935 protein-coding genes, 18 tRNA genes, 5 pseudogenes and 1 riboswitch (2 of these 959 only partly in view) are annotated in these 887,225 nt (G+C 66.2%); of the genes and pseudogenes, 513 read left to right on the top strand and 445 right to left on the bottom strand.

Translation table 11 applies throughout. The annotated features are described in order from the left end of the window. Positions 1-146: the final stretch of a MinD/ParA family ATP-binding protein gene (locus LT970_RS11090; RefSeq protein WP_232686537.1), read on the top strand. Its footprint begins 526 nt before the window's first position; the window shows 146 of its 672 coding nt (coding positions 527-672); its start codon lies beyond the left edge, outside the window; it ends in the stop codon at positions 144-146. Between the two features lie 30 nt (positions 147-176). Here the strand turns inward: LT970_RS11090 and LT970_RS11085 are convergent, their stop codons facing one another. Further along, positions 177-1,034 (bottom strand): transcription initiation factor IIB, encoded by an 858-nt coding sequence (locus tag LT970_RS11085; RefSeq protein ID WP_232686536.1) that lies wholly within the window; start codon positions 1,032-1,034, stop codon positions 177-179. A 173-nt stretch (positions 1,035-1,207) separates the two neighbouring features. Between LT970_RS11085 and LT970_RS11080 the strand changes: the two genes are divergently transcribed. After that, positions 1,208-1,720, top strand: coding sequence for a DUF7858 family protein (locus LT970_RS11080; RefSeq protein WP_232686535.1), 513 nt, complete (start codon positions 1,208-1,210; stop codon positions 1,718-1,720). Between the two features lie 28 nt (positions 1,721-1,748). On the opposite strand, the gene LT970_RS11075 is transcribed toward LT970_RS11080, so the two are convergent. The 3 genes from LT970_RS11075 to LT970_RS11065 all read right to left on the bottom strand — a co-directional run bounded on the left by LT970_RS11075 (position 1,749) and on the right by LT970_RS11065 (position 3,370). Further along, on the bottom strand, positions 1,749-2,561 hold the full coding sequence (locus LT970_RS11075) for a ParA family protein (protein ID WP_232686534.1): 813 nt from the start codon (positions 2,559-2,561) through the stop codon (positions 1,749-1,751). 130 nt (positions 2,562-2,691) lie between these two features. Beyond that, positions 2,692-3,123 (bottom strand): HIT family protein, encoded by a 432-nt coding sequence (locus LT970_RS11070; protein WP_232686533.1) that lies wholly within the window; start codon positions 3,121-3,123, stop codon positions 2,692-2,694. Positions 3,124-3,169: 46 nt separating this feature from the next. Then, positions 3,170-3,370, bottom strand: a complete 201-nt coding sequence (locus LT970_RS11065) for a DUF7860 family protein (protein WP_232686532.1) — start codon at positions 3,368-3,370, stop codon at positions 3,170-3,172. A gap of 119 nt (positions 3,371-3,489) precedes the next feature. On the opposite strand from LT970_RS11065, the gene LT970_RS11060 reads away from it, so the two are divergent. Both LT970_RS11060 and ileS read left to right on the top strand, forming a co-directional pair. Continuing rightward, a complete protein-coding gene (locus LT970_RS11060) occupies positions 3,490-3,714 on the top strand; it encodes a DUF8151 family protein (RefSeq protein ID WP_232686531.1) in 225 nt (74 codons plus the stop codon). Positions 3,715-3,786: 72 nt separating this feature from the next. After that, positions 3,787-6,981 (top strand): isoleucine--tRNA ligase, encoded by a 3,195-nt coding sequence (ileS, locus tag LT970_RS11055; protein ID WP_232686530.1) that lies wholly within the window; start codon positions 3,787-3,789, stop codon positions 6,979-6,981. 32 nt (positions 6,982-7,013) lie between these two features. Here the strand turns inward: ileS and LT970_RS11050 are convergent, their stop codons facing one another. Continuing rightward, positions 7,014-7,856 (bottom strand): ribose-phosphate diphosphokinase, encoded by an 843-nt coding sequence (locus LT970_RS11050; RefSeq protein WP_232686529.1) that lies wholly within the window; start codon positions 7,854-7,856, stop codon positions 7,014-7,016. A 128-nt stretch (positions 7,857-7,984) separates the two neighbouring features. Next, on the bottom strand, positions 7,985-8,857 hold the full coding sequence (locus tag LT970_RS11045) for an HVO_0234 family beta-propeller protein (protein ID WP_232686528.1): 873 nt from the start codon (positions 8,855-8,857) through the stop codon (positions 7,985-7,987). Between the two features lie 105 nt (positions 8,858-8,962). Here LT970_RS11045 and LT970_RS11040 point away from each other — a divergent pair, with 105 nt between their 5' ends. Together LT970_RS11040 and glmM are read left to right on the top strand one after the other, a co-directional pair. Continuing rightward, on the top strand, positions 8,963-9,331 hold the full coding sequence (locus LT970_RS11040; RefSeq protein ID WP_232686527.1) for a hypothetical protein: 369 nt from the start codon (positions 8,963-8,965) through the stop codon (positions 9,329-9,331). Between the two features lie 101 nt (positions 9,332-9,432). Next, the gene (glmM, locus tag LT970_RS11035; protein ID WP_232686526.1) at positions 9,433-10,803 is read left to right on the top strand and encodes a phosphoglucosamine mutase; all 1,371 of its coding nucleotides are present in this window, start codon (positions 9,433-9,435) and stop codon (positions 10,801-10,803) included. Positions 10,804-10,843: 40 nt separating this feature from the next. Here the strand turns inward: glmM and LT970_RS11030 are convergent, their stop codons facing one another. The 7 genes from LT970_RS11030 to LT970_RS11005 form a co-directional block, all read right to left on the bottom strand. After that, entirely contained in the window at positions 10,844-11,968 is a 1,125-nt protein-coding gene (locus tag LT970_RS11030; RefSeq protein WP_232686525.1) for a DUF7118 family protein, read from the bottom strand. A 329-nt stretch (positions 11,969-12,297) separates the two neighbouring features. Next, positions 12,298-12,690, bottom strand: coding sequence for a phosphoribosyl-AMP cyclohydrolase (gene hisI, locus LT970_RS11025; RefSeq protein WP_232686524.1), 393 nt, complete (start codon positions 12,688-12,690; stop codon positions 12,298-12,300). Positions 12,691-12,779: 89 nt separating this feature from the next. Continuing rightward, positions 12,780-13,130, bottom strand: coding sequence for a hypothetical protein (locus tag LT970_RS11020; protein ID WP_232686523.1), 351 nt, complete (start codon positions 13,128-13,130; stop codon positions 12,780-12,782). Between the two features lies 1 nt (position 13,131). Next, complete coding sequence (locus LT970_RS11015; RefSeq protein ID WP_232686522.1) at positions 13,132-14,157, bottom strand: A24 family peptidase; 1,026 nt, start codon at positions 14,155-14,157, stop codon at positions 13,132-13,134. 136 nt (positions 14,158-14,293) lie between these two features. Further along, positions 14,294-14,551 carry a DUF7576 family protein gene (locus LT970_RS14710; protein ID WP_432419600.1) on the bottom strand — a complete coding sequence of 86 codons (258 nt, stop codon included), beginning with the start codon at positions 14,549-14,551 and terminating at the stop codon, positions 14,294-14,296. Positions 14,552-14,601: 50 nt separating this feature from the next. Beyond that, positions 14,602-14,925: a HalOD1 output domain-containing protein gene (locus LT970_RS11010; protein ID WP_232686521.1), complete on the bottom strand. Its 324-nt coding sequence runs from the start codon at positions 14,923-14,925 to the stop codon at positions 14,602-14,604. Between the two features lie 126 nt (positions 14,926-15,051). After that, the gene (locus LT970_RS11005) at positions 15,052-17,148 is read right to left on the bottom strand and encodes a GAF domain-containing protein (RefSeq protein WP_232686520.1); all 2,097 of its coding nucleotides are present in this window, start codon (positions 17,146-17,148) and stop codon (positions 15,052-15,054) included. A gap of 358 nt (positions 17,149-17,506) precedes the next feature. On the opposite strand from LT970_RS11005, the gene LT970_RS11000 reads away from it, so the two are divergent. The 13 genes from LT970_RS11000 to LT970_RS10940 all read left to right on the top strand — a co-directional run bounded on the left by LT970_RS11000 (position 17,507) and on the right by LT970_RS10940 (position 23,807). Beyond that, on the top strand, positions 17,507-18,088 hold the full coding sequence (locus tag LT970_RS11000) for a hypothetical protein (protein WP_232686519.1): 582 nt from the start codon (positions 17,507-17,509) through the stop codon (positions 18,086-18,088). After that, the gene (locus LT970_RS10995) at positions 18,089-19,141 is read left to right on the top strand and encodes a tyrosine-type recombinase/integrase (protein ID WP_232686518.1); all 1,053 of its coding nucleotides are present in this window, start codon (positions 18,089-18,091) and stop codon (positions 19,139-19,141) included. A 205-nt stretch (positions 19,142-19,346) separates the two neighbouring features. After that, positions 19,347-19,490, top strand: a complete 144-nt coding sequence (locus LT970_RS10990; protein ID WP_232686517.1) for a hypothetical protein — start codon at positions 19,347-19,349, stop codon at positions 19,488-19,490. A gap of 73 nt (positions 19,491-19,563) precedes the next feature. After that, a complete protein-coding gene (locus LT970_RS10985; protein WP_232686516.1) occupies positions 19,564-19,911 on the top strand; it encodes an ArsR family transcriptional regulator in 348 nt (115 codons plus the stop codon). Between the two features lie 111 nt (positions 19,912-20,022). After that, positions 20,023-20,358 (top strand): hypothetical protein, encoded by a 336-nt coding sequence (locus LT970_RS10980; protein ID WP_232686515.1) that lies wholly within the window; start codon positions 20,023-20,025, stop codon positions 20,356-20,358. Beyond that, positions 20,355-20,729: a hypothetical protein gene (locus LT970_RS10975; protein WP_232686514.1), complete on the top strand. Its 375-nt coding sequence runs from the start codon at positions 20,355-20,357 to the stop codon at positions 20,727-20,729. The genes LT970_RS10980 and LT970_RS10975 overlap by 4 nt, the downstream gene beginning before the upstream one ends. A 269-nt stretch (positions 20,730-20,998) precedes the next feature. Then, entirely contained in the window at positions 20,999-21,232 is a 234-nt protein-coding gene (locus tag LT970_RS10970; protein WP_232686513.1) for a hypothetical protein, read from the top strand. Between the two features lie 403 nt (positions 21,233-21,635). Then, on the top strand, positions 21,636-21,848 hold the full coding sequence (locus LT970_RS10965; protein WP_232686512.1) for a hypothetical protein: 213 nt from the start codon (positions 21,636-21,638) through the stop codon (positions 21,846-21,848). Continuing rightward, complete coding sequence (locus tag LT970_RS10960) at positions 21,841-22,098, top strand: hypothetical protein (protein WP_232686511.1); 258 nt, start codon at positions 21,841-21,843, stop codon at positions 22,096-22,098. Before LT970_RS10965 ends, LT970_RS10960 begins: the two co-directional genes overlap by 8 nt. Continuing rightward, on the top strand, positions 22,095-22,271 hold the full coding sequence (locus LT970_RS10955) for a hypothetical protein (RefSeq protein ID WP_232686510.1): 177 nt from the start codon (positions 22,095-22,097) through the stop codon (positions 22,269-22,271). Before LT970_RS10960 ends, LT970_RS10955 begins: the two co-directional genes overlap by 4 nt. Before the next feature lie 44 nt (positions 22,272-22,315). Continuing rightward, the gene (locus LT970_RS10950) at positions 22,316-22,507 is read left to right on the top strand and encodes a hypothetical protein (RefSeq protein WP_232686509.1); all 192 of its coding nucleotides are present in this window, start codon (positions 22,316-22,318) and stop codon (positions 22,505-22,507) included. Positions 22,508-22,896: 389 nt separating this feature from the next. Beyond that, positions 22,897-23,190 (top strand): hypothetical protein, encoded by a 294-nt coding sequence (locus LT970_RS10945; protein ID WP_232686508.1) that lies wholly within the window; start codon positions 22,897-22,899, stop codon positions 23,188-23,190. After that, a complete protein-coding gene (locus LT970_RS10940; protein WP_232686507.1) occupies positions 23,190-23,807 on the top strand; it encodes a site-specific integrase in 618 nt (205 codons plus the stop codon). The genes LT970_RS10945 and LT970_RS10940 overlap by 1 nt, the downstream gene beginning before the upstream one ends. Before the next feature lie 6 nt (positions 23,808-23,813). On the opposite strand, the gene LT970_RS10935 is transcribed toward LT970_RS10940, so the two are convergent. The 7 genes from LT970_RS10935 to LT970_RS10905 all read right to left on the bottom strand — a co-directional run bounded on the left by LT970_RS10935 (position 23,814) and on the right by LT970_RS10905 (position 28,295). Then, positions 23,814-24,767, bottom strand: a complete 954-nt coding sequence (locus tag LT970_RS10935) for a hypothetical protein (protein WP_232686506.1) — start codon at positions 24,765-24,767, stop codon at positions 23,814-23,816. Position 24,768: 1 nt separating this feature from the next. Continuing rightward, on the bottom strand, positions 24,769-25,470 hold the full coding sequence (locus LT970_RS10930) for a hypothetical protein (protein WP_232686505.1): 702 nt from the start codon (positions 25,468-25,470) through the stop codon (positions 24,769-24,771). 346 nt (positions 25,471-25,816) lie between these two features. Further along, positions 25,817-26,119 (bottom strand): hypothetical protein, encoded by a 303-nt coding sequence (locus LT970_RS10925; protein WP_232686504.1) that lies wholly within the window; start codon positions 26,117-26,119, stop codon positions 25,817-25,819. A 316-nt stretch (positions 26,120-26,435) separates the two neighbouring features. Continuing rightward, complete coding sequence (locus LT970_RS10920) at positions 26,436-26,723, bottom strand: hypothetical protein (RefSeq protein WP_232686503.1); 288 nt, start codon at positions 26,721-26,723, stop codon at positions 26,436-26,438. Beyond that, positions 26,720-27,067 carry a hypothetical protein gene (locus tag LT970_RS10915; protein ID WP_232686502.1) on the bottom strand — a complete coding sequence of 116 codons (348 nt, stop codon included), beginning with the start codon at positions 27,065-27,067 and terminating at the stop codon, positions 26,720-26,722. The genes LT970_RS10920 and LT970_RS10915 overlap by 4 nt, the downstream gene beginning before the upstream one ends. A gap of 296 nt (positions 27,068-27,363) precedes the next feature. Next, a complete protein-coding gene (locus LT970_RS10910; RefSeq protein WP_232686501.1) occupies positions 27,364-27,858 on the bottom strand; it encodes a hypothetical protein in 495 nt (164 codons plus the stop codon). Beyond that, on the bottom strand, positions 27,855-28,295 hold the full coding sequence (locus LT970_RS10905; RefSeq protein ID WP_232686500.1) for a hypothetical protein: 441 nt from the start codon (positions 28,293-28,295) through the stop codon (positions 27,855-27,857). The genes LT970_RS10910 and LT970_RS10905 overlap by 4 nt, the downstream gene beginning before the upstream one ends. Before the next feature lie 47 nt (positions 28,296-28,342). Between LT970_RS10905 and LT970_RS10900 the strand changes: the two genes are divergently transcribed. Further along, positions 28,343-28,669, top strand: a complete 327-nt coding sequence (locus LT970_RS10900; RefSeq protein ID WP_232686499.1) for a hypothetical protein — start codon at positions 28,343-28,345, stop codon at positions 28,667-28,669. 14 nt (positions 28,670-28,683) lie between these two features. Here the strand turns inward: LT970_RS10900 and LT970_RS10895 are convergent, their stop codons facing one another. Further along, entirely contained in the window at positions 28,684-29,457 is a 774-nt protein-coding gene (locus tag LT970_RS10895) for a restriction endonuclease subunit S (RefSeq protein ID WP_232686498.1), read from the bottom strand. After that, positions 29,454-31,286, bottom strand: coding sequence for a type I restriction-modification system subunit M (locus LT970_RS10890; protein WP_232686497.1), 1,833 nt, complete (start codon positions 31,284-31,286; stop codon positions 29,454-29,456). The genes LT970_RS10895 and LT970_RS10890 overlap by 4 nt, the downstream gene beginning before the upstream one ends. A 1,568-nt stretch (positions 31,287-32,854) precedes the next feature. Between LT970_RS10890 and LT970_RS10885 the strand changes: the two genes are divergently transcribed. From LT970_RS10885 to LT970_RS10840, 10 genes are all read left to right on the top strand, one after another. Next, on the top strand, positions 32,855-35,182 hold the full coding sequence (locus LT970_RS10885) for a hypothetical protein (protein ID WP_232686496.1): 2,328 nt from the start codon (positions 32,855-32,857) through the stop codon (positions 35,180-35,182). A gap of 766 nt (positions 35,183-35,948) precedes the next feature. Beyond that, entirely contained in the window at positions 35,949-36,296 is a 348-nt protein-coding gene (locus LT970_RS10880) for a hypothetical protein (RefSeq protein ID WP_232686495.1), read from the top strand. Between the two features lie 24 nt (positions 36,297-36,320). Continuing rightward, entirely contained in the window at positions 36,321-37,991 is a 1,671-nt protein-coding gene (locus LT970_RS10875) for a hypothetical protein (RefSeq protein ID WP_232686494.1), read from the top strand. Between the two features lie 170 nt (positions 37,992-38,161). Beyond that, a complete protein-coding gene (locus LT970_RS10870; protein WP_232686493.1) occupies positions 38,162-39,685 on the top strand; it encodes an Env/VP5 family phage fusion protein in 1,524 nt (507 codons plus the stop codon). Positions 39,686-39,720: 35 nt separating this feature from the next. Next, complete coding sequence (locus LT970_RS10865; RefSeq protein ID WP_232686492.1) at positions 39,721-39,924, top strand: hypothetical protein; 204 nt, start codon at positions 39,721-39,723, stop codon at positions 39,922-39,924. 148 nt (positions 39,925-40,072) lie between these two features. Continuing rightward, positions 40,073-41,407: a carboxypeptidase-like regulatory domain-containing protein gene (locus LT970_RS10860; protein WP_232686491.1), complete on the top strand. Its 1,335-nt coding sequence runs from the start codon at positions 40,073-40,075 to the stop codon at positions 41,405-41,407. A gap of 54 nt (positions 41,408-41,461) precedes the next feature. Further along, on the top strand, positions 41,462-42,052 hold the full coding sequence (locus LT970_RS10855; protein ID WP_232686490.1) for a DUF8063 family protein: 591 nt from the start codon (positions 41,462-41,464) through the stop codon (positions 42,050-42,052). Between the two features lie 2 nt (positions 42,053-42,054). Beyond that, a complete protein-coding gene (locus LT970_RS10850; RefSeq protein ID WP_232686489.1) occupies positions 42,055-42,945 on the top strand; it encodes a hypothetical protein in 891 nt (296 codons plus the stop codon). After that, a complete protein-coding gene (locus LT970_RS10845) occupies positions 42,942-43,097 on the top strand; it encodes a hypothetical protein (RefSeq protein ID WP_232686488.1) in 156 nt (51 codons plus the stop codon). Before LT970_RS10850 ends, LT970_RS10845 begins: the two co-directional genes overlap by 4 nt. Further along, the gene (locus LT970_RS10840; RefSeq protein ID WP_232686487.1) at positions 43,090-44,235 is read left to right on the top strand and encodes a helix-turn-helix domain-containing protein; all 1,146 of its coding nucleotides are present in this window, start codon (positions 43,090-43,092) and stop codon (positions 44,233-44,235) included. Before LT970_RS10845 ends, LT970_RS10840 begins: the two co-directional genes overlap by 8 nt. A gap of 711 nt (positions 44,236-44,946) precedes the next feature. Here the strand turns inward: LT970_RS10840 and fer (LT970_RS10835) are convergent. Then, complete coding sequence (fer, locus tag LT970_RS10835; RefSeq protein WP_232686486.1) at positions 44,947-45,336, bottom strand: ferredoxin Fer; 390 nt, start codon at positions 45,334-45,336, stop codon at positions 44,947-44,949. 146 nt (positions 45,337-45,482) lie between these two features. On the opposite strand from fer (LT970_RS10835), the gene hisA reads away from it, so the two are divergent. Together hisA and hisB are read left to right on the top strand one after the other, a co-directional pair. After that, a complete protein-coding gene (gene hisA, locus LT970_RS10830) occupies positions 45,483-46,208 on the top strand; it encodes a 1-(5-phosphoribosyl)-5-[(5-phosphoribosylamino)methylideneamino]imidazole-4-carboxamide isomerase (RefSeq protein WP_232686485.1) in 726 nt (241 codons plus the stop codon). A 172-nt stretch (positions 46,209-46,380) separates the two neighbouring features. Beyond that, positions 46,381-47,022: an imidazoleglycerol-phosphate dehydratase HisB gene (hisB, locus tag LT970_RS10825; RefSeq protein ID WP_232686484.1), complete on the top strand. Its 642-nt coding sequence runs from the start codon at positions 46,381-46,383 to the stop codon at positions 47,020-47,022. A gap of 29 nt (positions 47,023-47,051) precedes the next feature. Here hisB and LT970_RS10820 read toward each other — a convergent pair whose 3' ends face one another. Next, positions 47,052-47,663 (bottom strand): DUF8528 domain-containing protein, encoded by a 612-nt coding sequence (locus LT970_RS10820; RefSeq protein WP_232686483.1) that lies wholly within the window; start codon positions 47,661-47,663, stop codon positions 47,052-47,054. Positions 47,664-47,759: 96 nt separating this feature from the next. Further along, positions 47,760-50,570 carry a S8 family serine peptidase gene (locus tag LT970_RS10815; RefSeq protein WP_232686482.1) on the bottom strand — a complete coding sequence of 937 codons (2,811 nt, stop codon included), beginning with the start codon at positions 50,568-50,570 and terminating at the stop codon, positions 47,760-47,762. A 167-nt stretch (positions 50,571-50,737) separates the two neighbouring features. Here LT970_RS10815 and trpY point away from each other — a divergent pair, with 167 nt between their 5' ends. Then, positions 50,738-51,241 carry a TrpY family transcription regulator gene (gene trpY / locus LT970_RS10810; protein WP_232686481.1) on the top strand — a complete coding sequence of 168 codons (504 nt, stop codon included), beginning with the start codon at positions 50,738-50,740 and terminating at the stop codon, positions 51,239-51,241. 37 nt (positions 51,242-51,278) lie between these two features. Here trpY and LT970_RS10805 read toward each other — a convergent pair whose 3' ends face one another. Further along, the gene (locus LT970_RS10805; protein ID WP_232686480.1) at positions 51,279-51,566 is read right to left on the bottom strand and encodes a DUF7521 family protein; all 288 of its coding nucleotides are present in this window, start codon (positions 51,564-51,566) and stop codon (positions 51,279-51,281) included. A gap of 521 nt (positions 51,567-52,087) precedes the next feature. On the opposite strand from LT970_RS10805, the gene LT970_RS10800 reads away from it, so the two are divergent. After that, on the top strand, positions 52,088-52,708 hold the full coding sequence (locus tag LT970_RS10800; protein WP_232686479.1) for an IMPACT family protein: 621 nt from the start codon (positions 52,088-52,090) through the stop codon (positions 52,706-52,708). 87 nt (positions 52,709-52,795) lie between these two features. Next, a complete protein-coding gene (locus tag LT970_RS10795) occupies positions 52,796-54,928 on the top strand; it encodes a S9 family peptidase (protein ID WP_232686478.1) in 2,133 nt (710 codons plus the stop codon). Positions 54,929-55,249: 321 nt separating this feature from the next. On the opposite strand, the gene LT970_RS10790 is transcribed toward LT970_RS10795, so the two are convergent. Both LT970_RS10790 and upp read right to left on the bottom strand, forming a co-directional pair. Further along, positions 55,250-55,477 (bottom strand): DUF7569 family protein, encoded by a 228-nt coding sequence (locus tag LT970_RS10790; protein WP_232686477.1) that lies wholly within the window; start codon positions 55,475-55,477, stop codon positions 55,250-55,252. Between the two features lie 68 nt (positions 55,478-55,545). Then, complete coding sequence (gene upp / locus LT970_RS10785) at positions 55,546-56,223, bottom strand: uracil phosphoribosyltransferase (protein WP_232686476.1); 678 nt, start codon at positions 56,221-56,223, stop codon at positions 55,546-55,548. A 135-nt stretch (positions 56,224-56,358) separates the two neighbouring features. On the opposite strand from upp, the gene LT970_RS10780 reads away from it, so the two are divergent. The 3 genes from LT970_RS10780 (at position 56,359) to LT970_RS10770 (ending at position 58,763) form a co-directional block, all read left to right on the top strand. Further along, the gene (locus LT970_RS10780) at positions 56,359-57,039 is read left to right on the top strand and encodes a DUF5828 family protein (RefSeq protein WP_232686475.1); all 681 of its coding nucleotides are present in this window, start codon (positions 56,359-56,361) and stop codon (positions 57,037-57,039) included. A 169-nt stretch (positions 57,040-57,208) separates the two neighbouring features. Continuing rightward, a complete protein-coding gene (locus tag LT970_RS10775) occupies positions 57,209-58,384 on the top strand; it encodes an inorganic phosphate transporter (protein ID WP_232686474.1) in 1,176 nt (391 codons plus the stop codon). An 85-nt stretch (positions 58,385-58,469) separates the two neighbouring features. Then, entirely contained in the window at positions 58,470-58,763 is a 294-nt protein-coding gene (locus LT970_RS10770) for a hypothetical protein (protein ID WP_232686473.1), read from the top strand. A gap of 21 nt (positions 58,764-58,784) precedes the next feature. Here LT970_RS10770 and LT970_RS10765 read toward each other — a convergent pair whose 3' ends face one another. Next, positions 58,785-60,170 carry a hemolysin family protein gene (locus tag LT970_RS10765; protein WP_432419599.1) on the bottom strand — a complete coding sequence of 462 codons (1,386 nt, stop codon included), beginning with the start codon at positions 60,168-60,170 and terminating at the stop codon, positions 58,785-58,787. Positions 60,171-60,278: 108 nt separating this feature from the next. Here LT970_RS10765 and LT970_RS10760 point away from each other — a divergent pair, with 108 nt between their 5' ends. The 3 genes from LT970_RS10760 (at position 60,279) to LT970_RS10750 (ending at position 61,760) form a co-directional block, all read left to right on the top strand. Beyond that, on the top strand, positions 60,279-60,572 hold the full coding sequence (locus LT970_RS10760; protein WP_232686472.1) for a glutaredoxin family protein: 294 nt from the start codon (positions 60,279-60,281) through the stop codon (positions 60,570-60,572). Beyond that, a complete protein-coding gene (locus LT970_RS10755) occupies positions 60,569-61,081 on the top strand; it encodes a redoxin domain-containing protein (protein WP_349292263.1) in 513 nt (170 codons plus the stop codon). Before LT970_RS10760 ends, LT970_RS10755 begins: the two co-directional genes overlap by 4 nt. Before the next feature lie 82 nt (positions 61,082-61,163). Next, positions 61,164-61,760, top strand: coding sequence for an L-threonylcarbamoyladenylate synthase (locus LT970_RS10750; protein ID WP_232686470.1), 597 nt, complete (start codon positions 61,164-61,166; stop codon positions 61,758-61,760). A gap of 36 nt (positions 61,761-61,796) precedes the next feature. Here LT970_RS10750 and LT970_RS10745 read toward each other — a convergent pair whose 3' ends face one another. Further along, on the bottom strand, positions 61,797-62,444 hold the full coding sequence (locus LT970_RS10745) for a CRISPR-associated protein Cas4 (RefSeq protein WP_232686469.1): 648 nt from the start codon (positions 62,442-62,444) through the stop codon (positions 61,797-61,799). A 75-nt stretch (positions 62,445-62,519) separates the two neighbouring features. Beyond that, complete coding sequence (locus LT970_RS10740) at positions 62,520-63,119, bottom strand: conditioned medium-induced protein 4 (protein ID WP_232686468.1); 600 nt, start codon at positions 63,117-63,119, stop codon at positions 62,520-62,522. 97 nt (positions 63,120-63,216) lie between these two features. On the opposite strand from LT970_RS10740, the gene LT970_RS10735 reads away from it, so the two are divergent. Genes LT970_RS10735 through LT970_RS10725 form a run of 3 tightly spaced genes read left to right on the top strand, consistent with a single transcriptional unit; the run spans position 63,217 to position 65,235 of the window. Further along, the gene (locus LT970_RS10735) at positions 63,217-63,798 is read left to right on the top strand and encodes a biotin transporter BioY (protein WP_232686467.1); all 582 of its coding nucleotides are present in this window, start codon (positions 63,217-63,219) and stop codon (positions 63,796-63,798) included. Further along, positions 63,798-64,496 carry an energy-coupling factor ABC transporter ATP-binding protein gene (locus LT970_RS10730; RefSeq protein ID WP_232686466.1) on the top strand — a complete coding sequence of 233 codons (699 nt, stop codon included), beginning with the start codon at positions 63,798-63,800 and terminating at the stop codon, positions 64,494-64,496. The genes LT970_RS10735 and LT970_RS10730 overlap by 1 nt, the downstream gene beginning before the upstream one ends. Before the next feature lie 31 nt (positions 64,497-64,527). Further along, a complete protein-coding gene (locus tag LT970_RS10725; RefSeq protein WP_232686465.1) occupies positions 64,528-65,235 on the top strand; it encodes an energy-coupling factor transporter transmembrane component T family protein in 708 nt (235 codons plus the stop codon). A 32-nt stretch (positions 65,236-65,267) separates the two neighbouring features. Here LT970_RS10725 and LT970_RS10720 read toward each other — a convergent pair whose 3' ends face one another. Further along, complete coding sequence (locus LT970_RS10720) at positions 65,268-65,615, bottom strand: four-helix bundle copper-binding protein (RefSeq protein ID WP_232686464.1); 348 nt, start codon at positions 65,613-65,615, stop codon at positions 65,268-65,270. A 158-nt stretch (positions 65,616-65,773) separates the two neighbouring features. On the opposite strand from LT970_RS10720, the gene hisS reads away from it, so the two are divergent. Together hisS and truA are read left to right on the top strand one after the other, a co-directional pair. Further along, the gene (hisS, locus tag LT970_RS10715; protein WP_232686463.1) at positions 65,774-67,072 is read left to right on the top strand and encodes a histidine--tRNA ligase; all 1,299 of its coding nucleotides are present in this window, start codon (positions 65,774-65,776) and stop codon (positions 67,070-67,072) included. 3 nt (positions 67,073-67,075) lie between these two features. Continuing rightward, positions 67,076-67,870 carry a tRNA pseudouridine(38-40) synthase TruA gene (gene truA, locus LT970_RS10710; protein WP_232686462.1) on the top strand — a complete coding sequence of 265 codons (795 nt, stop codon included), beginning with the start codon at positions 67,076-67,078 and terminating at the stop codon, positions 67,868-67,870. Between the two features lie 3 nt (positions 67,871-67,873). Here truA and LT970_RS10705 read toward each other — a convergent pair whose 3' ends face one another. After that, a complete protein-coding gene (locus LT970_RS10705; protein ID WP_349292212.1) occupies positions 67,874-69,232 on the bottom strand; it encodes a M28 family peptidase in 1,359 nt (452 codons plus the stop codon). A 125-nt stretch (positions 69,233-69,357) separates the two neighbouring features. Here LT970_RS10705 and pepF point away from each other — a divergent pair, with 125 nt between their 5' ends. The 4 genes from pepF (at position 69,358) to LT970_RS10685 (ending at position 73,557) form a co-directional block, all read left to right on the top strand. Next, positions 69,358-71,148 carry an oligoendopeptidase F gene (gene pepF / locus LT970_RS10700; protein WP_232686461.1) on the top strand — a complete coding sequence of 597 codons (1,791 nt, stop codon included), beginning with the start codon at positions 69,358-69,360 and terminating at the stop codon, positions 71,146-71,148. A 109-nt stretch (positions 71,149-71,257) separates the two neighbouring features. Next, entirely contained in the window at positions 71,258-72,487 is a 1,230-nt protein-coding gene (gene pan2 / locus LT970_RS10695) for a proteasome-activating nucleotidase Pan2 (protein WP_232686460.1), read from the top strand. A 108-nt stretch (positions 72,488-72,595) separates the two neighbouring features. Further along, the gene (locus LT970_RS10690) at positions 72,596-73,075 is read left to right on the top strand and encodes a pyruvoyl-dependent arginine decarboxylase (RefSeq protein WP_232686459.1); all 480 of its coding nucleotides are present in this window, start codon (positions 72,596-72,598) and stop codon (positions 73,073-73,075) included. Positions 73,076-73,191: 116 nt separating this feature from the next. Then, positions 73,192-73,557, top strand: a complete 366-nt coding sequence (locus tag LT970_RS10685) for a DUF5811 family protein (protein WP_232686458.1) — start codon at positions 73,192-73,194, stop codon at positions 73,555-73,557. A gap of 17 nt (positions 73,558-73,574) precedes the next feature. On the opposite strand, the gene LT970_RS10680 is transcribed toward LT970_RS10685, so the two are convergent. The 3 genes from LT970_RS10680 to infB all read right to left on the bottom strand — a co-directional run bounded on the left by LT970_RS10680 (position 73,575) and on the right by infB (position 76,069). After that, positions 73,575-73,793, bottom strand: a complete 219-nt coding sequence (locus LT970_RS10680; RefSeq protein ID WP_232686457.1) for a DUF8015 family protein — start codon at positions 73,791-73,793, stop codon at positions 73,575-73,577. An 89-nt stretch (positions 73,794-73,882) separates the two neighbouring features. Then, on the bottom strand, positions 73,883-74,158 hold the full coding sequence (locus LT970_RS10675; protein ID WP_232686456.1) for a DUF8015 family protein: 276 nt from the start codon (positions 74,156-74,158) through the stop codon (positions 73,883-73,885). A gap of 108 nt (positions 74,159-74,266) precedes the next feature. Next, complete coding sequence (gene infB / locus LT970_RS10670; protein WP_232686455.1) at positions 74,267-76,069, bottom strand: translation initiation factor IF-2; 1,803 nt, start codon at positions 76,067-76,069, stop codon at positions 74,267-74,269. 585 nt (positions 76,070-76,654) lie between these two features. Here infB and LT970_RS10665 point away from each other — a divergent pair. Together LT970_RS10665 and LT970_RS10660 are read left to right on the top strand one after the other, a co-directional pair. Then, positions 76,655-76,897: a PRC-barrel domain-containing protein gene (locus LT970_RS10665; RefSeq protein ID WP_232686454.1), complete on the top strand. Its 243-nt coding sequence runs from the start codon at positions 76,655-76,657 to the stop codon at positions 76,895-76,897. Then, the gene (locus tag LT970_RS10660; protein WP_232686453.1) at positions 76,897-77,355 is read left to right on the top strand and encodes an NOB1 family endonuclease; all 459 of its coding nucleotides are present in this window, start codon (positions 76,897-76,899) and stop codon (positions 77,353-77,355) included. Before LT970_RS10665 ends, LT970_RS10660 begins: the two co-directional genes overlap by 1 nt. On the opposite strand, the gene LT970_RS10655 is transcribed toward LT970_RS10660, so the two are convergent. The 3 genes from LT970_RS10655 to LT970_RS10645 all read right to left on the bottom strand — a co-directional run bounded on the left by LT970_RS10655 (position 77,352) and on the right by LT970_RS10645 (position 80,104). Then, entirely contained in the window at positions 77,352-77,486 is a 135-nt protein-coding gene (locus tag LT970_RS10655; RefSeq protein WP_232686452.1) for a ribbon-helix-helix protein, CopG family, read from the bottom strand. The two genes, LT970_RS10660 and LT970_RS10655, sit on opposite strands and share 4 nt — an antisense overlap. Positions 77,487-77,618: 132 nt before the next feature. Then, the gene (locus LT970_RS10650; RefSeq protein WP_232686451.1) at positions 77,619-78,701 is read right to left on the bottom strand and encodes a CPBP family intramembrane glutamic endopeptidase; all 1,083 of its coding nucleotides are present in this window, start codon (positions 78,699-78,701) and stop codon (positions 77,619-77,621) included. A gap of 125 nt (positions 78,702-78,826) precedes the next feature. Further along, positions 78,827-80,104 (bottom strand): glucose-6-phosphate isomerase, encoded by a 1,278-nt coding sequence (locus LT970_RS10645; protein WP_232686450.1) that lies wholly within the window; start codon positions 80,102-80,104, stop codon positions 78,827-78,829. Between the two features lie 124 nt (positions 80,105-80,228). On the opposite strand from LT970_RS10645, the gene LT970_RS10640 reads away from it, so the two are divergent. Next, entirely contained in the window at positions 80,229-80,768 is a 540-nt protein-coding gene (locus tag LT970_RS10640) for a DUF8056 family protein (protein WP_232686449.1), read from the top strand. Between the two features lie 605 nt (positions 80,769-81,373). Further along, positions 81,374-81,841, top strand: a complete 468-nt coding sequence (locus LT970_RS10635; RefSeq protein ID WP_232686448.1) for a DUF5812 family protein — start codon at positions 81,374-81,376, stop codon at positions 81,839-81,841. A gap of 33 nt (positions 81,842-81,874) precedes the next feature. On the opposite strand, the gene fer (LT970_RS10630) is transcribed toward LT970_RS10635, so the two are convergent. The 3 genes from fer (LT970_RS10630) to LT970_RS10620 form a co-directional block, all read right to left on the bottom strand. Continuing rightward, positions 81,875-82,639 carry a ferredoxin Fer gene (fer, locus tag LT970_RS10630; RefSeq protein ID WP_232686447.1) on the bottom strand — a complete coding sequence of 255 codons (765 nt, stop codon included), beginning with the start codon at positions 82,637-82,639 and terminating at the stop codon, positions 81,875-81,877. Between the two features lie 86 nt (positions 82,640-82,725). Continuing rightward, positions 82,726-83,040, bottom strand: coding sequence for a DUF7968 family protein (locus LT970_RS10625; RefSeq protein WP_232686446.1), 315 nt, complete (start codon positions 83,038-83,040; stop codon positions 82,726-82,728). A gap of 79 nt (positions 83,041-83,119) precedes the next feature. Beyond that, complete coding sequence (locus LT970_RS10620) at positions 83,120-83,737, bottom strand: DUF2238 domain-containing protein (protein WP_232686445.1); 618 nt, start codon at positions 83,735-83,737, stop codon at positions 83,120-83,122. A 166-nt stretch (positions 83,738-83,903) separates the two neighbouring features. Here LT970_RS10620 and LT970_RS10615 point away from each other — a divergent pair, with 166 nt between their 5' ends. From LT970_RS10615 to LT970_RS10600, 4 genes are all read left to right on the top strand, one after another. Continuing rightward, positions 83,904-84,506 carry a metal-dependent hydrolase gene (locus LT970_RS10615; protein WP_232686444.1) on the top strand — a complete coding sequence of 201 codons (603 nt, stop codon included), beginning with the start codon at positions 83,904-83,906 and terminating at the stop codon, positions 84,504-84,506. A gap of 84 nt (positions 84,507-84,590) precedes the next feature. Beyond that, complete coding sequence (secF, locus tag LT970_RS10610; protein WP_232686443.1) at positions 84,591-85,448, top strand: protein translocase subunit SecF; 858 nt, start codon at positions 84,591-84,593, stop codon at positions 85,446-85,448. Then, a complete protein-coding gene (locus LT970_RS10605; RefSeq protein WP_232686442.1) occupies positions 85,445-86,977 on the top strand; it encodes a preprotein translocase subunit SecD in 1,533 nt (510 codons plus the stop codon). Before secF ends, LT970_RS10605 begins: the two co-directional genes overlap by 4 nt. A gap of 337 nt (positions 86,978-87,314) precedes the next feature. Then, the gene (locus LT970_RS10600; RefSeq protein WP_232686441.1) at positions 87,315-87,704 is read left to right on the top strand and encodes a methylated-DNA--[protein]-cysteine S-methyltransferase; all 390 of its coding nucleotides are present in this window, start codon (positions 87,315-87,317) and stop codon (positions 87,702-87,704) included. Between the two features lie 6 nt (positions 87,705-87,710). Here the strand turns inward: LT970_RS10600 and nucS are convergent, their stop codons facing one another. From nucS to LT970_RS10580, 4 genes are all read right to left on the bottom strand, one after another. Then, positions 87,711-88,463 (bottom strand): endonuclease NucS, encoded by a 753-nt coding sequence (gene nucS / locus LT970_RS10595; RefSeq protein WP_232686440.1) that lies wholly within the window; start codon positions 88,461-88,463, stop codon positions 87,711-87,713. Between the two features lie 185 nt (positions 88,464-88,648). Then, complete coding sequence (locus LT970_RS10590; protein WP_232686439.1) at positions 88,649-89,047, bottom strand: Ig-like domain-containing protein; 399 nt, start codon at positions 89,045-89,047, stop codon at positions 88,649-88,651. Between the two features lie 48 nt (positions 89,048-89,095). Further along, positions 89,096-89,731: a ribonuclease HII gene (rnhB, locus tag LT970_RS10585; RefSeq protein WP_232688700.1), complete on the bottom strand. Its 636-nt coding sequence runs from the start codon at positions 89,729-89,731 to the stop codon at positions 89,096-89,098. Further along, positions 89,728-91,032: a tRNA pseudouridine(54/55) synthase Pus10 gene (locus LT970_RS10580; protein WP_232686438.1), complete on the bottom strand. Its 1,305-nt coding sequence runs from the start codon at positions 91,030-91,032 to the stop codon at positions 89,728-89,730. Before LT970_RS10580 ends, rnhB begins: the two co-directional genes overlap by 4 nt. A gap of 311 nt (positions 91,033-91,343) precedes the next feature. On the opposite strand from LT970_RS10580, the gene trmY reads away from it, so the two are divergent. Both trmY and LT970_RS10570 read left to right on the top strand, forming a co-directional pair. Next, complete coding sequence (gene trmY, locus LT970_RS10575) at positions 91,344-91,934, top strand: tRNA (pseudouridine(54)-N(1))-methyltransferase TrmY (protein ID WP_232686437.1); 591 nt, start codon at positions 91,344-91,346, stop codon at positions 91,932-91,934. After that, positions 91,934-92,374: a TIGR00725 family protein gene (locus LT970_RS10570; RefSeq protein WP_232686436.1), complete on the top strand. Its 441-nt coding sequence runs from the start codon at positions 91,934-91,936 to the stop codon at positions 92,372-92,374. Before trmY ends, LT970_RS10570 begins: the two co-directional genes overlap by 1 nt. Positions 92,375-92,478: 104 nt before the next feature. Here LT970_RS10570 and katG read toward each other — a convergent pair whose 3' ends face one another. Beyond that, the gene (gene katG, locus LT970_RS10565; protein ID WP_232686435.1) at positions 92,479-94,614 is read right to left on the bottom strand and encodes a catalase/peroxidase HPI; all 2,136 of its coding nucleotides are present in this window, start codon (positions 94,612-94,614) and stop codon (positions 92,479-92,481) included. 328 nt (positions 94,615-94,942) lie between these two features. Here katG and LT970_RS10560 point away from each other — a divergent pair. The 14 genes from LT970_RS10560 to LT970_RS10500 all read left to right on the top strand — a co-directional run bounded on the left by LT970_RS10560 (position 94,943) and on the right by LT970_RS10500 (position 109,904). Continuing rightward, positions 94,943-95,015, top strand: a tRNA-Pro gene (locus tag LT970_RS10560). Between the two features lie 528 nt (positions 95,016-95,543). Further along, complete coding sequence (locus tag LT970_RS10555) at positions 95,544-96,680, top strand: outer membrane protein assembly factor BamB family protein (RefSeq protein ID WP_232686434.1); 1,137 nt, start codon at positions 95,544-95,546, stop codon at positions 96,678-96,680. Then, positions 96,677-96,805 (top strand): hypothetical protein, encoded by a 129-nt coding sequence (locus LT970_RS14635; protein WP_269785469.1) that lies wholly within the window; start codon positions 96,677-96,679, stop codon positions 96,803-96,805. Before LT970_RS10555 ends, LT970_RS14635 begins: the two co-directional genes overlap by 4 nt. 72 nt (positions 96,806-96,877) lie before the next feature. Next, positions 96,878-97,636 (top strand): profilin-fold protein, encoded by a 759-nt coding sequence (locus LT970_RS10550; protein ID WP_232686433.1) that lies wholly within the window; start codon positions 96,878-96,880, stop codon positions 97,634-97,636. 118 nt (positions 97,637-97,754) lie between these two features. Further along, positions 97,755-98,276 carry a P-loop nucleotide/nucleoside kinase family protein gene (locus LT970_RS10545; protein ID WP_232686432.1) on the top strand — a complete coding sequence of 174 codons (522 nt, stop codon included), beginning with the start codon at positions 97,755-97,757 and terminating at the stop codon, positions 98,274-98,276. 62 nt (positions 98,277-98,338) lie between these two features. Beyond that, entirely contained in the window at positions 98,339-98,887 is a 549-nt protein-coding gene (locus LT970_RS10540) for an NUDIX hydrolase (RefSeq protein ID WP_232686431.1), read from the top strand. A gap of 59 nt (positions 98,888-98,946) precedes the next feature. After that, positions 98,947-99,120: a hypothetical protein gene (locus tag LT970_RS10535; protein WP_232686430.1), complete on the top strand. Its 174-nt coding sequence runs from the start codon at positions 98,947-98,949 to the stop codon at positions 99,118-99,120. Between the two features lie 98 nt (positions 99,121-99,218). Further along, positions 99,219-100,721: a tRNA guanosine(15) transglycosylase TgtA gene (gene tgtA, locus LT970_RS10530; RefSeq protein ID WP_232686429.1), complete on the top strand. Its 1,503-nt coding sequence runs from the start codon at positions 99,219-99,221 to the stop codon at positions 100,719-100,721. A 317-nt stretch (positions 100,722-101,038) separates the two neighbouring features. Next, on the top strand, positions 101,039-102,796 hold the full coding sequence (arcS, locus tag LT970_RS10525; protein ID WP_232686428.1) for an archaeosine synthase subunit alpha: 1,758 nt from the start codon (positions 101,039-101,041) through the stop codon (positions 102,794-102,796). A gap of 27 nt (positions 102,797-102,823) precedes the next feature. Beyond that, the gene (locus tag LT970_RS10520) at positions 102,824-103,249 is read left to right on the top strand and encodes a CBS domain-containing protein (protein ID WP_232686427.1); all 426 of its coding nucleotides are present in this window, start codon (positions 102,824-102,826) and stop codon (positions 103,247-103,249) included. Between the two features lie 120 nt (positions 103,250-103,369). Further along, positions 103,370-103,651, top strand: coding sequence for a DUF8103 family protein (locus tag LT970_RS10515; RefSeq protein WP_232686426.1), 282 nt, complete (start codon positions 103,370-103,372; stop codon positions 103,649-103,651). 128 nt (positions 103,652-103,779) lie between these two features. Continuing rightward, entirely contained in the window at positions 103,780-104,067 is a 288-nt protein-coding gene (locus LT970_RS10510) for an ArsR family transcriptional regulator (protein ID WP_232686425.1), read from the top strand. Positions 104,068-104,289: 222 nt separating this feature from the next. Then, positions 104,290-108,663: a surface glycoprotein gene (locus LT970_RS10505; protein WP_232686424.1), complete on the top strand. Its 4,374-nt coding sequence runs from the start codon at positions 104,290-104,292 to the stop codon at positions 108,661-108,663. Positions 108,664-108,749: 86 nt separating this feature from the next. After that, positions 108,750-109,904: a PGF-pre-PGF domain-containing protein gene (locus LT970_RS10500; protein ID WP_232686423.1), complete on the top strand. Its 1,155-nt coding sequence runs from the start codon at positions 108,750-108,752 to the stop codon at positions 109,902-109,904. Positions 109,905-110,039: 135 nt separating this feature from the next. On the opposite strand, the gene LT970_RS10495 is transcribed toward LT970_RS10500, so the two are convergent. Beyond that, on the bottom strand, positions 110,040-110,303 hold the full coding sequence (locus LT970_RS10495) for a hypothetical protein (RefSeq protein ID WP_232686422.1): 264 nt from the start codon (positions 110,301-110,303) through the stop codon (positions 110,040-110,042). 283 nt (positions 110,304-110,586) lie between these two features. Between LT970_RS10495 and purS the strand changes: the two genes are divergently transcribed. Together purS and purQ are read left to right on the top strand one after the other, a co-directional pair. Further along, a complete protein-coding gene (gene purS / locus LT970_RS10490) occupies positions 110,587-110,841 on the top strand; it encodes a phosphoribosylformylglycinamidine synthase subunit PurS (protein WP_232686421.1) in 255 nt (84 codons plus the stop codon). Next, entirely contained in the window at positions 110,838-111,518 is a 681-nt protein-coding gene (gene purQ, locus LT970_RS10485) for a phosphoribosylformylglycinamidine synthase I (protein ID WP_232686420.1), read from the top strand. The genes purS and purQ overlap by 4 nt, the downstream gene beginning before the upstream one ends. A gap of 363 nt (positions 111,519-111,881) precedes the next feature. Here purQ and LT970_RS10480 read toward each other — a convergent pair whose 3' ends face one another. Then, positions 111,882-112,982: an archaeosine biosynthesis radical SAM protein RaSEA gene (locus LT970_RS10480; protein ID WP_232686419.1), complete on the bottom strand. Its 1,101-nt coding sequence runs from the start codon at positions 112,980-112,982 to the stop codon at positions 111,882-111,884. Positions 112,983-113,108: 126 nt separating this feature from the next. Here LT970_RS10480 and LT970_RS10475 point away from each other — a divergent pair, with 126 nt between their 5' ends. Next, positions 113,109-114,197: a molybdopterin-dependent oxidoreductase gene (locus LT970_RS10475; RefSeq protein WP_232686418.1), complete on the top strand. Its 1,089-nt coding sequence runs from the start codon at positions 113,109-113,111 to the stop codon at positions 114,195-114,197. A 31-nt stretch (positions 114,198-114,228) separates the two neighbouring features. Here the strand turns inward: LT970_RS10475 and LT970_RS10470 are convergent, their stop codons facing one another. Then, the gene (locus LT970_RS10470; RefSeq protein WP_232686417.1) at positions 114,229-114,615 is read right to left on the bottom strand and encodes a hypothetical protein; all 387 of its coding nucleotides are present in this window, start codon (positions 114,613-114,615) and stop codon (positions 114,229-114,231) included. 244 nt (positions 114,616-114,859) lie between these two features. Here LT970_RS10470 and LT970_RS10465 point away from each other — a divergent pair, with 244 nt between their 5' ends. Next, positions 114,860-115,615: a mechanosensitive ion channel family protein gene (locus LT970_RS10465; RefSeq protein WP_232686416.1), complete on the top strand. Its 756-nt coding sequence runs from the start codon at positions 114,860-114,862 to the stop codon at positions 115,613-115,615. Between the two features lie 32 nt (positions 115,616-115,647). Here LT970_RS10465 and LT970_RS10460 read toward each other — a convergent pair whose 3' ends face one another. Further along, a complete protein-coding gene (locus tag LT970_RS10460; protein ID WP_232686415.1) occupies positions 115,648-116,715 on the bottom strand; it encodes a phosphoribosylaminoimidazolesuccinocarboxamide synthase in 1,068 nt (355 codons plus the stop codon). Between the two features lie 153 nt (positions 116,716-116,868). Here LT970_RS10460 and cofH point away from each other — a divergent pair, with 153 nt between their 5' ends. The 3 genes from cofH to LT970_RS10445 are packed head-to-tail and all read left to right on the top strand — an operon-like array spanning position 116,869 to position 119,165. Then, entirely contained in the window at positions 116,869-118,281 is a 1,413-nt protein-coding gene (cofH, locus tag LT970_RS10455; RefSeq protein ID WP_232686414.1) for a 7,8-didemethyl-8-hydroxy-5-deazariboflavin synthase subunit CofH, read from the top strand. Positions 118,282-118,337: 56 nt separating this feature from the next. After that, a complete protein-coding gene (locus LT970_RS10450) occupies positions 118,338-118,889 on the top strand; it encodes a metal-dependent hydrolase (RefSeq protein ID WP_232686413.1) in 552 nt (183 codons plus the stop codon). Positions 118,890-118,934: 45 nt separating this feature from the next. After that, the gene (locus LT970_RS10445; protein WP_232686412.1) at positions 118,935-119,165 is read left to right on the top strand and encodes a DUF6199 family natural product biosynthesis protein; all 231 of its coding nucleotides are present in this window, start codon (positions 118,935-118,937) and stop codon (positions 119,163-119,165) included. Here the strand turns inward: LT970_RS10445 and cofG are convergent. From cofG to LT970_RS10415, 6 genes are all read right to left on the bottom strand, one after another. Continuing rightward, on the bottom strand, positions 119,162-120,268 hold the full coding sequence (gene cofG / locus LT970_RS10440; protein WP_232686411.1) for a 7,8-didemethyl-8-hydroxy-5-deazariboflavin synthase subunit CofG: 1,107 nt from the start codon (positions 120,266-120,268) through the stop codon (positions 119,162-119,164). The two genes, LT970_RS10445 and cofG, sit on opposite strands and share 4 nt — an antisense overlap. Next, complete coding sequence (locus LT970_RS10435; protein ID WP_232686410.1) at positions 120,265-120,687, bottom strand: hypothetical protein; 423 nt, start codon at positions 120,685-120,687, stop codon at positions 120,265-120,267. The genes cofG and LT970_RS10435 overlap by 4 nt, the downstream gene beginning before the upstream one ends. Before the next feature lie 442 nt (positions 120,688-121,129). Next, positions 121,130-121,771 (bottom strand): 2-phospho-L-lactate guanylyltransferase, encoded by a 642-nt coding sequence (cofC, locus tag LT970_RS10430; protein ID WP_232686409.1) that lies wholly within the window; start codon positions 121,769-121,771, stop codon positions 121,130-121,132. A gap of 4 nt (positions 121,772-121,775) precedes the next feature. After that, the gene (locus tag LT970_RS10425; protein WP_232686408.1) at positions 121,776-122,552 is read right to left on the bottom strand and encodes a hypothetical protein; all 777 of its coding nucleotides are present in this window, start codon (positions 122,550-122,552) and stop codon (positions 121,776-121,778) included. Next, positions 122,530-123,711 carry a tubulin/FtsZ family protein gene (locus LT970_RS10420; RefSeq protein ID WP_232686407.1) on the bottom strand — a complete coding sequence of 394 codons (1,182 nt, stop codon included), beginning with the start codon at positions 123,709-123,711 and terminating at the stop codon, positions 122,530-122,532. Before LT970_RS10420 ends, LT970_RS10425 begins: the two co-directional genes overlap by 23 nt. A gap of 239 nt (positions 123,712-123,950) precedes the next feature. Then, positions 123,951-124,838 (bottom strand): complex I NDUFA9 subunit family protein, encoded by an 888-nt coding sequence (locus tag LT970_RS10415; RefSeq protein WP_232686406.1) that lies wholly within the window; start codon positions 124,836-124,838, stop codon positions 123,951-123,953. Between the two features lie 216 nt (positions 124,839-125,054). Here LT970_RS10415 and LT970_RS10410 point away from each other — a divergent pair, with 216 nt between their 5' ends. The 3 genes from LT970_RS10410 (at position 125,055) to LT970_RS10400 (ending at position 126,734) form a co-directional block, all read left to right on the top strand. After that, complete coding sequence (locus LT970_RS10410) at positions 125,055-125,558, top strand: hypothetical protein (protein ID WP_232686405.1); 504 nt, start codon at positions 125,055-125,057, stop codon at positions 125,556-125,558. Between the two features lie 110 nt (positions 125,559-125,668). Next, complete coding sequence (tmk, locus tag LT970_RS10405) at positions 125,669-126,274, top strand: dTMP kinase (RefSeq protein ID WP_232686404.1); 606 nt, start codon at positions 125,669-125,671, stop codon at positions 126,272-126,274. Further along, the gene (locus LT970_RS10400) at positions 126,267-126,734 is read left to right on the top strand and encodes a hypothetical protein (RefSeq protein ID WP_232686403.1); all 468 of its coding nucleotides are present in this window, start codon (positions 126,267-126,269) and stop codon (positions 126,732-126,734) included. The genes tmk and LT970_RS10400 overlap by 8 nt, the downstream gene beginning before the upstream one ends. Here the strand turns inward: LT970_RS10400 and LT970_RS10395 are convergent. Next, entirely contained in the window at positions 126,708-127,037 is a 330-nt protein-coding gene (locus tag LT970_RS10395; RefSeq protein WP_232686402.1) for a DUF7991 family protein, read from the bottom strand. The two genes, LT970_RS10400 and LT970_RS10395, sit on opposite strands and share 27 nt — an antisense overlap. A 65-nt stretch (positions 127,038-127,102) precedes the next feature. On the opposite strand from LT970_RS10395, the gene LT970_RS10390 reads away from it, so the two are divergent. Then, positions 127,103-128,167, top strand: a complete 1,065-nt coding sequence (locus LT970_RS10390; protein ID WP_232686401.1) for a thiamine pyrophosphate-dependent dehydrogenase E1 component subunit alpha — start codon at positions 127,103-127,105, stop codon at positions 128,165-128,167. Between the two features lie 18 nt (positions 128,168-128,185). Here LT970_RS10390 and LT970_RS10385 read toward each other — a convergent pair whose 3' ends face one another. Beyond that, positions 128,186-128,422: an Lrp/AsnC family transcriptional regulator gene (locus LT970_RS10385; protein ID WP_232686400.1), complete on the bottom strand. Its 237-nt coding sequence runs from the start codon at positions 128,420-128,422 to the stop codon at positions 128,186-128,188. An 89-nt stretch (positions 128,423-128,511) separates the two neighbouring features. Between LT970_RS10385 and LT970_RS10380 the strand changes: the two genes are divergently transcribed. Beyond that, positions 128,512-129,189, top strand: coding sequence for a potassium channel family protein (locus tag LT970_RS10380; protein WP_232686399.1), 678 nt, complete (start codon positions 128,512-128,514; stop codon positions 129,187-129,189). Next, entirely contained in the window at positions 129,189-129,419 is a 231-nt protein-coding gene (locus LT970_RS10375; RefSeq protein ID WP_232686398.1) for an Lrp/AsnC family transcriptional regulator, read from the top strand. The genes LT970_RS10380 and LT970_RS10375 overlap by 1 nt, the downstream gene beginning before the upstream one ends. Before the next feature lie 586 nt (positions 129,420-130,005). Here LT970_RS10375 and LT970_RS10370 read toward each other — a convergent pair. Continuing rightward, entirely contained in the window at positions 130,006-131,175 is a 1,170-nt protein-coding gene (locus tag LT970_RS10370; protein ID WP_349292211.1) for a KaiC domain-containing protein, read from the bottom strand. A 157-nt stretch (positions 131,176-131,332) separates the two neighbouring features. Between LT970_RS10370 and LT970_RS10365 the strand changes: the two genes are divergently transcribed. Both LT970_RS10365 and mptA read left to right on the top strand, forming a co-directional pair. After that, positions 131,333-132,160, top strand: coding sequence for an NAD(+)/NADH kinase (locus LT970_RS10365; RefSeq protein ID WP_232686396.1), 828 nt, complete (start codon positions 131,333-131,335; stop codon positions 132,158-132,160). 89 nt (positions 132,161-132,249) lie between these two features. Next, the gene (mptA, locus tag LT970_RS10360) at positions 132,250-133,182 is read left to right on the top strand and encodes a GTP cyclohydrolase MptA (RefSeq protein WP_232686395.1); all 933 of its coding nucleotides are present in this window, start codon (positions 132,250-132,252) and stop codon (positions 133,180-133,182) included. 87 nt (positions 133,183-133,269) lie between these two features. Here the strand turns inward: mptA and LT970_RS10355 are convergent, their stop codons facing one another. Together LT970_RS10355 and LT970_RS10350 are read right to left on the bottom strand one after the other, a co-directional pair. Further along, a complete protein-coding gene (locus LT970_RS10355; RefSeq protein WP_232686394.1) occupies positions 133,270-134,070 on the bottom strand; it encodes a TrmB family transcriptional regulator in 801 nt (266 codons plus the stop codon). Between the two features lie 162 nt (positions 134,071-134,232). Further along, the gene (locus LT970_RS10350) at positions 134,233-135,873 is read right to left on the bottom strand and encodes a DUF255 domain-containing protein (RefSeq protein WP_232686393.1); all 1,641 of its coding nucleotides are present in this window, start codon (positions 135,871-135,873) and stop codon (positions 134,233-134,235) included. 212 nt (positions 135,874-136,085) lie between these two features. Between LT970_RS10350 and LT970_RS10345 the strand changes: the two genes are divergently transcribed. Both LT970_RS10345 and LT970_RS10340 read left to right on the top strand, forming a co-directional pair. Further along, on the top strand, positions 136,086-136,706 hold the full coding sequence (locus tag LT970_RS10345; RefSeq protein ID WP_232686392.1) for an FxsA family protein: 621 nt from the start codon (positions 136,086-136,088) through the stop codon (positions 136,704-136,706). Between the two features lie 56 nt (positions 136,707-136,762). Further along, positions 136,763-136,836 (top strand) — tRNA-Ile (locus LT970_RS10340). Between the two features lie 39 nt (positions 136,837-136,875). Here LT970_RS10340 and LT970_RS10335 read toward each other — a convergent pair. After that, positions 136,876-137,277, bottom strand: a complete 402-nt coding sequence (locus LT970_RS10335; RefSeq protein ID WP_232686391.1) for a CBS domain-containing protein — start codon at positions 137,275-137,277, stop codon at positions 136,876-136,878. A gap of 117 nt (positions 137,278-137,394) precedes the next feature. Here LT970_RS10335 and LT970_RS10330 point away from each other — a divergent pair, with 117 nt between their 5' ends. Both LT970_RS10330 and LT970_RS10325 read left to right on the top strand, forming a co-directional pair. Beyond that, a complete protein-coding gene (locus tag LT970_RS10330) occupies positions 137,395-137,601 on the top strand; it encodes a DUF7996 family protein (RefSeq protein WP_232686390.1) in 207 nt (68 codons plus the stop codon). A 30-nt stretch (positions 137,602-137,631) separates the two neighbouring features. Next, the gene (locus tag LT970_RS10325) at positions 137,632-137,904 is read left to right on the top strand and encodes a DUF8006 family protein (RefSeq protein ID WP_232686389.1); all 273 of its coding nucleotides are present in this window, start codon (positions 137,632-137,634) and stop codon (positions 137,902-137,904) included. 36 nt (positions 137,905-137,940) lie between these two features. Here the strand turns inward: LT970_RS10325 and ahbB (LT970_RS10320) are convergent, their stop codons facing one another. Further along, positions 137,941-138,972, bottom strand: coding sequence for a siroheme decarboxylase subunit beta (gene ahbB / locus LT970_RS10320; RefSeq protein ID WP_232686388.1), 1,032 nt, complete (start codon positions 138,970-138,972; stop codon positions 137,941-137,943). A 118-nt stretch (positions 138,973-139,090) separates the two neighbouring features. Between ahbB (LT970_RS10320) and LT970_RS10315 the strand changes: the two genes are divergently transcribed. The 9 genes from LT970_RS10315 to arsN2 all read left to right on the top strand — a co-directional run bounded on the left by LT970_RS10315 (position 139,091) and on the right by arsN2 (position 143,827). Further along, a complete protein-coding gene (locus LT970_RS10315) occupies positions 139,091-140,149 on the top strand; it encodes an anthranilate phosphoribosyltransferase (protein WP_232686387.1) in 1,059 nt (352 codons plus the stop codon). 89 nt (positions 140,150-140,238) lie between these two features. Beyond that, a complete protein-coding gene (locus LT970_RS10310) occupies positions 140,239-140,781 on the top strand; it encodes a peptidylprolyl isomerase (protein WP_232686386.1) in 543 nt (180 codons plus the stop codon). 62 nt (positions 140,782-140,843) lie between these two features. Next, positions 140,844-141,185, top strand: coding sequence for a ferredoxin (locus tag LT970_RS10305; protein ID WP_232686385.1), 342 nt, complete (start codon positions 140,844-140,846; stop codon positions 141,183-141,185). A 1-nt stretch (position 141,186) separates the two neighbouring features. Continuing rightward, positions 141,187-141,357, top strand: a complete 171-nt coding sequence (locus LT970_RS10300) for a hypothetical protein (RefSeq protein WP_232686384.1) — start codon at positions 141,187-141,189, stop codon at positions 141,355-141,357. Positions 141,358-141,397: 40 nt separating this feature from the next. Continuing rightward, positions 141,398-141,480 (top strand) — tRNA-Leu (locus LT970_RS10295). Positions 141,481-141,836: 356 nt separating this feature from the next. Continuing rightward, positions 141,837-142,211, top strand: coding sequence for an ArsR/SmtB family transcription factor (locus LT970_RS10290; RefSeq protein ID WP_232686383.1), 375 nt, complete (start codon positions 141,837-141,839; stop codon positions 142,209-142,211). After that, positions 142,204-143,031, top strand: a complete 828-nt coding sequence (gene arsM / locus LT970_RS10285) for an arsenite methyltransferase (protein ID WP_232686382.1) — start codon at positions 142,204-142,206, stop codon at positions 143,029-143,031. Before LT970_RS10290 ends, arsM begins: the two co-directional genes overlap by 8 nt. Before the next feature lie 50 nt (positions 143,032-143,081). After that, positions 143,082-143,381: a hypothetical protein gene (locus LT970_RS10280; RefSeq protein WP_232686381.1), complete on the top strand. Its 300-nt coding sequence runs from the start codon at positions 143,082-143,084 to the stop codon at positions 143,379-143,381. Beyond that, positions 143,378-143,827 carry an arsenic resistance N-acetyltransferase ArsN2 gene (gene arsN2 / locus LT970_RS10275; protein WP_232686380.1) on the top strand — a complete coding sequence of 150 codons (450 nt, stop codon included), beginning with the start codon at positions 143,378-143,380 and terminating at the stop codon, positions 143,825-143,827. The genes LT970_RS10280 and arsN2 overlap by 4 nt, the downstream gene beginning before the upstream one ends. A gap of 2 nt (positions 143,828-143,829) precedes the next feature. On the opposite strand, the gene crcB is transcribed toward arsN2, so the two are convergent. Both crcB and LT970_RS10265 read right to left on the bottom strand, forming a co-directional pair. Continuing rightward, complete coding sequence (gene crcB / locus LT970_RS10270) at positions 143,830-144,186, bottom strand: fluoride efflux transporter CrcB (RefSeq protein ID WP_232686379.1); 357 nt, start codon at positions 144,184-144,186, stop codon at positions 143,830-143,832. After that, positions 144,186-144,623: a fluoride efflux transporter FluC gene (locus LT970_RS10265; protein WP_232686378.1), complete on the bottom strand. Its 438-nt coding sequence runs from the start codon at positions 144,621-144,623 to the stop codon at positions 144,186-144,188. The genes crcB and LT970_RS10265 overlap by 1 nt, the downstream gene beginning before the upstream one ends. A gap of 2 nt (positions 144,624-144,625) precedes the next feature. Further along, positions 144,626-144,694: riboswitch (Fluoride riboswitch) on the bottom strand. Positions 144,695-144,798: 104 nt separating this feature from the next. On the opposite strand from LT970_RS10265, the gene LT970_RS10260 reads away from it, so the two are divergent. Continuing rightward, positions 144,799-145,275 carry a DUF5813 family protein gene (locus tag LT970_RS10260; RefSeq protein WP_232686377.1) on the top strand — a complete coding sequence of 159 codons (477 nt, stop codon included), beginning with the start codon at positions 144,799-144,801 and terminating at the stop codon, positions 145,273-145,275. Here the strand turns inward: LT970_RS10260 and LT970_RS10255 are convergent. The 3 genes from LT970_RS10255 to LT970_RS10245 form a co-directional block, all read right to left on the bottom strand. Continuing rightward, on the bottom strand, positions 145,272-145,631 hold the full coding sequence (locus LT970_RS10255; protein ID WP_232686376.1) for a hypothetical protein: 360 nt from the start codon (positions 145,629-145,631) through the stop codon (positions 145,272-145,274). The two genes, LT970_RS10260 and LT970_RS10255, sit on opposite strands and share 4 nt — an antisense overlap. 671 nt (positions 145,632-146,302) lie before the next feature. Further along, positions 146,303-146,728: a universal stress protein gene (locus LT970_RS10250; RefSeq protein ID WP_232686375.1), complete on the bottom strand. Its 426-nt coding sequence runs from the start codon at positions 146,726-146,728 to the stop codon at positions 146,303-146,305. Between the two features lie 68 nt (positions 146,729-146,796). Then, positions 146,797-148,632 carry an ATP-binding protein gene (locus tag LT970_RS10245; RefSeq protein ID WP_232686374.1) on the bottom strand — a complete coding sequence of 612 codons (1,836 nt, stop codon included), beginning with the start codon at positions 148,630-148,632 and terminating at the stop codon, positions 146,797-146,799. 81 nt (positions 148,633-148,713) lie between these two features. On the opposite strand from LT970_RS10245, the gene LT970_RS10240 reads away from it, so the two are divergent. The 3 genes from LT970_RS10240 (at position 148,714) to LT970_RS10230 (ending at position 150,430) form a co-directional block, all read left to right on the top strand. Beyond that, positions 148,714-149,523: an inositol monophosphatase family protein gene (locus LT970_RS10240; RefSeq protein WP_232686373.1), complete on the top strand. Its 810-nt coding sequence runs from the start codon at positions 148,714-148,716 to the stop codon at positions 149,521-149,523. A gap of 79 nt (positions 149,524-149,602) precedes the next feature. Beyond that, positions 149,603-149,962 carry a DUF7113 family protein gene (locus tag LT970_RS10235; protein WP_232686372.1) on the top strand — a complete coding sequence of 120 codons (360 nt, stop codon included), beginning with the start codon at positions 149,603-149,605 and terminating at the stop codon, positions 149,960-149,962. Positions 149,963-150,094: 132 nt separating this feature from the next. Next, positions 150,095-150,430, top strand: a complete 336-nt coding sequence (locus LT970_RS10230) for a DUF4234 domain-containing protein (RefSeq protein WP_232686371.1) — start codon at positions 150,095-150,097, stop codon at positions 150,428-150,430. A gap of 90 nt (positions 150,431-150,520) precedes the next feature. Here the strand turns inward: LT970_RS10230 and LT970_RS10225 are convergent, their stop codons facing one another. From LT970_RS10225 to LT970_RS10215, 3 genes are all read right to left on the bottom strand, one after another. Further along, the gene (locus tag LT970_RS10225; protein WP_232686370.1) at positions 150,521-152,140 is read right to left on the bottom strand and encodes a hypothetical protein; all 1,620 of its coding nucleotides are present in this window, start codon (positions 152,138-152,140) and stop codon (positions 150,521-150,523) included. 1 nt (position 152,141) lies between these two features. Continuing rightward, complete coding sequence (locus LT970_RS10220; RefSeq protein WP_232686369.1) at positions 152,142-152,894, bottom strand: ABC transporter ATP-binding protein; 753 nt, start codon at positions 152,892-152,894, stop codon at positions 152,142-152,144. Between the two features lie 180 nt (positions 152,895-153,074). Beyond that, on the bottom strand, positions 153,075-154,361 hold the full coding sequence (locus LT970_RS10215) for a DNA double-strand break repair nuclease NurA (RefSeq protein WP_232686368.1): 1,287 nt from the start codon (positions 154,359-154,361) through the stop codon (positions 153,075-153,077). 86 nt (positions 154,362-154,447) lie between these two features. Here LT970_RS10215 and LT970_RS10210 point away from each other — a divergent pair, with 86 nt between their 5' ends. After that, the gene (locus LT970_RS10210) at positions 154,448-154,891 is read left to right on the top strand and encodes a hypothetical protein (RefSeq protein ID WP_232686367.1); all 444 of its coding nucleotides are present in this window, start codon (positions 154,448-154,450) and stop codon (positions 154,889-154,891) included. Positions 154,892-154,978: 87 nt separating this feature from the next. On the opposite strand, the gene LT970_RS10205 is transcribed toward LT970_RS10210, so the two are convergent. From LT970_RS10205 to LT970_RS10190, 4 genes are read right to left on the bottom strand one after another with little or no spacing between them, the layout of a single operon-like run. After that, a complete protein-coding gene (locus tag LT970_RS10205; protein ID WP_232686366.1) occupies positions 154,979-155,908 on the bottom strand; it encodes a WD40/YVTN/BNR-like repeat-containing protein in 930 nt (309 codons plus the stop codon). 48 nt (positions 155,909-155,956) lie between these two features. Beyond that, the gene (locus LT970_RS10200; RefSeq protein ID WP_232686365.1) at positions 155,957-156,847 is read right to left on the bottom strand and encodes an ATP-dependent ribose-1-phosphate kinase; all 891 of its coding nucleotides are present in this window, start codon (positions 156,845-156,847) and stop codon (positions 155,957-155,959) included. Positions 156,848-156,871: 24 nt separating this feature from the next. Next, positions 156,872-157,750: a DUF63 family protein gene (locus LT970_RS10195; RefSeq protein WP_232686364.1), complete on the bottom strand. Its 879-nt coding sequence runs from the start codon at positions 157,748-157,750 to the stop codon at positions 156,872-156,874. Positions 157,751-157,807: 57 nt separating this feature from the next. Beyond that, positions 157,808-158,752, bottom strand: coding sequence for a ribose 1,5-bisphosphate isomerase (locus tag LT970_RS10190; RefSeq protein ID WP_232686363.1), 945 nt, complete (start codon positions 158,750-158,752; stop codon positions 157,808-157,810). A gap of 80 nt (positions 158,753-158,832) precedes the next feature. Between LT970_RS10190 and LT970_RS10185 the strand changes: the two genes are divergently transcribed. The 5 genes from LT970_RS10185 (at position 158,833) to LT970_RS10165 (ending at position 162,762) form a co-directional block, all read left to right on the top strand. Beyond that, entirely contained in the window at positions 158,833-159,720 is an 888-nt protein-coding gene (locus tag LT970_RS10185; protein WP_232686362.1) for a hypothetical protein, read from the top strand. 87 nt (positions 159,721-159,807) lie between these two features. Beyond that, on the top strand, positions 159,808-160,446 hold the full coding sequence (gene deoC, locus LT970_RS10180; protein ID WP_232686361.1) for a deoxyribose-phosphate aldolase: 639 nt from the start codon (positions 159,808-159,810) through the stop codon (positions 160,444-160,446). Positions 160,447-160,568: 122 nt separating this feature from the next. After that, positions 160,569-161,681, top strand: a complete 1,113-nt coding sequence (locus tag LT970_RS10175; RefSeq protein WP_232686360.1) for an AI-2E family transporter — start codon at positions 160,569-160,571, stop codon at positions 161,679-161,681. Between the two features lie 68 nt (positions 161,682-161,749). Beyond that, positions 161,750-162,025 carry a ubiquitin-like small modifier protein 1 gene (locus tag LT970_RS10170; protein WP_232686359.1) on the top strand — a complete coding sequence of 92 codons (276 nt, stop codon included), beginning with the start codon at positions 161,750-161,752 and terminating at the stop codon, positions 162,023-162,025. Further along, positions 162,025-162,762, top strand: coding sequence for a glycerophosphodiester phosphodiesterase (locus tag LT970_RS10165; protein ID WP_232686358.1), 738 nt, complete (start codon positions 162,025-162,027; stop codon positions 162,760-162,762). The genes LT970_RS10170 and LT970_RS10165 overlap by 1 nt, the downstream gene beginning before the upstream one ends. Before the next feature lie 132 nt (positions 162,763-162,894). Here LT970_RS10165 and LT970_RS10160 read toward each other — a convergent pair whose 3' ends face one another. From LT970_RS10160 to LT970_RS10150, 3 genes are all read right to left on the bottom strand, one after another. Next, positions 162,895-163,104 (bottom strand): DUF7576 family protein, encoded by a 210-nt coding sequence (locus LT970_RS10160; RefSeq protein ID WP_232686357.1) that lies wholly within the window; start codon positions 163,102-163,104, stop codon positions 162,895-162,897. A 157-nt stretch (positions 163,105-163,261) separates the two neighbouring features. After that, positions 163,262-163,570 (bottom strand): DdfA family disk-determining factor, encoded by a 309-nt coding sequence (gene ddfA / locus LT970_RS10155; RefSeq protein ID WP_232686356.1) that lies wholly within the window; start codon positions 163,568-163,570, stop codon positions 163,262-163,264. Between the two features lie 95 nt (positions 163,571-163,665). Beyond that, positions 163,666-167,874: a PAS domain S-box protein gene (locus tag LT970_RS10150; RefSeq protein ID WP_232686355.1), complete on the bottom strand. Its 4,209-nt coding sequence runs from the start codon at positions 167,872-167,874 to the stop codon at positions 163,666-163,668. 292 nt (positions 167,875-168,166) lie between these two features. Here LT970_RS10150 and LT970_RS10145 point away from each other — a divergent pair, with 292 nt between their 5' ends. Together LT970_RS10145 and LT970_RS10140 are read left to right on the top strand one after the other, a co-directional pair. Further along, positions 168,167-169,861 carry a thiamine pyrophosphate-binding protein gene (locus tag LT970_RS10145; RefSeq protein ID WP_232686354.1) on the top strand — a complete coding sequence of 565 codons (1,695 nt, stop codon included), beginning with the start codon at positions 168,167-168,169 and terminating at the stop codon, positions 169,859-169,861. Positions 169,862-170,143: 282 nt separating this feature from the next. After that, complete coding sequence (locus LT970_RS10140; protein ID WP_232686353.1) at positions 170,144-171,088, top strand: NAD-dependent epimerase/dehydratase family protein; 945 nt, start codon at positions 170,144-170,146, stop codon at positions 171,086-171,088. 29 nt (positions 171,089-171,117) lie between these two features. On the opposite strand, the gene LT970_RS10135 is transcribed toward LT970_RS10140, so the two are convergent. Both LT970_RS10135 and LT970_RS10130 read right to left on the bottom strand, forming a co-directional pair. After that, positions 171,118-171,711 carry an HD domain-containing protein gene (locus tag LT970_RS10135; protein WP_232686352.1) on the bottom strand — a complete coding sequence of 198 codons (594 nt, stop codon included), beginning with the start codon at positions 171,709-171,711 and terminating at the stop codon, positions 171,118-171,120. Beyond that, the gene (locus LT970_RS10130) at positions 171,701-172,432 is read right to left on the bottom strand and encodes an EthD domain-containing protein (protein WP_232686351.1); all 732 of its coding nucleotides are present in this window, start codon (positions 172,430-172,432) and stop codon (positions 171,701-171,703) included. The genes LT970_RS10135 and LT970_RS10130 overlap by 11 nt, the downstream gene beginning before the upstream one ends. A 119-nt stretch (positions 172,433-172,551) precedes the next feature. On the opposite strand from LT970_RS10130, the gene paaK reads away from it, so the two are divergent. Further along, positions 172,552-173,841 carry a phenylacetate--CoA ligase PaaK gene (gene paaK / locus LT970_RS10125; protein ID WP_232686350.1) on the top strand — a complete coding sequence of 430 codons (1,290 nt, stop codon included), beginning with the start codon at positions 172,552-172,554 and terminating at the stop codon, positions 173,839-173,841. A 299-nt stretch (positions 173,842-174,140) separates the two neighbouring features. Here paaK and LT970_RS10120 read toward each other — a convergent pair whose 3' ends face one another. Continuing rightward, positions 174,141-174,461 (bottom strand): antibiotic biosynthesis monooxygenase family protein, encoded by a 321-nt coding sequence (locus LT970_RS10120; protein ID WP_269785468.1) that lies wholly within the window; start codon positions 174,459-174,461, stop codon positions 174,141-174,143. A 205-nt stretch (positions 174,462-174,666) separates the two neighbouring features. On the opposite strand from LT970_RS10120, the gene LT970_RS10115 reads away from it, so the two are divergent. Further along, on the top strand, positions 174,667-175,851 hold the full coding sequence (locus LT970_RS10115) for a trans-sulfuration enzyme family protein (protein ID WP_232686348.1): 1,185 nt from the start codon (positions 174,667-174,669) through the stop codon (positions 175,849-175,851). Positions 175,852-176,063: 212 nt separating this feature from the next. On the opposite strand, the gene paaI is transcribed toward LT970_RS10115, so the two are convergent. Next, positions 176,064-176,486, bottom strand: coding sequence for a hydroxyphenylacetyl-CoA thioesterase PaaI (paaI, locus tag LT970_RS10110; protein ID WP_232686347.1), 423 nt, complete (start codon positions 176,484-176,486; stop codon positions 176,064-176,066). Positions 176,487-176,622: 136 nt separating this feature from the next. On the opposite strand from paaI, the gene LT970_RS10105 reads away from it, so the two are divergent. Together LT970_RS10105 and LT970_RS10100 are read left to right on the top strand one after the other, a co-directional pair. Next, a complete protein-coding gene (locus LT970_RS10105; protein ID WP_349292262.1) occupies positions 176,623-177,873 on the top strand; it encodes a M24 family metallopeptidase in 1,251 nt (416 codons plus the stop codon). Between the two features lie 15 nt (positions 177,874-177,888). Further along, positions 177,889-178,890: an LLM class flavin-dependent oxidoreductase gene (locus tag LT970_RS10100; RefSeq protein ID WP_232686345.1), complete on the top strand. Its 1,002-nt coding sequence runs from the start codon at positions 177,889-177,891 to the stop codon at positions 178,888-178,890. 22 nt (positions 178,891-178,912) lie between these two features. On the opposite strand, the gene LT970_RS10095 is transcribed toward LT970_RS10100, so the two are convergent. The 5 genes from LT970_RS10095 to LT970_RS10075 all read right to left on the bottom strand — a co-directional run bounded on the left by LT970_RS10095 (position 178,913) and on the right by LT970_RS10075 (position 182,865). After that, on the bottom strand, positions 178,913-179,296 hold the full coding sequence (locus tag LT970_RS10095) for a PaaI family thioesterase (protein ID WP_232686344.1): 384 nt from the start codon (positions 179,294-179,296) through the stop codon (positions 178,913-178,915). 153 nt (positions 179,297-179,449) lie between these two features. Continuing rightward, positions 179,450-179,719, bottom strand: coding sequence for a DUF7571 family protein (locus tag LT970_RS10090; protein ID WP_232686343.1), 270 nt, complete (start codon positions 179,717-179,719; stop codon positions 179,450-179,452). An 88-nt stretch (positions 179,720-179,807) separates the two neighbouring features. Next, positions 179,808-180,740: a GNAT family N-acetyltransferase gene (locus LT970_RS10085; RefSeq protein WP_432419598.1), complete on the bottom strand. Its 933-nt coding sequence runs from the start codon at positions 180,738-180,740 to the stop codon at positions 179,808-179,810. Continuing rightward, the gene (gene gatD, locus LT970_RS10080; RefSeq protein WP_232686342.1) at positions 180,731-182,038 is read right to left on the bottom strand and encodes a Glu-tRNA(Gln) amidotransferase subunit GatD; all 1,308 of its coding nucleotides are present in this window, start codon (positions 182,036-182,038) and stop codon (positions 180,731-180,733) included. The genes LT970_RS10085 and gatD overlap by 10 nt, the downstream gene beginning before the upstream one ends. A gap of 176 nt (positions 182,039-182,214) precedes the next feature. Continuing rightward, positions 182,215-182,865 (bottom strand): ArsR/SmtB family transcription factor, encoded by a 651-nt coding sequence (locus tag LT970_RS10075; RefSeq protein WP_232686341.1) that lies wholly within the window; start codon positions 182,863-182,865, stop codon positions 182,215-182,217. Between the two features lie 118 nt (positions 182,866-182,983). Here LT970_RS10075 and LT970_RS10070 point away from each other — a divergent pair, with 118 nt between their 5' ends. Continuing rightward, positions 182,984-183,322, top strand: coding sequence for a DUF5802 family protein (locus LT970_RS10070; RefSeq protein ID WP_232686340.1), 339 nt, complete (start codon positions 182,984-182,986; stop codon positions 183,320-183,322). Between the two features lie 98 nt (positions 183,323-183,420). Then, positions 183,421-183,690: a hypothetical protein gene (locus tag LT970_RS10065; RefSeq protein WP_232686339.1), complete on the top strand. Its 270-nt coding sequence runs from the start codon at positions 183,421-183,423 to the stop codon at positions 183,688-183,690. Between the two features lie 70 nt (positions 183,691-183,760). Here LT970_RS10065 and LT970_RS10060 read toward each other — a convergent pair whose 3' ends face one another. Continuing rightward, complete coding sequence (locus tag LT970_RS10060; protein ID WP_232686338.1) at positions 183,761-185,422, bottom strand: potassium channel family protein; 1,662 nt, start codon at positions 185,420-185,422, stop codon at positions 183,761-183,763. 126 nt (positions 185,423-185,548) lie between these two features. On the opposite strand from LT970_RS10060, the gene LT970_RS10055 reads away from it, so the two are divergent. The 4 genes from LT970_RS10055 (at position 185,549) to thrS (ending at position 190,849) form a co-directional block, all read left to right on the top strand. Next, on the top strand, positions 185,549-186,460 hold the full coding sequence (locus tag LT970_RS10055) for a Vms1/Ankzf1 family peptidyl-tRNA hydrolase (protein ID WP_232686337.1): 912 nt from the start codon (positions 185,549-185,551) through the stop codon (positions 186,458-186,460). A gap of 323 nt (positions 186,461-186,783) precedes the next feature. After that, positions 186,784-187,803: an N-acetyltransferase DgcN family protein gene (locus LT970_RS10050; RefSeq protein WP_232686336.1), complete on the top strand. Its 1,020-nt coding sequence runs from the start codon at positions 186,784-186,786 to the stop codon at positions 187,801-187,803. After that, positions 187,800-188,834, top strand: coding sequence for a dipeptide epimerase (locus LT970_RS10045; protein WP_232686335.1), 1,035 nt, complete (start codon positions 187,800-187,802; stop codon positions 188,832-188,834). The genes LT970_RS10050 and LT970_RS10045 overlap by 4 nt, the downstream gene beginning before the upstream one ends. 92 nt (positions 188,835-188,926) lie before the next feature. Continuing rightward, on the top strand, positions 188,927-190,849 hold the full coding sequence (gene thrS, locus LT970_RS10040) for a threonine--tRNA ligase (RefSeq protein WP_232686334.1): 1,923 nt from the start codon (positions 188,927-188,929) through the stop codon (positions 190,847-190,849). A 33-nt stretch (positions 190,850-190,882) separates the two neighbouring features. Here thrS and LT970_RS10035 read toward each other — a convergent pair whose 3' ends face one another. The 7 genes from LT970_RS10035 to LT970_RS10005 form a co-directional block, all read right to left on the bottom strand. After that, positions 190,883-192,082 carry a hypothetical protein gene (locus LT970_RS10035; protein WP_232686333.1) on the bottom strand — a complete coding sequence of 400 codons (1,200 nt, stop codon included), beginning with the start codon at positions 192,080-192,082 and terminating at the stop codon, positions 190,883-190,885. Between the two features lie 109 nt (positions 192,083-192,191). Then, a complete protein-coding gene (locus LT970_RS10030) occupies positions 192,192-193,421 on the bottom strand; it encodes a chloride channel protein (protein WP_232686332.1) in 1,230 nt (409 codons plus the stop codon). 61 nt (positions 193,422-193,482) lie between these two features. Then, positions 193,483-193,914, bottom strand: coding sequence for a universal stress protein (locus LT970_RS10025; RefSeq protein ID WP_232686331.1), 432 nt, complete (start codon positions 193,912-193,914; stop codon positions 193,483-193,485). A 37-nt stretch (positions 193,915-193,951) separates the two neighbouring features. Continuing rightward, positions 193,952-194,995 (bottom strand): DUF7972 family membrane protein, encoded by a 1,044-nt coding sequence (locus tag LT970_RS10020; RefSeq protein ID WP_232686330.1) that lies wholly within the window; start codon positions 194,993-194,995, stop codon positions 193,952-193,954. A 175-nt stretch (positions 194,996-195,170) separates the two neighbouring features. Beyond that, positions 195,171-196,019 carry a manganese catalase family protein gene (locus LT970_RS10015; protein WP_349292261.1) on the bottom strand — a complete coding sequence of 283 codons (849 nt, stop codon included), beginning with the start codon at positions 196,017-196,019 and terminating at the stop codon, positions 195,171-195,173. Positions 196,020-196,133: 114 nt separating this feature from the next. Then, positions 196,134-196,535, bottom strand: a complete 402-nt coding sequence (locus tag LT970_RS10010) for a DUF8048 family protein (protein ID WP_232686328.1) — start codon at positions 196,533-196,535, stop codon at positions 196,134-196,136. Positions 196,536-196,538: 3 nt separating this feature from the next. Then, the gene (locus LT970_RS10005; protein WP_232686327.1) at positions 196,539-197,330 is read right to left on the bottom strand and encodes a PspA/IM30 family protein; all 792 of its coding nucleotides are present in this window, start codon (positions 197,328-197,330) and stop codon (positions 196,539-196,541) included. A 134-nt stretch (positions 197,331-197,464) separates the two neighbouring features. Here LT970_RS10005 and LT970_RS10000 point away from each other — a divergent pair, with 134 nt between their 5' ends. Next, positions 197,465-198,067, top strand: a complete 603-nt coding sequence (locus LT970_RS10000; RefSeq protein ID WP_232686326.1) for an alpha/beta hydrolase — start codon at positions 197,465-197,467, stop codon at positions 198,065-198,067. Positions 198,068-198,083: 16 nt separating this feature from the next. Here the strand turns inward: LT970_RS10000 and LT970_RS09995 are convergent, their stop codons facing one another. Next, positions 198,084-198,416, bottom strand: coding sequence for a hypothetical protein (locus LT970_RS09995; RefSeq protein ID WP_232686325.1), 333 nt, complete (start codon positions 198,414-198,416; stop codon positions 198,084-198,086). A 129-nt stretch (positions 198,417-198,545) separates the two neighbouring features. Here LT970_RS09995 and pyrG point away from each other — a divergent pair, with 129 nt between their 5' ends. The 5 genes from pyrG to LT970_RS09970 are packed head-to-tail and all read left to right on the top strand — an operon-like array spanning position 198,546 to position 203,088. Then, positions 198,546-200,204, top strand: coding sequence for a CTP synthase (gene pyrG, locus LT970_RS09990; RefSeq protein ID WP_232686324.1), 1,659 nt, complete (start codon positions 198,546-198,548; stop codon positions 200,202-200,204). Beyond that, positions 200,204-201,121 carry a glutamine-hydrolyzing GMP synthase gene (gene guaA / locus LT970_RS09985; protein ID WP_232686323.1) on the top strand — a complete coding sequence of 306 codons (918 nt, stop codon included), beginning with the start codon at positions 200,204-200,206 and terminating at the stop codon, positions 201,119-201,121. The genes pyrG and guaA overlap by 1 nt, the downstream gene beginning before the upstream one ends. Before the next feature lie 25 nt (positions 201,122-201,146). Further along, a complete protein-coding gene (locus tag LT970_RS09980; protein ID WP_232686322.1) occupies positions 201,147-201,461 on the top strand; it encodes a DUF7126 family protein in 315 nt (104 codons plus the stop codon). A 43-nt stretch (positions 201,462-201,504) separates the two neighbouring features. Then, a complete protein-coding gene (locus tag LT970_RS09975; RefSeq protein ID WP_232686321.1) occupies positions 201,505-202,713 on the top strand; it encodes a hypothetical protein in 1,209 nt (402 codons plus the stop codon). A 60-nt stretch (positions 202,714-202,773) separates the two neighbouring features. After that, positions 202,774-203,088 (top strand): cupin domain-containing protein, encoded by a 315-nt coding sequence (locus LT970_RS09970; RefSeq protein ID WP_232686320.1) that lies wholly within the window; start codon positions 202,774-202,776, stop codon positions 203,086-203,088. 1 nt (position 203,089) lies between these two features. Here the strand turns inward: LT970_RS09970 and LT970_RS09965 are convergent, their stop codons facing one another. Genes LT970_RS09965 through LT970_RS09955 form a run of 3 tightly spaced genes read right to left on the bottom strand, consistent with a single transcriptional unit; the run spans position 203,090 to position 204,773 of the window. After that, entirely contained in the window at positions 203,090-203,365 is a 276-nt protein-coding gene (locus tag LT970_RS09965; RefSeq protein WP_232686319.1) for a hypothetical protein, read from the bottom strand. A 27-nt stretch (positions 203,366-203,392) separates the two neighbouring features. Further along, positions 203,393-204,115 (bottom strand): 5-formyltetrahydrofolate cyclo-ligase, encoded by a 723-nt coding sequence (locus LT970_RS09960; protein WP_232686318.1) that lies wholly within the window; start codon positions 204,113-204,115, stop codon positions 203,393-203,395. 4 nt (positions 204,116-204,119) lie between these two features. Beyond that, entirely contained in the window at positions 204,120-204,773 is a 654-nt protein-coding gene (locus LT970_RS09955; protein ID WP_232686317.1) for a MogA/MoaB family molybdenum cofactor biosynthesis protein, read from the bottom strand. A 365-nt stretch (positions 204,774-205,138) separates the two neighbouring features. Here LT970_RS09955 and LT970_RS09950 point away from each other — a divergent pair, with 365 nt between their 5' ends. Both LT970_RS09950 and LT970_RS09945 read left to right on the top strand, forming a co-directional pair. After that, positions 205,139-206,179: a zinc-binding dehydrogenase gene (locus LT970_RS09950; protein WP_232686316.1), complete on the top strand. Its 1,041-nt coding sequence runs from the start codon at positions 205,139-205,141 to the stop codon at positions 206,177-206,179. Then, positions 206,179-206,484 carry a DUF7977 family protein gene (locus LT970_RS09945; RefSeq protein WP_232686315.1) on the top strand — a complete coding sequence of 102 codons (306 nt, stop codon included), beginning with the start codon at positions 206,179-206,181 and terminating at the stop codon, positions 206,482-206,484. Before LT970_RS09950 ends, LT970_RS09945 begins: the two co-directional genes overlap by 1 nt. A 41-nt stretch (positions 206,485-206,525) precedes the next feature. On the opposite strand, the gene LT970_RS09940 is transcribed toward LT970_RS09945, so the two are convergent. The 3 genes from LT970_RS09940 to LT970_RS09930 form a co-directional block, all read right to left on the bottom strand. Further along, on the bottom strand, positions 206,526-206,942 hold the full coding sequence (locus LT970_RS09940; RefSeq protein WP_232686314.1) for a desampylase: 417 nt from the start codon (positions 206,940-206,942) through the stop codon (positions 206,526-206,528). 54 nt (positions 206,943-206,996) lie between these two features. Further along, positions 206,997-207,620 carry an isopentenyl-diphosphate Delta-isomerase gene (gene idi, locus LT970_RS09935; protein WP_232686313.1) on the bottom strand — a complete coding sequence of 208 codons (624 nt, stop codon included), beginning with the start codon at positions 207,618-207,620 and terminating at the stop codon, positions 206,997-206,999. Between the two features lie 82 nt (positions 207,621-207,702). Next, positions 207,703-208,602 (bottom strand): diacylglycerol/lipid kinase family protein, encoded by a 900-nt coding sequence (locus tag LT970_RS09930; RefSeq protein ID WP_232686312.1) that lies wholly within the window; start codon positions 208,600-208,602, stop codon positions 207,703-207,705. A 53-nt stretch (positions 208,603-208,655) separates the two neighbouring features. Here LT970_RS09930 and LT970_RS09925 point away from each other — a divergent pair, with 53 nt between their 5' ends. After that, positions 208,656-209,315 (top strand): PHP-associated domain-containing protein, encoded by a 660-nt coding sequence (locus LT970_RS09925; protein WP_232686311.1) that lies wholly within the window; start codon positions 208,656-208,658, stop codon positions 209,313-209,315. 193 nt (positions 209,316-209,508) lie between these two features. On the opposite strand, the gene LT970_RS09920 is transcribed toward LT970_RS09925, so the two are convergent. Further along, positions 209,509-209,922 carry an Lrp/AsnC family transcriptional regulator gene (locus LT970_RS09920; RefSeq protein ID WP_232686310.1) on the bottom strand — a complete coding sequence of 138 codons (414 nt, stop codon included), beginning with the start codon at positions 209,920-209,922 and terminating at the stop codon, positions 209,509-209,511. Positions 209,923-210,019: 97 nt separating this feature from the next. Between LT970_RS09920 and carA the strand changes: the two genes are divergently transcribed. The 3 genes from carA to LT970_RS09905 all read left to right on the top strand — a co-directional run bounded on the left by carA (position 210,020) and on the right by LT970_RS09905 (position 212,103). Then, a complete protein-coding gene (gene carA / locus LT970_RS09915; protein WP_232686309.1) occupies positions 210,020-211,102 on the top strand; it encodes a glutamine-hydrolyzing carbamoyl-phosphate synthase small subunit in 1,083 nt (360 codons plus the stop codon). 164 nt (positions 211,103-211,266) lie between these two features. Further along, positions 211,267-211,539 carry a hypothetical protein gene (locus LT970_RS09910; protein WP_232686308.1) on the top strand — a complete coding sequence of 91 codons (273 nt, stop codon included), beginning with the start codon at positions 211,267-211,269 and terminating at the stop codon, positions 211,537-211,539. A 189-nt stretch (positions 211,540-211,728) separates the two neighbouring features. After that, a complete protein-coding gene (locus LT970_RS09905; RefSeq protein WP_232686307.1) occupies positions 211,729-212,103 on the top strand; it encodes a hypothetical protein in 375 nt (124 codons plus the stop codon). Between the two features lies 1 nt (position 212,104). On the opposite strand, the gene carB is transcribed toward LT970_RS09905, so the two are convergent. Continuing rightward, positions 212,105-215,245, bottom strand: a complete 3,141-nt coding sequence (carB, locus tag LT970_RS09900) for a carbamoyl-phosphate synthase large subunit (RefSeq protein WP_232686306.1) — start codon at positions 215,243-215,245, stop codon at positions 212,105-212,107. Positions 215,246-215,382: 137 nt separating this feature from the next. On the opposite strand from carB, the gene LT970_RS09895 reads away from it, so the two are divergent. From LT970_RS09895 to LT970_RS09885, 3 genes are all read left to right on the top strand, one after another. Further along, a complete protein-coding gene (locus LT970_RS09895) occupies positions 215,383-215,910 on the top strand; it encodes a phosphotransferase-like protein (protein ID WP_232686305.1) in 528 nt (175 codons plus the stop codon). A gap of 107 nt (positions 215,911-216,017) precedes the next feature. Continuing rightward, positions 216,018-216,458, top strand: coding sequence for a hypothetical protein (locus LT970_RS09890; RefSeq protein WP_232686304.1), 441 nt, complete (start codon positions 216,018-216,020; stop codon positions 216,456-216,458). Positions 216,459-216,568: 110 nt separating this feature from the next. After that, positions 216,569-217,003 (top strand): DUF4112 domain-containing protein, encoded by a 435-nt coding sequence (locus tag LT970_RS09885; protein WP_232686303.1) that lies wholly within the window; start codon positions 216,569-216,571, stop codon positions 217,001-217,003. A gap of 45 nt (positions 217,004-217,048) precedes the next feature. On the opposite strand, the gene LT970_RS09880 is transcribed toward LT970_RS09885, so the two are convergent. Continuing rightward, entirely contained in the window at positions 217,049-217,606 is a 558-nt protein-coding gene (locus tag LT970_RS09880) for a DUF5815 family protein (protein WP_232686302.1), read from the bottom strand. An 83-nt stretch (positions 217,607-217,689) separates the two neighbouring features. Here LT970_RS09880 and LT970_RS09875 point away from each other — a divergent pair, with 83 nt between their 5' ends. Continuing rightward, positions 217,690-217,953 (top strand): hypothetical protein, encoded by a 264-nt coding sequence (locus LT970_RS09875; RefSeq protein ID WP_232686301.1) that lies wholly within the window; start codon positions 217,690-217,692, stop codon positions 217,951-217,953. Between the two features lie 36 nt (positions 217,954-217,989). On the opposite strand, the gene LT970_RS09870 is transcribed toward LT970_RS09875, so the two are convergent. From LT970_RS09870 to LT970_RS09860, 3 genes are all read right to left on the bottom strand, one after another. Then, positions 217,990-218,409 carry a DUF7124 domain-containing protein gene (locus LT970_RS09870; RefSeq protein WP_232686300.1) on the bottom strand — a complete coding sequence of 140 codons (420 nt, stop codon included), beginning with the start codon at positions 218,407-218,409 and terminating at the stop codon, positions 217,990-217,992. A 625-nt stretch (positions 218,410-219,034) separates the two neighbouring features. Next, on the bottom strand, positions 219,035-219,247 hold the full coding sequence (locus LT970_RS09865; protein WP_232686299.1) for a DUF7979 domain-containing protein: 213 nt from the start codon (positions 219,245-219,247) through the stop codon (positions 219,035-219,037). A gap of 112 nt (positions 219,248-219,359) precedes the next feature. Further along, a complete protein-coding gene (locus LT970_RS09860) occupies positions 219,360-220,610 on the bottom strand; it encodes an NAD(P)/FAD-dependent oxidoreductase (RefSeq protein ID WP_232686298.1) in 1,251 nt (416 codons plus the stop codon). Between the two features lie 564 nt (positions 220,611-221,174). On the opposite strand from LT970_RS09860, the gene LT970_RS09855 reads away from it, so the two are divergent. The 3 genes from LT970_RS09855 (at position 221,175) to LT970_RS09845 (ending at position 222,907) form a co-directional block, all read left to right on the top strand. Beyond that, positions 221,175-221,741 carry an Hsp20/alpha crystallin family protein gene (locus LT970_RS09855; RefSeq protein WP_232686297.1) on the top strand — a complete coding sequence of 189 codons (567 nt, stop codon included), beginning with the start codon at positions 221,175-221,177 and terminating at the stop codon, positions 221,739-221,741. 279 nt (positions 221,742-222,020) lie between these two features. Beyond that, the gene (locus LT970_RS09850) at positions 222,021-222,209 is read left to right on the top strand and encodes a hypothetical protein (protein ID WP_232686296.1); all 189 of its coding nucleotides are present in this window, start codon (positions 222,021-222,023) and stop codon (positions 222,207-222,209) included. A 122-nt stretch (positions 222,210-222,331) separates the two neighbouring features. Then, entirely contained in the window at positions 222,332-222,907 is a 576-nt protein-coding gene (locus LT970_RS09845; protein ID WP_232686295.1) for a DUF6149 family protein, read from the top strand. Between the two features lie 132 nt (positions 222,908-223,039). On the opposite strand, the gene LT970_RS09840 is transcribed toward LT970_RS09845, so the two are convergent. The 8 genes from LT970_RS09840 to LT970_RS09805 all read right to left on the bottom strand — a co-directional run bounded on the left by LT970_RS09840 (position 223,040) and on the right by LT970_RS09805 (position 233,391). Next, positions 223,040-225,130: a dipeptide ABC transporter ATP-binding protein gene (locus tag LT970_RS09840; RefSeq protein WP_232686294.1), complete on the bottom strand. Its 2,091-nt coding sequence runs from the start codon at positions 225,128-225,130 to the stop codon at positions 223,040-223,042. After that, positions 225,127-226,047 (bottom strand): ABC transporter permease, encoded by a 921-nt coding sequence (locus LT970_RS09835; RefSeq protein WP_232686293.1) that lies wholly within the window; start codon positions 226,045-226,047, stop codon positions 225,127-225,129. The genes LT970_RS09840 and LT970_RS09835 overlap by 4 nt, the downstream gene beginning before the upstream one ends. Then, positions 226,044-227,039, bottom strand: a complete 996-nt coding sequence (locus LT970_RS09830) for an ABC transporter permease (protein ID WP_232686292.1) — start codon at positions 227,037-227,039, stop codon at positions 226,044-226,046. Before LT970_RS09830 ends, LT970_RS09835 begins: the two co-directional genes overlap by 4 nt. Further along, positions 227,036-227,893, bottom strand: a complete 858-nt coding sequence (locus tag LT970_RS09825; RefSeq protein WP_232686291.1) for an HpcH/HpaI aldolase/citrate lyase family protein — start codon at positions 227,891-227,893, stop codon at positions 227,036-227,038. Before LT970_RS09825 ends, LT970_RS09830 begins: the two co-directional genes overlap by 4 nt. Continuing rightward, positions 227,886-229,100: a CaiB/BaiF CoA transferase family protein gene (locus tag LT970_RS09820; protein WP_232686290.1), complete on the bottom strand. Its 1,215-nt coding sequence runs from the start codon at positions 229,098-229,100 to the stop codon at positions 227,886-227,888. Before LT970_RS09820 ends, LT970_RS09825 begins: the two co-directional genes overlap by 8 nt. A 23-nt stretch (positions 229,101-229,123) precedes the next feature. Beyond that, positions 229,124-231,040 carry an ABC transporter substrate-binding protein gene (locus LT970_RS09815; protein WP_349292210.1) on the bottom strand — a complete coding sequence of 639 codons (1,917 nt, stop codon included), beginning with the start codon at positions 231,038-231,040 and terminating at the stop codon, positions 229,124-229,126. A gap of 148 nt (positions 231,041-231,188) precedes the next feature. Further along, positions 231,189-231,839, bottom strand: a complete 651-nt coding sequence (locus LT970_RS09810) for a helix-turn-helix domain-containing protein (RefSeq protein WP_349292260.1) — start codon at positions 231,837-231,839, stop codon at positions 231,189-231,191. A gap of 112 nt (positions 231,840-231,951) precedes the next feature. Continuing rightward, entirely contained in the window at positions 231,952-233,391 is a 1,440-nt protein-coding gene (locus tag LT970_RS09805) for an NAD(P)/FAD-dependent oxidoreductase (RefSeq protein WP_232686287.1), read from the bottom strand. A gap of 115 nt (positions 233,392-233,506) precedes the next feature. On the opposite strand from LT970_RS09805, the gene LT970_RS09800 reads away from it, so the two are divergent. The 4 genes from LT970_RS09800 (at position 233,507) to LT970_RS09785 (ending at position 237,741) form a co-directional block, all read left to right on the top strand. Beyond that, complete coding sequence (locus tag LT970_RS09800) at positions 233,507-235,231, top strand: histidine kinase N-terminal 7TM domain-containing protein (RefSeq protein ID WP_232686286.1); 1,725 nt, start codon at positions 233,507-233,509, stop codon at positions 235,229-235,231. 111 nt (positions 235,232-235,342) lie between these two features. Then, positions 235,343-236,230, top strand: a complete 888-nt coding sequence (locus tag LT970_RS09795; protein WP_232686285.1) for a homoserine kinase — start codon at positions 235,343-235,345, stop codon at positions 236,228-236,230. 79 nt (positions 236,231-236,309) lie between these two features. Next, positions 236,310-236,780: an RDD family protein gene (locus LT970_RS09790; RefSeq protein ID WP_232686284.1), complete on the top strand. Its 471-nt coding sequence runs from the start codon at positions 236,310-236,312 to the stop codon at positions 236,778-236,780. Positions 236,781-237,024: 244 nt separating this feature from the next. Continuing rightward, positions 237,025-237,741, top strand: coding sequence for a hypothetical protein (locus tag LT970_RS09785; RefSeq protein WP_349292259.1), 717 nt, complete (start codon positions 237,025-237,027; stop codon positions 237,739-237,741). 30 nt (positions 237,742-237,771) lie between these two features. Here the strand turns inward: LT970_RS09785 and pdxS are convergent, their stop codons facing one another. After that, complete coding sequence (gene pdxS / locus LT970_RS09780) at positions 237,772-238,677, bottom strand: pyridoxal 5'-phosphate synthase lyase subunit PdxS (RefSeq protein ID WP_232686282.1); 906 nt, start codon at positions 238,675-238,677, stop codon at positions 237,772-237,774. 349 nt (positions 238,678-239,026) lie between these two features. On the opposite strand from pdxS, the gene LT970_RS09775 reads away from it, so the two are divergent. Then, on the top strand, positions 239,027-239,737 hold the full coding sequence (locus tag LT970_RS09775; RefSeq protein WP_232686281.1) for a DUF1405 domain-containing protein: 711 nt from the start codon (positions 239,027-239,029) through the stop codon (positions 239,735-239,737). A 33-nt stretch (positions 239,738-239,770) separates the two neighbouring features. After that, positions 239,771-240,862, top strand: coding sequence for an enolase-like domain-containing protein (locus LT970_RS09770; protein WP_232686280.1), 1,092 nt, complete (start codon positions 239,771-239,773; stop codon positions 240,860-240,862). A gap of 16 nt (positions 240,863-240,878) precedes the next feature. Here LT970_RS09770 and LT970_RS09765 read toward each other — a convergent pair whose 3' ends face one another. Then, positions 240,879-241,772, bottom strand: coding sequence for an HFX_2341 family transcriptional regulator (locus LT970_RS09765; protein ID WP_232686279.1), 894 nt, complete (start codon positions 241,770-241,772; stop codon positions 240,879-240,881). 167 nt (positions 241,773-241,939) lie between these two features. On the opposite strand from LT970_RS09765, the gene LT970_RS09760 reads away from it, so the two are divergent. Then, positions 241,940-242,218, top strand: coding sequence for an amphi-Trp domain-containing protein (locus LT970_RS09760; RefSeq protein ID WP_232686278.1), 279 nt, complete (start codon positions 241,940-241,942; stop codon positions 242,216-242,218). Between the two features lie 40 nt (positions 242,219-242,258). Here the strand turns inward: LT970_RS09760 and LT970_RS09755 are convergent, their stop codons facing one another. After that, positions 242,259-242,672 (bottom strand): EamA family transporter, encoded by a 414-nt coding sequence (locus LT970_RS09755; protein WP_232686277.1) that lies wholly within the window; start codon positions 242,670-242,672, stop codon positions 242,259-242,261. Positions 242,673-242,786: 114 nt separating this feature from the next. Between LT970_RS09755 and LT970_RS09750 the strand changes: the two genes are divergently transcribed. Further along, on the top strand, positions 242,787-243,065 hold the full coding sequence (locus LT970_RS09750) for a PadR family transcriptional regulator (RefSeq protein WP_232686276.1): 279 nt from the start codon (positions 242,787-242,789) through the stop codon (positions 243,063-243,065). Positions 243,066-243,096: 31 nt separating this feature from the next. On the opposite strand, the gene LT970_RS09745 is transcribed toward LT970_RS09750, so the two are convergent. From LT970_RS09745 to LT970_RS09735, 3 genes are all read right to left on the bottom strand, one after another. After that, positions 243,097-244,581 (bottom strand): sodium:solute symporter family protein, encoded by a 1,485-nt coding sequence (locus LT970_RS09745; protein WP_232686275.1) that lies wholly within the window; start codon positions 244,579-244,581, stop codon positions 243,097-243,099. After that, positions 244,578-244,817 carry a DUF3311 domain-containing protein gene (locus LT970_RS09740; RefSeq protein ID WP_232686274.1) on the bottom strand — a complete coding sequence of 80 codons (240 nt, stop codon included), beginning with the start codon at positions 244,815-244,817 and terminating at the stop codon, positions 244,578-244,580. Before LT970_RS09740 ends, LT970_RS09745 begins: the two co-directional genes overlap by 4 nt. 204 nt (positions 244,818-245,021) lie before the next feature. Beyond that, positions 245,022-245,321: a hypothetical protein gene (locus LT970_RS09735; RefSeq protein WP_232686273.1), complete on the bottom strand. Its 300-nt coding sequence runs from the start codon at positions 245,319-245,321 to the stop codon at positions 245,022-245,024. A 146-nt stretch (positions 245,322-245,467) separates the two neighbouring features. On the opposite strand from LT970_RS09735, the gene dnaG reads away from it, so the two are divergent. Then, entirely contained in the window at positions 245,468-246,733 is a 1,266-nt protein-coding gene (dnaG, locus tag LT970_RS09730) for a DNA primase DnaG (protein WP_232686272.1), read from the top strand. Between the two features lie 25 nt (positions 246,734-246,758). On the opposite strand, the gene LT970_RS09725 is transcribed toward dnaG, so the two are convergent. After that, a complete protein-coding gene (locus tag LT970_RS09725; RefSeq protein ID WP_232686271.1) occupies positions 246,759-248,081 on the bottom strand; it encodes a DUF92 domain-containing protein in 1,323 nt (440 codons plus the stop codon). A gap of 135 nt (positions 248,082-248,216) precedes the next feature. Here LT970_RS09725 and LT970_RS09720 point away from each other — a divergent pair, with 135 nt between their 5' ends. Beyond that, on the top strand, positions 248,217-248,825 hold the full coding sequence (locus tag LT970_RS09720; protein WP_232686270.1) for an undecaprenyl diphosphate synthase family protein: 609 nt from the start codon (positions 248,217-248,219) through the stop codon (positions 248,823-248,825). A gap of 45 nt (positions 248,826-248,870) precedes the next feature. Here the strand turns inward: LT970_RS09720 and LT970_RS09715 are convergent, their stop codons facing one another. The 3 genes from LT970_RS09715 to radB form a co-directional block, all read right to left on the bottom strand. Further along, on the bottom strand, positions 248,871-249,719 hold the full coding sequence (locus LT970_RS09715; protein WP_232686269.1) for a M14 family metallopeptidase: 849 nt from the start codon (positions 249,717-249,719) through the stop codon (positions 248,871-248,873). Between the two features lie 84 nt (positions 249,720-249,803). Continuing rightward, positions 249,804-250,712 (bottom strand): polyprenyl diphosphate synthase, encoded by a 909-nt coding sequence (uppS, locus tag LT970_RS09710; RefSeq protein WP_232686268.1) that lies wholly within the window; start codon positions 250,710-250,712, stop codon positions 249,804-249,806. 50 nt (positions 250,713-250,762) lie between these two features. After that, positions 250,763-251,461, bottom strand: coding sequence for a DNA repair and recombination protein RadB (radB, locus tag LT970_RS09705; RefSeq protein WP_232686267.1), 699 nt, complete (start codon positions 251,459-251,461; stop codon positions 250,763-250,765). A 96-nt stretch (positions 251,462-251,557) separates the two neighbouring features. Here radB and LT970_RS09700 point away from each other — a divergent pair, with 96 nt between their 5' ends. Together LT970_RS09700 and LT970_RS09695 are read left to right on the top strand one after the other, a co-directional pair. Next, positions 251,558-252,322: a hypothetical protein gene (locus tag LT970_RS09700; protein ID WP_232686266.1), complete on the top strand. Its 765-nt coding sequence runs from the start codon at positions 251,558-251,560 to the stop codon at positions 252,320-252,322. Positions 252,323-252,515: 193 nt separating this feature from the next. Beyond that, entirely contained in the window at positions 252,516-254,741 is a 2,226-nt protein-coding gene (locus tag LT970_RS09695; RefSeq protein ID WP_232686265.1) for a CDC48 family AAA ATPase, read from the top strand. 316 nt (positions 254,742-255,057) lie between these two features. Here the strand turns inward: LT970_RS09695 and LT970_RS09690 are convergent, their stop codons facing one another. Continuing rightward, positions 255,058-255,435: a 30S ribosomal protein S8e gene (locus tag LT970_RS09690; RefSeq protein WP_232686264.1), complete on the bottom strand. Its 378-nt coding sequence runs from the start codon at positions 255,433-255,435 to the stop codon at positions 255,058-255,060. Between the two features lie 406 nt (positions 255,436-255,841). On the opposite strand from LT970_RS09690, the gene LT970_RS09685 reads away from it, so the two are divergent. From LT970_RS09685 to pyrF, 3 genes are read left to right on the top strand one after another with little or no spacing between them, the layout of a single operon-like run. Next, entirely contained in the window at positions 255,842-256,285 is a 444-nt protein-coding gene (locus tag LT970_RS09685) for a DUF2240 family protein (RefSeq protein ID WP_232686263.1), read from the top strand. Beyond that, positions 256,285-256,677 carry a DUF7993 family protein gene (locus LT970_RS09680; protein ID WP_232686262.1) on the top strand — a complete coding sequence of 131 codons (393 nt, stop codon included), beginning with the start codon at positions 256,285-256,287 and terminating at the stop codon, positions 256,675-256,677. Before LT970_RS09685 ends, LT970_RS09680 begins: the two co-directional genes overlap by 1 nt. A gap of 60 nt (positions 256,678-256,737) precedes the next feature. Beyond that, on the top strand, positions 256,738-257,541 hold the full coding sequence (pyrF, locus tag LT970_RS09675; protein WP_232686261.1) for an orotidine-5'-phosphate decarboxylase: 804 nt from the start codon (positions 256,738-256,740) through the stop codon (positions 257,539-257,541). A gap of 40 nt (positions 257,542-257,581) precedes the next feature. Here pyrF and LT970_RS09670 read toward each other — a convergent pair whose 3' ends face one another. After that, positions 257,582-257,734 carry a hypothetical protein gene (locus LT970_RS09670; protein ID WP_232686260.1) on the bottom strand — a complete coding sequence of 51 codons (153 nt, stop codon included), beginning with the start codon at positions 257,732-257,734 and terminating at the stop codon, positions 257,582-257,584. A gap of 73 nt (positions 257,735-257,807) precedes the next feature. Here LT970_RS09670 and LT970_RS09665 point away from each other — a divergent pair, with 73 nt between their 5' ends. From LT970_RS09665 to LT970_RS09655, 3 genes are all read left to right on the top strand, one after another. Continuing rightward, positions 257,808-258,335, top strand: a complete 528-nt coding sequence (locus tag LT970_RS09665) for a J domain-containing protein (RefSeq protein ID WP_232686259.1) — start codon at positions 257,808-257,810, stop codon at positions 258,333-258,335. A gap of 51 nt (positions 258,336-258,386) precedes the next feature. Further along, entirely contained in the window at positions 258,387-259,016 is a 630-nt protein-coding gene (locus LT970_RS09660; protein ID WP_232686258.1) for an HAD family hydrolase, read from the top strand. Positions 259,017-259,142: 126 nt separating this feature from the next. Further along, the gene (locus tag LT970_RS09655; protein WP_232686257.1) at positions 259,143-260,741 is read left to right on the top strand and encodes a GTPBP1 family GTP-binding protein; all 1,599 of its coding nucleotides are present in this window, start codon (positions 259,143-259,145) and stop codon (positions 260,739-260,741) included. An 8-nt stretch (positions 260,742-260,749) separates the two neighbouring features. Here the strand turns inward: LT970_RS09655 and LT970_RS09650 are convergent, their stop codons facing one another. After that, positions 260,750-261,232, bottom strand: coding sequence for a double winged helix-containing putative transcriptional regulator (locus LT970_RS09650; RefSeq protein WP_232686256.1), 483 nt, complete (start codon positions 261,230-261,232; stop codon positions 260,750-260,752). A 157-nt stretch (positions 261,233-261,389) separates the two neighbouring features. Here LT970_RS09650 and LT970_RS09645 point away from each other — a divergent pair, with 157 nt between their 5' ends. Then, entirely contained in the window at positions 261,390-262,340 is a 951-nt protein-coding gene (locus tag LT970_RS09645) for a phytoene/squalene synthase family protein (protein ID WP_232686255.1), read from the top strand. A 1-nt stretch (position 262,341) separates the two neighbouring features. Here LT970_RS09645 and cruF read toward each other — a convergent pair whose 3' ends face one another. From cruF to LT970_RS09615, 6 genes are all read right to left on the bottom strand, one after another. Then, the gene (gene cruF, locus LT970_RS09640) at positions 262,342-263,169 is read right to left on the bottom strand and encodes a bisanhydrobacterioruberin hydratase (RefSeq protein ID WP_232686254.1); all 828 of its coding nucleotides are present in this window, start codon (positions 263,167-263,169) and stop codon (positions 262,342-262,344) included. Further along, positions 263,162-263,989 carry a prenyltransferase gene (locus LT970_RS09635; protein ID WP_232686253.1) on the bottom strand — a complete coding sequence of 276 codons (828 nt, stop codon included), beginning with the start codon at positions 263,987-263,989 and terminating at the stop codon, positions 263,162-263,164. The genes cruF and LT970_RS09635 overlap by 8 nt, the downstream gene beginning before the upstream one ends. Before the next feature lie 3 nt (positions 263,990-263,992). Beyond that, positions 263,993-265,558, bottom strand: a complete 1,566-nt coding sequence (locus LT970_RS09630; protein WP_232686252.1) for a phytoene desaturase family protein — start codon at positions 265,556-265,558, stop codon at positions 263,993-263,995. 68 nt (positions 265,559-265,626) lie between these two features. Continuing rightward, entirely contained in the window at positions 265,627-266,562 is a 936-nt protein-coding gene (gene mch / locus LT970_RS09625; RefSeq protein WP_232686251.1) for a methenyltetrahydromethanopterin cyclohydrolase, read from the bottom strand. A 184-nt stretch (positions 266,563-266,746) separates the two neighbouring features. Continuing rightward, on the bottom strand, positions 266,747-267,061 hold the full coding sequence (locus tag LT970_RS09620; RefSeq protein WP_232686250.1) for a thiamine-binding protein: 315 nt from the start codon (positions 267,059-267,061) through the stop codon (positions 266,747-266,749). A 79-nt stretch (positions 267,062-267,140) separates the two neighbouring features. Continuing rightward, complete coding sequence (locus LT970_RS09615) at positions 267,141-268,424, bottom strand: MFS transporter (protein ID WP_232686249.1); 1,284 nt, start codon at positions 268,422-268,424, stop codon at positions 267,141-267,143. A gap of 277 nt (positions 268,425-268,701) precedes the next feature. Here LT970_RS09615 and LT970_RS09610 point away from each other — a divergent pair, with 277 nt between their 5' ends. From LT970_RS09610 to LT970_RS09600, 3 genes are all read left to right on the top strand, one after another. Then, entirely contained in the window at positions 268,702-268,842 is a 141-nt protein-coding gene (locus LT970_RS09610) for a hypothetical protein (protein WP_232686248.1), read from the top strand. A gap of 152 nt (positions 268,843-268,994) precedes the next feature. Further along, on the top strand, positions 268,995-269,261 hold the full coding sequence (locus LT970_RS09605; RefSeq protein WP_232686247.1) for a DUF378 domain-containing protein: 267 nt from the start codon (positions 268,995-268,997) through the stop codon (positions 269,259-269,261). 72 nt (positions 269,262-269,333) lie between these two features. Continuing rightward, positions 269,334-270,230 carry a universal stress protein gene (locus LT970_RS09600; RefSeq protein ID WP_232686246.1) on the top strand — a complete coding sequence of 299 codons (897 nt, stop codon included), beginning with the start codon at positions 269,334-269,336 and terminating at the stop codon, positions 270,228-270,230. Between the two features lie 79 nt (positions 270,231-270,309). Here the strand turns inward: LT970_RS09600 and LT970_RS09595 are convergent. After that, positions 270,310-270,380: transfer RNA gene (locus LT970_RS09595), tRNA-Gly, on the bottom strand. Between the two features lie 287 nt (positions 270,381-270,667). Between LT970_RS09595 and LT970_RS09590 the strand changes: the two genes are divergently transcribed. The 27 genes from LT970_RS09590 to LT970_RS09460 all read left to right on the top strand — a co-directional run bounded on the left by LT970_RS09590 (position 270,668) and on the right by LT970_RS09460 (position 287,692). Beyond that, complete coding sequence (locus tag LT970_RS09590) at positions 270,668-271,537, top strand: putative RNA uridine N3 methyltransferase (protein WP_232686245.1); 870 nt, start codon at positions 270,668-270,670, stop codon at positions 271,535-271,537. Positions 271,538-271,541: 4 nt separating this feature from the next. Continuing rightward, positions 271,542-272,549, top strand: coding sequence for a 50S ribosomal protein L3 (locus LT970_RS09585; protein WP_232686244.1), 1,008 nt, complete (start codon positions 271,542-271,544; stop codon positions 272,547-272,549). A 3-nt stretch (positions 272,550-272,552) separates the two neighbouring features. Continuing rightward, complete coding sequence (rpl4p, locus tag LT970_RS09580) at positions 272,553-273,305, top strand: 50S ribosomal protein L4 (protein ID WP_232686243.1); 753 nt, start codon at positions 272,553-272,555, stop codon at positions 273,303-273,305. Then, the gene (locus LT970_RS09575) at positions 273,302-273,556 is read left to right on the top strand and encodes a 50S ribosomal protein L23 (RefSeq protein ID WP_232686242.1); all 255 of its coding nucleotides are present in this window, start codon (positions 273,302-273,304) and stop codon (positions 273,554-273,556) included. The genes rpl4p and LT970_RS09575 overlap by 4 nt, the downstream gene beginning before the upstream one ends. A gap of 2 nt (positions 273,557-273,558) precedes the next feature. Then, complete coding sequence (locus tag LT970_RS09570; protein WP_232686241.1) at positions 273,559-274,278, top strand: 50S ribosomal protein L2; 720 nt, start codon at positions 273,559-273,561, stop codon at positions 274,276-274,278. A gap of 3 nt (positions 274,279-274,281) precedes the next feature. Next, on the top strand, positions 274,282-274,704 hold the full coding sequence (locus tag LT970_RS09565) for a 30S ribosomal protein S19 (RefSeq protein ID WP_232686240.1): 423 nt from the start codon (positions 274,282-274,284) through the stop codon (positions 274,702-274,704). A 2-nt stretch (positions 274,705-274,706) separates the two neighbouring features. Beyond that, a complete protein-coding gene (locus LT970_RS09560) occupies positions 274,707-275,183 on the top strand; it encodes a 50S ribosomal protein L22 (protein WP_232686239.1) in 477 nt (158 codons plus the stop codon). Next, a complete protein-coding gene (locus LT970_RS09555) occupies positions 275,183-276,220 on the top strand; it encodes a 30S ribosomal protein S3 (protein WP_232686238.1) in 1,038 nt (345 codons plus the stop codon). Before LT970_RS09560 ends, LT970_RS09555 begins: the two co-directional genes overlap by 1 nt. Next, positions 276,220-276,477 (top strand): 50S ribosomal protein L29, encoded by a 258-nt coding sequence (gene rpmC / locus LT970_RS09550; protein WP_232686237.1) that lies wholly within the window; start codon positions 276,220-276,222, stop codon positions 276,475-276,477. Before LT970_RS09555 ends, rpmC begins: the two co-directional genes overlap by 1 nt. Positions 276,478-276,479: 2 nt before the next feature. After that, positions 276,480-276,845 (top strand): ribonuclease P protein component 1, encoded by a 366-nt coding sequence (locus tag LT970_RS09545; RefSeq protein ID WP_232686236.1) that lies wholly within the window; start codon positions 276,480-276,482, stop codon positions 276,843-276,845. Next, complete coding sequence (locus LT970_RS09540) at positions 276,836-277,165, top strand: 30S ribosomal protein S17 (RefSeq protein WP_232686235.1); 330 nt, start codon at positions 276,836-276,838, stop codon at positions 277,163-277,165. The genes LT970_RS09545 and LT970_RS09540 overlap by 10 nt, the downstream gene beginning before the upstream one ends. Beyond that, positions 277,165-277,563 (top strand): 50S ribosomal protein L14, encoded by a 399-nt coding sequence (locus LT970_RS09535; protein ID WP_232686234.1) that lies wholly within the window; start codon positions 277,165-277,167, stop codon positions 277,561-277,563. Before LT970_RS09540 ends, LT970_RS09535 begins: the two co-directional genes overlap by 1 nt. 3 nt (positions 277,564-277,566) lie before the next feature. Continuing rightward, on the top strand, positions 277,567-277,923 hold the full coding sequence (gene rplX, locus LT970_RS09530) for a 50S ribosomal protein L24 (protein WP_232686233.1): 357 nt from the start codon (positions 277,567-277,569) through the stop codon (positions 277,921-277,923). Next, entirely contained in the window at positions 277,920-278,666 is a 747-nt protein-coding gene (locus tag LT970_RS09525) for a 30S ribosomal protein S4e (protein ID WP_232686232.1), read from the top strand. Before rplX ends, LT970_RS09525 begins: the two co-directional genes overlap by 4 nt. Then, positions 278,663-279,193 (top strand): 50S ribosomal protein L5, encoded by a 531-nt coding sequence (locus tag LT970_RS09520; protein WP_232686231.1) that lies wholly within the window; start codon positions 278,663-278,665, stop codon positions 279,191-279,193. Before LT970_RS09525 ends, LT970_RS09520 begins: the two co-directional genes overlap by 4 nt. Further along, complete coding sequence (locus LT970_RS09515) at positions 279,190-279,345, top strand: 30S ribosomal protein S14 (protein ID WP_232686230.1); 156 nt, start codon at positions 279,190-279,192, stop codon at positions 279,343-279,345. The genes LT970_RS09520 and LT970_RS09515 overlap by 4 nt, the downstream gene beginning before the upstream one ends. A 2-nt stretch (positions 279,346-279,347) precedes the next feature. Continuing rightward, positions 279,348-279,740 (top strand): 30S ribosomal protein S8, encoded by a 393-nt coding sequence (locus LT970_RS09510; protein ID WP_232686229.1) that lies wholly within the window; start codon positions 279,348-279,350, stop codon positions 279,738-279,740. Positions 279,741-279,742: 2 nt separating this feature from the next. Continuing rightward, positions 279,743-280,279 (top strand): 50S ribosomal protein L6, encoded by a 537-nt coding sequence (locus LT970_RS09505; RefSeq protein WP_232686228.1) that lies wholly within the window; start codon positions 279,743-279,745, stop codon positions 280,277-280,279. 3 nt (positions 280,280-280,282) lie between these two features. Further along, positions 280,283-281,038 carry a 50S ribosomal protein L32e gene (locus tag LT970_RS09500; protein ID WP_232686227.1) on the top strand — a complete coding sequence of 252 codons (756 nt, stop codon included), beginning with the start codon at positions 280,283-280,285 and terminating at the stop codon, positions 281,036-281,038. Further along, positions 281,031-281,480: a 50S ribosomal protein L19e gene (locus LT970_RS09495; RefSeq protein ID WP_232686226.1), complete on the top strand. Its 450-nt coding sequence runs from the start codon at positions 281,031-281,033 to the stop codon at positions 281,478-281,480. The genes LT970_RS09500 and LT970_RS09495 overlap by 8 nt, the downstream gene beginning before the upstream one ends. Further along, complete coding sequence (locus tag LT970_RS09490) at positions 281,480-282,031, top strand: 50S ribosomal protein L18 (protein WP_232686225.1); 552 nt, start codon at positions 281,480-281,482, stop codon at positions 282,029-282,031. The genes LT970_RS09495 and LT970_RS09490 overlap by 1 nt, the downstream gene beginning before the upstream one ends. A gap of 3 nt (positions 282,032-282,034) precedes the next feature. Beyond that, positions 282,035-282,673, top strand: coding sequence for a 30S ribosomal protein S5 (locus LT970_RS09485; protein WP_232686224.1), 639 nt, complete (start codon positions 282,035-282,037; stop codon positions 282,671-282,673). After that, on the top strand, positions 282,673-283,137 hold the full coding sequence (rpmD, locus tag LT970_RS09480) for a 50S ribosomal protein L30 (protein ID WP_232686223.1): 465 nt from the start codon (positions 282,673-282,675) through the stop codon (positions 283,135-283,137). The genes LT970_RS09485 and rpmD overlap by 1 nt, the downstream gene beginning before the upstream one ends. Positions 283,138-283,139: 2 nt before the next feature. Next, complete coding sequence (locus LT970_RS09475; RefSeq protein ID WP_232686222.1) at positions 283,140-283,622, top strand: uL15m family ribosomal protein; 483 nt, start codon at positions 283,140-283,142, stop codon at positions 283,620-283,622. 3 nt (positions 283,623-283,625) lie between these two features. Then, positions 283,626-285,110, top strand: coding sequence for a preprotein translocase subunit SecY (secY, locus tag LT970_RS09470; RefSeq protein WP_232686221.1), 1,485 nt, complete (start codon positions 283,626-283,628; stop codon positions 285,108-285,110). A 222-nt stretch (positions 285,111-285,332) separates the two neighbouring features. Beyond that, positions 285,333-286,334 carry an ion channel gene (locus LT970_RS09465; protein ID WP_432419614.1) on the top strand — a complete coding sequence of 334 codons (1,002 nt, stop codon included), beginning with the start codon at positions 285,333-285,335 and terminating at the stop codon, positions 286,332-286,334. Positions 286,335-286,423: 89 nt separating this feature from the next. Then, positions 286,424-287,692 (top strand): ABC transporter substrate-binding protein, encoded by a 1,269-nt coding sequence (locus LT970_RS09460; protein WP_232686219.1) that lies wholly within the window; start codon positions 286,424-286,426, stop codon positions 287,690-287,692. Here LT970_RS09460 and LT970_RS09455 read toward each other — a convergent pair. Beyond that, entirely contained in the window at positions 287,676-289,580 is a 1,905-nt protein-coding gene (locus tag LT970_RS09455; protein ID WP_232686218.1) for a hybrid sensor histidine kinase/response regulator, read from the bottom strand. The two genes, LT970_RS09460 and LT970_RS09455, sit on opposite strands and share 17 nt — an antisense overlap. 126 nt (positions 289,581-289,706) lie before the next feature. Between LT970_RS09455 and trkA the strand changes: the two genes are divergently transcribed. The 3 genes from trkA (at position 289,707) to LT970_RS09440 (ending at position 293,636) form a co-directional block, all read left to right on the top strand. Next, a complete protein-coding gene (trkA, locus tag LT970_RS09450) occupies positions 289,707-291,044 on the top strand; it encodes a Trk system potassium transporter TrkA (protein WP_232686217.1) in 1,338 nt (445 codons plus the stop codon). After that, a complete protein-coding gene (locus LT970_RS09445; RefSeq protein ID WP_232686216.1) occupies positions 291,041-292,609 on the top strand; it encodes a TrkH family potassium uptake protein in 1,569 nt (522 codons plus the stop codon). Before trkA ends, LT970_RS09445 begins: the two co-directional genes overlap by 4 nt. A gap of 157 nt (positions 292,610-292,766) precedes the next feature. After that, positions 292,767-293,636, top strand: coding sequence for a universal stress protein (locus LT970_RS09440; RefSeq protein ID WP_232686215.1), 870 nt, complete (start codon positions 292,767-292,769; stop codon positions 293,634-293,636). A gap of 57 nt (positions 293,637-293,693) precedes the next feature. Here LT970_RS09440 and LT970_RS09435 read toward each other — a convergent pair whose 3' ends face one another. Together LT970_RS09435 and LT970_RS09430 are read right to left on the bottom strand one after the other, a co-directional pair. Further along, positions 293,694-295,373 (bottom strand): potassium transporter TrkG, encoded by a 1,680-nt coding sequence (locus LT970_RS09435; protein ID WP_232686214.1) that lies wholly within the window; start codon positions 295,371-295,373, stop codon positions 293,694-293,696. Between the two features lies 1 nt (position 295,374). Then, entirely contained in the window at positions 295,375-296,055 is a 681-nt protein-coding gene (locus LT970_RS09430; protein WP_232686213.1) for a potassium channel family protein, read from the bottom strand. Between the two features lie 216 nt (positions 296,056-296,271). On the opposite strand from LT970_RS09430, the gene LT970_RS09425 reads away from it, so the two are divergent. After that, positions 296,272-298,623, top strand: coding sequence for an amino acid permease (locus LT970_RS09425; protein WP_232686212.1), 2,352 nt, complete (start codon positions 296,272-296,274; stop codon positions 298,621-298,623). A 180-nt stretch (positions 298,624-298,803) separates the two neighbouring features. Here LT970_RS09425 and LT970_RS09420 read toward each other — a convergent pair whose 3' ends face one another. The 4 genes from LT970_RS09420 to LT970_RS09405 all read right to left on the bottom strand — a co-directional run bounded on the left by LT970_RS09420 (position 298,804) and on the right by LT970_RS09405 (position 302,911). Next, entirely contained in the window at positions 298,804-298,941 is a 138-nt protein-coding gene (locus LT970_RS09420; RefSeq protein WP_232686211.1) for a hypothetical protein, read from the bottom strand. Between the two features lie 75 nt (positions 298,942-299,016). Beyond that, a complete protein-coding gene (locus LT970_RS09415) occupies positions 299,017-301,434 on the bottom strand; it encodes an amino acid permease (RefSeq protein WP_432419597.1) in 2,418 nt (805 codons plus the stop codon). 387 nt (positions 301,435-301,821) lie between these two features. Further along, a complete protein-coding gene (locus tag LT970_RS09410) occupies positions 301,822-302,217 on the bottom strand; it encodes a DUF7975 family protein (RefSeq protein ID WP_232686209.1) in 396 nt (131 codons plus the stop codon). A gap of 70 nt (positions 302,218-302,287) precedes the next feature. Further along, positions 302,288-302,911 (bottom strand): class I SAM-dependent methyltransferase, encoded by a 624-nt coding sequence (locus LT970_RS09405; RefSeq protein WP_232686208.1) that lies wholly within the window; start codon positions 302,909-302,911, stop codon positions 302,288-302,290. A gap of 81 nt (positions 302,912-302,992) precedes the next feature. Here LT970_RS09405 and LT970_RS09400 point away from each other — a divergent pair, with 81 nt between their 5' ends. The 7 genes from LT970_RS09400 to LT970_RS09370 all read left to right on the top strand — a co-directional run bounded on the left by LT970_RS09400 (position 302,993) and on the right by LT970_RS09370 (position 308,388). Then, positions 302,993-303,631: an adenylate kinase gene (locus LT970_RS09400; RefSeq protein WP_232686207.1), complete on the top strand. Its 639-nt coding sequence runs from the start codon at positions 302,993-302,995 to the stop codon at positions 303,629-303,631. A gap of 203 nt (positions 303,632-303,834) precedes the next feature. Beyond that, positions 303,835-304,977 carry a S8 family peptidase gene (locus LT970_RS09395; RefSeq protein ID WP_232686206.1) on the top strand — a complete coding sequence of 381 codons (1,143 nt, stop codon included), beginning with the start codon at positions 303,835-303,837 and terminating at the stop codon, positions 304,975-304,977. Between the two features lie 175 nt (positions 304,978-305,152). After that, positions 305,153-305,485, top strand: coding sequence for a BsuPI-related putative proteinase inhibitor (locus LT970_RS09390; protein WP_232686205.1), 333 nt, complete (start codon positions 305,153-305,155; stop codon positions 305,483-305,485). A gap of 76 nt (positions 305,486-305,561) precedes the next feature. Continuing rightward, on the top strand, positions 305,562-306,434 hold the full coding sequence (locus LT970_RS09385) for a DUF106 domain-containing protein (protein ID WP_232686204.1): 873 nt from the start codon (positions 305,562-305,564) through the stop codon (positions 306,432-306,434). 324 nt (positions 306,435-306,758) lie between these two features. Next, positions 306,759-307,337, top strand: a complete 579-nt coding sequence (cmk, locus tag LT970_RS09380; RefSeq protein WP_232686203.1) for a (d)CMP kinase — start codon at positions 306,759-306,761, stop codon at positions 307,335-307,337. Position 307,338: 1 nt separating this feature from the next. Next, the gene (locus LT970_RS09375; RefSeq protein WP_232686202.1) at positions 307,339-308,232 is read left to right on the top strand and encodes an RNA-guided pseudouridylation complex pseudouridine synthase subunit Cbf5; all 894 of its coding nucleotides are present in this window, start codon (positions 307,339-307,341) and stop codon (positions 308,230-308,232) included. A gap of 86 nt (positions 308,233-308,318) precedes the next feature. Then, positions 308,319-308,388: transfer RNA gene (locus tag LT970_RS09370), tRNA-Pro, on the top strand. Between the two features lie 32 nt (positions 308,389-308,420). Here the strand turns inward: LT970_RS09370 and LT970_RS09365 are convergent. Further along, the gene (locus LT970_RS09365) at positions 308,421-308,627 is read right to left on the bottom strand and encodes a hypothetical protein (RefSeq protein ID WP_232686201.1); all 207 of its coding nucleotides are present in this window, start codon (positions 308,625-308,627) and stop codon (positions 308,421-308,423) included. Between the two features lie 21 nt (positions 308,628-308,648). Then, positions 308,649-309,098 carry an ArsR family transcriptional regulator gene (locus LT970_RS09360; protein ID WP_232686200.1) on the bottom strand — a complete coding sequence of 150 codons (450 nt, stop codon included), beginning with the start codon at positions 309,096-309,098 and terminating at the stop codon, positions 308,649-308,651. A 206-nt stretch (positions 309,099-309,304) separates the two neighbouring features. Here LT970_RS09360 and LT970_RS09355 point away from each other — a divergent pair, with 206 nt between their 5' ends. The 9 genes from LT970_RS09355 (at position 309,305) to LT970_RS09315 (ending at position 315,771) form a co-directional block, all read left to right on the top strand. Continuing rightward, positions 309,305-309,712 carry a hypothetical protein gene (locus tag LT970_RS09355; protein WP_232686199.1) on the top strand — a complete coding sequence of 136 codons (408 nt, stop codon included), beginning with the start codon at positions 309,305-309,307 and terminating at the stop codon, positions 309,710-309,712. Between the two features lie 68 nt (positions 309,713-309,780). Continuing rightward, complete coding sequence (locus LT970_RS09350; protein WP_232686198.1) at positions 309,781-310,470, top strand: RAD55 family ATPase; 690 nt, start codon at positions 309,781-309,783, stop codon at positions 310,468-310,470. After that, positions 310,470-310,910: a DUF8057 family protein gene (locus LT970_RS09345; protein WP_232686197.1), complete on the top strand. Its 441-nt coding sequence runs from the start codon at positions 310,470-310,472 to the stop codon at positions 310,908-310,910. The genes LT970_RS09350 and LT970_RS09345 overlap by 1 nt, the downstream gene beginning before the upstream one ends. A 2-nt stretch (positions 310,911-310,912) precedes the next feature. Continuing rightward, positions 310,913-311,824 carry a beta propeller repeat protein gene (locus tag LT970_RS09340; RefSeq protein ID WP_232686196.1) on the top strand — a complete coding sequence of 304 codons (912 nt, stop codon included), beginning with the start codon at positions 310,913-310,915 and terminating at the stop codon, positions 311,822-311,824. Positions 311,825-311,904: 80 nt separating this feature from the next. Continuing rightward, positions 311,905-312,867, top strand: a complete 963-nt coding sequence (locus LT970_RS09335) for a beta-ribofuranosylaminobenzene 5'-phosphate synthase family protein (RefSeq protein WP_232686195.1) — start codon at positions 311,905-311,907, stop codon at positions 312,865-312,867. A gap of 306 nt (positions 312,868-313,173) precedes the next feature. Continuing rightward, positions 313,174-314,010: an RAD55 family ATPase gene (locus LT970_RS09330; RefSeq protein ID WP_232686194.1), complete on the top strand. Its 837-nt coding sequence runs from the start codon at positions 313,174-313,176 to the stop codon at positions 314,008-314,010. A 67-nt stretch (positions 314,011-314,077) separates the two neighbouring features. Next, positions 314,078-314,980: a hypothetical protein gene (locus LT970_RS09325; RefSeq protein ID WP_232686193.1), complete on the top strand. Its 903-nt coding sequence runs from the start codon at positions 314,078-314,080 to the stop codon at positions 314,978-314,980. Next, complete coding sequence (locus LT970_RS09320; RefSeq protein WP_232686192.1) at positions 314,973-315,443, top strand: DUF8135 domain-containing protein; 471 nt, start codon at positions 314,973-314,975, stop codon at positions 315,441-315,443. Before LT970_RS09325 ends, LT970_RS09320 begins: the two co-directional genes overlap by 8 nt. 7 nt (positions 315,444-315,450) lie before the next feature. Continuing rightward, positions 315,451-315,771 (top strand): transcription factor S, encoded by a 321-nt coding sequence (locus LT970_RS09315; protein WP_232686191.1) that lies wholly within the window; start codon positions 315,451-315,453, stop codon positions 315,769-315,771. A gap of 585 nt (positions 315,772-316,356) precedes the next feature. Here the strand turns inward: LT970_RS09315 and LT970_RS09310 are convergent. From LT970_RS09310 to LT970_RS09300, 3 genes are all read right to left on the bottom strand, one after another. Beyond that, the gene (locus tag LT970_RS09310; RefSeq protein WP_232686190.1) at positions 316,357-317,217 is read right to left on the bottom strand and encodes a ZIP family metal transporter; all 861 of its coding nucleotides are present in this window, start codon (positions 317,215-317,217) and stop codon (positions 316,357-316,359) included. Between the two features lie 68 nt (positions 317,218-317,285). Then, positions 317,286-317,960: an SDR family oxidoreductase gene (locus LT970_RS09305; RefSeq protein ID WP_232686189.1), complete on the bottom strand. Its 675-nt coding sequence runs from the start codon at positions 317,958-317,960 to the stop codon at positions 317,286-317,288. A gap of 64 nt (positions 317,961-318,024) precedes the next feature. Continuing rightward, a complete protein-coding gene (locus LT970_RS09300; RefSeq protein ID WP_232686188.1) occupies positions 318,025-318,846 on the bottom strand; it encodes a rhodanese-like domain-containing protein in 822 nt (273 codons plus the stop codon). Positions 318,847-318,994: 148 nt separating this feature from the next. Between LT970_RS09300 and LT970_RS09295 the strand changes: the two genes are divergently transcribed. The 4 genes from LT970_RS09295 (at position 318,995) to sugE (ending at position 322,096) form a co-directional block, all read left to right on the top strand. Continuing rightward, positions 318,995-319,654 carry an HAD family hydrolase gene (locus LT970_RS09295; protein WP_232686187.1) on the top strand — a complete coding sequence of 220 codons (660 nt, stop codon included), beginning with the start codon at positions 318,995-318,997 and terminating at the stop codon, positions 319,652-319,654. A gap of 152 nt (positions 319,655-319,806) precedes the next feature. Further along, positions 319,807-320,997, top strand: coding sequence for a redox-regulated ATPase YchF (locus LT970_RS09290; protein WP_232686186.1), 1,191 nt, complete (start codon positions 319,807-319,809; stop codon positions 320,995-320,997). A 63-nt stretch (positions 320,998-321,060) separates the two neighbouring features. Further along, on the top strand, positions 321,061-321,723 hold the full coding sequence (locus LT970_RS09285; protein WP_232686185.1) for a glycosyltransferase family 2 protein: 663 nt from the start codon (positions 321,061-321,063) through the stop codon (positions 321,721-321,723). Positions 321,724-321,763: 40 nt separating this feature from the next. Further along, positions 321,764-322,096, top strand: a complete 333-nt coding sequence (sugE, locus tag LT970_RS09280; protein WP_232686184.1) for a quaternary ammonium compound efflux SMR transporter SugE — start codon at positions 321,764-321,766, stop codon at positions 322,094-322,096. Between the two features lie 41 nt (positions 322,097-322,137). Here sugE and LT970_RS09275 read toward each other — a convergent pair whose 3' ends face one another. Together LT970_RS09275 and LT970_RS09270 are read right to left on the bottom strand one after the other, a co-directional pair. Further along, positions 322,138-322,389 carry a DUF8593 domain-containing protein gene (locus tag LT970_RS09275; protein ID WP_232686183.1) on the bottom strand — a complete coding sequence of 84 codons (252 nt, stop codon included), beginning with the start codon at positions 322,387-322,389 and terminating at the stop codon, positions 322,138-322,140. A gap of 1 nt (position 322,390) precedes the next feature. After that, on the bottom strand, positions 322,391-323,101 hold the full coding sequence (locus LT970_RS09270) for a hypothetical protein (RefSeq protein WP_232686182.1): 711 nt from the start codon (positions 323,099-323,101) through the stop codon (positions 322,391-322,393). Between the two features lie 112 nt (positions 323,102-323,213). Here LT970_RS09270 and LT970_RS09265 point away from each other — a divergent pair, with 112 nt between their 5' ends. From LT970_RS09265 to LT970_RS09250, 4 genes are all read left to right on the top strand, one after another. Further along, positions 323,214-324,095: a bactofilin family protein gene (locus LT970_RS09265; RefSeq protein ID WP_232686181.1), complete on the top strand. Its 882-nt coding sequence runs from the start codon at positions 323,214-323,216 to the stop codon at positions 324,093-324,095. 109 nt (positions 324,096-324,204) lie between these two features. After that, positions 324,205-324,831 (top strand): class I SAM-dependent methyltransferase, encoded by a 627-nt coding sequence (locus tag LT970_RS09260; protein ID WP_232686180.1) that lies wholly within the window; start codon positions 324,205-324,207, stop codon positions 324,829-324,831. A gap of 180 nt (positions 324,832-325,011) precedes the next feature. Continuing rightward, on the top strand, positions 325,012-325,296 hold the full coding sequence (gene eif1A / locus LT970_RS09255; RefSeq protein ID WP_269785467.1) for a translation initiation factor eIF-1A: 285 nt from the start codon (positions 325,012-325,014) through the stop codon (positions 325,294-325,296). 5 nt (positions 325,297-325,301) lie between these two features. Next, the gene (locus LT970_RS09250) at positions 325,302-325,925 is read left to right on the top strand and encodes a class I SAM-dependent methyltransferase (protein ID WP_232686178.1); all 624 of its coding nucleotides are present in this window, start codon (positions 325,302-325,304) and stop codon (positions 325,923-325,925) included. Positions 325,926-326,054: 129 nt separating this feature from the next. Here LT970_RS09250 and LT970_RS09245 read toward each other — a convergent pair whose 3' ends face one another. Continuing rightward, positions 326,055-326,798: a YqcI/YcgG family protein gene (locus LT970_RS09245; protein ID WP_232686177.1), complete on the bottom strand. Its 744-nt coding sequence runs from the start codon at positions 326,796-326,798 to the stop codon at positions 326,055-326,057. 83 nt (positions 326,799-326,881) lie between these two features. Continuing rightward, positions 326,882-327,511 (bottom strand): DUF1989 domain-containing protein, encoded by a 630-nt coding sequence (locus LT970_RS09240; protein ID WP_232686176.1) that lies wholly within the window; start codon positions 327,509-327,511, stop codon positions 326,882-326,884. An 83-nt stretch (positions 327,512-327,594) separates the two neighbouring features. Here LT970_RS09240 and LT970_RS09235 point away from each other — a divergent pair, with 83 nt between their 5' ends. Further along, positions 327,595-328,596, top strand: coding sequence for an AI-2E family transporter (locus LT970_RS09235; RefSeq protein WP_232686175.1), 1,002 nt, complete (start codon positions 327,595-327,597; stop codon positions 328,594-328,596). 51 nt (positions 328,597-328,647) lie between these two features. On the opposite strand, the gene LT970_RS09230 is transcribed toward LT970_RS09235, so the two are convergent. Further along, positions 328,648-329,361, bottom strand: a complete 714-nt coding sequence (locus tag LT970_RS09230; protein WP_232686174.1) for a YqjF family protein — start codon at positions 329,359-329,361, stop codon at positions 328,648-328,650. Positions 329,362-329,373: 12 nt separating this feature from the next. Continuing rightward, complete coding sequence (locus LT970_RS09225; RefSeq protein WP_232686173.1) at positions 329,374-329,730, bottom strand: DUF5789 family protein; 357 nt, start codon at positions 329,728-329,730, stop codon at positions 329,374-329,376. A gap of 94 nt (positions 329,731-329,824) precedes the next feature. Here LT970_RS09225 and LT970_RS09220 point away from each other — a divergent pair, with 94 nt between their 5' ends. Together LT970_RS09220 and LT970_RS09215 are read left to right on the top strand one after the other, a co-directional pair. Then, entirely contained in the window at positions 329,825-330,358 is a 534-nt protein-coding gene (locus LT970_RS09220; protein WP_232686172.1) for a hypothetical protein, read from the top strand. A gap of 117 nt (positions 330,359-330,475) precedes the next feature. Then, positions 330,476-331,663 carry an NAD(P)/FAD-dependent oxidoreductase gene (locus LT970_RS09215; RefSeq protein WP_232686171.1) on the top strand — a complete coding sequence of 396 codons (1,188 nt, stop codon included), beginning with the start codon at positions 330,476-330,478 and terminating at the stop codon, positions 331,661-331,663. 32 nt (positions 331,664-331,695) lie between these two features. Here LT970_RS09215 and LT970_RS09210 read toward each other — a convergent pair whose 3' ends face one another. The 4 genes from LT970_RS09210 to LT970_RS09195 all read right to left on the bottom strand — a co-directional run bounded on the left by LT970_RS09210 (position 331,696) and on the right by LT970_RS09195 (position 334,904). Continuing rightward, a complete protein-coding gene (locus LT970_RS09210) occupies positions 331,696-332,202 on the bottom strand; it encodes a hypothetical protein (RefSeq protein WP_232686170.1) in 507 nt (168 codons plus the stop codon). A 188-nt stretch (positions 332,203-332,390) separates the two neighbouring features. Then, the gene (locus LT970_RS09205) at positions 332,391-333,227 is read right to left on the bottom strand and encodes an endonuclease/exonuclease/phosphatase family protein (RefSeq protein WP_232686169.1); all 837 of its coding nucleotides are present in this window, start codon (positions 333,225-333,227) and stop codon (positions 332,391-332,393) included. A gap of 9 nt (positions 333,228-333,236) precedes the next feature. Continuing rightward, the gene (locus LT970_RS09200) at positions 333,237-333,521 is read right to left on the bottom strand and encodes a hypothetical protein (protein WP_232686168.1); all 285 of its coding nucleotides are present in this window, start codon (positions 333,519-333,521) and stop codon (positions 333,237-333,239) included. A 30-nt stretch (positions 333,522-333,551) separates the two neighbouring features. Then, positions 333,552-334,904: a glycosyltransferase family 2 protein gene (locus LT970_RS09195; protein ID WP_232686167.1), complete on the bottom strand. Its 1,353-nt coding sequence runs from the start codon at positions 334,902-334,904 to the stop codon at positions 333,552-333,554. A 229-nt stretch (positions 334,905-335,133) separates the two neighbouring features. Here LT970_RS09195 and LT970_RS09190 point away from each other — a divergent pair, with 229 nt between their 5' ends. The 4 genes from LT970_RS09190 to LT970_RS09175 all read left to right on the top strand — a co-directional run bounded on the left by LT970_RS09190 (position 335,134) and on the right by LT970_RS09175 (position 340,172). Then, a complete protein-coding gene (locus LT970_RS09190; RefSeq protein WP_232686166.1) occupies positions 335,134-336,048 on the top strand; it encodes a DMT family transporter in 915 nt (304 codons plus the stop codon). Positions 336,049-336,174: 126 nt separating this feature from the next. After that, positions 336,175-337,506, top strand: a complete 1,332-nt coding sequence (locus LT970_RS09185; RefSeq protein ID WP_232686165.1) for a hemolysin family protein — start codon at positions 336,175-336,177, stop codon at positions 337,504-337,506. A gap of 99 nt (positions 337,507-337,605) precedes the next feature. After that, on the top strand, positions 337,606-338,646 hold the full coding sequence (locus tag LT970_RS09180; RefSeq protein ID WP_232686164.1) for a DUF7972 family membrane protein: 1,041 nt from the start codon (positions 337,606-337,608) through the stop codon (positions 338,644-338,646). Positions 338,647-338,969: 323 nt separating this feature from the next. Further along, on the top strand, positions 338,970-340,172 hold the full coding sequence (locus LT970_RS09175; protein WP_232686163.1) for a right-handed parallel beta-helix repeat-containing protein: 1,203 nt from the start codon (positions 338,970-338,972) through the stop codon (positions 340,170-340,172). A 342-nt stretch (positions 340,173-340,514) separates the two neighbouring features. Here the strand turns inward: LT970_RS09175 and LT970_RS09170 are convergent, their stop codons facing one another. The 16 genes from LT970_RS09170 to LT970_RS09095 all read right to left on the bottom strand — a co-directional run bounded on the left by LT970_RS09170 (position 340,515) and on the right by LT970_RS09095 (position 355,381). Beyond that, positions 340,515-341,942, bottom strand: a complete 1,428-nt coding sequence (locus tag LT970_RS09170; protein ID WP_232686162.1) for an FAD-dependent oxidoreductase — start codon at positions 341,940-341,942, stop codon at positions 340,515-340,517. 150 nt (positions 341,943-342,092) lie between these two features. Continuing rightward, positions 342,093-342,854, bottom strand: a complete 762-nt coding sequence (locus LT970_RS09165) for a Nif3-like dinuclear metal center hexameric protein (RefSeq protein ID WP_232686161.1) — start codon at positions 342,852-342,854, stop codon at positions 342,093-342,095. 451 nt (positions 342,855-343,305) lie between these two features. Continuing rightward, the gene (locus LT970_RS09160; protein WP_232686160.1) at positions 343,306-344,151 is read right to left on the bottom strand and encodes an arginase family protein; all 846 of its coding nucleotides are present in this window, start codon (positions 344,149-344,151) and stop codon (positions 343,306-343,308) included. 3 nt (positions 344,152-344,154) lie between these two features. Continuing rightward, a complete protein-coding gene (locus LT970_RS09155; protein ID WP_232686159.1) occupies positions 344,155-344,535 on the bottom strand; it encodes a translation initiation factor IF-5A in 381 nt (126 codons plus the stop codon). A 96-nt stretch (positions 344,536-344,631) separates the two neighbouring features. Then, positions 344,632-346,293 carry an ABC1 kinase family protein gene (locus LT970_RS09150; RefSeq protein WP_232686158.1) on the bottom strand — a complete coding sequence of 554 codons (1,662 nt, stop codon included), beginning with the start codon at positions 346,291-346,293 and terminating at the stop codon, positions 344,632-344,634. A gap of 3 nt (positions 346,294-346,296) precedes the next feature. Further along, entirely contained in the window at positions 346,297-346,647 is a 351-nt protein-coding gene (locus LT970_RS09145; RefSeq protein ID WP_232686157.1) for an Hsp20/alpha crystallin family protein, read from the bottom strand. Positions 346,648-347,260: 613 nt separating this feature from the next. Continuing rightward, entirely contained in the window at positions 347,261-347,959 is a 699-nt protein-coding gene (locus LT970_RS09140) for an HAD family hydrolase (RefSeq protein WP_232686156.1), read from the bottom strand. Positions 347,960-348,062: 103 nt separating this feature from the next. Next, complete coding sequence (locus LT970_RS09135; protein ID WP_232686155.1) at positions 348,063-349,163, bottom strand: S1C family serine protease; 1,101 nt, start codon at positions 349,161-349,163, stop codon at positions 348,063-348,065. A gap of 103 nt (positions 349,164-349,266) precedes the next feature. Further along, positions 349,267-349,428 carry a hypothetical protein gene (locus LT970_RS09130; protein WP_232686154.1) on the bottom strand — a complete coding sequence of 54 codons (162 nt, stop codon included), beginning with the start codon at positions 349,426-349,428 and terminating at the stop codon, positions 349,267-349,269. Positions 349,429-349,491: 63 nt separating this feature from the next. After that, complete coding sequence (gene lwrS / locus LT970_RS09125; protein WP_232686153.1) at positions 349,492-349,860, bottom strand: LWR-salt protein; 369 nt, start codon at positions 349,858-349,860, stop codon at positions 349,492-349,494. 47 nt (positions 349,861-349,907) lie between these two features. Then, on the bottom strand, positions 349,908-350,183 hold the full coding sequence (locus LT970_RS09120; protein WP_232686152.1) for a 4a-hydroxytetrahydrobiopterin dehydratase: 276 nt from the start codon (positions 350,181-350,183) through the stop codon (positions 349,908-349,910). A 245-nt stretch (positions 350,184-350,428) separates the two neighbouring features. Next, on the bottom strand, positions 350,429-351,736 hold the full coding sequence (gene hemA / locus LT970_RS09115) for a glutamyl-tRNA reductase (protein WP_232686151.1): 1,308 nt from the start codon (positions 351,734-351,736) through the stop codon (positions 350,429-350,431). After that, a complete protein-coding gene (locus LT970_RS09110) occupies positions 351,733-352,431 on the bottom strand; it encodes a precorrin-2 dehydrogenase/sirohydrochlorin ferrochelatase family protein (RefSeq protein WP_232686150.1) in 699 nt (232 codons plus the stop codon). Before LT970_RS09110 ends, hemA begins: the two co-directional genes overlap by 4 nt. Positions 352,432-352,446: 15 nt before the next feature. Next, complete coding sequence (gene ahbB / locus LT970_RS09105) at positions 352,447-353,502, bottom strand: siroheme decarboxylase subunit beta (protein ID WP_232686149.1); 1,056 nt, start codon at positions 353,500-353,502, stop codon at positions 352,447-352,449. Positions 353,503-353,572: 70 nt separating this feature from the next. Further along, a complete protein-coding gene (locus LT970_RS09100) occupies positions 353,573-353,989 on the bottom strand; it encodes a DUF5778 family protein (protein ID WP_232686148.1) in 417 nt (138 codons plus the stop codon). 249 nt (positions 353,990-354,238) lie between these two features. After that, entirely contained in the window at positions 354,239-355,381 is a 1,143-nt protein-coding gene (locus tag LT970_RS09095; protein ID WP_232686147.1) for a CBS domain-containing protein, read from the bottom strand. A gap of 111 nt (positions 355,382-355,492) precedes the next feature. Here LT970_RS09095 and LT970_RS09090 point away from each other — a divergent pair, with 111 nt between their 5' ends. Both LT970_RS09090 and LT970_RS09085 read left to right on the top strand, forming a co-directional pair. Next, positions 355,493-355,798: a lycopene cyclase domain-containing protein gene (locus LT970_RS09090; protein WP_232686146.1), complete on the top strand. Its 306-nt coding sequence runs from the start codon at positions 355,493-355,495 to the stop codon at positions 355,796-355,798. Between the two features lie 199 nt (positions 355,799-355,997). Next, on the top strand, positions 355,998-356,666 hold the full coding sequence (locus tag LT970_RS09085; RefSeq protein WP_232686145.1) for an alpha/beta hydrolase: 669 nt from the start codon (positions 355,998-356,000) through the stop codon (positions 356,664-356,666). 360 nt (positions 356,667-357,026) lie between these two features. Here the strand turns inward: LT970_RS09085 and LT970_RS09080 are convergent. After that, a tRNA-Val gene (locus LT970_RS09080) sits at positions 357,027-357,101 on the bottom strand. Positions 357,102-357,259: 158 nt separating this feature from the next. On the opposite strand from LT970_RS09080, the gene trpD reads away from it, so the two are divergent. The 4 genes from trpD to trpG are packed head-to-tail and all read left to right on the top strand — an operon-like array spanning position 357,260 to position 361,270. Next, entirely contained in the window at positions 357,260-358,267 is a 1,008-nt protein-coding gene (gene trpD / locus LT970_RS09075) for an anthranilate phosphoribosyltransferase (RefSeq protein ID WP_232686144.1), read from the top strand. After that, positions 358,264-358,908 (top strand): phosphoribosylanthranilate isomerase, encoded by a 645-nt coding sequence (locus LT970_RS09070; protein WP_232686143.1) that lies wholly within the window; start codon positions 358,264-358,266, stop codon positions 358,906-358,908. Before trpD ends, LT970_RS09070 begins: the two co-directional genes overlap by 4 nt. Continuing rightward, the gene (trpE, locus tag LT970_RS09065; protein ID WP_232686142.1) at positions 358,908-360,686 is read left to right on the top strand and encodes an anthranilate synthase component I; all 1,779 of its coding nucleotides are present in this window, start codon (positions 358,908-358,910) and stop codon (positions 360,684-360,686) included. Before LT970_RS09070 ends, trpE begins: the two co-directional genes overlap by 1 nt. Continuing rightward, positions 360,683-361,270: an anthranilate synthase component II gene (gene trpG / locus LT970_RS09060; protein ID WP_232686141.1), complete on the top strand. Its 588-nt coding sequence runs from the start codon at positions 360,683-360,685 to the stop codon at positions 361,268-361,270. Before trpE ends, trpG begins: the two co-directional genes overlap by 4 nt. 24 nt (positions 361,271-361,294) lie before the next feature. Here trpG and LT970_RS09055 read toward each other — a convergent pair whose 3' ends face one another. After that, positions 361,295-361,489: a DUF8029 family protein gene (locus LT970_RS09055; protein ID WP_232686140.1), complete on the bottom strand. Its 195-nt coding sequence runs from the start codon at positions 361,487-361,489 to the stop codon at positions 361,295-361,297. A gap of 362 nt (positions 361,490-361,851) precedes the next feature. Between LT970_RS09055 and LT970_RS09050 the strand changes: the two genes are divergently transcribed. Both LT970_RS09050 and LT970_RS09045 read left to right on the top strand, forming a co-directional pair. Further along, positions 361,852-365,046, top strand: coding sequence for an adenosylcobalamin-dependent ribonucleoside-diphosphate reductase (locus tag LT970_RS09050; RefSeq protein WP_232686139.1), 3,195 nt, complete (start codon positions 361,852-361,854; stop codon positions 365,044-365,046). A gap of 124 nt (positions 365,047-365,170) precedes the next feature. Continuing rightward, on the top strand, positions 365,171-365,344 hold the full coding sequence (locus LT970_RS09045; RefSeq protein ID WP_232688710.1) for an HVO_2523 family zinc finger protein: 174 nt from the start codon (positions 365,171-365,173) through the stop codon (positions 365,342-365,344). Between the two features lie 24 nt (positions 365,345-365,368). Here the strand turns inward: LT970_RS09045 and LT970_RS09040 are convergent, their stop codons facing one another. Next, complete coding sequence (locus tag LT970_RS09040) at positions 365,369-366,010, bottom strand: TVP38/TMEM64 family protein (protein ID WP_232686138.1); 642 nt, start codon at positions 366,008-366,010, stop codon at positions 365,369-365,371. Between the two features lie 119 nt (positions 366,011-366,129). Between LT970_RS09040 and LT970_RS09035 the strand changes: the two genes are divergently transcribed. Further along, positions 366,130-366,543 carry a DUF5830 family protein gene (locus LT970_RS09035; RefSeq protein ID WP_432419596.1) on the top strand — a complete coding sequence of 138 codons (414 nt, stop codon included), beginning with the start codon at positions 366,130-366,132 and terminating at the stop codon, positions 366,541-366,543. 18 nt (positions 366,544-366,561) lie between these two features. On the opposite strand, the gene LT970_RS09030 is transcribed toward LT970_RS09035, so the two are convergent. Then, positions 366,562-367,674 carry a DUF7115 domain-containing protein gene (locus tag LT970_RS09030; protein ID WP_232686137.1) on the bottom strand — a complete coding sequence of 371 codons (1,113 nt, stop codon included), beginning with the start codon at positions 367,672-367,674 and terminating at the stop codon, positions 366,562-366,564. A 93-nt stretch (positions 367,675-367,767) separates the two neighbouring features. Here LT970_RS09030 and LT970_RS09025 point away from each other — a divergent pair. From LT970_RS09025 to LT970_RS09005, 5 genes are all read left to right on the top strand, one after another. Further along, positions 367,768-367,925: transfer RNA gene (locus LT970_RS09025), tRNA-Met, on the top strand. Positions 367,926-368,126: 201 nt separating this feature from the next. Beyond that, a complete protein-coding gene (locus tag LT970_RS09020; RefSeq protein ID WP_232686136.1) occupies positions 368,127-368,351 on the top strand; it encodes a hypothetical protein in 225 nt (74 codons plus the stop codon). A gap of 81 nt (positions 368,352-368,432) precedes the next feature. After that, complete coding sequence (locus LT970_RS09015) at positions 368,433-368,771, top strand: hypothetical protein (RefSeq protein WP_232686135.1); 339 nt, start codon at positions 368,433-368,435, stop codon at positions 368,769-368,771. Positions 368,772-369,478: 707 nt separating this feature from the next. Next, on the top strand, positions 369,479-369,724 hold the full coding sequence (locus LT970_RS09010) for a DUF8028 family protein (protein WP_232686134.1): 246 nt from the start codon (positions 369,479-369,481) through the stop codon (positions 369,722-369,724). 109 nt (positions 369,725-369,833) lie between these two features. Next, complete coding sequence (locus tag LT970_RS09005) at positions 369,834-370,802, top strand: aldo/keto reductase (RefSeq protein WP_232686133.1); 969 nt, start codon at positions 369,834-369,836, stop codon at positions 370,800-370,802. Positions 370,803-370,955: 153 nt separating this feature from the next. On the opposite strand, the gene LT970_RS09000 is transcribed toward LT970_RS09005, so the two are convergent. After that, the gene (locus LT970_RS09000) at positions 370,956-371,879 is read right to left on the bottom strand and encodes a DMT family transporter (protein ID WP_232686132.1); all 924 of its coding nucleotides are present in this window, start codon (positions 371,877-371,879) and stop codon (positions 370,956-370,958) included. 87 nt (positions 371,880-371,966) lie between these two features. Continuing rightward, the gene (locus LT970_RS08995; protein WP_232686131.1) at positions 371,967-372,461 is read right to left on the bottom strand and encodes a CBS domain-containing protein; all 495 of its coding nucleotides are present in this window, start codon (positions 372,459-372,461) and stop codon (positions 371,967-371,969) included. A gap of 527 nt (positions 372,462-372,988) precedes the next feature. On the opposite strand from LT970_RS08995, the gene LT970_RS08990 reads away from it, so the two are divergent. Beyond that, positions 372,989-373,609 carry a ribonuclease H gene (locus LT970_RS08990; RefSeq protein WP_232686130.1) on the top strand — a complete coding sequence of 207 codons (621 nt, stop codon included), beginning with the start codon at positions 372,989-372,991 and terminating at the stop codon, positions 373,607-373,609. 186 nt (positions 373,610-373,795) lie between these two features. Here LT970_RS08990 and LT970_RS08985 read toward each other — a convergent pair whose 3' ends face one another. Further along, positions 373,796-376,039 (bottom strand): NADP-dependent malic enzyme, encoded by a 2,244-nt coding sequence (locus LT970_RS08985; protein WP_232686129.1) that lies wholly within the window; start codon positions 376,037-376,039, stop codon positions 373,796-373,798. A 176-nt stretch (positions 376,040-376,215) separates the two neighbouring features. Between LT970_RS08985 and LT970_RS08980 the strand changes: the two genes are divergently transcribed. From LT970_RS08980 to LT970_RS08960, 5 genes are all read left to right on the top strand, one after another. Then, positions 376,216-377,073: a COX15/CtaA family protein gene (locus LT970_RS08980; RefSeq protein WP_232686128.1), complete on the top strand. Its 858-nt coding sequence runs from the start codon at positions 376,216-376,218 to the stop codon at positions 377,071-377,073. Positions 377,074-377,205: 132 nt separating this feature from the next. Then, positions 377,206-378,009 carry a basic amino acid ABC transporter substrate-binding protein gene (locus LT970_RS08975; RefSeq protein ID WP_232686127.1) on the top strand — a complete coding sequence of 268 codons (804 nt, stop codon included), beginning with the start codon at positions 377,206-377,208 and terminating at the stop codon, positions 378,007-378,009. A gap of 5 nt (positions 378,010-378,014) precedes the next feature. After that, on the top strand, positions 378,015-378,701 hold the full coding sequence (locus LT970_RS08970) for an amino acid ABC transporter permease (RefSeq protein ID WP_232686126.1): 687 nt from the start codon (positions 378,015-378,017) through the stop codon (positions 378,699-378,701). A 2-nt stretch (positions 378,702-378,703) separates the two neighbouring features. Next, a complete protein-coding gene (locus LT970_RS08965) occupies positions 378,704-379,450 on the top strand; it encodes an amino acid ABC transporter ATP-binding protein (protein WP_232686125.1) in 747 nt (248 codons plus the stop codon). Then, complete coding sequence (locus tag LT970_RS08960) at positions 379,447-380,391, top strand: amino acid ABC transporter permease (RefSeq protein WP_232686124.1); 945 nt, start codon at positions 379,447-379,449, stop codon at positions 380,389-380,391. Before LT970_RS08965 ends, LT970_RS08960 begins: the two co-directional genes overlap by 4 nt. Here LT970_RS08960 and LT970_RS08955 read toward each other — a convergent pair. Next, on the bottom strand, positions 380,388-381,875 hold the full coding sequence (locus LT970_RS08955) for a replication factor C large subunit (protein ID WP_232686123.1): 1,488 nt from the start codon (positions 381,873-381,875) through the stop codon (positions 380,388-380,390). The genes LT970_RS08960 and LT970_RS08955 overlap by 4 nt on opposite strands. A 292-nt stretch (positions 381,876-382,167) precedes the next feature. Between LT970_RS08955 and LT970_RS08950 the strand changes: the two genes are divergently transcribed. Beyond that, positions 382,168-383,259, top strand: a complete 1,092-nt coding sequence (locus LT970_RS08950) for a YihY/virulence factor BrkB family protein (protein ID WP_232686122.1) — start codon at positions 382,168-382,170, stop codon at positions 383,257-383,259. 66 nt (positions 383,260-383,325) lie between these two features. Continuing rightward, entirely contained in the window at positions 383,326-383,892 is a 567-nt protein-coding gene (locus LT970_RS08945; protein ID WP_232686121.1) for a DUF7978 family protein, read from the top strand. 49 nt (positions 383,893-383,941) lie between these two features. Here LT970_RS08945 and LT970_RS08940 read toward each other — a convergent pair whose 3' ends face one another. Beyond that, positions 383,942-384,457: a GNAT family N-acetyltransferase gene (locus LT970_RS08940; protein ID WP_232686120.1), complete on the bottom strand. Its 516-nt coding sequence runs from the start codon at positions 384,455-384,457 to the stop codon at positions 383,942-383,944. A 24-nt stretch (positions 384,458-384,481) separates the two neighbouring features. Further along, positions 384,482-385,108 carry a metal-dependent hydrolase gene (locus LT970_RS08935; protein WP_232686119.1) on the bottom strand — a complete coding sequence of 209 codons (627 nt, stop codon included), beginning with the start codon at positions 385,106-385,108 and terminating at the stop codon, positions 384,482-384,484. A 191-nt stretch (positions 385,109-385,299) separates the two neighbouring features. Here LT970_RS08935 and LT970_RS08930 point away from each other — a divergent pair, with 191 nt between their 5' ends. Next, complete coding sequence (locus tag LT970_RS08930; RefSeq protein WP_232686118.1) at positions 385,300-386,007, top strand: helix-turn-helix domain-containing protein; 708 nt, start codon at positions 385,300-385,302, stop codon at positions 386,005-386,007. A gap of 81 nt (positions 386,008-386,088) precedes the next feature. On the opposite strand, the gene hmgB is transcribed toward LT970_RS08930, so the two are convergent. The 6 genes from hmgB to LT970_RS08900 form a co-directional block, all read right to left on the bottom strand. Further along, positions 386,089-387,426, bottom strand: a complete 1,338-nt coding sequence (hmgB, locus tag LT970_RS08925; RefSeq protein WP_232686117.1) for a hydroxymethylglutaryl-CoA synthase — start codon at positions 387,424-387,426, stop codon at positions 386,089-386,091. A gap of 69 nt (positions 387,427-387,495) precedes the next feature. Continuing rightward, on the bottom strand, positions 387,496-389,277 hold the full coding sequence (locus LT970_RS08920) for a hypothetical protein (RefSeq protein WP_232686116.1): 1,782 nt from the start codon (positions 389,275-389,277) through the stop codon (positions 387,496-387,498). A 79-nt stretch (positions 389,278-389,356) separates the two neighbouring features. Beyond that, positions 389,357-389,935 carry a DUF2150 family protein gene (locus tag LT970_RS08915; RefSeq protein ID WP_232686115.1) on the bottom strand — a complete coding sequence of 193 codons (579 nt, stop codon included), beginning with the start codon at positions 389,933-389,935 and terminating at the stop codon, positions 389,357-389,359. A 117-nt stretch (positions 389,936-390,052) separates the two neighbouring features. Then, positions 390,053-390,961, bottom strand: a complete 909-nt coding sequence (locus LT970_RS08910; protein WP_232686114.1) for a TatD family hydrolase — start codon at positions 390,959-390,961, stop codon at positions 390,053-390,055. A gap of 52 nt (positions 390,962-391,013) precedes the next feature. Continuing rightward, positions 391,014-391,472 carry an NYN domain-containing protein gene (locus LT970_RS08905; RefSeq protein ID WP_232686113.1) on the bottom strand — a complete coding sequence of 153 codons (459 nt, stop codon included), beginning with the start codon at positions 391,470-391,472 and terminating at the stop codon, positions 391,014-391,016. A gap of 82 nt (positions 391,473-391,554) precedes the next feature. Continuing rightward, positions 391,555-392,790, bottom strand: a complete 1,236-nt coding sequence (locus LT970_RS08900; protein ID WP_232686112.1) for an MFS transporter — start codon at positions 392,788-392,790, stop codon at positions 391,555-391,557. A gap of 289 nt (positions 392,791-393,079) precedes the next feature. Between LT970_RS08900 and LT970_RS08895 the strand changes: the two genes are divergently transcribed. The 7 genes from LT970_RS08895 (at position 393,080) to LT970_RS08865 (ending at position 402,215) form a co-directional block, all read left to right on the top strand. Next, positions 393,080-394,570, top strand: a complete 1,491-nt coding sequence (locus LT970_RS08895; RefSeq protein ID WP_269785466.1) for a short-chain fatty acid transporter — start codon at positions 393,080-393,082, stop codon at positions 394,568-394,570. A 73-nt stretch (positions 394,571-394,643) separates the two neighbouring features. Continuing rightward, positions 394,644-396,350, top strand: coding sequence for a cation:proton antiporter (locus tag LT970_RS08890; RefSeq protein WP_232686111.1), 1,707 nt, complete (start codon positions 394,644-394,646; stop codon positions 396,348-396,350). 66 nt (positions 396,351-396,416) lie between these two features. Further along, positions 396,417-397,565, top strand: coding sequence for a glycine cleavage system aminomethyltransferase GcvT (gcvT, locus tag LT970_RS08885; protein ID WP_232686110.1), 1,149 nt, complete (start codon positions 396,417-396,419; stop codon positions 397,563-397,565). Beyond that, positions 397,562-397,936 (top strand): glycine cleavage system protein GcvH, encoded by a 375-nt coding sequence (gcvH, locus tag LT970_RS08880; protein ID WP_232686109.1) that lies wholly within the window; start codon positions 397,562-397,564, stop codon positions 397,934-397,936. The genes gcvT and gcvH overlap by 4 nt, the downstream gene beginning before the upstream one ends. Positions 397,937-398,974: 1,038 nt before the next feature. Next, positions 398,975-400,297: an aminomethyl-transferring glycine dehydrogenase subunit GcvPA gene (gene gcvPA, locus LT970_RS08875; RefSeq protein WP_232686108.1), complete on the top strand. Its 1,323-nt coding sequence runs from the start codon at positions 398,975-398,977 to the stop codon at positions 400,295-400,297. Next, positions 400,297-401,727, top strand: a complete 1,431-nt coding sequence (gene gcvPB / locus LT970_RS08870) for an aminomethyl-transferring glycine dehydrogenase subunit GcvPB (protein ID WP_232686107.1) — start codon at positions 400,297-400,299, stop codon at positions 401,725-401,727. The genes gcvPA and gcvPB overlap by 1 nt, the downstream gene beginning before the upstream one ends. 62 nt (positions 401,728-401,789) lie before the next feature. Then, a complete protein-coding gene (locus LT970_RS08865) occupies positions 401,790-402,215 on the top strand; it encodes a CopG family ribbon-helix-helix protein (RefSeq protein ID WP_232686106.1) in 426 nt (141 codons plus the stop codon). 681 nt (positions 402,216-402,896) lie between these two features. Here the strand turns inward: LT970_RS08865 and LT970_RS08860 are convergent. Beyond that, positions 402,897-403,064 (bottom strand): DUF7838 family putative zinc beta-ribbon protein, encoded by a 168-nt coding sequence (locus tag LT970_RS08860; protein WP_232686105.1) that lies wholly within the window; start codon positions 403,062-403,064, stop codon positions 402,897-402,899. Positions 403,065-403,283: 219 nt separating this feature from the next. Between LT970_RS08860 and LT970_RS08855 the strand changes: the two genes are divergently transcribed. Continuing rightward, positions 403,284-404,009: a DUF547 domain-containing protein gene (locus LT970_RS08855; RefSeq protein WP_232686104.1), complete on the top strand. Its 726-nt coding sequence runs from the start codon at positions 403,284-403,286 to the stop codon at positions 404,007-404,009. Here LT970_RS08855 and LT970_RS08850 read toward each other — a convergent pair. Further along, entirely contained in the window at positions 404,003-404,326 is a 324-nt protein-coding gene (locus LT970_RS08850) for a tRNA-binding protein (protein ID WP_232686103.1), read from the bottom strand. The two genes, LT970_RS08855 and LT970_RS08850, sit on opposite strands and share 7 nt — an antisense overlap. Positions 404,327-404,446: 120 nt before the next feature. Here LT970_RS08850 and LT970_RS08845 point away from each other — a divergent pair, with 120 nt between their 5' ends. The 4 genes from LT970_RS08845 to LT970_RS08830 all read left to right on the top strand — a co-directional run bounded on the left by LT970_RS08845 (position 404,447) and on the right by LT970_RS08830 (position 405,643). Continuing rightward, positions 404,447-404,686, top strand: a complete 240-nt coding sequence (locus tag LT970_RS08845) for a glutaredoxin family protein (protein ID WP_232686102.1) — start codon at positions 404,447-404,449, stop codon at positions 404,684-404,686. Next, the gene (locus LT970_RS08840; protein WP_232686101.1) at positions 404,683-405,219 is read left to right on the top strand and encodes a cob(I)yrinic acid a,c-diamide adenosyltransferase; all 537 of its coding nucleotides are present in this window, start codon (positions 404,683-404,685) and stop codon (positions 405,217-405,219) included. The genes LT970_RS08845 and LT970_RS08840 overlap by 4 nt, the downstream gene beginning before the upstream one ends. Before the next feature lie 65 nt (positions 405,220-405,284). Beyond that, positions 405,285-405,527, top strand: coding sequence for a DUF7553 family protein (locus LT970_RS08835; RefSeq protein WP_232686100.1), 243 nt, complete (start codon positions 405,285-405,287; stop codon positions 405,525-405,527). 41 nt (positions 405,528-405,568) lie between these two features. Continuing rightward, a tRNA-Val gene (locus tag LT970_RS08830) sits at positions 405,569-405,643 on the top strand. Positions 405,644-405,832: 189 nt separating this feature from the next. On the opposite strand, the gene LT970_RS08825 is transcribed toward LT970_RS08830, so the two are convergent. The 7 genes and pseudogenes from LT970_RS08825 to sucC form a co-directional block, all read right to left on the bottom strand. Further along, positions 405,833-407,122 carry an erythromycin esterase family protein gene (locus LT970_RS08825; protein ID WP_232686099.1) on the bottom strand — a complete coding sequence of 430 codons (1,290 nt, stop codon included), beginning with the start codon at positions 407,120-407,122 and terminating at the stop codon, positions 405,833-405,835. A gap of 116 nt (positions 407,123-407,238) precedes the next feature. Continuing rightward, a pseudogene (locus LT970_RS08820) lies at positions 407,239-408,219 on the bottom strand (DUF7972 family membrane protein); the annotation flags it as partial. A gap of 143 nt (positions 408,220-408,362) precedes the next feature. Further along, entirely contained in the window at positions 408,363-408,509 is a 147-nt protein-coding gene (locus LT970_RS08815; RefSeq protein WP_232686097.1) for a hypothetical protein, read from the bottom strand. 116 nt (positions 408,510-408,625) lie between these two features. Continuing rightward, on the bottom strand, positions 408,626-409,651 hold the full coding sequence (locus LT970_RS08810) for a DNA-methyltransferase (protein WP_232686096.1): 1,026 nt from the start codon (positions 409,649-409,651) through the stop codon (positions 408,626-408,628). Positions 409,652-409,777: 126 nt separating this feature from the next. Further along, complete coding sequence (locus LT970_RS08805) at positions 409,778-409,975, bottom strand: DUF7835 family putative zinc beta-ribbon protein (RefSeq protein WP_232686095.1); 198 nt, start codon at positions 409,973-409,975, stop codon at positions 409,778-409,780. A 406-nt stretch (positions 409,976-410,381) separates the two neighbouring features. After that, entirely contained in the window at positions 410,382-411,251 is an 870-nt protein-coding gene (gene sucD / locus LT970_RS08800; RefSeq protein WP_232686094.1) for a succinate--CoA ligase subunit alpha, read from the bottom strand. Continuing rightward, positions 411,248-412,396: an ADP-forming succinate--CoA ligase subunit beta gene (gene sucC, locus LT970_RS08795; RefSeq protein WP_232686093.1), complete on the bottom strand. Its 1,149-nt coding sequence runs from the start codon at positions 412,394-412,396 to the stop codon at positions 411,248-411,250. The genes sucD and sucC overlap by 4 nt, the downstream gene beginning before the upstream one ends. Positions 412,397-412,570: 174 nt before the next feature. On the opposite strand from sucC, the gene LT970_RS08790 reads away from it, so the two are divergent. The 11 genes from LT970_RS08790 to LT970_RS08740 all read left to right on the top strand — a co-directional run bounded on the left by LT970_RS08790 (position 412,571) and on the right by LT970_RS08740 (position 426,315). Further along, on the top strand, positions 412,571-413,275 hold the full coding sequence (locus LT970_RS08790; protein ID WP_232686092.1) for an SDR family oxidoreductase: 705 nt from the start codon (positions 412,571-412,573) through the stop codon (positions 413,273-413,275). A gap of 124 nt (positions 413,276-413,399) precedes the next feature. Beyond that, on the top strand, positions 413,400-414,746 hold the full coding sequence (locus tag LT970_RS08785) for a sodium-dependent transporter (protein ID WP_232686091.1): 1,347 nt from the start codon (positions 413,400-413,402) through the stop codon (positions 414,744-414,746). A gap of 139 nt (positions 414,747-414,885) precedes the next feature. Then, complete coding sequence (locus LT970_RS08780; protein ID WP_232686090.1) at positions 414,886-416,319, top strand: sodium-dependent transporter; 1,434 nt, start codon at positions 414,886-414,888, stop codon at positions 416,317-416,319. A gap of 129 nt (positions 416,320-416,448) precedes the next feature. Continuing rightward, positions 416,449-417,993, top strand: coding sequence for an acyl-CoA carboxylase subunit beta (locus LT970_RS08775; RefSeq protein WP_349292258.1), 1,545 nt, complete (start codon positions 416,449-416,451; stop codon positions 417,991-417,993). Next, entirely contained in the window at positions 417,993-418,301 is a 309-nt protein-coding gene (locus LT970_RS08770; protein WP_232686088.1) for a DUF8022 family protein, read from the top strand. The genes LT970_RS08775 and LT970_RS08770 overlap by 1 nt, the downstream gene beginning before the upstream one ends. A 330-nt stretch (positions 418,302-418,631) precedes the next feature. Then, positions 418,632-419,624 (top strand): CDP-glycerol glycerophosphotransferase family protein, encoded by a 993-nt coding sequence (locus LT970_RS08765; RefSeq protein ID WP_232686087.1) that lies wholly within the window; start codon positions 418,632-418,634, stop codon positions 419,622-419,624. Further along, complete coding sequence (locus LT970_RS08760; protein ID WP_232686086.1) at positions 419,612-420,310, top strand: NTP transferase domain-containing protein; 699 nt, start codon at positions 419,612-419,614, stop codon at positions 420,308-420,310. Before LT970_RS08765 ends, LT970_RS08760 begins: the two co-directional genes overlap by 13 nt. A gap of 75 nt (positions 420,311-420,385) precedes the next feature. Continuing rightward, positions 420,386-421,078, top strand: coding sequence for a glycerophosphodiester phosphodiesterase (locus LT970_RS08755; protein ID WP_232686085.1), 693 nt, complete (start codon positions 420,386-420,388; stop codon positions 421,076-421,078). Between the two features lie 499 nt (positions 421,079-421,577). Then, a complete protein-coding gene (locus LT970_RS08750) occupies positions 421,578-423,404 on the top strand; it encodes an acetyl-CoA carboxylase biotin carboxylase subunit (protein ID WP_232686084.1) in 1,827 nt (608 codons plus the stop codon). Between the two features lie 155 nt (positions 423,405-423,559). Further along, positions 423,560-424,231 (top strand): DUF7504 family protein, encoded by a 672-nt coding sequence (locus LT970_RS08745; protein ID WP_232686083.1) that lies wholly within the window; start codon positions 423,560-423,562, stop codon positions 424,229-424,231. After that, the gene (locus LT970_RS08740; protein WP_232686082.1) at positions 424,228-426,315 is read left to right on the top strand and encodes a hypothetical protein; all 2,088 of its coding nucleotides are present in this window, start codon (positions 424,228-424,230) and stop codon (positions 426,313-426,315) included. The genes LT970_RS08745 and LT970_RS08740 overlap by 4 nt, the downstream gene beginning before the upstream one ends. Here the strand turns inward: LT970_RS08740 and LT970_RS14630 are convergent. Then, positions 426,300-426,434 carry a DUF7503 family protein gene (locus tag LT970_RS14630; protein WP_269785465.1) on the bottom strand — a complete coding sequence of 45 codons (135 nt, stop codon included), beginning with the start codon at positions 426,432-426,434 and terminating at the stop codon, positions 426,300-426,302. The two genes, LT970_RS08740 and LT970_RS14630, sit on opposite strands and share 16 nt — an antisense overlap. A 200-nt stretch (positions 426,435-426,634) precedes the next feature. On the opposite strand from LT970_RS14630, the gene LT970_RS08735 reads away from it, so the two are divergent. After that, positions 426,635-427,576 (top strand): biotin--[acetyl-CoA-carboxylase] ligase, encoded by a 942-nt coding sequence (locus LT970_RS08735; RefSeq protein WP_232686081.1) that lies wholly within the window; start codon positions 426,635-426,637, stop codon positions 427,574-427,576. 61 nt (positions 427,577-427,637) lie between these two features. On the opposite strand, the gene LT970_RS08730 is transcribed toward LT970_RS08735, so the two are convergent. The 5 genes from LT970_RS08730 to LT970_RS08705 all read right to left on the bottom strand — a co-directional run bounded on the left by LT970_RS08730 (position 427,638) and on the right by LT970_RS08705 (position 434,072). Next, positions 427,638-428,078 carry a universal stress protein gene (locus tag LT970_RS08730; protein ID WP_232686080.1) on the bottom strand — a complete coding sequence of 147 codons (441 nt, stop codon included), beginning with the start codon at positions 428,076-428,078 and terminating at the stop codon, positions 427,638-427,640. A 56-nt stretch (positions 428,079-428,134) separates the two neighbouring features. Further along, positions 428,135-429,151 carry an amidohydrolase family protein gene (locus LT970_RS08725; protein WP_232686079.1) on the bottom strand — a complete coding sequence of 339 codons (1,017 nt, stop codon included), beginning with the start codon at positions 429,149-429,151 and terminating at the stop codon, positions 428,135-428,137. A gap of 74 nt (positions 429,152-429,225) precedes the next feature. Continuing rightward, complete coding sequence (gene hisD / locus LT970_RS08720; protein WP_232686078.1) at positions 429,226-430,500, bottom strand: histidinol dehydrogenase; 1,275 nt, start codon at positions 430,498-430,500, stop codon at positions 429,226-429,228. Between the two features lie 89 nt (positions 430,501-430,589). Next, the gene (locus tag LT970_RS08710) at positions 430,590-432,212 is read right to left on the bottom strand and encodes a SufS family cysteine desulfurase (RefSeq protein WP_349292209.1); all 1,623 of its coding nucleotides are present in this window, start codon (positions 432,210-432,212) and stop codon (positions 430,590-430,592) included. A gap of 138 nt (positions 432,213-432,350) precedes the next feature. After that, entirely contained in the window at positions 432,351-434,072 is a 1,722-nt protein-coding gene (locus LT970_RS08705) for a sensor histidine kinase (protein ID WP_232686077.1), read from the bottom strand. A 302-nt stretch (positions 434,073-434,374) separates the two neighbouring features. Here LT970_RS08705 and LT970_RS08700 point away from each other — a divergent pair, with 302 nt between their 5' ends. Both LT970_RS08700 and LT970_RS08695 read left to right on the top strand, forming a co-directional pair. Beyond that, a complete protein-coding gene (locus tag LT970_RS08700) occupies positions 434,375-435,691 on the top strand; it encodes a PQQ-dependent sugar dehydrogenase (RefSeq protein ID WP_269785464.1) in 1,317 nt (438 codons plus the stop codon). Positions 435,692-435,804: 113 nt separating this feature from the next. After that, complete coding sequence (locus tag LT970_RS08695; protein WP_232686075.1) at positions 435,805-436,632, top strand: hypothetical protein; 828 nt, start codon at positions 435,805-435,807, stop codon at positions 436,630-436,632. A gap of 378 nt (positions 436,633-437,010) precedes the next feature. Here the strand turns inward: LT970_RS08695 and LT970_RS08690 are convergent, their stop codons facing one another. Beyond that, positions 437,011-437,238 carry a hypothetical protein gene (locus LT970_RS08690; protein WP_232686074.1) on the bottom strand — a complete coding sequence of 76 codons (228 nt, stop codon included), beginning with the start codon at positions 437,236-437,238 and terminating at the stop codon, positions 437,011-437,013. Between the two features lie 128 nt (positions 437,239-437,366). Here LT970_RS08690 and LT970_RS08685 point away from each other — a divergent pair, with 128 nt between their 5' ends. Further along, entirely contained in the window at positions 437,367-438,314 is a 948-nt protein-coding gene (locus LT970_RS08685; protein ID WP_232686073.1) for an NAD(P)-dependent oxidoreductase, read from the top strand. A gap of 10 nt (positions 438,315-438,324) precedes the next feature. On the opposite strand, the gene asd is transcribed toward LT970_RS08685, so the two are convergent. The 8 genes from asd to LT970_RS08645 form a co-directional block, all read right to left on the bottom strand. Continuing rightward, a complete protein-coding gene (gene asd / locus LT970_RS08680; protein ID WP_232686072.1) occupies positions 438,325-439,356 on the bottom strand; it encodes an aspartate-semialdehyde dehydrogenase in 1,032 nt (343 codons plus the stop codon). A 133-nt stretch (positions 439,357-439,489) separates the two neighbouring features. Next, complete coding sequence (locus LT970_RS08675; RefSeq protein WP_232686071.1) at positions 439,490-439,669, bottom strand: 30S ribosomal protein S17e; 180 nt, start codon at positions 439,667-439,669, stop codon at positions 439,490-439,492. 192 nt (positions 439,670-439,861) lie between these two features. Then, positions 439,862-440,839, bottom strand: a complete 978-nt coding sequence (locus LT970_RS08670) for a deoxyhypusine synthase (RefSeq protein ID WP_232686070.1) — start codon at positions 440,837-440,839, stop codon at positions 439,862-439,864. A gap of 321 nt (positions 440,840-441,160) precedes the next feature. Further along, entirely contained in the window at positions 441,161-441,823 is a 663-nt protein-coding gene (locus LT970_RS08665) for a DUF447 domain-containing protein (RefSeq protein WP_232686069.1), read from the bottom strand. Then, positions 441,816-442,703 carry a triphosphoribosyl-dephospho-CoA synthase gene (locus tag LT970_RS08660; RefSeq protein WP_232686068.1) on the bottom strand — a complete coding sequence of 296 codons (888 nt, stop codon included), beginning with the start codon at positions 442,701-442,703 and terminating at the stop codon, positions 441,816-441,818. Before LT970_RS08660 ends, LT970_RS08665 begins: the two co-directional genes overlap by 8 nt. Positions 442,704-442,728: 25 nt before the next feature. After that, a complete protein-coding gene (locus LT970_RS08655; RefSeq protein WP_232686067.1) occupies positions 442,729-443,460 on the bottom strand; it encodes a tRNA-dihydrouridine synthase in 732 nt (243 codons plus the stop codon). Further along, the gene (gene cofD, locus LT970_RS08650; RefSeq protein WP_232686066.1) at positions 443,460-444,518 is read right to left on the bottom strand and encodes a 2-phospho-L-lactate transferase; all 1,059 of its coding nucleotides are present in this window, start codon (positions 444,516-444,518) and stop codon (positions 443,460-443,462) included. The genes LT970_RS08655 and cofD overlap by 1 nt, the downstream gene beginning before the upstream one ends. Before the next feature lie 590 nt (positions 444,519-445,108). Continuing rightward, complete coding sequence (locus LT970_RS08645; RefSeq protein WP_232686065.1) at positions 445,109-445,894, bottom strand: DUF7537 family lipoprotein; 786 nt, start codon at positions 445,892-445,894, stop codon at positions 445,109-445,111. Between the two features lie 173 nt (positions 445,895-446,067). Here LT970_RS08645 and LT970_RS08640 point away from each other — a divergent pair, with 173 nt between their 5' ends. Further along, positions 446,068-447,291 (top strand): HD domain-containing protein, encoded by a 1,224-nt coding sequence (locus LT970_RS08640; protein ID WP_232686064.1) that lies wholly within the window; start codon positions 446,068-446,070, stop codon positions 447,289-447,291. 94 nt (positions 447,292-447,385) lie between these two features. After that, positions 447,386-447,748: a HesB/IscA family protein gene (locus LT970_RS08635; protein ID WP_232686063.1), complete on the top strand. Its 363-nt coding sequence runs from the start codon at positions 447,386-447,388 to the stop codon at positions 447,746-447,748. Positions 447,749-447,781: 33 nt separating this feature from the next. Here the strand turns inward: LT970_RS08635 and LT970_RS08630 are convergent, their stop codons facing one another. The 5 genes from LT970_RS08630 to LT970_RS08610 form a co-directional block, all read right to left on the bottom strand. Further along, positions 447,782-447,982, bottom strand: coding sequence for a dodecin (locus LT970_RS08630; protein ID WP_232686062.1), 201 nt, complete (start codon positions 447,980-447,982; stop codon positions 447,782-447,784). Between the two features lie 97 nt (positions 447,983-448,079). Continuing rightward, positions 448,080-449,258: a M24 family metallopeptidase gene (locus LT970_RS08625; protein WP_232686061.1), complete on the bottom strand. Its 1,179-nt coding sequence runs from the start codon at positions 449,256-449,258 to the stop codon at positions 448,080-448,082. Between the two features lie 106 nt (positions 449,259-449,364). After that, on the bottom strand, positions 449,365-450,042 hold the full coding sequence (locus tag LT970_RS08620) for a DUF2238 domain-containing protein (RefSeq protein WP_232686060.1): 678 nt from the start codon (positions 450,040-450,042) through the stop codon (positions 449,365-449,367). Next, a complete protein-coding gene (locus LT970_RS08615; protein WP_232686059.1) occupies positions 450,039-450,686 on the bottom strand; it encodes a hypothetical protein in 648 nt (215 codons plus the stop codon). The genes LT970_RS08620 and LT970_RS08615 overlap by 4 nt, the downstream gene beginning before the upstream one ends. A 118-nt stretch (positions 450,687-450,804) precedes the next feature. Next, complete coding sequence (locus LT970_RS08610) at positions 450,805-452,124, bottom strand: iron-containing alcohol dehydrogenase family protein (RefSeq protein ID WP_232686058.1); 1,320 nt, start codon at positions 452,122-452,124, stop codon at positions 450,805-450,807. A gap of 126 nt (positions 452,125-452,250) precedes the next feature. Between LT970_RS08610 and LT970_RS08605 the strand changes: the two genes are divergently transcribed. Further along, on the top strand, positions 452,251-453,165 hold the full coding sequence (locus LT970_RS08605; RefSeq protein ID WP_232686057.1) for a winged helix-turn-helix domain-containing protein: 915 nt from the start codon (positions 452,251-452,253) through the stop codon (positions 453,163-453,165). A 21-nt stretch (positions 453,166-453,186) separates the two neighbouring features. On the opposite strand, the gene LT970_RS08600 is transcribed toward LT970_RS08605, so the two are convergent. The 3 genes from LT970_RS08600 to LT970_RS08590 all read right to left on the bottom strand — a co-directional run bounded on the left by LT970_RS08600 (position 453,187) and on the right by LT970_RS08590 (position 455,458). Continuing rightward, complete coding sequence (locus tag LT970_RS08600; RefSeq protein WP_232686056.1) at positions 453,187-454,110, bottom strand: metal-dependent hydrolase; 924 nt, start codon at positions 454,108-454,110, stop codon at positions 453,187-453,189. A gap of 191 nt (positions 454,111-454,301) precedes the next feature. Next, positions 454,302-454,634, bottom strand: coding sequence for a DUF5789 family protein (locus LT970_RS08595; protein ID WP_232686055.1), 333 nt, complete (start codon positions 454,632-454,634; stop codon positions 454,302-454,304). Between the two features lie 278 nt (positions 454,635-454,912). After that, entirely contained in the window at positions 454,913-455,458 is a 546-nt protein-coding gene (locus LT970_RS08590) for a mechanosensitive ion channel domain-containing protein (RefSeq protein ID WP_232688695.1), read from the bottom strand. Between the two features lie 203 nt (positions 455,459-455,661). Between LT970_RS08590 and LT970_RS08585 the strand changes: the two genes are divergently transcribed. Further along, entirely contained in the window at positions 455,662-456,903 is a 1,242-nt protein-coding gene (locus LT970_RS08585; protein WP_349292208.1) for a pyridoxal-phosphate-dependent aminotransferase family protein, read from the top strand. Between the two features lie 32 nt (positions 456,904-456,935). On the opposite strand, the gene LT970_RS08580 is transcribed toward LT970_RS08585, so the two are convergent. Together LT970_RS08580 and LT970_RS08575 are read right to left on the bottom strand one after the other, a co-directional pair. Beyond that, the gene (locus LT970_RS08580; protein WP_232686054.1) at positions 456,936-457,244 is read right to left on the bottom strand and encodes a DUF7116 family protein; all 309 of its coding nucleotides are present in this window, start codon (positions 457,242-457,244) and stop codon (positions 456,936-456,938) included. A 104-nt stretch (positions 457,245-457,348) separates the two neighbouring features. Continuing rightward, positions 457,349-457,585, bottom strand: a complete 237-nt coding sequence (locus tag LT970_RS08575) for a DUF5816 domain-containing protein (protein ID WP_232686053.1) — start codon at positions 457,583-457,585, stop codon at positions 457,349-457,351. A 258-nt stretch (positions 457,586-457,843) separates the two neighbouring features. Here LT970_RS08575 and LT970_RS08570 point away from each other — a divergent pair, with 258 nt between their 5' ends. Both LT970_RS08570 and LT970_RS08565 read left to right on the top strand, forming a co-directional pair. Further along, positions 457,844-459,187 carry a bifunctional metallophosphatase/5'-nucleotidase gene (locus LT970_RS08570; RefSeq protein WP_232686052.1) on the top strand — a complete coding sequence of 448 codons (1,344 nt, stop codon included), beginning with the start codon at positions 457,844-457,846 and terminating at the stop codon, positions 459,185-459,187. Between the two features lie 120 nt (positions 459,188-459,307). Next, positions 459,308-459,709 carry a universal stress protein gene (locus LT970_RS08565; RefSeq protein WP_232686051.1) on the top strand — a complete coding sequence of 134 codons (402 nt, stop codon included), beginning with the start codon at positions 459,308-459,310 and terminating at the stop codon, positions 459,707-459,709. A 16-nt stretch (positions 459,710-459,725) separates the two neighbouring features. Here LT970_RS08565 and LT970_RS08560 read toward each other — a convergent pair whose 3' ends face one another. Beyond that, a complete protein-coding gene (locus tag LT970_RS08560; RefSeq protein ID WP_232686050.1) occupies positions 459,726-460,616 on the bottom strand; it encodes a mechanosensitive ion channel family protein in 891 nt (296 codons plus the stop codon). A gap of 101 nt (positions 460,617-460,717) precedes the next feature. Between LT970_RS08560 and LT970_RS08555 the strand changes: the two genes are divergently transcribed. The 3 genes from LT970_RS08555 to trmB all read left to right on the top strand — a co-directional run bounded on the left by LT970_RS08555 (position 460,718) and on the right by trmB (position 463,728). Continuing rightward, positions 460,718-461,485 carry a proteasome assembly chaperone family protein gene (locus tag LT970_RS08555; protein ID WP_232686049.1) on the top strand — a complete coding sequence of 256 codons (768 nt, stop codon included), beginning with the start codon at positions 460,718-460,720 and terminating at the stop codon, positions 461,483-461,485. Positions 461,486-461,604: 119 nt separating this feature from the next. After that, entirely contained in the window at positions 461,605-462,609 is a 1,005-nt protein-coding gene (locus LT970_RS08550) for a hypothetical protein (RefSeq protein WP_232686048.1), read from the top strand. A 63-nt stretch (positions 462,610-462,672) separates the two neighbouring features. Then, a complete protein-coding gene (gene trmB, locus LT970_RS08545) occupies positions 462,673-463,728 on the top strand; it encodes an HTH-type sugar sensing transcriptional regulator TrmB (protein WP_232686047.1) in 1,056 nt (351 codons plus the stop codon). Between the two features lie 4 nt (positions 463,729-463,732). Here the strand turns inward: trmB and LT970_RS08540 are convergent, their stop codons facing one another. From LT970_RS08540 to LT970_RS08525, 4 genes are all read right to left on the bottom strand, one after another. Beyond that, positions 463,733-464,584 (bottom strand): eIF2B alpha/beta/delta subunit family protein, encoded by an 852-nt coding sequence (locus tag LT970_RS08540; RefSeq protein WP_232686046.1) that lies wholly within the window; start codon positions 464,582-464,584, stop codon positions 463,733-463,735. 114 nt (positions 464,585-464,698) lie between these two features. Beyond that, positions 464,699-465,571, bottom strand: coding sequence for a hypothetical protein (locus LT970_RS08535; protein ID WP_232686045.1), 873 nt, complete (start codon positions 465,569-465,571; stop codon positions 464,699-464,701). A 94-nt stretch (positions 465,572-465,665) separates the two neighbouring features. Beyond that, positions 465,666-466,616, bottom strand: a complete 951-nt coding sequence (locus LT970_RS08530) for a zinc-dependent metalloprotease (RefSeq protein ID WP_232686044.1) — start codon at positions 466,614-466,616, stop codon at positions 465,666-465,668. An 87-nt stretch (positions 466,617-466,703) separates the two neighbouring features. Beyond that, the gene (locus LT970_RS08525; RefSeq protein WP_232686043.1) at positions 466,704-466,994 is read right to left on the bottom strand and encodes a hypothetical protein; all 291 of its coding nucleotides are present in this window, start codon (positions 466,992-466,994) and stop codon (positions 466,704-466,706) included. Between the two features lie 153 nt (positions 466,995-467,147). On the opposite strand from LT970_RS08525, the gene LT970_RS08520 reads away from it, so the two are divergent. The 7 genes from LT970_RS08520 (at position 467,148) to LT970_RS08490 (ending at position 471,798) form a co-directional block, all read left to right on the top strand. Next, the gene (locus LT970_RS08520) at positions 467,148-468,221 is read left to right on the top strand and encodes a M20/M25/M40 family metallo-hydrolase (protein ID WP_232686042.1); all 1,074 of its coding nucleotides are present in this window, start codon (positions 467,148-467,150) and stop codon (positions 468,219-468,221) included. A gap of 119 nt (positions 468,222-468,340) precedes the next feature. Next, positions 468,341-468,523: an LSM domain-containing protein gene (locus LT970_RS08515; protein ID WP_232686041.1), complete on the top strand. Its 183-nt coding sequence runs from the start codon at positions 468,341-468,343 to the stop codon at positions 468,521-468,523. Further along, positions 468,520-468,696, top strand: coding sequence for a 50S ribosomal protein L37e (locus tag LT970_RS08510; protein ID WP_232686040.1), 177 nt, complete (start codon positions 468,520-468,522; stop codon positions 468,694-468,696). Before LT970_RS08515 ends, LT970_RS08510 begins: the two co-directional genes overlap by 4 nt. A 324-nt stretch (positions 468,697-469,020) precedes the next feature. Continuing rightward, positions 469,021-470,493, top strand: coding sequence for an amidophosphoribosyltransferase (gene purF / locus LT970_RS08505; protein WP_232686039.1), 1,473 nt, complete (start codon positions 469,021-469,023; stop codon positions 470,491-470,493). Positions 470,494-470,637: 144 nt separating this feature from the next. After that, positions 470,638-470,901 (top strand): hypothetical protein, encoded by a 264-nt coding sequence (locus LT970_RS08500; protein WP_232686038.1) that lies wholly within the window; start codon positions 470,638-470,640, stop codon positions 470,899-470,901. Then, positions 470,898-471,248, top strand: a complete 351-nt coding sequence (locus tag LT970_RS08495) for a hypothetical protein (RefSeq protein WP_232686037.1) — start codon at positions 470,898-470,900, stop codon at positions 471,246-471,248. Before LT970_RS08500 ends, LT970_RS08495 begins: the two co-directional genes overlap by 4 nt. Then, entirely contained in the window at positions 471,241-471,798 is a 558-nt protein-coding gene (locus tag LT970_RS08490; protein WP_232686036.1) for a DUF7504 family protein, read from the top strand. Before LT970_RS08495 ends, LT970_RS08490 begins: the two co-directional genes overlap by 8 nt. 17 nt (positions 471,799-471,815) lie before the next feature. Here LT970_RS08490 and LT970_RS08485 read toward each other — a convergent pair whose 3' ends face one another. Next, a complete protein-coding gene (locus LT970_RS08485; RefSeq protein WP_232686035.1) occupies positions 471,816-472,379 on the bottom strand; it encodes a DUF420 domain-containing protein in 564 nt (187 codons plus the stop codon). 115 nt (positions 472,380-472,494) lie between these two features. Here LT970_RS08485 and LT970_RS08480 point away from each other — a divergent pair. Next, a tRNA-Leu gene (locus LT970_RS08480) sits at positions 472,495-472,579 on the top strand. A 183-nt stretch (positions 472,580-472,762) separates the two neighbouring features. Here the strand turns inward: LT970_RS08480 and LT970_RS08475 are convergent. Beyond that, positions 472,763-474,034 carry a hypothetical protein gene (locus LT970_RS08475; protein ID WP_232686034.1) on the bottom strand — a complete coding sequence of 424 codons (1,272 nt, stop codon included), beginning with the start codon at positions 474,032-474,034 and terminating at the stop codon, positions 472,763-472,765. Between the two features lie 85 nt (positions 474,035-474,119). Between LT970_RS08475 and LT970_RS08470 the strand changes: the two genes are divergently transcribed. The 4 genes from LT970_RS08470 to LT970_RS08455 all read left to right on the top strand — a co-directional run bounded on the left by LT970_RS08470 (position 474,120) and on the right by LT970_RS08455 (position 478,306). After that, positions 474,120-474,617 carry a helix-turn-helix domain-containing protein gene (locus LT970_RS08470; protein WP_232686033.1) on the top strand — a complete coding sequence of 166 codons (498 nt, stop codon included), beginning with the start codon at positions 474,120-474,122 and terminating at the stop codon, positions 474,615-474,617. A gap of 223 nt (positions 474,618-474,840) precedes the next feature. Beyond that, complete coding sequence (locus LT970_RS08465; protein ID WP_232686032.1) at positions 474,841-476,046, top strand: alanyl-tRNA editing protein; 1,206 nt, start codon at positions 474,841-474,843, stop codon at positions 476,044-476,046. A 79-nt stretch (positions 476,047-476,125) separates the two neighbouring features. After that, positions 476,126-477,262, top strand: a complete 1,137-nt coding sequence (locus LT970_RS08460) for an acyl-CoA dehydrogenase family protein (RefSeq protein ID WP_232686031.1) — start codon at positions 476,126-476,128, stop codon at positions 477,260-477,262. A 492-nt stretch (positions 477,263-477,754) separates the two neighbouring features. After that, the gene (locus LT970_RS08455) at positions 477,755-478,306 is read left to right on the top strand and encodes an HAD family hydrolase (protein ID WP_232686030.1); all 552 of its coding nucleotides are present in this window, start codon (positions 477,755-477,757) and stop codon (positions 478,304-478,306) included. Between the two features lie 18 nt (positions 478,307-478,324). Here LT970_RS08455 and LT970_RS08450 read toward each other — a convergent pair whose 3' ends face one another. Next, a complete protein-coding gene (locus LT970_RS08450) occupies positions 478,325-478,558 on the bottom strand; it encodes a DUF5822 domain-containing protein (RefSeq protein ID WP_232686029.1) in 234 nt (77 codons plus the stop codon). 116 nt (positions 478,559-478,674) lie between these two features. On the opposite strand from LT970_RS08450, the gene panB reads away from it, so the two are divergent. Further along, positions 478,675-479,487, top strand: a complete 813-nt coding sequence (gene panB / locus LT970_RS08445; protein WP_232686028.1) for a 3-methyl-2-oxobutanoate hydroxymethyltransferase — start codon at positions 478,675-478,677, stop codon at positions 479,485-479,487. Here the strand turns inward: panB and LT970_RS08440 are convergent. Both LT970_RS08440 and LT970_RS08435 read right to left on the bottom strand, forming a co-directional pair. Beyond that, a complete protein-coding gene (locus LT970_RS08440; RefSeq protein WP_232686027.1) occupies positions 479,484-479,678 on the bottom strand; it encodes a hypothetical protein in 195 nt (64 codons plus the stop codon). The two genes, panB and LT970_RS08440, sit on opposite strands and share 4 nt — an antisense overlap. A gap of 58 nt (positions 479,679-479,736) precedes the next feature. Further along, positions 479,737-480,558 carry an alpha/beta fold hydrolase gene (locus LT970_RS08435; protein ID WP_232686026.1) on the bottom strand — a complete coding sequence of 274 codons (822 nt, stop codon included), beginning with the start codon at positions 480,556-480,558 and terminating at the stop codon, positions 479,737-479,739. A gap of 140 nt (positions 480,559-480,698) precedes the next feature. Here LT970_RS08435 and LT970_RS08430 point away from each other — a divergent pair, with 140 nt between their 5' ends. Genes LT970_RS08430 through LT970_RS08415 form a run of 4 tightly spaced genes read left to right on the top strand, consistent with a single transcriptional unit; the run spans position 480,699 to position 483,891 of the window. Next, positions 480,699-480,953: a DUF7127 family protein gene (locus tag LT970_RS08430; RefSeq protein WP_232686025.1), complete on the top strand. Its 255-nt coding sequence runs from the start codon at positions 480,699-480,701 to the stop codon at positions 480,951-480,953. Then, a complete protein-coding gene (locus LT970_RS08425) occupies positions 480,950-483,235 on the top strand; it encodes a CDC48 family AAA ATPase (RefSeq protein WP_232686024.1) in 2,286 nt (761 codons plus the stop codon). Before LT970_RS08430 ends, LT970_RS08425 begins: the two co-directional genes overlap by 4 nt. An 18-nt stretch (positions 483,236-483,253) precedes the next feature. After that, entirely contained in the window at positions 483,254-483,424 is a 171-nt protein-coding gene (locus tag LT970_RS08420) for a hypothetical protein (RefSeq protein WP_232686023.1), read from the top strand. Between the two features lie 32 nt (positions 483,425-483,456). Next, positions 483,457-483,891, top strand: a complete 435-nt coding sequence (locus LT970_RS08415; RefSeq protein WP_232686022.1) for a hypothetical protein — start codon at positions 483,457-483,459, stop codon at positions 483,889-483,891. Here the strand turns inward: LT970_RS08415 and LT970_RS08410 are convergent. Beyond that, positions 483,866-484,276, bottom strand: coding sequence for a DUF488 domain-containing protein (locus LT970_RS08410; RefSeq protein WP_269785480.1), 411 nt, complete (start codon positions 484,274-484,276; stop codon positions 483,866-483,868). The two genes, LT970_RS08415 and LT970_RS08410, sit on opposite strands and share 26 nt — an antisense overlap. Then, positions 484,221-484,334 (bottom strand): annotated as a pseudogene (locus LT970_RS14745) (DUF488 family protein); the annotation flags it as partial. The gene LT970_RS08410 and the pseudogene LT970_RS14745, both read right to left, overlap by 56 nt. A gap of 200 nt (positions 484,335-484,534) precedes the next feature. On the opposite strand from LT970_RS14745, the gene LT970_RS08405 reads away from it, so the two are divergent. Beyond that, positions 484,535-485,482: a zinc-binding dehydrogenase gene (locus tag LT970_RS08405; protein ID WP_232686021.1), complete on the top strand. Its 948-nt coding sequence runs from the start codon at positions 484,535-484,537 to the stop codon at positions 485,480-485,482. Between the two features lie 131 nt (positions 485,483-485,613). Here LT970_RS08405 and LT970_RS08400 read toward each other — a convergent pair whose 3' ends face one another. The 3 genes from LT970_RS08400 to LT970_RS08390 all read right to left on the bottom strand — a co-directional run bounded on the left by LT970_RS08400 (position 485,614) and on the right by LT970_RS08390 (position 488,244). Beyond that, entirely contained in the window at positions 485,614-486,423 is an 810-nt protein-coding gene (locus LT970_RS08400; protein ID WP_232686020.1) for a hypothetical protein, read from the bottom strand. Next, the gene (gene priS, locus LT970_RS08395) at positions 486,420-487,595 is read right to left on the bottom strand and encodes a DNA primase small subunit PriS (protein WP_232686019.1); all 1,176 of its coding nucleotides are present in this window, start codon (positions 487,593-487,595) and stop codon (positions 486,420-486,422) included. The genes LT970_RS08400 and priS overlap by 4 nt, the downstream gene beginning before the upstream one ends. Before the next feature lie 166 nt (positions 487,596-487,761). Beyond that, positions 487,762-488,244 (bottom strand): GNAT family N-acetyltransferase, encoded by a 483-nt coding sequence (locus LT970_RS08390; RefSeq protein WP_232686018.1) that lies wholly within the window; start codon positions 488,242-488,244, stop codon positions 487,762-487,764. A gap of 87 nt (positions 488,245-488,331) precedes the next feature. Between LT970_RS08390 and LT970_RS08385 the strand changes: the two genes are divergently transcribed. From LT970_RS08385 to LT970_RS08370, 4 genes are all read left to right on the top strand, one after another. Further along, entirely contained in the window at positions 488,332-489,105 is a 774-nt protein-coding gene (locus LT970_RS08385; protein ID WP_232686017.1) for a DUF502 domain-containing protein, read from the top strand. Further along, positions 489,102-489,512, top strand: coding sequence for an archease (locus tag LT970_RS08380; protein ID WP_232686016.1), 411 nt, complete (start codon positions 489,102-489,104; stop codon positions 489,510-489,512). The genes LT970_RS08385 and LT970_RS08380 overlap by 4 nt, the downstream gene beginning before the upstream one ends. A gap of 134 nt (positions 489,513-489,646) precedes the next feature. Further along, positions 489,647-490,699 (top strand): DoxX family protein, encoded by a 1,053-nt coding sequence (locus tag LT970_RS08375; RefSeq protein WP_232686015.1) that lies wholly within the window; start codon positions 489,647-489,649, stop codon positions 490,697-490,699. Positions 490,700-490,754: 55 nt separating this feature from the next. Continuing rightward, positions 490,755-492,263 carry an RtcB family protein gene (locus tag LT970_RS08370; protein WP_232686014.1) on the top strand — a complete coding sequence of 503 codons (1,509 nt, stop codon included), beginning with the start codon at positions 490,755-490,757 and terminating at the stop codon, positions 492,261-492,263. 36 nt (positions 492,264-492,299) lie between these two features. Here the strand turns inward: LT970_RS08370 and LT970_RS08365 are convergent, their stop codons facing one another. From LT970_RS08365 to LT970_RS08345, 5 genes are all read right to left on the bottom strand, one after another. After that, entirely contained in the window at positions 492,300-493,682 is a 1,383-nt protein-coding gene (locus LT970_RS08365; protein WP_232686013.1) for a bifunctional metallophosphatase/5'-nucleotidase, read from the bottom strand. Between the two features lie 52 nt (positions 493,683-493,734). Next, the gene (locus LT970_RS08360; RefSeq protein WP_232686012.1) at positions 493,735-494,220 is read right to left on the bottom strand and encodes a hypothetical protein; all 486 of its coding nucleotides are present in this window, start codon (positions 494,218-494,220) and stop codon (positions 493,735-493,737) included. Between the two features lie 143 nt (positions 494,221-494,363). Beyond that, a complete protein-coding gene (locus LT970_RS08355) occupies positions 494,364-494,771 on the bottom strand; it encodes a DUF7969 family protein (RefSeq protein ID WP_232686011.1) in 408 nt (135 codons plus the stop codon). 55 nt (positions 494,772-494,826) lie between these two features. Next, positions 494,827-495,168: a hypothetical protein gene (locus LT970_RS08350; RefSeq protein ID WP_232686010.1), complete on the bottom strand. Its 342-nt coding sequence runs from the start codon at positions 495,166-495,168 to the stop codon at positions 494,827-494,829. A gap of 197 nt (positions 495,169-495,365) precedes the next feature. Then, a complete protein-coding gene (locus LT970_RS08345; RefSeq protein ID WP_232686009.1) occupies positions 495,366-495,914 on the bottom strand; it encodes a hypothetical protein in 549 nt (182 codons plus the stop codon). Between the two features lie 457 nt (positions 495,915-496,371). Between LT970_RS08345 and LT970_RS08340 the strand changes: the two genes are divergently transcribed. Both LT970_RS08340 and LT970_RS08335 read left to right on the top strand, forming a co-directional pair. Continuing rightward, positions 496,372-499,020, top strand: coding sequence for an ATP-dependent helicase (locus tag LT970_RS08340; RefSeq protein ID WP_232686008.1), 2,649 nt, complete (start codon positions 496,372-496,374; stop codon positions 499,018-499,020). 51 nt (positions 499,021-499,071) lie between these two features. Then, the gene (locus LT970_RS08335; RefSeq protein WP_232686007.1) at positions 499,072-499,491 is read left to right on the top strand and encodes a DUF6789 family protein; all 420 of its coding nucleotides are present in this window, start codon (positions 499,072-499,074) and stop codon (positions 499,489-499,491) included. A 28-nt stretch (positions 499,492-499,519) separates the two neighbouring features. Here the strand turns inward: LT970_RS08335 and LT970_RS08330 are convergent, their stop codons facing one another. Then, entirely contained in the window at positions 499,520-502,252 is a 2,733-nt protein-coding gene (locus tag LT970_RS08330) for an ATP-dependent helicase (RefSeq protein ID WP_232686006.1), read from the bottom strand. 485 nt (positions 502,253-502,737) lie between these two features. On the opposite strand from LT970_RS08330, the gene LT970_RS08325 reads away from it, so the two are divergent. Continuing rightward, positions 502,738-503,514 carry an MBL fold metallo-hydrolase gene (locus LT970_RS08325; RefSeq protein ID WP_232686005.1) on the top strand — a complete coding sequence of 259 codons (777 nt, stop codon included), beginning with the start codon at positions 502,738-502,740 and terminating at the stop codon, positions 503,512-503,514. Between the two features lie 10 nt (positions 503,515-503,524). On the opposite strand, the gene LT970_RS08320 is transcribed toward LT970_RS08325, so the two are convergent. Both LT970_RS08320 and LT970_RS08315 read right to left on the bottom strand, forming a co-directional pair. Then, positions 503,525-504,592 carry an mRNA surveillance protein pelota gene (locus tag LT970_RS08320; protein WP_232686004.1) on the bottom strand — a complete coding sequence of 356 codons (1,068 nt, stop codon included), beginning with the start codon at positions 504,590-504,592 and terminating at the stop codon, positions 503,525-503,527. Positions 504,593-504,631: 39 nt separating this feature from the next. Continuing rightward, positions 504,632-505,501, bottom strand: a complete 870-nt coding sequence (locus LT970_RS08315) for a hypothetical protein (RefSeq protein ID WP_232686003.1) — start codon at positions 505,499-505,501, stop codon at positions 504,632-504,634. A 92-nt stretch (positions 505,502-505,593) separates the two neighbouring features. Between LT970_RS08315 and LT970_RS08310 the strand changes: the two genes are divergently transcribed. Further along, positions 505,594-505,986 carry a CopG family ribbon-helix-helix protein gene (locus tag LT970_RS08310; RefSeq protein WP_232686002.1) on the top strand — a complete coding sequence of 131 codons (393 nt, stop codon included), beginning with the start codon at positions 505,594-505,596 and terminating at the stop codon, positions 505,984-505,986. A 20-nt stretch (positions 505,987-506,006) separates the two neighbouring features. On the opposite strand, the gene LT970_RS08305 is transcribed toward LT970_RS08310, so the two are convergent. Then, the gene (locus LT970_RS08305) at positions 506,007-506,273 is read right to left on the bottom strand and encodes a DUF378 domain-containing protein (protein WP_232686001.1); all 267 of its coding nucleotides are present in this window, start codon (positions 506,271-506,273) and stop codon (positions 506,007-506,009) included. Between the two features lie 135 nt (positions 506,274-506,408). Further along, positions 506,409-508,622 (bottom strand): ribosome rescue protein RqcH, encoded by a 2,214-nt coding sequence (rqcH, locus tag LT970_RS08300; RefSeq protein WP_232686000.1) that lies wholly within the window; start codon positions 508,620-508,622, stop codon positions 506,409-506,411. A 203-nt stretch (positions 508,623-508,825) separates the two neighbouring features. On the opposite strand from rqcH, the gene LT970_RS08295 reads away from it, so the two are divergent. Next, on the top strand, positions 508,826-509,995 hold the full coding sequence (locus tag LT970_RS08295) for a putative manganese transporter (RefSeq protein ID WP_232685999.1): 1,170 nt from the start codon (positions 508,826-508,828) through the stop codon (positions 509,993-509,995). A 12-nt stretch (positions 509,996-510,007) separates the two neighbouring features. Here LT970_RS08295 and LT970_RS08290 read toward each other — a convergent pair whose 3' ends face one another. Next, positions 510,008-510,847, bottom strand: coding sequence for a ZIP family metal transporter (locus tag LT970_RS08290; protein WP_349292207.1), 840 nt, complete (start codon positions 510,845-510,847; stop codon positions 510,008-510,010). 92 nt (positions 510,848-510,939) lie between these two features. Between LT970_RS08290 and surE (LT970_RS08285) the strand changes: the two genes are divergently transcribed. Beyond that, positions 510,940-511,713, top strand: coding sequence for a 5'/3'-nucleotidase SurE (surE, locus tag LT970_RS08285; RefSeq protein ID WP_232685998.1), 774 nt, complete (start codon positions 510,940-510,942; stop codon positions 511,711-511,713). Between the two features lie 418 nt (positions 511,714-512,131). Here the strand turns inward: surE (LT970_RS08285) and LT970_RS08280 are convergent, their stop codons facing one another. From LT970_RS08280 to LT970_RS08255, 6 genes are all read right to left on the bottom strand, one after another. Then, the gene (locus LT970_RS08280) at positions 512,132-513,778 is read right to left on the bottom strand and encodes a tRNA uridine(34) 5-carboxymethylaminomethyl modification radical SAM/GNAT enzyme Elp3 (protein ID WP_232685997.1); all 1,647 of its coding nucleotides are present in this window, start codon (positions 513,776-513,778) and stop codon (positions 512,132-512,134) included. Positions 513,779-513,845: 67 nt separating this feature from the next. Then, complete coding sequence (locus LT970_RS08275) at positions 513,846-516,032, bottom strand: OB-fold nucleic acid binding domain-containing protein (RefSeq protein WP_232685996.1); 2,187 nt, start codon at positions 516,030-516,032, stop codon at positions 513,846-513,848. 125 nt (positions 516,033-516,157) lie between these two features. Beyond that, positions 516,158-516,421 carry a hypothetical protein gene (locus tag LT970_RS08270; protein WP_232685995.1) on the bottom strand — a complete coding sequence of 88 codons (264 nt, stop codon included), beginning with the start codon at positions 516,419-516,421 and terminating at the stop codon, positions 516,158-516,160. 24 nt (positions 516,422-516,445) lie between these two features. Next, the gene (locus LT970_RS08265) at positions 516,446-517,063 is read right to left on the bottom strand and encodes a YIP1 family protein (protein WP_232685994.1); all 618 of its coding nucleotides are present in this window, start codon (positions 517,061-517,063) and stop codon (positions 516,446-516,448) included. Between the two features lie 36 nt (positions 517,064-517,099). Then, entirely contained in the window at positions 517,100-517,687 is a 588-nt protein-coding gene (locus LT970_RS08260; RefSeq protein WP_232685993.1) for a thymidine kinase, read from the bottom strand. Between the two features lie 183 nt (positions 517,688-517,870). Then, on the bottom strand, positions 517,871-518,446 hold the full coding sequence (locus LT970_RS08255; RefSeq protein WP_232685992.1) for an NADPH-dependent FMN reductase: 576 nt from the start codon (positions 518,444-518,446) through the stop codon (positions 517,871-517,873). A gap of 82 nt (positions 518,447-518,528) precedes the next feature. Between LT970_RS08255 and LT970_RS08250 the strand changes: the two genes are divergently transcribed. Next, a complete protein-coding gene (locus tag LT970_RS08250; protein ID WP_232685991.1) occupies positions 518,529-518,954 on the top strand; it encodes a universal stress protein in 426 nt (141 codons plus the stop codon). Between the two features lie 23 nt (positions 518,955-518,977). Here the strand turns inward: LT970_RS08250 and LT970_RS08245 are convergent, their stop codons facing one another. After that, entirely contained in the window at positions 518,978-519,922 is a 945-nt protein-coding gene (locus tag LT970_RS08245) for an HhH-GPD family protein (protein ID WP_232685990.1), read from the bottom strand. Positions 519,923-520,029: 107 nt separating this feature from the next. Between LT970_RS08245 and LT970_RS08240 the strand changes: the two genes are divergently transcribed. The 12 genes from LT970_RS08240 (at position 520,030) to LT970_RS08185 (ending at position 527,669) form a co-directional block, all read left to right on the top strand. Beyond that, positions 520,030-520,740 carry a DUF6612 family protein gene (locus LT970_RS08240; protein WP_232685989.1) on the top strand — a complete coding sequence of 237 codons (711 nt, stop codon included), beginning with the start codon at positions 520,030-520,032 and terminating at the stop codon, positions 520,738-520,740. A gap of 60 nt (positions 520,741-520,800) precedes the next feature. After that, on the top strand, positions 520,801-521,118 hold the full coding sequence (locus tag LT970_RS08235; RefSeq protein ID WP_232685988.1) for a ribbon-helix-helix protein: 318 nt from the start codon (positions 520,801-520,803) through the stop codon (positions 521,116-521,118). 150 nt (positions 521,119-521,268) lie between these two features. After that, entirely contained in the window at positions 521,269-522,507 is a 1,239-nt protein-coding gene (locus LT970_RS08230; protein ID WP_232685987.1) for a hypothetical protein, read from the top strand. 1 nt (position 522,508) lies between these two features. Beyond that, the gene (locus LT970_RS08225) at positions 522,509-523,138 is read left to right on the top strand and encodes a hypothetical protein (RefSeq protein ID WP_232685986.1); all 630 of its coding nucleotides are present in this window, start codon (positions 522,509-522,511) and stop codon (positions 523,136-523,138) included. Between the two features lie 11 nt (positions 523,139-523,149). Then, positions 523,150-523,683, top strand: a complete 534-nt coding sequence (locus LT970_RS08220) for a hypothetical protein (protein ID WP_232685985.1) — start codon at positions 523,150-523,152, stop codon at positions 523,681-523,683. 181 nt (positions 523,684-523,864) lie between these two features. After that, positions 523,865-524,782, top strand: a complete 918-nt coding sequence (locus LT970_RS08215; RefSeq protein WP_232685984.1) for a hypothetical protein — start codon at positions 523,865-523,867, stop codon at positions 524,780-524,782. Positions 524,783-524,784: 2 nt separating this feature from the next. Further along, positions 524,785-525,135: a DUF7957 family protein gene (locus LT970_RS08210; RefSeq protein ID WP_232685983.1), complete on the top strand. Its 351-nt coding sequence runs from the start codon at positions 524,785-524,787 to the stop codon at positions 525,133-525,135. A 22-nt stretch (positions 525,136-525,157) separates the two neighbouring features. Beyond that, on the top strand, positions 525,158-525,496 hold the full coding sequence (locus LT970_RS08205) for a DUF7957 family protein (RefSeq protein WP_232685982.1): 339 nt from the start codon (positions 525,158-525,160) through the stop codon (positions 525,494-525,496). Between the two features lie 45 nt (positions 525,497-525,541). Beyond that, positions 525,542-525,994 (top strand): hypothetical protein, encoded by a 453-nt coding sequence (locus tag LT970_RS08200; protein WP_232685981.1) that lies wholly within the window; start codon positions 525,542-525,544, stop codon positions 525,992-525,994. Between the two features lie 121 nt (positions 525,995-526,115). Next, positions 526,116-526,709: a hypothetical protein gene (locus tag LT970_RS08195; RefSeq protein ID WP_232685980.1), complete on the top strand. Its 594-nt coding sequence runs from the start codon at positions 526,116-526,118 to the stop codon at positions 526,707-526,709. 64 nt (positions 526,710-526,773) lie between these two features. Then, positions 526,774-527,130, top strand: a complete 357-nt coding sequence (locus LT970_RS08190; protein ID WP_232685979.1) for a DUF7957 family protein — start codon at positions 526,774-526,776, stop codon at positions 527,128-527,130. Positions 527,131-527,252: 122 nt separating this feature from the next. Next, positions 527,253-527,669, top strand: a complete 417-nt coding sequence (locus tag LT970_RS08185; protein WP_232685978.1) for a plastocyanin/azurin family copper-binding protein — start codon at positions 527,253-527,255, stop codon at positions 527,667-527,669. 17 nt (positions 527,670-527,686) lie between these two features. Here the strand turns inward: LT970_RS08185 and LT970_RS08180 are convergent, their stop codons facing one another. Further along, positions 527,687-529,030, bottom strand: a complete 1,344-nt coding sequence (locus tag LT970_RS08180; protein ID WP_232685977.1) for a class-III pyridoxal-phosphate-dependent aminotransferase — start codon at positions 529,028-529,030, stop codon at positions 527,687-527,689. A 92-nt stretch (positions 529,031-529,122) separates the two neighbouring features. Then, positions 529,123-530,421 (bottom strand): MgtC/SapB family protein, encoded by a 1,299-nt coding sequence (locus tag LT970_RS08175; RefSeq protein WP_232685976.1) that lies wholly within the window; start codon positions 530,419-530,421, stop codon positions 529,123-529,125. Positions 530,422-530,540: 119 nt separating this feature from the next. Between LT970_RS08175 and LT970_RS08170 the strand changes: the two genes are divergently transcribed. Beyond that, positions 530,541-531,824: an AI-2E family transporter gene (locus LT970_RS08170; RefSeq protein WP_232685975.1), complete on the top strand. Its 1,284-nt coding sequence runs from the start codon at positions 530,541-530,543 to the stop codon at positions 531,822-531,824. A 7-nt stretch (positions 531,825-531,831) separates the two neighbouring features. On the opposite strand, the gene LT970_RS08165 is transcribed toward LT970_RS08170, so the two are convergent. From LT970_RS08165 to LT970_RS08155, 3 genes are all read right to left on the bottom strand, one after another. Further along, positions 531,832-532,086, bottom strand: coding sequence for a hypothetical protein (locus LT970_RS08165; RefSeq protein ID WP_232685974.1), 255 nt, complete (start codon positions 532,084-532,086; stop codon positions 531,832-531,834). Between the two features lie 4 nt (positions 532,087-532,090). Continuing rightward, on the bottom strand, positions 532,091-532,369 hold the full coding sequence (locus LT970_RS08160; protein WP_232685973.1) for a PadR family transcriptional regulator: 279 nt from the start codon (positions 532,367-532,369) through the stop codon (positions 532,091-532,093). Positions 532,370-532,813: 444 nt separating this feature from the next. Next, the gene (locus LT970_RS08155; RefSeq protein WP_232685972.1) at positions 532,814-532,960 is read right to left on the bottom strand and encodes a DUF8555 family protein; all 147 of its coding nucleotides are present in this window, start codon (positions 532,958-532,960) and stop codon (positions 532,814-532,816) included. Positions 532,961-533,082: 122 nt separating this feature from the next. Here LT970_RS08155 and LT970_RS08150 point away from each other — a divergent pair, with 122 nt between their 5' ends. Next, positions 533,083-534,216: a citrate synthase gene (locus LT970_RS08150; RefSeq protein ID WP_232685971.1), complete on the top strand. Its 1,134-nt coding sequence runs from the start codon at positions 533,083-533,085 to the stop codon at positions 534,214-534,216. Between the two features lie 8 nt (positions 534,217-534,224). Here LT970_RS08150 and LT970_RS08145 read toward each other — a convergent pair whose 3' ends face one another. From LT970_RS08145 to LT970_RS08135, 3 genes are all read right to left on the bottom strand, one after another. Continuing rightward, on the bottom strand, positions 534,225-535,043 hold the full coding sequence (locus LT970_RS08145) for an alpha/beta fold hydrolase (RefSeq protein ID WP_232685970.1): 819 nt from the start codon (positions 535,041-535,043) through the stop codon (positions 534,225-534,227). 85 nt (positions 535,044-535,128) lie between these two features. Then, positions 535,129-536,040, bottom strand: a complete 912-nt coding sequence (locus tag LT970_RS08140; RefSeq protein ID WP_232685969.1) for a DUF1028 domain-containing protein — start codon at positions 536,038-536,040, stop codon at positions 535,129-535,131. A gap of 31 nt (positions 536,041-536,071) precedes the next feature. Then, a complete protein-coding gene (locus LT970_RS08135) occupies positions 536,072-536,515 on the bottom strand; it encodes a DUF7528 family protein (protein ID WP_232685968.1) in 444 nt (147 codons plus the stop codon). A gap of 221 nt (positions 536,516-536,736) precedes the next feature. Here LT970_RS08135 and LT970_RS08130 point away from each other — a divergent pair, with 221 nt between their 5' ends. Beyond that, complete coding sequence (locus LT970_RS08130; RefSeq protein WP_232685967.1) at positions 536,737-537,804, top strand: DUF7972 family membrane protein; 1,068 nt, start codon at positions 536,737-536,739, stop codon at positions 537,802-537,804. Positions 537,805-537,890: 86 nt separating this feature from the next. Here the strand turns inward: LT970_RS08130 and LT970_RS08125 are convergent, their stop codons facing one another. Together LT970_RS08125 and LT970_RS08120 are read right to left on the bottom strand one after the other, a co-directional pair. Continuing rightward, positions 537,891-539,225 carry an alpha/beta hydrolase family protein gene (locus tag LT970_RS08125; protein WP_232685966.1) on the bottom strand — a complete coding sequence of 445 codons (1,335 nt, stop codon included), beginning with the start codon at positions 539,223-539,225 and terminating at the stop codon, positions 537,891-537,893. An 87-nt stretch (positions 539,226-539,312) separates the two neighbouring features. Then, entirely contained in the window at positions 539,313-540,758 is a 1,446-nt protein-coding gene (locus LT970_RS08120; RefSeq protein ID WP_232685965.1) for an aldehyde dehydrogenase family protein, read from the bottom strand. Positions 540,759-540,893: 135 nt separating this feature from the next. On the opposite strand from LT970_RS08120, the gene LT970_RS08115 reads away from it, so the two are divergent. Further along, positions 540,894-541,598, top strand: a complete 705-nt coding sequence (locus LT970_RS08115; RefSeq protein ID WP_232685964.1) for a DUF7117 family protein — start codon at positions 540,894-540,896, stop codon at positions 541,596-541,598. An 83-nt stretch (positions 541,599-541,681) separates the two neighbouring features. Further along, the gene (locus LT970_RS08110) at positions 541,682-542,533 is read left to right on the top strand and encodes a hypothetical protein (RefSeq protein ID WP_232685963.1); all 852 of its coding nucleotides are present in this window, start codon (positions 541,682-541,684) and stop codon (positions 542,531-542,533) included. Positions 542,534-542,649: 116 nt separating this feature from the next. Here the strand turns inward: LT970_RS08110 and LT970_RS08105 are convergent, their stop codons facing one another. Together LT970_RS08105 and glyA are read right to left on the bottom strand one after the other, a co-directional pair. Next, positions 542,650-543,543, bottom strand: a complete 894-nt coding sequence (locus tag LT970_RS08105; RefSeq protein ID WP_232685962.1) for a tetrahydrofolate dehydrogenase/cyclohydrolase catalytic domain-containing protein — start codon at positions 543,541-543,543, stop codon at positions 542,650-542,652. 100 nt (positions 543,544-543,643) lie between these two features. Then, positions 543,644-544,891: a serine hydroxymethyltransferase gene (glyA, locus tag LT970_RS08100; RefSeq protein WP_232685961.1), complete on the bottom strand. Its 1,248-nt coding sequence runs from the start codon at positions 544,889-544,891 to the stop codon at positions 543,644-543,646. A gap of 74 nt (positions 544,892-544,965) precedes the next feature. On the opposite strand from glyA, the gene LT970_RS08095 reads away from it, so the two are divergent. The 3 genes from LT970_RS08095 to LT970_RS08085 all read left to right on the top strand — a co-directional run bounded on the left by LT970_RS08095 (position 544,966) and on the right by LT970_RS08085 (position 549,805). Then, on the top strand, positions 544,966-547,068 hold the full coding sequence (locus tag LT970_RS08095) for a CHAT domain-containing protein (protein WP_232685960.1): 2,103 nt from the start codon (positions 544,966-544,968) through the stop codon (positions 547,066-547,068). A gap of 76 nt (positions 547,069-547,144) precedes the next feature. After that, positions 547,145-547,963, top strand: coding sequence for a transcriptional regulator TbsP (tbsP, locus tag LT970_RS08090; protein WP_232685959.1), 819 nt, complete (start codon positions 547,145-547,147; stop codon positions 547,961-547,963). A 108-nt stretch (positions 547,964-548,071) separates the two neighbouring features. Continuing rightward, a complete protein-coding gene (locus LT970_RS08085) occupies positions 548,072-549,805 on the top strand; it encodes a YcaO-like family protein (protein ID WP_232685958.1) in 1,734 nt (577 codons plus the stop codon). A gap of 391 nt (positions 549,806-550,196) precedes the next feature. Here LT970_RS08085 and LT970_RS08080 read toward each other — a convergent pair whose 3' ends face one another. The 4 genes from LT970_RS08080 to LT970_RS08065 all read right to left on the bottom strand — a co-directional run bounded on the left by LT970_RS08080 (position 550,197) and on the right by LT970_RS08065 (position 552,944). Next, positions 550,197-551,333, bottom strand: coding sequence for a DUF63 family protein (locus tag LT970_RS08080; protein ID WP_232685957.1), 1,137 nt, complete (start codon positions 551,331-551,333; stop codon positions 550,197-550,199). Between the two features lie 87 nt (positions 551,334-551,420). Beyond that, positions 551,421-551,870, bottom strand: coding sequence for an Lrp/AsnC family transcriptional regulator (locus LT970_RS08075; RefSeq protein WP_232685956.1), 450 nt, complete (start codon positions 551,868-551,870; stop codon positions 551,421-551,423). A gap of 62 nt (positions 551,871-551,932) precedes the next feature. Next, positions 551,933-552,733 carry an inositol monophosphatase family protein gene (locus LT970_RS08070; RefSeq protein WP_232685955.1) on the bottom strand — a complete coding sequence of 267 codons (801 nt, stop codon included), beginning with the start codon at positions 552,731-552,733 and terminating at the stop codon, positions 551,933-551,935. Between the two features lie 126 nt (positions 552,734-552,859). Next, positions 552,860-552,944, bottom strand: a tRNA-Leu gene (locus tag LT970_RS08065). Positions 552,945-553,454: 510 nt separating this feature from the next. Here LT970_RS08065 and LT970_RS08060 point away from each other — a divergent pair. Next, on the top strand, positions 553,455-553,940 hold the full coding sequence (locus tag LT970_RS08060; protein WP_232685954.1) for a DUF309 domain-containing protein: 486 nt from the start codon (positions 553,455-553,457) through the stop codon (positions 553,938-553,940). A gap of 79 nt (positions 553,941-554,019) precedes the next feature. Beyond that, positions 554,020-554,859 (top strand): M14 family metallopeptidase, encoded by an 840-nt coding sequence (locus tag LT970_RS08055; RefSeq protein WP_232685953.1) that lies wholly within the window; start codon positions 554,020-554,022, stop codon positions 554,857-554,859. Here the strand turns inward: LT970_RS08055 and LT970_RS08050 are convergent. The 3 genes from LT970_RS08050 to LT970_RS08040 form a co-directional block, all read right to left on the bottom strand. Further along, entirely contained in the window at positions 554,802-555,248 is a 447-nt protein-coding gene (locus LT970_RS08050; RefSeq protein ID WP_232685952.1) for a UPF0179 family protein, read from the bottom strand. The two genes, LT970_RS08055 and LT970_RS08050, sit on opposite strands and share 58 nt — an antisense overlap. An 81-nt stretch (positions 555,249-555,329) precedes the next feature. Further along, complete coding sequence (locus tag LT970_RS08045) at positions 555,330-555,722, bottom strand: DUF5820 family protein (protein WP_232685951.1); 393 nt, start codon at positions 555,720-555,722, stop codon at positions 555,330-555,332. A 233-nt stretch (positions 555,723-555,955) separates the two neighbouring features. Then, a complete protein-coding gene (locus LT970_RS08040) occupies positions 555,956-556,315 on the bottom strand; it encodes a winged helix-turn-helix transcriptional regulator (RefSeq protein ID WP_232685950.1) in 360 nt (119 codons plus the stop codon). Positions 556,316-556,453: 138 nt separating this feature from the next. Between LT970_RS08040 and LT970_RS08035 the strand changes: the two genes are divergently transcribed. The 3 genes from LT970_RS08035 (at position 556,454) to msrB (ending at position 558,607) form a co-directional block, all read left to right on the top strand. After that, positions 556,454-557,446: a ring-cleaving dioxygenase gene (locus tag LT970_RS08035; RefSeq protein WP_232685949.1), complete on the top strand. Its 993-nt coding sequence runs from the start codon at positions 556,454-556,456 to the stop codon at positions 557,444-557,446. Continuing rightward, the gene (locus LT970_RS08030; protein WP_232685948.1) at positions 557,443-558,093 is read left to right on the top strand and encodes an alpha/beta hydrolase; all 651 of its coding nucleotides are present in this window, start codon (positions 557,443-557,445) and stop codon (positions 558,091-558,093) included. The genes LT970_RS08035 and LT970_RS08030 overlap by 4 nt, the downstream gene beginning before the upstream one ends. A gap of 97 nt (positions 558,094-558,190) precedes the next feature. After that, the gene (gene msrB, locus LT970_RS08025) at positions 558,191-558,607 is read left to right on the top strand and encodes a peptide-methionine (R)-S-oxide reductase MsrB (protein WP_232685947.1); all 417 of its coding nucleotides are present in this window, start codon (positions 558,191-558,193) and stop codon (positions 558,605-558,607) included. Positions 558,608-558,650: 43 nt separating this feature from the next. Here the strand turns inward: msrB and LT970_RS08020 are convergent, their stop codons facing one another. Together LT970_RS08020 and LT970_RS08015 are read right to left on the bottom strand one after the other, a co-directional pair. After that, a complete protein-coding gene (locus tag LT970_RS08020; protein ID WP_232685946.1) occupies positions 558,651-558,797 on the bottom strand; it encodes a DUF8106 domain-containing protein in 147 nt (48 codons plus the stop codon). 68 nt (positions 558,798-558,865) lie between these two features. After that, positions 558,866-559,252 (bottom strand): DUF7522 family protein, encoded by a 387-nt coding sequence (locus LT970_RS08015; protein ID WP_232685945.1) that lies wholly within the window; start codon positions 559,250-559,252, stop codon positions 558,866-558,868. 137 nt (positions 559,253-559,389) lie between these two features. On the opposite strand from LT970_RS08015, the gene LT970_RS08010 reads away from it, so the two are divergent. From LT970_RS08010 to LT970_RS08000, 3 genes are all read left to right on the top strand, one after another. Then, positions 559,390-561,189, top strand: coding sequence for a DEAD/DEAH box helicase (locus LT970_RS08010; RefSeq protein ID WP_232685944.1), 1,800 nt, complete (start codon positions 559,390-559,392; stop codon positions 561,187-561,189). Beyond that, positions 561,182-561,517, top strand: a complete 336-nt coding sequence (locus LT970_RS08005) for a DUF8152 family protein (protein ID WP_232685943.1) — start codon at positions 561,182-561,184, stop codon at positions 561,515-561,517. Before LT970_RS08010 ends, LT970_RS08005 begins: the two co-directional genes overlap by 8 nt. Before the next feature lie 64 nt (positions 561,518-561,581). Next, on the top strand, positions 561,582-563,318 hold the full coding sequence (locus tag LT970_RS08000; protein WP_232685942.1) for a methyl-accepting chemotaxis protein: 1,737 nt from the start codon (positions 561,582-561,584) through the stop codon (positions 563,316-563,318). 45 nt (positions 563,319-563,363) lie between these two features. On the opposite strand, the gene LT970_RS07995 is transcribed toward LT970_RS08000, so the two are convergent. Continuing rightward, positions 563,364-564,797 carry a dihydroorotase gene (locus tag LT970_RS07995; protein WP_232685940.1) on the bottom strand — a complete coding sequence of 478 codons (1,434 nt, stop codon included), beginning with the start codon at positions 564,795-564,797 and terminating at the stop codon, positions 563,364-563,366. Between the two features lie 141 nt (positions 564,798-564,938). Here LT970_RS07995 and LT970_RS07990 point away from each other — a divergent pair, with 141 nt between their 5' ends. Continuing rightward, positions 564,939-565,478 (top strand): metal-dependent hydrolase, encoded by a 540-nt coding sequence (locus tag LT970_RS07990; protein ID WP_232685939.1) that lies wholly within the window; start codon positions 564,939-564,941, stop codon positions 565,476-565,478. A 63-nt stretch (positions 565,479-565,541) separates the two neighbouring features. Here the strand turns inward: LT970_RS07990 and LT970_RS07985 are convergent, their stop codons facing one another. Further along, entirely contained in the window at positions 565,542-565,955 is a 414-nt protein-coding gene (locus LT970_RS07985) for a hypothetical protein (RefSeq protein ID WP_232685938.1), read from the bottom strand. A gap of 125 nt (positions 565,956-566,080) precedes the next feature. After that, a complete protein-coding gene (locus LT970_RS07980) occupies positions 566,081-567,685 on the bottom strand; it encodes a uracil-xanthine permease family protein (RefSeq protein WP_432419595.1) in 1,605 nt (534 codons plus the stop codon). Between the two features lie 202 nt (positions 567,686-567,887). On the opposite strand from LT970_RS07980, the gene LT970_RS07975 reads away from it, so the two are divergent. From LT970_RS07975 to LT970_RS07965, 3 genes are all read left to right on the top strand, one after another. Next, positions 567,888-569,822: a CocE/NonD family hydrolase gene (locus LT970_RS07975; protein ID WP_232685937.1), complete on the top strand. Its 1,935-nt coding sequence runs from the start codon at positions 567,888-567,890 to the stop codon at positions 569,820-569,822. Positions 569,823-569,988: 166 nt separating this feature from the next. Further along, a complete protein-coding gene (locus LT970_RS07970) occupies positions 569,989-570,900 on the top strand; it encodes an FAD binding domain-containing protein (RefSeq protein ID WP_232685936.1) in 912 nt (303 codons plus the stop codon). A gap of 22 nt (positions 570,901-570,922) precedes the next feature. Further along, positions 570,923-571,426, top strand: a complete 504-nt coding sequence (locus LT970_RS07965) for an SRPBCC family protein (protein WP_232685935.1) — start codon at positions 570,923-570,925, stop codon at positions 571,424-571,426. Positions 571,427-572,088: 662 nt separating this feature from the next. Here the strand turns inward: LT970_RS07965 and LT970_RS07960 are convergent. The 5 genes from LT970_RS07960 to LT970_RS07940 form a co-directional block, all read right to left on the bottom strand. Next, positions 572,089-574,605 (bottom strand): xanthine dehydrogenase family protein molybdopterin-binding subunit, encoded by a 2,517-nt coding sequence (locus LT970_RS07960; protein WP_232685934.1) that lies wholly within the window; start codon positions 574,603-574,605, stop codon positions 572,089-572,091. After that, the gene (locus LT970_RS07955) at positions 574,606-575,160 is read right to left on the bottom strand and encodes a (2Fe-2S)-binding protein (RefSeq protein ID WP_232685933.1); all 555 of its coding nucleotides are present in this window, start codon (positions 575,158-575,160) and stop codon (positions 574,606-574,608) included. An 88-nt stretch (positions 575,161-575,248) separates the two neighbouring features. Further along, entirely contained in the window at positions 575,249-576,391 is a 1,143-nt protein-coding gene (locus tag LT970_RS07950) for an XdhC family protein (RefSeq protein WP_232685932.1), read from the bottom strand. A 156-nt stretch (positions 576,392-576,547) separates the two neighbouring features. Next, the gene (locus LT970_RS07945) at positions 576,548-577,312 is read right to left on the bottom strand and encodes a cyclase family protein (protein WP_232685931.1); all 765 of its coding nucleotides are present in this window, start codon (positions 577,310-577,312) and stop codon (positions 576,548-576,550) included. 337 nt (positions 577,313-577,649) lie between these two features. After that, positions 577,650-578,852, bottom strand: a complete 1,203-nt coding sequence (locus tag LT970_RS07940; RefSeq protein ID WP_232685930.1) for a CaiB/BaiF CoA transferase family protein — start codon at positions 578,850-578,852, stop codon at positions 577,650-577,652. A gap of 420 nt (positions 578,853-579,272) precedes the next feature. Between LT970_RS07940 and LT970_RS07935 the strand changes: the two genes are divergently transcribed. From LT970_RS07935 to LT970_RS07920, 4 genes are all read left to right on the top strand, one after another. Further along, positions 579,273-580,037 carry an IclR family transcriptional regulator gene (locus LT970_RS07935; RefSeq protein ID WP_232685929.1) on the top strand — a complete coding sequence of 255 codons (765 nt, stop codon included), beginning with the start codon at positions 579,273-579,275 and terminating at the stop codon, positions 580,035-580,037. Between the two features lie 387 nt (positions 580,038-580,424). After that, on the top strand, positions 580,425-581,654 hold the full coding sequence (locus LT970_RS07930) for a molybdopterin molybdotransferase MoeA (RefSeq protein ID WP_232685928.1): 1,230 nt from the start codon (positions 580,425-580,427) through the stop codon (positions 581,652-581,654). Continuing rightward, positions 581,651-582,316: a nucleotidyltransferase family protein gene (locus LT970_RS07925; protein WP_232685927.1), complete on the top strand. Its 666-nt coding sequence runs from the start codon at positions 581,651-581,653 to the stop codon at positions 582,314-582,316. The genes LT970_RS07930 and LT970_RS07925 overlap by 4 nt, the downstream gene beginning before the upstream one ends. Before the next feature lie 73 nt (positions 582,317-582,389). Then, positions 582,390-582,788, top strand: a complete 399-nt coding sequence (locus LT970_RS07920; protein ID WP_232685926.1) for an acyl-CoA thioesterase — start codon at positions 582,390-582,392, stop codon at positions 582,786-582,788. A 36-nt stretch (positions 582,789-582,824) separates the two neighbouring features. Here LT970_RS07920 and LT970_RS07915 read toward each other — a convergent pair whose 3' ends face one another. Together LT970_RS07915 and LT970_RS07910 are read right to left on the bottom strand one after the other, a co-directional pair. Next, a complete protein-coding gene (locus LT970_RS07915; RefSeq protein ID WP_232685925.1) occupies positions 582,825-584,864 on the bottom strand; it encodes a bifunctional metallophosphatase/5'-nucleotidase in 2,040 nt (679 codons plus the stop codon). A 122-nt stretch (positions 584,865-584,986) separates the two neighbouring features. Continuing rightward, a complete protein-coding gene (locus LT970_RS07910) occupies positions 584,987-585,841 on the bottom strand; it encodes a DMT family transporter (RefSeq protein ID WP_232688691.1) in 855 nt (284 codons plus the stop codon). A gap of 174 nt (positions 585,842-586,015) precedes the next feature. On the opposite strand from LT970_RS07910, the gene LT970_RS07905 reads away from it, so the two are divergent. Together LT970_RS07905 and LT970_RS07900 are read left to right on the top strand one after the other, a co-directional pair. Then, the gene (locus LT970_RS07905; protein ID WP_232685924.1) at positions 586,016-586,861 is read left to right on the top strand and encodes an ABC transporter permease; all 846 of its coding nucleotides are present in this window, start codon (positions 586,016-586,018) and stop codon (positions 586,859-586,861) included. After that, entirely contained in the window at positions 586,861-587,727 is an 867-nt protein-coding gene (locus LT970_RS07900) for an ABC transporter ATP-binding protein (RefSeq protein WP_232685922.1), read from the top strand. Before LT970_RS07905 ends, LT970_RS07900 begins: the two co-directional genes overlap by 1 nt. Positions 587,728-587,769: 42 nt before the next feature. Here LT970_RS07900 and LT970_RS07895 read toward each other — a convergent pair whose 3' ends face one another. Both LT970_RS07895 and LT970_RS07890 read right to left on the bottom strand, forming a co-directional pair. After that, positions 587,770-588,327, bottom strand: a complete 558-nt coding sequence (locus tag LT970_RS07895) for an FAD-dependent oxidoreductase (protein ID WP_232685920.1) — start codon at positions 588,325-588,327, stop codon at positions 587,770-587,772. Positions 588,328-588,364: 37 nt separating this feature from the next. Beyond that, entirely contained in the window at positions 588,365-588,889 is a 525-nt protein-coding gene (locus LT970_RS07890; RefSeq protein ID WP_232685918.1) for an SRPBCC family protein, read from the bottom strand. Positions 588,890-588,984: 95 nt separating this feature from the next. Between LT970_RS07890 and LT970_RS07885 the strand changes: the two genes are divergently transcribed. Beyond that, positions 588,985-590,142: a pyridoxal phosphate-dependent aminotransferase gene (locus LT970_RS07885; RefSeq protein ID WP_232685917.1), complete on the top strand. Its 1,158-nt coding sequence runs from the start codon at positions 588,985-588,987 to the stop codon at positions 590,140-590,142. 1 nt (position 590,143) lies between these two features. On the opposite strand, the gene lrpA1 is transcribed toward LT970_RS07885, so the two are convergent. The 3 genes from lrpA1 to LT970_RS07870 all read right to left on the bottom strand — a co-directional run bounded on the left by lrpA1 (position 590,144) and on the right by LT970_RS07870 (position 593,595). Further along, on the bottom strand, positions 590,144-590,572 hold the full coding sequence (gene lrpA1 / locus LT970_RS07880) for an HTH-type transcriptional regulator LrpA1 (RefSeq protein ID WP_232685916.1): 429 nt from the start codon (positions 590,570-590,572) through the stop codon (positions 590,144-590,146). Between the two features lie 195 nt (positions 590,573-590,767). Continuing rightward, complete coding sequence (locus LT970_RS07875) at positions 590,768-591,706, bottom strand: thiamine pyrophosphate-dependent enzyme (protein WP_232685915.1); 939 nt, start codon at positions 591,704-591,706, stop codon at positions 590,768-590,770. Positions 591,707-591,708: 2 nt separating this feature from the next. Further along, positions 591,709-593,595 carry a 2-oxoacid:acceptor oxidoreductase subunit alpha gene (locus tag LT970_RS07870; protein WP_232685914.1) on the bottom strand — a complete coding sequence of 629 codons (1,887 nt, stop codon included), beginning with the start codon at positions 593,593-593,595 and terminating at the stop codon, positions 591,709-591,711. A 228-nt stretch (positions 593,596-593,823) separates the two neighbouring features. On the opposite strand from LT970_RS07870, the gene LT970_RS07865 reads away from it, so the two are divergent. The 3 genes from LT970_RS07865 to LT970_RS07855 are packed head-to-tail and all read left to right on the top strand — an operon-like array spanning position 593,824 to position 595,614. After that, positions 593,824-594,504, top strand: a complete 681-nt coding sequence (locus tag LT970_RS07865) for a hypothetical protein (RefSeq protein WP_232685913.1) — start codon at positions 593,824-593,826, stop codon at positions 594,502-594,504. Further along, positions 594,501-595,229: a helix-turn-helix domain-containing protein gene (locus tag LT970_RS07860; RefSeq protein WP_232685912.1), complete on the top strand. Its 729-nt coding sequence runs from the start codon at positions 594,501-594,503 to the stop codon at positions 595,227-595,229. The genes LT970_RS07865 and LT970_RS07860 overlap by 4 nt, the downstream gene beginning before the upstream one ends. Continuing rightward, a complete protein-coding gene (locus tag LT970_RS07855) occupies positions 595,219-595,614 on the top strand; it encodes a PIN domain-containing protein (RefSeq protein WP_232685911.1) in 396 nt (131 codons plus the stop codon). Before LT970_RS07860 ends, LT970_RS07855 begins: the two co-directional genes overlap by 11 nt. 18 nt (positions 595,615-595,632) lie before the next feature. Here the strand turns inward: LT970_RS07855 and LT970_RS07850 are convergent, their stop codons facing one another. Together LT970_RS07850 and LT970_RS07845 are read right to left on the bottom strand one after the other, a co-directional pair. After that, positions 595,633-595,869, bottom strand: a complete 237-nt coding sequence (locus tag LT970_RS07850; RefSeq protein WP_232685910.1) for a DUF7976 family protein — start codon at positions 595,867-595,869, stop codon at positions 595,633-595,635. Beyond that, positions 595,862-596,896 (bottom strand): Mrp/NBP35 family ATP-binding protein, encoded by a 1,035-nt coding sequence (locus LT970_RS07845; RefSeq protein ID WP_232685909.1) that lies wholly within the window; start codon positions 596,894-596,896, stop codon positions 595,862-595,864. The genes LT970_RS07850 and LT970_RS07845 overlap by 8 nt, the downstream gene beginning before the upstream one ends. Positions 596,897-597,065: 169 nt before the next feature. Here LT970_RS07845 and moaA point away from each other — a divergent pair, with 169 nt between their 5' ends. The 14 genes from moaA to rpsB all read left to right on the top strand — a co-directional run bounded on the left by moaA (position 597,066) and on the right by rpsB (position 604,274). Then, on the top strand, positions 597,066-598,055 hold the full coding sequence (moaA, locus tag LT970_RS07840) for a GTP 3',8-cyclase MoaA (protein WP_232685908.1): 990 nt from the start codon (positions 597,066-597,068) through the stop codon (positions 598,053-598,055). A gap of 166 nt (positions 598,056-598,221) precedes the next feature. Beyond that, positions 598,222-598,304: transfer RNA gene (locus LT970_RS07835), tRNA-Ser, on the top strand. A gap of 23 nt (positions 598,305-598,327) precedes the next feature. Further along, positions 598,328-598,843 (top strand): 30S ribosomal protein S13, encoded by a 516-nt coding sequence (locus tag LT970_RS07830; protein ID WP_232685906.1) that lies wholly within the window; start codon positions 598,328-598,330, stop codon positions 598,841-598,843. After that, positions 598,843-599,358 (top strand): 30S ribosomal protein S4, encoded by a 516-nt coding sequence (locus LT970_RS07825; protein WP_232685905.1) that lies wholly within the window; start codon positions 598,843-598,845, stop codon positions 599,356-599,358. Before LT970_RS07830 ends, LT970_RS07825 begins: the two co-directional genes overlap by 1 nt. Before the next feature lies 1 nt (position 599,359). Beyond that, complete coding sequence (locus tag LT970_RS07820) at positions 599,360-599,743, top strand: 30S ribosomal protein S11 (protein WP_232685904.1); 384 nt, start codon at positions 599,360-599,362, stop codon at positions 599,741-599,743. 3 nt (positions 599,744-599,746) lie between these two features. After that, positions 599,747-600,490, top strand: coding sequence for a DNA-directed RNA polymerase subunit D (locus LT970_RS07815; RefSeq protein ID WP_232685903.1), 744 nt, complete (start codon positions 599,747-599,749; stop codon positions 600,488-600,490). 127 nt (positions 600,491-600,617) lie between these two features. Then, positions 600,618-600,702 (top strand) — tRNA-Leu (locus LT970_RS07810). A 32-nt stretch (positions 600,703-600,734) separates the two neighbouring features. Continuing rightward, positions 600,735-601,088, top strand: coding sequence for a 50S ribosomal protein L18e (locus tag LT970_RS07805; protein ID WP_232685902.1), 354 nt, complete (start codon positions 600,735-600,737; stop codon positions 601,086-601,088). Continuing rightward, positions 601,085-601,522 carry a 50S ribosomal protein L13 gene (locus LT970_RS07800; RefSeq protein WP_232685901.1) on the top strand — a complete coding sequence of 146 codons (438 nt, stop codon included), beginning with the start codon at positions 601,085-601,087 and terminating at the stop codon, positions 601,520-601,522. Before LT970_RS07805 ends, LT970_RS07800 begins: the two co-directional genes overlap by 4 nt. Further along, positions 601,516-601,914, top strand: a complete 399-nt coding sequence (locus LT970_RS07795; protein WP_232685900.1) for a 30S ribosomal protein S9 — start codon at positions 601,516-601,518, stop codon at positions 601,912-601,914. The genes LT970_RS07800 and LT970_RS07795 overlap by 7 nt, the downstream gene beginning before the upstream one ends. Positions 601,915-601,926: 12 nt before the next feature. After that, the gene (locus LT970_RS07790; protein WP_232685899.1) at positions 601,927-602,127 is read left to right on the top strand and encodes a DNA-directed RNA polymerase subunit N; all 201 of its coding nucleotides are present in this window, start codon (positions 601,927-601,929) and stop codon (positions 602,125-602,127) included. Then, entirely contained in the window at positions 602,127-602,306 is a 180-nt protein-coding gene (locus tag LT970_RS07785; RefSeq protein WP_232685898.1) for a DNA-directed RNA polymerase subunit K, read from the top strand. The genes LT970_RS07790 and LT970_RS07785 overlap by 1 nt, the downstream gene beginning before the upstream one ends. A 1-nt stretch (position 602,307) precedes the next feature. Next, the gene (gene eno / locus LT970_RS07780; protein WP_232685897.1) at positions 602,308-603,504 is read left to right on the top strand and encodes a phosphopyruvate hydratase; all 1,197 of its coding nucleotides are present in this window, start codon (positions 602,308-602,310) and stop codon (positions 603,502-603,504) included. Continuing rightward, entirely contained in the window at positions 603,501-604,274 is a 774-nt protein-coding gene (rpsB, locus tag LT970_RS07775) for a 30S ribosomal protein S2 (protein WP_232685896.1), read from the top strand. Before eno ends, rpsB begins: the two co-directional genes overlap by 4 nt. Before the next feature lie 208 nt (positions 604,275-604,482). On the opposite strand, the gene LT970_RS07770 is transcribed toward rpsB, so the two are convergent. Next, complete coding sequence (locus LT970_RS07770) at positions 604,483-605,298, bottom strand: VOC family protein (protein ID WP_232685895.1); 816 nt, start codon at positions 605,296-605,298, stop codon at positions 604,483-604,485. Positions 605,299-605,399: 101 nt separating this feature from the next. Between LT970_RS07770 and mvk the strand changes: the two genes are divergently transcribed. Next, positions 605,400-606,386 (top strand): mevalonate kinase, encoded by a 987-nt coding sequence (gene mvk, locus LT970_RS07765; protein ID WP_232685894.1) that lies wholly within the window; start codon positions 605,400-605,402, stop codon positions 606,384-606,386. After that, positions 606,383-607,147, top strand: a complete 765-nt coding sequence (locus tag LT970_RS07760) for an isopentenyl phosphate kinase (protein ID WP_232685893.1) — start codon at positions 606,383-606,385, stop codon at positions 607,145-607,147. Before mvk ends, LT970_RS07760 begins: the two co-directional genes overlap by 4 nt. A 33-nt stretch (positions 607,148-607,180) precedes the next feature. Here the strand turns inward: LT970_RS07760 and LT970_RS07755 are convergent, their stop codons facing one another. Continuing rightward, entirely contained in the window at positions 607,181-607,378 is a 198-nt protein-coding gene (locus LT970_RS07755) for an HVO_2922 family protein (RefSeq protein ID WP_232685891.1), read from the bottom strand. A gap of 239 nt (positions 607,379-607,617) precedes the next feature. On the opposite strand from LT970_RS07755, the gene LT970_RS07750 reads away from it, so the two are divergent. The 3 genes from LT970_RS07750 to LT970_RS07740 all read left to right on the top strand — a co-directional run bounded on the left by LT970_RS07750 (position 607,618) and on the right by LT970_RS07740 (position 612,258). Next, positions 607,618-608,967, top strand: coding sequence for a ribonuclease J (locus LT970_RS07750; RefSeq protein ID WP_232685889.1), 1,350 nt, complete (start codon positions 607,618-607,620; stop codon positions 608,965-608,967). Continuing rightward, positions 608,964-610,010, top strand: coding sequence for a geranylfarnesyl diphosphate synthase (idsA3, locus tag LT970_RS07745; protein WP_232685888.1), 1,047 nt, complete (start codon positions 608,964-608,966; stop codon positions 610,008-610,010). The genes LT970_RS07750 and idsA3 overlap by 4 nt, the downstream gene beginning before the upstream one ends. A gap of 490 nt (positions 610,011-610,500) precedes the next feature. Further along, positions 610,501-612,258 carry a glutamate--tRNA ligase gene (locus LT970_RS07740; RefSeq protein WP_232685887.1) on the top strand — a complete coding sequence of 586 codons (1,758 nt, stop codon included), beginning with the start codon at positions 610,501-610,503 and terminating at the stop codon, positions 612,256-612,258. 27 nt (positions 612,259-612,285) lie between these two features. On the opposite strand, the gene LT970_RS07735 is transcribed toward LT970_RS07740, so the two are convergent. Both LT970_RS07735 and tmcA read right to left on the bottom strand, forming a co-directional pair. Further along, positions 612,286-612,759, bottom strand: a complete 474-nt coding sequence (locus LT970_RS07735) for a DUF456 domain-containing protein (RefSeq protein ID WP_232685885.1) — start codon at positions 612,757-612,759, stop codon at positions 612,286-612,288. Positions 612,760-612,785: 26 nt separating this feature from the next. Beyond that, positions 612,786-615,143, bottom strand: a complete 2,358-nt coding sequence (tmcA, locus tag LT970_RS07730; RefSeq protein ID WP_232685884.1) for a tRNA(Met) cytidine acetyltransferase TmcA — start codon at positions 615,141-615,143, stop codon at positions 612,786-612,788. A 754-nt stretch (positions 615,144-615,897) separates the two neighbouring features. Here tmcA and rpl7ae point away from each other — a divergent pair. The 6 genes from rpl7ae (at position 615,898) to LT970_RS07700 (ending at position 618,198) form a co-directional block, all read left to right on the top strand. Further along, positions 615,898-616,260: a 50S ribosomal protein L7Ae gene (gene rpl7ae, locus LT970_RS07725; RefSeq protein ID WP_232685883.1), complete on the top strand. Its 363-nt coding sequence runs from the start codon at positions 615,898-615,900 to the stop codon at positions 616,258-616,260. A 6-nt stretch (positions 616,261-616,266) separates the two neighbouring features. After that, on the top strand, positions 616,267-616,491 hold the full coding sequence (locus tag LT970_RS07720; RefSeq protein ID WP_232685882.1) for a 30S ribosomal protein S28e: 225 nt from the start codon (positions 616,267-616,269) through the stop codon (positions 616,489-616,491). Continuing rightward, on the top strand, positions 616,491-616,685 hold the full coding sequence (locus LT970_RS07715) for a 50S ribosomal protein L24e (protein ID WP_232685881.1): 195 nt from the start codon (positions 616,491-616,493) through the stop codon (positions 616,683-616,685). Before LT970_RS07720 ends, LT970_RS07715 begins: the two co-directional genes overlap by 1 nt. Positions 616,686-616,687: 2 nt before the next feature. Continuing rightward, on the top strand, positions 616,688-617,170 hold the full coding sequence (gene ndk, locus LT970_RS07710) for a nucleoside-diphosphate kinase (protein ID WP_232685880.1): 483 nt from the start codon (positions 616,688-616,690) through the stop codon (positions 617,168-617,170). Between the two features lie 97 nt (positions 617,171-617,267). Continuing rightward, positions 617,268-617,690, top strand: coding sequence for a TOBE domain-containing protein (locus tag LT970_RS07705; RefSeq protein WP_232685879.1), 423 nt, complete (start codon positions 617,268-617,270; stop codon positions 617,688-617,690). Positions 617,691-617,832: 142 nt separating this feature from the next. Beyond that, a complete protein-coding gene (locus tag LT970_RS07700; RefSeq protein WP_232685878.1) occupies positions 617,833-618,198 on the top strand; it encodes a hypothetical protein in 366 nt (121 codons plus the stop codon). Position 618,199: 1 nt separating this feature from the next. Here the strand turns inward: LT970_RS07700 and LT970_RS07695 are convergent, their stop codons facing one another. From LT970_RS07695 to LT970_RS07660, 8 genes are all read right to left on the bottom strand, one after another. Further along, positions 618,200-619,267, bottom strand: coding sequence for a methionine synthase (locus tag LT970_RS07695; protein WP_232685877.1), 1,068 nt, complete (start codon positions 619,265-619,267; stop codon positions 618,200-618,202). Beyond that, positions 619,264-620,250 carry a 5-methyltetrahydropteroyltriglutamate--homocysteine methyltransferase gene (locus LT970_RS07690; protein ID WP_232685876.1) on the bottom strand — a complete coding sequence of 329 codons (987 nt, stop codon included), beginning with the start codon at positions 620,248-620,250 and terminating at the stop codon, positions 619,264-619,266. The genes LT970_RS07695 and LT970_RS07690 overlap by 4 nt, the downstream gene beginning before the upstream one ends. Before the next feature lie 60 nt (positions 620,251-620,310). Beyond that, on the bottom strand, positions 620,311-620,886 hold the full coding sequence (locus LT970_RS07685) for a HemK2/MTQ2 family protein methyltransferase (protein ID WP_232685875.1): 576 nt from the start codon (positions 620,884-620,886) through the stop codon (positions 620,311-620,313). Further along, the gene (locus LT970_RS07680) at positions 620,879-622,252 is read right to left on the bottom strand and encodes a mechanosensitive ion channel family protein (protein ID WP_232685874.1); all 1,374 of its coding nucleotides are present in this window, start codon (positions 622,250-622,252) and stop codon (positions 620,879-620,881) included. The genes LT970_RS07685 and LT970_RS07680 overlap by 8 nt, the downstream gene beginning before the upstream one ends. Continuing rightward, on the bottom strand, positions 622,249-623,133 hold the full coding sequence (locus LT970_RS07675) for a 16S ribosomal RNA methyltransferase A (RefSeq protein ID WP_232685873.1): 885 nt from the start codon (positions 623,131-623,133) through the stop codon (positions 622,249-622,251). The genes LT970_RS07680 and LT970_RS07675 overlap by 4 nt, the downstream gene beginning before the upstream one ends. Positions 623,134-623,605: 472 nt before the next feature. Continuing rightward, positions 623,606-624,166, bottom strand: a complete 561-nt coding sequence (locus LT970_RS07670) for a DUF655 domain-containing protein (RefSeq protein ID WP_232685872.1) — start codon at positions 624,164-624,166, stop codon at positions 623,606-623,608. A gap of 147 nt (positions 624,167-624,313) precedes the next feature. Next, on the bottom strand, positions 624,314-624,673 hold the full coding sequence (locus tag LT970_RS07665) for an RNA polymerase Rpb4 family protein (protein ID WP_232685871.1): 360 nt from the start codon (positions 624,671-624,673) through the stop codon (positions 624,314-624,316). Continuing rightward, positions 624,673-624,966: a 50S ribosomal protein L21e gene (locus LT970_RS07660; protein WP_232685870.1), complete on the bottom strand. Its 294-nt coding sequence runs from the start codon at positions 624,964-624,966 to the stop codon at positions 624,673-624,675. Before LT970_RS07660 ends, LT970_RS07665 begins: the two co-directional genes overlap by 1 nt. Positions 624,967-625,095: 129 nt before the next feature. On the opposite strand from LT970_RS07660, the gene LT970_RS07655 reads away from it, so the two are divergent. Both LT970_RS07655 and LT970_RS07650 read left to right on the top strand, forming a co-directional pair. Next, the gene (locus tag LT970_RS07655) at positions 625,096-626,256 is read left to right on the top strand and encodes a cystathionine gamma-synthase (RefSeq protein ID WP_232685869.1); all 1,161 of its coding nucleotides are present in this window, start codon (positions 625,096-625,098) and stop codon (positions 626,254-626,256) included. An 84-nt stretch (positions 626,257-626,340) separates the two neighbouring features. Next, the gene (locus LT970_RS07650; RefSeq protein ID WP_232685868.1) at positions 626,341-626,973 is read left to right on the top strand and encodes a hypothetical protein; all 633 of its coding nucleotides are present in this window, start codon (positions 626,341-626,343) and stop codon (positions 626,971-626,973) included. Between the two features lie 202 nt (positions 626,974-627,175). Here LT970_RS07650 and LT970_RS07645 read toward each other — a convergent pair whose 3' ends face one another. After that, positions 627,176-627,442: an elongation factor 1-beta gene (locus LT970_RS07645; RefSeq protein ID WP_232685867.1), complete on the bottom strand. Its 267-nt coding sequence runs from the start codon at positions 627,440-627,442 to the stop codon at positions 627,176-627,178. Between the two features lie 2 nt (positions 627,443-627,444). Then, entirely contained in the window at positions 627,445-627,618 is a 174-nt protein-coding gene (locus tag LT970_RS07640; protein WP_232685866.1) for an HVO_2753 family zinc finger protein, read from the bottom strand. Between the two features lie 165 nt (positions 627,619-627,783). On the opposite strand from LT970_RS07640, the gene LT970_RS07635 reads away from it, so the two are divergent. The 6 genes and pseudogenes from LT970_RS07635 (at position 627,784) to LT970_RS07610 (ending at position 632,554) form a co-directional block, all read left to right on the top strand. Further along, complete coding sequence (locus LT970_RS07635; RefSeq protein ID WP_232685865.1) at positions 627,784-627,993, top strand: hypothetical protein; 210 nt, start codon at positions 627,784-627,786, stop codon at positions 627,991-627,993. 75 nt (positions 627,994-628,068) lie between these two features. Beyond that, positions 628,069-628,902: an NOP5/NOP56 family protein gene (locus LT970_RS07630; RefSeq protein WP_232685863.1), complete on the top strand. Its 834-nt coding sequence runs from the start codon at positions 628,069-628,071 to the stop codon at positions 628,900-628,902. Further along, positions 628,899-629,546 (top strand): fibrillarin-like rRNA/tRNA 2'-O-methyltransferase, encoded by a 648-nt coding sequence (locus LT970_RS07625; protein WP_232685862.1) that lies wholly within the window; start codon positions 628,899-628,901, stop codon positions 629,544-629,546. The genes LT970_RS07630 and LT970_RS07625 overlap by 4 nt, the downstream gene beginning before the upstream one ends. Positions 629,547-630,015: 469 nt before the next feature. Then, on the top strand, positions 630,016-631,089 hold the full coding sequence (locus LT970_RS07620) for a glutamate--cysteine ligase (protein ID WP_232685861.1): 1,074 nt from the start codon (positions 630,016-630,018) through the stop codon (positions 631,087-631,089). 182 nt (positions 631,090-631,271) lie between these two features. Next, positions 631,272-631,835 (top strand): annotated as a pseudogene (locus LT970_RS14675) (ArsR family transcriptional regulator); the annotation flags it as partial. A 242-nt stretch (positions 631,836-632,077) separates the two neighbouring features. Continuing rightward, positions 632,078-632,554 (top strand): phosphopantetheine adenylyltransferase, encoded by a 477-nt coding sequence (locus tag LT970_RS07610; RefSeq protein WP_232685860.1) that lies wholly within the window; start codon positions 632,078-632,080, stop codon positions 632,552-632,554. Positions 632,555-632,614: 60 nt separating this feature from the next. On the opposite strand, the gene LT970_RS07605 is transcribed toward LT970_RS07610, so the two are convergent. After that, a complete protein-coding gene (locus tag LT970_RS07605; RefSeq protein ID WP_232685859.1) occupies positions 632,615-632,923 on the bottom strand; it encodes a transcription initiation factor IIB family protein in 309 nt (102 codons plus the stop codon). Positions 632,924-633,038: 115 nt separating this feature from the next. On the opposite strand from LT970_RS07605, the gene LT970_RS07600 reads away from it, so the two are divergent. Further along, positions 633,039-633,122 (top strand) — tRNA-Leu (locus LT970_RS07600). A 565-nt stretch (positions 633,123-633,687) separates the two neighbouring features. Then, entirely contained in the window at positions 633,688-633,969 is a 282-nt protein-coding gene (gene ddfA / locus LT970_RS07595; RefSeq protein WP_232685858.1) for a DdfA family disk-determining factor, read from the top strand. Positions 633,970-634,011: 42 nt separating this feature from the next. On the opposite strand, the gene LT970_RS07590 is transcribed toward ddfA (LT970_RS07595), so the two are convergent. Further along, the gene (locus tag LT970_RS07590) at positions 634,012-634,236 is read right to left on the bottom strand and encodes a hypothetical protein (RefSeq protein WP_232685857.1); all 225 of its coding nucleotides are present in this window, start codon (positions 634,234-634,236) and stop codon (positions 634,012-634,014) included. Between the two features lie 331 nt (positions 634,237-634,567). On the opposite strand from LT970_RS07590, the gene dacZ reads away from it, so the two are divergent. Genes dacZ through LT970_RS07575 form a run of 3 tightly spaced genes read left to right on the top strand, consistent with a single transcriptional unit; the run spans position 634,568 to position 636,736 of the window. Continuing rightward, on the top strand, positions 634,568-635,380 hold the full coding sequence (gene dacZ, locus LT970_RS07585; RefSeq protein ID WP_232685856.1) for a diadenylate cyclase DacZ: 813 nt from the start codon (positions 634,568-634,570) through the stop codon (positions 635,378-635,380). A 1-nt stretch (position 635,381) separates the two neighbouring features. Next, positions 635,382-636,158, top strand: coding sequence for a mechanosensitive ion channel family protein (locus LT970_RS07580; protein WP_232685855.1), 777 nt, complete (start codon positions 635,382-635,384; stop codon positions 636,156-636,158). Next, positions 636,155-636,736, top strand: a complete 582-nt coding sequence (locus tag LT970_RS07575; protein ID WP_232685854.1) for a hypothetical protein — start codon at positions 636,155-636,157, stop codon at positions 636,734-636,736. Before LT970_RS07580 ends, LT970_RS07575 begins: the two co-directional genes overlap by 4 nt. A gap of 41 nt (positions 636,737-636,777) precedes the next feature. On the opposite strand, the gene LT970_RS07570 is transcribed toward LT970_RS07575, so the two are convergent. After that, a complete protein-coding gene (locus LT970_RS07570; protein WP_232685853.1) occupies positions 636,778-637,299 on the bottom strand; it encodes an acyltransferase in 522 nt (173 codons plus the stop codon). A 73-nt stretch (positions 637,300-637,372) separates the two neighbouring features. Here LT970_RS07570 and LT970_RS07565 point away from each other — a divergent pair, with 73 nt between their 5' ends. After that, entirely contained in the window at positions 637,373-637,582 is a 210-nt protein-coding gene (locus tag LT970_RS07565) for a helix-turn-helix domain-containing protein (RefSeq protein ID WP_232685852.1), read from the top strand. Between the two features lie 146 nt (positions 637,583-637,728). After that, positions 637,729-638,694 carry a Gfo/Idh/MocA family protein gene (locus LT970_RS07560; protein ID WP_232685850.1) on the top strand — a complete coding sequence of 322 codons (966 nt, stop codon included), beginning with the start codon at positions 637,729-637,731 and terminating at the stop codon, positions 638,692-638,694. Between the two features lie 37 nt (positions 638,695-638,731). On the opposite strand, the gene LT970_RS07555 is transcribed toward LT970_RS07560, so the two are convergent. The 8 genes from LT970_RS07555 to LT970_RS07520 all read right to left on the bottom strand — a co-directional run bounded on the left by LT970_RS07555 (position 638,732) and on the right by LT970_RS07520 (position 646,362). Further along, positions 638,732-641,134 carry an ATP-dependent DNA helicase gene (locus LT970_RS07555; RefSeq protein WP_232685849.1) on the bottom strand — a complete coding sequence of 801 codons (2,403 nt, stop codon included), beginning with the start codon at positions 641,132-641,134 and terminating at the stop codon, positions 638,732-638,734. Between the two features lie 294 nt (positions 641,135-641,428). After that, complete coding sequence (locus tag LT970_RS07550; RefSeq protein ID WP_232685848.1) at positions 641,429-642,427, bottom strand: DUF5784 family protein; 999 nt, start codon at positions 642,425-642,427, stop codon at positions 641,429-641,431. Positions 642,428-642,514: 87 nt separating this feature from the next. Next, positions 642,515-642,757, bottom strand: coding sequence for a hypothetical protein (locus LT970_RS07545; RefSeq protein WP_232685847.1), 243 nt, complete (start codon positions 642,755-642,757; stop codon positions 642,515-642,517). Positions 642,758-642,814: 57 nt separating this feature from the next. Next, on the bottom strand, positions 642,815-643,477 hold the full coding sequence (locus LT970_RS07540) for an alpha/beta hydrolase (RefSeq protein ID WP_232685846.1): 663 nt from the start codon (positions 643,475-643,477) through the stop codon (positions 642,815-642,817). After that, positions 643,474-644,421, bottom strand: coding sequence for a VOC family protein (locus LT970_RS07535; protein ID WP_232685844.1), 948 nt, complete (start codon positions 644,419-644,421; stop codon positions 643,474-643,476). Before LT970_RS07535 ends, LT970_RS07540 begins: the two co-directional genes overlap by 4 nt. 177 nt (positions 644,422-644,598) lie before the next feature. After that, positions 644,599-644,672, bottom strand: a tRNA-Thr gene (locus LT970_RS07530). 11 nt (positions 644,673-644,683) lie between these two features. Next, a complete protein-coding gene (locus LT970_RS07525) occupies positions 644,684-645,166 on the bottom strand; it encodes a GNAT family N-acetyltransferase (protein ID WP_232685843.1) in 483 nt (160 codons plus the stop codon). Continuing rightward, positions 645,166-646,362 (bottom strand): phosphoglycerate kinase, encoded by a 1,197-nt coding sequence (locus LT970_RS07520; RefSeq protein ID WP_232685842.1) that lies wholly within the window; start codon positions 646,360-646,362, stop codon positions 645,166-645,168. The genes LT970_RS07525 and LT970_RS07520 overlap by 1 nt, the downstream gene beginning before the upstream one ends. Before the next feature lie 163 nt (positions 646,363-646,525). On the opposite strand from LT970_RS07520, the gene LT970_RS07515 reads away from it, so the two are divergent. Genes LT970_RS07515 through LT970_RS07500 form a run of 4 tightly spaced genes read left to right on the top strand, consistent with a single transcriptional unit; the run spans position 646,526 to position 650,667 of the window. Further along, the gene (locus LT970_RS07515) at positions 646,526-647,692 is read left to right on the top strand and encodes a branched-chain amino acid ABC transporter permease (protein ID WP_232685841.1); all 1,167 of its coding nucleotides are present in this window, start codon (positions 646,526-646,528) and stop codon (positions 647,690-647,692) included. Continuing rightward, positions 647,689-649,032, top strand: coding sequence for a branched-chain amino acid ABC transporter permease (locus LT970_RS07510; protein ID WP_232685840.1), 1,344 nt, complete (start codon positions 647,689-647,691; stop codon positions 649,030-649,032). The genes LT970_RS07515 and LT970_RS07510 overlap by 4 nt, the downstream gene beginning before the upstream one ends. A 22-nt stretch (positions 649,033-649,054) precedes the next feature. Then, positions 649,055-649,921, top strand: a complete 867-nt coding sequence (locus LT970_RS07505; RefSeq protein ID WP_232688690.1) for an ABC transporter ATP-binding protein — start codon at positions 649,055-649,057, stop codon at positions 649,919-649,921. After that, the gene (locus tag LT970_RS07500; RefSeq protein WP_232685838.1) at positions 649,918-650,667 is read left to right on the top strand and encodes an ABC transporter ATP-binding protein; all 750 of its coding nucleotides are present in this window, start codon (positions 649,918-649,920) and stop codon (positions 650,665-650,667) included. The genes LT970_RS07505 and LT970_RS07500 overlap by 4 nt, the downstream gene beginning before the upstream one ends. Before the next feature lie 308 nt (positions 650,668-650,975). On the opposite strand, the gene LT970_RS07495 is transcribed toward LT970_RS07500, so the two are convergent. Then, positions 650,976-652,280 carry an ABC transporter substrate-binding protein gene (locus LT970_RS07495; protein WP_232685837.1) on the bottom strand — a complete coding sequence of 435 codons (1,305 nt, stop codon included), beginning with the start codon at positions 652,278-652,280 and terminating at the stop codon, positions 650,976-650,978. Positions 652,281-652,483: 203 nt separating this feature from the next. Further along, entirely contained in the window at positions 652,484-653,044 is a 561-nt protein-coding gene (locus LT970_RS07490; RefSeq protein WP_232685836.1) for a CBS domain-containing protein, read from the bottom strand. A 246-nt stretch (positions 653,045-653,290) separates the two neighbouring features. Here LT970_RS07490 and udk point away from each other — a divergent pair, with 246 nt between their 5' ends. After that, positions 653,291-653,953, top strand: coding sequence for a uridine kinase (gene udk / locus LT970_RS07485; RefSeq protein WP_232685835.1), 663 nt, complete (start codon positions 653,291-653,293; stop codon positions 653,951-653,953). Between the two features lie 24 nt (positions 653,954-653,977). Here the strand turns inward: udk and LT970_RS07480 are convergent, their stop codons facing one another. Then, positions 653,978-654,301: a DUF5785 family protein gene (locus LT970_RS07480; protein WP_232685834.1), complete on the bottom strand. Its 324-nt coding sequence runs from the start codon at positions 654,299-654,301 to the stop codon at positions 653,978-653,980. Positions 654,302-654,756: 455 nt separating this feature from the next. Here LT970_RS07480 and LT970_RS07475 point away from each other — a divergent pair, with 455 nt between their 5' ends. Beyond that, on the top strand, positions 654,757-655,932 hold the full coding sequence (locus LT970_RS07475) for a methyltransferase (protein ID WP_232685833.1): 1,176 nt from the start codon (positions 654,757-654,759) through the stop codon (positions 655,930-655,932). Positions 655,933-656,275: 343 nt separating this feature from the next. On the opposite strand, the gene LT970_RS07470 is transcribed toward LT970_RS07475, so the two are convergent. Then, positions 656,276-656,357: transfer RNA gene (locus tag LT970_RS07470), tRNA-Ser, on the bottom strand. Between the two features lie 184 nt (positions 656,358-656,541). Here LT970_RS07470 and grxC point away from each other — a divergent pair. Both grxC and LT970_RS07460 read left to right on the top strand, forming a co-directional pair. Continuing rightward, positions 656,542-657,870 carry a glutaredoxin 3 gene (gene grxC / locus LT970_RS07465; protein WP_232685832.1) on the top strand — a complete coding sequence of 443 codons (1,329 nt, stop codon included), beginning with the start codon at positions 656,542-656,544 and terminating at the stop codon, positions 657,868-657,870. 62 nt (positions 657,871-657,932) lie between these two features. Beyond that, positions 657,933-658,217, top strand: coding sequence for a DUF7545 family protein (locus LT970_RS07460; RefSeq protein WP_232685831.1), 285 nt, complete (start codon positions 657,933-657,935; stop codon positions 658,215-658,217). A gap of 35 nt (positions 658,218-658,252) precedes the next feature. On the opposite strand, the gene LT970_RS07455 is transcribed toward LT970_RS07460, so the two are convergent. Further along, the gene (locus tag LT970_RS07455) at positions 658,253-658,915 is read right to left on the bottom strand and encodes a 2,5-diamino-6-(ribosylamino)-4(3H)-pyrimidinone 5'-phosphate reductase (RefSeq protein ID WP_232685830.1); all 663 of its coding nucleotides are present in this window, start codon (positions 658,913-658,915) and stop codon (positions 658,253-658,255) included. Between the two features lie 105 nt (positions 658,916-659,020). Between LT970_RS07455 and LT970_RS07450 the strand changes: the two genes are divergently transcribed. From LT970_RS07450 to LT970_RS07430, 5 genes are all read left to right on the top strand, one after another. After that, positions 659,021-660,292, top strand: a complete 1,272-nt coding sequence (locus LT970_RS07450) for a Single-stranded DNA binding protein (RefSeq protein WP_232685829.1) — start codon at positions 659,021-659,023, stop codon at positions 660,290-660,292. Beyond that, positions 660,289-661,899, top strand: coding sequence for a hypothetical protein (locus LT970_RS07445; RefSeq protein ID WP_232685828.1), 1,611 nt, complete (start codon positions 660,289-660,291; stop codon positions 661,897-661,899). The genes LT970_RS07450 and LT970_RS07445 overlap by 4 nt, the downstream gene beginning before the upstream one ends. A 4-nt stretch (positions 661,900-661,903) precedes the next feature. Next, positions 661,904-662,656: a metallophosphoesterase gene (locus tag LT970_RS07440; RefSeq protein ID WP_232685827.1), complete on the top strand. Its 753-nt coding sequence runs from the start codon at positions 661,904-661,906 to the stop codon at positions 662,654-662,656. A 414-nt stretch (positions 662,657-663,070) separates the two neighbouring features. Next, a complete protein-coding gene (locus LT970_RS07435) occupies positions 663,071-665,899 on the top strand; it encodes a DEAD/DEAH box helicase (RefSeq protein WP_232685825.1) in 2,829 nt (942 codons plus the stop codon). Between the two features lie 75 nt (positions 665,900-665,974). Beyond that, positions 665,975-666,319 carry an Hsp20/alpha crystallin family protein gene (locus tag LT970_RS07430; RefSeq protein ID WP_232685823.1) on the top strand — a complete coding sequence of 115 codons (345 nt, stop codon included), beginning with the start codon at positions 665,975-665,977 and terminating at the stop codon, positions 666,317-666,319. Positions 666,320-666,351: 32 nt separating this feature from the next. Here LT970_RS07430 and LT970_RS07425 read toward each other — a convergent pair whose 3' ends face one another. After that, complete coding sequence (locus LT970_RS07425) at positions 666,352-668,442, bottom strand: CDC48 family AAA ATPase (RefSeq protein WP_232685821.1); 2,091 nt, start codon at positions 668,440-668,442, stop codon at positions 666,352-666,354. Between the two features lie 84 nt (positions 668,443-668,526). On the opposite strand from LT970_RS07425, the gene LT970_RS07420 reads away from it, so the two are divergent. The 4 genes from LT970_RS07420 (at position 668,527) to LT970_RS14625 (ending at position 671,642) form a co-directional block, all read left to right on the top strand. Next, positions 668,527-669,618: a hypothetical protein gene (locus tag LT970_RS07420; protein WP_232685820.1), complete on the top strand. Its 1,092-nt coding sequence runs from the start codon at positions 668,527-668,529 to the stop codon at positions 669,616-669,618. A 1-nt stretch (position 669,619) separates the two neighbouring features. Further along, positions 669,620-670,690 (top strand): ABC transporter permease, encoded by a 1,071-nt coding sequence (locus LT970_RS07415; RefSeq protein ID WP_232685819.1) that lies wholly within the window; start codon positions 669,620-669,622, stop codon positions 670,688-670,690. Then, a complete protein-coding gene (locus LT970_RS07410) occupies positions 670,690-671,358 on the top strand; it encodes an ATP-binding cassette domain-containing protein (protein WP_232685818.1) in 669 nt (222 codons plus the stop codon). The genes LT970_RS07415 and LT970_RS07410 overlap by 1 nt, the downstream gene beginning before the upstream one ends. 149 nt (positions 671,359-671,507) lie before the next feature. Continuing rightward, positions 671,508-671,642 (top strand): DUF7128 family protein, encoded by a 135-nt coding sequence (locus LT970_RS14625; protein ID WP_269785463.1) that lies wholly within the window; start codon positions 671,508-671,510, stop codon positions 671,640-671,642. Positions 671,643-671,671: 29 nt separating this feature from the next. Here LT970_RS14625 and LT970_RS07405 read toward each other — a convergent pair whose 3' ends face one another. Further along, positions 671,672-672,100 (bottom strand): DUF5796 family protein, encoded by a 429-nt coding sequence (locus LT970_RS07405; RefSeq protein WP_232685817.1) that lies wholly within the window; start codon positions 672,098-672,100, stop codon positions 671,672-671,674. A gap of 93 nt (positions 672,101-672,193) precedes the next feature. On the opposite strand from LT970_RS07405, the gene LT970_RS07400 reads away from it, so the two are divergent. Both LT970_RS07400 and LT970_RS07395 read left to right on the top strand, forming a co-directional pair. Further along, the gene (locus LT970_RS07400) at positions 672,194-673,048 is read left to right on the top strand and encodes a shikimate kinase (RefSeq protein ID WP_232685816.1); all 855 of its coding nucleotides are present in this window, start codon (positions 672,194-672,196) and stop codon (positions 673,046-673,048) included. Next, positions 672,982-673,314 (top strand): chorismate mutase, encoded by a 333-nt coding sequence (locus tag LT970_RS07395; protein ID WP_349292206.1) that lies wholly within the window; start codon positions 672,982-672,984, stop codon positions 673,312-673,314. The genes LT970_RS07400 and LT970_RS07395 overlap by 67 nt, the downstream gene beginning before the upstream one ends. Positions 673,315-673,319: 5 nt before the next feature. Here the strand turns inward: LT970_RS07395 and merA are convergent, their stop codons facing one another. Continuing rightward, the gene (gene merA, locus LT970_RS07390; protein ID WP_232685814.1) at positions 673,320-674,750 is read right to left on the bottom strand and encodes a mercury(II) reductase; all 1,431 of its coding nucleotides are present in this window, start codon (positions 674,748-674,750) and stop codon (positions 673,320-673,322) included. A gap of 86 nt (positions 674,751-674,836) precedes the next feature. Here merA and LT970_RS07385 point away from each other — a divergent pair, with 86 nt between their 5' ends. Together LT970_RS07385 and LT970_RS07380 are read left to right on the top strand one after the other, a co-directional pair. Beyond that, positions 674,837-675,199: an ArsR/SmtB family transcription factor gene (locus LT970_RS07385; protein WP_232685813.1), complete on the top strand. Its 363-nt coding sequence runs from the start codon at positions 674,837-674,839 to the stop codon at positions 675,197-675,199. A 62-nt stretch (positions 675,200-675,261) separates the two neighbouring features. Continuing rightward, entirely contained in the window at positions 675,262-675,750 is a 489-nt protein-coding gene (locus LT970_RS07380; protein WP_232685811.1) for a hypothetical protein, read from the top strand. A gap of 183 nt (positions 675,751-675,933) precedes the next feature. Here the strand turns inward: LT970_RS07380 and LT970_RS07375 are convergent, their stop codons facing one another. The 3 genes from LT970_RS07375 to LT970_RS07365 all read right to left on the bottom strand — a co-directional run bounded on the left by LT970_RS07375 (position 675,934) and on the right by LT970_RS07365 (position 678,031). Next, positions 675,934-676,431, bottom strand: a complete 498-nt coding sequence (locus LT970_RS07375; protein ID WP_232685809.1) for a DUF389 domain-containing protein — start codon at positions 676,429-676,431, stop codon at positions 675,934-675,936. A 292-nt stretch (positions 676,432-676,723) separates the two neighbouring features. Next, entirely contained in the window at positions 676,724-677,533 is an 810-nt protein-coding gene (locus LT970_RS07370; RefSeq protein ID WP_232685808.1) for an SDR family NAD(P)-dependent oxidoreductase, read from the bottom strand. Positions 677,534-677,686: 153 nt separating this feature from the next. Then, on the bottom strand, positions 677,687-678,031 hold the full coding sequence (locus LT970_RS07365) for a hypothetical protein (protein WP_232685807.1): 345 nt from the start codon (positions 678,029-678,031) through the stop codon (positions 677,687-677,689). Positions 678,032-678,278: 247 nt separating this feature from the next. On the opposite strand from LT970_RS07365, the gene LT970_RS07360 reads away from it, so the two are divergent. Further along, complete coding sequence (locus tag LT970_RS07360; RefSeq protein WP_232685806.1) at positions 678,279-678,962, top strand: haloacid dehalogenase type II; 684 nt, start codon at positions 678,279-678,281, stop codon at positions 678,960-678,962. A gap of 30 nt (positions 678,963-678,992) precedes the next feature. On the opposite strand, the gene LT970_RS07355 is transcribed toward LT970_RS07360, so the two are convergent. The 3 genes from LT970_RS07355 to LT970_RS07345 all read right to left on the bottom strand — a co-directional run bounded on the left by LT970_RS07355 (position 678,993) and on the right by LT970_RS07345 (position 681,113). Next, positions 678,993-679,688: a carbonic anhydrase gene (locus tag LT970_RS07355; RefSeq protein WP_232685805.1), complete on the bottom strand. Its 696-nt coding sequence runs from the start codon at positions 679,686-679,688 to the stop codon at positions 678,993-678,995. A gap of 148 nt (positions 679,689-679,836) precedes the next feature. After that, on the bottom strand, positions 679,837-680,640 hold the full coding sequence (locus LT970_RS07350; protein WP_232685804.1) for a class I SAM-dependent methyltransferase: 804 nt from the start codon (positions 680,638-680,640) through the stop codon (positions 679,837-679,839). Positions 680,641-680,813: 173 nt separating this feature from the next. Beyond that, positions 680,814-681,113 (bottom strand): hypothetical protein, encoded by a 300-nt coding sequence (locus LT970_RS07345; RefSeq protein WP_232685803.1) that lies wholly within the window; start codon positions 681,111-681,113, stop codon positions 680,814-680,816. A 150-nt stretch (positions 681,114-681,263) separates the two neighbouring features. Here LT970_RS07345 and LT970_RS07340 point away from each other — a divergent pair, with 150 nt between their 5' ends. Then, positions 681,264-681,764: an NUDIX hydrolase gene (locus tag LT970_RS07340; RefSeq protein ID WP_232685802.1), complete on the top strand. Its 501-nt coding sequence runs from the start codon at positions 681,264-681,266 to the stop codon at positions 681,762-681,764. Here the strand turns inward: LT970_RS07340 and surE (LT970_RS07335) are convergent. Then, a complete protein-coding gene (gene surE / locus LT970_RS07335) occupies positions 681,761-682,534 on the bottom strand; it encodes a 5'/3'-nucleotidase SurE (RefSeq protein WP_232685801.1) in 774 nt (257 codons plus the stop codon). The genes LT970_RS07340 and surE (LT970_RS07335) overlap by 4 nt on opposite strands. A 182-nt stretch (positions 682,535-682,716) precedes the next feature. On the opposite strand from surE (LT970_RS07335), the gene LT970_RS07330 reads away from it, so the two are divergent. Next, entirely contained in the window at positions 682,717-683,292 is a 576-nt protein-coding gene (locus LT970_RS07330; RefSeq protein WP_232685799.1) for an NUDIX hydrolase, read from the top strand. An 18-nt stretch (positions 683,293-683,310) separates the two neighbouring features. On the opposite strand, the gene LT970_RS07325 is transcribed toward LT970_RS07330, so the two are convergent. Both LT970_RS07325 and LT970_RS07320 read right to left on the bottom strand, forming a co-directional pair. Further along, the gene (locus tag LT970_RS07325; protein ID WP_232685797.1) at positions 683,311-684,705 is read right to left on the bottom strand and encodes a small ribosomal subunit Rsm22 family protein; all 1,395 of its coding nucleotides are present in this window, start codon (positions 684,703-684,705) and stop codon (positions 683,311-683,313) included. Beyond that, a complete protein-coding gene (locus LT970_RS07320) occupies positions 684,695-685,522 on the bottom strand; it encodes a prephenate dehydrogenase/arogenate dehydrogenase family protein (protein WP_232685796.1) in 828 nt (275 codons plus the stop codon). The genes LT970_RS07325 and LT970_RS07320 overlap by 11 nt, the downstream gene beginning before the upstream one ends. A 140-nt stretch (positions 685,523-685,662) precedes the next feature. Here LT970_RS07320 and LT970_RS07315 point away from each other — a divergent pair, with 140 nt between their 5' ends. Continuing rightward, positions 685,663-686,250 carry a response regulator gene (locus LT970_RS07315; RefSeq protein ID WP_232685795.1) on the top strand — a complete coding sequence of 196 codons (588 nt, stop codon included), beginning with the start codon at positions 685,663-685,665 and terminating at the stop codon, positions 686,248-686,250. Positions 686,251-686,308: 58 nt separating this feature from the next. Here the strand turns inward: LT970_RS07315 and LT970_RS07310 are convergent, their stop codons facing one another. Beyond that, positions 686,309-687,481, bottom strand: coding sequence for a M24 family metallopeptidase (locus tag LT970_RS07310; protein WP_232685793.1), 1,173 nt, complete (start codon positions 687,479-687,481; stop codon positions 686,309-686,311). A 128-nt stretch (positions 687,482-687,609) separates the two neighbouring features. Between LT970_RS07310 and aroA the strand changes: the two genes are divergently transcribed. Next, a complete protein-coding gene (aroA, locus tag LT970_RS07305; protein ID WP_232685791.1) occupies positions 687,610-688,893 on the top strand; it encodes a 3-phosphoshikimate 1-carboxyvinyltransferase in 1,284 nt (427 codons plus the stop codon). A gap of 26 nt (positions 688,894-688,919) precedes the next feature. Here the strand turns inward: aroA and LT970_RS07300 are convergent, their stop codons facing one another. After that, positions 688,920-689,990, bottom strand: a complete 1,071-nt coding sequence (locus tag LT970_RS07300; protein ID WP_232685790.1) for a guanosine monophosphate reductase — start codon at positions 689,988-689,990, stop codon at positions 688,920-688,922. 166 nt (positions 689,991-690,156) lie between these two features. Between LT970_RS07300 and aroC the strand changes: the two genes are divergently transcribed. Next, a complete protein-coding gene (aroC, locus tag LT970_RS07295) occupies positions 690,157-691,308 on the top strand; it encodes a chorismate synthase (protein WP_232685789.1) in 1,152 nt (383 codons plus the stop codon). 97 nt (positions 691,309-691,405) lie between these two features. After that, complete coding sequence (locus LT970_RS07290; protein WP_232685788.1) at positions 691,406-691,747, top strand: hypothetical protein; 342 nt, start codon at positions 691,406-691,408, stop codon at positions 691,745-691,747. Positions 691,748-691,751: 4 nt separating this feature from the next. On the opposite strand, the gene LT970_RS07285 is transcribed toward LT970_RS07290, so the two are convergent. After that, the gene (locus LT970_RS07285) at positions 691,752-693,275 is read right to left on the bottom strand and encodes a hypothetical protein (protein ID WP_232685787.1); all 1,524 of its coding nucleotides are present in this window, start codon (positions 693,273-693,275) and stop codon (positions 691,752-691,754) included. A 136-nt stretch (positions 693,276-693,411) separates the two neighbouring features. On the opposite strand from LT970_RS07285, the gene LT970_RS07280 reads away from it, so the two are divergent. Further along, positions 693,412-694,044, top strand: a complete 633-nt coding sequence (locus LT970_RS07280) for a uracil-DNA glycosylase (protein ID WP_232685786.1) — start codon at positions 693,412-693,414, stop codon at positions 694,042-694,044. A gap of 35 nt (positions 694,045-694,079) precedes the next feature. On the opposite strand, the gene LT970_RS07275 is transcribed toward LT970_RS07280, so the two are convergent. After that, positions 694,080-694,289, bottom strand: coding sequence for a hypothetical protein (locus LT970_RS07275; RefSeq protein WP_232685785.1), 210 nt, complete (start codon positions 694,287-694,289; stop codon positions 694,080-694,082). Positions 694,290-694,447: 158 nt separating this feature from the next. Here LT970_RS07275 and LT970_RS07270 point away from each other — a divergent pair, with 158 nt between their 5' ends. The 6 genes from LT970_RS07270 (at position 694,448) to LT970_RS07245 (ending at position 697,304) form a co-directional block, all read left to right on the top strand. Continuing rightward, on the top strand, positions 694,448-695,203 hold the full coding sequence (locus LT970_RS07270; RefSeq protein ID WP_232685784.1) for a DUF2064 domain-containing protein: 756 nt from the start codon (positions 694,448-694,450) through the stop codon (positions 695,201-695,203). A 64-nt stretch (positions 695,204-695,267) separates the two neighbouring features. Further along, complete coding sequence (locus tag LT970_RS07265) at positions 695,268-695,552, top strand: DUF357 domain-containing protein (RefSeq protein ID WP_232685782.1); 285 nt, start codon at positions 695,268-695,270, stop codon at positions 695,550-695,552. A gap of 102 nt (positions 695,553-695,654) precedes the next feature. Beyond that, positions 695,655-695,930 carry a winged helix-turn-helix domain-containing protein gene (locus tag LT970_RS07260; protein WP_232685780.1) on the top strand — a complete coding sequence of 92 codons (276 nt, stop codon included), beginning with the start codon at positions 695,655-695,657 and terminating at the stop codon, positions 695,928-695,930. Positions 695,931-696,010: 80 nt separating this feature from the next. Further along, entirely contained in the window at positions 696,011-696,319 is a 309-nt protein-coding gene (locus LT970_RS07255; protein WP_232685779.1) for a DUF8036 family membrane protein, read from the top strand. Between the two features lie 106 nt (positions 696,320-696,425). Next, on the top strand, positions 696,426-697,049 hold the full coding sequence (locus LT970_RS07250) for a phosphoribosyltransferase (RefSeq protein WP_232685778.1): 624 nt from the start codon (positions 696,426-696,428) through the stop codon (positions 697,047-697,049). A 72-nt stretch (positions 697,050-697,121) separates the two neighbouring features. After that, positions 697,122-697,304 (top strand): DUF7836 family putative zinc-binding protein, encoded by a 183-nt coding sequence (locus LT970_RS07245; RefSeq protein WP_232685777.1) that lies wholly within the window; start codon positions 697,122-697,124, stop codon positions 697,302-697,304. A 29-nt stretch (positions 697,305-697,333) separates the two neighbouring features. On the opposite strand, the gene LT970_RS07240 is transcribed toward LT970_RS07245, so the two are convergent. Continuing rightward, positions 697,334-697,732: a translation initiation factor IF-2 subunit beta gene (locus LT970_RS07240; protein WP_232685776.1), complete on the bottom strand. Its 399-nt coding sequence runs from the start codon at positions 697,730-697,732 to the stop codon at positions 697,334-697,336. A gap of 143 nt (positions 697,733-697,875) precedes the next feature. Here LT970_RS07240 and LT970_RS07235 point away from each other — a divergent pair, with 143 nt between their 5' ends. Next, complete coding sequence (locus tag LT970_RS07235) at positions 697,876-698,115, top strand: UPF0058 family protein (protein WP_232685775.1); 240 nt, start codon at positions 697,876-697,878, stop codon at positions 698,113-698,115. Between the two features lie 100 nt (positions 698,116-698,215). On the opposite strand, the gene LT970_RS07230 is transcribed toward LT970_RS07235, so the two are convergent. From LT970_RS07230 to LT970_RS07220, 3 genes are all read right to left on the bottom strand, one after another. After that, positions 698,216-698,707 (bottom strand): DUF555 domain-containing protein, encoded by a 492-nt coding sequence (locus LT970_RS07230; RefSeq protein ID WP_232685774.1) that lies wholly within the window; start codon positions 698,705-698,707, stop codon positions 698,216-698,218. A 203-nt stretch (positions 698,708-698,910) separates the two neighbouring features. Beyond that, positions 698,911-699,180, bottom strand: a complete 270-nt coding sequence (locus tag LT970_RS07225; protein ID WP_232685773.1) for a hypothetical protein — start codon at positions 699,178-699,180, stop codon at positions 698,911-698,913. A 230-nt stretch (positions 699,181-699,410) separates the two neighbouring features. Then, positions 699,411-700,034, bottom strand: a complete 624-nt coding sequence (locus LT970_RS07220) for a lamin tail domain-containing protein (protein WP_232685772.1) — start codon at positions 700,032-700,034, stop codon at positions 699,411-699,413. Between the two features lie 284 nt (positions 700,035-700,318). Between LT970_RS07220 and LT970_RS07215 the strand changes: the two genes are divergently transcribed. The 4 genes from LT970_RS07215 to moaC all read left to right on the top strand — a co-directional run bounded on the left by LT970_RS07215 (position 700,319) and on the right by moaC (position 703,651). Continuing rightward, on the top strand, positions 700,319-701,209 hold the full coding sequence (locus LT970_RS07215; protein ID WP_232685771.1) for a DNA-3-methyladenine glycosylase family protein: 891 nt from the start codon (positions 700,319-700,321) through the stop codon (positions 701,207-701,209). Between the two features lie 86 nt (positions 701,210-701,295). Further along, positions 701,296-701,574, top strand: a complete 279-nt coding sequence (locus LT970_RS07210; protein WP_232685770.1) for an acylphosphatase — start codon at positions 701,296-701,298, stop codon at positions 701,572-701,574. A 120-nt stretch (positions 701,575-701,694) separates the two neighbouring features. Further along, positions 701,695-703,134 (top strand): NAD(P)H-hydrate epimerase, encoded by a 1,440-nt coding sequence (locus tag LT970_RS07205; RefSeq protein ID WP_232685768.1) that lies wholly within the window; start codon positions 701,695-701,697, stop codon positions 703,132-703,134. Continuing rightward, complete coding sequence (gene moaC / locus LT970_RS07200; RefSeq protein ID WP_232685766.1) at positions 703,127-703,651, top strand: cyclic pyranopterin monophosphate synthase MoaC; 525 nt, start codon at positions 703,127-703,129, stop codon at positions 703,649-703,651. The genes LT970_RS07205 and moaC overlap by 8 nt, the downstream gene beginning before the upstream one ends. Before the next feature lie 48 nt (positions 703,652-703,699). Here the strand turns inward: moaC and hflX are convergent, their stop codons facing one another. Beyond that, positions 703,700-705,016 (bottom strand): GTPase HflX, encoded by a 1,317-nt coding sequence (gene hflX, locus LT970_RS07195; protein ID WP_232685765.1) that lies wholly within the window; start codon positions 705,014-705,016, stop codon positions 703,700-703,702. Between the two features lie 140 nt (positions 705,017-705,156). Between hflX and LT970_RS07190 the strand changes: the two genes are divergently transcribed. Beyond that, complete coding sequence (locus tag LT970_RS07190; RefSeq protein WP_232685764.1) at positions 705,157-705,471, top strand: FUN14 domain-containing protein; 315 nt, start codon at positions 705,157-705,159, stop codon at positions 705,469-705,471. A gap of 32 nt (positions 705,472-705,503) precedes the next feature. On the opposite strand, the gene LT970_RS07185 is transcribed toward LT970_RS07190, so the two are convergent. Then, positions 705,504-706,229 (bottom strand): ribosome assembly factor SBDS, encoded by a 726-nt coding sequence (locus LT970_RS07185; protein WP_232685763.1) that lies wholly within the window; start codon positions 706,227-706,229, stop codon positions 705,504-705,506. Between the two features lie 75 nt (positions 706,230-706,304). Between LT970_RS07185 and LT970_RS07180 the strand changes: the two genes are divergently transcribed. Next, the gene (locus tag LT970_RS07180) at positions 706,305-706,934 is read left to right on the top strand and encodes a hypothetical protein (protein ID WP_232685762.1); all 630 of its coding nucleotides are present in this window, start codon (positions 706,305-706,307) and stop codon (positions 706,932-706,934) included. On the opposite strand, the gene psmA is transcribed toward LT970_RS07180, so the two are convergent. The 7 genes from psmA to LT970_RS07145 form a co-directional block, all read right to left on the bottom strand. Then, complete coding sequence (gene psmA / locus LT970_RS07175) at positions 706,935-707,795, bottom strand: archaeal proteasome endopeptidase complex subunit alpha (protein ID WP_232685761.1); 861 nt, start codon at positions 707,793-707,795, stop codon at positions 706,935-706,937. A 3-nt stretch (positions 707,796-707,798) separates the two neighbouring features. Next, entirely contained in the window at positions 707,799-708,278 is a 480-nt protein-coding gene (locus LT970_RS07170) for an Rpp14/Pop5 family protein (RefSeq protein WP_232685760.1), read from the bottom strand. Next, the gene (locus tag LT970_RS07165) at positions 708,275-708,943 is read right to left on the bottom strand and encodes a class I SAM-dependent methyltransferase (protein WP_232685759.1); all 669 of its coding nucleotides are present in this window, start codon (positions 708,941-708,943) and stop codon (positions 708,275-708,277) included. The genes LT970_RS07170 and LT970_RS07165 overlap by 4 nt, the downstream gene beginning before the upstream one ends. Then, positions 708,927-709,631 (bottom strand): RNase P subunit p30 family protein, encoded by a 705-nt coding sequence (locus tag LT970_RS07160; protein ID WP_232685758.1) that lies wholly within the window; start codon positions 709,629-709,631, stop codon positions 708,927-708,929. The genes LT970_RS07165 and LT970_RS07160 overlap by 17 nt, the downstream gene beginning before the upstream one ends. A 101-nt stretch (positions 709,632-709,732) precedes the next feature. Next, positions 709,733-710,785 carry a sialidase family protein gene (locus tag LT970_RS07155; protein WP_232685757.1) on the bottom strand — a complete coding sequence of 351 codons (1,053 nt, stop codon included), beginning with the start codon at positions 710,783-710,785 and terminating at the stop codon, positions 709,733-709,735. Between the two features lie 90 nt (positions 710,786-710,875). Next, positions 710,876-711,295, bottom strand: a complete 420-nt coding sequence (locus tag LT970_RS07150; RefSeq protein ID WP_232685756.1) for an RNA-binding protein — start codon at positions 711,293-711,295, stop codon at positions 710,876-710,878. An 84-nt stretch (positions 711,296-711,379) separates the two neighbouring features. After that, positions 711,380-711,589 (bottom strand): DUF1918 domain-containing protein, encoded by a 210-nt coding sequence (locus LT970_RS07145; RefSeq protein ID WP_232685755.1) that lies wholly within the window; start codon positions 711,587-711,589, stop codon positions 711,380-711,382. Positions 711,590-711,701: 112 nt separating this feature from the next. On the opposite strand from LT970_RS07145, the gene LT970_RS07140 reads away from it, so the two are divergent. Beyond that, a complete protein-coding gene (locus LT970_RS07140) occupies positions 711,702-712,163 on the top strand; it encodes a GNAT family N-acetyltransferase (RefSeq protein ID WP_232685754.1) in 462 nt (153 codons plus the stop codon). A 33-nt stretch (positions 712,164-712,196) separates the two neighbouring features. Here the strand turns inward: LT970_RS07140 and LT970_RS07135 are convergent, their stop codons facing one another. From LT970_RS07135 to pyrB, 6 genes are all read right to left on the bottom strand, one after another. Continuing rightward, positions 712,197-714,383, bottom strand: coding sequence for a type B DNA-directed DNA polymerase (locus LT970_RS07135; RefSeq protein ID WP_232685753.1), 2,187 nt, complete (start codon positions 714,381-714,383; stop codon positions 712,197-712,199). Beyond that, on the bottom strand, positions 714,384-714,668 hold the full coding sequence (locus LT970_RS07130) for a DUF8156 family protein (RefSeq protein WP_232685751.1): 285 nt from the start codon (positions 714,666-714,668) through the stop codon (positions 714,384-714,386). It lies immediately after the preceding gene. Continuing rightward, the gene (locus LT970_RS07125) at positions 714,668-715,372 is read right to left on the bottom strand and encodes a P-loop NTPase family protein (protein WP_232685749.1); all 705 of its coding nucleotides are present in this window, start codon (positions 715,370-715,372) and stop codon (positions 714,668-714,670) included. Before LT970_RS07125 ends, LT970_RS07130 begins: the two co-directional genes overlap by 1 nt. Before the next feature lie 161 nt (positions 715,373-715,533). Beyond that, positions 715,534-716,361, bottom strand: a complete 828-nt coding sequence (locus LT970_RS07120) for a hypothetical protein (protein ID WP_232685748.1) — start codon at positions 716,359-716,361, stop codon at positions 715,534-715,536. Between the two features lie 304 nt (positions 716,362-716,665). After that, positions 716,666-717,124, bottom strand: a complete 459-nt coding sequence (pyrI, locus tag LT970_RS07115) for an aspartate carbamoyltransferase regulatory subunit (protein WP_232685747.1) — start codon at positions 717,122-717,124, stop codon at positions 716,666-716,668. Then, positions 717,121-718,044, bottom strand: coding sequence for an aspartate carbamoyltransferase (pyrB, locus tag LT970_RS07110; protein WP_232685746.1), 924 nt, complete (start codon positions 718,042-718,044; stop codon positions 717,121-717,123). Before pyrB ends, pyrI begins: the two co-directional genes overlap by 4 nt. Positions 718,045-718,355: 311 nt before the next feature. Between pyrB and LT970_RS07105 the strand changes: the two genes are divergently transcribed. Genes LT970_RS07105 through LT970_RS07090 form a run of 4 tightly spaced genes read left to right on the top strand, consistent with a single transcriptional unit; the run spans position 718,356 to position 721,414 of the window. Continuing rightward, positions 718,356-719,828: a lipase maturation factor family protein gene (locus tag LT970_RS07105; RefSeq protein WP_232685745.1), complete on the top strand. Its 1,473-nt coding sequence runs from the start codon at positions 718,356-718,358 to the stop codon at positions 719,826-719,828. A gap of 42 nt (positions 719,829-719,870) precedes the next feature. Then, positions 719,871-720,053 (top strand): hypothetical protein, encoded by a 183-nt coding sequence (locus LT970_RS07100; RefSeq protein ID WP_232685744.1) that lies wholly within the window; start codon positions 719,871-719,873, stop codon positions 720,051-720,053. Positions 720,054-720,080: 27 nt separating this feature from the next. Further along, positions 720,081-720,761 (top strand): MinD/ParA family ATP-binding protein, encoded by a 681-nt coding sequence (locus tag LT970_RS07095; protein WP_232685743.1) that lies wholly within the window; start codon positions 720,081-720,083, stop codon positions 720,759-720,761. 26 nt (positions 720,762-720,787) lie between these two features. Continuing rightward, the gene (locus LT970_RS07090; protein WP_232685742.1) at positions 720,788-721,414 is read left to right on the top strand and encodes an RAD55 family ATPase; all 627 of its coding nucleotides are present in this window, start codon (positions 720,788-720,790) and stop codon (positions 721,412-721,414) included. Between the two features lie 168 nt (positions 721,415-721,582). On the opposite strand, the gene LT970_RS07085 is transcribed toward LT970_RS07090, so the two are convergent. Both LT970_RS07085 and LT970_RS07080 read right to left on the bottom strand, forming a co-directional pair. After that, positions 721,583-722,512 carry an FKBP-type peptidyl-prolyl cis-trans isomerase gene (locus LT970_RS07085; RefSeq protein WP_232685741.1) on the bottom strand — a complete coding sequence of 310 codons (930 nt, stop codon included), beginning with the start codon at positions 722,510-722,512 and terminating at the stop codon, positions 721,583-721,585. A 63-nt stretch (positions 722,513-722,575) separates the two neighbouring features. Then, complete coding sequence (locus LT970_RS07080; RefSeq protein ID WP_232685740.1) at positions 722,576-722,842, bottom strand: DUF7511 domain-containing protein; 267 nt, start codon at positions 722,840-722,842, stop codon at positions 722,576-722,578. Between the two features lie 123 nt (positions 722,843-722,965). Between LT970_RS07080 and cyaB the strand changes: the two genes are divergently transcribed. The 4 genes from cyaB (at position 722,966) to LT970_RS07060 (ending at position 726,934) form a co-directional block, all read left to right on the top strand. After that, the gene (cyaB, locus tag LT970_RS07075; RefSeq protein WP_232685738.1) at positions 722,966-723,592 is read left to right on the top strand and encodes a class IV adenylate cyclase; all 627 of its coding nucleotides are present in this window, start codon (positions 722,966-722,968) and stop codon (positions 723,590-723,592) included. Positions 723,593-723,658: 66 nt separating this feature from the next. Beyond that, positions 723,659-724,879, top strand: a complete 1,221-nt coding sequence (locus LT970_RS07070; RefSeq protein ID WP_232685737.1) for a methionine adenosyltransferase — start codon at positions 723,659-723,661, stop codon at positions 724,877-724,879. Positions 724,880-725,297: 418 nt separating this feature from the next. Continuing rightward, positions 725,298-726,485, top strand: coding sequence for a tRNA sulfurtransferase (locus LT970_RS07065; RefSeq protein ID WP_232685736.1), 1,188 nt, complete (start codon positions 725,298-725,300; stop codon positions 726,483-726,485). Then, complete coding sequence (locus LT970_RS07060) at positions 726,482-726,934, top strand: DUF5804 family protein (RefSeq protein ID WP_232685735.1); 453 nt, start codon at positions 726,482-726,484, stop codon at positions 726,932-726,934. The genes LT970_RS07065 and LT970_RS07060 overlap by 4 nt, the downstream gene beginning before the upstream one ends. Positions 726,935-726,961: 27 nt before the next feature. Here the strand turns inward: LT970_RS07060 and LT970_RS07055 are convergent, their stop codons facing one another. From LT970_RS07055 to LT970_RS07045, 3 genes are all read right to left on the bottom strand, one after another. Further along, entirely contained in the window at positions 726,962-727,990 is a 1,029-nt protein-coding gene (locus tag LT970_RS07055; protein ID WP_232685734.1) for a PLP-dependent cysteine synthase family protein, read from the bottom strand. Between the two features lie 69 nt (positions 727,991-728,059). Continuing rightward, positions 728,060-729,544, bottom strand: a complete 1,485-nt coding sequence (locus LT970_RS07050) for a hypothetical protein (protein WP_232685733.1) — start codon at positions 729,542-729,544, stop codon at positions 728,060-728,062. Further along, entirely contained in the window at positions 729,544-730,296 is a 753-nt protein-coding gene (locus tag LT970_RS07045; protein ID WP_232685732.1) for an ABC transporter ATP-binding protein, read from the bottom strand. The genes LT970_RS07050 and LT970_RS07045 overlap by 1 nt, the downstream gene beginning before the upstream one ends. Before the next feature lie 108 nt (positions 730,297-730,404). Between LT970_RS07045 and LT970_RS07040 the strand changes: the two genes are divergently transcribed. Then, positions 730,405-730,776, top strand: a complete 372-nt coding sequence (locus LT970_RS07040; RefSeq protein ID WP_232685731.1) for a thioredoxin domain-containing protein — start codon at positions 730,405-730,407, stop codon at positions 730,774-730,776. Positions 730,777-730,795: 19 nt separating this feature from the next. On the opposite strand, the gene LT970_RS07035 is transcribed toward LT970_RS07040, so the two are convergent. Further along, the gene (locus tag LT970_RS07035) at positions 730,796-732,982 is read right to left on the bottom strand and encodes a thioredoxin domain-containing protein (protein WP_232685730.1); all 2,187 of its coding nucleotides are present in this window, start codon (positions 732,980-732,982) and stop codon (positions 730,796-730,798) included. Positions 732,983-733,112: 130 nt separating this feature from the next. Between LT970_RS07035 and purD the strand changes: the two genes are divergently transcribed. From purD to LT970_RS07020, 3 genes are all read left to right on the top strand, one after another. Beyond that, complete coding sequence (gene purD, locus LT970_RS07030; protein WP_232685729.1) at positions 733,113-734,399, top strand: phosphoribosylamine--glycine ligase; 1,287 nt, start codon at positions 733,113-733,115, stop codon at positions 734,397-734,399. Positions 734,400-734,476: 77 nt separating this feature from the next. Continuing rightward, entirely contained in the window at positions 734,477-734,932 is a 456-nt protein-coding gene (locus tag LT970_RS07025; RefSeq protein WP_232685728.1) for a ferritin-like domain-containing protein, read from the top strand. 92 nt (positions 734,933-735,024) lie between these two features. After that, positions 735,025-735,219, top strand: coding sequence for a XapX domain-containing protein (locus LT970_RS07020; RefSeq protein ID WP_232685727.1), 195 nt, complete (start codon positions 735,025-735,027; stop codon positions 735,217-735,219). A gap of 177 nt (positions 735,220-735,396) precedes the next feature. Here the strand turns inward: LT970_RS07020 and LT970_RS07015 are convergent, their stop codons facing one another. The 5 genes from LT970_RS07015 to LT970_RS06995 form a co-directional block, all read right to left on the bottom strand. Next, complete coding sequence (locus LT970_RS07015) at positions 735,397-737,223, bottom strand: FAD-binding protein (protein WP_232685726.1); 1,827 nt, start codon at positions 737,221-737,223, stop codon at positions 735,397-735,399. A gap of 1 nt (position 737,224) precedes the next feature. Then, entirely contained in the window at positions 737,225-738,118 is an 894-nt protein-coding gene (locus LT970_RS07010) for a succinate dehydrogenase/fumarate reductase iron-sulfur subunit (RefSeq protein ID WP_232685725.1), read from the bottom strand. Position 738,119: 1 nt separating this feature from the next. Beyond that, positions 738,120-738,482, bottom strand: a complete 363-nt coding sequence (locus LT970_RS07005; RefSeq protein WP_232685724.1) for a succinate dehydrogenase hydrophobic membrane anchor subunit — start codon at positions 738,480-738,482, stop codon at positions 738,120-738,122. Positions 738,483-738,484: 2 nt separating this feature from the next. After that, positions 738,485-738,877, bottom strand: a complete 393-nt coding sequence (gene sdhC, locus LT970_RS07000) for a succinate dehydrogenase, cytochrome b556 subunit (RefSeq protein WP_232685722.1) — start codon at positions 738,875-738,877, stop codon at positions 738,485-738,487. A 133-nt stretch (positions 738,878-739,010) separates the two neighbouring features. Continuing rightward, positions 739,011-740,018: a succinylglutamate desuccinylase/aspartoacylase family protein gene (locus LT970_RS06995; RefSeq protein WP_232685721.1), complete on the bottom strand. Its 1,008-nt coding sequence runs from the start codon at positions 740,016-740,018 to the stop codon at positions 739,011-739,013. 162 nt (positions 740,019-740,180) lie between these two features. Here LT970_RS06995 and LT970_RS06990 point away from each other — a divergent pair, with 162 nt between their 5' ends. Next, the gene (locus LT970_RS06990) at positions 740,181-741,506 is read left to right on the top strand and encodes a putative ATP-dependent zinc protease (protein WP_232685720.1); all 1,326 of its coding nucleotides are present in this window, start codon (positions 740,181-740,183) and stop codon (positions 741,504-741,506) included. 67 nt (positions 741,507-741,573) lie between these two features. On the opposite strand, the gene LT970_RS06985 is transcribed toward LT970_RS06990, so the two are convergent. The 3 genes from LT970_RS06985 to LT970_RS06975 all read right to left on the bottom strand — a co-directional run bounded on the left by LT970_RS06985 (position 741,574) and on the right by LT970_RS06975 (position 743,301). Further along, a complete protein-coding gene (locus LT970_RS06985; RefSeq protein WP_232685719.1) occupies positions 741,574-742,074 on the bottom strand; it encodes a metal-dependent hydrolase in 501 nt (166 codons plus the stop codon). Positions 742,075-742,226: 152 nt separating this feature from the next. Further along, positions 742,227-742,826 carry a DNA-3-methyladenine glycosylase family protein gene (locus tag LT970_RS06980; protein WP_232685718.1) on the bottom strand — a complete coding sequence of 200 codons (600 nt, stop codon included), beginning with the start codon at positions 742,824-742,826 and terminating at the stop codon, positions 742,227-742,229. 43 nt (positions 742,827-742,869) lie between these two features. After that, positions 742,870-743,301 (bottom strand): hypothetical protein, encoded by a 432-nt coding sequence (locus tag LT970_RS06975; RefSeq protein ID WP_232685717.1) that lies wholly within the window; start codon positions 743,299-743,301, stop codon positions 742,870-742,872. 209 nt (positions 743,302-743,510) lie between these two features. Between LT970_RS06975 and LT970_RS06970 the strand changes: the two genes are divergently transcribed. From LT970_RS06970 to LT970_RS06960, 4 genes are all read left to right on the top strand, one after another. Further along, a complete protein-coding gene (locus tag LT970_RS06970; protein WP_232685716.1) occupies positions 743,511-745,490 on the top strand; it encodes a 3-hydroxyacyl-CoA dehydrogenase/enoyl-CoA hydratase family protein in 1,980 nt (659 codons plus the stop codon). 168 nt (positions 745,491-745,658) lie between these two features. Beyond that, positions 745,659-745,733 (top strand) — tRNA-Glu (locus LT970_RS06965). 435 nt (positions 745,734-746,168) lie between these two features. Further along, complete coding sequence (locus LT970_RS14620; protein WP_269785462.1) at positions 746,169-746,291, top strand: hypothetical protein; 123 nt, start codon at positions 746,169-746,171, stop codon at positions 746,289-746,291. Positions 746,292-746,458: 167 nt separating this feature from the next. Next, positions 746,459-746,800 (top strand): hypothetical protein, encoded by a 342-nt coding sequence (locus tag LT970_RS06960; protein ID WP_232685715.1) that lies wholly within the window; start codon positions 746,459-746,461, stop codon positions 746,798-746,800. Between the two features lie 23 nt (positions 746,801-746,823). Here the strand turns inward: LT970_RS06960 and LT970_RS06955 are convergent, their stop codons facing one another. The 9 genes from LT970_RS06955 to LT970_RS06915 form a co-directional block, all read right to left on the bottom strand. Then, positions 746,824-747,837: a 3-oxoacyl-ACP synthase gene (locus LT970_RS06955; RefSeq protein WP_232685714.1), complete on the bottom strand. Its 1,014-nt coding sequence runs from the start codon at positions 747,835-747,837 to the stop codon at positions 746,824-746,826. Then, entirely contained in the window at positions 747,834-748,931 is a 1,098-nt protein-coding gene (locus LT970_RS06950) for a branched-chain amino acid ABC transporter permease (protein WP_232688689.1), read from the bottom strand. The genes LT970_RS06955 and LT970_RS06950 overlap by 4 nt, the downstream gene beginning before the upstream one ends. 181 nt (positions 748,932-749,112) lie before the next feature. After that, entirely contained in the window at positions 749,113-750,072 is a 960-nt protein-coding gene (locus LT970_RS06945; protein ID WP_232685713.1) for a branched-chain amino acid ABC transporter permease, read from the bottom strand. Between the two features lie 49 nt (positions 750,073-750,121). Beyond that, positions 750,122-750,817, bottom strand: coding sequence for an ABC transporter ATP-binding protein (locus LT970_RS06940; protein ID WP_232685712.1), 696 nt, complete (start codon positions 750,815-750,817; stop codon positions 750,122-750,124). After that, the gene (locus LT970_RS06935; protein ID WP_232685711.1) at positions 750,814-751,584 is read right to left on the bottom strand and encodes an ABC transporter ATP-binding protein; all 771 of its coding nucleotides are present in this window, start codon (positions 751,582-751,584) and stop codon (positions 750,814-750,816) included. Before LT970_RS06935 ends, LT970_RS06940 begins: the two co-directional genes overlap by 4 nt. Beyond that, entirely contained in the window at positions 751,585-752,934 is a 1,350-nt protein-coding gene (locus LT970_RS06930) for an ABC transporter substrate-binding protein (protein ID WP_232685710.1), read from the bottom strand. Positions 752,935-753,092: 158 nt separating this feature from the next. Further along, positions 753,093-753,788: a helix-turn-helix domain-containing protein gene (locus LT970_RS06925; protein WP_232685709.1), complete on the bottom strand. Its 696-nt coding sequence runs from the start codon at positions 753,786-753,788 to the stop codon at positions 753,093-753,095. 174 nt (positions 753,789-753,962) lie between these two features. Beyond that, complete coding sequence (locus tag LT970_RS06920; protein ID WP_232685708.1) at positions 753,963-755,543, bottom strand: AMP-binding protein; 1,581 nt, start codon at positions 755,541-755,543, stop codon at positions 753,963-753,965. Continuing rightward, positions 755,536-756,333: an alpha/beta fold hydrolase gene (locus LT970_RS06915; protein ID WP_232685706.1), complete on the bottom strand. Its 798-nt coding sequence runs from the start codon at positions 756,331-756,333 to the stop codon at positions 755,536-755,538. The genes LT970_RS06920 and LT970_RS06915 overlap by 8 nt, the downstream gene beginning before the upstream one ends. 87 nt (positions 756,334-756,420) lie before the next feature. Here LT970_RS06915 and LT970_RS06910 point away from each other — a divergent pair, with 87 nt between their 5' ends. The 4 genes and pseudogenes from LT970_RS06910 (at position 756,421) to LT970_RS06890 (ending at position 759,554) form a co-directional block, all read left to right on the top strand. Continuing rightward, positions 756,421-756,816 (top strand): MaoC family dehydratase, encoded by a 396-nt coding sequence (locus LT970_RS06910; protein WP_232685705.1) that lies wholly within the window; start codon positions 756,421-756,423, stop codon positions 756,814-756,816. Positions 756,817-757,013: 197 nt separating this feature from the next. Further along, positions 757,014-757,088, top strand: a tRNA-Glu gene (locus LT970_RS06905). Positions 757,089-757,297: 209 nt separating this feature from the next. After that, positions 757,298-758,404: pseudogene (locus LT970_RS14670) on the top strand (tyrosine-type recombinase/integrase). A gap of 484 nt (positions 758,405-758,888) precedes the next feature. Continuing rightward, the gene (locus LT970_RS06890; RefSeq protein WP_232685702.1) at positions 758,889-759,554 is read left to right on the top strand and encodes a hypothetical protein; all 666 of its coding nucleotides are present in this window, start codon (positions 758,889-758,891) and stop codon (positions 759,552-759,554) included. A gap of 188 nt (positions 759,555-759,742) precedes the next feature. Here LT970_RS06890 and LT970_RS06885 read toward each other — a convergent pair whose 3' ends face one another. From LT970_RS06885 to LT970_RS06865, 5 genes are all read right to left on the bottom strand, one after another. After that, the gene (locus LT970_RS06885; protein WP_232685701.1) at positions 759,743-760,900 is read right to left on the bottom strand and encodes a BREX system ATP-binding domain-containing protein; all 1,158 of its coding nucleotides are present in this window, start codon (positions 760,898-760,900) and stop codon (positions 759,743-759,745) included. Further along, complete coding sequence (locus tag LT970_RS06880; protein WP_232685700.1) at positions 760,897-761,796, bottom strand: hypothetical protein; 900 nt, start codon at positions 761,794-761,796, stop codon at positions 760,897-760,899. Before LT970_RS06880 ends, LT970_RS06885 begins: the two co-directional genes overlap by 4 nt. After that, on the bottom strand, positions 761,793-762,827 hold the full coding sequence (locus LT970_RS06875; protein ID WP_232685699.1) for a tRNA-guanine transglycosylase: 1,035 nt from the start codon (positions 762,825-762,827) through the stop codon (positions 761,793-761,795). The genes LT970_RS06880 and LT970_RS06875 overlap by 4 nt, the downstream gene beginning before the upstream one ends. Before the next feature lie 149 nt (positions 762,828-762,976). Beyond that, positions 762,977-763,234: a hypothetical protein gene (locus LT970_RS06870; RefSeq protein WP_232685698.1), complete on the bottom strand. Its 258-nt coding sequence runs from the start codon at positions 763,232-763,234 to the stop codon at positions 762,977-762,979. A 162-nt stretch (positions 763,235-763,396) separates the two neighbouring features. Continuing rightward, complete coding sequence (locus LT970_RS06865; RefSeq protein ID WP_232685696.1) at positions 763,397-766,291, bottom strand: DUF6884 domain-containing protein; 2,895 nt, start codon at positions 766,289-766,291, stop codon at positions 763,397-763,399. A 132-nt stretch (positions 766,292-766,423) separates the two neighbouring features. On the opposite strand from LT970_RS06865, the gene LT970_RS06860 reads away from it, so the two are divergent. The 4 genes from LT970_RS06860 to queC are packed head-to-tail and all read left to right on the top strand — an operon-like array spanning position 766,424 to position 768,955. After that, on the top strand, positions 766,424-766,876 hold the full coding sequence (locus LT970_RS06860; protein WP_232685695.1) for a 6-pyruvoyl trahydropterin synthase family protein: 453 nt from the start codon (positions 766,424-766,426) through the stop codon (positions 766,874-766,876). 4 nt (positions 766,877-766,880) lie between these two features. Further along, the gene (locus tag LT970_RS06855; protein WP_232685694.1) at positions 766,881-767,654 is read left to right on the top strand and encodes a 7-carboxy-7-deazaguanine synthase QueE; all 774 of its coding nucleotides are present in this window, start codon (positions 766,881-766,883) and stop codon (positions 767,652-767,654) included. Between the two features lie 3 nt (positions 767,655-767,657). Beyond that, complete coding sequence (gene folE / locus LT970_RS06850) at positions 767,658-768,257, top strand: GTP cyclohydrolase I (protein WP_232685693.1); 600 nt, start codon at positions 767,658-767,660, stop codon at positions 768,255-768,257. Beyond that, positions 768,254-768,955 carry a 7-cyano-7-deazaguanine synthase QueC gene (gene queC, locus LT970_RS06845; protein WP_232685692.1) on the top strand — a complete coding sequence of 234 codons (702 nt, stop codon included), beginning with the start codon at positions 768,254-768,256 and terminating at the stop codon, positions 768,953-768,955. The genes folE and queC overlap by 4 nt, the downstream gene beginning before the upstream one ends. 286 nt (positions 768,956-769,241) lie before the next feature. On the opposite strand, the gene LT970_RS06840 is transcribed toward queC, so the two are convergent. The 7 genes from LT970_RS06840 to LT970_RS06810 are packed head-to-tail and all read right to left on the bottom strand — an operon-like array spanning position 769,242 to position 788,021. Beyond that, positions 769,242-771,236: a phospholipase D-like domain-containing protein gene (locus LT970_RS06840; RefSeq protein WP_232685691.1), complete on the bottom strand. Its 1,995-nt coding sequence runs from the start codon at positions 771,234-771,236 to the stop codon at positions 769,242-769,244. Beyond that, complete coding sequence (locus tag LT970_RS06835; protein WP_232685690.1) at positions 771,208-776,667, bottom strand: DEAD/DEAH box helicase; 5,460 nt, start codon at positions 776,665-776,667, stop codon at positions 771,208-771,210. The genes LT970_RS06840 and LT970_RS06835 overlap by 29 nt, the downstream gene beginning before the upstream one ends. Continuing rightward, positions 776,664-782,153, bottom strand: coding sequence for a DEAD/DEAH box helicase (locus tag LT970_RS06830; RefSeq protein WP_232685689.1), 5,490 nt, complete (start codon positions 782,151-782,153; stop codon positions 776,664-776,666). Before LT970_RS06830 ends, LT970_RS06835 begins: the two co-directional genes overlap by 4 nt. Positions 782,154-782,192: 39 nt before the next feature. Beyond that, the gene (locus LT970_RS06825) at positions 782,193-782,948 is read right to left on the bottom strand and encodes a hypothetical protein (protein ID WP_232685688.1); all 756 of its coding nucleotides are present in this window, start codon (positions 782,946-782,948) and stop codon (positions 782,193-782,195) included. Positions 782,949-782,950: 2 nt separating this feature from the next. Further along, positions 782,951-786,331, bottom strand: a complete 3,381-nt coding sequence (locus LT970_RS06820; RefSeq protein WP_232685687.1) for a hypothetical protein — start codon at positions 786,329-786,331, stop codon at positions 782,951-782,953. Beyond that, a complete protein-coding gene (locus LT970_RS06815) occupies positions 786,328-787,191 on the bottom strand; it encodes a hypothetical protein (RefSeq protein ID WP_232685686.1) in 864 nt (287 codons plus the stop codon). Before LT970_RS06815 ends, LT970_RS06820 begins: the two co-directional genes overlap by 4 nt. A gap of 2 nt (positions 787,192-787,193) precedes the next feature. After that, positions 787,194-788,021 carry a hypothetical protein gene (locus LT970_RS06810; protein WP_232685685.1) on the bottom strand — a complete coding sequence of 276 codons (828 nt, stop codon included), beginning with the start codon at positions 788,019-788,021 and terminating at the stop codon, positions 787,194-787,196. Positions 788,022-788,370: 349 nt separating this feature from the next. On the opposite strand from LT970_RS06810, the gene csa3 reads away from it, so the two are divergent. Next, the gene (gene csa3 / locus LT970_RS06805) at positions 788,371-789,027 is read left to right on the top strand and encodes a CRISPR-associated CARF protein Csa3 (protein WP_232685684.1); all 657 of its coding nucleotides are present in this window, start codon (positions 788,371-788,373) and stop codon (positions 789,025-789,027) included. Between the two features lie 261 nt (positions 789,028-789,288). Here the strand turns inward: csa3 and LT970_RS06800 are convergent, their stop codons facing one another. The 3 genes from LT970_RS06800 to LT970_RS06795 all read right to left on the bottom strand — a co-directional run bounded on the left by LT970_RS06800 (position 789,289) and on the right by LT970_RS06795 (position 790,945). After that, positions 789,289-789,552, bottom strand: coding sequence for a hypothetical protein (locus tag LT970_RS06800; protein ID WP_232685683.1), 264 nt, complete (start codon positions 789,550-789,552; stop codon positions 789,289-789,291). Positions 789,553-789,600: 48 nt separating this feature from the next. Then, positions 789,601-789,942 (bottom strand): DUF7344 domain-containing protein, encoded by a 342-nt coding sequence (locus tag LT970_RS14705; RefSeq protein WP_432419594.1) that lies wholly within the window; start codon positions 789,940-789,942, stop codon positions 789,601-789,603. 307 nt (positions 789,943-790,249) lie between these two features. After that, on the bottom strand, positions 790,250-790,945 hold the full coding sequence (locus LT970_RS06795; protein WP_232685682.1) for a nucleotidyltransferase domain-containing protein: 696 nt from the start codon (positions 790,943-790,945) through the stop codon (positions 790,250-790,252). A gap of 506 nt (positions 790,946-791,451) precedes the next feature. Between LT970_RS06795 and LT970_RS06790 the strand changes: the two genes are divergently transcribed. From LT970_RS06790 to LT970_RS06775, 4 genes are all read left to right on the top strand, one after another. Further along, a complete protein-coding gene (locus tag LT970_RS06790) occupies positions 791,452-792,294 on the top strand; it encodes a helix-turn-helix transcriptional regulator (RefSeq protein WP_232685680.1) in 843 nt (280 codons plus the stop codon). Between the two features lie 331 nt (positions 792,295-792,625). Then, positions 792,626-794,032, top strand: a complete 1,407-nt coding sequence (locus LT970_RS06785; protein ID WP_232685679.1) for a phenylacetate--CoA ligase family protein — start codon at positions 792,626-792,628, stop codon at positions 794,030-794,032. Continuing rightward, the gene (locus tag LT970_RS06780; protein ID WP_232685678.1) at positions 794,025-794,807 is read left to right on the top strand and encodes a hypothetical protein; all 783 of its coding nucleotides are present in this window, start codon (positions 794,025-794,027) and stop codon (positions 794,805-794,807) included. The genes LT970_RS06785 and LT970_RS06780 overlap by 8 nt, the downstream gene beginning before the upstream one ends. 59 nt (positions 794,808-794,866) lie before the next feature. Continuing rightward, complete coding sequence (locus LT970_RS06775; protein WP_232685677.1) at positions 794,867-795,847, top strand: hypothetical protein; 981 nt, start codon at positions 794,867-794,869, stop codon at positions 795,845-795,847. Positions 795,848-795,932: 85 nt separating this feature from the next. Here LT970_RS06775 and LT970_RS06770 read toward each other — a convergent pair whose 3' ends face one another. Next, positions 795,933-797,315: a COG1470 family protein gene (locus tag LT970_RS06770; protein WP_232685676.1), complete on the bottom strand. Its 1,383-nt coding sequence runs from the start codon at positions 797,313-797,315 to the stop codon at positions 795,933-795,935. 1,074 nt (positions 797,316-798,389) lie between these two features. Then, complete coding sequence (locus LT970_RS06765; protein WP_232685675.1) at positions 798,390-799,538, bottom strand: NADH:flavin oxidoreductase; 1,149 nt, start codon at positions 799,536-799,538, stop codon at positions 798,390-798,392. Positions 799,539-799,789: 251 nt separating this feature from the next. Here LT970_RS06765 and LT970_RS06760 point away from each other — a divergent pair, with 251 nt between their 5' ends. Continuing rightward, entirely contained in the window at positions 799,790-800,926 is a 1,137-nt protein-coding gene (locus tag LT970_RS06760; protein WP_232685674.1) for an MFS transporter, read from the top strand. A 381-nt stretch (positions 800,927-801,307) separates the two neighbouring features. On the opposite strand, the gene LT970_RS06755 is transcribed toward LT970_RS06760, so the two are convergent. Beyond that, entirely contained in the window at positions 801,308-802,870 is a 1,563-nt protein-coding gene (locus LT970_RS06755; RefSeq protein WP_232685673.1) for an ATP-binding protein, read from the bottom strand. A 334-nt stretch (positions 802,871-803,204) separates the two neighbouring features. Here LT970_RS06755 and LT970_RS06750 point away from each other — a divergent pair, with 334 nt between their 5' ends. The 4 genes from LT970_RS06750 to LT970_RS06740 are packed head-to-tail and all read left to right on the top strand — an operon-like array spanning position 803,205 to position 813,204. Then, positions 803,205-805,298, top strand: coding sequence for a vWA domain-containing protein (locus LT970_RS06750; RefSeq protein ID WP_232685672.1), 2,094 nt, complete (start codon positions 803,205-803,207; stop codon positions 805,296-805,298). Further along, positions 805,298-805,741 carry a HEAT repeat domain-containing protein gene (locus LT970_RS14700; RefSeq protein ID WP_432419593.1) on the top strand — a complete coding sequence of 148 codons (444 nt, stop codon included), beginning with the start codon at positions 805,298-805,300 and terminating at the stop codon, positions 805,739-805,741. The genes LT970_RS06750 and LT970_RS14700 overlap by 1 nt, the downstream gene beginning before the upstream one ends. Then, the gene (locus tag LT970_RS06745; protein WP_232685671.1) at positions 805,742-809,110 is read left to right on the top strand and encodes a PD-(D/E)XK nuclease family protein; all 3,369 of its coding nucleotides are present in this window, start codon (positions 805,742-805,744) and stop codon (positions 809,108-809,110) included. It abuts the gene before it with no gap. After that, positions 809,107-813,204, top strand: coding sequence for a UvrD-helicase domain-containing protein (locus LT970_RS06740; protein ID WP_232685670.1), 4,098 nt, complete (start codon positions 809,107-809,109; stop codon positions 813,202-813,204). Before LT970_RS06745 ends, LT970_RS06740 begins: the two co-directional genes overlap by 4 nt. 206 nt (positions 813,205-813,410) lie before the next feature. Here the strand turns inward: LT970_RS06740 and LT970_RS06735 are convergent, their stop codons facing one another. The 3 genes from LT970_RS06735 to LT970_RS06725 all read right to left on the bottom strand — a co-directional run bounded on the left by LT970_RS06735 (position 813,411) and on the right by LT970_RS06725 (position 815,988). Next, the gene (locus LT970_RS06735; protein ID WP_232685668.1) at positions 813,411-814,751 is read right to left on the bottom strand and encodes an arylsulfotransferase family protein; all 1,341 of its coding nucleotides are present in this window, start codon (positions 814,749-814,751) and stop codon (positions 813,411-813,413) included. 234 nt (positions 814,752-814,985) lie between these two features. Continuing rightward, positions 814,986-815,333, bottom strand: a complete 348-nt coding sequence (locus LT970_RS06730) for a TRAM domain-containing protein (protein WP_232685667.1) — start codon at positions 815,331-815,333, stop codon at positions 814,986-814,988. Between the two features lie 97 nt (positions 815,334-815,430). After that, entirely contained in the window at positions 815,431-815,988 is a 558-nt protein-coding gene (locus tag LT970_RS06725) for a SprT-like domain-containing protein (protein WP_232685666.1), read from the bottom strand. 98 nt (positions 815,989-816,086) lie between these two features. Between LT970_RS06725 and LT970_RS06720 the strand changes: the two genes are divergently transcribed. Continuing rightward, positions 816,087-816,401 (top strand): hypothetical protein, encoded by a 315-nt coding sequence (locus LT970_RS06720; protein ID WP_232685665.1) that lies wholly within the window; start codon positions 816,087-816,089, stop codon positions 816,399-816,401. Positions 816,402-816,460: 59 nt separating this feature from the next. Here LT970_RS06720 and thyX read toward each other — a convergent pair whose 3' ends face one another. Next, on the bottom strand, positions 816,461-817,204 hold the full coding sequence (gene thyX, locus LT970_RS06715; protein WP_232685664.1) for an FAD-dependent thymidylate synthase: 744 nt from the start codon (positions 817,202-817,204) through the stop codon (positions 816,461-816,463). A gap of 137 nt (positions 817,205-817,341) precedes the next feature. On the opposite strand from thyX, the gene LT970_RS06710 reads away from it, so the two are divergent. Next, on the top strand, positions 817,342-817,680 hold the full coding sequence (locus tag LT970_RS06710; protein WP_232685663.1) for a cupin domain-containing protein: 339 nt from the start codon (positions 817,342-817,344) through the stop codon (positions 817,678-817,680). Positions 817,681-817,790: 110 nt separating this feature from the next. Further along, positions 817,791-818,366 carry an MBL fold metallo-hydrolase gene (locus LT970_RS06705; protein ID WP_232685662.1) on the top strand — a complete coding sequence of 192 codons (576 nt, stop codon included), beginning with the start codon at positions 817,791-817,793 and terminating at the stop codon, positions 818,364-818,366. A gap of 50 nt (positions 818,367-818,416) precedes the next feature. Here LT970_RS06705 and LT970_RS06700 read toward each other — a convergent pair whose 3' ends face one another. Then, positions 818,417-818,683, bottom strand: coding sequence for a DUF5827 family protein (locus LT970_RS06700; RefSeq protein ID WP_232685661.1), 267 nt, complete (start codon positions 818,681-818,683; stop codon positions 818,417-818,419). A 142-nt stretch (positions 818,684-818,825) separates the two neighbouring features. On the opposite strand from LT970_RS06700, the gene LT970_RS06695 reads away from it, so the two are divergent. Continuing rightward, entirely contained in the window at positions 818,826-819,275 is a 450-nt protein-coding gene (locus LT970_RS06695) for a DUF7522 family protein (RefSeq protein WP_232685660.1), read from the top strand. A 116-nt stretch (positions 819,276-819,391) separates the two neighbouring features. On the opposite strand, the gene sod is transcribed toward LT970_RS06695, so the two are convergent. Together sod and LT970_RS06685 are read right to left on the bottom strand one after the other, a co-directional pair. Continuing rightward, on the bottom strand, positions 819,392-819,994 hold the full coding sequence (sod, locus tag LT970_RS06690) for a superoxide dismutase [Mn] (protein ID WP_232685659.1): 603 nt from the start codon (positions 819,992-819,994) through the stop codon (positions 819,392-819,394). A 211-nt stretch (positions 819,995-820,205) separates the two neighbouring features. After that, entirely contained in the window at positions 820,206-820,658 is a 453-nt protein-coding gene (locus LT970_RS06685; protein ID WP_232685658.1) for a PaaI family thioesterase, read from the bottom strand. A gap of 171 nt (positions 820,659-820,829) precedes the next feature. Here LT970_RS06685 and LT970_RS06680 point away from each other — a divergent pair, with 171 nt between their 5' ends. Beyond that, positions 820,830-822,401 (top strand): long-chain-fatty-acid--CoA ligase, encoded by a 1,572-nt coding sequence (locus LT970_RS06680; protein WP_232685657.1) that lies wholly within the window; start codon positions 820,830-820,832, stop codon positions 822,399-822,401. Between the two features lie 51 nt (positions 822,402-822,452). On the opposite strand, the gene LT970_RS06675 is transcribed toward LT970_RS06680, so the two are convergent. After that, positions 822,453-823,265 carry a mycofactocin-coupled SDR family oxidoreductase gene (locus tag LT970_RS06675; RefSeq protein ID WP_232685656.1) on the bottom strand — a complete coding sequence of 271 codons (813 nt, stop codon included), beginning with the start codon at positions 823,263-823,265 and terminating at the stop codon, positions 822,453-822,455. Positions 823,266-823,352: 87 nt separating this feature from the next. Here LT970_RS06675 and LT970_RS06670 point away from each other — a divergent pair, with 87 nt between their 5' ends. Continuing rightward, entirely contained in the window at positions 823,353-824,582 is a 1,230-nt protein-coding gene (locus LT970_RS06670; RefSeq protein ID WP_232685655.1) for a glycosyltransferase family 4 protein, read from the top strand. Here LT970_RS06670 and LT970_RS06665 read toward each other — a convergent pair. After that, positions 824,569-825,741: a glycosyltransferase family 4 protein gene (locus LT970_RS06665; RefSeq protein WP_232685654.1), complete on the bottom strand. Its 1,173-nt coding sequence runs from the start codon at positions 825,739-825,741 to the stop codon at positions 824,569-824,571. The genes LT970_RS06670 and LT970_RS06665 overlap by 14 nt on opposite strands. A 407-nt stretch (positions 825,742-826,148) precedes the next feature. On the opposite strand from LT970_RS06665, the gene LT970_RS06660 reads away from it, so the two are divergent. The 3 genes from LT970_RS06660 to LT970_RS06650 all read left to right on the top strand — a co-directional run bounded on the left by LT970_RS06660 (position 826,149) and on the right by LT970_RS06650 (position 828,950). Then, positions 826,149-826,913: an SDR family NAD(P)-dependent oxidoreductase gene (locus tag LT970_RS06660; RefSeq protein ID WP_232685653.1), complete on the top strand. Its 765-nt coding sequence runs from the start codon at positions 826,149-826,151 to the stop codon at positions 826,911-826,913. Continuing rightward, positions 826,910-827,911 (top strand): TIGR04024 family LLM class F420-dependent oxidoreductase, encoded by a 1,002-nt coding sequence (locus tag LT970_RS06655; protein ID WP_232685652.1) that lies wholly within the window; start codon positions 826,910-826,912, stop codon positions 827,909-827,911. The genes LT970_RS06660 and LT970_RS06655 overlap by 4 nt, the downstream gene beginning before the upstream one ends. Positions 827,912-827,978: 67 nt before the next feature. Further along, complete coding sequence (locus LT970_RS06650) at positions 827,979-828,950, top strand: quinone oxidoreductase family protein (RefSeq protein WP_232685650.1); 972 nt, start codon at positions 827,979-827,981, stop codon at positions 828,948-828,950. Between the two features lie 13 nt (positions 828,951-828,963). On the opposite strand, the gene LT970_RS06645 is transcribed toward LT970_RS06650, so the two are convergent. Both LT970_RS06645 and LT970_RS06640 read right to left on the bottom strand, forming a co-directional pair. Beyond that, positions 828,964-829,644, bottom strand: coding sequence for a 6-hydroxymethylpterin diphosphokinase MptE-like protein (locus tag LT970_RS06645; protein WP_232685649.1), 681 nt, complete (start codon positions 829,642-829,644; stop codon positions 828,964-828,966). A 132-nt stretch (positions 829,645-829,776) separates the two neighbouring features. Then, positions 829,777-830,913 carry a dihydropteroate synthase gene (locus tag LT970_RS06640; protein WP_232685648.1) on the bottom strand — a complete coding sequence of 379 codons (1,137 nt, stop codon included), beginning with the start codon at positions 830,911-830,913 and terminating at the stop codon, positions 829,777-829,779. Positions 830,914-831,032: 119 nt separating this feature from the next. Between LT970_RS06640 and LT970_RS06635 the strand changes: the two genes are divergently transcribed. Together LT970_RS06635 and LT970_RS06630 are read left to right on the top strand one after the other, a co-directional pair. After that, positions 831,033-831,599 carry a DUF8114 family protein gene (locus LT970_RS06635; RefSeq protein WP_232685647.1) on the top strand — a complete coding sequence of 189 codons (567 nt, stop codon included), beginning with the start codon at positions 831,033-831,035 and terminating at the stop codon, positions 831,597-831,599. Next, entirely contained in the window at positions 831,592-832,365 is a 774-nt protein-coding gene (locus LT970_RS06630; RefSeq protein ID WP_232685646.1) for an RNA methyltransferase, read from the top strand. Before LT970_RS06635 ends, LT970_RS06630 begins: the two co-directional genes overlap by 8 nt. 42 nt (positions 832,366-832,407) lie before the next feature. Here the strand turns inward: LT970_RS06630 and LT970_RS06625 are convergent, their stop codons facing one another. Beyond that, the gene (locus LT970_RS06625; RefSeq protein ID WP_232685645.1) at positions 832,408-832,854 is read right to left on the bottom strand and encodes a MaoC family dehydratase; all 447 of its coding nucleotides are present in this window, start codon (positions 832,852-832,854) and stop codon (positions 832,408-832,410) included. A 68-nt stretch (positions 832,855-832,922) separates the two neighbouring features. Next, on the bottom strand, positions 832,923-833,864 hold the full coding sequence (locus LT970_RS06620; protein ID WP_232685644.1) for a DMT family transporter: 942 nt from the start codon (positions 833,862-833,864) through the stop codon (positions 832,923-832,925). Between the two features lie 147 nt (positions 833,865-834,011). Here LT970_RS06620 and LT970_RS06615 point away from each other — a divergent pair, with 147 nt between their 5' ends. Continuing rightward, positions 834,012-834,497: an Lrp/AsnC family transcriptional regulator gene (locus LT970_RS06615; protein WP_232685643.1), complete on the top strand. Its 486-nt coding sequence runs from the start codon at positions 834,012-834,014 to the stop codon at positions 834,495-834,497. Here LT970_RS06615 and LT970_RS06610 read toward each other — a convergent pair whose 3' ends face one another. The 7 genes from LT970_RS06610 to LT970_RS06580 all read right to left on the bottom strand — a co-directional run bounded on the left by LT970_RS06610 (position 834,498) and on the right by LT970_RS06580 (position 843,739). After that, positions 834,498-835,610: an ABC transporter ATP-binding protein gene (locus LT970_RS06610; protein WP_232685642.1), complete on the bottom strand. Its 1,113-nt coding sequence runs from the start codon at positions 835,608-835,610 to the stop codon at positions 834,498-834,500. A 14-nt stretch (positions 835,611-835,624) separates the two neighbouring features. Then, positions 835,625-837,268: an ABC transporter permease gene (locus tag LT970_RS06605; protein WP_232685641.1), complete on the bottom strand. Its 1,644-nt coding sequence runs from the start codon at positions 837,266-837,268 to the stop codon at positions 835,625-835,627. Positions 837,269-837,273: 5 nt separating this feature from the next. Continuing rightward, positions 837,274-838,422 (bottom strand): extracellular solute-binding protein, encoded by a 1,149-nt coding sequence (locus tag LT970_RS06600; protein WP_232685640.1) that lies wholly within the window; start codon positions 838,420-838,422, stop codon positions 837,274-837,276. 6 nt (positions 838,423-838,428) lie between these two features. Further along, positions 838,429-839,694 carry a PGF-CTERM sorting domain-containing protein gene (locus tag LT970_RS06595; protein ID WP_232685638.1) on the bottom strand — a complete coding sequence of 422 codons (1,266 nt, stop codon included), beginning with the start codon at positions 839,692-839,694 and terminating at the stop codon, positions 838,429-838,431. 128 nt (positions 839,695-839,822) lie between these two features. Then, positions 839,823-841,691 carry a Glu-tRNA(Gln) amidotransferase subunit GatE gene (gatE, locus tag LT970_RS06590; RefSeq protein WP_232685637.1) on the bottom strand — a complete coding sequence of 623 codons (1,869 nt, stop codon included), beginning with the start codon at positions 841,689-841,691 and terminating at the stop codon, positions 839,823-839,825. A 36-nt stretch (positions 841,692-841,727) separates the two neighbouring features. Further along, complete coding sequence (locus tag LT970_RS06585) at positions 841,728-843,245, bottom strand: PH domain-containing protein (RefSeq protein WP_232685636.1); 1,518 nt, start codon at positions 843,243-843,245, stop codon at positions 841,728-841,730. Further along, positions 843,242-843,739, bottom strand: a complete 498-nt coding sequence (locus LT970_RS06580; protein WP_232685635.1) for a PH domain-containing protein — start codon at positions 843,737-843,739, stop codon at positions 843,242-843,244. The genes LT970_RS06585 and LT970_RS06580 overlap by 4 nt, the downstream gene beginning before the upstream one ends. Positions 843,740-844,022: 283 nt before the next feature. On the opposite strand from LT970_RS06580, the gene LT970_RS06575 reads away from it, so the two are divergent. After that, positions 844,023-846,011: a bifunctional metallophosphatase/5'-nucleotidase gene (locus LT970_RS06575; RefSeq protein ID WP_232685634.1), complete on the top strand. Its 1,989-nt coding sequence runs from the start codon at positions 844,023-844,025 to the stop codon at positions 846,009-846,011. 116 nt (positions 846,012-846,127) lie between these two features. On the opposite strand, the gene LT970_RS06570 is transcribed toward LT970_RS06575, so the two are convergent. Further along, positions 846,128-847,537, bottom strand: a complete 1,410-nt coding sequence (locus LT970_RS06570; RefSeq protein ID WP_232685633.1) for a class II fumarate hydratase — start codon at positions 847,535-847,537, stop codon at positions 846,128-846,130. A 238-nt stretch (positions 847,538-847,775) separates the two neighbouring features. Here LT970_RS06570 and LT970_RS06565 point away from each other — a divergent pair, with 238 nt between their 5' ends. From LT970_RS06565 to LT970_RS06550, 4 genes are read left to right on the top strand one after another with little or no spacing between them, the layout of a single operon-like run. After that, positions 847,776-848,906: a BMP family lipoprotein gene (locus tag LT970_RS06565; protein ID WP_232685632.1), complete on the top strand. Its 1,131-nt coding sequence runs from the start codon at positions 847,776-847,778 to the stop codon at positions 848,904-848,906. A 46-nt stretch (positions 848,907-848,952) separates the two neighbouring features. Next, positions 848,953-850,530 carry an ABC transporter ATP-binding protein gene (locus tag LT970_RS06560; protein ID WP_232685631.1) on the top strand — a complete coding sequence of 526 codons (1,578 nt, stop codon included), beginning with the start codon at positions 848,953-848,955 and terminating at the stop codon, positions 850,528-850,530. Between the two features lie 53 nt (positions 850,531-850,583). Further along, positions 850,584-851,708 carry an ABC transporter permease gene (locus LT970_RS06555; protein WP_349292256.1) on the top strand — a complete coding sequence of 375 codons (1,125 nt, stop codon included), beginning with the start codon at positions 850,584-850,586 and terminating at the stop codon, positions 851,706-851,708. Beyond that, the gene (locus LT970_RS06550) at positions 851,705-852,757 is read left to right on the top strand and encodes an ABC transporter permease (protein WP_232685629.1); all 1,053 of its coding nucleotides are present in this window, start codon (positions 851,705-851,707) and stop codon (positions 852,755-852,757) included. The genes LT970_RS06555 and LT970_RS06550 overlap by 4 nt, the downstream gene beginning before the upstream one ends. 56 nt (positions 852,758-852,813) lie before the next feature. Here the strand turns inward: LT970_RS06550 and LT970_RS06545 are convergent, their stop codons facing one another. Further along, on the bottom strand, positions 852,814-853,926 hold the full coding sequence (locus LT970_RS06545; RefSeq protein ID WP_232685628.1) for a Gfo/Idh/MocA family protein: 1,113 nt from the start codon (positions 853,924-853,926) through the stop codon (positions 852,814-852,816). Positions 853,927-854,019: 93 nt separating this feature from the next. Continuing rightward, positions 854,020-854,985, bottom strand: a complete 966-nt coding sequence (locus LT970_RS06540; RefSeq protein ID WP_232685627.1) for a sugar phosphate isomerase/epimerase family protein — start codon at positions 854,983-854,985, stop codon at positions 854,020-854,022. Between the two features lie 305 nt (positions 854,986-855,290). Here LT970_RS06540 and LT970_RS06535 point away from each other — a divergent pair, with 305 nt between their 5' ends. Genes LT970_RS06535 through LT970_RS06520 form a run of 4 tightly spaced genes read left to right on the top strand, consistent with a single transcriptional unit; the run spans position 855,291 to position 859,735 of the window. Next, on the top strand, positions 855,291-856,595 hold the full coding sequence (locus LT970_RS06535) for an ABC transporter substrate-binding protein (RefSeq protein WP_232685625.1): 1,305 nt from the start codon (positions 855,291-855,293) through the stop codon (positions 856,593-856,595). A 27-nt stretch (positions 856,596-856,622) separates the two neighbouring features. Next, entirely contained in the window at positions 856,623-857,639 is a 1,017-nt protein-coding gene (locus LT970_RS06530) for a carbohydrate ABC transporter permease (RefSeq protein ID WP_232685624.1), read from the top strand. Further along, positions 857,636-858,562, top strand: a complete 927-nt coding sequence (locus tag LT970_RS06525; protein WP_232688662.1) for a carbohydrate ABC transporter permease — start codon at positions 857,636-857,638, stop codon at positions 858,560-858,562. The genes LT970_RS06530 and LT970_RS06525 overlap by 4 nt, the downstream gene beginning before the upstream one ends. 39 nt (positions 858,563-858,601) lie before the next feature. After that, a complete protein-coding gene (locus tag LT970_RS06520; protein WP_232688661.1) occupies positions 858,602-859,735 on the top strand; it encodes an ABC transporter ATP-binding protein in 1,134 nt (377 codons plus the stop codon). A 97-nt stretch (positions 859,736-859,832) separates the two neighbouring features. On the opposite strand, the gene LT970_RS06515 is transcribed toward LT970_RS06520, so the two are convergent. From LT970_RS06515 to LT970_RS06495, 5 genes are all read right to left on the bottom strand, one after another. Further along, positions 859,833-860,087 carry a BolA family protein gene (locus LT970_RS06515; RefSeq protein WP_232688660.1) on the bottom strand — a complete coding sequence of 85 codons (255 nt, stop codon included), beginning with the start codon at positions 860,085-860,087 and terminating at the stop codon, positions 859,833-859,835. 130 nt (positions 860,088-860,217) lie between these two features. After that, entirely contained in the window at positions 860,218-861,201 is a 984-nt protein-coding gene (fen, locus tag LT970_RS06510; RefSeq protein WP_232688659.1) for a flap endonuclease-1, read from the bottom strand. A gap of 50 nt (positions 861,202-861,251) precedes the next feature. After that, positions 861,252-861,464 (bottom strand): hypothetical protein, encoded by a 213-nt coding sequence (locus LT970_RS06505; RefSeq protein ID WP_232688658.1) that lies wholly within the window; start codon positions 861,462-861,464, stop codon positions 861,252-861,254. Between the two features lie 46 nt (positions 861,465-861,510). Then, on the bottom strand, positions 861,511-861,948 hold the full coding sequence (locus tag LT970_RS06500) for a CopD family protein (RefSeq protein WP_232688657.1): 438 nt from the start codon (positions 861,946-861,948) through the stop codon (positions 861,511-861,513). 180 nt (positions 861,949-862,128) lie between these two features. Continuing rightward, complete coding sequence (locus LT970_RS06495) at positions 862,129-862,707, bottom strand: GNAT family N-acetyltransferase (RefSeq protein WP_232688656.1); 579 nt, start codon at positions 862,705-862,707, stop codon at positions 862,129-862,131. A 110-nt stretch (positions 862,708-862,817) separates the two neighbouring features. Here LT970_RS06495 and LT970_RS06490 point away from each other — a divergent pair, with 110 nt between their 5' ends. Both LT970_RS06490 and LT970_RS06485 read left to right on the top strand, forming a co-directional pair. Further along, complete coding sequence (locus LT970_RS06490) at positions 862,818-863,390, top strand: class I SAM-dependent methyltransferase (protein ID WP_349292255.1); 573 nt, start codon at positions 862,818-862,820, stop codon at positions 863,388-863,390. Between the two features lie 13 nt (positions 863,391-863,403). Then, positions 863,404-863,832 carry a DUF3054 domain-containing protein gene (locus LT970_RS06485; protein WP_232688654.1) on the top strand — a complete coding sequence of 143 codons (429 nt, stop codon included), beginning with the start codon at positions 863,404-863,406 and terminating at the stop codon, positions 863,830-863,832. Positions 863,833-863,867: 35 nt separating this feature from the next. Here LT970_RS06485 and LT970_RS06480 read toward each other — a convergent pair whose 3' ends face one another. Next, positions 863,868-865,088, bottom strand: a complete 1,221-nt coding sequence (locus tag LT970_RS06480; RefSeq protein ID WP_432419613.1) for an MFS transporter — start codon at positions 865,086-865,088, stop codon at positions 863,868-863,870. Positions 865,089-865,386: 298 nt separating this feature from the next. Between LT970_RS06480 and LT970_RS06475 the strand changes: the two genes are divergently transcribed. Beyond that, the gene (locus tag LT970_RS06475) at positions 865,387-865,632 is read left to right on the top strand and encodes a DUF8015 family protein (protein ID WP_232688652.1); all 246 of its coding nucleotides are present in this window, start codon (positions 865,387-865,389) and stop codon (positions 865,630-865,632) included. A gap of 121 nt (positions 865,633-865,753) precedes the next feature. Continuing rightward, positions 865,754-866,752 carry an ornithine cyclodeaminase family protein gene (locus LT970_RS06470; protein WP_232688651.1) on the top strand — a complete coding sequence of 333 codons (999 nt, stop codon included), beginning with the start codon at positions 865,754-865,756 and terminating at the stop codon, positions 866,750-866,752. 213 nt (positions 866,753-866,965) lie between these two features. Here the strand turns inward: LT970_RS06470 and LT970_RS06465 are convergent, their stop codons facing one another. Beyond that, on the bottom strand, positions 866,966-867,955 hold the full coding sequence (locus LT970_RS06465; RefSeq protein WP_232688650.1) for a presenilin family intramembrane aspartyl protease PSH: 990 nt from the start codon (positions 867,953-867,955) through the stop codon (positions 866,966-866,968). Between the two features lie 106 nt (positions 867,956-868,061). Further along, positions 868,062-868,370 carry an ArsR/SmtB family transcription factor gene (locus LT970_RS06460; protein ID WP_232688649.1) on the bottom strand — a complete coding sequence of 103 codons (309 nt, stop codon included), beginning with the start codon at positions 868,368-868,370 and terminating at the stop codon, positions 868,062-868,064. Positions 868,371-868,623: 253 nt separating this feature from the next. Here LT970_RS06460 and LT970_RS06455 point away from each other — a divergent pair, with 253 nt between their 5' ends. Then, on the top strand, positions 868,624-869,148 hold the full coding sequence (locus LT970_RS06455) for a twin-arginine translocation signal domain-containing protein (RefSeq protein ID WP_232688648.1): 525 nt from the start codon (positions 868,624-868,626) through the stop codon (positions 869,146-869,148). A gap of 6 nt (positions 869,149-869,154) precedes the next feature. Here the strand turns inward: LT970_RS06455 and LT970_RS06450 are convergent, their stop codons facing one another. Genes LT970_RS06450 through LT970_RS06440 form a run of 3 tightly spaced genes read right to left on the bottom strand, consistent with a single transcriptional unit; the run spans position 869,155 to position 870,811 of the window. Next, positions 869,155-869,382, bottom strand: coding sequence for an H/ACA ribonucleoprotein complex subunit GAR1 (locus tag LT970_RS06450; protein ID WP_232688647.1), 228 nt, complete (start codon positions 869,380-869,382; stop codon positions 869,155-869,157). Continuing rightward, on the bottom strand, positions 869,382-869,663 hold the full coding sequence (gene srp19, locus LT970_RS06445) for a signal recognition particle subunit SRP19 (protein WP_232688646.1): 282 nt from the start codon (positions 869,661-869,663) through the stop codon (positions 869,382-869,384). The genes LT970_RS06450 and srp19 overlap by 1 nt, the downstream gene beginning before the upstream one ends. A 41-nt stretch (positions 869,664-869,704) precedes the next feature. Beyond that, the gene (locus tag LT970_RS06440) at positions 869,705-870,811 is read right to left on the bottom strand and encodes a PGF-CTERM-anchored ABC transporter substrate-binding protein (RefSeq protein ID WP_269785478.1); all 1,107 of its coding nucleotides are present in this window, start codon (positions 870,809-870,811) and stop codon (positions 869,705-869,707) included. Positions 870,812-870,869: 58 nt separating this feature from the next. Between LT970_RS06440 and btuC the strand changes: the two genes are divergently transcribed. The 4 genes and pseudogenes from btuC (at position 870,870) to LT970_RS06420 (ending at position 876,013) form a co-directional block, all read left to right on the top strand. After that, positions 870,870-871,973: a vitamin B12 ABC transporter permease BtuC gene (gene btuC / locus LT970_RS06435; RefSeq protein WP_232688644.1), complete on the top strand. Its 1,104-nt coding sequence runs from the start codon at positions 870,870-870,872 to the stop codon at positions 871,971-871,973. Between the two features lie 16 nt (positions 871,974-871,989). Further along, positions 871,990-873,183: pseudogene (locus tag LT970_RS06430) on the top strand (ATP-binding cassette domain-containing protein); the annotation flags it as partial. A gap of 241 nt (positions 873,184-873,424) precedes the next feature. Continuing rightward, the gene (locus LT970_RS06425) at positions 873,425-875,428 is read left to right on the top strand and encodes a hypothetical protein (RefSeq protein ID WP_232688643.1); all 2,004 of its coding nucleotides are present in this window, start codon (positions 873,425-873,427) and stop codon (positions 875,426-875,428) included. 24 nt (positions 875,429-875,452) lie between these two features. Next, entirely contained in the window at positions 875,453-876,013 is a 561-nt protein-coding gene (locus LT970_RS06420) for a thermonuclease family protein (RefSeq protein WP_232688642.1), read from the top strand. Between the two features lie 28 nt (positions 876,014-876,041). Here LT970_RS06420 and LT970_RS06415 read toward each other — a convergent pair whose 3' ends face one another. From LT970_RS06415 to LT970_RS06405, 3 genes are all read right to left on the bottom strand, one after another. Next, positions 876,042-877,529, bottom strand: a complete 1,488-nt coding sequence (locus LT970_RS06415; RefSeq protein WP_232688641.1) for an MATE family efflux transporter — start codon at positions 877,527-877,529, stop codon at positions 876,042-876,044. Next, complete coding sequence (locus LT970_RS06410; RefSeq protein ID WP_232688640.1) at positions 877,526-878,131, bottom strand: TetR/AcrR family transcriptional regulator; 606 nt, start codon at positions 878,129-878,131, stop codon at positions 877,526-877,528. Before LT970_RS06410 ends, LT970_RS06415 begins: the two co-directional genes overlap by 4 nt. A gap of 84 nt (positions 878,132-878,215) precedes the next feature. Next, the gene (locus LT970_RS06405) at positions 878,216-878,461 is read right to left on the bottom strand and encodes a hypothetical protein (protein WP_232688639.1); all 246 of its coding nucleotides are present in this window, start codon (positions 878,459-878,461) and stop codon (positions 878,216-878,218) included. Positions 878,462-878,570: 109 nt separating this feature from the next. On the opposite strand from LT970_RS06405, the gene LT970_RS06400 reads away from it, so the two are divergent. Beyond that, complete coding sequence (locus LT970_RS06400; RefSeq protein ID WP_232688638.1) at positions 878,571-879,239, top strand: helix-turn-helix domain-containing protein; 669 nt, start codon at positions 878,571-878,573, stop codon at positions 879,237-879,239. Between the two features lie 87 nt (positions 879,240-879,326). Continuing rightward, a complete protein-coding gene (locus tag LT970_RS06395; RefSeq protein WP_232688637.1) occupies positions 879,327-879,698 on the top strand; it encodes a DUF7344 domain-containing protein in 372 nt (123 codons plus the stop codon). Positions 879,699-879,803: 105 nt separating this feature from the next. Here LT970_RS06395 and LT970_RS06390 read toward each other — a convergent pair. Both LT970_RS06390 and LT970_RS06385 read right to left on the bottom strand, forming a co-directional pair. Continuing rightward, a tRNA-Thr gene (locus LT970_RS06390) sits at positions 879,804-879,877 on the bottom strand. A gap of 48 nt (positions 879,878-879,925) precedes the next feature. Continuing rightward, positions 879,926-880,963 carry a class I SAM-dependent methyltransferase gene (locus LT970_RS06385; protein ID WP_232688636.1) on the bottom strand — a complete coding sequence of 346 codons (1,038 nt, stop codon included), beginning with the start codon at positions 880,961-880,963 and terminating at the stop codon, positions 879,926-879,928. A gap of 113 nt (positions 880,964-881,076) precedes the next feature. Between LT970_RS06385 and dph5 the strand changes: the two genes are divergently transcribed. Next, on the top strand, positions 881,077-881,865 hold the full coding sequence (dph5, locus tag LT970_RS06380; RefSeq protein WP_232688635.1) for a diphthine synthase: 789 nt from the start codon (positions 881,077-881,079) through the stop codon (positions 881,863-881,865). A gap of 10 nt (positions 881,866-881,875) precedes the next feature. Here the strand turns inward: dph5 and LT970_RS14615 are convergent, their stop codons facing one another. The 4 genes from LT970_RS14615 to LT970_RS06365 all read right to left on the bottom strand — a co-directional run bounded on the left by LT970_RS14615 (position 881,876) and on the right by LT970_RS06365 (position 884,474). Continuing rightward, the gene (locus LT970_RS14615; RefSeq protein ID WP_269785477.1) at positions 881,876-882,010 is read right to left on the bottom strand and encodes a hypothetical protein; all 135 of its coding nucleotides are present in this window, start codon (positions 882,008-882,010) and stop codon (positions 881,876-881,878) included. 79 nt (positions 882,011-882,089) lie between these two features. Next, complete coding sequence (locus tag LT970_RS06375; protein WP_232688634.1) at positions 882,090-882,875, bottom strand: VOC family protein; 786 nt, start codon at positions 882,873-882,875, stop codon at positions 882,090-882,092. 60 nt (positions 882,876-882,935) lie between these two features. Beyond that, positions 882,936-883,352, bottom strand: a complete 417-nt coding sequence (locus tag LT970_RS06370; protein ID WP_232688633.1) for a DUF8050 family protein — start codon at positions 883,350-883,352, stop codon at positions 882,936-882,938. 9 nt (positions 883,353-883,361) lie between these two features. Beyond that, positions 883,362-884,474, bottom strand: coding sequence for an OBG GTPase family GTP-binding protein (locus LT970_RS06365; RefSeq protein ID WP_232688632.1), 1,113 nt, complete (start codon positions 884,472-884,474; stop codon positions 883,362-883,364). Positions 884,475-884,578: 104 nt separating this feature from the next. On the opposite strand from LT970_RS06365, the gene LT970_RS06360 reads away from it, so the two are divergent. The 5 genes from LT970_RS06360 to rpl12p all read left to right on the top strand — a co-directional run. After that, on the top strand, positions 884,579-884,779 hold the full coding sequence (locus LT970_RS06360; RefSeq protein WP_232688631.1) for a VNG_1110C family protein: 201 nt from the start codon (positions 884,579-884,581) through the stop codon (positions 884,777-884,779). Between the two features lie 39 nt (positions 884,780-884,818). Beyond that, complete coding sequence (locus LT970_RS06355; protein WP_232688630.1) at positions 884,819-885,313, top strand: 50S ribosomal protein L11; 495 nt, start codon at positions 884,819-884,821, stop codon at positions 885,311-885,313. Between the two features lie 197 nt (positions 885,314-885,510). After that, positions 885,511-886,149, top strand: a complete 639-nt coding sequence (locus tag LT970_RS06350; RefSeq protein ID WP_232688629.1) for a 50S ribosomal protein L1 — start codon at positions 885,511-885,513, stop codon at positions 886,147-886,149. A 1-nt stretch (position 886,150) separates the two neighbouring features. Further along, positions 886,151-887,203 (top strand): 50S ribosomal protein L10, encoded by a 1,053-nt coding sequence (locus LT970_RS06345; protein ID WP_232688628.1) that lies wholly within the window; start codon positions 886,151-886,153, stop codon positions 887,201-887,203. Between the two features lie 2 nt (positions 887,204-887,205). Continuing rightward, positions 887,206-887,225 carry the beginning of a 50S ribosomal protein P1 gene (gene rpl12p, locus LT970_RS06340; protein WP_232688627.1) on the top strand. It continues 325 nt past the right edge of the window, so 20 of the gene's 345 nt are visible here — the first part of the coding sequence; the start codon lies at positions 887,206-887,208; its stop codon lies off the right edge, out of view.

The following is an 887,225-nucleotide window of genomic DNA, read 5'->3' as shown; positions in this document are numbered from 1 at the left end:
GCGCGCCGGTCGTCGCGATTCCGGCCGACGAGCGGGTGGACGCGGCGCTCGCGTCGGGGCGACCCGTGCGCACCGTCGCGCCGGAGTCGAAGGCCGCGAGGGGGTACGCGTCGCTCGCGGAGCGGGTGCGAGTCTGCGAGGAGTAGTTCGCTGCCTACTGTTTTTCCCGCCGTCGGTCAGTCCTGGAGGTCGTAGTAGTTCGAGCGGAGCGTGACGGCCGTCACGTCGGCGACGTCGGCGGCGTCGGCCTGCGTGAGCCCGACGCCGTGCTCCTGGGCGGCGGCATAGAGGCACGCCGCCGCGACGCCACTTGGATTCCGGCCGGAGACCAGGTTCCGTTCTTCGGCGGTGTCCGCGAAGCCACGTGCGGCGCGCTCGACGTCGTTCCCGAGGTCGAGCTCGGTGGCGTACCGGGGGAGGTACTCTCGCGGGTCGATGGGGCCGGTGGGGAGGCCGAGTTCGCGGTTCATCGCGTCGTAAGCCGCCTGAATCTCGGATTCGTCTGCGCGCGCGACCTCCTCGACCTCGTCGAGCGTCCGCGAGACGCCGTTCGTCCGGCAGACCGCGTAGACCGCGGCGGCGCTGAACCCCTCGATGGAGCGCCCGGGGAGCAGTCCCTCGCTCTGGGCGGAGTCGAACAGCGCGCACGCCTGGTCGCGGACGCTCCGCGGGAGCGAGAGCGCGCCGACGAGCCGGCGGATGTCGGTGAAGCCGTACACCTGGTTGCGGTCGGCCTTCGACGGGATGGACGCGCGCTTGTGCTGGCGGCGCATCCGCGCGAACTGGCGGCGCTTGCGCCCCTTCAGGCGGGTGGAGCGCCCGATCTTCGTCGAGAGGCCGCGGTCGTGGCGAGAGCGCGTGAGCGGCGCGCCGGTGCGCTCGGGGTTGCGGTCGTCACCCTCGAAGGTTCGCCATTCGGGCCCGCGGTCGATGCGGTCCTCGTCGACGACGAGCCCGCAGTTCGCGCAGACGGATTCGGTGTTTCGGCGGTGCACGTCCCCCTGGCACTCGGGGCAGGTCGCTGACTGACTCATCACACCTGAACGTAGGCCCGGGAGGAGTATTTAAACGCGGGACGAACCCACCGTATGCGGGCGATTTCGACGGGGAGAACGTACCGGTGACCGGTACGTTCACTGGGCGGGCGCCGGTTCCCGAGAGTACTATCGGTCGAAAATTTAAGTGAAGGAGGTTACAATCAATTCGCATGGGGCTGTCGGACATCGCCGCGGGGTTGACCGTGACGACGCGCCAGCGCGAGCGCGGCGTGGCGAGCGTCGACCGCACCGACGCGCCACTCGCCGACCGGCTGGAGCCGCTCGCGGACAACCTGCCCGTCGACGCGGCGACCGCCGCGGAACTGGCGGAGGCGTTTGCGGGCGGCGCGAGCGTTGGGGACGCCGCGGACGCCGGGGACGTGCCGCCGGTGACGGCGGCGAAGACCCTCCATTGCCTCGGGTTCGAGGGGTTGACGCCGTTCTCCCCGATCCAGCGCGACGTGCTCGCGGACTGGCTGGACGCCCGGATTCCGCGCACCGACGCGCTCGAACTCACCGGCGCGAGCGAGCGCGAGTTCGCGCTCGCGGCATACGTCGCCACGCACGACACGCTTCCGGACGCCCGTGAGGCGGTGGAGAGCGCGCTGTCCGCGGCGGGCGACGCGATGGTCGAGAAACAGGACGCCCTCGGCGCGGCGATGCCCGAGGGCGACGCGCGGTAGTTCTGGCGGCCGAGGTCGACAGGTCGGCCTACGGCAGTTTACGACGCGCCTCCTCGAGCAGCGACTCGTCCGCGATGTCGACGTCCACGGTGGTGTCGAAGACGGATTCCGCGAGCGAAGCGACCGAAGCGGTGAACGCTCCGTCGCCGTCGAGCGCGACCGGCGCGGTCGGAACGCCCGTCTCCGCGTGCTCGGGGACTGCGAGGTCGGCGTCCGGAATGCTCTCGCTCGTTCGGTTGGCGATCGCGAGGTCGAACCCGCCGTCAGACTCTGTCTGACGAGTCGACGAGTCCGACTCGCCGCCGCTTCCGACGTCTGCGAGGCGGCCGCGGGCGCGCTGGAGGCTGTCGACGCCGCGGTCGCCGGCCGGCAGCACGGCGGCGACGCGGCCGGCGCTCGTGACCGCGGCGACGGCCTGGTTGCTGGCGACCGGCGGCGTGTCGACGACGACGTAGTCGTGTGCGTCGGCGAGGTCGGTCAGCCGGTCGCCGAGGCGCTCGGCGGCGGTCGGTGTCTTCGCCTCGGCGAGCGCCGCGAACGGCGCGAACGCGGGGTACGCCGCGAGTTCGCCGGCCGTGTCGGACGCCCGGTCGTCCGCGGTGTCGCTCACGAGGTCGTACCGGGCGTCCGCGGGGTCGACTGTCTCGTCCGCGAACAGTTCGGTGGCGTCCGCGTCGATGCGGCCGGCGACGTACTGCGAGAGGCCCTGCGTGGCGAACGCGGCGTCGAGGACGCCGACTGACGCGCCGTCGCGGGCGAGTACGGCGGCGGTTTCGACGGCGAGGCGGGTCGCGCCCGCGCCGCCGGCGACGCCGACGAACGCGGCGGTTCGTGTGTCCATGCCAGTAGTTTCGTCTCGTTCTCGTACTAAAATTCGTGCATTCTGCCCGCTGACAGATGTGTGGCGTCCGCTGGCCAGCGTCATTCAGTCTCGACGACAGCGGCGTTGGTTTCGCCGAGTCGGCGTTCGGTTAGTCGTTCGCGCGGGATTCGATGTCGCTCGCTATCTCGTCGAGTTCGTCCTCGGAGAGGTCCGGCGACTCGCCGGCGACGGCGTGCAGCGGGTAGCCGCCGTCGCCCTCGAAGCGCGGGATGATGTGGCCGTGGACGTGGGGCACCTCCTGGCCGGCGGCCTCGCCGTCGTTGAACCCGACGTTGGCGCCGTCCGCGTCGACGCCCCTCTCGACGACGTCGACCAGGTCGTATAGCGTCTGGAAGACGGCGTTCGCGGTGTCCTCGTCCATGTCCGCGAGTCGCTCGTTGTGGGTCTTCGGGATGACGAGCGTGTGCCCGGGCGCGAGCGGGTTCGCGTCGAGGAACGCGATGGCTTCCTCGCCCTCGTGGACGACGCGCGCGGGAATCTCGCCGTCGACAATCGAACAGAAGATGCAGTCCTCGCTCATATCCGGGTTCTCGCGCTCCGGCACCAAAAGCGTACTCGCAGCGAGATTACTCGGTCAGCGGGAGCACGATGCCGAAGACGAACGGACAGAGCAGGAGGCCGAGCACGCCGAGGATCTCGAGGTCGGTGAGCAGCGTGATCTCCCACCCCGGGAGCGTGCCAGCGCCGACAGACGCGCCGGTGAACCCGACGAGTACGAGCGCGAGGCTGGCGAGCGTTCCGTAGTCTGGGTTTCCGTGCCGTCCCATGGGCCACGTTCCCCGCAGTCTGTCCTAAGCGTTCCGACGTCCGACTTGGGTCTCACCCGCCACGTCGGTCGTCCCGCCGTTGCAGAAGGGCTTTGAACCGCGAGCGGATACGAGGGGATATGCTCAACTCACTGGCGGACGCCGCGGCGACGCTCCTGTACGCGGTGCTGAGTGCAGGACTGTTCGGCGCGGGGGTCGTCACGGAGATGCGCGGGTTCAGCGCGTTCGGCGGCGGCGACACGATGCTGGCGGCGTGGCTGGTCGGCATGGGCCTCGTGGCGTGCGTGGCGGGACTGTTCGTGTTCCGCGACGTCGTCCGGCCGCGCATCGCCAGCGCGTCGTAGCGACCCCCGCCCGTTGGACGGGCGACTGTACAACCGATTATCCTTTTAGGAGCGAGCGAGTCGGATTCGGGTATGAGCGACTTCGGTGACGCGCCGGACCAGTACGACCCCGAGGACGTCGAACAGCGGGTGGAGTCGTACTGGGACGACGTCGATGCCTACGAGCGAGTGAAAGAACACCGGGCGGACGGCGACCCCTTCTTCTTCGTGGACGGGCCGCCGTACACGTCCGGGTCCGCGCACATGGGCCACGCCTGGAACAAGAGCCTGAAGGACGTCTACATCCGCCACCTCCGGATGCAGGGGTACCGCGTCACGGACCGGCCGGGCTACGACATGCATGGCCTCCCCATCGAGACGAAAGTCGAGGAGGAACTGGGCTTCGACAACAAGAAGGACATCGAGGAGTTCGGCGTGGACGCGTTCCTCGAGGAGTGTCGCGACTTCGCGCAGAACAGCCTCGAGTCCCTCCAGGAGGACTTCCGGTCGTTCGGCGTGTGGATGGACTGGGAAGACCCCTACCGCACCGTCTCCCCGGAGTATATGGAGTCGACGTGGTGGGCGTTCTCGCAGGTCCACGACAACGGCCTCGTGGAGCGCGGGAAGCGCTCGATCAGCCAGTGCCCGCGGTGTGAGACCGCCATCGCGAACAACGAGATCGAGTACGAGGACGTCGAGGACCCCTCCATCTACGTGAAATTCGACCTCGACGACCGCGAGGGTTCGCTGGTAGTGTGGACGACCACGCCGTGGACGATTCCCGCCAACACGTTCGTCGCAGTCGACGAGGGCGGCGAGTACGTCGGCGTCGAGGCGGAGAACGACGGCGAGACGGAGACGCTGTACGTCGGCAAACCGAATCTCGAGGAAGTGCTGCAGGCGGGGCGCTACGACGACTACGAGGTCGTCGAGGAACTCACCGGCGAGGACCTCCTGGGCTGGACGTACGAACCGCCGCTCGCCGACTGCGTCGACCACCCCGACGGCGAGGGCGCCTTCGAGGTGTACGCCGCCGACTACGTCGAGGTGGACGGCGACGGCACCGGCCTCGTGCACTCCGCGCCCGGGCACGGCGAGGAGGACTTCACGCGCGGCGAGGAACTCGGCCTGCCGGCGTTCTGTCCGGTCGGCCCGGACGGCGTCTACGACGAGTCGGTCGGCCCGTACGCCGGCCAGTTCGTGCGGGACGCCAACGACGACATCGTCGCGGACCTGGACGAGATGGGCGCGCTCCTGGCTTCCGAGACGGTGACCCACAGCTACGGCCACTGCTGGCGGTGTGACACGGGCATCGTCCAGATCGTCACCGACCAGTGGTTCATCACGGTCACCGACGTGAAAGACGACCTGCTGGAGAACATCGAGGACGCCGAGTGGCACCCCGAGTGGGCCCGCGAGAACCGCTTCCGTGACTTCGTGGAGGACGCGCCGGACTGGAACGTCTCCCGGCAGCGCTACTGGGGCATCCCCATCCCCATCTGGACGCCCGAGGACTGGGATGGGTCCACGGACGACGTCGTCGTGGTGAGCGACCGCGAGGAGCTTGCCGACCGCGTCGACCAGGACGTCGACTCTAGTAGTGTTGACCTCCACAAGGACACCGTCGACGATCTCACTATCACGGAGGACGGCCGGACGTACAGCCGTGTTCCGGACGTTTTCGACGTCTGGATCGACTCCTCGGTGGCGTCCTGGGGCACGCTGGACTACCCCTCGGAGACGGCCGCCCACGACGAACTGTGGCCGGCCGACCTCATCATCGAGGCCCACGACCAGACCCGGGGCTGGTTCTGGTCGCAACTCGGCATGGGGACCGCGGCGGTCGACGAGAGCCCGTACCAGGAGGTGCTGATGCACGGGCACGCGTTGATGCCTGACGGCCGCGCGATGTCGAAGTCCAGGGACATCCGCATCGACCCGATGGAGGTCGCCGACGAGTACGGCGTGGACCCGCTGCGCCTGTTCTTGCTGTCGGTGACGCCGCAGGGTGACGACCTCCGGTTCTCGCACGACGAGACCGAGAACATGCAGGGGACGCTGAACATCCTCTGGAACATCTTCCGGTTCCCGCGCCCGTACATGGAGATGGACGGCTTCGACGCCAGTACACCGAACCGGTTCGGTGGCGAGAACGCCGGCGTGAGCGTCGACGACGTCGATCTGGAGCGCGTCGACCAGTGGCTGCTGTCGACGCTCCAGCGCGTGAAACGGGACGCGAACGCGTACTGGGAGGAGTTCGAGCAGCACAAGGCGCTCCACGAGGTGCTCGATTTCGTCGTGGAGGACCTCTCGCGGTACTACGTGCAGGTGGTCCGCGAGCGAATGTGGGAGGAGGAGGACTCGCCCTCGAAGACCGCGGCGTACGCGACGATGCAGAAGGTCCTGCTCGAAGTGACCGCGCTGCTCGCGCCGTACGCGCCGTACGTCACGGAGGAGCTCTACCAGCACCTCACGAACGGCGACGCCTACGCGACGGTCCACATGTGCGACTGGCCCGAGGTCGAGGAGCGCCACCGCCGTCCCGACCTCGAGGAGGCCGTGGACGTGCTCCGCGAGGCAGAGGAGGCGGGCAGTCACGCCCGCCAGCAGGCCGGGCGGAAACTCCGCTGGCCCGTGCAGCGAATCGTCGTCGCGGCTGACGAGGACCGCGTCGTGCGCGCGCTCGAGGAGCACGGCGACCTGCTCGCGGACCGCCTGAACGCGCGCCGCGTCGAGGTCGTGGAACCCGGCGAGTCGTGGGACGAACTCGCGTTCAGCGCACGCGCCGACATGAGCGAACTCGGTCCCGCGTTCGGTGACGACGCTGGCCGCGTGATGAACGCGCTGAACGACGCGAGCGTCGAGAGCACGGACCTCGACGCGCTCGCCGCGCAGGTCAGCGACGACCTCGGGATGGACGTCGAACTCACCGAGGAGATGGTGGAGTTCGTGGAGGAAACACCCGAGGGCGTCGCAGGAGCAGAGTTCGAGGAAGGGACCGTCTACGTGGACACGGAACTGAACGAGGACGTCGAGAGCGAGGGGTACGCCCGCGAGGTCATCCGGCGCGTCCAGGAGATGCGCAAGGAGATGGACCTCGAGTTGGACGCCGAGATCCGCCTCGACGTGCTGGTGTTCGACGAGCGCGTCGCGGAACTCGTCGCCAGCCACGAGGACCTCATCGCCGAGGAGACCCGCGCCGTCGAACTCACGGAAGTCGAGGACGGCTACCGTGAGGAGTGGGAGGTCGAGGGCGTGACGATGGCGCTCGAAATCGAGGAACTGTAGGCGGCCCTGTTCTCCCGCCCGGTCTGGCGTGACTACTCCAGTTCGTCCGCGAGCACGGACGCGACACTCACCGAGGAGACGGCGCGCTCGAGCGTGTCCGTCCCGTGGACGGCTTCGACGCCGGCAGTCGCGAGTTTGGTGCGGGCGTTCCCCGCGAGCAGCGGGTGGACGCAGGTGACGAAGACGCGCGCCGGGTCGTCGAGCGCGGTGATGGCCTCGCTCATCGTGGACCCGGTGGCGACGATGTCGTCCACGACGACGACGTCGCGGCCCGTGACGTCGATGTCGCTCGGCGTGACGGTGACGTCGCTGCCGGAGTGACGCACCTTCTCGAAGAAGTCGGTCTCGCCGTCGCCGTGGGCGTCGCGCACGGAGCGCGCGAGGTCGATGGCGCCGTCGTCGGGCGCGAGGAACACGGGGTCCTCGAGGTCGCCAGGGAGCGGGTTGGCGAGCTGCGGTGCGGCGTCCACGCTGGTCGCCGGCACGTCGAAGAACTCGAGAATCGCGTCCTCGTGGGGGTTGACGGTGACGACGCGGTCGGTGTCGGTGGAGACGGCGCGCGCCATCGCTCGCACGGAGACGGGTTGTCCGTCCTCGAACGCCTTGTCCTGTCGGGCGTACCCCATGTACGGGAGGACGGTGACGACCTCGCTCGCGCCGGCCTCGCGGGCGGCGTCCTGCAACTGGAGTAACTCGACGTGGGCGTCACTGGAGTCCGTCGCGGCGACCACGACCGCGCGCCCCGACACCGGGGGGACGGTGACGAGGCGTTCGCCGTCCGGGAACGTCTCGTACTCCACGCGCCCGAGGTCCTCGTCCAGGGCGTCGGCGAGTGCGGCCGCGAGCTGCTGGGAGGACGACCCGCTCAGTATCATGTGGGAATCCACTCGAGCCGGTGGCTTACGCGTTTCCTTCGAGAGCGAGGGCGCAGCGACCGAAGGGAGCGCGCCCTCGAAACTGTGAACGGTGAACGCAGTGAGCCGCGAGCCGCGAGGGAGCCACCTCAGTCGCCGCTGACCGCCGCGATTGCGCTGGCTCCGGGGAGGCCGAGCGCGCGGTGCCGGAAGCCGTCGCCGGCGTCCACGAGGAGGGTGCCGGCGTCGGTCACGGCGAGTACCGGGCGAGACCTTCGTTCCCGTGAGTCGTCGGGCGGTTCGCGCTCGACAACGGCGGGGCCGTACGCGACGCCGGCGACGCGCTCCTCGACTGGGAGGTCGCGCTCGCGCCAGTCGCCACCTGCCAGCTCGTAGAACGCGCCGCTCGTCGCGGCGTGCGCGAGAATGTCGTTTTCCTCGTCGCCGGTCGCCGCGTCCACGACCTGGAACGTACCTTGAAGTTCGTCAATCCAGCCGTTTCCGAGGCGGAACAGGCCCTCTGGGGTGGCGGCGCGCGGGACGCTGGCGTTCGCGACATCGCGTGCGTCTTCGAGGCCCGCAGGCGCGAGCGAGTCGCCAGCGATTCGATGGACGCCGTCGGCGGCAGCCACGAGGTCGCCGTCGAGCGCGCGAACCTCCCCGCAGGTGCCGACTGTCTGCCACGTACCGTCGTAGCGCGCGACCCGGCCGGACGCGTCGGCGGCGACCACGTCGCCGTCGAGGCCGGTGACGGCGACCGCCGCGTCGAATCCAGCGTCGGACCCGTCGCCAACGCGCTCGAACACCTCGCCGTCACCGAGCAACACGCCGTCGTCGGCGGCGACGGCGACGCCACGAGCGGTCGCAGCGACGTCTCGCGCGGTGCAGCGTTCGACGAGGGTGAACTCGCCGACGATGTCGCCGGAGACGGAGACGGCGGCCACGCCGAGGTCGGCGGCGACGTACGCCGTCACCGTGCCGGTCTGGTCGGCGTAGACGCGCTTCTCGTCGATGCTGGACACGCCCGTACCTGGCGCGCGGACGAGCGAAAGTGTTGTGGTCGGGTTCGGAAACTGTCCTGGGAAGAACGTCGAAAACACTTTGCGGGGGAGTCCGTACAACCGACCATGCGACGGCGCACTGTGCTCTCGGGGGCAGCGGGGGCGCTCGCCGGCCTTGCCGGGTGTTCGCGGGTGCTAGGCTCGGACTCGATGCGGGTGCGAGTGATGCGAGCCAGCGACGAACGCGCCCAGAACGCGGACGCTCACTGCTCGCTCTCCGAATCATTCGTCGCGAACCACTCAGTCCTGGAGCGACTCCTCGACGCCGCGCGGGACGCCCCGACGGGAGCGTGGGTGTCGACCGGCGTCGACCGAGACATCGCACGCCGTCTCCGGTCCGCGCTCGACCGCCACTGCGACCGGCCGGACCCGGTCTGTCACTTCGACGGGGAGGCGTACCTCGTGGCGGTCGGAACTGCCTCCGAAAACCCGTAGCTGACGGTTGGCGTGTCGACGAGGATACACGAAACGCGGCGTAAGAGCGCTCGAGACCGGGTTCGGAATTTCTATGAGGGACGCTACCCGACACACACGCAATGAAGGTGTTCGGGTCGAGCGGGACGCGGGGCGTCGCCAACGAGGAGTTGACGCCGGCGTTCGTACAGAAGGTGGCGAAGGCCGCGGGGACGGTCTGGCGGGCCGACCGCGTCGCCGTCGCTCGGGACACCCGAACGACCGGACGCATGCTCGTGAACGCTGCAGTGAGCGGCCTCCAGAGCGTCGGCGTCCACGTCGACCGACTCGGCGTGGTGCCGACGCCCGGGACGCAAGCGTACGCTGAACGCGAGGGCGTTCCGGCGGTGATGGTGACCGCGAGCCACAACCCCGCGGAGTACAACGGCGTGAAACTCGTCGGCGCGGACGGCATCGAACTCGGCGTCGACGACCTGGAGCGCGTCGAGCGGAAGTTCCTCACCGAACAGTTCGACGACGTCGCGTGGGACGATGTCGGCACGGACTTGGCGGTCGAGTCCGCGCGCCGGACGTACGTCGAGGAACTCCTCGAGGCGGTCGACCGCGACGCCATCGCGGACGCCGACCTCACGGTCGCGCTCGACCCCGGACACGGCGCGGGCGCGCTCACCAGCCCCGAGCTCTACCGCCGCCTCGGCTGCGACGTCGTCACCGTGAACGCCCAGCCGGACGGCCACTTCCCGGGCCGGGACCCCGAGCCGGTGCGGGAGAACCTCGACGACCTCGGACGCCTGGTGCGCGCGGCGGACGCGGACGTCGGTATCGCCCACGACGGCGACGCGGACCGCGCCATTTTCTTCGACGAGCGCGGGGAATACGTCGAGGGCGACGCGACGCTCGCCGCGCTCGCGGAAGCCGAACTCGAGGAGGGCGACACCACGGTTTCGGCGGTGAACGTGAGCCAGCGCCTCGTGGACGTCTGCGAGCGAACGGGCGCGGACCTCGAACTCACGCCCATCGGCAGCACGCGCATCATGACCCGCATCCGCGAACTGCTCGCCGAGGACGAGTCCGTCCCTGTCGCGGGCGAGGGCAACGGCGGCATCATCTTCCCCGACTACCGGATGACCCGCGACGGCGCGTACACGGGCGCCCGCTTCCTCGAACTGCTCGCCGAGCGACCGGCGAGCGAGGTGGTCGCGCCGTACGGCGACTACGCCAACGTCCGCATCAACGTCGGCTACGACGGCGACGCCGAACGCGACGCCATCCTCGGCACCGCCGAGGAGCGCGCCCGCGAGAGCGACGCCGAGCGCACGACCATCGACGGCTACCGCCTCGACTACGGCGACGCGTGGGTGCTCGCGCGCCCCTCCGGAACCGAGCCGGTGGTCCGCATCTACGCGGAGGCGACGACCGAGGAGCGCGCCGACGAACTGGCGACCGAGTTCGCGGCCGCGCTCCGCGCTGCGAAGACCGGCATCGAGAACTAGACCGCTCCCGTCTCCGACGCTCGCTGCTGGCTGCTGTCTCTCAGTACTCCGATAGGGCGTCCCTGAGCGCCGCCTCCGCTTCGCGCGCGGCCTCGAGGTCGTCCTCGACCCCGCTGGCGGCGCGCTCCATCTCGCCGTCGGTGAGTTCGTGGTCCGCGACCGCCGCCGTTCGCAGGCGCTCGTAATCGTTCGTGCGCGCCGCCGCTCGAACCGCGTGGAGCCATTCGAGTACGCTGTCGTCCGCGAACCGCCCGACGACCGCGACGAGTTCGCGGGCGCGGTACTGGAGTTCGGCGGCCGGCGCGGGCGGCCAGTCGACCACGAGCGGGTCGGCGTCGAGTCGGTCCAGGTACGTGCGATTCCCGCCGACGACGCGCTTCAGCGTGCGTGGCTCCTCGACGTAATGCTCGAGTTTCGACGGCGAGTACTCCGCGTACTCGAGCAGTTGGGGGATCGGCTCTCCGCCGGCGTCGTCCGCGCCCGCCACGAACTCCCGGAGGTCCCCGGGAACGGGCTCGAAGGGCACGAGCGGGTAGGACTCCGCGGTCGCCACGAGGTCGAGCACGCAGCGCGCGGACGCGTTCGATTTGAACGCCTCGAACGCCTCGCGGACGGCCTCGTCGTACGCCTCGATGGGGTCCCGGAGGTCCTCCACGGGCGCGTCGAGGTCCGCGTTCCCGAGTCGCCGCAGGCGCTCGAGGTGCTCGACCTCCGCGGCGTGCTCGTCGGCGCGTTCCTCGACCGCCTGGCGCGCGTCCGCGTACCGCTTGCGGGTGTCAGCGAGGTGGTCGAGTCGCCCAACGAGGTCGCGGGCGTCCGACAACCGGTTGCGGGCCTCCGTGAAGTCCGCGTCCGAGAGCCGTCGCTTCTTGAACAGGTCGAGCAGGGATTCGAACGCCTCGCGTTCAGGCAGGTCGTCGTCTAACTCCTCGACGAACGCCACCAGGTCGTCCTGGAAGGAGAGATACGACTGGAAGTCCCCCGTCCCGGTGGCGTCCTCCTCGTACTGCGCGAGCAGTCGGTCCAGTTCCGTCAGGGCGTCGCGGAGGGCGCGGATCCGGGACTCGCCGACGTCAGCGACCGCGTCCTCGGCGTCGTCGCGGGCGTCCCGGGCGCGTTTCAGGTCGGCCACGAGGCCGTCGGGTGCGGCCTTCGCGTCGGGCATACGTGGACTGTTGGCGTTCTCGTGGATAGGCTTTCTGTAGGAGTATCGTCTGCGTGGTTTCGATGATTCTCTGATCTTTCGAACGTCCGGACTGGTGGAACCGAACCCACCATCGCCACGAACACCCAGAAAGCCCCGGCCCTGTCGCGGTCGCTCGCCAACATATCGCTCGCTGCGCTCGCGATAGGGGTCGGCGAGACGACCAAACACGCGCGACAGGGCCGGCCCTTTCAATCCTGCCCGTTGGTCGATTGCTCAACCGGCAGGGTGGGGCTTTCTGGATACTCACGGCGACAGCTCCGTTCGAAGCACCCGAGAAATCCACTCCGTCAGTACACGTCGTCGGGGTCGAACACTTGCTCCCCCACGTTCTCGCCGTCGAGTGTGCGGTAGAAACAGGAGTGGTGGCCGGTGTGGCAGGCGCCGCCCGACTGCTCGACGATATACAGCAGCGCGTCGCCGTCGCAGTCGACGCGGATCTCCTCGATAGTCTGCGTGTTCCCGCTCGTGGCGCCTTTCTCCCAGAGTTCGTCGCGGGAGCGCGAGTAGTAGTGTGCGCGTCCCGTCTCGGCCGACCGCTCGACGGCGTCGCGGTCGGCGTACGCGAGCATCAGTATCTCGCCGTCCTCGGCGTCCTGGGCGACGACGGGGACGAGGCCGTCATCGCCGAAGTCGAGGTTGACGCCGAACGAGGCGCCGTCGGAGTCAGCATCGGAGTCCATACTGGAACGCGGAGACGCGGGCGGTTAGCCGTTACGCGTCCGCTCGTTGCTGTGTTACGCGCCCGATCGATTCCGCGCTGCGTCGAGTGTCACTCGCTGTGTGTCGCGTCGACCGCCCACGCGACGCCGAGGAAGATGCCGCCGTAGGCCGCGCCGAACACCAGCACGCCGAGTGCGACGCGGTGGCGGTCCGGGAGCGACATGGGGATGCCGAACAGCGTTACAGTCATCGCGAACGCGGGGAACGCGGCCTGCGCCCAGTTCGGGCCGTCGGGCTCCGGCCAGTCGCCGTAGCCGTCAGCGAACGCCCACGCGCCGAACGCGTACGCGACGAACACGCCGACCAGCAGGCCGAAACTCGCCCACAGCCAGCCGTAGACGCCCGCTGCGACGAGCGCGCCGGCGCCGACGGCGATGACGGCCTGGGCGGACCGGCGCATCTCAGGCGAATCCGACCGCGTCCAGCGCGTAGTAGAGCACGTCCCCAACGGTGAGGGAGACGAGCAGGCCGACGAACAGCGGCACGAGGAACGGCACGCCGGGCGTCACCCACACGTCCTCGCGCTCGGTGACGGCGTCGAGTCCCTCCCGGAGTTTCGCGGGCGTCGTGCCGTAGGCGGTGCCGTCGATGTCCCCGAGGAACGCCGCCGCGCCCCAGGGGTCGTCGGCGTCGACGTTGCCTGGGTCAGTGTCGATGCTGGCGTCGTCAGTTACGCTGTGGCCGCCGTCGGTCGTCGGTTCGCCGCCCGAGGGGGTGAGCGTGTCGTCCCGAATCACCGCGCCGTCCGTCGGCTCTCCGGGGGAGTCGGGGAGCGTGTCCGGGTCCCGGAGCCCCGGATTCTCGCGGAGTTCCGGGAGCGACGTGTTCCGCCACCGGAGGTACATGCGGAGCGCGTCCAGGTCGAGGCCGTTCCGCGTGAAGCCGTCGCCGTCCTCCAGGAGGCTGCCGTGCGTGGTCGCGAGTTCGGGGACGCGAACGCGCCGCCCGACGAACATCACGTAGGAGAACTCGCCAGCGAGCGCGTTCCGCGCGCCGAGCACGAGCGGATACGCGAGTCCCAGGAGCACGGTGTTCGTGAGCACGGTCAGCGAGAAGATGCCGACCGCCGTATGGATCTGGGGGAGCGCGTACCCCGCGACCTCGTAGTAGGGGTACGTCGGCAGCAACACTGCGAGGACCATGAACGCGCGGGCGTCCGCGCCACCGAACCCGCCGACGTACCAGAAGCCGTACGCGAGCGGCACGACGAACAGCACGCTGAACGCCACCCGGACCGCGTACAACTGGAAGGCGCCGGGCTGGCCGAGGGACACCAGTCCCTCCCAGAACAGCAGAGCGAAGCCGAGGAACGCGAGCGGCGACCAGAGGTCGTTCGGGACGCGGCGCGTCTTCCAGTCCCGCACCGCCGCCCAGCCGAGCGCGGGCACGGCGAGCAGGCGAAGCAGGTCCGGTATCGAAGCGTACACTAGCCGGTCACGGGACCGCCGCCCGCTTAGGTGTTGCCCTTGGCTGAGTGGGAGACGACTGGTGAGTCTGAGTGGGAGACGAGGGGTGGGCTTGAGTGGAAGACGACTCTATCGGACGGCCCGTTCACTGGATGTCTCACTCGTTCGCCTGCCACTTCCTGCGACATTCGTCGCTGCAGAACGTGTAGAGATGAAATTCGTCGTTATCGTCGACGCGAGTCGCAACCGGGTGCCAGCCTGTCGGGTCGACCTCCGTTCCACAGACCTCGCATCGCATCGAGGACGCCGACCCTGTCTCGGGTGAACGCGAGTGTTCTCCGTCGTCAGACAACGTCGAGTGGTCGTCGCTGGAGGGCAGCGAACCGTCCGCTTGGTCGTCCCTGTTCCCAGTCATCGTCCGCCGCTCCGGTGTGTCACGTCGACGTCCCGCGGTACTGGGTTCCATTAATCCGTGGGCTCTGGAGCGCTCGAGGATTCGGCCTCCGAGGCGACATCGGGGGTCACTGCCGCCGCTTCGTCGTTTTCCTCGACCTCGACCCGTCCGTCCGCCCAGATGGTCACCTGACAACCGGCGATGGGGAACGCGACGTGCCCCTCGTCTCGCGGCGACGCGGACTGGATGTCGCTGAACAGCGTGTTCAGGCTGTCCGGGTCGACGGTGTTGAAAAGCGGTTCCAGGTCAGTCGGATCAGTATCCGTCACTTCTGACACCTTCTCGACGACGTGCTGACTCACGGGGCCCTCGTTTAGATCGATAGTCGCAGTCATTGTGGGACTCTACACTTCCGTACGAACTAGTCGGGGTTACTCGTTCTCAGTATCCAGTTTCACCGGTTCCACGCCCCGGGGTATACTGATACACCCCGGGGTGGGGACGGTGCCGGTGCACTCGAGTCACCGTTCGTCTCCGCCGAACAGCATCGAGTAGAGTTTCTGCTCTGCGGAGCGGATGTGGCGACTCACAGTCGGCTGAGAGACGTCCAGCATCTCTGCGACGTCCGCCGCCGAACTCTCCCGGGGTTGCTCGAAGAACCCCGCGAAGTACGCCGTCTCCAGGACCTCCGCCTGACGGTCGGTGAGGGTATCGAGATACGTCCGTTCGAGTTCTGTACTGTCCTGAACTGGTCCCGGGGCTTCCCGGCGGGCGACGAGTTCCACGTCGTCGTACCGCCGTTCGAACAACTCCACGAACGACCGGACGGACGCCGTCTTGGCGATGCGTATCGACACCCGACCACCCTCGGGCGTCGCCCGGTGAGTCGTCGGGACCGCCCCGCGGTCCAGCAACTCGATGATGAGCGAATCCCCGGTGATAGCGAGTTCCACGGTGGTCTCCTCCCCCCGACTCCTGACCACCGTCAGGTCGGCGGCTTCGCCGTGCTCGTCGGGGAACGCGGTAACCGCCGCTGTCGGCACGCCCTCGAACACCCCGAACGCGCGGAGCGTTCGTCCTTCGCGGCGTCTCACGTTCTGCAACCGGAACGTCCCCTCGTGTTCCCTGAGGAACGAAAGCAACTCGTCGGTCGTGTCCCGGATCGCGAACTCGAGTTCGATGGAGTCCTGAGAGACGAGCGCGTCGTAGTGCTCCATGGCGTTGATCGCGTACCCCACCATCTCGCCCAGCTCCGACAGCACGGCCTCCTCCGTGGCGGAGAAGATGCCCGCCTCGGCCGAGTAGAGATTCAACACGCCGTACAGCGTGTCGTGATAGACGACCGGAACGGAGACGCTCGCGCGATAGCCTCGCTCGACCGCCGCCCGGCGCCAGGGTTCGAACGGCGGGTCGGCCCGGAGGTCGTTCTGGATCTGTGGCTCCCGGCTCTGTATCGCGCGCCCGCCGGGTTCCTGGCTGGTCTCGCTCCCGTCGGCCATGACTGTCACCTCGTCGAGGTAGCCGTCCTCCGCGCCCGCCCACGCCGACGGCACGAGTTCGCCGGTCGAGAGGTCGCGCTCGCCGAACCAGACGAACTGGTACGGGTCGCTGTTCGCCAGCCTGTCACACACCAGTTGCTGGATCTCCGCGCTCGAGTCGGCGTCCCGAAGCGCCGCCGCGATGCTCCGTATCTCGTCGTTCACCCGCTCGAGGCGCCGAAGCTCCTCGTTCTTCTCTTCGACCTCGGTGGTCCGCTCCCGGAGCGTGGTTTCGCGTTCGAGACGGTCGAAGGCCGCCTCGACGTTCCTGACGAGGATTCGCGCGAGCGATAGCGTGGTCTCGGAGAACGCGTCCGGCGTCGTCTCCCCGCTGACGAGCACCCCGTGCTTCCCGATGGGGAGGACCATCGCGCTCTCGAGGAGCGTCTCGTCGGCGTCGACGTCCCGAATCTCGTCCAGACGCGCGTAAACCCGGGGTTCGTTCTGCGCGAACGCTTGCCAGGGAAGCCCGCGCTCGGCCGTGAACAGCCCGCCGTCGCCGACCAGTTCGTCGACGCGGGACGTGCGGGCACACGACTCGAGGCTGCCGGTGTCACCGTCGTACAGATCGATCGTCGCGATCGAGAGGCCGAGGACGTCGCTGGCCGCAGTGAGCGCTCGCTCGCAGGCCTCGTCGAACGTCTCGGCCTCCGAGAGCGCCAGCCCCAGTTCGTTCAGGCGCTCTAGTTGGTCGGAGCGGCGTCGCTGCTCGGAGACGTCCCGGATGACGCCCGTGAAGAACCGCTCGCCGTCGCTGGTGAATTCGCTGAACGATATCTCCAGGGGGACCTCGTGGCCGTTCGCGTGTTGCCCTGGAAGCTCGACGGCGTCCCAGTCTAGCGTGCGCGTTTCGGTGTCGAGATACCGTTCCATCGCGTCGAGGTGCCGGCGCCCGAGATCGTCGGCCATCAGCGTGGTCAGGGACTCGCCGGTCAGCGCCTCGGGGGTGTACCCGAGTACCTCCTCGACCGCCGGGTTGACGAACTGGACCCGGCTGTCCGAGTCGATGGTGACGAGCACGTCTGGCGTCGTTTCCGCGAGCGCGTGGAGTTGCGCAGCAGCGATCGAGTCGTCGTTCATTGCGTGCGTTGACCCTCACGGCAGACGACACTGCGCGTCAGACCGACGGGGCTGACGGCGGTCTCGTCCAGTTCGAGAGATGTCCGTGATTGGGCTGCCACACCGATAAGAAGCATGGCGGAGACGTCCGGACCTCCGGGACATCTCATCGAAGGCGTGCGCACCAGTCGGACGGGGAAGACCGCTCTAGTGAACGCGGACGAGTCGAAACGCGACCGCGTGAAAAGGGGATACGCTGCGAGAGAACGACAACTGCCCGTCGGAGAACTGCTCTCCCTTCAGATGACGCGGTTCTCCCTGCTAATAGTGGTGCAAATGATTGTACACGCTTTTGGTTCTGCATAGAGAGCGCCTGAGCATGCCGAACAGGACGGAACGAATCATGGTGCGCATGACTCCACAACGCAAAGAGAAGTTCGAGGCATTCCTTGAAGAAACGGGGGAGTATCCGTCCCTGTCGCAGTTGTTGCGAGCGTCTGCGAACGAGAAGGTCGAAGGACGAATGAACGACGGCGAGACCGCGAGCATCGACGCAGAAGAGGTCACTAACGCGGTCGAGATAGCGATGGGTGACGTCACTGAACGACTCGACCGTATCGAGCAAGAAGTCGGGCGCGTCGATACCGCAGTGCAGCCAGACGAGGAGGACATTGATGACCTGGCCGACGACATCGCGGTGCAGCTTCCGGTGATGGACGACGGCAGCGAGTTCCGAGGGATGAACGAGATTATGGAGGAACGAGCACATAGCGGGCTTTCTGGGCTTGATTTCACGCGGGAGATGTCCACGGTCGGGTTTTGGGCGGATTTCGTTGAGTCTGACAACAACAAAACCAGACGCGCGTTGACGCGTGCAGCGAGCTGGTATCCCGACGTGCAATGGACGTACGACGAGTCCATGAACGAGCGTCGCTACTACCGAACTTCGGAGGCTCAATAGATGCCTCCACGTCAATATCGAGATATTAGCGAGTGTCGTGCAGAAATCAAAGCGTACGCAAAAACCCTGGAAGCAGGCACTGACGACAATGACGATGATCAGCGAGCGAGTGCTTCAACGAAACGGTACCAACAGGACGTGCGTTGGTTCGACCACTGGCTCGACGAACACGATATTGATTCGGCGTACGATGTGACGTCGGAGCAAGCGATGGAGGTCGGTGAAGACCTATCGGCCCAGTATAACGGCACAACCCCGCGATATCGTTGGGATAGGATTTACGCGATGTACGACCATTTCGTGGCGCTTGAGAAGATTGAGAAGAATCCGCTGAGGCAGTGGGATGGGCAGAAGAAGACTTTGTGGGGAATGTCGAAATCGACGGAGCAGAGCAAGCAGTTGGAGGACGGTGAGGACTACGCGGTCGATGCGGAGGACGTTCGCGCGATGGAAGCGAATGTGGAGCAGAATCGATTGAGGAACCAGTTGTTGATACGCCTCCTTTGGCACTCTGGCATGCGGCGTGGGGAGGCAGAAGCGGTCACGCTCGATATGCTCTCCCGGGATGCGAGAGAAATCACGCTCCCAAGTTCGGTGACGAAGAACGGACGGGAGCGAGTGGTTGCGTGGCAGCCGAACCTGGATGGGTTGTTGCACAAGTGGTTGGATGGTGGGATTCGAGACGATTACCTGGGGGGACGCGACCATGAGAAGTTGTTTGTCGGGGAGCGTGGAGCGCCGCTGTCGGCTGAAGCGATTAACGAGGTAGTCATCAACGCGGCTGATAACGCCGGCATCAACCGCCGAACGTACGCAGACGCCAACGCCGCGCAGCCGGAAGACGGGAGCAACCCAGAACCGAATCGGTGGTTGATATCGAGTCACAATATTCGACATGGGCTCGGGTCACATCTCGTTCACAAAACCGATGCGTCACTGTATGAGGTTAGTCGGTATCTTGGCCATCAATCAACGAGCGTGACCGAGGAAACGTATGTGGAGTACGACCCCAGGGCTGGGACTGATTCGGCGCACGAATTCGCGCCTGAGTAACGTCGAGTCCGGAGGTTGTGGCGGTGAGACCGGTCTTACCAACAGGTGACGTGTGAGTCGAGGATGTGAGGTGTGACTGTGCCTTGTGACTGTGAGGTGTGAGCGTCACATGTGAGTGTGACGTGTGAGTGTGATGAATCACACTTCTTTGTCACATATTTTATTTTGCAAAATACTTTGTGTGGGGGTTGAGTCGGTTGTTTTGATGCCTGCAATCGCTATCAAGGACGACCGCGTCGAAATCTTCGAGAAAGCCGGAACGGTTGAGAACGAGGAGGAGAATCGATGGGAGATTGCTGGCCGGTCACTCGTTGAGGCGGACTGTCTCATTTTGTTCCCTGACGACTAGTAGCCCGCACCACTCACAACGAGGGGTGTGCTGGCCCTGAGAGTTATCCACACAGCACGCGACACCTGGGATAATGACCGAAGAACCACAACCGCCCGAACTCAACAAACGGAACCTCATCTCTGACATCGCCGGCCACCCACACGGCGCTCCGAGCCTCGAAGAACTCGCTTACCTGAACCCGAGACTGAGTAGCGAGGAGATCCGCAAAACGCTGCAAACCCTGATTGCGGACAACGCAGTGCACACGCTCCCGGCGTCGAACGTGGACATCGAGGACGCGCCTGAACGGTTCTACCGTCTTACCAAAACCGCGAGAAACGACCATTCAGACACCGAAGACGCGTGGAAACGCGAATACGAATCGGTGAGCAAGACCGAGCGAATCGAGACACTCCAAAACCTTCCACGTCCGGACTGAACCGACCCCACTCGCGCCGCCCGAAAACATGACGTAGAGCACGTCTACCCCCGCCTAATCAGGCAGCACAGGCGGAACCCTTTTTGTTATAAAGTTTCTACTACTATCCGTATGAAACATACACTATCGGGCGGCGAGAAACCGCAAGATATCGACACGGAAGGCGACCTCTTCCACACAGCGGAGATGCACAGTTTCGACGCCACAGACGAAACCGCACTAACGAGTCACGCAGCGTGCCCGCACTGCGACTACGACACCCACGCCACCGACCCAAGGCGCGTCGGTAGATACATGCTGGGTTCCTCTGTCGTAGCGCTCGCGCTCATGCTTACCGGGTTCCCGAATATTGGGACATGGACAGTCGTGCTGGCAATGATTCTGTCCGTGTTCACGTCAGATAACCCAGGAATCGTGCACTGTGCTCTCGCACGGGTGGGTCTATGACGACCGCCGACGACGGCGATAGCGGCACCGGCGGGCCAGCACAACTATCGGACATCATGCGACTCAAAGAACATGCGAAGGTCAGGGAACTCGCTCGTATCGAGGAACGAATCGGGCAGCTGCGCGAATTCCGCCAGGAATACAACCAGAACCCAGGAGAACACGATCAGCAAGAATTCCAAACCTGTAAGCAACTGCTGAAGGCCACAGAAGAGGCGCGCGACCGACTGCAACAGTCTTTGAGTGAAGTAGAGGGTCGAGACCGATGTGACGACTGCCCGGAATGCGGTGCACCAACACGTCTCGGGTGGACGGACGGGACGCGACTGTGCCTGAACGGGCACCGATGGACGACAGGTGACTCTCAATGATTGGCACAGTTTCGGACGTCGAGTGCCGCGACTGTGACGCGCTCCTGATTGACGAGGGCACGGCGTACAGTTGCCTGGATTGTGGTGCCGTGTTCCCGGGAGAAATCGGGAGAGGTCGAGACCGATGAGTGACTACGTAGGTTGCCTCGAATGCGGCGGTGCATTGATGTCAACGAACGATACGCGCGCCTATCGGTGTGTTCGCTGCGGGGAGACGTTCATTGTCACAGTCAAACAACCGACACCAACGCCGAACCAGGGCGAAACCGATGAGTGACGATTTGCTCGACGTGCTCACCGCCATCGGAGATGGCGCGCTGCTCCAAACGCTCCCCGACAGTGTTGCTGACCCGATCGTGCTGCACTGCGACACCCGAGATGAACTGCATCTCGCGCTTGAGAATCTCGACGTCCCTCGGAGTGTCGATGCTGACGAACCGGTGTTCCGGCTTGATGAGACTCGGTACATGACGCTCCCAGAGGAACGAGGTGACGACCGATGAGTAACGCCACGCAACACGTCGAGTGGAAGAAGATTGGTGACTGCGGCGTCCCATCGTGCGACAGAACGAACGTCGAGACGTTCCCGACACATGACCGACCCGAGTATTTCCACGGTGCTGAACGCGTTTGTGAATCGTGTCTGCGAGGGTTGACACCAACGGAGTGGGACGACGATGAGTGACGAACTAGTCGTGTATCGGTGCACCGAGTGCGGACACCAATCCCTCAGCCTCGGGTCGTTGCACGGGCACGCAGAACGACATCGAGGATGGCATGGACTCCAATGGCCGTGGAACTGGGGCGATGCAGACGCACTGATGGACTACACACAGGTGCTGCACGTCACCGACTACACCGAGTATCGTCTCGACTCGACAGACGAGCTTCAGCAGGTGGTTCCCGATGAGTGACGAGAGGTCAGAACTACTGGCTACTGTCGGCCTTGTCGTGCTCGGCATCATCAGTGTGGCCGCGATGAGCCTACTTCCGACAGAGCCCACGGTCACGGCTATCATGTGGCGACTCACGTACGGAGTCGCTGCCGTGGGAACGTTACTAGCAGCCGGTGCATCCCTGCATCTGCACTACTCCCAGCAGGTGACCAACGATGGGTGAGCACGTGTATATCGTTCAGAAATGGTATGCTGGAGAAACTATCACTGAGTACCTAGGGACTTACGCTTCAGAATACGATGCACTGGAAGAAGCTATCGACTTTGTTACTGAATCCGTTCATCTTAGAAAAGGAAACACCACCCACAAAGACCCGGATATCCGCACTACAGGACAATATACGCAACGAGTTTTCCATCCGGCATGCAGGAATCTCTGGGTGGAAGTTAGAAAGACGGAGGTTCGGCGATGAGTGACGGTGGGGTGCTTCGAGACGTTGCACTCGCGGTTGTCGTGCTCCTGACGTTCGCAGCGTTCGTTTCCGGCGGCTACTACAATCACATTAGCAGGGTGTCGTTCAATCCGGTGTTGGGTGTCGGGTTGTTGGTGTTGCTTGTGGGCGCGTGGGTTTCCGCCGACGACTGATTCTGACCCCGCGAGTTATTGCGACCCCGACCCTGGTGTCGAGCATGACTCCGAGTGAGATGCAGGAAAGGGTCGAGCATCTACGCGAGGATGCGAACGTGTTGTTTGCGATAGCGTCGGAACCAGGACAGACGCCGGTACACCCTTCGGGTGTCGTCGAGCGTGAGCTGGAGGAGGGTATCGAGGATGCGAACGAAGACCGATTTGTCCGACCCGATGCGGATTTCGAGTTCTGAGTCTTACCAACAACGAGTGTCGTGTTCCCCTGTTTCTACGACGCGTTTGGTGTTTTGGTGGGGGTGAGTAGTGGTGGACGGTGGTTTGAGGGTTATTTTCGGACGTGTTTGTTCTGGCGACAAGTGTTAAGTGTCGGAAAACCCTAGATATAGGTAGAAGACGACATGACAAATCGCCCTCCACACGCAGATAGTATCGAACGGAATCACGACCGCACACACGACGACCACGAGATAACCCCGAACATGCTTGACCGGCTGGTCAAGTACTTCGTCGTTGAAGCAACCTGCCCCGACTGTGGTCGTCGGGGGTGCTTCATCAGTTCTCCAGGAAGGAATATAGATGTGAACTGTAAGGAGCCGACCTGCACTGAGGTGTTCCTCCTATAATGCAGATTGAGCCACTCACCGACGAGGACAACGACGTGCCTCCATGCCGCTATCGGCCAGAGTTCGGGAATACCCATCACATCGTCTTCATATACAATGAGGATTTCCGCCCGGCACACGCATACAAATCAACCGAGAAACGAGACGCCGAACAGGAAGCATTCCTCGCGCTCCGAGACACCGACCCCCGGAAAACCGGCGATATCGAAATCATCCCCCGGGATGACTACACAGAAATGCATCACCCGGACGGAACCTACGCTGTCATCCATCACCCAAGAGGTGCTGTCTAATGCAGATTGAACCGATGCCGAGCGACGACGGGTACCGTTGCTGGCTGAATCCTTCGGAGCAAGACCTGTTGGTAGAGTACTTCTCTGAGGAACCGAGGAAGCAGCTGGCCGTCGAGTTGATGCTGGATGGACTGAGATCAGAAGAAGTCCCGCGCGTTGCAACACGCGACTTCCGCAGGCTCGACGGCGACGAGGAAGCGCACAAACTCAGGGTGCGGGAAGGCAAGACTGGGTTCCGAGAATGCCCCGTTAGCAACGATACGAAGCAGAAAGCAGTGATGCTGAAAAACGCACGTGGGTTGACGAAGGAAGACCCGTTGGTCGATGTGTCTGCGCGGACGGTGCAGCGCTGGATTGCTGGCGGGAACGGCACCACCGGCGCGGTCGAGACGTTGGCCGAAGAGACTGGGAACGATGATTGGCTGCACGTCACCGCGCACGACCTCCGCCGCACCTGGGCCACCTCAACGTACTACGGACTGAGTGCTCCGTACTCTCTCGAAGTTATCATGCAGTGGGGCGGCTGGGAAGACGGCGACACCTTCAGAAGCAATTACCTCGGCAAAGAACCCGACCATCTCGCGGTCGAAATGATGGACGAAGCCGGACTTCGCTGACCGTTTTCACGCCGTTGGTGTGTCACGAGCCACCTGCTCGTAGATATCCGCCTCCGACCGCACGTAGTCCCCATCCTTCTCAACAACATCCACCGAGGCAAGCTCACCAAACTTGTCCTGGAGATAGAACCGGTCTTTGCGCTCCCCGTGAAGTTCCTCGAAGTTGTCCGCGATAGTGTCGATGTCTAGCCACAGGTCTTGCTTCCCACGCTGAATAGCGTCGAAGTAGTACGCACCAGAGAACTTCTGGTAATGCCCGAGCATACTGAGGTTCAGCTCGTCTCGGATCGTGACGTACCCTCGTTGTACGACGTCACCAAGGAACTTCCGACCGAACTCGTCCCAAGTGTACTCATTCAGGTCAGCGGATTGCAGGCGCTCACCCGGCAGAATCTCGTCGTTTTCGACTCTGATGTACCCGAAGTTCTTCAATAGGTCAACGTATTCGCGAGTGTTCTTCGAACGCTGGTTATCGTCGATTCGCGTGACAGTGAGTCCTCGTCGGTTGCGAGCGGCGCGCAGAATCTGGAGAATAGGGTTGAGTTGTGTTCGGACGGCTGGAAGGTCGTAGACGTGCTTGTAGATGGCTTGCGCCATCGAGAAATCGAGCTTCTCCTTGATTTCTTCCTCGCGCTCATCGATGCCATCGATAACGTCGCTGCGGTCAGGAACATCGATGAGGTACACTCCTTGCCCGGTGTTCTCGGCCTCAATTGTGTACACGTCCCGGAGCGTGATGAACTTCAGAACGTTGTCGTGGTCACGACAGTCGCTGAGGTCTCGCGGGGAGGCGTTCCCCAGGGAAACTTCTAGGTTCCCGTTCGGGAGTTCGTGAACGTCGTGAACGTAGACACCTCTACCGAGATGGCGCTTGAGGCGTATCTCTGCATGTCCGCCTTGGAGTGCTTCTGGGTTCTGAACGCGAATTGCGTCGTCTGGTGATGCTTCCGTTGTAACCATGCTATTCATCCCCGAACGCTGCTGACAGCGTTTGTTGTTTAGATGGTTCGAGCCACAGCGCCCAACGTTTTTCGGGTCGTGTCCACCATTCATTGAAGGCCTTGATGGGCACGTTCATCGCGCCGTCATCGTCGATGGTGTCGAGATCGTGGTAGAACTGGATATAGGGGTCGAAATAGAGCACGGTGTTGTCGTTGATTTTGAAAGGGACGATGACGTGTTTCCATCTTCCGAATCCGTCGAGTCCCGCTTCTGGTGTGTAGTTCTCGGTGTGTTGGCCGATGTCTTCGAAGTATTGTTCGTGGAATTCGCACAGCGGGAGTGAGCGGTCGTCAGATTCGATGATGGTTTGGAGTTGGTCGTAGCCGACGCCGGTCATATGGTTGACTTCCCAGCCAGCGTCTTCGAGAAGTGGGTCGAGGCGTGCGGCGAGTCGGTCAGAGGCTGAGGCGCGGTTCTCGACGTAGCCGAGGGCGTCGCCGAGGTCGCTGATGCTGTAGCGGAGGTCTGGGTTGTCTTTGCGGTCGGCGAGTTCGTCGAGGATGTTCTTCAGGGCGGTTGGGAAGCAGCTGTCGGGTTCGTGTTGGGTGTGGAAGTCACTGACAGCTGTCTGGTATCGTTCCCGGTCATCGTTCGTTATTGTCACTCTTCGGCCCTGACTACGTGTTTGGTTGGTACTATTTAAAAGTGGTAGCTGATGCACACGTTCTTGGTGCTCGTAACTTCCAAAAGTCGGTTTACACCGGTCTGGCAATGCTCGTTGGTTCACTCCGCACCGAGTTAGACGCGCGTCCCTGGTTCCCCGTAGGGGACGGGAGCAGGCGTCTCGTCAGAGTCGTCGTTCGATGTGTTACATTCCCGACCGGCCACGATCCCAGTACCGTCTTCGTCGGGCTCGATAGCGACGCCCGGGTTCTCACACTCAGGCTCAGGCGTGCGTTCTGCGGGGGTTTCGTAGGTGTCTCCGGCAGCGATAGCCCACGTGACGCCACCGATGAAGACGGTAGCGAGAAGCACCAGTGCGGCGACTGTGAACAGTTGCTCGCGCGTCAACAAGGCGAATCACCACCGAGAGAAAGCCCGTGGTTGAAGTACGCGAGATACACCAAATCACTCGTCCACACAAGCGCGACGACGTACAGAATGAGCGGGTCGAGCGTGACGACGCCCGCGAGGAAGAGCGGGAGTGAGAAGACGCCGAGCGCGAGCGTGAGCGCTATTTCGGGCACCTGTGCGAGACTCTCGAAGAACACGAGCGTGATGAGCGGCGCGAACAGAACGCGACGCAGCGTGCTGTACGTTTGCCACATCACGAGTTCCTTCAGACGAGACGTTTGATTCGAGGTACTCACCGTGAATCACCTCGCGGGCGATGAGCGTCCCAGAGCGCGCTCTTGGCCCAGGAGTTGATGCGGCGCTCGCTCCGAGTCAAGTTTTGCGCACCAAACTTGTTCAGCACGTTTTGGAGCCGACGTCGGTCTTTCTTCGTCAACACGTAGCCGCCCTCAACGCGTGCTTGGAGTCGAGACAGGTCGGCAATCGACGGGTCAACGACCGAGCAGTAGTTGATTGCTTGCCTGACCGCTTTCTTCTGACCGGGCGTGAATACGGTGTCTGGGTCTGCTTGTGCCGCCTCCATTCGCACGCTGCGGGGAATCGAGGCACTACTCATCGCACATCACCTGAGAGGAGCGTGAAGCCACCATCGGCGACTTCGGCGCCGTGAATTCGCCAGCCGATGGATAGCACGTGGTTACGCACCTCGTCCGGGATCCCATCGGGAGTGACGACGCCGTCTTGTCCGGTGTCACCAACAACACGCACGCATCCACCCTGGGGTCGGAACGTGACGATGCGACCACCCTGGGAGACGTGATATCGACCGTCAGAATGCCACGACCGGCACTCTACATCCGGGGTGTCGAGCTCCACAGACCGCTCCTCGACGAACGTCATCGGGACTCACCCCGCTCGAATTGGTCAAGGCCCTGCTGCGGGCTCTGAATCGAATCGGACGCGCGCTGGAACACCACGGCTTGGCTCTTCGCCACGAATTCAGTACTACCGTCTGGCTGCGAGAGCATCCAAGCAGCGTCGCTATAGTCGGTAACTGACGCCACGTAGAGGGTTTTTCCACCGGCGACGGGGTCGAGAGCGTAGTCATCGACCATCCAACCGGGAACGTACACGACGGTCTCGACGCCTTCAGACAGCAGCTCCGCAATCACATCGGCGCCACGCCCCGAGATTTCGGAACGTGAGTTGATGTCGCCGTAGGTCTCGACGGAGACCATCGTCATTGGCCTTCACCACCGAAGACGGAGAAGTCGGTTTGGTCGCAGTCTACGCACTGCCAGCGACCGTCGCCAGTTGCTTCAGTCAGTCCGCATGCGGGTTCGTAGGTACCGCATTTTGAGCAGAACGCGTTTGCGCGGATTCGTTTGATATTCGCTTCTGCGTCGGGCGGTACTGTCAGTTCCTCTTCGACGTTTTTGGTTTTTGTTCGAGTCATCTTTTGGAGGGGGTGACGAAGCGGGGACACGCTTCGTCGGAGTGCCCTGAGGGGAATCGAACCCCACGTGAACCGCCAGGAGGGCTATCGCGTTCGGACGAGCACGTCCGAGTTGCTCTCATCCACCACGAATTCTGAGTCGTCTTCCGCATCGATGATGTCTGAGGATTCGAGGAGTTCGTCGAGCGTCGCCTGCGTCGATTCAGTGTTGTCCACGACCACTGCATCGTCTTCTTCAACAACGTCTACACCTGCATCGTCGTTCTCGGACGTTTCAGACTCTCTGAGCGGGTAACTGTCGAGGTTCCGACCGAACGACTGTTCCAGGTGGCAGACAAGCTCGTTCTTGTGGTCGTCTTGGTCTGCGTTGGCCCAGTCACGGTCGGGGACGCGAGCGTTCTGCGTCCACTCCCCGCCACCGCGACCTTGGAGGCTTGCGCGCGTCACCAGGTCGCCGTTCATCTCCAGCACAATCCGCGCTACGCGCTCTGAGTGCTCGTACACACGCTTGTCGTCGGTCTTGGTGTCGAGAGTCCACGTGTCGAGGAGTGGGATGAGTGAGTCCCAGTCGCGCGTCATTCGCCATCCTCCTCCTTTGGAACAACTTCGACACTATTGGCGAGTTCAGCCAATTCTACGAGCGCGTTCAGTCCCTCAACTTCTTCGTCGAGGTGCCCGCGAAGTTCCGTCTTCAGTTCGGCGAGCCAGACACGCAGGAATCGATAGGCGACGTCGTGCGTTTCTGGCTGTGTTTGGGCGTTAACACCGCTAATCAGAGTGAAACCCCAATCTTGGTTGACATCGACGGCGTGTGTGACTTCGATTTCCAGGCCAACCCAGCGGAATTCGTTTTCGTCGGTGTGGTGCGCTTCTCGGAGCGCGTCTGAGTTGTCGAATTTGTCGTGTGCGCGGTTGTAGGACTCGGTTTTGATGGTTTCGCGCTTGTCTTCGGAGAGGTTCTTGTACGCTTCTGCCAGCTGTTCTTCTGTGTAGCGAGTTGATTGTTGGTCTGTCATTGTCTACATTTCAAATGATGGGTTAGTGAAATAAAAGGCTTTGGCGAATGTTGGAAGCACTGACTAAACTCGACGTGGCTTTTAATGCTAGCCCCACCCAACACCCAACCATGCAACAACGCGCCCTCCTAACAGAACGCGAACGAGAAGTCCTCGAAGGCACAGACACCGACGACATCAAAAACGTCGAAGCCTACCAGCAGAAAATCCGCACACGCGTCCGCAAACGAATCACCAACTTGGAAAAGGATCTCGAAACACTCGACGAGAACGAACGCGAACTCGCAGACGAAGCACGACGCGCAGCCTGCGGCCCAGAACCGATGCTACTCCAACTCCGCAACGAAATCCAAGAACTACGGAACGAAACCTGAATAGGAGGAGCCCGCTACAGCTCGAAGTCGTCCGGTTTCACGTCCTCATTATTGCCAAGCGCCTCTAAGACATCGCCCGTCTCCTCTACCGTCCGCTTGTTCTTCTGTAAGAACTCCTCTCGCGCAGCATACGCCTCCTTGACGTTCTCATGAATCTCTCGACGAACGTCCTCCGGCGGCAACACCACCGGCATATCCTCAATCTGCTCCGGCTCAATATGGTCGATGCCGATACCAAACTCGTTGTGCAGCATAATGACGCGCCCAACCCAGGAGTCGAGATACGCGTACAGATACCCCTCAAGCGTGTCCTCCTCCGGCACGACCCGAATCATGTCGTGGGTGAGGAAGTAGTCTGAGAGGAAGTCCGTGGCCATGAACACGCTCCCGACGTTCACACTCCCGGAGCACGTGATGAGAATCCAGTCCTCCTCAACGTTGTACTCGTTGATATCGTGCTGTTTCTTCGAAACGTACGCCTTGGACGTGTTGTTGATTTGCCGGTACCACGGCTTCAGCGACCCAACCTCGGTCGGCGCGATGTACGGATGCCCGTACTCGGGATTATCGACGTACACGCGGGTGAATCGAGACTTGCGGAACACGCGCTCGCACAAGTCCTGAAGCTCAACAACCTCATACTCGGTTTCCTCGACGATGTCCATCGCGTGACCGTAGTCGCCCGTGTACGCAGACGCACCCATCGTGTGCTCTAAGTCACGCGCAGGCGTTTCGGCCACGTCAACATCCTTCTCCAAGAGCTCTTCAGCAGGATCAAACACAGTCACTTGTACCACCCCTTGAACGCTTGCACGACAGACGGCAAGTCGTCATCAACGATCGGGTCACCACCACCATCTACAATCTTATCGCCTTCCGGCGTACGAAGGTGAATCGGTTCACCACGCTTGTCCGTCCCGATTTTCTCAGCAGACGCCATAAACGCCTCATGCCCGCTAAGCGACGGATTATCTATCGGCGAGTCACGCTTCTCCACCAGCATCAGATGCGTTTTCGTTGGCGTGTACGGCAGGAACGTTTCTCGCGGCAGGCCAATCGATGCGACAACCTTCGTGTGCTTCAGCAACCAGTGACGAATGAACTTCTCACTCGGGTTCGTCAATATACTGTCCGGGGTAACGATAGCCGCAACACCGCCTGGCTTCAGCAACTGCACACTCCGCTCGATGAACAATTGCTGCGGTGGCACCGACTTCCGGTACTCCGACTTCTTCGTCGTGCCATCCCACCGGTGAGCGAGGTCGTACTGCCGCAGTACGTCCTTTTCATCGACACTCATGTTACTCCCGAACGGCGGGTTCGTGAACAGCAAGTCGAACATCCCCAACTCCACGTTGTCGTCCTCCCAACTGTCGGGGTACACGAGACTGTTTGCCGGGAATGGGTTGCGATGCCCGTTCCCGTGCATCACCTCGTTCATTTGCGCAGCACGCACCAGCTGCGGGTTCAAATCCATCCCATACACGTGATTTTCGCAGTACGTCTGAAGCAAGTCCATCGCGCGACGCCGCGCCTTCTCCGGGTCGTTCCATTTCTTCTCCTGCTGCTCGATGAACTGCCGCTTCATGTACTCGATAACCGAGATGAGGAACCCGCCCGTCCCACACGCTGGGTCGATAACATCCAAGCTCGCCCAGTCACGCTCCGGTTTCATGTGGAACGCCATCTGCACGCCTGCCTGACACACGTTTCGCGGCGTGAAGAACTCACCACGATCACCTCGGAGATTCGACCCGACGATGGTTTCGTACGCCTCGCCCTTGATGTCAGAATCCGTGTCGAGTAGCAGGTACGGTTCGAGCTCTGCAACAACGAACGCAAGCACGTCCGGTTCGAAGTTTATCTGGGCTTCGTCACCGAAAATATCGGGATGTTCATCCTTTACCTCCTGGAAGAGCGACGAGATACGCCGCTTACACGCGTCAGGGTTGCTCCGACGCTCGTCGTCGGTGACGTAGAACCGGACTCGTGAGGAGTGACGCTCGTCGTGAGCTTTGCAGAAGATGATTTTAAGAAGCTCGTGGAACGCGTCAGTTTTCGACAGGCCCTGGTTTGACGCGATGTAGTTGTGGCAGCGCTTGAACTCGGTTTTCAGTTCAACCGCTGGCGTGAGCTGGTCGAAGTCACGCTCCTCGATGTCTTCGAGCGTAGCACCGTGCGGCGGGACGTCTTTCACCTCCGTGATTTTCCCGTCCGCTTGGTGGAAGTAGAAGTGCTCCTCACCGTTGTACCAAATCCCGAATTCAGCAGGAGCGAGACGCATGTACGACTTCGCTTGCCCGACACCGTGGTCGGGGTCATCGGGTGCGGTTTCTTCCGGTTCGATTTCAGCGACAACGCGAATGTCCTCCTGCCGGCGTGTGCCTTCTTGGTCGAAGACAACTAAGTCAACGTCACGGCTTTCGGATCCTGCTTTGACCGTGTACTCGATGTCCATCTGGTCGTACGTGTACCCGTACTCGCCGTGGAGTTCTTCGGAAAGACGACGTCGGTTCCGCTCGTGCTCGTTATCACTTCTGAGACTATCGGTTACCTTGCAGAAGATTTTGTCCTCGGGGATTTGCGCATCCCCGGTCAGGTCACTTTGAACTCCCATTAGATGTTAACTACCCCTCTCACACACCAACTAAAAGTTTGCACTATTTCCTGGTAACCTGCCCGCCTTGTAGTAAATTCGAACACCCCCACCGCATTCAAGGTACGAAGTTAAGCATCACCTAACTTTGTTAGCACTTTCCTAACGACCGACAGAGAGAATCGACGTCGCCACGTCCACAAGCACGTTCCGGAGCGTCGAGTCGGGGCATTCCGGGCACCGAACCGTCGTCGTGTTCTCTGTCTCGACACGTTCCAATTCGGCACCACATGCCGGGCAGTCGTAGTCCGTCACGATCCCCTCGCGTCCCCGTCGCGACACCCGTGACATACCCACGGGTCGATTGCTCTGCCCAGCTCCCAATCAAGGATGATTTCGCGTCCGTCGGCCACACTGCCACAGTCGCTGCATCGAACCGGATTCCGCGATTTGTTACTTGACATAGTTGATTAGAAATAGCAGTCAGACTAGGTTAAACCCTCTCCCCTCCCGACAACAACGCCGGAGGACTCGAACCCCCTGGAGAGCCGAACCACAAGAGCTGGGGCACCACCAACCACCGCGTTAGCTCCTCTACTACTCGTTATCAAGCATGCAAACGTTAACCAATTCCGCACAGAAGCGCAAAACGCAAGAGAGAATGAGGGACTGGAATCCCTCAGACCGAACAAACCTGACTCATCGACGAAAGGTCGATTGCTAATACATGCGTGAGGTCGCCACCGTCCCCTCTTCGAGGACACTGCAACGTAGGGCGCAGCACGCATTAAGTTCGGCGGCGTTAGTAGTGAAATATATGGGGCGACAGAGCCGGCGCTGGTCAGTTTGAGAATGAAAGGAGTGTCCCGGCACCACCCGGGAGGGTGCTGTAGTCACGGGACACTACGTCCCTTAACAACATCTACGCACTCAGTTAATAAAAGCGTTGTGACTATTCGGTGTAGAGAACCAGGGCACCACCCCTGGTTGCTGTAGTCAACGCACCCATCGCTTGGGTATCGACAGATAGGACGAGGTCATATTTAAAACTGCCCCTAATTTAACAAAACTGTCAATTGGCACCCTTGGCACCCCCAGAATTCTAGAGGGTGCCAACGAAATCGCGGAGCAGAAGCTCTGAACCGAACAAACAGACGGGGGTGACACCCTTGGCACCCTTATAGAGAAAACTGAGATTCTGAACAAAGAGAAACGCTCTGATTGAGAACGGAGTAACCACCCGTCTAAGCCTGCCAAGGGTGTCGCCCCCCATAGAACACTCGATACAAACACTCTAGCGCCCAAATTCATTGGCACCCTGAATCATGACCTAGGTTTCGAGGGTGGCAACGCTCTGCTGTTGCGGTGTTGTTGCTGTGCTGTCGCGGGAGTGCGGGGGCGTGAATACCCCGGCGGTGCTGTCTGTCGTCGGTTCAATGGGATCAACGGCGACTTCTGCGTGGTTGCTGGGTTGATATGTTTAGTTGCCAAAGCCTTATGGTCAATACACAATTACGAGATGGTAAGCAGCGAGCGAGACGCGGTCGCAACACACCACGCGCCGCACTCCCTCCTCTGCTGTAGTCAACATGACGGATAAGCAACCTTCGGCAGACCCATCAGACTCTGCCGGCACGACAGACGACGCACAGAATCCAACTAACAACGTCGATAACGGCCACAACAAGAACATCGAGTTCGGTGGCGACAACGACAGCAGCGACGGTGAGGACGGTGAAGGAGACTTCACGCACGCAGTCAAAGAAGACGACGGTGACGAGAGTGAGTCCACGGTAGAAGAGAACTTCCCAGACGAAGACGTCGGGGAACTACCGTCGTCCACCAACACAGATACTGACGCGAGTACGAACGAAGGCGATGAGCGGTCGATTCGGGATCGTGTTAGCGAAGTTCTCGACGACCGCCTGAGCGACGAAGACACGCTCGACCCCATCCGGATGGAATACGAAGTCGCCGACGAGCTCGGTCTCGACAACGACGACGACGAGCTACTCGATGCGATTGATGACGTCGCAGTCACCAACGATGACGACGACATTACCGACGTATCGAGTACGGCATTCATGACTGGTGGCGTGCCTTCCTGGGAAAGCGTTCGCGCAACGTATTCTGCCGATTACGGGCAAGGTGCGGCGTACCGGGACAAGGCAGAGAAAGAGAAGCACGCACGCGTGAAGGCCGTTGACCGGCTGATGGAAGACTACCACTGGATGCACTACTGTCCTGAAGAAACCGGAGAAGAACAACTGTACTACTACGACCCCGACCTCGGCAAGTTCCTGCGCGACGTCACGCAGAAACTCGAAGGCATCATCGAAGACAAACTCGGTGTACACGACACCGGACACGAAGTGCGTGAGATTGAGCGGAAAATCAACGCTCGCACCGCCGCAGCGTACGAAGACGTGAACGCACGTCACATGGACGGAACATATGTGAACTGTGCGAACTGCGTGATTCGTATCGACGAAGACAGCGGTGACGGGCCGTGGGACTGGGAGACGTATGAGCACAGTCCGAGGTTCCGGTTCACCAGTCAGAGTGCGGACAACGCCGTGTTCCCGTTCCACGACGACGAGCACGAATTGGACACAAGCAACCTGCGTTGGACTATCAACTGGATGCAGTCACTGTTCGACGACGAACACAGCTGGAAGGTGCTCGGCGAAATTTTCGGTGGTGCGCTTCGTCCCGACCAGAAGTTCAAATTCTTTGCTCTGCTGGTTGGCCCGACGAACGCAGGGAAGTCGATGGTGATGGCGGCGCTTCGAGGAATGCTCGGGCGCGAAAACACCAGCGGTGTTGAGTTTCAGAAGCTCGCCGAAGGCGACTTCGACTCTTCTGAAATGTTCCGTAGTGGCGGGCGGATGGTGAACGCCGGCAACGATATTCAGAAGAAGTACCTGAAGGAAACGTCGGTGATGAAGACGCTCACCTCGAACGACTACGAATCACACGGTGTGAAGCACGCATGGTCGTTCGAGGCAGTGTCACCAACGACACAGATTCACCTCGCTAACAAGGAGTTCCTGATGGACAATACCGCCTGTGCGATTGAGTCCCGCATGAAGTATCTGCGGTTCCCGTTCCGGTTCGAATCGCCGAATAAGGACACGTTCGATGAAGATGACGACTACATCAAGGAGGCAGACCCGAACCTTGGTTCGAAGCTGGCTCGGTCTGGTGTGCGGGATGCGCTGCTGTTGATTGCGCTTGAAGGTCTGCACCGGCTGTATGAGAATGACGGAACGTTCAGCTTTGAGAAAGGCGAGGAAGAACGGTGGGAAGAGTACAAAAGTCGTGCCGACACTGTCGGTGGGCAGTTCGCTGGAGACTGCCTGAAGAACACGTCTGCAACGAATGATGGGATGCAGTGCTACCTCACGCTCGACGAAGCGTACAACACGTTCAAGGGTTGGTGCCAGGCGAATAACGAGACGATTAAGTCGAAGCAGCAGTTCTCGTCACTGCTGAATCAGGTTCCGACACTGCGCTTCTCGGCGCAGCGGTCGTCACGCGTCAGTCCGGGCGATTCGAAAGACCAGGTTCGCTGGGGTCTCGCGCTCGATACTGCCGGGTTCAACTACTGTCAAGACCCGGATGTGCTGGAGCGCATGAGCGAGTACGGTATCGATGGCCCGAACAGTAACGGCGACTCTGGTGAGGATGACTCGCAGGAGAGCCGTGAAGGGGGTGACACGCTGTTCACGGAGGTTTCGAATGCCATCATGCAGCTGGGGAATGCGAACGGCTCTACGGCGAGTTTCGGGCAGATTTTGAGTCGTGTTGACGATAGCATCGAGGATGTGTCCGAACTTGATGCTGTGTTGATGCGGGGTGTTCGGAAGGATCGCTTCGAGATGACTGACGACGGCTACGCAGTCGTCGCTGAGTAATCACCTCTCGTCGATTCTCGTTCTCTCCTACTAACTATCAGTTTGTTTACCTAGCGCTTCGGGGGTCGCGCTCCCCCGACAACATTCGTTGTCTCGACTCCTCTCATCCACCCTTCTCACCATCTCTGGTACCCACTACCTTGGTGCCATTTCGGCCACCATCGATTGTCTATCGCGAGCGTATTTCGAGAATGAGTGGGATCTGAGCAAAATGTGTGCGTTTCGGGTGTTATACGAGAACTGCTTACAAAAGTAGCGGCTCGTCGAGTTTTTGATTTGGTTGTTTTTCGGTGTTCTGGGCGCTGTATCGTTTTATTTAGGTGTTTTTTGGTCGCGTCAGAATAGTGGTTGCGGCAAACGTGGCGATTCGGGTCGAGGTTTTCCGGCTGAAACGCGCGTATTTTCGAGATAGGCGATCGAAACCCCCGTGCAGTTCCGTAATAGACTGAGAGTTGGGGTAGACTGGAAGTGGTGGTGTCTGAGGGGCGAAGTTCGGGTTAGTAATTCCCGATTGTAACTAGATTGGTAACTCTGTATCGAGTCTTACCAACACACAGCTCACCCCGCCCCACGTCCTGTTTGTTAACTCGGCAGAAGTGTTTAATAACTACAGAAACAACTATGAAACGAAGGTGCACACGACCGCACAATCGGTCTCGATGCATCCAACACAGAATAACACACTATGTCAAGTAAAACAAAAGAACTCGCGCAGAAAGAACCAGTAATTCGAATCAGTAACGGGCTGTTCGGCCTCGCCATCGCCATGTCACTGGTGGTAGCGACCGGTCTGACAGACCCGCTCATCAACTTCCTCACCGGCAATCTCGCCAACCTCGGCGACCTCGGAACTATCACGGTCGGTCTCGGGATCGGTCTCGTTTCACTCGCCCTGACGTTCGCCCGGAACGAAGCACAAGCAAGTGAATTCTCGACAATCGAACACATCCTGTACGGCGGCGGGATTCTCGGGTACCTGTCGATATTCCTCAGCGACACAGTGAACCAGGCGGTGTCTGGCGACCCAGCCATCAGTGCGGTCGTGGTTGCTGGCGGTGTCGGCCTGCACTACGCCGTGTCCGCTGCGGATACGCTCGGTGAGAAAATCAACTAACAGACGGTAACCACCTCTTCCAGAATGAGTAGTCAAACGAACACCCTAACGAAGTCGCGAATCCTACCCATAGCAACCGTACTCCTCCTCGTAGTGAGTGCTGTCGCTGGTGGGATCGTACTCAGTGGTTCAGTCGTTGCAGACGGTGACACCATCGAGGAATCTCAGCAATCGAAGCAGTCGAAGCCGATTGTGAGTGACACGTACACTGACCACGTCAGCGGTGGCGAGGTCACGTTTAGTGTTCGAGACGACTCCTACAGCCTCACTGCGAGCGCGTCCCTCAAAGAACCGCGAGCGAACACGGCTGTTAACGTCAAAATCAGTAATCAAGGCACGCGCGAAACCGTGCGGATTCTGAACGCGTACTGGAACGACACTAAGACCGGGAACAGCTGGCATACCGAAAACCCGTCAAAATACGATGACGGCAACAGCGGATACATCTGCGGCGCAGACAGTGGCGTTTGCAACATCTACAATAACAGTAGTGAGGCGTTCTCGCTCGAATACCACCGCTACCAAAACCACGTGCCCGAACCCGGCACCGGAGAGGGATTGAACACGCGTGGGTGGCCGGTGGAGACCTTCCGTGGGAACAAAAGCACAATCCAAGATATCGCTAACGCGGCCAGCCTGTACAGTGACGAAGGCAAACTCAAAGTAGTGTACCTGGTGGGCGGTGTCAAGCACTCAACGACGCTCGACGTGGACATCGACGCGGACGATGACGGGCTGTACAACAAAGGCGACCCGGCACCGTATCAGCAGCCCGAAATCGTAGACACGATCGAGATTGATGACGACAAAGGCACTGCGTACGCTATCCGCAGTGTTTGGAACAACACGACAGCGAATGACCGCGCAAAGTTGTCGTTCTTCAACACTCGGAACGCGTCCTACGAGAATTGGAACGAGGTGCGGTTGGCTGCGGACAAGCAGTACGAAAACGGTATCGCCGCACACGGTCGAGGGCCGTACCCAGACGGCCACACCAACATCTCCCAAGGCGCGTTCTACTTGTGGAGCACAGACTGGGTGAAGCCAGGGAGCGATTCGTATGTGCCGTGGAGTGACGCGCTAACAGACACGTCTCGGACGTACATTAGCAGTCACATCGACGACCACGTCAACGACCTGCATCTCCCTGAGCGGACGCGCGACGGCGACGAGATTGTGGTCGTATCGCATGGGAACGCAACGTACGATTACGGTACGCAAACCGTGGAACACGGGTTCAAGGAGTACGTCGTCACGTCGGGCGAAGTCGGTGAGGAAGGGGTGGCGGTGAACCTCTCCGAGGGAACGCATACCGTTACTGTGGAGGCTTACAACCCGGATTACGGGACTGATGCGAACACGTCTGCACGCACTCTGATCAGTCGCGAGACCGTCACGAGTACTGACGGGAATCACACGTACATCGCGCCAATCCCTGATTCTTGGGGTGATAGCAGTCACCTCTACCACGAACTCCCGTACAACGGTACGACGTATCGCATCACCGTTGAAGGTCACGACAGTTACGGCGCGTCACTGGTGTACTTCCCTGTCGGGGGCGGTACCGGTGGCGCTGGTGGCGGTAGTGGTGGGGTTCCGGTGTGGGTGTGGGTAGTGCTGGCTGTGGTGGTTACGGCGATAGTGTACTACCAGAGCCACGGCGACGTTGGTGTCGGGTTGCAGAACAAGCAGTAGAAGCAGTGATAACAATGAAATCTAGTAAAAACAAGAATTCACGAACCGAGTCGAACCGAACACTAACGAACGCATTGCGAAGCATCATGGCCGTGCTCGTGGTCGTGTCCGCGATTACGGTCGGATTCACGGGTTCAGCGGCTGCAACGCACGAATGTGACGGGGTAGACATGGCAATCGCAGCGGTTGCCGCAGGTTCCGCTTGGGCGACTGGCGATGACCCGAGTAACGTCATTAACTATGACCTTTGCGGACGGAACCACAATCAGTACGTCGAAGAACAGAAGAAGGACGACGCAGACCAGGAGTGGGTTGACTTCTACCTGGGACTGCGTACGGAGCACGAAAACCACGAACAGGACTACGTTCAGCGTGCGAACAACCTGCAAGACACAGACACGCTCATCTGGGTGCGAGCCCAAGCTGCCGCGGTCTCGGCGCACAAAAACAACACCAACATCTCTCTTGACGCGATGATTCAGGCCGGCTACGAGCCGATTGAAGCGCACTACGCGGCGCAGCAGTACATGATGTTGGAGGATGCTGAAACGCAGATGGCGAATATGAACTACCAGATTACTCGTGCGGAGGGGGAAGATTATCTGAACGGTAGCGATATCGTGAACGTTGGCACGGTCAACGCGAACGGATCCCTCATCGACACGAACGCTGTGAACGCGTCCTTCACCGGGAAGTCCGTGAACGTGACGTACAAGCTTGCTGACGGTAGCACGCACACGATTAGCGTGTTGACGTACACGAACACTGAGACCGGGCAGCGCGTAATCGCGTCTCCGGTTCCGACGCGGTACGTCGTCGGCACCAGTGCGGACTACAACGGTACATTCGCGATGCAGTACCACGACAGCTGGGTGCCTGCGTCAGGGAACCAAGCGGGGTACTGGACGCAGAATGAGAACGCGACCGTGATTGTCGCGACCGCATCCGACGACATGACGAATTACACCGACGCTATCGCGTACAATCCGTCGATGTACACGGCGAACTTCCGCACAACGAGTGATAAAGTCGCGCAGTTGAAGGCGAATCTGCCCGGGTGGGCCGAATCCATGCGGAACGCGTTGAACAACGGCACGATATCGCACGTGGAGGCGACCCCGACGACGGCGAAAATCGACTCGTACGCCAACGAAACGGCATCGAGTCAGTACTACATCTACAAGGTCGCGACCTTGGCCGGCGTGGGGTTCCAGACGCCTGACCTGAATAACGTTAGTCGGATGAAAATCGACGTGAACGGCGGGAACACGTCCTACACAGGGTATCTGCTTGCGCGACAGAGTCCCGATAATGGTTGGCAGGTCGGGCAGCAGTACGTTGCTGGGAATTGGTCTCGCGTGATGATTGTCGGCGAGTCCGGCGCGGAAGTCGAACTCGACGATAGCGACACGTTCACGATCACGTCCGCGACGGACATGGACGGGAACGAACTCAGTAGTGTCTCGACGAAGCAGTACGTGGAGAAAACGTACAACAACACCGCCTATCTGGAGATGGTGGAAGCGATGGAGAAGCTCACGCAGGAAATCGAAGACCGTGAGCCGTCCGGTGTTGGTGGCGCTGGCGGGCCGGCTGTCGGCCCGATGCAAGCGCTGGCTATGCTCATCGCGCTCCTTGCTGGGTTGTACGTCATGTACGGCAGGGACGAAGAACCGCCGCGAGGTGGTCGCTAATGCCGATTTGGCTTCTCGCTAAGCCGGTACTGAAGATGCTCGAACCAATCTTCAAAGGCCCGCTCGGGTGGCTATTCAAGCTCGCTCTGCTGGGTGCAGTGGTTGTTGTCGGCGGGTACGCGGTAGGTGCTGACCCGATTGCGTTCGGGATGGATTTGGTGTCGCAGGCAATCGATGCAGTGCTTGATGCGATTGCGGACGCCGTGATGGATAGAATACCGGACTTGAACCCGTTATAGGTGCTCTACCCTCACTTTTCGCGCACCATCGTGCGTTCCTGTTTTGTGTTTATTTGTTGACTCGGCAGAAGTGTTAATAAGAGCGAGGCGCGAGTTATTAACAGAGCAGTCATACCGCAAAAAACTGCCCACAACGAAAAATAACACTATGAGTGTAACAACACAACTCCGCGAAAAGCTCGCGGGAGCGAATTCAAGCACAATTTCGAGTCTGGCGCTGGCCATGGTACTGGTTCTATCGGTACTCACAGCCGGCACAGGCTCCGTAGCAGCAAGTTCACACGACATCGAAATCACCGTCGTAGACGCTGGCGGAAACCCAGTGGCGAACGCTAGCGTTGATGTCGTCAATAGTAGCGACGGGACAGTCGTCGCATCCGGCACAACCGACAGTAGCGGTGTCTACACTGCTAATGTCGCCTCCGGTACGTACGACTTCGTCGTCAACGCAGACGGCTACGAGCAATCCGTTAAAACCGGTGTGAGCCACACTTCTGGGACGCTCACAACCGCATCCGTGACGCTGAACACGGCCACTGGGACGATCGAGTCCACAGTCACAGACAGTACCGGCGTAGAAATCGCGAACGCCACAGTCGAGTACATCAACCCGGACACCGGAACGGTTCTGACGACCGCGACCACGGACGCTAACGGGTTCGTGTCTACGGTCGTACCGACCGGGACATACGACGTTCGCGTGACTGCGGACGGATACAACAGCGCCACAAACACCGGCGTGAACGTCACGCAAAACACGGTGACGACATCGAACTTCAGCCTGACCGAGTCGTCAACGACCAGTACGACTGGGGCGCTTGAAGTCAGTGCAATCGACACTAGCGGGAACGCTATCGCGAACGTGACCGTGACCGTGATTGACGCGAGCGACGGCAGCACGGTCGCGACCGCGACCACTGACAGTGCCGGTGAAGTCATCTTCGAGAACCTGAGCGAAGGCGACTACGCGGTTGAGATGTCGCATCCTGACTACCAGACAGCGAACCTCGACCCCGTGTCGGTTACTGCTGGCGAAGTCACCAGCTTCGGCACGACGCTGTATCTGCCTGGCGAGAACATGCGCACCGGCGACCTCACCGTTGTCGGCAGCGAAGGCACGCCGAGCTCGCTGTACGTGGAGCTCGCGCCTGGTACGTACGAGATTACGTGGTCTGTCGTTGACAGTAACGGTGTGCTGAAGACACTGACTACTGAGACAGTCACGATGAACGAATCCGGCATGCACGAATTCGTTCCGGCAGACCTCTCGAACGCGTCTGACGGTGCCATGTACCACTACAAGGTCGTGTACGACACCGACACCAGCCCTAACGCGTCCGTAACCACGAGCGGTATCCTCTACGATAGTAGTGGTAGTGGCGGTGCCGGTAGCGGTGATTCAATCCCGACTGAAGTGATTGTGGTCGGGCTGCTGGTGGCCGCAGGCGCAGTTCTCGCGTACGGTGCGAGTAAGGACGAATAGACGCTCTAACCAACTTTTCCAACTTATACGACACAAAATACAGGACTAAGAATTATGACGAATCAACAGTTGAATCGTGCCAAACTAATCGCGCTCATCCTCTCAATTTTGCTGATTTCCGTGTCCGGGCTTGCGCTCGTCGGGTCAGCAAACGCACAACAAACACCACCAACAACAACCACTGAAACGACGGTAGAGGACGGAGAGAACGGCGAGAACGGCACAACGACCGACGGAGACGGTAGTATTGACACAGGAACGACCGTATCGACAATCGGGCACGTCACAATCCACGACATCAGGTGGGTCGAGGGCGGCGTTGAAGTAGATTTGACGCTACAACGTGACGACATCATCAGGATCAACGAGTACCACGACGGCGGCGGGTATTGGGACATCTATCGTCTCGATGCCGGCACGCATACGATTCACTACGATTTCCGTGAGTCCACGGACGAAATCGGTGTTTCAGTCAAGTCTGAGCGTGAGTGGAAGAACTTCACCAAAGGCACCCGGTTTGTGATGCCGGGAGCGAACGAGGTCGCGACGCTCATTGTGGGTGTGGTCACGGTGTTCATCCTGCTCGCTGCAATCACGCTACGACGCCGCAGGAAGCGCGAGCAAGACGCTAAGCAGGTGTTCTAACCATGACGAGTACAAACACTACCAACGACTCGGAAAGCCGAACCAGCACCGTCCTGAACGCGCTGAAGGGCGCAGTCGTGTGGGTCGGGTCATGGTTCAAAGCGCACGTGCTACTGTTGTTCATCGTCTCGACCGCGTTTGTCGGGACGCTGGAGTACATTGGAGTGCAGACCGGTGTTCCGAGTGCGGTTGCGCCGTATACGGTGTATCTCGCGCTCGGCGCCACGATTGGGTACTACCCGAGCAAGGCACTTCTCGACTGGCTCGAAAACAAGTTCGGCGTACCTTTGCACGACGTAGACCCGGCGACAGGCGACGCTGCCGGGTACATCCTGAGCCAAGAGCGCTGGGAGAATCTCACGGTTGAGGCACCGCACGCGGTGGACGAGGACGGTGATGTGCTGTACAAAACCGTGGATAAAGACCAGCTGCACAACATCACCACCAAGTTCGGAACTGGGTACGAGTGCACGGATTACGATAGTGAGGCGAACACGGCGCGAACGTCCTGGATGGCCGGTTCGTCGCCAAACGAAATTCGCGCATTCAAAAAGACCCTCAAGAGGGTCGAAACCACGCTGAGCGTGCTTGCAGACCTGGGTATCGAGGAGAGCATGAACCGGACGCCGATTGTGCGTGAAATCACGGAGAAGCTCGGTCGATACCTGGTGATGTGCCATCAGCAAGGCACAGTGCCGAACGGGGACGAAATCAACGGCGTCATCACCGAAACGCTGAACGAGCAGACTGGGTCGGATTGGACGACTATCGAAGACAAAGTCCAAGACCGGCTGCCTGACGAGTACGCAGTTAGTAACGCTGCGGGCAACACTGGGGAGTCGGAAATGGTGTATCGAGACCCCGACGGCGCGTCTGGAGGTGACGGCGAATGAACGGTGACGACCCCGAGAGAGCCTTTGTCTCGCTCCTTGAAGAGCACTATCAGGGCGACGAAGAAGGTGTGCCGGACAACTTCTGGTGCACGCGCCTTGGTCGGACTATTGCGGCAGAACGCGACTTTGAGTGGGTGATTGACGATGAGTGACGACGCTTCCTCAAAGCCGATTGAAGCCGAATTCCGCGAATACGCGCTCGGCACTCTCCCGAATCAGGAGCACAGGGATGTGCATCCGATTGTCGGGATGATACCCAACAAGGACGTGCGTCACTACGTGATGTTCCAGGCCGAGGCGTACGACGCTGATGCGCCGATGTTCGACGGGAGGGACATGCCAGACAGCTTCTGGGACACCGAACTCGCCCGAGAAATCAAGCGCAAATACGGGACAGACACCGGGACAGACGCGCTCCTGAGCGGGAACATGGGGCAGTTGAATTACTTCTCGGGCCTCGTTTCTTACCAAAAGGACGTTTCGGGGATGCAGACGCTCATGAGCCTCCAAAAGCTGATTGAAGACATCCCTGTGTTCATCAGCTATATTTACGGGATCATGGGCGCTGGCAAGACCGATTTCGCGTTCCTCTTGCTGGAGGTGTTCGCGTCGATTTACGGGCGTGAGAACGTCTGCATGGCGGCGAACCTCACCAGCGACGACCTCGACGAGGAAATCGACCACTACTCTCGTATCGTCGAGATTCTCGATAGTCGTCGTGAGCGGATGCAGGCCGGTGAAGACCTGGATGAGTTCATCATGGTGGTGGACGAAGCCGCGCAAATCTTCACCGGCAGCGGCTCAGACCAGCACAAGGCGAAAGCGCTTGCTAAGCTCCTGAAGCTCGCACGAAAGGCAAACGCGAACTTGATCCTGATTGGCCAGGACGGCAAGGACATTGGCCCGTCACTGCGAGCACTGTGCACCGCGTTCATTCACAAAGAGTCGGAGAAGAAAACGACGTTCTACCGGGACGTGAAGAACCGGCAGGGCATGGGCGAGATGATGACGCTCTCCGGCATCCCACCAACGAATTACGATGACTATTCGACGTGGGACGAAGGGGAATTCATCTTCGACGCGGACGGTGACGACGATGAAGACCTCGTTACGCAGGAAGAGTTGGATGAGCTGATTAAGGAGCATGAGCGGGAGATGATGGCGCTTCTCGACGCTACGACGGAGTTGACGCAGGCGGCGATTGCTGAGAAGTACGGTGTGAAGTCTCGAACGGTGCGTCGGGCGAAGCAGCGGTACGAGGATGAGTTGGAAGACCTCGGCCTCAGTTAGGGTCGAGAGTCCTTGCTCGCGTGCGTGCGTTGCGCGGGCGTCGCGCGCCTTTGGAGGGGGAGGGGTGCCGCCTGTCCGGTGTCCGTCCCAGCGCTGTGTGGCGATTCGGTTTGTTGGTTCGGACACTCAATCCGTTTGTTTCGAGGGGAACGGACACCGCGAGTGTTAGTTTGCGTGTTTGTACGCGTGAACGCGTGTATTGGTTGTTCGCGGGGATTTGTGGATCGGTTAGTGCCGTGAGTTTGTTGCAGTGTTGTGGGAAGTGTTAATAATGTCTATGTTCTAGTTATTTACGTAATGCAAGCAACAGAAACCATCGGTGGAATCGAACGTGGTCGAGAAGAACTAGAACAAGAACTGCAAGAAGTAGCGGGCGTCGAACGTGGTGATGAGCGATGAGTGACGGTGGCTTGATTGTTGATGCATGGCCGGAGGTCACCTCTCACACGTCGATTTGTGTCGAAGGCAGTGACCTTTGTCTCACGCTGTCGCCACTGACCGGTATCATCATCATCGTTATCGTCGCAGCAGTCGCGTACGTCTACACTCGCGACTGACTGACTGTCGGTGCACAACGAGTTCTGCCCGGCAATGCAACCAGTATTTCTAATGCGGCGTGAAAACGCGTCTAAATCGTGTTTTCGACGGTTCCGTACTTAACGAGGGAACCGATGTCGTAGCGTGTGCATCGGTTTGTACGCCGTTACGAATCTAAATGACGCGGTTCTGCAGGTAGTCGAGGTGCTTGGCGTTGTAGACGATCTTGACCTCGTCGGTCGCCGCCGACCCGATGCAGGTCAGACGCACGTTCTTCTCCTCGACCTCCTCGTCGGAGAGAATCTGCTGCATGTCCATGTCGATTTCGCCCTCGAACACGATGGACGCGCAGTTCGCACACGCACCGGCGCGGCACGAGAACGGCCAGTCGTAGCCCTGGGCTTCCGCAGCCTCGAGGATGTACTCGCCTTCCGCGACGTCGAGCGTGCCGTAGTCCTCGTCGTCGAAACCGGCGTCTGCGGCTTTCTCGAAGAGGTCGTCGTCGTCCATGTCCCAGCCCTGGTCGTCGAGCGTCTCGTAGTTCAGGTATTCAACCGTCGGCATCACCCGACGATTCGACGGCCGCAGTCATAGTACTTATTGTTCGGAGCGACGCCCCGACGCCGTCGATTCCGGCGTCTTCCGGCCGTAATTCGTCACCCGGGCCGGTCGTGCGCGAGGTTTTTGCGTGCGGCACTCGCATCGCCCGTATGGCTTTCGAGTCGTTCGAGGTGGTCCCGGCGGTGGACGTACAGGACAACGAGGTCGTCCAGCTCGTGCAGGGTGAGCGCGGGACCGAGCGCCGGTACGGCGACCCGGTCGAGGCCGCCGAGCGCTGGGTGGACGAGGGCGCCCGGACGCTCCACCTCGTGGATCTCGACGGCGCCTTCGAGGGGGCGCGAGCGAACGCTGAGGCCGTCCAGCGCATCCTCGACGCCACCGACGTGGACGTACAACTGGGCGGTGGCATCCGCACTGTCGAGGACGCTGCCGCGCTCCTCGACCGGGGCGTGGACCGCGTCATCCTCGGCACGGCGGCCATCGAGACTCCCGAAATCGTGGGGGAGATCAGCGCCGAGCAACCGGGCAGCGTGGTGGTCAGCCTCGACGCGAAGGACGGCGAAGTCGTCGTCGAAGGGTGGACAGAGAGCACAGGACTCGACCCCGTCGAAGCCGCCGAGCGCTACGCGGACCTCGGCGCCGCCGCCATCCTGTTCACGAACGTGGACGTGGAAGGCCAGCAGTCGGGCGTGCGCACCGAACCCGTCCGAGAACTCGCGGAGCGCGTCGACATTCCCATCGTCGCGAGCGGCGGCGTCGCGGACGTCGACGACGTCGTCGCGTTGAAGGAGGCGGGCGCCGCAGCGGTCGTCGTCGGCACCGCGCTCTACGAGGGCAACTTCACACTCGAGGAAGCCCAGGCGGCCGTAGAGTGAGCACCAGCACGACTGATTTTCCGCCGTCCAGTAGCCCACTGACCACCCGGTAGCGGGTGGACTGAAGGGGGCCGAGGGGGATTTCGGGGAAGTTGTTGACTGCTGTAGAGTTACCGACAGCAGAAATCCACGCGAGCGGAACGTCCTTGTGGGAGCGCGCGAACAACCACGTATGACTGACCGGAGCGCCGCCGTGACCCGGGAGACGGCGGAGACGGACGTAGAAGTGACGCTGGCAGTGGACGGCGACGGCGACAGCACCGTGGACACGGGCATCGGCTTCTTCGACCACATGCTCGAGTCGTTCGCGAAACACGGCCTGTTCGACGTGACCGTGCGCTGTGACGGCGACCTGGACGTGGACGACCACCACACGGTCGAGGACGTGGGCATCGCGCTGGGACAGGCGTTCGCGGAGGCGCTCGGCGAGAAGCGCGCCATCGAGCGGTTCGCGGACCGCCGCGTCCCACTGGACGAGGCCGTCGCGAGCGTCGTGCTGGACGTTTCGGGCCGCCCGCTCTTCGAGTTCGAGGGGGTCTCCGGGAGCAGAGCGACTGGCGGCTCGTCACGAGCGCAGCGAAGTGGCGGCGCGTTCAGTCAGGAGTCCGTGGGCGAGTTCACGAGCGTGATGGCGCGACACTTCTTCCGAACGTTCGCGACGCACGCGGGCCTGACGCTACACTGCGAGGTGTCCGGCGAGAACGCCCACCACGAGATAGAGGCGCTGTTCAAGGGAGTGGCGCGCGCGCTGGACGACGCGACCCGCATCGACGACCGGCGCTCGGACACGCCGTCGACGAAGGGCGAACTGTAGACCGGCGGCCGCTCGCGGCGGACGGACTGCTACTCCGTCTGCAGTCCGTCGCTGGTCTCCTGGAGGTCACCGTTATCCACGGCGGCGGTGACTGCCTCCTCGACCTCGCGCTCGCCGAGGTCGTAGGCGTTCGTCGCGAGCGCGCGCAGGTCTCCGCGGGGCATCGCGCCGTCCCGGTTCTGGAGCAGACGCACGACCTGCGCGTACCCCGGGGGTTTCCGCTCGGGTTGTTCGTCCGCGTCGCCGTGGTCGCGCTGCTGGTGACTCGACTCCGCGTCGCCGATGGTGACGGCGTCGTCCTCGGATGCCGTCGACTCGCCGCTCGCTGCATCGGCGTGCTGGTCGCCCGCGGTATCGGCGGCGGTGGCACCGGTGCGCTGGTCGCCCGTGGCATCGGCGGACCCGTCGCGCGTTGGCGAATCGGTGGTTTCGGTCGCGTCGCTCGTACCGCTCGGGGACGAGTCTGCCGTTCCGGCGGACTCTGCGGCGGCGAGTAGTGGTTCGGTCACGGACTCCAGGGTCTCCCGGCAGTCCGCACAGAGCGCGAGTCGGCGGGCGTCGCCCGCGACGGACGCGGGCACGACCTCGAAGACGCCCTCCGGCGTGTTGCCACAGAAGTCACAGCTGTCGAGTTGGCGCATGTCCGGTCTGTAAACCCGCATCGACAAAGATTCTCGGCCTCGAGAACGCACACGGGCCCGGACGCCGGCCGACACCCCGGCCCGAGCGCCGAAGCGTCAGTCGCCGTCGACTGTCTTCGTTCCGGTCGTGCCGGAAACGCCGCTCCACCCGCTCCCGTCGTCGACCTGCACCGGTCCGAACAGGTGGGCCTTCGAGAGGTCCAGCAGGTCGGTCGGGGACTCGACCTCGTACGTGAAGGTGGTCTGCTCGCCAGCGGGCGCGTCTCCGAGGTCGACGTACGTCACGCCCGCCTCCTCGTCGGTGCCCAACAGGATGTCGTCGCTGAGGACGGTCCATTCCTCGGGGATGACGTCGCGGACCGCCACGTCGGCGTCGGGTTCGACGGTGACCTCGACGGTGGACGTGATGCCTGCTCCGAGCACGCCGTCGTCTTCAGTTCGGTTGCCGCGAGCGCGAACGCCGGCGCGCTTGTCCACAGTGAGGTCGACGTTCGCCTGCACGTCGTCGCCGTTGGCTCCACCGGGCACGTCGACGAGTTTGGCGACGACGAGGTACGTCGACCCGCCACCGCCCCGCTGCTCGGCCGCCGAGACAGACGCCGACCCCGCGACGCCGGCGGCGCGGTCGACGATGTTCGGTTCGCCGTGTTCGGCGGGGGCGCCGCCGTCGTAGACGAAGAGGTCGACGTGCGGAACGCCGTCGGTGACGTCGGCGTCGCTCCCCTCGTAGCCGGTGAACTCCACGCTCGCCTCCAGTTCGCCGACGCCGAGGTCGACGTAGCCGGCGACAGCGCGCGAGTCCGTCGGGAGGTCGAGACCGAGTTGCTCGCTCGTGGTTCCCGAGAGTTCACGCGTCGCCGCGTCGACGGCAGCATCGGGATTCAGTCGGCCGAAGCCCTCGTAGGGGTCGCGCCCACCGAAGTCGTAGGTCGGCGTCTTCGCGCGGTGGTACGGCGCGGCCGTGAACACCGTCTCGGACGCCGTCGCCAGCAGCAACTGCTTCAGCCGGAACACGTCGTCGAGAGTGGTGTCCGCTGGGGCTGGGAGGCCGAGGCGCGGGCCGCCGTCCTCCTCCATCGCCTGCGCGACGAGACCGGTCGCGCCGGTCGTGAACGGCGTCGCCATCGACGTTCCGGCTTTCCCGGTGTAGTCACGAATCGGCGGTTGCTCGGATTCGCTCACGTCGGCCTGTCCGTTCTTCCCGGCGGTGATGACGTCCGTGAGCGTTCCGCCGGGCGCTGAGACGTCGGGTTTCATGTAGGCCTCCTCCTCGTCCTCGTCGATACCGCCGATACCGCCGGAGGAGTAGCCCGAGATGCCGTCGAGCGGCCCGGTCGCGACGACCGAGACGGCTTCGTCGGCAATCGCCGGGGAGCCGTTGCCGTTGACCGGCGTCGCGGCGTTGCCCGCGGCGGCGAGCGTGAGAATTCCCTCCTGCGCGATGTCCTTGATGACGGCGGGGATGCGGTCGAAGGTGCCTGCTGCGGCACCGAGTGGCAGGCCGCCGACGTAGCCCCAGGACATGTTCACGGCGCGCATGTTGAACGTGTCCGCGAACTGGCCGGCGAACCGACCGAGGTCCTCGGCCGGGCCAGAGAGCCCCTGCAGGCAGAGGAGACTCTGGTCGGGCGCGAACCCGGTGTGCACGCCGTCGGTCGGCCCGTCGAGGCGGTCGGCCGCCGTCGCGTCGGGGTCGAGGAAGGGTCCGTAGCCGACGCGTTCGACGTAGGCAGCACTCGCGTCCTCGCCGTCGGCCGGCGCGATTTCGAACGTGTACGTTCCCGACACGGTCGCCGGTTGCTCGACGGTGTTCACGTCCCACGTCGAACTGTCGTCGACGCCGACGCCCGAACTGTCGATCTGATTCCCGTCGGGGTCGTACAGACGAAGCTCGACGAGTTCGCCGTACGCCGCGCCGACCAGACCAGTGCCCGCCTCGACGTCGACCCCGTAGGTGAGCGTCGCGTTCGTCACCTTGGAGAGTGCGGTTTCCGGTTGCTCGGTGGTGAACGCCGACCCGTCGATGGCGCTCGCGCGGCCGGTGCCGCCCATGATGGACGAGCAGTGCGACCCGTGCCCGTTGGGGTCGCGTGGCCGGTCGTAGAGACCGTAGCGAGACTCGGCGTCGTACCAGCCGACCGCTTTCGGCGTGTCCGCGGTGGGCGTCCCCGAGGTGTCCTCGAAGACGACGCTGTCGTCGTAGGTCGTGACGGTGCCCTCGATGTCGTAGTACGTGCCGCTGATCTCGTAGTCAGTCGTGGTGTTGAGGTACGCCTCGATGACGTAGCGGTACTTCGTCTCGCTCTCGACGGGAATCTGGAGGAGTTTCTCGGGTTGGCTCCCCGTCGCGGCCCGCGCTTCCGTCTCCCAGCGACTGCCGGTCCACACGTCGAGACGGAACTCGAGGTCGTTCTGGTCGACGGGACTCCACGAGAGCGTGGAGTCGAGTTCGTCCACGTCGCTCGGCGTGACGAACTCGACGTGCTTCTCCTCGCCCGTGGCGAAGGTCCCGGAACTCATCGTCCCGGTGTACTGTTCAGTCTCCCCGGATTTCACGCGCGAGACGTCGTTGTTCGCGGGTTTCGTGAGTTTCAACTCGTCGCCTTCCGTGAACGCCTTCACGCCGTTCCAGGGGCCGATGTCGGGGTGCCGTGCGTCGAGTCCGGAGTCCGTCAGCGCGATGGTGCGGTCCGAGCGGCCGCGATAGCCCCGGTCCCACACCTTCTGGGCCTCGATTGCGCGCCAGTTCCGGAACGCGTCGTGTGTGTCGCCGGTCGCCGCGGATGCCACGCTCGAACCGGCCGTGCCGAGTAAGCCGCCGCCAGCCGCGACGCCCATTGCCTGCATGAGTGTTCGACGCGTCAGTTCTACACGGTGTTCCTCACCGGATTCTTCCGACTGTGCCATGGCAGAGCAAAACACGACCAAACAAATAAACCTGTACCAACTTGGTAAAAGTTTGATAATTGGATGCGGAGTGGAACTCGGGGTAAAAATACGGGGCAGTCGGCACGTCTGCGCCCGTTCCGGAGAGACCCCACACGGTTTTCACGGCACGCTACATCCGTTCGCGCATGTTCGAGGACATCATGCAGAAGTTCGAGGGGAGCCCCGGCCAGCAGGCCGTCATCCGTCTCCTCCTCGAGCGCGGGTTCTCGGTGAACGACGACGGCCGGGTGGTGTCCGGCGGCATCGAGATTCCGTACACGCAGGTCGCCCAGGAGGCTGGCGTCGACCGCCGCGTCGTCGACTCCACGACCGAGGCCATCCTCGCGGACGACGAACTCACGCGCATCTTCCAGAACATCAGCCAGATTCCGAGCCTGATGGACCTCGCGCCCGTGCTCGACCTCACGGTGGTCACCGTCGAGGTCCAGGACGCCGACGAACCCGGCATCGTCGCGGAGGTCACGGGACTGCTCGCGGACCGCGAGATCAGCATCCGCCAGACCATCAGCGAGGACCCCGAGTTCACCGACGAGCCACGGCTCTACCTCGTCACGGACGAGGACCTCCCCGGCGACGTCGTCACGGAACTGATGGCGCTGCCGTTCGTGCGCTCGGTCGAACTCTCCTGAGTCGGGGGTCGCGGCGCGCTCACCCCCCGCGGCGCGCTCACTCCCCGAGCACGCTGCTGATGACGAAGAGGTAGCCGACCGTCGTGAGCGCGTAGTTCACAGTGAGGAGAACGAGCGCGTTGTCGAAACCCTGCTCGAACGCGGAGATGGTGGTGGCGATCGCCGCCGCGACGATGATGCAGAATCCGACCGCCAGCGAGAGCATCTCCCGGCGGTCGGTCTGGAGGTAGGCGTTGGCCGCGAGCGACACCATCGCCAGCCCGGAGACCGCGAGCGCGATGCTGAAGAACACGTAGACGAGTTCCAGCGTCGACAGCGCTACCATTCGCCTGAGGATTCATAGAGCGCGGGCATAACCCTTGTGGAGCCGTTCGCGAGGAGTCTGTTCTGACGACTGAACTGCTGAATCCACTCAGGAATTGCTGACAGCAGTACCTCCTATAGCCTCCAAGAACACCCAGAAAGCCCCGGCTGGCTGCACTCCCGCGACTCGCTGTGCTCCTCGGCCGCTTCGCGGCCTGCGGTGCCTACTTCGTCGGGGTTCGCGCAGCCAGCCGCCCCTTTCAGTCCCACCCTGCCGGTTGGCCAGCCGGCATCGGGTGGGGCTGAAAGGGGCGGCCGTCTCAGGGAAGGCGGGCGACGTAAGCACCGAGCGACTGGAGGGAGTGAGGAGCGCAACGAGCCCCCCGACCTGAGACGACCGGGGCTTTCTGGGTGTTCGCAGGTCCAGTTTGACGCACGACTGCTGGCACATCCTGAGCGTCTTCGAAACGAACTCCAGAGACGCCAGCACTCCATCTCGCTAGAACCGCAAGGACGAACCGCCTTGGCGACCCAGAGACGCATATGAGCGAGGCGTACCACACCATCGCCGAACGAAATAAGGCGGCCTTCGAGGTGCAGGGCTCGGAGTTCGTCGGGTACGCTGCGCCCGCGGCGACCGTCGAGGAGGCGGAGGCGTTCGTCGCGGCGGTCGAGGAGCGGAACGCGGACGCGACGCACAACGTGCCGTGCTATCGGGTGCGCGTCGAATCGGGCGGACCCGGGACCGGGTACATGCTCCGGGAGTACCAGTCCGACGACGGCGAGCCGACGGGGTCGGCGGGGAAACCCGCGCTGAACGTGCTCCAGCAGCGCGACGTGGAGAACGCGGTGGTCGTCGTCACGCGGTACTACGGCGGCACGAACCTCGGCGTCGGCGGCCTCGCACGGGCGTACTCGCGGGCGGTGAAGGACGCCGTCGACGCCGCCGGAGTCATCGAGCAGGTGCCACAGGAGCGATTCACCGTCACCGTGGAGTACGACGACTCGGGGACGGTGCGCGGTATCCTGGAGAGTGCGGACTGTGAATTCGACGCCGAGTACGGCGAGGACGTGGCGTTCGACGTGACCGTCGCACGCGAGGACGCCGACGCTCTCCGGGAGCGCATCGCTGACGCGACGAGCGGGCGGGCGGCGGTGGAATAGTCCGCAAACAACGCGGGCGGGCGGCGGTGGCATGAGTAGGGTGCCGCGAGGACAACGCCTTTCCTCGCGCCGCACGACCCACGAGCCATGAATCGCGTCGAGGCGTCGGACTACTACGAGTTCTCGCGGCTCTCGCATCCCGCCACGTCACCGGACGGCGAGCGCGTGGCGTTCGTGAACCAGACACCGGAAACGGACACCGAGTACGAGGCGACCGTACACGTCGCACCGGTCGGCGGCGGCGAGCCGCGGCGATTCACGGCCGCGGAAGGCGTCGACTCCGAGCCGACGTGGAGTCCATCCGGTGACCGACTGGCGTTCGTGTCGACGCGCGGCGAAACCGGCGCTGCGGACGACGACCGACCGCAGTTGTGGGTGCTTCCGACCGACGGCGGGGAGGCCGAGCGGGTGACCGACGTGGTCGGCGGCGTGTCGAACATCGCGTGGGGGCCGGAGGGCGAGTGCATCGCGTTCGTGCAATCCGTTCGTGACGAGGAACGCGAACGGGGCCTCGACCTGGCGGCCAGCGAGCCCGACGGCGGTGAGGCCGAGCGGAACGACGGCGAGTACGAGCGCGAGCCTCCGGACCCGAGAGTGGTTGACCGGCACGTCTACCGGGCCGGAGAAGCGTACTTCGACGGCGCGAACGCGCACGTCTACGTCGCGCATCTGCCGTCTGGTGATGTCGAACGCGTCACGTCCGGAGAGGCCGACTGCCTCGGGCCGGCGTGGGGCGAGACCGACCTCTACTACCCGATTCGGCGGGGCGTCGACCGAGACGACCGACTCGAATGGGATCTCGAGGCCTACGACCCGGAGACGGGGGAGTCGGAGACGGTGACGACCGTCGAGGGGTGGGCGCCAGCGCTCGCAGTTGCGAGTGAGGGCGCCGCCGGGCAGGGCGACCGGATCGCGTACACGACGAAACCCGCGGACGACCCGACGCTCGCGCAGACCGAAATCGAGGTCTACCACCGGAAAACCGACGAGACGACCCGCCCGACCGAGAATCTGGACCGCGACCTCGAACTGTGGAACTCGAGTCACGCGCCGGAGTGGTCGCCTGACGGCGAGTATCTCTACGTATGCACACCCGACGAAGGCGGCTACGTGTTGTGGCGTATCCGCGTCAGTGAACGCGGAGAGGGCGGCGAGCGCGGAGACGACGGCGAACGCGACGCCGAGGTCGTCCTGGGCGGCGACCGCCACGTCCAGGGGTTCTCGGTCGCTCGGGACGCGGTCGGCGTCGTGCAGTCCGAGTGGGACCACCCGGGCGACGTGTTCGCGGCGACGCCCGCGGGCGCCGAGGAGGTGCGGTTGACGCGCGTGAACGCCGACTACCTCGACGACCGCGCGGTCCGGAAACCCGAGCAGGTCACCTTCGAGAGTCCCGGCGGCGGGACGGAAATCCAGGGCTGGGTGCTGACGCCGCCGGACTTCGATTCGAACCGGGAGTATCCGCTGGCCGTGGAGGTGCACGGCGGCCCGCACCGGATGTGGTCGACGTCGGGGTCGATGTGGCACGAGTTCCAGACGCTCGCGGCGCGCGGCTACGTCGTGTTCTGGTGCAATCCGCGCGGGTCGACGGGGTACGGCGAGGCGTTCATGGCCAGTATCGAGCGAGACTGGGGTGACGTCACGCTCGAGGACGTACTGGCCGGCGCACGGCAGACCGCCGACCGGGAGTACGTGGACGACGAGAACGTCTTCCTCACGGGCGGGAGTTTCGGCGGCTTTCTGACGGCGTGGGCGGTCGGTCACACCGACTTCTTCGACGCGGCGGTCGCCCAGCGCGGCGTCTACGACCTCACCGGGTTCTACGGGTCGACAGACGTCCACCAACTGGTCGAGGGGGACTTCCGGGCGGTGCCGTGGGACGACGCCGAGTTCCTCTGGGAGCAGTCGCCCGTGGCGTACGCCGACCACGTCGACACGCCGACGCTCCTGGTTCACTCGGAGGACGACTTCCGCACGCCGATGAACACCGCCGAGTTGTTCTACCGCTCGCTGCGCAAGCACGAGGTAGATACTCGCCTCGTGCGCTACCCCCGGGAGGGCCACGAACTCTCCCGGTCGGGCGAACCCGGCCACATCGTCGACCGCATCGAGCGCGTCGTGCGGTGGTTCGACGGCTACTCCGACCACCACGACGCCGAGAGCGCCCTCGACAGGGAGCGCGGTGCGGGGCTATCAGCCGACGCCGACGCGCCCGAGCGGTAGCGCGACGCTCCGGCCATTCTGGGGGAGCGTTTCGTCGGCGACCGGGGGACCACCGAATCGATAGACTGCGGCGGGTCGCGGAGGTGAAGAAGAGGGGTTGCTGGAACGGGGTGTTCTGGAGTGGAAACCCACCCCATCCGGCTGCCGTCTACCGTCGGTTCGAGGACGGCGACCGCCATCGTCAGGTGGGCGACGCTGTTGGTCTCTCAGTCGGCGATGCCGTCACTTTTCGGTCGGCGATGCTGTCGTCTCTCAACCGGAGATGTTGTCGTCTTTCAATCGGCGATGCTGTCGTCCCTCAACCGACGATGCTGCCGTCTCTCAGTCGACGATGATGTCGGTGTCGTCGTGAGCGATGGTCGGCTGGTCGTCGTCGTCCGGCGTCATCTCCTCGTCGTAGCGGTCGATCCAGTTCGCGAAACATTCGGGACAGAGCCGCTGGCTATCTATCTCCGAGCGGTCCACCGTCACGCGCACGGTGCGGGCCAGCGGGTTCGTCACCGCGTCCCCACACCAGTCACAGGGAGCCGTGTCCGCGTCGTCGCTCATGGAATCCACGTCGAAGGGCGCCGCCTTATACCCTGCGTCGTGGCGACGGAGTCGGAGAACAGGTCGCGTTACGTCGTGCGGAACGCCCGGTCGCCGGCGTCGCCGAGCCCGGGCACGATGAAGCCGTGTTCGTCGAGGTGGTCGTCGATGGAGACGGTGAGCAGGTCGGCCTCCGGGAACTGCTCGCTGACGCGGAGCAACCCATCAGGAGCGCTCACGGCCGACAGCACGAACAGGTGTTCGGGGTCCGGGGCCTCCTCGGTGACGTGGTCGAGGACTGTACACATCGTCGACCCGGTTGCGAGCATCGGGTCCGCGACGATGACGGTGTCCTCGGGCTTGATCTCCGGGAGTTTCACGTAGTCGATGGTGATGGGGAACTCGCCCTCCTCGTTCATGCCGGCTTCCTCGTCGCGGCCCGCGCTGATGACGCCCTGTTTCGCGCGCGGGAACGCCTTCAGCAGGCCCTCGACGAACGGCGTCGCGGCGCGCAACACGTTGATGATGACGACGTCGTCGAGTCCCTTCACGCGCTCGCCCGTCGTCTCGGTGAGCGGCGTCTCCAGGGAGACGAACTCGGTGTCCATCGCGCCGTCGATGATCTCGTAGCCGGAGATGCGGCCGAGTTTCACGAGTCCCTTGCGGAAGCCGACCTGTTCTGTTTCGACGTCGCGGATCTTCGAGAGCGTGTCCTTGGCGAGCGCGTGCGTGAGAACGTGCGCGTCGCCCCGGTCCTCGATGGGCATACCTAGTCGGGGAGGCCGCGACGGCATAAAACCCGCTATGGCGCGCGATGGCGTGCGCCGCCGGCGCGGCCGCTCTGTCTCGTGTTCACACGTGAGCGACAAGATGTATATCGGGTGAGGCGGTACGTAGCCCCAATGGAAGAGAGCATCTCCGGGTTCAAGCAGCGCGGAACCTGGGGGGAGATCGTCGAGCACGGCGAGCGCGTCACGCAGGCGCTCCGCGAAGCGGGGGCCGACGAGACGGTTCCCGACGCGTTCGAGGCGTGGAACGAGTGGCGGCCGAAGTCCCACGAGCGCATCGAGGAGGAGGTCAACGAGAAGACCGCAGACCAGGCGAGCGTCGACGAGGGCGCCGGCGAGAAGGCCGGACAGTCCCCCGACGAGGACCTGCAGACGGCGGGCGAACGTCTCACGGAGTCCTACGAGAAACTCGAGAACGGCGAGGATGGCGCAGTCGAGAAGTGGCAGGACTCCCTCGGCCACGTCAAGCGGGCGGCAGACACCGCCGGCCGGAAGGCGCTCCGGCGGGTCGAGAACGCGGTGTACCAGAACGTGATGACGCAGGTCGCGCCGTACTACTTCGACAACGACCTCGTGAGCGCGAACATCCAGCGCGTGCGGAGCCAGGACGAGTTCGTCTTCGAGGTGAACGTCAACGACGACGCGCTGAAGGAGGCCGTCCGCGAACACCTCCAGTCCTTCGAGGATATCGAGCGCTGGCACGTGAACACGGAGCGGGACACCGAGACCGCGGAGGCCGCGGAGGGCGTCGAACCGCCCGTACAGAACGACGACGCGGACGCGACGACGAACTGACTGTGGACGCGACGACGACTTGACGACGGACGCGACGACGGACTGACCGCGGACGCGACAACGAATTGACCGCGGACGCGACGACGAACTGGCCAGGTCGCCGGCTTCCGGACGACCAGTCACCTTCGGTCGGTACTCTCTTGTTTCACCCGCGCAGAGAGGGAGCACAATGGTTGGGTCGGGGCTAGTGACGCTTGCCGTCGCTGCACTCGCGAGTCTGTTCATGGCGTGGGCGATCGGTGCCGGATCCTCCGGGTCGACGCCGTTCGCACCCGCGGTCGGCGCGAACGCCATCCCCGTGATGCGCGCCGGGTTCGTCGTCGGCATCCTCGGGTTCGCTGGCGCCGTTCTCCAGGGCGCGAACGTCTCGGAGGCCGTCGGCCAGGAACTCGTCGTCGGCGTCACGCTCTCACCCATCGCGGCGACGGTGGCGCTCATCACCGCCGCCGCGCTCGTCGCCATCGGCGTGTTCACCGGCTATCCGATAGCCACCGCGTTCACCGTCACGGGTGCCGTCGTCGGCACGGGGCTGGCGATGGGCGGCGACCCGGCGTGGGCGAAGTACCAGGTCGTCGCCATCATGTGGGTGCTCGTCCCGTTCGTCGGCGGCGGCGCGTCCTTCGGTATCGCGTGGGCGCTTCGGCACGTCGACGCCGACGCCGTCCTCATCCCCGCGCTCGGCGCGGTGGTCGGCGTCGTCGTCGCGAGCATCCAGTTCGCGTTCTTCGGACCGCCGGAGGTGAGTCGCTCGTTCGCGCGCGCCGTCGCCGTCAGCGCCGGCCAACCCACGGCCGTCGTGCAGGTCGCGGTGACCCTCGCTGTCGCCGCACTCGTCGCGCTCGCGCTCCGCCGGGACATCGTCGGCGACGCCGCGCGCGGCCAGCGGCACTTCCTGCTCGCGCTCGGCGGCCTCGTGGCGTTCTCCGCGGGCGGCAGCCAGGTCGGCCTCGCCATCGGCCCGCTGCTCCCGCTCATCCAGGGCGACGCCATCCCCCTGTACGTTCTCGTCGGCGGCGGCCTCGGCCTGCTCGTGGGGTCGTGGACGGGCGCGCCGCGGATGATCAAGGCACTCAGTCAGGACTACTCAAGTCTCGGGCCGCGGCGCTCGATCGCCGCGCTCATCCCCAGTTTTGCCATCGCGCAGTCCGCGGTCTTCTTCGGCATCCCCGTCTCGTTCAACGAGATCATCGTCAGCGCCATCGTCGGGTCGGGGTACGCCGCAGCGACCGGCAGCGGCGTTAGCGGCCGCAAGATGGCGTTCACCGTCCTCGCGTGGGTCGCGTCGCTCGTGATAGCGTTCGTGGTCGGCTACGTCGGCTTCACCGCCATCGACGCGGTGGTGTGACGGCTCGGAGCGGCGGTTCGACCACCGCTGCCCGCCACTTCGACGCCGGCGATACGTTCATTGTCGTCGGTCCGAGACTCCCGGCATGAGCGAGACAGGGTACTTCACGCGGGCGCAGTTCATCGCGGGATTCTGGGCGCTGTTCGGGTTGTGGAACGCCGGCAGCGGCGCGAAACGACTGCTCGCGGACGGTCTCGGCGTCGGGAGCGCCGGCTACCTCACACTCGGCGTCGCGGGGGTCGCGCTCGCTGCGTACTACAGTCGGAACCCCGGCAGCGTGGCGCGGGGCACCGAACACGTCGACCGGCGCGTCGAAGCGATCGTCATCTTCGCGCTCGCGTTCGTCGCCACCGCTGCGGTGTACGTCCTGCTCGCGTGAGAATCAGTTGAGGGCAGCAGGTCAGCCCTCTTCCTCGACCGAGAGGTCCTCAGGTTCGTCCCCGTCCTCGCCGCCGGTCTCCCGGTCGTCGGGCTCCGGGAGGCGGGTGACGAGGGCCTCCATGATGCGCGTGTTCTCCACGCGCTCGACGGTCAACTCCACGTTCTCGTAGCGGAATGACTCGCCCTCCTCGACGAGGCGGCCGGCGCGGTTGAAGATGAACCCCGCGATGGTCTCGAACTCCTCGCCCTCCGGCAGGTCGATTTCGAGGGCCTCGTTCACTTCGTCGATGTTCACTTCGCCGCGCACGCGCACGGTGTCCTCCTCCACGAAGTCGATGGGGAGCTCCTCCTCGCCCTCGAGTATCTCGCCGACGATTTCCTCCGTGATGTCCTCGGCCGTGAGCAGACCCTCCGTGGTGCCGAACTCGTCGATGATGACGACGAGCTGGACGCGTTCGTCCTGCATCTCTTGGAGGAGTTCGTCGACGTTCTTCGACTCGGGGACGTGGAGCGTCGGCTCGATGAGGTCGTCGAGTTCGAGGTCGTCGGACTCCCCGTAGAGGTACTCCCGGACCAGGTCCTCGAGACTGACGACGCCGATGACGTTGTCGAGTTCGCCCTCGTAGACGGGGATGCGCTCGTGGCCGGCCTGCGTGCACGTCTGGATCGCTTCCTCGACGGACGCCTCCGTCGAGACCGCGGTCACGTCGAGGCGCGGCGTCATCACCTCCTTCGCGATGGTGTTGTTGAACCGGAAGATGCGCTGGAGCATCTCGCGTTCGTCCTCCTCGATGACGCCCTCGCGTTCTCCGGTCTCGATCATGTCCTGGATCTCCGAGCGCGTGACGTAACTCGTCTCGATGGCCGCTCGACCGCCCGTGACGCGGTTGACCGCGCGCGTCAGGTAGTCGAACGTGACGACCAGCGGATAGAGCAAGCGCTCGGACCACTTCAGCGGCCCGGCGATAGAGAGCGCCCAGGATTCCGTGTTCTCCACGGCGTAGGACTTCGGCGCGCTCTCCCCGAACAGCAGGACGAGCGCGGTGACGCCGAGTGTGGAGACGAGCACCGCGACACCGGAGTTCGTGACGTACATCCCGACGAGCGCGGTCGCGATGGAGGACATCGCGATGTTCACGAGATTGTTCCCGACGAGAATCGTGACTAGCAGGCGGTGCGGGTCGCTCTTCAGGTCGGCGACGGTCTCTGCGCCGGCCTGCCCCTCCTCGATGAGCGCGTCGATGCGGTGACGCGCGAGCGAGAACATCGCGATTTCCGAGGAGGAGAAGAACGCCGACAGGCCCATCAGCCCGACCATAACCACGGCGCCGAGTGCAGCGATGGCGTTCGTGCTGAACTCCACGCCGAACACCGTCACTACGAGCGGAGACAACGGTAAGCCCATTCCAGTACGCCACGTTTTCGGGCGCCCGGATTAATACTTTGCTCCCCAGAGGCCGCACGGACCGCCGCGGGCGAAGCGTTTACCCGCGCATCGCCCGACTTTCCGGACATGAGCGACGGACCAGCACCGCCCCGACCGGCGCACAGCGACGCCGACGTCACGCTCTACCGCCTCCAGGCGTGTCCGTTCTGCGAGCGCGTCGTCCGCAAACTCGACGAACTCGGCATCGACTACCACTCCCGGTTCGTCGAACCGCTGCACTCTGAACGGAACGCCGTCGCCCGGATCGTCGGTACGCGGACCGTCCCCGCTATCGTCGACGACGACACCGGCGTAACGATGGCCGAGAGCGCGAACATCGTGACGTACCTCGAGCGAACGTACGGGGAGGGTGGTAGCTGATGGACTTCGACGTCGTTTCGCTGCCCGACGCTGACCACGTCACGGAGGGCGAGGAGGCCCCGGCGTTCACGCGCCCGCTCGTCACGACTGACTACTGGGAGGACGTCGCGCTGTCGGACCTGCTCGCCGAGGGCCCCGTGCTGCTGGTGTTCACGCCGATGGACGGCGCGTTTCCGACGACGTACGTCTACAACGAACTCCGCGACCGCGGCGTCGCCGACGACGTGCAGGTCGCGGGCGTCTCGGTCTCCTCGCCGTACGAGCACGCCACGACCATCGATGACCGCGGCATCCAGGCCTTCGAGGGGCTGTTCAGCGACCCGCAGAACGGTGTCGCCGAGGCCTACGGCGTCGAGCACGACCTCGACGGGATGGCGGGCGTGAGCGAGGCCCGGCCCGCCGTCTTCCTCGTGGCCGAAGACCGCACAGTCGAGTACGCGTGGGTGTCCGAGGAGTGGCCCGAGTTCCCCGAGTACGACGACGTCGAGGCGGCCATCGACGAGTTGTAGCGCCGGCACAGGCGCGGCCGCCGCGCCGGAACCGCCACCGCAGACATACAACGCTTTTTCGCGTCCCGCCCAACCACCGCGTATGAGCGTGAGCGACGCGGACCTCGACGCCGCCGCGGCCGCCATCGAGGACGGTGGCCTCGTGGTCTACCCAACCGAAACTGTCTACGGCCTCGGCGCGGACGCCCTCGACCCGGACGCCGTCGAGCGCGTCTTCGAGGCGAAACAGCGGTCGCGGGACAAACCCCTCTCGTTCGCGTTCCCGGACGCCGACAGCGCACTCGAGTGCGTTCGCGTCGGTGAGACGGAGCGCGAGTTCATGACCGAATTCCTGCCCGGCCCGGTCACCGTGGTCTGCGAGAAGCACGCGAGTGTCCCCGACGAACTCACGGGCGGCCGTGAGCGCGTCGGCGTGCGCGTCCCCGACCACGAGGTGGCGCTGGCGCTCCTAGAGCGCGTCGCGCCCATCACGGCGACGAGCGCGAACGTGAGCGGACGACCGAGCGTCACCGACCCCGCCGAGTTAGACGACGAGTTGCTCGCGAACGTGGACGCAGTGCTCGACGCCGGCGAGGCGGCGGGCACCGAGAGCACCGTCGTCGACGTGGAAGCCGGTGAGATACTGCGCCGCGGTGCGAACGCCGCCGCCGTCGAACGCTGGCTACGGGAGCACGAGTAGCCCTCACGACCCGCTCAGTTCCTGCCGAGACAGGCGCTACAGTAGCGAGCGGAGCGTTCGCGTCCTCGTGCCGCACTCGTCGCTGTACTCGCAGGCGTCGCACTTCGCGTCGTCGTGTAACCGGGGTGGCGGCCCGTCGACGCTCCGGGCGGCGCGGAGTGCGCGCCTGTACGTGGCTTTCCGGCGCGTCGTCAGCGCGAACGAGCGGACGACGCCGTGGCGCGGATACTCCACGAACGCGCACTCGACGGGGGTCTGTTCGCGCCACGCCAGCGCCTTCGCGGCGGCCACGGCCCGGACGGTCTGTGGCTCCCAGACGCCCTGGTCGGGCGGGTCGCCGTGCGTGACGACGCTCACCGCGAACGGGTCGGTCAACACCTTGTCGGCGCGCCCGTGGGCGTCCTTGCCCTGCAGGAACGCGTCCGTCTCGTCCGGGTCCGCGACCGCCGAGTGGTTCGCGAGGCTGGCGTCGAGGTTCCGCCGGAACTCGGGCGGCGGCACCGCGAGGTCGAACGTGGCGAGTGCGGCCTCCGAGGCGACCGCGAGGTCGTCGTACCGCCCCGCGAGGTCGCGGGCGTGCTCGTACTCGGGCGGCGGGTCTGCGTCGTCGCGGCGCGCGTAGTACAGTTGGCGCGGGCAGTACGCCGCGCGGGCGAGTTCGCCGAACGCGATGGTGTCGGGCACGCGAGTGGGTGGTCCCGCTCTGGTATTTGAACGTTCGCAGCGAGAATCGAGACGGTTCGGCCGCGCTCAGTGCGTCTAGAGTTCTACGTCGGTCTCCTGGCCTTCGGTGGCCTCCTCGAGGCCGTCCTCGTGGACCTCGCTGGTGAGGCGTTCGGAGAGTTCGCGGTCGCGCAGCAGGTTCTCGAACTCCGCGCGGTAGCGGTCGTTGACGCGCTGTATCTCGTCTCTCGTGCGCGCGATTCGGCGGTAGCGGTGTGCGGTCGACTCCTCGACGTCGAGCGTGGCCGCGAGCGCCTCGAGGTTGGCGCCCTCGTCGTCGAGTTCCTGGACCGAGTCGAGGTCGACCGGCGCGTCGGTGTCGTCGTCCCGGAGGAGGTGGAGGTCCATCCGGGCGTGTCGGACCGTCTCTGCGTCGCCGTCCTCGAGTTCGGTCGCGATGTCGGCGTCCGACTCGCCGGCGTAGAACTCCCGAACGACGGTGACGAGATCCTCGTCACCCCGGTCAGTGGCGAACTCGAGGTCCTCCCGCATCCCCTCGACGGTGGACTCGAGACGCGATTCGAGTTCCGCCTCGGACGCGAGCGAGCCGTGCCCCTCCTCCTGGGATTCGGTGACGGTGTCCTCGTCGGTCACGCTGACGAAGATGTCCCGTAGCTCCTCGGTTTTCTCGTTCATCGATGGTGCGAACGTGACGGTGGGAGTAGATAAATGTCTGTCGGCAGCCGCGACGTAAATCGGTTAATTGAAACGGGTTTACGAGAGTCGGTGGGGCATGAGCGCACAGACGCAAGCGGTCGACCTCGTCGGCGACGAGACAGTCGAAAACCTCGCCCGCGCGGCGGTGTTCGCCGCGCTCACAGGGGCGTTCGCGTACGTCGCGTTCCCCAATCCGATTTCACCCACGAGCATCACGCTGCAGGTACTCGGCGTCTTCCTCGCTGGCATCTACCTCGGGCCCGTCTGGGGTGGCGCGTCGCTCTCGCTCTACCTCGTCGCGGGCGCCGCGGGTGCACCAGTGTTCCTCGGCGGTAGCTCCGGCATCGGCGCACTCCTTGGCAACACTGGCGGCTTCCTCTGGGCGTGCCCGGTCGCCGCCGCGGTCGTCGGCGCCGTCGTTCACGGCACGAACGACCTCCGCGACCCGAGTGAAGTACATCCCGCGCGCCTCGTCGTCGGAATGACGCTCGCCACAGCCGTCATCTACGCGATGGGGACCGTTGGCGCCGCCGTCGTCCAGAACCTCGGCCTCTACCGCGCGTTCATGCTCTACGCGGTTCCGTTCATCCCCGCGGAAGCCATCAAGATGGCCGCCGCGGTCGGCATCGCGCGCACCGACGAACTCAACGCCGCCTGATGCTGGAACTCCGCGGCGTGACACATCGGTACGGCGAGACTGCCGCCCTCGACAGCGTCGACCTCGCGATTCCCGACGGCGAGTGCGTGCTCGTCGCGGGCGCGAATGGCTCCGGGAAGACGACACTCGTTCGCCACTTCAACGGCTTGCTCGAACCGGATTCCGGCGACGTACTAGTAAACGACACGCCCGTCGCCGACGACCTCGTGGCGACGCGCGCGAGCGTGGCGATGGTGTTCCAGAACCCACGCGACGGCTTCGTCTCCGCGACGGTCGGCGCGGACGTCGCGTTCGGTCCGGAGAACCTCGGCCTCCCGCGAGCCGACGTGAACGAGCGAGTCGCCGACGCGCTCGAAAACGTGGGCATGGCGGAGCGCGCCGACGAACGAATCGACGAACTGTCGGGCGGCGAGCAAGCCCGGGTCGCCATCGCGGGCGCGCTGGCCATGCAACCCGACCACCTCGTGCTCGACGAACCGTTCACCGGCCTCGACTGGCCAGCGCGCGAGTCCGTCCTCGAACGCCTGCAGGACCTGCACGCCGACGGAACGAGTCTCGTCGTCGTCACCCACGACCTGCGCGACGTTTGGCAGATTGCGGACCGCGTCGTCGCACTGAGCGACGGCGAGGTGGCGGTACGCGGTTCGCCGGAGGACGTGCGCGAGAAACTGCCCGACCTGGGGGTGCGGGTGCCGTGAGCGTACTGCGTAGCGTCGAGGTGCCGGCGCCGTGACGCTCGCGTACCGCCCCGGTGACGCCCCGTTGCACGGCCTCGACCCGCGCGCGAAACTCGCGCTCCAGTTCGGATTCGCCGTCGCCGCGTTCGCACACACCACCCCCATCGGTCTCGCAGCGCTGACGCCGCTCGCGGTCGCCGCGCCACTGCTCGCAGGCGCGTCACCACTCGACGCGCTCGGGGAGTTCTGGCTCGCGCTCCCGTTTCTCGTGCTCGGACCGCTCGCGGCGGGACTCACACTCGGGCCGCCGTGGATTCGCTCGGACGCCGCGTTCCACGCCGCCCTCGCTTCGTACCGCGTGCTCCTCGTGTTGCTCGTGGCGGCGGCGTACGTCTACAGCACGCCCGTTCGCGACTCGCGCGCGGCGGTGCGGTGGTTACTGCCCGGACGCCTCGGCCAGGCGACGGGTGTCGGCGTCGCGCTCGTGTTCCGGTTCCTCCCCGTGCTCCAGTCGGACCTGGCGGGTCGGCGGAACGCCGTGAACGCCCGCCTCGGGAGCGAACGGTCGCTCCGCGAGCGCGTTCGCCTCGTCGCCGTCGGCGGTCTCCGGCGGGCGTTCGAGCGCGCTGACCGCCTGAGTGTGGCGCTTCGCGCTCGCTGTTTCGCGTGGAATCCGACGCAACCACCCCTCTCGTACCGGCCTATGGACTGGCTGGCGACCGGCGTCGGAGTCACGCTCACGGCGTCGGCGCTCGTCTGATTATCACACAGTCAGCGGCCGTGGACACCGCTCTACGCCGACTGCATCATCTCGCGGCAGGACTCGGCGCAGTCCTCCAGTACGTCGGCACAGACCTGGCAGTGGTCGTGGTCGTGCTGGCGGCACTCCTCGGCGCACTCCTCGGCGGCCTCGGCGGTGGCCTCTGTGAGTTTGTCGGTCAGGCCGGAGTCGCGCGCCATGAATCGCGCGTGGTCACTCGCGAGGTCGGCCGTGTCCCGGCAGAGGCGGATGCACTGCGACATGTCCATGTCCTCGTCGAGGCACTTGTCGGCGCACCACTCGCAGGCCTGCACGGCTTCCCAGCAGTTGTCCATGCACTCGTTCTCGACATCGCTCAACCCGAGTTCTGATAGTGTCATCGGGATAGGGTGACGGCGTTCGTCCGAAATAGCGTTCTGGCCACTTGGTGCGGTTTCACCCCCGGAAACAGGCGTGTCGGTCTCCCGTCGTCGGGCCGACTGCCGGGCAGTCACACGGAACGGAAGGTTTCAAGCGCGGGACGGGCCAATCAGTGTGCATGTACGACCGACTCAAGGGATTTCGTGACTTCTACCCCCGCGAGATGCGGCCACGCCGAGAGGCGTTCGACGCGCTCGAGGATTCCGCGCGGCGCTACGGGTTCCGAGAAATCGGGACGCCCGCGATGGAGCGCACGGAGATGTACGTCGACAAGTCCGGCGAGGGCATCGTCGAGGAACTCTACTCCTTCACCGACCAGGGCGGCCGGGACGTCGCGCTAACGCCGGAACTCACGCCCACCGTCGCGCGGATGGTCGTGGCGAAACAGCAGGAACTCTCCAAGCCCATCAAGTGGTACTCCACACGCGCGTTCTGGCGTTACGAGGAACCCCAGCAGGGCCGCTTCCGCGAGTTCTACCAGACGAACGTGGACATCTTCGGGTCGAGTGACCCGCGTGCCGACGCCGAAGTGCTCGCCGTCGCCGCGGACGGCCTCACCGACCTCGGACTGACGGGCGAGGACTTCGAGTTCCGCGTCAGCCACCGCGACATCCTCGGCGGCCTGCTCGAAGCCTTCGATGCGGACGTCGACGTCGAGAACGCCATCCGAACCGTGGACAAGCGCGAGAAGATCGAGCGTCCCGAATATCTCGACGGCCTCGCGGCGGCGGGCCTCTCGCGCTCGCAGGCCGAACAGTTCGACGACCTGCTCGCGGGCGACGACCTCGACGCGCTCGTCGAGTTCGCGGGTACCGACCGCGTCGCGGACGCCGTCGAGAACCTCCGAAACGTGCTCGACGCCGCCGAGAACCTCGGCGTCCGGCAGTACTGCGACGTCTCGCTGACGACCGCGCGGGGCCTCGACTACTACACCGGCGTCGTCTTCGAGTGCTTCGACGCCACCGGCGACATCGGGCGCTCGGTGTTCGGCGGCGGGCGCTACGACGACCTCATCGAGAGCTTCGGCGGCCAGCCGACGCCCGCGGTCGGCGTCGCGCCCGGCCACGCGCCCCTGAACCTCCTGCTGGAGCGCGCCGGCGTGCTCCCCGAGGGCGACCTCGAGACGGACTACTACGTGCTCCAGGTCGGCGACACCGAGGCGGAGGCCGCGCGCGTCGCCCGCGACCTCCGGAGCGAGGGCCACGTCGTGGAGACCGACGTGAACGACCGGAGCTTCGGCGCACAGATGAACTACGCCGACAGCATCGGCGCGGAGACGGTCGTCATCGTCGGCGAGCAGGACCTCGCGAACGGCGAAGTAACAGTGAAAAACATGGAGTCGGGCGACCAGACGACTGCTCCGTTCGAGGAGTTCCCCGGGGACTTCGACCGCCCGACGCTCGCTGACTTCGAGTAGCTCGTGCCCCGCCGCGCCTTCCGCGTCGCCTACGACGGCCGGCCGTACTTCGGGTTCCAGCGCCAGCCAGACGCGACGACCGTGGAGGGTGAACTGTTCGCGGCGCTCGGGCGACTCGACGCGACGGACGGCGGGAAGCCGCCGGGCTACGCCGCCGCGGGCCGCACCGACGCGGGGGTGTCGGCGCGCGCCCAGACTGTCGCGTTCGACGCGCCCGAGTGGCTCACGCCGTACGTCCTGAACGGAGAGTTGCCCCACGCCATCCGCGTCTGGGCGCACGCCGACGCGCCGCCCGATTTCCACGCGACGCACGACGCCGAGTGGCGCGAATACCGGTACTACTGGCTAGCTCCAGATGTGGACGACGACCGCGCCGCTCGCGCGCTCGACGCGCTCTGTGGCGAGCACGACTTCCACAACCTCACGCCCGACGACGAGAACACCGTTCGCGACCTCTCGGGCAGTCTGGAGCGAAGCGGGGAGTTCCTCGTGGTGACGCTGCGCTCGGGCGGCTTCACCCGCGAACTCGTGCGCCGCGTCGTCTCGCTCGTCGCGGAGGTCGCTGGGGGCGCGTCGTTCGACCGCATCGAGACGGTGCTGGGTGAAGCGCCGGTGGAGGGGCCTGACGGTGTGCCGCCCGCGGACCCGCAACCGCTCGTGCTGCACGACGTGAACTACGACCTCGAGTTCGTCGAGGACGAGGACGCCGCCGCTGACGCCAGAATGCGCTTCGGGCGGTTGCGGGACGACCGTCGCGCGCTCACCGCGGTCGCCGGCCACCTCGCGGACGAGATATAGCCGTCAGTCCCAGTTCTCGGGCCAGACGCCTGCGGCCTCCATGCCCGGCCGCTGGTCGGCGTCGAGCAGGCGCCCGCGGAGCGCGTCCTGGTCGGGGCGAGGAACGTCCCGTGATGCGAGGTCCTGCACGAGGAGCGCGGCGAGCATGCCGTGCTCGCGGAGGTTCCGTGCGTCCGCCTTGTCGCGGGTGTCGGCGTGCGTGTGCCCCCACCCGCGACCACGCTCTTCAGTCACGCTGTGGAGTTGGACCGCCGGCACGCCGCGCCGGAGGAACGGCCAGTGGTCGCTGTACGGGTGGACGTGGGCGGTGGTCTCGACGGGCCGGTTCGCGCGCTCGGCGACGGCGTCGACGGCCGACTCGAAGGCGTCTTCGCCGAACGTGAACGCGCGGAGCGTCCGGTAACGGCCCGCACCGTCGACGTTCACGACCGCGCGAACGCGCTCTGGGTCGAGCGAGCTCGCGAGCGCCTGGGAGCCGAGCAGGCCGACCTCTTCCGCGCCGACCGTGGCGACGCGCACGGCGCAGTCGAGGTCGAGGTCCGCGAGCACGCGGGCCGCGGCGGCGAGGGTCGCCACGCCACACCCGTTGTCGAGTGCGCCCTCTGCGATATCGTGGGCGTCGTGGTGCGCGACCACCACCACCTCCTCGTCGGTGTCGGGACCGAGGCGTGCGTGCGCGTTCGTCCCCGTTCCGGGCTCGGTGGTGGCGTCGACGGACAGCGAGACCGTGCCGTCGCGGTCGGCGTACTCCTGGAGCCAGGCACCCGTCTCTTTCGAGACGCCGACCGCGGGAATCTCGGCCTCGCGCCCGAACCGGAGCGACCCGGTCGGTGGCAACTGGCCGTCCTTGTGGTTGTAGAAGACGAAGCCGGCGGCGTCCCGGTCGACGGCCCGCCCGTACTTCTCCATGCGGTGGACGAGTCGACCCTCTGGTGGGCTGTCGGTCGAGGCGAGGACGACGTTCCCCGCGACGTCCGCGTCTTCGAACGCAGACTCGGTGCCGTACCCAACGTCCACGAGCGACCCGGCGACGTCGCCGGCGGGCGCGTACGGGAGCGCTATCGCGTCGAATTCGCGCTGTTTCGGCTCCGTCAACGCGAGCGAGCAGTCCCCGCGCGTCCACACCGGGAGGTCGAAGGTGTCGATGCTGGCGTCTCGCGCGCCGGCGTCCTCGAACGCCTCGGCGGCGAGTTCCGCCGCGCGCCGCTCCCCGGGGTGGCCGGTCATCTGGTCGTCCAGTTCGGTGAGCGCGGTGAGCACGTTCCACGGCGCGTCGTCGGCCCACGCGCGGCCGAGCGCGAGAGCCACGTCGTCCGGGAGTCGGTTCGCGGCGTCCACGCCGGTGGAGTCGTCGTCGGTCACGTCCGCCGGTAGGCGGGCCGGCGAGGAAAAGCTACGCCCCGCCGAACGTTAATTTCGAGGTGGAGCCCCGGCAAGTGGGACGCCGTTTGCGAACGTTTAACCGCCCTCCCACGGACGAATAGCGCATGAGTAGTGTTCCCGAGCGGTCCGAGCGAGACGAGGAATACAAGTGGGACCTGGAGAGCATCTACGCGACCGACGAGGACTGGGAAGAGGCCTACGAGGACGTCGAGTCGCGACTTGGTGACCTCCAGTCCTACGAGGGGCAACTCACCGAGGACGGCGACACGCTTCTAGAGGCGCTCGAACTCCGCAACGAGGTCTACCGCGACGCCCACATGGTGGCGTCCTACGCCCGCATGCGGTCGGACGAGGACACCCGCGACCAGGAGTACCAGGCGCTCAGCGCTCGCGGCGCCAGCCTGATGTCCGACGTGGGGAGCGCAACGTCCTTCTTCGACCCCGAGATCCAGGACTGCACGCGCGAGGAACTCCAGTCGATGGTCGAGGAGACGCCCGGCCTCGAGGAGTACGAGCACTACTTCGACGACGTGCTCCGCATGAAACCCCACACGCGCTCGGCGGAGGTCGAGGAACTTCTCAGCGACCTCGGCGAAGTGTTCGGTGCGCCGAGTGACGCGTACAACATGCTCACGGACGCCGACCTCGAGTTCCCGACCGTCGAGGATCCGGACGGCGAACCCGTCGAGATCTCGCAGGCGAACCTCACGACGCTCCTGAAGAGCCAGGACCGGGAGTTCCGCCAGACCGTCCACGAGGAGTTCTTCGAGACCATCGAGGACGTCCGTAACACCATCGGCTCCACGATGAAAAACCAGATGAAGCGGGACGTCAAGCTCGCGGAAGCCCGGAACTACGACACCGCCCGCGAGGCCGCCCTCGACAACTCGAACATCCCGACCGAGGTGTACGACAACCTCGTCGACACCGTCGACGACAACCTCGACAAACTCCACCGGCACGCCGACCTCAAGCGGGAGGCTCTCGGCGTCGACGAACTCGAGATGTGGGACCTCTACATGCCCATCGTGGAATCTGAAAGCCCCGAGGTTCCCTACGAGGAGGCCAAGGAACACGTGATCGAGGCGGTCGCGCCGCTCGGTGAGGAGTACCAGCAGCGCGTCGAGGAGGGTCTCGAGAACCGCTGGGTCGACGTCTACGAGAACCGCGGGAAGCGCTCGGGCGCGTACTCCGGCGGCACGTACGACACCCAGCCGTTCATCCTGATGAACTACCAGGACGACATCTCCTCGATGTTCACGCTCGCCCACGAACTCGGGCACAGCCTCCACAGCGAGTTCACGAGCGAGGAACAGCCCTACGTCTACTCGCAGTACGAGATCTTCGTGGCGGAGGTCGCCTCCACGGTGAACGAGGCGCTGCTCACGAACCACCTGCTGGACACCGTCGAGGACGACGAGTTCCGCCGCCACATCCTCAACGAGTACTTAGAGCGCTTCCGCTCGACGCTGTACCGCCAGACGATGTTCGCGGACGTCGAACAGCGCCTCCACGAACTCACGGAGGAGGGCGAGGCGCTGACGCCCGACCGCATCGACGAGGTGTACGGCGAGCGCAAGGAGGCGTACTACGAGAACGCGAACGTCGACGAGCACATCCGCGGCGAGTGGATGCGCATCCCCCACTTCTACTACAACTTCTACGTGTTCCAGTACTCCACTGGTATCTCGGCGGCCGTCGCGCTCGTCCAGGGCATCCTCGAGGAGGGCCAGCCAGCGGCCGACCAGTACCTCGAGTTCCTCGAGCGCGGGTCCAGTGAGTACCCACTGGAACTGCTGCGCGACGCGGGCGTGGACATGTCGACGAGCGAGCCCATCGAGCGCGCGCTCTCCGTCTACGACGAGTACCTCGAGGAAGCCGAGAAACTCGTCTGAACGCACGAGCCGCCCCTGAAACCGCCGGAGCTCGTCTGACGCGCGACCGCCGGCCGACCTACTTCTACCCAAAGGAACTTCTACGCCCAGGCCCTAGCGGGGACAACGAATGTCTCGCAGTCCCTCACTACCCGACCGGCCGACGCTCGACATCGACCCCGAGTCGCCGCCGGATGAACACCTCGACGCGCTCCGCGATCACTACGGAGACATCCTCGCCGTCAACGAGCAACTCGAGGAGCAACTCGATCAGGTGGAGTCCCGTCGTGAGGACCTCCGAGAAGAAGTCAACCAGCTCCAGCGCGAGAACGAGACGCTGAAGACGGCATCGCTGTATCTCGCGACGGTCGAGGACCTGCCCGAGGACGGGGACGCGGTCATCAAGCAACACGGCAACAACCAGGAGGTCCTGACCGAACTGTCGCCGCGCCTCGCGGACAAACTCGAGGTCGGCGACCGGGTCGCCATCAACGACTCGTTCAGCGTCCAGCGCGTGCTCGACGACGAGACGGACGCCCGCGCACAGGCGATGGAGGTCGACGAGAGTCCGAGCGTGGAGTACGAGGACATCGGCGGCCTCGACGAGCAGCTCCGCGAGGTCCGGGAGGCCGTCGAGGACCCGCTCGTGAACCCCGAGAAGTTCGAGGCGGTGGGCATCGAACCGCCCAGCGGCGTGCTCCTCCACGGCCCGCCGGGCACCGGGAAGACGATGCTCGCGAAGGCGGTCGCGAACCAGACCGACGCGACGTTCATCAAGATGGCGGGCTCCGAGCTCGTGCGGAAGTTCATCGGGGAGGGTTCCCGCCTGGTCCGGGACCTCTTCGAACTCGCCGAGCAGAAGGACCCGGCCATCATCTTCATCGACGAGATCGACGCCGTCGCCGCCGAGCGCACGGACTCGAAGACGTCGGGTGACGCGGAGGTCCAGCGCACGATGATGCAACTGCTCTCGGAGATGGACGGCTTCGACGAGCGCGGCGAGGTGCGCATCATCGCCGCCACCAACCGCTTCGACATGCTCGACTCGGCCATCCTGCGCCCGGGCCGGTTCGACCGCCTCATCGAAGTGCCGAACCCGACGAAGGAGGCTCGCGAGCGCATCCTCGACATCCACGCCGAGGAGATGAACGTTGCGGACAGCGTCGACTTCACTGACCTCGCGCGGGCCACCGAGGACTTCTCCGGCGCGCAACTCGCCAGCCTCACCACCGAGGCGGGCATGTTCGCCATCCGCGACGGCCGCCAGGAGGTCGTGCGCGAGGACTTCGACGAGGCCTACGAGAAACTCCTCGACGAGTCCGGGGACACCGACCCCCACTACCCGAGTTACATCCAGTAGCGCCCGACCGACTGCGAGACACCTGTTTCTGCGAACTCGCTCTCACCGCCCGGTGCGGGGAGTACGACGAATCGAAGCCTCTTACCCGGCGCACGAGGTACCCCGAGTATGACCATCCGAGTCGTCTGGGGGACCGGCACGGGGCCGACCGAGATGGCGGCCTACGACGCCGCGCTCGCGGACGCGAACGTACACAACTACAACCTCGTCGCGGTTTCGTCGGTGATCCCCGCGGACGTCGACGTGGAGGCCGTCGGCACCGCGCCGGGCCTCGGACCGGCGGGGAACCGCCTGACGGTCGTGGAGGCGCACGCGAGCGGCGCGGGGCCGTGCCAGTTGAGCGCGGGACTCGGGTGGGCCGAGAGCGGAGGCGGCCCCGGTCTGTTCTACGAGGACGCCGGCGAGTCCGACGCCGCCGACGTGGAAAAGCGCGTTCGCGCCGGCCTCGACGCGGGGAAGGAACTGCGCGACTGGGCGTTCGAGCGCGACCGCCTGCAGTCGGTGACGATAGACGTCGACTCAGGCGAGTACGGCGCGGCGGTCGTCCTCGCTGCGTATGGCGAGAGCACACCCATCGTCGGCGAGTAGCGCGCTGAACCTGGAGGGCAGCACCACTGGACCGGGAGTAACCCACTCCTACCGTGGTATTGCGAACGACTACCACACTAAAAGGTTTTTACCGGCGTGGCCCCAACTACGGGAGAATGCACGGGAACTCACCGCACGTCGGCGAAGACCCAGTGGAGGCCGACATCACGGCCACACAGCGACGTGCGCTTCGAAGCAGCATCTCGGCGATCGCCGCACAAACTCGAGACTACCTGCCCGACGAGTACGTCGTCGGCTCCGACATCAGTCAGGGGATGCAGGGCGTCCAGGTCACCGTCGCCGTCCGCCCGCCCGTCGGCAATCCCGTCAGCGCCGGCTTCACGCCCGAGTTCGACGACGCCGGGGACGACGACCTCATCCCCCTGGAGGACCGCGAGGAGGTCGCCCGCGGTCTCGCCGCGAGCGCCGCTCTCCAGGTGAAACACGCACTCGGCGACGACATCCCGCCGACTGCCCGGTAGTCGTTCCGTTCTGACCGCTAGTTCTCCGGTTCGTCGACGAACAACGCGTACCCCGTGACGATGAGCGCGGCGGTCGTCCCCACCGTCGCCGACTCGACGAGTGAGACCGTCGGCACTACCACGAGGGACACCGCTGCGAGCAGGAGGAGCGGGATAGAGAGCAGGACGGCGTCCGGCCGGGAGACGCGACCGGCCAGGGCTGTTGCCACCGACTGTTCGGGATCGTTCGGGAGCACTGCTCGCCCGGAACGTCAACGGCCACTCTGAAGTGCCTTCTGTCCGCGGCTACTGTCTCGGGTGGTTCTGTCCGCGGCTCCCGTCCCAGCTAGTTCCCCCCGTCACCCGAACGCGGTGTGCGGTCACGGACGCTCTCGACGGCCGCCGGCGGGTCGACGAACAGTCCGTACGTAGTCGCGGCGACCGCGACGACGCCCCCGCCGGCGAGCGCGAACCGCCACGGGAGTGCGACGGCGCCCGCGGCGACGCTGGCGGCCAGCGACAGCGCGATGACGGCGAGGACGAGGTCGTGTCGAGTCGGCCCGACGGGCCCGGACTGCTCGCGAGCGATTCGACTGATGGTTCGGAGCTGTTCGACCTGCATGCGAAACACCCGCGGTCGGGTGTACGTCCTCCTCGATAAAAAATTTATCCGGGCAACGGGGTCGCTTGCGTGCGGTTTCCCCTGGCGACGCGATGCTCGGCGACGGCGCTACTTGCCCCAGAACGGGTCGCGGTTGCGCTGGGTCTCGAGGAACATGTGCAGCGCTTCGCGCTCGTCGGCGGGGATCTCCTCGACGAGTTCCTGCTCTAAGACCTTCGCGTGTTTCTCCGGGACGTCCACCCAGAGTTCGTCGCCCTCCTCGATGTCGCGGCCCACGGTCGGACCGTCGATGGAGACGCTCACGCGGTTGCCCGCGCGCGCCTCGTCGACGTCCTCGCCCTGGTCCTGGATGCCTTTCAGTACGCCGACGCGCTGGAACTCGTTGCCGTCGAAGTAGCCCACGGGGGTGTTGCGCTTCAACGTCCCCGAGTTCACTTCGACGCCGACCACCGCGGGGTCGTTCTGCCGGAACACGTGGTCCTGCAAAATGCGGAAGCGCGCCGGGCGCACGATGTTCTCGAAGATGGCCTCGCGCTGCTCGCGCTCGCGGCTCTCCACGAACTCCTCGTACTCCTCGACCAGGCGGTAGATGACGTCGCTGTCGAACACGCGCACGTCCTCTTCCTCGGCCTTCCGCTCGGCGTCGGCGAGCGTGTCCACGTTGAATCCCAGGATGATGCGGTGTTTCTCTTCGTCGACGGTGGTCGCCATCGCCACGTCACGGGGCGCGATGTCCCCCACTTCCGCGGCCATCACCGGAATCTCGGCCTCCTCGAGGGCGTTCGCGAGCGCCTCGAGGCTGCCGAGCGTGTCCGCCTTCACGACCACGCCCTCGTCTGCGGTCTCGACAGCGACCTCCGCGAGTTCCGCCTCCACTTCCTCGACGACGTCGTCGACGTCGCGGTCACCCACGACGCGGACGGGCGCGCCCGCCATCGCGTCGTCGAGGTCGGGCGCCGCGATCTTGACCCCTGCTGCGGCCTTCAGTTCCTCGACGTCGTCGAAGCGCTTCTCCGTCCGGATCTCCGCGAGTTCGCGTGGTTTCAGGAGCGCCCGGACCTCCGTGACGATAGTGTCGTTCGTCCCGCCGACGACGATGGTGTCGCCCTGCCGGACGGTGCCGTCGTAGAGGATGACGTCGAGGGTCGTCCCGAACCCCTGCTCGTCTTTCACCTCGAGGACGGTGCCCGCGCCCGGCCCCGCGATGTCGACTTCCATGTCCTCTTTCATGTAGCGCTGGGCGAGCCCCATCAGCACCGTGAGGAGGTCCGGGACGCCCTCGCCGGTCTCCGCGGAGACAGGGATGACGCCGATGTTCTTCCGGAAGTCCTGCACGCGCCAGTAGAGGTCCGAGGAGAACTCCGCGCCCGACAGTTCGCCGATGATCTCGTACAGCTTCTCGTCGAGCTGGGAGCGAACGCGGTCGGACTGGGCCTCGTAGGTCTGCTTGATCGGCGCGTCCTCGTTCGGGTTCCACCCCGGGATGGTGTCGACCTTGTTCGCCGCGACGACGAACGGCGTGCCGGTGTCCTTCAGGATGCGGATTGCCTCCTCGGTAAGGGGCTGGAACCCGTCGTTGACGTCCACGACGAGGATGGCGATGTCCGCGAGCGCGCCGCCCCGCGAGCGAAGCGTCGAAAAGGAGTGGTGGCCGGGTGTGTCGATGAACAACAAACCAGGCAAATCGAACTCCTCGGGGTCGACGAGGCTCCCCGCGACCCGCGAGACGACGTCGAGCGGGACGGCTGTCGCGCCGATGTGCTGCGTGATGGCGCCGGCCTCCCCCTCGATGACGGTGGAGCCCCGAATCTTGTCCAGTAGGCTGGTCTTCCCGTGGTCGACGTGACCGAGGACCGCCACGATGGGCGTCCGGAGGTCCCCGGTGGTCTCTGTGGTGTCTGCGTCGGACATAGTAGAATCCTCCGAGAGAACGGTTGTTACGTGAACACAGCGGGTCGGACGGTTTAATTCCATCGTCATTCGCGTACGATTGTGATTGGACTAGTCGATGCGTCTAGTTGCGTTCCGACTGACGCCTAGGCTGTTCTGGCTTCCGTAGACAGAATCACTTTTCTAACACCCAGAAAGCCCCGACTCGCTGCAGTCGCGCGACTCGATGCGCTCCTCGGCCTCCGGCCTGCGGTGCTTTCGTCGTCGTGCTTCCCGCAGCGAGTCGCCCCTTTCAGTCCTGAGAGACTCGCTTCGCTCGTCTCTCAACTTCGCGGGCGCAAGCGCCCGCTCAGTCCCACCCTGCCGGCTGGTCAACCGGCACGAGGTGGGAATGAAAGGGGCGGCCGTCTCGACGAACCCGGACGACGCAAGCACGCGAGCGAAGCGAGCGCGCACAGCGAGGCCCGGGAGTTGAGCCAGTCGGGGCTTTCTGGGTGTTCTCGAAGTGACTCTCACCTACAGCGACCTAATCAGACACTGATCCTCAAAACCGTCACACAGCCGTCGGACGCGGGGTTTATGTGAGGCCCGCGATAGAGAACGAGTATGTCCGACATCCTCGCCGAGAACCTCTCCGGGAAGGCCGTGATGGGGTCAGATGGCACGGAACTCGGGATGCTGTACAACATCACGATGGATCTGAAAAGCGGGAAACTCGAGGACCTGCTCGTGGAACCCCACGAGGATTCGACGGTGACCGTGGATTTCCCGGCGGACGACGAGGGGCACTACCGCGTGCCGGTGGGCCGCGTGCAGGCGGTGAAGGATTACATCGTCGTGCAGCGATAGTGCGCGTTCTCGACTCGTCGGCGTTCATCCACGACTACGACCCCGACGGGCCGGTCGCGAGCGTGCCCGCCGTCCGCGACGAGTTGAAGGACTCCGCTGGCTACCGCTTCGACGCGATGGCGGGCAGCGGCATGACCGTGCAGTCGCCCGGAGACGACGCGTTGCGGGCGGTCCGGAGCGCCGCGCTCGCCACGGGCGACCGCGACGCGCTCTCCGAGACCGACGTGTCGGTGCTGGCAGTCGCCCACGAACTCGACGCGACACTCGTTACGGACGACTACGCGATGCAGAACGTCGCCGGCGAACTCGGGGTCGGCGTCGAAGCCATCGCCCAGGAAGGAATCACGGAGCGCCGGGACTGGCACTTCCAGTGCCAGGGGTGTGGCCGCGAGTTCGACGACGACCGCGACCGGTGTCCGGTCTGCGGGAGCGGCCTCGAGCGGAAGAATCCGCGTTAGTGTACGCTCTCGAGGCCCTGCTCGATGAGTTGTCGGAGGACCTCCTGCTTCGGGATGTCGTACTCTTGTGCGAGTTCGTCCACCTCCGCGGCCAGCGAGTCCTCGCAGACGACGGATAACTTCCGCGGCATGACTGCTTGATTCAGGATGGGTGTACGTAATGATTAGTCAGACGAGTGTCTGACGAACTGTCGGGTGGGTGACGTGAGCGGCCGGGTTCGGCGTGCGGGGGCGCGACTCAGCGCGAACGAGCCGGGTTCGGCCTACGAGAACGCGAGGTAGGCGAGCGCGAACTGCACGCCGTCGTAGGCGCCGTGGACGACTACCGGCGCGAACAGGTCGTCCGTGCGCTCGTAGACGACGCCGAGCACGAGTGAGACGACGAACAGGCGCGCGAGCGTCACCAGCACCGCGCCCGGCGTCGCGCCGCCGGCGTACGCGAGCAGGTGGACGCCGGTGAACACGAGACAGCCGACCACCACCGCGCCGTACCGGGAGAACGCGCCGTAGAGGTACTTCTGGACGCCGTTCCGGGCGAGCAGTTCTTCTGCCGGCGCGATGGCGAGAAACGAGAGCACGACGAGCGGCGGGAGAATCCCGGGGTGGGTTCGCGCCGTCTCGACGAGACCGTGGGTGGTCTTCGGGAGCGAGAACGCCTGCACGACGCCCACCATCGCGACGTGTAACGCGAAGATGGCGACCACGCCGACGGCCGCGACGACGACGTCCCGCCGGTCGGGAACGCTCGCGTCGACGCCGCCGTCGAACGAGCGAACGAATGCGAACCCGGCGAGCGCGTAGCCGACACTCGACACCGCTGTCTGTACGGGGATGGCGACCACCGGGTCGTCGGGAACGACTCCGAGAACGACGCTCGCGAGCAGCGACCCGAACACGAGCGCCACGGCGGACACCGCAACCGCGGTGACGCTTCGCTGCTCGCGACCCAGGAGCGCCTCGCGGCCCTGTCCGTTCGCGGCGGCGACGGCGACGCCGATACCGACGATGCCCGCGAGGAGCGCGACAGGTGGTCCGTACGGGAGCGCGCCGCGGAGACCGACAATCGCCGCGGACGCGGTGAGCGCGAGGCCGGCGGCGCCGACGCCGGCGACGTAGTCGAGCCACGCCGGGCCGACGCCGTACCGGCCCAGTGCGAACGCGACCAGCGCGAGCGCCGCCCACCCGCTGGTGAGCCAGGTGACCGGCGCGCTCACCGGCGTCCATTCGAGTAGCGTGGCGGCGAGGCCGACGCCGGCGACGACGAAGCCGACGGTCTGCGGGTATCGGTCGCCGTCGACAGTCTGGGCGCGTCGGTTAGTAGCGGTCTGCGCGTCCTGCCCGTCCATACCGCGTCTCCGAACGCCCGCCGCTTATGGGTGCCGTTCCGCAGTGGGAACGGAGCCGGGGTCCCCTGCTCCACGACCAGTTCGTGAGCTAGACCTTACTCCACGACCAGTTCGTGAGCTAGACCTTACTCCACGACCAGTTCGGTCTTCTCGTCGAGTGCCTCCTCGCCGCGCAGCAGGCCGCGAGCCGCTTCTTTCCCCCACTCGACTGCCGGCTGGGTGAACGTCTCAACGTCGTAGAGTTCACCCGCGAGCACGCAGGCGGCCTCCATGTCGTACAGCAGGCGGCCGAGCGAGCGCTCGTCGACAGCGTCGAGTTGGACGCGGACGTTCGGGACGCCTGACGCCGCGAGACTCGCCTCCGTTGCCGCGAACTCCGCGTCGAGCAGTTCCCCGAGGCTGCCGCCCGCGAGATAGTCGATGCCCGCCAGGTCGGTCTCCGGAATCGCGCGGTCCTCGCGCTCGTCGACGCCGACGAGCGTGACCATCTTGTCCCGCGGGCCGGCCCGGTAGAGCTGGAGCTGGCTGTGCTGGTCGGTCGCGCCGAGCGCCCGCGCGGGCGTCTGCCCGAGGCCGTCCTTCCCGAGACTCTCGGCCCACAGCTGGGCGAACCACTCCGCGAACGTCTCCAGGGACTCGGCGTACGGCATCATCGCGTTCACGCCCGCGCCGCGCACGTCGAGGGCGTACGCGGTCGCGCCGTAGGCGTACGCGGGGCAGTCGTAGAGGGAACTGGACAGCGATTCCATCCCCTCGCGTGCGCCCGCGAGAATTTCGTCGACGTCGTGGCCGGCGAGCGCCGCGGCGGGGAGGCCGACCGTCGACAGCGCGGAGAACCGCCCGGGGACGCCCTCGGGCACGTCGAGCGCCGGGAGGTCGTGTTCTGCGGCCAACTCGCGGAGGTTCCCCTCCGGCCCGGTAGTGACGAACGTGCGCTCGGTCCAGTCCACGCCCGCGTCGTCCATCGCCTCGCGCACCACCAGGAAGTTCGCGATGGTTTCCGCGGTCGTCCCCGAGCGCGACACCACGTTCACCGCGACGTTTTCGAGGTCGACGGACTCGAGCAGTCGCGTGACGTGCTCGGGGTCGACGTTGTCCAGGAAGTACGCGTCCAGCTCCGAGTCGAGCGCGTCCACGAGTGTCGCCGCGCCGAGCGCGCTCCCGCCGATGCCGACGTTCAACAGGACGTCGCTGTCCGCGAACGGCTCGACCGCCTCGCGGACCGCGTCTGCGTCGGCGGTCTCCGGCAGATTCAGCGCCGCGTAGCCGAACTCCTCCGTGTCCATCCCGCGAGCGATCCGGTCGTGGGCGTCCGCGACGCGGTCGTCGAGGCGTTCCAGGGCGTCCTCGGGGACGCCGGGGGTCGCCGCCTCGGCGAGCGCGTTCCCCAGGTCTACGTACATACTCCTATGCCGCACGCCCCGTGGCTTAAGTCGCCGTGCTTCTGGCGCGTTCGAGTGCGGGACTCGCTCGCGCTCGCGCCCGAAGTCGCCGTGCTTTTGCTCGGCCGGCGCCGACTCCCCGATAATGGGCCGCTTCGACAGCTACTCCGGACTGCTCTCGGCGTACCCCTACGCGTTCGGCCGGTCGGACTCCCGGCTGTTCAAGAGCTACGCGCTCGTCAGCGGTCTGCTCGCCGGCCTGTTCGCGTTCATGATGGTCGCTGCGGTGCTCGTCCTCCTCGGGAACACCGAAGGCGCCCGCGGCGGCACGCTCACGCTCTCCCGGACGTTCTACGTCGTCGTCGGCCTGTTCGTCTTCGTTCCGCTGGTCGCGCCCGTCCTGCTGGTCGCGCGCCGCCACCGCCGGGACACCCCCGTCGACTCGCGCTACGACCCCGCGCTCGCCGCCGCGGGCTACCTCTTCGTGCTCTCGGTCTACGCCGGCCTCGTCGCGTCGATGCCCGAGACGTTCACGACGAACGGCGAGACGGTCGCGCGGCCAGAACCCGCGGGCCTGCTTGCCCCCGTCGTCGAGGCGCTGTACTCGATTCCGCCGGTCGCGTCGCCGCTACTCGTGCTCGCGGGTGGGATTCTCGTGTATCTCGCCCACCGTCGTTTCAGGTAGTGTTCGGACGGTGGGTGCTCGTCTTTGGAGGTTTCGAGAGCGGCTGTTTCGGCAGTTGTAGTGACTGGAATTTGTTCTACGAACACCCAGAAAGCCCCGGCGTGCTCGCGGTCGCTCGCTGTTCGGAAGACGCGGAGCGTCTTCCGCAACCCATCAGAAACGCTACGCGTTTCTGAGGATGGCATATCCGCTCGGTCGCTGCGCTCCCTCGCGGATAGTGGCCACCGAGCCGACCACGTAAACGCGAGCACGCCGCCCCTTTCAGTCCTGAGAGACTCGCTTTGCTCGTCTCTCAACCTTCGCGGGCGCAAGCGCCCGCTCAGTCCCGCCCGTTACCGGCTGGGCAACCGGCAGGAGGTGGGAATGAAAGGGGCCGCGTCGCCGGAAGCGAAGCTTCCGGCTGCTCGCGAGAGCTTCGCTCTCGCCCAGTTCTCGGGGAAGGCCGACGACGCAAGCACGCGACCAACGGGAGCGCGCACAGCGAGTCGCCCGACCCGAGAACGCGGGGGCTTTCTGGGTGGTGTTCACGTCGGTTCGCCTTCTCTACACGGTACACTCACCTAGCGTCGAAACAGGGAAACAGCGAGACCCCCAATCCGCTCGTAATGACCGACGAGAAGACGAGTACGTTCTTCGTCACGCACGCAGAGGAGGAGTCCGCGATGCTCTCGGACGTGCAGGATTCCCAGGTGCACACGCTCTCGGAGAACCCCGGTGTGGACGCGGGCGACGTGCTGGAGGCGACGGTCGCTCCGGACCCGCCGATGGGCGTGACGTACAGCGTCGTGGACGTCGAGGAGCGGAAGACGATTCCCGTGGAGGAAAGCGAGGAGCCCCCCACAACTCAGACCGAGGACATGGCCGCCGACCTCGCGGAGGGGGACATCGAGACGACCGAGCGCGCGGGCGAGGGCGAGGTGCACGTGATCGCGGTCCCCCAGGACGGTGTCGAGGACGCGGTCGCGGACGTTCGCGAGGACGAGCAGACCGTCTCGCGGGCGGCGCGCCTCGGTGTGAATCGCGTGGAGATCCGCTCGGGCGAGGACTTCCTGAGCGTTCGCTACCTGCCGTAGCAACGAGTCGGCCCGTCGCTCGCTCTCCGGCGGTCAGTCCGTACGCGAGAACTCGAACGGCCCGGGCGGGAGGCGCAGACTCTCGAGACGCGGCAGGTGTTTGACGTTGTAGACCACCTGCAATTCGTCGGTGAGCGGTTCGCCGTTACAGGACAGGCGGATGTTCTCCTCTATGAGTTCTTCCGGGAGGATGTGGTCGGCTGGTTGGGAGAGTTCGCCCTCGCGGAGCAAGACCGCGCAGTTCGCGCACGCGCCGCCGCGACAGGAGAACGGCCACGCGAAGCCGTGGCGTTCGGCGGCCTCGAGGAGGGACTCCCCGGGTTCGACCTCGAACGCGCCGTGGTCCTCGGGCGCGAGATCGGCGTCCGCGGCCTTCTCGAAGAGGTCCTCGTCGTCGAGCGCCCAGCCGTGGTCGTCGAGCACCGCGTGGTTGACGAACTCGACGCGGGACGTGGTCGCCGCGTCGCGGTCGGCGTCGGGGCCGCTCGCCGGGGTGTCGGAGCGGTCCGCATTCTCGCGGTTTTCGGTCGAATCTTGTGCGCCACCGCTGGTCGAGTCCCGTGAACCACCGCCGGCCGACTCGGCCCGCCGGGCGGCCGGCTTGTCGTCGTCAGCGGCGGGTTCGGAGTCCACGTCGCCGGCCCGGATGCGCTCGTAGGCCTCCTTGACGGCCTGGAACTCGCGAGCGGACCCGCCCTGGTCGGGGTGGGTTTCCTTCACTCGTCGCCGGTACGCTCGGACGATGGTCGCTTCGTCGGCGTCCGGTTCGACGCCGAGCACCTCGAACGGGGACGACACGTCCTCGGGTAGGGCCATCGAGCGGATAAGCTTCTCCCCCGGCGAGCCCACGTTCCGCGTCCGGTGGCGTGTCGCCCGCTCCGTCGCTACGTGCTCGTCGGCGGGCCGTCCTCGCTCTGGACCTTCCAGCCGGTGTCGACGCCGCAGGCCTCCCGTTCGACGTACTCGATCTCCGTGTCCTCGTCGAGTTCGGGGTCGCCGCCGACGGCCTCCACGCGCAGCGGGACGTCGGGGCTGTCGCCACAGCAGCCGACGTCGAGGAACACCTCCCAGACGTCGCCCTCGCGGGCCGGCCCCTGGGTCTTCTTGAGGTACGCCCGCATGTGGTTCGTGTCGAGCTGGTCGCGGTCCCACCGGCTCAGGTCCGCCGGGTACGACAGCGTCACGCTGGTCGCGGCCATGGCCGTGCGTACGGCTGGCACACTGATAGCTTCGTTGCCAGCGCAGACACAGTCCCGCCTGCCGCGGGCGGCCCGGCGTTCACTGCCCGGATTCGAACTCCAGCCACGCCGTCAGCGCTGAGACGTCCCTGCGGAGGTGGCGCGCGCCGAACACCGCCACGACCACCGCGCCGACGGCGTCGAACACCAGGTCGAGGAGGGAGTCCGTGACGCCGTACTGCACGAGCACGGGGTCCAGGTCGAGCGCGTGGGCGGCCCCCCGGGTCGCGAACTCGAGGACCTCCCAGAGCACGCCGAACGCGATGGTCGACAGCAGGATGAACACGACGAGAAACGGCTGCGGCAGGTCGAGATTCGGGCGGTGTTCGTCGAGCGCGGCCACCGTCGCGTAGCTGACGCCCGCGACGAGCGCCGCGGAGGTGGCGTGCGTGAGGTTGTCCCACCACCACACCGAGTGGTACGGCCCCGCCATTCCGAGCGTGTGCAAGAAGACGGCGAGCGCGACCCACAGCGACACGCCCGGCGAGAGGTGGAGGCGGTAGTCCCGCCGCAGGAGCGCGGGGAGGAACGTCACCGCAAGGCCGAGTACGGCGTTCACGACGACGCTCACGTTTCGCGTCACGACGCCGGCGACGAGCACGGCGCCCACGCCGGCCTGGAGGAGGCGGGCGACGGTCCGGGCGCTCGGAGTGCGCATACTGTCGGTTTGCGCTCGAGACGGTAAACACCGCCGCCCATTCTGTCCTCAGCTACCGCTTCGGATGCCGTCTCCGGCCGCCGCCGCTGCTATTCTCGGCTACCACTGATTCTGTCCCCGACTGTACGACAGGCTGAAATGGTCGGGTGGCCTATCACCCCTATCCATGATGGCGACCACACACGCGTTGATGGGACTTGCCCTCTCCGCGGTCGTCACGCTCGTCGCCCCCGAGTACACGCCGGTCGCGGCCGCCTCGGGGCTCGCCGGTGGCGCGTTCCCCGACCTCGACCTGTACACGGGCCACCGGCGCACGCTGCACTTCCCCGTCTACTTCACCATCGCCGCGGTCGCCGCGGCCGGCGTCGCCGTGCTCGCGCCCGGAGCGTGGACCGTCGGCGCCGCCGTCTTCCTCACCGCCGCAGGACTCCACTCCGCGAGCGACGCACTCGGCGGCGGTCTCGAACTGAAGCCGTGGCGTGCGACGAGCGAACAGGCCGTCTACAGCCACTTCCACGGGCGCTGGATCCGCCCGCGCCGCTGGGTCCGCTACGACGGTGCGCCCGAGGACCTCGCGCTCGCCACCGCCGTCGGCGTCCCCGCGTCGCTCGCGTACGGCCCACGAATCCAGGGAATCGTCGCCGGCGCACTCGTGGTCTCAGCAGGCTACGTGCTCGTTCGGAAACGCCTCCCCACGCTCGCAGCGTGGCTGCTCGGCACGCTCCCCGACGACGTACGGCGCCGCATCCCCGAGCGGTTCGTTCCGTAACGCACGCCCGTCGCACAGACAGTCCGTCGGGCCAGCCTCGGCCGTATAAGAAGCCTTATCCTGTGGCGCTCCCGAAGCGAACCCATGCCCAGTTTCGAGGTCCCCAACGTCGACCTCAGCCAGTACACCATGCGGGAGATGATGGCTCCCCCGATGGCCGTACTGGTCCTCGCGCTCGCCGTGCTCGGCGCGTGGGTCGCGTTCACGGGGTCGCCGGTTGCGCTCGGTATCCAGTTCACCGGCGGAACCGAACTCGTCGTCGAGACGTCCGCGTCACAGGCCGAGATCGCCGAAACCTTCTCCCAGTACGACCCCTCGGTCCGACCCATCGGCACCGCCGACCAGTATCTCGTGACGTTCCAGTCCACCAACCAGGACGCGATCCGCCAGCAGGCCGTCCAGGCCGGCTACTCGATCGAACAACTCCAGTCGTCGTCAGCGACGTTCGGCCAGTCCACGCAGCGCCTCGCGCTGATCGGCGTGCTCGCCGCGTTCGTCGGTATGAGCATCGTCGTCTTCCTGCTGTTCCGGACCGCCGTGCCGAGTCTCGGCGTCGTCATCTCCGCGTTCAGCGACATCGTCGTACCTGTCGCGCTGATGGATCTCCTCGGCATCAAACTCTCACTCGGCACCGTCGCCGCGCTCCTGATGCTCATCGGTTACAGCGTCGACTCCGACATCCTCCTCACGAACCACGTGCTCCGGCGCTCCGGTGGCTTCTGGGAGAGCGTCCACCGGGCGATGCGGACCGGCGTGACGATGACCGTCACCTCCATCGTCGTGATGGGGGTGATGGCCACCGTCGCGTACATCTTCGGCATCCAGTTGCTCTCTGACATCGGCCTCGTGCTGGTGTTCGGCCTCGCGACCGACCTGATGAACACCTACATGTTCAACGTGAACCTGCTCCGCTGGTACAAGTTCGAGGGGGTGAGCCGATGAGCCGATTCCGAGAGAACTGGCGCGTCGGCCTGCTCGTCCTCCTCCTCATCGGCAGCGGCGTCGCGCTGTTCGCGCCGGGACTCGGTGACGCCAGCGCCACCCAGGCCGGCACCGCGAGCAAGCCCACGAACCTCGACTACGGACTCGAGCTCTCCGGCGGCGTGCGCCTGCGAGCGACCGCCACCGGCGTTACCGCCGAGGGCGTCGACGTCACCCAGCAGAACGAACAGACCATCGAGCAGAACCTCTCACAGGCGCTCGGCCTCGACGCCGAGGCCGTCCAGGCGCGCGTCCAGCAGGACGCCGTCGAGGTGTACGCGAACAACTCCACCGCAGCCGTCGAGAACGCGCTCACGGACCTCGGCTACTCCCCGAGCACCGTCCGCCGTGGCGTCACCGAGACGACCCGGCAGACGATCATCTCGACAATCCAGAGCAAGATCGACGCCACCGGCTTCTCCGGCGCGAACGTCTACCAGACCACGACCCAGACCGGCGCCCGAACGCACTACATCGTCGTAGAGGTGCCCGGACAGAACGCCTCGCAGGTGAAATCCCTCATCACGGGACGCGGCGAGGTCGAGCTGTGGGCGTACTACCCGAAGAACGGCACCCAGACGAACGCGACTGTGCTCCAGAGCGAGGACCTACAGGAGGTCAGCCCGCCCCAGACCAACCAGCGAGGCCGACCCATCGTTCCGGTCGTGCTCACGTCTGACGCCGCCCAGGAGTTCGCGAACGACCTCCAGCAGTACGGGTTCACGTCCGGTCAGGGCGTCTCGAACTGCCAGTTCCAGACGACGGGCAACGAACCCGACTACTGCCTGCTCACCGTGCTCGACGACGAAGTGGTGTACTCCGCGAGCATGGGGCCGGGGCTCGCCAACAGCATCGAGAGCGGTGACTTCGTGAAGCGGCCGAGCTTCTACATCACCGCGAACTCCATGAGCGAGGCGCGCCAGCTCCAGGTCAACCTGCGCGCCGGGTCGCTCCCGGCGAGCCTGGAGTTCCAGAACTCCTACTACGTCGCGCCGAGCTTCGCGGACCGCTACAAGCCTCTCTCCCTGGTCACCGGCATCGTCGCCGCCCTCGCCATGGCGGGCGTCGTCTTCCTCCGGTACGGCAAACCCGAGGTCGCCATCCCGATGGTGTTCACGGCGCTCTCGGAGGTCGTCATCTTGCTCGGATTTGCAGCCATCTCCGGACTCGCTCTCGACCTCTCGCACATCGCCGGATTCATCGCCGTCATCGGGACGGGGGTCGACGACCTCGTCATCATCGCCGACGAAGTGATGACCGAGCAGGTGAACTCCGCGCGCGTCTTCCAGAGTCGCTTCCGGAAGGCGCTGTGGGTCATCGGCGCGGCCGCCGCGACCACCATCATCGCGATGGGGCCACTCGCCGTGCTCAGTCTCGGCGACCTCCGCGGATTCGCCATCATCACCATCCTCGGCGTGCTCATCGGCGTGCTCATCACCCGGCCCGCCTACGGTGACATCCTCCGCCGCCTGCTGACGGACAACCGCTAGAAACGGACGCGTCTGTTCCTGGTTTTCCGTACGAACATCCTGCTCTCTCCGCAGTGAATTACTCGACACCAGTCCGCGCCGCCTACGAAGCCCCCTCCCGCTCGCGCCGACTGTGCGTTCACGAGACGCCGAAGGCGTCTCGTGCAGCCCATCAGAAACGCGGAGCGTTTCTGAGGACGACATATCCGCTCGCGGTGCTCGCGGATAGGGGTCGCGCACCGCGCCGCCCACGGCCCCTTCGAATCCCGCCCATACCGGCTGCGTAGATGGGTGACACTCACTGATTGTCCCGTATCCGATACACAGATTCATCTCCCGGGCCTGCGTTCCTTCGGTCGTGCGAGCCACCGTCTGCGGCCACGACTTCGACGTCGATCTCGACTACGTGGACGCCAGCGAGGAGCGGGTCCGCGAGCAGTTATGCGAGTACGAGGACGGCGAGCGCGACGCCTTCGACCTCGAGGTCCGCTACCCCGATGGGTTCCTCGGAGACGTGATGGCCGCGATGAGTGAGATTCCGGCGGGCGAGACGCGAACGTACGGCGACCTCGCGGCGAGCATCGATACCGCCGCCGTCGCCGTCGGGAACGCCTGCGGAAAGAACCCTGTGTCCGTCGTCGTCCCCTGTCACCGCGTCGTCGCCGCGGACGGACTGGGTGGCTACTCCGCAGCGGGCGGCCTCGACGCGAAGCGCGCGCTCCTCGAACGCGAAGACGCTCGGCTGTAATGGTGCCTAGAAGTCGGTGAGTTTCGCTTCCTGTGCGCCCTTCGCGTCCAGACCGAACTCCGCGAGTTCCACGAACTCCAGGCCGTTGTCGCGGAGCGCGCGCTGCACGCGCTCGGACGCCGACGGCGCGACGAGCATCCCTCTGACTGAATCGTTCGTCTGGTCGTAGAGATCGACGTACCGCTGCAACTGGTCGAAGTGGTTCAGCGTCGCCTGGATGCGCTTGACCTCCACGACCACCGGGACGCCGTCGTCGTCCACCGCGTAGAAGTCCACGAACCCGTACTTCGTCTCGCGCTCGTGCTCCACGATGCGCAGGTCGTCCTCTAGAACGCCGGGGTTCGCCTCGATGTACTCGTGCATCTCGGCCTCCGTCCCCGACTCCTCGTAGGTCGCGCCGTCCTCCGCGTCGAAGCGCGTACAGCCGTGGACCTCCTCGATGCGCGCCTCCACGCGCTCGCTCGGGTTCGTCCGCCGCGCCAGCAACACGGCGTCGCCCTCGCTCTCCCGCGCGGACACCGTCCCGCCCCCGGGCATCCAGTTCACGGGCTTGTGGCCCGTCGGCTGATGCACGAGGAAGGTGCCGTCCGGTTTCGCCACGAGCAGGCGGTCACCCGACGCGAGATAGCCACTCGTCCGCCCCTCGTACTCCACCTCGCAGTGTGCCTCCACCGTCAGCACCGCGCCGTCCCGGAACGCCGCCTTCGCCGTCTCGACGAACTCCTCGGGGTTCGGCGCGTCGAGTCGATCCACGACCATTGGTTACTGGATGCACGTCGTCTGGCCGGCAAAAGGATGCGGATTCACGCCCGTGTGGACATCGGGTCGTTCTCCAGTTGTTCTAGTGCGGGTTTCTACTCGGGTGTCGGTCTGGAACTGAGCGCTACGAATCGACCGTCAGTTTTGGGACCTATCGGCTCGAAGAATCGGCGATGCTCATCAATCTACGCGGTCGAGTGTGAGACGAGTATCTCGTCGTCGCTGGAGACGACGATGGCGACGACGGACGGGCCCCGCTCTGGAACAGTTCGCCAGGCGTACTCCTTGGTCTCCCCGCCCTCCAGCGATGCTGTCAGCGATTTCTCCCCGCGTTTCGTGAACGGCTGGTTGTACGGATGGGTCTCGTCAGGATTCAGTGATACGGTCTCGTCGATAACGACTTCGTCGGACGCTGTGTCTCGGACCGTGAGTGAGACGGTCGCTGTCTGGTTCGATAAATTACTGATCACCAGCTTCGGTGGTGGTCTCTCACCCTCGATGAGACCACATCCTGCCAAAGCAAGCGTGCTGACGCTGGATATCGCCGTGAGCACGCTCCGGCGTGAGATACGATCTAGAACCATCGATCCAAATAGTCAGATTACGTATAAATGTCTTGTGTGGGGACTCGCTCAGAACTCGCTCAGACCGGACTGCTCGGCGGCAGCGAGTACGTCCGTGCACGTCTGCCAGGACTCGCGAGCGCAGTCCGGGAGGCCCCCGTGCTCGCGGACGTACCCCCGGAGGAAGTCGCGGGTTGTGGGGTCGCTCGGGTAGCCGGAGCCGACATCGCCGTGGTCGGCCGCGAGGTCCGCGACGTGCGCGTCCCGAGCGACCTTCGCCACGATGCTCGCGGCGGCGACGAGCGCGTACTCGTCGTCTGCGCCGTGCTCGGCGGTCACATCCACGTTCGAATCGACGCCGTCCGCGACGCGGCGGCCGAACCGCGCTTCGTCCACGTCCCCGGCGTCGACGTAGCCCGTGAGGTCGTCGCACTCGATTTGCGAGAGCGCCGTCGCCTGCGCCTCGACGGTGAGTGTGTTCATGTCCGTCTCCGGGTCGTCGATGCGTGCGACCGGAATTTCGGCGACACCGACCTCACAGACGTCCCGGATCCGGGCGTCGAGGTCCTCGCGGCGCCCGGAAGTCAGGCGCTTCGAGTCCGCGACGCCGTCCGGGAGGTCGGCGGGGTCCGCGACCACCGCCGCCGCGAACATCGAGCCGAGCACCGGCCCCTTCCCGGCCTCGTCGACGCCGAAACGCATTATCTAAAGAACGCCTCGTCCTCGAATTCCTCGTCCTCGCCCTCCACGGTCACGACGTCGAGGGCAGTGACGTTCGCGCCGACGCCGAGCAGCCCCGCGAGACTCGGTTCCGTGCGCCCCTCGTCGCTGGAGACGAGTTCCTTGATGTAGAGGCCGCCCTCGCCCTCGATCTCGACGGTGGCGTGCGCGTCGTCCTCGCGTTCGGTCGCAACGCCGTCTTCGCCGCCCGCCGCGATGTCGTACACCTGCCGTGTGCGCACCAGTTCGGCGCGCCGGTGGCTCACGCGCTGGGGCGTCTCCTGCTCGATGGTCGCGCCGTCGAGTTCCGCGATTGCGGCCTGCAGGTCGTCGTCGCTCACGGGCGCTTCGAACTCCACCTGCGCGCGGTAGCGCTTCCGGGCGTCGAGTTCCTTCACGCGCTCGACCATCTCGTGGGTCGCGAGGCGCAGTCCCTCCACCTCGACTTTCCCCTCGGCGTACTCGTTGATGGCGTCCTGCAGCGACTCGACGTCCGGATTACGCTCCTCGGGGCGCTCGACCTCGATGACGAACGGGCGTCCAGTCCCGAGCATCAGCGCGTCGATGTCCTCGCGGCCCGCGCCGTGGAACGTCGCGCTCTCCCCGCCCATCGCCTCGACCACCGGCGGCGCGCTCAACTGCTCGACGCTCTCCGGGTAGAGAAATCCCGTGCCGTCGCAGTGCGGGCACGGCGAATCGATGATGGTGCCGGTGCCGTTGCACTCCCTGCACGGCCACTTCGTCTGGGGAATCCCGCGCTCGAGTTTGCGGTAGCGCCCGTAGACGAACGTCGAGTTCGTCGTCACCTCGACGGTCTCCGCCTCCACGTTCAGCACTGCGAGCACGTCCGGGCGCTCGAAGTCCACCTCCGCGCCCGTCGTCTGCCCCACGCGCTTGCCCACCTCGCGGTTGCACTCGGACTTGAACTGCTCGCCAGCATCGGGGTCGAGTCCGGCGAGGTCCCGGAGCATCGCCTCGTTCTCCTCGACGAGTGGTGGTGCTCGCGTCCCTACTTGGTACGTGTCGAAGTGCTCGTCGCCCAGCGCGTCCACGACCAGGTCCGCGAACTCCTCGAAGCGCCCCGACGCTCCCTCGCACACCCAGCAGTCCGCGGTGTCCACGCCCTCGAACGGTTCGTCGTCCTCCAGTGCGACCGCGACCCGCAGGGAGCGCCCGCGCTCCGCGTTCGACAGCCCGAAGCTCCGCTCCGCGAAACAGCGCCCGAGACAGGCGTCACACACCGGATTCTCCGCCAGCACCCGGCGCGCGTCCTCGATGATGGTCATACGTACGTCCTCGGAGCGTGCCGGCACGTATCCTTCGGTCTGCAGGTGCACCAGATTTTGTTGTCAGTACCAATGCCTGAAAGCCCGCGACGGTCACGACTCGGGGGGCTCGTTGCGCGCCTCGTCGTTCGCTTCGCTCGCTCCTGCGGTGCTTACGTCGCCCGCCTTCGTCCTGACCGCCTCGCCCTTTCAATCCGCCAGGATACCGGCTGTGTCGACGAGCGAGGCTGACAGTTGTATGGGCAAGCTATGCTGGTGGCTGGTCACTGTTGCTCCGATGGTAGTAAGCCGGTGCCGCGAGACGTTGGGGTATGCGCCAGTTCGTCGTCCTCGGCCACGACGCGCCGACGGACTCCGACTTCTCGCTCGACGACCTCGCGGGCAGCGCGGGCCGCCTCGACGTGCTCTGCCGGTGCGTGAGTTCCGCGCTGTTCCTCTCGCACGGCATCCGAGAAGGCGTCCAGGTCCACCTCGTGCTCGGCGACGAGGTGACCGTTCGCGTCGACGCCGCGGAACTACAGTACATGAGTCCCGACGAGCGTAACATCGCGGGACTCCTGAAGAAGGCCCTGGAGGCAAAAGACCGCGCCATCGGCCACCGCGAAGTCGAATCCACGCCCGGCATCCACGTCTCGACGCGCGGATTCGAACCCGTCCTCGACTCCCTCGACGGGACGGTCGTCGAACTCCACGAGGACGGCACGCCGCTCGCGGACCTCGAACCCCCCGAGGACCCGGTGTTCGTGCTCTCGGACCACGAGAACTTCACCGACGAGGAGGCCACGCTGCTCGCCGAGCGGAGCGACCAGCGCGTGCGCGTCGGCCCCGAGGTGCTACACGCCGACCACACCGTCACCGTCGCGCACAACTACCTCGACACCGACGGGTTCACCGACTACTGATGCGGGTCTCCGTCATTGGCGCGAGTACCCCCACGGAGTCGGGAACCGAGACAGCCCGCGATGTCGGTCGACTGCTCGCTCAGCGCGGCCACACCGTCGTCTGCGGCGGTCTCGGCGGCGTCATGGACGCGGTCTGCGAGGGCGCGAGCCAGGCCGGTGGCCACACCATCGGCGTCCTTCCAGGCGAGGACCGCACCGCGGCCAACGAGTACGTCGACACCGCCATCGCCACCGGACTCGGGCACGCGCGGAACGCGCTCGTGGTGCTCAACGGCGATGCAGTCATCGCCGTCGAGGGCAGTGGTGGCACGCTCTCGGAGGTCGGATTCGCCGCAGTGTACGACCGCCCGATAGCGGGCATCGGCGCGCCCGACGCGCCCCACGTCGAAGCCGTGGACGCGCCAGCGGACGCCGTCGAGTACGTCGAGGAGAACGCGTAGCGGAACGCGGAGACGAGAACGAGAGAGAAGCACGGAGAAGGTATCGAAGAGCGGAGAAGAGGGCGTAGCAGAGCAGAGAGCCAGGAGACGGCGTCCGACTCAGATTACTCGAGGTCGAAGCGGTCGAGGGTCATCACTTTGTGCCACGCGTCCACGAAGTCGCGAACGAACTTCTCCTCGCCGTCGTCGGACCCGTAGACCTCCGCGATGGCTCGCAGTCGTGCGTTCGAACCGAAGACGAGGTCAACGCGGCTCCCCTTCCACTCGACGTCGCCCGTCTCGCGGTCGCGCAACTCGAAGACCTCCTCGTCGTCGGAGACCGCCTCCCACTCCAGACTCGAGTCGAGCAGGGTCGCGAAGAAGTCGTTGGTCAGCGTCTCCGGCTCGTCGGTGAAGACGCCGAGGTCGGAGTCCTGGTAGTTCGCGTCCAGTGCGCGCATCCCGCCGACCAGCGCCGTCATCTCGGGCGCCGTCAGGTCGAGCAGTTCCGCGCCGTTCACCAGCAACTCCTCCGCGGGTTCGTCGGCCTCGTCACCGACGTAGTTGCGGAACCCGTCTGCGTCCGGTTCGAGTGCCTCGAAGGAGTCGACGTCGGTCTGCTCCTGAGAGGCGTCCACGCGACCCGGTTCGAACGGCACGTCCACGTCGTAGCCGGCGTCCGCCGCCGCCTGCTCGACGGCCGCGTTGCCGCCGAGCACGATGAGGTCGGCCAGCGAGACCCGCGTCTCGTCGGACCGCGAGGCGTTGAACTCCTCCTGGACGTCTTCGAGAGTTCGGAGCACGGTCGTTAGCTCCTCGGGCTCGTTCACGTCCCAGCTCTGCTGGGGTTCGAGGCGGATGCGGGCGCCGTTCGCGCCGCCGCGCTTGTCGCTGTCCCGGTACGTCGACGCGGACGCCCAGGCGGTCTTGACGAGCTGGGAGACGGACAGCTCCGACGCCAGGAGCTCTGCTTTGAGCTCTTCGGCCTCCGACTCACCGATCACGTCGTAGTCGGCGTCCGGGAGGGGGTCCTGCCACAGCATCTCCTCGTCGGGAACCTCCGGGCCGCGGAACCGCTCCGGCGGGCCCATGTCGCGATGGGTGAGCTTGTACCAGGCCTTCGCGAAGTTCATCCCGAACTCCATCGGATTGTCCTGGAAGCGCTCGATGATCTCCCGGTAGTCTGGGTCCTTCTTGAGCGCGATGTCCGTCGTGAGCATCATCGGCGTCTCCGCCTCGTCGCCGTGGGATGGGTCGGCGCTCCCGTGCAGCGACTCGTCCGTCGGCTCCCACTGCCACGCACCGCCGGGGCCCTTGTGCGGTTCCCACTCGTAGTCGAGCAGGTTGTCGATGTACCCGAGGTCCCACTCGATGGGCGCCTGCGTCCACGGGCCTTCGATGCCGCTGGTAATCGTGTCGGCGCCCTTGCCGGATTCGTGGTCGCTAGCCCAGCCGAGGCCCTGCTCCTCGATTGGCGCGGCCTCTGGCTCGGGGCCGAGGTTCTCGGGGTCGTCGGCACCGTGTACCTTCCCGAACGTGTGGCCGCCCGCGATGAGCGCGGCCGTCTCCTCGTCGTTCATCGCCATGCGGCTGAACGACTCGCGGATGTTCTCCGCGGACGCCTCCGGGTCCGGATTCCCGTCAGGGCCCTCCGGATTCACGTAGATGAGCCCCATCACGGTGGCGCCGAGTCCCTCCTCGAGGTCACCGCCCTCGTCGAAGCGCTCGGACGCTTCCCACTCGTCCTCGGGGCCCCAGTCGACGGCCTCGTCGGGCGCGAAGGCGTCCTCGCGTCCGCCAGCGAAGCCGAACGTCTTGCCGCCCATCGATTCGATGGCGACGTTCCCGGCGAGAATCATCAGGTCCGCCCACGAGAGGTTGCGGCCGTACTTCTGTTTGACCGGCCAGAGCAGTCGACGCGCCTTGTCGAGGTTCGCGTTGTCCGGCCAACTGTTCAGCGGCGCGAAGCGCTGCCGGCCGCCGGCCGCGCCGCCGCGGCCGTCGCTCGTGCGGTACGTACCGGCGCTGTGCCACGCCATCCGGATGAACAGCGGGCCGTAGTGGCCGTAGTCGGCCGGCCACCACTCCTGGGACGTCGTCATCACGTCCTCGATGTCGGCCTTCACGGCGTCGAGGTCGAGGGACTCGAACGCCTCCGCGTAGTCGAACTCCTCGTCCATGGGGTCGACGTCGCGAGCGTTCCGGTCGAGGATTTCCAGGGGCAACTGGTTCGGCCACCAGTCTTGGTTGGATTCAGTCATCACCGAGTCATTGCTTCTTTGCCCTGTTAAGATTGGCTACTTCGGAAAGGAATCTCCGCCCACCCCAAGCAATCTGCCGAATCTCTACAGTTTTGTTAGTAGCTGATCCACGCGCGACCTCGGGGTGTTTCCGCCTCGAACTAGCGGAGTAATGGGCGTTTACCGGGGAAAGATGGCTCGCGTTTCCGTCGCTTCGAGGACTTCGCCGTCGTCGACCGGAGTGGTACTGACGAGGGCAACCGGAGCGCTGCGGACTCGCCAACCACGCCGTCAGGAACTTCCGTGGATTCGGAACCGTTAAACCGCCCACGTCCGTTGGTTCGACTGCGGGCCGGTGGGGTAGCTTGGTATCCTTCGGCCTTCGGGTGGCCGTAACCGCGATTCGAATTCGCGCCGGCCCACTTTTCCCGCACACTCGCCCGCTGAGCGATGCGTGTGTCGCTCGGCCGTCATTCGGTGTTGTGACTCGGCCAAGTGAATTCGAAGGAGGGCAGCCGCAGGTCCGCGCAGGCGCAAACCGCCGAGCAGGAACGTCTGCGCGTGAGTCGAATTCGCGCCGGCCAGCTCTATCCAGCGCGAACGGGGTGAGTGTCGCGCATGAGTGGGGGGACTGTCCCGACTGCGGCGCGCACAGGCCGCCTCACCCTTCATCCTTCACCAAACACGAGGCGTAGAATTTATCCTATGGTATGTGTCTTATTTGGCAACCTTCGGTGAACCACGCTGGAACCGGGCCGGAGCGGACTCACGCTCGTCATGACTGTCCTGCTCGTCGTCGGCGCAGCCGCGCCGCCATCGGTAGACCTCAGGACGTCTAACGGTCTCCGGCGGTCGTTGACCGAACCCTCTCGACGCCGACCTCCTGGCCGAATATCTCGACGGGAAGGCGGGTGCGGGCGGCCAGACGATGATCAGAAACAGCTGATACTATGACCTACTCACTCACTCGACGCGACCTGCTCGCCGCTGCCGGCGCGACGACCGTCGGTCTCAGCGGCTGCCTGGGCTACCTGCGCGGGAGCGCCGCGACTACCGGTCACTGGCCGATGTGTGGCTTCGACGCCGCGAACACCTCGTACGATTCAGCGGCGTCCGGTCCCGGCAGCGGGGCCGAAGTGCTGTGGCGCGCGGAGTTCGAGGCGTTCGCGTCGCCGGCGATAGCCGACGGGCGGATGTACGTCGGCAGCAGTGACCGCGGCATGTACGCACTCTCCGCCGAGGACGGGACCACGGAGTGGCACGTACCCACTACGGACGTGGTGACGAGCGACCCGGCGGTCGTGGACGACACCGTCTACGTCGCGGAGAGTGGGGACGCGCTGTACGCGCTCTCGGCAGATGACGGCACGGAGGAGTGGCGGCGCGAGTTCCAGGTGGCGTCGTCGACGCCGACGGTCCACGACGGCGTGGTGTACGTCGGGAGCTGGGTAGGGTACGTGTACGCGTTCGACGCCGCGAGCGGCGACCGACTGTGGCGTGCGTCGGCACCGGCGGGGAAGGAAGTAGACAACCCGCCGGCCGTGGCGGGTGGCCGGGTGTTCGTGGACGGCAAGGCGCTGTACGCGCTCGACGCCGATGATGGAACCGGTGTCTGGCAGTTCACCGACGCCGGCAAGGTGACGGCGGGGCCGACGGTCGCCGACGGCACCGTCGTCGCGGCCTTCGAGGACCACTCGGTCCGCGCGTTCGACGCGGCGACCGGCCGGGAGCAGTGGGCATTCCAGGCGGACGACATGGTTCGGTCGTCTCCGGCGTTCGCCGACGGCAAGGTCATCTTTGGGACCAACGCCCACGCGGTGCACGCGCTCGACCGCGCAACGGGCGACGTGGTCTGGACGTACGACACGGAGTGGCTCGTGCTGTCCGCGCCCGCCGTCGCGTCCGGGACGGTGTACGTCGGCGACCGGGGCAGTACGCTCCACGCGATCGACCTCGCCGAGGGTGAGGCCCGCTGGCGGCTGGCCGTCGGTGACGGACCCGGTGACGGCTTGGACAAACCCGTCACCGTCGCCGGCGGACGGGTGTATGTCGCGAGCGGCCACCCGATGGCGGTCGGTCGGCGGTGACCGACGGCCCCGTCACTCGCCGTCGCGTTCGCGCCGACGGGCACGTACTGCAGGGACACGCGGTCGCGAGTAACGACGAGTACCCCGTCACCGTGCTGGCTGTCCACCTGCCATTCGCCCGCTGAGCGATAGGTGCGTGTTTCCCGCGGACGGCGTCGAGAGCGGGAGTTATCCGTCTCCCGGACCTAGGGACGCCGATGACCGAGCAGGACGAAGCGTCGCCGGGAAATGAAGCGCCGCCGGGGGTGGACGCCCCAGTCGCGGACGCTGAAGCAATCTGTGAGAACCGCGACGAGGTGGTCGCCCGGGTTCGCGACCACGCCGGCCAGATGGCCCGCGAACTCGCGCTTCTGCAGGGCGGGGACTTCGGTCGGCAGACGTTCAACACGGAGCGCGGCGAGTGGACGGTGAAGTACGAGGGCGGGGACCTCCAGTTCCTGCGCTTCGAGGGGCAGTCCGGTCTCGACGTCTACGTGGTGTCGACCCACCAGCCGCCGGAGCCGACGGAACTCGCGACGGCGATGGACCACTACCCGGCGCTGGTCGAGTCGTTCAACGACTACGTTCACGGCCTCGATGGCGTCCTGGACGGGGCGCCGTCGACGTTCCCGGACGTCGCGTCGGCGGGGGACGTCGTCGAGGAGCGCGACCGCATCGTCGCCCGGATTCGGGACGTCGCAGACCGGATGGCGGGGGCGCTCCACCGCGTCGAGAGCACAGAGTACGGGTCGTTCGCGGCGACCGTCGACGGCACGCGCTGGGAGTTGAAACGCGAGGCGGACCGCGCGTCGTTCCTCCGCGTGGGCGGCGAGAACGGCGTCTACCTGGTGTCCCAGTACGAACCGCCGTCGGCTCGGGACGTGCGCGAGTACGCCCCCGACTTCGGGGGATTCGTCGAGTCGTTCAACGAGGACGTGGCCGCGCTGAGCGACGAACTCGACGCAGTGTCGCTGTGATTCGACGCGGTGTCTCTGTGGCCCCGGCCCGGTCACGGTTCGCCGCTACCGCCGCGTTTCCACACCTTCATATTGCGGGCGCGTCGTTCCTCATTCGATTACCGTGAGCGGAGAGCGCGTGGCAGAGCGAACGGAGCCGGACGAGACGCCGACCCACCTCGTCGTCGTCTGCGGGTTGCCGGGCGCGGGGAAGACGACCGTCTCTGAGTACGTCGCGGAGCGACTCGACGGCCAACTCTACCGCACGGACGTGATCCGGAAGGAACTGTTTCAGGACCCCGAGTACACGCCCGAGGAGCGCGAGGCGGTGTACGCGGAACTCCACCGCCGGGCGAAGGCCACGCTGGACGCGGGCCGCTCGGTGGTGCTGGACGGCACGTTCAAACTCCGCGAGCACCGCGGCGAGTCCCGGCGCGCCGCCCAGGCTATCGGCGTGCCGCTGGCGCTCGTACAGGTGGTCTGTGCCGAGGACGTCGTGCGCGATCGCATCCGGGCGCGCTCGGGTGACGCGAGCGACGCCGACTTCGAGATCCACAGGCAGTACCAGCGCGAGTTCGAGGCCATCGCGGGTCCGTTCACGCGGGTCGACAACTCGGGGACGCTGACCGAGACCCGGCGCCAGGTCGCGGATCTGTTCTGAATCTCTACTCGCCCGGGTCGACGCTCGCCACGCTTTTCTCCGCGCTCCACGAACTCCGGGTGATGACCGAGGACTCGCTGGCGTGGGAGACGGCCGAGCGCGAGGTGGCCTACCGGTGTCCGGGCTTCGACATCGTCCACGAGGACGTGGTGCTCCCGGACGGCACCGAGACCGACTTCGACTACCTCGCGGACGACCCCGCGGTCGCGATACTGCCGTTCACGCCCGATGGCGACGTGGTGCTCGTCGAGGAGTGGCGGCAGGCCGTCGAGCGCGTGAACCGAGCGCTCCCCGCTGGCGGCGTCGAGGGCGAGGACGTGGACCTGGAGACTGCCGCGCGCCGCGAACTCGCGGAGGAGACGGGCTACGAGGCCGAGTCGGTGGATTTTCTGTGTGAGTTCGAACCCGCGAACGGCATCTCGGACGCCGTCTTCCACTACTTCGTCGCGCGCGGCTGTGAGCCGACCGCCGAGCAGGACCTGGATTTCGACGAGTCGATTCGCGTGAGGACCGAGTCCTACGACGATCTACTCGAGGCCGTGCTGGCGGACGAGGTCCGCGACGGCCGGACGGCACTCGGCGTCATGCGGTACGAACTGGGCGGACAGTAGGCATACGCATCATGGCGGGAACGGCGTGGATTTATCGCCGGCCGGTGTGACGACCGCGTATGGGCGTCATCGTCTACGAGGACCCGCAGGGCGGCGTGACTGACTGGCAGACCGCGGACGCGAACATCGGCTTCGACGAGACGACGGGTCACTGGCTGGTGCGGGCCGAGAGCGGCGACACGGTGCGGCGCATCCCCCGTGAACGCGTGTTCTACGTCGAGACCGGAGAGTAAGGTACGTCGAGACCGGGGAGTGATCGCGGTGGGGCAGCGTCTCGAACCCGACGGCCGGAGAGAAACCCTTACGCGCGGCCACTGACTACCTCGCGGCAATGAGAGACGCCTTCGAGGTTCGCGCGCAGGACGGCCTCGCCCGCATCGGGGAACTCGAGGTGCCACGTGCGGGCGTGACGGTGGAGACGCCGACGCTGATGCCGGTCGTCAATCCGAACCTCGTCACGGTCGACCCCTCGCAGTTCCCCGACTTCGGCGCGGAGATCCTCATCACGAACTCCTACATCATCAAGAACGACCCCGACCTTCGGGAGCGAGCGCTCGAGGAGGGTCTCCACGAGATGCTCGGCTTCGACGGCGCCATCATGACCGACTCGGGGAGCTTCCAGCTCGCTGAGTACGGAGAGATCGACACGGACACCGAGGAGATTCTCCAGTTCCAGCACGAAATCGAGAGCGACGTCGGGACGCCCGTCGACATCCCGACGCCACCGGACGTCGAGCGAGAGCAGGCCGCCGAGGAGCTCGCGACCACGCAAGAGCGCCTCGAACTCGCAGAGACCGTTGACGTCGGCGACATGCTCGTGAACGCGCCCGTGCAGGGCTCGACCCATCCCGACCTCCGAGAGGAGGCCGCGCGCCACGCCTACGGCACGAGCCTCGACCTGTTCCCGGTGGGCGCGGTTGTCCCGCTGATGAACCAGTACCGCTACGACGACATGACCGAGGCCGTGCTCGCCGCCAAGCGCGGCCTCGGGCGGGACGCGCCCGTCCACCTGTTCGGCGCCGGGCACCCGATGATGTTCGCGCTCGCCGCCGCCCTCGGCTGTGACCTCTTCGACTCGGCGGCGTACGCCATCTACGCGCGAGACGACCGCTATCTGACGGTCCACGGCACCGAGCACCTCGACGACCTCCGGTACTTCCCCTGCGAGTGCCCGGTCTGCAGCGACCACACGCCCGCGGAGGTAGAGGCCATGGATGCCGATGGCCGCGAGCGACTGCTCGCCGAGCACAACCTCCACATCTCCTTCGGGGAGATCCGCCGCGTGAAACAGGCCATCCACGCCGGCAACCTCCTGGAACTCGTGGAGGCTCGCGCGCACGCCCACCCCGACACGCTGGACGGCTACCGCACGCTCCTCGACCAGGTCCACCAGCTCGAGGCCGCGGACCCCGCGAGCAAGGACGTGTTCCGCTACGCGTCGTCGGACAGCGCGCACCGTCCCGAGGTCTTGCGCCATCACCGCCGACTGGAGCGACTCGATGTGGGTGGCGACGCTGGCGGGGACGACAGCGCGAGCGACGTCCTGCTTACCGAAGCCAGCGCTGACGACCGCTTCGACGAATCCTGGAACGTCGTCCCGCCGTTCGGCCCGTTCCCGAGCGCGCTCTCCACGACCTACCCCCTGACCGCGGAGACCCCCGACCGGATGGACCACGCGGGCTACGAGGCCGCTGCAGAGGGAGTGGCGCGGCTGGCGGAGGCGAATCCGGAAACGGCGTTCACGCTCGCGCACCGCGACTGGCCGACGTCTGCGCTGAACTGCGTTCCTGAGCGCGTAGAACTGGTGGACATTTCGGCGAACGACTCTGAGTGAGTAACCGGCGGCGCTGTTCTGAAGAGCTTCACCGAGACCCGTTAGAAAGCCCCGGCTCTGTCGCGTCCGCTCGCTCGTTGTGCGCGCTCACTTCGTTCGCGTGCTTACGTCGCGAGCGAACACGCAAGCGCGACAGAGCCGCCCCTTTCAGTCCTCCCGATGCCAGTTAGTCAGCCGGCAGGTGGTGGGGCTTTCTAACGGGTCTCAGAGTCTCTCGGTTCACTTTCGGCTATCGAGGTCCAGCCAGGGGACGAATCACGAAACATCCAACTCGCGAAAGGCAAGGCAATTGGGCGCGCACGCCTGACAGACACGCAATGACCGAGTACTTCGAGGTCCACGAGCGCGACGCGGCGGCGCGCGTGGGCGAACTCCGACTGTCCGAGTCGGTGACGACGCCGGCGCTCGCGGACGACGTCGTGCGGGACGCAGGGAGTCGGTGGGCGAACCCCCAGGAACTCCCCGAGGGCGACGACTCCGAACTCACCATCCTCCCGCATCGGGCGTTCCCGTCGGGCACCGCGGACGAGGTCCAGGAGTCGTTCGCGCCGGACTACCCGGACGTGGGGTTCCCGAGCGCGGCCGTGGTGTCGCCGGAGACGGCGGGCGATTTCGATGCGGACGCGTACGTACTCTCTGGCGCCCCGGGGACCGTCGGCCACGGGTCGGCGTTCCGGGACGCCGTCGTGAACACTCGAGAAGCGATTCCGGACGACACGGCGCTCTACCTCTCCGGGGTGGCGACGCCGCGGAACGTCGCGGTGATCGCGTACGCGGGCGTCGACCTCGTGGACGCCGACCGAGCGGTGATTCGGGGGACACAGGGACGGTATCTGACGACGGAGGGAGAGTACGACGTCGAGGAACTGGACGAACTGCCGTGTGCGTGCGCGGCGTGCCAGCAGGGCGTCGAATCGTTCGGACAGGACGAGTGCGTGGAACACAACGTGAACGTTCTGTCGGCGGAACTCGCGCGCGTGCGCCGCCGGATCCGGGACGGGCGACTGCGGGACTACGTGGAGGGGCAGGCGCGCCACGAGGCGTGGGTCACCGCGGCGTTCCGCGAGTTCGACCAGCAGTACGGCTATCTGGAGGAACGCACGCCGACGGTCCGGGATTCGCTGTTGCTCTCGGCGACCGAAGACGCGCTCCGGCGCGTGGAGATCCAGCGCTTCGCGGAGCGCGTGACGACCCGGTTCCGGGCGCGCTACGACGACGACCGGCCACTCTTGCTGGTTCCGTGCTCGGCGAAGAAGCCGTACAGCGAGAGCCAGAGCCACCGGCAGTTCCAGGACGCCGCGAACTACCGCGCGCACGTCGTCTCGATGACGTCGCCCATCGGCGTGGTCCCACAGGAACTCGAGTTGACGTACCCCGCCCAGCACTACGACTCCGTGGTGACCGGGAACTGGAGCGCCGAGGAGGTCGAGTTCGTCGCGGCGGTGCTGGAGCGCTACCTCGAGCGGACGGACTACCCGCGCGTCATAGCCCACGTCCCGGACGAGGGCTACCGCGAAGTCGTCGAGCGTGCGACCCAGGGCAGCGACGTGCCCGTCGAGTTCACGGTGGAGGACCACCCGACGACCAGCGAGTCGCTCGCGAACCTGCGGGACGCGCTCGCAGGCGAGGACCAGATCTGGGTGTCCGAGCGCGAGGAGAACACGCTGAAGGCGGTCGCAGACCACCACATCGGGGGTGGAGCGGGCGACGCGCTCTTCGAGGACGTGGAACTGCGCGGTCGCTACCCGAAACTGCAGGCCATCGACCCGGACGGCGAACAGCTCGCTGCGCTCGTGCCCCAGTACGGGTCGCTGTCGTTCACGCTCGCGGGCGCGCGCCGGTGGGTGGACAGCGACGCGCCGACCAAGCGCGTGGAGATAGACGGGTTCGTGCCGCGTGGGAGCGTGCTCGCGCCGGGCGTCGTGGACGCGAGTGACGATATCCGCGTGGGCGACGAGGTGGTCGTCGAGGGCCCGGCGGCGTTCGCGGTGGGGCGCGCAGCGATGCCCGGCCCGGCGATGAACGAGTCGACGCGCGGCATCGCGGTGGAGGTCCGGCACTCCGAGGAGAAGTAAGAAGGGAGTACTCTCTGTACTTCTCGTATGCGCGTGGAGGACGTGATGACCGACGTGGTGGTGACGGTGGACGCGGACGCGTCGCTGCGCACTGCCGCGGGCCGGATGGTCGAGGAGCGCGTCGGGTCGCTCGTCGTCACCGCCGACGGCGACCCGGCGGGCATCCTGACGGAGACGGACTTCGTGAGCGCGGGCTACGAGCACGACCGTCCGTTCAGCGAGGTGCCGGTGCACGCCGCGATGAGCCGGCCGCTGGTGACGGTGGGGCCGGCGGAGACGGTGCGGGCCGCGGCGCGCACGATGCGCGACCGCGGCGTGAAGAAGCTGCCCGTGGCCGATGAACTCGACCTCGTCGGCGTCGTCACGACGACGGACCTGGTCGCCGTACAGGACGACCTGGCGCGCGAGACGCGTGAGCACCTCGACGAACGCGAGACGTGGGCGGGCAAATAGCGTGCAACCCCGCGCTCACTATTTTCATAGCTCCCCTGGAGAATATTTTAGAAATATGGAACCTTTGGTGTTCCGATACTTTGAAACAGGTTACAGGATTACTGTGCGACAGGGATGCTAATGGGGGACGAGGACGATGTGCAGCGCACCGTTGCCGACGGCACTGACGACTCGGGCGTCGAATCGCCCGAGTGGGCCGTCGTGAAGTCACTCATCGACGTCGAGAACGCTACCACGGCCACGATGGAGGAGTTCCTGTTGCACACCACGACGGACGCGACCGACGACCTCCCGGTGGAGAACCTTCAGGAACGCCTCGACGACCTGATCGCGAAACAGGAGCGCGCCGTCGCGGAGTTGGAACTCGCGAAACGCGCGCTCACGGAACTCGACGCCGAGTAGTTCTGCCGCCCGGATCCACCCGGCGGCCCGCCACCACCCACATCCCGTATACTGATAGTACCTACTCACTGTAGGATTCCGGACAAAACCCCCGGTATATATAGCCTAGAGTTCCCATTCTCGCACGCATGAAACTCGCAGTCCCGACTGATTTCGAGGTTCTACAGGCGCTCTCTGGTGGGAAGCGAAATAACGCTGTGAATATATCACATGTAATTGACAAAAATCGCGCGTACATCAACACGCGCCTTCCCATCCTCGCGGACTACGGCCTCGTCGAGCGCGTCGGTCCCGCGCCGAACAGCGGCCTCTACGAGATCACGGAGAAGGGTCAGGTGGTGCTCGAGCACCGCGACGCCTACGAGAGCGACGACGTCGACTTCGAGGCCGTCGTCGCCGACGAACTGGACGAGTAGCGCGCTCTGAGACGCAGTCGGGACTGCATCCGTTTTCACTGGTAACCTCCTGCCAATAGAGGCGTCTCCTTCTCGTTAGTAACCCTGTAACTATCCGCAACCATTTTAAGCCCGTTCGGTATATACCGACAGTACATGCGGACAGTTGGCTCCGATGACACGTCGGCGGTGGGGGACGCGGACCGGCGCCACTGACCGCTGTGGAACGACCCCAGACACAACATGACAGACACGAACCTACAGAACAAGGCGCGCGCAGTCGTGCTCTCGGCGCTGATGGTGCTCTCCGTGATGGTGGGCACTATCGCGCTGTCGGGCGGGGCTGCGGCGGCTGCCAGTACTGCGACCCTCGAGACAAAACAGGTCGCGGCTGGTGGCGACGTAGTAGTTAGCGGTACCGACGACGCAGACAATCTTACCGACGGTTCACCGGACGACCCGATATACGTCTACGTGGACCTCAACGGTGATGGTGTCTTCCAGACCTCCGATATGGAGAAGAAGGTTGCTGACACCACAGAAGAGACCAGCAGTTCCTCGTTCAAGACGACGTTTGATGCACCCGCTACGTCTGGAACGTACTCGGTGTTCGTCTACGAGGCAAGTAGCAGTACTGGTCTCGCAGACGGAGACTCGTTCTCGGGGATCAACGTTGGGAAGCTCACTGTCGACGCTGACAACCCAAAGGCCGACTACAAGGCTCCGACGGGGACCGTCACGACGAGTTCCCCGACGATTGACGTCGCCCTGAACGGCACGGGCACGGCAATCAACGAGTCGACCATCGACGTGTCGGTCACCGGCCCGAACGGTGTCATCTTCACGCACGAGATCGACTCCGACGTGTCCGGCGACGGCATCGAGTTCTCGAACGGGAATCTCACGCTGACCCCCGGAACCGGTAACGTTCCGGCGCTGCCCGAGGGCCAGATTGACGTTTCCATCGAAGCCGAGGACGCTGTCGGTAACTCGATTGCTGGTACTGGCGAACTTACGTTCAACTTCGTGGTCGACAAGACTGGACTTGACTTCACGCTGAACCAGCCCACGGCAGGTGACTCCTACGGGAAGACGTCCCAGACCATCGCAGTCAGTATCGATGGGGGGACTGTCAACGACAGCACCGCAGAACTCACTGTCAGTGGCCCGAACGGCGTCATCTTCACCAACGTGACGAAGGACGACGCGTACGACAAGGCCAACGACAAGTTCTCGGTCACGACTGGTCAGAGCGGTGTTCCCGCGCTCCCGAACGGCACCATCGACGTGACCGTGAGCGCGGCGGACGACCACGGTAACAGTGACAGTGAGACGTTCAGCTTCCAGGTGGACAACCAGAAGCCGACTATCACCGACATCGCGGTCGAAGACACGCCGCTCAACGTCTCCGACACGACTGACAAGGTGGACGTCACGGTCACGTTCGACGAGAACGTCGCCGCTGACACGGTCACCGGCGTCCTCAAGGCAGATGGTTGGGGAAGTATCCCCCTTGGAACCTTCAGTGACGTCGCAAACGACGGCACGAAGTCCGTCGTGCACACACAGGTCGACCTTTCCGGCGCAGCGGCCATCGAGGACGCGAGCGCTTCGGTGAACATCACCGCAGCGAGCGACGATGTTGCCAACAACCCGAACGGACTGTCCGCGAAGGAGTTCAACACGACGTTCGCCGTCGATACGACGAAGCCGTCGGTGAGCGACGACACGAACCTCCCTGACACGCTCAGCGGGTACGTGGACTTCACGGACCACTACTCGGTGTCGGCGGACGACGGAAACGGCCTGACCTACTGGGTCGCGGTCGATGACGGCGACATTGCCGCAGACGACTACGGCAAGATTCTTTCGCCGTCGCACGTCAACACGTCCGACGCTGCAGAGGGCAACTTCGTCCTTAAGGTTCAGTCGACAGACGACGCCGGTAACGTCCACTCCGTGACTGAACAGTTCACGATTGACAACGCCGAGCCGTCGCTCAGCTACGACAAAGACGCGACGCTCACCGGCAAGGTCAACATCACGACCTTCCTGACGGTTGAGAACGCTGGCGTCGGAACTGGCGACATCGTGTACAAGTACATCTCCGCGGAGGATGGAGACTTCGGTGACACCAATGACGTCACGACGACGGCAGACGAGTTCAACGTCAACACCCAGGGTGAGGGCTTGTACAAGCTTGTCGCCGTCGTTGAAGACCCTGGATACGATAAGTCGGCTACGGATACGCTGACGACGAAGGCGCTCACGGCCGAGAAGTTCGACAGCGGTGACTTCGACATCAACGCCGAGCGCTTCCCGAAGGACCTGAAAGACAGTGAACTGGACCCGGGCGACCTCAACATCACGATCGAGTCGGACTACGACCTCAGCGGACTGAACGTCACGATCGAGAGCTTCGACGGCTACCACAGCCAGAACAGCGAGACGCTCTCCATCGAGAAGTTCACCGAGAAGAAACTCGGTGACGGGTCGTACAACTACACGCTGACGACCTACGAGACGCCGCGAGACGGCCTCTACAAGATCAGCCTCGACAACGCCACGACGACTGGCGGGCTGACGCTCGACTCCGGTGTTGAGTCGAAGGAAATCAAGGCCGACAGTGGTCACGTGAACCTCGCTGACGCCGACGTAATCGGCGCGACGAGTGAGGGTCACACGAAGGTGAAACTCACGTTCTCCGAGCCGATTGACGGACTCGAAAAGTCCGACATCGCATTCGAAGGCGTGACCGCGGCCACCTTCACGGACAACGACGACGGGACGGTCGTCGTCACGTTCGGGAAGGAGATTCAGACGGGCGGGGAGAACGCGAACATCACGCTCGTGAAGGAGTCCTTTACCGAGACGTTCTCCAACGACCCCAAGTCTGACAGCTCTACGGGACCGTACAAGATGCCGGTTGACTCCATCGAGCTCGACCTGGAGAAGGGTACGAACTTCGTGTCCGTGCCCATCGAGGCAGGCAGTGTCGACTTCGAGGATGTCAACTTCTGTGGCTGCGTCGAAGTCATCTGGACGTACGACAACGGCAAGTGGATGAGCTACGACCCCGAGGCCAAGGAGAACGACTTCTCGGCCTTCGAAGCTGGTCAGGGCTACCTCATCGACGCGAAGAAGGACACGGAGATCGACGTGCGCGGGTTCACGAAGTACGGAGCCGGCTCCGTCGGTGACGAGAACATGCCGGAGACGTACGGCGAGCAGGAACTCGAATCTGGCTGGAACCTAATCGGTCACTACCAGGAAGGTAGCCAGCCCGTCGACCAGGCACTCGCCCTGCTTGACGGCAGCACCTACTCGGTTGAGAACGCTGACACCCAGGTGCAGGTGGACACGCTCCGCGCCGGCGAGGGCTACTGGCTCCTCACGGACGACAAGAGCGGTCTTCACGCACCCGTCAACTACGACGGGATGAACAGCGAGCAGCCGTCCATCAAACTCTTCGACGTGAGCAGTAGCGGACAGGACGTCGATGTGAAACTGATTACCGACGAACCGCTGGCCACAATCCACGTTGCCGGTACTCAGGATGCTGACGGAATGCTGTCCGAGTCCGACTTCACGATGTCGACCTCGGGCGGCGATTACATCTACACGGCCGACCTCAGCACGGGGAGTGACGGTACGTTAGGTGCGTACCTCCTCTCGGCTGAAGACGCCGACGGTAACGATGGCGCTGCGAACGAGATGGATTCAGTGACGGTTGACTTAGACGATCCGTCGGCTTCGGTGACGCGAACCGCGACCAGTGACGTGACTGGTTCGTCGGTCGACGTGTCGTCCTGGTTCAGCGTGAACAAGGACGGCGGTACGGCAACCTACGAGTACTCCGCGGACGGCGGTGATTCGTGGAGTTCGATCTCCGACGCGACGGCGTGGGACTCGAACAACGCGGACGACGGTAGCGTGAAGGTCCGCGTGACTGTCGACGACGGTGAAGGCAACACGAAGACGGCCACGGCAACGGTCACTGTTGACAACAACCAGGGCTCGGCTTCCAAGAGCAGTAGCTTCCCGAGCAGTGACGTGACCGGTTCGTCGGTCGACGTGACGACTTGGTTCGACACTTCCGCTGACGGTGGCTCGGTGACCTACGAGTACACCACGGCTGGTGGTTCGAGTTGGACCGAGATCACGTCCGGTAGCTGGGACACGACTACGCTGTCCGACGGTGACTACGACGTTCGTGTGACCGTTACCGACGGTGAAGGTAACAAGAATACGGCGTCCGGCACTGTCACGGTCGACAACACCGCAAGCGCTCACGCCTCTGGTTACCCGAGCACCTCGGGTACGACTGGTGACAGCTCCATCACTGTTCACGACAAGGCAGCCATCGAGGGTGGCACGTCCTACTTCGTCGTGGTGAGTTCCGGAGCTAACGCACCGTCTGCGTCCCAGGTGAAAGCTGGTAACGACGCAACTGGTAGCGCTGCACTCTCCAGTGGAAGCTTCAGCGTGTCTACTAGCGCGGAGAACACTGGTACGGCATCTGGACTGACCGCGAGCACGTCCTACGATATCTACGTCGTCATCTACGACGGCGAAGGTAACCCAAGCGACGTCAAAAAGGTCACTGCGACTGCCTAACGCGACCTAACCACTCGCGTTCCATCTTCCAATTTTTCGAAATCGAACATTTATCATAGGCGGACGATATACCGATGATACATACCATGAAATGGCAACGTTCGGCGGCTCGACTCCTCGTCGTGGTCGTCGTACTGATGACTGTGACCGGCGCGTTCGCGCCGGCCGTCGCCGCGACAGCCGACGGCCCGCCCCAGCCCCCGCAGCGGTACTTCGGTACCGTGACGGACGGCGGCGGGTCGCCGGTCGGCGGCGTCCTCGTGGAAGTCACGCAGGACGGCGAGGTCGTCGCGACGGACGTAACGGACAGCGACGGGTACTACGACCTGACCGTGAACACCAGCACGGTGAACACGGACGAGCAGGTCGAGATCTCCGTCAAGCAACAGACCAAGTCCGCGGACGTCGCCTCCGGCGGCTCCACCGAGGTCGACTTCAGCGTCGACGCCGGTGACACCGTCGCGGGCGGCTCCGCGGCGCTCGGCGACGACGGCAGCGCGGCGGTGCCGCTCTCCGGCGGCGACCTCTCGGAGGTCGCCGTGGACCTGGGGAGTGGCGCGTCGGGCACGCTGGTCGTGCGCGAGTCCACGACGCCGACCGGTAGCGCGCCGGCGGTGTCGAGCGCGTCCGTCGTGACGTACCTCGACGTCTCAGTGTCGGGGGCGTCCGGCGGCGGGACGGTGACGGTCACCGTCTCCGAGAGCGCGCTCGCCGACGCCGGCGTCGCGCCGGCGGACGCGAACGTCCTCCACTACGAGGACGGCGCGTGGCAGACCCTCGACACGACGCTCGTCGGCGAGACGAACGGGGACGTGACGCTGCGCGCGGACGTCTCCGGATTCTCGCCGTTCGCCATCGCTGGCAGCAGTGACAGCGGGGGCGACACCGGCGACGGTGACACCGAGACGCCCGGCACCACGCAGGCCAACACCGGCGGCGGTGGTGGCGGTGGCGGCGGTGGCGGCACCGGTGGCGGCGGCAGTGGTGAGAGCGAAACCACCACGCCGCCGACGACGGACTCGCCGACCACCAGTCCGCCGACGTCGACGCCGACGACGGACTCGCCGACCTCGACGGACGACGGCACGACGCCGTCCGAGACGACGAGCGACCCGGGCACCTCGACGTCGCCGCCGGGCGACGGCGAGGACGGCGGCCCCGGCCTGCTGTTCGTCGGCGGCCTCGTCGTGGTGCTGCTGGCGGTCGCTGGCGCGCTGTACATGGTGTACGGCCGCGAGTAACGAACCCACCCACTCCATTTTTCGAGGCGCTACTTGTTCCGGTAGCGGCCGCGCTACGCGCTCGACGGGGCGTCAGTAGCGCGACCGACGACGTGACGGGTTATCAGACTCACTATGCGGCGGCGCGCTCGTGGTTCACGCGCTGTGCTGCCGGAGGTAGCTGTCGATCACGTAGAGGCCGAACGGGACGGTCCCGCAGACGATGGCGAACGCGGCGACCTCCAGGTTCGCTTCACCGAACTCGTTGATATACACCTGGAGGCTGCCGTCGAGGACGTACGCGGCGAGCACGACCATCCCCAACACCAGGATGGCGAAGCCACCGAGGATGGCGGTGTACCACGCGATAAACAGCCGGAACCGGTCGTGTGCCGTTCGCTGGGGTTCGGGGTTGGACATTGGGTACGGGGTGGCTGGGAGTTACCGTATACTCACTGACCGCTTTGTTATACGCAGCCAAGTGACGACATAGCCGTCACTAACCTCCGTGGCGACCAGCCAATCCTCGACGAGCGCGTCGGCTTCGAGTGGTTGTTCGGGGAGTTCCACGTCCCTGCTTGACGCCGCGTTCGACGACGCGAGGGAACGAGACGACCCGCCGACGCAAGCCCCTTTGGTCACGTACGTGCATTCAAAACACGTTCCAAAAGAGTCTTTGCACACACACGCGCATCTCCACGCGATGACCGCGTACACCGCGACGGTGACCGTCCGCCTCGAACGCGGCGTCCTCGACCCGGAGGCCGAGACCACGGAGCGCGCGCTCGAACGCCTGGGCTTCGAACTCGAGGATCTCCGCTCGGCCGACCGCTTCGAGATCGACCTCGACGCCGCGGACGAGCGCGAGGCCGCCGACCGCGCCGGCGAGATGGCCGAACGCCTGCTCGCGAACCCCACCATCCACGACTACGACGTGGCGGTCGAGGCCCGCGAATGACGGTCGCGGTCGTGCGCTTCGGCGGATCGAACTGCGACCGCGACGCCGCGCGCGCACTCGACCACCTCGGCGTCGACACCGAAATCGTCTGGCACGAGGACGGTCTTCCGGCGGACACCACGGGCGTGTTGCTACCCGGCGGCTTCTCCTACGGCGACTACCTGCGTGCGGGTGCGATGGCCGCGCAGTCGCCCATCGTCGAGGAAGTGCGCGAGGCCACACACCAGGGCGTCCCCGTGCTCGGCGTCTGCAACGGCGCCCAAATCGGCTGTGAGGCCGGACTAACGCCGGGCGCGTTCACCACGAACGCGAGCGCGCGCTTCCGGTGCGAGCACGTTCGCCTGCGCGTCGAGAACGCGGACACGCCGTGGACCGCCGCCTACGACGAGGGCGAGGTCGTCTCGCTCCCCATCGCGCACGGCGAGGGGCGCTTCGAGGCCGCGGACGCGACCTACGAGGACGTCGTCGCAGAGGACCGCGTCCTGTTCCGGTACTGCGACGAGTCCGGGACCGTCACGGACGCCGCGAACCCGAACGGGTCCCGGGGCGCCGTCGCTGGCGTGCTCGGTGAACGCGACTCTGTCGCCGTGATGATGCCACACCCCGAGCGCGCCGCGCTCCCGGAACTCGGCAGCACGGACGGACGAGGCGTGCTGTCGGCGTTCGCGTCGGGATAAAAGAACTCGCCCGGGGCGGGCCCGGAGCAGAGGTCAAGGCTGGCACTCGACCGGGCGGTCGGTGGCAACCCACCGGTGTGGGCTTGCGGTGTCCCGGAGTTCGAGCCAGCCGTCCTCGCAGAGGATGGTTTCGCAGTCAGTGGATTCCATGGAGTCTCCCCAGACGGCGGCCCCGTGGAGCCAACGGGGCGCCGACTGGGACTCCGTGGTCCATCCTCTTCAGTAGTTAGCGGCTACAGGCCGTTCACGACTAATTACTGCGCTATCGCCGGCTGTCACAACCCGATTTCCGGTCGGGACCAACCTGGGTGGGGAAGTACCTCCGCCGCGTCGGGTGGCCGTCGTGGTGGGCGTCTGCTCCGGTCACTCCGCGAGCGGGAGGTTGTACGACGCCTCCCGCTCGACGACGGCGTCCCACGTCGCCTCACAGTCACACGATACTTCCGAGAAGACACTCGGGTCCTGGCGCAGGTCGAAGTCCTTGATGGCCTCCTGTACGAGGTCGTCACACTCCCCGCAGTTGTGCGGGCCACGGTCGCTCCCGTGGCCGACGGGGTCCGACACCACGATGGCGTCGGCGTCCGTCGTCGATTCGAGCACCGCGGCCACGCTCCAGAGCCACGGCGGACGGTACCCTCCGCGGAAGTGCAGTTGGTCGACCATCGTGTACCGCTGGACGTTCGTCGGGTTCATCGAGACGGTGTGACAGCCCTCGACGTCCGCGCACCGGCGGATGGAGCGTTCCATGTCCTCGACGGCTTCGGACTCCGAGAGGAACGGCGGCTTCATCAGGAGGTACGCCTTTACGCCCGCGTCGACGGCCTCGGCGGCCTCGCTCGCGCGCTTCGCTTCGGCGCACGCCTCCTCGAAGTCGCTGAAGTCGAAGTACTTGTTCACGCAGTCGTGGCGCACTCGGTCGGTCGCCGTCTCCAGGCCGACCGCCACGTCCGTCTCCAGGCCGACGTCCGTGAAGTCCGCGATCTTCTCGCGCTCCACGAAGTCCGGCAGGCTCTCCACGACGATGCGCTCTCGGTCCGCGAACGTCTCGGCGATGGCCTGCCGCGTCTCCGCGGGCACCTCGCGCTCGTCGAGGAACGACCCGCTCGTGTAGATCTTCACGAGGCCGCTTTCCTCGTCCGCCTCGTCGCGTTCGTGTTCGAGGCACGCTTCGACCTGCGTCATCAGATTATCGTGGGCGACCGTCCCGCCCTCGACGGACTCTGCGACGTAGCCACACATCGTACACCCGCCCGCTCGCGCCCACCGACAGCCGCCCGTGTTCAGGATGATGGTGAGACTCTGGTAGACGCCGTCCGGCGTGTTGTCCTCGTCAAGCCAGACGCGCGTCGGCTCCGCGGGGTCGTAGTCCTTCGCCCCTTTCTCGTCGCGCAACTCCCGCATCACCTTGTTGTGGGCGTCCATCCCTCGCCCCTGCTCGTACACCTCGGCGCTCGGCTCGCTCATTGGACGACTGAAGCCGTCGCGCGCGTAAAGCCGCTTCGTCTGGCTGCGTGGGTGCTTGCCCCGTGCGTCCCGCAGGAACTTGCCCGTCAGTCAACTCTTGTAGCCCGGCTTCGTAGTTTGGGAGCGATGAGCATCCGCGGCGCGCTCGGGGACGCGGTGGCGTGGCTGGAGCCACGGCCGCGGGTCGTCGACTGGTCGCTGTTCGCGCTGGTGCTGGTCGAGACAGTCACGGGATTCGTCTCGTTCACGGTGGGCATTCCCGCAGGCTGGCCGGTGTTCTGGGTCCACCGCATCGCCGGCCTCGGGTTCGTGCTCGTCCTCGGGTACAAGCTCGTTCGCGTCCGGTCTCGGGTGACGAACGCCGAGAAGTGGACGCGCTCGACGCCGCTGTCGGCGCTCACCGCGCTCGCGGCGCTCGGCACGCTCGCGACGGGCGTCGTCTGGGTGTTCGGTCTCGACGTACGCCTGTCTTACTGGACGCTGCTGAGCGTGCACGTCGGCTTCGGGCTGGCGCTCCTCGTACTCGTCCCGTTGCACGTCGCGACGCGGTTCCGACTGCCGCGCACGCGGGACGTCGAGGGCCGGCGCACGGCGCTCCAGTACGCGGGCCTGCTGCTCGCGGGCGCGCTCGCCTACCGGTTCCAGGAAGCGCTGAACAACCTCTTCTCGACGCCGGGCGACGACCGCCGGTTCACGGGCTCCCAGCCCCGCGAGGGGTCGGGAAACGCGGCCTTTCCGATCACGATGTGGGTGGCTGACGACCCCGGCCCCATCGACACCGACGCCTACCGACTCGAGGTGACGGGCCTCGTCGCGTCGCCCACCACGCTCTCCGTCGAGGACGTGACGGCGGGCGACGAGATGACCGCGCTGCTGGACTGCACGAGTGGCTGGTACACCGTTCAGGAGTGGTCGGGCGTCCGCGTCGGCGACCTTCTCGAGGCGGCGGGCGGTCCGACCGGGGACGCCGCGTGGGTGCGGTTCGTCTCCGTGACGGGCTACCGCTGGAGTCTCCCCATCGAGGAGGCCGCGGACGCACTGCTGGCGACCCACGTCGGCGGCGAACCGCTGACCCACGGCCACGGCGCGCCCGCGCGACTCGTCGCGCCGCCGCGGCGCGGATTCCAGTGGGTGAAGTGGGTGACCCGCGTCGAAGTTCGGTCCCGGAACGACCCGGCGCAATGGCTCGTTACCCTGGTGAGCGGCTTCGACTGACCGCCCACAGCAGCGCGCCGACGGCCCGCCGTCAGTCGCGCTGGCGGAAACGCCACCACGCGAGCGCGCCGAGCGCTGCCCCTGCGAGGTTCGCGAGCGCGTCAAGTGCGCTCGCGTGCCGCCCGACGCTCGGCTGGACGACCTCGATTCCGACGCCGAACACCGTCACTGCGAGGACGATGCCGGCCAGCATTCGCGGTGTTTGGGCTCGGACTGCGGCCGCGACGGCGTACGCGAGCGCGGTGTAGCCCGCGACGTGCAGGAGTTTGTCCGCGCCGCCAGCGGTCGCTCCGCCCGAGGTGCCCGTGAGCGACGGGAGGTGCAACGCACCTTCGAATGCGCGAGTGGGGGAACCCGCGAGCGACGCCACGAGCACGACGAGTGCGAGTAGCGCGGCGGTCGTGGAGCGCTCGTTCACATTTCGTCTGCAGGCGTCGTCGGGAAAAACACGCCGGATGGGTATGTCGATACTACCGAGCAGGCGCAGGTCGTCTGCTTAGCCCCGGGACGTTCGTCTGCGTGGCTCTGAGCGGACGAGAATGTAACTCCTCTATAACTTAATCAATTCGTGCAGTTGTCATGACGAAGGGGGAGTAGTGCCCCTGCAGCGAGATATCCGGCGCTGAACCGAACACGAGCCGAAACCAGTGGTGATACGAATCATGAATCTACACAACGCGCTGTCAAGTATCGTACTACAAGAAGAGGGTCCGTTCGATGCCATCCCAGAGTTCCTGCAGGAGACTGTCCAGTCGATCATCGCGTTCCTGCCGCGGTTGGTCGGTGCGATTGTCATCCTGATCATCGGATGGATCATCGGTGCTATCCTGGGTGGCATCGTCAAGCGCATCACCGATAGCGTTGGTCTCGACGCACACGCAACCGACACGCCCCTGGGTCGGATGTCCAGCGGGGACGACCCGGTATCCACGCTCCTGGGAAAGATCACCGCGTGGTTCGTCTACGCGCTGGCGATCCTCGCCGCCGCGGACGCGCTGGCGATTGAGATCCTCTCGGAGTGGCTCGCACGCGCGGTGTCGTACCTGCCGGCGTTCATCGCGGGTCTGCTGGTCATCATCGTCGGGTTCGTCGTCGCCGACATCATCGGTGACGTGATCCGTAGTTCGCTCGGGTCGACCGCCAAGTCGTCGTGGTTCGCAGACGGAGTCCGGATGTTCCTGTACTTCACTGCGATAGTGATCGGGTTCGACACCATGGGCATCGACATCGAGTTGCTGTACATCTTCGCACGGGCGCTCGCGTGGGGCCTCGCGATCGGCATCGGTGCGGCTATCGCCATCGCCTTCGGCTGGGGCGCCAAGGATTACGTCTCGAACAACATCAGCCAGTGGGCGGGGAAGGCCAAGCAACAGTCACCGTCTCCCGATTCGGAGCAACGTTCCGGCGGCGACGACTAACGCCACCGACGGAACAACCGTTTTTCGGCCGTCTAGTCGAGCGCGCTGAGCGCCTCGGCGAGCGGCGGGGCGTCGAACCACTCGTGGCCCGTGTAGCGGTTCGCGCCGGCGGCGTACATCGCTGAGACTGCGGACACCACGTCCTCGTCGAGGGGCTCCGGGGACGCCGCACAGAGCGCCCGCCAGTCGGCGACGCCGCGCTCGTCGGCCTCGCATTTCGCGTCGTCGACTGCCGCCACCCACTCGGGGTCGACGCGCCGGTAGTGCTGCCGAACGACCTCCTTGGACACCTCCCTCCCGTCGAACGCGAAGCGGTTCTCGTCGAACGTCCCCGTCACGTCCGCGACGCGCACCTCGCCGTCGACGTACAAGCACTCGATCTTTCCGTCCTCGTGGACGAACCCGGCGTCCGCGGCGCGCGCGGTGACCTCCCGATTCACGTCGCGCGCGAGCGATTCGAGGTCTGCGACGTCCGCGCGTCCGGCGACGGCGTCGGCCGCCGCCCGGGAGAGATAGCGGTCCCGCTCCTCGTACTTCGTGGAGAACTCGACGACGGGTTCCGGGAGGTCGACGCGCTCGTCGGGCCACGACTCGGCGTCGAGACCGAGTTCCGCGTCGAGGCCGAGTTCACCGGGGCTGTGGCGCCGTCGCAGACTCGACCCCACGGGGACGCTGTTCCGGAAGACAATTTCGAGTGGCACCAGGTAGTGGTCGCCCGTCGCCGCGTGGTAGGCGTCGTAGTCGTAGCCGGCACGGAGCGACGGATCCGCGCTGTCGCCCTCGAAGGGGAGGTCGGGGACGCGAGTCAGGTCGATGGCCATCTCCGTCGGGGGTTCGGGGGCGTCCGCGAGCGCGACGGGTTCGCTGGCCGCCTCGTCCCCGGCGCGAACCCCCCGGTAGTGCGTCGGGACGCCCGCCGCTTCCAGTAACTCGAAGGTGAACGCGCCCATCACGCAGAGGCTCGCGCCCTTCCCGGGGACGTGGTCGGGCATCTCTCCCCAGTCGAACACGGAGTACTGGTCGCTGAACGCGAACGCGCCCGCACCCAGTCCTGTCTCGGTCGGCGCGTCCTCGACCAGGACGTCCTTGACGCTCGTCATGGTCGTACTCTGGCAGGCGACTACAATCAATCTTTCACTCCTATGGTCACACCACTCGATGCCACTGGCTTATGTGTGCACGAATGTGGTATCAGAAAGCCAGCGGTTGCTGGTGTGGCAGGCTTTTTGGCAGTTCGAGCGGTGTACTCGACCATGACCGACGCGGGCGGGCCGACCGACGGGACGGGGCCGACCGACGCCAGCGACATTCAGTTCGACGTGGTCCCGGACACCGACCAGTCCTTCGAGAACGCGCTGGCGAAGGCCCGCAACGGCATCCGCCTCACGGTCGCCGACGGCATCGAACTCATCACGACGGGCACGGACGCCGACGGCATCGACCCGCGTCGGAAGGAACTCGTTCTGGAGGCCGCCGACCGCCGTCGCGCCGACGTCGTCGGCGACGAAGTGACGTTCGTCGCGAACGTCAACAACAACGTCACCACCGCCTGCAACACGGGGTGTCTGTTCTGCAACTTCAAGGACACCGCCCACCAGTTCGAGACCGACCACGCCGACGACCACGCTGGCTTCACGAAGACGCCCGAGGAGTCCCGGGCGGTCGTCCGCGACGCCGTCGAACGCGGCGTCTACGAGGTCACGTCCGTCTCGGGCCTCCACCCCGCGTTCGGTCTCGACGACGACCACCGGGAGGCCCTGGACGCCGGGAATCCCGAGCACAACTACAAGCCACCCGAACGCTACACCACCGACCCGCACACCTACGTCGAGCAGATCGAGGCGATGAGCGTCGACGGCGTCCACGTCCACTCGATGACGCCCGAGGAAGCCCACCACGCCCAGCGCGGAGTGAGTCGGGACTACCGCGACGTCTACCGCCGCCTGAAGGACGCCGGCCTCGACACCATCCCCGGCACCGCCGCCGAGATCCTCGTCGACGAGGTCCGAGACGTCATCTGCCCGGGGAAGATCGACACCGGACAGTGGGTCGCCGCGATGGAGGCCGCCGCCGACGCCGGCCTGCCGATGACCGCGACCATCATGTACGGCCACGTCGAGAACGCCGCCCACCGCGTGGAGCACCTGAAGGTGGTCCGGGACCTCCAGGACCGAACCGGCAACATCACAGAGTTCGTCCCGCTTTCGTTCATCCACCAGCAGACCCCGCTCTACGACCGCGGCGTCGTCACCGGCGGTGCGAGCGACGCCGAGGACGAACTCATGATCGCCGTCTCACGACTCTTCCTCGACAACGTCGAGCACGTCCAGTCCTCGTGGGTGAAGTTCGGGAACGCGAAGGGGTTGAAACTCCTCAACTGCGGCGCCGACGACTTCATGGGCACTATCCTCTCCGAGGAGATCACGAAACGGGCGGGTGGCCAGCACGGCGAGTTCAGGTCGGTCGCGGACTACGCCGACATGCTCTCGGCTATCGGCCGCACGCCCGTCGAGCGCTCCACGGACTACACCGAGCGCCGCGTCCTCGACGCCGACGCAGAATCGGACGCCCTCGGGCCACGGCTAGGTCCACAGGCCGACGGCACGCCCCTCGTCCCCGAGCGCGGGAGCGACGTGGCCGTTGGCCCCGCGGGCGCCGACGACTGACTGCCGATGACCGAGGAGGACTCCACCACGCAACACGCGATTGACGTCCAATCATGATGAGCACCACGCACGCCGCGATGGGCGTCTGCCTCGCCGCCCTCCTGTTTCCGTTCGCGCCCGAACTCGCCGCGCCCGCCGCGCTCGGCGCGATGGCGGGCGGCGTGTTCCCGGATCTCGACGTCGCCGTCGTCGCGCACCGGAAGACCCTGCATTACCCCGAGCACTACTGGCTCGTCGTCCTCGCCACCGGCGCCGTCGCCGCGCTCGTCCCCACCGCGACCACGGCCGGGGTCGCGTTCTTCGCGCTCTCGGCGGCGGTGCACTCCGTCACCGACGTGCTCGGCGGCGGTCTGGGCGTCCGCCCCTGGGCGAACGACGACGAACGCGGCGTCTACTCCCACCGCCGCGGCGAGTGGCTGCCACCCCGTCGCTGGATTCGGTACGACGGCGCGCCCGAGGACTTGCTCGTCGCCGCCGTGCTCTCGCTGCCTGGCCTGCTCCTCTTCGACGGCCTCGTCCGCCAGCTATCGCTCGCGCTGCTCGCCCTCTCCCTCCTCTACACGCTCGTCCGCAAGCAAGTGCCAGCCATCGAGGAACGCCTGCCGTGACTGCGACGCCACAAGCCGTATCCGTCACCCCGAACAGCCTCCGGTATGGTTGCGGTCGCGGGCGTCGTCCTGGGACTCGTCCTCGTCGCCGTCGGTGCGGGCGTCGTCAGGTACGCCTACAGCCTCACGAAAGTCGAAGAACAGATCGACGCCATCGGCAGCAAGCGCTCCGGCGACGTCGAACCCGCGGGCTGGCACGTCACACTCACCAAACTGTTCGGTGGCGTCGTCGCCGCCGGTGGCCTCGTCGTGCTCGCCCTCGCCCTCCAGCCCTAGTCGGCGAGCACTGTCCGGTAGCGCTCGCCGGCCTCGTCCTCGGCGTCGATGGCGCGCCCGATGCGTTCGCTCAGCCACTCGTTCGCCACCCCCTCCTCGGGCAGGAATCGCTCGTACACCGGTAGGCGCTCCCGGAGTGGGACGCCACCGTGGTCGGCGATGTCCTCGAGTTCGCGCAGCGCCGGCCACGCGTAATCCGGGTTGATGTAATCGTCAGTGACGGGAGAAACGCCACCCAGGTCTTCGACGCCACAGTCGAGCACGCTGCGGGCGTCCGCGAGGTTCGGTGGCACCTGCACCGCTACCTCGTCGGGGAGCACCGCGCGCGCCATCGCCACTGCGCGGCGCATCGTCGACTCGTCCGGTGCGTCCTCGTGCCAGCGCTCGTTCGGGCTGACGGGCTGAACGATGACCTCCTGGACGTGCCCGTGGCGCTCGTGGAGTTCTCGAATCGCGAGCAGGCTCTCCGCGCGGTCCGCCCACGTCTCGCCGACGCCGACGAGGATGCCCGTGGTGAACGGCACGCCGAGTTCGCCCGCGACGTCGATGGTGTTGAGGCGCTGCCCCGGACTCTTTGCGCGCGGCCCGCCGTGGGCCTGCACGTCCGCCGTCGTCTCCAGCATTACGCCCATCGAGGCGTTCACGTCCGCGACGACTTCCATCTGCTCGCGCGTCTGGTCGCCCGGGTTCGCGTGCGGGAGCAGTCCCTCCTCGAGGGCTATCTCACAAGCTTTCCGGAGGTAGTCGTGAATGGAGTCGTGGCCCCACGCCGCCAACTGGTCGTGGACCTCGGTGTACCGGTCGTCGGGGTCGTCCCCGAACGTGAACAGCGCCTCCGTGCACCCGGCGTCGGCGCCCGTCCGGCACGCCTCCCGGACGTCCCCGGGACTCATCAGGCTCGCCTCGCCGGGCACGTCGTAGTACGTGCAGTACGTGCAGGTGTACCGGCACGCCGTCGTCAACGGCAGGAAGACGTTCCGCGCGAACGTCAACTCCTCGGCGGGTTCGACGTCGCCCGGGCGGACGTCGAGTGCGCGCTGTCGCTCCCTATCGTCGATAGCGACGTCGACGCCGTACTCGTTCGCGCCGGGAATCGAACTCATCGCGCCTGCCCGCGGTACACTGCGAGGTTCCGTGAGACGAACGTCGCGTACCCGGCGACCACCGCCACTGACAGCACCACCAGGCGAGCGAGGCCGCTTCCGTCCCCGCTCAACAGCACGTACGCCCCGAGGAACCCGACCACGCCGCCGACGACCGCGGCGAGTGCGACGTCACCGCCCAGCTTCGCCCGCGGCAGGTCCCGTAGCCCGGTCGTCCGAGCCGTGTCTCCCAGGGGCGTGTACACGTCCGCCACGGCCAGCGCCGCCGTGACCGTCGCGCCGATAGCCACCGGCGACACCACCCACTGCGGCAGACCGACCAACGACAGCAGGACGGACAACGCTACGAACATCACCGCCGCGAGAACCGCGAGCACGACCAGGGCGACCGTCGCCCCCGCGAGTCCGTTTCTCCGCATACCCGTTCGTTTCGCTGGCGGGCGCTTAGGCGTTGGGTTCGTGTACGCTTTGGCCTGTTAGCATCCACTACATCTCTGGAACTGACGTCACGGCATCTGTGACCACCCAGAAAGCCCCGGCCGTCTGAACTCCCGCGGCTCGCTGCGCCCTTCACTCGCTTCGCTCGTTCCAGTGCTTACTTCGCCGGGGTTCGTTCAGACGGCCGCCCCTTTCAGTCCCGCCCTGCCGGTTGATCAACCGGCGTCGGGTGGGGCTGAAAGGGGCGGGCCGCTCGCGCCTGCCTGTTCGCTCGCGACGTAAGCACGCGACCAGCGGGAGCGCGCAACGAGCGAGCGGACGCGAGCGGCCCGGGGCTTTCTGGGTGTCCACAGAGGTGGGTTAGTTGTCTCCAGCCGGGGCTTTCTGGGTGTGTACAGACCCAACTCAACGTTCGACAGTCGCTCAACCACCCGATTCCCGGGTCACCGTCGGCTCCCCATCTTCGACGACAACAGCAAATCCCGCGTTCCGCAACCATTCAGCCGCCGACCCCGTGCCGTGAACGAGCACCTCCAGGAGGTCCGGGGGGTCGTCGACGTCGACCGCCAGCCGGAACGAATCGACGGTCGCCACGCTCGCGCCGGCGGCCTCGGCGGCGGCGACGTGGTCGGCGTAGGAGACGCCGTGGTAGTCCACGGCGAACCCGTCGGTCCGCACGACGAGCGCGTTCGTTCCGCCGCCGCGTCCGGGCGCGACGACGACGTCGCCCGCAGTGTCGAAGAGTTCGGTAAGCGCGTCGGGTGTCGCGAGCGCGAGGTCCGCCATCACGACGGCTGCCGGCAGTCCCTCCGCGAGCGCGTCGTTCACCGCAGCTGAGAGGTCGCGGTCGTCGACCGTGACCGGTGCGGAGTCGCCGTTCGCGTCCAGGTCGGTCACGTCGAAGGCGGCCGTCGAGAGAATCTCCGGGTCACCGCCCGCCGCGCGAACCGCCGAGAGCACGTCCGCGAGCATCGCGTCGGCGAACTCGCGTCGCTCGTCGGACGAGAGCACGGCAGAAAGCCGCGTGTTCGGACTGCCCGGGTCGAACGGGACGACGACCCGCATCGGGTCAGCCGAGTTTGTCGTAGGTCTCGCGCTGCTGGAGGTACCAGTAGACGCCTCCGAGCACCACGAGCAGTACGACGATGCCGGCACCGACCATCAGTAGCGTGTCCATCTGCTGTGCGGAGGACGCCGCTGCCTTCGCGGCCTCCTCGGCCTGATTCGCGTTCTGGATGGCCTGCTGGAAGTTCCCGCTGTTGTAGAACTCGATCGCGTCCTGGAGGTCGCTCTTCGCGCCGCTGACGTCGGCGGCGTCCTCCACGTCGTCGATCGTGCGCTTGGCGCTCGTGATCGCGGTGCGGGCGTTCTGGCTCTCAGTCGTGTACGGTCGGGTCGTGAGCCTCTTCACCGTGTCACTCGACCCGCCCTGCTGGGCCTGCACGAACTTCGCGTACGTGAACTGCTGGGCGGGGTCGTAGCTCCAGTTGTTCACGCCCGGCGCTGTCCCGACGAGCCGAACCTCGACGCGGGTCACGCCGCTTTTCGCCTGGAGATGGTACTCCACCGACTGCCCGGTGAGCGTCTTCTCGCTCACCTGATTGTCCGCGTTGTCGTACGTGGTTATCCGCCAGGTCACGTCCGTCAGTTCGGTCTGGAGCTTGAGCGTCCACTCCTCGTAGTCGCTGAACGGTTCCGTGAGTGTGAACGTCGTTCGTTGCTTCTCGCCCACCTTCGTCTTGCTCGGAGCGTCGCCGCTGATCGAGACCGCGGCCGCTGGCACCGTAGCGACGAGTACGAGCACGACGAGGGCAACTGCGAGCTCAGAACAGCGGCTCGAGTTCATCCTCGTCGTCTTCGACTAACTCCTCCAAGTTCTCTTCGCTTTCGTCCCGGATGTCGTCGATGTTGTCCTGGGCTTCGATGGCGATCTCCTGGAGTTCCTTGATGCGGGGAACGTTGGTCACGCCCGAGAGCAGCGTCACTGACGCCACCTGCTGTGAACCCGCGACCGGGTAGTCGCCGCCGCGGACCTCCATCGAACCGGTCTGCTCTTCTAACCACTTCCGGCCGCGCTCGATACCTTTCCGATTGAGGTACTTCGGCGGGCCGGCGGTCACGAGCAGTGCGCGCTCGGTCCCCTCGATCTCACACGGCAGCGTGAGTCGGCCGAGCGCAGCCTTCCGGACGAGCGAGGTGATGCGATTGGTCGTGGACGCCGTGTCCTCCATGGTCTCGTCGCTCCCCGTGAAGCGGGAGAGCAGGCCACTGCCGGACCCGCCGTCGTTATCGACGCCCTCGGAGGCGTACCCGATGGTGGAGACGCCGCCGCCCGCGAGCGTGTTGATAATCTCGCTCGAGTCGACGACGGATTCCGCGACGTCGCCGCCCTGTTCGACCTCACCGGCGCCGAACAGGATGCCAAAGCGGGTGACGATCTCCTCGTTGATCTCGTCGTAGCCGCCCTGGACGGACTCCCCGGACTTGCGCCACGCGTCGTTGTCGAACACGAGCAGATTGTCCACTTCGCGCACGAACGTCTGGAACGAGCGCGCGGCGTTCAGCGTGTAGATGCCGCCCTCGTCGCTGCCGGGTAGCACACCGAGTCCGTAGACGGGCTCGGTGTAGATGCGCTTGAGGTGCTTCGCGATGACCGGCGATCCGCCGGAGCCGGTGCCGCCACCCAGCCCCGCGATGACGAGGAACGCGTCGACCTCGTGGACGGGAATGCTGTCGATGGCGCCCTGCACCTCGTCGATGTCTTCCTCGGCGATCTCCGCGCCGAGCTCGTTGTCCGCGCCGACGCCGTGTCCCTTCACGCGGGACTGTCCGATGAGGACGCGGTTCTCCTGTGGAACGTGCTCCAGACCCATTAGGTCGGCCTTAGCGGTGTTGACGGCGACGGCAGCACGGACGATGCCAGAGCCGTGCCGTTCGTCGTACTCGAGGAATTTGTCGAGTATTTTCCCGCCCGCCTGACCGAACCCGATCATTGCCAGTTTCATACGTGACCCTTTGCAGGTTATCAGTAGAAATAGACGTATAAGCTTTTTGCAGACGCGTGTCCGACGTATTCGCCGAACTGCCCGTTTTCTGGCGTTAGCGTCTGCATAACGAATATGTTCGGTGGTCCTATTATGGTAGATATCTCCACCTTTTAATATTGTTGGGTGCGTTACTGGATGGCAAGGTGTTGGGGTCGCGAGCAACGTGGCGGTCCTCCGCTTGCTGCCGGGGGGAGTCGTTACTCGACGCCGAGGTACGCCGCGAGCGTCGTCAACTCGGACGGCGACCGCCCGAACGCGACTACGTCGTTCTCCTCGACAGTGTTGTTCGCCTTGAGCGACCGGTACTGGTCGGTGCCGAACGGCACGAACGGGAGCGGGTCGACGAGGCTCGCGCCCACCGCCACGAGGGGCATCGGAATCGACACTATCCGCAGTGACTTGCCCTCTGCCCGGTAGGCGAGTCGAGCGACGTCTGCGAGTGTCAACACCTCTGGCCCGCCGATTTCGTACGTCTTTCCGCGGTGCTTCTCGTCTTCCAACGCGTCGGCGAGCATCGGCACGAGGTCTCCGATCCAGATGGGCTGGAAGCGCGCCGTCCCGCCGCCAGGCAGTCCCGTAACGTACGGCGTCGTCACCCGTTTCGTGAACGAGACGAACTCGCCACCGTCTCCAAATATCACCGACGGCTGGAAGATGGTGTACGCGAGGTCCGAGTTCTCGACCACTTCCTCGGCGCGCCCTTTCGCGCGCAACAGCGCCGTCGGCGAGTTCGGATCCGCGCCGAGGTTCGACATCTGCAGGAGGTACTCGACGCCGTGTTCCTCGGCGGCCTCGACGACGTTCTCCGTGCCGCCGAGCGTGACCTCGAAGTGTCTCTCGTCGCCGCCCTTTGGCTTGTACAGCGGCGACAGCGAGGCGAGGTTCACGACGGCGTCCCGCCCCGCCACGGCGCCGGCCACCGAGTCGTACGCGGTCACGTCGCCGACCACCGTATCGACGCTGGCGGGCAACCCCTCGCCGTCGGCGTGTCGTGCGAGCGCTGTCACGTCGTGGCCCCGCTCGTCTAACTCCCGGCAGAGGTTCCGGCCGACGAACCCGGTGCCGCCGGTGACCAAGATGTCCATGCGTCGATAGAAACACGCGGCCGTCCTAAAGCTAGGCCCGCTGATGGGAGCAGCGTTCAATTCGGACGGGTTACCGCTGGTTCCGGCCGGCCAACCAACCGTCTTCCTGGAAATCACAGGAAGTCCTGCGCTCCCGAGAGTTCGGGAACCAGAGATACGTAGAAACTACTGGGTTAGCCCTCAACCTATTATGGACTGCCGGACCTAGAGTCGCGTATGAGCCGGATGCAGGCTCTGATTGTCGTCCTCGTCATCACCGGTGTCGGTGGCTGTCTGTCCGCCGACACTGCTGCCCCCGGAAACACGCAGGAGACCTCCTCGCCCGCTCCCACTACCGCTCGGTCAGTGGAGTTTCCCTCGAAACCGGCTACGCTGACGGCCGAGTCAGTGAGACAGTACGTCGAATCGTACGAGCGAGCGCACCGAAAACAGGCGGTCTACGACGAGCACGATGCTGACGGAACAGAGATCAAACGGCTGGTGGTCAGTCTCAACGACGTGTCCGTGGAACCGCGTGGCGAGCACGCGTTCCTCGTTACACTCCAGTATATGACCGGGTACACGACTGTGAGGGGGACTACTCGGGTGGCACACGACACACGATTCACCGCGAGATACTACGTCAACGACTCGACGACGTTGCGAACGGCCACGGTCGGAATCGACGGTACTGGTCTGGACCCCATCGAGAACGGAACGGCCGTGTCCGAGGGCGCGTAACCGAGTGGGCAACACGGTGAGCGTCTGTATTGCTACCCAGCAGCGGTTCTTCGATTTCTCGCCGTAACCGAACCCGAAGCCGTTTGTACGTCGCTCCCGGTTCTCCCGACATGCTCGTGACGCTGGAGGGCATCGACGGCAGCGGGAAGACCACGGTCTGGGAGTCGCTGCGCGCTGCTCGAAGCGGCGGAGGCACCGACCGGGGCTACACGTTCACCCGCGAGCCGACCGATTCGTGGTACGGCGAGGCCGCCCGCCGCTCCGAGGACGAGGACGATGCCAACCCGCTCGCGGAGCTGTTCCTCTTCACCGCCGACCACGCCGACCACCTCTCCCGCGTAGTGCGGCCCGCGCTCGACGCCGGCGACGTCGTCGTCTCGGACCGATACTCGGACTCCCGATACGCCTACCAGGGCGCCGCCCTCGAGGGCGAGGTGCCCCGACCGATGGAGTACGTGCGCGGCGTCCACCAGCCCTGGACGCGCCCGCCGGACCTCACGCTGTACTTCGACGTCGACCCGGAGACCGGCGCGGCGCGCTCGGGCGCGACGAACAAGTTCGAGCAAGCCGAGTTCCTCTCGGACGTGCAGGCGAACTACGAACAACTCCGCCAGTACAGCCCCGACCGGTTCGTGCGCATCGACGCTACGCAGTCCCCGGAAGCCGTCCTCGACGACGCCGAGGACGTGCTCGACCGTGCGCTCGGCGATGCCTGACGACCCGCGGAGTGACGACTCGCGGAATAACGACTCGCGGAATAACGACTCGCGGAAGGACGACCGCCCAGAGCGCGACGCATCTCGTGACGGGACCGACGACAGCAGTGGCCTCTCTCTACAACTCCCGCCAATCCGACTGCCGTCGTTCTTTCCTGAGGACTTCCGCGTGTTGTGGCCTGGCGGCGGTGACGACCCGCATCGCCGGGCGGTGTCGGCGCGAACGGTCGCGCTGGCGTGCGTGGCCTTCGACGCCGCGGACGCGCTCCTCGCGCTCACCGTCGATGCGCCCCTCGTCACGGGCGTTCGAACTGTCGGCGGCGCGCTCGCCGCTGCAGGAACGTTCGGCCTCCTCGGCCTTCCCTACCTGTGTGAACCGGTCGCCGCGCTGCTCGGACTCGGCACGCTCACTGTCTTCCCGTCGCTGTCCGCGCTACTGGTCGTTCGCGGGCTTCGGTGAGTCCTCGTAGGCCTCCGGTGGTGGAATCCAGAAGATGTCGACCGACCACCCGAGGAAGAACGGGAACACCCACGTCACGCCGATCAGCGTCCCCGCATTCTCGAACGCGCCCGCGCCGAACCCGAGCACGCCGAACGCGAGCGTCGTGGCGACGTAGACGACCGGGGTCAGGACGATGGTGTACAGCACGGACCCCCAGCGCGTCTTCAGCGTGATCCGGAAGTAGCGCGCGCCGACGGCGGCGATAGCGGTGTGTACCAGTACGATGACGCCGACGCCGAACGCCGTGGCGGCCGAGACCATACCCGGGGTTGGAACTCGGGCCGTTTTTCGCTATCGGTAAGTGACTGGCCGCGGAGTCCCGACACATGCACCGCGTCATCGGGGAGCGCGACCTCTCGGAGACGGCCCTGAACGCCGAGGCGGCCCGCGAACTCCTCCGGGACATGATTCGAGCGCGAGAGTTCGACGAGCGGGCGCTGGCGCTCCAGCGCCGCGGCTGGATGAGTGGCTACCCGCCGTACAAGGGCCAGGAGGGCTCCCAGGTCGGCGCCGCCCACGCGATGCTCGAAGACGACTGGCTGTTCCCGACGTACCGCTCGAACGCGATGCAACTCGCGCGCGGCGTCCCGGCCAGCGACATCCTGTTATTCCGCCGCGGCCACGCCGAGTTCACCTCCGGCCACGACGTGCCGAACTTCCCGCAGGCCGTCCCCATCGCCAGCCAGATTCCTCACGCCGTCGGCGCGGGGATGGCGATGAACTACGAGCGCGCCGTCCAGGAGAGCAGCGACGACGACGCCGTCGTCTGTTACTTCGGGGACGGCGCGACCTCCGAGGGGGACTTCCACGAGGGGATGAACTTCGCGGGCGTCTTCGACGCGCCCGTCGTCTTCCTCTGCGAGAACAACAACTGGGCCATCTCGCTCCCCCGTGAGAAACAGACCGCAAGCGAGTCCATCGCCGTCAAGGCCGAAGCGTACGGTTTCGAGGGTGTGCAGGTCGACGGCAACGACCCCGTCGCAGTGTACGAGACGGTCGCGGACGCCCTGGAGGACGCCAGGGCCGGCGAACCCGTGCTCGTGGAGAGCCTGACCTACCGGCAGGGTGCCCACACCACGAGCGACGACCCCGAGCGTTATCGCCCCGACGAGGAGGACCTCCCGGAGTGGCGCACCGCCGACCCACTCGAGCGATTCGAGTCCTACCTCCGCGAGCAGGACGCCGTCGACGACGGGTTCGTCGAGGAGTGCTGGGACGACGCCGAGACCGAACTCGACGACGCCATCGACGCCGCAGAGGACGTCGGCGAACCCGACGTCGACGAACTGTTCGACTACGTGTACGCCGAGCGCACGCCCCGTCTCGACGACCAGAAAGCGACCCTCGAGGAGTGGCTCGAAACCCACGACCTACAGGAACAGGAGTTCTGACCACTCCTCACTCGTTTCTCACGCCGCCGACAGCGAGATGTACGTCTTGGTGTTCGTGACGCCGTCGACAGTGCCGATGCGGTTCGAGACGGTGTCGAGTACGTTGTTGACCTCCGGGCCGTCGACCTCCGCGATGATGTCGAATTGCCCAGCGACGACGTGCGCCGCTTCGACGCCGTCGAACCCCGCCATCTGGTCGCGGACCGTCTGAGCCTCGCCTGCGCCGGCTTTCACCATGATGAACGCGTGCACCATGCTCCCGGGTTCGACCGCCGAGAGCAAAAACGTTGGTGCGTGCTAACGCTGCACAAACCTATTTGTCGCGTCCCGGTGTACGAACGGCCATGCGAATCGTCATCATCGGCGCCGGCCGCGTCGGGCTACGGACGGCCCGCGTCGTCGCGACCGAGGGCCACGACATCACACTCATCGAACACGACACCGAGAAGGCCGACCGCGCGCGAACCGACGGCTTCGACGTCATCGAGGGCGACGGCTCCAGCGAGGACGTCCTCGACGAAGCGGGACTGGACACCGCCGACGCGCTCGGCGCGCTCACCAGTGACCTCAACACCAACTTCGTCGCCTGCATGGTCGGCAAACACCGCGGCTGTCGCACCGTCCTCCGCATCGACGAGGACTACCGCGAGGAGATCTACCGGAAGTACGCCGACGAGGTCGACGAAATCGTCTACCCCGAACGCCTCGGCGCCATCGGCGCGAAGAACGCGCTCCTCGGCGGCAACGTCACCGCCATCGCCGACCTCGCGGTGAACCTCCAGGTCGTCCAGTTCACCGTCACCCGCGACGCGCCCATGCACGGCTACACAATCAGCGAACTCGAACTCCCCTCGCGCGCCCGCCTCCTCGCGTTCGGCAAGGAGGACGGCGAGCTCGGTCTTCCAATCCCCGACGAGACCCTCGACGTCGGCGACCGAATCGCCGTGCTCGCGGAGTTCGACGCGCTCGACGGCGTCCGCCAGATGCTCGTCGGCGACGAACCCACCAGGGGTGGTGCCTGATGGTGGTTGCCTACGTGCTCGTGAAGGCCAACACGGGCGACGCCGACCGCCTCCTCGACGACGTTGCATCCATCGACGGCATCGTCGACGCACACGTCGTCGCCGGCGACGTCGACATCATCGCCAAACTCGACGTCGACTCCCCCGCAGACGTCAAGAACATCGCTGCGAACGCCATCCAGGCCACTGCCGGTGTCGAAAGCACGGAGACCTACCTCTCGATGCAGTAGTACCTTTTGCTGCGCTCAGTCGCTTCGCTCCTTCGCTGGCAAAAGCTACGCCAAAAGCACTCCTCACCCCCTTCGGGGGTTCGTCGGCCCGAGCGCTCACTTCGTTCGCGCTCGGTGAACCGCTTCGCTCGGGCTTTTCAAGCCGCTCGCTCGCGGATGCTCGCCTCACGGTTTGGATGGTTGCGAACAGACGGCAGATGGTTCGTTTCGAACCACACTCCACAGGCCGGGTTGCCGTACTCCCGCCTCGGCCGACCTGCGCTGGCTGTCAACTCACAGCCGAGGTTGGTTCCGTTCTCCCACTTGAATCTACGCAGCCGGTCGTCACCAGCACTCATAGCAGCCGATAGCCGCCAGCGTTCGCGGCGCGAGCGGTCTAACGGACCCGAGCGCCGCGATTCACCGCGCGACCGAAGGGAGCGCGGGCCGACGACCGAGGGGAGTGAGAGCGAGGTTCGAGCGAAGCGAGAACCTCGGGAATGCGAACGGCGAAGCCGTGAGCAACGCGAACGAACCGAGGGAGGAGTGCTTTTGGCGGAGCTTTTGCCGAGGGCGCGCTTTGCGCGCCCGCAGCGCAAAAGGTCCCTTAGAAAATGTTGGCCTGCCGGTAGACGCTGATGCCCTGGTGGGTGATTTCGTATGGTTTGGTCTCGCGGGAGTGGTTGGCGTCCCGGATCTTCTGGATTTCGACGGCGAGGCGGGTCTCTCGGAAGTCGTCGGGGCGGATGTAGCGGAGGACGACGACGGCGTCGGTGAGGTACTCGATGATGCCGTGGCGGGAGGCGAATTCGTTGTCCTCGGAGGCTTCGCTGGTGAGCATCGTGGTGACGCCGGCGTCCTTCAGTGCTTTCGTGAAGTCGTAGATCTCGGTGCGCCGGGTGGACTGTTCGTCGTACATCATCTCGAGCAGGGACACCGAGTCGAGCACGAGGCGGGTGGCACCGAACTCCTCGACGAGGCGCGGGAGTTCGTTCCGGATGCTGGTGAGGGAGTTCGCCATCTCGACGGGGTCGATGTCGATGATGGCGAGACGCCCCTCTTCCTCGTGGGTCTGGAACGACCAGCCCTTGTCGGCGGCGCTCTCGAGGACGCGCTCGCGGGACTCTTCGAGGGTGATGAAGACGGCGCGGTCGCCGTTCTGGATGGCTTCGTTGAGGAACTGGAGGCCGAACGTGGTCTTCCCGGTGCCGGCGCCGCCGACGGCGACGATGAGCGAACGCTCGGGGACGCCGCCCTGGATCATGTCGTCGAGGCCGTCGATGCCGAGGTCGATGCGCGGGATGTCGGATTCGTACTCCTCGTCGGTGTCGAAGCCGCCGGGAGCGCCAGCGCCGACGTCGCCGTCGACGTCGAAGCCGAAATCCTCGCCGTCGCCGCCGGGGGACGGCGCGCCGCCGAACGCGTTGGCGAAGTCGTCGTCGAAGAGGTCGTCCTGGCCGCTGGAGTCGGCCGCTCCGGAGGCCGCCGGCTGGTGGGAGTCGCCGTCGAAGGCGTCACCGAATGGGTCGTCCGTGTCGTTCTCTGCGGTGTCCACGGACTGTTCGGACGGCGACGGGTCGTCCGGAACCGAGTCGTCCGGAACCGAGTCGTCCGCAATCGAGTCGGTTGTCTCCTCGTCGTTTGCGTTCGTCTCGGTGTCGTTCTCGTCCGCGTCGCTCTCGTCCGCGTCGGTTGCGTCCTCCTCGGCCGCGTTCGCGGCGTCCGGTTCGTCGTCGAAGGCGTCCTCGAACCAGTCGCCGTCCTCGTCGTCAGCCACAGCCACCCCTCGTGGGTTCGGCGCGTTGCGCCGTGCGTTGCATGTCTGGGTCCTGCGCAGAGCAGCGAAAAGTAGTTTCCCCCGGCGGACGGCGTCGCCGCGTCTGCCGGCCGCCTCCTGCCGCGGGTTTTTCATAGTCGCCGCTGTGAGTGAGCGTATGCGCGTTGGAATCGTCGCACAGCGCGGGAACGACCGGGCTGCCTACCTCGCGGCGGACGTTCGGGAGATGCTCGTCGACGAGGGCGTCGACGCGTGGGTCGACGCGGCGACGGCCACGGAAATCGACGTGCCAGGGCGGGATGTCGGGGAGTTCGACGCCTGCGACCTCGTGGTGAGCATCGGCGGTGACGGCACGTTCCTGTTCGCGGCGCGGGGCGCGGAGTCGGTGCCGGTGCTCGGCGTGAACCTCGGCGAGGTCGGCTTTCTGAACGCGGTGAAACCTGCAGACGCCGTCGAGGCCGTCCGCCGAGAGGTCGAACGCTACGAGACGGAGGGGACCGTGCGCTTCCGGGAGGCGCCCCGGGTCGTCGCGTCGGGGGAGCGCGGGTGGTCGCTCCCGCCGGCGCTGAACGAGGTGGCGGTGCAGGGCGAGCAGCGCGGACACGGGCAGGGCGTGGACGTGGAGGTTCGCGTCGACGGGTCGCTGTACGAGGCGATGCACGCAGACGGCGTGCTGGTGGCGACGCCGACGGGGAGCACGGCGTACAACCTGAGCGAAGGCGGCCCGCTCGTGCAACCCGGCGTGCGCGGACTAGTAGTCACCGGGATGTGCGCGGCGGAGGCGATGCCGTCGCTCGTCGTCCCGCACGACAGTGAGGTGACCGTTCGCGCAGACGGAGCGGACCACGCCGTCGTCTCCTCGGACGGGTCGAACGAGGAACGCGTGGACCTGCCGACGACGGTGACGCTGCGGACGGCCGAGGAACCGGCGCGAGTCGCGGGCCCGGACAGCGACTTCTTCCGGGCGTTGAGCAAACTCGAGTGAGGGCCAGTCGGAGTCGCAGGCGGACTGATTCTTCGAGCGTGTCGCCGGAATGAAAAGGGTTAGTGAGCTTCCGACCCAACGCCGCCTCAATGAGCAAGCAGCTACCTGACGTGCAGGCGAGCGAGCCTGACGTCTCCGTCGGTCTGAGCCAGGTCGGCGTGACCGACGTCGAGAAACTGGTGAAACTCGCGCGCGAGGACAAGCGCCCCATCGTGTTGATGGCCGAGTTCGAGGTGTTCGTCGACCTCCCCCAGGGCCGAAAGGGAATCGACATGAGCCGCAACATGGAGGTCATCGACGAGACCCTGGAGGACGCCGTGGCAGAACCCGTCTTCCGCGTCGAGGAGATGTGCGGCGACGTCGCCGAGCGCCTACTGGAGAAACACGACTACACCACCACCGCCACCGTGGAGATGGAGGCGGAGTTGATGCTGAACGAGGAGACGCCCGCCTCCGGGCGCAAGACCCAGGGGACGGCGGACATCATCGCGTCCGCGACGGCCCGCGAGGACGCGCCGACCCGCGAGGAGATCGGCGCGCGCGTCGTCGGCATGACAGTCTGCCCGTGCAGCCAGCGCATGATGGAGGGGCACGCTCGCGCGGAACTCCGGGACCTCGGCGTCGGCGAGGAGGAGGTCCGGGAGTTCCTCCAGGAGGTCCCGCAGGCGGGGCACAGCCAGCGCGGGCACGCGACGCTCACCGTGGAGGCGACCGGCGACCCGAACGTCGACCTCGGCGACGTCATCGACCTCGCGCGGGATTCGATGAGCGCCCGCATCTACAACATGGCCAAGCGACCCGACGAGGACCACATGACGTACGCGGCACACGCGAACGCGAAGTTCGTGGAGGACTGCGTGCGCTCGATGGCCGACGGCGTCGTCGAGACGTTCGACCACCTGCCGGACGACGCGATTGTCACGATGAAGCAGTCGAACGACGAGTCGATCCACCAGCACAACGCCCACGCGGAGCGCGTCGCGGAGTTCGGCGCGCTGCGCGAGGAAGTGAACGGCCAGTAGTTCTCCGACTGAGCGGTCCGTGGACTCAGGCAGGAATCGAGCGGCCCGTGGCCCAGGCAGGAATCGAGCGGGCCACGGATTCGGTCGTCAGCTGAGCTCGTCGGCGTTCGCCCAGCTGTCGGTGAACGCGTCGTAGACGTCCGTGGCGAACCCGGCGTCCTGGAGGTCGATGATGGCGAAGGACTCGTCGGGGTCGACGGGGTTCGACACCTCGAGGCAGACCTCGGCGCCGTCGATGATGGTGGCGTTGCCGTCGATGCTGCTGCCGACGCGCACCTCGTACTCGGGGTGGGACGCGAGGTCAGTGACGTAGCGTTCGTTCACGGCCGGCGGGAGCGAGTGCGCGAGGTCACCCGAGATGAGCACGCGCACGGTGACGTCGCGTTCGAGCGCATCCTCGAGGTGGTCGAGCACGCGCCCGCTGACGTCGTCGACGTCGAAACTCGAGGAGGGCGTTCCGGAGACGAGGACGACGCTGTCGTTCGCGGCGTCAATGCGCTCGAAGAGGAGCTCCACGGAGTCTTCCGGGCCGAGCGCGGCCGTCCAGAACCCCTCCTCGGGTTCGCTGGGGTCGCTGAGTTCGCGCGTGAGTTCGTCGACGACGGACGCGTACTGGTCGGCGCGCTCCTGGAGTTCGCGCTCGCGGTCCTCGAGTAAGCGGTCGAGCGCGGTGTCGGGTTCGACGGCGACGTACTTCTTCGGGCGACTCGCGGCCTGACTCCGCACGAGATGCTGGGATTCGATGCTCCCGAGGATGTCGTATATCCGGCCCATCGGCACCCCGCTCTCGTTAGACAACTCCTTTGCGGTTGCCGGTCCAGTGTCGAGGAGCGCACGATATGTGCTCGCCTCGTACTCTGAGAGTCCTAGGTCCTCCAGGTTGGCCATCTCGTGGGCTTTTCCCGTCGCTGGCGTAAAAACCCATCGTCGGTTTATTTCTGTCCTGGGTCGGAAAACGAGAAGCGCGGGGCGGCCAGGTCGACAGTTCGGCCCCTTCTCCCGCTACTCCGGAGTGACACCACTCGTTCGAATGCGGCGGCCACGAGCGCGCTATCTGGCGTCTCCGACGAGGCCCACGAGCGCGTCCGGAGAGTCGACGGCGTCCGTCGCGGCGTCCGGTTCCCGGAGCCACGCCGTCCCCGGTTCGCCGTCGGCGTTCGGCACGACGACCTTCTCGTGGTCCGCGACGCGGAGCGCCGCGCGATGGAGGTCGCTCCCGGGGTCGTCCGCGACGGCGACGACGAGCGGTGGATTCGTCACGCGCGCTGCCGCCGTACCATACGCCGCCACCTGCACGCCCATCCTGTCCGCGGCGTCCGCGAACGCCGCGACTGCGTCCGCTGCTGCGTTCTGGTACCGCGATTCGCCGCTCAAGTGGTGAATGTCGACGAGCGCGTCCGCGAGCACCGCCGCGTCGTCGATGGGGCGCAGCGGCCGGTCGAGCAAGCCCGCGCCGGACTCCGGGCCGTCCCGGAACGCACCCGTCGCGTCCTGCAGGTCGTCGATGGCCGTGTCGGCGACCGCCCGCGCCGTGTCGAGGAACGCGGGGTCGAGCACCTGCGCGGCGGTGGCGAACGCGCGAGCGACCTGCGCGTGGTCCGCGAGCAGTTTCTCCGGTGGCTGGTCGGTTTCGGGCGCGCCGTCGGCGAAGTGTCGGACAGTGCCGTCGTCCGCGACGAGTTCGCGCTCGAGGTACTCGAGCGTGCGCTCTGCGTACCGGCGGGCGCGCTCGTCGTCCGTGTACGCCGCGAACCTCGTGAGTCCGTCCGCCGCCAGCGCGTTCACGCCCGCGTACGCGGTGCCGTCGACGGCGGGTTCGGCGTGGCTCGAGCGCTCGTCTGCGGGCGCCTCGAAGTACTCGCCCGCCGCCTGACTGCTCCCGAACGCCTCACCCGTCCACAGCGTCCCCGTCAGGTAGTCGATGGTGTTCTCGGCGGGACCGCGGTACTCCTCGCTGCCCGTGTGGAGGTACGCGTCCGCGTACGCCCTGAGGAGACTCGCGTTCTCCGAGAGCACCTTCTCGCGCTGCGGGTCCGACCAGTCACGGGCGTGCGCGAACCGGAAGAACCCGCCGTCCACGTCGTCCGCGAGGTTGCGCGTCACAGCGTCGAGTGTCCGCAGCGCCTGGTCGCGCTCCCGTTTCAGCGCGAACCGCACCGTCTCGGGGAGCGGGAACTTCTCGCTTTGCCCCCAGCCCGCGTGCTCGGCGTCGTACTGGTCGGTGAGTTGGCCCGCGATGAGTCGCTCGATGTCCGCGGATATCGTGCCCGCCGGCGGTTCGTCGCCTCGGAGCGCGCGCGGAATGCGGCCCGCCTCGTCGCCCTTCTCCCCCCACGTCTCCCGCACTCGCTCGAGCACCTGGCGCATCCCCTCGGGTTCGAGGAACGTCGCGCCCGCGATGTGCTCGCCAGCGGGCGTCACGAACACCGTCGACGGGAACCCGCCCATGTTGTACCGCTCGCGTACGCGCGGGCGGCGGTCCGCGTCCACTCGCACCGGTACGAAGTCGTCGTTCACGTTCGCGGCGATGCGCGGTTCGGCGTACGTCCGCTCGTCCATCTGCCGGCACCAGTCGCTCCACGACGCCGTCAGCGCCACGAGCACGGGAACGTCCCGCTCGCGGGCCTCCGCGAATGCCTCGGCGCCCCACTCGCGCCACTCTACGCGCGTCCCGTCCGCAGCGTCGTCCATACCGACGTTCGGCGTCGCGCGCGTGAAACGGTTTCGACACGGGCAGTCGACACGGGAAGCCGGCGTTCGACGGCAGCCGGATAGCCGACCCCCTGGTGGATTGAACGAGCTAGCGCCGCGAGGTTTCAGCCATCGGAGAGCGAGAACCGACACGCAACTCCTAGCCCGGTGTTTGCAGAAAGGATATGGGTCGCCACTGACTACGACAACGCATGCGACTCCGGTGGCTGTTCGTGGCGCTCCTGGTCGTCCCGCTGGCGGACGCCCTGTTCCTCGTGTTCGTCGCGGGCCAGATCGGCTGGGAGTTGACCGTCGCGCTCGTCGTACTCACCGCGCTCCTCGGCACACTGTTCGTGCGCGCCGAGGGCCGCGCCACCATCAGGCGTCTCCAGCAATCGCTCGCGAAGGGCGAAGCGCCCACCGACGAACTCGTCGACGGCGGCCTGCTCATCGCCGCGGGCGCGTTTCTCCTCACGCCCGGCCTCGTCACAGACGCCCTGGGGTTCCTGCTCGTGATTCCCGTCACGCGCATCCCCATCCGGTACGCGCTCAAGCGCTGGGTCATCACGCCGAAACTCGACGCGAAGACCGGCGGGTTCGCCACCGGGAACGTCTACACGTTCGGCTTCCCCGGAAACGACGGCGACGACCCCTTCGGCGGCGCTGGCGGAGCAGGTCCGTTCGGCGGAGGCGGCGACGCCGACGCGGGCGGCGGCCCCTTCGGCGGTGGGGTCGACCCGGGAGACGCCAGCGACTCACCGGACGATAGCGACACCGTCGACCTCGGCGAGGACGCCTACGACGTAGACGTCGACGACGACGAAACTCGGTGACGTGGTGTCGAAAGGAAACCCTTAATTGTACCACCGGCAAACGAACGACTGCGTTCGGGCCAGTAGCTCAATTAGGTAGAGCGCCACTCTGATAAGGTGGAAGCTTGCGGTTCAAATCCGCACTGGCCCACTCATTTTCTCAAATCGGTACTGACCGATAGCCGACGGTCTACGACGGACTCGGCGTCTGTACCTGCGAGACGTACGCGGTGAGGTCCGTGGTGGTGATGATGCCGATGACTTCCTCGCCGTCGACGACAGGGACGTGGTGGAAACCGTGTTCGACCATGGCGTCCGCGACGTCCGTAACGGAGTCCTGGGCGCCGGCGGTCTTCACGTCCGTGGTCATGTACGCCGAAACGGGCGTCTGGTCCTTGGGTTTCTGTTCGGCGACGATTCGCACGAAGTCCGTGGTGGTGAGGATGCCCTCGAGTCGGTCCTGGTCGTCCACGACGACGACGGAACTGATACCGCGGTCGAGCATGAGCGTGGCGGCGTCCTCGACGAGCGCGTCCGGGTCGACGGTCGCGAGTTCCTCGGACATGAGTTGGCCGACGAATACGTCTTCCATGTGGTTGGTCCACTCGTCTCACCCCCATAAGGGTTTCCGCTGTCCTGCGTTCACAGCGCACTACCGGGCCGTCCGGAACCGGGGGATTGACGCGGCTACGCTGTGTAGAACACGGACATGGACTCACGCGTGACGCTGGGGGCGCTCCTCGTTGCGGGCGTCGTGCTCCCCGGAGTGATGGACTTCGCGCTGCATCAGGCGGGCTATCCGACACTCGGCGCGGCCGTCTGGGCGACGGGGTACGCCGCGATGGTGGTCGTCGTGTGGGCCGGCTGGATCCGGCCACTCGACCTCGGGAACGCGAACGGCGGAACGGAACCTTAAAGGGGATTTCGCGGCGAAATCGAAGCAACGATGGCGTTCACACCGCTGCCCCTCGTCGACGACTTCCTCGTCCCGTACCACGTCGGGCACGCGCTGCTGTTGCTGTTCGGGCTCTCTGTCGTCGGCGCAATCCCACTCGGCTCGCGAAAGATAGTCTCAGCGAACGCGCTGCTGTTCGGCGTTCTGTTCCTGTTGACGCCGGGGTCGCTGCTCGGCGGCGCCAGCAACGCGTTCACGTACCGCTTCCTCGGCATCGCGTTGCTAGTCGTCGCACCAATCCTGTTTACGACCGCGCGCGAGTAGTCCGACGACCGGCCTGTTTCCGCCGGTGACGGCGACTCACTCACCGACGAGGTCGTCGTACTGCGCACCCGTCTGCTTCAGCGTCTCAGTCGAGTAGAGGCGCTCGTGCTCGAAGGGGAGGTGCTCTGTGGCGAGCTCGTCTATCTTATCGTCGACGGCGTCGCTCTCGCGGCCGTGGATCATCGTGAAGAGGTTGTACGGCCAGTCCTGGTCGGGTCGCCGCGGGCGGTGGTAGCACAGCGTCACGTAGGGCAGACCGCCCGCTGCAACCCCGCGTTCGTCGAGTTCGTCGTCCGGGACGTCCCAGACGACCATGCAGTTCGCGTCGAACCCGGTGACGACGTGGTTGACGACACAGCCGACGCGCTTGATGCACCCGTCCGCGAGCAGGCGTTCGACTGCCGCGAGTACGTCCTCGACGTCCGCGCCGATGGACGCGGCGACGTCGCGGTACGGAGTTGCCGAGAGCGGGAACCCGTCCTGAATTTCGAGCAGGAGGTCGGCCTCGAGTTCCGTCAGGTCGCCCGCTGCCGTTTCGCTGATTCGCGTGGCCGAGACGGCGGTCGAATCGACCGATTCGCGTGCGAACCGGTCAGCGTTGACGACCGGGAACTCCAGGTCGATGTAGTAGTCAGTGAGCATCGGGAGATTCAGGACGTCACACCCCGTTCGCTCCTCGATTTCGTCGAGAATCGCGTCGCGCGCGTTGCGGTCGGCGGCGGTGACGACGAACCACTGATTCCAGTCGTGGTCGCGCCGGTAGTTGTGGTTCACCTGCCGGTAGCCGTTGATGACGTCAGCAATCTCCTCGAAGCGGTCCTCGGGCGCCTGCACCGCCGCGAGCGTCGAACTCCCGATGACGGGCGGATTCAGCACTGCGCCGAACCGCCGGAAGACGCCCATCTCGCGGAGGTTCTCGACGCGAGCGAGCGCGTCGTCCTCGGTGGTGCCGAGGTCCGTGGCGACCGCCCGGAACGGCCGCTCCTCGACCGGGAGGTCGCTCTGGTACTCGTCGACGAGGCGCGCGTCGACGTCGTCGATGCGCTCGCGCCAGTCGTCCGCGGGCATTGCGCGTGGGTAGGCAGGCCGGTCGTTACTGTGTGTCGGTTCACTCGTCGCGACGCCGCGCGGTGGTGCCGTCGAACCGAACCGTGGGGCTTTACGCCCGCCGGAGCGAACTGCCAGTATGAGCGACGCGCACGGCGAGTGGCCGCTGAAGCGCCTGATGACCGAGGTCTGTGGGTCGGGGCCGAAGTCCGCGGAGGACATGAGTCGCGAGCAAGCAGCGGAGGCGTTCGAGCGCATTCTCGACGGCGAGCCGGACGCCACGACGCTCGGGGCGTTCTGGCTGGCGAACCGCTGGAAGCGCAACAACGGCGAGGAACTCGGCGCGTACGTCGACGTGATGCGCGAGGAGAGCGTGCAGACGGCAGAACCCGACGCCGACCCCGTGGACTGCGGCGCGAACTACGACGGCAAGGGGCGAAGCGCGCTACTCGGCGTGGCCGCCGGCGTCGTCGCCGCGGCCGCAGGCACACCCGTCGTCGTGCACTCTGGAGATCACGTTCCCACGCAGAAACAGGACGCGTACAAGCACGTCCTCGACGCCCTCGACGTGCGCACCGATCTCTCGCCCGAGGAGTCCGCCGAAATGGTGGACGACGTCGGCTTCGGCTTCTACTACCAGCCGAACTTCAACCCGGTCGTCCACGCGCTCTGGGACCGCCGCGACCAGATGGGCGTTCGGACGTTCGTAAACACCGTCGAGACGCTCGGCAACCCCGCGAACGCGAACGTCTACCTCGGCTCCTTCTACCACCTCGCGTTCGCCAAGAAAATCGTCGACACCGTCCAGGAGAGCGAGCGCGCGGGCTTCTCTCGCGTGCTCATGTTCCAGGGGATGGAGGGCTACGACGACGTGCGTCCCGGCTCCACGACAGTCGCGGAGTGGAGCGAGGGCGACGAACTGGAGGACTTCACCGTGGAGACGCCGGAGCACGGCATGGACTTCGAGAGCGACGACCTCGCCGTTGAGGACGTCGCCGCTGACTCGGCGACCATCACGACCGAAGTGCTCGCCGGCGAGCGCGACGACCAGTTCGCGGACGCCGTAGCACTCAACGCTGCCCTCCGTATCTACGCCCGCGAGGACGCCGACTCCATCCGGGAAGGCCTCGACCTCGCGCGCGACGCCATCGCCGACGGCTCCGCCGAGGACGTGCTCGCGGACCTCCAGTCGTTCTGAAGGGCGGCGCTCCGAGACCGTCTTTCGCCGCCCGTGGAGCGCATCGAGTAGGTAGCGTTATCCGCGAGGCTTGCGTTTCTCCGCCACGTATGACCACCGACGCAACCCTGCACACGAGCGAAGGCGACATCGAGATCGAACTGTACGACGAGAAGGCGCCGAGGACAGTCGAGAACTTCGTCAACCTCGCGGAACACGACCCCGCGGCCGACGCCGACCCGGCACCCGACACCACGACGTGGGAAGACCCCGATAGCGGCGAGACGCGCGGCGACGCGCTGTACAACGACGTGCAGTTCCACCGCGTCATCGAGGGCTTCATGATTCAGGGTGGCGACCCGACGGAGACGGGTCGCGGCGGCCCCGGCTACCAGTTCGACGACGAGTTCCACGACGACCTGCGCCACGACGACGCTGGCGTCCTCTCGATGGCGAACTCCGGCCCGGACACGAACGGCAGCCAGTTCTTCATCACCCTCGACGCCCAGCCCCACCTCGACGACCGCCACGCCGTCTTCGGGAAGGTCACCGAGGGCATGGACGTCGTCGAAGCGATCGGCGACGTCGACACCGACCGAAACGACCAGCCGAAGTCGGACGTCGTGCTCGAATCCGTCGAGATTCACGACTGAACGCCGGCCGTCTCCACTTCCCGAACAGCGCCGCTTAACTGCCGCCGGTTCCAACCCCGCCCATGGCCGATGCCGACGACGCGGTCGACCCGAGCCAGTTCGGCGAAGCCGACGCGCCACCCGTCGACGAGAAGCCCTACAAGGTCATCTTCGAGGCGAACAAGTGCTTCGGGGCGGGCAAGTGCGCGGAGGTCTCCACCAACTGGGAGATGGACGTCACCTCCGGCATGGCGAAACCCGTCTCGTACTTCTTCAGCGAGGACGACCTCGAGCACAACGTCGCCGCTGCCGACGCCTGCCCCGCGAAGAAGGGCGACGGCGTCATCCACGTCGTCGACCGCCGCACCGACGAAGAGATTGCGCCCGACCCCCACGGCGACGGCACGCTCTCCGTCGACTGGTAGCGTGCGCGCGCTCTACCTCTGCCTCCTCGTCACCGCGCTCGCCTTCCTCGCTCTTCTCGCCGTCGCAACCCCGGTGCTCGGCACGACGTGGACGCTCCGCAACCGCGCGGCGCTCCTCGCCGCCAGTCTCGGGTTCGGCGCTGCCACCGCGCTCTACGACCACCGCCACTGACACCGTAACCGACTTCTCTCCCCGGGGCGCACAGACGGATGCGAGGGTGGCCGAGCGGCCAAAGGCGGCGGGCTTAAGACCCGCTCCCGTAGGGGTTCGTGGGTTCGAATCCCACCCCTCGCACGTACCTTTTGCTGCGCTCAGTCGCTTCGCTCCTTCGCTGGCAAAAGCTACGCTAAAAGCACAGCGTCGCTCCTGTCGCGCCCTGCGGGCGCGGTAGTCACTCCTCGGCCTCCGCTCACTCGCGATGCTCGTTCGCGAAGTGAATCGCAGCGCTCGGGTTCTAGCGAACCGCTCGCGCCGCGAACGGAAGCCGCGGTCGGCTGGTTCACCTTCTGATATTGCCAACGCTCTGTCGAATTTCCTCTAGCTTATCCGGGATTTCAGAACGTGTTCCGTACGTATTCCTCGAATACAGGCCATAGCCGTCACCACCCGAACAACTATATTAGTGGCTGCTAATATTAGTAATTGCTAAGATGGGTCAGCAAGAGAGCGAAACGGAGTCGGCCAGCGCCAGCGGCCCAGCGGCGGGCTGCTGCCAGCCAGCAAGCCACTCCCTGACGGAGGACGCGCTCGCGGCGGACGTCGAGACGCTCGCGACGCTCGGCAACGATACGCGCTACGAGGCGCTGCGTCTCATCGCGGATGCCGAGGACGACGTCTGCGTCTGTGAGATCGAGCCGGCGCTCGGTGTGAGTCAGAGTGCCGTCAGCCAAGCGCTCTCGCGGCTCTTCAGTGCCGGACTGGTGGAGCGGCGGAAAGAGGGGCGGTGGCGGTACTACACCGCGACCGCGCGCGCCGAACGCATCCTGTCGGTTCTCGACAGTACGAGGGAACTCGACGATGACTGACGACACCCGTACCACCGACGACAGCGCGAGCATCGACCCGGCCGAACAGCGAGCGGCCGTCCGCGAGCGCTACGGCAGCATCGCCAGCGAATCCTCGTCGTGCTGCGGCGGCACCGCAGACGCACCGTCGACAGCGGACGCGCCCGACGACCGCGCGCGAGACCTCGGGTACTCGGACGACGACGTCGACGCCGTCGAGGCCGGCGCGAACCTCGGCCTCGGCTGCGGGAATCCGACGGCGCTCGCGAGCATGAACGCCGGCGACGACGTCCTCGACCTGGGGTCTGGTGGCGGATTCGATTGCTTCCTCGCGGGACGCGAAGTCGGGGTCGAAGGGTCCGTCGTCGGCGTCGACATGACGCCGGAGATGGTCGAGAAAGCCCGCGAGAACGCTGCGGAGAACGACGCCGGAAACGTCGAGTTCCGCCTCGGCGAGATCGAACACCTCCCGGTCGCCGACGAGACCGTGGACGTCGTCATCTCGAACTGCGTCGTCAACCTCTCGCCGGACAAGCCGCGGGTGTTCCGGGAGGCATACCGCGCTCTCCGCCCGGGTGGCCGCCTCGCCATCTCGGACGTCGTGTTGACCGCGGACCTCCCGGACGACGTGCGCGCCGACCCCGAATCAGTCGCCGCGTGCGTCGCGGGCGCGTCACCGATTCCCGACCTCGAGGCGATGCTCGCGGACGCCGGATTCGAGGGTGTCGTCATCGAGCCGAAGGACGACAGCGAGTCGTTCATCCGCGAGTGGGACGCCGAACGCGACCTGAGCGAATACGTCGTCTCCGCGACCATCGAGGCCGAGAAGCCGTCGGCGTGACGGGCCCGACGACAGCCACCGCTGAGCGACCACGATACGACCAACCTACCATGCACGAACCCCCATCCACCCCCCGAAACGGACCGCTCGTCGACCAACCCACCTGGCGCGGCGTCCTCGCGGTGTACGCCGTGATGGCAGCCGTTCCTCTCTCGCTGTTCACCGCGAGCAACCCGCTCGCGGGCGCCGCCGTCGTCGCGTCCCTCGGCGCGCTGGCCGTCAGTGCGCGCCGCACCGCGACGCTTGTCGAGTGTTTCAACGAGTGCCAGGGGTTCGCGTTCGACGTCGCCGGCCGCGTCCGCATCACCGTCGCGCACCCCTCGAACAGTGACGGGTGTCAGCCGGCGTGACCGCCGACGTACCGACCGTTCGAGCTGCGGAACCCGAAGACCACGACCGCGTGGTCGCGCTGCTGAACGCGAACGACCTCCCGCACCGCGACCTGCAACCGAACGAGGCGTCTCTCCTCGTCGCCGTCGACGGCGGCGACGTCGTCGGTGCTGGCGCGCTCGAACCACGCGCGTCGAGCGCGCTCCTCCGGTCGCTCGTCGTCGCTGACTCGGTGCGAGGACGGGGCTACGGAACCGCGCTCTGTGACGCTCTGGAGGGCCACGCCAGGGAGAACGGGGTCGACGAGCTCTACCTGCTGACCACGTCAGCGGCAGGGTTCTTCCGGACGCGCGGCTACGAGGCGGTCGACCGGGAGCGCGCGCCCCGAGAACTCCGTCAGACCAGCCAGTTCACGGACGTCTGCCCGTCGACCGCGACTTGCATGCGGAAGCCACTCCGGGAGTAGCGTCACCCGGCCAGCAGCCACGCCAGCCCAATCGCTACCGCCGCACCCATCAAATTCCCGAGCGCGTGGAACGCGGCGGCCGCGTACCGCTCGTTCTCGGCGAGGCCGACCACGTCGACGCTGAACGAGGAGAACGTGGTGAACGACCCGCAGACGCCGGTGCCGAGCAGGAGCATCGCGTCGGCGCCGGCGTTCGCGAACGTGAGGAGCGCGAGCGCGAACGTTCCGAGGACGTTCACGACGAGCGTGCCCGCCGGGTAGCCCTCGACGTCGACGAATTCGCCGACTCCGTACCGGAGAACGGCGCCGATTGCACCGCCCGTGCCGACGAGATGCGCGGGAGCGAGCGGGAGGTCCATCACGCGCCACCTCCGTAGCGCGTGGCGAGCGCTCGCCCCGCGACGACGCCAGCGAACCCGAGCAGGTAGTTCGCGGCGACGTTCGCCACCATCAGTGGCGGCGAGACGCCGGCGGTCTGCACGGCGAACGTGCTGTACGTGGTGAACGAGGAGAGGAAGCCTGTCGCGAGCACGGTCCGGGAGCCCTCAGAGAGGACGCTGTCGCCGACGGCCTCGTAGACCAGAAAGCCGAGCGCGAGACTCCCGACCGCGTTCACGGCGAGCGTGCCGAGCAGGCCGCGTGCGGCGAGCGAGACGGCGTCTCGGCCGAGCGTAGCGAGGACGAGGTTCGTCGCGAGCGAATGCGAAGCGACGGCGTACCGGAGGTTCGCGCCGGCGAACCCGCCGACGCCGACGAGCGCGAGCACCTCGAGCGCGCGGAGTGAATCTCTGGACATGGCTGTGAGAAGGCGTCATCAGCCGGCGTGTCCGGCGGTTGGGGTGGGCGGACGCCATCGCCCGGGTTGGCGGTAGCTGTGCGCCAGCGGTACTTACGACCACCGGAACGGTCGCGTGAGGGAGTGACGCGCCGGAGCGCAACGCACAACTGCTCGCGCGTCGTTCGGTGGAGTAATGAGTGACGCCGAGGCGGCGTTCGAGGACCACCGGCACTTCGAGCGCACAGATGACGGATTTGCGCCGACGACGAACGACTTCGAGGCGACCGTGGCACTCCGGGACGACGCGGTGTCCGTCACGGTGACGCTGCCGACGCTGGACGCGGCGACCACTGAACCCGTCGCGGACGTCGTCGAGGACGGCTGGTACGAGACGTTCGAGCGCCGGGTCGAGGACGCCCCCGGCGTCGCGATCGCCGACGACGTCGCCGCGCCGGATGTCGAGCGTGGCACCGACGAGGTGACTGTCGAAACGCGCGTGTCCGGGGATGACGACACGGCGGCAGACGACGCGCTCGCGCTCGTGAACTACGTCGAAGGGACGTGGTTCCAGGGAATCATCCCGGGCTACGACTACGTCGAGGAGGTTCAGGCAATGCGCGAGCAGGCCGCCACGCAGGCCGAGGGGGACGGCCAGGGCACGCCGCTCTAGAGCAGGCCGAACACCAGCACGGCGACCCCGAGTCCGGCCAGAGAGGTGCCGTACTGTCGCTCCGTGACGATTCCCGCGGGCGGTGACCACGCCGGCCAGGCCGCCTGAAGCAGGCCCACGACCACGAGGACGAACCCGGGCACGAACCACCCGCTGAACGCGCCGAGTCCGGGAACGAAGACGTACCCGAGTACCGCCCCGACCAGCAGCCACGCCACCGCGAATCCGCGAGCGCCCGGCGTCACGTCCTCGTTCGAGAATGCCGGGAAGATTGCGGCCGGCCAGTACCACTGGATTACGCCGATTCCGATCCAGAAACCCGGGAATCCGAACCGGACGAGTGGTGCTTCGGACATACCGTCTCTCTCGGCACCACAGAGTCAGGTTCTAAATAGTTTCCGCAGGGTGTAGCGCGCTCACCCGCAATACGACGGTGTTCAGCCACGGACACAGTCCTCCGTTCCTCCCAGTGAAGGTTCAAGTAGGAGAACAAGACCAACCCGGAGCGTGACGTAATCACCGACGCAGGTCCGGCCGAGGCGGGAGCACGGCGACCCGGCCTGCGACAACGAGTGAGGTCATTGACCAGGACACCGCCGTCTGTTCGCAACTACGCAAACCGCAAGACAAGCATCGGCGAGCGAGCGTTCACAAGAGCGAAGCTCCCGTGCAGCCCATCAGAACGCGAAGCGTTCTGAGGACGGTCCGAAGGACCCGAGTGAAGCGGTTTTCCGTCAACGCGTAGCGTTGACGACGTCACGCTCGCTGTCGTCGCCGGCCTACGGCCGGCTTCCAGCGGGACCTTTGGTCCCGCCCGGCTCGCGTAACCACCGAGCGCGAGCAACGCGAGCGCTCGGGCCGACGAACGAACGGAGTGCCGGAGGCACGAAGTGAGGGAGGAGTGCTTTTTCCCAAGTTTTTGCCGAGTTGAGCGGGACCGAAGGTCCCGCTAACCATGCGAACGGCGCTGTGCGCCGTGAGCAGATGGGGCGCGCGGAGCGCGCCCCACGCAGAGCAAAAAGTGGGTTTATCGCACGATGGTGACCGGAACCGGGGAGCGCCGCACGACGCTTTCGGCCACGCTCCCGAGGAGGATGCGAGAGACGCCGGAGCGGCCGTGGCTCCCCATGACAATCTGGTCGATGTCGTTGTCCTTGGCGTACTCGACGATGGTCCGCGTCGGGCGACCGACCTCGGAGACGGAGTCCAGGCGCACGCCGTACTCGTCGGCGGCTGCCTGGGCTTCGTCGAAGAGTTCCTGGGAGCCTTCCTTGGCCTGCTCGAACCACTCCTCGGAGTAGCCGGGGACGGCGGACTGCCCGGCGTAGCCGGCCTCGATGGGGTCGATGATGTTGATGACTGTGATGTCGTCGTCCTGGAAGTTCTCGAGGGCGTACTCCAGGGCGTCGGTCGACTGCTGTGACCCGTCGATGGGGACGAGAATCCGAGCCATACCCGACTGTTCGTCGCCTCCCTCAAAAAGCGTCTGGCGGCGCTCGTCACCCACCCCGTGATGCTTCGCTACTCGCGACCGTGGCGCGTGAGACAGGTCGGCAGCCCCTGAATCTCGACTGGTTCGGAGTTGTCCGGCGAGTAGACGACCATCTGTCCCTTCTCCATGTACGGCACCTTCGACTGGAGTTCCGAGGGGATGTTCACGGCCTTGATGGCGTCCTCGTCACCGAGGTTCAACACGACCGTCGTGTTCACTTGCTTGAACACGGGGTCCGCGATGTCCTGGGGGTCCTGCGTGATGAGGAACAGGCCGAGGCGTTCCTTACGGCCCTGTTTGGCGGCTTCCGTGAACTTCCCGACGACCTTCCGCGCCTGCACGCTGTCGGCGTCCGAGAGGAAGTTGTGCGCCTCGTCCATCCCGACGACCAGCGGCGTCTCCTTGATAGCGTCGTAGCGCGGGTCGTTAGAGAGTTTCTGGTCGACGAGCAGGCTGGACACCGCGAGCACGACGGTTTCGGCGGCCCGCGAGTTGCTGATGTGGTACGTCGGCACCACGGAGAGGCGGCCCGGTCGCACGAACTGGTTCCCCTCGACGAGGTCCGTGATGGGGCGTGCGTCCTGGTCGAACAATCCGGAAGGCATGCCGTGGACGCGCCGCAGCACTGCCTCGTAGGTGGCTTCGTGGACGCGGCCGCTCTCGTCGAGTTCCTCCTTCAGGGCGGGGTCGTCGAGGAACGAGCAGAACTCCTCGTACGTGCCGCCGTTCCCGTGCTGGTCGAAGAACCGCTCGAGCAGCAGGGTGAGCCCGCCGTACTGGTTGTCGTTGAGGCCGCTGGACGCGACCAGCCACGGGTTCGAGCGGACCATCGAGAACGGGATGGTGAACTGGACCTGCTCGGCGGCGTGGTGGTCCGCGGCGTACGTGGCGTCTCCGACCTTCGGCACGAACGCGGTGGTGTCTTCGTGGCCGCCGTACGCGAGGCCCTGGGTTTCCCAAACGCGTTCGTCGCTGGCGTCGGCGTCCGGGTTGTCGTCGTGCATCTGGGCGTACTCGTCCTGCGGGTCGAACTGCACGACTGCGGCGCGGCGTTCGGCGCCGTTCGCCTCGACGGGGTAGCGCCGGTCCTCGTGGAGATACTGTCGGAGGACGTTCTTCGCGGAGTGGGTCTTTCCCGAGCCAGTGCCGCCGGCGACGAGCGTGTGCCGGAACACGAGCGGGTCACCGGCCTCGAAGTCGTCTTTCACGCGGTAGTCGATGGTCGGGGGTTCGGCGGCGGTCCGCACCTTCTCTCCGCCGACCGAGAGGTGACCGAGGAAGACGCCCTCCTCGGGGATCTTCAGCCCGGTCTTGATCTCGGTGGCGTCGTCGGCGGCGCGCACGACCGTCTCGGGTTTCGGGACGCGGTCGGGCATCCGGCGCTTCAATTCGTCCCCGTCAGAGTAGAGGACGGCGACGGGGTCGAGTTCCGCGAGGAACTTGTAGTCGCGTTCGTCGACGCTGTCGCTTCGCATCGCGCGGCGGGCGTGGATCTCGGTGGCGTCGTCGCTCTGGAACGCCTGTACGTACTCGAGACCGGTGATGCGGCAGAACAGTTTCTCGCCGCCGGGGTAGGGCGCGACCAGATAGCTGCCGAGGCGGACCGCGGACCGATTGCTCGCGGTGACGTACGCCTTCAGTGCGGTCTCCTGGCCGTCCTCGTGGATGCGTAACCCCTCGGAGACGGCGAGCGCGCCGAGTCCGTCGTCTGCGCCGACGTCCGCCAGTTCCGGTCGGTCGAACTCTTCGCCGTCGTCACGCTCCTCTACGTGGTCGCCGGCCTGCTCGTCGGCGTCAGTCGCACTCCCGTCGCCGTCGGCACCGTCGTCGGTGCCGTGGTCGGCGAAATCCCCGAGTTCGCTCATAGGATGGCGTCACGTTCCGGTAACAAACGCCTTTCCCCTCGAATCGGAACGCCTTAGGCGGTGGTCGTTCGGCTTCCGCCGATGCTCTCCAGGATAGAGGACACGGCGGTTCGAGCGTGTCTCGCGGGTGGTCGCCACCTCCGTGACCGGTTCGACGCGGACGTCGACGCCGAGTTCGCCCGACACGACGTGAAGGCGGCGGCAGACCGCGCGTCCGAGGAACGGATGTTGGCCGTCATCGAGGAGTCCTGTCCGGACCACGCGGTGTACGCCGAGGAGTCAGGGGACGTTTCGACAGGCGGCGACTACCAGTGGGTCGTCGACCCGCTGGATGGTACGAACAACTTCGTCTCCGGACTGCCGTCGTTCGCCACGGCCGCCGCGGTGCTCGTGGGCGACGGAGGCCGCCCACGGAATGACGAGGCCGATGAAACCGGCCTCGCGGACGACGACGGGCCGGTGGTCGGCTGCGTCTACGTTCCCGTCACCGACGACCTGTACGTCGCTCGTCGCGGCGAGGGAGTCACACTCAACGGCGAACCGGTGACCGCGGACGGCGGCGTACCGACTGCGAAGGCCACTGTGGGGTTCGTGATCGGTCACGACGTGAAACTCGACGACCGGATGGACGAGGCGGTGACGATGCAGTCGGCGCTCGCGGGCGCGACCAAGCGCGTCGTCGAGAGTTGGTCGCCGTGCGTGCACTGGGGGGCGCTGGCGCGCGGTCGCCTCGACGGGATGGTGTGTTTCTACCCGGACGACGAGGAACAGCACGTCGGCGAACTCCTCGCGGCCGAGGCCGGCGCGTCTATCGCTCGACCTGGGGACGGCGTCTACGTCGCGGCGACGACCGAGTCAGTACGCGACGACCTGCTCGCAACGATCGAGTGAGTGACCCGTCGGTAGTTGCAACCGATTGTCGCCCTGCCTTGCCACGGCGTTTATCCCCCGGCCGGTCGTATCGATGAGCATGTTGCTTGTGCGAGGTTCTGCGGCCGGGACGACCTTGACGGGGACGCTGTACGAGCGCGGCGAGGAGTCGCCGTCGTTCAAGGGCGCGCCCGACGAGGCGGCCCCCTACGTGTGGGTGTGCGACGAGTTCTACGCCGTGGACAGCGGGGGGAGCGTCCAGCGAGTCGACGGCCAGGAGGTGAACGTGGCCTTCGAGTCGCCGATGCCGCGTGGCTTCGACACGAAGGACCAGGCGCTCACCGCCGCCCGGGAGCACGTTCGCACGCAGTTCGCGCGCATCGGCGTCGACGAGGAGGACGTCGAGATCGAGGTCGTGCGCGAGCACGAGGCCGAAGACGCGTCTTCGGCGCACTCCTGACGCCGAGGCGGTTCTTCTACAGCAGTTCCGGCCGCAGTTTCTTTGTCCACCGCCGCGAACGAATTTCCGTTCACTACCGTTTACATTTCCTATGAGATAATTATATACGGGGAGAGATTCACGTCAGTCTGTATGTCTGAAACACCACAAATTACGGACCCATCAGCGTTCTCGGAGAGTTCACTTCTCCTACAGGTTGTGCTCACAGTTCTCACGCTGGGCCTGTACCCGCTGTACTGGACGTACAAGACAGCGAAGAAGCTCGATCGGGGAACGGACCAGAATCTGACGCCCATTCTGGCCATCATCCCCCTGGCGAACATCATCGCGTTCTGGCAGATATCCGAAGCCGCAGAGCCTGCGACGGACAAAGACGCGATGCCCGTCTTCCTGTTGTTCCTCTTCTTCGGAATCATCTCCTGGTACTGGGTCCAGAGCGGAATCAACTCCGTGGCGACCCAGCAGTAACCGCCACCCGGGGTTTCGACGACTTCTCTGGAACACACTGACCAGTGCTCCACCTGAACAACGAACTCACGCTAGCAACTACTGCCTGGGTCACACATTGCCGTCACTCGTGTACTCGTCGAACGCCTGGACAGCGGTGCTCACCGCGACGGCGGCGGCGATGCCCGCGAGCGTGACGCCAACGAGGAAGCCGGCGACGTGCACGACGGCGGTGCCGACGCCGGCGACGTCAGTGAGCAAGCCTGCGACCGCGGGTTCCTGCGCGCCGGTCGCGACGCCGGCGGTGACGAGGAAGACGATGGTGTAGATGACGAACGCCCACGTGGACGGAACGACGACCTCCCGGCTCCGTCCCATGGTTGTGGCCTCGTACTTCGGGAACGAAGCGCCGATGCCGACGGCGACAGCGCTGGCGAGCGGAGGGAGGACGGCGGCGGCGGCGACGGTGCACGCGAGCGCGACCGGTTCGAGCGGGCTGAGAACGGCGAGCGCGCCGGCGACGACGACCGTGACGGGGGTGCCGAGGAGGGCGCTCGCGGTGACGAGTCCGCCGACGAACTGACGGCCGGTGATTCCAGTGGTGACGGTGACGGGGAGCACCGCGCCCTCGTCGCCGAGCGGGTTGAGCGTGAACGCCGCGCCGGTCATCCACGCGCCGTACAGCGCCACGCTCGTGGCGAGCGTGGTGGTGACGTGGCCGGCCTGGACGCTCGCCTGAATCGGTGTGATGAGCACGAACGCGGGGTACGCGACGTAGATGAGTTTGATGGGGGCGCGGCGGGCGCGCAGCCAGCTCTTGCGCGCGACCCACGCGGTCCGGCGGCCGAGCAGAGAGTCGAGGCGGCCGCCCGCGACGGAGTCGGTGTGGCGTTCGTCCGTGTCGACGGCGTCGGCGTACCACCGTCGTTCGGAGAGTCGGACGCTCGCGAGCACGCCGAGTGCGGAGACGGCGACCGAACCGACGAGCACGCCGGCGGCCTGGAGCGCGCTCGCGGCCGAGGAGACCGGGAGGAGCGCGAGGTCGGCGTACCAGCCGACGGGTGACGCCCGGGCCGCCTCCACGACCGGTTCGAAGAGTTCGCCGAGCGTGTTCGTGACGATGAGTCCGAAGTACGCGGCGAACGCGAGCACGCCGATGGCGGTCTTGTACCGCTCGACCATCGCGGAGCGGCCGAAGAGGTAGGCGAGGCCGACGCCGACCGGGTAGCCGACGAGGAACGAGGTGACGGTGAGCGCGAGCACGCCGACTGCGGCGAACGCGGCGGCGAGCGGGGACTGCGCGCCGACGCCGAACGCCACGCTGGCGACGAGCAGGGGCGCGGCGAAGAAGCCGCCGACGCGGAGGTAGCCCGAGACGAGCAGGCCGCCGACGAGGTCGCGAGCGGGAACCGTAGTGAGGTAGCCGTCCCGGTTGTCGATGTCGCCGATCTGAATGGCGGTCATGTACGCGGTGAGGAATACCGTGAAGGTGGCGAGGCCGGCGGGAACGAGTCCGATGACGTCGGCGCCACTGGCCGGGTCTTCGACGAACGTCTGGCCCGCGTAGTACGCGCCGAACGCGGCGGCGCCGGTGAACACGACACCGAACAGGATGGCGACGGCGAGCGCCACTATCTGGACGGTGCTCTTCTCGACGGTCTTCCGCCAGCCGCGCACGACGACGTTGCGCGCGATGGCGTACGCGTGGTCGGCGTCGGGGAACGCAGACATCTCAGGCCTCCTCGGCGTCGATGCCGCCGGTGACCTCGAGGAAGACGTCTTCGAGCGTGCGCTCTTCGCCCGTTTCGGCGCGTTCCTTGAGGTGCTCGGGTGCTCCCTCGGTGACGAGCTGGCCGTCGTACAGCACACCGACGGTGTCCGCGAGTTCGTCGACGACGGGGAGGATGTGCGTGGAGAGGAAGACAGTGGAGGCGTCGTCGGCCAGGTCGGCGATAGTGTCCCGGACGGTGCGCGCGGCCCGCGGGTCGAGCCCCGACGTGGGTTCGTCGAGGAAGAGTACGTCAGGGTCGTGGAGTATCGCCTGGATGATGCCGACCTTCTGTTTCATCCCCTTCGAGTACGCGGAGATGCGCTTGTCGGCGTCACTGGAGAGCGAGAACCGCGCGAGCAACTCGTCGATGCGGGTCTCGGCTTCCGCCTCGGGGATGTCACGCAGGCCTGCGACGTAGCGAAGTTGTTCGCGCCCGGTCAATTCGGCGTGCAGCGGCGGTTCCTCCGGGAGGAAACCGATGTTACCGACGACAGCGTCGCGGTCGGCGACGTCCGCGCCGGCGACGGTGGCGGTGCCGTCTGTCGGTTTCACGAGCGTCGTGAGCATCCGCATCGTCGTCGTCTTCCCGGCCCCGTTCGGCCCGAGGAAGCCGTAGACGGCCCCCTGGGGGATGGCGAGATTGAGTCGCTCCACGGCGGTCGTATCGCCGTAGCGCTTCGTGAGATCGCGGCTCTCGATGGCGCGGTCGGTCATTATCGAGAACTCACACGTCCGGTCGTTTAAAAGTGAGCGAGTAGTCTCTGGCTACGAAACGCCGTTCCGCGTCGCCTTGCTGCCAGCGCTCGTCGTCGTAGTCTGTGCCCCGTGTTCGGCGCCGTAGTCTACGTCCAGTGTTCGTCGTTCGCAGTCTACGCCCAGCGGTGTCGCCCCAGCCTACCCCCAGCGCTCGTCGTCGTAGTTCTGGTCCTCGCGGCTGTCGAAGGACTCCTCGAGTTTGCGCACGAGTTCGCGCTTCTCGGCGGCGTCGATGCGCGCGAGCTCGTCGGCCTTCCCCACGGGTTTCGGCGGCCCAGCCTCGGCGGCCACCTGGCTCGTGACGTAGCGCTCGACGGCCTCCCGAACGTCGGCGTCTTCGGCGAACGCTCGGGGTAGTTCGACCTTGTGTACGAGGTCGGTTCGCGGGTCGTACAGCACGAAGAACGCCACCTCGTACGCGCTCGCGTCGAGTTCCCGGTCGACGCCGGGTTCGTCGTTGTCATCGGACTCCGTCTGATCACCCGCGGAACTCAGCCCTGCTCCGTCGGCGAACACGCCGTCCGCGCCGAGCGTCGACGTGAACCAGTTCGTCCACGTCAACTCGTCCGTGAGGCGCTCGTACTCCCCCTCCTCGAACTCCCGGCGTTCCAGAACCTGGGAGAAGAACGCCGCGTCGCTCGCCCACGGCGTCGGCCGGCCGCGGTCACCGAGCGCCTGCACGAGCGCCTGGCTCGCGGGACTCTTCACGAACCCGGCGAGAGGCACGTCCTTCTCGACGAAGCGCTCCACGAGACGCATGTAGTTCTCCAGTACCTCGCCGACGAGTTCGTCCTCCGTGACGAGGTCCGCGAGGCTGGCGTGCCTATCGAGCCACTGCACGAGGCCCTTCGGGTAGAGCGGGCCGTCGAGCACGAGCAGGTCCTCGACGCGGTCGGCGTGCTCGAGCGCGTGGTGGCTCTCCGCGAGGTACAGCGAGAGGCCGTGGACGACGCGCTCTTGGTCGCGCGCGAGCGGTGCGGTGTGGACGATGCGGCCCCTGCTGTAGCCCGCGTCCCACTTCGTCCAGTCCGTCGAGTGGTCGACGCTCGCGTCGTTCGAGTGCACGCTCGTGATGACGGTGCGCGAGCGGTGCAGGTCCAACTCTGACGGCGTTGCGCTCATCGCCGCCTGCGCGAGGTCGAGTACGAGTCCGTTCTTGAATGTCCGCGGGTTGATGGTGCCCGAGTCGAGGCCGTGGGCGGTGTCGAACGGGCGCTCCTGGAGCGCGAGTTCCTCGAGGGGCGCGGCCCTCCGGGACTGCTCGTCGAGGGGTTCGAGCACCACGTCGCCGTCGCCGTACAGCGGGTCGAGGAACTCCCGCCACGTCTCCTCGGCGATGTCGCGGTGTTCCTCGGTGTCCACGTCGGTGCGGATGCGCCGCGCGAGCGACGCGATGCCGTCGAAGTGGACGGGGTCGAGGGTCATGGGGTGGTCTGGTCGGGCGAGAACCAAATAGCCCGCCGGTGTGTTGGTGGGTGGAACTATCTGTAGGGCTGCGAAAATGACACGGTATGACTCGTCTCTCCATCGTTTCGTTCGCCATCGTAGCTCTCCTCGTCACAGCGGGCTGTATGGGTGTCCCGCTCGCTGACAGTTCCGGCGACCAATCGTCCTCGTCGACGCCAACCGCCGAACCCACGACGGTCCCGACAGCGACGTACCCCGACCCGCCGGACGACCTGACTAACGAAACCGCGAAGCAGGTCGCCGTGGCGTACGAGGAAGCCCGCCTGCAGAACCAACTCCGGAACGAGAGCGAGATCACGTACTTCGAACTGGGGTACGTCAAGCCGGTGAACGTGACTGTGTTGAATCGGAGCGACGGCGGTCTGTACGTGGCGGTCGACGGGGCGTACTCCTACGGAACCCCGGAGAAGAGCGCGGACGGCGTTCCCGTCCGGTCGCTGTATTACGTGAACGAGGCCACCATTCGTCACGTCGTGGAACGCGACTGACCGGTGTTCGGCGGCTCTGCGCCGTCCCCCATCGCGCGACGCCCCTCGCTCATCGGACGACCTCTTGCTCACCGAACGACCTCCCGTTCAACGGACGACCAGTCCGGTCGCCCGCTCGGACTCGAGCGCACCCGGCCACTCGCCGGGAAGTTGCTCGAAGGACGCGCCCCAGTCGTCGGTGCGGTAGAGGCCGTGGTTCGTCGCGGCGTACGCCTCGCCGGGGTCGTTCGCGGTGGTGAACACGGGCGCGAGCACGCCCTCGCCGCCGGGCAACTCCTCGCAGCGCTCCCACTCGCCGTCGACGCGACGGAACGCGGCGCTGTCCGCGCTGCTCGCGGTGTGTGCGCTCCGCGCGCCGAAGGCGGCCGAGAGCAGCAGTCGCTCCGGGTCGCCGGGGTCGCAGACGACGCTCCAGCAGTACGTACGGTCGAGGCCGGTTTCCTCGGTGTGCCAGGAGTCGCCGCCGTCCTCGGTGACGTAGAAGCCGTCGCCGGCGGCAGAGTACGCGAGGTTCGGGTGGTCGGGGTGCGTGGCCATCGAATGGGTGTCGTACGGACCGGAGGAAACGCGGTCCTGCCACGTCGCGCCGCCGTCCCCTGTCCGGACGAGCGCGCCCGCCTCGACGGCGACGTAGAGGCGTTCTTTCGTCGGTTCGAGCCAGCGCACGTGGTGGGTGGAGGGCCGCGGCGGGAACGCCCACGAATCCTCTGACGGGAGGTCAGTGAGGCCCGGGCGCTCCGCGAACGTCTCGCCGTCGTCGCTCCGGTAGACGGCGCTCGGGCCGGTGCCCGCCCAGACGCCAGTCGCGTCCACGGCGAGCGCGGTCACGTCACCGATGTCCGCGGCGCGCGTCCACCCACTGTCGTCGTCCGCACGTCGATAGACGCCCTCGGACGTCCCGCAGAACACGCCAGGTGGTCCGGCGTCGAGACACTGCACGTCGCCCTCGAAGTCGGTGCGGAGCGCGTCGCCGTCGTAGACGAGCACGCGGTCGGGGTACGCGGCGAACAGTTGCATGCCCGGTAGTACGCGGTACAGCGGGTTAGAACGAGGGGGTGAGTCGCCTCAGAACTGCTCGTCCAGGAACACCTCGACGTCGGCGCGCGTCGGCGCCGTTCGCGCGCCCTCCTCGCGGGCGGCGAGCGCGCCGCAGGCGTTCGCGAACTCCAGGGCGCGCTCGTAGTCGGCGTCGTGGTCGAGGAGCACGGAGACGAACCCGGCGGCGAACGCGTCGCCCGCGCCCGTCGTGTCGATGGGGTCGACGCCGAACCCCGGGTGGTCGTAGGAACCCTCTGGCGTGTGGACGGTCGCGCCGTCCGCGCCGTGTTTCACCACGACGACGCGGTCGCTGTGGCCGGACTCGGCGTAGGACTCGTCGCCGTCGATGACCGAAGCGGCCTCGCGGTCGTTGACGAAGACGACGTCGGCGCGGGCGAGTGCTTCCGAGAAGTCGCGTTCGCCGAGTCGGCGCCCCGGGTCGAAGGAGACGGTCGCGCCGGCGTCGGCGGCGAGTTCCGCGAGGTGTGCGGCGGTGTCCGGGCGCTGGCTGGTGAGGTGGAGGTGGTCGGCGGACGCCACGTAGTCGCCGTCCACGGTCTCGGGCGTGACGGCCTCGTTCGCGCCGTCGTTCCCGAGCACCATCACCTCGCCGTCGTTCGCGACGAGGAGGTATTTCACGCTCGTCTCGGCGTCCTCGACGACTCGGAGGCCGCGCAGGTCGACGCCCGCGCCGTCGAGTTCCCGGCGCGCGAGCAGGCCGTTCTCGTCGTCTCCGACGCTGCCGACGAGCCCCGGGTCGGCGCCGAAGCCGGCGAGCGCGCACGCGACGTTCGCCGCACTCCCGCCGCCCGAGCGGCGCTGGGAGACGAGTTGGGCTTCGCCGTCGGGTTCCGGGAGCGCCTCCACGCGCAGCGTGACGTCCCAGTTGACGTGACCGGCGGCGACGACTCGAACCATACCCCGGCAGACGGCGTCGCCCCGCTAAAGTCCTGTGGGGTTCGCCGCGATAAACAGCAGGATGTTGTGGGCGCCGGGGCCGAGGCCGACCGCGGTGACGAACGCGAGCACGAGGTTCCCCTCGCTTGGCTCCTCGCGCACGTACTCCGCGAGCAACACGACGACGCCGCACGCGAGCACTGTCTTCACGAGCACGAACAGCCACCCGACGCCGAGGTACGGTTCCGTCGGGAGGGCCGCCGCGAAGTGCATGATGGCGGCCGAGAGCGGCGTCTGCTCGCCGAACCCGAGCAGGTCTACGCCGACAGTCGTCGAGACGGCGTCGAGGACGTGCCCGAAGACCGCGAGCGCGCCGGCGGCGCCGACGATGGTGGTTTCCTCGGGTGCGAGACGGCCGAGGAGTCGCCACGCGACGGCGGCGAGCGCCACGGCGACCACGACGCCTGCGAGCGGTTCGACGAGCGTCAGCGAGTCGTGCTCGAGTCCGTACTGCACGGCGAGCGCGGTCGGTACGAGTGCGAGCACCCCTCCAGTTGCGGCGAGCGCGGGCAGTGGACGGCCGACCGCGGGAATCTGTCGGAGTGCGAGCCAGACTACGCCAGCGAGCGCGAACGTTGTCGCGTAGACGATGGGGGACCCGAAGAACGGAGCGACGGCGTCCGGGTACTGCTGTAACTGGAAGCCGACGTACAGCGCGGAGCCAAGCGCCATCCACGGTGCGAACGCCAGCACGGTGCGCTCGGTGACCGGCGGGTCCTCGCGGACGAGCAGCCAGCCGACGACGAGCACGGCGGCTGCCACGACCACGAGATACGGGAGCGCCGGGGGTTCGAATCCGGTCGGCAGGATGTCGGGTTGCAGGAGTCCGACTGGAAGAAACCCGGTCTGCTGTGCCAGAGCCATACTGTCCCGCCGGACGCCCGCCTTGAGAATATTCCCCTTTCAGCCGCCGGTGAGCGGCTACTCCTCTTCCCAGGGTTCCGTGTCGCCCTCGCCGTACAACTCCCGCATCAGCGTGACGATGCTCTCGGGCGGGAACTGGCCGCGCTCGGTGACGATGGCGTCGACGTACCGCGGCGGCGTCACGTCGAACGCGGGGTTCTCCACGTCGACGTCCCCAACCTCCGCGCGGTCGTCCTCGGTGAACACCTCGGCCTCGTCCCGCATCTCGATCTCGACGGTGTGGCCGGTGAGCGTGTCCGGATGCAATTTGAGGGTCTGGGCGGCGACCATGATGGGCGTGCCGCGCTCGCGGGCGTTCACCGCGAGCCCCGAGGTCCCGATCTTGTTGATGACGCTGCCGTCCGCCGCGATGGAGTCCGCGCCGACGAGCACGTGGTCGACATCGTCGAGGTAGCGCCGTGCGGCGTTGTCGACGATGATGGTCACCGGAACGCCCCACTCGCGGAGTTGCTTCGCGGTGATGTGGCCCTGCTTGCGCGGCCGGGTCTCCTTCACGATAGCAGAGAGTTCCTTCCCGTCGTCGAGTGCCGCGCGAACGCAAGCCAGCGCGTCCGTCGAGTGGCAGTGCGTCATGATGGTGTCGCCGTCTCGGAGGCGGTTCGCGCCGACCGCGCCGAGGTCCTCCTGCGCGCGGTCGAGGTTCGCGCGGAACGCCTCCGCCGCCGAAACCGTGGATTCCCGGAGCGCCTCGACGGAGTCTCCCTCAACCTCGCGGAGCACGTACCGCAGCGCGTTCGGCAGGCTCACCGCGGTCGGGCGCGTGTCCCGGAGACGGCGCGCGGCCGCCCGGAGTTCCGCGCGGAACGCCTCCGGCGTGTCCGCGTCGCTCTCCACGGCCTGGGCCTCCAGCGCGTCCGCGGCGGCCCGGGCGATGGTTGCCGCCCCCCGAATCTCCATCTCCGCGATGTCCTCCGCGGTGTCCCTGACTTCCGGTGCGGTCATACTCGCTCGTAGGTGCTGTGGGGTCAAAAGCGCGTTTGAATTCACAGAAGGTATTTGCCGCTTCCAGTCGCCCATCCGATATGAAACGGCGGACGTTCCTCAGTGCGGCTGGCGTCACGTTCAGCACTGCTCTCAGCGGGTGCCTGGGCGAGCGCAGTGGTCCCAGAGCACCCGGTGGCGGAAACGGGACGCCAACCGAGGAACCGACAACACAGGAACCCACCCGCTCCGGGACCGACCCGCCAGATGAACCGGACGTCGAGGTCGAGGACATCGTTGTTCGGAAGGCGGTCAGGTATAGCTCGATAATGGGCTCGGGAGGCGTGCTCGCCGCCGACGACCAGCAGTACGTCGTCGCGTCGGTTCAGTCCGACCAGGAACTCTCAGAATCCGCGTTCACCCTCGAAACAGACGGGCAATCCTGGGAACCAGGCCTCCCCGAAACCGCTGGCGCCATCAACTCGGCCGTCGCGGGCCACGAGGGCAGCCCAGTTGGCCGGAACCTCGGGGTTAGTGACCGTTCGTACCTCGCCTTCGCGGTGCCGTCGCCGCTGACCACGTCCGAAGCGAGCATTCGATTCGGCGAGTCGGCGTCCGAATGGCCGCTCCCCGACGCCGAACAGAGTCGTCTGGCGGCACCGGCGCCACGGTTCGAACTCGATTCACTGGACGTTCCCGAGCAAGTGTCGCAGGGCGAACCGCTGTCCGTGTCGCTGACGGCGACGAACGTCTCCGAAACCGACGGGCGGTTCCTCGCAGCGGTCTACTGGCCGACCAAGCGCATCGCGGACGACGACGAGTCACACGTCGTCGAGCGCGAGGTGGCGTCCGGCGACCAGGTGACGGCGTCGCTGGAGATCGACACCGAGTACACGACCAGCGAAGACGAACCAGTGACGCTGTCGGTTCGCGGCCACGTCACCGGTGAGCGAACGATTCGGATTCGCGACTCCCGAACGTCGTCCTGACACGAACCTCGCTATGGAGGAAACGGACACCCCCACGGAGTCCAACACACCACCCAACTTTTGACACCACCCTGCCTCTCTCCGAGTATGAACCGCGAGGAACTCGCAGCGAGCATCGACCACACCGTACTCGGCCCCGAGACCACGCTCGCCGACGTCGAGCGCGTCGTCGACGAGGCCACGGAGTACGGAATGAACGTCTGCATCCCGCCGTGCTACGTCGCGGAGGCCCGCGAGGACGCGCCCGAGGACCTGACGATTGCGACGGTCGTCGGGTTCCCGCACGGCCAGAACGCGTCCGGCGCGAAGGTCGAGGAGGCCCGGCGGGCGTACGACGACGGCGCGGACGAACTCGACGTCGTCATCAATATTGGCCGACTGAAGGCCGGCGAGCACGCCGCCGTCCGCCAGGAGATAGCGGACGTGGTGGCGGCCGTCCCCGTCCCGGTGAAGGTCATCATCGAGACGGCGCTGCTCACGGATGACGAGAAGCGCGCGGCGAGCAGGCTGGCGAGGGACGCGGACGCCGACATGGTGAAGACCTCCACCGGATTCGCGGAGGGCGGCGCGACGGTGCCGGACGTCGAGTTGATGGGCGGGTTCCTGCCCGTGAAGGCCTCCGGCGGCGTCGGGAACTACGAGCAGGCGCAGGCGATGTTCGACGCGGGCGCGGTGCGCATCGGCGCGAGTTCGGGCGTCGACATCGTGGAGAGCTACGAGGAGTAGCGGTTCGAAGGAACGGCAGCGATTCGAAGGAACGGGCTCCGCGGCCTGCCTGCGGTGTTCTTCACCCCGGACAGTACAGCACGCGCCCCGACGTTTTTCGTCCTACCATGCGTATCCCCGCTATGACACGTTCGAGAATCCCGGAGCAGTCGCGAGCGGCGTGGTGGCTGTTCGTCATCGCGCTCGGTCTGGTCGTCGCGTTCGCCGTCTACTCGTACATCGGCACCGCCGTGCTCGGCCTGTTCATCTACTACGCGGTGCGGCCGCCGTTCCGCCGAATCAACGACGTCGTCGACGGGCGGGGACTCGCGGCGGGCATCACGATGCTCACCGTCGCGCTCCCCGCGCTCGCCGTCGTCGCCTGGATCGGCCTCCAGGCCGTCCAGGAGATCGGACCGGCGCTCACCAACTACCGGGAACTCCTCCAGCCGTACGTCGACGTCGCGGCGCTCACTGACGACCCCTGGCGGGCGGCCGTCGACCAGCTCCGCAACCCGGGTTCGGAGACGTTCAACCAGGCAGTAACGGCGGCGCTCGGACTCCTGCAGGCCGCCGCGACCGGGCTGACGCACGTGTTCATCGCGATCGCCATCGCGTTCTACCTGCTTCGGGACCAGCACCGCATCGCGAACTGGTTCGAGAACGACGTCGGCGGCGAGGGGACGGCGTCGTACGGCTACGCCAACGCGGTCGACCACGACCTCCAGACCATCTACTTCGGGAACGTCCTGCTCGTCGCGCTCGTCGCGGTGCTCGCGCTGATCACCTACAACGCCTACAACCTCCTTGCGCCGAGCGCGCTGTCGATTCCGTTCCCGACCGCGCTCGCGCTCGCCACCGGTCTCGCGAGCATGGTCCCGCTCGTCGTCGGGAAGGTCGTCTACGTGCCACTCGTGGGCTACCTCGCGTGGGCCGCCACGGTGACGCCGGACGCCTCGATTGCGTACCCCATCGGGCTGTTCGTCGTCGCGTTCCTCTTCCTCGATCTGATCCCGATGACGTTCCTGCTGCCGAAGGTCGCTGGCCGCGAGACCCACGTTGGCCTCGTGATGTTCGGGTACATCGTCGGCACGCTGCTGTTCGGCTGGTACGGCATCTTCCTCGGGCCGCTCGTCGTGGTGCTGGTGTTGCAGGCGGTCCGCATCGTGCTCTCGGAGTTGCTCCACAGCGACGACGTCACGGCGGACGTACGCGCCGCGGAGTCCATCGGGTCCGACCCCGACCAGGCGGAGTGAGCGCCATCGCGCCGGACGCCACCCCGCGGCGGCGTAGCACTATAGTGACTGGCGACGGAGTTCGACGCATGGAGTGGAGACTGTTCGCGGACCTCGCGGAGACCGCTGGCGGACAGCGCGTCGACGTGGACGTCCCGGCGGACGCGACGGTCGGGGACGCCCTGGACGCGCTGCTCGCCGACCGGCCGGCGCTCCGCGAGCGCGTGCTCGACGACGCGGGCGACGTACACCACCACGTCAACGTCCTTCTGAACGGGGAGAACGTCCGGGAGGCGGCGGGCCTCGATACGCGACTCGAGTCGGGCGACGAACTCGCGATGTTCCCGCCGGTGAGCGGGGGCTGATGTTCGAGATCGCGCACCGCGGATTCGCGGGCGTCGCCCCCGAGAACACTGTCACTGCGGTCCGCGGGGCCGTCGAGAGCGGTGCGGATGGCGTCGAGGTGGACGTCCAGCCGCGCGCGGACGGCACGCCCGTCGTCTTCCACGACCACCGTCTCGACGACGAGGGGGAGTCGCGTGGCGTTACCGACGCGTCCGGGTTCGTCTGGGACGCCGACGCCGGGACGCTCGCGGACGCGAACGTCCTGGGGAGCGGCGAGGGCGTGCCGACGCTCGACGCGGTGGCCGACGAGGTTCCCGGGAACGTGGAACTTCACGTCGAACTCAAGTCGCCCGGGAGCGAGGACGCCCGCCTCGGCCTCGGGGGCCCCGCAGTCCCGGTGTGGCGGCCGTTCGTGGAGCGCGTGCACGGCGTGCTCGCCGCCAACGACGCCCCGGTCGTCTACGCCTCGTTCTTCGACGGGGCGCTCGAGGCCGCACAGGAGGTCGCGCCGGAAACCCCGCGCGCCGCGCTCTGCCTCGACCCCGACCGCGGACTCACGCGCGCCAGCGAGTTCGACTGTCGCGCGCTCCACCCGTCGCTGGACGTCCTCTCCGCGGACCTCGTCTCGCGGGCGCACGGCGACGGCCGCGCGGTGAACGTCTGGACCGTGACGGACTGGCAGCAGGCGGCGGCGTGTCGCGACGCGGGTGCCGACGGCATCATCGCGGACTACCCCGGCTTGCTCGCCCACCGCTGACCGCCGGCGTCGCTCGGCGACCGGTGGTGGGTTCGCGCGACCGGCCGTGTCACCACAGAGCGCAGACCACTCCAGAACACGGTGGAGGGCAGGCCGCTTCGGAACCGGGCCAGCCCGGGTGTTCGGTCGGCGTCACTCCGTCTGCTCGTCGCACCACGAGTCCTGGCACGTCTCGCTGCAGAAGGCGTACAGTTCGACCGACCCGTCCGGGTCGCGCCGGTTGGTGACGGGGTACCACTCGCTCGTGTCGATCGGTGTCCCGCAGTATTCACAGACCGCCCCCTGGTCGTCGCGCTGTCCGTTCGACGGAGCAGTCGGCTCTTCCTCGTCACGGCCCCCCATGGACTAGGTGTTCGGGCGGAGTTGCCCGCGGTGTTCGACACCCGTTGTAGTCCCTGCTGGCGCCCGCCGTCGGTTGGAGCGTGACGTGGTTGCTGGTTCGTTCGATTGGAGGAGTGAACGACGGCCACCGGCTCTGCATTGCATCCTGATTGTCATATCAATCTTCGCGCACTGCGACAGGGCCCCCACCTTCGTCTGCCGTAACCGGTGGTGTCACGACGATGTCGCCATCCCCGTGGACGACCACCTCGCAGCCTTCCATCGTGAAACTGAGTTCTCCGACCGTCGATTCTTCCCCCGCCGACTGGAACAGCCTGTCCAGTGCGTCCGGGTCGATGACGTTGTTGAGGGGTTCCAAATCGAGCGGGTCGGTGTCTCTGGCGTCCGCAACCGCGAGAACAACTGCCTCGCTCGGTCGTGTACCGTGGTAATCCGTCCTGACTGCATCCGATGCAGTCTCACTCATTGCTTCCACGGTAGAACGAACGGGCAGACGGTGCATAGGGTCTCTTCCAACACCAGTAGGGGACTGGTGAACCCAACACTACACACGTTGGTTGGTCAGTCGGACGGGGGCGCGTCTCCCTCGAACAGTTTCGCACACAGTTTCCGCTCCGCCGCGCGCAAGTGCCCGTTGAACGTCGGTTGCGTGATGTCGAGGTCCGCCGCGACCTCCTCGCCAGTGCGGTCCCGCGGCCACTCGAAGTACCCGCTGTGGTACGCGGTCTGGAGCGTCTCCAGTTGTCGCTGCGTCAGGCTCTCCGTGAGGGCCGCCTCGAAGGCCTCCGACGACCGGTCAGACCGCTCCCTGTCGCGGCGCGCGACGAGTTCCGTGTCGGGGTAGTTGCTCTCCAGTTGGTCCACGAACGTCCGAACGCCGACCGAGTGGGGGAGCTCCACCACGACGTTGGTCTCCGTGTCCGCAATCCGGATCGTCCGAACGACCGCCCCGCACTCGACGAGCGTCGACGGAATCGTCGCGCCAGCCACCGAGACCTCGAACCGGTTCTCGTCGTCCTCGCTCCCCCCGCCGCTGAGGAGCGTCACGCCCTCCACGCGCGTCGACTCCGACGCGGCGGCGCGGACGGTGTCGGCGGTCGCACCGGTCGCCGTGACGAAGACGCGGGCCGTCCCCGTGGTCTGGGGAACGATCCCCTCGAACTCGAACCGGCAGCCCGTCTCGCGCGCGAGCTGGACGAGCGGGTCGTCTGCGTTCTGTATGTCCAGTTCGAGTTCGACGACGCTGTCCGAGAGCAGCGCGCGTCTGGTGTCGATGAAGTTCATCGCGTTAGCGATCGTCTCGCCGAGTTCGCGGAGGACGCTCTGCGAGAGGTCGTCGAAGGCGTCCGGCTCAGTGTCGTACACGGTCAACACGCCGTACTCCATCCCGTCGTGCTCGAGTGGGATGCTGACGACCGACTGGAGGTCGCGAGCGAGCGCGGCTTTGCGCCACGGCGCGTCCCGCAGGTCCGCGGCGACGTTCGACACGAGCGTGGTGTCGCCCGTCGCTGCCGTCTTCGCCGCCGGGTCGCCGTCGCCCTCGGGGCCGGTCGCCAGCGAGACGGCGTCGAGATACCCCTGGTCGTCGCCGGCCCACCTTCGGGGCGCCACCGCTTCGTCGCCGGTGTCGCCGATCCACGCGAACGTGAACCGGCCGTCCCGGGTCAGCAGTCCACAGACGGCCTGTTCGACCGCTTCCCGCGTCGTCGCTTCGACGAGCGCCTGGTCGATGTCCCGGATGATGTCGTTCGTTCGGTTGAGGTTCTGGAGCTGCTGGTTCCGCAACTCGAGTTCGCGCTCCTGTTCCCGGAGCGACTCCTCGCGCCCCACGCGGTCGAGCGTGGCCTCCGCTGTCGCCGCCAGGTGGTCCGCCAACCGCTGGGTCTGCTGGTCGAACTCGCCGACGTTCTCGGAGAGGATGGCGAGCACGCCGTGGTCGGAGAGCGGAATCCAGATACCGCTTCGGAGCGGCGTGTCCCGCCGGTAGACGTCGTCGGACTCCAGTATGTCGTCGAACGTGAGCGTCTCGTCGTTGATGAACGAGTTCCACGCGATTGCGGTGTCTTTGGGCGTGAACGACGGGGGTTCCCCGCCGAAGATGTCGTCGAGTCGTTCGGTCGTCGCCGTCGGCTGGAGAGCGTTCTCCGTGTCGTCGAACAGGTAGACGGCGATGTTGTCGAGGTCCAGAACGTCTCTCGCGGCGTCGACGACGTGTCGACTCACGTCGCGTTTGGTTTCGGTCTGCGTGAGGTCACGACTCACCTGGTGCAGGTTCGTGAGCGCGCGCTCGAACCGCTTGCGCTCCGTGTTGTCCCTGATGATGCCGACGAAGAACTGGTCGCCGTCGTGCTCGTACTCGCTGAACGAGACCGCGAGCGGAATCTCGTGGCCGTCCGCGTGCTTGCCCGGCAGTTCGAGGTACTCCCAGTCGAGCGTCTGCTCCCCGGTGCGGAGGTATCGCTGTATCGCGCTCCGGTGGCGATCCTGGAGCGAATCGGGCATGAGCATCGTGAGCGGTTCGCCGATTATCTCGTCGGGTTCGTAGCCGAAGACGCTCTCGACCACCGGATTCACGTACTGAACCTGGCTCTGCGCGTCGATGGAGACGATGACGTCTGACGCCGTCTCGGCGACCGTCTCGTACTGCTCGAGTTCGTGCTCGCGTTCCTTTCGCTCGGCGATGTCGCGGAAGTAGACCGACATGCCAGTCTCGGACGGGTAGACAGTCGCCTCGACCCAGAACTCGAGTGGTTCGAAGTAGAGTTCGTAGCTCTGTGGCTCCTGGGTCTCCATCGCGGTGTGGAAACTCTCCCAGACGGCGTCCTCCTCGGCCGCCTCGGGGAAGCGCTCCCAGAGGTTCTCGCCGAGCAGTTCCTCCTCGGAGTGCTGGAGGAGTTCCTCGGCCCTGTCGTTGACGTGCGTGAACCGGAACTCCTCGTCGAGGGCGTAGAACGCGTCGGACACGCGCGCGAAAATCTCGTTGAGTTCTTCTTTCATCCGCTTGTACTCGGAGATGTCGCGAACCACTCCGACACGGCCGTACGACCCATCTTCGAGTTCGAACGGCGTGACCTGCGTCCGGACCGTCACGAGACTTCCGTCGGCGGTCTCGACTTTCGTCTCGACGGGCGCTATCTCGCGTCCGCCGTCCACCGCTTCCGCTACCTTCGCCGACAGCTCGGAGTTTAGATCGTCGGTGTGCACGAGCGACGCGTTCTCACCGAGCAGTTCCTCGCGGTCGTACCCCGTCAGCTCGCAGTACGCGTCGTTGACCATCGTGAAGCGGGAGTCGGCGTCGAGCGCGTAGATCCCGTCGTCGACGGTCTCGACGATCCGGGAGTGTTTCTGGAGTTCTCGTTCGCGCCGCTTTTGCTCGGTGACATCGCGCGTCAGCGCCACCTGGACGGTCGTCCCGTCGGGACCGGGCATCGGCGCCGCGTGCGATTCCATGTGTCGGCGGGTGCCGTCCAGACCGACAATGTCGAACTCCAGCGTCCCGCTTTCACCCTCGCAGACGCGCTCGTTGAACTCGCGGAACTCCTGGCGGTGCTCGGGGGCGATCAGGTCGTAGACGCACTCGCCGACCACGCTCGACGCCGCGTCGGCCTCCACCATGTCCAGTCCCGCGGGGTTCATCTGGAGCAGCGTGCCGTCGGGGCCGACGGTTTTGATGCACTCGGGCGTCGTCTCGACGAGCGTACTCAGGTGCTGTTCGCTCTCGCGCAGTTCCTCCACGTAGTTCCGCCGTTCGAGTTCCGAACCCACCCAGTCGCCGAGGAGTTCGACGAACGTCACGTCCCAGTCGGTGAACTCCTCGCTCCGCGCCTCCATCCCGTAGAAACAGAACGTGCCGTACACCTCGTCGCTGGCGTACACCGGCGTCCCGAGGTAACAGCTGATTCCCCAGGTCGGGTCCGCTAACTCCGGAGCGTCCTCGTCGACGTCCCTGATGACGAGCGTCTCCTCGCTCTCGACGACGTGTCTGCAGTTGGGAAGTTCCTCGAGTGGAACCGTCTCTCCCGCCTGGAGGTCGCCGTCGTTCGGCGCGTCGATCGCCTCGAAGCGGTAGTCGTCGGTCACGTGCGAGAACGTCGCGAAGTCCGTTCCAACCGCCTCTCGGACGACCTCGAGGAGGTCATCGACTCGCTCGATGAACGGCCGGTCGCCGTCGGCGATGATTTCGTACGCCCGTCGCAGGTGGCGTTCGCGTTGTTTGATCACGACGGCTTCGTCGTTCGCATCGGTGCCGTCGCCGTCCGCGTCGGTGCCGTCGTTCGTCGCCGCCTCGGCGTCGTCGAGTGCGACCGCGATGGTTTCCCCCAGCGTCGCGAGCAGACACTGCTCGTCGTCGCCGAAACCGTCCGCGCGGTCTGCCGCCAGGTAGAGAACACCGTACACCTCGTCCTCGTGGACGAGCGGGACGACGGCCACGGACTGGTAGCCGTGGTTCCGCGCGTGGTCACCCCAGTCCGCGCTGGGCGGGTCGTCCAGTAATCCCCGTTCGATCTGGACGCCCCGCGTCTCCACTGCCGAGCGAACTAGGCGGTTGCGAGGCGAATCGTCCGCCAGTGGCACCGCCTCGGGCGCATCCGCCGTCGTCCCAGCGGCGGCGTCCAGCGTCACGCGCTCCTTGGCCGGGTCGTAGCTACCGAGCCACGCGAACGCGTAGAGCCCGGACTCGGCGAACCGCTCGCAGATACGCTGGCGGAGTTCGTTCTCCGGGACGGACAGAACTAGTTCGCGGGTGACGTCTTCTTTTACCTCTGACACCAATCGGCAGCCCCCGTCGCTCATATACAGGTCTATACCCACCGTATGACGACCCGTTGTGATGAATCTCTTGGTTTTGGTAGTGCGTGTCACGGGGGTGCGTAGGTCAAAAAATTTGAAACAATACCACTCTCCGTCGAACGGGCGCGGTCTCGTTGTGGAGCGCGGCAGCGAGCAGGACCATCGAGGTAACCCCTAGAACAAAGGCGACATTCGCCGTCGATGGCCCCATGCAGACGCCACCGACCGGACCGCGCGCGTCGACCGACCGAACGCGTCGTTCGAACCACCGATGACCACGACAGCCGCGGGCATCGCCGCCGCTCTCGACGCCCTCGACACCGAGTACGTCTTCGGCTTCCCCGGTGGGCGCGTCATCGAGGTGTTCGAAGCGCTCGCGCACACCGACGCGGACGTCGAAGTCGTCCGCCCGCGCGACGAACGCGAGGCGAGCGTGATGGCGGAAGTCCACGGCAGACTCACCGGCGAACCGGGCGTACTCGCAGGGCAGGGGCCGTGGGTCGGTAGTATCGGCGCGTTCGGCCAGATGGAGGCGCGACTCGGCTCCTCGCCGATGGTCGTGATCACCGAGGCCTCCGAGCGCGGCGAGTACTCCACGCTCGCGCCCTACCAGCAGGCCCGGGGCGACTACGGTGGCGTCGACGTCCCCCAGATTCTGGACGCGGTCACGAAGGAAGTGTGGGAGCCCCGGACGCCCACCGAAACCCTCCGAACGCTCGGCCTCGCGTTCAAGCACGCGACCGCCGGACGGCCCGGGCCGACGGCCGTCGTCCTCGACGGCGACGCTGTCACCGAGGACGTACCCAGCGAACCGGAACCGCCGCTCTGGGAGGCCGCTGCCCAGGCCCGAACCTGGGAGTCCCGGCCGACCGCGGAGGACGTCGCCGACGCAGCGGACGCCCTCGAAGCAGCCGACCGACCCGTGATAATCGCCGGAAACGGCGTCCACGCGGCGGGCGCGTACGACGACCTGCGGGCAGTCGCCGACGCCTACGACTGCGTCGTCACCACCTCCTACCTCGGGAAATCCACGATCCCAGAGACCCACGACCGCGCCGCGGGCGTCATCGGCTCGTTCGGCCACGAGGGTGCGAACCGCGTGGTCAGCGAGGCCGACACCCTGCTCGTCGTCGGCTGCCGGCTCAACCCGATGGACGCCAACTGGCTCGCGCCGTCGTTCGTCCGTCCGGACGAACAGACCATCCTCCACGCCGACGTCGATCCCAGAAATACGGGCTGGGTGTACCCCGCGGATGTCGGCCTCGTCGGCGACGCCAAAGAGTCGCTCTCCGCGCTTGCCGAGGCGGGAGGCAGCACCAACGACTGGGCGCTCGACCGCGCGGCGGACGCCCGAACCGACTTCCACGTCTCCGAGTGCGACGACGACTCCGCGCCCATCAAGCCCCAGCGCGCCGTGCAGGCCATCGACGACGTGGTCGACGAGGACACGCTCGTCACCGCGGACTCCGGGAACAACCGCTTCTGGCTGCTGAACTACCTCCAGGTGCCCAGCGAGCAGGGGTACATCGGGAGCGGCGGCGTCGGCGGCATGGGGTGGGCCGCGCCCGCCGCCGTCAGCGCCGCGCTCACCACCGACCGCAACGTCATCTCCGTCACCGGGGACGGCGGGTTCGCCATGTCCGCCACCGCCGTCGAGACGGCCGTCGAGTACGGCGTCGCGCCGACGTTCGTGGTGCTGAACGACGCCGGCCTCGGGATGGTCCGCCAGATGGACGACGCGATTCCGGGAACGACGTTCCGGGATACCGACTACGTGGCGCTCGCGGAGGCGTACGGCGCGGACGCGGAGCGAGTCACCGAACCCGCGGACCTCGACCGTGCGCTCCGTGACGCGAAGGCCGCCGACGCGCCGACGGTGCTTGACGTCCGCATCGACCCCGACGAACCGATGGCCGAATCACTGCAGTCGTCGTTCTACGCGGCGGTCGGCGGCCTCCACGAGTAGCGCAGGGGCGTTGCGAGTGGCAGCGTCGCCACTCGACTGCGAACCGAGCGACGACTCTGTCGCTCTGGACGATTCCCGCCGCCGGGTGGAGCAGTCCGACGACGGACGCGGGCCGCCGCGCTCGGCCCGCGGGAGGCCCCTCCCGGGCCTCCGGGTGAGCGGTACGGGGAGACCGCTCGAGAGGCGCTCGTCCAGGCGCCCGGGCCGGGTTGGTCCCGCTCTCGTACTTGAACCCTCGGACGCCGCCATAGCTTTTTGCCCCGGCCCTCCGTCGTCGCGAACATGTCAACCGTTCTCGTGACGGGCGGTACCGGTTTCATCGGCGCGTTCACGGCCCAGGAACTCGTCGAGCACGGACACGACGTGGTCGCGTTCGACATCTCCACGGACCGCCAGAAACTGTCGGCGCTCGGCGTCGCCGAGGACGTAAACGTCGTGCGCGGCGACGTGACCGACGCAACCGAAGTGTTCCGCGCGGTTCGCGAGCACGACGTGGACCGCATCGTGCATCTCGCGGCGCTGCTCACGAACACCGCCGCGGACGACCCGCGCGCGGCCCTCGAAGTGAACGTCCTCGGGACGAACAACGTGTTCGAGGCGGCGCGCACGTTCGACCTCGACCGCGTCGCGTGGGCGTCCAGTGCGGCCGTCTACGCCTCGCCGGAGCACTACGACGGCGACGTCACTGAGGAGGACCTCGTCTACCCGGACACGCTGTACGGCGCGACGAAGGAGTACAACGAACACCAGGCGAGCGCGTACGAGGAGTTCGGCGTCTCCCACGTCGGTCTTCGACCTACTGTCGCCTACGGCCCCTACCGGGAGACCGGCGGGTCGGCGTTCCTCGTCGACCTCATCGAGAAACCCGCGCTCGGGGAGTCGTTCTCTGTGGAGTACGGCGACCAGTACATCGACTGGCAGTACGTCCGGGACATCGCGCAGGCGTTCCGGAAAGCGGCATTCGCCGACGAGGCCGACCTCTCGCGGCGCGTCTACAACGTCGCCGGCGAGACGACGACCATCCGGGAGGCCGCCGAGGTGGTCCGTCGGGTCGTTCCCGAGGCCGACCTCACCGTCTCGGACGAGGGCGAACTGCCGTGGACGCAGACCCTCGACACGACCGCCGCGGAACGGGACCTCGGCTATGACCCCGAGTACGACCTGGAGGCGGGCGTCCGCGAGTACGTGAACGTGCTCCGCGAGGAGCACGGTCTCGACCCCGTCTGAGCCGCGCCGACGCCGCTCTGTTCTCCTGTCTACTCCGTGGTCTGCGAGTACTGCTTGACCCACTCGTCGAGGGAGATGCCCATCGTCGCCTGGGTGATGGCGTTCGAACTCGCGGAGTTCGCGCTCTTCACGAGTTCCGCTTCCACCGTTCGCTTCGGGACTTCGCCGAGGAAGTGCGGGATGGCGCGTTGGACTGCGAGCGGACAGCCGACCTCGTGGGCGAGCGCGTACCCCGACAGGGAGTGCGGAACGTCCTCGTTCGCGTACTCGGGGTCGGGGTCGTCGAGCACGGCGTCCTCGACGTGCGCGACGTACTCGTAGCACTTCCCGACGTCGTGGAGGAGCGCCGCCGCGCGCACGACGTCCATGTCCGTGTCGGCGTCGTGGAACTCGCGCTGGATCTCGCCGGAGCGCTCCGCTATCTTCGTGACGCCGCGGACGTGCTCGACGTTCGTCACCTCGTGGATGTTCCACGCGTACGGGATGTCGTGGACGTTCCGCCACCCGCCGCGTTCGAGGCCGAGCACCCACGCGTCGAGCACTTTCTCGCGGAGGGCCTCGTCCTCGACGTCGTCGAGCTCGGGGAACGCGTCCTCGACCTGCGTTCGGAAGTCAGGCGCCATCGTTTCCTCTCTCGTCTTTCTGGACCGTCTCGCGCCCGATGAACCGCGGGCGCTCCTCGACGGCGAGGAAGTTGTCGACGTCCTCGCGCGCGGCAGCGGCTTTCGGGTCGTCGGGGTCGTAATCCCGGTTGCCGCTCACGCCCAGTGATGCCTCCAGGGCGCCGAGGTCCTCGAAGTAGAGTTCCGCGACGCCGTCGAACTCCGCGGCCTCGGGTTCAGTGGGGACGACGCGAGCGTACCGCACGACGCCGGGAATCTCCCGGGCGATGGGGACGTGCTCGTTCGCCCAGTGGTCGAGGAACTCCTCGTGGGTCATCCCGTCCTTCCGCACGAGGAACGCCGAATGCTTGTAGAGGCCGGTGGTGTCGCCGTCGAACTGGTCTTTCTCGACGATCTCCTCGCCGATGAGTCGCGGGCGCTCCTCGACGGCGAGGAAGTTGTCGACGTCCTCGCGGGCCTCCTTCGCCTTCCCCTTCGCGGGGTCGTAATCCCGCGATCCCTCACTGCCGAGCGCGTCGTACAGCGCGTCGAGACTCTCGAAGGAGAGTTCAGCGATGCCGTCGTACTCCGCCGCTTCCGGGTCCGTCGGGAGGACGGTCGTGTACCGGACGACGCCCTCGATTTCGCGCGCGATGGGCGTGTGGTTCGTCTGCCAGTGGTCCACGAACTCGTCGTGGCTCAGGCCGGCCTGCCGAACCAGGAGCGCGACGTGCTTGTACATCGGTTCGAGGGTCGCCGCCCGCTCCCTTAAAGGTACGTCGCGTGGTGGCACGCCGCGCGGTGCGCCGAGATGCGTCACCCACCCGAACAGATAACTCCCCGCAGGATACGTGTTAAGACATGCCGTACCACGACGTGGAGACCGCGGACAGCGACGACCTCCGGGCCCTCCAGGACACCAGACTCACGAACACCGTCCAGCGCGCGTACGAGAACGTCCCCTTCTACCGCGATCGCCTCGACGACGCGGGCGTCTCCCCCGACACCATCGAGGGCGTCGAGGACCTCCAGGAACTCCCATTCACCACGAAAGAGCACTTCCGCGAGGAGTACCCGACCGGCCTGTTCGCCGTCGACATGGACGACGTCCTACGGATTCACGCATCCTCGGGCACCACCGGGAAGCCGAAGGTCGTCGGCTACACCGAGACCGACCTCGGCGTCTGGGAGTCCGTGATGGCGCGCTCGCTGTACGCCGCCGGCGTCTCCCCCGGCGACACCGTCCAGAACGCGTACGGCTACGGCCTGTTCACGGGCGGTCTGGGCTTCCACGACGGCGTCGAGGCGCTCCCCGCGACCGTGATTCCGACCGGCGGCGGCAACACCGAACGCCAGATATCGATGCTCCAGGACCTCGAGAGCGACGCGTTCGCGTCCACGCCCTCCTACTGCCTCTACCTCGCGGAGCGCGCCGCCGAGAACGGCGTGGACGTCCGCGACCTCCCGCTTTCGACTGTAACCATCGGCGCGGAACCGTTCACGGACCCGATGCGCGAGGAGATCGAGGCCGCACTCGGCGTCGACGCCATCGACGTGTACGGCCTCTCGGAGATCATCGGCCCGGGCGTCGCCATCGAGTGCGAGCACGCCCAGGACGGCCTCCACGTCTGGGAGGACCACTTCTACCCGGAGGTCATCGACCCGCAGACCGGCGAGGTGCTCCCCCCGGGCGAGGAGGGCGAACTCGTCCTCACCACGCTCACGAAGGAAGCCCTTCCCGTGCTCCGGTACCGGACGGGGGATGTCACCTCGCTCACCCGCGAGGAATGCGATTGTGGCCGCACGATGGTCCGCATGGACAACGTCACCGGGCGCACCGACGACCTGCTCGTCGTGCGCGGCGTCAATCTGTACCCGAGTCAGATCGAGGCCGCCGTCCTCGACTTCGAGGACGTCGCCCCGCAGTACCGCATCGACGTCCACCGGGAGGGGAACCTGGACCGACTCGAGTTGACCATCGAACACCACGAGGAGTTCTCCGGGTCCACCGACGCGCTCGCCGACGACGTCCAGGACCGACTCGCGGACGTGCTCGCCCTGCGCCCGGACGAAGTTGACGTGGTTGCTCCGGGTGGTATCGAACGCCAGGAAACCGGAAAGATTCGGCGCGTCTGGGACCACCGAGAGTAGTACGGGCAGTTTCGTTTCGTTCGTACTTCGACAACGCCCCGAAGCCCTCGGAAGTCTTCCGAAAATCGCTGCGCGATTTTCGGCGTCTCGGAAGAGCGAAGCTCTTCCGGCGACCGCCAGGTTACCGGCTGGTCAGTGGGCCGAAACTGTCGGCTGGTCGGTTCACCAGTCGTTGCTAGCGCGGTTTCTTTGTTCAGAATAGGAACTGGAGCGACTGAATCGGTAAGTAGAACAGCGAATGTAGAATCCGCGAGCGAAGCGAGTGAGGTTGCTTCACTACTCGAGACAAGAGGGTACTCCTACCGAATTGGACTCGCGTCTTCGCCGAACCCACTCCCGTATGTGTCGATGACCTCCGTAATGGTCACTTCGTAGGCGTCATACCACTCTGCCCACCGCTGTTTCGCACGTTTGTGGTCCGCACCCGACCTAAACGACTCGATTGCGTCTAACGACTCCCAGTAGTAGAGGACGAGAACTTCCTCACTATCCGGTGCCTGCCACGTCTGCTTGCCCAGATACCCCTTCGTGTTCTCGGCAGCCGCCTGTATCGCATCGTTCAAATCGTGAAACTCCGCATCGTACTCACCCGGGTCGAGACGGAACGTTACCAAATACATCTGGATTATTCACCCACCTACGCGAACAAGACGCTTCCTGTCGGAGTAGACAGCGGGTAGCGGTCAACGACTCGTTGGACTACACGAGGCGGTTTTGGGTTTCTGGCCACCTTCGCCGGAAACTTCACAACTATCCATTGTGACTGAGAATATATTTCTGGGCTCCTCTTTAACCGGGTTGAGAGGGTTTGGTGGTGAATGACAGATGTCACGACAAAACGATTACTCCGACAGAAATCGATTTGCTACCCTCGCCGTCGGGTCAGCGGAATCTGAGACGCATCCTCACAGAGGTGGAACGAACGATGTCGTCCCGCCAATCCACCTATCGACTACATTCGAGTGGGCAAGTGGAGAAAACGCCAACGAACACGACTATTCTCGCGAGAGCAATCCGACTCGGGCGGCCCTCGAAGCACAGTTAGCTCGTCTCGAAGGTGGAGAGTACGGGTTGGCGTTCGCTTCCGGAATGGCCGCCACATCGACGACGATGCTGTCGCTGGTCCCACCGGGAGGCCACGTCGTCTCCTCGGACTCCATCTATAGCGGAACTGAAAAACTACTCACGGAACACATGGCCGGGCATCTCGGCGTGGACATCGACTTTGTTGACGCCCGTGACCCAGACAACGTTGCTGATGCAGTCAATGCGGATACTGACTTGATCTGGGTTGAAACACCATCGAACCCCTTGATGAGGTTGTGCGACATTCAAGCGATAGCCGACATTTCCGATGACTATGATGCCTTATTCGGCGTGGACAGTACCTTTGCGAGTCCGTACTACCAAGCCCCGCTTGAACTGGACGCCGACATCGTCGTTCACAGCACTACCAAGTATCTCAACGGACATTCCGACTCGATTGGCGGTGCAGTCATCACCGACGTCGAGGAGGTTTTCGAGCAATTAGCGTTCGGACAGCGCGTTGGACTCGGGAATATGCTCTCCCCGTTCGACTGTTACCTCGTGGCGCGAGGCATCAAGACACTGCCTGCGCGGATGGAACATCACGAGAAGAACGCGCTGGAAGTCGCCCGATTCCTCGAAAGCCACGACCGAGTCTCCCGTGTTTACTATCCGGGTGTTGAGAGTCACCCACAACACGAGCTTGCAAATGAGCAAATGTCGGGGTATAGTGGGATGCTGTCCTTCGAGTTCGATGGAACACGCATCGAACTCGAGGCGTTCGTTGAGGGGCTTGAAGTATTCACGCCGGGGGCCAGTCTTGGTGGCGCTGAAAGCCTCATCGAAGTACCGTCACTAATGCTCCCCGACGAGTTCAGTCGTAGTGAGGATTCAGCAGAGATTCCTGAGACGTTGGTACGGGTATCTATCGGCCTCGAAGACGCCGAGGACCTCTGTGAAGACCTTCGGACGGCGCTTCCGTAAGCTCAGTTCTACTCACCGTTACCTGCTCACAAGTCAGAATAGCAGAGAAATGAACGGCAGTATGCTGAATACACCATCTGTACTAAACGGGGCTTTCATTCTCAACTCTGAGTAAAGAAACCGTATTGGCAACTACTGTTACTGGACCTGCCGGCTATTTGGTTTACTAGAACCGCCGGCTGGCCGGTCGGCCGATGCTCGTGGTCGGCGTCTCATGGCAGATAGACGCGCCCGCGGAACGTCGCGATGCGGTCACCGTCGCTGGTGCTGACCACGACGTCGTACTCCGCCGTGCGCGACGAGCGGTGGGTCTCCTCGGCGGTGGCTTCGAGGGTCTCACCCGGTTCGACGGCGTCGAGATACGAGACGTTCGTCTCGAGCGCGACCGCCGTCTCGCCCCGCGAGTTCGACGCCGCGGCGAACGCCGCGTCCGCGAGCGAGTAGCACGCGCCGCCGTGGAGCGTCCCGTGGAAGTTCAGGTGGTCGTCGGTGACGCGGAGGCGGGTGCGGGCGGTTCCCTCGCCGAGTTCGACGAGTTCGACGCCGATGGACGCACAGAACGGGTCGGATTCGATCCGCTCGCGAACGTCGGCGGCAACGTCGCCGTCCGGCCCGTCGGCGGGAGTGTCGGTCATACCGGCCCGACGCCCGGGTTCGACAAAAGTCCGGCCCCGAACGCCCGTCAGCGCGCCGGCCGTTCAGTCGCGGCAGTTCTTGCACAGTTTGATAACGCGGGTCGCGGTACGTGGACCCATGCACGAGCGGGAGTTCATGGACGGAACCCGCGGGACGATGGCGGTCGACTGGGAGGAGCGCATCGACGTCCGGCGCCTCCGCGAGGACCGCAAGCAGCGCGTGCTCGACCGGATGGACGACGCCGGCCTCGGCAGCGTCCTCCTTCTGAACGACCCGAACGTCCGCTACGTGACGGGACTCGCGATGACGGGCGGGAGCGGCGCCGACCACTACACGCTCCTTCTGGAGGACGGCACCATCGTCCACTGGGACACCGCCGACCACGCGAGCAACCAGCGGTACAACTCCCCGTGGCTGGACGACGTGCGGTACGCGTGCCCCGGCCTCGGAAATGTCCCGCGGGCGTCGGGCCGGAACTCCGCCCGCGAGTTCCTCCTCGGCACGATGGCCGACACGGTGGTCGACGCTCTCGAGGAGTACGACCTGCTCGACCAGCCGATGGGCGTCGATATCGGGAACGCGGGCCTCCAGTCGGCACTCGACGAGCGCGGCGCGGACGTTCGCCACGACGCCGCTATCGATTTGCTCGAGGACGCGCGAAAGACGAAGACGCGAGACGAAATCGAGTGCCTTCGGACGGTGGCGGCCATCTGCGAGGCGGGCTTCCAGAAGATCAAGGAGGTCGCGAAACCCGGGATGCGCGAGTCCGAGGTGTGGGGCGAGGCAGTGCGAGAGCTGTGGCGCCACGGCGCGACGGTCCACGGCGGCTACCTCACCTCGGGGCCGAACACGTGGCCGAAACACCAGGCGAACACCACCGACCGCGTGCTCCGGCCCGGCGACCTGGTGTACGCGGACTTCTACAACGTCGCGTTCCTCGGCTACCGCTCGTGTTACTACCGCACGTTCTCCCTCGGCGAACCCACCGAAGTACAGCGGGACGCCTACGAGACCGCTCGCGACAACCTCTACGACGTCATCGAGCGCCTCGAACCCGGCGCGACGACTGACGAGGTCGCGCGCGGATTCCCGGACATGGACGGCGAGCACGCCGACTACTACGGCGCCGACGAGTACTGGCAGATGACCACCAACCACTGGGCCCACGGGTTGGGGCTCCAACTCTACGAGGTCCCCCTGGTCTGGCGCGGCGTCTCGGAGGACCACCCAATCGAGATAGAGCCGGGGATGACGATGGCCGTCGAGACACAGGAGCCCGCCGACCGACAGGGCGTCCGCGTCGAGGAGATGGTCGCCGTGCGCGAGGACGGCCCGGAGGTCCTGAGCCAGTGGCCAGTCGCGGAGATCACCACCATCGACTACTGAAATGGAGGACAACGAATGAAACTCGGAACCGGCCTGTTCACGTGCCAGCAACGCCCCGACGACGACCGCTCGGGCAGCGAACGCTACGAGGAGATGCTGACGCTCGCGCGCGCCATCGACGACGCCGGCCTCGACTCCGCGTGGGTGTCCGAACACCACTTCGCCGAGGACGACTACCTCTCGGGTGTGACGCCCGCGCTCGGCGCCATCGCGGCCGAGACCGACGATATCGAGATCGGGTCCTGTATCGCGCTCGCGCCGCTGTACGACCCCGTTCGACTCGCGGAGGACGCCGCGACGATCGACCTCATTTCGGACGGTCGGCTCACGCTCGGCCTCGCCATCGGGTCGAACCCCCGCGAGTTCGAGCAGTTCGGCGTCCCGCGCGAGGAGCGCGTCGAGCGCCTCGAGGACGCGACTTCACTCCTGCGCGCGGCGTGGAGTGACGGCCCGCTCGACTACGACGCCGACTTCCACGACGTCGACCCGGACGTTTCGGTCACGCCGAAACCCGACGGCGACGTCCCCATCATGCTCGGCGGCGCCGCGAAGCCGGCGGTCCGCCGCGCCGCGCGCACCGCGGACGCGTGGGTCGCGCCCTCGAAACTCTCCGTCGAGGGCGTCCGCAAGCGCCACGAGGACGTCCAGATGGTGCGCGAGAAGGAAGGCCTCGACGGCGAGTTCACCACGTACGTCCTCCGGCACGGCTTCGTCGCCGACTCCGAGGAGGAAGCCTGGGAGACGATGAAGCCCGGGTACTTCTACCTCCAGCGGCGCTACGCGGAGATATTCTCCGGCGAGTCCGTCGACGAACTCGACGCCGAGCGCAAGCAGGAGTTGAAAGAACAGGCAGTCTTCGGCACCCCCGAGCAGGTCCGGGAGGAACTCGGGACGTACGGGGACGCGCTCGGCGACGACGTCCACGTCGTCCTGCGAACGTACTACCCCGGGCTCGACACGGACGCGATGGTCGAGTGCGTCGAACGGTTGGGGGACGACGTCGCGCCGCACGTGTAGCGAAGCGCGACGTAGCCTCCGTTCAACCCGTCTTGTACACGCCGCGCGCGTCGGCGACCTCCTCGCCGTCCTCGTCGAACACCGTCACGTCCACCACGCCGACGTCCGACCCGCAGCGCACCACGTCGGCCGACGCGGTGAGGTCGCCCGAGGCCGCCGCGAGGTAGTCGATGCGCATGTCGACGGTGGGGACGGGCTGGTCGACCAGCGACACCAGCGCGGCACCGCCGACGGTGTCCGCGAGCGTGAACGTCACGCCGCCGTGTGCCTTCACCTCCTCGGCGTGCCAGGAGAGTTCCTGCGTGACCGCTACCTCGCCCTCGGCGTGGCCGTCCGCGGCCTCGGTGACTTCGACGCCGAGCAACTCCGCGAACGGCATCCCCTCGAAGAACGCCTCTACGTCCATGCGGGGAGTGTCGTCGCCCGGGGTCCTAAATTGGGGTGTCGGGTCGACGGCAATCCACCGTCCCGGCGTCGGTGCTGTGGCTGGCACTGAACTGTCACTCCACGAAAAGTCAGATGCTCTCGGCGCAAAAAATCGGCCGCAGACGGGCCCCGTTCAGGCGGACACGGCGTCGCGGTGCCAGCCGGGGTCGTGGCCCGTGCGGTCGATGAGGTCGGACCGACACGCCGGACAGTAGTCGGGTGTGTCGGCGACGGTCCGGGGGACGTACACCGCGCCGCCACACTTCACGCACGCGTCAGCGACGATGGTCGCGCAGTCAGCACAGACGTGGAAGTCGTCGACCGTGAGTTCGCGCAGGGGTTCGAGTTGTTTGTCCAGGGTGTACTCGTCGATGACCGCCTGACAGTTGTGGCACGGTTTCATGGCGATGCCTGTTACACCATGTGACCACGACACATATGCTTGCCCCGTGGAAGCGGTGCGGGACCGCGTCCTCGGTGACGGTGCGCGACTACCGCCGGTCGGTGAGGTCGCACTCCAGCAGGAATTTCGGTTCGTCGCTCGTCCCGGCGCGCGTGTACGCGGCGTCGCTGACGTGGCGCGGCGTCTCCGGAATTAGGACCCGGGTTTTGTCCGCCCCGAGCGCGGCGGCGTCCTCCGCGACGGCAGCGAACAGGGCGCGGGCGGCCTCGACGTCGTCCCACGTCGCCGCGCCGTACTCCGCCCAGTGAACCGTCTCCCCGTCGTCGTTCTCGCGGTCGTAGTCGCGGATGCGGAACGCCATCGCTCGCGTACCGCCGTTCTGGACGGTGAGTACAGTGGTCTCGTCGTGGAGGTCGCGGAGCGTCCCGCGGGTCAACTCCGAGAGCGCCCACGACTCCTCGGGGTGGAGTGCGAGCCCGCCGAGCACGTCCCGGGCCTCGCTGGCCACCCAGTGGCTCCACGCGGCGTCAGCGTCGTGCGCGACGGCGGCGTCAGTGTCGAGGGCCGCGAGCGCGTCACCGTCGGGGTCGGGGTGCGCCCATCGGAACTCCACACCGGGTTCGAAGCCGGCGGCGCGGGACGCCCCGAGGCCGGCGCTGTTCCACGAGAACACCATGTTGCGTGCGACCGTCGCCCCCTGGCCGGCGAGCCAGTCGAAGGCCGCTTCGTTCAGCAGGTTCGCGATGCCTTCACCCCGGAACTCGGGGTTCGTTCGCATCCCCTGGAGCCACGCCTCGTGCTCGGAGAGCATGACGCCCTGGAGGATGCCGCCGATGTCGTCGCCCGTGTCCACGACGAACGTGCGCTGGTCGTCGCCGTCGCCAGCGATCCAGTCGTGGTAGACGTGCGGGATGTAGTCGCCGCTGCGGTGCGTCCAGATGTCGCTCGTGAACTCGACGACGTCGTCGTAATCCTCGCTGGTCGCCTGTCGCACGCGGAGGTTCTGCTGTGTCATTCCCATGGAACGGAGCGCTCGGTTATCTCGCCCGCGACGGGGGTTCGCATCGTCTCCGGGACGCTCTCGCTGTTCGCGAGCGCCCACATCAGTTTCACCTTCGCGGTGCCGGGGAGCAGATCCTCGCCCTCCACGACGCCCGCGTCCAGGAGGTCGCGACCCGTGTCGTACACGCGGTCACACACCCGTCCCTCGACGCACTGGCTCGTCATCACGACGGCCGTGCCGTCCTCGACGAGGCCCTCGATGGTGTCCACGAGGTCCGTGTGGACGTGCCCGAGGCCCGTGCCCTCGAGGACGACGCCCGCCTTCCCCTCGCACGCTTCGAGGAACGCGGGGTCCATGCCGGGCGTGAACTTCACGAGTTCCACGTCGGATTCGAGGTCTGCGTCGAGCGCGAGGTCGACAGCGTCGCGTTCCCTGTAGGACTTCGTGAACTCGACGCCCGCAGCGTCGCCGCTCGCGTCGCTGGCGACGTCGTAGTCCACGTAGCCCAGTGGCTGCGCGCCCACGGTCTCGAAGGCGTCACGACGGCTAGTGTGGTTCTTCCGGACTCGAGTGCCGCGGTGGAGCGCGCACCGGTCGTCGCTCTCCGTGGCGTGCATGCAGACCAGCACCTCGGCGGCGTCGGCCTTCGCGGCCTCGACGGCGCACACCGCGTTCATCACGTTGTCCGAGGACGGCCGGTCCGCGGAGCGCTGGCTCCCCGTGAAGACGATGGGCACGGGCGTGTCGAGCATGAAGGCGAGCGCGCTCGCGGAGAACTGCATTGTGTCCGTGCCGTGCATCACGACGACGCCGTCCGCGCCGTTCTCGACTTCCTCGTGGACGGCCTCCGCGAGGTCCTGCCAGATGGAGGGCTCCATGTTCTCCGAGAGGATGTTCGCGACGACCCGGCCGCGGTAGTTCGCGCGCCCAGCGAGGTCCGGAACCGCCCGCAGCACGTCCTCGGCGTCGAACTGCGCGGTGACGGCGCCGGTGCGGTAGTCCACGGTCGACGCGATAGTGCCGCCGGTCGAGATGAGCGATATCGTCGGCAGGTCGTCGTCGAACTCGACGTCCGCCTCCGCTCGCTCGTCGCTCTCGTCCTCGGCGTCGGTCCCGGCGCTCTCGCTGTCCGCCTCGCCCTCGACGTCGAAGACGCCGGTTTCCAGAACGTCCACGTCGGCGTCCGCGTGCTCAACGCCGACGTTGTATCCGGAGTCGAGTTTCACGACGAGATGCTCGGGCGACGTCGACGGCAGCAACACGCCCTCGTGGGCCGTGCCGCCGCGCTCCACGCGCACCCTGTCCCCTGCGTTCATGCTCCCGGATTGCCCGCGGGCGAAGGAAAACGTTGCTACTCGGTCGTCGTCCGCATTGCTACTCGGTCGTCGTCCGCATTGCTACTCGGTCGTCGTCCGCATTGCTACTCGGTCGTCGTCCGCATTGCTACTCGGTCGTCGTCCGCATTGCTACTCGGTCGTCACTAACTAGCGCGTCACTCGGTGATCGTCCACCCATCGTCCGCACGCGCGACGACGCCTTCCTCTTGCAGGGATTCGAGGACGCCCTCGACGAGTGGCTCGGGCGCGTCCATCGCGCGAGCCAGCTCCCCGGCGGTCTGCGCGCCGCCCGTGAGCAGGCCGAGCACGTCCGCGTACAGTCGCTCCTCGGTGCCGTCGACGGAGTCCGAGAGGCGGTTCTGGACGTCCGCGAGGCGGCCCTGGACCCAGCGCTGGGCCATCGACAGTTCGCGCTCGAGGTCCCGCAGCTCCTGGAGCTTCGACGCGAGTTCGGCGACGTCGCCCGTGTTGTCCTGCTGGACGCGGATGGAGACGTGCTGGCAGCGGCTGATGTCGAGGTCCGCGCTCGCGGGGTACGCGGATTTCGCGCCGAAGTCGAACGGGGAGAGCCGCACCTCGAGGCGGAGGTTCTGTGAGATGTTGAAGTACTTCCGGCGCCGGTCGTCGACGCGGGACTCCACGAGGCCGGCCTCCTCGAGTTTCCGGAGGTGGTCGATGACGGCCTTCGGGCTGACGCCGAGATACTCGGAAATTTCGGTGACGTAACAGGGCTTGCGCGCGAGCAAGCGCAGGATGCGTCGCCGGTTCTCGTTTCCGAGTATGTCGAGCAGGGCCCCCGAGTCCATCTTCTAGCGATGGTTAGCGACGAGACGGGAAAAGGGTGTCTGCTCTCCGTGGTGGAAAAGCCCGACGGCATAAGGATTGGGCGGAGGACTTATCCCGAAGGGTGGTAGATGTTAACACATGTTCGAGGCGTTCTCAAGCGGCTACTACCTCGGACGGCTCTACGTCCAGCCAGCGTCCGACGAACGCGCGGTCATCAACAGCGAGCACCTCGAGCGGGTGAACGAACAGCTCTACGCCGACGGTGACGCACTCGCCCGCGTAGACCATCCGCTCGTGATGAAACTCGGCGGCGCGCACTTCCCCGTGCACGGGGAGACAGACGTCCCCGAGCGAACGCTCGCCGTCCCCGAACCGGTTCTCGACGCCGGCGACGTCGAGAATCCGCCCACGCTCACCGAGGTACTGTTGGCGAAGGCCGACCACGCTCGTCGCCTCGTGAACATCGGCGCGGTGTAGACGCGCCGCTGGTCGTTGTCCTCCCCGATACTCTCAGTCGTTGCCAGAACGTTACGGAGAACGCGCTCTTTTTGCTCGCTAACAGCGACGTGTCAACCATGGCACAGACGCCAGAGCCGACGGACGTCGAGACGGAAGACGACTACATCCACGTTCGCTACCGCGACCCTGACGACTTCGACACGATTCGGACGCCCGACTGGGCGGACAACGCTTCGGACTCGGTGTCGGAGGGGAGCGAGGTTCGGACCGGAAAACGGGAGGACAGCGACGACTGGGAGGTCCAGTCCGTCCTCATCAAGAAGAGCGTCGGCGAGGAGAAAGCGCGCGAACAGGCCGACGAGATCGTACAGAAGATCGAGGAGTGAGCGCCGCGGCGCCCATCCAGACGGACCCCGCTACGATTCGTTTCGGGTCCCCGCGATTCGGTGTCGGCCACTACGAACTGTCGACGGTCCGCTCGAACTCCTGGATGGCGTCGTCGCTTCCGGCGACGAACATCTCGTCGGTGTCCGCGATCTCGGTGCGCTCGTCGGTGAGCACGGCCCCCTCCCTGGCGACACCGACGACAGTCCATCCGCGCTCGGGGTTCCGGCGTGCGTCCGCCAGCGTCTCCCCGGCGAAGGGCGCCGCGTCGGCGCGGACGAGTCGAATCTGTCCCACGGGGTCCATGATGCGTTCGCCGTGTACCTCCGCGGCGACCAGTCGCGCACACACCCGCTGCACGGAGAGCACGTAGTCCGCGCCGGCCCTGAACGCCGGTGCCGTCTTCTCGGCTTCGGTGACGCGAACGAGAATCTCGACGTCGTCGGAGAGCGAGCGCGCCATCGCCACGGTCAACAGCGCGGTGGCGTCCTCGCCCACCGTGACGACCAGCGCCGACGCCGCTTCGATGTCCACCGCCTGTAGCGTCTCCGGTTCCGTCACGTCGCCGACGACGTCCGCGCCGGAGTCCGGCGACTCGTCGACTGTCGTCACCGAGACGCCGTCCGGCAGGGTGGCCGCTGCCTCGTGGCCGCCTTCCCCGAATCCCGCGACGATCACCCACGACTGCGCCGCCGCGCGCGGCGTCCGGGTTCCGCCCACCTCGGCCGCGACCTCGTCGATGGTGCCCTCCGGGCCGGCGACGACCAGGACGGTGTTGGGTGTCAGTCGGTCCTCGGGCGACGGCGGCAGGCGCAACTCTCCGTCGAACCACCCGGCGACCAGCGTCAGATTCGGGTGGGCGGCGAGCGGCGAGTCTCGCACGCGAACGCCGTGAAGCGGACTGTCGCGCCGAACGAGCAACTCACGGATGGCGACCTCGTCCTCCTCGTCAACCGATTCGGGGACCGAGACGGGCGTTGTCGCCTTCTCCGCGAGTCGTCGACCGATGAGCGCGCGCGGCGAGACGCTCCGGTCGACACCGACCTCCGCGAGCGCCGCCCGCCGGCGGGTCGAGGCCGTGAAGCTGACGACGCGCAGGTCCTCGTTCGCCTCCAGTGCGGTCAGAACGATACTCGCCGTGTTGTCGCCGGCGTCCGTGATGAGCAACGACGCCCGCTGGATGGTCGCGCGCTCCAGGTCGTCGCGGTCCTCGGGGTCGCCGTTGATGGCCTGATAGCCGTCGTCGGAGAGGCGTTTTGCCTCCTCCTCGTCGGACTCGATGAGGACGTACTCCACGTCGAGGGCCTCGAGTTCGTCGAGCAGCACCTCGGTGTCGCGCTCGTACTCCGCGACGACGACGTGGTCGTTCTTGATGGTGAGGCGGTCGTCGAGGTTCAGCGGCGTGCGCTCGAACAGCGGAATGACGAGGATGCGTAGCGTGACGAACCCGATGACCACGCCGGTCACCTGCATCGTCGCGACGAAGACGTTCATCGCCGGGGTCGTCCACGGCGCGTCTGCGCCGTATCCCGTCGTCGTCATCGTCTCGATGACAGTGTTGAACGCCTGGAACACGGACCGGGGTTGTCCTTCGAGCGCGCGCATCCCCCAGTAGTATATCGCCGTGAAGAGGAGCACGACAGTGACGAGTCCGACGCCGAAGGCGAGCACTAGACGCTGGCGCCGCGTGAGGTCCCGGGGGTGAAGTCCCTTCAAGTCCGTGAGTTCGCGCATCCAGTGTCTCCTCTCCGAGAGTTCTCCGTCAACCACTAAAAGCCCTGCCGGGAGGCCACCGCCGCCTGTGGGAAGCCGTCGGCGAGCAGGGAAACGCCTAAGCCCACGGCCCGTCGCGGTTTCGCCATGCTCGACGACCTCCTCGGGCGCACGGAACTCAAGGAGCGCATCGAGGAACTGGAGGCCGAGAAGGACTCCCTCCAGAACCAACTGGACGCCGAGGGGGAGCGCCGGAGCGAGGCGGTGCGCGACCGCCAGGAAGCCGAGGAGCGCGTCAACGAACTCGAAACTCGCGTCGAGGAACTCGAGGACCGGGTCGAGCGCGCGAACGACGAGGACGACGGCACCGGCACCGATCTCGACTTCCGGGGTCGCGAGAACCTCACAGACGACCGACGCGACCGCACGCTCGACCTGCTGGCGAGTCTCGACGGTGGCCAGGAGAGCGTACTCTCCGCCTACGTCTCGGACGACCTGCCCGATGCCGTCCGGGAGGAGTTCGGAGCGCGCGCGCCGCTCGTCGACCGCGCCGCCCCCTGCGTCGTCGTGCGCGACCGCGAGGGCGTCGTCTCCGCGGCGCTCCGCCCGCCGAACCCGCCGGCAGACGCGTTCTGCGGGTGGGGCGATTCGGCCCGCATCGAGCGCGAGTGGTTCGCGCCGACCGGCCGGTACGCGCTCGCCGTCGTGCGCGCCGACGTGTTCGCACTGGGCGTGTATCAGGCCGGAGCGGAGGGAGACGTGGAGCGCGTCCACTACGAGGGCTTCGAGAGCGACGTGAAGGGGGACCACTCGAAGGGCGGGTTCTCCCAGGGCCGCTTCGAGCGCCGCCGCGACAGCCAGATCGCCGAACACCTCGACAAGTGCCAGGAAGTGCTCGCAGAGGTGGATGCAGACCGCGTCTTCGTCGTCGGCCAGGAGACCCTGCTCGGGGAGTTCGACGCCGACGCCACCGCTGCCGTGGACGCGACTGGGAAGCCAGAGGCCGTGCTCGGCCACGCCCACGACGACTTCTGGACTGTCCCGTTGTTTTTGGTGTGAGTTCCTGGTTGGTGAATGGTGTTCGCAGGTTTGTCTTCTCCAACCGAGGACACCCAGAAAGCCCCGGACGGCTGCACTCCCGCGACTCGCTGCGCGCCTCGGTCACTCCGTGACCTGCGGTGCTTGCTTCGTCGGGGTTCGCGCAGCCGTCCGCCCCTCTCTGGGTGTTGTGAGTGGCCGTGCAGTCATCTCCAGCCAGGGCTTTCTGGGTGGTCACGGAGTGAGGATCGTTCGAGACAGCTCCGGATATCCAGTTGGAACTCTCAAACGTCTCGCTTACCGGCGACTCTGGATTTAAGGGTCCCCGCGGCCACCCTCGGGGTATGAACGTCGCGGTGCTCGCACACGAGAAGTTCCCGGGCCGGGCGAAGACGGCTGTCGGGGTGCTCCGGTACACGGACGACGACGTGGTGGCGGTGCTGGACCGCGAGAACGCGGGGACGCGGACGACGGACCACGTCGAAGACGTGCAGGACGCGCCGGTCGTCGCGTCGATGGACGAGATAGCTGAGGACGAGGCGGTCGACGCGCTCGTCATCGGCATCGCGCCCATCGGCGGCGGGTTCGACGAGTCGTGGCGGGCGGACGTCCGAACGGCACTCGAGCGCGGCTGTGACGTCCACGCTGGCCTCCACTACTTCCTCGAGGACGACGAGGAGTTCGCGGCGCTCGCCGCAGAGCACGACTGCGAACTGTGGGACGTCCGGAAGCCACCGACAGACCTCGGGGTGGCCGACGGGTCGGCGGCGGACGTGGACGCCACCGTCGTCGCGACGGTCGGCACGGACTGTTCGGTGGGGAAGATGACGGCGACCCGCGAGTTGTACGAGGCAGCCCGGGAGGCCGGGATGGACGCCGCGTTCGCCGCGACGGGCCAGACGGGCATCCTCATCGAGGGAGCGGGGATTCCGGTCGACCGCGTCGTCTCGGACTTCGCGGCGGGCGCGACCGAGCGCCTCGTCGTGGAGGCGGCGGCCGAGCACGACTACGTCTTCGTGGAGGGGCAGGCGAGTCTCGTTCACCCGGCGTACTCTGGGGTGACGGCGAGCATCGTACACGGCGCGCGCCCCGACTATCTCGTGCTCTGCCACGAGGCGGGGCGCGAGTCCGTCCACGGCTACGACCAGGACCTGCCGCCCGTGTCGTCGTTCCCGGAGCGCTACGAGACGTTCGCCGCGCCGGTGTGTGACGCCACGCTCGCGGGCGGGATGCTCAACACGCGCAGCACCGAGTCGGACGCGGATGCTCGCGACGCCGTCGCCGAGTTCTCCGAGACCATCGGCGCGCCCGCGGACGACCCGGTGCGCTTCGGACCCGACTCCGTGCTGGAGGTGATTCGGTGAAGACGAGTTTCGAGCGCCGGGAGTTCCCGCTACAGCATCCGTTCACCATCGCGCGCGGCACGCAGGAGACGGCCGCGAACGTCGTCGTTCGCGTCGAGGACGACGCCGGGAATGTGGGCGTCGGCGGGGCCGCACCGTCTTCTCACTACGGCGAGACGGCGGGGACCGTCGAGGCGGTGCTGCCGGACCTCCTCGACGTCGTGGAGCGGGTGGACGACCCGCACGCCCTCTCCCGAATCGAGAGCGAGATGCGGACGGTCGTGAACGACAACCCCGCCGCGCGCGCCGCGGTCAGCATCGCGTGCCACGACCTCGCGGCGAAGCGGGCGGACCTGCCGCTGTACCGCTACTGGGGGCTGGACCCATCGAAGACCCTCGATACGTCGTTCACAATCGGCATCGACGACCCGGAGGTGATGCGCGAGAAGACACGCGACGCGGTCGAGGCGGGCTACGACACCTTGAAGGTGAAACTCGGCACGGACCGCGACGAGGAACTGCTGTCGGCGGTGCGCGAGGCCGCGCCCGAGGCAGCCATCCGCGTGGACGCGAACGAGGCGTGGTCGCCCCGCGAGGCTGTCCGGAACATCGAGTGGCTGGCCGATTGTGGTGTCGAGTTCGTCGAGCAACCCGTTCCGGCGGAGAACCGCGAGGGGCTGAAATTCGTCTACGAGCGCGCGGCGCTCCCGATCGCCGCCGACGAGTCCTGTATCACCGCGAGCGACGTTCCCGCCGTCGCTGATCGGTGTGACATCGCGAACCTGAAACTCATGAAGACCGGTGGACTGCGCGAGGCCAAACGACTGATTCACGCTGCTCGCGCCCACGGTCTCGAGGTGATGTGTGGCTGCATGATAGAGTCGAACGCGAGCATCGCGGCCGCCGCACACCTCGCGCCGTTACTCGACTACGCCGACCTCGACGGGTCGTTGTTGCTCGCCGAGGACGACTTCGAGGGCGTGCCGATGCCTGAGGGGAGAATCGACCTGGAGGCCATGGACAGGCCGGGTACCAGCGCGCGAGAGACGTAGGCGCTCCCCACTCAAGCGTTCCGGCGGTGCGCCACACATCCGCACTGTCTCAACAGGCTTATGGGGGATTCAGAGCGAACGAACGAGCGTCTATGAGTACTGTGACTGTGACGCTTCCGGACGGATCCACGCTCGAGATGGAGTCCGGGGCGACGGTCGAGGACGTAGCGTTCGAAATTGGCCCTGGCCTCGGCCGCGACACAGTCGCGGGGAAGGTCGACGGCGAACTCGTCTCGAAGGAGACGCCGCTGACGGAGGACGCCGAAATCGAGATCGTCACCGACCAGTCCGACGAATACCTCGACGTGCTGCGCCACACCGCCGCGCACGTCCTCGCGCAGGCCATCCTCCGGAACCACCCCGAGGCGAAACTCACCATCGGGCCGTACACGGACACCGGCTTCTACTACGACGTCGCAGACGTCGAACTCGACGCCGACGACCTCGCCGAAATCCAGGACGAGGCCGAGGACATCGTCGAGTCCGATTTCGACGTCGAGATGGTGGAGTACAGCCGCGAGGAAGCCCTCGAGACGTACGCCGACAACGAGTACAAGCGCGACATCCTGGAGACGGAAGCCGCTGGCGAGGACCCAGTCAGTTTCTACCAACAGGGCGACTTCGAGGACCTCTGCAAGGGGCCACACGTCGAGTCTACGGGCGAAATCGGCGGCTTCGAGGTGCTCGAAACCTCGGCGGCGTACTGGCGCGGCGACGAAGAGAACGACACCCTCACCCGAGTGTACGGCACGGCGTTCCCGACCGAGAGCGGCCTCGAGGAGTTCCTCGAGATGCGCGCTGAAGCCGAGGAGCGCGACCACCGCCGCATCGGGAACGAGATGGACCTGTTCTCGATTCCCGACGTCACGGGGCCGGGGCTCCCGCTGTACCACCCGAACGGGAAGACGGTGCTCCGTGAGCTCTCCGAGTACGTCCACGAACTCAACCGCGAGATGGACTACGAGGAGGTCGAGACGCCCCACCTGTTCCGCACGGAGCTCTGGAAGCAGTCCGGGCACTACGACAACTACGTCGACGACATGTTCCTCCTCGATGTGAACGACGAGGAATACGGCCTGAAGCCGATGAACTGCCCGGGCCACGCCACCATCTTCGAGCAGGAGTCCTGGAGCTACCGGGACCTCCCGGTGCGCTACTTCGAGGACGGGAAGGTGTACCGCAAAGAACAGCGCGGCGAACTCTCCGGCCTGAGCCGGGTGTGGGCGTTTACCATCGACGACGGCCACGTGTTCGCGCGCGCCGACCAGATCGAACAGGAAGTCCGTCGCATCATGGACCTCATCTCGGAGGTCCTGGACACGTTCGACCTCGACTACGAGGTGGCGCTCGCGACGCGCCCCGAGAAGTCCGTCGGGAGCGACGAAATCTGGGAGCAGTCCGAGCAACAGCTACGGGACGTGCTCGACGAGCAGAACGTCGACTACGACCTCGAACCCGGGGACGGCGCGTTCTACGGGCCGAAGATCGACTTCGGCTTCGAGGACGCGCTCGGCCGGAAGTGGGACGGCCCGACGGTCCAACTCGACTTCAACATGCCCGAGCGCTTCGACCTGGAGTACGCTGGCTCGGACAACGAGGCCCACCAGCCGGTGATGATCCACCGCGCGCTGTACGGCTCCTACGAGCGCTTCTTCATGGTGCTCATCGAGCACTACAACGGCCGTTTCCCGACGTGGCTCGCGCCCGAGCAGGTGCGTATCCTCCCGGTCACGGACGACAACCTCGGCTACGCCCACCGCGTGAAGAACGAACTCGACGACTTCCGTGTCGAGGTCGAGGACCGCGACTGGACGGTCGGGCGGAAGATCCAGCAGGCCCACGACGACAACGTGCCGTACATGCTCGTCCTCGGCGACGACGAGGAGGAAGCGGACACCGTCTCTGTGCGTGACCGCAAGGAACAGGAGCGAAACGACGTCGAACTCGAGACGTTCCTCGAGCACCTCGAGGGTGAGGTCGGCGAGAAGCGCACGGAACCGGACTTCGCGGAGTAGGTTAGCGCAGGGCCGCTCGCGGATTACAGCGACCTACGCGCGAACCGTCACCGTCTCGTTCGTCCCGCTCGCAGTCACATCAGCGACGAACGCCTCGCTTCCGACGAACAGCACCGTCGTCTCTGGCGCGACGCGACTGACGCGGACGCTCGCGTTCAGTCCGCCGCGCGCCGCGAGGTAGTCGTTCACTCCTTGCTCGAACTCAGTGGCGTTCGCGGCGTCGTCCCACCGGTGCACCCACGCGTAATCCGTCTCGTTCCCGGAGCCGATGGCGACGCGGCGGTCGTTCCCCCAGCCGTCGGCGGCGCGCGCTGCGACGGACTCGTTCACCGCGGTGCCGAGGAGCGCGCGAAGGTGGAGTTCACCGAGGCGTTTCGTCGTCTGGTTCTGTCGGTCCGTCTCGACGCTCACGGAGAGGTCCGCTGGCGGTTCGCTGTCCGGCGGGAGCGCGTGAATCAACTCTTCCGTAGTTCGGGGTGGATTCTCGTAGACACGCTGGAGTCCCTCGGGCGACTCGGTGGTGGCGTTCAGATACCGCCAGCCGAAGTAGGTGGGAGCGACGGAAATTTTCGCGGTGGTCGACCCATTCCGGTACCACTGGCCGAGATTCCGCGGCGTGCTCGTCGTGTACTGCCGTTCGTATTGGCGCGCGACGTACGTCGCACTCCCCTCGACGAGCGCCCAGTAGACACTGTATCCGTCCCTCGAAGCCGTATCGAGTGCCCGCCCGAGTTTATTGTACGTGTTGGTTCGGAACTGGACGACGTGCGTGTATTCGTGGGCGAGCGTGTACTCTAAACGGGTCGGCGTGTCGAGCATAGCCGTATCGACCTTGACAATATTGCCTGGCTGGAGGGTGCGGCCAGCCGGCCCAACTGCTGGAGCCGGCTGGACACCGAGCAGGCGCTGGAAACGCGGCACTCGGGGAGTACCGTCCGCCGAGATGTTCTCGATGCGGACAGTCAGCGGCGCGCCGACGTCGACACCGAGCATCGACTCGACGCGCGTCCAGACGGTGTTCACGCCGTACGGGAGTGTACCACCCTCGACATTGATTTCGCGGGTGCGCTCCGTCGTGGGTTCCGACGTTGACGTTTGCGCAGGCGTCTGTGCGGTCGACGGTGTCGAACCCGCGGTTGCGGGAGCGGTGGTCGGCGTGTCGTTCTGTGCCGGCAACCCTTGACAGCCGGCGAGCACGATCAGCACACAGCAGACGACGGGGACCAGTCGCATACTCCGCATCTACCTAACGATTACTAAACAGTTTCTCCGAGTTGCTGGCAACGCAACGCGCCCGTCCGTGCTCCACTACAGACCTGTCTACTCCCCCGAATGTCGTCGGCTACTCCCCGACGTGGAAGTTCGGCGCTTCCCGCCGGGGCGCCGCGGTCTGCAGGAAGCCGACGAGCGGACTGCCGACGAAGCCGACGAGTCCCGCGAGGAACACCGGGGTGATACTCGCGCCGTCGGTGAGCGCGATGGCGATGAGCGCGGAGGATAGCGGCGTGCCCGTGACGACGGCGTTGAACGCCGCCATGCCCGCGAGCATCGAGATGACCGGCGGGAATCCCGGCACCACGAGGGACGCCGCGAGGCCGAGCACCGCGCCCATGAACATGTGCGGGACGATGAGGCCGCCGATCCAGTTGCCGTTGATGGTGAGCGCGGCGGCGACCATCGTCCCGAACAGGGTCGCGAGCAGTACGCCCAGTCCGAGGTCCGCGCCGACGAGTTGGTTCATCTTCGAGCCACCGTAGAAGTACGTCAGCGGGAGGAGCCACCCGAGCACGCCGATGCCGAGGCCGGCGGCGGTGGTGCGCACGTAGACGGCCGACGACCACCGGTTGAACAGCCGGCCGACGACGCCGAAGATGGCGGTGTAGAGCGCGCCGAACGGCACCGCGACGACGGCGACGACGGCGGCGACGGCCAACTGGAGGGCGGAGACCGGCGCCACCGCGCTCACGTGCCACGTCGGGAAAAGGTGGAAGCCGCCGAGCAGTGCCTCCGTGAGGTAGCCCGCGAAGCTCGCGACGAACGTCGGGATGATGGCCTCGTAGTACTCGAGGCCGCGCTCGTGGGGGAGTTCGAGCCAGAGCAGCGCGCCGCCGATGGGCGCGCCGAGGATGGCGCCGAATCCGGCGCCCATGCCCGCGAGCGTGAGGAGTTTGCGGGCGTCCGGGAGGCCGAGGGAGTCCGCGACCTGCGTGCCGAAACTCCCGCCGACGACGCTCATCACGCCCTCCGGGCCGGCGTTCTGTCCCGCGATGAGGCCGATGAATCCGACCGGGATGGTGGGGACGTTCTCCGCGAGCGGGACGCTGCCGTTCTCGTGGAACTGCCGCACGAGCGCGGCGAGTGCGCCCGGGTAGAAGGTGCGGTAGAGGATGCCGCCGATGAGGACGCCTGCGCCCGTGCTCACGACGATCCGCCAGTAGGTCGCGTCGAGTTGGTGCCAGAGCGCGTGCTTCGCGGCGAGCCACGCGATCCGGAATCCGGTGGCGACGAGGCCGACGGCGACGCCGAGTACGGCGGCGACCAGCAGCAGCCTCGAGTATCGACGCCTGTCCATTGCGTTCAGGGACGAACGGCGGGGTGACGTGTCTTACGACTTTCCCCGCGGCAGGTGTCCTTCACCGCTTCCGGCGGGCGACCAGCACCGGGCGGTCGGCGTTCCGGACGACGCGTTCCGTCACGCTCCCGTTGAGAAATCGGGTGATGCCCGAGCGGCCGTGGGTCGCCATCACCACGAGGTCGACGTCCTCGTCGGCCGCGTACGCCAGAATCTCGCGGTGTGGCGTGCCGGTGTGGACCGCCGTTTCGGTGTCGAGACCGCGGTCCTCGGCCGCCGCGACGACGGTCTCGGTCGCCTCCTCGGCGACCGCCTGGACGTCCTCGCCGTCCGGCCCGCCGGCACCGCCGACGATGCTCGCGCTCTCCGTCTCCGGGACGACGTAGAGGACGTGGACGACCGCGTCGAAGGCCGCGGCGAGGTCGAGGCCGTGTGTCACGCCCGCACTCGCGGCGTCACTCCCGTCGGTCGGCACGAGGACGGCGTCGTACATGTGTCGCCGTAAGTCCGGGAGGAACGTAAGTGTCTGGTCAGTTCCACTCGATGTCCTCGGAGCGACTCGTCTTCCGGAGAATGAACGGCCCGATGGAGAGCGTCCGCTTCGTGACGGTGACGATGCGAAGGATGTACGCGAGCAGGAGGACGAACGGCACGACGGCGACCGTGGTCGCCGCGCTCACGACCACGACCGCGTGGTTCACGCCGAGCGTGTGCCCGGGGAAGTTCGACGGGTCGAAGAACACCAGCGCGAAGATGGCGACCGCGAGCGCGGGCACCGCGGCGTACAACAGCACCCGCGAGAGGTCAGAGAGCTCCCACTGGAAGTACAGCGTCTTGAAGTGCTCGCGCGCCGGCCCGAACAGCTCCAGGAGGTCCAGGAGTTCGGCGAGTGCTTCGGTCGCGTCCTCGCTCAACGCCTCGCCGTACTCCGCCCGGATGCGCTCGCCCGCGTAGATCTTCCACGAGTAGTTGTAGTTCAGCGCCGCCCACACCACGTCGAACTCGCCGAACTCCGCGCCCTCCAGTTCGGCCGCGACCTGGTCTGCGTTCTCGGTGAGGTCGTCCACGTACGTGTCGACCACGTCGCTCGCGTCGGAGTCGTCGTCCGGCACAGCGTCGGCGAGCCGCCCGGCCTTGTCCCTCGTTCCCTCGACGAGGCCGCGCAGGAACGCCGAGGGCTCCGTCGGAGCGACGTCGATGCCGGCGGCCGACGCGGCGTCGCGCCGGAAGTCCATCGCGCCCTCCATGCGCTCGCGCTGGTCGCCCGCTGCCCCGAGTTCCTGGGAGAGCACGAGTTGGCTCAGGGTCAACACCAGCGTGACGCCGGTGATGGTGGAGCCGACGAGCGCGTTGAACAGCGTGTCGGTCGGGTCGCCGTTCGTCAACAGCGCGTACGCCGGCGTCGGGTTGAGCGTCGCGCCGACGACCATCGTCACGAACACGACAGCGAGGAAGACCCCAGACACGACGATGCGGTTGGCGTCCATCAGGAACCAGAGCTTCCAACTGCTCTGTGCACCGCGGTCGCGCATCTGGTCGCTCGGTTGGTCGTCCTCACCGTCGCTCGAACTCATGGAGGGGGTACGGACCCCCTCGGTAAAACGTTGGCCGCCACCGCCTTCCGCGCGGTCACTCTACCGCGCCGTGTCCCGGCCACTCGTCCCCGGCGCCTACGCGGCATCCGACTACTCGTTCTCGCCTTCCACGCGGCATCTAGCTACTCGTTCTCGCCTTTCACGCGGCATCTAGCTACTCGTTCTCGCCCTTCTCTACGACCTCGTTGTGCGTCTTCGAGTCCGCCTTCCCGAGGTCCGGAACCATCCCCTCCAGGTCCGACTGGTGGAGCAAGGAGAACTCGCCCTCGCCGTCCACGGACTCGCCCTGCGTCCACGGCGCCTCGTACTCGGATTTCTCCTTCATCGTGGAGAGGAACGCGTAGTTGTAGTCCTGGAGCTCCTCGGCGTCAGGGAAGCTGTCCGGAATCGGGAGGTGGTCGTACGGGTCCTCCGGGTCGCCCAGGGTCTGTAGCGCCTTCAGCCACTGGTTCTGGTGCATGGTGTCCCGGGCGATGAGGTACGCGAGCATGTCCTTCATCCCCTGGTCGTCGGTCATTTCCCAGAGCCGCGTGACCATCAGCCGGCCCGTCGACTCGGCCATCACGTTGGCGTACATGTCCGCCGCGAGGTTGCCGCTCGCGACGACGTAACTCGCGTTGAACGGCGCGCCGTTGGCGTCCACTGGCATCGCGTTCAGCCCCGACGAGAGGATCTGCCTGGGCATCACCCCGGACATCGCCGCCGAAACGGCCTGGTCCTGCCCCATCTCCTCCTTGAGTTCGAGCGGCGCGCCCTCGAGGTTCTTGGCGACCGCGGTCGCCAGCATCTCGATGTGGCCGATCTCCTCGGTCGCCGTCTCCATCAGGAGTTTCCTGTATTCTTCGTGTTCGTCCGGCACGCCCCACGCCTGGAAGAGGTACTGGAGCGCCACGCGCATCTCCCCCTCGACGCCCCCGATGGCCTCCTGGAGCATTTTCGCGAACACCGGATTCGGTTCCTCGACTTCGACTGGATACTGGAGTTTCTCGTCGTGGTAGTACACGTCCGACCCCACCTGTTGGTCGACACACACGTCCATAAACCGTGTTTCGAGGTGGCGTCTACCACACGACCAGATTGTACGCGCGGCTTCTGGCGGCCGCGCGTCTGTGCCTGATTACACGTCCTGGCCGAATCGAGGCGGCCCGTCGCTCCGGTCTGCGACTGCGAGCGGTTCGTTCTCTCCCTCGAGCATCTCCCGAACGGTCTCGTCGTTGTCGCGCGTGGACGCCGACTCCAGCATCGCTCGCTCGTGAACGGCCCGCGCCGCACCCGCCATCTCGTCCGACAGCCCCAGGTCGTCCTGTATCGCCTGCCAGACGTGCTCGCTCCCGTAGAGGTAGGCCAACTGGCCGTCGTCCCACCCGTAGTTGTGCTCCGAGGAGTAGTCGTACCCGCCGTCGTCGCGCTCGAATCTGCGCTGGACGTCCTCGAGCGCCGCGCGTAAATCCGCCCGGTCGACGCTGCGCTCGTCCGCAACTGTTCCGACGAGGTCGTCGGAGAACGGATGTTCGGCCATCGATCAGGACTCCTCCTCTTCGCGCAGTGCCTCCATCTCCTCGTCCACGGCCGCTTCGTCGACGTGGTCGGCGGCTTCGGCGGCCTCGCTCGACCGGTCGCCTTCGACCTCTGTGCGCAGCGTATCGAGTTCGGCCTCGACCTCGCGACTGGAGCGCCCGGACGCGAGTTCGCGGTCGATCTGGTCCTCGTCCGAGAGCGAGTCCTCGAGGACGCCGCGTTCGGTGAGTTCGTCCATCGCCGCGGCCCGCGCCTCCATGTCGTCGGTGCGTTCAGTCACGCGTTCGATGGCACGATTCACGTCCCCGAGTTCGTCGCCGACGCCCGTCATCGCCTCGGAGACGCGCGTCTTCGCCTCCGCCGCCTCGTAGCGCGCCTTCATCGTCTCCTTTTTCGTGCGGAACTGCTCGATGCGGCCCTGCAGTTCGTCGGCCTTCTCCTCTAAGTCGTGCTGGGTGGACTGGAGGTCCGAGATCTGACTCTCGAGTTCCTCGATCTGGTCGAGTTTCGCCTGCTTCTTCTCGAGAGCGCGCCGCGCTAACTCCTCACGGTCCTGGCGCATCGCCTCGCGGGCCTGGTCGTTGTGCTTGTCGACGTTCTCCGCGAGGCGTTCGCGCTGGACCTCCAGGCGCTTCTTCTGGGCCGTCAGATCGGCCAGCCCCTTCTTCACGTCGTTGAGTTCGTCGCGCATCCGCTCGTAGGAGTAGTCGAGGGACTCCGAGGGGTTCTCCGCCGACCCGATGAACGCGTTCAGCTTCGACCGGATGACGTACGACGCTCGTGAGATGATGCCCATGCCCACACGTTGCGCACGAGAGCATAAAGTTCTCACTCGGCTTACATTTGTGGCCGGGTAGCGACCAGTCGATTACCGGCCTACACGCGAATGCATCCCGGGCGTTGAAGGCCGTGCTCGGCGAACGACGACGCATGCGTCAGGAAACCGTCCTCGTCCCGGGGGCGCGCCGCGTCGAAGCCACGCTCGACGAACCGGATTCGGGGTCGCAAAGTTGCGTGGTGATGTGCCCGCCCCATCCCCAGTACCGCGGCAACCGCGCCGACGACCGACTGGAGGCGGTTTCGGAGTATCTGGTCTCGAAGGGAATCGCCGCGCTGCGATTCGACTACGGCGACTGGGACGAGGGCCTCGGGGAGCGCGAGGACGCACGGAACGCGCTCCGGTGGGCGGACGAGGAGTACGCGACCGTCGGCATCTTCGGGTTCAGTTTTGGCGGGAGCGTCGCCGCGCTCGCCGCCGCAACCACGGAAATCGGGTTGTGCGCCGTCTCGCTGCTCGCGCCCACCGCGGAACTCCCCGCCGGCCTGAACGCCGCGGACGCGCTCGCGGACGTCGACGCGCCGCTGCAGGTCGTGTACGCGACGCGGGACGACACCGCCGACTGGGAACCGGTCGTCGAGGCGGCGCGAGACATCGACTGCGAGGTCGTCGAACTGAGCGCCGACCACTTCTTCGTCGGGCAACTGGACACGGTCGCAGAGACTGTCGGGCCGTTTCTGGTTCGGGCGTGTTAGGTCGAACGGGTGGTGTTCAGGCTGCTTTGAGCGGGCCGTACCGACTTCCGAATCCGTACGCGAGAACTGCCACTGCGCTCGCTGCCAGCGTGACGAGAAGGAGTGCTGCCGTGACTTCTCGCGGCTGAGGCGCGATGGCGGGGCTACCGGTCACTTCGAGATACAGTCGGTACAGCACGTTCTCGAAGGGATACACCGCCAGGAATCCCCCGAGACTGACGACACCGACGCTCCCCGTCCATACGTACCGCGTCCGAGGCGGGAGTTCTCGACGGACCGCGTCCGCGAGTACGAGACCCGTTCCGGTCGCTCCGATGACGAGGCCGGCCACGAGGACGACCGAAACCATACCGAACAGTTCGGCTGAACCCGAAGTAAATCTTCGGCTGGTCGGTGGCGGGCGACCAAGTAGTGCGCCACGCTGACCCTCGCGCCGACGCTCCGAAACCGTTTTTGCCACGCCTCGCACACCAACAGTATGCCGAAGGAGACCGGATACGACCCCTCACTGGGGAGCAAGTTCGTGTTCGTTACTGGGGGTGTGATGTCTGGACTGGGGAAAGGCATCACTGCCGCGAGTCTCGGGCGACTGCTTTCTAACGCCGGGTTCGACGTGACTGCGGTGAAGATAGACCCCTACCTGAACGTGGACGCGGGGACGATGAACCCCTACCAGCACGGCGAGGTCTATGTGTTAAAGGACGGCGGGGAGGTCGACCTCGACCTGGGGAACTACGAGCGGTTCCTCGACGAGGACATGACCTCTGACCACAACGTCACCACGGGGAAGGTGTACCAGGAGGTCATCGAGCGCGAGCGCGCCGGCGACTACCTCGGGAAGACCGTCCAGATCATCCCGCACGTCACCGACGACATCAAGCGCCGCGTGCGCGAGGCCGCCGAGGGCTCGGACGTCTGTCTCGTGGAAGTCGGGGGGACTGTCGGCGACATCGAGGGGATGCCGTACCTCGAGGCGCTCCGGCAGTTCAGCCACGAGCAGGACGACGACGACATCCTGTTCGCGCACGTCACGCTCGTCCCGTACTCGAAGAACGGCGAGCAGAAGACCAAACCCACCCAGCACTCCGTGAAGGAACTCCGGTCCATCGGTCTCCAGCCGGATGTCCTCGTGGGGCGCAACGAGAACCGCCTCGACCCGGACGTCCGCGAGAAGATCGCGCTGTTCTGTGACGTCCCCACCGAGGCCGTCTTCTCGAACCCGGACGTCGCGGACATCTACCACGTCCCGCTGATGCTCGAAGAGGAAGGTCTCGACGAGTACGTGATGGAGCAGTTCGGCCTCGAGGACCGCGCGCTCCCCGAAGACGAACGCTCGACCGAGTGGCGGGACATCGTCACGCAGGACCTCGAGGGGGAGGTCGACGTCGCGCTCGTCGGGAAGTACGGCCTGGAGGACGCGTACATCTCCATCCACGAATCGCTCAAGCACGCCGGTCTGGAGACCGGCGTGAACGTGAACGTCGAGTGGGTGGACTCCGAAAAGATGCGCGAGCACCACGAGGAGCGCCTCCAGGAAGCGGACGCCATCGTCGTGCCGGGCGGCTTCGGCGCGCGCGGCACAGAGGGGAAAATCGAGGCCATCCGGTACGCCCGCGAGCACGACGTGCCGTTCCTCGGTCTCTGTCTGGGCTTCCAGATGGCGGTCGTGGAATACGCCCGCAACGTCCTCGGGTGGACTGACGCGAACTCCACGGAGGTAGACGAGGACACCCAGCACCCGGTCATCGACCTGCTGCCCGAGCAGTACGACTTAGAGGATCTCGGCGGGACGATGCGCCTCGGTGCACACGACACCGAAATCGAACCCGGGACGCTCGCCCACGACCTCTACGGCGCGGACTCCTGCACGGAGCGCCACCGACACCGCTACGAGGTCAACCCCGAGTACATCGACGAGTTGACCGACGACGGCCTGACGTTCTCCGGGAAGGCGGGCAACCGCATGGAGATCGTAGAGAAGGCAGACCACCCGTTCTTCTTCGGGACGCAGTTCCACCCCGAGTTCCGCTCCCGGCCGACGCGTGCGAGTCCGCCGTTCGTCGGATTGGTGGAGGCGGCACTCGACGAGTCCGACGCCGGTACTGACGCCGACACCGAATCGGAGGTGACCAACTGATGGTGGACGTCGACGAGTTCATCGACGAGGCCACCGCAGAGATTCGCGAAAAACTCGGTGACGACACCGCCATCATCGCGCTCTCCGGCGGCGTGGACTCCTCGACCGCCGCGGCGCTCGCCCACGAGGCCGTCGGCGACCAACTCGTCCCCGTCTACGTCGACACCGGCCTGATGCGGAAGGGCGAGACCGAGGAGATTCGCGAGGAGTTCGGCTACATGGACCGCCTCCGCATCGTGGACGCCGCGGACCGCTATCTCGACCGCCTCGCGGGCGTCACCGACCCCGAGGAGAAGCGCAAGGTCATCGGCGACCAGTTCATCGAGGAGTTCCAGACCGTCGCCAGCGAAGTCGGCGCGGACCACCTCGTGCAGGGCACTATCTACCCGGACCGCATCGAGAGCGAGGGCAACATCAAATCCCACCACAACGTCGGCGGCCTCCCCGACGTGGTGGAGTTCGACGGCATCGTCGAACCGCTCCGTGACCTCTACAAGGACGAGGTCAGAGAGGTCGCCCGCGAACTCGGCCTAGAGGAGGTCATCAGCGAGCGTATGCCGTTCCCGGGGCCGGGGCTCGCCGTCCGTATCGTCGGCGAGGTCACTCGCGAGAAGGTCGAGGTCGCGCGCGAAGCCACGCACGTCGTCGAGGAGGAACTCGAGGAGTACGACCCGTGGCAGGCGTTCGCCGCGGTGCTCGGGAAGGCCACCGGAGTGAAGGGAGACAACCGCGTCCACGGCTACGTGGTCGCCGTGCGCTCCGTCGAATCGCGGGACGGCATGACCGCTCGCGCGCAGGAACTCGAGTGGGACACCCTCCAGCGCCTGCAGTCCCGCATCGCCGGCACCATCGACAACGTCTCCCGCGTCGTCTACGACGTGACGCACAAACCGCCAGCGACAATCGAGTACGAATGAACACAGCCGCCACTACCCAGCACCAATGAACGCAATCGTCGTCGGCCCGGACCGAGGTATCGCCGCCGCTCTCGAAGGTGAGGGCGTCGAAGTCACGCGAATCGAGGGCGTCGCATCCGGCGAGAAACTCGCGGACGCCGGCGTCGAGGACGCCGGCCTGCTCGTCGTCACGGACGCCGGCGAGGCGACCGCGGTTCCGGTCGCACTCGAACTCAACGAGGGACTCAAGACCGTCGCGTACACGCCGGACTCGATGCCCGAGTTCGTGAAGGCGATGCTCGACTTCGCCATCGACCCCGCGGCGCTCTCCGCGGACGCCGTCGCCGAGGAACTGGTCTGAGTACACACACTTTTCACGAGTCCTTTCGAAGCGCCGAGCAGTGATGAACACGCGACTGGGCGCTGTCGCAACGGTCGCTGCCGTCGCGCTCGTGGTGATCGCTGGCTGCAGCGGACTGACCGTGACTGACGCGACGCCGCGAGCGCCGACGCAGACGACCGCGGAACCCACGCCCGCCGAACCGACGACGGCCGGCGTCGCGGTCACGGAGACCGTGACTGTCACCGAACACAATGCCACGCTGGGTGACGTGAACGCGTCGCTCGTCTACGCTCGCGTCGGGGAACTCGTCAGTGTGGACGGTCCCAGTCCGCCTCCAGTACACGTGTTTGGACCCGCTGGTAACACTGGCACGGTCCCCACGAACCAACTCTTCCGTCTGTTCGGTGTCCAGCGGCAACCGGTAGAGGGAACCAACTCGTGGGTCGGTGGTCGGATGGACGCGGGACGGGGCACGTACGACGTTCTGCTCGTTCGCCTCTCGAACGCGACGGACGCCGCGATGGAAGCCATCCTCGCTCACGAGTTTGCTCACGCTTACCAGATGAACGCTGTTCACAGCCTTCCCGAAAACACGACTGCGTTCACGCGCGACGCCGTCCACGAGGGGGCCGTCGAGTACGTCACGTGGCGGTACGTGGATCGGTACGACGTATCGTTCGACGAAGCCGCCACGCTGGCGGAGGCGTACCGACAGGCTGGTCCGGTTCGGCGGGCGCACTACGCGCCGTATCTCTACGGCGCCCGGTACGCTCGGAACTTCAGCGACCCGGACGCGCCGCTCGAATCGATGTACGAGAACCCGCCGACGACCGACGAACAGGTGCTCCACGGTCTCCCGCCGGGCTCCGAGTCGCCGAAGCAACTGACGGCTCGCGGCGTCACCGGCGAGGACTGGGTGGTCAACCCGACCGCCACGCGGCGCATCGGCGAAGCGCGCCTGAAGTTCGTGCTGGAGAGCGGCGTCTCGCGCGACCGTGCCGCCACCGCCGCCGCCGGATGGGGGAACGACCGATGGCTGGAGTTCGTCTCCTCGCACGGATACGGCTACGCGTGGGTGCTCCACTGGGACACCGCGAGCGACGCCCGGGAGTTCGAGCGCGCGTTCACGGACTACCAGCAGAACGTCTCCGTTCCCCTCGACGTCAAGACGGTCGGCGAGGAGGCGACCGTGGTGTTCGCCGGTAACGCGTCGTTTGTCGAGAACGCGACCGCTAGCGGAACAGCCGAGAACGTCACCGTCTCGGTTTGACGTGCCCGTTTCTGCCTGGCGGCCCGGACGCCTAAGGCTGTGCCCGCCGTCGTTCACGGCATGGGACTCGATCGCTACCCCGACCTGAACCCGGCGCCGAAGAAAGTCCAGACCACGGAACTGTACTATTCGTCGGACCTGCTCGTGAAGGCGTTCGCGCTCGGCCCCGGCGCCGAGGTCGACACCCACGAACACGCCGAGCAGACGAACGTCTTCCACGTCCTGGAGGGCCGAATCACCGTCGTCGCCGAGGACGACGAGGAGGAGATTGCCGCCCCCGGCGTCGTCGTTCACGAGCGCGAATCGCCCCACGGCGCGCGCAACGACACCGACGACCAGACGCTGTTCACGGCGACGATGGGGCCGATGGAGTAGTTTACAGTTCGAGTGCGACCGGCCTTCCCTCGGGCGTCTCCTCGGGGTCACCCTCGACGGCCGCGGAGTGCGGACTGACGTGTTCCCAGCAGACGAACTGTTCGACGTGGCCCGCCTCGAAGAGGAAGTAGTCCGCAGCGCTCGAGCAGAGCACACACTCAGGGTCGCCGTCGACCGCCGCAACTGCGTGCGTTTTCGCCGCTTCTACGTCCGCCGAACTCGCGTCTCCGCCGTCTGCCCGCAAGTCGGCCATGCTGCCGTCGTCCGTGGACGCCATTCAGACAGGAGTACGTCGCTATCCGGTTTAAAGTTCGGCTTGCAGACGCTCCAGAACCGGCATCTCCTCAATCTGCTCCTCGTCGAGTGCGTCCCAGTCGACGCCCGCTGGCCGGTCGTACTCGCTGTCCGTGCGAATCACGCGCTCGGGGGTCACGACGAGGTCCATTGGAACGTCGTGGGCATCCGGCGTCACCTCGCCGCTATCGACGACCTGGCGCTCGTGGACCGTCGTCGCCACAGTCGTCTCGTCGTCCACGAGGCCGAGGTCCGAGAGGATGGCGAACTCGAGGTCGCTGAACCCCTCGCCCTTCCCGACGCGAGCGCCGGCTGCCGTCACCACGACGCTCCCGGAGAGCACGAGGTCGACGTGCGGGAGCGCGTCCGGACGCACCTGGTCGGCGTAGTCGTCGACGTTCGACAGCGCGGGCGCGGCGTCGTACTCCTCGGGGTCGATGCGGTCGGGGTCGAGTTCGAGAAAACACTTCTCGTCGCGGAGCCGCGGCACCGCCATGTAGACGGTCTTGCCGTCGCGGAGCGCACGCCGGCGGGCGGGGAGTTGGGGCGCGTCCGGGTTCGCCTTCACGGTGTCCGCCCCCTCCCACTCGGGTTGTGCGGCGAGCAGGTCGGCGGCGTCGCTCGCGCCCGCGAAGTTCGGAATGCGGCCGTGTGGCGGGAACGGGAAGCGCGCTTCGCCCGACTCCTCCAGGTCGTCCCACACGCGCTCGCGGAGGGCTTGCTTCCCGGGCACCGAACTACTCCTCGTCCTCGTCCGGGTTCGCGAGTCCCGCGAGGTGGCCCGCTTCCGGGACGACGATCTGTTCGCTGCCGAGACGCGCGGCGTTCTCGCTCCCCGGGAGGCAGAACACGGGCGTGCCGTCTGCGACACCCGCCGTCGCACGCGTGCCGACGACCTTCGTCCCTATCTCGTCGTAGGAGAGCAACCGGAACAGCTCTCCGAACCCCGGAAGTTCCTTGTCGAACAGCACCTCGACGGCTTCGACGGTGACGTCGTCGGGCGTCACGCCCGTGCCGCCGGTCGTCACGACGACGTCGACGTCACCGCGCGAAGCGAGGTTGTCCACGGCGCTCTGCACGCGGTCGTAGCCGTCCGCGATGAGCTCCCGCATCACAACCTCGCCGCCGTCCGCCTCGAACGCCGCCTCGATGGCGTCGCCCGCCGGGTCGTCGTCCAGCGACCGCGACGACGACACTGTGAGCACCGCCACGCCGACGCACTCCACGTCGTGGTGGTGGTGGTCGTGGTGGACCTCCTGTTCGTCGTGGGAGTCCTCGTCGCTCGCTGGTTCGGACTCCGCTGGTTCGAAGTCGCCGGACTCCTCTCCCTCGTCGTCCGGGTCTTTCACGTGGTCGTCGCGCCGCGTTTCCCGGGACTGGAAGTCGACCATGCGCATGTCAACGAACCCCGCGGGGAAAAACGTACGCTGCTTGCGTGCTCTGTAGTCGGACTGGTTCGTGTTTTCGTCTCTACCGCTACCGCTGCTCGCGTTGTGATTTTTGCCGCTGAGAAAGCCCCGAGGCTGTGGACTCGGGAGGCTCGCTGCGCCCTTCACTCCCTCACTGCGTTCGGTCGTTCCAGTGCTTGCGTCGCCTGCCTTCGTCCACAGCCTCGCCCCTTTCAGTCCCACCCGATGCCGGTTGTTCAGCCGGCGTGTGGTGGGGCTTTCTCGGCGTTGGCAGTGACGACGAGTCCGCTTGGTACGAGAAGACTCGTTACCCTACAGTTTTGGCGACGGCCACGCACCGTCCTTCTATGCAGGCAGTACGCCTCGACGGACACGGGGAGACGGACGTCATCGACTACGGTGAGGTGCCGGACCCCGACGTCGGACGGGACGACGTGCTGGTGGACGTGAAGGCGGGGGCGCTCAACCACCTGGACGTGTGGACGCGCCGGGGGTTGCCGGGCCTCGACCTGGAGATGCCCCACGTGCCGGGGAGCGACGCGGCGGGCGTCGTCGTGGAGACCGGCGCGGACGTCACGCGATTCGAGGAGGGGGACCGCGTCGCTGTCTCCGCCGGCGTCTTCTGCGGGGAGTGTGAGTTCTGCCGGGACGGCGACTATCCGCTGTGCACGTCCTTCCACGTCCTCGGCGAGCACGTCCCCGGGGTACACAGCGAACTCGCTGCGGTGCCCGAGGACAACCTCGTCCCGGTGCCCGAGCACGTGGACTGGGAGACGGCGGCGGCCGCGCCGCTCGTCTTCCAGACGGCGTGGCGGATGCTCGTCACGCGCGCTGACGTCGACCCCGGGGAGTCCGTGCTCGTGCTCGGCGCGAGCGGCGGCGTCGGGCACGCTGCGGTCCAGATCGCGAAGTACGCTGGGGCGGAGGTGTGGGCGACCGCGAGCACCGACGAGAAACTCCAGTACGCCGAGGAGATCGGTGCCGACCACGTCGTCAACTACGAGTCCGAGGACTTCGCCCGCACCATCCGCGAGGAGACCGGGAAGCGCGGCGTGGACGTGGTCGTGGACCACGTCGGCGAGGCGACGTGGGACGACTCCCTGAAGTCGCTCGCGAAGGGCGGTCGGCTGGTCACCTGTGGCGCCACCACCGGCGGGAAGCCGGAGACGCACGTCCAGCGGTTGTTCTGGAACCACCTTTCCGTGCTCGGTTCGACGATGGCGACGCCGGGGGAGGTCGACGACGTCCTCGAACTCGTCTGGGACGGCACGTTCGACGTCCGAATCCGGGACGTCCTCCCGATGAGCGAGACGGCGCGCGCCCACGAGGCACTGGAGAACCGCGAAGGCTTTGGGAAGGTAGTCGTAAAACCCGACAGCGAGTACTGATGCGCTCCGTCTACGAACCCGAGGACGTTGACTCCGACGACGCCCCAGCGGGCGACACCGCTGGAGAGGCTGGCGGTGCCACCGGAGAACCGGCCGAACCGAAAGCGGAGACCGACATGAGCCGGCGGCGGCAGTGGCTCGTCGTCGCCGCGCTCGTCGTCTCCGGAATCCTGGCGCCCGCGTACCTCTACTTCGTCGGTCCGGGGAGTTTCGGGCTTGGATTCAGGGACACCTACCTCGCGATTCCGATGATTCCCGCGCTCCTCATGGGGGCAGTCGGCGTCTGGACGGCGGTGCGGCGATAGACCGGTCGGCGTCTGGACCGCAGTCTGCCAGCAGTCCCGTTCTACGTTCCGCGTACAGTGACCGCCTCGCGCTCGAACGCTTCGCCGGTCCAGGTCCACGCGTCGAGCACTGGCGGGCGCGCTGCGAGCGAGACGAGCACGTAGACGCGCCCCGGCCACGACGCCTGCTCGCGGTCCCGTGCACTCATCCGGACCGGCCCTGAGGGGTGGGAGTGGTAGAATCCGAGTACGTCCCGGCCCGCCGCCTCTGCGTCGTCGAACGCTGCGAGCGTCGCCTCCGGGTCGAGTTCGTACGCGACGCGCGGCGTCTCGGAGACGTTCGGCACCCGGCGGACCTCCTCGACGTGTCGCTCGCCGTCCTGCTCGCGGCCGACCAGCACGCCACAGGCTTCCCGCGGCACGTCCACCTGAGCGTGGTCGAGTACCGCGTCGTAGGCCGCCCGCGTCAACACGAGCACACCGGCTGTTCGGGTGGCGGCGAGAAAAGGCTATTCGGGGCTGTCGCCCGGCCGCTATTCCCGAGTTCCGTCCGGGACGGGGTCGGCGTCCCCCTCGAAGTCCCTGCGCATCGAGATCTCGAACCACGGGCAGAGGCGGAGCTGGCGGTAGTACCGGGGGTTCTCGTGGACGTCCTCGTAGTCCGCCCAGAGCACGCCGCCGACCTCCTCGGGGTCCGGGTCGAGGCTGGTGTCCGTGAGCGTCGCCTTGAGCACCGCACAGACCTCCCACTCCACGCCCTCGTCGATGTAGTGGCGCTTGTACTCGAAGCGGTCGGTGACCTCCAGGTCGTCGTACTGGTCGGGCGTGATGCCGAGTTCCTCCTCGAGTCGCTCGCGAGTAGCTTCCGCCTGGCTCTGGCCCTCGACCGGGTGGCTGGCGACGGTGCCGTCCCAGTGCGTGTCCCAGAGGCGCTTGCGGGCGGCGCGCTGTGCGAGCAGGAGGCGTCCGTCCTCGTCGAACAGCATGCAGGTGAACGCGCGGTGGCGGATGCCGTCGCCCATGTGTGCGTCGAGACGGTTCGCCATCCCCTGCTTCTCGTCGAACTCGTCGACAGTGACGACGTCCTGTTCGGCGTTCTCCGCGGTTTCGTCGTCCCGGGAGGACTCGGCCGGAACGTCGGACTGCGTCTCGCTCATGCCCGAACGGAGGGGGACCTGGGTCAATAGCGCTTCGACTCTAGCCGATGACGCTTCCACTCGCGTGCGTCGTTCCCTGCTTTCATCCGTTCGGGTCGGGCCGGTAGTCGTCCCCGACCCGGACGCGGAGCGCCTTCTCCCGAACGGTGAACTCGACCGTGTTGGCCTCGAGCGGTTCGCCGTCCAGACTGAATGTCACCGGGTCGTTCTCGTGGACGGTGATGGTGAGGCTCTGGGAGAGTATGCGGGTGACGTACTCCTCGTCTTCACCGAACAGGCGCTCGACGGTAGCCGCCCGGAGTAGCTTCGTCGGGGGGACCTGTTCGACGATGGTGACGTCGAAGAGACCGTCTTCGGCGTTAGCCTGCTTGACGCGCTGTGCGCTCGCCCGGCGAACGTTGCCGACGAACACGACGGCCGCGCTTCCCGCCCAATGTTCCTCGCCGTGCTGGTCGATGAGCGTGAGTTCGAGGCCGCTGTAGTCGGTCACCTCCTGCAGGAGCGTCAGCACGTACGCGAGCACGCCGAGTCGTTGCTTCGAATTGCTCGACGTCTTGTGACTGGCGTCCGCGGGGACGCCGGCGATACACGAGTTCACGAACAACTGGTCGTCGGCGTATCCGAGGTCGATGCGGCGCTCGTCGCCGTCCTCGAGGACGTCGAAGGCCTGGTCGATTTCGGTGACGCCGATGTTGCCGGCGAAGTTATTACCAGTGCCACAGGGGACGACACCGAAGGTCACGCTGTCGAGCGCGTCGGCGTCGTCGAGGCCGCGTACGACCTCGTTGACGGTGCCGTCGCCGCCGCAGGCCGCCACGACGCTCGCCCCGTCGTCGGCGGCGTCGCGTGCGAACTTCACACCGTCGCCTTCTGCCTTCGTTTCGCGGACGTCGTATCCTCGAATGGCGGCGATGTCGTGCACGCGTTCGGCGTGTTGCCCGTCACCGCACACGGGATTGAGGACGAGGACGTGACTCGCCATGAGCGTTCGAACGGCCCGCAACACCAAAAGTAATAGCTGGACAACAACCACGCATGTACGCCGTCGATCTCCACGCGCACACTCGGTTCTTCCACGGATTCGAACGCGCGGGCACTGCGTTCGACCCGTTCGGCTATCGACTACTCGCGCTCGCGGCACGTGCCCGGGGCCTCGACGGTGTCGCGCTCACGAACCACGACTACTGCACGCCGTTCGAGGGCGGCGGCGTCGCCTCCATCCCCGGCATCGAGGTGACGACGACCGAGGGCCACGTTCTGGTCGTCGGCCCGGACCCGCCGAGGCGCACGCGGCCCGGGGAGCTCACCCCGAACGCGGTGGTGTCGATGGCACACGACCGGGACTGCGCGGTCATCCTCCCGCACCCGTTCCGCCGGTCGAAGGTACGTCACAGCGACGCCGACTTCGACGCCGTGGAACTCAACGGGAAGAGCAGGCGCGCGTGGGACGCCGCCCGCGAGGTGGCCGCGGACCGCGCGCTCCCGCTCGTCGGCGGGAGTGACGCCCACTATCCCTTCGAGGTCGGCCGGTCGTACACGCGCGTCGACGCCGAGTCGCTCGCCCCGGCCGACGTCGCCGACGCCATCCGCGGGGGACACGTCGAACCGGCGTTCAGTCGCGACCCCGTGTCACGCGCGCTCTCACGCGTGTACGACAGGCTCCACGCTCGGAAGGGTCACCACGAACAGTTCTGACACTACCAGCCACGAGTAGTTCTGACACTACCAGCCACGAGTAGTTCTGACACTACCAGCAGTTCCGTCGACGACTCGTTCCGCCGACACCCGTTTCGCCCCACTCGTTCCGCCGACATCCGCTTCGGCCCACTCGTTCCGCCGACATCCGCTTCGGCCCACTCGTTCCGCCAACGCTTCTCGTCCGCGTTCCCTACCCGAGTTTCTCGTCGAGGATCAGACGCGTTTTGGTGGAGACGACCTCCTCCTGCTCGCGGGCCTTCGTCACGAGTTCGTTGACACCGCCGGTGTCCGTGGCGTCCACGACGAGCACGATGTCGTCCTCACCGGACACCTGCCAGACGAAGTCCACCTCGTTCCACCCCTTCATCCGGTCGCCGATCTCGTGGGTGTTGACGTCCATGGCGACGCCGATCTCGATCATGGCCTTGACGTTCCCGGTGGAGGTGGCGACGGTGAACCGCTCGATGACGCCGTCGTCCATCAGGCTGTCGACGCGGTTCCGCACCGTTCCCTCGCTGACGCCGATGTCGTCGGCGATCTCCGTGTACGCGGTCCGCGCGTCCCGCCGCAGCGTGTCGAGGATGCGCCGGTCGATGTCGTCCATGTCCTCACCTGCCGCCCCGACACAAAAAGGATTGCGAAAATCGAAACTTCGTTACGAAAGCAAGGTTTATAGTGCGGTCATCCGTTTGATTCTCGTAATGACGGACGCTTACCTCGCGCTCGAAACTGGCGACGTGGTCGAAGCGAACGCCCGCGCTCCCGGCCGTGCGCAGGGCGAACTCGTCTTCACCACCGCCTACACGGGGTACGAAGAGAGCCTCACCGACCCGTCCTACGAGGCCCAGGTGCTCACGTTCGCCTACCCGCTCATCGGGAATTATGGTGTTCGCCCCGAGCGCTTCGAATCCGACCGCGTCCACCCGAGCGCCGTCGTCGCGCGCGAACTCACCGACGACATCGCCGACTGGCTGCGCGAGGAGGGCGTTCCCGCCGTCGACGGCCTCGACACCCGGGACGTCGTCCTCAGCGTGCGCGAGCAGGGCGCAATGAAGGTCGGTATCGCCGCCGGCCCCGACGCCACGCCAGAGGCCGCCCGCGCCGAACTAGCGGACTGCCCGCACATGAGCGACATCGAGGACATCGGCGAGCGCGTCAGCGTCGCCGAACGCGAAACCCACGGCACTGACGCCGGTGACGGTGCGAACGCCGACACCCACGTCGCACTCCTGGACTGCGGCGCGAAGCGCTCCATCGTCGACTCACTCACCGACCGCGGCGCGACGGTCACCGTGCTCCCACACGACGCCACACCCGAAGCGGTCGCCGAACTCGACCCCGACGTGCTATTTGTCTCCAACGGCCCCGGCGACCCCGCGAACTTCGAGGCCGCCCAGCGCGTCGTCTCGGAGTTCGTCGGCGATATCCCGCTCGCCGGCATCTGCCTCGGACAGCAGGTCGTCGCCCGCGCGCTCGGCGGCACCACCGAGAAGATGGAGTTCGGCCACCGCGGCGTCAACCAGCCGGTGCTCGACCACGAGAGCGGGCGCGTCGTCATGACTACGCAGAACCACGGCTACACGGTCGCCGACCCCGGCGACCTCGAGGTAACACAGATAAACGTCAACGACGACACGCCGGAGGCCCTGGACTCCGCGGAACTCGACGTGCTCACCCGCCAGTACCACCCCGAGGCCAACCCTGGTCCCCACGATACGCTCGACTTTTTCGACGACGTGCTCGCGATGGCCGAATCGGGTCGCGTACCCCTCGCCGCGGACTGACAGCGCGGGCCGGTGCTGTAAACTGCCGCTGCGTTCTTGTTACTGATTGAAGTCGCATTCCGGCATCACTGGCTAACGCTATGCTCCGTCGTCTCACGCTCTGACACAACCTGTTCCCCCGACGACCAAATCACTTATATGCACTCCGTGGGTCTGCGAACACAATGTCCAACACCGTCGGCTCCGGCAACTCGCTCACGTTCACCGAGTGGCACGCCGCCGTCCTCGGCAGTGTCGTCGGCGCGTTCGCCGCGTACCTCCGGACCATCGGCTACACCGCCGTCGGCGTCTCACTCGCCGTCTTCTTCGTCGCGGGCGCGCTCGGACTGCGGGCGTACGACGGGAGCGTCGCGGGGCGAACCGTCACGAAGGAACCGTGGTACGCGCTCGCTGCGCTGGTCGTCGCCGGCGCTGCCGTGATGCTGATCGCCGGGTAACCGTCGCGCCGGAAATTGGGGTGGGTGGCGCGCGTGCGCCACGCCGAATGCCAGGTGGGGCGTCACTACGAAACGGCTCCTCCCCAGTTAACTACACACTCGATACCACCGAGTAGCCACTCTTTACCGCCGGTGGCGGGGAACCAACTGGCCCGAAGGCATAGTTGTGTAGCGACAGTATCGAGACGTATGCGTGGGGACGATAGCCGCACGGACGAGGCGTATCGCGACGACGCGTACGACGACGACCCGGACAACGCGTACGACGACTCGTCGTTCCCGTACGGACTGGGCGCCGGCTGGGGCTGGGGTGTCGGGTGGCCGCCGGTGTACCGTGACGAAGACGACGTGTACGACGACGAAGAGTACGGCGACGAAGCGTACGCCGAACGCGGTCCGGCGGCCGAACGGGAGGACGATAGCTGGCTGGACGAGGGCGGGATATCGCTGCTCCTCGTCGGCGGCGTCATCCTGTTCCTCTTCCCCGAACCGATCACGTCGACCATCGGCATTCTCCTCATCGTCGCCGGCGTCGTGATGTGGGTGGCCGACGCGCTCACGTAGCTTACTCGCTTCCGCCCCAGTCGTCGTTTCGAACCGGGCGCTCGCTCACCGGGTGAACCGACAGCGAGTCCGCTCGGCGAGCGAGCGCGTCCAGCGCGGCGCTCGCGCCCGCCGCCGTCGAGAGGTAGGACACCTCCTCCTCGACCGCGGTCTGGAGCGCGTCCAGGTCGTCGCTCACCACGAGGTCCACGTCGCCCGCGCGAATCGCCGCGGGCACGTCCTCGAACGCCTCGACGTCGTAGTGCTCGGCGAAGCCATCCCCGTCGTCCGTCACACCGTCGAGGTCCACGACCGCCGTCCCGCTCTCGGGGAGGTCGTTGGCCGCCGCTGACTGGGCCTTCTCGTAGGCCTTCCCGAACGTGTCCGCGGTCCCCATCACCTCGCCCGTGGACTTCATCTCCGGGCCGAGACGCGGGTCCGAGTCGGGCAGGCGGTCGAACGGCAGGACGACCTCCTTCACGCTGTACTGCTCGGGGACGCTCTCGTTCGCATCGAGGTCTGAGAGCGACTCGCCCGCCATCACCCGCGCCGCCAGTTTCGCGATGGGGACGCCCGTCGCCTTCGAGACGAACGGAACCGTGCGCGAGGAGCGCGGGTTCGCTTCGAGGACGTACACCTCGCCATCTTTTACGGCTAGCTGCACGTTCAGCAGGCCGACGGTGTCCAGCGCCCGCGCGATGTCCTCCGTGACCTCGCGCACCCGCGCCATCGTCTCGTCGTCCAGGGAACGCGGCGGAATCACGCACGCCGAGTCCCCGGAGTGGACGCCTGCGCTCTCGACGTGTTCCATCACGCCGCCGAGCAGGACGTCCTCGCCGTCGCTCACGGCGTCCACGTCCAGCTCGACGGCGCCGTCCAGGAACTCGTCGACGAGAATCGGCTTCTCGGGGCTGACTCGCACCGCCTCCGCGACGTACTCCCGGAGTTCCTCGTCGTCGTGCACGACGTCCATCGCGCGCCCGCCGAGCACGTAGGAGGGGCGCACGAGCACCGGGTAGCCGATGTCGTGGGCGAGTTCTAGCGCCTCGTCCTCGCTCGTCGCGGAGCCACCGGACGGCTGGCTGATCCCTAGGTCGTCCATCAGGCGGTTGAACCGGTCGCGGTCCTCCGCGAGGTCCATCGCGTCCACGCTCGTCCCCATGACCTCGCAGTCGAGGTCGCGGCGCTCCAGTTCGGCCTCCAGCGGTTCGCCGACGTCGACGCTCGTCTGCCCGCCGAACTGCACCATCACGCCGTCCGCGTTCGTCGCCTCGACGACGTCGGCAACCTCCTCGGCGGTGACCGGTTCGAAGAACAGGCCGTCGCTGGTGTCGTAGTCCGTCGACACCGTCTCGGGGTTGTTGTTCACGACGTGCGCGTCGATTCCCTGGCTTCTGAGCGCGCGCACCGCGTGGACCGTGCAGTAGTCGAACTCCACGCCCTGCCCGATGCGGATGGGGCCGCCGCCGACGATGACGACGCTGTCGGCGTCCCGGTCTGCCTGCACTTCGTCGCGCCGGGCGCCGGCGTCGCGGGCAGAGTAGTAGTACGGTGTGGACGCCGCGAACTCGCCCGCGCAGGTGTCCACTTGCTTGAACGTCCGGTCGGGCGCGGCGTCCTCTACCGCCTCGATACCGCCGTCCGTCATCCTCGCCACCTCCGCGTTCGTGAATCCGGTCTCGGCGGCCGTCTCGAAGTCGCCCTCGCTCGCGGCGACGGCGGCGTCGGCGACGTTCTGGAAGCGCTCGAGGTACCACTCCTTGATGCCCGTCAGGGCCTCTACTTCGTCTACGGTGTAGCCGCGCTCGAACGCCTCGAACAGCGCGTACGGGCGGTCGGGCGTCGGCGTCTCCAGGTAGTCGGCGTCGAGTTCGTCGTCGCCCACCTCGTCCCACTCCACGCTCGGGTCGTACTCCGAGGAGCGAAGCGCCTTCAGCAGACTCTCCTCGAAGGTGCGCCCGATGGCCATCGCTTCTCCTGTACTTTTCATCGCGGTGCCGAGGTCGAACTCCGTCTCCGGGAACTTCTCGTTCGGCCAGCGGGGCACCTTCGTGACGACGTAGTCGATGGCGGGTTCGAAGGCCGCCGTCGTCTCGCCCGTGATCTCGTTTGTGATCTCGTGGAGGCGCTTGCCGAGCGCGACCTTCGCGGTGACGCGAGCGATGGGGTAGCCGGTCGCCTTCGACGCGAGCGCGGAGGAGCGGGAGACGCGTGGATTCACCTCGACCACGCGGTACTCGCCGCCGGGCGTGCCGTCGTCGCGCCACGCGAACTGGATGTTACATCCGCCCTCGATGCCGAGGTCGCTGATGACCTCGAGGGCGGCGTCGCGCATCTCCTGGTGGCCGTCGTCCGGGATGACCTGGGAGGGCGTGACGACCGTCGACTCGCCGGTGTGGATGCCCATCGGGTCGATGTTCTCCATGTTGCAGACGATGAGACAGGTCCCGCCGGCGTCCCGCATCACCTCGTACTCGAGTTCCACCCAGCCGGCGATGGACTCCGTGACGAGCACCTCGCCGTTCCGCGAGAGGCGGAGGCCCTTCCGCACGCGCTCTTTGAGCTCCTCCATCTCGTGGACGACGCCGCTCCCGCTCCCGCCGAGCGTGTACGTCGTTCGCGAGATGACCGGGAGGCCGCCGACGTCCTCGACCGCCTGCTCGACGCGCCCCTCCAGCGCGTCCGCGTCGACGTCCGTGAGCGATTCGTCGTCGTCGAGCGCGATGGTCCGCGAGCGCGCCACCGGTTGCCCCAGTTCCTCCATGCGCTGGCGGAACAAGTCGCGGTCCTCGGTCGCGTAAATCGTGTCCAGTGGCGTCCCCATGATGTCGACGTCGTGTTCGTCGAGGACGCCCTGCTCGGCCAACTCCGCGGTGACGTTCAGTCCCGTCTGGCCGCCGAGGCCCGCGATGACGCCGTCGGGGTTCTCCTTCCGGACGACCTCCGCGATGGCCTCCGTCGTGATGGGTTCGATGTAGACGGCGTCGGCCATCTCGGGGTCGGTCATGATGGTCGCGGGGTTCGAGTTCACGAGCACGACGCGCACGCCTTCTTCCTGGAGCGCTCGGCAGGCCTGCGCGCCAGAGTAGTCGAACTCCGCCGCCTGTCCGATCTGGATGGGGCCGCTTCCGACGAGAAGAACCGTACGGTCGTGCTCGCTCATTGCTGTCCGTGTGGAGTGCGCTCATCGTAATAAGTCCGGCGAACTCGTACGGAGTTCGGAACTGAATTACGAAATACGCAACTCATCCGGGGCGGGGCAGAGGAACAGTCATGTCGAGTGCGCGAGACACGCGAACGATGCCCCATCACACCGTCTTCGTCCTCTCCGGCCCGCCGGCGTCCGGGAAGACCACCACCGCGGCCCTGCTGCAACGGCGACTCAGCGAGCGCGGCGAACCCACACTCCACCTCGAACTGGACGCGTTCATTGACGCGCTCCCCGACACGGCCGGGTTCGACCCCGACGAGTTCGAGCGCATGGAGCGCGCCTACCACCGCTCGGTTGCCGAGAGCGCCCGGGAACTTCCCGTCGTCGCCGACCACCTCCGGCCCGACCTCGACGCCGACCTGCTTGCCGACCACGAGGTCTGGCTCGTCGGTCTTCGGTGTGCGCTCTCCGAACTCGAGCGACGCGAGGCCGAGCGACCGCCCGAACGCCGGGGGTTCGCGAGCGAGCAGTTCGAGGGCTACCACCGCGGGCGGACCTACGACGTCGAACTCGACACCGCCGAACACCCGCCGGCGGCGTGCGTTGACCGCATTCTCGCGCGCTACGACCGGGGTTCCCCGGAGGGGTTCGCGGCCACGATTGCGGATGCCGATTGAGTGGCCGAATCCGCCGGACCTGAACGTCTACTGAACCCGAACATCCGCCGGACACGAACACCCGCCGAACCCGAAAGCCTACACGTCGCGCGTTCCTCGACGGCGTCGTGAATACACGGCTCCTGCACCGATACCGCCGGGCGCTGTCGGACCCCGCCACCCGCCCGAGCGCGCTGAACCTCGGCGTGGCCCTCGCGTACCTCCTCGTCGCCGCGCTCGCCGCCCTCCTCGGCGCATTTGCGGGTGACGTCGCTGGACTCACCGGGGATGGAGCGTGGCTGCGGTCGATGTACGCGTTCGTCCTCGCGCTGTTCTACCTCGGCGGCAGCTACACCTATCACTGGCACGCGAAGTACACCTTCGAGCGCGCGTCCCGGAGTTTCGCCCTCGGAACGCTCGGCGCCGCGCTCGGTCTCTGTGGCCTCCTCGTCCAGTTCGCGTTCCCGATGGCCGGAACGATGCTCTCGCTGGTCGGCGTCGGCAGCAACGTCCTCGGCGGGTCGTGGGGGACGTTCGTCTACACCTACAACACGTACGCGCCCGACTGACCACGGGGTTCCCGGCTACGGGTGGTACGCCTCACGTGGATCTCCTTACCAACAGCCGTTCAGACTCTCGCCAGCGCACTTTTCAGTACTCCCGCCCTCTACGCGAGTGCATGACAGAGTCCGACGCCGACCTCACAGAGGAGTTCGACCTCGAGGAACTGCCCGACTCGGTCGACCGCGCGGCAGTCCGGCGGATGAAGACCGTTGCGTGGGCGCTCGACGAGTCCATCACCATCCCCGGCACGAACTACAAGATCGGTCTCGACCCCATCATCAGCGTCGTCCCGGTCGGCGGCGACGTCGTCTCCGCGACAATCTCGCTGTACATCGTCGCGGAGTCCGCGCGCCTCGGCGTCACCTACGACACGCTCCTGATGATGCTCGCGAACGTCGCCGTGGACACCGGCGTCGGCGCCATCCCCTACGTCGGCGACATCGCGGACGCCGGGTGGAAGGCGAACAAGCGCAACGTCGAACTCGCGCTCACCAACCTCACGGAGTCCGAACCCGAGGAGGAACCGGTCGAGATTCCGGTCGAGCAGTAGTCGCAGAACCTCGCCGAACAGTAATCACAGAACCGTCAGCGGCGATCAGCGCGCTTCGCTGTCCCGCGGCCCGTGTTCGTCCTCCCACTCGCGGGCCGTGCGGTACTCCTCGACGAACTCGGTGACGTCGAAGTCCAGCATCTGCTCCTCGAAGTCGCTCTTCGAGGACTCGCGCTCGGCGTGACTCACGGCGTGGTCCATCAACTCAACCATCAGTTCGACGACCACCTCGTGCAGTTCTCGGGAGTCCATGTCCGCCACCCAGAGCAACGCGTACCCAACAGAGCCGTTCTCGCTTTGGTCCACGGCGACGACATCCTCGGGGAGTTGTTCCATCACCGCGCCCATCAGGTGAGGGGTGCCGAACTCCTCGAACTCGTCGTCGTCCGCGGGCGTGATGGCTTGCTTGAGCACGTCGACGATGGACTCGGGGAAGAATCGCGCGGGCGGATGCATGTCCATCACGACGGCGTGCGAGTCGCCACACGAACAGGCGTACTCGCGCATCCCCAGGTCGAAGTTCTTGACGTGGGCGCGCTCGCCACACGGCAGGTCGACCCACTCGTCGTCGCTCTCGGTGCCCGGGACGCGCGGTTCGGTCATTACCTCCTCGTTGGCCGTCGCGGTGGTTAAGCCCCGCGGAGCTATCGCGACGACCCGGGGAGAATACTCATCCGTTCGTCTTCGTGTTCAGCGTCGTCGCCGACCGCGCGAGCGTCGCCCAGCGCGCCGCGATGGCGACCGTGTTCGGATTGTTCCTCCTCGAATCGATCGTCACGGGCACCGACTACTCGTGGGTCGGCGCCGTCGCGCCGATGCGATACTTCGACCCGACCGCCATCCTCGTGGACGGCACGTACGACGTCGCGGCCGCCGCGATTCTCTCGGTCGCGACGCTCGCGCTGGTCGGTGCGAGCCAGTGGTACTTCGGCCGTCGGGACGTGAACTGACGCAGAAAACGGGGCCAGACGCTCGCGTCGGCGGGGCTACGGCCAGTCGTCGCGCTCCGGTTTGTCCGGCATCGGGTCGGCTTCGCCGTCCTCGGCGAGCTCCCAGTCCGCGGCCGCCGCGGCGTCCTCGAGCGGGAGGTACTCCCAATCCACCTTCTCGGCGAGCGCCTTGTCCTCGTCATTTGTCCCGACGAAGACGTGGCGTTCCGTGTCGAACTGCTGTTTCACGGATTCTAGGCTCTCCTGTTTGCCCTTCGGCCCCGAGAAGAAATCCTGCCGGATGCGGCGCTTCCGCGTGAAGTTCGTGACGACGTACGTCGGCTCGTCCGACACAACACCGACGTACTCCGTCCACTGGCGCGCGCCCGCGAACGCCGTCCCGGGTTTCGCGAGTTCCTTGAGCGCGGACAGTTCGAACGCGAGGGTCATGTCCGTGCTCCCGCCGGGTTGACTCATGCGTGATGGTCGGTTGCCGACGGGAAAAACGGCTTCGATTGACGTGTTGGTCGATGTTTGGAGTGTGGACGCGAGTCGCTGGGCTCGTGGATTCTGGTTCTCTCGATGTTATCAGTCCGGAGGTCACCCAGAAAGCCCCGGCTGGCTACAGTCGCGCGGCTCGCTGCGCGCGTCACTCACTTCGTTCGTTTTCGTGCTTGCTACGCCGTGCTTCCCGTAGCCAGCCGCCCCTTTCAGTCCCACCCTGCCGGTTGACCAGCCGGTACTGGGTGGGACTGAAAGGGGCGGGGTCATCGGGCGCGTAGCGCCCGATTGCTCGGGAGACCGGAGGTCTCCCCCAGCGCTCGCGCTTGCTCGTTCGCTCGCGACGTAAGCCGCGAGGGACGCTTCGCGTCCCTCGGCCCGTGCGAACGGCGGCTTCGCCGCCGTGAGCAGACACCGCAGCCGTAGGCGAGGAGCGCAACGAGCGAGCGGACGCGAGCGGCCCGGGGCTTTCTGGGTGGTCGCAAAAGTGACGTGGGCCACACCAGCCGGGGCTTTCTGGGTGTCCGGGAATGAGGTTTCGTATTCTCCAGTCGGAACGTCTCACCACTACACGACCAGCACCACAAAAACCACGAGTGTACTACTTCGCGATGTTGACGCGGTAGTAGCCGGTGAACCGTACGACTTCGCCGTCTGAGAGGTTCGTCGCGGTTTCCTTGGAGATGTCGGCGCGCCCGTCGGCGGCCGCCGCCGAGAGGGCTGTCTGGGCGTCGTCGTGAAGTTCGTCGATGTGGCGGACAGTGGCGTCCGCGGACACCTGATTCGTTTCTGTGGTTTCGAGAATCGGGTTCATCTGCTCACCGGCACTCCTGTGCCGTGGTAACGTATGGCATTATTTGGCATAAAGCCATCGCCGGCCGGCAAGGATTGCGGGAGAATAGTGTGCCGGCGACTCCGGGGATTCGCTACTGCTCCGTGGGGAGCGCCAGTTCGTCCATGTCGAAGTTGTCCTGCAGGAGGACGTCCTGCTGGTCCGCGACCGTCGCCTCCTGTTTGATGAGTTTCTTGTACTTCGATTGGGGCGCGAGGTTGCCGATGAGCACGCCACCGATGAGTTTGCCGTCCTTGAACGCCAGGCGGCGCCACTCGTCGTCGCTGTACTTGCGCTCGCAGGACTCGTCGCCCAGCGTCGGGAAACCAAAGGAGAGGAACGGGAAGTCAAAGTGCGTGATGGAGTACGAGGAGACCCAGCGGAACGGGTCGACGTCGAGATCGTGGCCCGCGTCCGCGAGCATCGTCTTCGCCGCGAGCGCGCCCTGTTGTTTCGCGGAGCCCCACGAGCCGTTCTGCGCTCGCTCGCTCATGATGGTGTCCCAGAACTCCGTGATGTCGCCCGCTGCGTAGATGTCCTCCGCGTCGGTGCGCATGTACTCGTCGACGTGGACCCCGCTGTCGATGGTGGCGTCCGTGTCCTCGAGGATCTCGACGTTGAAGTCGAGGCCGATGGCGACGCCGACGAAGTCCGATTCGTAGCGCTCGCCGTTCGGGTCGACCGTCGCGACGACCTCGCCGTCCTCGGTCTCGAAGTGGTCCGCGCCCGAGTCGAAGACGGGTTCGACGCCCATCTCGCGGAGGCCGTCGTGGATGATTTCGGCGCCGTCCCCGCTGAGCGCGTAGCGCCACCAGCAGTTCCCGCGCATCAGGTACTTCGCGTCCACGTCCTGGGCGCCACAGATGGCTGCGAGGTCGATGCCGAGCAGGCCCGCGCCGATGACGGTGCCGGTGTCGGCCTCCTCGGCGTGCTCGCGGATGCTCCGAGCGTCCTGGAACGTCCAGAAGTGGTGGACGCCCTCAGCGTCGGAGTTCTCGACCGGGAGCTGGTTTGGCGTACCGCCCGCGGCCACGAGGAGTTTGTCGTACTCGATGGTCTCCCCCTCGTGGGTGTGGATGGTGTGGTCGTCCTGGTTCACGCTGGTGACGAGCGTGTTCAAGACGAGGTCGATGTCGCGCTCGTCGTACCAGTCCTGGTCGTGGATGCTGATCGGTGCCTCGGGGAGTTTGCCCTTCGCGAACTCCTTGATGAGGATGCGGTTGTAGAGGGCTTCACCCTCGTCCGTGACGACGGTGATGTTGGCGTCGGGGGCCGCCTCGCGGAGACCTTCCGCGGCCGAGCTGCCGGCGATGCCGTCCCCGATAATCACGTACGACTCGCTCATAATCCGAACCATGCTTTCGGGGTTAAAGTGGGTTGCTATCTGCCGGGAACGTCGCGCTTCGAGCGTCTCCCTTCGAGTTCGAGGCCTGCGATGTCCTCTCGCTCTGGTAGTAATCGATGTTGATGACCGACGGCAGAACGACGAGAATCTTCGAACGCCCGTCAGTTCGACGACGGTGCTGGCTGCCGGCACCGACGAACGCGACGGAGTGGACTGACGACGCCGTCCGCGGCGTACCAACGCCACCCTCGCATTGCCGTTTCCCTCGCACTGACGCCTCCCGGGAACGACGCTCCCGGACGTTCGAGTAACACTCCGTTACTGGCGCCGCTGGCCGTGAACAGTCGTAAACAGTGCACTCGCTTTTTCAGCGCCTCTGTAGACGTTTCACCCGTCCCGGGCAGCGGGACGGGAAACAATGCATCTCGGAGATACCACGCAACTGCAGTCACGTCGGACCGGACGCACGGACGGCAATTCGAACGACCCCAGGAGCCGGTACTCGCGCGCCCCGCCCCGAAAACCGTCGTTCGAACGCCCGACACGATCACCGGGTGAGTTGCGATGAACGAGCGAGACCGTCCCAGGTCGTCCAGAAAGTCACGCGAGACGGAGTCCCCGCACGCCCGCCGTCAGGACCATCGAGCGTCCACCGACGTCCAACAGGGCGGAACGGGCGGGTCGTTCGGCGCCCGCGGCCAGCCACAGCCGCCCGAGTTCGGCGGTGTACAGCCGGCACCACCCGAGAGCGAGGGCGAAAAGATGACCCAGCAGTCCACGCAGGGACAGCAACAGTCGAGGTTCGCGTCACCGATGGTCGACGTCGTCGAGACGCCTAAGGAACTCGTGGTGTACGCGGACACGCCGGGCTTCGAGAAGGACGACATCCAGATCCACGCGGACGCGAACACGCTCTCGGTGTCCGCGGACCGTTCGTCGAAGCCGCCCTTCGACGAGGACGAGGGCGAGCGCGGACTCGTCATCGAGCGCCCGTCGAAACTCGAGCGAACCATTACGCTGCCCGTTCACGTCGACCCGGAGGAGGCGTCGGCGTCCTACGAGGACGGCGTCTGTGAGATCACCATCCCGAAGGAGGAAGGTGACAAGCGCCGCGAAGTCGCCTTCCAGTGACCGCCTGACCGGAGACCACCGTCACGCGGTCGACTCGGCGATTCCGAGTGGCGTCGACTGAGATGTCTCGGTCGTCCGTCTTTGTGCTTGCTCCGTTCCTTTCATCGAGTGAACGCTCCGTTTCGTCGATTGGCAGTACGCGCCCCTCCACGCAATAATCTGGTAACCATCTGGGGTGTTTATTCCACGAATCAAATCCCGAAAGAGTATTCTGCGTGGGTGAGTAACACGCTCCTACGGCCGGTAACCGCGGACTACTGCGGCCGGCGACGCCAGACGATGACCGAATCAAACTACCGAGTCGTCTCGGAGCGGAAGCGCGCGGGCGAACTACTGGACCTCCCGGAGGGCGCGAACAACGTCTCCGTCGAACCCGCGGACACAGCAGGCTACGTCACCGTCACCTACCTCAAGCCGATGCTGCGCGTCCCCTTCCGAGACGACGGCCCGCTGCCGTACGTGGAGTGACGTCTGCTCCGCGCTCTGCCCGCTACCCCGGAGCCAGCGCTGCCATCTTCTCCTCGTCGATACAACGCAGCGGAGACGCAACGAGCGGGACGTTCTTTGTCGTCCGCTCCGTACGCCCGGGTATGAAGATCAACCAGAACGTCCGCCACTTCGCGTCGAAGAAAGCCCTCGAATTGCCGGGCGTGCGCGCGGTGGCGAAACGCGGCCTCGTCGACCTCCACGTCCGGATCTTCGCCGGAAAGGCCGCAGAAGGCCGCCGCGAGGAGCGCGAGAACCGCCTCGAGGCGTTCTTCGACGCGACGATCGACATGTATCTCGCCGCGCTCCAGGAAGGATTCTCGGAGGCCGAAGCCCGCGAAATCACGCACGCTGTCGCCACCTTTGACTTCTACAACCACGGTTGGGCGGAGATGATGGAGTACCCGCCGGACGAACTCGCCGACCACTACGACCGGTACGCCGCGTTCTTCGACCGGCACGGCGTCAGCATCGACGACCCGCTCGGCGAATTCCGGCCCGCCGATGGTCTCCCGGACGCCCCCGCAACCCCCGAGAAACTCGACGAAGCCGACTTCGAGAACGCTGAATCCGGCTACGCCGACGACGTCTACGTCGAGACGGAGGACGGCGACGTGACGCGCGGCGACATCGATGAACCCGACGACGTCGACCCCACGGACAGTCCCGGAGTGGAGTAGCTAGTCGGCCGTGGTGTCTCGAGAAACGGCGCACCGGCCTTCGCTGCAACCGGCCTGGTTCTCCGCCGGGACGAGAATGTTAGAGACAAGATTCGCTGGCTGAACGTGTCCCGAAGCGCTGATCAGCGTTGTTCAGTCGCTCGCTGACTCCTCGGACGACGCGTCGGGGGATTCGAGTTCGCTCGCTGGGTCCTCCCCACTCCCGTCCACTGGGAAGTAACAGGCAGCGTGGTGGTCATCGTCACCAGTGTCGGCCAACGCGGGTTCGCCCTCCCAGCACTCGCTCGACGCCTTCGGACACCTGGGCGCGAACGTGCACCCCGACGGGAGGTCAACTGGGTCCGGTGGCTCACCGTCGAGGAGGACGCGTTCACGCGAGACAGAGGGGTCCTTCTCGGGTGATGCAGACAGCAGTGACTCCGTGTAGGGGTGTTTCGGTCGGCCGGCGACGCGGTCGACGAGCCCTTCCTCGACGACACGACCGAGGTACATGATGGCGAGTCGGTCCGAGACCTGCGTGAGGCTGGCGAGGTCGTGACTGATGTAGATGATGCCGATGTCGTCGGTGTCCGCGAGGTCACGAAGGAGGTTGAGGAGGTTCACCTTGAGGGAGACGTCGAGCATCGACGCGGGCTCGTCACAGATGAGGAAGTCCGGATCGAGGACGAGCGCGCGTGCGATGGCGACTCGCTGGCGCTGGCCGCCAGAGAGTTCGTGGGGGTACTGGTCGAGGAAGCCTCGTGCTGGCGTCAGTCCGACCTTCTCTAGGGTCTCCGTGACTGCGGCTGTTCGTTCGTCTGTCCGGTAGTCGTGAATCGTGAGTGGTTCGCCGACGAGTTCCCTGACCGTCTGTCGGGGGTTCAGCGAGTCATAGGGGTCCTGGAAGATGATCTGCGCCTTCCGCCTGAACTCCTTCATGTTCCCGTCGCGGTAGTACTCGTCTGACTGGCCGTCGAACACGATTCCCCCGCCAGTCGGTTCCTCGAGCAACGCGATCGTCTCGCCGAGCGTGGATTTACCGCATCCGGATTCGCCAGCGATTCCGAGGACCTCCGACTTCCGGACGGAGAGTGACACACCGTCGACGGCGCGAACGGGGTTCGGGTTCTCCCCTCTGACCTTGCTGAGTAGTGACTGACTCCGTCCGTAGTGCTTCTCCAAGTCCTTCGTCTCTAAAATCGTCTCCCCGACGTCCGACGACGCGGCGTCGTCGTCTTTGATACCCCACGTTTCGGCTTCAGTCGCGTCCTGTCGCATCGTCGCAGCTTGTTGAACGTGGTGGCACGCCGACCTGTGGTTCCGATTCGGGAGGTCGACGAAGTCTGGATGTTCGTCCGCACACTCCTCTGTTGCGAACGGACACCGGTCCTGGAACACACAACCAGACGGAACGCTGTCGAGGTCTGGCGGTGACCCCGGAATCGATACCGGATTCGACGACTCCTCGTCGATCTCCGGGAAGGAGTTCTTCAACCCCATCGTGTAAGGGTTCGTCGGGTTGATGAGGACGTTGTCGACGCTCCCCTGTTCCATCACCTTCCCTCCGTAGAGAATCGAAAGTTCGTCACACGTCTCTGCGATCACCCCGATTTCGTGGGTGATGAGGAGCAACGAACTGTCCATGCGCTCCTGGATATCGAGTATCTTGTCGATAATCTTGTCCTGAACGACGACGTCTAGTCCCGTGGTTGGCTCGTCCGCGATGATGAGATCGGGTTCGAGAGCGAGTGCCATGGCGATGGTGACGCGTTGTCGCATCCCGCCGCTGAACTCGTGGGGATAGTCGTCTATTCGGTCGGGGTCGAGGTCGACGATGTCGAAGAGTTCCCGGACGCGGTCTCTGGCGGTCTCCGTCGAGACGTTGCGGTGTTTCTGTATCGCTTGCCGTATCTGGGCACCCGTCGTCATCACCGGATCGAGGGAGTCCATCGCGCTCTGGGGGATGTAGGCGATGTCCTCCCAGAGGACGTCCCGGAGCCCCTCGTCGGTGAGTCCCGTGAGCTCCTGGCCTCTGAACTCGACGGTTCCGGATTCGACGATTCCGTTGTCGGGGAGAAGACCGAGAACGGCCTCGGCTACGGTAGACTTCCCCGAACCGGATTCGCCGGCAAGCCCGTAGTTCACTCCCTGGTCGATGCTGAAAGATACGCCGTTGACGGCGTGTACCTTCCCGTCTTTCGTGCTGTACGTGACCTCGAGGTCGTTGACGTCGAGCAGACTCATTGGTTCGTCTGGATTTCGGGGTTGATGACTTCCTCGTAGGCGCGTCCGACGAGGAACACTGATGTCGTGACGGCCGCGATGCTGAGTGCCGGCGGGAGCACCCACCACCACGCGAACCGGATGCTTCCGGAGTCGAACACCATCCGAAGCATCCGTCCCCAGCTGGTCATCGTCGGGTCGCCGAAGCCGAGGAACGCGAGACTCGCCTGCGCAGATATCGCCCACGCGACCCCGTACGCCGTGTACAGGAAGCCGATGGGCAGGACGTTCGGTGCGACGTGCAGGAACATCGTCCGCAGGTTGCTCGCACCGCTTGCGCGCGCGGACTTGACGAACGTTCGCTCGCGCACCGAGAGCACCTCCGAGCGGACGACGCGTGCCGGCATCTTCCAGAGGAACGCCGCGATGACCGCCGTGATCACCCAGATGTTGGACGTGATGAACGTCAACAGGAGGAGTGCCATGGGCATGAACGGGAGCGAGAACGTGAGGTCCGTGAACCGCATCAGCACCTCGTCGACCCACCCACCGTAGTATCCGCTCACCAGTCCGATCAGGAAGCCGATGAGGCCCGTGAGAACCCCGCCGACGAGTCCGACGATGAGTGTCGGCCGGGCACCGGCGAGGAACTGGCTGAACACGTCCTTTCCGTAGGCTGTTGTACCGAACAGTGCGCGCGCGTTCGGCTCCGCGAGTCGCATCACACTCCCGTCGCTGGCCGTCACGTCGTACTCGATTGGGTCGTGGGGGGCGAGCATCGGCCCGAACAGCCCCAGGAACACGAACACCACGAGAATGATCGCACCGGCGAATGCGAGGCGATCCTGGCGGAGGAACGCGAACTGCTCGGCGATGGCCGACCGAATCGCGTTCACGCGCTCGAAGAGGACGGCGCCGTTCTTGGACTCCGTGCTCACGCCGCACCACCTCCACTGGTCGAGACGGTGGGGTCGAAGTATGCGTACAGGACATCCGCGAGCAGATTCGCGATGATGACGGCGAGCGCCATGATGAACACAGCCGCCTGCACGAGCGGATAGTCCTGTTGCTGGATGGCGAGTACGAGCGCTCGCCCGATTCCGGGCCACGCGAACACGACCTCCAGGAGGATGAGCCCCTGGAAGATCATGCCGAGACGAAGCGCGAAGTACGTCAGAATCGGGAGCATGGAGTTCCGGCCTGCTCGCGCAAGTTGCTCGTACTCTGACAGCCCCTTTGCCTTGTGGAGTTTCAGGAACTCCGATCCCCGCTTCTCGATGACGCCGTTGCGGGCTAACAGGAGGAAGTCCCCGCTGTAGTAGAGTACCGCGATGGAGAACGGGAGGATGTAGTGATGTAGGAAGTCCAGGGACGCGAACGTCTGGTAGTATCCCTTCGGAGACGCCGTGATCGAGCGCATCCCGAAGGCTGGAACGAGATTCAACTGATAGGAGAACACCATGAGCAGGAGAATCGCCGTGATGAACACCGGCGTCGATCGGAGGAACGTCGTCCCGATGATGCTCGTCTTTTCGGTGGTTGTCCCGCGATTCCACCCCACGTACATCCCGAGGAGAGAACTTAAGATAGCGGTGGTGAGTAGTGCGGGCACGAGGAGAACGAGTGTGTTCACGAGTTTTGGGGCGAGAATGTCCCACACGGGACGACTTCGAAGGATGGAGTACCCGAACTGGAAGGTGAGAAGACTCTGGAGGTACGAGAGGTACTGCTTCCAGATTGGTTGGTTCAGGCCGTACGTGGCCATGATCTCCTGCACCTGCTTCTCACTGAGGTTGCCGGCAGTGATGAGCGCCTCAAATGGGGTTCCGGGGAGCAGCCGGAGGACGACGAAGATGATGCTGACGGAGACGACTGTGAGCATCATCGCGATGGCGACCCGTTTCACGAGGAACCGCCGGAAGTCGCTCACCTGGCCACCTCTTCGTGGCGGTCGATTACTGTCCGGTACTGTTCGACGATCGCTGTGTCGAGGAAGACGCCGTCGACGACCAGTGAATCCCGGTCGGCGCTGTCGAACGCGTCGACGAACTGGACGGCTTCCTCGTACTCGTCCTGGGTTGGTGTGTACATGTCGTTGAGCGTCGATAGTTGAGTGGGATGGATGGCCTTCTGTCCGATGTAGCCGAGTCGCCGCGCCGCAGAGGCGTGCTCACGCAGCCCTCCATCGTCGTCGATATCCTGGTAGACCGTCGTAATCGGGTCGAGGCCACCGAGAGAGGCCGCGCTGACGATGGTCTGCCTGAGAAACCTCTCCATCTCTGCTGGTTTGCCGGTTGCACCGATGGCGCGCGTGTAGTCCCCCAGTCCGTAGGAGAGCGCAGTGACCGACTCGTACTCCCCGCCGCGCTCGGCAATCTCCGCCGCGTTGAACAGGCCACGTGGCGTCTCGATGGTCACAAGGAACTCCGGGCTGTCGTCGCCGACCTCTGCAGCAGCCTCGACTGCCATGTCGACCTGCCGAGGCTGTTCGATCATCGGGAGAACGACTGTGTCGACGCCGGCCGCGATACTCGCCCGGAGGTCAGTCTGCCAGTGATTCGTCTGCAGGCCGTTGATGCGCGTACACGTCTCTGTGGCTCTGTTGTCCGTCTCCTCGAGTACGACAGCGATACTCTCCCGCGCCTCGTCGAGCGCGTCCGTCGGAATGGCATCCTCGAGGTCGAAGATAACTGCGTCCGCATCGTCGAGCCGTACGGCGTTCCGCATCATCGACTCGTCGTCGGCGGGCGTGTAGAGGAACGACCGTCGGAGTCGGTTAGTCATCGCCTTCGCCCCCGACGTGCGTGACGCCGTCGTCGGCCAGTTGCCGCACCTCGTCCGGCGTTCTGTCTGTGTACTCGGTGATGACGTCGACGGTGTGCTCGCCGATATCCGGACCAGGGTGTTCGACGCGTCCCGGCGTCTCGGAGAGCTTCGGAAAGACACCCCGCATCGGAACCTCCTCGTCGCCATCGTCGACGTGCAGGATGGCGTCTCGTCTGTCGAAGTGCTCGTCCTCGAAGATGTCCCCCATGTTGTTCACCGGACCGAGCGCCGCGCCGTGTTCCTCGAAGATGTCGATGACCTCCTCGCGGGTGCGTTCTCGCATCCAGTCCTCGATGATGGCGTCTAACTCCTCGACGTGCTCGAGGCGCCCCTCCATCGTCTGAAACCGGGCGTCCTCGACGAGGTCCTCACCACCAACGATCCGGAGGATTCGTTCCGCGATACTCGGCGCGCTCCCGGATATCGCGACCCACCGGTCGTCTTTCGTCCGGTAAGTGTTCCTCGGGGCGGTCCGGCTGCTCTGATTCCCTGATCGCTCGTGGTCGATCCCCTTCCTGCCGTACTCGGTGACGTGATCGCCGAGCACGCCGAACATCGACTCGAGTATCGAGGTGTCGACGTACTGGCCAGTGCCGTTCTGTGTATCACGCCAGTAGAGCGCCATCATGGCGGCGTACGCGGAGTGGAGTGCACTCACGGTGTCCGCCATCGCAGTGGGAGGAAGGGTCGGCGGGCCGTCAGGCTGCCCGGTCGAGTACGCGTACCCGCTCATCGCCTCGACGAGTGTGCCGAATCCAGGGCGATTACTGTAGGGGCCGGTCTGCCCGAACCCGGTGACGCGAACCATCACGAGATCCTCGTTCAGGTCGGAGAGCGTCTCCCAACCGACGTTCCAATCCTCGAGCGTTCCCGGGCGGAAGTTCTCGACGAGTACGTCCGCGTCCGCGACGAGCTCTCGGAATATCTCCTGGCCGTCCTCCGCGTGCAAGTCAAGCGGGACGCTCTTCTTGTTCCGGTTCACCCACTGGTAGGAGAGCTCCTCGGGGTAGTCGCCGAACTCACGGAGGGCGTCACCGTGTTCGGGATGTTCGACCTTGATGACATCGGCACCGAAGTCGCCCAGGATCATCGCGGACAGCGGACCCGCGTACAGACTGGCGGCGTCTACGACGGTGAGACCGTCGAGCGGTGTGTCTGTTGACATTGAATGGTAGTGGTTCGGAGTGGTCAGGAGAAGTCTGGCTGACCCAGTTCGGCACGGCGCTTGTGCGTGTTCCCGTTCTGGATGCGTTCGACGAACGCGCCCCACGCGTCCCCGTTCGGGTATCGGAGGCTGCCACTCCCGTCCCACGTGTATCCGGCCTGCTTCAGGATGGTTTTCGCGGCCTGGGGGTCGTGCGTGTAGTTCTTCGTGTCCTTCGTGTTCCAGGGTGTGATCGGAGAGATCGGATTCTCCCCGTTCGGAACCGTAGCGTTCCCGAGAAGGACCTCCTCGACGAACCCGCGTTTGTCGACCGACTTGGCGAACGCGACGCGGAACTCCTTGTCTCGGATGAGCGGACAGGAGAACATTAGCTTCGCATCGAGTGGCGCGAAGTTCTCCGCGACCATCTTCTCGATACCACTTGTGTTCGCGGCCCGGTTCGCCTGGCTGTTCGAGAGCGTCGTGCCGACCGCGTCGATCTGGTCCTGTTTCAGAGAGCCGAGCATCGTGTCGACGTTGCTGAGGTTGACCCAGATGACGCCCTCCACTCCTGGCCCGGACACTGCCTGGTCGCCGAGATGTTTCTGACGCCACGCATCGTCGAACATCCAGTGGCCGTCGTTACGCTTGACCTCGAACTGAGAGCCCTGGCTCCAGCTCTTGTACTTGAACGGCCCCGTTCCGACTGGATTCTTCGGGCTGTGGCGGGACGGCGTTTCGACGTCCTTCCACTTGTGCTTCGGAATGATGACACTGCGCACGACGCGCTGGGTCAGGAACGCGGCGTCCGGATATTTCAGGTTGAACTTGACCTTGTGGTCTCCGAGAACTTCCGCGCTTTCGATGGGTTCGTAGAACGCTACCTGGCTCGTCGAAGTGTACTCCTTGTATATGTCAACGGTGAACTTCACGTCTTCCGCCGTGAAGGGTTCGCCATCGTGCCACGTGACCCCCTCTCGGAGGTCGAATTCGACCGTTGTGTCGTCCGTGAACGCCGCGTTTGTCGCGAGCGCCGGAATCACCTCGAGGTTGGGGTTGGCGTCGAACAGGCCGTCGTAGATGTACTTCAGGCGTTTTTCCTCAGCGCCGCCAGCCGCCCAGGGGAGGTTGAGTGAGTTCATCGACGTAGTGACCCCCTTCACGTACGTGGAGCTGTCTGCCTGAGGCTGGAGATTTACCTCTGACCATTGGAAGGAGTCCCCTGTCGGTCCGTTCCCGGGCGTCATCACGTACCCCGACCACCGGTTCGTGTTCGCCGCGGTGATGACGTCGGGGAAGAGGCTGATAATCGCCCCGACGTCCTCGGCGAAGATGCGCTGTGCCTCGTCGACGAGTTGCTTCCGCTTCGATTCGTCGCCTGTCAGCGTGCGCTGTTTTTCGAGGATTTCGTTCAGTTCGGGGTTGAAGTAGTTGTCGTAGTTCGAGGGGCTGTTCTTGTGCCGGCGCATCAGGAGGGGGTTCGGGTCGAGCCCGCGCTGTGGGTCGGGACCGTGGGTACTCATCGAGACGACCGCTTCGAGCCCTGGCGTGTTCCAGCTCTGCGCATAGAGCTGATTGAGCGGACGGTCGTTCAGCGTAACGGACGCACCGAGATTCTCTGCGGCGCGTTTCATCATGAGAGCGTGCTCTCGCATCCAGGGGTCGTCTTCGCTGGAGAACTCCATCGGAATCGGTTCTAGGACCGACCCGGCTTTCGCCGTGTAGTCGAGGGGCGGTTCTTCCGCCTCGATGGTCGACCAGTCGTGCCAGTACTTCGTTTTGACCGATGCGGGAACTCCGTCGGGCACTTTCGCCTCTAGACCTCCTCCACTCGACTTGTTACAGCCCGCGAGTGTCGAGAGGCCCGCAGTGGCGACTGCCGCAGAAGTCAGGTAGCCACGTCGACTGAGTGTTCGGTTGTCTGACGACTCGCCCGGTCCATCACGGTCTTTCGATACCATGCCACTTCCTCAATTAGGGGTTAAAACAATCATTATGGTCCCGATGGGAAACGATGTGTATCACGTTATAAGTTGGATTGGTGTTTGATAACATATCACACTGATGGCTGAACCCGTAACGACCCCTCGTGGCCGGCGCGCGCAAGTCTCAGTGCCGCGGGCCGTAGACAATCTCTAGAAGGTTCTGCTCTGCCGTTCGAAGGCGTTCGCTCATCGTCGACTGCGCCACCCCCAGTTCGTCCGCCACGTCTGTCGCCGACACCTCTCGCGGTACCTCGAAGTACCCCATCGTGTACGCTATTTCCAGCGTCTGCAACTGTGCGTCCGGGAGTTTCGTCACTAACACCTCCGTCAGCCGCCCGCTGTCGAGGGGTTCGCCAGGGGACGCGATTTTGTTCACACTCGCCAAATCGAATCTTCCTAGCGATGCCTCTATCTCGTCTGCGAGGTCACGGAACCCGTCCCACGTCCGCGTCGTCAACACAATCTCGAACACCCCCTGCGTCAGCACGATTCGGTTCGGAATCGCTTCTGCGCGCAAGATCAGTCCGAGAATGAACGGGTACGATTCGTTCGTGAGGACCATCATCCGAACCGCGTACCGGTCGGACGAGCCGGTCGGCACCGTCTGCCCGTAGAAGTACGTCGTCCCCGAGATACCGAACACGACCTCCTCGGCGTCGAAGGGCTCGGTTGTCGACACCGTCAACGACTCGATCCATTTCCCGTCCTCGACGTAGAAGGCGTTGTCCAACTCGATACTCTGGACATCATCGATGCACGACGCGAGCCGGTCGATTGTGCCGGTCGGTTCAGTCTGAAATTCGACGCGGAGAATCTGCTCTCACCTCCGCCATCTTGTGACGTGGGTGTGTAAATGTCTGTCGCACTTGCTGGTCCGTGTCACGCGCTTATCCGTCCCGGCGCTCGCTGTTTCTCCCCGTCGTTTCTCTCTCACCAGCGATTCGGTCCGCACACTCGTAGCCAGCGACGATGCCGCCGTTCAGCGAACGCTCGGGGTACTGAGCGCGCGAGGCCATCCCCGCGTAGTAGACGCCGTCGCCCACCGACTCCTCGAGGTGGTACGGAATCACCATGTCGAGGTAGCCGCGCTCGTAGACCGGCGCGGTGCGGGGGTTCCGGGCCGTCTCGATCCAGTTGACGTGGCTCCGGTCGAACGACGGGAAGAGGTCCTCCAGGCCCGCGAGCCAGTGCTCTTCGACCTCGTCGTCGCTCATCTGCCAGACCTCGTCTTCGGGACTCTGGATGTACTTCGGGACGTACAGGAGGTGTTCGCCGCCGTAGCGCTCCTCGGAGATGAAGTTCGTGTGCTCGATGAGCGCGCCGAAGGGCGCGTCGTCCGCGATGTTCAGCCAGTACGTGTCCGTGAGCTGGCGGTCCATGCTCACGAGCGAGCACACCGTCCCCTGGAACGTGATGTCGCACTCGTAGCCCGTGAGCTCCTCGAGGACGTTCGGCATCGCCGCGACCACCACGGCGTCCACGTCGAAGGTCTCCTCGCCCTGCCAGTCGAAGGCCGTGTCGGCGACTGAGCGGGCCGAACCGCCGCCGTCGGACTGCGCTGTATCGTCGCCGTCACCCTGGCCCGCGCCGCCGCTTCGCTCCACGGTCACCGTCCGGGCTGTGCCGTCCGCGACGCCGAGGTTCGTCACGCGCGCGTTCGTCTCGATGTTCTCGCGTCCGACCGCGTCGACCAGCGCGGCGTTCAGGCGCCCGAACCCGCCGTCGAGATACCCCAGGGGTTCGCCGCGCAGCAGGTCGCGTTCGCCGCGGAACTTGATGCGGCCGAGCAGCCACGCCGCGCTCACGTCGCTCACGCGGTCCCCGAACTTCGCTCGCAGGAGCGGCTGGAAGAACGTCTCGTAGACGTTCCGCGTGGTGTGTTCGATGCAGAACTCCTTGACGGAGACGTCCTCGAAATCCTCGAGTCTGTCGTACGTGTCGAAGGAGGGGACGCCGCCGCGAACGTCCACGTCCAGCATCAACATTCCGAGACGGAACGTGTCGTAGACGCTCCAGTGCGGGAACGCCAGGATCTCCCACGGTGTGTCCATCGGGTGGACGGTGCCGTCGACGTAGTACGCGTTCTTTCCGATGGGCCACCGCAGGTCGTCGCCGAGGCCGAGTTCCTCGATCAACTCCACGATGGTCTCCTCGGACGCCGAGAGGTGGTGGTAGAACGTCTCGATGGGGTCGCCCGCCGTCTCCCGCGTCGCCGCGAGGCCGCCGACCGAGTCCGACGCCTCGAACACGCGGACGTCGTGGCCGTGGCCCTGGAGTCGGTGCGCGGCCGCCAGCCCCGCGATGCCGCCCCCGACGATGGCAATCATGTACAATCGTGGGGCGCGACTCGGGGTTAGCGTTACGGTCCACGACAGCGTTCGAAGCGGCGGTAGTATCGCCCGGTGCCACCATATATTTGGGAGGGGCGTTCGATGCGCGGGTATGGCTCTGCAGGCGACTCCGTACACGCTCCCGCTGGTGGTGTGCGGATTCGCGTTTGCGGTGTTCGCCGTTCACCTCGCGCGCCAATGGAACGAGCAGTCGCGGGACGTCCAGTACGCCATTCCGCTGCTGCTGGCGACGGCAGTCTGGATGCTCGGGTACGCCGCCGAACTCTCGGTCACGACGACGGACGCCCAACTCCTGTTCGCGAAGATCGAGTACGCTGGGAACGTCACCGCGCCACTGCTCTGGTTCACGTTCGTCCTCTCGTACCTCGGGTACGACGACCTCCTGGACCGCCGCTGGCGTCTGGCGCTCGCCGTCCCGCCCGTCGTGACGTACGCCCTCGTGGTCACGTACCCAGCCACCACCCTCGTCTGGACGAGCACGGAGACCATATCCAAGGGCGGGTTCGTGGCGCTCCATACCGGCCACGGACCTGTGTTCTACGCGTTCATGGTGTACATCTACGCGCTTGTGGCTGTCTCGATGTGGTTACTCGCGCGACGACTCGCCGCGGGCGCATCGATATACAGGCGGCAGACCACGGGGTTGCTCGTCGGTGCGTTCGTACCAGCCGTCGCCGGTCTCGTCTACATCTCCGGAGCCAACCCGTTTCCCGCGGTGAACCTCCCGGCGCTCGCGTTCATCGTCACTGCCGGCGCGGTCGCGTGGAGCGTCGCGCGCAACGAACTGTTCCGGCTCGCGCCGGTCGCCTGGGAGACCGTCGTCCAGGAGTTCGACAGCGCCGTCTTCGTCCTCGACGACGCCGACCGCGTCGTCACCGCCAACCCCGCGGGACGCGAGCTCGCGGCCGCCGCGGTCGGTGCGCACGCTGGCGAGGCGTTGACGCCAGCTCTCGGCGGGGACTGCTGGCGGCGGTCCGGTCAGCACGAATGCGACGCATTCCGTGACGGCGAGCGCCACGTCTTCGAGGTGTCGGTCGCCTCCGTCGAACGCGGCACGTCGCGTCTCGGTCGCACTGTGACGGTTCGCGACGTGACCGAACGCCACGCCCGAGAGCAGCGTCTCGAGGAGTTCGCGAACGTCGTCAGTCACGACCTCCGGAACCCCCTGAACGTCGCCAAAGGGAATCTCGAACTCGGCCGAGAAAGGGGGGACGACGACCACTTCGAGGAGACCGCCGACGCGCTCGACCGCATGGAGCGTATCATCGACGACCTCCTCACGCTCGCTCGCGAGGAACGCGCCGAACGCGACCACGCGACCGTCTCACTCGCCGCGACTGCGCGCACCGCCTGGCAGTTGGTCGACGCGACGGACGCGAACGGAACACTCGAAGTGGGCGGCGACCGCGAACTCGCGGCCGACGAGACGGCGCTCCTGCGACTTCTCGAGAACCTCTTCCGGAACGCCGTCGAACACGGTTCGGCGAGCCCTGCCTTGCAGGCTCGCCAGGACGCCGTGGAACACGGTTCGCCGGACGGATTGACTGCGTCGGACGACGTCGCCGCCGACGGAAGTCACTCGGCCGTCGCCGTACGCGTCGGCGCGACCGAGGACGGCTTCTTCGTCGCTGACGACGGCCCCGGTATCCCGATGGACGAGCGCGAACAGGTCTTCGATCGCGGCTACACCACGAACGACGAGGGAACCGGGTTCGGGCTCGCCATCGTCGAACAGATCGCGGGCGCCCACGACTGGACCGTCGCACTCGCGGAGAGCGAGGACGGCGGCGCGCGCTTCGAGTTCACTGTCGAGTGAGGGTTCGGTTCAAACGTGGATGGGAGCGTAGTTCTCGCTCGAGTCGGGCCGTAGTCCTCACTGGGTGAGTCCTCCGCTATGCTTTTGCCGCGGCCACCGGAACGAGGAGGCATGATAGCAGTTCGCGCGCCGGCGACGAGCGCCAACCTCGGCAGCGGATTCGACACGTTCGGGGTGGCGCTCGACCGGCCCGCGGACGTGGTTCGCGTCGAGCGCGCCGCGGAGACAACCATCGAGGTGACCGGACTCGGGTCGCAGTACATCCCCGAAGACCCCGCGCAGAACACCGCCGGCGTCGTCGCCGACGCGCTCGACGCGCCCGCACACATCCGCATCGACAAGGGCGTCCGCCCCTCGTCGGGACTCGGCTCCTCGGCCGCGAGCGCCGCCGGCGCCGCCGTCGCGCTCGACGCGCTCTACGACCGGAATCTCGGCGACGAGGAACTCGTGCGCGTCGCCGCCGAGGGTGAGGCCGCCGTTTCCGGTGACGCCCACGCTGACAACGTCGGACCCGCGATCCTCGGCGGATTCACGATCGTCCGCGACGACGGTATCGAGCACGTGAACGCGTCGCTCTCCCTGGTCGCGTGTCTCCCGGATTTTGTCGTCTCCACCAGCGACGCCCGTGAGGTCGTTCCCGAGAGCGCGTCGATGGACGACGTCGTCGACACCGTCGGGTCCGCGGCCACGCTCACGCTCGGCATGTGCCGGAACGACCCTGCGCTCGTCGGACGCGGCCTGGAGGAACGCGTCGTCACGCCCGCGCGAGCGCGACTCGTCGACGGCTACGACGCCGTCCGGGACGCCGCGCTCGACGCAGGCGCGACGGGCGTCACGGTCAGCGGTGCGGGCCCGGCGGTGCTCGCGGTCTGTCTCCCGACTGCTCAGCGCCGCGTCGCCGGTGCGCTCGTGGAGGCGTTCGACGACGCTGGCGTCGACGCCACCGCGTACCGAACCGGAATCGGGGGTGGGGCGTCGATTCTTCGAGGCACTCCCTGAGCGGAATCGGATGGCGTTCTACAGTCTGGTAACGCCACAGGAACATTTATACAACAGTTCTGAAATTGTCGATTCACTCATGTCAGGATACTCGAAGCAGCCGGACCGCGACGATACCGACATCATCGGCTCGCGGATCGGCGCACAACTCGTCGACTCGATAATTATGGTCGTGCTGTTCTTCATCGGTTCGTTCATCGGCGGACTTGTTGGCGGATTCATCGGTGCGTTCGCTGGCAGTGATGGGATTGCCGGTGGTGCCACTCTGCTTGGTATTCTCGTCGGAATTGCTGCCGCGCTGTTCTACGCCTTCCTGCTCGAGGGCGCGTGGGACGGCTACACTGTGGGCAAGCGGGTGTTCGGAATCAAGGTCGTCAAGGAGACCGGAGAGACCCTGGACTACGGCGCCGCGTTCGTCCGCAACCTTCTCCGCATCATCGACGGCCTGTTCTACTACGTCGTCGGTTTCATCGCGATGGCCGCCAGCGACAAGCGCCAGCGCATCGGCGACCGCGTCGCCGGCACTGTCGTCGTTCGCGAGGAGAACTGACCACCAGCCACCGCCTGTTTGCTCGGCGCCAATCGATGCCGTGGCGTGCTCGGCGACGACCTGACAGCGACAGCGTCGCCACGACAGCTCGTTCCGTCGAACCGTGATAGCTCGGCTCCGTCGAAGTCCGAGCGGTTCGGGGAGGACTCGAACTCCACTCCGCCACCGTGGAAACAACTATGAACCGAGCCGAGAACTGCCAACCATGTCAACCAGAACGACAGTTCACGGAACCATCAGCGGGATGGGAACCCGGGCGAACTCGGCGTTCGCGGCGGGTGCGGTCGCGCTCCCGCTGGCGGCACTGGTCTACGCCGTCGCGTTCGGTACGGTCGAACAACACACCTACGTGCACGTCATGGCGGGCGTGCTCTGGACCGGCATCGACCTCTTCATGGCCATCGTGCTCGGTCCGGTGCTCGGCGGCCTCGACGTAGAGGAACGCGCGAGCGTCTTCCAGCGGTTCACGCCGAAGATGACGTTCCTCCTGCCGACGCTCGCGCTCGTCACCATCGTCGGCGGCATCACGCTCGCGCTCCGGATGGACCTCTTCCCGCACGCGGACGCGTGGCTCGCCGTCTTCACCACCGTCACGCTCCTCCCGGCGCTCGCCCTCATCGGCTGGCAACTCGACGCGTTCCGGGACTGGCGCTGGCAGGCGTGGTTCGGCGCCGCCACCGTCGGCAGTGTCGCCTATCTCGTCGTCGCGCTCCCCGGATTCGCGATGACCAACCACGCCATCGCCGCCGCACTCGTCATCGTCGCCGCGCTCAGCGTCGTCGGGTTCGGCGTGCTGATGCCCGGCGAGGTTCGCATCTACCGCGAGATGACGTCCGCGAACCCGGACACCCAGCTCATCGGCGACATCGGGATGCGGAACGCGAAACTCTCGGGCGTCCAGGGCGTCCTCCAGCTCGCCATCGTCGCCGTGATGGTGTATCTGCGCTGGGGTGGCTTCTGAGAAAACCGACGGTAGCGACGTCCAGCGGACTTAGTTCCCGCGACCCTGCATCTGCTCTTCCTCGGGCAGGTCGGCGTTCGCCTCGCCTTTCATGCCCGACCCGATGTTCGCGGAGATGTCCGCGAGGCGCTCCGGGTCGTCCCAGTTGTTCACGGCGTCGACGACCGCGCGACCCATCGACTCGGGGTCCTCCGCGCCGAAGATGCCCGACCCGACGAAGATGCCGTCGCACTCGTGGTGCATCATCAGCGCCGCGTCCGCGGGCGTCGCGATGCCGCCCGCCGCGAAGTTCACGACCGGCAGTCGACCCATGTCGGCGGTCTCGTGGACGAGGTCAGCGGGCGCCTCGTTCTCGCGAGCCCACATCTCGCGTTCCTCGTGGTTCATCCCCTCGAGTTCGCGGATGGCGCCCTTGATGGCGCGCTGGTGGTGGACCGCCTGATTCACGTCGCCCGTGCCCGCCTCGCCCTTCGTGCGGATCATCGCCGCGCCCTCGTCGATGCGCCGGAGCGCCTCGCCGAGGTTCCGCGCGCCACAGACGAACGGCGCCGTGAACTCGCGCTTGTCGATGTGGTACTTGTCGTCCGCCGGCGTGAGGACTTCGGACTCGTCGATCATGTCCACGCCCACCGCCTGCAGAATCTGGGCTTCCTTCCGGTGGCCGATGCGGGACTTCCCCATCACCGGGATGGAGACGGCGTCGATGATCTCCTCGACGTCCGCCGGGTCCGCCATCCGCGCCACGCCGCCGCGCTTCCGGATGTCCGCCGGGACGGCCTCCAGGGCCATCACCGCGACGGCGCCCGCTTCCTCCGCGATTCGGGCCTGCTCGGCGTCCACGACGTCCATGATGACGCCGCCCTTCTGCATCTTCGCGAAGCCGCGTTTCACCAGGTCGCTGCCGCGTCGCAAGTCCTCCAGGTCGGTCTCGGTCATACCCTGACGTTGCGCGGGGCACCGCTTAATTGGGTTGGTTGCGGAACGGAGTGCGGTCGTTTGTGCATTCGGTACTGCTCGAACCGATAACGATGCCTGAAAGCCCTCGGCGCGCACGACTCGGGAGTCTCGCTGTGCGCTTCCCTCGTTCGTTCCGCTCACTCCGGTGCAGTGCTTGCGTCGCCTGCCTTCGTCCTGCGCGCCTCGCCCTTTCAATCCGCCAGGCTGTCGGCTGATCAGTTTGCTGTCGACATCGGTTGGTTGGTTAGCGTGATTCGAGCCGGCTGGCCGGCGGGTGAACTCTGGGGAACCCCACAAGGCTATGGCGTCGCGGGCGGACGGTCGGGGTATGTCGCTGTCGTCGCGGGTGTCGTTGTCGGGGGACGAAACGCTCCCCGAGCGCGCCGCGCTCCCGTGGTACGTCGCGCCGCTCCCGGAGAAACTGGAGAACCTGGCGCTCCGGTACGCGTGGCTCATCGTCGCTATCAATCTCGCGGGCACCGCGTTCGGCTTCTGGTACTACCGCTTCCAGCTTCGGGCGACCCAACTGGTGGCGTGGCCGCTCGTCCCCGACAGCCCCGTGGCGACGCTGTTCATCGGGCTGTCGCTTGCCGCGTACAAACTCGACTGGGACGCAGACTGGCTGCACGCGCTGGCGTTCTTCGGGACCCTCAAGCTCGGGTTCTGGACGCCGTTCGTCCAGCTCGTCGTGAACGGCCAGGGCGCCCTCTGGTGGGGGATGTACTGGTTCCTGATTCTGAGCCACCTCGCGATGGTGCTCGAGGCGTTCGTCATCCACCGCTACGCGACGTTCTCCGTTCCCGCAGTCGCACTCGCCGTCGCGTGGTACGCCGGTAACGACCTCGTGGATTACTTCCTCACCGTGCTCGGCGGCCCGCACCACACCATCCTGCGCGCGGAAGTCGTCGGCGCCGCCGTCGACCACTCGCTGGCTGCCCACGACCTCGCGGCGGCCGCGGCGGTCGCGCTCACGATTCTCGCGACGTTCCTCGCGCTCGCCACGCGCGTCAAAACGCTCGAGACTCGCGCTGCGGACTGAGCGCTTTTCCCGCTAGCGCTCGACTGTCCCGGCATGTACGACGCCGTCGCCGACCTGTCGCTCGTGGTGGAAGCCGTCGAACTCGAGCAAGTCGAGCGCGAGACGCCCGGATTCACGAGGGTCACGACTGTCGTGACGCTCCGCGGCGCGGGCGAGACGGGCCGCGGCGAGGACGTCACCTACGAGGCCGACCTCCACGACGATCTCACTGCCCTCACGGAACACGCGGACAGCGAGGGCGCGGACCGCGCGCTCGACCTCACCGGCGAGTACACGCTCGACTCGTTCTCGGGCGCGCTGGACGACGCGGACCTCTGGCCCGCCGGCCTCCCGGAGCGCCGCGACTTCGTGGATTACCGCCGCTGGGGGTTCGAGGCCGCCGCGCTCGACCTGGCGCTCCGGCAGGCCGGCGAGACGCTCGGCGACCGACTCGACCGCCAGTACGACCCCGTGCGCTTCGCCGTCAGCGAGAGCGTGCCCGAGGGGGACACCGGGCGCGTCGAGGACCTCCTCGAACGCTACCCCGAGGCCGAACTCAAACTCGACGCCACCGACGCCTGGACCGACGAGACGTTCGAAACGCTGGCCGCGACGGATGCGGTTCGCGTCGTCGACCTGAAGGGCCAGTACCACGGCACGGAGGTCGACCAGTCCGCGAACCGCGACCTCTACGAGCACGTCTTCGAGACGTTCCCCGAGGCCGTCGTCGAAGACCCCGCGCTCGTGGGGGCAGCAGATGCGACCGACGACGAGGACGCCACCGCCGACCTCGTGAGCGAACACGCCGACCGCATCTCGTGGGACGCGCCGATCCACGGCCTGGAGGACGTGCGCGACCTCCCGTTCCAGCCGCGCTGGCTGAACGTCAAGCCATCGCGGTTCGGAACGCTCGAATCCCTCTTCGAGACCATCGAATGGGCGAACGAGCGCGACGTCTCGCTGTACGGCGGCGGCCAGTTCGAACTCAGCGTGGGACGCGGCCAGATACAGGAACTCGCGTCGCTGTTGTACCCCGACACCCCGAACGACGTCGCCCCCGGCGTCTACAACGACACCGAGTTACCCGAGGACCCGCCGAGGAGTCCACTCGCTGTGCCCGACGACCACGCGGGATTCGGATGGTAACCACGCCCAGTCGCTCTCACTCGTCGCCGTGCGCGCGCACCCACAGTTCGCCGATGCGCGACAATCGAGTGCGATACGACTTCCCGTGTTCCTCGCGCTCGACGTACCCCTTCCCACCAGGGCCGAGTTTGTCCACCGTGTAGATGACCTTCGAGCGGAACGAATCCGTGTACTCCTCGTTCAGGTCGGCGGCGAGCGCTTCCGCGAGGTCGCTGACGGAGTCGAACTCGCCGTGCTCGCCGAGCGTGAACAGGATGAGTTCCTCGAAGGGCTTGACGTTCGAGAACGAGGCGACCGGGAGTTCGACGACGTGGCTGCCGTCGATCTCCTTCGCGCCGATGGTGGTTCCCCGCTCGTCGAATTCCGCGAGCAGGTCGCGGGCGGCGTCGAGACGCTCTCGGACGGCGTCGTCGTCGAACTCGCCGTCTACGACGTCCGCGAGCAGGTCCGCGCTCGCCCGCAGTTCCTCCGCGAGCTCAGTCTCGAGGTACTTCTCCGGGGCCGTGTAGTACGTGTGGATGCGGTCGCGGTCGGCCTGGCGTTCGACCATGATCGAGTGGGCGGCGGTGGCGAACGCGAACGACACCGTCCGGGGCATCGCCGCGATGTTCACCCACACCTCACCGTCCGGGTCCGAATCGAGGACGTCTTCGATGAGTGTGAACGCCTGCTCGAACGCGTCGTCGTAGGCGTACACGTCCTCGACGGACACGCGCTCGGTCTCCGCGCCGAGGAGGTTACGGAAGTCCTGTTCGAGCTTCTCGGAGATGCGCTGGCTGTACTCGACGTTCGCCTGACTCCCGACTGCGCCCTCCAGGAGGATGACGCGGTCGACGCGCAACTGGTCGCGCACGAGCGGCGCGATGAGCCGGTCGTAGTCGAAGCCGACCGGCACGACGTGCGTCTGCATACCCGACAGGTGGAGCGCGTCGTTTATATAATCCGGCAAGCGAGTCGCTCGCGCACCGACCGCGCACCGACCGCGCACCGACCGCGCTCCTACGCCGCTCCACGCCGCCCACGCTACCGGGTCCGATAGCGGGTGCGTTTATCCCTCTTGGCTGCCTCTATGCGCACATGCCCGAAGAAGTGCTGTTCGAGTCCGAGAGCAAGCAGTCCCGCGAGAGCATCGCGACGTACCTCCGTCGAGTGGCGTCGAACCTCGAGGAGGGTGCCCCAATCACACTGACGGCCGGCGGCGAGTCCGTGACGCTCGAACCGGCCGCGACGTCGACGTTCGAGGTGAAGGCCGAACGCGAGGGGTCGGCAGACGACGGCGAGGTGAGCGTGGAGTTCGAACTGGAGTGGCGAGAGGGCGCCGACGAGACGGAGCGCGGCAGTCTCGAAATCGAGTAGATTTGGGGTGCTGGCCGTCGGCGCGGTCCGTCACCCGTCCTCAGGCGGAGATGAGGACGACGGCGACGACGGCGAGTGCGATGCCGACGAGGTTCGTGGTGCTGAGTACGGCGTCGAAGTAGAGGACGCCCGCGATCACGGGGATGATGAAGTACAGCGCGGAGATGGCGGAGACGACGGCGACGTTGCCCTGCCCGAGCGCCGTGTAGAAGAACACCGCCCCCGCGGCGAGCATCACGCCGGATGCCAGCGCGAACGCGACGTCGATTCTCGCGCCCGCGAGCGGTTGGCGGGTGCTGACGGCGTAGCCGCCGACGACCACCAGGCTCGCCACGTAGGACAGTAACACGGCGTTCACTGGCGAGAGCGAGCGCGTCGCGACGCTCGCGGCCACGGCCCATCCACCGTACAGCAGTAACGCGCCGACGGCGAACGCAATCGCTGTGCTAGTCATGCAGGCTGTTGTGCCAGCGGGACAAAAAGGCCGGCGCCCGCGGAACGGTAGCACTCCGGAACGTCGGCACCGTGGAACGTCAGCAACTTTGGTGCGTGTGCGCAACGACGACCCATGAGCAAGTGGCTGACCTCTGGACTGCGGCGGGATATCTGCGTCGTGGTTGCGGGCGAGGACGCCCCCACCCAGCAGTCCGTCAAGCGCGCGGTAGAGCGGAAGAACGACGACCGCATCCGGCCGAAGCGCTTCGACGGCGCGGTCAGGAAACTCGTCGACGCGGGCATCGTCGACCGAAACCCGGACGGCGTCCACGACCGCCTCTCGCTGACGGATGCCGGCGAGACGCGGCTGGCGGAACACCAGGAGTGGGTGGCAAAGCGACTCGACGAGTGACGCCGAGCGCGCTCGACGTGCGCGAGGATGATCAGTCGGCGCGCTGCCCGCCGAAGTAGACCGTCGCGTCCTCCTCAGTCGCTGGCGTGGTGATTGCGGAGACACCGACGGTGAGCGCGAGGCCGAGTACCATTCCGGCGATGGACGCCGTCCACCCCCAGTACGTCGACGCGAGCAGAGGGAACCCGCCGAGCGTGACCGTGGGGCCGAACACGGTCCAGAGGTAGAACGCCTGGCTGCCGGTGACGCCCGCGAGCATCCCCCTGCGAGTGGTGTTGCGCCAGTAGAGCGCGACGACGACCGGGAGTGCGAGTTGCGCGAATCCGCCGAAGGCGGTCTCACCGATGCTGACGAGCGTCCCCGGCTGGAAGAGGCTCACGACGAACGTGCCGGTGGCGAAGACGACGACGCCGGCGCGCCCGAGCAGGTCCTCGCGGCGGTCGCTCGCGTCGGCGTTCACGAACGGCCGGTAGAGGTCGCGAGTGAGGTACGACGACCCGGAGAGCAGCATCGAGTCCGAGGAACTCATCATCGCGGCGAGCGCGCCCGCGACGACTAGCGCGGCGAACCATCCCGGCGTCTGGGCGTTCAACAGCACGGGCAGGATGTTGCCGCCCTCGGGGAGCGCGAGGCCGAGTCCCTTCGCCCACGCGCCGAGCAGGAACGCGGGGACGAACAGGAGCACGACGAGCACGGGCCAGAGCGCGAACGAGCGCTTCAGGACTGTCTCGGATTTCCCGACGAAGAAGCGCTGGTTCACCTGCGGGAACATCGTCACGCCGAACGCGATGCCGATTGCCTGCGAGAGCATCCACTGCGGCGAGTACGCGCCGCCGCCGAGTGCCTTGAATTCCGCGGGCAGCGCGCCAGCGAGGCTCCCGGAGGACGCGATTCCGGCGGCGACCCAGACGAACGCCAGCCACGTCATCGTCAGCATGAACACGCCCTGGAGGGTGTCGGTCCACGCGACGCCGCGCATCCCCGCCAGCACGACGTACGCGATCATGAACAGCGTGATGAACCCCGCGCCCGCCCAGTACGGAATCGCGCCGTTCGTGAGCGCCTCCAGTGCGGTGCCGGCGCCGACCTGCTGTAACATTACGTACGGGAACAGCCAGAAGATGCTGACCGCGGCGACGAGGCCGCGGAGTGCGGGCGACCCGAAGCGGTCGCCGAGCATCTCGCCGAGCGTGACGTAGCCCTGGGCGCGCCCGACGAGCCACTGCTTGTAGCCGACGAAGTACCAGAGCAACCCGAAGAGGACGCCGTCCATCAGCCCCATCACGAGAATCCACTCGGGACCGAGTTTGTACGCGATGTTCGGGCCGCCGAAGAACGTGAATGCCGACAGCAGCGTGGCGAACGTAGTGAACAACAGCACGCCCGTGCCGAGGCCGCGCCCAGCGAGGTAGTAGTCCTCGGCGGAGCGGTCGGTCACGCGGTACGCGAGCGCGCCGACGCCGAGCGCGACGAGCAGGTAGCCGGCGACGATGGCTATCTCGAGCACCGCGCTCATCGTTCACCCTCCGTCGCGCCCGCGGGTTCCGCCCCCGCCTCCACGAATATCCCCCAGTCGCGGCGCGCGAACACCGCGAACGCGCCCGACGTCAGGCAGAGCCAGCCGACGTGCCACCAGAGCCACACCGGTAGCCCGGCGACCGTCGCCGCCTCCCGCCACATGAACCACGGGATGGCGAAGGCGACGAGCGTCGCAAAGACGATTCCCCAGGCGACCGCCGAACGAGACGCCATATTGGGCGCACATCGCCCTCCATATGGGTTAAAGGTTACTGATAGTCACCGGTATCGAAATTCGAAGAAAATTTTTCTGCAGTCGAATCTCGACCTCGGTCGCTCTTACGATACGTCGCTGTCAAGCCGACGCGACCCGTCGCTGTCGGCCCGGTCATGGTCCGCCGTGGTCGACCTGGCCACAGGCCGCCGCTGTCGATTTGGCTACGACGTGTCCTCGTCACCGTCGTGGAGCACACTGTTGGCGTACTCGGAGAGGCTGCTCCAGCCGACCTCCTCCTCGATGCGGTCGATGAGGTCGCCAAGCGACTGGTCGGTGCCGAGTTGGTATTTCTCCCGGAGCTCCGAGAGGTCGCCGTCCGGCCGCACGTCACCGCTGATGGTCATCTCCCGGATGGGGTCCCAGTAGACCACCGACCCCTCGTCGTTCACGCCGAGAATCTGTGACCCGTCGTCCAGTTTCTCGGGGTAATCACTCACGTTGCTGTCGTTCCGGTCGGACATGGCCGACCGTACAGACGCCTGGCTTGTAACGCCGGTGGCCGGTCGCGGCGCTGCTCCACTGCGCTGCCAGAGAACCGCTCTCGAGCACCCCAGTCACGACAGCTATTTCCCGGGTCCGGACGTAACAAACTGATAGTAGAACGCCGATGGAGGACACCGCGAAGTACCTGATACACGCCGACGTGGTCGCCGACGGCGTCGTCGAACGGAGCGACGTCGTCGGGGCCGCGTTCGGACAGACAGAGGGCCTGCTCGGGGACGACCTCGACATCCGGGACCTGCAGGACTCCGCGAAACTCGGCCGCATCGACGTCTCCGTCGACAGCGAGGGCGGCCAGTCCTTCGGCCACATCACCATCGCGTCGAGTCTCGACCGCGTCGAGACGGCGACGCTCGCGGCGGCCCTGGAGGCGGTCGAACGCGTCGGGCCGTGTCGCGCGAACGTCGAAGTCCAGCGCATCGAGGACGTGCGCGCGGCCAAGCGCCGCGACGTCGTCGACCGCGCGAAGGAACTGCTCGCCAACGCCTTCGACGAGGGCGCCATCGACTCCGAGGACATCCTCCAGGAGGTCCGGGAGAGCGTCCGCGTCGAGGACGTCACCGAGTACGAGGGCCTACCCGCCGGCCCGAACGTGGAGACGAGCGACGCCGTCGTCGTCGTGGAGGGTCGCGCGGACGTGCTGACGCTGCTCGGCTACGGCGTCAAGAACGCCGTCGCCGTCGAGGGGACGAACGTCCCCGACGCGGTCGCGTCGCTCACCCGCGAGCGCACCGCCACCGCGTTCCTCGACGGCGACCGCGGCGGCGACCTCATCCGCCGCGAACTCGACCAGGTGGGGGACCTCGACTTCGTCGCGCGCGCCCCCGATGGTCGCTCCGTCGAGGACCTCTCGCGCGAGGAAGTGGACACGGCGCTTCGCGAGAAGACGCCCGCAGGCGCGATCGAGGACACCGCCGACGAACCGACCGATGCGACGCCAGCGACCGACGGCAGTGCCACGCCGGCACCGCCGACAGGGGCCGACGCGACCGCGGCGTCCGGGACGGCCGAGCCGTCCACGCCGCCCGAACCGACGGAATCGAACGATTCGGACGCTGACGGCGGCGCTTCACCCGACCAGTCGGCGACCCGGACGGTCGGCGAGCACGTCGAGGACGTCCTCGACTCCGAGCGCGTGCGGTTGCTCGACGCCGATCTCGGGGTTCTCGCGCAGGCCGACGCCGCTGACGCCTTCGAGGAACTCCGGGACGCCGACCCGGTGCCCGCGACGGTGGTCGTGGACGGCACCGTCACGCAGCGCCTGCTCGACGTCGCCGCTCAGCGCGGCGTCGGCACGCTGGTCGGCGCGGACGCCGGCGAGTTCGTGAAACAGCCGGCGAGCGTGCGGGTTCGCACAGAAGACGACTACTGACTTCTCCGGCAGTAACGGTGGCAGTTTACGCCAATCCGGCAGCGAGCGCCAGCGCGCCGCCGACGACGCCCCCGGTGAGCGTCGCGAGGAAGTTCACGCCCTGGTTGCCGACGACGTCGTTCTCGATGGTCGCGCCCGCGAGGCTGTCCGCCGTCATCCCGGCGATGCCCGCGCCCACCACCACGGCGACGCCGGCGGCGCCGAATCCGAACACCGCGACGCAGATGCCCGCAATGAGGAGCGCGCCCGCGATGCCGGCGACTTCGCCCTGCCAGGTCACCGCACCGTCGGTCCCCGGTTCCACACGCTCGAGGGACGTCAGGAGTCGAGGGTCGTCGAACAGGCCGCCGACTTCACTCGAGAGCGTGTCGGCGAGCGCGGTGGCGACGCTGCCCGCGTACGCGAACTGGTAGGCGGTCGACGACAGTGGTACGTGCGCGTGGGCGGCGTACAGGAGAAGCGCGACCAGCGCCGCGGCGGAGTTCCCGAGGACGTTCCCGGTGCCGCGCGCGCCGTCGTTCTCCTCGGCGACGCCGCGCTCGAGTTTCCGGTCGTACCGGAACTTCGTCGTCAGACTCCCCACTGCGAAGAAGGCGATGAGCACGGCGAACCAGCCGTACCCCCCGAGCACGACCGCGAGCAGGCCGAGGAACACGCCCGTCAGCATCCCCGCGACCGAGGTCGCGCCGAGCGCCCGCGACGCCCACCCGAACGCCACTGTGACGGCGAGCGCGACGCCGACGCGCTCCCACGCGGTCGCCGTGGAGACGTCGTCGAGCGGGCCGAGCACGGTGAACAGCCACAGCAGGAGCGCCACCGTGAGCAACACGAGCGGGTCGTCGCGGGCGACGAAGACGGTCCGGAACACTCCTGCGAGCAGCGCGCCGCTAGTCGCCAGAAACACCCAGCGCGGGTAGGCGGGTGGCTGGCCGGTGACGGCCGCGACGACCGCCTGGCCGGCGAGCGCGGCGAGCGCGGCGAGCACCACGAATCCGACCATCGAGAGCGCGCGGTTCGTCCGGCGCTCCAGCACGAGTCGGCGTCCGAGGTCGCCGAAGCCGACGACGAGCACGCTCGCCACGAACACGCCGACAGGGAGCGAGAACAACCCGGCGAGCAGGCCGAGTCCGGTCGACGCCAGCGAGAACCCCAGCAGCGTCCGCAGCTGGCCGGCGCGTCGATCGCGGGCCGTCGAGAAAACGTCGAAGAGGGGGCCGTCGGTGATGGCGAGCGCCCCCAGCGCGACGCCCGCGAACGGCGCGGCCGCCGCTGGGCCGAGCGCTGGCGCGGAGAGAGAGAGCGTCGCCACGAGCGCGAACGCCGCGGCGCGCCGCAGACTCTTGTTCACGTCTCCCGGCGGTTTGGCTGGCCGTCACTTAACTTCCCCGAAGGCCAGCCCGCAATTTCTCGCAGTGGATCGGCGTCGAGCACTCCGACGGACGGGACCCGCAACGTTTTGATGGGCGACTCTCGATTCACGACCGTGGGACTGTACGACTACTACCTCGCTGCTCGCGTGCGCCGCCACGTCGACGACGCACCAGCGCACGTCGCGCTCGTCATCACGGAGCGCGATCTCCTCGAGCAGGGCGCCTACGACACGCTGTCGTCGTTCTTCGAGTTGGCGTTCGACTACGGCGCCGAGCGCGTCACGGTGTACGTGAGCGTGCTCGACGAGGCCGCCGTCCCGACGCTCGAACGCGAACTCGAGCGCGTCTCCGCGCCCCGCGAGGTCGCGGTGCGCGGGCCGGACGACGAACAGCGCGCCGACGCCCCCATCCAGGTGAGCGTCGGCCACGGCGGCAAACACGAGTTCGCGACCGCCGTCCGGCGGGTCGCGCGCGCCGTCGACGCCGGCGAGATGGCTCCCGAGGACGTCGACGAGGCCGCCATCGAGTCCGAACTGGTGTTTCCGGAGGAACCCGACCTCGTCATCAAGACCGGCGCCGAGCGCCTCTCGGATTTCATGATCTGGCAGTCCGTCTACTCCGAACTCTATTTCACGGACGTGAACTGGCGGGACTTCCGCAAACGGGACTACCTGCGCGCGGTGCTCGACTACGAGAACCGCCAGCGTAGATTTGGTCGTTGAGCGGTTAGCGGAACGGCCGAACGCTGCCCACCGTGGCCGCTCTCCTCACTCGTCGCCTGCAAGCGGCGTCCCCCACGCCGCTCTGGCCTCCTGTAGCGAGTCGCCGGCCCGGCGCCCGCGGTAGCCGAAGATGTGGTCGTAGCCGGTTTCGGACATCAAAATCGGGTAGAACGAGTCGTCGGCGACGAACTCCGCGTCCGACGTGGTCGCGTACGTCGTTCCCTCGCTCACCTCCCGGAAGTTGTCGACGAGCAACTGCGGGTCCTCGGCGTCAGCGGGTTTCTCGACGGACCCGGTTAGGGTGTGGAAGTCCGGCGACCCGGTCGTCGGTTCGTCGGGGAGCGCGTCCGTCATGCGCAGGAACGACCGCACGAGTTTCGTCGCGTTCGTGGTCGCGGCGTCAGTGAGTTGCCGGCCGACCTCGACGCTGACGACGCGTTTGCAGGACGTGAACGCGCCGTCGACCACGGGGTCGTGGTTGACGACGTGCTCCACGGGGAGGCGCGCGGCCACGGCCTGCGCGTCCGGGTGTTTGCCGGACACGAACGCGATCGGGTTCGTCGACGAGTGCGTCGAGTGCAGGGACAGCACGATGCTGCCGCCGATCTCGTCGGCCAGTTGGGCGGCCAGGCGGCGCTCCCGGTCGGGCGAGTCGGGGTCGCCGGGGAACACGCGGTTCATGTCCACGTCGAGGTAGCGGCGGTGGGCGACCCCCGCGGGCGGGTTCGCGACGACGAACTTCACCGCTCGCTCCAGGTCTGGCTCCGTGTCGAGGACGTGTCGTATCGCGCGGACGCCGCTCGGCTCGTCGCCGTGGATGCCGCCCACCACCGCGAGGTCGGGGTCGCCGTCGCCGAGCACCGTCGCGTCGACTTCGGCGCGTTCTCCGAACACGCTCTCTGATACGAACTCCGGCCTGGTAAGGCCGGTGGCGAGTCCGTTCGTGGCGGGTCCGCTCGTGGCGGCGGATGCACGCCGTCAGTCCGCCGACCGCTGGTCACTGTCCTCGAGTTCGGGGGCGTCCGGGGCGTGCTCGCGGAGTCGGTCGAGCACGCGCCGCGCCTCCTTGACCTCGCTGCCGAGCGCGCGAACGAGCGCGAGCGCCCGCCTGGCCTTCGTCTGCCGCCACGAGGCCTCCCTGGACTCGTAGGTGCGGACGGCGCGCAGGAAATCGACCTTCGAGAACGCCGGCCAGTACGGCGTACAGAAGAACACGGCGGCCTCGTTCCCGTTGGCGTGCCACGGCAGGAAATTCGACGTGCGCTCGTCGCCGCCGGTGCGGATGATGAGGTCGACGTCGCGCACCGAACTCTCGCGGAACCGGGACTCGACCGTCGAAACCGTCACGTCGTCGGGGTCGAGGTCGCCAGCGTCGACGGCGTGTGCGACGTCGCGCGCGGCACCGAGCAGTTCCGCCCGCCCGCCGTATGCGAGCGCGATGTTCAGCGTGAACTCGTCGTACTCGGCGGTGCGGCGCTGGGCGTCGGCGACCGCGTCCCGCACGCGCTCGGGGAGCATCTCGGTCTCGCCGATGGCGCGGATGCGGACGCCCTGCTCGTGGACGCGGTCGGCGTCCGCGAACTCCCGGAACTTCTCGACCAGCAGGTCGAAGAGGTGTTCGCGCTGGGCCTCCGGCCGGTCGAAGTTCTCCGTCGAGAACGCGTACAGCGTGAGTTCCTCGACGCCGAGTTCCGAACACCAGTCGAGGACGTCCTCTGTCGTCTGCGCGCCGGCGGTGTAGCCGTCGGTCGCGTCGCCGCCACGCTCGCGGGCGTACCGACGGTTTCCGTCCTGGATGACGGCGACGTGGGCGGGCGCACCGTCGATCTCGCGGCGCAGCAGTCGCTCGTAGGCCGCGCTCGCGGTCGCCCGGAACCAGCTTCGCATGGTAGTCATTTCGTCAGTATCCCGTATGAGGCTTCCCCCGGCGGCGCCGGTCAAGCGTTGCGCGCGTCCTCGATGCCGGTGCCCGTTATCTCGAAGCGGGCGTGTTCGCCCTCCGGCCGGGCGCGGTGTTTCTCGAGCGTGGCGCGGCGGTTGCCGCCGCGGAAGCGCTCGACGCGCACCACGGCGCCCGTCCAGTGGGTCAGCGTGTGGCCGCCGAGCGGCCGCGCGCGGTCACTGTCGGCGCTCACGTCCGTGAACACCTGATTGGTCAGGACGACCGCGAGGTCGTGTTTACGCGCGAGCGAGAGCAGGTGGGTGACCTGGTTCGCGACGCGGCGCAGCGCGTCGCCCTCGTCGTCGTCGTCGCGCTCCAGTCGGTAGAAGCCGGTCGCGGAGTCGAGCACGATGAGGTCCGCGCGCTCCGCGAACTCCGCGGCGTCGCGGACGGCCTCGGCCTGCTCTTCGAAGTCGTGGGCGTCCGAGAGCACGATGCGAGAGGACGCGCTCTCGACGTCGTCGGCGCGCGCCGAGAGCACTTGGTCGAAGCGCTCGACCGACAACCCCTCGGTGTCGATGTACACCGCGGTACCGCCCGCCGCGGCGGTCTCGACGGCCGCGGACAGCGCGACGTTCGTCTTCCCGGCGCCCGGCGGCCCGTACACCTGCGTGACGGTGCCGCGTTCGACGCCTCCACCCAGGAGGTCGTCGAGTGCGCCACAGCCCGTCGGGAGGTGGGTTTCGTCGCTCACTGGTCGCCGCTACGCGCGTCCACCGCAAAAGACCCCCGGTGTGTGTTGTCTGGAACGCCCCGTGTGTTTTTGCCGCGGGAACGCGCACGTTCAGTAGTGATTGTCGTCGCCACCAGGGACTTCGAACTGTACCACGGGGTCGTGGCGGAACTCCGCGAGCGGGACGTGTCGTTCACCACGATGGAACCGGGTGACCCGCTCCCCGCGGAGGCGACGGTTCTCGTCACCGGCAGCGACGACGTCGGTGCGGACTCGTCGTCCGGAGACGGGGACTCGTCACCCACAGACGCAGACGTCCCGGTCGTGGTCGCGGACGTGGATGACGCGCGGCGGGCCGTCGAGGAAGCGCTCGTCTACCTGCGTGGCGGCGACGGCCGGACCATCGTCGGCGTCGACCCGGGAACGCGACCGGGCGTCGCGGTCATGCGCGGCGGTATCGTGGTCGCGTCCTTCCAGGTGCCCGCCGAGGACGTGGCGGACGTGGTCGTCGACGAGGTGGCCGACGACCCGAACGCTATCGTCCGGATCGGGGACGGCGCGAGGCTTGCTGGCGCGAGAATCATCGACGAACTCGACGACGTGCGCGTCGAACTCGTCGACGAGACGGGGACCACGCCGTACCTCGGGTCGGGCGCCCGTGGCATGGGGGACGTACTCGCTGCGGTGAACATCGCGTTGCAGTCCGGCGAGGAACTCGAGGGACGAACCATCGAACCGACGGAGGGAGAACTCCAGGTCATCAAGAGTCGGTCGCGGGAGCGAAGCGAGGAGAACCGCGCCATCACTGAGGCGCTCGCGCGACGGGTGGCGTCCGGCGACCTCACGCTCGAGGAGGCGCTGGCGGAACACCGCGAGGAGTGACCCAACGCAGTAACTCCCACGGCTCGTCTCACTCGCCCCGAATCCGCGCGCCGCGACGGCGCCAGTAGATGTCAGGATGCGTCACGTCTTTGTGTCTCGGTGTGTTAGTTCTCGACAGTCAGTTGTGCGTGCCGGCGGAAGGTTCTTCCGTGGTCACGTCACACTCACACGTAATCCCCCGCGTGGCTTACCCATGAATGAAGTCCAACTCGAGGTCGCGAAAGCGTACCCGAACGATTCGGGGAGAGGAATCGCGCGCCTCGACCCAGACACCCTGTTGCATCTCAAGCTCAGTCCGGGCGACATCATCGAGATCGAGGGGGCCGAGACGACCGCCGCGAAGGTGTGGCGGGCCGACCGGCAGGACTGGAACACGGACACCGTGCGCATCGACGGCTTCACGCGACAGAACGCCGACGTCGGCATCGGCGAGCGCGTGAAGATCCGGAAGGCAGAGGCAGAGAAGGCCGACCGCCTCGTGCTCGCGCCACCAGAGGAGGCGTCCGTCCAGTTCGGCAGCGACGCCGCCGGCATGGTCAAACGCCAGATCCTCAAGCGCCCGGTCGTCTCGCGGGACATCGTGCCCGTCATGTCCTCCACGAACCACCCGTTCATGCGCTCTCCGGGTCAGGCGATCCCACTCATCGCCGTCGAAACCGAACCTGAAGGCGTTTGCCTCGTCACGGAGGACACCGACGTCGAGTTGCGCGAGGAGCCCATCAGCGGGTTCGAGCGCACCGGCGGCGGTATCACGTACGAGGACATCGGCGGGCTCCAGAACGAGATCCAGCGCGTCCGGGAGATGGTCGAACTCCCGATGAAACACCCCCAGATATTCCAGAAACTCGGCATCGAGCCACCCCAGGGGGTGTTGCTCCACGGGCCGCCGGGCACCGGGAAGACGCTGCTCGCGAAGGCCGTCGCCAACGAGACGTCGGCGAGTTTCTTCTCCATCGCGGGCCCGGAGATCATCTCGAAGTACTACGGCGAATCCGAACAGCAACTCCGGGAAATCTTCGAGGACGCCAAGGAGGACTCGCCCTCGATAATCTTCATCGACGAACTCGACTCCATCGCGCCCAAGCGTGAGGACGTCACCGGCGAAGTCGAACGCCGGGTCGTCGCCCAGTTGCTCACGATGATGGACGGCCTGGAGGGCCGCGGTCAGGTCATCGTCATCGCGGCGACGAACCGCGTCGACGCCGTCGACCCCGCGCTCCGCCGGCCCGGCCGGTTCGACCGCGAGATCGAGATCGGCGTGCCCGACGAGGTCGGTCGCGAGGAGATTCTGAAGATCCACACGCGCGGCATGCCGCTCTCTGACGACGTCAACCTCGGGTCGCTGGCGGACGACACCCACGGGTTCGTCGGCGCCGACATCGAGAGCCTCACCAAGGAGGCCGCAATGCGTGCGCTCCGGCGCTACCTCCCCGAGATCGACTTAGACGAGGAGGACATCCCGCCGAGTCTCATCGACCGCATGATCGTCAAGCGCCAGGACTTCAAGGGCGCGCTCAGCGAGGTCGAACCCTCCGCGATGCGGGAGGTCCTCGTCGAACTGCCGAAGCTATCCTGGGACGATGTCGGCGGCCTCGACGACGCCAAGGAGAAGGTCAAGGAGTCCGTCGAGTGGCCGCTCAACGAGCCACAGAAGTTCACGCGCATGGGCATCGACCCGCCGGCCGGCGTGCTCCTCTACGGCCCGCCCGGCACCGGGAAGACGCTCATGGCGAAGGCCGTCGCCAACGAGACGAACGCGAACTTCATCAGCGTCCGCGGCCCCCAGCTCCTCTCGAAGTGGGTGGGCGAATCCGAGAAAGCCATCCGGCAGACCTTCCGGAAAGCCCGGCAGGTCGCGCCGACGGTCATCTTCTTCGACGAACTCGACAGCCTCGCGCCCGGCCGCGGCCAGGACGTCGGCAACAACGTCAGCGAGCGCGTCGTCAACCAGCTTCTCACGGAACTCGACGGCTTAGAGGAGATGGAGGAAGTGATGGTCGTCGCCGCGACCAACCGGCCCGACATCATCGACCCCGCGCTCATCCGCAGCGGTCGCTTCGACCGCCTCGTCCAGGTCGGCCAGCCAGAAGTCGAAGGTCGCGAGCAGATTCTGAAGATTCACAGCGACGACACGCCGCTCGCGCCCGACGTCAGCCTCCGCGAACTCGCCGAGATCACGGACGGCTACGTCGGCAGCGACCTCGCCAACATCTCCCGGGAAGCCGCCATCGAAGCGCTCCGCGAAGACGACGACGCCGACGAAGTCGAGATGCGCCACTTCCGGAAAGCCATGGAGAACGTCCGCCCCACCATCACGGAAGACCTCATGGACTACTACGACCAGGTCGAAGAGGAGTTCAAGGGCAGTCGCGCCCCCGAATCCGACCAGCGCCGCGGCGGCCACATCGGGTTCCAATAGTACCTTTTTGCTGCGGGCGCGGCCTGCGGCCGCGCCCTGGCAAAAAGCTACGCTAAAAAGCCTTCCTCACCCCCTCAACCGCGCTTCGCGCGGTTTCGAGGGTTCGTCGCCCCGCTCGTTCGCTCCACTCACTCGCGGTGAGAATCGTAGTGGCTCAGCGACAGCGCCGCCCTGCTACCGCGCTGCTCTCCGCAGTCGCCCCGCTATCGCGCTGCTCCGCCAATGTCGCCCTGCTTACCGCGACGCACCGCTCTACTATCTTCCACACCGCACAGCATCCGCTACGCGTCGTGAGAATGTAGAGAGTGAGAGCCGCTTATTCGTCGCCGACGAGGACAGCGCTGACCTGGCCGGACTGGCCGGGTCGAGACGTGACGCGGGCCTTGCCTTCGGTCGTCACGATGACTGCGCCCTTCGTGATGATGTTACGGCGAGCGTAGTTCGGGTTCGCTTCGTTCTCGGTGACGTCCTGGATGGTCGCGTGAACCGTCTCCTCGCCGTCGGAGACGTTCGCGACGTTCGTGGAGAGCGCTCGGACCTTCGTGCCCTCGCCGCGGGAGTCGACGACGCGGAAGCGCGGTTCGCCGACCGTCGTCTCCGTCGGGAGACGGCCGAGTTCGGACTTCTTCTTCTTGCTGTGCGGACGAACTCGGGCGCCGGTCTTCGTGCGCTTGGAGCGGCCCTGGTTTTGCATACCCGAGAAGAAACGCAGGACGCACTTGAATGGCTCGGTTAGGGCATCTCAGGTCTATCCTGCCTTGGTCAGCATTCGGCGACCGAGCGGCTCGAAGTCCTCGTGAGCGAAGCGAACGAGGGCTTGCGAGAGTTTGCTCTCGCAGTGATCCCGGCAGGTCGCCGAATCACTCCGCGAGTGTAACGAGCGGAGGCCGACGACTGAGGGGAGTCGTACGAAAGACGCTTCGCGTCTTTCGTGATGCCGAAAATCGAAGATTTTCGGGCACGCTCGAAGAGCGCGAACCGAAGGAGGAGTGCTTTTGGCCGAGCCTTCACCGAGTGAGTGGCGCTTTGCGCCACGAACGCAGAGTAAAAGGTCGAGTGGGAACGCAGGCTTTACCGCGGTTGCCCGACTTCGAACACGCATGAGCCTCCGGGTCGCCGTCGCCGCGCCGTTCAAGCAGAAGGGCAAGTCCCGCATCCCCGAGCAGTCCTTCGTCGTCACGCTCTCTCTGGACCGGGACTGGATGAGTCCCGACCAGGCCAAGCGCCTGCTCGACGTGGCGACGAGCGAGGGCCTCGTGGAGCGCGTGGACGGCGAACTCGAAGCCGGCTTCGACCCGGACGACGTGACGATTCCCGAGGAGTTCGAACCCGACGATTCGCTGTTCCACGAGCGCTCGGCGTTCGAGCGCGTGCTCGACGCGCTGGTTTCGGCGGACCACGACCGCCAGCAGGCCGTCGCGTCCGTGAACGAACTCCAGCAGAAACTCGGCGTGAACGCCGACGCCGCCGCCGTGGTGTACGCGCGCCGGGAGGGGGTCGACGTCGACGGCGCCGCGGAGAAAGCCAGGGAGGAACTGTACTGATGGTCGAGGACAGCCTGCAGGACGGGAAGCGCGTCGCGGAACTGCTCGCCAGCGAGGTCTCGGGCCACGAGAACGAGCCCTACGGCCGGCTGGCGGTGACGAACGCGGACCAGGACGTCGAACCGACCGCGGACGGCGCGCACGCCTACGACGTGGAACTGGCTGGTGACGCGGCGAGCGACGACCCGCTTGCGGAGGTGTTCGTCCAGCCCGAGCGTGCACGACTGGAGGTTCGTTCGGGACTTGACGCCGCAGTGGACGCAGCCGAAGACGGCGGCCTGCGGACGCGTCCGGTCGGCGGCGCCTCGCCGCGACTCGTGGTGTTCGTCGAGGACGGCGTCGAAGTCAAGCGCGCGCTGGACGTGCTCGGCGCGGCGGCGGATGCGGCCTGACGGACGCACCTGCCGAGGCGCAAACGAATTGCTTTTGCTGGCACGCAGAAACGCCGAGATATGAGCTTCTTCGACGACATCGCAAAGCGCATCGAGGCCGCGGACACCGTCCTCAGCGTCGGCCTCGACCCGGATCTCGACAGGCTTCCGGACGACGTACTCGAGCACGACCTGCCGCGGTGGGCGTTCAACCGCCGCATCATCGACGCGACCCACGAGCACGCCGCGGTGTTCAAGCCGAACGCTGCGTTCTACGAGGACTCTGCTGGGTGGCGGTCGCTCCGGGAGACGGTGGCGTACGCTCACGGGAAGGGCGTGCCCGTGTTGCTGGACGCGAAGCGCGCGGACATCGGGAACACGGCCCGGCAGTACGCGAAGATTCTGGACCACGTAGACGCCATCACCGCGAACCCCTACCTCGGCGAGGACTCCCTCCAGCCGTTCCTCTCCCGTGAGGACGCGGGGGTGTTCGTGCTCTGTCGGACGTCGAACCCGGGCGGAATGGACTTCCAGCACCTCGAACTCGCGGCGTACGACCGACGCCTCTACGAGCACGTCGCGGAGCGCGCGGCGGGGTGGAACGAGGAGTACGGGAACGTCGGCCTCGTCGTCGGCGCGACCGCGCCCGACGAACTCGAAGCCATCCGCGAGCGCGTCCCCGAACTTCCGTTCCTGGTGCCGGGCGTCGGCGCCCAGGGCGGAGACGTCGAGGCTGCCATCGAGTACGGCCTGAACGACGAGGGCGTCGGCCTGGTGAACTCCACGCGGGGTATCATCTTCTCTAGTGAGGGCTCCCCCGAGTGGGAGCGTGCGGCGGGCGAGGCGGCGCGACGACTGAAGGAGCGCCTGAACGAACACCGGTAGCGGCGCTGTCGAGTCGCCTGCGGCCGACGGAGCGACTGGTCTACTGCTGGAACGTCCCGCCCGTCGCCGCGTCCTCGGAGCAGAGCCCGGAGTCGTGGTCGTAGTGCGTCTCGCAGACGACGCGCCCGCAGCGCGGACACGAGTGGGTCGCCTGCGCGTTCTCACAGATCTGGCAGAGCCCGGTGACGCTCATGGCGTCCCGTTCGCGCTCCAGCGCAAAGAGCGTGAGGCCAACACCCTTACCGATTCACGCCATACGGGGACGCGTGGAACCGGATTCGAGCATCGTCTGGGGGTTGACCGTTACTTTCGGCGTGCTGGCTGCGGTGTTCGGCGTGCTCGGCGTCGCGTACAGCCCCGTCGCGTTCGGCGTCGCGGTGCCGTTCGCCGCCGCCGCCGGTATCTTCTACTACCACGCCTCGGGACGCCTCACTCGTCGGGCGTTCCGTCGTCGCCGGGTGGACCGCGAGGCGTACGAGCGAGAGCAGAGGCGGGCACGACAGGGCCGCCAGCGAACCGAGGGACGGACGCGAGCAGGTCGACAGCGTGCGAGCGGACGCCGGACGGCGGGCGGGCGCCGAACGACGGCAGGCCAGTCTCGCGGCGGCGCGGCGCGTCGTCGACCCGCGGCGGAGGATTACCGCTTGCTCGGCGTGGAACCGGGCGCGAGCGACGAGGAGGTGCAGGCGGCCTACCGGGAGAAGGTGCGCGAACTGCATCCGGACCGCGGTGGCGACGAGGAGGCGTTCTCGCGCGTGAACGAGGCGTACGAACGAGTGAAACGCGGGACGTGACACCGGCAACTCCATCAGAACGCCTACTTTGGAGGCGACGAGAGCGTAGATATGGACGCCCTCTACTTCGACCTGGACGGCACGCTCGTGGCGTTCGAGCGGTCGTTCGCGGAGATTCTGGCGGACGCCGCGGAGCGAGCGGACGCCGAGCTAACGCCCGCGGAGATGGAGCGCTACGGGGGTGCGCTCGGCGCGGCCCTGGAGTCCGCCGAGGACCCGTATGCGACTGCGGCGCGGACCGCCGAACTGGCCGTGGACCCGGCGGCGTTCAGCGACGCGATGCACGAGGCCGAACCCGCCGCGACGGCCGCCACTCCCGGCGCGTTCGAGGCGCTGGACGCAGTCGCCGGCGACCACCGACTCGGCGTGCTGACGAACGGCCACGGGCCGATGCAGCGCGCGAAACTCGACGCTTGCGGCCTCTCCGAGTACTTCGAGGTGGTCGTCGCCTCCGGCGAGGTCGGCGTGGGGAAGCCCGACCCCGAGATCTTCGCGGCGGCCGAGGAGCGCCTGCCCGCCGAGTCGTACACGTTCGTCGCTGACGAACTCGACCGGGTCGTCCGTGCGGCTGTCGACGCTGGCTGGCGCGGCATCTATCTCGGTGAGGAGGAATCGGATGACGTGCCGCGAATCGAGTTGCTGTCGGAACTCCCCGACCGATTCGAGGCGTACAGCGAGTGAACACAGCAACTCGACGGAAGGAAGAACGGAACTGGTAGCCAAGCGCCATCTGTTCGACCGTGAGTCGACAACGACGTCGCTCAGACCCGGGGAAGGCTTTTGTTCACCTCTCTCTAACCCGCTCGCATGAGCCGCGACCGGTCCCAACTGCTCACCGCCATCGAGCGCGGCGAGCGGGAGGGCGGGAGCGTGGAGTTCAAGGAACGGCTCTCGAAGGACGTCCACCTCTCTGACGGGCGACTGGAGAGTCTGACCGCACAGCTCCGTCACCGCGTGTTGTCGGGCGACGGCGAGGCCGAGTACGTGGTCGGCGTCACCGACGAGGGCGGCATCGCTGGCGTCTCGCGGGACGTGTTCTCCGAGTCGATGGACGTCCTGAGCCTGCTCGCCGAGGAGGCGGGCGCGCACATCGACGACGTGCAGACGTGGGGGACCGACGAAGGAGGACTGGTCGGCGTCGCCACGCTCCGCGACGGCGCGGCGCTGACGCCCGACGACGACCACATCATCGTCGGGACGGCGGGGCACGTCGACCACGGGAAGTCGACGCTCGTCGGGAGCCTCGTCACCGGCGACGCGGACGACGGCGACGGCGGTACGCGAGGATTCCTCGACGTCCAGCCACACGAGGTCGAGCGGGGTCTCTCCGCGGACCTCTCGTACGGCGTCTACGGCTTCGACGACGACGGTCCGCTCCGGGTGCGCAACCCGGACCGGAAGGACGAGCGCGCGGCGGTCGTGGAGAACGCCGACCGCGTCGTGTCGTTCGTCGACACGGTCGGCCACGAACCGTGGCTCTCGACGACCATCCGCGGCCTGGTCGGGCAGAAACTCGACTACGGCCTGCTCACGGTCGCGGCGGACGACGGCCCGACGAAGACCACTCGGGAGCATCTCGGCGTGCTGTTGGCGACGGACCTCCCCTCGATGGTCGCCATCACGAAGACGGACCTCGTGAGCGAGGAGCGCGCGATGGAGGTGACCCGGGAGGTGGAGCGACTGCTCCGGGACGTCGGCCGCACGCCGCTCCCGGTCGCCCGCCACGGCGTCGACGTGGCGGTCGAGGAGATCGGCGACAACGTCGTGCCGGTCGTCCAGACGAGCGCGGTGTCGATGGAGGGACTGGACGTGCTCGACGAGTTGTTCGAGCGCCTCCCGAAGACCGCGGCGGCGGGCGGCGAGTTCCGGATGTACGTCGACCGCACGTACAAGGTGACGGGCGTCGGCGCCGTCGCCTCGGGCACCGTGAAATCTGGCACCGTCGAGGCGGGCGACGAACTCGTCCTCGGGCCGTTCCCGGACGGCGAGTTCCGCGACGTGGAGGTGCGCAGCATCGAGATGCACTACCACCGCGTGGACCACGCGGAGGCCGGCCAGATTGTCGGTATCGCGCTGAAGGGCGTCCGCGAGCAGGACGTAGAGCGCGGGATGGTGCTCCTGCCGAAGGGGAGCGACCCGACCCCGGTGCGGGAGTTCGAGGCGGAGGTGATGGTGTTGAACCATCCGACGCGCATCGACGCGGGATACGAACCCGTGGTCCACCTCGAGACCGTCGGGGAGGCCGCCCGCTTCGACCCCGCGGACGGCCAGTTGCTCCCCGGCGACACCGGTGAGACCAGCGTCCGGTTCAAGTTCCGGCCGTACCTCGTCGAGGAGGGCCAGCGTTTCGTCTTCCGTGAGGGGTCGAGCAAGGGCGTCGGCACGGTGACGAACGTCCCCGAGTAGCCGCCCCGTCAGTCAGCCGCGACGAACCCGTTTTCCGTCCGTTCCGCGAGACCGAACAACACCGCCCAGTCGAGTCGACGCTCGACGCGCTCCGTCCAGAACGCCTCCCAGTTATCGCGTTTCGCTCGCTCCCAGCGCGGCACCCGTTCGCGGACCTGCTCGAACACGTCGGCGGGTGACTGCGGGTCGTCGGAGAGCGCCTCGACGGTCTCGGACGCGAGGAAGACGTTCGACTCGAAGGCGTCGGCGAGCGCGTCTCGGTCCGGGTTCTCGGTGGTTCGGGCGTAGCTTCCGTCGGTCTCCGAGGCGAGACCGACCGCCGCGAGGAAGACGAGCCACGCCGACGCTGTGCCGCGGTCGGGCACGCCGGCGCGCGAGACGACGCGCTGACAGCAGTCGTCCTCCGGCTGGGGGACGAGCGGGAGGGCCGCGCGAACCGAGTCGACGGCGTCGAGCGACTCCGGAGCGGGCGGCACCGGCTTTCGCTGCATGCTCTGGGCTCTGCACCGCGTCGCCTTGAGTGGTACGGAGAACACTGGAAGTCGCCGCTTCGGCCACCGTGTTTTTCTTCTTTCTCGACAAACTCCTATCAAGACGCGCAAACCACCCGGGTTGCGTGCGGGGCGACCAGCCGTCACCCCACACACGATGGTCGATAGCAACCAGATTTCGACGAGCAAGACGATCCAGCAGCGAACCGGGAGGACGTTCCACCTCGCCACGCGCCTCCTCCCCGAGCGCGTCCGCCACCCGACGTACGTCCTGTACGCGTTCTTCCGGGTGGCAGACGACGTGGTAGACACCCCGGCGAACCGCGACCCGGACGTCCAGCGGACTGAACTGGAGGCGATTCGAGCGGCGGCGCTCGGCGAGCGCGACACCGACGACGCGGTGCTGTCGGCGTTCCGCGAACTCGTGGTGCGCTACGACATCGCCGAGGCGGACGTCGACGCGTTCGTCGACGCGATGCTCGCGGACCTCGACACCGCGCGCTACGACACCCACGAGGAGTTGGCGGCGTACATGCGCGGGTCCTCGGTCGCCGTCGGGAACATGATGATGGACGTGATGGAGGTCGAGAACCCGGAGATTGCGGCCCCTCACGCAGCGGCGCTCGCGGAGGCGTTCCAGTTGTCGAACTTCCTGCGCGACGTGAAAGAGGACGTCGACGAGTACGACCGCGTCTACCTGCCGGGGGAGACGCGCCGGGAGTACGGCGTGACCGTCGAGCAACTGCGCCGCGGCGAGGTGACCGAGGGCTTCCGCGCGGCGATGTGTTCGGAACTCGCGTACACCGAGGAGCGCTACCGGGAGGGGGTCGCGGGAATCGAGTACCTGCCCGATGACTGCCAGTTCGCGGTGTTGCTGGCGGCTGTGTTGTACGCGGACCACCACCGCGAGATCCGGGCGCGTAACTGCGACGTGTTGTCTGCCACGCCGACACTCGGGACGACGCGGAAACTCTGGCTGCTGGCGAAGACGCGCGCGCTGTGGGCGCTACACGAGGACCCGAAGCGCATGTTCTACCGGGTGACCGGGCTGTCCGCGTCGCCGAGCACTCACGGGAACCCGCCGGCGAACGTCCACCCCGCTCGGTAGGTCAGCGTCGGAGGGGCTCGACGGAGGCCACGTCGAAGTCGAAGCGGTCAGTTCTGCGGAGCGCGACGCCGAGGGCCGCGGCAGCGAGCGCGGGGGCGAGTTGGCCGTACGCGAGGTTCACGACGCCCCAGAGCACGACGAAGCTCACGAGGTCGTCGAGCAGGAACTCACAGGACGCGAGGCGTTCGCGGATGTCGGCTCTGTCGAACCCCCAGTCGAGGAGGGCGACGGCGACGACGGCCGAGAGCACCCACCCGAGATAGTTCGAGAGCGGGACGCCGTAGTACGCGCCGCCGGCGTCGTACTGCCAGAAGCCAAGCGCGACTGCGGCGGGGTCGAGCACGACGTCCATCCAGAGAACGACGGCGGCGACGACGGGCAGGCGGAGGCGCGTGCGGTCGGCGCGCGGTCCCAACAGGAGCACGCAGAGCAGGTAGCTGTTGAGGACGAGCGGGAAGAAGAACACGGGGAGGCCCGCGGGCACCTTCCCGAACAGCATCGGGCCGAGTTCCACGAGGTACGTGAACTCGCCGTACGGCCACCCGGTAGTGACGCCGAGCAGTTCGATGCCGAACGCGTACGCGGTGAGCGCGAGCAACGCGACGCCCGCCTTCCGGTCGACGAGGGGCGCGAGACCAGCGACGAGCGGGAGGCGCATGACGAGCGTGCCGAACAGGATGAGATAGGGATCGAACGAGACCGACGCCGGCAGGCGGTTCCACGCGGACGCGAGCAGGAGGACGGCGCCGACCGCGGGGAAGACGATGGCTATCTCGAAGCGGTGTTCTCGCACGAGGGCGTCCAGTCGGCGTTCGACGGCCTCACGCATGCACGACCCTCCAGAGGCCGCCGAACGTGATGACCGTGCCGACGAGGGTGTTCACCGTGGGGTACCACCAGTACGCGCGTTCGACCGGGACGCCCGAGCGCACGATGCCGAAGACGAGTGCGGGGTACGCGAGCAGGACGGCGCCGAGACGGACGTCGAGGAGCGCGAACGCCGCGGCGGCGGCGAGCCAGCACGTCGCGCAGTAGGCGTAGGTTCGGCGTTCGCCGAGCGCGGTCGCGGTCGTTCTGATGCCGGCCTCGCGGTCGGATTCGATGTCGGGGATGGCGGAGAACGTGTGCATCCCCATCGCCCACAGCCACCCGCCGGAGACCGCGAGCACGGGCGGATGGTGGCCGGCGACGGTGGCGAACGCGGCGGCGCCCGGGAGGACGTAGAGGCCGTTCGAGAGCGAATCGAGAACCGGCGTGGTCTTGAACCGGAGCGGGGGTGCGCTGTACTCGGTTGCGAGCAGGAACCACGCGCCGAGCCACGGGAGCGCGACCGCCGGAACGAGTGGGACGAGTGCGACCAGCAGGAGCGCCGAAAGTGCGACGACGGCGACGACGGCGTGACCGCCGCGGAAGCGCGCTTCACGCCCCGCTTTCTTCGGGTTCGATTCGTCCACGCCCCGGTCGAACACGTCGTTGATGCCGTAGAGGTAGACGTTCGCGGGGACGAGGAAGTACGCGAACAGGCCGACTGTGGCGGGGCCGAACAGCCCGGACAGGTCACTCGCGCCGTACGCGACACCCACGAGTACGGGTCCCGCGAGGTAGAGCCAGAAACGCGGGCGGGAGAGCGTGAGCACGTACCGGAACATCTCTCAGGCGTCCGCCACGACGTAGTTCGCCGTGATGTCGCCGCTGATGAGACACATCGGAACCCCGATTCCGGGCGTGGTGTACGACCCCGTGAAGTAGAGGCCGTCGACCTCGCTCGACCGGTGGGACGGACGGAACATGGCGGTCTGTCTGAGGGTGTGAGCGAGGCCGAGCGCGCTCCCCGCGTAGCTGTTGTAGCGCTCCGCGAAGTCCGAGACGGTGAACGCCTCCTCGGTGACGATGCGGTCGCGCAGGTCTACGCCCGTGTGTTCGGCGACGTCGTCCAGAATCAGGTCGCGGTAGCGCTCCCGGATCTCGGGCGTATCCTCCAGGTCGGGCGCGATGGGAACGAGCACGAACAGCGTGCTGTGGCCCGCCGGAGCGACGTCGTCGTCCGTCTCCGAGGGGACACAGAGGTAGTACGCGGGGTCGTCGGGCCACTCGGGGTCGTCGAAGATCTGGCCGAAGTGTTCGTTCCAGTTCGAGGGCAGGACGAGCGTGTGGTGGGCGAGCGGGTCGACGTCGCCCTCAACGCCGAGGTAGAGCAGGAACGCCGACGGCGCGTAAGTTCGGGACGCCCAGTAGTCCTCGCTGTACTGGCGCTTCTCGGGCGGGAGGAGAACCTGTTCTGTGTGCGCGTAGTCGGCGTTCGAGACCACGACGTCCGCGAGCACGGACCCGGTTTCGCCGTCGGTATCGACCTTGAACCCGCCGCGCTGGCCCTTGATGGCGGTCACCGAGTGGTTCGTGTGGAACTCCACGCCCAGTTCTTCGGCCACGTCGGCCATCCCGCGAGCGACGGCGTGGATGCCGCCCATCGACGCGGTTGCGCCCTCGACGGGTCTCGGATAGTAGACGCCGAGGTTGAAATCGACGTGACTCATGAGGTTGTACAGCGCCGGCGTCGTGTTCGGCGCGCCGCCGAGGAACACCAGCGTGTACTGCATAATCTGCTGGAGTTTCGGGTGCTCGAAGTAGCCCTCGACGTGGTCCTGCATCGTGCCGAGCAGGCTGAGACCGCGCGCGTAGCGCGCGAGGTCGGGGTCGAGCCAATCACGGAGTCGCGGCCGGTCCTCGTAGACGAAGTGCTCCATCCCCACCTCGTAGTTCTCCCGGGATTTAGCGAGGTAGTCGTCGAGAGCGTCCCCGGCGCCCGACTCGTAGGCTTCGAACACGCGCTTGACCTGCTCGCGGTCCGGCGTCACGTCTACGGTGTCTCCATTCGGGGATGCGTGGAGGCCGGGAACCGACTGCTCGGGCCGCTCGCCCGCGTTGTCCTTGAAGAAGATGCGGTAGTGCGGGTCGAGACGTTCGAGGGAGTAGTAGTCCGTCGGCTCCCGGTCGAAGTCCGCGAAGAACCGCTCGAAGACGTCCGGCATCAGATACCACGAAGGTCCCATGTCGAACGCGAAGCCGTTCCGTTCGAGTCGGCTGGCGCGCCCGCCGACCTGCTCGTTCTGCTCCAGGACGGTGACGTCCGCGCCGGCGTCCGCCAGATAACAGGCCGTCGAGAGGCCGCCGAACCCCGACCCGACGATGGCGGCGGACTGCCCGGAGAGAGGGCTCATGGTCGAACACTCGGACTCGCGCGAGATAAAACGTCCCCCGGGGGCTGCCCAGCGGGCGACTCCGCGGCCTACGCGATGTCGAAGCCCTCGGCGAGCAGGTCCTCGTGGGTGTCCCCGAGCGTGTACGTGTCGCCGCCGACGACGTTCACGGTGACCTGCGCCGGGCCGAACACGTCCGCGCCGACCTCGCTCGCGTCCCAGTCGGCGTCCGCGAACACGTCGGCGAACGGCGCGCCGTACTCCTCGGCCGCTGTCGAGGGAATAGCGTCGAACTGGTCGAACTCCTCGGCGACTGTGAGGTGGACCCGGCCGCCGTACGCGAGCGCGTCGTTCGTCCGGGCCATGGCGGTCTGTTCGTCGCCGGCGACGGGGGCGACCGGCGCGACCCCGCTCGCGGAGACGACGTCGAGCGGGTCGTAGCCGAGTTCGAACAGGCGGAAGACCGCGAGCTCCGCGGCGCGCGCCGCGGCGGTGACGCTTCCCGCGAGACTCGCCGTGCGGTACGCCGGCAGGAAGACGCTCTCCGCGTCGACCTCCGCGAGGTCCGCGACCTGGTCGGCGGCCGCCGCCGTGGGCAGTTCCTCGCCCTCCAGGGCGAGCACCGCGAACTCGAAGGCGTCGGCGTAGTCCAGTTCGCGGTACTCCGCCTCCCGGGCGACCAGCGCGCGAGCGGGGCCACTCCCCAGGCCCTCGTAGTCGTCGACGCTGAGCTCCCAGCCCGCCTTCTGGGCGCCGAGGAGCGCGACTCCCGGGCGGTCGCACGCGAGTTCGACGTGTGGGAACGTCGCGCCAGCGACGTCCTCGACGCGCGTCTGTACGGTCGCGAGTCCGGCGGTCTGCAGTTCCGCGAGCAGGAGGCCGGCCTCGAGGCCGCCGAGGTGGTCTACCCCGAAGTCGAGGACGGTCGCGCCGTTGTCCAACTCGAACGCGCCGATGTCGAGTTCCTCGGCGAACTCCAGGGCCTCGTCGGCCAGTTCTAGTGCCATCCGATTGAGGCTGTCCATGCCCGCGGCTTTGTCGCCCCCACACAAGAGGGTTCCCAGTCTCCGCGTTGCGTCCCCGGCGCGAGGTCGCCGCTCGAACCGCGCTGGAACCGACAGCAGCCGTCGGGAGCCGGAAGTAACGACGCGTTACTCAGTCCTCGAACCTGACTGCCCGCGTCGTACCGGGGTCGACCGCCCGCAACTGCTACGTCTCGTCCGAACGCGCCTCGCGGCCGAGTTCTCGCTCGACTGCGTCGACCTTCTCCCCGGCCAAGTCGTCGCTCGCGCGCTTGTCGTCTATCTTCAGGAACGTCCCGACGCGGTCCCCGTCGACGGCCGTGTGGGCCGCTCCTACCGCCGCCAGGAGTTCCTCGACGTTCGGCGCTTCGATGACCGTTCCCATCGGATTCGTCTCGTAGGTCACGTCGAAGTCCTCGAGCGCCTCGACGGCGTCCGCCACGTCCGCGGCCATGCTGCCCTCCTTCACCGGTGCGACGCTGAGCAGTGCGACAACTGTCATGCACGCACCTGGGACGGGGAGTCACTTAGTCCTCTGCGACCGGTGGCCGAAGCCAACGTCGAAAGGGTGACGGGACGCGTCAGTCCTCTGTCGTCGTCGACTCCACGGACGCGTTCGGCTCTGCGGACCGCTCGTAGTCGGCGCTCACTGGCGACCTGAACAGCCACAGTAGCGCCCACCCGACGATGAACAGGCCACCGAGGATGGCGACGGCCTTCATCGACGTGAACATCCCGGCGAGGATGCCGCTGCCCACGCGGAACGGGATGCCTGCGACCTGGCGCAGCATGTTCACGGAGGACAGCAGCGTCGCGCGCCCCACCGACTGCACCTGGTCGTTGACGTAGTGATTCGAGATGGGGCGCGTGAGCGCACTCCCGCCCTTCATCACGAACAGCATCGGGAACACGAGTAGTGGGAACAGCCCCGCAAACACGTATACGGCGGCGATAGACACCGGAATCAGCATCATCGCGTACCGCACGCCGAGCAGGTCCTCGACGTCGCTCGCGTAGTCGCTCGCGATGGCTGACATCACCGTGAACGCCCCATACAGCAACCCGAGGATCGGTCCCTTCGTCAGCCCCCAGTCGCGGAGTTGGGGGCCGAACGTCGTTTCGAGCGTGTCCTGTACGATGGGCTGAATCCACATGTCCATCGTCATGATGGCGCCGCTGAACAGCGCCAGGTAGACGACGAACCAGCGCAGGTCCGGCGCCCGCAACTGGTCGCGGATAATCGGGAGCGCGTCCACGATGGTCATCCGGTCGTCGTCCTCGTCGTCGACGTCCGCGTCGTACATCCGGTTCTTCGGCAGTCGAAGCACGAGCAGAAGACTCAGCGTCGCCGTCGCAACGCCCGCGTAGAAGGGATAGAACCGGTTGATGGCGTAGAGGAATCCGCCCGCGGGGAGCGTGACGACGCTCACCCAGAGTCCGATTGCGCGCCCGCGCCCGCTCACGTGCGTGTATCTGTCTTCTACGTCGTACTCTCTGAGGGTGTCGTAGAGCCACGCGCTCCCGCTCCCGGACATGAACGTCCCGCCGAACGACAGCATCACGAACGTGAACGTGAACCCGATGAAGTCGGTGGCGACGAGGTAACTGGCGTTCGAGATGAGCATGATGATCGAGCCGACCACGAGGCTGTTCCGGCGGCCGATGCGGTCGCCGATGTAGCCGGTCGGCACCTCGCCCGTCACGACGACGATGGACTGGATGGTAGCGATGAGGCCGATCTGGGGGAGACTCAGCCCGTTGAACAGCAGGAAAAGCGTGTAGACGGGGTAGTGAAAGCTACTGCGGCCGACCGCCCGGTAGAGGTAGTAGCGGAGGATGACCTGGGACTTGGAGAGACGGGGCATCGGCAGTCACCACACCGTTGTTCTGAATCGACAAGAAACCACCGTGAGGTTGTCCCTCATTATCACAGCCCATCGCCAAAACCGCCGAGACAAGAGCAGTACGCACCCACTCTCGGAATCGTGTCATCCAAACTGATGAAGTAGATTAACGTAAACTCGGTGAAAGTTCTTCGAGTGGCGATTCTGGAGCGTGTCCGACCAGCGCGAACGTTTTTCACGTTCCTCTGGGTAACAGGGCTGTACGGCTGACAGTTCCGCTGCCCTCACCGTCGTCGGCGTGCTCGCCTGCATCGTCGGCGTCGTCGGCTACGTCGCGTTCGGCTGGCGCTTCGGCGGCGACTCGAGTCCGATTGCAGTGACAGTCGCACTCGCCGCTGTCGTACTCGCCCTCGGCCGTGAGTTCCGGGCGCGCGGATAGCCGTTCGCTTCCGATCGAGTTGCCCAGGACTCGCGCGCCACACGCCGCCCCGTAACTCTCCGCAACCAACTCGTCACCTACTGGTCGCTTGCGCGTTCGCGGACTCGCGTACTCTCCAAATAACAACGTCCCAATGGGTTCTCTGGAGGGGCATGGCGTCCAACCTGAACGCCCTTGACTGGGTGTGTTTCGCGCTGCTCATCATCGGCGCGCTGAACTGGGGCATCATCGGTCTCGTCGAGATCAACGTCGTTGCGCAGATCATCGAACCGATATTCCGACCGGACGCCGCCGAGCTCGTCCTCCGCATCATCTACACGCTCGTCGGCCTCGCCGGCCTCTACGTCTTCTACCCGCTGTTCCGGATGTCCCGGCGGGACCACCGAGACGCAGACACCAACACCGTCCGAGATACGTAGGCGTCACCCAGGGACAAACGGGACGCCAGTGAACGACGGCGGGAGTGAACCGCGAACTCGAACCACTGGGCAATGTACGACCACATCGTGATTCCAGTCGACGGGAGCGACGAAGCCGAGCACGCCGCTCGGCGCGGCCTCGAACTCGCGTCAGCCTTCGACTCGACCGTCGACGTGCTCTACGTCGTGGAACAGAACATCCGCCGCCTCGCGAAGACGGACGACGAGGAGGCACGCCTCAGAGAGGCGGGCGAGACCACCCTCGCAGCGATCGAGACGCTCGCCGCCGAACTTGACCACCCGGTCACGACGAAACTGGTGACTGGTAAGCCCGCTGTGCAAATCAGCAAGTACGCGGCCGAACGGGACACCGACCTCGTCGTGATCGGTAGACAGGGAACGACTGGACTCGGCAAGCGCCTCCTCGGCAGCGTCACCGAGAACGTCCTCCACCGGGGCGACGTTCCCGTGTTCGTCGTCCCGGGCGGAGACTCCGTGGGTGAGACGACGGCCGACTACTCACGGGTACTGATTCCGACGGACGGAAGCGGGAACGGCGAAACCGTCACCCCGCACGGTGTGGCGTTCGCGACTAACCTCGACTCGACTCTTCACGTTCTCAACGTCGTGGACCTGCAAGCCGCAGGTGGTCTGTTCAACGCGGGCGGCCTCGAGACGGAGTTCGTCGAACGACTCGAAGCGGAGGGCCAGGAGGCCGTCGACCGGATCGCGGCCGAAATCGCGAAAACCCAGTCGGACGTCGACGTCCAGACCGCCGTCGAACGGACGACGTCGTTCGGCGGTCCCGCGGTGGGTATCCAGGAGTACGTCGAGGAACACGACATCGGACTCGTCGCCATGAGCTCCCACGGCCGGTCGAATCTCAAGCGGCAACTCGTCGGGAGTGTCGCCTCCGCCGTGCTACGGACAGTCGACGTCCCAGTCCTGATTGTCAAACGAACGTCGTGACACGCGGAGCGATACACGCGTCGCTTCGGGGGTGAAGTGGAGACACAGAGGTCTCTCGCGGTCGTGAATATGGGAGAAGTGCGCTGGCTGGGATTTGAACCCAGGTTGTGACCATGGCAAGGTCACGTGATACCACTACACTACCAGCGCGCAGTGGAGCACGGGGCTTCCGTCCTCGCATCTGATTCAATGGCAGGGTCGTATATAAATCCGTTCTTTGCGACTGGGATTCGGCCCCGGTGTTCCCCTGTAACCGGGAGACTGCGCCACGGCCGCGGCCGGACACACCGTCTGCCCAGTGAGAACCACTTACACACGATTCGGCCAGTAGACGGGGTGTGACGGGCTCACAGGCCAGCTTCGGAAACGCCACCCTTTTAGTGAAGGCTTTGGTAGGTAGCCTACAGTCTCGTGACGAGACACGGACGCGACCCGGCATGACACTCAGCGTACTCGTGCCGTCGTCCCTCGTCCGGGAAGCCGAGGACAAGCGGGAGGCGACCCGCAAACTCGGTTACGTCGCCCGCGCGGCGGCGGTGTTCCGGGCAGACCGCCTCGTCGTCTTCCCCGACGAAGACGGCGAGCGGAAGTGGGGCGGCGGGTTCGTCGAAACGGTGTTGCGGTACGCCGCGACGCCACCCTACCTCCGAAAGGAGGCATTCGACACCCGCGACGAACTGGAGTACGCCGGTGTCCTGCCGCCGCTCCGCCTCTCGTCATGGACCGGCTCAGACTCGAGCGGGTCTGGGTCGATACGACAGGGAATCGTGACCCAGGTCGGATCTGAAGGGCGCGTTCGGGTCAATTGCGGAATGCAACACCCGATCTCCCTCCACTCACCTCCCAATCGGGAGCTCGTGGAGGGGGAGCGCGTGACCATCAGGGTCTCTTCGCGACGACCGGTTCGTGCGAAGATCGTCGACGAACCCCTTCCGGGGTTCTCGGTCGACCGCATGGACCTCGGTGACGCTCTCGACCGCCCCGACGCGGGCGTTCGCATCGCCACCTCTCGGCACGGCGAGCCACTTTCCGTGGCCTCGCTAGAGGGGTACGTCGAACGCACGAACCGGGACGGACTGACCGTCGCCTTCGGGGCGCCAGGACGGGGCTTACCGCCCATCCTGGGGCTGGAGCCGGACGACATCGGCTCCGAACCCGAGGCGGTCAGCGAGAACGTCGCCACCACTTCCGACGCTCCCACGGGGTTCGACGCCTGGCTCAACACCATCCCGTCGCAAGGCAGCGAGGTCGTGCGAACCGAGGAAGCGATGTTCGCCTCCCTCGGCTGCCTAACGCTCACGGAGTGATACGATGCCACAGCCAAACCGACCACGAAAAGGCTCGATGGGGTTCAGTCCCCGCAAGCGCGCGGAGAGTGAAGTGCCGCGCTTCAACTCGTGGCCCGCAGACGACGGCCAGGTTGGTCTTCAGGGCTTCGCCGGCTACAAGGCCGGGATGACCCACGTCGTCCTCGTCGACGACAAGGCCAACTCCCCGACGGAGGGCATGGAAACGTCCGTGCCAGTCACCGTCGTGGAAACGCCTCCGATGCGAGCGGCAGCCGTGCGTGTCTACGAGGACACGCCGTACGGCAAGAAGCCGCTCACCGAGGTGTGGGCCGACGACGTCCACGAGGATCTCGACCGCGCGCTGTCCGTCCCCGAAGAGGGCGGCGACGCAGACGAACTGACCGCGGCGCTCGACGAGAACGACGTCGCCGACATCCGTGTCATCACGCACACGGTGCCCGGCGAGGTCAAGAGCGTCCCGAAGAAGAAACCAGACATCATGGAGACGCGCGTCGGCGGCGGCTCGCTCGACGACCGCGCCGAATTCGCACTCGACCTCATCGACGAGGGCGGTGCACACGACTTCGGCGACGTGTTCCGCGCGGGCGAGTTCACCGACGTCGCGGGCGTCACCACGGGCAAAGGGACCCAGGGGCCCGTCAAGCGCTGGGGCGTGCAAAAGCGGAAAGGCAAGCACGCTCGCCAGGGCTGGCGGCGCCGCATCGGCAACCTCGGTCCGTGGAACCCGAGCCGCGTGCGCTCGACGGTCCCCCAGCTGGGGCAGACTGGCTACCACCAGCGCACGGAGCTCAACAAGCGCCTCATCGACTTCGGTGAGGGCGAGGACGTGAACGCGGACGGTGGCTTCCCGAACTACGGCGAAGTCGACGGCCCGTACACGCTCGTGAAGGGCTCGGTGCCCGGCCCGGACCAGCGCCTCGTGCGCTTCCGTCCGGCCGTCCGACCGAACGAATCGCCGCGCCTCGACCCAGAGGTGCGCTTCGTCAGCACAGAATCTAACCAGGGATAACCTATGCAGGCAACCGTACGCGGCCTCGACGGCGACGACGCTGGCACGCTGGACCTGCCGGACGCGTTCACCGAACCGTTCCGGCCGGACCTCATCAAGCGTGCCGTCCTCGCCGCTCAGGCCAACCGAAAACAGCAGCACGGCTCCGACGAGTACGCGGGCCTGCGCACCTCCGCCGAGTCGCACGGTAGCGGCCGCGGCATGTCGCACACGCCACGCACCAACGGTCGTGGCGCGCGCGTGCCCCACACCGTCGGCGGTCGGAAGGCGCACCCGCCGAAAGCCGAGGAAGATCCGACGCTCGACCTCAACGACAAGGAGCGGAAGGCCGCCGTCCGCAGCGCCATCGGGGCGACGACGGACAGCGACCTCGTGGCCGAGCGCGGCCACCGCTTCGAGGACGACACCGAACTCCCGCTCGTCGTGAGCGACGAGTTCGAGGACCTCGTGAAGACCCAGGAGGCCGCCGACGCACTCGACGCGCTCGGCGTCTTCGACGACATCCAGCGCGCAGACGACGGTAAGAACGTCCGCGCCGGACAGGGGACACTTCGTGGGCGCAAGTACCAGCGCCCGTCCTCGGTCCTCGTCGTCACGTCCAGCGAGAACGGTCCGTCGAAGGCCGCCCGCAACCTCGCGGGCGTCGACGTGGCCACGGGTCGGGAAGTGAACGCAGAGGACCTCGCGCCGGGCACGGAGCCCGGCCGACTCACGCTCTGGACCGAGAGCGCGGTCGAGGAGGTGGCAGACCGATGAGCGATATCATCGACTACCCCCTCGTCACCGAGAAGGCGATGGACGAGATGGACTTCGACAACAAGCTCCAGTTCATCGTCAGTCTCGACGCCGCGAAGCCCGAGATTCGTGAGGAGATCGAGAACCAGTACGACGTGACCATCACCAACGTGAACACGCAGGTGACGCCGCAGGCCGAGAAGAAGGCCACGGTCACGCTGTCCGAGGAGGACGACGCGCAGGACGTCGCCTCCCGCATCGGGGTGTTCTGAATATGGGACGACGAATCCAGGGTCAGCGACGTGGTCGCGGTACCTCGACGTTCCGCGCACCGTCGCACCGATACAAAGCAGAACTGTCGCACAAGCACACCGAGGACGAGGAGGTGCTCGCGGGCGAGGTCATCGACGTCGAACACGACCCCGCACGCAGCGCGCCCGTCGCTCGCGTCCAGTTCGAGGACGACGACCAGCGTCTCGTCCTCGCGAGCGAGGGCGTCGGCGTCGGCGACACCCTCGAGGTCGGCATCTCGGCGAGCATCGAGCAGGGCAACACCCTGCCGCTCGCCGAGGTTCCGGAGGGTGTCCCGGTGTGTAACGTGGAGAGCCAGCCCGGTGACGGTGGCAAGTTCGCTCGCGCGTCCGGGGTCAACGCCGACCTCATCACGCACGAGCGAGACGCCGCCGTCGTTCAGCTTCCGAGCGGCGAAGTCAAACGCCTCTCGCCGGACTGCCGCGCCACCATCGGCGTGGTCGCCGGCGGTGGCCGCACGGAGAAGCCGTTCGTGAAGGCGGGCTCGAAGTACCACAAGATGAAGGCGCGTGGCACGAAGTGGCCGCGCGTCCGTGGTGTGGCGATGAACGCCGTCGACCACCCGTTCGGTGGCGGTGGCCGCCAGCACCCCGGTCGGCCGAAGAGCGTTTCGAAGAACGCGCCGCCCGGACGCAAGGTCGGTGACATCGGCTCACGCCGCACCGGCCGCGGAGGGAACTGAACCATGAGCACGGAATACCGAACCGGCCGCGAAGGTGAGTTCACCTACCGCGGTCACGAACTCGACGAACTCCAGGACATGAGCCTGGAGGAAGTCGCAGAACTGCTGCCCGCACGCGCGCGGCGAACTATCACCCGTGGTCTCTCCGACGAGCACCAGAAGGTACTCGAGGAGGCCCGCGAGGCAGAGCCCGAGGAGACGGCGAACAACCCGATCCGGACGCACCTGCGCGACATGCCGGTGCTCCCGTCGTTCGTCGGGCTGACGTTCGCGGTGTACTCCGGCCAGGAGTTCGAGCGCGTCGAGGTTCAGCCCGAGATGATCGGGCACTACCTCGGCGAGTTCCAGCTCACCCGGTCGTCGGTCGAACACGGGCAGGCGGGCATCGGCGCGACCCGCTCCTCGAAGTTCGTGCCGCTCAAATAACCATGGGAATCAGCTACAGCGTGGACGTCGACCCCGACACATCCGCGAAAGGGATGCTCCGGGAGCGACCCATCAGCTTGAAGCACAGCAAGGCCATCGCCCGAGAGATCAAGGGCAAGACGGTCACGGACGCTCGAGAGTACCTCGAGGCCGTCGTGAACGAGGAGCAGTCCGTCCCGTTCAAGCAGCACAACAGCGGTGTCGGTCACCGAAGCGACATCGAGGGATGGGACGCGGGCCGCTACCCGAACAAGGCCTCGAAGGACTTCCTGAAGCTCCTCGACAACGTGTCGAGTAACGCCGAGCAGCAGGGCTTCGAGAGCGACCAGATGGTCATCGACCACGTCGCACCCCACAAGGTGGGCGAGTCCCAGGGCCGCAAACCCCGCGCGATGGGGAAGGCGGACCCGTGGAACACCCCCGAAGTGGACGTCGAACTCGTCGTCACCGAACCCGACGCAGAGGAGGTGAGCGCCTGATGGCCGACGAGATGGAGTTCATCGAGCAGGGTCTTCGGCGCTCCCAGATCGACGAGTTCTTCGCCGACGAGCTGGCTCGCGCCGGCTACGGTGGCATGGAACTCGCCCCGACCCCGATGGGCATCCAGATCGTCCTGAAGGCCGAGAAGCCCGGGATGGTCATCGGCAAGGGCGGGAAGAACATCCGGAAGATCACGACCCAGCTCGAGGAGCGATTCGACCTGGAGGACCCGCAGATCGACGTGCAGGAGGTCGACGAACCCGACCTGAACGCACAGATCGTCGCGGACCGCCTGGCGAACGCCCTCGAGCGCGGCTGGTACTTCCGGAAGGCCGGTCACACGACCATCGACCGCATCATGGAGGCCGGCGCGCTGGGCGCCGAGATCGTCCTGAGCGGGAAGGTCACCGGCAACCGCGGCCGCGTTGAGAAGTTCAACCGCGGCTACATCAAGCACAACGGCGAGCCTGCGGCGGAGATCGTCGACCACGGCCAGGGTGTCGCAGTGATGAAACTCGGCACCATCGGCGTGGACGTGAAGATCATCCCGCCGGGCGCGAACCTCCCCGACGACTTCGAGATCGAGGAGGACGCCGAGATCGGCGACCTCGTCGTGGACGAGGAGGACCTCGACGCCGAGGAAGGCGTCGAGCAACTCCTCGAGGGCGAGACCGACAGCGACCCGGCCGGCGAGGCCGAGGGCGAACCCGAGGACGAGGCCGACACTGCTGCAGAGGCGGCTGACGTCGCGTCCGAGGAGATCGTCGAAGAGGAGGTCGTCGAAGAGGAGGGCGCAAGCGAGACGTCGCCCCCCGAGACCGAGGAGGAAGAGGACGTCGAGGAAGCCCTCGACGAACTCGAAGAAGACGTCGACGAGGAGTTCGAGGACGTCGACGCCGACGCGGAAGCCGAGGCCGAAGACCTCATCGACGAGATGGAGGAAGACGAGTCCGACGCGGACGCCGAGGAGTCTTCGGACGCGGAGTCCGAGGACACCGAGGAGACCGCCGACGACTCCGAGGAGGGTGAGGAATAATGGCGATCCTCTACACCCAGGAGATCCGCGACATGACGCCGCCGGAGCGAGAGGCGGAACTCGAGGACCTCGAGACGGAACTCCTCAACGAGAAGGCCGTGAAGGCCGCCGGTGGCGCGCCCGAGAACCCGGGCCGCATCGGCGAACTGCGGAAGACCATCGCGCGCATCAAGACGATCCAGCGCGAGGAGGGCGACGTCGAGTCGTCCGCGGACGGTTCCGAAGACGACGACACCGAGAGCGAGACGGAGGAATAACGATGCCACTGACGCCCGAGACACTGACCCGGCACGAACTCAACGGCCTGCACGCGCGGGTCGTCGAGTCCACCGACCCCTCGCGGGTCGGCACAGCCGGGCGTGTCGTCAGCGAGACGATGCAGATGCTCGCTGTAAGCGATGATTCGGGCGTCACGCAGGTTCCCAAGCGGGGGACCACCTTCGAGTTTCGGCTCACAGATGAATCCGCGGTCGCCCCCAAGGCGGCCGGGACCGCGTCGGAACCGGTCAGTGACGAGAGTCATACTGCCGGCTACGACGCGGCCTACGTTACGGTGGATGGAACGAAACTGCTCTCACGACCCGCTTTTCGCTCCGAACAAGGAGTTGATTCGAAATGGCGCTAGGACTGAACGTAACAGAACCGGAGGACACCTGCTCCGACGATGACTGTCCGTTCCACGGGGAACTCTCCGTGCGCGGACAGCTCATCGAGGGTGAAGTGGCCTCTACAGCAATGGACAAAACCGTCGTCGTCGAGCGCGAATACGACGTATTCGTGCCGAAGTACGACCGCTACATGAAACGGCGGTCCCGAGTGCCGGCCCACGCGCCGGAGTGCTTCGACGTATCGGAAGGCGACACGGTTCGCATCGCAGAGACCCGACCGCTCTCGAAGACCAAGTCCCACGCACTGGTCGAGATCACCGACCGAGGTGACGCCTGATGGAGGCCATCAAGGCCGACGTCACGCAGGGACTTGCGAAGGGTTCGCTCGTCACGTGTGCGGACAACACGGGCGCGCGCGAACTCAAAATCGTGAGCGTGTCAGGGTATCAAGGAACGAAGAACCGCCACCCGAAGGCCGGGCTGGGCGACACCGTCACCGTTTCGGTGACGAAAGGCACGCCGGAGATGCGCCGTCAGGTGCTCGAGGCTGTCGTCGTCCGCCAGCGGAAAGCGATCCGACGGCCGGACGGCACGCGCGTGAAGTTCGAGGACAACGCCGCGGTCATCATCGACGACCTCGGCGAGCCTCGCGGGACCGAGATCAAGGGCCCGATTTCGCGCGAAGTGGCGGAACGATACGGAACGATCGCCAGCACGGCGACGATGATCGTATAGACAATGAGCGAGCAACCACGCAAACAGCGAAACGATTCGGCGAACGCGTCGCTCCACGAGCGACACGCCGAGGTGCGAGCGCACCTGTCCGAGGATCTCCGAGAGGAGTACGGGCAGCGCCGCGTTCGCGTCAACACTGGCGACACCGTCGAGGTCATGCGCGGGGACGACGCCGGCACGGAAGCCGAGGTCGCCCGCGTCGACCTCCGCAGCGAGTCGGTGTTCGTCGAGGACGTCACCGTCGAGAAGGCGGATGGCGAGGAGGTCCAGCGCGCGGTCGATGCGAGCAACCTCCGCGTCACCGACCTCGACCTCGAGGACGACGTGCGCGCCGACCGACTGGAAGGTGAGAACGAATGACGAAACACCAGAAGCGACTTTCGGTTCCGAAGTCCTGGCCTGTCGAGCGGAAGACGGAGACGTTCACCGCGAAGGCCGGGGCCGGTCCGCACGGCGAGTCGGGCGTTCCGCTCGTCGTCGTGCTCCGGGACGTCCTGGGCTACGTCGACAACTCGAAGGAGGCGAAGTACGCCGTCAACACGCAGGGCGTGCTCGTCAACGGCGACAACGTCGGCGACATCAATCGCCCAATCGGGATGTTCGACATCCTGACGTTCCCCGAACGCGACGAGTACTACCGGGTCTTCCCGGACGAGGGCGGCCGCCTCGGACTCACGCCGATCGACGCGGACGCGGCAGACAGCAAGCTTAGCAAGGTCGCCGACAAGACACTCGTCGACGGCGGTCGCACGCAGTTGAATCTGCACGACGGCTCGAACCTCATCGTCGAGGACGACGAGTACAGCGGTGGTGACTCCATCGTCGTCGACAACGAGTCGAACGACGTCGTCGCCCACTTCGAGTACGAGGAGGGCGCGCTCGTCACCGCCGTCGCCGGCCAGCACGCCGGCCACATCGGCACCGTCGACGACATCAGCGTTCAGCCCGGTAGCGCCGACAACACTGTCAGCGTGAGCGGCGAGGACGCGTCCTTCGAGACCGTCGAGGATTACGTCGTCGTCATCGACGAGAACTTCGTCGGCGACGAGGGCGACGAGTCCGAATCCCGTCAGACGGAGTCTGACGGAGGTGACGAGGAATGAGTGAGAGCGAGGCAGACGCCGAGTTCCACGAGATGCGCGAGCCCCACATCGCGAAGGTCGTCGCCCACATGGGCGTCGGTCGCGGTGGCGTCGAACTCCAGAACGCGGAGGCGATCCTCGAGGAGATCACGAACCAGACGTCCGTCCGCACGACGGCGACGCAGACGGAACCCGAGTTCGGCATCCGCGACGGTGACCCAATCGGTGCGAAGGTCACGCTACGCGACGACACGGCCGTGGACTTCCTCGAGCGCGCACTCCCGGCCGCAGACCTGTCGGCGCGACAGTTCGACGACACCGGGAACGTGAGCTTCGGTATCGAGGAGCACACGGACTTCCCGAGCCAGGAGTACGACCCGAACATCGGGATCTACGGGCTCGACGTCACCGTCAACCTCGTTCGCCCGGGCTACCGCGTCTCCAAGCGCGACCAGGCGAGTCGACAGATCCCCTCGAATCACCGACTGAATCCCGAGGACGCCATCGCGTTCCTCGAATCCAACTTCGACGTGGAGGTCAACGAATGAGCGAGACAGAAGCCGCTGAGGAGACGGGCCAGTCCCACGAGTGCCGCCGGTGCGGTCGGAATCAGGGACTCGTCGGGAAGTACGACATCTGGCTCTGTCGACAGTGCTTCCGCGAGATAGCTCGACCGATGGGCTTCAAGAAGTACAGCTAACAATGACAGCGAACGACCCCCTGTCCAACGCGCTCTCGGGCATCGACAATGCCGAGAGTGTCGGACATCTGGATCACACGGTAGAGCCCGCCTCGAACATGGTCGGCTCCGTCCTCGAGGTCTTCTACGACCGCGGGTACATCGACGGCTTCGAGTTCGTCGACGACGGGAAGGCCGGCCGCTTCGAGATCGAACTAAAAGGAGCCATCAACGAATGTGGCCCCGTGAAGCCGCGGTACTCGGTCGGTTCGAGTGACTTCGAGCAGTGGGAGAAGCGATACCTCCCCGCCCGTGACTACGGGACGCTCGTCGTCACCACCAGCCACGGCATCATGAGCCACTACGACGCCCGAGAGGAGGGCGTCGGTGGCCAGGTCATCGCGTACGTGTACTAACTATGGCACGAGTAGCAATCGACATTCCGGACGACGTGACGGCTGAGGTCGACCACCTCGACCTCACCGTCGAGGGCCCGAACGGGTCCGTGACGCGTCGACTCTGGTACCCGGACGTATCCGTCACTGTCGAGGACGACACCATCGTCGTCGAGAGTGACATCGAGGACGCGAAGACGTCCTCGACGCTCGGGACCTTCGAGAGTCACGTCACGAACATGGTTCACGGCGTTACCGAGGGATGGGAGTACCAGATGCAGATCCACTACTCTCACTTCCCGATGCAGGTCGACGTGGAGGGCGACGAAGTCGTCATCCAGAACTTCCTCGGGGAGAAGGCTCCCCGTCGGGCCGAGATTCGCGGCGACACACAGGTCGACGTGGACGGCGAGGAGCTCACGCTCTCCGGACCGAGCAAGGAGGCAGTCGGCCAGACCGCCGCGGACATCGAACAGCTCACGCGCGTTACCGACAAGGACACGCGCGTGTTCCAGGACGGCGTGTACATCGTCGAGAAACCCTCGAAGGGAGGTGCCTGATAGATGGCAGACGAAACACAGGACGACGTGAACGCCGAGGCAGAACAGCAGGCCGAGGACGCCCCCGAATCGCTCGAGGACGTCTCGGGCGTCGGGCCGTCGAAGGCCGAGACGCTCGCGGAGGCGGGCTACGAGTCCGTCGAGGACGTGAAGGCCGCGAGCCAGAGCGAACTGGCGGAAGTAGATGGCGTCGGCAACGCGCTCGCTGCGCGTATCAAGGCCGACGTTGGCGGACTCGAGGTCGAATCGGAGACCGAGGCGGAGGTCGAGGAGGCCGAACCCGAGGAAACCGAGGAGACCGAAGAGGACGTGGAGACGGAGCTCCGTCCCCGCGGTCTCACCGAGAAGACGCCGGAGCTCACCGATAACGAGCAGCGCCTGCTCACGCAGCGCAGCCGCGTCGGGAAGCCCCAGTTCAACCGCCAGGACTACCACAAGAAAAAGCGGACACCCAAGTCGTGGCGCCGCCCGAAGGGCACGCTGTCCAAGCAGCGCCGCGGCATCAAAGGGAAGGGCGACACCGTGGAGGCGGGCTTCCGCACGCCGAAAGCGGTCCGTGGCAAGCACCCGAGCGGCTTCGAGGAGGTCCGCGTGCACAACGCGGACGACCTCGAGGGTATCGACTCGGACACGGAGGCCGCTCGCATCGCCTCGAAGGTTGGCGCACGCAAGCGCGAACGCATCGAGGAGGAGGCCGAGGAGCGCGACATCCGCGTTCTGAATCCGACCTACGTCGAAGTGGAGGTAGACAATGAGTGATCTGAGCGCCCAGAAGCGGCTCGCGGCCGACGTCCTCGACGTCGGCAAGAACCGCGTCTGGTTCGACCCCGAGGCCCAGAGCGAGATCGCGGAGGCGATCACCCGAGAGGACATCCGCGAACTCGTCGACGAGGGCACGATAGACGACGAGGAATCGCGCGGCAACTCGCGCGGTCGCGCACGCGAGCGTGACGAGAAGCGTTCCTACGGTCACCGCAAGGGCCCTGGCTCCCGGAAGGGCAGCAAGGGCGCTCGCGAGGACGAGAAGAAAGACTGGCAGTCACGCATCCGCGCGCAGCGACGCACGCTCCGCGAACTCCGGGATGAGGGCGACCTCACCTCGAGTCAGTACAGGGAACTGTACAACATGTCGAAGGGCGGCGAGTTCGACAGCGTGCGCCGTATGAAAAACTACATCGACGAACACTACGGTGAAAACTGATGGCAACAGGACCACGATACAAGGTGCCGATGCGGCGACGCCGTGAGGTCCGGACCGACTACCATCAGAGGTTGCGCCTCCTGAAGTCAGGGAAACCTCGGCTCGTTGCCCGAAAGAGCAACAAGCACGTCACGGCGCAGCTGGTCGTGACCGGTCCGAACGGCGACGAGACGCTCGCGAGTGCACACTCCGGCGACCTGGCGGAGTACGGCTGGGAGGCCCCCACGGGCAATCTCCCGAGCGCGTACCTCACTGGGCTACTCGCCGGCAAACGCGCACTCGACGCGGGAGCAGAGCAGGCCGTGCTCGACATCGGCCTCAACTCCGCGACGGAGGGCTCGAAAGTGTTCGCAGTACAGGAGGGCGTCATCGACGCCGGCCTGGACGTTCCGCACAACGACTCGGTCCTCGCGGACTGGTCGCGCACGCGGGGCGAACACATCGCCGACTACGCAGAATCGCTCGACGAGCCGCTTTACAGTGGTGAGTTCGACGCAACCGAGCTTCCCGACCACTTCGATTCGGTGCGGGAGGCCATTCAGGAGGACTAACATATGGGCTACAACGACACCTGGGAACCGAAGACGCGCCTGGGTCGCCTCGTACAGGAGGGGGACATCGACGACATGTCCGACGCCCTCGAGAGCGGACTCCCGCTGAAGGAGCCGGAGATTGTCGACAACCTCATTCCGGGGCTCGACGACGAAGTGCTGGACATCAACATGGTCCAGCGCATGACCGACTCCGGTCGACGGGTGAAGTTCCGCTGCGTCGTCGCGGTCGGTAACCGCGACGGTTACGTCGGCTACGCCGAGGGTCGAGACGACCAGGTCGGCGGCGCCATCCAGAAGGCGATCGAGGTCGCGAAGCTGAACATCATCGACGTCTCTCGCGGCTGCGGTTCGTGGGAGTGTGGCTGTGGGCGACCCCACACCGTCGCGCTCCGCACGACCGGCACCGCGGGCAGCGTCGAAGTCGAGTTGATTCCCGCGCCGCGTGGCCTCGGCCTCGCGGGCGGTGAGACCGTTCGCAACGTGCTGGAACTCGCCGGCATCGAGGACATCTGGACGCGCTCGGCGGGGAAGACCCGGACGACGGTGAACTTCGCGAAGGCGACGTTCAACGCGCTCCGTGCGACCACGGAGGCTCGCGTCCCACAGCACGCCCGCGAGGAGCGTGAGGTGATCGAGTGATGAAAGCGGTCGTGCAGGTTCGCGGCGAAGTGGACATGCAGACGACCGTCGAGGACACGCTGGAGATGCTGAACATCCACAGCGTGAACCACTGCGCGCTCGTCCCGGAGACCGACACCTACACCGGTATGGTGGCGAAGGTCAACGACTACGTCGCGTTCGGTGAGCCGAGCGCGGACGTGCTCGCGTCGCTCGTCGAGAGCCGCGGTGAACCCGTCGAGGGTGACGCCACCATCGACGACGAGTGGGTGGCCGAGAACACCGACTACGACGACGTGGCTTCGCTCGCGGACGCGCTCCTCGACGAGGAGACGACGCTGCGCGACGCCGGTCTGTCGCCGGTGCTCCGTCTGCACCCGCCGCGCGGCGGGCACGACGGCCTGAAACACCCGGTCAGCGAGGGCGGCGAGCTCGGCAAGCACACCACCGAGGAGATCGACAGTCTCCTCACCGACATGCGCTAACCATGACTGACAAGAAACGACGACAGCGCGGCTCACGCACGCACGGCGGCGGTTCCCACAAGAACCGACGCGGCGCGGGCAACCGCGGCGGCCGCGGACGCGCTGGTCGCAAGAAACACGAGTTCCACAACTACGAATCGGTCGGCAAGAGCGGCTTCAAGCGCCCGGAGAAGACTCAGGTCGACGTTCGCGAGGTCCCCGTCCAGAAACTCGACGAGGACGTCGCACTGCTGATCGAGGACGGCGTCGCCGAGGAGACCGACGACGGCTACCGAGTCGACGCCCGTGACGTCGCCGAGGACGGCTGGGATGCCGACGTGGTGAAGGTGCTCGGCGGCGGACAGGTACACGAACGATTCGAAGTGACGGCTGACGCGTTCACTGACGGTGCGGTCGAACTCATCGAGAGCGAGGGCGGCGACGCCGTCGTCTCGGACCGCGCTGAAAGCGAGGACGACGAGGCCGACGCGGACGACGAGGAGTAAGCCATGGGATGGAAGGAGACTGCTGCGCCGGTCCTCACGCGAATGCCCGCAGTGGAGCGTCCGGAGGGACACGTTCCGTTCCGCCGGAAGATGTACTGGACGGCCGGCGTACTCGTCCTGTACTTCTTCCTGACGAACGTCACGCTCTGGGGCATCGACACCGGCGCCGGTAGCGACCTCTTCGGTCAGTTCCGAAGTCTGCTCGCTGGCGGTCAGGGGACGGTGCTGCAACTCGGCATCGGCCCCATCGTCACGGCGAGCATCGTTCTGCAGTTGCTCGGCGGTGCGAATCTACTCGGGTTGGACACGAACAACGACCCCCGTGACCAGGCCATCTACCAGGGGCTCCAGAAGTTCCTGGTACTCGTGATGATCTGCCTGACGGGGATTCCGATGGTGTTCCTCGGGAACTTCCTGACGCCGAGCGCCTCGCTCGCGAATTCGCTGGGCGTCGGCATCTTCGGCGTACAGGTGCTCATCTTCGCACAGATAGCGGCTGGTGCCGTCCTCCTGCTGTTCATGGACGAGGTCATCTCGAAGTGGGGCGTCGGCTCCGGTATCGGGCTGTTCATCGTCGCTGGCGTGAGCCAGAGCCTCGTCGGTGGCCTGCTGTTCTGGCAGGGCGGCATCGGCAGCCAGGGGCTCATTCCGACGTGGTTCGACATCGCGCTCGGGAACGCGCCGAGCATCCCGCCGCTGCTGTCCGTCGACGGGTTGTCCTTCCTGCTCATCCAGGCGGGCATCCTCGGACTCATCACGACGGTCCTCATCTACGTGGTCGTCGTGTACGCGGAGAGCGTTCGCGTCGAGATCCCGCTGAGTCACGCCCGCGTGAAGGGCGCACGTGGTCGGTTCCCCGTGAAGCTCATCTACGCGAGCGTTCTGCCGATGATCCTCGTGCGCGCGCTGCAGGCGAACATCCAGTTCTTCGGCCAGATCCTCGTCTCGGTCCTTGGACCGGGCGGGATGCCCGACTGGCTCGGCGTGTACGCCGACGGTCAGGCGGTTAGCGGGATATTCTACTATCTCGCGCCGATCTACAACCGCCAGAGCTGGATGTGGTGGCTCGGCGGTACGACCGCGGAACCCTGGCAGATCATGCTTCGGGTCGCGATCGACCTGACCTTCATGATCATCGGCGGCGCTATCTTCGCCATCTTCTGGGTGGAGACCGCCGACATGGGTCCCGAGTCCACCGCCAAACAGATTCAGAACTCCGGGATGCAGATTCCGGGGTTCCGGAAGAACCTCGGCGTCATCGAGAAGGTGATGGAGCGGTACATCCCGCAGGTCACCGTGCTCGGCGGCGCGCTCGTCGGCCTGCTCGCGGTGCTGGCGAACATGCTCGGCACCATCGGGAACGTCTCCGGGACGGGTCTGCTGCTCACGATCTCTATCACGTACAAACTGTACGAGGAGATCGCCGAGGAGCAGCTCATGGAGATGCATCCGATGATGCGGGACATGTTCGGCGGCGGCGACGACTGACCGTCGCGTTCCGTTCTTCATTCTTCGAACGCTGTGCCGGTCCCGAACGTGCCGGTCTGTGCTCTTCACAACCCGTCTTATCGGTGATCTATCTGGAAACAACTCGGAAATAGTAACCTTTCAGGCCCGGGAACGAACCCGACTGTATGACATCCCGCTCGACTGTCTGGAACCGGAAGACTGGGCGGTGGCGCGGTGGGAACGAACGGGGGCGGACGTGACGTGAACTTCGCCCTCCTCGTTCTCGGCGTCGTGGTTCTCGTGGCTGTCGTCGTCGACCTGCTGTGGACGACACTCTGGGTCGACGGGAGCGCTGGCCCGTTCACGATGGGACTGATGACGGTGACGTGGCGGGCGTTACGACGAGTCGGCGGGGAGAACTCCCGGCTACTCACCATTTCCGGGCCGCTGATGCTCGTGCTCGGGCTCGCGATGTGGATTCTGCTGCTCTGGGGTGGGTGGACGCTCGTCTTCGCGGGCGCCACGAACGCCCTGCGGGACACCATCGATTCGGGCCCGATTTCGTGGTACGAACGGATCTACTTCACTGGCTACACGATATTCACGATGGGGAACGGAGACTTCGCTCCCCGGGACGGCGTCTGGCAGGTCGTCACTGCTCTCGCCACGGGAAGCGGTATGCTGTTCGTCACTCTCAGCATCACCTACGTGATCTCGGTGCTGGACGCGGTCACCCAGAAGCGGTCGTTCGCGAGCGGCGTGACCGGACTCGGAATGCGGGGGGACGAGATCGTTCGAGCGGGCTGGAACGGCGAGGCGTTCGAGGGCCTGGAGCTACCGTTGAACACGTTCACGGAGCAACTCAACACGCTCACGTCGAACCACCGGGCGTATCCGATCGTTCACTACTTCCACAGCGGGCAACCGGAGACGGCGCCGGTCGTGGCCGTCGCCGCGCTCGACGAGGCACTGACGATGCTCCATTTCGGGGTCACCGAGCGGGACCGCCCGAGCGAGGCCATCGTCGGGAACGCGCGGGCGAGCGTCAAGAACTACCTCGAGGTGCTCAGTAGTTCGTTCGTCGAGCCCGCGGACCGGGCGCCCCCACCACCGGACGTCGATGCGATCCGAGACGCGGGCGTCCCGGTCGCGCCTGACCGCGAGTTCGAGTCGTCGGTGGCCGACCTGACCGGGCGCCGTCGGTTGCTGCTCGGCCTCGTCGAGTCCGACGCTCGGCAGTGGCCGTCCGCGGACGGCGAGTAGGAGTCGGCGGTCCGGCACGCCCGTGGCGTGGGTCGGGGGCCGTCGCGTGAAATCCGAACGAATATGTGTGTTTAGGCTAGCCTAAAACCATGAATTCAGAAACGACGCGCCACACGACACCGACGCGACGGGAGTACGTCCGGGGCACGGGAGCGGTTCTCGCAGGCGGACTGCTCGCGGGCTGTACGCAACCGACGAACACGGCCGGCTCCGGGTCGCCAGACGGCGACGAGACCCAGACTGACGATACCTCGTACACCGCCTCGATGGCGCCGGTCGGGGACGTCGAGTTCTCCAGTGTCCCCGAGAGCGCGTTCGTCGCGTTCCCGCAGTACGCCGACATGGCCGTCGCGCTCGGACACGGCGACGCGGTCAACGCCCTCTACGTGCCGGAGATGTCCGGCACGACGATGAACCACTACTACGACCGCCTCGACGGCGTTCATCAGACGCCACAGGCGTCTGATGCAGCCCATCAGAACTCTCCGAGTTCTGAGGGCGTCTCCTTCGACTGGGAGGGGCTCCCGGACCCGCTGGCCGACGGCCTGAACAAGGAGCAACTGTACGCGCTCAACAGCGACGTCCACTTCATCGACCCCGCGTACGTCTCGGCCCAGGACGGCTGGACCGAGGAGGACATCGACGGCATCGCGCGGAGCATCGGCCCGTGGTTCGGGAACTTCTACAGCGGCACCCACGACGACCCGCCCGCCGGCTACCAGGACGCCTACGAGTTCTACGACCTCTGGACGCTGTTCGGCCGAGTCGCGGACGTGTTCCAGGAGCGCGCTCGCTACCGCGAACTGAACGCGGTGCGCGAGGAGATGCTCGCCCACATCGAGTCGAACCTCCCGCCGAAGGCCGAGCGCCCGACTGCGGTCCGCGTCACGCTGAGTGACGACTCCTTCTACACGTACCACCTGAACAAGCCCGGGTACTGGCTCGCGGACACGCGCCCGCTCGGCGCGCGGGACGCGTTCGCCGACCAGGACTGGTCCTCGCTCTGGGGGACGGTCGGCTACGAGACGATGCTCGACGCCGACCCGGACGTCATCCTCCACCTGTGGGGGACGACACCGAACTACGACATGGCGACCGTGCGCGAGAACCTCCGCAGTCACACAGCCGGCAAGCGCCTCTCCGCGGTGAAGAACGACCGCGTGTACGCCTCGGGGATGCGCTACCAGGGGCCGCTGATGAATCTCTTCCAGACCGAGATGACCGCAAAACAGCTCTACCCCGAGCGGTTCGGCGAATGGCCGGAGTACGAGGACGGCGCGGCGTACCCCGAGATTCCCCCCGAGGAGCAGTTGTTCGACCGCGAGCGCGTGGCTCGCGCGGTCACTCGGTCGTCGTAGGCGGCGGGGTCTGCTCGTTTTCGCTGGCCGTCACGAACTCGAAGCGCGCGCCGCCCGCCCACTCCGTGTCGCTCTCCGGGTCGGCCTCGCTCTCGGTGAGCCGGACGGTCCAGTCGTGGGCGTCGGCGACCTGTTCGACGATGGCGAGCCCGAACCCGGTGCCGTCCTCGCTCGTCGTGTGCCCCATCTCGAACACCTCGTCGCGTTCGACCGCGGGGATGCCGGGACCGTCGTCCGCGACGTAGAAGCCGTCATCGTCCTCGAGCAGGCCGACGCGCACAGCGGCCCCGGAGCCGACGTGTTCCAGCGCGTTCGCGAAGAGGTTCTCGAACAGTTCCTGGAGGCGGCTCTCGGCGGCTTCGACGGTCGCACCAGCGGCGTCGACGCCGAGGCTGGCGTCTTCGGTGGTGACCGACGCCCACGCGGACGCACAGACCGCCTCGAGGGCCACCTCGTCGGTGTCGTGGGCGTCCGGGCCGTTTCGCGCGAGCGCGAGCAGTTCGTCGAGTATCTCGGTCATCCGGTCGTGGGAGCGTTCGACGCGATCGAGTGCGGCCTCGTCGCCGGTCTCGCGGTAGCGCTCGAGCCACCCGGTCGCGACGTTCAACGGACTCCGGAGGTCGTGGCTCACGACGTTGGTGAACTCCGCGAGGCGGTCGTTCTGGACCTCGAGTTCGCGCTCGCGTCGCTTCTGCTCGGTGACGTCGCGGACGGCCCCGATGGTGCCCCGGAACCCGCCGTCGTTCGGCCGGAGTGCGAGATGGCACTCGAACACGCGGTCGTCGTCGATCCCGGCGCGGCGGACGCGGAACTCGAAGCGCCGCCGCGCGTCCGGAGAACTCGCGGCGACCAGATCGCGGACAGCGTCCTGGTACCGCGAGACAGCCTGAGGTCCGAAATCGCCACGTTCGGCGAGCTCTGCGACCGTGGTGCCGAGCAGATTCTCGCGGTCCGCGTCGAACATCTCCTCGAACGCATCGTTGACGAACGCGAACGCGCCGTTCTCGTCGACCGTGTAGACGGCGTCGCCGACCGCCTCGATGACGGTCTGCGTGCGCTCTAGCGTTCGCTCGCGCTCGACGCGGTCCGTGATGTCGGTGAAGGAGGCGACGACGCGATCGACCTCACCGTCCTCGAACAGCGGCGCGCAGTGCATCACGAGATACTTCCGCCAGCCGTCCGGCCACACGACGCCGAGGCGAACACCGTGGAGCGGCTGTCCGGAGCGCGCGACCCGGGTGGCGGGGTGGTCGTCGTCCGGAATCGGGTCGCCGTCGATGGTGGTGAGCTCCCAGTCCGGTTCCTCGTCGATGCCGTTGTCGATGGACGCGAGCTCCCGGTCGGGCGCGTCGTCGCCGTCGAGGCCGAGGGTGGCGCGGGCGCGGTCGGTCGCGGAGACGACGCCGCCGTCGGGCGTGAACACCACGGACCCGGGTGTGGTGGCGAGCACCTGCTCGAGGCGGTGTTTCTCCTCGCGGAGCGCGCGCTGAGAGCGCCGCTTCTCGACGGCGTTGCGCACGCGATTCGCGAGCACCGCGTACTGGTCGCTGCCGCCCTCCTTCTGGAGGTAGTCGGTGACGCCCGCGGAGATGGCGTCGCTCGCGATCTCCTCGCTGCCCTTCCCGGTGAACAACACGAACGGCAGGTCGGGGTCGACGCCACGGACGGCGTCGAGGAGTTCCAGGCCGTTCTTCCCCGGCATGTCGTGGTCGCTGACGACGCAGTCGACCTCGCCGTCCTGGAGGTGTTCGAGCGCCGGTTCGGCGGCGGAACGCGTGGTGACGGCGAACGCGTCGTCCTCGCGCTCGAGGAACGACGCGGTGAGGTCGGCCTGGGTGTCGTCGTCCTCCACGAGCAACACCCGGACCGCGTTGGAGCCGCGTCTCATTGGCGGTAATGTGGGCTGTCTTACCATAAACGTTTCAGGTGCCTCCGAACGGCTGTGCAGATTCTTCCGAAGGGCTATTGACGGGGCAGACGGACGAGGACGTATGCAAAGAGGTGGCTCCGACTGATGCGCATCCTCGTCGTGGGCGCGGGCGAGGTCGGGTCAAGTATCGCAGCCAGCCTCGCAGACGCCCACGAGGTCGTCGTCGTGGACGTCGACCCCGAGCGCGTGGATTCACTCACGTACTCCCTGGACGTACTCGCGGTGACTGGCGACGGAACCGACCTCGACACGCTCGCGGAGGCGGAAGTCGAACAGGCGGACGTCGTCATCGCCAGCACGGACGACGACGAGACGAACCTCGCCACCTGTGGCACCGTGAAGACGGTGAGCGACGCGTTCACCATCGCGCGCGTCGAGGAGACGTCGTATCTCGACACGTGGCAGCGACACCGCGGCGCGTTCGGCGTGGACTTCCTGGTGTGCACGGAGTTGCTCGCGGCGGAGGCCATCGTCCGCGTCGTCGACCTTCCGACCGCACACGACGTCGACCCGTTCGCGGACGGTAAGGTGCAGATGGCGGAGTTCGACGTACCCGCGGACAGTCCACTCGCCGGCGAGACCGTCGCGGAGGCCGACCGTTTCGAGGCGCTGACGTTCGTCGCGGTCGTCCGCAACGGCGACGACATCGACATCCCCACCGGGGACACGACGATAGCGGGCGGGGACAGGGTGATCGTCGTCGGGCGACCGGCGAGCGTCCGCGAGTTCGCGCGCGCCGTCGACCCCGCCGCCGCACAGGAGGTCGAGGACGTCGTAATCGTCGGCGGCAGCACGACGGGCGCGCTCACCGCGGAGTTGCTCGTGGACCGCGGCCTCTCGGTGCGCATCGTGGAGTCGGACGAGGACCGCGCGCGCGAACTCGCGGACCGCGTGCCCGCGGCCACGGTGTTCTCGAACGACGGCACCGACCCCGACTTCCTCTCTCGCGAGCACGTCGACGAGGCGGACGTGGTGGTCGCGACGCTCGGGAGCGACGAACGCAGTCTGCTCGCGGCGCTGCTCGCAAAACGCCTCGGCGCGACCCGCGCCATCGCCGTGGTCGAGCGCGCGCGGTACGTCGAGTTGTTCGAGGCGGTCGGCGTCGACGTCGCCGTGAACCCCCGCCAGGTCACCGCCGAGGAGATCACGCGGTTCACGCGCGAGCGCCGCGCGGAGAACGTCGCCATCGTCGGCCCCGGCGGGGCGGAGATCGTCGAGATCGAGGTGGACGACCAGAGCGTACTGGCGGGCCACGCCATCCAGGACGTGGTCGGTGACCTGCCCGCGGGCGTCGTCGTCGGCGCTATCACGCGTGACGGCGAGTACGTCACGCCCCGCGGCGAAACCGTCGTAGAGGTGGGCGACCACGTCGTCGCGTTCGTCCACGCGGACGCGATCGACGAGGTCACGTCGAAGCTATGACGCTGCGCGTGAACTGGCGGGCGAGTCTGGCGCTCGTCGGCACCGTCGTGAAGTGGCTCTCGGTTCCGCTGGTGTTGCCCGTTCTGGTCGCACTCTACTACGGTGACGGCGGCCTCGCGGCGTTCGGCGCGACCATTCTGGTGGCGCTCGCACTCGGGACGGCCCTCGAGTCCGTGGGTGACCCCGAGGAGATGGGCGCGCGCGAGGGGTTTCTGATGGTGGCGTCGACCTGGCTGGCGGTGAGCGTGGTCGGCGCGCTTCCGTACCTCTTCGCCGCCCACGGCATCCCGCCGGTCGTGGAGCCGACGGCACCTACGTCGACGCTCGGGAACCCGGTGAACGCGCTGTTCGAGACGATGAGCGGGTTCACCACGACGGGGGCGACGGTGATGGGAACCATCTCGTTCGACGCCCACTCCCACGCCATCCTGCTGTGGCGACAGCTCACGCAGTGGCTCGGCGGCATGGGGATTGTCGTGCTCGCGGTCGCCATCCTCCCGGAACTCTCCGTCGGCGGCGCGCAACTCATGGACGCCGAAGCGCCCGGCCCGGGCATCCAGAAGCTCACGCCCCGCATCGCGGAGACCGCGCGCGCGCTGTGGCTCGCGTACGCCGGCATCACCGCCCTCGAGATCGTGTTGCTGTACGGCCTCAACGCCGCCGGACTCGCCCCCGATATGGGTCTGTACAACGCCGTCTCGCACGGGTTCACGACGATGGCGACCGGCGGATTCAGCCCGGAGGCGCGCTCCATCGAGGCGTTCTCCGCCGCCGTCCAGTGGCTCATCATCCCGTTCATGGTCGCGGCGGGGACGAACTTCGCGCTGTTCTGGCACGTCCTCCAGGGCGACTTCGAGGACCCCCTCGAGGACAGCGAGTTCCGGTTCTACGTCGGCGTGCTCGGCGCCGTCACGGCCATCCTCGCGGCCATCCTGTTCACGGGCCCTACACTCGACGTCACGGACGCCGTCGGGCCGGTCGCCGGCAACCTCGAGGCTTCGCTCCGGCACGCCGCGTTCCAGGCGACGTCCATCATCACCACCACCGGGTACGCGAGCATGGACTTCACCGCGTGGAGTTGGCCCGCGAAACTCGTGTTGTTCTTCGCGCTGTTCCTCGGCGGGAGCGCCGGCAGCACCGGCGGCGCGGTGAAGATGGTGCGCTGGCTCGTCATCATGAAATCCCTCAAGCGCGAACTGTTCGCCACCGTTCACCCGGACGCCGTCAAGCCAATCCGGCTCGGCGGGCGCGCGCTCGACGAACGCGGCGTCCGCGGCATCTACGCGTTCACCGCGTTCTACTTCGCGCTGTTCGTGGTTGGAAGCGTCTTCGTCGTCGTCGACTCCGGACGCGTCTCCGCGACGGTCACCGCCTTCGAGTCGACGAGCGCGGTCGCGGCGACCCTCGGGAACGTTGGTCCGGGCTTTGGCGTCGTCGGCCCGATGAGCAACTACCTCGTGTTCACGGACGCCTCGAAACTCCTCATGGTCGGCCTGATGTGGGTCGGCCGCCTCGAAATCATCCCCGTGCTCGTGCTCTTCACGAACACGTACTGGCGGTCCTAACGGCTTTGACGGCGCACGTCCACCTCTGGATAGTCACTCTGGCTGGAATCACCAGGTGAATCGCCTCACTGTACACCACGACCAACCGTAGATTACCGAGACGACCGTGGCTCTATCCGGGTGGTGTTTTATTGCGCTGTGCTCCCAACCCCTGCCAATGAGCATCAACTCGGGGGACCGTCCGTGGCCCCAGGTAGTCGGCCACGAGGACCTGGACTGGCCAGCGGACGACCAGCGCATCCTCGTCCCGTTCTGTGACGCTGTGAACGAGCGGGAGACGAGTCTGCTCGGCGCGAACATCACGTTCGGGGTCGACGGCGAACTGTACCTGTTGTACGCCCCCGATTCGGACGGGGCTACCAGTTCGGACGAACTCCGCGACGAAGCGGAACAGAAGATGGAGATCCGCGACAGATTCTCCATCCCCGTCACGCAGACGCAACTGTCGTACTCACGGGGGCTCCTCGACTCGTTCGTCGACTCGCATTCGATAACGACGACCGTCGTCGACCGTGACGAGACGCGTTTCTTCTCGCGAGGCCGGGACGAGACGACGGTCGCGAAGGGGTGTCACACCGTCGTCGGAACGAGAATGGATCGATTCGAGTCGCCGTCGAGTATTCTGGTTCCCGTTGCCAGAGGGCCCCACTCGGGACTCGCGACGAGAATCGCGGAGGCGATCGCCAGAGCCGCCGACTGCTGGATCGAACTGTTCCACGTCGTTCCGGAAGACGCCACGGAACGCGAGGAAGTCGACGCCAGGAATCTACTCGACGCCTACGACTATCGGCTCGACGACGGCGTCGACGTCGACCACCACGTCGTCCGGGCGTCCGATCCGGCGAACGAGATCATCGACCACTCCGGCTACCACGATATGACGATAGTTGGCGCGCCCGAGAAGGGGAAACTCAGACGGTTCCTCTTCGGCTCCACGACGGACGAGGTCAGACAGGACAGCGAGTCGGGACCCGTGCTGACGGTGCATCGAAAGACGGACGAATCCGTACTCTCCCGCCTGTTCTGAACGAGCCTGTTTCGAGCCGTCTCCGGTGGTAACTGGAGGCTGAAACCACCACGCCAGTCACGGGTCTAGCCCGTAGACGGTGGCGCGGAGGAACACGAGAACCGGGATGATTTCGAGGCGACCGACCCACATGTTCAGGACGAACATCCCTTCCGCGAGCGCGGGCATTTCGGGGCCCGTGATGCCGGTGGAGAGGCCGACGTTGCCCTGCGAGCTCGCCACCTCGAACAGCGCGTCAGCGTAGCCGAACTCGGGCGCGGCGACGTTCACGAGGACGAGGCTGGTGGCGACGAGCAGGAGTACCCAGAGGAGCGTGACGATGGCGGCCTCGCTGAACTCGTGTTCCATCTCGGTGCGGTCGAGCGTGCGGTCGCCGATGTGCGCGACGACGACGGCGTTCTTCGGCAGGAACACCCGCGAGAACTGCCAGATGATGCCACGAACGACGGTGTACGCTCGGATGATCTTGATGCCGCCGACGGTCGACCCGGCGGCGCCACCGACCACCATCGCGCCGACGACGAGCAGTTTCCCGCCGGCGACCCACTTGCCGACGGGCGCCGACTGGAAGCCCGTGCACGTGAGCGCGCTCACCCACTGGAAGACGGAGTCCCGAATCGCATCGATTTGCTGGGGGTCGACGCGCGGGAGCGAGACGAACGACTGCGTGGCGAACGCGTCGGTCACCGCGGGCACGGTCAGCGCGTTCTGGAGGGCGAGGACGAGCGCGCCCCCTGCGAGCAGGACGAACAGCCAGCGGGTCTGAAGGTCCGACACGAGCGCGCCGAGGTCGCGGTCGCGCAACGCGACGTAGTGTATCGGGAACGCGACCGCGCCGGCGATCATGATGGGGAGCAACGCGGCCTCGACCAGCGGCGAGTTGTACGTCGCAATCGAGTTGTCCGTCACGCTGAATCCGCCCGTCGTCAGGCCGGTCATCGCGTGATTGAGCGCCTGCCAGCCCGCCTCCCACAGCGGAAGGTGGCCGCCGTACTCGCTCGCCCGAATAGCAGCGAACAGCAGGAGTGTCGCCACCACCGTGTACGCGAGCACGAGCTTCCAGACGGTGCGGACCGTAGAGACCACGCTCGGGTGGATCTTCTTCTCCCGGGCTTCACTGCGGTAGAGCGCGTAACTTCCGCTCCCCGGCCGCGAGAGAATGGAGACGGTGAGCACCACCACGCCGACCCCGCCGACCCACTGGATGAACGACCGCCACCACTGGACGGCGCGGGGGAGTGTCGGCTCGTGGACCGCCATCGTCAGTCCGCTGCCCGTCCACCCGCTCATGCTCTCGAAGAGCGCGTGCAGCGGGTTCCGGAAGTACGCGAGACTGGAGAACGTCGTCGTCCCGCCGACCGAAATCGCGTCCCAGTTCGCGGTGTTCGCGCCCGCCGCCACGAAGGCGTCCATGGCGGCGGGCGGTGTCACCCACGCGGTGAGGAACAGCGGGAGCGCACCGAACGCCGCGACCAGCAGCCACCCGCTCGCCGCGATGACCATCCCGTGTTTCATCCGGGGCGTTGGAGCGTCTGCGTACCTGCGGTTGGCGAACCCGCCGACCGCGGCGGTCACGCCGCCGGCGAGCAGGAAGCCCAGGGCCGCGTAGAACTCGCGCGCTACGAGCGCGACGGCGACGCTGGCTACCATCATCGCGGCCTCGATGAGCAGGAGCGAGCCGACGTCCCTCGCGATGGTGGCTCGGTCCGCCGCGTCCGCGAACGACCAGTTCGACATGTCAGTCGCTCTCGTGGTGTCCGAACAGGCGGGTCAGTTCCGGCGTCACGCCGTCTGACGAGTAGACGGTGAGGAGGTCGCCGGCCTCGATTCGAGTGTTCCCGCGGGGCGTGATCGGGTCACCGTCGCCGTCGCGGTCCACCGCGACGACGAGGATGTCCCTCGAAAGCGTGCCGTCGTCGCCTGCCTCTGCGAGCGTCCGGCCCGCGATCGGTGCGTCGGGTTCGACGTGGATTTCGAACACCTCGGCCTCCTCGCCGACGCGCATGAAGTCCACGATGGAGGGGCGCTTGATCGCGCGGTAGAGGTAGTCGGCGATGAGCCGCTGGGGGTTCTCGATGGTGTTGACGCCGACCTCCCGGAACAGGCTCATGTGCTCGGGGTTCTGGACGACGGAGACCACGCTGGGCACCGAGAGGTCCTGGGCGAGCAGACAGACCATCACGTTCGTGGCGTCCTCGTCGGTGGTGCTGATGAGCGCGTCCGCGCGGTCGGCGCCCGCCTCGCGCAGCGTCTCCTTCGACGTCGCGTCGTCCTCGATGACGAGACAATCGAACGTCTCTGCGGCCCGTTCCGCCCGCTCGTGGTCGCGTTCGACGACGACTACCTCGTTGCCACCCTGCGTGGCCATCTCGATGAGCGGCGTTCCGGTGTCACCCGCGCCGACAATTACGATGTACATAGATTGGAACTCTCGTCGCTCGGCAATCGTGTCTGGCGTGTACGAAGCGTCCTCATTTATACTGCCGGTTCCGTCCCGAGCGTCCGAAATCACACGAGTTACCCAGAATCAAGCGACTGCGCCCGCCGAACTGTCCGCTTCCGAAGTCGAGAACTGCTGTTCGCCGCGAGTGGTCCAGCAATAGGATTTACCTCCCTTCCCGGACATTACAGACCAATGGTAGAACACACCCGTACGCTCGGGTTCAAGGTCGCCTTCGCGATGGGGCTCGGGACGATGATCGCGGCGGGCATCTTCTCGCTGTCGGGGCTCGCCGTGGCGCGCATCGGGTCGAGCGCGGTCATCGCGTTCGTGCTCGCCGCCGTCGTCGCGAGCATCACGGCGGCGTCGTACTCCGAGTTCGCTTCCATCTACTCGGAGAACGGCGGCGGCTACCTCTTCTCCTCGCGCACGTTCGACAGCGACCTGCTCACGTACTTCGTCGGCGCGTCGCTGTTCCTCGGGTACACGGGGACGACGGCGTTCTATCTCGCGACGATGGACGAGTGGTTTTTCGCGTTCATCATCCCGGAGACCCTCCGTTTCGCAGGCACGACCCTCCACCTGCACGACGCGATTCCGCGGGGGAGCGTCGGCGTCCTCACCGCTGTCCTCCTGGGCGTGCTGAACGCCCAGGGAACCGAGGAGAGCGGCGGTTTCCAGGTGATTGTGACTGGTGCGAAGGTCGCGGTGCTGTTCGCGTTCATCGGCGGCGCGTTCGCGTACACCGGCCCGGCCGCGGCGGTAGGCACGTTCACCGCACAGTTCTCCACCGACATCGTCGGCATCGTCTCCGTGGCGGCCCTCGCGTTCATCACGTTCTTCGGTTTCTCGGCCATCGCCGCGAGCGCGGGCGAGATAATCAACCCGACGGAGACGGTGCCGAAGGCCATCGCCGCGAGCATCGTCACCGTCACCGTGCTGTACACGTTCGTCATCATCGCGATGGTGAACGCGCCCGTCAGCGAGGCCGTTCTGCGCGCGGGCGAGACGGCGATGGGGCAGGTCGCGGCGGCGTTCCTCGGCTCCATCGGGCAGGCGCTCATCGTCGCCGGCGCGGTGTTCTCGATGGTGAGCGCGTCGAACGCGAGCATCCTCGCGGCCAGCGGCATCGGGTCGCTGATGGGTGACCGCGGGCAAGCCCCGCGGTCGTTCGCGCGCATCCACCCCGACTACGGAACGCCGTTCTGGAGCGTCACCGCGGTCATCGGCACCATCGTCGCGCTCATCGTCGTGTTCGTCAGTCTGTTCTCCCAGCACGGCGCGCTCGGCGGCGTGGAAGTCGCTGCGGTGCGAATCGCGTCCGTCGTCGTCCCGCTCACGCCGAACCTCGGGCTGAACGCGCTCACTGGCTTCGCGACGTTCAACCTCCTACTCCCGCTGTCGGTCGTCAACGTCGCTCTGGTCTACTCGCGCCGTAACGAACCCGGCCTCGAGCGCCCGATCCGCGTCCCGCTCGTTCCGTTCCTGCCGGTCCTCGGCGTCGTGGCGAACCTCGCGCTCATCACGAACCTCCCGCTGGTCGGTGTTGCACTCGGCGTCGTCGTGGTCGTCGTCGCCGTCGCCGGCTACGTGCTGTGGGGTGGTGCTCCCGAATCCGAGGAACTGTTCGAGCGAGTCACCGAGTCCGGAGCCGCGACGGACTCGCCGGCCGCGAATCCGGCCGACTCCGAAGGCCGGCACACTGTCCTGGTTCCGGTCTCTCGCCCAGGTCGCGCGGTCGGCCACGTCCAGGTCGCAGCGCGGTTGGCGGCGGCCGTCGACGACGACCCCATGATTCGCGTGCTCACCATCACGCAACTGCCCGAACAGACCCCGAACGAGGTCGTTCGCGACACCGCCACCAGACGAACCGAAGCCATCGAGGACGAGCTCTCGGACGCCGACCTCGCGGTCGACTACGAGGTCGAAGGCCACCTCAGTCGGGACGTCGGCTACGACATCGTGGAGACCGCTCGCGGCTACGAGGCCGACCTCGTGGTGATGGGGTATCCTCGCGAGAGCCCCGCGGTCACCCGGAAGGTCCAGTACCAGTCGCCCTGTGACGTGGTGTACGCGGACGGCTTCGAGGACGCGGACGCCCTCGACACGCTCTGTGTCGGCGCCGGCGGCGGCCCGCACCACGAGGCGCTGTTGCCACTCGTCGACGCGCTCGGGCGGGCCGGGTCGACCATCCACGTCGTGCGCGTGGCGCCGACCGGCGGGCAGGGTACGAGCGAGGCTGTCACGGACACGCTCGACGCGCTCTCCCCGGACGTCGACGTCGAGGCACACGACGTTTCGGCTGACAGCGTCGCCGACGGTCTCGTGTTCGTCGCTGACGAGGAGGGCGCGTCGCTGCTCGTCGGTGCAACGCGGACGCGGGAACTCCGCCGCTGGGTGTTCGGCAGCACGACAGACCGAGTCGTCGAAACCGCCCGCGGACGCGACGTTCCGGTGCTCGTGTACGCGCGGACCACCGGCGTGGTGGACCGCGTGGCCGAGTTGTTATTCCCGCTCTACCGGTACGCCACGAAACTCCGCTGGTGAGCGCGGGCGTCTCCGGTGAGGTCACGCTGACGTTCACCGGCGAGGAGTCGACAGTACAGACGACATCGGTTCGAACAGTGATTCTGTGGCCGGAAACCCACGGTAGTCCCGTCTCTGGCGGTGAATATCAGTCCGTTCCCGAAGACGAACAACCGTTCTACTCTGGGGTGAACAGCGCTCTCACTCCTGAAGCCCCCCGTTCGCTTCGGGATTCCTGAGCCACCGGTAGATGTCGATTACGATAACGAGAACGATGACGAAGAGAGCGACGCCGACCAGGAGCGCGGCGATTCCGATGACACTGTTGAACAACGCCATGTTCCGCTGTTTACTCCCTACCGGTATATCGCTTGTCGTCGGAAACGCCCGTTACGGGCGTCCGGGAACCCCGGGTCAGAGCCAGCGGTTGATGAGCGACGTGATCCCGAGATTCCGCTTGGCCATGATGACCGTACTCTTCGCGTCCCACCCGATCTGCTCGGGGATGGACCCGAACGCGAACTGGTTGAGCAGTCCCTCGCGCGTCGCACCGACGAGCGTCATGTCGTACCCTTCGGACTCCTCCGTGATGGTCTCGACGACGTCGTCACCCTCGATGATCCGCGTCGTCACCTCACTGCTCCCGTCGATGTGACTGCTCGTCGACTCGAGCAGTTCCTGTGCCTTCTGGCGCTCGCTCTCGCTCGCGTCAGGGTCTACGACGTGGACGACGTCGATCTCCGAGTGACCGTCGTCGGCGATTGCGGACGCGATCTCCGCCGCGAACTCCGCGTGGGGGCCGCCTGCGGTCGGCAGGAGGACCGTTTCCGCCCTCCCGGTCGCGTCCTCCCCGAGGCGCTCGACGAGCACGTCGGCGTCCGCCTCCTGGGCGACCGTGTCCACGTTGCTTCCGAGGACGATGTCGCGGCGCTGGGTCTTGTGTTGGCCCTTCCATCCCATCAGCACGGCGTCGCTGTCGTACTGGTCGATGGTGTTCAGGATCGCCGTCGAGACGTCGTGGCCGATGCGAATCGTTCCGCTGACGGGGACGTCCTCGGCTTCCGCGATCTCCATCGCCTCGTTCAACACGTCACGTTCGTCGCTGATGAACTGGCGTCCCTCCGAGAGCGGCGTCTGCTGGGGGACGGTGACCACGCTCATGACGAGGATCTCCCCACCACGGTCTTCGACGATGTCGACCGCGGTCTGCATCAGCTGGTTCGCGTTCTCGGGGTTCGCGATGGGGACGACGAGTTGCTTCTCCGCGTTCGAGGGCGCGCTCTCGGAGACCACCGTTGGCGTCTCCTCCTCGATCTGTTCGGCCTCGCGGGGCTTCGAGTAGCCGTAGTACACGGCGAGCCCCAGCCCCATCCAGATTACTGTCGTGACGAGCGCGATGAGCCCGTGGTTACTGGTGCCGATGCCGAAGAACTCCAGGCCCAGTGTGTAGATGAGGAACGGCGTGAGCAGGAACTGGAGGGCGATACCGATGAGCGGCGGCCACGGCATGTACGGCACCGTGTACGTGCGCGGAAGGTCGGGGTGGGTCTGTCGCATCTTGATGACGGTCCAGTTCACCTGGATGAACAGGAGGATGAACATGATGTCCGCCGCGGCGGCGACGCTCTCGATGGGGAGTACGACCGCCATTATCGCGATGAGCACGACTGAGAGGAAGATCGCGATGTGGGGCGTGCGCTTCTCGGAATCGATCCGCTGGAAGAACGCCGGGAGCGCGCGGTCCCGACCCATCGCGAACGACACCCGACTGGACGAGTAGACGGTCGCGTTCAGCGCGCTCATCGTCGCTGCGAGCCCCGCGATCAGCAACAGTGGAACGCCGTAGGGGACGAACTGCCCCGCCGCTCGAATGATGCCGAGTTCACCGAGTTCGCCGAGGAGTTCCCACGTGTACACCTGCGTCTGGCCGGCGAGACCGGCTTCCTGAACGAGGGTCTGCGTCACGCTGATGCCGCCGATAGAGGCGAACGCGACGAGAATGTAGATCGGAACGACGATGATCATAGAGTAGAACACCGCCTTCGGAATGTTCTTGCCCGGGTCGACGACCTCCTCTCCGGACTGGACGATGATCTCGTACCCCTCGAACGCGATGTAGGTGAACCCCATCGCGCCCACGATACCGAACAGGCCGGCGGGGGCGAACTCGGGGCTGTTCAGGAACTTCCCGGTCCAGTTCGGGGAGTTGACCGTCGCCAGGATGCCGAAGCCGACGAAGATACCGAGGACGATGATCTTGATCGCAGTGACGACGATTCCCGCGGTCCCGGTCTCCTCGGCGCCGCGGTAGTTGATGTACCCGAACAGCGCGACCATCAACACCGCGAAGATCTTCTCCAGCATGGGGCCGGTGATGACGCCGAACAGCAGGATCTCATCGACCTGGGGAAGGAGGCCAGCGTAGTGAATCAGGTGCGCCAGGAACGTTCCGAAGGTGATCGCGTACAGCGAACACGCGACGGCGTGGGCGAACCAACTCATCCATCCCGCGTAGAATCCGTTCGGGTCGACGAGGGCTTCTTTCACCCAGAGGTAGCCGCCGCCGGCTTCGGGGAACGCAGCGCCGAGTTCGGCGTACGAGATGGCGGTGAACGTCGCGACGAGTCCGTTCAACAGGAACGCGAGCGTCAGCGCCGGCCCGGCGAGCCCGGCCGCGAAACCGGTCAACGCGAACACGCCAGCACCGATCATCGCACCGACGCCGATGAACGTGACGTCGGTGAGGCTCATGTCCCTGGACAGTTCAGTCTCTACGTTGTCATCTGTTTGACTGCTTTCAGCGACACCGCTCTCTGGGGGTTCATCTGACATGGTTAGATCGAGATATCAGGAGTGTTCGTACCACGTTTACCGCTACTCCGGGTTGGGAAACCGCTCTCCGACATCGCGTCTACGACCCCGAATTCGGGTTGACGGCGGTTCCATCGGGATGGAGCACACCACGCACCAACTGCCCGACAAGATACTCCTCAGTAAGCGCGGCCATAGTTACATTTCCCCTACCTGCAGCGGCTACTTAATGCTAGTGTCTGAGACTGCGTCTCCGTTAGTAGCTCCACGACGGTGAGCCGCTGAGGGAGTGGACACCGATAGCGGGACCGCTGGTTCACCGCGTCGCTCGGGGAGACGCAGGACCGAACGGGTGACAGTCGACACTCGTTCGTCGAGGGGTTTCCCTTGCGACTATCGACAGACGATTCACACCTCGACGGCCCATAGACGGAACTCCTCGTCGAGTTCGTACACGTCCCGGAACACGCGTTCCACGAACTGGCCGACGCGCTCGTCGTCCGTCTGGGCCTCGATTCGCACGTTCGTCCCCGGCGCGTCCTCGTGGCTGTCCTGTGATTCGACAGTGAACGCCCCGAAGTCGGCGAGCACGCCGTCGAGCGCGTCGAGTTCTTCGTCCGTGCAGTCCAGGTTCAGCGTGCCGTCGGCGTACTGCACCCACGGCGGCAGGAAGTCAGGGTCGTCGCTCGGGTCGTCGTCCGCCTCCAGCGTACAGAACGCGCTCTCTCGGTCGCGGTGCGCGGCGATGGCGTCCACGGCGAGCGCGACGCGCTCGGCCGACTCCGTGGCTTCGAATCGAGTCATGGTCGTGTTTCGCGCCCCGGCCACTAATCAGGTCGGGACACGCGAGCGGTCGGGAGACCGAACCGGGCGATTACCTGGGGGACGCGAGCGCGGACACCCAGCGGTCGTCGAGGCGCACGTTGCCGTCGAGTCCCGCGTCATCGAGAACGTCCTCGAACTCCTCGCTCGAGTAGTACGCGAAGAAGCGGTCGTCACCGTCGCCGTGGTCGTCGTCCGGTTCGAACCCCGCGTTCGCGCCGCGTTTCACCGAGCAGAACAGCATGCCGTCGTCGCGGAGGACGCGCGCGAACTCCGCGAGCGCAGCCCCTGCCTCGTCCTTCGGGACGTGGTGGAGTGCCGCACAACACCACACACCGTCGAAGGCGTCCGTGTCGAGCGGAAGCGAGCGCATGTCGCCGCGGGCGAACGCGGCGCTGCCGGGCTGTGAGACTGCAGCCCCCGCTTCGTCGAGGTGGTCGGCGGCAGCTACGAGAAACGATTGGGTGACGTCGAGCCCGGTCACGTCGAGGCCGGTGTCCGCGAACGTCGCCGAGTCGCTACCCGGACCGCAACCGACGTCGAGAACCCGGTCGCCGTCGAGTTCGTCGACGAACGGGCCGCCGTGGTCGGCGGCGACGCTGCCGCCGAGGTACTTCTCCTCGTAGGCGTCGGCGTTTTGCTCGTACGTCGCCGACGTGCGGAGGGCTTCGTCCATACCGTTACGTGCTGGTTCAGAGCGCATAGAAGTTCGCCCGGAAGCAACACCGTCATAATCGAGGCCGATGAATCGGCTTCCATGAGCAACCCACACGTACTCATCCTCGGTGCACCCGGGGCCGGAAAGGGGACGCAGAGCCGTCGACTGGTCGAACACTTCGGCGTCGAGCACGTCACCACGGGGGACGCGCTCCGCGCGAACAAGCAGATGGACATCAGCCACCTCGACCTGGCGTACGACACGCCCGGCGAGTACATGGACGCCGGCGAACTCGTTCCGGACGAGGTCGTCAACGAGATCGTGAAGACCGCTCTCGAGGACGCCGACGGCTACGTGCTCGACGGCTACCCGCGGAACGAGAGCCAGACGGAGTACCTCGACTCCATCACGGACCTCGACGCCGTGCTCTACCTGGACGTCGAGGAGGAGGAACTCGTCCGCCGCCTGACGGGCCGCCGGGTCTGCGAGAACTGCGGCGCGACCTACCACGTCGACTTCAACCCGCCCGAGGAACCGGGCGTCTGTGACGAGTGTGGCGGCGACCTCTACCAGCGCGAGGACGACACGGAGGAGACCGCCCGCGAGCGCATCCAGGTGTACGAGGAGAACACCGCCCCGGTCGTGGAGTACTTCCGCGACGCGGGCGTGCTCGTCGAGATCGACGGCGAGCAGACGCCGGACGAGGTCTGGGAGGACATTCGGGACGCCCTCGAGTAACGCGTGCAGTAGACGAATCCGGAGCGCTGCCGTCCGCCGCTGTTCACTTCGTTTTGCCTCGCGGTCAGTCGCCTACCAGCAGACCAGTTCCCTGTCTCTCCTGTCGCTCGACCCGACCAGAGATAATTAAGTCATAAATAATGGATAATTATACTGGATGCTAGAAAAGATTAACAACCACGTGGTATGCACGTCGATATGCTATGGTGGAACAACCCATAGGAAGAACGCGACGTGACGTACTGAAAGCGACCGGCGGCGCGCTCGCGGGCCTCAGCATCACTGGCCTCGCGTCCGCCGAACCGAATACGGTCGAAGTGAACGTCGGTTACAGCGCGGCGAGCGGACGGCGCGCGGCCGCCGCAGAGGCGAGCAGCGTCCTCCGGGAGTTCAACTTCGACGCGATGACGCTTCGCGTGAACGAGAACGCCATCTCCGGCCTGGCCAAGCGCCCCGACGTGCGGTACGTCGAGCGCAACGGCACGATGCACGCCCTCGATCAGCAACTGACGTGGGGGGTCGACCGCGTCGACGCCGACGTGACGTCGGCCAACGGCACGACCGGGTCGGGCGGCGACGTCGCCATCCTCGACACCGGCATCGACTCCGACCACCCCGACCTCGTGGACAACCTCGGCGCCGGGAAGGCGTTCGTGAAGGCGCGCGGAAGCTACGCCGAGAACTGGGACGACGACAACGACCACGGCACGCACTGCGCGGGCATCGCCGACGCCGACGACAACACGCAGGGCGTCCGCGGCGTCTCCACGGAGGCGACGCTGCACGCCGTGAAGGTACTCGACAAGCGCGGCTCCGGGTCGTTCTCGGACATCGCCGCGGGCGTCGAGTACGTCGCCGACCAGGGCTGGGATGTCGGGTCGATGAGCCTCGGTGCGTCCTCCGGATCTAGCGTCCTCAAGGACGCGTGTTCCTACGCGTACGGGAAGGGCGTGTTCCTCGTCGCGGCCGCCGGCAACAGCGGGCCGTGTTCGGACTGCGTCGGCTACCCCGCGTCGTACAGCGAATGTCTCGCCGTCTCCTCGTCGGCGTCCGACGACTCGCTCTCCGGGTTCTCCTCGACGGGACCGGAGGTCGAACTCATCGCGCCCGGGACCGACGTCTACTCCACCATCCCGGGCGGCTACGACACGTTCTCCGGCACGTCGATGGCGACCCCACACGTCGCGGGCGCCGCCGGCCTGCTCATGGCGAACGGATACACGAACACGGACGCCCGAAGCAGACTCAAGAGCACCGCCGAGGACCTCGGTCTCGGGTCGAACGAACAGGGCTCCGGGCTGCTCGACGCCGCCGCGGCCCTCGGCTACGACTCCAGCGACGACTGATGGCGAGTCGCCTGGTCCCCGGTTCCACCCCGCTACGGCTCCGACGACCGACCACGCGGCGACGACGGACCGCGTGGCACCACGAGCAAAGGCACGTCCACTCACCGCGAAACGGTGGACGAAGACGCGTCCACCCACCGCGGACATTTTGTACTCGCAAGGCGAGTGACTGACCGTGCTCACCGCGTCACTCACCGCCGAACCCACGGCTGACGGGGTCGAACTCGAACTGACCGTAGTCAACGAGGGCGACGAGCCGGTGACGCTGTCGTTCCAGGACGCCCAGCGAGCGGAGTTCGTCGCGACCGAGGAGGGAGCGGAACGGTGGCGGTGGAGCGACGACCGGATGTTCGGGATGGTGACCGGGAGCGAGACGCTCCCGCCCGGCGACCGTGTGTCCTACACCGCGACGTGGCCGGACGCCCCGTCCGGCGCCTACGAGGTTCGCGCGTGGGTCGCGGCACCGGACGCCGACGCCACCGCGGAGACTGCCGTCACGGTGTCGTGAACACGCCGCGCGTCGGCACGGACGCGTTCCCCATTCCGTAAGAGGTTCAAGAGGGCACTCCAAAGAGACACCAAGAATGGCACGAACCCCGCAGAAGGTCCGCTCGCTGGTCCACGAGGACCCCGAGATGGCCGAGGTACTCGAAACCCTCCTCGAGCGGGACGGCGAACTCCGCTGGCGCGACGTCAAGGGCGACGTGAGCAGCGGCCAGTGGGGGCGCCTCCTCGAGAAGGACATCCTCGTCGAATCCGACGAGGGATTCGAATTCGCGGACGCCGACGGCGTCCGCGAGGGCCTCGCCCCGGACGACGACACCGACGACGACGACGGCCCGGAAGCGTCCTCGTGGTCGAAGTGGGACAAACTCGCCGCCGTCGGGTCTATCGGCGTGTTCCTCGGCTACAACATCCAGTCCATCCAGAACCTCATCGGGAACACGATGAACACCATCATCAGCCCGCTCGACTCCATCCTCCCGTTCTACATCGTCGTGATGGTGCTCGCGGTGCTCACCGGCCTCTACTCCACGATTCTTCAGGCTAACCTGACCGACATGGAGAAGATGTCCGAATACCAGGAACGTGCGAAGGACATCCAAGAGCGCATGAGCGACGCCCGCGAGCGCGGCGACGACGCCGAGGTCGAACGCCTCCGCGAGGAACAGATGGAGGCATTCGGCGACCAGGCCGGCATGCTCAAAGAGCAGTTCCGACCGATGGTGTGGATCATGCTGTTCACCATCCCGGTGTTCCTCTGGATGTACTGGATGCTCGGCACCGGTAACGTCCCCGTCGAGGAGCGCATGGTGACGCTCCCGCTCATGGGCGAGACGGACCTCAACTCCGGCGTCCTCGTCTTCCCGGCGTGGATCCTCTGGTACTTCCTGTGCTCGTTCGGTTTCTCGAACGTCATCCGGAAGGCGCTGAACATCCAGACGACGCCGACGTAGACCCACTTTTTGCTCTGCATGGGGCGCGCGAAGCGCGCCCCATTCGGCAAAAACTTGGGGAAAAAGCACTCCTCCTTCGTGGTCCGAGAGACGCCGGAGGCGTCTCTCGTCATCACGAGAGAGCTTCGCTCTCTCGAACGACTTCACTTCGTTCCGCTCAGTCGTCGGCCCGAGCGCTCACTGCGTTCGCGCTCGGTGAACCGCGACCCTTCCGGGCTCTTCGAGCCGCTCGGGTCGCGGATGCTTGTCGGTTAACCCCGTTCCCATTCCGCCCTCCGACCGTCCTTTCAAAACCTCTTTGTCCGCGCCGGACACAGCAGAGATATGTTGATCACCATCTCCGGGCCGCCGGGGAGCGGGAAGAGCACGTCCGCGTCCGCGCTCGCGGACCACCTCGACTACGAGCACATCTCGGGCGGCGACATCTTCCGGAGTCTCGCCGACGAACGCGACCTCTCCCTGGAGGAGTTCAACGAACTCGCCGAGGAGGACCCCCAGATAGACAGGGACCTCGACCGGCAGCTCCGCGAGACCGCGCGGGACCGCGACGACGTCGTCCTCGAATCCCGGCTCGCGGGGTGGATGGCGGGCGAGTACGCCGACATCAAGATCTGGCTGGACGCGCCGCTGGGCGTTCGCGCGCGCCGCATCGCGGAACGCGAGGAGAAGACGCCGGCCGCCGCGCGCGCCGAGACCGAGAAACGCGAGGAGTCCGAGACCGCGCGCTACGCGGAGTACTACGGCATCGACTTCGACGACCTCACCATCTACGACCTCTCCGTGAACACCGCGCGCTGGGGGCCCGACGCGGTCACCGACATCGTGTTGTACGCCGTCGACTCCTACGAACCGTCGAGTGACGAGGGGCCCGCGCCCATCGAGAACGTCGACTACGAGTTCTGAGATGCTACGCGACGCGCCCGAGAACCGCGACCCCGAAGACGTCATCGAGTTCGGCGTGCTCAACCTCGACAAGCCGCCGGGACCGTCGGCCCACCAGGTGTCGGCGTGGATCAGGGACATGCTTGGAGTCGAGAAGGCCGCGCACGCCGGCACGCTCGACCCGAAGGTTACCGGCTGTCTACCCGTGCTGACGGGCACCGCGACGCGACTCGCGCCGGCGCTCCTGGAGGGCCCGAAGGAGTACGTCGCCGTCCTCGAACTCCACGGCGACGCGCCCGTCGCCCTCGAGTCCGTGGTCGCTGAGTTCGAGGGCGCCCTCTACCAGAAGCCGCCGCGCAAGTCCGCTGTCGCGCGCCGCCTCCGCGTGCGAACCGTCTACGACCTCGACGTGCTCGAAATCCGGGACCGGCAGGCGCTCCTCCGCATCCGCTGTGAGTCCGGCACCTACGTCCGGAAGCTCTGCCACGACCTCGGGCGGGCGCTCGGCACGGGCGCGCACATGGGTCACCTCCGGCGGACGGCGACCACGCCGTTCGACGACACCGACCTCCGCACGTTCCAGGACCTCGCGGACGCGCTGGCGTGGTGGCGCGACGAGGACGACACCGAACCACCCAGCGGCGACCCCGAGGCCGCGCTCCGCGACGTGGTGTCGCCGGCCGAGCGCGCACTCACACACCTCCCGTCGGTGACCATCGCGGAGTCGGCGGCCCGGGAAGTCGCTGAGGGCGCGCCGGTGTACGCGCCCGGCGTGCTGGACGCGGACGACGCCGAACGCGACGCGCTGGTGGCGTGTTTCACACCGAACGGTTCGGTGGTCTGCCTCGGTCGCCTCGTCGGCGACCCCGGCGCGGAGTCGGGGACTGTCGTCGACCTGGAGCGCGTCCTGGTGTGAGCGTACAGGAGACCCCGCTCTCGGTCGGTCTACTATCCGGGGAAAGCGAAGGCCTTAATGCCCGAACCCACATTTGGACGCGTGTGGGGCCGTGGGGTAGCGGTATCCTCGGCGCATGGGGTGCGTCGGACCCGAGTTCGAATCTCGGCGGGCCCACTCTCGATTTCTGACGGTGTCGGTCGGACCGGTTACTCGAGCGCTGTCACGATGTAGCGACGGCCATTCTCGTCCTCGTAGGTGTGTCCTCCGCATTTGTACCGGTGTTCGGTCCTCGATTCGAGTTCGTCGAAGGACCCGTCGAACTCGACCGTGTACTCGCCGACCCGGTCGTCGCCACGGCGCTCGAGGACCGTCGCGCCGGCGTTCTCGAGGTCGTTCTGGTGGCGTGGTTCCATTCGCGGTCAATCAACTGGGTGTTACGTCTCCGGCATCTTCTCGCCCGGAGACCGGATGGCGTCGTTCTCGAACTGTTCGATGCCCTGTACGGCGCCCGCGAGCGCCGCGAGTGCCTTGTCGGCGTTCGAGCCGTGGGTAACGACGCCGGTGTCGTCGTCGAGTTCGACGACGTCACACGCCTCGAGTTTCGGGACGTGGGTGTGGTACAGCGAGAGATACGTTTGCTCGGCGTTCCGTCCGGCGTCGCCGTCCTGCCGTTCCTCCCGCCAGTCGGTCAACTGTTGGGCGAGTTCCTCGAGCGTTCGCTCCGGGCCGGCGTGCAGGGCGTAGAGGAAGAATCGACGTTCTGGATGGGCGAGCGCGTCGAAGACGGGGTCGAGCGTGAGGATGGCGTGCGGGCCGTCCTCGGAAGGGGTGGTGCTTCGTGGAGAGTCGATTCGGCCCAGGTCACTTAGGCCACCACCAGTCATGTTTGTCATTAACACACTCTCCTATCATAAGTGTTGCCCCTCAGTCACTATTCTGGATTCACCATCGAGTGTCTGATTCGCCGCACATCCGGCCAGTTTGCCCGTTGACGCGAGCGCGACCGCTGCCATATGAGGGCACCCATAACAATACTGTCAGCACGGCTGCCAAATATTCAAATGAGCGGACGCACACGTACGGTCGAAGCATGGGTGGTCGAGACCGTGCGTTCCGACTGGAGATCCGGTCGACGGAGACCAGGCCCTCCGAGGAGACCCAGCAGAGCGTGCTCCCGGCGATGTCCCAGAAGTTCGGGCAGGGCGTCGAGATATCGAAGGCGACACTCGAAGGGCAAGCCCCCGGCACGACCACAATCGGGACGGTGACGACTCGGAACGTCGAGGGCCTGTTTTCGGTCTACGAATACCTCGAACCGAACGACCTCGTGAAGGTGGGGGACATCGTCTCGAGCGACGGCAGCCGCGTCGTCACGCGGCGACTCCACGAGGCAGACAAGGACGCTCTCGACCGCCGCGAGGACGCGGAGGTCCTGGGGGAGGCCGGGAGTAGCGTCCTGGTCCGCGTGCACTCGACCGAGACAGACGACCCCCGGTAACTTCGTCGCCGCGCACTCGGTGGTTCGACCCTGAACTGCTTTACGTCCGGACTGTGTTCGCTCGCTCGATGAGGGTCTCAACTGGCGTCGCCGGGCTGGACTCGATGCTCGACGGTGGACTTCCGGCGCGCCGACTCTACACGCTGAGCGGGCCGCCGGGCAGCGGGAAGACGACGCTCGCCTCGCAGTTCGTCACCGACGCCATTCGGAACGGCGAGGACGTGTTGTACGTGACGATGCACGAGACGCGTAACGAACTCGTCGAGGACATGTCGAGTTACGACTTCGGGTTCGAGCGCGCGACGAGCACTGACCGGTTCACGTTCCTGAATCTCACCCGGGACCGCTCCCGCCAGTCGCTCGCGAAGTACGGCCGGGAGAGTGGCCTCTCCGCCCGTCTCGCGTCGATGATCCGCCAGGAGGACTACGACCGCGTGGTGGTGGACTCGACGATGCTCCTCGACCACTTCACCGACGGCACCGACACGGAAGTGACCCACTTCGTCACGGGCCTGAAACAGACCGACGCGACCGTCGTCCTCGTCTCCGAGATGACCGACCCGACGGCGTACGCAGAGGAGCATTACCTCGCACACGGCGTCGTCTTCCTCCACAACTTCCTCGAGGGCGGCGGGATGACTCGGGGCGTCCAGGTGGTGAAGATGCGCGGCACGAACATCGACTGTGACATCCGCGACGTGACGTTCACGGGGTCGGGACTGCAGGTCGACCCGAGCCGGAAGGTCAGGCCAGACTGATGTACGAGGAGACGCTGTCGACTGACTGGAGCGAGGATGACCTGGACCGTGAGGAGGCCGTGTGGCGGGCGTACGCGCTCGGCGTCGCCGCCGTCCTCGGCGAACAGAACCCAGATGAGTACCGCCAACTGGTCACGGCCGTGGGCCGCTCGCTCGTGGAGATGGCCTACGACGAGGGGAAGAGTTCCGCCGCGGAACTCGACCGGGAATTCGCGTCTGGCGGTCTCGACGACCTCGACAGTGACTTCCCGTCCAGAGAGGACGCGGTGTGGTCGAAACTCATCAGTTACGAGCAGGGCGGTGGCGGCGAATCCGGGTTCACGGCCGAGGCGAGTTCCCGGACCGACCTGCCGGAGTTACTGGAGAAGATCGACCTCGATTCGGTCACGAAGGACGACCTCGAGCGACTCCGCCTACCGGAGTTCCTCTCCGGTCGCTGAACGTGCTGCTGCTCGCTGCAACCCCGGACGGGCTCTATCGGGTTGACTTGGACAACGAGACGCAGGTCCTGGATGCGGACGTCCGAGCGGTGCGGGTGGCGGAGGGGACGGCGTACGCTGTGACCAGTGACGGACTACTGGAGTCGACAGACGCTGGGAAGACGTGGCGCCACTGTGCGCTGCCGATGTCCGACGTGCACAGCGTCGAACCGGGCGAGAATCTGCTCGCAGGCGTCCGGCCGCTCACCGTCTACCGACGCACAGACGGCTGGACCACGCTTGAGGGCCTCTGTGACCTCGCATCTCGAGAGGGCTGGCCGACCCCGTCGTTCCGCGACGACGCGTGGGCGCGAACGCTGGCGACGGACGGCGACCGCGTGCTCGTCGGCGTCGAAGTCGGTGGCCTCGCGGTCCGCGACGAGGACGGGACGTGGCGGAGCGCTGGCCCCGCGGAGGAGAACCCGCAGGCCGCACAGCGCCGCGACGATGTCCACCACGTCGCCGTTCGGTCACGCGGTGAATGGGTGCTGGGGACCGGAGACGGTGCGTTCTACACGACCGACGCGGGCGAAACGTGGACCCGCCTCGACACGGGGACGCGGCGGTACTGCCGAGAGACGTGCTCGGTCGGCGAGCGTCTGTACGTCGGCGTGAACGCGTCCCCGCCGCGATGGAACCCGCCGGACGCTGCAGTGTACGCCGGCCCGCCCGGCGACCTCCGGCGCGTTCGCTACCCTGGTGGTCGCGAGCGATTCGTGGTCTCGTGGGCGAGCGACGGCGACATCGTGTACGCCGGCGCGAACGACGGTACGATACTCCGCTTCGACGGACGAAACTCGGAGACGGTGGCGTCGGTTCCGGTGAGCGAGGTGGCCCGGACCGCGTACGGCGTCCGCTCGCTGGCAGTGGTCTGACCGCCCCGAACTGGCGTTCCCATACCGGGCAGGTTTGCCAGCGACGAAACCACCTTCCTGTGGCGCGTCGAACTCCGCGCATGGCTCGAGTCGAGACCGGCGGTCGCCTCCACGTCGGCTTCTGTAACCTCTCGCTCTCCCGGGACCGACTGTACGGGAGCGTCGGCCTCGCACTCGACGAACCTCGCGTCGTCGTGGACGCCGAACGGGCCGACACCGTCGTCTGCGACCACCACAACGCCCGCGAGCACGCCGAGCGCGCCTGTGCCCTGCTCGGCGTCGACGGCGCGCACGTCACCGTTCGCGAGGAACTCCCCCGGCACGTCGGCCTCGGCTCCGGCACCCAGCTGGCGCTCGCGGTGCTCACCGCCGTCGCGCGGGCTCACGGCCGCGACCCCCGGGTCCGCGAGCGAGCGCCCGAACTCGGCCGCGGCGGGCGCAGCGGCGTCGGCGTCGCGGCGTTCGAAGCCGGCGGGTTCGTGCTCGACGCCGGCCACCCAACGGAGCGATTCACTACCGAGCGCCCGGCGCGCGGCGAGTGGGACGTTCCGCCGGTCTCCGCCCGCCACGCCGTCCCCGAGGACTGGCGCTTCGTGCTCGTGTGCCCGGACGCCGACCCCGGGAAATCCGAGAGCGGAGAAGAGGAGAGCATGCGCTCGGTCGTGGAGCGAGCGGACGGCGCGCTCGCGGACCGCATCGCCGGCGCCGTCACCCGCCGCGTCCTCCCTGCGATTGCGACCGACGACGTCGACGCGTTCGGCGCGGCCGTCGCCGAAGTCGGACGGCTCAACGGCGCGTGGTACGCCGACGAGCAGGGCGGCGTCTACCGCCCGCCCGCCGGCGCACTCGTCGACGAACTCACCGCCAGTCCCGCAGTCACGGGCGCGGGTCAATCGTCGTGGGGGCCCGTGGTGTACGGTGTCACTGATGTCTCACGAGCAGATGCTGCCGAAGATGCTGGCTGGAGCGCGCTCGACGCTGCTGGTGTCGGTGGCGATGTCCGCGTCGTCGAACCGCGAAACGTTGGTGCCCTAGTCGAGTGAGGGGACTGACCTGCGTCTGTGACCACCCAGAAAGCCCCGGCGGGCTACACTCCCGCGACTCGCTGCGCGCCTCGGTCGCTTCGCTCCCTACGGTGCTTACATCGCCGGGGTTCGTGTAGCCCGCCGCCCCTTTCAGTCCTCCCGTTGGCCGGTTGGCCAGCCGGTAGGGTGGGACTGAAAGGGCCGGGGCTTTCTGGGTGTTCGCAGAAGTGGGACTGTGAGAGCTGCCGGAGCTTTCCACTCGAACCAAAACACGACCCACAACCACGGCACAAGACGTAAGCACTCTGCGTGTGACGCCGGGGTATGGCGACGATTCCGTTCGGCATTTCGCGGCTGGACGGCCGAATCGAGGGCGGCGCACCGGAGGGCAGTGTGGTGTTGCTGTCCGGGGACGCGGGGGCCGGAGCACGCGAGTTCCTCTACACGAGTACGGTGATGAATGGGTTGCGGGAGGCCGACGCGGACCTCTTCGACCTGCACTACGGCGACCTCCAGGGGAACGCGCGGGCGCCGGAGTCGATCCACTACGTCTCGTTCACGGCCGACGAACCGGAACTACAGCGCGAGATCTCGTTCTCGATGGACGAGGAGATCGTGGAGGCGGGCCTGGAGGCGGTGACGTTCGAGGATCTCTCGCCGGAGTTCTTCCAGTTGAGTCCGGTGCCCCGAGAGTGGTACTCGGGCGAGCACCGGCAGATAACGGACCTCGGCCAGCAGGACGAGCGCCGGGAGGTGCTGGGCGCGTTCGCGGACTACCTCGACGAGCACGCGAGCGAGAGCCTGGTCGTGGTGGACTCGCTGTCGGACCTCATCGGCGCTCGTAGCAGTGACATGTCGTTCAGCGACGTGGTGCTCACGCTGAAGGGACTGCGGAAGGCGGCCCGCGACTGGGACGGCCTAATCTTGTTGTTGCTCGCGCGGGGCGCGGTCACGGACGACCAGCTCGGGCGCCTGATGACGTCCGTGGACGGAACGATAGAGTTCTCCTGGGAGAGCGGCGGCAACGAGCGCGTGCGGACGATGTTCGTGCGGGAGTTCCGCGGCGTGCTCAGCCGCCTCGAGGCCGAGGACATCGTGCAGTTCGAGACGGAGATACACGACGCCGGCTTCGACGTGAGCGACGTGCGGAAGATCCGGTGAGCGTGGCTGTCCGGCACCGACGAACCTGTCCGAACGGTTAAGTCACGCCCGTACAAAGTCGGCGTGAATGCCCGACGGAACGTCGGACGCGGTCGACGCCGCGAGGCTCACGGGGCCGGACGCGGCGTGGCTGGGGGAGCGAGCCGAGGAGTTGGGCGTCGACGAGGAGGACCTCCTGGAGCGACTCGTCACCGCGTACCGCGAGGTGGCGGAGGGTGACACTGACACACCGACCGCTACGGACGTCGAGGACCTCGAAGAGCGGATTGTTGACGCGGAGCGCGGGTTCGACGACAAGATCGAGGACGTGCGCGAGCGCGTCATCCAGGTGAAACGGGAAGCCGACGGGAAGGCCGACGCGGACCACGACCACGAGGACCTCGAAGAACAGACGCGTGCGGCGGCGGAAGCCGCGCGCAGCCTCGAGGACGACCACGAGGCTCTCGCGGCAGCGGTCGAGGACCTCGAGTCGCGGGTGGACGCTGGGTTCGAAAACTTCGAGGAGGTGCTGTCCTATCTCCGCGACGAGACGGACGGCCTGAGCGGCAAAGTGACGACGGTGGCGGCGACGATGCTGTCGATGCGGGAGTCGGTGGCGGCGCTCGCGGGCGGGGCGGCCCGCCGGGAGCGCGTCGAGCGACTGCGCGCGGCGGCGAACCGCGCGGGTGTCAGAGTCGCGGACTGCGGCGAGTGCGAGCAAGAGGTGTCCGTGGCGCTGCTGACAGAGCCGTCGTGTCCGTTCTGCAGCGCCGCCTTCGAGGACGTCGAGGCCAAATCCGGCTGGTTCGGGTCGCACACGCTCGTGACGGGCGAACCGCCCGCGCTGGAGTCCGCGGAGCAGTGGCTCGAGGAGGACGACTCGTGGCTCGGCGACGACGCGGCCCTGGAGGAGATGGTCGAGGAGGCCGAGGACGCCGGCAGCGAGTCGACGGAAGACGACGATTCCACGGAGGCCTTCGAGGATGTCTGAGGACCCGGAAGACGCCGACGGTGGGGACGCCGGCGGCGAGGATGCCGGTGGCGGAGACGCGACCACGAGCGAACCCACGCGAGACGCGCCGTTGTCGGACCTGCGCCGGGACGTCGAGGAGCGCCGGCGGCGGGACGACGGCGACGACGCGGCCGACCTGTTCACCGACGTGGACGTGGGCGAAATCGACGAGGACGAACTCTGGGAGCAACTCGAGTCCTCGGGCGACGACCCGCTGTACACCACCGAGGAGAGCGAGGGCGGGCGCGAGGTGTCGGTCGTGAACAAACGGCTCTGCCACGAGTGCCCGCACTTCGCGGACCCGCCGGAGTTGTCGTGTACGCACGAGGGTACGGAGATCGACGCGGAAGTGGACACCGAGCGCTTCCGCGTGCTGGACTGCCCGATGGTCGACCGGCCGGAGCACGCGGATGCAGCGGGCTTATCCGAGGACGGCGACTAATTCGACCATGCAGTTCTGCGACGAGTGTGGGTCGATGATGCACAAGCAGGACGGGGAGATGGTGTGCTCGAGTTGCGGGTACAGCGCGGCGACCGACGAGGACCGCGCCGCCGAGTTCGTCTCCACGAAGGGCCAGGACACCAGCGACGTCATCGAGACGGAGGAGGACGCGAACTTCGAGGGCAAGCCGACGGCTGACGAGGTCTGTCCGGAGTGTGGCCACGACGAGGCCTGGTACACCATCAAGCAGACGGGGAGCGCGGACGAACCGCCGACGCGCTTTTTCAAATGCCAGGAGTGTGGCGCTCGCTGGCGCGGGTACAGTTAGCGAACGCGGCGGGCCGACGGCGAATGCAGAATTTTCACGTTGAAGCGCTCTGAGCCACAGGCAGGACACGATTCAAGAAACGGTGTCGTAGTTCGTTGATTCTATCGCGGAGAAACTGGAGGAACACCAAAATTGAATGTAGAATGGAAATAGTCTCCAAAAAATTTCGCTACCCGTACGGCTTTGTAGACCACTCAACTATGAGCTCAGTATGTCGAAGGATGCAGAATTACTCTGGGACACAGTCCTTGTCCCGTATGGTCTCGTGACCGGCATTTTGTGGGGTCTTAATGTTAGCCCAAGAGCAGATCTACTGCAAGCATTGGGAAACCCGTCACCAATTTTGCTCTGGGGGGGTAACTATTCTGAACTTCTTGCCATTATTAAGAGCATCAACCAAGTCATATGAATACGGTCGCTCCTTCGGGGTGTTTTCGCTGATTATCGCCCTCCTGAGCGGCTATTTCCTGCCTGTGTACCAACAGTTGGGGTTGCTCTTGCTAACGATATCATTTGCTTCTGGAATTCTTGGGGTCGCTTGGACAGATGCCCGAAGCTTCTAACCTGGCGTAAGGATCGGATGCTTCACTGAACCAGCAGGAACGCCGCGAGCACCGCGAGACCGCCGAGGGCCGTCGAGAGCACTGCCTGGATGCGCAGGCGGTCGAGCAGGTCGTGGTCGTGCTCGTGGCCGGTGCGGGTGACGGCGTCGTGGACGTCGCTGCCGGTCTCGCAGTGCGGGAGGAAGTCCATGGCGACGTGGAGGAAGATGCCGGCGGCGAACCCGAAGACGACGGCGAGGAGGGTGGGGTTCGTCGGGAACGAGAGGAGGCTGACCGCGAGCGCGGCGAGGCCGACGCCGGAGGCGGGGAGCAGTAGCATCGTCGCGGAGTGGTCGTCGGCGGCGAGGCGGCGCGCGGCGGCGTAGCCCGCGGGCCCCTTGTGCGAGACGATGGCGAGGCCGAGCAGGGGGCCGAGGTCCGGCATCGCGGTGTAGACGACGCCGATGATGGCGCCGGCCGTGAGCGCGTGCGCGGTGAGTTCCGCGGACGTGCGGTCGAGTGGCAGGTTGCGGTGCGTGAGTCGGTGGCCGATGGTGTGCGCGCCGAACCCGGTGAGGATGCCGGCGGCGACGCCGAAGCCGCCGGGTTTCGCGGCGTAGCCGATGGCCTGCGGGACGAGGAAGACGGCGGAACTGGTGACCATCGCGCCGCTGGCGAGGCCGTACCCCCAGACGAGGCCAGTGGGGTGTTCGGCGCCGGCGCGCGCGCCGAGTGCGGCGGCGCCCGCCATGCCGACGAACGCGACCCACGCGATGCCGAGGAGTTTCGGCGCTGGCGCGAACACGAGCACGTACGCCGAGAGCGCGGCGAATACGAGCGCGCTCGCGGTGCCAAGTCGTGACGTGCGGGCGCGTGCTGCGACGGCTGACTGCGTGACAGACATCTGGTTATTAATTCTGGCTCGGATTTTAATACTCTGTCGGTCGTGGCGGCGGTGACCGACAGCGCGCCTCACTCGGCCGCGTCTTCCCAGTCATCGGCGTCGAGAACGCGTCCGTCGAGTGCCCCAGGGACGGACGCCGCCCACGTAAACAGCCCCGCGACGTCGGCGGGTTTCCGGCCACCGCCGCCGTGGATACCAGTGTTCACCTCGCCGGGGTCGACGCAGCCGACAGCCTGTTCGCAATCCACCGAGAACTGCCCCATCACGCCCTCGACGGCCGCCTTCGAGACGGCGAACGATCCGCGTCCGGGTTCAGGGTCGCGGGCCACGCGCTCGGTCGGAATCACCACGCGCCCGTCCGCGGGCATGTGCGGGAGCGCCTCGCGGACCGCCGCGAACACACCGCGGACGTTCGTGCGGATCGTGTCGTCGAACCCGCTGTACGACTCCTCGCCGAGTGGCGGTCCGGACCCGCCGCTGTGGTCGACCGCCGCACACGGCACGACGACGTCGACGCCGGACGCCTCGCCCGCCCGCGACGCCTGCTCCATCAGTCGCTCGACGTCGTACTCGTCGCGCACGTCGGTGCGAACCGCGACGGCGCCAGCGTCGGCGGCGACCGACTCGACGGCGTCCCGGTCGTAGCCCGCCGCGACGACGGTGTCGCCCTGCCCGGCGAACGCGCGCACGACCGCCGCGCCGACGCCGCCCGACGCTCCGGTGACGACCACTGTGTCTCCCATGGCTCTCTGAATGCACGGCGTCGGTGTAAAAGGACCTGCTCTCCCGAGCGAGAGACCGCCCGGCTTACGGCGTCAGCACCGCCGCTGTGAGCTCGCCGAGCGGTCGCGTGACCTCGAAGGACGGGCCGCTCACGCGGATCGGCATCTCGTCGTTCATGCCAGAGAAGTAGAGGTGGAGTTCGAACGAGCCGTCCTCGCGTATCGGCGCGGCCTCCTGCTGGCCCGACGCCGGGTTGGTCGCCCACACGTACTCGCCGGCGTACTGCGCGGCGACGTCGCCCTCGATGACGGCGTTCTCCGGAGCCGCGAAACTCGTGCCGCGCATCGGGTAGCCGCGACCGCGCCACTCGCCGAACCCCTCGTCGATGACGTAGACGTTCGAGAACCCGCTCTTCTGGAGGCCCGCCGCGCGGATCGAAGAGAGGTGGTGGGGACACCCGCAGTAACACACGACCCGGTCGTCTTTCGGCCACCCCTCGATGGGGCCGCCCTGGGAGTTCTTGACCGCAGGGCTCAGGACCGACCCGAAGACGTGCGAGCGCTCGTACTGGCGCTGGCCGCGCGCGTCGACGAACCTGGCGGACTGGCGCTGGTGCCAGTAGTGAGCGACGTCGATGGGAACGAGTGTGACGGACTCGCCGTTCGTCGAGAGCTGGGAGAACGTCGACTCGTCGACGCTTCGCTCGTTCGCCTGTTGTCCGTACTCCGGCGGGAAGCCGTCTGAGTAGTCGTTGTCGGAGGGGTAGTCGCCGTTCGCGTGAAACGTGGTTTCGAGGTTGCCGGGGTGTTTGATGGGTCGAGCGGCAGCGTTGGTGCCGCCACCGAGGCAGCCCGCGAGCGTGGCGAGCGCACCCGAACTTGCCCCGAGGAACGTGCGGCGGTTCATGCACCCACATTGGCGCGACTCCATTAAGAACTGTCGCCACCCGGTGACGCCAACCGGATTCTCCGGGTTCGCCGCCGCGTCCGTCCGCCCAAACCGGCCGTCCGGGCGCCACGAAACGCCTTTGCCGGGGCGTTGTGAACCCCGGTCTGTGAACTACGACGCGGTCATCTTCGACAACGACGGCGTACTCACGCACCCGACGCCCCTGGACGTGCTCCGGGATGCCACCCGCGAGGGCTTCGCAGCGGTCGGCGTGGACGACCCGCACCCCGACCACGTCGAGGAGTTGACGATGCACGCGACGCCCGCCGACCTGGACGCCGCCTGCACGGCCCACGGTGTCGACCCCGACGACCTCTGGTACGAACGCGACCTCGCGTTCTCCCGAGCACAGGTCGCCGACATGGAAGACGGTCGAAAACCCCTCTACGAGGACTACGACGCTGTGCGCGCGCTCGACGCGTCCCGCGGTATCGTCTCCACGAATCAGCACCGTACCATCGAGGCTATCCTCGATTTCCACGACATCCGCGGCGACTTCGACACCCACTACGGCCGCGAGATGGAGATTGCCAGCCTCACGAAGAAGAAGCCGAACGCCCACTACCTCGAGCGCGCGCTCGCCGACCTCGACGTCGACCCCCACCGCGCGCTGTTCGTCGGCGACAGCGAAACGGACGTCGAGGCCGCGCACAACGCCGGCACGGATTCGGCGTTCATCTGGCGCGACCACCGCGACGGACTGGAACTGAGTGTGAATCCCGACTACGAACTCGACGGTCTGGACGACCTGCACGAACTCGCGTAATCGAGGCTCTCACCGTCTCAAACGCCTCGAAAGCCGTTCCATTCCCTCTCTGTTACCGGTTGATTCCTCGGCCATCGAAGGTCTGTGAGACCGATTCGCAGACGGCGAGCAGGTAGAAATCCGTTTAGGGACGAACCGTTTCCACTCTCCCAATGAGTTACAACATCGGTCTCGTGGGCAAACCCTCCGTGGGGAAGTCCACGTTCTTCAACGCGGCGACGATGAACGACGTGCCGGAGGGCGCGTACCCGTTCACCACCATCGACCCGGCAATCGGGGAGGCGTACGTGCGCGTGGACTGCGCGGCGCCCGAGTTCGACGAGAGTTGCACGCCGTCGACGGGGTTCTGCCAGGACGGCACGCGGTTCGTGCCGACCAAACTCGTCGACGTCGCAGGCCTGATTCCGGGCGCCCACGAGGGGAAGGGCCTAGGCAACCAGTTCCTCACCGACCTCAACGAGGCCGACGTGCTCGTCCACGTCGTGGACTTCTCGGGGAAGACGGACATCGAGGGCGAGACGACGGAGGGCCACGACCCCCGGGAGGACATCGACTTCCTGGAGGACGAACTCGACCAGTGGTATCTCGACATCCTGGAGAAGGGCATCGAGCGCTACGAGAGCCAGCACATGGTCGAGACCGACGTCGAGACCGAACTCGCCGAGCAGATGAGCGCGTTCCGCACGAACGAGGACGAGATCAAGCAGATCATTCTCGCCGTCGGCCTCGGTCTCGACCCCGACGAGTGGGACGCCGACGACCGCATGGACCTCGCCCGCGAGATCCGCAAGCGAACGAAGCCGATGGTCGTCGCGGCGAACAAGATGGACACGCCCGAAGCCCAGGCCAACTGGGCGGAGATCACCGAGGACCCCGACTACGACCACCTGACGTTCGTGTCGGCGAGCGCGCACGCGGAGAAGGCGCTCAAGCAGGCCGCCGAGGACGACGTGGTCGACTACCGGCCGGGAGACGACGACTTCGACATCACGGGCGACGTGAGCGACGAGCAGGCCGCGGGCCTCGAGTCGATCCGCGAGTTCGTGGGCGAGTTCGACGGCACCGGCGTCCAGCAGGCGCTCGAAACCGCGCTGTTCGAGGAACTCGGCGTCATCCCCGTGTTCCCGGGGTCCGCCAACGGTCTGGGGACGGCCGACGGGCGCGTCCTTCCGGACGTGTTCTTGCTCCCGGCGGGCGCGACCGCCGAGGACTTCGCGTACCACATCCATTCGGATATCGGCGACGGCTTCCTGCACGCGAAGGACTGCCGCGCGAATCGGCAGATCGCGTCGAGTCACCAACTCGACGCGCGGGACGTCGTCGAGATCGTCTCCACGAACTGAGTCGGATTCCCGGAGCGGACCGCCGGCAGAAGAGCTATTCTTTCGGCGACCGCCGGCCTAGGCGTGGCGTCTCCGACAGTGAGTGTCGTGATTCCCGCTCGGAACGAGGCCGGATACCTCCCGGCGACGCTGGGCAGCGTCCGCGCGCTCGACACGAACGTGAAGTACGAGGTGGTCGTGGCGGACGGCGACAGCACGGACGGAACCAGAGAGATCGCGCGGGCCGCCGGCGCGCGCGTGGTGGCCGCGGACGAGCGAGGCATCGCCGCAGGCCGGAACGCCGGTGCGCGGGCCGCGAACGGCGACTGGCTGGCGTTCGTGGACGCGGACACCACGGTACGCGCCCGGTACCTCGACCGAATGCTCCGCTTCGTCGAGAGCGAGGGCCTGGCCGCGGCGTCCTCGCGCTGTCGCGTCACCGGGGTTCGCCGCGGGAAGGCGATGCAGGTCGTCGTCAACCGCGTGTTCCCGCGCCTCCGTCTACCCATCCTCCCTGGATTCAACACGTTCGTTCGCCGGTCGGCGTTCGACGCGGTCGGCGGCTACCCGGCCGTGGGGAACGAGGACACCGCGTTCAGCCGCGCGCTCGCCCGTGAGTTCGACACCGGGTACTGCCCTGACGTGCTCGTGGAGACGTCCGGCCGCCGGTTTGCGGACCTCGGCCTGACGGGAACGCTCGCCCATTACCTCTATCACGACCTGGGCCGCGTGCTCGCGGACCACTGACTTCGACGCGTTGAGGGTGCTGGCGCGTCTCGCCGTGGGTATGTCTCCGTGGCTCTTGTTGTTCGTGGCTGGCGTCTTCGAATCCGTGTGGGCGGTGGGGCTCGCGTACACCGGCGGCTTCTCGAAGCTCGTGCCGTCCGCGCTCACGCTCGCGGCGATGGCCGTCTCGGTCTACCTGCTCGCGCAGGCCGTCCAGGACCTCCCGGTCGGGACGGCGTACGCGGTGTGGACGGGCATCGGCGCGGTGACGACAGCTATCGCCGGCATCTACCTCTTCGACGAGTCCGCGTCGGCGCTCAGACTCGGCTGCATCCTGCTGATAATCGCCGGCATCGCGGGACTACAGGTGACGTCGAGCGCGCACGGCGCGTGAGTGCCGAAAAATAGGGGTGGTCTGGCTGACAGGAGAACGATTCAGACGTTCAGCCGCACCGTCTCCTCGTTGACGTTCGAGACGTACTGGTCGCGGAGGTGGTGCGGGCCGGCGTCCTCCCAGTGGAGGTGGTCGGTCGTCTCGTCGTCTGCGCCCGCCGCGACTTCCACGTAGAGATCGCCGTTCCGGACGTCGACCACGTCAGCGACGTAGCCGCCGTCCTGGTTGTACACGCGCTTGCCGACGTGGCGGTCGGTGAACTCGCCCATGTCTACAGTGAGGAGTTCCAGCATCTTAGCTCTCCTCGAAGACGACCTCGCGGACGGCGACGTCCGTGACCGTGGGGGCGCCGTCGGGGCCGCGCGCCCACGTGAGCTCCGGGCGGACGTCGTAGGTCTCCTCGCCGGCGTCGAGTTCGAGCGTCGCCGTTTCACCCTGCGCGAACCGGCGCGCGACCCTGCCACGCGCGCCGTCCGCGAAGCGGTTCATCTCCTCGGTTCCCTTCCCACTACGAACCGCGACGACCTCGACGTTTAGGCCGTCCGCGCCGGTGTGCAGGGCGACGCGGAGCGGGACGCGTTCGCCCTCGCCCTCGCCGAGCACGAGTTCGGCGTCTTCGGCGTCTTCTAGCCTGTTGATCTCCTGGTCGAGCGGTTCGCCGACGAACCCGGGAACCGACTCGCTCACCGAGGAAAGCACCTGGCTCGCGATGCGCTCGCCGAAGTCGGGGTCGAACGGCGACGGGTTCTCGCGCGAGCGACGCTCGCCGTGGCCGCGTTCGCCACGCCGCTCACGGTCGTGTTCGTGGCGGGGGTCCGGTCGTGAACTGGACGCGGAGTGCTCGTGTGACCGGCTCTTCGGGCGCTTCCCGCGCGGCGGTTCGGCGCTGTCGCGCAGGCCGCGGCGGAGCGCGTCCTCCCACGAGAGGTCGAGGGCGTCCTTCCGGCGCTTCAACCGCTCGAACACTTCGTCGTCCTCGATGCTGATCCGGATCTGTCGGCTCATACTCGGGCCGAGGCACCCCACGGCAATAAATGTGCGCATCGGCTCACACTGGACTCACACACAACTCACATTCAGCGCAAGACTCATATGCTCGCCCGTCGCACGAGGTGGTATGGGAGACACAGTTCGTGGCGACACCATCCGCATCGACGGCACAGGCAAGTACGACACCGTGGACGTCGAGGAGTTCCGCGTCAACGGCACGGGGAAGGTCTCGGAGGACCTCTACGCGGGCGCAGCCAGCATCAACGGCACCGGGAAGGTGGGCGGACACGCCGACGTCGGTGAACTCGACGTCGACGGCACTGTGAAAATCGAGGGCAACGTGCGCGCGGAGACCGTCGAAGTAGACGGCACAGGGAAGTTCGGCGGCGACGTTGCCGCGGACGAACTCGGCGGTGACGGCACCGTGAAGATCGGTGGCGACGCGAGCGTCGACCACCTGCGCGCGGACGGCACGACGAAGGTCGGTGGCAACCTCGACGGCCACCACGTCGAGAGCGATGGCACGATGAAGGTCGGCGGGAGCCTGGTCGCCTCGGACGCGCGCTTCGACGGCACCGGGAAGGTCCGCGGACTCACGGACGTCACCGAACTCGGCGTGGACGGCACCGGCAAGTTCGGCGACGTGAACGCGGAAACGCTCACCGCGAAGGGGAGCCTCCGCGCCGAGGACGTGAACGCGCGGGTGTTCGACCTGGCGCTCGACGGCGACTCCGAGGCCGACAGCGTGCGCGGCACCCAGATCCACGTTCGACGCCGTGAGAGCGACTCCTCGCTCGGGTCGAAGCTTCTGAACCGCGGCGACCCCGTCTTCGAGGTCGGCGTCGTGGAGGGCGAAACGGTCGAACTCGACGCGACGCGCGCCGAAACCGTCGTCGGCGACGGGGTCACGCTCGGTCCGGACGTGAACGCTGAGACCGTCTACACCGACGACCTGGACGCACACGACGACGCGACGGTCGGGGACGTGAGACCCCGCGACGACTACTGAGTCGGCAGCGTGCGGACTCGGCAGGATGAACACGACCCAGTAATCACTCCGTCACCATCGTCTTTTCACCGCCCGCCGTCACGTTGGATGTGGCACAACAACGGGGGATATGGCGGTGAGCACGACGGGTTGTCCGCCACCACAGACCCCACAGGCCCGCGCGTACGACGCCGCGTACGCGTCCATTCCGAACTGGGACATCGGGAAGCCACAGCCGGCGTTCGTCCGACTCGAACAGGCGGGCGCTATCCGCGGGCGCGTCCTCGACGTCGGCTGTGGCACGGGCGAACTCTCGCTGTACCTCGCGCGCCAGGGCCACGACGTACTCGGCGTCGACTTCGCGCCGCGCGCCATCGCAGAGGCGCAAGCGAAGGCCCGCTGGCGGCGCATCGACGCGAACTTCCTGGTGTGGGACGCGCTCGAACTCGACGAACTCCCGCTCCGGTTCGACACCGTCGTGGACTCCGCGATGTACCACGTGCTCGCCGACAGCGAGCGCGACCGGTTCGTCGCCGGCCTGCGCTCGGTGCTCCGCCCCGGCGGCACGTACTTCGTGCTGTGTGACGCGCCGTCGGCGGACACCGGCTTCGAGAGTGCGGGGGTGTCGCGCTCGGAGTTCCCCGAGCGATTCCGCGAGGCCGAGGGCTGGCGCGTGGATTTCGTTCTCGACACGGCGTTCGTGCGACGCTGGGGCCAGAACCCGGCGTTCCTCGCCGTCATCACGCGCGTCTCGTGACCCGTTTCCGCCGTCACGCTACCGACTTCCAGCTTCCTCCCGCCGACTCCCGACCGTCGCGTCACTGTTCTCCGCTCGCCACATCACCGTTCTCCGGCCGTCACGCTGCCGATCTCACCGGATGCTACGCGCTACCGAGCGTACCGCGTCACTTTACCGTCTGCCGCTCCGAGTGTTAGTGTGAGCGAAGACACTGGGCGACGGAATTTACGCATGCCCGACGACGACGAACTGTTCGCGGTCGTGACGAGCCACAACGGCGGGAACCACGTCGAGGTCCGTTGTGAGGACGGCGAGGAGCGGATGGGTCGTATCCCCGGTCGGATGAAGTACCGCACGTGGATCAACGAGGGCGACGTCGTGCTCGTCGAGCCCTGGGACTGGCAGGACGAGAAGGCCAACATCGAGTGGCGGTACAGTGAACAGGACGCCGACCAGCTCCGCGAAGAAGGACACATCGACTGATTCTCATGGACTCCGAGGACGTCCGCCACGAGTGGGCGGAACGCTCGGGGGAGTATTCGCCGCGGTACTACGCGTACTACGGCCCGAACGAGACGAGCGAAACGGTCCGGCGGACCGTCGCGGAGTTCGCGGACAGCGACCCGTCGGTCCTGGAACTGGGCTGTAGCTCCGGCCGCCACCTCTCGCATCTCTACGACAACGGCTTCGAGGATCTGGCGGGCGTCGACATCAACGCCGACGCGTTCGACGTGATGGCGGACGCCTACCCGGACCTCGCGTCGGCGGGCGAGTTCCACTGCGCGGACATCCAGGACGCCGCCAGCGGGTTCGACGACGACGCCTTCGACGTGGTGTACTCCGTGGAGACGCTCCAGCACGTCCACCCCGACGACGCGGCGACGTTCGACGAACTCGCGCGCATCACGGGCGACCTCCTGGTCACGGTGGAAAACGAGGGCGACACCGGCCTGGACGAACCCCCGGAGCAGGACGTGAACTACGTCAGAGACGACGTGCCGCTGTTCTACAGGGATTGGAACCGGGTGTTCACCGGGCGCGGATTCCGCGAGGTCGAGGTGACCCAGAGCGGCCGCGACACGGCCCGGGTGTTCCGAACCGACGACCACTGAGTCGGCTGGGACCACTGAATCGACTGGGACCACTGAATCGACTGGGACCACTGAATCGACTGGGGCTACTGACGTTGGCCGGGATCACTGAACCGGCCAGGACTACTTAGCAGGCGTATTCAGGGCCGCTTAGCCCGACCAGCCGTCGATGGGGAACCCGCCGCGTCGCTCCTCGTTGTCGTCCGGGAGCACGTACTGCTCCCACTCGTGGACGCCCGGTGCCCCGTAGTCGCCGATGTCGGGGTGACGGGCCACGTCGTCGTACTCGGCCAGTCGGCCGCGGATTATCTTGCGCGCGCGCTGTCCCTCCTCTGTGTCTCCGCCGAGGCCGTCGAACACCCACCGGGGCTGTACGGTTATCTCGAGGCCGTGGGGTGTGTAGCGGCTCCGCCGGCGCTCGTAACACGGCGCTCGCGCCACCATGAACACCGGTTCGCCGGCGTAACAGAACTCCCACTCGGGGTCGCCCGGGTCCACCGGTATCTCGTCGGGCCACGGTGCCGGGTCGTGGCGGTGGAGGTACCCCAGAAGGTCCCAGAACCGCTCCCGGTACGTCTCGAGGCCGAGTTCTCCACTCGGCGGTTCGAAGAACACCGCCATCGACGTGAGGTCGGCGATGTCACGCGCGCTATCGAGGTACGTCTCGAGGCTGTCTGCGACTGCGGCTTTCCCCGCCTCGGTCGCCTCGGACGGCGCGAAGAGATACCGGATGTGGCCGTCCTCGTGGGCGTCCGTGGCGAAGTAACACGGGAACGGCGGGTCGTCCTCGGTCATCGTCCGGTCGAACGAGCGGTACCGCATCGCCTTCCACTCCGAGAGGTCACCCCGTTCGAGGGCCGCTTCGACGCCCCGGTGCGTGTGGAGTCGAGCCATGTGTCTCGCATCGATGCGCAGGCACAAATGCGGAACTGGCCGATTTGTGGCGACCGGGTTAGTCGCGTGGGCCTATCGGACGGTCAGTTGTCGTGGACCGACTCGACACAGACGGTCGTTCCGTCGGGAACGACCACGTCGATGGGTGTGAGCGTCGTGCCGCTCGCGACGCCCTCCGCCGAACAGGCCGAGACCGCGACGACCGCGTCCTGCTCCGCGCGGAACGTCACCGCGTCCCCGGCCTCCGCGGGACTCTCGCGCACGTCGAAGTACACCTGGTCCGTGACCGTCGACTCCTGGAAGACGTTCATCGTGTCCGGAACGGGGACGTCGAGGCCGTACGCGTCGAGCGCGAGTCCGAGGTTCTCCCGGCATCCGCCGGGTTCGTTCTGTCGCCCGTCGCCCGTGGGTCGGTCGGTGAGCATCCACCCGGTGCACGGCCCGAACAGGATGTCGTGGACGCCACAATCGTCCGCCGTTATCGTCAGCAACTCGTTCCCCTCCGTGGTGTACAATGCGTCCCCGGTCGAGATGCGGAGTTTCCCGTTGCAGTCGCGCGTGTAGGACTGCGCGAACGCCTCCGACGGGTCTCCGCGAACGAACGCCACGAGGTCGGCGACCTGCCGGGGTTCCGGGGTGACGACCTCGAAGGTGTCGCCCGCGTCGACCGCGAACGCCGCGCCGCTCTTCGCCGGAATGCGCGTGGTGTCCATGAGCGACCCGACGGGAACGAACACCAAAGAACTGTACCCGCGTCGGGGTGTGGCTTTATTCGGGCCGGCGTCGTTCGACCGATATGAACCTCTCGAGGGGGGTATTGCTGGCGCTCGTCGCTGTTCTCCTCCTACTGACGGTCGCGTTCGTGCTACCATTCCTCCAATACTTCCTGCTCGCCGTGCTCCTCGCGTACGTCCTCCTCCCCGTCCAGCGGACCCTCGAAACCCGGGTGAGCGACCGGATCGCCGCTTCCCTCACCGTACTCGGGGCGACGGTCGTGCTCCTCCTGCCGTTCCTCGTGGTGATTCGCTCGACCGCCGCGGAGGCGACTGCGCTCGTAAGGCGCGTCCAGCGCGGCGACCTCACGTTCGCCGTCTTCGAGAACTACATTCGCGAGTTCACCGGCGTCGAGATCGAAATCGGCCGACTCGCGCAGTCAGCCCTCTCTGGCATCGGCGCCGGCGAACTGAGCAACCTCGTCGGGGTTCTTGGCACTATCACGCACATGGTCGTCGGTTTCGGTCTCGCGCTCTTCTTGCTGTACTACTTCCTCAAGGACCGTGAGCCGTTCTTCCGGTGGCTCAGGCACACCGTGCCGCTCTCGGACGGCGTCCAGGACGAACTGTACACAGAGATCGACGACATCATGCGTGGGGTCCTGGCCGGACACGTCCTCATCGCCATCTTCCAGGGGGTGATCGCGGGGCTGGGGTTGGTCGCCGTCGGCATCCCGAGCGCGCTGTTCTGGACGGTCGTGATGGTCGTGCTCGCACTGTTGCCCATCGTCGGCTCGTTCCTCGTGTGGGGGCCGGCGGTCGTCTACCTGCTTGCCACCAGTCGGCCGCTCGCCGCCGCGTTCCTGCTCGTCTACGGCACCATCGTCGTCGGCGTCTCCGACGACTACCTGCGCCCCATCGTCGTCGACCGGTACGCGCGCATCAACCCCACCGTCGTCATCCTCGGCGTGTTCGGCGGTCTCTACGCCATCGGCGTCATGGGGCTGTTCTTCGGTCCCGTGATCCTCGGGTCGCTCCGGGCGACCCTGGACGTGTTCGCGCGCGAGTACGGGCCCGGCGAGTGAGCAGTCCCCGTTCGGCAACTCCGTGACCGCCGCCCCGACACCGCCACGCCGTCACCGCCAGCGCTTGCTCCGGGTGGTGACCACGTCGACGCCGGGACTGTAGTAACAGACCGGCTCCGCGTCCGGTGACTCGAACCGGGTCGCCTCGAACACCGTGTTCTCCGTTATCGACGTCTTCGCGTCGTACAGCGTCCACTGGTCGTGTTCGACGTTGGTGTGCCGGACGGTGCCGTTCGGCGACTGTGTGAACAGTCGGCGGCGCTCCGTCAGGAACTCGGCCAGCGACCCGGGTTCGGCCTCGAAAGCGTCTCCCGTCGGTGCGTACGAGGCGGTGAATCTTGCCGGCCTGTCGCCGGGGTGGCGCCGCCTGGACGACACCCGGACGCGGCCGCCGTCGCCCCGGGCGCGGCCGCCGTCGCGGCGGAACCGGATGCGGGCGTAGTAGTACGGGAGGAAGTGCGTGAGGCGCGCGCCGAGCACGCTGGCGAGACCCTGTGCGTCGAGGCTGAAGAAGTAGACGCCCGGTTCGCCGTCGCAGGTGACGTAGGTCCGGACGTTCAGCTCCCGGAGCGTGACGCCTGCCCACCCCGGGAGGCCCCGGGGACGGGTGTCGACGTTGACGAGCGGAACGATGGACAGCCAGCCAGTCCCGTCGTACTCGTCGACGGCGAACGCGTCGGGAACGTGCGCGTCGAGTTCGTCGGCGTCCACGGGCCAGTTCGCGAACAGCAGGTGTCGCCACCCGAACGCGACAGGGAGCACCACACCGGCGCCTCGCTACGACCCGTCGGGGGTCTCTTCGCCGTCGGGTCCCGCGTCGACGTCCTCGGCTTCTTCAGTCTCCGTCGGACTGGAGCCACCCCGGTCTGAGTAGTTCGCGCGCCCGACGCTGTCGCGGGGCATCAGGTTCAGCATCATCTGGCGAACCTCCTCGGGCGACTCGTAGGAGTCCTCCCCGATTCCCTCGAACAGTTCCCGAACCGGGATGGGGTCCGCGTTCGTCCGGTCGACCGTCTCGTCGCCGTACTGGTCGACCAGTTCGTCGGTCGTGATCGGGTACGAGATGTCCTCGAGGACGGGGTCGATGGTGGTGAAGTCGACGCCCTGCTCTCGGTCGGTGTCGTCGCTGTCCATACGCTCGATTCGGGCGCCAGCCCCAAAGGTCGTCTGGCGCCCGTGCTCGCGGACGGCGAGGCACTGACGTGCATCGAGCGCGTAGTGGGAACGAATGGTCAACGCGTTCTGGCTGGACCGAGACCCCGATAGAGCGGCCGCGTGGCTCGTGGACTCGCACGTCACGAGCAGCGTCCTCGAGTGTTCGATGGTGCTCACGACTGCCGTCCAGCTCGTCGGCTACCCGCGCGAGGACGACCTCTACTTCACGCACGCGGACCACCCGCTCACCCAGTGGGCTGCCGAGTCGCGTGCCAACTGGAAGCGCCTCCGGGCGTACACCGACGCCGCCCACCGCGAATGGCGGTACCGCTGGGACCACGGCCCGGACGAGCGACACGGCTGCTGGGCGACGGTCGAATCACTCGACCTCGACGTCGTCGACGGCCTCGATTGGCCGTCCGAGACGGCGAGCGACCCGCCACAGGTCACCGGCGAGTGGGAGGCCGAGGAGTACGTCGACGCCTACCGGTACTACTACGCGAACGAGAAACGCCACCTCTTCGAGTGGTCGAAGGACCGCGGCGAACCGCCGTGGATCGCGGCGTACACGGTTGAATCAGGAACTCACGACGACGCGGAAACGTAGCGAGCGCGGAGCGGCGTCGCAAGGCGGGCGGTAGATGCCAGCGCTGTCTGTCGCCGTACCATCTCACAACAATCCTGCGCCAACCAATAACCCGCCTCGTGTCGAACCCACGTACCGATGAGCGACCGACTATCCTGCGAGGTGGCCGTCGTCGGCGGCGGGCCCGCCGGGATGACGACGGCACTCTACACGACGCGACTCGGACACCGAACCGTCGTCCTTGAGAAGGAGGGTGGCCGACACGCGGCGGTCAGCCACGTCCACAACCTCCTCGGCGTCTCCGAGGACGTCTCCGGCCGGGAGCTGGCGGCCCACGCCGCCGAGCAACTCGTCGAGTACGGCGGCGAGTACCACAAGGACGCGGTGACCGCGGTCGAGCGAACCGGCGACGGCGGGTTCGCCGTCGACGCCACTCACACCGCGCTCGAGGCGGACCGCGTGGTGTTCGCGACGGGGTTCACAGACGTCGAACCGTCGGTGCCGGGGCTCCAGGAGTTCACTGGACGCGGCCTCCACTACTGCCTGCACTGCGACGCGTACTCGCTTGGCGACGGACCAGTGTTCGTGCTCGGTCACGGGGAGGAGGCCGCGCACGTCGCGATGCTCATGTTGAATTTCACCACCGACGTCGACCTGCTACTGGACGGTCGCGACCCCGAGTGGAGTGACGAGACCGAACGCCAGCTCCGCGCGCACCCGGTCGACCGCGTCGAGGAGGAGGCCGTTGGCGCGTTCCCACGGGAGGAGCACGAGGGCGAGCGAAGCGAGCCCTCGGAAAGAGCGAGCGGGGAGCACCAGCGACCCGCGAGCAGCGCGGCCGACCAGCGGGAGGCCACGGAACAAGCGAGCAGCGAAGGAGTGACCGGTGCCGCCGTGAACCGCCCGGCTGATTCCTGGCTCGGGGGGTTGTCGTTCGCGGACGGAACCGAGCGCGAGTACCTGGGTGGGTTCGCGATGTACGGCAAGCGGTACAACACCGCGCTACCCGAGTCGCTGGGCTGTGCACTCGCAGACGACGGCGCGCTCGCGGTCGACGAGAACTACGAGACGAGCGTCGACGGTGCGTACGGCGTCGGCGACCTCACACACGGGCAGAACCAGACGGTGGTCGCGCTCGGCGATGGCGCGAGGGCGGGCATCGCGCTCCACAAGGACCTCCGGCGCTATCCGCGCCCACCCGACGAGCCGGACGACGTCGAGGCGTCCGAGATCCCGGGAGCGCCGGACGCACTCCGCGCACGGATGCGCCTCGTCCGAAGTCGCGACACGCACGCCGGCCTCCGCGGTCCGGAACCGGACCGCTGACCGGCCTCGTCAGTGTCGGACGGAACGCCGAATCAGCTACCGGACGAACCGCTGGACGAGTCGTCGGAGGAACTGCTCGAGGAGCCACTGGACGACGAACCACCGGACGAGCCTCCACCACTCTCGTCCATCTTCTCGCCGGCCTGTTCGCTCTTCTCGGCGGCCTCCTCACCGGCCTTCTCGGTTCTCTCGGCGGCCTCTTCGCTCGCCTGTTCGGTCTCTTCGGCCACGTCCTTGCCCGTCTTCTGGACCTGTTCGCCGGCCTTCTGGGACTCCTCCTCGACCCGGTCGGCCATCGTCTCGCCGCCCGTCTGTATCGTCTCGGCGGCCTGCTCGCTCGCTTTCTTGGTCCGGTCGGCAGTCTCGTCCACCGCGTTCCGGAGTTCGTCGGTCGGATTCCGCGACCGCTGTAGCCAGTAGCCGACCGCGAGCGCGGCGCCCCCGAGCACCATCAGCAGGCGCTTCCCCCAGCCGTTCGACTGGTTCGCCGGTCGTATCTCGACGACCTTGTCGTTCGAACTCCTGATCGCGTCTGTCACGGCCTCCTCGATCTGTTCTTCCGTTTCAGTCTCCGAAGACCTGGACGACCGTCTCAGCGCCGGGCGTTTCAATTTCATTGCGACGTAGTCGAATGATGGGGCGTGCGGTCAAAAACAGTTGTTACCAATCGAACCAGTCGGCGTTCGCGCTCGCTGTCGTCACGCGCCTGTGAGAGACGCGGCAGTGGTCAGGCCGTGTGGTTGTACTGCACGACCGTCAGGATGGGAAGGTGGTCGGAGGGGTACTGTCCCTCCTCGTCGAGGTCCGAGCACGTCCCGTGGACGTTCACGTCCAACTCCTCGGAGACGAAAACGTAGTCAATCTTCTTCTCGGGGACGAGGTCGTGGAAGTCGGTCATCGTGGTCAACGGGCCGTGGTGCGGGATGTCCGACCGATAGTGTGCGTCGACGAGCGCCCGTCCGTGCTCGCGCTCTGCCGTGAGCGTCCGGTAGACGTCTGTCGAGGGGCGCGCGTTGAAGTCGCCGGTGACCACGAACGGCGTCTCCGCGGCGACATCGTCGATTCGGTCGCGGAGCAGTCGCGCGCTCTCTAGTCGCGCCGTCTCCCCCCGGTGGTCGAAGTGCGTGTTGAAGTGGTAGAACACGTCGTCGGTGCGGCGGTCGCGGAACCGCGAGTACCGGACGAGTCGCGGGAGCATCGCGTCCCAGCCGCGACTTCCCGGTTCCGAGGGCGTCTCCGAGAGCCAGAACTCGTCCTCGCTCTCGGCGTCGAGGTAGTCGGCGTCGTAGCCGATGGCGACGTACTCGCCGGCGTTCTCGCTCTCCGAGCGCCCCCCGGTCAACCACTCGAACGCCGGCAGTCGCTCGCTCAAGTCCCGCACCTGCTCGGGGGCCGCCTCCTGCAGGCCGACGAGTTGCGGGCGGTGAAAGCGGATGCAACTGGCGACGTCGTCGCGGCGGTTCTCCCAGACCTGCTCGGCGTCGTTCGGGTTCGCGTACCTGACGTTGTACGTCAGGACGGTGAGGGACGGCGGCGACGGCGGTAACCCGGAGTCGTCAACCATGTGGTGGACTCAGGAGTAGAGTTCCGCCGCGATCTGTTTCTGTTTCCCGTCGACGAGCTCGGAGATGATCTCGAAGTCAGTGTTCGAGAGGTTCGGGTTCCCGGTCGACGCGCCGCGAACCATCGACAGTCGGCACGTCAGGTAGCCCCGAACCCAGTTCTGGCCTTCCGACGTGAGTCGCTCTCTGTCGCGCAGAGCGTTCTCGTCGGGGAGGCCGTCCCGTAGGCCGTTCGCGATGCTCGCCGAACGGGACTCGAGCACCTGCCTGAGGAACTCGCGCTCGTAAGCTTCCATCTCCACGTTCTACGTTACCGAGACACAAATTCATTCGGGGGTGCTGGCGTCGCCGTCGTCGCTCGTGCTCGTCACGTACCGCGCTGGGCGCCGCAACACGAACTCCTCGATGAACGAGGCGACGACGGCCCAGACCTGCACGGCGACGTACGGCCACAACAACAGCGGCGCAGCGTACTCTCGGCGGTCGTGCCGGTAGCCGTCCCGCGCGTCGAGCGCAAGCATCCCGTACGAGGCGACGAACGGCGTGACGAACACGAACGCCGAGAGCCACCGAACGACCGGGGATTGGGTGACTGCCGTCAGCCACACGCCGGCCGCCAGGGGCGCGGCGAGGACGAACACAGGGAGCGCGAGCAGCAATCCAAGCGTCACCGCGAAGTCGACGCGTGCGGGGAGCGCGGGCGGCCCGTCGCGGAGCGCCGCCCCGAAATACCGGCGAGCCACCTGCATGCCCCCCCGGGCCCACCGCTTACGCTGGTGCCACCAGGCCGACACAGACGCAGGGTTCGTCTCCCGCGTAACGATGCCCGGGTCGACACGGACGGTGCCACCGGCGCGCTGGAGACGGTAGGCCATATCCAGGTCTTCGAGGAGTACCGACTCGTCGTACTCGCCGGCCGATTCGAGTGTGGCGGCCCGGAAGAACGCCTGTCCGCCCGTGAAGAGGGTGAATCCACCGAGGCGGTCGCGGGCCACGAACTCGGTTCGTTCGACGAGATTCCGATCCGCGGTGGCACAGAGCGCCACGAGGGACTCCCCGGGATTAGTCCCGAGGCACCGCCCTTTCACGCAGACCACCGCGTCGTCTGCGAACCATCGAACCGCCCGCCGCACCGCTCCGGATTCGAGTCGCTGGTCGGCGTCGAGCACGCCGACGACACTGCCGGACACCGCCGTGAGTGCGTGGTTGGTCGCACTTGCCTTCCCACCCGGGGATGCGTCTCGCTCGACGGCCGTCACCTTCGGGTTGTCGTCCGCCGCGGCCTTCGCGATGGCTGCCGTGTCGTCGGTCGACGCCGCCTCGTAGCCCACCACGACCTGCAGTCGGTCGTCCGGATAGTCGACACTCGTGCAGGCGTCGATGGTCGCCGGCAGCACGTCAGCCTCGTTGTACGCCGTGACCACGAGGCTCACCGATGGCAGTTCCGCTGACGGTCTCTCGGCGGGCGGTTCACGGCGCGGTGCCGCGGCGACGACGGCGACCACGAGACGAACGGCCGCCCCGACTCCTACTGCGAGGGCCGCCAACGTCACGAACCGGGCGTACACCGGCACGACGAGACCGGGCACGACGAGCACGACAGAGAGCGCGGCAGCGGCGCCGGCGGTCGCGACGCTGCGAGCGGAGAAGGCGGTGTCGCTGGGCGTGAGCGTCTCCACACCAGGGTGACGTTCGCTGACACGAAAAAGCCGTGTGGCGAATCCGGCGATTCACACGCCACAAACGGAGGCGTCCGTCTGTGAATCCACTACTGTTCGATAGCGACTGACGCTGTCGCGGGCCGCCTCGTGGTGGACCCGCTGTTTCGTGCGTGAACGTAGCGAAGTATCGGACACGTTTACTGTCACGAAGGATACGTGACTCTGCGTCGAACAGCGTACCAGAGTCGTGTCACATTCACAAACTGTCGGACTGTTCCTCCTCGCCACGCTCCTCTTCGGAACGGCGTTTCCGGCCGTCAAGACGGGCCTTTCGTTCATTCCGCCGCTGTTGTTCGCCGCCAGTCGGAACTATCTCTCCGCCCTCCTCCTGTTGGCCTACGTCGGCGCGACGAAGGAGTACTGGACCCCGCGCTCGCGCCAGGACTGGCTGGCGGTGCTCGCCGGCGGCGCCTTCATGATCGGTGGGACGGGATTCGGCTTCGTCGGCCAGCAGTTCATCAGCAGCGGCGTCGCCGCAGTCATCTTCAGTTTCTCCCCCGTCGTCACCGGACTCCTCGCGTGGGGGTTGCTGCCAGCAGAGCGACTGAGTGGTCGGGACTACCTCGCTGTTCTCGTCGGTTTCGTCGGCGTGGCAATCGTCGTTCGCCCGGACCCGGCGCACCTCGTCGACCCCGACGTCGTCGGCAAACTGTTGGTGTTACTCGGCGTGTCGGTGGTGGCGCTCGGCACCGTCCTCGTCCGCCGGAGCCACAGCACCATGCCGATTCCGGCGCTCACCGGGTGGGCGATGCTGGTCGGCGGGTCGTTCCACGCCGGATTCGCGCTCGTCACGGGCGAATCGATGGCTAGCGTCGACCTGACGCCGCTGGCAGTTGCGACGGTCGTCTATCTCGGCGTGTTCGCCGGCGCACTCGGATTCGTCAGCTACCTCACCCTGATGGGGACGGTCGGCCCGCTGAAAGCGACTCTGGTGACGTACCTCGTGCCGCTCGTCGCCCTCGGTGTCGGCTGGTGGTTCCTCGGCGAACGAATACAGCCGGTGGTGCTCGTCGGATTCGCCGTCATCGTCGCCGGATTCGCGCTACTGGAGAGTCGGGAACTCATAGCGGAACTCGGCAAATACCGCGGAGCGTTCCGGTGACGTGCGGTCGGAGACCATCACTCGACATCCTCCGTGGACAGTGAACGAGACGAACGCAGCGCTTTCGGTCCGTACACTGGTGTGAGCATCCACTCCCTACAAGTTCCCACACGGTGATGGGATGGTATGGTGGATCTGATATCGGTGGGGGGACTCCTCCTCGCGTTCTTTCTCGTCGTCATGAACGGGGTGTTCGTCGCCGCGGAGTTCGCGTTCGTCAAAATCCGGCCGACCCGCGTGAACGCGCTCGTCGAGCAAGACAAACCCGGCGCAGGCCTGGTGCAGGACGCCATCCAGGACCTGGACGGCTACCTCGCGGTCAGCCAACTCGGAATCACGCTCTCCTCACTCGGACTCGGGTGGATCGGCGAGCCTGCGGTGGCGGCGCTCATCGAGCCAATCCTCGAGCAGTTGCTCCCCGCCAGCGCGATTCACCTCGTCGCGTTCGTGCTCGGGTTCGGCTTCATCACGTTCCTCCACGTCGTGTTCGGCGAACTCGCACCGAAGACGTTCGCCATCCAGGAGGCCGAACGAATCGCGCTCCTCGTCGCGCCGCTCATGAAGTTCTTCTACTACGTGTTCATGCCCGGTATCCTCGTCTTCAACGGCACTGCCAACTACTTCACCCGACTCGTCGGTGTCGAACCGGCGGCCGAGAGCGAGGAGACGCACAGCGAGGAGGAGATTCGGATGATCCTCACACGGTCACAGGAGACGGGACACATCGACCTCGACGAGGTCGAGATGATCGAGAGCGTCTTCGAACTCGGCGACACCGTCGCCCGCGAGGTGATGGTTCCGCGCCCGGACGTGGAGACGGTCGCCGCCTCGATGCCGCTCTCGGAACTCCGGTCGGTTGCCGCCACTGGAACCTACACGCGCTATCTCGTGCTCGACGACGACGGGGAACAACCGGTTGGTTTCGTCCACGCGAAGGACATCCTTCGGGCGATCGAAACCGAGGCGGACCGCGACGACCCGGTCACCGCGCGCGAACTGGCACGAGAGATCCTCGTGGTCCCGGAAACCCGACGCATCGACGATATTCTCGCCGAGTTCCAGACGCGCGGCGGCGGACAGATGGCCGTCGTCATCGACGAATGGGGAGTCTTCGAGGGAATCGTGACCATCGAGGACATCCTCGAAGAGATCGTCGGCGAGATCCGGGACGAGTTCGACACGGCCGCCCAGGAACCCTCTATCGCGGAAGGGGACGACGGCGGGTACGTCGTCGACGGCGGCGTTCCAGTCCAGATGGTGAACGACCGTCTGAACACCGAGTTCGAGAGCGACGACGTCGAGACTATCGGTGGGTTCGTGTTCAGCCACCTCGGCAGAGCGCCCGAGGTCGGCGACCAGGTCGAACAGAACGGCTACACACTCCGGGTCGTCGCCGCCGAAGACACTCGAATCGAGCGCCTCGTGGTCCAGCCGTCCCAGGAGGGCGACAGCGGATAGTTCGGTTCGCTCGGGTCCGTCGAGTACTGTCGCCCAGCCGCCGGTGTTCGTGACAACAGTCCAAACGGTTTACTGGTGTCGCACCGAAGTACCACGGTAGTGAGTGAACCGAAGTCAGAGGCTGTCTCCAGCAACACGATGGCGGAACGCGGGGGAGACAGCACCCTGAAGATCTGGGTACTGGTGTACGCGTCCCGCTGGACACTCACTATCATCTCGATTCTCGCGCTGTTCGTCGGTCTGGTCGCGCTCATGGAGTTCGGGCCGAGCACGACGATGAAAATACTCACGACGGACGACATTTCGACGATGTTCTCGGCCATCGTGGGCGCGATAATCACCAGCGTCACACTCATCCTGACCGTAACCCAGCTCGTCATCTCACAGGAAATTGGTTCGCTGAGCGAACAGAACGACCGACTGGAGGCCCAGAAAGAGTTCCGGGGGCGCGTCGAATCCACGCTCGGACTGGACGTCAGCCCGTCCGAGCCCGCCACCTTCTTCCGAGCGCTGGTCGAGGAGACCGCAGAACAGAGCACCGCGTTGCGCGAACTCGCCGACGGAAATCAGTTCGACGGCGCGGACGAGGTCACCGCATACGCTGAGGGGGTCCTCGAACACGCCGAGATGGTGCGCGAGGAACTGCGCGGCGCGGAGTTCGGGTCGTTCTCGGTGCTTTCGGCCGTGTTGGACTACAACTACTCGCAGAAAATCCACGACGCTCGTCGACTGAAAAACGAGTACGGGAGGGAGATAGGCGAGGATGTGGACGCCGCAATCGAGGAACTCATCGAGACGCTGCGTTTCTTCGGCCCCACAAGGGGATTCTTCAAGACTATCTACTTCCAGTGGGAGCTCATCGACGTCTCGCGCGCGATGGTGTACTCGGCCCTCCCGGTTCTGGGACTTTCTGCGTACATGATTCTCGCGTTCGACGCACAAGACGTGGCAGGAACCGTCGCGGGAATCCAGAACGTCTACCTGGTCACGAGTGCGGCGTTCGCGTTCTCGTTGACTCCGTTCGTCCTGCTGTTGGCGTACATCATCCGCATTCTCAGCGTCCTCAAACGAACACTCGCTCCCGGGTCGTTCGTCCTCCGTTCGACGGACAGAGAAGAGGAGATACGGTGGACCGAGTAACCACACGGCCGGCGAACGGGTCGTCACGGGACTCTCTGCGTCGGAAACCGTCTGTTACCTGCCAACGGCCCGAATTGAGTTGTCGTCTCACGCGAGTCCGGTACAGTTCTCTTCCTCGAACTGTCCGGAAGGGCGTCCGGAGGACGTATTCCCGGATCGGTCGGGAGAAATTCGCATTCGGTTCCGTCGTGGCCCCAACACACTGACGGTTACCGTTGGAGTGTGGGTTGATAACAAAGAGCAGTGATGGCGAACCGGCGGGTATGCTTCGACCAGACGTAGTGACGGAGTGGAACAGACGCCGGACGCTGGCCACAGTGCTGGTGGCACTGACCGTCCTCGCTGCGGGCGCGGGCGTCTCTATCGGGGGAGCGACCACGAGTGCCGACCGAGGCGATGTCCAGCAGGCGACAACCATCGACACCTGCACCACTATCGACGAGCCGGGAACGTACCGGCTCACCGAGTCAATCGAGAACGGCACCGCGGACACCTGCATCGAGATTCGGGCGAGCGACGTCCACTTCGACGGTGGCGGCCACACCATCGACGGACCCGTCTCGCGCCAGAAGATAACCGACGCGCTGCAGGGTCCACCACCCGAAGCAGGCGTCGGCATCGGCGTCCATCCCGGTGACTCCACTGCGCTCTCGAACGTCACCGTCACGAACGTGGCCGTCACCGAGTGGTTCCGGGGTATCAGCGTTCGAAACACCTCACGGACGACAATTCATGACGTTACGGTTTCCACCACTGGCGTCGGTGTGGACCTCGCTGGTGCGACCGGCTCGACGGTGGTCAATGCCACCGCCTCTGAGAACGTTGCGTTCGGAGTGCAGATAGTCGGGTCCCCCGAGAGTACGGTGCAGAACGTTACGGCGAACGACAACGGGTTCAACGGAGTCCACGTGGTGGACTCCGTCGATAGCACAGTCCGCCGGGTCACGGCGACAGCCAACGGGTTCAGCGGAGTCGAGATGACGAACTCGTCCGAGAGCACGGTTCGCAACGTCACCGCGACCGAGAACGGCTTTCGGGGCTTCGGGGTGGTTGACGAACCGATCGGGAACGTCGTCGAGAACATGACAGTCGTCGACAACAACTTCAGTCAGAACGGTTACGCCGGCATCGTCGTCTTCACCACCACGAACAGCACGTTCCGGAACAACAGTGTGGCCGGTACCCAGGGCATGCTCCCGCCGGGGCGGAATCCGCCAGTCCCCTCCGCTGGCATCATCGTCGACGGTGCCTCCGGAAACGTGTTCACGGACACCGATGCTCGGAACCAGTCGGCGTGGGCGTACGTTGCGGTGAACGGCGCGACGAACACCGTGCGGAACCTCCAGACCGACGGCACCTCCGTCTCCTTCGAGGCCCGGGATGTTGCGCTCGGGCAAGCCACGACGGGACCACCGAGCGTGGACGACGGGACGACACTCGCTGGCGGCGTGACAGTGACGAACACGAGTGCAGACGCGTTCATCGACCTCGAAGTTGCGTGGACAACGCAAGAGGAGGATGGCTGATGCACAAGAATTCCCGGGGTTCGTCGGCCAAACGACGGATTCCACCGGTCGAGATAAACAACTCTCGACTGTACCCACCTGTTCACACCTCGACCGTACTCACCTGTTCACAGTTCAGTTAGAAAACGCATCCCCGATAGCGGAGATGCGGACCTCGGCACTCATAGGGCTCGTCACTTCCGGGAGCCACCCCGGGTCGGCCCGGTGGCGTCGTCATCGGCCGGTCGTTGATAGCGCCCGCGCCACCAAAACGCCTGCGTCGCTCGTCTGTCGGCTGGCAGCAGTAGGCGGCAGTCGGCTAGAAGCAGTACGGAGTGAGTCGTCGGTCACCCCCTCCGCTCGTCAGTCGTCGGCGTCCGGGGTCGCAACCGCGTCGTCGCGCTCGCCGCCGTCGTCGGCAGACTCGCTGGCGCGCCCATCGCTGTCGTCGTCGCGGCGGCGCGGGAAGTGCTCGATGGTCGCCTCGCGGAACGCCGCCTCGTCGAACTCGTAGTCGTCGCCGAGGAACTCCACGACCTGGTTGGCGTCCCGCATCGCGTTCTTCAGGCACGTCGAGGCACCGGGGGAGGGCGTGATGTTGAAGATGACGCCGTCGCCCGTGAGTTTCGCCTCGCCCATGTCGAGAGACTTCTCGCTTGTGTCGACGATCTGGGGGCGCACGCCGCCGTAGCCCGTCGCGCGCTCGATGTCCTCGAGGTCGGCGCTCGGCACGACCTTCTGGACGTGCGGGAGGAACGCCCGGCGCCCGACCTCGGGCACGTCGTAGACGAGGTTCCGGAGGACGTACGGGAGGAGCACGCGGTCGGCGAGCACGTTCGCGTAGCTCAGGAACGACGCGACGTTCAGGCCGAACACGTCCAGGAAGTCACTGACCGTGGAGAGGCGGCCGCGCTCGAGGGTGGGCACGAGTTTCGCGGTCGGCCCGAATCGCGTGATCGAGTCGTCGTGCACGTCGGCGTCGCCGTGCACCGCGGCGAACGGGAGTTTCTTCATCTGGAGCGTGTACACCTTCCCGTTCAGGAAGTCCTCCGCGAGGAAGAAACTCCCCGCGACCGGGAGCAACACGAGGTCCTCGCCGTAGCCGAGTTCCTTCGCCATCTGGAGGCTGTGTGAACCCGCGGCGACGACGGCGACGTCTGCGTCGAACCGCCCGCCGTCCGTGTCGATAGCGTAGCCGTCGTCGGTCTCCGCGATGTCCGTGACCTCGGTGTCCGTGTAGACGTCCACGTTCGCTTCTTCGCGGGCCTGCTCGACGAAGGACTTCGCGGTCCGGCCGTAGTCCACGACGTAGCCGTCGGGCGTCTGGAGCGCTCGGAGGTCGGTGTCCGGGTCGCGGCCCTCCACGACCTTCGGTTCGACGTCCGCGATCGCCTCGCGCTCGAGCACGTCGAGTTTCGGGAACAGGTCGCCGAAGCCCTCGTCGTGGTAGCGCGCCTCGAGTTGGTCTGTCTCCTCGTCGCCGACCGCGAGCACCATCTTCGAGCGCTTGCTGTGCATCTCCCGGTCGGGGTCGTGGTTCTCGAGGTAGCCCGCGAGGAGTTCTGCGCCCTCCTTTACTTCCTCGGCCTTCTCGAGGGTGTAGTTCGTCTCGATGTCCCCGAAGTGGAGCGTCTGGGAGTTGTTCGTGTGGTGGGAGTTGATAGCCGCCACCTCGGACTCCTTCTCCACGAGCGCGATGGAGCCGACGTCGGTGAACTTCGCCGCGGTGTAGAGGAGTGACGCCCCGCTGATACCGCCTCCGACGATGACGAGATCGTGTGATTCAGACATGTATGGAAGGTGTGAAGGGTCGCTCGAAGCGAATCGCTCCAGGCTGATAACTCGTCCCTTCTCCGAAGACTACACTCGACCCCTGACGAAGTCGAATTCGTCAGATGCGGAACCCGGCCGTCGGTGCGTCGTGGTGGTTAGCCAGCGGAATCAGAGTCCGGTCGGGTGGTCGACGAACGTCGTCTCCAGGCCCCACGCTTCGGCCTCCGCCTGGAGCGCCTGCACACCGAACGTCTCCGTGGCGTAGTGGCCGGCGAGGAACACCGAGACGCCGGCCTCGCGGGCCTCGTGGTAGAGCTTCTGCTTGCCCTCGCCGGTGACGAAGGCGTCCGCGCCCGCGGCCTCGGCTTCCCGGAGCCAGTCCGCGCCGCCGCCGGTCAGCACCGCGATTTCGCGGAGTTCCTCGGGGCCGAAGTCGAGTACCTGCACTGGTTGGCCGCCGGTGTCCAACTCGGATTCGAGGCGCTCGCGGAGGCTCTCCGCGGTGTAACTCTCCGAGGCGGTCCCTTTCACACCGGTGTGTTCGGGTCCCGACTCGGCGAACGGCGCGCGGTTCTCCAGGCCGAGGACGTCCGCGAGGCGCGCCGCGTTCCCGAGTTCTGGATGCCCGTCCAGCGGCAGGTGGGCGGCGTACAGCGCACAGTCGTTCCGGATCAGCGGCGCGACCCGGTCGTACTCGTGGCCCGTCACCGAATCCAGACCGCCCCACACGACGCCGTGGTGGGTCACCAGTAGGTCTGCGTCCCACTCGACTGCTTTCTCGATGGTCTCGACGGCCGCGTCCACCGCGAACGCCACGCGCTCGACGTCCATCTCCCGCGACCCCACCTGCAGGCCGTTCGTCGCGGCGTCCGCGTAGTCGTCCACGCGCAAGCGCTCGTTCCAGTCGCTCGCGATTTCAGAGAGTTGCATAGTAGGGACGGCGGGCGCCGGGAACTTCTAGGCGTCGGCGCTAGGTGGAGTCTGCGTGGTTGATTCGAGGCCTGTTCTGGCCGCCGTGGACTGAATCGCTTCTGTGGCCTCCCAGAAAGCCCCGGCCCTGTCGCGGTCGCTCGCCAACATATCCGCTCACTCGCTTCGCTCGTTCACGGATAGGGGTCGGCGAGACGACTACACGAGCGCGACAGGGCCGCCCCTTTCAGTCCGACCTCCTGCCGGCTGAGCAACCGGCAGGGAGGGGCCGAAAGGGGCGAGGCTGTAGACGAAGGCGGACGACGTTAGCACCGCAGCCGAAGGCGAGGAGCGCAACGAGTCCCCCGAGTCTACAGCCTCGGGGCTTTCTGGGTGTCTGCAGAGGTAGTTCGGTACACTGCAGCCGCGGCTTTCGAACTATCTACAGAAGCGACCACAATTCCTACCAGCACTAGTCCGCGTTGGCGTGCACGAACTCGCGGACCAGTTTCGCGGCGAGCGTCGCGGCCTGGCCGTCGTCGCGGTCGTTCACCTCGACGACGTCGAACGCGGTGGCGTGCGGTGCGACGGCCCGGACGACGTCCCGCATCGTCGAGGAACCGAGGCCGAACGGCTCCAGCGTGCCCGTACCCGGGGCGTACGCGGGGTCGGCGGCGTCGACGTCCACGCTGAGGTAGACGTCGGTGCTGGCATCGCCGTCGGTGCTGGCATCGCCGTCGCCGCCGGCATCGTCGCCGCCGAACTCGGGCGTCCAGTCGGCGGCGTCCTCCGGCGGGACGACCGTGACGTCGCTCTCGGCGGCGCGCTCCCATTCGGCTTCGCTGCCCGCGCGAGCGCCGACGACCACGACCTCGTCGACGACGTCGAGCGCGTGGCGCGCGACCGTCGAGTGGCTCAGGGGGTTGCCGTCGAGTTCCTCGCGGAGGTCGAGGTGGGCGTCGAGCATCACGAGCACGTCTGGGTCGGCGGCGCGCACGCCCGCGATGCTCACGGTGTGCTCGCCGCCGAGGAGAACGGGGACGGCGCCGTCGCGGTGGATGTCGGTCAGCACGCCCTCGAGATATTCGAGGTACTCCGCGGCGTCGTCCCACGCGTGGACGTCACCGTGGTCGTGGACGCCGCGCTGAGAGAAGTGCGCACGAGAAGTGTGGTGGTAGTCCTCGAACGTCCGCCCGAAGCGACGGATGCGCTCCGGGCCGAACCTCGTTCCGGGCTGGAACGACGTCGAGACGTCGAGGGGCGCACCGACGACCACGTACGCCGCGTCGTCGCGGTCGGCGCGTGCGCCAGGGAACATACCTTAGTCGAGGATCTTCCGCTGGCCTTCGAACTCGAGGTACTCGATGTTGTCGTCGGCCTGCACGTCGATGTCTCCGGGGATCTCCATCGTCACCGTCTCGTAGGTGTCGAGGTCCATGACCTGCGCGACGGTCTCAGACTCCTTGGAGACGATCTGGCCCTGCTTGCGGCCGATTATCGGCACCCAGATCTTCGCGTCGACGGGCTGACTGAGCGAGCGCTTCTTCTCGTCGAAGACGCCCTCCGCGTCGATGCGGGCCTTCGCGCTACCGTGCTTGCCCGGCTTCGCGGTGCTGTAGGAGTTGATCTTGCAGGCGGCCTCCTCGACTATGACGTAGTTGCCTTCCTGCAGTTCGCGCACTTCCTTCTGCTCTTTCGCCATGCAATCTGATTCTTCCCTGTTCGTATAAACGGTTTGGAACGCTCTCTGGGCGGGAGAGCGCCACACGGCCGGGTACTCAACTCCTCGCTCGGGGTGTTATTCCCGCCGGCGCTCTCGGAGATTCTGGCGCGTGAACTGCGGAGTCGCCCGGATGCCGCGGCGCTCCTTGAACGACCGGTAGAGCGCCGCCGCGACGAGCAGCGTGAACGCTGCGGAGACGCCGGTGGCCGCGAGGTCCGCGGTGACGTACAGTAGCGCGGTCGTCGGCACGCTCGTCGCGAGCACGAGACCCAGGACGATGCGGCGAGCGAGGCGGTCGACGACGCCGTCGCCGTCCTCGATGTCGGCGCGCACGTAGAAGTCGTCGCGGTCCACGCGGTCGAGGGCGCGTTCGATTTTGGGCGCGAGGCGGATCGTCGACTGGGCGGACTCGCGGACGTCCTCGGCGGTCTCGGTGGCGAACTGCCGGATGGACTCCTCGCGGTAGCCCTGCTCGGTGAGGTACTCGGTCGCCACCGAGATGAAGTCGAACTCCTCGTCGAGGGTCACGCAGACGCCCTCCACGACGGTCGCGACGCGCAACACGAGCGCGAGGTTCGACGGCAGACGCAGCGGGAACTCGTAGATGGTGTCCTCGACCTTCCCGACGATCTGCTGGACGCGGTACGTCTCGATGTTCTCCCCGCGCGCGTCCTGGATGGCGAGTTCCATCACCTCCGCCATCGTCGCGCGGTCAGCCTCCGGGGAGAGGGTCCCCATGTCGATGAGCGCGTCCAGGATGGCGTCGATGTCCTGGTTGGCGACCGCGACGTAGAACTCCACGATGGTGTTCTGGACGTGCTCGTCGACCCGGCCGCTCATCCCGAAGTCGTAGAAGACGACGGTGCCATCGGACTGTACCGCGAGGTTCCCGGGGTGGGGGTCGGCGTGGAACACGCCGTCGTCGATGATCATCTTGAGGTACGCGCGCTCGACGGTCTCGGCGACCGCCGAGCGGTCGACGCCCTGCTCGTCGAGTGTGTCAACGTCCGATATCTTCGTGCCCGGGATGTACTGCATGGTGAGCACGCGGCCACCCGAGTGGGTCTCGTACACCTCCGGGACGACGACGTTCGGGTCGTCCGCGAAGTTCGCCCCGATCTCCGAGAGCATCTCGGCCTCCCGGACGTAGTCCATCTCCTCGCGGATGGTCTTCGCGAACTCGTCGGTGAGGTTCTCCAGGCTGAACGCCCGCGATTCGCCGACGAATCGCGCGATGAGTGGCACCGTCCACCGGATGACGCGGAGGTCCGCCTCCACGAGCTCCTCGATGCCGGGCCGCCGCACCTTCACGGCGACGCGCTCGCCGTCCACCTCGGCGGTGTACACCTGCCCGAGACTCGCGCCGCTGACGGGGTCAGTGTCGAAGTCGTCGAAGGCGTCCTCGACGGGGCCGAGTTCCTCCTCGAGGACGACCCTCGCGTCCACCCAGTCCGCGGGCGGCACGCGGTCCTGGAGTTCCGTGAGCACGTCGACGTACTCCGGCGGGAGCACGTCCGGGCGCGTGGAGAGCAACTGTCCGAGTTTGATGAACGTCGGGCCGAGGGTCAAAAGCGAGTCGAGCAGGCGTTGGGCGCGCTCGACGCGCGTCTCGCTGGTGACTCGACGCTGGCCGCCGAACAACACGAACCGCCGGCGGTCCCGCAGGTAGCCCCAGACGAGCGGCAGGAACTGCCAGGCGACGACGACGAAGCGTCGATACGACCGGAGCAGCGCCACCGTCTACTCCTCGATGGGAACGTGACGGGCCTCGCCGCCCTCCTTCGGCAGCCGGACTTCGAGCACGCCCGATTCGACGCTCGCGCTCGACCCGGTGTCGGTAGCGTCGAGCGGAAGCGGGAGTTCGACGTCGAGGAACAGCGACCGCTCCTCCCTGCGGTACTCGAACTCCGACGGGACGTCTTTCTCGCGGTGTGCGTCGACGACGAGTTTCTGCCCCTCGACTCGGACGTCGAGTGTGTCCGCGGTGACGCCGGGCACGTCGACGACGAGCAGATACTCGTCGTCACTCTCCAGTACGTCGACGAAGACGGCGTCGGGGAGGTTCCCCAGTGCGTCTCGAAGGCGGGACATGTCGCTACGTTCGTGGGGCGGGGCGAAAAGTCCGGTGGTCGCGGCGACAGAACTCAGTCGAACGGGGGTGGCGCGGCGGTCACCGATCGGACCCGGCGGGGTTCGAGGTGAGTGCCGCGCGCTGTACCTCTGACATCGAGTCGACACTGACTGCAACCGTGTGGGGTCACGCGTAGTGGGGGAGGGGTCGCGTGACCCGTTCGCCCCGGCGCCGGCGGTGAGGGGGAAGGGATGCCCGCCGGACGTGGGGCGGATGCGTGGTGTGCCCTGAGCGGCGGCGTGTGCGTTGCCGCCACCTGTTCCAACGACCCGTGTACCCTTGAACGGGGCAGTTCGTCGGCCCGGATTTCCGACGGTTAACCCGAATTAATCGCGTTTAATCGGGGGATAGGGCGGGCGTCGTCTCGTCGTCGAATTGAGTAGGTCCGTCACCGAATGGAACGGGCGAAACGTTCCGGGCGCACCTCGAAACGGTCCGTGAGCACCAGGATATGGTCTGGAAGCCCGCACGAAACGCACGGAAAACACCCAGGACATGCTGGGTGGCGCGCGTGCCACAGAACAGACATCGGGTGGAACGGGCTCCGAATGGCTCGGACCGCGCGAGCGGCAGTCAGTCGCTCGCCGCGGACTGTGAGAACAGCACGTCGAAGGTGTCGACGCGGCGGTCACCGAGCACGCAGTGGCCGCGCATCCCGGGTTCGTGGCGTTCGACGTGGACGCCGTCGAGGCCCGCGTTCGCGGCGGCGCCCATGTCGCTCTCGGCGTCGCCGACGTAGACGCCGGCGTGCTGGGACGGGTCCGCGCCGACATCCGCCAGCGCGAGTTCGAGCGGCCGCGGGTCGGGTTTCCACCCGGTGTCGTCGTCACAGCACAGTACGACGTCGAACCAGTCCGCGATGTCGAGATTCTCCATGACGGGTTCGGCGAGGAACTCCGCGCAGTGCGTGACGACGCCGACCGGCGCGTCGATGTCGGCGACGTGTTCGGCGTCCTCGAAGAGGTAGGTAGCGTCAGCGCGGGCCGCCGGGTCCTCGACGTCGTGGAACGCGTCCCAGAACGCGGGCGGGGTCAGGCCCCACTCGCGGAGCTGTTCGTTGCGCGACCCGCCGAGGCCGTGCCACAAAATCTCGGCCTCCCGGTCGGTGAACTCGCGGCCGATGCGGTCGCCGACGCGGTCGAACACCTCTCGGGTGTACGACCACTCGGTGTCGACGAGCGTGCCGTCGAGGTCGAACAGCCAGACGTCGTAGGCGGACGCCGGGGCGTCCTCGAATGCCGCAGCGGCGTCGTCCGTGGACGAGGTGCCCATTAGGCGCGTGAATACGTCGGACTCCTGTAAGTGTGTTCCGGACGACTGGACCGGCCCACGGCTGGTCGCCGTTCCGAGTGGTCGAGCGCGAACCGGCGTTCGGTCAGGGCGACGCGTTCGCCGGCCCGGGGCGCTCGCCGAGCGTCACCTCGACCTGCTGGCGTTCGCCGTCGCGAATCACCGTGAGCGTCACGGTGTCGCCGGGCTGACTCTGCGTCAACAGGAACGTCGAGAGCTCCTCCGCGGAGTTCACGGGCTGGCCGGCGACGCTGACGATGACGTCCCCGCCGACCGGAATCCGTGACCCCTGGACGGTCTCGTACCCCGTCGTGCCCTGCAGCACGCCGGCCGCCGGCCCGCCCTGGAGAGCGCGGTGGACGTACACGCCCTCGGTCGTGTTGAGGTCGTTTGCTTCCGCGAGCGCCGGCGTCATGGGTGCCGGCGTCACGCCGAGATACGCGAAGTCGTAGGAGCCGTTCTGGATGAGCGCCGGCACGACCTGCTGGACGAGCGTCGCGGGGATGACGAAGCCGATGTTGTCGGCTCGCTCGGCCGGGATTCCCGCGGTGTTGACGCCGACGACGGTGCCGTTGCAGGTGACCAGCGGCCCGCCGCTGTTACCGGGGTTGATCGGCGCGTCCGTCTGGATGACGGTCGGCACGGCGGCGGTCTGGGTCGTCGGCAGTGATCGGTTCACGCCGCTGATGATGCCGTGCGTGATGGTCTCGTCGAGCCCGAACGGCCGCCCGAACGCGGCGACCCTGCGGCCCTGTTCGGGAACCGTCTCCGCGACGGGCAGCGCTTCGACGGAACTCGGCGTGTCGTTCACGCGGACGACCGCGAGGTCCGCCAACTGGTTCCGGCCCACCACTTCGCCGGTGCGCTGGGTCTCGGTGGCCAACTCGACGGTGACTGTGCTCGCGTCGCCGACGACGTGTGCGTTCGTGACGACGTAACTGGTGTTGTTGCCCTCGAACGTCTGGTAGACGAACCCGGAGCCCTGTCCGGACGTCGTGGCGACGCCCACGACGGAGTCGATGGTCTGGTCGTACAACGAAGTGTAGTTGCAGTTGGCCGACTGGACGGCGCTCGTCTGTGATACATTCTCCGTGCCGGGGGTCAGCGACGACGCGGTGCCCGCGACACCGAAGCCGGCGGTCACGAGGAGCACCACGACACCGACCACGAGGTGTTCACTGCGCATGGTGGCCTAACCGTCGACGAGAGCACGCAAACGGTTTCTGACCAAGTTGTGGCTGAACCGTCACGAACCGGGCCGCGTCGGGTCGTCGACCACTCGCTCGGGATCAGTAGAAGAAGAACTCGAAGTCGTCGCCACAGGAGACACACTCGAGTTCCGTCCCCTTCAGTCGGTCCGTGCGCTGGCCCAGCGCGGAGCTATCGGGAAGCGAGTCGGGTTCGAAGCGGGTCTTGCAGTACGGACACGTGACTGCACTGGCCTGTGACATATGCCAGCGGAGACGGCGGACAACGGCATAGTTATAGGACCCGTAACGGGCAGCCAGCCGCGACTAGTCGCGCACTTCGAGTGAACTTCCGAGGTACTTGCTCACCGCTTCGGTCGCGGAGTCGGCGTTGAACGAGTCGAGGTTCGCGGCGACCGCGTCCTCGAACGCGGCGCGGTGCTCGCGTTCCATCTCGAACGCACGGTACTCCACTGACTCTACGGGCACGCCGAGCGCGTCCGCAGCCAACCCGCGGAAATGCTCCGGGTCGGCCAGGTCGCCCCGCCAGAGGTTGTCCCGGAAGAACAGCCACCCGGGTTCGCCCGGCGGGTCCGCCGGGCGGAACAGTCGCGTCTCGAAGGTCGCCGGGTCCACGGAGACGCCACTGGTTGGCTCCAGTCGGAACCGCACCGCGAACACGTAGCGCGCGTTCATCTACGGACCCGCTGTCAGCCGGCACCCCTCCATCCGGGGGTCCGCCATCACCGCAGGTCGTCCGTCCGCTCGGCCATCTCGAGGTCCTGTTCGGTGACGCCGCCAGCCTCGTGGCTCGTGAACTGCACCTCCACCTCGTCGTAGCGGATCTGGATCTCGGGGTGGTGGAACTCCTCGTCGGCGAGTTCGCCGACCTCGGAAGCGAACGCCACGCCCGCCAGGTAGTCGTCGAACTCGTAGACGCGCACGATCTCGTCGCCCACTAATCGCCAGCCGTGGGGCAGTCCACTCCGAATCTCGTCTTCTTCGAGCACGTCGCTCATGCGTGTGGCGTCACTCGCCAGCCACATAACAATACTCGCCGGAGAGTCCGTAGCGTGAATTATGCTCTCGGCTATTGACACCCGGAAAGCCCGGCTGGAGTGGGCTGACGTTCTTCCGTGTCCGCAGAAGCGAGATGGTCCACTCCAGCCGGGGCTTTCTGGCTGTCAACAGAACGGATTCATCCAGAAAATCACAGTGGCTTTTCGGACGTACTGGACGATGCTTGATAGTACTGCAAACGAGCCTAGTCGTCCTCGGACTCGGCCATCGCGCTCTGTGGGGCCGCGTCGAAGGGCATGCCCTCCTCGAACTGGGGGTCGAAGAGGTCGAGCGCGGTGGCGATGGTCGACCAGTCGTCCTCCGCGGCGGCCTCCCGCAGGCTCCTGGTCGGCGCCGCGAGCAACTGGTTGACGAGCGCGTCCGCCATCGACTCCACGACCTCGCGTTGCTCCTCGGAGAACTCGCCGTCGGCGGCCTCCAGGCGCGACACTGCGGTCGACACCTCCCGGTTCTTCAGGCGGTCCGCGCTCTCGTACATGTGCGCGATGACCTCGTCGGCGCGCTTGCGCTTGTACTGGGCGAGCAGTCGCTCGAACTCCTCGGCGATCATCGTTTCCACCTCGCGGGCGGCGTCCTCGCGGCGCTCCCGGGTCGCCGCCGTGACCGCTTCGAGGTCGTCCAGGTCGTGGACGGAGACGTCCGGAGCGTCCGCCGCGGCGGGCGGGACGTCCCGCGGTTGCGCGAGGTCGACGACCACCGTCTCGCCCGCGTCCGTCAGCGCGTCGGCGTCCACGAGATGACCGGGGCTGCCGGTCGCGGTCACCACCACGTCCGCGTCCGCAGCGTGTTCGGCGAGGCCGTCGAGGCCGGCGACTTCCGCCGGTGCGTCCGCGGCGTCCGCGACCAGTCGGGCGCGCTTCTCGGTGCGGTTCGCGACGACGACGCGCTCGACGCCCGCGCTGGCGAACGACTTCACGGCGAGTGACCCCATCTCGCCCGCGCCGACGACCAGCGCGGTCGCGCCCTGGAGGTCGGTGTGGCGCTCCGCGAGGCGGACCGCGGCGCTCCCGAGGGAGGTCGCGCCCTCGTTGATGGCGGTCTCCGTCCGCGCGCGTTCCCCGACGTGCATCGCCTTCGTCGCGGCCTCCTGGAGCACCGGGCCGATGGCGTCCGCCTCCCGGGCCGTCTCGTAGGCGTCCCGGAGCTGGCCGATGATCTGGTCCTCGCCGACGACCAGCGACTCGAGGCCCGCGGCCACCCGGAGGAGGTGGCGCAGGCTGTCCTCGTGCCCCATCGAGACGGCCCCCGGGTCCGCGGGGTCGAAGTCTGCCCTGGCGAGCGCGCGCCGTCCGGTCGCCGCGTCGTCGGTCACGACGTACGCTTCGACGCGGTGGCACGTCTGCAGGACGAGCGCCTCTTCGACTACGGGTCGGTCGAGCAACGCCTCGAGCGCGTCGGCCTCCGCTGTGACCCCTGCGGCCTCCAGTTCCTCGAGGGAGGCCGTTCGGTGGGAGACCCGTACGCCCGAGACGACGCCTGTGTTTCCGTTCACGTGGACCACTTTGAGTTGCCCACGACGCGTGACGCCACGTCGTCGGCGGTTTTCCGGGGGTTGGCGCTTGCGGTACGTAAAGCCTTCCAAACCTGGTCCGAGCGCACGACCGCTCGCACGGCCTCGCGGCGGGTTTCCGGGGCGACGTCTGCCGCTTTCAGGTCGGCGCGCAGGTCTGCGGTCAGGTCCGCCATCGCGCCGACGCCCGCGAGAGCCCCGTCGAACTCGGATTCGACGTGTTCGCGCAGGTGCTTCGAGAGCGCCGGACTCGCGCCGCCGGTGGCGAACGCGACGGTCACCGGGCCGTCGCGCACCGTCGCCGGCACGACCACGTCGTCGACGTCGCGGCCCCCGGCCGTCTCGTCGTCCGCGTCTCCCGCGCCCGACCGGTCGGCGCGGTTCACGAGCGCGCCGGCGTCCCGCGCCGCCGACGCGAACGCGTCGTTGACCGCCTCGTCGTCCGTCGCTGTAACTACGAGTACTGGGTCGACGCGCTCCACCCACTCGGTGGCGTCGTCGAGTTCTGGCGCCGCGCGAACGCACTCGGAGTCACCGAAGTCCCCGTCCCCGAACTCCGGGCTGAGGACGACGACGTCTGCCTCGCGGGCGAACCGTCGCGCCTTCCGCGCGCCGACCGACCCGCCGCCGACCACGAGCGCGCGTTCACTGGTGAAGTCGTGGAACAGTGGTATCATGTGTGTTTGCGCCGGTCACGCAGTGTTGGCGTCCGCACGCTCCGCCAGACGGATCCCCGTCTTCTTCAGGATCTCCGTGGAGAACAGCGTGTCCCAGTCGTCCTCGCCGACGTCCCAGTGGTCGGCCATCACCTCGCGAACTCGCTCGATGCGGGCCTCGCTCTCGGCCTCCGAGCGCCCGTGAGTCATCGCGAAGAAGTTGTACGGCCACACGCCGTCGTGGCGCGGGCGCTCGTAGCAGTGCGTGACGAAGTCGAGGCTCGCCACCTCGGGGCCGACTTCGTCGACCACGTCGTCGGGCACGTCCCAGACGGTCATCCCGTTCTCCGTGTACCCCAGCGAGTAGTGGTTCGGGATGACGCCGACGCGGCGCACCTTCCCCTCGACGTTGAACCGCCGGAGCGTCTCCACCACCCACTCGGGGTCCTCACCGATCTCGTCTGCGACCGCGCGGTACGGCGTCTCCACGACCGGCAGGCCGTCCTGCACCGCAAGCACGAGGTTTCGCTCCGCGGGCGTGATGCTATCACGGTCGGTCCACTCCGGGTTCGTGCCGAGATGCGAGAGGTCCACGTTCCCCTCCGCGATGGGGCCGTCGACGAGGAACTTCGCCTCCACGCGGAACTCCCGCTGCTTCGGCAGATTGTGCGTCTCCTGGCCGGTCTCTGCTTCTATCTCCGCTAGCAACTCGGGAATGCGTTCTTCGTCCGCGACGGAGACCACGAACCACACGTTCAGGTGCGGGTGCTCGCGCTCGTAGTTGTGCGCGACCTCCCGGTGGTCGTTAATCGTCTCCACGATCTCTTCGAAGCGGTCCTCGGGCGCGTGCATCGCCACCAGCGAGGCGTTCCCGCCGATCTCCTCGGCGTTGATGAGCGCGCCGAATCGGGTCAGGATGCCGCCTTCGTCGAGTCGCCGGATGCGCTCCAGCAACTCGTCGGCGTCCACGTCCACGCCCCGCGACTGGAGCGCGTTCGCGGCCGGTTCGAACGGCCGCTGCACGACCGGGAACCCGCCCTGAAAGGCGTTCAGAATCGCGCGGTCCCGCTCGTCGAGGTCCGCGATGTCCATGCACGCGTCTCGGGCGCCACGCCGCATAAACGACGCGACTCGCCGATTCCGGCGGTCGCCGCCGACTCCGTTACTTTTCGAATCCGTCCTCGGTGACGCCGACGACCTCTTCGACGCCCTCGATGCCCCGGATATCGTCGAGTACCGCGTCGTGGTCGCCGGTCGCGCGCCAGTACAGCACGAGGTCGAAGCGACCGTCGCGAAGCAGTTGCTGGCACTCCCAGACGAACTCGTCGTCCTCCATGGTCAGCCCCTGGTGCTGGTTCACGCCGAACTCGGAGTCGTCGTTCCCCGAGTAGACGTACGTGTCGCCCATCTCCGCGTGGTCGGCGACGACGTTCCCTGCATCCAGCGTCAGCTGGTGGAGCAGGCTCTCCTCGTCGGAGTCGTACGTCGTGTGGACGACGGCGCCCGCGAGGTCGACGTCGCCCGGTCGGAGGAGTTCGACCGTCTGCCGGTAGAGGTTCTCGTCCGCCGTGTCGCTCATGGTTCGAGCGTCGCGGCTGTGAGCCATACGTGTGGCGATTCGCCGCTCGAACGCGGAGCGGACGGTGCGGTACGGGGAAGCAAGCATCAGCGCGCGAACGGAGTGAGCGCGCTGTTTACCGCGCCGGAGGCGCGGGCCGACGACCGACTAAGCACCGCGAAGCGGTGCGCTGGAGGGAGGAGTGCTTTTTCCGCAAGTTTTTGCAAGCGACGGCGCGCGGAGCGCGCCGAGCGCTGGAAAAAGTGCGTGCTAGAGCTCGTTCAGCTTCCGGAGGAGTTGGCCCTTGTACTCCTCGTCGCGCTCGATGCCCTTGAGTTCGAGCACGTTCCGCTCGAGGGTGTCGAGGGCCATGTAGAAGGCGTTGTCGGCGCCGTAGCCTTCGCCCGTGCCTGCGACCTGGCCCTTGTTCGTTCGGAGGCGGATCTGGGCCTGGATGAGCGGCGTGCCCCGGAGCTTCTCCTTGTGCTTGTGGAGGCGGACGTGCGCGTGGTGGACGTTCATGTCGCTGTACTTGTCGGCGACCTCCTCGATGCGCTCCTGGATCTCCTGGCGGCCGAGCGTGTCGAGGAGTTCGATGTTCGTCACCTGCACGTCGAGGTGTTCCTCTTCCGTGTAGGAGAGCGCGCGCAGCACGTCGGTCTTCGTGAGGATGCCGCCGACCACGCGGTCGTCGTCGGCGGGCGTGACGACGAGCCCAGAGTAGTCGTTGTCGAGCATCTCCTCGACGGCGTCCTGCACGCTGTCCTCGACGCTCACCGTCTCGACGGGGCTGGACATCTCGTCGTAGACGGGGAGGTCGAGCAGGCGCTCGATCTCGCCGCTGCGGTCGCCTAGCGTGGTCTTCGTGTTGTCCCGCACGACGAAGTCGACGATGTCGTGGCGGGTGACGATACCCGAGAGGAATCCGCTCTCGTCGACGACGGGGAGCCGCGAGATGCCGTGCTCGCGGAGCTGGTTGATGACCGTCCCCATCGTGTCGTCCTCGTCGATGGTGACGACGTCGGCGGTGTAGATGTCGCCCACCGTGAGCGCGTCGAGGCTGTCGAGGACCGCTTCGAGGATGGCGTCCTCGGTGATGATGCCCCAGAGTTTGCCGGCCTCGAACACCGGCGCCATCTTCGTTCCGCCCTCGACGAGCATGCGCGCGGTGTCCCGGATGTCCTCGGTGCGGTCGACCTTCGGCGCGCTGGTCGTGAGCGCCGCCACCTTCGTGTCGTCCTCGATGTGGGACTGGATGAGTTGGCGTTGCGTGATGACGCCCTCGTACTGCCCGGCTTCGGTGACGATGATGCCCTTCGGGTTCTGCTCCTCGAAGATGGAGCGAACCTTGCCCAATCGTTTCTCGGCTTCGACCTCCAGGTAGTCGTTCGTCGCAATGTCGGCTATATCCATGGGCACTCACTCGAAACGTCGCAAGGAAACGCCTTCAACTTTGTTGCAGATTCACACCTGGGGTGTACACGAACTCGCACAGTTTTGTGGCTCGACCCCGAAGTCGTCGGCGTGCTCCCCGACATCGGCGCCGTCTTCGGCGATTTCACCTACCTCGTCTCTGAGGTGGTGTTCGGCGCGCTCGCGTTCGCCCTCCTCTACCGCGCGGACGCGCTCCGCCGCGCCGCGGTCACCGTCGCGGCGCTCTACCCGCTGGCGTACGTCTGGGACTGGTACACGCTGACCATCGGCGTGTTCGAAATCCACCTCCGGACGGGCGTCGAGTTCCTCGGTATTCCCGTCGAGGAACACCTCTTCATGCTCGTCGTGCCCGCGCTCGTCGTCGGCTTCCACGAGACGCTCCACGGCGAGGATTGATGGCCCTGGCCGCCCAACGCTCGTCCATGGGCGACCGCGCGTGCTGGCTCGAGTTCTGTCCCGAGTGCGACGCACAAGTAACGGTCGTAGACGACGAGTGCCCGGACTGCGGCGCAACGCTCTCGTGACGCCGCTCGGTGACCGCCCCGGACCCAGAGCCACCCCAGCACTTATGTCAAATTGCTCACCGTGTTAGGGAGTGAGTCTCGAACTCGTAGACTTCGAAGTCGGTGGCGAGACGTACGAGGGCCGGCTGAACACCCAGCGAGCAGACGCCGACACTGGGGTTGTGGTCGTCCCCGGAGCGGGCCACGGGCCGTTCGGTGACATCTTCGACGTGATATCCTACGAACTCGCGGGCACCGGCAAGCAGGTGTTCCGGTTCGACACCTGGGAGAACCACGAGGAACTCGACGAGAAAACCCTCGCCGAGATCCACCGCGAGGTCGACGCCGCTGTCGAGTACCTTCAGTCCGAGGGCTGTACGACCATCTACCTGCTCGCGAAGAGTTTCGGTGGCGGCGTCACGCTCACGTACGTTCCCGACGCCGTCGAGCGCGTCGTCCTGTGGGAGCCAGCCACGATGGAACTCGGCGACGAATCGAACATCGACGACGTCGAGGACGAACAGTTCGGCGACGTCGAGGAGTACGTCGTCGACGACGACGACCTCGGCCGCATCGACGTGCCCGTCCGCATCCTCTGTGGCGACGCGGAACGCGGCATGCCCGTCGATCTCGCCGAGGACTTCGCGAGTCGCATCCCGGACGCCACGGTCACTGTGATCCCCGGCGAGGACCACGGTTTCAACACGAACCGCACCGCCGTCGTGGGCCACACGCTCGGGTTCTTCTCGGACGCGGTCTGAGAACGGTTACTACCGTGATAGCGTTCGCCGACCGAGCGGGCCGTCAGGCCCCGGAAGGTCGGCGATTTACCGCGCGAACGAAGTGAGCGCGGGCCGACGACTGAACGGAGCGTTAGCGAAGTGAAGGAGGAGTGCTTTTGGCCGAGCTTTTACCGAGCGAGGCGCTCCGCGCCGAGCGCAGCGTAAAAGGTCGTAGTAGTGGGTTGGGGCGGATTGTGAACCTCGCCGAGACGTTCCGGGTCGCTCACTTCGTTCGCGTCCCGGGCTGCGACTCGTCTGGTTCAAATCCGCCGAACGCCATTCACCACCACTTCACGCGAAGCGACAGAGCCGTCGCTTCGCGGTGAAGGTTTAAGAGAATGGGTTGGGGCGGATTTGAACCGCCGACCTCCTCCATGTCAAGGAGGTGTCATAGCCTGACTAGACCACCAACCCGCGGGGCTTTCGAACGCATCGAATCGTAGCCGGGGGTTGTAGTTTAAGGTTTCGAATCGAGGAACCGAGCGAGGGGCCGGTGGCGAGCGTCCGCGACAGCTTTAAGTCGACGTACAGTTTTGTACACTATAACGCAGAACCGTACATCAGTGATTGCAATGGAGGAATACATCGAGCGCGTCACCAAGGGCGAAGATTTGAGCCTCGAGGAAGCCCGTGACGCCGCCACCCGACTGTTCGAGGACGCAACGGACGCCCAGATCGGCGCGCTGCTCGCGGCGCTCCGTGCGAAGGGCGAGACGGAGGCCGAAATCGCGGGGTTCGCGCGCGGAATGCGGGACGCCGCGCGCACAATCGATCCCGACCGCGAACCGCTCGTCGACACCTGTGGCACCGGCGGCGACGACTACGACACCATCAACGTCTCTACGACCTCGACGCTGGTCGCCAGCGGCGCCGGCGTCCCCGTCGCCAAGCACGGCAACTACTCGGTCTCCTCGTCGTCGGGGAGTTCCGACGTCCTCGAGACGGTGGGCGTGGACCTCGACGCGGCCCCCGAGGCCGTCGAAGCGCGCATCGAGGACGACGGCATCGGATACATGCACGCGCCCGCGTTCCACCCCGCGATGAAGGCGGTCATCGGCCCGCGCCAGGAACTCGGCGTCCGCACGATCTTCAACGTCCTCGGACCGCTCACGAACCCCGCCGGCGCGGACGCGCAGGTCGTCGGCGTCTACGACCCCGACCTCGTTCCCGTGCTCGCTAACGCGCTCGCACGCCTGCCAGTCGAGCGCGCACTCGTCGTCCACGGCGACGGACTGGACGAATTCGCCGTCCACGGCGAATCCACCGTCGCGGAGGTCGATGGCGACGCCGTCGAGGAGTACACGGTCACGCCAGCCGACTTCGGTCTCGACGAAGCCGCCGTCGATGACGTCGCTGGGGGCGGTCCCGAGGAGAACGCCCGTGACCTGCGCGGCATCGTCACTGGCGACGTGACCGGCGCAAAACGCGACATCGTGCTCGCCAACGCCGGCGCCGCCATCTACGTCGCCGGCGAGGCCGACTCGCTCGCCGGCGGCGCGAGACAGGCCCGCGAGGCCATCGACTCCGGGGCGGCGGCCGAGACGCTCGAACGCCTCTGTGACCCGGTTCCCGCTCGATGACGCGCGTGAAGATCTGCGGACTCACGAGCGAAGCGGACCTCGCCGCGGCGGTCGACGCGGGCGCGGACGCGGTCGGCGTCGTCGCCGACGTGCCCGTCGACTCGCCCAGAGAAGTCGGTGTGGACCGCGCTGCCTCCCTCCTCGATAGCGCGCCGCCGTTCGTCTCGACGGTGCTCGTCGCGATGCCCGACACGCCGGAGCGAGCGCTCGAACTCGCGTCCCGGGTCGGTCCGGACGTCCTCCAGTTGCACGGCGACCTGCCCCCGGGGGACGTCTCCTACGTGTCTGCGAACGTGACGCCGCGCGTCGTGCAGGCTGTCGACGCGACGAACCCGGACGCTGCGCGCTACGACAGCGTCGCCGACGCCCTGCTCGTGGACTCCGTCGACGAGTCGGGCGCCGGCGGCACCGGACGGACACACGACTGGGACGCCACGCGCGAGTTCGCGGCCGCAGTGGACTCGCCGGTCGTGCTCGCCGGCGGTCTCACCCCGGAGAACGTCCGCGAGGCCGTCGGAACCGTCGACCCGTTCGCCGTGGACGTCGCGTCGGGCGTCGAGTCCGACGGCGGAACGAAGGACCACGATGCCGTCCGCGAGTTCGTCGAGGCGGCGACGCGGCGGCCTGCGGTGGTCGAGTGATGGGCGCGGACGACCAGGCGTGTGCGAGCGACGCGGCGGACGACCCGGGGAGCGCGGACGACGTAGTTCTCGATTGCACGCGCGAGGAGTTCACGGAGCACGCAGCGGACGGCCCGGCGGTCGTCCGCGTCGCCGCGACCCTCGACGTCGACGTGTCGCCGCTCGCGGCGTACGACGCGCTCGCCGACGGTTCCCACTCGTTCCTGCTGGAGAGCGCCGAGAAGACCGCGGCGAGTGATCCCGGCGGGGCGTTCCGCCCGGATGGCGCGGACGAGTCGGATTCCGCGAACGCGCGTCGTCACGCACGCTACTCGTTCGTCGGCTACGACCCCGACGCAGTCGTCGCCGTCGACGCCGACGGCACGGACGTTCAGACACTCCGGGCGGAGCAGACGGCGGCAGCGTCGCTCGGCGGTGCTGCCGGTGGCGCTGCCGACGGGGACACGGATTCGGCTGGCAGTGGCGCGGACGTGCTCGACCGCCTCCGGGAGGTGCTCCCGGACGCGCCGCGCCGCGGGTTCCCGGACGGGAACCGCCAGTTGCTCGACGGCGGCCTCGTCGGTTTCCTCGCGTACGACGCCGTCTACGACCTCTGGCTCGACGAGGTCGGCGTGGAGCGCCCGGAGACGCCGCTCCCGGACGCGGAGTTCGTGGTGACGACGCGGACGCTCGTCTTCGACCGCGAGACGGGCGACATCTCGCTCGTCTGCACGCCTGTCGTCCGCCCCGGCGACGACCCAGACGCGGTGTACAATCGACTGCGAGCGGAGGCAACGCGAGTGCGGGACGTGCTCGCGGAGGCCGGTGACCCCTCGCTCGGCGGCGTGTCCATCACCGCGGAGCGCGCGGGCTCCCGGAGCGAGTACGAGGACGCGGTGGAGCGCGCGAAGGAGGCCGTGCTCGACGGCGAGGTGTATCAGGCGGTCGTCTCGCGCACGCGGGAACTTGACGGCGACGTCGACCCGAGAGCGCTGTACGCGTCGCTCCGGGAGACGAACCCGTCGCCGTACATGTTCCTGCTTTCGCACGGCGACCGAACCATCGTCGGCGCGAGTCCGGAGACGCTCGTCGCAGTGCACGACGACACCGTCGTCAACAACCCCATCGCGGGGACGTGCCCGCGCGGCAGTAGTCCCGTGGAGGACCGGCGACTCGCCGGCGAGATGCTCGCCGACGAGAAGGAGCGCGCCGAGCACGCGATGCTCGTCGACCTCGCGCGCAACGATGTGCGCCGCGTCAGCGAACCGGGGAGCGTGCGCGTGCCGGAGTTCATGCGCGTGCTGAAGTACAGTCACGTCCAGCACATCGAGTCCACGGTGACTGGAACGCTCGCGGGCGACGCGGACGTAGCTGGACCACGCTCGGGAGCGGGGGAGTCGGGGTCGCCCGACGCCTTCGATGCGGTTCGCGCGTCGTTCCCGGCGGGCACGCTCTCGGGCGCGCCGAAGGTCCGCGCGATGGAGCACGTCCACGACCTGGAGTCCGACTCTCGGGGTATCTACGGCGGCGGTGTGGGCTACGTTTCGTGGACGGGCGACGCCGAGTTCGCCATCGCCATCCGGTCGGCGACAGTCGAACACGATTCGGCGGACGACGGCACGGATACAGTTCGCGTGCGCGCCGGGGCGGGCGTCGTCGCGGATAGCGACCCCGCCGCCGAGTACGAGGAGACCGAATCCAAGATGCGTGGCGTGCTCGACGCCATCGAGCGCGTCCGCGAGGAATCCGACGCCGACTCGGACGACTGCGCGCCGGCAGAACCGGGGCCACAGCGATGAACGTCCTGTTCGTGGACAACTTCGATTCGTTCACGTACAACCTCGTGGAGTACGTCTCCGAACAGCGCGTGGGTGGCGAGCGTCCGGAGACGACGGTGCTGAAGAACACCGCGAGCGTCGAGGACGTGCGGGCCGCGAACCCCGACGCCATCGTCGTCAGTCCTGGTCCCGGACACCCAGAGAACGACCGCGACGTCGGCGTGACGAGCGTTGTGCTTCGCGAGGTCAGCCCCGATGTGCCGACACTCGGCGTCTGTCTCGGGATGGAGGCCGCGGTCCAGGAGTACGGAGGGCGAGTCGGGCGCGCGCCCGAGCCCGTCCACGGCAAGACGAGTCCGGTCGAGCACGACGGGTCGGGCGTGTTCGCGGGGGTCGAGCAGGGGTTCCCGGCGGCGCGTTACCACTCGCTCGCGTGTACCGAGGTGCCGGGCTGTTTCGAGGTGTCGGCGACGACTCCCGAGGGTGCGCTCCCGATGGCGGTGCGCCACCGCGAACACCCGCTCGTCGGCGTGCAGTTCCACCCGGAGAGCGTGCTCACGGGCGCCGGCCACGACGTGATTCGGAACTTCCTCGCGGACGCCTGACCCGCCGCTCACTCGGCCCTGATTCTACCCGAGGAACGCCGTCACCATCCACGCCGCGCCGACGACGGCGGTGGCGACGAGGAGCAGTTTCCACGCGACACTCAGGACGACGCGGCCGACGAGGACGATTGCGGTGATGGCGACCAGCGCGACCAGCAGGGTGCCAACCGGTGACGATGTGAGGCCGCCGAGCGCGAGCACCAGTGGTGTTGCCAACATGCCCGGAGCCACGAATCCGGGCACTATCAGTCTGGGGGCTCTCCGGTCTGCGAGACGACACTCCGCCGTCCGGCGATTATCGAGGCTCGTGAAACTGAAATCAGCGCGCAGTCTGGCAGTTTCTGGTACCGACTCCGTCCACTTTCAGTCCGCTTTGACTAGGGTTATTGTAACCACGCCCGTACCTGTGGGGTACGCACTGACACCGGATTTCACAGCGACGAGTCGGCAGGAAACGAACCCATCGAAGGTACTAACCTGCCCGTCCGAATAATACGTCGTCGTCACGTACCAACGGATATCAGCCATTCCATGAACATGCAAACCACCACTACACGGACTGCGTCGAGAGGGGATCACCGATGAGTTCGCCGGAGCTCTCTGCGGACGAACTCACGCTCCCGGTCAAGCGCGTCACGGGCGACACGCTCGCCGACCGCATGACCGACAACGCCTACCAGAACATCCTCCCGGCTCGCTACCTCCGGAAGAACACGGACGGCGAGTTGATCGAGGACCAGACCGACCTCTTCGAGCGCGTCGCGAAGAACATCTCGCTCGCCGAGGTCGTCTACGAAGCCGACGACCCGGTCGAGGTCACGCCCGACCAGCTAAAGCCCGACCACCCGCGCCGCGACGAACTCGCCACCGAGGTGTTCGGCGAGGACGTCTCCCCCGGAGACGACGAGACAGTCGAACTCACCGAGGACAACGTCAACAAGTTCGCCTACGACACCGTCGTTCCGGAGCTCTCCGGGAGCGCCCGCGAGCACGTCGAGCGCGTGCGAGCGGAGTTCCAGGACCTGATGGAGCATCTGTCGTTCATGCCGAACAGCCCGACGCTGATGAACGCGGGCGACGAACTCCAGCAGCTGTCGGCGTGTTTCGTCGACTCGCCGGGCGACGACATCACGGACATCCACCAGACCGCACAGGAGGCCGCGGAGGTCTTCCAATCCGGCGGCGGCATGGGGTACGCGTTCTGGAAGCTCCGGCCGTACGGCGACACCGTCGGCTCCACGGGCGGCATCGCATCCGGCCCGCTGACGTTCATGGAGACGTTCGACCAGATGTGCGAGACCATCGCGCAGGGCGGCGCGCGCCGCGGCGCACAGATGGCCGTGATGCGCGTCAGCCACCCGGACGTCGTGGAGTTCATCCACGCCAAGAACAAGGACGTCAGCCTCGCGCACACCCTCAAGCTCAACGACCCCGACGACTACACGTACACGGAGTTCTCCGAAGCTCTGGAGGAGGCCCGCGAACTCATCGACGAGGACGGGAAGGTGCCCAAGCACCTGCGGAACGCCGTCGAAGGCCACCTCTCTAACTTCAACATCTCCGTCGGCGTCACGGACGGCTTCATGGAGGCGCTCTACGAGGGCGAGGAGTACACGTTCACCAACCCGCGCACGGAGGAACCCCACATCGCCACCGAGGAGACGAAGGAGATGTACTCCCGGTACGGACTCGGCGAGCACGTCGAGGTCGGCGAGGAACTCTCCATCCCCGCGGACGTGCTCTGGGAGCGCATCGTCGACGGCGCCCACGAGAACGGCGAACCCGGCGTCATCTACCTCGAGCGCGTCAACAAACAGCACTCCTTCGACGTGGAGGAACACCCCGAGCACCGCATCCTCGCGACGAACCCCTGCGGCGAGCAGCCCCTGGAGGAGTACGAGGCCTGCAACCTCGGGCACATCAACCTCTCGACGCTCGCCGCCGAGGACGCCCCGGACTGGCGCGTCTGGAGCGAGGAACACGACTACGACACCCTGGAGGAGGGAATCAACCAGTTCCTCGACCACGCGCTCGACCACGAGGAGTTCGACCACCGCATCGAGATGGGGACCCGCTTCCTCGAGAACGTCGTCACGATGTCGGATTTCCCCGTCGACGAGATCGAGGAGAAGGTCTCCGAGATGCGGAAGATCGGTCTCGGCGTGATGGGGCTGGCACAGCTCTACATCCAGCTCGGCGTCGAGTACGGCAGCGAGGAGGGTAACGAGATCGCGCGCCAGGTGATGACCCAGATCGACCACGGGTCGAAGGCCGCGAGCCACGACCTCGCGACCGAGCGCGGGAGCTTCGACGAGTGGGACAACTCCAAGTACGCGAACCCCACCGAGTACGCCGAGTGGTTCGAACACCACACCGGCGAAAGTGCGGAAAACTGGGCCGACGGCTACGCCATCCGCAACCACAACACCACGACCATCGCGCCGACCGGCACCACGTCGATGGTCGGCAACACCACGGGCGGCTGTGAGCCCATCTACAACGTCGCCTACTACAAGAACGTCTCCGACGACGTGCAGGGCGACGAGATGCTCGTGGAGTTCGACGACTACTTCCTGCGCACGCTGGAGGACAACGACCTCGACGTGGACGCCGTCAAACAGGAGGCTCAGGAGCAGATGGCGAACAACGCCTTCGACGGCGTCGAGGGCCTCGAGACGGTCCCGGACGCCATCGGCGAACTGTTCGTCGTGACTTCGGACCTCTCCGGGAAGGAACACGCCGCCGTGCAGTGTGCGTGTCAGGCGGGCGTCGACTCCGCCATCTCGAAGACGTGTAACTTCCCGAACGACGCCTCCGCAGCGGACATGGACGAGGTGTACCGCTACATCTACGACCACGGCGGAAAGGGCGTCACCGTCTACCGCGACGGCACCCGCAGCAAGCAGGTCCTCACGACGCGCGCGGACAACGCCGAGTTCGCCGGCATGGACGAGGACGAGGCCGCCGAGGCGATGGTCGAGACCATCCAGGAGACGTTCGGCGGCATCGAGGGCTTCCTCGACAGCGAGGAGGTCCAGGCCGCGTTCGGCGAGGACCTCCGGGAGCTCTTCGAGCACGGCGAGGACGCCTTCGAGGGCGGCTACGCCGAGAAGCAGTCTCGCCCCGACCTCCTGCACGGCGTCACGCAGCGCGTCGACACCGGCTACGGGAAGCTCTACGTCACCATCAACGAGGACCCCGAGGCCGAGCGTCCGTTCGAGCTGTTCGCGAACACCGGCAACTCCGGCGGGTTCACGGGTTCGTTCACGGAGGCGCTCGCGAAGACCATCTCCGTGGCGCTGCGCTCGGGCGTCGACCCCGAGGAGATCGCGGACAAACTCCAGGGCATCCGCAGCCCGAAGGTCGCCTGGGACAAGGGCGAGCAGGTGAACTCCATCCCGGACGCGTTCGGGACGGCGCTCCGCCGCTATCTCGACGGCGACGTCGACCGCGCGGCTTACCCCCAGCAAAAGCGCCTCTCGGAGATCACCGACCAGTCCGGTGATGCGGACACCGAGACAGCCGTGGACAGCGGCGTGCCGACCGACCACGAGACGGACGGCGGGCCAGTGCAGGCCGACACCGCTGGCACGCAGGCCGACGCGGCCGGCGCCGACGCGCTGTCGGAACCGACTGGTGAGGACGTCCAGGATGCGACGCAGTCGCTCATCGAGGCCGGCGAGAGCCCCGAGTGCCCGGACTGCGGGTCGATGTCCCTCTACTTCAGCGAGGGCTGCAAGACCTGTGAGTCGTGTGGCTGGAGCGAGTGCGCCTGACCTGACCGCGCGATAACCGCCACTCTCTGCTGTTCTTCGTTCGACCCGCTTTCGCTCTCCCTGTGTTGCTTCCTGTCCGTCTTGGGACGAACACGTCTATACGACCGCCGTCCGAAGCGCCAGTATGGCCGGTAAGTGCGGTGAATCAGGTGGGAAGGATGCTGCCCGGGGGAGCGAGGGCGACCACGGCGGCCGCGGATGTCCGCTGTGCGGAGCGTCGATGTTCAAACGCCACTGCAAGTACGTCTGCCCGCAACACGGCGTCATCGTCGACTGCAGTGACCCCTTCACGTTCTGAGACGCGCTGCATCGCTTCGAGCGGTCACTGTTCACTGCTGGCGCGTCGCTCACGCCACGCGCGGTACGCGACGGGACTGACCAGCAGTGCGCACGCGAGCACGCCGCCCGCGACGAGTCGCCAGTCGAGTTCCGCGGCGTCCACGGTGAACGCGTCCAGACCGCTGCCGAGCGCCACCATCGCGACCACCCAGGGCAGTTCCCCGACGAGCGTGCCGAGCGCGAACGACCGGAGGGTGAGGCCGCCAGCGCCGGCGGCCGCGGAGACGGCTTCCGGCGGTGTGGGCGCGAACCGCGCCGCGACGAGGCCGCGGAGGCCGCCCGTGGCCTCGAAGTAGCGCTCGCTCCCGTCGACGAACCGGCCGAACAGGCGACCGTCGGCGGGCGCGCGAGCGCCGGCGTAGAACGGTGGCAGGCTGGTCGCGACGGCTCCCACGAGCGCCAGCGGCACGCCGACGACCACGCCGTACCGGTAGCCGACGAGCGCCGAGAGCAGGCTGATTGGCCACCCGAGGAACGGACGAACTGCGTACAGGCCGACGAGGAAGACGGGGAACCACGGACTGGTGACCGCCGCTCGCAGGACGCCGAGCGCGCGGTCCGGGCGGAACACCACGGCGACCACGAGCAACACGGCGAGTGCGCCGCCGAACGCGTACCGCTTCATCGGCGTCGGCTACCCTGGGCAGGCGCTTATGCGTGTTCATCTCCACGTCCTGCCAGGCCGGCGCGCGCCGACGAGGCCGCTCGCACAACCGTTAAGCGCCCGCTCGACGCAGTGCCCGTATGGTCGACGGCGACGACCCAGACTCCCCCGTCGAGGACCCCGCGGACGCGAGCGAGGAGCCAGCCGACCCCGTCGAGATGGGGGTGGAACTCCTCTCGAAACTCGAGTTCGGGTCGCTGTCCGTGGCGGACGCCATCGACCGCGTCGAGACGGTGACGACCCATCCGCGCACGACCCGGGAGATTCTGGAGGCGGCCGAGCGCCGCGGCGTCATCGAACGCGACAGCGGCGAGGTGTACCCGCAGGGCGGCGGCTACGTGGCCTTCCAGTCCGACGTGTACACGAAGGAAGGCGAGTTCTCGTGTCGGCGATGTGGCGCGTCGATAACGGAGGGCCACTTCGTCCGCCTGGACAGCGGGGAACTCGGGCCGTTCGGGTCGTCCTGCGTGCGGAAGGTGACCGGCCGGGAGTGAAACGGGGCAGCGGAAGCGCTACTCCTCGGCCGCGAGTTCGCGGAGCGCTGCGAGGCGCTCGCGGTGGGCGTCGAGGACGTCCTGCTGGGCGTCGAGGACCGCGCGTTGCTTCTCGATGGCGTCGCTCATCTCCTCGACGACGGTCTCGAGTTCGTCGAGTTCGGCGCCGAGCGCCGACGGGTTCACCCCGGATTCGACCTTCGAGGTGGCGGTCTCGAAGCCGCTGGACGCGAACTCGTCGCGCTCGGCGTTCGCTTCGTCGCCGCCCGCTTCACTGGCACCCGCTTTACTGGCGGCCGCTCCACCGGTGTCGGCGGCCGTGGCGTCGGTCGTCTCCGTCCCGCCTGACGCGTCCGCGGAGCCACCGGTCGTCGCCGTCGCTTCTCTCGAGGCCTCCTCTGGTGGTTCATCGTCGATGCCACTCGTGTCGATGGGGTCGACGCCCTCACCGAACTCCACCTCGCTGCCGCTGTCGTCGGACGACGGTTCCTCGTTCACGTTCAACTGTTCGAACTCGCCCGCGCCGGACACGTCGTGGTACGCATAGACGGCGTCCTCGACGGTTTCGCGCACGTCACGGAACTGCTCGTTCGGGGCCTTGATGCGCTGCGTTCGGCCCGTGGTCTCGAGGACGAGTTGGCTGGAGACGCTCCCCTCCTCGACGTCGATGCCGGTGACGGTGTCGAAGCCGATCTGCTCGCACTCGGCCTCCCAGACGGCCGCGCCGACGTGTTTCACGACGCGGTCGCTGGTCACGACGATCGTGAGTTCGCTGAAGCGGTACGTGCGCTTGACGGTCTCGCCGGGTTGTGTGACGTCCGCGGCGTTCAACACGCCGGCGACGATGGGGTGGAGCGCGTCGTCGAGTGCGTCCGAAGGGACCGACAGTTCCGTTTCGCCGTCGAGTCCGTAGTCGAGCGTGATCTTGGCCTTCCGGCGGCCGTCGCTGACGAGGATCCGTTCGGCGTCGTGGGAGTGCTCCGTGACGCTCTCGTCGCTGATGAGGCCTTCAGCCGTGTAGACGAGCGTTCGCGTCCCGGTGACGAAGAGGGCGTCCTCGCCTTTCAGCGGGACGTGGGCCGCGACCTCCTCGTCCCCGAGCGTGGACTGGACGAGCGCGGGTGCGTTCATGTTCGCTCGAAACCACCGGTTCGGCTTAAAGCCGACGGGTGGCCGCGCGGAGATGAGAACGTTAAAGAATGGCCTCCCCCTACCCCGAATCGAGCCCGGGTGGCTTAGCTGGTCATAGCGCCGCACTCATAGGGTTCCGAGCTTCGGTGCGGCACCCACTCGCCACGTGGATGCTCAGCATGTCCGTGAGGCCCGCCGAGCCTCGAACCTGGGACATGCGGAGGTCGAGGGTTCGAACCCCTCCCCGGGCACTTCTCCGACGTAACGACGAGCGCCAGCGAGGAGTTCGTCGAACGACGTGGCGCGTGGAAGTTCGAACCCGGCGAGTCGCAGCACCCGAACGAAGTGAGGGTGGCCGTCTCGACTCGGTTCGAACCCCTCCCCGGGCATACATCCTCAGCTTCAAACCCACACTCACCAGCGAATTCTGAATCCAGTCAGGGGGTGGCAGTGTGAGCACCGACGAAACTAGCCTTGGTGAGACAGCTGTTGACGAGATGCCAGGAGAAGCGAAAGCACTCCTCACTGACGCGCCGATGAGGGCCGCCGTCGAAGCGCTGGGCGACGCTGAAACGCGATTCGAGGGGTACGGTCTCGAGTTCGGTGTCGTGACGTCGACGGAGACTGGGAGATGCCGAAGCGCCACCGCTATGAGATTGACCAGGCCTATCTGGTGAATCCTGCTTACTGGTCCGCCAGGCGCGTTGTCTGAGGCACCTGGCAGAAATACATTTCACGCTGCCGTTCGAAGCATCAATATGGAAATCAAAGCTCTCGTCCGGACATTTATCCTGTACACGTTTGGCGGTCTGGTGGTCGGTGGTATCACCGCGGTGGCTGTGAGCCACTGGACAACGGTCCCGCTCAAACTTCTGTCGGCGGGGCTGATGATGCCAGGCGTGTTGATTGCGCCGTTCCTGTTCGCAACGGGCTCGAGCGTCTCATCGATTGACGAAGGCGCGGAAGCCGGATTCATCAGTAGCGACACCTCCCACCACGGAGTGACCTCCCTCTCATTCCCGGGCCGACTCCAGTTCGGATTCGTTCTCATCGGGAGCTTTCTCGCCGGCGTCGTCGGCCTCACAATAGCACCTTAGTCGCTGCCTTGCCATCGGGGATCGTCGGGTCGACCGCGTTGCGCAGGCTGCTGACGTGAACTCACTGCACGTCTAGTCGCACGTGCTCCGAAACGGCTGCTACCTTCCATTCGTATCGAGTGCTCCGCCTAGCGCCGTCTCAGTCACGTTTCGAATGAGGACAGTTGTCGACCGTCCGCAACTACGTGAGTGCATCCGGGTCAGCGACAGCAGAGACACTTCTCTGACCAGCCCGGACGGATGACCGCGAAGCTGAGAGCACCAGTGTCCAGCGTAGAAAGTACCTACCAGAATGCGACTGCTTCCTTCTACACCGTTGCATGCGGGGCGGTGTCGAGGCCGGCGGTCTTCTCGCCAGCTTGTCGTCTGCGGAATCGGCTCGTATCGGCCGCATAGCGGCCTCTAGGGCTGCTCTCGGTAACGCGAACGTACCTACGAGTAATCCTGCGCGGACAGGAAAAAATACGTCGGGTCGTTCGCACCGTTCGGCGGCGTCAAATTCGGCTTGATTGGCCGCCGATTTCTGCCAGAGACAGTAACTTGCGAGACAGACAGAGAGCCGTTTGTAAAATGTCTCGAAGGACTTCAGTAGGTTTCAAAACGTCGTTAGACGGGTGATGAATCGCTGAAACCTGGTGAAAGCCAGCCAACGGTCTTCCCCCTATATGGACCGGGGGCTCGATGGATGAATCACGAGGTCGCTCCACATGTCCAGCCCCTCCCGCTCCGCGCTCGCCGAGGTCGCATCGAACGTCGACCGTACGCCCGGCTACGCCACCCTCCTGAAGCCGTTCGAGGTCGTCGGCTTCTGGTCCGCGGTGGCGCTACCGTTCCTGTACGTTCCGCTGCTCGTCACCGGTCCGAACACCCCTGGCGAACAGACCGCCCTCGTGACCCTCGTGCTCGTGCACGTCGCCGCGCTCCTGCTCGGGCACCGCCACCGCTCGGACTGACCCTGGCCGCCTGGTCCTCTCCTCACTTCGTTTTGGTTCCCGTTCCACCCCATCGTTACCGCGCCCACGAGACGCACCGTTTATCAACGTTTCTCGCCTCGATTCCTGCATGAGCCTCGACTCCGTTTCGCTCGGACGCACCGGCCTCCAGGTCTCCGAAATCGCGTTCGGAACGTGGCGTTTCGGCCGCGAAGACGACGCCGGCACCATCGAGGTGGGGCGCGACCAGGCAGACCAACTGCTCGACGCGTACGCCGACGCCGGCGGGCGCTTCATCGACACCGCCGACATGTACGGGAGCGGGCGCGCCGAACAGTACATCGGCGAGTGGCTCGAGGACCGCGACCGCGAGGACTTCGTCATCGCGTCGAAGATCTACTGGCCGACCCGCGAGGACCCCAACGGGAGCGGCCTCAACCGCAAACACCTCCGGAACAACATCGACGAGATCTTAGAGCGCCTCGGCACGGACTACGTCGACGTGCTGTACACCCACCGCTGGGACGACGACACGCCCGCCCGCGAGTTCATGCGCACGCTCGACGGATTCGTGCGCGACGGCAAGGTCAACTACCTCGGCACGTCCACGTTCGAACCGAACGCGTGGAAGGTCGCAAAGGCCAACGAGATCGCGCGCCAGGAGGGCTACGAGCCGTTCACGGTCGCCCAGCCCCGGTTCAACGCGGTGAACCGGGAGGTCGAGGGGAACTACCTCGAGATGTGTCTCGACTACGACGTCGAACTCGTCCCGTGGTCGCCCCTCGCCGGCGGCTTCCTCACCGGGAAGTACACCCGCGGCGAGGACCCGCCCGAGGGAACCCGGGGCGCGACTGACCAGCAGTTCGTGGATTCGTACCTCACCGAGGAGAACTTCGACGCGCTCGAGGAGGTCGAAGCCGTCGCCGAGGACGTCGGCGCCTCCCCCGTTCAGGTCGCGCTCGCGTGGCTCGTACACCACGACCAGGTCACCGCGCCCATCGTCGGCGCGCGCACCCCCGAGCAACTCGAGGAGAACCTCGCCGCCGCGGACATCGAACTCACCCGAGAGCAGTTCGACCAGATCGCGGACGCAAAATAGGGCCTTTTGCGCTACGAGCGCACCAACCGGCAAAACCGTCACAAACGCACTCCTCCTTCGGTTCGTGCCGTCACGCAGTCGTCGGCCGCTGCTCAATCGCTTCGCCAACGGGGACGTCGAACCGTTCGGGTCACGGGTGCGCCTGCTTCGCCGCTACGCCCACGACGCCCTGAGTTTCCCGATTTCGTCGACGAGCGCGTCCCGCTTGAGCAGGCAGAACCCCGCGAAGATGACGACGAACCCGACGACGGTGTTCGGGGTGACTGCCTCGTTGCGCACGAGCAGGCCGCCGAGCGCCGCGAAGACGGGTGCGACGTAGCTCACGAGGTTGATCTCGATGGGGCCGAGGCGGTCGAGCAACTCGAAGTAGACGAGGAAGCCGGCGGCGCTCGCGAGCACGGAGAGATAGCCGAGTGCGAGCAGCGCATCGGTTCCCAGCGGTATCGACTGCGGTTCACCGCGTACAAGGCTGATGCCGTGCATGAGGAGTGCGCCGAGTAGCATCGCCCACGCCTCCAGCGTTTCGATGGGGAGGGAGTCGTCGATGCGCTGGGTGAGCACGCTCCCGAGTGCGAAACTCGCGGCAGCCAGGAAGACGAGCAACTCGCCGACTGTCTGCTGCCCGAGGAGATTGCCGAAGTCAGGATCCGACAGCACCACGACGCCCGTGAGTCCGAGACCGAGGCCGACGAGTCCGGTCAGGGAGAGACGCTCGGCCGGCAGGAACGCCCGCGCCCACGCCGTCGTGAGCACCGGGCTGAGACTGACGACGACCGCAGCGGCGGCACTCGACACGCCGGGACTCGTCTCCCCGACGAACAGGAACGCGTGGTAGGCCGCGAAAATCAGCGCTGCGGCGACGACGACGACCGACCAGTCCGCTCGCGAACGAGGCCGCCACTGGTCGGTTGCGTACACTGCCCAGCCGAGCATCAACACGCCCGCGACGTCGTAGCGGACGGCGGCGAACAGCACCGGCGGGAACCCCGCGTTCAGCCCCGCCTTGATAGCGACGAACGCCGCGCCCCACACCGCCGCGAGCGCGAGAAACAGACCGGCATTCCGGTGGTTGGTCACGTCGACTGTCCGCGGCGGACCGGGTTTACGGTTTCGAAGGACGGTGGCCTTGCCGGAGTCTGTTCTCGGCGTTGCAGTGCTCCGTGCTCACGCAGTGCTTCGCTCGGCGTGAAGCGCCCGCAGCAGGTCCTCGCGCGTGACGATGCCGACGAGTTTCCCGTCTTCGACGACGGGCACCCGGTTCACGTCGCGGTCATCGTGAGCGAGAATCGCGAGCAGGTCGTCCACGTCGGCGTCCGGGCTGACCGTCAGCACGTCCTCGGTCATCACCTCTCGAACCGGCCGTCCCGCGTTCTGCAGCAGGTCGAGTTCCGTCTCCAGTTCGTCCCACGACAGGTCGACGTGGTAGTCCAGGGACTCGAGGAACGGCGGCAACCCGATGGGAATCCAGACGGAGCGGTCTTTCGGCTGGAACAGCTCGACGAAATCCCGCTGTGTCACGACGCCGACGAGGTGGTCGTGCTCGTCCACCACCGGGAAGCCGGTGAACTTCCGACGGGCGAGCTTCCGCAGTACCTCGCTCACGTCCTCGTCCTCGCGGACGGTCTCGACGTCACTCGTCATCAGGTCGCGCGCTTCCATGCGTGGACCGTCGCGCGCTCGTCACGTATGGTTTGCGGCGAGCAACGAAGTGACCTGCGTGTATCTCTCAAGATTGCCTCGTAAGCACTCAAGAAGCTTCGCTAGTCGGAACTGTACTTGCTTCTTCGAACACCCAGAAAGCCCCGGACGGCTGAACTCCCGCGACTCGTTGCGCGTCTCGCTCACTGCGTTCGCTCGGTGCTTACATCGTCGGGGTTCGTTCAGCCGTCCGCCCCTTCCAGCCCTCCCGTTGCCAGTGGTCAGCCGGTACCGGGCAGGACTGAAAGGGGCGGCGCGCTCGCGCATCGCTTAGTCGTCTCGGCGACCTCTATCCGCGACCAGCGGGAGCGGATATGTTGCGGAGCGACCGCGAGCGCGCCGGGGCTTTCTGGGTGGACGTAGGAGCGAGATGGTTCACTTCAGTCGGGACCTTCTGGCAAGTTTAGCCGGCGGCAACACGAGGCTCTGCTAAACACAGTCCTACAGACCGGCGTATCGTTTAAGGCCCGTGGGGAGGTAGTCGTAGTATGGCCATCGTGGGCCGGTCAGACCTCCGCGACCTGTTCGACGATTCCCCGACGCCCCACATCGCGCATCCGCCGCGAACCCACAATCGGGATTTCTACGTCGCCACGGACGGCTCGTACTCTCGCGATGGGAGCGGCCTCGGCGTCATCGTCGAAACTCGCTCCGGGGAGCGCGTCGCGCGCCTCGCCGTCCCGGACGAAGCGCCGGACAACAACGTCGCCGAGTATCGCGCGCTCCACCTCGGTCTCGACGTGCTCGCGGCGCGCGCTCCGGCGAACGCGCGCGTCGGCGTGCTCGTCGACCACAACGACCTCGCGGCGGACGTCAACACCGCCGCGCTCGCCGTGCGCGCCCACGACTACAGACCCATCAGCGAATTCTCGGTCCCTTCTGCAGCGGAGCACCACTGGCGGGGTATCCGCGCCCGCGTCGCCGGCTTCGAGGAGATTCGCGCCGCGCAGGTCGAGAGCGGGTCGAACCCCGCACACGTCCTCGCCAACGCTCCCGAGCAGTACGCGCACGTCAACCAGGAACCAGCGCGCTGCCTGCTCCCCGAAGTGAACGATTCAGAGCCGCAGATTCCGCCGCCATCGAGAGCTGACAGGCACGCGAGCGACTAGAACGCACGTTTTGCGCTTCGCTCGCGGCCTTCGGCCGCTCGCTCGGCAAAACCTGCACTAAAAGCACTCCTCCTTCGCTTCGTTTCACTCCGCTCAGTCGTCGGCCCGAGCGCTCACTGCGTTCGCGCTCGGTGAATCGCGAACCTTCCGGGCTCTTCGAGCCACTCGGTTCGCGAATGCTTGCAGTTATTCCTCCTGTGCGTCCACGACGGCGACCGCCGCCAGGTTCACGATGTCCTTCACTTCGTCGCCTCGCTGGAGGACGTGGACGGGTTTGTCCATGCCGACGAGCATCGGGCCGACGCCCTCCGCGCCGCCGAGGCGCTGGAGGAGTTTGTAGCCGATGTTGCCGGCCTCGAGGTTCGGGAAGATGAGCACGTTTGCGGGGGCTTCCAGTTCGCTGAACTCGTAGGTGCCCTGGAGGATGTCCTCGACGACGGCGGTGTCGGCCTGCATCTCGCCGTCGACGGGGAAGTCCACGTTGGGGTTTTCGCGGAGCGCGTTCGCGGCCTTCCGCGGTTTGCGGGTGCCCTCGTTGTCGACGCTCCCGAAGTTCGAGTACGAGAGCACGGCGACCCGGGGGTCGACGTTGAAGCGGCGCGCCAGGTCCGCGGTGTGGCGTGCGACCTCCGAGAGCACCTCGGCGTCGGGCGCCTGGTTGACGGTGGTGTCAGCACAGAAGATGACGCGGTTCTTGAACGCGAGCATGTAGACGCCCGCGACGTAGTCGGCGTCCGGCGCGGTGCCGACGACCTGGAGGGGCGGGCGGAGCGCGCTCGGGTAGTGATGGGTCAACCCGGTGAGGAACGCGTCGGCGTCCCCGGCCTGCACCATCGTGGAGCCGAGGTAGTTCGGGTCGCGTTCGACGAGCGATTCGGCCTCGCTCTCCGTGACGCCCTTGCGCTTCCGGAGGTCGTAGAGCTGGTCGGCGTACGCCTCGTGGTCGCCCTCGTCGGGGTCGACGATGTCGGGGTCGAACTGCAGGCCGAGCGCGTCGACGGTGCCCTCGATGACGCCACGGTCGCCGATGAGCACGGGTTCCGCGATGCCCTCCTCGTGCATCTGGTAGGCCGCGCGGATCATCTTCTCGTCGTCGCCCTCGCCGAGCGCGACGCGCTTCGGGTCGCTCTTGGCCTTGTTGAGGACGATGCGCATCATCTCGCGGCTCTTGCCGAGGCGCGCTTCGAGTTCCTCGCGGTACGCCTCGAGGTCGACGCTCCGGCGGGCTACCCCGGAGTCCATGGCGGCCTCCGCGATGGCGGGCGCGACCTCGAAGAGCACACGCGGGTCGACGGGTTTCGGGATGATGTACTCGGGGCCGAACTGGAGGGGCTGGTCGCCGTACGCTTTGACGACCTCGTCTGGGACGTCCTGCTTGGCGAGGTCAGCGAGCGCGCGAGCGCACGCGACCTTCATCTCCTCGTTGATGTCGGTGGCTCGCACGTCGAGGGCGCCCCGGAAGATGAAGGGGAAGCCGAGGACGTTGTTCACCTGGTTCGGGTAGTCAGAGCGCCCGGTCGCCATGATGACGGTGTCGTCGCGGGCGGTCTTGGCGTCCTCGTAGTCGATCTCGGGGTCGGGGTTCGCCATCGCGAAGATGATGGGGTCCTCGCCCATCGAACGCACCATCTCCTGGTCGACGATGCCGCCGACCGAGAGGCCGACGAAGACGTCGGCGCCCTCCATGGCGTCCGCCAGGTCGCCGCCGGGGCCGGGGCGCGCGAACTCCTGTTTGAACTCGTTGACGTCCCGGTCTTCGGTGATGACGCCCGAGGAGTCACACATCGTGATGTTCTCGCGTTGGACGCCGAGGCTGACGTAGAAACGCGCGGACGCGATGGCGGAGGCCCCCGCACCGGAGAAGACGACTTCGAGGTCCGCGAGGTCTTTGCCCGCGATCTCGGCGGCGTTCAGGAGGGCCGCGCCGGAGATGATGGCGGTGCCGTGCTGGTCGTCGTGGAAGACGGGGACGTCCATCTTCTCGCCGAGGCGGTTCTCGATCTCGAAGCACTCGGGGGCCTTGATGTCCTCTAAGTTGATGCCGCCGAACGTGGGCTCCATCGCGGCGACGGACTGGATGATGGCTTCGGGGTCGGCCTGGTCGAGTTCGATGTCGAACACGTCGATGTCGGCGAAGCGCTTGAACAGCACGCCCTTCCCCTCCATGACGGGCTTCGACGCCTGCGCGCCGATGTTGCCGAGGCCGAGGACGGCGCTGCCGTTCGAGACGACGCCGACGAGGTTGCCCTTCGCAGTGTACGTGTAGGCGTCGTCCGGGTCGTCGGCGATCTTCCGGCACGGCGCAGCGACCCCGGGCGAGTACGCGAGCGAGAGGTCGCGTTGCGTGTTCGTCGGTTTCGTCGTCGATATCTCCACTTTTCCGGGCGGTTCGCTGGCGTGGTAGTCCAGCGCGTCCTCGTCGAGTCCCATGAACTCCCGTGCCGTGCCGACGGCCAAAAACCTATCCCAATGCGTCGAACGTCGCGTTCGTCGTGTGTCGAATCCGGCGGCCGCGGCGTTGCCGAGCGCGCCGCGGACGACCGACGTCCGAACCGACGGTCGGAAACGACACGCATACGTACCGACGGCGGGAACTGTGACGCGACATGGGACGCCGAACGTACCTCCTCGCGCTCGCCACCACCGCGCTCACGTACGTCCTCATCCTGCTCGGTGAGTTCACCGCCGTCTCCGCTTCAGGAGCGACCTGCGGCCTGCAGTGGCCGTACTGCAACGGCCAGCTGCTGCCGTTCGGACTTCCGCTCCACGACTTCATCGAGTGGTTCCACCGCTTCGTCGCCATGGTCGTCGGCTTCTTCATCGTCGGCACCGGCCTCGCGGCGTGGCGCTACTACGACGAACGCGACGTCCGCCTGGGCGGCCTCCTCGCCGTCGTCTTACTCCCCATCCAGGTGATCCTCGGCGGCACCACGGTGACGTTCAGCGGCCTCGTCCCGTGGGGGTACGCGCCCATCACGCAGGCGATCCACCACCTCGCTGCGCTCGCCATCTACGCCGCGCTCATCTACACCACGCTCCGCGTGCGCGAACTCGAGGGCGTCCGCGGCGGCCTCGGGCGCGTTCGCACCGCCGCGCTCGCAGGCCTCGCGGTCCTCCCGCTCGAACTCGCGTTCAGCCGGAACACGCTGTTCTCGGTGTACGGCCTACGCGTCCAGATGGTCCACCACGCCTTCGAGTTGCTCGCATTCACCGCCGCGCTCGTCGCGTTCGTGTGGGCCGTCCGTCGCGGCGCGGTGCGCGCCGCCCGTGCGACCGCCGCAGCCGTCACGCTCGTCACGCTCCAGATCCTCCTCGGGACCGGAATCGTCTCGTTCTCGCCGGCTGTCCAGGTTGCGTACTACGTTCTCGCTGGTCTCCTCGCCGCGTGTTTCCTGTTCGCCGCGCGAGCCGACGTCACAGACACCGCAGCCGAGCGCGCCAGCGCTCGCACCGACGCCGACTGACTGCCGGAATACTATCTAGTCTGACGTCTCTAGAACGTCAGTAAATACACGTTTCGGGGCTTGATTCGGGCAATATTCCGTACTTACCTGAAAACGAACCTCAAGGATGTTCGGCTGTTTATCCTCTGTACGATGGATAGTACTGACAGGCGGACGTTCCTGAAGAGCATCGGTGGGACCGCCGTGGCGCTCTCGGTAGCAGGTTGCTCGGAGCTGACAGGAGACGGCGGAGGGAGCAACACCCTCGTTCCCGGAACGGCCTCCGGGTTCCCTCCGTTCGAGTTCGTCAACGAGAACGGCGAACTCGTCGGCTTCGACATCGACCTGCTATCGGCAGTCGTCGAACAGACCGACTACGAACTCGGCGAGTGGGAGGACCTCGAGTTCGGCCAACTCACCACCGCGCTCGCCAACGACCGCATCGACGTCATCGCCGCCGCGATGACCATCAACGAGGAACGCGACCAGACTATCGACTTCACGAACCCGTACTACGACGCCAACCAGGCCGTCCTCGTGCGGGAGGGTGGAGAGTTCCAGCCGAACTCGACGGACGACCTCGCAGACCACCCCATCGGCGCCCAGTCCGGCACCACTGGTGCCAACCAGATGCAGGCACTCGTCGACGACGGCACCATCAGCGAGTCACAGGCGACCACCTACGAGAACTACGTGCTCGCCATCGAGGATCTCGTGAACGGGAACACGGACGCTGTGATCATCGACACGCCCGTCGCGGAGACGTTCATCCAGGACCGGCCGGTCGTCATGGCGTTCACCATCGAGACCAACGAGCAGTACGGCTTCGGCGTTCAGGAGAACGCCTCCGAAGTTCAGAGCGCGCTCAACGACGGCCTCGAGACCGTCCGTGAGAACGGCACGTACGATGAAATCGAATCCGAGTGGCTCCCTGAGACGGCAGGCAGCGATAACTAAGACGCATGAACTGGCTGCTCGTACTGGCGCAAGCCGCCGCCGATAGCGACTGGCAGTTCGTCTGGCAGCAGCGGGAATTCTTCGTGGCAGGCACGCGTATCGCGGTGCTGCTGACGTTCTTCAGCATCGTGCTCGGATTCGTCCTCGGACTCCCGGCTGGCGTCGTCGAGGCCTACGGCGGGAAGTACTCCCGGGGCGTGGTGCGGCCGCTCGGCGTCGCTATCCGCGGCACGCCCATCCTGGTCATCATCGCCATCACGTATTTCGCGGTCGGTCTCTCGCCGGCGTTCCTCGCCGCGACGGTGGCGCTGGGCGTCCGGTCGGCCGCCTATCAGAGCCAGATATTCCGGGGCGCCATCGAGAGCGTCGGCGGCGGCCAACTCGAGGCCGCGCGGTCGGTCGGCCTCTCGAAACTGGGCGCCATCCGGCACGTCGTCCTGCCGCAGGCGCTGCGGCGGTCGGTGCCGGGGTTCCAGAACGAGTTCACCATCGTTCTGAAGGACACCAGCATCGCGTACGCCATCGGCGTCGCGGAACTCCTCAAGAAGAGCAACGACCTGTTCTCCATCCAGACGACCGCCGCCCTCGAGGTGTTCCTCGCGGCGTCACTCATCTACTTCGTGTTGACCGTGACGGTCAACCGCGGCATCGAAGCGCTCAACAGACGGGTCGCCGTTCCCGGAGGCAACTGACCATGCCGGACCAACTGCTCCGCGTCGACGGCGTCTACCAGAGCTACGGCGACGAGGAGGTACTGAAGGGCATCTCCTTCGACATGGACAGACAGGACGTCCAGGTGCTCGTCGGCCCCTCTGGATCCGGAAAGTCCACGATGCTCCGGTGTATCAACCGTCTCACGGAGATCGACGACGGCGACATCCTCCTCGACGGCCAGTCCGTCTACGAGATGGACGCCGACGACCTGCGCCGGGAGGTCGGCATGGTGTTCCAGGATTTCAACCTGTTCGCGCACCTCACCGCCGAGCAGAACGTCAGCCTCGGCCTCCGGCGCGTGCGCGGGTTCTCCAAGCAGGAGGCCAGCGAGCGCGCCACGGCGGAACTCGAGCGCGTGGGCTTGGCCGACCAGGCCGACTCCTATCCCGCGGAGCTTTCTGGCGGCCAGCAGCAGCGCGTCGGCATCGCCCGGGCGCTCGCCATGGATCCGAAGCTGATGCTGTTCGACGAACCGACGTCGGCGCTCGACCCCGAACTCATCGGTGAAGTGCTCGAGGTCATGCGGGAACTCGCCGAGGAGGGGATGACGATGCTCGTCGTGACCCACGAGATGGGGTTCGCGCGGCAGGCCGCGACCGACATCATGTTCCTCGAGGACGGCCGCCTCGTCGAACACGGGCCGCCCGAACAGCTGTTCGAACGCCCCGAGAACGAGCGCACGGCGTCGTTCCTCAGCCGGCTTACCCAGCTCCACGGCGGGCAATGAGCCGGAGCGCGCAGACCGTCGCCCGGGACGCCATCCTCGCGGTGTTCTGGGTGTGGCTCGGGCTCCGACTGCTCAACGACTGGTTCGGTGGCGTTCTAGCTCCCCGGGGCGAACCGTTCGTGCCGCCGGCCCCGCTCGCCGACGCAGCCACCGCGCTCCGCGAGCTAGCGTCGGGACTCGGCGTCCTCGGCGTGCCGGTCGAGTGGGTGGCCCAGTTCTTCGCGTCGGCGTCGTTCGCGGCCACGTACCTCCCCGCGTTCGCCAGCGGGGCGTGGCTCACGGTCATTCTCACGATTCTGGGTATCGCCCTCGGGTTCGTCATCGCGGTGCCCGTGTCGGTGGCCCGCGTCTACGGCCACGTGACCGGGTGGGTCGCACTCGGGTTCGTCGAACTCATCCGCGGGACGCCGCTGCTCGTCCAGTTGTTCGTGCTGTACTACGCGCTCCCGCTGTCCCGATGGTTCGCCGGCGTCCCCTTCGTCGGCAGCGGAATCGTCCCGCCGCAGGCGGTCTGGGTCGCCATCGTCGGGTTCACCATCAACAGCGCCGCCTACCAGGCGGAGTACATCCGGGGCGCCATCGAGGGCGTTCCCTCCGGGCAGTTGACGGCGGCGCGGTCGGTCGGCCTCTCACAGCTCGGTGGCATCCGGCACGTCGTCCTGCCGCAGGCGCTCCGGTACGCCATCCCGTCGTGGACGAACGAACTCGTCTACCTCGTGAAGTACTCGTCGCTGGCGTCGTTCATCACCGTCACCGAACTCTACCACGTCGCCGAGCAGGCAGCCTACGAGAACTTCCGGTTCCTCGACCTGTTCCTGCTGGCCGGCGTCTTCTACCTCGTGCTCGTGTTGTCCGCGACGACCACCATGGAGTGGGTCGCAAGGAGGGTCGCCATCCCCGGGGTCGGCGGCTCCGCCGGCGGCCGGACGCCGGCCGACTAGAAGAACTCGTCGAGTCCGGACTGGTCTTCGTCCTCCTCGGCCGACTTCGCCTCTTCGTCTGCGTTCGTGTCCTCGTCGACGAGCACGTCGCTCCCGCCGGTGTCGTTCTCGTCACCGTCGTCCTCGACGCCGCTGTTGCCTGCTTCGACGGGGCTGTCGTTCGCGTCCCGCGTCGCGCCCTCGAACGCACCGCCGGAGTGCTCGACGGCCTCGGTGCTCCGCAGTTCTGCGGCGTCCTCGACGATGGATTCGACCTTGTTCGTCGTCTCCCCCGACCCGGTGATAAAGGAGACGTGCTCGGCGTCGAGGTCGTAGGCCGCCGTCATCGCCACTGTCAACTCACGGTTCTTGCAGTGGTGGGTCATCACCGAGAGGAACGGCAGCACCTCGTTTCGCGCCGTCGACATGCTACACCCCGAGGTTTCGGCGATGTGACGCGCGACGTAGTCGCGTTTCTCGCGGGTCGACCGCGAACTCCCGAGTTTCCGCCAGTAGGAGGGCGCGCCGTAGCGGGTCCACCCGCCGTGGTCGTTCTGGCGCGCGGCGGCCACGCCGGCCGTGATGTTGTCCGTCGCGTACCGCCAGTAGGAGTAGTTCTGGGTCGCTCGCACCCGGCCGAGCCAGACGTCCGCGTTCGAGAGGAACTCGTAGGCGGTCGCGAGTTCCTCCCCGTGGTAGTCCTTCGGGACGTTGTCCTCCACCCAGTTGATGAGGTCGTCCGGCGTCTCGTCCACGTCGTAGGACGCTTCGAGGGCTTCCTGCGCGCTCAGGTGCTTGATGGCGTCGTCGAGGAAGTCGAAGATGCCCTCCGAGCGGTCCCGGTCACCCATCACGACGTCGTCCTCGGTGAGCAGTTCGGTTTCCTCGGCGAGCGCCTGGAGGTCGTTTACGGCCGACCGAAGGTCGCCGGAGTTCTGCTCGGCGATGGCGTCGAGCGCCGCGTCCTCGTACTCGATTCCCTCGCGCCGACAGATATCCCGTAGTACGGGCACGATAGAGCGCTTCGAGACGTCCCGGAACTCGATGTCCTCTGCGGCGTTCCGCAGGCCGTTGCTCATGTCGTAGAACTCGTTGGCGATGAGCACGATGGGCTGGGTCGCCTCCTTCACGAGGCGTGTGATGGCCGCCGACCCGCCGCGGTCGACGTTCCCGTGGAGGTTGTCGGCCTCGTCCATCACGACGAGTTTCCGGCCGCCGGACCCCCCGGTGAGCGTGCCGGTCTTCGCCGCTTCCCCCGCGATGCGCTCGACGACGTCGGCGGTGCGCTGGTCGGACGCGTTCAACTCGATGACGTCCCACCCCTTATCTTCGGCCAGCGCGTGCGCCGCGGACGTCTTCCCGACGCCGGGACTCCCGTGGAGGACGACCGCGTCGCGGTGGTCGTCCCACGTCTCCGCCCACTCCCGGAAGGCGTCGCGGGCCTTGTCGTTCCCGCGCACCTCCGCGAGCGTCGACGGGCGGTATTTCTCCGTCCAGTCTGCCATTGGCGGTGCTAGGTCGGAGGTGCGTTTAGTGGTTGCGGAGCGTGTGGGCGAGCGAAGCGAGCTCACAGACTGAGCGAGCGGGGAGGAACGACCCGCGAGCCGCGCGTTGTCCGACTGAAAGCAGGACAACGGAATGCTCGAACGGTGAGCGAAGCGAGCCGTGAGCTGCGTCGTCCGAGCGCTGTGAGGACGACGGAAAGAGCGAGCGGGAAACGAAGCGACCCCACAACGAGGTCGTTCTGAACCCGGCCACCGCCACACGAGTTTTCCTGTTGTGAATCGAACGTGTGGTATGGTCACGCTCTCCGGCGCGCACACGTTCGCCGAACGCGTCTTCTCGGACTTCGGGGAGAAGAACGTCGCGTTCATGGCGGCAGGCCTCGCGTACAACGCGTTCGTCTCGCTCGTTCCAATGCTCATCCTGCTGTTCCTGTTGCTCTCGGCGTTCGGGGCCGGTATCGAGGAGCGACTCGTGGAACTTGCGGAGCAGTGGCTCCCCGGGCCGATAGCGAACGTCGTCGTGGAACTGCTCGGTGGTGGGGTGCCGACGGGCGGCGCGTCGATCATCGGTCTGATTGTCCTGGTCTGGGGGACGTTCAAGATATTCCGTGGGCTCGACACCGCGTTCTCGGAGATCTACGAGACCGAGGCGAACAACTCCATCACGGACAAACTCCGTGACGCCGTCGTCGTCTTCACCGCGCTGGTTGTCGCGCTCATCGCGATGCTGGCCGCCGGCGCCGTGTTCGCGGTGTTCTCCGACGTGATTCCGTACCTCGGCGTGGTGACGCCGCTTGCACTCGTCGCCGGCCTCGTGGTCGCATTCTTCCCGGTCTACTACGTCTTCCCCGACACCGACCTCGAGGTCCGGGAGGTGCTGCCCGGCGTCGTCTTCGCGGCGGTCGGCTGGGCCGTCTTCCAGGCGCTGTTCCAGGTGTACCTCTCCTTCAGCGAACCCGGGTCGGGGAGTTTCTTCGGGGGCGTCGTCGTGGTCATCACGTACCTCTACTTCTCGTCGCTCGTCCTCCTTCTCGGCGCCGTCATCAACGCCGTCGTCGGCGCCCACTCCACCGGGAGGCCCGGCGGCGTCGGCCGCGGCGCGACCAGTTTCGAGACCGAACGCGACGACTCGATGAACCGGGACGAACTCGCGGCGTACCTCCAGGGGCTCCGCGAGCAGGTCGCCGGCCACTACGAAGAGATGCGGCCTGCCAACGACGGCGAACGGCGCGCCGCAGGCCAACGCGACGGCGGCCGCCCGCGTCCGGACGGCGACGTGTCCGTGACCGAGCACTCGTCGGTTGAGGACGGACGCCACCGGTGGACGGTCACGTTGCAGTGGGACGTCGGCGCGAACTCCGACGAGGAGTCCGGCGACGAGTGACGTTACCGCCCAGGCGCACCCCGAACGGCCACAACGGCTTTTTAACTTCCTTACCGAGACCAGACCATGTCCACCGCACGAACCTCCACGGGTACCGCTGGAATCGGTGCGTTCGCCGGAACGGTGACGTACCTCTTCGGCTACCTCGTCACGCACCTCTGGCAGGCCGCGAACGTCCGCGAGTCCCTCGATGCGTACAACTTCGTCGTGGAACTGTTCGGCGGCACCGGCATCCCGATCTGGAAGGCCGTCGGCTGGCTGTTCTACAACGCCCACTTCGTCCCGTTCACGTACCCCGAGGACGGTGGTCGCGCGTCAGCGAACTTCATCGCAGGCGGTGACGCGCCCGCGCTGCTCTACCTGCTCCCGCCGATTCTGCTGGCCGTCGCCGGGTTCGTCCTCGCCCGCGCCGCGAACGCCCGGTCGGCCGACACCGGACTGCGAGCGGGCGCCGGCGTCGTCATCGGCTACCTCGTGTTCACCGTGCTCGGCGTGTTCCTCTTCCAGCACGGCTCGGGCGCAGAGAGCATCCACCCGCATTACGCGCTCGCTCCGCTCCTCGCCGGCATCGTCTACCCCGTCGTCTTCGGCGGTATCGGCGGCGCGCTCGGCGGCGTGACGACGTCGTCGTAGAACCTCCGGCCGCCCTCCCGCCCCAGAGGCCCGGCGGGACCATCTCGCCTCAGAGGTCTCGTGCGACCATCTCTCCCCAGTGCGAGAAGTCGTGTCGCTCGTAGAACGCCCGCGCTCGCTCGTTCTCCCCGTCGACGTCCAGCACCATCCGGTCGAGCGGGAGGTCCTGTTCGCGCGCAACGGCGAGCGCCGCCGCCATCAAATCGTCCGCGGCGCCCGTGCCGCGCCAGTCCGGGCGGACGAACACCTCGTTCAGCACGGCGGCGTCCCACACGAACGCCATCGACTCCGGGAGGACGAACACGTAGCCGGCGAGTTCACTGTTCCTCGACGCGTCCTCGGCCCCCGACGTGCTCCTGGTCTCCGCGACCTGCACGCAGCGTTCGTTCTCGGCCACGCAGCGCTCCACCCAGTCCAGCCAGCGCTCGCGGTACGTCTCGTTCAACTTCGCCTCGTACGCCGCCTGTTTCTCGTCGCTGCCCGTGCCGGCGCCGAGTCCCGTCTCGAACCCGCGTTTGAGTTTCCAGAGTTCGTCCGCGTCGGATTCGCGGTACGGCCTGACCATGCGACGAGGAAGCGCGCCCGCAGGTTAGCGTTTGGCTTCCCGGAATCGGCCGACCACCGCTGCGAGCGAAGTCAGCACGACGACCAACTGGAGGCCCGAGGAGACGACGGGGAAGACGCGCTCTACGTTCTCGGGCTCGCTCCCTCTCGTCGGGTCGAACCCCGTGTAGTAGTGCGTGTTCTCGGTGGTCCCGCCCACCGTCTCGCCGCCGTCCCGGCCGAACTCCACGAACGTCTGGACGACGCCGCGCTGGTTCGACAGGTGGAGTTTCCCGTCGAGCGTGTAGAACTGGTCCTGCAGGGGGTAGAAGGCGTTCACGCCGTTGGTCATCAGGTCGGGGAGGATGCCGCCGAACAGGAGCGCGAGCACGCCGACCCCAGCGACATAGAACCCCCTCTCGCCGAACCGCCGCCGGAGCCACGAATCCTCACGGCGGGCGTCCCAGTAGACGAGCGCGCCGAGGAGCGCGGGCAACAGGAGCGTGTGGAGGACGGCGCGGTGGCCGCCGTGGATCCAGATGCCGAGCAGCGTGTCGAGGTCGGGGAGCGCCGCGAACCCACAGACTGCGGCGAGGGATGGCGCGTCGAACTCCCGGAGGAGCGCGGTCGCGACGAGCGCGCCGAACGCCACGTGGACCACCGTGGATGGCATACGCGTGTACTGTCCTCACTCGACAATGACTCTTGTCCCGACTGGTCGCCGGAATCCCGTCTCGATTGGTCAGCAGAACTCTCGTCCCGGCGGATCACCAGAACCCTGCCCACGCAGATTACTGCGTGCTTGATTCGGCATCCGTCGAACCCTTCGGTAGGCTTTTGTCTCGCTGTTCCCGACTGCGGGGCATGGACAACGACCCGCGCGCCGGCCTCGCTGAGCGCATCGCCGGCGAAATCACGCTCTCCTCGGACCCCGGCGCCACCCTCCGGAAGTGGCGCACGGACTTCGAGGTGTCCCAGACCGAACTCGCGACGGAACTCGACGTCTCCTCGTCTGTCGTCTCGGACTACGAGAGCGGCCGGCGCGAAAGCCCCGGAATCGCGCTGGTCAGCCGCCTCGTCCGCGCGCTCCTCGACATCGACGAACGTCGAGGCGGCGACCACATCCGGCAGTACGCCCGCGTGCTCTCCGCGGGGTTCGACTCGGACGTCGTCCTCGACCTCCAGGAGTACGCCACGACCGTCCCGCTGGCCGACCTCTACGACGCCATCGACGCCACCGAGGTGGTCGCCGGCGACCGCGACCGCGTCAGCGGCCACACCATCATCGACTCAATCGAGGCCATCACGCGCCTCCGCAGCGAGGACTTCTACCGCCTCTACGGCCAGTCCACGAACCGCGTGTTCGGGTTCACGAACGTCTCCCGGGGGGAGAGCCCACTGGTCGCACTCCGCGTCGTCAACCCCACGCCGAACGCCGTCCTCCTGCACGGCCTCTCGCCCGACGAGCTCTGGGAGCACGCGCCCGCGCTCGCGAAACGCGACGGCTTCTCGCTCGCCGTCACCACCGCCGACATCGAAGACATTCGGAGCGAACTCCACTCGCTGGCGTAGATCGTTCTGCGAGGTGGATTACCTATGGCGAAAATCCTGCTGGCGGATCACCAGCCGCGAAAACTCAGCTTCTCGCCGCCATCACTCGGCGTACGTGTACTTGCGCTCGTTCATCGGCCCCCAGCCGTCGAAGACGAACTCGCCATCGGGCTGGGTGAACGGCTCGAGTTCCACGCGCTTCTCGTGGTTGTGCCGGTCGTGGACCTGTTCGTACTCGCTCCACGAGAGGTCGTAGCGCGCCGCGATCTGCTCGTCGATGTTCGCGGCTTCGACTGCGTCCTCGTAGCCGGGCTGGACGGTCTCCTCGTGAATCTCGGCCTGGGCGCCCGAGCCGTAGGAGCCCAGGAGCAGTTTCTTTCCGGCGAGGTCGGTGTCGCTGCCGGCGGCGTGCATCAGCGCACTCATCCGGGCGACGTGCACCGAGCCCGTGTACCAGTTCCCGACCTCGCGGGAGACGTCCAGCGTCGGTTCGATGGTGTCGGCGTACCACTCGCGGTACGCGTCAGTCTCCTTCAGGTCGTCCATGTGCTCGCGGATGGCGTCCTCGAACGCCGCGTCGTCGTCGAAGTTCTCGCGCCGTGGCTGGCGGCCGATCTCGTCGGCGAGTTCCTCCTCGACGTCGGTGTTCCGGATCATGTGCCGGTAGCCGAGCACCGCGGCCTTCCGCACCATCCCCGGGAACGGCGTGTGGAACGGGATGAACTCGTAGTCGTCCGGGTGGGTCGCGCCCGCCACGCTCTCGAAGTCCGCGAGCGCCTCGCGCATCCGCGAGAGGTACACCTGCACCGAGCGCTTGCCGTCGACGCTCGGGAACTGCTGGTTCGGCTTCAGGAAGTCCGTCTCGTCGGCGGAGCCGTACCCCTGTTCCGTGGACAGCTCGACCACGGAGGGGTCCTCGGTGATGTACATCGCCACTGCGCCCGCGCCCTGGGTCGCTTCGCCGGCGTCGCCGCGGGCGTACAGCGCGGTGTCCGTCGCGATGACGAGCGCCCCCCGTCCACGGTTTCGACCCGCGAGAATCCAGTTCACCGCGTCGTCGAGGCTCTGGGTGCCCGCGATGCACGCGAACTTCCGCTCGCCCTTGTTCGCGTGGTGGAAGTCCCCCTCGTACACCTGCTCGAGGCAGCCAGCGACGTACGTCGAGACGGGTTTGGAGTTGTCGAACGCGGACTCCGTCGCAACGTCGATGCGCCCGACGTCGTCGGGTTCCAGGCCCTTGCGCTCCATCAGTCGGTGGGCGGCGTTCGCGCCCATCGTCACGATGTCCTCGTAGGCGTCCGGGAACGACGACGCGAACAGTCCGAGCCCCTTCGTGTACTTCTCCGGGTCGTCGCCCTTCTGGGGCGCGAACGTCTCCGCGAGGTCGAGTTTCAGCTTCCCCGTCCACACTTCGATGGCGTCGATACCGACTGCGGTCATACGCCGGTATTCAGGAACACGGCTTATGGGCTTGTCGATAGGTGATTCGACAGAAGTCGAAATACGCCGTCAGACGTCGTTCTCGCTCTCCCGGTCGCTACCTTGCTCCCCGTCTGTGTCGTAGACCGTGACTTCGGCCACGACTTCGCCCGCAGTGTTGTCCGTGTCGACTCTCACCGTCTGAGACGTTCCCTCGCTCCCCGTCAAGTCGACAGTCGTGCGACCTGACTGGCTACCGGCCACGTAGACGACGACGTCTGCACTGTCGAGATTACCGTCGGAGTCGTCTGGCGTGAACGTGACGTCGACGCTCTTGACCTTCCCGCTTCCCGTCTCCTCTGCCCTCTCGATGTCCGTGATCTCCACCGACGGCGGGAGGTTCACCGCCGCGGCGTTCACTACCTCTACGGAGAGTAGGTCCCCACTTCCCCCACTGGCGACGTACACGTTCGCACCCCCGCTGCTCTGAGCGGTCAATTCCGTACTGCTCTCTCCGTCGCTGTCGCTCTCGTTGCTCTCCGGGGAAACGCCGACGACTGACGAACTGCTGACGCTGTACGTGAAGGTACCGCCGTCGACGACGGGCGTCGAATCTGCGAACAGCGTCACCGAAGGCTGCACGCTCGCGTCAAGCGTGCAGTTCTCCCCGTCGCAGGTCAGTCCCGGATTCTGGTTCGCGCTTTTCTCCTCGGCCCAGTCCACGTCGTACGCCTCGTTCCCGCCACTGGCTCCGCCTTCGCCGAACTCCGTGCCGACTGTCACACGCTCGTGGGGGTCGTCGCCGCCGAGAATCTCCAGCGTCGCGGTATCCCGACTCCTGTCCTCCACCTCGAACGTCGCACGCCCATCGTCGTCCGTGACCGCAGTCCCGGACTCGAACGGGTTCGATCCGTTGACGCGGACGTTCACTCCGCTCACCGGCGTGTTGAACCGGTCGCGCACCTCCACGGTCACGGTGCCGTCGTCACTGTCGACCACCGTCAGATACTGGGCTTCCTCGTCCTCGACGCCCGACCCGACGCCGAGTTTCGCGGTCTGGAGCGTGTACGTTCCCGGTTCGAGGACGACGCGGACGCGGCCGCCGCTCGCCGGTTCGACGGCCCTGACCGTGCTCTGCTCGCCGAGGTTCGTCGCGTTCCGCAGTGTCGCGGCGTCGAATTTCGTCGGCACCGTGATTGTCACGTTCCCCGCCGTCTCATTCGTCACCTGCACCTCGTTGTACGGCGCACTCACGGAAGTCGCGCTCACCGACGTGGACCCGACGCGGGACGTACTCAGCGACCCGTTCAGTGCGACAAGTGTGACGGTGTTCCCGCGCACGAGCAACTGGTCGGTCACGGGAACCGAGACATCCTGCTCCGGGTAGTGATTGGAGAGCATCATCGCGCCGTAGACGACGTTCGGTGCGCCCTCGTACTCGTGGTAGCCGGGCTGGTAGACGAGATACTTCGTCGACGCCGTCCACGCGTCGCCGTTCGCCGCGAAGAAGTCCGCCGTCTCGTCGTCCGTCGCCTGTACGTTCGAGACGCGCATCGTGCCGTTCTGGTAGGTCTCCGTGGCGAGCGTTCCGGCGGGCGGTGGCGGATTCAGCAGGAACACGCGCGAGGAGTACTGCGTGCCCAGGGTGACAGACGCTGGCTGGACGTTTCCGGTGGCCGCGGTCTGGAGCAGGGCGTTCCGTACGTCGGTCATCTGGCTCTGGACCTGCTGGCTGTGCTTGTACTCGACGTCCGCGTTCTGCGCCGGGACGACCGTCGCCTGGTAGGTGGCGAGCGCGATAATGATGGTCGCGAACAGTAACACGGCCCCGATCTGGACCGTCACCCCTCGCGTGTCGTCCCTGAAGCGCACGGTTGGGAAGTAATCAGTAGCCGACTGGTATAAACGCGGCGCCCGGGTTCGGCTCTCGCGCCCCGCGTCGGGGGTCGCGTCAGTCCTCGTCTTCGATGACTTCGGGGTCCGAGAGCGCGCTCTGGAGGCTGTCCAGACCGTTCACCCACTCCGTCACGAGGCCGTACTCGAGGTCCTCGACGAGTTCCATGTCGAGTTCCTCGCCGTCGATGACCTGTGTCCCCGCGCACGCCGTCAGGCCGAGCGCGCGGTCGAAGTCCTCTTCGGCTTCCGCGTCGGCGGCCGCGTGGACGTACTCGGCGAGACTCGTCTCCTCGGCGACGCCGTCGGCGATGTACTGCTCGGCGCTGTAGAACACGCAGACGAGACTCGTCTGCACACCGTCGACCAGCATCAGTTTGTCCTCGTCGGCGAAGTCCGACTCGGCGAGCACGACCTCGCGAATGTCCGCGAGTTCCTCGAGGGCTTCCTCGTCGTCGATGTCGCCGTCGTCGTACGCCGCGATGATCTTCGCCACCGCGATGGCGACATCGTCCTGGAGGTTCAACAGCAGGCGAGCGGAGTCCTCCTCCTCGGGGTCGATCTCCTCGTCCGCGAGTCGGTCGAGCCAGTTCTGCCACCGTTCCTCCGAGTAGAACTCTTCCTCTGGGGCGCTCATACACCGAATGGCGGTTCCCCCAGACAAAGGCCTTTCCTTCAGCGCGTCGGCGTCACAACGTCTCTCACGGTGCGAGAACCCTCGAGAGCCCGATTCACGCCGCCTGTGTCGTTCGTATCACTCACTCAACGTCGCCTGCGTGTCGATGCCGTAGACCGCTTCGGGCGTCTCCACGTGCGCGCGCCGAATCGCATCGTCGTGGCCCTGCTCCCGAAGCCAGCGAACGCGCCGGGGCACCGTCTTCGGCCCCATCACTGCGCCGGGTCGCTCGGCGTCGTCGACGAAGTCCGTCTCCATCAGGAACGACTCGCCGGTCTCGACCGCGTCCTCGAGGTACTCCTTCTCGCACATCACGCTCGGCGTCACGCCCGCGAGTTCCCCGGTCGCGTAGTGTTTCACGACGCGCTCCGGCGCCAGTCCTGCGTCCTCGGCCCACGCCGCCACGTCGGTCAGGTCTTCGGTGGCCTCCGTGTGCAACTGGAGCGCGACGCCTGCTTCCGCCGCGCGCTCACACGCGTGGCGAATCACGTCGTTCGACGCCTCCCACACCGCGTCGCTCACGTCGTAGTGCGGCCGCCCGGACTTCAGCGCGACCACGTTCCTCGCGGTGCCGTCCGCGCCGTCGCCGTCCGCGTCGTGCTTCTCGGCGGCGTCTCCGGAGACCTCCCCGGCAGCGTACTCCGCCGCCGTGTCGATGCCCGCGCACATCAGGTCCCGGGCCTCCCCGGGAGAAAAGCCGCGCTCGTCCACCAACCGCGAAATCAGCCCAGGATGCACCCCCAGCACCGGCCACGCGCGTCCGTCGAGTTCTGCGGTGGCCTCGGACACCAGTCGTAGCGTCTCCTCGAACACCTCCCGGAAGTCCTCGCCCGCGTCGGCCTCCACGCCGAGGTGCCAGGACGGCTTGTTCACCACCAGCAGGTGCGTGCCGCTGCTCCGCGCGAAATCCCGGACCGCGTCGATTCCCTGGTTCGCGGCGTCGAGATGCATGTGGTTGTCGAGAACCGGCGTTCCCAGGTCGGTCATGCCCCGAGGTTGGGGGTCGCCGCGGGAAAATCTATTCGTCGAGTTGCGCTGGCTACTCCTCCAGAACGACCGAGTCGTCAGCGGCATTCTGCAACGCGTCCGAGCGGCCGTGTTCGCCGGGGGCGATGGCGAGCGTGCGGACGCCGCGCCGCGCGGCCTTCTCGAGGACGGGCTTGAAATCCGTGTCTCGCGAGGCGATTGCGAGCACGTCCACGCTCTCTGCGAGCACGAGTTCGGTGGCGTCGACGGCGAGTTTCACGTCGACGTCGCCGCTGGTCACGCGGACGTCGTAGCCGCGCGCCTCGGCCGCCTGGATCAGTTCCGGCGGTGCGTGTTCGTCGAGGTAGAGACGCGTGACGGCGAGCGGGCCGGCCGCCTCCGCGACGTCGCGCACGTCGTCCAGGTCCACGTCGAATTCCTCGCGGAGCACGTTCGGGCCGTCGACGAACAGCGCGACGCCGCCACCGTCCGGTTCGGAGTCGTCGCCAAGCAGGCCTCGGAGGCCATCCATGGCGGACCTGGGCGACCGCGCGCAAAGAGCGTGCCGGAACGCCCGCGTGCGGCGAACCAGGGCTCCCGGCGCCGCCGTGCGCTCACGTCTGTACGCGGTCCACGATGCCCACCGCGGCCGCGCCGACCACGGCCACCGCGCCCGCCGCGACGAACACGGGGTCGTACGTGCCGAATCGGGCGTATCCGACGCCCGCCAGGTACGGCGCGACGGACCCGCTCACGCCGAACGACACGGAGATGAGTCCGAACACCGCGTTGAGTTGTTCGCGGCCGAAGAGGTCCGCGGTCAGCGGCGCCAGTAGCGCGCCGTTCCCACCGTAGGCGAGGCCGTACACTAGCGCGAACGTCCACAGGCCGAGCGCAGTGCCCGTGCCGGACAGCGCCACGGTCGCCAGCCCCATCACCGCAGAGCAGGCGACGAACACCCGAGTCCGGCCGAGTCGGTCCCCGAGGAACCCGATGCCGACGCGTCCGGTTGCGCTCGCGACGCCGACGAGCGCGATTCCGGTCGCGCCGACGCTCCGCGACAGGCCGACGTCCTGGGCGTACAACACCAGGTTGACGAGCACGACGTAGAGGGTCGCGTAGACGAGCGTCCAGCCGAGGAACGCCAGCGCGAACGTCCGCGTCGTCGCGACGCTCGCGACGTCGCCGAACTGCGCGCGCCAGCCGCCGGCGCTGGCGTCGCCGCCGAACCCGTTCGGGAACTCGGCGTCGGGCGCCTCCGCGGGCGTCGGCTCACCGCGGATGAGCGCCAGTGCGGCGAGCAACACCACGCCGACGCCGGCCGCGAGCGCGACCATCGCGTCCCGCCAGCCGACGCGCGCGACCAGTTCCGTGGCGACGGGCGACACGACCAGCATCCCGACGCCGAGGCCCGCGGACGCCAGCCCGCTCGCCTGCCCGACGCGTCGGTCGAACCACCGCGCGGGCGTCGCGTACGCAACGACGTACACGACGCTCAATCCGACGCCCACCACGAGTCCGTACGCGACGACGACGCCCAGCATCGAGCCGGCCCGGCTGGTCCAGACCAGGCCGCCACAGAGCAACACCGCGCCGACGGCGAGCGCTGGCCGCGTGCCGTATCGGTCGACGAGCGCCCCGATGCCGACGGCGCCCGCGTACAGCGCCGCCGTCTGAACGCCGAACGCCATCGACGTGACGCTCCTCGACGCGCCGAACGCGGCCAGCATCGGTTCGTAGAACACGCCGAAGGAGTAGGACAGCCCGAACACGACGAACGACCCGAGGAAACACCCAGCGACGACGACCCACCCGTGGTAGACGCCGTCCGTCCGTTCGAGCGTACTCATCCTCGCCACCTCTGTAGCGGACCGGCTTAGTACCAGCGACGGTGTGGACGTTTCGAGCGCTGAATCAGTGTGGCTGACCCGAGCCCCGGAGCGACATGGCCGACTCGGGCACCGAATCAGCGTAGTCGACTCGAGTACCGGGGACACGAACGCTTCGAACGTGCCGGCGGCCGAACGAGAACTGGACTCTGAGGTGTCAGAAACGGCGAACTCCGCCGTTGAAATCAGGGCAACCCCGGCGGAAATTACGGCTACTTTTAAGCCAACATGGTAAATACTCGGTAGTGATATGGATTCACAATCCACGGGGTCGCGGACGAGCGGAAACGCACTCGAGCGGACGGGACACCGCCTCGCCGACGTGGTCGAGCGGTGGATGCCGAGTCCGTTCCTCTTCGCAATCATCCTGAGTTACATCGTGTTCCTCGCCGGCGTCCTCGTCGAGGGCGCCGGTCCCGCCGAAATGGTGTCGTACTGGTTCGATGGGTTCTGGGCGTTCCTCACGTTCGCCATGCAGATGGCGCTCATCCTGATGACCGGATTCGTCATCGCGTACCACCCGCGGGTGAACGACGCCCTCCGGCGGCTCACGGAAGTCCCCTCGACGGCGGGCGGCGCAGTCGTGATGGTCGCCGTCTTCTCGATGGCCATCGCGTGGGTTCACTGGGGATTCAGCCTCATTCTCGGCGCCATCTTCGCCCGCGAGATGGGGAAGACCGCCGCCGAGAAGGACATCCCCGTCCACTATCCGCTGCTGTGCGTCGCGGGCTACATGGGACTCGGCCTGACCTGGCACTGGGGGCTCTCCGGGTCCGCGCCGCTGTTGCTCGCGACGGCGGGTAACGCGTTCATCCAGCAGGGGGTTCTCGAATCCACGGTGCCGCCGACCAAGACCATCTTCTCGACGTACGCGCTCGCGCTCACCGTGCTCTCTATCGTGTACGCCTCCCTGATGCTCTACCTGCTCTCTCCGGCCGCGGAGCGAGCGAAATCCATCCACGACTACGTCGACAAGAGCGACCTCCAGAGCGCAGAGGCGGCTACGGACGGGGGTGAGCGCTCGGACGGAGCGCGAGCCTCGTCGGACCTGCAGTCCGACGGCGGAACTATGGAGAGTTCGCCCGAGGCGCAACTCGGCGCCGGCCCGGTCGCGCCCGCCGAACGCATCGACAACAGCCGCATCCTCGGGGCCATCATCGCACTGACGGGCGTCCTCTACGTCGCCTACCTCTTCGCCACCCGGGGACTGGACGCGCTCAACCTCAACGTCGTCAACTTCGGGTTCCTGTTCATCGGCCTCGCCATCTACACGAAGCCGGCCGTCTACCGCGAGCGCTTCGGGGATGCGGCGACCGCCGCCGCCGGCATCGTCCTGCTGTTCCCGTTCTTCGCGGGCATCCAGGGGATGATGAACGCCTCGGGCCTCTCGCAGACGTTCGCCGAATCCATGCTCGCCGTCTCGACGCAGGCGACGTTCCCGGTCGTCGCGTGGCTCGTCGGCTCCATGGTCAACCTGTTCGTGCCGTCTGGCGGCGGCGAGTGGATCGTGCTCGGTCCCTCGATCATCTCAGCGGCCCAGGAGCTCGGCGTCCCCGTCGGGCAGGCCACCATCGCGTACGCCGTCGGCGACGCGCACACGAACCTTCTCAACCCCTTCTGGGCGATTCCGCTGCTCGCCATCACGGGCATCAAAGCCCGCGAGATGTTCGGGTACGCTATCGCCATGATGCTCCTCCTCGTGCCGTTCCTCGGCGCCGCGCTGTACCTCGTCCCGTACTGAACGGCCGCTTCGGCCGTGACCATTCTTTCGCGGCGACAAAAGCTTAGTTCGCCCGGGGTAACGTTCCGGACGAATGGCGAACGGCATCGAAGCTCAGCTCATCGACCTCGTCGCGGTGTTCCTGCTCGCGGGCGGTGTCGGCGTGTTCGTCGCCAAGGTCGGACGATTCCCGTACACAATCGCGCTCCTGCTCGCCGGCCTCGGCGTCTCCGTCGCCGGCATCGACCTCGGCATCGAACTCTCCCACGACGTCATCCTGTTCGTCATCCTCCCGCCGCTGCTGTTCGAGGGCGCCGCGGACACGGAGATGGAGCAGTTCCGGCGGAACCTCCCGATCATCCTCACACTCGCCGTCGTCGGCTTACTCGGTAGTACAGTGGTGCTCGCGGCGCTCGCCCGGCCGATACTCGGCTTCCCGATAACCGTCGCGTTGCTGTTCGCCGCGATGATACTCCCCACTGACCCCGTCTCCGTCCTCGCTCTGTTCGACGAACTCGGCGCCCCAGACCGCCTCTCGGTGCTCGTGGAGGGCGAGAGTCTCATCAACGACGGCGTCGGCGTCGTCGTGTTCATCGCCGTGCTCGACCTCACGCTCACCGTCGCGAACGGCGAGCGCACCGCGGCGGGCGTCCTCGACCCGTCGTCGCTCGCGACAGTCGGCGGCGGGATACTCGTCTCCGCGCTCGGCGGCGCGGTCGTCGGCCTCCTCGCGGGGTACGCCATCTACCGCGTGATGGCTACGCTCGACGAACACATGACCGAGACGGTGCTCGCGCTCATCCTCGCGTACGGCAGTTTCCTGCTCGCGGAGCACTACGTCCACGTCTCCGGGGTCATCGCGGTCGTCGCTGCCGGCCTGCTCATCGGCAACCGTGGCGCCGAGGAGGCGATGAGCCCGCAGACGAAGATCACCGTGTTCAACACGCTCGAGACGGGCGCGTTCATCGCGAACACGTTCGTCTTCCTCACCATCGGCGTGCAGACGCCCATCGGCCAGTTGCTCCGGTACGCCGACCTCATCCTGCTGGCCGTCCCGCTCGTGTTGTTCGCGCGCGCGACTACACTCTACCCCCTGGTCGCCGTGTACAACCGCGCCGCCACCCACAACTACGTCGACAGCCAGCCGATTCCGTGGACGTACCAACACGTCATGCTGTGGGGAGGGCTCCACGCGTCGATTCCCATCGCACTCGTCATCGGCCTCCCGCCCGGAACCCCGTTCCGCGAGCAGTTGCGTGCGCTGGTGTTCGGCGTCGCCGCGTTCAGCCTCGTCGTCCAGGGGCTCACGATGTCGAACCTCCTCGACCGTCTCGGCGTCGTCACGCAGAGCGACGCCAAGCGCCTCTACGAACTGCTCGTCGGCCGGCGCCGCGCCGTCGACGACGCGCTCGACGCCGCAGAGCGCCTCTACCGCCGCGGCGAGATTCCGGGAACCGTCCACCGCGCGTTCACGGACGAGTACGAGGACGAACGCGACACGCTCTCTGATGCCATCGAGGAACTCCTGGCGGAGAACCCGGAACTCCGCCGCGAGCAACTGCTCATCGCGGAGCGCCGCATCCTCAAGCGCGAGAAGTCGGCCGTGATGGACGCGATGCGAAACGGCGTCGTCGGCGACGAGGCGGGCGAGGCACTGCTCGACGAGGTGAACCTCAAACTCGACACCGTGCAGAACGGTGATTCGACCGTCGAAACCGGCGAGGAGGGGTACCGAGAGTTCTGGCGGAACCAGGCGGCCGAGTTCGGCCTCGACGCCGTCGACGAACAGACCGAGGGGTGACTCCCCCGGCAGACGCGTCTGACCGGGATACGAAAACATTACTTCGCGGGAGCCGACGCCTCGGGTATGGCCCTTCGGACGCCGCCACTGTTCGGCAGACACGAGGACCGCGGTGCGCAGTTCACGGAGTTCGGCGGGTGGAACATGCCCGTCGAGTTCGACTCCATCCGCGAGGAACACGCCGCTGTCCGTGACTCCGTCGGCATCTTCGACGTCTCCCACATGGGCGAAATCGAGGTGTCGGGGCCGGACGCCGAACGCCTGATGCAGCGGCTCACCACCAACGACGTCACCGCACTCGAACCCGGCGACGCGCAGTACTCGGCCATCACGACCGAGGATGGCGTCCTCCTCGACGACACCGTCGTCTACCGCCTCCCGGACGGGAGCGACGAAGGGACCGACGACGACCCGGCGGACGACGGCGCCGTGTTCCTGTTCGTCCCGAACGCGGGCCACGACGAACAGATGGCCGAACGGTGGACCACCCACCGCGACGAGTGGGGCCTCGACGCCACCGTCGACAACGTCACGGAGGACTACGGCATGGTCGCCGTACAGGGCCCGGACGCCCCACAACTCGTCGCGGACGCCGCGGACGTCACCAACCCCGACGCCGACGGCGTCCTCGACCTCTCGCCGTTCGAGGCGACGCACGCTGACGTCGCGGGCGTCGAGTGCCTGGTCGCCAACACCGGCTACACGGGCGAAGACGGCTTCGAACTCGTCTTCCCCGCCGACGGCGCGGGCGCGGTCTGGGACCGCTTTGCAGACGACGCCCAGCCCTGCGGCCTCGGCGCCCGGGACACGCTCCGCCTCGAAATCGGACTACTGCTCTCCGGCCAGGACTTCCACTCCGAGGAGAACCCCCGAACGCCCTACGAGGCCGGCATCGGCTTCACCGTCAAACTCGACACCGAGTTCGTCGGCCGCGACGCCCTCGAAGTCCAGAAAGAACAGGGCGTCGACGAGAAGTTCGTCGGCCTCCGCCTCGTCGACCGCGGCGTCCCGCGCCACGGCTACGAGATCACGACCCCCGACGGCGACCATCTCGGCGAGGTCACCAGCGGCACCATGAGTCCGACGCTCGAGGAACCCATCGGCCTCGGCTACGTGGACGCAGAACACGCCGACGACGGGACGCTCGTCCACGTCGTCGTGCGAGGCACCGGCAAGAAAGCGAAACTCACCACCCCACCGTTCATCGACCAATGAGCTTCGACGTACCCCAAGACCTGTACTACCTCGAATCGCACGAATGGATCGACCCCGACACCGGCCGCGTCGGCATCTCGGAGTTCGCCCAGGACGAACTCGGCGACATCGTCTTCGTCGAACTCCCCAGCGAGGGCGACCACCTCGACGCCGACGACACCTTCGGCGTCGTCGAATCCATCAAAGCCGTCTCCGACGTCTACGCCCCGGTTTCGGGCGACGTGACGGCAGTCAACGACGCGCTCGGCGACCAGCCCGAACTCGTCAACGACGACCCGTTCGGAGAGGGGTGGCTCCTCGAACTCGACTTCGACGAGGACGAACTCGACGAACTGCTCACGGCCGAGGAGTACGAAGAACAGATCGCCTAGAACGCACGTTTTGCGCTGCGGGTCGCCTACGGCGACCCTCGGCAAAACCTGCACTAAAAGCACTCCTCCCTCACTTCGCTTCGTGGTTCGAGAGACGCCGGAGGCGTCTCTCGTCATCACGAAAGAGCGTGCGCGCTCTTTCGAACGACTCCGTTCAGTCGTCGGCCTCCGCTCACTCGCGATGCTCGTTCGCGCAGTGAACCGCTTCGCTCGGGCTCGTTCGAGCCGCTCGCTCGCGGATGCTGGCGGCTACTGGTTGTTCAGATTCTGTCGAGCCAATTTCTCGGCCTCTCTACTAGATACTTGCACGGTATCTTCGGTAAATGCGGTGGGGTCCTGTCGCTCTGGCCACCTCAAGATTCTTGGCTGGCCGACGAGTAGACCGCAGCGATGAATCGGTCGACGGCCCAGACGAAACAGTCTACGAGACAGGACCGCTCGCTCGGAGGTCTGCTTCTCGTCTGGTTTCTCGTCGGGTTTTCGCTGGCGGGACTCGGACTAGACCTACACCGGGCACTGTCTGTTTCAATTCCTGTCTCCCCGGTGAGCGGTGGATTACTGTTCGGGACAGTCGTCGTGGTCGTGCTGTGGATTGCTGGCTTCCGGCCGTCACTCCAGGCCAGCACGGCGTACTTTCTCACTCAATCAGCCGTCCACTTGCTGCTGGTGCTCGCGATTGGAAGTGCCACTGCGGAGCCATGGCGAGACGTAAGCATCCGAGTGTTATCGATCAGCGTTGCAGCCGCGGTCAGTTTCACCGATGTTGGCAGACGGTTGCGTAACTGGGTCCGCCAGCGGAGTTGGCGTCTTCTACAGTCACTGGCGGCCGGGTAACGAGAAGCGAATGCGGCGTGGTCTCGCAGCTCGAAAGTGGCTGTTCGTGTGGATAAGGCTTGGACACTACTGGAGAAGATGCACGTTCGAGTACACTTCCAGGGGGGTCGGGGTTCCGGAAACCGGGAGTATCTTACGCTCCGAATCGTAACCCTCGCGCATGACAGCACCCGGAAGTGGCGGACGCGCTCGCGGAGGGCGAGCATGAGCGGGAGTCCGTACGCCCCACACAAACCCGAGGAGACGGCCGAGATGTTGGACGCCGTCGGCGTCGACGACGTCGAGGAACTGTTCGACATCCCGGAGTCGGTGCGCTTCGACGGCGAGTTCGGCATCGACGCGAAGAGCGAACAGGCGGCTGTCGCGGAGACGCGGAAGCGACTCCGGCGCAACGACGACCTGACGGAGTTCCTCGGACGCGGGCACTACGAGCACTACGTCCCGTCGCTCGTCGACCACATCTCCCAGCGCTCGGAGTTCATCACGTCGTACACGCAGTACCAACCGGAGGTCACGCAGGGGTTCCTGCAGGTGCTCTTCGAGTACCAGTCGATGCTCGTGGAACTGACCGGTCTCGGCATCGCGAACTGCTCGATGTACGACGAAGCGAGCGCTCTCGCCGAAGCCGCACTGCTCGCCAAGCGCGTCCAGCAGGCGTCGGGCGACCGCGTGCTCGTCCCCGAGTACGTACGTGAGGGCCACGTCAGCGTGTTGGAGAACTACACCGCCGGGTCGGACGTGGTCGTCGAGCGCTACGCCGTCGCGGACGGGAACGTCGACGTCGACGTTCTCGCGGACGCGATGGACGACGACGTCGTGATGGTGTACGCGAAAAACCCCACGACGCTCGGCACCATCGAGGAGGGCCTCGATACCGTCGGCGAACTCGCCGACGACCACGACGCGCTGTTCTGCCTCGGCTCGGACCCGGTGGCGATGTCCCTCCTCCAGCGCCCCGCAGACGTCGGCGCGGACGTCGTCGTCGGCGACGCGAGCGTCCTCGGTCTCGGAACCGCGTACGGCATGGGTCTCGGCGTGTTCGCGTGCCGCGAGGAGTTTCTCCGACAGGTGCCCGGGCGACTCGTCGGCGCGAGCGAGGACAGCGACGGCAACCGGGCGTACACGCTCACGCTCCAGACGCGCGAACAGCACATCCGCCGCGAGCGCGCGACATCGAACATCTGTACGAATCAGGCGTGGGTTGCGCTCCGCACCGCCATCCACGCCGCGTACCTCGGCGCGGAGGGTCTCGTCGACCTGGCCGAGCAGATGGTCGAACTCCCCCGGAACCTCGCGAGCGAACTCGACGACGTGTCTGGTGTCCAGGCGCCTGTCTACGACCGCCACCACTTCCGGGAGTTCGTCGCCCACACCGACCAGCCAGCGGCAGCCATCGCCGACGACCTCGAAGCGGAGGGCTTCGCGGTGCACGCGGTCGGCGAACACGAACTCCAGGTCTGCGTGACCGACGCGAACGTTCACGCGACAGACGCACTCGTCGGCGCGCTCCAGGAGGTGGCTCACTGATGCAGTTCTACGACCAGGCTCGCTACGAGACCGCCGAGGACGACCAGTACGAACCGCTGCTCTCCGAGAAGGACGGCGACGCAGTCGAGGTCGATTCCTCGCTCCCCGACGCCCTGACGCGGGACGAACTCAGCGTGCCGAGTCTCTCGGAACCCGAACTCGCGCGCCACTACGTCCGACTCAGCCAGCAGAACTACGGCGTCGACTCCGGGCCGTACCCGCTCGGCAGTTGTACGATGAAGTACAACCCCAAGTTCACGGAGGACGTCGCCGCGCTCGACTCGGCAGCGGTCCACCCAGACCGCTCGGCGGAGTCTACACAAGGAACCCTCGAACTGTTGTACGACCTCCAGGAGTACCTCGGGCGCATCGGAGGCATGGACGCCGTGACGCTCCAGCCGCCTGCGGGCGCCGCTGGCGAGTTCGCGGGCATCCGCATCGCCGACGCCTACCACGAGGCCAACGGCGAAGGCCACCGCGACGAGGTCCTCATCCCGGACTCCGCCCACGGCACGAACTTCGCGTCCGCCGCGCTCGGGGGTTACGACGTTGTCGAACTCCCCTCCGGCGAGGACGGTCGCGTCGACATCGACGCCCTCGAAGCAGCGCTCGGTGAGAACACGGCGGCGCTGATGCTCACGAACCCGAACACGCTCGGCCTGTTCGAGCGCGACATCGAACGGATCGCGGAGATGGTCCACGACGCCGGCGGCCTGCTCTACTACGACGGCGCGAACCTGAACGCGCTGCTCGGGCGTGCTCGCCCCGGCGACATGGGCTTCGACGTCATGCACTTCAACGTCCACAAGACGTTCGCCACGCCTCACGGCGGCGGCGGTCCGGGCGCCGGCCCGGTCGGCGTCACGGACGAACTCGCGGCGTTCCTGCCGAGCCCGCACGTCCGTCAGAGCGGCGACGGGAGCACGGAGCGGTTCGAACTGCACGAACCCACCCAGTCCATCGGGCGCGTCCACGGCTTCGAGGGCAACTGGCTCGTGCTCGTGAAGGCGTTCGCGTACATCGACCGCCTCGGTGACGAGGGCCTCGAGGACGCCTCCGCGAAGGCCGTGTTGAACGCGAACTACCTAGCGGAACTGGTGGACTACGACGTGCCCCTCGAGCCGTTCCACCACGAGTTCGTCGCCAGCGCGGGCGACCAGGACGCCGCCGACGTCGCCAAGCGGATGCTCGATTACGGCGTCCACCCGCCGACGACGAAGTGGCCGGAGCTCGTCGACGAGGCGCTGATGACCGAACCCACGGAGGTCGAGAGCAAGGCCACGCTCGAGGACCTCGCGGACGCGTTCAACGCCGTCGCGAGCGACGACGACGACGCGCTCGCGGCCGCTCCCGAGCGCACGACCGCGAAGCGAATCGACCAGACCAGTGCGGCGCGCGACCCGCGTCTCTCCTGGCACGACCTGGAGTAGTGTCGCCCCCGCCGCGCGAAAACTAACAAATCCTTATTACTCGGTGCGCGTTCAGTTAACACATGACCGTCGTCAGCGTCTCGATGCCGGAGGAACTCCTCGAACGCATCGACGACTTCGCGGACGACCACGGCTACACGGGTCGCAGCGAAGTCGTCCGCGAGGCCGCCCGCAACCTCCTCGGCGAGTTCGAGGACCGACAACTGGAAGACCGCAAACTCATCGGCGTCGTCACCGTTCTGTTCAGCTACGAGACCTCGACCGTCGAGGAACGCATGATGGGGCTCCGTCACGAGTACGAGGGGCTCGTCACGTCGAACGTCCACAACCACGTCGGTGACCACTACTGCATGGAACTGTTCATCCTCGAGGGGTCACTCGAGTCGATTTCGGAGTTCGTCGGCCGCGTTCGGGCGACCAAGGACACGCTCACGGTGGACTATTCGGTGATCCCGGTCGACGGGTTCACCCCGCTCTCTCACGGCTGAATCGCCTGTTTTCTTCCCACGGCTGAATCGTCTGTTTGCTTTCCACGGTTCGGTCGCTTCGAACTGGGTTCGATGGAATGTCGTACGGAGAGCGACGGTGCTCCACTTCTGTTGGCCTACGGCTGATAGCGCCCGCGTCGCCATCATGGCCGAAATCCTCCCAGACTGGCCCATTTGCTATCTCAGTATGTGGTTTATATACTCTCTTCGAAACGGGCGTTGTGTGTACGGTCGGTGGCTGAGACTACGATTTTGGAACGACGCGGGTCGACGAGTGGCGTCGCACCCGGAGCACAGAATTCGGTAGCCGCGGTCGGTGATGGTGCGTCTGGTGACTCACTCGGAATCGTTGTTCGGTCGTGTCGACTCACGGCATAGAATGAATCGACCACTCTTTGCCTTCCGGAGTCTGGCATAGTCTTCGCTCCCCCACGTTCGAACAACGAGGGCGAGCTAAACATCCTCAAACATGGGCGGGTGGGGTCCTCCTGGCCGAGTCGATTTTAGAGGTGGTTCTTCGAGCCGGAACCCCTTGGGTTGGCGGGTCGAAGATGGTGGTGGAAAACGAACTGAGCTACTGGTTGCAAACGAACCAGTGCTGCCGACGTGTCTCGTCACTGGCGACTCCGGTTGTCGCAATCAGGTGCTGGTCGCAGACTGTATCGGGTTCGGCGTCGGCAGCTACGCGGTCGTCGAGTCGATCTCGCCGTTGATGCGGACGAATCCGAACCCACAGTCCGGGCAGTTCCACTTCGTCTTCAGACCGAGGTGGAGGTTTGTCGCTGCACTCCGGTAGAACGAACGCGTTTCACCACAGCTCGGGCAGTCGTGGTCGAGTTCGCTGGCCATACACCGAACTGCGTAACGAATCTAATTCAACGTACTGGTTTCGGGGTGGACAACCCCGGGGGGTGTACGATAAAGCCCATGATGGGATACAAAATTTTCTGCGGTCATCTTCTGGACTGCGACCGAGAGCTATCCCGCCGGTAGGGGTATACTTTCACGCGCCGAATTCGACGTATGGCGCACCGTACAGTGTCCAACTGGCAGGAGTGGCGAAACTGAATGTTCGCTCCGAACGCAGACACCACGTCCCCCTACGATCTCGCCGCCGCCTCGGGCCGCCTGCTCTACGCCAGTCACAATGAGCGACCAGTCGGTGATCTCCTCAGTTCACTCGGCGCGCTCGACGAGGCGGTGCTCGACCGGCTTCGGTCAGACAGCGACGCCGCACTCGCGTTCTGGCTGAACCTTCACCAGGCGTTCACGGCACGCAGACAACTTGTCGACGTCGGCCGTTCGTCGCGGCCGTTCGGCGTCGCCGGAACGTCGATTGGACTCGACGACATCCAGCACGGCATCCTTCGCGGTGGCAAGTGGAAGTACGGTCTCGGCTACGTTCCGAACCCGTTCGTCCGTCAGTTCGAGCGACGCCACGAACTCCAGGAGCCCGACCCCCGCGCTCACATCGCGCTCCGGCGTTTCGAGCACGACCCCGATTCCGCTGAGGCGTTCACGGCGGCAAACGTCGACGAGGAGCTGTCCGAGGTGACGGGAGAGTACCTTGACGCTGTCGTCGACTACGACTCGGAGCGGGACGTGGCGAGCGTGTCGCGGCTGTTCTTCTGGTTCCGCGGCGACTTCGGGGGCGTCCCTGGCGTGCGTTCGCTCCTCCACCGCCACGAGGTCGTGCCACCGACTGCGACCCCGCGACTGGACTTTCTCTCCAAGAGCACGGTCGACGAGGCCAACCCGGGCGTGCGCCGCGACGCCCCCGAGGACCCTCAGTAGAGTTCGCCCCCGAGCGGAACGTCGTCGTCCGGACCGACGAGTACCGGGTGGCCGTCCTCGTCCGGAACGCCGACGGTCAGCGCCTGGGATTCGTAGCCCGCGATGTTCACCGTCCCGAGGTTCGTCGCGCACAGCACCTGCCGGCCGACGAGGTCGCTCGGGTCGTAGTTGTAGCCGGTCTGTGCGGCGGACTGGAGTGTTCGGTCGCCCACGTCGACTGTCAGTTTCGCCATCTCGGGTTTCCGGGCCGCCTCGAACGGTTCCGCGTCGAGCACTTCTCCGACCTGCAGTCGGACGTCGAACGGACTCTCTGTCATCGCTAGCGCGTCACCCGACACCGTGTTGAATCTATCGCCGAGGCGGAGAGTCGCCGTCCCCGAGAGCAGACCGAGCCGGAGTGGGGCAATTCCTTAGTAGTCACCGAACCACCATCCGGTATGGGACTGACGCTGTACGCGCTCGACGGCTGTCCGTACTGCGAGACTGTCGAGGAAGCGCTGGACGACCACGGTGTCTCGTACGAGACCCAGTGGGTGGACGCGCTGCACTCCCAGCGCAACGAGGTCAAGCGCGTGAGCGGGCAGCGCGGCGTGCCCGTGCTCGTGGACGACGACCACGGGGTCACGATGGCCGAGAGCGAGAACATCCTCGACTACGTGGAGCGAACACTCGCATGAAGATCTACACGCGGCGCGGCGACAGCGGCGAGACGGACCTCCGGAACATGGACCGCGTCTCGAAGACGAGTCCGCGCATCGAGGCCTACGGCACCGTCGACGAACTGAACGCCCTGCTCGGGTCGGTTCGCCCCTCGGGCCACGACGACGTCGACGACTACCTCGCGGCGTGCCAGAACCACCTCCACGTCGTGCAGGCGGACTTCGCCAACCCGGACCCCGACGAGGACGACCCGGTCGTCGGCGAGGACCACGTCGAGGAACTCGAGGAGTGGATCGACGACTGCGAGGCGGAACTCGACCCCCTCGAGTCGTTCATCCTCCCGGGCGGTAGCGACGCGGGCGCAGCGCTCCACCACGCCCGGACGGTGTGCCGGCGCGCAGAGCGCCGCGCGGTCGCGTTGCTCCACGACGAGGACGGCGTCAACGAGCAGGCGGTCGCGTACCTGAACCGCCTCTCGGACGCGCTGTTCGTGTTCGCGCGCCTCGTCAACCAGCGCGACGGTGTCCCAGAGGAGTCGCCGTCGTACTAGAGCGGGACGGTGTCGGTACGAACCTCGGCAGCAACGCTTTGCTCTCTCGCGGCGTACTGTCGTGCATGAACCGACACTTCGAAGACGCCCGTTACTACCTCCAACGCGCCGCGGAAGCGACGGCGCACGGCATCCGTACGGAACTCGAACCGGCGGAACGGAACGTCCGCAGACTCACCGGCATGGAACGCGAACCAGAACCCAGCGCCCCGGAGCGCGTCCGCGAGCGCGCCACCGACGCCGAACGCCGCGCCCGGCGAACCGCTCGGAAGGCGCGTCGCCGCATCCGACGCTCCCGTTCGAGCTAAACGCAAGCCTTAATTGGCGTCTCCGGCGTACGTTCTGGTGCGGGTTGGTGGTCTAGTCAGGCTATGACGGCTCCTTCACACGGAGCAGGCCGGCGGTTCGAATCCGCCCCAACCCACTCGCTCGACCTTTTGCGCTGCGGGCTGGCTTCGCCAGCCCTCGGCAAAAGCTCGGCCAAAAGCACTCCTTCTTCGGTTCGCGCTGACGCGCTCCCCTCAGTCGTCGGCCTCCACTCACTACGTTCGCGGAGTGAATCGCCGACCTTCCGGGGCCTGTCGGCCCGCTCGGTCGGCGAAGGCTAGCTACGTCAGTCACCTCTTTCTAGCGGTACTGCTCGCGTCGTTTCCTCGACGTAGAGCATACCGTCGAAGTCCTCGGGGAGGTCGAACGTGGCCCAGTAGTCGTCTGCGTCGTCGTGGTCGTAGTGCGCGCCGACAGTCCGTTGTTCGTGTTCGCTGTTCAGCCAGTCTACGAGTGCTGGGTCCCGACTCGCGCGCGTTGCGTCGAGGAGCGCCAGTTCGACTCCGGTGGCCGCGAGCGTAGCGGCAAACGAGTCCTCGCGTGGCGTCCCGACAGTGAACTCTCGGAGGCCGGAGTCGTCTTCGTCTTCGAGATTACCGATGGCCTGGAAGGAACCGTGGTGGAAGTCGAAGCCGAGTGCGTAGTAGTCGTCGCCGTAGCGGTCGGCCAGATTGTCTCCCATTGTCGGGACGATGGTGTCCTCGTACTCCATGCCGCCGCGCTTGACGTGGCCGTTGTGCGCCCAGAGCGCGATGCGGTCATGGGGTTCGTGGTCGAGAATCCAGTCGACGTTCTTGGCCATCGCGTAGTCGCGCTGCCGGAGTTGCTCCACCGTGAATTCGTCTGCCTGAAGCATCCTGCGGCCACGGGTGACTGCTTGCTCCATCGCGGTGACGTGCTGGCGCGCGAGTCGCCACTGGCGTTCGCTAGTCGCATCGACGTATGTCTCGCGGTTGTTGTCGAGTGTGGGTGCGAGTGACTCCACGACCGACTCTGCGGCATCCACTCGTTCCCGGAGCTGGTCGTCGTCGCCGTACACTCGATGTTCGTCGGCGAGCAAGTCGAGGTCGGCTGCGACTGATTCGTGGACGCTGGCATCGACGTGGTCGAGGCAGTTGTCGAGCCTGCTGGCGGACGCCGTTGTGAACTGCATGTCGTAGCCGTAGAACTTCACGCAGTCCTCGTGCTCTCGACCGTCGTTGAACTCGCGGAGCCACTCCACGAAGTTCCGCACTTCCTCGGTGTTCCAGGTCCAGAAGCCGATGCCGTCGAGTGCTTCTTCGGCGCTCCCCTCGCCGCGAAGCACGTAGTCGTTGATGGCGAGCGTTTCACCGAAGCAGGCTTCGATGCCGAACAGGCGGAGTCCCTGCTCCTCGACGAGATGCCGAACGATACGGTGCTTGAGTTCGAAGAACTCCCGCGTGCCGTGCGTGGATTCGCCGAGGCCGATAACGCGGAAGTCGGCGAGCACGTCACCGAGTTCGTGGAGGCCGTCACCGTCTGTTGTAGGGGAAGTCGTAGAGAGTGGGATGAGGGCGTCCGCAAGCTGGGAACCGGTGTCTGTTTCGCTGGCCATGGCCTCGGGTTCACGGATAGCGTGGAAAAATCGGCCGGTTGTGTGACAGTCCCTCTCGGGGTCGCGGTGACGCTCCAGCGCGTCGCTCTCGGCGTCTCCTTGCCCCCCACACCTGGCTACACCGAGTCGTCACCCCCGAGCGCGAACCCGCTCGATTCCGTAGAGTGACGGGAGACGGTGACGATGCGGAGCATGTACGCGCTCAACAGGAGGTACGGTGAGAGCGCGATGGCGTACGCGATACTCACGTAGAGCAGGCGCGGTTGGATGCCGAAGATGGACGTCGTCGGGAACAGGCCGGCGTCGATGGCGAGCAGGACGTGGGAGGTGAAGACGATGACGGGGAGTGCGAGCAGGAGGAGGTCACTGGAGAGGTTCTGCACTTCGCGCTTGAAGTACAGGGCTCGGAAGTACTCGCGTCCGGCGGCGAAGGCTTCGAGGAGGTCGGCGACGGTCGAGAGCGCTTCGGCCGTGGGTTCGTCGAGGCTGTCGCCGTGTTCGGACTGGATGCGCCTGATTTCGGAGATGTGGCGAGCGAGGTCGTAGTCGAGTCCGGGTAACAGCGGCGTTGTGCGTCGCGGGGTGCGCGACCGGAGGCGTCGTTCGGCGGACGCGAACTCCGCCTGTAAGGCGTCGACGAACACCGGAACCTCGTCTCTCGCGTCGTCGTCGTCGAGTTCTTCGGCGTTGCGCTGGAGCTGGTTGGCTTCGCCGCGCAGCGCCCGGAGGAGGAACTGGAAGAGGCCGTCCGCCTCGGTTCGCCCCACGTCGGATTCGACGACGTCCGCCACTTCGACCTTGAACGCGATGGAGTCCTCGATCTGCGAGCGCTCGGTCTGTAACGGCCCGAGTTCCTGGGCGAGCACCGCGATGTTGATCGAGAGCACGACCGAGACGAAGAGGATGATGCCGCCGAGCAGCGTGTTGAAAAGCGACTGCACGGCCCGCGTCTCGTTCACGAGGCGCTCCATCTCGATCTCCCAGACCGTGCCGACGCCGAGCAGCACCGCGAGCGCGCTCACCGAGAGCAGGAGCGTGAGAGTTCGGCGACTCCCGGTCAACAGTAGCCATCGGAGCGGCCAGACGTCTGTGAACCGACTGCGACCGGTCGGGGGCCGCTGTCGGTTCTATCGTCGTTCATGGCGAGACGTCGAATCGGTCTGCAGTCTGGCGCCTCCCGCTTTCTCGACGGTGGTCGATCGTTCGGCGGTATCCGGTCGCATCTGTCTCACCCTCGTTTCTACGTCTGTCTGATGAGGAGCACGCCGATTCCCACCACCAGCAGACCGATTCCCCACCAGAACGAGTCGCCAGGCAGGTACGCGAGGAGGAGCGTGACGATGCCCGAGGTGAGCAGCGACCAGCCGACCGTGGTCTGATAGGTCATACGCAGAACAGGACGCGCGGCGAGTTAGGCGCCGTGACCAACTGCCTGCCTGCTTGTTCCCGGGTTCGTCGGGGTTGCTTGCGCCCGGGCTGCCTTACTTGCGCCTACCTGCCGCGTCACTCCTCGTAGGGAACGTGTGTCGCCCGCCACCCGGTTTCGGTCTCGGCGACGTCGGTGACCTCGTAGAAGCGAATGCGGCGTTCCTGTTTCGTCCGGACGCGCGCGTCGTAGTACTCGGCCTCGTACTCGAATTCGTCCGCGGCGTTCGCGACGTACTCGCGGTGAGCCGCGAGTCGGTCGCTGGCGAGTGTTCGGGAGCGCTCGGGGGCGCGCTGGATTCGGTCCGAGAACGCGTCGGCGAACCCGGAGTCGCGTTCCACGCCGACGGAGTGCCGGCCCGCCACGGCGGCCGCCTGTGAGGTCGTTCCCGTGCCCCAGAACGGGTCGAGGACGGTGTCGCCGTAGACGGAGTACATGTTCACGAGACGGTACGGGAGCGCGAGCGGGAACGCGGCCGAACGCTCGCGCAACCCCGGACCCTCGAGGGACTGGGTTTCGCCGTTCAGGTCGGTCCAGACGTCCGAGAACCAGCGGTTGCGCTCCTCCCAGAAGTAGGCGGCCTCGTACCGTCGGTCGGCGCCCGCGTCGAAGTCGCGGCGCTCGCCGTTCCGGAACACGAGTACGTGTTCGTGCTCCTGTGTGACGTAGGCGTTCGGCGGGAGCATCCCGCTTCCCATGAACTTCGTCGCGCTGTTCGCGGGTTTCCGCCAGACGACGCTGGGGAGCGCGTCGAAACCCAGCGTCTCGAACGCCTCGGTAACCCGCGAGTGGTTGTCGTAGACGCGGAAGCGTTCGAACGTTCGCGTGGCGTCGCCGACGTTCACGCACGCGATGCCGCCCGGGCGGAGCACGCGAGCGACCTCGCGCCACGCGGCGTCGAGTGCGTCGTGCATGCGTTCGTGGGCGCGCCGGCCGTCGCCCTCGTCGAGTGCGTCCCCGACCGCCGGGTCGAGTTCGGTGAACAGGCCGTCCCACATCGATATCATGGGGTACGGCGGTGACGTGACCACGAGGTCGACGCTGTCGTCGGCGAGCGGCAGGTCGCGGGCGTCGTCGACGTGCACCTCGTGGGTGGTCTCCATCACCTCACGCGTCCCGGCCCCGCACCATACGCGTTTCGCTGGCGCCGCGTCCGTGGTCGTCGATGCACGCGAATCGCTGACGGCGGGATTTCAGTGGTCGCGGGAAGACACTCCAGCAATCCGCGTTTAGACGTGGTTCATCCGCATCGTACTCGTCGACTCGCAGTCGGCACACGTGCTCACCCGGTAGGGCTCGCGGGAGAACTCCTGGTTCTCGGTCTTCGTGCTCTCCACGCGGAGTTCGATCTGGACCGCGTGCGCCGTCTTTTTGTCACAGACGTCACAGAATTCCCGCACGTCCGTGTTCGGCGTGGTGGTGGTCATTGGCGTATCCACGTATCGACTGGACCCCACAAAAACCGAGAACACCGTGTCATCGATTTCACGCCAGTAAATCCGAATTACCGCCGAATACCGGGGTTTACGGTCATTCTAACGGTTCGACAACGTCTAGGCGACGCGCCCCTCTGGAGGTTACTGAGGCGTCTAACCGGGAGAAATAAATGCCAGTCGCGATGGTCGCAGAAACCTCCGGTTACGGACCACGTCGACCGGAGGAAACAGTCGGCGCGTGACGTTCATGAGTTGGCCGACGGGGGAACGAGAGAACAGGGAGGTCGAGAGAAGAGGAAACAGGAGAACAGCACGGTCGAGGCCAGAAGCAGGAGACAGCGCGAGAACTCGGAGAACGAGAACGGCGAAACGGTGGGTTACACCCGGCGGCGTCGCGCTACAGGAAGTCCTCGATGTCGTCCGCGACTTCCTCGGGCGTGTCGCCGACCGGGACGCCCGCGTCGTTCAGCGCGCTGATCTTGGACTCCGCAGTACCCGTCCCGCTGCCGGAGACGATGGCGCCCGCGTGGCCCATGCGCTTGCCCGGCGGCGCGGTGCGGCCCGCGATGAATCCCGCGACCGGCGTGTCCATGTTCTGGGCGATGAACTCGGCGGCCTCCTCCTCGTCCTCACCGCCGATTTCGCCGCACATCACGACGGCGTCGGTGTCGACGTCGTCCTCGAACAGCGAGAGCGCGTCGATGAAGTCGGTGCCGATGATGGGGTCGCCGCCGATGCCGATGGCGGTCGTCTGGCCGATACCCCGGGAGGTCAGGGAGTCCACGACCTGGTACGTGAGGGTGCCAGACCGAGAGACGAGTCCGACGCGCCCGGACTCGAAGATGTTGCCCGGCAGGATGCCGAGTTTCGCCTCGCCGGGCGTGATGATGCCCGGACAGTTCGGACCGATGAGGCGGGTGTCGACCTCGGAGAGGCGCTTGTTCACCTTCGCCATGTCCTGGGTCGGGATACCCTCCGTGATGGCGACCACGAGGTCGAGGTCCGTGTCGAGTCCCTCGAAGACGGCGTCTGCCGCGAACGCGGGCGGAACGAACACGACCGACGCGTCGGCGTTCTCGGCTTCGACGGCCTGGTCGACGGTGTCGTAGACGGGGACGCCCGAGACTTCCTGGCCGCCCTTGCCGGGCACCGCGCCCGCGACGACGTTCGTCCCGTACTCGATCATCTGTTCGGCGTGGAACTTGCCCTCGCCGCCCGTGATGCCCTGCACCACGACGCGGGTGTCGTCGTCGACTAGAATACTCATTGGGTCACCTCCGTGTCAGCGTACTCGACAGCGCGCTGCACCGCTCCTTCGAGGGTCTCCTCGACGGTCACGAGGTCCGCGTTCAGGATCTCGCGGCCCTCCTCGGCGTTCGTCCCCGCGAGTCGGACGACCACCGGTTTCGGAATCTCGTCGAACTGCTCGAGCGCGGCGTTGATGCCCTTGGCGACCTCGTCGCCGCGGGTGATGCCGCCGAAGATGTTGAACACGACGGAGTCGACGTTGTCGTCGCTGAACACCATGTCGAGGGCGTTCGTCACGCGTTCGGCTTTCGCGCCGCCGCCGATGTCCAGGAAGTTCGCCGGCTGTCCGCCGTAGTAGTCGACGAGGTCGAGGGTCGTCATCACGAGACCCGCCCCGTTGCCGATGATGCCGACGTTACCGTCCAGACGCACGTAGTCGAAGCCGTACTCGTTGGCCTTGGCTTCGAGGTCGTCCTCGGCGGCCTCGTCTTCCATCTCCTCCAGGTCGGGGTGTCGGAACAGCGCGTCGTCGTCGACGTTCATCACGGCGTCGGCCGCGACGACGTCGCCGTCCGCGGTGACCATCAGCGGGTTGATCTCGATGTCGCTGCCGTCCTTGTCCTCGTAGAGGTCGTACAGCGTCGTGAGGATGCTGGACACGTCGCGAGCGACCTCGTTCGGAATGCCCGCGTCGTAGACGACCTTCCGGGCCTGGTACGGGTGCAGGCCGAACGCGGGGTCGATGTGTTCGCGCGCGATAGCGTCGGGGTCCTCCTCGGCGACCTCCTCGATGTTGACGCCGCCCTTCTCTGAGACCATCGCGACGGGTTTGCCCTCGCCGCGATCCATCGTCACGCCGACGTACAGTTCGTTCGTGAAGTCGACGGCCTCCTCGACGAGGACCTTTCCGACGGTGTACCCCTTGAGGTCCATGCCGAGGATGGATTCGGCGGCCTCTCGGGCTTCCTCTTCGCTCTCGGCCAGTTTGATACCGCCGGCCTTGCCGCGTCCACCGACGTGTACCTGGGCCTTCACCGCGACGGGGTAGCCGAGGTCTTCCGCGACCTCTACGACCTCGTCGACGGACGTGGCGAGCGCCGACCCGGGGGTCGGGATGCCCGCCTCGGCGAAGACCTGCTTCGCCTGGTACTCGTGAAGCTTCATGCACTCGAAACGGCGTTCGCGCCGCGCATAAAGGCCACCATTCTCTGACGGAGCGTGGTGAGTTCTTATGCGGTCTGGGCCGCCGTCGCTCCGTTCGGTACGCAACCCCATCGAGCACCGCGATACTGTTGTCTCGCGAATACGTTTACGGTGCTGGCAGTGGGACAAGTACGCATGCACGCTGAGTTCGACTTCGATGGCGACGTGGTGCTCGTGACCGGCGCGTCCGGTGCGCTCGGGAGCGCGGTCTGCCAGACGTTCGCGGACGCGGGCGCGACGGTCGCCGGGACCGACGTGGTGGAACCGAACGAGGACACGGAACTCGACCGCGGCGAGGTGCCGTTCTACCGCGGCGACCTGACCGACGACGAGGACGCCGAGCGCGTCGTCTCCGGGGTCGTGGAGGCCCACGGCGGTCTCGATTGTCTCTGTAACGTCGCCGGGATGTGGAAGGGCGGGGACCCTATCGAGGACACCGACGTCGAGACGTTCCAGCAGGTGTTCGACGTGAACCTGAAGACGATGTACCTCGCGAGCAAGCACGCGCTCCCCCACCTCCAGGAGTCGGAAGGTGCCATCGTCTCCGTGTCCGCGCGGGCGTCACTGGAAGGTGGTGAGGGCGACGGGCCGTACCGCGCGTCGAAGGCCGGCGTCCGACTGCTCACGGAGACCATCGCGGAGGAAAACGAAGGCAAGGTGCGCGCGAACGCCGTGATGCCCTCGGTCATCGACACGCCCGCGAACCGGGAGATGATGCCCGACGCCGACCACGACTCGTGGGTCGACCCGGCCGACATCGCTCGCGTGGTGCTGACGCTGTGTTCGGACGCCGTGCCGCCGACGAGCGGCGCCGCCGTGCCGGTGTACGGAGAGGCGTGAACGTCCACAGTACCGGGACCGTCAGTTTTCGTTACATCTTCCGCCAAGGAATGTCACGCCTGTTCGATAAAAACGCTAAAGTCGTGTGTTTTTTACCGGCCAGGTGGATACGGGGTGGCACACCATGGCACAACGAGAAACGTGGACGACCCGAGTGGGGTTCATCCTCGCCGCGGTCGGCAGCGCAGTCGGGCTCGGGAACATCTGGCAGTTCCCGTTCAAGACCGCGACCAACGGCGGCGCGGCGTTCGTGTTCGTCTACCTGCTCGCCGCGTTCGTCATCGGCCTCCCCACCATCCTCGGGGAGTTCGTCGTCGGGCGGCGCGCGAACATCAACGCCATCGAAGCGTTCGACAGACTGAAACACCCAGCGTGGACCATCGTCGGCGCGCTCGGCCTGTTCACGGGACTGTGGATCCTCTCGTACTACAGCGTCGTCGGCGGGTGGGTGCTCCGGTACATCGTCGACTCCGTGACGGGCGCGTACTTCGCCGCCCCGGCCCAGCACTTCAGCGCCGTCTCACAGGGCTGGTGGGCGATACTGTACCACGGCGTCTTCATGGCGGTCACCGCCAGCATCGTCGCGTTCGGCATCGAGGACGGCATCGAGAAGGCGACCACGTTGATGGTCCCCTCCATCGTCGTCATCCTCGTCGGCCTCGCCGTCTACGCGTTCACGCTCGACGGCGCCTCGGCCGCGTACGGCTACTACCTCTCACCGGACTTCGGTTACATCGCGAACAACCTCGGCGAAATCGTTCCGTTCGCCGTCAGTCAGGCGTTCTTCTCGCTGTCTCTCGGGATGGGCGCGATGATAACGTACGCCTCCTACCTCGGCGAGGACGACAGTCTCCCCGCGGACAGCAGCATCATCGTCGTGCTGAACACGTTCGTCGGCGTGCTCGCGGGCCTCGTCGTCATCCCCCTGCTGTTCGCGCAGTTCGGACAGATCCCCGAGGGCGCTGCAGCGGGCGGCCCGGGTGCGCTGTTCGTCTCCGTCGCGGACGCGTTCGCGCAACTCGGCGGCCTGGCGGGGAAGGCCCTCGGCGTCCTGTTCTTCGGCGTCGTGCTCATCGCCGCGCTCTCCTCGGCCATCAGCCTCCTCGAGGTCGTCACGTCGTATCTCGTTGACAACTACGGCTACAGTCGGCCAGGCGTCGCGTTCGGCTTCGGCGGCAGCCTGTTCGTGCTCGGGACGCTGTCCGCGTGGAACACGGCGTGGCTCGGCTGGTTCGACACGCTCGCGTACAGCGTGTTGCTGCCGCTCTCGGTGCTGCTCGGCGTCGTGTTCGTCGGCTGGGTGTACGGCCCCGAGGCCGTCGACGAGATAAAGAAGGGCACTGGCGGTGGCGGAACGTTCGCGTCAGTGTGGCTCTGGTCGGTCCGCACCTTCGTCCTCGTGGGCGTGTTCGTGACGCTGTACCTCGGCGTCACGTCCATCTACTCGGCGCCGCCGATTCCCGGCGTCTAGGGATTGTAGGTGAATCCCGGAATCGGTCCTGGATTCAAAATTCTATAACGGTTTTTCGGGCGCGTAAACGCCTGTCGTTGGAAGCTTGACGGTTCGTCAGTCATAAGCCTCAAAAGGGTCTGTTTGTTACGGTGTGGCAATGGAACGCGAATCGTGGAAGACACGAATCGGATTCATCCTCGCGGCGGTCGGCAGCGCAGTAGGGCTCGGGAATCTCTGGCGGTTCCCGTGGATGACAGGCGAGAACGGGGGCGCGGCGTTCCTCCTCGTCTATCTCGGCGTCGTTCTACTCGTTGGCGTCCCCGGACTGCTCGCGGAGTTCGTCATCGGACGGGGGGCGCGACGAAACCCCGTCGGCGCGCTCTCCGAACTCTCTGATTCCTCCTCGTGGTCGGCGTTCGGCCACCTCTTCGTCGTCTCTGCGGTCGTGTTGCTCTCGTTCTACAGCGTCGTCGGCGGGTGGATTCTCCGGTACTTCTTCGGGAGCATCACCGGCGCGTACTTCGGGAACGCGGGGACGTACTTCGGGGCCGTGAGTTATGGCGTCGAGGCGGTTGGCTTCCACCTCCTGTTCCTCGCGGCGACCGCAGTCATCGTGTTGCGCGGCGTTCGACGCGGCATCGAGACCGCGACCAAACTGATGATGCCCGCCATCGTGGTGTTGCTCGTCGCGCTCGCGGCGTGGGGACTCACCCTCGACGGCGCGGCCGCCGGCGTCGCCTTCTACCTCTCGCCGGACATCGGCTACCTCCGCGCGAACTTCCTCGACATCCTCCCCGCGGCCGCCGGGCAGGCGCTGTTCACGCTGTCCCTCGGCGCCGGGACGATGCTCACGTACGCCTCCTACCTCGGTGAGGAGCGCTCGCTCGCCGCCGACGGCACCGCCATCGCCGCGCTGAACACGTTCGTCGGCGTGCTCGCGGGCCTCGTCGTCTTCCCCATCCTGTTCGCGCTCGCGGGCGGTGCGGGCAGCGGCGGCCCGGGCGCGCTGTTCGTCAGCCTCGCGGGCGCGTTCGCCACGCTCCCCTACGGCCAGGTCGTGGGCGTCCTGTTCTTCGGCGTCGTCGCGCTGGCGGCGCTCTCCTCCTCCATCTCGATGCTCGAGATTCCGGTGTCGTTCCTCGTCGACGAGTACGGCGTCTCGCGGCGCGCGGCGGTCGGCGGGCTCGTGTCGCTGTTCGCCGTGACCGGGAGCGCCCTGGCGCTCGAACCGGCCGCGTTCGGCTTCGTCGCGGGCACGCTCGTCAACCTCCTGCTCACGGGCGGCCTCGTCGGATTCATGCTGTTCGCCGGCTGGGTGCTCGGCGCTGACGCGGTCGACGAGCTGCGCCGCGGCGCCGGCCCGCTCGCGCGCTCGCTGTCGACGCCCTGGCTGTACGCGGTCGGCGTCGTGCTCCCCGTGTTCCTCATCTTCACGTTCGTCTCCGGCCTCGCCGCCGCGCTCGGAATCGCGGTCGGCCCGCTCTCCCTGCTCGGGGTCACGCTCGACCACACGCGCGTCCTCGTAATAATCACCGTCGGCGTCGCTATCGTCGCCTTCCTCGGGTTGCGCCGCTCCCGGTCGGTGCTGTGAGCAGTCCCGGTGGTCGACAGAGACGGTGAGTGACGCCGCTACAGCGACCGCTGTCCCGGCCGGGGCGCGTGTCCCCGTCTCGGAATCCTTTTGCCGCCAGTCCGGGAAATCACTCCCAATCAGATGACGATGGAAGAGCGCATCGAGGAACTGCGCGAGCGAACCGAGCGCGCGCTCCTCGGCGGCGGCGAGGACCGCATCGAATCCCAGCACGACAAGGGGAAGATGACGGCCCGCGAACGCATCGACTACTTCCTCGACGACGACACGTTCAACGAGTTCGACCAGTTGCGGACCCACCGCTCCCACAACTTCGGGATGGAGGAGAAGCAACTGCCGGGCGACGGCGTCGTCACGGGGTACGGCGAGGTGAACGGCCGCACGGTGTTCGTGTTCGCCCACGACTTCACGGTGTTCGGCGGGAGCCTCGGCGAAGTGTTCGCGGAGAAGGTCACGAAGGTGATGGACAAGGCGATGGAGGTCGGCGCGCCGGTCGTCGGCCTGAACGATTCCGCGGGCGCGCGCATCCAGGAGGGCGTCGACTCCCTGGGCGGGTACGCCGAGATCTTCACGCGCAACGAGAAGGCCAGCGGCGTCATCCCCCAGATTTCGGCCATCATGGGGCCGTGTGCGGGCGGTGCGGTCTACTCGCCCGCCATCACGGACTTCGTGTTCATGGTGAAAGACACCAGCCACATGTTCATCACGGGGCCGGACGTCATCGAGACGGTGACGGGCGAGGAGGTTGGCTTCGAGGAGTTGGGCGGTGCGACGACGCACTCCTCGGAGTCCGGCGTCGCGCACTTCGCCTGCGACAGCGAGGAGCAGGCCCTCGACAACATCAAGCGCCTGCTCTCGTACCTCCCGCAGAACAACGTCGAGGACCCGCCGCGCGTCGAGCCGTGGGACGACCCGGAGCGCCGCGACGAGGAACTCACGTCCATCGTGCCCGACGAACCGCGCAAACCCTACGACATCACGAACGTCGTGGACAGCGTCGCGGACGAGGGGTCGTTCTTCGAGGTGCAACCCGACTTCGCGAAGAACATCGTGGTCGGGTTCGCGCGCCTCGACGGCCGCTCGGTCGGCGTCGTCGCGAACCAGCCCCGCGTGAACGCGGGCACACTCGACATCGAGGCCTCGGAGAAGGCGTCTCGGTTCGTGCGCTTCTGTGACTCCTTCAACGTCCCCATCCTGACGTTCGTGGACGTTCCGGGATTCCTCCCGGGAACCGACCAGGAGCACGGCGGCATCATCCGCCACGGCGCGAAACTCCTGTACGCGTTCAGCGAGGCGAGCGTCCCGCTGCTGACGGTCATCACGCGGAAGGCCTACGGCGGCGCGTACGACGTGATGGCGTCGAAGCACATCGGCGCGGACGTCAACTACGCGTGGCCGACCGCCGAAATCGCCGTGATGGGGCCAAAAGGCGCCGTGAACGTGCTTTACCGCGACGAACTCGAGGACGCCGAGGACGAGGAGGAGTTGCGCGAGCAACTCATCGACGAGTACCGCGAGGAGTTCGCGAACCCGTACACGGCGGCCGACCGCGGCTACGTCGACGCGGTCATCGAACCGACGGAGACCCGGCCGCGCCTCATCCAGGACCTCGAGATGCTGTCGAGCAAGCGCGAGGACACGCCGGAGAAGAAACACGGCAACATCCCGCTGTGATGAGCGTGAACGACGAGGAAACGCCGGTCGGCGACGACCCGGACGACCCGGTGCTGGGCGACGCCGACCTCTCGATACCCGAGGACGCGGACGGCGAGGAGGCCGCAGCCATCGCGGCGGCGGTGAGCGCGCACCTCGCGCGCCTCGAGGCGGCGGCCGACGACGACGACGACGCCGGCGAGTCCTGGGACGGCCGCAAGTGGTCGTTCACGGGCCGCGTGGGGGCGCTCGGCGGTGGCCCCGTTCGCGTGCCGGACGGCGCGCCGACGGACGCGTGGAGCGCGGCGGGGCGCCGCGACCGGTTCTGAGGCCGCCCGTCACTGATTCCGTGGCGTTTCGCCGCTGGTTCTGTGGCTGTTTCCCCTGTCTCTGAGACCGTTTGCTACCCATTTTGCGGTCGTTCTGGGACCGATTCCGTGCCTGTTCCGCCACTGTTTTTGTGGGCTTTTCGGTGCTCGAAGAGTACTCTCGTCTCTTCTGCTGGTCGTAACGTGGTCTGCGTCCGATAACCAATTTTGTTGTAAGCTGCAGAACACGACTAAGTGAAGCGGTAGCGTAGTAGCATAAGCTATCGGTACTCGAGACCACCCGGGGGCCGAGTCTCCCGGTGCCGGTTCCGGGGGCCGTGACTACACACAATGGTCTCTGTACTATATGTCATCGAGCGCGAGTTCATGCGGAAGACGTTCGAATCGCTCGACCAGCACGTCGACGCCGAGTCGGCCTACGTGCCCGCCAGACCCGAAGCAGTCGGGTCCTGCGACCTGATTCCCGAGGTCCACGTCGACGACGTCGAGGACGTCGACGAGAACGTCCGCTCGGTCGACCCGGACGTCGTCGTGTACAACCACCGCTTCCGGATCGACGAGGTGTCGTTCCACGAGGAGTATCCGCTGGTCCACGTTCGACACGGTGCCTCGGTCGGCCGCGGCGAGGTCGAGACGACCGTCGAGAGTACCGCCCACGCCGTCGACGTCGCACTCGCCCCCGGCGGGCGGTGGGCGGAGCAGTACGTCGAATCGTTCCCCGAGAGCGTTCGCGTGTCGGTCGTCGGCATCCCCGAGGCGGACGACCTCGTGACCGCCGAGCGACCCCACGAGCGCCGCGTGCTGTACGCCCCGACCAACCACAACTACGGCGGCGGCTCCTACCTCCACACCGCCCACGACGTCCTCGACCTGTTCGCGGACTCGGACTACGAACTGCTGTTCCGGCCCCACCCGATGGACCGCATCGAGGAACCCGGGCAGTCGCTCACCGAGGAGTGCAGGGAGCGCATCGCGGACCTCCCGAACGTCGTCTTCGACGAGCACTCGACCCCCCGGGACAGCGTGCTCGCCGCGGACGTCCTGCTCTCTGACTACTCCGGCATCGTCACCGAGTGGCTCCACACCGGCCGCCCGCTCGTGCAGTTCACGGACCTCGCAGACGAGGCCGCGGACGTGCCCCGAATCGGTCACGTGACGAGCGCGGCAGAGTTGACCCTGGACGACGTCGACGCGCTGTACGACCAGGGGTACTCGGAGCGAGCGCGGGAGCGCGAAGCAGCGTTCCGGAACGAACTCGGGATTCCGATGGACGGCCGCGCGGGCGAACGCGCGGCCCAGGAGGTGGTTCGATGCACGCAGTGATTCTGGCAGCCGGCTGTGGGAGCCGGATGGGCGACGAGACCGAGTCGGTGCCAAAGGCGTTCCTCGACGTCGACGGTCGCTCCCTGTACGACCGCCAGCGCGCGGTGCTCGCTGACCGCGTCGACGACATCACGGTCGTGCTCGGGTACGCCTACGAGACGGTCGTCGACCGCCTCGACGGCGCGAACGCCGTCCGCTTCGAGGACTGGAGCGAGTACGAGAACGCCGAGTCGCTGCGCCTGGCGCTCACGGGCATCGACGACGACGTGCTCGTGCTCAACGGCGACATCGTCACCACTCCGACGGCCGTCGACAGACTGCTCGACCGGTTCGCGGAGTTCGACGGCGAGTACAATATCGTCGGCTGTCTTCCCGGCATTCAGGACGAACACACCGCGATCCGGACCGACGACGACGGAACGGTCGTGGACTACGGACTCATCTCGGGCTACCGACACGCCGGCATGGGCGTGATCTCGCGTCGCCACCGTGAGGCCGCGATGGAGTTACTCGCCGCGAACCGCGACGAATGGTACCCGCTCGTGTACCCGGAGACGCCGACCAAGCGGGTCGTCATCCCCTCCACGGAACACCTCGAGATCAATCGCCCGGACGACCTCGACGCGGCGCGAAACCGACTCCCCCTGGAGTCCTGGACAGACAGTCAGAGCGGTAACTCCGACTGACGACGCGGTAGGGTGACCTTACGCCGACGAACGGATGCGTTTTTACTCTCGGAGCGTGGGTACACGTGCAGAGGGATGGAACTCATCGCCCACCGCGGGTGTGCAGAGCAGTACCCGGAGAACACACTTCACGCTATCGAGCGGTCCGCGCGCGAACTGGCCGCGGTCGAGATCGACGTTCGCCGGTGTCAGTCCGGCGAACTCGTGGTGTTCCACGACGAGACGGTCGACCGACTCACGGACGACACCGGGCCGGTCGCCGGGATGAACTGGACCCAACTCAGCGCGCTCGACGTTCTGGACTCCGGCCACTCGATTCCCCGACTCGCGGACGCCCTCGCGGCGGTCCCATCGGACGTTCCGCTGCAGGTCGAACTCAAGCAAGCCGGCATCGCGAGCGACGTCGTCGAGGTGATACACGACGCAGACGTGAACGCGCGCGTCACGTCGTTCCTCCCGGAGGCACTCACCGAGGTTCGGGAGTGCGACCCGAACATCCCCGTCGGCTATCTGTTCGGTGAGGCTGTCGGCGTCGAAACCGGTCTCAAGATGGCCGAGGTGCTCGACTGTGACTCCGTGCATCCACACGCGTCGCTGTGCCTGGAGACGGACGTCGTCGAGCGCGTTCGCGCCGACGGCCGAGACGTCATCGCGTGGGGCGTCGGCCAGCGGGACACCTTCGAGGAACTCCGGTCGGTCGGCGTAGACGCCGCGACGTCGGACTGGGCGTCCGCGACGTCTGAACCGGAAGCGCCGCTCGCCACCTGAAACACGGGATACCCGGCTCATTCTGCGCGCGATTCCGAACTGAAGCGAGACGGTCGGCTTCGCTGCGTTCGGCCGCTGGGACTTGCAGGGTTCGAATCGCCCGAACGCCACACAACCGAGAGCGACGCTAGCGACACGGTGGTCGCTCGCGGTCGCGTCGTCGGGAGAAGTAGGTTAGTCACGGGGAGCGTGAGGCTCTGTTTAGCGTTCGCCGACCGAGCGGGCCGATAGGCCCCGGAAGGTCGGCGATTCACCGCGCGACCGGCGCGAGGCGCTACACGCCTCGGAATGTGCGAGCGGGCGTAGCCCGCGAGCAAGGGAGCGCGGGCCGACGACTGAACGGAGCGAGCGCAGCGAACGAAGTGAAGGAGGAGTGCTTTTGGCCGAGCTTTTACCGAGCGAGGCGCTCCGCGCCGAGCGCAGCGTAAAAGGTCGTGTGGGTCAAGGCGGATTCGAACCGACAGTATCAGTAGGGCGTCGACAGAACTCACTCTCAGGAATGTTCGAGAAGGTGCTCGTCGCGAACCGCGGCGAAATCGCCGTCCGCGTGATGCGGGCGTGCGAGGAACTCGGCATCGACACAGTCGCCGTATACAGCGACGCCGACAAACACTCCGGGCACGTCCGGTACGCGGACGAAGCGTACAACGTCGGGCCCGCGCGCGCAGCGGACTCCTACCTCGACCAGGAGGCCATCGTGGACGCCGCCAAACAGGCCGACGCGGACGCCATCCACCCGGGTTATGGCTTCCTCGCGGAGAACGCGGAGTTCGCCGCGCTCGTCGAGGACACCGAGGGCGTGACCTGGGTCGGCCCGTCGAGCGACGCGATGCAGCAACTCGGCGAGAAGACCCACGCCCGGAAGACGATGCGGGACGCCGACGTTCCCATCGTTCCCGGCACCACGGACCCCGCGGAGTCCGTCGAGGAAGTCCACGAGTTCGGCGACGAGTACGGCTACCCCGTCGCCATCAAGGCCGAGGGCGGTGGCGGTGGGCGCGGCATGAAGATCGTGCGCGGCCCGGAGGAGGCCGAGGAGCAACTCGAGTCCGCCCAGCGCGAGGGTGAGGCGTACTTCGACAACGCGAACGTCTACCTAGAGCGCTACCTCGAGAACCCGCGCCACATCGAGGTGCAGATCATCGCCGACCACGACGGGAACGTCCGCCACCTCGGTGAGCGGGACTGCTCGCTCCAGCGACGCCACCAGAAGGTCGTCGAGGAGGGGCCGTCGCCCGCGCTCACGGACGACCTGCGCGAGGAGATCGGTGAGGCCGCGCGCCGCGGCGCGGAGGCCGCCGGCTACTACAACGCCGGCACCTTCGAGTTCCTCGTCGAGGAGGACCCCGAGCGCGAGGACGGCGAACTCCTCGACACGGGCACCGACTTCTACTTCCTCGAGGTGAACACCCGCATCCAGGTCGAGCACACCGTCACCGAGGAACTCACGGGCATCGACATCGTGAAGTATCAGATCAGAGTCGCCGCCGGCGAGCAACTCGACTTCGCGCAGGACGACGTGGAACTCGAGGGCCACGCCATCGAGTTCCGCATCAACGCGGAGAACGCCGCCGACGACTTCGCGCCCGCCACGGGCGGCACGCTCGAGACGTACGACCCGCCGGGCGGCATCGGCGTGCGCATGGACGACGCGCTCCGCCAGGGCGACGAACTCGTCACGGACTACGACTCGATGGTGGCGAAACTCATCGTGCACGCGAGCGACCGCGAGGAGTGTCTCGCGCGCTCGGAGCGCGCGCTCGCGGAGTACGACGTCGAGGGAATCCCGACCATCATCCCGTTCCACCGCCTGATGCTCACCGACGAGACGTTCGTCACGGGCAAGCACACGACGAAGTACCTCGACCAGGACCTCGACGAGGAACGCGTCGCGGACGCCCAGGAGAAGTGGGGCAGCGACGCCGCGGCGTCCGACGCCGACGAGGACGTCGTCGAGCGCGACTTCACCGTCGAGGTGAACGGGAAGCGATTCGAGGTCAACCTCGAAGAGCGCGGCGCCGCCAGCCTCGCGACCAACGCCGGCGACGGCGGCGGCGAACGACCGACGCCCGCGGGCGGCGAGAGCGAGTCCGAGACGGTCGTCGAGGGCGAGGGCGAGACCGTCGAGTCGGAGATGCAGGGCACCATCCTCTCCGTCGAGGTCGAGGAGGGCGACGAGGTCGACGCCGGCGACGTGCTCGTCGTGCTCGAGGCGATGAAGATGGAGAACGACGTGGTCGCCTCCCGCGGTGGCACCGTCACGCAGGTCGCCGTCGACCCCGAGGACAGCGTCGACATGGGCGACGTGCTCGTCGTCATCGACTAATTCTCGCGCCTCACGACTGCGCTCCCTTCTGACCGCCGCGATTGTCCGTCTCCCAGTCCGCCACGATTCACTCGTCGACTGGCGCGCTACGACTACGTGCAGACCACCGCAACACGACCGAATTTTTATACCCGCTGCTCCCAGTCTCTGGAACAATGCCGAACGAGGGGTTGTCGTTTCGGGGAGATTCACCGCAGTCGTTCGAGGACGTCCTGGTGGCGCTGAAACAGAACGGCTGTAACCTGCTCGTCACCGGCGCGGTCGCGGACGACGTCACCGCCCGAGCGACGCGGAAACTCCTCGGCACCCCGACGGAACCCCGCGAGCGCGTGCTCGCGCTGACGGATTCGGCCGTCGAGAACCCCGTCACGTACCTCCCGGGAAGCATCTACCCGCACCACGACGGCATCGACGTCCTCGACTACCGGGACGTCGGGCGCTCCGCGAACACCGCCGAGCGCTCGGACGGCGGCACGCCGCGGACGCTCGACGCCATCAGTGAGGACCTCTGTTCGACCGTCGCGCGCCGCGGCCGCGACACCGCGCCCGCCCAGTTGCGACTCGGCGTGGTGTCACTCCACTCGCTCCTCGACCGTCACGACGACGACGCCGTCGAGCAGTTCCTCGGCCGCGTCACCGAGTCAGTCCTCGACGCGAGCGGGATGGCCCACTACCATCTCCGACTGCCGGACGACGACCCGGCAGTCGAGGCGCTCTCACCGCTGTTCGACGCGCGCATCGAACTCCGGCAACTCGACGGGATGATTCCCGAACAGCACTGGCACGTTCCCGAATCGAGCGTCGACACTGGCTGGGTGACGCTATGAAACCGGAGTTCTCGCCGCTCGCCGACGCGACGGGTCTCAGCATCCGAGACCCCATCGAGAACGCGCAGTTCGAACTGTACACCGACCAGACGGTTGACCCGACGCCGACCAGCACCGACCAGTTTGTTCTCCCCATCGACGGCGCGGTGACCATCACTGTCGAGGCGATCGAACTGCCGCGCTTGGTCGACGTCTACCTGTGGTCGAGTGACGAGAACCTCATCGGCGAGTCCGCAAACAACGAGCACGCCCGGTACCCCGCCAACTGGTACTCGCTCGACGTCGACATCGGGCCGATGAAACTCCAGTTCGTCGTGGACAGCCCGGTCACCATCTGCCGAGACGAGAGCACCACGTTCATTGAGTTCGACGGCTCGACGACCGTTGCCCTGGGTGCACGGTCGCTCCACGAGTCCCCCGCCGCAACGATCACCGTCGGCGACAGCATCGAGGACGCCGCGCGTGCGGTCTCGCTACTCGGAAGCGCGCTCAAGACGACGTCTCCCGAGCGCTCGTTCCCGACGCTGCGGGGGCATCCGCCGCTCATCGAACGCGGCAAATCGTTCTCCGCGCCCGACGGGCTGGTCACGCCGGACACGGGTGTGTCCATCGAGATACCGCCGTCGTACGCAGATCTGTACCGAGTGAGCCCGCTCGCGTACTACCTTGGAGCGGACGTTTTCGTCGGAGAGGGTCGGGAGTTACACGTGGGTGACGAGCAATACGACCTGAACACGACCCGGGGGTTCGAGTCGGAGGTCACGACCCTGCTCAAGCACGTCTTCTTCCTCGACTGCGTGACGCGCACGGAGGGGTTTTACTCTATGAACCTCCACGAACGGAATCTGGTCGAGGACGACCTCACCTTCGACCTGGAGACGGTGTACAACGCGTCGCTTGCGGACAGACTCAACGCGTATCTCGAGGTCCCCTACGACGTGACCGAACCGCACCGCCCGAAGTGGAAGCTCACGGCGGACATCGAGGCCGACCGGAGCCGCATCGAGACGCTGCCGTTCATTGCGAACGAACTCGCCGAGGTCCGGGTTCCTGGAACCGAGGACAGAGAGACGGCGAGTTCCGAACCGGAGGAACTCACGTCGTTCTACCGCTCGGAGGCCGCACTCGTCCGCAGCCCCTCCGACGCCTCGACGTCGAAGTCGAATATTCTGAAGCCCCGGGAGACCGACTCCATCGAGCACGCCTGGATCGGCGACGGGTTCCCGATCGGGGCGAGCAAGACGAACGCGGAGTTCTACCGACAGCGACTCGAGCGCACCGAGCGCGTCTCCGACACCATCGCCATCGAGATCGTCTGTAACGACCCCGAGATGAGCGAGGAGCAGATCGTCGAGGAGTTCTACGGCACCCGTGACTTCTTCGACTTCGACATCACCGTCCACTACGAGCTCTCGCAGTCGGAGCTCGCCGACGTACTTCGGAGCAACGCCGACTTCCTCCACTACATCGGTCACGTCGACGAGGACGGCTTCCAGTGCGCCGACGGCATGCTCGACGCGCACACGCTCGACGCGGTGAACGTTGACGCGTTCCTGTTGAACGCCTGCCAGTCCTACGAGCAGGGCGAGGCACTCGTGGAACGCGGCAGCCTCGGTGGCATCGTCACGCTGGCCAAGATCACGAACGACCCCGCGATCAGAATCGGCCGAGCGCTTGCTCGCCTCATGAACACCGGCTTCTCACTTCAGGCGGGTCTCTCGGTCGCCCGGAACGTGACGCTGTTCGGGAATCAATACATCACTATCGGTGACGGAACCCTGCAGTTAGTGCAGAACAGCAACGGTATCCCGCTCTCGTCAACTCTCACTGATCTCGACGAAGGGTTCGAGCTTACTGTCTACGGCTATCCAACGTTGAAAACGTCAATCGGATCGCTCGTCACCCCCTACGTCGGGGACAATACGACTCGCTATCTCGGTTCTGGAAAGTTGGACACGTTCGAGGTTTCGACGTGTGATCTTCGCGAACTCCTCGACGGGAAACCCTCGCCAGTAATGGTGGATGGTGAACTGAAGTGGAGCGACGAACTACTCGAAGAACTACTGAATCAGGGGCCAGAATAGACTCCTGCCTCTAACGCCGACGCAGCGCCGGTCGTCGAGAGGAACACCATCACGGTGAACAGCGCGCCGATCATTCGCGGGTTGTCCTGCAGGAACGCGGTGAGCTTGTTGTCTTCCATCGTCAACTACTCCTAATGCACGTGGTATATTCAATCTATTCGAAATTATCTTATAAAAAATACACTAATAATTCTCTATATGGCGACCGGCTGCTGTAAAAACCGCTCTCAACAGCATCTACTTCGATTGACGTGAGGTTACCCAATAGTCCTTTCGCGGATAGCGACACTTTTGCCGGCGGCCGCGTTACTCCCGCCAGATGAACGAGACGCGCCGCCGCGTCCTCGACGCGCTCGCGGACGGCCCCGTAACCGGCCCGGAACTCGCCGAACGGCTCGACGTCTCGCGCGCGGCCGTCTGGAAACACGTCGAGGCGCTTCGGGACGCCGGGTTCGACGTCGAGAGCGAGTCAGGAGGGTACGCGCTCGGCGGCGTCCCCGACTACGGCGGCCCGGCCGTCGAGTACGGCCTCGACGCGCCCTTCGACGTGGAGTACCACGATGCCGTCCCGAGCACGAACGACCGCGCGCGCGAACTCGCCACCGAGGGCGCGAGCGACGTCGTCGTGCTCGCGGACCGACAGACCGGTGGTCGCGGGCGGCGCGGCCGCGAGTGGTCCTCGCCGGCGGGCGGCGTCTGGATGAGTCTCGTCCTGCGCCCGGACCTGCCGCCCGCGCGCGCGCCGACGCTCACGCTCGCGGCCGCCGTCGCTGTGATAGACGCCGCGCGGGAGGCCGGCGTCCCCGCGGAGATCAAGTGGCCGAACGACTGCCTGGTGCCCGGTGACGGCGAGCGCGGCGGCGCGAAACTCGCGGGCGTGCTCACCGAGATGGAGGGGGAGGCGAGTCGCGTTTCCTGGGTCGTCCTGGGCGTCGGCGTGAACGTCGACGTGGACCCGGGCGACCTGGACGGCGACGCGACGAGCGTGCGCGCGGAGGGAGGAACGGTGGACCGTCGCGCGTTCGTCCAGCGCGTCCTCGAGCGGTTCCACGAACTCCGCGAGCGCCCGGACGCCGCTCTCGACGCGTGGCGGGAGCGCGCGGCGACGCTCGGCCAGCGCGTGCGCGTCGAGACTGGCAGTGGAGCGGTCGTCGGCGACGCCGTGAGCGTGACCGAGTACGGCGCGCTCGTCGTCGATACGGCAGACGGAGAGCAGATCGTTCACGCAGGGGACTGCGAGCACTTGCGCCTAGCCGAGTAGCACGGACGCCCGACTGAGCAGCACCTGTCCGGCCGAGTAGCACGTCCGCCGGATCAACCAATCACTCCTCGACGCGAACCGTCAGCACGGGGACCGTCGAGGAGCGGACCACCTTCTCGGTCACGCTCCCGAGCAGCAGGCGGTCGATGCCGCCCCGGCCGTGGGTCCCCATCACGACGAGGTCGCAGTCCTCGTCCTCGGCGTAGCGCACGATCTCGCGGCTGGGGTTCCCCTCGATGAGCGCGCGCTCGACCGGGACGCCGCGTTCGCTCGTGAGTTCCTCGACGTCGTCGAGGGCTGCCGCGCCCTCCTCGTCGAGCAGCGACGCGACGTTCTCCCACGACGACTCGACGGGGAGGCTGGCGAAACTCGCGGAGTTCACGACGTACAGCGCGTGGATGGTCGCGCCGTGCTCGGCGGCCAGGTCGACGGCGTGCTCGACGGCGTGGCGCGTCGCTGCCGACCCGTCCGTCGGCACGAGGATGCGCTCGTATCTCGCCATTCGTGCTACACGTTGACTTGGTGGGGCTTAACTGTTCAGGGAGAACGGGCCGCGTCTCAGGGGAGCACGACGCGCTCTACGTCGCTCGCGCCTGCACGCCGTACCACCGCTCGCACCGGGTCGAGCGCGCCAGTCAGGTTGTGGGAGTCACCGTCGAGGACGAGCACTCGCGCCTCCCGCCCCTGTTCTAGCACGCCGTAGTTCGCGCTGATGGCCGCCGCGCCGGCTCGGGTCGCCATCCGCAACACCTCGGGGGCGTCCACGTCACAACACTTCGAGACGAACTCCATCTCGCGGAACATCGATGGACTGTTCGTCATCACGTTGTCCGTGCCGAGCGCGACGCTCGTGCGGTCGAGCAGTTCGCGCACGGGCGGCAGGCCGACGTCCGTCACGAGGTTCGAGCGCGGGCACACCGCGACCGGCAGCTGTTTGTCCTCGACGCGGTCGAGGTGGAGCGACTCGGCGTGGACCATGTGGACGAGCAGGTCCGGGTCGAGGTCGATGGCGGGGTTGATGTCCGAGGCGTCCACCTCGCCCGCGTGGATGGCGAACGGCTTGTCGGCGTTCCGCGCGGCGGCGCGCTCGCTGCTGAAGTCGGCGTCGGCCGCGCCGCTCGCGCCGAACCCGTTGGCGGCCTCCACGACGTCGGTTTCGCCGCGTCCGAACGCGAACGGGTCGATGCCGAGGCCGTCGGCGGCCTCGCGGAGCGCGTACACGCCCTCGACGCCGCCCTCCCTGAACTCCAGACAGGACGCCGTCCCCGTCTCCTGCATGAATCGGAGGCTGTGTCTCATCGCTTCGACGAGTTCACCCCGGTCAGAATCCCGTAGCAACTGGTGTTTCAGGCCGTCTGGCGGTGCGACCAGTTCTTCGAGGGTCAGCCCTCGTCCCGCCTCCTTGGCGATGGAGTCACCGAGGTGGGTGTGGGCGTTCACGAACGCCGGAAGAATCAGATTCGACGAATCAGTCGACTCCTCGTCGAGGCGCTGAACTGTCCCGTCTTCGACGACGAGTGTTCCCTGTATCGGCTCGTACTCGTCCCCCCAGAGGACGGTGCCGGAGAGTTCCATGCGGTCGCTTACCGGCGAGGGACCGTGAAGGTTACCCGACGCCGAAGTGGTCGCTCGCCGTTCCCCACTGCTCCTCAGTCCTCGAAGCGTTCTTCGATACTCGCGGCGTGGCCCTCCAGGCCCTCCGCGTCGGCGAGCGTCGTGATGGTGTCGCGGAGCCCCGCTAGCGCGTCGCGGTCGAGGCGCTGGACGGTCGTGGCGCGCAGGAACGTGTCGACCGAGAGGCCGCCGACGACTGCCGCCTTGCCGTTGGTCGGGAGCACGTGGTTCGTCCCGGTCGCGTAGTCGCCCGCGGCGACGGGAGTGTCCGACCCGAGGAACACGCTGCCGGCGGAGTCGATTCGGCCCAGGAGCTCCTCGTCGTCGGCACTCTGGATGGAGAGGTGTTCGGCGGCGTAGGACTCCGCGAACAGCACGGCTTCGCTCATCGAGCGCGCGACGAACACGCCGCTGGCGTCGTGGTCGAGGGCCTTCCGGATGGTGTCCACTCGCTCCCGGTCGTCGACCTTCGCGTCGATTGCCTCGCAGATTGCGTCGGCGGTCGCCTCGTCGTCGGTGACGGCGACGACGCTCGCGTTCGGGTCGTGTTCGGCCTGCGCGAGCACGTCCGCCGCGACGAACTCGGGGTCTGCGGTGTCGTCCGCGACCACGAGTAACTCCGACGGGCCGGCGAGGAAATCGATCTCCACGTCGCCGCGGACCTCGGCCTTCGCCGCTGTCACCCACTTGTTCCCCGGGCCGACGACCAACTGGGCGGCGTTGACGGTCTCCGTGCCGTGGGCCATCGCGGCGATGGCCTGTGCACCCCCGGCGGCGTAGACGCGGTCGGCGCCCGCGGCGTGGATGGCCGCGAGCGTCACGGGGTTCATCTGCTCCGCGGGCGGCGTCGCCACCGCCACCTGTTCGACGCCCGCGACGACCGCGGGAATCACGCCCATCAGCGCGCTCGAGGGGTACGCCGCGGCGCCCCCGGGGACGTAGACGCCGACGCGTTCGACCGGCCGGAACCGTCGGCCGAGTTCTCGCCCGTCCTCGAATTCGCGGCGCCAGTCCTCGGGCATCTGGGCCTCGTGGAACTCCCGGACGTTCGCCGCGGCGTCCTCGATGGCCTCGCGCACGTCGTCGTCTATCTCGTCGTACGCGCGCTCGGCCTCGTCCGTGACGTCGATGTTGCCGACCTCCGCGTCGTCGTACTCGCGCGCGAACTCGCGGAGCGCGACGTCGCCCTCGTCGCGCACTCGCTCGACGATGTCCCGCACCTGCGAGCGAACCGCGTCGACGCCGGCGTCGCGCTCGAACAGCGCGCGGCGGCGCTCCGGCCCGAGGTCCGCGACGGCTTCGTAGTCCATGCGAGAGGATTGGGTCGGCGGCCGAAAGAGCGTTTCTACACGCGACGCGCCGACTGCGCTCGCGCCCGTGCTCGTCGTGCGCGAATCGGTCAGTCCTCGCTCGACGCTTGGAGCGACTCGAGGTGCTCGGTCGCGCCCTCCCGGATGACGTCCTCCGGGCCGACGACGCAGTCCCGTCGCATCGCGGGATACTGGCCGTCGAGCAGGTCCTCGACGGTGCCGTCGAGTTCCGCGAGCGCTTCGACCGGTTCGCCGGTGAGATGGTCGGCGAGCAGGCCGGCGACCGCGGTGCTCACCGCACAGGAATCGCTCTCGAAGGCGACGTCGGCGATGGTGCCGTCGTCGGCCACGTCGACGTGGAACTCGCCCTCGTCGCCGCAGCTCGTCTCCGCGGAGTGCTTTCGGAACGTCGGATTCGGAAGGCCGCCCGCGTTCGTCGGGTTCCGGTGCTGGTCGTGGAGGCGGTCGTGGTACCGATCGGAGGCGAGGAGGGCGTCGCGCTTGGACGCCGCGTCCTCGATGCCGTCGAGCAGTGCGTCGACCTCCTCTCGGGTGGTGTAGACGTAGAACGACGCGCGCACGGACCCGGGGATGTCGAGGACATTGTGGAGCGGTTGCGTGCAGTGGTCACCGGCGCGCACGGCGATGCCGCGGTCGTCCAGCAGTTCCGAGAGGTCGTGGCCGTGGACGTCCCCGACGTTGAACGACACGAGCCCCGTGCGCTCGACGCCAGCGGGCGGGCCGTACGCCTCGACGTGTTCTCGCTCGGCGAGTTCGCGGAGGAGGTACTGCGCGAGTTCGTTCTCGTGGCGTTCCACGGCGTCCATGCCGATGTCCTCGAGGTAGTCGACAGCCGCGGCGAGTGCGATACCCTCCGCGATGGGGGGCGTGCCGGCCTCGAACTTCCACGGCAGGTCGTTCCAAGCGGACTCGTCGAACGTGACGTGACTGATCATCTCGCCGCCGTAGAGGAACGGCTCCATCTCCTCGAGGAGGTGGCGTTTGCCGTACAGACAGCCGATGCCGGTCGGCCCCGCCATCTTGTGCCCGGAGAACGCGAGGAAGTCCGCACCCAGGGCCTCGACGTCGACGGGTCGCGTCGGAACTGACTGTGCGCCGTCGACGAGAATCGCGGCGCCGTGGTCGTGCGCGAGGTCCGCGAGTTTACGCACGGGGTTGACGGTGCCGAGCACGTTCGAGACGTGCGTGACGGAGACGAGTTCGACGTCGTCGTCGACGAGTTCCGCGGCGTGCTCGGCGTCGAGTGTTCCGTCCTCGCAGACGCGGACGTAGCGGACCTCGGCGCCCGTCTGTTCGGCGATCTGTTGCCACGTCACGAGCGAGGCGTGGTGTTCCATCTCCGTGGTCACCACCGCCTTTCCGGGACCGAGTCGCTGCCGGCCGAGTCCGTGCGCGACGAGGTTCACCGCCTCTGTCGCGTTCTTCGTGAACACCATCTCCTCGCGGCCGTCCGCGCCCACGAATGCCGCGAGGCGGTCGTGGGCGTCCTCGTAGGCGACAGAGGCCTCGTGGCTCAACCGGTGGATGCCGCGGTGGACGTTCGCGTTGTAGCCGTCGTAGTACTCCTGGAACGTCCGCGAGACGGGTGTCGGCGTCTGGGTGGTCGCTGCGTTGTCGAGGTAGACGAGCGGGTCGCCGCCGACCTCGCGCTCGAGGATGGGGAAGTCCTCGCGTATCGACTCGGCGTCCATGCAGAGAGGCGGCGGGACTCGCCGATAAGTCTGTGGGTGACGGAACGCAGAGTGGCGCCGCTGCGCGTGTTCACGTCGACTGGCGCGTCGACGCCCGGCACTGCGCGGCGTTCACCCGACGTCCAGTGTACCTCGCGTTCACGTCGAATCGTGTACTGGCTCGTGGACGGTTCGTGTCGCTCCGGTTGTCACCGACGGGTCCCGCGCCGGCAACGTCACCGTGACCGTCGTTCCCTGTGACTCGCTCGCCTCGACGGCGATGTCTCCGCCGGTCGTGGAGACGGTCCAGTAGGTGAGCCAGAGACCGAGGCCGCTGCTGTGCTGGAGCGGCGTCTCCGTGTGGTTCTGGAGGACGGCCTGCTCCATCTCGGGCAGCCCCGACCCGTCGTCAGTGACGCGGATTCGGGTTTCTTCTCCGTCCGTGGTGACCGTGATGTCGACCGTCAGCGTCGACGTGTCGTTGTGCTCTGCGGTGTTCTCGATGAGGTTCCGGAGCGCGACCGTCAACGCTCGCTCCGACACGGCGGCAGCAGTCGCCTCGTCGGGGAAGTCGACGGTCACCTCGACGCCTGGATGTTCCGCGCGGAACTCTTCGACGAGCGGTTCGAGCACGGAGACAGTGTCGACCTCGGTCCGCTCCGTCTGACCCGTCTTCCCGAGGTCGACCATCTGTCGAACCTTCTCGCTCAGGGTCACGAGGTCGTCCGCCGCGGAGCCGATCACGCCGGCCAGTTCCTCCTGCTTGCTGGACGTCGCGCGCTCGGCCAGCAGGTCGGCGTGACCGAGGATGACGTTCATGTCGTTCCGGAGGTTGTGCCGCAGGACGCGGTTCGCGACCTCCAGTCGCTGCTCGTACCCATCCCGGTCGGTCACGTCCCGCAGGAGGACCGCAAACCCGGGGTGGAGGGCCACGTTGTCGGTGAGCTTCGAGACGTACACGTCGTACACCCGGCGCGTCTCGTCGACGACGCCGGTCGTGGTCGTTCCGTCGACCGCTTCGAGGTCCGGCTTCCCGGTGAGCGTCGAGACGTCCTGATTCTCGAACTGGTCGACGCCGTACACCTGACGGGCGACGTGGTTTCCGTCGACGACGGCGCCGTCCGCGTCGACGACGAGCAACCCGTCGCCGGTGAGTTCGACCGCGCGCTGGTGGGCCACCGGCGTTCGCTCCAGCAGGTCGAAGTGGAACAGCGCGACGCCGTACGTGACGCCCGTCACCGTGAACGCGAACGGCGTGAAGTCGAGCCCCGGTATCGGGCTGGCTTTCAGTGCGAACAGGACGTGCGAGGCGAACGCCGGTATCGCGCCCACGAGCAGTAGCGCGGCCTGCTGGCGGTGCGTCTGGGTCGACCGGAAGTACACCGAGAGAATCGTCCACAGTCCGAGCAGGACGACGGGGTACGCGATCAGGATGTGGGCGTAGAACCCGACCGCGAGGTGGAGGTCGAGGATCGCCGAGATGGTCCCGGGATTGAGCGTCGCGCTGGTCCACACGAGGTGATGCATGGGGTTCGTCAGCGAGAGCGCCGCGAACGCGAGCAACTCGCTGCCCAGGACGACCTCTCCCCAGGTGGTCAGTCGTTCCTGCTTTCCGGCGTACTGGAGCGCGAAAATCAGGAACAGCGGGGGGACGGTCGCGCTGATGGCGAACGCCATCTGCTGCCAGGGGAGTTGTTCTGCTTTCGTCGTGAATCCGAGTTGCACGCCGTACACCACCTCCCAGAGCATGACCGCGAGGATGAGCAGCGTGAACGTCCGCGCGCTGTCCCGGCGGCGCTGCCACCCCACGCTGGCCACCACCGCGAGAACCCCCGTAGACGCGAACGCGAACCACGAGAGAACCGAGGGGTTCCACGCCATTACGCCACGCTTTGGCTCTAGCGTGATAACAATACGTGCAACACTGGCGGCGTGAAATGTACTCTGGGTGAACTGTGGGCTCCGAGTCCCGCGTACGCGATCACGAAATCAACAATTGGTACTGGAGCTTTCACCACGTTCGCCTCTATGAGGCGGCTGTGTAAACGCCGTTTTCACAGCGCATAGATGAAAAATGTGAGACAGGACTTCGTCTAAGCAATGTCAACAGATCTCGGCTCAGAGCCGGACGGACTGGTTACAATCGGTACATTCGCGTCTTCCGGAATCGATAGTGTCACACCATGAACCGACGACGATTCCTCGCTGCGGTAACCGGAACAATGGGTGGTCTCGCCGGGTGTGCTACTCCCTCGTCGAGTACGACTACGGCCCCCAACCAGGCACCGACAGACAGCGGAACAACGGCCTCGCCTCCCCCCTCATCTGTGGGGCTCGACACGCTTGCGAGTGGTCTGCGCACCCCGTTAGATATGGCCGTCGCCCCGGACATCAACGTTCAGTACGTCGCCGAGCAACACGGGCTGATTCGTGTTCTGGAAAACGGTGAACTTCGTTCAGAGCCGTTACTGGACTTGCGTGATGCGGTCACCACCGGCTCCGAAATGGGCCTTCTCGGCCTCGCCCTCCACCCGGAGTTCGAATCAAATCGCCGCCTGTTCGTTCGCTACTCTGCCCCGCCCAGGGAGGGCACGCCGTCGGGATTCAGCCACACGTTCGTCCTCGCCGAGTTCCGAGTTACGGAAGACGGGCGCGACGCACGAACCGGCTCTGAACGGACCGTCCTCACCATCCCGGAACCGCAATCGAACCACAACGCTGGCTCTATCGTCTTCGGTCCGGACGGATACCTCTACGTAGGGGTCGGCGATGGTGGAGCGGGTGGTGACCAGGGACGCGGACACGTCTCCGACTGGTACGACGCGGTCCCAGGCGGCAACGGCCAGGACGTGACCGACAATCTTCTCGGGAGCATTCTCCGGATCGACGTCGATGGCAGTCACGGTGAGACGGGCTACGCGATTCCTGAGGACAATCCGCTGGTCGGGACGCCGGGCCTCGACGAGCACTTCGCGTGGGGATTCCGGAACCCGTGGCGACTCGCCTTCGACGGTGACGACCTCTACGCGGGGGACGTGGGTCAGAACTGGTTCGAGGAGGTCGACGTCGTCCAGAACGGCGGTAACTACGGGTGGAACGTGAAGGAGGGTACCCACTGCTACGGGGCGGAGGGCTGTCCTGATGCCACGCCGTCGAGTGTCCGGGACGGCGAACCGCTTCTGTCGCCAGTCATCGAGTACCCCCAACAAGGGGGCGATGTGAGCGGTATCTCGGTTATAACGGGCAACGTCTACCGTGGCCACGCGCTCCCCGGCCTCCGTGAGCGGTTCGTGTTTGGCGACTACCGCGCGAACGGCCGATTGTTCGTTGCAACTCACCGAAGCGAGGGGTTGTGGCCGGCCCAGGTGCTTCCCGTTGTGGACGATGACGCCGGGAAGCTGGCCCAGATTTTCGCGTTCCAGCGCCACGGCAACGAGATGTACGTCCTCGGAAGCGGGAACAGCGGTGGGGGCGTCCACCGCATCCGGCCACCACCGTGACGTGATTGCCTGCGACGTATCCGGCCCCCTCTTCAGCAGAGTAGCAACTGGTGTGAATACGGGTTGGATACAGCGGGGATGATGGTTTGTGTATCGAAAGCGAACACCGATGTGTGAACCAAACTGGCACCAGCACACGAGCAGAGTCGGAGTCAGACGCCGAAACCGGTAGCGGCGCAACCGGACGCGGCCGCAGGGTCGTTTCGACGGTAACGCCGTATCTGTGGCGCGGCGTCAGATCGGGCGCGGCGACGGGAATCATCGGCGGGGCGGCCCTCCTCAGCGGCCTCCGAACGCTCCTCGCCGGCCAGCGCAAGCGCGGACTCGTCAAGCTCGCCTTCGGGGGCGCGTTTCTGGCGGTCGCGCTCGCCCAGCGTCGGTCCCGCGAGGAGTCCGTCGAGGAAACTGATGTGATCGATACCGAGCCTGATGTCGGGGGGGAGGGGAGCGTCGACGAGGCCAGCGGCGCCGCCGAAGCGGACCACGCCACCGGACAGGCGGCCCCAGAGGTCGAGGAGGAAACTGAATCCGGTGAAGAGTCCCAGACCGAGGAGATCGATCGCCTCGGCGAGGCAGCCGTCGACGGTCAGAGCCGTGAGGTCCCGGTGCCACAGCGGGCGTTCAACCAGGGCTTTCTGGCGCACTCGACCGAGGCGTTCTGGGGAATCAGCCGACGCGACGGCGCGGTGTTGGTCTCCCAGGACTTCGACGCTATCCAGGGACGGGACGGCGTGGAGTACGTCGCCAGCAGTGAGATTGGCGAGGACGTCCGGGAGCTACCGATTCCTACCGCTGTCTTCAAGCACTGGGACGAAGCGGGCGGCGGCGGCACCGCCGTCACCGGTGGCGACGACGTTCTGTTCGTCACAACCAACGGTCTAGAGGCTGACCACCTGCTGCGTGTCCTTCCCTCGAAGTGGGCCGACGACCTGACGGGGTGATCACGATAGCGTCGGCACTGTCTCGCTGTAGAGATGTGCGCCCGCGACACTAACGACCGGTCTCATCCGTGGGCGGCGTGCCCTGTCGACCGGGAAACCCTCGTGGCGGGCGAGGGGCGCTTCGCGCCCCTAACTGGCGAGGCGGTGTGAACCGCCGAGCCGGGTGGCGCGAAGCGCCACCAATTGCCGAGCCAGCAGTAGCCGGCTCAGCGGGTGGCGCGGTACGGACGCCAGTCGGAGACTTCCGTCTCGTGTTGCGCGCCCGGGTTCTCCGGGCAGTCATCGCGTCCGAGTGGACGAACTCGACCGGGGACTGAGGCGCGCACGCCGACGTAGGCGCGCACCGAGAAAGAGGGTTACGCCTGCTCGACGAGAGCGCTACGCCTGCTCGTCGACTGTGAGCGCGTACACCTGCTGCTTGCTCTCACAGAGCCCGCAGACACACTCCGCGAGGCCGGCGTCGGCGAGTTCCGCGAGCGCGTCCTCGGCCTTCGACTCCGAGAGGCGTCCCTCCTCGGCCACCTCCTCTGGGGAGAGCGGGCCGCAGTTGTCGAGGACGACGCGCGCGAGTTTCGCCCCACACGTTAGCGACTCGGACTCGCTCATCGACCCTACGTAGCCTACACGCGCCAAAAACCCTTGCCGTAGCGGCGAGGACGGGCGACTGTCGGGTGCCGGACAGTCCACTCGCCGTCCGGCAACGCTTAGGGCGCGGCGCGCCCACGTCGGAGTCGATGACAGACGTCGTCGTTCTCCGCCGCGGAACGCACGGGCTGCCGATGGACGAGTACGCCGACGAACTCCGCGAACGACTGCCGGACCGCGACGTCGAACTCGCCAGGACGCCCGGCGAGGAGCGCGCCCTCGCCGCGGACGCTCGGGTCGTGACTGGCGGCAGCATCGACGAAGACCTGCTCTCGCGGGCGGAAAACCTCGAACTGTTCGCGGGCGCGTACGCCGGCTACGACCACCTGCCGATGGGGACGTTCCGCGAGCGCGGCGTCCCGGTGACGAACGCGGCGGGCATCCACGCGCCGAGCATCGCCGAGCAGGTGCTGGGCTACGTGTTGACGTTCGCGCGCCGCCTCCACGAGGGCCAGCGACGCCAGCGGAACCGCGAGTATCGCCACTATCAGGCTCACGAACTGAAGGGGTCGACGGTGACCGTGGTCGGCATGGGCGCCATCGGGCACGCCGTCGTCGAGCGCCTCCAGGGGTTCGACGTGGACACCGTCGGCATCCGGTACACGCCCGAGAAGGGCGGGCCGACCGACGAGGTCGTGGGTTTCGACGACGAGGCCGTCCACGACGCGTTCGCGCGAACGGACTACCTCGTGCTCGCCACGCCGCTCACCGACACCACGCGGAACCTCGTCGACGAGGCCGCCTTCGACACGCTTCCACCGGAGTGCGTGCTCGTGAACGTCGCTCGTGGCGGCGTCGTGGACACTGACGCACTCGTCGCGTCCCTCCAGCGTCAGGGCATTCGCGGCGCGGCCCTCGACGTCACGGACCCCGAACCGCTGCCCGAGGACCACCCGCTGTGGACGTTCGAGAACGTGTTGCTCACGCCCCACAACGCCGGCCACACGCCGGAGCACTGGGAGCGTCTCGCCGACATCGTCGCAGGGAACGTAGAGCGCCTGGACACCGGCGAGGAACTGGAGAACCGAGTGGACTAGCGGACAGAATCTACAGCCAGCCCTCGCTGGCGAGCAGTTCGCCGTTGAGAATGCTCGCGCCCGCCGCACCGCGGACGGTGTTGTGCGCGAGGCAGTTGTACTGGACGCCCGTCTCCGTCGACTCGACGCCGCCGGCGGCGACCGCCATGCCGTCCCCGACCATGCGGTCGAGGCGTGGCTGCGGGCGGTCGGGTTCCTCGAACACCTCGATGAGGGGAGTGGGTGCGCTCGGCAGGTCGATGGGGTCGGCGGCGCGGAACGCGTCGGCGACCTCGCCGGGTGCCGGGTCCGCGTCGGTCTCTGCGAACACGTTCTCCAGGTGGCCGTCGAGGGTCGGCACGCGATTACACGACGCGGAGACGGTGGCGTCGTGCCACTCCACTCCGGCGCCCGTGAACTCCCCGAGGAGCTTCCGGGATTCGGTCTCCATCTTCGTCGCCTCGCCGCCGATGTGGGGGACGACGTTGTCCAGGATCTCCATGGAGGTGACGCCCGAGTAGCCCGCGCCGGAGACTGCCTGGAGCGTCGAGACGTGCACGCGTTCGAGGCCGAACGAGTCGATGGCCGCCAGCGTCGGCACCATCGTGATGGTCGAACAGTTCGGATTCTTCACGAGCGCGCCGTCCCACCCGCGCTCGTCCTGTTGCACGTCGATGAGGCCGAGGTGGTCGGCGTTCACCTCCGGAATCACGAGGGGCACGTCGTCGGCGACGCGCTCGTTCGACGCGTTCGAGGAGACCACGAACCCCGCCTCGCAGAGTTCGGGTTCGACCTGCTCCGCGACCGTGGAGGGAAGCGCGGAGAACAGCAGGTCGGTGTCCCCGGGAATCTCGTCGGGGTCGGTCTCGCGGACGGTCGTCTCCGCGATGCCGTCGGGTATCGGCGTGTCGAGTCGCCACTTCGCCGCTTCGCTGTACGAATCGCCCGCGCTCTGGGGGCTCGCGGTCAGTACGGACACCTCGAACTCCGGGTGGCCGTCGAGCAACTGGACGAATCGCTGCCCCACGGCGCCCGTCGCTCCGAGCACGCCTACGGTGGTCATATCCGCCCTCGGGCCGGGACGGACAAACGCCTTCGGGTGCGGGAAAATTCCGTCACTTCGTGACGCCAGGCTACGCGGTAGCTCCCCCCAACGACAGTGTCGTGTGACAGGACGAGCGCCTCGCGCGGCAGAATCAGTTGCGCTTGTGCGTGATGTAGCCCGCGATGCGGTTGCGGACTTCCTTCGAGTCGATGTTCGTGAGCTCGGTGACGGCGTCCTTGTTGTGGTCGAAGTCCTCGCGGCTGAACGCGTCCGGGTATCGCTCCATGAGGATGTTCCCGGTCTTCTTGACGTAGTCGGGCTTGATGGCCATACCGACCGTTTCTCCCGCCGCGCGTTAAAAACATTCGTTTCGGACGGAGTGACGGCTCGGGTGTTGAGTGTTGATTCCGGTTGGAGTGAACAGAATCACTTCTACGAACACCCAGAAAGCCCCGACTGACTTGCGCTCAACTGCTTTCTGGGTGTTCACAGAACTACGCTGGTAAGCAATCCACCAAGCTGACTACTCCGCAAACGCACCCGCGACGAGTAGCGGGAGGACGAGCGTAGCTTCGGCCTCGATCTGGGTGTGGTTCGTCTCCTCGTCGTCCTTGATCTTCCCCCAGGAGACGGCTTCCTCGGGCGGGGCGCCCGACAGCGAGCCGTCGCCCTCCATGCCCGTGGAGATGTAGACGGCGTAGTCGGCGCCGCCCCGGAACAGGTTCGTCATGATGGCGTGGTGCTTGGGGACGCCGGCGCCGACCGAGATGAGGCCGGTGGTGTCGGCGAGCAGGCCCTCCTCGATGAGGGAGTCGTAGTCGTCTAAGATCTCGATGCCGACCTCGGAGTCGTAGCCCTGGCGGTAGTAGTAGAGGAAGTTCCCGACCTCGGCGTCCGTGAGCGCGGGGCAGAACACGGGGATGTCGTTGTCCGCGGCGTTCTTCAGGATGGAGTCCTCGTCGTCGAGGGTCTCGCCGAGTTCGTGCGCGAAGTCCGTCGGCGTGCGGACTTTCTCCTCGGCGAAAAAGTCCTCGAAGAAGTCGTTGAGGTACTCCTCCAGCCAGACGTAGCGGTCCGACGGCACGAAGATGTTACCGAGTCGGTTGATGCCCCGCTCACGGAGTTCGGCCTCGTCGGCGTCCCATTCCCCCATCTTGAACGGCTTCGCGGTCTTGATGACGTCCTCCGTGATGGACCCGGAGGTGGTGATGACGACGTCCACGAGGTCCTCGCGCAGGAGGTACGCGACGACTTCGCGCAGGCCCGAGGAGACGATGTTCGACGTGAGTGTGAGGTAAATCTTGGCGTCGTCCTCGCGCATCTGTTTGGTGATGTCGACGGCTTCCGCGAGATGCGTGGCCTGGAACCCCGTCGTCGCGTAGGAATCCAGCATCTCGAAGAAGTCGAAGTCGCCACGGAAGTCGTAGCCGCGCACGTCCGCCGTGTCGAGTTCCTCATCGGAACCCGGCACGACGTTCTCGTGCGTGTCGTCGTCGCTCATGTCCGCCAGTAGTGAGCGAGCGGGTTTGAACGTCCCGACATCGCGCGAGACGACGTTAGCAAGTCGTGCTAGTCTACCGCGTGTGGGTCGTGGACGAACATCGGCCCGAGGAAGAACAATCCGAGTGCCATCACCACGGCCCCACCGGACCACTGGACAGCGTTCCCCGTCCACAGACCTAACGCTACGTTGCTAGCGCCAAGGAGAACGAGTGACGAGTAGAAGATGAATCTCAACACTGTATGGGTGCCCTCGTCATCTTCCAGTTCAGGCCCAATCACGACCTGCTCTTGATAACCAGCCTACGTAACTGTTCGCCAGTTACCATTCGCCGTCCGCGTGCTCTCGCACTTGCTCGATGGCCTCGCGCTCTCGCTCGCCGCCACACGTCTGTGCCACGTCCCCGAAGTACCGTAGTCGCTCACGCAGGGTCTCGGTGTCGTACCCCGGGACGTCCAGCCGCGACGCCGCCACGGTCGCCTCGACGACTGCCGCGAACCCGCGGTTGATGGTGAATGGTCGCTCGCGTTCGACGCCTGCCTCGACCGGTTCGAGTGCCCAGTGCTCGCGCCGCGTACTGCCGTCGTCCTCATCGTCGACCGCGTCTGACCCGCCGACCGTGTCCGCACCCGTCTGCTCGACGTCGACGCGCGCCCACGCGTCTGCCGCGTCGAGTACCGGTTCGTCCGCCTCTCGAATCGAGAGCGCGGCGTCCGCGAACACCACGGGGTCTGAGACGAACTGGACGTATCCCTCGCCCTCGCGGTGGAAGTTTCGGCGCGTGCGCGTGTTCCCCCACGTCGTCGCCGTCGCGGAGTTGTGTTCTACGGGTGCGGCTCGCGGCTCGCTGTGCTCACCGCTCGCTCGTTCGGCGCCAGCGGGCGCCTGAACACCTAACGCCGCCAGGTTCCACCGGTCGTTCGGCCCGCGCGTCGTCACCACCGTCTCCGTGACGCCGCGCAACTCGACGGGCCAGTCACTCATCCACGGTCACCCCGCTGTCGGTGGAGATGCCGCCCTCGACAGCGATTCCGCGTTCGAGCGCGACGTACAGCGCGGCGGCTGTGAGGTCCGCCGTCGTCCCCGGGTTCACGCCGCGTTCCGCGAGGTCGTCGGCGAACGCACTGACCTCCTCACGGGGCGCGTTCCGGAGGTCGTACGCGCGAGCCATCACGTCCCGCGCCACCGATTCGCCGTGCTGCGTGACGACGAGCGTGTCCGGCGCCTCCGTGAGCAGGCCGAGGAATGCGGACGCGGCGCGGTCCGCGAGCGGGCCGTCCGCGGCCTCGATGCGCTCGGCGGCGCGAAAGACTCGGGGGAAGCCGGTCGTCCACTCGTGGGCGTTCGCGTCGCGCTCGGCGCTGAGCTCCATCACGTCGTACAGCGAGACGCCCTGCTCGCGAAGGTCGGGAATCGCGTCCGCGCCCCGGCGCACGTCCAGCGCCTCGGCGTCCGCCGGTGGTTCCTGCACCGCGACGTCCGCGTGCTCGAACGCGCAGTAGAACGACGCGGCGTCGGAGACGGTCGTGTTCTCGACGACCGCCGAGACGTCGTCGGGCGTGAGGTCGCCCGCGCTCGCCCTCGCCCTCGCGGCCGCCCGGACGAGCGGCGTCAGTAGGAGCAGGCAGCCGAACTGCGTGTTCGTGCCCGACGCGTCGGCCATCCCGGAGACGGCCGCCTCGAACGCCTCCCCGACGGGACCAGACTCCGCGAGTTCGAGGCCCTCGCGCGCGCCGACCGCGCCCGCGAGGAACTGCTCGAAGCGGAGGCCCGCGAGGTCTCGCTCGCGGTCGACGTTCCCGGGTTTGGGCGTGCCCGCGACCTCCAGGAGGAGCGCGAGTTGCGCGCGGTCGGCGGGCGTCACTGCGTCCACTCCGCGAGGGGTCCCCTCACAGGAACCACTCCTTCACGGCGGCGTACACCGCTCGCACCTTCTCGGGGTCACGACTCGGCCGGCCGACGCTCACGGCGTCCGCGCCGTAGGAGAGGTACTCGAAGACGTCCTCCCGGGTGCGGACGCCGTTGTTCGCCACGACGAACAGGTCCGTGGCGTCGCTCACGTCGCGGACGACGCGCCGAGAGTCCATCGCGTCGACGTGGATGGCGTCGGCGCCCGCGCGCTCGACGGCCTGCGCGAGCGTCGGCAGGTGGACGTCCGGGAGTTCAGCGCGCACCTTCACGGAGATGGCCGCGCCCGCGTCGCTGGCGGTTTCGACCTGTTCGCAGAGTCGCGCCGTGTCTCGAAGGAGGGACTCACCGGCGCCCGCAGCGCACATCTCGTCCTGCCGGCAGTGCGCGTTCACCTCGAGTACCGCGTCGTGGCTCGCACAGACCTCCGTAACCTCGCGGAGCGGGTCGAGGTCGACGGTCCGGACGTTCACGCCCGCGCGGAGGAACGCGTCGTCGAGTGCCGACAACTGGTCGTCGACGAACTCGACTGGGTCCTCGGGCAGGAACTCGTCGCGGTCCCGGTCGACCATCGCTCGCGCGGCCTCGCGCGTCGGTTCGTCGAGCGCGACGCCGCCGAGGAACGCCGCCCCGGCGGGGTGTTCGCAGGCCTTCGCCCAGTCGGCGTCGGACTCCCCGCTGAGGCTCGCGAGCGCGACGCGCGGCGCGAACATCACGCCACCTCCCCGTCGCACTCGGTAGCGTCGGAATCCGCCACGTTCAGTGCGTCCCGGCACGCGCGAGCGACTCGCGCGGCGTCCGCGTCGTCGTCCATCCGGGTGTCCGTGCGCACGACCGGGCGGTCGAGGTCGGTGCCGTCGGCGTCGTCCAGCACGAACGCGTCGACGAACGGGTAGGCGTCCGCGACGCCCGTAGTCGAGGGGTCGTAGCCGACTCCCTCCATCAACTTCGGCGCCGGCCCGGAGAACGCCTGTTCCTCGACGAACGGCGAGACGGCGACCACAGTGGCGTCCGCGAGCACGTCCCTGATGCCGTCGAGCGCGAGCATCGGGCCGATGCTCGTGACGGGGTTCGACGGCCCGACGACGACCGGACCGTTTCGGATGGCTTCGACCGCTGCGTCCGCGGCGGTTGCAGTGTGGGCGGCGCCCGCCTCGCTCTCACTTCCTTCCGCGCCGCGGAACTCCACGTCCAGCACCTCGGGGTCGCCACCCTTCGCGACCCAGAACTCCTGGAAGTGGATCGCGCCCTCGGGCGTGTGGATCATCGTCGCCACGGGGTCGTCGCTCATCGGCACGAGGTCGACCTCGAGGTCGAACGCGTCCGCGAGGCGGCGCGTCACCTCGGTGAGCGAGTGGCCCTCGTCGAGCAGTCCCGTGCGGAGTGTGTGGACCGCGCGGTCGCGGTCGCCGAGGAACATGAACGTGGACGCGCCCGAGAAGCGCCGCCAGCGCGCGATGTCGCGGCCCGCGGTCTGCTGGTCGTCGGAGAGGTATCTGGGTCCAGGGTCGACGCCTGCGTCGGTGGCGAGTTCCGCGAGGTAGTCGTGGGTCACGGAGGCGTCGCCCTCGATGCCCCACCACGTCTCGCGGTCGAGCACGCCGCCGCCCTCGAACAGCACGGTGTCGATGTCCGGACAGACGAGCAAGCCGCCGAGTTCCATGTCGTCGCCGGTGTTCCCGACGACCACGCTGTCGGCTGGGTCGAACACGTCGTCGCCGCCGGCGAGGAGTTTCGGCGTGCCCGTCCCCCCGGCGAGAAACGTCGTCATACGCGAACGTGGGGCGGCCCGCGAGTAAATCCTTGCGTCACCGTCAAGACACTGTTTGGTAGAGCGCATTCAGTTTATCTGCGTCTAAAAACGCCCAAAGTCCCCGATCAACAGAGGTCAGGCCTCATTCGTAACCACCCAGAAAGCCCCGGCGCACTCGCGTTCGCTCGCTCGTTGCGCTCCTCACCTTCGGCTGCGGTGTCTGCTCACGGCGGCGAAGCCGCCGTTCGCACGGGCCGAGGGACGCGAAGCGTCCCTCGCGGCTTACGTCGCGAGCGAACAAACATGCGCGAGTGCGCCGCCCCTTTCAGTCCCACCCTGGCAGTTGACCAGCCGGCAGGAGGTGGGACTGAAAGGGGCCGAGTCGTCGGCGAACCCCGGCGTTAACGAGACGCCGCCGGCGTCTCGTTCGCACATCAGAAACGCTTCGCGTTTCTGAGGACGACGCAAGCACGCGACCAGCGGAAGCGCGCGCAGCGAGTCGCGGGAGTCGACGACTCGGGGGCTTTCTGGGTGTCCTCAACGGATAAAACTACAAAAATTCTGACCGCTGAACACCATTCAAACGTTGAGAAGTTCGTGTTCGCGTGCTACTGACTCGTCGTGTTCGCGCGCGCTTCGTCGATCCACTCGGGCGGCGAGACGGTCGTCTCGCCGAGCTTCGTGTACTGCTGGGTCGCGGTGAGCGTCTGAGTCTGCCCGCCGACACTCACGGTGAGATTGTAGTTAGCCTGGGTCACCACGCCGTCGTCGCGGACGTGGAGCGTGGCGTTCGCGTTCTCGACCATCGACTCGTTGAGGCGTCCAGCGAACGCCTGCGCGGACGTGTTCAGTCCCTCGACGCCCGAGGCCTCGTAGACGTGAACAGTCGAGCCGTCGGCGCTCTGCGTGCCGGCGTACGTGAAGTTGAACAGAGTGACGAACGTCTGCACCGAACTCCGGGCGTACTGGGTGGCGTTCCCCGTGCGCTGGCCCGCCTGCATGTACCGGATCTGGTCGCCCATCGCGAGGCGCCGGTAGGCCGTGCCGTTGCCGAATGCGAACGCTTCGACTGTCCCCTGTCGGCTCTCCGAGTGCGTGAACACGGCGCCACTCGAGAGGTCGCCCCGGACGAGCGTGCTCGTCTCGATGGTCGTGTTCTGACTGGCTCTGGACTGCGTCGCGTTCGACTGCATCGTGTACGTGCCGGCGTCACGAAGCGCCTCGACGTGCGCGTCGGCGACTGCGGACGCGTCGAGGGGCGTCTCGTAGATGGGTTCGCCGTCGGCCGGCGTGGTGGTCATCGGATTCTCCGGCGTCGTCGTCGCAGTTCCGCCGTTACAGCCGGCGAACAACAGGAGGGCCGCGACAGCGACCGCTGCAATCTGTCGTCTCATATCCGCTGTTCGTCTCCGTCGCGGAAAATACCTCCGAAGGCATGCCGGAATATTCCGGGATTGGGGTCACGTTCTACCCAGCCAGCGAGGCGACTCGGAGGGGAGGATTCAGCGGAGGCGTGAGGCAGAACCTGTCCACGGGTTTTTACCGGAAAGCGACGAAGGAATCTCCAATGACTACCATCAAGGACAGCGTCCACGACCACATCGAGATCGATGGCGTGGCCGCCGACCTCCTGGACACCGCGCCGGTCCAGCGCTTGCGTCGGATCAAGCAACTCGGCACGGTGCATCTCGTCTACCCGTCGGCGAACCACACGCGCTTCGAGCACTCGCTGGGCGTCTACCACCTCGCGGACCGCGCGCTCGACCACGTCGACGTCGCGGGCCGGCACGCCGAACGGGTGCGCGCCGCGGCGATGCTCCACGACGTCGGCCACGGCCCGTTCAGCCACAATGTCGAGGGGGTCATCCACCGGCGCACCGGAAAGTACCACGACGACGTCGGTGAACTCGTGACCGAGGGCCGGGTGGCCGAGATTCTAGAGTCTCACGGGCTCGACCCTGGCGCCGTCGCCGCACTCGTCCGCGGCGAGGGCGAACTCGCGCAACTCGTCGCGGGGGAACTCGACGTCGACCGGATGGACTACCTGGTGCGAGACGCCCACCACACCGGCGTGCCTTACGGCACCATCGACCACGGCCGCCTGCTGCGCGCGCTCACCTTCGTCGACGGCGACCTGGTGCTCGACGAGGGCAACGTCCAGACCGCCGAGAGCCTGCTGCTGGCGCGCGCGCTCATGAACCCGACCGTGTACAGCCACCACGTCGCCCGCATCAGCAAGACGATGTTGCGCCGCGCGACGGAAGCGCTCCTGGAGACCAGCGAGGTGTCGGGCGCCCAGTTGCGGCGGATGGACGACCAGGAACTCTCGGTGGCGCTGCGAACGCACGACGCCACCAGCGACCTCGGCTCCCGCATCGTGGAGCGCGACCTCTACAAGCGCGCAGTGTGGGCGGAGATGGGCGACGTCGACGACGACGTGGTCGACGCCGATCACGAGGCGCTCCGAACGTTCGAGCGGGACATCGCGAACAGCGCGAATCTCAGCGACGAGGCGGTCGTTCTCGACGTGCCAGGCCGCCCGACGATGCGCGAGTCCACGACGCGCGTGCTCGTAAACGGGGACGTCCGTAGCCTCGACGAACAGTCCACGCTCGTGCGCGCCCTCCAGGTCGCCCAGCGCGAGCAGTGGCGCCTCGGCGTGTACGCGCCCGCCGAGCACGTCGAGAGCGTCGGCCACGCCGCCGAGCGCGTGCTCGGCCTCGACACCGATGGCGCGCTCGTCAGTGACACCAACTCTCCCGGCCGGTACGCCTCACTCGACGACTTCTAGCCGTTCACCGGTCACCCCAGGCGGTGCGGGCAGTCGTTCCCAACGCGTGCCGGCGGCGCCATCCTTATCCCCCGTGAACGAGAACCAGTAGCATATGAGTGCGAGCGCGGAGCGCGGCGACACCCAGGACGTCGCTGCTACGGAGGACGCGGCCGCCCAGGCCCGCGACCTGATGGACGGTGAGGGGATGGACCCCGGCGAGGCGGGACTCCGCCTCTACGTCCAGCAGGGCGGCTGTGCGGGTCTCTCCTACGGGATGCGGTTCGAGAACGAACCCGAGGCAGAGGACCGCGTCTTCGAGGTGAACGGCATCCGACTGTTCGTCGACCAGTCGAGCATGAACTACGTCGGCGGGAGCGTCCTCGATTTCGAGGGCGGCCTGCAGGGCGAGGGGTTCCACGTGAAGAACCCGAACGTGGAAGCTGAGTGCGGGTGTGGCGAGAGTTTCCGGACGTAGTGATTGGTCTGAGAAAGCGCTGATTCTGCGTGGCTACTCGCTCAGTTCGAACGCGACCTCTACTTCCACCTGATACTCGCGGTCGTCGACGCTCGCGATTTCGACGCCCTGGTCGACGATGTCCGCCCACTTGACGTCGTCCAGGGTCTCTTCCGCTCGGTCGATGGCGTCGTCCGCGGCGGCCCCGAAGCTGTCGGTGCTGCTGCCGATGAGTCGGATCTTCTTGTAGACCATGCCGAGGAATTGTCCGTCTCGTATCATAAATCTACTCGCCGCTCCGCCGGTCCTGTTCCGGGGGGCACTCGCCGCTCCCCGGTCGCGTTCCGCCCGGCTACACGACGCGGAGGTCCCGGGGGTAGTCCGTCAGGTTCTCGTAGCCGTCCTCGGTGACGACGACGAGGTCCTCGACGCGGACACCGCCCACACCCTGCTCGTAGAGTCCAGGTTCGACCGTGATGACGTGCCCCGCCTCGAGTTCGCCGCCCTGCTCCGCGAGGTACGGGGATTCGTGGACGTCGAGGCCCACGCCGTGGCCGGTGCTGTGGGTGAAACCGTCCTCCGTGGACTCGTCCGTTCGGAGCGTCGGGTAGCCCGCTTCTTCGAACACGTCACAGACCGCACCGTGGACCGTCTCACCGGTGACGCCCGCCTCGATAGTGTCCAGGGCCGCGTCGAACGCCTCGCGCGCGAGGTCGTAGCGCTCCCGGGTCCAGTCGTCGGGGTCGCCCTTCACGAACGTCCGCGTCATGTCCCCGAAGTACCGGGTTCGCTCGTGGTGCGGGAAGACGTCGACGACGATGGGCGTGTCCGCCTCGAGTGGCCCCGACCCGGAGTCGTGGCCGCGCGCCGCCGCCGGGCCACACGCCACGATGCAGTCGTCCATCCGGCAGTCCCGCTCCAGTAGCTCCATCTCGATGCGCCGGCGCACCGACTCGCTCGTCAGCACCTCGCCGTCGATGACCAGCAAGCCGTCGTCGTCGACCGTCGCGCGCTCGAGGCGGTCCTCGACGACCGCCATCGCCTCCTGGGTCGCGCGCTGGGTCTGCCCGACGTGTTCGATTTCGCGTTCGGACTTGACAGCCCGCACGTCCTCGAGGACGTAGTCGTCGTCCGGGACGACGTCGATGCCGCGCTCCCGTAGCGCGTCGGCGGTACCGACCGGGAACGAGTCGGGGACGGTGACGGACTCGATGCCAGCCTCCTCGAGGAACGCCGCCGTCACCGCCTTCCGGGCGTTCCGGGGGTCCATCTCCGCGCGCTTCTCCCGGTAGTCGAACTCCGCGAGTTTCCGGACGTCGTCGCCGTCGCTGTCCGTCTTCGCCCGCGTGTACTCGAGTCCCGAGACGAGCAGCGACACGTCGCCGTCGGCGTAGAGGGTGACGAACTCGTCAGGGGCGTGGTACCCCGAGAGGTAGTACTGGTTGCTGTCCTCGCCGTCCGCGTCGACCAGGTAGCCGTCGGTGTCGGTCGCCGCGAGACGCTCGCGCAACCGGGAGTGAGCCGTCGTCATAGCGTCGCGTTGTCGGAACGACGGCATCAGTGCACCGGTCGTCCTCGCTGTGGCCGTGCGAATCGTGGGGTAGTTCGGTCAGGAGTGACGGCGAACTGCGAGTGGACTACGCGCGCTCCCCGGGATTCCGGCCGTCGAACTTCGCGCGGATGGCGGTGGCGACGTCCGTGAGGTACGCGGTCCCCCAGACCGCCACCACGACCGCACCGACGGTGTTGAACACCAAGTCGAGGAGGGTGTCGTTGACGCCGTAGATGGTGAGCACCGCGCCGGTGCCGAGGACGCCTGCGAGCGCCGTGACGGCGAACTCGAGGACCTCCCAGAGCACGCCGAACGCGAGCACGAACAGCAACAGGAACACGAACATGAACTTCGGCGGGAGGTAGACCTCGGTGTTGTGTTCGTCGAGCGCGCGGGCGACGGCGTACCCGGCGGCGGCGACGATCGACGACGAGAGCGCGTGCGTGAGGTGGTCCCACCACGGGATGCCGTCGGGCCCGTAGAACTTTCCGCCGATTCCCGGGAGGCCGACGGTCCCCAGCGCGTGCAGGAACACGGCGGCGGTTATCCACAGCGTGATGCCGGCGTCCATCGGGATGCCGTAGTCCCGCTCGAGCACCGCCGGAACGTACGTGACGAGGAGCGCGAGGCCGGCGTTCACGGTGATGCCGACGTTCCCCCGGTAGAGGCCGACGAACAGGAACCCGACGAGGGACAACTGCATCGCTCGCGTGGCCTGGCGCTGCCGCCGCTCGGCGACGCCGAGGCGTTCGCGGACTCTCATTCGATGACCTCCTCGACCTCCCTGGGGAGGCGGATGCGGGCGTCGGCCTTCCGGCGGAAGTACACCACGAATATCACGCCAGCGAGCACGCCGGCGACAGTCGCCGACACGAAGTCCCACATCAGCGCGTTCAGTGCGGCCTGCTCCTGGGCGTCCGTGAGCGGCGGCTGTGCAGGCAGGACGAGCGTGGTGCCGAGGAAGAGGTCGAACAGCCACTGGACGACCGCCCAGACGCCCGCGGTGGCCATCGTCGCGACGACGACGAACAGCACCGCGAACCAGTTCGTCATGCCGACCGTCGTGAACACGTCGAGTTCGACGGCGACGACGAGCGCGAGCGCGGCGACCGAGAGGTACGTCGTGACGTCCATGGTGAGGCCCGGGGCGGCGAACGCGCGCCCGAATACGGGGAGCACGACGAGCACCAGCACCTCCCAGGGGAGCATCGCGCGCGGGTTCCGGTACGCGGCCGGCGGCACGATTACGATGGTGACGACGCCGGCGGAGAACGCGACCCAGACGAAGTCACCCTCGAGGGCGCTCGCCACGGCGACGAGCGCGACGAACGCGACGAGCAGCCACGCCGCGACGGCGTTGGTGCGTTCGTCGCCGATGAGCCCGCCAAGGCGACCGGTTCGATTCATACCTGCCCTACGCAGCCTACCCGTAACAAAACCTTTGGGCGGCGGTCGGTCGCAGGCGGTAGTCGTTGGCCGGTAGCGGGCGTTGGTCGTGAGTCGGTAGCGGGCGGCGCCCCGGTGATTACCACGCAGCCTCGAGGACCTCGCGGAGATCCTCGACGGTAGCGTCGAGGCCGGACGGCGCGTTCTCCATGAACCCGTCCCCGAGAACGTCCGCCGCGACGTCGTCGAGTTCGTCGCAAGCGGGCGGGTCCTCGAGGTCGCGGATGCGCTGGGGGAGGCCGAGGTCGTCGCGGAGCGCGGCGAGACCGGCGACGGCTGCGGACGCGTCGTCGTCGGATTCTCCGGTCTCCGAGCCGGTGGCACCTGAACCGTGGGGCGCGAGCGCGTCCGCGAGCAGGTCGCGGCGGCCGTCCACGCGCTCGAAGACGAACCGGAGCACGTGGGGCGCGACGGCGGCGTGCGCTCGCCCCTGGTGGACGTCGCCGGCGTTCGTGAGTCCGTGCCCGAACGCGTGGAGGACTGAGAGCGTGGAGCCGTCGGGCCGAGAGACGCCGTACTGCGCGAGGAGCACGCCGAGAACCGCTTGCTCGAGTTCGCGCGGGTCGGCGTCGTCGTCGGCGAGCGCGGAGAACCCGCGGCGACAGAGCCGAAGGCCGTGGACGGCGGTGGCGTCGGAGATCGGCGTGGCGTTGCGCGCGTACAGCGACTCGACGGCCTTGTCGAGGCCGTTCATCGCAGAGGCGGCGCGCACACTCGCGGGCGTCGTCGCGAACAGCGCCGGGTCGTAGAACAGCGCGCTCGGCATCAGCCGGGGGTCGGAGACGCCGCCGCCGATGGATTCGTCCACGGGGTCAGTGTCGGGCGCAGCGGTGATGCCCGCGCCCTGGGCGAGGTCGGCGCCCGCGAGCGTCGTCGGCACGGCCACTGCGGACGGCAGATCGCCGTCCGGAACCGGAATCGTTCCGGTGTCAGCGAGGTCCGCGGCGGCGGCCTCGTGGGACTGGCCGCTGGCCACGAGCGCGCGAGCGACTGTCACCACGTCGAGACTGCTCCCGCCGCCAACGGCGACGAACGCGTCCGCGTCGTGCTCGGCGAACGCCTCCGCGGCGGCGTGCGCGGTGCCGAGTCGTTTGTCCGGCGTTGTTTCGGCGAACGTGCCCTCGAACGCGTCCTCGAGGCCCTCGCGAACGGGGTCCATCACCGCGGCCGTCTGCCCGACGGTCCGCCCGGTGACGACGAGCGCCCGGGTTCCGCCGACGTTCCGGAGTTCCTCGGCGAGCGCGTCGACGCAGTTCCGCCCGCACCGGATGGTCCCCGGTCGGTACTCGAACCGGAAGCCGTCCCCGCCGTACGTCCGGCCGTCGACGGCGTCGAGCGACGTCGTGGCGGCGCGCGCGCTCGCGTCGGATACCTCGCGGTCACGTGGGTCTCCGTTCATCGTGTCGTCTCGGACGAGGACTCGGCGCCACAAAAGCGCTCCCTCCGCCCAACTGTAGAGGAACGCCTGCTGTCCTCCGCGAGCACCGCAAGCGATTACCGGCTGTCCGACGAACCGACCGACGAGATGGGCGAGAACGGCGAGAGCGAGCCAGAGACGCTGACCGGGTTCGACGCGGACGAGGTGTTCGCGCTCGTCGGCAACGAGACGCGAGCAGCGATCGTCCACGCACTTGGCGAGGCGGGCGGCCGGGACGTAGCCCGTGCGACGCTCTCCTTCTCGGAGCTTCGAAAGCGCGTGGGCGGGGACGTTCGGAGCAGTCAGTTCAACTACCACCTCCAACAACTCGTCGGCTCGTTCGTCGAACACGTCGATGACGGCTACCGCCTACACCGGGTCGGAATGCGGCTCTACCGCACCATCGTCGCGGGGACGTTCACGCAACGGGAACTCCTCGACCCGTTCGAGGTGGGCGTGGACTGTTACTTCTGCGGGTCGGCGGTCGAGGCGGCCTACGAGGACGCCCAGTTCATGGTCCAATGCCCGGACTGCGGGCACGCCTACATTCGGATGCTGATGCCGCCGAGCGCCGTCGACACGGACGACGACGCGGAACTGCTTGCTCGCGTCGACCAGTTCAACCGCCGGGACCTGCTCGCGTACGGTCGCGGCGTCTGCACTATCTGTGCCCACCCCCTGGACACGCAACTGATTCCGGCGGCGGACGCGCCGATGGCCGGGTCGGCTGAACTCGACGTGTTCGTCCACCGGCCCTGTGACCACTGCGGCGCACAGCCACACGTCACCCTCGGCCTCGCGCTCCTCTACGACCCGGACGTCGTCTCCTTCTTCCGCGAGCGCGGGCTGGACGTCACCAGCACACCGGTCTGGGAACTCGAGTTCGCGATGACCGACCGCTACACGACAGTTCGCTCGACGGACCCCTGGGAGGTCGCGCTGGAACTCACGCGAGACGGCGACACCCTCGAACTCGTCGTGGACGGCGACCTGAACGTCGCCGAGCGGAACCTACCGGAGTAAACCGGGGCGCAGCGGAGACCGTTACGCGAGTCCGCCGAGGTACACCGTCGCGTACGCCACGCCGCCGAGTGTCACCGCCGCGAGTCCTGTGAGTAGCGCCGTCCACGGGTGTGGTGTGGACACCGTCCGGTGGTTCTCGAGGGGGACGACGCCGACCACGCTGACGGCGAGCACGCTGAACACGAACTGGTAGGAGCCCGCGAGCGTCGGCGGCGGGATGACGAGCGCGGCCAGCGCGTACGCCGCGCCGGCAGCGGCGCGAGCGTTCACGTGTTCCCTGAGGTCGAGTTCCGAGAGGTGGACGAGCGCGAGCACGCCAATCCAGACGGCGGCGAGTTCGACGGCGAACGCGCCGAGCAAGTGGAGCGTCGGGTCAGCGGCGAGCGTGACGCGGCTGCCGAACACGGCGGCGTCGAGCGGGTAGAGGAACTGTGGCGGGTGGCCGGTGAGCAGGTCGCCGAACGGGTGGGAGGCGAGGCCGGCGAGCGCGACGACGAACAGGCTTCGTCCGTGCACGCCGACGCGGTGGCTCGCGGTGGCGACGAGCCACCCGGCGACGGCGAACAGCGCCATCACCGCGGCGGCGAGCGGCCCCGTCACGACGCCCGCGAGCGCGACCAGCGCGACCAGCACGCCCGCAGCGACGCGTCGATGCGTCGGTGTGAGCGCGAACGCGGCAGCACTCGGGACGGCGACGACGAGCGAGTGCGTGACCGCGCGGTGGACCTGGGTGGAGGCGCTCCAGAAGGACTCGGCGGCCGCAATCGGCTGGGTCGGGTCGACGCCGACGAGTGCGACGAGCGCGTACGCCATGTCCACGTCGGGAATCGTGGCGAACAGCGCGGCGACCACGCCGAGCGCGACCGCGCGCTGACGGGTCGCTCCGTACCGGCTGCTGAGGAGAGCGACAGCGCCGAACGCGAACGCCGCGTGCCCCACGAACATGCGCGAGCGTACCCTCCGAGTCCGGATAAGTTCGCTGGTGGGGCAGTCAGGATTGTGATGTTGCGTAACAGTAGTGGGTAATGCAGATTCTTTATCTAGAACGTGGGATGAAACAGCCGTTAGACACAGCGGGATGCGCACCAGAACGGGGGTTACTCAACTAACGAGACGGGGGTGAATGGGCGCGCTCATCAGCGATGTATCAGTCCCTGTATCCGGCTTCGGGCGTCATCGGCGGAGGCGAACGTCTGGTTGTCGGTTGGGGCAAGCACCTCCTCAAGGGACGTCGACCCGCCCTGCGTTTCGATCTCGTAGTCACCGTAGTCCTCGATCAATTCTTCCGTCGTGGTCGGATAATCGTGGGTCTCGAGCGCTTCATCAAGGTCATCGAGTTGCTCGCCAGGGTCGTCGCGAATTGGTTCAGCTTCGTCGGCGCGGTTGCGTGCCTCCTCTAGCTCCCGCTCTCGCTGGCGTCGCTCTTCGTCATCCGCTTGCTTGTCTCGGCCCTGTTTGTCGTCTGCCATCCCGTGCGATAAGGACCCGAGTCGGAAAACGAGCGTGGCCGTTCACCCGTGCGACCACCTCGAACAGTCCCTACCCCCGCGAACCGGCCCTGGGATGGGTATACACGCACACCTTTGTACCGATTCGACCGTTTCAGTTCCGCAGGAGGGCTGAATACAGAGATTGCGCTGGCAACTGCTGGTAGAATATCGCTTGCGAGGTGGTGAGAACCAGAGCAGCTTTCGTGAGTCTGGGTTGTTCGGGCATTCACAGAAATGGCTCGGTTCACGCCAGCCACTCACTCCACTTTCTTCGTCCACTTCTTCTCGATGTCGGCGTTCGCGCGAACGACCGTGTCGCCCTCGACGTCGAGGCGGGTCTTCCGGAGTTCGATGGCGGTGACGGTGCCGGTGACGTCGGCGGCGGTGACGGTGTCGCCGGGGTTGAAGTCGGGGTCCCGGAGCAGGTAGAGGCCGGCGACGGCGTCGGCGAGCATGCCGGAGAGCGCGTAGGAGACGCCGAGCGCGAGGAACCCCGACGCGGTGCCGAGCGCGGCGGCGATGTCGGGGAGGCCGACGGCGGCGAGGAACGCGAGGAGCGTGCCGAACCAGAGCACGACCGACGTGAGTGTGCCGCCGAGCTGGACGTACATCGGTTGCTTCCGGAAGACGCGCCGCAGGACCGCCCGCGCGACGATGGTTGCGATGCGGATGCCGATAGCGGCGAGCACGAGAAACACGAGGCCGGTGAGTATCTCGGGGAGGGCGGCCGCGACGTTCCCGACGAACCCGTCGATGGTGCTGTTCACGAGGTCCGCGAACGACGACGGCGATTCGGTCGGCATGGCCGCGAGCGACGACAGGAATTCGGTCGGCGTGACCGCGAACGGCGACAGAGATTTGGTCGACGTGACAGCGAGCAGGTCGGTCAACATGGCGGCTCTTCGAAGCTCTGGCACGTAATGGCTGGTGGTTCCCCGGCCGATGCGATGGCGCAATTTCGCCTGCATTCCGAACCTTCTTGCGCGCTGCCGGTGGCTACTGTTCTATGACCGACGCGCCGGACGGCGACGATGACGAACGGAACGCGAGCGGCGGGGCGCCAGACGTGGGCGAACTGAATCCGCCACAGCGCACGCTGATGGGGCCGGGTCCGAGTCCCGTGCATCCGCGCGTTCTAAAGGCGATGAGCACGCCGCTGGTGGGGCACCTCGACCCGTCGTTCGTGGAGATAATGGACGAGACCCAGGAGTTGCTGCGGTACGCGTTCCAGACGGACAACGAGTGGACAATTCCCGTGTCGGGAACGGGGTCGGCGGCGATGGAGGCCGCAATCGGGAACCTCGTGGCGCCCGGCGATACGTTCCTCGCGCCGACGAACGGCTACTTCGGGGACCGGATGGCGTCGATGGCGCGGCGCGCGGGCGGCGACGTCGTGCGCGTCGGCGCGCCGTGGGGGGAACCACTGGACCCGGCGGACGTCGCGGACGCCTGCGAGGCGTACGAACCGGACGTGTTCGGGTTCGTGCACGCGGAGACGTCGACTGGCGTCCTGCAACCCGACGTCCCTGCGCTCACGGAGGCGGCCCACGACCACGGTGCGCTCGTGATCGCGGACGCGGTGACGAGCATCGGCGGCGTGGAGTTCCGAGTGGACGACTGGAACATCGACGCGGCGTACGCCGGCCCGCAGAAGTGCCTGTCGTGCCCGCCAGGCGCCAGTCCGCTCACGCTGAACGACCGCGCGATGGAGAGAGTGCTCGACCGGGACGAGCCGACCCGGTCGTGGTATCTCGACCTCTCGCTGCTGGAGGGGTACTGGGGCGAGGAGCGCGCGTACCACCACACTGCGCCGGTGTCGAACGTGTACGCGCTCCGTGAGGCGTTGCGTCTCGTCGCGGAGGAAGGCATCGAGGCCCGCTGGGAGCGCCACGAGCGAGTGGCTGGCGCACTGAAGGCGGGCGTCGAGGCGATGGGTCTCGGGGTGAATCCGACGGACGAGCACTGGCTGCCGAGTCTGAACGCCGTGAACGTCCCGGCGGGTGTGGACGACGCAGCGGTCATCGACTACGTGCTCGAGCAGTACGACCTCGAAATCGCTGCCGGCCTGGGCGACCTCGCGGGCGAGGTCTTCCGCGTCGGCTGCATGGGTCACGGCGCCCGCCCGGGGAACGTCACGCTCGTCGTCGCGGCGCTCGCGGACGCGTTCGACGCGCTGGGCGGGGATTCGGATGGAACGGACGTCGACGCGGACGCAGGACTAGTGGCAGTCCGCGAAGCACTGCGATAAGCGGAGCGAGGGGTCGCCACTCGACGCCGCTTTCAGGCGACCGGTGGCGCGCGCGCCACCTCGTAGTCTCCGTCTTCTCGCACCCCGATGACGGCCCACTCGTAGGTCGGGTCGCGCCGACGCAACCGCGCCTCGAGTTCGTCGGCGTCTGTAGCCCACGTGACGAAACATCGGTAGTCGCTACCACCGGTCGTCTCTACGTCGTCGGTCACCGCGGAGACGCGAATCTCCTTCCAGTCTCGCGTCGCGGAGAACTCGGCGCCGTCGCCGGCGAGACTGTACCCGAGGTCGGTGAAGATGGACCGTGCCTGCTCGTCTGGAGGGGTGCTAACAGTCCCCATACAGTCGTGGGTTCGCGGGGGTGGGTGATAAGCTTTCCCACCGTTCGGGATTTCTGTACGTTCGTCCAGCTCCGCGTCGGTTGGCGCGCTACCCGGAGACGCCGTTACTCGTGGGCCGAATCCCACTCCTCGGGCTTCCGGAAGTTCCCGCAGACGTTGCACTCGATGCGCCCCATCGAATCCATCGCGTTGTCCACGGACTCGCAGTTCGTGCAGAACCAGCCCCACCGGCGCTCTCGGTCGGGCGTCCGGTACACGACCAGGAACGGCCCCTTCTCTCCCCGGTCGCCCTCGTCCTCGGCGACGTACAACTCCCCGTCGTCGGTCGCCACCGTCTTCATGGACTCCCGTACCCCGTGGTCGCATTTAGCCCTGTCCGTCTAGGTGTTGATTCCTGGAATCCAGTTGCTACCACCGACTCTGAGGCCCAGAAATCTCGGGGTGCTCGCTCCGTTCCATCCCACCTATGTGCTCGTTCGAGCTCGACACTGCCGGCTGTGTAGTTTCGCGACACTGTCGGCTGTCGAACAGTGTCCGCTCCCGGCAAACCAGCACACCATCGAAGCCCTATTCAGCGGCGGACTCGTCACCTCGGAGATATGGCGGTTCGCATCCTCCACTACTCTGATCTGGAGAACGTCTACGATACGCCCGAGAAGGCGGGTCGTCTCGCGACGCTGCTGCGGGAGCGGGATAGCGCGTTCGCTGCTGGCTCCGGCGACAACACCGCGCCGGGCGTGCTCTCGCTCGTCACGGAGGGCCGGCAGGCCCTCGAGTTCTACGACGCGGTCGAACCGGACGTCGAGACGTTCGGCAACCACGACTTCGACTACGGTGCCGAGGCTACCGCGGACGTCGTCTCGCGCTCCCCGCAGACGTGGGTGAGCGCGAACGTCCACCGGAACGGCGGGCGGGCGTGCGGCGTCGCGCCGTGGACGATGCAGGAGACGAACGGCGCGCGCGTCGGGTTCGTCGGCGTGCTCGACGACGCCACGCCGTCCCTGAATCCGATGGCGAGCGACCTCCGGGTGACCGACCCCGTGGCCGCGGTGCGGGAGGCAGAGGACGAACTCCGGGACGCGGGCGCGGACTACGTCGTCGCGCTCAGCCACCTCGGGCGCGGCGACGACGACCTCGCGACGTCCACGTCTGTCGACGCCATCCTCGGCGGGCACGTCGCCTCCGAGCGCATCGACCGCGTGGACGGAACGCTGCTCACGCGCCCGGGGTCGGGCGGCGACGTGGTGCTCGACGTCGACCTCGAGTCCGGCGAGGTGACGCGCCGGGAGGTTGGAAACTACCCGGTTCACGACCCGCTCGCGGAGTGCCTCCGCGAACGCATGGCCAACGCCGGCCTGGACGACGTCGTCGGGCGCGTCGCAGAGCCGATGGAGCGCACGGAGGCCACGCTGTTCCACGGGGAGTCTCGCGTGGGGAACTTCGTCGCGGACGCCTACCGGTGGGCGGCGGACGCCGACGTTGGCCTCCAGAACGCTGGCGGCGTGCGCGACGGCCCGGCAATCGAGGGCGACGTCACCGTCGCGGACCTCGTGAGTCTCGTGCCCTTCGAGGAGCCGGTGGGCGTCGCGGAACTCTCGGGCGAGGAACTGCTCGACGTGTTCCGGGGCGGCGCCGGCGGGTCGCTGGGCTTCGCGGAACCCGACTGGTGGCACGCCCACGTCTCCGGCGCGCGACTCGAGTGGGACGACGCCGCGGCGGAACTCCTCGACGCGCGCGTCGGCGGCGAATCCGTCCAGCCGGACCGCACGTACACGCTCGCGACGACGGACTACCTGTTCTACACGGACGACGAGTTCCCCGCGCTCGGGGCATCCCACCGCACGGAGCGCCTGGGTGTCCAGCACGAGGTTCTCGGCGCGTACGCCCGCGAGCGCGGTGTCGACCCGGAAATTGAGGGTCGAGTGACGCTACACCGGAACTGAGCGAAGTGGGAGTGTGCCGGCTGACGAAACGCGGTGGGCCGGTGGCGAGCAGACGAAACACGCCAGGTTCGTTGCGAGCAGACGAAAAGCGTTAGGCCAATGGCGGGCGTTCGTTGCGACGTGAATCGCGTCGTCGTCCCGGTCCGGTATCCGCTCACGGAGCACTCGAAGGCCACACTCCAGCGCGCAGTGGAGGTGGCCGACGAGCGCGACGCAGACCTCACGGTGCTCCACGTCGCGCTCTACCAGGAGGACACACCGACGACGCGGACCCAGTTGAAGCGCGCGGTCGAACGCGCCTTTGGCCACCTTTCCCGCGCGAGGTACGTCGTCAGGAAGGGATTCCTCGTGGAGGAAACCATCCTCGACGAGGTGGCCGCCGAGGACGCCGACGTGGTCGTCATCGGCGGGAAGCAGGCGGGCCGGTGGCGTCGCGCGCTCCGCCGCATCTTCGACGAACCCGACGTGGAGGGCTACCTGAAGCGGGAACTCGACTGCGAGGTCGTCGTCGTGCGGTCCTGACTCCCTTCGGAGCCGCTCACTCTGATTCTCGCCGGACCGAGAGGTCGCCACTCGTCTCGTCGAAGACGTGGTGGCGGTGCGGGTACGCGATCTCCACGCTCTCGGTGTCCCGGAACCGATCCCAGATGGCTTCCTGGATGTTCGACCGGAGTTTCAGCAGCCGGTACGGGTCACGCGCCCAGTAGCGCAACCGGAGGTCGACGCTGCTCTCGCCGAACTGGTCGATGTTACAGCGGGGCGCCGACGGGAAGCGCGCGCTCCCGATGCGGATGTCCGGCCCGCTCTTGATGACCCCGTCGACGCTCGTGGCGGCGTCCTCGACGAGTTTGCGGGCCTCCTCGACGTCGCTCTCGTAGGTCACGCCGACGTCGATGGAGAGGCGCGTGCGCTCGTCTTCGGCGGAGTAGTTGATGATGTCCCGCTCCCGGATGACGGAGTTTGGGATGACCAGAAACGTGTTGTCGAGCGTGAATATCTTCGTGTACCGCAGCGTGATGTCCTCGACGAACCCGCGCTGGCCCTGCTGGGTGAACTCCACCATGTCCCCGATCTCGTAGGGCTGGTCGGCGAGCACGAACAGGCCGTTGACGACGCTCCCGACGATGGGTGCGAGCACGAGACCGAGCACCGCCGAGAACACCGTGACGGAGATGAAGATGTCAGTGATACGGACGCCGATCAGACCCATCGCGGTGAAGATGCCGATGAACAGCGTCACCGTGCGCACGAGTCGGAGCACGGTGCGCGTCACGCTCGGGCGCTGGAACCGGCGCGCGATGCGGCGCCCGAACACGCGCACGAGCAGATTTCCGGCGTACCACGCGCCGAACAGGACGACCGCGGCGTACAGCCATCCCCGATTCGCGACGAGCCAGTTCCAGGCCACGTCCACCGACGGCTGAGCCATGCTCGGCCCGTCTCTGCGGAGGGGCAAAACGGTTCCGCCACCTGGTTACGCGGACCGCTGGCGCCCCGAAAGATAAGGTGGTTGTCACCATTTGTCGTTGTATGGCCACTCCGCCAGAACGCGACCCCGACAGCGTAGTCCACGGCGAACCCGAGTTCAGTTTCACGCACGACGCGGAACCGTCCGAGGCGCTGCTCTGTGGGTTCTCGCAGTTCGGGCTGGCGGGGCTCACCGCCGCGAACTTTCTCGTCGAGCAGCTCGACCTCACGGAGACGGGGCACGTCGGCGTCGACAAACTCCCCGCCATCACGCCCTTCGAGAACGGCGTGCCGCGCCACCACACGCGGCTGTTCTCCCGGCCGGACGTCGACGTCACCGTACTCGTCGGCGAACTGTTCATCCCGCTTTCCGCCGCGGACTCGTTCTCGGCGTCCCTCGGGGACTGGCTCGACGCGAACGGCGTCCGCGAGATCGCCGTGCTCTCGGGCGTCCCGCTCGCACACGGCCCCGACGAGCACCGGACGTTCTACGTCGCCACCGAGGACTACCGCGAGAAACGACTCGCGGACGCCGACACCGCCCCGATGGGTAGCGGCTTCCTCGACGGCGTGAACGCCGGTCTGCTCGCCCGCGGCGTGGATTCGGACCTCAGCGCGTGCGTCTTCACCACGCCCGTCCACCAACTCGTCCCGGACGTCGAAGCCGCCATCCGCCTGGTGGACACCGCCAGCGGCGTCTACGACCTCGACGTCGACACCCAGCCGCTGAAGGAGTTCGCCGCCGAGGTCACGGAGTACTACGCTGAGTTGAACGACCGCGTCTCCCGGGTCACGGAAGAGCAGCGCGCCGACGACCGGATGTACATGTAGCAGCGGACTGTCGGACAGTCACGACGGGCGCGTGCAGCGATCGACTGGCGCGAGCGCTGGGTGAAACGCTCGCACAGCCTCCACGAAGTATTTATCGGGACGTGTCGAAGCGTCGAGATATGCGACGTCGGGCCCTCCTCGGAACGATAGCGTCTCTCGCGGCCGCCGGCTGTACCGGCCGGCCGCCGACCATTGCAGCGCCGGGCGCGGACGACTCCGCGACTCCGACGGCCGATCGCACTTCCGACCCGTCGCCGAACGAAACACTCGATTCGTCGGTCGCGGCGACGCTCGGCGCGGCGCCCGGGCAAACCGATTGTCCGCCGTTCGGCGACGACACGGAACGTGTGGTCTGCTATCCCGAGCAAGCGGACGCGCCGCTCTCGCTGGTGCCGTCCGCAGACACAGCCGATCTGCCGAACGCCGACGTGACGTTCACGCTCACGAACGACACCGGCGCGACGTTCATGACGAACTTCTACGGCTGGGCGCTGTGGAAGCGCGAGCACGGCCAGTGGTTCCACGTCGCACCGAAGGTGGTTCCCCAGCCACTGCACACGCTCCCATCCGGCGAATCTCACGAGTGGCGGACGACGATGACCAACACCGGCAGCCCGGACGTCGGGCCGTCAGCCGAGCAGGACATCTCGCTGGCCGGCCTCGGCGGTGGTGAGTACGCGTTCGCTACCGATGGCTGGTTCGAGGGCGGAGACTACGAGCACAAGGTCGGTCTGGCCGCGCGCTTCGACCTGAACGGGGACCCAGTAGAACTGACGCCGACCGCCGACGCGTCACCGACGCGGAACGGAGACACCGTCGTCGTGACGACTGACGCCGAGGTCGGGGAGAACGCGAAGCGTGCGGCGTTCGTCGTGGAGGCGATCCGCGTCGTTCCGCCGGACCGCACCGTCCGCCACCGCATCACGGAACAGCTGCTCCGACCGATGCTACCGTTCGGCGACCGGGACCTGTTCCGGAACACGATCCCGTTCTTCGAGGACGGCGTGACGACCGTTCGGCTCGAGGCACAGACCACAACGACGCCGCCGTTCGGCGTGACCGAGCCACGCTACATCGAGTACGAGGGCGAAACGTACCGCGTCAGCACCGAAGAACTGGCGTAGTTGTCCGCTGTCTCCTTGCCCCCGACCGCAGGCTAAAAGACCGGGGTGGCCGTCGGTGCGCACATGAGCGACGAGGACCTCCGCGAAACCGTCGAGCGCGTCGGCGCGGGGTTCGACCTCGGCGAGTACGAGATCGAGGCGTACCTCGCGGTGCTACAGCACGGCAAACTCACGGCGAGCGAACTCGCAGAGCGCACAGACATCCCCCAGCCGCGGGTGTACGACACAGCGCGGAGTCTCGGCGACCGCGGCCTCGTGGAGTTACGCGAATCCCGGCCGATGACGATCGTCGCCATCGACCCCTCGGAGGCGTTCGAAGCCCTCCGCGAGGACTTCACGACGATGGTCGGCGCGCTCGAGGACGCGTACACCGCGCCCGCCCGGGACGCCGAAGCCGTCTCCCTGGTGAAGTCCCGGTCGACCATCCTCCGGTACGTCGAGAACGTGATCGCGGACGCGGAGTTCGAACTCGTCTGCTCGCTCACGCCGAGCCTCCTCGAGCGCTTCGCGGACGACCTCGCCGCGGCGAAAGACCGCGGCGTCAGCATCGACCTCGTGGTCACGCCGTCCGCGGACGCCCCCGACCCGGAGGACTTCGACTACAGTCGCGTCGCCACCACCGCGCGCGGCCGCCGCGGCGTCACCACGCCCGTCATCGCGGTCGCTGACGGCGCTTACTCGGTGTACGCCACGCAGGACGCGGTCCGGGACAACCCGGAGAAGTACGGCGTCATCTTCGACCGGTCGGCGCTCGGCTTCCTGGTCTCCGGTTTCTTCGGCACGGTCATCTGGACCACCGCGGACACGCTCCTCCACGAGGACGGCGCCACCGTCCCGCTGCCGCGGTCGTACGCCTCGGTCCGGCGCTGCGTGAAAGACCTCCGCGGACTCGAGGGCGACGTCTACGCCACCGTCCGGGGCCGCGACGTGCTCACCGGCGACCAGCGCGTCGACCGCGGGCGAGTCGTGGAGACGAGTTTCGAGGAGACCGAGCAGGTCGCCGCGTTCGTGCTCGAGTCGAACGGCAGTCGCGTCTCGGTCGGCGGCCGCGTCGCCGCCCACGAGGACGTCGAAGCCCACGAGATCACGCTCGCACTGGAGGCCCCGCCGGAGGTCTGACCCTCTAGAACTCCGTCGTCTTGTCGTCCGTCACCACGGTGTCGAGCAGTCGCGTCGGCGTCTCGTCGTACGCCGGATTCTTCACCTCGAACCCCTCCGGGGGTTCGCGGATGACCTCGCTTGGGTCCCGGAAGTCGTTCTCGAAGCGGAACCCCTCGTCGACGAGTTTCGAACTCGCGCCCGTGACGGTGACCGGAACGCCGACGTCGGCGGCGGTCGCCACGAGCGGGTACGTGCCGACGCGGTTGTAGTACGTGTCCTCGACGATGCAGTCCATCCCCAACAACACGCGGTCGCACTCCGGGAGGTAGTAGCCCAACGCGCCGTCCACGACGAGCGTCGGGTCCACGCGGTCGATGGCGGCGAGCGTGCGAGCGGTCTTCCGCCCGAGGTGGCGGGGGCGGGCCTCCGTCACGTACACCTCGAGGTGTTTGCCCGACTGCGCCGCCAGCTCGATGGCTTCCAGCACGGTCGAGGAGTAATCGTGCGTGAGCAGCGTCTGGCCGTCCTGGATGCGCTCGGCGGTCGCCTCCGCCGCGGCGTGCTTGGCGTTCTGGACGGTCTCGACGACGTCGTCGATGGCCGTCGCAGTCGCCTCCTGGGCCGCTTCCACCGACTCCGGGTCCGCGTCCTGGACGGCGTTCACGATGTCCCGTTGGGTCGTCGCGAGCGACGCGTGCGAGGGGTTCGCGCGCCGCAGCGCGTTGCTGTTCCGCTCCAGCGCCCGCACGTACTCCTCGACCGTCGGGTACTCGTCGTCGAGCAGGTCCTGGAGCGCGTGGGCGGCCTTCACGGCGACGACCGAGGACGAGTGCGTGCGCATCTCGCGTATCTCCTCGGCAGTCTCGTCTATCATACGTCAACAGTCGACACCTCCGAGCAAATGCTTTTCCAAAGGGATACCCGGCGCGACGTCGGGCTACCCCCGCTGCTGACTCCTCTCGCTGTCGGGCTTCCTCGCTCTGTCGGGCTACCCCTCGTCGGACGACTGGTACCTCCAGCCCTCCTCGGTCTCGTCCGACTGCTCCTCGCCGGTCCCGGTGTTCTCGTCGACCCGCTCGACGCCGGGGAACGCCTCGAACGCAGGTCGAACGCAGTCCGCCCACCACCCGTCCGGCGAGTCGTACCCCGCGTCGTGGTCGGCGTACACACGGTCGACGACGTCGGCCGCGGTCACCTCGCCCTCGTGAGCGAGCACCCGGAACGCCTCGCGGACCGCCGCGCGCTCGGCGTCGGTCAGGTCGAGTCGCTCCAGCGCGAACTTCACGCTGCTCCGTGTCACCGCCTCGTCCTCGAACAGGAGGCGGCCGTCGTCGGTTTCCTCCTCGACGATGGGCGTGCCCGAGTACTGCCACTCGCCGTCCGGCGACCGCGGCGGTTCGACCGACGGCAGTGCTTCGAGGCGCTCGCGGACGAACCCGGCCCACCACTCGTCGGGGCCGTCGAAGCCCGCAGGCACCTCACTGTAGACGGCGTCGACGATCTCGCTGTCGGTCGCCGCGCCCCAGTAGTGGAGAAACGAGTGGGCGCCCCGGACCGCCGCCTCCCTGTCCGGGCGCAGGTCGAAGGATTCGATTACCCGCTCTACGTCCGGCGGCGTGTCGATGCGGTCGTCGGCGGTCCCAGCGGGAGTGGCGACGAGCACGCGCTCCCCGTTTGCGGTGAGCGCGTAGCCGCCCGCGTCGGCGCGTTCCACCAGCCCGTTGTCCGCGAGCTCGACGAGCCGGTCCTGGAGAGCCTCGGGCGTGGTGTCCGTGTTGTCCGCCAGCGATTCGATGTCGGCGTTCCCCCGCCGGAGCGACTCCAGTACCACCCTGTCGCGCTCGTCGAGCGTGGGCGTCATCGTCCGCTCGTACGGTCCTCTCCTCCTTCACCCTGACTACGGGAATGTGACGGGTAACTGGCGTCGGCGGTCGCGGGATTCCACTCTGCGGTTGTTACTGCGGTGAAATCCGCGCCAGCCATCGCGTGGGGTCCTCGAGTTCACGGTCGGTCGGGAGATTGTCGGGGGACTCCCAGACCCGACTTGCGCCCGCGAGGCCGCGCTCTGTGGCGACGGCGTCGAAGAACGCGCGCCCGCGCTCGTACTGCTCGCGCTTGAGTTTGAACCCGAGCACGCGCCGCAGGAGGCGGGTGAGCGGCCCGCCGCCCCGGCGCCGTGCGTCGAGTTTCTTTCGGAGGTCGGCGTACTCGTCGTCGAACGTCTCGTCCATGAGGAGTTCGGCGTACCCCTCGACGGCGGTCATCGCGAGGTTCAGGTCCTCGAACGCGCGGCGCTCCATGCGGCCCCTGGACAGCGCGGCCACGCCCTCCTCGAGGCGGTCACCGAGGTACGCAGAGAGCCACGGCGCGGCCCCGAACTCGGCGGCGTGGGTGACCTCGTGGAACGCGATCCAGCGCCGGAACCGCGGGAACGGGACGCCGAGGTCGTCGGCGACCCGCACGATGTTCGGGTGGACGAAGTAGAGACAGTGCGAACCCTCTGCGAGCAGGATGGGGTCGTACTGGCCGAGGACGTTCCGCGCGACGAACGCCAGCGCGCCCGCCGTCGTCGCCGTGTTCACGGCCCGCGTAACGCCCGGCAAAAGCGACGGCCGGCGGTCGAGTGGTTCGAACACGCGGCGGAACGTCTCGACGTTCGCGTCCACCCAGTGGTGTCGGTTCTGTATCTCGACGGTGTCGGGCACGTCGAACTCGGCGCCGGACACCTCCTGAATCCGCTCGCGGGCCGCGCGCACGTCAGCGGCGTACGCCTCCGCTTCGCGCTCCGAGAGCGCGATGTCGCCGGGATCAGTCGCGGCCTTCGCGGCGTCAGCGACGGCGTCCCAGTCGATGGCGCCGTCGTCGTCGGCGTCGGCAACGGCGCGCGCGCTCTCGAGCAGTGTCATACCCTCACTGGGGCCCGAACGGACAAATTCCTTCCCCTGGAAACCGACGGAATCCGAGAGAACAGCGCAACCTCCGGCGCTCGCCGTCTAGCTGTACACTTCGACTTCGTCCTCGGTCTCGAACGCCTCGTCCTCGTGGCCACTGCTTCCGCCGCGGCGCCGCCACATGGCGAGCGCGCCGAGGCCCACGAGCACTGCGAGCGCCACGACTTTCCCCATGCCGCCGCCGCTCTCCTCCTCGTCGGATGACCACTCGGTGTCGCGGTCGTCCATCATACTGGAGTCATCCATCAGGCCGGAGTCGTCGCCACCGCGACTACCCATCGACGGCGCGAACTCGAACTCTGGCTCGTGCAGGTGGAACTCGATGATTCCCATGGATGTGTGTTCTCCGAGAATCCATTTAGCCGTTGTGGCAGGGAACTTTTCCCCGGGGAGCAGAACCGGCGGTTCCCGTGGTTCCGATGCCAGGGGACTGCATCCAGTTCCGACACCGGGGGGTTGATGGTCGCGCGTGCGACACCACGCCCCATGGACGACGAACGACGCGAGTTCCTGTACGACCTGCTCGACACCGCCAGCCCCGCCGGCTTCGAGGCCGACGGCCAGCGCGTCTGGGTGGAGTACGTCTCCGAGTTCGCGGACGTGCGGACCGACGCCTACGGTAACGCGGTCGCGACGTACGATGGCAGTGATGGTGACGCTGATTCCCCCGAGTTCGCGTTCGCCGGCCACGCCGACGAGGTCGGGTTTATCGTCGCGAGCGTCTCTGAGGACGGCTTCCTCCGCATCGAACCCATCGGCGGTGTGGACAACACGGTGAGCGAGGGTACCCAGATACACGTCCACACCACCGACGGCGTGGTCAACGGCGTCATCGGCCAGACCGCGACCCACCTTCGGGGGTTCGGCGGCGACGAGGAGGCGGCGGACGTCACCGAACAGCACGTCGATATCGGCGCAGAGGACGGCGACCACGCGCGGGAACTCGTAGAGATCGGTGACCCCGCGACGCCCGCGGCAGGCGTCCACGAACTAGCGGGGACGCGACTCGCCGGGCGAGCACTCGACAACCGCGCCGGCGCGTGGGTCGCCGCGGAGGCGCTCCGTCGCGCCGCCGAACGCGGCGTCGACTGCACGGTCCACGCTGTCAGCACGGTCCAGGAGGAACTCGGCACGAAGGGCGCCCAGATGGTGGCCTTCGACCTCGACCCGGACGCCGCCGTCGTGGTGGACGTGACTCACGCGGGCGACAACCCGACGTACCCGGGGAAGCGCGCGACGGAAGTCGAACTGGGAGGCGGCCCGACGGTCGCCCGCGGCGCGGCGAACCATCCGCTGGTCGTGCGGGCAGTCCGGGACGCCGGCGAGGACGAGGGCATCGACGTGCAGGTGGAGACAAACGGCCTCCGAACGGGGACGGACGCGGACGCGTTCTTCACGGCGCGCGGCGGCACGCCGACGCTGATGCTCGGCATCCCGAACCGGTACATGCACACGCCTGCGGAGGTCGTGGACACCGACGACCTGACCGACGCCGCGGCGGTGCTCGCGGCGTTCGCGGCGGCGAACGAGGACCGCGAGTCGTTTGCAGTGGACGTCTGAGCTTGTCGTGCGGTTGTCTACCCTCCTCGTGGGCACCGTCCGATGGTCGCTACGTGGCCACCTTTCGGGGGAGACCGGGTTTCGGTAGCCTTAAGCACGAGACGCGTGCCGTTGGGTGTATGAGTGGCCGACCGCTCGACATCTTGGAGGACTCCCTGGAGGAGACCGTTACGGTCCGACTCAAGGGCGGCGAGGAGTTCACGGGCGTGCTGACGGGCTACGACCAGCACATGAATCTGGTCGTAGAAGGGGAAGACACAACCGTTATCCGTGGCGATAACGTCGTCACAATCGAACCATGACCGGGGCAGGAACACCCAGCCAGGGGAAGAAGAACACCACGACGCACACGAAGTGTCGCCGCTGCGGCGAGAAGTCCTACCACACGAAGAAGAAGGAGTGCTCGAGTTGCGGCTTCGGGAAGTCCGCGAAGCGCCGCGACTACGAGTGGCAGGGCAAGACCGGCGACAACTGAGTTCTTCTCTCTACGGTTTCGCTTCGACTCCGTAGTGCACTGATTCGTTTTCGAGCAGTGAGACGGCAGTTCGAGCATTGAGACGGCAATCCGGTTTTTCGAGGTGCGAGTGTCGATCTCGAGAAGTGAGTCTCCAGCCAGTGAGAGATACTGGACAGGAATCTCTTCTCGCAGTCCAGCAGCTACCGATACCTGATTCGTCCTTCGGGGCAGCAGTGCCGAGCGGCCGATGATGTCCACAATTGTGTATATTTGTGCTCTTGGAAAGAGTTTATTCGACACGCTTGCGGAAGTTTTACCCTGCGTCGGGGGGAACGGACGACCATGTCACGCGGCCGCAGCGACGACGCCGTGTTCGACCGACCGACCGAAAAGTGCGGCGTCGTCGGCGTCTCGCTCGCCGACCGCGACGCCGCGCTCCCCACGTACTACGCGCTGTACGCCCTCCAGCACCGCGGCCAGGAGTCCGCGGGCATCGTCACCCACGACGGCTTCCAGCAACACCAGCACGTCGGCATGGGGCTGGTCGGCGACGCCTTCGACGAGGACGACGTCGAGGCACTCCGCGGGAACGCCGGCATCGGGCACGTCCGCTACCCGACCGCCGGAAGCGTGGACAAGTCGTGTGCACAGCCCTTCTCCGTCTCGTTCAAGGGCGGCGCGCTCGGTCTGAGCCACAACGGGAATCTCGTGAACGCCGACGAGGTCAGGGCGCGCCTCGCAGACCAAGGCCACGCGTTCACGAGCGACGGCGACACCGAGGTCATCGCCCACGATCTCGCACGGAACCTCCTCGAGGCCGACCTCGTGCCCGCCGTCGAACGCACGATGAACCGCATCCACGGGTCGTACTCGCTGACCATCACGCACGACGACACCGTCCTCGGTGTGCGCGACCCCCTCGGCAACCGCCCGCTCGTGCTCGGCGAACTCGAGGACGGCTACGTGCTCGCCAGCGAATCCGCGGCCATCGACACGTTCGGCGGCGACCTGGTCCGGGACGTCCGGCCGGGCGAACTCGTCGTCCTCCACGAGGACGGCGCGGGCTACGACTCCCACCAGCTGGTCGAGGAGCCGAACACCGCCCACTGCTTCTTCGAGTACGTCTACTTCGCGCGCCCCGACTCGGTCGTCGACGAGGAACTCGTCTACGAGGTGCGCCGCGAACTCGGCCGCCACCTCTGGCGGGAGGCCGGCGTCGACAGTGACGTCGTGATGCCCGTCCCGGACTCCGGGCGCGCGTTCGCCTCCGGCTACGCCGAGCAAGCCCAGGACGCCGGTTCCGGCGTGGAGTTCGCGGAGGGGCTGATGAAGAACAGGTACGTCGGCCGGACGTTCATCATGCCGACCCAGTCGGCTCGCGAGCGCGCCGTTCGCCTCAAACTCAACCCCATCAGGTCGACTGTCGAGGGGCGATCGGTCACCCTCGTCGACGACTCAATCGTTCGCGGCACCACGAGCAGCCAACTCGTCGACCTCCTTCGGGAGGCGGGCGCGAACGAGGTCCACGTCCGCATCGGCGCGCCGCCAATCACCGCGCCCTGCTACATGGGCATCGACATGGCGACCCGCGACGAACTCATCGCCGCCGACAGATCGACCGAGGAGATCGCCGACGAGATCGGCGCGGACAGCCTCTCCTACCTCCCGCTGGATGCCGTCACCGCGGCCATCGGGAAGTCCGAAGCCGACCTCTGTGCTGGCTGTGTGACCGGCGAATATCCTTTCGACGTCGCTGGCGAGGAGAGTGACAGGGACGCCGAACGCCCCGACGTCGATGCGCCCGCGGACGACTAGAGCGGCAGAGTCGACCCCGGAGAGCGGCAAAGCCGACCCCAAGCGTTCAATACCCCCGAGTAATACACTCGAAACGAACGTGGTCGGTATCTGGTGTCAAAGATAACGACGATATTGAATCTCGGTCAGGTCGTACTACTCTCTATGAGCGTGCCCCTCGCGACGATCGCCGTCTGGGGGTACCGCCGAACGCCGTTCGGCGTGGTCGTTCTCGGACTCCCGGTTGCGTGCGTCGGATTCACCCTCTCGGGTGCCGCGGAACTGCTCGGAACCTCGGAGACGCTCGGGGCCGTCTGGACAGTCGGAAGTCTCCTCGGTGTTACCGGATTCGCGTGGTTCGCGATTACGCTCATCGTTCTGTTACGCCGGGGCCCCAGAGACATCGACCCCACGGAGGTGCTTCCGTGACACCGTCCTTCGCCGAATCGGTGCGCGTGGTCGTGTTGCTCGCTATCGCCCTGGGGATGCTCTACCCCGTCGTGACCTACAGTCACCGCGTGATGCACACGCACGCCATCTACTCCGGCACCCTCACGATCTGCTTGCTCGCGGCGAGCGTCGTCGTTCAGGTGGTTCGAGGGCCCGGCATCGCGTCGGAAACCATGCAAGTCGGCGTCACCGCCGGTGTCCTCGGCACGTCGTGGCTGTTCGCGCGGGGACACATTTCGAGGGACGAGGCGTCGACGCTCGACGTCGAACTCGAAGCGGCGGGAGAGGGGTTCGAGAGCGCGCCACGGGGTGGTAACGATGAGTGATAGCGAGATGCGGTCAACGCTAGCGCGTCCCGCGTCCACGCTCGACCTCACTCCCGGTGAGCAACTGCTCTTCGAGAAGGCTTCAAAAGGGCCGCCGTTCGACCAACTTCCCGAGGAGGCGTTCGACAACCTCCTCGTCGTCTCCACGGCGCTTTCACCGAGCGTCATCGAACAACAGATAACGGCCCACGGCCACGACCCACGCTCGGTCGGGGTCGTCCCGATTACCGCGACGGACTACCGGTACGACGGCCCGCTCTGGGTGAGCCAGCGCGTCGAACCGAGCGACCTGACCGGCATCAGCATCGAGGTGAGCAAGGGCTTTGGCTACCTCGAACCCTCGCAGGGGTGGCTGACGTTCGACTCCATCAGCACACTCCTGATGTACGCCGAGGAGGACCGCGTCTACCGCCTGCTCGCGTGGCTGGCGTCGAACAGCCGCGAGAACGAGGTTCGTAGCGTGTTCTCACTCGTCCGGTCGATGCTCGCCGACGAGTCCTACCAGCGCTTCCGCGGCCTCTGGGACGACGTGGTCTCCGAAACAGGCTAGCAGGAGGGCTGACGCCGTCAGTACACGACGTACAACAGCAGGTAGACGACGATGCCGAGTGAGAACGAGATCAACCATAGCGAGGCCGCCACTCGTCCCACCTTCGCGTGGTTCGTGTCGTAGATATCGCGTACCGGCCTGGTTCCCGCGAGCAGCAGCGCGTAGTACAGCAGCGGGATGCAGACGATGGCGAGACCGATGTGGACCGCCAGAATCGGCAGGTAGACGAACGTGTAGACTCCCTCGGGGCCGGGGAACGGCGTCGTTCCGACCAGCGCGACGCGGTAGAGATAGAGCGCGAGGAAGGCCGCGAACAGCACCGTCGTCGTCAGCATCGCGGCGCGGTGTTTGCGAATCTCGCCGCGGCGGATCCAGCGCCAGCCAGCGAGGATGGTGACGATGGCGACGGCGCTGATGCCGGCGTTCACCGCTGGAATCGCGTGCAGAACCGAATCCGACGCACGCGGGAGCACGGCCACTGGCACAACGCCGCGGACGGCACCCACCACGAGCGCGATGGAGACGACAGATAACACTGCCGCGAGCGACTCGACGTTCCGGCGCGCGAATCCGTCGGCCATGGCCGGGGGTTCGAGAGGGCGCCCCATAGCGGTTTCCGTCCCTCGGGCAGGACGGCCAAATCGTAGGGGTTTTAATCGACCGGCGGATACCGATGAGTGCGGAAAGCACGCGCGAGCGTGGGTAGCCAAGCTAGGCCAAAGGCGCAGCGTTGAGGGCGCTGTCCTGTAGAGGTTCGCAGGTTCAAATCCTGTCCCACGCATCGCACGGGTCGGCGAACGCCGACCGAACGCCGAGACGACATCGTCGTCGAGGCTGCACGCGATGCACGGTGATTCCCCTCTCGAGGGACATCACCCACGCACAATCCTACTGACCCAACATCGAACAGCGATGCGTCCGTGATAGTAACTTGGCCGTGACACGCGAGAACCGACAGCGACGGCTATCGGAGGCGCTGGGGGAGCGAGGCGACCCGGCGCTTGAGCGCGTCGAGGCGGTCGGCGACGGAGCCGTCCGGCGTGGAAAAGGCGCCACGGACGCCGGGAAGTCGGTCGCCGACCAGGCCGCCGACGTGGCGTCGAACTATTGTCAGGGTGGCCGCGAGCACAGCGAGCGGGAAGCCGGCGAGCACGAGAGCGGACCCCGGTTCGACGGCGCCCGACACCTGCGCGGTGAGGCCGTACGCGACGTAGACACAGCCGACGAGCACCGCGACCGTCGCGCCCGCGACGACGAGGCCGAGGCGCCGGGTTCGGGCGTCGAGGTCGGCACAGAGATCCTCGAGGCGGCGGGCGACGTGCGTGGCGGCGTCCGAGTCGGACTCCGCGCGGCCGGCGCGCCGCGAGGCGGCGGCGTGCTCGCGGGTGAACGAGTCGAGTCCGGGGCGGGACGCGACGACGCCGTGGACGGCGACGCCGACTGCCGCCGCGCCGCCGACGGCGACGGCGAGGACGCCAGCGGCGACCGTTGTGGAGACGTAGAACGGGTCGCCGTCCGGTGGGCGGTACTGCGCGACGACGGCGAGCGTGGCGCCGAGCAGGAACGCGCCGAGCGCGAGGAGGCGCCAGGCGGCCGTGCGAACGCCGTCGAGGCCGTCGAGGTGAGCGTCGAGGACGTGGTCGGCGTCGCCGGGGATTGAACCCCCGCTCGCGCCCTTCGCGTCGGGGCGGCGCTCGGGTTCGGGCCGGCGGTCGGGCGGCGTCCCGCCGGGCGGCACGTCGAACGCGAGCGGGTCGGGGACGGTCTCCTCGACGAAGCGCGCGGCCGTGGTGAACCTCGATTCGACGTCTGTGGCGACCTCGGGGTCGATTCGGTACAGCGACTTCGCTCGCTGCGCGTCGCCGACGTCGAGCGATAGCAAGGAGACGTGGTCGAGTGCGCGCTGGGCGTTCGTGAGCGTGACGATCCCCCACTCGCCGGCGGGGTTCTCTAGGTCCGTGTGGGCGGCGACGGCGTCGCTGTCGGCGGTCGTCGACCACACCTGTGCGACGCAGCGCAGTCCCCAGTCGCGGTGGAACAGAACGTAGTCGCCCCGATCGAGTTCCGAGAGGACGTCCGTCTCGCGGGTCGCCCACACGCGAGTGTCGCCGAGGCTGCGGAGCAGGTCGGTGACCGCCGGCGGCTCAGCGGCGGTCTCGACGGCGTCCCCGAACGCTTCGCGCGCGTCCTCCGTGTCGAGCGCGGCGAGGTACGCGCGCGACGCGACGCTTGTCATGTCGCGTCGCTCGCACCCCGGGCACTTAGTCGTGTCCAGCGGACAAGCGAGCTATTGAAATGCCGGCGTGCTCATACGACACGGTATGCCAAAGTACTCGACCGGCGGCGCCGGCGGTGGCGGCGGCGGGCAGAGCTGCGAACTCTGCGGGTCGTCCTCGGACTCGCTGCGCACCGCGAACGTCGCTGGCGCGGAGCTGACGGTCTGTCCGTCGTGTGCGAGCCACGACGAGACGCAGAAGAAGACCGAGGCGAGCGACGACGAGCAGGAGCGAAAGCGCAAGGCGGCCCAGAACACTGCGCGGCAGTTCGACGCCCGGACCGGCGATTCGACGCGCTGGGAGGAGGAGGGGACGAACTACGAGAGCGACCGCCTCCCGTACCTGGTTTCGGACTACGGCGAGCGCGTGGTTCGCGCCCGCCAGGACGCGGGGTTCCAGCGCGAGGAGGTCGCCGAGGAACTCGACATCGACGAGAAGGACCTGCTCGCTGTCGAGCAGGGCCGCGCGACCCAGGCGAGCGTCGGCGGGTCGGTCGTCGCCGCACTCGAGGAGTTCCTCGACGTGGAACTCGCGGACGAGTAGGCGTCGGACTCGGCCGACACGCCGGTCGTCGCGACGAGTCGGACGAACAGCCGTCGGTCGAGCTACTGCTGGCGGTCGAGCTACTGCTGGCGGTTGGTCTGTCGCTGTGGCCGGTCGATGCCGGCCGTCGGCGCAGCCGTCTGTTGCTGCCGGGCGGTGCTCCATCCGCGGTCGGGTTGCCGTCGGCAGTTGGTTTTTCTACGTCCAGTGAGTTGCGTTCGGTATGACAGCGTCGCTCGCGCCGACCGACCCGTACACGACGTCCTTTGCCAGCCGAGTGACTGGCGTCGACGGGACGGCGGTGACGCTCGCGGAGACGTACTTCTACCCGGAAGGCGGTGGCCAACCGGCCGACCGCGGAACGCTCGGCGGCGTTCCGGTCGCGCACGTCCGGGAGACCGACAGCGGTGTCGTCCACGAACTCGAATCGGAACCGGGGTTCGGTGTCGACGACGAGGTGCAGGGTGAGGTCGACCCCGAGTTCCGCCGGTACTGTATGCGCGCTCACACGGCGAGCCACGTCCTCTATGGGGCCGGACGGCGCGTTCTCGACGACCTCGGTTACGGCGGGTTCGACATCTCCCCCGAGAAGGTGCGCGTGGACTTCGAGACGAGTACTGACATCACGGACGACGTGCTCGTCGAACTGGAGCGCCTGACGAACCGCGCGGTGTGGGACTCCCACGACGTGACGTGGGGTGAGGTGCCGACCGAGGCCGCTCACGAACGAGAAGACATTGCGTTCAACACGAAGACCGAGGAGGGCGTGATGAGCGACGCGGACGCCATCCGCGTGGTCGAGGTCGGCGACTGGGACGCCGCAGCCTGCGGCGGGACGCACGTTCGCAACACGAGCGAGATCGGACCGGTCGAGGTGCTCGCGCGTTCGAACCCCGGGGAGGGGCTGACGCGCGTGGAGTTCGCGGTCGGCCCGTCGGCCGTCGAGCGCCGCGCCGACGTCCGTAGAGCGAGTCGCGCGGCGTCCCGCGCGCTCGGCGTTCCTGAGGGTGAACTCGCTGGCGAAGTCGAGCGCCTCCAGACTGACCGCGACGACCTCCAGGACGAACTCGCGGACCTCAGGATGGACGCCATTCGCACGCGACTCGAGGACCTCGGCGACCTCGAACGCGGCGGCGAGTGGTGGCGCGTCGGCACCGTTTCAGAGTTCGACGCGAACGACGTCGGCGACGCCGCGAAGGACGTCGTGGGGGGAGACGGGGACGCTGCGGATGTCGTCGCCGTCGCCGGTGGCGACGACCGCGCGTTCGTCGTGGTCGCGGCGACGCCGGACGCTACGGACCCCGAGGCAGTGGTCGGGGCAGTGACCGAGGAGTTCGGCGGCGGCGGTGGCGGCGGCGCGACGTTCGCGCAGGGCGGTGGCATCGACGCCGCTCCACGCGAAATCGTGCAGTTCGTCCGCGAGCGGTAGCACACGCCCGGGTGCATCAGCGTGTGCCGACCGACCGGAACCAATCACCTTTTTTCAACGGGCGCGCGAAGGACGCTCCATGAACCTGACCGCCGAACAGCGCCAGATACGCGACGCCGTGCGCGAGTTCGCCGCCGAGGAGATCCGACCGACCGCGGCGGCGGGCGACCGCGAGCAGTCGTTCCCCGAGGACGTGTGGGACGGACTCGGCGATATCGGCGTCACCGCGATGACCGTGCCCGAGGCCCACGGCGGTCTCGACGTGGACACGCTGACGTACAGCGTCGTCAACGAGGAGGTCGCGTACGGCGCGCTCTCGGTCGCCACCGCGCTCTCCGTGCACTGCCTCGCCACGTCCTGTATCGCGGAGTTCGGGAGCGAGGCCCTCAAGGAGGAGTGGCTTCCCGACATGGCCGACGGCCGGCCGGTCGGTGCGTTCGCGCTGTCGGAGCCCGACGCCGGGTCGAACCCCGCCCAGATGTCCACGCGCGCCGAGCGAGTGGAGGGTGAGGACGGCGACGAGTACGTCCTGAACGGGAAGAAGCAGTGGATCACGAACGGGAAGCGATCGGACGTCGTCATCGTGTTCGCGAAGGTCGACGGCGACGACGACAAGATCACGCAGTTCCTCGTGCCCAAGGACACCGACGGCCTGGAGGTCGGAAAGAAGGAGGACAAACTCGGCTTGCGCGCCAGCGACACCACGAGCCTGCTGTTCGAGGACTGCCGGATTCCCACGGAGTACCGCCTCACCGAGGAGGGCCGGGGCATGTCGGCGGCGCTCCACATCCTCACGGGCGGGCGCGTCGGCATCGCCTCGCAGGCCGTTGGCCTCGCGCAGGCCGGCCTCGACGCCGCCCTTGAGTACGCCGACGAGCGCGAGCAGTTCGACCAGAAACTCTCGGATATCCAGACCATCCGGCACAAACTTGCGGACATGCAGACCCAGACCCGCGCCGCCCGCCTGCTCGCCCGCGACGCCGCGCGCATGGCGGACGCCGGCGAGGACAACCGCATGGAGGCCGCCCAGGCGAAGTACTTCGCCAGCGAGGCGGCCGTCGACGTCACCAACGAGGCCGTCCAGATCCACGGCGGCTACGGCTACACGACTGATTTCGACGTCGAGCGCTTCTACCGCGACTCCAAGATCACGACTATCTACGAGGGCACCAGCGAGATCCAGAAGGAGATCATCGCGAGGGGGCTGCTGGACTGAGTCCGTTTTCTGTACGCGTTGAGTTACTTCAGCTGAAGCAAACTGGATCACATTCGCAGACACCCAGAAAGCCCCGACTGTCTCGACTCGGGGGACTCGCTGCGCGCCTCGCTCCCTGCGGTCGCTCGGTGCTTATTCCGAAAGACGCTCCGCGTCTTTCGACGTTCGCCTCACTCCGTTCGGCTCACCGTCGTCCACCTTCGCCGAGACAGTCGCCCCTTTCAGTCCCACCTCGTACCGGCTGGCCAACCGGCAGGGAGGGACTGAAAGGGGCGGCGCGCTCGCGAACCGAGACGAAGTAAGCACTGGAACGAGCGAAGCGAGTGAAGCGCGCAACGAGTCGTAGGCCGCGAGCGCGCCGGGGCTTTCTGGGTGTTTGCAGAAGCGACTCGACCTACGGCAGTAGGGACGTTTCGGGTGGTAGTAGCACCTTCAGAACCACTGGTGACTCCTAGCCCAAACACCTTCCTTCCCGGACTCGTACCAGACCGCGTGACCGACGGGAGTGCCGCCGACGATGTCGACGCTGACGAGTACGCCGCCGTCGTGTACGACCTCGACGGGACGCTGGCGGACCTGGACGTGGACTGGGCACAGGTCGAGTCGGAGGTGGGGGCGCGCCTGCGAGAGGTGGGCGTGGACCCGGACCACCACGAGACGTGGGAATTGCTCAGTGCCGCCGAGGACGCGGGCATCGGCGCGCAGGTGAACGCGCTCATCTCCCAGCACGAGATCGGCGGTGCGCTTCGCTCGACGCGCCTGCCGACCGTGGACGAACTCGCAGCGCAGTCCGTCCCCGTGGGTGTCTGCTCGCTGAACTGCGAACTGGCGGTGCGTGCGGCCCTGGAGAAACACGACCTCGACGGCCTCGTGGACGTCGTCGTCGGACGGGACACCGTTGCGTCGCGCAAGCCCGACCCGGGGCCGCTGCTCGCTGCTGTCGAGGAACTCGGCGTGGAACCGGCGGACGTGCTGTTCGTCGGGGACTCCGAGAAAGACGCCGAGACGGCAGAGCGCGCGGGTACGAAGTTCCAGTGGGTGTGACCGGACAGGTCGAACCCGTCAGCGTTGCCGCCGGCGCTCGTACCAGTACGCACCGAGCGCGGTGAGAATCCAGACGATGGCGCCGACGCGCACCGCGAAGGAGACGCGAGACGCCCACGTCGGCAACTCGTAGAGCAGCGACAGCCCGGTGACGACGGGAGCGCCGACCACGATGGTGAGCACGAACGTGGTCTGCATCACCCACCCGTAGTCGACGCCCTCGGGGTCGGTGCGCTCCTGTAACTCCGGCATACGAGGGAGCGTGATGGGCTGGGCGCTTAACTTCCTCGTTCCCCGGCGGGGTCGCTTCCGACCCCCAGGCCGCCGCTTCGGGTACGTTTAACACGGTCGACAAACGACGTGCACCCATGCCGACGGTCAAGGACATCCGCCAGCAGGCCGGCGAGGAGCCGATCACGATGCTCACCGCGTACGACGCGCCCACCGCCGCAGTCGTGGACGACGCGGGCGTCGACATGATCCTCGTTGGGGACAGCATGGGGAACACCGCGCTCGGCTACGACACCACGCTCCCCGTCACGGTCGACGAGATCGCGAGCACCACGGGCGCCGTCTCGCGCGCCACCGAGGACGCGCTCGTCGTCGCGGACATGCCCTTCCTGAGCTTCGGTGCGGACGAAGCCGCCGCCATCGAGAACTGCGGCCGAATGCTCAAAGAGGAGGACGCCGACGCCGTGAAACTGGAGTGTGGCCCGCACACCGTCGAACTCACCGAGCGCCTCACGAACCTCGGGATTCCCGTGATGGCTCACCTCGGTCTCACGCCCCAGCACGTCAACCAACTCGGCGGCTTCTTCCGGCAGGGCACCGACCAGGACGCCGCCCAGGCGATGCTCGAACTCGCCGAACAGCACGAGGAAGCCGGCGCGTTCTCGCTGGTCCTCGAGCACGTCCCCGCGAACGTCGCCGCCGACATCACCGACGCCCTCGACATCCCCACCATCGGCATCGGCGCCGGCCCCGACACCGACGGCCAGGTGCTCGTCGTCAACGACATCCTCGGCCTCTCCGAGCGCACGCCGCCGTTCTCCGAGCAGTTCGGCGACGTCAAAGGCGAGATGGAGCGGGCCGTCGAAGACTACCGGGACGCCGTCGAGTCGGGTGAGTTCCCTGCCGAGGAGCACAGCCACGTCGAGGAGGGCGTCGAGAACCTCTATTAGGCGGACTCCTCTCCGGCGGCAGGGGCGAGTTCCGGGAACACACCTTCGATCAGTCCGGCGATGCCGACGAGTAGGCCTGCGAAGGCGAACAGTTGGCTCGCGTAGAGGCCCGCGATGTTGGTCACCGCGACCCAGATGGCAAACGCGAGCAGTAACACACCGGACAGCAGCAAGTCAGTGCTCCGGCTCATAGCGTGTTCTCGTTCGAGCACCCTGAAAATGTTTGCGCGGCTCGTGGTCGATGGGAGGTTAGATCTGTCGGTCGTCCAGGAACCGACGAATCTCGTCGTTGAACGCCTCGGGCGTCTCGAGCATCGAGAGGTGGGCGGCGTCCGGGACGGTGGTCCATTCGCCGTCCGGGACGTTCTCCGCGACGTACTCGTGATATTTTGGCGGGGTGAGGCGGTCGTACTCGCCGGTGAGCGCGAACACGGGGCAGTCGACGTCGCCGAGTCGGTCTCGCACATCGAACGTGTGACAGGACCGGAAGTCGCGTTCGACCACTTCGCGGCCGGCCTCGCGCATCGCCTGCTCCGAGAACTCGAGTGCCTGGTCGGTGGCGTCGTGGAAAAGCAGGTCGTCGCCGTGGAGGAACTCGATAGCGCGCTCGAAGCCGCCGTCCGAGCCCGCGAGCCACCGCCGCAAGTCCTCGGTGACCGCGAGTTTCGCGCCGGAGCCGGCGAGCACGACGGCGTCAGGTCTCGCGCCGTGGTCGAGGACGGCGCGGAGCACGACGGCGCCGCCGAGGCTATTCCCGACGAACACACGCGCGTCGGTCTCGTCGGCGACGGCGAGCACGTCACGTGCGTACGCGTCGAGCGCGTCCGGTCCGGCGTCGGCGGCGGTGTCTTCGCTGTCGCCGTGGCCGCTCAGGTCGAGTGCGGCGACCGGTCTGTCGCGCGAGAGCCTGCCGAGTTGGGACTTCCAGACGGCGTGGGTGCCGCCGCTGCCGTGGACGCAGAGCACCGGCGCGGCGGTGTCAGTTGCCTCCGAACCGCGTCCGGCGTCGGTGCCGCTGCGGTCGGTGACGCGGTACGCCGTCGAGCGCCCGTCGTGCCTGACGGTGTCCATACTGCGGCGAGGAGGCCCCCCGCCAAAACACCTTTGCCGGTGTGAACCGCAATTCCACTTGTACGATCGAATCGACTACCGCACCCCCATCTTCGACGATAGGTTCAAATACTTCGGGCGATTACTCAAGGTTAGTTACAATGCGTCTCAGCGAATTCAACGACCAGACGAACGGCCTGGTACGCCAGTACGACTACGGGGACGCGACCACCGTCGTCGCAGACCTCGGTGTGAGCGACGACACGGCCACAGTCGACGTCGTCGACGGAACCGCTATCCTCGTCTTCGAATCGAGTGGCGGCGAGCCCGTCCAGCGAGAGTTGGAACTACCCGGCGGGGAAGTGGCGAAAGCGCTTATCAATAACGGCATCGTCACTATCGAGGTACGACAATGAAACTCACGGTCAAGCCGCTCAAACAGAAGGACGCCGGTCGCGGGTTGGCCGCCGTCGACCGCCAATCGATGGAGGAGATGGACCTCGACAACGGCGACTACGTCGTCATCGAGGGGAAGGGTGACCAGGGACGCGCCGTCGCGCGCGTCTGGCCGGGCTATCCCGAGGACGGCGGACAGGGCATCGTCCGCATCGACGGCCGCCTCCGACAGGAAGCCGGCGTCGGCATCGACGACACGGTGACCGTCGAGAAAGCCGACATCAAGCCCGCGACCAGCGTGACCGTCGCGCTCCCGCAGAACCTTCGCGTTCGCGGGGACATCACGCCGATGGTCCGGGACCGCCTCAGCGGGCGCCCCGTGACCGCCGGGCAGACCGTCCCCGTCTCCTTCGGTTTCGGCGGGATGAGCACGGTCTCCGGCCAGCAGATTCCGGTGAAGATCGCTGACACTGACCCCGACGGCACGGTCGTCGTCGGTAACGACACCGAGTTCCAGGTGTCCGAGCGCCCAGCCGAGGAGATTGCCGGCGGCACTGAGGGCGCCGGCGCGGGCGGCGACAGCACGCCGAACGTCACCTACGAGGACATCGGTGGCCTCGACAACGAACTCGAGCAGGTCCGGGAGATGATCGAACTCCCGATGCGCCACCCCGAGTTGTTCCAGCAACTCGGCATCGAACCGCCGAAGGGCGTGCTCCTCCACGGCCCGCCCGGCACCGGGAAGACGCTCATCGCGAAGGCCGTCGCCAACGAGATCGACGCGCACTTCCAGACCATCTCCGGGCCGGAGATCATGTCGAAGTACTACGGCGAGTCCGAGGAGCAACTCCGGGACGTCTTCGACGAAGCCGAGGAGAACGCGCCCGCCATCGTCTTCATCGACGAACTCGACTCCATCGCGCCCAAGCGCGGCGAGACCCAGGGCGACGTGGAACGCCGCGTCGTCGCCCAACTCCTCAGTCTCATGGACGGCCTTGAGGAGCGCGGCGACGTCATCGTCATCGCGGCGACAAACCGCGTCGACGCTATCGACCCCGCGCTCCGGCGCGGCGGCCGGTTCGACCGCGAGATCGAGATCAGCGTCCCCGACAAGGGGGGCCGCAAGGAGATTCTCCAGGTCCACACGCGCGGTATGCCCCTCGCCGACAACATCGAAATCGACGAGTTCGCGGAGTCCACGCACGGCTTCGTCGGCGCGGACATCGAGAGCCTCGCGAAGGAAGCCGCGATGAACGCGCTCCGGCGCGTCCGCCCCGAGATCGACCTCGACGAGGAGCAGATCGACGCCGAGGTTCTGGAGGCCATCCAGGTCACCGAACCCGACTTCAAGGACGCGCTGAAGGGCATCGAACCCTCCGCACTCCGCGAGGTGTTCGTCGAAGTGCCGGACGTCACCTGGAACGAAGTCGGCGGTCTCGAGGACACCAAGGAACGCCTCCGCGAGACCATCCAGTGGCCACTCGACTACCCCGAAGTGTTCGAGTCCATGGATCTCGACTCTGCGAAGGGCGTGCTCATGTACGGCCCGCCCGGCACCGGGAAGACGCTGCTCGCGAAAGCCGTCGCGAACGAAGCCAACTCGAACTTCATCTCCGTGAAGGGCCCCGAGTTGCTCAACAAGTACGTCGGCGAGTCCGAGAAGGGCGTCCGCGAGGTCTTCGAGAAGGCCCGCGCGAACGCCCCGACGGTGGTGTTCTTCGACGAGATCGACTCCATCGCCGGCGAACGCGGCCGCGGCATGAGCGATTCGGGCGTCGGCGAACGCGTCGTCAGCCAACTCCTCACGGAACTCGACGGCATCGAGGAACTCGAGGACGTCGTCGTCGTCGCCACCACCAACCGGCCGGATCTCATCGACCCCGCGCTCCTGCGGCCCGGCCGCCTCGACCGACACGTCCACGTCCCCGTGCCCGACGAGGAGGCGCGCCGCGCCATCCTCGAGGTTCACACCCGGCACAAGCCCCTGGCCGACGATGTCGACCTCGACGACCTCGCCACGCGCACGGACGGTTTCGTCGGCGCCGACATCGAAGCGCTCGCCCGCGAAGCCACCATGAACGCCACCCGCGAGTTCATCGGCTCCGTCGACCCCGAGGAAGCCATCGACTCCGTCGGCAACGTCCGCGTCACCATGGAACACTTCGAGCAAGCACTCGAAGAAGTCACGCCGAGCGTCGACGAGGACGTCCGCGAGCAGTACGACGAGATGGAAGACCGCTTCAAGAAAGCCGACAGCCCCGAAGAAGGCGACCGGGAAGGCGTCCCCGGCGCGTTCCAGTAGTCGGACCTTGTTACTTCGGTGAGTTTCCTCGCTCGCGTCGAGGCGCTACGCGCCTCGCGCTCGCTGTGGGAACCCACCTCGCAAAAAGCTACGCTAAAAACGTCCCGCGAGCGCTCCGCGCTCGCGGTGAACAGCACGCTCCGCGCGCTGATGCTCGTACCCACCGCTACCGCCGGCACCTTCCAGTAGGGTTTTGTTCTGTCCGTTATCACGTTCGGTAGATGAATCGCTACGGCGTGCGCCTCCTCCAGTTGCTCGTGGTGGCTGGCGGTGCGGTTGTCGTCACCTGTTCCGCGTGGCCGTGGGTCACCAACGGCCACTGGCTAATGTACCTCGCGGGCATCGAGAGCGGGCTGGAAATCCAGGGGTCGCTGACGCGCTCGCTCGGTTGGCTGGTCGTCGCCGCGGGCGTTCTCGCTGTCCGTAGCCGTGTGGCGAGAATCGTTGGCTTCGTAGCAGGTGCTGGGGCGCTCATCGTGGCGGCACAGTTAGCGACCGAATTTCACAACAGTGCTGGAGTAGCACCGACAGACGGTCTGCTGCTCGTCGTGGCCGGTGCCGCCGCGAGCGTCGTAGGGTTCGTGATGATAGGGCTACGCGCCCAGTCGCAGTTCGCGACTGTTCGACGGACTACGATTCGTCAGCCGGGTACGTGACGCGTCCGTCGTCTCCCTCCGCGAACCGCGTCAACTCGTGTTCGTCGGCGCGGTCGGCGTCGTAGATATCGACGACCTCACAGCCGCGTGCGAGCAGCCAGTCGGCGACGATGCGGCGGTGACACCGCCAGTAGACGGCTTCTGCACAGACAATCGCCGGCACCTCCGTCTCCGCGAGCGCGACCAGGTCGTCGAGCGCCGTCTGGAACTCGTCGGTGAGTGCGTAGTCGGCGTACGAGCGAAACGAATCGTTCTCCCACTCGCCGTTCGGTGAGTCCGCGTCTGCATCCGAGGCCGATTGGCGATTCCCGAGCGCCGACGTGGCGGTACTCGATGCCGTGCTCGTCGAGCGACGCGGCCAGTGCGTCGGCGCCGAACTGCGGATTCTGCCGAGAGCCGGGGTACCGACGGATGTCGACGGTGACCCCGTAGACGCGGGCCATGTGAGCCAAAACGTGGGGGTGGTGTGTCGGCGCTGTGGTGACGACGAACAGCGTTTGTTCGGTTGAGAGAGTGGTCTAGCCGACAGTCGAACAACACGCCGGCCGGTTGTCGAGTGGTCTTGCCAGAAGCAGAGTGAATCGTTACCGGATTACGGTAGTAGAGTGAACCTTTACCGTACTGACAGGCGTTAGCGCTACGCATGGATGCGATGGTCATCACGGAGTTCGGTGGAACCGACGTGTTCGAACGGCGCGACGTCGAGAAACCGTCACCGGGACCGACCGAGGTCCTGGTGAAAGTGCACGCGTCGTCGGTCAACCCCGTCGACTGTCAGATCCGCGAAGCCGGGTCGTGGGCTGGCGTTTCCCCGCCAGCGGTCATCGGCTACGACGTGTCGGGCGTCGTCGAATCGGTCGGCGAAGCAGTCAGAGACTTCGAGGCCGGCGACGAGGTGTTCTACACACCGGAGATATTCGGCGAGCAGGGGAGCTACGCCGAATACCACGTCGCCGACGAATCGATCGTCGCCCGCAAGCCGGAGACACTGTCCCACACGGAGGCGGCGGCGCTACCGCTCGCGGGCGCAACCGCCTGGGAGGGAATCGTCGACCGGGGATACACGACGGCTGGCGAGACGGTTCTGATTCACGGTGCGGGCGGCGTGGGGGCGCACGCGGTCCAGATCGCTGCCGCTAGCGGAGCGACTGTCGTCGCAACGGCGAGCCCCGAAACGGTCGAACAGACAGAAGACATCGGTGCGACCCGTGCCATCGACTACGAGTCCGAGTCGTTCACGGACGTGATCGAGTCGGAGTTCGACGAACCCGTCGACCTCGTCTTCGACACCGTCGGCGGAGAGACGCTGGTGGAGAGCACCGGCGTCACGAGACCCTACGGCCGACTGGTCACGATTCTGGAACCGGTAGGCGAGTGGGGAAACGCGTACCAGAAGAATCTGACCGTCGAGATGCTGTTCCTCGAACGCGACCGCCGCCCACTCGACGCACTGCGGCGCCTCGTCGACCAGGGCCACCTCGAACCCGTCGTCGATTCGGTGCTCCCCCTGGAGGAGGTGGCACAAGCCCACGAGATGGTCGGTGATAGCGGTCTCACGGGCAAGGTGGTGTTGGACATCGCCGGCCGGTGAGGGGCGTCCAGAAACAATCAGCGAAGAACGACAACCTCGTCACGATCCTGGGCCGGTATCCGGGCGGCGCCTCCCGTCGTCGAAGGTCGCAGTGATAAACAGGCCGAACGCTACACGCGGAGCGAAACCGGTTACTCCAGTTTCTCCGCGGCGCCCTTCTCGACGAGCGGTTCGGCGTTCGCCTCGGGAAGCGTCACGACGTCCTCGGCCTCCAGTACGTACGGCCGCTCGTCCACGCCGAAGATCTCGCCGACGTCCCGGGTGACGCGAACCGTCGTGCGGTCCAGCGTCTCACCACCATCGGTGGTCTCCTCGCCTGCCGTTTCGTCCGGTGACTCGCTGGCGTCCGTGTCCGCTACACTCGACGCTGACGCGTCCCCGGTGCTCGCCGCCGACTCGTCCGCCGAGTCGTCGAGTCCGCCACCCATCGCCGCTGCCGCCGAGGGGTCGTCCGTCGCGTCGGGCGGACTCTCTGTTCCTGTCTCTGGTTCCGCGCCGGCGTCGTCAAGCGTCGAGTCAGCCTGTTCGTCGATGGCCTCCCGCGAAACGTCGACGTCCGCCGAGATGACGTCCAGGACGTGGGACTTGTTCTCCTCGATTCGCTCGACGAGGTCGGTGTAGAGGTCCTGCTCTTCGGCGGTGAGGCCGTTCTCGTCGTCCGGCATCCCCGCCGCAGCGAGGCTCGCCTGCTTGACGAGTTTCCCCATGCGGCGCTCGTAGATGGCTTCCGCGACCTGCTCTCCGGTCTCTATCTTGTCCGTGAGCTCCTGGACTTCGGGGTCGCCGAAGGGGTCGCTTGCGGCCGCCGCGGCGTCCTCGCGGCGCTCCTTGAGCGATTCGAGATACTCCGCGACGTCCCCGTAGAAGGAGTCGCGGAGGTCCTGCAGTCCGTCGGTCGCCCGTTCGCGCGATTGGGCCGCGCGGAGGTCTTCCAGATTCATTCTTTTGCCTTCTCCGCCCAGCCGCGGGCCATCAGGAACACGCCCGCGTACTCAGGTACTGACACGACTCCCGGTTCCACCGTAAGCGTTTCCCCCAGAAATTCGAGCGTGTACTCGCGCTCGGGTTCGATGGAGATGTCGTGCCCGACGAACGTTTCGGGGACGGCGTCGACCAGCGGGTCGAAATCCTCGAGTTCGTCGCGGTCGAGGCGCTGCACGCGCAGGCCGCTGCCGCCGTGGAGCGTTCCTGGCAGGCGGATGAGGCGATTCGTGTCCGTCGTCACGGGTTCGTCGATGGCCGCGTTCTCGGCCTCGACGGTCTCTGCGACGTACTTGCGTGCGACCTTCAGGAACGCCGGGTGGACGTCCACGTTCCCCGCCTTCACCGCCTCCGTGTTGTTCTCGACGACGTTGTAGATGGCGCGCGCGGACTTCTCCCCGACACCGTCGAACTCCGAGAGGAACTCGACGGCGTCGTCCTCGCCGCGCGCCAGCAGGTCGTCTGCGAACGTCCCGAGTCGCTCGGTGACCCGGCGACCCCACCCGCCGTCGGCGGGGAGTGTTCGCTTGGCCGTCGGGTTCTTCAGGCCGATGCCGTCGACGGTCTCCTCGCGCACCAGCGTCTCCAGGTCGAGGCCGTTGCCCCGCACGTAGTCCACGACCTCGCGGCGCTGTTCGCGCTCGAAGTCGCGGACGTCCGCGTCCCGGACGTGGACGTGGTACCCCCGCCCCCCCGAGAACACGACGGTGAGGTCCTCGAACCCGAAGTCCCTGTCGAGGAAGTCCAGCAGTTTCAACAACGCGCCCTTGCACTTCGCGAGCATCTCCGCGTAGGAGTCCTCGCCGAGCGTGACGTTCGGCAGGTGGTCGGCGTCCAGGTCGAACACCAGATCCGAGCCAAGCCACTCCTTTTCCTCCATCGTGCGCGCGCCAGGTTCCTCGTAGTACCCCGCCGAGAAGTAGACGTGCCGCGGGCGCTCGCGGTCGAGGAACGCCGCGTGGTCCCCGAGGTCGAGCGTGGATTTGTGCCGAACCATCGTGGTGTCCGGCCCCGACGTCCACGGGATGTACCCCCATTCGCGGTCGTCCGCTCTCGGGGGGAGTGTGACGTCTGCCCGGCGGTAGAAGTCGCCGAACCGACCCCTGAGGTACGCACGCGTCCGCTCCTCCATGACGACAAGTCGGTACGAAGACGGTCCCTAAAGTCGTATCGTCTTGGAGCCCTCGTGGTAACCGGCTGGCCAGCGGCGCGGTCGGACGCGGCGCTGGAACGCGTTGCTGGCGTCTACCGGCGTGAAGTCAGCCACGCTGGGTCGATGGGACCACGATGCGCGTGGGCTACCGGCGGCCGCGGAGGATCTCCGAGATGCGGTCTCGGATCCGTTCGCGGTCCCCGAGTCGAAGGTAGTACGCTCCACCGCCGTCCTCGTAGTAGTTGTCGATCTCGCGCTCCACGCCGAATCCGAGGTGTCGGTAGAACTCGAGGGCGTTCTCGTTGCTCACGCGGGCGTGACACGACGCCTTCCCGGCGTCCTCGGCGACGGACGCAACGAGTCGCTCGCCGTACCCCTGGCCGCGGTAGTCTGGTTCGACCGCGAGAAACAGGATGTAGCCGTCCGAGCGCGCCGTGGCGAATCCGACGAGGTCGTCGCCGTCGAGGACGCAGTGAACCGTCGAGCGCCGGTAGGCGTTCGCGAAGAACCCGCGGCGCTGTTTGAGGAGTCCCTCTCGTTCGCGGATGCGCTCTTTCAACTCCCACGCGCTGTCGAGGAGGTCGTCCTCGCCTGGCGGGACCACTCGGTCGGTCACCGTGACGCTCACTGCCAGTGGTTAACAGCCCAGTGACTATAATTCCACCGTCACGGAAGGCCGAAACCCTTTCCCTCGTCGTGGGCGTGCGCGCAAACGATGCTCGCCGATACGGGGCCGACGGGAGAGCGAGTACAGCAGGCGAGCGCGTCCATGTACGACAAGGTCAGGGAAGCGGCCCTCACAGGCGTCGCCGTCGTCGTGCCGTTGCTCGTCACGCTGTACGTGATGAGCGTCGCCGCGGGCGTGATAACGGACCTTCTCGACCCGCTGGTCGACGCCCTCGACAAACTCGGGATGACGCCGAACGCCTCGGAGTTGCTCGTCGACGCCTTCGGCGTGCTGGGCATCGTCGCGCTCACGCTGCTCGTGGGGTTCGTGGCGTCGTTTCGCTCCGGGGAGCGCGTCCTCGAGTACTTCGACGCGGCACTCGAACGAATTCCGGGGCTCGGCGCCGTGTACAAGAGCTTTCGGCAGATGAGCGACGTGATGCTCGAGAGCGACGCGGACAACTTTCAGGAGGTGGTGCTCGTGGAGTACCCGGCCGAGGAGACGTACACGCTCGGGTTCCGCACGACGGAGACGCCCGACGCCATCGAGGCGGCCGCGGGACGAGAGGGCATGGAGACGTTGTTCCTCCCGCTCGCGCCGAACCCGGTGATGGGTGGGTTCCTCGCGCACGTCCCCGGCGACCGCGTTCGTGACGTGGACATGACCGTCGAGGAGGGCATCCGCACAATCGTCACGACCGGCGTCGCCACCGCGGAGACCGACGCGGGGAGCGCGGAGGGACTGTCGCGTGCGCGCCTCGAACAACTCACCGGCCAGGACGTCCCCGAGGTGTCGCGCCGAGACGGGGGAGGCTCAGAGTGAGCTTCCGACTCCGGGACCACACCGCGGACGTGGCCGTGGAGGCGAACGCGGACAGCCTCGGCGGCGTGTTCGCCGCCGTCGCGGACGGACTGGCGGCGGCGATGTGCGACGAGATTCCCGACTCGGGCGAGCGATTCACCGTAACGGAGCGCGCCGAGAGCCGGGAGGCGCTGTTGTTCGACTACCTCGACCGCCTCATCTACGAGCGCGACGTGCGCGGCGTCCTCCCCGTGGACCACCGCGTCGAGGTGTCCCAACTGGACGGCGAGTGGGTCGTGGAGGCGAGCGCGCGCGGCGTCCCACTGAACGAGGTGCACGCCCGCGAGATCAAGGCGGTGACGTACTCCGAGATGCGCCTCGAGGAGCGAGCGGACAACTGGTTCGCGTACGTGGTTTTCGACGTCTGAGGCACTGCGCCGGGGTTCGTCGGGGACGAGACCCGCCGAGGACTGGGGTTCGATGAGGGGATCGAGGTTCGCTGAGGTGGGACTGCTGCCGACGACTGCGGCGGGTTTTTGGCGCCCGGACGGCAACTCTGGGTATGGTCCCAGGAACTGGCGGTCTCGTCGGACTTCCGGGCACCGGCGGTTCACTCCCGCACGTCGACTACGTCGTGGAGGGCGCTCCGCACGTCGCCGCCGTGCGCTTCCTCGTGGACGTGCTTTCGGACCCACTGAACGCTGCGTTGATCGGCGGCGGCGGGCTCGCGGTCCTGTTCACGATGGTCGCGTTTCTCCGCTTCCGCCCGGCAGAAGCCGACGTGTACGCGCTCCGGCAGGCGCTCGCGGGCTACCACGAGTTCCTGCCGTGGATGCTCCGCCTCGCCGTCGGCCTGCCGCTGGTCGGCGCGGGCTTCGCGGGCTACTACTTCTCGCCGCTCGTTGAGACCCAGCTCCGCGTCCTCCAGGTGGCACTGGGGTTCCTGTTGTTGTTCGGGCTGGCGACCCGCGTCGTCGCGCTCGCCGGCCTCCTCGCGTACCTCGCGGGCCTCGCTGTCCGTCCAGAACTCGTGCTCGCGAGCGAGTACGTCGGCGGGTTCCTCGCCATCCTGCTGCTCGGGAGCGGGCGGCCGAGCGCCGACCATCTCCTCCAGCGCGTGGCGGCCACCGAGGGGAGCGTGTACGGCCGAGTCGACCCGCTACACCCGATTGTCGACCGGTTCAACGCCGCCATCGAACCCTACGAGCGGTACGCGCCGACGGTGCTGCGCGCGGGCGTCGGCTTCAACTTCGCGCTCCTGGGCTTCTGGGAGAAACTCGCCCACCCGGGGCCGGCACTCGCCGTCGTGGACAAGTACAACCTCACTCAGGTGGTCCCGGTCGACCCCGGCATGTGGGTCGTGGGCGCTGGCCTCACCGAACTCGCGGTCGGCGTGTTCCTGTTCGTCGGGTTGTTCACGCGCGCCACCGCTGCCACCGCGTTCGTGGTGTTGACGACGACGCTGTTCGGCCTGCCGGACGACCCGGTGCTCGCGCACGTCACGCTGTTCGGCCTCTCGTCGGCGCTGTTCGTCACGGGCGGCGGCCCGTTCTCCATCGACGAACGCCTCGGCTGGGTCGCCGACCGCGTCGGCCTGCGCTCGTCGCCGGAGTGAACGTCCCGGCCGCGTAGACGAAACGCCTACCACTGTGACGCGCCGACGTTCACGCATGACTACGTTTGACGCCGACGGCCACACGCTCACGGAGGTCGAGGCGAACGTCTGGGAACTCGAGCGGGACGACGAGATGCGCGTTCCGGCGCGCGTGTTCGCCAACGACGCGCTCTTAGAGCACATCGGCGACGACAAGACCCTCGACCAGTTGCGGAACGTGGCGTGCATGCCCGGCGTCGTCGCGCCCGCGCTCTGCATGCCTGACGGCCACCAGGGGTACGGCTTCCCGGTCGGCGGCGTCGCGGCGTTCGACGCCGAAGACGGCTGCATATCGCCTGGCGGCGTCGGGTTCGACATCAACTGCGGCGTCCGCATGGTGAAGACGAATCTCACCTACGGCGACGTCGAGGGCCGGGAGGAGGAACTCGTCGACGCGCTGTTCGACGCCGTGCCCTGCGGCCTCGGCGGTGGCGGCGTCGTGGAGGGGACCCACACTGACCTCGAAGCCGCGCTCGAACGCGGCGTCGACTGGTGCGTCGAGGAGGGGTACGCGGTCCGCGACGACCTGCGGCACTGCGAGGACGAGGGCCGCCGCCCCGACGCCGACCCGGACGCCGTCTCGAAGAAGGCAAAGGACCGCGGCGCGAGCCAGATGGGGTCGCTCGGCTCGGGCAACCACTTCCTCGAAGTCCAGCGCGTGACTGACGTGTACGACGACGACACCGCCGAATCGTTCGGTCTCGACGAGGACCAGGTCGTCGTCCTCATCCACTGCGGGTCCCGGGGACTCGGCCATCAGGTGTGTTCGGACTATCTCCGGCGCATCGAACAGGAGGAACCCGAGTTCCTCGAGAGCCTGCCGAACAAGGACCTCGCCGCCGCGCCCGCCGACTCCGAGTTGGCCGAGGAGTACTACGGCGCGATGTGCGCGGCCATCAACTTCGCGTGGGTGAACCGCCAGCTCATCACGCACGCGGTGCGCGAGACGTTCGCGGACGTCTTCGACGCCTCGTGGGAGTCCCTGGAGATGGACCTGCTGTACGACGTCGCGCACAACATCGCGAAGAAAGAATCCCACGACGTGTACGTCACCGAGGACGGCTACAGCCTCTACCCCGGCGAGGACGGTGGCGGGCGCGTCGAGCGCGACCTATACGTCCACCGAAAGGGCGCGACGCGCGCGTTCCCTGCGGGCCACCCGGAACTTCCGGAGGCGTACCGCGGCGTCGGCCAGCCAGTCATCATTCCGGGGAGCATGGGCGCCGGGAGCTACGTGCTGAAGGGTGGCGCGGAGTCACTCGCGCGCTCGTTTGGTTCCACCGCACACGGCGCAGGGCGCCTGATGAGTCGCACGCAGGCCAAACAGGACTACCAGGGCGGCGACGTACAGGACGACCTCCGCGAGCAGAACCGGATCTACGTGAAGGCGGCCTCCGGCGCGACTATCGCGGAGGAGGCGCCGGGCGTCTACAAGGACGTCGACGAGGTCGTCGGCGTCTCCGACGCGCTCGGCATCGGCGACCTCGTGGTTCGCACGTACCCCGTCTGCAACATCAAGGGGTAACCAGCGGATGGCGGCGCGACAGCAGGTCGCGGCGTGTCAGTGAATCGTCGGCTGGTCGAGGTACGGCCGCTGGATGCGCCCTTCGACGTCCGTGTTGACGCCGTGTTCGCGGGCGCGTTCGACGAGCGCATCCCGGAGCGTCGCCGCCGTCCGCACCACGTCCTCGCTCCCGATGGCGCGCACGATGTGGTCGGTCACGACGTGGTAATCGGAGAGTGCGACCTCGTAGTGCTCGTCCGGATGCACCGGTTCCCCGCCGACGCGCGCCTCGATTATCGAGTGGTCGCGGTCGTCGTAGGTGAGTTCGGCACCCGAGACGTGGCCGAACCACCACGCGGGCACGTCCTCGTCCTCGTAGCGCGCGGCCAGCGAGAGGTCGCGCAACGCGTCGAGGAGCGTCGCGCCGTCGACGCGGGCGACCAGCACGTCGTTGTCGAACGGCGCGAGGCCGTGGAGGTCCGCGACAGTCACGTCGCCCGAGAGCGGGTCGTCCTCCCGGATGCCGCCGACGATGAGCGCCGCGTCAGCGTCGCCCGCCCAGCGGAGCGCGTCGGTGACGAAGTTCCCGACAGGGCTCTCCCCGCCCTTCCGGTCGCGCTCGGTGCGCGTGACTGGTTCCTCGGCGCGCGCGACAGTCTCCGTCAGCCCGGTTTTGGCCAGTCGCTCCCGGAGCGCGCCGGCGACCGCCTCGTCAGATTCGTAGTCCGTGGTGTCGTGGTGTGTGGCCGTCGCGCCGTCACCATCGAGGGTCACTTCCAGCAGCGCGTGGCCACAGGCCCCGGGCCGCGCGACGAGCGTGTCGTCCACGCGAGCGACGTGCTGGTCGTGGTCGTGGCCGCCGAGGATGACGTCCGCGTCGACGTTCGCGGCGAGTTCCTCGTCGCTTCCCCCGCGATGGGAGACGACCACGACGTGGTCTGCGCCCGCGTCCCGGAGGTCCTGTTCGGCCGAGCGGACCGCGCCGGCCGCGTTCCGAACCTCGAGTGACCCGGCGACGGGATTGATCTCGGGCGTGTTCTCCGCGGTCACGCCGACCAATCCGACCGTCGCGTTCGCCGTCTCTACGAGCGCAGTCGGGGACGTGTGCTCGGCGGCAAAGCGCTCTCCGTCGAGGTAGACGTTCGCGTTCAGCCACGTTCCCGGGAACTCGCTGGCTCGCTCTCGTGCGGCGTCGAACCCGGGGTCGAAGTCGTGGTTGCCGAACGTCTCGACGTCCGGTTCCACGGCGTCGAAGAAGTCCTGTGCCTGCGCGCCGTCGCACGCGAGCGACAACACGCCCGGGCCGGTGTTGTCACCACCTCCCGTGACGACCGTGTCACTGTCTCGGTGGTCCTCGATAGCGCCGGCCAGTCTGCCGATTCGCTCGGGGGTGTCGTAGGCGTTCTCCACGTCAGCGTAGTGGAGAATACGGACTGTCATGGCGCGTGTTTGCGCACAGACGGCGAAAAGCGTTCCGCGGGATTCCGTTCAGCTACGACTCGGTGGTCGTGGTGCCAGCGGGAGCGCAGTCGTGGGTCGCCACGTACGTGATTTCGACGCCGTCCTGCTGGACGTTCACGCCGATGTCGAGACACGACTCGGCGGTCGTCTCCTTCGAGAACAGCGTCTTGAACGTCTCCTCGGTGTCCCGGACGCGCGCCCGCACCAGCCACTCGCCGCGCTTCTGCGGGAACGCGGGCGGCGTGAACGTAGCGCCCTGGACACTCTGGTTGCCGGAGTTGTTCGACCAGTCGTTCGTCCCCGGGAGCGACACGTCCTGCCAGAACACCACGTCGCCGTCGAGTTCCAGTTGCAGGTCCAGAGAGACCTCCTGAGACAGCGAGTTGCTGACGCGAACCCGGTCGAGGCGCGGTTGTTTGTGCTTCGTCGACGACCCCGACCCCGTAGAACAACCCGCGAGACCCGCGAGCGAGAGCACGCCGGCGCGGACTGCGTTGCGGCGCGTGAGTTCTGGCATACCATGACGCCACACAGCGCCGCGAGTAAAGCGTGTGGGTTTCGGGGAGCATCCGACGACGGGCGGCAGACGCCGTCGGTCCGGGTACGGAGTTACCGCAGTCGGCCAACCACTCGGTCACTGGAGTCGGCCTTGGCTCCGTGTCACCGCGGTCCACCGGGTCCGGACGGCCCCCGGGGACCGCTCGGCACGGACCCCTCGGCGAGTTCGACGTACTCCGATTCCTGGTCACCCTCGACCTCCCGGCCGTCCTCGTAGCGCACGAAGTTCAGATAGAACGGCTCGCCACAGCCGGGCGAATCGTCGACAGTCTCGCCCGATTCCGGCGCGTCCTCCTGGCCGAGATCCGGCGGGTACGACCACTCGATGTCGCTCTCCCCGCAGACGAACCGCACGCCGTCGACGTCGTCTGCCTCGTAGCTATCCCCGGGCGAGACGTACGTCCACCCCTCGAGTGGGAACGGTGTCACGGACTTGTCCGCGAGATACGCGTCTCGCTCCAGCGTGGCGATTGCGCCACAGCGCGGACAGTAGTACGTCACGTCGACCATACTTCGCGTTGGACCTCCGGCAGTTTAGGACAATCGCCGGTTCCCGGGTGGACCGCTACCCGTCGCTTTCGTCAGGCGACTGTGCGTCGTCGTCGGAGGAATGGCCGTTGGTTTCGGACGACTCCGTCTCGGCGTCGCCGGCGTCCTCGCGAGGCGAAGTTGCGCGAGGGCTCGTCGAACCCCGGTCGCCGGCGTCCTCGAGCGCGGCGACGCGCTCCTCGAGTTCCGCAATCCGGTTTCGGGTCTCCAGTCGAGCGTTCTGGACGACCGGAGCGACGAACAGCAGGAACATCAGCGCGCCGATCATCCCCGCTGGACCGAACAACAGGAGTCCGACGCCGCCGATGGGGAAGATGAGCGCGACCAGCAGGATGCCAGACCAGTTCAGGCGTGCCATACCCCGTCTGCCCGCTCACCGAGCATAAATCCTGTACATCTGACACCAGAAGCGTTCTCGTTTGTGGAACTGATGCGCTGGCCGACGCGAGCCCTCGATGTGTCCGAACGGGAGTAACGTTCGTCGACCGAGTGGGCCGGAGACCCAGGCAGGTCGGCGATTTACTGCGCGAGCAAAGCGCCCCCTGGCGAAAGCGCCTACCGGAACCCACGACCGACGTCGTCGTCCTCGATGAGGTCGTCGAGTTCGCTGTTCAGCAGTTCGTCGGCGTCCGCGAACTCGTCGGCCAGGTCGTCCATCGCGTCGGGACGGCCGTACGGGTCGTAGTCCATCGGGCCGAACGCCGGGCTTTCGACGGCGTCCATCGCGTCCTCGAAGAAGTCCGCGGGCGTCGTCGGCGCGTCGGCGTGCGCCTGCAACACCTGTTCGAGTTTGCTCGCGCGGTCCTTCGCGTCGTCCTCGTCCTCTGCCGCGGACTGCACCGCGAACCGCCCCGCGTCGTCGCTCGGCAGGAACTCGTCGAGACCGTCGTCGATCTTCCGCGCGACCCGGGAACCCACGCCCTTCACTTCGAAGGGGTTCTTCGCGTACGTCTTCAGGTGGTAGACGCCGCGGCCGGGATGGCCGAGGTAGAAGTCCTCGCCGAGTCCGCGCTGTCGGTCTCCGGCGACCGCACGCCAGCCGTCCGGGTCCACGCCCGAATCGACGACTTCGTTCACGATGTCGTCCCAGTCCCGTACTCGCATCGGGTGGGGGTTGGTAGTTCGGCGACTTAAGCGGTGTCCTCGCTAGTCCGAGTTGGCAGAATTGTCCGCGGGTTCGCTCTCGTAGCCGACTTCTCCTGAAAGCCCTCACGCGCCTCGCGTGCGCTCAGCGACATATCCTCTCAGTCGCTTCGCTCCCTCGCGGACAGTGGCCGCTGAGCGCACACAGGCTTCGCCCGCGAGGCGCGCTCGCCCTTTCAATCCACCAGGATACCGGGAAGCCGGTAGCGGGGAGGGAATGAAAGGGGCCGGTCGCTCGCGCTTGCGTGGTCGGTTCGTCGGCCACTATCTGCGAACGCAGTGAGCAGATATGCCGACGAGCGACCGCGAGCGACCGGGGGCTTTCTGGGCGTTGTCACACCTGAAGTTGTCCATAAGACGAACGCCAACTCCTCCTAGGAGCGACAACGTTTTTCGCCGGGACTGCGAGATGTTGTTCGTGAACGTCAGGGGCGAGGTCACCGACGTGGCAGAGGTGCGGTCGGTGAACACGCAGTACGGAGACAAGGACATTCTGGAGGTACGCGTGCGCCCACTGGAGGAAGCCGAGTCCGTCCAGGTCACGCTCTGGGGGAAGTGGACGGAGACGGCAGAGTACCTCGACGAGGGGATGGAACTCGTGGTGACCGACGCGGAGGAAGACGAGTGGAACGGCGAGACGCAGTACTCGACGTCGAAGTCGTCGTACGTCGTGGTGGAGCCGGACTTCCTCGTGGACGTGACGAACATCCGGTCGTTCGTGCAGTGTCCACGGCTCTACTACCTCAACAAGCTCTCCGGGTTGCCGCTGAAGTACCCGGTGACGAAGGGGACTATCGTCCACGAGGTGTTCGGGGACCTGCTCCGCGGCCGGGACCTGGACGACGCCATCGAGGAGCGGGTGGGCGAGGCGGGCCTGGAACTCGGTCTGCTGGGGCGCGACAGACAGGAGGTCGAGGCGGACGTGCGCGCGAACGCGTCGGCCATCGAGGGGTGGCTCCAGCAGGGGACGCTCACCGACACCGACCAGTGGCGCTCCGAGTACACTCTCATCTCGGAGCGCTTCGGCATCAAGGGGCGATGTGACGCCATCCGCCGCGGGATGCCCGTGGAACTCAAGACGGGGAAGAACACGAACCGCGACCCGCGCTTCCACGACAAGGTGCAGGCGGCGTGCTACGCGCTGATGCTGGAGGAGCGCGGCGTCGAGGCGGACACCGGGACACTCCTCTACACGAAGAACGCCGCGGTCGAGCGCAACGAGGAAACGGGCGACCTCTCGCCCGCCAAGGAGTTCTCCGTCGGGAAGGGGTTCCTCGACTTCGTGGTGCGCCAGCGCAACCACCTCGCGGCGCTGGAACACGACGGCTCCCCGCCGACGGGCTACGAGGCCGACGCGAAATGCGAGTACTGCTTCGAGCAGGACACCTGCATGGTCGTGTCTGGGCGCCTCGACCAGGAGTCCAAGGCCGGCCAACTCGGGCAGGCGCTCCCTGCCGAGGAGCGCGAGTACTTCGACGAGATGTACGCGGCCATCGAGCGCGAGCGCCACTGTGTCCACGACGAGTACCGCAAACTCTGGGAGCAGTCGCCGGCGGAGCGCGCCGACGACGACCGCGCAGTCATCGACCTCGAACCCGCCGGGCAGACGGAACTCGAGGACGGCCGGTGGCGGCTCACTGCGAAACGCCCGAGCGCGGCGGCGTCGAAGATCCGGGAGGGCGACCGCGTGCTCGCGTCGGACGGCGACCCCGTGCACGGCACCGCGGAGATGGCTCGCATCGAACACCTCGACGAGTCCCGCGTGGAGGTGACGACGGACGAACCAGTCGACGTGCGCCGCCTCGACGTCTATCCGTCCGAACTCAACGTCGACCGGATGCTCACCGCGCTCCACGACGCGCTCTTGAAGGGCGACGAACGCCAGAAGGACGTGCTGTTCGACCGTGAGAGCCCCGAATTCGCGGACACCGACCACGGCCACATCGACAACAACGACGCGCAGAACGCAGCGGTCAACCGCGCGCTGAACGCCGAGGACTTCGCGCTCGTGCACGGCCCGCCCGGTACCGGGAAGACGTACACCATCGCGACGCTCATCCGGGCGTTCGTGGAGCGCGGCGACCGCGTTCTCCTCTCTGCGTTCACGAACCGCGCGGTGGACAACGCACTCGAAGCGCTTCGGGACCAGGGCCACGACAGCATCGTGCGCGTGGGGACGGAGAACGGCGTCCGTCCGGACATGCAGGACCTCCGACTCGACCAGTCCGGCGACCCGGCGGAGCGCGCGACGGCGCTCCAGTCCGCGAACGTCGTCGCGGCGACGACGTCGACCTCGGGGTCTCGCATCATGCGCGAGCAGGAGTTCGACGTGGTGCTCGTGGACGAGGCCTCCCAGTTGACGGAACCGGACACGCTCGCGGCCATCAACCGCGCAGATCGGTTCGTGCTCGTCGGCGACCACGAGCAGTTGCCGCCCGTGGTGCGCTCGGGTGGTCGACTCTCGGAGTCGCTGTTCCAGCGACTCGTGGAGACCCACCCGGAGGCGTCGGTGATGCTCGACCAGCAGTACCGGATGAGCCAGCGCATCCAGGCTTTTTCCTCTCAGGAGTTCTACGACGGCCAGTTGCGCCCGGCGACGGGCGAGGTGGCTGGCCAGCGACTCGCGGACGTCGGCGTCTCAGTCGGCGGCGTCGTGCAGGATGGCGTGTCCTTCCACCACGTCGAGGGAACCGAGGACGCGCACATCGACCCCGTGGAGGCCGAGCGCGTCGCGGACGTCGTCGAGGCGTACGTCGATGCGGGACTCGACCCCGAGGACGTCGGCGTCATCGCGCCGTTCCGCGCGCAGGTCGCGGAAATCGGCAACCGAGTGCGGGAGGGCGTGGCCGTCGACACCGTCGACCGTTTCCAGGGCTCCTCGAAGGAGGTCATCGTGGTGTCGTTCGTCGCGACGGGCGACCTCGACGGCCCCATCTTCGAGGACCACCGGCGCGTGAACGTCGCGCTCACGCGCGCGAAGAAGAGCCTCGTGCTCGTCGGCGACGAGGCGGCGCTTCGCTCCCGGCCGCTGTACGGCCGCATGGTGGAGTGGGCGTCCCTGGAGTAGGACGCCGTTTCTGGAGTAGTTTTTTCGTTCTGTGATGCATCTTACACGAACATGAAAGACTGGAGAGCAGCCATCGTGGCCGGCGTTCCGGCCACCGCGGTCCTCATCCTCGTGTTGCTGGCCAGCGACGTCCTGACGGGAACGGAGATCAACCCGTTCCAGTTACTCGCCGGATTCGTCGGTCTGAACCAGCAGTTCCTCGGCTTCGTGCTGTTCGTGCTCGTCGGCATCTTCGGGTGGCCGCTCATGTTCCTGAGTTTCGCCGGCTTCCTCCCCGGCGGCACTGACGCGGGCCGCGGACTGGTGTTCAGCATCGTGCTCTGGGTCGGCTTCATCAGCGCGTTTGCCGCCCCGTTCGGGGACGGTATCGTGACGTTCCTCGTCGCGTCGCTGCTCGCGCACGTCGCGTACGGCGTGGTGCTCGGCGGGACGTACGACCGACTCGCCGTCCACGACATCGGCGAAGTTTGACCTCGACGAACCCGGAGTGTGGACGGTCTCACTCTTCCAGTTGCTCGCGCACCCGCTCGTGGAACTCCCGCAACACCGCGTCCTCGTCCTCCGAGAGCACCACGTCGCTCGCGGACAGCGTCGCCAGGCCGAACGAGCGCGGCGACGGCGACTCGAGCGTGGTCTCGCGGACCGTCACGTCGCCCGCCTGCACTCTCGCCAGCACCTCCCGGACGCCCGCGAGGTCGAGTTTGTCCTCCGTCAGTTCCCGGTAGGTCTCCTCCATCACCGCGAACTCGTCTAACTCCTCGGCGAACCCCAGCAGCATCTCGCTCGCGACCTGCTGTTTGCTCGCGGACTTCTCGGAGCCCTTGTACCGCTTGAGTATCATCAGCGAGCGCGTCGCGTTGATGCGGAAGTACCGTTTGAGGAGGTCCGTGTCTCGGAGCGCGCGCCGCAACAGGTCCCGGACGTCCCCGGGTTCGGTGTCCCGGAGAAGGCCCGCAACGTCGACCTTGCGGTTCAGCGGCATCGACAGCGTGAAGCCGTTGTCCGCCACCGACACCGCGACGTTCGCGTTCGCCTCCTGCGCGCAGCGGTACGCCAGCACCCGCGAGAGACCGTCGTTGAACCGCCTTCCGAACGGGACGCGGACGTGGTAACGCCGCCGGTAGTCGCCGCGGTCTTTGACCTCCTCGATGGCGATGCGCTCGCCGGTGCTCACGCTGTCCGCGCCCGCGTACCGTATCTGGTCGTCGAACAGGCGGGAGAGCGCCCGCACCGCGTTGCCGTCCAGCGGGAATTCGCGGAGCCACCGCCGCACCGCCGACGCGCCGCCGTCCTCGTAGTGGTTCAGTAACTCGGACTGGAAGCGCGCGATCTCCCTGCCGAGGTCGTACGAGAGCGGGAGGCGCTCGGAGAACCACGACGGCACGGTCGCGCGCTCGCTCGTCGGGTCGACGTACACCTTCGACCCGCGGCGGTAGCGGTACGCGAACCGGTCGCCGCCGAGCACGAACACGTCGCCCGCCTCGAGCGTGTCGAGGTAGCTCTCGTCGAGTTGCCCGACCCACTCGTCGTCACCCCGGGTGTAGACGTTCACCGTAAAGGAGTCCGGAATCGTGCCGAGATTCTGGAGTAAAATCGGGCGCGCGAGGCGGCCGCGCTTCCCGACGAGCGTCCGCCCCACGTCGAACTCCGAGTAGTGGTGTTGTCCCTCCGGCGGGTCGTTCTCGTCGCGCCACACCTTCGCGTAGACGTTCCGGTCCTCCATCCCCTCGTAGTCCGCGGTGAGATAGCGCAGCAGGCGCTCGTACGCGTCATCGTCGTAGTCCCGGTAGGGGTACGCCGAGCGCAGGGTCGCCTTCACCTCGGACTCCCGGAGTGGCCCCGCGATCGCCATCCCGTAGACGTGCTGGGCGGCCACGTCGTCGGCGCGTTCCGGGATGTGGACGCGGTCCACGAACCCGCGCTCTGCCTGCCGGAGCATCACCGCACACTCCACGAGTTCGTCGCGGTCGAGCGCGATGACGCGGCCCGTCACGGTCCTGCCGGGGCGATGGCCCGCGCGCCCGACCCGCTGGAGCAGGCTGGCAACGGACTTGGGCGACCCGACCTGCACCACCAGATCGACGTGGGGCATGTCGATGCCGAGTTCGAGGCTCGTCGACGTCGTCACCACGTCCAGACTCCCCTCCTTCAGGCGCTCCTCGACGTCCTTCCGGCGGTCCTTCGAGAGACTGCCGTGGTGGCACGCCGAGTCCGCTTCGGCGACCACGCCGCGCTCCCGGAGGTTCTCGAGGACGCGCTCTGCCCCGGACCGCGTGTTCGTGAACACGAGCGTGTTCTCGTGGCCCTCGACGAGTCCGCCCAACTCCTCGTAGAACGCGTCGTTTATCGCGCCACTCGACGCGTTCACGAGGTCCGACGTCGGACACCGCAGTTCGAGGTCGTAGTCCCGCGAGAACCGCGCGTCCACGATTTCGCAGTCCCGGGGCTCGCGGTCCTGCTCCGTCTCATCGTATTGTTCGGCGCCGGGTTCCGCGTTCTCCTCGAATCCGACGAGAAAGCGCGCGATGTCCGACAGCGGTTCGACCGTCGCAGAACAGCCGATTCGCGTGAACCCGCCGGCGAGTCGCTGCAAGCGCTCTAAACTCACCGAGAGGTGCGTGCCGCGCTTCCCGCCCGCGAGACTGTGAATCTCGTCCACGACGACGTACTCGACGTGCGAGAGGCGTTCCCGGAACTTCGGCGAGTTCAGCAGGATAGCGAGCGTCTCGGGTGTCGTGTTCAGGACGTGTGGCGCCTCCTCGAGCATCTGCCGGCGCTCGTAGTCCGTCGTGTCCCCGTGCCGGATCGCCTGCCGGACGTCCGTCTCCACGCCGCGCTCCGCGAGGTTCTCCGCGATGCCCGACAGCGGATTCGCGAGGTTCCGCTCGATGTCGTTCGCGAGGGACTTCAGCGGCGACACGTACAGGCAGTAGACGCCGTTCTCCAGCCCCTCGTCCTGCTCTCGCTGGAACAACTCGTTCAGGATTGCGGTAAACGACGCGAGCGTCTTTCCGCTCCCCGTCGGCGCCGCGATGAGCGCGTTCTCCTCCTCGTGAATCAGCGGAATCGCGCGGCGCTGTGGCGGCGTCAAACACCCGCCGTCCTGGTCGGGGCTGCCGAAGCGCTCTATCCACCACTCCCGCACCGCGGGGTCGAGTCGGTCGAGCACCTCGCGGTCGGTACGGGCGGCGCTCTCACCCGCCGACAACGCCGCCTCCGACTCCGTCCCCATCTTCCCGAGTGGTTGGAACGCGACCGACAAGTGTCTGACGCCGCTAGGAGATGTGGTCTGCTGGCGCTCCGCTACCGCTCGAACAGTCTCCAACGCCTCGGAAGCCCCGGCACGCCCGCGTCCGCTCGACATTCACGAGAGCGAAGCTCTCGTGCAATCCATCAGAACGCGGAGCGTTCTGAGGACAGCATCCCGCTCGTTCGCTTGCTCACGGCGCTTCGCGCCGTTCGCACGTTCCGAGGCGGCTTCGCCGCCTCGCGCCGCTCATTCGCGGGAGCCCTGCTGTCGAGCGAACAGGTAAACCCGAGCGTGCCGCCCCTTCCATTCCCACCCGAATAATCGCGAAGTAGCAGAAGCGACGGCGGTTGGTCGGTGTCACAGGTCACTGTCCGGCCGGAAATGAGAACTCATCCGGTAGGTACGAATCCCTCGCGTTCCGTCGAACACCCGAAACCGTTACCCGGTGCGCAGTCCCCGTTTCCACCATGCGACTGACGTTCCTCGGCACCGGGAGCGCGATGCCGACCGGCGAGCGAATGCAGACCGGACTGCTGCTGGAAGACGGTGACGACCGCTTGCTCGTGGACTGCGGGAGCGGCGTCCTGCACACGCTCGCGCGCACCGACGTCGGCTACGAGGGCGTGGACACCGTCCTGCTCACGCACCACCACCTCGACCACGTCAGCGACCTCCTGCCGTTGCTCAAGGCGCGCTGGCTCGCGGGCGAGGAGTCCCTCACCGTCGTCGGCCCCGAGGGCACCGAGGACCTCGTCACCGACCTGCTCTCCGTCCACGACTACCTGCAGGACAGAGTCGACCTCACGCTGCGTGACATCGAGCCGTCGGCGGCGTCCGACGACGCAGACGGCGTCGATGAGTCGGAGAGCTTCGAAGTGGCAGGCTTCGACGTGGACGCCATCGAGACGGAGCACTCGATGTTCGGGTACGCCTACCGCTTCGACGACGACCTCGTGTTCAGCGGCGACACCGAGGCGCTTCCCGAGATGGCGGAGTTCGCGGACGACGCGTCGGTGCTCGTCCACGACTGCTCGTTCCCCGACGAGGTAGACGTGGCGAACCACCCGACCCCCACCCAGTTGGGCGAATCGCTCGCCGGCGCCGACGTCGAGGAACTCTACCTCACGCACCTCTACCCGCACACCGACGGCAAACACGACGAGATGAAGGCGTCTATCGCGGAGCACTTCGACGGCGAGATTCAGTTCGCGCGCGACGGACTCGTGGTCGACGTTTCGACGTAGCTCTCCGGCTTCAATCCAGCCGATACCGCAGGACAGCGGCGATGCCGCCGAGGTTCCGCAACTGCTCACCGGGCGCGAACTCGTGGCTGAACACGGTGACGTCGCCGCCCTGCTGTTCGACCTGCGTCACGAGTTCGTTGACGTCGACGTCCCAGTCGCCCTCGCCCGCGCGCTCCACGCGCAGGCGTTCGTCGAGCACGAGCAGGCTCTCGACGGCGCCGAACTCGACGGCCTTCTCGACTTCCTCGATGCCGTACGCGGCCTTCCCGTCGGTCGCGATCTGCTCGGTGAGTTCGTCGATGAGTTCGGACTCCTCGGCGATGCGGGTCTGCTCCTGGACGTCGTCGACGGCGCCGCGCTTGAGCACCTCGTGAACGCCACGCTCGCCGACCGCGCCCGTATCCACGGTCGTAATCTTCCCCGCAAGGTCGGGGTACTCCTCCTCGACGTAGTCCAGCGCGTCCTGCTTCGTGAAGCCGGGGCCGGCGAGGATGATGGCGTCGGCGTCGAGGTGCGAGAGCGCGGTCGCCAGCTCGCCGAACAGTTCGTCGCGTCCGCGTTCGTTCTCGCCTTTCCCGGTGGTCCCCGAGAACGAGCCGTGTTCGTCGATGCCGTACTGCGCGACGACGTGAATGTGGGCGTTCCCCTCCTCGACGGTGGCGATGGCGACCTCCGGCTGGTCGGTGGCCTCGACGGCCTCCTCCAGGCGCTCTAACTGGTCGGCCTTCCAGATCTTCTCGACCTCGATTTCCTCGCGTTCCTCGACGTTCAGCGTGTGGTGCATGTTCAACTGGTCCTCTCGGGAGCAGTCTACGATGGTCCCCGAGACGCGGAGACGGTTCGAGAACTTGTGGAACTCCACGTCCTCCACGTCGATGGTGACGTACATGTGCTCGCGCTCCCCGCCCGTGTCCCGCATCTGGTCGTCGTTGCGCTGGATGCGGCGGTGGGTGTCCCCGGACACGAGGTCGCCGGGTTCGAGGACGTACGCGAGGTGCCACAGGTCGTCGAGGGACTCCGGCACGAGCGTAATCTGCTCGTGCTCGCCCTCGGTGCGGTGGCGGTCCTTCAGTTGCATATTTCGGAGAAGTCCCCGGACCGAGTTATGCGCTCCCCTTCAGAGCACGCCCGCGATGAACCCGAGTCCCATCGCGACGAGCACGACCGCCGAGATCGTCGGGAAGTGTTCGGCGAGACTGGACACGCGGTCCTCGTAGCGCTCGTAGCCCGCGACCAGCAGGAGCGTGAGCGCGACGATGCCGACCACGACGGCGAGCGCGTATGCGGTCATCAGTTCGAGGCACGCGGTCGACCCCGCGCACAGGCCGATGATCTCGAACTCCTCCTCGTGGGCGAACCCGAGCACGAACGCGGTGGCGGCAATGCTCCAGATGCCGCGGTCGGCCGCCTCCTCCAGTTTCCCGGGGTCGTGGGAGTGGCCGCCACCCGGGAGCGCCCCTCTCAACTGGCCGAGCACGCCGTCGTCGTCGGCGTCGTCAGCGTGGTCGGCGTCGTGGTCGTCCGGGTGCTCGTGGCTGTGTGGTTCGTCGTGGCTGTGGGCGTCGTGGCTGTGAGATTCGTCGAGGCTGGCTGAGTGTTGGTCGTGTGAGTGGCTGTGGTCGTGTGAATGGTCGTGTGAGTTGTCGTGGCTGTGGTCGTCCGCTCCGCCGTGGCCGTGGGAGTGTCCGTGCCGGTACTCGCGCACGCCGAGCAGAATCAACAGACCGCCGGCGACGTAGTCCAGCCACCACATCGATCCGAGACCGGCGTACGACTTCGCGAGGAAGAACACGCCGACGACGGCGAGACTCGAAATCAGGTGGCCGACGCCGAGCACCGTGCTCGCGGCGAGGCCGGAGAGCCACTTGTTCGAGCGGTCGAGTGCGTACGTCGCGGCGACCGGCCAGCCGTGTCCGGGTTCCGCGCCGTGGAGCAGTCCCAGGCCGACTGCGCCGACGAGCGCGGCCTCGGGGACGGATTCGAGCATACTCGTTTCTCGGCGGCATGCGCGTTTAGGGCCTGTTATGACCGAACCAGGGGTCGCGTAATACTTTGCAGGTGGCGCAGTTACGACTCGGTATGCGAACGAGTCTGAACGTTCCGGACGACCTGCTCGCGGCCTTCGACGAGACGTGGCAGGCCGAGGGCATCGACTCGCGCTCGCGCGCTGTGCGCGAGGCGATGCAGGAGTACGCCGAGCGCCACGCCTCCCTGGAGGACGCCGCGGGCGAGGTGGTCGCGGCGCTCGTCTTCGACTACGACCACCACGAGGTCATCGAGGAACTCCACACCGTCCAGCACGACTATCAGGACGTGATGCAGTCCACGAGTCACGTCCACCAGGGCGAGTGGTGTCTGGAGACGGCGTTCTGCCGCGGGTCAGCCGAGCGCGTCCGCGAACTCGTCTACGACCTCCGGAACTTCGACGGCGTCGGGCGCGTCAAGGTGACTTCACTCGAACCGACGGCGTAGGAAAAAGTTGTTCGGTGTCGTTACTTCGGCGTGGTGCGCTCGCCCACGTCCATCCCGGAGTCGGACGTCTCGACGCCCGCGACCTTCGACGCGAAGTAGACCCCGTAGACGCCGGCGAGGCCGACGAGGAGGTAGACCGCGAACTCCAGTTCGGGGATCGACCCGAAGACGATGTTGACGAGGTTCCAGTTCGCGGCCGCGTCCACGAAGTATCCGATGCCGACGAGACCCCAGTTCAGCGCGCCGACGACGACGAGTGCGAGTGCGGTCCAGTCGATGAGGTTCATTCTAAATTGCTTCATTGCTGTTCACCGAATGACTAGACGACAACTCAGGGCATAAAGTGATAGTGGAGTATGCGCGCCTCTTGGCTCCGCATACGGTGGAATACGGGTGGTTTACTGCCGGGATGAGAACGGCGGTCAGTCCCGGATCCGGCTGCCGCCCGGCGGCATGAACTTCTGGATTTCGTCGGGGCTGGCGACCTTCCGGACGAACGACTGGTCCGCGAAGCGCTCGCGGAACTCTCGGTAGATGCGCTTTGCGGCGTCGCCCTGCGCGTAGCGGCCCGGTTCTATCTCGATGAGCGTCGCCACCTGGTCCCGGATCGCGTCGATGGGGCCGCCGAGCACTCGGGTGTTCGGTTCGCAGGCGATGCCGACCGCCCACTCCGCCGGCAGGTCCCGGAAGTACGTCCGGTCGCCGCGAACGGCGAAGCCCCCCTTCTCCAGGTACTCGCCGCTCTCGGGCGTCTTGGACACCTGGTCGGGTTGCACCATGTAAGCGTCGCCGGACCCACGGCCGTCCTTCCAGACCGAGGAACAACACACTGCGAACTGCGCGGCCTGCCGGAGACTCGCGTCGGGAACGTCGACGTCCCGCGCCGGTTCGCTCGGCGCCGAGGTCTTCAGCACAGTGATGGGGCCGCCGTGGGCCTCCGAGTGGAAGAAGCGGTCGTAGCCGTCCATGTACTTCTTCACGAGTTCCTCGTTCTGGTCGGCGTCCCGGCCGCCGAGCACGAGGAAGCCGTCCGAGGTGCGGAACCACCGGAAGCGCTCGTACCACTGCTCTTGCTGTCGGACGGGTATCGACGCCCGGGAGAGCCAGTCGACGTCCTCGAACTCGTCGTCCCCGGCAGCCTCGTCGTCGCTCTCCTCACCATCCTCGTTGTCGGCCGCCTCCCACTCGTCGCGGCGCTCGCGGAGCGCCTCGAGTTCCTCGCGGGTGTTCTCGATGGCCTCGCGCGCGCCGTCCTGTTTTTCCTCGACGCGCTTGGCCTCCGTGTAGAGGCGGTCCGCGTTCTTCTCGACGCCGGACTCGGGGTCGAGGCTGATGGTGTGGTCGTCGAGTCGAACCCGAATCAGGCCCTCCGACTCGTTCACGCCGACGAACGCGTCGGCGCCCGGCACGTCGCCCGCCGCGTTCTCGAACGTCTCCTCGATGTCCTCCCAGCCGACACCCGCCTCTTTCGCGTCCTCGACGGCCGCCAGCAGGTCCGCGACGAGGTCGTAGTTCCCGTAGAGCAGTTCGGCCTTCTCGCGTTCGGCCTCGGCCTGCTCCGCGAAGTCCTCGATGGCGCCCTCCTGCTGTTCGATGATGCGTTGCTGTTTCTCGATCTCCGCCTCGAAGTCCGGGCGACTGGCCGTCTCACCGCTCTCCTCGTCCTCCGTGGTGTCGATGTTCGTGAAGTAGTCGTCGAGGGCCGCGTTGAACGAGCCGAAGGGCTCGCAGTCGAGGTGGCTGTACTCCTCGAGTGCGACAGATGTGACGTCGACGCGGTGGCCGCGGGGCTTCTGTCCGGCCGAATCGCCCTCGCCGTTCTCTTCGTCTTCGCGGCTCACGGCTTCGCCGTTCGCTTCATCCGAGGATTCACTCTGTTCGTCCTCGCGTTCGTAGTAGACGCGGGGGTCGAGTTCGCCTGCGCGAATAGCGCTGAAGAGGCGCTCGCTGGCGTCGTAGAGCGCGCGGAACTCCTCGTCAGTAGCGTCCTCGATGTCCTTCGTCTTCTCGACGCCGGCGCGCGAACAGAGTTCCTCGCCGTAGAGGCCGCCGAAGTTGAGTTGGGTCGCGAGCGTGCGCACGAGGTCGGTGTCTGAGTCCCGCATCTGCGCGGCGAATGCCTCGAAGTCGAGTTCGAGCGGGTCGACGCGCTGGCTCGGGAAGCCGTACTGGGAGCCGGCGGCGACCGTCCGCGACTTGAGGCGGACGGTCCGGAGCGCGTCGACGACCTCGCCGTTCTGGTCGAGTACCGCGACGTTGCCGTCGCCGAACAGCTCCACGACGATGGTGGTGTCCTGGTCCTCGCGCCGGAACTCGAACTCGAGCACGCGGTCGAAGCCGTGCTGTCGGACCTCGTGGAAGTCCGCGCCCGAGAGCCGGTTGCGCAGCATCTTCGCGAAGTTCGGGGGTCGACCCGGGGCGTCCGGTACGTGCTCGGGGGCGGCGACGTGCGCGCGCTTCGTGTCCCCGACTTCGAGGATGAGTTCGACGCGTCCGCGGTCGAAGTCCCGGAGTTTCAGGCGGACGAGGTCGTCCCCGTAGAGGTAGGCTTTGTCGACTTTCGCCCCCTGGTAGTCGTTCAGTTCGGCGGTGAGGGCGACGAGGTCGACGCTCGTCAGTTCCCGCTTCTGGTCCATGCCGGGGAGTTTGGGTGGGGTGTCCCTCTGCCTTACGGTGTGCGTGGCCGAGCGCAGCGAGGCCACGTTATCACGAGCGGCGACCACAGGGAGCCGCGAGTTGCGTGCTCGTCCAGAGCGACTCCTCGAACTTCGACCGGGTAGCCAACCCACACAAGGTATAAGTTCGACTACGACAAACTATGATTTAGACATATCTAATAATGGCTCTCGAACTGTTGGATATCTTCCTCGTCTCCGCGCGCGACGCCTACGTGCAGGTCAGCGCGTTCGTCGCCGTCACCGTCGTCGCGTTCGGTCTCCTCCAGTACTGGACGCGCGGCGCGCTCGTCGAACGCCTCGAAGAAAACGAGCGACTGCAACCGCTCGTCGGCGCACTCCTCGGACTCACGCCGGGATGTGGCGGCGCCATCGTCGTGATGCCGCTGTACCTTCGCGGGAGTGTCTCCTTTGGCACCGTGGTGGCGACGCTCGCCGCGACCGCTGGTGACTCCGCGTTCGTGATTCTCGCGCTCGCCCCCGAGGCCGCGCTGTACGCCTACGCGCTCGCGTTCCTCTCGGCCATCCTCACCGGGTACGCCATCGACAGGTGGGGAATGGGCGTCTCGCGCGTCGACAGCGCGGTCGCACGCTTACAGCCAGCGACCGACGGCGGCACAACCGACGGTGGCACCGTGCACGCCGACGCCTGCGAGGTGAATCCGGGCCGCGACCACCGCCTACTCACGCCGCTGACGCACGCACTCCACGCCGCGTGGTGGGTGCTCGCGCTCGCCGCACTCGCGCTCGGCGTCACCTACCTCCTGGCCGGCGCGCCCGCCGTCGCGTTCACGTTCGGCCTCGGATTCGACGGTCTGTTCACTGTCGTCGGACTCGCGGGCACCGCCGTCTCCGTCTACCTCTACGCCATCGGGCGGCGCTTCGTCCGGAGTTCGCCGCCGGGCCGCGGCGGCACCGCGTCCTCGCGCTACGAGGCGTTCCGGCACGCCGCGTTCGAAACCAGTTTCGTCACCGTCTGGGTCGTCGCCGGCTACCTCGCCTACGAGTACGGCGTCGCCGCCACCGGATTCGACGTACAGGCCGCCGCCGCGGCCGCCGGTCTGCTCGCGCCCATCGGCGGCGCAATCGTCGGGCTGATTCCGGGTTGTGGTCCCCAGATCGTGCTCGCGACCGCGTACGCAGAGGGCGCAATCCCGTTCTCCGCGCTCGCCGCGAACGCCGTCAGTCAGGACGGGGACGCGCTGTTCCCACTCATCGCCGTGGACAAGACCGCCGCCGTCGTCGCGTCCATCTACACCACGCTACCCGCGCTCGTCGTCGGCGTCGTGTTGCACGCGCTCTACGGTCCGATGTTCGGATTCGGCGTCGTGTAGCTTCTGCTGCCGTCAGCCACCCGACGCGAGCACGACGTCGAGATACAACATCACCACGACGCCGAGCATGGTGCCGAGCGTGGCGACCCGCTCGTGGCCGTGCGTGTGCGTCTCCGGGACGATTTCGTCGCTGATGACGAACAACATCCCGCCCGCCGCAAAGCCCATCGCGTACGGCAGTATCGAGGACGCGGCAGTCACCGCCCACGCGCCGAACAGACACAGCGGAATCTCCACGAGGCCCGCGCGGATTCCCGTGAGGGCCGCGTAGTCGAGTCGGTCGAACCCCGCGTTGACGGCGGCCACGGACACTGCCAGCCCCTCGGGGATGTTCTGGACGCCGATGGCGAGCATCAGCGGAATCGCGTCCTCGAGGTTCCCGCTCCCGAACCCCACGCCGACCGCCAGCCCCTCTGGCATGTTGTGGATGGTGATGGCGACGATGAACAGCACCACGGAACTGACGTTCGCGTCGGTCACCGTCTGGTCACCGCGCTCCCGCCCGGTGACGAGGACGTGGACGTGTGGCACCCACCGGTCGGCCTGGTCGAGCACTGCAACGCCGAGCAGAAGCCCGGCGATGACCTTCAACACGCCGCCTTCGCCTCCCAACTCGATTCCAGGGATGATGAGACTCGTGAAACTCGCCGCGAGCATCACGCCCGCCGCGAACCCGAGCGCCGCGTCCAGCGAGCGCTCGCTCGGGTCCGACCAGACGAGTATCAACACCGCACCGAGGAGGTTCAGGCCGGCGATGATGACCCCAGCGACCAGCGCCTGCACGAGCGGATCCTGGCCCGCGATCCGAACGAACCACTCGACCAGCACGACTGTACTGTCACGACGCGACACCTTAAAGACGACCGCGTAGCTCGCTCACCCGAGAGATACCGACTCCGGCCACTTCCGCAACGCCTACCGTCGCCCGGTGAGTACGACCGCCAATGACCGACTCGCTGTCCGTCCTCCTCACCAACGACGACGGAATCGACGCCCCCGGCATCCGCGCCCTCAACGACCGCCTCGGCGACGACCACGACGTCACCGTCGTCGCCCCGAAGGACGAACAATCCGGCTGCGGCCAGACCCGGTCGTTCGACGCACTCGACTACGAAGAACGCGACGTCGGCTACGCCGTCGACGGTACGCCCGCCGACTGCGTCGTCTTCTCCGTCGGCGCACTCGACGTCTCCCCCGATATCGTGGTCTCCGGCTGTAACGACGGCCCGAACCTCGGTGCACACATTCTCGGTCGCTCGGGCACCGTCGGCGCCGCCATGGAAGCCGGCTTCCTCGGCCTCCCCGCCGTCGCCGTCTCGCTCTACGACTGGGAGTTCGAACCCGGCAACGGCTGGAACCCTGCCATCGAGAAGTTCGACGTCGCTGCCGACGTCACCGCCGACCTCGTCCCCGGCTTCGCCGCCGGCGACGTCCTCCCCACCGCCGACTACCTCACCGTCAACGCCCCCTCCGCCGACCACGCCGAGAATCCGGCGCTCCGCGTCACCCGGCCGACCGAGGAGTACGAACTCCAGACCACCGTCACCGAGAACGGCGTCGACGTCCAGGACCGCTTCTGGCACCAGTTCCACGAACGCGACGTTCCCGACCCCGAAGGCACTGACCGCCGCGCCTGCGTCCAGAACGAAGTCAGTATCACCCCGCTCACCACCCCACACGGCGTCCCAGACGGCGTGACGCCTGGTGGGCTTCTCTAGCGCACGTTTTGCGCTGTCGCCGGAAGACGCTGCGCGTCTTCCGAGATGACGAGAGACGCGGAGCGTCTCTCGGACCACGGGCGCGCTTCGCGCGCCCGCGGCAAAACCTGCACTAAAAGCACTCCTCCCTCAGTCCGCTTCGCGTCCTTCGGTCGTCGGCCTCCGCTCACTTCGTTCGCGGAGCGAACCGCGTCGCTCGGGTTCTGTCGAACCGCTCACTCGCGGAAGCTGGCGGCTACCGCTTGTTGTGGATGCTGCCAACTACTGCTGCGTAGATTCAAATAGGATGACGGAACCAACCCGGTGCGTGAACTGAACTCCGCCCGGCGCGACAGAATTCGGAACGGCGGCACAGCGCGCCGGGAAAACGGTCGCCGCCTGCAAGCCCCTAATTCGGAGGCGCTACGAGACAGCCGCGCTACAACTGTTTGCTGACGTACGGCCCGTCCTGGTGGTAGCCCAGCTTCTGCTTGTAGTACTGGCGCGCGCCGATGCCCGAGATGACGCTGAGTTTGTCGTAGCCCGCGTCGGCGGCCAGCCCCTCGGCGCGCTCCATCAGGCGGCGGCCGTAGCCCTTGTGCTGGTGCTGGCCGCTGGCGGTCTCGTCGCCGACGCCAACTTCGCTCCCGTAGACGTGGAGTTCCCGAAGCAGCGCGGCGTTCTCCAGTTCGCGGCGCACAGGATTGTTCGGGAAACGAACGCGCGCGAACCCGACGAGAAGGTCCTTCTCGAAGTCCTCGAAGCTCAGGAAGTGCTCCGTGCCGCCCGACGCCTCGTAGGTCATCACGTCGAGTTCGACGTTCTCCGGCTCCTCGTCGTTCATCCCCGCCTCCCGGCAGCGGATGCAGTCACACGTGTAGCCGTGCTCCTCCATGCGCTTCCATGCAAGCTGGCGGAGATTCGACTTCCAGACGCCGGCGTCGATGAAGTCCGCGGGAATGTCCCGCTGCACGCGCTGCAGGCGCGTGTACCGCGGAATCATATCCTTGACCTCGGCGACGAGTTCTGCGGCCTCGTCGTTGGTCAACGGCTCGAACTCGTCGCGGCGCCACATGTCGTACGTGATGGTGTCCCGCACGACGAGCGTCGGGTAGATCTTGAGATAGTCGGGCTTCCAGCGCTCGTCCTCGAACAGTCGCCGGAAGTCCTCGACGACCATCTCCTTGGTCATCCCGGGCTGGCCGGGCATCATGTGGAATCCGACCTTGAACGCCGAATCGCGGAGCCGGCGGTTCGCGTCGATGGAGGCCTGCACGCCGTGCCCGCGGTGCATCTCCCGGTTGATTCGCTCGTAAGTCGTCTGCACACCGACCTCGACTTTCGTGCCGCCGAGGTCGAGCATGCGGTCGATCTGCTCGGGGTCACACCAGTCCGGCTTCGTCTCGAACGTCGTGCCGATGTTCCGGATGTCGCCGTACTCGTTCTCGGCGATGACGTCCTCCAGATACTCGAAGTCGTACGAGTCGGGGTCGGGCTTGAACGACTCCTCCTCGGCAGGTTCCGGCTCCGCGTCGAGGTCGTAGTCGTTCATCGCTTCGAGCGCGCGCTTCACGAACCACTCCTGATAGTCGTGGCTCCGGGACGTCATCGTACCCCCCATCAGGATGAGTTCGACCTTGTCGACGGGGTGACCGATCTCTCGGAGCTGGTGGAGGCGCAGCGTCACCTGGCCGTACGGGTCGTAGTCGTTCTGGACGCCGCGGGCCGCCGCCGGCTCGTGGCCCGTGTACGACTGGCTCGAGGAGAAATCGCTAGCGGGACCGCCCGGGCAGTAGAGGCACTTCCCGTGCGGGCACATCTTCGGACTCGTCATGATGGCGACGGGCGTCACCCCCGACGCCGTGCGGACGGGCTTGCGCTGGAGAACCTCCTCGAGTTCCTCGCGGCGGCCCTCCGGCGCGAAATCGAGGATCTCCGAGTGCTTCGGCACCTTCTCGGCGGAATGCTCAGAGCACACCTCGAGTTTCGCGCTCTCGACGCTCTCCCGGTCGACGTCGCCCGCGAGGATGCGCTCCACGAGGTCCTCGCAGGCGGCCGCGAACGAGCCGTCGGCGTCGCTACTCATTACCAGATGGAAGCGCTCGCGCGTGAAAAAGCGTGTCGTTAGCCGAACCGGTCAGCGCGCGACGCCGTCAGGCCAACTGGTCGGTGATGGCTGCAACGACGGCGTCGGTGACCGCGTCCTTCTCTCCGGAGAGGAACTCGATGCGGCCGTCGCGCGCGCCTCGCGGCACCACGCCGGCCTCGGGGAGTTCGTCGGCGACGCGCTCGCCGACTGCGCGGACGTCGACGTCCTCGTCGCTCCGCACGCGGAGTTCGTCGTCGCCAACGCCGAGCAGCACGTCCGCGCGGTCGTCGCGCCGGGAGAGCGCGTCGAGCAGGAGGTCGACCGGCGGGAAGTCGTACTGATGCGTGAACTCGCCGACGTCGAGCACTTCGAAGACGACGCCGCCCTCGCCGCGCGGTTCGAGGTGGGGTTCGGCGGTGTCGAGTTCGGTGTCGAGTTTCGTGCGGAACTGGTCTGCGACGTGTTCGGCGAGGGAGCCGCCGGTCTCGTCCCAGAGCAGGTCCGTGATGAGTTCGCGCTTGTCCTCGTAGGACTGGTAGAACGCCTCGAGTGCGATGGCGTCCCGGAGCGTCGCGAGTTCCTCGCGCTCGTAGCCGCTCTCCGCGGCGAGGTCAGCGTACGCGGTCGGAACGTCCGTCCAGTACGCAATGCCGGGGAGGTGGCGGATGTCCTCGCGCACGTCACCGTTGACGAGCGCGGCGAGTTGCGCGCCGAGCGCGCCCGTGTTCACCGTGTTGCCGCCGTCGTTGGTGGGGCTGACGAGCGCGTCAACGGCGGGGGCGTCGTCGGCGTAGCCGCCGTCGACGACGACGGTCTCCGCGTCGTACATGTCGAGTAGACCGACGCCGTCTGCGGACTCGCTCGTGCTTCCCGCGCCGACGAGCACGAACAGCGGGTGTTTCTCGTCGTGGCGTTCGGCGGCCTCGAGCATGTCCGTCACGTCGTTCGTCGCGTCCTCGATGGTGTAGAACGCGTCGTCGAGCGGTCGACGGTCGACGTAGTGGTACTGGGCGTCGTCGCGGGCGTGCTCGTCGCGGACGAGCGGGAGCAGCGAGCGCTCCAGTGCGGTGCCGGCGACGTACCCCTCGACGGTCGCGGTGTGTCGGAGGATGACGGGTTGCCCCTCGATGACCGCGCGTCGGATGCTGGTCGCGGCGTCGACCAGGTCGTCCTGGACTGCCGCGACGTCGTCGTCGTCGGCGAGCAGGGTCGTGTCCTCGGGCGCGGCGCGCTCGTTCAGCGCTTCGGCCTTGCGTGCGGAGACGGCGTCGGCGTTCTCGCCGGAGAGCACGGTCAGTTCCTCGGTCTCGACCTGTCGGTCGCCGTGGTGGCTCTCGACCTCGCCGACGAGTCGGACGACGTCGCCCGCTTCGACGTCGGGGTAGGCGCGCACGCCGGCTTCGACGAACGCGGCGCAGTCGACGGCGCCGGTCTCGTCCACGAGTTCGAAGATCGTCGGGCCGCTGGTCTGCCGGGTGCTCACGACCTCGGCTTCGAGCGCGACGCGGTCGCCGATGCGGTCGTCGAGGGACGCGATTTCGACGCGCTCGACGTCCTCCGGAGCTGCGTCGTCCTGGTCGTCCTCGGCCTCGTCGGCGCCTGACGCTGACTCGGTCTCGGCGCCGGACTCGTCACGAGTCTGCGCGCGCTCCTCGGAGTCCGACGAGCGTGCGTCGGTGGTCGCCTGGCTGTCGTTCGTCTCGCCGTTCGGTTCCCCGGCGTCGCCCGCTTGCGGGGTGTCGTCTGCGTCCGTTTCGTCGTCGCCGAACTCGAACTCGCTGTTCGACTCGGACGTCGGCGTACCGCCGTCGGCCGTCTCCGTCTCGGTGCTTGCGTCCGCACTATGCCCGTTTCCCTCGGGTTCCTCCGGGAGTTGGGCGTTCGAGTCGGCGCTCGGGTCGTCGACGAGTTGGCCGCGGAAGTCCCGCTCGGCCTGACGGATCGACCAGCCGAGGTCGATGTTGCCGTTGTCGTGGACGTTCATCACCTGCACGTACACCTGGTCGCCGTCGTCCCAGTCGAGGGATTCGAGTCGACCCGGAACCTCGCTGCGGTGGAGCAGGCCGGTGACGGAGTCGCCGATGTCGACGAACGCACCGAAGTCGGCGAAGCCGTCGACGGAGCCGCGGTAGAAGCGACCGGCGGTCAGTTGGTCGGGGCTGTTTCCTCGGAATTCGAACGCGACGTCTTCTTCGTGGGTGTCACAGATGTGGCCGTCAGTGGCGGCGCCACAGACAATACACGTAGCCATTTGATAGGAGAAAGCGGACGCGGCCCTAAACGATTATCGATAGCCGCGCGCGAGCGTTCGGTCGGGAGTGGGGTGGCCCTGCGGAGATGACCGCGGGCGAACGGCCGCTGGCGACGCCGTCGCCGTCACTCGAAGACGGGACTGTCCTCGGTCAGTGCCTCGACGTCGTCGGCGATCTGTCGGGCGTGTTCGGGGAACAGCGCGACCTGGACCTCGTTCCCGTCGTCGTCAGCGAACTCGAGTTTCACGCGCTTGTCCCCGAACTCGCGGGCCTTCGCGTCGGCCACGTCGAACAGTTTGGCTTCGGCGTGCTTGTTCGACGGGCCGACGTTCTGGATGGCGCCGTCCTTCAACTCCACCATGAACTCGGAGAGGTTGATGTTGAGCACGCTGGAGGGTTCGCGGGGCGGGTACTAAACGTGCACCCACGGCAGCACGTCGGCGAGCCAGGGGAACACCCGCACGGTCGCGCCGAACCACCGGAATCCGTAGCCGAACGCCAGCGCGCCGGGAATCGCGGCGGCGAGAAGTGCCCGCGGGTACGTGGTGTCGTGGACGATCCGCGTCCCGGCGACGAGGAGACAGAACCCCCAGAGGCCGACGACGACGCGAACCGCGGGGACGTGGACGCCGGCGGCCACGCAGGGCGCGCTGGCGTACGCGAGAACCTGCACCGTCTCACTGACGCCGCCGCGGTCGGGTGCGAGGGCGGCGAGCGCGAGCGTCTGTATCGCGGACAGTGCGTGCAGCGCGGCGGGCGCGACGAGGAGCGCGGCGAGCGCGACGGTCAGGGTGATCCGGATGGGCGTGCTCGCGGGGAGCGCGAGCGCTGCGTCGGGCGCGAGCGCCAGGCGGATGCTCTCCTCGACGAGTACGACAGCTATGCCGAACGCGAGGCCCGGCGCCTGGTCGCCCGGTGAGACGGCCTCCCGAAAGAACGTTCGCGGGTTGACCACCACCTGCGTGAACGCTTTCGCGAGGCCGAGTAGGCCCCGTTCTCGTCCGCCCTCGGGTTCGACCCAGGTCGTCATCGTGAGTCCACGTCGGTTCGGGCAGTCACGTTCGATCTACTCTCGTTCGACGACGTGGCAGTTCCGGCACCGCGCCTCGTAGGACTCCTCTGCGCCGACCATGATGGTGGGGTCGTCGTAGTGCGCGGGGTCGCCGTCGATGAGTCGCTGGTTCCGCGTCGCGGGTTCGCCACACTGCGTACAGATGGCCTGGAACTTCTCGACGTACTCGGCGACCGCCATCAACTGCGGAACGGGGTCGAACGGTTCGCCGCGGAACGTCTGGTCGGTCCCGGAGACGACGACGCGGCGGCCGTCCGCGGCGAGGTCCTGGCAGACGGCGACGAGTTCGTCGGGGAAGAAGTTCGCCTCGTCGACGGCGACGACCTGCTCGCCGTTGAGGCGCTCGGGGAGTGTCTGGACGCCGTCGGCGGTGTCGTCCACGACGGTTGCCTCCCACGTGCGTCCCGCGTGCGACCCGAGTGTCGTCTCGCCGAACCGGTCGTCGACCGCGGGCGTGAACGCCGCGACCTCCTGGCCCGCGATCTCCGCGCGCCGCAACCGGCGCAGCAGCTCCTCCGTCTTTCCGGAGAACATCGACCCCGTGATGACCTCCACCCACCCGGAGTTCGTGATGGCGTGCATGCTCCAACTGCGGGGCCGGGGCCGGCAAAACGCTTGCTGATTCTGACCGGAACGACCACGCGACGCGTCGAAGTTGCGACGTGTCTGCACCCAACTACGGACCGATCCCCTCAGCCCCCGGGTCACTCCGTTCGCCGCTCGCGTTTCCGTGGTTCTCACTCCCGTCGGTCGTTCCGAACCACGCTAATCCCCTCCCTCGTTCTGCTCGCTCTCGAATGTATGCGGGTCGGGTTCGATGTTCGCGTACTGGACAACGCGTTCGCCGAGCGTCGCCACCCGGTCCTCAAGTTTTTCGTCCGTGATTTCACCGTTCGAGACGTGCGAGGACGCGTTCGGAATCGCGGCCTGGTACGGCAGCACCCACGCGTCGAGCGCGCGCATCACGGCGCGTAGGTGGTCGAGCGCGGTGATGGGGAACGACCCGCCGGAGACCGCGAGCAGGCCGACGGTCTTCCCCTCGAACTCGTCGAACCCACAGTAGTCGAGCGCGGTCTTCAGCGGTGAGGCGTAACTCCCGTGGTACATCGGCGTGGCCAGGACGACGGTGTCGGCCTTCTGGACGCGGGTCTGGAGGTCCACCGCGTCCGGCGGGTCGTCGCTGTCCGGGTCGAAGATGGGCAGGTCGAGTTCCCGAAGGTCGAGGAGGTCCGTGGTCGCGCCCCTCGATTCGGCCTCGTCGAGGGCCCGCCGAAGCGCGATTCTTGAGACACTCGCGTCCCGGAGACTGCCACAGATGCCGACGACTTTCGTGTCGCTCATGTGTGCCCGCTGGCAGGCCGGCAGTAAAAACGTGGTCGCTCTCGGGGGGACGGTTAAGCCGGGTGCAGACGAATCGTCGCCCGTGTACGACTCGATACTGCTGCCGACTGACGGCAGCGAGGCGGCGGAGGCGGCGTACGACCACGCGGTCGAAATCACCGACCGATTCGGCGCGACACTGCACGTCCTCTACGTCGCGGACACGACGGAGTACAGCACAGTGACCTTCGAGAACGACGTCGTCGATTCACTCGAACGCGAGGGACGGACGGTCGTAGACGACGTCGTCGCGGACGCGGAGTCCCGCGGCGTGGAGGCCGTCGGCGTGGTGATGCAGGGCGGCGCCTACGAGACGATTCTCTCGTACGCAGACGAGAACGACGTGGACCTCGTCGTGATGGGGACCCACGGCCGCCGCGGCCTGGACCGCGTGCTCGTCGGCAGCGTCACCGAGCGCGTGGTCCGCACCGCGGACGTGCCCGTGGTGACTGTGCGCGCAGCAAAGTAGCGCTGAACACGGAGGAAGCGCAGTCAGCGCGCGAGACGCGCCACCGTCTCCTCATCGCCATCCGACTCGCGCGCCCGCTCGGCCACCTCGACGAGGCCGTCGTCCTCGAGGTCCGCGAGCAACTCTTTCAGCCACGCCGCGCCCGTGTCGCCGCCGTAGTCCACGCGCACCCGCGGCCCGAGTTCGTCGAGGGCGAGTTCGCCGTGTTCGCGGAGTGCGCCGACGACGCGCCCGCGTTTCTGTCGTCGACTCCCCTCGAACGTCGACTGTTCGGGGACGTCCGGCGCGCTGAAATCACCGGACGCGTACGCAGAACACCACTCTCGCCACGGGCACTCGGCGGCGTCGCAGTCCGGCGCCTTCCCACACGCGACGCCGCCGAGTTCCATGACGGCGTTGTTCCAGACGCGGGACTCGCCCTCGGGCATCAGTTCGCTGGCGGCTTCCTCGAACGCCGCGTCGTCGTCGGGAACGTCGAACGCGCGGTAGAGCACGCGCTTGACGTTCGTGTCCACGACGGCGTCTCCGTTGTTGAACGCGAACGACGCGACGGCGTTCGCGGTGTACGGCCCGACGCCCATCAACTCCGAGAGTTCGTCCGGAGTGTCGGGGAACTCCCCGCCGTACTCGTCTTCCACCTGGTTTGCGGCCTCGTGGAGGTACTTCGCGCGGTTGTTGTACCCGAGACTGTGGCTCGACCAGAACCCCACGACGTCCGCGCGGTCGGCGGCCGCGAGGTCCGCGGTCGTCGGCCACCGGTCGAGGAACGCGTGCCACGCGTCCTCGACGCGGGAGAGCTGGGTCTGCTGGCTCATCACCTCGGAGACCAGGATGGCGTACGGGTCGGTGGTCTCCCGCCACGGGAACGACCGGTGGTCGGCCTCGTACCACGACACGAGCGCCTCCCGGACGGCGTCGGCGTCGCTGGGAAGCGTCCAGTTCTCCGCGTCTCCCTCCGCCTCGCTCATGGTCCGGCTTGGTCGCAGGCGCGCTTAGGGGTGGTGGTTCGGGGCAGTGCGGCGATTCATGACGCCAACCAGTGGTAATTAAGTTGGGACCTGCGCTACGGCTGGTCGTGAAACGAACCCTGCTCACACTGTGCGTCGCCGCTCTCCTCGTGACCGCCGGCTGTTCCAGCCTCACGGGCGACGGCGCGGGCGAAGCGAACGCAGAACAGTACAAGAGCGATACGATCGCCGCCATTCAGAGCGCCGACACCTACCGGATGGCGATGGATATGAACATCTCGGCGAACGGTCAGTCGTTCTCGATGAGTCAGGGGGGAGTCTTCAACCACGAGACGAAGAAGGCTCGACTGAGCGTGACGGCCTTCGGTGTCCAGGGCGTCACGTACATGGACGGTTCGACGATATACGTGAAGATGAACGACCAGTGGCGGACGAAGGAATCCACCGACCAAGACCCCTGGAAGGCCGGCAACGGTGTCACGCAACATATGCAGGTTCTCGAGTCCGGCGAGGTGTCCATTTCCGGAACGGCGACGGTCGACGGCGTCGAGACGACCGTTCTCTCGGTCGACACGAACGAGAGCGAACTGATGGAGATACTCGCTCAACAGGGCCAGAACTACGGGGACATCACGATAGAGGACGCCACGTACAAACTGCACGTCGCCGACGATACGCACCGTCCGCGGAAAGCGGAGATGACGATGACGATGAATTCGGGCGGGCAGACCGCCGTCGCGAACGTGACCGTGACGTTCTCGGAGTACGGCGAACCCGTCGACATCACGATTCCCGACGCTGCAACGAAGTCCGAGTAGTCCGTATCGCCTCTTCTGACAACGGAAAAGTGTATCCCGATTCCACGACTCTTCCTGGGTATGAGCCTCGACGACCTGGAGACCGACGTGGAACTGGCGATGGACGACGCGAAGGCCTACGACTTCCTGGACCGTGAGAGCCGAACGGAACTTGCGATGCTCGCTGCGCCCCTCGATACGGACACGGATGAACTGCTGCGGCGCGCGGTCCACACGCTGTTCCAGTCCACGACTGACCGGGGTCGCCTGGACTTCCACTTGCGCTCTGCCTACGACGTCACGTACGACGAGTACCTCTCGGGCATGACGTACGGCGAGATGACGGGCGAAGCCCAGTTCCCCCAGTCCGAGGACGACGACCGTCGCTACCAGTTTTGACCGGACTCGAAGCTTCTCTTAGTTTCTGGGTGGCGTTTAGATACACGATTGTGCGATAGTCACTCTTGAGATTCGACCGGCTGGTACACCGGCTACACGGTCGGACTTGTCATCACGGAGGTCATCCTCGGCAAGGGAATCGGCGCTGTGGTGAACGGACTCCGCCACTCTGCTCGGCTGAACTACGCCATCCGTGCGCTCCGGAGCGCCGGGCGTGCAGTCGACCCGGGCATCTCGCCCCGCGTACTGGCTATCGGTGGACGGCTCGACAGCGCCACGCCCGACGTGGACGTCGAAGCCGGGCGCTTCACGAACTATCTCGGCCGGCAGTCCCAGACCACTCAGTATCGTATCGCGAGGCAGGTCGACCAGATCTCAGGCAGCACCTGGCAGAAACTCGACGACCTGGGCGTGGCCGACCCGGCGACGAAGGTCGCCCGCGGCGTCAGGACGTCCGGTGCGACGTTCCGCCGAGCGCTGGGCCGGGTGAGCGACCCGGCGAAGGGGGCGTTGCTACGGCTGACCGACGACGCCGCAACCGAACGGGCGATGCTCCGAGCATGGGAGAACGGCGAGATCAGCACGCGGCAACTCGCGAAAGGAGTGCGCCGGTTCGACGAACTTGACGCGAGCGAGAAGGCGTTCGTCCGGGAGTCGCTCACGGAGTCCGACACCGGGACGATGGGTCTGCTGAATCTCGACGTTTGTAACAGCCCGTGTGAAGATCCGATTGACTGGGCGTTCGAACTCTCGAGAAACCGCCGAGGCCTGGACAACACGGAGACCAAGCAATTCCTCCAGGCAGTTCGCGAAGGAGAAGACGTCTCTATTGGACCGGGGGCAAGTCGTGAGCAGATTCTCGAATCGATTGACTGGCTTGCAGAGAAGGACGTAAACGGCCTCGACAGCACTATCCGAGACATCGCTGGCTCGGAGACCGGCTACAAACAGATTGCAGGCGAGAGCCACGTCGCCAGGTACGTCCAGGGGGGAGGTATCAGTGCTGAGGATATCACTATGCAGCGTGACATCCTTGCTAGTGAGATTCCGGACGATGCACCCAAGGCCAGTACTGAGGTCGACGTTGTCGTCGATGAATCCGTCACTATCGACGGAGAGACGCTCGATTCTCCCGCCATCGAATCGAAATACTTGGAACCAGAGACGCGGAATGAGTTCACTATCAAACAGGAATTTGGTGACCCAGAGGACAAGCTGGTTATGCAGGCAGCCGCAGGTCAGGACAACATTGTCGTCGTCACCACCGAAGAGTTCCTTGAATCTTACCAGAATCGCTTCGATACACTTTCAGAGACTGTGAGACAGCACAGTAGTGTGGATTCGGACGTAACCATCAAGGTCACAACGTACGAGAGGTTAGAATCGTAAGATGACCATCCCGACTGGACACATCGCCTACTTCGACTGCGAGACTCAGCCTGCAGGCATCGATGTGATTCTCGAGACCTGCCAGAAAAGCGGGTTCAAGGTCCAGAATTCCAACGATCTCGGCAACGGTGACAAGGATGGGGAACAGGAAGTACGGCTAACCTATGAGCACTGGCATCCAAGACTATCCGTCTATTCAGGTGATGAATACGGCCAAGTCTTCCCATTCCTCGACATTTCGCTCAACGGGTCTTTAGCTGCGGTTGACTTCGACGAATCCCGTGCCCATCGGCAATGGATGGATACTGTCTTCAATCTCGTCTGCCAGCTTTCGTTACTGCTTGGCCCCGCCTACGCACCGCTGTATCACACTTCGGGAGCGTATAGGGAAGTCCCCGAGGGCCGACCGATTGCCGAGGACGTGGAAGCACCGCCCCAACTTGGTGTATACGCACCTGACGTACTCGATGGGTTCGGTGGTGTGGCGGGGCTTTTCGAGGACACTCCTTGGTACGCCGCCGAACTAACTGGCGGTCGGACAGTCGTCATTGAGTCCGCATCTCCGTGGAGTGACGCGGGCTGGGAACCGCCGACGGACGCGGACTACATCAACCACGTCATTACTCACTAACCACAGAAAGCATGCAAGACAATTCAGCCATGTTCGACTCGTTCAGAGACCTAGACGCTGGCGAACACGGTGCCGACGTCGGTGTGCATCCCGACGACATCGACTCGACGTTCCGCAACGAGGACTTGCGTCTCGTTCGCGTGTACCGCGACGACCAGGGGGACCTCCGCCGTGCCGACGGGGGCGGGTTCGTTCGGAACGTGGTCGAAGATGCTGGAAGCGACGAGGAACTCGTCGACGGGATGCTCCGGGACGTTCCGCCGGAGTCTACCGGTGACGACCATCTGCTCTCGGCACTGGTTCACGAGGCAATTCCGGCATCGTTCGTCCGACTTGACGAACCTAGTGGTGAAAACGTCGTCACTCGGGTGATGGCCTTGGACGTGCGCACGAGCAAGTATGACTTGCTGCGAGTGCTTGGGGACGCCTCGAAACACGAGGACTTCACTCGGGACGACCTGGCGAAGATGGAGCAGGCACTGGAGACGTTGGCTGAGATGGATCGGGAGCAGGCTGAACGAGTAATCGAACAGCGGTTTCTATAGCTGGACGGTGTTTCCTGCCTGAGGAGTATCTCCTTTTCGAGGGGGTGAACCATTCAAGACAGCAAAATCAGTAGTCGACTGCCCTAGGTTCTGCCAGACGTCTGGTCTCGCCGAGTATTGTACGGCCGGCCGTCTGAACGGACTTCCGACTGCGGCGTGGTAGACGCTGGACGACCTGGGCGTGGCCGACCCGGCGACGAAGGTAGCCCGTGGCGTCAAGACGTCCGGCGCGACGTTCCGCCGCGCGCTGGGCCGGGTGAGCGACCCGGCGAAGGCGGCGTTGCTACGGCTGACCGACGACGCCGCGACGCTCAACCGCATCACGAAGGCCTGGGAGCACGGCGAGATCTCGACGCGGGAACTCGGCCGGGTGCTGGTGCGGTACAATGGCCTCGACGCGGCCGACCAGCGGGCGTTCGGTCGGACTGTTCGGGTTGGCGGTGACGAGGCTGTCGAAGGCGCGGCGAAGTTAGACGACGCCGGCTTCCAGACGGTGATGCAAGCTGATGTCGGCGTCAGTGCTCGGGCGAAGACGTTCCGGGAGTACGCCTCAATCGAAGAGGGCCAGGAACTCTTCGAGACGTTCCTGGTCGATGACGAACTTGGATCACAGTGGCTGCGAGTCGTCAGTGACCCAGAGACGAATACAGACGGAATCGAGCGAGCACTGCGTCGAGCCGAGGCCGAGCTTGGCGGGGATACGGCGATGGAAATTGGTGGATTCGTCACTGCACGTGAGATGAATAACCAGTTCCCTGCTGACTGGGATAATCCATTCACACCAGGGTCCGTGGTAACTCGTTTCCGGACAACCGGCGACGTAAACTTCGTCCGAGTCCACACAGATGGGAACCAGAACGGTCGGTTCCTGATGCGCCAGTCGGACATCGAGGGCCTCACACCTACAGAACTCAAGAATAAGTTCTCCCTGCCCTACAAGCCGAAGTACGTCTCTGACGTGACTGTTCCAGAAGGAACCTGGATCAACATGGGCACAGTGAAGTCGAACTTCGGAGGAGATAGAGGTGCGAAGCAATTCAACCTCGGAAAGCGCCTTGATGAGAGGTTCTTTACAAACCGCCGTCTATTGGAGGAGTAAGAATGGTCGAGTATTCCGGTCGGACGCTCGAACTCGACGCTGGCCCTATCGAGTTCCCGGATTCTATCGGGGATGTCCTGACGGTCGACGATGGCTACATCGTCCGCCTCCAGACAGCCGGGAAAGAGGGCGACTACGACGAGTCGATTGATAGTCGAAACGTTGTGAAGGTCCGAGCGGACGGGACTGAAGAATGGCGGGTCGAGCGTGCCGACATGATCGCTGGCGAGTACGACCCCTTCACTGGCCTCTGGACCGAAGACGGGGAGATTTGGGCCTACAACTTCAATGGGTTGGCGTACCAGGTCGACCCCGAGACCGGTGAGCTGGGCGAGACGCGACTAATGAAATAATACGATGGGGTGTTATAGAGAAATGGCTGTCGAGTTCACCGACAACGAATTGACGGTGGAGGGTACCAGTATCAAGGTTCGGCATCCGATTAAGGAGGCACTGGAAACTGACGATACGGTACTCGTCGTGTTGGATATTCCGCGAGATGTCGAAGATCCCCATAACGTGCTCGCGTTCGACACCTCGGGGCGGAAGCTGTGGGAGATCGAGGCAGTTCAGTCGAAGCACAGTGAGAAACGATTGCCGTATATTACGGTTACCGTAAAGGATACTCAGATCGTCGCGAAGAACTGGAACAGCCATCGGTACGAGGTGGACGCGGAGACTGGTGGTGTGACGGAGCTGGGTTTTTTCAAGTGATGCATCCCGTAGGTTGATTGTATTCGAGGTGAGTCCTTATTCAAGATGGAGGTATCTGGGAGGCTCGGGACTGGCGAATTGACGATCGATTCCCGGCAGGTGCAGGCACCGTATCGAATCGATGCGCGGACGACGGAGACAGACACGTGGTATCGGTTTAACAGCGAAGACGACAACGCTTACCGCCCGTTCTTCTCCGACAAGCAACAGGTCGATACCCTCATCGAAACTGGCGAAATCTCGTCGGTCGATGAACTACAGAGTCAGCTCGCACTGCCGGAAAAGAAGACCTACGTGGTCAAGTTCGAAGTCGAAGCGGGGACGAAGGTTCGAATGAGCATGGTCGGTGATAACTTCGGTGGAGACGGTGGTCTTCGACAGTTCGAGATGCGCACAACCGACATGTATGAAAGGGCTAAACAGCTGGATAGAACTGATTTCCCAGGGGTATTCTTGGAAAACGACCCGATTGAAGTGGTTCTCGACCTAGATTCATAACAATGGACATATCTGGAACACTTGGATCCACCGAGATGACGATCGGTTCTCGGCAGCTGCAGGCACCGTATCGAATCGAAGGGTGGAAGATTATCGATGAACGAGTCATCGTGGTTGTTGGGTGCCATCCGTCCAATTATCAAGAGAACAGGGATTTCGATATTCCGGAGCCGGGCGGAATATCGTCGCGTTCGACAGCAGTGCTGAGCTCGTCTGGACGGTCTCCGATAGTCCTTTAGCGGTAGATTCCGCCGACCCGAACTACTACCTGACGTTACTGACGATTACGGGAGCGATATACGCTCGTGACGTGGAAAAGCGACTTTACGAAATCGACCCAAGCAACGGAGAAATCGTACGGACACTCGATAATACCACATTGCCGATCGCCGGCAAGGACGTTTCGATAGGCGGGTGGGTATTGAACGTTGTCGAGTTCGGCGAGTACGTGGTCGTCGAGTGCGCGGGGTCAGATGCCCCTTCGTTGTACGGATTCAACAAAGAGGGAACTGAGTTGTGGCGAGCGGACGAGCGTCGTGGGACAGTGTACTGGGATGGGAATGTCTTGATCGAGAAGGTCGAGCGTGGGCCTCGCGTAGAGTCGCATTATTTCTATCGGCTCGACCCGGATACTGGTGAACGGTTGGCGGAAATCGAAGTCGAATACACTGTGCCTGATTACGAGTACGTCGCGGACATTTCGGAGGACGTGTAAGTAGTCGAATGTTCCGTCAACGACTGGCTGAGGGTTGGCGGTTCGATTTGCGAGGGACGCTTCAATGACCGACCCAGATGTTACATTCGACGGGCAAACGCTCTACATCGATGACTCGGTCGTCGAGATGTCCGACCCTATCAAGGAGACGCTCGTGTACGACGACTTGGTTATTGTATGTCTCGAGCCGCCAGGTCAGACCGACATTCGCGATAACGTGGTCGCGTACGATTTCGAGGGCCAGCAGGTCTGGCGTATTGACCCAGTGACGACGGAGGACTACTCGACCTCCCTAATTTACGTGGGGCTCAGCGAGAGTGACGATGGAAAGCTCATTGCGCACAACTGGAACGAAGCCAGCTACGAGGTCGACCCGGAGACGGGTGCCGTCGAACTCCACTGGGACCCCTGGTCAAAGTGAGTCATTACGGCGGGCTGGTCCGTCTCACAGACGGCCTGCGTTGGTTCGTGTCTCCTGCTGGAGCAATCCTCGTCGCGGCACGTAACGACCGTCTTAACTCGGGAGAGTGCAGACCTGCAGGTATGCAGGAGCAGACGCGACGCGACGTGTTGCGCTCGGCGGCGGGAATCGGTGCGGCGAGCGCCCTCGCTGGCTGTCTCGGCGGCGGCAGCAGTGACGAACCGGTGGCCGCGCTCGACGCGCCCGAGGGGACCGAAGTCGTGAAGGTCGGGCCGAACGACTCGCTCACGTTCGTGCCGGGAACCGACGAGGCGCTCACGGTCTCGCCGGGGACCACCGTTCGCTTCGTCTGGCTGTCCTCGACGCACAACGTCGACGTGACGAACCAGCCCGAGGGCGCGGACTGGTCGGGCCACACCGCGATAGAGGGCCGCGGGTTCAGTTTCGAGTTCACGTTCGACGTGCCGGGGCGCTACGAGTACGTCTGCCAGCCCCACCGGGCGTCCGGCATGGTGGGCACGGTCGTCGTCGAAGAATAGCAGATTCTCCTGCCTGCTCAGGCGCTCGCGACGTTCGGGTCCGCGAGCGCCTCCAGGAAGACGTCCATCGCGAGGTCGATCTCGCGCTCGGTGACGTCCAGGGGCGGGAGCAGTCGGAGCGTCTTGTAGCCACAACCCAGGGTGAGCAGGCCGCGCTCGAGGCACGCCTTCACGGCGGCCTCGCGGCGCTCTTTCGTGTCGAACTCCACGCCGAGCATCAGGCCGTTCCCGCGCACGTCCGTGACGAACTCGGGCGCGTCGTCGCCCAGAATCTCCTTGACCTGGCGGCCGCGTTCGGTGACGTTGTCGAGGACGCCGTCGCTCGTGATGGCGTCGATGGTGGCGACGCCCTGCGCGGCGGCGAGGATGTCGCCCGCGCCCCACGTCGAGGAGAGCCGACCCGTCTCCTCGGGGAAGAGGTCCTCGCTGGCGACGGTCGCGCCGACGCGGAGGCCCTTCGCGCTCGTGATGACGTCCGGGTCGAGGCTGGTGTGGTCGACGCCCCACAGTTCGCCCGTGCGGCCGAGGCCGGACTGGATCTCGTCCGCGATGACCGGAATGTCGTAGGTCTCCTGGATCTCGGTGACGTCGTCGATGAACGACTCGTTCGGCACGCGGTAGCCGCCCTCGCCCTGCTGGGGTTCGAGGATGATGTACGCCACCTCGTCGGGGTCGGTGTTCCCGCGGGTCGGGTGGAGTTTGTCCGCGACGACGTTGCCGCCGGGGCCGTTCGTCTTCCACCCGCAGTCACACTCGCCCGCACAGGAACAGTACGGGACGGAGACGACGCCGCCGATTTCGGGGTAGCCCATCCGGTGGGCGGTCTTCGACCGGTTCAGGGAGAGCGCACCGAGCGTGCGCCCGTGGAACGCGCCGTCGAACGTGAACGAGCGGTGGCCGCCGTTCGCGTAACAGATCTTGATGGCGTTCTCGACGGCTTCGGCCCCGGAGTTCGAGAGGAAGACGGTGTCGAGGCCGTACTGCTCGGTGAGGTCGGTGAGGCGGTTGAGGAGTTGCGTGGACGTGTCCACGTCGGGGTCCTCCGGCGGCCACCCGCCGCTCGCGTAGAAGTCCTGGCCCGCGATCTTCGTCGGGTCGACGAGGTCGAACTCCTCGAGTCGGTCGAGGATCTTCGGGTTGTTGTAGCCGAAGGGCGCTGCGGCGACGTGGCTCGTGAAGTCCATCAGGACGTTCCCGTCGACGTCCGTGCAGAACGGCCCGGCGGCGTCCTCGGTGATGTCCCAGACGAACTCGTAGACGTACGTGCTCGGCGCGGCGTGCTCGTGGTGGTAATCCACCCACTGTGAGGCCTTCTCGCCCGGGAGGCTTCGGACACTGGGCTCTGCCGTCTCTCTGTCCATGGTATGCCGTGTCGGTCGTTCCACCAAAAGCGATTCGTTCCGCCTCCCAGAACCCATCCGACTGGTTGTACTGGTCACCACTTCGGGCTCGGTCACCCGATGACGACGGCGGTGGTCACGGCGCCGGCAGCGAGCAACGCGACGCTCCACACGGCGACCCGGCGGGCGAACGTCCGGTTGTCGCTGGACGCAGTGAGCGCGACCTTCACGCCGATGGAACTCGCGGTGGCGAGCAACACCGCGACGGTGGCCGCCTGCGGCGAGATGGCTCCGGTCCGGTACAGCACGACTGCGGACGTCGTCGCCCCGGCGCTCGACACGAGACCCGAGATGATGGCGGTCGCGTACAGTCCGGCGGACCCGAACTGGGTCTCCGCGAGGCTGCCAGCCACCACGACCACCAGGAACATCGCCCCGAACCCGAGCGCGTTCCGCATCGAGAACGGGCTCTCCAGGTCCATCTCGACCTGCTTCGACCAGTCAGCGGTGACCGACGCGACCGCGAAACTCCCGAGCACGATGACCACCAGTGGCGCCACGGCCTCCAGGAGGATGCCGGCGGAGAGCGTGAACACGACGACGATGAGGAGGTTCCGGAGCGCCATCGCGCCGTTCGCGAGCAACACGCCGGCGACCGCGTACGTCGCCGCCTCGGAGTGCTGTTTGACGTGGTCGAGCATCGTCCCGACAACCGCCGTCGAGGACGCCAGGCCACCGAAGAATCCGGTGATGGCGATGCCGCGACCGCCGTACGTCCGCACGATGGCGTAGTTCACGATGCCGATGCCGGCCACGAACACTACCATCAGCCAGACGACCCGGGGTTCCAGTTCGACCGCGAGCGTCCCGGAGCCGATGGTGACGGACTCCGCAGGGAGCATCGGGTAGACGACGAACGCGAGGATGGCGAACTCCGTCGTCGAGCGCAGTTCCTCCCGGGAGAGCCCCCACGCGATGCCGTGGAGTTCGCGCTTGAACACGAGCAGGATGCTGCTCGTCACGGCCACCACGGTCGCGGGGAGGACGTAGCCGATGGCGACCAGCACGCCGATGCCGTACGCGACGAGCATGCTCACCGCGGTCGTGAGGTGGAGGCTCTCGTCGTCCCGCATCCCCGAGACCATCAGGACGCCGGCGACGACGATGACGAACAGCGCGGCGACACTCGACATGATGGGGAGACAGGTCGCCGCGTCCGCACAGCGCTCCCCGTCCACGATGGTGAATATCGTCCCGAGGACGCTGACGAGCGCGAACGTCCGGATGCCGGCGGCCTTGTGGGACCACTCGCGTTCCAGGCCGAGGAAGAGACCGAGCGCGACCGAGAGCGCGATGCGAACGACGTTGCTGTCCAGGGGCGCGTTCGCGATCTGCGTGACGAGAGCGGACACCCCCGCACCTTCTCTGTCATCCGACAAAAAAGGTAGGGGGCGCTGGGTTGCGTCTGTCCGCCTCCTCGCCCTGCTCTGACGGGGAACCTTTTTGGTCGCCGCCTCCGCGCTGTCACGTAATGTCAACGCTCGACGGCGTCGACCGGGCCCGACTCGGGTGGTGGGTCGGGGCCGTACTGCTCGGCGGTGCGCTGACGTACGTCGTCTACTCGTTCCTCGGCACGTTCATCTTCGGCGTCTTCGTCTACTACGCCACGCGCCCGGTCTACCGGCGACTGAAGCAGTATGTCGGCCCGCCGAGCCTCGCCGCTCTCGTCGCGTTGCTCACGCTCGCGCTCCCCGCGCTGTTGTTGCTCGCGTACACCGTCGCCGTCGGCCTCCAGGAACTCAACGCGTTCCTCGCCTCGAGCGCCATCGACCTCGGGCAGTTGGAGTCGCTCCTTCAGCCGTACTTCGACCTCTCGGAGGCCGTCCAGGACCCGGAGACGCTGCTCGACGAACCGTCGGTGCAGGCGGTGTTCGTTTCGGCCTACGAGAGCACGTTGCGATACCTGGGGCTCGTCGGAACCGCGCTCCTTCACCTGTTCGTGATGATAACCATCGCGTTCTACCTGCTGCGCGACGACCACCGCCTCGCGGCGTGGTTCCGGCGGCGGTTCTCCGACGACCGCGGGGTCGTCGAGGCGTACACGCGCGCGGTGGACCGCGACTTCTCGAACATCTTCTTCGGGAACATCCTGAACGCCTTCCTCACCGGCATCATCGGCGCCATCGCGTACACCCTCATCGACGTGAACGCACCGACCGGCGTGGGACTCCCGTATCCGGCGTTGCTCGGACTGCTCGCGGGCGTCGCCAGCCTCGTCCCGGTGGTCGGCATCAAACTCGTCTACGTGCCGGTGGCGGCGTGGCTCACCTTCCTCGCCACCCAGAACACCGCCATCATCTGGTTCCCGGTGCTGTTCATCATCGTCTCGTTCGTCGTCGTGGACGTGATCCCCGACCTCGTGCTCCGACCGTATGTCTCCGGGCGCGGGCTCCACCTCGGGATGGTGATGCTCGCGTACATCCTGGGGCCGCTGCTGTTCGGCTGGTACGGCATCTTCCTCGGCCCGATGTTGCTCGTGCTCATCGTCCACTTCGTCCGGCTCATCCTCCCGGAACTGCTTGCCGGCAGGGAGATATCGCCGAGTGCTGTCGGACCTGACGTGTGGACGGCCGACCCGGAGTCCTCGCACGCCGGGAGCGCGGTGAGTTCCGGCGCTGCCGATTCGTCCGAGGAGGACGACCCCGACGACGCCACGGACGAACAGCAACGTGACGAGGCTTCGGGCGCCGACGCGTTCATCGATGAGGGCGAGTCGACCGAGGAGTCGTCGAACGACAACGGTGACGAGGCGTAGCGTCGCGTTACCGATATTCGAGTTCGGCGCCATCTCGGGGGCAGAACTCGTACTCGGAGTCTCGTGTGGTGAACGAACACCGCGGACACGCTCGGACTGGCGGGCGGTCGGTCCGTTCGTCGCCCCCGAAGCGGAACAGGAACGGGACGAACGGCACGGCGAGGAAGAAGAAGGCCACGTCGAAGACCTGCCAGAGCACGACGCTGACGAGCAGACTCACGGTGAGACCGGCCAGTGCGGTGGCGACTCTGGACGAGACCACGGGGTCAGTCGATGTCGACGTACTGGGCTTCCCACTCGCGGCGCGCGTCGAGTTCGCGGCGGCCGCGGCGAGTGAGCGTGTAGTAGTTGGTGCGCTGGTCGGCCTGCCCCTTGTCGACGAGGCCCTTGTCGACGAGTGTGTCGAGGTTGGGGTAGAGCCGTCCGTGGTGGATCTCGGACTCGTAGTACTCCTCGAGTTCGTCCTTGATGGCCAGTCCGTGTGGCTCCTCTAGCCCGGCGATGACGTAGAGCAGATCTCGCTGAAATCCGGTCAGGTCATACATGTCTCTTGCACTGAACGTGAGTTTCTCCTCGGAAAACATAAGTATGGTGGGTCGGCCGCAGAATGCGTCTCTCGGCGCTCAACTGTAGAGGCGTGACATATCCGACGCGGTGGTTCGGTGACACGTCGGTAGTGAGTGCGCCGAGACGTATCGCCGGTGCTGTGAGTGGTCGGACTGGTGTCGAATCCGGCAGTGCTGCCGACTTACGGCTGACGCCCCGCTCGCGGATACGTAACTCGTCGGTTCACAACTCGTAGATACGCAACTTGTGGACGCATAGCTCGCGAACAGTGGTGCAACGGAAAAGGATGCGGGGCCGGAAACTCCGGCCCCGCAGCCGCCCTGAATTGGTCCCCGCTGACGCTTCGGCCCTCCAAAGCGAAGCGTCACCTGATTCAAGAGCCGGGAGGGTAATAAAACTATCTCCCGCCGAACCCACTGCCGCTACATGTGCTCTTCCTCCAGTACCCACCCGAGTGCGCGGCGGTAGTAGGTGAACATCTGCCGAACGCCCTCGTGGTTCATATCCTCGGACTCCAACTCCTCTTTGAGGAACTCGTACTGGTCGCGAATCTCGTCCTCGTCGCGCATACCCGCCCGTACCACGTCCGCCGGTAATAGAACGTCGGCACTCGCTCGACATCGCTTCACCGAACAGCCCAGTCTCACTCGAACCACATAGATTCAAGCCACTGGTTGCGGAACCCACGTCAATGACAGGCGACTTGAACCGCGGTCTGGAGGGCGTCACCGTCGCAGAGACCCGCCTCTCGCGCGTGGACGGCGAAGCCGGCGAACTCGTCATCGGCGGCTTCCCGCTCGAGGAACTCGCGCCCAGCGCCACCTACGAGGAGACGTTGTTCCTCCTCTACGAGGACCGCCTCCCGGACGCCGACGAGCTTGCGTCGTTCCGGAAGCGCCTCGCCAGCCACCGCGAGGCACCTCCAGAAGCCATCGACGCCGTCACTGCCGCCGCCGACCGTGGCCTCCCTCCGATGGACGCCGTCCGGATGGGCGTCGCGGCGGCCTCGCTCGCCCGCGACGGCGACGAGACCCCCGAGACCGATTCGCTGCTCGCCGTCGCCCAGCTCCCCACCGTCGCCGCCGCGTACTGGCGCGCCCGGAACGACGAGGCCCCCGTGGAACCTCGTTCGGACCTCCGGCACGCCGCCAACTATCTCCACATGCTCGACGGCGCGGAACCGGACGAGGAGCGCGTCCGCGGCCTCGAGACGTACCTCAACTCGGTCGTCGACCACGGCCTCAACGCCTCGACGTTCACCGCCCGCACCATCGTCGCCACGGAGTCGGACGTCATCTCGGCCGTCACGGGCGCGGTCGGCGCGCTGAAGGGGCCGCTCCACGGCGGCGCTCCCGGCCCGGTGCTCGATATGCTGCACGACGTCATAGACGCGGACGACCCTGCCGACCTCGTCCACGAGAAACTCGACGCTGGCGAGCGACTGATGGGCTTCGGCCACCGCGTCTACCAGGTCCGGGACCCGCGCGCCGCCGTCCTCGAGGCCGCGGCCGAGCGCTTCTACGAGGGCCGCGAGCAGTCCGCGTTCTTCGACGCAGCCCGCGAGTTCGAGGACGTCGCCGTCGACGTGCTCGCGGAACACAGACCCGACCTCACCCTGGAGACGAACGTGGAGTTCTACACCGCCGTCCTGCTGAACGGCGTCGGGATTCCGCGGGACCTGTTCACGCCGACGTTCGCCGTCGCGCGCGCCGGCGGGTGGACCGCCCACTGCCGCGAGCAACTCGAAGACAACCGCATCATCCGCCCGCGGGCGTCCTACGTCGGTGCGGAGGGCCGGGAGTGGACGCCGGTCGAACAGCGGTAGCTAAGTTCTTACTGCACGCGCGACGCGAACTCGCGGACGGCGTCCGTGAAGAACGACGCGTTGTCGAGGTTCGACGCGTGGCCCGCGCCGGGAACCTCGCGCACCTCGACGCGCGGAATCGTCGCCGCGAACGTCGCGGCGTGAGCGCGCTGGAAGGCTGGCGCGTACGCGCCGTACAGCACGAGCGTCGGCGCGGTGATCGCCGAGAGGTCGACCGCCGTCTCGTGGAACGACGCGACGGCGCGGGCGACCTTCGCGAACTCGGCGGTGGTCATCGTCGGCCCGTCCGCGCGGAGCGCGCGAATCGAGTCGTAGTCGCCGCTGACGCGCTCACCGTGGAGGCGCTCGTGGAGCCACACCAGCGCGCGCTCGACGCGCTGGTAGCCGAGCAGTCGAACCGGGTAGGTGCTCAGTCGCAGGAACAGCGACCGCTGGAGCCACTCGCCGCGGCCGCGTATCTCGGGTGCGAACGTGTCGGCGAGGACGACGCCGGCGACCCTGTCCGGGTAGTTCGCGGCGTACACCTGTGCGACGCAACCACCCGTGGAGTGTCCACAGAGCACGGGCCGCTCGACGTCGAGGGCGTCGAGGAGCGCGGCGAGGTCGTCGGCGAACAAGTCGATGGAGTACGACCGCAGACTGGACCCACCGGTGTGGCCGTGTCCGCGCACGTCGTAGGTGATACAGTCGAACTCCCCGGCGAGCGCGTCGACCTGCCGGTTCCACTGGGAGTGGTCGAGCATCGCGGCGTGCACGAACACGACCGGCGGGCCGTCGCCGCGGCGCTCGTAGTGTGTCGCTACGCCGTTCGTCTCGATGGTCGGCATACGCCCCCTACGCGGCCAGGCGCGAAGAGCGTCGCGCAGGCAGAACGGAGCGTTTCGCGGCGTCGCGTGCCGCTGCTCGGCGAGTCTACTTCCTGTCGCGCCGACTGAGTCCGTGCCAGATGGCGTTGACCATCCGTTCCTCGCCGCTCCCCTCGCTGTCCTCCCAGCCGCGGGCGAGCGCGTCCTCGAGGGCGTCGACGTCGTGGTTCTCGAAGTTGTTCATCCCGCGGAACTCCTCGAGCGCCTCGCGCGCGCTCGCGTCGAAGTCCCCCGAGGGGTCGGCGTCGTAGAAGCCGAGGTCCGCGAGCGTCCGTTCGACTGATTCAGCCGTTTCGCCGTCGAGTTGGGCGTACTCCTCGGGTTCCTCGCGCTCGAGGAGCGTGACGTCGTAGATGCGGAACACGCGCTCGAGTTCGTCGATGGGGTGGTCGTGGTCGTCCACGCGCACGTCGATCCAGCGGTCGTTCTTGCCGTCGTAGCCGCCCTCGGGCTTGGCGACGTAGAGTGCGGCGGACTGCTCGCCGCGCTGGTCGCCGCCCGCCTCGTTGCCCGCGTGCAGGGCGGCGATGAGTCGGTCGGGGAGGCCGCCGTCGGTCTCCTCGAAGGTGTCGGCCATCGCGTCGACGGTCTCGCGGTTCTCTAGAATGTTCCCCTGGACGGTGTACTGTTCGCCCTGCCGGTCGCTCGCGTGGTCGAAGCACTCCTCGCCCGTGAACGCCGCGACCGAACCGTCCTGCCCGACGACACCCACCTGGCGCTGGGGGGCGTCGTCGTCCCCGCTCGTGAGTTGTTCGACCACGTCCGCGGCGTCGTGGCCGTCGCGCAGCAGGTCGAGACCGTCCGGACCGTACGCGACGTTGGCGAAGCTCTGCGTGGCGACCGCGCCGGCGTCAGCGCTAACAAACGGGACGACGGCGCCGACACCGACGAACTTCGACTGTACGGCGACGCCGACCGCGTCGGTCTCTGGGTCGCGTGCGACGATGGAGAACGTCATGCGCGAGGCGTCGCCCGCCGCGGGCAAAAACCTACGCCTCGGACCCCTCCGTTGCCGACTCTGCGGGCGATTCTTCCGTTTGCTCTACCGTCGCGGCTTCCGGCGCCACCTTGCGTCCGGTGAGCGGTTGCCTGCTCGTAAGTTCGCAGGGGAACTGCGGGTGCTCGACGAGGTGCCACAGCACCATGTGGCGGCGGCCCGCCGTGAGTCCCGTCCGCGAGAGGTCTTCGGCCGCGAACTCCTCGGGCAGACGTCCGAACAACCGCCGCAGCGAGTCGAAGGAGTCGAACACCTTGCTGTTGCCCGCCGAGTTCGCGCCCCGGCGCTCCACGACGTACTGGCCGTCGTCGCGGTGGACGCCGGCGGTGTTCACGAACGTCTCCCGGGCAGTGAGTGCGTCCGCGAGCGATCCGCGCAACTCGTCGGCGGCGTCCGGCGAGAGCACGAACTCGTCGCCAGCGGCGGTGACAACCACGTTATCGCCGCAGCGTTCGACGGAGAGAGAACTACGCGAGCGGGCGGATTTCTCGACCAGCCGCGTCACCGCGGCTTACTCTATCCTCTGAGGTCGGACGAGTGAAGTCCTGGCTCGACATGTAGCTCGAGATACCCCGGGCCCCTACATAAGCCCAGCGGTGGTACAGATTCCGCTCGGCGGTGGCCTAGCTTGTTACTGGAGAACGGAGTACTGTGTGTATGGCAACAGGTCGAGACGGCGGGGACGACGACCAGCGGCTGGCGATGAAGGTTGGAGACGCGACCGCCAGTCGGCCCCCGCGCGGGCGGGCGAGCAGACTCCTCACTCGCGTCAAGCGCTGGATTCTCCTGACCGCCAGCCGGTGGCTGGTGACGGCGCTACTGCTCGTGGTCACGTTCGCGGTCATCGTCGCCATCGGCGCGTACGGCCCGATTCCGGTCCGGTCGTTCCTGACCGCCGGCGCGTCGCCCGGCGCCATCCTCGTGGAACTCATGAAGGCGATCGTCTCCATCGTGGTCATCGTCCTCTCCATCAACCAGCTCGTCCTCTCCCCGGGGCTCGGTCCGGTCAGCGACCAGCAGACCCGCTACGACGACTCGATGGAGCTACGCAGGCGGATGGAGGCGCTGACCGGAACCGACGTGAGTCCGTCGTCGCCGGCGGCCTTCCTCCGAGTCGTCGTCGACGAGATCGCGCGCCAGGCCGACGAGGTTCACGACGCGGCCGCGGGGCTGGACGACGCGACGGACCGGGAGTCGGTGCAAACGTACGCCGAGACGGTGGCTTCCGAGGCGCGAGCCGTGAGCCGCCAGCTATCCACGGACCGTTTCGGGATGTTCGAGGTGACGCCGACGGTCCTGCGCTTTGCCATCTCCGAGAAAGTCCGGGACCTGCGTGGTCTCCAGGAGGACCTCGACCGGGCCGGCGGCGAGGATGGCATAGAGGCACTCGACCGCCTGTACGACCTCCTCGAGTTGTTCACGGTCTCCCGCGAGTACCTCAAGACGGTGTACATCCGGTCGGAGTACGTGAACTTCTCCGAGGCGCTCCTCTACATCGGCCTCCCGTCGCTCGTTGCGACCTACGTGGCGGCCCAGATGTACTCGCCGGACGTGTTCCCGGGCACGACTTTCGGTATCGAAACCCAACTCCTGTTCGTCGCGCTGGCGGTGACCGTCTCGATCTCTCCGTTCGCGCTGCTCACGGCCTACGTGTTCCGTCTGGCGGCGATGTCGCGGTCGACGCTGTTCGTCGGGCCGTTCGCCGCCGGTCGAGACCGAGAGTAGCCCAGCCCCTCGTTTGCCCGGAGGAAGGCGTGGGTCACGGCCCGAGATGCGCGAGCCCGCTTGGCTCGACCTTGCTAGTGTCTGTTCTACTCTTCGGCAACGTCGTGAATCCACTCCGCGACGTCGTCGACGACGTACTCTGCGACGTTCCCGCCGAAGTAGAGGCTGAGCGGCGTCGCCGGTGCGTACCCGGGCTGGAAGTAGTGGTCGAGGCCGTCGTAGCGTTCGACGCGACTGCCCGCCGGGAGGTCCGCGGTCCGCCACTGCTCGGAGTTGCTCCGGAGCCACGCGTCGAGTTCTGGCTGAAGTTCCTCGTCGGCGCGACGGGTGTTCGCGACGAACACGGGGCACTCGAGACCGCTCGCAGTGCCAGACGGGTCGTAGTCGCGGACGCTTCGGTGCCACGTCCCCGGTCTGCCCCAGAGGGTGTCGCCGTCATCGAAGTCGCCCTGGTCGATGCGCCGGGCCGTCTCGCGGTCGTCTTCGAGTTGCGCCTCCTGTTCGTCGTCGAGGTCGCCGTCCAGTTCGAACTCGTACCGCATGAACCCCAGGTCGTCCGGGTCGAGCGTCGAGTCGGCGCGGCCGTCGAGGTTCACGACGCCGGCGATGCCGCCGCGACGGTCGGCGATTCGGGGCGCGGCCATCCCACCCTGGCTGTGCCCCGCGACGAACACGCTTTCCGGGTCGACCTCGTCGGCGCTTGCGAGTTCGTCCAGCGCGGCTACGGCGTCGTCCGTCACGATGCGGTCGAGCGTGAATTCGGTGTCGTCGACCTCGTGCTCGCGGAGGCGCTTCTCGTATCGCAGGCTCGCGATGCCGTCGCTGGCGAGGCCGTGCGCGAAGTCGCGCAGAATCTTCGACTGGCCAGCGGTGCCGTCGGGGTCGTGGATGCCCGCGCCGTGGACGAGCAGGACGCCCGGAAACGGGCCGTCGCCATCGGGGACCGTGAGGACGCCGTCGAGTTCCACGTCATCGGCGTCCACGGTCACGTCTCGCTCCGCGAACGCCTCGGGGTCGGCGTACGCGGGTTCCTCGTACGACGGGTCGAACGTGAATCCGGTGATGTCGTCCCCCTCGCTCACCCTGACCGTCGCCGTCTCGGTGCCGTCCTCGAAGACGAGTTCGACGGCAACCTCGGCGTCCCCATCGCCGCTCTCGCCGTGTTCGCCGTCGTCCTCGCTGTTCTCGACGGCCACGTCGCCGACGTCATCGAACTCGCCGTACTGGCCGTACAACCCCCAGTAGTACTGTTCGAGAGCGTCCTCGGCGTCCATCGGCCCGTCCTGGAACTCCTCGGGGAACGAATCGACGACGGCTTCGCGGCCGTCGTCCGTGAGGGCGGCCGTGGCGTCCTCTACGGACTGCGTTGCGACCTGGCGGGCGAACGTTCGAGCGGCGTCGGCGGTTTCCGTAGAGCCCATCACCTCGGAGATTACCGAACGCGCCAGAAATAACTTAGTGGTCGGACAGGTCGCCGGCGGAAACACCGTGGGCGTCGTTACGCCCGCTCAGAGGACGATGGACTTCTTCCGGACGAACGACTTGATGGTCTCGTGGAGGCCCTCGCGGCCGATGCCCGAGGCGCGATTCCCGCCGAACGGGATGTCGCCGAGACCGTGGGAGGGCGCGCCGTTGATGCGGACGGCACCCGCGTCGATGGACCCCGCGACGCGGAGCGCGCGGTCGTGATTGTTCGTGAACACCGAGGCGTCGAGCGCGAGGTCCGACTCGTCGACGAGCGCCAGCGCCTCGGCCTCGTCCTCGACGGACGTGACCGCGGCGACCGGGCCGAACTGCTCCTCGTGGAGGATGCGGGCGTCGTGGGGGACGTCCGCGAGCAGCGTCGGTTCGTAGGTGAACACGCCCGCTGCGGTCTCCTCGTAGTCGCCGCCGCGCACGAGGTCGGCGCCCCGATCGACGGCGTCGGTGACGAGTTCGTCGACCCACTCGGCTTGTGACTCCGAGATGAGGGGCCCGAGGTCGGTATCCTCGTCGAAGAGGTCGCCGACGGTCCAGTCGTCGAGTTCGCGGTCGATGCGCTCGACGAGTTCGTCGTGGACGCCCGACTGGGCGACGACCCGGGAGACCGCCGAGCACCGCTGTCCAGCGTACTTCACGGAGCCTTTAGCCGCGGCGCTCGCGGCCGACTCGAGGTCGGCGTCCTCGAAGACGACGGCAGGCGCGTTCCCGCCGAGTTCCATGTGGAGTTCGACCATCCCGGACTCACGAGCGACGTGCTCGCCCGCGCTCGACGACCCGGTCATCGCGATGGCGTTGACGCGGTCGTCGCCCGCGAGGTAGTCCCCGATGGCCGACGACGGCCCCGGCACGAAGTTGAACGCGCCGTCGGGCACGTCGGTGTCGGCGATAATCTCCGCGAGAATCGCCGCGGAGATGGGGGTCTTCGAGGCGGGTTTGAGGACGACCGCGTTCCCCGCAGCGAGCGCGGGCGCAACCTGGAGTGCGGTCGTCGCGAGCGGATAGTTGTACGGCGTGATACAGAGCACCGCGCCGACGGGTTCGTGTTCGACGATGGCGCGCCACCCTTCGTGGCCCTCGGTGGTTCCGGTCCGGTACTCGCCTTTCATCGCCCGGATTTCCTCTGCGGCGCGCCGGAATCGCTCGGCAGCGCTCTCGACCTCGCCGCGCGCCGAGGAGATCGGTTTACCGGCCTCGCGGACGATCACCTCCGCGAGTTCCTCTCGGCGCTCCGCTATGCCCGCGGCGATCTGTTCGACCCACCGAACGCGCTCGGGAATCGTCGTCTCCCGGAGCGGCCGCTTCACGCTCTCTGCGGCGGCCAGCGCGCGCTCGGCCTGGTCTTCGCCCGCCGCCGCGACCTCGGCGAACGCGCCCCCCGCCGCGAGGTCCGTCACTGTCGTCCGGTCGGGGCCGTCGACCCACTCCCCGTCCAGGTACAGCCGACCTCGATATCTGAGCGCTTTCTGTCCCATGAACGGACGTTCGGGCCCTGGGAACTAAGAGTTTACTCTTATCCGAGTTTTCATCCATCCGTGTCTCGGCGGAACACGAACGGTCGCGCCGTGCGAGACACCGGAGTTATCCCGGCATCGCCCCAACGGACGACCATGGACGTGCGCGGCGAGCGCGAGTGCAAATCGTGTGGGGCGCGCTGGTCGTACTTCGAGACGGGCAGCGTGGAGTGTCCGGAGTGTGGCAGTCTCCGCAGCGTCGGCGTCGGCGAGCGCGCCACACAGACCGACGCGGGCGGCGAACTCGACCTGACCGAGGCGCGCAACGAGGGCGCCGACGAACTCGAGGCCGCGCTCTCGCTCGCGGTCGACGCGTGCCGCGAGTACTGCCGCTCCCGGGGGTTCGTGGCGGGCGGGGAGTTGCTCGACCTGGACGACACGTACCTCGCCGCACAGGAACTGCGCTACGCCGGTAGCGCACTGGGAGATGCGATGCGCGTGAGCGAGGACGAGGAGCGCTACGCGCTCGCGCTGTTGAACGGCGCAGACGCGGGCGAGCGCCCCCCACCTGAGGACGTGCCGGAGTCGTTGCGCTCGGCCCGGGGTCTCGGCTACGCGGCGGCGATCCGCGCGTACCGGGCGGACGTCCGGGAGTTCTGTGACGGCCAGCCGCCGGACCCCGAGCGCGGTCTGCTCGAACGCCTCCGCGACCACGCCAAACGCGTCCGCGCGCTCGACGGCGACGTGCCGGCAGCGGACAGCGAGCGACTCGTGCTCGCAGCGCGTGACATCGCGGACGCGCTCCGCGGCGACGAGACGGCCGTCGAACGCGCCCGCGAACACCTCGACCAACTCGGCTGAGGCCGGCCGGATCGGCCCCGCTCGCCACGTTTAACGAGGGTTCGGGGAGAAGGTACTTGTCAAATCGCGTTGAACAAAACGCTATGCATCGCCGCCGCCTCCTCGTCGCCACGTGGTGTGCGCTTCTGGTCGTATGCGCCGGCTGTTCCGGATTTCCCGGCGGGAGCTCCTCGCCGACGACGCCGGCGACGACCGGGGAGTCGCCGACCACCGTCGCCCCCACCGCGACCGCTGACGGTCCCACGGCGAACGCCACAGAGCAACTCGCGCCAGGGCTCACGGCGAACGGCGTCACCGACGCGCTCGCGCTCGCCAACGCCCACCGGGACGTGCTGACGAGCAACCCGTTCGTCCAGCACACCAGCCTCGAGCGGACGAACGGCACCGAGCGTTCGTTCCGGCGGTCGACGCTCCGGTACGCGAACCAGTCCCACTGGCTGTGGAACGTCTCCGCGAGCGGCGTCCCCCTCGCGCTCGGCGTGACCAGTGGCGCCTTCGTCTCGTACGCCGACGGCCAGAAGGTCGTGTACCGCCTCGAGGCGAACGGAGAGGTCGTCTACAACGTCAGGCGGATCAGCGGTCGGGCGGACGCGCCGCCGGTGCCGCCGAAGCGGGTTCTCCCCGAGTCCGTCTACGGCCGGGACTTCCTCTACACGCTGTTCGCGAACGCCGACGTGACCGTCGAGGACACGCAGGGGCCGGCGTACCGGCTCACCGGGACCGCCGAGGAACTGGTTATCGACCAGCAGACCGCGACGAACGTCGAGTTCACCGCGAACGTCTCCGAGGCGGGCCTGGTTCGGTCGCTCCGTCTCACGTACGAGCAGGGCAACGCCACCGTCGAGCGCACGCTGTCGGTCGAGTTGACCGACGGCGACCCCGCTGAGCGACCCGACTGGTACGACAGAGCGGTAAATCAGACGAGCGGCGGATGAGGCGATGAGACAGAGCGCGAGGAGGACAGCGAGCGGGGGAACGGAAGCGAGCGCGAGGATGGCGGAGAGCGCGAGAAAGCGGGCGAGAGAGGGAAGCGAGCGCAGGAGGGTCCCGATCAGGGAAGGTCGACGTCGACGCCGGTCTGCTCGCTCGCGGCCTTCACGGTGTTGTAGAGCAACATTGCACGCGTCATCGGCCCGACGCCGCCGGGAACCGGCGTGATGGCGCTGGCCTTCTGCTTCGCGCTCTCGAAGTCCACGTCGCCGACGAGTCGGTACCCCTTCTCGTTCGTTTCATCGACGCGGTTGATGCCGACGTCGACGACGACACAGCCCTCCGAGAGCATCGACCCGTCGATCAGTTCGGTGACGCCCGCCGCCGCGACCACGACGTCCGCGCGGCGCGTGTGCGCGGCGAGGTCGTCGGTGTGGCTGTGACACAGCGTCACCGTGGCGTTCCCGCCGTCGCCACGCCCGGCGAGCATGTTCGCGAGCGGTTTGCCGACGATCTTCGAGCGCCCGACGACGACCACGTCCGCCCCGTCGAGGTCGACGCCAGCGTTCGCGAGGAGGCGCTGGATGCCGTGGGGCGTGCATGGCCTGAACCGTGGCCGGTCCGCGACGAGGCGCCCGACGTTCTCGGGGTGGAAGGCGTCCACGTCCTTGGCGGGGTCGACCGCCGAGGTGACGCGTTCGTCGGGGACGTGTTCGGGTGTCGGGTCCTGCACGAGGATGCCGTGGACGCTCTCGCGCGCGTTCAGGTCGGCGACGGCGTCGAACAACTCCTCGGCGGGCGCGTCGGAGTCGATGCGGACGTCCTCGGCGGCGATGCCGACCTCCTCGCAGTCCTGCTGTTTCATCGAGACGTACGTCGCGCTCGCCTGCTGGTCGTTCATCAGGACGGTCGCGAGTCGCGGCGTGACGCCGGCCGCACCGAGCGTCTCCACGCAGTCCTCGATGCCGGCCCGGACGTCCGCGGCGGCGGCGTTCCCGTCGATGACGTTCGTCATTACCGAACTGTCGGGGCGCCACCGACTTCAATTCGGCGATACATGTATAATTACGGCAAAAATAGGTGTTTTCTATGCACGTTCGGGGATAATTCCTTCGTTACTCGTACAGCGGGTACTCTTCGCAGAGTCGCTGGACCGTCTCCGCGGCGTCGGCGTACACGTCGTCGTCGCCGAGGTGGTCGATCACGTCCGCGATGCACTCCCCAACCGTCCGCATCGCGTCCTCGTCGAACCCGCGGGTGGTGAGCGCCGGCGTCCCCGCACGGATGCCCGACGGGTTGAACGCCGACCGCGTCTCGTCGGGCACCGTGTTCGCGTTCAGCACGATGCCGACGGACTCCAGGGCGTCCTCCGCGTCGCCGCCCGACACGTCCGGGTGGGAGTCCCGCAGGTCCACGAGCACGAGATGGGTGTCCGTGCCACCGGAGACCAGCGAGAACCCGCGGTCCTGGAGCGTCTCGCCGAGCACCTTCGCGTTCCGCACGACCTGTTCGGCGTACTCGTCGAACTCGGGCTGGAGCGCCTCCTTGAAGCCGACCGCCTTCCCCGCGATGTTGTGCATGAGGGGGCCGCCTTGCGCGCCCGGGAACACCGCCGAGTCGACGTCGCTCGCGTACTCCTCGTCACACATGATGATGCCGCCGCGGCCCGCACGAATCGTCTTGTGCGTCGACCCCGTGACGAAGTCCGCGATTCCCACGGGCGAGGGATGTTCGCCCGCCGCGACGAGGCCCGTGATGTGTGCGATGTCGGCCGTGTGGAGCGCGTCCGCGGCGTCCGCCGCCGCCTGGATGCGCTCCCACTCGACCTCCCGGGGGTACGCCGAGTAGCCCGAAACCACCATGTCCGGGTCGAAGGACTCGGCCGTCTCGCGGAGCGCGTCGTAGTCGATGCGGCCCGTCTCCGGGTCCACTTCGTACTGCTCGACGTCGTACAACTTCCCCGCGAAGTTCGCGCTGTGACCGTGACTCAGGTGGCCGCCGTGTTCGAGGTTCAGCGAGAGGATCTTGTCGCCGGGTTCGAGCGTGGCGAAGTAGACGCCCATGTTCGCCGACGACCCGGAGTGTGGCTGGACGTTCACGTGGTCCGCGCCGAACAGCTCCGTCGCTCGCTCGATGGCCAGATTCTCCACCTCGTCTGCGTACTCACACCCGCCGTAGTAACGCTTGCCGGGGTAGCCCTCGGCGTACTTGTTCGTCAACTCACTGCTCTGTGCCTGCATCACAGCCTCGCTCGCGTGGTTCTCGCTCGCGATCATCGCCAGCGTGTCGTTCTGGCGCTCCCGCTCGCCCACGAGCGCGTCCGCAACCGCCTCGTCGACCTCGCGAACCTGGTCGTAGCCCATACCAAAAGCCCCCGCCGCCCTCGGCATAAGTGTACCGAGCCACGGTAATTCTCCCAGTCGCTCGACAGAAATATATGCCCAGTCGGCCAACGGTGCCCTGCGTGATCGAGTGGGACGTGACGGACACCGGAGTTCGGGCCATCGACGCCGCTGGGAACGGCGTGTTCGTCCGCGTACCGGACTGGCAGTCCGTAGACACCGACGGCGGCGTCGACGCACCAACAGACGCCTGCACGACCGGTGTCACCGCTGGACTCTCCCTCGCTAGTAGCCGCGTCCACGTTTCGGCCACCGACACCGGGGCCGCGTTCACCGTCGGTGCGGGCCAGCGCACGTCCCTCGACGACGGTTCCCACACTGTCACCGTCTCCGGCGACATCGACACAGTATTGCGGTTCGACGGTCCGGCGACCGTCCAGCGCCGGGACGGGACGACGACCATCGACTTCGACGGGCCTCGTCCCGTCGTCCTCGGATTCCGGAGCGCCGTCGAAACCCCGGTCGACACCGTCACCGTTCCGCGAACGCTCGACGGCGTCGCCACCGCCGTTTCGGTGGCGTCGGCCGCCCACCGGACGACGAACCCGGACCGGACGCTGTGGTCCAACCGCCGCCATCCGCCTCGCTTCGAGTTCGGGGACGCCGTCGACGTCCCCGACCGCGTGGCCACCGCCGTCCCCGACACAGGCGTCGAACTCGTCGTTCCGGAATCATTGCGCGCGCTCTTCCTCACCGCGCCCGTCGCGTTCTTCCTCGGCGCGGACGTACGCGTCGAACCCAACGCCGACCCGCGATTACGCGCACCCGACGCCGGCGTCGAGCACGTGTTCGACGACCTCGTCGAGGACGCTCCCGCAACCCTCGCGCGGGTGTTCTGGCTGGAGTGTCTCGCGCGGAACGGCGGCCCAAACGGCACCCCGGAACTGGCCGAACACGGCCTGCTCGAGGACGTCGGCATCGACCACGGGACAGCCCACGAACTACCGCTCGCTGAACGACTCGCGCTGTACCTCGACGCGCCGTTCGGACGCATCGCCGACGAGTTCCCCGAGTGGCACCTCTCGATGCACGTCGCGCCCGAGTTCGACGCTGTCCCCGCGCTCCCGTTCGTGCTCGACTCTCTGGCGTTCGTCTATCCGCCGGAGACGGAACCCCTCGAGGGCGAGGAGTTGATGGAGCGCTCGCTCGACGACTTCTTCCGGGCCCCCGGCGCCCCCATCGCCACCGTCGAGATGGTGAAACCGAAGCTCCGCGAGGGGCGCGCACACGGCTGGCTCGCGGACGGAACGCCCATCGACGTGTTCAAGACGCTCCCCGAGGCCTACGACAACCACCTCCGGTATCTCGACGCGCCCACGGGCGACGAACTGTCGGTCGCGGTCGTGTTGAACGACCGCAAGATGGCTGGCGAACAGAACGAGGTTGCGGCCGTCTACGAGGAGCGAAGCGAGGACCTCCCGATGTCCGTGACACTCCACGAGAACCTCACCTGCGAGGAACTCGCGGACCTGTTCGCGGAACACCACGAGTTCGTCCACTACATCGGCCACTGTGAGGTGGCCGGACTGCGGTGTGCGGACGGCAACCTCTCGGTCGCCGACCTTCCGGAGTCGAACGTCGAGACGTTCTTCCTGAACGCGTGTGGCTCCTACCACGAGGGCCTGGAGCTCGTGAAACGCGGCAGCGTCGCGGGAGCGGTGACGCTCCGACGCGTGCTCGACGAGCAGGCCGCCACCGTCGGCACCGCGTTCGCGCGCCTGCTCGTCCACGGCTTCCCCATCGACGCGGCGCTCCGCCTCGCGCGCCGCCGCATCATGATGGGGAAGGATTACGCCGTCGTCGGCGACGGCATGCAGACGCTCTCGCACACCGACGACTCGAACGCGAACGTCGCGTACGTCTCGTCCCTGGACTCGGGGGCGTACCGCGTCAGGTGCGAGCAACTCGCGCCCGAGGACCACGGCGCAGTCTACCGACCCGAACACGCGAACGCAGGCGGCCCGCGACTCTCCGGGAACGACGTCGAGTTCACTGCACGCCCGGAGGAACTCACGGACCTCCTCGACGGCGCCGAACTCCCGGTCATCCTCGACGGGGAGTTCCACTGGAGCGACGAAGCCCGGGCCGTCGTCGGTTCGTCGCCCGCCGAGACCGACAGCCGAACCGACGGCCAGTAGCGGCACTGAAACCGTCGTTTTCCGCCATCTTCTCCCGGTAAAATTAAATACCGCCAACGTCTATACGCATCCACAGATGTCATCGAATCTACTGGGGACGAGTGTGGACGCGGTACTCACCGCGGTGCTCGACGACGAACCCGACGTGCTGTTCGTCGTCAACCCCCCGGGCGAGGCGATCGAGCAGATCGTCGAGAGCGCGAAAGCCTTCGAGGGCGACCTGCCGACGATCCGACTGCTCGGCGAGGAACGCCTCCTGAAGGACGTCATGGGCGACTTCATCGTCGCCAGCAACACCGCCGACCTCGTCGAGGACGGCACGCTCGAACTCCGAGTGCTCGAGGACTCGACGCGGAGCGCCGTTCTCGCGACCGAGGACCGAACCGTCGCGCTCCTCGAGGCCGGCGGCCTCGTCGGCGGCCTGACCACGGACGACGCGGAGTTCACGGAGACGGCCTACGAGGCGACGACCGAGGACTGGGACAGTGCCGAGGAGTTCAACCTTCGCACGCCCGGCATCACGCGCGTCCGCCAGACCCTCGAGGACGAGATCGACCCCGAGGTCGAGGACGACTTCGACAGCGTACTCGCCTCCATGGAGACCGCTCGCGGCGACGGCGACGGCCTCGACGAGGTCACCATCAGCCTGCTCGTCGCGGCGAAGAACCGCGTGCTCCTCTACGACGTCTCGAAGTGGGGCGAGGACGTCGGCATCGCGTCGAAGGCGACGTTCTCCCGAACGAAGACGAAACTCGAGGACATGGGTCTCATCGACACCGAGAAGGTCCCCATCGACGTCGGCCGCCCGCGCCTGCGCCTCAAACTCTCCGATAACCGCCTCGAGGACGCGCCCCCGGACGAACTCGCCAGCGTCGCGCAGTCCGTCCTCTCGTAGCGACTCGTCGTCTCCCGCGGTAGTAGCACCACTTCCGGTACTCGAACCCCAATCGTTTTTCTCTCTCTGTTTCCTCCGCGTAGCCATGCAACGACTGGAGGCGTGGCGGTGACCGTCGCCCTCGTCGGTGGCGGCCCCGCCGCGGACGCCGTCCGCGACGCGCTCGCGGACGTTGACGCGGCAGTCCAGGAGACCGACGTAGCGGGCGTCGCGGACGCCGACCTCGCCGTGGTGTCGGGCGTTGCCGGCGCCGACGGCTTCCGCGCCGCAAACGAGCAGGCGCTCGCCGGCGGGACGCCGCTGGTCACCGTCGAGGTCGGCGGCCTCGGCGGCCACCCGCTCGCGGACGTCGACGTCGGTGTCGCCGCACTCGCGCCCGACGGTCCGTGCTTCGAGTGTCTCGCATCCCGCGTCGCGGCGACCGACCCCGAGCGCGCGGACGCCCCGAGCGCCGACCGCGCCGCTGTCAGACTCGGCGGCGCACACGCCGGTCGACTCGCCACCAGTACGCTCGCCGGCAACGAGCGCGCCGGCGTCGTCCTCGAACTCGGCGCTGACGACCGCTCGTTCGTCCCGGTCCAGCGTTCGCTCGCGCCGGTTCCCGGCTGTGAATGCGGCGACGACCGCGACTGGGGACTCCGGCGCGGTGACGAATCGCGCCCGCTAGACGCCGCGCTTGGCGCCGCCGAACCGCTCGTCGACGACCGCATCGGTGTGCTCACAGCGGTGGGGGAACGCGAGTCGTTCCCAGCACCGTACTACCTCGCAGTGGTCAGCGACACCATGGGGTTCAGCGACGCCAGCGCCGCCGCCCAGTCCGCGGGCGTCGCCCTCGACTGGGACGCCGCGTACATGAAGGCCGTTGGCGAGGGTCTCGAGCGCTACAGCGCGGGCGTCTACCGGGACTCCGAGTTCCAGCGGGAACCGACCGACCACCCGGATGCCGTCCCGCCAGCGGCGTTCGTACGCCCGGACACTGAATCGCCGGGGGGCGACTCGCCGGTTCGCGAACTCGACTGGGTGCCCGGCGAACACCTCACCACGGGGGACGACGCGTTGCTCCCCGCCGACCGCGTCGTCTTCCCGCCGCCCGAGGACCACACCGGCCCAGCCATCACGACTGGTCTCGGCCTCGGGAACTCGGGCGTCGACGCCCTCCTCTCCGGCCTCTACGAGACCGTCGAACGCGAAGCAACGATGCTCGCGTGGTACTCCACGTTCGACCCGCTCGGCCTCGCCGTCGACACCCCGGAGTTCCGCGAACTCGAACGCCACGCGCGCGCCGAGAACCTCGACGTCACCGCGCTGCTCTGCACGCAGGACGTCGACGTGCCCGTGGTCGCCGTCGCCGTCCACCGCGACGACTGGCCGCGCTTCGCGCTCGGCTCGGCCGCCGACCTCGACGCCGCCGACGCCGCTACCGGCGCGCTCTGCGAGGCCCTCCAGAACTGGATGGAACTCCGCGCGCTCGGCCCCGAGGACGCCGCCGACGAGAACGGCGCCATCGGCCGCTACGCCGACTTCCCCCGCGAAGTTCGGGGCTTCGCCGACCCCGACACCACCATCGCCGCCAGCGACGCCGGCCCCCAGAAACCCGTGGAGGCCGACGCCGAACTCGACGCGGTCCTCGACGCCATCGGAGATGCCGACCTCGACGCCTACGCCGCCCGACTCACGACGCGCGACGTCGAACGCGCCGGCTTCGAAGCCGTCCGCGTCCTCGTCCCCCACGCCCAGCCACTGTTCGTCGACCAGCCGTTCTTCGGCGACCGCGCCAGAACCATCCCCCGAGAGATGGGTTTCCAGCCGCGACTCGACCGGCCGTTCCATCCGTTCCCCTAGCGACCTTTTACGCTGCGCTCACGGCGCTTCGCGCCGTTCGCTCGGTAAAAGCTCGGCCAAAAGCATCGGTGCTCCCTCCGCGCCTCCGGCGCTCCGGTCCGCGCCGAGTCCGCTCGCTGCGCTCGCGGTGAACGGCTTCGCTCGGGCTCTTCGAGCTGCTCGCTCGCCGATGCTTCTTAGCCGGTTGGTCAGTTGGTCGCGGCTAGCGTTCGCCGACCGAGCGGGCCGACAGGCCCCCGGAAGGTCGGCGATTCACTCCGCGAGCGAACGCAGTGAGCGAGTGGAGGCCGACGACTGAACGGAACGTAGTGAAGTGAAGGAGGAGTGCTTTTGGCCGAGCTTTTACCGAGCGAGTGAGCGAAGCGAACGAGCGCAGCGTAAAAGGTCGTTCTTAGATGCCGAAGGTTGCTCGTAGCATGTCTCGGGTGCCGGGGCCAAGGCCGACGGCGAGGACGGCGATGAGCATGAGAGTCGTATAGCGCGGGCTCTCTTCGGCGAGGTCGTCGTCGAAGAGGGAGAGGACGAAGAGGACGGCGACGATTTTGACGAGGATGAACGGCCAGGTGTCGCCGGTGTAGTGGATGATGGACTCGGGCAGGATGCTGTGCGTGAGGTCGACGATGTACTGGTTGAGGGGGTGTTTGGAGCCCAGATCTCCGCGCGGGTAGCCGAGTTCGGCGCCCCAGTCGAGGCCGAGGACGTTTGCGACGCCGTCGATGGCGTGCCCCCAGAGGACGAGCGCGCCGGCAGTCTCGGTGCCGCGGTAGACACTCGGGAGGCCGCGGCGGACGTACCACCAGACGGCGGCGGTGATGGCGGTGGCGATGCCGAGCGTGAGCACGGTGAACGCGGGGACGAACGTGACGTACTCGGTGGTGACGGCGAGATACGAGAGGCCCGCGAGGTTCGCGGCGAGGAGGGCGGTGCCGACGCCGGCGAGCGGCCGGTAGTAGTCCTCGATGACGTCGGTGCGGCGCGCGAGGTAGACGCACGCGACGACCGCGGCGAGCGTGATGGCGAACATCACGAAGTAGATGACGGGGCTGATGATGAGCGCGTTCAGCGGATAGTCGAGGAACCGTTCTGCGCCCGCGAGTTCGGCGGCGTTGTTGGCGTCCTCGACGACGCGGAGCGCGCCGCCCAGCAGCACGAACGGGAACAGCGCGTACAGGAAGCGAGTGTCCTCGCCGACGCGGAGTCGGTCGAGCAGGAAGCTAACGCCGACGAGCGCGACGAGCAGAGTGATCGCGTAGCCGGCTTCGGAGACGAGCGTGTAGCCGGGGTACGCGACGGGTTCGCTCGCGGCGGCACACGCTCGCGTGCTGTACAGCAGTTCGACGGCGCCGCCGTTCCAGGCCGCACAGGCCGCGCCCTGGGCGTCCGCGTACACGGGCCCCCAGAAGTAGTGCCAGATGAAGCCGCCGTAGACGGCGTCCTGGAAGAGCAGCGACCCGCCGACGAGGGCGGCGAGTGCGACCGCGACGGCCGCGGTCCACGCGCGCTCGTAGTCGGTCTCGGGGAAGGTCATGGTGGCAGACGCGGACGGTGGCTGTTTCAGCGTTCCGGTCTGTGGCGCCCTCTCACCGTGAGCGCTGTGACGGACCGACGTGGCTGCCTACAGCGGGAGTTCCTTCGATTCGTACTCCGTGTCGAGAACGACCATCGTCTGAGAGCGCGCGAACCCGTCCATCTGGGCGACGGTGTCGAACATGAGTTCGCGGAGGCCGTCGGTGTCCTCGGCGTGGACGCGCATCACGATGTCCCACTCGCCGGTCGTGAGCGTGAGTTCCTGGACGCCCTCGATGTCGGCGAGCCGCTCGAGTGTCTCGTTCTCGCGGCCCTGTTCGACGCGCAGGCCGACGATGGCCGACGTGTCGAGGCCGACGGCGTCGGGGTCGACGTCGGCGTGGTAGCCGCGGATGACGCCGGCCTCCTCCATGCGATTCACGCGGTCGTGGACGGTCGCACTCGACATGTCGATGCGTCGCGCGATCTCGCTGAACGGCGTTCGACCGTCGGCCTGGAGTGCCCGCAGAATCTCGCGGTCCGTGTCATCCAGTTCCATACCGGCTTCAGTGGACGAGCCACCAATACGTTTTCTACTCCAGCAAGAGGGCGGTGCGGCGTTCAGGCTTCCGGGCGGATCTCCTGTGCCGCGTCCAGGACGACGTCGTGGGCCTCGTCGTTCGACGCCACGATGCCCTCACAACCCGGAACCCAGCGCTCGCCGTGGACGTCCGTGACGACGCCGCCGGCCTGCCGCACCATGAACACGCCGGCGACGCTGTCCCACGGGTTCGCGTGCACGTTCGTGATTGCAGCCTCGAGTTGCCCGCTGGCGACCATCGACAACACCGCCTGCGCGCAGCCGTACCGCCGCATGTCGCCGAAGCGCTCGACGACCGCGCGGCACGCGTTCGCGTACTCGTCGCGCCGGTCGAACCCCCACCAGATGGTGGGCGCGACGGCGAACGTCTCCGGATCGGTCTTCTCGCTCACGGCTATCGACTCGCCGTTCCGCGTGACGCCGTTCTTGCCCGCGACGTAGGTGTCGTCGAGCGCCGGCAGCACGTTCGCCGCTGCGACCGCTTCGCCGTCCCGGACGGCGGCCACCGACGTCGCCCAGATCTGGGTGTCCCGCACGAAGTTGTTCGTGCCGTCGATGGGGTCGATGACCCACGCCGCGCCCGACTCCGGCACCGCCTTCAGTTCGTCGTCCTCCTCGCCCACGATGGCGTCCTCCTCGTGGGACTCCCGGATGACCTCGATGACCCGGTGCTGGGCCTCGCGGTCGGCCTGCGTCACCACGTCCGTCTTCCCGTCTTTGGTCTCAACGTCGATGCCTGTGCGAAACGCCGCGTGTGCGACTTCGCCGCCCGCCCGCGCTGCGCGCTCCGCGACGTCGACGCGGTCGTCGCCCGTAGTCATACCGCGATTCGACGGCACGTGGTGTGATAGTCCCGTCGGTACTCAGTCACGTTTCCAGAAGCGTTTTTGCGAGGGAAGTCCGCCTCGCGGACTTCCCGCATCCCGCGGCGCTCGACGCGCCGGCGATGCGAGGGAAGGGATTCGAACCCTCGAACTCCTACGAGAACGGATCTTGAGTCCGTCGCCGTTGGCCGAGCTTGGCTACCCTCGCACGCAGTACGTTCTCGGTCAGTTTCGCGTTTAGGCGTTGCGAATCAGCTGTGGTAGCATGGTAACAAGACGGAATATCTTCGTCGAAAACTGCCAGAAAGTACCGCTAACCAGAACTCATGACCGTCTCGAGGACACCCAGAAAGCCCCGGCGCGCTCGCGTCCGCTCAGCGTTAACGAGACGCCGAAGGCGTCTCGTTCGCACATCAGAAACGCTCCGCGTTTCTGAGGACGACATATCCGCTGGCGCGGATAGGGGTCGCTGAGACGGACCTGGGCTTCGCCCGCGAGCGCGCCGCCCCTTCCAGTCCACCAAGCCAATTGATCAGCCGACACCAGGTGGGGCTTTCTGGGTGGTCACAGACGCGGCAGAGGAATTACAGCCAGGCCCCTCCGGGTGTTCATAGAAGGTTTCCTCGTCCCCAAGCCAAGCCTTTCTGGGTGAATTTGGACCGCGTGTGACCGAGTACAGCCGACGGATTCACGGCGCGCTCGGCCCAAACAGACGACGATGGACGACCACACGCGCGACGACTCGGTCGGCCCGCCCGCGGACGGGAACCCGACGGGATGGCTCCCCGAGCGGGCGCGCTGGGAGCACGGCACGCTCCGTAAGGCAGTCGGGCACGGCGTCCGCCTGTACAACTCGGGCGAGTTCCACGAGAGCCACGACTGTTTCGAGGCGGAGTGGTACAACTACGGGTCGGGGACCACGGAGAGCGCGTTCCTCCACGGGATGGTCCAGGTCGCCGCTGGCGCGTACAAGCACTTCGACTTCGAGGACGATTCGGGGATGCGGAGCCTCTTCGAGACGGCACTCCAGTACCTCGAGGGGGCTCCCGCGGACTTCTACGGCGTCGACCTGCCGGCGGTCCGGGGGACGCTCCGCGCGGCCCTCGAGGACCCGACGGCGCTCCACGGCTGGCAGATACCCCTCGACGGCCGGCGCGACGAAGCGGGACCGGTGGACGAGGCGTACGCCGAGGCGCTCCCGTAGCGCCAGTCGAGTGCTCCAGTCGGCCCAGCCGTTACCGCAACGACAATCCCTTTGTCATCGAAGGCGTTACCGTTCGGTAATGCGAGTCGAGCAGTTGGGCGATGGAGAACCGGACCTCGCGGTCGTCGGCGCCGTCCACGGCGACGAGCCGTGTGGCGTTCGCGCCATTGAACGGCTTCTCGAGGACGACCTGAACGTACTGCGTCCCGTGAAACTCGTGGTGGTGAACGAGCGCGCCCTCGAGGCCGGCGTTCGGTACACCGACGCCGACCTGAACCGGGCGTTCACCGACGAGATCCCCGAGGACGCCCACGAGCGCGACCTGGCGAAGCGTCTCGGCGACGAGATACGGGGCTGTACCGTGCTCTCCATTCACTCGACGCAGTCCCACGCCGACCCGTTCGCCATCGCGTCCGGCGTGGGCGGGTTCGTCTCCGAGATCGCCCCGCGGCTTCCGGTCGCGGCGCTCGTCGACACCCAGGACTTCGGGGAGGGTCGGCTGTTCGCCACGGACGCGGACATCATCGAAGTGGAGGCGGGTCTACAGGGGACGGACACCGCCGCAGAGAACGCGTACCGTCTCGCCCGCGCGTTCCTCACGGCGACCGGGGCGATTCCCGGTGACGCGCCAGCCCGCGACCTGCCGGTGTTCCGGATGGGCGACCCCATCGCGAAACCACGCGGCGAGGAGTACGAGGTGTTCGTGGAGAACTTCGAGCGCGTAGAGGCCGGCCAGACGTTCGCGGCGGTCGACGGCGAGGAACTGACCGCCGCGGAGTCGTTCTGGCCGGTGTTGCTCTCGCCGTACGGCTACGTCGACCAGTTCGGCTACCGCGGGACCTCGGAGGGGAGGCTGTCGCCTCAGTCCTCGGAGGGCGCGAACTCTACGAGCGTCAACTCGCGGTCGAGCGCGCAGTAGTCGTGGGGCGGGTCCCCGAGAATCTCCGAGATCTGGTACTCCTCGTCGAACTCGGCGCCCGCGGGCTCACAGTACTCGTGGCTCGGACACTCGGTGTGCGGGCACGACCCCGATAGCTTCCCCTTGCTGCCGGCGTACGCGCCCTTCGACGGGACGTTCGCCTCGATGGTCGCCGGTTCGACGTCCACCGCGACGACGCCGTCGTCGTGGACCGCACAGTCCAGGGTCTGGCCGTCCTCACGCACGTCAGTCACCTCGTAGCGAACGCCCTCCGAGAGATTGAGGCACTGCTTTCGGTAGGGACACCCCTCGCAGGCCGCAGACTCTCCCTGGTAGACGAACTCGGTCCCGGGTTCCGCGAGCCGGGAGCCGAGTAGCGTGATCGACATGCCGGTAGCTTCGCGGGCCGCGGGGTTAAGCCTCCCGTCCTGTCGGCAGACCGCTGGCGGCGTCCGTCGGACTCGCCACGGTCACGCGTCCCCGGTCAGTCCGTCGAGTCGCTCGAGGTACTCGTCGCGGGGCACCTGGTACGCCCCGCGGTAGTCCACGTCCCCGTCGTCGAAGCGCGCCGCGAGTTCGATTGCCGCCTCCACCGCGGCGCCGTGCGTATCGAACGTCGCGTCCTCGTCTTTCACGCGAACCTCCGGCTCGAGCGCGAGCGAGACGTGCCACGAGTCGTACTCGGTGGTCGCGCGGCGCTTGCGCTGGGTCGGCGGACGCTGCGCGACCTGAATCGTCGGCAGACACGGCGCCGGGTACTGGTGGCTGTCGAAGACGTCCGGGCGGTAGACGAGGATGGTGCTTCCGCCCGGGTCCTCGTTCCACACCTCCCAGCTCTCGGGAAGTGTTTCGAGTTCGCTCATGCGTCCGTTACAGTGCTCGCGCCGTTAGTCCTGCTGGTTTCTGGAGCACGAGGTGCTAGTTACCCGGGCGACAGAATCGCGTTTTCCAGAGATACGTCGGGGCGGACAGATGACCGTCTTGCAACCGCCGACGCCCAGAAAGCCCCGGCGGTTACGAGGTCGGTTCTAGCTGGGGCTTTCTGTGCGGTTGTTGGTCTTCAACCACCAGACGTGTGGAAACGGAACTCAGAACACTACGAGTCTGCTAGCGATTCGACGGCGTCCGCGCCGTCTGCGTCCTCACCTAGCCACTCGTCGGCCCAGTCCTCGATGGCGTCGAAGACGGGGAACAGGGATTCGCCCTTCGCGGTGAGCGAGTAGAACGTCGCGACGGGGGCGTCTTCCTCGAGTCGGCGGTCGACGAACCCCATCTCCTGGAGGTCGTCGAGGACGCGGGAGAGCGTGCGGGAACTCGCGGACGTGGAGCGCTTGAGTTCGTTGAAGCGCTTCTCGCCGTCCTGCAGGTCGTGGAGCACGATGAGCCGCCACTGGGAGCCGATCTGTTCCAGCGAGTCGATGACGTGGCACGCCTCCTCGCTGTATTGCTCGTCCATACCTCGACGTACGAATCCGGCCGGGATAGTGGTTCCGGGACGAATCAGGTTTCAGTTCTACACTGCAGTGACGCGGATGTCACCGGGTAGCTTCCGGTACGCCTGAAACGTAAGGCGGCGGGGCGCGTAGGTCGCGGTATGGCACCAACATCTTCGGACGCACCGGCGACCGAGGGCGTCCATCACGTCACCGCCGTCGCGGGCGACCCCGCGGAGAACGTTCGGTTCTACCGCGAGGAACTCGGCCTGCGCCTGGTGAAGCGGACCGTGAACTTCGACGACCCGTCGACGTACCACCTCTACTACGGCGACGAGACGGGGACACCGGGAACCATCCTGACGTTCTTCCCGTTCGGCGGCGGGCGCTCGGGGACGCCCGGACGCGGCCAGGCGACGGCCACCGCGTTCGTCGTGCCCGAGGGGAGCCTCGAGTACTGGACCCAGCGATTCGAGGAGCGCGACATTCCTCACGAAGGTCCGACCGACCGCTTCGGGGCGCGCGTGCTGGCGTTCGCGGACCCCGACGGACAACCGCTCGAACTCGTCGAGGGCGAGAGTGACGTCGAACCCTGGGACGGGAGCGACGTCCCCGCCGAGCACGCGGTCCGCGGGTTCCACGGCGTGACGCTTCACCCGACCGACCCCGAGGCGACGGGCACCGTCCTCGAGGCGCTGGGCTTCGAGTCGGCGGCAACTGAATCCGAGGCGTCGGGCGAGCGGGTTCGTTACGTCGCGGGCGACCGCGCGAGCGTCGTCGACGTGCTGACGGGCGACGGCCCCCGCGGGCGGCCCGGACCTGGTACGATTCACCACGTCGCGTTTCGCGCGCCGGACGACGACGCGCAGGCCGCACTCGCGAGCGCGGCGTCCGAGACGGGTGTCAGGACGACGCCCCAGAAAGACCGTCAGTACTTCCGGTCGATCTACTTCCGGGAGCCGGGTGGCGTGCTGTTCGAGGTTGCAACCGATGAACCCGGCTTCGCCATCGACGAGGACGTCGCCGACCTCGGGGCGAGCCTGAAACTGCCGCCGTGGCTGGAGGACGACCGCGAGCAACTCGAGGCCGCGCTGCCGCCGCTGGACGGTGGCACGAACAGCGCGGTCGACGCTGACGCGGAGGTGAACCGATGAGCGCTCCCGGCGGTGACGCGAGCGACCCGCACGACGGCCAACCGGTCGAGCACGCCGGCGTGCCCCTCGAGGACGCGGAGCGCGCGGTCGTGCTCGTCCACGGTCGCGGCGCGCGAGCGCAAGGGATGCTCCAGTTCGCCGAGGACCTGCCGAGCGAGAACACCGCGTTCGTCGCGCCACAGGCCGCCCGCAGCACGTGGTATCCGAAGGGATTCATGGAGCCGATGCCGGACAACGAGCCGTGGCTGAGTTCCGCGCTCGACTTCCTCGGCGACACGATAGCGGACGTGACCGAACACGTCTCGGTCGAGCGCACGGCGCTGCTCGGATTCTCCCAGGGCGCCTGTCTCTCCAGCGAGTACGTCGCGCGGAACGCCCGCGAGTACGGTGGCCTCGTGGTGTTCTCCGGCGGCCTCATCGGCCCCGAGGGGACGCCCCGGGATTACGATGGGAGCCTCGACGGCACGCCCGCGTTCCTGGGGTGTGGCGACCGCGACCAGCACATCCCGGTCGAGCGCGTTCACGAGACCACGGAGGCCCTGGAGGCCCTGGACGCGGACGTCACCGAGCGCATCTACGAGGGGATGAGCCACGGCGTCAACGAGGACGAACTCGAGCACGCGAGTGACCTCTTCGAGGACCTGTAACGCCTCAACGCCGAACAGCCGGCGCTCTTTCTCCGAACAGCCAGGGAGCCTTTCCGGCGACCTGTAGGTTTTGGCGTTCCACCCCCTACGGACGAGTATGAGCGAGACACCGGACGAGAAGCAGATCGAGCTGACGGAGGAGGAGTGGCGCGAGCGCCTCACTGACGAGGAGTACGAGGTGCTCAGAGAGCAGGGAACGGAACGGCCTCACTCCGGCGAGCACGTCGACCGCGACGAAAACGGGTCGTACTCGTGTGCGGCCTGCGGCGCGGTGCTGTTCGACTCGGAGACGAAGTTCGACGCGCACTGCGGGTGGCCGAGTTTCTGGGACATCGCCGACGAGGACGCCATCGAACTCCGCGAAGACCACAGCCACGGGATGGAGCGCACGGAGGTCGTCTGCGCGAACTGCGGCGGCCACCTCGGGCACGTCTTCGACGACGGCCCGGAACCCACGGGCAAGCGCTTCTGCATCAACTCCGTCGCGCTCGACTTCGAGGACGAGGAGGCGTAGCCCGCGCGGCCGGCGGCCGTCGGTCAGCGCTCTCTGCGCGTGGTCACCGCCGCGTCTGGACGTTCGTGCTTCCGCATCCGGGGCACTGCGTCATCGCGCCGAACGTCGGATGGGTCGCGGAGTCCCAGTCGTCGCCCACTGCCGCCTCCCGACCGCAGTTGAGACAGCGGAGCCGATTCGCGTCGCTCATGGGCACCGATACGTGTTGTTCGACAAAATAGTTCCCGGCTGGCCGGCAACGCCCAGCGGTCGTCGCCGTCACTCGCTGGTGACGCCGGCGAGTTCCATGCAGTCCCCGATGAAGGACTTCTGTGCGGCGAACACGGCTTTGTCGAGGCCGACCGCGACGCCCTGGCCGTCCGCGAGGAGGTTCACCTCGACGCCGTTCTCGAAACACCGCATGATGCACTGCTGCTCGCCGTGGTTGTACCACTTCTCCTGGCCGGTCTTCGACAGCGCGTCCGTCTCGTACGTCCGCACGATGTTCTCGACTGTTTCCTCGGAATAGTCGTCGAGGATGTCGTCGCGGGCGTAGACGACGTCGTAGCCCTCGGCATCGAAGTCGTAGCGTATCACGCTCCGGAGGTCGTCGCCGACTGTCTCGTGGAGGTGCTCGACGAGGTCCGACACGTTTTGGTCGTTCATACCGGACTCATTCGACCGAGATGTATTAGTTCTACTGCGGTATTGATTTTACTGCGCGCGTGTACGGTCGGGGGTGTCGTTAGACGCGCCGTCGCTAGTCGTAACCCGTTTTTCCGCGGGTGAACTACGGGGAGACAGTGACCGACATCTCGAAGCAGGCGTTCCTCGACGCGCTGGAGGCCGCGGGCCGCCCGCTGGCGACCGCTTCACAGGTCGCGAGGGAACTCGACTGCGCGCAGGCCGAGGCGACCGAGGCGCTCGAGGAACTCGCCGCGGACGGCGACATCGAGCGCGTGGACGTGGAGACCGACCCCGTCGTCTGGTATCCGCGGGACTGGCTCGAACTCACGGACCGGGAGCGCGTCGTGCCGTTTCCGGACCGCCGGGAGGTCGTTGTCGACCAACCGGCGCAGTTCACGCGCGCCCAACTGTCTCGGTTCGCGCACCTCGCTGACACCACGCGGACGGGGAGCTACCGGTACGTCATCCGAGAGGAGGACGTGTGGGCGGCGCCGTTCGACTCGCTGTCCGCGCTGATTGCGGGCATGCGACGCGTCCTCCCGCGGGAGTGTCCCGGCCTCGAGGACTGGGTCGAGGAGCAGTGGACGCGCGCCACGCGGTTCCGGCTCACCACGCACGAGGACGGATACACCGTCCTGGAGGCCAAGAGCGAGAACCTGATGGGGAACGTCGCGCGCCCGAAACTCGACGACGACGTGCTGCGAGCGCCGATGTCCGACACCGAGAGCTGGGTGAACGAGGACGAACTCGCGACGCTCAAACGCACGCTGTACGAGGCCGGCTACCCCGTGCAGGACGACCGCGACCTCGAGAGCGGCGATCCGATCGACGTGAGCCTCGACCTCGAGTTGCGCGAGTACCAGCAGGACTGGATCGACCGGTTCGTGGACGCGAACTCGGGCGTGCTCGTCGGGCCACCGGGGTCGGGGAAGACCGTTGCCGCGATGGGCGTCCTGGAGGCCGTCGGCGGCGAGACACTGATTCTGGTGCCGAGCCGTGAACTCGCCGCGCAGTGGCGCGAGGAACTGCTCGCGAACACGTCGCTGACACGGGACCAGGTGGGCGAGTACCACGGCGGCGAGAAGAACGTGCGCGCGGTCACAATCGCCACCTACCAGACCGTCGGGATGGACCGCCACCGCCACGTCTTCGACGACCGCGAGTGGGGGCTCGTCGTCTACGACGAGGCCCAGCACGTGCCCAGCGAGGTGTTCCGGCGGTCGACGAGCCTCCAGAGCAAGCACCGCCTCGGCCTCACCGCGACGCCCGTGCGGGAGGACGACAAGGAGGAGGATATCTACACGCTCATCGGGCCACCCATCGGGACCGACTGGGACGCGCTGTTCGAGGCCGGATTCGTCGCGGAACCCGAGGTCGAGATCCGGTACGTGCCGTGGACTGACGACGACGCGCGTTACGAGTACGCCAGCGCGAGCGGGCACACTCGGCGCCGCCTCGCCGCCGAGAACCCCGCGAAAGACGAGGAGGCCCGCCACCTGCTCCGGCAGCACGACGACAAGCAGGCGCTCGTGTTCGTGGACTACCTCGAACAGGGCCGCCGCCTCGCCGACGCCCTCGACGCGCCGTTCGTGAGCGGGGAGACCCGCCACCGGGAGCGCGAGGCCTACTTCGACCAGTTCCGGACGGGCGCGCTGGACACGCTCGTGGTCTCCCGCATCGGCGACGAGGGCATCGACCTGCCGGACGCCGAACTCGCTGTCGTGGCGTCCGGCCTCGGCGGTAGTCGCCGGCAAGGCGCCCAGCGCGCGGGTCGAACGATGCGGCCCAGCGGCGACTCCCTGCTGTTCGTGCTGGCGACCCGGGGGACCGAGGAGGAGGACGACGCGCGGAGTCGCATGCGCCACCTCGCGTCGAAGGGCGTGCGCGTCACCGAGTCGGGGAGCGAGCGTGTCTGAGGGAGGTCCGGGGGAGCCACCGGGACGTTCGGACGGGTCTGAGGGGGACGCGGACGTGCCTGGAGAGTGGCTCCGTGAGCTTCACGACCACCTCGCCGCGACCGCCGAGTTGCCCGTCGAGACGGCCGCGAGTCGATACCTCGGAGAGGCCGAAGCCGTGGTCGCGGACGCGCTCGGGGAGGAGACGCCGGACGATGTCGTCGAGCGGCGCGTCGAGCAGGCCAGGAAGTTGCTCGGTCACGTCGACGGAACCGGGGACGAGACGGCAGACCAGCACGTCGCGGCCGCGAAGCGACTCGCCCGCGAACTCGACGAGTATCAATGCTGAGAGCTGGAGGCGACAATTTAAGGGGTGGGTTCGGGAGGTAGGGGTACGCAGGTGAACCAGAGGTATGTTCGAGTTCCTAGCGAGTGTTGCGGCCAGCGTCACCGGGTCGAGCACTGGCGACCGCAGCGACGACGAACCGACGTCCGGTGTCGCACCGGACCACTCCACCGATGCGTCGGAATCGGTCACCGCCGAGACGGCCGACGCCGAGACGGCCGACGCCGGGGCGGCAGCGAGCGGTGACGACCACGACCCGGAGGGGTGGAAGGACCGTGCGACCGTGGACTCGGTCGTCGAGAGCTTCATGCAGGGGCTCGGCTACCCCATCTTCATCGTCGACGACGGCGGCCACTTCACGTACCTCAACGAGGAGGGCCGGGAGCTGTTCGACCGCGAGCCCGGCGAACTGTACGGGGACTGCCTCTTCGACTACGACGAGGCAGACAACTCCGTGATGCGGAACGTCCTGGACACGGGCGAGGCCGTCCAGAACCTCGAAGACACCGTCGTCGTGGACGGCGAGGAGATCCCCGTCAGTCGAAGCGTCATGCCCTTCTTCGGCGCCGACGGCGACGTGGTCGGCGCGCTCGAGATCAACCAGGACATCACCGAGCGCATCGAGTTGCGCGAGCGCGAGGAGCAACTCGAGGCCTACCAGAGCGAGGTGCTCGGCGAGATCAAGGACAGCCTCGGCGCGCTCAGCGACGGCGACTTCACGGTCGAACCCGAGGTCCGGGAACCCGACGCCGACTTCGACGCCATCCGGAACGTCTACCGGGAGTTCGACGAGATGGCGGGCGACCTCGACTACGCCGTGCGGAACACGCGCGCCGCGCTCACCGACGCCCGCGAGCACGCCGACGACCTCGATTCCATCGCGGCGACGTTGACCGACGCCAGCGAGGAGGCGCGCTCGGCCATCGGCGAGATCGAGAACTCGAGCGAGAACGTCTCGGCGGTCGCCCAGCAGCAGGCCGACCGCACCGAGGAGGCCGAGCGAAACGTCTCGGAGCTGTCGGCGACGGTCGAGGAGATCGCTGCGACCGCCCAGGAGATCGACCGCCTCGCGGAGGACGCAAACGACCTCGCGGGCGAGGGCGCCGAGGACGCCGAGGAGGCAATCGAGCGCATGGAACACGCGCTCGCGGCCTCCGAGCGCAACATGGAGGTCGTGCAGTCCCTGGAAGAGCAGATGGACACCATCAACGAGATGACGGAGATGATCGACGAGATCGCCGACCAGACCAGTCTGCTCGCGCTGAACGCGAACATCGAGGCGGCGCGCGCGGGCAGCGACGGCAGCGGGTTCAAGGTCGTCGCCGACGAGGTCAAGGACCTCGCCGAGGAGTCCAAGGAGACCGTCGCGGAGATATCGGCCATCGTCGAGGACCTCAAGGACGGCATCGACTCCACCGCCGAGGCCATCCGGGACAGCAACGAGGAGGTGTCGGCGGGCGCCGAGGCCGTCGAGGACGTCGTCGAGGGAATCGAGGAGATAGAGGAGGCCATCCAGGAGACGAACCACGGCCTCAGCGAGATCACGAACGCCACCGAGGACCAGGCACAGAGCGCCGAGACCGTCCACCAGCTCGTCGAGGAGGTGGCGGACGCGAGCGACGACGTGAGCGCGCGCATGCAGCAGGTCGCCTCCGGCGTCGAAGAGCAACGCGGGTCCATCGGGGACGTCGCCGACCGCTCGGAGGACGTCGACGACATCTCCGAGGAGATGGCCGCGACGCTCACGCACTTCCGTCTGCGAGAGGACGAGAACGCGAACCTCGACGAACTGGACGCCAACTGAGTCACGTAGACAACCGCTGTGTCGCCTGTTACTGCTCGAATTGATTCACTCGCTGCGCGGGACGCCTTCGTCGTACCGAGGTAGGTACTCCCGTCCGCCTTTCTCGACCTGCAGTTCGTCGTCCTCGACGACGACCTCGCCACCGACGATGGTGTGGGTCGGCAGACCAGTGAGTTCGTCGCCGTGGAACGTCGAATAGCCCGGCTCCATCGTGTGGTAGAAGTCGTCGTCGACGACTGCAGACTTCTCGAGGTCGACGATGACCATGTCCGCGTCCGAGCCCTCCACGAGCGCTCCTTTCCGGGGGTAGAGCCCCCAGCGCTTGGCGTTGTTCTCGGCGGCGACTTCGACGAGGCGCTCCATCGAGAGGCGGTTCTTGTTCACGCCCTCGCTCATCATCACGGGCAGGAAGTACTCGATGCCGTTGTTGTCGCCCGGGATGGCGTCCCAGATGTCGCCGTGCTTGCCCGTGTCCTTCTCCTTGAACTCGATCTTGTGCGGGCAGTGGTCGGTGCCGAGATAGTCGACGGTGCCGTTTCGCAGGCCCTCCCAGAGGCGCTGTTTCGAGTCCTCGCCGCGCAGCGGGGGCGAAATCTTCCCCCACGTGCCGAGTTCCTCGTCGTGTTTGGTGTGACAGAGGAACGCCGGCAGCGTCTCGGCGTGGATGTTCACGCCCTGGTCCTGGTAGCGCTCGCAGATGTCGACGCCCTCGCCCGTGGACATATGGACGATGTACGATCGGGAGTCCGTGTACTCGGTCATGCGAGCGATCTGTTCGATTGGCATCGCTTCCGCGACGTTCGGGGACGCCTCGCTCCACGCTTCGAGGTCGTTGCGGCCCTCGTCCTGTAACTCCTTGCGGCGCTCGTAGGCGAGGTCCTCGTTCTCCGCGTGGAACATCACGACGCCGTTGTTGATCTCCGAGACCTTGTTCAGGACGTTGTACGTGCGCCCGGCGTCGGAGTGGTCGATGCCGAGTTCGGGACTGGCGTGCTTGTACCAGTTGAAGAAGATCTTGAACGAGCGAACGCCTTCCTCGGCGAGCCCTTCGATCTCCTCGACGTGTTCGTCCTGGTGGACGATGGCGTGGTACGCGAAGTCGATGTAGGAGTTCTCCTCGCCCGCGCGCTTGAAGAAGTCCATGTCGGGGAGGTAGGGGTCCGGCTGGAGCAGGAAGTTCACGACGGTTGTGACGCCGCCGTGGACCGCGCCGCGGGTCTCGGTCTCGAAGTCGTGTTCGAGGCCCTCGTGGTAGTCGAACTCGTAGCGGGAGAGCCCCCAGTGGACGTGCGGGTCGATGAATCCCGGAATCAGATAGTTGCCCTCCGCGTCGATGGTGCGCTCGGCGTCCGGGAGGTTGGACTCGGTGCCGACGCCCACAATCTTGCCGTCGCGGGACGCGACGCCACCGTCGATGGTGCCCGACGGCGTGACGACGCGCGCATTGACGACTCTCAGGTCTGCCTGGCGTGCTACCATGCCACGACGATGCCGACTTTCCCTCTTAACTCTATGCATGGCCGTGACGGGTTGCCTCCACTCTACCGAACGGGCGCCACGCCGGCCAGACCAACCTGATTCCGCCACAGGCCCTTTTACGGTGGTCGTGGTACTGACAGTATGGTCGACGTACTCGGACATCTCGGCATGGCGCTGATCTGGCTGGCTCCGGCGTGGTTCGTCTTCGACCGGAGGAAGACGGCACTGACGTTCGTCCTCGTGGGGTTCTGGTTCGGGATGCTGCCGGACATCGACCTCTACCTCTCGAACTGGTTCCCGCAGTCGATACACCACCACGGCGTCGTCCACACGATCCTCGCCGTCACGATCCTCGCGGCCGTCCTCGGGCCCATCGTCGGCGGAGTTCTGAAGGCGTCGCTCGGCGATTCGGAGTGGTTCTCTCCGGAGGCGACGGACAGCGCGTACGGTGTCGGCTTCGTCGCGGTCTGGGTTGCCGGCCTCTCACACCTGTTCGCGGACATGCTGTCCGCGCCCGACATCGCCTCACCAATAGAACCGCTCTGGCCGCTGTACAACGGCCAGATAGTTTTCGTGGACGTCCTCTACTACACGTCGGTGTGGGCGACCTGGGGGCTGCTCGGCCTCGGAATCCTGGTCAACGTCGCGTTCTGGGCGGCTGCGGACGACGAACCAGCGTGACGGGACTGCGACGACCGCGCTCACCGCCCGGCGTGCGAGTTCCTGCTCCGCCTGCCGTGCGAGTCACTGCTCGGCCATGTGGGGGCCGAGCGCCTCGTAGACGTCCTCCGGGTTCTCCGGATACACCGTGAGCGGGCGCGGACGATTCGAGACAGTGACCGTCAGTTCGCCGCGCTTCCGGTAGGTCAGGTAGAGGCTCCCGGCGCCCGCGGCGGCGAGCGCGAGGCCACCGAACACGTTCCGCGTCGTCGAGAACAACCCGAACGCGACGAGCCCAGCACTCATGACACCCACGAAGTAGTCGAACTCGTCGTGTACCACCTCGACCACGTCCTCGAAGTCCACGAACACCGTCTCCTCCTCGGACCGGTCGACGTACAGTCGCTCGGACGTGAGGGCGAGTGACCCGCCGCCGCGGAGCGGGAACGTCTCGCTCGGTCGTTCGTTGGCGTCGGCGAGCGCGTCGGTTGGTGCCATGCCTCCGGAGTGAACGCTCGGGGTCGTTACTGTTGTGGTCGAAACGGCGAGTGGTCGCGGACCGAACGCAGCGATCCTGCGAACGGTCGACGACCGCTACGAAGTCGGGAACCGCGGGAGGGCGATTAGTCGGCGCGTGCCGGTGCGTCGTCGCTGTCGTTCATCCGCTCGAAGACGGTCTGGAACTCGCCGTCGTCCTCGGTCATGTCCTCCCACTCGTTGAGGCCGCGCTCCTCGCGCGTGCCGGGGATGGTGTTGTCGAGCACGAACGCGATGATGCCACCGACCGCCATGCCGGTGGAGCCGATGACGTAGACGACCTGGCCGACGCTCTGGGCGATGTTGAACGTCTCCAGGGCGGGGCCGATGAGCCACGCATTGGCGAGACCGGCGGAGAACGTTCCGGCGTCCATGCCGCCGAAGTACGCCGGAATCGCGAGGCCGGCGAACAGGGAGAGACCCACGATGTAGACGTTGCGGTTGGCGTCCATGTCGATGAACTTCAGGTTCGACAGGCCGACGGCCGCGATCTGGCCGAACATCGCGATGTAGAGGCCGCCGACGAGCGGCGCCGGGATGGTGGCGAACAGCCGACCGAACACCGCCACGTAGCCGACGACGATCATCACGATGGCGCCGATCTGCACGACGTATCGGGAGGCGACGCCGGTGATGCCGATGGCGCCGACGTTCTCGGTGTAGGACGTCGACCCGTTCCCCGTGCCCATGATGCCGGCGAACGCGTTGCCGAGGCCCTCCATGCCGATGCCGTGGTTGACGCGCTGTGCGTTCGGCGCGCCCTTCCCGGCCATCCGTGCGACCGAGTGGTAGTCACCGAAGCTCTCGATGGCGGACGCGAGCATCCCCGCGGTCATGCCGATGATGAACGAGAGGCTGAACTGCGGCATCCCCCACTGGAACGGCGCGACCGGCTGGATGTACGGCGCCTGGAGGAGGCCTCCGAGCGCGACGTAGCCGGGCGTGCCGCTGGCGTACACCTGCCCGATGATCGGGAGGTTCACCGAGAGGAGTGCGGCGACGATCCACGCGCCTCCCAGTCCGAGCAACACCGGGTACAGCCGGAACACGCGGCTGTAGTTGTTGAGGTACTGCGAGAATGCGAGAATGGACAGCACCGTGAGGCCGAGCAGCCACCAGTTCTGCGTCGGTGACGTGATCTGCCCGACGTTGAAAAGCGAGAGCCCGATGAGCGCGATGACGGGCGCGATGACGATGGGCCCCACGTACCGCTTGAGGTAGCCGAACAGGCCGACGTACCCGATGAGGACCTCTACGAGGCCGGCCACGATGACCGCCCCCTGGAGTTCCAGTATCATCGTCTCCCACCCGGCGCCACTCGACGCGAGCACGCCGATGATGGCGATTGCGGGCGCGAGCATCGAGAACGTCCCGCCCTGCACGATGGGGTAGCGGTTCCCGATGGTGGTCTGGGCGAGCGTCGCGATGCCGGACACCACGAAGAACGTGGAGATGAGGCGCGCGGTCGCCCATTCTGGCATCCCCATCAGGCCGGCGAGCGCGAGCGGAATCGCGACCGTCGCGCCGATCATCGTGAGGTAGTGCTGGAAGCCGAGTACGATGGACTCCCCCATCGGGGGTCTGTCCTCGATGCCGTACTCGACGATACCGGATTCTTCGGAATCGGGCTCCATCGTGGGGCCCTCCGGACTGTACGTCTCCTCTACGTCGTCTCTGTCGTCTCGTGTCATGTGAATGCCCTCCGTCCGAGGCTGGCGTGCCCTCGTCCCTCCGTGAGGCTCCGTATCATACCGGGCACGTTCCTTTCTCCACAAACATCCATCATAAACCTGCCGCCAATTCCAGTACTCGCTCTGTCAGGTGCGGAGTTGACGCCGGCGCGAACCCCGATTCCGGGGAAACGTATTTGCGAGTGGTGGGTAAGGAACGACCATGGAGTCCACGAGCCAACCAGCGTACAGCGTCCACGCCGACCTGGACGTGATGATAGAAACGCGGGACGGGGTGGGTCTCTCTACCGACATCTATCGGCCAGCGGACCCCGAGACGCACGAACCAATCGACGAACCGCGCCCCGTCATCCTCGACCGCACGCCGTACGACAAGACCGGCGGACGGACGCGACACGGCGAGTGGTACGCCTCCCGCGGGTACGTCATCGCCATCCAGGACGTTCGCGGGCGCTTCGACAGCGAGGGCGAGTTCTACATTCACGCTAATGAGGCCGAGGACGGCGCGGACACCGTCGAGTGGCTCGCCGAGCAGGAGTTCTGCGACGGGCAGGTCGCCACGCTCGGCACGTCCTACGGAGCGTGGGTGCAGAACGCGCTCGCCACGCAGGACCCCGACGGACTCGCCGGCATGTTCGTCAACATGGGCGCGGCGAACGGCCGGAAGAAGACGTTCCGGCACAACGGCGCGTTCGAGCAGCGCTGGCTCTCCTGGGCGTTCACACTCGGTGCCGGTTTCTCCTACGACTCCCTCGAAGACCCGGACGTCCAGCAGGTGTTCGCGGACGTCGACTTCCGGGAGGTGCTGAAGAACGGTCCCGTCCAGCGCGGCGAGTCGGCGCTCGCGGCACTCCCTGGCTACGAGGAGTGGGCCTTCGACATCATGGAGTCCGGGAGCGCGAGCGACGACCTCTGGCAGAATCCCGGCCTCAACTTCGAGCGCCACTACGACCAGAGCGCGGACGTTCCGACCGTCTATTCGGGCGGATGGTACGACTCGTACACGGGCGCCACGGCGGACAACTTCGTCGGACTGAGCGAACGCAAGGACAGCGACCACTACATGCTGATGGGGCCGTGGACGCACCTCGCGCGCCTCCCGGGCGGCCACGACCACAGCGAGAACCTCCTGTTTCCGCCGCTCACGTGGGAACAGCCGACCGCGGGCGACCTCGCGTTCGGCGAGCACGCCACCCGGAAGTACCGCGAGACGCGCAAGCGCTTCTTCGATTGCTACCTGCTCGGCGAGGAGAACGCGTGGACCGACCAGCCCCCCGTCGAGTACTTCCTGATGGGGACCGGCGACGGGCACCAGACGGACGACGGACGTCTCTTCCACGGTGGCGAGTGGCGAACCGCCGGGGAGTGGCCGCCCGAAAACACGGAGATGACGCGGTTCTACGCGCACGGCGACGGCACGCTCTCCACCGAGCAACCGACCGCGAGCGAGTCGTACACGTCCTACGAGTACGACCCCGAGGACCCCGTGCCGACCATCGGTGGCAACACGTCCTCCTATCTCACGTTCGAACCCCGTGAGGAAGCCGTCGGTGCGTACCCGCTCGGCGACCGCAACATCGTCGACTTCGCGGGCCGCGGCGGCTACGACCAGCGCACTGACGAGGACACGTTCGGCGCGTCGGCGCCGTACGGCCCGCTCTCCGAGCGCGACGACGTGCTCACCTTCCGCACGCCACCCCTGGAGGAAGCCGTCGAGATAGCGGGTCCCATCCGCGTCCGCGTGTTCGGCGAGACGGACGCCCCGGACACTGACTTCACCGCGAAACTGATAGACGAGTACCCGGAGAGCGAGGACTACCCGAACGGCTACGACCTCAACCTCTCGGACTCCATCTGCCGCGCGCGCTACCGCGGCTACCGCGACGAACCCGACTTCGTCGAACCCGGTAGTGTCTACGAGTTCTACATGGAGCCCTACGACACCGCGAACGTGTTCGAGGCCGGCCACCGCATCCGCCTCGATGTCTCCTCGTCGAACTGGCCGCGCTTCGACGCCAACCCGAACACTGGTGGCCCGCTGTACGGCGATGAAGAATCACAGGTCGCAGAGAACACCGTCCACCACTCCGCGACCAACCCCACGCACATCGAACTCCCGTTGCAGCCACGGATCTGAGCGGCCACGCCAACTTCATCCGTGGTGGTAGTTAGCAAAACGCTTAATAAGTGGCTCTGACGTACCTCATAATCGTTCGACCGGATTGCCCGGCCCGAATCGAGATCCATGCGCCGAAAACGCCGACTTCCAGACGACAGACTCGCTCTCGGGGGCGCGTAACTCGATGAAGCCAGCGCCCTTCGAGTACCACCGACCGACGACCGTCGGGGAGGCGACCAGCCTTCTCGCCGACCTGGGCCACGACGCCGAACTGATGGCGGGCAACCAGAGCCTCGGCATCATCATGGCGAACCGACTGGCGACCCCCGACCACCTCGTCGACCTGAACCGCGTCGAGGAGCTCGCCGGCGTCGACATCCGCGAGGACGAGGTCGAGGTCGGGTCGATGACCACCCACCGCGACCTGGAACTCCACGACGAACTTCGCGAGGTCCTTCCGATCCTCCCCCTCGCCGCCGAGCAGATCGCCGGCCCGAGCGTGCGGAACCAGGGCACCGTCGGCGGCAGCATCGCGGAGGCCGACCCCGCCGGGAACTACCCCGCAGCGCTCGTCGCACTCGACGCGGACCTCCACGTCACCTCCGGGGACGACGGCGACCGGACGGTCCCCGCCCGCGAGTTCTTCATCGCGTACATGTTCACTGACCTCGCGCCAGAGGAACTCATCACGGGCGTCACCGTCTCCCGCGACCCGTTCCCCGCCGAGCGCACCGGGATGGTGTTCGAGGAACTGAAACGCGCCGCCCAGACGTTCCCGACCGTGAGCGCCGGCACCGCCGTCCGCGTGGACGACCCGGCAGCCGACGCCCCCGAAATCGAGGAGGCGCGCGTCGCGCTCGCCTGCGTCGCCGACGTGCCGCTACACGTCCCGGACGCCGAGGACGCCGTGGAGGGGACGACTCTCGACGAGGACGCACTCGACGCCGCTGCGGACGCCGCAATCGAGGACGCAGACCCTTCCCCCGAGATGCACGCGGACGAAGACTGGAAGATCGAACTGGCCGGCGAATACACCCGCCGCTCGCTGCAGACTGCCTACGAACGCGCCAGCAACGACGACGCGCCCGACAACTGACTCACCGACACCAACCTCATCAATGATTGAATTCTCAGGCGAATTCGACTCCGACCATCCCCCGGACGAACTGTGGAACTACTTCACCGACCCCGACATCCTGGCGCAGTGCGCGCCCGGCTGCGACCACATCGAGCAGGTCTCGGACTCCGAACTCGAGGCCACTGTCTCCGTCGGCGTCGGCAGCGTGAAACCAACCTTCGACGTGGACATGACCATCGTGGAGGCCGACAGACCGAACCGACTCGTGATGGAGGCCGGCGGCGACGCCTCCCGGAACTCCTTCGAGGCCGTCGCGGAGATGGACCTCGCGGAGAACGCCGACGGCGGCACCACCGCGAACTGGCACGCCGAGACGAACGTCTCCGGCCTCATCGCGAGTCTCGGTCAGCGCGCGCTCGGCAGCGTCGCGGACCGCCTCGTCAACAACTTCTTCGACGACCTGGAGGACCTCGCTGACGAGGGCGTCCCCGCCGAGTCGAAGGTCAGCGCGAAACCCGGCGCGACGGCTAGTTTAGAGGAGTAGCACAACTTTTCCTGTATTCGGTTGGCCGGTCGTGGGTAACGAGTAGGTTTACGACGCCCAGAGAGCCCTAGCCGTTGTCAACCGGATCAGGTCTACAGACACCCAGAAAGCCCCGGCGTGCTCGCGTTCGCTCGCTGTGCGCGCTCCTGGTGGTCGCGTGCTTACGTCGCGAGCGAACAGGCGATGCGCGAGCCGGGCGGTCGGCGTATCCGACCGCCGAATGCCGTTGTGGCGAAGCCGCAACGCTGCCACCCCTTTCGGTCAACCCAAAGCCGATTCGCCAGCCGGCAAGAGGTGGGACTGAGCGGACGCGCAGCGTCCGTGAAGGTTGAGAGACGAGCGAAGCGAGTCACTCAGGACTGAAAGGGGCGGCCGTCTGGACGACGGCAGGCGATGCAAGCACGCGAACGAAGTGAGCGCGCAGTGAGCCTCCCGAGTCCAGACGTTCACGAGACGCCTGCGGCGTCTCGTGCAGCCCATCAGAACGGCGAAGCCGTTCTGAGGACGGCCGGGGCTTTCTGGGTGTTTACAAGAACAGTGTAGTTCTGTTCAGCCGGGGCTTTCTGGGTGGTCGCAGACGTGACAGTTCGCTCTCCAGACGGACTTCAGGCAGTCACGATACGACCACCCCCAAAATCAATCGAACAGACGCCAAACAGCCCCTACTCCCCGTCCTCCCGAAGTCGCTCCCGGACGCGGTGGGGCGTCATCGGAATCTGGTCGGCGACGAACTCCTCACCCTCGAGGGCGGCGTTGATGGAGGAGGCGATGGCGGCGGGGCCGTCGATCATGCCGCCCTCGCCCGTTCCTTTCGCGCCGGTGGCGGTGAACGGCGACGGCGTCTCGGAGTGCTCTAACTCCACGGGCGGCATGTTCTTCGTCGACGGGAGGAGGTAGTCGAAGAGGGTGATGGCTTCGGGTTGGCCCTCGTCGTCGTAGCTGAACTCCTCCATGAGCGCCGCGCCGACGCCCTGCGCGAGGCCGCCGTGGGCCTGCCCGTCCACGATAGTCGGATTGAGCCTCGTTCCGCAGTCCCGGAGCGAGTAGAACTTCAGGATCTCGACCTCGCCCGTCTTCTCGTCGACCTCCACGATGGGTGCGTTCGCGGCGAACGCGGCAGTCGGGTAGACCGGGTACTTCTTCGTGAGCGCCTCGTCGAACTCCGGCAGTTCGGTCGTCGGGTGGTCGTAGTCGTAGGAGACGCTCGTGAGCGCGTCGTCGCGGTCGGTGTCGAGCGCAGCGAGGTCCGCGAGCGAGAGTCGTTCGCGCCCGTCAGCAGGTTCGTCGTCGCTGACGCCGACACCATTGGCGCGCGCACCGCCGACGCGCTCGACGCCGCCGTCGCGGTAGACGACGTCCTCTACGTCGCAGCCGAACGCTTCCTCGGCGGCGAGCTGTCGGCAGTTCTCGCGGAGCGCCTCCGACGCGCCCTCGGTCGCGCCCGAGAGCATCACGGCCATCCGGGACGCCGCAGTGCCGTACTCCGTCGGCGCTTCGACGCTGCCGAGGTACCCCACTTCGATGTCGCTCGGGAGCACACCCAGATTGTCCGCGAGCAGTTGCGTGACGAGCGTCTGGTGGCCCTGTCCGGAGGTGTCCGTGGCGAGATACGCGTTCACCGTGCCGTCCTCGGCGAGTTCGATGCGGAAGTGCTCGGGCAGTTCCGCGACGTCCTCGCGCTCTCGGCTCTCCAGGGTGTCGTCGTCGGTTCGCTGGCGGTCGGTCCAGTCCGACCCGGAGACGCCCGGTTCGATGTGGACGGTGTAGCTCACGCCACGGTGCTTGCCCTCCTCGCGCTTCTCCTCGACGACACCGGGGTCGAGCAAGCCGCCGTCTCTGACTTCTTCCTCCTCGACGAGTTCCCGAATCCGGTCGAGTGCGGCCGGAAAGTCACCGGAGTCGTAGACGTTGTGGGAGGGCAGGCGGTAGGGCATCTGGTCCTCCTCGATGAGGTTCCGCCGGCGAATCTCGAATTTCTCCGTGCCGAGCTCTCGGGCCATCTCGTCGACGGCCATCTCGAGGGCGTAGATGTGGGAGGGGACGCCGAAGCCGCGATACGCCGTCTGGCTCGTCTTGTTCGTCATCGCGAGTTCGTAGTCGTAGCGCACTGCGGGGATGTCGTAGGCGTTCGAGACGACGGAGAGTGGTTTCAGCGCCTGGTTCACGGGATAGCGCGGGAACGCGCCGAAGTCGTCGACGAACCACGTGTCGAGGCCGTGGATGGTTCCGTCGTCGTCGTACGCCAGTCGCACCCGGTACTCGCGCTCCGAGGAGTGCATGTCCCCGCCCTGCAGGTTCTCCACGCGGTCCTCCACGAACTTCACGGGTCGACCGTCGAGTTGCTGGGACGCCATCGCGGCGAGCGCACAGTACCGGTGGATGGCGATCTTCGTGCCGAAACTCCCGCCGACGTCCGCTGGGACGTTCAGATTCACCTTCTCCGGCGGGTAGCCCAGCGTCTCGTAGACGGTGTCGTCGACGAGCGTGTGGAGTTGGATGTTGCAGTCGATGTCGAAGGAGTCCCGGTCGGTGTCGTACTCCGCGACGACGCCCGCGGTTTCGAGTGGGACCCCCGAGATGCGGCCCCACGAGTACTCGCGCTCGAGCACGTTGTCGGCGTTCTCGAAGGCGTCCTCGACGTCGCCGAAGTCCAGCGTCTCGCTGTCGGGGATGTTCGTGCCGACGTCTTCGTGGATGACCGTCTCGTCCTTCCTGGCCTCCATCGCGTCGACGACGGGGTCGAGTTTCTCGTAGTCCACGTCGATTTCGTCGACCACGTCCTCGGCGGCGTAGCGGTCCGTGGCGACGACAGCGGCGATCGGTTCGCCGACGTAGCGCGCCTTGTCCGTGACCAGCGACCACTCTTCGAAGGCGTTGAGGCCGCAGGGCATCGGGTTGTACTGCTCGGTGAGGTCCTCGCCCGTCAGCACGAGCAGGCAGTCGGGGTGGTCCTCGGCATCGCTCGTGTCGACGTTGGTCACCTCGGCGTGCGGGTGGAGGCTCCGGACGAGCGCCATGTGCGCGCAGTTCTCCGGCGAGATGTCGTGGACGTACTCGGCCTCTCCGGTGAGGATGCGGCGGTCCTCGACGCGCTCCAGTCCGGACCCGACAAAGGACTCGCCCTCCGACTCGACGCCGTCCTCCGCGTCTACGTCCTGTTGGACGCTCGATTCCGACATCTACGCGTCACCCGCTGAATCGGTTCGGTCCTCGAGGTCGTCGCTGGGTGCGTCCATCAGTTCCTCGGCCGCGCGGTCGACTGCGGAGTAGATGTTCTGGTAGCCAGTGCAGCGACAGATGTTGTCTGCGAGTCCCTCCTCGATGGCCTCCTCGTCGGGGTCGGGATTCCGGTCGAGCAGTTCCTTCGTCGCCATCACGAACCCGCTCGTGCAGAAGCCACACTGGAGGGCGTGCTCCTGGTGGAACGCCTCCTGGATGGGGTGGAGGTCGCCGTCGGTCGAGAGGCCTTCGACGGTCGTCACTTCGCTCCCGTCGACCTGGACGGCGTACGTGAGACAGCTCTTGGTGCTCTTCCCGTCCACGAGGACCGTACACGCCCCGCAGACGCCGTGCTCGCAGCCGACGCGGACGCCGCGCAGGCCACACTCCTGCCGGAGGAAGTCCGAGAGCTTCAGGCGGGGTTCGACGGAGGTAGACACCGCCTCGCCGTTCACCGAGACGGTAATCTCCTCGGTGGGACGGTCGAGACTCTGTGTACTGCTCTCACTACTCATGTACCCTCCCATTGCAACGACTGTTCATTATTGTTTCGCCGGAATCGGTGGAGGGAGCGCCACTGGAATCCGTGCCGTGGGAGCACCGTCACGGCGCCGGGTCGAGTCGCTCGTGGATCGGCCCCTCCTGTTCGGCGAGTCGCCCGCCCGAAGCACCGTTGGCGGCCGCGAGCGCCTCCGAGACGATGCTGAGAGCGATTCCGGTAGGGCTTCCGTCCCCGAGGTCGAGGCCGACCGGCGTGGCGACCCGGTCGAGTTCCTCGGCGGACAGCACCGTTCCCTCCTCGGCGAACGCCTCGCGCATCTCCTCGAAGCGCTCGCGCGGCCCCATCAAGCCGACGTAGGGGACGCTAGTCTCCGTGAGAAGGTGTTCGAGCGCGAGGCGGTCGTCCACGAAGTTGTGGCTCATCACAACGACGCCCGCCCGTTCGGGCGCGTCGACGACGTCCACAATCTCGTTCGGTCGTGTGGCGACGACGCGGTGAGCGTGGGGGAACGCGTCGTCGTCGGCGCGGGCGCCGCGTGCGGTGGCGACGGTGACGCGGAACCCAGCCTCGCGGGCGAACCGAGCGACCGCGTGCACGTCGTTCTGCGCGCCGAACAACACGAGGTCGGGCGCTGGCTCCACGGGGTCGACGAACACGTCGAAATCGCCGGTCTCGCACTCGACGGTCACCTGCCGGCTCCGGGACGTCTCGCTGGCCGCGTCGCGGAGTGCGTCAAGCGCGTCCGCTGGCACGCCAGCGCGGTCGTCGCCCGAGTACGCGGTACCGTCCGCGCCGAGCACGGAGCGCGCGCCGACCGGAACGTCATCGTCTGCGCTCGCCACGACGGTGAGCACAGTCGCCACGTCGCGGTCCTCGAGCGCGTCCAGTAGCGGGTCCATGGAGTCGTCGAGCGGTTCGACGAGTACGTCGATGACGCCGTTGCAGCCAACGCCGAGTCCCCACGCGTCGTCGTCCACGAGGTCGTACGTCTCCACGGCGACCTCGCCGGAGGTGCGCGCGTGGGCGGCGAGGTCCGCCACCGGTCCCTCGAGACAGCCGGCGGTAATCGCGCCGAGCGTCTCCGCGTCCTCGGGCGCGAGTAGTTTTGCGCCGGGCCGGCGGTACGCCGAGCCATCGACGCCGACGATGGTGGCGACGGCGGCGGTCTCGCCCGCGTCCCGGAGCGAACGCAGTTGCTCGTGGAGGTCGCGGTCGGTGACGCTCCACAGGTCGTCGCGGTCCATGTCAACAAGTAACCAGCCCGCGCACTTAGGCGTTCCCCGGCGCGTAACCAGAAGCAGGTTCGCTGGTGGGAGGGCAGAGACTGATTTCGCTCACGCTTGCGGCTCCCTGCGTCCACAGAAACGGTGGTCCCGCCGCCGAACGGTCGGATGCGGGTGCTACTCTTCGGTGAACGCCACGACGCGGGACACCGACGACTCGCCGCCGCGGAAACGCCACGGGAACGTCCCGATCTGGCAGCGCTTGCCCAGCAGTTCCTCGGGCACCTGTGCGTTCTCCACGTGGACGATACCCTCCGGGAACAGTTCGTTGTGCATCAACTGGTAGCCCTCCGGCGGGAAAATCTCGTCGAGGTCGTCGACGCCGTGGTGCTCGCGCGCTTCCGCGGCGAGTTCGGGGCGCACGTCCCGGATGACTGTGTTCATCGGGTGGTCCGCGCTCCCGCAGTCCAGGATCAGGTACTCGAGTTCCATCTCTTTGCACCAGTCCGCGAACTCCTGGTTCGGGCCGGGGTGCTTGCAGAAGAACGCGTGCGGGTCCGCGTTCTCCGTGTGCCACGCGTACTCCTGAAAGCCCGTGTGGATGAACAGGATGTCGCCCTTCTGGACGTCACAGACGTCCTCGATCATCTCCGAGGTGTAGACGTCGTACTCCCCGACCTTGTCGGAGATGTCCGCGACGACGGCGTCCCCGACGAGTTCCTCCAGGGGCATGCTCTCGATGTCCCGCCCGCTCGCGACGAAGTGCTTCTCGCCGTCGAGGTGGGTGCCCGTGTGGTTCATGAACTCGATCTTCTGGCCGTTGACCTTCTCCGTGTCCAGTGACTTCTCGTACCAGACCTTCGGATTGTCGTAGGTCGGCCACGCCGGCGTGTCCTGTGACCACGGCTGCGTCAGGTCGTGCATCTCGTACCCGTCGAGCATGCCCCGACCCACGCAGGTCCCCATCATAAGGATTGGCCATGGGGAAGGCGTCCGTGTTCTCGTGGGTGATTGTTCGTGTGTTCTGCTGTGACGCCTCTGGAATACTGGGGCTGGAAGTAACTGGTTTCGACACCCCCTTCCCCAAAACACCCGAAAAGCACCGTCCAGAATCGTCAGAAACGCGTTTTCGACCATCCAGAAAGCCCCGGCGCGCTCGGTAGTCGAGACGACGTAAGCACGCGACTGGAAGGAGCGCGCAGCGAGTCGCAGGCAGCGAGCGCTCCGGAGCTTTCAGGAACCAATCGCCAGATAGACCGTGAAGCCACAGAAATCCTGCTTACTCTTCTCCAAACACACCAGCGTCCGCGAGCGCGTCGATCTCGTCGTCGGTGTACCCGAGTTCCTCGAACACCTCGCGGTTGTGCTCGCCGAGTTCCGGCGGCGGCGAGCGGAAGCCGCTCTCGCTGTGCTCGTAGTTCAGCGGGTGTTCGATGACGGGTATCTCCTTTCCTCGCGCTTCCATCTCCCTCACCACGCCCCGGGCTTCGGTCTGCTCGTTGTGGAGGGCTTCGTCCACCGAGTAGACCGGTCCAGCGGGGATGCCGGCGTCCTCCACGAGCACGTCCATCCACTCCTCGGTGGTGCGCTCGGAGAGTTCCGCCTCGAGTTCGGCCTCCAGTTCGTCCATCTGTTCGACGCGGTCGCGGTTCGTCGCGAAGCGCTCGTCGTCGGCGAGTTTCGGGCGGTCGATAGCCTCGCAGAACTCCCGCCAGAGTTTCTGGTTGAGGCACGCGACGTTGATGTGGCCGTCCGCCGTCTCGAACGTCTGGTAGGGCGCGAGCACGGGATCCTTGGTGCCCATGCGCGCCGGTTCCTCGCCGACGAACGCTTTCCCGGCCTGCTTCGTGAGCCACGGCAGCGCGGCGTCCAGCATCCCCAACTCCAGGTACTCGCCCTCGCCGGTGCGCTCGCGTCGATAGAGCGCGTTCACGATGCCGAACGCCGACCACATCGCGGTGATGAGGTCGGTCTGCGGGAGGCCGACCTTGACGGGTCGCCCGTCGGCTTCCCCGGTCACCGACATGATGCCGCTCATTCCCTGGACCAGGAGGTCGTAGCCGGGGCGCTGGCTCCACGGGCCGGTCTGCCCGAACGCGGAGATGGCGCAGTAGACCACGTCGTCGTTGACCTCCCGGATGTCGTCGTAGGCGACGCCGAGTTTCTCGGCGGTACCGGGGCGGTAGTTCTGGATGAAGACGTCGGCCTCCTCGGCGAGGTCGTAGAGCGCCGCGAGTCCCTCCGGCGTCTTGAGGTTCAACTCGACGCTGCGCTTGTCGTAGTTCACCGTCCAGAAGTACGGCGACTCGCCGTCCACGAACGGCGGGCCGGAATGGCGGTTGTCGTCGCCGGCGTCCGGTCGCTCGACTTTGACGACGTCTGCTCCCTGATTCGCGAGCATGAGCGAGCAGAACCCGCCCGTCACGAACGTGCTCAGGTCGAGGACGGTCACGCCCTCGAGCACGCGTCCTTCGGGGTCCATCGTGTGCCACCAGAACGACCCCCAGCATAAATCATTGCTGCCGGTGTCGAGCTGTCTGCGGGGACCGGAAACGGAGCATTGCTTTCCGCGGACTGAACCGGGTTGTGGGCCGTTCCGCCTTCGCCGAGTTAGGCGAATCACGTTCGGTGACGCACCATGGTTTCGTTCAGTGATGCGCCATGGCTCCGTTCAGTGATACGGAACGGACGTCGAGAGATAGAGATAGCCCGAATCGCCGTGAACCTGCGAGTTACACACGAACTGGCTAATTCACGCCTGCCAGAACAGTATCAGTCGCTGTCGATGAGTTCGGGACGACTGATTCTACTGGAGATGCGTTCTGCCAACGGGAACGCACTTTCTTCTTCTCTGAACGAAACTATTACGGTGGTGAATGGTGTTGCCTGTGAACGATACACTATGGACGACAGGGGCGCGCCGTCGGTGCAGTCGGTCGAGACCACGTTCCGCATCCTCGAGGCGCTCCACGACCGCGGCGGCGCGGGCGTCACGGAGCTCGCGTCCGCACTCTCCGTCCCGAAGAGCACCGTCCACAACCACCTCCAGACGCTCCGGCGGAACGAGTACGTCGTCGCGGACGACGGTACGTACCGCGTCGGATGCCGGTTCCTGGAACTCGGCGCGCACGCCCGCGACCGCCGCGCCATCTACGAGGTCGCGCGCCCGGAGGTCGAACGGCTGGCCGAGGAGACCGGCGAACTCTCCGGGGTGCTCGTCGAGGAACACGGGCGCGGGGTCTTCCTGCACCGCGCGATGGGTGAGCGGGCAGTCCACGTCGACACGTACGCCGGGAAGCGCATCGCTCTCCACGGCCCAGCGCTCGGGAAGGCGATACTCGCGGCGCTACCCGAATCCCGCGTGGACGATATCGTCGAGCGCCACGGCCTCCCGCCGCTCACCGAGAACACCATCACCGACCGCGACGAACTCGGGGCGGAACTCGAGCGCATCCGGGAGACCGGCGTCGCGTTCGACGACGAGGAACGCCTCGATGGCCTTCGGAGCGTCGCCGCGGCGATCACTGGGCCGGACGACGAGGTGCTTGGCGCTGTGAGCGTCGCCGGGCCGACCACCCGGTTGCGCGACGACCGCTTCCGCGAGGACCTCCCCGAGGCTGTTCGGAGTGCCGTGAACGTCATCGACCTAAACGTCACGTACTCGTAGCGGTCGGCCGAGCCCCGTTACAGAAGTATGCCAGTAAGGGGTAAAAACCATCCAACAAATTACTATTTCGACTAACTGAAAGCGAACAGTTACTTCTTCACCGGAAGAGAGGGAACGCAGAGTAAATGGGGAAATGGTGTACAAAGGGTCTATTTACTGGAGATTAGAGTCTGCTACCTCCTTCAACTACTCTTCTCTTCCTCTTCTGCCCTGTGGCCTAAATACGGTCGATTATCAGGGTATTGGGTCATATATGCCGGAGAGAAGATATCTGGGCTTGGATAAAAATATCAGCCCCATACACAACATTCTGATGCGACTTGTACGCATCCAATCAGTTGTTCGGCCGGAGCAAGACATTAGCGGGCGGCGAACGCTTGTCCGTCCATGGACCACGACCACGCCGACCTGATCACGCGCTCGGACGCCGTCGAGCGCGTTCTCGACGCCCGGAGCGAGGCGCTCTCCCGTCTCGGAACGGAGTCCGTCGCGCTCGACGACGTCTCGGGGCGAGTGCTCGCCGACCCGGTCGTCGCCCAGCGGGACGAACCGCCCGAGAGCCACGCAACGATGGACGGGTTCGCGTTCGACGCGACCGCCGACTACCCCTACGACGTCGTCGAACGCGAGGTGTTCCCGGAGGACGACCCCGGCGAACTCGGCGCGGGCGAGGCCGTCCGCATCGCCACGGGCGCACCGTTACCGCGCAGTGCGAACGCCGTGCTCAAGGTCGAGGAGGCGTCCGTGAACGCGGGCGAACTCACGGGCACCGACCTCGAACCCGGGACGTACGTCTACGAACGCGGGAGCAACGTCGAAGCGGGCGAGCAGTTGTTCGACGCGGGCGAGCGACTCTCTCCGAAGGACGCAATCCTCCTTCGGGACCTCGGGACCGAGTCCGTGGCAGTCCGCGAGCGCTTCTCCGTGGGCGTGCTGGCGACCGGCACCGAGATACACGAGGGCCGCATCGACGACCTGGACTCGCCGATGCTCGCCGGTCTCGCGCGCTCGTGGGGCCACCGGGCGACCTACGAGGGGACGGTGCACGATGACTACGAGACGGTGCGCGACCGAATCGCGGACCTCGCGGACGAACACGACGTCGTGCTGACGACGGGCGGCACGAGCGTCGGGAAGAAGGACTACGTCATCCGCGCGCTCGCGGAACTCGGTGACGTCGACTTCCACCGGGTCGCCGTGCGTCCCGGGAAACCCATCGCGCTCGCGCGCCTGCCCGACCATGACGCGACGGCATTCGCCATCCCCGGAAAGCCGGTGGGCGCGCACACCATCACGGCGCTCGTCGCGCGCCCGTTTTTCACCGGCCGGACCGACGTGCCGACGATTCCCGCGACGGTCACGCGCGACGTTGGACTCGGACCCGAGGGCTTCGAGTACGCGATTCCGGTGACCCTGGACGAGAGCGAACAGGACGTTCCCGACGCCACGCCACTCGGCATCGAGGGGTCGGGGCTCGACGTGTACGCCGACACGTTCGACCCGAGCGTGCTCTCCTCGAGCACGCGCGCGACCCGGGCCGACGGGTTCGTGCTCACGGAGTCCGCGCTCTCGGCGGGCGAGACCGCGCGCGTCGTGCCGTATCCCGCCGTGGAATGAGCCTCCCAGTCGTCGACCCGCCGGACGCTCACGCGAGCGCGGAGGAGGGAGGAACGCGAGCGTCGAACGTCGCCGGCGTGCTCCTCGCGGCCGGCACGAGTTCGCGCTACGGCGACGAGAACAAACTCCTCGCAGAGGCTGGCGGTGAGCCGATGGTCCGGCGGAGCGCTCGAACCCTGCTCGAGGCCGGTCTCGACCCCGTGGTCGTCGTGGTCGGGCACGAGCAGACGAAAGTTCGGGACGCGCTCGCGGGCCTCGACGTGGCGTTCGTGGAAAACCCCGACTACGAGTCCGGGCAGGCGTCCTCCGTGCAGGCCGGCGTTGCGGCGCTCTCCGACGAAGCGGTGGACGCCGCGGTGTTCGCGCTCGGGGACATGCCGTACGTCGACCCGGGGAGCGTTCGCGCGCTCGTCGCCGCCTACGAGGCCGGCGCGGGGTCGGCGCTCGCGGCCGGTTTCGAGTGCGAGCGCGGGAACCCCGTGCTGTTCGACGCGCGGCACTTCGACGCACTCGCCGGCCGAGAGACCGAGCGACGGGATGACTCCCCGGACGGCGACACGGGCGGCAAGCAGATTCTGCTGTCGGCGGACGACGCGGCGGTCGTCGAGACCCGCGACCCGGGCGTGCGCCGTGACGTGGATGTCCCCGAAGACCGGCGCTGAACCGGGGAGCGATGCACCCGAAGCAGTCGCCGGAATCGCGGGCGTTATGCGGCCGGCGGTCGCACTCCCGGCAATGACCGACTTCGCCTTCGAGCGAACCGTCGACGTCCGCTACCAGGACCACGACACGATGGGGCACGTGAACAACGCCGTCTACGTGACGTACATGGAGGAGGCGCGCTTCGACTACCTTATCGAGTGTATCGGCCTCGACGAGGACGAACTGAACATGGTCGTCGCCCACCTCGACGTGGACTTCCGCCGGCCCGTCCGGTACGCCCGCGAGGTGACGGTCGCGGTGTCCGTCACGGACGTCGGCGGGTCGAGTTTCACGATGGCCTACGAGGTCAGGGACGACGAGGGCGTCGCCGTCGAGGGCGAGACCGTGCAGGTCACGCTCGACCCGGAGACGGGCGACACTCGGCCCGTCCCAGAGGAGTGGCGTGACGCCATCGAGCGCGTCGAGAACTGACCGAAGAAAACGGGACCGCGTGAAACAGCGGGGTGGTTACTCGCGCAGTGCCAGAAGCGTGGCGCCGAGCACGGCGACCAGCGCGACGCCGACGCCGAACCCGGGCGTCGCGGACGCGGACTCGCCGGACGGCGCGTCGGTGCCGTCGTCCGCCGAATCCGTCGTTCCACCCACGTCGGTCGGGATGAGTTGTGCACTCAGTTCCGCGTTGACGACGTAGTTCGAGAAGTACGGACGCGGCGGCTGATCCACCACGTAACTCCCGTACAGTTCGACGTCGCCACCCTCTGCGAGCGAGCGCAGCGCGGCGTCGTCGAAGGCCACCGTGACGGTGCCGTTCTCGACGTCCGCACTGGTCGCGTTCACGCGCTCGTTCCCGGCGGAGAGCGCGTAGAAGCTATTGGTGTTCACGACCGTCCGGTTCTCGGCGGTCGGTTCGGGGAAGGACACCGTGACCGAGCCCTCGCCGTCGAGTTCGACGGTCCCGGCGTCCGTCTCGAAGTCGACACGGCGGATGCGGTTCGTGTCCTCGGGCGAGACCATTCCTTTGGCCGCGACGTAGTTGTAGACGACCTCACCGTACATCGTCCAGTCGACGCTCGTGCGCGTCGCGTTCGCGAGCGGGGAGCCGTCCCAGCCCGCCATGTAGGAGTTCACGGTGACGGTGTACGTCGCCTCGGGGTCGAGTTTCTCGCCGTTCACGTAGACCGAGCGGATCTGGTCCGTGACGTTCTCGTGGCCGACCCACTCGTAGGTGACGCCGCTGACCTGGAGTTTCGGCTCCGCGCCGTACTGCTGCCCCTCGTCGCTCTCCAGTTCCACGATCTGGCTCTGGAGCACGGACTCGAGTTGTGCGCCGGTGAGTTCCACCGTCACGAGGTGGTTGTTGAACGGCAGCATGTTGTACACCTCCCCGGCGGTGACGTTGCCCGGGGCGTACTGCTCGTTCGACCGGATGCCGCCGGCGTTCGTGATGGCGACGTCCGCGCCGGTCTTCCAGCGGAACGCGTCCGTGATCATGTTGCCCAGCGCCGTCTCGTCGTGGTAGTTCGAGGCGAACCGGGAGTCCAGCGTGACCGTCGTCTTCCCGGCGACCTTCGACAACTGCTCGCTGCGGGCATCGGTGATGATCCGGCTCACGTTCGCGTCCTTCGTGACGTTCCGGGTGGTCTCGATGAGCCGACCGTTCCACGCGGTCACCTCGCCGTTCTGCACGGTGAGGTTGAGTTCGCCGAGGAACGCCGCACGGGCCTTCGCCTCGCTGATGACGACGCCGTCGGTCGCCTGCGGCGGGTACGTGATTTCGTCGTCACCGACGAGCACGACGTCGACGTTCTCGGTGTTCTTCGCGAACTGCTTGGCGACGGGCACGCCGAAGTGGCCGAGCGTCACGACGACGTCGACGTTCTTCTCCTCTTTCAGCATCGTCGCGTACTTCGAGCCGACCTTCTGGTAGTCCTTCAGTTCGTAGCCCTGCTTGGCGAAATCGACGGCGGTCTTGGACTTGATCTTCCGGTCGGCGAGTCCGACGACGCCGACTTTCACGCCGCCCTTCTCGACGACGGTGTAGGGCTTCGTGCCGGGGACGGTCTCACCAGTCTCGCTGTCCACGACGTTCGCGAGCAGCCACGAGAACTCCGAGGCTGCTGAGAAGTTCTTCACGGAGTCGAACCCGTAGTCGAGGTCGTGGTTGCCGATGACCTCGGCGTCAGGGTTGATCTCGTTCAGCACGTCGATGGGCGTCCGCCACTGCGTGAGCGGGGACATCGAGTGCGGACTCACCTCGTCACCCGCGCCGAACAGGAACGTAGGGTTGTCGTGGGCGGCGCGTCGCTGCTCGATGAGCGTGGCGAGTCGCGGCATCGAGCCGTTCTGCGCCATCGCCGTCTGAACGTCGTTGTACGAGAGAATCGTGACGGTGGTACCCGCGGTCTGCGTGGCGTTCGTGTCGGCCGCCGTCGCAGCGGCCACGTCACCGGCGGTCGCTGCGGAGGCGCCGTCGGTGACTGCCGCTGCCGGCGCTGCTGCCGACAGCACGAGCGCACAGACCACGAGCACGGAGGTCGCGGTTCGCATGCATCTGAGAAATTTGAAACTACCCGGATAACGTTGTCCATTCGTGGCTATTTAGATACTCTTTCCCATTCCGATTGCTCGAAACATCCACGGACGTGGGTATCAGCGCCGTCGGCGCCGGCTCACCCCCGGCCGAGCGTCGTCACCGCAATTCCGAGGAGGACGACTGCGCCGCCGGCGATAGTGAACACGCCCGGAACCTCCGAAAAGAGGATCAGTGCGAGCAGCGCGCTCCCCACGGGTTCGCCGAGCAGCGAGACGCTGACGACGCTCGACTCCACGTACTCCAGCGCCCAGTTGATGAGCGTGTGCCCGAGCACGCCCGGGCCGAGCGCCATCGCCGCGAACAGCGCCCACTCGTGGAGCGGGTAGCCGAGCAGCGCCACGCCCCGCCACGCGGCGACACAGAACAGCGCGAGCGCGCATACGCCGTAGACGACAAACACGTACGGCCACACGGAGAGGCGCTGGCGCGCCGACCGCCCGGCGAGCGTGTACCCCGCCGCCGTCGCCGCGCCGAGCACCGCCAGCGCGTTCCCGAGAGGGGGGTTCGACCCGACCGCCGACCCGCCGAGCAGGCCGCCCGCCGACAGCACCGCCGACCCCACTATCGCGACCAGGATGCCCGCGACCACTCGAGGGCCGACGTGCTCGTCGAGGAGCGCCCACGCGCCCACCGCGACGAACGCCGGTTGTGTCGTCACGAGCGTCGTGGACGCCGCGATGCTCGTGTACTCGATGGACGCGAACCACGCCGCAAAGTGCACCGCCAGCAACACCCCGGACGCCGTCACGAGCGCCCAGTCTCGGCCCGCGACCGCCGAGAACTCGCCGCGCTTGCGGAACGCGAACGGCGCGACCGCCGCCGTCATGAACAGCACGCGGTAGCACGCCTTCACGAGACTCGGCGCGTCGCTCGCGTCCACGAGAATCGCGCTCGTGCTCACCGCCACCACCGCGACGGCGACGCCGGTCATCGGTGGGAACGGCAGGTCCGCTGTGTCGGTCACGGCGGAAGGTCGCCCCGCGGGTGAATAGTGGTTGCGTTCCCGGGGGAAGTCGTACAACCCGCCATGGTTACGCGCTGCACTCACAGACGCAGTCCGACATTCAGTAACGCTTTTGTTACAGTAATCGAAAATGTCGGATAGATGTCCATTGACTCGCCCCGCCTGGATTCTGGAGAACTGGAACAGCCGCCCTGGCATCGGCAGGTGCGCGCGTTCACACTCCGGGGACTCCGCCGCGTCGGGCACAACCGGTCGGCGCTCTTCTGGACCGTAGCCGGTCCGTCACTGTACTACCTGTTTTTCGGCGTGTTCACAGCGTCGAGCCAGTTCGCCCAATCAGCGACCGCAGTGGCGTTCGCTATCTTCGGGTCGCTGTCGGCGACGGCGTTCGTCTTCGCCGGGAACCTGGGTGCAGATCTACGGGCGAAACGCTACCGGAAACTCAGGTCGCTCCCGGTGTCACCGTGGACGGACCTCGCCGGGCGATTCCTGTCGGGGCTTGTCGTTGGCGTCCTTGCGTTCTGCGCTGTGCTACTCGTCGCCCTGGCGACAGGAGCTCGGTTCACACTGGACGGCCCATTGGCCGCGCTGACCGTCCTCGTGAGCATCCTACTCATCTGTCTTGTCGGAACCAGTCTGTCGATAATCGCTGCGGGGTTCGTTCAGGACAGCCAGCGGATCAACGTACTCGGGAACGCGCTCGTCGCCGGATTGTTCTTCGTGACCGGATTCAACGGTATCCAACCGTCGATACTCCCGTCCGTCGCACGTGGTGTGGTGAACGTGGCACCGAATTCGCTGGCTACCAGACTGATACTCGGCGTCCTCACCCCGGCTGCCAACGAAACCGGGTCTTCTCTCACCCCGCCCCCGGTTCCGGGCGGGCTGCTGTCCGTGTCAGCACTCCTGGCGTACGTGGTGGTTCTCGTGCCGCTGAGTGTACTCGTCATGCAACGAATCGTCTACTGGGGAGAGGCCGGCGAGTGATGTCCGATTCGATTGTTCGAGTCGAGGATGTCGACAAGTCCTTCGACGGAGACACCGCGCTCGCTGGCGTCGATTTGAACATCTCTCGCGACGAGACGACGCTGCTACTCGGGCCGAACGGGTCCGGAAAAACCATTCTGCTGTCCTGTATCGCTGGCGGTCTCACTCCTTCCTCGGGAGAGATCTCGGTGTTCGACTGCGACCCCAGCGACGCATCGCCCGCGCTCACGTTCATGCTACAGGACAGTCTCGCGTTCCCGAACCTCACCGGTCGAGAGACCATCGAATTCTACGCCGACCTTCACCCACACACGACCGACGAGTGGCGCGACTTGGCCGCGCGACTCGGCATCGAGAACGCCCTCGACAAACAGGTCAACGAGTACTCCGGCGGGATGGTCAGAAAGCTCGAACTGGTCGTGACGTTCATGACCGACGTGCCGCTGTACCTGCTCGACGAGCCAACGGCCGAACTCGACATGACGACCGTCGACACGGTTCATTCGATCATCGAGGAGCGACGAGAAGCGGGCAGCACGGTCGTCGTTTCCAGCCACCTTCCAGTCGACATTCAACTGGCCGACCGCGTCACAGTCATCCGCGAGGGAGAACTCGTCACGACCGGCCGTCCGGCGGACCTGATGGCTGACGTGCCATCCGTCGTCGCCGTCGATAGTACGGCCTCGCCGACCGAACTTCGTGATTGTGTCCGCGCTGGCCGGCTTTTCGAGCAACGGGACAGTGCGAGGGGATTTCTCCGGAACTCCGTCGACCGGGAATTAGTGCGTGCACACGGTGGTGTCGTGGAAAGTCCGAGCGTGGTAGACCTGTTCAACTACTACGTACACGTCCTTCCGGAGACGTAGTTCCCCCTCCCAATACGTGAGTCGAAGCCAGTTGTCGAGGCGTTACTCCGCGTCTTCGGGGACGTCGAAGTCGTGGAAGTGCTCGCCCTTCTCCTTCGTCAGAATGTTGAGCGCGGCCGCGGCGCCGTCGCCCGCCGAGATGACCGCCTGCCACTCCTCCGCGCGCACCATCGCGCCGGTGGCGTAGGCGTCGTCGACACTCGTCTCCATCGTCACGTCCACGTCTACGACGTCCTCGTCGGTGAACGCACAGCCGAGATTCTCGGCGAGGTCGCGGTCGGCGCCCGTCGCGAGCACCACGTAATCCACGTCGTCCTCGTCGTCCTCGGTCGTGACCACGAACCCGTCGCCGGTGGACTCGATGTCGGTGACTGCATCGCCCTGGCGGCGGTCGACGCCGAACGAGTCCACCTGCTCCCGGGCGTCCTCCATGAACGCCGTCCCGTCCTCGGACTCGATGCCGAGGTAGTTGAACAGGTGGGCCTTGTGCATCCACGTCTCGTCCGTGTCGAAGACGGTCGTGTCGAGGCCGTTTTTCGCCGTGAACAGTGCCGCGCTCAGACCGGCGGGACCGCCGCCGACGACGACTACGTCTGCCATGGCCGTTCGTTCGTCGGATTGGTGGATAAAGGTACGGCTACTCGAAGATGTCGCGCATTCGTCGATGGCGGTAGTAGAACAGGGAAACCAGGCAGGCGTCCACGAGCGCCGTGCCGACGCGGCCCGCGGGCGCGCGGTAGGTCACGCGGTCCCGAACCAGCGTCTCCCCGCCATCGCCGTAGACGTAGTGTTCGTGACGCCACTCCGGGAGCGGTCCCGACTCCATCTCGTCGACGAAGTACGCGACACCATCGTTTTGCTTCGCTCCACGACGAGCCTCGGATTCACTCCGTTCGCCCGAGACACTCTCGCGTTCCTCGCGCTCAACGATGCGGGACGTCCAGCGTATCCGCGGTCCGACGCCGAACGGTCGCACCGACAGCCGAACTCGAGTGCCGGGTACGAGCACATTCGAGTCACTGCCACCGGGGGACTCGATACCGTCCACGCGCAACTCCGCCCAGTCCGGCGTCAGCGACACCAACCCGTCAATGGTGGCGTGGAACGCCCAGACGTCCGCGAGCGGTGCGTGGACCCGGACAGTCCGCTCGTAGGTCGCCATACCGACTACCTACGGGTCCGTTCGGCATAGGTCCGGTGGCGGCAAGAACTGGGACGCAGGGAAGGATTATGTGTGGATGTCGCTTTCGAGGTGTTATGCCCTCGGAGCGTGCGACACGCACCACGTCCTTCGCGGCGATGGACGTGCTCGAACGGGCCAGCGAACGCGACGCGGTCGTCCACATGGAGGTGGGCGAACCCGACTTCCGACCGCCAGAAGCGGCGACGGAAGCAGCAGTCACAGCACTCCGCGCAGGCGACGACGACTACACGTCCTCGCGCGGGACGCAATCGCTCCGGGACGCTATCAGCGGCCACTACGAGGAGACGTACGGCGTCGACGTTCCGTCGGACCGAATCGTGGTCACGCCGGGGTCGTCCCCGGCGCTCCTGATGACGATGCTCGCGTGCGTCGATCCCGGCGAGGAAGTCGTCCTCACGGACCCCTACTACGCCTGCTACCCGAACTTCGTGCAGCAGGCAGACGGCCGCGTGACGACCGTCGAACTCGACCCCGCCGACGGCTTCGAACCGCAGCCCGAGGCGTACGAGCGCGCGTTCACCGAGGACACTGCGGCGGTGTTGTTGAACTCGCCCGCGAACCCGACTGGCGCCGTACTGAGCGGCGACACGCTCGAGTCGATCGTCGAACTCGGCGAGCGAACCGACACGATGGTCGTCTCCGACGAGGTGTACCACGGCCTCGCGTTCGACGCCGAGGAACACAGCGTCCTCGAGTACACGGACGACGCGTTCGTTCTCGACGGCGTCTCCAAGCGCTACGGCATGACGGGGTGGCGACTCGGCTGGGTGGTCTGCCCGCCAGACTACGTCGACGCCATCAACCGCCTCGCGCAGAACGTCGTCATCTGCGCGCCGTCGTTCGTGCAGGCGGGCGCGGAGGCCGCCATCCGCGAGGGAACCGACTGGCTCGCTGACACCCGCAACGCGTACCGCGAGCGCCGCGACCTCTTGCTCGACGCCGCCGAACGCTGGGGGTTCGATATCGGGTACGAACCGCAGGGTGCGTACTACCTGCTGCTCGACGTTTCGGACCTGCCGGGCGACGCGTTCGACGTCGCGGACGTCTTCTTGGAGGAGGCGGACGTGGCGATGACGCCCGGACCCGATTTCGGCCCGGGCGCGGAGGACTACCTGCGCGCGTCGTTCGCCACCAACACGGCCGACGTGCGCGAGGCTATCGAACGCATCGACGCGCTGCTCGCGACAACAGCCATCAACACCGGCGACTGAGCTACTTCAGGCGCTCCTGGAGGAACGAGGGGTGGGCCGCGGTGACGCCGTCGATTTCCAGAATCCCGCCGCTGATGACTTCTCCGAGGGCGTCGCCGTCCGCGGCGCGGACCTCCGCCATCAGCATGTGGTCACCGCTGGACGTGTACAGCGCTCGCACCGAGTCGAGGTCCTTCAGGTCCTGTGTCGCCTCGACGTACTCCTCGGACGCCACGTCGATGCCGACCATCGCGATGCTCTGACTGGAGAGTTTCTTCGGGTCGACGTCCGCTGAGTACCCGACGATGACGCCGTCGTCCTCGAGTTTGTCGATGTACTTGCGGACGGTAGGCTTCGAGACGTCGGCGCGAGCCGCAATGTCCGCGTAGGACGCCTGTGCGTCCTCCTCGAGCGCGGCGAGGATTCGGTCTTCTGTCGATTCCGTGCTCACATCCGCTGGTTTGGTGCGTGTGAAAAAATATCTTCCGAAACGGTAACTGTCGGGTCGTTCGAGTGGTCTCTACGTCAGCTTCTGGAAAGAACTCCTGTGGCAGAACGGAGCTCCGACGGATGGAGACCCGACGGAGAACGAAAATCCGCTCGTGAATGGGCTACTGCTCTAGCACCGACGAGCGGTCCGAGACCGCTACTTGTGGCGGTCGATGAAGTCGTACGAGCGCTCCCACTCGTAGTCGTCGTCGAAGTACCGCTCCGCGAGCGGTTCCTCGGGCATGTCGCCGCGGTGCTGTTTCTCCTGCTGGTAGGACCGCCGGTCCTCGTCCTCGTAGTACCGTCCGGTGAGGACCGTCCCCTCGTACAGCGCCGACTCCGTCTCGTACATCATCTCCGAGGCCTCCTGTCGGTCGTGGACGTCGAACTCGTAGTCGTCGGAGTCCTGGACGTCGACGTACGGGACGTACTGCTTGGCGTCCTTGTTCCACGTCGGGCACTGCGTCAGGAAGTCGATGTGGGAGAACCCGTCGTGCTCGATGGCCTCCACGATGATCTCCTGGGCCTGGTTCGGGTTGACCGCTGCCGTGCGCGCGATGTACGAGGCGCCGGCGGAGAGACTCAGCGAGAGCGGGCGGATCGGGTCCTTCGCGTTACCCTTCGGCTGGGTCTTGGACTTGTGGCCCTTCGGGGAGGTGGGCGAGGACTGGCCCTTCGTCAGGCCGAAGACCTCGTTGTTGAACACGATGTAGGTCATGTCGTGGTTCTCCCGTGCGGTGTGCAGGAAGTGGTTGCCGCCGATGCCGTAGCCGTCGCCGTCGCCGCCGGCGGCCACGACCTCGAGGTCGTGGTTCGCCAGTTTCGCGGCGCGGGAGACGGGCAGCGAGCGGCCGTGGATGGTGTGGAAGCCGTAGCTCTCGAAGTAGCTGTTGAGCTTCCCGGAACAGCCGATACCCGTACAGAGGAGCACCTCCTCGGGGTCCTTGCCGAGTTCCGCCATCGCGCCCTTCAGCGCCTTCAGTACGCCGAAGTCGCCACAGCCCGGACACCACGTCGGCTGTGGTTCGAGCCCGGGCGTGAACTCGTCTCGTTCGACGTCCCGTTCCTCACCGATCGCGCTGAATGCCTTACTCATGGTTAATCACCTGCTGCGGGTTCGAGCGTCGTCTGTGCCGTCGGCAGCTCGCCGCCGCCGTTCTGTTCGATCTCCACAGCCTCCACGATTTCTGCTGGCTCGAACGGGTTGCCGTTGTACTTCAGGAGACTCGAGAGCGTCCCGTCGAAGTCGCCGGCGTGCTTCTGGATGAGGCCGCGGAACTGCTTGGTCGCGGACATCTCCACGACGATGGCCTCGTCGACGCTCTCGACGAACTCGGTCACCTCCTCGACCGGGAACGGCGAGAGGTCGCTCACGCCGAGGGCCTTCACGCTGTTCCCGTCCGCGTTCATGCGGTCGACGGCCTCCTCGACGGTGCCCTGCTGGCTCCCCCAGACGATGAGACCGAAGTCCGCGTCCTCGTCGCCGTAGAGGGTCTGCTGGTCGCGCTCGTCGAGGTCGCCGCGGACGGACTCGAGTTTCTGCAGGCGGCGCTCGACCTGTGCCACGCGGTTGTCCGGGTCCTCGGCGATGTGGCCGGTCGGCCAGTGCTCGTTGCCGGACGCGAGGTAGCGACCGCCCTTCTGGCCGGGGATCGAGCGTGGGCTGACACCGTTCTCGGTGTCGTGCCGGAAGCGCTCGAACTTCCCGGAGTCGTCGTGGGGCGCGTCCTCGAGTTCGGCCTCCGTGAGCGTGCTGCCGAGGTCCGGCGCCGGCTCGCGGTCGAAAAAGGTTGCGTCCACGTTCCGGTACTCGCCGGAGAGCTTCTGGTCGTAGACGACGATCGAGGGAATCTGGTAGTCGTACGCGATTTCGAAGGCCGTGCGCGTCTGCTCGTAGCACTCCTTCGGGTCGCTCGGGCCGAACGCCACGCGGTGGCTGTCGCCCTGACTCGTGTAGAGGATGTGCTCGAGGTCGGCCTGCTCGGGCTTCGTCGGCATCCCCGTCGAGGGACCCGCACGCATCGCTTCGAGCAGGACGAGCGGCGTCTCGGTCATCTCCGCGAGACCGAGCGGCTCAGACATCAGCGCGAAGCCGCCACCGGATGACCCGGACATCGACTTCACGCCCGAGTGCGACGCGCCGACCGCGAGCGCGGCCGCCGCGATCTCGTCCTCGACCTGCTCGGAGACACCACCGAGATCCGGGAGCAACTGGCTCATGATGGTGAACACGTCCGTCCACGGCGTCATCGGGTAGCCGGAGATGAACCGGCAACCCGCGTCGATGGCCGCGTACGCGATGCCGTGGCTCCCGGAGACGAGCACCTGTTCCTCGTCGTGCTCGCCTTCCGGAACGGTGAGGTCGTGGGAGAACTCCTTCTCGTTGACCTGGTCGTAGGCGTCGTGGAGCACCTCGAGGTTCTGCTCGAGGATGTCCCCGCCCATCGCGTCCGCCATCAGGTCCTCGATGTGGTCGAGGTCCATGCCGACGAGCGCGGCCGTCGCGCCGACGCCCGCGGTGTTACGCATGACCTCGCGGCCGTGTTCCTTGGCGAGGCCGCGGAGGTCGAGCGGGTAGACGTTCCAGTCGTTCTCCTCGACGCGCTCCTCGAAGTTCGGCACGTCCTCGGCGTCGAGCAGACCCTCGTCGTAGACGATGACCCCGCCCTCTCGGAGGTCGTCGAGATTCTCCGAGAGCGGCTTGATCTCCTCGTCGCCGTAGACGGCGTTCTCCGAGGGGTTGCGCGCGAACGAGTCGCCGAGCGCGAGCAGGAAGTTGTACCCGTCGCCGCGTGACTTCACGCCGCCGTCGGCGGCGCGAATCTCCACGTACGTGTGGCCGCCGCGGATGCGAGACGGATAATGTCGGTGCGTGAAGACGTCGAGCCCCGAGCGCATCAACGCCTTCGCGAAGTTCTGACTCGTCGAGTCGATTCCGTCTCCGGAACCCCCCGCGATTCGCCAGATGAGTTCGTCATCAGTCATAGTGGAACCTCTGGCCCGTGGGTCGGACCGTTATCTGGACTAGGTGTGGTCCGCACTAAATCGTTTGCTATCCATTAGCATTGAATGATGATGAACGTCTGCTCCTTTCAAACCGTGTATCGGAAATTTAACTGCTACATTGGTGGTTCTGATTTTACTACCAAAGAATTATGCGTATTGCCGTCTGCGTCTCTCTCATGATGGCGTTACATCCAGTGGGGGAAATATATGGAATCTAAGATTAGCTTGCAGAACATCGCTATCCGAGGCACCTTGTTTTTAGAGGAAAACGGAGAGCTAATTGAACAAATCTTAGGAGACGTTAAGAAAACTGAACTTCCTCCTGAGCTTGATAGCCAAGTCGTTAACATTGACCAAGAGAACCCCAAAAACTCTGCGTTGATCTTCTCTGATGGGTTGCCTGATGGTCCGGTTATTGCCCCGGGATCAATTGAAATATTCTCATTATCGGTCGATGATGATGGAGATATTTCGGTGTCCGTTGATTTTTCAGCCGAAAACCTCGAGGTTCTAGAGGGGCTGTTTAATGCTATTGTTTCACACACCTCAATTCACATCACTGACTTCAACCCTAAATACAAAATTGATTATGCCTTTTCCGAACTGGTCTTTGAGGTAAATGGCCCAGAAGATTTCGAATATACTGGTGTTAAGTTTAGCGATGGAAAATATGACCACATCATACAATCTTCCTCATCAGAGGGATGGCTTGACGATGAAAGTGTCACTAGCGAACCAAACGAGGAAGAAGAGGCTGATTCCATAGAAGATGGAAATACCGCCGTCACAATTATGAATCAGGAACACTTTGATATTGAAGACGACGGCGACACTATCCAGCACCGAGTTGAGGATATCCAGAAGACCTTGACGAGGATTGTCCCATGACAGGTAGTAATTCCCCAACCCTGCGAGTTAGCAAGGGGTGGGAAGAAAATGATGTTTCAGCTCGTAATGTTGCAGAGCTGAAGAGTATTCTCTCCACCTTTACTAAGAATACGGATGAGATGGCCGAGCTCGCGTTTGATGGTGAAACACCCATTGTGATGAGACAGGCTGAAACGGGTGATATGGTTGTTAACGTTTCTGCAGAGTACAAATCTGCTGCAGGCAGCTCATCAGGGAGTTCGTCCCCCGAATCCTTGACATATAACCAGGTGAAGGGGATCTTCCAACAGGTTGACTCACCTGCAGTGACAACTGATGAGATTGCAGATAGCCTTGGTTGTACGCAGCAAGAAGCACGGTATCAGCTGACTGAACTTGAACATCGAGGACGAATTAAACGTAGGAAATCTGGAGAGACTTTCCTTTGGTGGCCTACAGAAAACTCTCACAATGGCTCCTTAGATACATCATCGGAGGCCATCAAAGAAGGGGTTAGAAAGAGCAAGGAAGATATTAAGGAGTGGGCTCAGGAGAATAAAAGAGAAGGCGAGTCGTTACAAGACGCATACGACCGCATTCGCGGCAACCCTAGCTTTGACACTGTTAAGAACCTTCTTCTAGGCGAGGGCAACTCTGAAAGCAGCATGGTCGAAATAATGGATAGCATGGAGAACTATGAACAAAGCCAGAAAGAAGATGTAAAGAATATGTTCGATGATTCTTGACACCAACTTCCTGTCTCATTTAATTGATGAGGATCAAGAAGCCTGGGATGTAGCACGTGATATCCATGCCAATGATGTCGACAAGAAAATCACGCCCGTAGTTCTATTCGAACTTTATTACGGGGCCGTATCAAACGGCGATGAAAATCTAATTAGAAGAGTTCGAAACGTGGCGAAAATGTATGATATGGTGCCCATGTCAGATGACAAAGTAATGTTGGGCGCAGAACTTCTCGCTGACGCCGATTCAAAGGAAGGGGGGGACTGTGGCGTTGGCCAGCGAGATGGTATGATTGCAGGGGTGGCGGCTGACGAGGATGAGCCTGTACTCACAGAAAATGTGAGTGACTTTGAGAAGTTAGATGTGGGTTTAGAGGAGTTCTGAAATAGTTATTTCCCATAGCTACCGCTCAATCCCACCCTGTTCGGAGATCTGCAGGATGTTCCGCATATTCAGGTAGACGTGCTGGGCGTCGGTCTCCTCGTTCTCGTCGTAGATGTCGCTGACGCGGTGGACGACTGCGGCGATGCGTTCGGCTTCGTCGCTGCCATCTTGTTCACGCAGGTCGTCGGCGACCTCACGGAGCACGTCGCGCTTCCCGTCGTCGCTTGCGATGCCGTCGTCAGCTTCGTCAGTCATCGGTGACGCTCCGCCGGGTGACGATGCCGACCATGTCCGAGGTTTCGGCGACGAGGTCGCGGAACGCGTCGCCGGTCTGGTTGTCGTCGTCGAGGACGACCGGCTGGCCTTCGTCGCTGCCGGTGCGCACACTCGGGTCGAGCGGGATGGAGCCGAGGAACGGGAGGTCGTTGTCGTCGGCGAACTGGCTGCCGCCGCCGCTGCCGAAGATGTCGTGTTCGCCGCCGCAGTCCGGGCAGACGAACGTGCTCATGTTCTCCGCGACGCCGAGGACGGTGGTGTCGTGGCGGCCGAACATCCGGAGTCCCTTGCGAGCGTCGTCGACGGCGACGTCCTGCGGGGTGGTGACGACGACAGCGCCCGTGATGGGGACTGTCTGGAGCATCGTGAGCTGGGTGTCACCGGTGCCCGGCGGGAGGTCGACGACGAGGTAGTCGAGGTGGCCCCACTCGACGTCTTCGACGAGTTGCGTGAGGACCTTGTGGACCATCGGGCCGCGCCAGATGACGGGGTCGTCCTCGCCGACCATGAACGCCATGCTCATCAGTTTCATTCCGAACTTCTCGGGGGGGACGATGGTCTCGCTCTCGGTGGCCTGCGGATGGTCGTCGGCGTCCACCATCCGGGGGACGTTCGGGCCGTAGATGTCGGCGTCGAAGAGGCCGACGCGCGCGCCGCGGTCCGCAAGGCCGGCGGCGAGGTTCACGGCGACTGTGGATTTGCCGACGCCGCCTTTGCCGGAGGCGACGGCGATGACGTTCTTGACTCCGGGAAGGACGTCTGCGCTCGTGCGGTCGGGGATGGCGGCGGTGAGGTCGACGTCGAGGCCGGCGTCGTCGAGTTCTTCGCGCACGCGAGCGGCGATGTCGGTCTCGGCGGGCGAGTAGGGCGCGCCGAGGGCGAGCGAGAGCGTGACGTGGTCGTCCTCGACGGCGAGGTCGTTGACGAGGCCGAGAGAGACGATGTCGTCGCCGAGCGCCGGATCTTCGACGGCCCGAAGGCACTCCAGCACGTCGTCTTCGTTCATGGACGCGAGTAGGGGTGGGTGCGCCGATAAGGGTTGTGTCGGCGGACAGCCACGGTGTCTCTACTGCCGGCCGTATCCGCAAATAGGCTGCTGAGTGTAACCACAAGTGGTTACGAGTCGTTCGGTGTGCACCCGCGAGTTTATACTTCTGTGTGTGCCACGTTTACGCATGCTAGCGGACTCGTTCGGTCGGGAGGTCACCGGCGTTCGGGTGTCGCTCACCGACCGGTGTAACTTCGATTGCGTCTACTGCCACAACGAGGGGTTGGGGGACACGCGCGGGCCGATGGACCCTCGCGGCCACGAGATGAGCGCGGACGACGTGGTCCGGTTTCTGGAGGTCGCCGCGGAGTTTGACGTGGACAGCGTGAAACTCACGGGCGGCGAACCGATGCTCCGCGACGACCTGGAGGAGATCATCGAGCGCGCGCCGGACTCGATGGAGGTGTCGATGACGACGAACGGGACGTTCCTGCCGGGGCGCGCGGAGGGCCTGGTGGACGCAGGACTGGAGCGAGTGAACGTCTCTCAGGACGCACTGGACGCGGATGCGTTCCGGGAGTTGACCCAGAGCGGGGCGTACGACCGCGTGATAGAGGGCGTTCGCGCGGCGGTCGACGCCGGCCTCGACCCCGTGAAGCTGAACATGGTCGTGTTCCGGAAGACGGCGGGATACGTGCCCGAGATGGTGGACTACGTCGCGGAACAGGACTCCCTCCAGTTGCAACTCATCGAGTTCATGCCGGAGCTCGTGGGGAAGCCGGAGTGGGCGGTGGACATCGGGGACGTCCACGACTGGTTGGCGGAGCGCGCGGACCGCGTCGAGACGCGGGAGATGCACGACCGGAAGCGCTACTGGGTCGGCGGAGACGGTGGCGAGTCGGACGGAAGTGGCGGCGGGATGGTCGAGATCGTCGATCCCGTGGGGAACGAGGAGTTCTGCGCGAACTGCCACCGCGTGCGCGTCACCCACGAGGGCTACCTGAAGGGGTGTCTGAATCGGAACGACGACCTGCGCTCGATGGGCGAGATGACGAAAGCCGAGATTCGGGAGGCGTTCCGGGAGACGGTCGAGGACCGCGTGCCGTACTACGGCGAGTACATGGTGCGGGACGGCGAGGGTGGCTGGGAGGTGAACGACGATTACGTCGAGGTGTAGTTCTGCCTGCGGCGCAGTGTTCCGGGGGCGTTCGTCCAGATTCTCACCCATGGCTCCCTCCCCGGCCTTTCGTGATGTTTAAGTACGGGCCGCGATTCCTCTCACACGTAGTCACTGTAGGGGCGTAGGCCCCGAGTCCGCAAGGGCGAAGATACGAGAAAGCTCTGTCGTGGTAGCCTAGCCTGGTCAAGGCGCAGGGTTGCTAACTCTGTGGCGTAAGCCTCCGGGGTTCAAATCCCCGCCACGACGCCTTTCACACGAGAGACCAAAACATGAGCACGGAAGAACAAGAGGACGCGGACGAGGACGTTCAGTACTTCGTCCGTATCGGTCAGACGGACCTCGACGGCACGAAGACCGTCGAGCGAGCCCTCGCCGAGTTAGACGGCGTTGGCCGCCGTGTGGCGCGAGTCATCGCGGACGACTCGGGTGTCGACCGCACCGCGACCTTCGGCCGCCTCGACGACGACGCCATCGAGAGCGTCAAGGAGGCAGTCGACGGCTTCGCGGAGCACGCACCCGATTGGCTCGCGAACCGCCGGAACGACTTCTACACCGGCGAGACGCACCACATCACGGGCAACGACGTCGGCCTGACGCGCGACCAGGACATCAACCGCATGCGGATGATCCGCTCCTACAAGGGCATCCGACACGAGCGCGGACAGAAGGTCCGCGGTCAGCGCACGAAGTCCACCGGCCGCACGGAAGGCACCATCGGCGTGAACGTGGAAGCGATCAAGGAACAACAGGCAGAAGAAGAAGCAGCCGAGGGAGGTGAGGAATAATGGCAGTACCCGGTGAGAACACGAAGTTCTACGAGACGCCGAACCACCCCTACCAGGGCGAGCGGATCGCCGAGGAGTCCGACTTCCTCTCCCGCTACGGCCTGAAGAACAAAGAGGAGTTCTGGCGAGCGCAGTCCGAACTGCGTTCGTACCGCCGCGAGGCGCGACGTCTGCTCGGGCAGACGGAGACCGCCACCGGCGAAGACTTCCTCGCTCGACTCAAGCGCTACGGCGTGCTCTCCGAGGAGGAGAGCCTCGACGACGTCCTGTCACTCGACGTGACTGACGTCCTCGAGCGCCGTCTCCAGACAGTCGTCTACCGCAAGGGGCTGGCGAACACGGTGGGGCAGGCCCGCCAGTTCGTCGCCCACGGCCACGTCACCATCGACGGCCGCCGCGTCACCGAGCCGTCGTACACTGTCGAGGTCGCGGAGGAGGACGACGTCGCTATCGACGAGACGAGCGAGCTCGCAGACGAACTACACCCGGCGCGAGCGGGTGAGCAGGAGACATAACATGGCTGACGATACAACCTGGGGCGTCGCGCACATCCACGCCTCGTTCAACAACACCGTGATGACGGTGACGGACCAGACGGGCGCCGAGACGCTGGCCAAGTCCAGTGGCGGCTCCGTCGTAAAGCAGAACCGTGACGAGGCGTCCCCGTACGCTGCGATGCAGATGGCAGAACAGCTCGCGGAGGACGTCCTCGAACAGGGTATCGAGAAGGTGCACGTCCGCATTCGCGGTCCCGGCGGCAATCTCCAGCGGAGTCCGGGTCCGGGCGCACAGGCTGCGATCCGAGCGCTCGCTCGCGCGGGCCTCGAGATCGGCCGCATCGAGGACGTCACCCCGATCCCCCACGACGGCACTCGGCCGCCGAAGAACAGCGGGTACTAACACATGAGCACGGACTTCGACGTCGAATTCATCGACCAAGACGACCGGGAAGCCCGGTTCGTCGTCCGCAACATCACGCCGGCGTTCGCGAACGGCATCCGGCGAGCGATCCTCGCCGACGTGCCGACGCTGTCCATCGACAGCGTCCGCTTCGTCGAGAACTCCAGTGTGATGTTCGACGAACAGATCGCGTTGCGCCTCGGCCTGGTGCCGCTGACCACGCCCGAGGACTTCACAGAGGACGACACAGCGACGCTCGCACTCGACGTCGAGGGCCCGGGCACGGCGTACTCCGGCGACCTCGTGAGTTCCGATCCGGACGTCGAACCCGCCGAGCAGAACGTCCCAATCATCCACCTGAAGGACGACCAACGCCTCGAGCTCGAGGCCGACGCCGTCCTCGGAGTGGGCCGTGACCACGCCAAACATCAGGGCGGCGTGGCCGTCGGTTATCGACACCTCCAGCAGGTGACCGTGGAGGGTGACGCGGCGGAGTACGAGGACGACGAACCCCAGATTCTTCGGGGCGTCATCGAGGAGGACGACGAACTCGTGCCGACCGAGGAGTTCGACAACGACCTCTCCGAGCGGTACCCCGAGAAGGAGGTCAGCGTCGAGGACGTCTCCGGCGCGTTCGTCTTCCACGTCGAGTCCGACGGCTCGATGCCCGTGACCGAACTGGTGCTCCGTGCGGTCGACTCTCTGGCCGACCGCGCGGACGAACTCGAACAGGCAGTTCAACTGTAATCAATGACACACCCGACCCTTACCACCGCACGGACGACCGCTCCTGCCCCGGGAGCCGCGGGTCCACCAATCGAAATCGGTAAAAAGGGTCGGGAGCAACTGAGGAGTGTAGTGCCGGCGACGGCGTGCAGGGATAGCCAAGTCAGGCCAAAGGCGCAGCGTTCAGGGCGCTGTCCCGTAGGGGTTCGCAGGTTCAAATCCTGCTCCCTGCACTACACTTCTCGCCGAATTCAGGAGTACGAGTATGAGTAAGACAAGTCCGAGACTCAGCAGTCTCATCGCTGAACTGAAGTCCACCGCCCGCGATTCGGGCGCGGACCTCTGGCACGACGTCGCGGGGCGACTGGAGAAGCCGCGCCGCACGCACGCCGAGGTAAACCTGAGTCGCATCGAGCGGTATGCAAACGAGGACGAGACCGTCGTCGTCCCCGGCAAGGTGCTGGGGTCCGGCGCGCTCCGGAAGTCCGTCACCATCGCTGCCGTGGATTTCTCCGGCAGCGCGAAGACGAAGATCGAGCACGCCGACGGCGACGCCGTCCACTTGGAACAGGCAGTCGAACAGAACCCCGAGGGTAGCGACGTGCGGGTGATCCGATGAGCCTCGCAGAGTTCGACGCCGACGTGGTCGTCGACGCGCGAGACTGCATCCTGGGTCGCGTCTCGAGCAACGTCGCTCAGCGCGCCCTCGACGGAGAGACGGTCGCCGTGGTGAACGCCGAGAACGCGATCATCACTGGCACGAAAGAGGACGTCTTCGGGACGTACAACAAGCGAGCGGAGCTCGGCTCCGACCGCGGCCCGTACTACCCGAAGCGCCCCGACCGCATCTTCAAGCGCTCGATCCGCGGGATGCTTCCGTACAAGCAGGACCGCGGCCGCGAGGCGTTCGAGAACGTCCGCGTCTACGTCGGCAACCCGACCGAGGACGACGGCGAGATCCTCGACGGCACCTCGCTGGACCGACTCTCGAACATCCGCTTCGTCACCCTCGGCGAAGTCTCCGAAGAACTGGGGGCTAACGTCACATGGTAACCAACACGTCCGGTAAGAAGAAGACGGCCGTCGCTCGCGCCACCGTGAGCGACGGGAAGGGTCGCGTGCGAATCAATTCCACGCCCGTCGAACTCGTCGACCCCGAGATGTCTCGCCTCAAGATGCTGGAGCCGTTCCGCATCGCTGGCGACGACCTCCGGGACGACGTCGACGTCGACATCGACGTCTCCGGTGGCGGGTTCGCGGGGCAGGCTGACGCCGCCCGCACCGCCATCGCGCGCGGACTGGTCGAACACCTCAACGACGCGGAGCTCCGCGACTCGTTCATGGAGTTCGACCGCAGTCTGCTCGTCAACGACGTTCGACAGCGTGAGTCCAAGAAGTGGGGCGGTCCCGGCGCTCGGGCCCGCTACCAGAAGTCCTACCGCTGAGGTAATCCAACTATGATGGTACCAGTCCGGTGTTTCACGTGCGGCAACGTCGTCGGTGAGTACTGGGAGGAGTTCGAGGCCCGCGCCGCGACGATGGACGGCGACGAGGATCCGGCGGACGTGCTGGACGACCTCGGCGTCGACCGGCACTGCTGCCGGCGGATGCTCGTCTCCCACCAGGACCTCGTGGACGTGGTCGCTCCCTACCAGTGATGACCGAGACACAACACTTCAACCGGTACGAGAAGGCTCGCATCATCGGTGCTCGAGCGCTGCAGGTGTCTTACGGGGCACCGGTACTGGTCGACACCGACCAGACCGAACCCATCCTCATCGCGGCCGAGGAGTACGACGCGAACGCGCTCCCGTTCACGGTTCGGAGGGGGAACTGAGATGACGCGCATCGAGTCCGTCCGTTTCCGCCCGATCCTCGACTCCCGCGGCAACAAGACCGTGGAGGCCGAGGTGACGACCGAGAGCGGTGGATTCGGTCGTGCTGCCGCCCCGTCCGGGGCGAGCACGGGTGAGTACGAGGCCATCGAACTCCCAGTCGAGGACGCCATCGCGGCGGCCCGCGAGCGCGCGGCGCCGCGCCTCGAAGGCAGGGAGTTCGCGGGCGACCAGCGCGGCGTCGACGCCGCGTTGCGCGCCGCCGACGGCACGGAGAACTTCTCCGAAATCGGCGCGAACAGCGCCGTCGCCGTCAGCATGGCCGCGGCGAAGGCCGCAGCGGACGTACTCGGTGTGAACCTCTACCAGCATCTCGGCGGCGCGTTCCGCGGCCGGAACTTCCCGGTTCCGCTCGGGAACGTCGTCGGCGGCGGCGCACACGCCGAGGACGCCACCGCAATCCAGGAGTTCCTCGCGGCCCCCGTCGGCGCGCCGAGCGTCCGGCAGGCCGTGTTCGCCAACGCCGCCGTCCACCGGCGCGTCGGCGAACTCCTCTCCGAGCGCGATATTCCCGCGGCGAAGGGAGACGAGGGCGCGTGGGCGCCGTCGATCGGCGACGACGCCGCGTTCGACCTCGTCGACGAGGCCGTCTCGGACGTCTCCGAGGGCTTCGGCTTCGAGATCCGATTCGGACTCGACGTTGCCGCCGCGGAGTGCTACGAGGACGGGCAGTACGTCTTCGGCGACGAGACGCGCTCCACGGCCGAGCAGATCGACTACGTCGCCGGCCTCGTCGACGAGTACGACCTCGCGTACGTCGAGGACCCACTGGACGAGGACGACTTCGAGGGCTTCGCCGAGTTGACCGAGCGAGTCGGCGACGACACTCTGGTCTGTGGTGACGACCTGTTCGTCACGAACACGGAACGCCTCCGCACGGGCATCGAGGAGGGCGCGGCCAACAGCATCCTCGTGAAGCCCAACCAGATCGGGACGCTCTCGGACGCCTTCGACGCCATCGAACTCGCGACCTCGAACGGCTACGACGCCGTGGTCTCACATCGCAGCGGTGAGACCGAGGACACGACCATCGCACACCTCGCCGTCGCGACCGACGCCGCGTTCATCAAGACCGGCGCGGTCGGCGGCGAGCGAACCGCCAAGCTGAACGAACTCATCCGCATCGCGGACGACGCATGAGCGAGAACGAATCCGACACAGAGGCGGAACTCGAGGACGCCCCCGAGGACGCGCAGGACGCGCCTGCCACCGAGGAGGGCGCCGAGAGCGACGCCCAGACTGACGAACAGACGAACGAACAAGCCGAGACGACGACCGAGGAGCCCGACCCGGCCGCGGCGGCCGACGAGGACGTGATGTCCGACGAGGACGCCGACCTCCTCATCCCCGTCGAGGACTACCTCGGTGCCGGTGTCCACATCGGTACCCAGCAGAAGACCAGCGACATGGAGCGGTTCATTCACCGCGTCCGGACCGACGGTCTGTACGTCCTCGACGTCTCGAAGACCGACCAGCGCATCCGCACGGCAGCGAACTTCCTGGCGAACTACGACCCGGAGCAGATCCTGGTCACGAGTTCCCGCCAGTACGGCCGCTTCCCCGCGGAGAAGTTCGCGGAAGCCGTCGGCGCTCGCGCACGCACGGGTCGATTCATCCCGGGCACCCTCACGAACCCGCAGTACGAGGGCTACATCGAGCCTGATGTCCTCGTCGTCACCGACCCCATCGGTGACTCGCAGGCCGTCAAGGAAGCCATCACGGTCGGTATCCCCGTGATTGCGATGTGTGACTCCAACAACGCCACCTCGAACGTGGACCTCGTCGTCCCGACGAACAACAAGGGACGCCGCGCGCTCTCGGTGGTCTACTGGCTGCTCGCCAACGAGACGCTCGACCGTCGTGGCGCCGAGCCGACGTACGCTCTCGACGACTTCGAGAGCGGCCTGTAGAGCGTTTTCGACGTTTTCTGATTCTGTTTCCGCGGTCTACCGTCAGTAGCGGCGCCGCTACGATGGAACTGGTGGAATCTGCGACTGGAACCACCCGGAGAGCCCCGGAAGCAGTGAACGACGATGCATCTGTAACCACCTAGATGCCTCCCGGTTCGGTCCTGCTGTAGCTTTTCGGCTGCTTCCAGAGTGGGTTACTGCGAACCGTCTACCTAGAAACAACGCCGAGATAGCCGTTCAGCCCCTCGACGAACCGAACCCTCCTGCCGAACCACTCGCGGCCGCCGTCGAGGGGGTGCTGGTGGCGGGCCTGGTCGATGTCCGCTGTCAGGAGCACGCTGGCGGGGCACGCGCCGAAACGTTCGACGCGGTCGCGCATCCAGCCGTCGGTGGGTTCGCAGAGCACGACGTCCTGACCGGGGAAGCACGCGAGTTCGCCACAGTCGTCGTCGTAGTCGCGTTCGGGCGTGGGGAAGCGGTAGAGCCGGGAGAACCGTTCGACGGCGGCGTCGAGGTCGTCGGTGGCGAGGACGACCATGGAGATGCCGGAGACGGGCGCGCCGTAGAGGTCGCTGTCGGGGACGCGGTACTCGCGGGGGGTGCGGTCGCTGACGAGGAACGGGAGGAGGTGGTCGTCGCTCGCGCCGAGGGTCGCGCGGTCCCACTCGACGAGCCCGCCGTCGGGGCGCTCGCGGCACGTCCGGATGGGGCCGTGGACTTCGACGTCGTGGTCGATGACGCGCTGGCACTCGCTGTGGACGCTGCCGGTCTCGACGCACCACGCGGTCGGACCGGCGACGGGGTCGGCGGAAGCGAAGAAGGACGGCCAGCGCCCCGGGTCCTCGCGCGTGGGCGCGACGAGTTCGAGGTACGAGCCGTCCGGGAGAACGATAGCGGCCATCTCTGTGCCGGAATCGGGGTGCTCGCCGCCGTACTCTGGGTCGAAGCCCGCGGTTTCGAAACGTTCGACGAGCGCGTCGAGGCTCGAGGCGGCGAACGGTACGTGGTCGATGACCGGGCGCATAGCCGGCGGTTAGCCGTCGAGACGGATAAGCCCGCGGCAGCGGACTGTTCGCCTCGCGACAGACCGAACCTCCTTTGGCGTGGCGCTCCCCGACACAGCGTATGACCACGACATCGAGTGCGCCGGGGAAGGTGTATCTCTTCGGCGAGCACGCCGTCGTCTACGGCGAGCCGGCGGTTCCCTGTGCCATCGAGCGCCGGGCGCGCGTGACGGTGACCGAGCGCGACGACGACCGTCTTCGCGTGGACGCGAGCGACCTCTCCATCGAGGGGTTCACCGTGGAGTACGGCGGGTCGACCGACGAACGGCCGGCCGTGGACGTCCCGCCGTCGCTCCTCGAGGCGGCGACGGGGTACGTCGACAGCGCGGTCGCGCAGGCGAGAGCGGCCGCCGACCGACCGGACGCCGGCTTCGACGTGGAGATCGAGAGCGAGATCCCGCTCGGTGCGGGCCTCGGTTCGTCGGCGGCGGTCGCCGTCGCAGGCATCGACGCGGCGACGCGCGAACTCGGCGTGGACCTCGACGCTCGGGAGGTCGCGGACCGCGCGTACCGCGTCGAACACGAGGTTCAGGACGGCGAGGCGTCCCGGGCGGACACGTTCTGCTCGGCGATGGGCGGCGCGGTGCGCGTGGAGGGCGACGACTGCTCGACGCTCGACGCCCCCGACCTGCCGTTCGTCGTCGGGTACGACGGCACGGGCCACGACACCGGCGAACTGGTCGCGGGGGTTCGCGCGCTCCGCGAGGAGTACGGCTTCGCCGCGGACACCGTCGCCGCCATCGGGGACCTCGTCCGGGAGGGCGAGCGCGCGCTCGAGGCGGGCGACGTCGAGGAACTCGGCCGCCTGATGAACTTCAACCACGGCCTGCTGTCGGCCCTCGACGTGTCCGCGCGCACGCTCGAGAACATGGTGTGGGCGGCCCGCGACGGCGGCGCGCTCGGCGCGAAGTTGACGGGCGCTGGCGGCGGCGGCAGCATCGTCGCGCTCGACGACGGCGACGGCGTGGAGACGGCGCTGTCGTTGACACCGGAGTGCGCGGAGACGTTCCGCGCGGAACTCGCGACAGCGGGTGTGCGAGCCGAATGACGACCGTCCTGAAACTCGGCGGGAGCGTCGTCACGGAGAAAGACGAACCGGAGACAGTGGCCGACGAACGCCTCGCGAACCTCGCAGATGCTATCGGAGACGCCGTCGCAGCCGATGGCGCCAGTGACTCCACGGTCGACGACCTCGTGGTCGTCCACGGTGGCGGGAGCTTCGGTCACCCGAACGCCGCCGAGCACGGCGTCTCCAGCACCGAGGGAACCCAGGACCCGACAGCGGTCCGCGAGATCGCGGGCGCGATGGAGCGACTGAACGACGCCGTCGTCAGTGCGCTCGCGGGCGCTGACGTTCCGGCAGTGCCCGTCCATCCGTTCTCCGCGGGCCACCGGGACCGCGACGGAGACCTCACCTTCCCCACGGGCCAGATAGCGACGATGCTGGCGGAGGGGTTCGTTCCCGTCCTCCATGGCGACGTGCTGGCCCACGCCGGGGCCGGCGCGACCATCGTGAGCGGCGACGAACTCGTCGTTCGGCTCGCGGGTGACCTCGCCGCCGACAGGGTCGGCCTCTGCTCGACGGTCCCCGGCGTCCTCGACGAGAACGACGACGTGATCCCCGAGATAGCCGCCTATGAGGACGTCGCGTCGGTGCTCGGCGGGAGCGACGCGACCGACGTCACGGGCGGAATGGCGGCGAAAGTGCGTGCGCTCCTCGCCCTCGACGCGCCAGCGCACGTCTTCGGCCCGGACGCGCTCACGGCGTTCCTCGCCGGCGAACCCGCCGGTACGCGCATCGAGAACTGAGTAGATTGTGGCACCTGCCCGCGCTGCCGTGACTCACCGCTCGGTCGGCCCACCCTCGACGACCTCTGCGTCCGGCGCGTTCTGCTTGACGCTCTGTAGCCCCTGTCTGGCCTTCTGCTTCGAGGCGTAGCCCTCGCCGGAGTCCGCGATGACGTTGCCGTTGTCGTGGACGAGTCGCCACCGGTGCTCGCCGGCACGGTCCTGGTACAGTTCGAACATCGCTTTCGACATATCTCCGTGTTCGCACCCCGGCGACTTTTATCCCAGCGTCGACAGTCGCTCCTTCGGGGCAGTGTCAGCCAACGCGCCTAATCCCTGTTGTTTTTAATACCGCGGGTCATACGACTCGCCAAGGCAGTTCCGAACGGCGTTCACGCGCCGGCAGCCGACGGAAGAAAGACGCCGCGGTTCGCCGTCGTCAGTCAGTTCGGGCTTTCATACAATCCAACGCGGATTCAGTGCCTCAAACCATGGAAATCGAAATTGCAACCATCGGCGGCTACGAAGAAGTCGGACGGAATATGACCGCCGTCCGAGCGGGTGACGACGTTGTCATCTTCGACATGGGTCTGAACCTCTCGAAGGTTCTCATCCACGACAACGTCGAGACCGAGAAGATGCACAGTCTCGACCTCATCGACATGGGCGCAATCCCGGACGACCGGGTCATGTCCGAACTCGAGGGCGACGTCCAGGCCATCGTGCCGACGCACGGCCACCTCGACCACATCGGTGCGATCAGCAAACTCGCGCACCGCTACGACGCGCCCATCGTGGCGTCCCCGTTCACCCTCGAACTGGTGAAGGGGCAACTCGAGGACGAGCGGAAGTTCGGCGTCGACAACGACCTCCAGAAGATGGAGGCCGGCGAGTCGATGGAAATCGGGCCGGAGTGCGAGCTCGAGTTCGTCCACGTCACACACTCCATCGTCGACGCCATCAGCCCCGTGCTCCACACGCCCGAGGGCTCTATCGTCTACGGCCTCGACAAGCGCATCGACCACTCGCCGGTCCTCGAGGACCCCTTCGACATGGAGCGGTTCCGCGAGATCGGCCGCGAGGGCGAGGGCGTCCTCTGTTACATCGAGGACTGTACGAACGCCGGCCGGAAGGGCCGGACGCCCTCCGAGAGCGTCGCGCGGCGCAACCTCAAGGACGTCCTGCAGAGCGTCGAGGACTACGACGGCGGTATCGTCGCCACGACGTTCTCCAGTCACGTATCCCGCGTGAGCTCGCTCGTCGAGTTCGCGAAGGACATCGGCCGCGAACCCCTCCTGCTCGGGCGCTCGATGGAGCACTACTCGGGCACCGCAGAGCGCATGGGTCGCGTGAACTTCCCGGACGACCTCGGGATGTTCGGCCACCGGAAGTCCGTCGACCGCGCGTTCAAGCGCGTGATGAACGAGGGCAAGGAGAACTTCCTTCCCATCGTCACCGGCCACCAGGGCGAACCGCGCGCGATGCTCACTCGGATGGGTCGCGGCGAGACCCCCTACGACATCGAGGATGGCGACAAGGTCATCTTCTCGGCGCGAGTCATCCCCGAGCCGACCAACGAGGGCCAGCGCTACCAGTCCGAGCAACTGCTCCGGATGCAGGGCGCCCGCATCTACGACGATATCCACGTCTCCGGTCACCTCCGCGAGGAAGGCCACTACCAGATGCTGCAGGCGCTCCAGCCCCAGAACATCATCCCCGCTCACCAGGACATGAAGGGCTTCGCGCCGTACGTCGACCTGGCGAGCAGTCAGGGCTACGAACTGGGTCGTGACCTCCACGTGACGCAGAACGGCAACACCATCACCCTGGTGGAAGAATGAGGCAGTCGGCGCGCGAGAAAGCAGTGCAGGACGCGGTGACCCAGCGCCGCGAACTCGTGAACGCCGCAATCGACGACGACCTCCCGCTGAAGCGCCCGGAACGACTGTACGAGGCTTCCCGCTACCTCCTCGAGGCCGGTGGGAAACGCCTCCGACCCGCGGTTCTCCTGCTGACCGCGGAGGCGCTCGCCGACGTTGAACCGATGTCCGTCGACTACCGCGAATTCCCCGACCTCGGGGGTAACGACGTCGACGTGATGGCGGCAGCGGTGTCCATCGAGGTCATCCAGTCGTTCACGCTCATCCACGACGACATCATGGACGACGACGACCTCCGACGCGGCGTGCCCGCGGTCCACCGCGAGTACGACACGGAGACCGCGATACTCGCGGGCGACACCCTCTACTCGAAGGCGTTCGAGATCATGCTGAAGACCGAGGCGCCCGCCGACCGCGGCCTCGGGGCGATGCGCACGCTCGCGGAGACCTGCACCCACATCTGCGAGGGGCAGGCCCTCGACGTCGACTTCGAGACCCGGAACGACGTGCTCCCCGAGGAGTACATGGAGATGGTGGAGATGAAGACCGCGGTGCTGTACGCCGCCGCGGCGTCCATCCCCGCCATCGTGCTCGGCGCCGACGACGACACCGTCGAAGCACTCTACAACTACGGCCTGAAAGTCGGGCAGGCGTTCCAGATCCACGACGACGTCCTCGACCTCACGGTGCCCTCCGAGCAACTCGGCAAACAGCGCGGCTCGGACCTCGTCGAGGAGAAGAAAACCGTCATCACGCTCCACGCCCGCGAACACGGCGTCGACGTCGACGGCCTCCTCGACGCCGACGACCCCGAGGCCGTCACGGACGCCGAAATCGAGGCTGCCGTCGGCGAACTCGAGGACGTCGGGAGCATCGAGTACGCCCGCGAGACGGCCCACGACCTCGTCGACGAAGGAAAGGACCACCTGAAGGTCCTCCCCGAGAACGACGCCCGAACCACCCTCGAACACGTCGCGGACTACCTGATCGAACGCGGTCACTGAAACGCACTTTTTGCTGCGAGTGCGCCTCCGGGAGACCGACGGTCTCCCGTGCCCTCGTTCGCTTCGCTCACGAGGACTCCGGCGCGCTCTGGCAAAAACTTGCGGAAAAGCACTCCTCCTTCACTTCGGTCAGTCGTCGGCCTGCGCTCGCTCCGCTCGCGCAGTGAATCGGCTGCCTCGGGTCCATTCGGACCGCTCGGCGTCCGAATGCTTACGGTCTACCGCCTGGTCAATCTGGCACTTGCTCATTCAACAACCGGTAGCCTGGTGGATTGAAAGGGCGAGCGCGCCTCGCGGTCACGGAGTGACTGTGTTCGCTGCGGGGCCCCTACCGTGAACGAAGTGAGCGGTATGTTCCGCAGCAGACGCGAGGCGTTCGAGGGCTTTCAGGCGTTGTCGATAACGACGGTTGGAGCATCAATACGCCAGTAGCCGAGTTTCGACGTCGAATTCAGCGAGGTTTTTACACCGGAATGCAATGCAATACACAATGGACGACGACCTCCGCGAGCGCGTACGGGAGGCGGCAGAGCAGGCCGCGCTGTACAACGCGCTCAAGCACGGAAGCGACGCGCAGGTTGGGGCGATAATGGGGCCGTTGATGGGCGAGAACCCCGAGTTCCGGGAGCACGGCGACGAGATTCCCGGCGCCATCTCGCCGGTCATCGCGGACGTGAACGCGATGGACGAGGACGAGAAGCGGGAGCGACTCGGGGAACTCGCGCCCGAACTCGTCGAGGAACTGGAGGCCGAGGACGAGTCCGAGGACCAGTTGCTGCCGGACCTGCCGAACGTCGAGGCGTACGACGAGGTGCGGATGCGGTGTGCGCCGAACCCGAACGGGCCGTGGCATCTCGGGAACGCCCGAATGCCGGCGGTCATCGGGACGTACAAGGAGATGTACGACGGGTGGATGCTCGTCCGGTTCGACGACACCGACCCGGAGACCAAGCGCCCGGACCTCGACGCCTACGACCAGATTCTCGACGACCTCCACTATCTCGGCTTCGAGGCTGACGAGGTCGTGAAGGCCTCCGACCGCGTGGAGACGTACTACGAGCACGCCTGCCGACTCATCGGGATGGGCGGCGCGTACACCTGTTCGTGTCCGGCCGGCGAGTTCTCCGACATGAAGAACAGCGGGCAGGCCTGCCCCCACCGGGACAAGGACCCCGACGTCGTCGCCGAGGAGTTCGCGGCGATGGTCGACGGTGAGTACGAGTCTGGCGAGATGGTGCTGCGCGTGAAAACCGACATCGAGCACAAGAACCCCGCGCTCCGGGACTGGGTTGCGTTCCGCATGATCGACACGCCACACCCCCGCGAGGAGGCCGCGGAGCACCGCTGCTGGCCGATGCTGGACTTCCAGTCGGGCGTCGACGACCACCTCACTGGAATCACGCACATCATCCGCGGCATCGACCTCCAGGACTCCGCGAAGCGCCAGCGGTTCCTCTACGACTACTTCGGCTGGGAGTATCCGGAGGTTGTCCACTGGGGGCACGTGCAACTCGACGAGTACGACGTGAAGATGTCCACGTCGACCATCAAGGAGAAGATCGCGTCGGGGGAACTCGACGGCTGGGACGACCCGCGCGCGCCGACCGTGTCGAGCGTGAAGCGCCGCGGTATCCGCGGGGAAGCCATCGTGGACGCGCTCGCGAGTCTCGGCACGTCCACGTCGGACGTCGACCTCGCGATGAGCACGGTGTACGCGAACAACCGCGAACTCGTGGACGACGAGGCGCCCCGACAGTTCCTCGTGCGCGACGGCTTCGACGCCCGTACCTCGGACGCCGAGGAGTCGTACTCGGCAATCGAGGTGACTATCGAGGACGCGCCCGCCGTCGCGACGCCGCAAGTCCACCCGGACCACGAGGAGCGCGGCGAGCGCGAGATTCCCGTGGGCGACAGCGTCCTCGTGGAACGAGCGGACCTCCCGGACGTGGGCGAGCGCGTCTGGCTGAAGGGTCTCGGGCCAGTTCGGTACGACGGCGAGACGTTCGCGTTCCTCGACGCGAGCATCGACATCGTGCGCGAGGAGGGCGTAGACGTGATTCACTGGGTGTCCGCGGACGACCACGAACCGGTTCGATTGCGCACGCTCGACGGCGACGTCCACGGCTACGCCGAACCCGGATTCGAGTCGGTCGACCCGGACACCATCGTGCAGTTCGTGCGCGTCGGATTCGCGCGCTGTGACCGCCACGACGGCGAGGAGTCCGTCGCGTACTTCTCACACCCGTAGGGCGACCCACCGAACCGCCACCTGTTTTCAGCCGAACTGCACCCACAGCATCGCGGCCAGCACAACCGCCGTGAGTAGCACCTGCATCGCCGCGGACGCGACGACGCCGACCGTGGCGTACGCGGCGTGTCGAGCGCTCGCCTCCGCGTCCCCACTCTCCCGGAATTCGAACGCGAAGACGGTGCCGGCGACGCCCGCGAGCAGGCCGACAGGACCCGTCAGGAGCATCAACAGGAAGCCGACGGCGCCCGCGACCACGGCGACTTTGGTGTCCACGCCGCCGGCCTTCGCGCCGACGAACCCCGCGAGCCAGTCGACCGCCACGGCGACCAGCGAGAGTCCAACGAGGAGGGCGAACAGCAGCGTCCCGGGGTCGCCGGTGTGCCACCAGTAGACGGCGACGCCGGCCAGCGAGAACAGTCCGCTCGGAAGCAGCGGCAGCACGGCGCCGACCACGCCGAGTACGAGCAGCGCGAACGCGACCAGCACGAGCGTATCCATGTACCGGCCGTAGGAACGGCGGGGTCTTAGTTATCGTCGGTGAAGCGAGCCAACTCCGCTCTGGCCGCGTCGTCGCCGTACGCGCAGACGAGCGGCCGGAACGCGTCACCGAGCGCCCGCATCGCCTGCCCGGTCGAGTGAAAGTCGAAGTCGGCGGCGACGTCGCTCCACGGGCGCGCCTGCAGGAGTTTCGCGACGAGCAGGCGCTCCTCGCGTGCGTCGAGCAGGCCGTCGTCCCCGGCGACGAGATGGTGGCCCGCGAGTCGGCGGAACGGGCCGGGGTCGACGCTGTACATCCCGGGGCCGCGGGCCGCGCTGGCGACGACGCGCCACTCGTCAGCTGTCAGGTCGAGGCCCGGGTCGGCGTCGCAGGCCCGGAGCGCCGCGCGCGCAACGTCGACGTCGAGGTCTCGAAGCGGGTCGCCGAGCACGCCCCCGATGCGCCGTGCGAACCAGTCGGCGTGGCGGTCGTGCAGGTCCTCGCCCGCGGGCGTGAGGGGGTCGAGCATGACGGCGGAGTACTCGCCGCTCGAATCGTTCCGCGTGGTAGAGAGGTGGACCGTCGAGTAGCCGTTCGCCGACCAGAACGAGAGCAGTTCCGGGGTCGCGCCGTAGCCAACGCCGAGCCAGTCGGCGCCGCCGTCGCTGCCCTCCGCGGAGCCCCCGCCGCCCTCGCGCGCGAACTCCGCGCGGATCTCGGCGAGTAACCGGGAGCCGAGGCCGCGAGCGCGAACGGCGTGGTGGGTGGCGATGCGCATCACGCGCCAGCCCACGGGGACGGCGCCCGGTTCGTCTCGCAACTGGCTCGTGAGCACGTCCGGAATCATGTTCCCCTTCACGCGCTCGCCCTCGTACATTTCCCGCCGGAGGTCGGCGTCGAGGCCGCCCTCGCGAGCGAGCAACGCGACGCTGACGACGTGGCCGTCGGCGGTGAGCGCGCGCACTGCGAGGTTCGGCGCGTCCAGCAGGCGCGCGAGGTCGTTCGGCTCCGTCCGGTAGTGTGCGTACACGAGCAGGCCGAACACCTCCCGGAGCAGGTGCTCGTCTGCGAGCAGGTCGGCGGCGTCCTCAGAACGCTCCGCGTTCTGATGGGCTGCGGAAGACGACGGAGTCGTCTTCCGAACGTCGAGGGTCTCGTACGTGGCGTCCTCGCGTGTTGTGTCCTCGACGAGTGGGTCGACCGCCGGTCGAGCATCCAGCAAGAGCGCGCGGAACGCCCACGCCTCCACCGGGTCGCCGGCCGCGTACCGAATGGGGTCCGCGAGCGATATCTCGTTCACCGCGTGGTCGGCGTCCCCGAGTCGGTCGCGAAAGCGCACGTCGAACCCGCGGCCCGCGCCCTCGTAGCCGTGGACCGTCGTCGTGAACGCGAGGCGCTCGCAGTCGAGCAGCGACTCGAGCAGTCGGACGGGGATCGCCGCGGCCTCGTCCGCGAACACGGCGTCGGGGTTCCCCGGGAGGTCGGCGGCGTCCGGGGGCTTCGCGAACCGGATCCGGCCGCCCGAGTCGGCGACGACCGCGTCTCGTTCGTCTGCCGCGACCGTGTCCCGTCCATCCGCCGCGACCGCGTCGAGGTCCGCGAGCAACTCCCGTGCGCGAGCGAACAGTTCCTCGGCGCTCCGCCGAGCGGGCGCGGTCACCAGCACGTCCAGACCCTCGCGTGCGAGACACGCGGCGGCGAGCCCGGCGACGCTGGACTTCCCGCGCCCGCGGTCGGCGTCCGCGACGACCGCCGCGGGCGGGTCACGCAGTTCCTCGAAAGACGCGAGCGCGCTCATCTGGTCGGCGGTCAGGCACGCCTCGTAGGCCTCCCTGGGGAACGTCGCGTCGTCTGGAGGGTTCGGAAGTGGGGTTCGGATTCGAGGGGCGGGGTCGGTGAGACCCGACTGCTTCAGTTCGCCGCGCGTCAGGTCGTAGATTGCGATTCCCGTGTGGGCACGCAGCGTCTCCACGAGCCGCGTCCGGAAGTTCCCCGCCACGTCGTCGACGCCGAACGGCGGCACCGCCAGTCCCTCGTCGAACGCGTCGCGCCGCGCCGGCCACTCGTCGAGCGGCGGCGCCAGCAACACCAGTAGGCCGCCGCCGTCCACCGCGCCCGAGATCCGTCCGAGCGCGTTCGGCCGGCAGTCCTCGTGTGCGTCGTAGACGACGCAGTCCCGGGTCGTGCCGAGTAGCTGGTCTGCGCGCCGCGGCGACACCTGCTCGCAGGCCAGCGCGTCCCGCGTCGAGAGTAGCGTGGTTCCGGAGAGAGGGATGGGGAGCGCGTCCAGGAGAGCGTCTGCGGCGTCCAGTCCGGCGTCCTGGCTGCCCGCGAGCACGAGTATGCGGCGCTCGTTCACCGACCGGGCTTCCTCGAGTAGCCCCGCCGCGACGTCCACGTCCATTGCACGGTGGTTTGCGGACACGGCTGAAGGGCGTTTCGTCCGCTAGTCGTTGTTGAGAACGTGACCGTTCAGAATGCACTACGCGCTGTGTATCTCGCTGGTTCTACGGACACCCAGAAAGCCCCGGCACGCTCGTGGCCTGCGACTCGCTGCGCGCGCTTTCGGTGGTCGCGTGCTTGCGTCGTCTCGGCTCACGAGCGTGTCGCCCCTTTCAGTCCTCGAAGACTCGCTGCGCTCGTCTTCCAACCCTCGCGGACGCGAAGCGTCCGCTCAATCGCAGCCTGCCGGTTGGGCAACCGGCCAACGGGAGGACTGAAAGGGGCGGGCGGCTACGGGAATCCCGCGAGCGGAGCGAGCGGGATGTCGAAGGACGAGCAACGCGAGTCCTTCGGAAAGCCCGGCGACGAAAGCACTGCAGCGAACGAAGTGAGCGAAGCGCGCAGCGAGCCGCGCGACCGTAGCCGCCTGGGGCTTTCTGGGTGTTCTCGGAAGAACCTCCAACGCCAGCAGTCGGGGGTTTCTGGAGGGTCACAGAGCGTTGTCAGCGTACGTCGACTGGAACGCCTGGTCTACATTCGATAACTTGGACAGTCCCTGCGTCGGCGTATCACAGTAGCGGGCTTTGAAAGCGCTTTTAAGCAAGGGAACCCCACAATTGGAGTACAGCCTACGGGGGTCGATGATGCTCCTAGCCGCAAGGGATTTCGAACGGCAGGGGAGCGCAAGCCCGTCCGTAGGAATAGGTGAACAACATATGCCAGTGTACGTTGACTACGACGTTCCAGCCGACCTCCAGGAGCGAGCCCTCGAAGCGCTCGAAGTGGCTCGTGACACAGGAACAGTAAAGAAGGGAACCAACGAGACGACGAAAGCGGTCGAGCGCGGCAACGCGTCGGTCGTCTACGTCGCCGAGGACGTTTCCCCAGAAGAGATCGTGATGCATCTGCCCGAACTCGCAGCAGAGAAGGGCATCTCCGTCGTCTTCGTCGAGACGCAGGACGACCTCGGTAACGCCGCCGGCCTCGAGGTCGGCAGCGCTGCCGCGGCGGTCGTCGACGCCGGCGACGCCGAGGACGACGTCGAGGACATCACGACGAAGATCGAGGACCTCCAGTAACCACCCATGAGTGCAGAGGAACCTGAAGAGGACTCCACGTCCGCCGAAGTCATCGAGGTCGTCGGCAAGACCGGGATGCACGGCGAGGCGATGCAGGTGAAGTGCCGCATCCAGGAGGGGTCGAATCAGGGCCGCATCATCACGCGGAACTGCCTCGGTCCCGTTCGCGTGGGTGACGTCGTGCAGCTACGCGAGACCGCACGCGAAGCAGATTCCATCGGAGGCCAGTAATGCCACAGACTCGAACCTGCGACTACTGCGGCGACGACATCGAGCCCGGGACGGGCACGATGTTCGTCTACAACGACGGTAGCACAGTGCACTTCTGCTCCTCGAAGTGCGAGAAGAACGCCGACCTCGGTCGCGAACCCCGCGACGTCGAGTGGACCGAGGCCGGCAACGTCGACGGCGAGGTCGAGGAGTAACCGTGAGCCACCACGACGAGCGCACGTTCGTGATGGTCAAGCCCGACGGCGTCCAGCGCGGCCTCATCGGCGACGTCGTCTCCCGACTCGAGGGCAAGGGCCTGAAGATGGTCGGCGGGAAGTTCATGCAGATCGACGAGGACCTCGCGCACGAGCACTACGCCGAGCACGAGGACAAGCCGTTCTTCGACGGTCTCGTCGAGTTCATCACCTCGGGCCCCGTGTTCGCGATGGTCTGGGAGGGCGCCGACGCCACTCGTCAGGTCCGCCAGATGATGGGCGCGACGGACGCCCAGGAGGCCGCTCCCGGCACCATCCGCGGTGACTACGGGAACGACCTCGGGCACAACCTCATCCACGGCAGCGACCACGAGGACGAGGGCGCAAACGAGCGCGAGATCGCGCTGTTCTTCGACGACGAGGAACTGGTCGACTGGGACCTCGGCACCTCGCAGTGGGTGTACGAGGACGCTGACGACCACTAGACGCTCCCATCGCAGACGGAGCCGTCGACCTTTCTGCGGATGCAGTCGGTAACTGAGTGGGAACTACGCCCACATATCTCGCCGTCGTCGGTCGCGTATGGCGCTGTCAGCGCGCACTCGACTCACCGGCGAGGTAGCGAGCATCGAACGCGAGGAACTGGTTGCGGAGGTGGTCGTGGACCTCCCGAGGGGCGGGAAGGTGACGTCGATAGTCACGATGTCGTCCGTGAAGCGACTCGGCCTGACAGTGGGCGAACCGGTCGACGTCGTGGTGAAGGCGACTGACGTGATGATCGACTCCGAGGCGACCGACGAGACGGTCGCCGAGGAGGGGACCGAGGACATGGGCGAGACCGACCGGTCGTCGGGGTCGGACGAATCGGGGACGGAGACGACAGAGCACGAGTCAGAACGCATATCGGGCACGGACGCGAGCGCGGGTCCGGACGTCGGCGAGCCCGGGAAAGGACCCGACGTGGGCGTCAACGACCCGGAGGAAGGGAGAAATAGGGAGAACTGAGGCGGAGCGAAGCCAAGGTTCCTGTGACGCGTCAGTTGCGTGGTCGGCGGGTGTTGCTTATCGCTGTCGTTCCGAGGACTCGTACAGAGGATTCTCTGGGTCGGCGGCACATTTTTACGATGCCTGTCGCATTGGGGATTTGATGTTCGTTCCCGCAACCATGGTCGGGGCTCCAGTCTGGGTTCTCGTTCTGATTCCCGTGGTGGTGTTTGGGCCGCCGCTGGGAGCATTACTCTACGGCGTCCGTTCGGACGGCGAACTTGCGGGGACGTTCGTAACCGCCAGTAGTGCCTGCTTCGGGTTCGTGGCCGTGTGGCCGTACATCGGACTGTACGGATTCAGTACACTGCTAGAGGGAACGTACGTGGTCGTGTGCGTGGTCGTTGTTGGCGCCGCGGTCATGCACATCTCGCGGGCGCTCGACGTGGGTTGGCGTTCGGCGGCGTGGATGGCTCTCGTCTACGCACCGCCGGCACTCCTGATGACCGTCGACGTGCTGTGGTTGTAGGTCAGTCGTCCGCGCTGGCGGGTGCGGGGTCGACCTGAATCTCGCCCGCGTCGAGTTCCGCCTCGACTTCGCGTGCGGCCTCCACGAGGTTCGCCATCTTCTCGTAGGCGACTTCACGCGGGAGGAGTTTCAGGCCGCAGTCGGGGCTGACGGTGAGTCGCTCGGGCGGCACGACCTCCAGTCCCTTCTGGATGTTCTGCTTGATCTGCTCGACGGACTCGACCTCCGCGACGTGCGCGTCGACGACGCCGAGCGCGAGGTCCTTCGTGAACTCGTGTTCGGTGAACACGTCGAGTTGGTCGTAGTCGCCGTTCGCCAGTTCGAGGTCGAACTCGTCGACGGGGTACTCCAGGATCTCCGGGTAGATGCGAGAGTAGTCGCCGTAGCAGACGTGTAGGCCGATACGCACGTCGTCGGGGATTCCGGACGCGATGCGTTCGAGGCATTCGCCGACGATGGCGTGGTCGTCGGGCGTGGTGGCGAGTGCGGGTTCGTCGATCTGGACGTAGCGCGCGCCCGCGTCCACGAGTTTCTCGATCTCCTCGTTCACGAGGTCCGCGAGGTCGTAGGCGAGCGCTTCGTCGTCCTCGTAGGCCTCGTTGAAACTCCAGTTCGCGAGCGTGTACGGGCCAGTGATGGGCACCTTCACCGGGTGGTCCGCGACGCTCGCGGTGAACTCGTACTCGTCGACGAGCCACGTCTCGTCGTAGGCCACGTCGCCGACGACACTCGGCTTGTCGAAGTAGTTGTGCCCCCACACCTTCACCGGGCCGTTGAACTCGTAGCCCTCGATGCGGTCGGCGAAGAACTCCACCATCTCGTTGCGCCGCATCTCGCCGTCCACGACTGCGTCGAGGCCGGCGCGCTCGTGCTCGTTCGTGATGAGTCGGCAGGCGTCGTCCGCGGCCTCCTGCCACTCGTCGTCGCCGAAATCCGCGTCGTCGGTTTCGAGCAACTCCCGGCAGCGGTCTACCCACTTCGGCTTGGGGTAGGAGCCGACGACGGTGGTCAACAGGAAGTGGTCGTTCGGGTGGTCGTCGGGTCGGAACTGGTCGCGGGTGTCGCTCATGCGGGCACCTCCTCGGTGGCCGCGCCGAGCGCGGCGAGTTTCTCCTCGAAGCGGTTCACCGGAAGGTAGAACAGCCCCGTGTTCGGGGTGAGGTACGCGGCGTCGAAGCCGCCCGGCACCCGGTCGTCGAACCACTCGACGCGCTCTCGGATGGTGTCGGGCGATTCGACGAGCGTGTTCTGGCCATCTACGACGCCGAGCGCGACGTCGTCCTTCGTGCCGTACTCCGCGACGTTGTACGCGTTGTCGTCGTGGTTCGACACCAGGTCGTAGCCCACGGCGTCGACGTCGGCGTCGAGCAGGTGGGCGTGGACTTTCTCGTCGAGCGCGCCCCAGTAGGTGTGGGCGACCACGTCCGCGTCAGTGGCCGACGCCACCTCGTCGATGGCGTCACTCGCGCGTTCGTCCGCGCCGTCGTCCGGCGGGTCCGTGACCAGCGACGGTTCGAGGACGAACACCGTCTCCACGGCGTCCGGGAACGCCTCGACCTCTCCAGCGAGGAACTCCGCGACGGCGGCCTGAAAGTCCGAGTCGTTCCCGTAGTGTTCGTCGGTCGCGAGCTCCGACAGCGTGTACGGGCCGGGGACGACCGCCTGCAGGCCGTCGGTAAGATCGCTCGCGGCGTCGAGGTCGGCCGCAAGGTCGCCGGAGAACGTCAGTTCGCCCTCGACGATTGGGTCGCGGTAGAAGTTGTTGTTGTCGTAGTAGCGCACGATGCCGCCCGTCTCGACGTTGTCGTGGACGGTCAGCGGGTGGGCGAGCATGTCGTCCCAGCGCGCCTGCCCCTCGACGACGCGGTCCAGGCCGGCCTCGGTCTGGAGCGTGACGTACTCCTCGCGGACGTCCTCGTACGCCGCTTCGACCTCGGCGGGCTCGTCGCCGGTGACGAGGTCGTGTTTCTGGTGTCCCTTCAGGTCCGACAGCCGGGATCTGGCGTCGTCGGGGAGCGGGTAGAGGCCCGCCGTCGTGGCGATTCGGTCCATGTGCCAGCGACTACGGCATACCCTCGTTTAATATTTGCTGTCGTAGAATATTCCCCGTAGTTATCGCATCAGTTTGAGCACGGTGAGCGTCTCGAACGGAAACGACTCCTCGCGCACGGCGACCGCAGAGAAGCCGTAGTCGTCGGCGTACTCGACGACCTCCTCGACGCCCGTGAGCGTGCTCACGAGCACCAGCGCGAATCCGCCGGGCGCGAGCACGCGCCCCACCGCCTCGAGGAACGGCTCGACGACCGCGCGGCCGGTCTCGCCGCCGGAGAGCGCCACCTCCATCCAGTCGTCGCGGTCGGCGTCCTCGTCCCGCGGCAGGTACGGCGGGTTGAACAGCACCGCGTCGAAGGCGCCGTCCCGGAACCCCGAGACGAGGTCCGTGCGAACCACGGGTACGCCGCGGTCCCGCGCCTCAGCGCACGCGAACGGGTTCAGGTCCGATCCTACGACCGTCGCGCCCGTCTCGTCGGCCACCGTCGCCGCGACCCATCCTGAACCGGTGCCGACCTCCAGCACGCGACTGCGCGGGGCGATCTCTTCGACCGCCGCCGACGCCAGCAGGTGTGAGTCCTCGGCCGGCTGGTAGACCGACGTCTCGGTCCCACGGCGGTCCGCGAGGTCAGTCATCCTTCTGCTCGACGCGCTCGACGGCCGACTCAGGGCTGTCGCCGTCGGCAGCGTCCGTGCTCTCGTTCGCGTCCCCGTTCCCCTCCTCGCCGCCTGTTCTCGCTGCGTCGTTCCCGTCCCCCGCTGGTTCGACTGCGGATTCGAGGTCGTTCCGCTCGGCCGGCGGGTCGTGGTCGACGTGAGCGACTCGGCTCTCGTCGGTCGTGCTGTCTGCTCGTCCTCTGTTCGCGTCACGACCCGGGTCGTCCATCGGCCCAGTACCCTGTGCCTGGCCGCCCGGAGCGGCAGTGGCCGGCGATTGCTGCACCTGGAACCCGCCGCCCGCGTCGCGCGCCGACAGCGACCGCTGCGGGAACGGGATGGTGATGCCCGCCTCGTCGAACGCCGACTTCACCGCGCTGATGACCGCCGTCTGGGCCCGCCACATCCGGCGCGCGCTCGGCTTGTCGATCCAGAACCGCAGATCTAGCACCACCGAGGAATCCCCGAACTCCTGGAACACCACCTGCGGGCGTGGCACCGTCAGGATGTCCTCGACGTCGGACATCGCCTCCTTGGCGACCTTCCGCGCGCGGTCCACGTCGGTCCCGTAATCCACGCCCACCTCGACGTGGATGCGGAGTCGTCCCTTCCGCGAGCGGTTCACGATCTCGTTCGACCCGACGTAGTCGTTCGGCAACATCACGTACTCGCCGTCGAACGTCTGCAGGCGCGTGTTCACGATGGTGATGTCGGTCACGATGCCGTCCTTGTCCCCAACCTTCACCCAGTCCCCGATCTCGAAGGGGCGGGAGAACATCAACACGAATCCCGCGATGACCGCGCCGATGGTCTGTCTCGCTGCCATTCCGACGACGATGCCCGCGAACCCAGCACCGATGAGCAGTCCGGAGAGATCCACGGACCAGAACCCGAGCACCGCGAGGAGCGCGAGCACGTACACGCAGATCTGGACGATGCGGTACGTGACCTCTGCCTGGTGGTCGGTGATGCCGTTGTGCTGTTTCATGAACCGCCCGACCATCCGGTGAACGACGCCCGTCGCGACGTAGACGACCACCAGGAACGTCATCGTCATGAACACCCGAACCAGCAACTCCACTTGCACCCTCAGGCTGGTGACCGCCGCCCACGCGCTCGTCTCGACGTTCCAGACGACCGCGAGCGCGCCGCTCGCAGCGACGAGTGCGGTTATCGAAGCGAAGCCTGCGAGCACGCGCCACAGGCGGGAATCCCGCCGCGCACTCTCCCGTCGCGCGACGAAGAACACCGCCCCGAGCAACAGGAAAGTCCCGATGGACACCGCCACCCGCTCGGCCGTACCCAGGTGCCCGAAGGCCACCTCGAACGCCGCGAACCAGCTCACTCCGACCCACCCTTCTCGCTGCCAGTTTCGCGCTCTACGTCTGCGGCGACCGTGGCGAGTTCCGCGAACGTCGCCGGGTCGAGGTCGCCGGGCCGCTTCCGGAGCACGTCCTCGTCGATGGCAGCCACGACGGCGTCCGGGTCGTCCAGTCCAGAGATGTGGGCCGTGTTCCGGATGGCGTTGCGCACGTTCTTCCGGCGCTGGGTGAACAGCGCCTTCACGAAGCCGAGGAAGAACTGCTCGCCGACGGCCTCGCTGTCACCGGTCTCGGTTCCGACGTCGTACTCCGGTTCCCGCGGCGTCAACCGCACGACCGCGCTCTCGACCCGTGGCTGTGGGTCGAACGCCTCCCGGGGAACGGTCTCGACCACTTCGACGTTCGCGTAGTGCTGCGTGGTCACGGAGAGCCGCCCGTACTCGCTCGTTCCCGCCTCCGCGGCCATGCGCTCGGCGAACTCCCGCTGGTACATCGACACCGCCGGCTTCCCCAGCGGGAGCAGGCGGAACGTTACCTCACTCGATACGCCGTACGGCAGATTCGAGATAGAGCACGTGTACTCCGGGAGGTCGACCTCGAGTGCGTCCCCTTCGAGTACGTCGAGTCGCCCCGCCTCGACCTCCGCCGCGAACTCCTCGCGCACGAACGCCGCGAAGTCGGGGTCGCGCTCGACCGTCGTCACGTGGTCTGCGACGTCGAGCAGTCGGTCCGTTAGCGCGCCCGTCCCAGCACCGACCTCCAGAACGTGGGACCGGTCGAACGCCTCTGCGTACGACGGAATCCGGTCGAGGACGCGGTCGTCCACGAGGAAGTGCTGGTCGAACTCGGGGTTCGGACGCCCCGCTCGGCGGATCAACGCGTCCGGGTCCCTCGGCTCGGTCATTACCGGGGCTAACCACTGAGGCGACCTAAAGCCTGCGAGTACGCGAGAGGGACGTTTCGCTCCCGAATGCTCAGCGTCTGTTTGCGTCGACTGACCGAACCTGCGGACACCCAGAAAGCCCCGACTCGCTGCAGTCGCGCGACTCGCTGCGCTCCTCGGCCTACGGCCGGCGGTGCTTGCGTCGTCGGGCTTCCTGCAGCGAGTCGCCCCTTTCAGTCCTCCCGGTGGCCGGTTGGTCAGCCGGCAGGGAGGGACTGAAAGGGGCAGCGCGCTCGCGGGCGGAGCCCAAGTCCGTCTCAGCGACCCCTATCCGCGGTAGCGGATATGTTGCTGAGCGGGCGCGAGCGCGCTGGGGCTTTCTGGGTGTTCTCGGAGAGAACGGAAGGAAGCTCAGACACAGATGTTTGGGTGCTTCAGGGAGAAAATCAGGCAACAGGGGCTGAGACGCCCTGAACAAAACTAACGGTGGAACCTAGGAGCCGACGAAGTTCTGGTACTTCAGGTCGTCCTCCTGTATCTCCTCGAGGATGCGGTCGATGATGACCTCGCGGGGGTTGTGGAGGCCGGAGACGCGGTCCTCGAGGTCGTCGAAGCTCTCGAACGGGCCGTGGCGTTTGCGTTCGTCGAGGATGTTGTCCCGGAGTTTGTCCCCGATTCCCGGGAGGAGGTTGAGCTGGTGGAGGCGGAGCGAGATGGGTTGGGCGTCGTTGTAGAAGTCCACGAACCGCTGTTCGTCCTCGTCGACGATGTCCTCGACGACGTAGTCGAGTTCGGAGCGCGCGCCGTCCGAGAGGTCCTCGTAGTCGACGACGTGGCCGCGCGCGATGCCGGCCTCGAAGTCCGGGCGGATGCGCACGTGGTCGAGGATCGAGATGTCGGCGTCGGCCTCGAGTTCGAGTTCGTAGAGCGTGAAGTCGTCGATCGACGCGGCGTACGCAACCGGAGAACCACCGAACCGACCGCCGGAGTTGCCGTGCGCGAGGAAGTCGAGCACGACGGCGAACTCCTCGTCCGTCGAAGACGTGTCACTCATACGGAGGAGTACGCCCAGGCGATACTTAAACGGTCGGCCGTCAGTTCGATTGGATGTCCAGAACTGCGTGCCGGAAGCGCGCACCGACCGGAGATGGAACCGACCGGAAAGAGAGAAGCTGGGCGTCCGCGAGAAGGGCGGTCGTCCTCAGGCGTACTTCGCCACGACGTCGAGGATCGAGTCGAGCTCGTCGCCGGAGAGCGCGTAGCGCTCCTGAGCGAACACCGCGCGCAGCTCCGTGCGAGTGCGCGGCAGCAGGTCCGCAATCTTGTACGCGACGGCCTCGTCCTCGACGGCGTCCAGGTCGAGGAGCTCCCCGACGAGATCGCGGGATTCCTCGGGTTCGAGGATGGCGAATCGGTTGACGTGCTCGACGGCTCGCGCGAGTTCGTAGCGGAGTTCGCGCTCCTCGTCGGCGGCGCGTTCCTCCTCCACGTCCGCGAGCAGTTCCTTCGCCTCCGAGACGGTGAGGAACTCCTCGTCGAGCGTCTCCTTGAAGATAGTCATTATTCCTCCTGCGCGCGGAGGTGGGCGGGGTTAGCGAGTAGGACCTTCTCCTTGCCGCCGTCCGAGATCTTGACCTTGTAGGAGGTGCCCTGTTTGCCGACCACGGTGCCGGTGTGGCCGCTGAATCGAGCGTGGAAGCGACCCTCGCGGATGCTTGGGTCGATCTTCAGGTGGACTTTCTGTCCGTCGTCGAACTCTGCGACCGACCGCTGGGGCGGGGAGGTCCCGCGCTCTCGCGGTTTGTTCGAGAGTTTCTCTCGAGTGCTGTTGAGGGGTCCGTTGGAACTCGGCATAGTCGTATGCCATCTTTACTGCCGTCCCAGTTATAAAACGCACGTTACGAACCGAGCACTCCAGTGGACACGCGCCTGCCGGTGAGAGGGAACGAACAGACCTAACTCGCGGGCCGCCAATCTCCGACCATGAGCGAGGACGACGAGCGCTTCGAGACGCGCGCCATCCACGCCGGCCAGGAACCCGACGAGGAGACGGGCGCGCTGATGACGCCCATCCACGCGAACTCCACGTACGTCCAGGACGGCCCCGGCGACCACCGCGGCTACGAGTACAGCCGTACCGGGAACCCGACGCGGACCGACCTCGAGGAGAATCTTGCGAGCCTCGAGGGCGGCGAGTTCGGGCGGTGTTTCTCATCGGGAATGGGCGCCATCAACACCGTGTTGAATCTCCTCGAATCGGGCGACCACGTGGTCGCGGGCGACGACGTCTACGGCGGCACGCACCGCATCTTCACGCAGGTGTACGAGGAGTACGACCTCGAGTTCGACTTCGTGGACACGACGGACCACGACGCAGTCCGGAGTGTAATGCGGGATTCGACGGAACTCGTCTGGGTGGAGACGCCGACCAACCCGCTGTTGAACGTCAACGACATCGGCGCGCTCGCGGACATCGCCCACGAGCACGACGCGCTCTGCGCGGTCGACAACACGTTCGCCACACCGTACCTCCAGCGCCCACTCGACTTCGGCGCGGACCTCGTCTGCCACAGCCTCACGAAGTACCTCGGCGGCCACTCGGACCTCGTCGCTGGCGCGCTCGTCACCGACGACGCTGACCTCGACGAGCGCCTCGGGTTCTACCAGAACTCCGTGGGCGCGACGCCAGGCCCCTTCGATTGCTTCCTCGTCCTCCGCGGCACGAAGAGCCTCGGCGTGCGCATGGACCGCCACTGCGAGAACGCCAGCGAACTCGTCGCGTGGCTGGACGACCACGACCGTGTCGACCACGTCTACTACCCAGGGCTCGAATCCCACCCCCAGCACGACCTCGCCGCCGAGCAGATGGACGACTTCGGCGGGATGCTCTCGTTCGAACTCGACGCCACCCTCGAGGAAGCCAGCGACGTCGTGACGGAGACCGAGGTGTTCACGCTCGCGGAGTCCCTCGGCGGCGTCGAATCCCTGATCGAGCAGCCGGCGGCGATGACCCACGCAGCCATCCCGGAGGAAGAACGCGAGGCCGCGGGACTCACGGATTCGCTCATCCGCGTGAGCGTCGGTATCGAACACGTCGACGACCTGAAAGCCGACCTGAAGCAGGCGTTCGACGCCGTGTTGTGAGGGCTGCTGACCGCGGGACGCCCCAGTAAAACGAGCGTTTGACTCCCGAGAAAGGGTTTATCTTCGGCGTTCGTCGAGTGAATCGTGAAACGACGCGCCCTCCTCGGCACGCTCGCTACGACGGCGTTTGCTGGCTGTACCAGCGTTCTCGGCGACAGTGCCAACACGACCGACGACCCGACCACCACGGACGAACCCACCGACTCACCGGAGACGACAGAGCCGACGACCGAAGACGAGTTCTTCAGCTACCACATCGACGACGTTCAGACCGACGACGCGCCAGTGGCCGACGTCACCATCGACGTGACGGTAGAACAGCAGTTCGCGCTGGAGCACCCGGCAGTGCTCCGCGTCGCGTTCACGAACGACGCCGACGAGGCCCGCGAGTTCCAGTTCGGCTCGCTCGTCCCGTGGGACGAACTCTGGGGAACGCACGAGGACGACACGAGTGAACTCCTCCTTGCGCCCGGGACGAGTGTCGTTCCGGACGAACCCGAGGACGACTGCTGGCGCGCGACGGACGGCGTTGCGCTCCCGATGGTGATGAAATCCGAGACGCTCGACCCTGGCGAGACTCGCATCCACGACTTCCGCGTGCTCGCCACCCACGACAGCGAGAACTGCTTCCAGTCTGGTACCTACCGCTTCGAGGACGAGGGCTACCTCGGCGAGGGCTGGGGGTTCAGCGTACACGTGGTCCCGATTGTGGAGTAGAGCAGCGAGTAACCGACACAGCCCGTATCGCCAGCATTCGCGGGGCGAGTGACTTGAAAAGTCCGAGCCCCGCGATTCACAGCGCTCTGCGCGCTGGCCGACGACTGAACGGAACGCTCGAAGAGCGTGGAGTGAAGGAGGAGTGCTTTTGGCCGAGCTTTTACCGAGGCGCGGCGAAGCCGCGCCACAGTGTAAAAGGTCGTTATATACGCCCGACTTCTTCGACGGAGACGGATTCGACGCCCTCGACGTTGCCGAACGCGTCCTCGACGGCTTCCGTGCCGCCGGCGTCGTCGGGGACGATGACGGTGGCGAGCAGCGCGGTGAGGCCGAATGCGACTTCGTCGGTGTCCGTGCCGTTGATCTTCGCGCCCTCGGGGAGCGACTCGGAGAGTCGTTCCTGGAGTTCGTCAAGGTCGGCTTCGGGGCTGTCCGGCATGACCTTGAGGACGGCGGCGACCTTCCCCATCGTTACGGCCCCCGGAACCCGCAGTCGGGACACTCGTAGAGGTTGCTCTGCTTGCGGCACTTCGAGCACCGGTAGATCTGGGTGCCGCATTCCGGGCACTTGAACGCTGCAGCGGTCGTGCCGGAGATGTTGATGCCGCAGGAGACGCACTTTCGCGCCTGCTTGGCTTCGCTCATACACCCTGTTTGCAGACGGACGTATTTTAACCATTTCTTTCGACGCCGAGAGATGTCCGGTATCGCCGGTCGACCGGGCGGGTGGCGTCGGCTGTCGCTGGCGTTGCGCGTTGCGGCCGAAAACTGGCCACCACGCCTTTGCGGAGCGAGCCCAACCGTTCGCCCATGCCGTCGTATCCGAATCCGGACGAACTGCGACGGGGGATGACCGTCGAAATCGAGCAGGGACACGACAAAGACCCGATCAAGGGCGACGTTGGCGTAGTACTCGGAGATGCCGAGCCGACCGGCGCGACAGTCAAGTTGAAATCCGGCGCGAAGGGGCGCGTCCGTGACATCGTTCCGGAGGAGACCGACCGCGAGCAGCCCCGGTAGTCGATCCAGCGCACGCTCCGGAAACCGCTGGTCCGGCAGACGTGGGTTTAAACGCGAGCGGCGAAATTCCCAGGTATGAGCGAGCAGGGATGGTTCGCGGGCGTCGACCGCGAGGACACGGAGTCTGCCGCCGCGTCGGTTCGCGACGGGAGCGCGCCTGGCCCGAACGAGTGGCCGCGACTCGCGGTCGAATCGGGGTTCGCCGCGGACGAGGACGACTACTACGAGGCGCTTCACGAGGCGACGCTCGCGGGGACGCGGGCCGCCGTCAGGGAGCGCGAGCGGGCCGACGACCAGCAGTTGATGCACGCGGTGCGCGCGATGGACGACCTCGCGGACGCCGCGAACGAACTCGCGGAGCGCGCGACGGAGTGGGCGGGGAGCGTCTTCGACGACGTCTCCAGCGGTGTCGAGGGTGCGCGTGACGTCGCTGCGCGCGACGCGTCGGACGCGACCGAGGAGCGCGTCGTCTCGCTGTGCCAGCGCGTCGTCGACCTCGTGGACGAACGGGACGCCGAGCGCGCGTACGTCGAGCGACAGGCGCCGACCGTCGCGCCGAATCTCGCTTCACTCGCCGGCCCGGTGCTCGCGGCACGCCTGATCGCGCTCGCGGGCGGCCTCGAGGACCTCGCGAAACAGCCCTCGGGGACGGTCCAGGTGCTCGGCGCGGAGGACGCGCTGTTCGCGCACCTCCGCGGGCACGCGTCCTCCCCGAAGCACGGCGTCATCTACACCCACGAGTACGTTCACGGCACGCACCCGGACCAGCGGGGGTCGGCCGCGCGCGCGCTCGCCGGAAAACTCTCCATCGCGGCGCGCATCGACCACTACTCGGGGGACCTGCGGCCCGAACTCGGCGAGGAGTTGGACGAGCGCATCGCGACCATTCAGGAGCGTGAGAACGAATGAGTCTGCCCGACGGCGTCGAGCGGCGCGACTTCGAGGGAGACGGCGACGAGGCGGACGCGCAGTCGCTCGCGACGCGCGGCGACCCGGTGTACGGCGAACCCGTCGTCGAGGGCTGGCGGCGCTGGAACCCCGACCGCTCGAAACTCGGTGCGACGCTCGAACTCGGCGTCGATACGGGACTCGCGGGCGGCGACAGCGTGCTCTACCTCGGCGCGGCGAACGGCACGACCGTGAGCCACGTCGCTGACTTCGCGGGCCCGACGTACGCCGTGGAGTTCGCGCCGCGCTCGACCCGCGACCTGCTCGACGTCGCCGAGGATCGCCAGAATCTCTTCCCGCTACTGAAGGACGCCCGGAAGCCCGAGACGTACGCCCACGTCGTCGAGAGCGGCCTCGACGCTATCGTCCAGGACGTCGCGACGCGCGGGCAGGCCGACGTGGCGCTCGCCAACCGCCAGTTCCTCGCGGACGACGGGCGACTCGTCGCTGCCATCAAGGCCCGCAGCGAGGACGTGACCCGGGACCCGGAGGCCGTGTTCGCGGACGCGCTGGACACACTCCGCGAGGGCTACGAAGTGCTCGCGACCGAGCGCCTGGAACCCTTCCACGACGACCACCTGGCTGTGGTCGCGACGCCCCTGTAGGACGGAATCGCTTCGGTTTGCGGCTTAGACGCTCTTGATCGGAACAGAACTGCTTTCGCAGACACCCAGAAAGCCCCGGTAAGCTACGGTCGCGCGCCTCGCTGCGCTCCTCAGCCTTCGGCTTGCGGTGCTTGCGTCGTCGTGCTTCCCGTAGCTTACCGCCCCTTTCAGTCCCCCTCAAACTGGTTGGTTAACTGGCAGGGCGGGACTGAAAGGGGCGGCGCGTTCGCGCTTGCGTGGTCGGTTCGCTGGCCGCTATCTGCGAACACAGTGAGCAGATATGCCAGCGAGCGACCGCGAACGCGCCGGGGCTTTCTGGGTGTTTGCAGATGTGGACGTGTCGTCTGATGCTTTTTGGCTGGTGACGGAACCAAGAACACGCACGTTGGCATCCTCTACGAGAACAAACCACGCCAGTCCGCCGACTTCCAGAACTATTTACGCGCGGCGGGAAAACGAACGGGCGAGTATGGACGCGGGTTCGTCGGACCGGTTCACCGAGTTGGGGACGCTCGGCGTCGAGGAGGAGTTCTTCGTCGTCGACGGCGAGGGCGTTCCGACGGCGGGAACCGACGAGTTGGTGTACGAGTCTCCGCCGTCGGGCGTGCTCTCCGGCCGACTCGACCACGAACTGTTCAAGTTCGTCGTGGAGACCCAGACGCCGAAGCTCTCCGGTCCGGGCGAGGTGTCGGCGGCGGTCCGGGAGGTGCGTGACGCGCTGGTCGAGCACGCCGAGTCACAGGGCTACCGTATCGCTGGCGCGGGCCTCCATCCGGCCGCGCGGTGGCGCGAACAGGAGCACGCCGAGAAGCCCCGGTACCGGAGTCAGTTGGACCGAATCCAGTACCCCCAGCACCGGAACACGACCGCGGGACTGCACGTTCACGTCGGTGTCGACGACGCTGACAAGGCGGTGTGGGTGGCAAACGAGTTGCGTTGGTACGTCCCGGTGATGCTGGCGCTGTCCGCGAACTCGCCGTTCTGGGACGGGCACGACACGGGGCTGGCGTCTGCCCGAGCGAAGATATTCGAGGGGTTGCCGAACACGGGGATGCCGACGGCGTTCGACTCCTTCGAGGCGTTCGAGTCGTTCGAGCGCCTGCTGGTGGAGAACGGCTCCATCGCCGACCGTGGGGAGCTCTGGTTCGACGTGCGCCCGCACACGGAACACGGGACCGTCGAGTTGCGCGCGCCGGACGGGCAGGCCGACCCGGCGGTCGTCGAGGCGTTCGTCGAGTACACGCACGCGCTCGTCGTCGACCTGGCGGAGCGCTACGAGGACGGCGGATCCGGGAACGGACTACGGCGCGAGGTGCTCGACGGGAACAAGTGGCAGGCGATCCGGTACGGGCACGACGCGTCGTTCGTCGACCGGAACGGCGAGGGATCCGTCTCGCTGGGCGACGTGGTCGAGCGGGAGTGTGACCGCCTGGGCGTGTCCGGAATCCGGGAGGTGTACGATGCCGAGTCGGGCGCGACTCGCCAGCGACGACTCCGCGAGGAGGAGGGGGCGAGAGCGCTCTACGAGTCGCTGGTGCTGTGAGGGACTGCGCGGGTTCGTGGTGCTTGGAGTTCGTGGTGCTTGGAGTTCGTGGTGCGCTGCGAGTTCGCGATGCGCTACAAGCCCGCGGTGCCGTGACGCGTTGCCGGTAGTGGTGGGAGACTCTGTCGTTCCGCCGAAGGGTTTTTTCTCGCGTGACGCTTTTGTCGCAGATGAGACGACGCATGTCTGAGGAGCCTTCGGACGACGACGACGGAACGGAGAGACGGTCGGCGCGAGACCGACTGGGAGAGGAGAAGGAACGCGCAGTCGCGGGCTTCGACCAGCGAGTCGTCGACATCCTCTCGTGGGTGCTCGACACGGAGACGCGCGCACGCATCTTCGTCTACCTCCGACGGGAGCCCTGGAGCACGAGCGAGGAGGTGGCCGACGGCACCGGCCTCTACCCGTCGACGGTCCGGGAGGCGCTCGCTGAACTCGCCGACGAGGAGACCGTCGAACGCCGGAAACGACAGAGCGAGGGCGCGGGCAACAACCCCTACGAGTACACCGCCATCGCGCCGAGTGACCTCGTCAGCGGCGTCGTCGGTCGCGTGCAGAACGAACTGAACACGGTCGTCAACCTCGACTCCCACCTGGGGAACGGCGAGGAGACGACCGCCGAACCCGTTCACATCGAAGTCGAGGACGGGACGGACGTCCAGGCCGAGGTCGGCGACGCGGAGGCCGAGGTGGACACCGACGTGGAGGCCGAAGCGGACGTCACCGGCGACGGGGCTGAACTCGAGGGCAGTGTCGGGGCCGAGGTCGACGCCGGTGACTCGACGGCGGACGTCGAGGCGGAACTCGACGTCGGCGACGCCGACGCAGACGAACAGAGCGGAGACGACGAGGAAGCGAGCGGTGACGAGCAGTCAGCCAGTGGTGAGGACGAGCAGGCGGACAGTAGCGAGACCGGACAGGCAGACGGCGACGAGACGGCCGGTACGTAATCCCAACTGCTAAACGAGCGCGGCGTCTCCGCTGGCGCATGGACGTCGCTCTCGGTGGCACGTTCGACCCGGTCCACGACGGGCACCGGAAACTGTTCGAACGCGCGTTCGAACTCGGTGACGTCACGGTCGGATTGACGAGCGACGAGTTGGCGCCGGCGACGCGGCACGTCGACCGCGTCGTCCGCTCGTTCGACGAACGGAAACGAGATCTCGAAGCCGAACTCGCGGCGTTCGCGTCCGAGTACGACCGCGAGTTCGACGTGCGGCGACTCGACGAACCCACTGGCATCGCCACCGAACCGAAGTTCGACGCGCTCGTGGTCTCGCCGGAGACCAGGGAGACTGGCGAGCACATCAACGACCTCCGCGCGGAGCGCGGCCTCGACTCCCTCGACATCGTCGTGGTCGAGCACGTCCGTGCGGGGGACGGCGACATCATCTCCTCGACGCGCATCGTCCAGGGCGAGATCGACGAGCACGGAAACCTCACGCCCGACCGCGACGGTCGGTGACGGTTCGGTTGCCGGGGTACGGTTCAGTCGTCAGGTAACAGACCCTGTCGCCGTCGACGCCTACCAGGACGGCGCGCGGAACCCTGCTTCCTCGAGTAACTCCTTCCAGCGCGTCTGGATCGAGAGTCGCGAGACGCCAGCGGCGTCCGCGACCGCGGTCTGGGAGTGCTGGTCGCCAGCGATGAGCGCGCCGGCGTACACGCTCGCCGCGACCGCCGCGGCTTTCGACCGGTCCTCCTCGGGCACCGCGGACAGGAAGAGGTCTTTGGCGGTCGAGCGCGCTTCCGCGTTCAACTCGAGGCTGTCCGCGATGCCCTCGAGTTCGTCTAGCCACGCCCGCTGGTCCACTTCGTCTCCGGCACGGTACATGGTCGTGGGTTAGTCCTCACGAACGTAAATCTTCGCTGGCACTCCCGGTTCGGCGGGTTCGCCGGGCGGGGCGGAACGGAAATCTCATTTGTGTCCCTCGGATAGACTGTGGTGCGCGCGGGTAGCCAAGCCAGGAAACGGCGCAGCGCTTAGGACGCTGTCCTGTAGAGGTCCGCCGGTTCAAATCCGGTCCCGCGCACTGAGCGACCGAAGGGAGCGAAGGAGCAGGGCCGGTTTGAACTCTGGAAGGAACGCGCAGCGAACGGGGCGAGCGAGCATTTCTTCTTCCGGTTCAAATCCGGTCCCGCGCATTTCCGGCGAGCGTAGCGAGACGTGAAATGCGGAGGATTTGAAGCACGGAAGACGAGCGTGAGTGAGGCTTCACCGATTCAAATCCAGTCTCACGCACGTTCTACCTGGGATTCCACCGTTCGAATCATGTGTATTGGGGGGATATTACAATTCTCTCGAAGGTCTAGATTCGAATCGTTCCCGAGTCAGCAGAACGATGCCAAGGAACGGGTCTACGCCGAGTAGTTGTGTGGGAGAGAAACAAGAGAGCTGGTCAGGAGCCCCGGTCCTTAACCGTCTCGCGCTCCTTCGAATGTATGACGACGAGGCGGGACGTGGTGTACGCGGACTGCCGAACACGGTTTCCAGAGAACAGCCGTTCCAACAACTGCGATTCCGCGCATCCCCGCTGTCCGTTTCCACAGTTCCCTATGACCGATTCCAGTGAAGTAGACCATGGCCTTCGAGGCGACGTGACAGAGTACCACCAGCACACCTTCGACCCGACAGCGGATTCCGTGAGTGACGAACTCGTTCACGCTGTCGCCGAGTTCGACGATGCGGAGCCGACGGAGTTGACGATTCTCGCGAACGTGGTCGACCCGGACGCCCTCGACGCGCTGTTCCAGTCGCGTCGGAATGGCCCGTCGCGTGACACCACCGGGGAGGTCGTGTTCACGTACGACGACCACCCGGTCGAAATCACGTTCGACGGCTCGATATTTATCGGCGCCGAGGAGTCCGGAGACGACTGACGCCCCGGGGCTGTGGCCGCTTGAGAGCCAGCGTCTCCTGGACTACGACGCGTCAGTCACGACGAACGTGAGTTCCGCGAGTTTCAGGTCCGACCCCGAAAGATCCTGCAGCCGGCTGGCCGAGACGGTCTTGATGTTGCCTGAGACGTCGAACGCGAGAACGTCGCTAGCAACACCGACGTCCAGCGATTCGATCTCGAGTTCGGCGGCGTTCTCGCAGTCGACGACGATGCGGTCGTTTTCGCTGGTGGTCTGGTTGTCGGACATGGTGGCTCAGGGTGCGGAACGCCCGATACCGTGTGATGCGAACTGCATCGGGCCACGCGGACAACGCCTACTCGCACAGTGTGTAACGAGTTGTTCCAGTTACAACATAGTCGTGGAACCAGATAAACAACGGGGCTGGTGGACACCGTCGCTGACGGGTCTTGAGCGTGGGCCGGCAGTGGTACGGGGAAAGCGGTGCGAGTGGACGTCGACACGGATGAGGAACACCGACCAACGAGCTGGCGGCACGGCGACCAACGAACCGGACGATGACGCACGTCTGACACTCGCCCGCTAACCTTTTTGCGAGCGGGGTGAGTGTGTACGGCAAATGGCTCGCCCAGCGGACCTTCTCGACGACATCCTCGACGACATCGACGCACTGTTCCTCTTCTCTCCGAGTGGATCGTACTACGAGCGCGCGCAGGCCATCGACGGCGTCGACGTGGTCGTGGTGTCTCCGGAGAACACAGTGAGCGCCGACCGCTTCGTGGAACTCCCAGTGGAGTTCAAGGACGTCCGTGAGCGCATCCGCTTTGGCGTCGAGGGAGCGCTCTCGGAGGGCGTCGTCGAGGACGGCGACGACGTAGCGTGCGCGGCGCCGTTGCTAGGAGAGAACATCGACATGGTGGTTCGGACCACGGTCGACGAGTCCGCCCACTCCGGCATCTACAATCTGTTCGCGCACTCTCGGGCGGACCCCGGCGTCATCCGTGACGTCTTCGAGGTCGCTATCGAACTCGGGAAGAAGGGACAGAAGGGCAAGCCGGTGGGCGCGCTGTTCGTCGTCGGTGACGCCGGGAAGACGATGAACAAGTCCCGGCCGCTGTCGTACAACCCCTTCGAGAAGAGCCACGTCCACGTCGGCGACCCCATCGTGAACGTGATGCTCAAGGAGTTCTCGCGGCTGGACGGCGCGTTCGTCATCTCTGATTCGGGGAAGCTCGTGAGCGCGTACCGCTACCTGGAGCCGTCCGCGGAGGGGACAGACATCCCGAAGGGACTGGGCGCACGACACATGGCGGCGGGCGCCATCACGCGGGACACGAGTGCGGTCGCAATCGTACTCTCGGAGTCAGACGGGCTGGTGCGGGCGTTCAAGGGCGGTGAGATCGTCCTCGAACTCGACCCGGAGGAGTACTGAGATGCCCGTGGACTTCGGCTGGCTCCCCGACACCGACTTCCGGTTCGTGCTCGCGTCCGTGGTGTTCTTCACGGGTCTGGTACTCGGCTACCTCGTCGGTCGCGTGAACGAGCGCGTGTTCTACGCACTCGGCGTCGACGAGGCCGTGGAGGGGACGAGCATCGAGCGGATGGCCCGCGAGATCGGGTCCTCGACGGTCGCGCTCGCGGCCCGGTTGACGTCCTGGATCATCTACGTTGTGTCCGCGCTCATCGCCCTCGAGGTGGCGGAACTCTCGGGCGCCATCGGGGTGTGGTACGAACTCGCGGGCTTCCTGCCGTCGTTCGTCGTCGCGGTCATGGTGTTGTTACTCGGCGTGCTCGCCGGCGACAAGGCGGAACTGGTGGTGCACGAGTGGCTGCGGAGCGTGAAGGTGCCCGCAGTCGCCGTGCTTCCGCGCATCGTGAAGTACACCGTCATTTTCGTCGCGGTGCTCGTCGCGCTCTCGCAGGTTGGCGTGGAGGTGGGCGCGCTCGTCGGATTGTTGTTCGCGTACCTCGGTGCGGTCATCCTGTTCACGCTGGTGGCGACCCGGCACCTGCTCACGTCGGCGGCTGCGGGCGTCTATCTTCTGCTCCAGCAGCCCTACGGCATCGGTGACCGGGTCGCAATCGGTGACCACGAGGGAATCGTCCAGGAAGTGGACGTGTTCGTGACGCGCGTCGAGGACGACGACCACGAGTACGTCGTCCCGAACCATCTGGTGTTCCGCCGCGGCGTCGTGCTGGTGCGGGAATGAGCGCAGTCGCCACGGCACTCACTGTCGGAACGTGGCTCTTCTTGCTCGCAACCGGCTTCTGGGCGGTGTCGAGTGTCCGCGTCCGACGGGGTGCAAGTCGCCCGACTGGAGGCGTATGGGTGCGCGGCGTCGGCGCAGTCGCCGTCGTAGGAGGCACAACGGCGACGGGTTTGTTCTTCGTCCGCCCACCACTCGCCGTGTACGCACTAACCTTGGCCGGCGTGCTGGCGTACGTGGCGGGTGTACTGGACGCGTCCCGGGCGGCGGCGACGGCGCTCGACGCGGCCGGCCCGACCGCCCCCGCCACGCGCCGACTGCGGGCGTTCTGGTGTGCCGCTGGCGTCTACTACCGGGGGACGCGTCTGTGCCTCGCGCTGTCGCTGGGGGTGTTCTTGCTGGCGGCGCTCACGGCGGCGCTGTCGGTTACCGAACTGGTTAGCGCGGTGGGCGCCGTCGCACAGGGGGGCGTGATGGCGTGCGTCGTGTGTCTAGCTACGGTGGGCGTGTTCGTACCCACGCCGCGCGACGAGGCGGTCACCGAAGCCGTCGCTGAGGCGGTTCGACGGTCGCGTTCCTGACGGGTGTCGTTGTTCACGCCCCCGCGATCTCGTCCCGGGACTCACTCCCGTTCGACGGGTTCGGCGGGGACGCCCGCGACGGTCGCCCCCTCGGGCACGTCGTCGGCGACGAGGGAGTTCGCGGCGACCTGGGCGTCCGCGCCGATGCGGACGCCGGGGAGCACGATTGCGCCCGCGCCGATCATCGCGCGCTCGCCGACGACGACGTCGCCGGTGCGGTACTCGTCCTGGAGGAACTCGTGGCAGAGCAGGGTGGCGTCGTAGCCGACGATGGCGTCGTCGTGGACGGTGACGCGTTCGGGCCAGAAGACGTCGGGCGTTGATTCGAGGCCCCAGGTGACGCGCTCGCCGACGGTGACGCCGATAGTCGATAGCAGCCAGTTCTTCACGCGGAGACTCGGTGAGATCCGCGCGAGCACCACGACGACGTAGTTGAGCGCGACGCGAAGCGGGTGTTTGGCGTCGGTCCACTGCCAGAGGGAGTTCCCCTCGCCCGTCGTCGGGTGGCGGTCGAGTCGGTCGTGGCGCGTCGGCACGGGTGGCGGTTCGCTCGCCCGCGGCATCAACCCACCTGTTTCGACTTGCGTCGAAACGCAGATTTATTATCGTCGAACTCAATTCGTCTACTGACGAACGATGACTCGACAGTTGCCGACCAACGTGGAGTCGCCGCGCGGGAAACTCGTCTACCTCTATCTCGCGACGCGACAGGGCGCGACGCTCGACGAACTGCACGCGGAACTCGACCTGCCGAGGATTACGCTGTACAGCGTACTGAAGACGCTCCGCGGTCGCGGCGTGGTCGCCCAGGACGGCGAGCACTACCTCACGTCCCAGGCTCCCTGACCGTCCGTCCCACCGACGGCCGCTTTCGGCGGTCACCGCCGAAACTGTTCTCGCGGCGGTGCCACAACGCCCCGGTCACACGACCGAACTCGAGGTCCGGGGCCGAAGTCCAAACAGTTACGGAATCGGCCCACCGCCGTCGTAGCGTGCGCTTTGGCATCATCAGCACGGCGAACATCGCGGCGAAGGCGGTCGCTCCCGCCATCCAGAACTCCGACCACGAGTTGCGAGCGGTCGCGTCCCGGGACGCGGACGCCGCGGCGGCGTTCGCCGACCGCCACGACGTTCCCGAATCGTTCGATAGCTACGAGGCGCTGCTCTCGGCGGACGTAGACGCCGTCTACAACCCGCTTCCGAACGCGCTCCACGCCGAGTGGACGAAGGACGCCGCGGACGCCGGCCTCCACGTGCTCTGTGAGAAACCGCTCGCGGCGAACGCGGCGGAAGCCCGCGAGGTCGTCGAGCACTGCCGGGACGCCGGCGTCACGCTCTCGGAGGCGTTCATGTATCTCTACCATCCGCGGACGCAGCGCGCCCTCGAGGTCGCACGGACGGAACTCGGGGACGTTCGGCACGTCAACGCGGCGTTCAACTACACGCTCTCCGGCCGCCCGGACGACGTCCGCCTGAACCCCGAACTCGCGGGTGGCGCGCTCATGGACGTCGGGTGTTACGCCGTGAGCACCGCCCGACAGTTCCTGGGGGAACCTCACCGCGTCTCGGCGAGCGCGCACGACGCCCGCGACTGTGGCGTGGACACGGAGTTCGCGGCCACGATGTCCTTCGACGGCGGCGCGACGGCCACCGTCGAGGCTGGATTCGAGACGCCCGCCCGCCAGCGCTACCGCGTCGAGGGGACCGACGGCTGGCTGGAAGTTCGGGATGCCTACAACACGCCCGAGCAGCCGGTGCTCCGGTGGGGCGACGGCGAGAAGACGGTCGAGGAGACGTTCGACCCGGCCGACCAGTACCGCCGCGAGGTCGAAGCGTTCGCCGCGAGCGCCGCGGACGGAACGTCGCCGCGCACGGACGGCGAGGAAGCGATAGCCAACATGCGGGTCATCGACGCGCTGTACGAGTCCGCGGACACTGGCGAGTCCGTCTCGCTCTGACAGAGCCGTGACTCAGTTCCGTTCTTGAGACCCGTACTCAGTCCTGATTGGACCAGAAGTGCTCGAGTTGCGGACCGAGGAACTCCGGCGTCATCCGCGTGAACTCCTCGCGTTCGGCCGGCCCGAGGTAGCCGTGTACCGAGCGGGGCGCGCCCTCGACGTAGCGCCGTCCGACGAACACGCGCGCGCCGACCTCCTCCGGGCCGCGGATCACGCGCCCGATGGCCTGCCGTGCGCGTCGCACCGCGGGCACCGTCAGCGCGTACTCGAAGGCGTGGTTCTCGCCGAACGCGTCGGCGTACGCCCGCCGGACCGCCCGGACGCGGGGCGACCCGACGTTCACGAGCGGCACGCCGACCACTGCGCACGCCGCGAGTTTCTCGCCGTCGTAGTCCACGCCCTCCGTGAGCGTCCCGCGCGTGCTCGTGACGAGCACCTTCCCGTCGCCCGCGAAGAACTTCCGCTTCAACTCCTCGGTCGCCTCGTTCGAGGAGGACTCGTCCACGAGCACGTCCTTCTCCACTTCGCCACGGAGATACTTTCCAGCCCACTCGGCCTCCCGGTAGTTCGGCATACAGACGAGGACGTTGCCGGGCGAGCGCGCGACGGTCCGCAGGACGTAGCGGTACTCTTCTCGAGTCCGGTTGTCGTTGTCCGGACTCGGGTCGCCACGATTTCGCGCGGTGAACGGCGTGGCATCCACGAGGAAACTTGCGCGATTCTCCCGCGGGAAGCGGAGGTCGTAGCGCCGCTCGACGATCGGTTTCGGGTCGCCGTCGCCGGCCCCCGCCTCCAGACGGTCGAGGCCGGTGACCTCGCGGAACACGTCGAGGGGTTCGAGCGTCGCGCTCATCAACACGCCGCCGCCCAGTTCCGCGAACGTCTCGCGGAGCGCCCTCGCGGGCATACAGTTGTACGTGACGAGCGCCGGCGTGTACGTCTCCGCCCACGGCGCGCCCGCCCGCCCGGACTCCTTGGGCGCGTACTCTAGCTCAATCTCCCGGAAGTACGTCGCGTGGTCGCGCTCCCACCACCGCTGGAGCGTGATACCGACTGCGCCACACACCGCCGAGCGCTCGCCGTCGTCCTCTAGAATCGCCTCCACGGCGCTCCCGACGTTCGCCAGCGAGCGCCACAGGCCACCCGTGTAGCCGTTCTGCTCGGCCCACTCCGTGAGGTCGTCTGGCTCGTCCGTCTCCGGGTCCCGGAGCGGGACCTCGTGGTCGCGCTCCGGCAGACCGCGGGGCTGGTTCGGCGAGAACCCCTCCTCGGCCAGATACTCCGCGACGCGGTCGTCCAGCCACTCCAGCACGTCGCCGAGGAACTCCACGACGCGCTCGACGGTGTCCAGGGTGAGGTCGTAGCTCGCCAGGTGGTCCTTGACCTGTTCGCGGTTCTGGCTGCTCTGCTTGGCCTGCGTGAGCAGCGTTCGGAGGTCGTTGCGAGCGCGGGCGAGGGTGTGCCGGCCCACGCGGTCCGAGAGCAGGTCCCGAACGCGCTCCTCGAGGCGGTGGGCCTCGTCCACGATGACGAACGTCTGCTCGTCGAGCAGGTGCTCGGTGAGTCCCCGGGTCTTGGGGTCGAAGAGGTGGTTGTAGTTCCCGATGACCACCTCCGCGTGGTCGAGCATCACCTGCTGGACGCGGTGCGGGCAGGTGCCGTGTTCGACCGCCGCGGGCAGGAAGTCCTCGCTCGTCGCGACGTTGTGCCGCCCCTCCTCGAACCCGACGGGCGACCCCTTGTTCCGGCCGTACCAGTCCGCCTCGAACGGGCAGAACAGCGGCGGGTCGCCCTCCGCGAGGTCCTCGGGTGCGCTGGGCTGCTGGGGAATGTACGGCGACTCCGCGTCCGCCGTCGCCAGCGACCCGGTGTCGAGTCGCCCGTCACCGTCCGCCCGCGCGGAGCGCGCGAGGTCCCGGCCCAGTACGGGGTCCCACCACGGGTCGTCGAGCGCTTCGTCCGCGCGGAGTTCCGTCAGTTCACGAGCGTCCTGCCCGTCGAACTGTCCATCGTCTCCTTCTACGAGGCCGGCCGTGTTCTCACGGAGGTCCTCGCAGCGGTCGTGGACGCTCGAATCCGGCGGGAACGCGTCCTCGCGGCCGTACGGACAGAGGTCGCGCTTCCCGACGAGCGCGACGCCGTCAAGCGGGTCGTCCAGCCCCGCGTTCATCTGCCGGAGGTCCGCGACGAACTGCTCGAGTTGCTGTTTCACGGGCGTCACCACCAGCACGCGCTCGTAGTCCTCGGTGTCGCGCACGTGGTGGGCGGCCGCCGTCAGCGCGGCCATCGTCTTCCCGGTGCCACAGGGCCCCTCCATCGCGAGGTAGCCGCCGCGCTCACCCGCGTCGATGGCGGCGTCGATGGCGTCCGCCTGCTGGTCGTAGGGCGCGTCGAATCCGAAGAACTCCCGCCACCCCGGCTCGTCGCCGTCGTCGGCCATTCGCTATTTGGTGGGGCGTCCTGCCGTAAGAAGTTGCGGAATCGCGGCGGCTACAGCCAGCGGTCTGCCTCGCCGATGCGCACGTCGTGGCGGTACTGGCGAACTGTCACGTTGGTCGCTACCGTCCGCGTACGCGAAGACGACTGCGAGCCCGTCTACGGTCGCCGTTAGCGCGTTCGCGGACGCCGAGAGCGTGCCGTCGCCATCGTCGTCCGAGTTGCTTCGAGTTCGCACGCGAAAGCGTCGGTCAAGACCGGCAAAACAGTGTCGCCGTCTCGGAAAACGGTGCCGCCGTCAGTCGAGTTGCGGGAGGTCGAGCGGAACGGCGCCCTTCGTGTACCCCTCGACGGAGCCGTCCGGGCGCACCCGAAACACGACGGCCGGGCGGTGGTGGACCTCGGGTTCCTCCGCCCGAATGCTCGCCCAGTCGTCGTCCGGGAACGACGTGCAGTCCACGAACAGCGCGACGCCGCCGGCGTGGGCGTCGAGTTGCCCGCTCGTCTTGGTCTGGGCGGTGTCCTTCACCGCCGCGACCGGGGTGCCCGCAGCGCGGTCGTTCGTCGGCACGGGCCGCGTGACCTCCGCGAGCACGCCCTGCTCGCCGTCGCGGTCCGCGCGGAAGTCCAGAAAGTGCCCGGTCGTCACCTCGATCTCGGGCGTGATCTCGTAGCCCGCCTCGGTGAGCAGCCACGCGGCGTCGAACTCGCCCATCGCGCCGTTCGCCCGCGCCAGATCGAGGTACGAAGAGGAGCCGAGTTTCCCCGCCATGATGTGCCGGTCGTCGTCGAGTGGGACCGTCTTCAGCACGTTCTCGTAGAAGTCGAGTGCGTCCTCCGGGTCGGCGTCCGGGAATCCAGCGGACTCGTCCGCGAAGAACGCCCGCGTCGTCTCCCGGCCGTCCTTCGAGAGGAACACCGGGAGGAAGAACCACGACACGTACGGGTAGTCCGCGAGCCACGGGTCCTCGTCGTGGAGTTGTGCGAGTAGTTCGCGTTGCGCCCACCGCGTCACCTCGTAGGGAGCCTCGGAGAACGACTGCTTGTTCGTCCGCCACAGCACCTCCGGCGTCTCCGTGTTCCCCATCCACCACGCGCCGTCGTCGTTCCACGCGAACAGCGCCGTGTCGCCGTTGTCCATGTCGAAGCGCCGCGCCTCGTACCCCGAGGGCGGCTTGAACCACGGCGACGAGGACTCTGCGCCGAGGTTGTCGTCCAGGTCCGAGTAGATGCGTGCGTCGACGCGGTCGCTGTTCCAGCCCTCGTGCGACCGCCTGAATCGCAACGGCTGAGCCACACCTGGTCTAGTCTCGGGGAACAGATACGTCTATCGTCACGCCTCAGATGCTGCCGGTCACCTGGGTCTTCCGCCCTCGCTGCGTCGTCACACAGCCTCGACGCGCCGGAGTTCCTCCCGGTGATACGGGAGCGCGTCCCGGCCGTACTCGTCGAAGCGCACGACGTACCGCATTCCGTGTTCGGACTCCACGACGCCCGTGACGACGCCGTCGTCGCCGTAGTGCTCGTGCAGTCGGTAGCCGTACACCGCGAGTTTCGCCCGCTCGCCGTCCTGGCGGGTGACGCGCACTCGCTCTCCGAGGCGGAGTTCGCCCGCTCCCTGTGGCATGATAAACCGTACCATTCGAGGGGCCATGTGTTTTTCGCCGACTCCGCTTCGACGCCGTCACGCCACGAGGTTCGAGACGAGCGCGTCGAGTCGCCGAATCTCGTCGTCGTTCATCTCGTGGCCCAGGCCGTCGTAGAGTCGCACCGTCACGTCGGCGCCGAGCCGCTCGAACGCGCTCCCCGATTCCCGAACGCGGCCGTCCGGAACGTACTCGTCGTCGTCACTGCACCCGAGGAAGATGGGCGTCCCGTCGAGACTGCCGTCGCGCTCCCCGCGAACCTCGGGGCCGAGTAGACTCCCCGAAAAGGCCACGAGGCCGCCGTAGCGACGAGGGTTCCGCGCGACGAACTCGCACGCGAGACAGCCACCCTGGGAGAATCCGAAGACGAGCACCCGCTCGGGCGGTACGCCCGCGTCGGCCGCCACGTCGAGTGCGTCCCGAACGCGCTCCAGAGCGGACGAGAACCACGGTTCGTTCTCCTCGAACGGCGCGTACCCAGACCGCGGATACCACGTCCGACGGGCGGCCTGCGGCGCGAGGTACAGCACGCCGTGGTGATGGAACTCATCGATCAACCCGAGTACGTGCTTCGCCGTCGAACTCCGCCCGTGGAGCATCACAACGGCCGCTTCCGCCGCCTCCGGTGGCGCGCCAGCGGTTTCGAGCGGTTGGCCGCGGTGCGGGTCGTCCTCGAACTCGACGAGAAACGGGTCGGTCACTCCGACGCCTCCAGTATCGCGGGCACGTCGAGCGGCGGAAGCTGCCCCTCGATCATCTCTCGGTCCTCCTCGAGCCACGGCGGGAGGTACAGCGACTCGCCGAGCGTGTCGACGTCGGCGTCGGCCGTCAACCCCGGCCGCTCCGTGGCGAGTTCGAACAGGATGCCGCCCGGTTCGCGTACGTACAGCGAGTGGAAGAAATGCCTGTCCTTCACCCGGGAGACGTCGTAGCCGCGCTCCCGGAAGAGGTCGTGCCACTCGTAGAGTTCGTCCTCGCTCTCGACGCGCACCGCGACGTGGTGGAACGACCCCGCGCCCTCGCGGCCGAACTCGGCGTCCCGGTCGAGCAGATCGACGACGGTCGCGCGGTCGCCGGGCGCCTGGTACCGAACCCGGTCGCTCTCTTGGTCGAGCAGGTCGAAGCCGAGCGTCTCCAGGAGGCTCGCGGTGACGTAGACGCTCGCCGACAGCAGCGTCACGCCGTCGATACCGCGAATCGCGTGCTCGACAGGAATCGGACCGCCGTCCCACGGCTCGACCGACGACTCCCCCGTGACGAGTTCGAGACGCGTGCCGTCCGGGTCGCGGAACCGGAGCCCCGACTCCTCGAACCGCTCGAACGGTCCCTCTACGTCGACGCCGTGTTCGGTGAGTCGCTCCTGCCAGTAGTCGACGGCGCCCCGCGGAATCACGAGCGAGACGCTACTGACCTGTGGCTTCCCCTCCCGCCCCGGCTCCTCTCCGGGATACGGGAAGAACGTCAGCCCGGTGCCCGGCGACCCCGTCTCGTCCCCGTAGAACAAGTGGCGTGTGAACTTCTCGTTGAAGTTCACCGTCTGCTTCACGAGGCGCAGACCGAGCACGTTCGCGTAGAACTCGACGTTCCGCTGCGCGTCGCGAACGATGCCCGTGACGTGGTGGATGCCGGAAGTATCTGTGAGCATTCTCTGTCTCAGACGTCCGTACTTCGGCTCCAGCGCACATATCCGCTTGGCATGAGGGGATTTGAACCGATGGAAGACTCACTACCGCTCGTCTTCCAGGGTTCAAATCCCACCGCTGGCGACAGCGTCCGTCGCTCGCACCGGACGGAGCCGGTGCTCGGCGACGTAGTTGCAGAGAGCCAGGGGTGGGATTTGAACCCACGAATTCTCGATTACAAATCGAGTGCTTGCACCGCCCAAGCTCCCCTGGCGCAGTTCCGGGTTAGTCGCCGTCCCTTGAGTGCGTATCGTTTTCCACCGACTGCTCGTAGGTCACGCGGTGGCCCTCGTAGCCGCGGCGCTCGTAGAGCCGGCGAGCGGCCTCGTTCGACCAGAGCGCCTCTACCGCGAGCACGTCCGCGCCCTCCTCGCGCAAGTCGGCCTCCGCGTGGTCCAGCAGCGCGGAGCCGACGCCCTGGTTCCTGACCGCCGGCACGACGTAGAGGTTGTCCACGACGCCGCGGGTCGAGTCCGTCTCGTACATTCCCGTCTCGACGTGGTACATCACGAAGCCGACGGTGTGACCGCCCTCTCTTGCGACCGCACAGCCCTCCGCGTGGACGTACTGCGCGATGAGGTCGCGGGCGGCCTGCCGGTTCGCCTCCGCGTGCAGGTGCGAGCCGTGGTCGCGTTGCTCGCTCGCGAGGTCCACCCAGAGGTCCGCAACGACTGCGACGTCCGCCCCGGTCGCAGCCGTCACGTCCATCACCGCAACGCCTCCACTGCGGGCAGGGACTCGCCCGTGAGCAGGCGGAGCGCCGCGCCCCCACCAGTGCTCGTGTGTGAGAAGCCTGTGAGACCGAACTTCCGGATCGCCGCGGCGGTGTCGCCGCCGCCGACGATGCTGTACTCCGCGTTCGCCGCCGCGGCGAACACACCCCGCGTCCCATCGGCGAACGTCTCGTCCTCGAAGACGCCGGCTGGACCGTTCAGGACGGCGGTGCCCGCGTCGGCGAGCACGTCGGCGTACGCGTCGACGGTGTCGCTCCCGACGTCCATGACCGCCTCGTCGCGCCCCGGCGGCAGTTCCGAGACCGAGAGTTCGACGCGTTCGCCGTCTCTCTCGACCGCGACGTCGAGCGGGAGCTGGATGCGGTCGCCGTACTCCGCGAGCAGGTCCGCCGCGCGCTCGATCTCGGTCTCGTACCCCTGGTCGTGGATGAATTCGGTGCTCGCGCGGCCGACGTCGACGCCGTCCGCGGCGAGGAAGACGTTCGCGACGACGCCAGTGACCAGCACGCGCTCGGCGAGGCCGTTCGCGAGCGCGTGCTCCGCGACCGTCACCGAGTCCGGCACCTTCGCGCCGCCGACGACGTACACCCGGGGCGTCGGCGTCTCCTCGATGCGACCGAGCACGTCGAGTTCGCGCTCCATCACCCGTCCGGCGTACGCGGGCAACCGCTCCGGGAAGCCGACGAGCGAGGGCTGGGAGCGGTGGGCCGCGGCGAACGCGTCGTTTACGTAGGCGTCGAGCGCTGGCGCGAGTCCCTCCACGAGGTGGGTCTCAGCGGCGCGCTCGGGCTCGAACTCCATGTACTCCTCGCTGTAGAAGCGCGTGTTCTCCAGCACGACGACCTCGCCGGCGTCGAGGCCCTGGACTGCTTGCCGAGCGTCTGTGCAGAACGTGCCGTCGCAGTACGACACGTCGGCGTCGAGCAGTTCGCCGAGGCGCTCTGCGTGCGCTTCGAGGCGCGTGAAGTCCTCGCCACCGGGCCGGCCCTGGTGGGCGAGCACGGCGACCCGCGCCCCGCGTTCGACCAGTTCGTCCAGCGTGTCCACGTGGGCCCGTAGGCGGGCGTCGTCGGCGAGCGTGCCGTCCCCGGTCAGCGGGCTGTTGAAGTCGACCCGGACTCCGACCGCGGCGTCCGCCGCGGCGAGGTCGTCGAGGGTCCGTATCGCCATACGGTGGAATCGAGTCCACGCCCCTGCATAATCGTTACTGTCCGCGTCGTGACCAGACGCGGGTCGGGGCCGCCTATCATTCTCGTTTGCCGTCGTGAACCCGCCCGAAATGAGGATGGGTTTATTACCCTCTCCTGCCAGAGTTACCATGTGAATTGGAAACATGGGTGTAAGTGAGTCAGTGATACAGGGTCGACGGTTCGTCGTCGACCGGCCCGGCGTCGTGGTCGTCGCAGTGTTCACTGCAGTACTCATCGTGGACCTCGGCCTGAAACTGCTCGGCGTCGGCTTCAGCCTCTTCGGCGGCACGCTGCCGGTCGTCGAGGTCGGACTCCCCGTCCTCTACCTCGGCGGGGAACTCCCGGTCGGTCGCCTCGCTGGATTCGTCTGGAACGGCCTCGTCGTCGGCCTCGTCATCGGTCTGGCGAGCATCGGCCTCTCGCTGACGTACAGTATCCTCAACTTCGCGAACTTCGCGCACGGCGACTACCTCACCGCAGGCGCGTTCTCCGGGTGGGCGGTCGCGTACCTGATCGCCGGATTCGGCGCGATCGACGCTGTGAGCCTCGTGCTCCTCCGCGCACCGCCGGGAGACGTCGGCGCGAGCATCTGGACATCGCCGGTCGCCGTCGTGTTCGGTCTGCTCGCTTCCATCGCGGCCACCATCCTCGTCGCGCTCGCGCTCGACCGCGTCGTCTACCGGCCGATGCGCGACGCCGACGGCATCTCCCTGCTCATCGCGTCCATCGGCGTCGCGTTCGCGCTCCGGTATTTCATCGCGCTCGTGTTCGGGAACAGCCGCCGCATCGTCCCGTCGGGCGACAATCTGCCGTCGGTGGTGCTCGGCGGCGTCATCGTCGACCTCCACGAGGTGACACTCGTCGTGGTCGCCGTCGCGTTGATGCTCGGAATGCACGTGCTCCTCCAGGAGACCAGACTCGGGAAGGCGATGCGCGCGATGGCGGACAACCGCGACCTCGCGCGCATCTCGGGCATCCCCACCGAGCGCGTCGTGCGCTCTACGTGGATGCTCGGCGCGGGACTCACGGGCGCCGCCGGGTTCCTGCTCGTGTTGTCACAGGCCGGACTCGGGTTCACGACCGGCTGGCGGCTCCTGTTGCTCATCTTCGCGGCGGTCATCATGGGCGGCATCGGCTCCGTCTACGGGGCCATCGCTGGCGGCATCATCATCGGGCTCGCGAGCCGGGTGTCGATGGTGTGGCTCCAGGGCGACTTCGCCGCGTTCACCGACCCGGCGGCGTTCAGCCTGATGATACTCATCCTGCTGTTCCGGCCCTCGGGCATCTTCGGCGGGGTGGAGACCGCATGACGGAGACGCGTTCCTCCCCCGTCGACGTTCTCGAACGCGTCCTCACGAACGACGCCGTGAAGGTGACGCTACTGTTCGCCGCCGTCTGGGCCCTGTTCTGGGTGCTCGGCGACCAGCTCGGCTACCCGGTCAACGGCATCGTCGCGACGTTGCGCAGGGTGACGTTCCTCTCCGCCGTCTACGCCATCGCCGTGCTCGCGTTGAACCTCCACTGGGGGTACGCGGGGCTGTTCAACATCGGCGTCGCGGGCTTCATGGCGGTCGGCGCGTACACGATGGCGATGCTCTCGGCACCCGCCACCGGGTCGCCGTCCGGGTTCGGACTCCCCCTCCCGCTCGGCATCCTCGGTGGTGTCCTCGCCGCGACCCTCGTCGGACTCGTCGCGGCGCTCCCCGCGCTCCGGCTGAAGGCGGACTACCTCGCAATCGTCACGGTCGCCATATCCGAGATCATCCGCATCACGTACAACGCGCCCGCGTTCGCGAACATCACCGGCGGCGCGAGTGGCTTCGACAACCTCCCGCCCGACCCGGCCAGGCTGTTGTTGCTCCAACAGCCCGACAACCCGGTCTCGGAGCCGACCGCGATAGGGAACGTCGTGTTCTCCATCGCGAGTGACCTCGGCGTCTCACAACCAATCGCCGTCAACATCGTCTACACGCTCGGCGTCCTCGTCGCCCTGGTGCTCGTCTACTTCCTGCTCGAACGCACCGGCCGGTCGCCGTTCGGCCGCGTGCTGAAGGCCATCCGCGAGGACGAGGTGGCGGCCCAGTCCCTCGGGAAGGACACGCGGAACTTCAAGATTCGCGCGTTCGCGCTCGGCTGCGGGCTGATGGGGTTGGCGGGCATCCTCTGGTACGCGATGGGGCCGCGCTCGACGGTCTCACCCACGAACTTCCGGCCGCAGTTGACGTTCTACATCTTCATCGCGCTTATCATCGGCGGCGCAGGGTCGAACACGGGGAGCGTGCTCGGCGGCATCGTGTTCGCGGCGCTCCTGTTCGAGGCGCCCCCGCTGATATCGAGCATCCTCTCCCAATCCTTCCAGTTCTCGGCGAACCCCGCGAACCTCGTCGAGGCGCTGGTCCCTCTGGCCAGCGGTGACCTCGGTCCGTTCGCCGCGTTCCTGCTGTCGAACGTGGACACGCTCCGGTTCATCTTCATGGGGGTGTTGCTGGTCGTGCTGATACAGCGCCGGCCCGAAGGGTTGCTCGGCGACCGCACGGAGACCGCCGCCACCGTGCCGCTCACGGACGACACGCGGCCGGGGTCGGGGGCTGCCGCCGCGGACGGTGGCCGCTCCGGTGACTTCGGAACCGGGGGTGGTGACGGTGAGTGACGGCGACCGCAGTCCGGCCGACGTGAACGTCCCCGAGGACGCCCCGGAACCCGACGAAACCGCCGACCCGGAGAGCCGGGACTCGGCCGTCGAGCAGGGAGCCAAGAAGGTCCCGCAGGGCCTGCCGCTGCGCGTCCAGAACCTCGAAAAACGCTTCGGCGGCATCACCGCGGTCGACGGCGCCTCGTTCGCCGTCGAGGAGCGTTCGCTGACCGGACTCATCGGGCCGAACGGCGCCGGGAAGTCGACGACGTTCGACCTCGTGACGGGCGTGCAAACGCCCGACTCCGGGAAGGTGTACTTCCAGGGCGAGGAGATAACCGGCTCCCGCCCGCACGCCGTCTCCCAGCGCGGCCTCGTGCGCACGTTCCAGATCGCCCGCGAGTTCGAGGCGATGACCGTCCTCGAGAACGTGATGCTCGCCCCCGGCGGCCAATCAGGGGAATCCATCACGCGCTCGGTGCTGCCGGGCCTCCGGAGCCGAGTGGTCGAGGAGGAGCGGGCGCTCCGCGAGGACGCCTGGGAGATCCTGGAGTTCTTCGAGATCGACCACCTCGCCAGCGAGTACGCCGGCAACCTCTCGGGCGGACAGCGGAAACTCCTGGAGTTCGCGCGTGCGTTGATGACCGACCCAGAGGTGCTGTTACTCGACGAGACGTTCGCGGGTGTGAACCCGACGCTGGAGGCGAAGTTACTCGACCGAATCCACGAACTCCGCGAGCAGGAGGGGTTGACGTTCCTGCTCGTGGAACACGACATGGACCTCATCATGGAGAACTGCGACCACGTCATCGTCATGCACCAGGGGCGGGTCCTCGACGAGGGGCCGCCCGAACAGATCCGGAACAACGAGGACGTCATCGAGGCCTATCTCGGGGGTGAAGTGTGAGCCAACAGGCCTCCCGGGACGCGGCGCTCCCGGACGACGAAGCAGGCCTGCTCTCGGTCCGCGACCTCGACGCCGGCTACGACGACCTGCAGGTACTCGACGGCGTGGACCTCGACGTGCGCGACAGCGAGTACGTCACCATCGTCGGCCCGAACGGCGCCGGGAAGTCGACGGTGATGAAGTCCGTCTTCGGGTTGACCACGTACATGGGCGGGTCCATCGCGTTCGGTGACGCGGAGATACAGGGTCGCGCACCCGAGCACATCATCCACGAGGGCATCGGGTACGTCCCACAGACGGGCAACGTGTTCGCGGGCCTGACCGTGCGCGAGAACCTCGAGATGGGCGCGTACGTCCTCGACGGCGTCCCCGAGGACCGCCTCCGGCGGGTGTACGACCGGTTCCCCATCCTGGAGGAGCGCGAGGACCAGACCGCGGGGTCGATGAGCGGCGGCCAGCAACAGATGCTCGCGATGGGGCGGGCGCTGATGCTCGAACCCGACCTGCTGATGCTCGACGAGCCTTCGGCGGGCCTCGCGCCCGACCTCGTCGAGGACATGTTCGACCGCATCGACCGAATCAACGACGACGGCACGTCGGTGCTGATGGTCGAGCAGAACGCCAAGGAGGCGCTCCGGCGCTGTGACCGCGGCTACGTGCTCGTGCAGGGCCAGAACAGGTACATGGACGACGGCGACACGCTGCTCGCGGACGAGTCGGTCAGGCGGGAGTTCCTCGGCGGATGACCCGGCGTTGAGTTCGCGTCACTCGGTCGTTTAGTGCGGGTGTCGTCACCCGGTCGGCTGGCGCGGGACTCGTCACCCGGGCGTCTAGAGCGACTGTCAGAGGCTACGACTAGCGGCGAGGAACATCGCCATCACACCAGCGACGAACACCACTGCAACGACGAGGCCCGAACCCTCCAGAGACGCTACCGATTGCTGGGCTCGCTCACGTACTCAGTCGACCACGCCGTCAGCGCCGCGTAACTGGCGACCCGCCCTCGCCAGTTCGACTGCTCTCGGCGGTTCGATAGAAAAGGACGTCTGGGGTCCTACGCGCTGAACTGGATCTCGTCGAGGGTCTCGATGCCGCCGCCCTGCTGGAAGCCGAAGTGCTCGTAGGTCGCGGCTTTCAGGTCGCCGTTGTCGTCGAACGCGACCGCGCTGGACGCGCCGGAGTACTGGATCTCGGTCCCGCTCGCGGCCATCGAGAGGCCGTCCGCGAGCGTGCTCGGCGTGACCTCCTCGCCGCCCGGGTTGGCGACGGCCTGCATCTGCCCGGCGATGGCGTTGCCGGAGTTCTCGCCGGCGGCGGCGTTCGCGAGGAGACAGACCGCAGTGGCGTCGAAGGCCTGCGCGGTGAACACGCCGGGTTTGCTGCCGTACTCGTTCTGGAACTGTTCGTCGAAGTACTCCCGGCCCGGGCCCGCCGCGAGCGGCGCAGTGCCCGTGACGTTGTCGAGTGGGTTGCCGACGTCCGACGGAAGCGTCTGGGAGCGCAGGCCGTCGGTCACGAGGATGGGGATGTTCGAGTTGAAGTCACTGTAGAAGTCACTGAACAGTTGGATGCCGCTCTCCGGGTAGCCGATGACGATGATGGTGTCGGGGTCGCCCGAGAGCGCTTGCTGGATGCGCGAGGTGTACGACGACTGGGCCTTCTGGAACGACACCTGGTTGGTTATCGACCCGCCTCGCTCCTGGAACGCCGACACGAAACTCTCGGAGAGCAACTGGCCGTAGGAGTTGTTGACGTACATCGTCGCCGCCGTCGACGCGTCGTGTTCCTGGGTGGCGACTTGCGCGAGCACCTGGCCCTGGAGCGCGTCCGTCGGGCACGTCCGGAAGATGAGGCCGTTGTCCTGGAGGTCGGTGATGGCCGGCGACGTGCTTGCGGGCGAACAGCCGACCATGCCCGACGGGATGAAGACGTTCTTCGCGACCGCGATGGTCACTTCGGAGGACGCCGCACCGGTGACCGCGGGGTAGCCGCCGTTCCGGAGCGTCTGTGCGGCTGACTGTCCCGCGTTCGGGTTGGTCTGGGTGTCCTGGACGGAGAAGTCGAGTTCGAAGTCGGTCTGCCCCTCGAGGACGACCTGGGGAAGCACGGCAGCGTTCTTGATCGGGACGCCCAGGTCGGCGAGGCCGCCGGTCGTCGGCTGCAACACCCCCTGCTTGAGCGTCCGGGACGCGCTGGCGCCGCCGTCACCTGTCGTGCCGGTCGTCGTTCCACCGTTTGTCGTCGAATCTGTGGTCGTGCCGCCGCCGCCGCTGCTGCCGTCCGTACATCCGGCGATGGTGGCTACGCCGGCCGCGCCGATGCCGCGAATCACGTCACGCCGATTGAGTCTTGATGACATGGGCCAAGATTACTCTCGAACCGTATAAATGTATCCCGGTTAGTACACGATTCTCCGAAGTAATTGACGGGAAGCGGAGCAGACACGTGATTCCGTGTGCGTCCGCTCCGGTCGAGAGCCCGTCTCGCTCCGGGCGCTCCGGACGCCACCTGCTCTTCGTCTGTCGACGCCGAGGGTCCTCGCTGCGGCGTCGCCCGGGTCGGTCAGACCGACCGGCAGTCCGAGCAGAGCAACTGTCCGTTGACGTTAGCGAGCTCCCGAGCGAGACTGCCACACGCCTCGCAGATGCTCTGTGCGGAGTACTCGTCGGTTGCCGTGCCACCGCTGGCGTCGGCGGATGGCGGGGTGGCAGTTCCCCCTGGGCCCGCCTCCGCCGCTGGCCCGTCGCGCTGGGTCACCGCCGACGTGAGGTCGTGAGCCTCCACGACGCCGTGGATGCCGTCGTCGTCGGCGACCAGGACGCGACCGTCGCCCGTTCGCCCCATCAACTCTGCCGCCTCGGCGACTGACGCCGCCGGCGAGAGCGCGGGTGGCGTGTTCTCCATCGCGGCTTCGACGGGCGACGCAGTGGGGTCGCCACCGTCGACCAGCAGGTCGAGAACCGCCTCCGAGGTGACGACACCAACGGGTGTGTTCCCCCGGAGGACGACGGCGCTACTGGTGTCTTCGGTTCGCATCAGTTCGACGGCGTCGAGGAGTCCGTCCGACTCGCTGACGCCGACGTACTCGCGGGACATCACGTCCCTGAGCGCGAGACGGGTCATGTGGCAACGTACCACACACTCGGGCTAAAGCCTGTCCCCGAAACGCCTATCCCGGAAAATGGCGTACTACACGGGGTTGTCGTAGAGCCACTACGCCGGGTTGTCGTCGCAGACGAGTCTCGAGCAGACGGGGTGGCCCCAGCGGGCGGTGGCCGCAGGTCAGTGGAAAGCAACCGTGGACTCAGTCTCCTCGACTCGGCGGCCGAAACGCTGGATTCAACACCTCGCCGGCGCGTTTTACCACCGATGACCATCCCGTCGTTCGCTATCGGCATCGCCGGGGGGACGGGCGCGGGGAAGACGACGGTTGCTCACGAAGTCACGGACACCGTCGGCGACGCCGCCACCCTCGTTCCGCTCGACAACTACTACGAGGACCTCTCGCACATGGACTTCGAGGAGCGGGCGTCGGTGAACTACGACCACCCGTCGGCGTTCGAGTGGGAGTTGCTCCGCGACCACCTGAACGAACTGCTCTCCGGGCAGGCCGTCGAGATGCCCCAGTACGACTTCGAGGAACACCTCCGGAAGGACGAGCGCGTGACCGTCGAACCCACGGACGTCATCGTCCTCGAGGGTATCCTCGCGCTGTACGACGAGGCCGTCAACGAGATGCTCGACCTCCACATCTACGTGGAGACGGACGCCGACGTCCGCATCCTGCGCCGCATCGAGCGCGACGTCGTCGAGCGCGGCCGCGACCTGGAGGGCGTGATGGACCAGTACCTCTCGACGGTGAAACCGATGCACGAGCAGTTCATCGAACCCACGAAGTCCGACGCCGACATCATCATCCCGGAGGGCGCGAACTCCGTCGCCGTGAACCTCCTAGAGGAGAAAGTGCAGGCCGAGTCCTCCGAGATGGCGGCCTGGGTCGCCCGCGAGGACGACGAACCGCTCGAACGCTAGGAACAACAGCGCCGACGCCGTTCGCTACTCGCCCGGGTGGTACTCCCAGAGGTCCGCGCCCCGCATCGCGTCGCCGGTCGCCTTGTGGAACGCCACCTTCGTCTCGAACTCCTCCTCGGTGACGTGCTCGAAGATGTCCTCCACGGAGACCACTTTCCGGTGGTTGAGCCGCACCGGCCAGTCGCCGAACTCCGAGACGAACTCCGCCTTCCGGAGCGGGAAGTCCTCGTCTTCGTCGACCATCTTCGAGAGCACGGCCATGCCGTAGTTCCGGCCGCCCTCGCTGCCCTTCTCCCCGTCCGGGTCGTGAACCCAGTCCCGCCCCGAGCGGTCTTCCATCTCTGCCATACCCGAACGCTCCCGCGGCAGACCCAAAACGGTTTCTCATCGGTGCGCAGGCCCAACGCCACGTCCCCAGGGGAAACGTTTAATGCCACGAGGAAGCAGTCACGAGCGTAGTTGCACACGACCTTCAGGTCGACCACCCGCTGCTGACTCTCACTGCAGACGGTGTGGTTCGGCCGGCTCGCCGACTGTGGGCGACGCGACGCGTCTGACCGACCGGGTCGGAACCGCTGCGGCGTCACGCTGATCGGCACCAGGCTCGCGCCCCGCACCCAGCCGCGCGTGTCGCAGAACGCTGGGTACGGTGCGCGTCGCCCCGTTCGTCCACCGACGCGAGCCGCCGAACTCACACCAGTGTCACGCAATCTCCCGACTCGACCGCTGAATCGCCGACAGCTACTGCGCCAGCCGACATCGCCGCTACCGGCATCACCCTCACCGGCATCATCGCCACGTCGATGGCCGCCCACGCCCGCATCGACCAGGACCCCGGAACGAGGGTGGTCGGCGTGAGACGCGCGCCGTACGAACTCGCGCTCGACGCCCGCGTCGACCGCGGCCCGTCGACGTTCGCGTTCCGTACCGCGGACGGCGTCTGCTCGAAGCAGGCGTTCCGCGACGCCGAACTCCTGCTCGTCGACGCGCTCTGGACCGCGGACCCGAGTGACCTGCTCGTCGCCCAGGGGAACTACGGCGTCGTCGCCACCGTCCTGGCCAGCGTCGCGGACGCCGTCCAGACGACCGAATCGAGCGCCCGGGCAGCCGCGCTCTGCGAGCGGAACGCCGCGGCGAACGGCGCCGACGTGCCCGTCACGCTGGCTACGGACCCTGGCGCGCTCGACGCCACGTTCGACGCCGCCGCGTACGCACCGAAGCCGTACACGCCCCTCCAGGTAGGGAACCAGCGCATTGCGCACGCGCTCGACCGACTCCGGCCCGGCAGCCGACTCTACGTTGCCGCCATGCGGAACGCGGGGGCGTCCCGGTACGCGTCCACGCTGGAGCACCTCGCAGGCAGTGTCGATACGCTCGACGAGCGCAACGGCTGCCAGTTGCTCGCTGCGACCCGTCCGGAGCAGTTCGCCCCGGCCGAACTAGCCGGTGACCGCGAACTCACCCCCACCGTCGACGGCGTGTCGCTCTCGCTGGTCACGGCGCCGGGCGTGTTCGCCGCGTCCGCACTCGACCACGGCACTCGACTCCTGCTGGAGACGGCGCGAGTCGAGGACGGCGAGCGCGTCCTCGACCTCTGCTGTGGCTACGGCGCCGCCGGCGCGTACGCCGCGCGCGCCGCCGACTGCGAGGTCTGGCTGACCGACGACGACCGCGTCGCCACCGAGTGCGCGGAGCGAAGCCTCGCCGCGAGCGGCGTCGACGGCACCGTCGTCACCGCTGACTGCCTCGCCGGCGTCCGCGACCAGACGTTCGACACTATCCTCTCGAATCCGCCGACGCACGCCGGTGACGACGTGCTCCAGGAACTGCTCGACGGCGCCAGCGACGTGCTCGCCCCGGGCGGCGACTGCTGGCTCGTCCACCATCGCGACCTCGACCTCAGACCGAAACTCGGCGCGTTCGAGGCGGTCGAGCGCGTTGCTGACGGAGACGAACACGTCGTACTCCACGCGACCTGACCACCGAATCTCTCACCTGAACCCCCAACAATCCTCCTAAGACAAGCATCAGCGCGCGAAGCGCGCTGTTCCCCGCGCAAACGAAGTGAGCGCGGGCCGACGAACCCCCAAAGGGGGGTGAGGAGTGCTTTTTAGCGTAGCTTTTTGCCAGGTCGCGCCCCCGGCGCGCGACCTGGCAAAAAGGTACTACGGTGAGGCTGGGATTCGAACCGGAGCAAGACATTCCTGCTCGTTCGCTGCGCTCACTTCGCGGGCTGTGACTTGCAGGGTTCGAATCCCGCTCACACGCGACCCTCGAACGGTGACGCGCAGACGGAGCTGCGCGTCACGGTTCTCAGTACTACGGTGAGGCTGGGATTCGAACCCAGGAGGCTGACGCCACCGGTTTTCAAGACCGGCGCATTAGGCCGCTCTGCCACCTCACCGCGCGTGAGAACGTGAGACGGCGGGACGGTTGAAAGTATCGTTTGCCGGGGCGGATGTGGTGTGGCTGTCGGTCACCGGGGTGATCCGAGCAGTCGGTTGTCCGGCCACTCTCGACGTTCGGTACTACCGGCACTGTTCCCGTACAGCGCAATCTACAAACCGGTCGGTCCTCGATATACGGACATGAGCGACGAGCCTCGCGTAGAAATCTACACGAAGACAGACTGTCCGTACTGCGAGAAGGCCAAGGACCTCTTCGACGCGAAAGGCGTCGATTACGTGACGTACAACGTGACGGGTGACGAGGAGCGTTTCGAGGAGATGACAGAGCGCGCCGATGGTCGGGAGACCGCGCCAGAGGTGTTCGTCGACGACGAACTCGTGGGTGGGTGGGACGACACCCACGAACTCGACCAGTCCGGGGAACTCGACGAGATGCTGGGGCTGGCGGCCGACGGCGGCGACCAGGACGACGTCGAGGAGCACCGCCGTCTCGTCATTGCGGGGACGGGTATCGCGGCGCTCACCGCGGGCATCTACGCGGCGCGGTCGAACAACGAGCCGCTGCTGCTGGAGGGCGACGAGCCGGGCGGCCAGCTCACGCTCACCACGGAAGTAGAGAACTACCCGGGGTTCCCGGAGGGCATCTCGGGGCCAGATCTCATCAACGAGATGAAGGCCCAGGCCGAGCGCTTCGGCGCGGACCTGGAGCACGGCGTCGTGGAGTCAGTCGACGACTCGGTGCGGCCGTTCCGCGTGGAGTTGTCGGACGGCACCGCGTACACGGCGGACGCGGTCATCGCGGCGTCCGGTGCGAGCGCGCGCACGCTCGGCATCCCGGGCGAGGACGAACTGATGGGGTACGGCGTCTCCACGTGTGCGACCTGCGACGGCGCGTTCTTCAAGGGCGAGGACATGGTCGTCGTGGGCGGCGGCGACGCGGCGGCCGAGGAGGCCGACTTCCTGACGAAGTTCGCGGACACCGTCTACCTCGTCCACCGTCGTGACGAACTGCGCGCCGAGGACTACTGGGAGGAACGACTCCAGAAGAACGTCGAGAACGGGGATATCGAGGTGCTGTGGAACACGGAGGCCGTGGAGATCCACGGGTCGGCGGACGGCGGCGTCGACAAGGTCTCGCTGGTCAGCCACCCCGAAGGTCATCCGACCGCGAAACTCGACGGTGAGGAGACCGAGCAGTTGTCCCTCGACGTCGGCGCGTTCTTCGTGGCCATCGGCCACACGCCGAACACGGAGTACCTCGAGGACACGGACGTCGAACTCGACGACGAAGGGTACGTCCAGACCCGCGGCGGCGTGGGCGGCGACCAGACGGCGACGGACGTCGACGGCATCTTCGCGGGCGGCGACGTGGTGGACTTCCACTACCAGCAGGCCGTCACCGCCGCTGGAATGGGCTGTAAGGCGGCGCTGGACGCCGACGAGTACCTCGAACGCGCGGCGGACGTGTCCGCGGAGGAGGGCGGCGAGGCGGCGCCGGCGGACGACTGAGACCGTTCTCGCTCGGAGTTCGTAACCACACACCTTTTGCGGGCGCGCTCCTCGGTAGCGACATGAACGACGCGACGTTCACCATCGAGGACGCAGACGGCAACACCGACGAACTCACACTCCCCGCCGAACTGGTCGAGGTGTTCTCCGAGGAAGACGACGAATCCGACGCGCAGGTCGTCGGAGACATCTCCCTGATGGCGTTCACCCAGCGCGCGCACATGCTCGTCGCGCACGGCGAGGAGGAACCGAGCAAGGAACTCGAGGAGATCGAGGCGGCGACGATGGAACGATTCGAGGAGCGCTTCGGGATGACGTTCGGTGAGGCGACCGGCCACCAGCACTGAACCGGGCGGTTTCTTTGTTTCTCCAGCTGTTCGCGCTACGAGCAGTCGTACCGCAACAGGACGCCGTCGTCGATGCGTTCGACGTCGCGCAGGTCGAGGTCCGGAAACTCCTCGACGAAGCCGTCGCCGTCCGCGAGTGTGGGGGCGTCGCGCCCGCCGATGACCGTCGGTCCGACGTAGACGGAGAGTTCGTCGACGAGGCCGTCCGCGAACAGCGAGAAGATGAGTTCGCCGCCGCCTTCGACCATGAGCCGGTCGACGCCCCGGGATTCGAGTTGCGAGAGCGCGTCGTCGAGCGCGACGCGGTTCTCGCCTGCGACGAGCACGGTCGCGCCGGCGTCCGCGAGCGTTTCGACGTGACTCTGGGGTTCCTCGGCGGCGACGAACACGAACGTCTCCGCGGTGTCGTCGAGAATCGAGGCGTTTGGGGGCGTGCGCGCGTGGGAGTCCGCGACGACGCGCGCTGGGTGGGGTGCTTCGCCGCACTCCTCTCTAGCGGCGACCCGTTCAGGGTCGTCGAGGGTCAACGATGGGTCGTCCGCGAGGACGGTGCCGACGCCGACCATCACCGCGTCGACGTCCGCGCGCAGCGCGTCCACGCGGTCGAAGTCGTCGTCGCCGCTGATGGCGACCTGCTCGCGCCGGTACGTGGAGAGCTTTCCGTCGGCGCTCATCGCGGCGTTCACGACGACGTGCATGCCCGAAGGTAGGCGAGGGAAGCGGGAAACCGGTTTCGCTGTTAGCGGGGTATTCCACCCGCGCGCGGGAATGTTTTTAAGCCAGCACGCCGGAGTCCAGAACGTATGAGTCTCGACGACCACGCCGAGGAGCTCGCCTCCGACCTCGGTGTAGACAAAGCGGAGGTCAAAGAAGACCTGCAGAATCTCGTTGAGTACAGCGTGCCCGTAGAGGAGGCCAAACAGAGCCTCCGGCGGAAGCACGGCGGTGGCTCGAGTGGCGGGTCGGGCGGACCGACGTCGGCGTCCATCGGCGACATCGACACGGACACCGGGAACGTCACCGTCACTGTGACGGTGCTGACCGCGGGCAAGCGCTCGATCCGCTACCAGGGCGACGACCATGTCATCTTCGAGGGCGAACTTGCCGACGAGACCGGGAAGATATCGTACACGGCGTGGGAGGACTTCAGCCTGAACCCCGGCGACACTGTGACCATCGGAAACGCGAGCGTCCGCGAGTGGGAGGGCCACCCGGAGCTGAACTTCGGGGAGTCCTCCACCGTGGAGGCCGCGGCCGAACCCCTCGACGTGTCCGAGGAGGTCGGCGGCGACCGCTCGCTCTCGGAACTCGCGCCGGGCGATCGCGGCCGGAACGTCGAGGTGCAGGTCACCGAGGTGGAGACCCGCACCATCGACGGCCGCGACGGCGAGACCGAGATTCTGAGCGGCGTGCTCGGCGACGACTCCGCGCGCCTCCCGTTCACGGATTGGGACCCGCACGCGGAACTCGAAGCCGGCGCGTCCGTGCGCTTAGAGGACGTCCACGTCCGGGAGTTCCGCGGCGTCCCGTCCGTCAACGTCTCGGAGTTCACGACCGTGCGGCCCCTCGACCGCGACGTCGAGGTCGGCGGGCCGACGCGACTCACGGTGCGTGAAGCCGTCGGGCGCGGCGGCGCGTACGACGTGGAACTGCTCGGGAACGTCATCGAAGTACGGGATGGCTCCGGGCTCATCCAGCGCTGCCCGGAGTGCGGGCGCGTCGTCCAGAAGGGCCAGTGTCGGCAGCACGGCGACGTCGAGGCCGAGGACGACCTGCGCGTGAAGGCCATTCTCGACGACGGCACAGACACCGTGACCGCGGTCCTCGACCGCGAGTTGACCGAGATGGTGTACGGCGGTGACATCGAGGACGCGCGCCAGCAGGCCCGCGACGCCATGGACCAGGAGGTCGTCGCCGACACCATCGCGGAGAATCTCGAAGGCCGCGAGTACCGCGTTCGCGGTCACCTCTCAGTCGACGAGTACGGCGCGAACCTCGAGACCATCGAGTTCGACGCTGTGGACGACGACCCCGCCGAGCGTGCGCAGGCCTTCCTTCAGGAGGTGGACGCATGAGTTCGAACGGCGACGAGGAGATCAACCGACGTGAGGTCGCCTACCGTCTGTTCGCCGCGGAGTTCGACGACGCCGACTACTCGTACGCCGAGTCCGACGAGGAGCGCGCGCCGAACTACGTGGTGACGCCGACCGGCGCGCGCGTCAACCGCGTGTTCGTCGTGGGCGTCCTGACCGAGGTCGAACCCGTGAACGACAACGTGGTGCGCGCGCGCATCGTCGACCCGACGGGCGCGTTCGTCGTGTACGCCGGCCAGTACCAGCCGGAAGCCCTCGCCTCTCTGGAGGCCGCGGAGACGCCGTCGTTCGTGGCGGTCACCGGGAAGGCGCGCACGTTCGAACCGGACGACGCGGACGTCGTCTACACGTCCATTCGCCCGGAGCGCGTCAGCGAGGTGGACGCCGAGACGCGCGACCGCTGGGTGGTCACGACCGCCGACCAGACGGTCGACCGCGTGGCGACGATGGCGGCCGCCCACGAGCGCGTGGAGCGAGGCGACGAGTTGCGTCGCGTACTCGAGGCCGCTGGCGTCCAGGGTGGTCTCGCTGCGGGCATCCCACTCGCGCTCGATCACTACGATACGTCGCCCGCGTATCTCGCGGGCGTCCGCGACCTCGCACTCGACGCCGCCCGCGTCGTCGCCGGCGACCTCGACGAGGTCGAGGGGCTGTCGATCGCGCCGGACGAGGGCGGTGACACACCCCTCGACTTCGCCGACACCATCGACGTGGACGCGGAAGTCGGAACAGACGAGGAGACCGACGAATCTGGCTCTGAAACCGGTGAAGCGACCGACGAACCGGTGACCAGCGATACGGCTGCCGAAGCCGAGACCGACGAGACGGCGGCCGAGAGCGCCGAACCGACGGACGCCGAGGCGGCCACCGACCAGGCGGAGTCCGAGATTGCCGAGTCCGCCGAGGCCCCCGACGTGGCGGACGACGAGGACGGAGCCGCGTCAGCGGAGACGGAGGCCGCTTCTGGGGAGGCCGAAGCCGAACAGTCCGACGGCGAGATGTACGAACTCTCCGAGGAGGAACGCGAGGAAGTAGAGGAGAACTTCGACGTCGGCTTCTCCTCCGGGTCGGACATCCCCGACGCCGGTGAGGCCGACATCGAAGCACCGGAACCAGACGAACCCGCTACCGGATCGACGGAGGCAGCGGACGCCGACACCAAGGACGACGCGGCCTCCGAACTCGGGACGGAGGCGACAGACGCCGAAACCGACTCGACCGACGTCGAGGGCGGCGACGCCGACAGCGACGAACTCGGCGACTTCGACGACGGCGAGGACCTCCCGGACGCGGAGGGCGACGTCGAGGACGTCGACACGTCCGAGGAGTTCACCGAGGAGGAGTACGACGACGCGCAGTCCGAGATGGACGACGACGAGGCGGGCTCGATGGAACGCGACCTCGAGGACGCCGTCGTCGACCTGATGGCGGAACTCGACGACGGCGACGGGGCGCCACGCGACGAAGTGATTACGGCAGCCACCGAGGAGTACGACGCCGACGAGGGCGAGATCGAGGACGCCATCCAGTCCGCGCTCATGGGCGGGCGCTGCTACGAGTCCGGCGACGACCACCTGAAGGCCATCTGAGCGGATGGCGCTGGTCGAACCGATTCCCGGCGAACCCGCCGCACTCGCAGACACTGGGGGCCCGGCGGGTTCGGGTGAAACAGCGCTCGTCGTCGCAGACTACCACGCGGGCATCGAACGTTCGCTCCGCCGCGAGGGCGTCGAGGTGCAGAGTCGAGGCCCGCAGCGCCGCGAGCACCTGCTCCGTCTCGTCGACCAGACGGGCGCCGACCGCGTCGTCTTCCTCGGCGACCTCGGGCACGCCATCGGTACGCCCGAGGACCCGGAAGCCGAGGAACTGGCGGACCTCTTCGACGCGCTCCCGGTGCCGATGACGCTCGTGCGCGGCAACCACGACGGCGGCCTTGCGGAGGAATTCGACGTCCCAGTCACGCCGCCGGGCGGCACCCGAATCGGCGACGTCGGCTTTGCCCACGGCCACACGTGGCCGAGTCGTGAGGTGCTCGCGGCGGACACCGTCTGCGTCGGCCACGAGCACGTGAGCGTGCGCCTCGAGGACGACGTCGGCGGTGCGCGTGTCGAACGCGCGTGGCTGCGCGGCCCGCTGGACGCCGCGCCGTTCTCCGAATACTACGGCGAGGAGGTCGAGACGAACGCGGACCTCGTCGTCTTCCCGGCGTTCAACGACCTTTCGGGCGGCACGTGGGTGAACGTCGACGGACAGGGCTTTCTCGCGCCGTTCCTCCCGGAGGCGTGTCCGGACGCAGAGATCTATCTGATGGACGGCACGCGACTAGGGCGATTTTCGAGTGTGTGAACCGTCTAGTGTCTCTGCAGGAACGCCAGTGCCCGAACGACTACGATAGGTTTCCAGACCTCGAAAGCCCCCGCGTTCTCGGCTCCCGCGACTCGCTTCGCGCGCTCCCATTGGTCGCGTGCTTACTTCGTCGGGGTTCACCGAGAACGCGGCCCCTTTCAGTCCCACCCGATACCGGTTGACCAGCCGGCAGGAGGTGGGACTGAGCGGGCGCTTGCGCCCGCGACGGTTGGAAGACGAGCGCAGCGAATCTTCCAGGACTTTCGAGGTGTTGAGGGCCACTGTTCGAGTCGATCCCGGAGCGGGGGCTTTCGAGGGACGAAGAACAGTTTGGTCGTCGCTCCCACTTCGACTGTAACAGGTTCTCACCCCCTCCAACGACCTTATTCGGGTCGCGCCCCTACCACGTTTCGAATGAGTGAGTCGCGGGGGATGGACGCGTTCTCGCACCTCGGGCCGGTGGTTCGCGAGGCGCTCTCCGAGCGCGGATTCAGTACGCCGACGGAGCCACAGCGCCGGGCAATCCCACCGCTCGCGGAGGGCCGGAACGGCCTCGTCGTGGCGCCCACCGGGACGGGGAAAACCGAGACGGCGATGCTCCCCGTGTTGAATTCGATAGCCGAGGAGGGCGCGCCCGACGGGTTCGCAGCGCTGTACATCACGCCGCTTCGCGCGCTGAACCGGGATATGCGCGAGCGCCTGGACTGGTGGGGGGAGACGCTCGGCATCGACGTGGACGTGCGCCACGGCGACACGACGGACTACCAGCGCCAGAAGCAGGCCAACGACCCGCCGGACGTGCTGGTGACGACGCCGGAGACGCTGCAGGCGATGCTCACGGGCGAGAAGTTGCGGGACGGCCTCGCGGACGTGCGCCACGTGGTCATCGACGAGGTACACGAGTTGGCGGGCGCGAAGCGCGGCGCACAGCTTTCCATCGGGCTGGAGCGACTCGTCGAGTTGGCGGGGAACTTCCAGCGCATCGGGCTGTCGGCGACTATCGGCGACCCGAGCGAGGTCGCGGCGTTCCTGACCGGGAACCGGGGCTGTGAGGTCGTCGAGGTCGACGTGGCGTCGAAAGTCGAGTTCTCGGTGCGCGAACCGGAGGTGACGCGGGCCGACGAGCGCATGGGCAACGAACTGATGACGAGCCCCGGGATGGCGAGCCACGTGCGCGCAATCCGCGAGATCGTCGAGGAGCACGACTCCGTGCTCGCGTTCGTGAACACCCGGCAGACCGCGGAAGCGCTGGGGTCGCGGTTCAAGGAACTGGACGCGAACATCGGCGTCCACCACGGCAGCCTCTCGAAGGAGGCCCGCATCGACGTGGAGGAGGAGTTCAAGGCCGGCGAATTGGATGGCTTGCTCTGCACTTCGTCGATGGAGCTCGGCATCGACGTGGGGCGCATCGACCACGTCGTCCAGTACCAGAGCCCTCGGGAGGTCGCTCGCCTCCTCCAGCGCGTCGGGCGCGCGGGCCACCGCCGGGACGAGGTGAGCGAGGGCACCATCATCACCGGCCACCCCGACGACACGTTCGAGGCGCTCGCCATCGCGCGCCGGGCGGCCGAGGGCGACGTGGAGGTCACGCAGATCCACCACGGCAGCCTCGACACGGTGGCGAACCAGATTGTGGGCATCGCGATGGATTTCGGAGAGACGTCCGCGCGCCACGCCTATCAGATTGTCACGCGGGCGTACCCGTTCAGCGACCTCGACGAGGAGACGTTCCGCGAAGTGGCGATGGAACTCCACCACAACCGCGTCGTCTACGTGGACGACGACGAGGACACCATCTCGAAGTCCGGCGGGACGTGGCAGTACTACTACGCGAACCTCTCGATGATCCCCGACGAGGAGACCTACGGCGTCTACGACATGGCGGCGGGACGGCAGGTCGGGACGCTGGACGAGCGGTTCGTCGTGAACTTCGCCGAGCCGGGTGCGACGTTCGTGCAGCGCGGCGAGATGTGGCGCGTCGCGGAGGTCGACGAGGAGGAAGAACGCGTGAACGTCTCGCCCATCGAGGACCCCGCCGGTGAAGTTCCCTCCTGGGTCGGCCAGGAGATTCCGGTGCCCTTCGACGTCGCCCAGGAGGTCGGCGAGATTCGCGGTGTCGCTGGCTCGCAGTTCGAAGCAGGCGGAACCCGAGACGGAGTCGCCCGCGAGTTCACGGCGCGCTACCCGACCGACGACTACACTGCGGGAGAGGCCGTCGAACAGGTCGAGCGACAGGTCGACGCGGAGACGCCGGTGCCCACCGACGACCGAATCGTCGTCGAGCAGCAGGGTGGCACCATCGTCCTGAACGCCGCCCACGGCCACGAAGCCAACGAGACTATCGGCCGCCTGGTGTCGGCGCTGCTCGGCCAGCGGACCGGCTCCTCGGTGGGCCTGGACGTCGGTCCGTACCGGGTCGAACTAGAGGTGCCGACGCGCGTGAGCGCGAACGACGTGGTCGACCTGCTCCACGACACCGACCCCGCGCACGTCGAGTCGCTGCTGGAACTCAGCCTGAAGCGCTCGGACACGCTGAAGTTCACGCTCGCACAGGTCGCCGCCAAGTTCGGCGCGCTCAAACGCTGGAAGGGACGAGACGGCGTCGGTCTCTCTCGCCTCCTCGGCGCGCTGGAGGACACGCCGGTCTACGACGAAGCGATGCGGGAGGTGTTCCACACGGACCTCGACGTCGAGCGCGCGAGCGCCGTCCTTCGGGACATCCAGTCCGGCGACCTCGACGTGGAGATAATCGGGGAGCACACGCCCATCGGCGTCGACGGACGCTCGTCCGGACAAGAACTCCTCACACCGGAGAACGCCGACGCGAGCGTCGTGCAGGCCATCAGGGAGCGCATCCAGGACGACCGCGTGAAGCTGTTCTGTACGCACTGTCAGGACTGGGAGCACACGACGAAGGTCCGGCGCGTGACAGACCAGCCCGAATGCCCGCGTTGTGAGTCGACGCGCATCGCCGCGCTCTCGCCGTGGGCCGACGACGCCGTGAAGGCGGTGCGCGCGAACGACCGCGACGACGAACAGAAGTCCCGAACCGAGCGCGTGTTCCGGAACGCGAGCATCGTGCAGAGCCACGGCAAGCGCGCGGTCATCGCGCTCGTGGCCCGCGGCGTCGGGCCGCAGAACGCCGCGCGCGTCATCAACCGCCACCGCGAGGACGAGGCCGACTTCTACCGGGACATCCTCGAACGGGAGCGCGAGTACGCCCGAACGAAGGCGTTCTGGTGACGCCGGGTCGACGACGCTCGTCCGTCGGTTCTGCTGCGCGGCGCGCTTATCCCATTGGAAATACAATACAAACGCATGTCCTCGGATCGCCGACGCCGGAAGCTACTCGACGACCGAACTGAACGCTCCAAGGACGTCCCCGTGGACGTCATCGAACGCAGCGACGAGTACGTCGTCGTCGCGGAACTCCCCGGGTACCGCAAACAGGACATCGACGTGACCGTGAAGAAATCCCGCGTCGAACTCGTCGCGGACCCCGACGAGGACGGGCCGACCGCGGGCAGGCCGTCTGTTCGCCGAATCGTCCAACTGCCCGAATGGGTGCGCGAGAAGCGAGCACGTGCGACCTACGAGAAGGGCGTGCTCCGCGTGCGCCTCCCGAAGCGCACCAAGCACCCGCACAACGTGGACATCGAGTAGCGTCGCCGCGTCGTCCGCACTGTCGAGTCTGGCTATCGGTTCGACAACAAGTCCGAGACTGCGGCGTCGAAGTCCTCGGCAGCGACCGCCACGTCACCGGCGCGACGCTGAGCATCCTCGCCGTGTGCGTCCACCGTTCGTCGAATCGCCCGCATCGACGCCGCGCGCACGACCGCAGCAAGTTCCGCGCCCGTGAACCCGTCGAGGTCCACAGCGAGTCCGTCGAGGTCGACGTCGTCGGCGAGGGGCGTGTCGCGGGCGTGTATCGCGAGGATTTTCGCGCGCGCCTCGCGGTCGGGCGCGGGCACCTCGACGTGAGTTTCGAGGCGTCCGGGCCGCAGCAGCGCGGGGTCGAGGGCGTCCCGGCGGTTCGTCGCGGCGAGCACTACCACCTGGGGGTTGTCCGCGACGCCGTCGAGTTCCGTGAGCAGTTGGCTGACGACGCGCTCGGTCACCTCGTGGCCGCCGTCGCCGCGGGCGGCCGCGACGGCGTCGATCTCGTCGAAGAACACGAGAGCGGGTGCGGCCTGCCGGGCGCGCTCGAACACCTCGCGGACAGCGCGCTCTGACTCGCCGACGTACTGGTCGAGCAACTCGGGGCCGGCCACCCGGATGACGTTCACGCCGCTCTCAGCGCCGGCGGCGCGCGCGAGCATCGTCTTCCCCGTGCCCGGCGGCCCGTACAGCAACACGCCGGTCGGCGGGTCGGTGTCGGTGGCGTCGAACAGCGACGGGTAGCGAAGCGGCCACTCGACGGCCTCGCTGAGCGCCTGCTTCGCGTCGTCGAGGCCGCCGACGTCCTCGTAGGTGACGTCCGGTTGCTCGGCGACGACCTCACGCATCGCCGACGGTTCGACGCCGGAGAGCGCGCGCTCGAAGTCCGCCGCGGTCACGGTGTCGACAGCGTCGTTCTCGCGCTCGCGGCGGATGGCCGCCATCGCGGCCTCCGTGGCGAGCGCGCGCAGGTCCGCGCCGACGAAGCCGTGCGTTCTGGCGGCCAGCGCGTCCAGGTCCACGTCGTCGGCGAGGGGCATTCCACGCGCGTGGATGTCCAGAATCTCGCGGCGGCCCGCCTCGTCCGGCACGCCGATCTCGACCTCGCGGTCGAACCGGCCGGGCCGGCGGAGCGCGGGGTCGAGGTCGTTCGGGCGGTTCGTCGCCGCGATGACGACCACCTCGCCGCGCGCTTCCAGGCCGTCCATGAGGCTGAGGAGTTGGGCGACGACGCGGCGCTCGGTGTCGCCGGTGTCCTCGCGCTTCGCGGCGATGGCGTCGATCTCGTCGAAGAACACGACCGCGGGCGCGTTCTCCGCGGCGTCCTCGAATATCTCGCGGAGTTGCTCCTCGGACTCGCCCTTGTATTTTCGCACGATTTCAGGCCCGGAGACGTGCTGGAAGTGGGCGTCAGCCTCGTTGGCGACGGCGCGCGCGATGAGCGTCTTCCCGGTCCCCGGCGGCCCGTGCATCAACACGCCCTTCGGCGGTTCGATGCCGAGGCGACGGAACCGCCCGGGGTCCGCGAGCGGGAGTTCGACGAGCTCGCGGACGGACGCGAGTTCGTCGCCGAGTCCACCGACGTCCTCGTAGGTGACGCCGACGCCGCCAGCCGAGTCGTCCGGCTCGACGGCCGACTCGGCCACCTCCACGTCGGTGCTCTCGTCCACGACGACGGTGCCCTCCGGCGCGGTGTCCGTGACGCGGAACTCCCCGGCGTCGCCGAGCGAGTCCACCTTCACGCGCTCGTCCGCGCTCACAGGGCGGTCGAGGAGCGAACGGCGGACAGCGTCGGCCGTCGAGCCATCGTCCTGGGCGTGCGCGGCGAACGGCGCAACCACGATGCGCGTGGCCGTCCCCGCGTCCGCCGGCGTCACGTGAACGGTGTCCCCGACCCGGACGCCGGCGTTCGCGCGCGTCTCGCCGTCTGCACGGAGTTCGTCGCTCGCCACGTCGTCGGCCGCCGGCCACACCTTCGCCACGGTCGACTCCTCACCCGCCACGCGCACCGTATCCCCGCTCAGCACGCCGAGTTCGCGGCGCGCGTCCGCCGGCAGGCGGACCACGCCCCGGCCGGCGTCCCGCGGCGCGGCCTCTCGAACGGTCGCGGCGACCTCTCGCTCTGTCATCGTCGGCGGTACGGGCTGCCGACGCATTACGGTTTCCGCGGCCGGGTCGGAAGATTTTAAGTAAGACGCTGTGAACCGCCGGACATGACTCTCCAATCGAATCGAAACGCGGTCGTCGCTATCGCCGTCGTCGCGATGCTCGCGACGTCGGGGTGCGCTGGCATGCTGAACTCCGAGGCCAGCGCGAGCGGCGGCGCGAAACTCGACAGCGTCCCCGCGAACGCCCAGATGGTCGGCTACGTCGACGCCGCCGGAGCGGTCGGCGACGACTCGCTGCGCAGCCTCGCCAACACGATGCTCGAGGCGCAGGCCGAGAACTCCGAGTATTACGAAGGCCCGACGAGCGTCGCCGGGATGCTCGACGAAGCCAAGAACTCCTCCGGCCTCGACCCCTCGAACGTCCACAGCGTGACGTTCTTCGCGACAGCCGAGGCGACCAGTTCGATGAACGCCGAGCACTCCGGGATGGTCCTCGCCTCCGCGTACTCCGAGGACGAACTCGTCTCCGCGATGCGCGAGGAGGGCTCCGAGCTCTCGAAGAGTTCGTACAAGGAGACCACGCTGTACACGTACGGCTACTCGGACGACTCCGCGCTCGCCGTGCTCGGTGACGGCACGTTCGCGCTCGGCGACGTCTCCGCCGTCAAGAGCGTCGTGGACGTCCGCGCCGGCGACCAGGACGCCGTCGGCGGCGACCTCCGCGCGACCTACGAGAACACCCGCGACGGCTACCTGCGGTTCGCGATGGACGTCCCCCAGAAGCAGGTGCCCGCCGACCGCATCGGCGCCGGGTCGCCGGTGAACACGAGCGCGTTCAACACCGTCCAGTTCGTCTCAGGGTCGTTCTACACGTCTGCCGACGAGGTGGGGCTCGACGTCTCGTTCACGAGCAAGACCGAGTCCGACGCCTCCCGCGTCCACGACGTCGTCAAGGGCGGCATCTCGCTGTACTCGGGGATGGTTGACGACGAACTCCGCAACGCCCTCCAGAAGCTCTCGGTCTCCCAGAGCGGTGACACGGTGACCGTCTCCTACGTGAACACCGTCTCGAACCTCGAGACGCTACTCGAGACGTACAGCGAGCGAATGTCCGGAAGTACGTCGGCGTCGGGGTCCGCGTCGTCGTCCACGTCGACCGATAGTTCGGCCTCGCTCGCACCCCTCGTCTCCGCGTAGAATGGATCTGTCGTCCCTGTTTCGGAAGGAACTGACGTGGGGGCGGCACAAGCTGCTGGCGCTGTTCGCGGTTCTCGTGGTTCTACCCGCGGTGTTCGCGTACGCGACGTTCGCCTTCCAGCACGTCCTCCCGACGGACGCGCCCATCGCCATCGCGCCCCAGACCGCGTCCGTCACGCGGGACGACCTGAACATCGCGAAGGCGGCGGTGACGTTCTTCAGTGACCCGGCGACGTACGAGACGAAGGCCGCGGCGATGGACGCGCTGAACCGCGAGCAGGTGTACACCGTGCTCACGGTACCGCCGAACCTCACCGACGGGTCGCTCGGCACCGCCCAGTTCCACGTGTACGTCTCCGGCAGCGTCGTCCCTTACCAGCGCCCCGCGCAGGCGCTCACCTCCATCACGTCGTACGCGCTCGACAACACGCTCCCTCGTGACGTGACCGCGACCCGGCACGTCGTCGGCAAGAAGTACTCGCTGTCGTCGTACCTCGTCCCGACGTTCGTGCTGACGCTCGTCTCACTCGTGGCGCTCGCGTACCTCCCGTACACGTTCGACAGCGAGGCCGCCGTGCTCGACCGACTCCGCGTCGAGACGTCCCTGCACGCCGTCGTCGCGAGCAAGATTGCGTTCTTCGCCGGTCTCCTGGTCGTCCCGCTGGCCGTCTTCGACGTGGTGAGCGCGAGCATGGGTGCCGACCTCCACGTCCTGAGCGTCGGCACCGTCGTCGTCACGCTGCTCACGTTCTGCCTGCTCTCGCTGGTCGCGGCGACCGTGGTGCTCGTCGTCGGGTTCGGCGCGTGGGGGCGCATCGCGAACCTGCTCGTGCTGGGCTTCGTGTTGACGTTCTCGGGGCTCGCATACCCCGTCGGCTTCTTCTCGCCGGCACGCCGGTGGCTCGTCCGCCACGTCCCGACGCACTACGCCGCCATCGCCACCCGCGGGTACGTGCTCCGCGGCGACCCCGTGACCGCGTACGCGGACTGGTTGCTCGGCCTCGCGGCGGCCGTCGTGGTCGCCGCGGTGGCGTTCTCGGGCGCAGTGGAACTGTACGAACGGAGGGCCTGATGATAGCGATAACCGACCTCACGAAGACGTACGGCGACACCACCGCGCTCGGCGGCGTGAGCCTCGAGTACGGCGCCGGCCTGCACTGCCTCGCCGGGCCGAACGGCTCCGGGAAGACCACGCTACTGCGGGCAATCGCCGGACTCACGCGGCCCACGGCGGGGCGCGTCGAGACGCCCGACTCACTCGGGTACGCGTTCCAGCGCCCGAACGTCTACCCCGATTTGACGGTGCGCGAGAATCTCGACGTCTTCCAGTCGCTGACGGACGCCGACGACGAGTGGCGGGACTCCCTCGTCGAGCGTCTCCGTCTCGCCCCGGAGCGCGACCGGGCGGCGAACGCGCTCTCCGGCGGTTTCCGGAAGAAACTCGACCTCGCGCTCGCGCTCCTCAAGCGCCCGGAGGTCCTGTTGCTCGACGAGCCGCTCGCCGACCTCGACCCCGCGACCCGCCGCCGCCTCGTCGCCGTCGCCACGGAGTACGCCGACGGCGAGCGCTGCGTGCTGGTGTCCACGCACAACCTCGAGGCGTTCAGCGAGCAGTACGACTCGCTGACGGTGCTCGTCGACGGGTACGTCAGCGTCCACCAGCACCAGTCGGACGCCGACGCGGGGCCGAGCACCGCCTACGAGCGACTGCTCGACGGCGCGGGTCCGTCCCGGAAGTGAGCGGCGAACCAAACGGCAGGACGAGTGGCGACGCGAACGCCGAGACGAATGGCGACGCGAACGTCGGCCAGCGGTAGGGGGCAGTGGGTGGGTGCCACGACGCCCACAGCGGGGTAATTGTTTTTACGGCTGACCGTCGAACCATCGGTATGGTCGAGGAGACTGAGCGGGACGGCATGACCTGGTACCGCTGCGAGGAGTGCGGACTGATGTTCGACGACCAGAACGACGCGGAACAACACGAGGAGAACTGCGACGCCGAAGACCCGTCGTATCTCCAGTAACTACTCCGGGGCGTCTCCAGCGCCCTCGCTCACTCGGGAGCGACCAGTTCGAACCCGCGCTCCCCGAGTTCGTCCTCCTCGAACACGAACACGCGGCCGCGCGCCGCCTCCGGGTCGGCCTCGATCTCGATGGCGTAGCCATCCGCGCGCACCGTCACGCCCGGGAACAGTTCCTCCTCCTCGCCGTCGCCGAGTAGCACGCGCCCGACGCCGGTCGACTCGAGGATGTCGTCGTGTGTCTTCAGGTCGTTCACGTAGACGAGGACGCCTTCCGTCTCCGTCGGGTCAGTGACCAGCACGTGGACGTCCTTCCCGGGGCGGCATCTGACCTCACCCTCGACCCGCTCCGGAACGCCGTTGTAGAACGTGCGCCGTTCGTCCGTGTACTCGACGTAGACGCCCTCCTCCTTGAGTTCGACGCCGAGCGTGCTCGGCGCGATGTCGCTGCGGGCGCTCATGCCCGGGGCTTCGAGGTCGGCGAGGAAAAGCCCCCGGTTCTCCCGCGTTGCTCTAACCGTCAGTCGTAAATGCGCCCCGTGGCAGGAGTACGCATGGACGGCCGCGCAGTCGCGCCCGCCGCGGGCACCGTGTTGAACGCGTTCGCCACCGGCGTCGGCAGCGCGTTCGCCATCGACCTCGACGTCACCGCGACCGTGGACCTCGACGCTGACGCTGACGATGTGCGCGGCGAGGTCGCCGGCCACCCGGACGCCGACACCAGCCTCGTCGAGCGCTGCGTCGCGCTGACGACGGACGCGTACGGTGAGAGCGAGCGCGGGAGCGTGCGCACGGACAGCGACGTGCCGCTGGCTGCCGGCCTGAAGAGTTCGAGCGCCGCCGCGAACGCCACCGTGCTGGCGACCCTCGACGCACTCGGCGTCGCCGAGGAGGTCGCCCGCGTCGACGCCGCACGCCTCGGCGTACAGGCCGCACGAGAGGCCGGCGTCACTGTGACGGGCGCGTTCGACGACGCCAGCGCGAGCATGCTCGGCGGTCTCACCGTCACGGACAACACGGAGGACGCGTTACTGCTCCACGAGGACGTGGACTGGCGCGTGCTCGCGTGGACGCCCCCCGAGCGGTTCTTCAGCGCGGACGTCGACCTCGAGGCGTTCCGCCGGGTCGCGCCGGTCGCAGAGCACGTCGAGGAACTCGCGCTCGCCGGCCGCTACGGGATGGCGATGACGATGAACGGTCTCGCGGCTTGCGCGGCACTCGACCGACCGACGGACCCACTGCTCGAGGCGCTCCCACACGCGACCGGCGTCTCGCTGTCGGGGAGCGGCCCGAGTTACGTCGCTGTCGGTACCGAGGCGGCACTCGCGGAGGTGAAACCATTATGGGACGAGAGACCGGGAACGGTCCGGCTGACGACGACGCGGCCGGACGGCGCCCGAACGACATGAGTCTAGAGGAACTGCGCGACGAAATCGAGTCCATCGACCGCGACATCGTCGACTTGATCGCGAGACGCACGTACGTCGCGGACACCGTGGCAGAGGTGAAAGCCGAACGAGGACTCGAGACGGTAGACGAAGATCAGGAGGCGGCGGTGATGGAGCGCGCCGGCGAGAACGCCGAAGCCTTCGACGTGGATGCGAACCTCGTGAAGGCCATCTTTCGATTGCTCATCGAGTTGAACAAAATTTCCCAGCGTTCAAAACGGGAGTAATCGAGTTACTCGACGCAACAGCTCATCGTGGACGTATCTCGGCGGAACGCCTGACATGCGTGCTTGAACGCCTCCGAGAACGTCGGGAACGGATGCACGGTGTCGATGATGTCGTCTACGGTTAGCCCGTACTTGACCGCCAGCGTCGCCTCGGGAATCATATCTGCCGCTCGTGGCCCGACCATATGGACGCCGACAATTTCGTCTGTCTCGTGGTGCTTCACGACTTGCACGAGACCCCGGGTGTCCTCAACGGCTTTCGCTTTCGGTACGTCTTCCATCTGCACTGTCCGACAGGTACACGTCCCGTGTTCGTCCATGTACTCCGGTTCTGTCGTTCCGACCGATGCGACTTCGGGACTCGTGTAGACGACCATCGGTACGGAGTTGTAGTCGATGGTCGCCCCCTCGCCTCCAAACGCATTTTTCACTGCGTGGTTTCCTTCTTTTGCGGCCACCGTCTCCAACATCGGACTCCCAATACAGTCCCCGGCGGCGTACACGTCCGGGTTCGATGTCTGGAACTGTTCGTCTACGACGACCGCACCCTGTTCGTCAGTTTCGACGCCGACGGCTTGGAGACCGATGTCCTCCGTGTTCGGCCTGACGCCAGTCGCAACGAACAGAGTGTCCGCCGTAAATTCCTGACTCCCGCTGGCGACGGACGTATCTACGATTACGTCACCATTCTCGCTTGTCGTCACTTCATCCGGGGTCGCCCCTGTAATGACCGTAATTCCCTCGTCGCGGAGGTGCGACTGGAGATCGCGCCCAAGGTCTTCCCACATCCCCGAGAGGACGTAACTCGACCGCTGAAGGAGCGTCACGTCTACACCCAACCGTGAGAGAATCTGACCCCACTCACAACCCACGTAACCGCCACCGACGATGATGATGCTCTCGGGGAGTTCACGGCGTTCGAGGATGGTCTCGCTCGTCTCGTAATCTACGTCTTCGATGCCGTCGATGGGAGCGATGTGTGGAGAACTGCCGGTCGCAACGAGAACCTTCTGACCACGAAGTCGCGTCCCTTCGTCTGCACCGTTGACGACTTCGATTGTCGTATCGTCCTCGAATTGTCCGAAGCCCTCGTAGATGTCCGTTTCGTAGTAGTCGGCTACACTCACGTAATTTTGCTCGCGCATCGACGCGACGAGACGGTCTTTCTCTTCGAGGGCGGCTTCCCAATCCACGTGCGGTTGGTCGGCATCGTACTCGATAGCCTCGAAGGGGTTTGACCGTGGTACGTCTGCGGCATCAGCGACTGCGAGTAGGTGCTTGCTCGGGACGCAACCCACGTTAACGCAGGTTCCCCCAAGCGGAAGGCCGGTATTCACCATCGCTGTCGAGAGACCGCGTTCGCTCGCTTCCGTGATGGCCGCGAATGCTCCCGCACCACCGCCGAGTATCACGAGGTCGTACTCTCGGTTAGACATTCTAACGAACGTTTGGGCATATAGGGTCAAGAAAGGTCGGACTAAGGCGAGGAACTACGTACTCGTGATACCCAACTTGACGTACAATGAGTTCGAGTCTTCTCCAGAACGACGACGAGGTAAACGAAGCCCGGGCGACGCTGTTTCGTGCGCTGGGCGACCCGACGCGGCTCCGTATCTATCAGACGCTCATCGAAGCAGACGATCCACTGAACGTGACTGAACTCTGTGAGCGAACTGACCTCTCGTACAACCTCGTCTCGCATCACCTCCAGTGCCTCAACAACTGTACGCTGGTCGAGGTAGAGCAGGATGGGAGAAAACGATTCTACCGGGTCACACAGCGGGCTGGCCCGCAGATGCTGGAACTCGCTGACGACTGTATTCGACAGGACATCGACAGCGTGCTCGGGTGTAAGATAGCTAGTGTTGACGACCACTCGGAGTGAGACAAGTCACGACGTACCCGAGTTTCGACAACACGAAAGTAGACATAAATTGAGACGTTGCTATGGTGGATTTCATCTATCTGAACAAGGTCGAACAGCGAGAGCAGGTAACAAACACTGCTACACTCACCTCCGCCCACTTGCCGGTTTACTCGGGAGGTGTTTTGACGAGGTTCCGTATCTGCTTCTGTACGAAGTCACGGACCTGTCTGCCCAGATTAGTAAAGATGAGCGCGGCCGGGATTGCTATCGCGAGGCTACGAAGTAAGACCACTTCCCACGGTGATAGTGAGGTCTCGAAGGGAAGGAACAGAGAACCACTAGCGATGAACAGGAATTGCAGAGTATTTGTGGCGATAAAGTATCTACCACTCGCCCAGAGCGAGGGACGGAAACCCGCAACCCAGAGAGCGGCGACGAGTACCGTTCCAAAGAGCAATCCGACCTCAAGAGAAGGGATCGGAACCGTGGCCGAGGTTGCATCGGCTAAATCCGATCCGAGACCAGCGAACGAGGAACCGACGAGGAACCAGACGAGGAGAAGTGAGTGAACGAGGAACTCCTCTCGGCGGATTTAGAACTGGAGTTCTGTTGCAACACAGCGACATTACGGCGCGGTCGGCAAGAACGTTTGGAGAGTAAACCTGTTTAGACGAACTCAGGAACAGCAGTTCGAGACCTGAATATGTTTTTGAAGCAGGCGATGGATGCATCACACGCAGATCAGCCCGTGGTCACCTGCTACCGACGCGAGCCTGAAGCCAGAGTGCCACCGTCCCGGTTATCACGACGAGCCCTGCGTTCACGACGAGCAAGAGCAGTCCGCCGGTGGCCTTCGCGGGCGAACGCGACAGCAACGTTATCCCGCCAGCGGCTGCGGCCGGGACGAGTGCGAGTGCAGCGACGACACCGACGAGCGTGTCTGTCCGGTCTTGGTCGGTCGCTATCGCCGCCGCGATACCAGCCGCAGCGGCTGCGACGACGCTGAACCAGCCGACAGTCACGCGCTCCTCGAGTAACGGTTTCTCTACGAGATTCGCTTCGGGCGGGAGAACCCCTGTTATGTTCAGTGCCAGCGTCGTTCCGACAGCCCCGACAGCCGCAGCCAGAAGGCCGACGAAGGCGACCCAGACCCCGAATCGGGCTCGACCAACCCGGTTGGCAGCAAGGCCAGCGGAAACGAGTTCCAGTGGCGTCAACGCCGGGGCGACGACCATCGCGCCGATGAGCATCGGAATCGAATTGGTGAGGAGAGCTACCCCAGCGAGTACACCGGACGTCGTCATCAAAACGAGATACGACGTATCGAGGGCGACCCGTTCGTCGACGTTCTCGCACGTTTCGGCGAGTGAAACCCCGGGGGTCATGGCTACCGACCATAGACGGTCGGACCGGTTGAAATAACTGCGACTGTGCAGGGGGGGTCTGATACGGAGACGCGTCGTCGGAGGACGGGCGGAGCCGTATCCAGTATGACGAGCAGCCAACCGGAATGACCGCAGAGAGTTGGCGTTAGTGGGGGAATCAGGGCTCGGGCGGCACAAACGTGTTCGGTGGGCCGGTCGGCGCGATGGTCTGACCGGTGACGAAGGAGGCGGCGTCGCTCGCGAGGAACCGAACAGTGTCCGCTACCTCGTGGGGCGTTCCGATTTTGCGGTCGACAGCATCCCGCTCGGGCATTTCCTCGACGCCGAGCCACTCACGGACGGGCGGCGTCGCGATGAACCCTGGTTCGACCGCATTCACGCGGACGTCATCGCCGGCCCACTCCGCTGCCAGCGTACGGGTGAGCGCGCTGACTCCCGCCTTTGCGGCGCTGTACGGCCCCATCCCGGCAACGCCGTACCGACCGGCCATACTCGAAGTGTTGACGACCGCGCCGCCGTCTTCGCGGAGCGCGTCCGAGAACGCGCTGGTGACGTTGTACGTCCCGGTGAGGTTCACGTCGATGACGCCATCCCAGTCCTCGGGATCGACTCCCTGAAGAGGGCCACCCTCTCCGGCCCCGCCCGCGTTGTTCACGACGACGTCTACACCGTCGAACTCCTCGAGGGTCGCTTCCGCGAGCGCCGCGACCGAGTCGCGGTCGGTCACGTCGCATTCGACCGGGACGACGGACCCTGCGAGATCGGCGGTGTTCAGTTCCTCGGCGACAACGTCGACGTCCTCCTGCGTGCGCGAGCAGATGACGACGTCCGCGCCGTCCGCGACGAACGTCTCCGTAATGGCACGGCCAATCCCACTGGATGCGCCCGTCACGACGACCGTCTTTCCGGCAACGCTCGATCGGTCTCGAACAGACTCAGCCGTACGGATCTCGTCTGTGATCGGCATCTATCGGGGGTAGGGTGGTGAAAGCAAAAGGTCTGCGGGTAGTCGAACATGTGCGGGTGTAGCTAGAACACGGAGCGTCCAGTTCGTGGTACAGCGAGATCACGGCGGCGGGGTCTACGGGGTAGATCATCGCGGCCAACAGGAGCGAGATAATCACCGGGAATTCGAACGCGTACACGCCGATACCGCCGAAGAGCGCGATGCCGAACGGGAGGCCGAGGAGCACGAGTAGAACGGGGCGATAATGTTCTGCCGAAAGAGGGAGGCGTCCATCGATATCGTCCCGAAGAAGAGGATCGTCGGGAGAATGATGAACAGGATGATGTCCGACGTGAGAGGGAGGCCCACCGAGACGCCGAATGCGGAAAACAGCAGTCCGACGAGCACGAGAACGACGGAGTAGGAGATGTTCGGCAGGTAGTTGAGGACGGCGCGCACAGTCGCGCTGATCACCAGAACAACGAGCAGGTTTTCGAGGAGAGCCAGTAACTCCGCCATTGGAATGTGTACTGTTACCACGTTCTGTTATCTGAGTCTGGCGGCAATTCGACCGAACACAAGATCCGATACGCGAACCCGAGCGCCGGGACTACGCCGGCGTCAACTACCTCAGACTGAGCGACTCGACAGTGGCGTTTTCCCTGAATCCGGCCTATTTCGACGACGGACTCCTTCGCGTTTCGTCGTGGCCATCCCGTGGGCCCAGTAAGTTACTTCATCGTGTGCGCCGTTATCGTATCCGACGATGTCCTTCGATGCTGACGCCGTCGAAACGGTCGCGTTCGACTCGTACGGCACTCTCGTCGACGTGATGGCGGTGGAAGAGCCGCTCTCGGAGTACGTCGACTCGCCCGAAGTGGTCGCGAAACTCTGGCGGAACCGTTCGCTGGGCTACGCGATGGTCGCGAACGCCATCGAGGAGTACGATTCGTTCTACGAGATGAACCGACACGCGTTGCAGTACGCTCTCGACACGCTCGGCATCGAACTCGACGAGAGCGACCAGCAGGAGATCCTCTCGACGTACCACGAACTGCCCGTCTTCGACGACGTACACGACGGGATGAGACGGCTGAGAGACGGGGGGTACGACCTGTACGTCGTCTCGAACGGCAGCGAGGAGATGCTCGAGTCGATGGTCGAACACGGAGATCTCGGCGACCTCCTCACGGACACCATCAGCGCGGACGAAGTCGAGCGGTTCAAGCCGGACGTCGAACCGTACCGTCACGCCGCGGACGAGATGGGGACGCCGATAGAGAACGTCAGCTTCGTGGCCGCGGGCTGGTGGGATGTTCCGGGGGCGATTCACGCCGGAATGCAGGGCGTCTGGATAAACCGCCAGGACACGCTGTGGGGGCCGTACGAGACGGAACCCGACCTGACTATCGAGACGTTCGGCGAGTTCGCCGACGAACTCGGCGTCTGAGGCCGCCGTGGTCGTTTGCCAGTCGGGCGTTTAGTACTCCCAGAGCCGTTCGATTCGAGAGTCGATCTCAGGGTAGTCGTCCCGTAACGTCTCCCCGTCCGTCTCGCCGTCGACGTTCACGACGTGGACTTCGCCGCGCTGCCCGCCGTACACGTCCTGGAAGTCGTAGACGACGCCAGCAACGCTCACGTCGTCGGGGACGTCCTCGCTCTCGAGGAGGAACTCGACCTGCCGGTCGACGTTGTACTCGACGAGGTGGTTCACGGCCGCGTCGTGGCCGAGGCCGTCGGGGAGCGCGTCGACGCCGGGTTCGAGACGCGTGCGGAGCAGGTCGACGCAGTGCGCGATGCCCGCCGGTTCGTCGGCGCCATCGTCGATGGCGTCGTACGTCGCGGTGACCGCGCCACACCCGGTGTGGCCGACGACGACCGCGGTGTCCGTTCCGGTGTGGGCGAGCGGGTAGAGGACGTCGCCCGAGACGACGTCCCGGGTGCCACCGTCTCCGTCGGGAACGCGCTGGACGACGCGGTTGCCGATGTTCCCGCAGGTGAAGATACGCCCGGGGACGTCGTTGCCCCACATCGCGTCCTGGAGCACGCGTGAGTCCGAACAGCAGACGGTGACGGCGTCCGGGTGCTGGGACTCCTGTACGTCGTCGAACCGGGAGTGGAACGCGTCCGCGTGCTCCCGGTTGTTCTCCAACAACTCGACGAGTGTCTGGCGCATGGGTGTCCGCACTCGCGCGAGCAAGTAGATTCCTCCGTTCTATCGCGAGCGTGAGCGACGCAGGGAGTGCGACCGTGACCGACAGTGCGGAGTGCACGGGATACCCCGAAGAACCGGAATCGTTGCCCAGCGACGGCGTATCCGGATCCTACGCCACCGTTCCTGTGACCAGTCGGTACTCCAGTTCAACCGCGTTGTCGTCGTCCGAGAAGTAGGGGGCGAGCGTTTCGGACTGCTCTTCCCAGAGGGCCGCCGTTTCACTCTCTGCCACCTCCTCCACGGCGAGACGTATCGCGCCCGAATCGGACGTCATCGACTCCCAGAAGTGGCCCGGTGAGAGCGCGGGGTACCGCACCGTCCCGGTCTCGAACCGGAGGTCCTCGACCCGGTCGCCGAACCGACTGCGGACGGTGTCCGGGTCGCCCCAGAGGAACGGCGGCGGCGGTGAGTCCGGTCGTGGCGGCAGGTACGTCGAGAGCGTCTGCATCATCGCGGCGATGCCACTCTCGGGCGTCCACGAGGTGAACGCGATGCGGCCGCCGGGCCTGGTGACCCGGACGAGTTCGGTCGCCGCCGCGTCCGCGTCGTCGGCGAACATGTGCCCCAGGCAGGAGAGGGTCGCGTCGAACGCGTCGTCGCCGAACGGGAGCGCCGTGGCGTCGCCCGCTTCCCAGTCGACGTCCGCGTCGATGACCGCCGCTCGTTCGCGTGCCCCGTCGAGCATCGCCGGCGTGATGTCTACGCCCGTGACGTCGGCGCCTCGCCGGAAGGCAGTCAGCGCGACGTTCCCCGTGCCACAGGCCACGTCGAGGACGCGGTCCTGCGGGCCGACGCCCGCCGCGTCGACGAGTCGGGACGCCATCGGTAGGAACGTTCGTGCGAGCGTCGGGTACGAACCGACCGTCCACTCCTTCTGTATCTGCTCCGTCGGTTTCGGTGTCGGCTGTGTCATGGTCGTGTGGATGCGCCGGGGAAAGTCGTGCCGGAGTTCGCGCCGAGGTTTCCGGTGCCAGTCGGCGTTTGTGGGAGTCCGCCCGCACACGCGACTCTCACCAGTTCCGGATATGGTATGGGTTGACTCACCATACACTTGTCGCGCCGTTGCTCCATCGTAGCGGGTCAGTACTACGGACTCGCGCCAGCGTCGTCCGGCGTGTCCCGGAGGAGCGTTTCGGCTTGCTCCTGGAGTGACGCCGGCAGGTCTCCGCCGTCGGCGACCGTCCGCAGTAACTGTTCACACGGCGGGTGTGCCATGTAGGTCAACGCCTCCTCCCGGAGTCGGTCGTCGAGGTCGTTCATTCGAGCGAGTTCCGCGAGCATGTCACACTCGTTCGCGGCCTCGAGCCAGTCGATCGCTTCCGCTCGCGTCGCCAGTTCGTTCGACCCGTCGGTGGCGATCTCGAAGTTCTCCTCGGGAGTGCTCATGCGTGGTGCTCCGGCCGCTGTCGACAATACAGTTGTTGGTGAGATGTTCTTTCGGCGTTCGAAGCCGGACAGCACGCAACTCGGCTGGCCGCTCTCGGCGATGGTAGCGACCACCGCTACCTTTTTCGCCCGCATCGACCGACCACGTGCATGAACGCCGCCGTTGCCGCCCTGCTAGAGCGCACGGACGCCACCCACGTCGTCCGCGAGTTCGAGGTGCCACCCGGGGAACTGAACCTCGCGGCCGACAGCTGGACGGCGGCCGGCGCGGTCGTCCGGAACCCCGACGGCGAGGTCGCGTTCGTTGAGACGAACTGGAGCGAGGGCTGGGTGCTCCCGGGCGGAGGCGTCGAGGCCGACGAGTCGTTCGCCGACGCGGCGCGCCGCGAGGTCCGAGAAGAGACCGGGCTGGACTGCGAGATTCGCCGCGCCGGCCGCGTCGAAGAGCAGGTGTTCCGGGCGGGCGAGACGGAAGTCCGAGGCTGGTTCGTGGCGTTCGCCGCGAGCACCGACCAGACCGAGTTCGGCGACGACCTCGGCGAGCACGACGACGAGATAGAGCGCGTCGCGTGGTTCCCGGGGCCGCCAGCGGACGTGGCCGAGTTCGTCGACGCCGACGCGCTGCTACGGGACTGTCGGCTCGACGGCTAGAACGACTCGGCGAGTGCGTCCAGTTCGTCGTGGTGCTCGGTCGTGTGTGGCGCAGTGAGCGGCGAGACGGAGACGTGGCCGTCGACGATGGCTCGGCGGTCAGTCCCCTCGGGGTCGGGCACGTCGCCCGAGTTCATGCGGTCCCACATGCGGTCGTGGAGGGTCACCGTGTCGCCGTTCTGCTTGGCGGTCATGTCGTAGGCGTGGGAGGGCCGGGTGACCATCATCTTCCCGGTCGCGCCGGCGTCGGGGTGGGGCGCGTTCACGTTCAGGTAGTCTGCGTGATCGAAGACGCCGGAGTCGTACGCCCGGTCGACGAGATACGTCGTGGCGTCGACGGCGGCCTCGTAGTCTCCGGGGTGGGTCTCCTCGCCGAACGTCTCGCTCGGCAGGAAGAGACTCGTGGCTATCGCGGGCACGTCGAAGAACGTCGCCTCCACGGTGGCGCTCACGGTGCCCGAGCGCCCCAGGACGTACATCCCGAGGTTGGCGCCCTCGTTGACGCCCGCGACGACCACGTCCGGGTAGGGGCCGAGCGCCTCGAGGCCCGCGACCACGCAGTCCGAGGGCGTCCCCTCTACGGCGTAGCCGAGTTCGTGCTCGTAGACGCCGACCTCGTGGGACATCGCTCGCCCCATCGCGCTCCTGTCGTCCGCGGGCGCGACGACGGTGACGTTCCCGACGTCGCTCAGGCCCTCGGCGAGCGCGCGGATACCGGGTGCGTCGATTCCGTCGTCGTTGGTGACGAGGATTTCGAGTGTGTCACTCACGCTCGCTCCTCCGCACTCGCGTACGCTCGCCAATCGTCGTCGCTTCGTTCATGGAGGGAAATCGCCGGCAGGCGGCAAAAGCCCACCGCCGGTCCGGAAGTCGACGGCCTTCGACGTGGGGGCGCCCGCGAACCGCCGACCACCGAAACAACGATGACCTGGGGTGGAATACGCTGGATTCCGTGCACATCAACGAGACGTTCGTCCGCGACCAGCGACAGCGGTTACAGGACGAGTACGGTGAGGTTCCGGTCGAGGAGGGAACGGTCGAGGTGCCGCCTGCGGAGTTCCCGGAGTACGTCGAGAACGCTCACGACGGCTACGTCGGGAGCGCGTACGGGTGGGTCGTTCGCCAGCCCGAGCAGGCCGGCGAGCGCAGCGAGACGTACTCCGGCGGCGAGGAGACCAGCGAGCGAGCGCTCATGATCCTCCCCCGCGGCGAGTCCGACTGGGGCGTTCCCGGGGGCGGTCTGGAGGGCAACGAGTCCTTCGAGCAGGCGGCGCGCCGCGAGGTCCGCGAGGAGACCGGCGTCGACTGCGAGATAACGGGGCTCTGGCACCTCGAACATCTCGAGTGGCGAAGCGAGGACCCGGACGACGACCGGGTGAGCCACACGCTCCACGTCTTCTTCGACGCCGACTACGTGGGCGGTCAGATTGCCACACAGGAAGCGGAAGTGAACGGCGCGGCGTGGTTCGCGGAGTCGCCCGAGCGACTCGGAGAGAAAGCATCGAAACGCGCAGAGACGTACTTTTAGGAGTGGGGAACCGCCTCGTTACGCGCGGTCCACGACCGTCTCCTCGTCCACGACGAGATTGTACGCGCCCTCGTCGTCGTTCCACAGCACGAGCGCGGACTCGATGGAGAGCAGGTCGCCGTAGTCGGCCTCGCGGAGCGCGCGGTTCAGGCTCGTCTCGTTGACGAGCACCGCGTAACACTCCGTGTCCTCGCTACCGTCGCTCACCTTGAACAGCGGGTTCGCATCCTCGTCGGCGAGGTTTCGGGAGAGTTTGGCGACGACAGCGTCCGCGCGCTGGGTCACCCAGTCGTCGGCGTCCGCGAGTTTCAACAACTGCCCACCGGAGAGGTCGGCGTCGTGCTGGCGGCGGCCGTCCGTGCGCAGGAGCGAGTACGAGAACTTCACGTCCGTATTCTGGAACTCCGAGGGGCGTTCGGCGGCCTCCGCGAGTCGGCGCTGAGTTGCGGGCGCGTCGACGTCCGGCCGCTGGTCGAAACTCCACCCGTAGTCGGTCGGACGCTCGCCCGTCCAGAGCCGCGGCGTCGGCCCGTAAACGGTCGCGGCCTCGTCCTCGACGGCGCGTTCGACGTCGCGGAGTTGCGTGCTCGTGTTCTCGTCGGCGGGCGCGAGTGCGAGCAGCGTGCCGGTGTCCGCGAGCGCATCGAGATACTTCTCGACGACCGGCACGGGGTCCTCGAGTTCACTGAGCACGCTACAGAGCATGACGAGATCGTACTCGCCCTCCGGGTCGAACGCTTCGGCGGTCTCGCGGTGAATCTCCGGGTGGACGTTCCGGGGTGCCTCCTCGAGCAAGCGCTCGAGGACGTCCACCGCGGCGTCGCTCGGTTCGACCGCGTGGTACTCCACGAGCGCGTCCTCGGGCAGGAGGTCGAACAGGCCGAGCGCGGGGCCGCCGACGCCCGCGCCGACGTCGAGCACGCGGAGGTTCCCGGAGAACAGGCCGTCGTCCGCGAGGTCGGCGAGCGCGTACTGCACGGCGGCGTAGTACGCCGGCAGATGGTATATCGCGTACCCGAGCGCGACGTCGGCGTCGTACTCGACTGCTTCCTGCTGGAGGTACTCCTCCTTGAACCCGCGGACGGTCTCGCGGAGCGTATCGCCAGAGTCGCCGCGGTGCCAGTTCGCGCCCCAGCGCTCCACGAGCAGGTCCTCTACCGCCCACGCGTAGGCCTCCGGGAGTTCGGTCACGCCGTCGAATGCGGGCGCGATGGGGTCGTCGTTCGCCGGGACGAACGTGCCGTCCTCGCGCTCCACGACGCCGAGGTCCACGGCGTGCTCCCGGAGCACCTGCCGGACGACTGCCTCGTGGGGTCGCCCCTCGACGTACTCGCGGAGTTCTGCGGGGTCGAGTGGCCGGACGTTCCGCAGATACCTCGCGCTGTCCAGGATCGCGTCCCTGTCAGCAGGCATCGTCGTACACCTCCGCGAACGTCTCCCTGCTCCGCTCGCCCGACGACTCGCCCTCCGCGGGTTCCTCGGTGGTCGCTGCGTCCGAGGATTCCTCGGTGGTCGCTGCGTCCGAGGATTCCTCGGCGGCCGCTGCGTCCGCGAGTCGCTGGGCTGCCGCCGCTATCTCGTCTGCGCCGCCGTACTCCCGCTGGATGTCGCCGTACACGCGGGCGTTCCCACCGGTCACGCGCTCCGCGAGCTCCGACAGCGCGTCGTACACCGGTGTTCCCAGTTCCTCGGGGACGTCGTCAGCGGCGAGCGCGAACGAAAGCACCGCGGCGTGCGCGCGCCCCTGGACCGTCGCCATCGCGTCGTCGTGCTCGGCGGCGTCCACGTCCACGAGGTCGTTCCCGGCAGCCTCCAGCCACTCCCGCACGCGGTCCGTCGCCGGACCGGGCGCGCTCTCTGCGACCGCGATGCGACCAGGTGCGTTCTCGGGCGCGAACAGCGGGTGGAAACTCACGCGCTCGCGGGCCGGCGCCGCCTCCGCCATCGCGCGCAGCGGGCGCTCCATCGTCCCCGTGAAGTCGACGACGGCCTGCTGGGCCTTCGGCGCGTGCCGCTGTACGGCGTCGGCGGCGGCGTCCATCGGCACGGTGACGGCGACGAGGCCGAACGAGTCATCGGTGTCGAGTGCGACCGCCCGTGACCGTGAGTCGAGCACGTCCGCCGCGGCCTCGGCGCGTTCCGGGTCGGCGTCCGCGAACGCCACGGGCGCGTCCGCGAGGCCGCCGAACCACCGCCCGACGGCGCCCGCGCCGACGACGAGTACGTCCATTGTGTTCGGTTAGCCGCCGACCGGCCAAAAGGAGTTCGTTCGGGGACTCGCATTCGGGGAACTCACATTCGAATGACTCGATTACCGGTTGAACGCCTCGGGAAAGAACTATACACTCCGGGTAACGTGGTGGATGTGAGATGACGGAGACGGCGACCGTGCTCGTCGTCGAGGACGAGCGTGAACTCGCGGACCTCTTCACGACATGGCTCGCGTCGGCGTACGACGTGCGGACGGCGTACGACGTCGCGGGCGCGCTCGACCGCCTCGACGACGATGTCGACGTTGTGCTGCTCGACCGCCGACTCCCGGAGGGAACGGGCGACGAGGTGCTCGAATCCATCCGCGAGGAGGATTATGACTGCCGGGTGGCGATGGTGACCGCCGTCGACCCGGACTTCGACGTGCTGGAACTGGGCTTCGACGCGTACGTCGTCAAACCGGTCGAGCGCGAGGAACTCGAGGACCTCGTGGAGCGACTGCTCGCGCGCTCGCTGTACAGCGACGAGGTCCAGAAGTACTTCTCGCTGGCGTCGCGGTGCGCCACGCTCGAGACCGTCAAGTCGGAGTCGGAACTCGCGGGCGACGAGCGCTACGAGCGCGCCTGTGACGAGATCGAGGAGCGCCGCGAGACCCTCGACGCGCTCGTCTCGGAACTGGACGAACAGGACTTCCTCGCCGTGCTCCACGACCTGGGGGAGGACGAGGCGTCAGCGTCGACTCGCTGACAGGGGGACGGCCCGCTGACGGAGAACCGCCTGCTAACTGGAAGACGATTCAGACGACTCAGAGTTCGAACGCTTCTGCGTAGTCGGTGTAGTTCTCGTAGCCGTCCTCGGTGACGACGACCAGGTCCTCGATACGGACACCGCCCACGTCGGGGTCGTAGAGACCGGGTTCGATGGTGATGACGTGACCCGGTTCGAGTTCCTCGCCGCGCGGAGCGATGTTCGGCAGTTCGTGGACGTCGAGGCCGACGCCGTGGCCCGTGGAGTGGATGAACCCCGTCTCGGCCTCCGGGTCCGAGCGCAGCGTCGAATAGCCGGCGTCCTCGTACACGTCGCAGACCGCGTCGTGGACTTCCTCGCCGGTCGCGCCGGGTTCGACGGCGTCGAGTGCGGCGGCCTTCGCCTCGGCGGTGACGTCGTAGAACGCCTGGGCTTCGTCGCTCGCGTCGCCGTGGACGAACGTCCGCGTCATGTCGGCGTGGTACTTCGAGTCCTTGTTTTGCGGGAAGATGTCCACGACGATGGGAGAGTCAGCGGGAAGCGGGCCGCTGCCGCGGTTGTGCGGTCCGGCGGCCTGTTCGCCGCCCGCGACGATGGTCTCGTCGAGCGCACAGCTGTGGGCCAGGAGCGTGGTCTCGATCTCTTGGCGGACGGCCTCGCTCGTGAGCGGGTCGCCCTCGTAGACGAGTTCGCCGTCCTCCGCGTCGGCGGCGCGGAGCAGGTCCTCGGCGGCCCGCATCGCGGCCTCGTTGGCTTTCTGGGCGTCGTGAACGTGTGCGAGCTCCTCGTCGGTCTTGACCGCGCGGATCTGCGGGATGACCTCATCGCGGTCGACGGATACCTCGATTCCGGTCTCCCGCAGGCCGTCGGCGGTCGAAAGCGGGCAGTCCGGGTTGGTGGCCGCGGACTCGACGCCGAACTCCCGGAAGAACTCGGCGTGAACGTGCTTGATCGCCTCCTTCGACCCGTACTCCTCGCGCTTCTCGGCGACGTCGTAGTCCGTCGCGCGCCGGAACTCGTCCGCGCGTGCCTCCTCTTTCGCGCGGCCGTACTCCAGGGGCGAGAGGAGCATCGCCGTCGTGTCGGGCGTGTACAGCGTGAGGAACGGGTCCGGAGCGTCGAACCCGGAGAGGTAGTGCTGGTTCGAGTTGTCGCCGTCCGCGTGCAGGAAGTAGCCGTCGAACCCGCCGTCGGCGAGGAAGTCGTCGAGTTCCGAGAGGTCGGGATCCATGCCGGTCGATGGGGGAGCGCGCCCGAAAACAGTACCGTTCCCCCGTCCTGCGTTCCGGAAAACCCGAACTGGGTGCGCGATTCGCCGCACCCAGAACGCTTAGGCGGGTTCCCGTTGTCGGGCCACGCATGGAAGTCACAGTCAGTAACTCGCGCGTTCGAGGGACGGCGCGCGCCCCACCCTCGAAGAGTTACACTCACCGCGCGATACTCGCGGCGGGGTACGCCGACGGCGCGCTGGTGCGCTCGCCGCTCGTGAGCGCGGACACGAAGGCGACCGCCGCCGCCGTGGACGCACTCGGCGGGGACGCCGAACGCATCGACGACCACTGGGAGGTGACCGGGTTCGGCGGCAGGCCCGCCGTGCCCGCGGACGTCCTCGACTGTGGGAACTCCGGCACGACGATGCGACTCGTGACGGGGACCGCGGCGCTCGCGGACGGCACGACCGTTCTCACGGGCGATTCGTCGCTTCGTTCCCGGCCGCAGGGTCCGCTGCTCGCTGCCATCGAGGAACTCGGCGGGAGCGCGCGCTCGACGCGGTGCAACGGCCAGGCGCCCCTCGTCGTGGACGGCCCCATCGAGGGTGGCACTGTCGCGATGCCGGGGGACGTCTCCTCACAGTTCGTCTCGTCGCTGTTGATGGCGGGCGCGGTCACCGACAACGGCGTCGGCATCGAACTCACGACCGAGTTGAAGTCCGCGCCGTACGTCGACATCACGCTCGACGTGCTCGAGGCGTTCGGCGTGGACGCCGAGAAACGCCGCGACGGCTATCGCGTTCCCGGGGACCAGTCCTATGAGCCACGCGAGGGCGAGTACACCGTCCCCGGCGACTTCTCTTCGGTCTCGTATCTGCTCGCGGCGGGCGCGCTCGCCGCCGACGAGGAGGTTGTCGTGGAGGGCGCGTACCCGAGCGCGCAGGGCGACACCAGCATCGTGGACGTACTCCGGCGGATGGGCGCGGACGTCGAGTGGCGCGAGCGGGATGGCATCGTCATCGTCCAGCAGTCGAACCTGGACGGCGTCGAGGTCGACGTCTCGGACACCCCCGACCTGCTGCCGACGCTCGCAGTGCTCGGCGCGGCGGCCGACGGCACCACCCGGATCACGAACGCCGAGCACGTGCGCTACAAGGAGACGGACCGCGTGAGCGCGATGGCCGAGGCCCTCGACGCGCTCGGCGCGGACGTCGAGGAGCACCAGAACGAACTCGTCGTGCGCGGCGAGCAAAGCGATCTCGTCGGCGCGCGCGTCGACGGCCGCGGCGACCACCGTCTCGTGATGGCGCTCGCAGTCGCCGGCCTCGTCGCCGACGATGACACAACCATCGAGGGTGCAGAACACGTCGACGTCTCGTTCCCGAAGTTCTTCGACGTGCTGTACGACCTCGGCGCGAACGTGGACGCGTAGCGCCGAGTAGAACTGTCTTCTCCAGGTCAGTCGTCCGCACTCGCGCCGTCCTGCTGGACGCGCTCTGCGACGCTCACGATGCCGTGGGCGCCCTCGCGTTCGGCGGCGCTCGCGGCGACCTGCACGAACTCGGCGTTCTCGCGGGCCTCCGGAATCGTGTGCCCGCCGCAGTAACTCACGCCCGAACGAACGCCAGCGAGGAACTCCGAAACGGCGTCCGCGAGCGGCCCGCGGTACTCGCTGAGGCCGGCGACGCCCTCGTCGGCCGAGATCTCGATATCCTTGTCCGTTCGGTCGTCGTTCGCGTCCGTCGAGGCCATGCCGCGGGACTCCTTGTAGCGCGCGCCGTCCACCGTCACGACGCGGCCCGGCGCTTCGTCCGTGCCCGCGAAGAACGACCCCATCATCACGGTGTCCGCGCCCGCCATCAGCGCCTTCGCGGCGTCGCCCGACGAGCGGATGCCGCCGTCCGCGATAACCGGGATGCCGAGGTCCTCAGCGGCGTCCGAACAGTCGTCTACGGCGGTGAGCTGCGGGACGCCCGCGCCCGCGACCTTCCGCGTGGTGCAGTGGCTGCCAGGGCCGATGCCGACCTTCACGGTGTCCGCGCCCGCGGCGTAGAGGTCGCGGACGCCCTCGGGCGTGGCGACGTTTCCGGTGACCAGCGGGACGTCCGGGAACGCCGAGCCGATGGCGTCGACGGCGTCGAGACACGACTCCATGTGGCCGTGCGCGACGTCCACCATCACGACGTCCGCGCCCGCCTCGACGACGGCCTCGGTGCGCTCGAGGAAGTCCTCGTTGATGCCGACGGCGGCGCCGACTCGTTCACCTGCCTCCGCGACTGCGGCGACCTCGCTGGCCTGCTCGTCGATGTCGAGGAACCGGTGGATGGTGCCCAGGCCGCCGGCCGCCGAGAGCGCGATGGCGGTCTCGGACTCGGTGACCGAATCCATCGGCGCGGAGAGCAGCGGGTTGTCGAGTTCCACGTCGCCGGTGAGCGGCGTCGAGAGGTCGACGTCGCTGCGACTGTCGACGCCGGAGCGTTGCGGGACCAGGAGCACGTCCCCGTAGGACAGGCCAGTTCGAACGTCCATTGTGAACCCTCGGGACGAACGACCTGGCGTGCCTTATCTGTGTCGAAATATCGAAGACTCTGCCGGATAGTATCCATGAATATGTTGGTTCGCGTGTGGTGTAGCGGTCCGGTCGGGGGTTGCGGGGAGCGAGAGGCTTACCGTCCTCGGGACGCATCGTCCGACAATGAACGGCAATCGGTTCGGGCGACTGTTCCAGGTGACGACCTACGGCGAGAGCCACGGGCCCGGGATGGGCGTCGTCGTCTCCGGCTGTCCCGCCGGCGTCGAACTCGACGAGGAGACCATCCAGCGCGAACTCGACCGGCGGAAGCCCGGGCAGTCGATGATTACCACGTCGCGGGGTGAACCCGACGAGGTGCGCATCGAGTCGGGAATCCAGGACGGCTACACGACGGGGACGCCCATCGGCATGACCATCCAGAACAAGGACGCGCAATCCGGAAAGTACGAACCGTTCGTCACTGCCCCCCGGCCCTCGCACGGCGACTTCACGTACTCCGCGAAGTTCGGCACGCGGAACTGGGGCGGCGGCGGGCGGTCGTCGGCACGCGAGACGGTGAACTGGGTCGCCGCGGGCGCGATAGCCAAGCAGGTGCTCGAACCCGAGGGCGTCGAGGTGGCCGCGCACGTCAACCAGATCGGCGACGTCGAGGCCGACGACGTCACGTTTGAGCAGATGGTCGAGCACACCGAGGACAACGACGTGCGCTGTGCGGACCCCGAGACCGCCGAGGAGATGCAGGCGCTCGTCGAGCAGTACCAGGAAGAAGGCGACTCTATCGGTGGCAGCATCGAGTTCGAAATCCGGGGCGTCCCTCGTGGACTCGGCGCGCCGCGCTTCGACTCCGTGGAGACGAGACTGGGACAGGCGATGATGGCCGTCCCGGCGACCACCGCCTTCGAGTTCGGACTCGGGCGCGAGGCGCGCGGGCACACTGGCAAAGAGCGAAACGAAGACTGGCAGTTCGGTAGCGACGGCGACCCCGAACCAGTCGGAAACGACCACGGCGGTCTGCAGGGTGGTATCACCACCGGCCAACCCATCTACGGCGAGGTGACGCTGCACGCGCCGACGTCGATTCCGAAAGAACAGCAGACGGTGGACTGGGAGACCGGCGAGGAGAAGACCGCCCAGGTCGTCGGCCGCCACGACCCGGTGTTGCCGCCGCGGGGCGTGCCGGTCGTGGAGGCGCTGTGCTGGCTCACCGCACTCGACTTCATGCTGCTTGGCGGGCACATCAACCCCGACCGGGTGGACGACCAGCCTGGCGAGTACGACACCGACTACCATCCGAGCAGTCCGCGCAACGAGTGAACAGTTCGCGGTCCAGTTTTCGCCACCGAACGTGAGTGATTTCCGACACGCTTAGTCAGCCTTAAGTCGTTCGCCCCGAATTTCTCCCGTCCGAACGATGGAACGCGAATGCATCGCCTGCGGCAACGAAGCCGGCTACAACCGGGCGGTCGTGGACGTCCTCAGCGACCGCCGGGTCGGCGCGCTCTGCGTGAACTGCGAGCGCGAGGAGTTCGGCAAGAGCCTCGAACGCGGCCAGTGGGCCGCCGTCGAGGACTGCGCGTTCTGCGACCGCGACGCCTTCTACGCGCTCCCGAAGTGGCTCCCGGAACTCCACGAGGAGGGCGGCGCGAGCGTCTCCCGCGTCGACTACGAGGTCACCGACCACACGTTCTCTGTCTGCGACGAGCACCTCCACGACATCGGGACCGTCGAGCGCGCGCCGACGGCGACGTTCTGACCGCTTACTCTTCGATAATCTCGACGCTCGCTTCGTAGGCCTGTCCCTGAACCTCGAAGCGCTGGGGCTGGTCGTCGCGGAACCGGGCGACCCCGTCGCTCGTTCGAAGTTCCACGGTGGTCACGCCCGCTGCGAAGAACGGAAGCGTGTTCCGGAACTGGGGGCGGCGTGCTGCAACTTCTGGAAGTACGACGCGGTCGGCGCTGTCAACCCGCGTGACTGTCAGAATCCTGCGGCCGTGACCGGCGTTCCACCGGGAGCTGGTGACGGTGACTGAATCGCCCTCCTGCGTCGCGTCGACGCCGTCCTCGGCCTCGATCTCGACCGGTGGCGCGTCCACGTCGAAGACGGCCGCGTGGGTTCTGTCGTCGACGCTCATCCCTACCTCGTAGGCGTACGTGCCGCCGCCGAGGTAGCCGACTTCCATCGGGGACGGCCCGACTTCCTGGACGTCAACTCCGGACTCCGAGCAGGCGTCGGGGTCACCGTGGGTCACGCGAAGACCGTACTCCTTGGTATCGCCGGGCGCGACGTACCCCATCGGGAGGAGGTACGCCTGCGGTGCGACCTTCTGCCACTCGCCGTCGGCGAGTTTGTGTAGCGACCAGTAGTACGGATTGCCGGTGGCTACCTCTTCGGTGTGATTGACGAGCGTAAAGGAGAGGTTCGCGGGGAGACCGGTCTGTTCTGCACTCGGTTCCAGGAACACACTCGACTCGGAGTCGGCCTCGTGGAACCACGCCGTCTCGGCAGCGCTCTCGCCACCGTCGTCGCCGGGGAGTAGCGGGAAGGACTCACCCTCGAAGCGCGAGTCGCCGGACGGCCCCGGTTGGTCGTGGTTCCACGCGGCGAGTGTGAGCGCGTTGTTCTCGACGCCGAACTCGTTCTGGTACTGCGTCGCCTCGCACGGGCCCTCGCTGTCGTGACCGCCGACCACCGCGAACGTCACGGAGACGGATTCGCCCGCGTCGAGGCGATGGGTCTCCGGGAGCCACCGCGGAACCACGGACTGCGCCAACCGCCAGACGCCTTCCGGGCCGCGTTCCAGGTCTGGCGCGACCACGGGAAGGGACTGGTCCGGCAGCGGCGCGAGGTAGATCTGTCCGGGGTCGATTGTGGTGCTCTGGTCGAGCATCTCGGGGGTGAACCGGGGATTGCTCTGGAACGGCGGATGGTTCCCCAGTCGGAACACGTTCGAGAACTCGTTTTCGTTCCTCAGTTCCACACGCACCCGCGCCGGGTGGTCGGCGGTCGCTCCCGACTCGAACGCGAGGCGCACGCGCCCGCCGTCTCGACTCTCGTACTCCACCGGGAACAGCGAGAGCGTTCGTGGCTGCGTGTCGAGTCGCGTCGTCGTCGCTATCTCGTCCGAAAACCCGCTGTTCCCGTCGTCCTCAGGTTCGTCCGTCTCTGGCGGCCCGTTCGCCGTCGGGTCGTCGGTGTTCGGTGCGTCGCTCGCCCGCGTCTGGCAGCCCGCGAGCATCGCCGACGCAGACGCCAGCGAGGCGAGGAGGGTCCGTCGTCGCATGGACGAAACGTGACACGACGGGGATAAACCCTTTCTGTGGGCTGAAGTCGCGGTTTGAGCGTGACGAGCGGCGATGACACTGTTCGTAGCTCCGTCGAGCGAAGCGGTTTTGCGCGCGGCGACCCGACTCGTGGGTGTGGACGCGAACCAGGAGACCCAGTACAACCCCTACGGCATGGACGAGGAGTGCCGGAACTGCCCCGGCCTCTGTGACGTCCGCGAGCGCGTCGTCCACGGCTACGGGGACGTGGGTGCAGACTTCGTGTTCGTCGGCGAAGCGCCGAGCGCGGGCGCCGAGGAGACGGGCGTGCCGTTCACTGGCGACGACGCAGGCGAGCGATTCCAGCACATCCTCGGGAGCGTCGGCCTGAACTACTCGCTCCCCGACAGCGACGAACCCGAACTCGACAACGCGTTTCTCACCTACCTGACGCGGTGTCGCCACCCCGAACGCGACCCAACCGAGGAGGAGGTCGTGACCTGCGAACCCTACCTGAACGCCGACGTCCGGATGATAAATCCGGAGATTCTCGTGCCGGTCGGGCAGCGCGCGCTCACCGAACTCGGTGCGGAGTACACCACGACGCCCGCCGACGAACTCGACGTCGAGGACCACCACGCGACGACGATTCGCGGCCGCGGCTTCGAACTCGCGCCGATGATCCACCCCGCCGACCAGACCGACGCCGAACGAGACGAATACGTCGACTTTTTCCTCGACCTCGCGGAGACGGACTACCGGCAGACGAAGGGCCGGCGCAGTCGCTGACGCGACTCCCGCGCTCGCCGCCGGGTTCTCTCGTCCTACCGCCAGTACGGCGTGTGCGTGTGTCCCAACCCCCCAGTGCCGCCGACGCCGAGTGCCACCACCGCCGCAGTGACTGCGGCGAGCAGGCCGCCCGTGGCGATAGCCCCAGTCACCCCCAACGCCGAACTCAGCGAGGTGAGCACTCCCAGCGCCGCGACCAGAATAACCGCGACCGCCAATCCCGCGAGCAGTCGTCTTCCGAACACACGTCGACGTTCCACGCGAGCCGACATATTCGGTTCGGCCAAGCGGCGAACCCGCGACGCGCGCTCGTCTGTGGCCCAGAGGAGAATCAGGCCGAGACCACCACGTAGTCCCGGTCGAGACCACCGCGTTCATGCCGCGCGCGCACCGACACTCACACATGACTGTCATCGCCGTGCTGGTGGATCCGCCGCGGGACGGCCTCGTGCTCCCGCGACTCCCCGAAACGTCGCCGCTGGACGCCGGCGAAGCCACGTCGCTGTACCGCGCCACGGCCGCCGACGCGATGCGCGCGGCCGCCGACAGCGGCGGTGACCTGCTCGTGAACTACCGGCCGGACGACCTGATTCCGGACGACCACGTCCCCGAGGGCGCCGACGCCGAAGCCGAGGTCCGGGACCTCGTCGCGGACGCACTGGACGACGACGCCCGCGACGACGCGCGAGTCGAGGTACAGGTCGGGTCCACGCACGACGCCCGCGTCGGCAACACCATCACCCACTTGCTCGACAAGGAGGACGCCGCCTCCGCCGCCATTCTCCACCCTGACGCGCCGCTTCTCGGACGCAAGGACATCGACAGCGCCGCGATGAAACTCCGCCGAAGCCCCGTCGTCCTCGGTCCCGCACAGGGCGGGCGCGTCCACTTCGCGGGCTTTACCGACCCCGTCGACTTCACCAACGCCGACGAACCCCCGGAACTCGGGTCGCTCACCGCGCGCGCCATCGACGCTGGCTACGACACCGACTTCCTCCAGCACGTCACCCGCGTCCGCACCGGCGACGACCTCGCGACAGTCGTCGCCGAGGTCCGCGCGCGCCGCGCCGCCGGCCGCATCGTTCCCGCGCACACCGCCGCACGCATCGAAGAACTCGGCCTCCGCGTCGACGCCGACCGGGAACTCGTCCGCGAGTAGCCCGTTTCTCGTTCTGCCGCTGCGCACCCAAGCGCTTACGCCGTCGGTCCACCGACTCCTGGGTATGCCCGCGGACCTCCACGAGAAGATGGACCGCTACGAGGGACTGCTCGCCGACGCGCTCGCGGAAGCCGACCCGGTCGCGCCGGAGGGAACGCCACTCGACGACGCGGCGGTGGAGTACGAGGAGATGGCGCGGTCGTACCTCGAGGACGGACGCCACTTCCGGGAGCACGACGACCCCGTAAACGCGCTCGCGGCGTTCTCCTACGGGCACGCGTGGCTCGACGCGGGCGCCCGGATCGGGCTATTCGACGTGCCCGAGAGCGGCCACCTCTTCACCGTGTGACAGTGCCGGGGTCGGTACTTCGACAGCGTCCGGGCGCGTAGTTCGGGCGGCGCGGTTCAGCGGGCGGATACTTTACGTGGCGGCCGGGAGTTGGTGGACGTGATGGAGGCGGTCCTCTGGTACGTGTTGACCGGGACGCGCGGCGGCCCGAACCGCGTGCGCATCCTCAGAGCGGTCGACGAGCGGCCGCGCAACGCGAACCAGCTCGCGGAGGACCTCGACCTCGACTACAAGACGATACGCCACCACCTGGACGTCCTCCTCGACAACGACGTGGTCGAGAAGACGGGCGACGGGTACGGGGACGTGTACTCACCGACCGACCGCGTCCGCGACCACTGGGACGTCGTAGAGGAAATCGAGGAGGAAGAGCTGTGAACGCGACCGAAACGGAGGATTCGAGTATGGAGACAATTGGGAAAGTGTATATCGGGACTGCGGCGAACGAGGGAGCATAGATGGGGCTCTGGATAGACGTCACCCGCACGGCAGCGGGACTGAACGTCCTCCTGTTGGTCGCCCTGAGCTACGTCTGGGCCACCAACTACTGGGAGTTCCGATCGAAACACGCCCTCGGCCTGCTGGTGTTCGGACTGCTGTTGCTCGCGGAGAACGCGCTCGCGTTCTACTACTTCATGCTCGACCCCCAGTTGAGCGGCTGGTTCGCGTCGGGCGCGATGCCGACGCTCGCCGGGAACGCGATGATGGTGTTGCGCGTCCTCGAGACGGTCGCGCTGTGCTTCCTCGGCTGGGTCACGATGGACTGACGGCTGCGGTCGGGGGTCACGATGAACTGACGGCGTGCGGTCTGTGCTGTACGCCATACGCTCGCTCTCGGTTAGCTACTTGTCGTCTGCGACCGAAGGTTCACGCGTGTTTGCCGACCGCGAGGACGCCGGACGCCGACTCGCTTCCCTGCTCGAGCAGCGCGGCGTCGCCCTGGACGTCGTGCTCGCGATTCCACGCGGCGGCCTCCCGGTCGGTCGAGCGGTCGCCGACCGCTTCGGCGTCCCACTCGACGTGGTCGCCGCGAAGAAACTCGGGGCACCCCACAATCCGGAACTCGCAATCGGCGCGGCGGCCGGTGACGGCACCGTCTGGCTGAACGACGACCTCGTGGCGCGCCTCGGCGTGGACGAAGCGTACCTCGACGCGGAGCGCGAGCGCGCGACAACGACTGCTCGCGAGAAGACCGAGACGTACCGCGCCGGCCGCCCGCCTCTCGACCTCGCCGGAAAGCGCGTCGCGGTCGTCGACGACGGTGTCGCCACAGGCGCGACGACGCGGGCGTGCCTCGATGCGGTACGCGCACTCGGTGCGGCGAGCGTCGTGCTCGCGGTCCCGGTCGGTCCACGGGACTCCCTCGACGCGCTCGCGGCCCACGCCGACGACGTCGTCTGCGTGGAGACGCCGGCGGTCTTCTCGGCGGTCGGGCAGGCCTACCGCAACTTCTCGCAGGTGAACGACGAGGCGGCGATGTCGTACCTCGAGACCTGAGCCCGGCGGCTCGGCGGTCCGGGGCTTCGGCCGGCGATAACACTTTTCCGGACCGCGGTCACAATCGTGACTATGCCGAACGAGGCGTACGTCCAACTACTGTGTCCGGAGTGCGAGAAGGATTGGGAGAGCACCCCCAGTGACCTTCCGAGCCACGACGAGAACTTCAGTTGTCCGAACTGTCACGCGACGCGGCGAACGGCCGAGTTCATGCGGACCGACCGCGACCTCGAGAATCTGAAACGACTGACGTAGTTCGAGCCGTCGCCTCCTGTTGCATCCGCTCAGACCGTGGTGCGAGCGCCACACGCCTCACAGTGCAGGCGCTCGGTGCCGTCCTCGGTCTCCAGATTCGTGTCCGGCAGCCCGCACTCCGGACAGATGACGTACGTGTCGGCGTAGTCGTCGAGGACCGTCTCGACGCGGTCCTGGTCGAACTCGCCGGTCAGGCGCGCGCGCCCGCTCTCGTCGATCTGCGCGCTCGTCCCGAGTTCGTCCTGGATGAACTTCAGGACGTGTTCGTCCTCGCGGTCGAGCCTGTCGAGGGTCGACTGGAAGTTCTCGTAGACGGTGACGTTGCCCTCTTTGCGGACGTTCGGCTCGGGGATCTCGAACCGACTGTCGCTGCCCTCGGTGTCGGACTTCTGATCCAGCGCACGGTCGAGTTGCTCGTCGTAGTCCATATGGGGGAAAGCGGAGGACCGCACAAAAGCCTTTCAACAGCCGTCGTTCGTTTCATCCGAAACGCCCGCTCACGGATTCGAGGAGTCGTGTTAACGCCTCTCAGGATAATACTATAACCCCGTAACCGTTAGAAGTGGTTGTCATGAAGAAGCAGGAGCTCATCCACCTTCACGGCCTGCTCGCAGAGGTCGGAAGCTTCTACGAACAGTGTGACGAGGCGAACATCGAACTCGGCGACTACGACGCACTCGGTGTACGACCGACATCCATCCACAAATCGAAAACTGACCACAAAGCCGCTGTTTTTGCGCTCTCTGACGGTATCACGTCGGCACTCGACGAATCCGAGGAGGCAGAGCCCGTCGCCGCCTCCGCGGACTAATTCTGAAGAAACGCAGTATCTCTGGACCGCGACCACGTAGCGACGCGTGCGTGCTGCCGAATCTGTGCGCTCGCCCGGATTCTCTGAGCGCCCGCGCCGACTACTCGTCGTCGTCCACCATCTCGTCGACGCTCGGCACCACGTCCGCTTCGTCACTGCTGCCGTCGTCTGCTTCGTCACTGCTCTCGGCGCCTGTCTCGTCACCACTGCCGGCGCCTGCTTCGCCGTCTTCCTCGTCGCTCTCGTCGCTATTCTCTACTACCTCCTCGACGGAGAGCACCTCGAGGGGGATGTTCTCGAGTCGCTGTCCGATCTCCTTCCGGGCGATGCGGGAGGCGTGTTCCTCGCGTTCCACGTTGAACACAGTCATCTCCAGTTCGAGTGCGACGAGGCTCTCGTCCGCGGCGACGAACGCGGGCTCTAACTCCTCGTGACAGTGCGGACAGTGGCGCTCGCCCATGTCGATCTCGACGTAGTTCAGATCCGGGTTCAGCATCTCGCCCGTCTTCGAGATGGCGATCCGCACGGCCTCGTCCGCCGACTCGACGTCGTAGACGGGTACAGCAGCCTCGACGATCACCCTACAATCCATGACTACGTGTGTTATTCGCAGGCAACGCAGAAGAAATTTGGCCTGGCACCGAGCGAAGCGGCTTGTGGGTCCGATTCGGTCCGTCTCGAGGCACAACGAGAACGACGGGTTGTGGCCCCCTCGTTGGTGACGAACAGCGGCCATCCAGGCGCGGTCAGGGCCGGGCAGTGAACGCGGAGGGGGATTGGTGCTGCGTCTCTCCGTCAGTGTTGGGTCTCCTCGCCGCCGATCGGCCCGCCGCTCGTCGGCGCGCCGCTCGCCTGGCCGCCGAGTTGCTCCGGGTTCTCGATCTCGTCGAGGTTGTGGACGACATCCTCGGGGATGACGTACATCAGGGTCCACCACGGGATGAAGCCAATCGTCTGCTTCTTGTCCTTGACCTTCTCCTTCAGCATCAGCCCCTGCTTCTGTGGTTCGATGTTGTCGCACTCGATCACGGTCCCGTCGATGCTCACCACCTGTAGCGAAGGCATGGCGTGTGTATTCAGGCCGTGTGTTCACTTAGACGTACTTGCCAGTGAACGTGATGACCTGGGGCTGAACATGGCATCAGAAAGCGCTTTCAGCATCAAGTTGTGTCCAACTGGTCGCGGAACCACACGCAACCCATCGGTGTCTGAACAACTGGTCTCGGCTGCGGTAGCTGTCCGCGTCCCTGCAGGAAGTGGAACGGGTGTCCTTGCCGGTCACAGCGGAGAGGCAGTCACGAGTACGAGTTCTCCAGGACAACGTTCCCGTCGCCGTTTCTCACAGTGATCGTGTCGGAGTTGTTCTTCCAGACCGCGTTGTCGGACCCCCAGTACAGGTCCGACTCGGTGTCGTCACCGCTTCCGCTGTGGAGCGTGATCGTCGCACCAGGCTCCAGGTCGAATCCGGAGGGGAATCGGTACGTGTCCCCGGCCTCGTTGTGCACCTCCCAGTCGGTCAGGTCGAGGGGTTTCTCTCCCGTGTTCGTGAACACGAGGTACTCGTTGTTCTTGTGCCAGTCGTCGACGCCCGGTGCGTTGACCTGCGCCTCCTTGATTGCGAACGACTCCCCCGGGGCCTCCTTCTTGTCCGATTGCTTCTTACTCGATTGCTTCTTGCCCGATTGCTTCTTCGACGACTGCTTGCTCGAGCTTTGCTGCCCCTTCTTGATATCGTCTCCACGGCCGTCTACGATGTACTTGAGCATCTCGTACTGGACGAACCCGACGGTCTGGTGTGTCTGCGCTTCCTGCTTGGACTGCCCCTGCTGTCCCACCTGGTTCTGGAGCGTGACCCCCTCTTTGTCCAGCACGGCCCTGTCCGCCTCGACGACCGTTCCATCAACGTACGCTACCTTCATGGTTCCTCATCATCTATTGGGTCTGGCACACAAAAAGCGCACTGGCAGGAATCTGACGGTGTTCAGACGACGTCTGAGCGGTTCCGAGCAGCGTTCCTGCCCAACACAGAAGGCCGAGTTGTTCCGTGCGGGGGACCGGAGAGCCCGCTCGTCCTCGGACCGCTCAGCCGCGTCGAGGCGGAACCCGCCGACGAAGGGTTGCACCGTGCGTTCGAACCGGGGCAGGACACCCGAACACCACGAAACCGAACGCGTCAAACGGCCGGACTCCGTACCGCGATTGAATGGAGCGCGGCGCGATCCCCCTGAGCGAGATTCCCGGTCCCGTGGACGTACAGGCCACAATCGAGAGCGGGCAGACCTATCTCTGGTGGCGCCCCGACGGCGCGACCTACGACGCCCTCGGCGCGTCCGGCGGGGACGCGTGGTACCGCACGGTCGTCGACGGCGACGTCGTTGACGCGCGCCAGACCGCAGACGCCGTCGAGTGGCGGTCCACGACGGACGCCGACCCGCTGGTGCGTGACCTGCTCGGTCTGCGCGACGACCTCCACGAGATCCGCGCGGTCGGTACCACCGACGACCTCACGGACGCCGCGTGGGACGCCTACGAGGGCCTCCGAATCGTCCAGGACCCCTTCTTCGGGTGTCTCGTCTCCTTTATCTGCTCCGCGCAGATGCGCGTCGAACGCATCTTCGCGATGCAGGAGGCGCTCCGGGAGACCTACGGCGACCCCGTCGAATTCGACGGGGAGACGGTCTACGCGTTCCCCGAACCCGACGCGCTCGCGGCGGCGACCGAGGACGACCTCCGCGAGCTGAAACTCGGCTACCGAGCGCCGTACGTCCAGCGGACCGCCGAGATGGTGGCGTCCGGCGAACTCACCGAGCGCGACATCCAGGGCCGGGCGTACGAGGTCGCACGCGACGAACTCACGGGGTTCGTCGGCGTCGGCGACAAGGTCGCGGACTGCGTCCTGCTGTTCGCGCTGGGCTACCTCGAGGCGGTTCCACTCGACACCTGGATGCAATCGGCCATCGAAGACCACTATCCCGACTGCGACGGCGGGAACTACGCGGAGACCTCTCGCGCCATCCGCGAGCGGCTCGGCCCGTACGCCGGGTACACGCAGACCTACCTCTTCCACTATCTTCGCTCGGGAGACGACGCCTGAGCGACCCGTCGACTTCGTGCACGACGCCTGACCGATTCCGCTGGCCCCGGGATGACGCCTAAGTGCTGGGAGTGCGCACTCCCCGCATGGCCGACCGAACCCGAGCGCACGTCTTCGTCACCGGCACCGTCCAGGGCGTCTACTACCGGGCGAGCACTCGCGACGCCGCGCGCGACCGCGACGTCGACGGGTGGGTGCGGAATCTCGACGACGGCCGCGTCGAAGCCGTCTTCGAGGGGCCACAGGACGCCGTCGAGGCGATGGTCGAGTGGTGCCACGACGGCAGTCAGGCGGCCAGCGTCGAGGACGTCAGCGTCGAGTACGACGACCCCGAGGGCGCGGACGGCTTCCGGATTCGTCGCTGACCCCTCACATATTTGGTATCAGAGTTATGCTCCCGGAGTGGAACCCACCCAGTGGGCACAGTCGGTGTCAGGGGGGCGTCCGTCCGCGGAACTTTTAGGACGGCCGCCGAACCACCCTACATGATTACGAGCGAACGGATGGCTGCGACCGACAGGAACGCGGCCGCGCTGGGCGTTCCCCGGAAACAGCTCATGGAGTCCAGCGGGAACGCAGTCGCTCGCGAGGTCCGCCAGGTCGCCGAACCCGGCGCGTCCGTCGCCGTGCTCGCGGGTCGCGGGAACAACGGCGGCGACGCGTTCGTCGCGGCGCGGTTCCTCGAGGCGTACGACGTCTCGGTTCACTTGCTCGGTCGCCCGGAGTCCATCGCGACGGAGATCAGTCGCGAGAACTGGGAGGCACTCCAGTTCGCGGAGTACGACACGCACGCGGTGAAGGACTCCGCGGCGCTCGACATCGACACACCTGACGTCATCGTCGACGGCTTGCTCGGAACTGGCGTCTCCGGTGCGCCCCGCGAACCCGAGGCGTCAGCCATCGAGACCATCAACGACACGGACGCGACTGTCGTCGCCGTGGACGTTCCCTCGGGACTGGACGCCAACACGGGCGAGACGCCCGGGGCCGCCGTGGACGCGGACCGCGTCGTCACGTTCCACGACCTGAAACCAGGGCTCTCGGACCGCGAGGACGTCACCGTCGCGGACATCGGCATCCCCGACGCCGCCGAGTTGTTCGTCGGCCCCGGTGACCTGCTCCCCCTGCGCCGTGCGAGCGAGCCAACGGACAGCAGGGCATACGTCGTCGGCGGCGGCCCGTACACGGGTGCGCCGGCGCTCGCGGCGCAGGCCGCGCTCCGGGCCGGCGCGGACCTCTCGTTCGTCGCCGCGCCGGAGCCTGTCGCGCCCCAGATTCAGGGGTACGCCGAGGATCTCATCGTGCAGTCCTACGACGGTGAGCGCCTCGAACCCGCGCATGTTCCGGACCTCGTGGACACCGCCGAGAGCTACGACGACGTGGTGGTTCTCGGACCGGGTCTCGGCGACGCCGACGAGACGCTCGACGCGGCCGCGGACTTCCTCGAAGCGTTCTCCGGGCGCGCCGTGGTGGACGCCGACGCGCTCCCCGTCGTCCCCGAACTCGAGACCGACGCCACGCTCGTCTGCACGCCCAACCGAAAGGAACTCGCGAAGATGGGCGGTCCCGAGGTGGAGAGCGCCGACGCCCTCCGCGAACGAGCCAACGAAATCGAGTCGTTCGCCGCGGACCTCGGCCACGTCGTGGTGGCGAAGGCCAAGGACGACGTGATCACCGACGGCGAGCGCACGCGCGTCTCGAAAGCCGGCACGTCAGGAATGACCGTCGGCGGCACGGGCGACACGCTCGCCGGGACGGTCGCCGGACTGCTCGGCGCGCACGACCCGTTCGAGTCGGCGTGTATGGCGGTGTACGCTAACGGTCGAGCGGCCGAACTGCTCGACGACGAGCGCCACGACGGCCTGCTTGCTTCGGACATCCTGGACGCGCTACCGCGGGCACTGTGGGGTGGTGACGATGAGTGACGACCGACGCGGAGTCGGCGACGGCAGTCCGGAGTCGGCGTCCGACGACCTCACGCACACCACCGAGTCCGGCGACGTGCAGATGGTCGACGTCGGCGACAAGCCCGACACCGCGCGGCGAGCGGTGGCCCGGGGCGAAATCCGTCTCTCGGAGTCCACCGTCGACGCAATCCGTGCAGACGAGATCGAGAAGGGCGACGTGCTCGCCACCGCGCGCATCGGCGCCGTGCAGGCCGTCAAGCACACCTGGGAGACGATTCCGATGTGCCACCAGATTCCCATCACGAACGTCGAGACGGAGTTCAACGTTCAGGACGACCGCGTGGTCCTGGAGGTCGCGGTCGAAACGACGGGAAAGACGGGCTGCGAGATGGAAGCGCTCCAGGGCGTGACGACCGGCCTGAACGTCGTCTGGGACATGGTAAAGGCCGCAGAGAAGGACGACGAGGGGCAGTATCCAGGCACCGCGATTCGAGGCGTCGAGGTCGTCTCGAAGGAGAAGCGAGCGCTGGAGTAGACGGCCACTCGTCGCGGTCCTCGTCGTCCCCGTTTTTCTACTCGCCGGTCACGCGTCGACCTCTTCGGCGACCAGCTCACTCGCCTTCGCACGGGACTGCTCGACGACCGTCGGGCGCGCCTCGAAGTCGATGACGACCTCCTCGTCGCCGTAGTCGACGTCGCGGACGTAGGCGTGGTCGTGGACCCACGAGACGACGCTCATCGTCTCCTCGGTCATCGGGAGGACGAGTCGCTCGCGCTCGCGGGGCGGCAGGTCCGCGTCGATACGCTCGCGGAGGTCCTCGAGATTGATGCCTTCGAGGCCGCTCACGGCGACCGGGTTCGGCGCGAGCGCCGCAAGCGCCTCGCGTTTCTCCGCGAGTTCGTCGTCTGGCACGGCGTCGACCTTGTTGAACACGGTGACGAGGGGCGCCTCGTTGCGCTCGTACAGCGTGTCGTGGCACGTCACCAGTTTCTCCCGGATTTCCTCGACGGACTCGCTGGCGTCCACCACGAGCAACACGAGGTCCGCCTGATAGACCGACTCGAGCGTGGACTTGAACGACTCCACGAGCCAGTGCGGGAGGTCGCTCACGAACCCGACGGTGTCCGTCAGCAGGACGTTCCGGCGGTCCATGTCGAGGCGCCGCGTGGTGGTGCCGAGCGTCGTGAACAGTTTGTCCCGCGATTCGGCGGTGGTGTCGAGGTCCGGATGCAGGTCCTCGTTCTCGTCGACGTCGAGGTCGTCCGCGAGGCGGCGCAGGAGCGTCGACTTGCCGGCGTTCGTGTAGCCCGCGAGCGCCACCAGGTCGAACCCGGACTCCCGGCGCGTCTCACGGCGCTGCTCCTCGGTCTTCTCGATGTTCTCGAGTTCGTCCCGGATGCGACTGATGCGCGCCTTGATGTCCTGCTCGCGGCTCTCGTCGTACTCCCCGAGGCCCATGAACCCGGGGCGCTCGTCGCGCTGGGCGAGACTCGTCTTCGTCTCCGCGCGCGGTAACTCGTAGCGCAACTCCGCGAGTTCGACCTGGAGTTGTGCTTTCCGGGTGTGTGCGCGCTGCCCGAAGATGTCCAGAATCAGCCGGAACCGGTCGACGACTTCGGTGTCGCCCGGGAGTTCCTGCCCGAGGTTGTACGTCTGGTAGGGACCGAGGCGGTTGTCGAACACAACCGTCTCTGCGTCGGTCTCCTCGACGACCGTGGCGAGCTCCGCGACCTTCCCCTCGCCGAGCTGGAGTGCGGGGTCGGCTTCGCGCGCTTGGGTCACCTCGCCGACCACCTCGTAGCCGGCGGCGCGAACGAGATCGCGTATCTCGGCGGTGTCGGCCTCGCCGTCGTCGACGCGCTTGGCCACCACCGCCGTGTTCGTATCGGGCCCTGTCACTGGTGTGGACGTACGCACTGGCGGCACTTAAGCCCCTGCGCCGAGCGGCGACTCGAGCGGTCGAGCGAGTGAGCGCCTGGTAAGCGGCCGGTGCTCTCGACGGCAAAAGAGACTTACCAGTCGGTTACCGAGTTGGGGCCATGATAGACGTAGACCCCACCTCCCTCGGCCTCGAATTCGGGGGCGGCGCAGCAATCGGCGGCGTCATCGGCTTCGCCGCGAAGAAGATCGCGAAGCTCATCGCCGTGCTCGTCGGCCTGGAACTCGCGCTGTTCAAGTTCCTCGAATCCCGGGGTATCCTCTCGGTCGACTGGGACCAGCTCACCGCGGGCATGATCCAGGTGAGCGAGGCGGCCAACGGCGCGCCGCCGTCCTGGATGGCCACCATCCTCTCGACGCTCTCCGTGAGCGCGGGGTTCGCCGGTGGCTTCCTGCTCGGTTTCCGGAAGGGATAGTTCGGTCGGCGTTCTCGCGCCCGCGAACGCGACTATCGCGTGTTCAGGTCGTCTTTGTCCTTCACGATTCGCGTCTCGGCTTCGCCGCTCGACACCTCGTTCACGCGGTCGTAGAACTCGTTTTGCATCCCAGCCGGGAACGTCAGCACGCCCACCCACGAGCCGTCAGCCTGCCACTCTTCGCGCTCTAACTCCCCGAACTCACGGATCTGAGCCTGTCCGCTGCCCGCGTGGTCCGCGGGCAACTGGACCGCGACGGTGACCTCCTCGAATCGGATCGGGATCACGGGCCGGAGCGCCTCCAGCGCGTCGTCGACCTGGCTGTCCGCTGGCTCCATCGGGTCCACGGTGAACCCTGCCTCCTCGAGCGCGTTCTCGATGCGCTCGGGCGGGTGGGGCGCGTCGTCCATCTGCGGGTTGATGGCGTTCCGCGTGATGGTGTTGACGAGGCTCCGGCGCTTCTGTTCTTGCATCTCCTCGCGTTGCTCCGCGGTGATCTGGATCTCCCCGCGCTCGATGACCTCCGGGATGATCTCCATCGGGTCGGTCGTCCCGAACACCTCCTCTAGGTCCTCCTCGGCGGGCCGGTCCCCGCGGGAGGCGTTCTCGAAGACGTCGCGGGCCGCGATGACGTCCTCGAGTTCTCCCTCGAACTCGCCGCGTTTCATCGCGAGGGCGGCGTCCGGGTCCACCAGCACTTCGAATCGCTCACCGTGTGTCTCGAGTCGAGCTGTCACGGCGTCGTCGAGCGAAATCATACCCCACCTTTCGACGGGTCGATAAAAAGACCTTCTCCCCGAAAACTCATCACCAATCAGTTACCACGTCACATCGTGAACCGTGGCCACGTCCTCCTCGCCGCCGCTGTTGTCCTCCTCGCAACGCCGCTGTGGATCGGCGCCGTGCTTCCACACGAACCTGTGCACAAGTACGAAACGCACGAGGTCACCGCCGACGAGAACGGTATCCACGTCGATTCCCCACTGGTGATGCCGCTCCGCGACGTCACGTGCAGCGCCCCGTTCGACCTGGAGTGCCGGTTCGTGGAACGCGTCCAGAACGCGGGGGAGATTCGAATCAACGATTCATATCCGACGCTGGCCGACGAGTACGCGTACGACAACTACGAGTGGCGGGTCGAATCCCATCAGAACTACTCCATCGTCAGCCTGGAACCGGTTTCACCCGAGACTGTTCTGGACGGAATCGCCCGGAATCCCTCCCCCGAACTGGAGGCCGCACTCGAATCCGGTTGGGTGAGCACTGACTACGACGTACCCGCGGAACACGTCGTCTACGCGACTAGCGACGGGTACCGCGTCATCGGGAACGAGTACACCGACACCGACGCCGCGAACAAGAACGAACTCCGCGGCGCGCTCTCCATCGCCGGCGTCGCTGTCGGTTTCGCTGCGCTCCTCCGTGGACAGCGACGGCGAGTAGAAGCAGAACTGGCAGGCTGACTACTCCTCGTCTTCCTCGTCCTCGCCTGCGCCTTCCTCACCCGTGTCTTCCTCGTCGCTTTCCTCGCCCGCGCCTTCCTCGTCGCTTTCCTCGCCCGCGCCTTCCTCGTCGCTTTCCTCGCCCGCGCCTTCCTCGGCGCGCAGGTCGTGCTCGTCGAGGTACTCGCCGATCTCCTCGTCGGTCAGTTCGATGAACGTCCCCGTCTCGGCGTCCACGGTGGCGACGCCGACGCCGATCGGTTCGAGGCCGTCACGGACCTCGCCGAGCGCCTGGAACGCGAGTTCGACGCCCTCGTCGAGGGAGAGAGACTCCTCGTACTGCTCCTCGAGGTGGTCCTGGATGTCCGCGCGGTCCGCGCCGATGGCGATGGCCTTCCACTCGTAGGGCGTCCCGGAGGGGTCGGTCTCGAAGAGGTAGGGGACGCCGTCCTCGACGCCGCCGATGAGCAGCGCGACGCCGAACGGGCGCGCGCCACCGACCTGCGTGTACTGCTGGATGTGGTCGGTGATGTCCTTCGTGAGCGTCTCTACGCTGATGGGCTCGTCGTAGCGCACCCGGTTCACTTGGGCGTCGCGGCGCGCGAAGTCGATGAGTTGCCGGGCGTCAGCGACGTGCCCCGCGCTCGCCACGCCGATGTGGTCGTCCGCCTTGTGTATCTTCTCGACGGAGGAGTGCTCCATCAGCGGCGAACTGACGTGCTTGTCCACGAGGAGCACGACGCCGCCTTCGGTGCGCACGCCGATGCTCGGCGTCCCGCGCTTGACGGCTTCGCGCGCGTACTCCACCTGGTAGAGTCGTCCGTCGGGGGAGAAGATGGTGATACCGCGGTCGTAGGCCTGCTGTTGGTTCTGTCCCTGCATGATTTACGTCGCGTCGAACCGCGTCGCGCCAGCGAATCCGTCCTCGCAGTCTACGTCGACGCGCTCGCCCCGCACGACGGCGCGCCTGGATTCGTCCTCGAACACGACTCGTTGCTCGTCTGCGATTTCTGTCGGGTTACCTAAATACTTTTCTTCGGCTGCGCGAACCGTCCCCGAAACCCCTCGCACGGCCACCCGGACGGGGTCGCCGTGCACCTCGTCCACGCACGCGATGGCGGCGCGGGCGCGCTCGACCTCTCCGCGTCGCGCCCGCACCAGGGCTTCGCCGTCGCCCGACCCCAGGTCGAACTGCAGCACGCGGAGGTCGGCGTCCGCGCTCCCGGCGTCCCCGTAGAGGTTCTGCGCGGCGAACCAGACGCTGCGCTGGAACTCCCGGCGCGACACGTCGGCGTCCGGCCACGACTCGAGTTCCACTGCGAGGTAGCGCCACCGCGGGCGGAGGTGCTTCGGGAGGTGTTTCACGACTCGTGGTCCCCCGACTCGATGTCGGCGTCGATTCCCTCGAGGTCCGCCGCGCCGACCGCTCGCTCCGCGACGAGAACGCCGACCTGGTCGTGGACCCGCTCGATAGCGGTGAGCGCGTACCCCTCGTCCGTAAACGCGTCTGCGAGCACGCCGACGGTCGCGGGGTCGTCGACCTCGGGGCTGTAGAACGGCTCGTCGGGGTCCGCAGAGGCGAACAGCATCACGTCACCGAGCACGATCTTCTGGGGCGCCAGGTCCGCGATGACGCCGATGGCCTCGCGCTTCTCGTCGTTGCTCAGGTGGTGCATCGCGAAGTTCGACGTCACCACGTCGATATCTCCTTCGTCCTCGATGTTCGGCTCCCGGAACGTCCCCTTCTCGAATTCGACGTTGTCAAGGCCGCGCTCCTCGGCTTTCCGGCGCGCTTCGTCCATCATCCCCTCGCTGATGTCGCGCCCGACGACGCGTTCTGCGTCCTCGGCGAGCGCGAGCGCGATAGCGCCCGTGCCACACCCCAGGTCGAGTACGGTGTCGTCGCTCCCGGGGGCGGCGTGTTCGACCACGAGCGCGACGCAGTCGTTGTACTCCGGGGTCTCGTCGTCGTCGTACTCGGCGGCGATGTCGTCGAAGCGCTCGGCGTGCTCCTCAATCGTCTTCTTCATACCTGCCACGTTCGACCCCCTGGGAAATGAACTCCGCGGACTGCCGTTCCCGGTTCCGCTCGGCGAGCGCACCCCACTCCTCGAGTCCCCCGCGGATCTGGTCGCGGTCGAACCCGATTTCCTCGCCGACGGCGAGCAGTTCCCGGGGCGCGCGCAACTCCAGGTGGCTGTGGGCGTCCGCACTCACGACGTACGGCGCGTCGTAATGCTCGACGAGTTCCCGGAGTTTCCGGAGGCCGCGCAGCGCCTGCACGCGCGGGCCGCCCTCCGCGCGGAGCACGCGCGAGAAGTCGAACTCGAGGCGCACGCCGTTCTCCCTGGCCGCACGCACGATGACGTGGTTGACATCGCCCTCGCCGCGCATCGGCCCCGCGAGCACGTCCGCTTTCGGTGACTCCGCAACGAACCGGTTCAGGTCCGGCGTGCCGCCGCGAACCAGCACTACCGTCGCCTGCTCGCGGAGGTTGCCGATGGCGCCGCTGGCGTGGGCCACGTCCTCGGGAACTAACTCCGCGCCGTCCACCACGTCGACGCCGTACTCGTCGGCGATGGATTCGAGGTCGGTGTCCGGGCGGGCGTCGGTGTGGTTCCGCACGACGACGCCGTCGTAGCCGTCGCTCGCCACCGTCGCCGCGAATCGGGCGACCGTGCTTTCGCCGTCGGGGCGCGCGTGAACGGCCTCGTACACGCGTCGCTGTTGGCGGGCCGCCCGTAAAAACGCGTGCGGTTCACTGCCTCCGACTACGGTGCCCGTTGCGTTGGTGACTCCGATGCCGGTGTCCGGTTGCGTCAGCCCTCGACCCACAGCAGTGGCGTGTAACTCCCCGCGAATCCGTCGGTCGCGGGGATCGAACCGGCGACGACCCAGCCGTCGGGTTGCTCTGCGAGCACCGTCCCGCGGTGCGTGGCTGCGACGACCTGATCGTCTTCGTCGACGCCGCTGTCGATGCCGGTCAGTCCGGTGACCGTCTCGTCCGACCGCGGGAGGTCCACCTGCTCGAGGGTCTCACCGTCGCGGCACGCGAACAGCGCCGGGTTCGCGTCCTCGTCGTCCCACGTCGACGTGTGGGCGAGCGCGCTGCCCGCGTAGACGTCACCGTCGACGGCGCACACCGACCGGAAGTAGCGCTGCTCGTACCCGTCGTCGAGTCGCGTCCACGACCGCCCGGCGTCCGTCGTACGGAACAGCCCGAACCCGGTCGCGGCGACGAACTCGTCCGGTCCGACAACCGCCAACTCGTGGACGTCGTCGTCGACGCCGGATTCGTTGCCGGCTTCGACGTCGCTCTCGCCGTCTGTCCCGCCGGCCCCGCGGCGCTCCGTCCACGTCTCGCCGCCGTCGTCGCTGACGTGGACGCCGCCGACTTCGACGCCAGCGACGACGCGGTCGGGTTCGTCCGGGTGCACGTTGAGGTCCCGCACCTGCGCGAGATTCTCGTGTCGGGGGAGTCGCCACTCGTCGCGCGACGGCAACTCCTGGAACGCCTCGAGTTCTCGCCACGCCAGTTCCCCGAGCGACGCCGCGCCGTCGTTCGCCTGCTCGCCGCCGCTGGTCTGCGCGACGTAGACGTGCGCCGGACGCGTCCCCGCGTACACCCGCCCGTCGGGGCTCGCGCCGACCGCGTACACGTTCTCCCGGGGCACGCCGAGGTTCGTCCACTCGTCACCGCCGGGCGAGTGATACAGCCCCGTCTCCGTGGCGGCGAACACTCCGTCGACTCCCTCGAACGTCCGGACGCGGGCGACCGCCCCCGCGTCGAGAACCTGCTGTGCGTTCGTCTCCGCCGCCCGGCCGACGCCAGTCAGTCGATACAGGCCGTCGCCGCTTCCCGCGAGGAGCATATCTGGTCCGTCCACCCGGGACCAGTAAAGCGTTCGCTGAACAGCAGTTTTGGAAGGATGATGACAGGAAAGGGGTGGGAGCGGTCGGCTCTAGCTCAGCGCCTCGCGGGCGTTCTCCACGGCGGCCTCCCGCTTCGCTGGGTACGCCTCGACTTTCGCGCGCAGCGACAGGCCGTCGCCGAGTTGCGCGTCGCCCTGGTAGGCCGCCTGCTTGTCGAGGTGGACGAACAGCGAGCAGTTGTCGTCCACGCGGTCATCGAGTTGGGCGCGGATCTGCTCGATGTCCGCGCCGTCGCGCAACTGGTCGAGGACGTGGCGCATCTCGTCGGCGCGCTCGACGCGCGCCGACAGCACGACGATTCGGTCCCCGAGGTGCCCCTCGGAGGTCGTGCGCTGTAACTCGACGTCCTCCGGGAGGAAGTGCCGGAGCGAATCCTTCACGCGCTCCTCGTCCTCCGTGTCGTAGCAGAACGCCCGCAGGTCGAAGTAGTGGAACGGAACGGAACCCATTGGGAAGGCGTAGACGCCGAACGCCTAAAAGAATCGCTACTCCGGACCGCCGGCGCTCGACTCGCCACCGGATTCGCCGCTGGGTTACTCCTCGTCGGCGTCCTCGCCGTCACCGCCCTCGGCGTCCTCGAGGTTGTCGGCGGGCACGCCCGCTTCCTGCCCGTCTTCGAAGCTCACGGTGTAGTTCGGCTCCCCGAACATCGTCTCGACGACCTGGGTGACCGTGCCCGTTTCGCCGTCGAACTCGCTGTGCTTGTCGTGAAGTACGACCGCGTCGTCCTCTTCGAAGCTCATACCGACTCGTTCCTCGGGATAGCCCAAAAGCGACCCGGTTCCGGCGTCCGAGACCGCGCCGCCTCGCACAGCGAACGGTAGCTTTTCGACGCTCTGCCCATACCCACTCCGCATGGACATTCGCGTTCCCACCGACGACGAACGTGAGGCCGTCGCCGCGCGCCTGCTGCGGCCTGCGTACCGCGACACGGAGGCCCGCGACCCCGAGTTCAGCGCGGTCGAGGAGAGCGTCGTCGAGGCCGAGGACTGCTCGCGCTGGCTGGACGACGACGACCGCACCATCTTCGTCGCGTACGACCCCGAACCCGTCGGCAACGTCTCCGGGGGCGTCTCGAGTTCGCCCGCGCTGTACGAACGCGGGCCGAACTGCTACGTCGACGGCCTCTACGTCGTCCCGGAGCGCCGCCGCGAGGGCATCGCCGGCGACCTCCTCGACCGGATGGCCGAGTGGGCGCGGTCGCGGGATTGCGAGCGACTCAGTCTCTCCGTCCACGTGGACAACGACGCCGCCCTCGACTTCTACGAGAACCACGACTTCGAGACGAAGTTTCACAGCCTCCGCAAGCGACTCTGAGGGGCGCTGCCGTCGGTGTGTCACTGCCCCGAGTCAGAACGACCCGAGTTCGAGGTCTCTGGTCGTCCGGAGTTCGCGCTCGACTCGCGAGCGGTCCCAGCCGAACGGGGAGACGACGGTCGCTGCAGCACGAATCAGCCTGTCGGCGTAGTGATCGGCGTCGTAGTCGTCCACGCCGTCCTCGAACGGCAGGCGAACGCGCCGCCGCCCGTCGGCGTCGTCGTCGGTGACGACGAACTCCACGCGCTGGCCGGGGTGGCGATCGATACCGTGGGCCTGGTATCGTCGGAGCGCCGCGACCGTGCGCGTCGCCTGCCGGTATTCGCTCGCGGGTTTCGACGCGCGCTTTTCCACCACGAGAGCCGCGGAGTCCACGTCGCCCGAGCGGAGCGACGCAAGGTCACGGCGCAGGCGGTCGACGACGGCGTCCGGACTCCCCGTTCGGTCGAGCACGCGGAACCACTCGCGCTGGCAGTCCTCGACGAACGAGGGCGTCGAGCGGCGGCGCGCCTCCACGCCGCGGACCGTGAACTCCTCGGCGTCGGCGACCTTCCCGAAGTAGGAGGTGAGTGCGCCCGCTCGTTCGCCCCGTCGCGGCACGAAACACACCCAGTCGTAGGCGGCCTCGTGCTCCAGTCGGACGCGGGCCTCCTCGGAGATTGTGTCACAGACCTCTCCGAGCGGCGTCGGGTCGTCGACCGCGGGAGTCACCCAGACGCTGTCCACGATGGCGTGCGCGACGTGCCAGCCGGCGTCCTCGAGTCGCTGTTTTGCACGCAGGAGGATGTCCCGCGCGAACGCGTTGATGGCCTCGTGGCACTCGATGCGCCCGAACTTGCTGTTCCGGTAACCCTGGTAACCGAAACACGAGACCAGCACCCACTTGATGGCCGCCGAGCGGGCTTCCAGGCGCTCGTGACGGTCACCGGTAGCGCCCGAACGCTCCGCCTCCGCAGCGGCGATTTCGTCCTTGATGTCCGCTCGGTCCTCGAGCAGCGGGCCGAGCACGTCACCGAGGAAGCCGTCCTCGGGGCAGAGGTTGTAGCCGAGTTCCGGGACAACCTCCCGGTCGGGGTGGCAGTCACACAACACGGTGTCCGGGCTGACGTTGTACTCCCGGATTATCGTGGGGTACAGCGACGCGAAGTCGAGTTCGTGTACGTTCTCGTGGCGGCCGACTTCGGGCGCGAGCGTCGTGCCGCCGCGGTCCGCGGCGTGGAGCGTGCGCGCGTCCTTGAACTGCTCTGGCCCCCACTTGTTCCACGGCACGAGCACGCCCCGGGAGAGCGCCTCCCGAGTCTGCATCGCGGTGAGCACGCCGCCGATGCTCGCGCGCCCCGCCTCCTCGATGGGCTGCCAGGACTGCTCGACGAGGTACAGCAGGCCCGCGAGCCCCGACTGCCCCCACAGAAAGCTGTTCGACTCGTCGAGCACCGCGCGCCCCCGGACGGTGTACGTCGCGGGCGAATGACTACTGCGGTCGTGATGCTCGTACGTGTTCGCTGCCGCCAACTGGCTGATGTCGTCGCCAGCCAATGCCACGCCACTGGCGTCTCTCCCCCACCGGAAGTCGACGCCCGCGCGCTCCGCCCTCGCGGCGACGAGCGAGAGCAGGTCGCCGTGGCTCACCACGAGCACGTCCGGGTTCTCGCGCTCGACCCGTGACGCCAGCGCTCGGAGCACGGCCTCCTCGCTGCCCGCGACGCGTTCGCCGTCGATGCGGAGCGACGAGACGTCGTCGTGGGCGAGCGCGCGGTCCGTCGTGCGCACCGCGAGCGTCCGCAGGTCGCGAGCGGGCGTCGGGTCCGTCCCGGTCTCCACGCAGTACCGGAACCCCGGCGAGAAATCGACGTTGAACAGGCGGTACGTCCCCGGCGCGCGTGCCGTTGCGCCGGACGGGCCGCCCGGCTCGTGGCGCGTCCGTATCTCGCGAGCGAGTTGTCGAACCTCCCCGGCGCGCGTCAGTTCGACGGCGAGCACCTCCGATTGCTCTTCGGCGTGTAGGTCGAGGAACCGCTCGCGCCACGCCAGCGCGGCAACCTTCGGGTCGTCAGCGAGGCGGTCGGCGAGCGCGCCGAGTTCGCCGTCGTTCGCGTGCACGTAGACGGTCGGTCGGTAGTCGGTGTCGCGCTCGGCGGTCACGCCTCCTTCGTCGACGCTGTCTCCCGTCGCGTGCCAGATGGTCACGCCGTCCTCCTCGAAGTCGAACGCGAACGCCATCTACTCGAGGCGTTCCCGCAGTTCCCGAAGTTCCTCGGTCAGTTTCGCCAGTTCGCTCGCTTGCTCTCGCAACTCGGCCTCCTGAGCGAGCAGCATCGAGAGCAACGCCGCGCGCTCCGGGTCGGTCGGGTTCAGGTGACCGGCGGCGTGCGCGTGGTTCCGCGCGCGCTCGAACAGGCGGTCGAAGTCCGCCTCGCGCTCCCGGCGGAGCGCGCGACGGAACGGCTGGCAGCGCTGCTCGTACGCGTCCAGGCAGTCCCGGTAGGTCGGATTCGTGCGCCCCATCAGGCAATCACCTCCGGGAGCGCCGGTTCCGTCTCCGTCTCGACGGCTTCGGTCGCCTCGACTGCGCCGTAGATGTCGACCCAGTACGGCACGGTGGTCTGCCACCCGCCGCGCGACCAGTACGCCGTCGTCTCGCCGCCCGCGCCCTCGAAGCGCGGCCCGAAGCGCGTCTCCTCCACCGCTAACTCCTCGTGGGCGTACTCGGCGACGATCTCGTCGTCGCTCGCGGTGACGAGCACGGGCACGTCACAGGCCTCGGCGAGCGCGTGCAGCGTCGACAGCGTCGCATCGCGGAGGCGCTCGGCCTCTCCCGTGAGCAGGTCCTCGTCCGCGTACAGGTCGTCCACCGCGGGCGCGACGACGAGCGCGGTGGGGCGCGCCGCGTCCGCGACCAACTGCCGGACGAGACTATGATGCTGGTGGGCCGTGAACGCGCGCGCCACCAGCACCCGCTCGAGAACGCGCGGACGCCGCGCACCGTCCGTGAGCGCGTGCGTCGAGACGTGATTCCGGGCGTCCACCCAGCGCACGGGGCCGTCCCGCCGGTCGAGTTCGGCGAGCGCGAGCGCCGCGAGTTCCGTTCGTCTGTCCTGCACGCCGGACTTGCTTTCGCCGACACTCTCGGCGCCCCGAAGGAGCGTGACGCCCGAATCGAGCGCCGGCAACGCGTCCACCGCGTGACCTGTCTGTCGACTGGTGTGCATACCTCACTGTGTTTCGACTCGCCGGATAACGACCCGCCATGGCCGGGATGAAAGTGAAAGTGCTCTCGTTCGTGGGTGAACTCACAGAAGCGCGGAACCAGTGGTTCCGAAGACCGTGCAAGCGAGCCGCTGGCCCGCGGGCAGACGGCGACTCCAGAACCCTACTCGGGGCCGAAGGACTTGCCCTCTCGGGCCTCCGCGCCCATGCGGCGGAGTGCGGCGCGCGCGTTGCCCGCCTGGTAGCCGAAGAACACGTCGGTCGCGTACTCGTCGGCGACTTCCGCGGCGTGGACGAGGTTCTCGACGTCGACGTCCACGGCGTACAACTCGACGCTGAACGGCGCGTCGAGCGCGTCCTCGAAGCCCGACGCGATGGTCTCCAGCCAGTACGTCGTCCCGTAGTTCGTGTCGTACAGCGGCACGACGAACTCGTCGACGTGCTCGGCGAGTGCGTCCAGGTCGAGGCCGGCGCGTTCGTAGAGGTGGCCGGGGTAGGGGTCGGGGTAGAGCGTGAGGTACGCCTTCCCGGGGATTCGGTCGACGGCGTCGGCGACGAACTCGGTGATGACGCTCGCGCGCCAGTCGTACCAGTCGTCGAACTCGGATTCGGCGAACGCCGTCTCGCAGCGCTCGCAGTGGCAGTACTCGGCGCGCGGGAAGCCGACGTCGTCGAGGCGGACGTCGTCGTTGAGTTCCGTACAGGTCTCGATGACCGTGAGCAGGCCCTCGCGGTAGTCCTCGGCGAGCGGGCAGATGTACGCCCAGTCGAAGTACGGCTGGTCGCGGGTCGCCTCGTTGCCCTCGTCGTCGACCGGGACGAGGTCGGGTTCGGTGCCCGCGGTGGCGTTGTCCCCGAAGCACGAGACCATGTTCACGGCGTTCTCCACGGGGTCGGTGTGGCGGCCGGTGACGTCCTTGACCTCGTAGAACGCCCGGTCGAACTCCGACCACTCGAGTTCCTCGGCGTTTCGCGTGACGACGCCGTACATGCCCCGGGGTTGGCCGCGGGGCCGCCTAAGTCGTTCGCTCTACGGGCGAGAGAGCGGGGTTGTTCAGAGCGTTCAGCCAGTCGACTGGTCGGCCTCTTCGACCCTCCGTCAGTCGATCTGGTCGACGCCCTCGAATTCGCCTCCGTCGCCACCGCTCAGCAAGCTCCACGCGACCGCGATGAGGATGATTGCGACGCCGACCTTCAGCAGTTTCCGTGGCATGAGCGAGAGTACCGTCGGCGGCGACTAAACCCTTTGTGGGGTGAACAACTAAGTAGGAGAACCCGTTGGCGAGGCTCGCCGGTTACTGACGCAGGTGCGCCGTGAGGTCGTCTCGAACAATCTCCTCGCAGTAGACACAGCGGACCCCGTCCTCGAGCACCTCGAAGCGGGCGTCCGTGGGTTCGCCCGCGTTCGTGATGCAGTCGCGGTTCGGGCACGCGAGCACGCCACTCACTTCCTCCGGACGCTCGACGCGCTTCTTCTCGACGACGTCGTAGTCGCGCACGATGTTGATGGTGGCGTCGGGCGCGATGAGCGCGAGCACGTCGAGTTCGGAGTCGCTCAACTCCCGGCCCTCTACTTTCACGACGTCCTTCCGACCGAGGCGCTCGGAGGGGACGTTCATCCCGAGGCTCACCGCCTCGCCGCTCGACCCGTCGATGCCCAGGAGCGAGAGGACGTGCAGCGCCTCGCCCGCGGAGACGTGGTCGACGACGGTGCCGCTCTGGATCTTGGAGACGCGGAGTTCTGTATCGGTCATTCCGAATCACCTCCGTCACCGAGGAGCATGTCGAGCAGCGCCATGCGGACCGGGACGCCGTTGTGCGCTTGCTCGAAGTACGTCGCCTGGGGCGTGTCGTCGACCGCCGGCGAGATCTCGTCCACGCGCGGGAGCGGGTGCATCACCGCGAGGTCGTCGCTCGCGGCCTCGAGCGTCTCGGGCGTGATGCGGTACTCACCCGCGACGGCCTCGTACTCGTCCTCGTCGGGGAACCGTTCGCGCTGGATGCGCGTCACGTACAGTACGTCCAGGGAGGGGAGTACGTCCTCGAGGTCCTCGTGCTCGCGGACCTGCGCGCCGGCCTCGTGGAGGTCGTAGCGCACCGAGCGCGGGAGTCGCAGACTCTCGGGGCTGACGAAGTGCTGGCGCGCGTCGAAGTTCGTGAGCGCGTGCGCCAGCGAGTGCACCGTCCGTCCGTACTTCAGGTCGCCCATGATGCCGATGGAGAGGTCGTCCAGCCCCGCGTGTTCCCGAATCGTGTACAGGTCGAGGAGCGTCTGGCTCGGGTGGTGGCCAGCGCCGTCTCCGGCGTTCACCACGGGCACGTCGACGTGCTCGCTCGCGAGTTTCGCCGCGCCCTGCTTCGGGTGGCGGAGCACGAGTCCGTCCGCGTACCCCTCGACGACGCGAGTGGTGTCCGCGAGGGACTCGCCTTTCTTCACGGACGAGGATTCCACCGAACCCATGTCCACGACGCCGCCGCCGAGGCGCTTGGCGGCCGTCTCGAAACTCATCTTCGTGCGCGTGCTCGGCTCGAAGAAACACAGCGCGAGCAACTTGTCCGCGTGGCGCTCGTGTGCGGCCGCCGGGTCCGCGTCGAACTCCGCGGCCCGGTCGAGGACAGCCTCGACGTCACCCCGGGAGAGTTGTTTGGCGGTGAGGAGGTGGTCGTGACGCATCACTCTAACCGGTGCACTCCGAGAGCGTAAAACTCCCGAAGCGCAGAGGAAGCGTTGGCGCAAACGTCTACGTTAGAGTCGACTGGATACGCAGTGAATGGCTCAGTAACGGCAACACCTGCAAGCCCTCGACCCGCTCACAGGTCACTGCGTTCCTCGCTCGCTGTTCCGTGGACTCGCTTCGCTCGTCCACGCACCTCGCGCTCGCTCCGCCCAGTCCGCCACCAGCTGTGTCGTCGGCCGAATCGACCACTCGTGCCGACACTGTTCTGTCCACCAATTCTTTGTCTGCGCCACGATACCTCTCACACATGGAGCTTCTGGGGGGAGGGAGCTACTGGCTCGTGCGCTTCGTCTTCCACCGGGCGCTCGCGGTCATCTACTTGCTCGCGTTCCTCGTCGCCGCTTTCCAGTTCCGGCCGCTCGCGGGCGAGGACGGCCTGCTCCCGCTCGGGAACTACGCAGAGCGGGCGTCGTTCCGGGAGCGCCCGAGTCTCTTCTACTTCTTCCCGTCGGACCGGGCCGTCGCCGCCGCGGCGTGGGCCGGTGTCGTCGTCTCCGTCGTCGCACTCGTCGGCGTGCCCGGAGCGCTCCCCCGGCCGTGGGCCGTCCCGGCGTCGATGGTCGTGTGGGCGACGCTCTGGGCGCTCTACCAGTCGTTCGTGAACGCCGGGCAGACGTTCTATGGCTACGGCTGGGAGTCGATGCTGCTCGAAACCGGCTTCCTCGCTATCTTCCTCGGGGCGGGGAGTAGCGCCGCGCCCGCCGTCGTCGTGTGGCTGCTGCGCTGGGTGTTGTTCCGCAACATGTTCGGCGCGGGCCTCATCAAACTCCGCGGCGACGACTGCTGGCGGAATCTGACGGCGATGGACTACCACTACGAGACACAGCCGATTCCGAATCCGGGGTCGTGGTTCGCCCACCACCTTCCGGACCGCTTCCACCGCGTCGAGACGCTCGGCAATCACGTCGTCGAACTCGCGATTCCGTTCCTCTACTTCGCGCCCCAGCCGTGGGCCGCGGCGGCGGGCGTCGCGACGATTCTCTTCCAGGGATGGCTGATGGTCACCGGGAACTTCTCGTGGCTGAACGCGCTCACCATCGTGCTCGCCACCAGCACGTTCAGCGACGGCGTCCTCGCGGACGCACTCCTCGTTTCCGCACCTGCGACCGTGCCTGCGCCGTTGTTCCTTCAGGCCGCGGCCCTGCTCGTCGCCGGACTCGTCCTCGCTCTGAGCGTGCGCCCAGCACGGAACATGCTATCGGAGAACCAGGTGATGAACGCCGGATACGATCCGCTCCATCTCGTCAACACGTACGGCGCGTTCGGCTCTATCACGCGCCAGCGCCACGAACTCGTCATCCAGGGCACCGCCGAGAAATACCCGGGTGAGGACGCCGACTGGCAGACCTACCGGTTCAAGGGCAAGCCGACGGACACCGCGCGCCGCCCGCCCCAGGTCGCGCCGTACCACCTCAGACTCGACTGGCAGCTCTGGTTCGCCGCGATGACCCGCCGGCCGCGCCGCCCGTGGTTCCGCCGCTTCCTCCAGAAACTCCTCGAGGGAGACGACGGCGTCACTGGACTCCTGGCCCACGACCCGTTCCCCGACGACCCGCCCGAGCACGTCCGCGTGCTCCGGTATCGCTACCGGTTCACCACTCCCGAGGAACGCGACCGGACGGGCGAGTGGTGGGAGCGGACGCGCGCCGGCACGTACGTCAGCGCCGTTTCGCGCGAGGAACTCGCTGGCGGTGGCCAGCAACGGCGCCGGCGGTGGTGAACGGGCACAAGCACTACGAACGCCCGGAACGCACGCCACGACGTGGAGCGATTCGCCGAACTCGTCGTCGTCGGCGGCGTCGCCCTCGTCGCCGGTCTCTGGGTCACGCACCTCGTGGCCACGCAGTCCGCGCTGTGGGTCGCTGGCGTCGCGGCCGCAGTTCTCGGGGCCACAGCCCTCGCGGCGGGCATCGTGACCCAACTCGACTGGCAGCCCGCAACTTGAAGTGGGAGGACGGGACCACCCAGTCCCGTGCTCGCAGTCGCTGGCGGCAAGGGAGGATGCGGGAAGACGACCACGGCGCTCGGTCTCGCGAGAGCGTTCGCCCAGCGCCGCCGCCGTCCCCTCGTCGTGGACTGCGACCTCGACGCGCCGAACCTCCACTTGCGCGCGGACGTCCCTCGCGACCCCGGACTCGACGTTCTGCAGACGCCGGAGTCGCCTTCCGAAACACATCAGAAATCTCTGGTTTCTGAGGGCGCTGACGCTCCCGCGAACGTCGCCCACCCCTCCGCCGTTCTCCCCGGCGTGGACGTGCTCCCAGTGGGCAGTGCGACCGGCGACGACCTCACTCGTGCGCTGGACGCACTCGACATGCTCCCCGACGACCGACCGGTACTCCTCGACTGTCCGGCGGGCGCGAGCGAGGCCGCAACCCGCCCGCTCAGGGCCGCCGACGGCGCAGTGGTCGTCGCCACGGACGGTCGGGAAGAGATAGAGGACGCGGTCAAGACCGCGGCGATGGCGCGCGCCGTCGGTACGCCGGTTCTCGCCGTGGTCGTCTCACGCGTCCACCGTCCACCGGGCGGACTCACCGAAGCGCTCGGAGCACCGCACGTAACACCGGTGCCGCCCGCCGACACGCCGCTCTCGGACGAGCGAACCGCCTCCGCGTACGCGGCAGTCGCCGACGCGGTCGGGACAGATTTTTAACCCTAGTCTGCGCATGGAACGAGACGATGGCATCGCGGCTCTCCACGGGCGTGGACGTCCTCGACCGGGAGCTCGGCGGCGGCGTTCCCGCGGGGACCGTCGTCGCGTACGAGACCCCGCCGGCCAGCCAGGGAGAGCTGCTGCTGTACGAACTCACGCGTCCGCGGCCGACGCTGTACCTCACCACGGACCGCACGAAACAGGCAGTCCGGGACGCTTTCGAGGAGACGAACGCGCCCACCGGAAACCCCGAAATCGGCTACATCAAGGGCGCGGACGCGATAGAGAACGCGCGCCGAGCGGTCCGGAGTGTCCCCGAGGAGACGACCGTCGTCGTCGACACCGCAGACGCCCTCGAACGGGCGGACCGCACCCGCTACGAGAACTTCCTGAACGAACTCAGCAACCACATGCGGAACGTCGGCGGCGTCGCCGTACTCCACTGCCTGGACACCGACCACGCGCCCGAACTCCGGGGGACGACCGAGCACATGGTCGACGCGGTGTTCCGCCTGAGCGTCGAGGAGGCCGGCGGCGAGATCGAGAGCCGGCTCACCGTGCCGAAGTTCCGCGGCGGCCGTGCACTCGACACACCGGTGAAACTGAACCTCACCGAGCGCGTGCAGGTCGACACCAGCCGCGACATCGCGTAACTCGGCCCAACATCGGATAGGCCAGTCGCGGCATCGCGTGGGCCAGTCGCGACATAGCGTAGGCCAGTCGCGACACTGGTCCTGCCTGGCTGTTTCTCTACGCCGACAGACACCTGTCGCTGAACGTGTGCGCTGATCGCCCGCAAAACGAGAACGAACCGGGCCGCGTTACTCCTCGTCGCCTTCGGCTTCGAGTTCGTCGACGATCTCGTCGGCGTCCACGTCGGCGTCCTCGAGGGCCTCCTCGACCTCGCCGAGGTCCTCGCCGCCGCCCATGCCGCCCATGCCACCCATCATGCCGCCCATGCCCGCGGGCTGGCCGTCGATGGTCTCCTGGACGATGACGCGGTCGATGTCGAGCATGTCGATGAGCTGGTTGAGGATCTGCTGTTTGCCCATCATCCACTGCTGGTTGAACTGGAGCTGCTGGGACTGCTCGATGTACAGCGTCTCCTTCTCGACGGTCTCCGTCTCGGTCTCACCGTCTTCACCTTCGACTTCCTCCTCGACCTCGTCGGTCTCGATGTCCATCTCGAGGTCGGCGTCGAAGTACATCTGGAGCATGCCCTTGGCCTTCTCGACGCGGTCCTCGATCTGGTCGATGATCTCGTAGTCGTACTCGACGTCTTCGCCGGCCAGCGGGTGGTTGAAGTCGACGCGGGCGCGGCCGCCGATGATGGTCTCGACGTGGCCGTGCTCGCCCTCGACGTCGACGTGTGCGCCGGGGTACCGCTCGTCTTCGGGGATCTTCTCTGCGCTGATGGTGCGCACCTCGTCCTCGTCGTACTCGCCGAACGCCTGCTCGACGACGACGGTGCCGCTGTCGCCGACCTCCTTGCCGACGATGTCGTCCTCGACGGCGCCGAAGATGTGCTCCTCGCCGAGCGCGATGGTGCGCGGGGAGAAGTCCTGGTCCTCGACCTCGACGCCCTCCTCCTCTGCGACCTCCTCGGAGGTGGTGTCGACGAGTTCCTCGCTGTCGACTGTGAACGCGCTGTACGACAGCTCGACGAAGTCGCCTTCCTGCAGTCCAGACTGCTCGGTTTCCTCGCTTGCTTCGGACTCGTCGGCTGCTTCGGCCTCGGATTCGTCGCTCATGCTTGAACTGAGAGTCGTTCCATCCTTAAGAATCACGTTTCCGGCCCGCCATCGTCAGCGCGGTCAACGCATCTCTCTGAGTGACCGGATGACGGCTGCATCGACGCTGAGCCACGTCGTGAGGCGTTTTTCGCCGGCTGCTTCGGCGGGGGCAACGGTACAGCGGTCCGACCGGTTCCGGTGTCTGACGACGATTGCTCGAAGCGAGTCGATGTCGGTGGCGTACGCACTCGGCTTCGACCGATTGGAGTCGGGGCGTGCGTGGCCGGCGGCCGTAGTGTCAGCGGGGTCGGTACTGGACTCGCCGTCGGTGGTGCTGTCGGCAGTCATGGCAGTGGGGCGTCGGTGACGGGTTGCTTCGGCGACGGGGTAGTTCCTGCTATGAGTGATATGTAGGTGTCTGGAGTGATGGGAAACGCCGCGTTTTTCTCCGGCACTCCCGTCTCTTCGGGCATGTACGAGGTCGAGGTGAAGGTGCCCGCGAACCACGACGAAGTCCGGGAGGCACTCGACGACGCCGGCGCAGCGCCCCAGGGAGTCGTGGCGCAGGCGGACACGTACTACAACGCCCCGAATCGGGACTTCGCGGAGACCGACGAGGCGCTCCGCGTGCGCACGGTTAGCGAGGTATCGGGGGACAGTCGCGGGAGGGGACTCGCCGCCGTACTCGACGCGGCGCTCGGGGGCCCGGACGCGTCGTCCGGGAGTCCGGACGCGTCATCGACGTCCCGTGTGACGTACAAGGGGCCGCTCGTCGACGACGCGTCGAAGACCCGCGAGGAGTTCGAAACGGGGGTCGACGACGGCGAGACGATGGGGGCGGTGTTCGAGCGCCTCGGATTCACGCCGACTGCCACGGTGCGGAAGGTCCGCGACCGCTACCGCGTGGACGGGTGGCTGGTCGTTCTCGACGACGTCGAGGACGTCGGGACGTACGTCGAAGTCGAGACGGAGGTCGAGGACGAAGACGAGATTTCTGACGCGCGAGACGAGGTGTACAGTGTTCTCCGAGATCTCGGACTCGACCCCGAGGAGCAGATACAGGCGTCGTATCTCGGCATCAAACTCGAAAATGCGTAGCACGCATTTTTAGGCTGCTTTCCCTTTTCGCAAGTTATAGAAGCCACGCCGGGGAACGTTCGGTCAATGACCAACCGAAACATCCAGGTGCAGTCCCTCGACCGCGGGGCCGTCGAGGACGAATCCGTCGAGATCGTCGAACGAAAGGGAATCGGTCACCCCGACTCTATCTGCGACGGCATCGCCGAACACGTCTGTGAGGCGCTCGCCCGCGAGTACATCGACCGCGTCGGCAAGGTCCTCCACTTCAACACCGACGAAACACAGCTCGTCGCCGGCACCGCCGCACCCGCGTTCGGCGGCGGCGAAGTCGTCGAACCCATCTACATCCTCGTCGTTGGCCGCGCCACCAGCCACTACGTCGACGACGACGGCACCGAGTACGACATTCCCGTCGAAGCCATCGCGCTCGAAGCCGCCCGCGACTACCTCCGCAAACACCTCCCGAACCTCGACCTCGAAACCGACGTCATCGTCGACGTCAAACTCGGCGAGGGTTCGGGCGACCTCCAGGACGTCTTCGGCGAGGACGGCACCACTGTCCCGAACGCCAACGACACCTCCTTCGGCGTCGGCCACGCCCCACTCAGCGAGACCGAACGCATCGTCCTCGAGACCGAGCGCTCGCTCAACGGCGAGTTCGCCGACGACAACCCCGCCGTCGGCGAGGACGTCAAGGTCATGGGGAAACGCGAGGGCGACCACATCGACCTCACCGTCGCCGTCGCGCTCGTCGACACCTACGTCCCCAACATGGAGGCCTACGCGGCCGAGATCGAATCCATCCGCGACCACGTCGAAGCGCTCGCCGAAGCGCACACCGACCGCGACGTCGCCGTCGCCGTCAACACCGCCGACGACTACGAGGACGGCTCCATCTACCTCACCACCACCGGCACCAGCGCCGAACAGGGCGACGACGGCAGCGTCGGCCGCGGCAACCGCGCGAACGGCCTCATCACCCCGAACCGCTCCATGAGCATGGAAGCCACCTCCGGCAAGAACCCGGTCAACCACATCGGGAAGATCTACAACCTCCTCTCCACGGAAATCGCAGAGAGCATCGTCGACGACGTCGCGGGCATCCGAGACCTCCGCGTCCGCCTGCTCTCTCAAATCGGCCGCCCCATCGACGAACCCCACGTCGCCGACGTTCACGTCGTCACCGACGACGGACTCACCGTCGCCGACGTCGAACCCGAGATTGTGGACATCGTCGACGAGGAACTCGCCAACGTCACGGACATCACCCAGCGCGTCATCGACGGCGAACTCACTACCTTCTGACGCACGTTTTGCGCTGCGCGCGCCGAAGGCGCGCTCGGCAAAACCTGCACTAAAAGCACTCCTCCTTCACTTTGCTCGCTTCGCTCGCCCCGTTCAGTCGTCGGCCTCCACTCGCTCACTCCGTTCGCTCGTGGAGTGAATCGCCTTCCTCGGGCTTTTCAAGCCACTCGGTCGGCGAACGCTGGCGGTTACCGCCTGCTTCGACTGCCGATTGCTACCGCCTGCGTACATTCAAATAGGAGAACGGAACCAACCCCTGCCGTGATGTAGCCAGGAGCGCGGGCCCGGTCGAGGCGGGAGGGTGGCGAGCCGGCTCGCGATGTGGAACGCCATCTGTTCGAACTTGTCGACTCTAGCGAGTGGAAACGCCTTGCCGAGAGCCGATAGGCGTTTAATCCCGGCGCGTCGAACTACGACCATGTTACCGCCCGGTGCGGACTCCGTGGTCGTTCGGCACGGCGACATAGGGGTGAAGTCCAGCCAGGTGCAGGCGAACATGGAGGGGACGCTCCGGGAGAACCTCGCGGCGATGCTCGACGCGCGCGACGTTCCGGGCGACGTAGAGCGCGAGTGGGGGCGCTTGCTCGTGCGCGCACCGAGTTCTGACGCCGCCGCATCGGCGGCGGACGCGGCCGCGGACACGTTCGGCGTGGTGTCCGCGAGTCCCGCAGTGAGCGTGGCGCCGACGCTCGATGCGATCACCGACGCGCTCGCGCGAACCGCCGAGGAGAAGTACGAGGACGGCGCGTTCGCGGTGGACGCCCGCCGCGCCGGCGAACACGACTTCGGCAGCCACGACGTGAATCGCGCGGGCGGCGACGCCGTCTGGGCCGCCGTCGAGGACGACTTCGACCCGGAGGTGGACCTCGACGACCCCGACGTTACGTTCTCCGTGGAGGTCCGAGACGACGAGGCGTTCGTCCACCTCGACACGCGCGAGGGGCCGGGCGGGATGCCCCTGGGAACCCAGAAGCCCCTCGTCGCGCTCCTCTCGGGCGGCATCGACTCACCGGTCGCGGTGTTCGAGGCGATGAAGCGGGGCGCCCCGGTCGTCCCGCTCTACCTCGACCTGGGAGAGTACGGCGGCCCGGACCACCGCGCTCGCGCGGAGGAGACCGCGCGCCGCCTCGCGCGCTACGCGCCGAACGAGGACCTGGGGCTCCGCGTCGCGGACGCCGGCGACGTCGTCGAGGAACTCGCCAGCGAAACTGGGCGGACGCGGATGCTCTCGTTCCGCCGGTTCATGTACCGGGTCGCGGAGCACGTCGCCCACGAGGAGGGTGCGATGGGCGTCGTGACGGGCGAGGCGATGGGCCAGAAGTCGAGTCAGACCGCCGCCAACATCGCCGTCGTGGACCGCGCGACCGACCTCCCGGTCCACCGACCGCTGTTCTCGATGGACAAACAGGAGATAATCGCGCGAGCCCGAGAGATCGGGACGTACCGCGACTCCACGCTCGACGTCGGTTGTGAGCGACTCGCACCGAGCCAGCCACTCACCGCCGCGCCACTCGACAGCATGCTCGCTGACGAACCCGAGGATCTCTTCGAGCGAGCGCGCGAGGTCGCCAGCGATGTCGAACGTGCGGAGGTGCCAACGGCGTGACGCGCGTCTGCATCGCGGGCAGCGAGGACGCCACCATCCGCCTAGACCTGTTCTCCTACGAGACGGCGCGGCGCGCGCTCGCCACGTACGACGTCAGCGAACCCTGGGAGAACACCGTCGCGCTCGACACCGTCAGCCTCGGTGCCGCTGTCTCCCTGCTGAACGACCTGAACTGGTATCTGGTCCGCCTCGCGGACACCGCGTTCGTGCAGGAGCCATCTGTTTCGCGGACGGAGTGGCTCTCCCGTAATCTCGCGGAGGCGGTGCGGGACGGCGACGTGCGCGCGAACGAGACGGACGCGCGCCTCAAGGTGTACGGCGTCGAGGACGGCGAACTCGTCGAACCGATGTACGTCACGCGCGTGCAGGGTGAACGCCCGGAGTACGACCTCCGGGACGTCGAGGAGACCGTCGCGGTGCGCGTCACCGAGGACGAGTTCGAGGCGTAGCCGAGAACCAGACGCAGAACCGCCCTGTCAGTCGAAGACGCCCGCCGAGAGGTATCGCTCGCCGGAGTCCGGGAAGATGGTGACGACCAGCGGGCAGTCGTCGTAGGCGTCGCCGCCGTCAGACCGAACCGGTGACGCTCGTGAACCGCCGTCAGCGAGCGCGTCGTCGTTCAGCCCGGCGTCTTCGAGGGCGTCCGCATCGAAGTCGACTTCGGGGCAGTTCAGTTCCGGTTCGGCGATGCGTTCGGCGACGCGCTCCGCGGCGAGGTACGCCGCGCCGCTGGACTGCCCGACGAGCACGCCCTCGTCGCGCGCGAGTCGGCGACACGCGGCCTCGGCGTCGTCGAGTGCGACCGTCTCGACGGAGTCCACGAGGTCGCGGTCGAGCAGGTCACTCACGAATCCGGGTCCCATCCCCTGGTAGTCGTCCGCGCCGGATTCGCCGGTCGAGAGCACGGCGTTCTCCTCGGGTTCGACGGCGACGACGTCCATCTCGGGGTGATCCTCGAGCAGACGCGTCGCGGTTCCGGTGAGGGTGCCGCCGGTGCCGACGGCCACGACGAACGCGTCGATCTCCCGGCCCTCGACCTGTTCGAGTATCTCCTCGCCGGTCGTCCGGTAGTGCGCTCGCGAGTTCGCGGGGTTCTCGAACTGGCTCACTCGGAACCCGCTGACTGCGTCCGCGAGGTCGTCCGCGCGCTCGTTCGCTGCCTCCATGTCGCCCTCGACGAGTTCGAGGTCCGCGCCGTACGCGCGAAGGAGCCGGCGGCGCTCCTCGGACTTCGATTCGGGCATGACGATGGTGAGGTCGTAGCCGCGCGCCGCCGCGACGAGCGCGAGGCCGATGCCGGTGTTCCCGCTGGTCGCCTCGACGAGACGGTCGCCGGGTTCGACGTGCCCGTCGCGTTCCGCCGCGAGCACCATCTCGCGGGCGGGGCGGTCCTTGGCGGAGCCGCCGGGGTTGAATCCCTCGAGTTTCGCCGCGATGGTCGCGCCCTCGGGCGACGGCACGCGTACGAGGGGCGAACCGACGGCGTCGAGGATGCTGTCCTTCATTGTGTGGGTGTACGCACTTCCCGGGTAAACGTGTGGCGGGCCGCGGCACTCCCTGCCGGAACCTCGGCCCTACTGTGCCAGATACGCGGCTTCCCAGCGCAGTCCCGCGCGCTCCGAGAGCCACGCGCCGACCGCGGCGAGCAGCGCGCTCGCGACGACGATGCCGCCGGCGACCGTCGCGGTAATCGCGGACGTCTGAACGGCGAATCCGACGAGCAGAACCGGGACGACGGGCACCGCGATGCCGGCGGTCAGCAGCGCGAACCGCACCGAGTCGAAGAGGAACTCGTTCGGGTTGAGTCCCGCGAGGGCGACGGTGAGGCCGAACAGGTACAGCGACAGGCCGACGAAGAGCGCCGCGCCGAGTGCGCCGTCGACGACGCCGACGTCGTACAGCACACAGGCAGCGGCGTACGCGAGACCGCCGGTCGGGAGTCCCGTGAGCAGGAACGCGGTGCGTTTCGCGCGGAACACGTCCGGCACGGTGACGGGGAACAGGAGGTAGTCCTCGACGGCGTCGAACTGCGTGAGCCAGTTGTACGTCGTGAACGCGCTGAGCGCGAGCACCGACCCGAAGAAGATGCCGGGCGCGGGCGTGACGCCGACGATGCGCGCGGCAACGTCCGAGAGGAACGCCGCGAGACCGAGCAGGATGGCGGTCGAGACGACGGGTTTCAGCGGGCCGCCGGCGGACCGGGCGAGGTCCAGAAGCGTGCGCGTGACGAGGCCCGTGTCGTCACCGACGCGGTCGGCGATGGAGGCGAACCCGACGGTGACGGCCGTCGTCGGTTCGCGGAAGTTCGGATCGTAGACGCGCAGGGAGAGCGCGCCGACCAGGATGACAGTGACGGACAGCGCCAGCGCGTGCTGCGGTCCGGTGGCGACGACGGCAGTCCAGAGCGCGTCCGTGTTCCCGGTCGCCAACATCGCGGCCAGGCCGCCGGCCGTGACGAGGCCGAGGAGCCACCCCGGAACCCCTCGTGTCCGGACGGCGAGCAGCGCGAACGTGATGGTCATGCCGACGGCGAACGCGAGCGCGAGTGACGCCCACAGCGAGGCAAGCGCAGCGGGAGTCAGCGACTCACTGCCTGCCGCGAGCGGCCCGCCGGCGACCACGAGTGGCGTGAACCCGAGCGCGATGGGCAGGACGAACAGAATCGCGTAGTAGGCCGCGTCCTTCACCACGAACACGCCGAGCAGTCGGCGACGCGACACCGGGAGGAACCCCGCTGTCGACAACAGGAGTGCGGTCTCCCCGAGCACCCGGTCGAGCAGGTCGTCGCCGACGAGGCCGGCGGTGCCCGTGTAGAGGCCGAACGCCAGCACGAGTGCGTGCGCGCCAGCCGTGATTTCCGTGACCGGCGTGCCCGTGAACCGCATTCCGGCGATGGCGAGCGCGCTACCGGCGAACACGAACGCCGGGAGGAACGCGAACCGGTGGCCGCCGAACAGTTCCGCGTGTAGGCGGCGTTCCTCGCGCGCCATCGTCCGGAACCACAGCCACCAGCTACCGCCTGCGGACGGCGCTCGGCGCTGCGCTCGGTCGCTGGTCATCAGTCACCACCGCTCGCTGCGGGCTTCGGGGTGTCCCGGGGAGACGACGATCCGACCTCCTCGAGGAACACGTCGAGTAAGGCGTCGGTGTCGGTGTCGACGTCTCGCTCGGCGACCACGCGACCGTTCGACACGATGCCGACGCGGGTGCAGACGTCGGCCGCCACCTCGATGTTGTGCGTGGAGACGAACACCGCGTTCCCGTCGGCGGCGTACGACCGGAGGTGGTCTTTGACCTGTTCCTGGACGATGGGGTCGAGGTTCGCGAGGGGTTCGTCGATGACGACGACGTCGGGTTCGTGGAGGAACGCCTGGGTCAACATCACTTTCTGTTGCTGGCCGCGGGAGAGGTCGCCACAGAGCGTCTCCAGTTTCTCCGCGAATCCGAGGCGGTCCGCCCACGTTTCGACGCGCTCGCCGACGACGCCGTCGTCGAGTCCGCGGACGCGGCCGACGAACTCGAAGAACTCGCCGGGCGAGAGGAAACTCGGTGGCGTCTGTTGTTCGGGCAGTACGCCGACTCGACGCCGCGTCTCGACGGCGTCGGCCACGGGGTCCGTGTCGAGGACGCGGACGCGTCCGGCGTCCGGCCGGGTCTGGCCGGTGAGAATCTCGATGGTGGTCGTCTTCCCCGCGCCGTTCGGTCCGAGGAAGCCGTACAGTTCCCCGCGGTCGACGCCGAGGCTGAGTCCGTCGACGGCCCGCACGTCGCCGTAGGACTTCTCGAGGGAGTCGGCTTCGATGACGCTCATCGACGTTGGTTGCACGGGCCGACGTGTTAATTCCTCGGCTGTCGGGGATTCAGGCGGGCGAGTGCCGCGAACGCGGGTGTTTTGGCGCTCACGTCCCAATCGGCGCGTATGAACCTGCAGACGATGGAGCCGAATCCGGCGTGGGACGCCGACTCCTACCCAGGGGTCGTCGGGGCGTTCGACAGTCTCGGCGACGACGCAGTCGTGAAGGTGTGGGGCGGCGACTGGTGTGGGGATTGTCGCGCCAAACTCCCCGACTTCGCCGCGGCGCTCTCGGCCGCGGGCGTGGCGAACGTCGAGCAGTACCCGGTCGAGCGGGAGAATGGGGAGAAGGTCGGCCCGCACGTCGAGGAGTACGATATCGAGCGCATCCCGACCATCGTGGTCGAGGACGGGAGCGGTGGGGAACTCGCGCGCTTCGTCGAGGAGGAGCGATTCCCACCCGCGCAGTATCTCGCGGAGGAAATCGACGCGGAGTGACTGCTGGATCCCGCGGGCGTCAGGCCCGGTCGAACTCCGCCAGCCACTCCTCGACCTCCTCGACAGCGTCGAGCGGCGGCGAACACGCGCGCCGGCAGACGTACGCCGTCGCTTCTCCGGTGGCCGATTCCGGGTCTGTCCCCCTGTCGGCCCAGATGGGCGGTGCGTCCGGGAGTTCCAGGTCGTCTAGCCACGCAGAGAGCGCCGCGTCGTCCCCGGGCCGCAGGCTCAGCAGGCGCGTCGGCAGGTAGGCGCCGCCCACCGCGTCCCGCCACGCCCCGGGGAGTTGGTCGCCGGCGACTGTGACCTCGAGGTGGCCCGACGCGTGGGTGTCCGCCGCGAGCGCGAGCGTCGGGTGGTTGGCGGGAGTGCGCTCGACGCGGCCGCCGTAGCGTTCGAGCATCGCGCCGGCGGCGTTCGCGTAACCGGCGTCCGGGTCGAACGCGTCCAGAGCGAGCAGCGTCTCAGCGGCGACACCGACGGGCGAGGGCGTCGGCCCGTCCGAGACCTCCTGACCGCGCACGTCCACGTCGTCCACGGACTCGGGGGTCTCGTAGAGTGCGCCCGTCTCCTGGTCGTAACACTCCGCGAGCAGTGCGTCCGCGAGGTCGAGCGCGAACCCGAGGTGTCGGTGGTCGCCGGTCGTCTCGTAGGTCGCCAGCGCCCCACGCGCGAGGTAGGCGTAGTCCTCGGCGTACCCCACGCCCGCGACGTCACCCTCGATGACGCGCCGCGAGAGTCGGTCGCCATCCCACAGGCGGTCGCGAACGAAGTCGACGGCGTCGGCGGCCCGCTCGCCGTACGCCGGATCGAGCGCGAGGCCGGCTTCCGCGAACGCCCACGCGGTCAGGCCGTTCCAGCCCGCGAGCACCTTCTCGTCGCGTGCGGGACGCGGTCGGTCGGCGCGCGCCGCGAACGCGCGGGTTTCCGCGGCGTCGAGCAACTCGGCGACCTCGCTCTCGGTCCAGTCACGGTCGGCCGCGATTTCGCCGACAGTGCTCGAGACCGTGAGCACCGTCTGTCCGTGCTCGAAGTTTCCGGATTCGTCCACGCCGTAGCGTGCACAGAACACGTCCGCGAGCGTCTCCGCGTCCGCGTCGCTCGGTTCGCTGTCCGCGTACTCGGCCATCGCGTCCCGGGCCTGCGCGGGCGTCCAGACGTAGAACGCGCCCTCCTCGTGTTCACCTCCTGGATTCCCGGGTGGGGCGCTCCGGGCGTCCAGCGTGGCGTAGAAGCCGCCGTCCGGGTGGCCGAGTTCGCGCTCGACGAACGCGAGCGTCTCCGCGGCCACGTCGGCGTAGCGCTCGTCACCGAACACCCGGTAGCCGTCGACGTACGTGCGGGCGAGCGTTCCCTGGTCGTACAGCATCTTCTCGAAGTGCGGGACCGTCCAGTCCGCGTCCGTGCAGTAGCGGTGGAAGCCCCCGCCGAGGTGGTCGTTCAGGCCGCCCGACGCCATCGCGTCGAGCGTCTCGCGAGCGACGCCAGCGTACGTCTCGTCGCCGGTTCGGTCGAACGCGCGCTGGAGGACGTGGACGCGCGCGGCCTGTGGGAACTTCGGCGCGCCCCCGAACCCGCCGTGGTCGCGGTCCGCGAGCCGGACGAGTGCGTCCGCAGTCTCCGAGAGCGTTCTCTCACCGCCGAGCGCTCCGTCGCCGTCCCCGAGTTCGACGCGGTCGGGGAGCGACGACAGCTCGCCCCGGGCGGCGTCCAGCCACTGCTCGGCGCGGTCCTCCAGGTCACCGCGCTCCGTCTCCCAGGACTCCGCGACGTTCGAGAGCAACTGCCGGAACCCAGGCTGGCCTCGCTTCGCGTCCTTCGGGAAGTACGTCCCGACGAAGAACGGCTTGCGGTCGGGCGTCAGGAACACGGAGAGCGGCCACCCGCCGCTCCCGCGCACAACCCTGCTCACCGCCATATACAGGGAGTCCACGTCCGGGCGCTCCTCGCGGTCGACCTTCACCGGGACGAAGTTCTCGTTCAGCAGCCCCGCAATTTCGGGGTCCGAGAACGATTCCTCCTCCATCACGTGACACCAGTGGCACGACGAGTAGCCGATGGAGAGGAATATCGGGACGTCTCGTTCGCGCGCCGCCTCGAACGCCGTCTCGTCCCACAACTGCCAGTGTACGGGGTTGTCCGCGTGCTGGCGGAGGTACGGGCTCGCCGACTCGTCGAGTCGGTTTCGCTCTGTCGGATCGGTCATGCTTGCGGATACGTAGTGGGCGTGGGTAAACCCCAGCACGGAGTTTCCATCAGCGAACAACACATGTACTTGTGCATATTCCGGGAACTGCGGCGCAACGTTTACACTCACGTGCCTACACTCTCCGGGTATGACCGAGCGCGTTCTCCTCGTCGGCGGCGGCGGCCGCGAACACGCTATCGCCGACGCACTCGCTTCCGACTGCACGCTGTACGCCTGTGCGTCCAACCGGAATCCCGGTATCGACCGACTCGCGGACGACTTCCGCGCGCTCGACCCCACCGACACCGGGGCCGTCGTGGAGTACGCCGAGAACGTGGGCGCGACGCTCGCCGTCGTCGGCCCGGAGGGACCGCTCGCGGCAGGTCTCGTGGACGAACTCGAGAAGGCGGGCGTCTACGCGTTCGGCCCGAAGCAGGCCGAAGCCCGCATCGAGACGGACAAGACCTTCCAGCGGACGTTCATGGCCGACCACGGGATTCCGGGACAGGCCGACTTCGAGACGTTCGCGAACACCGACGCCGCTGCGGACTACGTCGAGTCGGTCGACGGCGACGTCGCGGTGAAGCCCGCTGGACTCACCGGCGGGAAGGGCGTCCGCGTAACGGGTGACCAGGTGACGAAACTGGAGGCCGCCGACTACGTGCGCTCCGCCGGACACGACGAGTGGGTGATAGAGGAACGCCTCGTCGGCGAGGAAGTCACCGTGCAGGCGTTCGTGGCGAACGGAGACGTGCGCGTCACGCCCGCCGCTCACGACCACGGGCGCGCGTTCGAGGGCGACGAAGGGCCGAACACCGGCGGGATGGGGAGTTACTCGGTGCCCGACCGGACGCTCCCGTTTATGACCGACGCCGACTACGAGGCGTGCGTCGAGACCCTCGAGGCCATCGTCGACGCGCTCCCCGACTACCGGGGCGTGCTCTACGGCCAGTTCATGCTCACCGCCGACGGTCCGAAGGTCGTCGAGTTCAACGCCCGCTTCGGCGACCCGGAGGCGATGAACACGCTCCCCGCGATGGAGACGCCACTCCTCGACGTGCTCGTCGCCGCGCGCGACGGCGACCCACTCCCAGACCTCGAGTTCGCCGACGTAGCTACTGTCTGCAAGTACGCCGTCCCGGAGGGCTACCCGACTGACCCGGAGGGTGGCACGCGAGTGCGCGTCGACGGGGACTCCGTCGGCGACGCAGACCTGTTCTACGCGAGCGTCGACGCCCGCAACGACGGCCTCTACACGACGACCTCCCGGTCGTTCGCCGTGGTCGGAACCGGCGAGACGCTCGCTGACGCCCAAACCCAGGCGGGGGCGGCACTCGACGACGTGGGGGAGGGACTGCGCGTGCGTCACGACGTCGGGACGGACGCGCTCCTCCAGCGCCGGATCGAACACGTGCGGTCACTCCGCGACGAGTAGTCACTCATCGCTCGAGCGCTCCGGCGAGAAGCCAGGCGGCGACCACTTCTTTATACCTCTCTCCCGTAGTTCCAGCCATGACGAACGACGAGGTCGTCCGACTCCTCAAGAAGGCGTACAGCGACGAAATCGAGACCGTGATGAACTACCTCACGAACTCCATCGTGCTCGACGGCGTGCGCGCCGAGGAGATCAAGGAGTCACTGAAGGCAGACATCCAGGAGGAACTCGGGCACGCCGAACAGATCGGTGAGCGCCTGAAGCAACTCGACGAGGCGCCGCCCGCCTCCGCCGACTTCGAGGCCCACCAGGACTCGCTCCAGCCGCCAGCGGACACCACCGACGTGCCCTCGGTCATCGACGGCGTCCTCGACGCGGAGGAGGACGCCATCGACACGTACCGCTCGCTCATCGACGCGGCGACGGACGCGAACGACCCGGTCACCGAGGACCTCGCGGTGACCATCCTCGCCGACGAGGAGGCCCACCGTACGGAGTTCCGTGGGTTCCGGAAAGAGTACACGAACGACTGACTGGAATCGCGGGCAGTCAGCGGTCGCCACAGCCCCCGCCGATACGCAAAACCAGTCGCCTTTTTGCGGTCGCCACTCTCGACGAGAACACCATGAACACCGCCTTCGTCGTGCTGGCGACGCTCACCGGCCTGATGGTCGGCGCGCTGTTCGCGTACCTCCGCATCCCGGTTCCCGCGCCGCCGAGTCTCGCCGGCGTGATGGGTATCGTCGGCATCTGGCTCGGCTATCGACTCGTCCACTACTTCGGGATGGGGTTCGACGTGGTGGACGCGCTCGGCCTGTAGGCTGACAGACGGCACTCGCTGCGCTGTCGGGCCGGATTGACTGCGCTCGTTCGTAGACGGGTGTGCCACCGGTTTCGCTGATCCGTCTACGGCGCTGGTCAGTTCACGACCCAGGTTGGGTCCGTTCTCCCGGAAAAAGATTCACCGTGGCGGAACCCCTGCCGCGGTGAGACGAACTCAGTACGAGCGCTCCTTCGGCTCGTAGGTCTTCTCGTTGCCCTCGAGGAGCACCGGGCGGTACCAGAGTTCGGGGTCGCCGTCGTTCCAGGAGACGAGCGTGTGCTTGAGCCACTCGTCGTCCTTCCGTTCCTGGTGTTCCGCGCGCCAGTGCGCGCCCCGGAACTCGTCGCGGGCGAGCGCGCCCATCGTGATGGCCTCGGCGACGTCGAGGAGGTTGCGCGTCTCGATGGTGTGCTGGAGGTCGGTGTTGAACGTCCGGGACTTGTCCGCGACGTAGACGTCCTGGTAGCGCTCTCGGGCCTCCCGGATGTCGCGAAGCGCCTGCTTGAGCCCTTCTTCCTCCCGGAACACGTTGACGTTCTCCGTCATCGACTCCTGGACGTCCGCGCGCACGTCGGCGTGGTTCACGCCGTCCTCGCGCTCGAGGAGCGTCTCGATGCGTTCGTTCTCGGTGTCGACGGCGCGCTCGATGACGGCCTCCGGGCTCTGTGCGATGCCGCCGTCGGCGGTCGGTTCGACGGGTTCGCCGTCGGGTTTGCCCGTCGGCACGTCGAGTTCCTCGGTGTCCGCACCGTCGAAGTAGCCGGTCTCGATCTGGGGTTCGCCGAGATCCGTGCCGGCGGCGTGCCGGCCCGCGAGCGCCCCGAACACGATGAGTTCCGGGAGCGCGTTGCCGCCGAGGCGGTTCGCGCCGTGGAGGCTCACACACGCGCACTCGCCGGCGGCGTGAAGGCCGTCGATGCACGTCTCGCCGAACTCGTCGACCTCGATGCCGCCCATCGCGTAGTGCTGGCCGGGCTTGACCGGCATCGGCTCCTCGAGGCCGTTCACGCCCTCGAAGTCCTCCGCGAGGTGGAGGATGTTCTCGAGGCGGTCGGTGATGCGGTCCTCGCCGAGGTGACGCATGTCGAGGTGGACGTACTCGTCGTCGACGCCGCGACCCGCGTTCACCTCGGTGAGTTCGGCGCGCGCGACGACGTCGCGGGACGCGAGTTCGCCGTCGTTGGTGGCGTAGCCGTACTCGAACATGAACCGCTCGCCCTCCGAGTTGTAGAGGATGCCACCCTCGCCGCGCACACCCTCACTGATGAGGACACCCGTCGACGGGAGCGTCGTGGGGTGGAACTGGACCATCTCCATGTCCTCGATGGGGACGCCCGCGCGATACGCCATCGCGACGCCGTCGCCGGTGTTTGCGACCGCGTTCGTGGTGTGGTCGTAGGCCTGCCCGAGGCCACCCGTTGCGAGGACGACGCCCTGGCGCGCGCGGAAGCCCGCGACCTCGCCGGTCTGGACGTCCCACGCGACGACGCCGTGGCACTCGCGGTCGTTCGGGTCCTCCTCGTCGGTGACCGCAGCGCGCGTGACGTACCACTCGTCGTACACCTCGATGCCCCGTTTGACGACCTGCTGGTACAGCGTGTGGAGCATGTGGTGGCCGGTCTCGGCGCCCGCGTACGTGGTTCGCGGGAACGACAGGCCGCCGAACGGTCGCTGACTGACGCGGCCGTCCTCTTCGCGGGAGAAGGGCATCCCCCAGTGCTCTAGCTGGATGGTTTCCTCGGGAGCGGTCTGCGTGAACGTCTCGATGGCGGGGGCGTCGGCGAGGTAGTCCGACCCCTTCATCGTGTCGTACGCGTGGTCCTCCCAGGAGTCGCCGTCCTGGAGCGCGGCGTTGATGCCGCCTTCCGCTGCGCCCGTGTGCGAGCGCACCGGGTGGAGTTTCGTGACGATCGCTACGTCTGCGCCTTCCTCGTGGGCGGCGATGGCCGCGCGGAGGCCCGTGCCGCCGCCGCCGACAACGATTACGTCGTGTTCGTACATATTACCAGAATTTTAGATTCGACTTCACCGCCTCTCGCTTCAGCTCCTGGATGTGCTCCGTGAGCGGGATGTCCTTCGGACAGACGTTCGTACAGGAGAACTGCGTCTGGCACCGCCAGACGCCGTGTTCCTGCTCGATGATTTCGAGTCGCTCGCGGCGCTTCTGCTCGCCCTCGCGTTCGTCCATGTAGAACCGGTAGGCGGCGTTGATGGCCGCCGGGCCGAGGTACTGGTTGTCGCCTGCGGCGATGTTACACGAGGACATGCACGCGCCACACCAGATACAACGCGTCGATAGCTTGACGTTCTCCCGGTTCTCCGGGGACTGGCGCTGCTCCTCGAGTTCGCCCTCGGGGAGTTCGTCCGGGTCGAAGAACGGCTGGACGGACTCCATCTGGTCGTAGAAGTGCTCCATCTCCACCACGAGGTCCTTCACGACGTCCTGGTGGGGGAGCGGTTCGACGCGGACCGGCGAGTCGAGGTCCGAGAGCTGTGTCTGGCAGCCGAGTCGCTGGCTACCGTTGATGAAGAACGCGTCCGACCCACAGACCGCCTGCCGGCAGGAGTGCCGGAACGTGAGACTGGAGTCGTACTCGTCGCGCGCGAAGATGAGCGCGTCGAGCACCGTCATCCCCTGCTCGAAGGGCACGGCGAAGGAGTCGAAGCGGGGTTCCTGCTTGCCCTCTATTTCGGGGTCGTAGCGGAACACCTTCAGTTCGATTGTCTCGCCCTCGATCTCCAGGGCGTCGGCGGCCTCGTCGGCCGCGCGGCGCTCGGCGCGCTCGCGCTTCTCGGCCATGCGCTCCTCCTGGGCGGCGCTGGTCGAGGGTCGTTCGGTCTCCGCTTCGGCCTCGGTTTCGGTCTCGGATTCGGTTTCCGGTGTTTGCGTACTCATGTTAGAACCCCGCGAGGACGACTGCGACGCGAACTCCCTGTGCGACGAGCAGCAGGCTGGCGACGCCGAGCACGACCTGGGTCGCGCGCTTGGCCGTGCCGTCGAGTCCCTGGTTGACGAGCGCGTTGTAGACGCCGTTGACGCCGTGGAACGTCGCCGTCACGAGGAACAGGACCATCGTGACGAAGTAGCCCAGTTCCTGCATACGCGCCTGACTGCCCATGAACGTGATCTCGTAGGCGTGGTGGACGAAATGGAGGAGGAAGAAGTGGAACGCCAGCACCACCACGAGGAACGCTGCGGTGAGGCGCTGGAGCGTCCACGTCGCCGACCCCGCGCTGAACGAGGAGTATCGTTCTGCCATCTCTAAAACACCCCCGAGAGGAACGTCGGCACGCTCGCCACGACGATGACGCCGGTGAGAACGAGCGACGCGTAGAAGCTCTTGTCCTGCGATTCGAGGCCGACCCCGAGGTCGACGAACAGCAGGCGGACGCCGTTGAGAATGTGGAAGACGGCGACCGCGAGCAGGCCGACCTCCATGAGGCGGACGACCGCGAGACTCTCCAATCCGGTCAGCGTGTTGTTGTACGTCGTCGCGCCCTGGAACGACGTGCTCAGGACGGCGATGTGGGTGAAGAGGTACCCGATGAGTACCCACCCCGTGAACTTGTGAAACACCCAGGCCCACATCCCGGCCGAGAACTCCCGCCACCGGCCGAAGTCCTCAATGAGGCCTCGGTCGTACGACTGACTCATACCGTTGGTTGCTCTGTCCCCTCCGCACATAGAAGTTACTACACGGGCACGCTCGTGGGGGAACGCCGACCGACGTTCGTGGGGACACTACGCGACATTCGTGGGCAACTACCCCAGGTGGCGTTGTGGATAACTACGCGCGACGTTCCCGCTCGCGCCTGCAGGCCCCCGTTGTCTCCTCGTCGAGTTCTACGAGGTGACAGAGCGGGTTCCCGGGGTAGACCACGGGGTTCTCGAGGACGCCGACGAGCAGGCCGGTAAACGGCGCGTTCACGCGAACGCTCTCGGTCTTGAACGGGTTCGAGATGGTGCAGATGGGGTCGTCTTCCTCGACCAGGTCGCCGCGCTCGCAGTGCATCTCGACGAGGCCGCCGTCGTCGGCGCGGAGCCACGTCTTCTGGTCGCTGGTGACGACGGTCCGCCACGCCGGACGGGTCGGCGTCGCGTCGGGGTGAACGCCGTACTCCGCGAGCACGTTCGCCACGCCGTCGAGCGCGCGGTCGATGAGCGAGCGCTGGAACCGGTGGGCTTCCCCCATCTCGACGGTAATCGTCGGCGCGCCCGCGTCCGTGGCCTCCCTTCGCAGCGACCCGCTCGGGCCGTCGCTGTCGATGACGACGTTCGTGCCGAACGCGCGGGCGAGTCGGTCGACCTCGTCGTTCGCTACGTCGGCCCGGGCGTGGAGCATGTTGGTGCGTCCGCGCGTCGACGTGTGGAAGTCGAGGCCGACGTCACACGGCTCGAGGAAGTTCTCGAACAGCCGGTTGGCCATGCGCTTGGCGCTCGTGGAGTCCGCGCTCCCGGGGAACGAGCGGTTCAGGTCGCGGTCGTAGATGGGGAGGTAGCGCTGCTGGGCGATGAACCCGGGGACGTTCAGCACGGGCAGGCAGACCAGCGTACCCCGGAGGTCCGCGAGGTCCCACTCGTAGGCGACCTCGCGAACCACCTCGATACCGTTGAGTTCGTCGCCGTGCGCGGCAGCGGTGAGGAACACCGTCGGTCCGTCCGCCTCGCCGTTGACGATGGAGACGGGGACACGGATGGGGTCCCCGAGGTACGTTTCACTGATGCTGTACCGGATGTCCGCGCGCTCTCCGGGGTCGACCCGCCCGCCGTCGTAGGTGAACGCTTCGGTGTCCATGTGGTGGCTTGGACGTGTGCGGTAAATACTGCTAGCCCGACTGTAGCGGGTTACTGCTAGCCCGACTATCGTGGACCCGGGCCTCAAAGCCGTCCCAGTCGGCGTTGGTCCGTCCCGATACCACCGGTATCGTTTTGGCCACCAAACGTGTCAGTTGTCTCAATGGACGACTCCGTCTCAGTAGGCGTTCTCAGCCTCCACAGCAGCAAGGAGACGAAGGCCATCGTGAACGCGGTCGACGCACTCGGCCACACCGGCGTGTGGCTCCGCGAGCAGAACCTCGTCGTCGACATCGAGGACGGCCACCCCACGCTCGAACCCGACGTCGACGTCGTGGCCAACCGACTGCTCCTCTCGAAGACCGAACAGCCCTGCGAGTTGCTCGGGCTGGCGAAGACGGTGAGCAGACTCCGGCCGACGCTGAACCGCCCGGAGAATGTGCTCGTGGCGTTCCACAAGTTCGCCGCGGCGACCGCGCTCGCGGAGTCGGACGTTCGTCTACCGGACGCCACGCTCGCGCTCGACGCCGACCGCCTCAACCGGGAGAAGACGAAATACGGCGAAGAGGCGGTGTACAAGACCGCCATCGGCACACACGGCGGCGGGACGTGGAAGATACGCGCCGACGAGCAGGTGAACCCGCGCGTTGGTGACCGCTACGCGTTCCTCCAGGAACTCATCGAGCGCGACGAACAGCGCCACCGCGACCTCCGGATCTACGTCGTGGACGGCGACGTCATCGGCGCGATGCGGCGGTACGCGCCGGAGAACGACTGGCGCACGAACGTCGCGCTCGGCGGCGACGTCGAGAGCGTGACCGACCTCCCGGAGGCGGCCGAGGCGATGGCGGTAGAAGCCGCCGACACCATCGGCCTCGACTACGCGGGCGTCGACCTCGTGGAGGGCGCCGACGGCTGGTATCTCCTCGAGGTGAACCCGACGGCGGGGTTCAAAGGGCTGTTCCGCGCGGCCGACGTGAGTCCAGCGCCGTACGTCGCGAAACTCGCCATCGAGACAGCGGGCGGGTCGGTCGACGACGAGGAGGTAACGCGGCTCGCGCGAACGCTCGACGACTCCATGCCGCCGGACGTCACGGAGACGCCGGGGCGCGAGCACGAAACGAGCATCATCGGCTACACGGAGGAGGTGCTGGTTTCGGGCACGAGTGGGACCGAGCGCGTGCTCGCGAAGTCCGACACGGGCGCCTCGCGCACCAGCATCGACACCCGACTCGCCGCCCAGATCGGCGCCGGCCCGATCAAGTCGATGACGAAGGTGAAATCCGGGAGCGTCAAATCCGGGAAGGCCCGCCCCGTCGTGGACATTGTCGTCGGCATCGGAGGAGACCGCCACACTGTCGCGGCGTCGCTCGCGGACCGCGCGCACATGGACTACCCGCTGTTGCTCGGGCGGGACATCCTCGAGCACTACCAGGTGGACGTGCGTCGGCGCTCCGAGCGCGACGAGAAGGCCGTCGAGGAGGAGTGACACAGCGGCGCGAGCGCCTCGTTCAGCGGTAGAGCGGGGGAATCGATCAGTGCTGGGTCGCGCTCGCTCAGACCAGAATCGACTCGACGAGTCTCGCGAACCCCGGGCCCTGCAGGAACCCCGAGTATCCGATGCGAATGATGCCCGCGACAACGGCGAGTTCGAAGGCGGTGACCAGCAGCGTGACGACGTCGGCCCACTTGCTCGTGACGGGCACGCCGACGGGGATGTCGTACTCCTCGCTGGAGAACGGGTAGAACACGGCCATCCCGCGGACGTTCCCGAGCAGGTCGAGCGCGTAGTGCGTGACGACGCCGAGCCACACGTACTGGAGGTTCCCGATGAAGTACGGGAACACTGCGAAGATGCCGAGTACAACGAAGTTGTGGAGCGTCTTCCGGTGGGTCCCGAAGGACGTGTCCATGTCGGGGACGAGCGCCCCGAGAACTACGGGCACGCTGACGGTGATGATGCTCTGGAGGGCTGCCACGGTGAGCGTCGGTTCGAGCAGGAACCCGATGCCGGCGCCCAGTAACACCGCGTTCACGATGTGCCCTCGCTCGTTCATGGCCGCCCCAGTTCGCGTGTCGCTGACCGGTCGTTCATCCTGTGGGTGCTCATCTCTGGAGCATCGTTAGGTATCTTTGGGCCGTCGTCTGACGCCAGGCCGACGCCGTCGTGTGATTATTCGGACTTGTTTACCCCTCTATCGCCAGCACGTCACCCTTCGTACGCCCGCCAGACGTACAGCGAGGCGTACGAGCGGTGGGGCCGCCAGCGCTCCGCGAACGACCGCATCTCGGCGCGAGTCGGGTCCGTGGGAGCGTCTGCGTTCGCGGTAGCGTCCATCAGTTCCTGCATCCCCTTCCGGATGCCGAGGTCGCCGACCGGGAACACGTCCTCCCGGCCGAGCGCGAACATGAGGAACATCTCCGCGGTCCACTCACCGACGCCGTGGATGTCGGTGAGTTCCGCGACCACGTCCTCGTCCGAGAGCGCGGCGAAGTACTCGCGGTCGTAGCCCTCCTCCAGGTAGGCGTCGGCGATGTGCTGGACGTAGTCGGCCTTCTGGCCGGACAACCCGACGTCCTGCAGGGCCTCGGGGTCGGCGGCGACGATTCCCTCGGGGGTCACCTCGAAGTTCTCGAACAGGCGCTCGCGGATGGCCGCGGCCGAAGCCATCGACACCTGCTGGCGGAGAATCGAGACGACGAGGCGCTGGAACGTGTCCTCCCACGGGTCGAGTTCGAGTTCGCCGTGCTCGGCGACGAGCGGCCCGAGGAGGTCGTCCTCGCGGAGCGCGTCGTGCGGGTCGGTCATGTCGGTGCCAGGGGCTCGCGTGGCCTACGTGTTGCGTTTTGCCTCAGACGGGTCGTTCCGCGAGCAGCAGTCCTGCGAGCGCACCGACGCCGGCGTGGACGCTCGGGCCGAGTGCGTTCACGACGTAGGTCCCGACCAGCCACCCCTGGAGCGTCTCCGACAGCGGCGCACCGACGCTGACCGCGGTGAGGAGGGGGTAGCTGACGACGATACCGACGCCCGTTCCGATGGCTACTGCGGCCGCGAGTCCCGGCCACGAGTGGGTCGTGTCCGTGTCCATCGACCACCCGCCGTACAGCGCGAGTCCGGGCACGACTGCGAGCGAGAGGACGGTGGTAGCGAGCGTCCAGAGGACCAGACTGTTGCGGGGGCCCGAGGGACCGACTGTCACCGAGTCGAGGACCAGCAGTCGAACGACGGTGTGGGCGAGTCCGACGAGCACTCCGAGCAGGGCGGCTCGTTTCCACGATTCCATGCCGTCAACTGGTCAGGGAGCCGTAATGAGGCTTGGGTTCGTTCACACGACCCCGGCGCTCGACCAGTCTGCTGTTCGGTCCGCGGTTACTCGTCTACGATCACTCGCCTGTGGCTACTCGCCTCGCGTTTCCACGCGTGTAAACGCGTGAAACGTTCACGTTCGACCGTAGGGAAAGCTTCAATCCGCGCCCGCCGGAACCGACACACATGGACGTCGACGACATCCAGACCATCACGGTGCTCGGTGCGGGGAACATGGGCCACGGCATCGCCGAGGTCGCGGCGCTCGCCGGCTACGACGTGAACCTCCGTGACATCAAGGAGGAGTTCGTACAGAACGGCTACGAGCAGATCGAGTGGTCGCTCGACAAACTCGCCGAGAAGGAACAGATCGGCGACGAGGAGGCCGACGCCGCGCTCGACCGCGTCACACCCGTCGTCGACTTCGAGGAGGCGGTCGCCGACGTCGACTTCGTGGTCGAGGCGGTGCCCGAGCGGATGGACGTCAAGAAGGAGGTGTACCGGGAACTCGAACAGTACGCGCCCGAGGACGCCGTCTTCGCGACGAACACCTCGAGTCTCTCCATCACGGAACTCTCGGAAGTGACCGAGCGCCCCGAGCAGTTCTGCGGGATGCACTTCTTCAACCCGCCGGTGCGCATGCAACTCGTTGAGGTCATCGCGGGCGCTCACACCCACGACGAAGTGCTCGACGTCACCGAGGACCTCGCGGAGGCGATGGGGAAGACCCCGGTCCGCGTGCGCAAGGACTCCCCGGGGTTCATCGTGAACCGCATCCTCGTTCCGCTCCTGAACGAGGCGGCGTGGCTCGTCCACGACGACGTCGCCACCGTCGCGGAGGTCGACTCCACGACGAAGTACGACATGGGGCTCCCGATGGGGTCGTTCGAACTCGCCGACCAGGTCGGCATCGACGTCTCCTACGACGTGCTCGACTACATGGAGGACGTGCTCGGGGCGGCCTACGAGCCGTGTCCGCTCCTCGAGGAGAAGGTCGACGCCGAGGAACTCGGGAAGAAGACGGGCGTGGGCTTCTACGACTACGACGACGGCGGCGCCGAGGTGCCGAGCGACGAGATCCGCGATGACGTCGCGGACCGCCTCACGGCGGTGATGGCCAACGAGGTGGCGAAACTCGTCGGCGGCGACGTCGCGGACCCGCCGGAGATCGACGAGGCCGTGATGCTCGGCGCGGGCTTCCCGGAGGGCCCGGCGAAGATGGCCGACGAGGCCGGCGTCGATGGTCTCCACGAGACGCTCGCCGACCTGTACGAGGAGACCGGCGCGGCGCGCTACGAACCGTCCGAGGAACTTGAACGCCTCGCCGAAAGCGGCGAGCAGTTCTACCCCGAGACGGGCAACGACGGTGACGCCGGCGAAGCCGCGGAGTTCAGCGCTGTCGCCGTGTCGATTCGTGACGGCGTCGGCCACATCGAACTCGACCGCCCGCACCGCATGAACACCATCAGCGAGGAGTTGCTCGACGACCTCTCGCGCGCTATCGACCTGCTGGAGGACGACGAGGACGTGCGCTCGCTCCTGCTCACGGGCGCCGGCGAGAAGGCGTTCTCCGCGGGCGCGGACGTCCAGTCGATGGCGGGGAGCGCGGACCCACTCGACGCCGTGGAACTCTCCCGGAAGGGCCAGCGCACGTTCGGCAAACTCGAGTCGTGTGACCTGCCCGTGGTCGCGGGCATCGACGGCTACTGTCTCGGCGGCGGGATGGAGCTCTCGATGTGCGCGGACCTCCGCGTGGCGTCCCGGCGCAGCACGCTCGGGCAGCCTGAACACAATCTCGGCCTGCTCCCGGGGTGGGGTGGCACGCAGCGTCTGAAACACATCGTCGGCGAGGGCCGCGCGAAGGAGATCATCTTCACGGCCGACCGGTACGAGGCCTCGGAGATGGCCGACTACGGCTTCGTGAACGAACTCGTCGGCAACGACGAGCTCGCGGACCACGCGTACGACCTCGCCCACGACCTCGCGCAGGGGCCGCCCATCGCACAGAAGTATACGAAGCGCGCGATGCTCGCGGGCCGCGACTCGACGGACGCCGGCCTGGAGGCCGAGGCACAGGCGTTCGGCCAGTTGATGAACACGGACGACCTGATGGAGGGCGTCACGGCGTTCATGGGCGACCGCGACCCCGAGTTCGAGGGGGAGTGAGACCGAACTGAAGCCGAGTTCCGGGCGCTTCGCTGTTGCCGCCAGCTACGTACCCTGGTGCGGTGGACTCTACGAACCCCCTGGCTAACCGTGCCACCGCAACCCACGTCCTCCCGAACGCGATTGGAGACATTTATTAATCCGCGGCCGCTCGATTCGAGTGCAGTCGCTCGGTTGGTGTAGTCCGGCCAATCATGTTGGCCTTTCGAGCCGACGACCAGGGTTCAAATCCCTGACCGAGCATGATTCTGAACGAACGTAGTGAGTGAAGAAGCACGCGCAGGAGGGGATTTGAAGTAGACGAGTCACAGCCCGCGCAGCGAACGAAGCGAGCGAGTAGGAATGTCTCGGCGTGGTTCAGATCCCTGACCGAGCATTTTTCGAGTACCCATCGAACGAGCTCGTGCTCCGTTAGAAGGAACGGATCTAGATTCCTGAGTCGTCACACGACCCGGCTTCTGGCTCCCTCACCCAGTGCGGGGTGAAAGTAGAACTCTCCGAGATTGGTTCTGGACCCGGGAATACGTGCGTCGTAGGCCACGTACTCCGTGGTCCCTGTTGAACGGAATCGCTACACTTTCACCACGTCAGTCGTTCACACGGCCGGACAAAACTTATTGTACAGGGCCTGAATATACGAGTCGAGACTCGCTTCGAGTCCATTCGGGTGACGACACGATGACGACCACACTCCACGCGACAGACCTCCGCTCTATCAGCGGAGCGTCCGGCCGGAGTGCTGGAGTCAAGGTGTCTGGATACTACCCGAACGCGCAGTCCGCGTTCACCCACTCCGCTTGAACGCCGTTCCACGTGGGAGGACGCGGTCTGCTGTCGTCAGCCCCTGACGACAGTCCTGCGCGTTCTTCTCCGTGGCCAACTGGTGAGCGCTGGCTGCCGCCTCCCGACGGGCCCGTCCCGTGGCAGTCGGCCGCCCCGACACCGAGTTCGACTCTCGGCGGGAGCCTATGGCAGCAACCTGCCAGTCGGTCCGCATCACCGCGGACCTCACGATGCACGTCACGCGAAACGCCACCGGCAACCTCGACGACGGCGCAGAGCGCACGGTCGCCAGCGTCGACTGCGTCACCGACGTCGTCTCGGTCGACGTCACCGACCTACGCCCGCGCCTGAACGACCTCGAGATAGAGGCTAGCGTCGAGGTTGCCGCGAACCTGGAGGACGCCCCCGATGTCGAGACCGCCGGCCGCGACGCACTCGTTTCGGCGTTCGGCGTCCAGCGGGTCGAATCGCTCGACGTCGAGCGAACGCCCGCGGCCGCGGGCGACCCCGTCCAGGAGTACGGGTAGCGATTGGCGACGACGCCGGGTCCCTACCCTCGCCACTCCAGAACGGTCGCCGCCCACGTGTAGCCGGTCCCGGCCGCGAGAAACAGCACGACGTCGCCGGGGTCGACGTTCTCTGCCGCGAGTCCCTCGTCGAGCGCGAGCACCTGGTCGACGCTCTGGACGTGCCCGTACTCGTCGAGGTAGTGGTGGTCGTCCGCGTTCAGGCCGAGTTCGTCCGTCAGCCAGTCGTGGAACGACCGCTTCATGTGCGTGATGGCGGCGAAGTCGACGTCCTCGCGTGCGAACCCCGAAGCGTCGAGCGCGACGTCAGCCACCTCGAGGAAGTTCGGGCCGCTGACGGGTGCGATCCGCTCTTTCATGTCCTCCGAGGCGACCGTGAGCGAGTGGAGGCCGGCGTCCACGGTCTCGTGGCTCGCAGGCTGTTTCGACCCGCCAGCGGGCATCACGACGTCCTCGGAGAAACTGCCGTCGGTGACGGCGGCGCTCTCGTGGACGACCGCGCGCGTGCGGTCGCCGGCGTCGCGTTCCAACACCATCGCGGACGCGCCGCTCCCGAAGTTGAACATGAACGACGCGTCCTCGTCGCCGTAGTCTACGAGGTCCTCCTCGCGGCTCGCGGCGACGAGCAGTGCCGTGTCGACATCGCCCGTCTGAAGTTGTGCGCGCGCCTGCCGGATGGCGAGGGGAGCGCCGGCACACAGCGCGTAGCTCTCGACGGCGTGCGCGTTCTCCGCGCCGAGGCGCTCCGCGACGTTCGCGGCGGCGCTCCACACGACGTAGTCCTTGTACTCGCTGCCGTGGTAGAGCACCACGTCGACGTCCACCGGGTCGATGTCGGCGTCGGCGAGCGCGTCCTCCGCTGCCGCCACGCACATGTCCGTCGCGTGGTCGTCGTCGGGCGGGCAGACGTGCTTCTCGCGGATACCCATCTTCTCCGTGACGACGTCCTCCGGAATGTCGCTCTCGGCGGCTATCTCCTTGCCCGTGAGGATGCGGTCGGGCGTGTACACGCCATAACCGGTGAGGCTGACCGTCATCGTCGGAGATTGGCGAGGTAGTCGGGAAGCCGTTTCGCCACGGTTCCGCCGAGTCGGTTCCGGATCGTTCCGAGCAGGCCGCCGGGCACGTACAGCACGAACACGACGAACACGATGCCGAGGTAGAGGCTGGCGTGGCCGTTCAGGAACGTCTCGATTCCCTGCCCGACAGTCATGCCGTTGAACACCGGCGTGCCGAGCACGCTCTCGGGGACGTACTCGCGGAGCAACGGCAGGAGGCCGCCCCCGCCGCCTGTCTTCGAGAGGAACTCCCGGAGCGTCCGGTCGAACAGCCAGCCGTACAGCGGCCCGGCGAGCGTGCCGAATCCGCCGATGATGGAGGCCAGCAGGGCGTCCCCGCTGACGAGGAAGTACAGCGAGTTATCCGGTGATACCGACCGCCGGACGCCCGCGAACAGCGCGCCGGCGACGCCGGCGAAGAAGCCGCTGATCGCGAACGCCGCGAGTTTGTACCGGAACGTGTCGTAGCCGACGGCACGGGCGCGTTCCTCGTTCTCGCGGATGGCGACGAGCACGCGACCGAACGGCGAGTGGAGCACGCGCTGCATGGCGAGGTAACAGACGAGCACCACGAGTCCCACCATGTAGTACGAGACGTCGGTCTTCGCGAGGTCGAGGAACAGCCACTGGACGGCGTCGCCGCGCAGGGGCCCGATGGCGAGGTTCAGTTGGTCGACGAACGGCACGCCGACGTCGAACCCGGTCGGGTGCAACTGGTTGCTGACCGCGATGCCGTCCCGGGGGTTCGATCCGAGGTAGCTCCAGTCGCGCATGAAGACGTACACGACCTGCGCGAACCCGAGCGTGATCATCGCGAAGTAGACGCCCGAGAGGCGGAACGACACCGACCCGATGGCGATCGCGAGCAGCGCGGCGAGCACGCCTGCGAGCAGCACGCTCACCATGAACGGCGTGCCCGGGGGCAAGAGTGGTATCTTCCCGTTGGCGACGAGGATGACGAAGTACCCGCCCGCGCCGTAGAACGTGGCGTGTCCGAACGAGAGGTAGCCAGTGTACCCGCTGATGAAGTCGAAGCTCATCGCGAACAGCCCGAAGTAGAAGACCGCGGTCATCGTCTCCGTCTCCGGGAGGAACGCCTCCGCGAACCCGCCGACACCGATAGACGTGAGCACGGAGTAGACGACGGGATACGCGCCGAGGAACGCCACTACCAGCAGGTGTGCGACGTGGTCGCGGGCGTACTGCCGAAGCCAGTTCTCGTCGGATTCCACGTACCCCTCGACGGTTTCGGTGCTAATGGCCGCCCACCTCCGCTAGCCCCGAGATGCCCTGCGGGCGCACGACGAGCACGCCCACGAGGATGAGGAAGATGGTGAGTTCCGGAAGCCCGGAGAACGTGACGATGCCCTCGTTGAAGAGGTACGTCATCAACGCGTCCACCATCCCGACGAGCACGGCGGCGATGACCGTGCCGCGGAACGTCCCGAGGCCGCCGACGATGACGACGACGAACGCCGGGAGCAGCGTCTCCGAGGCGAGGGGGACGCTCGCACCCCACGCGGAGTCCCACATGAGGAGCGCGCCCGCGAAGCCAGCGAGGCCCGCGCCGAGCGCGAAGACGACGGTGAACACGCGGCGCACGTCGATGCCGAGCGCGGCCGCCATCTCGTCGTCCTCGCTCCCCGCTCGCACGACGAGTCCGTACCGCGTGCGGGTGAGGAACGCCCAGACCGCGGCGACCGTGAGGACGCCCCACACGATCTGGAACAACTCGAGGTTGTTGACGGTGCCGCCGAGCACGCTGATGGAGTCCCCGATGAACGCGGGCTTGGTGCCGAGCGCTGCCTGCCACTCGGTCCGCGGTTGCATGCCGTAGAACAGAACGACGATGCGCGCGAGTTCGTCGACGACGAGCGTCACGCCGAACGTGAGCAAGATCTGGTAGATCGGGGGCCGGTCGTACAGTCGTCGGATGAGTCCGACCTCCATCGCCGCGCCGAACCCGCCGACCACCGCTGCGGCGACCAGGCCGGCGACCAGGAACCACGCGATTGCGGCGATGCCGGTGCCGGCGAACGTCACCATCACGAGGCCCGCGACGTACGCGCCCACCATCGTGAACGACCCGTGGGCGAAGTTCAGCACGCCGAGTAGCCCGAAGATGAGCGTGAGGCCGAGCGCCATCATCGCGTACAGGGACGCCTTCGCGAATCCCGACGCGAGCACCTCGACGAGGGTGCCGACGGCGCTCATGCTGAAGACCTCCGGAATGCCGTCGTGCTGACGCCCTTCCAAAACTCGGTCATGCTGACAACCTCTGGAATCGCTCGTCGTCGGTCGTGACCCCGTCGGTGGTGTCTTCGTCGACGACGCGGCCGTTGTCGAGCACGTAGAACCGGTCCGCGATGTCGAGCGCGAGCGGGAGGTTCTGTTCGACGAGCAGCAGCGTCGTGTCCTCTGCGACGGACTGCAGGGAGTCCGCGACGTTCTCGACGATGAGTGGCGCGAGTCCTTCGCTGGGTTCGTCCACGAGCAGCAGGTCGTTCTCGTTGACGAGGCCGCGCGCGATAGACAGCATCTGCTGCTGGCCGCCCGACAGCGAACCCGCTTCACGGTCCGAGATGTCCCGGAGGTCCGGGAACGCCTCGTAGGCCGTCTCCAGTCCCGCCCGTTCGTCACCGCCCGGCGGGATAGACAGCGTGACGTTCTCCTCGACGGTGAGGTGGGCGAACACGCGGCGGTCCTCGGGAATCCATCCGACGCCACGGTCGGCGACCTCGTGAGTGTCGAGGCCGACGAGGCTCTCGCCGTCGTAGCGCACGTCGCCCGCTCTGGGCGGCGTCAACTGGAGGACGGACCGGAGCGTCGTCGTCTTCCCGACGCCGTTCCGCCCGACGAGCGCGACGACCTCGCCGCGTTCGACCTCCAGGGAGACGCCCTCGAGGACGTGGCTCTCGCCGTAGTACGTCTGGATGTCCTCGATCTCGAGGAGGCTCACGCGACTCCCTCCTCTTCTCGCTCGTAGCCCCCGAGGTATGCCTTCCTGACGTCTTCGTCGTGGCGCACGGTCTCGGGTGGGCCGTCGGCGATGACCGACCCGCGGTCGAGCACGACCACGCGGTCGCTGACGTTCATCACGATGTCCATGTTGTGTTCGACCAGCAACACGGCGTGGTCGCGCGCGACGTCCTCCACGAGGTCGACGATGCGGTCGACGCTCTCGCTGGAGACGCCCGCGTTCGGTTCGTCCAGCAACAACACGTCCGGGTCGCCGGCGAGCGCGATGCCGACCTCGAGTTGCCGCGCGGCGCCGTGGCTGAGATTCTCGGCAGTGGTGTGTGCCTCCTCGAGGAGGTCGACGCGCTCCAGAATCCCGTAGGCGTCCTCGTAGTGCTCGTCGAAGGTGTGGACGTTCCGGTGGGCGTGCCACCCGGAGTCGGCGGCGGCCTGCACCGCGACGCGTACGTTCTCTAGAACGGTACTCGTCGGGAAGACGTTCGTGATCTGGTAGGAACGGTGGACGCCCATGCGCGCTGTCGCCGCTGGTTCGGCGTCCGTGACCGACCGCCAGCCGTCCGCTGTCTGGAGTTCGACGGCGCCCTCGCTGGGCGCGAGCGCGCCGGTGAGCAGGTCGAAGAACGTGGTCTTCCCGGCGCCGTTCGGGCCGATGAGCGAACACAGTTCGTCCGCGCCGAGTTCGAAGTCGACGTGGTCGACGGCGACCAGTCCCCCGAACCGGCGGGTCAGTTCCCGCGTTCGCAACATCTACAGCGAGCAGTTCATCTGACTGCTGTCCTTGGGAATTGTCGCCTCGTCACCGGGCACGCGAGCGAGCGGTTCGCTCGGCATGATGGGGGCGCCCCAGGTGTCCTTCCACTCGTCGCTCGTCGGCACGACGTTCGCGACGGTCATCTCCGAGCGCGCCTGGTTGTTGTACTCCTGGAACGTGTACGCGCCCTCGCCCTTCGGGGTGTCCGTCACCGTCATCCCGGTGAGCGCGTCCTGGATGTCCGCGGCCTGCGTCGACCCGGACTCCTGGATGGCCTGCACGATGGCGGAGGCCGCCGTGAACGTGCCTGAACTGAACAGGTCCGGCACCTTCCCGTACGTCGAGGAGTACTTGTCGACGAACGCGCTGTTGATCTTGTTGTCGTACTGGTTCCAGTGGTACCGCGTGGTGAACGGGCCGGCCTTCACGCCGTCGAGTTTCTCTTGGGTGAGCGGCTTGCCGAGTTCCTTCTGGAGCGTCTGGCCGAGCACCGCGTTCGAGATTTCGGTCGCGAACCCGCCGAACAGTCGGTAGGAGTAATCTCCCTGCAGGAACTGCGAGAACATCGCGGGGAGCGTCGACACGGTGAACCCGCCGACGACGCCCTCTGCGCCCGCCTCCTCGGCCTGCTGGAGGAGGCCCTGCCACTCGGAGTGGCCGCTATCGACGAACCGCTTCCCGACGATTTCGACGCCCGCGTCGCTCAGCACGCGCTCGTAGTTGTTCACGACCGCGCGCCCGAACGAGTAGTCCGCGCCGAACAGGTAGACGCTGTTGACGTCGGACTGCTCGGCGACGTACTTCCCGCCGCTCCGGGCGTCCATCGCGGTGTTCTCGCTCGCCCGGAACACCTGGTCACTGCAGGTGTCCGACTTCCGCGTGATTCCGGCGGACGCCGCCGGGCCCGCCATGTACGGGACGTCGACGGCGGACAGCACGTTCGTGATGACGCGCCGCGCCGCGCTGGAGGACGCACACCCGAACAGCATGTCGACCTCCTCCTCCTGCACGAGGTTCGTGGCGATGGACTGGGCCTCGTCGGCCTTGAACTTCGAGTCCCGGACGACGAGTTCGTACGTCGTTCCCCCGACGTCCACCTTGTGGGTCCCCGTCGAGGGGTTCGAAACGGGGTCCGTCTCGCCCTTGTAGGCGAGCCCCGAGAGGAACCCCCAGAGGGAGTGTTTTCCGTAGTACGCGATGTTCCCCGACAGTGGTTGCATCACTCCGATTTTCATGGTATCAGGACTGCTCGAGCCGCCGATTCCGGTACAGCCCGCGAGGCCGGCGATGCCTGCGGCGCCGAGCGATTTCAGTACAGTTCGACGTGACGTGCTCTGCCCCGTCATACTCAAGTAACTGCTACGCTTCGGGCAAATACAGCCGGGTTAACATGTGAACAAGTGACGCTGTGGGAGTAACGCCGTGGGAGTAACGGTGGGGTAGCGTCGTGGGAGTGGCGGTGTGAGAGTACTGTTGTAGAGTGGTGGATGGTCCCCCACGTTTCTCACTCGATGTCGTTGAGCGCGTCGATGACGCGCTGGATCATCTTCTGTTCGCCCCGCCGGAGGTTCTTCGAGACGGCGGGTTTCGAGACGCCGAAGCGGTCGGCGAGCGTGCCCAGCGTGGCGTCCCGGGGACTCTCGTAGTAGCCGTCCGACACCGCGGCCTCCAGGGTCTCGCGTTCGACGTCAGAGAGGTCCTTCGCGCCCTCTATGAGCGTCATCGCCGCGCCCGCGTTCTGCACGAGTCTGTGGAGCGAGGCGTCGTCGGTGTCGTCGCGGCCGACCACGTCGAATTCGTGGGAGCGCTCGAGCGCGGCCAGCGCGTCGTCTACGCGCGCCCGCTCGTCGAATCCGACGTGCCACGTTTCGGTGCCGCCCTCCGCGAAGAACGGGCCGGTGACGTAGCCATCGTGGTCACGGACGGTCCGCATCGCCGCCGTCGACCCGACGACGGTCCGGAACTTCGCGACGTTGTCCACCTTCGAGAACAGTTCGTACTCCGCCACCTCCGCGTGGGTCTGGACCGACTCGAGGCTGGTTTCGAGCGCGCCTCGGTCCGCCGCCTCTGCGACCATCCGTACCTCCGTCTGGTCGTCACCGGCCTCGCAGTGGACCGAGGAGAACGCGACGTCGTGGCTGTCGCTGGCATGGACGAACGGGCAGTCGTACTGCTCCATCTCCATGCTAACGTTAATCATCGTTCCACGCACTCCGATGTTGTACAGCGCCGACAAAACGTTTTCCGTCCGAATTCCGTCGTACTGTCGTCACGTTGGGCTAGAATCGCGTCTGCGTCAGTCCTCCAGATCGCGTCGGCGCCCGTCACGTGCGCCGAACTGTTCTCTTACGCCCACTTGCACGACGTGTTTTGCCTACTCGCCGTGCGCTGCTCGCACCGCGTCGCGGTCGATCTTCGACGGACCGCTGGTCGGGAGTTCCTCGACGAACGCGAGGTGTCGAGGATGTTTGAACCGCGCGAGGCGACCGTCGAGGAACGCCGAGAGTTCATCCAGCGTGAACGACGGGTCTCCCTGCACGACCGCCTTCCCGACCGTTCCCCACGTCTCGTCGGGGACGCCGACGACGACCACATCCTCGACGTCCGGGTGGTCCGTCACCGCGTCCTCCACCTCGACCGGGAAGACGTTCTCACCGCCACTCACGAACATGTTCTTCTTCCGGCCCTCGATGTAGACGTAGCCCTCGTCGTCAACGCGCGCGAGGTCGCCGGTGGAGACCCACTGATTTCCGAACGTCGCCTCGGTCTCCCCCGGGTTCCGCCAGTACCGGTCGGCGGCGTGCGGGCCCCGGAGTTCGAGTTCACCCACGTCGCCCGCCGGCACCTCCTCGCCGTCGTCGTCCACGACCCGCGCGTCGACGTGCATCGCCGGCACGCCGACGCTGTCGGCCTTCTCCCGCGGCCAGTCCTCGGGCATCGCGAAATTATTCGGGCCGCACTCGGTGAGGCCGTACCCCTGGGAGAGGTCGACGCCGCGCTCCCACCACGTCTCCATCACGACCCGCCGACACGGCCCGCCGCCGCTCTTCGCGAACCGCAGGCTCGACAGGTCCGCGTCCGTCCAGCCCTCGTGTTCGGTCATCATCCGGAGGACCGCGGGCACCGCGACCAGCACGTCCGCCTCGAACGTGTCGACCATCCCCAGTACGTCCGCGGGGTCGAACTCCCGGGCGAGCACGACGTGCCCGCCGACGTGGAACAACGGAATCGTGAGCACGTTCCACCCGCCCGTGTGGAACATCGGGAACACCATCGGCGTCGTGTCGCCCGGTCGTAGGCCCCACGCGGTTACGGTGTTCGTCGCGTTCCAGGTGACCGTTCCGTGGGTCAGCACCGTCTCCTTGGGCGTTCCCGTCGACCCGCCAGTGTGGAGGAACATGAACGGGTCCTCGAGCGACAGGTCGGCAGTCTCCACGGCCGAATCGTCCGCGGGCACAGCGTCCCCGAAGGACTGCCAGGAGTGCTCGCCGTCGACCGCCAGCGAGAGCACGTCCACAGACTCCGACGGCTCAACGGACTCCGGCGACCCCCCGGATTCCGGCAACACGTCCGCGTCGTCGCCGAGTGCGTCCGCTACGTCTCCGGCGAATGGCTCCTCCACGACCACGAGTTCGGGCGCGACGTCGTCGAGCAACTCTCCGAGTTCGGGCGGCGCGAGTCGGTGCGAGAGCGGCGCCAGCACGCCGCCGGTCTTCCCGCACGCGAACAGCAGGTCGACGAGTTCCGGACGGTTCCGCGACACCACCGCGACGCGCTCCCCGTCCGCGACGCCGTGCTCGCGGAGCAACCGCGCAGTGCGGTTCGCGCGTGCGTCGAGTTCGTCGTACGTCCAGGAGTCGCCCGTCGTCGCGTCGGTGAGCGCGACGGCGTCGGGCGAGAGCGTCGCCCGCCGCCCGCTCCAGTCGCCGACCCAGCCGAACTGTCCCTCAGCCATGGAGGAACTCCAGCAGTCGGTCGTTCACGTCCTCGCTCTCCTCCACGAAGAACAGGTGTGGGCCTCCCTCCACCACGTCGAGTTCGCTCTCTGGCAGTCGGTCGTGGAGTGCGCGAGCGTTTTCCACGGGGAGCACGCGGTCGTCGTCGCCGTGGAGCACCAGCACCCGCACGTCCAGTTCACCGAGGCGGTCGCTCGCGTCGAACCCCGCGACCGCCGCGGCCTGCGCGTCTCGGGCCGCCGGCGGCGCGTCCGAGTCGAGTCGCCAATCCACGATTCGTGCGAGCAGGTCGTCGTCCGCTGCCAGTTTCTCCGTCATCGCCGGCCCCATCTTGTAGCGAATCTGCTCGCGGTCGTCCAGGCCCTCGGGAACCTCGAACATCCGCTTCTGGGTCTCGTTCGGGGTCGGCGTGGCCGCGTCTCCGCCCGGGGACGTACAGAGTAGGCCGAGCGAGACGGTGCGGTCGAAGTCCAGGGCGTACTGCTGGGCGATCATTCCGCCCATGCTCGCGCCCACCACGTGCGCCCGCTCGACGCCAGCGTCCTCGAGAACGGCGTCCAGATCCGTCGCCATCTCCGCTATCGTGTACGGGCCCTCCGGCGCGTCCGAGTCCCCCGTCCCGCGGTTGTCCGGGACGATTACGTCGTACTCGTCGGCGAGCGCGTCGCGCTGCCAGTTCCACATCCAGCGACCGTACCCGAGTCCCTCCACGAGTACGACCGTCTCGGCGTCCGCCGGCCCGTCGCGCTCGTAGGCCAGCGTGACGCCGTCCCGCGTCACCGATTCCATGACCGAGGGATAGGCGGATGCCGCCTTCAACCCTCGGCTTCACATGTTAACCGCGGGATTTTCCGGGGAGGGCGCGTCGGTTCCACTATGCCAGTCGCAGCCGTCGGCGACACCACTACGTCCGCCGTCACCGTCACCGAGGAGACCATCGAAGCGTACGCCGACCTATCGGGTGACCACAACCCCATCCACGAGGACGACGGCTACGCCAGCGAGACGATGTTCGGCGGTCGAATCGCCCACGGGATGCTCTCCGCAGCCCCCGTCAGCGCCGCGCTCGCCGACCTTCCCGGGGACATCGTCTACCTCTCCCAGGACCTCACCTTCGAGAACCCGGTCTTCCCGGGTGACACCGTCACCGCGCGCGTCGAAGTCACGGAGGAACTGGGCGGTGACCGGCTCCGCGTCGAGACAGTCGCCGAGACCGACGAGACCGTGGTGTCCGGCGAGGCGGTCGTGCTCTCGGTCCCGCACGAGAGCTGAGCGTGCGTTGCACTGTCGTTGCTTCGCTTCTTCTTCGACCGAACCCTCGGTCGGCGTCGGTGGAGTAGAGACTCGGTGGGGACGACGCCGTCACCGAGTGGTGATGTCCTCGCCGAGTTTCTCGGTTCGACACTCGTTCGCAGTGTCGTTCCGAGACGAAATCGTTATTTGTACCCCGAAGCTACCAGAGAATGCACGCTCTGTTGGTGTAGTCCGGCCAATCATCTTGCCCTCTCACGGCAAGGACCAGGGTTCGAATCCCTGACGGAGCATCCATCCTCTCGCCCTCTCCTGGTTTTGAGCCGTGGCTCCAGTGATCGTCAATGTTCACCCAGGGCAACCACGTAACTCGGACCGACGTATCGCACCGCCTTCACGGGGTTTTCACTCATTGTCCAACACCCAGACTCAACAGACTTCCTCAACGGGAATGTGAGGAAACCCATCCAACTAGCTCGAGTCACACCAGGAGGATCTCGGTATGAGTTCCATCGAGGACATTACCCTTGTAACTGAGCGATCGAAGGACTTCCTCAACGAACGGCAACTCGAAGACTACCGCTCGCATCGACGTGACTGCCTTCGATGGCTCCTTCGGTTCGGGAAGGAGCCGCAGCATGTCGAGGGGTACGCGTTCGAGACGGTTCGTGCTCGTTCGAACCGGATGGATATGTTCTACCGGTGGGTGTGGAAGCAGGAAGATCGGTACGTCGCTGCACCTGCCATTGAGCATGCTGAGGACTATCTGAACGATTTGGCTTACCGTGATACCAGCAACGCGGACAAGGCGAACCACCAGAAAGCGGTGCAGATGCTGTTCAAGTGGCGGGAACACGAGCACGGGCTTGACGAGTGGGACCCATCGATGAAATTCTCGACTGCGGATTCCGCGAGCCAGCCGAGTGATTTCTTCACGCGGGACGAGCGCCAGCGTCTCAGGGAGGCATCTCTGGAGTACGGTAGTATCCCAGGGTACAGTGATCTCTCCCCGGCGGCTCGTGACCGCTGGCGGCAGCATCTTGCGCAACGGTTCGAGAAACCCAAAGAAGATGTTACACCGGGGGACTGGGACAGAGCGAATGGTTGGAAAATCCCGTCGCTGGTAGCAACGAGCCTCGATGCTGGCTTACGGCCTGTCGAGGTTGCTCGCGCACGGACGTACTAGGTAGACGTTGCCAATGAGGTGTTGCGGATTCCACACGCTGAGAGTTCCAAGAACGAGGAGAACTGGATCGTCAGTTTACACTCCAGAACCACGAAGATGCTCGATCGGTGGCTTGACCAACGGGAAACCTATTCCGCGTATCAGGATTCGGATGCGCTCTGGCTGACGCGGGAGTGTAACCCGTATCGGTCCCACGCGCTCAAGCATCTACTTGAGGGACTTTGTGAGCTTGCTGGGATTAATACCTCGAATCGACAGGCGAGTTGGTATACGGTCCGTCATTCCGTCGGGACCTATATGGCGCGCGAAGAGGGACTCGCGGCAGCGCAGACGCAGTTACGGCATGAGAGCGTCCAAACGACGATGAAATACGATCAAGCACCAGTAGAGGATCGTCGGTCCGCGTTGGACCGAATGGGCTGAGAATCGCCCCCGGCCCCGATTTATGTTGTTTTGTACATGTCCGGATAGCAATTGTTTCTGTATATGGAAGAGTGGTGATTCTCATCACCACTCTATCTGGTAATTACGCTTTACCACCTGCCGGACGACATTTCCGGTCATGGCATGAATCGAAACCGGCGACCTTGCGTCGCCACTAAAGCGTGGCTGACTGTGGACCCAGCCCATCAAGCATAGGATCCACAGTCTACCACTGTGTCCGCTTCGGAAGGCGAACATGGTAGAGTCTTCGTACAGTGATGACTCCACCGTTTTGTTTGCTCTCCATGCGTAAATAGCGTGGGGGTGAGTTCGACCTTCTAGCATTCAGTCAAACGTAAGAAATCAGGTAAATGGACCAAAACTCCCGCGAAATCGGCCGGAATCGATGGAAGTCACTGGGGGCCCAAAGACGACTCCCGGTGGTGCGACCAACACCCACTGCTCCTGAAGGGGGATTATTCTAATGAGTGATAGTATCCAGTACCACCCAGAAGGCGTCTGGGCGGGAACCTCGAAACGGCTGAGAGACATAGTCGAGGACCACTACGAGGAGTACCACTCATGGCTGCAGGAAGAAGGGAAGAATCCCGATCGATCCATCGGCTACGCTCCCTCGTCTGCACTGGTGAAACTTCACCGAACAACCATCTTCCACCGAACCGTGTGGAACGAGATTGGGGAAAATGTACTCAATCTCCATCCTGGGCATGCAGACTGGTTCGTCGAGGCACTTGACGGCGATTTAGTTCGAAGGCAAGATGGCTCACGGTACAAGGAAGGCAGTAAGCGGAAATTCGTCGATGCGGTCCGCAACGATTTCGAGTTCAGGTCTCGCCGATCAGGCGTACAACGGTGGGAACCGGACCTGAGTTTCTCAGAGTCTAACCATCGCCAGGCGGATTACTTCACCCTAGCGGAACGCGAGGACCTGTTCCAGGCAAGTCTTCGATGGGAAGACCTCGGAAAGTATTCTGATTTGTCGCCAGAGGAACGCGATCGGCGGAAAGCCTACCTCGCTCAGAAGCTGAAAAAGCCGAAAGAAGCTATCAAGCCGACTGATTTCCAGCGCATTCGAACTAGCTGGAAAATCCCGAGTTTGGTTAGCGTCGCCTTACACCCTCTACATTGACTGCCACGGGCAGAGCCCCATCACCTTTTGATAGTATCAACAGAGCTCCCGGAGTGATAGTTCTGTAGAGCCGTTGAGTCAGTGCCTTGGGAGTGAATGGAGCGCTAAGGACTGCTATGCGATATAGGCGAAATCACTCATAGAATATGCCCCGCAAGTGTGGCCAAGATAACGGAGAATCCGGCGTGTTAGAAGAACTCCTCCGCGAAGTCTGTGGTGATATCTGCTCTCTCCTCAACCGCAGCTTCGTCGAGCATCCGACTGCAAACCGATAGAATCTGGCGAACGTTCCCTTGAGAACGTTGGAGGATCAGTTCAAGACTATCCTCTGTGAACGGACGAACGGAACCTTCCGATTCGGTTACCGTCCGCTCTCTGTCGAGATAGTCCTCGACGAGGTCGAAGAGGTTCTCAGCGGTTAGTGGTCGGAGAGCGACTTCTTGACCGATACGCTCGCTGAAAGCGTGGTATTCGCTCATAACGTCCTGCCAGACCTCGGGCGCACACCCGAATAGCATGCAGAGCCCAGAACTGTTCTGATCCATGAGGTGCCGGATACTGTTTAAGGTAGCCTGCTCGGTCTTCGGTGAGAGGCGAGCAATGCTCTCGAACTCGTCGACGAAAACGAAGACTCCAGTGTACCCAAGGTCGAGGAGGAGATTCTTTAGCGCAGTAAATGCGCGGACTCCCATTGTATCATCGTCAAGGGCGCTATGAATCTCCATCTCTTTGCGTTGCTCGTAGCGGATGCCCTCGGAAGTAAGCCACTGCCAGGCGTAGAGGTTCGTGTCCTCGTAGACCATGTGGACGATTGCGCGAGCGAAATCAGCAAACTTCGTTACGTCGCTCAGCCGCCGGACCGCCTCGGGAACAATCTCAGAGAGAAGAACGTCACCCTCATCGATGAGAGACTCCATTGCGCTCGCATCACTCGGATTGGTGTCCGTAACGTCACGAGAAACTGAGGCGAGATATTCATAGGCGAGCCCTTGGAGGCGGTTGAACCCGAGGTCGTAGATGAACTCGTGATAGATGTCGAGGAATCCCTCTCCTGGCTGGGCCACGTAACCGACGACGACGTCGTTGCGGTCGCGAAGCAGCGAGCGTGTATACTTGAGTGTGTGCGACTTCCCGTTTCCGTACTTCCCAGTGACAACGAGATGTTTCGACTTGCCCGTCGAGAGCATCGAAGAGACAGTTGAGCTGATCTTTTCGGTGACGTGCGGTTGTCCACAGTAGATTTCAGGGTCTTCGGCTGGGACGGGGCTATACGGGAAGGGATTTTCGCTGAGGTCGTATTGCGAGTAATCCTGCTGTTCGTCGGTGATGGTGAATGCGTCGTTCATGCGGATTCCTCCTGAATGTACGTGATGTCGCGGTCGTGGACTGCGAGGTAGTAGTACTGTTTGCCGAACTGTTCGACGCCGGCCATGACTTGCTGGCTTGACTGAGAGGTCGAGACGAGGCCATCGTCGTCTGCGAGAGCTATCTGTTTGATTCCGAGTGCGGCGTCCTTCGCAGTAGTGTCCATCGGGGCTCCCGAGAGTTCGAGTTTTCCGACGTTCTGTCGGCAGAGTTCGAGCAGCGCGTCGTTGAACGTAGTGCGTGTGCAACCGAGCCGTTCGCACGTTGTCTCTCGTAGGCGCGGGATGGAGAGGTAGCGCTGGCGGAGATCGACGCCAGCCGTTTGTTCGAGGTCGTCGTACACACTAAGAAGGACAAAGTGGAAATTGCTCGGAACCGGGGTCTGCTGGGATGGGTAGTAACTGCCAGTGAAGGCATTCCGTTGAACACTGCCGAGTCGTTCACCCCAGTCACCAACGACTTCGATGCCGGTCTGGTTGAACGAGTAGGGGGTAAACTTCTGCTCGTCCTCCAGATATTCGAGGAGGGTGTCAAGGTCGGCGTGTTCTGTGTCTTCGACGGCATCGACGAACGCCCCATAGTGGGGACTATGTGTCGCGAGTATCTGACTTGCTTGCGTCCAGTACTCCTCCCGAATTGCATTCAGAAAACCACTGCCGATGTCGGTTGTCGTGTACGCCGGGTCGTCTCCTGAGTCGTCTTCTGTGAGGAGTTTGATTCGGACAGCTTCAAGGATAGTCTCGCGTGCACGACGATGACTGACATCGAGAACCGTCTGGAGATCCTCGGTTGTCCTTGAACTATCTTCACAGGCGTGTGTGAGCTCGACGAGTCGGCTGAGTGTGACGGGTCGAACAGTCGCTCGCTCGTCGCTCATGTGAGTCTCCGGACTTGCTGCTTGGCGGTCTCGTACGCACGCAGTGTCACCTCGTTTCCCTGGAAGCGGAGATCGAGATACTCCTCGATATCGCGACCTGATTCGGCGACGTACCGGAACCGTCGAAGTTCGGTCGCGAGCGCCCAGAGATTGTGGCGAGTGAGCGCAGTGCGGTCCTCACGTATCTCGTCGAGACTGCGCTGGCCGCAGATTGGACAAGGACACGGAAGGTGTTCGAGAGACTCGATGTTCCGCAGTTCTTCGCCGCCGAACCCCGGAATCAGATAGTTTCGGTTGCCGGCGCTGCGGATGAACGCCGAGGAGTCGAAGCTATCGACACCGAGATAGAGGAGGAGTGGTTGGTAGACGAGGCCGCCGAGTCCGTAAACGTGGAGGTGCTTGTCAGTCGCCTTTCGGGCCGCAAGTATAAGTTTTGTTACCTTTGTGTAGTCGGTGCGGATGGGGACCATGCTCCCGAGCGCATAGCCGTCGAAGTCACCGTGGTTCTCGAGATAGCGGACGTTGTTCCGGACGGTTTCTGGGTCGTAGCCGTGGACACTCGCAAGGAGGAACCCGCCGCTGTCGAGTTGATCGCTTGCTTCGAGAGCGTACTGGGTGCTCTGGTCAACGCGGCGTTCGTTCTCGGCGTCTCGGTTCTCTCGGGAGAGAGGAAGATCCACTGTCCCGTAGATGTCCGCGTTAAGTTGACGCTGAGTGTCGAGCGTCTCTGCTGGGGTAGTGTCGACTTCCTCAGAGGAGAAGTCGAACCCACCACTATCCGCAAACACGATTGTATCCTCGGGAACACCCATCTCTTCTCGGAGAGAAACACCGTTTGTGAGTCGGTTCCACATTGGTTCTCGGTTTCGAATAGACCGAGCGTTGATCATTGCTGCCGAAAATTCTGGTATGGTCCCTGCGTAGGCGGGAGTATTATCGCTCGACCGCTTTCCGAGATTCCGGACTGGGAAGAGAACCGGTGTCTCCAGTTTTCCCCTGGGGAGGTCGAGTGTACGCCGTCTGTATAACATTGCCTCCTGCTCGGATAGGCTGTACTGGTACTTATCTAATGTCCGAATACAATAGTAAGAAAATTCTTATATTCTGTGCTGGGACACTACCCCCGGTACTGATTACGATTCACTGTTTCCCACCCGGAGCCAATACTTCCTGAGCGGAATTAGTGGCCAGACTCCTCTCTCTGTTGTTTCACACTCCACATGTACATCTCGTCTTTCATCTCCTCAGAGGTTTCACCGAACAGTTTCCCGAGACGCCATCCGAGATTGTGCCACGAAAGTTCACTATGAGCATTTTCGCCGTATTCTTCGCCGTTGTTGGCCTTTCGCCACCCTTCTTTGAAGACATCAAGCCGCTGGTCGTCAGGGTCGGGGAAAACACGCTTGTCCGCCTCGTAGGTCAGGGCTTCGTTGACCATACCTCTCGTTGATGTGGTTGAGAATCAAATAGGTTCGTGTCAATCTCGACGAGACATTCGCATACTTACCTAGTGACTGCTTCATCGACGAGGATGTCGAAGGAGAACGCCATTCTCGATCAAGCCGAAACCGAACTCAGCGGTATGTAAGAGTAGCAGCGCTCAGTATTCCTCGAATGTCGGTTGCTCGGCATCGACACGCCGACAGAGTTCCTCGACCGTCTCCGGACGGAGTACCTCGACATCCTCGACGTATTTCGCGAAATTCTTCATGTAGAGACCTTTGAGTCCGATGGCAATCGTGCCATGTCGCTCCGCGTCGTCGGTACTTGCAGAGACCGACTCGATATTGTCGAACTGATCCTCAACGAGTTCACGGTTGAACACGACTCCAATACGGTCAGACCGCACCTCCTGCACCATCTCGTCGATATCGATGCTGGTGTAGTAGTCCTTGCCGAGTGTGAAGAAGACGACGTCGTAATCGCTCTCTTCAAGGACGCGCTGGAGGTCTTCGCGAATGTGGAGTTTCGCGGAGCGCTCACGAATCTCGCCGACCTTCATCGAACTAAACGTCACCTCGTAGGGCGGGAGGTAGTCGTCCTCGGCGACGAGACCAAAGCCAGCGCTGATGAAGTAGCGCTCAACATCGTGGCCGTTCGACCGAAGACGGCGGACGGCGTCACGAACGTAATTCTGTTGGCGGCCGGTGTAGAGGTCGTGTGCCGCGATTCCAGGGACGTTATCGCGGGCGAGAAGATCCTCACACGAGAACTGGAGTGTTTCGTCAGCATCAAAGACGGGGACGCCGTCCGGAGCGTCCTTCGAACCCGAACACTGGTCGATGACGAGGATATCTAGGTTGTCGGTCTTGATCTCGGGTGGTTGCGGGAGGAAGTCTTCGCCGACAGCGTAGTTCTCACCACACGTTTCCAGCACCTGCTGTCGGAGCTCGGCCGGATCACTATAGGACGTAACTGTGCAGTCATTCTCACGTGCCGCCTCGGCGATCTCCTCGTCCAGAGTCCCATTCTCCGTCTGAACGAAGAGATGCTGATAGCGTGCGGCTTGTTCGGCGACGTTCGCGGCCATGCGGTCAGGGGCAAACGACACCATCGCGGGTGCGTCTTCCCACCATTCGTTTACGCCGTTCGCGTCGAGGACACCGAGTTCAGAGACGGGGAGATCGTGGGTGTGCGACCAGAAGCGCGAGTGTTTGTCGCGGAGGTAGTCTTCGACGGTATCATAGCCGCCGAGGCTTGCCGTTCCCTTCGCAGCGACGAGAATTTTCGGAAGATCGCCTTCAAACTCGTCATAGAACTGGCGTGTGTTGTGGAAGCCACGACGCCGATTCCGGTCGTTCCCCCGGAAGATACAGACCTCAATGCCGTGTTCGTGGCAGATTGGACAGTTGCACTTCTCCCAGGGACGTTCACGCAGGGTCTCTTGATACTCCTCAAGAAGGTCGTCGTCGTTGACCCAGGTTGCGTATTCGCGGACGATCGCCCAGATGCGGTCGTAGTCACTCACTACGTCCGCGTTTTCGAGCGCCGATGCAGCTCGTGAGAACTGCCCGAAGACCTCAGCGGCCGTGTCCAAGAGGTCGTCATACTCCTCAAAGGGAAGGGGATCGTCAGGATCGTCCTCACGAAGGAGTTTGACGAGATTGCCACGCAGTTTGTCACTGAAACTCGCCTGCAGCTCACGACCGAACTCGAAGTCCTTACGGAATGCTGCCTCCACCTCTTCGAGGAGACGGTGGTCGAACTGCTCGTCGTGGCGGTGCTCGCGGAGGTAGCGTTCCGCCGCGGGGAGGATGTCCGCAGCGCGATCGTACCACCCTTCGAGTGCATCGCTGATCGAATTGCCAGCGTCGTAGGCACGGAGGGATATGAGTGTCTCGCGCCCGCGGAGAGAGGTTTCGATCGCCGTCTCGAGATCGTCACGACTTGACGGATAGCGAACGCGAATCGCGTCGTAGCGTTCGTTGTGGTCGAGACGGTAGTTCTGTCCGCCTGTCCACGCTGAACGGAGCATGCTCGCACTGTCGAAACTCGTCATTCCCGATCGGCCGACCGTCTCGAAGCCATCAGTCTTCGCGAACCCGAAGACGTGTGAGTCGATACGCGTGTTGTGCTTACGTTCGAACGCCTTCACGGTCTTCCCGACCGCCTTCACGATGGTTCGGACATCGTGAATCGGACTGCCGGCGACGCCGCCGATTCCGAGGTAATCGTAGCCGATGTCGAGGACGTCTTCGGCGGCCGCCGCATAGGAGTCGGGATTCCAGCCCTGAATTGCGACCATCAGGCGGAACGGATAGTCCCGCTGTTGGTAGATGTCGTACATCTCCTGGGCATTCCGTAGTGTGAGTTCGTAGCGGAACTTCGCGTCGTCCTCCCGATAGACTGCGCGTGGGTCCTGTGCGAGACGTGCGAGTACGCTATCGATGTCGCCCTGGAAGTCCTCGATGGTAAACGGTTCGACGTCGACGTCTGACTCCGTCCGGATTGTGGGTTCGTATTCGTCGACGTAGTCAGGCCATTCCTCAGGCCACTCGTCGGTCATTACGTCAACGACATTTTCGATGGCGTCCGGGATGTCGCTCTTGTTCAGTTCACCTTCAAAAGCGCATTCATCGAGGTAGAGACGCCCTTCTTCCTTTCCGGAGCCGAGGACGAGATGGTCGATGGTGACACCGACCGTGACGTCGAGGGTCTCGTAGAACTCAAGCATCCCTTCGTTGCCGTATGGAGGGAAGGGGAGGGATTTGTACCCCCATGCGCCACAGTCGCTAATCGTCGGAAGCCAGTTCGGGATAGAGAGCACGGGGTCGTCGTAGACGCCGTACTCCGCGAGGCGCTCCGCCTTCCGGTCGGTCTCTTCGACCTGCTCGCGGGAGATGAGTACACCGTCTATCGGCGTTGTCTCGGGCTCGAAGATATCCCAGATGTAGTTCAGGTCGCGCTCCTGGCGGTCGAGCGTAGAGAGCTCGTCGTGCTCGAAGTCGTAGTGAGCGTCGACCGCGTCGTCCCACTCAGGAACGTAGAATCTCACAGATTCGGTTCACCGTTCTATCGTTCGCTCACGTTCCCATATGCATATCGTCTTCGACCCGGATATGATATCTAATTGCTACTCCAGTAGTCTACCGATAATATTTTGGGTGCCCTCTGGGAATATGTGGGTATGTCTCTCGAACAGCAACCCGTGTCATCACTCGCTGACGCAGGGAAACGTACACTCCACATCGGCGACGACCGACCAATCCGCATCAGCACCGGTCACCGCCTTCTTCACCACGAGGGCAAGTGCAGTCGTCCCCATGGGCATAACTACGAGATTTCTGTCGAGATAACCGGTACACTCTCCGAGGACGGGTGGGTCGTCGACAAGGGTGATGTCACGGATATTATCGACGAATGGGATCATCGCTTCCTCCTCGAGGAGGGTGACCCGCTCGTTGAGGTGTTCGAAGCTAGTGGCGACAGTGATGGAATTGTCGTCCTCGAACATCCGCCGACGGCCGAAGTGATGGCCGTTCTCCTCGAGGAACGTCTCTTTGAAGAACTTCCCGACCGTATCTCTGAGGTCTCTGTCTCCGTCCGTGAAACGGCTGAGCTCTGCGCTGGGGGGCGCTGAATCAATGCCCGTCAACCCGACCGCCGAAACCGACACGGAGACCGAGACAGACGGCGAGACGCTACCGATCAACGAACTCTTCTACTCATTACAAGGAGAGGGAACGCTCGCCGGTGTGCCGAGCGTCTTCGTTCGCACGAGCGGGTGTAACCTCCGATGTTGGTTCTGTGACTCCTACCACACATCGTGGGAACCCACGCATGGACAGTTGAGTCTAAACGATGTCGTCGCGGAAGTCGAGTCTCACGAAAAGGCTGAGCACGTCGTCCTCACTGGCGGAGAGCCACTCATCCACGAGCAATCCGTTACGCTCCTCGAACGCCTCGACGAATTGGGCTACCACACTACCGTCGAGACGAACGGGACGGTCTATCGCGACGCGCCGATCGACCTCGCGAGCATCAGCCCGAAACTCAACTCTAGCACCCCTACTCCCGAGAAGGATCCAAGCGGGGACGGTGAATGGGCCGAGCATCACGAGAAACAGCGAATCGACATTGATGCACTCACTAGATTGGTCGATACTTACGACTCACAGTTGAAGTTCGTCGTCACTGGATCCGACGACCTCCCCGAAATCGAAAAGTTACTCGCACAAATTCGAGACGAGGCGTCGACGACCGTTGAAGATTCGGACGTCCTCCTGATGCCCGAGGGCGTGACGCGCGAGCAACTCGACGACTCGCGGAACACAGTCGCGGAACTCGCCATGGAACACGGCTATCGCTACACACCGCGCCTCCACGTCGACCTCTGGAACGACGCCCCGGGTACGTAATCTATGACACAACACTCACAGCTTACACAACCAGAAGACGGTATCGACCGGGAGAAGGTGCAGCGTGCGACGCGCCTCTTCCTCGAAGCGCTCGGTGAAGATCCTGATCGGCCCGGACTCGCTGACACGTGGGAGCGCCGTGTCCCTGATGCGTTCGCGACGCTCACTAACGGCACTCGAGAGAGCGAGAAGCCGACGATGCGGACGTTCGACGCCGAAGGTGATGACCTCGTCGTGAAAACGGGCATTCCTTTTCACTCACTCTGTGAGCACCATCTCCTCCCCTTCCACGGGACGGCCCACGTCGCGTATCGACCCAGCGAGGACGTCGTTGGCCTTTCGAAACTTATCCGTTACGTCCGCTGGCAGTCCCGTCAATTCACCATGCAGGAACGTCTCACTAACGACATCGCATTCGGCCTCGCCAAAGAGCTGGACGCACCACTCGTCCTCGTCGAAATGAATGCCACTCACCTCTGCGAAGCCATGCGTGGCATCGAAACGAAGAGCACGACTACGACTCGGACGACCATCGGTGAACCCACCGACATCGAACGCGAGCAGTTCCAAGGCGCGATTGCTCGCGCGGAGGACCAACAATGAGCGACGAGGACCGCGCAGTTGTCCTCGCGTCTGGAGGGATGGACTCCGCGACGGCCGCCGCAGTCGCCAAAGAGCGTGGCTACGAGCTTTACATGCTCCACACTTCCTACGGCCAACGTACCGAGGAGAAGGAGTACGAGTGTGCAACGTCGCAAGCTGACTACTTCGACGCTGCAGACTTCTTGCACCTGACGACCGACCACCTCTCGAAGATCGGGGGTTCCTCGCTCACGGACGAAGAGATGGAGGTCGAAGAGGCCGACCTCGAGTCGGAGGAGATTCCAACTTCCTACGTGCCGTTTCGGAACGCGAACCTCATCGCGATGGCCACCTCCTATGCGGAGGCGAACGACTGCGATGCAGTCTTCATAGGCGCTCACTCAGAGGACTTCTCCGGCTATCCTGACTGCCGACCTGAATTCTTCGAGGCCTTCCAGACCGTCGTCAATGTCGGCACGAAAGACGATACCCAGATCTGTGTTGAGGCACCCTTCACCGAGTGGTCCAAGACCGACATCGCCGAGCGGGGGACCGAACTCGACGTTCCTTATGACCTCACCTGGAGTTGCTACCGCGACGAAGAACCAGCGTGTGGGACGTGCGACGCCTGTGCCTTCCGCCTACAGGCCTTTCAGAACATCGGCGCCCGTGACCCTATCGAGTACGCGGAGCGGCCTGACTACACAGAGGCAGAGTAGATTCGCCGAAATCACTCCAGAGCTTACACCTACTCGGTGGGTGGTTGGGTGACTACGTTGGATTTGTAGGCGAGGGATTTCGTAGAATAGGTCTCATCGGTTTCGTGGTGAGGTGGTCGTTGTGAGTACTGGTCGCGACAGAACCAGCCGAAAAGCGGGTGGTCAGAGGCACAACCTGACGCCCGCCCATCATAGACCACCCGATCCACTCTTAAATCGCCCCCGTGAGCGATTCAACCGACTCGAAATAACGTCGGCGTGGCGCCTCAATTGAAGCCTGGTGAAATCACGTGTAATAGGAGGGATAGAAGGAGCGCCGCGGGATTTCTTGGAGGCTGGTGAGGTCAACTTCGTCGGCCTCGGATAGTTCCCAGACGTGGTCGAAGAAGTCGATTGCGGCCGCAACGAAGTTGGAGTTCTCGGTGTAGACGCCACATTCGGGGTTCCAGTTGTAGCTGTTCTCCATAAAGTTCGCCGAGCCGAGGAGTGCGGCGCCCTCCGTCGGATTCCCGATCGTCTGGAGCTTTGCATGAATGCCGAACTCAGAGAGGTCAGTTTCGTCCGTCTCGCTAGTGATTCGCTGATACTCCTTGTATCGGGAGTATGTCCTGATGGTGACGTTCTCGCGGTTCTCCTCGAGATCGCCGAGGAGGTTGTCTCGGAGGCGCTCCCACTCCCAGCGTTGTTTCGTATGCCGCGTGAGGAGACGGAGTTCGTAGCCATCCCGGAGGAGGCTGCGAAGTTGGGAAGTGTACTCGGAGAAGGTGTCGTCGTCGTACGGCGTCATAATACGGACGACGCGTTCGTCGAGCTCACGCTCTTGGCCGCGCGTGAAGAGGCGGTCGGTTATCTCCGTGAATCGGCGCAGGTCGTCGTCCCGCTGGTCCTTCCAGCGCTTCAAGCGCGCGCGTTCACGCCGTAGCGCAGGTTGGTCGTCGACGTACTTCTCTGTGCGTTCCTTGCCGAGAGCGTCTGGGTCAGGGAGCGTGTAGACGAAATACGTCGGGGCGACGACGTCGTCGTCGATGCCCTTGGCGATAGATTCGATGACGTCTGCTCGTGTATGTGGGGTTTCTGAGACCGTGATGTCGGTTAGCGCGTCACGCCACGTGAGACGCGTGTGGAGGGCTTCGAACAGGTCATTGCGGAAGGAGTCATAGCGATCTGTACCCTGTGGGGCGGCAGGGACGGCGTCGAACGTAAGGAGGAGATCGTTCCGAAGCGAGCAGTCGACTCCGGAGAGATTGGAGATAGCCTGGAAGAGGGGATACAGTTCGAGATTAAGGGAATCAGTGAGTGAGGAGACGGCGACCGAGTGGAGAGAAGGATGAGCGCGAATCGTGGCGACGAGATCGAGTATTGTGGTGACGGACTCGCTGGATAGATCGCCTGGGAGTGCGGCTGTGACAATGTCGGCATCGATGGTCGCGTCTTCGCGTGTTACTGTACGGGAATTGGGGTCGAGAGCCGCCTCGAAGGTATTAGCGTCCTCCACAACGGCGGTTCGGGTGTCGTTGATCGCGTTGGCGAGTTCAGCAGTCGGTGTTCGGACTGGAGAGTTGCGTTCGGTGGTGGCGAGGGCGTCGAGTGGGGTAGTCTGGGTGACGTTTGTCGGCGTGACGGTAGTGTCGGTGTAAGCAGTTGCGACGCAAGCGATGAGATGGGGGTCGTCGAGTGCAGTGAGTGCGGTGACGAGCGAAATCGGTACAGTCGGGTGTGTCGCGTTCTGTTCGAGTCGATCGAACGTCTGCGTGATCGTTTCGTGGTCGAGGATGACACCTTCTGGGTAGAGGTCGACGAAAGCGAGCGAGGAGAGGAGTGGCGCGATGAGGGCCTCGTCTTCTGGGTCACGAACGAGCGTGTCGAGTTCACTTCGCGGAAGGCGATCGGTGTCGATTGCGGCGAATTCCCGGAGGAGTTGCTGGGCACGCGACAGATGACGAGCGGCGACGAGACGAATAGCGTCGCCGGGTTGTTCGGCCGCGAGGACGAGTCGACCTCGGTCAGTCAACTCGTGGTCAGTAGTGACGAGTCCGAGCTCAGCCAAGAGGAAGTGGTGTGCATCGGCGACAGTTTCAGGAGCACGTTCGTCGTTCGTCTGGAGAACTGTGGCTGTATGGTGTGGATTGAGCGCGTGCGAGAGTCCAGTGTCAGTCGCGACGGCGCAGACGGCGAGGTAGAGACTCTCTGCAGTGACACCCCAGAGTGTTTCCGGGGAGCGTGTCCGCAAGTCGTTAATCGCGTCGGGGAGGCTATTCGTCATTGCCTGCCTCGATATCACGCTGAGTGAGTGTCAACCCGGAGTCGATGAGATCCATGAAGTCATCTTTCGCGATCGTCTCGGGGTCGTTCTGGTTCTCACAGCCGTACTGGTATATACAGAACGGACAGCCATTATCGCAGTCACATTCGAACGCCTCCTCGATAAGTTCGATTGCGGTGTCGAATTTCTCCCGTGTATCACCGGATCCCATGGTGAGAAGGACGGTGACGCCACTGCCACCGGTCTCGTTGTCGAAGACGTAGGTACCATCTTCGCCGAGTGATTCCGGGACGGCGCGCACTCCGACACCACCGATGTACTGGAGTGCCATGCGGACGCCGTGGGAGAAGGCGTGCTCAATGTCTTCGTCGTCGAACTGGATACGGACAGCCTTCGTGTCGAACTCGGTTGCGAGGCGGACAACATCGGTGTCCTCAGTCGAGTGTTCCGGATGCCGCATACAGTAGGCAGTCTCGTCGTTACGTGCGATAACACCGTCACAGTTTTCCTTACCACAGAGCTCAAAGACGTTCGGTAGCGGGTCAGATCCTCCGCCAACGTAGTGAGCGTGGAACTGGTGGACAGAAGACGTGATTGTGACGTCGCCGTAGTCAAATCGCCCCACTGGATCTCCGTCCTCGGTCGTAATCGTGAACGCTTTCGCTAGATCAGGGTCGAATCCTGTAACGTTTGTTTCAGTGGGCGCGTAGGTGTCCTGGATTTCCGAGTCCGACTGGTACAAGCGAGTTGGGAGGAGGGGATCGCCGTTCGGGAGTTGCCCGAGTACGAGATCTGACTTGTACGCGGTGACGCGTTCCGGAACGATGGTTTTCAGGCGCTTGAGATCGGCGCCGCACTCCTTACATGGACTTTCGCCGAGGTCGTACTCGGCGCCGCACGTAGGACAGATTGCAGCACTACCGTCCAGTTGCGAGGTCTGATACGAGTGGGCACGCACGCCGGTAACGATGTAGCGCTGGTTGTCCGAGTGAAGGTAGGCCGCACCAGGGTGGAGTTCGGAAAGCGCGGTTCGAACCGGCCGGGACTGCAGGTCGTCAGTCACAGACTCGAAATCCTCACCGATGAGTTCGTATTCGACCGTGTCGTCGACGGAACGAAGACTGAACGGCGTGGTGCTGTGTTCCTCGAGGAACGTCCCGTAGTCCATCCGTGCCAGGCGATCCAAGTACTGGTTCAGGTTTGCACTTCGACTCTGTAGTCGATCACGCTTATCACGCTGTTCCACACGATCGTCTGTGTCCTGGCGACGACGGTTCCGCCGACCGCGCGACTCCAAATTGAGTTCGTTGAGTTGCGTCTGAACCTCGTCCAGTTCGTCTAGGATGTCATCCTCAAAGTCGAAGTAGCCCTCGACGAACTCGTCGACGAACGCCGTCATCGCCTCCTCGATCACGTCCTCGTGTGCATCAGCCGTGGAGACAACGCGACCGTCGCACTCCGACCGACTACACGGGCCCTCGTAGCCGGCGCTGTGCTTCCGCCCACAATCGCGGCAGTAACTGAACCCAAGAATGTCCTCAAGCCACGCGCGAACGTCGGGTTGATGCTCTTCGTACGCCGTCTTGAGCCTCTGTAGTGGGGCCTCATCGTCAACAAACTGGATTGCCTCGTTCTCGCTCGCGAGAAGCGCGGTGAACGTCACGATGTCGTTCGGTCGCGGTTCGCTGCGTGGGACGAGGTCTTCCTCACAGTAGAGTTCGTCAACGATGTCACTGCTCTCGCGACGCCACGGAACCCAGTATTCGGCAGCGAAGTAGTCGAGGATCGCCCACGTCAGCGAGATACGGAGTACCTCCTCGTTCGTCTCGTTGAGCGGAACGGGCTGTGGTTCGGCCTGGATAAGTTCGTTTGGCTGTTCGTAGTAGTAGTAGTCAATCGGATTGCGCTGGCTGATCGAATGGACGAGTGACGAACCAGACTGGCGGCCAGCGCGACCGATCCGCTGAAGGTACGAATTCGTGTTCGGTGGGGTGCCGTAGAGGAGAAGCGCGTCAAGGTCGCCGATGTCCATCCCGACCTCCATTGCCGGCCCCGAAGAGAGGAAGTTGGGGTAGCGTCCCTCCCGAAACTGATACTCGATGCGGCGGCGTTCGTCTTTCTCCGTGAGCCCGAAGTAGGCACGGGAAACCAACATCAGAGGGTCGGAGTAGTTCACGCGGTACGCCGTGAGGTCGAAGTGCGGATGGGTGAACTCACTTCGGGCCTCGTAGTCGGCACCAAACGTGACCGACTCAAGCTCTGCATCGAGGTCGATGCACGACTCATCGAACGTCGAATAGAATGTGTCCGTCGCGGGGACGTACGTAATCGGCGTATCTACGTCGACGGTCGTGCAATGCACGCAGTTTTCGTCGAAGCCGACAAGATACCCGGAATCGGTCTCGATGCGACGGAGGATACCCTGTTCGATGAGTGACTCGACGTGTCGGCCTGCGTCCTCGATCTCGTCGATGAGTGAATCGACGTACTGCTTGCTCTGCTCGTTCAGTCCCTCGAGAATGGCTCGTTCACCCGACGGGAGACTGCTCCAGTCGACATCGAGTGTGACGTCAAGCAAGCCGTCGGAGGGGAGGTGGTCGCGGCTCCGCCAGCGGTTGTTGTAGCGTCCCTGGAGGACTCGCGCTGCGACCTCCTCTTCGAGGAAGTCACTGACGGACTGCCGATAACCCGTCATGGCTTCTAGTAGTCCGCCATCACCCTCGGTGAGCATCTGCTCGTACTCCGTGGCGCGCTCAATTACCGTGGACTGGAGGTCTGCGAGCGACACCCAGTCTTCGTCTGCTTCCGTGAGCGTGTCGACGACGAACTGGGTTACGAAGAGCGTCCGCTCGGGTTCGGTGAAGTTCCGATTGAGTTCCTTCATGTCCGACTGGCTGTCGGCGAAGGAGAGCATCTTGGCTTCACGGAACGACTCCGGATCGTCGACGTCCGCAATCTCGCGGAGGAAGTATTGGGCGGTTGTGACGGCGGTGTTACCAGGCCCGCGAATCATCGACTCGTAGCGCGAGGACTTCCGATAAGTCTTCCGCGGATCGTAGCAGGGTACAGCTCCGTGGAACGACGAAGGCTTGCGGATCTGCCCGAGCTCGTCGACGAGTTTGTACTCGCGGAAGCCACGAACGGTCGGGGAAATCGCTGGGTCATCGCAGCGACACTCAGCACCCGGAAGGAGGTCGGTATCGCAGTTCGAACAGTGATCAATCGCGTTGATGTCGAGGAGGCCCGTTCGGGCGAACCGCCGCTTCCCGCAGTCGCAAGTGTTCGGTGGCTCCCCGAAGTAGACCGCGTCACAGTCGGGGTCGCTACACGACCAGCCGAGGTAGCGCTTCGGGCGCAGCGTTCCACCACAACTACATCGATGGCCGGCCTCCTGTTCGTGAGTGTCCCCGCAGTCCTCACAGTAGAGGACAGAGTCGTCGCTGAGTGGTTCGAGATCGGACGAGTGGCAGTTCTCACAGACGACCTCCACCCCGGCCTCCAGAGTTACGTCACAGTCTGGGTTCCGGCAGACGAGTTCGTCCTGGTCATCGCTGAGAACCATGACGGTGTCGCAGTCTGGACAGTGGGTGATCCGATTGATCTTCTGTCGGTCACCACACCCCGAGCACTCGTAGTAGGGGCGCCAAACCGCCCGAATCGTCTCTGTTCCACAGCTGCACGTGTGGTCTTGGAAGTACTCAAAGCGTCCCTCACCGGACGTGACGTTGAGTGGGGCGAGTTGCTCGCAGTCCGGACAGAACCACGACTCGAGCGCCTCCTCACCACAATGGTTGCAGTACGCAAGTTTGGTGACAAAGTGATGGCCACACTGCGAGCACTCGGACTGCGGCGTATCGTAGACCGCTGCACAGTTCACGCAGGTGTAGTAGCCGTCGAGTGGCCAACTGAACAGATGGGCGCGACTCTCGAGAACACCAGAGAGTTGACCAAGCGTGACGAAATTATCAACGAGTCGAGTAGCCTGCTCGTCGGTGAGATCGTACATCTCCACGAGCGTCTCGTGGAGATCGGCCGGCCGCTGAGCCTCCTCGTGAAGCGTTGTGTAGAGCGCGCGAATGATGTCGAGGTCGTCATCAGTTTCGTTAAGAAGGGTGTCATAAAGCCGGTTACCGGCGACTCGCCGCCGTTCGCTAGCATCGGCATCAGTAGGCAGGCTTCCGAGGACATCCGCGACAAGCGATTCGGCAGGCGTCCACTCCGGGGACGTATCGGTGAGTCGGTCCAGGTCGACGGTGTGTTCGGCGAGTGGGTTCGGGAGAGCGTCTGGGAGGGGACGCTCAAGCGTTCGCGGGTTTTCCTCGACGACAGTGATGTCAGCATCCGTGAAGGGGTTGATACGCTGGAAAATCGCGCGCTTGTTCTCGACGGTCGCGCTAGCGCCGACGAGTCGGAGGTCGTCGTCCGCGTCGTCGTCGAGTCCGAGCAGTGAGCACCGGGAGCGGAGATAGCGACGCATCAACGTCGCGGTGAATGACCCGAAGAGCTCGGAGTATTCGTGGATCTCGTCGAAGACGACGTATTTCGGCTGCGTGACGAACACTGCCTGTTCGTCCTGTTCATTGACGTTGAATAACCGATAGTTGACGGTGTCTGGATTCGTAAGGAGGATATCGACTTCCGCGTCAACAATCTCCTCACGAGTGAGTTCGATGAAGTCGAGGTCGACGTCCATCTCATTCGGGGAGTCGTGCGTGACGCAATAGCCGTCCTCAGTTCGTTCAACCGTCAACGAGTCCGAGCAGTTGCTGCAAGGACACTCGAAGTACTCGAACGAAGTGTTGAGATACGAGTAAGCGTCCGGATCGTTGTGTGGGGTATCGCCATCGAAGATACCGACCGTGATCTGGTCAGTGCCAGTTCGGGTCTCGTTGAGCGTTGAGAGGTATTCGATGAGGCGCTTCAGTTGATCCTGTGCGAGTGCTTTCGTGGGATAGGTGAGAACGCACTTGACACTCTGCGGGTCAGCGTCGTGATAGCCGGCTTTCGCCTCACAAATGTATTGGAGAATCGGGATGAGCCAACTCTCTGTTTTCCCGCGGCCCGTCCCAGCCGTGACGAGCGTGTGATTATCGGCAAGCATCGAGTCCACGGTGTCCTCTTGGAACGCGTAGAGTCGCTCGAAGCCGGCCTCAGAGAACGTGCGAACGATATCATCATGGAGGCCGTCGGGCGCGTCGTCGGCGATCGACTGGCGGTTCGTGGCAAACTCCGACCACGAGGTGTCGCTTTGTCGTGGCAAATCGAGCGCTTGGAGGAATGGACCGTGCGTCCGCATGAACTCAGGCAATCGCTCGTGGAGCGTCTGCTCTGTCCCACCCTCGTAGCGCGAGATGATGTCCTTCAGGGTCGCAGTGTTCTGGCTGGCGACGTAGTGGTCGCCGTATGCGCGTTTCAACTGTTCAGCGTGCTTGAGTGTGTCGTGGCTCATGGGTCAGTGGATTGAGGGTTGGTGGTGGATGTCTTGGTCGGCATGATTGTCGGCAGTCCAGGTTCGAAATAGTCGAGAACGGTGTCGCGTGCGAACGACCGTGGCTGGTTGTGTTCGTCGCAACCGTACTGGTAGAGACACATCGGACAGCCGTCTTCGCAGTCGCAGACGAAATGGTCGTGGATCAGTTCCATGGCGTGCTGGAAGTTCTGGAAGTCGCCTGCGTCGCGCTCAACGAGCAGTTTGGCGATGTTTGCACCGCCTTCCTGGGCGTCGAGCAAGTCGACGTGGTCGTCGGCCGTCGTCTCGTTGATCTCTCTGATGTTTACTCCGCCAAGCGACTGGAGCGCGACACGGAGCCCGTGGACGAACGTGTGTGACGCCTCGGCGTCGTCGAGTGAAACACGGACGCCGCTCGTCTCGTAGGAATAGCCGAGTCGGACGTACTCGGAGTCGGCACCCCGGCGGTTCGGACTGTGTTCAGAGTCGGCGGAGCACTGCGCGTGTCCGTCGTCGTCACGATAGACGACACCGGGACAGTTCTCCTCTCCGCAGACCTCGAACGGGGTCGGACGCGGATCGGTCTCCCCGTTCTTGTACTTCGCTTGGTAGCTCCTAGTGTGCGTGAGCACCGTGTAGTCACCGTACTCGAGTGTTCCGACCGGTGTCCCGTCGCCATCACAGACGCGGAACGACTCAACGGGATTGAACTCCAGAACGGACGTCTCACGCTCAGCGTAGGTGTTCTGGACTTCCTCTCCAGGTTTCTGATAGAGTTCTCGCGCCGGATCACCCCCCTTACTCATGCGGAGATCGTCACGGTGGGATTCGACGCTATCCATCGCGACGAGGCGCCGACGTTTGAGCGGGGCGTCGTGGTCACAGGAGCATTCGGACGCGGAGAGGGGATGCGACGTATGGCACGCACTACAGACCTTCTCTTCGGCGAGTTGGTCGGTGTCGGTATCGGCGTCCACAACTTGCTCACGGAGCGTCGACGACTCGAAGTCGTCTGTCCGGAGGTGGCTAACGACGTACGTCTCTCCGTCGTCAAGATATGCGGCTGCAGGGTGGAGTTCCTGAATGGCCATGCGGACGCTCCGTCCGCCATAGTTACCGCCGACCTCGCGGCGATCGTACTCGCCGTCTTGCTCAGTGACCAACGTCAAACCGACGTTGTTCGAGACGTTCCGCATATTGAATGCGAACTTGCTGGTACGAGCGTTCTGGAGGAAATCGGAGTACGACTGTCGCTCGAGCGTATCGAGATGGTCCTGAAGTGCGCTGATCCGTTCTGCCACTGCGTTCTCACGACGGCGAAGACGCGTCGACTCGTCTCGCCCAGCGTGTCGCTTCTCCCGGCGAAGGTCAGTCCGCTCCTGACTCAACGCCTGCTGTTCTTCGACGAGGCGATCACGGTACGTCCGATACTGATTCAGGTAGCGGTCTTGGAAGGACGCTACCGCCTCGTCGACGAGGTCACCGAACTCTTCCTGTGCGTCGAGAACCTGGCCGTCGCACTCCTCGACGCGACACGTGTCAATCGTGGCCGAGCGGTCGTATTTTGCGCTACAGTCGGTGCAGTACTGGTACGCGAGCAGGGAACACAAGTACTCACGTATCTGCTGTTCGTTGTCGCTGACGATCGTCCCGAGAGCGGCGAGTTTCGAGACATCGGTGTCAAGGCCGAGCTTCGATACGGGGAGCGTCATCAGATGGGTTAGTTTCCCGTAGTCGGAATCGTCCGTGTCGCCGCTGCGACGTTTGAAGTCATCGCCACCAGAGACAGTTGCGTTCGCCCCCCATCCTTCAATCTCCCAGGGGACGACGAAGTTCGCCGCGATGTAGTCGAAGACGGCCCACGAGAGGGAGACACGAAGGACCTCCTCGTTATGCTCGTTGAGCGGAACGGGCTTCGGATCCGCGCTGATGAGATCCGTCGGCTCCTCGTAATAGTAGTAGTCGATCGGGTTGCGCTGGCTGACACTGTGGACGAGCGAGGAGTGTGAACTTCGGCCGGCGCGGCCGACACGCTGGAGGTACGCGTTCATGTTCGGCGGCACCCCATACAGCAGAAGTGCGTCGAGGTCACCGATGTCGACACCAAGTTCCATCGTCGGCCCCGAGGAGAGGAAGTGTGGATAGTTCCCCTCGCGGAAGAGGTACTCAAGTTCACGGCGCTCGCGTTTGTCCGTCATCCCCAAGTAGACTTTTGCGATGAGGATACGCGCTCGTGAGTACTCTGCACGGTACGCTCGTTGATGGAATTGTGGATGGTTCGGATTGGCGCGTTCTGCGAGTGTGGTCTCGAATGGAACCGCGTCACGCGAGCGGAGTCCGACTTGGCCAAGCCACGACGGCGAGAATTTCGCCGACTCGGGGATGTACTTGATACCGTCACCATCACCGGCGAGCGTCAGTTCTAACGCTGCCGGATTCAGCGAGAGATAGTCCTCACTCTCATCGTCAAGGACGCCACGCTCGATCAGCGACCCGACGACCGAGGCACGAGGCTGGTCGTCGATGCGTTCCGCGATCGAGTCAACGGGACAACCGTTCCCGTGATCGATGACGCTACGTAGCAGGTCACGCTCGGCATCAGGAAGATCTGCCAGGACTGTCGGATCGATTCGAACGTCGACGATGCCGTCCGAAGCGAGTGAACCGCCGCGCTCTCGAAACCGCTGCGTGTAGCTGTGGGGGATCGCCCGTCGACGGAGACGATTCCGAATCGCGTCTTCGGTGTCCATGAACCGGCGGGCGCGGTCAACGAGGTGGTCTTTCAGGTCGAATGCGACATCCTGGAGGTTGCGTGGCGGGCTAAGTTCATTGTGGAGTGCGTCGATACACGCCAGTGATTCTGTGAGGATATCGTCGAGGGCTGGCCACAGGTCGTCAGTAGTGCGGATTGCCTCGATGAGTGCTTGGTCGAGGAGTGACTCGACCTCCGGTTCGTTGAAGTCGCGGCCGAGTTCCTTCATGTCGCGATGGGAGTCGGCGAACGACAGCATTTTCGCCGACGAGTAGTCTTCGTCATCAGCGACTTCACGGAGCATATACTGCGAGGTCGTGACGGCGATATTGTTGGGGCTGCGGACCAGTTCGTCGTAGCGCTGTCCGATTCGATAGCTGAGTCGCTGGTGGCGGCAGGGAATGGCCGACGTATTGCCTCGAACCGGAACGACACGGCCGGTTGCGGTGATTGTCTGATAGGACTGGTAGGCGTCCGCCTGCTGCTGTATCTCTGGGTCGTCACACGTACAGGATGACCCTGGAAGGACGGCCGTATCGCACTCGGTACAGTGGTCGTTCTCGAAGACCTCGAAGAGTCCCTGTTTGACGAACGTCTCTGCGCTACATTGGCACTCTGTCGGCGGCGTTGGAGAGTAGTACTGGTGTGTGCAGTTGTCGTGCGTACACACCCAGGGGATAAGGCGGGTGTTCACGACTGAGTGGCCACACGTGCATCGACGCGGTGTGTCTGCAGCGTCGTACGTCTGCCCACAGGATGGGCATTCAACGGCCCCGTCACTCCGTTGGAGCACGCGTTGTTTTGCACCGCAGTCTGGACAGCCCGCGTCTGCGGGTGTCGTTCGAGAGCACTGGGGGTTTGTGCACGTCCATTCGTCGACGGCAGTGCGTGTCATCGCCGCCCCGCACGTGCAGGTTTTGATGACGCTGCGTTCCTCGGTGGAGCCACAGGACTGACACTCTAGTCGGGGTGTGAACGTCACCCGGAGCAGACGGACCTTCTTGTCGCGTGCAGCCTGACACCGCCCGCAGTACTGCTCATCTCGTGATGCGAAACTCCCCTCTTCGGACGGTGCGTAGGATTCGAGTTGATCGCATTCGGGGCAGTACCACGCCACGAGCGCTTCCTCAGCACACCGGCGGCAGTACGTCGCGCGGGTGACGAATCCAGAGTCACATTCCGAGCACGTATCCTGTGGAGAGCGATAGACGGCCGCACATTGCGCGCAGGTGTAGAATCCATCGAGTGGCCACGAGAAGAGGTGACTGCGGTTCTCTAGTAAGCCCGAGTACTCCCCGAGTGTCCGAAAGTTCTCAAGGGCGGTCTCCGCCTGGTCGCCTGTGAGCGAGTACTCCGACTGGAGGCTGTTGAGGAACGCCTCGCGCGTCCGGGGTTCCTCAGCGAGTTCTTGATGGAGAAGCTGTACAGCGTGTACGACGGAGTTATTCGATGTCGTGGTGAGGTGCTCGAAGAGTGCGTCACCGAGCAGTTCGTCGAGGCTTTCGTTGTCGACCGCACTTGGGTCGTCTATGGACGGTTCGAATGAGTCGAGTGCAGTCGGGAACGGTCTCTCGCCGCGGACTGCGCGACGTAATTGTGCGGCAGTGATCGATTCCTCGTAGAGGGCTGCTGGCAACTCATCAAGTGGTGGTGGGTCGAGTGTGCGTGGGTTCTCGTCGACGTGCGCAACGTCCGCTGCACCGCTGATTCGGCGGAACAGTTCGACGTCGTTCTCGACGGTAGCGCTGCTCGCGATCACCTGCGGGGAGTCGACACCGCGTGCCTCCCGTAGTGCACGAATGCGCTTCGTGAGTGCCGCTGTATAACTCCCAAAGAGGCCGTCGTAGGTGTGGACCTCGTCGAAGACGAAGAACTGTGGCTCGTAGACGAATGCGTCGTGTTCGTCGCTCGCGTTCGTGTTGATGAGTTTGAGATTGATTGTGTCCGGGTTCGTGAGGAGGATATCGACGCCCTCTTCGAGGATTTCGTTCTTCGTTAACCGGAGGAAGTCTAAAGGCACGTCGTCGACGCACTGCTTTTTCTCGGGTTCGAGTTCGTAGCGCTGGCCATTGTTCCGAACGTGAACACTCTTCCCGCAGTTCTGGCACTTCTCGAGTGCGTCGTTGTAACCCGGACACTCGAAGTACTTGAACGTCGCATTCAGGTAGCCCTCCGCACGCGATGACATATTACTCGGTGTGTCACCGTCGTAGATTCCGACCGTGATGCGATCGTTCGTCGGGAGCTCCGAGTTGATCCGGTAGAGGTACTGGATCAGGCGCTTCAACTGGTCTTGTGCGAGCGCCTTCGTCGGATACGTGAGGACTGCTTTGACGTCGTCGGGGTCGCTCTCAGCGGCCTTCCCTTGATTTGCTTTGAGAATGTAGTCGAGAATCGGGATTAGCCATGCTTCGGTCTTCCCCCGACCAGTTGCGGCCGTAATAACCGTGTCCTGTCCGTCTAAGATCGTCTCGATACTCCTCTCCTGAAAGTCGTAGAGTCGTCGGAACCCGATATCCTCGAACGCAAGTCGGACAAGGGGATGGAGACCGGCATGCTTGCTGAACGAGAGCCACGACTCTGTGCTCCAGTTCGCGACGTCAAGCGCCTGCAGATACGGACCGCGGAAGCCGATGACGGAATCCTCGCCGTTATCGGTAGCTTCGAAGCGGTGCGCGACGTTCCGCGCCGCTCGTCCACCAGCACCGATGAAGTGATTCCGGTAGGCTTCCATCGCTGCTTCCGCGCGTCTAGCAGGATTTTCCATCGGTGCTTAGAGGCTCACCTTGATTGTAGAGCGGAGTTCAGGAACGTCTAACATCTCATTTACGCTGGCGTCGTCAAGGTCGTCGAGATCAACTTCGCCCTCGCGACTGAGTTTCTTCAGGTCCTCAATCGTCTGCTGGCTGAGGCCGTGGCGTTGACGGAACCCTTCCCAGTCCGTATCGAGGTTGTCGAAGGCCTTCTCAAGCCCCTGCCATTGTGACTTCAGATGAGAGACCGAGTCTCTCGGATTGAGGATGGAGTTGAGGAACGAACGGTACTGGCTAATTGTCTTCATAGCCTCTGGTTCCTCGCCGACGATTTTCTGGATACTCTCCGCAGTGTCGGCGTCAGCCAGTTTCTCCCGCTGAATTTCCTTTAGCTGGTCGCCAATGATGCGCTGTGCACTCTTCACTTCCTCCCGCGCATCCCGAACTTCGTCGACGTGAGCCGACAGCGAATGACTCTTGTCGTCAATTCTGTCAAGGATATCGTCCTGTGTTACACTGGAAATGGATTGCACCTTGTCGCGTGCAGCCACTGCTTCCGATGGGAGAGACTGTTCGAATACCTGGGTGAGGATACCCGCTTGGCGTTCAAAATCGTCGAGTGACTGTTTGAGTTTGCGAAGAGTCCGGTTCAGTTCCTTCAAGTCCTCCTCGGTTTGGCCGACTCGCTCCTCGGTGTTTGTTCGTGTGTCGAACTCCTCAGCCTTCTGTTCAAGGCTATCGAGTTTCGACTTGAGTGACGTGGTTTGTATCGGCATGGTTAGTTCCCCCCGAGTGTGGTTTCAAGTTCATTCCGTCGTTGTTCGTACGTCTCGAATTCTGAAAGTTTCCTAACGCGTTCACGGAAGCCGGCGTCTTCAGGGAGCACAACGTCATCCGCTTCCTCCATCATCTCCGCAATCGCTTCGTAGACATCCCACGCCGGTTCTGCCGACTGACTCTCCTTATAGTCGTGAATTATTGCGATGAGTTCGTACCTCTCTTTTTTGGAGATGTCCTCGAACGTTCGCATCCGCTGGCGGAATCGCGCCAAGTCAACATCCTCGTTACTCGCCACCGCTTTGCGGGCTTCTCTCCACGACTTGTACTTACTTGCGTCTAATTGGTCAAGGATGTCGTGGAGTCGATCGAGTATGTCGTGGAGGTCTTCTTGGTCTTGGTCTGGCCTGTAGTATGTCGTGACCGTTTCAATGGTTTCGGTGACGTGAGCGGCGTTCTGCTCGGCCGAGATGTTGTCAAGTGCTGTCGCATATTTTTTCACGCGATCGAACAAGTCGTCGACGCCGTAGCCTGTCGAACGAGTTGTGCTGATTTGGTAGGCACTGGGGAGATCCGCAGTGTCGATTTGCATGGCCTGTAGTAGATAGCGGTCCAGGTTCTCCGAGACGCTCTCAATCGCCTTTGAGAGACGTTGATGGTCGACGACGTTTGATTTGAGAAGGAACAGTCCCTGCGCGAGGTTATACGGCGCCTTTCGGGACTTGAAAAGGCCCTTTGTAGCGTCCTGTAGATCAGATGGTTGCTTGTGGTGGAGACCAGGAACGTAGACATCGTCGTCATTTTGCTGAGGCGGTTCCTCAAACATCATGTCAGCCTCAACCTTACGCCGTCCAGTCGTCGCGTTGAGGATGAGGAACTGCGCGAGCACGGTGAATTCCTCGAGCGTCATCGGGTCGATGCACCCCTCTATGTCGGCGCGCATCTCGGCCCGAAAATCCGCAACCTGCTTGTCGGTCCACGCACGGAGCAAGTCATAGTTGAGGTCATACTTGTCCTCCTGAGGGAACTCGCCGGACTCACTGATGCCGTACCAGAACAGCGGTTCGTAGATATCGTCGTATTCGACGCCGAAGTCGAGATTGAAGCTCAGACCCTTGCGCTCGTCAGGGCCCACAATGGAGACAGGGACATCGGAACTTCGTGTGTAGTAGATACCATGGACCCCATCATTTCGTGCGTTTAAATTCCCGAGGAGCGTCGGATCGTGCCACTCGTTGAGAGCACCAGCGGCCCCCTCTCGGAGGACTGTCGAACTATCGTACGTATCGCCGACCTTGATCCAGTCCCGATACTGGAGGAGGTACTCCTTAACTGTCGTCGAGTCGAGATCCGTGCCGACGGGAATATGGATATCGGGACTCTTGATATCGATCGTAGTCTCATCGGATACGTCGTCGTAGACGGCCTCGACAGTAGCCGAGTCGGAATCGGGGGCGTTGAAGTGTACCTTCCCGTTACTTCGGGTTTCCCCGAGCTCACGACCATCGACCAGAACGCGCACACTACTACGCGGCTCACCGTTCACGCGCGCTGTGACGGTGACTTCATCACTTACGGTCGGTTCCTCTGGATTGGTCGTGAGCGAAACTGTTACCTCGTCGTCTCCCCCCTCCGGATCGACGACAGTTACCGTCGTCGTATCTATCGTTCCGTCTTTCTCGGCTTGGAACGTGACATCTCCGTCTTCGTCCGGAAGTCGAACAGAGACGAGACCATCCTCGTCGGTTGTCGCAAGATCTTCGCTGTCGCGACGAATGGTGACAGCGTCTTCGCCCCGCCCGTCAAGTGTTGCCCGTAGCGTGATGTATTCGCTGGGATGGAGGTTCCCCTCACTAACACCGAGATTAAGTGTAGGGGAAGGGACGTCCGCTTGGAAGTAAGCCCAGTCGTCGTCGACATCGACGTCTGTGAGAGAAATATCGAACGTGTCCGCGATTTGGCCGCGGACGCGAAGGCGGCGATCCGTCGTTGCGCTCCCGTACCACTTGCCGAGTTGCTGGAGGCTGTCCGAGTACGAGAGATCAACTGGGGAGGGGAACGGTTCGACGTACGGGTTATCCTCGATAGCCTCGAAGGGTGGGACAGTCGAGCTGAGACACTCCCGAATGACTCGCATCAGCAAGAGGCGAGGCGTACGGCGCTTATTACCATCCTGAATAAGGTGGTTGTATGACTCTTCAATGAAGGTCTCGTTGAACGGGTATAGTCCATCGAATGCCTCGAGGACATCATCGGAGAGCGACGAGTCGCTCTCCGATTCCTCAATGATGGTCGACATGTACTTCCGGGCAAGTTTGACCGTGATGTCGTCGTCGAGGAAGTACGCCCGACCGTCTTCGTCCGTCGTACTGAGGTAGCCCTCCGCTCGATCCTCCATGTACGTACTGATTCCTTGACTGGTACCGAGCGCGCGGGAGAGGTCGTCCTTCTCCCAACCCGACGTCCAGCCAAGCACGACGTCATAGTGACCGCTGTCCAGTTGGAAGATGTGGTCAAGGAGCTGCTCCTTGAGGACCGTGAATGTCGTGAGGTCCTCGCAGATAAGCACTGGCCGGAGGCCGCGTTCCTTGTATTCCTCGGAGAGTTCTTCGAGTTTCCCCTGGAAATCTTCGACACCGAGGTTTCGGGAGAGAATCTCGTGGACCTGGCTCTGTAGTGCGGGGAAGAGCGTTTCGGCACCCTGCACTGACCCGAACGCGGCCATCGAGAGGTCCTTGTAGTCTTTTTTCGTGATGAGGTCAGACATCCGCTTTTCTCCCTCGCTCGACGCTGACTCCTGATACTGGTCGATATTTCGCTTAAGGATTGTCCGAAGATCAGGCGAGTTCGAGCGGTCCGCGGTGAGAGCCTCGATCTCGTCCTCGCTGAACTGTTCCATTCCAGCGCCGAACGCCTGAAGCGTGGTGATGATCGCATCCGCGACCTTCTCAGGGTCGAGGTCGGAGACGTTGCTCACCGTGACGTCGGTATCGATCGGCCCGGAGATGATGTCGAGAATGTCGCCAATCCCCGTCTTACTGCGGGAGACATGGAGCGCGATGTGGGTCTCATCTCCTTCCTCGGGTTCAGCGCCAATCTGGTACTCGAGCCACTGGCAAAGTTGGCTCTTCCCACTCCCTGTTTCGCCACGGAGGATGAAAATCCGGTTGTCGTCATCGATGTTAGATTTGAGGATGGAATCGCGGAACTCCTCTTGAGTGACGAACTCGTCGGCCCCCTCGTGGGGGAAGAGGTAGTCCGCTCGAATCTTGTCGATATCGATGTGCGTTTTGAGGAACTGGTCGCGTGATTTCTGGTGGGCTTCTGGTGTCAGGTAGTCGCGGACGACGCTGTCGTCCCAAAGTTTTGGCATCGAACTCATTGCGTAATCACCTGTTCGAACTGCGCGAGCGGGTACTGGTAGGCGGGCGAGTCAGGCATCGGTTCGAGGTCGTAGACGCTGACCGAACGTGAGGTCTGAGTGTGCACGGATTCAGGTAGTGTAACTTCGCTCTTTGCGTCCGACATCCCCTGGAACTCGAGAACGTCTTCGGACTCCATATTCTGAAGGACATCCGAGATTGCAGGATGCACTCGCGGTGAGCCGGTCGTCGTCTCGAAGACGTTGAAGAAGCTCTCCTCGATCCACGAGAGTGCGCTGTACAGGTCGGCCGTCTCTTTCCGTTGCTCGTGGAGTGCGAGGAGGTCATAGAGGAGGCGGCGACACGGACTTAGAATCACGCTCCGCGTTTTAGTTTCGGAGACTACTCCAAGTTGTGTACTGAGTGCTCGCCACATGCGGAGTTTCGTCTCGTTCCACGAGAAGTCGTACCCGTCGAGGCTTCCTTTCACCTGCGGAAGGAGCACATCGAGAGTGACCGACCGATTGGCGGTTTCGAGAGCGATGTTATGGATTCGGGTGAGATGATCCTTGGGCGACTGTTGCTGGCGGAGATGATGGAGAACGCGTGCTTCAAACGGAAGGTCGGGGAATACGTCTCGATTGAGCGGCGAGACCACACGGTCGTCGCCATCGCGCTCGAGGAGGTCAATCGCGTGAAGGAAATCGATGCAATCGTGAACGTTCTCCTCGTTCTCGTGAGCGAAGTCCGCGTCGATATTCTGCACCGTGCGGTCGCTGACCATCGATTCGTAGATGGTTTTTAGCTCCGCTGTACGAACGGTGTTGTAGTTGATGAGAATTCGGCCTGGTTTATTCGTTGCATACTGGTAGTCAGTCATGGTCAGCGAAGGCCGGGGTTGGTCTGCTGGTACGCCTCAAGTTGTGCTTTTTCAAACTCGCAAACGCGCAGAGCGTCGAGCATTTGGTTTGCCACGTCTTGCGTTTCTCCGCGCTCTGTCCACGATCGGAGTGCTTCACGGATGCGCTCGGAATAGTCGTCGAGGACGTTCTCGAGGTCGTGTTCGATGAAGTAGTAGAGCGACTCCCAGACAGGGCTACCTGAGGGGGCACGCGTGTAGTCGAAAATGTTCTCGAGAGTGTCCGCGGGTGCGTCGTGCTGCTTGTGGTGTTCAGACGCACGGTGATAGTGGAGGTTGCGCGTCTGTGATGCGGGGAGTGCGGAGTCAACGTGGTCCTCCAGGTACTGTGTTGAGAGAGTTTCGTAGTCTCTCACGGCAACGTCGTAGTCGTCGACAAGCGACCGCCCAGGTTTCTGTATATACGTCGGGAGGCGTGGAGATGTCGTGTCAGTGACGAGGATGTAACGCTTCTGTTCTTCGGCAGACCGTTTGAGTAGTTCGTGGACGAGTTCCTCTTCGCCGTGCTCCTCGATACCCTGTTGAGTTGTGATGTGGACGAGTGGGAACTCGACATCGTCGACGGTGTTGAGGAGGTCTTCTGAGGAGCGATGAGTGTAGTCTGTGAGTTTGAAATCGTTGTCGTATACGTCTGCGTGAACGATAGTGTCGACGCCAAGTTCGTCGAACAACGGAATGCTACGGAGTTGGGCACGTGCGTGTTGTGCGCGTTTCTGGAGTTGTGGATCTCGTATGACGACTGTCGACGTTCTTGTTCGTAGGATATCCTCAGTCACGGCGGAATTGGGCACGCGTACCGGTGGCGATTGAGGTCTCTTAAATCCAGGGCTAGTCTCCTGATTCGAATCGCGCTGGTGCGGTTCAGTCACAGTCGGATCATCCCCCTCTGCATGGTGATTCGTGAAAACAGGTATCACCCTCCCGTATTAGTCCTATCTATCATAACACCTCTATTGCAGAAACAGGTCGAAGACAGACAACCGCTTCATAAATTCCGATTGGTGTGGGAGTGGGATAATTCTTTGCCGAGGGTGGTTGCTAATATCGGAAGGGTAGGGCGAAACAACGTTCCTGATCTCCTCAGGACTGTTTCACAGCTACGCAACAGTGATATGTGGATGGCGGAGGTGGAACAGGATAATGCGAACATACATCGCTCCAATTGGTTACGATAGTACCCGGGTGACACGCCCCATCCTCAGTCAAGGGATTGAGCGCGAGACACGTATCAACCTGCTCATTCCGACAACCACGACGGACGATAGTCGCGGTGCACAAGCGATCGACGATGTTCGTCGGATGGTCGAACAGATAGAACCTAGTGTTGAGGTTGAGACGACTAAGGTCCCACACGACGACTTCGAGACCGCGATTGGAATCTGTGGTTCACTCATCGACGCTGCCGGCGGGGAGGTTGTCATCATTTTCGGTGGCGGTGCCCGCGACATCTTTCTCCCACTCACTGTTGCCGCCCTCTCACAAACGAACCAGATTCACGCGAGTTACCAGTTCAGCGATATCGACGGTGAAGTCCGCGAGCGAACCTTGCCGGATCTCACTGCGAACGCACCCGCCCAGGCCAAGTCGACACTCGATACAATTCGTGGACTTGACACTCCTGTTTCGCTCACTGATATCACTGCCGCCGTTAACGTCTCAAAGAGTACGGTGACCCGACACGTGAAACTCCTCGAGCGACACGGACTCGTCACGTCGGAAACACACGGCAAGACAAAAGTCGTCGAAGTAACCCCGACAGGACGACTGCTCATCTCCCGAGCGAATAGCCCGATGTGAGTCATAGACTGGACACCGTTCCTTTCTGACAGAACTGGGGAAATTGCATTATTAGACTAGCCGTCCAACGATAATAGGGGCGTTAAGCGTATATACGGTGCTAGTATGGCCTACCGCTCAATTGTCACGGTATGGGGCTTGGAACGGCAATCTAGTGGAGCCGCTGGCGACATCGACCAGTATCGACTTTCGGTGAATCGGTGGAGGGCATTCTACCGTGACTGGGCCGTTAGGACTGAGTACGAGGCAAGCAAATAGCGACTATTCGTCGCATCGACAGCGAACGACACCACGATCGACATCAATCTCGCACATGAAGTACTCGCCCTCGGGATAGATGAGAAAACGGTCCTCGTCCGCGTTCTTGATAGAGTCGATGCCCTGGACGTCCCAGTTATCATCTTCTTCGCCTTCCCAGGTATGATACGCAGTCTGTCCTTCGATAGCGAAGTCGAGAGTGCCAGTACCGCTGCCGAGAATATGCTCGACACGGTCAAGTCGAGTCGTCTGCGTGATTCGGTTCATAGTGGAGGAATCATCTTCAGGCATATATTGGTAGCGCTGAAAACCACGTCAGTTGAGGTAGTGAGTGATTTGCGCCAGGAGTGCGCATTGAGCAATACGATGTGTCGGTGAGAGCGTCTTACGCGAGGCATCGTACTCGACAACATTGTGCGCTGCGAGTTTTGGGAGGTGAGTCTGGATGAGGGAGTTGTAGGCTGATTCGTAATCATTAGAGCTCACCAACCGTGGTGGCTTCCCCAACTCGACTCCGCGAACAACGCGGGCAAGGTGCCGAACCTCCACTGAAGTACCTTCCTCGAACAGGGAGAGATATCCAACGATGAGTAATCGCCGTCTGTTCCCGAGAAGGGAGAAGACAGCGACCGAGTCGAAATCGACATCAGTCGTCATCAATAGTTCCTCATGGTCTTTTTCCACCGCAGTTCGCTTTGGCGTTGAAATTTTCGCGAATTCATGAGACAATGGAGACTAATTTACAGCCTCCACCCATGTGGGGCACAATAAACAATCCCAAGAGCAGAATCTCACTTACAGGGCGTGAATGGCGAACTTAACGGGCCCGGCGGTTTTTCTCTCCCCGCCAAAGAAGACGAGGATGAGATACGACACGCTAGCCAATTCGTACACTCTCGAAATAGCCGACTCACCACCGATTGCATTGACTGATCCATCAATCTCCTAAATTGCAGGCCAGATATCACTCACTGTCGTCACTTCCTTCAAGAAGGAGGTTTTCGACGATCTCGAAGTTGTCCGTCTTGTAAACCGGGATGCCCGAGACGACGATTTCCTGGATGTCCTCCAAATACGTTGGAACCGCCTGGACGGCTTCGACGTCGATGTCGTAGGCGTACCGGTTCCCGTCGAACTCCATGCCTTCGACGTCACGCGCGATGGCATGTGCTTCCCGCTGGTTTGCAGTTCGTTCTCCCTGGGTGAGCACCCAGAGGTCGATGTCGCTGCGCCGGTCAGCTTCGCCACGGGCGACACTCCCGTAGAGGATGACACCGACGACGCCGTCTAGATGGGAAACAAGCTCGTCAACGGCGGCTTTGGTAGGTGCTTGGAACTCTGGCTGGGGGATGCGGAGAATCGGATCGTCCGGAATCGAGAGCCGACTCCGGTTGATTTGGACGAGTCGCTGATTACCGTCGGGTGATTCGACGACGAGTCCGTTATCCACGAGGGTGTCGGCGGCTCGGCGGACGGTCTGCTGGGCGTGCCCGATTTGGTTCGCGACCTCGCGAAGTGAGAAGCGACTGAACCGGTGGTTTGTTAAAAAGAGGAGAACATCGTCGGTCGCCTTGTGTTTGAATAATTCCTGGTTTGGGGCGGGTATCGAGAGGGATATCGAGGTGTTTTGAGCATCGTCTAATTCCGCTTGATGGCTCATACGCTATGATACGGCTCAAAATATAAAAACCGGATAGCTAAAACCGGTCTTCCAATACACAGAGTGTTAACCGGGTCTGGTGATCTGACTTGTACGAGAGTACGACGCTGTGCAAATCTTGAAACAGGGTTACCCTGTTTCAAACCATCAGTTTCCCCAGTATGCCGATTGTTGGCTATAGATGATAGCGCGATCTCGAGGTGGTTGCGAAAGGAATCTTTGACCCAGTTCTCCTCACTGAGGTCGTCTCCGGCGGAATTATTCCCACGTTGAATGCTTGGGGAAACTTGACGATGTCTCTAACGCGGACGCGACGATTTAGGTCAACGGTTTTGTTTAGGTTCCGTCGGCGTCGGCCGAGTATACGGATTGGTGTTCTGCTATCAACTTTGCTTTCGTAACTACGAGAACAGGCTGTTTGCGAGATATTGTCAACGACGGTTCCTGGATGGACGTTGTGCGACCCACGCACACGCTTATGGATTATCGCACAATATCACTAGAGTATGAGTGGTGTTAGCGAGGAACAGAGGGTGGTAGAAGAGATTGAGTTTTTAGCCCGATCGCCGAACCGCGTTCGCCTGTTGGAGGCGATTCGAGAGGCAGGCACGATCGAAAAGCAGACCCTTCAGAACCAGTTCGACATGGTTCGAACGACCCTTGTCCGAAATCTCGAAACGTTAGAAGAGCGAGGATGGGTTCAAGCCTCAAGTCAGGGTACGTACACGCTTACTTGTGCGGGTGAGGTAGTCGCGGAATCGTTCTCTGAAGTGATGGATACTGTCCGAATAACGAAGCGACTCCAACCGTTTTTGAAATGGCTGCCCTCGGACGAATTTGATCTTGATCTTCGGTTGCTTGCGGACGCGGAGATCACTTGTTCGACGACAAACGACCCATACGCTCCTGTACAAGAACATGTGAAAAAGATTAAACAGACAGAAAGGGCTCGGATTTTCCTCTCGGTGATGGGACAACAACCGCTGGAGGAGGTCCGAACACGCATACTCAACGGAGACGCGATTTTTGAATCGGTGGTTGAACCAGGCATTGAAGAAACGATAAACGCGAACGCCCGCTACAGAGATTTGTTTGAAGAACAGATAGCGTCTGGCGGTCACAACGTGTTCGTGTACGAGGGGACGATCCCGTACTACCTCGGTATTCTCGACGATACTGTACAGATCGGTGCGGAGGACGATGAGGGCGTGCCTCGTGCCCTACTTGAAACTGATTCGGCGGATGTGCGGGAGTGGGCTGAACAAACGTACGCAAATTACCAGCAAGAAGCAAGACCACTCGCGGTTCTCGGAGAGCAGAGCGATGAAGGAGATAGTGGACGAGATTGAGTTACTGGCGAGTCGCCGATTCACGTCCAGTTTCTGGAGGCGTCTGACACGTCACTTGTTGGGCTGACACATCTACAACACCAGTTGCGGGCGCTGAGTCAGTTGGCCGATTGGCCGTGGCGGTTCAGCAACTCGCGGACGATTCTTTGGTACAAGGCGCTCATTCGAACCAGGTAGCATTCAAGGCAGTAATCGACGGCCTCAGTTCATTGAGAGTATCGCTAGCGTGGTTCCACAACATACCGCGCACGCCGTGTATGCCCTGCACACTATGCACCGAATACACTGAACTATTTTCCAGTAATATAACTGCCGTAGGAGGGGGAGAGAAATGAAGAGACACACCGGCACGAAGCGACCGGAAGCTACGGAGGCCGATCACGCCACGCTGAAGCAGACACGCCTGCAGCACACTGTCGAGTACGCGTACGACCATTCACCATTTTATCGAGAGTTGATGCAGGCGAACGGACTGACACCCACTGATGCCCAGACAACTGACGACCTCACACAGCTTCCAATCGTGGAGCCATCCGACGTATTGGCGAACCAACCGCCTGTTACGGATCAATTCCGGTTTAAGGCGACTGACGCCCAGATTCGGCGCCCCTTCCACACGTCGGGGACGACCGGCCAGCCCAAGACGATTTTCAAGAGTCACGACGAGATGGACAGGATTTACGACGATGTCCAACGGGGCTTCGAGCACTTCGGCGTTACACCCACTGATGTCGTGGTCAATTACTGTCCGTTCGTCGGCCTCAATATCTCCTGTATGGGGACGGAAGGCGGACTCGCCCGCCTCGGCTGCACAACCGTTCCCATTGCGAACACGCCGTACCCGGTGGACCGAGAAGCGGAAATTCTTCAGGAGCACCAGCCGAGCGTCGTGCACGGCCTTGCGTCTCACATCGACGCCAAAGGCCACCAACTTCGGGACGCGGGTTACGATCCAGCTGCGTCCGACATCGATCTGGTTGTAGTCGTCGGTGAGCCCGTAAGTGAGAGTCGAAAGGAACGACTGGGTGACTTATACGACGCCGAGGTCGTCGAATACGTCGGATCAACGGAGGCCGGGGCCTTCGCTTTCGAGTGTCCAGAAGATGGATTCCTGCACGTTCTCGATACGTCCGTCCACGTCGAAGTCGTGGATGACGACGGCGCACCGCTCCCGGCAGGCGAACAGGGGAGACTCGTAGTGACAAACCTCTTGAACCCAATATCGGAATCTGGGATGCCACTGCTCCGCTATGCTATCGGCGATGTGGTATCTATCGTCGAGGATGCCAATCCATGCTCCTGTCCTCTTGACAGTGACTGTAAGATCACGCCGCCGCGACGGAGCGGGTGGCAGTTCATTTTGGGGGCGGTAAACCTCACGACACAGACGTTCGAGGACGTCATCTACAGCCACCCAGAGCTGAAAGCGGTCGCTGCAGACTACCAGGTTCACGTCGAGCACGACCCAACGACCGGACAGGAGGTCGCCACCCTCCTGATTGAGAGTGTAGACGAGGGGTTAGTCGGACAAGTTGTGGACGATATGGCGGCCGTGACTACTCCAATGACGACGGCGGAAACGCTGGGGACAATGCTCCTTGAGCGTAACTCACATCTGACGGAAGTGGTCGAGAATACCGAGGTCGTCCGTCTCGCAATCCAGATCGTGGATAATATTGATACGGGCGATGGGAAGCCTCAGCAACTCGTTGACCAGCGAGGTGTCGGGGGTGCGTGACCCGGTGGAGCAGCGCCCCATCGACAAGACGCATACACCATCGACAGAGGTGCAACAGTCGTACGTGGTCGTGGCGGATCCCCAGGAAGTACCGATTGACATCGCTCCGGAGCATGATGGCATCATCTGCGTCGGTGATATCCTGCGGCTTGCGCCACCGCCTGACCACGACCCAGAGGGGTCGCTCCTCGATGCGTTTGTTCCGGAGACGAAGGACCTCTACACACAGGGAGACATCTCCGGAATTCTTGATGCCGTCCGTTCTCTCAATCAGGACTCACGAGTACACGAAGGTGCGGCCCGCCGTTACGCGGCGTTTTTCGAGCAAATGGAGCGTGATTTCTACTACATAGCAGGCAATCAGGATATTCCGCGTGTATTGGCGACGACAGCCGCAGTATACGACCACGTCGCCCCCGTCAGTGACTGTCCAGGATTCCTCGGTATCGACGGGTTGGTCCCTTCGTTTGCGGGGCTTCCCACGAACACGTTTCCCGGCGAATGCTCGCGGAAAACCTTCGAAGAACAGCTAACGACGACGGATGAACCAATCCTTGTCGCCCATCGCCTTCCCGAGCAGTTCATACCTAGCGACGAAGGCTTCGAGATAGCGATCACGACAACGGACGGTATCGCTGGAACTCAGCACGAAGGGGTCCTTAGTGCGCCGTCGTACCGCGAGACTGGCGCGACCGCTGAGCTGACAGTGACACCCACGTCCGAGACCGACGGCGACGCTCATCTTATCGAACAAATCGAGGTTATCGGAGAATAGCGATGACAGAACATACTCCGCGAGCGGCGGAACAGGACGCCACGGCAGATACCCTCCCAGTGGAACTTCGCGACCGCATCGTGCTCCACGGCGAAACTGCGCCGTATCACCGTCGACTCCAACGTGAACAAGGAATCGATTATGCCGACATCCATACGTGGACCGACCTCCGGACCACCTTCGACTGTCTCGATGATGACGCGCTCCGCAACCTCGACCCAACGGAGTTAGTGCCAGAACACTATTCGGCGGACGACCTGGTCCGAAGTCGGTCGTCCGGCACGACCGGTCCGGTGAAGGACATTTACTGGCACGAGGCGGACGTCGCGGCCAACCTCGACTCCGTGGAGGCTCGCTTACGTGCACTGCCGGTCGAGATTCCCACCGGGACGCACTGGGTTGCCACCGCCACGCGGAATCCCGTCTTGGCACGGAAATTGACGAAACTCGCCGAGCGCTTTGACAGTACGATTGATCTCATCGAGGTAGATCCTGCACCGGTCAAGCGGGCGTTGCGCAGCAGGGACGAGGAGACGATCAAGACGGCGCTGGACCCGATTGCTGACCGCATTCAATCAGCGTTCGAGACGAACGATGCACGGGTCTACGAAGATATCGCGCCGATGATGCAGTATGTCGGGACGAGGCTTCCAGAGAAGCACCGGGACCGCATCGCCCTCGCCCTTATCGGTGGCGTCGGGACCGATCACGCGACTCTTGAGCATATCACGAATGAGGCGTTCACGAATGCGGTGCTGACTGGCTGGTACGGCGACTACATGACTGGTTCGAGCATGATGCACACCCCCGGATCGTTAGAGTACATCCCTCACACCCCGGATGTTCGTCTCGAAGTGCGAAGTCCGAATGGACTGGACAAAGTGGTGGAGGTTGGCGAAGTAGGTGAGGTCGTGGCGCACGCCATCCGACGTGGATTCTTCGTGCCGAATCGACGTATCGGGGATCAGGCAACCCGGATCAAGGTAGACGGCACCGACGGCATTACTGATGTCGGTCGGCGTCAAGAGGAGCTTCAGTGACAACATCCCAAGATCAACTGTTGACGCACTCCTGTAACCCCGACAGGGGATCCAGTGAAGATACACATCGAGTCTACCACCGGTCTCAATTCGAACGCCGGGTGAGGATGACAATAAGAAGGAGGATACTCAGAAGAGTCGTGGTAGCCTCGAATCCGGGAACGCTTTCTGGAGTAGTAGTCGTGGACCGACTGCCCGCCTCCTCTTGAGCGGTAGTCGTGGATCGACTGACGCCTTCCTGGGCTATCAAAGTGTTTGATGCCGCCTGGGTAGAATCTAATGGCTCAGTCTGTATCGTTGAAGAGACTGATGGGGATGCTGACGCAATTTCGAATACCTGGGCCTTTCGTATCGAGTCAAGCCGAGTGGTCAACTCGGACCGATCGCTTTCCTTCCACAAACTCGTCCCGACGCTGTAACTCCCCGACGGTGCATCCACTTCCACATTCCAACTCACCGTAACTGTTCGTTGCTCTCCGGGTTCCAACGTGATAGTTCGTCCAGTCGACCCATTGTTATCGTAAACGACCCCCTCTGGGCCAATAACCCCGAATCCGAGAAAGTACGTGTGTTGGCTGTTTCCCGTGTTTTCAACGGTCACGTCCGCCTTCACAGTCTCGTCTTCCGTGAACGAATCACCATTTACTGAGATGCCAACGGTGTCTCCGTCGACGTCAGGTTCTTGGGCTGAAGTGGTTGGTCTGGCGGTTGGAGTTGCTGTCGGGGGAGCACTCTCGATGACAGTGATGTTACGGACTAAATCGGGTTGGTGATACTCAATTGTGTACTCCGCTCCATTCGGCCGGGCCTGCACCTCGATTATATTATCGTCTGCTTCGCCCGCCAGATATTCACTCGGTGTGAATGTAAACGTCCCCTCGAAGTAGTTATTTTCCGGAGAAACCTGCTTCAACCGAATCTGTTCGTCTTCCTTTAGGATATTGTCTTGTCCTCCACGCAATGGGTCATCTTCGAACAGATAGGCATTCACAGAATCCTCACCGGACCACCCATAAAAGGTCACTGTGACTTCCTCCCCTTCATTCACCTCGCCAACGTCGTGGTACCCTTTCGTATAAATTGTTGTCCGTGACCATAGCAAACTCAGTTCGTTTGAAAATGCACTCCCCCATTTGACGTACAGTGCCGCTCCAACTTCCGCATCAGATTCCTTCGTCTCCCATAACTTGTCAGCAGGAATCCTCACTTCCTTCTGTCCACTATCTCCACTCACCGTGACCTCCATGATAAAGTCATCAAATGTGTCCCCCTCCATCACCTCCAACGTATGCGTCCCCGATCCCAATCCAGAATACGAGATCTCCAACTCGATAGGCTGTCCGCCGTAAGCAAGAGCGTTTACCGGTGCTTCTGAGGTTTTTGTCGTCGTGGCCTTAATCGTAATAGTAGCTGCTGACGCTCCGGCAGCGCTGGAGAACCCAATCACGCCACCGACGACGGAGAGCACCACTATTCCGGCCAATAGGACTGCCAAAAACGGCTCAACTGGCTCTTGGTTTTCCAGCACAGAACGCCGCTCTTGTTCATTGTTACCGTTGGGCATAACATTCGGGGATACATCGGAGAACGCAGTAACGTTATTCGATGCACGCTGTGCAGAGGCTGCACAGTTTCTACATCAGGGATACTGGTCGTTACGTGACCAACTATGCATTATGTAGGTTAGTGATCAAATCAATCACCACTCCGAAGAGGAGGAATCGCGAAAGAGGAGGCTTCAGTGACCTCTTATGACGGGTTTTCGATATATCTGTCTTCCCTGTCGCGGAGAGGGGGGACGCTAACTTTGTTTGAGTAGGTTTTACCGAATTCGATGGGTTCATTCTGCCTCTAACGGGCAAATTCGAGACGAACAGTTCTTGCGGGGGACGCGTTGCTCACCAGACACGCTTGGATCCCAAGTCTCAGCGGTGATTGCTGTAGATGCGTCCTAGTTCCAGTCATTCGGTACTCAGGAAACGTAGCTCGAGGCGAGTTGGTCGTTCAGTCCGCCAAATCGAGATTGCCTTACAGGCTATGAAGCGGTACTTTATGTATATTCAGACTGTAATTCCTACTGCTACGGTTCAATACGGGGGTTGGGCAGGGGTATACGATCTCCGAACGCGGGGTTTCACCGGCTGGTCCAACTGGCCTCTCACGGCAAGGACCAGGGTTCGAATCCCTGACGGAGCACTTCTCACGCGAACAACGTGACCGCGAGTAGCGCACGCGGCAGAATTGGAACCCGGGGAGTCACAGCGGTCGAACGATGTGAGACCGATCGTCTCCACTCGGTTCGAATCCCTGACGGAACATCCGAATCTCTTCGCCTTCTTGCGTTTTGATCCCGTAGCAGGCCACAAACCATCTACACGTCACAGGAGTAGCCAATAGAATTTCATCATGACTCGCCGCCGTCTTGCGATTTAATTGTTCCGGGAGGCACGTAAGACGTACTCCTCGTGGGGTGATGACCGGTGGTAGACCCCCACGACGTCCCGGTTATTACAGCGGCCAGTAATGCCCCCAGTTCGGCGGGTCAGTCGTCGGCGGGAACGACGATGTCGTCGGCGGCTTCGTCGTCGTCGAGGGTGGCGTCGGGGAGGAGGCGGTCCTCGAAGGAGAACGCGTCGAGGGAGTCGTCGTCGCGGACGCGCGCGGGCCAGTCGTGGTTCGCGAGCGCGGCAGTCCCTTGCGCGACGAGGTCGGCGTCGTCTTCCTCGATCGCGTCGACGGCCGCGTCGGGGTCGCCGAGGTTACCGTTCGCGATGACGGGCGCGTCGGCGTACTCAGCGGCGTACGCAGCGAGCGTCGGGCCGGTCTCGCCGAAGGCAGGCGCAGTGACGTCGGGTTCGGTGACGTGGACGTAGTCGGCACCGGCGTCGCTGACGGCCTCGAAGACGACCTCGGCCTGTTGTTCGCCTTCGCCCCACTCGTGTTCGTCGTCGTTGACTTTCGTCTGGGAGAGGCGGACGCCGACGACGAACTCGTCGGGCGTGCGCGCCTGAACGGCCTCGATGACCTCAGTGGTGAGGCGGATGCGGTTCTCGACGCTCCCGCCGTACTCGTCGTCGCGCTCGTTCGTGTAGTCGGTGAGGAACTGGTCGAGGAGGTAGCCGTTCGCACCGTGGACTTCGACGCCGTCGAAGCCGGCGTCGACGGCGCGCTCGGCGGCGGCCGCGAACCCCTCGATGGCGTCGTCGATCTCTTCGGTGGTCATCCGTTTCGGCGTCGGGAACGCGCCCTCACCGCCGTAGATGGGGAGCTGTTCACCCTTCGGGGTGACCACGGACGGCCCGGCGGTCTCCTCGGTGTAGCGGTTCCCCTGGGAGAGCGCGCCGGCGTGCATGAGTTGCGCGAAGATGGGTGCGCCTGCGTCGTGGACGGCGTCGGTGACCTGCGTCCAAGCGTCGGCTTGCGCGTCCGTTGCGAGACCGGGCTGGTTCGGGTAGCCCTGGCTGTACTCGGTATCGGGGTGTGTGCCCTCGGTGACGAGGAAGCCGAAGTCGCCGCGGGCGAAGCTCGCGTAGTAGCGGGCCATCTGCTCGGTCGCGTGCCCGTCATCGGTCGCGCTCGTACGCGTCATTGGTGCGAGGCCGACGCGGTTGTCGAGGGTGAGTCCGTCGAGGTCGAACGAGTCGAAGAGGATGTCGGTGTCGGTCACAACGACGGTAGGCTGTGACGGCATAAGTGGCCTCGCGAACCAACGAATCCAACCGGGAAGCGTGCCGGTCGATGCCGTGAACCAGCGCCGTATCCGCGATGGCCAGTGCCCCGTGCCGCATTCATTGGACTTTACCAACGTCGCCCCCCACACAAGACAGTACGTGCGTATGAGTGCACTCGGAGTATCTCGTGATGAATAGAAGGACTCAACAGCGAGTGATCTTGACAGCTCTTCTCCTCGCGGCTGTCAACCTCCGGCCAGCGATCGCCTCAGTGTCACCAGTTCTCGAACAGATCCGCTCGACGGTCGGACTGGGATACGTCGGCGTAAGCCTCCTCACCGTGATTCCGACACTCAGTATGGGGGTGTTCGCGTTTTTGACGCCGATGCTCACGAACCGCCTCGGGAGTGAGCGTGTGACGACAATCTCGCTCGGAGTGATCGCCGTTGCCACGTTCGCGCGAGCATGGAGTGCACACGTTATAGTCCTCTTCGCGACGACGATTGGGGTGAGTGTCGGTATCGCGGTCGCGCAGGCAGTTCTTCCGAGACTCGTCGGGATGTACTTCCCCGAGAACGCGGGCGTCGTGACGGGCCTGTACATGGCGACCCTCGTTGGTGGAGCGGGTCTCGCATCCGCGCTGACTGCTCCGCTCGCGGAAGCGTTCGGTACGTGGACGACCGCCCTCGCGACGTGGGGTGGTCTCGCCGTACTCGGCGGTGGCGTATGGCTCGCGATACGCCGTCGGGGGATAACTGAACGGGACCAGCACCCCGGGGCGGCAGCCGGGATGGAGATCAGTGCGCTTCCCTGGCGGCGACCGTGGGCGTGGTTACTCGCCGGATTGCTCGTCGGTGTCGTGGCGATCTACTTCGTGGAACTGACGTGGCTCGCACCGCTGTACGTCCATCTCGGCTGGAGTGCATCAGCCGCTGGCTACCTGTTAACGGTATCAGTCGCCGGGCAAGTCGTCGGTGCGCTCGTGGTTTCCGGTGTGAGCCTTCGAACCGCCGACCGCCGCCCCGCGCTCGCATTCGCACTCGCCACGAGTGCGGTCGGCCTCGTCGGCGTCACGCTCCGGCCACTACTTGCGCCGTGGGTCTGGGCGATTCTGATGGGGGTTGGAATCGGGGGTGCGGCGGCACTCGCGTTCACGCTCCCCGTCGATTACGCCGCATCACCTGCGGCGGCGAGTCGTTTGAGCGCGTTTGTTATCGGTGTGGGCTACCTCGCTGGCGGAATCACTCCCCTTCTTGCAGGGTGGTTTCGGACGCTGACTGGGTCGTACGACCTCGCGCTCCTCGTACTCGTTGGTATCAATCTCGTCCTCCTGGCACTCGCAATGGCGTTCAGACCGGCACGAACTGTCGAAATGTCTGTTGTTGATGACGCGTGCAACAGCGACTGACAAACTCGCGTCGCAACGAGATGATGTGGGTGCCTCGTGGGAACTCTGAGACTTCGGGAGGTGTTGTTGAGCAACGACTACGGGTTCATTGAACGGGCGACCGACGCTGGCGTGCCCGCCCAACACCTCACGTTCCCCGTGGACGTATCACAGTCGACCCGGGGCTCGTGGATGGAAGCGACCGAGTTTGTGCACTATTTCACGATCCGCTTCGGGGTGCTCACGCCCCAAAGGTGACGCTGTACGGGGTCTGGAACGGGAAGGACGGCCGGCACTGGCAACACGAAGTGCTCGACGTTGACTGCCGTAGCCCGAAGGTCGAACCTCCACTCAAACGCGACCTCAGGACCCTCTCAGCCACGGACGGACTACTGGCCGTGGTCAGCAGAGGACGAGGTAAAACCAGTATGGAATCTGGATCACGCGGTCGCCGCGGAGCGTGATTGGATCGTCGGCTGGCACCGTGTCGCCGGTGACCACGAATCCAACTGGCACGTCGTAGGCGTCGAGGAACTCCTGGACGCTGGCGAGCGTGTCGTCGACCGGTGGCCGGTAGGCGAGGCCGACGGGCACCGGGTTGCCGCCGATCTCGAAGACGTAGTCCACGGTCCCCTTTCGGCCGCGCCAGAACTGCACGGCTGGCTCGGTCTCATTGTTCTGTGCAGCGTTGACGCCGTACGCGAACCGCATCGTGTGGTCGAAGCCAGCGACGCGCGCGAGGTCGGCCTCGCGCTCGAAGTCACTCAACACGCGAGCGGCGTCACCGTCAGCGAGCGCCGTCAAAAGGCCCGTGTCCCGGAGGTAGAGCTGGACCGACCGCGGGCGCGCGTTGTCGTACTCCGTGACGGCCGTCAGCAAGTAGAGCTCCGCGAGCGCGGGCAGATAGCTGTCGGCGATGGTGCGCCGGTCGACGTCGAAGAGGTCGACGAGCGTCTGGTAGCGGATGGGTTCGGTCGCGCGGTTGTGGGCGGCGAGCGCGCAGAGGCGTTCGAGGTCGGCGATGGTTTTGATGGACTCGAAGCCGGGAACCTCCTGATAGAGCGCGGTCCGCACGTCGTCGCGCAGGCGTGCGTAGTCGGCCGGCGAGAGGTCGCTGGCGGATTCCACGACGCCGTCCTGCTCGTAGCTGAGCGTGCCGCCCATGGCGAGGTAGTCGACAACCTTCGACTGAATGCGGGGTTCGACGTCCGCGACTTGCTCGAATTTTTCGCGGAGCTCGGCAAGGAGTGGCGACACGTCGCCCGTGTCGAGCGCGGTCGGCAGGCTGTTCTCACCTGTGCGGATGGACGTCGGACTGACGCGCCGGTCTGGCTCTTCGAGGTCGGGGTAGAGCGTGAACAGGTAGTCGCGGAACTTCTCGGGGAGAATCGGCTGCGTATCGTACTGGTCGCGGGGGAAGCCGACGCTATCCAGTTCGCGCTCGATCTGGACGTCGGCGCTCGCGGTGACGACGACGTGGCGCGACGCTGACGCCTCCAGAATGTCGGTGACTGGCGCGCCCCAGCCGTCGATGGTGGGCTTGTTCGGGTGTTCGATCTGGTGGACGTCGTCGAGGAGGATGAAATGTGGGTTGGTCTCGTCGATGCGGCCGAGGATGCGACTCTCGTAGTAGCGGACGGCGCGCCTGAGCTGGTCGTCTGACTGAAGTTGGTAGAGCGGGTCGGCGTCGAACGGGAGGTAGAGGAACTGTTCGGGGTGGGCTCCCTGCTCGATGCGGGCGTGGATGAACTGTTTGAGGAGCGTCGTCTTGCCGGCGCCGCGGCGGCCGACTAGACCGAGGAGCGGTTGGTCTTCGAACTGGCTGCCAGCCCGGTCTGGGCGCACGAGATGGTAGAAGTCGCTTTTCTGCCGCGCAGGCGGTGCGATGGCTGCTGCGCCGTCTTCCCACCAGGGGTTGTGGTCGTGGAGCGTCCGCAACAGCGCGTCACCGGCGTCGATAGACATGGATTCGTTGCCGGACACACGAGCCCCCTCACAATGATTGTTTCGACCGTCCACTCCACAGTCGAACGTACGTTACTCGGCCTGAAATGTGAGTGACCTGGAGAATACGTGGGTTGGCTGAACTAAGGGACATTGCACTGTGTATATTCCTTGGATAACTTCCCCAATCACTCGTCTTATCGAAGTGTTTAAGTCATTGAGGAACACAGTATGGGCCGAAGAGGAAGAAAAAGGAGCATCGAAGTGGCTCTTATCCAGGATGCCGCTGGTGTATGGTGGGGTTGACTACGAACGCCCGCTGGCTGCCCGGGGAACTGGCAGCCGATCCGAACCCATGAACACGACATACGCTGACCTCAACGCCGGCACCCGACTCGACATCGACGTCGAATTCATCACCCGGCGAGCGATCGACTGCCCGAGCGGCCGCGTCCACCGACTCCTAGTCGCCGACCAAGACGGCAGCCAGTTCGCCGTCCTCACCACGCCCGACAACGACTCGATCCGGAACCTGAAAACCGACGCGACACACCGCATCACCGGTCTCCTCGGCGCCACCCCGACCGACGTCCCGGCGGTGACCGACGCCGACTGCCCCGACTGCGGCGGCGCACTTCGACCGGGCGCACCCGTCGACACCGTCGACGAGGCCGTCGTCCAGGCGGCCGCCGAACTTGGCCTCGACGGCTGCATCGGCATCCTGGACGCCAACGCTACCATCCGCCGCGTCCCCGACGACGCCAACACCACCGACGACTGGATCCCCATGCGCGAGGGCCCCGACTCGGTGACGACGCCCGCTTCCGTCTGCAAGAACTGCGGGCGACACGTCGACGCCCACCACCTCCGCGGCGGCTCCGAAGCCGACCACGCCCTCGACCAGGTGAACGAAAACGTCTCGCCCGCACCGGCCACCACTGACGCGGCGAGCCCGGAGACTGTCGGGCTCGCGGCGGGCGGCGCCAAAGACGCGACCAACTTCCGCGAGAACGTCGCTAACGGCTACACACCCCAGCCCGAGGCCATCAGCGACGAGGGCCTGTTCTACGACTACCACTTCGAGACGGGCGACCGCACCGACTCGGACAGCCTGTTCGCCCCGCGGTACGCCGCCGCCGTCACCGAGCACCCGCTCACCGGCGACACCGAACGCTACCTCTCGGTCGGCCTCGACTCGACGCTGTCGGTCGCCGACTTCGAACGCCCGCGCCTCGATCTCGTGGCCGTCCTCGACGTCTCCGGGTCGATGAACAGCCCGTTCGACGAGTACTACTACGACGAGCACGGCCGCAAGCGCGAGTCCGAAACCGACGCGACGACGAAACTGGCGGCCGCGACCCGCTCGCTGTGCGCGCTCACCGAGCAACTCGACCCAGACGACCGCCTCGGCATCGTCCTCTACAACAACCGCGCGCACGTCGCCAAGCCCCTCCGCGACGTCGGCACGACCGACATGCCCGCGATTCGCCGGCACATCCAGGACGTCGCCGCTGGCGGCGGCACCAACCTCGCCGACGGCTTCGAGGCCGCCGTCGACATGCTCGCCGACCACACCGGGAATCCCCACGACGAGCAACGCGTCGTCTTCCTCACCGACATGATGCCAAACACAGGCACGACAGGGGACAGCGAGCTCACGCGGCTGTTCGCCGACGCGGCCGCAGACGGCATCCACACCACGTTCGTCGGCATGGGCCTCGACGCGAACGCGGAACTCGCGGACACGCTGTCCGGAATCCGCGGCGCGAACCACTACTTCGTCCACTCCGCCCAGGAGTTCGAGCGGCGCATGGGCGAGGAGTTCGCGTACATGGTCTCCCCGCTCGTGTACGACCTCGACCTTGAGCTCGAGACCGACGGCTACCGGATCGAAGCCGTCCACGGCTCGCCGTCGGCGGACGCGGCGACGGGCGAACTCATGCACGTCGGCACGCTGTTCCCCTCGGCCAAGCAGAACGGCGAGGCCCGCGGCGGCGTCGTGCTCGTGCGACTCGAACAGACCCGGGCGGACGCCGACCTCGATCTCGTCGCCTCGTGGACGGACCGCGACGGCACCGACCACGCCGAACGCGCGACCGTCGACGCCCCAGCCAAACCGGAGACGTTCGCCCACGACGGCGTTCGGAAAGCCGTCGCGCTCGCCCGGTACGCCCGTGGGCTCCGCACCTGGAGTGCAGACGTCCACGACCGCGCGGACACAACCACGGGCGTCGACGACTGGCTGCTCGACAACGGACGCGGCCAGCACGAACGCGAGTCCGTTCCGTTAGTGGTCCCCGAGCAGACCGCCGACCGGTTAGAGGCCCTCCGCGACTACCTCGCCGCCGAGATGGACGCCGTCGGCGACGGGACGCTCCAGCAGGAACTGGACCTGCTCGAAACCCTGACCCGGGAAACACCGACCCCGCGCGAGGAGGCGACCAGTTGATGCTAGTGTTCGCGTTCGACCGGGACTGGACCGACGACGTCAATCCACACCTACGTAAGGAGGCGGTCCCCCTGGAGTGGGTTCGCCACCTCGCCCGCCGACTCGTCCGCCCGAACGCCTGCTGGGTACTGGGGCACCTCGGCGCGAGCACGGCAGCCGCAAAACTAGACGAAGTGCAAACTGCGGACTCCGACGAAGGGGTTCGGACACGGGCTCAGTGGGCACTTTCGGAACTCCCCATGACGAGTAAGGCACCGGCAGCCGCAAAACTAGACGAAGTGCAAACTGCGGACTCCGACGAAGGGGTTCGGACACGGGCTCAGTGGGCACTTTCGGAACTCCCCATGACGAGTAAGGCACCGGCAGCCGCATTGCCCGCAGAGTGCCCCTCGCGGGCCCCTGAATCCATACTTTCAAACAGGTTGCTGACGCACTCCGGGTAAATGTCTCGGGACCTCCACATCGCGCCCGCACTCCCCACAGCGGAGGAAGCCGCATTCGAGCGGGCGGCTGCGGCCGCCGACCGGCGGCCCGCGAGCGTGCTCTATCTCGCCCCCAGTGACCGCCCAGCCAGCGATGTCCGCGATCGCTGGGAGTCAATCGGGGCACCGATTCAACTCCAGCTCTCAGATTTCGACCGCGTCGTCGCCGACGTCCTCGAACAGAAGTTCTACACGACACGTGCACGCGGCCTGTCTGGCGACCAACGACAGCGCCTCGTCGAGCACGCCGTCGACGGCCTCACCGGTGCAACTCACCCGTTGGCGACGACGGCTGACGCGGCCAGTAGTGAGGCGTGCTCGCAGGCAGAAGACCTCCTGTCACTCCTCGAATTCGCTGGTCTCACCACCGCGGACGCGATTCAAGCTGACGACCGACTCGCCAGTATCTCATCGGCGACGCGCGACGCGCTCGCATCGCTCTCCAGGTCGTTCGACCAACACCGCGGTGTTTTCAACTCGGCCGGCGAGCCACAGACGCTGCGGAGCGAACGCTACCAGCGTGTCATCAACGCCCCGAACGCGCTCGCCGAGACACTCGACCCAGTCGACGTCGTCGTGCTGGGTCCCTTCACGTATTTCTCGCCGCTGGAGGCCGACCTGATCGACGCGATCGCGGAGTGCGTGGACACCGTCCACGCGGTCCTGCCACTCGCGGGTGCGCGTACTGATGTCGCGCTCGACGCGGCCGACGAACTCTCGGGGATCGATCGGGGGGCACAGCGCGCATGGCAGCGCTACGACGACCTCGGATTCACCGCGACCGTCACTGATGCACGGACACCGGGCGCGTCGCTCGCGCGCCAACTCTACCGGTTCACACCCGACGACGCAGTGTCACGCAGCCAGCTTGCTGCGGCCGGCGTGGACTGGCATACGTATCCGACACCAACCCACGAGATCCGCGGGGTCGCTCGAGAAGTACGGGGGGAACTCGCGGACGGCCAGGCAGCCACGGAAATCGGTGTCGTGGTGCCGGGGTTACCGGAGCGCCAGCAAGAACTGTTCGAGACGTTCCGCGAGTACGGAGTGCCAGCACGACTGAGCGACGAGACGGCGCTCGCCGAGACGGAAGTGGGGGCGGCTGTCGAGCACGCACTTCGACTCGGCTCGGACACCGCCCGCGTCGAAGACGTCCTGCGAGTGATCGACAACCCACTCGTCGAGCCGGCGTGGCCGGATAGGGAACTCGCCGCCAACGACGTCGTCCAACTCGTGGATCGGGTCGAAGTGACGAACCTGGACGCCGTACAGGATCTCCTCGCCACCCGGTCGACGGCAGCCGAAGTCACTGACGCGATCGAGTGGCTCCGGTCGGTGTGCCGGGAGCTCGCAGCAGCGTCTACCGCTAACAGCGTCTCGGCGCTCGCCGACGCCCTGACGACGCTCGGCGTCATCGACGAGTCAGCCACGGACTCGTGGTCGCTGGCCGCAACCATCGACAGGCAGTCCTGGATCGACGACCGAGAAACCGCTGCCCTCCAAACTCTCAACACCGTTGCTACCTCGCTCGAAGACAGTGCGTCACTCGGCGACGCGCGACTCGACGAGCGGATGCCGCGCGCGATGGTCACGGCGACGGTGGACGCCGCGCTCGGCAGCCGCGACGGCGTCACCCTCGTCACGCCCGGCAGCGTCCTCCAGCACGACTTCGAGATGGTGGTCGCGCTCGGACTGACACAGGCGGCGTTCCCCAGTCGGCCAAGACGCCTCGCGTTCACTCGGGAACTCAACGACGCCCACCCGGATTTCGAGCCGACCGACCCGGCACAGCAGGCCCGGTATGCGCTCGCGCTCCTCCCCACGCAGGTCGAGACGGTGGTGTACACACATCCATCCCAGACCCGGGATGGCGACGACACTGTCGTCGCGGACTTCCTCGCGGAACTCCAGCGCGTCTGCATCGACGACTTCGAGCCAACCAAGAAGGACGATGATTCTCACCCACCACGGTGCCGAGAGGATCTCCAACGCACCGCCGGCTCCGCCCTCGTGCATGCAACCACAACGGGAACTGCCGGGGACGAGCCGACCGACATCGCCGCCGCCCTGGCAGACAGCGACTGCTTCGCAGCGGCTCCCGGGGAGCCAGCGACGCGACTGCAGTCCGGCGTCGCGTGCGGCGTGGCACGGCAGTCACCGGCGACCACGGAGTACGACGGCTGGCTGAGCGCCGAAACCGTCGACCAGTTCGAGGCCGCGGCCGCACCACTAAGCCCCTCACGAATCGACACGTACGCTAAGTGTGGGTTCAAATTCTACGCTGACTACCTCCTCGACTACGGCAGCCCCGACGAACACACGCGGGAAGCAGACGCCCGGACCGCTGGACAGTTCGTCCACGAGGTCCTCGCTCGCTTCTTCAGGTCACTCCAATCCCGGGAGGGCGAGCCAATCACCATCGAGGACCCCGACGCCCACCACGGCGCGCTCTACGACGCCGTCGAGACGGAACTCGAAAAACCGTACGTGCGCCACCACGACTCCACGTTCCACGACGGCTGGCTCACGCGCCTGCTCGCCGGCCTCACCCCGACACACACCGAGAATGAGCACGCGGGGCCACCCGGCTACCGTGGCCTGTTCGTCCGCGTGTTAGAACAGATCGCCAGCGAACACGACCAGGTGACGATGCGGCCGGCGTTCTTCGAGGCCGGCATCGGCGTCACCCACGGCGACGACGAAGCCACTACCCGACTCACGGAGGACCCAGTCGAACTCGTTGATGGTGTTCACGTGCGCGGGAAAATCGATCGCGTGGACGTCGTCCCTGGCACGCAGCCCACGGAGTTCGTCGCGGTCGACTACAAAACCGGGTCCAGCCCGAGCATCGACGAGGTCAAAGGCGGCATCAGTTTCCAACTCCCGCTCTACCTGCGCCTGCTGGACGCCGCCGCGGACGACGCAGACGAGTGGGACCCGATCGGAGCGGTCTACTACGACCTCGACAGCCCAAGTAGCGCCGGCCTGCAGAAATCCCCGCTTACAACCACGGACCGCGCTGTCTGGCACCAGAACGGTGGAGAGCCACTGCTCCGATTCGGAACCGACTCCCTGTTCGACTCCCCGGCGGCGTTCCAGGAGTTCCTCTACGAAGACACCGACGACCGCCTCACCCAATTGACGGAGAGCCTGACATCGGGCGTCTTCCACCCGACACTGCTCGATGCGGACACCGCCAACTGCGAGCACTGCGAGTACGCCCACGTCTGTGACGTCCGCCACCACCACCGCCACGACCGCCTCGACGAACACGGCCGCGAAGCCGCCTACATTCCGGCGTACGCCCAGCCCACGGAGGACGCGCAATGATCGACGACGACCACCTCGAACCCGAACAGCGAACCGCGAAGGAAACACTGGACGCCAACGTGAGCCTGCGAGCGGGCGCGGGCACCGGCAAGACGACGACGCTCACCGCCCGCTACGTCGAACTCCTCGAACACGAACTCCAGAAGATCGCAGACCATCCGGACCGCCTCACCCTCGCAGAAGAGTTACCGGAACGCATTCTGACGACGACGTTCACCGAGCGCGCCGCAAGCGACCTCCAGGAGAGCGTCCGGAGTGAAGTCAACGAGAACCTTTCCACGGTGTCGACGGAGGACGAGTTCCAGTTGTGGCGCGCGGTCGCGGACGGCCTCGACGACGCGTACATTCACACCCTCCACGGGCTCTGCCACCGCCTCCTCGAAGAACACGCCGTCGGAACCGCTCGCACGCCCAGTGTCGCCGCCGACCGGCCGCTCGCGCGCTTCGGCATGACCTACGACGACATCGAACCCGGGTTCGAAGTACTCGACGAGGGTGACGCCGAAGACCTCGCCCGCAAGTCGGTGGCAGCGACCCTCCGCGACCACGAAACCGACCAGAGCGTGCAGACGCTCGCCCGGCGCTTCGACCGTCACACCCTCGAAGATATTCTCTACGATCTCCTCACCCACAGCCCCCGCGTCGACCCCTACACGTGGATCGCACGCACCCAACAGCACACGAACCCAGCCGCGTACGCCGAGGAGATGGTTACAGCCTTCCTCGACGTCGAGGAACTCGATATCACGCTGGCGGAGATCGACGAGCCAAGCGAGTCGGTCATCGCAGCCGCGCAAGCGACTGTCGCGCACTACGATGCGACCGTGGATGCCCTCAACGGGAATCTCGTGCGGTGGGTCGTCGACGATATCGTCGACCTGATCGACGCCTACGACCGCAACGATGGCCGCGACCCGGCCGCCCTGTCGACCAGTGAACGCCGAGACCTCACCATCGCTCTCATCGAATGCACCATGACCGGAAGCGGCGGTGTCCACGACGACAAGCTTCCCGACGAGTATCCTGATGGACTCGAAGCGGGGACGCCGCTCTTCGAGATGGCGGACGCGCTCGCTACAATCATGGGACACGTCGACGGGCGCGCGTGGCACGACATCCCCAGTGAGCCATTCCAGACCGAAGAGGCGTCCCACGAGTACGTGCAGGCGTTCGCGGAGATCGCCGCTACCGCCTTCCAGGAGTACGCCGCGGTCAAACGCGACGATGGCGTCCTGGATTACGGCGACCTGATCGCGCTCACGAACCACTTCCTCGAGGCACTGCCAGCAGAGGAGCGCGCCAGCATCGGCTTCCTCTCCGATGGTGACGACTCCCCCCTCGACGCGTACGTGATGGTCGACGAGTTTCAGGACACGAACGCCGAACAGTGGGCGATCATCAAGGCCCTCACCTGCGAGAACCCAGGCGAGTCCGGCGCCACGAATCGATTCATCGTCGGCGACGACAAACAGAGCATCTACCGGTTCCGCGGCGCCGACGTCTCCATCTTCGACGACGCACAAACCGAACTCGACACCGCCAACGACCGAGCCGACACGACCGCCACCCAAGACCCACTCACCACCAACTTCCGCACGCTCCCCGAACCGCTAGGGGGCATCAACGGGCTCTTCGAACAGATCTTCGTCAGCGACTCACCAGCCGACACCGACAGCGACCCCTGGTACGCCGTCAGAAACGGAACTCCGGCTGCCTTCGAAGCACGCTCCGAACCCCTGGCCGCCGCGCGAGAAAACAATGCGGACATCGATCCTGGCGTCGAATACATCCCCGTCCCGGTCGACCGCCCGCTCCAGGAAACGCTGCTCGGCGACACTGACGGCGCCGGTCACGAACTCCTCGAGGCACAGACGGCGAACTCGGCAGCCGTGGAGGCACAGGTCGTCGCGAACCGCCTCACAGAACTGTTCACCGACGGCACACAGGTGTACGAGGAACTCGACGAGTCCCACCCCGAGTACGACACCTGGGATGACGGCAGCGACGGGCCGGTCGAGCGACCACGCGAGGCCCGGCCCGAAGACGTAGCGATTCTACTCCGGTCACGAGGCGACCTCGAAGCCTACGAGCGCGCGCTCCGCGACGCAGCCATCCCCCACACCGTCGTCAAGGGCCAGGGCTTCTTCGAAACCCCAGAAGTTCAGACCCTCGTCAACCTCCTCCTCGTTCTCGTCGACCCGTCCAACCAGCGAGCACTCTACGCGCTCCTCCGCTCACCCATGTTCGGGTGCACCGACGACGCCCTCGCACAACTCGCGCTTACCAGCCAGGAACGAGAGGACGCCAGCCTCTGGGACGCCCTCTGTGCGGCCGACGCCGACCAGTGGCAATCAATCACCCGGGATATCAAGCGATTCCGCGGGTACGCCGGCCAAACAACTGACGCCGCATCGGCTCACTCGTGGGCAGCGCTGTTCACGCGAATCCTCGACGAAACCGGCTACTTGGCGACGGTCGCGGCCGGCGAACGCGGGGAGAAAGCCGTGGTGAACGTCGAACGCTTCCGCGACCGCCTCCGGAACGCTGACGACCAGCATAGCCTCGCGGAGGTCCTCAATCGTATCGAACACCGGATCGACAGCGATGCCCACGACCCCGAAGCCAACGTCATCTCGTTCGCCGACCACGACACCGACAGCGCCGACGGAAGCGTCAGCCTGCTCACCGTCCACGAGGCCAAAGGCATGGAGTACCCCGTCGTCGTGGTGCCCGGCGTCGCCCGCGATTTCACACGGGCAGGCGGCGCCCAACTCGGCCAGCAAAAAGTCGAATTCGAAACCGTCCCGGTCGGTGGCGACGGTGACCGCGTCCCCGTCTTCGGGCAGAAAGGCCCCGACCCAAGCGACCCGTTCACGGACAATGAGACGGTCAGTCGCCGCCTGGCGAAAAACCAGCGGCAAGCCGAGGAACGCGCCGAAGAGAAACGCACCCTCTACGTCGCCTGCACTCGCGCCCGCGACCACCTCATCCTCACCGGCCAACACACCGACGACGGTGGGGACTCCGATTACCCCTACGGCTTCGAAGAACCCAACCCAACGGACGCGAACGCGTGGCAAGACTGGGTTCAGGCCGGCCTCTTCGATGCCGAGAACTCAGCCGTCGACGATTCCGAGGCAGACCACGCAGGCGCAAACTACGCGCTCACAGAACTCATCGAAACCGGAGCCTACGAACGCACACTCTCCTACATACTCGATGGCACCCAAACCACGGGGTCCTTCACGATTCGCCAACCCCCAGAACACCACCCCTACGAACCAACCACAGACACACCCACACTCGACCTCGACACCTACGAACCACCGCAGGAACAGCCCGACGACCGCGTACTCTCAATCTCGCCCCACGAGTGCTCCAAACTCGTCGCCGGCGAGGGCACACTCACCTGGCGCGACGACACCACACTCGGCTACGACGCCCCCGACTACGACGCACAGGACTACGACGACACCGAACCAACCACCACAGGAGGAACAGTACCAGGCGGAATCCCGGCCAACGTCTTCGGAACGATCGTCCACCGCCTCTGCGAACTCCAACCCCCGGAAGACGAGGCCAGGTCACTCGTCGACCAACTCTTGGCGACCGCCCACCAACGAGGCGAACTCGTCGACAAACCCACCCGAGACCAACTGGAGACGATTGCAACATCCGCTCGCGAACGCCTCACACAGGTCGAAGACAGGGTCGCCGATCTGATCGCTGGTACCACGGTCACCGCCCAGCACGACGAATTTCAACTCACCACCGAGTTCACAGGCATACCGGAGTTAAACGTCGATGCCGTCCAGGTCACCGGCGAAATCGACCGCCTCCTCGTCACCGAAGACGCCTACCACGTGATCGACTACAAGACGGATCGGCCCGGAGTCCAGGACTACGACGAGTTCATCGAGCACCAGTCTCAGCATCACCAGCCACAGATTTTCACGTACGCTGCCGCGCTCAATCAGGTAGACCCCTCACGGCGAGTACACGCCTCACTCATCTTCACAGAGGTGTCTGCTAGAACCCGCGACTGGCACGACATCCAGGACCCCTGGGATGAGCTCGTGGAGTCCCTCAGCTAACGAGCCCCGACAGTCGGTGGGCGGAGTGGGTTGGTGGGCGATCAGATCGGCAAGTACGGTAGGCCAACTTGCGGTCACCAGCTGGGCAGTCAGCAGTTCAGTTCGATAGCCGGAACCAGGTGGACGACTGTGGCCAGATTACGCGATGGGTGTTCTTCGGGGAGTTAGGGCCTGTCAACCGCCTTCGCCAGTGAGCAAAACTCGTGCTACTGACGCACGAGCGGTTGCTGTGGCCTGTATCCGGCGTTCCACAGTTCGATGCCGAACCACGCGAGCGCAGTGAATACGATAAGTGAGCCGAGAAGCAGATTGTACGATGGTATCCACGCTGGGGTGACGCTGGAAACCGAGTTGCTGATGTCGCCCAGAATCGACTCGGCTTGCGAACCGTCGTCGGGCGTTCGCGACTGGAGGCCCAGGGAGTCCGCGCTCTCACCGCCCGCGCTCTCGTCGCCCGTGTTCAGGCGCTCGGCCTCGTACGCTGCGTATCCGCCTTCGCTGTGGCTCTCACGGGTGAGGTTCCAGACGATCTCCCCCTGTTCGTCTACCTCGACGACTCGCCCACCCCTGGTGTCGGTGATGAGCGTGTGGCCGTTCGGCAGTCGATCCGCGTCGCGAGGCCACGTGAGCCGCTCGTCTTGCCACACCCAGGACTGTTCCCAGCCACCGTCTTCGGTTCGCGCGTACTCGATGATGCGGTCGTTGTTCGAATCCGCGATCACCACGGCGGGCCCGCCCGCAGATTCGTTGAAGTAGTCCGGGTTGTGCTGGCCATCGAGCACGCTGAAGCGGTCGTCGGCGCCGATCGTCCAGTTCTCCTGGAGGCCGGTCTGCGGGTCGACGAACAGCACCTGGTCGTGGTTGCGGGGGCTCAACATCACGCGACCGTCAGCGAGTTTCTCGACGTCGTTGGTGTGTGACCAGTCGTCGGGGTAGGTGCCGCCCGACGCGAGCGAGAAGTTGTTCTGCAGGTTCCACTCCCAGGTGACGATGCCGGTGGTGGTGTTCACGACGAACACCTCGTCGGAGTACATGTCCGCGACGATGTACCGGGAGTCGCCGATGCGGTCGGCGTCGTGCCACTGGCGGTAGTCCGTGGCGTCCACGCGCGAGTACAGCACCTCGGTCTCGCCGGTCGTGAGGTTCGCGCGTTCGATGATATGGCGGATGCAGTGATCGTCATCGCCGACGGGGTGGCATAGCGACTCGTTGTAGACTTCGTCGGTAGCGACGTACACGACCGAGTTCGTCTCGTTGGGGAGCGGGTCGACGTCCCAGTAGGCGTCGTGGGTGTCGTTGTGGTACAGCAGCGTGCCGTTCAGGGAGTACTGCCAGATGTCGCCGCCCGTGATGTGAGCCGTGACGACGGTGCTGCGTTCCTGCGGATTGCTCATGTTGTACCCGTCGGCCACGGTGAGGTTCCACTCGGACTGGGCCTGCGCGTCCGCGTTCTCGGCGGCAGTGGGAACCGCGGAGGCGACGAGGAGGGCCGACGATACGAGGATGACCGAGGCGAACACGGCCCTGTATTTAGTTGCTCTGCGCATACAGGTCAGTTTAACTGACCTTGCAAAGAGCGTATTTACTGGATTCGTACCCGGTGGTTCGGAAACACTCGTCTTCGGAGTTGACGGCCGAAATCAAGGGTCTATGTCTCCCGGAACCCTGGCTTCGGAATTCTGCCATGGCATCAGTCGACCGGGTCACATAGCTACCAGATGTCTACCGCTACAGAACGTGAAAACGCGACGTTCGTCCGGAGCGACCGAAATCAGGGAGTGCTACGACGTCTCGACGAACGTCGCGTCGGCGGACGTGCGTCCCTGATTGAACGAGAGCACCTTCGCGCGAACGACGTCACCCTCGTCGAGCGAACCCGGGACATCCTCGGTGAACAGTACGAACCCCTCTACCTTCCCGACCGCGACCCGCTCCCCGGAGTGGTGGTCGGTGAACTCGGTGACGCCGAACTCGTACGTCTCCCCGATCTCGACCGGGGGTTCACGTTCCTGTGCTGCTTCGTGCGCTCGGTGGGATTGGTGTTCGTCCGACGAACGGCGCCACAGCCCCATCAGCGCCAGCAGGACGATGGAGACGCCACCACCGGCGGCGAGCCAGATGTACTCCATACCGGCCGCTCGTAGCCAGGGCTATTATAGGTTGAAGAGTCCGCATCGGGGACGCGTCCTGTTGGATAAGGACCCGGTCGAGTTGCAGACGGGCCGGTCACCACTCTTCGATCCGTTCGCGTGCCGCCTCGTACCCGTCGCTCGTCTGCCACCGTTCCCCGGAGTCGACGTGCTCGACGGCGTAGCGGGAACGGCACGCGCCGCATCGCCTGTCCCCGGGTTCGGTGACGGCCTTCGACGCGCGGTGTCGCCGGGCGGTCCACTCGCAGTCGCCGTTCGTGCAGACGAGTCGGAGTCGCGCGTCGGTGAACGTTCGGCAGTGACGTGGCGCGTCGACCTCCCGGGCCTTCTCCCGGAACCGGCGCCCGTGACCGGACTCGCCGAACTGCTGGAACTCCCAGGCGTGGACGAGTTCGTGGCGGATTACGTCCCGGAACTCCGTCCACCCGTACTCCCGGTAGGCGGCCCACGTCAGGCGGATCGTCACCGACTCCGTCTTCCGGTCGAACAGGCACGCGCCCGAGCGCCGCTTCGCGCGCGTCGACACCTCCCAGGTGACGGCTCCGAGGTCGACGTCCACGTCGACGCGCGCTGCGTACTCCGCCGCGGCGTCACGGAGTCCGGCGTGGGTGTCCGGTGGGGCTGTGGTCGTCACGGCTACAGATAGTGGGCGTCGGTCGACCGAGTTAACGCTGTGGAACTCAGTTCGCGTCCGCCGAAACACCGATGGTCGAATGTGTCGTGTCCAACAGTATGGCCCAAGCGCACTGGGACGACCTGCGAGGACGAGAGCTCCGGTACCGAGGGGATACGTGGGAACTCACCGGCGACCTCGACATCCGGCGAACCGGCGAGGTGCTCGCTGTCGCCGCGAAACAGGTCGACGAGTCGGCACAGGAGAAGGCGACACTGTACTTCGGCGTGGGGAGTCAGTCGAACTCGCTCAACCCCGGCAGTTCGGACGCGAACTTCGATCACTTCGAGTGGGACGGCGACCGGCAGGTGCTCGTCGTCGACGCGCCGGGTCGCCGGTACCGCTACGAACTCGACCGCATCGAGTACACCTGACCTGTTCTACGCGTCGCCGCTCGACCCTGAACCGTTCCGAGAGTGGTCGTCCAGTCGGTTCAGGGCGCGAGCCGGTTCTTCCGGTGTTTCATGTGCTCGTCGTAGTAGTCGAACGTGTGCGGGCACCACTCCGCGGCGAGGTCGAGGAGTTGCTCGGTGAGGTCCCGGATCTCCCACTGCGCGTCGGCGGCGGCGCGCATGTCAGCGATGTGCATCAGCGAGCGCGGGTTCAGCGTCACGACGACGTTCACCTCGGTGCCGATGGGGAGCACGAAGCGCGCGTCCTCCGGAGGCATCCCGAGGTCGAGGAGTTCCTGGTAGTCCTCGACGGCGCGGCGCACCGACGACTGGAAGACCTCCTCGCGGCGCTCGACGACGTCCTCGTCGGCCTGCCCTCCCTGCTGGTTGCGGCCGACCCACTCGGCGTCTGTCGCGGAGGGCGGCGTCACCACCATCTCGCCGTCCTCGACGTCCGCGGGGTCGACGTCGTCGAAGGCGACGTACCGCATCGACTGCACGTCGAAACTCGCGTGCCGGTGGCGTGTGAGTTGGGCCATACAGGAGCGGCTCATCCCCTCGATGGCGAACGTCGCGCTCGGGTGCTCGAACGGGCCGTAGTGCCCGCGCTTGAGCAGTTTCCCGAGGAAGTTCGCCTTCTGTTCCTCGATGGTGTCGCCGTCGACACCGGCCATGGCGTCCTCGAAGGACTGGTCGCCGACCCAGTCGCTCATGTAGTCGTTCCTCGCTCCCCGGCAGACGAGTTCCTCGGGGTCTTCCGTGGCTTCGAGCAGGCGCACTCGCATACTGACAGATGGATGGATGCCCCGGCGACTAAAGCGCTCCGACAGGCGGCGGGCGGACCCGGTTGTGGGTGGACCTGGTCGGTGAACGAACTGGATCGGCAAGTACGTTAAAGTGTCGCGTAGACACAGGTTCTCGTATGCCGTACGAGACAACCAGCGTCGAGGCTGTCGAATCGCCGCTTCCGGACGACGCCGACGCCGACCTCTACATGCTGAAGGACGCGCTCGACACGACGGAACTCGGCTTCTCGGTGTACACGCTCGAACCCGGCGCCGAAGGGATGGAACACGACCACACCGAGGACGGCCAGGAGGAGGTGTACTACGTAGTCGAGGGCGGCGTGGACGTGGACTTCGGCACCGAGACGGTCGCGCTCGAGGAGGGGGAGGCCATCCGCATCGACGCCGACGAGCAACGCCAGGTGCGGAACCGCGACCACTACTCGAAACTCGTGCTCGCGGGCGCGCCCCGGTGACGGTCGTGGCCTCGCTTACGCGCCCAGTGCCGACCGCGTCTCTCGGCGGTCGCCTTCGACTGTCCGCCGGATCCCGGTAACGCCAAAGGTCGTGCGTCCATAGCAGGCGCATGGTCAGCAATCTCTCCGCGGGCGTGCAGGCGTTCACCTGTAACGCCTTCCTCGTCTCCGGCGAGCGGACGACGCTCGTGGACGCGGGCGCGAACTACGACGTCGTATCGAGTGTTCGAGAACGCGTGGCCGACCTCGACCGACTCGTGCTCACGCACCCACACCCCGACCACGTCGGCAACCTCGATGCCGTGACCGACGCGTTCGACGTGGACGTGTGGGGGTACGAGGGGGTCGAGGGCGTCGACCACGAACTCGTCGACGGGGACGAACTCACTATCGGTGACCACGAGTACACTGCGCTGTTCACGCCTGGTCACGAACCGAACCACCTGTGTTTTCACTCCGAGCGGGCGAGCGCGCTGTTCGGCGGCGACCTCGTCTTCCAGAACGGGAGTTTCGGGCGCACGGACCTCGCGGGCGGCGACCGCGAGACGCTCGTGGAGAGCATCGAGCGCGTCGCGGACGTCGTCGGCGAGGACCTCGACGTACTGTACCCTGGTCACGGCCCGAGCATCACGAACGACCCGCACGCGGACGTCGAACTCGCCGCGCGGTCGGCGCGTCTCGGGTAACCCGGGCACGGTCGGCGCGACTCGGGTAGCCGTCGCGCGCCGCGGTCGAACTACTCCTTCCGGCCGTAGTAGCCGGGTTCGTCGTCGTTCCGGGGTTCCGCGACGACCAGATCGTCGGCGTTCTCGACGACCCACGGAATCGCCCAGTCGAGTAACACGTTCTCGGTCTCGGGTTCGATGTCGGCGTCGGCGTCGAGGCCCTGAAGGAGGCGCGCGATCTCGTAGACGGTGTACATCTCGTCGGCGTCGAACAGTTCCTCGGGCGTGTAGAAGTCACACGGGTGGAGTTCCTCGAACTCGGATTTGGGCGCGGGCATACCGGACGTGGGTCGCTCCGGGCGAAAAATCCCCCGGTGTGGGGCGCGGCCGCCATGCCAGCGTCTGACGCGAGTCGGGCGTTCAGAAACATTGGGGAACTCTTATACATTCACCTGTCAGAACCACGAACGACCGGACTGCATGACAGCGCACGATACGACGCCGACGTCGGACCTCGACGGTGGGAAGGCCGCTCTCGTTCGAACGCTCGTGGACGCCGTCGACGGGAATCTGCGGGACGTCTGGGTGCTCGATCAACGGACCCAGGAAGCGCTGTATCTGCGCGACGACGTCGAGTCCCGTATCTCGGACGTCGACGTCGAACAGCACCTCGACAACGAACGGTACGGGTTTGTCACGCGAGAGACGTACAACAACCTCCACTACTCGGAGTTCCGGTACACGCACCGCGGGTTCGACACGTGGGAGTTGTTCCGGACGTTCCTCGTGGACGACGACACCAAAGTCGGCGTCGTCGTCGGCCTCGACACGAACGGCAAGCAGTACGACTTCAACGAACTCACCGACGACATCTGGGCGCACGCCGAGGAACACGGCGTCGAGGCGTTCGCACCGGAACCCGCCGAGTGACGAAGAGTTGCGCCGAGTGATAGCAGTACGCGACGAGGACGAGCGCTACGGCTGTCGCTGACGGGTGGCGCGTGAAAGAATGGTGGTGGATCTTCTCGCTCGGCGCTGCCGAGTCCCTACTCGTACGTGCTCGCGACGTCCTGGTAGTTCTCCGCGACGTCGTCCCAGTCGACGACCTCGAAGAAGTTGCTGATGAAGTCGCCGCGGTCGGGGCCGTAGTCGTAGTAGTAGGAGTGCTCCCAGACGTCGAGCGCGAGAATCGGGTGGCTGCCCCAGAGCGCGCCCTGGTCGTGCTTGTCCACGACGAGGTTCCGGAGCTGCTTGGAGACCGGGTCGTAGACGAGGAGCGCCCAGCCGGAGGCGTTCTTCGCGGCGGCCTCGAACTCGCCCTTCCAGCCCTCGTAGGAGCCGAAGTCCTCCTCGATGCGGTCCGCGAGGTCACCAGACGGCTCGTCGCCGCCCTCCGGACTCATGTTCTCCCAGAACATCGTGTGGAGGTAGTGCCCACAGCCGTTGTGGGTGACGTTGCGGATGGCGCTCCCGGAGGAACCGAACTCGCCGTTCGAGCGGTTCTCGGCGAGCGTCTCCTCGGCGCTGTTGAGGCCGTTCACGTAGCCCTGATGGTGGGTGTCGTGATGCCACGTGAGCACCTGCTCTGAGATGTGCGGTTCGAGTGCGTCGTAGTCGTACGGCAGTGGTGGAAGTTCGTGGTCAGTCATGGTCGAACCCTCTAGGTGAGACAACTCTCGGAGTGCTGTTAAAGCTTGAGGCGGCGATTGCTAGCACACAGCACGCAGGAGGGAAGTGACCAGTCACGACTCCCGGAGGGCGAAGGGGGGAGATGATGGTGTGGTGACGGGACCCCACTCGGCTGCCCGTCGTTTCCGAACGCCAACCTGTCAAGGAAGGGGCTCGTGTGGGGGTCAGGGGCTACTCGTCGGAGTCGAACACGCGGAACGACCCGCGGCCGACTGCGACCTCCTCGACGTCGCCGTCCCCGGGGTCGGACTCGACCGTGACCGTCGCGACGCCGACGGTAGAGCCGACGCGCACCACGTCCGCCTCCGCAACCAGGTCGCCGCGCGCCGGCCGTAGATACGAGACGTTCAAGTCGATGGTCGCCACCCCCGACTGCACCGGGTCGTCGAGTGCGGTGCGCACCGCGAGGCCGCCGGCGGTGTCGATGAGTGATGCGGCGATACCGCCGTGGACGTTCCCCTGTCCGGGGCCGTGGTTGGTCAACTTCTCGTCGTAGGGCACCCGGAGCACCATCCGGCCGGCCTCGATCTCCTCGACTTGCATGTCGAGGAACGCGAGAAAACCGTGGTCGTCGATGTACGACTGGATGAACGCCCGCGCGGTGTCCGCGTCGAACTCCGCCATACGTCTGCGTGTCCGTGGGTCCGCATAAGCCCACCGGGGTCGGTCCCCGCCCACCCCAGGTGGGCCGCCGGAGTTGGTCGCCGCCCCTCCCCTGACAGGCCGACGCTTGCCGGCGGAATCGCGAGGGACACAAACATTCTTGTCACGAACGACCATGTTCTTCGATAGCGCATGACCAATCTCGTTACCAACGTCGAATCCGTCGTCGAGGACCAGCCCGACGAACCGGCCGTGGTGTACGAGGACCACGAGTTCTCCTACGCGGAACTGTGGACCCAGACCGGCCGGTTCGCCGCGGCGCTCCGCGACCACGGCGTCGAACCGGGGGACGCCGTCGCCGTCTACCTGCCGAATCTCCCGCAGTTCGTCGCCGCGTTCCACGGCACACTGCGCGCGGGCGGCGTCGTGATTCCGATGAACCCCCAGTACAAGAGCCGTGAGATCAGCCACCTGCTCGGGGACAGCGAGGCCAGCGTCGTCGTCGCACTCGCCGACCTCGTCCCGTTCGTCGAGGAGGTACGCGAGGACACGAACGTCGAGGAGGTAATCACCGTCGGCGGCGAGGCCGACACCGGAACACCGTTCCAGGAGTTCCTCGCCGGCGGCGCGGATGCAGGCGACGACTCGGTGGCCGAGCGCGCGGACGACGACGTCGCGGTCCAGCCGTACACGTCCGGCACCACAGGGAAGCCAAAGGGCGTGGAACTCACCCATGAGAACCTGGCGTCGAACGCCCGACAGTCCATCGACATCCTCGAGGGCGGCATCGGACCCGGCGACCGCATGCTCGGCGTGCTCCCGCTGTTCCACATCTACGGGATGACGGTCACGATGAACGGCACGCTGTTCGGCGGTGGCGCGTACTACCCGCTGCCGTCCTGGGACGCCCAGCAGGCCCTCTCGCTCGTCGAGGACGCCGAACTCACGTTGATGCACGCCGTCCCCGCGATGTACAACGACATCGTGAACCAGCCGAACGCCGGCGAATTCGACCTCTCGTCGCTGCGCCTCTGTGGGGTCGGCGGGTCAGGCATCCCGGTCGAGGTGCTCCGGAAGTTCGAGGAGATCTACCCCGTGAATATCTACGAAGGGTACGGGCTCACGGAGACCAGCCCCATCACGCACTTCAACAGCCCGAAGTGGGGGCGACGGGTCGGATCCATCGGCAAACCCCTGGAGGGCGTCCACGCCCGCATCGTCACCGGGGACTTCGAGGAGGTTGGCCCGGTCGAGGAAGGGCCAGTGGACGAAGACGAAGTGGACATCGACGACGTCACGGGCGAACTCGTGGTCTCAGGCCCGAACGTGATGCGTGGATACGCCGGCCTCCCGGACGCCAACCAGGAGGCGTTCACGGAGCGGGACGGCCGGCGCTGGTTCCACACCGGAGACCTCGGCTACCACGACGAGGACGGCTACTTCTACGTCGTCGACCGGAAGAAACACATGATCAACACCGCGGGCTACAACGTCTACCCGCGCGAGGTCGAGGAGTTGCTGTTCGAGCACGAGGCTGTCGCGGACGTCGCCGTCGTCGGCATCCCGGACGACCGCCGCGGCGAGACGGTCAAGGCGTACGTCGTGAAGGCGCCCGACGCGGACGTCACCGCCGACGAACTCCGCCAGTTCTGCCTCGACCGCCTCGCGGAGTACAAACACCCTCGGGAGATCGAGTTCGTGGAGGAACTGCCGCGTACGACCACCGGGAAGGTCCAGAAGTTCGAACTCGTCGGCGAGCAGTAATCCACCGACGAGCCGCCCACGTTCCGCGCGTTCGGAGCGTAAGGCCCGTAATCAGAGCGCGGTCGCGCCGGCGTCGACGGGGAGCGCGATGCCGGTGACGAACTGCGCGTCCTCGCTCGACAGCCAGAGGAACGCGTTGCTCACGTCCTCTGGCTGGAGGATGTCCTCGAAGAGGTTGTCCGTGCCGGACTGCTCGGCCAGTTCGCCGAGGTCCTCGTCGATGGTCTCGACGATGCCGCCGGTCATCGGCGTGTCGACGGCGGTCGGGCACACCGCGTTGACGGTGATGCCGTACTCCGCGAGTTCGGTGGCGAGCGCTTTCGTCAGTCCGATGACGCCGTGTTTCGCGGCGGTGTAGTGGCCGAGTCCGGGCGACGCGACGAGGCCGGCGGTGGAGGACGTGTTGACGATGCGACCGCCCTCGCCGCGCTCGATCATGTGCTTGCCGACGTGCTTCGAACAGAGCCACACGCCCTTCAGGACCACGTCGAGCGTACCGTTCCACGTCTCCTCGTCGAGGTCCATCAGGCCGCCAACCGGAGCGATGCCGGCGTTGTTGGCGAGAACGTCGATGTGCCCGAACTCGTCGATGGCGTGCTCGACGGCGCCCTCCACTTCCGCCTCGTCGGTGACGTCCATCCGCAGGCCGAGCGCGTCGCCGCCAGCGTCCTCCACGGCGTCGACGGTGTCCGCGAGGTCACTCTCGTCTGACAACTCGTATCGCGACCCGTGTTTCGTTTCGCACACGTCTGTCACGACCACGTCTGCACCGTGCTCGGCGAACCGCACGGCGTGAGAACGTCCCTGTCCGCGGGCGGCCCCCGTGACGAGTACAGTCTTGCCGTCGAAATCGTACGTAACCATGTTGTTTCGCTAATGTCACGTTCGGCGCGCTCGAAGTTAACTGAACTGGCAACTTCGCTTTTGGTAACCGTCCTCGAACGTCCACGTGTGCACGTCCTCGTCGCGGCACACGACCTCTACCCCGACGCCGGTTCGGGGGGAACCGGACGGTACGTCTACGAGACGGGTCGCCGACTCGTCGAGCGCGGCCACCGCGTCACCGTCGTCACGCGCCGACGTGGAAGCGAGCCGACCCGCGGGAGCGTCGCCGGAATGAACGTCTATCGCTACGACGTTCGCGTCGCCGACCAGTCCTGGCCGACTGTCGTCCGCCAACTGCCGAACGCGGCACGAGCCGTCGCGTCCGCCGTCGAATCCGCGGGTCGCCCGGACGTATTCAGCGTCCAGGGACACGTCATCGGCCTGCTCTGTGACCGCGTCGTCCCCGACGACGTGCGCCGCGTTCCGACGTTCCACAGTCCGTGGTCCGTCGAGTACCGACTCCGAACCCGGAACGCCGACCGCTCGCCGGTTCGCCGGCGCCTCAACGCCGAACTCCGCCGAGGCCTCGAACGCCGACTGCTCGCTCGCTCGGACCAGGTGGTGACGCTCAGTGCGTTCATGCGGGAGCGCCTCCGCGAGACGCAGCCCCGACTGGACGTTTCCGTCGACGTCGTTCCCGGCGGCGTCGACGCCGAGCGGTTCTCGCCGGACGCCCGACCGCATCCCGCGATGGACGCCTCCGGAACGCGATTCCTCACCGTTCGCCGTCTCTCCCCGCGGATGGGTCACGCGCTCCTGCTCGAAGCCTTCGCCCGAGCGACCGACGGTCCGGACGATGGCGAATCCCCACACCTGTACGTCGCTGGCGACGGGCCGCTCCGCGAATTGCTCGAACGCCGCGCGCACGACCTCGGTCTCGGGGACTGCGTGACGTTTCTCGGCTACATTCCGGACGCGGACCTCCCGGGCGCGTACGCCGCCGCCGACGCGTTCGTCCTGCCGACGACCGAACTCGAGGGGTTCGGCCTCGCCACCCTCGAAGCGCTCGCCGCCGGGACGCCCGTGCTCGGCACCGCCGTCGGTGGAACGGTCGAACTGCTCTCGGGGCTGCGCGACCGCTCGGCGATGCCATCACCCGTACTCGTTTCTCCGGAGCGGGACGCGCTCGCTGCTGGACTCCGCGAGTGGATGGCCGCCGACGCCGACGCGCTTGCCGCTGCCGGGTGCGCCGCTCGCGAGTACGTCTGCGAGCAGTACCCCTGGTCGCGGACCGTCGACGCCCTCGTCGGAGCGTACAAGCGAGAAGCACCTGGAACTCCCATCACTCCCGTCTAACGTCGCCCGACCCGTCCGCCGCAGCGGGAACCGGAGTGGGCGTCGCCGGGAGACGCTCCGAAACGATGTTCCGTATCTCGCGGTGGAATCGATCCCGACCGAACCGCCGCTCGATGGCGTCGCGGCTGATTCGGAGGTCCGATTCGAGCGCCGGGTCGGACAGCACGCGGTCGATCTTCGTCACGGCGTCGTCGACGGAGTCGTACAGTAGTTCCTCGTGGCCGTTCACGATGACGCGTTGTCCGCCCGCCGAGGGGATGAACGGGATGGTGCCGCCCGCTGCGAGCTCCGCGACGCTCATCCCGAAGTGCTCGTGTTCCTTCCCGTGGATGCCGTAGCGGTGCGTGGAGACCAGTTCTACGAGGCGGTCGCGGGATACCTCTCCTTCTATCGTTATGTAGTCGCGTTCGTCGGCGAGCGCGTCAACCTCGGTGCGGTACTCCTCGTCGATGGTCGGGCCGACGACGTGCAGGTGGACGCCGTGGCCGCGATTGCGGACGCCGTCGACGATTCGAATCAGCTCGAGGATTCGTTTGCTCCGCTCGATTCGGTTCAGCGCCACGAATCCGGGTTCGCGTTGGTCCCACGGCACCTCGCGGAACGCCGCCGTGTCGACGGGCGGATAGACGACCTGTGGTTCGAAGCCGTAGGCGTTCTCGATGGCGTCCGCCGTCCACTCGGAGTTCGCGAGCACCGCATTCGAGCGGAGGTCGGTAGCGTCGACGTTTCCGACGGCGGTACAGAGCTGTTCGTACGGGCCGCCGTCTTCGACGGTGGGGTGGAAGATGTCCTCGCGGTTGTCCAGGTTCACCGACCAATCGAACGGGAAGTGGACGTACTGGACGGCGTTCGGCCCGAGTCCGAGTTCGTTGATGGTGCTGACGAGGAGGTCGAACTCGTGGCGGTTGCGTCGCGCGTACCGGCCGAGGAGTGCGTTCTGGAGGATGTAGTACTGGAGGCCGTAGTGGTCGTGTAGTTGCGGTGCGAGCACGCCGGCAAGCCGAACGTCGACGCCGCCGACGTTCGTGTCGAAGTAGGCGTCGAGTTCCTCGAAATCCGGCTCCGTGAGCGTGATGAGCGTCACGTCGTATTCTCCGCTCAGCGCTTCGAGGACGTTCATACAGACGGCTTCGCCCCCTCCCTTCGCCATCAAGTCCATGTGAACGACACCGATTTTTTCGACCATAGTGCTCTGAGGAGAGTGACAACGTGAACGACATTAACGCTGTATTCCAGAAGGAGACGCGAAGACGGCGTCCGGTCGACCAAATTCAATCTTCTGGAAATTGTTCGCCTTGCGCTCCGAGGACCGATATTTCCAACCGCCGAACCGAGTAGCAAGCCGAACGTATCAGCCTGGAAGGATTCGTTGTGAGCGGACAGTTACACGAACTGACAATGGTGCTTCGACGATTGGGCTTTCTTCACCTCCGAACGTCGCGAGGCGTTCGTGGAGGGGCTGTCAGAGTGGGTCCATCCGAGACCGGGGTCGACCGGGTCGCCAACTCTCCGTTCGTTGCCAACTGTTGACACAGATTTAAGCGCTGGCTCGTGGAACGTGGCGCCATGAGTGACCGATTCGCCGTCTCGGGGACGGCCATCGTCACGGGCGCGTCGAGCGGTATCGGGAGGGCAATCGCCGAGCGGTTCGCCGCCGACGGCGCGGACGTGGTGGTCTGCTCGCGCGAGCAGGACAACGTCGACCCCGTCGCGGCGGGCATCCGCGACGACGGCGGAAGCGCGCTCGCCGTCGAGTGCGACGTCACCGACCGGGACGCCGTCGAGGCGCTCGTCGAAGCCACCGTGGAGACGTTCGGCGGCGTCGACGCGCTCGTGAACAACGCGGGCGCGAGTTTCGTCGCTGGCTTCGACGACATCTCGCCGAACGGCTGGCAGACCATCGTGGACGTGAACCTCACCGGAACGTACCACTGCACGCAGGCGGCCGCCGACCATCTCAAAGACGGCGGCGGGACCGTCGTCAACATCGCGTCCGTCGCCGGGAAGGAGGGAGCGCCCTACATGAGCCACTACGCCGCCGCGAAGGCGGGTGTCGCGACGCTCTCCCGGACACTGGCGATGGAGTGGGCGGACGAGGGGGTGCGCGTGAACTGCATCGCGCCCGGATTCGTCGCGACGCCCGGCCTCGAATCCCAGATGGGCGTCTCGTCCGAGGACGTGGACCGCGACGACGTGGACCGGCGAATCGGCGTGAGTGAGGAGATAGCGGACGTCGCGCGATTCCTCGCCAGTCCCGCGTCCTCGTTCGTCGTCGGCGAGACGGTGACCGCTGGCGGCGTTCCGCGTGGCGAGGAGGTGCCGTCACAGTGACCGACCGAACCATCCATCTCCCGGTCGCCGCCCAGGACAGCCTCGACGACGTCCTCGACATCGGGACCACCGCGGAACGCCTCGGCTACCACCGCGCGTGGTTCCCCGAGACGTGGGGTCGCGACGCCGTCACGACGCTCGCGGCACTCGCAGACCGCACCGACGACCTCGGTATCGGCACGAGCATCGTGAACACGTACTCGCGGAGTCCCGCGCTCGTCGGGCAGACTGCGGCCACGCTCCAGGAGCACTCGGACGGCCGGTTCCGCCTCGGGATGGGACCGAGCGGCCCCGCGGTCGTGGAGGGCTGGCACGGCGAGTCCTTCGAGCGACCGCTCCGGCGAACGCGCGAGTACGTCGAAATCGTCCGCGCGGTGCTCGCCGGCGAGCAAGTGGACTACGACGGCGACCTGGTCCAGACGCGTGGCTTCCGACTCCGGCAGACGCCGCCGGACCCCGCGCCCGGGATCGACGTGACCGGAATGGGGCCGAAGGCGGTCGAACTCGCCGGGCGATTCGCGGACGGGTGGCACGCGCTCATGTTCACGAAGGACGGTATCCGCGACCGCCTGGACGACCTCCAGCGCGGCGCGGAACTCGGCGACCGCGACTCCAGTGACGTTCGAACGACGCTCGTGTTGCCGTGCTGTGCGCTGCCGGACGGCGACGCCGCGCGTGACCTCGCGCGCCAGCACCTCGCGTTCTACGTCGGCGGGATGGGCACCTTCTACCGGAATGCACTCGCCCGCCAGGGCCACGAGGACGCCGCGAACGCCATCCACGACGCGTGGCAGGCCGAGGACCACGAGCGCGCGATGGCCGCTGTCAGCGACGACCTGCTCGACTCGCTCGCCGCGGTCGGCACGCCCGAGCAAGCGAGAGAGCAGTTCGAGGAGTTCGCCGCTGTCGACGGCGTGGACGCCGTCGCCGTGTCGTTCCCGCGCGCCGCCGAACGCGAGGTCATCGACGCGACGATGGACGCGCTGGCTCCCGAGTAGCCGAAACTCCCGGTCTGTTTCCTCGCGTTTGCCCGTCTTTTTGCGGCCGGCGGCCGTCCACGGAAACATGAAGGGAGTCGAAGTTACCGAGTTCGGCGACGCGGACGTTCTCGACGTCGTAGAGCACGACCAGCCAGAGCCAGGCCCCGGCGAAGTGCTCGTCGACGTGGCGGCCGCCGGCGTCAACTTCGCGGACGTGATGCAGCGCCGCGGCCACTACCACGGCGGCCCCGAACCACGCTACGTACCGGGGATGGAGGCCGCAGGGACCGTCGCCGCCGTCGGCGAGGGCGTGGACCGGGAGGTCGGCGAGCGCGTCGTCGCGATGGTGGACGGCGGCGGGTACGCCGAGTACGTCACCGCGTCCGCGCTTGGTTTGTTCGACGTGCCGGAGTCGATGTCGTTCGCGGAGGCCGCAGGGTTCCCCGTCCAGTTCCTCACCGCGTACCACTGCCTCCACGGATGGGGCGAACTGGAACCGGAGGAGTCCGTGCTCGTGCACGCCGCGGCGGGCGGCGTCGGCACCGCCGCCGTCCAGCTTGCGAGCATCCACGGAGCAGAGGTGTTCGGCACCGCGAGCACGCAGGAGAAACTCGACCTCGCGGAGCGCCTGGGCTGTGACCACCCCATCAACTACACGAAGACGAGTTTCGGGGAGGTGACGGACGAACTCACGGACGGTGAGGGACTCGACCTCGTGCTCGACGGCGTCGGCGGCGAGACGTTCCGGGAGAGCGTGGACGCGCTCTCCCACTTCGGTCGAATCGTCGCGTACGGCGCGGCTTCGGGCGAACCCGGCACTGTCGACACCGCGACACTGCTCTTCGGAAACAAGTCCGTGGAGGGATTCCACCTCGGACGCGCGATGGAGCGCGACCCGGAGCGGATCTACGAGGCGGTCCCGGAACTCTCCGAAATGCTCCGGAATGGTGACCTCGAAGTCGTCGTCGGGCAGACCTTCGACCTGGAGGACGCTGCCGACGCTCACGCCGCACTCGAGAACCGCGGAACCACCGGGAAAGTCGTCCTCGAACCCTGACCTGCTCGGCGCCCTACACCGGGTCGATGCCGCGCCGCCGGCCGTCTAGCACGCCGAACCGCTCGCCGCGCCGCCCCTCCAGCCAGTACAGCAGTCGCTCGGCCCACCCGAGTTTCCGGGCCTTCTCGGGGCCGACGCCCGGGTCGTCGAAGTCCCAGCCCGGAAACACGAGTTCGGCGGCGCCACAGTGGTCCGCGAGGAACGCCGCCCGGTCGCCGTCCGTGAATCCGCCGTAGTTCGCCACGCGCTCGACCGGTGCTGCCTGCGTCGTTCCGCAGACGTTCTCGCGCTCGAACGTCGGGATGTGTTCGCGGACTGCCGTCACGTTGTCGCCGTGGGCGTGCGCCGCGACCGGCGTTCCGGACTCGGTGAGCCGGCGGGCAGTGCCGGGGTTCTTGTCGAGGTCAGTCACCATCAGGTCGACCGTGATGCCAGCGTCACCGAGTACGTCTACAGACGTCGAGGCCGCGAACACGGCGTCGGCGCTGGCCGCGACTTCGAGTTCGTCGTCGTCCGTGAGCGACGACGCGCCACCGGCGATTGCCACCGTCTTCCCGGTGCAGTTGAGACGCGAAACGTCGAACGGGTCGACGTACTCCGCGAGCACATCCCGGGCGCGCTCGTCGCCCGCCCGGTCGTAGCCGAAGTCGGCGAGTATCTCCTCGTACACCGGCTCCCAGTCGTCGAACTCCATGGCTGTTGCTACGCGGTTGAATAAATGAAAGGATTCCGTGGTTCGAGCCGAGACGCCCCGCAAAGTACCCCTACCCGGCGGGAGTCCGGCTTCCAATCCCGGCTTCTTGCCCCTTGGGTATAAGCTTTCCCGTTACTCACCAGCAGTTTGCCAGACACCGGCGAGGGCGCCCAGGACTCCCTCCTGCCTGGAGAGCGCTGTCGACGCAGCATGGAGCGTTCGCGCACTCCCCGCGACGAACGCCGGGTCGTCGCCGACCACGGTCACCCCCGCGTCCGCGAGCGCCGCTCGGTCGTCCTCGTCGAGTCCTCGGACCTCGTACGCGCGAGCGACGGCGTCTTCCGCCACCGACTCGCTCTGTCCGCCGTCGCTCTCCTTACCGCCCAGGCGCGCGACGTGGCGCTTGGCTTCCCGGACGGTCGTCACGTCGAGTTCCTCGATGGCCGACTCGGTCGCCCGCTTGCGCCGGAACTCGTGGCCGATTAGGGCGGCGTCCCGGGTCTTCGCGACGTCGTGGGTCCGGACGACGTGCGCGCCGCGCTCGACGGCCATCGACGTCGCCGCGAGCGAGACGGGAAGCGCCTCGTCGGTGTCGCGGTCAGCGATCTCCTTCAGGAAGTTCTTCCGGTTGATGGAGACCAGCATCGGGTGCCCGTACCCCCGGAACTCGCGCAGTCGGTCGAACGTCTCGCGGTCGTCTGCGAGCGTCTTCTCCGCCGACCATCCACCGAACGCGGGGTCGACGATGGTCTTGTCAGTGAACCCGTTGAGCGAGAGCGCGTCGTAGATGTCGTCGACCCGTTCGACTGCCCCGGGGCGCTCCAGGTCGGGCGGACTCGCCATCTTCACCACGGCGGCGTCGTGGGCCGCACAGACCGCCGGCATCTCGGGGTCCGCGAATCCGCAGATGTCGTTGACCATGTCGAACCCGCGGGAGAGCGCAGTGTCCGCCACCTCGCTGTACCGCGTCTCGATGGAGAAGACGGCGTCGCCATCCACGTGTTCGATGGTCTCGACGGCGGTGTCGAGGCGTTCGAGTTCCTGCTCGGCCGAAAGCACCTCGAAGCGCTTGTTCGCGGACTCTAGACCGACGTCCACGATGTCAGCACCCTCGCTGACGAGTTCCTCGTCCACGTACGCCGCCGCTTCCGCGGGGTCGTCGTAGACGCTCGGGTCGTAGGGGGACTCCGTGGAGACGTTCAACACGCCCATGATTCGCGGCGGGTGGTCGTCCCCGATGGGGAGTCCGGCGGCGTCGACCGTTCGCATGGCTTCACCGGGGAGCGCGTGCACCATAGGCGACACGATTCTACCCGCGAGACGCGGCGTTCGGAGTTCCGCCGACTTCTTCAACTGACTTTTGTGCGTCGGCTACCTACTGCCCGGCAATGAGCAAGGTGAGTGTCGGTCTTCGGGGGTGGCGTTTCGACGAGGACGAGGTGTTCGACGACGACGGGAACTGGCGGCCGCTCGCGGAGATGAACGAGGACGACCGTCAGCGACTCGTTCGCCTGCGCATCCTCCTGGACTTGCCGTGTGACGCCTGCTATCTGATTCACGGCGAGAACGCGGAGGACGAGTACAACCACCCGACGTGCGTGTACGGTGAACCGCTCGACGAGGTGTTGCTCTGCGACGAGCACGAACCCGACTTCTACTACTGGTACCTCGAGGACGGCGGCGAGCAGTACAAGGGAACGGAGGCGTTCCAGGACGAGTTCCACGAGTGGTTCGCGGCGGGGAATCGCGCGCCCGACTGGTACGACGGCCCGGGCCACGTCGAGACGGACCCCGAGTCCCTGCCCGAGCCGGAGGCGGAGGAGCCCGATCCGGAGGCGTTCGTGCCCGAGGACGCGGAGGAGGCGCGAGTGGACCTCCGCGAGGGTATCGACACGGACGAGGTCGATACCGAGGACCTGGACCTCGACACGGAGTACCCGACCGGCGATGAGTGAGGTTGGAGACGCCGAGGATGCCGGGGACGCCGAGGATGCCGGCGAGCCACAGACCAAGCCCGCCGTCGCGGTGGTCGACGCGAAGACGTCCGGGAACGTCGGCACCATTGCGCGCGCGATGAAGAACTTCGGATTCGAGGACTTGCTGCTCGTCGACCCGCCGTACCTGGGGCGCGATTCCGAGGCGTACGGGTTCGCCGGGCACGCCCGCGAGGACGTGCTGCCGAACGCCCGCAAACTCTCCTTCGACGAACTCGCGTCGGAGTTCCACACGGTCGGGTTCACCGCGGTCACGAACCAGGACGCCACGAAGCACGCGCGCTTCCCGTTCCGCACGCCCGCGGAACTCACAGAGAGCCTCGCGGACGTCGAGAGCGACACGGCGTTCGTGTTCGGCCGGGAGCGCGTCGGCCTGACGAACGACGAACTCGAGCGCATCGACGAGGTGTGTGCGATTCCCGCGAGCGAGGATTACCCTGTCCTGAACCTCGGGCAGGCCGCCACCGTCGCGCTGTACGAACTCCGCGACCTGGCGATGAACCGGGACCAACTCCCGGACGTCGAGCGCCACCGCGCCACAGAAGCGGAGATCGAGGCGTTCTACGAGCACGCCGAGGAGTTCCTCGACGCCGTCGACTACCCGGAGGAGAAACGCGAGAAGACGATGCGGATGCTCCGCCGGATGCTCGGGCGCACGCACCCGACGGGCCGCGAGATGAACACCGTTCACGGCCTGCTGCGGCGCGCGGAGAATCGGATGGAGTGAATTCGCGGGGGCGCTCCGCTCGCTCCTGCTGACGCGTTCGTTCTACTCCCGCCTGGCGTACAGGACGATCGGTTTCATCGACAGTTTCGTCTCTCCGTCCTGGTTGGACGTGGTGGTCTCCGTTCGCACCACGCCGCGGTCAGGACTGCTCTCGGAAGGCCGCGTCTCGAGCACCTCGACGCGCACGGAGAGCGTTTCACCGGGCAGCGTCGGGTTCGGCCACCGGAGTTCGTCGACGCCGAGTGCGCCGAAGCTGGCGGCGTCGGAGAAGTGTTCGTCGACGAGCATCCGCATCGTCATCGCGCCCGTGTGCCACCCGGAGGCGATGAGGCTGCCGTAGATGGACTCGTTCTCGGCTCGCTCGGGGTCGGTGTGGAACCACTGGGGGTCGTACTGTTCTGCGAACGCGAGAATCTCGTCTTCCGTGACTTCGTACGCGCCGAACTCGAGTTCGTCGCCGGGCGAGAGGTCCTCGAAGTAGACGGTCACGTTCCGGGGTTCGACCGACGGCTCGTTAGCTGTTGTGTTCCCGACGCCCGTTCCGTGAGCGGTGTCGTTCAGTACGAGCGTACGGCCGCGGCGGTGTCGGTGGCGACGGTGGCGACGGCGTCGTGTTTCAGGAGCGCGAAGCCGGCGAAGATGGCGAGAAAGCCGACGACGGCGCTCTCGTCGATGACGGTGCCGAGGAGCGCCCAGCTCGCGAGCGCGGCGACCACTGGTTCGGCGTAGCCGACGAGGTTGAGTTCGGCGGCACCGATGCGGTCGAGCAACTCGAAGTAGATGAGGAACGCGACGCAACCGGAGACGAGCGTGAGGTACGCGAGGCTGGCGAGCGCGGGGAGCGTCCACTCGACAGCGGCGAGGGATTCGCCGCGGGCGAACGCGCCGACCCAGAGGACCAACGAGCCGAGCAGCATCGCCCAGGCTTCCAGCGTCTCGATGGGGAGGTCCGTGGAGAGCGGGCGGGTGAGCACGCCACCGAGTGCGAAGCTGGCGGCGGCGAGGAAGACGAGGGCGATACCGACGAGGTCCGCGGCGGCGGCACCACCGGTGGGCGCGGCGATGACTGCGACGCCCGCGAAGCCAAGCAGGAGGCCGAGCGATTTGACGCGGTCGATGCTCGCGTTGCCGAGGAGGCCGCTGGCGAACGCGACGGTCAGCACGGGCGAGAGGCTGACGACGATGGCGGCGACGGCACCGGAGACGCGTAGTTCGCCGAGGTAGAGCGCACCGTGGTAGACGGCAATGACGAGGACGCCGGCGACGGTGGCGGCGAGCCACTCGGTGGTGCCGCGTGGCCGCCAGCGGTCGGTGGTGTACGTGGCGTACGCGAAGATGAGTGCACCGGCGATGGTGTAGCGGAGCGCTGCGAACGAAAGTGCCGGGACGGTGTGTAGGCCGATTTCGATGGCGACGAACGACGTCCCCCAGAACGCAGAGAGGAGGACGAACATCACCGCCGCGGGTGAGAGACTAAACGGGGTCTGCCGATAACTCATGATAACAAATCCAAATAGGCGCTCACTGATTAAACTTATCTTCAAGAACTGGGGCTATGTTGGTTGTGCAGGCAAGATAGTGATGTTCCGTGGGGCATACGTCTCGTTCCCACAGGCTTTTGCCCGCGCTGTCCGACTCCCCGAGCAATGGACGAACGCGACGTGCGCCTCCTGAAGGCCATCTCGGATCTGGGAACCGGCAGCCCCGAGCGACTCCACGAGGAGACCGACATCCCCGTCTCCACCATCCACTACCGACTCAACAACCTCCGCGAGCGCGGCGTCATCGAGAACGACCTCTACGACCTCGACCTCGACGAACTCGGCCTCGGCGTCACCGTCGTCCTCGAGGTGCTCACCGACTACGACGGCCCCTACGAGGAGGTGGCCGAGAAGATAAACGACGTCGAGGGCGTCACGCAGACGTTCTTCACGATGGGCGAGACGGACTTCATCGTGCTCGCGCGTCTCCCCGACTCCGACGACGTCGAGCGACTCATCTCCGACTTCGAGGGAATCCCGGAGGTCGACCGCACGAACTCCACGTTCGTCGTCGCGCGACAGAAGGATACCGCGCGCCCGCTCCAGAGTTACAGCGCCGACACGCTCGTCGAGAAACTCGCCGACGAGTAGTCAGCGCCCCGGATACCACGCGAGCGAGTGGTCGGCGACGAGTTCGAGGTCCACAGGCGTCCCTACCGAGTGACTCTCCGTGTGATTCTCCAGGCAGCGCACGGTGTCGCCGTTCGTGAGTTCGACGTGGTAGACGAACGACGGCCCCGTGTACTGGCGGCGCACGATCACGCCGTCAGCCGCCGCCTCGGAGGCCGCCCGCGAGACGCTCGCGTCGTCTGGCCGAACCAGCACGTCCACCGTCGCGCCGACGTACTGCTCGGTTGCGCCCGAGAGCTGTTCGCGCGGGAACGACCCCACCGGCGTATCGACGGTCGAGCGCTCGATGTGGGCCGAGAGGAAGCCCGCCTGCCCGAGGAAGGACGCGACGAACCGCGACTCTGGGTTCTCGAAGACCGCCTCGGGGGCCCCGACCTGTTCGAGGTTGCCGTCGTGCATCACGCCGACGCGGTCAGAGATGCTGAGCGCTTCTTCCTGGTCGTGGGTCACCGAAACCGCGGTCACGCCCGCCTCGGAGAGGATGCGCTTCAGTTCCTCCCGCATCTCCACGCGAAGCCGGACATCGAGGCTGGAGAAGGGTTCGTCCAGCAGGAGGACCGCGGGCTCCGGAGCGAGCGCACGGGCGAGCGCGACACGTTGCTGTTGCCCGCCGGAGAGCTCGCCCGGGTCACGCTCCTCAAAACCCGCGAGGTCCACCAAGTCGAGCAGTTCCGCTACGCGGGCCTCTCGTTCCTCCTCGGGTAGGTCGGGGACGCCGTACGCGACGTTCTCGTGGACCGAGAGGTGAGGGAACAGCGCGAAGTTCTGGAAGACGAGACCGACATCCCGCTCGTTCGGGGGGCGGGACTCGTCGACGGTCGCCACCGTCTCGTCTGCGATGTGGACCGCGCCCCGCGTGGGTCGCTCGAGGCCCGCGAGCAGGCGCAGCGTCGTTGTCTTCCCACACCCGGACGGACCGAGGAGCGTGAACAGTTCGCCCTCGCGGACCGCAAGCGAGAGGTCGGAGACCGCGGTCTCCGCGCCGTACTGCTTCGTGATTCCGTCGAGCGCGAGCGCGATGTCGTCGCCCGACGGGTCGCGTTCTGCGGCGTCGAGTGTGCTTGACTCTGTCATGGTTGGTCTGTCTTTCATGGTCGGTCCGTGCGTCGTTCGTGCGCGAGGATGACGAACATCGAGAGCGCGGACACCCCAAGGAGGACGAGCGCCGGGACCGCGATGCGCCCGTAGAATCCGGACTCGCGGGCGGTCCAGATGTACGTCACGAGCGTCCGGAACCCCGAAGGCTGGAGGAGGAGGGTCGCGGGGAGTTCTTTCATCGTCGTGAGGAAGACGAGGGCGGCGCCCGCGGTGACACCGGGGAGTATCTGGGGGAGGGTGACGCGACGGAACGCCGCGAGAGACGTGTCCCCGAGCGTCCGCGCGGCCTCCACGAGGTGGCGGTCCACCTGGACGACGCTCGACCGGGTCGTCCCGACCGCTTGCGGGAGAAATCGTACGACGTACGCGAAGACGAGCAAGGGAAGGGTCTGGTAGAGGCCGTGCGCGTACCGCACGCCGACGTAGACGAGCGCGAGCGCGATGACGATGCCAGGAAGGGCGTACCCCGCGTACGTCACGCGGTCGATGAGTCGGGCGACCCGGGAGTCCCGGTACCGCCCGGAGAGGTAGCCCACGGGGAGCGCGGCGAGCACGGCGACGCCCGCGGTGAGCGCCGCGGCGTAGACGGAGTTCATCGCGTACGACCAGGAGAACCCGTCGACGTACGCGCCCGCGAGGTCCGCGCTGAGCGACCAGTACGTGAACACGCCGAGCGGGACGATGAGCGAGAGCCCCACGACCGCGGCGCACGCGAGGAAGACCGGGGCTTTGAGCCACCCCAACTCGACGCGGCTCGCCGAACGCACCTGGCCGCTCGCGTACCCCGACCCGCTTGCGCCCGAGACGCGCGACTCAAGGAGGAGAACAACCGCGGTGACGAGCAGGAGATGGATGGAGAGCAGGGCGGCGGTGTCCCGCGAGTACGTGTACTCGACGTAGATGACGCGCGTGAAGACGTCGACGTGCATGATGGCGGGCGTTCCGAAGTCGGAGAGCGTGTAGAGCGCGACGAGCAGCGCGCCCGCGGTGACACCGGGGAGTATCTGGGGGAGGGTGACGCGACGGAACGCTGTAGCGGGGGTGTCGCCGAGCGTCCGCGCGGCCTCCACGAGCGAGTCGTCCATCGTCAGGAGGGCGGCACGCGTCCCGAGGAAGACGTACGGGTAGACGTAGAGCGTGAGCACGAGCACCGCGCCCTCGAAGCCGTAGATGGAGGGGATGGACGCGACACCGAGCGGCGCGAGCACGTCAGCGAGTGCTCCGTTCGGTCCGAACGCTGCGACGTACGCGAACGCGCCGAGGTAGCTAGGGACGACGAGCGGGAGCGCGAGCGCGACCGTCCAGAACCGCCGGAACGGGAGGTTCGTACGGGCCGTGGCGACAGCGAGCGGGACGCCGATGGCCGTTGACGCGGCCGTCACGGCGGCGACGAGCGCGAGGCTGTTCGCGAGCACGTCGAGCGTCGACGAACTGGTGAGGAGCGCGTACGCGCGCCACGTCTCCACCTCCAGCGCTCGCACGACGAGCCAGCCGATGGGCGCGAGCACTGCGAGCGCGACGACGGTGCAGACGGCGAGCAGGGCGAGTGGTGGGCCGTCGCGCGTCGCGCGACGGAGTCGGTTCGCCGCGGTAGTGCGCGCGTTCGCGTCGTCGGTTCGCGTGTCGTCCGACATCGGAGTCAGAGGACACCCGTCTCGCGGAGCAACGCGATGGTCTTCTTGACGTTCCCGAGTTTCGCGAGGTCGACGTCCGGCGGGTTCAGGTCGGCGAGCGAGGGGAGGTCAATGTCGCCGCCGTCCGGCGGCGCGACGCCGGGCGCGAGCGGGTACGAGTAGACGTGCTCGACGAGATACTGCTGGACCTCACGGGTGAGGAAGTGCCGGACGAAGTTCGTCGCGAGGTCGAACTGCTCCGTGGAATCGAGAACCAGTGCGCCAGCGACGTTGATGAGCGCCCCCGGGCCGCCGCGCGTGAACGCGAGGTCGAGCGGCGCCTCGGGCCGCGCCTGCTTCAGGCGAAGCGCGTAGTAGTGGTTCGCGAACCCGGCCTTCAGCGTCCCCTGCGCGATGTCGTACGTCACGCCGAACTCGCCCGGGTAGGACTGCACGCCAGTTCGCTGTACGTCGTTCAGCCACTCGCGAGTGCGGTCGTCGCCGACGAGGTGCCGCATCGCGGTGACGAACGCTTGGAACGACCCGTAGGACGGCGCCCAGCCGAGCGCGTTCGCGAAGCGGTCCGTCTGAGGCACGTCGAAGACGCTGTCCGGAATGTCGGACGCACTCAGCCGGTTCGTGTTGTACGGAATCGCTCGCGCGCGTCCCGTGAGCCCGACCCAGCGGCGGTCGGCGTCCCGGAACTTCGCGGGCACGATGCCGGCGAGGTCCGTCGAGAGGGGTGCGGCGAGGCCGTGCTGGGCGACGAGCGCGAGCGACGCCGCGTCGATGGACCAGAACACGTCGGCGGGAGATTCGCCGTTCTCCGCCTCGGTGAGGATTGTGTTCGCGAGTCCGGTGGACGGGCCGCGCTTGAGCGTGACGGAGAAGTCCTCGTAGCGCGTCTTCTCCAGGTACTCGACGAGTTCGGCGTACGCGCCTCCCTCTCCCCGGCCGAGGTAGACCGTGAGGTCGCCCTCGAGGTCCGGGAGGTCGTCGATGGTCGGCGCGCTCCCTCTGGACGCGTTCGTGCCGTCGCTCCTGAGGACGGGGCTGTTCGACCCGCCGGTCGTCCCGGTGAGGCCGGTGCAGCCAGCGAGCGCGCTCGCGGACCCCGCGGCGGCCGCGAGGAACGCGCGGCGGTTCGTGGAAACGCGAGTCCGGTCTCGTGTCATCTGTGGTCAGTTCGTTCGGCGGAGCGCGACGAACGCGGCCCCGACGACTGCGACGACCGCGACGCCGGCGCCGAACCCGGGGACGGACCCGCCGGTCGTTCCGTCGGTCGCCGCCGCGTCAGCCTCGTCGGTCGTCCCGCCGGCCGTCGTCGTCTGTTTCTCGTCGAGACTGATCGTCGTCTCATTCCCCTGTGAGAGCACCTTCTCGACGGTGTGGAGTTTCTCCTCCATCGCCTCGACCTTCTTGCGGACCTCGCTCACGGACGCGTTCTGCTCGATGAGCGCCGGGAGTTCCTTGTTGAAGTCCGCTTCGAGTTCCTCGACGAGTTCGGGGCGCTTCTCGATGAGTTCGCCCTCCAGGCCCTCGAAGTAGGAGAGGTAGGTCTGTCGGATGATCTGCTTCGCCTTCGCGGGTTCGCCGTTCTCGTACGCTTCGACGGCCTCGTGGAGGTGCTCTTCGATCTCGGCGACCGTCTTCTCGACCTGCGTGTCGCCGGTCTGGGCCTCGATGCCCGTGTACTCGGCGTACTCGGCGGCGATGCCGTTCGTGATGCTCTTCACGTCACTGGGCGCCTTCGAGTCCTCGATGGCGGTCTGGAGGTTCTCGAACATCTCGTCGAGTTCCGTGCGGGCGTGTTCGGAGAGCGTCTGGCGGATGCTGGACCGGTAGAGCGCTTCCGCGCGGATGGCGAAGCCGCGGGCGTCGGCGTACTCCGCTTTGTTCGTGACGGTGCCCTCCGCGGAGACGCCTTCGCCGTACTCGTGGACGGCGCGCTGGAGCAGTTCGCGGGAGACCTTCGCGTTGAAGGCCGCGCTCGCGGCGCGGTCGCCGACGACCGCGCGCTTGGCGTCGTTCAGCAGGGGGATGACCGTGTCGTTGACGTACGCGGCGTACTCGGACGCCGAGGCGTTCCGAGCGCGGTCGGGCGCGTTTTGGAGCCCGGTCGCGAGTTCGGACGCGAGCGTGGCGTTCGCCTCGCGCAGCGTCGCGTTGACGGCGCTCCAGTACTCGGCGTAGGGGTGGCTGGCGTGCCGGGCCGCCGCTTTGGTGTCACCCGTTTCCGCGTACTGGACGGAGACCACGAGGTGTCCCTTCATCTCCTCGATAGTTCGAGCGAACGCGACGTCCCCTTCGGCGGAAGTGGTGCGTTCGACGGTGTTGGGAGCGACATCGCCGACTGGTGACCGTGCGACTGCGCCGGTGGGAACCAGTAGTAGGCTGACGAGCACGAGCGCGGGGAGTGCCCGCGACAGTCGGGTCAATGAGACCATACCGGCCGTAGTTTTAGGCTGGCCTAAAAAATTGCGGTTCGGCCGTCCCGGTGCCGAACGTCGCAGCGAGGACACTGGCCACGCGGCGTAAAGTTAGGCCGACCAAAAAGATTGGCGGTCGGGGCGTCCTACGCGCGTTGCTGAATCTCCTCTCGCAGCACTTCGCTCACGAGGTCGCCGTCCGCCTTTCCGCGGAGCGCGCCCATGCACTCGCCCATCAGCGCGGAGAACGCGCCCATGCCCTGCTCCTCGACCTGCTCGCTGTTCCGCTCGACGACCTCCACGACCGCTTCGCGCACCTCGTCTTCGGCCGCGGAGCCGAGGCCGAGTTCCTCGGCGAGGTCCGCGGCGTCCCGCTCGGGGCTCCGGGCGAGCGCCGTGAGCAGTTCCGGGACGCCCTCCTGCGCGAGTTCGCCCTCGGACACCAGGCCGAGCACGCTGCGGAACTGGTCGTCCCCGAGGTTCTCGACGGGGACGTCGTCGCGCCGCAGTTCCGTCACCGTGGATTCGAGCGTCTGGGCGGCGAGCGTGGCGTCGACGCCAGCGTCGACGCTCTCCTCGAACAGCGGCCACCGCTGGCCGTAGGCGACCTGCTCGGCGAGTCCCGCGCCGAGACCGTACTCGGACTGGTAGCGCTCGACCTTCTCCGTGAGCAACTCGGGTGTCTCGATCTCGGTAGGGTCGGGGTCGACTGCGGGCACGTCCGTCTCCGGGTACATCCGCGCCGCGCCCGGGAGCGGGCGGAGGTAGCGACTCGTGCCGTCGTCGTTCGCGCCCCGGGTCTCCTCCGGCACGCCCTCGATGGCGACCTCGGCGCGCTCGGCCACCGCGTCGATGGCGCCCGACGCGACGTCCGGGTCGTCCGCGACGATGGCCACCGCGTCCGCTTCGCCCGCGCCGACGGCGTCGCGGAGCGCGTCGACTTCCGCCTCGGTGACGCCGTACGCGGGCAGTTCGTCCGTGTGGAAGATGCCGCCCGCGCCGTGACGCTTCGCGTGGTCAGAGAACTCCGTGCCGAGACGCCGGTCGTCCTGAAGTTCCCGGCCCACGAGTCCATCGAAGCCGTACAGCGGGACCGCTTCCACACTACCGCCGGAGTCGAGCGCACCGCGAATCACGCCCGAGTCGCTGTCCTCGAACACGCCGGTCACGTCCTGGGTGTCGCCGACGCTCGCGTCCCGAGACTCGAGTTCCTCGGCGATGTCGACGAGTTCGACCTGGCGTCGGACCTCGCCCCGAACCAGGTCGTCGATGTCGTCGAGGCTCTGGACGCCCTTCATCTCGACGCGCGCGCCCTCCTCGATGGAGACGTTCACGTCCTGCCGGATGGTGCCGAGGCCGCGTTTCACCTTTCCCGTCGAGCGCAGCAACATCCCGATAGTCTCCGCAGCCTCGCGGGCCTGCTCGGGTGATTCGATGTCGGGTTCAGTGCCGATCTCCACGAGCGGGATGCCGAGGCGGTCCAGCGAGTACGTCACGTCGTCGCCGTGCTCCTCGACGCGCTTGGCGGACTCCTCCTCTAACATCACGTCCTCGATGCCGACCGCTCCCTCGCTCGTCTCGATCTCGCCGGCCTGGGCGACCAGCGACGACCGCTGGAAGCCGCCCGTGTTGGAGCCGTCGATGACGACCTTCCGCATCACGTGCGCGCGGTCGACCACGTCCATGTCGAGCAGTTCCGCGATTTCGAGGGTGGCGTCGAGGGCCTCCTCGTCGAGGCGGTGGGGCGGTTCGTCGTCCTCTTCGACGAGACACGTCGAGTCGAACGCGAGGTACTCGAACTCGCGTTCGACCTTGCTCTCCTCTAAGGCGGCCTCGTCGATTTCGCCCAGTTCCGAACGCGTCGGGTGGAGGTAGCGAGTGAACGAGCGCTCGGCGTCCTCGGGTTCCCGTAGCTCCGTCGGACACGTACAGAACAGCTTCGTCGCCGTGTCGAGTTGCTGGTGTATCTCCAGCCCGGCGACCAGGCCCAGGTCCTCGTAGTCGAACTCGGTCATTGCCCGGGAGTGGGGCGTCGAGGGGTAAAAAACCGTTCAGTCCGCGGCGGCGTCCGGGTTCCCGTCCCCGTTCCGGCGGTCCGTTTCGGTGGAGCCGAGGCGGCCGTAAACCGCGTCCAGCAGTTGCGTCTCCGTCTCCTCGGCGAGGTGGTCGGCGTCCGCGTCATCGCGGTCGATGGCTGACGCGTCGCCGCCGGAGATGGAGCGCGACCCCGCGGTGTCGAGCACGACAGTCGTGAGGTTCCAGCGCCGCTGGAACACCGTCTGGCGGCGGATGACGGTCTGCACGCGGTCGTAGGGCACGATCCTGGTCTGGCGCCGCCAGAATCCGGCCTGCGTGACGGCGTGTCTCGGGCCGGCGTCGTAGCCGCGGTTGGCGTGCGCGAGGCGGGCGGCGGGGAACGCCAGCGGCAGCAGTACGAGCGCGACGTACCACGGGAACGCGACAATCTGTGAGACGCCGAACGCGAGCAGTGCGACTGCGCCGAACGCCAGCGCGTACCGTCGGACGTAGCGCTTTCGGGCGCGCTCCGGCGGGCGCGACAACTCGAAGTCGTGGAAGTCCTCGAGCGTGCGCGCGAGGCCGAGTACGTCCTCGCGGGCCGCCAGCGGCACGGCGGCCTCGGAGCCACCGCTCGGCGAACTACCGGGGGCGTACCCCGCCGTCTCGACGGCGAGCGACGCGAACCCGTACCGGCGCATCAGGACGTTCTCCTCGACGGAGACGGTCTGGAGTTTCGACACCGGGATGGTGCCGTCGTAGCGCTGGAGCAACCCGCGTTCGTAGCGCAGGTCGTCGCCGACGCGGCGCAGACGGAAGCCGTAGAACCGCACGATGCGCGCCACAGCAGACACCGCCCAGAGGACGAGCGTGCCGACCACGGCGAGCGCTGCGACGACCACCACGCCGAGTCCTTCCAGCGGGACGACGTCGCTGACGAACGGCCAGACGAACGGCGCGAACGCGAGCACGCCGGAAACCAGGCGCGGGTCGAAGGACAGCACGCCGTACAGCACGAGGTCGCGGTCCGAGAGTTCGAACAGCGTTTCGCCCGCTGACTCCCCTTCCGCGGCCGCTTCCGGGGATTCCTCACTGGTCTCATCCTGCTCAGCGGTCACGCGGGCGCGGCGCTTCCGGATGTCGTCCTGCAGGCGAGTTGCTTCCTCCCGGCCAACGTACTGGAGCGAGGCCTCCGTCTCGCCGCCGCCTGCCGTCTCGACGTCCACCTCGGCGAGTCCGAGGAGGCGCGCGACGAACGTCCGCGTCACATCGACGTTCTGCACGCGGCGCAGCGGAATCTCGCGCTCCCGCCGCGAGAACACGCCCGAGTGGATGTCGAGACTGTCGTCGGTGAGCTCGTAGTCGAAGCGCCGGTAGTACGCCACCTCGTAGGCGACTCCCGCCGCTACCGCGAGCACCAGCAGGACGACGAGCCCGCTTATCGCCAGCGGGTTGCCGTCGGCGAACGCGATGCCGCCGACGAGCACCGCCCACGCGAGGTTGAGGCCGCGCGTCAGCAGGCGGTAGGGAACCGACAGCGGGTGGAGTTTCATACGGCGTCACCCGCGTCGCCCGAGTCGGGTTCGCTCTCGATGGCGAGGTGGCGAAGCGTCTCCTGGACGTCGTCCGTGCGCGCGTCGTCGAGTCCCGGAATCGAGACGTCGGCGCCCCGGGACCCGGCGGTGTAGACGACGACGCTGCCCAGTCCGAGCAGTCGCTGGAGCGGTCCGCGGCGCGCGTCGACGTGTTGTACGCGGACGTACGGAACGACCGTTCGGACCTTCACCAGGACGCCACGCTCGATGTAGAGGGTGTCCTCGCGCACCTCGAAGCGCCACGCGCGATACCGGAGGACGGTGTGCGCGACAGCGAGGAGTGCGACGACGAGAAACACGAGGGATGCGACGACGACTGGAGAGAGAGGGATGATTCCGTCAGGAGCCCCGAGCACACGCGACACACCGTAACTGATGGCTGCAGCGACGCCAGCGCTGACCAGTGCGCTGACCAGCCAGACGACGCGAACCCGGGAGTCGAGACGTTCCATGCGTCCGGCATCGAACGCGGGGGTTAAGAAGGTGGGCGGGGCGTCGCAGGGAACCAAAGCCCGTCGCGTGAGTCGGCCGTCTTTCAGTCCGGTCTGCCGCCAGACCTCCACCGCGCGGTCGGCGCGCAATCCCGAGAAGTGGGCACTGCAACCACCAACACGAGTTCGGGATCCACAACGGCGACGCCGGCGAACGTCAACAACGCGGTCAGCGGTCACCGGATGAGATATTTCTGGTAACTACGTGCAAAGGTTAATGTTCTTTTCTGTGGGTTCTAGGGGTATGTCTTCGGACGAGGACACAGACGGTGGAAGTCTCGTAGAACGGTTCACAATCGACCGGCGGCGGTTTCTCAGCGCGAGTGCCGGAGCCGCCGCGGTGCTCGGCGGTGCGGGCACGGTCAGTGCGGCGTCAGACCCCGTGACACTCATCCACGACACGCACTTCCACGGACGCTTCGAGGGGCAGTCCGGTGTGAACATCGCGCAGTACACGGCGAAAATCGATGAACTCCGGAACGAGCACGCGAACGCGGGCTTCGTCGGCATCGGAGACGACTTCTCCCCGTCGACCATGGGGTTCGAGTTCCACGGCGAGCACATGGTAGAGGCGCTGAACTACCTCGATCCGGTGGTCAACGGCGTCGGGAATCACGAGTTCGACTTCGGAGTCGACAACGCCTCCGCACGCTTCCAGAACTCGACGTACCCCTGGGTCGTCGCGAACCTCCTCACGCCCGACGGCAATCCGATACCGGGCACGGAGCGCTGGACAATCGAGGACGTCGGCGGCCACCGGGTCGGCTTCTTCGGCAGCGGCGTCGAGGACTTCCACTCCATCACCTCGTACCCTGACGACTATCAGGTCATCCACCCAGTCGACGCCGCCCAAGAAGCCACGACAGCACTCCGGGAGGCCGGCGCCGACCTCGTCGTCATGACGTCCCACACGGACTCCAGCACGCACGACGACATCGCGGCCGAGGTCGACGGACTGGACGCCATCGTCGGTTCCCATTCTGGCGTCGTCCAGGACCAGGTGCGCGAGGTGTCCGGGACGCTCGTCAGTGAGGTCGGCGACCAGTTCGCGCATCTCGGTGTCCTCCAGTTAGACCCCGAGACGGGCGACGCCGTCGGGTGGGAGCGCCACGACCTCGAGAGCCAGGCGGACAGTTTGCCCGAGGACGCCGGAATGCGTTCGATCATGGACGAGTGGCTCGGCAAACTCGACGACCGCCTCGGCCAGACGGTCTTCCGGACATCTCGGGAACTCGACGCCCGTTTCAACACGAACTACGCGGTCGAGTCGAACATGGGGAACCTCATCTGTGACGTCATGCGCGAGGAGATGGACGCCGACATCGCGCTCCAGAACCCCGGCGGCATCCGGTCGAACGACACCTACGGGCCGGGCCCCATCACCGGGAAGGACGTCTACAACATCCTTCCGTTTCCGAACAAGGTCACGAAAGTCGAGGTCGAGGGCCGGAAACTCGTCGAATCCTTGGCTATCTCCGTGGCCGCTCTCCCGTGGTCGTGGTACGGCATCCAGGGCGGATCCCAGGTCGCCGGCCTCCAGTACGAGTTCACGGGCACCGGCGAGTCCGCGGTCGGGAACTTCTACGTCAACGGCGAACGGTTGGACCCGGACGCGACGTACACGCTCGCGACGAACGACTACATCTACAACAACTACGACGAGATCAACGCCGGGACGCTCCTCGACAAGAGCGAGGACTTCCTCGGCACCATCTTCATCGACCACCTCTCGGAGTGGGGCGTCGTCGACCCGGACACGGACAACCGGATTCTCCGCGTCGACGAGTCCGCCGGCGACGCGTCGGTGTCGGTCGACGGCGACACCGTCACGGCGTCGTTCCCGCTCCCCGAGCAGGCGGCCGGCGTCTACGGGAAAACGTTCCGCGCAGTGAACGCGCACGGGCAGGAAACCGAGGCCGCTGGCGTATCCGTCTCGGGTGGCTCCGTCCGCGTCACGTTCGACTACCAGGACCTCGAAAATCTGGCGTCCGGGCCGAAGCACCCGGACGTTCGCGTGCTCGGCGGGTTCGACCCGGACGAATCGGTCTACGACTACGGGATGGACCTCCCGGTCGCGTCACCCGCCTACTACTTCACTGTGAAAGCGCGCGTTCCCGTGAACGGTCGCGGGCCGAACCCGTTCGGCGGCACCGGGAACGGCCGTGGGCCGGACGAATACGTGAGCGACGAGGGGACGGGCCGCCGTCGGCACTCCCACGAGCACGGTCACTGACGACACGGCTGGCCTCTTCCGGGTGACGGTCCCGATAGTGCTTCGGCTTCTCACCCGTCAGTGGCTGTCCGTCGACAGACACCCTGCCGAGAAAACGATGCCGAGTGCCGTTGCCGTCAGTCGTCGCCGGAGAGGATGCCGCGGTGGGTCATGCGCTCGGGGTCGAGCACCTCCTCGGCTTCGGCCTCGCTGAGGTAGCCCTTCTCCACGACGACCTCCTTGACCGTCTTGCCCTCCTTCAGCGCGGTCTTCGCGACCTCGCTGGCCTTGTCGTAGCCGATGGTGGGGTTGAGCGCGGTTGCGAGCGCCATCGAGCGCTCGACCTGTTCTTCACAATGCGCCTCGTTGGCCTCGAGTTTCGCGACGAACTTCTCGGCGAACACCTCGCTCGCGTTCGCGAGCATGTTCGCGGACTCGAGGAAGTTGTGCGCTAGCACTGGCTTGTAGAGGTTCAGGTCGATCTGGCCCTCGGCCGCGCCCGCCGACACTGCGGCGTCGTTACCGACGACCTGCTTGTGGACCTGGTTGACGGCCTCCGCCACGACCGGGTTGATCTTCCCGGGCATGATGGACGAGCCGGGCTGGTTCTCGGGCTGTTCGATCTCGCCGAGGCCGTTGCGCGGGCCCGAGGCGAGCAGCCGCAGGTCGTTCGCGATCTTGTTGAGGCTGCCGGCGACCGTACGGAGCGCGCCGTGGGCCTCGGACATCGCGTCGTGAGCGGCCTGTGCCTCGAAGTGGTCGTCGGCCTCGCGGAACTCGACGCCGGTCTCCTCGCTGATGTACTCCGCCGCCAACTCGGGGAAGTCGGGGTGGGTGTTGAGGCCCGTGCCGACCGCGGTACCGCCGAGCGCGAGTTCCGCGAGGTGGGGTTTTGCGTTCTCGACGCGCTCGATGCCCTTCTCGACCTGGGTGCGGTAGCCGCCGAACTCCTGGCCGAGGCGAACCGGCGTCGCGTCCTGCAGGTGCGTGCGCCCCGTCTTCACCACGTCGTCGAACTCGTCGGCCTTCTCGTCGAGCGCGTCGACGAGCGTCTCCAGTGCCGGTTCGACGTCCTTCTCGACGGCCTCGAGGGACGCGACGTGCATCGCGGTCGGAATCACGTCGTTCGAGGACTGCCCGAAGTTCACGTGGTCGTTCGGGTGGACGACGCGGTCGCCGACGTCCTCGCCGAGAATCTCGGCGGCGCGGTTGGCGACGACCTCGTTCGCGTTCATGTTCGAGGACGTGCCGCTGCCGGTCTGGAAGACGTCCACGGGGAACTGGTCGTCGTGTTCGCCCGCGATGACCTCGTCGGCGGCCTGCACGATGGCGTCGACTTTCTCCTCGTCGACGAGGCCGAGGTCGCGGTTCGCCTGCGCGGCGGCCTTCTTCACGACGCCCAGCGCGCGCACGAACCGCCGGGAGAACTGGATGCCCGAGATTGGGAAGTTCTCGACGGCGCGCTGGGTCTGTGCGCCCCAGTAGGCGTCCGCCGGGACCTGCATCTCTCCGAGGCTGTCGCGCTCGATCCTGAAGTCCTCGCTCATGTCCGTAGGGTCGCGCGGGCGGCGCGTAAAACCCATCGAAACGGCTGGCCGCTGGGTCACCTGCGCGCCGGCCGTCGAGTCGCCTTACACCGCCAAAACGTCATTCCATCTGACTCGCTGGCCGACTACTGGCAACGTGGTCGTCACGTGTGGGTGCACCATAGGTTTACTCGAAGGTGGATTAAATAATGGATAATGATTAAGTATCCACTCGTCAACATCTTGTTGAGTAGTGCCCATGACAGACGACCACTCACCACACGCGGGGAAGCAAGAACCGACTTCGAACGGTATCAGCAGGCGGACAGCAATCAAGTCCGGAGCGGCGCTCGTCGGTGGCACGGCGCTCGCAGGCTGTCTCAGCCAGTTCGGTAGCCAGGAGAGCGGTTCCGGTGGGACGAACATCGCCATCGTCTCCAGCCCCGCCGGGTTCGGGGACGGCGCGTTCAACGACCTCGCGCTCGAGGGCCTGAACAACGCCGCCGACGAACACGACATCAGCATCCAGCAGGTAGAAGAGACCAACCAGTCCCAGTACCAGACGGTACAGTCCCGGCTGGCCGAGAGCCAGAGCCCCGACTACGACCTCATCGTACTCGTCGGCTACAACCACCTGCAGGGCCTCGAGACGAACGCCACCGAGTACCCCGACCAGCGGTGGATGCTCATCAACGACACCGTCGACCAGCCCAACGTCGCCTCCTACATCTGGGCGAACCACCAGATGTCCTACCAGGCGGGCGTCCTCGCGGGCACCATGACGACGCAGTCGTTCAGCCACGCGGAGAGCTCCACGACGCCCGACTCGGCGACAGTCGGATTCGTCGGCGGCGTCGACGGAGCGCTCATCAACGCCTTCGAGCGGGCGTACAAGGCCGGCGTCGAGCGCGTCAACCCGGACGCCACCGTCCGCGTCGGTTACATCGGCAACTACACCGACACCCAGACGGCGAGCAACATCGCCGGCTCCCAGTACGACAGCGGCGCCGACATCGTCTACCACGCCGCCGCGGCCGCCGGCCAAGGTGTCTTCCAGGCCGCCCAGGAAGCCGGCCGCTTCGCCATCGGCGTCGACTCCGCGCAGTCCAAGACGCTTCCCGAGTACGAGGACGTCATCATGGGCTCTGCGGTCAAGCACATCAACCGAGGGACCAATCAGGTGGCGACGGCCGTCGTGAACGACAACTGGGACGGCGTCAACGGCAAGAACGTCCTCGGACTCGGCGAGGACGCGGTCGGCGTCACGCTCGGACAGGCCATCGGGCCGAAGCTCCCTGACGTCGTGAACCAGAACCTGGAGGACGCGAAACAGGCGATCGTCAACGGAGACGTCACCGTCCCGTGTTCCGCCTCCGGGTGTACGAACTGACGCCCCGAATCGATGACAGCAATCACACGGGTGCACGCCCCCATTCATGAGTGACACACGGACGCCCGCCGTTCGACTTGACGGCATCACCAAGCGGTTCGGTGACGTGGTCGCGAACGACGGCGTCGACTTCACGCTCGAATCGGGAACGGTCCACGCCCTCGTCGGCGAGAACGGCGCTGGCAAGACGACCCTGATGAAGGTCCTGTACGGGCTCTACGAGCCCGACGCCGGAACGGTCGAGGTCGACGGCCAACCCCGGACGTTCGACTCCCCCCGGGACGCCATCGACGCGGGCGTGGGCATGATCCACCAGCACTTCCAGCTCGTGGACACCATGTCCGTCCTCCAGAACATCGTTCTGGGTCACGAACCGACCGAAAACGGCCTCGTGGACGAGTCGAACGCCCGGGCCGACGTCGAGGAGATCTGTTCGACGTACGGCTTCGAGGTCGACCAGTACCTCGACGACCGGGTCGAGGAACTCGGCGTCGGCGTCCAGCAGCGCGTGGAGATCGTCAAGACGCTGTACCGCGGCGCCGACACGCTCGTTCTCGACGAGCCGACGGCGGTGCTCACGCCCCAGGAGGTCGAGCGACTGTTCGACGTCATGCAGGAACTCACTGACCGCGGGCGCTCGCTCATCTTCATCACGCACAAACTCGACGAGGCGATGGACGCGGCCGACGAGATCACGGTGCTCCGGGACGGGAAGGCCGTCGGCACCGTAGACGCCGCGAGCACGTCCAGAGAGGAACTCGCGCGCATGATGGTCGGTCGCGACGTCCTCTTCGACTTCCAGGACAGAGAGACGTCACCTGACGACGTCGCCCTGGAGGTGGCGGACCTCCGCGTTCGGGACGACCGCGGCCTCGAACAGGTCGGCGGCGTCGACTTCGCGGTCCGCGAGGGCGAGGTGTTCGGCATTGCGGGCGTCGAGGGGAACGGCCAGACCGAACTCGTCGAGGCCGTCACCGGCCTTCGGGACGCCGAGTCCGGACGCGTCACCTTCGACGGCGCAGACATCACGGACGCGAGTCGCCGCGAACGCATCGACGCGGGCATCGCGTACGTTCCCGAAGACCGGCAGGCAGCGGGGCTGGTCCAGGACTACGACCTGGTCCGGAACGCGCTGCTCGGCAACCAGACCACCCGGCCGTACGTCACCAGCGGATTCATCGACTGGGCGGCGGTGCGCGACCACGCCGAGGAGATCATCGACGAGTACGACGTACAGCCGCCGGACGCCGAGAGCGAGGCGCGTTCCCTCTCCGGTGGGAACCAGCAGAAGTTCGTGGTCGGCCGCGAACTCGAACACGACCCTGACCTGGTCGTCGCATCGCACCCGACGCGGGGCGTCGACATCGGCTCCATCGAGTTCATCCACAACCGCCTCCGAGAGATGCGCAACGACGGCATGGCGGTGCTGTTCGTCTCCTCGAAACTCGACGAAATCCGGAAGATATCGGACCGGCTCGCGGTCATGTCCGAGGGCGAGTTCGTCGACGTCGTGGACCCGGACGACGTGACCGAGGAGGAACTCGGCCTCCTGATGGCCGGGCGCACGCGCGAGGAGATCGATGCGGCGGCGGACGTCGCGTCCGACGCGGGTGTTCAGTCGTGAGCGGCAGCGAGACGAATCGGGCGCGTGACGTCCTCGACCGGGCGGCCGACCGGATGCTCGGGGCGACCGTGCTCGAGCGGTTCGCGATCGCGGTGGCCTCGACGCTGCTCGCGTTGTTGCTCGGCTCACTCGTCGTTGCCGCGTCCGGGTACAACCCGGTCCGGTTCGGCTACGCGCTCGTCTACGGCGCGTTCGGCAGCCTCTCGAACGTCGCGTTCATGCTCCGGCAGTCGACGATGCTCATCCTCGCGGGCGTCGCCGTCGCCGTCGCGTTCCGCGCCGGCGTGTTCAACATCGGCGTCCAGGGGCAGTTCGTGGTCGGCGGGTTCGCCACCGCGCTCACCGTCCTGTTCCTCGCACCGCACCTCCCCGGCGGCGCGCTCGGCGGCGTCCTGCTCGTCTGTCTCGGGACAGTCGCAGCTGTGTTGTCGGGGGGCGCGTACGCGGCGATTCCGGGGCTGATGAAGGCGTACGCCGACGCGAACGAGGTCATCACGACCATCATGCTGAACTTCATCGCGTCCGGCGTCATCTTCTTCCTCGTCAACGGCTACCTCCGCCCGCCGGACGCGGTCGCGCCGAACACCCAGCCGTTCCCGGACTACGTGGACCTGCCGTCGGTCGCGTTCGCCAGTCCGTCCTTCTCGGTCATCGGTCTCGGCATCGCGCTCGCGACGGTCGTCGTGGCGTACGTCGTCGTGAACCGCACGCGATTCGGGTACGACCTGGTCACGGCGGGCCACCAGCAGGCCGCGGCGGCGTACTCCGGGGTAGACCCCGAGCGGAACGTCGTCGCGACGATGGTGTTCTCCGGCATGATCGCGGGACTGGCTGGCGCGGTGTTCGCCGTCATGATACTGGGGTACTACAGCGACCCCGCGACGTTCCCCCGGTTCGGATTCGACGCCATCGCCGTGAGCCTGCTCGCGGCGAACAACCCCCTCGGCGTCGTGCCCGCCGGACTGCTGTTCGGCAGCCTGGACGCGGGCGGGCAGTACATCGACTTCACGCTCAACATTCCCGCGGAACTGGTCGACGGCATCATCGGTCTGGTCGTCCTGTTCGTCGCCACCCCGGAGCTGTTCCGGATGGCCGGCAGACACACCGGACTCGGAGGCAGGGGCTCGAAGGAGTCGCGTTCTGGGCAGCCGGAGTCCGACGGGGGTGACGAGGCGTGAGCGTCGCCGACTTCTCGCGCCGACACCGCCTCAGAATCGGCGCCGCGGCGGCGCTGCTGGCCGTGGTGGTCGTCGCCGCGCTCCTGGACCTCCCGGGTGCCCAGCTCCTGACCGTCGGCACGGCCGAACGCACGCTGCGTTCCGCGACGCCCATCGCGCTCGCCGCCATCGGCGGCCTGTACGCCGAGAAGAGCGGCGTGTTCAACATCGGCCTGGAGGGGTTCATGATATTCGGCGCGCTCGCGGCCGCCGCCGCGGCGTGGATGCTCTCCGGGGGCGGGTCGATAACCCAGGCACAGCTCTGGTTCGGCATCGCTGCTGCGGTCGTCGTCTGCTCGGTGTTGACCGCCGTGTTCGCCGTGCTGACGATCCGGTACGAGGCCGACCAGATCGTCGCCGGACTGGCGGTGTGGTTCATCGGACTCGGGTTCGGACCGTTCGTGGCGACCGTCATCTGGGGCGGCGTCTCCAGTCCTGTGCTCCCGAACGTCGACAACGTGACGGTTCCGGGGCTGGCGTCGATTCCGGTTCTCGGGCGACTGCTGTTCGACGTGTCGCCGCTGGTGTTGCTCACCATCCTCGTGGCCGTCGTCGCGTGGGTCGTCCTCTACCGCACCCGCTACGGCTACTGGGTGCAGGCCGCCGGCGAGAACCCGGAGGCACTGGACACCGCGGGCGTGGACGTGAACCGCGTCCGCTACGCGTCTGTCGTGCTGTCGGGTGCGCTCGCCGGCCTCGCCGGCGCATCGCTCTCCATCGGGTTCGGGTCGGGGTTCACCGGCACCGGCGCCACGATGGTCGACGGCCGCGGCTGGATCGCCATCGTCGCGTACCTGTTCGGGAACTACAACCCGCTGGGCGCGTTCGGCGCGTCGTTGCTGTTCGGCGCGACGGACATGCTCCAGATACAGCTCCAGACCATCGGCGTCTCGCTGCCCAGCAGCATCACTGAGCTGTTCCCGTACGTCACGGTGCTCGTGGTGCTCACACTGGTCGGCTACACGCGAGTGCCCGACGCGGTCGGCGAACCGTACGAGACCGAGGAGTAGCCGCCGTCGCGTTCTCTTCTCGGCGGGGTGACGGGTCAGTCGACCCGAATCGCCCGTCAGTCGACCTGGACCCACTCGCCGCGCTCGTCGCTGCGCTGGACGGCGTCGAGCACTCGCTGTGCGGCGAGTCCGTCTTCGAAACTCGGCGCGAACGACCCGCCGTCGGCGACCGCGGTGAGGAACTCGTAGTTCTCGTGGACGACCGCGTGCTCCCAGCCGAGCGCGTGCCCCGGCGGCCACCACTGTTCGACGTACGGGTCGTCCTGGTCGGTGACGAGAACCCGCTGGAAGCCGCGGTCACCCTCGGTCAGCAACTGGAGTTCGTTGAGGCGCTCCAGGTCGAATTTGAGCGCGCCCTTCGTTCCCTCTATCTCGATTGTGTGGGCGTTCTTGTGGCCGTCTGCGACGCGTGACCCCTCGAGCGTTCCCATCGCTCCGTTCTCGAAGCCCACCTGGGCGCTGTACGCGTCGTCCACCGTGACGGGTCGCGTCTCCTCGCCGCCTTTGACCGGTCGCTCGTCCGTGAACGTCCGAAGGTGGCCGCTGACGCGCTCGACGTCGCCCGCGACGTCCGAGAGCAGAAATCGTGCGAGGTCGACGGTGTGCGCGCCGAGGTCGCCGAGCGCGCCGCTGCCCGCCATCTCCGCGTCGTTCCGCCACGACCACGGCGCGTCCGGGTCGACCAGCCAGTCCTGAAGGTAGCGCCCACGGAAGTGCCGGATGTCGCCGAGGACGCCGTCCTCGACGAGATTCCGGGCGTACTGGATGGCCGGCACGAACCGGTAGTTGAACGCGGTGCCGGACTGGGCCGTGGAGTCGGCGGCCGCCGCCGCCATCGACTCGGCGTCCGAGCGCGTCGGCGCGAGAGGTTTCTCGCAGAACACCGCGGTGTCCGCCTCGAGCGCGGCGACCGAGGGCTCGCGGTGGACGTGGTTCGGGCCGAGGTTGTAGAACACGTCGACGTCGTCGACCACGTCCCGCCAGTCGGTCGCGATCCGGTCGAATCCGAGTCGGTCTGCGGCCGCCGTCACCGCGTCCTCGTCCCGCCCGACCAGGACGTCCCGGTTGACGTCCGGCGCGTCCGGGAAGAACATCGGAAGCCGTGCCAGCGCGTTCGAGTGCGCGACGCCCATGAACCGGTAGCCGAGGATGCCGACGTCGAGTGTCATCGTCTGTACTGTTCTGGTCGGCGGACCGTGTTGTACGTTGTGCCTTACCGGGCGCGGGTTCCGGCCACCCAGAACGCGAGCAGCGAGAGCACGCTACGCCCAGTACGCGTCGCCGGGGTCGGTCTCGAACACGACGCGGTCGAGCAGTTCGACGGCCTTCTCGAGTCCCTCCCGCGAGGACGTCAGCGAGTCCTCGTGCTCGATGGAGAGCGCGCCGTCGTATCCGACCATTCGGAGGGTCGAGACGACGTCCTTCCAGTGTTCCTCGCCGTGCCCGTAGCCGACCGACCGGAACAGCCACGACCGTTCCTCCTCGACGTCGTAGGCGGTGGTGTCGAGGACGCCCTTCGTCCGCGCTTGCTCCTCGTAGACTCTCGTGTCCTTGGCGTGGACGTGGTGGATCGCGTCCTCATCGCCGAGCAATCGGATCACGTCGGTGACGGAGATCCCCTGCCAGTAGAGGTGCGAGGGGTCGAAGTTCGCGCCGACGCGGTCGTTCGTCGCCTCGCGCAGTCGGAGCAGCCCGTGGGGTTCGTAGACCAGCATGTTGGGGTGCATCTCGATGGCGAGGTCGACGCCGTGGTCGTCGGCGTGCTCCGCGAGGTCGCTCCAGTACTCCGTGGCGACCTCCCACTGGTACGCTTCGGCTTCGGCGTGTTCGGTCGGCCACGGCGCCGTAATCCAGTTGGGCACCTCGTCCTCGGGGCCGCCCGCGGGGAGTCCCGAGAAACACGTCACCGTGTCCACGTCCAACTGGTCGGCGAGTCGGACGGCGTCCCGGAGCTCTCGGTCGGCGCCCCGGGCGCGTTCCTCGTCCGGATGGAGCGGGTTGTTGTGGGTGGCCAGCGCGCTCACGCCCAGTCCGTACTCGTCGAGCGTGTCTGCGAGCCCCGCTTGGGCCGTCGCGTCGTCGAGATACTGCTCCGGAGGGAGGTGGTCGTCGCCCGGGAATCCGCCACAACCGAGTTCCACCGTCTCGACGCCGAGGTCCGCAAGATACTCGAGCGCGTCCGGGAGCGGCCTGTCGGCGAGCGGGACTGTCAGTACGCCTACGTGCATCTCGAATACGACTGGGACGGACCGGGTGATAAGTTCTCTGGGGAACACGACGACGGACAGTGATGGCCCGTTCCGTACACTCCCCGCTCGGACACGCACCGTTCGGGTTGGCGTTCCACGCTGATTGCGTCCCTCCTGTCGGCTTTCGTGCTGGCCCAGGCTGTCTCGCTCGAGGGAGCAACCGGGAGGCGGCAAATTCTGGTCGTCTCGTTGCAACGTCTCTCCGGATTTGTTGTACAGTCTCAGTCGTTACTGAAATATAAGTAAAAATTAAGTGGGTCCCAGTACTGCGTCTGCGTAGGTTTATGTCCGACAACCCGAACCACAGTACACAGGACGAGAGCCAGCTCTCTCGTCGCACGTATCTCACAGCCGCGGCAGCCGCCGGTTCCGCGGGTATCGCCGGCTGTCTCGGGATGGGTGGCGACAGCTCCGGGTCGGCACTCGAAGTCCTTCACGCTTGGACGGGCGGCGACGGCGAACGAGCCATCAACGCCCTCACGAGCAAGTTCAAGGAGCAGCATCCCGACATGAAGACGGACTTCCGCCCCATCGGCGGCGGCGGGAACACGAACCTCAACACCGTCATGTCGAAGCGACTCGGGAACAACAACCCGCCGAGTTCCTTCGCGGGGTGGCCCGGCGCGAACCTCACCCAGTACGAGGGAATCCTCGGCGACGCGAGCGAAGCCTGGAAGGGTCTCGAGGACAAACACATCGAAGAAGCAGTTAGCCTCTCGAAGTACGACGGGACGTTCCGCGCGATGCCCATCGGCTCGCACCGCCTCAACGACCTGTTCTACAACAAGAAAGTTCTCGAGGAGGCGGGCGTCAACCCCGAGGACATCACGAGCCACAGCCAACTGATCTCTGCCCTCGAGAAGGTCGGCCAGAACACCGACAAGGTGCCGATGGCCCAGGGCATGAAACTCCCGTGGACGACGCTGCAGTTGTTCGCAGTGACGCTGCTCAGCACGCAGGGCTACCAGGCCTACATGGACTTCACGAAGGGCAACGGTGACAAAGCGAAGGTCACCGACGCGCTCGAATCCACGAAGCAGATCCTGAACAACCACGTCAACGACGACGCCTCCTCGATCGGGCTCACGGGCGCGCTCGACAAGATTATGAGCGGCAACGCGGCGTTCATCCACCAGGGCAACTGGGCTGCAGGCGCGTTCGGCGGGAAGGAGAACTTCGAGTACGGCGAGGACTGGGGCCACATCACGTACCCCGGAACGCAGGGGATGTACACGCTCCACATCGACTCGTTCATCAAGCCCGGGAACAACCCGAGCCCCGAGAAGACGACCAAGTGGCTCTCCTTCGCCGGCACCAAGGAGGCCCAGATCGCGTTCAACACCCGAAAGGGCTCGATTCCGACCCGCACCGACATCGGGACGAGCGAGTTCGGCGACTACCTCACCAACACCATCGAGGAGTTCCAGAACGCCGACGAGAAACCCCCGACGCTCGCCCACGGCCTCGCCGTGTCGGCTTCCACGCTGACCAAACTCAAGGGCGACATCAACGACAACTTCACCGGTCCGTACAACGTGGATGCGGCTGCGGACGCCATGCTCAAGACCATCGGCGACGGCCAGGCCTGACCGGCAGCGTCCCTACTCGATCCCTCTATGTCAACTCTCGATACTCTCCGACAACGACTGAACTGGGGTGGCCGGGACACCGACCCAGCAGAGAACGACACCGCCGCGACGGACGGCGGGACCGCCGTCGGGACACCCGGTGCCCGCGAGCGGTCGACGCTGCGCCAGTACTGGAACAGCGACTTCGTGCGCTCGATGCCCTTCTGGCTGGTCCCGTTCGCGGTGATGGGGCTGTTCGTCTACGGCGCTATCGGATGGAACTTCGTCATCTCCTTGACGGACTACGCGGGGTTCGACGACGCGAACTACTCGGACCTCGACTTCCAGAACTACGTCGAGGCGGTCACCTCGCCACAGGTCATCGCGGCCGCCCGTAACACACTCGTCCTGGTGGTCGCGTTCACGATAGTCTGTCTCGCCGTCGGCCTCACGGTGGCGGTCCTGCTCGACCGACAGGTCCGCTTCGAGAGCACGCTGCGCACCATCTACCTGCTGCCGATGGCGCTGTCGTTCATCGTCACGGGCCAGTTCTGGCTCTGGATGTACAACGTGAACAACGGCATCGTGAACGCGTTCGTCGGCCTGTTCGGACTCGGGCCGTACAACTGGGTCGGGAACCCCGACCTCGTGCTCGCCGCGGTCGTCTTCGCGCTGGTGTGGCAGTTCAGCGGCTACTGCATGGTGGTGTACCTCGCCGCGCTGCGGGGCATCCCGAACGACCAGTTCGAGGCCGCCCGCATCGACGGCGCGAGCACGCTGCGGATGTACTGGCGCGTCATCGTGCCACAGCTCAAGCCCGCGACCGTCAGCGCCACCGTGGTGTTGATGCTGTTCGCGCTGAAGGCGTTCTCGTTCCTCTACGCCCTGTTCGGCGGCTACCGGCCGACGAAGGGCGCGGACATCCTCGCGACGCTGATGGTCAGGCAGGCGTTCCAGCTCCAGCAGTGGGCGTACGCCTCCGCCATCGCCATCATCCTGTTCGTCATGACACTCGGCATCATCGCACCGTACCTGTACTACCAGTACCGAGGAGATAACCTATGACGGAGACGGACGACACCGCGGACCTCGACGCGCGACTGTCCGAACGGTTGACAGCGTACGACCCGTGGCGTGTCGGGCTGTACGCGGTGCTCGCGGCGCTGGTCGGGTTCTACCTGATCCCCATCGAGACCGGGATCGTGACGTCGATCAAGACCGCGACCGGGGTCGTCGAGACGCTCCCGTACGTGCCGCCGGGGCCGTCTACGTTCACGCTACAGAACTGGGCGACGGCCTTCGACCTGCTCGTCCGCGGGATCGTGAACAGCCTCATCTTCACGATTCCGGCGACGATACTCTGTGCCATCCTCGGGAGCACGGCGGCGTACGGCCTGACGCTCGTCGACTGGCGCGGCCAGATCGGCGTGCTCGTGCTGTTCATCGCCGGCATCTTCATCCCGTACCAGGCGGTCATCGTTCCGCTGTCGCGGTTCTGGTCGAACTACCTCGACCTGACCAGCCTGCTATCCTTCCTGTGGGCGCTTCCGGTCCTCGAACCGTACTGGGGGACGCTCATCGAGTTGACGATAACCCACGTCGCCTACGGCATCCCCATCTGCGTGTTGTTGTTCCGGTCGCACTACAAGAGCATCTCCACGGAGATGCTGGAGGCCGCGCGACTCGACGGCGCGAGCGTGACGAAGATCTACTACCGGATCGTGCTCCCGCTGTCGCGCCCGATGTTCGCGGTCGTACTGATCTTCCAGTTCACCCAGATCTGGAACGAGTTCCTGTTCTCGCTCACCCTCGTCTCGAGCGCGAGCAGTCCCGCGGCGTCGGTGACCCTGATACTGTCGGGCATCGGTGAGGCCCAGACGGGACTGGATTTCCCGCTCCGGATGGCCGCGGCGTTCGTCGCCGCCATCCCGACCATCCTCATCTACGTGCTGTTCACCGACGAGTTCGCCGAGGGGGTGCGCACGTGATGTGCGCAGCGCCACGGGTCCTTCCACGGAGTGACCAACATGAGTGATCTCGTACTCGACCAACTGCGGAAAGTGTTCGACGACGGCGGCGACTCTATCGTCGCCGTCGACGACGTATCGATAGACATCGACGACGGCGAGTTCCTCGTTCTCGTCGGGCCGTCCGGTTGCGGGAAGTCGACTACGCTCCGGATGATCGCCGGCCTGGAGACCGCCACGGATGGCGAGATTCGGCTCGGCGGTCGGCGTCTCAACGAGCGAGAGGCCAAGAACCGGAACATCGCGATGGTGTTCCAGTCGTACGCGCTCTACCCGCACATGACGGTCCGCGGCAACATGCGCTTCGGCCTAGAGGAGTCGACGGATCTCTCCGACGACGAGATCGACCGCCGCGTCGAGGACACCGCCGCGACGATGGGCATCGGCGACCTACTCGACCGGACTCCCGGCGAGCTCTCCGGCGGCCAGCAACAGCGCATCGCGCTTGGTCGCGCCATCGTGCGGGACCCCGAGGCGTTCCTGCTCGACGAACCGCTCAGCAACCTCGACGCGAAACTCCGGTCGACGATGCGCACGGAACTCCAGCGCATCCAGGAGGACCTCGGCGTCACCACCGTCTACGTCACGCACGACCAGACGGAGGCGATGACGATGGGCGACCGCATCGCCATCCTCAACGACGGGCGACTCCAGCAGGTCGCCACGCCGCTGGAGGCGTACCACGAACCCGCCAACGAGTTCGTCGCCGGCTTCCTCGGCGAACCCTCGATGAACTTCTTCGACGCCACCGTCGAGGACGGCGCACTCGTCACCGACGAGTTCACGTACCCGCTCTCCGAGGAGACGCTCGCGAACCTCGACGGCGCGCGGAACGTCCGCCTCGGCATCCGCCCCGAGGACGTCGAACTCCGAACTGCGGTCGACGGCGACCACGATTTCCGCGTGACCGTGGACGTGGTCGAACCGCTCGGCAACGAGAACAACGTCTACCTCGCGTTCGGCGACGACGGGGAGACGTTCACTGCGGTCGTCGACGCCACCACGTCCCCCGACGCGGACACCGAGGTGGCCGCGCACATCCCGGAGGAAGCGATTCACATCTTCGACGCGGAGACCGGTGATGCGCTCCACAATCGCACGCGCGAGAGCGACGAAGAGGCCGTCCCGCAGTAACTCGTCGTCTGCGGACGTTCTCCTCTCGACTGAACACTGTTTTCTCGCCCGAATACGGTTCTATCGCGCTGACCCGGTTCTCTCGCCCGTGTACCCGCTACGCCTCGCGTTCGTCGTACTCCTCGGGCGTGTACGTCTGGAGTTCGAGCGCGTGGATGTCCGTCGTCATGTGCTCGTCGAGCGCGTCGTACACCCGCTGGTGTTGCTGGACGAGGCGTTCGCCTTCGAAGGCGGGCGAGACGACGGTGGCGGCGAGGTGGTCGTCGTCGTGCTTTCCCCGTGCGCGCTCCACGGTCGCGTCGCTATCCGGAATCGCGTCCTCGATGACTGCTTCGACGTCCGAGAGGTCCATACCGGGAGAGTGGGGCCGCGGCAGAAAAAGCGTGCGCTCCGGCCACCCATCCGCCTGGTCGACCTACGCCACTGGGCGGTCAGCCTACGTCCACTGGACAGGTCGGCCTACGTCCGCTGGCCGGGCCGACCTACGTCCACTGGTCGAGGCCGGTCTGCGTGACCGACTCCTCGATGCGCTCGAACCCGCGCGCCACTTCGTCCGCCGGAATGTTCCACGTCTCGGTGACGTACTCGCGGGCGGCCTCGACGTCCGGCGAGATGTCGGTGTGTATCTCGTAGTCGTCGGTCACGTCCGGGTCCAGGAACAACTCCCGGATGCGGTCGCCGTAGTCGACGTACTCGCCCTCCGCGTCGAGGACGCCCCAGAGGTCGCCGTGCTCGCGGACGGCCGAGAGCGCGGTCTTCGGACCGAACCCGTCGATCCCCTCGTTGAAATCCGTGCCACAGAGGATGCCGACGTCCACGAGTTGCTCCCACGTCAGGTCGTGCTTATCGAGGGTCGCCTGGAAGTCCATCACCTCGGGGTCTCCCTTGCTCGTGAGTTGCCGGAGCGTCAGCGGCGACCCCAAGAGGAGGCAGTCGTAGTCGTCGCTGCCCGCGTAGTCCACGGCCTCGTCGACCCGCGCCATGTACGACGCCTGCGCCTCGCCCTCGGCGGGCGCCTCGACCTGGGGTACGTCGAGCAGGTCGAACAGTTCCCGGGTGGTCTCGTGGATGGTGTCCGTGAGCCGCTGGGTCTGTGAGTCGAGGCGCGCGGCTTCGAGGTGGTCGCCCGCCTCCCGGGCCTCCTCGAGTCGTTGTTCGCGCTCCGCGCGCTCCTCGCGCCGCTCCTCGATCTCCTCCTCTTTGAGTTCCGTGACGCCGCCGTCCCAGACGAACACGGGCGTGAGGTCGTGTTCGAAGAACTTCGGGAGCCCCTGCACGACGCCGACGAGGTTCGCGACCTCGGTGCCGTCGGCGGTCGTGTACACGTCGTCGCCCGTCCACCGGACCGTCGTGGTGAGATACTTGTACAGCCAGTTGTGCACGTCCACGGCCACGACGCTCCCCTCCAGTTCCTCGAAGGGGACCTCGTCGAGGACCGCGAGTTGGCGCAGGTCCGCGTTACCCATTGGCGGTCTTTGGCGCTCCGTGGGTTTAACCGTTCAGTCCCGAACCCGGTCTACCCCGCGAGCGACCACGCCACGATGAGCAGTGACCCGCCGATGCCCGTGACGCCCGCGCCGAACCTCCGCCATTCCCGGCGGTCGCCGACCGCGTCGGCATACCGGGTGGGGAGGCGTTCGCGGACGAATCCTGGCACGAGCAGTGAGGGGACGCCGACGAATAGGTGTGCACCGCCGAGCACGAACAGGAGCGTCGAGAGCAGAGACACGGACGAGCATCACAGTACTCGGCGAAAAAACTGCTGCCCCTCGGCCTCAGAGCAGGCCGGCGACGACGAGGAGCGCGAGCGAGACGCCGCTCGCCGCGAGGAACCACGGTCTGGCCGACGCCGCCGCGGATTCGACGGTTTCGGTCTCGTCGACGGTCAGTCGGCGGGTGGCGAAGTGGAGGATACCGGCGAGCGCGAACCACAGCCCCACCATCGCCAGGACGAGGTGGCCGCGTCCAGTCGACTGGAGCGACTCTGCGGTGTACAGTGTTCCCGCGAGGTGGCCGCCGGTGGCCAGCAACAGCACCACCGAGGTGAGCGTGAGGTACGTGAACCGGCGGGCGACCAGCGAGAGCGCGTCGGCGTCCAGCAGGTCTCGCTGGGCCGCCGGGACGATGGCGCCGGCGACGGCTATCGTGCTCCCCGTCCACAGCGCGGCGAAGATGGTGTGGACGACGAGCACGAGGTCGAGTGCCGACGTCATCGGGTAGCCTCTGCGCGTCCGCCGGCCGTCTCCGCCGTGTGCCCGTTCTCGGCGCCGAATCGTCGACGTTCACGTCCGTCTGCCGTCGAGTCGTCGCAGTGTCGCATCGTCGTCGGCGTTCACACGCCTGGAATAAACAACGCCCGGAACGTCGCGACCGCGTCCGATTGCCGACGTTAGTTACGCGTCGAGTGGCTCCGGCGGTCCGCCGCCCGCCTTCCGGTCGAGGAACGCCTGCTCCGCCTCGGAGACATCGCGCTCCCGGTACACGTCGAGACCGGACTGGTAGGCGTTCGCTCGGTCCGCGAACGGGCGTTCTAAGACCAGTTCCGCGATGCCGGTCTCCTCGCCCGTGAACCCGAACCCGGCCTTGTGGAGCGCCTCGTACGCGAACGGGTTGTTCACGGCGATTCGCACGCGGTCGTACTCCCCGAGCAGTCGGTCCGCGACGAACGAACAGAGTCGAGCACCCACGCCGTCCCCGCGCCTGTCCTCGTGGACGGTGACGTACCGGAGCCACGCCGCTCCCGCGTCCGCGCGGTCCTCGTTGAACGACACCGCCGCGACGACGTCCTCGAGGGGTTCATCGGCCTCCCGTGCGTCGGGCGGCCAGTGCTCGCGCTCTGGGACTGGAACGCCCTCGTAAGCGACCGCCTTTCCGGTGTTCGACATCACGAACTTGCCCGCGTAGCTGAACGCCTGCCAGTCCAGGCGGAACGTCGGGCCGTCGTCGGGGCCGCCGAGCACCGCGTATCGCACACGCCGGGGTTCGCCGCGCGGGGCAAAGAGTTGCGTGCCTCCGGCGCGTCGGTGCTAGCGTGCACGACGTTCCGTACTTCGACCGGTTCGCGCCGCTGTACGACCTCGGGATGCCGGACGCGGACGCCGACGACCTCGCGCCGGGTCTCGCGCGCGCCAAACGGCCGGTCGAGCGAGTGCTGGACGTCGGCGGCGGGACGGGACGCGCCGCTCGCGCGCTCCGCCGGACGCCGATCGAACGCGCACCGGTCGTCCTCGACGCCAGCGCCGGGATGCTCGCGGAAGCGCGGGACCACGGCCTGCCGGTGGTCCGCGCGGACGCCGCGACGCTGCCCGTGGCCGACGCGAGCGTCGACGCCGTCGTCATCGTCGACGCGCTCCACCACTTCCCTGACGCGCGTGCGGCCGTCGCGGAAGCAACGCGCGTGCTCCGACCGGGCGGCGTGCTCGTCGTCCGGGAGTTCGACCCCGGGACGCTCCGCGGCCGGTTGCTCGTCGCGGCGGAACACGTCGTCGGCTTCGAACCGACGTTCCTCGGCGCCGACGAACTCGCGACCCTGCTCGCTCGCTCCGGACTCGACTCGCGTGTGCTCGAATCCGGGTTCGCGTACACCGTCGTCGGCGTGAAGCCGCGCTCGAATCCGTCCTCGGCCGACGAGTCGCGTTCTGAGCAGTCGGTCTGAAACCGGGAGTACCATGGTCCCCCGTTTCGAACGCCGGCGCATGGACTTCCTCGACGTCGACGACGACGCAGTCACCTGGTATCTGCCGGGGGACGTGCTGGCGATACTCCTGTTCGTGCTCCTCGGAGAGTTGCGACACGGCGGCCTCACCGTCGAGCGGTACGCCGGCGTGTTGTTGCCGTTCCTCATCGGGTGGCTCATCGTTGCCCCGGTCGTCGGCGCGTACGGCGAACGGACCGTCGACTCCACGCGGAGCGCCATCCTCCTCGCGCTCGTCGGCTGGCTCGGCGCGGACTTCCTCGGTCAGGTCCTCCGCGGAACCGACTACTTCCCCGGGAACGCCGACCCGCAGTTCTTCCTCGTCACGCTACTGTTCGGCGGTCTACTGCTCGCGGTGGCGCGGTTCGCGTCCCTCGTCGTCGTCGACTTCGCGGGCGACTGAACACCGGGCGAGACCGAGCGAGAGGGAACTCGTTCTCAGCGGTAACTCAACGCGGTGGCGGTGGTCGCGCCGCCGACCGCGAGTGTCGCGAGCACGGTGAACAGCGCCGCCGCGTCGGCGTACTGGAGAATGGTTCCGGCGAGCGCCGCGCCGAGTGCGCCGACGCCGAACACGCCCAGATACGTGTAGCCGTAGGAGAGACCGCGCGTCCCCGGCGGCGTGTACGCGGCGACGGTCGCCTGGTAGAGCGGTTGGACGACGAACAGCGTGAATCCGAGCAGCGCGCCGACCACCAGCAGCGGGAGGAGGCCGGCGTTCACCGCCGGCAGGAAGACGAGCGCGAGCACCGCGAGCCCCGCGAACGCGACGGCGATAGCTCGCTCGGTGGGGACGCGCTCGGTGAGCTTTCCGCCGACGTACTGGCCGAGGACGCCGACCATCAGCAGTCCCGCGTACGCGTACCGGTAGGGCTGCATCTCGCGGCCCGCGAACTCCACGGGCGCGAACGCCGAGAAGGACGCGAGCAGGTCCGGGAGGAACGTCAGCACGCCACGGTAGTAGAGTCCGGAGAACATCACGACGAGGAACACCGCCGCGAACGGCCCGACGAGCAGTCGCTTCGACTCCGAGAGGAACTCCCCGAGCGAGGAGACGCCGACGCCGGCCTTCGAGTCGCCACCAGTGTCGGCAGCGTCGTCGGCGTCGCGGACGTCTTCGGGGGCGCTGCTACCGCCGTCCGCTTCCACGACGGCGGCGCGCTCGTCGAAGCGCACGCGAATCGCGATTGCGCCGGCGACCACTGCGGGAACGGCGAGCGCGGCGGTGACGGCCCGCCAGTCCGCGACGAGCAACAACAGCGCGACGGCGAGAGGGCCGAGGGCCGTTCCGAGATTCCCCGCGATGCCGTGGTAGGCGAAGGCGTCCCCGCGGTCCTCGACGCCCGTGCTGATGAGCGAGAGGCCGGCGGGATGGTAGACGCTCGCGGCGGCGCCCCAGCAGACGAGTGCGAGCGCGACGACCGGGAGCGACGGAGCGGCGGCCAGCAGTACGAACGACCCGGCCATGCCGAACAGGCAGGCGGCGATGAGGCGTCGGGAGCCCAGGGTGTCCGAGAGGACGCCACCGGGGAGCGCGCCGAGACCGAACAGCGCGTAGCCGACCGCGACGACGGTTCCGATGGTCGCGCGCTCGACCGGGAACGCCTCGAGCCAGAGCGGAATCAGGATGGGTATCGACAGCTCGTAGGTGTGGACCATCGCGTGGGCGAGGGCGACGAGGCCGACGATCGTGCGGTCGTTCCGGTTCACAGATTCGTATTCACGGCTGCGTCGGCGAGGACTATAGTGGTGTGCAATCCGGTCTCGTCACCTCCGTTGGTCGCTCGGGCGTCGTGACGGACAGCCACTTCCTCCGTTGAGCTCCCTAGACACCGCCTACCAGTCAGTGGGACTCAGTAGACAGCCCGTACTATAACTTATGAGTTGATGATGTATTCTCAATTTAGAAGCTACGGGAAACACTTATGGTGGTATCCGTGTTACTATGTATTAGATTATGACTGGGTACTACGACCTAATTCTTGGCCTCATTCCGGTAGCACTGCTCGGCCTCAGCGGAACGCTGTTCGCCGTCGGCCTCACGCTGACCACCGCAGTGACTGCTGGTGGACTGCTCGCCGTCGCGTTCGTAGCACACGGCCTGTTCGTCAACGACCCGGTCGTTCCGACGCCAGAAACCGTCGCCGAGTCCGGTATGGACGCCGCGCAGGCGCCGGCCGCGGGTTTCGACTCCGCCGACTAAATCCTGGTTTCTTTCACCGACTACCTCGATTTTTCTCCCGGTCTTTCTTTTTCGCTTCGACCCCCCTCCAATCCCGTTTTCTGCCTCAATCCTTTTCCCGGCTTCCCGCGAACGCAGCCACATGGCCGAGACGCTGTTCCTCGCTGACGAGGACACCGCCGAGCTCGCGGAGCCAGCAGACTACGTTACTGCCGTCCGGGACGCCTACCGCCAGCGCGGCGAGGGCGCGCCCGCCAAACCGCGCACGAAACTCCTGAACGACGACCCGCCGGGCATGTTCACCGGGTACAGCGCCATCCTCCCGGACACCGGCGCGATGGGCGGGTACACGTACAGCGCCGGGTTCGGCGAGGAGGACGCGTGGTTCGTCACGCCACTGTTCGACGCGGACACCGGAGAACCGATCGCGCTGCTCGACGGCGCGCGCATGAACCCGTTCAAGACCGGCGCGGCCGGCGCAGTCGGCGTCGACGCACTCGCCCGCGACGACGCGCGCTCTGTCGCCGTCATCGGAAGCGGCGCGCAGGCCCGCGGCCAGCTCCGCGCGACCGCGACGGTCCGGGATCTCGACACCGTCTGGGTGTACTCGCCGACGAAGGAGAGTCGCGAATCCTTCGCCGCGGACATGAACGAGCGCCTCGAGGCGTCGGTCGCCGCCGTCGCGTCTAGCGCCGCTGCCGTCGAGGGCGCGGACATCGTCGTCACGGCGACGAACGCGAGTGACCCCGTTTTCGACGGCGACCAACTCGAGGACGGCGCCCACGTCACTGCGATGGGACAGTACAGCCCCGGGAAGCGCGAACTCGACACCGCCACCATCCAGCGCGCCGTCTACGTTCCCGACCTCCGGGAGCGCGTGACCCAGGACGCCGGTTCGTTCCTGCACGCGCTCGACGAGGGCGCCGTCACCGAGGACCACGTCCACGCGGAACTCGGGGACGTGGTGGCCGGGAACGCGCCCGGCCGTGAGAACCAGACCGACGTGACGGTGTTCGACAGCGGCGGAACGGGAATCGAAACGACCGCCGCCGCACACATGCTGTACGAGCGCGCGAGCGAACGCGACCGCGGAACGGAACTGGAGTTCGCGGCCGCGAGCGACGTACTCACCGGGGAGTGACGCCACCGGTGGACAGAGAGTGACGCCGTTGGCGGAGCGGGGAACACTGGCCGCTACGCGGTCACGAACGTTCAAATAGCAGGCCGGGACCAACCCGGCGCGTGACCTGAGAGCCACCCGGTGTGCTCGGATGCGGCGAGCGCGGTACAGCACGCCGGAGCCGTCTACCGCCTGTTAGCCCTATTGTTCGGTGACCTTCGAGCAGAACGCGACCTATACGTACGGAGTGAGACCGAGTGCGTCCACGAGCGGGATGCCCGCCGCGAGCGCGCCGACCAGGTAGCCGAGGATCGCACCACCGTTGAGCAGCGGGAGGCCCGCGTGTGCGCGGCCCTTGAACACCAGTCGCATCAACACGAGCACTCCGACGAGCGTGCCGACCATCGCGGTGAGCGCGGGCAGTTCGATGCCGAACACGCCCTGCGTGCGGGGCGGGAAGGCCGCGACGCTCGCCACCAGAATCGTCGGCATCACGGCGTCGCCGAGGCCCACGAAGAACGCCTCCCGTTCGAGCGCTCCCTGGTCGCCATCGGTCTCGGCTGAACCATCGTCACGGCCGTCGTTCTCGTCGTCGCTCGCGGTGTCCGGAATCGCGTCGGCCTCGTCGAGGAACGAGTAGTCGAGGCTCGTCGGGAACACGAGCACGATGGGGAGCCGGAGCTCCATCACGCCGGACGCGAGCGTGAGCATGTGTTCGGTGCCGTAGACGCTAATAGCGTCGTACACGGCGAGCGCGGTCAGCAACACGAGCGCGGGAAGCACACCGAAACTGATGCCGAACAGCGCCGCTGCTCCCATCCCCATCACGACGCCGGTGGTGTCGATGACCCACCACTCGGGGTACGCGAACAGCGCGGCGACGACCAGCGCCGCTGCGCCGAACGCGACGACGTTCACGCCCGAGACGGTGACTGTCGGTAACACGACGCCGAACACGTACGCGGATATCAGCCCGCTCGTCAGCAGGATGAACCCCCGGAGTAGCTGTTTCATGTCGTACTTGATGACGAGCAGGATTCCCGCGGTTGCGAACAGCAGGAATCCGACGTAGAGAACGCTATTCAGTGGGTTCTGTGGGTTCTCCGTGGACTGGAGACCGGCCTGCTGAAACGGTTCGACGAGTGCGAGTGCGCCGAGTTGAACCGCGAGAAACACCGCGAGAACACCGCCGAGCACCGTGGCGGTGCGCGTCGTATCCTTCATGCGGGGAGCGTCTCGTGCCTCCCGCTTTGGTGTTGTGACTCGTTCGCGTCCCCAGTCCGGGGTACGTTCGGCGCTTTACTGGAGGACGGTTGCGTGCAGAGGCCCCTCACCGGAATCGAATCTCCGCGTCTGCGCCCTGGTCAGTGAAGGTGAAACTGATCGACTCGAGAGTCGTCTCGAACTCCCGGACGTGGTCGCCCGACTCGTCGATCCGGAGTTTTTCGTCGAGGAGGCCGCGCTCCTGGAGTTCGGTGACGTGCCGGTACACAGTCGGCAGCGAGATGTCACACTGTTCGGCGAGTTCCTCCGCGGTACAGGGTCGGTCACTCGCCGCGGCGAGAATGCTCCGGGCGGAGTCCTGCGTGACGAGGTTGAGGATGTCGTCCACTTCGTCGGTTGCGTCGTGGGTTGTCATTGGTTGCTCGCTGGTCATCTGCACACCCCCGATTCTGTCGACTGGTGACAGCTACCGCCGCCAAGTGTCGGCGACGGCACGTGTATGGGATACAGCGTAGAACCGCATAGTTCCGTTGGCAGGACACCGTCAGTGAGTGCAAGCGAACCCGAACACCGTCGGGTTCGGGGATTTGATAAAACCTTGGCTCGGCTACACCAGATAATAACGTATTTGGGGTTCATCACGTTCCGGGCGCTACGTGCGGTGGAGCATGGACCGACGAAAATTCATCAAAACGGCCGGAGCGGTGACCGCAGGTCTCACGCTCGCCGGGTGTGCTGGAACAGGCGAAAATTCCAACCCGCCCGAGGGAGATACGGGGGACGAACCGGTGAACGACGAGAGTCCGGGGTGGTTCAACACCGACCTGAGCATCAACGAAGAGCGGATGGGTCAGGAGGTCGAGATCACGCAGTCGTCGCTGTTCCGAACCTCGGAGAGCTTCGGCGTTCGGTTCACGGTCAAGAACAAGAGCGGCGCGCCGTTGACCAACGTGACCGTTCACGTCCGGATGATGGGTCCGGACGGCGACGTTCTCGACGAGTGGACGACGGCCCTGGCCGAGGTGGAGTCGATCGGCGACCTCGCTCAGAACGAGACGTGGCAGGGGGACGTCCTGTTCGAGGAGACGGACCCCAGCACGATCCTGAACCAGAACGTCTCCTTCGACATCTGGGCGACCGCCGAGGGCGAGTCGGGCGCGGGAGTCACCGAAACGACGACCAGCGGCGGGTAATCACCCTCACCGGACGTACAGCGTCTGCCCGACGAGACTAGGGAGGTGGACGCCGTCGTCTGGCGTCACCGAGAGGTAGGGCCGTTCGACGGGGCCGAACACGTCGACGACGCGGCCGACGTCGTCGAGGTTCTGGTCGACGACGCTTGCGCCGATGTCCGGGTGATCTTCGCCCTCACAGCGCAGCACTGCGACGCCCTGCGTGACGCGGACCACGTCGCCGGCCCGGTGCATCAATCTCGGAGCGCCGTCACGTACGCGGCGATGGCCTGCAGAAGGTCTGATTTTCCGGCGTCGTCTGCGTCCTTCACGAGCACGCGTCCGGACGCCTCCCAGTTCTGCCGGGGGTACGCAACGTCTCGTTCGACGACGGCGTCGTAGCCGACCTGCTGGACTGCGGTCGCAATCTCGTCGACCGTCGGCTCCTCGACCGCGAGCGAGAGCGGGATGCGGCGGCCCTCGCGACGCGAGCGGGTCGCGTCGAAGTAGGCGGGCCAGATGACGTTCTCGACCATGTGCGGGGGTATCCACCCCGGCGGTTAAACGGTGTCGGAGGCTATCGGCGCGCGACCAGCGCAGCGCCGAGCACGGCGACGAGCGCGGTGGCGATGCCGAAGCCGGGGGTTCCAGTGTTGGTTCCGCCATCACTCGCCGCGTCGGTCGTGGCCGCTGGCGGAGTGGTCGTCGGTTCCGTGGTCGACGTGGTGTTCGCCGCTGCGTACGCCTCCGGGTGGAAGGCACTCGCCAGCTCAGTCATCGGCTGGACGATGCGGGGTGCGGGCTGACTGAGGTAGTTTCGGTTCACGACGACGATGTTGCCTTCCTCCCACGCGGTCGTGTTACGAACGACGGAGTCCTGTGGAATGTACGAGCGCGATTCGTTGCCGAGCTGACTCGGGGGAACGCCTACGACGACATACTCGGGGTCCTGTTCGGCGATGAACTCAGCGGACATCTTGAAGTACGGGCGGCTGGCGTTGGCCTCGGCGGCGATGTTGTGGCCGCCGGCCTTCGCGATGACCTGCCCGATGAACGTGTTCGGGCCGGCGGTGAAGCCGGCGCCGGTGCCGTAGAACACGCGGGGTTTGTCCTCGCCGGAAACGGCGGATTCGACGGTGTTCACGCGCTGTCGCATGGCGTCGACGGTCTGTTCGGCGCCCTCACACTCGCCGGAAAGTCGGCCCATCAGTTTGGTCTTCTCGTAGATGGTCTCGATGTCGGTCGCCATCGAGAAGCGGTAGACGTTGATGCCGGCGTCCCGAATCTGGGAGACCGTGTCGTTCTGGATGATGTTCGACGCGAACACGAGGTCGGGGTTCATCTCGACGACTCGTTCGGTGTCGACTGTGGCGGGTCGTCCCGAGAGCACGACCTCGCGAGAGTCGGCGCCTTCGAGGTAGGTCGCGAACATCGAGATGCCGGTGACCTTCTCCTTGGCGCCGATTTCCCACATCGTCTGTGCCGCGCTCGCGCCGAGCGTGACGATTTTCTGGGGTTCCTCTCCGATTGTCACCTCGTGCCCGCTCGCGTCGGTAACCGTGAGAGGGAACGAGCATTCGAGCGAGTCCTGTGCCGCGGGTTGAGCGCCGGCGACGCCGAGCGCTGGCGCCGTCGCTGACAGTACAAGTAGTATTATTCCAAACAGGGTTGCACTTCTGCGCATACGTATCCGACTGGCCTAACGAAATAAATATTTACCTAAAGCAACCACGTTTGGGCAGATGCGAGCGTACACCAGGGCGAGCGCGTGGACCGCCGGAACGTTCGTCGTTCTCGTCGCAGTCGTCCTCGTCAGCGCCACCATCGGCTCGGTGTCCATCCCCGTCCAGACGGTCACGTTCGCGGCGCTGGACGCGCTCGCGCTTCCTACCTCGCTTTCGATGTCGATGGCGACGCGGCCGCTCCCGCTCGTCGGCGCGATTCCCCTGCCAGTCCTCGACGTCGGCTACACGTCGCCACTGAACTTCGCAGTCCCCGGAACCACGCAGTACATCGTCGGCAGCCTCCGGATGCCCCGAATCGTTCTCGGCGCGACGGTCGGCGCCGGTCTCGCGGTCGCTGGCACCGTCATGCAGGGGTTCTTCCGGAATCCGATGGCCGACCCTTCCATCATCGGCGTCTCCTCGGGCGCAGCGGTCGCCGCCGTCACCGCGCTCACGTTGCCCGCGCTCCTTCCATTCGGCGTTCAGACCGCGGCGTTCGTCGGCGCGCTGGCCGCCGCGTTCACCGTCTACGCCCTCGCCACGCAGAACGGCCGCACCCCCGTCGCCACGCTGCTGCTCGCTGGCGTTGCCGTACAGACGTTCCTCGGTGCAGTCACGTCCTTCGTCGTCGTCCACTCCGGCGAAAGCATCGAACAGGCGATGTACTGGCTGATGGGGCGCCTAAACGGCGCGCGCTGGCACGAAGTCGAACTCGTGCTCCCGACCATCGTCATCGGGAGCGTCATTCTGTTCGCGTACGCTCGGGACATGAACGTCCTGCTCGCTGGTGAGGAGGACGCGCACACGCTCGGCGTCGACGTCGAACGGACGAAGCGAATCCTCCTCGTAGTGTCGAGCATCGTCACGGCGGCCGCCGTCTCCGTCGCGGGAATCATCGGCTTCGTCGGGCTCGTCGTCCCGCACGCGATGCGCTTGCTCGTCGGCCCCGACCACCGCGTCCTGCTACCGACCAGCGCGATGATGGGCGGGGCGTTCCTCGTCGTCGCAGACACAATCGCGCGCTCTCAGCCCGCCCAGCTTCCCGTCGGCATCGTCACCGCGTTCGTCGGCGCGCCGTTCTTCCTCTACTTGCTCCGCGACCGGGAGGTGCATTCGCTGTGATGGAGGTGCAGTTGCGGTGACCCTCGACGTGCGTGGCGTGGACGTGGAACTCGGCGGCGAGCAGATTCTCGACGCAGTGAGTGCGAGCGTCGACGACGGGCGACTGGTCGGCGTCGTCGGCCCGAACGGTGCCGGGAAGTCCACGCTCCTTCGCGCGATGAACGGCGTCGTCGAACCCGAGGGCGGCACGGTGCTTGTGGACGACGACGCGGTCCACGAACTCACCTCGAAGGCCGCGAGCAGGCGCATCGCCAGCGTTCCCCAGGAGACGAATCTCTCGTTCGAGTTCACCGTCCGGGAGACCGTCGAGATGGGGCGCCACGCTCACATTCCCCGGTTCGGGAGCGACGACGACCCGGGAGCCGTCGACCGTGCGATGGAGCGCGCGGAGGTCGCGCAGTTCGCAGACCGCGACGTCACATCGCTCTCCGGCGGCGAGAAACAGCGCGTGTTACTCGCGCGCGCACTCGCCCAGCAGGCGCCCGTGCTCCTGCTCGACGAACCGACTGCGAGCCTCGACGTCAACCACCAGATTCGCACGCTCGAACTCGTCCGTGGCCTCGCGGACGACGCCGACCGCGCGGTCGTCGCGGCCATCCACGACCTCGACCTGGCGGCGCGCTACTGCGACGAACTCGTGCTCGTCGCGGACGGACGCGTCGTCGACTCCGGGCCCGCCGAGGACGTGCTCACGCCCGGCGCCGTCCGCGACGCGTTCGACGCACGGGTGGCGGTCGGCACCGACGCCGTAACCGGCGAACCGACGGTGACGCCACTCCCCGACCCCGTAGCCGACCTGGACAGCCGCGTTCACGTCCTCGGCGGCGGTGACGCCGCCGCTCCGGTGCTCCGGCGACTCGCGGACGCGCAGTGTCCGGCCACCGTGGGGCCGGTCGTCGAGGGGGACACGGACCACGACACCGCGCGCCGGTTCGGGTTCGACGCCGTGACCGTGCCGCCGTTCACCGAGCCCGACGCGGACGCGGTGGCGCGCGCACGGCGTCTGGTCAGGGAAGCGGACGCCGTGGTCGTTTCCGCCGACGCGGACGCTGGCGGCGCGAACGCCGAGTTGCGGGACGCCGCCGACCGCATCGTCGTGGTCGATGACGACGCGAGCGCCCACTCGACCGCGTCTGCGGTGGCTCAGCGCGTCGCTCTCGAGTGTCTCGTCGCCGCGCTCACGGCGCTCGACGAGACGGACGAGGGAGTGGATGGAGGGACGAATGAGGGAGCGGACGGAGGGACGGACGAGGGAGCAGACGGGTCTGACGAAGGAGCGGACGATGGGACTGCCGGAGTGGACGGGTCGGACGGAGCCTGTGGCGACTCGAGTGCTCTCCTCGATGGTTCGGACGCTCGGACCGACTGACCCTCCCGTACCGCGGTTATTCTCGAATGGTTGTTGGGTCGTGGCCACGGCGACTATGTAGCTCCCGCTCGGAGTGGGACGTATGTCGAAGGCGGTCGCGTTCGCGGTGGTGATCGTCGCGTCGCTCGTGGCTGGCCCGCTTGCCGGCGGTGTGCTGGCCGACAGCGCCCAGTCCGAGGGCTCGTCCGCTGGGCCAGCGGTGGCGTCGACAGACGTGCCGTCGGCGCGGTCGGCGACGCCAACCATCGAGCAGTCGATGCGACTCCACCTCACGCCGTCCGAACCGGGGCGGGTTGGCGTAACAGTGACGTACGACGTCCCGTCGGAACTGACGGCGCTCGTGGTACGGTTGCCGGACCGGGCGACGGACGTCACGAGCGAGTCGTTCACCGAGACGGACAGCGGGTACGAGTGGGACGGGAGCACCGACCCCGCGACCCTGCGCTTCTCGATGGCCGCCAACCGATCCAGTGACAGTCCACGAGCCACCAGCACGCAGGGGTCGTACTCGTTCGTCGACGCCGGAGCCTGGGCGCTCGTCACCGTCCCGCAACTCGGAACGGAGTGGCGCTGGCGGGACGCCCGGAACGTCACGCTCGCCTCGAGTGTCAGCGTGGCCGGCGCGGGAACGACCGGCGGCGAAGTCGCGTACCTCGGGCCGGTCGAGACACACACGCGGACCGCACACGAACAGACGTTCACGCTCGCCGTGCCGGAGCGAGCGTCGATGGCGGAGTCGCCCGCGGAGGTGTTCGACGCGCTCGCCGCGGCGTCCGACCAGATGCGGGTCGGTGAGCGCGACCCGAACGTCTGGCTGGTCGCCGCGCCCAACGACGTCCGGTGGGTCGCACGCGGCGTCGAGTACGGCGGCTCTGACCTCTGGGTGGTCGCCGACGCGGAACTCGACGACCCCGGGAACGTCTGGATCCACGAGTACGTCCACACGCGGCAGGACTACACCACGACGGCGAGCGGTCGGTGGACCGTCGAGGCCGTCGCGGACTACTACGCGGCGCTGCTCACACTCGAACAGGGCCGGATCGGGTTCGACTCGTTCAGCGACTACCTCGGCCGGGGCGCCGAGGCGCCGTGGGCGGACTCCGTCCTCGCCCGGCCGGGGACGTGGGAGTACGGCGCCGACTACGTCAAGGGGAGTCTCGTCTGGGGGGACCTCGACCGCCGGGTGCGCCTCGCCACGAACAGCAGCCACTCGATGATGGAGGTGTTCTCGCGACTCAACCAACACGACGGCGAGGTGTCGAACGACGACGTGCTCGCGGCGGTCGCGGCGGCCGCCTCGGAGCAGGTTGCCACGGTCGGTGAACGATACACGGAGACGCGCCGTGCGCCCGAGATGTGGTCGCGCTTCGAGCACTGGCGGGCGTTCGATACGGAACCCGCACAGATGGAGTACGATTCGGTGGAGTACCGCGTCACCGGCCCGTTCCGGACCGCGTCGTTCGACTCCTTGCCCGCGCTCTACGTCGGCGAGACGCTCGTCGTCACTGCGAACGTCACGAACACCGGCGGCGCGGACGGCGAGTACGCCGCCACGCTGGGACTCGACGGTGACGTTCTGGCGGTCACGAACGGGACGCTTCGCCCCTCCGAGTCCGCGACCGTCACTCTTCGCCACGAGTTCGGCGAGGCGGGCGCGTACAACGTCTCTCTCGGCCCGGGGTCGACGGGCGCCGTCGTCGAGCGGCCAGCGAAACCCCAGGTGAGTAACGTCTCGCTCTCCGGGACGAACGACGGCGATGGCCAGGTGACCGTGACTGCGACGCTGTCCAGTCCGAACGCGACCCCCGCGGCGGGGCCGGTCGCCGTCACGGTAGACGGTGAGACGGTCGCGTCCCTGGAGGCGACGCTCGCGGCGGGCGAGTCCGTCACGCGGCGCGTCACCGTCTCCGTCCCGACCGAGGGCGAGTACACCGTCGCGGTCGGCAACCAGACCGCGCGGTCGAGCGAGGACGACCAGTCCAGCGGAACGTCCATGCCCGGCTTCGGAGTGGGTGTGTCCGTCGCCGCACTCGTCCTCGCGGGTCTCGTCGCAGTCGCCGCGTCCGCCGCGGGCCGCGAGCGTTAACACCCTCCCGTCCGAATCGCCGCCGTGAAACGCGCCACACTCGCCGTCGTTGCACTTGTCCTCCTCGCTGGCTGTACCGTAAACGTCTCCATCGGCGGCCAGACGACGGACCCCGCTCCGGCCCAGGTCCGCACGGCGACCGTCGTCGACGTGGTGGACGGCGACACGCTCGACGTGGAGTACGCGAACGGAACCGAGGAGCGTGTGCGCCTGCTCGGCGTGGACACGCCGGAGGTCCACGTCGAGGTGTCGCCTGGCGAGTTCGAGGGCGTCCCGGACACCGAAGCGGGGCGCTCGTGTCTCCGCAAGTGGGGTGAGCGGGCGAGCCAGTTCGCGACCGAGCGCCTCGCTGGTGAGACCGTCACCGTCGTCGTCGGTGGTGACCGGCGCGGGAGCTACGGGCGCCTGCTCGCGTACGTCACCGTCGGCGCGAACGCTTCGGGGGAGCGGTCGTTCAACTACGCGCTCCTGAACAGGGGGTACGCGCGCCTCTACGAGACGGAGTTCGCGCGACTCGACTCGTTCACTGCGGCAGAGAACCAGGCGCAGGCGAACGGAACCGGACTCTGGGCGTGTGCGTCCTGAGGAGAACGCCGTAACCGTCCGGGGGTCGTCAGTCGTCGGTCGCGTCGGGCGCCGCGGACGGCCCGCGGGCCTCCGTGACGTCGGCGTCCCGCCACGTTCCGCGCTCGAACCAGACGTACGAGATGACGCCGCCGAGCACGTTCGACACCGCGAACGCGATCCAGAGGCCTTCTACGCCGAGTCGGTGGGCGCCGACCCACGCGATAGGTAGCCGGATGAATCCGAGCATCGCTATGGAGATGACGGCCGCGATGAGGGTCTGACCGGCGCCACGGAACCCGCCGCTGTACGACCGCATCACGCCGATGAACCCGAACGTGAGCGCGGCGTACCGGAGGAACTCGGCGCCTATCGCGGCGACCTCGGGGTTCTGCGTGAACACCGCGGCGATGGGGTGGGCCGCGAGGAACACCACGGCACCGAACGCCGTCAGCGCCCCCAGCATCACCTTCGCGCCGTAGTGGTTCGCGTACTCCGCGCGGTCGAGTTTCCCCGCGCCGATGTTCTGTCCGGTCATCGTCTCGACGCCCTGGGAGAACGCGATGGCGGGCAGGAAGATGACCGAGAACACGCGCGTGCCGATGCCGTAGGCCGCCGCGACGGTGTCCGGGAAGAGAGCGACGACGACCAGCAGGAGGTTCACGGAGAGTGCGCGTGCGGTTCCCTCGATGGATGCCGGTACGCCGATGTCGAGCAGGCGGCGGGCGTAGTCCGCGTCGGGTTTCATCTGGGAGAGTCGGATGCGGACGCCCCGCGTCCCCTGGAACATGATGACCAGGCCGACGACGAGCGCGAGCAGGCGAGAGAAGACGGTGGCGATGGCGGCGCCCTCGATGCCCGACCCGGTGTAGCCCGTGAGCGCGAACAACTGGGATTCGAGGCCGCGCAGGCCGAGGTAGCCGAACAGCGGGTTCTGGTCGAACCCGAAGATGAGAAGCGGGTCGAGGAGGATGTTGAGGACGACGGAACCGAACATCACGAGCATCGGCGTGACCGTGTCGCCGTACCCCCGCATCAGCGAGACGAACACCGCGAAGCCGAACACCGCGACGAGTCCGACCGAGTACACCTGCATGTACGACGTGGCGAGGGGTGTAACGTCAGCGGACGCGCCGAGAAGCACGAGGAACTCGTCGACGAACACGAACCCGATGGCGCCCAGGACCACGGCGGCGACTGCCGCGAACGCCACCGTCTGAGAGGCGGCGTACTCCGCGCGTTCCTCCTCGTCCGCGCCGACGTACTGCGCGACGAGCACGCTCCCGGCGACGGAGATGCCCAGCGCGAGCGCGATGAGCAGGAACACCATCGGGAACGCGAACGTGATGGCGGCCAGCGCGTCCGTGCTGTACTGGCCGAGCCAGAACGTGTCCGCGATGTTGTAGGCGGTCTGGAAGAGGTTCGTGATGACGATGGGGAGCGAGAGGTAGAGCAGGGGTTTCGCGATGCTGCCCGACGTCAATTCGAGTTCCTCCGGGCCCTTGAACAGGGCGCTGACTCTGTCAGTGACGCTCACTCCTCGGCCACCCCCAGGGTCTCTCCGTCGACGAGCACGCGCTCCTCGATGTAGTCAGTGAGCGAGGCGTGGGTTCGCTCTCGGGGGTAGCCGATAGCGACGTTTCGCGCCTGGGTCCCCATCACGAGCGAGACGACGAACTCGGCGACATCGTCGGGGTCGACGTCCTCGCGGACGACGCCGGCGTCGACGCCGTCGGCGATGGCTTCGCGGACGACGTCGACCCAGATGTCGTCGATGCGCTGGAGTCGGTCGCGGAACGCGTCGTCGTAGGGTCCCTGGGCCTTGATTTCGAGGATGGCAGTCCCCCACTCCTCGCCGGGGGTGTCGTCGCCGGGGAGGAGGAACTCGTCCAGGAACTCGGCGAGTCGCTCGCTAGGGTCGCCCTCGCGGAACTCCGTCACCCGGCCGGCGAGTTCGTCCCGGAGGTGCTCGAGGAACGCCACCAGCAGGTCGTGTTTTGAGTCGTAGTGGTAGTGGAGGGCGGCTTTGCTCTTCGTCGATTCGTCCGCGATGTCCTGCATCCGCAGGGACGCGTACCCGTGCTCGCAGAGCGCGGTGTACGTCGCTTCCATTATCTCGTCGGTGGTGTCGTCTGTCATAGCGGAGTGACTGACCAGCCAGTCAGTTATTGCTACAACTAACTGGCTGGTCAGTCAAATGCGTTCTGGTTCTCGAATCGTCTGCTACGCGACTCCGTGGTAGCCCGCCCAGAGAACGAACACGCCCACCGCGACGAACGCTGCGCCGCGGAGTCTCCACAGACGCACGTCCACCTCGCCGTCGCTGACCGCGGAAAAACCGAGGAACCGGTGGAGTACCAGCACGCGCTCCGGGTCCGCGAGCAACGCCACTCCGACCACCACCGGGAACACAAACAGGACCTGCAGGGCGTGGCCACTCGCCGCCGACGTGCTCAACGGCACCACCATGGTATTCCAGTCGGGAACGGTGAAGAAAGGCGTTGTTGCCGGTTCGAACGTGACTCACGACCATCAGGATCAGGGAGTGGCTTATTCGTCTTCCCGTGTTTCTGTACGTATGAGCGTCGTCGCAGACATCACTGTTCCCGCCACCTCGTTCCTTCTCTCTGAGGCGCTGCCGTCGAACCCGGACGTGACTATTGAAGTGGAGCGACTCGCCTCCCACAGCACCGAGTGGGTGATGCCGTTCCTCTGGGTGTCCGGCACCGACTTCCAGTCGTTCCGAGACCAGATGCAGGCCGACCCGACGGTGGCCGACGTCGACGTCATCGAGGAGATCGACGGAAGCGCCCTCTACATGGTGACCTGGTCAGAAGACATCGTCGACCTGATTACGGACATCACCAACCAGCACGCCAGCATCCTCGACGCCAAGGCGCGCGTCGACGAGTGGCGACTCAAACTTCGGTTCGCGCTGGACGAACAGGTGCCCACGTTCCAGGAGTACTTCGCCGAGCGAACCCGGACGTTCGAAGTCAACAAGCTCTACCACCCCGATGCCCCCCAGCAACGCGAGTACGGACTCACCCCCGAACAGTACGACACGCTCGTGACGGCGGTGCAGGTCGGCTACTTCGACGTGCCGCGGCAGAGTTCGATGGACGACCTCGCGGACGAACTCGGCGTCTCCTCGAACGCCGTCTCCCAGCGAATCCGCCGCGGGTGTGCGAATCTCATCCGCCACGCGCTCACCGTCGGTGACGAGCCGGTCGAAGCCCGGGAATGACCGACTGGTCGCCGAACTACCGCCCCCATATGAATGGCGTTATCTGTGAGTCAACGCCCTCATCCCCGAACAAGTACAAGACCGGGTGTGTCGAACAACATAACCGGCCCGTCGGACGTGGAATCGATGATGCCGAACACCGACACGATTCCCGAGGACGACGTCTTCGCCGTCCTCAGCAGCCAACGGCGCCGGTTTGCGCTACACTGTCTCCAGAAGTACGGAGGTCCGATGGCCCTAGCTGACATGGCTGACGAGATCGCGGTGTGGGAGAACGACACCGACATCGCCGACATCTCCCCTGAGGAAGTGAAACGCATCTACGTTTCGCTCTACCACACACACGTCCCGAAACTCGAGGACGCCGACATCGTCGAGTACAGCCAGGAACGGGACATGGTCGCGCTTTCGGAGAACGCAGAACAAGTCACAGCCCACATCGAACCGTACGACGAGTAGCGCCACTTGAACCCACGAGTACGCTCTTCTCCATATCGCTCGTCGTGGATTCGCACGGTTCACGGATGGCAAAAACGCTCCGCAATCTTTTGACGTCGCAGAAAGAGCCGGTAGAGGGATTTGAACCCTCGGCCTATTCCTTACGAAGGAATCGCTCTACCAATCTGAGCTATACCGGCGCGGGATCCAATCTACCGTAGCCGGATTCGAGAAATAAGCCTTGCGAATCACCGGCGGGTGAGGCGGGCGTCCACCACCACGTTCAGTTCGTGGGGGGCGTACGACCGAACCGTCCGTCGCGTCTCGATTTCCACGTCGTACTCGGGTTCCGCCGCCGCCCGAATCGCTGCCTCGGCGGGGCCGTAGGGGTCGTCCTCGTGCTCGAAGTCGTACAGGTGGATCACGCAGTCGTCGCCCGCCAGCGCCACCGCGGTGTCGAGAAACTCGTCGGCGGTGTGCGGGAGATTCATCACGATTCGGTCCGCCCAGTTCTCGTACTCGCTGGCGACGTCGCGCACACCGTCGCGCTCGCTTTGCTCGCGCGACGAGCCCGAAACTACGTTGCGGACGTCTCCCACGATTGCGGTGATGCGGTCGGCTACACCGTTGCGCTCGGCGTTGCGCTCGAGGTACGCGATGGCGTCCTCGTTGATGTCCGTCGCCACCACTTCCGCGCCTGCTTTCGCCATCGGCACCGCGTACGGGCCGACGCCCGCGAACATGTCGAAGACGTGCTCGCCCTCGCGTTCCACTTGCTCGACGACGCGGTGCCGCTCGGTGGCGAGTCGCGGCGAGAAGTAGACCGTAGCGAGGTCTAACTCGAACTCACAGCCGTATTCTCGGTGCACGGCTTCGGTGCCGTCACCCGCGAGCACGTCCCAGTCGCGCACGCGCTCGGTGCCCTTCACCTTCGACGCGCGATTGACCACGCTCTCGGCGCGCACGTCGGACTCCAGTATCGCGTCGGCGATGCGCTGGGCGCGCTCCGGGTCGTCCTCGTCCAGAATGACGACGTCGCCGAGGCGCTCGTACGTCGGCTCGAACCCCAGCACGTCCGCGGGGTTCGTGGGCGTCCGTCGCTCCGGCGCGTCGAACTCGACGACGTCGAACTCCCCGGGAACGGCGTCGGCGTCGGTGACGGGAATGTAGAGCCAGCCGTCGCTCGCCGTGATGGCGTACTCGTCGTCCACCAGGTCGTCCGCCGCGAGTCGTCGGCGAGTCGCTTCGCCGTCTTCCGGACGGACGCGAACGCACGGCACTGCCATTGTCGAATTTCCGCACGCGCCCGCCTTACCGGTGTCGCTTCCGCCGACGGCGTCGACGCACCACGTTGCTATCGACTCGAAAGCCTATAACGCGCGCCGCCACAACCACGGGTATGCTCACGTTCGTCGGTCTCGGACTCTACGACGAGCGCTCGGTCACAGTCGAGGGCGCGGACGCCATCGCCGCCACCGACCGCGCGTTCGCGGAGTTCTACACCAGCCACCTCGTCGGTGCGGACGTCGCGGACCTCGAGGACCACCACGGAATCGACATCGAAGTGCGCGACCGCGCGGGCGTCGAACAGGACCCCGAACCCATCCTCGACGCTGCCGAGACCGGAGACGCAGTCTTCCTCACCGCGGGCGACACGATGATATCGACGACTCACGTCGACCTCCGACTGCGCGCCGAGGAGCGCGGCATCGACACTCGCGTGATTCACGCGCCGACCGCCGAGTCCGCCGCGTCGAGCCTGACGGGCCTCCAGAACTACCGCTTCGGGAAGGCGACGACGCTCCCCTTCGAGTGGGCCCACGGCGCCGACGGCGTCCCAGGCTCAGTCGTCGAGACCATCGAGGACAACCGCGAGCGCGGCCTCCACACGCTGTGCTACCTCGACATCAAGGTGGACCATCCCAGAGCCGACGGCGACGAGTACATGACCGCAAGCCACGCCGCCGGCCTGCTCGCGGAACATTGGAATCCAGACGCCCTCGGCGTCGTCGTCGCGCGCGCCGGCGCTCCCGACGCAACCGTCCGCGCCGACACGCTGGCCGCGCTCGCCGAGGAAGACTTCGGCGACCCGCTCCACCTGCTCGTGATTCCCGGCGACCTGCATCACGTCGAGCAGGACGCGCTCGCGGGGCTGGCTGACGCGCCGGACGAACTGCTTGCGGAGTAGGGGCCGCCGGTCAGCGGAGTTTCTCGAAGACGGTGCTGTTGCAGTTCGAGCAACTCCGCCGATTCCGTCGGTAAGTCTTCCCGCAGCTCCCGCACTTCCACTTCGGCTTCAGAAAGTCCGGCTTCAGCGTCTCGAGCAGTTCCATGCACTCAGTACGTGGCGAACGAGGAAAAGCCCGCCGTCAGGCTCACCGCTCCGGGGCCGGTCGCTGCGTTCGCCGCGCGTCAGGCCGAGCGATCCATCGGCGAATCGTCGGGGTTCAGCACCTCGATCTCGTGGCCGTCCGGGGTCTTCGTGAACGCGTAGTTGTCGTCACAGGACGCGGGGTCGCGGTAGTCCTCGGCCTCCCGCGTCAGCAGCGTCTCCCAGTCCTCGTGGAGGTCGTCGGCGCGCACCGCGAGATGCCCCCACCCGCGACCGAACTCGTAGGAACGGCCGTCGTAGTTGTACGTCAACTCGACCGCCATCGCCTCCTCGGCGGCGTCCTGGGGTTTCGCGAAGTAGTTGGCGAACGTGTCGGACTCCCAGCGGCCCGTGTGCTCGTACTCGAACTTCCGCGTCCAGAAGCCCAGTTGCTGGTCTGCGTCCTCGACGCGAACCATCGTGTGGTCGAGACTCCACTCTGCGCCGTGGTCTCGCTCGACGATCTCGACCTCGTGGCCGTCCGGGTCCTTCACGAACGCGTACGAGCCACCGCAGGAGTCCGGGTCGCGGTAGTCCTCGACGCCCTCGTCCATCAGTTCCTCGTAGGCGTCGTAGACGTCGTCGGTGCGCACCGCGATGTGGCCGAACGCGTCGCCCATCTCGTACTCGTCGGTGTCGTGGTTCTCCGTGAGTTCGAGGAGCGCGCCCTGCTCGTGGCGGTCCTCGGGCCCGAGGTAGACGTTCGTGAACGTGTCGGCCTCCCAGCGGCCGTACTCGACGTAGTCGAGGTGGGACCGATACCAGTCGAGTGACTCTTCGAGGTCGCCGACGCGCATCATCGTATGGTCGAGCAGAAAGTCGCTCATGTCCGGGAGATTGTTCGGACGCTCGTTAAGCGTACCGGAGGCGGAAGGGAGGGCTGTCTTTCAGCGGTGCGACTCGGTCGGCCACTCCTCGTACACGACCCACGCGCCCGCGACCAGCAACCAGACGACGCCCAGCGGCACTGCGAGAATGCCCTGCTGGTCGGACACCGAGAGCGCGAGCAGACCGACGTTGAACGCCGCGAGGCCCAGAAAGCCGGCGACGACGTACGCGTCGGCCTCGTCCATCGCAGCGGTCACCAGCGCGACGACGTACAGCATCGTCGCGAGCGGCCATCCGCTGAGGTGACTCGGGACGTTGCCGACGCGCGCGAGGTACGTGGGTAGCGTAGTGAACGAGAACGGCGAGACGCTCGCGAAGCCGACGGAGAACAGCGGATACCAGCCGGTGTCCCAGGTGACGATGACCCAGGGAAGGACGCCGGCGAGGGCGACGACTGCGAAACGACGTCGATCCATATCACTCGCTCACTTCCGCGCGACGATGCGGAGTACGTCCTCGTCCGCGAAGACGTGGTCGCGCCCGACCTGCTGGTCGTCGTGTTTCACTGAATCGCCGGTTACGCGTGCGAACCGGAAGCGCTCCTCGAAGGTGCCGCCGAGTTTGTGGAGCGCGTCGTCGAGCGTGTCGCCCTCGCGGAGAACGAGCGGTTCCTCGTAGTCGATGCCCCGGCCGGGCTTGTCCATGTAGATGCGGATGAGGCCGAGTTCCTCCCAGAAACGTTCCTTCAGCGAGTCGAGGCCCTTCTCCGCGACGGCGGAGATGAACACTGCGTCGTCGGGGTCGATGCCGGCCTCGCGCATGTTCTCGCGCATCGTGTCGGCGTACGACGGTTCGATGAGGTCGACCTTGTTCACCACGACCATCGACGGCATGTAGACGCGGTTGTCCATCACGCCGTCGATGAGTTCGTCGACGTCGGGGTTGCCGCGTATGGTGACGTCCGCGTTCACGAACCCGCGCTCGCGGAGGATCTCGCGCACGGTGTCGTGGTCGAGGTCCATCTCGCCGGAGGAGTTGATGTCGATGCCGCCTTTCCCCTTCTTCGTGATGTTCACGGTCGGGGGATCCTCGTCGACCCGAATCTTCACGCCGTACAGTTCGTCGTCGAGGCGCTGGTAGCGCTCGGGTTCGAACGCCGACACCATGAACACCACGAGGTCCGCGGTGCGGATGACCGAGAGGACCTCCTTCCCGCCGCCGCGCCCACCCGCCGCGCCCTCGATGAGTCCCGGCACGTCGAGAATCTGAATGTTCGCGCCGCGGTAATCCAGCATCCCCGGATTGACGTCGAGCGTCGTGAACTCGTAGGAGCCAACCTCGCTGTCCGCGTTCGTCATCGCGTTGATGAGCGTGGACTTGCCGACCGAGGGAAAGCCGACGAGTGCCACCGTCGCGTCGCCGTGCTGTTCGACGGCGTAGCCACCGCTGCCGCCCCCGCCGGACTGCTGGGCCTCGAGTTTCTCCTTCTTCTCGGCGAGTTTCGCCTTCAACCGGCCGATATGTGACTCCGTCGACTTGTTGTACGGCGTCTCGGAGATTTCTTCTTCGAGCGATTCGATATCCTCCTCCAGTCCCATCACTCGGTGGTAGGCCGCTCCCGCCGAAAAGCGCTTTCCCTCTCCGACTCTCCTCCTCCGGGAACTTCGATACATTGATACACAGCCTAGTAAAAAACCAGGTGATGCCCTCACCCTCCAGTTTGCGCGACAGTACGCAGATCGTTCTCCCAGTGACGACGCTGGAGGGAGTGGCACACGACGTCGAAACCGAATTCGACGTTACGGTCCACGAGGCGGGGGAGGCTGCCCGCATCATCGGCAGTCCGGTCGCCATCAAGGACGTGAACGACTACCTCACTCGGCAGGGAGTCGCGCTCCCCTGAAAGGCAAGGGTTAAATTCGCGGCACGGATTCTTCGGAGTATGGCTGAGACGATAGAAGTGCTCGTCGCGGGCGGCCAGGCCAATCCCGGCCCGCCGCTCGGTCCCGAGCTGGGTCCGACGCCGGTCGACGTACAGGCGGTCGTCGAAGAAATCAACGACCAGACCGCCGCGTTCGACGGAACCGAGGTTCCTGTCACCGTCGAGTACGAGGAGGACGGGTCGTTCAGTATCGAGGTCGGCGTGCCGCCGACGGCCGCGCTCGTGAAAGACGAGGCCGGCTTCGATACGGGGTCCGGCGAACCTCAGGAGGATTTCGTCGCCGACCTCTCCATCGACCAACTCAAGACCATCGCGGAACAGAAGAAGCCCGACCTGCTCGCGTACGACACGCGAGCGGCCGCGAAGGAGGTCGCTGGCACCTGCGCTTCGATGGGCGTCACCATCGAGGGCGACGACGCCCGAACGTTCCGCCAGCGCGTCGAGGACGGCGAGTACGACGACACGCTCGGCGAGGCTGCTGAAGCGAGCGCCTGAACCGCGACACCAACTCGCGGTCTTTCTCACGAACGACGCTCCAGCGGTAGCGCCCCGTCTCCGATTCGCACGGGGACCGTGGTTCGACGCTTTTAAGGCCGCCATACACTTCTTTCGAGCCGAGACAGGCTTCGCCTGTTTCACTGACCCGTAGGAGATCTGACCTGCAGTGGGTCGACACACTACGGAGGTGAAAGATGGCAGACAACGACATTCAAGAGGCCGTAACTCGCGCACTCGATGAGGCTCCTGAGCGGAACTTCCGCGAAACCGTGGACCTCGCTATCAATCTGCGCGACCTCGACCTCAACGACCCGTCACAGCGTATCGACGAGGGCGTCGTACTGCCGTCGGGCACCGGACAGGAGACGAACATCGTGGTCTTCGCAGAGGGCGAGACCGCGGTTCGCGCCGAGGAGGTCGCAGACGAGGTTCTCGGTTCCGACGACCTCGCCGACCTCGGCGACGACACCGACGCCGCGAAGGACCTCGCCGCAGAAACGGAGTTCTTCGTGGCCGAAGCATCCATGATGCAGGACATCGCGGGTGCGCTCGGTCAAGTTCTCGGTCCGCGCGGCAAGATGCCGACGCCGCTCCAGCCCGACGACGACGTCGTCGAAACCGTCAACCGAATGAAAAACACCGTGCAGATCCGCAGCCGTGACCGACGCACGTTCCACACGCGCGTCGGCGCGGAGGACATGTCCACCGAGGACATCGCGTCGAACATCGACGTCATCCTGCGCCGTCTGCACGCCGACCTCGAGAAGGGGCCGCTCAACATCGACTCCGTCTACGTGAAGACGACGATGGGCCCCTCCGTGGAGGTGGCCTAACATGTCCGCCGACAGCGAACGCACGACAGACCACATTCCCGAGTGGAAGCGAGAGGAGGTCGGCGACCTCGTCGACCTCATCGAGTCCCACGACAGCGTGGGCGTCGTGAACGTCACGGGCATTCCGAGCCGACAGCTCCAGGAGATGCGACGCGGCCTGCACGGCAGCGCCGCGCTCCGCATGAGTCGCAACACGCTGCTCGTGCGCGCACTCGAGGAGGTCGACGCGGGCGTCGAGGACCTCACCGAACACATCTCGGGCGAGGTCGGACTCGTCGTCACGAACGACAACCCGTTCGGACTGTACAAGCAACTCGAAGCCTCGAAGACGCCGGCGCCCATCAACGCCGGCGAGGTCGCCCCCAACGACATCGTCATCCCGGAGGGCGACACGGGCATCGACCCGGGTCCGTTCGTCGGTGAACTCCAGCAGATCGGCGCGAACGCGCGAATCCAGGAGGGCTCCATCCAGGTGCTCGAGGACTCCGTCGTCGTCGAGGAAGGCGGCACGGTGTCCAACGACGTCGCGAACGTGCTCACGGAACTCGGCATCGAGCCGAAGGAAGTGGGTCTCGACCTGAAGGCCGTGTACTCCGAGGGCGTGCTGTTCGGCCCCGAGGAACTGGCCATCGACGTCGAGGAGTACCGCGCGGACATCCAGTCCGCCGCGGCGTCCGCGCGCAACCTCGCGGTCAACGCGAACTACCCGACCGCCGAGAGCGTTCCGCTGCTCGTCCGGAAGGCCAGCGGCGAGGCCAAGAGCCTCGGCCTGCAGGCCTCCATCGAGAGCCCGGACCTCGCGGACGACCTCGTGAGCAAGGCAGACGCGCAGGTCCGCGCGCTCGTCGCGCAGATCGACGACGAGGAGGCCCTGCCGGAGGACCTCCAGGACATCGAGGCGCCCGCGGCCGCGGCGCCCGACACCGACGAGGACGAGGACGAAGACGAAGCACAGGCTGACGAAGACACTGAGACCGAGGCTGACGCCGACGACTCCGACGACGATGACGACGGAGGCGACGGCGCAGAGGGCCTCGGGGAGATGTTCGGATAACAATGGAATACGTTTACGCAGC

Source organism: Halobacterium zhouii (assembly GCF_021249405.1).
Taxonomy (GTDB): domain Archaea; phylum Halobacteriota; class Halobacteria; order Halobacteriales; family Halobacteriaceae; genus Halobacterium; species Halobacterium zhouii.
This window is presented reverse-complemented; position numbering and strand designations above follow the sequence as displayed.

Excerpts from the sequence above, each read along its gene's own strand:
- LT970_RS07420 (WP_232685820.1), top strand. The coding sequence starts at position 668,527 with ATGACTCTCCAATCGAATCGAAACGCGGTCGTCGCTATCGCCGTCGTC.
- priS (WP_232686019.1), bottom strand. The coding sequence starts at position 487,595 with ATGGAGGAGCGGACGCGTGCGTACCTCAGGGGTCGGTTCGGCGACTTC.
- LT970_RS10195 (WP_232686364.1), bottom strand. The coding sequence starts at position 157,750 with ATGGCTCTGGCACAGCAGACCGGGTTTCTTCCAGTCGGACTCCTGCAA.
- LT970_RS09445 (WP_232686216.1), top strand. The coding sequence starts at position 291,041 with ATGACGCTGCGCGTGAACTGGCGGGCGAGTCTGGCGCTCGTCGGCACC.
- LT970_RS07645 (WP_232685867.1), bottom strand. The coding sequence starts at position 627,442 with ATGGGGAAGGTCGCCGCCGTCCTCAAGGTCATGCCGGACAGCCCCGAA.
- LT970_RS07785 (WP_232685898.1), top strand. The coding sequence starts at position 602,127 with ATGACCGAGACACAACACTTCAACCGGTACGAGAAGGCTCGCATCATC.
- LT970_RS08160 (WP_232685973.1), bottom strand. The coding sequence starts at position 532,369 with ATGTATGACCTGACCGGATTTCAGCGAGATCTGCTCTACGTCATCGCC.
- purD (WP_232685729.1), top strand. The coding sequence starts at position 733,113 with ATGACCGAGCGCGTTCTCCTCGTCGGCGGCGGCGGCCGCGAACACGCT.
- LT970_RS08750 (WP_232686084.1), top strand. The coding sequence starts at position 421,578 with ATGTTCGAGAAGGTGCTCGTCGCGAACCGCGGCGAAATCGCCGTCCGC.
- LT970_RS09475 (WP_232686222.1), top strand. The coding sequence starts at position 283,140 with ATGACTGACAAGAAACGACGACAGCGCGGCTCACGCACGCACGGCGGC.
- LT970_RS09320 (WP_232686192.1), top strand. The coding sequence starts at position 314,973 with ATGTCTGAGGACCCGGAAGACGCCGACGGTGGGGACGCCGGCGGCGAG.
- LT970_RS06815 (WP_232685686.1), bottom strand. The coding sequence starts at position 787,191 with ATGACTGACTACCAGTATGCAACGAATAAACCAGGCCGAATTCTCATC.
- LT970_RS06870 (WP_232685698.1), bottom strand. The coding sequence starts at position 763,234 with ATGGTCAACGAAGCCCTGACCTACGAGGCGGACAAGCGTGTTTTCCCC.
- LT970_RS09795 (WP_232686285.1), top strand. The coding sequence starts at position 235,343 with ATGATAGCAGTTCGCGCGCCGGCGACGAGCGCCAACCTCGGCAGCGGA.
- carB (WP_232686306.1), bottom strand. The coding sequence starts at position 215,245 with ATGAGCGAGCACGACCGTACGGTTCTTCTCGTCGGAAGCGGCCCCATC.
- LT970_RS10345 (WP_232686392.1), top strand. The coding sequence starts at position 136,086 with ATGCGACTCCGGTGGCTGTTCGTGGCGCTCCTGGTCGTCCCGCTGGCG.
- LT970_RS09510 (WP_232686229.1), top strand. The coding sequence starts at position 279,348 with ATGACAGCGAACGACCCCCTGTCCAACGCGCTCTCGGGCATCGACAAT.
- LT970_RS08180 (WP_232685977.1), bottom strand. The coding sequence starts at position 529,030 with ATGGACAGAGAGACGGCAGAGCCCAGTGTCCGAAGCCTCCCGGGCGAG.
- LT970_RS07830 (WP_232685906.1), top strand. The coding sequence starts at position 598,328 with ATGAGCACGGAAGAACAAGAGGACGCGGACGAGGACGTTCAGTACTTC.
- LT970_RS08910 (WP_232686114.1), bottom strand. The coding sequence starts at position 390,961 with ATGACCGACCTGGGAACGCCGGTTCTCGACAACCACATGCATCTCGAC.
- LT970_RS09500 (WP_232686227.1), top strand. The coding sequence starts at position 280,283 with ATGGCAGACGAAACACAGGACGACGTGAACGCCGAGGCAGAACAGCAG.
- LT970_RS09880 (WP_232686302.1), bottom strand. The coding sequence starts at position 217,606 with ATGACCGAACCGCGCGTCCCGGGCACCGAGAGCGACGACGAGTGGGTC.
- LT970_RS09770 (WP_232686280.1), top strand. The coding sequence starts at position 239,771 with ATGTACGACGCCGTCGCCGACCTGTCGCTCGTGGTGGAAGCCGTCGAA.
- LT970_RS08670 (WP_232686070.1), bottom strand. The coding sequence starts at position 440,839 with ATGAGCGACGACGACACGCACGAGAACGTCGTGCCGGGTTCCGATGAG.
- LT970_RS06785 (WP_232685679.1), top strand. The coding sequence starts at position 792,626 with ATGAAGAGACACACCGGCACGAAGCGACCGGAAGCTACGGAGGCCGAT.
- LT970_RS11070 (WP_232686533.1), bottom strand. The coding sequence starts at position 3,123 with ATGAGCGAGGACTGCATCTTCTGTTCGATTGTCGACGGCGAGATTCCC.
- LT970_RS07845 (WP_232685909.1), bottom strand. The coding sequence starts at position 596,896 with ATGAACGAAGACGACGTGCTGGAGTGCCTTCGGGCCGTCGAAGATCCG.
- LT970_RS06875 (WP_232685699.1), bottom strand. The coding sequence starts at position 762,827 with ATGTTATACAGACGGCGTACACTCGACCTCCCCAGGGGAAAACTGGAG.
- LT970_RS10650 (WP_232686451.1), bottom strand. The coding sequence starts at position 78,701 with ATGGACGGGCAGGACGCGCAGACCGCTACTAACCGACGCGCCCAGACT.
- paaI (WP_232686347.1), bottom strand. The coding sequence starts at position 176,486 with ATGACCGACACTCCCGCCGACGGGCCGGACGGCGACGTTGCCGCCGAC.
- LT970_RS08320 (WP_232686004.1), bottom strand. The coding sequence starts at position 504,592 with ATGCAACTGAAGGACCGCCACCGCACCGAGGGCGAGCACGAGCAGATT.
- LT970_RS08915 (WP_232686115.1), bottom strand. The coding sequence starts at position 389,935 with ATGAGCGCCCCAGAGGAAGAGTTCTACTCGGAGGAACGGTGGCAGAAC.
- LT970_RS07135 (WP_232685753.1), bottom strand. The coding sequence starts at position 714,383 with ATGGCGTTCGCGTTCGACTTCGAGGAGGACGGCGTGACCATCTGGCAC.
- LT970_RS06735 (WP_232685668.1), bottom strand. The coding sequence starts at position 814,751 with ATGCGCAGAGCAACTAAATACAGGGCCGTGTTCGCCTCGGTCATCCTC.
- LT970_RS06610 (WP_232685642.1), bottom strand. The coding sequence starts at position 835,610 with ATGACAGAGTCAAGCACACTCGACGCCGCAGAACGCGACCCGTCGGGC.
- LT970_RS07920 (WP_232685926.1), top strand. The coding sequence starts at position 582,390 with ATGACCGACTTCGCCTTCGAGCGAACCGTCGACGTCCGCTACCAGGAC.
- LT970_RS10265 (WP_232686378.1), bottom strand. The coding sequence starts at position 144,623 with ATGTCCAGAGATTCACTCCGCGCGCTCGAGGTGCTCGCGCTCGTCGGC.
- LT970_RS06560 (WP_232685631.1), top strand. The coding sequence starts at position 848,953 with ATGAGTGACACACGGACGCCCGCCGTTCGACTTGACGGCATCACCAAG.
- hisD (WP_232686078.1), bottom strand. The coding sequence starts at position 430,500 with ATGGACTACGAAGCCGTCGCGGACCTCGGGCCGGAGCGCCGCCGCGCG.
- LT970_RS09495 (WP_232686226.1), top strand. The coding sequence starts at position 281,031 with ATGAGTGATCTGAGCGCCCAGAAGCGGCTCGCGGCCGACGTCCTCGAC.
- LT970_RS07800 (WP_232685901.1), top strand. The coding sequence starts at position 601,085 with ATGAGCCTCGCAGAGTTCGACGCCGACGTGGTCGTCGACGCGCGAGAC.
- LT970_RS10380 (WP_232686399.1), top strand. The coding sequence starts at position 128,512 with ATGCGAATCGTCATCATCGGCGCCGGCCGCGTCGGGCTACGGACGGCC.
- LT970_RS07805 (WP_232685902.1), top strand. The coding sequence starts at position 600,735 with ATGAGTAAGACAAGTCCGAGACTCAGCAGTCTCATCGCTGAACTGAAG.
- LT970_RS09330 (WP_232686194.1), top strand. The coding sequence starts at position 313,174 with ATGGCGACGATTCCGTTCGGCATTTCGCGGCTGGACGGCCGAATCGAG.
- LT970_RS07290 (WP_232685788.1), top strand. The coding sequence starts at position 691,406 with ATGGAACGCGAATGCATCGCCTGCGGCAACGAAGCCGGCTACAACCGG.
- LT970_RS06945 (WP_232685713.1), bottom strand. The coding sequence starts at position 750,072 with ATGAGCGCCGTCGGCACCCTCGTCGAGGTGCTCGCGTCGGGATTCGCG.
- LT970_RS09145 (WP_232686157.1), bottom strand. The coding sequence starts at position 346,647 with ATGTCCCGCCTTCGAGACGCACTGGGGAACCTCCCCGACGCCGTCTTC.
- LT970_RS09910 (WP_232686308.1), top strand. The coding sequence starts at position 211,267 with ATGTCCAACACCGTCGGCTCCGGCAACTCGCTCACGTTCACCGAGTGG.
- LT970_RS08555 (WP_232686049.1), top strand. The coding sequence starts at position 460,718 with ATGGCCACTCCGCCAGAACGCGACCCCGACAGCGTAGTCCACGGCGAA.
- LT970_RS08730 (WP_232686080.1), bottom strand. The coding sequence starts at position 428,078 with ATGGCGAGATACGAGCGCATCCTCGTGCCGACGGACGGGTCGGCAGCG.
- LT970_RS08305 (WP_232686001.1), bottom strand. The coding sequence starts at position 506,273 with ATGAACCTCATCGACTGGACCGCACTCGCACTCGTCGTCGTCGGCGCG.
- fer (WP_232686486.1), bottom strand. The coding sequence starts at position 45,336 with ATGCCGACGGTTGAATACCTGAACTACGAGACGCTCGACGACCAGGGC.
- hisA (WP_232686485.1), top strand. The coding sequence starts at position 45,483 with ATGGCTTTCGAGTCGTTCGAGGTGGTCCCGGCGGTGGACGTACAGGAC.
- LT970_RS07735 (WP_232685885.1), bottom strand. The coding sequence starts at position 612,759 with ATGGATACGCTCGTGCTGGTCGCGTTCGCGCTGCTCGTACTCGGCGTG.
- LT970_RS08530 (WP_232686044.1), bottom strand. The coding sequence starts at position 466,616 with ATGACACTGCTCGAGAGCGCGCGCGCCGTTGCCGACGCCGACGACGAC.
- LT970_RS07525 (WP_232685843.1), bottom strand. The coding sequence starts at position 645,166 with ATGGACGTGACGGCTGCGACCGGGGCGGACGTCGCAGTCGTTGCGGAC.
- LT970_RS08810 (WP_232686096.1), bottom strand. The coding sequence starts at position 409,651 with ATGGAGACCACCCACGAGGTGCACGTCGACGACGCCCGCGACCTGCCG.
- LT970_RS06385 (WP_232688636.1), bottom strand. The coding sequence starts at position 880,963 with ATGGCAGTGCCGTGCGTTCGCGTCCGTCCGGAAGACGGCGAAGCGACT.
- LT970_RS14710 (WP_432419600.1), bottom strand. The coding sequence starts at position 14,551 with ATGACTGGGAACAGGGACGACCAAGCGGACGGTTCGCTGCCCTCCAGC.
- LT970_RS08835 (WP_232686100.1), top strand. The coding sequence starts at position 405,285 with ATGAACCGACACTTCGAAGACGCCCGTTACTACCTCCAACGCGCCGCG.
- LT970_RS07890 (WP_232685918.1), bottom strand. The coding sequence starts at position 588,889 with ATGGCGACCTACGAGCGGACTGTCCGGGTCCACGCACCGCTCGCGGAC.
- LT970_RS07510 (WP_232685840.1), top strand. The coding sequence starts at position 647,689 with ATGACGGAGACGCGTTCCTCCCCCGTCGACGTTCTCGAACGCGTCCTC.
- cofG (WP_232686411.1), bottom strand. The coding sequence starts at position 120,268 with ATGAGTTCGATTCCCGGCGCGAACGAGTACGGCGTCGACGTCGCTATC.
- LT970_RS08945 (WP_232686121.1), top strand. The coding sequence starts at position 383,326 with ATGTCCACCGCACGAACCTCCACGGGTACCGCTGGAATCGGTGCGTTC.
- LT970_RS10980 (WP_232686515.1), top strand. The coding sequence starts at position 20,023 with ATGAAACATACACTATCGGGCGGCGAGAAACCGCAAGATATCGACACG.
- LT970_RS06345 (WP_232688628.1), top strand. The coding sequence starts at position 886,151 with ATGTCCGCCGACAGCGAACGCACGACAGACCACATTCCCGAGTGGAAG.
- LT970_RS10435 (WP_232686410.1), bottom strand. The coding sequence starts at position 120,687 with ATGCGGAGAAACGGACTCGCGGGGGCGACGGTCGCCCTGGTCGTGCTC.
- secF (WP_232686443.1), top strand. The coding sequence starts at position 84,591 with ATGCCCAGTTTCGAGGTCCCCAACGTCGACCTCAGCCAGTACACCATG.
- rpmD (WP_232686223.1), top strand. The coding sequence starts at position 282,673 with ATGAAAGCGGTCGTGCAGGTTCGCGGCGAAGTGGACATGCAGACGACC.
- gcvPA (WP_232686108.1), top strand. The coding sequence starts at position 398,975 with ATGAGCGGGAGTCCGTACGCCCCACACAAACCCGAGGAGACGGCCGAG.
- LT970_RS10170 (WP_232686359.1), top strand. The coding sequence starts at position 161,750 with ATGGAGTGGAGACTGTTCGCGGACCTCGCGGAGACCGCTGGCGGACAG.
- LT970_RS09385 (WP_232686204.1), top strand. The coding sequence starts at position 305,562 with ATGGCACGAACCCCGCAGAAGGTCCGCTCGCTGGTCCACGAGGACCCC.
- LT970_RS07925 (WP_232685927.1), top strand. The coding sequence starts at position 581,651 with ATGAGCCTCCCAGTCGTCGACCCGCCGGACGCTCACGCGAGCGCGGAG.
- moaC (WP_232685766.1), top strand. The coding sequence starts at position 703,127 with ATGAGTGACGACCGACGCGGAGTCGGCGACGGCAGTCCGGAGTCGGCG.
- LT970_RS07085 (WP_232685741.1), bottom strand. The coding sequence starts at position 722,512 with ATGAGCGACGAATCCGAGGCCGAAGCAGCCGACGAGTCCGAAGCAAGC.
- LT970_RS07915 (WP_232685925.1), bottom strand. The coding sequence starts at position 584,864 with ATGCGAACCGCGACCTCCGTGCTCGTGGTCTGTGCGCTCGTGCTGTCG.
- LT970_RS08475 (WP_232686034.1), bottom strand. The coding sequence starts at position 474,034 with ATGACAAGCGTCGCGTCGCGCGCGTACCTCGCCGCGCTCGACACGGAG.
- LT970_RS09490 (WP_232686225.1), top strand. The coding sequence starts at position 281,480 with ATGGCAACAGGACCACGATACAAGGTGCCGATGCGGCGACGCCGTGAG.
- LT970_RS07240 (WP_232685776.1), bottom strand. The coding sequence starts at position 697,732 with ATGGACTACGACGAGCAACTCGACCGTGCGCTGGATCAGAAGTCCGAC.
- queC (WP_232685692.1), top strand. The coding sequence starts at position 768,254 with ATGAGCGACGAGGACCGCGCAGTTGTCCTCGCGTCTGGAGGGATGGAC.
- LT970_RS09365 (WP_232686201.1), bottom strand. The coding sequence starts at position 308,627 with ATGGAACCACGCCACCAGAACGACCTCGAGAACGCCGGCGCGACGGTC.
- LT970_RS06490 (WP_349292255.1), top strand. The coding sequence starts at position 862,818 with ATGCCGGACGCGGACGCCGACGACCTCGCGCCGGGTCTCGCGCGCGCC.
- LT970_RS10240 (WP_232686373.1), top strand. The coding sequence starts at position 148,714 with ATGCTCTCCAGGATAGAGGACACGGCGGTTCGAGCGTGTCTCGCGGGT.
- LT970_RS09555 (WP_232686238.1), top strand. The coding sequence starts at position 275,183 with ATGGCCGACGAGATGGAGTTCATCGAGCAGGGTCTTCGGCGCTCCCAG.
- LT970_RS07185 (WP_232685763.1), bottom strand. The coding sequence starts at position 706,229 with ATGATTTCGCTCGACGACGCCGTGACAGCTCGACTCGAGACACACGGT.
- LT970_RS09870 (WP_232686300.1), bottom strand. The coding sequence starts at position 218,409 with ATGAGTCAACCCGGCGGGAGCACGGACATGACCCTCGCGTTCGAACTG.
- LT970_RS07565 (WP_232685852.1), top strand. The coding sequence starts at position 637,373 with ATGACTCGACAGTTGCCGACCAACGTGGAGTCGCCGCGCGGGAAACTC.
- LT970_RS06630 (WP_232685646.1), top strand. The coding sequence starts at position 831,592 with ATGAGTGAGGTTGGAGACGCCGAGGATGCCGGGGACGCCGAGGATGCC.
- sugE (WP_232686184.1), top strand. The coding sequence starts at position 321,764 with ATGTCTCCGTGGCTCTTGTTGTTCGTGGCTGGCGTCTTCGAATCCGTG.
- LT970_RS10515 (WP_232686426.1), top strand. The coding sequence starts at position 103,370 with ATGGGGGACGAGGACGATGTGCAGCGCACCGTTGCCGACGGCACTGAC.
- LT970_RS10280 (WP_232686381.1), top strand. The coding sequence starts at position 143,082 with ATGCACGAACCCCCATCCACCCCCCGAAACGGACCGCTCGTCGACCAA.
- LT970_RS10105 (WP_349292262.1), top strand. The coding sequence starts at position 176,623 with ATGGACGGAACCCGCGGGACGATGGCGGTCGACTGGGAGGAGCGCATC.
- LT970_RS14700 (WP_432419593.1), top strand. The coding sequence starts at position 805,298 with ATGCTAGTGTTCGCGTTCGACCGGGACTGGACCGACGACGTCAATCCA.
- LT970_RS09350 (WP_232686198.1), top strand. The coding sequence starts at position 309,781 with ATGAGGGTCTCAACTGGCGTCGCCGGGCTGGACTCGATGCTCGACGGT.
- LT970_RS08960 (WP_232686124.1), top strand. The coding sequence starts at position 379,447 with ATGAGCCGGAGCGCGCAGACCGTCGCCCGGGACGCCATCCTCGCGGTG.
- LT970_RS09850 (WP_232686296.1), top strand. The coding sequence starts at position 222,021 with ATGACCGAATCAAACTACCGAGTCGTCTCGGAGCGGAAGCGCGCGGGC.
- asd (WP_232686072.1), bottom strand. The coding sequence starts at position 439,356 with ATGACCACCGTAGGCGTGCTCGGAGCGACGGGCGCCGTGGGGCAGCGA.
- LT970_RS11010 (WP_232686521.1), bottom strand. The coding sequence starts at position 14,925 with ATGACTGCGACTATCGATCTAAACGAGGGCCCCGTGAGTCAGCACGTC.
- LT970_RS09375 (WP_232686202.1), top strand. The coding sequence starts at position 307,339 with ATGCTACGCGACGCGCCCGAGAACCGCGACCCCGAAGACGTCATCGAG.
- LT970_RS07225 (WP_232685773.1), bottom strand. The coding sequence starts at position 699,180 with ATGCCTTCGCTACAGGTGGTGAGCATCGACGGGACCGTGATCGAGTGC.
- LT970_RS10990 (WP_232686517.1), top strand. The coding sequence starts at position 19,347 with ATGCCTGCAATCGCTATCAAGGACGACCGCGTCGAAATCTTCGAGAAA.
- LT970_RS07205 (WP_232685768.1), top strand. The coding sequence starts at position 701,695 with ATGATTACGAGCGAACGGATGGCTGCGACCGACAGGAACGCGGCCGCG.
- LT970_RS10820 (WP_232686483.1), bottom strand. The coding sequence starts at position 47,663 with ATGCGCCAACTCGACAGCTGTGACTTCTGTGGCAACACGCCGGAGGGC.
- LT970_RS06995 (WP_232685721.1), bottom strand. The coding sequence starts at position 740,018 with ATGGACACCGAAGCGTTCACCTACGACGGCGGGCGGGTCGACCCCGGA.
- LT970_RS10855 (WP_232686490.1), top strand. The coding sequence starts at position 41,462 with ATGACGAATCAACAGTTGAATCGTGCCAAACTAATCGCGCTCATCCTC.
- purQ (WP_232686420.1), top strand. The coding sequence starts at position 110,838 with ATGACGGTCGCGGTCGTGCGCTTCGGCGGATCGAACTGCGACCGCGAC.
- LT970_RS09585 (WP_232686244.1), top strand. The coding sequence starts at position 271,542 with ATGCCACAGCCAAACCGACCACGAAAAGGCTCGATGGGGTTCAGTCCC.
- carA (WP_232686309.1), top strand. The coding sequence starts at position 210,020 with ATGACGGACGCTTACCTCGCGCTCGAAACTGGCGACGTGGTCGAAGCG.
- LT970_RS10165 (WP_232686358.1), top strand. The coding sequence starts at position 162,025 with ATGTTCGAGATCGCGCACCGCGGATTCGCGGGCGTCGCCCCCGAGAAC.
- LT970_RS09980 (WP_232686322.1), top strand. The coding sequence starts at position 201,147 with ATGAACGCAATCGTCGTCGGCCCGGACCGAGGTATCGCCGCCGCTCTC.
- LT970_RS10730 (WP_232686466.1), top strand. The coding sequence starts at position 63,798 with ATGCTGGAACTCCGCGGCGTGACACATCGGTACGGCGAGACTGCCGCC.
- LT970_RS06640 (WP_232685648.1), bottom strand. The coding sequence starts at position 830,913 with ATGCGAACGGTCGACGCCGCCGGACTCCCCATCGGGGACGACCACCCG.
- uppS (WP_232686268.1), bottom strand. The coding sequence starts at position 250,712 with ATGCGAAGCTGGTTCCGGGCGACCGCGAGCGCGGCCTACGAGCGACTG.
- LT970_RS10740 (WP_232686468.1), bottom strand. The coding sequence starts at position 63,119 with ATGAACGAGAAAACCGAGGAGCTACGGGACATCTTCGTCAGCGTGACC.
- LT970_RS06985 (WP_232685719.1), bottom strand. The coding sequence starts at position 742,074 with ATGAACGAGCGAGGGCACATCGTGAACGCGGTGTTACTGGGCGCCGGC.
- LT970_RS08955 (WP_232686123.1), bottom strand. The coding sequence starts at position 381,875 with ATGGCAGACTGGACGGAGAAATACCGCCCGTCGACGCTCGCGGAGGTG.
- LT970_RS09845 (WP_232686295.1), top strand. The coding sequence starts at position 222,332 with ATGAAGATCAACCAGAACGTCCGCCACTTCGCGTCGAAGAAAGCCCTC.
- LT970_RS09055 (WP_232686140.1), bottom strand. The coding sequence starts at position 361,489 with ATGTTGGCAACACCACTGGTGCTCGCGCTCGGCGGCCTCACATCGTCA.
- LT970_RS10960 (WP_232686511.1), top strand. The coding sequence starts at position 21,841 with ATGGGTGAGCACGTGTATATCGTTCAGAAATGGTATGCTGGAGAAACT.
- LT970_RS09170 (WP_232686162.1), bottom strand. The coding sequence starts at position 341,942 with ATGTCTGAATCACACGATCTCGTCATCGTCGGAGGCGGTATCAGCGGG.
- gatE (WP_232685637.1), bottom strand. The coding sequence starts at position 841,691 with ATGACCGAGTTCGACTACGAGGACCTGGGCCTGGTCGCCGGGCTGGAG.
- tmcA (WP_232685884.1), bottom strand. The coding sequence starts at position 615,143 with ATGGACGTGGACGTCGCGGCGGGGCTACTCGAGGAAGCCCGGTCGGTG.
- LT970_RS07405 (WP_232685817.1), bottom strand. The coding sequence starts at position 672,100 with ATGAGCGCCCGCAGCGACATCGCGCCGAGCACGCTCGGCGTCGAACTC.
- LT970_RS07320 (WP_232685796.1), bottom strand. The coding sequence starts at position 685,522 with ATGGACGTACTCGTCGTCGGCGCGGGCGCCGTCGGGCGGTGGTTCGGC.
- LT970_RS06465 (WP_232688650.1), bottom strand. The coding sequence starts at position 867,955 with ATGAAGGATACGACGCGCACCGCCACGGTGCTCGGCGGTGTTCTCGCG.
- LT970_RS06935 (WP_232685711.1), bottom strand. The coding sequence starts at position 751,584 with ATGTTGCGAACGCGGGAACTGACCCGCCGGTTCGGGGGACTGGTCGCC.
- LT970_RS09435 (WP_232686214.1), bottom strand. The coding sequence starts at position 295,373 with ATGTCGAACTGGTCGTTCGCGGACGCGGCGGACCGAGCCACCATCGCG.
- LT970_RS10130 (WP_232686351.1), bottom strand. The coding sequence starts at position 172,432 with ATGTACAAGCACGTCGCGCTCCTGGTTCGGCAGGCCGGCCTGAGCCAC.
- LT970_RS07790 (WP_232685899.1), top strand. The coding sequence starts at position 601,927 with ATGATGGTACCAGTCCGGTGTTTCACGTGCGGCAACGTCGTCGGTGAG.
- LT970_RS08060 (WP_232685954.1), top strand. The coding sequence starts at position 553,455 with ATGGACGACCACACGCGCGACGACTCGGTCGGCCCGCCCGCGGACGGG.
- LT970_RS06520 (WP_232688661.1), top strand. The coding sequence starts at position 858,602 with ATGAGTGATCTCGTACTCGACCAACTGCGGAAAGTGTTCGACGACGGC.
- gcvT (WP_232686110.1), top strand. The coding sequence starts at position 396,417 with ATGGCCCTTCGGACGCCGCCACTGTTCGGCAGACACGAGGACCGCGGT.
- secY (WP_232686221.1), top strand. The coding sequence starts at position 283,626 with ATGGGATGGAAGGAGACTGCTGCGCCGGTCCTCACGCGAATGCCCGCA.
- LT970_RS10075 (WP_232686341.1), bottom strand. The coding sequence starts at position 182,865 with ATGGACTCGGGGGCCCTGCTCGACATACTCGGAAACGAGAACCGGCGA.
- LT970_RS06950 (WP_232688689.1), bottom strand. The coding sequence starts at position 748,931 with ATGACCGCGGTCTTCTACTTCGGGCTGTTCGCGATGAGCTTCGACTTC.
- LT970_RS10570 (WP_232686436.1), top strand. The coding sequence starts at position 91,934 with ATGCGGGTCTCCGTCATTGGCGCGAGTACCCCCACGGAGTCGGGAACC.
- LT970_RS09260 (WP_232686180.1), top strand. The coding sequence starts at position 324,205 with ATGGCGGTGAGCACGACGGGTTGTCCGCCACCACAGACCCCACAGGCC.
- LT970_RS09305 (WP_232686189.1), bottom strand. The coding sequence starts at position 317,960 with ATGGGAGACACAGTGGTCGTCACCGGAGCGTCGGGCGGCGTCGGCGCG.
- rplX (WP_232686233.1), top strand. The coding sequence starts at position 277,567 with ATGAGCGAGCAACCACGCAAACAGCGAAACGATTCGGCGAACGCGTCG.
- LT970_RS08520 (WP_232686042.1), top strand. The coding sequence starts at position 467,148 with ATGGACGACGAACGACGCGAGTTCCTGTACGACCTGCTCGACACCGCC.
- LT970_RS07270 (WP_232685784.1), top strand. The coding sequence starts at position 694,448 with ATGACTGTCATCGCCGTGCTGGTGGATCCGCCGCGGGACGGCCTCGTG.
- LT970_RS07340 (WP_232685802.1), top strand. The coding sequence starts at position 681,264 with ATGAACGCCGCCGTTGCCGCCCTGCTAGAGCGCACGGACGCCACCCAC.
- LT970_RS08405 (WP_232686021.1), top strand. The coding sequence starts at position 484,535 with ATGGATGCGATGGTCATCACGGAGTTCGGTGGAACCGACGTGTTCGAA.
- LT970_RS08745 (WP_232686083.1), top strand. The coding sequence starts at position 423,560 with ATGCCGAACGAGGGGTTGTCGTTTCGGGGAGATTCACCGCAGTCGTTC.
- purF (WP_232686039.1), top strand. The coding sequence starts at position 469,021 with ATGTCACGCGGCCGCAGCGACGACGCCGTGTTCGACCGACCGACCGAA.
- LT970_RS07450 (WP_232685829.1), top strand. The coding sequence starts at position 659,021 with ATGAGTCTCGACGACCACGCCGAGGAGCTCGCCTCCGACCTCGGTGTA.
- LT970_RS10050 (WP_232686336.1), top strand. The coding sequence starts at position 186,784 with ATGAACGTCGCGGTGCTCGCACACGAGAAGTTCCCGGGCCGGGCGAAG.
- LT970_RS08470 (WP_232686033.1), top strand. The coding sequence starts at position 474,120 with ATGCCAAAGTACTCGACCGGCGGCGCCGGCGGTGGCGGCGGCGGGCAG.
- LT970_RS06920 (WP_232685708.1), bottom strand. The coding sequence starts at position 755,543 with ATGGCTGAGGGACAGTTCGGCTGGGTCGGCGACTGGAGCGGGCGGCGG.
- LT970_RS08510 (WP_232686040.1), top strand. The coding sequence starts at position 468,520 with ATGACCGGGGCAGGAACACCCAGCCAGGGGAAGAAGAACACCACGACG.
- LT970_RS09245 (WP_232686177.1), bottom strand. The coding sequence starts at position 326,798 with ATGGCTCGACTCCACACGCACCGGGGCGTCGAAGCGGCCCTCGAACGG.
- LT970_RS08335 (WP_232686007.1), top strand. The coding sequence starts at position 499,072 with ATGAAAGACTGGAGAGCAGCCATCGTGGCCGGCGTTCCGGCCACCGCG.
- LT970_RS07770 (WP_232685895.1), bottom strand. The coding sequence starts at position 605,298 with ATGCGCCCGGTCATCGACCACGTACCGTTCGCCGCCTCGAGCCTCGAC.
- LT970_RS10365 (WP_232686396.1), top strand. The coding sequence starts at position 131,333 with ATGCGCGTTGGAATCGTCGCACAGCGCGGGAACGACCGGGCTGCCTAC.
- rpl4p (WP_232686243.1), top strand. The coding sequence starts at position 272,553 with ATGCAGGCAACCGTACGCGGCCTCGACGGCGACGACGCTGGCACGCTG.
- LT970_RS09240 (WP_232686176.1), bottom strand. The coding sequence starts at position 327,511 with ATGGACACCACGCGCATTCCGGCGAAGAGCGGCGCGGCGTTCGCGGTC.
- LT970_RS08515 (WP_232686041.1), top strand. The coding sequence starts at position 468,341 with ATGAGTGGCCGACCGCTCGACATCTTGGAGGACTCCCTGGAGGAGACC.
- LT970_RS07655 (WP_232685869.1), top strand. The coding sequence starts at position 625,096 with ATGAGCGAGGACGACGAGCGCTTCGAGACGCGCGCCATCCACGCCGGC.
- LT970_RS07035 (WP_232685730.1), bottom strand. The coding sequence starts at position 732,982 with ATGACCGATCCGACAGAGCGAAACCGACTCGACGAGTCGGCGAGCCCG.
- LT970_RS07760 (WP_232685893.1), top strand. The coding sequence starts at position 606,383 with ATGACGACCGTCCTGAAACTCGGCGGGAGCGTCGTCACGGAGAAAGAC.
- rpmC (WP_232686237.1), top strand. The coding sequence starts at position 276,220 with ATGGCGATCCTCTACACCCAGGAGATCCGCGACATGACGCCGCCGGAG.
- LT970_RS08535 (WP_232686045.1), bottom strand. The coding sequence starts at position 465,571 with ATGACGCCCACGCTCGACGAGCGCGACAGGGTGGTACTGGAGTCGCTC.
- LT970_RS09225 (WP_232686173.1), bottom strand. The coding sequence starts at position 329,730 with ATGGACAGCGACGACACCGACCGAGAGCAGGGCGTCGACTTCACCACC.
- LT970_RS10750 (WP_232686470.1), top strand. The coding sequence starts at position 61,164 with ATGAGCGTGAGCGACGCGGACCTCGACGCCGCCGCGGCCGCCATCGAG.
- LT970_RS09335 (WP_232686195.1), top strand. The coding sequence starts at position 311,905 with ATGGCTCGAGTCGAGACCGGCGGTCGCCTCCACGTCGGCTTCTGTAAC.
- LT970_RS08735 (WP_232686081.1), top strand. The coding sequence starts at position 426,635 with ATGAACGAGACGCGCCGCCGCGTCCTCGACGCGCTCGCGGACGGCCCC.
- LT970_RS11065 (WP_232686532.1), bottom strand. The coding sequence starts at position 3,370 with ATGGGACGGCACGGAAACCCAGACTACGGAACGCTCGCCAGCCTCGCG.
- LT970_RS09840 (WP_232686294.1), bottom strand. The coding sequence starts at position 225,130 with ATGAGTCTGCTCGACGTCAACGACCTCGAGGTCACGTACAGCACGAAA.
- LT970_RS07980 (WP_432419595.1), bottom strand. The coding sequence starts at position 567,685 with ATGACACGAGACGACAGAGACGACGTAGAGGAGACGTACAGTCCGGAG.
- LT970_RS10760 (WP_232686472.1), top strand. The coding sequence starts at position 60,279 with ATGAGCGACGGACCAGCACCGCCCCGACCGGCGCACAGCGACGCCGAC.
- LT970_RS08385 (WP_232686017.1), top strand. The coding sequence starts at position 488,332 with ATGCTCGCCGATACGGGGCCGACGGGAGAGCGAGTACAGCAGGCGAGC.
- LT970_RS10120 (WP_269785468.1), bottom strand. The coding sequence starts at position 174,461 with ATGTATTTGGTAACGTTCCGTCTCGACCCGGGTGAGTACGATGCGGAG.
- LT970_RS06680 (WP_232685657.1), top strand. The coding sequence starts at position 820,830 with ATGACCAATCTCGTTACCAACGTCGAATCCGTCGTCGAGGACCAGCCC.
- LT970_RS08360 (WP_232686012.1), bottom strand. The coding sequence starts at position 494,220 with ATGCCAGAACTCACGCGCCGCAACGCAGTCCGCGCCGGCGTGCTCTCG.
- LT970_RS09930 (WP_232686312.1), bottom strand. The coding sequence starts at position 208,602 with ATGGCGAGTCACGTCCTCGTCCTCAATCCCGTGTGCGGTGACGGGCAA.
- LT970_RS08030 (WP_232685948.1), top strand. The coding sequence starts at position 557,443 with ATGAGCGCTCCCGGCGGTGACGCGAGCGACCCGCACGACGGCCAACCG.
- LT970_RS10805 (WP_232686480.1), bottom strand. The coding sequence starts at position 51,566 with ATGGTAGCGCTGTCGACGCTGGAACTCGTCTACGTGTTCTTCAGCATC.
- LT970_RS07385 (WP_232685813.1), top strand. The coding sequence starts at position 674,837 with ATGAGTTCGAGTCTTCTCCAGAACGACGACGAGGTAAACGAAGCCCGG.
- LT970_RS08485 (WP_232686035.1), bottom strand. The coding sequence starts at position 472,379 with ATGGCCGACGGATTCGCGCGCCGGAACGTCGAGTCGCTCGCGGCAGTG.
- LT970_RS08930 (WP_232686118.1), top strand. The coding sequence starts at position 385,300 with ATGGACAACGACCCGCGCGCCGGCCTCGCTGAGCGCATCGCCGGCGAA.
- LT970_RS10200 (WP_232686365.1), bottom strand. The coding sequence starts at position 156,847 with ATGGTTCGAGTCGTCGCCGCCGGTCACGTCAACTGGGACGTCACGCTG.
- LT970_RS10185 (WP_232686362.1), top strand. The coding sequence starts at position 158,833 with ATGAAACGGCGGACGTTCCTCAGTGCGGCTGGCGTCACGTTCAGCACT.
- LT970_RS07440 (WP_232685827.1), top strand. The coding sequence starts at position 661,904 with ATGGCGCTGGTCGAACCGATTCCCGGCGAACCCGCCGCACTCGCAGAC.
- LT970_RS10580 (WP_232686438.1), bottom strand. The coding sequence starts at position 91,032 with ATGACCATCATCGAGGACGCGCGCCGGGTGCTGGCGGAGAATCCGGTG.
- LT970_RS08465 (WP_232686032.1), top strand. The coding sequence starts at position 474,841 with ATGACAGCGTCGCTCGCGCCGACCGACCCGTACACGACGTCCTTTGCC.
- LT970_RS07870 (WP_232685914.1), bottom strand. The coding sequence starts at position 593,595 with ATGACTGATGACGAACTCATCTGGCGAATCGCGGGGGGTTCCGGAGAC.
- LT970_RS06800 (WP_232685683.1), bottom strand. The coding sequence starts at position 789,552 with ATGAACCGAATCACGCAGACGACTCGACTTGACCGTGTCGAGCATATT.
- LT970_RS08125 (WP_232685966.1), bottom strand. The coding sequence starts at position 539,225 with ATGGGCTCTACGGAAACCGCCGACGCCGCTCGAACGTTCGCCCGCCAG.
- LT970_RS06475 (WP_232688652.1), top strand. The coding sequence starts at position 865,387 with ATGACTGGGTACTACGACCTAATTCTTGGCCTCATTCCGGTAGCACTG.
- LT970_RS09605 (WP_232686247.1), top strand. The coding sequence starts at position 268,995 with ATGGCGTCCAACCTGAACGCCCTTGACTGGGTGTGTTTCGCGCTGCTC.
- LT970_RS08710 (WP_349292209.1), bottom strand. The coding sequence starts at position 432,212 with ATGGACGCCGAGTCGATACGCGAGGACTTCCCCATCCTCGAGCGCGAG.
- LT970_RS10005 (WP_232686327.1), bottom strand. The coding sequence starts at position 197,330 with ATGGGCATCATCTCACGAGCGTCGTACGTCATCCGGTCGAAGCTGAAC.
- LT970_RS08015 (WP_232685945.1), bottom strand. The coding sequence starts at position 559,252 with ATGAACGACCAAAACGTGTCGGACCTCGTCGAGCACCTCCACGAGACA.
- LT970_RS10540 (WP_232686431.1), top strand. The coding sequence starts at position 98,339 with ATGACCGAGGACTCGCTGGCGTGGGAGACGGCCGAGCGCGAGGTGGCC.
- trpY (WP_232686481.1), top strand. The coding sequence starts at position 50,738 with ATGTTCGAGGACATCATGCAGAAGTTCGAGGGGAGCCCCGGCCAGCAG.
- LT970_RS10190 (WP_232686363.1), bottom strand. The coding sequence starts at position 158,752 with ATGACCGCACCGGAAGTCAGGGACACCGCGGAGGACATCGCGGAGATG.
- surE (WP_232685998.1), top strand. The coding sequence starts at position 510,940 with ATGACCGACTCGCTGTCCGTCCTCCTCACCAACGACGACGGAATCGAC.
- LT970_RS10225 (WP_232686370.1), bottom strand. The coding sequence starts at position 152,140 with ATGTCTGCGTTCCCCGACGCCGACCACGCGTACGCCATCGCGCGCAAC.
- LT970_RS07795 (WP_232685900.1), top strand. The coding sequence starts at position 601,516 with ATGGTAACCAACACGTCCGGTAAGAAGAAGACGGCCGTCGCTCGCGCC.
- LT970_RS10875 (WP_232686494.1), top strand. The coding sequence starts at position 36,321 with ATGAGTAGTCAAACGAACACCCTAACGAAGTCGCGAATCCTACCCATA.
- LT970_RS07120 (WP_232685748.1), bottom strand. The coding sequence starts at position 716,361 with ATGTACGGCGTCGTCACGCGAAACGCCGAGGAACTCGAGTGGTCGGAG.
- LT970_RS09345 (WP_232686197.1), top strand. The coding sequence starts at position 310,470 with ATGTACGAGGAGACGCTGTCGACTGACTGGAGCGAGGATGACCTGGAC.
- LT970_RS09310 (WP_232686190.1), bottom strand. The coding sequence starts at position 317,217 with ATGTCTGTCACGCAGTCAGCCGTCGCAGCACGCGCCCGCACGTCACGA.
- LT970_RS07875 (WP_232685915.1), bottom strand. The coding sequence starts at position 591,706 with ATGAGTAAGGCATTCAGCGCGATCGGTGAGGAACGGGACGTCGAACGA.
- LT970_RS09250 (WP_232686178.1), top strand. The coding sequence starts at position 325,302 with ATGGACTCCGAGGACGTCCGCCACGAGTGGGCGGAACGCTCGGGGGAG.
- katG (WP_232686435.1), bottom strand. The coding sequence starts at position 94,614 with ATGACTGAATCCAACCAAGACTGGTGGCCGAACCAGTTGCCCCTGGAA.
- LT970_RS10475 (WP_232686418.1), top strand. The coding sequence starts at position 113,109 with ATGAGCATCCGCGGCGCGCTCGGGGACGCGGTGGCGTGGCTGGAGCCA.
- LT970_RS10910 (WP_232686501.1), bottom strand. The coding sequence starts at position 27,858 with ATGACGCGCGACTGGGACTCACTCATCCCACTCCTCGACACGTGGACT.
- LT970_RS07375 (WP_232685809.1), bottom strand. The coding sequence starts at position 676,431 with ATGCTCATCGGCGCGATGGTCGTCGCCCCGGCGTTGACGCCACTGGAA.
- LT970_RS08095 (WP_232685960.1), top strand. The coding sequence starts at position 544,966 with ATGCCCAGTCGGCCAACGGTGCCCTGCGTGATCGAGTGGGACGTGACG.
- LT970_RS09050 (WP_232686139.1), top strand. The coding sequence starts at position 361,852 with ATGAGTTCGCCGGAGCTCTCTGCGGACGAACTCACGCTCCCGGTCAAG.
- LT970_RS06635 (WP_232685647.1), top strand. The coding sequence starts at position 831,033 with ATGAGCAAGGTGAGTGTCGGTCTTCGGGGGTGGCGTTTCGACGAGGAC.
- LT970_RS10310 (WP_232686386.1), top strand. The coding sequence starts at position 140,239 with ATGACCACCGACGCAACCCTGCACACGAGCGAAGGCGACATCGAGATC.
- LT970_RS06570 (WP_232685633.1), bottom strand. The coding sequence starts at position 847,537 with ATGAGCGAGGACTTCAGGATCGAGCGCGACAGCCTCGGAGAGATGCAG.
- LT970_RS10940 (WP_232686507.1), top strand. The coding sequence starts at position 23,190 with ATGCAGATTGAACCGATGCCGAGCGACGACGGGTACCGTTGCTGGCTG.
- LT970_RS08630 (WP_232686062.1), bottom strand. The coding sequence starts at position 447,982 with ATGGTCTACAAGAAGATCCGACTCATCGGCAGCAGCACCGACAGCTTC.
- LT970_RS07125 (WP_232685749.1), bottom strand. The coding sequence starts at position 715,372 with ATGCACACCAGTCGACAGACAGGTCACGCGGTGGACGCGTTGCCGGCG.
- LT970_RS07535 (WP_232685844.1), bottom strand. The coding sequence starts at position 644,421 with ATGCTCACAGATACTTCCGGCATCCACCACGTCACGGGCATCGTTCGC.
- LT970_RS07620 (WP_232685861.1), top strand. The coding sequence starts at position 630,016 with ATGGACGCGGGTTCGTCGGACCGGTTCACCGAGTTGGGGACGCTCGGC.
- LT970_RS08325 (WP_232686005.1), top strand. The coding sequence starts at position 502,738 with ATGCGACTGACGTTCCTCGGCACCGGGAGCGCGATGCCGACCGGCGAG.
- lwrS (WP_232686153.1), bottom strand. The coding sequence starts at position 349,860 with ATGAACGCGCGCTACGTGTTCGCGGTGCGGTTCCGACTGGAGCCAACC.
- LT970_RS08105 (WP_232685962.1), bottom strand. The coding sequence starts at position 543,543 with ATGACGAACGTCATCGACGGGAACGCCGCCGCCGCGGACGTCCGGGCC.
- LT970_RS08560 (WP_232686050.1), bottom strand. The coding sequence starts at position 460,616 with ATGGCTCAGCCGTCGGTGGACGTGGCCTGGAACTGGCTCGTCGCGAAT.
- LT970_RS06695 (WP_232685660.1), top strand. The coding sequence starts at position 818,826 with ATGACAGCGCACGATACGACGCCGACGTCGGACCTCGACGGTGGGAAG.
- LT970_RS08610 (WP_232686058.1), bottom strand. The coding sequence starts at position 452,124 with ATGAACGGAGACCCACGTGACCGCGAGGTATCCGACGCGAGCGCGCGC.
- LT970_RS06765 (WP_232685675.1), bottom strand. The coding sequence starts at position 799,538 with ATGCCGTCACAGCCTACCGTCGTTGTGACCGACACCGACATCCTCTTC.
- LT970_RS09540 (WP_232686235.1), top strand. The coding sequence starts at position 276,836 with ATGGCGCTAGGACTGAACGTAACAGAACCGGAGGACACCTGCTCCGAC.
- LT970_RS07820 (WP_232685904.1), top strand. The coding sequence starts at position 599,360 with ATGGCTGACGATACAACCTGGGGCGTCGCGCACATCCACGCCTCGTTC.
- LT970_RS10395 (WP_232686402.1), bottom strand. The coding sequence starts at position 127,037 with ATGGTCTCGGCCGCCACGGCGTTCGGCGTCGGCGTCATCGTACTGGTA.
- sod (WP_232685659.1), bottom strand. The coding sequence starts at position 819,994 with ATGACTGACCACGAACTTCCACCACTGCCGTACGACTACGACGCACTC.
- LT970_RS08490 (WP_232686036.1), top strand. The coding sequence starts at position 471,241 with ATGAGTGATAGCGAGATGCGGTCAACGCTAGCGCGTCCCGCGTCCACG.
- cofC (WP_232686409.1), bottom strand. The coding sequence starts at position 121,771 with ATGCGGGTCGTCGTCCCGTTCGACCCGGGCAGTCCGAACACGCGGCTT.
- LT970_RS10135 (WP_232686352.1), bottom strand. The coding sequence starts at position 171,711 with ATGGCGCCTGACTTCCGAACGCAGGTCGAGGACGCGTTCCCCGAGCTC.
- LT970_RS08575 (WP_232686053.1), bottom strand. The coding sequence starts at position 457,585 with ATGAAGACGGTGGCGACCGACGACGGGGAGTTGTACGTCGCCGAGGAC.
- LT970_RS06565 (WP_232685632.1), top strand. The coding sequence starts at position 847,776 with ATGACAGACGACCACTCACCACACGCGGGGAAGCAAGAACCGACTTCG.
- cofH (WP_232686414.1), top strand. The coding sequence starts at position 116,869 with ATGACCGACGCGGGCGGGCCGACCGACGGGACGGGGCCGACCGACGCC.
- LT970_RS08355 (WP_232686011.1), bottom strand. The coding sequence starts at position 494,771 with ATGGTCGACGTGACGTACTACTGTCCGCGCTGTGGCGCAATCGCCACG.
- LT970_RS08615 (WP_232686059.1), bottom strand. The coding sequence starts at position 450,686 with ATGAATCGAACCGGTCGCCTTGGCGGGCTCATCGGCGACGAACGCACC.
- LT970_RS10250 (WP_232686375.1), bottom strand. The coding sequence starts at position 146,728 with ATGGCTCGGATTCTCGTCCCCATCGACGGGTCACAGCAGTCGACCGAC.
- LT970_RS08055 (WP_232685953.1), top strand. The coding sequence starts at position 554,020 with ATGCGAGTCGAGCAGTTGGGCGATGGAGAACCGGACCTCGCGGTCGTC.
- LT970_RS06500 (WP_232688657.1), bottom strand. The coding sequence starts at position 861,948 with ATGACGTCGGCACTCGACCTCGTGCTCGTCGTCCACACCATCTTCGCC.
- LT970_RS10030 (WP_232686332.1), bottom strand. The coding sequence starts at position 193,421 with ATGGACAGGCGTCGATACTCGAGGCTGCTGCTGGTCGCCGCCGTACTC.
- LT970_RS08350 (WP_232686010.1), bottom strand. The coding sequence starts at position 495,168 with ATGGCACGCCTGAACTGGTCTGGCATCCTGCTGGTCGCGCTCATCTTC.
- LT970_RS09965 (WP_232686319.1), bottom strand. The coding sequence starts at position 203,365 with ATGGCGTCCACGGACGACGGCAGCATGGCCGACTTGCGGGCAGACGGC.
- upp (WP_232686476.1), bottom strand. The coding sequence starts at position 56,223 with ATGCCCATCGAGGACCGGGGCGACGCGCACGTTCTCACGCACGCGCTC.
- LT970_RS09785 (WP_349292259.1), top strand. The coding sequence starts at position 237,025 with ATGGGAACCCGGGCGAACTCGGCGTTCGCGGCGGGTGCGGTCGCGCTC.
- LT970_RS10900 (WP_232686499.1), top strand. The coding sequence starts at position 28,343 with ATGTTGGAAGCACTGACTAAACTCGACGTGGCTTTTAATGCTAGCCCC.
- LT970_RS07025 (WP_232685728.1), top strand. The coding sequence starts at position 734,477 with ATGACGAACGACGAGGTCGTCCGACTCCTCAAGAAGGCGTACAGCGAC.
- LT970_RS10965 (WP_232686512.1), top strand. The coding sequence starts at position 21,636 with ATGAGTGACGAGAGGTCAGAACTACTGGCTACTGTCGGCCTTGTCGTG.
- LT970_RS08170 (WP_232685975.1), top strand. The coding sequence starts at position 530,541 with ATGTCAACGCTCGACGGCGTCGACCGGGCCCGACTCGGGTGGTGGGTC.
- LT970_RS10460 (WP_232686415.1), bottom strand. The coding sequence starts at position 116,715 with ATGACGAGCGTCAAGGACGTCCTGGTCGAGGACGCGCCGACCGAGACA.
- LT970_RS08705 (WP_232686077.1), bottom strand. The coding sequence starts at position 434,072 with ATGGCGTGGAACCCCTCGGTTCTCTCGTGGTTCGCGTTCGCGTCTACG.
- LT970_RS07750 (WP_232685889.1), top strand. The coding sequence starts at position 607,618 with ATGGAAATCGAAATTGCAACCATCGGCGGCTACGAAGAAGTCGGACGG.
- LT970_RS09410 (WP_232686209.1), bottom strand. The coding sequence starts at position 302,217 with ATGACTCGATTCGAAGCCACGGAGTCGGCCGAGCGCGTCGCGCTCGCC.
- LT970_RS07355 (WP_232685805.1), bottom strand. The coding sequence starts at position 679,688 with ATGCGCCAGACACTCGTCGAGTTGTTGGAGAACAACCGGGAGCACGCG.
- LT970_RS08235 (WP_232685988.1), top strand. The coding sequence starts at position 520,801 with ATGAGCCTCGACGACCTGGAGACCGACGTGGAACTGGCGATGGACGAC.
- LT970_RS07005 (WP_232685724.1), bottom strand. The coding sequence starts at position 738,482 with ATGGCAGAACGATACTCCTCGTTCAGCGCGGGGTCGGCGACGTGGACG.
- LT970_RS09355 (WP_232686199.1), top strand. The coding sequence starts at position 309,305 with ATGGGTGGTCGAGACCGTGCGTTCCGACTGGAGATCCGGTCGACGGAG.
- LT970_RS09645 (WP_232686255.1), top strand. The coding sequence starts at position 261,390 with ATGGTCGATAGCAACCAGATTTCGACGAGCAAGACGATCCAGCAGCGA.
- LT970_RS07310 (WP_232685793.1), bottom strand. The coding sequence starts at position 687,481 with ATGGATCCCGACCTCTCGGAACTCGACGACTTCCTCGCCGACGGCGGG.
- LT970_RS09220 (WP_232686172.1), top strand. The coding sequence starts at position 329,825 with ATGGTCAACGCGTTCTGGCTGGACCGAGACCCCGATAGAGCGGCCGCG.
- LT970_RS10950 (WP_232686509.1), top strand. The coding sequence starts at position 22,316 with ATGACTCCGAGTGAGATGCAGGAAAGGGTCGAGCATCTACGCGAGGAT.
- LT970_RS10245 (WP_232686374.1), bottom strand. The coding sequence starts at position 148,632 with ATGAGCGAACTCGGGGATTTCGCCGACCACGGCACCGACGACGGTGCC.
- LT970_RS10480 (WP_232686419.1), bottom strand. The coding sequence starts at position 112,982 with ATGAGCGAGCCGAGCGCCGAGGTGTACGAGCAGGGGCGAGGGATGGAC.
- LT970_RS08605 (WP_232686057.1), top strand. The coding sequence starts at position 452,251 with ATGGGCGAGAACGGCGAGAGCGAGCCAGAGACGCTGACCGGGTTCGAC.
- LT970_RS09485 (WP_232686224.1), top strand. The coding sequence starts at position 282,035 with ATGGGCTACAACGACACCTGGGAACCGAAGACGCGCCTGGGTCGCCTC.
- LT970_RS09205 (WP_232686169.1), bottom strand. The coding sequence starts at position 333,227 with ATGGTTGACGACTCCGGGTTACCGCCGTCGCCGCCGTCCCTCACCGTC.
- cyaB (WP_232685738.1), top strand. The coding sequence starts at position 722,966 with ATGTACGAGGTCGAGGTGAAGGTGCCCGCGAACCACGACGAAGTCCGG.
- LT970_RS09945 (WP_232686315.1), top strand. The coding sequence starts at position 206,179 with ATGCGCTCCGTCTACGAACCCGAGGACGTTGACTCCGACGACGCCCCA.
- LT970_RS10415 (WP_232686406.1), bottom strand. The coding sequence starts at position 124,838 with ATGGACATCTTGGTCACCGGCGGCACCGGGTTCGTCGGCCGGAACCTC.
- LT970_RS08895 (WP_269785466.1), top strand. The coding sequence starts at position 393,080 with ATGGATTCACAATCCACGGGGTCGCGGACGAGCGGAAACGCACTCGAG.
- LT970_RS10625 (WP_232686446.1), bottom strand. The coding sequence starts at position 83,040 with ATGGCCGCGACCAGCGTGACGCTGTCGTACCCGGCGGACCTGAGCCGG.
- LT970_RS07860 (WP_232685912.1), top strand. The coding sequence starts at position 594,501 with ATGACAGGTAGTAATTCCCCAACCCTGCGAGTTAGCAAGGGGTGGGAA.
- LT970_RS14615 (WP_269785477.1), bottom strand. The coding sequence starts at position 882,010 with ATGGAACTGCTCGAGACGCTGAAGCCGGACTTTCTGAAGCCGAAGTGG.
- LT970_RS07130 (WP_232685751.1), bottom strand. The coding sequence starts at position 714,668 with ATGGGGCGCACGAATCCGACCTACCGGGACTGCCTGGACGCGTACGAG.
- LT970_RS07660 (WP_232685870.1), bottom strand. The coding sequence starts at position 624,966 with ATGCCGAGTTCCAACGGACCCCTCAACAGCACTCGAGAGAAACTCTCG.
- LT970_RS07010 (WP_232685725.1), bottom strand. The coding sequence starts at position 738,118 with ATGAGTACGCAAACACCGGAAACCGAATCCGAGACCGAAACCGAGGCC.
- LT970_RS09010 (WP_232686134.1), top strand. The coding sequence starts at position 369,479 with ATGTCCAGCCCCTCCCGCTCCGCGCTCGCCGAGGTCGCATCGAACGTC.
- LT970_RS09400 (WP_232686207.1), top strand. The coding sequence starts at position 302,993 with ATGAGCAACCCACACGTACTCATCCTCGGTGCACCCGGGGCCGGAAAG.
- LT970_RS06990 (WP_232685720.1), top strand. The coding sequence starts at position 740,181 with ATGGACGACTCCGTCTCAGTAGGCGTTCTCAGCCTCCACAGCAGCAAG.
- LT970_RS07995 (WP_232685940.1), bottom strand. The coding sequence starts at position 564,797 with ATGGTAGCACGCCAGGCAGACCTGAGAGTCGTCAATGCGCGCGTCGTC.
- LT970_RS08185 (WP_232685978.1), top strand. The coding sequence starts at position 527,253 with ATGCAGGAGCAGACGCGACGCGACGTGTTGCGCTCGGCGGCGGGAATC.
- LT970_RS10775 (WP_232686474.1), top strand. The coding sequence starts at position 57,209 with ATGGTTGGGTCGGGGCTAGTGACGCTTGCCGTCGCTGCACTCGCGAGT.
- LT970_RS10615 (WP_232686444.1), top strand. The coding sequence starts at position 83,904 with ATGATGGCGACCACACACGCGTTGATGGGACTTGCCCTCTCCGCGGTC.
- LT970_RS10880 (WP_232686495.1), top strand. The coding sequence starts at position 35,949 with ATGTCACTGGTGGTAGCGACCGGTCTGACAGACCCGCTCATCAACTTC.
- LT970_RS06515 (WP_232688660.1), bottom strand. The coding sequence starts at position 860,087 with ATGGACCTCTCGGACGTCGAAGCAGTCATCGAGGACGCGATTCCGGAT.
- LT970_RS06405 (WP_232688639.1), bottom strand. The coding sequence starts at position 878,461 with ATGGTGGTGCCGTTGAGCACGTCGGCGGCGAGTGGCCACGCCCTGCAG.
- thyX (WP_232685664.1), bottom strand. The coding sequence starts at position 817,204 with ATGCGAGTGCGCCTGCTCGAAGCCACGGAAGACCCCGAGGAACTCGTC.
- LT970_RS06360 (WP_232688631.1), top strand. The coding sequence starts at position 884,579 with ATGCCCTCACCCTCCAGTTTGCGCGACAGTACGCAGATCGTTCTCCCA.
- mvk (WP_232685894.1), top strand. The coding sequence starts at position 605,400 with ATGACCACGACATCGAGTGCGCCGGGGAAGGTGTATCTCTTCGGCGAG.
- LT970_RS09565 (WP_232686240.1), top strand. The coding sequence starts at position 274,282 with ATGAGCACGGAATACCGAACCGGCCGCGAAGGTGAGTTCACCTACCGC.
- LT970_RS06585 (WP_232685636.1), bottom strand. The coding sequence starts at position 843,245 with ATGAAACTCCACCCGCTGTCGGTTCCCTACCGCCTGCTGACGCGCGGC.
- LT970_RS06685 (WP_232685658.1), bottom strand. The coding sequence starts at position 820,658 with ATGGCGGAGTTCGACGCGGACACCGCGCGGGCGTTCATCCAGTCGTAC.
- LT970_RS06885 (WP_232685701.1), bottom strand. The coding sequence starts at position 760,900 with ATGAACGACGCATTCACCATCACCGACGAACAGCAGGATTACTCGCAA.
- LT970_RS10995 (WP_232686518.1), top strand. The coding sequence starts at position 18,089 with ATGCCTCCACGTCAATATCGAGATATTAGCGAGTGTCGTGCAGAAATC.
- folE (WP_232685693.1), top strand. The coding sequence starts at position 767,658 with ATGACACAACACTCACAGCTTACACAACCAGAAGACGGTATCGACCGG.
- LT970_RS07345 (WP_232685803.1), bottom strand. The coding sequence starts at position 681,113 with ATGAGCACTCCCGAGGAGAACTTCGAGATCGCCACCGACGGGTCGAAC.
- LT970_RS09460 (WP_232686219.1), top strand. The coding sequence starts at position 286,424 with ATGAATTCAGAAACGACGCGCCACACGACACCGACGCGACGGGAGTAC.
- LT970_RS07675 (WP_232685873.1), bottom strand. The coding sequence starts at position 623,133 with ATGACCGAGCCGAGGGACCCGGACGCGTTGATCCGCCGAGCGGGGCGT.
- LT970_RS10510 (WP_232686425.1), top strand. The coding sequence starts at position 103,780 with ATGAAACTCGCAGTCCCGACTGATTTCGAGGTTCTACAGGCGCTCTCT.
- LT970_RS08330 (WP_232686006.1), bottom strand. The coding sequence starts at position 502,252 with ATGGGGACGGAGTCGGAGGCGGCGTTGTCGGCGGGTGAGAGCGCCGCC.
- LT970_RS09975 (WP_232686321.1), top strand. The coding sequence starts at position 201,505 with ATGAACACGCGACTGGGCGCTGTCGCAACGGTCGCTGCCGTCGCGCTC.
- LT970_RS10115 (WP_232686348.1), top strand. The coding sequence starts at position 174,667 with ATGTCACGACAAAACGATTACTCCGACAGAAATCGATTTGCTACCCTC.
- LT970_RS07665 (WP_232685871.1), bottom strand. The coding sequence starts at position 624,673 with ATGACTATCTTCAAGGAGACGCTCGACGAGGAGTTCCTCACCGTCTCG.
- LT970_RS06700 (WP_232685661.1), bottom strand. The coding sequence starts at position 818,683 with ATGCCCGCGCCCAAATCCGAGTTCGAGGAACTCCACCCGTGTGACTTC.
- LT970_RS09690 (WP_232686264.1), bottom strand. The coding sequence starts at position 255,435 with ATGCAAAACCAGGGCCGCTCCAAGCGCACGAAGACCGGCGCCCGAGTT.
- LT970_RS07610 (WP_232685860.1), top strand. The coding sequence starts at position 632,078 with ATGGACGTCGCTCTCGGTGGCACGTTCGACCCGGTCCACGACGGGCAC.
- LT970_RS10795 (WP_232686478.1), top strand. The coding sequence starts at position 52,796 with ATGAATCGCGTCGAGGCGTCGGACTACTACGAGTTCTCGCGGCTCTCG.
- pyrF (WP_232686261.1), top strand. The coding sequence starts at position 256,738 with ATGAGCTTCTTCGACGACATCGCAAAGCGCATCGAGGCCGCGGACACC.
- LT970_RS09630 (WP_232686252.1), bottom strand. The coding sequence starts at position 265,558 with ATGAGCCCTCTCTCCGGGCAGTCCGCCGCCATCGTCGGGTCGGGGTTC.
- LT970_RS08295 (WP_232685999.1), top strand. The coding sequence starts at position 508,826 with ATGGCTCTCGAACTGTTGGATATCTTCCTCGTCTCCGCGCGCGACGCC.
- LT970_RS07475 (WP_232685833.1), top strand. The coding sequence starts at position 654,757 with ATGGCCGCCCACGCCCGCATCGACCAGGACCCCGGAACGAGGGTGGTC.
- LT970_RS07315 (WP_232685795.1), top strand. The coding sequence starts at position 685,663 with ATGACGGAGACGGCGACCGTGCTCGTCGTCGAGGACGAGCGTGAACTC.
- LT970_RS08265 (WP_232685994.1), bottom strand. The coding sequence starts at position 517,063 with ATGACGACCTGGGTCGAACCCGAGGGCGGACGAGAACGGGGCCTACTC.
- LT970_RS10260 (WP_232686377.1), top strand. The coding sequence starts at position 144,799 with ATGAGTGACGCCGAGGCGGCGTTCGAGGACCACCGGCACTTCGAGCGC.
- LT970_RS08755 (WP_232686085.1), top strand. The coding sequence starts at position 420,386 with ATGGAACTCATCGCCCACCGCGGGTGTGCAGAGCAGTACCCGGAGAAC.
- LT970_RS09855 (WP_232686297.1), top strand. The coding sequence starts at position 221,175 with ATGAACGAGCGAGACCGTCCCAGGTCGTCCAGAAAGTCACGCGAGACG.
- LT970_RS06470 (WP_232688651.1), top strand. The coding sequence starts at position 865,754 with ATGGCCGAGACGCTGTTCCTCGCTGACGAGGACACCGCCGAGCTCGCG.
- LT970_RS07575 (WP_232685854.1), top strand. The coding sequence starts at position 636,155 with ATGAGCGCAGTCGCCACGGCACTCACTGTCGGAACGTGGCTCTTCTTG.
- eno (WP_232685897.1), top strand. The coding sequence starts at position 602,308 with ATGACGCGCATCGAGTCCGTCCGTTTCCGCCCGATCCTCGACTCCCGC.
- LT970_RS07555 (WP_232685849.1), bottom strand. The coding sequence starts at position 641,134 with ATGGCCGACGACGGCGACGAGCCGGGGTGGCGGGAGTTCTTCGGATTC.
- LT970_RS09825 (WP_232686291.1), bottom strand. The coding sequence starts at position 227,893 with ATGACTAACCGACTCCGACGGTCGTTCCTCTACACGCCCGCCGACGAC.
- LT970_RS09920 (WP_232686310.1), bottom strand. The coding sequence starts at position 209,922 with ATGGACGACATCGACCGGCGCATCCTCGACACGCTGCGGCGGGACGCG.
- LT970_RS08625 (WP_232686061.1), bottom strand. The coding sequence starts at position 449,258 with ATGACGACGGCTCACTCCCGGTTGCGCGAGCGTCTCGCGGCGACCGAC.
- grxC (WP_232685832.1), top strand. The coding sequence starts at position 656,542 with ATGAGCGACGAGCCTCGCGTAGAAATCTACACGAAGACAGACTGTCCG.
- LT970_RS07885 (WP_232685917.1), top strand. The coding sequence starts at position 588,985 with ATGCCCTCGGAGCGTGCGACACGCACCACGTCCTTCGCGGCGATGGAC.
- LT970_RS08990 (WP_232686130.1), top strand. The coding sequence starts at position 372,989 with ATGGCCATCGTGGGCCGGTCAGACCTCCGCGACCTGTTCGACGATTCC.
- LT970_RS07580 (WP_232685855.1), top strand. The coding sequence starts at position 635,382 with ATGCCCGTGGACTTCGGCTGGCTCCCCGACACCGACTTCCGGTTCGTG.
- idsA3 (WP_232685888.1), top strand. The coding sequence starts at position 608,964 with ATGAGGCAGTCGGCGCGCGAGAAAGCAGTGCAGGACGCGGTGACCCAG.
- LT970_RS09290 (WP_232686186.1), top strand. The coding sequence starts at position 319,807 with ATGAGTTACAACATCGGTCTCGTGGGCAAACCCTCCGTGGGGAAGTCC.
- LT970_RS07460 (WP_232685831.1), top strand. The coding sequence starts at position 657,933 with ATGAACGACGCGACGTTCACCATCGAGGACGCAGACGGCAACACCGAC.
- LT970_RS08460 (WP_232686031.1), top strand. The coding sequence starts at position 476,126 with ATGAACCTGACCGCCGAACAGCGCCAGATACGCGACGCCGTGCGCGAG.
- LT970_RS08860 (WP_232686105.1), bottom strand. The coding sequence starts at position 403,064 with ATGGCCAGCGAACTCGACCACGACTGCCCGAGCTGTGGTGAAACGCGT.
- LT970_RS09545 (WP_232686236.1), top strand. The coding sequence starts at position 276,480 with ATGCCACTGACGCCCGAGACACTGACCCGGCACGAACTCAACGGCCTG.
- LT970_RS08980 (WP_232686128.1), top strand. The coding sequence starts at position 376,216 with ATGGGACGCCGAACGTACCTCCTCGCGCTCGCCACCACCGCGCTCACG.
- LT970_RS08635 (WP_232686063.1), top strand. The coding sequence starts at position 447,386 with ATGAGTGCGAGCGCGGAGCGCGGCGACACCCAGGACGTCGCTGCTACG.
- LT970_RS08210 (WP_232685983.1), top strand. The coding sequence starts at position 524,785 with ATGGTCGAGTATTCCGGTCGGACGCTCGAACTCGACGCTGGCCCTATC.
- LT970_RS07395 (WP_349292206.1), top strand. The coding sequence starts at position 672,982 with ATGGGACGAGAGACCGGGAACGGTCCGGCTGACGACGACGCGGCCGGA.
- LT970_RS07150 (WP_232685756.1), bottom strand. The coding sequence starts at position 711,295 with ATGGGTTCCGTTCCGTTCCACTACTTCGACCTGCGGGCGTTCTGCTAC.
- LT970_RS06830 (WP_232685689.1), bottom strand. The coding sequence starts at position 782,153 with ATGGAAGCCTACCGGAATCACTTCATCGGTGCTGGTGGACGAGCGGCG.
- LT970_RS07945 (WP_232685931.1), bottom strand. The coding sequence starts at position 577,312 with ATGCTCGACGGGTACGAGATGCACGACCTGACGCAGCCGTGGTCACAG.
- LT970_RS10915 (WP_232686502.1), bottom strand. The coding sequence starts at position 27,067 with ATGACGATGGTCTCCGTCGAGACCTACGGCGACATCAACTCACGTTCC.
- sucD (WP_232686094.1), bottom strand. The coding sequence starts at position 411,251 with ATGAGTATTCTAGTCGACGACGACACCCGCGTCGTGGTGCAGGGCATC.
- LT970_RS08770 (WP_232686088.1), top strand. The coding sequence starts at position 417,993 with ATGAGCGTGAACGACGAGGAAACGCCGGTCGGCGACGACCCGGACGAC.
- LT970_RS06790 (WP_232685680.1), top strand. The coding sequence starts at position 791,452 with ATGAGTGGTGTTAGCGAGGAACAGAGGGTGGTAGAAGAGATTGAGTTT.
- LT970_RS10095 (WP_232686344.1), bottom strand. The coding sequence starts at position 179,296 with ATGGACGTAGAGGCGTTCTTCGAGGGGATGCCGTTCGCGGAGTTGCTC.
- LT970_RS10425 (WP_232686408.1), bottom strand. The coding sequence starts at position 122,552 with ATGAACTCGAGCCGCTGTTCTGAGCTCGCAGTTGCCCTCGTCGTGCTC.
- LT970_RS09525 (WP_232686232.1), top strand. The coding sequence starts at position 277,920 with ATGACGAAACACCAGAAGCGACTTTCGGTTCCGAAGTCCTGGCCTGTC.
- LT970_RS08585 (WP_349292208.1), top strand. The coding sequence starts at position 455,662 with ATGACCGACGCGCCGGACGGCGACGATGACGAACGGAACGCGAGCGGC.
- LT970_RS06455 (WP_232688648.1), top strand. The coding sequence starts at position 868,624 with ATGGACCGACGAAAATTCATCAAAACGGCCGGAGCGGTGACCGCAGGT.
- LT970_RS09185 (WP_232686165.1), top strand. The coding sequence starts at position 336,175 with ATGGTGGATCTGATATCGGTGGGGGGACTCCTCCTCGCGTTCTTTCTC.
- LT970_RS07370 (WP_232685808.1), bottom strand. The coding sequence starts at position 677,533 with ATGCCGATCACAGACGAGATCCGTACGGCTGAGTCTGTTCGAGACCGA.
- LT970_RS10230 (WP_232686371.1), top strand. The coding sequence starts at position 150,095 with ATGTCTGAAACACCACAAATTACGGACCCATCAGCGTTCTCGGAGAGT.
- trmY (WP_232686437.1), top strand. The coding sequence starts at position 91,344 with ATGCGCCAGTTCGTCGTCCTCGGCCACGACGCGCCGACGGACTCCGAC.
- LT970_RS11040 (WP_232686527.1), top strand. The coding sequence starts at position 8,963 with ATGCGACGGCGCACTGTGCTCTCGGGGGCAGCGGGGGCGCTCGCCGGC.
- LT970_RS10850 (WP_232686489.1), top strand. The coding sequence starts at position 42,055 with ATGACGAGTACAAACACTACCAACGACTCGGAAAGCCGAACCAGCACC.
- LT970_RS06930 (WP_232685710.1), bottom strand. The coding sequence starts at position 752,934 with ATGACGGGGCAGAGCACGTCACGTCGAACTGTACTGAAATCGCTCGGC.
- LT970_RS10100 (WP_232686345.1), top strand. The coding sequence starts at position 177,889 with ATGAAACTCGGAACCGGCCTGTTCACGTGCCAGCAACGCCCCGACGAC.
- LT970_RS08220 (WP_232685985.1), top strand. The coding sequence starts at position 523,150 with ATGCAAGACAATTCAGCCATGTTCGACTCGTTCAGAGACCTAGACGCT.
- LT970_RS08080 (WP_232685957.1), bottom strand. The coding sequence starts at position 551,333 with ATGACCTTCCCCGAGACCGACTACGAGCGCGCGTGGACCGCGGCCGTC.
- LT970_RS09895 (WP_232686305.1), top strand. The coding sequence starts at position 215,383 with ATGCCCCATCACACCGTCTTCGTCCTCTCCGGCCCGCCGGCGTCCGGG.
- LT970_RS09635 (WP_232686253.1), bottom strand. The coding sequence starts at position 263,989 with ATGTTCCGGTACGTGCTCACGCTCTCCCGCCCGCGTTTCTGGCTCTAC.
- LT970_RS07480 (WP_232685834.1), bottom strand. The coding sequence starts at position 654,301 with ATGGCAGAGATGGAAGACCGCTCGGGGCGGGACTGGGTTCACGACCCG.
- LT970_RS08970 (WP_232686126.1), top strand. The coding sequence starts at position 378,015 with ATGAACTGGCTGCTCGTACTGGCGCAAGCCGCCGCCGATAGCGACTGG.
- LT970_RS07850 (WP_232685910.1), bottom strand. The coding sequence starts at position 595,869 with ATGACTGACGAAGCTGACGACGGCATCGCAAGCGACGACGGGAAGCGC.
- paaK (WP_232686350.1), top strand. The coding sequence starts at position 172,552 with ATGCCGTACCACGACGTGGAGACCGCGGACAGCGACGACCTCCGGGCC.
- LT970_RS06575 (WP_232685634.1), top strand. The coding sequence starts at position 844,023 with ATGTCTTCGGACGAGGACACAGACGGTGGAAGTCTCGTAGAACGGTTC.
- LT970_RS07165 (WP_232685759.1), bottom strand. The coding sequence starts at position 708,943 with ATGAAGAAGACGATTGAGGAGCACGCCGAGCGCTTCGACGACATCGCC.
- LT970_RS06410 (WP_232688640.1), bottom strand. The coding sequence starts at position 878,131 with ATGACAGACGACACCACCGACGAGATAATGGAAGCGACGTACACCGCG.
- moaA (WP_232685908.1), top strand. The coding sequence starts at position 597,066 with ATGCTAGCGGACTCGTTCGGTCGGGAGGTCACCGGCGTTCGGGTGTCG.
- LT970_RS07410 (WP_232685818.1), top strand. The coding sequence starts at position 670,690 with ATGATAGCGATAACCGACCTCACGAAGACGTACGGCGACACCACCGCG.
- LT970_RS06355 (WP_232688630.1), top strand. The coding sequence starts at position 884,819 with ATGGCTGAGACGATAGAAGTGCTCGTCGCGGGCGGCCAGGCCAATCCC.
- LT970_RS08590 (WP_232688695.1), bottom strand. The coding sequence starts at position 455,458 with ATGCCGACCGAATCGCCGTCGTCGTTCGCGGACCTCGTGAACAGCACC.
- LT970_RS07325 (WP_232685797.1), bottom strand. The coding sequence starts at position 684,705 with ATGCCTGCTGACAGGGACGCGATCCTGGACAGCGCGAGGTATCTGCGG.
- LT970_RS10390 (WP_232686401.1), top strand. The coding sequence starts at position 127,103 with ATGCACCGCGTCATCGGGGAGCGCGACCTCTCGGAGACGGCCCTGAAC.
- LT970_RS07515 (WP_232685841.1), top strand. The coding sequence starts at position 646,526 with ATGGGTGTAAGTGAGTCAGTGATACAGGGTCGACGGTTCGTCGTCGAC.
- LT970_RS08310 (WP_232686002.1), top strand. The coding sequence starts at position 505,594 with ATGCGAACGAGTCTGAACGTTCCGGACGACCTGCTCGCGGCCTTCGAC.
- crcB (WP_232686379.1), bottom strand. The coding sequence starts at position 144,186 with ATGGACCTCCCGCTCGCTCCCGCGCATCTCGTCGGCACGGGCGGTGCA.
- LT970_RS11060 (WP_232686531.1), top strand. The coding sequence starts at position 3,490 with ATGCTCAACTCACTGGCGGACGCCGCGGCGACGCTCCTGTACGCGGTG.
- LT970_RS07930 (WP_232685928.1), top strand. The coding sequence starts at position 580,425 with ATGGACCACGACCACGCCGACCTGATCACGCGCTCGGACGCCGTCGAG.
- ileS (WP_232686530.1), top strand. The coding sequence starts at position 3,787 with ATGAGCGACTTCGGTGACGCGCCGGACCAGTACGACCCCGAGGACGTC.
- LT970_RS07990 (WP_232685939.1), top strand. The coding sequence starts at position 564,939 with ATGGTCGACGTACTCGGACATCTCGGCATGGCGCTGATCTGGCTGGCT.
- LT970_RS07690 (WP_232685876.1), bottom strand. The coding sequence starts at position 620,250 with ATGGACCGAATCGCCACGACGGCGGGCCTCTACCCGCTCCCCGACGAC.
- LT970_RS09670 (WP_232686260.1), bottom strand. The coding sequence starts at position 257,734 with ATGAGCGTCACCGGGCTCTGCCAGATCTGTGAGAACGCGCAGGCGACC.
- LT970_RS09325 (WP_232686193.1), top strand. The coding sequence starts at position 314,078 with ATGCCCGACGGAACGTCGGACGCGGTCGACGCCGCGAGGCTCACGGGG.
- LT970_RS07380 (WP_232685811.1), top strand. The coding sequence starts at position 675,262 with ATGGTGGATTTCATCTATCTGAACAAGGTCGAACAGCGAGAGCAGGTA.
- LT970_RS10505 (WP_232686424.1), top strand. The coding sequence starts at position 104,290 with ATGACAGACACGAACCTACAGAACAAGGCGCGCGCAGTCGTGCTCTCG.
- LT970_RS06880 (WP_232685700.1), bottom strand. The coding sequence starts at position 761,796 with ATGAGCGACGAGCGAGCGACTGTTCGACCCGTCACACTCAGCCGACTC.
- LT970_RS10090 (WP_232686343.1), bottom strand. The coding sequence starts at position 179,719 with ATGAAACCGTGCCACAACTGTCAGGCGGTCATCGACGAGTACACCCTG.
- LT970_RS06350 (WP_232688629.1), top strand. The coding sequence starts at position 885,511 with ATGGCAGACAACGACATTCAAGAGGCCGTAACTCGCGCACTCGATGAG.
- LT970_RS09950 (WP_232686316.1), top strand. The coding sequence starts at position 205,139 with ATGCAGGCAGTACGCCTCGACGGACACGGGGAGACGGACGTCATCGAC.
- LT970_RS10550 (WP_232686433.1), top strand. The coding sequence starts at position 96,878 with ATGACCGAGCAGGACGAAGCGTCGCCGGGAAATGAAGCGCCGCCGGGG.
- guaA (WP_232686323.1), top strand. The coding sequence starts at position 200,204 with ATGGTGGACGTCGACGAGTTCATCGACGAGGCCACCGCAGAGATTCGC.
- LT970_RS07230 (WP_232685774.1), bottom strand. The coding sequence starts at position 698,707 with ATGGATTGTAGGGTGATCGTCGAGGCTGCTGTACCCGTCTACGACGTC.
- LT970_RS07365 (WP_232685807.1), bottom strand. The coding sequence starts at position 678,031 with ATGGCGGAGTTACTGGCTCTCCTCGAAAACCTGCTCGTTGTTCTGGTG.
- LT970_RS06890 (WP_232685702.1), top strand. The coding sequence starts at position 758,889 with ATGAGTGATAGTATCCAGTACCACCCAGAAGGCGTCTGGGCGGGAACC.
- LT970_RS09005 (WP_232686133.1), top strand. The coding sequence starts at position 369,834 with ATGAGCCTCGACTCCGTTTCGCTCGGACGCACCGGCCTCCAGGTCTCC.
- LT970_RS09820 (WP_232686290.1), bottom strand. The coding sequence starts at position 229,100 with ATGTCAACAGACACACCGCTCGACGGTCTCACCGTCGTAGACGCCGCC.
- LT970_RS06960 (WP_232685715.1), top strand. The coding sequence starts at position 746,459 with ATGGCAGCAACCTGCCAGTCGGTCCGCATCACCGCGGACCTCACGATG.
- LT970_RS14630 (WP_269785465.1), bottom strand. The coding sequence starts at position 426,434 with ATGGAAGACAACAAGCTCACCGCGTTCCTGCAGGACAACCCGCGAATG.
- LT970_RS14625 (WP_269785463.1), top strand. The coding sequence starts at position 671,508 with ATGGTCGAGGAGACTGAGCGGGACGGCATGACCTGGTACCGCTGCGAG.
- LT970_RS10235 (WP_232686372.1), top strand. The coding sequence starts at position 149,603 with ATGTTGCTTGTGCGAGGTTCTGCGGCCGGGACGACCTTGACGGGGACG.
- LT970_RS06740 (WP_232685670.1), top strand. The coding sequence starts at position 809,107 with ATGATCGACGACGACCACCTCGAACCCGAACAGCGAACCGCGAAGGAA.
- LT970_RS09760 (WP_232686278.1), top strand. The coding sequence starts at position 241,940 with ATGCCCGAAGAAGTGCTGTTCGAGTCCGAGAGCAAGCAGTCCCGCGAG.
- LT970_RS09955 (WP_232686317.1), bottom strand. The coding sequence starts at position 204,773 with ATGGTCGACTTCCAGTCCCGGGAAACGCGGCGCGACGACCACGTGAAA.
- LT970_RS11050 (WP_232686529.1), bottom strand. The coding sequence starts at position 7,856 with ATGATACTGAGCGGGTCGTCCTCCCAGCAGCTCGCGGCCGCACTCGCC.
- trkA (WP_232686217.1), top strand. The coding sequence starts at position 289,707 with ATGCGCATCCTCGTCGTGGGCGCGGGCGAGGTCGGGTCAAGTATCGCA.
- LT970_RS09695 (WP_232686265.1), top strand. The coding sequence starts at position 252,516 with ATGAATGAAGTCCAACTCGAGGTCGCGAAAGCGTACCCGAACGATTCG.
- LT970_RS10605 (WP_232686442.1), top strand. The coding sequence starts at position 85,445 with ATGAGCCGATTCCGAGAGAACTGGCGCGTCGGCCTGCTCGTCCTCCTC.
- nucS (WP_232686440.1), bottom strand. The coding sequence starts at position 88,463 with ATGGTCGTGGATCGACTCGACGCGCCGAACCCCGAGGAGTTCGTCGAG.
- LT970_RS06925 (WP_232685709.1), bottom strand. The coding sequence starts at position 753,788 with ATGATTAACGTTAGCATGGAGATGGAGCAGTACGACTGCCCGTTCGTC.
- LT970_RS07020 (WP_232685727.1), top strand. The coding sequence starts at position 735,025 with ATGAACACCGCCTTCGTCGTGCTGGCGACGCTCACCGGCCTGATGGTC.
- LT970_RS07070 (WP_232685737.1), top strand. The coding sequence starts at position 723,659 with ATGACCAACCGAAACATCCAGGTGCAGTCCCTCGACCGCGGGGCCGTC.
- LT970_RS06375 (WP_232688634.1), bottom strand. The coding sequence starts at position 882,875 with ATGAGCGACTTTCTGCTCGACCATACGATGATGCGCGTCGGCGACCTC.
- LT970_RS07705 (WP_232685879.1), top strand. The coding sequence starts at position 617,268 with ATGGCGCTGTCAGCGCGCACTCGACTCACCGGCGAGGTAGCGAGCATC.
- LT970_RS10385 (WP_232686400.1), bottom strand. The coding sequence starts at position 128,422 with ATGGTGCACGCGTTCATCATGGTGAAAGCCGGCGCAGGCGAGGCTCAG.
- LT970_RS10035 (WP_232686333.1), bottom strand. The coding sequence starts at position 192,082 with ATGCGACTGGTCCCCGTCGTCTGCTGTGTGCTGATCGTGCTCGCCGGC.
- LT970_RS08540 (WP_232686046.1), bottom strand. The coding sequence starts at position 464,584 with ATGATAGACGAGACTGCCGAGGAGATACGCGAGATGCGCACGCACTCG.
- LT970_RS07425 (WP_232685821.1), bottom strand. The coding sequence starts at position 668,442 with ATGACAGAGCGAGAGGTCGCCGCGACCGTTCGAGAGGCCGCGCCGCGG.
- LT970_RS10770 (WP_232686473.1), top strand. The coding sequence starts at position 58,470 with ATGAGCGAGACAGGGTACTTCACGCGGGCGCAGTTCATCGCGGGATTC.
- LT970_RS08115 (WP_232685964.1), top strand. The coding sequence starts at position 540,894 with ATGGACGTGCGCGGCGAGCGCGAGTGCAAATCGTGTGGGGCGCGCTGG.
- LT970_RS07570 (WP_232685853.1), bottom strand. The coding sequence starts at position 637,299 with ATGCCGCGGGCGAGCGAACCGCCACCCGTGCCGACGCGCCACGACCGA.
- LT970_RS14705 (WP_432419594.1), bottom strand. The coding sequence starts at position 789,942 with ATGACGACTGATGTCGATTTCGACTCGGTCGCTGTCTTCTCCCTTCTC.
- gatD (WP_232686342.1), bottom strand. The coding sequence starts at position 182,038 with ATGAACGCAGGGGACAGGGTGCGCGTGGAGCGCGGCGGCACGGCCCAC.
- tmk (WP_232686404.1), top strand. The coding sequence starts at position 125,669 with ATGCTCGTGACGCTGGAGGGCATCGACGGCAGCGGGAAGACCACGGTC.
- LT970_RS09755 (WP_232686277.1), bottom strand. The coding sequence starts at position 242,672 with ATGACTAGCACAGCGATTGCGTTCGCCGTCGGCGCGTTACTGCTGTAC.
- LT970_RS09800 (WP_232686286.1), top strand. The coding sequence starts at position 233,507 with ATGGCTCTGCAGGCGACTCCGTACACGCTCCCGCTGGTGGTGTGCGGA.
- LT970_RS09790 (WP_232686284.1), top strand. The coding sequence starts at position 236,310 with ATGTCAGGATACTCGAAGCAGCCGGACCGCGACGATACCGACATCATC.
- LT970_RS08890 (WP_232686111.1), top strand. The coding sequence starts at position 394,644 with ATGGCGAACGGCATCGAAGCTCAGCTCATCGACCTCGTCGCGGTGTTC.
- LT970_RS09015 (WP_232686135.1), top strand. The coding sequence starts at position 368,433 with ATGGAAATCAAAGCTCTCGTCCGGACATTTATCCTGTACACGTTTGGC.
- LT970_RS09860 (WP_232686298.1), bottom strand. The coding sequence starts at position 220,610 with ATGAGCGAGTCGTACGTGATTATCGGGGACGGCATCGCCGGCAGCTCG.
- hisI (WP_232686524.1), bottom strand. The coding sequence starts at position 12,690 with ATGGACTCCGATGCTGACTCCGACGGCGCCTCGTTCGGCGTCAACCTC.
- LT970_RS08450 (WP_232686029.1), bottom strand. The coding sequence starts at position 478,558 with ATGCCGGAGTTACAGGAGCGCACCGACCCCGAGGGCGTCGACTACGGG.
- LT970_RS07080 (WP_232685740.1), bottom strand. The coding sequence starts at position 722,842 with ATGACTGCCGACAGCACCACCGACGGCGAGTCCAGTACCGACCCCGCT.
- LT970_RS07360 (WP_232685806.1), top strand. The coding sequence starts at position 678,279 with ATGTCCTTCGATGCTGACGCCGTCGAAACGGTCGCGTTCGACTCGTAC.
- hisB (WP_232686484.1), top strand. The coding sequence starts at position 46,381 with ATGACTGACCGGAGCGCCGCCGTGACCCGGGAGACGGCGGAGACGGAC.
- LT970_RS07715 (WP_232685881.1), top strand. The coding sequence starts at position 616,491 with ATGCCACAGACTCGAACCTGCGACTACTGCGGCGACGACATCGAGCCC.
- LT970_RS09885 (WP_232686303.1), top strand. The coding sequence starts at position 216,569 with ATGACAGAGTCCGACGCCGACCTCACAGAGGAGTTCGACCTCGAGGAA.
- LT970_RS10055 (WP_232686337.1), top strand. The coding sequence starts at position 185,549 with ATGCTCGACGACCTCCTCGGGCGCACGGAACTCAAGGAGCGCATCGAG.
- LT970_RS07905 (WP_232685924.1), top strand. The coding sequence starts at position 586,016 with ATGTCCATTGACTCGCCCCGCCTGGATTCTGGAGAACTGGAACAGCCG.
- LT970_RS06745 (WP_232685671.1), top strand. The coding sequence starts at position 805,742 with ATGTCTCGGGACCTCCACATCGCGCCCGCACTCCCCACAGCGGAGGAA.
- LT970_RS06580 (WP_232685635.1), bottom strand. The coding sequence starts at position 843,739 with ATGGAACGTCTCGACTCCCGGGTTCGCGTCGTCTGGCTGGTCAGCGCA.
- LT970_RS06545 (WP_232685628.1), bottom strand. The coding sequence starts at position 853,926 with ATGACACTCGACGTCGGCATCCTCGGCTACCGGTTCATGGGCGTCGCG.
- udk (WP_232685835.1), top strand. The coding sequence starts at position 653,291 with ATGACCATCCCGTCGTTCGCTATCGGCATCGCCGGGGGGACGGGCGCG.
- LT970_RS09805 (WP_232686287.1), bottom strand. The coding sequence starts at position 233,391 with ATGATTGCCATCGTCGGGGGCGGCATCGCGGGGCTGGCGGCCGCGCAC.
- ahbB (WP_232686388.1), bottom strand. The coding sequence starts at position 138,972 with ATGCCCGCGGACGACTGGCGCGAGCGCATCGACGACGTCGACGCGCGC.
- LT970_RS08260 (WP_232685993.1), bottom strand. The coding sequence starts at position 517,687 with ATGCACGCCATCACGAACTCCGGGTGGGTGGAGGTCATCACGGGGTCG.
- LT970_RS11075 (WP_232686534.1), bottom strand. The coding sequence starts at position 2,561 with ATGGACACACGAACCGCCGCGTTCGTCGGCGTCGCCGGCGGCGCGGGC.
- LT970_RS06980 (WP_232685718.1), bottom strand. The coding sequence starts at position 742,826 with ATGACCGACCCGCACGACGCGCTCCGCGAGGACGACCTCCTCGGGCCG.
- dacZ (WP_232685856.1), top strand. The coding sequence starts at position 634,568 with ATGGCTCGCCCAGCGGACCTTCTCGACGACATCCTCGACGACATCGAC.
- LT970_RS10070 (WP_232686340.1), top strand. The coding sequence starts at position 182,984 with ATGTTCGAGGCGTTCTCAAGCGGCTACTACCTCGGACGGCTCTACGTC.
- LT970_RS06450 (WP_232688647.1), bottom strand. The coding sequence starts at position 869,382 with ATGCACCGGGCCGGCGACGTGGTCCGCGTCACGCAGGGCGTCGCAGTG.
- LT970_RS11005 (WP_232686520.1), bottom strand. The coding sequence starts at position 17,148 with ATGAACGACGACTCGATCGCTGCTGCGCAACTCCACGCGCTCGCGGAA.
- LT970_RS08120 (WP_232685965.1), bottom strand. The coding sequence starts at position 540,758 with ATGGGACAGAAAGCGCTCAGATATCGAGGTCGGCTGTACCTGGACGGG.
- LT970_RS09045 (WP_232688710.1), top strand. The coding sequence starts at position 365,171 with ATGGCCGGTAAGTGCGGTGAATCAGGTGGGAAGGATGCTGCCCGGGGG.
- LT970_RS07155 (WP_232685757.1), bottom strand. The coding sequence starts at position 710,785 with ATGCTCCTCGCGGGAAGCGGCGACGGCCTGTATCGACTGACTGGCGTC.
- LT970_RS10220 (WP_232686369.1), bottom strand. The coding sequence starts at position 152,894 with ATGACCGACCGCGCCATCGAGAGCCGCGATCTCACGAAGCGCTACGGC.
- tbsP (WP_232685959.1), top strand. The coding sequence starts at position 547,145 with ATGTCATCGAATCTACTGGGGACGAGTGTGGACGCGGTACTCACCGCG.
- LT970_RS06755 (WP_232685673.1), bottom strand. The coding sequence starts at position 802,870 with ATGTCTATCGACGCCGGTGACGCGCTGTTGCGGACGCTCCACGACCAC.
- LT970_RS07245 (WP_232685777.1), top strand. The coding sequence starts at position 697,122 with ATGCCGAACGAGGCGTACGTCCAACTACTGTGTCCGGAGTGCGAGAAG.
- LT970_RS08205 (WP_232685982.1), top strand. The coding sequence starts at position 525,158 with ATGGCTGTCGAGTTCACCGACAACGAATTGACGGTGGAGGGTACCAGT.
- LT970_RS08675 (WP_232686071.1), bottom strand. The coding sequence starts at position 439,669 with ATGGCCATCAAGCCCGACTACGTCAAGAAGACCGGGAACATCCTCATG.
- LT970_RS08040 (WP_232685950.1), bottom strand. The coding sequence starts at position 556,315 with ATGGACGAGCAATACAGCGAGGAGGCGTGCCACGTCATCGACTCGCTG.
- hisS (WP_232686463.1), top strand. The coding sequence starts at position 65,774 with ATGTACGACCGACTCAAGGGATTTCGTGACTTCTACCCCCGCGAGATG.
- LT970_RS10985 (WP_232686516.1), top strand. The coding sequence starts at position 19,564 with ATGACCGAAGAACCACAACCGCCCGAACTCAACAAACGGAACCTCATC.
- LT970_RS10060 (WP_232686338.1), bottom strand. The coding sequence starts at position 185,422 with ATGCGCGAACTCACGGACTTGAAGGGACTTCACCCCCGGGACCTCACG.
- LT970_RS09395 (WP_232686206.1), top strand. The coding sequence starts at position 303,835 with ATGGTGGAACAACCCATAGGAAGAACGCGACGTGACGTACTGAAAGCG.
- LT970_RS10205 (WP_232686366.1), bottom strand. The coding sequence starts at position 155,908 with ATGCAACTGTTCGCCGCGTACCCCGACCGCGTGCTCGTCTACGACGGC.
- mch (WP_232686251.1), bottom strand. The coding sequence starts at position 266,562 with ATGGACAGCCTCAATCGGATGGCACTAGAACTGGCCGACGAGGCCCTG.
- LT970_RS10905 (WP_232686500.1), bottom strand. The coding sequence starts at position 28,295 with ATGACAGACCAACAATCAACTCGCTACACAGAAGAACAGCTGGCAGAA.
- gcvPB (WP_232686107.1), top strand. The coding sequence starts at position 400,297 with ATGCAGTTCTACGACCAGGCTCGCTACGAGACCGCCGAGGACGACCAG.
- LT970_RS10305 (WP_232686385.1), top strand. The coding sequence starts at position 140,844 with ATGGCCGATGCCGACGACGCGGTCGACCCGAGCCAGTTCGGCGAAGCC.
- LT970_RS10520 (WP_232686427.1), top strand. The coding sequence starts at position 102,824 with ATGCGCGTGGAGGACGTGATGACCGACGTGGTGGTGACGGTGGACGCG.
- LT970_RS07605 (WP_232685859.1), bottom strand. The coding sequence starts at position 632,923 with ATGTACCGTGCCGGAGACGAAGTGGACCAGCGGGCGTGGCTAGACGAA.
- LT970_RS08950 (WP_232686122.1), top strand. The coding sequence starts at position 382,168 with ATGGTCACGCTCTCCGGCGCGCACACGTTCGCCGAACGCGTCTTCTCG.
- LT970_RS06605 (WP_232685641.1), bottom strand. The coding sequence starts at position 837,268 with ATGTCGGACGACACGCGAACCGACGACGCGAACGCGCGCACTACCGCG.
- LT970_RS10665 (WP_232686454.1), top strand. The coding sequence starts at position 76,655 with ATGTCCGACATCCTCGCCGAGAACCTCTCCGGGAAGGCCGTGATGGGG.
- LT970_RS10535 (WP_232686430.1), top strand. The coding sequence starts at position 98,947 with ATGGGCGTCATCGTCTACGAGGACCCGCAGGGCGGCGTGACTGACTGG.
- LT970_RS09030 (WP_232686137.1), bottom strand. The coding sequence starts at position 367,674 with ATGAACGCACCCGCGCTCGTCCAGTCCACGCTCGGGGACGAGGAGGTC.
- LT970_RS07545 (WP_232685847.1), bottom strand. The coding sequence starts at position 642,757 with ATGCCACAGGGAGCGGGCGAACTCCGCCTCGGAGAGCGAGTGCGCGTC.
- LT970_RS06705 (WP_232685662.1), top strand. The coding sequence starts at position 817,791 with ATGGTCAGCAATCTCTCCGCGGGCGTGCAGGCGTTCACCTGTAACGCC.
- LT970_RS06650 (WP_232685650.1), top strand. The coding sequence starts at position 827,979 with ATGAAGGGAGTCGAAGTTACCGAGTTCGGCGACGCGGACGTTCTCGAC.
- LT970_RS09200 (WP_232686168.1), bottom strand. The coding sequence starts at position 333,521 with ATGGAAGCTTACGAGCGCGAGTTCCTCAGGCAGGTGCTCGAGTCCCGT.
- LT970_RS08000 (WP_232685942.1), top strand. The coding sequence starts at position 561,582 with ATGTTCGAGTTCCTAGCGAGTGTTGCGGCCAGCGTCACCGGGTCGAGC.
- LT970_RS07265 (WP_232685782.1), top strand. The coding sequence starts at position 695,268 with ATGCCCGCGGACCTCCACGAGAAGATGGACCGCTACGAGGGACTGCTC.
- LT970_RS10870 (WP_232686493.1), top strand. The coding sequence starts at position 38,162 with ATGGCAATCGCAGCGGTTGCCGCAGGTTCCGCTTGGGCGACTGGCGAT.
- LT970_RS08785 (WP_232686091.1), top strand. The coding sequence starts at position 413,400 with ATGGCACAACGAGAAACGTGGACGACCCGAGTGGGGTTCATCCTCGCC.
- LT970_RS07520 (WP_232685842.1), bottom strand. The coding sequence starts at position 646,362 with ATGGCGATACGGACCCTCGACGACCTCGCCGCGGCGGACGCCGCGGTC.
- csa3 (WP_232685684.1), top strand. The coding sequence starts at position 788,371 with ATGCGAACATACATCGCTCCAATTGGTTACGATAGTACCCGGGTGACA.
- LT970_RS10020 (WP_232686330.1), bottom strand. The coding sequence starts at position 194,995 with ATGAGTTCGAGCGACGGTGAGGACGACCAACCGAGCGACCAGATGCGC.
- LT970_RS09970 (WP_232686320.1), top strand. The coding sequence starts at position 202,774 with ATGGGACTCGATCGCTACCCCGACCTGAACCCGGCGCCGAAGAAAGTC.
- LT970_RS08995 (WP_232686131.1), bottom strand. The coding sequence starts at position 372,461 with ATGGAAGCGCGCGACCTGATGACGAGTGACGTCGAGACCGTCCGCGAG.
- LT970_RS07825 (WP_232685905.1), top strand. The coding sequence starts at position 598,843 with ATGGCAGTACCCGGTGAGAACACGAAGTTCTACGAGACGCCGAACCAC.
- dph5 (WP_232688635.1), top strand. The coding sequence starts at position 881,077 with ATGCTCACGTTCGTCGGTCTCGGACTCTACGACGAGCGCTCGGTCACA.
- LT970_RS06710 (WP_232685663.1), top strand. The coding sequence starts at position 817,342 with ATGCCGTACGAGACAACCAGCGTCGAGGCTGTCGAATCGCCGCTTCCG.
- LT970_RS10690 (WP_232686459.1), top strand. The coding sequence starts at position 72,596 with ATGACCATCCGAGTCGTCTGGGGGACCGGCACGGGGCCGACCGAGATG.
- LT970_RS09560 (WP_232686239.1), top strand. The coding sequence starts at position 274,707 with ATGGGAATCAGCTACAGCGTGGACGTCGACCCCGACACATCCGCGAAA.
- pyrI (WP_232685747.1), bottom strand. The coding sequence starts at position 717,124 with ATGACCGATACAGAACTCCGCGTCTCCAAGATCCAGAGCGGCACCGTC.
- LT970_RS10315 (WP_232686387.1), top strand. The coding sequence starts at position 139,091 with ATGAGCGACGCGCACGGCGAGTGGCCGCTGAAGCGCCTGATGACCGAG.
- LT970_RS07695 (WP_232685877.1), bottom strand. The coding sequence starts at position 619,267 with ATGAGCGACACCCGCGACCAGTTCCGACCCGACGACCACCCGAACGAC.
- LT970_RS07055 (WP_232685734.1), bottom strand. The coding sequence starts at position 727,990 with ATGAAGGACAGCATCCTCGACGCCGTCGGTTCGCCCCTCGTACGCGTG.
- LT970_RS06440 (WP_269785478.1), bottom strand. The coding sequence starts at position 870,811 with ATGCGCAGAAGTGCAACCCTGTTTGGAATAATACTACTTGTACTGTCA.
- LT970_RS08280 (WP_232685997.1), bottom strand. The coding sequence starts at position 513,778 with ATGAGTAGCGACGCCGACGGCTCGTTCGCGGCCGCCTGCGAGGACCTC.
- LT970_RS09135 (WP_232686155.1), bottom strand. The coding sequence starts at position 349,163 with ATGCGCAGTGAACACCTCGTGGTCGGTGTCGTGGTGCTCCTCGTGACC.
- LT970_RS08365 (WP_232686013.1), bottom strand. The coding sequence starts at position 493,682 with ATGACAGTCCGTATTCTCCACTACGCTGACGTGGAGAACGCCTACGAC.
- LT970_RS06665 (WP_232685654.1), bottom strand. The coding sequence starts at position 825,741 with ATGGACTTGATGGCGAAGGGAGGGGGCGAAGCCGTCTGTATGAACGTC.
- LT970_RS08050 (WP_232685952.1), bottom strand. The coding sequence starts at position 555,248 with ATGTCGATCACGCTACTCGGCTCCCGGCTCGCGGAACCCGGGACCGAG.
- LT970_RS09095 (WP_232686147.1), bottom strand. The coding sequence starts at position 355,381 with ATGGATATAGCCGACATTGCGACGAACGACTACCTGGAGGTCGAAGCC.
- LT970_RS09745 (WP_232686275.1), bottom strand. The coding sequence starts at position 244,581 with ATGAGCGCGGTGCTCGAGATAGCCATCGTCGCCGGCTACCTGCTCGTC.
- LT970_RS10175 (WP_232686360.1), top strand. The coding sequence starts at position 160,569 with ATGACACGTTCGAGAATCCCGGAGCAGTCGCGAGCGGCGTGGTGGCTG.
- LT970_RS08645 (WP_232686065.1), bottom strand. The coding sequence starts at position 445,894 with ATGAGACGACAGATTGCAGCGGTCGCTGTCGCGGCCCTCCTGTTGTTC.
- pyrB (WP_232685746.1), bottom strand. The coding sequence starts at position 718,044 with ATGCGTCACGACCACCTCCTCACCGCCAAACAACTCTCCCGGGGTGAC.
- LT970_RS08700 (WP_269785464.1), top strand. The coding sequence starts at position 434,375 with ATGAACCGACGACGATTCCTCGCTGCGGTAACCGGAACAATGGGTGGT.
- LT970_RS09590 (WP_232686245.1), top strand. The coding sequence starts at position 270,668 with ATGACACTCAGCGTACTCGTGCCGTCGTCCCTCGTCCGGGAAGCCGAG.
- LT970_RS07065 (WP_232685736.1), top strand. The coding sequence starts at position 725,298 with ATGTTACCGCCCGGTGCGGACTCCGTGGTCGTTCGGCACGGCGACATA.
- LT970_RS10640 (WP_232686449.1), top strand. The coding sequence starts at position 80,229 with ATGGGCCGCTTCGACAGCTACTCCGGACTGCTCTCGGCGTACCCCTAC.
- LT970_RS06675 (WP_232685656.1), bottom strand. The coding sequence starts at position 823,265 with ATGGTTACGTACGATTTCGACGGCAAGACTGTACTCGTCACGGGGGCC.
- LT970_RS10780 (WP_232686475.1), top strand. The coding sequence starts at position 56,359 with ATGGAAGAGAGCATCTCCGGGTTCAAGCAGCGCGGAACCTGGGGGGAG.
- LT970_RS10555 (WP_232686434.1), top strand. The coding sequence starts at position 95,544 with ATGACCTACTCACTCACTCGACGCGACCTGCTCGCCGCTGCCGGCGCG.
- LT970_RS08440 (WP_232686027.1), bottom strand. The coding sequence starts at position 479,678 with ATGAGCCGGAGCACTGACTTGCTGCTGTCCGGTGTGTTACTGCTCGCG.
- purS (WP_232686421.1), top strand. The coding sequence starts at position 110,587 with ATGACCGCGTACACCGCGACGGTGACCGTCCGCCTCGAACGCGGCGTC.
- LT970_RS06615 (WP_232685643.1), top strand. The coding sequence starts at position 834,012 with ATGGACGAACGCGACGTGCGCCTCCTGAAGGCCATCTCGGATCTGGGA.
- LT970_RS09515 (WP_232686230.1), top strand. The coding sequence starts at position 279,190 with ATGAGCGAGACAGAAGCCGCTGAGGAGACGGGCCAGTCCCACGAGTGC.
- LT970_RS11085 (WP_232686536.1), bottom strand. The coding sequence starts at position 1,034 with ATGAGTCAGTCAGCGACCTGCCCCGAGTGCCAGGGGGACGTGCACCGC.
- LT970_RS06915 (WP_232685706.1), bottom strand. The coding sequence starts at position 756,333 with ATGGAATCGGTGACGCGGGACGGCGTCACGCTGGCCTACGAGCGCGAC.
- LT970_RS10325 (WP_232686389.1), top strand. The coding sequence starts at position 137,632 with ATGGCGTTCACACCGCTGCCCCTCGTCGACGACTTCCTCGTCCCGTAC.
- LT970_RS08765 (WP_232686087.1), top strand. The coding sequence starts at position 418,632 with ATGGTCTCTGTACTATATGTCATCGAGCGCGAGTTCATGCGGAAGACG.
- LT970_RS09535 (WP_232686234.1), top strand. The coding sequence starts at position 277,165 with ATGGAGGCCATCAAGGCCGACGTCACGCAGGGACTTGCGAAGGGTTCG.
- LT970_RS08415 (WP_232686022.1), top strand. The coding sequence starts at position 483,457 with ATGAATCGCTACGGCGTGCGCCTCCTCCAGTTGCTCGTGGTGGCTGGC.
- LT970_RS07955 (WP_232685933.1), bottom strand. The coding sequence starts at position 575,160 with ATGAGTAGTGAGAGCAGTACACAGAGTCTCGACCGTCCCACCGAGGAG.
- LT970_RS09215 (WP_232686171.1), top strand. The coding sequence starts at position 330,476 with ATGAGCGACCGACTATCCTGCGAGGTGGCCGTCGTCGGCGGCGGGCCC.
- rpsB (WP_232685896.1), top strand. The coding sequence starts at position 603,501 with ATGAGCGAGAACGAATCCGACACAGAGGCGGAACTCGAGGACGCCCCC.
- LT970_RS09685 (WP_232686263.1), top strand. The coding sequence starts at position 255,842 with ATGAGCCTCCGGGTCGCCGTCGCCGCGCCGTTCAAGCAGAAGGGCAAG.
- LT970_RS07015 (WP_232685726.1), bottom strand. The coding sequence starts at position 737,223 with ATGTACGAACACGACGTAATCGTTGTCGGCGGCGGCGGCACGGGCCTC.
- LT970_RS06620 (WP_232685644.1), bottom strand. The coding sequence starts at position 833,864 with ATGAGTTATCGGCAGACCCCGTTTAGTCTCTCACCCGCGGCGGTGATG.
- LT970_RS08845 (WP_232686102.1), top strand. The coding sequence starts at position 404,447 with ATGGGACTGACGCTGTACGCGCTCGACGGCTGTCCGTACTGCGAGACT.
- LT970_RS10920 (WP_232686503.1), bottom strand. The coding sequence starts at position 26,723 with ATGACGTTCGTCGAGGAGCGGTCTGTGGAGCTCGACACCCCGGATGTA.
- LT970_RS08200 (WP_232685981.1), top strand. The coding sequence starts at position 525,542 with ATGGAGGTATCTGGGAGGCTCGGGACTGGCGAATTGACGATCGATTCC.
- LT970_RS08255 (WP_232685992.1), bottom strand. The coding sequence starts at position 518,446 with ATGAGCGACACGAAAGTCGTCGGCATCTGTGGCAGTCTCCGGGACGCG.
- sucC (WP_232686093.1), bottom strand. The coding sequence starts at position 412,396 with ATGAAGCTTCACGAGTACCAGGCGAAGCAGGTCTTCGCCGAGGCGGGC.
- LT970_RS10355 (WP_232686394.1), bottom strand. The coding sequence starts at position 134,070 with ATGGCCAACCTGGAGGACCTAGGACTCTCAGAGTACGAGGCGAGCACA.
- srp19 (WP_232688646.1), bottom strand. The coding sequence starts at position 869,663 with ATGGTCGAGAACGTCATCTGGCCCGCCTACTTCGACGCGACCCGCTCG.
- LT970_RS10335 (WP_232686391.1), bottom strand. The coding sequence starts at position 137,277 with ATGGAAGACGTATTCGTCGGCCAACTCATGTCCGAGGAACTCGCGACC.
- LT970_RS07430 (WP_232685823.1), top strand. The coding sequence starts at position 665,975 with ATGTCCTCGGATCGCCGACGCCGGAAGCTACTCGACGACCGAACTGAA.
- trmB (WP_232686047.1), top strand. The coding sequence starts at position 462,673 with ATGAGCGACGAGGACCTCCGCGAAACCGTCGAGCGCGTCGGCGCGGGG.
- LT970_RS07190 (WP_232685764.1), top strand. The coding sequence starts at position 705,157 with ATGATAGACGTAGACCCCACCTCCCTCGGCCTCGAATTCGGGGGCGGC.
- infB (WP_232686455.1), bottom strand. The coding sequence starts at position 76,069 with ATGTCCGACGCAGACACCACAGAGACCACCGGGGACCTCCGGACGCCC.
- LT970_RS08225 (WP_232685986.1), top strand. The coding sequence starts at position 522,509 with ATGACCATCCCGACTGGACACATCGCCTACTTCGACTGCGAGACTCAG.
- LT970_RS08600 (WP_232686056.1), bottom strand. The coding sequence starts at position 454,110 with ATGTTCGTGGGGCACGCGGCGTTCGCGTTCGGCGCTGTCGCTCTCCTC.
- LT970_RS09120 (WP_232686152.1), bottom strand. The coding sequence starts at position 350,183 with ATGAGCGACGTGCTCGAAGAAGACGAGATTCGGAGTGGACTGCCCCAC.
- LT970_RS10845 (WP_232686488.1), top strand. The coding sequence starts at position 42,942 with ATGAACGGTGACGACCCCGAGAGAGCCTTTGTCTCGCTCCTTGAAGAG.
- LT970_RS09905 (WP_232686307.1), top strand. The coding sequence starts at position 211,729 with ATGCGTGGGGACGATAGCCGCACGGACGAGGCGTATCGCGACGACGCG.
- LT970_RS08775 (WP_349292258.1), top strand. The coding sequence starts at position 416,449 with ATGGAAGAGCGCATCGAGGAACTGCGCGAGCGAACCGAGCGCGCGCTC.
- LT970_RS10720 (WP_232686464.1), bottom strand. The coding sequence starts at position 65,615 with ATGACACTATCAGAACTCGGGTTGAGCGATGTCGAGAACGAGTGCATG.
- LT970_RS06955 (WP_232685714.1), bottom strand. The coding sequence starts at position 747,837 with ATGACGGTCAGCCTCACCGGTTATGGCGTGTACACGCCCGACCGCATC.
- LT970_RS08245 (WP_232685990.1), bottom strand. The coding sequence starts at position 519,922 with ATGAGCGAGGCGGAGGGAGACGCGGAGAACTGGACGCTTCCCAGCGAC.
- LT970_RS09275 (WP_232686183.1), bottom strand. The coding sequence starts at position 322,389 with ATGCTGGAACTCCTCACTGTAGACATGGGCGAGTTCACCGACCGCCAC.
- ddfA (WP_232686356.1), bottom strand. The coding sequence starts at position 163,570 with ATGAGTGAGACTGCATCGGATGCAGTCAGGACGGATTACCACGGTACA.
- LT970_RS10000 (WP_232686326.1), top strand. The coding sequence starts at position 197,465 with ATGCGTCAGGAAACCGTCCTCGTCCCGGGGGCGCGCCGCGTCGAAGCC.
- LT970_RS09100 (WP_232686148.1), bottom strand. The coding sequence starts at position 353,989 with ATGAGCGACACGGCGGACGAGAACCTCTACCGGCAGACGGTCGAACTC.
- LT970_RS10735 (WP_232686467.1), top strand. The coding sequence starts at position 63,217 with ATGAGCGCACAGACGCAAGCGGTCGACCTCGTCGGCGACGAGACAGTC.
- LT970_RS09425 (WP_232686212.1), top strand. The coding sequence starts at position 296,272 with ATGGTAGAACACACCCGTACGCTCGGGTTCAAGGTCGCCTTCGCGATG.
- LT970_RS09440 (WP_232686215.1), top strand. The coding sequence starts at position 292,767 with ATGAGCATCAACTCGGGGGACCGTCCGTGGCCCCAGGTAGTCGGCCAC.
- LT970_RS08020 (WP_232685946.1), bottom strand. The coding sequence starts at position 558,797 with ATGAGCGACGCGAATCGGCTCCGCTGTCTCAACTGCGGTCGGGAGGCG.
- LT970_RS08805 (WP_232686095.1), bottom strand. The coding sequence starts at position 409,975 with ATGACCACCACCACGCCGAACACGGACGTGCGGGAATTCTGTGACGTC.
- thrS (WP_232686334.1), top strand. The coding sequence starts at position 188,927 with ATGAGTACTGTGACTGTGACGCTTCCGGACGGATCCACGCTCGAGATG.
- LT970_RS10500 (WP_232686423.1), top strand. The coding sequence starts at position 108,750 with ATGAAATGGCAACGTTCGGCGGCTCGACTCCTCGTCGTGGTCGTCGTA.
- LT970_RS09815 (WP_349292210.1), bottom strand. The coding sequence starts at position 231,040 with ATGGTATCGAAAGACCGTGATGGACCGGGCGAGTCGTCAGACAACCGA.
- LT970_RS08550 (WP_232686048.1), top strand. The coding sequence starts at position 461,605 with ATGCGACGTCGGGCCCTCCTCGGAACGATAGCGTCTCTCGCGGCCGCC.
- LT970_RS06975 (WP_232685717.1), bottom strand. The coding sequence starts at position 743,301 with ATGGAATCGTGGAAACGAGCCGCCCTGCTCGGAGTGCTCGTCGGACTC.
- LT970_RS08975 (WP_232686127.1), top strand. The coding sequence starts at position 377,206 with ATGGATAGTACTGACAGGCGGACGTTCCTGAAGAGCATCGGTGGGACC.
- LT970_RS08155 (WP_232685972.1), bottom strand. The coding sequence starts at position 532,960 with ATGCGCGACGAGGACGAGATTCGCGACCAGTACGAGTTCCTCAAAGAG.
- LT970_RS10975 (WP_232686514.1), top strand. The coding sequence starts at position 20,355 with ATGACGACCGCCGACGACGGCGATAGCGGCACCGGCGGGCCAGCACAA.
- LT970_RS08580 (WP_232686054.1), bottom strand. The coding sequence starts at position 457,244 with ATGGGGACTGTTAGCACCCCTCCAGACGAGCAGGCACGGTCCATCTTC.
- LT970_RS07755 (WP_232685891.1), bottom strand. The coding sequence starts at position 607,378 with ATGTCGAAAGCGATGTTCGAACTGTACCAGGACCGTGCCGGCGAGCAC.
- LT970_RS07630 (WP_232685863.1), top strand. The coding sequence starts at position 628,069 with ATGAGCGAGCAGGGATGGTTCGCGGGCGTCGACCGCGAGGACACGGAG.
- hmgB (WP_232686117.1), bottom strand. The coding sequence starts at position 387,426 with ATGACCGCAGTCGGTATCGACGCCATCGAAGTGTGGACGGGGAAGCTG.
- psmA (WP_232685761.1), bottom strand. The coding sequence starts at position 707,795 with ATGCAGGGACAGAACCAACAGCAGGCCTACGACCGCGGTATCACCATC.
- LT970_RS10375 (WP_232686398.1), top strand. The coding sequence starts at position 129,189 with ATGGTGGTTGCCTACGTGCTCGTGAAGGCCAACACGGGCGACGCCGAC.
- LT970_RS10685 (WP_232686458.1), top strand. The coding sequence starts at position 73,192 with ATGCACGGGAACTCACCGCACGTCGGCGAAGACCCAGTGGAGGCCGAC.
- pyrG (WP_232686324.1), top strand. The coding sequence starts at position 198,546 with ATGCCGAAGGAGACCGGATACGACCCCTCACTGGGGAGCAAGTTCGTG.
- LT970_RS10410 (WP_232686405.1), top strand. The coding sequence starts at position 125,055 with ATGAGCCGGATGCAGGCTCTGATTGTCGTCCTCGTCATCACCGGTGTC.
- LT970_RS09620 (WP_232686250.1), bottom strand. The coding sequence starts at position 267,061 with ATGACAGTTGTCGCACTGCTCAGCGTCGCACCGGTGAAGGAGGGCAGC.
- LT970_RS09420 (WP_232686211.1), bottom strand. The coding sequence starts at position 298,941 with ATGGCGTTGTTCAACAGTGTCATCGGAATCGCCGCGCTCCTGGTCGGC.
- LT970_RS10085 (WP_432419598.1), bottom strand. The coding sequence starts at position 180,740 with ATGGGAATGACACAGCAGAACCTCCGCGTGCGACAGGCGACCAGCGAG.
- LT970_RS09680 (WP_232686262.1), top strand. The coding sequence starts at position 256,285 with ATGGTCGAGGACAGCCTGCAGGACGGGAAGCGCGTCGCGGAACTGCTC.
- LT970_RS06400 (WP_232688638.1), top strand. The coding sequence starts at position 878,571 with ATGAGCGTCGTCGCAGACATCACTGTTCCCGCCACCTCGTTCCTTCTC.
- LT970_RS07965 (WP_232685935.1), top strand. The coding sequence starts at position 570,923 with ATGATTGAATTCTCAGGCGAATTCGACTCCGACCATCCCCCGGACGAA.
- LT970_RS11080 (WP_232686535.1), top strand. The coding sequence starts at position 1,208 with ATGGGGCTGTCGGACATCGCCGCGGGGTTGACCGTGACGACGCGCCAG.
- fen (WP_232688659.1), bottom strand. The coding sequence starts at position 861,201 with ATGGGTAACGCGGACCTGCGCCAACTCGCGGTCCTCGACGAGGTCCCC.
- glyA (WP_232685961.1), bottom strand. The coding sequence starts at position 544,891 with ATGGGCTACGACCAGGTTCGCGAGGTCGACGAGGCGGTTGCGGACGCG.
- LT970_RS07235 (WP_232685775.1), top strand. The coding sequence starts at position 697,876 with ATGAAGAAGCAGGAGCTCATCCACCTTCACGGCCTGCTCGCAGAGGTC.
- LT970_RS09925 (WP_232686311.1), top strand. The coding sequence starts at position 208,656 with ATGTACGCCGTCGATCTCCACGCGCACACTCGGTTCTTCCACGGATTC.
- LT970_RS07865 (WP_232685913.1), top strand. The coding sequence starts at position 593,824 with ATGGAATCTAAGATTAGCTTGCAGAACATCGCTATCCGAGGCACCTTG.
- LT970_RS07455 (WP_232685830.1), bottom strand. The coding sequence starts at position 658,915 with ATGCACGTCGTCGTGAACGCCGCGATGAGCGCCGACGGAAAGCTCTCC.
- msrB (WP_232685947.1), top strand. The coding sequence starts at position 558,191 with ATGAGCGAGACACCGGACGAGAAGCAGATCGAGCTGACGGAGGAGGAG.
- LT970_RS07215 (WP_232685771.1), top strand. The coding sequence starts at position 700,319 with ATGGAGCGCGGCGCGATCCCCCTGAGCGAGATTCCCGGTCCCGTGGAC.
- LT970_RS06645 (WP_232685649.1), bottom strand. The coding sequence starts at position 829,644 with ATGGAGTTCGACGACTGGGAGCCGGTGTACGAGGAGATACTCGCCGAC.
- LT970_RS06365 (WP_232688632.1), bottom strand. The coding sequence starts at position 884,474 with ATGGGACTGGAGGAGGATATCGAATCGCTCGAAGAAGAAATCTCCGAG.
- LT970_RS08900 (WP_232686112.1), bottom strand. The coding sequence starts at position 392,790 with ATGAGTACGCTCGAACGGACGGACGGCGTCTACCACGGGTGGGTCGTC.
- LT970_RS07855 (WP_232685911.1), top strand. The coding sequence starts at position 595,219 with ATGATTCTTGACACCAACTTCCTGTCTCATTTAATTGATGAGGATCAA.
- LT970_RS07975 (WP_232685937.1), top strand. The coding sequence starts at position 567,888 with ATGGAGTCCACGAGCCAACCAGCGTACAGCGTCCACGCCGACCTGGAC.
- LT970_RS07670 (WP_232685872.1), bottom strand. The coding sequence starts at position 624,166 with ATGAGTGACACGTCTTCGACGGACGAGGAGTTCGCCGTCGTGCTCGAC.
- pan2 (WP_232686460.1), top strand. The coding sequence starts at position 71,258 with ATGTCTCGCAGTCCCTCACTACCCGACCGGCCGACGCTCGACATCGAC.
- LT970_RS08425 (WP_232686024.1), top strand. The coding sequence starts at position 480,950 with ATGAAACTCACGGTCAAGCCGCTCAAACAGAAGGACGCCGGTCGCGGG.
- LT970_RS09995 (WP_232686325.1), bottom strand. The coding sequence starts at position 198,416 with ATGGTTTCGGTCGTCCTCGTGGCCGGCCTCGTCATCGGAGCGACCGGA.
- cofD (WP_232686066.1), bottom strand. The coding sequence starts at position 444,518 with ATGACGACGTTTCTCGCCGGGGGGACGGGCACGCCGAAACTCCTCGCC.
- LT970_RS09140 (WP_232686156.1), bottom strand. The coding sequence starts at position 347,959 with ATGGGCACCTCGTCCACGGACGACGCCGCTGCGGCATTCGAGGACGCC.
- LT970_RS10450 (WP_232686413.1), top strand. The coding sequence starts at position 118,338 with ATGAGCACCACGCACGCCGCGATGGGCGTCTGCCTCGCCGCCCTCCTG.
- LT970_RS10445 (WP_232686412.1), top strand. The coding sequence starts at position 118,935 with ATGGTTGCGGTCGCGGGCGTCGTCCTGGGACTCGTCCTCGTCGCCGTC.
- LT970_RS09155 (WP_232686159.1), bottom strand. The coding sequence starts at position 344,535 with ATGGCGAAAGAGCAGAAGGAAGTGCGCGAACTGCAGGAAGGCAACTAC.
- LT970_RS10590 (WP_232686439.1), bottom strand. The coding sequence starts at position 89,047 with ATGGTTCTAGATCGTATCTCACGCCGGAGCGTGCTCACGGCGATATCC.
- LT970_RS06855 (WP_232685694.1), top strand. The coding sequence starts at position 766,881 with ATGCCCGTCAACCCGACCGCCGAAACCGACACGGAGACCGAGACAGAC.
- LT970_RS08855 (WP_232686104.1), top strand. The coding sequence starts at position 403,284 with ATGTTCGCTCCGAACGCAGACACCACGTCCCCCTACGATCTCGCCGCC.
- mptA (WP_232686395.1), top strand. The coding sequence starts at position 132,250 with ATGAGCAAGCAGCTACCTGACGTGCAGGCGAGCGAGCCTGACGTCTCC.
- LT970_RS07720 (WP_232685882.1), top strand. The coding sequence starts at position 616,267 with ATGAGTGCAGAGGAACCTGAAGAGGACTCCACGTCCGCCGAAGTCATC.
- idi (WP_232686313.1), bottom strand. The coding sequence starts at position 207,620 with ATGAGCGAGACGCAGTCCGACGTTCCGGCCGAGTCCTCCCGGGACGAC.
- LT970_RS06525 (WP_232688662.1), top strand. The coding sequence starts at position 857,636 with ATGACGGAGACGGACGACACCGCGGACCTCGACGCGCGACTGTCCGAA.
- LT970_RS08690 (WP_232686074.1), bottom strand. The coding sequence starts at position 437,238 with ATGAGCGAGTCCGAGTCGCTAACGTGTGGGGCGAAACTCGCGCGCGTC.
- LT970_RS09765 (WP_232686279.1), bottom strand. The coding sequence starts at position 241,772 with ATGCAGACGCACGTCGTGCCGGTCGGCTTCGACTACGACCGGCTCATC.
- LT970_RS08045 (WP_232685951.1), bottom strand. The coding sequence starts at position 555,722 with ATGAGCGAACTCGAAACACTTCCCGAGAGCTGGGAGGTGTGGAACGAG.
- LT970_RS09600 (WP_232686246.1), top strand. The coding sequence starts at position 269,334 with ATGTACGACCACATCGTGATTCCAGTCGACGGGAGCGACGAAGCCGAG.
- LT970_RS09270 (WP_232686182.1), bottom strand. The coding sequence starts at position 323,101 with ATGAGCCGACAGATCCGGATCAGCATCGAGGACGACGAAGTGTTCGAG.
- LT970_RS06600 (WP_232685640.1), bottom strand. The coding sequence starts at position 838,422 with ATGACACGAGACCGGACTCGCGTTTCCACGAACCGCCGCGCGTTCCTC.
- LT970_RS11000 (WP_232686519.1), top strand. The coding sequence starts at position 17,507 with ATGCCGAACAGGACGGAACGAATCATGGTGCGCATGACTCCACAACGC.
- LT970_RS07045 (WP_232685732.1), bottom strand. The coding sequence starts at position 730,296 with ATGAGCGTCATCGAAGCCGACTCCCTCGAGAAGTCCTACGGCGACGTG.
- LT970_RS07260 (WP_232685780.1), top strand. The coding sequence starts at position 695,655 with ATGGAGGCGGTCCTCTGGTACGTGTTGACCGGGACGCGCGGCGGCCCG.
- btuC (WP_232688644.1), top strand. The coding sequence starts at position 870,870 with ATGCGAGCGTACACCAGGGCGAGCGCGTGGACCGCCGGAACGTTCGTC.
- deoC (WP_232686361.1), top strand. The coding sequence starts at position 159,808 with ATGAACCGCGAGGAACTCGCAGCGAGCATCGACCACACCGTACTCGGC.
- LT970_RS09315 (WP_232686191.1), top strand. The coding sequence starts at position 315,451 with ATGCAGTTCTGCGACGAGTGTGGGTCGATGATGCACAAGCAGGACGGG.
- LT970_RS10065 (WP_232686339.1), top strand. The coding sequence starts at position 183,421 with ATGGCACAGACGCCAGAGCCGACGGACGTCGAGACGGAAGACGACTAC.
- LT970_RS09740 (WP_232686274.1), bottom strand. The coding sequence starts at position 244,817 with ATGGCGTCTCGTTCGGCGGTCGCCTGGGGAATCGTCTTTGCGACGCTC.
- LT970_RS10655 (WP_232686452.1), bottom strand. The coding sequence starts at position 77,486 with ATGCCGCGGAAGTTATCCGTCGTCTGCGAGGACTCGCTGGCCGCGGAG.
- LT970_RS07435 (WP_232685825.1), top strand. The coding sequence starts at position 663,071 with ATGAGTGAGTCGCGGGGGATGGACGCGTTCTCGCACCTCGGGCCGGTG.
- LT970_RS08655 (WP_232686067.1), bottom strand. The coding sequence starts at position 443,460 with ATGTTCGCGCCGCGCGTCGCGCTCGCGAGCCTCAGCGGGGAGTCCGAC.
- rqcH (WP_232686000.1), bottom strand. The coding sequence starts at position 508,622 with ATGGACCAGAAGCGGGAACTGACGAGCGTCGACCTCGTCGCCCTCACC.
- LT970_RS07815 (WP_232685903.1), top strand. The coding sequence starts at position 599,747 with ATGAGCACGGACTTCGACGTCGAATTCATCGACCAAGACGACCGGGAA.
- LT970_RS09415 (WP_432419597.1), bottom strand. The coding sequence starts at position 301,434 with ATGTCAGATGAACCCCCAGAGAGCGGTGTCGCTGAAAGCAGTCAAACA.
- LT970_RS07050 (WP_232685733.1), bottom strand. The coding sequence starts at position 729,544 with ATGACCAGCGACCGAGCGCAGCGCCGAGCGCCGTCCGCAGGCGGTAGC.
- LT970_RS07445 (WP_232685828.1), top strand. The coding sequence starts at position 660,289 with ATGAGTTCGAACGGCGACGAGGAGATCAACCGACGTGAGGTCGCCTAC.
- LT970_RS06970 (WP_232685716.1), top strand. The coding sequence starts at position 743,511 with ATGGACGTCGACGACATCCAGACCATCACGGTGCTCGGTGCGGGGAAC.
- LT970_RS07040 (WP_232685731.1), top strand. The coding sequence starts at position 730,405 with ATGAACCTGCAGACGATGGAGCCGAATCCGGCGTGGGACGCCGACTCC.
- LT970_RS09130 (WP_232686154.1), bottom strand. The coding sequence starts at position 349,428 with ATGTCACAGGCCAGTGCAGTCACGTGTCCGTACTGCAAGACCCGCTTC.
- LT970_RS07400 (WP_232685816.1), top strand. The coding sequence starts at position 672,194 with ATGGACGGCCGCGCAGTCGCGCCCGCCGCGGGCACCGTGTTGAACGCG.
- LT970_RS08620 (WP_232686060.1), bottom strand. The coding sequence starts at position 450,042 with ATGAGAGTCCGCGAACGCCTCGGCGTCGCCGAGCGGCGGCAGCGCCAG.
- LT970_RS10025 (WP_232686331.1), bottom strand. The coding sequence starts at position 193,914 with ATGTACGACGCCGTCCTCGTGCCGACCGACGGGAGTGACGCCGCGAGT.
- arsM (WP_232686382.1), top strand. The coding sequence starts at position 142,204 with ATGACTGACGACACCCGTACCACCGACGACAGCGCGAGCATCGACCCG.
- LT970_RS10255 (WP_232686376.1), bottom strand. The coding sequence starts at position 145,631 with ATGTCCGAAGCACCACTCGTCCGGTTCGGATTCCCGGGTTTCTGGATC.
- LT970_RS08315 (WP_232686003.1), bottom strand. The coding sequence starts at position 505,501 with ATGCTCGAATCCGTCCCCGAGGCCGCGCTCGTCGGCGCAGTCGGCCTG.
- LT970_RS08110 (WP_232685963.1), top strand. The coding sequence starts at position 541,682 with ATGCATCGCCGCCGCCTCCTCGTCGCCACGTGGTGTGCGCTTCTGGTC.
- LT970_RS08685 (WP_232686073.1), top strand. The coding sequence starts at position 437,367 with ATGACAGACGTCGTCGTTCTCCGCCGCGGAACGCACGGGCTGCCGATG.
- LT970_RS08500 (WP_232686038.1), top strand. The coding sequence starts at position 470,638 with ATGAGCGTGCCCCTCGCGACGATCGCCGTCTGGGGGTACCGCCGAACG.
- LT970_RS09865 (WP_232686299.1), bottom strand. The coding sequence starts at position 219,247 with ATGAACCCGATTCTCGAAACCACAGAAACGAATCAGGTGTCCGCGGAC.
- LT970_RS10620 (WP_232686445.1), bottom strand. The coding sequence starts at position 83,737 with ATGCGCACTCCGAGCGCCCGGACCGTCGCCCGCCTCCTCCAGGCCGGC.
- LT970_RS09520 (WP_232686231.1), top strand. The coding sequence starts at position 278,663 with ATGAGTGAGAGCGAGGCAGACGCCGAGTTCCACGAGATGCGCGAGCCC.
- cmk (WP_232686203.1), top strand. The coding sequence starts at position 306,759 with ATGTTGATCACCATCTCCGGGCCGCCGGGGAGCGGGAAGAGCACGTCC.
- LT970_RS11020 (WP_232686523.1), bottom strand. The coding sequence starts at position 13,130 with ATGCGCCGGTCCGCCCAGGCCGTCATCGCCGTCGGCGCCGGCGCGCTC.
- LT970_RS08640 (WP_232686064.1), top strand. The coding sequence starts at position 446,068 with ATGACTACCATCAAGGACAGCGTCCACGACCACATCGAGATCGATGGC.
- LT970_RS09360 (WP_232686200.1), bottom strand. The coding sequence starts at position 309,098 with ATGACTGGTGGTGGCCTAAGTGACCTGGGCCGAATCGACTCTCCACGA.
- LT970_RS10970 (WP_232686513.1), top strand. The coding sequence starts at position 20,999 with ATGAGTGACGATTTGCTCGACGTGCTCACCGCCATCGGAGATGGCGCG.
- LT970_RS10495 (WP_232686422.1), bottom strand. The coding sequence starts at position 110,303 with ATGTCCAACCCCGAACCCCAGCGAACGGCACACGACCGGTTCCGGCTG.
- tgtA (WP_232686429.1), top strand. The coding sequence starts at position 99,219 with ATGAGAGACGCCTTCGAGGTTCGCGCGCAGGACGGCCTCGCCCGCATC.
- LT970_RS06370 (WP_232688633.1), bottom strand. The coding sequence starts at position 883,352 with ATGGATCGACGTCGTTTCGCAGTCGTCGCCCTCGCCGGCGTCCTTCCC.
- trpD (WP_232686144.1), top strand. The coding sequence starts at position 357,260 with ATGGAGGAATACATCGAGCGCGTCACCAAGGGCGAAGATTTGAGCCTC.
- glmM (WP_232686526.1), top strand. The coding sequence starts at position 9,433 with ATGAAGGTGTTCGGGTCGAGCGGGACGCGGGGCGTCGCCAACGAGGAG.
- LT970_RS07220 (WP_232685772.1), bottom strand. The coding sequence starts at position 700,034 with ATGAAGGTAGCGTACGTTGATGGAACGGTCGTCGAGGCGGACAGGGCC.
- arcS (WP_232686428.1), top strand. The coding sequence starts at position 101,039 with ATGACCGAGTACTTCGAGGTCCACGAGCGCGACGCGGCGGCGCGCGTG.
- LT970_RS08275 (WP_232685996.1), bottom strand. The coding sequence starts at position 516,032 with ATGGCTACGTGTATTGTCTGTGGCGCCGCCACTGACGGCCACATCTGT.
- LT970_RS06825 (WP_232685688.1), bottom strand. The coding sequence starts at position 782,948 with ATGCCGATACAAACCACGTCACTCAAGTCGAAACTCGATAGCCTTGAA.
- LT970_RS06795 (WP_232685682.1), bottom strand. The coding sequence starts at position 790,945 with ATGAGCCATCAAGCGGAATTAGACGATGCTCAAAACACCTCGATATCC.
- LT970_RS08140 (WP_232685969.1), bottom strand. The coding sequence starts at position 536,040 with ATGACGTTCTCCATCGTCGCACGCGACCCAGAGACCGACGCGGTCGGC.
- gcvH (WP_232686109.1), top strand. The coding sequence starts at position 397,562 with ATGAGCTTCGACGTACCCCAAGACCTGTACTACCTCGAATCGCACGAA.
- LT970_RS07985 (WP_232685938.1), bottom strand. The coding sequence starts at position 565,955 with ATGGCACCAACCGACGCGCTCGCCGACGCCAACGAACGACCGAGCGAG.
- LT970_RS07495 (WP_232685837.1), bottom strand. The coding sequence starts at position 652,280 with ATGTCATCAAGACTCAATCGGCGTGACGTGATTCGCGGCATCGGCGCG.
- panB (WP_232686028.1), top strand. The coding sequence starts at position 478,675 with ATGCCGACGGTCAAGGACATCCGCCAGCAGGCCGGCGAGGAGCCGATC.
- LT970_RS07685 (WP_232685875.1), bottom strand. The coding sequence starts at position 620,886 with ATGACTGACCTCGCGGACCGCCGTGGGACCGAGACGTCGGTCTACCAG.
- LT970_RS08375 (WP_232686015.1), top strand. The coding sequence starts at position 489,647 with ATGGTCCCAGGAACTGGCGGTCTCGTCGGACTTCCGGGCACCGGCGGT.
- LT970_RS08430 (WP_232686025.1), top strand. The coding sequence starts at position 480,699 with ATGCGTCTCAGCGAATTCAACGACCAGACGAACGGCCTGGTACGCCAG.
- LT970_RS06540 (WP_232685627.1), bottom strand. The coding sequence starts at position 854,985 with ATGCACGTAGGCGTACTGACAGTCCCGCTCGCCGACAGGCCGCTCCCG.
- LT970_RS08130 (WP_232685967.1), top strand. The coding sequence starts at position 536,737 with ATGGCAACAGGTCGAGACGGCGGGGACGACGACCAGCGGCTGGCGATG.
- LT970_RS09735 (WP_232686273.1), bottom strand. The coding sequence starts at position 245,321 with ATGTCCGACCGGAACGACAGCAACGTGAGTGATTACCCCGAGAAACTG.
- LT970_RS06820 (WP_232685687.1), bottom strand. The coding sequence starts at position 786,331 with ATGAGTTCGATGCCAAAACTTTGGGACGACAGCGTCGTCCGCGACTAC.
- LT970_RS08145 (WP_232685970.1), bottom strand. The coding sequence starts at position 535,043 with ATGCCGACCATCGAGACGAACGGCGTAGCGACACACTACGAGCGCCGC.
- LT970_RS06660 (WP_232685653.1), top strand. The coding sequence starts at position 826,149 with ATGAGTGACCGATTCGCCGTCTCGGGGACGGCCATCGTCACGGGCGCG.
- LT970_RS06535 (WP_232685625.1), top strand. The coding sequence starts at position 855,291 with ATGTCCGACAACCCGAACCACAGTACACAGGACGAGAGCCAGCTCTCT.
- LT970_RS09570 (WP_232686241.1), top strand. The coding sequence starts at position 273,559 with ATGGGACGACGAATCCAGGGTCAGCGACGTGGTCGCGGTACCTCGACG.
- LT970_RS10160 (WP_232686357.1), bottom strand. The coding sequence starts at position 163,104 with ATGGGGGGCCGTGACGAGGAAGAGCCGACTGCTCCGTCGAACGGACAG.
- LT970_RS07490 (WP_232685836.1), bottom strand. The coding sequence starts at position 653,044 with ATGACCCGTCTCGCGCTCAGGGACGTGATGTCCCGCGAGTACGTCGGC.
- LT970_RS10010 (WP_232686328.1), bottom strand. The coding sequence starts at position 196,535 with ATGGCCGAACATCCGTTCTCCGACGACCTCGTCGGAACAGTTGCGGAC.
- rpl7ae (WP_232685883.1), top strand. The coding sequence starts at position 615,898 with ATGCCAGTGTACGTTGACTACGACGTTCCAGCCGACCTCCAGGAGCGA.
- LT970_RS06460 (WP_232688649.1), bottom strand. The coding sequence starts at position 868,370 with ATGACAACCCACGACGCAACCGACGAAGTGGACGACATCCTCAACCTC.
- LT970_RS07910 (WP_232688691.1), bottom strand. The coding sequence starts at position 585,841 with ATGACCGGCGTCGCCGTCGCGGTGGTGGCGGTGAGCACGAGCGCGATT.
- LT970_RS10945 (WP_232686508.1), top strand. The coding sequence starts at position 22,897 with ATGCAGATTGAGCCACTCACCGACGAGGACAACGACGTGCCTCCATGC.
- LT970_RS09070 (WP_232686143.1), top strand. The coding sequence starts at position 358,264 with ATGACGCGCGTGAAGATCTGCGGACTCACGAGCGAAGCGGACCTCGCC.
- LT970_RS09235 (WP_232686175.1), top strand. The coding sequence starts at position 327,595 with ATGAACCTCTCGAGGGGGGTATTGCTGGCGCTCGTCGCTGTTCTCCTC.
- LT970_RS07105 (WP_232685745.1), top strand. The coding sequence starts at position 718,356 with ATGGAGCTTCTGGGGGGAGGGAGCTACTGGCTCGTGCGCTTCGTCTTC.
- LT970_RS10330 (WP_232686390.1), top strand. The coding sequence starts at position 137,395 with ATGGACTCACGCGTGACGCTGGGGGCGCTCCTCGTTGCGGGCGTCGTG.
- LT970_RS08840 (WP_232686101.1), top strand. The coding sequence starts at position 404,683 with ATGAAGATCTACACGCGGCGCGGCGACAGCGGCGAGACGGACCTCCGG.
- LT970_RS09430 (WP_232686213.1), bottom strand. The coding sequence starts at position 296,055 with ATGTACATCGTAATTGTCGGCGCGGGTGACACCGGAACGCCGCTCATC.
- LT970_RS09035 (WP_432419596.1), top strand. The coding sequence starts at position 366,130 with ATGGTCGACGGCGACGACCCAGACTCCCCCGTCGAGGACCCCGCGGAC.
- LT970_RS08965 (WP_232686125.1), top strand. The coding sequence starts at position 378,704 with ATGCCGGACCAACTGCTCCGCGTCGACGGCGTCTACCAGAGCTACGGC.
- LT970_RS06720 (WP_232685665.1), top strand. The coding sequence starts at position 816,087 with ATGGCCCAAGCGCACTGGGACGACCTGCGAGGACGAGAGCTCCGGTAC.
- aroA (WP_232685791.1), top strand. The coding sequence starts at position 687,610 with ATGGAAGTCACAGTCAGTAACTCGCGCGTTCGAGGGACGGCGCGCGCC.
- LT970_RS09615 (WP_232686249.1), bottom strand. The coding sequence starts at position 268,424 with ATGCCCCGTCTCTCCAAGTCCCAGGTCATCCTCCGCTACTACCTCTAC.
- LT970_RS08850 (WP_232686103.1), bottom strand. The coding sequence starts at position 404,326 with ATGACAGAGAGTCCGTTCGACGTCCGACTGCAGGTCGGAGAAGTGCTC.
- LT970_RS07935 (WP_232685929.1), top strand. The coding sequence starts at position 579,273 with ATGGACGACAGGGGCGCGCCGTCGGTGCAGTCGGTCGAGACCACGTTC.
- LT970_RS07350 (WP_232685804.1), bottom strand. The coding sequence starts at position 680,640 with ATGACACAGCCGACACCGAAACCGACGGAGCAGATACAGAAGGAGTGG.
- ahbB (WP_232686149.1), bottom strand. The coding sequence starts at position 353,502 with ATGGACATCGCGGACCTCGACGAGCGGGACCGCGCGATTCTGAACGCC.
- LT970_RS08780 (WP_232686090.1), top strand. The coding sequence starts at position 414,886 with ATGGAACGCGAATCGTGGAAGACACGAATCGGATTCATCCTCGCGGCG.
- LT970_RS14620 (WP_269785462.1), top strand. The coding sequence starts at position 746,169 with ATGACGACCACACTCCACGCGACAGACCTCCGCTCTATCAGCGGAGCG.
- LT970_RS10420 (WP_232686407.1), bottom strand. The coding sequence starts at position 123,711 with ATGAAACTGGCAATGATCGGGTTCGGTCAGGCGGGCGGGAAAATACTC.
- LT970_RS06860 (WP_232685695.1), top strand. The coding sequence starts at position 766,424 with ATGTCTCTCGAACAGCAACCCGTGTCATCACTCGCTGACGCAGGGAAA.
- LT970_RS09650 (WP_232686256.1), bottom strand. The coding sequence starts at position 261,232 with ATGCAGCGAAAGCCGGTGCCGCCCGCTCCGGAGTCGCTCGACGCCGTC.
- LT970_RS07090 (WP_232685742.1), top strand. The coding sequence starts at position 720,788 with ATGGCATCGCGGCTCTCCACGGGCGTGGACGTCCTCGACCGGGAGCTC.
- LT970_RS08570 (WP_232686052.1), top strand. The coding sequence starts at position 457,844 with ATGGCGGTTCGCATCCTCCACTACTCTGATCTGGAGAACGTCTACGAT.
- LT970_RS06530 (WP_232685624.1), top strand. The coding sequence starts at position 856,623 with ATGTCAACTCTCGATACTCTCCGACAACGACTGAACTGGGGTGGCCGG.
- LT970_RS07700 (WP_232685878.1), top strand. The coding sequence starts at position 617,833 with ATGTTCGTTCCCGCAACCATGGTCGGGGCTCCAGTCTGGGTTCTCGTT.
- LT970_RS07300 (WP_232685790.1), bottom strand. The coding sequence starts at position 689,990 with ATGGACGTTCGAACTGGCCTGTCCTACGGGGACGTGCTCCTGGTCCCG.
- LT970_RS06595 (WP_232685638.1), bottom strand. The coding sequence starts at position 839,694 with ATGGTCTCATTGACCCGACTGTCGCGGGCACTCCCCGCGCTCGTGCTC.
- LT970_RS08815 (WP_232686097.1), bottom strand. The coding sequence starts at position 408,509 with ATGACCTATCAGACCACGGTCGGCTGGTCGCTGCTCACCTCGGGCATC.
- LT970_RS08400 (WP_232686020.1), bottom strand. The coding sequence starts at position 486,423 with ATGAATCTGGAAGACCTCCGCGCGGCCCAATCGCGCGAACGGGCGACC.
- LT970_RS10885 (WP_232686496.1), top strand. The coding sequence starts at position 32,855 with ATGACGGATAAGCAACCTTCGGCAGACCCATCAGACTCTGCCGGCACG.
- pdxS (WP_232686282.1), bottom strand. The coding sequence starts at position 238,677 with ATGACCGAGACCGACCTGGAGGACTTGCGACGCGGCAGCGACCTGGTG.
- LT970_RS10645 (WP_232686450.1), bottom strand. The coding sequence starts at position 80,104 with ATGTACGTAGACCTGGGGAACGCGCTCGCCGAGGCGGCGACCCCCGGC.
- LT970_RS08935 (WP_232686119.1), bottom strand. The coding sequence starts at position 385,108 with ATGCCATCCACGGTGGTCCACGTGGCGTTCGGCGCGCTCGTCGCGACC.
- LT970_RS10145 (WP_232686354.1), top strand. The coding sequence starts at position 168,167 with ATGACCACGACAGCCGCGGGCATCGCCGCCGCTCTCGACGCCCTCGAC.
- LT970_RS08725 (WP_232686079.1), bottom strand. The coding sequence starts at position 429,151 with ATGGAACTCTCCGGCACCGTCCTCTGGGGGGACGAGTACGAGCCGATA.
- LT970_RS08190 (WP_232685979.1), top strand. The coding sequence starts at position 526,774 with ATGACCGACCCAGATGTTACATTCGACGGGCAAACGCTCTACATCGAT.
- LT970_RS10635 (WP_232686448.1), top strand. The coding sequence starts at position 81,374 with ATGACCGACGAGAAGACGAGTACGTTCTTCGTCACGCACGCAGAGGAG.
- LT970_RS10210 (WP_232686367.1), top strand. The coding sequence starts at position 154,448 with ATGACTCGTCTCTCCATCGTTTCGTTCGCCATCGTAGCTCTCCTCGTC.
- LT970_RS08740 (WP_232686082.1), top strand. The coding sequence starts at position 424,228 with ATGAAACCGGAGTTCTCGCCGCTCGCCGACGCGACGGGTCTCAGCATC.
- LT970_RS08825 (WP_232686099.1), bottom strand. The coding sequence starts at position 407,122 with ATGGCCAGCGAAACAGACACCGGTTCCCAGCTTGCGGACGCCCTCATC.
- LT970_RS08865 (WP_232686106.1), top strand. The coding sequence starts at position 401,790 with ATGACCGTCGTCAGCGTCTCGATGCCGGAGGAACTCCTCGAACGCATC.
- LT970_RS08985 (WP_232686129.1), bottom strand. The coding sequence starts at position 376,039 with ATGGGACTCGACGAGGACGCGCTGGACTACCACGCCAGCGAACCGCCC.
- LT970_RS08665 (WP_232686069.1), bottom strand. The coding sequence starts at position 441,823 with ATGAGTGACTGGCCCGTCGAGTTGCGCGGCGTCACGGAGACGGTGGTG.
- LT970_RS10215 (WP_232686368.1), bottom strand. The coding sequence starts at position 154,361 with ATGACCCTCGACCCCGTCCACTTCGACGGCATCGCGTCGCTCGCGCGG.
- LT970_RS10935 (WP_232686506.1), bottom strand. The coding sequence starts at position 24,767 with ATGGTTACAACGGAAGCATCACCAGACGACGCAATTCGCGTTCAGAAC.
- LT970_RS08790 (WP_232686092.1), top strand. The coding sequence starts at position 412,571 with ATGCACGCTGAGTTCGACTTCGATGGCGACGTGGTGCTCGTGACCGGC.
- LT970_RS08940 (WP_232686120.1), bottom strand. The coding sequence starts at position 384,457 with ATGGTCAGGCCGTACCGCGAATCCGACGCGGACGAACTCTGGAAACTC.
- trpG (WP_232686141.1), top strand. The coding sequence starts at position 360,683 with ATGAACGTCCTGTTCGTGGACAACTTCGATTCGTTCACGTACAACCTC.
- LT970_RS07895 (WP_232685920.1), bottom strand. The coding sequence starts at position 588,327 with ATGGCAGACGTAGTCGTCGTCGGCGGCGGTCCCGCCGGTCTGAGCGCG.
- LT970_RS08345 (WP_232686009.1), bottom strand. The coding sequence starts at position 495,914 with ATGCGAGTACGGGACTGGGACGACATCGTGAACGAAGTCGTCGATTCG.
- LT970_RS07960 (WP_232685934.1), bottom strand. The coding sequence starts at position 574,605 with ATGTCGGAATCGAGCGTCCAACAGGACGTAGACGCGGAGGACGGCGTC.
- LT970_RS07900 (WP_232685922.1), top strand. The coding sequence starts at position 586,861 with ATGTCCGATTCGATTGTTCGAGTCGAGGATGTCGACAAGTCCTTCGAC.
- LT970_RS08435 (WP_232686026.1), bottom strand. The coding sequence starts at position 480,558 with ATGGACACCGTCAGGCACGACGGGCGCTCGACGGCGTACCGCGTCACC.
- LT970_RS07140 (WP_232685754.1), top strand. The coding sequence starts at position 711,702 with ATGGACATTCGCGTTCCCACCGACGACGAACGTGAGGCCGTCGCCGCG.
- LT970_RS09265 (WP_232686181.1), top strand. The coding sequence starts at position 323,214 with ATGGGAGACACAGTTCGTGGCGACACCATCCGCATCGACGGCACAGGC.
- LT970_RS10955 (WP_232686510.1), top strand. The coding sequence starts at position 22,095 with ATGAGTGACGGTGGGGTGCTTCGAGACGTTGCACTCGCGGTTGTCGTG.
- LT970_RS10860 (WP_232686491.1), top strand. The coding sequence starts at position 40,073 with ATGAGTGTAACAACACAACTCCGCGAAAAGCTCGCGGGAGCGAATTCA.
- LT970_RS09160 (WP_232686160.1), bottom strand. The coding sequence starts at position 344,151 with ATGTTCCCTGGCGCACGCGCCGACCGCGACGACGCGGCGTACGTGGTC.
- LT970_RS06480 (WP_432419613.1), bottom strand. The coding sequence starts at position 865,088 with ATGGTCCACACCTACGAGCTGTCGATACCCATCCTGATTCCGCTCTGG.
- LT970_RS07940 (WP_232685930.1), bottom strand. The coding sequence starts at position 578,852 with ATGGACCCCGAAGGACGCGTGCTCGAGGGCGTGACCGTCCTCGACCTG.
- LT970_RS07285 (WP_232685787.1), bottom strand. The coding sequence starts at position 693,275 with ATGCGACGACGGACCCTCCTCGCCTCGCTGGCGTCTGCGTCGGCGATG.
- LT970_RS08905 (WP_232686113.1), bottom strand. The coding sequence starts at position 391,472 with ATGGATGGCCTCCGAGGCCTGCTTGGCGACGACTCCGAACCGGACGGT.
- LT970_RS08035 (WP_232685949.1), top strand. The coding sequence starts at position 556,454 with ATGGCACCAACATCTTCGGACGCACCGGCGACCGAGGGCGTCCATCAC.
- LT970_RS08070 (WP_232685955.1), bottom strand. The coding sequence starts at position 552,733 with ATGACTACGGGCGACGACCGCGTCGACGTCGCGGAGCGCGCAGCGCGG.
- LT970_RS09300 (WP_232686188.1), bottom strand. The coding sequence starts at position 318,846 with ATGAACCGCCGCACGTTCCTCGGGGCAAGTTCGGGTGCGCTCGCCACG.
- LT970_RS07635 (WP_232685865.1), top strand. The coding sequence starts at position 627,784 with ATGCCGTCGTATCCGAATCCGGACGAACTGCGACGGGGGATGACCGTC.
- LT970_RS09455 (WP_232686218.1), bottom strand. The coding sequence starts at position 289,580 with ATGAGACGCGGCTCCAACGCGGTCCGGGTGTTGCTCGTGGAGGACGAC.
- LT970_RS10765 (WP_432419599.1), bottom strand. The coding sequence starts at position 60,170 with ATGGGCTTACCGTTGTCTCCGCTCGTAGTGACGGTGTTCGGCGTGGAG.
- LT970_RS08370 (WP_232686014.1), top strand. The coding sequence starts at position 490,755 with ATGACTACGTTTGACGCCGACGGCCACACGCTCACGGAGGTCGAGGCG.
- LT970_RS08150 (WP_232685971.1), top strand. The coding sequence starts at position 533,083 with ATGACAGGCGACTTGAACCGCGGTCTGGAGGGCGTCACCGTCGCAGAG.
- LT970_RS10675 (WP_232686456.1), bottom strand. The coding sequence starts at position 74,158 with ATGCAGGTCGAACAGCTCCGAACCATCAGTCGAATCGCTCGCGAGCAG.
- LT970_RS07625 (WP_232685862.1), top strand. The coding sequence starts at position 628,899 with ATGAGTCTGCCCGACGGCGTCGAGCGGCGCGACTTCGAGGGAGACGGC.
- LT970_RS09165 (WP_232686161.1), bottom strand. The coding sequence starts at position 342,854 with ATGCAACTCTCTGAAATCGCGAGCGACTGGAACGAGCGCTTGCGCGTG.
- LT970_RS07415 (WP_232685819.1), top strand. The coding sequence starts at position 669,620 with ATGGATCTGTCGTCCCTGTTTCGGAAGGAACTGACGTGGGGGCGGCAC.
- LT970_RS10465 (WP_232686416.1), top strand. The coding sequence starts at position 114,860 with ATGAATCTACACAACGCGCTGTCAAGTATCGTACTACAAGAAGAGGGT.
- LT970_RS06730 (WP_232685667.1), bottom strand. The coding sequence starts at position 815,333 with ATGGAGTACATCTGGCTCGCCGCCGGTGGTGGCGTCTCCATCGTCCTG.
- LT970_RS08075 (WP_232685956.1), bottom strand. The coding sequence starts at position 551,870 with ATGGAACTGGATGACACGGACCGCGAGATTCTGCGGGCACTCCAGGCC.
- cruF (WP_232686254.1), bottom strand. The coding sequence starts at position 263,169 with ATGCGTGAGGCCGTCGAACGCCGACTGGACGCCCTCGTGCGAGAACAC.
- LT970_RS09660 (WP_232686258.1), top strand. The coding sequence starts at position 258,387 with ATGGACGCCCTCTACTTCGACCTGGACGGCACGCTCGTGGCGTTCGAG.
- dnaG (WP_232686272.1), top strand. The coding sequence starts at position 245,468 with ATGGAGGACACCGCGAAGTACCTGATACACGCCGACGTGGTCGCCGAC.
- LT970_RS06835 (WP_232685690.1), bottom strand. The coding sequence starts at position 776,667 with ATGAGCCACGACACACTCAAGCACGCTGAACAGTTGAAACGCGCATAC.
- LT970_RS10400 (WP_232686403.1), top strand. The coding sequence starts at position 126,267 with ATGCCTGACGACCCGCGGAGTGACGACTCGCGGAATAACGACTCGCGG.
- LT970_RS07740 (WP_232685887.1), top strand. The coding sequence starts at position 610,501 with ATGGACGACGACCTCCGCGAGCGCGTACGGGAGGCGGCAGAGCAGGCC.
- LT970_RS11030 (WP_232686525.1), bottom strand. The coding sequence starts at position 11,968 with ATGCCCGACGCGAAGGCCGCACCCGACGGCCTCGTGGCCGACCTGAAA.
- LT970_RS07950 (WP_232685932.1), bottom strand. The coding sequence starts at position 576,391 with ATGGACCGCGACGACCTGTGGAGCGTCACCGACCGCGACCTCCACGAG.
- LT970_RS09405 (WP_232686208.1), bottom strand. The coding sequence starts at position 302,911 with ATGGACGAAGCCCTCCGCACGTCGGCGACGTACGAGCAAAACGCCGAC.
- LT970_RS09775 (WP_232686281.1), top strand. The coding sequence starts at position 239,027 with ATGTCGCTGTCGTCGCGGGTGTCGTTGTCGGGGGACGAAACGCTCCCC.
- LT970_RS06485 (WP_232688654.1), top strand. The coding sequence starts at position 863,404 with ATGGTCCCCCGTTTCGAACGCCGGCGCATGGACTTCCTCGACGTCGAC.
- LT970_RS08595 (WP_232686055.1), bottom strand. The coding sequence starts at position 454,634 with ATGGCAGACGACAAACAGGGCCGAGACAAGCAAGCGGATGACGAAGAG.
- LT970_RS08760 (WP_232686086.1), top strand. The coding sequence starts at position 419,612 with ATGCACGCAGTGATTCTGGCAGCCGGCTGTGGGAGCCGGATGGGCGAC.
- LT970_RS10350 (WP_232686393.1), bottom strand. The coding sequence starts at position 135,873 with ATGGACGACGCTGCGGACGGGACGCGCGTAGAGTGGCGCGAGTGGGGC.
- LT970_RS08525 (WP_232686043.1), bottom strand. The coding sequence starts at position 466,994 with ATGGGAATCATCGAGTTCCACCTGCACGAGCCAGAGTTCGAGTTCGCG.
- LT970_RS10800 (WP_232686479.1), top strand. The coding sequence starts at position 52,088 with ATGAGCGAGGCGTACCACACCATCGCCGAACGAAATAAGGCGGCCTTC.
- LT970_RS10840 (WP_232686487.1), top strand. The coding sequence starts at position 43,090 with ATGAGTGACGACGCTTCCTCAAAGCCGATTGAAGCCGAATTCCGCGAA.
- LT970_RS07255 (WP_232685779.1), top strand. The coding sequence starts at position 696,011 with ATGGGGCTCTGGATAGACGTCACCCGCACGGCAGCGGGACTGAACGTC.
- LT970_RS06750 (WP_232685672.1), top strand. The coding sequence starts at position 803,205 with ATGAACACGACATACGCTGACCTCAACGCCGGCACCCGACTCGACATC.
- LT970_RS09655 (WP_232686257.1), top strand. The coding sequence starts at position 259,143 with ATGAGCCGCGACCGGTCCCAACTGCTCACCGCCATCGAGCGCGGCGAG.
- LT970_RS10790 (WP_232686477.1), bottom strand. The coding sequence starts at position 55,477 with ATGAGCGACGACGCGGACACGGCTCCCTGTGACTGGTGTGGGGACGCG.
- trpE (WP_232686142.1), top strand. The coding sequence starts at position 358,908 with ATGGGCGCGGACGACCAGGCGTGTGCGAGCGACGCGGCGGACGACCCG.
- LT970_RS09575 (WP_232686242.1), top strand. The coding sequence starts at position 273,302 with ATGAGCGATATCATCGACTACCCCCTCGTCACCGAGAAGGCGATGGAC.
- LT970_RS07145 (WP_232685755.1), bottom strand. The coding sequence starts at position 711,589 with ATGAGCTTCGAAGAGGACGACGCGGTCGTACTTCACGACAAGCACAGC.
- merA (WP_232685814.1), bottom strand. The coding sequence starts at position 674,750 with ATGTCTAACCGAGAGTACGACCTCGTGATACTCGGCGGTGGTGCGGGA.
- LT970_RS10890 (WP_232686497.1), bottom strand. The coding sequence starts at position 31,286 with ATGGGAGTTCAAAGTGACCTGACCGGGGATGCGCAAATCCCCGAGGAC.
- LT970_RS07640 (WP_232685866.1), bottom strand. The coding sequence starts at position 627,618 with ATGAGCGAAGCCAAGCAGGCGCGAAAGTGCGTCTCCTGCGGCATCAAC.
- LT970_RS07590 (WP_232685857.1), bottom strand. The coding sequence starts at position 634,236 with ATGTCCGACAACCAGACCACCAGCGAAAACGACCGCATCGTCGTCGAC.
- aroC (WP_232685789.1), top strand. The coding sequence starts at position 690,157 with ATGAACGGCAATCGGTTCGGGCGACTGTTCCAGGTGACGACCTACGGC.
- LT970_RS10815 (WP_232686482.1), bottom strand. The coding sequence starts at position 50,570 with ATGGCACAGTCGGAAGAATCCGGTGAGGAACACCGTGTAGAACTGACG.
- LT970_RS09110 (WP_232686150.1), bottom strand. The coding sequence starts at position 352,431 with ATGATACCACTGTTCCACGACTTCACCAGTGAACGCGCGCTCGTGGTC.
- LT970_RS07210 (WP_232685770.1), top strand. The coding sequence starts at position 701,296 with ATGGCCGACCGAACCCGAGCGCACGTCTTCGTCACCGGCACCGTCCAG.
- LT970_RS07970 (WP_232685936.1), top strand. The coding sequence starts at position 569,989 with ATGAAGCCAGCGCCCTTCGAGTACCACCGACCGACGACCGTCGGGGAG.
- LT970_RS06555 (WP_349292256.1), top strand. The coding sequence starts at position 850,584 with ATGCTCGGGGCGACCGTGCTCGAGCGGTTCGCGATCGCGGTGGCCTCG.
- LT970_RS06425 (WP_232688643.1), top strand. The coding sequence starts at position 873,425 with ATGTCGAAGGCGGTCGCGTTCGCGGTGGTGATCGTCGCGTCGCTCGTG.
- sdhC (WP_232685722.1), bottom strand. The coding sequence starts at position 738,877 with ATGAGTCAGTCGTACGACCGAGGCCTCATTGAGGACTTCGGCCGGTGG.
- LT970_RS09505 (WP_232686228.1), top strand. The coding sequence starts at position 279,743 with ATGGCACGAGTAGCAATCGACATTCCGGACGACGTGACGGCTGAGGTC.
- LT970_RS06910 (WP_232685705.1), top strand. The coding sequence starts at position 756,421 with ATGCCAGTCGCAGCCGTCGGCGACACCACTACGTCCGCCGTCACCGTC.
- LT970_RS09750 (WP_232686276.1), top strand. The coding sequence starts at position 242,787 with ATGAGCAAGTGGCTGACCTCTGGACTGCGGCGGGATATCTGCGTCGTG.
- LT970_RS10865 (WP_232686492.1), top strand. The coding sequence starts at position 39,721 with ATGCTCGAACCAATCTTCAAAGGCCCGCTCGGGTGGCTATTCAAGCTC.
- LT970_RS09040 (WP_232686138.1), bottom strand. The coding sequence starts at position 366,010 with ATGAAGCGGTACGCGTTCGGCGGCGCACTCGCCGTGTTGCTCGTGGTC.
- LT970_RS10290 (WP_232686383.1), top strand. The coding sequence starts at position 141,837 with ATGGGTCAGCAAGAGAGCGAAACGGAGTCGGCCAGCGCCAGCGGCCCA.
- pepF (WP_232686461.1), top strand. The coding sequence starts at position 69,358 with ATGAGTAGTGTTCCCGAGCGGTCCGAGCGAGACGAGGAATACAAGTGG.
- LT970_RS10140 (WP_232686353.1), top strand. The coding sequence starts at position 170,144 with ATGTCAACCGTTCTCGTGACGGGCGGTACCGGTTTCATCGGCGCGTTC.